Raw genomic sequence first — 920,251 nt, forward strand, 5'->3', positions numbered from 1 at the left:
TAACGGCATGATCGCCCGGCAGGGTGGATCGTTCAGGGGCTGACGACATTACGCGACCCTTTGCCCCTCCCGCCACACGGTGCGGACAATCGGAATATGATGATCGACACTGACGCGCACCAGATCGCCGCGTTTGCCGATCGCGATCTCGCCTCGGTCGTGAAGACCGCAGGATTCCGCCGGGTTCTTGGACACCATACGGATCGCCTCGGGCAGGTTGATCGCATCCACACGCTCGCCGATGTCGAAGGCCGACTGGATCAGGCTGAATGGAATATAGTCGGAGGACAGGATATCGAGCAGTCCGTGTTCCGCCAGTTCCTGGGCCGCGATGTTGCCGGAGTGCGATCCTCCGCGCACCACGTTGGGGGCACCCATGAGAACCGCCATGCCTGCTTCCTTCGAGGCCTTGGCCGCTTCAAAGGTGGTGGGGAACTCAGCCACCTGGATACCCTGTTCAATCGCCTCATCGACATGTTCAAGCGTTGCATCGTCGTGGCTGGCCAAAACAATCGTGCGTTCCCGGCACGCATCCGATATCGCCTTCCGGTTCCGGTCGGAATTGGCATCTGAATCGGCAATGCGCTTCTTGCAAAACGCCGCGAAGACCTCGTCGGACATTTTCAATTTTCCCTGATAGTAAATGCTGTAGGCTTCAAGATTGCGGAACTGGCGCTGGCCTGGCGAATGGTCCATCAAGGACACGAGCCGGACGCGGTCATCCTCATCGAAGGCTGTGAATCCATTGAGGCAATCGGCTGCCGAGACTTCACAGCGCAGATGCAGAAAGTGATCGGCGCGCAGGCGATCGTTGCGGCAGCCATCGTCTATCGCATCGGCCAAATGGCGCATGTCTTCGGCGGACAGATCGGCGTCTTCGTCCATACCGATGCGCAACGCATCGAACACCGTCGTGATGCCGGAGGAACAGATCTGCGCGTCATGGGCGAGCACCGCCGCAAAGGGGTTCCAGCGCACTTTGGGCCGCGGTGCGTAGTGTCCTTCAAGGTGATCCGTATGCAGTTCCACAAGGCCCGGGATGACAAAGTCGCCTTCCATGTCCTGCGCGGACGGAACGGCCGTGGCCCCGCCGATATCCTCGACGAGGCCGTCGCGGACAAGGACGGTTCCCCGGACAATTTCATCTGCAAGGACAAGACGGGCGTTTTTCAATACCAGATCTGACATGGGCTTCCTGCGGGTTCATGCTATGCGTAGCGCCGCTGCTCATCGGCAAGCAGCGGAAAGAGGGTATGGACCTTGAACGGCGCGCCGGTTTCAGCTTCGGTAAACAGCGCAATGTTGCGAACCTCAACCGGCTCGCTCAGCACCGGGTCGAAGAATGCGTGCAAGGCCTGCTCGATCCGGGGTGCATCGGCTGATCCGACAGGCCCGGTCAGGGTCATATGGAATCGGAACTCCTCAAAGACATAAGGATAGCCCCATCGCTGCAGATTGGCCAGTTGCGGCGGAGTCAGATGTTGAGGCGAGCGGCGTTCGATCTCGGCATCGTCCAGCGGCGCTCGATAGGCCTCAAAGTCACGCACGCATCTGGCTGCAAGGTCTTCGAGCTCGGCGACCGGATTGTCCGGCACGAGCGCAAAGAAGGCGCCGATACGGGTAATGGAGAGCTTTGGTATCTCAAATGATTGAACCGATCCGGAAAACGATGCCAGTTCTGTCACAAGCTCGTTTTCACTCATGCCGGAGGCTAAGCTGAATGGTGCCTTGAGTGTCCCGTGAAAACCGTAGCGACGCGGCGACGCAGTGTGAAAAGCAATTTCCGCATCGTTGAGACCGGAAATGGCCGGGGCTTCAACCGTCTCATCGGTAAAGGCGTCGCGCCCCAGCCAATTGGTCGCAACGCGGGTCAAAGGATCACTCGAGGGCGGCGCGAAATAAATTGCATACCGCATGGCGTTATCTCCCGACTATCGGATTTTCGGAGCGCGGGCGGCGGTGGCCCGCTGAATCAGACATAAAGCAACTGTACGACAATATCATGAGCATGGCACCTAGGCGGCTTTCGGCTCGCGCCCGATCAGGCGGCTGCGAATGGCGTTAGAGATAGAGTCGAAGATGAAGACGGTCGCCAGGACTAGCAGAACCATATAGGCGACATTTTCCCAGTCTGCATTCGTGCGCATCGCTTCCCAGAGTTTCAGACCGATCCCGCCGGCGCCGACGGCACCGATGATGGTGGCCGAGCGGGTGTTCGATTCCCAGAAATAAAGCGACTGGCTGGCAAAGACAGGCAGGACCTGCGGAACCACGCCGTAGCGCTGAACCAGAACCGGCGACGCGCCAACCGACCGGATGCCTTCGCGCTGTTTGTCGTCAACATTCTCCAACGCCTCCGCATAGAGCTTTCCGAGCGTTCCGGTATCTGTGAAGAAGATCGCCGATATGCCGGCAAGCGGCCCCGGCCCGAAGGCGCGGGTAAAGAACAGCGCCCAGATCAGCATATCGACACAGCGCAGGAAGTCGAACAGGCGCTTGATGAACTGGTTGGCGATCCAGCTTCGCGTGATGTTCCGGGCGGCTGCAAATGACAGGGGGAAAGCGAGCAGCGTCGCAAAGAGCGTCCCGACAAATGCCATGACAATCGTCTGGAGCAGCTTGATCCAGACATCGGCATGCTGCCATTCGGCATTGTAAAGAAAGTTGTCCCAAGCAAGGGCAAGATTTGACATCTCCGGCTTGATCCGATCGCCGCTCGAAATTGTTCTCATCACCTCGGCAAACCCCATGCCCCAGAACGGCGAAGCCGTGTCGAACCAGAAATTTTCCCACCCGAGGAAGCGGTGACGAACCTTGACCTCGTCATTTTCGACTTCAAGCGTGCCGGCAAAGCCGAACTTCATCAGGATATCGCCGCCGGCCTGCATTTGCTGCGCCCATTGAGGCAGCGGTCCGTTAGCGGTCACAGAGGTATCGGGAACAACATCTACGACAAAGGTCTCGCCATGGTAATCAACGCTTACCTGGCCCGGCTCGATGTTGATCCTGGCGGGTCCGAGTTCAAGATCAACACGTGTGACAACCGTCTGCGTCACCATCTGCGTCCTGCCGGACGTATTGATCTCTTCGGCCGGTCGGGCGGTCTGCGCCTGCGGAGCCATGAAGCTGTTGCCCAACGAGGTGTCGCCGGTACCGCCCTCCTGTGTACCCGGCGCACCCGGCATCATGAAGGAGTTCACCCTTGAACGTGTGCTGGTCTCCGTACCGATGCCTCCACCGGTATCGACAATGACCTCACGCTCGACATTATCGGTCGTCTTTCGCAACCAGACCGGATCCGGATCGCTGCCAAGCGGCGAAAAACGCGGAAACTCGACCTGCAGATAATCGCCATCATATTCGATATCGGGGCGCACCTCGTAGCTGATCCAGTCGGCAAGATAATTGCCGGCAATATCCCAATTGCCGTTCTTGAAGGCGGTTCCGATACCGAAAAGCGACCATGCAAATATGAGATAGGCGCCGACCACCGTCAGGATAATGGGTGCCCGCCAGCGTTCCAGAACCGGCCTGTGAAACACAGCCTCGTGACGGGAGGCAAGGCTATCGATGGTGTCAGCGGACGGCGTCTTCATCCCTTAGCCTCCCCTTCCGAATTCAAAAGCCTGGTTGCCGACGATGCGCTTGCGCAAACTGGCGGAAAGCTGGTCGACGGCGACGATCGTGACGAAGAGCAGCAGAATGATCGCCAGCGTCTTGGCCTCGTGTCCGCGGCTGATCGACAGGCGCAATGTCTCGCCGATGCCGCCGCCGCCGACCGCGCCGATAATGGTCGAGGCACGCACATTGATCTCGAAACGCAGCAGGCTGTAGGACAGAAAATTCGGCATGACCTGCGGAACGATGCCGAACCAGACACGTTCGACCCAATTGCCGCCGGATGCCCGCAGGCCCTCCTCAGGTCGCATATCGGCATTCTCAACCACTTCGAAGAACATCTTGCCGAGCGCGCCGATCGTGTGGATCGCCACCGCGATGATCGCCGGTATCGGGCCAAGCGACAAAATGGCGAGGAAGAAGCCGGCGATGACAATTTCGGGGAACGCCCGGAGGAGTTCCATGAAGCGGCGGACGAAAAAACGCAGCCAGCGGCGCGTTACAAGGTTCGAGGCGGCAAGGAAGCAAAGTATGAACCCGAAGGCGAAGCCGATCAGTGTCGCCATCAGCGCAATGTTGATGGTCACCACCATCTTGTAGACATATTCCGGAATGTAGAAACTCTCGGTCAAATAATAACGGCCGTCGGGGTAGTCATATTTCAGGCTTCCATCCGCATAGGGCGACGGCAGATCGAACATGGCGCGCCAGACTTCCCATCCGTCGCGAGGCATGAGATCGCCGATAAAATCGAAGAAGTGCGGCAACCGGTCAAAGAACTTGCCGGCATTGGTTTCGTTTGCGAACCACAACGAAGCACCGAGCGCCACCGCGAGACCGATCACGCCCGCCCAGGTATAAAGGCGGCGCTTGAAGAGCATTTCCTGCCAGTGTCGTTCGACAATACGGCCCTCAGCGGAAAGCTGAACGGGAGGAACGGCGGTGCTCATGGTTGGCAAATCCGATATCCGAGTAAAGGGGCGCTACGGTCTGAAGCAACCGTAGCGCCGCTTGCTTATCTAGCTGCCGATCTTCGCCTTACGCGCGGCGATGATGGTTTTGTAGAAGTTCTCGTCGACCTCGGTGAAACCCTTGTAGTCACCGCCCTGAATGGCGCTGAAGCAGGCCGGGTCCTTCTGCGGAAGAGCCATCATGAATTCCTTGAACTTGGCTTTCATGTCCGGGTCCATAGACGAACGAACAACAATTGGACCGTTCGGAATCTGCGGCGACTGCCAGACCTGAACAAGTTCACCCATGTCGAGGATGCCCTTGTCGACCATCTTGCGCAGATTGCCGGACGTATAGCCGTCGTCGAATTTGCCGACGCCCGATGACCAGGTGGTGCCGGCATCGAAATTGCCTTTGACCACTTCAAGAACCAGGTTCTCATGGCCGCCGCCAAAGCCGGTCTCGCCGAAATATTCTTCGATCGTCGTGCCGACATCGCCTGGAAGCGAGACGCTCGGCACCAGATAACCCGAGGTGGAATCCGGATCGGCAAATCCGAGCTTCTTGCCCTTCATGTCGGCAAGCGATTTGATGCCGGAGTCCTTGCGGGCGACCATGACAGCATAGTAGCCGGTGGAGCCGTCCGTCTGGATGGTCGTCAGGATCGGCTCAACAGCCTTGGGATCCGACAGATAGACCTTGGCGTAGCCGGATGCGCCCAGCTCCGCATAGTCGAGCGTGCCGCCGAGCAGGCCTTGAACGACGCCGTCATAGTCGGCAGCGGGAAAGAGCGAGACCTTTTCGACGCCGATCGCAGCCGGAAGCTGATCGACCAGGCACTGGAAGTTGCGAAGACGGTCGGCTTCGTTTTCACCGCCGAGAATACCGATACGGAATACCTTCAGGTCTTCGGCCTGCACCATTCCGGCCGTCATGATTGTGAGTGCAACGGCACCAAGTAGCGTTTTCTTGAACATGGGTTTCTCCTGTCTAGTCCCTGTCAAACTCTGAACAATTGCTGCGATTGGCCCTTCACGCGGGCAAAACGATCACGGTTCCCGCCCGGCTCTCAGGCAGCCGGTTCGAGGGAGCCGATCGATTCCGTGCCGCCAGACGAGCCAAGGCTCGTCGAGGTGATTCCTTCCGACAAATCCTCACCTTCCGCGCCGTAGATCATGCGGACGGCGTCGGCAGTCAGTTGATCGGCGGGTCCGTCAAAGACCACCTTGCCGCCGGCCATGCCGATGACGCGCTCGCAATAGGTCCTGGCCGTATCAAGCGTATGGAGGTTGGTGATGACAGTGATCCCCTCCTCCTGATTGATGCTCTTGAGCGAATCCATGACAATCTGCGCGTTGAGGGGATCGAGCGAGGCGATCGGTTCATCCGCCAGTAGCATCTTCGGGCTCTGCATCAGCGCCCGTGCGATGGCCACGCGCTGCTGCTGACCGCCCGATAGCGTGCCGGCGCGCTGCAGGGCCGTCTGCGCTATGCCAAGCCTTTCGAGAGCCATGATGGCCATCGCCCGCTCGCTGCGCGACCAGGAACCGGCAAGGTTCAGCAGCGTGGAGCGATGATTGAGCCGGCCCAGCATGACATTCGTCAGCACGTTGAGCCGTGGAACAAGGTTGAACTGCTGGAAGATCATCGCGCAGTCGCGCTGCCAGTTTCTAAGCGCCGCGCCCTTCAGGGAGGATACCTGCACCTCATTGAAGCGAACCACACCGTCGCTGGGGTCGATCAGCCTGTTGAGCATGCGAAGGAGCGTGGATTTGCCGGCCCCGGACCGGCCTATGACACCGACCATCTGCCCCTGCGGGATCTGAACCGATACATTTTCGACAGCGGCAAAACTGCCAAACCTGCGTGTCACATTTTCCAGTATTAGCATCGGCGGCTCCATGCGATCCCGAAATCTGAAGTCCGGGCTATCGGTAGGGCCTGCGCATGACCGACAAATTACAAAATCATGTCACTAATGTTACAATCCACATTATGACCTGTTGATTGAGGAAGCGCTACTAACACATTGCAAAAAAATGACTTTCTCGCCGTCATAGCCGGCAAGCTGCTTCGAACTCGATCCGCCAGGACAATTCAACCGGCGTATGTTTCCAAGAACTGTTCAGCGGTCAGCGCGCGGAAATCCGCAAGCGCCCGATGCAGTCTGTCGTGCTCCCAATCCCACCAGGACAGGGCATCCATGCGGGCAGCGGTTTCCTCAGCAAACCGCCTCCTGATCGGCTTGGCCGGAACGCCGGCGACAATCGTATAGGGCTCGACGTCTTTCGTTACGACCGCCCCGGCGCCAACCACCGCGCCATTGCCGACGGAGACGCCGGGCAGGATGATCGCGCCATGGCCGATCCACACATCATGACCGATGGTGATCGCATTGCCCCTGCGCCAGTCGAAGAAGGACTCTTCGTGGCTTTCGCCCTCAAAATAATCACCAGCGCGATAGGTGAAATGATGTTGCGTCGCGCGCCATATCGGATGATTGGTCGCGTTGATACGGACGTGGCTTGCGATGTTGACGAATTTGCCGATCTTCGCCGCCCAGGCTTCGCTATCGCGGATCATATAGGAATAGTCGCCAAAATCGCACTCGACCAGTTGGCAACGCTCATCGATTTCTGTGTAGCGCCCGACCATGCAATCGCGCACCACCGCCGTGTCATGGATCAGCGGCTTTTCGGAAAGCCCCTTGCTCATGCGGCATCCTTTCCGGCTGCAAAATGCGACACGTCCAGAACGCGGTCGGCGACTTTCTCGCGCACGTCCTGATCGTGGAAGATGCCGAGAAGCGCCGTGCCCCTCTCTTTTTTCTCAAGGATCAGTTCGACCACCACGGCCCGGTTGAGCGCATCAAGCGACGCCGTCGGCTCATCCAGCAACAACAGCGGATGATCGGTGATGAAGCCCCGCGCTATGTTGACGCGTTGCTGTTCCCCGCCGGAGAAGGTCGCAGGCGGCAGTGTCCAAAGGCGCTCGGGCAGATTGAGCTTCTCAAGCAGAACCGACGCACGTTCGCGTGCCTCTGCGCCTTCGACGCCACGGGCAAGCAGCGGTTCGGCCACCACATCGATGGCGGAGACGCGCGGCACGGTGCGCAGGAACTGGCTGACATAACCGACGAAATCGCGGCGCATGGAAAGCACAGAGCGCGGATCGGCGCTGGCGATATCGATCGTCACCTCATCATGCGTCATCAGGATCTGTCCCTGATCGACTGCGTAGTTGCCGTAGAGCATCTTGAGGATCGAGCTCTTGCCGATTCCGGATGGACCACCGAGCACGACGCATTCGCCCGCCGCCACGGCGAAACTCACATCTTCGACAACCGGCAGGCAAATGCCGTCGCGAAGATGCATGGTGAAACTCTTGGAGACTTCCGAAACAACAAGTGGCGTTGGCATGGCGCGCTCCTAAACCTGCAGGATCGATGAGACGAGCAATTGCGTATAAGGCTCGCGCGGATCGTCGAGCACGCGGTCCGTCAGCCCGTGTTCGACAACGACCCCTCCCTTCATCACCATCATGCGGTGCGACAGGAGGCGAGCGACGGCCAGATCATGCGTGACGACAATGGCCGAAAGGCCGAGATCGTTGACGAGGCCACGCACCAGATCAAGCAGACGCGCCTGGACGGAAACGTCCAGCCCGCCGGTCGGCTCGTCCATGAAAACGAGGCGCGGGCCGGTAACGAGGTTGCGGGCGATCTGCAGACGCTGACGCATGCCGCCGGAAAAATCTCGCGGCTGATCGTCAATGCGGTCGGTTTCGATCTCCACGCGGCCAAGCCATTCACTCGCCGTGTCGCGGATGTTTCCGTAATGGCGTTCACCGATGGCCATCAGGCGCTCGCCGACATTCGCACCGGCTGAAACGGTCATGCGCAGCCCGTCCGCCGGGTTCTGATGAACGAAGCCCCAGTCGGTGCGCATGAGGAACCGGCGCTCCGCCTCACCCATACGGTAGAGGTCGCGCAACTGGCCGTCACGCATGCGGTATTCGACCGTTCCCGATGTCGGCGGCAATCGCGTGGAGATGGCGTTCAGGAGTGTTGTCTTGCCGGAGCCGGATTCACCAACCACCGCCAGCACTTCACCCGGCCAAAGTTCAAAGGACACGTCCTTGCAGCCGACGCGGCTGCCATAGAACTTGGTCATCGCGCTGACGCGCAACAGGGGCAAGTCACTCATATTCCGACTCCGCCTTGTCCTGCGCCATGGCGCCCTTGTGACCGTCTTCGCGCCGTATCTCGCAATAGTCCGTGTCGGAGCAGACGAACATGCGCCCGCCTTTGTCATCGAGGACAACCTCATCGAGATAGACGCCGGTTGCAGCGCAAAGAGCACAGGGCTCCTCGAACTGCTGCACCTCGAAGGGATGATCCTCAAAGTCGAGGCTGACAACATCGGTATAGGGCGGGATCGCGTAGATGCGTTTTTCGCGTCCGGCGCCGAAGAGCTGAAGCGCCTGCGAACGGTGCATCTTCGGATTGTCGAATTTGGGCGTTGGAGACGGGTCCATCACGTAGCGCCCCTCAACCTTGACCGGATAGGCATAGGTCGTGGCGATATGGCCGTTCTTGGCGATGTCCTCATAGAGTTTGACATGCATGAGCCCGTATTCTTCAAGCGCATGCATCTTGCGCGTTTCCGTCTCGCGTGGCTCGAGGAACCGCAACGGTTCGGGAATAGGCACCTGATAGACAAGGACCTGCCCCTCCTTCAGCGTCTCTTCGGGAATGCGGTGCCGCGTCTGGATAATTGTCGCGTCCGAGGTCTGGGTGGTGACAGCGACATCCGCGACCTTTTGAAAAAAGGCTCGGATCGATACGGCATTGGTGGTGTCGTCGGCGCCCTGGTCGATCACCTTCAACGTATCGTCCGGGCCGAGTATCGACGCCGTGACCTGCACACCACCTGTGCCCCAGCCATAGGGCATCGGCATTTCGCGGCTGGCGAAGGGGACCTGATAACCGGGAATGGCAATCGCCTTCAAAATGGCGCGCCGGATCATGCGTTTCGTCTGCTCGTCGAGATAGGCGAAATTGTAGGTGGCCAACTGCATATGCGTGTTCATTCGGCGGCCTCCAGTTTTTCGTCGGACTTGTCGCGCCCGGCCTCGTATTCGCCGCGCATGCGGCGCACCAGATCAAGTTCGGCCTGGAAATCGACATAGTGGGGCAGCTTCAGATGCTCGACAAAGCCGGTCGCCTGTACATTGTCCGAGTGGGAAATGACAAATTCCTCATCCTGTGCCGGCGCGGTCAAATCCTCGCCAAGCTCTTCGGCCCGCAAGGCCCGGTCGACAAGCGCCATGGCCATGGCCTTGCGCTCGCTCTGACCGAAAACCAGGCCGTAACCACGGGTGAATTGCGGCGGCTGTTTGGCTGAGCCCTGAAACTGGTTGACCATCTGGCATTCGGTCACCCGCACGGTGCCGAGGCTGACGGCAAAGCCCAGTTCCGGAACATCAATCTCGACCTCCACCTCGCCGATGCGGATTTCTCCGGCAAAAGGGTGACTGCGGGCATAACCACGCTGCGTCGAGTATCCGAGCGCCAGTAGAAAGCCCTCGTCACCGCGCGACAGCGCCTGCAGGCGCACATCGCGTGTCATGGGAAACTCCATGGGCTCGCGTGTCAGATCGCCGGTGGCGTGATCGTGCGGAAGATCGCCATCGTCCTCGATCAGCCCTTCGCCGGCGAGGATTTCGGAAACGCGCGGTGTGCGCCCCGTCTGGTTTTCGCGGGTCTCAGGCATGTCGACATCTGTCTCGTGCATCAGGTCGGGATCGAGCAGCCGGTGCGTGTAGTCGAAGGTCGGGCCGAGCAGTTGCCCGCCCGGCAGGTCCTTGTAGGTGGCCGAGATACGCCGCTCGATCAGCATTGTGCCGGTGTCGACAGGCTCGCTATAGCCGAAGCGGGGCAAGGTCGTGCGGTAGGCGCGCAGCAGGAAGATGGCTTCGATCACATCGCCGCGCGCCTGTTTGAAGGCGAGTGCTGCAAGCTCACGGTCGTAGAGCGAGCCTTCGGACATGATCCGGTCGACGGCCAGCCCCAATTGCTCAACGATCTGCGTGATATGCATCGCGGGGACCGCGCGATCGCCACGGCGGCGGTCTGCGAGGAGCCGGTGGGCGTTTTCGATGGCGGCCTCACCGCCTTTAACGGCTACATACATGGCGCGCTCACCTCCCCCTCTTGATCTTTACGGTTCGCGGCAGGGCAATGACGCCTTCCGGCGCTGCCAACAGCACATCGACGCCGCGCGGGAACCGCATCCCGTTGGCACTCCATTGATCCATGAACCTGTCAGGCAGGCCTTGCGGCACAATGTGCGCGATTTCCTGAATGCCCGGCCCTGTCAGTGTCAGGCCGGGACCGCCTGACAGAGCAGCGATCTGCACAATGAGCGTTGTGGAGCGATCGGGGTATTCCTGCGTTCCCTGCGAAAAGCTTTCGAGAGACGGCAAAGCCTCAGAATCGGAGATAACGGCAAAGTCCGCATCCAGCATTTCCCGGACGATCGGTGCAGCTGTATTGAAGGCAAGCCATCCTGCAACGTCGCTGCTGCGCGCAAGGACCGGATCGAGCCAGATTTGGGTGTCGTGATCGAAAAGCGTTGCGGCGATTGCTCCGGTGACGGGCGTCAGTGGCGCTGGCGGTTCCGTCAGGTTTTCAATGGCGGCAATCTTGCCCGGGCGGGCGATTGCTTCCATCACCTGCCTGAAAACCGCCTGTGCATCGAAGACCGGGTTGGCGAAGCCGCCCTGGATCGCGGACGGATCGTTTGCCTGCAGAACAGTCATCAATCCTCTCCCCTGACCATGGTGAAGAAATCGACCCGTGTTGCGGCGGTTTCCTCCTGATTGCGCTTGTCTTCAGCGTCGAGGCGATCGCGAACCGGATGGATGACATCGCTTTCAACCCTTTGCCGGAATGTTTCGTCCTGCCACAGCGCATCAAACAAGGCGGCGTGCCGGACTTTTTCCTTATCGGTTCCAAATGCGTAGGCATGGCCAATACGGCCGGTTGAAAGCCGCATGGTCGCGCGTGTGACGGTCGCCTCACCGAAATTGAATGGCGCGCCACCGCCGCCGATGCGCCCGCGCAGCATGACCAGACCCGTCTCGGGTCCGCGCACGGCATCGAAGTCCGGCCTTTGCGGCCACTTATTCCAGGCATCCACCAATTCTTCCCGCGTCGCACGGGCCAGAACAGCCATGGCTTGCTTGCGCGCCGATTGCTGCGCTTCTGAAGCCCCTGCATTTACCGATGAAGGATCTGTCGCTTTTGTCACGATTTTCTCCCGATTTGTCTATTTATCTAGACAATTAGACATCTAATCATTATCTCTATAGCGCAATAATGACTGCTGTGTGACAGGGAATCTGAAAACCGATGGAATTCGTGGAACGGCGCAGCGGGATTTCGCTGTGGCGGCAGATCGCCGACCAGATCCGTATTGCCATAAGCAATGGCGAGTTTGATGAGAGCGGCGCACTGCCGGGCGAACTGGCACTGGCGAGACGTTTCGAGGTCAACCGCCACACGGTGCGCAGCGCTATTGCCTCTCTTGCGCGTGAGGGCGTGCTGAGGGTCGAACAGGGCCGCGGAACCTTCATTGCCCGCCACACAAAGCTGCAATATCCGATTGGCCGGCGCACACGCTTTTCCGCCGGTCTTGCCGGCCAGATCAAATCACGCGGCGGATTTCTCAAATCACATGTCACCGAGGCGGCAACGGGCCATGTTTCACGAGCCCTCGAACTTGAACCGGGCGCGCCGGTGCTGAGGCTTGAACGCGTTTCGTCGGCGGACGGCGTACCGGTTTCGCGCGGCATCAGCTGGTTCGATGCGGAAAGGTTCCCGGACTTCGCCAATCGCTACGAAAGCCGAAAATCAATCACTGCCGTCCTGAACTCATACGACATTGAGGATTATGTGCGCATATCAACTCGCATATCCGCTCACCATGCGGATCCTGCGACGCTTGACGATCTGAAACTGTCACCTGGTGCCATCACCCTGCGGACCGAAGCCGTGAACGCCGAAGTGGCCGGACGGCGGCTTGAGTATTCCCACACTTTTTTTGCTGCGGACCGGATCGAACTGGATATCGATCATCAGGCCGGAACCGCCCTGCCCTGATCAGCGCAGATGCGCATCAATGGTGAAGCTTTCCGGCAAAGAAGGACATTGATCGTCGAGCGCGAAATCCAGTGCACAAGCCGCCATTTTGTGGGCAATGCCGAATGTGATCTTGAAGCCGCCGGTCGCAACCGTGGTACGTTTACATCCGGGCACAACGCCGATCATCGGGTCGCGGCGCACAGCCTTGGGACGGAGCCCTGCCCAACGTTCAAGGACCCTTGCCCCTTCAAGCGCCGGACAAAGACGGCTCGCCTTGGCGATCACGTCGTCGAGCTTTTCATCAGTGCCATGACCGTCCTCGAAATCGGTCTCGCTGGTGCTCCCGACGGCGACCGTTCCGGCTGCATGCGGCACGACATAAGTCCCGTCGGAAAAGACCAACGGCAGATCGGCATCAATATCGGCGTCAAGCAGTGCGGTCTGGCCCTTGACCGGTTTGCCGTAGTCCGCTGGCGGCCGGCCCGTCAGTCGGCCGAGAAGTTCGAATGTCTCATGTCCCGCAGCCAGAACGATGTGGCCCGCATCGATGGGCGTGCCGGACGCCGTCGTCACACGGGCGGAACGATCCTCGAAGGACAGGAGGCCGTCGCTCTCCACTATTCGTGCCTTGCTATCAAGGCTGGCTTTCAAAGCCGCCATATAGTTGCGCGGGCTGACGCGCGCCGAAAGCGTCTCGTGGACGAAGCCGTTCGGCCCGCTGGCTGCATCCGGCCAGCCCGCCTCCTCAGGACTGTCGCTGACCGCCCATGCATAGCCTGTTTGCGCGCTGTCCCAGACATTTTCCGCCGCCTCGATCCGTTCCACCGCCAGGTCCCGGTGATGCGGTTTGATCAGAGGAATGATGCGGCCGCAGCGGCGATAGCCGCAGCCGAGACCGGTTTCGGCCTCGAGCTTTCTGACTTCATTTTCAAGGCTTGCAAGAGCCTCGAACTGAAACTGCTTTTTCGGGTTCCAGCGCTCCGGCATATGCGGCATCAACGCGCCGAGCAGCCCGCCGCTGGCTCCCGATCCGGCAGCGCGGGCGTCAAGCACGATCACATTCAACCCTCGCGCCGCCGCCAGACGCGCCGTCCAAAGGCCGACCACACCAGCGCCTGCAACAAGAAGATCGCAAGACAGACGGTCCCGGTTGGTTGTATAGGGCTGCGTATTCTTTAGGGTCATGGAAACGGACTATGGGCGATAAAGACAAAGAATATGACGCCGGAGCGGTCGAGTGGCATGAGGGTGATATGCCCTATTCACCGGAATTTGGCGATCACTTTTATTCTCGCGCCGATGGCCGCAAGGAATGCGGACATGTCTTCATCGGCGGCAACGGTCTGCCCGAACGCTGGCGAAACAAGAGCGATTTTACCGTTGCCGAACTCGGCTTCGGAACCGGTCTGAATTTTGCCGAGACCTTGCGCCAGTGGCTGGCGGACGAGCAGCGGAGCGACCGCCTGACCTTCGTCAGTTTCGAACTGCATCCGCTTTCGGCGGGCGAGATCGACCGCGCACTCGCAGTCTGGCCCGAACTGGATTTGCAACGCAAAGATCTCGTCCAGGTATGGCCGCCGAAACCGGACGGCATTGTTCGTATCGATCTTGCCGAAGCGGTCTCGCTCAAGGTTCACATAGGCAAGGCATTTCATTGCCTGCCGCTATGGCGGGAAACAGCCGATGCCTGGTATCTCGACGGTTTTGCGCCGGCCCGGAACCCCGAAATGTGGTCACAGGAACTCATGCAGGCCGTCTTCGACCATACGGGGGCCGGTGGAACATGCGCCACCTATTCGGCGGCCGGCTGGGTGCGGCGTAACTTGCAGGCAGCAGGTTTCGAGGTTGAAAAGCGCCCGGGATATGCCGGAAAACGGGACATGATGGCCGGCCGGCGCGGAGCTTAGACTGACATCAAAAAACCCCGCGAGCGTTGCCGCCCGCGGGGTTCTGACACACTCCGACTGCGCGATTAGCGGTAGTCGTAGTTACCGTTGCTCCACTCGTACCAGACATAGCCCGGCAGCGAGACGTCGCCCTTGTCGTTGAAGCTGAGGTCACCCAGAACGGTATTGAAATTGCCGTCGTTGAGAGCCGGGATCACCTTGTCCGGCTCTGCGGTTCCGGCAGCCTCGGCGGCCTGCGCCCATGCCTGGATGGCGGCATAGGTGTAGAGCACATAGCCTTCCGGCTCGATGCCCTTGTCACGGAACTTCTTGACGACATCGGCAGCCGCATCGCTCTTGCGCGGATCCGGCGAGAAGGTCATCAGCGTGCCCTGGCCGGCATCACCGGTGATGGACCAATATTCATCGGTTACGAGCGCATCGCCCGACACAAGCTGCGTGCTCATGCCCTGATCGCGCATCTGGCGCACGATGAGGCCGGCTTCGGTGTGATAACCGCCGACATAAGCGACATCGATGGCTTCCTGCTTCATCTTGGAGACGAGCGCCGTGTAGTCCTTTTCACCGGCCGTATAGGCTTCGTACATCTTGGCAGAGCCGCCAAGCTCCTCAAGAACGTTCTTGGTCGCATCCGCAAGACCTTTGCCGTAGGCGGTCTTGTCATGAAGGATCGCAATGTTCTTGCCCTTGTATTCTTCGGCCAGAAGACCGCCGGCAACCAGGCCCTGCTGGTCATCGCGGCCGCACACGCGGTAGACGTTCGGACCGCCTTCATCGGTCAGCTTCGGATTGGTCGAAGCCGGCGAGATCTGAATGATGCCTTCTTCCTCATAGACCTTGGAAGCCGGGATCGACGAACCGGAGCAGAAATGTCCGGCCATGAAAACCACGCCCTTCGACACCATCTGGTTGGCCACAGCAACAGCCTGTTTCGGATCGCAGGCATCGTCACCGACGCTCAGCACAAGCATTTCACCGTTAACACCGCCAGCTGCGTTGATGTCTTCAACAGCCTGTTCGGCGCCGGCTTTCATTTGTGCACCAAAACTCGCGTACTGACCGGTCATCGGACCGGCGGTCGCGATTTCAATGTCAGCCCAGGCCGTTCCCGTGGCCATGCCGACACTGAAGGCAAGTGCGGTTGTCGCTAGTAGATACTTCTTCATTCTCTTTTCTCCCGTAGTCGTCCTTTCAGGGTGGATTTCCACCCATGGGGGGACTCAACCCCAAACTGAATACGATTGCAATTCCAATTGTCTAGACTGGTTACTCCATCAGTTGCGTTTTCTTTTCCCGCCAGGAAAGCGGACCTGAACGCTCGTAAAGCCAACTGTACTGCGTCACCATCTGGCGCACGCGTGTCACGCGGTAGCCCAGAAGCGCGGCAGCAATGAGGACTGCGGCGTCGACGGCATAAAAGTGCAGTGACAGCAGCCCGCCGTCAAAGAGCGCAAAATGGAAGAAGCGCACGACGGCCGCCATCAACAGCATGTACAAGATGGGCTGAATGATCGGCCGCCAATGGGTGGCGAGCGCGCGGCCGGCCATGTAGCCGGCGCCGCCGCCGATGATGACGGTCAGGAACAGGAAGGTGGTGAAACTGGTGTCCCATAATATGCCCATCAGTGCGCTCCCCCTTCCAGATAGGCCGCACGCACCTCTTCACGGGCGAGCAGCTCTGTACCGGTTCCACTCATGGTGATCTTGCCGTTGACGATCACATGCCCCTGGTGGGCAAGCTTGAGTGCGTGGTAGGCGTTCTGTTCAACGAGGAAGACCGTCAGGCCCTGGCTTTCGTTCAGTTCCTTGATGACCTCGAAAATCTGCTTGACGACGAGCGGCGCAAGGCCAAGCGACGGTTCGTCAAGCAACAGGAGTTTTGGTCTGGCCATCAACGCCCGTGCGATGGCAAGCATCTGCTGCTCGCCGCCCGAGAGCGTGCCGCCGCGCTGGTCCTTGCGGTCCTTCAGGCGCGGGAACAGCTCAAAAGCCCGTTTCATATCCTCGTCGAAATGGGCCGGGTCCGCGACGGCTGCACCCATCTGCAGATTTTCCATCACGGTCATACGCGGGAAAATGCGACGCCCCTCGGGAGACTGTGAAATCTGCAGCCGCATGATTTCGTGGGTCGGAAGGCGGGTAATGTCCCGGCCGTCGTAAATGATCTGGCCACGGGCGGCATGGGGCTCGCCGCAGACTGTCATCATCAGCGTCGATTTGCCGGCGCCGTTGGCGCCGATGAGCGTGACGATCTCACCTTCGTGAACATCCAGGGTTATGCCGCGCAGCGCCTGGATCTTCCCATAGAATGTTTCGACATCACGGATCTGAAGCATGGGTGGCTTGCTCATGTGCGTGCCTCCGCTGCCGTTTCCTCGATTTCATGCTCGACCGCGTCGACCTCTTCATCCTCGACGCCGAGATAGGCGGCTATCACCTTGGGATCGTTGCGCACCTCGTCTGGCGTGCCGTCGGCGATCTTCTCGCCATAGTCGAGCACGACGACGTGATCGGAGATTTCCATAACGACATTCATGTCATGCTCGATCAGCAGAATGCCCGTATCCCTTTCCTTTCTGACGAACAAAAGCAGTTTGTTGAGTTCGTCGGATTCTGCGGGATTAAGCCCCGCTGCCGGCTCATCAAGACACAGAAGTTGCGGATCGGTGCACATGGCGCGCGCAATCTCAAGCTTGCGCTGTTCGCCATAGGGCAGATCGGCGGCGGCGTCGTCGGCCCGGTCAATCAGATTGATATGATCGAGCCAGTATTCGGCAAGCTCGACCGCCTCTTTCTCCGCCCGTTTGAAGCTGGCGATACCGAAGATTCCGCCAATCGTCTGCTTGGAGGCGCGCATCAGCGGATTGTGCTGTGCCACCATCAGGTTTTCCAGCACCGTCATGCCGCCGAACAACCTGATGTTCTGGAAGGTCCGGGCGACACGGGCCTCCCGGGTGATGCGGAAATCATCCATACGTTCGAGCAGGAATTTCTCGCCGTCCTTTCGGTGCATGGTGATGCGGCCCTCGGTCGGCTTGTAAAAGCCGGTCAGGCAGTTGAAGACCGTTGTCTTGCCTGCGCCGTTCGGTCCGATCAGCGCCGTGATCTCACCGCGGGCTGCGGTCATAGACAGGTCGTTGACGGCCAGAAGGCCGCCAAAGCGCATGCGCAGATGCTCAACGGTGAGCAACGGGGCTTTGTCAGTCACCGTCATGTCAGTGGCCCTCCCCTTGCGCAACCATGTCCGCGGACACCGCCTTTTTCTGCTTGAGGAAGATCGACGGCTCACGTGTCGAAATCAGCCCGCGCGGCCGCCAGATCATGATCATCACCATGGCAAGGCCAAAGATCAGCATCCGGTATTGCTCGGCCTCGCGGAAAACCTCAAAACCGCCGATCATCGCGACGGATGCGATGACGACACCGATCTGCGAGCCCATGCCTCCCAACACCACGATGGCAAGGATCAGAGCCGATTCAATGAAGGTGAAGCTCTCCGGCGAAATGAAGCCCTGACGGGTTGCAAAGAACGATCCGGCAAACCCTGCGAACATCGCACCGGTGGCAAAGGCCGTCAGCTTGACCGAGGTGGTGTTGAGCCCCAGCGAGCGGCAGGCGATTTCATCTTCGCGCAAGGCCTCCCAGGCACGCCCGATAGGCAGCCTGCGCAGCCTGATGGTGACGAAATTCGTGATCAGGGCCAGCACCAGTATCAAGAAATAGAGGAAGATAATGCGATGGATGGACGAATATTCCAGGCCGAAGAAGTGGGCAAAGCCCTCCTCACCGCGCTTGAACGGAATGCCGAAAAAGCTCGGCCGCGGAATGCCTGACAATCCATCAGGCCCACCGGTAAACTGATACCAGTTCAACAAAACGACGCGGATAATCTCGCCGAAGGCGAGCGTGACGATGGCCAGATAGTCACCGCGCAATCTAAGAACCGGGAACCCGAGAATAATGCCCCAGAAAGCAGCAAGAATGCCCGCCAACGGAAGGCATATCCAGAAAGACAGGCCGAAATACTGTGCCAGCAAGGCGTAGGAATAGGCTCCGACCGCATAAAAGGCCACGTATCCAAGATCAAGAAGGCCCGCGAGCCCGACGACAATATTGAGACCCCAGCCCAGCATGACATAGGTCAGGATGAGAATGCCGAGATCAAGCAGATACCGGTCGGTAAACGGCAGGAAGGGGAACACGACCGCGAAGAGCAGAAACAGCGGCACGGCCACCTTGCCGATTTTTGACAGGACAGCCGCATAGCCATCCTGCAGCGCTTGGGGCACAAATGTGCGATCCGATCCGGGCACGCGCCGCCACACGGTTAACAAGAGGATCAGCCGTCCGATGACCACGGCGGCGATTATATAGAATGCCTCTTCGAACCGCAGGACAAGCGAGAGACCGCCGGTCGCCGTTTCCGTCTTGAATGCGATGGTTGAACCGAAGATGGCTGCGCCGAGCAGCGCGGTGATCGCCAGATCCTTACCGATCTCGGCAATGTCCAGACGGTTTCCGCTGGCTGGAGCGGTTTGTGCGACCTCAGCCATCAGACCTTCTCAACCTCCGGCTTGCCGAGGAGACCCTGCGGCAGGAAGATCAGGACGATCGCCAGCATGGAGAAGGCTGCAACGTCCTTGTATTCGACCGAGAAATAAGCCGACCAGAGCGTCTCGATCAGGCCGATGACAAGCCCGCCGAGCATGGCGCCGGGCAATGAACCAATGCCACCGAGAACCGCCGCGGTAAACGCCTTCACGCCCGCGACAAAGCCGATATAGAAATCGATGACGCCGTAATAGAGCAGATACATGAGGCCGGCGACCGCGGCGAGCGCCGCACCAAGCACGAAGGTTGTGGAGATGGTGCGGTCGACATTGATGCCAAGGAGCGCAGCCATCTTGCGGTCCTGCTCACAGGCGCGCTGCGCACGCCCGAGAGACGTTCTGGCGATCATCAGCGAAAAAATCGCCATGAGTGCGACGGTCACAGTGATGATCAGGATCTGCATATTGGAAATCTGCACGACGAACTCGCCGTTTTCATCGACGCGCCGCATGATGGTGTGCCCGCCGGAAATAATCGGCTGAAGCGGCTTGACCCGGGCGCCTTGCGAAATCTGGATATAGTTTTGCAGAACGATCGAGACGCCGATCGCGGTGATCAGCGGTGCGAGGCGAAACGAGCCACGCAACGGCCTGTAGGCCATACGCTCAAGTGTCCAGCCGAAAACCGAAGAAATGATCATCGCACAAACAAGGACAAGGATGAGCGCAAGGATCATCAGCCCGATGCTGGTTGACGCGGCAAGACCAAGCGCAGTGATGACGATCAGCGAAATGAATGCGCCGACCATAAAGATATCGCCGTGGGCGAAGTTGATCATGCCGATGATGCCGTAGACCATCGTATAGCCGATCGCGATCAGCCCGTAGATGGAGCCAAGCGTCACACCGTTGATCAATTGTTGTACAAAATATTCCACGAGCTTCCCCAATTCTCCCGTTTACGCCACCGAAATCACCGACGGCGCAATTGTTCTGCTCTAATTCAGTGCGGTACCCCCAACAAAACGCTGCGGCGACCATGCCCGAACCGGGCAGGATGCGGTGTGACAGTTGTTTGCAATGTCAGGACGGAACGTTTTTTCGGTACGAAACAATAGTTCGGCCGGATCGTTACGATGAACCAGTCGATCCCGTTTCCACTCGCTTGCCAAACATGTGCCGGCAGCATACTTCCCCGATCTGCGACTTAACGACGCTTTTTTGTTCCTGCAGCTAGAATGGACAAATTTGTTTTCAGATCAATAGCTAATTTACGTTGATACAAAACCCCGGTGGACAGGCCCTGTCAGGACAAAGGCGCCACTGCGCCGGCTGACGATCCTATCCACGCCCGATTCGGCGCAAATGCGCGGTTTTCCTTCCCAAGCCATCGGACGAATGGTAAGGGAAACTCAAAAAGCTCGGTTGTTTGCAGGCGGCCACGGCAATCTTAACTGGAAGATGCTCCCGGACCGCAGGCGACCCAAAAGAACAACAAACGGGGAAACATGGGTTCAATCATCGATGTGCGGAGCGTAACCAAGCGCTTCGGTGGTTTTCACGCCGTCGACGACTGCACGTTGTCCATCGAAAAGGGTTCCATCACGGGACTCATCGGGCCAAACGGGGCCGGCAAAACGACGCTGTTCAACATGGTGGCGGGCACCTATGTCCCGACATCCGGGCAGATCCTGCTTGATGGTGAGGACGTAACAGGTCTTCCGGCCCATGAGCTCTTTAATCGCGGCCTGTTGCGCACCTTCCAGATCGCGCATGAGTTTTCCCATATGACGGTGACGGAAAACCTGATGATGGTCCCGGCCGGCCAGAGCGGGGAAAACCTTGCCTCAGTCTGGCTGCGGCCGGCCAGGGTCACACAGGAAGAGGCAGAGGTCAGGAAAAAAGCCGAGGAAGTCCTGGATTTCCTGAAGATCACCCATGTCAAAAATGAGCTGGCGGGCAACCTGTCGGGCGGTCAGAAGAAACTGCTGGAGCTTGGCCGCACCATGATGGTGGACGCCAAGGTCGTGCTGCTTGATGAAATCGCCGCGGGTGTCAACCGCACCCTGCTCAACGATCTGGTCTCGAACATCGAACGCCTCAATCAGGAACTCGGCTACACATTCTTTGTCATTGAGCACGACATGGACATGATTGCCCGACTTTGCGATCCGGTCATCGTTATGGCGGCCGGTTCCGTCATGACCGAGGGACATATCGAGGACATTCAGAAAAACGAGGCTGTCATCGAGGCTTATTTCGGCGGCTCGCCGACCGGCGAAGCGACAACCGAACTCCATAAGGAGGCAGAACAATGAGCCTCCTTGAGATTAAGGACCTGCACGCCGGCTATGGCCAGATGAGCATCCTCAAGGGCGTCAACATGACACTCGACGAGGGCGAAATCGGGGTCATCGTCGGCCCCAACGGCGCCGGAAAGTCGACGACGCTGAAGGCGATCTTCGGCATGCTCAACATAACGGGCGGCTCGATCGGCTTTGACGGAGCGGACATTACCGGCATCCGCTCGGAAAAACTCGCCGATCACCGGATCGCCTTCGTGCCACAGGAACACAATGTGTTCCCGACCCTGACGGTGCATGAAAATCTGGAAATGGGCGCCTATGTGCGCCGTGACGATTTTTCGGCGGTGATGGATCACGTCTACGACATCTTCCCGCCACTGAAGGAAAAGAGACAACAGGCGGCCGGCGAACTGTCGGGCGGCCAGCGGCAGATGGTTGCCTTCGGCCGTGCGCTGATGATCGAGCCGAAACTTATCCTGTTGGACGAGCCGACCGCCGGCCTGTCGCCGATGTTCATGTCGCAGATCTTCGACAGGGTCATCGCCATCAACCGGACCGGCGTGACGGTCGCCATGGTCGAGCAGAACGCCAAACAGGCTCTGGCCATCGCCCACAAGGGTTTTGTGCTCGCAGGCGGCCAGAACTCCTATACAGATACCGGCCGGAACCTTTTGAACAACCCCGAAGTCGCCGCAAGCTTTTTGGGCGGGTAACGGGAGAGACGATTTGAACGAACTCGTATTTTTTCTAAACAAGGGCCTCATCTCCGGCCTGATCATCGGCTCGATCTATGCGCTGGGCGCCGTTGGCGTAACGCTGATCTTCGGCATCCTGCGCTTTGCGCATTTTGCCCACGGGGACATGATGACCCTCGGCGCCTTTGTGACGCTGATCCTGACGGCGGCCCTCGCTTCGCTCGGCATTGTCTTACCTGTGCCGCTCGCCTTTGTCGCAATGTTTCCGGCGATGGTGATCACCGCGTTCCTCGCCATCGGTCTCGATAAGACATTTTACAAACCGCTGCGGCAGGCCGGCGCCAGACCGGTTGTCCTTGTCATGGCCTCGGTTGGCGTGACCTTGATGCTTCAGGGCATCATCCGGCTTTTTGCAGGCGTGCGCGGGCGGGACATGTTCCTTGAAGCGCCGAAAGAAATCTTCCGCATACCCTTTCCCGGCGCATCGCGGCCGGTGATCATCACAGAACCGCAAGTGCTCCTTGTCGGCTTCGTCCTTGTCGCGGTCATCGTGCTGCACTGGTTCCTGACGCGTTCGCGTCTTGGCAAGGCCATGCGCGCCGTATCGGACAATCCGGAGCTTGCCCGCATTACCGGCATCAACACAAACCATGTGGTCTGGGCGACGTGGATCATAGGCGGCGCGCTTGCCTGTGCGGCCGGCACGCTGCTTTCCATGGACGTTACGCTCAAGCCGGACCTGTCCTTCAACATCCTGCTGCCGATCTTTGCGGCAACCATCGTCGGCGGGATCGGCCAGCCCTATGGCGCGATCGCCGGCGGCTTCCTCGTCGGCTTTTGTGAGACCCTGGCCGTCTTCAACTGGTCGATCCTTCTCAGGCCGATCAAGGATGATCTGTGGTTCGAGGTGCCCAACAACATGGCGCTGGTACCGACCGAATACAAGTTGATGGTGCCGTTCCTGATCTTGATCATCGTGCTGATCTACCGGCCCACCGGGATATTCCGCGGGAGGGTTCTGACATGAGCACCGAGACCCAGTATTCACCAATCCGGGATGTCGTGCTGTTTGCGGCGCTCGGCGTGCTGATCCTTTTTGTTTTCCTCAGCCAGGGGCCCGTCTATTCGCTGCGCATGATGGTTGAGGCGGGATGTTATGCCATCATCGCCCTCGGCCTGACGATCCAGTGGGGGTATGCCGGCCTCTTTAATGTCGGCATCATGGGTTTCATCGCGGCGGGCGCCGCGACCTCCATGATCATGTCATTTCCCAGGAATGAGGATTTCTGGGCCTCTGCCGGGCCTTCCATGGTTGGACTGTTCATCGTCAAGCTGGTGCTTTGCGGCCTGGCGCTGTGGGCCGTCAACCGTTCGGCCACATGGGGATTGGGACCAAAACTGCGTGCGTTGCTGACGGCCGTCGTGATTGCCATCAGCTATCTGGTCCTTTCCGATCACATGGCGGCCATGTCCAACGAGATCGAGAGCGCGAGCGGCTGGATGGGCGGACTTGGTTTGCCCGTGGTCGTCGGATGGATCGTCGCAGGGATCATTGCGGGCGCCATTGCATGGTTTGTCGGCAAGATATGCCTCGGGCTGCGCGCCGACTACCTGGCCATCGCGACCCTCGGCATTGCCCAGATTATCAAGACATTCCTCAAGAATGCCGACTGGCTGACCCGTGGCACGCTGACCGTTTCGCCCCTGCCCTGGCCCGTCCAGACGCCATCAGACGGCGAGTTCATCTTCGCCCGCGCCTCCTATCTGACCGTCGTCGCAATCGCAATCGTCATCATCTACCTGTTGCTTCAACGCGCATATAACGCCCCGTGGGGCCGGATGATGCGGGCAATCCGCGACAATGAAAACGCAGCCTCTTCAATGGGCAAGAACGTCAACCGCCGCAGGCTTGAGATCTTCGTGCTCGGCTGTGTCCTGATGGGCTTCGGCGGGGCGGTCCTGATCCACTTCGCGTCGATCTACGACCCTTCCGGCTTTCTCGATCTCAACCACACATTCCTGGTCTGGGTGATGGTGATCCTCGGCGGCTCGGGCAATAATCGCGGCGCGATTTTCGGCGCGGTCTTTGTTTATATCATTTGGGTCATGTCCGAGCCGGTCGCCCTTTGGCTGTTCAGCATGATCGGCACTTACGGCGAGGCCTGGCTGGGCTGGGAGCCGCCGTCAGACCTTGCCAGCCGCGCCCTGCAAATGAGGGTGTTCGTCATCGGCCTGACCATCACGCTGGTGTTGCGGTTCGCTCCGCAAGGAGTGTTGCCCGAACGTCAGGCGCGACATTAATGCAAACATAAAAAAGGCCCGGATCGCTCCGGGCCTTTTCAATTTATTTGAAGCAGCGCCTTACTCGGCGACACCAGTGCTCATGATCTTGCCGTCTTCGATGGCAATGGTCTCATATGTACCGGGCACATCGCCATTTTCGTCAAAGGACTGCGGGCCGGCAGCGCCCTCGTAGTTGATGTCCTTACCGGCTGCGATCAGCTCTTTTGCCTTTTTCCACTCGGTCGGCAGGATTACCTCTCCCGGAGCGTTGGCGACACTGCTGACCTGAGCAGCGATCGCGGCGCGATCGGTGCTGCCTGCCTTCTCGGCAGCCAGGGCCAGAATGAAGGCTGCGTCGTAGCTGTTGGAAACAAAGGTTCCGTTGGCATCCACATCGGCTGCCGATGCCGCGACGGCGAATGCATCCGCACCCGGCAGATCCGGCGTCGAGGGACGGGTCATGATGATCTTGCCGCCTGCGGCGGGAACATTGTCGGCGAGTGTTTGAGACACCATACCGTCACCACCATAGAAGACGTCAAAATCGCCACCTTCGAGCGCCTGCCGCAGGACCGTCTGACCTGATCCGTCGGCATAGGCCAGAATGACCAATGCTTCAGCACCGGTTGCGGAAAGCGAACCGATCTCGGCGCGATAGTCAGCCTTGCCGTCTTCATGCGCTTCGGACGCGGCAACGGTGCCACCTGCTGCTGTGAAGGCAGCAGAAAATGCATCCGCAAAACCCTTGCCATAGTCGTTGTTCACATAGGTGACGGCGACATTCTTCTTGCCGGCAGCCTGAACGACCCGGGCCAGTACACCACCCTGATAGGCATCAGACGTCGCGGTGCGGAAAACAAGCCCCTTGTCGTCCAGCGTGGTGAGCGCCGGAGACGTGGAAGCCGGTGAGATCATCGCAACACCACCCGGAATACCGGCATTGTTTGCTGCGGAAATCGTTGCGCCGGAGCACAGGGCGCCGACAATTGCCACGACATTATCAACGTTGACGACGCGGTCGGCCGCGTCGGCCGCCTTTGTGGCATCGGCGCATGTGGTATCGGCGACAATGAGTTCAATGGTCTTGCCGTCCAGAAGACCGCCTTGTTCATTGACATGTTTCACCGCCAGATTGGCACCATCAATGATCGGCGGGACGAGAGATTCGATCGGGCCGGTAACGCCGCCCAGGAAACCGAACTTGACGTCCGCTGCCGTTGCTGCGCCCGACAATCCTGCCAGGGCCACGCTCGCGGCGAGCACCATCTTGAGTTTTGGAAACATATTCTGATTACTCCCATAGATATGGGCCGGTTTTTCCGGCCCTCGTTCCGTTAAAACGGTTCCTTTCCGCCAAGCCACGGAAAGTTAAGGGCAATCATAACGAAACAATTGCGGGTGGAAAGTCGAAAATTCAGTCTTGGTATACAACCGTAGCGAAATATGGTCGCAGGCTCGATCGGCCACGGTGAGCACATTCTGCGCGCAATTCAGGCTCAGGCCGACGCCTGTTCGGGCCGATTGGTCAGATAGACACCCGCAACCACAATGATCGTTCCGGCAATCATCGGCCCGGAGAGCCTTTCACCGAAGAGCAGGAAGGCCTCGATCGCAACCGCCGGAGGAACAAGATAGATGAGGGAGGCTGCGCGCGAGACCTGCCCCCGCCGGATCAGATAAAGAAGCAGGGCGACGGCGCCTATGGACAAGCCGAATACGGACCACAGCATGGTGAGCGTGGTTTCGACATTCCAGACCATGCGCATGTCCTCCAGCAGCAGGGCCAGAGGCAGAGTAAAGGCCAATGCACCGACATATTGGAGCGTAACGGTCGAGCGCAGGTCCGCTGATTGCAGAAACCGCTTCTGATAGATCGTGCCCGCCGTTACGCCAAACATACCCACGATGTTAACCGCAAGGGGGATGAGCGCTGTCACGATTTGCGATGTCTCCAGCATGACGATGCGCGGAACGATGGCTATCAGAAGACCCGCCAGGCCAAGGACAATACCCAGCCATTGCCCCCGCGTCAGGCGTTCGCCCACGATAAACGGTGCAGACAATGCCGTCAGCAGTGGTTGCAAAGCGGCAATAAGGCCGGAAAGGGATGCCGGCACACCGTTAGCAATTGCCCACCAGACACCACCGAGATAAATGCCGTGGAGCAACACGCCCGAAACCATGGCATGGCCCCATGCCGCCGGGGAAGCCGGCCAGTTTGCGCGCATCGCCAAACACAATGTGAGCAAAGCCGCGGCGGCAGCTATGTAGCGTATGCTCAAGAACGTCAGCGGATCGGCATATGGCGCGGCGTAACGGGCGGAGATCCAGCCCGTCGACCACAAAAGGACGAACAGCGCCGGCGCCAGGCGGGCAAGAATCATTTAACGGCGGTCTCCGGATGTGGAGGCTAAAAAAACCCGCTCTAAGTGTTCCCGCCACCATAGTAAAGCGAAACCGCATGCTCGGCTTCGGCAAAGAACAGCCAGCGCTCGACAAAAAGACCGGCCATCATCAAAAGGAATGCCGGAAGCAGCCACAGCGTCGTGCCGGAGAAAACCCACACGGCAAGCGCGATGAGCAACGGAAGCGCTGCACCGACGAGGAGCGCAATCATTCGCAGCTTTGCCGCATGTTTGCGGCCGACAACATGGACCATCTCGCGCGTCAGGTAATTCTCGCCGCTGTGCGGACGCTCAAGCAGACGCACCTTGCCGATGGCGCCCAATCCCGTTGCCGTTTCAACGGTCGAGCCAGCCTGCTCAAGGCTGGCGTTTTCGGCGTGTTTCCACCAGGCATATTTGCAAGCCCATGCGGCAAGAATGGCAACAAAGGCGACTCCGGCGGCACCCGATCCGCCAGCGGCCAGTCCGTTAAGCACCGCGGCCAGAAGGAAGCCGCTGGCCAGCGAAAACAAGAGATAGCAGGCGGGCGTCAGCCCGGTATTCCATCGCGGTACGGTCTTCAGCTGCGCGTAGATCATGGCCGTCGTATAGACGGTGACCAGCGCGCCGAGCGCAACAAGCAGACCGAGAATGAGCGGCCGTTCGCCGCTGATCATCCAGATGAGCGCGTAAAGCGCGAACAGGACAAGTGTTGCCACCGACATGACGCCTTCGCGCGACAGCCATGAGGACCGCCACTGCGAAAAGGCACGCCATGCGCGTTCGGGGTGACCAAGGTGAAAGGTGGAGGACACCAGGCCGACCACGCAAAGGGCGGCCGCCAGCAGCGGAATAAAAAACGCTGCGGCAAGACCAGCCGGAAGCGGCAGTCCGGCGCCGATCATTGCGATCAGGCCAAAACCGGCTCCGGAGGTGACAGTAAAGAAAATGACGGAGATTGCCGGATGCATATGACCTACCCCAGCCTTTCGAGGGCCTGATCGAGCCAGCCGAGGAACCCGCCGGGGGGTTCCTGTGCAGCCGGGGCGGCTACCGGAGCGCTATCAGGTTTGGTTTTGGGACGGGGCGGCAGATATTTATTGACCGGCGCGGTGCCCATTTCCGGCATCAGGTCCATACCGCCGCGCTCGGCAACGAGCTGTGACACATCCGACTGCGGGTCGGACAGGTCGCCAAAGTGCCGCGCGCCAGCAGGACAGGTGCGTACGCATGACGGAACGCGGTCTTCCTCCGGTATATTGTCGTTGTAGATGCGGTCGACACACAGCGTGCATTTTTTCATCACGTTCTCGACCGGGTCCATCTCGCGCGCGCCGTAGGGGCAGGCCCAGGCGCAAAGACCACAGCCGATGCACATGGATTCATCGACGAGGACGATACCGTCCTCGGACCGTTTGTAGCTGGCGCCCGTCGGACAGACCGTCACGCACGGCGCATCGGCGCAATGCAAGCAGGATTTCGGGAAATGAACAATGGAGGCCGGCGCATCCTCTGGGCTGACCTCGAATGTATGGATACGGTTGAGGAACGAGCCGACCGGCTCGTCGCCATAGGGATCAAGATCGGCAAGCGGCGCGCCATAACCGCCCGTGTTCCACTCCTTGCAGCTGATGACGCAGGCATGGCAGCCCACACAGGTGTCAAGGTCGATAACAAGACCAAGCGCCTTGTCCGTTGATTGGGGAAGACTGGTCATTTGATCTCCTCCCATTCATGCCCGTAGGCAAGTTCGTCGGGCGGCTTCGCCAGAGCATCCTTCTGGGGTGCATATTGCGGCAGGGAGACCGAATTGTCGCCGGCCTCCGCCTTCTCGATGCGCACCCGCAGATCGAACCAGGCTGCCTGGCCGGTGATCGGGTCGGAGTTCGACCAGCGCAGCCCATCGGCCTTCGGCGGCAGCAATTCGTGGATCAGATGGTTCAGCAGGAAACCCTCTTTGGCTTCGGGCGCGTTTTCGTCGAGCGTCCAGGCGCCGGAGCGTTTGCCGATCGCGTTCCAGGTCCACATGGTCTTACCGTTCAGCGCCTCCATGCGCCGCACAGGCACCTTGATCTTTCCATGGTGGGATATGACCCAGGCCCAGTCACCGTCCTGAAGACCGGCCTCATCGCAAATCGCGCCCGGCACATAGAGCGGATTGGTGCCGTGAATCTGGCGCAGCCAGGCGTTCTGGGAGCCCCAGGAGTGATACATGGCTGCCGGCCGTTGGGTGATCGCGTGGTGCGGGAACTCCACTTCCGAGATACCTTCACCCTCAAAGGGCGGATACCAAAGCGGCAGGGGATCGAACGTGGCCTTTATGCGTTCGCGATGTGTATCCGGCGGTTGGCGTTTTCCATGGCCTTCCGCCGCCAACTGGAATTTGCGCAGCGGCTCCAGATAAAGCTGGAAGACATTTTCCACCGGACCGTCCTGCAGCCCCATCTCTATGGCCCAATCCGACCAGGCCTTGTTGGCGTGCTTGAAGTATTGCGCCTCGGCAGGAACGTGCGCCTCGAAGAAACCGCCATTCTCGATGTAGCGATTGATCTGGCCCGGATTGGGGTCGCCGCGCCCGTGGGTTCCGCCCTTCTCCCCGCGCCAGCCGGCAAGCGGCCCAACGCCCGGCCGACGCTGGTGATTGACCATGTAGTCGGCATAGTCGGCATAAAGCGCGCTGCCGTCTTCCTTGACCATTCCGGGCAGGCCAAGACGTGCGCCGAGATCCAGCAATACGGACTGAAACCCGCGTACATCACGTCCCTTTCCCTGCGTTGCCGGGTCGACAACCGGCCAACGGATGGAATCGGCAAGTGCATCGGGTTCGGAAATCGGGCGGTCAAGCAGCGAGATGCAATCATGCCGCTCCAGATAGGTGGTATCCGGCAACACCAGATCGGCATAGGCGACCATTTCGGAGTTATAGGCATCAGCGTAGATGATTTTCGGAATACGGTAATTGCCGTCTGCGTCCTTGTCGGAAAGCATTTTCATCACGCCGTCGGAATTCATCGAGGAATTCCACGACATATTGGCCATATACATGAAAAGCACGTCGATGGAGTAGGGATCGCCGGCATGCGCGTTGGAGATCACCATATGCATCAGGCCGTGAGAGGACATCGGCGCATCCCAGCTGAACGCCTTGTCGATGCGCAGCGGTGTGACGCCATCTTCCTCCAGCAGCATATCGTCGGGACCGCGCAGGAAGCCGAGATGCGGCCCGGGCAGCGGTTCGCCCGGCTTATTGCCGGCATGCGGCTTGGGTTGTCCTTCGACCGGCCTTGGATAAGGCGGTTTGAAGCGGAAGCCGCCGGGACAGTCGATCGAACCCAGGAGGATCTGCAGCATGTGCAGAGCCCGGCAGGTCTGGAAGCCGTTGGAATGGGCCGATATCCCACGCATGGCGTGGAAGGCGACCGGCCGTCCGATCATACGATCGTGCTTCTCGCCTTTCATATCGGTCCAGGGCTGTTCGACGACCACTTCCTTCTCGAAAGCCGCCTCGGCGATTTCCGCCGCCAGCCTGCGGATCTGTGCCGCGGGAACGCCGGTGGCATCAGCCACATTCTCCGGGGCGTAGTCATCGCTCAGATATTTTTCCGCCAGTAACTCAAATGCAGGCCGGGCCTTGCGGCCATCGGCGAGCGTTGCGCTGCCCTTCAGGGCCGGCTTCACGCCAGCCTCCTTTGAAGACACGCAATTGCCCGTGCCGCGGTCCATTACCAGCGGCTCTCCGGCTTCGTTGCGGGCAATCAGGCCATGATCGGCCGCGCCCTCATCGTCAATGACCAGCCAGGGCGCATTGGTGTAGCGAATGAGATAGTCGACATCGATTTTTCCCGCCTTGAGCAGCTCATGAACCATGGCGAGGATAAACAGGCCATCCGTACCTGGGGTAATGCCGACCCATTCATCGGCAACGGCATTGTAGCCGGTGCGTACCGGATTGACGCCGATCACCTTGACGCCGCGTTCCTTCAGGCGGCCCAGGCCCATTTTGATCGGGTTTGAATCGTGATCCTCGGCAACACCGAAAATCATGAACAGCTCGGTCTTTTCCCAGTCCGGCGCGCCGAACTCCCAGAACGCACCGCCGAACGTATAGATGCCGCCCGCCGCCATGTTGACGGAACAAAAACCGCCATGGGCGGCAAAATTGGGCGTACCATATTGCTGCGCCCACCAGCCCGTCAGCGACTGGCTCTGATCGCGACCGGTAAAGAAGGCCAGCCTTTTCGGGTCACGCTGACGGACCTCGCCCAACCATTCGCCTGCAAGCGATAGCGCCTCGCTCCACTCGATTTCCTTGAACTCGCCCGAGCCGCGCTCACCCGTGCGCAGCAGCGGCTTGTTGAGCCGGGCCGGCGAATAGTGCTGCATGATGCCGGCCGATCCCTTGGCGCACAGGACACCTTTGTTGATCGGATGATCCCGGTTGCCCTCGATGTAACGGATTTTCGGCTGACCGTCCTCGCCGCTGCGTATATGGACATTGATGCCGCAACGGCACGCGCACATGTAGCAGGTGGTTTTGCGTATTTCGTCGGAGACATGGGGCGATAGTTCCAAATCGTGTCCATCTGCGCCCATCAAACGCCTCCCTCAAGACAGAATAATCGCCATATGGCGTGTCGCAATATAAGCATTCTTGTTGTACCGGCGCCATTGGGCGGCACCATTAAGTTCAAGGTAATAGAAAACCCACTGGCACGCCGGGAGGACCAGCGCTGTCAAACACAGGGAACCAGAAGCGCGATTGCCCGGCAAAATCAACGTTCATTGAGGCTAACTCGGCGTCATTCAGCCGGGCTTGCCACCGATGCGCGCTCAACAATTGAAGCCTCCAGCCTTGCCGTGCGGATCGGCTTGTCCTCGTCAAGCAACCCGGCCAGTGACGTCGCCACCAAGGCGCCCATGCGGGCCGTCGGCAGGCGCACGGTGGTGAGCGGCGGCGTGCTGTTGGCGGCCCAGTCAAGATCATCACACCCCATGAGGGATATATCTTTCGGAATGGTCAGACCGCGCCGGTTGCATTCAAAGAGAACACCAAGCGCAATCACATCGGAGAGACAAAGGACGGCGGAGAAATCCTGGGTGCCATCAAGAAGTGCGCGCGCGCCTTCAACACCGCCTTCAACGTCCAGCGCCGTTTCCTGCAGGATTACCGACACGCCGGCCCGGCGCGCACCGTTCTCCACACCGGCAATTCTGAGCCGCGTGCGGTCATTGTCCGATTTAGGGCCGTGCAGGACGGCGATGCGGCGATGGCCAACTGATGCCAGATGAGTGACGGCCGCACGCCCAATATCGCAATTGTCATAACCGACTGCGGGAAGACCGTTGGCAGTCTCGCACACGCTGGTGCACACGGCCGGAACGCCGGCTGCATCAAGCCGTGCAAGCAGAGCCTGGCTGTGTTCGGCGCCGGAAAGGATCAGGGCTTCGGCGCCCATATCCATCAATTCGCCGACACGGCGTTCCTCGGCTTCCGGCTCGCCCTCCGTTGTGGCGATGACCAGCGCGTAGCCGAACTGGGCCAGTTCCCGCTCCACCGCGTTGAGAAACCGAGCGAAAATCGAGTGCGCGAGCGTTGGCACCACCGCGCCGATCGTTCGGGTGCGTTTCGTGGCAAGCGCCCTTGCCGCCGGATTGGGTTTGTATCCGGCGGCCCTGATCGCTTCGAGCACCCGCTCTCTCGTGTCCTTGTTGACATTGTCGGCGTTGTTGAGGACGCGCGAGATCGTCGCAACCGACAAACCGGTTGCCTGAGCCAATCCGCGCACGCCGGTTTTCTTCATCAAAGCCCCTGCCCCCTTCGCCCGACCCGCGAGCAAATTTCCAGACATTCACAGCCCTCTGGCGTCACAACTAACATATTTAACCGCAAAGTCATTGACTCATGTAACCGTTTCCATCTTAATGTGTAACCGGTTACATCAATGCCGACTACTCGGCGAGGACATGATTGTGCAGGTATTCGCCCCAAGTTCCGGCGGCTTACACACACCCGGTATCCGGTATGTCGGTTTTTCCGGCGACGCGGCAAACGCCAGCCTTGAAGTGCGCTGCGGTGAAGCCCGGATGCTCAAGGCAGATGCCGGTGATCTGATTACAATCACGAACATCGATGGCGGTGCAACGATCCTCATTGCGGCGCTGGGAAATGACGGTGCCAACGCACTGTCCGGGTTGGGGCTTGAACGGCCAGACGGCCCGGTCGAGGCGCCGGTCGGGTTTGACCGCACCCAGCTTGGCGGCTGGCTTCAGGCGCACGGTTTCGACCTGCCGGCGATTGAATTCACCCGGGTGTTTTCAAGGCAAACACCGGCAGCCGAACGCTTCACGATCCGGGTGAGCGGTGCATGCACCGTCTGGCTTGCCGCACCTGTCAGCGAGGAGACGATCCTTGCAGGCGGCGGAGGCACCTTCCTTGCCGAGATCAAACGCGCAGTGAACAGGCAGGAACTGCCCGATCCCATCGGAGAAATCCGCGATGAATTCCGTGTCGACAGCGGCACCGCACGCGCCTACGAGATTCGCAAGGGTGATTTTGTCCAGATCATCGACGTCCAGGGCCGGCAGTGCTCAGACTTCATGGCCATGCGGGCGGATGCGCTGGAAAACGGCGTCGAGCGTTACATCGATTCAACGGTCACCCGCACCTTTTCGGGAGGCGCCTATCCCGGCCCCGGATTGTTCGACAAGTTTCTCGATCAGGATATGCAGCCGCTTCTGTCGGTTGTACAGGACACGGTGGGGCGGCACGATACCTTTGCCCTGGCCTGCACCGCGCGCGGCTACGAGGAGCGCGGCTTTCCGGGCCATCTGAATTGCTCCGACAATATTTCCGGGGTTTTCGAACCCTATGGGATTGCGAAGCGAAGCGCATGGCCGGCCATCAATTTTTTCTTTAACTCCAGCATACTTCCAACCGACAACCGATTGCGGATCGATGAAGCCTGTTCACGGCCCGGCGACCATGTGACCATGCGCGCGCTGACGGACCTTGTGTGCGTCAGCACGGCCTGCCCGGACGATATCGACCCGATCAATGGCTGGAATCCCACGGATATTCATGTGCGTATTTACAAGCCGGACCGCCCCATCAGGCGGGCAATTGCCCATCGGCCATTCAACGACAGCGAGGTTTCCATGACCCGTGAGAGCGCATTCAATGCGCGCACGAGTGCACTGACACGTTCGTTTCAGGTGGCGCGGGATCTGTGGCTTCCGACCAGTTTCGAAAGTACACGCGCCATAGACGAATACTGGGCCTGCAGGAATGCGGTGACGATCCAGGACATGTCGTCGCTGCTCAAATACGACATTGTCGGACCGGATGCCGAGCGGCTGCTGCAAAAATGCCTGTCGCGGAACATTGCCCGGCTGTCTGTCAACCGGGGTGTCTATGCCCTGGTCACCTCGCATAGCGGCACGGTCCTTGATGACGGGACGCTGTTCCGGCTGGCGCCGGACCTGTTTCGCTGGTGCTGCGGCTCGGAGGAGAGCGCACGCCATCTGCGCGAGACGGCTGAACAGGACGGATTGAAGGTATGGATCAAGGCCCACGGCTCGTCCATGCCGAACCTTGCCCTGCAGGGACCAAAGAGCCGCGAACTTCTGGAACGCGTCGTCTTCACGCAACCCCATCAACCTGCCCTTGAAGCCGTCAAATGGTTCGGCTTTACCATCGCCCGCCTGCGCGACCGCAACGGTCCGGCCTTCATGCTGACGCGCACCGGATTTACCGGCGAGCTTGGATACGAGATTTTCTGCACGCAGGATGCGGCGCTGACAATCTGGGATACACTGATGGAGACGGGTGCGGACCTTGGTATCACGCCCATGGGCCTCGACGCCTTGGCGACCATCCGGATCGAAGCCGGTTTCATGGCCGCTGGCGCCGAATTCACAGCCGATACGGATGCCTATGAGGCCGGACTTGGATTTGCGGTAGACATGAAAAAAGGTCCGTTCATCGGCCGGGAGGCCCTTGAACGCAACGCCGCCGCGCCGCGCCGCAAACTTGTCGGTCTCCTGTTCGACGGCAATGAAGTGCCACAGCACGGCGACCCGCTCCTCATCGGCCGTCAGCAGGTCGGCACGATAACGAGCGCAACACGCTCGCCGCAGCTCGGCTGTGCAATCGCAATGGCGCGCATTGCGGTCGAGCACGCACAGGAGCAGACACAAATCGAGGTCGGGCAGCTTGACGGGCACAGCAAACGGCTGGCAGCGACCATTACCGGCATACCCTTTGTCGATCCGAAACGTGAACGAGCGAGGGCATAGGCAGTTTTAAACAGGGAAGAGCATTAGAGAAGAAGGGAACATAAGAATGAAGAGACTCATACTCGCGGCATGTTTCGCCGCAACAACGAGCCTTAGCGCACATGCCGCATCCGACACCGTCATGATCGGGGAACCGAGTTGGCCGGGCGCAAAGATCATCGCCAATCTGATCAAGGTGGTCATTGAGGAAAAACTCGGCGGCCAGGCAGAACTGGTGCCGGGCACCAATCCGGTGATTTTTGCGGCGATGGACGGCGGACGCGGAGACATTGACGTGCATCCGGATGTCTGGCTGCCGAACCAGAAAAGCCTGACCGACGAATATGTCGACGGGAAAGGCACGGTCGGCCTTTCGTCCGGCGCCTATGAAGGCCGCTCCGGCTTTTGTGTCCCGAGCTACATGGCGGAAGAGCATAACATCAAATCCGTGTTCGATCTTGCCACGCCTGAAGCCCAGGAACTGTTCGATGCAGATGGTGACGGAAAAGGTGAGATCTGGGTCGGCGCATCCGGCTGGGCATCCACCAATGTCCACAAGGTCAAAGCCCGCGACTACGGGATTGAGACATTCCTTGAGCCCGGCACGGAAGACGAAACGGTCTTCTATGCCAAGCTCAAGGACGTTGTCGCGCAAAAGAAAGGCGCAGTGTTTTACTGCTACAAGCCTCACTATGTGCATGCCCTTTACGACGTGACCATGCTGGAAGAGCCGGAGCACGATCCCGAAACCTACAAGATCGTGCAGCCGGACGCCGACGCGGACTGGTACGACAAGTCGAAAATCACATCGGGCGACTCCGTCAAATCCGTTCGCATCGCTCATTCGAAGTCGCTTGAAGAACGCGCACCGGACGCAGCCAAACTGCTTGCCAATATGGAGCTGAACTCCGATGACGTCTCGGCCTGGACCTTTGAGGTCGTGGTCAACGGCAAGGAGCCGGAAGACGTGGTCAGGGCCTGGGTTCAAGAGAATGGCCCAGCGGTGGACGCCTGGCTGGGCATCAAGTAAGCAATACATCGAGCCTGCGGCCACTGCGGCCGCAGGCATTATCTATTTGAGGGGATCGGTCCTATGGAAAACAGCCGTGACGACCACCCGATCATCGCCCGCAACGTCTGGAAAATCTTCGGGGAACGAGCGCAGGAAGCCCATGCGGCAATCCTGTCCGACAATCTTTCCAAGGCGGAAGTACTAGAGCAGTTCGGCTGCGTCATCGGCGTTGCCGATGCGAGCTTTTCGATAGAAGAGGGCGAGATCTTCTGCATCATGGGTTTGTCGGGATCCGGTAAATCCACCCTGGTGCGACATGTCAACAGATTGCTGGAGCCGACGGCGGGAGAGATCCTGATCGAAGGCAGTGACGTGACCAAGCTGAACGAGAGCCAGTTGCGTGACCTTCGCAACCAGAAGGTCGCGATGGTCTTTCAGAATTTCGGCCTCATGCCGCACCGCACGGTGCGCGACAATGTGGCCATGCCATTGGAAATTCGCGGCGCTTCCAAGCGCCAACGCTGGTCGGAGGCCGACCGCGTGCTCGACATGGTCAATCTGACCGGCTGGGAAGACAAATACGCCCATGAGCTTTCGGGCGGCATGCAACAACGTGTCGGCCTGGCACGCGCACTTGCCTGCAATCCGGGCATCCTGTTGATGGACGAGCCGTTCTCGGCCCTCGATCCGCTCATCCGCCGGCAGTTGCAGGACCAGTTCATGGACCTTTCGGCGACCTTGAAGAAAACGACGATCTTCATCACCCACGATCTCGACGAAGCGATCCGGATCGGCAACCGTATCGCTATCATGAAGGACGGTCGGATCGTCCAGACCGGTACGCCGGAAGACATCGTGATGAACCCGGCCGACGACTATGTCGCGGACTTCGTGGCCGGCATATCCAAGCTTGACCTTGTCTATGCCCATTCAATCATGGTGCCGATGCAAGGTTACGAGAGCGAACACGGCCCGGTGCCGGGTGATGCATCGAGAACCTCTCACAACAGCGACCTGAACGAGCTGATCAACGTTGCGGTCGAAACGGAAGGACCGATCGTCATCGAGGGCGATGACGGCGCAGCCATCGGCATCGTCGACCGGACCCGGCTCATGCGAGCCATTCAGGGTAATCGCAAGCAGGAGGCCGCAGCCAATGAGCCCGCGTGACAGCGCAGACAGCGCCCTGGAGAACCTCGTCAGCAAATTTGCCGGCAGCAATGCCGCATACTATACGCGTCAGTTCTCCTATCTGAGTGAAGCGCCCGGCTTTCGGGTGAGTTTCAACTGGATGGCGGCCATTGCAAGCCCCGTCTGGTTCGGTGCACGCGGCCTTTGGTCGTGGTTCCTGATGTTCCTGCTGGTCGAAACCTTCGCCTATATCCAGATCTTCCGCGGACTGCTCGGCAATCTTGGCCAGGATCAGCTTGAACGGGCGGAGGCCATCAGCCGAACCCTTGCGACAAGGATGGAGCAAATCGCCGCCGCCCGGGAATCGGGTGCAAGCAGCCTTGAAGCGCTGGAACGCGCGGCTGAATCTCTGCAACGCGCCTATGATGGTGCGCTTGCGGCGGCCGAGGCCGCGTCCGGCGATGCGGCCATGCTGATTGTCGTCGGCCTTGTCTTGTTGCTGGTGGCCAAATTGGCAGCGGCAATCACAGCCAACTGGGCACTGGAGACCCGCTTTACCCGCTGGCGGTCCGATCCGTCACTGGCGAGCGGCCTTTCGATGAACCGGACCCTTGCGGCACTGGCAATCTTCCTTTGTGTTGCCGGGCTTTCGGCTGTTCGGTTCGCCCGGCCCGATATCGTTCCCCTCCTCCTGGACTTTCCGACCGACAAGAACTTCAGGATCGCGACGGCGGACTGGATCAAGGACGGGTTTGATTGGGCCAAGCGCAGCGGCGCCGATTTCTTCAATGCCATCACGCTGGGCGTGCGATCCCTGCTCGACGGGCTTGAGATTGTCTTCGTCGGCACACCGTGGCCGGTGATCATGATCTTTGTCGGCATGCTTGCCTGGCTGACGGGCGGGAGCCGCGTCGCGATCTTCACAATCGCCGCGCTCGCCTATCTCGGCATTCTGGGTTTCTGGGAAAAGGCGATGACAACGATCTCGCTGCTCGGCGCAGCGGCGATGGTGTCGATCACACTTGGTATTCCGCTCGGCATCTTGTGCGCGCGCCGGCCGAAGCTCTTCGCGGTGATCCGCCCGATCCTCGATTTCATGCAATCGATGCCGTCATTCGTCTACCTGATCCCGGTGATCGCGTTTTTCGGCGCCGGCAAGCCTGCGGCCATCGTCGCAACGCTGATCTTCGGTTCACCGCCGGTTGTCCGGCTGACGGTTCTGGGTTTGCAGCAGGTACCGGCAACCGTACGAGAGGCGGCCCTCGCCTTCGGTGCCACGCCGGCCTATCTGCTGTTCAAGGTCGATTTGCCGCTTGCCGCCCGAACCATCATGGCGGGGGTCAACCAGACGATCCTGATGTCCCTTGCAATGGTTGTGGTTGCGTCGCTGATCGGCGCGAAGGGGCTGGGCGAGGATGTTCTGGAAGCACTGCAGTTTGCATCGGAAGGCCAAGGTATTCTGGCCGGATTGGCGATCCTGTTCTGTGCTTTGATCCTTGACCGTATTGTTGCCGGAAAACCGCAGAAATAAAGCGGTTGCCGGGATCGGATGAGACGACCGTTTCGCCCATTTAGGGCGAAACGGTCAAAGTACTAGTTCACAGATCTCAGCGTGAAGCGCGACACGCCGGCGGCAATATTCAGCCCGGTCTGAACCTGAAGGTTGACCGGCTGCAACGAGATCGAATTCTCGAACCCGCCAAGCAGAACATTGGCACCTGCGCCAACCACAACAGTGGCTTCCGCCGAAACGCCGACATAGGTTCCGTTCAATGCACCCTGGGGTACCGGCTTGCTGGGCGCAAACACCAGCCAGACCAGTTCGGTTGTCTCGGCCTTGCCGATGTCGAGGCCGATTTTCTCAATCGATCCATCATAGCGTTCGGTCGTGCCGTTGATCGAGGTATAGGTGCACCCCAACGTCTTGTCAGATGCAAGAATATAACGAGCGGAGTCGGCGACAGAACAGGCCAGCTGGCCGATCTTGACGCGCTCTGCGGCAGAGGCGGGCATGGCGGTTATTGCGGCCGCGAACAGGGCCGCCAGTGTCAGTTTCTTCATTTTCCAAATGCTCCTGGGTTCGGATCGCACGGCACAACGCCGAGCCTCCGATTGAAATTGGCCTTAGACGCCGCAATTATGATCGCGATAAGGCAAAATCAAGCGGTTGCGGCGAATTGCTCACAAAAGGCCTGACAATGCCAGCCGCACCGCCAAATCCCGCTGCTTATGGTTTTCAAAAACTTACAAAGGCGATCTCGGAGAGTTGGGTGATCAGCCGTCCAGGTAAATGCGCATGGCATTGGCGCTGCCGCCGTACCAGATTAGGGAAAGCCACCGTTCGAAGGCCCTGACAAATTGCTGTTCTTCAACAAGATCGCCGTAAAACTGACTTTGTTCGAGCCACGCGGCCGGGCGCTGACGCGCGGCGCGTGCTGCGGTCTGAAGCTCGTCCCATAGCGGATCATTTGGCTTGATGAGGGAGCCGTCTTCACGCGTGCCTTCGCACATGCGCGCCCACAGCGCCTCAACCAGGGCGAGGCCCTCGACCGGCGTGCCGGCGGACAGGCCATCACGCAGGACCGGCAGCACGAAGCCCGTGTGCCGGGCCGAGCCGTCGAAGGCAACACGGCGAGTCGTATCGACGATGGCAGGGTTTGAGAAGCGCCGGTCGATGAGGTCGATATAGTCCTGCGGTGTCATACCGGGCACCGGTTTGACATGCGGTGCGATCTCCTCCGATTGAACCTTGCGGAAAAGGCCATTGATGAGTGGATGCGCCATACAATCCGAAATGGTCTCAACCGACAGGATCTCGCCCGGATTGGCGATGATCTGGTGTCCGGCATTCAGCATCCGGATCTTCATTGCCTCATAGTCGTGGACATTGTCTGTAATGGTCGCTCCGACCCGTTCCCAATCCGGCCGGCCGGCACAGAAATTGTCCTCAATCACCCATTGGCGGTACTTTTCATGCGTGACCGGCACGCGGTCGTCGATGCCAAGCCCGCGCACCAGATCGAGTTCCTTATCGCCGGTTGTCGGCACGATGCAGTCGACCATTGAATTGGGGAAACTGCAGTGCGTGTCGATCCAGTCGGCAAGCTCCGGATCGCTCAGCCCGGCAAGCGAAACCACCGCCTGGCGCAAGATCTCACCATTGGCCTGCAGGTTGTCACAGCTTTGTCCAGTGAATGGCAAGAGGCCACGCCGGCGACGGATATCCAGTGCCGCAACCATCGCGCCGAAAGCGGTACGCGGTGCCTGCGGATTGGCGGCATCATGCAGGATATCGGGATGTGTCGCATCAAAACTGCCGCTTGCCGGGTCGAGATAATATCCCCCCTCGGTTACTGTCAGCGTGACAATGCGGATCGCGGGTTCGGCCAGTTGTTCAATAAGCGCGCGATTGTCCTTTTCCACCGGTGCATAGCCCGTCATTGAACCGATCACCTCTGCCGATGGGCCTGAAGAATCGAGTTCGATCAGCGTGGTAAGGCAATCCTGCGCCAGAAGTTTTTCGCGCTGCCTGGCATCATGCGGGCGAACGCCGGCGCCGATGATCGACCAATCCTGACACAATCCCATGTCAAAGAGCCGGTGGAGATACCAGGCCTGATGCGCGCGGTGAAAATTTCCAAGGCCGATATGCACTATGCCGGGCGTGAGGGCAGACCGGTCGTATTTCGGCACCCTGACCGTCTCCGGCAGGCTTGAAAGGGTGGCGTCCGAAAGCGGCGTCAGCTCATCCATTGTCCACCATCGACATTATAGGTCTGTGCAACGACGTAGTCGGCTTCTTTGCTGGCCAGAAAGACGGCCATGCCGGTGAGATCTTCGGCCTTGCCCATCCTGCCATAGGGCACAGCTTCGCCAACTTCTTTCTTCTTCTGTCCCGGACGTTTGTTCTCATATTTAGCAAAGAAGGCGTCGACACCGTCCCAGTGCTCGCCATCCACCACGCCGGGTGCGATGGCGTTCACATTGATGCCGTGGCGAATAAGATCCAGGCCGGCGGATTGCGTCAGGCTGATGACCGCCGCTTTTGTCGCGCAATAGACGGCGACAAGCGCCTCGCCGCGCCGGCCGGCCTGGCTGGCCATGTTGATGATCTTGCCGCCGCCGCGGTCCTTCATGTGCTTTGCCACGGCCTGCATGGTGAACAGCGTGCCGCTGACATTGATATCGAAAACCCGCTGATAGTCATTGCGTTCGATTTCGACGATGGGCGCCGCGGTGAAGACCGCCGCGTTGTTGACAAGGATATCGACGCCGCCGAGGACGGAGATGGTTTCGTCTAAGGCCTTGTCGATGCTCTCCTGGCGCGTGACATCCATATGCACGGCCATTGCAGCCTGGCCGATATTGGCGGCCTCGCTGCGGGCCCTTTCGATATCGATATCTGCAATCGCAACGCGCGCACCTTCACCCACATAAGCCTTGGCGAATTCCAGTCCGATGCCTCGTGCGGCTCCGGTAATCAGTGCCGTTTTTCCTTCGAGCCGTTTCATGCGATGCGCAGGCCCTCGGCGTCGAATTTCTGAATCTGATCAGGGCGCGGCGTCAGATGAATGCTGTCGCCGTGACGGAAGCTCACCTCGCCGGGCGCACGCACCGTGATTGTTTCGGCAAGACCGGTCTCGTGGATATGAAAGAAGGTGTCGGAGCCGAGATGTTCGGCAACGCCGACTTTACCCTGCCACGTTCCATCGCCCTGAGCCACGTCGATATGCTCGGGCCGCACGCCGATCGTGTGGGCGTTGTGTTTCGCAGCCTCTGACCCGTCGATAAGATTCATCTTTGGCGAGCCGATGAAACCGGCGACAAAGAGATTGGCCGGTTTGCGATACAGTTCTAGAGGCGAGCCGACCTGTTCGATATGGCCCGCGCGCAGAACCACAATCTTGTCGGCCATAGTCATGGCCTCCACCTGGTCGTGCGTGACATAGATCATCGTTGTTTCAAGCCGGTTGTGCAGTTCGCTTATTTCAAGGCGCATTCCGACCCGGAGCGCGGCGTCCAGGTTGGACAATGGCTCATCGAACAGAAAGGCCGCCGGTTCACGCACGATGGCGCGGCCGATGGCGACGCGCTGCCGCTGGCCGCCCGACAATTGCCCCGGGCGGCGGTCGAGATAGTCCGTCAGGTTGAGCGCTGCAGCAGCCTGCTCGATCCGGCGGTCCTGTTCAGCCTGATCAATTTTCGCCATACGCATCGGAAATGCGATGTTCTTGCGCACGCTCATGTGCGGATAGAGCGCATAGGACTGGAACACCATCGCCAGGCCGCGCTTGGCGGGTGGAATATTGGTGGCGTCCGTGCCGTCGATCTTGATCGTGCCGGAGGTGAGATCTTCCAGTCCGGCAATCAGCCGCAACAGTGTGGACTTGCCGCAGCCGGACGGTCCGACAAAGACCGCGAACTCGCCATCTTCGATCGTCAGGTCCAGAGGTGGGATCACCTCGACATCACCGAATTTCTTGGTGACTTTTTCAAGCTTGATCTGTCCCATGATGTCTTTCCTTATTTGACCGCGCCGAAGGTGAGACCGCGCACCAGCTGCTTCTGGCTGAACCAGCCAAGGATCAGGATCGGTGCGATGGCCATGGTCGAGGCCGCCGAGAGCTTGGCGTAAAACAGACCCTCGGGGCTGGAATAGCTGGCAATGAATGCGGTGAGTGGTGCAGCGTTTGCAGCCGTCAGATTGAGCGTCCAGAACGCTTCGTTCCAGGCGAGAATGAAATTCAGGAGGATCGTCGAGGCGATGCCGGGCACGGCCATCGGCGTCAGGACATAAAAGATTTCCTCACGCAGGGATGCGCCGTCCATACGGGCCGCCTCAAGAATTTCCGCCGGAATCTCCCTGAAATAGGTGTAGAGCATCCAGACGATAATCGGCAGGTTGATGAGCATCAGGACGATGGTCAATCCGACCCGCGTATCCAGCAGTCCAAGCTGAATGAACAGCAGATAGATCGGATAAAGAACGCCGACCGCAGGCAGCATCTTGGTGGAGAGCATCCAAAGCAGAATGTCTTTGGTCCGTCTCGAGGGCACAAAGGCCATCGACCATGCCGCAGGCACCGCAATGATGATACCCAACACTGTCGATCCACCGGCGATGATGACCGAGTTCCACAAAAAGCGCAGATAGTCGGACCGTTCCTGTACGACGGCGTAGTTCTCGAGTGTCCAGTCAAAAAACAGGAAGATGGGTGGATCGTTGATCGCCTGCGCTTCCGTTTTGAAGCTGGTCAGGAACGTCCACAGGATCGGAAAGAATATCAGCAGGCCGATCAGCCATGCGAGCGCAGTATTGAACGCTTTACGGTTGGTGGTGACAGCTCGGGCCATGGTCTATCTCCTCACGCGTCCAGGTTCTTGCCGACGATGCGCATCAGGAAGATCGCAACGATGTTGGCGAGTATGATGGCGTAGATACCGCCCGCAGAACCCAAGCCGACATTCTGGCTTTCCAGCACACGCTGGAAGATCAGATAGGTCAGGGTCTTGGTGCCGAAGGCGCCGCCGGTGGTGACGAAGATCTCCGCGAAGATCGACAGGAGAAAGATCGTCTGGATCAGGATGACGATTGTGATGGCGCGGCTGAGATGCGGCAGGATGATATACCAGAAGCGGCTGAGCAACGGTGCGCCGTCCATCTCCGCCGCTTCAAGCTGCTCGCTGTCGAGCGACTGGATTGCGGTCAACAGGATCAGCGTCGCAAAGGGGAGCCATTGCCAGCTGACAATCATGATGAGCGACGGGAGGGCCGCCTGACTCAACCATTCCACCGGTGTGGCGCCGACTGCCTTCCAGAGATAGGACAGCAACCCGTTGTTGGGGTCCATGAACATGTTTTTCCACACCAGAGCCGAGACGGTGGGCATGACGAAAAACGGTGCAATCACGAGAATGCGGACGACGCCCTGCCCCCACATGGGCTGATCCAGCAACATGGCCAGCAAAACGCCGAGGACCACAGTGACGATCAGAACCCCTCCAACGATGATGAGGGTCGCCTGGATGCTGGGCCAGAAAGAACTGGAGCCAACGAACCGGACGTAGTTGGCAAACCCCACCCATTCCAGCCCATTGGCCATGGAGTCGCCTCTGAGCGGGAGATACTTCTTGAACGAAAAGAACAGCGTCATCGTCAGGGGCACCAGCATCCAGCCCAGAAGCAGGATTACTGCGGGTGCCATCATGATGCGGGCTGCGGAACGGGAATGCTGGGTCGCCATGACAAACCTCCTCTGTTGGCGCACTGTGACGCCAGTTCAGATGATCGGTAAAGGGTGTTGCGGCTTTTGGATTGCCGGAGGGCGGGAGACGCATGCGCCGCCCTCCGGGCTTGCCTCCAGGAGGAGAGGCTTTAACGGTAGCCGGCGGCTTCCATTGCGTCGTTGGTCAGGGCCTGTGCCTTCGCCAACGCTTCTTCCACAGATTGCTGCCCCGCATAGGCCGCGGAGAACTCCTGGCTGACTTCCGTGCCGATTCCGGCAAACTCCGGGATCGCGACAAACTGGATGCCAACATAAGGAACCGGCTTGACTGTCGGATTGTTCGGATCGGCGGCCAGGATCGAATCCAGGGTCATCTTGGCGAACGGGATATCCTTGTAGTTCGGATTCTCGTAGAGCGACGTGCGTGCGCCCGGAGGCACGTTGGCCCATCCCTCTTTCTCGGCGACCAGTTCAATGTAGCCGTTCGAGGTCGCCCATTCGATGAACTCTTTGGCGGCATCGGCTTTCTGCGTGCCGGCAGGGATTGCCAGCGCCCAGGCCCAGAGCCAGTTCGACTTCTTGTCGACGCCTTCGCTGTTTGGCGCCAGTGCAAAACCAACCTTGTCAGCCACGGTGGAGTCGTTGGGGTTGGTCACGAAGGACGCGGCAACGGTCGCATCGATCCACATGCCACATCTGCCCTGCTGGAACAGCGAGAGGTTTTCATTAAAACCGTTGGTCGCATAACCCGAAGGGCCGGACTCATTCATCATGTCGACAAAGAAGTTGAGCGCTTCGGCCCATTCCGGCTGATCGAACTGCGCGTTCCAGTTTTCATCGAACCAGCGGGCGCCAAAGGAGTTACCGGTGACCGTGATGAAGGCACCGCCTTCACCCCAGCCCGCCTTGCCACGAAGGCAGATACCGTTAATGTCGTTGTCGCGATCCGTCATGGCCGCGGCCGCTTTGCGGATGAACTGCCAGGTCGGCGCATCGGGCATTTCCAGACCGGCTTTTTCCATCAGGTCGGTGCGGTACATGATCATCGAGCTTTCACCATAGAACGGCGCGGCATAAAGCGTGCCGTCATGGCTCAGGCCCGCGCGCATGGCAGGAAGCAGATCATCGACATTGTACTCGGCGCTCAAATCGTCAAGCGGAACGAGCCAGCCGTTCTTGCCCCAGATCGGCGTTTCATACATTCCGATCGTCATGAGGTCGAAGGCGCCACCTTTTGTGGTGATGTCTGTGGTGACACGCTGGCGCAATACGTTCTCTTCAAGTGTAACCCACTCGACTTCGTGGCCGGTCTTTTTCGTGAAGTCATCGGTCAGACCCTGCATGCGGATCATGTCGCCGTTGTTCACGGTGGCAATTGTTAGTGTTTCTGCGAGCGCACTGCCTGTCATGAGCAGCGCGGCGGCAGTCGCCGTCACAAAAGATGTCTTGGAATACATCCGTTTCCTCCCTTGAATTGGATATATCCAAGCAGGCTACGGATAAACGTAACTCCGGTCAAGAAAAAACTTTACGCGCGTATAGTTTTGAAGTGAAACCTAGGCTGAAGACCTCATCACAAGTCTTGCGGAATAGAGCGTTTCTGTCCGCTTGTTGAAACGGCCACCGGCCTCGATCAGTTCAATCAACGTGTTGAAAGTCTTGTTGGCGACCGCATCATAGTCGTGCGCAGCGGTGGTCAGCGACGGACAGGTAAAGCGCGAAAAGGGATGATCGTCCATCGACGCGACCCGCAGGTCGCAGCCCTCTTCTCTGCCGATCCTGAGACCCTTTTCATAGCAGGCTGACAACAGCCCGATCGCCAGACGATCATTACTGCATAGTATCGTGTCGCCCGGAAAACCCTCTGCTTCCAGCACCCGAAGGGTACCTTGGCGCCCGATTTCCTCGAAGTTCCAATCGTTGCCTTCGACCTTGACGATGCGAGGCTCAGCGCCCGCCTTCTCCATTATCTCGATGTAGGCAAGCCGGCGCTTGTTGGCATTGGGGTTTGCCGGGGTGCGCATCTCGAAAAAGCAAGGCGCTTCTCCGGTCCGCATCAGATAATCGACGGTCTGGGCGACGAAGCTGAAATTGTCCGATCCGACAAAGGCCTCGCCAATCCCCTGGAGATTGCTGTCGAACAGGACAGTCGGCACGGCGGCGCAAAACTCTTCTATTTTGAGCCGATTTGAAACTCTGCCCAGGGGCGCCAGCAAAACACCCGCCGGTTTCAGCGACCGCAGGCCCTCCAGGATATCGGTTTCGTAGTCCGGCACGCCGTGCGAACTGAAGAGGATCGGCGAGAAGCCCGCATCGATGCATCGGCGCTCGAGGTTACGGGCTATCTCCGCAAAGAACGGGTCGGCGAGGTAGGGCACGACGATGCCGACATTCTTCGTCAACTGCCTGTTCTGGTTCATCGCAAAGATATTCGGGCGATAATCGTATTTTTCGATCGCCGCCTCGATCCGTTCACGGGTCGACTGGCGCACGCTGTTTGGATCGTTGAAATATTTCGAGACGGTTGGCCGGGAGATGCCGCTGACGCTCGCGAACTCCTCCATATTTCTGATCTTGCTGCCGTCCATGTCCCAACCTTTGCTTCGGCGCTGCAGATCTTGCACTCCAGCGCCCTCCGGATCCGACGCGCTCTAGCAAATTTACAAACTCTTTTCGCGCGTAAAGTTTAATTTTTACATTAAGGATCGCTTGGGCCACAGGTCAAGTTACCGACGATCGGGGTGCGCGTGCAAATAGCCCTTGACGGAATGCTGCACTGCACACAATTGGTAATGGATGCGCGCCGTTGCGTGTCGTCAACGATTGGAGGGCGAACAACATGTCGATCAGGGACGTGGTGATTATCGGCGCCGGGTTCGGGGGTCTATCCGCGGCGAAGGAACTGGCGGGGGCGCCCGTCAATGTGACGCTTGTCGACCAGCAGAACCACCATCTGTTCCAACCGCTGCTCTACCAGGTGGCAACGGCGGCCCTGACACCGGCCGAGATTGCCGTGCCGATCCGCAGTGTTCTGCGCCGGCAGCGCAATGCGCGGGTGCTGATGGACCGGGTCATCGATGTCGATGCGGATGCAGCCACCGTTGTCACTGAAAGCGGACGCACCCTGCCCTTTGACGCCCTCGTCATCGCGACGGGCGCACGGCACAGCTATTTTGGCAAGGACGATTGGGCCACACATGCGCCTGGCCTGAAGACCCTGAACGATGCACTCGGGCTGCGGGAGAAGATCCTGATGGCTTTCGAGCAGGCCGAAATGGTGGTCGAGAACGATCCGGAGGCGGCAAGGCGGTTCCAGACCTTTGTCGTCGTCGGCGCTGGACCGACCGGAGTGGAACTTGCCGGTGCCATTGCAGAACTTTCCCAATCGGTCATGCGGGATTTCCGTCATATCGACGGCGCCAACAACCGGATCATTCTGCTGGAAGGCGGGCCGCGCGTTCTGCCGAGCTTTGCCGAAGATCTGTCATTGCGCGCCATGCATGATCTCAAGGCTCTCGGCGTCGAGGTCAGGACAGAAACCATGGTGACCGACATTGCCGCCGGGCATGTGACCACCAATCAAGGCGACATCCCGACCGAGACCGTTATCTGGGCCGCGGGCGTACAGGCCTCGCCCGCCGGCGCATGGCTTGGGCTCGCCAACGGCCGTAGCGGACATGTCGAGGTGGACGAAACGCTAAGGCCAAAGGGCTTCGACAATATCTATGTCATCGGGGACACGGCCAGGCACGAGGCCGACGGAGGCGCCCTGCCGGGCATTGCACCCGTCGCCAAACAGATGGGGCAATATGTCGGCCGCAGGCTCTCGAAACTGGCGAGCGGCAAGGAGCCGCCGTCCGGCTTCCGCTATCTGGATGCCGGATCGCTTGCCACTATCGGCCGCAACCGGGCAGTGGCCGATATTTTCGGTTTGAAAGTGAAGGGCTTTGCCGGCTGGCTGTTATGGGGCGCGGCGCATGTCTATTTCCTGATCGGCTTCAAGAACCGCCTGTTCGTCATGCTGCACTGGCTTTGGCTGTACCTTACATGGCAGCGCGGCGTCCGCCTGATCATGCACCATGAGCCGGCGACCGACAGCGAAAAGAGCTGAGGTGCTGGCAAAAGACGCGCAATCGCGAATATGATCGTCCCATGACCACTGGTGAGCACAATTGGGTGGCGTTGCTGCGCGCGATTGGACCGGCAACACATAAAGTGATGTCGATGTCTCAACTCAGACAATCGTGTTCTAAGGCAGGCCTGCAACATGTCCAGACACTCTTGGCGACCGGAAACCTGTTGTTCAGCTCCGACAGGAAGAGGTCCGAGCTGCACGAGCTTCTGACCGATATCCTCGCCAGACATGGCCTCGATAATGATGTGTTCCTGCGCCAGCCGGGAGAGCTCCGCGACGTACTGGTCGCCAATCCGATGACGGAGGCTGCGAAACTACGTCCAAACCATATGCTCGTTCTGTTCATGAACTCACCGCCAAACGAGAAGCAAGTCCAGGCACTTGCCGCGCATGATGGCCCTGAGACCATGAAATGCATCGGCAAAGAGGCTTACATCGACTATGTGAACGGCGTCGGCAGATCAAAGGCAACGCCCGCCCGCCTTGAAAAAATGCTCGGCCGCAAAGGAACCGCCCGAAACTGGAACACGGTCACAAAGCTTGTCGAAAAGACGAGTGACTAAATCTCTGTATCGCCCAGCCACACCCTGCCCGGTGCCGCCAGCGACAACCGGCCGGGCTTTTGCGGCAAAACCCTGTGCCAAACGCCTGTGACTTCTGCTAGGTTTGAACCTCGGAAGTCTGATCGAGCCAGTTTGACAATGTCGGAAGCACATCTCGTTAAGTTGCGTGGGGAGCGGCGTCGGCCATTTGTTTACATCGGCGTTTTCCTGTTTGCGATCGCCATATGTGTGCTTGTTTTCACCCCTGTGCTGGAGCGCTATTTTCTTTTGCAAACCGGACGCGGCCAGGCGGTGACACTGAGATTGGCCGTAGACAGCCTGCGTTTGACGCTGGATCGCTACTCGCGCATTCCGGCCTTGATTGCCGCGCGTCCGGCCATCGCCGCATTCCTGCAAGACCCGCAATCAGCCACTTTGAAAGCCGATACCGAGAAACTGTTGTCGGAAACGGCGACGGCCCTTGGGGCAAAAGGGGTCTATCTCGAAGATGCTAACGGGCAGATCCTGGCTTCCTCCTCAAGCCGTTTTGACGATCCGCTCGGTGCTGTTGCAGACCGGTTCTACCGTCCTTACTTCGACAGGGTGGTGGCCGGTGGCATCGGGCAGTATTTCGCACTGGCCACTACGAGCGGCGAAAGCGGCTACTTCTATGCCACTCCGGTCCGGAGCAAAGGACGGATCAAGGGCATCGTCGCCGTACGCTTTTCAGTGAACCAGTTTGAGGCCAATCTCAGGGGTGGCGCGTCCGAGATCATTGTTCGCGATTCCAATGATATCGTATTCATCTCCAGCCGCGATGACTGGAACCTCAGATCGTTCACCGCCCTGGATGAAGACGCTCAAAACGTCATTGCCGCCGCCAGGCAATATCCTCTGGAGTTGCTTAGAGACTTGCCGAACCGGCGAACGGAACTTGAACGGAATATCGAACTGTTCGAGATTAACGACGGAAGGGGCGCAACCGGCTTTGTTACATCGACATCGCTGATCGCACGCGCCGGTTGGCGGGTTACGATCCTGAGCCCGGCGAGCGAGGCACGCGCACTGGCCCGTCTGACGGCCATCGGCATATTCCTTTTCGCGCTGCTTATCGCAGCCATCACGCTTCTTATCTGGCAACGTCAGGCACGCATGAGGGAACGGTTTGACGAACAACGGGAAGCAAAGCGCTCCCTGGAAATCAGGGTTGAACAGAGGACGCAGGAACTGAATGAGTCAAACAGGCAACTGGTTGAGGAAATCGAGGAACGCAAGGCCACCGAGAAGCAACTGCGCCAAACGCAAACCGAGTTGATTCAGGCCGGCAAGCTGGCCGCTCTCGGGCAGATGTCCGCCGCGATATCACATGAGTTCAATCAGCCTCTCGCGGCGACCAAGGCCTACGCAGAAAATGCCGTTGCATTTCTGGATCGCAACCGCGATGACGATGCCCGTTCCAATGTCAGCCGGATTGTCTCCATGGTGGATCGCATGTCGTCCATTGCAAAACATCTGCGGAACTTCGCAAGAAGACCACAGGAAAAGACCAAGCCGGTGTCTGTTTCTTCCGTTCTCAGCAGCGCCATTGAGTTGATGCAGCCTCAACTGACCAAAAACGGCGCCGAGTTGCTTTTCAGTAAGCCGCCTGACGATCCTTGGGTTATCGGCGGCGATATTCGTTTGCAGCAAGTGGTCATCAACCTCATGCGCAATGCACTGGACGCCATGACCGAGACGGCGGCGCCGAAAATTTATCTCAATGTGGAAACGGAGGATGAGACTGTTCGCATTGTCGTTATCGACGATGGGACCGGCCTCCCGGACGAGGTGGAAAAACAGGTATTCGATCCCTTTTTCAGCACAAAGGATCCCGGGCAAGGCATGGGACTTGGGCTGTCCATATCCTACAACATCATCAAGGACTTTGGCGGCAGGTTGAGCGCGGAGAACGCTTCCGGACACGGCGCAAAATTCACAATTGAGCTTTTGAGAGCCAATTCCAGCGATATGAAGGATGCAGCAGAGTGAGCTTTGTCCTGTTTGCCGATGACGAAGAACATCTGCGGCTCGCCGCCCGCCAGACGTTTGAATTGCATGATCAGAAAATTGCGTTGTTTGGCGATGCCAGGTCGCTTCTGGAGCAGGTCGATCGCGACAGCAACGCGGTCGTGGTGACAGATGTGCGCATGCCTGGCATGGACGGCATCCAACTGTTGAACGCCGTACTGGAAATCGATGCGGAGTTTCCGGTGATACTCCTGACAGGTCACGGAGATGTTTCCATGGCCGTGGACTGCATGCGCCAGGGCGCATATGACTTCATCGAAAAGCCGTTTGCACAGGAACACCTTGTGGCGAGCGTAAAGCGTGCGCTGGAAAAGCGGCAATTGACACTGGAAGTACGTGCCCTTCGCAGCTCATTGAATTCCGATGACAGCCTGCTGGGAGACCTGGCAGGCAATTCCTCTGTCATGGCTGATCTGCGGTCGCGTCTGGTGACCCTGGCGGCTTTGGAGACGGACGTTCTGATTTTCGGTGAAACGGGGACCGGCAAGGACACGGTTGCCCAACTGCTTCACAAGCTGAGCGCACGCAAGGTCGCTCCATTCGTTCACATCAATTGCGCCGCCATCCCGGCAAACATGATGGAGATCGAGCTTTTCGGGCACGAGATCGGTGCGTTTCCCTCGGCGGTTAAAAGCCGATACGGAAAATTCGAACACGCCCGCGGCGGCACAGTGTTTCTGGATGCGATCGAAGCCCTGTCGCTGGAGGCTCAGGCCAAGCTCCTTCAAGCCATTGAAGATCGCATAATCACACCCCTTGGGTCGAACAATCCGGTGGAACTGGATATCCGGATTGTTGCCGCTTCGCAGTCCGATCTGAAAAAACTGGTGGAGGCGGGTTCATTCCGGTCCGATCTCTATTACAGGCTGGCCGGCGTGGAAATTCAGTTGCCGCCGCTGGATGACCGCCGCGAGGATATTCCGCGTTTGTTTGCGGAGTTTGTCGAGCGCGCCGCTCTTCGGCACGGACGCGAGGGGCCCAGGATACCCGACGCCCTTTACAGCAAGCTGATTGCACGTGACTGGCCGGGAAATGTTCGTGAGTTGCGTACAGCCGCCGAGCGATTTGTTCTGCGGCTGGGCATTGACGGTATCGACATGCAGCAGAGCGAGAAACCGGCGAACAAAACTCTGGCCGAGTTGCTGTCAGAACAGGAGCGTGCGATCCTGATCTTTACCTTGACTGCCAATGACGGCAGTCTGAAATCCACTTACGAAGCCTTGGGTATTTCACGCAAGGTTCTCTACGAAAAAATGCAAAAATTCGGGCTGAGCAAGCAGAATTTTCTTCCGGATTAGTCTCCGGCTGCGCCAATGTTCCGGTCAGGGGACATGATTTAATCCCCTATGTTACCGGACCCACCCATTTGTGGCCCGGACCGTTCAGTTTCTTCGGCAAGACTCACATTCGTTGTTGATCTTCACGGTTTTGGCAAATTTATTGCGCCGCGGAGGAAAACGCCGGGTTGTGCGTTTTCCCGCATATGGAAGATGGCCGCTGGGCCAAGGGAGGATTGCATGAATTTTCGCACGTTGTTGGCGACATCGGTCGCACTTGTCATGACAGCCGGCGTTGCCGCGGCGCAGGACAAAACCGGTTGGCCTGAAAGCTTCACGGTCGGCACCGCCTCGCAGGGCGGCACCTATTTTGTTTACGGCTCCGGATTTGCCGGCATCATCTCCGACGAGCTGGGCATTCCTGGCGGCGGTGAAGTCACCGGCGGCCCGATGCAGAATATGGCGCTGGTGCATACTGGCGAAGCGGCATTCGGCATGACCACCATGGGTCCGGCCAAGCAGTCGCTCGATGGAACCAACCCGATTGCGCCCGGCCTCAAAATGGACAAGGCCTGCGCCATGTTTCCCATGTACCAGACCCCCTTCAACGTCACGGCTCTAAAATCGTCCGGTATAGAAACCCTGTCGGATATTCCCGAGGATGCAAAAATCGGTTTCGGTCCCGCGGGCTCTACGTCTGACACCTATTTCCCGGCCATGTTGGAAAACCTCGGCGTCAAGTTCGAACGTCGCAACGGAAGCTGGAACGATCTCGGATCGCAGCTTCAGGACGGTCTTCTGGATGCGGTCGCCTTTGCCGCGGGCGTACCCACGGCAGCGGTCAGCCAGCTTGAAGCCCAGACCGACGTCAATTTTGTTGCCTTCAGTGAAGATGAGCAGCAAAAAATAAGGACCGCTTTCCCGGTTGCCAGTTTTGTCGTACCGAAGGGCACCTATGCGACCCAGCCGGGCGACCTGCTGTCCGTGTCCATGTGGAATTTCGGCATTGCCAATTGCGATCTGCCCGAAAGCTTCGTCTATGAAGCGACAAAAGCCATCATGGGCGACCATGACCGCATGATGCAGGTCCACAAGGCCGCCAAAACCACGGTTCCCGAGAACTGGGACAAGAACAATGTTCTGAAATGGCACCCCGGCGCCGCAAAGTGGTTCAATGAAAACGGCGCATCCATCGGCAACGACATGGTCTATGGCGGATAACGCCGCTCCGAACCCGTGAGCATATCAATATGGGAGGCTGCCTTGACGCAGCCTCCCAATCCGAAAGAATGGCATGTGGGGGAGGCAGGCCATGACAGAACAGACTGCACAGGATGACCAGACGGTTATTGCCAAGGGTATTGACGACGAACCCGTTGAAGGCAACCGGCGCATTTATGGGGGCAAGACCGGCTTGTTCATAGCCGGCTTCGCAGCGGTCTACGCGCTGTTTCACATTCTGGCACTCAATGGTGTGTCCATTTCCGAATGGACCGGTGTTGAAGTGCCCTTTCTGCCTACATTCCCCATGGAAACATGGAATTTTCGCATCGTGCATATTGCCGGCGCCCTGGCCCTTGGCTTTGCACTCTACTCCGCATCCTCATTCAAACCGGACAAGGATGCGGGCAGCTCAATCCTTACCTGGATTTCACTGGCCCTGACCGCTGTTGCGCTCTTCAGCATCGGCACCGCACTCTATTTCGCGTGGCAAATCGCCGGCGGCAAAATGTGGAACGGGATCGATCCCGCAATCAGGTTCAACGAGATCTGGCTCTTCGGCGCGCCCCTTCTGACGGCCACCTTCGGCGGCATTATCCTGTCCTGGTTTGACAAACGCGCCCGTCATAGCTTGCCTGGTGTTGAGATCACACTGACGCTTTGCGGCGTCTCCGTGGCAATCTATCTGATCACCGTATTCGGAACGCAGATGCGCAATGCGACCGGTACGCCCTTTGCGCCCATAGGCATGTCCATCGCGGCTGTAGCAGGCACCGCCCTCATCCTTGAACTGACCCGCCGCGTGGCGGGGATGGCGCTGGTGGTGATCGCAGGTGTTTTTCTCGTCTATGTATTCATCGGCCCCTATATGCCGGGCGTCCTGAATTCACCGGCTGTCACCTGGCAAAGGTTCTTCAGTCAGGTCTATACCGATGCGGGGGTGCTTGGCCCCACGACGGCGGTTTCCTCGACATATATCATTCTCTTCATCATATTTGCCGGCTTCCTTCAGGCATCGAAAGTCGGCGACTATTTCGTCAACTTTGCTTTCGCCGTTGCCGGACGAGCGCGCGGCGGTCCGGCCAAAGTGGCCATTTTTGCCTCCGGCCTCATGGGCATGATCAACGGCACCTCAGCGGGCAATGTCGTTGCGACCGGATCGCTGACAATCCCGTTGATGAAACGGGTCGGTTATTCCAAAAAAGTATCTGGTGCCGTCGAAGCCGCAGCCTCTACCGGTGGTCAGATTATGCCGCCTATCATGGGCGCCGGTGCTTTCATCATGGCGGAGGTGACGGGCATTCCCTATCAGGACATTGCAATTGCCGCGATTATTCCGGCGGTTCTGTTCTACGTATCTGTCTATTTCATGGTGGATTTTGAAGCGGCCAAACTGGGCATGCGCGGCATGCGCTCCGAAGAACTGCCCAAATTTGCGGATATGGCGCGCAAGGCGTTCCTGTTCATACCGATCGTCATTCTTATTGGCGCGCTCTTCATGGGTTACTCGGTCATCCGTGCCGGTACATTGGCGACGGCCGCGGCTGCCGTGGTCAGTTGGCTTACGCCTTATCGAATGGGACTGCGCTCCATCGCGAAGGCATTCGAACTTTCCGGCCTGATGTCCATTCAGATCATCGCGGTCTGCGCCTGCGCAGGCATTATTGTGGGTGTCATCTCGCTCACCGGCGTCGGCGCGCGGTTTTCCAGCCTATTGCTTGGCGTGGCCGAAACGTCGCAATTGCTGGCGCTGTTCTTTGCCATGTGCATCGCCATCCTGCTGGGCATGGGAATGCCGACAACAGCGGCCTATGCGGTTGCCGCTTCCGTTGTGGCGCCGGGACTTGTTGAGCTGGGAATTCCGCTCCTCACCGCCCATTTCTTTGTGTTCTACTTTGCAGTCGTGTCTGCGATTACGCCACCGGTGGCACTGGCTTCTTACGCGGCGGCGGGCATATCCGGCGCCAATCCGATGCAGACCTCCGTCACATCGTTTCGCATTGGCATATCAGCCTTTATCGTGCCCTTCATGTTTTTCTATAATTCAGCGCTGCTTATGGACGGCACTGTCGTCGAGATAGCGCAGGCGTGTATCACCGCCGTGGTCGGAGTTTTTCTCCTGTCCTCCGGCATGCAGGGCTGGTTTGTCGGACGACATGTGGTCTGGTTCAACCGTTTGGGACTCGTGGTGGCGGCACTCTTTCTGATTGAAGGCGGGCTCTATACGGACCTGATAGGCGCTGTGATAACGGCCGTTGTCTTCTTTATTCAGCGTGTCATCAAGCCGAAACCCGGCAGCATGGTGGCCGTTGCCGGAGCCGACTGACATGTATGCCTGAACAACGACCGGCGGTGGTCCGCCGGTCGTTCGATGGGATCATAGGCATTTGACGGCCAGACACTGCAGAACGGCACTTGCAGGCACGTGCCCTAGTCGTCCTGAGCCTTGGCGCCCGGAGGCAACCAGGCGCGCCTGACCTCGTCATGGACCGATGGGCGGTCGGACAGAGCGTCTTCCATCTCTTCCTGGATTTCGCGCGCGAGCTTCATGTAAGGCTCGTTTTCAAACGCCGGGATATCCGGGTCGTAGAGTCGGGCAAGCCGGCGGATGCCATCGCGGTCGTGGTTCTCGAACATCGTCACCAGTTTCTCCGCCTCATGCGGGTGTATGCCAAAGGCCTCCAACGCGTAGCGCGATGCCCGCACCGCGCTGTCAAAGGTCTCACGCACGATGTCATCGGCGCCCGCCTTGTAGAACTCGTAGACGTGATGACGATTGCGGGCTCGCGCAACGATATGCAGATCGGGACGCTCACGGCGTGCATGTTTGACGATCTCAAGGGCGCGCTCCATATCGTCAATGGCAACGACAAGGAGCCCGGCTTCCTCAAGGCCGGCGGCGCCCAGCAAGTCCGGCCGGGACGCATCGCCGTAGAAGGTGCGGATGCCGAAGCGGTTGAAGCCGTCGACGGTCTCGGCGCTCAGATCAAGAACCACGGTCTCGTAGCCATTGCCTTTCAGCACACGGTTGATCACCTGCCCGAACCGGCCCATGCCGCATATGATGGCCGCGCCCTTCTCAGTGATCTCGTCGGCATCCCGCCCCTGATCCTTGTCCATCCGCGGAAGCACAACGCGGTCAAAAAGGATGAAGAGGGCCGGCGTCAGAAGCATGGACAAGGCCACGACCAGTAGCAGCAGATCCGCCAGATCGGTCGGGATGACGGAATTCTGAACCGTGAAAGACAGAAGCACGAAGCCGAATTCGCCGGCCTGTGCAAGTGCGAGCGTAAACAGCCACTGATCGGCGCCGCGCAGTTTGAACATATAGGCAAGTCCAAGCAGGACGGCGGCCTTCAGCACCATGAGGCCGATCGTCAGGCCAAACACCGATGCCGCGTTGTTGAACAGCAGCGTAAAATCAATGCCGGCGCCAACGGTGATGAAGAACAGACCGAGCAACAGACCCTTGAAGGGTTCGATGTCGCTTTCAAGTTCATGTCGGAACTCGCTGTTGGCAAGAACCACGCCGGCAAGGAACGTGCCGAGCGCCGGGGATAGTCCGACCAGCGTCATGAGGAAGGCAATGGCGACAACGAGAAGCAGCGCGGCGGCTGTAAAGATTTCCCGCAATTTGGACGCGGCGATGAAGCGGAACATCGGCCGCGAGAGATAGTGGCCACCGGCAATCACCGCTGCGATTGCAGCGATGTTGACGATCGCCACCTGCCAGCCGGCCAGCCCTTCGATTAGACTGAACTCCGCGCCATGCCCGCCGCCATGGCCATCGCCGTGATGCGCCAATTCAGGCAAGGCCAGCAACGGGATGAGTGCCAGCATCGGGATGACGGCAATGTCCTGAAAGAGCAGGACCGAAAAACTCGACTGCCCGCCATCGCTTTTCATCAGACCCTTTTCATTGAGCGTCTGAAGGACAATGGCCGTTGAGGAAAGGGAGAACACCAGCCCTATGGCAAGCGCAATGGTGGCGGGCTGACCGAGCGCCATGGCCGCCGCCATGACAAGCACGATGGTGACGCCGACCTGCAGGCCTCCAAGCCCCAGCAGCTTGTTGCGCATCGTCCATAACGTACGCGGCTCAAGTTCAAGACCGACAAGGAACAGCATCATGACAACGCCGAATTCAGCGATATGCTGGATACCTTCCGTCTCGGAACCGACAAGGCCGAGCACCGGCCCGATGACAATGCCCGCAATGAGGTAGCCGAGTACGGAACCCAGCCCAAGACGTTTGGCGACCGGCACCGCGATCACCGCGGCGCACAGATAAACGAAAGCCTGGAACAGCAATCCAGTCATGGTGTTGCCTCCTTGATCAATGGAAGCGTGTCATCGGTCAGAACCGGCAGTTTTACCGCTGCATCCATGTCCAACCTGTTTTCCCGCAACGCCTTCAGAAGTTGCCGATAACCCTCCAAATGGCGGTTCATCCGCTCATTGCCGATGGCTTTCGGCGCCGCGTAGAGCGTATAGGGCGGGATAAAACGCAGACCGCACAGATTGGCCGTCTGCTCCAACGGAGACAGGAGGTCGCGTAAAGGAAAATTGTTGCGTCCGCCCACCCGATAGAAATCTTCCGGACCACCGGTCGTAACCACCGGCAGGAACAGTTTTCCGGCTATCTTGTCGCCGCCTTCTCCATAGGCGAAGCCGTATTCAAGCACGAGGTCCTGCCATTCCTTGAGCAAGGCCGGCGTCGAATACCAGAACATCGGGAACTGGAAGACGATGACATCATGGTCCAGCAGGCGCTGCTGTTCGGTCTCGATATTGATCTTGAACCGTGGATATTCGGCGTAGAGGTCAACGAAGGTGACGCCGGGCGACATGCTTGCAGCTTCGGCCAATTGAGCGTTTGCCTGTGAGTAACGTTGGCCCGGATGGGCAAACAGCACAAGGATCTTGCGGCTTTCAGGTTCCACTCGCCATCCCTCGGTTGTTCTTGTCGGGCTCTTAAGGCCCCCTTGAGCGCACGACCATATCGGTCGCACGAGCAGTGTTTCAATAGCCGGCGCCTTTACGGGGGATAATAGACGGCTCTCAGCTTGCCCGACTCAACGCCAACGCGCATGATGGTGGGACCACTGGAGATCACCAGCCATGCCGATCCATGCCCCGCGAATGCTGATGACCGCCGCGCTGGCCTGCGCCGCATCGTTCCTTTTCTCGCCTTCCCTCGACATCATCGCACGTGCGGAAGACGAGAGCGTGTCCACCGTCGGCCCGCGCACAACCCTTTTTGTCTTCGGGCCGCAACTGCCGTTCATGTTCGAGATCGACGGGCAGCGGCTGGATTTCCGCTGGAGCGATCTTGTAACCTACGGCAATACGGGTCTTGGCGGGCTTGAAGATGGCTCGGGAACCGTGATCGGTATCGACCGGCAATTCTGGGTCGCGGATGCAACGGACCCGGTGCCGCGAGAGCTGACGGAAGAAATCACGCCATCCGGCCTTGTGGCGACATTCATCCCCGACAACAGCGTGGATCTCGAGGCAAGTGTCGATCTTGAGGCATTACAGCCCATTCTCGACGATGCCTTTGGCAATACCGGCACCTATGCCTACATGTTTCGCATCACCGGCGTTGTCGATGCACTTGCCTATCAACTGACAGGCCCTGTGCCCGATGGTTCGGTCGTCGAGACGGTTGCCGGGGGCAACAGCCAGACGGCCATGACGATCGGGACTGAAAAATTTCTGCTGGAAAACAAAGCCGTTACGCTGATCGGGCTGCGCGCACCCGAATATATGAACGGCGTGCTGCAAACGCCCTATCGTATTCACTTCATTACCGATGACCGAAGCGCGCTCGGTCAGGTTACGGATCTGATGGCGGACAATCTTAAGGTGGAGTGGACGCGCATCAATGCGCTCAATATCCACATGTGGGACGTCACGACCGCGGGTCAGTAGACATTGAGACCCGCCGCTTCAGCCAAGCGGCAAACAGGTCGTTTGATCTGAAAAGACGCCTAGGCGCCCGAAGCCACCGCTTGCGCCAGAACTTGCGCACCCAGAAGAAGGTCCTCTTCTTTCGTATCCTCCGAAAAATCATGGCTGACGCCACCGATGGAGGGCACAAACAGCATTGCGACAGGCATCAGCCTTGCAACATTGTTGGCATCGTGGAGCGCGCCGGAGGGCATGCGCCGCCAACGTTGCGGCGCGAGGGCTTCGGCGGATGTTTCCAGCTGCTGACGCAAGGGTCCGCTGATCGCTGTCGGCGGCACCGAAAGATAATCCGAGTGGGTGCACTTGAGGTCGTATTCCTCTGCGACGCTTGCTGCCGTCTGCCGGATGATCTCCTCCATGCGGTCCAGCCGCACCTCGTCCGCATCGCGCCATTGTACGCTGAAATCGGCAAGACCGGGTACGATGGAGGCCGCATTGGGTTTCAGCTCGACATGGCCGATAGTCCAGACAGTCGCCGGGGTGACGATGGATGCAAGGGTTTCATTGATCCGTTCGGCAAATGCAACGAGCCCCTGAAAGGCATCCTTGCGCATCGCCATGGGTGTTGTTCCGGCATGGTTCTGTTGCCCGGCGAAACAAACCCGAAGACCGCGAATGCCGACAATGTGTTCGACCACACCGATGACATCTTCGCTCAGATCCAGAACCGGCCCCTGCTCGATATGGGCTTCGACATAGCCCAGGAAACGGTCGGCGCGTACAAAATCGCGGGCGCACAGATCCGCCATCGCAGCTCTTGCGTCGGCAAAACTGGTGCCCTGCGTATCGGTTAGCCGATCAGCTTCGGCAAGATCGAGCGCGCCGGACCAGACGCGGCTGCCGGTGAGCGCCCCAAAACGTCCCTCTTCGTCCTGGAAGGAGACCACGGCGATTGGGGGGCCGCCGGCTTCAATCGAGGCCCTCGCCGCCTCAAGCGCGGCGATCACGCCAAATGCGCCGTCAAGCCAGCCGCCTTCGGGCTGCGAATCGGTGTGTGAGCCAAGAAGCAGGCAGGCGGAATCGTCGGCGGGAAGACCGAAAAGATTGCCAACCGGATCAAAAACCGGATTAAGCCCGGCATCGGCCATCCGGATGGCCAGCCATTGACGCGATGCGATATCGGGCTGCGAAAAAGCGGGCCGGACAACGCCCGTCCCATGCGCACCAAATGAGCGCAGGCGGTGAAGATCTTCCAGAAATCTGGCTGAATTGACGGCAATCTCGGGCATGGGCTTTTCTTAACGTATCTGCAGCGCGGCGGACAGAGACAAATGCCTGTGTCCGGGCAGCCACGCCCCGGAACCGTATCACCAAGCCGCCAGTCTTGCGCCCGGCCGTTAATTGACAGTCCGTTTGACGGGCCGCTAGAGTTTTGCGGACCGGAGAATTATCAAGGCAGGAGGACGCGCAGCCAGGCACCAAACCGGACACTGCAACCCGGTACGGAGTGTTCCGCGCCCGCGTCATCCCCCGCCGTTTCGCAGATCGAGGAGTGCTGTAATGCGATTTCGTTTCCTGACCATTTTACCCATGATTGTCATGGGATTGAGTAGTGCGGGCGTCCATGCCCAGGACGCGGGACCGTCTGCTGAACAGCCCGATTTTGTGATCAAGGTCCCGGTACGTTTCGACAATCTGCACAAGGACATCACCGGCACCTATGTGCATTGCGAAGCCTATTCCCCCGAATACCAGTATGGCGGCTCTCAGGCGACCCCGGCGCGCGCATCCTCCGGCGATCTTGGCACAGACGATTTCGACAGTGTCGTGGAAATGGAACTCTCCGTACGCGACTATTGGGACCCGGACGATACAACTGAAATCGTTTGCGAAATGTCCTTCAACGTGAAAACCGACCGCGGCGTGGAGCGTATCGATTCGCAGCTCTACGGGCCGACGACCGCCTTCGGACGCGACCGCAGCGCCTGCCGGCACGAGGTCGAATGGCTGCGCGCGGCCTGCACTGAAAAAGACACCGAAGCCCTCGGTCTTATCCGCCACAAGCTCAACGAAACGGAATGAAATTTCTCTGGCAGGTAGCGACCGGCCTTGCGCTGGCGCTGCTGTTTTGCACTACGGTCCCGCTTCGCGCGCAGGACAACACAACCGCTGACGGCGATGTCTGCGCCAGTCTCGGCGACCTGTCCGGCGTTTACCGCACATCCGATGGCAGCGTTGAAGCCAAATGGATGTTCGGTGCGGGCACCGGCGCAGTCAATCCGGGCGACCCGTTTACGGCCGAACACACCTACCTTCCCGGCGTCGCACGCCTCGGCGCCGGGCCACACTATTTCCTGTTTGGACGGGTCGGTGAGGACTGCACATCGATCAGCGGTACCTGGCGCGCGCTGTTTTCGCCGAGCGGCAATGCGCGGATCATGTCCGGCGCCTTCACAGCATCGATTGCGCCGGGGACCGTCACTATCATCAGTGCGGATGACGATCCGGAGCGAAGTCACGACTGGCTGGGGACAAATTACCGGCAGAACACTGCGCCGGAGGCCATTCTGGTCGATCTTTCCGGGCGATTGGAATTCCATGGGCCGGCCTACCGCGTTCGTCAAACCGAACTCTCGGGGCCGCTGGCCTTTTCCGGCGAGCGGCCGGCAGCACGATCGCTTGCCCTTTCTCAAGCCCTGACGTTTAACGGTGCACCACCGACAAGCCGGCAAATTGCCCTGACCGAAAGCCTGAAATTTCATGGCGAGGACGGGCAGGTCCGCACGGTTGAGATCACAACCGGCCTTTCCTTCGGCGGCAAACCGTTGAACACGCAGACCGTGTCCGTGGCCGATGCGTTATCGTTTTCCGGCAGGCAGCCGGCGGCACGCACAATCATGATGGACAGGCCGCTCGCCTTTCGCGGCAAACCTCTTGTCGTTCGTACAATCGACCTGACCGATACCTTGCTCTTTCAAGGCAAACCGTATCGCAGGCATAGTGTTACGCTTACCGAAAGATTGGCATTCAGCGGCAAACCGCAGCAAAGTCTGATCGTCGAACTGACTGAGGCACTTGTCTTTGCCGGAGACGCGGTCAGAACCCGCATAGTTGACCCGAAGCAAGGCTTGCAATTCTCGGGCACTGAGCGGCAACCACTGGTCATTGCCCTGAACCGCTCCCTTACTTTACGCGGCCCACACCCGGGCGCCCGCGACATCGGCCTTGCGCCAACCCTGTCATTTACCGGGGCGCAGGAATGGAACCGGCGCATTGCCATCGCGGTCCCCCTCGCCTTTCACGGGCCGCGTGTTCAAAGCCGCGCCGTAGATATTGAAAGCCGGCTTTTGTTCGAAGGCGCAAGCCGGCAATCGCGGCAGATCGCTCTGCCCGCTTCGCTGGAATTTGCCGGCAAACGGATTCGCTCGCGCATCGTGGCGCTTGAGGCTACCCTTGAATTTCACAGTGGCGGCGAGCCGGTTGAAACAGCCATCGTTCTGGAAGGCCTTGGTCCCACCGGCGCCGGCCCTTGCGGCGATGCGCTCGATACGGGACTGAAGGTGCTCGATATCGACCGCAGCCTTCCCGAAACGTCCGAAGGCATTACCGCGGACTATATTGGGAGGCTTCGCTCCGTCTTTGCGCCCTACCAGGCCTATGCGTCCAAAGCGTTGGAGAGACAGGCCGAGTGCATGGAAACGCGGCTTGCCGAGTTTCGCCGGCTCACCGGCGACGAGCCCCATGCTCTTTGGCTCCGTACACCGGCCTTTAATGCCGAGACTTTCTACTCCAACCAGATTGCAGCGACCCGCAATGCAGCGCTCTATCTGCGCCAGATCGCCTTCGAGCTCGAGGCGATTGAAATCCTGTTGCGGGACGAAAAACAGTTTCACTCCTTCGGCGGGGTCGACGAGCCGGCTGCCGCCAATTTCGGACTGGTAACGGACAGCCAGGCCAATCGGAACGTGAAGGGCAGCGACATTGTCTCGATGCGGGATTTCGAACTGATGGCCAAACATATACCGGCCAATGCCGAGGCGCTGACCGACCAGCGCAATCTTTATCTGCAGCGCAAACTCTCACTCCGCTTCGGTTATCTGGAGGAATTGCTGCCGCACACCATCGAGGGCCTTGCCGACTGGACACAGGTCGATGCTTATGTGAAGGCGCGCTTCCTGCCGCAGGCCGCGGAAGCGATTGACACCCGACTGGATGAGCTGAAGCTCGCGGCTGGAGAAGACGCGGCACTCACCATACCGCAGGACGAATTTGCCTCCCATGCGCGTGCCTACTCCGGCCTCACCCAGGTGACCGGCAACCGGATCAGTGGCGACAGCTTCGCCGACTTCATGAACGGCAAGGTGCGCAATGGCGATTTCGACCCGTGGCCCGACCCGGACGTGATAAGGCGCTGACACGGACAGACGCGCCCGATCGAGATCAGGAGAATTTTTTGTGAAACTCAGACGCGTTAACACGCCAGACGGGCCGCGCATCGAAGCGCTCGACAACGACCGCTGGGTGCGCCTTTCCGATGTCAAAAGGCTGGACGAGCTCACGCGCAGTCACGGGGCGCAGGGTCATGCGGCATCGGACATGCTGACCGTGCTGCAGCTTGGTCCCGAAGGCTGGCAGGCGCTGGCCGCCGAAATGCCGGGCCTGGAGCCGGCAAACGCAGAGGCAGATGTGATGCTGCCGCTTGTGCCGGCCTCGTTTCGCGACTTCATGCTTTACGAATCCCACGTGATTAACGCGACACGCGGTTATCTGAAACGCTTCATGCCCAGCGCCCACCGCGTGGCAACAACGTTCGAGAAAGCCACTGGCAAAACATTTCCCAAGCTGCGCCCGCACCAGCTCTGGTACGAGCAGCCGATCTACTATTTCGGCAATCATCTGAACTTCCTCACCGACGGGGACGAGATTGCCTGGCCGGCCTATACGGACGCGCTGGATTACGAACTGGAACTTGGTGCAATCCTCGCACATCCGCTGATTGACGCATCCGAGGAACAGGCGACGAAGGCAATCGGCGGGTTCGTTGTGCTGAACGATGTCAGCGCCCGCGATACGCAGAAGGACGAGATGGCGAGCGGCTTCGGGCCACAGAAATCCAAACATTTTATCAATGCGATGTCGGCGATTGTTACGACAGCAAATGAGGTTCTTCCAGTGATTGACGCGCTGGATGCATCCGTTTCCATCAATGGAGAGACGGTTGCGACATGTCCTTCGGCCGGCATGCAGTATTCCATGGGCGCGACCATTGCCCAGGCATCGAAGGGCGAGGCGTTGCACCCGGGCGAACTGTTCGGCTCGGGCACGCTGCCGGGCGGCAGCGGCATGGAAAACGGACACTGGCTGAACCCCGGCGACCGGCTTTCGCTCAAGATCGGAGAGATCGGCACGCTTACCAACACAATTTCACGAGGACATGCCTGATGAGTGTTGTCGATCTGACAAAACCGATCCAGTACAATCCGGACGATCCGTCCTTCATGAAGGTGAAGGTCAAGCACAAGCCGCACCGGATCGGGCGCTGGCTGGTGCGCGTTCTCGGCCTGCCGTTCAACCTGATGCCGAAGGATTTTGAAGGCTGGGCGGACGATACGATCACCAAGATGGGCGTTCACAGCACCACCCATATCGACGCACCCTGGCACTATGGCGAGACCAGCGGCGGCGCGCCGGCACAGACCATCGAGCAGATCCCGCTCGATGAGTGCATCGGCCCGGGGCTTGTCCTCGATATGACCCACAAGGAGGATGGCGATCCGATCACCGCCGCCGACATGGAAGAAGCGCTGGCAAAATCCGGCGGCGAAATCTCCACCGGCACAATCGTGCTGATCCGCACCGGCCGCGACAAATTTTTGGGCACGAAAGAATACTGGAAGCGCGGCACAGGCATGAGCGCCGAGGCGACCGACTGGCTGCTCGACAAGGGCGTGACCGTTACCGGCATCGACCAGTGGGGCTGGGATGTGCCCTTCCACTACCAGATCGCCCGATCAAAAGCCGAAGGCCGCCGCGACATTTTCTGGGAAGGCCACCGGGTGGGCCAGAAACGGCCCTACTGGCACATGGAACAGCTCACCAATCTGTCGGCCCTGCCGTCCCACGGTTTCAAGGTCTGCGTCTTCCCCCTGAAGATCGTCGGCGCGTCGGCCGCACCGACGCGGGTTGTGGCGCTGCTGGAAGACTGAGGCCTATCTCGACTAGAAATCGATGACCACCGATGGGGCGCTGCGACGCGCCTCGCCGTGATACACAGCCTCAATGTTGTTGCCATCCGGGTCGAGCACAAAAGCCGCGTAGTAGCCCGGGTGGTAAGCCCGCTCGCCAGGTGCGCCGTTGTCGCGACCGCCATGCGTCAGAGCCGCGCGGTAGAAGGCGTCCACCGTCGCACGGTCCTTGGCCTGGAAGGCCAAATGGTGACGTCCGGTCAGCACACCAAGCGCGGCCGGGCTTTCTGCCGACGACACGACAAGTTCGTCAGCCCAGAAAAAATCGTCACCTGTGTGGACGACAGGAATATCCAGTACAGCCATGACGGCCTCGTAAAAGTCCTGACTTGCCTTAAGGTCGCTCACGACGAGTTGGATGTGGTCAATGAGCCGGCCCCGATGGAGTTGCTGCGTTTCCATAGTCCTTCTCCGTATTATTATCGGGCTGGTGGTTTTCCTCCCGATCCGCCTTCACCCCACGATAAATCTGCTTCTTGTGGTTCGCTCGTATGACAGGCGACCGGACCCGCACATTCTATCCTGCTGCACAACGACCATCGTCAACAGCGGGACCGTATGTGATGGACTTACAAGCGCTGACTTTTGTCAAGCTGGCTGAACACCGGTTTGCGAAATTTCACCCTGATCAGGAAGATGAATACTATAATTCGGCGAACGCTTTACCCATGTGTCTGAATGTAGCATTCAGTGCGATCACCAAGGCAGCCGGATGGCTGCAATATACATGCCGATCAACAAGCAGGAACCTGCTTTGCACCTTTGAACAATGGAAGGCCAGGACCGGATGAAAGATCTTGAAGAGGATCGCGCCGCCATCCTCGCCGTCGTCGATGCCGAGACGGAGGCATATCTTCAGCGGGACTATGATGCCTGGGAGAAATGCTGGCATGACGGGCCGGAAATCCGGCGCATTCATTCGCATGTCGGAACCGGTGTGACGGTTGTCGCCGGGCCCGAGATCAGAACTCAAATGCACCGGCTTTTGTCAGAAAACATTGAATGGCAGGTGCCGGAAGCTATCCGGCGAGAGAACATGAATATTGTTGTCAGCGCCGAGATGGCCTGGGTGAGCTACGATCAGATCGGCGATATGTCGAGCATTCCCAAGGAGATGGCCGGGCATTATCACGAACTCAAAATCCTCCACAAAATAGACGGATCCTGGAAAATCGCCTGTATTGTGGGCACCCAAATGCGCATCGACCATGTGCGCGCGCCGCTTGTCGAGGTCGACGAGACTGCGCGCCTGTTATGGATGAACGAGGCGGCTCAGGACCGCCTGCCGAACCATCCCATGCTTGGCTTGCGGGCAAACCGTCTTCATGCCGCCGAACCGGACGCGCAAGGTGAACTTTTGAGCGCGGTGGACTGGATCGCCAAGGTCCGCGACCGGCACACGCCATGCGTCGGAGAAGACGCAGTCACACGGGCGATCGCACTTGGTCAGGACGACACCGGCCTTGCCCATATCTGCTGGGCGATCCTGCGAGACGGCAGGCTGCTCATCACCTTCGACGACACGGACCGGCTCGAACGGCAGCTCGCCAGCGCCGCAGCAGTCTATGGCCTTTCCCAAGCCCAGGAGAAGCTTGCACGGCACCTGGTAGAAGGCCGCGATCTCGGGGCAGCCGCAGCGGCGCTTGGCATCAGCCCAAACACCGCGAAAACACACCTGCAGCGTATCTACGACAAAACAGGCGTCCGGGCGCAGCCGGCTCTCGTCCGCCTTCTTCTCAACGCGGACCGGCGCGGCATTTGATCGGCCCTCAGGCTTTGCCGGTCAGCCAATAGGTCTGCACCAACCCCTTGCCTTTGATCTCGACACTGCCGCGCGGCTCGAATGTGTAGGCTGTTCCCAAACGCTGTTTCATTTCGTCGGTTAGCTGGATACGCCCGGCTTCACCATGGCTTTCCATTCGGCTTGCGGTGTTCACCGTGTCGCCCCAGACGTCGTAGAACACCTTTTGTGTTCCGATCACGCCGGCGATGGCGGCGCCCGAATGAAGGCCGATCCGCACCTCGATCCGCTGGCCGGACTCGGCTGTCAGCCGGGCGGTGACGTCCAGCATGGCCAAAGCCATATCCGCGATCACCTGCGCGTGGTCCGGGCGCGCTGTCGGCAATCCGGCGGCAACCATATAGGCATCGCCGATGGTCTTGATCTTTTCCAGACCGAACTGTTCGGTCAGCCTGTCGAATTCGGTGAAAACCCAATTGAGAAATTTCACCAGATCATCCGGCGGCATGGACGAAGCGCGCGGAGTGAAATCGACAATATCGGCAAACAGGATTGTCACCTCGGGCAGTTCATCTGCGATCACAGAGCCGGGCGACGACTTCAGACGCATCGCAATTTCAGCAGGAAGCAGGTTGTCTAGTAACGCCTCGGAGCGCGCATGTTCAGCGGCCAGCGCTTCTTCAGCCCTCGCGACCCTGAAAGACAGGGTCATAACCCCAAAGGCGATGATCAGCGGCATCGCCACAACCACGGTCAGAAGGACCAGAAGCTGGAACCTCGGATCTACCACGACAATGCCGGACGGTTCCTGGAAGTACACGGCCGAAATAACCATGGCGACAATACATGCCACACAAAATACAATCGTGTCGGTCAGGTTCTCCTTGCCATTGACGACAAGCGCGGCAAGCAGGGCGATATTGAGATATAAGTAAAGGCCGGTGCCTGCGCCAAGGAAATAGCTGAGCGTGGTGAAGACCCAGATACCGACTGCGAGACCCAGGAAAAGGGCCAACCGCAAACTTCTTATTGCCACAAGGGGAAGCAGGATGATGGATGTACAGGCAAAGGCAGCAATCCACGCGACACGCAGGCCGTCAAAATCGTAGAGTGCATAAAACGCACCATAGCCGAGGGCTGCGCCAAATCCGGCCAACATGATGACGTTGAAGGCAAAGCGCCGGGATTTCTCGTTGTCCGGCAAGCCGTCCAGTCCAATGGACAAATACCAGGTGATCGGCCGCCACGCATTCAGCATGAAAGATCTGAAAATTTGTTTCGCCTCCACCGGATCAGGTTCGAGAACAGTTCACCGACAAAGCTACTTCAAAGCGGCGTCCAATCAAGATGCGCACTTTTGACCGCAAGTTCCGCGGGTCCGGTCCGAAGTCTGTCATCCCTACCCTGTCAGCCGCACTGGACGTCGCATGGTCGAACACTGGCGCGCAACCGACGACACATGACATTCGGATTTATTCATAAAACACCGCCACGCTTGTCATGCATGCAACAGGCAAATTCACCTTTCGAGCCCTTACTGGACGCATTGCAAGAACATTCAGATGTCCGCTTTGGCGCCGGTCAGGCTAGATCAATTCAATTGTGCCTTTCATGTGTGGATGGAACGCACAAAAATAGTTGGTTTCCATTCCCTCGGTAACTTTGATTGACCGCGCATCGTCCTTGACGATTTCTCCGGTATCCCAATCTGCCGCCACCGCGGTAGCGGTATGAGGCGCCAAGTCCTCATTGGTCCAACGTATCGTGTCGCCGACTTTGACGGTGATGGTCTGGGGTTCGAACTCAAAGGACTTGATCCTGATGTCATGAGTTCTTGGCGTTTTTGCCAGGCCATTGTTGACGGAGGTAGCCAGAGCGCCAGCACATGCTGCCGCCCCGACCAGAAGGTCCCTGCGGATGACTTTTGATGCCATCAGTTCAGGGCCTCCACCATCATCTCCGCATGAGCTTCATGCGCTTTGAAAATTTTCAGGCCTTCTTCGAACAGGGCTTTCACCTCGGCATTCTCGATATTCGGGATGAAGACGTCACCGACCAGAGCATTGACCGCTTTGTGGTACGCCAGTTCGTTCTCGGCATAGGCCCTGTCAAACTCAGCCCCGCTGAGTGTGCTGAACCTCTCGATGATTGCATCGCCGTCCTGGTTTAGTTTTTGACTCAGAAAATTGTCTTGCGCCTGGACGCCCAGTTTTTCCAGCAGCGCCAGAGCTTGCTCATTCACTGCTTCATGATCGCGAATCATCGTTTTTGCGAATTTGTGAATTTCCGGGTTCTTGGATTTCGCAAGCGCCAAATGGGCATAACGAATGTCGAGATTGTCTGCCGTGTATGCAACATGAGCAATTTCGACATCGCGTGGCGCATCGAAATCGCAAAGAGGCTGCTCCTGGTTCCAAAGAACACACTGACAGATGCCGCCGAAGGTGCAGGCTATGCCTCCGATTCAGCCTTTGCGCGTGTTTTTAAAAAGGAGACCGGCATGACACCTGCCGGTTTCAGAAAGTCTACCATCGCTGCTCATTCAGACGTATGAACGATCTGCATAAAATCGGGAACTTTCGCGCATAGCCTGCACGAAACTCCTCACATATTTCTCTTCGATCGCTGCATGTCAGCAAACTGCAAAAGGATGAGAAAACCATATTCCCGCGTTTCGTTACCAAGTCACTTCACGCATATCTCGACTATCCGGTCGCGCTCGGCCTTATCGCAATGCCATTCCTGTTTGGTCTCGGTGAGGGCAATATCTTGGCATTTTGGTTGTCAATCGCGACAGGGATTGCTGCGCTCTTTTTGACCGTGCTCACCGACCACCATCTCGGTATCTTCCGGGTTTTGCCCTACAGATTTCACCTTGCCGTCGACGGTCTGGTCGGAATTGCATTCATTGTCGCACCATTGGCCTTTGGTTTCACCGGCATCGAGTTTTGGTACTACATGCTGCTTGGCCTCACGGTCCTGGTTGTGGTTGGCTTGCACCAGCCTGAAGACAGCGTTGTGTCGGCATAATGCAGACCTCCCGATACAAACGGGCCGCAATTGTTCTGCGGCCCGAAGCCGTTGAGATTGTTCGATGACACCTTCTGTAAATGCTGACGGTCTTCTGACTGAAGTAAGATCATGCACCATTTGCAAGGATCTCCCGTTGGGAGCACGCCCGATTGTTCAATTCAGCCCCAGCTCAAGGCTCTTGATCGTCGGTCAGGCACCAGGTCGTATCACCCATGAAAGGGGCATTCCATTTGACGATCCCTCGGGCGATCGGTTGAGAGCCTGGCTGGGGATTGATCGCGATGTCTTTTACGACGCCCGGAAAGTCGCCATCGTGCCAATGGGCTTCTGTTTTCCTGGAACTGCCAATGGAGGTGATTTGCCTCCGCGCAGCGAATGTGCACCAGCGTGGCGCAACAGGATTCTTGATATCCTCACTTCCGTGGAATTGACCCTGGTCATCGGACGTTACGCGATTGATTGGCATTTGCCCCAATTTGGCAGATCCACGGTTACTGACGCGGTCAAGTCGTGGGCAGACGTGTGGCCCAATCGGCTCATCCTGCCGCACCCAAGCCCACGAAACAATCGGTGGCTCAGGCAAAATCCATGGTTTGAAAACAATATTGTGCCGGTGTTGCAAACGCGGGTGGAGAACGTTTTTGACGCGGACCGCCCTTAACATCTGTGAAAACTGACAATGATGGTGGTCCCAATGAAGCCGCTGCCGGGGAACGAGCCGCGGCGGCTTTGCGGCGAGTTCGAGAATTCGGGCTTCCCAAACAGCCTGTCGATGCGGGTCCAGGCCGAAGTTTGGCATCCCGATCTTGTATCTGTGCTGTCCGACATCCAAATGCATCTCATGTTACGAACATTTGCAAAGACATTGTTGCTTGCATGCGGGCTGGATGCGGCGCAGGCGGGCGAATTGGAGGACATTGCCGAGCAGGCTGCCTCGAAGGCACCGAACTATGCGCTGGGTGTCGCCTACGCGGAGAATGGTGCGAAACCCGTGACAATGACATTTGGGCCCATTCACAAAAACACCGACACACCCGTTTCCACTGATGCGCAATGGCATATCGGATCGATCACAAAGTCTTTCACCGCCGCCCTCATCATGCGGCTGGTGGATCGCGGGACACTCTCGCTCGACGCACCCGTCGAGGATTATCTGCCCAAGGACAAGGCGCTCATGCACGCGCAATGGCGCGCGCTCACCCTTCGTCAATTGCTCTCACACACGTCCGGACTGCCCGCCAACGCGCCCATGGAACACTTTTCAAAACGATCGAACGAGAACCTCCACGATCTGCGGCGTGAGATCCTGGCCGCCTTGTGGATCAGTCCGCTTTCCGATCAGACGGGCGCTTATCTCTATTCCAATCTCGGCTATTTGCTGGCAGGTTTTGTTGCCGAAGAGGCCACCGGAAAACCCTGGGAAAAGCTCGTTCTTGACGAACTGGCGGTTCCGCTTGACCTGAAATCACTCGGGTTCGGGGCGCCGGTGAAGGACGGAGCGCCGTGGGGCCATGGCGGATTTGTTCTGTTCAAGCGCGAGGTCTCGCCACAAGCGGACATAACGGACAATCCACCCTGGCTCGGGCCTGCCGGGACAATCCATTTGAGCCTCAACGATCTTGTGCTTTGGGGCCAGGCCCACCTTGCCGCGTGCAAGGGAGAAGCAGATCAGTTTTTGTCAGCCAAAAGTTGCCTGGCAATGCAGGAGATCATCGCTGAAAACTACGGTCTCGGCTGGGTGATCGAGGACAATAAAGACCCACCCCATATCTGGCACAACGGGTCGAACACCATGTGGTACGCCAAGTTGGTGATCCTTCCGGATCAAGACCGTGTGCTGGCAGCCGCAACCAACGTTTTTCATGCGAGAAGAATAGACAGGCTTTTGGACGACATGCGCCTGTCGAACGACTGAAGCCGGCACCGGCCCCAAGCAGCCGAACCGGTCATTTGGTTGTCTGTCTCGCGCCGGCTTGTGAAAAGGCGTTGTGTGATCTAAGTACACACCATGTCCTATGCAAGATGGGGCGACGGAGATTTTATGTCCACGCTTGCGGCCCGCCGCTAAGGTCCACCCGACCGGATCGATCTGAACCAAAAAGCCTACCGTGCGCAATGCCGGGAGCTTTTTCGGCTGACATAAATTCAAGAGACAATCCATTGAACACCTCACAATACGAACGGCGTGTTTTGCGCGTTCCGCCGCCGCTCGAGCGCAAGCCCGACAATACGCAAGAGACACCCGCCAAGGATCATCACCAATGTTGAAACCGACAATCAAACCGACGACAGAAGACGACATCCCGGCCCTGCTGATCGTGCTGGATCAGACCGGGCTTTTTCCAAGTGACATGCTCCCGGACATGCTCGCGCCATCCCTTCAGGGAGATACCGGCGCATTCTGGCTGACCTGCCATCTTGACGGGGCAGCCGTCGGTTTGTGCTATACGGCACCGGAGGAACTGACCGATGGAGCCTGGAACATGCTCGCGCTTGCGGTCCGGCCCGATCTTCAGGGCAAGAAGCTGGGAGCAGCACTCGTTGCTGCAGCCGAGCAGCACCTCAGGGAAAAGAACCAACGCATCCTGATCGTCGACACCTCGAGTACGGAAGACTTCGCACGGACCCGGACATTTTATGCCCGCAACGGATATGAAGAAGAAGCGCGCATCCGGGACTTCTGGTCAGAAGGCGATGACAAGGTGATTTTCCGAAAGGCACTCTGACTACAAATGCCCTTCGCCATTCAGTTGGCGGAGGGCTCTTCAAAGGGCGGTGGAGCGGCCAATGGCCTGACGGTCAAGTCGTTCCGTCTGCACACAGATCGACGATCAGACGCTCCACGTCGCGGACCACCTTTGAGCGTGCCTCGGGTCGGCGCGCCAGCGACACTTTCAAAGCGGGAAGCGGTGGCATCCCGGCGTCCCGGCCCAACACCCGCAGACCGGCGTCCACGTTTTCCTCCAACCCTGCTGCTATCCCGATCCCGGCCCTTGCCGCCGCCATCATCCCGCCGAAGCTCTTGGTGCTCATGGCGACACGATACCGCCGCCCGGCCCGCTCCAGTGCACCCCTGATCGTTCGGGCGTAGTCGCTTCCCTCCACCCAGATGATAATCGGCAGCGGGTCCTGCTCATGCAAGTCCACCACTTCAGGTCCTATCCAGACCGGGTTGCGAACAAACAGCGGCACGGTCTGCGGCATCCCTGCGGCGGCGCCGGCAAGCAGGGCGAGATCGAGCCCGCTGTCGCGCAGGCCGCCGATCAAATCGGGCGTGGCCTCGGTCCACAGCGACAGCTCCACGTACGGCGCCACCTTCCGCATCTCCGGCAGAAGCCGCCTGAGAACCGGCGTCAGGAAAACCTCTGACATGCCGAGTGCAACCCGGCCCGCGCTGGAGGTCAGGGCGAAGGCCTCGCATGCCCGGTCATGGGCGTTCAGTACTTCGCGCGCCGGTCCCAGAAGCCGCCGACCCTCCTGCGTCAGCCGCACCGTTCCGCTGCCGCGCTCAAGGATCGGCCGCCCGATCTCGGCCTCCAGTTTCTTGATCTGCTGGCTGACTGCACTCTGTGTGCGCCCGATCTGCTGGCCGGCCGCCGTGAAGCTCCCTGTCTCGATGATCGCCAGAAATGCTTTCAATGCGTCGATATCCATACCCATTAGAATTTCTTATTCTGGTTAGAAAGTAAATTCGTTTGCGAAATGGACAGGTTCATCGGCATCTTCCGCGGCGAAGGAGACATCCGATGGACCAGCTTTTCACCCACCGTCTTGCCCGGCCCGACGATTTCGGCGCCCTGATGGCTCTTCTGCACCGCGCCACCCTTGGTCTCAATGACGATCACTACGATCTGGATGCCATGCGCCTTGCTCTCAAAGAGGTGCCGCTGCTGACGCCTGATCTTGTCGACGATGGCCACTACCATGTTCTCACCGGCGCTGAAGGCGCGATCCTCGCCGGCGGCGGCTGGTCCTGCCGCGCACCCGGCTATGCGGCGGCATCCGGCGAGCATGCCGCCGCGCTGGCGCCCGGCCAGGCACTTGTCCGGGCCGTAAATGTCGACCCGACTGTTGCCCGCCGGGGCCTCGGCAGCCGGATCATGGCGATCATCGAGGCGGACGCCGCCGCCCACGGCGTCCGCCACCTCTCGCTAACGGCCACCCTGCCCGGCAAACAGCTCTACGATCGCCTCGGCTACCGCACCCTTCACCCCGTTGAGGGACGGCTTTCAAACGGCTACCGCGTCAGCCTCTACGCCATGGAAAAGGTGCTATCGCATGATCCCGATGCAGCCGCGAGACCCGTCACTCAAGGTGTTTCCGGCAGGGACCTTTGCTGAACCGCTATTTCATGGAGCTTATGCCAAACAGATTGCCCTCGGTATCCTGGCACAGCGACACCCAACCGAATTCACCGATCGAGAATTTCGGTCTGACCACGTCCCCGCCGGCTTCTGCAACACGCGCCTCCTCGTTGGCACAGTCTTCGGCGGAAAAATAAACGACGGTCCCGCCGACACCGGGAGAGGCATTGGCCGATTTCGTCAAGGCACCACCCGCGCCATACGCCCCCATATCTGCCGGAAAACTCATCATTTGAGTTTCACCTGTGGGGTCACCGATCGGTTCGAGTTTGCAGTCCAGCACGGTTTCGTAAAACGATACGGCCCGATCCAGGTCGTTTACATAGATATCAAACCATCCAACAGCGTTTGTTTTAGACATCATCAACTCCAGTTTGTTGTCGAACATGCCCATCAGCTACCAAGCCGTTATTGGTCAGTATTGTAGATTTCAGACATCGAATTTTCTGGAATACTTGCCCGGCGTATAGCCTGTCGCCCGGCGGAACGAGTGGATGAAGTGAGACTGGTCAGCATATGAAAGGGAAGGCTCGCCGTCTAAGGATTGCTGCAGCCGAAGTACCTTGAGGAAATCGTGAGGCGCAAAACCCGTCGTCTTTTTGAGAACCCGTTGCAATTGGCGTGGTGATAACCCTGCCACCGCCGCCATTTCTGCGACAGAATGGATGTCGTCGAGGTGCTGGAATATCCTTTCGGTGACCGGATTGGCGATTACGAGCTTGCGTTCAATCAGGTCTTCCACAAAGCGAGAGAGCATGGACTGCTTGGCTGCAAAATCCTTGCCGATAAGGGCCTGATTGAGAGCGGTCAGCGGTAGAGTGCCGTCATAGGCGTCTTTCACCAGACCGTAGGACGCCTCTTCGCAGTCTCCCTGCCAAACGCCCGGCAGAAGTCGGATGTTGAGAAAGTGAAACGTCTTGCCCAGATTGAGCTCCTCAGAGGAAGAATGCAGCCTGGTTATCCCGACGACGCCCGGATTGAGCTGATCGAAAACGATATAGGTGCAGGCGTCCGGCAGGGCGTGGAAGCGATAATCGTCCAACAAGGCAGCCTGCGTGCGCAGTTCCAGAAAACGATGGACAATGCCTCGCAAATGTTTGGGCGGTTCGGCTTCAAAAAACTGAACGGTTTCAACCGTTTTGTCTTTACCGTTTCCCTTTGGATCGTACATACCGCGCTCGCTCATTTCGCAGTTCTGTATTGGTAACACGTATCATCAATACTGCATTGAATGCATTCATAGCTTTCCCCTGCACCATGAACCGCCAAGAGAGTCTCCTCCAGGTACCGACAGCCCTTATTCAATTGAAACCATGTCGGACTACATGACAAACTGCCATTACAAGTATTCAGTTGATGAAGAGCCAACTTCTTATGGAGAATTCAGGCTTCGAGAGAAGTTGTTCTTCTTAAATCGTGAATTTTGGGTTTGGAGTTGCAAAGACGGTTTCGGCAGGACCTGGGATGTCGTGGTGGGGCGAGACGAGCCTTCGTTTCATCCGGATTCCCAGCCGCCAATTTGGATGTTTGGCGCTCTTCATGAGAAGCGATACGATCCGAGAGAGATTATCGTCAATGAGTTTCCAGAACTCATTCACGAAACAGGAAAAATCAACTGATCATTCGCGGTTAACCGAAACCAATCGGCACCTTGGGCTCCAAGCGGCTCCGCTTAACTCCCCACCCATGGCCCATGGTGGGCGCCTTCGGCATCCACCCGCTCAAAGGAGTGGGCGCCGAAGAAATCGCGCTGGGCCTGGATCATATTGGCGGTGGAACGGCCGGTGCGCATCATGTCGAAATAGGCAAGGCCGGATGAGAGCGCCGGCACGGGATTGCCGCCAAGGCTCGCCTTGCTGACGAGTGACCGCAGATCGCCCTGCCCGCGCTTCATGATGTCGGCGAAGAATGGCGCGAACATCAGATTGACGCGGCCCGAGGCCGTGAGCGCCTCGGCCATGTCGTTGAGCATGGTCGAGCGGATGATGCAGCCGGCGCGCCAGACCTTGGCGATCTCGGGCAGCGGCAGCGACCAGCCGAATTCCTCCGAGGCCGCCTCGATCATGGTGAAGCCCTGCGCGTAACAGGCGACCTTGCCGGCAAGCAGCGCGTTTTCAAGGCATTGCGGCGTGACGGTTTCGGCATCGAGCGCCTGCGGCGCGGGCCCGAAGAGCGCTTCGCCGGCCTCGCGCTCCTTTGTGCGGGCCGAGATGTTGCGCGCGGCGACCGCGGCCTCAATGGCGGAGACGGGTGTTCCAAGATGCTGGGCCTCGATCACCGTCCAGCGGCCTGTGCCCTTCTGGCCGGCGCGGTCGAGGATGATGTCGAGCACCGGGCGGTCCGTCTGAGGGTCAATCGCCCGCGAGACTTCGGCGGAAATCTCGATGAGATAGGAATGCAGCGGCCCCTTGTTCCACGCGGCGAAGATATCGGCGATCCGCGCCGGCTCATAGCCGAGCCCGTCGCGCATGATGCCGTAGACCTCGGCGATCATCTGCATGTCGGCATATTCGATGCCGTTATGCACCATTTTCACGAAGTGCCCTGCCCCGCCCTCGCCCATCCATGTGGCGCAAGGCACGCGATCATATTTAGCGGCGATCGCTTTCAGCACCGGCGCGACCCGGTCCCAGGCCGGCTTCGGCCCGCCGCCCATGATGGACGGTCCATAACGCGCACCCTCGGAGCCGCCCGACACGCCGATGCCGAGGAAAAGCTCACCCTTCTCCCTGGCCTCAGCCGCGCGGCGGTTGGTATCGCGGAAATTGGCATTGCCGGCATCAATGATCAGATCGCCATCGCCGAGCATCGGGCGCAGGATTTCGATATGCTGATCGACGACCTCGCCCGCCGGCACCATGAGGATGATGTTGCGCGGGGGTGCAATCGCCGCGACAAATTCCGTCAGGGTCTCGCACGGCGTCAGCTTGTCCGCCAGCTCTCCGGCTCCGTCCACAAAGGCCCGCGTACGCTCGGGCGTGCGGTTATAGACCGCGATATCGTGGCCATTGTCTGCGATGTTGAGCGCCAGGTTGCTGCCCATGGTGCCAAGGCCGATGAGGCCGATGCCGGGTGTCGTCATGATGTGTGAATGCCTTTCTGTCGTCGCCGCCTCGCCAAACGCCTGCCCATCATCGCGCTGACGTTTTTTCGATGGATAACACATTCGCAGGAACTGTGGCGGGCGAATTCTTAGCTTTCAACGGCTCTTGCGGCGAACGGCGTGAAACCGCTAGTGTCGCGCGGTCAAAAACAGAGCGGAGAATTCGATGAGCACGATCAAACCCTGGAGCGAAGTGGCCCCGCGCCTCATCGAGGTCGCCATGGGCCGCGCGCCGGCCGATATGGTGATCACCGGCGGGCAATGGGTGAACGTGCATTCGGGCGAGATCGTACCGGAGACGGATGTGGCGATCCTCGACGGCCGCTTCGCCTATGTCGGCCCTGACGCGAGCCACACAATCGGCGATGATACGGAGGTGATCGAGGCCGAAGGGCGCTATCTGGTGCCGGGGCTTTGCGACGGGCATATGCATGTGGAATCCGGCCTCGTGACCGTGACGGAATTCTGCCGCGCCGTCATCCCGCACGGCACGACCTCGATGTTCATCGACCCGCATGAGATCGCCAATGTGCTCGGCCTGCCGGGCGTCAAGCTGATGCATGACGAGGCGATGGATATGCCGATCAATGTGCATGTGCAGATGCCCTCCTGCGTGCCGTCGGCGCCGGGCCTGGAAACGCCGGGCGCCGAACTCGGCGTTGCCGAGGTGACGGAGGCGATGGGTTGGCCGAACATTATCGGCCTTGGCGAGATGATGAATTTTCCGGGCGTTGCCGCCGGAAACGCCACGATGCTCGGCGAGATCGCCGCAACGCAGGAGGCCGGCAAGACCGTCGGCGGGCATTATGCCTCGCCGGATCTCGGCCATGCCTTTCACGCCTATGTGGCGGGCGGGCCGGCGGACGACCATGAAGGCACGCGTAAGGAAGACGCCACCGCCCGGGTGCGCCAGGGCATGCGCGCCATGCTGCGCCTCGGCTCGGCCTGGTATGATGTCGCGGCACAGGTCAAAGCCATCACCGAGGACGGGGTCGATTCGCGCAACTTTATCCTGTGCACCGATGACAGCCATTCCGGCACGCTCGTCAATGAAGGCCATATGAACCGAGTGGTGCGCCACGCCATCGCGCAGGGGCTGAGGCCCATCACCGCAATCCAGATGGCGACGCTCAACACCGCGCAGCATTTTGGCCTGGAGCGCGAGATCGGCTCGATCACGCCCGGACGGCGGGCGGACCTCATCCTTTCCAGCGATATCAGCGCCCTGCCCATCGAGCTCGTCATTGCGCGGGGCAAGGTGATGGCAAAGGACGGCGCGCTGACGGCCGAAATCCCCCACCGCACCTATCCGGAATTTGCCAAGAACACGGTGAAACTCGGCAAGATGCTGGCGGCGCGCGATTTCGAGATCGCCGCGCCCGCCGGGGCCAACCAGGTGAACGCGCGGGTGATCGGCGTTATCGAGAACCAGGCGCCGACCAAGGCGCTGGAAGCGCCGCTTGCCGTTGAGGGCGGGCTGGTGCAGATGGACCGGGAAAACGATGTCTGCCAGATCGCGCTGGTCGAGCGCCACCGCGCCACCGGCCAGGTGACCAACGGGTTCGTCTCCGGCTTCGGCTATAATATCGACTGCGCCATCGCCTCGACCGTTGCCCATGACAGCCACCACATGATCGTCGTCGGCACCAACCGCGAGGACATGGCGCTGGCCGCCAACCGGCTGGGCGAGGTCGGCGGCGGCATCATCGTCGTCTCGAAGGGCAAGGAGCTGGCGCTGGTCGAACTGCCGATCGCCGGCCTGATGGCCGACGAACGCGCCGAAATCGTCGCCGACAAGGCACAGAAGATGGTCGAGGCCATGGAGGCCTGCGGCTGTACCCTCAACAACGCCTATATGCAGCACTCGCTGCTGGCGCTGGTGGTGATCCCGGAAATCCGCATTTCCGATGTCGGGCTTGTGGACGTGACCACCTTCAAGAAGGTGGATCTGTTCGTCTAAGACCCGACCGGTCTCAAGACGAGCAGCCGGACCAGGCGATATTGGCAATGGCGTTCTTTTCAAAGGACGCTGTCGCGGACCCCGCGGCCGTTTCAAGCACCACGCCGGCGCCGACAATCTCGGAATCCGAAACGGTGATCTCCAGCGCATCGGCGGTGTCGTCAACATCGATGGTAAAGGCCAGCGACGCGCCGGCGTCGAGGCCGGTCAAATCAAGCGTTACGGCGCTGTCGCCATCCGAGACGCGAGGCACGGTGTTCAGCACCTCCCCGCCCGACACCAGCTCAAAGGGCTGGAACACTTCAACGCCGGCGCCCTTGCCGGTGACATCGAAGATCAGCCCATAGGGCGAGCCGCCAAGATCGATGGTGAGCGACGCCGCGCCGAGCGCGCAGGCCCCGGTATTGGTGATCGTAAACCGATCCTTCGGCGCCCCCTCATCGAAACGAACCTGCAGATCGGCAAAAGCGGGCGAAGCAAAGCCGGCAAGAAGGGCGGCAAGAACGGCGGTTTTCATGGCAAACTCCTGTGTGTGCGTGCGGGGTTTACGCAGGAGGGGCCGGAGTGGTTCACCGGGCGGTGGGGTGATCACGAGGTGTTGAACTGGGGAAGTGCGCAGCTAGCGAAATTGAAATGTCGCCTATTGTTTAAAGCGATTTTCCCTGTGCCACGTGACAAAGGCGGAGTGTGGACGCTCCGTTTGTCTATCGGGTGTGAGTAATACTCCGCTGGAATTGATCATTGAGCGGATCGCCTCCACATCGTTTGCCTGTCGGGAAATCAGTACTTCCAAATTGTCTGACAGGCCAACAAGCCCTCGATCAAACATCCAATGTGCTGTGCCAGAAAGAGCAATCCCGTTGCTAACGATATCCGGTCCGTCATTTTCAACCGGTCGAATATGCGCAGCCTCAACCTCCGCCCTTCCCTGACCATTTATCAGACGTAGTCCGGTGATGGCACATCTTTCTCTGTAAGCACGTAGGACAGTTTTTCGGAAATTCCGATCACGGACAGGCCTGCTTGTCAGTTGGTCAACCCTGTCGCGAGCCGATAAGTGGATATATTGAGCCGGCCCTTCGCTGACTTCATTCGGCCTCTCGGTTCGTGGTAGGTCGTCCTCTGCCTTTCCAAGGCCCAACTCGATAATTCTGGTGAAATCTGTCGAAGAGATGGGCCTGACCGCAGCTTGAGCTCTGCCAGAAATGTGACCCTGTTCATTCAGGAGGCCCGACTCCGTGATCTGGTCACCAATACGAAATGGCACGGGGTCACCGAAATCGAGATAACTGCCGGGCTCGATAAGTGCGAGGTACATATCTTTGAGCTGGGGATCGGGAACAATTTTCTCCACCTTCGCGGCCGCAAAATACCCTTTCGTGCTTCGAACCTTTGTTGGCTGAAGGTAGATTATCCAATCGCCGACAAATTCGGTCGCCCTACTAAGATACTGCTTCGGGAACTGATATTGCATGGACGGAATATCTTCATAAATCGAGTCAGCCCTGTGCATGAAGATTCCAAATGCCATGCTTGAAATTACCCAATATGTGCAACCGGCAACAAGCTTTCAGAATAAGCGAATCTTTTCAACCTATTGGTGACTTTCACTTTTCCTAATCTAATAATTAGATTCAAGAATTCTAAGCAATGAAACGGAACTCCAAGCCGGCGAACGGGTTCAGGACGAACGTTTTTATACTCAAGTATTTAGAGTGGGTGTGGCGGCTAGAGATCAGTCTGTTTTTGGGGAAAGCACACGTTAAGCACCAGCAGATTTTCCAGTGTCAGTGCGCCAAAAACAGAGATCCTTCCACTATGTTTTCGATCGATGTGCAATGGCGAAAAATGTTTCAGTCATCTTCACCGATAAACTCAGTTTCATCATCGTCACTACTGAACATTTCTATTTGTTCTTGGTCCAGAGTATCCTTGCTTGGGGCTTTACGTTCCTCAGGCTTCGGTTGCGGCAACTCACTGGCTGCAAAGCAAGGCCCAGCTACGACCTTATCGAATGCGTTATCAAGCTCAGGTTCCATCGCTATGGTCGCTTCCAGCACCCAGAGCAGTTCCAGCAATTCGTCACTCATTCGTGCGGTCCAGCGTTCAGGACGGATGTCATCAAGAGGCGAGGATTTCTTGCCTGCCCGCTTCTTCATCCGATAGCCCAGCCACGATTGCACGACTTTGAGCCCCGACACCTCGAACTCCCAAATTTCCGGTGAGACTGGTCCGAAGCAGCCATCGCCCACGGCGATCTCGCGTTCTTCAGGGTCATAGGAGTACTCAGCGGGGTATTGTCCCGGTTCAGACGAGACACCCTTTATCGTAGTAGCCTTGCCTTGCGGGACCATTTCACCACGATCTTTGTCCTGGAACCGTTCCGCGTATGTGTGCAACCAGATCAGCTTACGACCCAGCTTAACTGCCTCCGCAAAACTGGCACCGTCTTTCGTCAATGGAACGCGCGGTCCGGGTGTTTCGAGCTCATTCCAGAACCGTCGAGTATAAGACTGCCCACCCAGCAAGCTGTAGATATAGGCTGCAAGATCCTCAGCGACTGGCGTCGTACCATATTCCGCTCCGAGCGCATCAAGCAGACCGGCGGTTACGTTCGGTTCGGTTCCGGCGGAGTCACGGTATAGAGGGATCACGTCCTTGCCGCCGCGCCCACAGAATACGTCCAAATCAGGCAAGTCAGCTGTAGCCACCATTGCCGCCCCGATCCCAAGCATCTTTGTCATTAACGACGCAAAGAACACGTTTTTTTCTCCGCGCACGTTTACAAGTGGTGGGCGCAGATAATCCCCCAGGCGGTTGTCAAGATAAGCGTAGTGTCTATCAAATGATCGATAGCAGTACCGTTCGACGGAAGGCGCATCAGCCGCAGCGTCAAGATCGGAGAGTTTTCTAAGTGGCACCCCAACGAAGCTGTCGTACCGGCGCGTGATCTTCCTATCTCGTGTCTCCTTGAACAACTTCTGCCGCTGAGAGGCGGTCGCTTCACAGAAATGTTCCCATCGCTTCCCAAGCACCTCGTTGTTCTCGCCTATCGGCCATACGCGTTTGAATTGGGAGCCGCTATGTTGCCAAGGGAATACATCTGTCAGTTCAGGCCAAAAAAAGTATGATGCATTGGACCTTGGATAAAATGGGTCGGACCAACCTTCGGAAATCGCTTCCCAAGGCAAAACTTTTGATTTCGTTCAATCCTTCAAGGAGTGCCAGCTTTCCAGCTCGATCTGCCGCCTCGACACGAAGGTACCTGACGTTCGCTGGCGTTTCTTTGTCGCGTTTGCCCGAGCGTATCCCCAATGAAATGGCGACAGGAGTCTGGATGTTGAAGACATTGGGTGTCTTGCGGGTCCCAAGAAGATCACCACCAAGATTTATCACATAGATTTCATCAAACTCGCGACGCATATACTCACGCATACCAACAAAGGCGGGGCCGCCGAGAAAACTTGAAGCGGTAATAAACGTTATAATCCCCCCGCACTCTTGCTGTTCGAATAATCGCCACAGGGCCCAGCGCCAAAAGTAGACATAGTCATTGTAAAGGTTCTTGAGGTGGACCCCCGCACCAGCCTTCGTCGCCGGTTCTGTGAAGTCCCTGAAGATCGGTCGTTCGCCCTGCTCCTCCTGCTTCGCTGCACCCTTGACCTGATCCCCGAACCGAACCCAACCGCCTTTGCGTTGCGTAGTCGTGTCGTCCGGGTCGATTTGTTGGCGATCGTAAGGCGGATTGCCCAGGCACACGAGGATTTCGCCAAACTGCTTCACTTTGCGCGCCGCCTCGTGCTCTCGCGTTAGTGCCTTGTGGGTCAAATCCAACCCGCCGGGAGGTGCCTTATTTGGGCTAGACAAAGTGTCGGCTAAATAGACATTTAGACGCCTTCCCAGCTTTTCATCCGCTTCCGCTGAATCCTTTGCATCATTTATGGCCCCTTCGAGCGCCTGCGTCAGCCGCAGGTGTGCGACGGCATATGGGCCGACGAGCACTTCGAACCCGTGCATATTCTCGGCCATTTGCCGCGCGCGGGCAGATACAGCGCCCTTCCCGGATCGCGCGCGGACCTTCTCAAGACCGTGCTTAACCGCAGCGACAGGGTAGGTTCCTGTACCCACAGCAGGGTCGAGGAACACTACACCGTCGTCGGCAAATCCTAGCTTTTTGCCGAACCTATCTTCAAGTAATTCCGAGGCCAATCGGACCTGCAGCTCTACAACTTCGCGGGGCGTATAGTAGACGCCATAGTCCTTGCGTAACTTCGGGTCATAAGCGGCAAGAAAATCCTCGTAGAAGTAGAGCCAGAGGTCAGGCTTCGATTTCAAGAAGTCGTGTGAATCGAGTTCTTCGAGCGAGCGCTGTAGCATCTCGAACCCTACGACCAGCTCCTTGCGCGCTTCGGGCTGACCCAACAGTTCGAGCGTTCGGGCCAGTAGACCGTTGTTGGAATCAAGCGTCTTTGCCGCTTCAGTCGGATCGAGCTTGACCGCTCCGGATAATCGGGCCAGTAGCATCGCATAAGTCACAGTCTGCGCATATGCATCCGCAAATTTTGCATTGTCGGAATCGGGAAAGAAAAACTGACGCCACTCGGTAGCAAGTAACTCGACGGCGGAGCCCGACTGCTCAAGCGCGTTTTCCACCTCAGACCTTAAGAAACGGGTCAGTGGTGCAAGATAGTTAGCCACTCCCGAGGGTGTATGGGGGACATTGGGTTTCCAGCTCAAAAAGTCCCAAAACAAACGTTCTAGCGCCTCAGCATCTTCCTCGGTTACAGCAGCCTCTCCTGTTTCTGTCGGGTCATCATAAAGCCGCACGATAGGTTGGCCCTCTGCTCGTTCACCCGAGCGATATAGAGACCATTCTCGACCATCGCTGTAGATCAAGTTTGGCAGGCCTCTCAGCTTTTGCCACTGTGTTTTGTTGTGCTTACCTTTTAGCTTCGGCGCGTCTGCCCCGACGCCGGGGGCCTTCAGCTCGACATAGCCGCAAATCAGGCCCCCAACATAAATCGCTATGTCAGGCCGAACTTTGTGTTCGGACAGGTGAGTTTCGGTTCGGGTTTCGACGGTCAATCCGTATTTGGCACCAGCCGCGACAAGGAGCGCGGCCACATCTGGCTTCAACTGGTCTTCAGGCGAGGCAGCTCCTGGTAGCGCAAACTTGTTCTTCAACTTTTCAGCAAATTCATGCAGGTCGCAAATTTCCATCTCAATCCAGCCGAATCATGTCTTTCCAGTTAGAACACCATTGGCACGGTTTGAAAGATACAACCAGAACGAACAAAATAAACTAATGTCTGCATTTCAAGACTTAAAAAGGTGCTTTTCTGTCCGCAAGTTTTCCGGACTTAAGCGGCGCCAGAGACGACAAGAAGTGTCTGGTCTAGGGCATGAGTTCACCTGGCGGCGCGGGCACCGGTTTGGAGACGGTATCCTAGAGTATTGCGCAACCATTCGTTGTCAATAAATTAGCATCGATATTCTGGCAAAGGTTTGTGTTGGCCGGCGTCCAGATGAATTCTGATTAACTTAATTAGCACTTACAGCTTTAAGGATGAATAATGTCTCGCCGCTTTATCATAGAAAAAGAAGGCTTGCCCAACCTCTCAGGGATGATGTTGGCTACCGTTGAGGCACTCAAGGCGATCGGCGGCTCTGCTACAATCCAGGAACTTGATGAAAAGGTCATAGAAGTCGAAGGAGTGACTGAAGAAGAACAGTCCTTTCCAATGCCCAACGATGAGCGGCGGTTAAAAGTTAATTATTATTTGGCTTGGGCGCGAACCTATCTCAGGCGTGGAAGCGCCTTGGAGAACTCCAGCCGGGGTGTTTGGTCACTAACCGACATCGGTGCAAACCTCCATTCTCTTGAGCAAGCTCAAGCGATTTATAACCAGGTGCAGGAGGAGGAAAAACAGCGGGCGCGCCTTAAGCGGCGAGAAAAGAAATCAATTGAAAAACTAGCCAGTCAAGTTCAACTCGATCTTGGTCAATTAGATGATGAGGAAGAAAGTGATACTGACTGGAAATCCGCGCTTCTGAATACAATGCTGCAAATGGATCCATCGGCGTTCGAGCGGCTAGCTCAAAGACTTCTTCGTGAAGCTGGTTTTACAAAGGTTGAAGTGCGCGGAAAGACTGGTGATGAAGGTATAGATGGAATCGGCGTTCTACGAGTAAATCTCGTTTCATTTCAGGTCTATTTTCAATGCAAACGCTGGAAAAGCAGCGTCGGTTCGAAAGAAATACGTGATTTCCGGGGGGCACTCCAGGGTCGGGCCGACAAGGGCCTATTCATCACGACAGGCAGCTTCACCAGCCAGGCATCAGATGAAGCAACCCGTGACGGGGCCATTGCTATCGACCTTATCGACGGCGACAGACTTTGTGAGCTTTTGAAGCAGTATGGTCTGGGCGTCGAAACAACGATGATCGAAAAAGTTGATATCAAGGAGAAATGGTTCGCCAACGTTTAGCGATCAGTCCGCCTTTCTGAGCCGACTTCTCTCACCCCGCCCCATATTCCCCATCCGTCACCTGCTCCAGCCACACCACCGTCTCGCCATCCAGCGCCTCATGGATGGCGATGTGGGTCATGGCGGTCTCTTCCGTTGCGCCGTGCCAGTGTTTTTCGTGCGGGGCGATCCAGACGGTGTCGCCGGGCAGGATGTCCTGTCGCGGCTCGCCCTCTTTCTGGACATAGCCGGCGCCGGAGACGACATGGAGGGTCTGGCCGAGCGGGTGGGTGTGCCAGGCGGTGCGGGCGCCGGGTTCGAAGTGGACACTGAGGGCGCGGACGGTTGCGGGTTCGGGCGCCGAGACGATCGGGTCCATCGTCACCCTGCCGGTGAAATAATCCGCGCTGGCGCTCTGTGTCGGGCGGCTGCCTGCCTTGTAGATGTCCATGGGTTCCTCGCATGTGAATGGCTTTGCGCCAGCATAGACGAAAAGCCGCCGGCGCACCCGGCCCTTGCTGCAATTTTTCGCACACCGGCATCCCATGCTATGGTCCAGCCTTTGCATCAGACGGAGACAGATATGAGCGGTGAGGTATCCTGGGTCGTTTCGGCGGCGATTAAGGCCGGCGCGTTGGAGGATTTGAAGGCCCTGAGCGCCGAGATGATCGAGAACACACAGGCCTCGGAACCCGGCACGCTCGGCTATGAATGGGCGATCAGCGAGGATGGCGCGCGGCTTGAAATCCATGAACATTACCGCGACAGCGAAGCGGCGCTGACGCATCTCGGCACCTTTAACGCCAATTACGCGAAGCGACTGATGGCGCTGATCGATCCGCCTGCAATGGCCGTTACCGGCGCGCCCGATGCGGCGCTGAAAAAGGTCCTCACCGAGATCGGGGCGACCTTCATGCAGCCCGCCGGCGGGTTCACGCGCTGAGTGCGGATGAGGCAAGTGGCCCGTCCCGCGCCACCGATAACAGGGGGAAGAACGGGAATGATTGGTAGAGCTTTTCTGGCAGGCCTGATGATCCTGCCGATGGCCGGCTTTGCGCAGGCGGAGGACAAGACATGCATCAATGTCGAGATGACAAAATTCAAGGGCTACCGGCTCGCAACAATACATGAGCCAGAAGCGCCGGATGGCAAAAGATGGAGAGACCAGACGGAAATCCTGTTTGAGACAGATAGCAAGGTGGCGCCAACCGCGCGGATTATCTTCATCAATGCAGGCGGGAGCCGCGCGCCATCCAATTGCGACCACGGTTCGAAGGAGATGTCCGTGGCTTACACGGCGGATCAGATGCCGATGTTCCTGAGCATGTGGGATGACGTCACGAGTTCCAGAGGGCTTTTGGTCATGCAATGCACTGCCCATCAGTCTTCAGACGACACAGGCCGGCTCCATGAGGGTTTTTGTACGACCGTGCAAAAATAAATATGTTACCGGTCCGCTCCGCTGCCCTCACCCCTCCTCTTCGGCCTTGTGATATTTGGCGCGGATCTCATCGAGATCGACCGTCGGCTCCGGGGCCTTCAGCTTCATGCCCTCCAGCGTTTCAAGGATGATGCGGGAGGCGGCGAGGTTGCGGAACCATTTGTGGTTCGACGGGATGACATACCAGGGGGCATAATCGGTCGAGCATTTCGTCAGCATCGCCTCATAGGCCTTGACGTAATCGTCCCACAATGCGCGCTCGGCATAATCGGCCTCGGAAATCTTCCAGTGGCGGGCCGGATCGTCGAGGCGTTTCTTGAAACGCTCAAGCTGCTCTTCCTTGGAGATATAGAGGAAGAATTTGAGGATGGTGACGCCGGCCTCGCTCAGCTGGCGCTCGAACGCGTTGATAGCGTCGTAGCGCTTTTCCCAGACTTTTTTGGGCGCAAGGCCGTGGACGCGCACGACCAGCACATCCTCATAATGGGAGCGGTTGAAGACGCCGACCTGGCCGAGACCGGGCACGGCGTTGTGGATGCGCCAAAGGAAATCATGGGCGCGCTCCTCGGCTGTCGGCTGTTTGAAGCCGGTGACGCGCGTGCCCTGCGGGTTCATCGCCTGGATGACATGCCAGCACACGCCGTCCTTGCCGGCGGCGTCGATGCCCTGCAGCACGACGAGCAGCGCATGCTTCTTTTGCGCATAGAGCAGTTCCTGCAGGCGGGTGATGCCGGCCAGCGCCTCGCCAAGCTCGGGCATCGCCTTTTCATGGCTCTCATTGTGGCCGTGGAAACCCGGATCGATATCGGCAAGGCGCAGCTTTTCTCCGGGTTTGACGATCAGGCGTTCCGAATAGTCCACGGCGCGTTCCTTCCGCATGGGTTGTGGAAGGATGATAGAGGGGCGTGAAGCGGAGCGCTATGGGGTTGTTTGTCTATTCGCCGGTGTAGACCGGGTCGCGGCGTTCGATCCAGGCGGCAAGGCCCTCATGGACATCGCGGGTGGCGGCCATGCGGGCGAAGGCGGCCGCCTCGACGCGCAGGCCTTCGTCGATCGGCATGTTGAGACCGCGGGTTGCGGCACTGAGGATGCGGGCGACGGTGAGCGGCGAATGGCGCAGGATGCGGCCGGCAAGCTCAAAGGCGGCCTCCACCACCTCCCCGTCCGGCACGATGCGGTTGACGATTCCGATCTCCAGCGCGCGTTGCGCATCGAAGGGATCGCCGGTGAGCAAATGTTCCAGCGCGCGCTTGCGGCCGGCAAGGCGCGGCAGGCGCTGGGTGCCGCCGAAGGTCGGTGGAATACCGATCGCCACTTCCGGCTTGGCAAAACGGGCGCTTCGCGCCGCAACGGCAAGATGCGCCGCCTCGGTCACTTCGCAGCCGCCGCCATAGGCAAGACCGTTGACGGCGACGATGACCGGTTTTTCAAACGCCTCGATGCGGGCCGTCATCGCCTGGCCGCGTTGGACAAACTCTCTCAGGGCGACATCCGGCCCGACGGCAATGCTCTGCGCGAATTCGGGAATGTCGCCGCCGGCGGAGAAGGCCTGCCCTGCCCCGGTCAGGATCACGGCGCGCAGTGCCGGATCGGCCTCAACCGCATCAAGGTGCTGCATCAGCCGGTCGATCGTCGCATAGTTCAGCGCGTTGAGCTTTTCCGGCCGGTTGAAGGTCAATAGCGCGACCGCGCCGCGTTGTTCCATCAGCACGTCATCCGTCATATCGGGCTCCTTTTCCTGTCGCTTGAAGGCAGGTTATCGCCATGCTATTCTTTTTTAAACTCACTGGTTAGTATACATACGATTTGTGATGGGAACATCATGCCCCGGGACGGCGAAAAGACGAGAACGCATATCCTCAAGACCGCCAATGTGATGTTTTACGCCGACGGCATCCGCGCAACGGGCGTCGACGCCATTGCCGAGAAGGCGGGCGTCACGAAACGCACGCTCTATTATCACTTCCGCAGCAAGGACGATCTGATTGCGCATTACCTGCAATCGCGCGACGCGCCGAACCTTGCGGTCTTTCAGGCATGGTTCGCCGAGACCGGGGGCGATATGGCAACCCGGGTCGAGGTGCTCTTTACCCGGCTCGCCGAAGCTGGGCGGCGGGTCAAATGGCGCGGCTGCGCCTTTTTGCGCACGGCGGGCGAACTCGCCAATATGCCCGGCCATCCGGCGATCAAGGCGGCGTCGGAACACAAGAAGCGCATCGAGGTCTGGCTTGCCGATGAGTTCGCGGCAGCGAGCCTAGAAGAGCCGCAGGTGCTTGCCAGGCAGGTGGCGCTTTTGATGGACGGCGCATTTGCCGTCACCCTCGTGCATCACGATGCGGCCTATTTCGAAGCAGCCGGCAGAGCCGCCGCAGCCCTCATCAGCGGTGCAGGTTCCGGTGATGGTGGAGCGGCGCATTGACGATCTCGGCAAGCCGCTCGCGGTGCGAGAGGCGATTGTCGATGACCCGCTCCATGGCGACCCGCACCACGCCGAGGATCACCAGCCAGACCAGCAGATAGACCCAGATCCAGAAAATCGCGACCCACGAAATCTGCGGAACGATCCAGCCGAAGCCGCACATGAGGACGGCCAGAAACTGCGTGCCGATGATCGCCAGGAAGAGCGGGCGCGCGGGGAAAGGCGGCTCGAAGAACCAGCGATGGGTGCGCGTGACGAGCAGCAGCAGATGCCCGCCGGCGACCAACTGCAGGAACATCACCGTTTGCAGATGCGCCTCGTCGGTGAGGCCGAAATAGCTCTGCAGGCCGGGATGTTTCATCACGGCAAAGCCGATCAGCAGCAGACCGAAGGACTGCACGATAGAAGCAAAGCCGAGCACCGCCGAGACCGAGAGCAACCGGGGCATGCGCCATCGGATCGGCTTTTGCGACACGGCCGTGTTGTCATAGGCAATCGTCATAATCGGCACGTCGTCGAGCAGCGACATGATGACGATCATAATCGCCGTCAGCGGCTGGAAGCCGAGGAAGATCGTCGACAGCACCACCAGGAACATGATGTCCATGGTCAGCGCCACGCGGTAGATCGTATAGGAGGTGATGCGGCCGAAGATGCGCCGTGCCTCGTCAATGGCATTGTCGATGACGGAAAGGCCGGGCGCCGTCAGGATCAGCGCCGCCGCGCCGCGCGCCGCATCCGTCGCGCCGGAGACGGCGGTGCCGCAATCGGCCTGTTTGAGCGCCGGGGCGTCGTTGACCCCGTCGCCAGTCATCGCAACAAGATGGCCGCGCTGTTGCAGCGCCTTGACGATGGCGTATTTGTGCTCGGGGAAGACCCGGGCGAAACCGTCCGCCGTTTCGATGGAATCGGCGATTTTCTCCGGTACCTGGTCGGGGTCCATATCTTTCGGAAAGACATCGGCGGCGGGAATGATATTGACGCCGAGGCCGAGCTGGCGGGCCGTCTCGCGGGCAATCGCCGTATCGTCGCCCGTCACCATCTTGACCGTCACGCCCTTGGCGCGGACCTTCTCGATCGTTGCTTCGCTGTCGTCACGCGGCGGATCGAACATCGGCAGGATACCAAGAAGGCTCCAGCTCTTGCCGCCATCTTCCGACCGGGCAACGCCGAGGGCGCGATAGCCGCGCGAGCCGAGATCGGCAACGGTCTCCTCGACCTTTTTGGCCACCTCGGCGGAAGGTTTTGAGAGATCGACAATCGCCTGCGGCGCGCCCTTGGCGACGGTGATCTTCTTACCCTTTTCGTCAGAGGCTTCCGCGATGGTGCGCTTGGAGACCGGGTCGAAGGGCGTGAAATTCGTCACGTGATAGGCATCGCGCGTTATCGGGTTTTTCAGCGCGGCGAGCACCGCGCTGTCGATCACGTCACTGTTTTCGCGCTCCGAGGCAATCGCTGCGGCCAGCACCACATCCTGCGGGTCGGTGGCATCGAGCAGCACCGGATCGCCGATGGAGAGCTGGTTCTTGGTCAGCGTGCCTGTTTTATCGGAGCAGAGGATATCGACGCCGGCCATCTCCTCGATCGAGGCCAGGCGCGAGACGATGGCCTTTTCCTTCGACAGCGCCAGCGCGCCGAGCGCCATGGTGATAGAAAAGACCGCGGGCATGGCGACTGGGATGGAGGCAACCAGCAGGATCAGCACGAATTGCAGAATATCCAGCGCATCGGCGACGCCCCAATTGTCGGCGACAACGATATCGCGCCAGACCTGCACCGCCACCATAACAAGCGCCAGGACCACGGCGACGGCAATCAGGAAATTGCCGATCTGGAACATCGCCCGCTGGGCGTGGCTGACGGCTCCTGCCCCGGCGACCAGCGTCGCCGTGCGGCCAAAGAAGGTATTCGGGCCGGTGGCGATGACGACACCGGTCATCTCGCCCTGTTTGACGACCGAGCCGGAATAGGCCTCGTCGCCGGGTTTCTTGGCAACGGGCAGCGATTCACCCGTCAGCGCCGCCTGATCGATGGACGCAAAATCTCCGGCGACGAGCCGCAGATCCGCCGGCACGATCTCGCCGAGACGGATCCTGACCATATCGCCGCGCACCAACGTCGCCGCATCGATTGTGGCAAAGGCTCCGTCGCGCAGGGCGGTGGCATGCGGCGCGAGGCTTTTCTTCAGCGCCGCCAGGGCATTGGAGGCCTTCATGTCCTGCCAGAGCTCAAGGCTTGCATTGAAGATCAGCAGGCCGGCAATGATGATGAAATCGTCCCAGCGGCCGAGGAAGGCCGAAACCAGCGCCGCAGCCTCGATCATGAAGGCGATCGGGCCGGTGAAATATTTCAGGATTTTCGACGCGAGACTCACATGTTTTTCAGGCAGGGCATTCGGCCCGTCTTGCACGAGCCGCTTTTGCGCTTCGCCCGCCGTCAGGCCCTTATCGGCATCGGAGCCAAGCTTTTTGAGCACCGCCTCGACCGGCATGGTCTCCAGATCGGCGGCCTTCTTGTCTTCGGTTCCGGCTGTGGCTGAGGTGTTCATGCGCATTCCCCGTGAAAGGCTGTGCCTGGAGTATGGACAATCTGAGGTGGAAATGAAGCCGGAAAACGACAAATCCGAATTTCGCCGCCTATGGCGCATCGGGCCGCGCTCGCTATATGATCGGGTCGAACAGGAGAGACGCTGATGCCCGGACCGCTCGACGGCTTTAAAGTGATTGATCTGACCTCGATGGTGTCGGGTCCATTGGCAACGCGCACGCTGGCCGATCAGGGCGCCGACGTCATCAAGGTGGAGGCACCGTCAGGCGATCATGCGCGGCGCGTGGCGACACGGCGCGGCGGGTTTTCCGCCTCCTTCGTCAACAACAACCGCAACAAGCGGTCGATTGTGCTGAACCTCAAAACGCCTGACGGGCTCGCCGCGCTGAAGCGGCTTGCCGCCGATGCGGATGTCATTGTGCAGAATTTCCGGCCGGGCGTTGCCGAGCGAATCGGGGTTGGCGAGGCAGCGATCCGGGAGATTTGTCCGCAGATCATCTATGTCTCGATTGCCGGGTTCGGCTTTGAAGGCCCCTATGCGGCAAAACCCGTTTTCGACCCGCTGATCCAAGCGGTCTCGGGCCTGACCACCGTGCAGGCCGGATCGGACGAAGCCAGGCCGAGACTTGTGAGGACCATTCTTCCCGACAAGCTCACAGGCATCCAGACGGCACAGGCGATCACCGCTGCGCTGCTGTCACGCAGCCGCACCGGCAAGGGTCAGCATGTGCGTCTTTCCATGCTCGACACGGTCGTTGCTTTCCTCTGGGCCTCGGATATGGGGCGTCATACCTTTGTTGGCGAAGAAGGCGAGAGCGAAACGGCGCAGTCCTTCATCGATCTCATCTATGAGACGACCGACGGCTATATCAGCGTGGCGGTGATGCAGGACAAGGAATGGCAGGCCTTTGCCCATGCGGCCGAGCGGCCCGACATCCTGGAAGACGAGCGTTTTAAAACCGCCGAGGGCCGCGAGACCCACAAGGACGAACGGCTGAACCTCATCCAGTCGATCCTGAAAGAGCGCACCGGCGCCGAGTGGCTTGAAAGGCTGGAGGCAGCGGATGTCCCTTGCGCGCCGGTGCTGACGCGCAGCGACGTGCTGCGCCATCCGCAGGTGGCAGCCAACCGGCTCGTCGTCGAACTCGACCACCCACAGGCCGGGAGGCTTCGCCAGGCCCGCAGCCCGGCATGGTTCTCCGAAACCGACCCGAAAAACCGCATGGGCGCTCCGGTCCTCGGCGGGCAGACCCGGGAGATTCTCACCGAACACGGATTCGACGACGCCGAGATCGAAGCGCTGGAGAAGAACGGCGCCGCAGTGCAGGCGACGGGTGAAGGCTGATCATGAGGAGGTAACAATGGGAAAACATGTCGTTTTGATCCACGGTGCCTTTGCCGGACCCTGGTGCATGGACAACTACCAGCGGTTCTTTGAGGAGCGCGGCTGGACCTGTCATGTGCCGGCCCTGCGTTTTCATGACGGCGACCCGAAGGCGGAGCCCGACCCGGCTTTTGCCGACACCGGTATCATGGACTACTCCAAGGATATTGCCGCATTCGTCAAGACACTCGACAGCCCGCCGGTCATCATCGGTCACGCCGTCGCCGCGATCGTCGCCCAACAGGTGGCGGCCCAGGGTCTTGCGCGCGGCCTCGTGCTCATCAATCCCAACGCTACATGGGGTATGCTGCCTGAAACCGACGACGAACGCGCCATTGCCCGTGCCTTCATGGAACAAGGTCCTTTCTGGAAAGCGCCTGTCCGTGTCGAATTTGATCTGATGGCGCCTTTCGCATGGAACAGGCTGGATGAGAAAACCCAGAGGGAGACTTTCGAAAAGCTTGGTCCGGAATCCGGTCGGGTGATGTTCGAAATGTTCTTTTGGATGTTCGACGATAACCGGGCCATCGCGGTCGATTTCGACAAGGTCAGTTGCCCTGTCATGGTCGTATGCGGCAAGGACGACCGGGCCGTGCGCCCCGCCGTCGGCCGGCAGATCGCCGGGAGATATGGCGCGAAAGGCACATATCATCTGGCACCGGACCATGCGCATTTTTTGTTTATGGAGCCAGGCTGGGAGACGGTGGCCGGAAGCGTTTCCGATTGGATGGAGAAACATTGAATGCGACGTTTGATCCTGTTGCTCATCTCACATGGCGCGGTGCTGGCGATCGGCTTTGCGCTCGGCATCTACCTTCTGCCGATCATTACGGCGCCGCCATCGCCCGATGCCGCCGTGCTTGAGGAACGGGCGCAGGCCGCGCAGTTCTCGGCGGAATTCACACGCGATCTGCGGGGCAGCGATTTCCTCCATTGGGGCGAAGGAAAAATCAGCCTGACACCTGACCAGATCGTTCATGAAGGCCGGCTGGCGCCTGGGCCTGATTACAAGGTCTACCTTGTCGACCGCTTCGTGGAACATGAGGATGAGTTCCTCCCGGTCAAAGCTGCATCTCCGCTGATCGGTGACGTTAAGAGCTTTGAGGGCTTCCTTATCAACATCCCGGAAGATATTGATATCACTCAATATACAACTGTTCTTACTTGGTGTGAAACCTTTGGTGAATTCATCACAGCGGCGAAATACCGCTAGCAACCGTATTTGCCTGGGTCGTGCATCCATGCCACCTTCCTGACATGCGAAGCCGCTTTTCCAGTACCTTGGGGGCCGTCTGGCTGGCGCGGCACCGGCCGGCTTCGATCGGGCTTTTGTGTCTCATTGTTCTAGTCGTTGCATTTGCCCTTCCTTCACTGCGTTTCGACAACGATATTGAACGGGGGCTTTCATCGGGCGGCCCCAACCTGGCAGCGTTTCGTCAGCTTGCAGAGAGCTTCGAGACACGCACACGGCCCATCGCCATTCTTGTCGAAGCGGAGGGCACGTTCACCGGGGACGAGTTTGCTCTTTTACAGGATTTTTCTCTTGACCTTGCTTTGCTTGAGCCGGTTGTTCAGGTCATCTCGCCTTTCGATCTGAGGTACCCGCCCACACACCCCGACACGCCGGACGGGCGCGTTCTGGATCCGGCGCTACCCGCCGCATCGCTCTATTCGGCCCTTGACAGTTTCGAGCGCGACAATCCGAATATATCCAGCATGATCGCGCCGGACCGCGCGTCCTTGCTTCTATCGGTTCTGCCGACCGCCGGGCTGAGCGATGCCGCCGTCAATGAACTGCTCGGCGATATCCGGTCTTTGTCAGACCAATATTCGCAAAATGATCTTCGGGTATATGTGACCGGCGAGGACGCCATCGCCCTGTCGATCGTCAATGCGCTGATCGACGATGTTGCAATCCTGAATGTCGTGGGCGCCCTTATTGCTTTCATCCTGGCATTGGTTCTGTTCCGGGATATCCGGTGGGCGATCGTGGTCTTTGTCCCAGCGGTTTTGGCCGCGCTCTTCTGTCTTGCCCTGTTTCCGCTCCTCGGCTTTCCCATGACCGTACTGAGCGTCATCCTGCCAGTGCTTGTCCTGGTGCTTGCCCTGGCCGATGCATGCCATTTGGTGTTCTTCGTCCGCGAACATGCGCACGACGGAGCCGAACGCGCTGCAAGAGCCGTGGCGCCCGCCAATGCCTTGACCTCCATCACCACCGCGGCGGGTTTTGCGGCGATTGCCGTTACCGATTTCGAGCAGTTCACCGAATTGGCCGTGGTCGGTGCAGCGTCGGTCCTTTCGGCCTACTGGATCGTGACCGCGGGTGTTGCGGCATTGACACCCATTGCCGCCGGCAGACAGCGGGCTTCGTCCGCATTCGGGCTCGGCATTCCCGCAACGCTTATAGGGTGGCCGATCAAGTGGCCGGGGCGCGTTCTGGCAGTGGCCGGGTTGCTTGCCCTCATCGGCCTTGCGACGGCAAGTCAGACCACGCCATGGTTCCCTCTCTACCAGTATCTTCCAGAAGGCAATGATACGCGCTACGCGCACCGGACCATAGAAAAGAGTTTCGGCGGCTATCTTCCCCTGTGGTTCGAGATGGACGCGAATGAGGATGCGGACGAGACGTACCGGCGTGTGCGGGCCGTGACGGATGCGGTCAGCGCCGCCGCTCCCGATATGCCAATTGTCTCCGCGGCAACGCTGGCCCGTTGGGCCGGCCAGGAAACGGCAGGCCCCGACGAGCGCCTGATCAAGAATGTGCCGAGCGCGATTCTTTCGCAACTGCAGAACGCCGATGGGAGCGTGGCGCGGATCGCTGTTCTGGTACCGGAGCCGATGCACGATACCCGGACCATGCGCAGGCATGACCGCATCGTCGATGCCGCGATGCAAAGCGGCGCCGAGCGGGCCATCGGCCTTCCGGTTCTCCTGCGCGAGGATGCGTTGCAACTGGTCCTGCAGCTTGGATACGGACTTGCCATCGCCTGCCTGCTGGCAACGGGCCTGGTGGCGGGCGCCTTTCGCAGCGCCCGTCTCTTTCCATTGTTGTTCGTGCCGAACTTTCTCCCGCTCATCGCCGCGACCGCGGCGCTACCGCTCATCAATGCAGGTCAGATAAGCCCGGCGGCGATGCTTGCTCTTACCGTCGCATTCTGTGTCGCGGTCGATGATTCCATTCACTTCCTCAATCGCTACCGACTGGAGCGCGAGGGGAACGCCGGTGTCGAGGCCGCCCTCGAAACGGCGATCTCGACAACCGGCCGGGTGATGCTGGTGACAACGGTCCTGATCTCGGCGGGTATCGCATCGACATTCTCGAGCGATTTTCAAACCGTGCGGCTTTTTGGAACGCTCGTCGTCATCATTTTCATCACCGCCTTGATCGCGGATCTTCTTGTTCTGCCAGCCATGATCCGCCTAAGGTGGTGGTCATGATACGGGTTCGAACCCTTTGCGCCGCTATGATCGTCTGGAGTCTGGCGATGGCGCTGACCGGCAATGCCGGGGCCGCGGATTTCCTTTCCGGTGCCGCGGGAGCATGGACGGGAAGCGGTACCGCCCGCGCATCGCCCGACGCCGCCGAGGAGCCTCTGCGCTGCCGGATCGAAAACACATATGATGAGCGTACAGGGCGCCTTTCGATCGAAGGGCGGTGTGCAGCTCCGGGCCGCATCATCAAAATCCAGGGACATATTCAGGCGCCGCAGACCGATCACATTTATTCCGCCCGCTGGGTCAATCCGCAAGGGGTGGGCAGCATTACAATGCGCGGACGGGCGGACAAGGATGCGATCCGGTTCGATTATGTAACCAAGGATGCGGACAGTGGAGAACGCACCAAAGGCATCATGGTTTGGCACTTCAAGACAGATTCTCTCACTATCGATAACTACATCGTCTCCGGGGGCCGCGCAGAGCTCATCGGCAATACACAGTTCAGCAGATGAAATTGCCGGGCGGGCCATGGAGACAAATGATCGGCATATATTAGCCGGGTAAGAGCTTCTTCCGATTCCGCCATACCAAATCCATGGGATAGCGCCGACCTGCACTTTTTGTCAGTCTGGCAGCCAATGGGTGTATTCGATCCGGGGGGATCAAACTTCGAACAATCAGTATTGGCGAAGGCGCGCAACATCCGCGCCTTGCGTGTGGATGCCGCACGCCGCTTGTCCTTGGCCCGGACGACTCCCGTACCGGTGCCCGAGTAAAACAAGGTTCGATTGCCCTGGTTTTACTCGTTGGCGGCAATCGCGAGATTGCCGCCTTTTTTCTTCTTCGGATTGGGCGTGCAGTGCCCGAATCCACGCCATATCACGGCTATGGGATAGCCGGTGGCCACACGATTTGTCAGCGAGACCCGCCATGATTGCCGCTTTGAAAAACACCATCCATCGTGTTGCCCCGGACCTGCAGTTCTGGGGGTATGAGGGTGGCAATATCCTGGCCGCGATTGCCGGTTCGGGCGGCCTGGTTGCCCTTTACAGCGGCTTGCAATCCATTGCCGGCATGCCGACACACAATGCAGCTTCCGGCATAGCGGCTGCTTTCACCAGATTTCCGGATATTATCGTGACGACGGGGCTGGCTGTCATTGTGCTGGCGACGATTGGATTCAGCCACCTCTTCTCAAGCGATGAGACCGTCAGCGCCAGAATCTGGCTTGACCGCGCCGCATCCATCGCCGGTATTGTGCTGGTCGCCGCCGCCCTCTTTTTCGGCGCAAGCTGGATTACCTTTGCAGCCGTGAGCTTCGTGTCCGCGTCGGCCCTTCTGCGCCTGTGCCGGATCAGCCCGGTTTTCCTGAAGCTCGGCGGCCTGCTGCTTGCCGCCGGCGGGTTCGGCCTTGCCGGATACGGCCTGACCTCCGAGGGTCTATGGCAAATGGACATACTGCCCGTGCTGACCGCGCTCACCGGCCTTTATGTCATCTTCGCCAGCATGATGACCTATCAGGGCGGCATCTATGAGTGCTCCGCAGACCGATCGAACAGGCCTCGAAATCCGGTGATCCCGAGTGCGTTTGATCCGGATGGATGGATAGGACGATTGCTTGAAACACACCTTGATCGCCCAATGGCCTTCATTGTGCGCTCGATCGCCCTGCCGGCCGTTTTCTGGGTGCCGTCAAAGACCAAGGAGAGTGCACCGTTTCTGACGTCGATGTGGGCCAGGCTGCCATGGCGATTGCTGACGGCGACCGCCGCCATAATGACCGGAACACAAGCCGGTTTCATTTTCGGCCTCGCCAACGCTTTCTGGGCCGTCGGCGATATCGCGATCGGCTCTTTCGATTGGAAGCGTTCGCACATTGAAGATGACGCGCACCCGCAAAATGATCCGGCGGCTGAAGACCAGCCTCATCTGACTGAGACAGTCAAGCCGGTCGGTGACTGACCGATCACGCCCTGGTGGGCGGGTGTCCGGTGATGGTTTTTTCTTGCCCCTCACTGCCTGCCTCAAGGGTGAGCGGCATTGAAAAAGTGACCTTTGTACCCCCTTCCGAGGATGCGATGTGTATGTCGCCTCCCAACTCGCGCGCACGGCTTCGCATGTTCTTGAGCCCGTGGCCGTTGGTCGATGCGTTGGCCATTCCGCGACCGTTGTCTTCAATATCTATTCTCAGTGTCCCGGGCGGTTCGGGCGGCAGCGAGAACCGGATCCACACCCGGTCGCCGCCGGAGTGCTTGGCGGCGTTGGTCGTTGCCTCCTGCAGGATGCGCAATATGTTGAGCGCACGGGACGGGTTGAGTCCCTCGATCTCCGGAATGTCGATCATCTGCCACTCCAGGCTGATATCGTGGAGCGCCAGCTGCTGTTCGGCGCGCTCGCGGAACGTTCCGAGCATTCCGGATATGTCGTTTTCGACATCCAACGAACCGATCAGCATGCGCAGTTCCTCAAGCGCGGCCTGAGCGGAGGTCTCGATCTCGACCGGATCAGCCTTGCCCAGCCGGCTCATGGCGATGATCGACATCAACTGTCCGCCGAGACCATCATGCACGTCGCGCATGATCCGGCGGCGTTCCTCGTTGAGCGCCTGGCGCCCCTCAAGAACCTGGCGCTGAGCGAAGGTTTCCCGAAGCTGGCTTTCCTTGGTCTCGATGCGCTCTTCAAGTGTACCGACGAGGTCGTCGACATGCTTCATCGACTGGATGAGCCGCTGGAAGAAGATGTAGCTGAGCGCCGGCAGGAGCAGGATGTAGACGATGCGAAAATGCAGGAAATTGCTGTCGGGTGTCACATTGGCGATGATCAGCGTATCGTGGACAACAAGGGTGCAGGCCCCGAGAACCGAGATCAGCATCATAATGCTTTCCCACCGCCGCTCCCAAAGCGCCGAATGTACGAACACATAGACAACCCAACAGGTCATCATCAGGCTGAACGGCACAACGACGACGGTATCGAAATAACGGAAGATCCCGTCTGGCAGGGTCAGATAGGCGACTGTCGCAAGCGCGGGCAAGAGGAAGAAATATCTTGCCTTCACCGGTAATTTCCGGTCGGTCAGACTGAAGGCAAACATCAGACCAATGACGGACAGCCAGAAATTCACGACATAGCCAAGCAACGCGACCGTCTGCGACAGGGCAACGGAACTCGGCAAATAGACCGGTATTCCGTGCAAGCTGCTGAAGGCAAGGACCAGAGACGCAAACAGCGCAGCCCGGTCATTTCGGCGGCTGTACCACATGACAAGCAGGAGAAGCGCCAGCAACATCTGCCAGAAGACGATAAGCTCCGGCAGGCGGACCGCCCGCAGATAATGCCACTCAAAACTGTCGCGCAGCAATGCCTCGGGGCCGACATAGACATCGCTGAGGAAACCGATGAGCTTGCCGCCAGGAACCATGGTGATTTGCAACGTGTTCCCGCTCGCCTGCAAAGCAGAGCCGGCTACGGGCGCAAGAAAGGGAACACTCTGGTCAGCGATCAGATTGCCGCTCAGGAAGCCGCCCGGTGACAACTCGATACCGTTGACGTTTACCTCGATCCGGCCGGAGTAATTCGGGATATAGACCGCCCAGCGTCCATTGTCGGCGGCAAAGTCAAACATCGCCTCATAGGTGCCCCTTTCTTCCACCCGTCCGGAAAACGACCTCCAATTGTCGGGAAGACTTACCTCGCCGGCGACGGCGTCTGCACCCTGGCGAAACTGCATGGATTTCAGAGGCGCAACCTGGTCGGGCAAAGGCAGTTGCTCAAAGGCCAGGATGAAGGAAATAACCGCGGCAATGACAGCCCATAGTCCGAGGACGTAGGGATGGGCCGGCAGTGATTTGGGGCGCTGTGAGCTCATCAAGAGATGTTTATCAAACCACGTTGTATTGCCTCGAAAACGGCTTCGCCCCGAGAGTTCACTTCGAGTTTTCTGTAGATGTTCTTGATATGCGTCGGGACCGTGTTGCCCGATATGCCAAGTTTCTCGGCCACGTCCTTATAGGTATAACCCTTTGCAATGCCCCATAGTATGTCCATTTCCCGTTCGGTCAGCAGCTCTTCCGCGTTGCTCTCGTGTTGGCTTTTTTGCACGACCTGAATGATAAATCGCGCGACCGATGTCGATATCGGCGAGCTGCCGGAAACCAGTTGACGAACGGAATGAACAATATCAAGCGGCCTTGAATCCTTCAGCAGAAAGCCGGAAGCGCCAGATGCAATCGCGGTCACCACACTTTGCTCATCGCCCAGCACGGAAATGACCATGATCTCCATGTCGGGGTGCTGTTTGCGGGCAAGCCTGATCAGATCGAAACCGTGTCCGTCCGGCAATTTCAGATCCGTAACGAGCACATCGGCAGCGCCTGCCCTGATCGTTCTTTCACCCTCGGCAAAAGACGAACAGGCCGCGACGATCTCAAAATCGCTTTCCGACGTGATCGCATCAATCAGCGATTGGCGCATTGCCGGATCATCTTCGACCAGGATGATCTTGACATTATTGCCGGGCACTCAGGACCCCTCAAACTCTATAACGGGCGCCACTATACTTCGCATAGGCTGGATTGTTGACCCGGATTATGACTTGCATTCAATGCTTCTGTCAGGATTCTATCATGCATCCCGAAATAAGGCTTCGAATACCCGCTGACCATTGGAACACATGCGTCAGCGACGGGGCCATACCATGTTGAGGGGATAACAGGCGCGCGGCGCGAACGACTGCTAGATTGCCGCCGTCACCTCGATTTCAACACGAAGGTCGGGATTGGCAAGGGCGGCAACGACAAGTGTGGTCACTGCCGGCGCTTGTTCGGCACGCCAGCGCTCCCGCCGGATTTGTGTCAGTGCCGGCAGATCTTTCGCATCGGTCAGATAGTATGTCACGCGCAAAATGTGAGCCAGGGTCATGTCCGCGTCTTCCAGCAGCGCTTCAACATTGTCCATGGCCTGGCGGCATTGATCTTCGAAAGACGACGGTGTTGTACCGTCGGGCGCGATACCGATCTGGCCGGAGAGAAACAGCAACTGCTGCGGGCTCGATATCCCGACCCCATGGGCATAGATATTCTGAAACTCCGGCGGAACCTGCCTCACTGTCTTCGGTCCGTATCTTTTCATGGTAATGCGCTCCATCCTTGAGAGGCTGAAGCTAAGCGCAGGACAGTCCGGGCAGACCAATTAAAAAACTGCCATCGCCATAAGCGGGTTTTTCAGCTCAATGTCCGAAGCCGGTCAAAGCCTTGTCCAGCCATTGCCGGAACACGGTGATTTTTCGGGTGTTACGCCGGCTTTGCGGACAAACGAGCCAGAAGCCGCTGCCATCGCTGCAGGTCAGATCGAAGGGTTGAATGAGCAGGCCCAGCTCAAGTGCATCGCGGTGAAACGCCGGAGTAAGCAGGCCGACGCCCTGCCCGGCAATCGCCGCATTGGCTTCAAGGATCTGGGTTCCGAGATACAGACCGGTTTGCATCGACAAATCAACATCGGTCAGTCCGGCCGCCTCGAACCAGGTGTGCCACCAGGGATCGTCACAGGCAATGACCGGCAGCTTCAGAATGTCAGCAGGCTCGCGCAGGCCGCCAATCGTGTCAGCCAGCTTCGGGCTGAGCATCGGCGTGAAATCAGCCTGCATAAGTTTATGACTTGCAAGGCCCGGCCATTTCCCCATGCCGCCACGAATGCCGACGTCGAACTCGCCCGCGTCAAAATCGGTCAACGCCTCGTTGACCTCGATGCGGACAGAGATGGACGGATTTTCGAGGTGGAATGCGCTGAGCCGCTGCGCCAGGAAATTCGTCGCGAAGGTAGGTATGACGCTGATGGAGAGCCTTTCCTCGGTTTGACCGCGGGCTTCCGCAAAGGCATCGCCGAGAATGTCCATCGCATCGGAAACGTGTTTTGCGAACTGCCTTCCCGTGTCCGAGAGTTCCACACCGCGCGGACGGCGGACAAAAAGCGGCCCGCCGACCCGCTCTTCCAGGATTCTGATCTGGTAACTCACCGCCGCCTGCGTCATGCCAAGCTCCGAGGCGGCCGCAGTGAAATTGCGATGCCGCGCTGCCGCGTCGAAGACACGAACGGCCGCAAGCGGTGGAAGCGATGGGCGCGACATCAATTAAATGACCTTATATCTAAGTGTTCATCTTTGATTGGAACATCGTCGGCTCGGCTCATAGTTTTACTCCAATCGGATTGCAATGCAAACAGATGCGGAGGACCAAGCATGGCTTTCGAGTCTTTAAAATCTCTGTTTTTTCGCCGCCTGACAGATGTGCGTGGCTCGAAGAGATACAGATCGGAACACGGGCTGATCACACGGCTGGACCGACGCCACCTGTCCAATCACACACGCCGTGACATAGGTCTTCTTGATGTCAGAAGCCGGGACCAAAAGCCGCCTAACCGCTACTACCCGCAACCACTATAGCGGAGATTTACCGGCGATCACGAAAAGGGATGCCTGCCGTCCCCTCACCGCGCCTGTCGCCCGGCGGCGCCCAGGTCGCCGGATCGACAATCATCGCCGCAAGGGCATCGGCAGAGACCTCCAATATGGCCTCGCCCTTGGCGGCGCTTGCGCTGGCCGGCTTGCCGGCAACACCATCGCCGGTCTGGTGCACAAATGGCCGCCAGCGATAGGAATGCCGCCCGGCTGAGAGGAATTTCAGATCAGCCATCGTGCCGATTTCGGAAAGATGCGCGGTGTCGACGAGATCGGGTTCCAGCGCCATCATTGCAGAGGTTTCTCCCTCGCAGGCATGTTGCAGGCTGTCCTGGTCCTCCAGCAGCTCATCGATCGCCGCGGCAGCCTCATAGGCATAAGTGGTTGCGACAAGAGTAACGTCGAGCTGCGGCGCATATTCGTCGCAGAATTGCTGCATGGCCATGATGTTGCCGCCATGGGAATTGGAAATGAGGATATCCCTGAAGCCGTGCCGGCTCAGGGATGTCACCAGATCGCGCAGCACAAGGCGAAAGGTCTCGTGGCTCAGGATCAGCGTCCCCCCAAACGGCATGTGATGTTCCGAAAGGCCATGCCAGACCACGGGCGTGACCAGTGTCGGACGTTTTTCGTAGGCCCTGCGGGCAGCGCGAACCGCGACTTCGTGGCCGATGCGTGTATCGGTCATGACCGGCAATTGCGGACCGTGCTGTTCGATCGAGGCGACCGGCAGGATCACGACCGAATCCTGTGTCGCCAGTTCACGCAGTTCATGCGCCTTCAAACGCGCCCATTCCACTTCAGCCATGTTCGATACCTCCAGACTTTTGATAAGACTAACAAAGGCTGACGGGGCTGTCTTTCTCGTAGAACTACGATGGCGCCGGGCGTAAAAGAGGGACGACCCACGGGCCCGGAAGGAAGAACCAAAATGATACCGACCCTTAATAGCGAACGTCTGTTGTTGCGCGCACCCGCGATGCATGACTGGCCGGACTATTCCGAGCTGATGCAGTCCGAACGGGCCGTTCACATGGGCGGCCCGTTTTCAACCGCTGCCGCCTGGGGCATGTTCTGCCAGGATGTCGCTCAGTGGGCACTTATGGATCACGGCGCCTTGATGATGGAAGACCGCAAGAGCGGCGCGTGTGTCGGTCAGGTCGGCATCAATCATGGCCCGCTCTTTCCCGAGCGCGAACTGGGCTGGCTCGTCTATCCGCAGGCCGAGGGAAAAGGCTATGCGTTTGAAGCGGCGAAGACCCTAAGAGACTGGGCCTTCAAGATTCAAGGCTTTGAAACACTGGTCAGCTATATCGACAGCGACAATACCCGCTCGATCAGGCTAGCGGAACGGCTTGGCGCGATTCTGGACGATGATGCGCCGCGGCCCCATGAGGACGACCTCGTGTTCAGGCACCCGAAACCCTGAGACGGGCAGCCTGTTTTAAAGTCGGACAGGTTTTGCTTGAATGCGGAGCGCTGACGTGATCTCAATGGCGGCGTTTGCGTGAGGACCGAGCATGACATTCGAGACGTGGCTTTTGTTTCTGGTGGTGAGCATCGCACCGGTTGTCAGCCCCGGGCCCGGGGTCCTCTTCGCGCTGACAAACTCGCTCCGCTACGGTGTCAGAACGACCATAATGATCGGTCTGGTGAACGCCGCGGGAATTGCGGTACTGGGCCTTGCCGTCGGCCTGGGGCTTGGAGCGGTCATGCGCGCATCGGGAACGGCTTTTGTGATTTTGAAGGTTGTCGGCGCGATCTATCTCATCTGGCTCGGCATCAAGATATGGCGTGACCGGTCCGCATTCCTTGTCGATGCAGGCCGTCATGCGGGACCCCCGCCCATGGGCCGCCTGACGACGCAGGCGCTGGCCATTTCGCTGACCAATCCGAAGGCGGTGGTTGCGATCGCCGCGCTGTTCCCCCCGTTTCTCGACGCCAGCCAACCGGCCACACAGCAAGTTGTCATTCTGACCGTTACCTACGGTGTTCTTTGCGAGCTCAATCATGTGGTCATCGCCTTTGGCGGTGGCTGGCTTCGCAGTTTCCTGACCTCGCCGCGCCGTGCGCGATGGTTGCGCCGTATCACCGGCGGGGCCTTTGTCGGGTTCGGCTCGCTGCTCGCCGTGAGCAGCCGGCCGTAAATCTCCTCAGCTATCAGGCAAAGCGCTTTGCCCCGGCCACGCAGCAGACAACCAGAACCGTCACCACAATCATCGACCAGGCAACCGGTTCGCCCAGAAGAAGCCCAGCCAGTGCAAGCCCGAAGAAGGGCTGCAGCAGTTGCAGCTGACCGACGCCCGCAATACCGCCGATCGCCAACCCGCGATACCAGAAGACGAAGCCGACGAGCATGCTGAAGACCGAGACATAGGCGAATCCGATCCAGGCCGGCAGGCCGATGCCGGACCAGACGGAAGGCCATGTCCACAGTGTCAACGCGCCCATTACGGGCAGGGACAGGATCAGGGACCAGCAGATCACCTGCCAGCCGCCAAGGCGACGAGACAAGGTTGCGCCTTCGGCATATCCCAGACCACAGACGATAATGGCTGCAACCATCAAAAGATCTCCGGTCAGCGAAGCCCCGTCACTGCGTGAAAGGGCATAGGCGACCACGAGGCAACTGCCCAGACAGGAAAAAAGCCAGAATGCCGGACGTGGCCGCTCGCCGCCCCGCAGCACGCCGAACAGGGCCGTCGCCAACGGCAGAAGCCCGATGAAGACAATGGAATGCGCCGCAGTGATGTGTTGAAGCGCCAGCGCGGTAAACAACGGAAACCCGACGACGACGCCCAGCGCGACGATGGCGAGCGATCCCATATCGCCAGGTGCGGGACGTGCCTGCCGCAAGACCCACAAAAGGACAATGCCAATCATGGCCGCGATCGTCGCGCGCGCGGATGTCAGGAAGAGCGGGCTGAAGCTTCCGACCGCGACCCGCGTGGCCGGCAGCGAGCCGCTGAAAATCAGAACGCCGAGCAAGCCACTGCCCCATCCCGCCATTGTTGACTGCATCGCCTGCTCCTTTCGCCCCTGTCGACGCATAGCGGAACAGGACTGGCGCAAACAGCTACGAACCAGTACAATTTAACCGAACTGTATTGCTACGAATTTCAGTACAATTTGGAGGGCGGCTCCTTGGAAAGGCAGACCCGGACCGAAAAGGTGACAGAGGCGATACGCGGCAGAATAGCCGGCCGTTCGCTGCAGCCCGGGGACAGGCTGCCATCAATCCGGCGATTTGCTCAAACCATGAAGGTTTCGCCCGCAACCGTTGTTGAAGCCTATGACCGGCTGGCTGCGGAAGGCGTGATCCGCTCGCGTCCGGGCTCCGGGTTCTTTGTGTGCGGGCCGGCAGCACCCTTCACCATCAGCGACCTCGAGCCGGAACTGGACCGGGCCATCGACCCGTTCTGGGTCTCGCGACAGAGCCTTGATGCCGACACGCAAATGCCTAAGCCGGGCTGCGGGTGGCTTCCGGCAGACTGGATGCCAAACACGGTCATCCGAAAGGCGTTGCGCGGGCTGGCGCGGGCAGACGACGCGGTCCTTTCCGACTATGGCGGGACGCGCGGCGCTTTGAACCTGAGGCGATTTCTTTCAAGGCAGTTCGCTGATGAAGGTCTGAGGGCCGGTCCCGACCAGATCCTGCTGACCGGATCGGGCACACAGGCAATCGACCTGATATGCCGGTTTTTGCTGAGGCCGGGCGACCGTGTCGTTGTCGACGATCCCTGCTACTTCAACTTCCAGGCGCTCCTCAAAGCGCATCAGGTCGAGATCATCGGCGTTCCCTATACCCCGCAGGGTCCCGATGCGGACGGGTTCGCCAAAGCCCTCAATGAACACCGTCCGCGCCTCTACATCACCAACTGCGCTTTGCATAATCCGACCGGGGCGACGATCTCGCCGCAAACGGCCTATCAGGTGCTGACCGCTGCAGCGGAACACAACGTCACAATCGTCGAGGACGATATCTTCGCCGCCTTCGAGCCGGAGCCCTCACCGCGGCTCGCATCACTGGAAGGCCTCGACCGGGTCATTCGCATCGGCAGTTTTTCCAAGACGCTGTCGGCCTCGATCCGGTGCGGCTACATCGCTGCGCGGCAGGACTGGATCGAGGCGCTGATCGATCTTCAGGTCGCGACCAACTTCGGCGGCCCGAGCCCGTTTGCCGCCGAACTCGTCTACTCGGCACTAAGCAGCAGCGGTTACCGCAAACATATGGAAGCCTTGCACCGGCGTCTCGCCGGCGCGCGCAGCGAAGTGTCGATGAACCTCAAACGGTTCGGCATCGCGCCATGGTTCGTTCCGCGCGGCGGTTTTTATCTTTGGTGCAGGCTTCCAAGCGGTCTCGATTCCGCCTGCGTCGCCCGGGCGGCTTTGGAAGAGAAACTGGTGCTGGCCCCCGGCAACGTCTTCAGCCCCTCCCAGTCCAACGGAGCCTTTATGCGTTTCAATGTCAGCCAGATGGGAGAGCCGCGCGTTTTTGACATTATCGCGCGTGCATTTTTGGCATGCGCATAGGCCGGCTGTTCCAAAAGAACACAGTTTTCCCTACGCCTGCGGTTCACATTGCTTCGTTTGACCGTATACAGCTTTATCATCAACACAGAGAGGCCGCACAAAGTGTCCAGTCCTGAAGAACCCGCCGGAAAGATCCTGTCCCTTTTTACAGGCAAGCCGAAGGACCGCTGGCCCGGCAGGCCACCCTCGGCGATTCTAAAACATTCGGCGGAAGGGCCGCTTTCGCTGGGCAAGACAGGATTAGAGGGCGACCAGCAGGCCGATCTCAGCGTTCATGGCGGGCCTGAAAGGGCGGTTCATCATTATGCCTCGGAACATATGGCCTTCTGGTGCGAGACCTACGCGGATACGGATTTTCAATTCGTGCCCGGCTGTTTCGGAGAAAACATCTCGACCTCGGGTGTGCATGAGGAGAATCTGTGCCTCGGCGATGTGCTGACGATGGGCACCGCGAAGGTCCAGGTCTGTCAGGGCCGGCAACCCTGCTGGAAACTCAATGAGCATACCGGCATCGCATCGATGGCGGCACGTTTCCAAAAATCCGCACGCACCGGCTGGTATTATCGCATCATCGAGACCGGGATGGTCGAGGCGGGGGACGAAATGGCGCTGATTGAGCGCAAGCACCCGGAATGGACCTTGAACCGACTCATTACAGCCCGGTTCGATCCGAAGCTTGCGGTGGAAGAGGCAAACGAACTGGCCGCCCTACCCGCTCTCTCCTCGAGCTGGCGGGAAGCGTTCGAGAAGAAAAGTGCGAAAGGATTTACGGAAAACACCGAGGCCCGACTGAGCGGCACCTAGGTTGTCTGCAACCAGGAAAGCACGATGATTACGCTCTTGACCGTCAATCCTGCCATCCACCGCAACATGATTGCTGCATGGATGGAGAGCGATCATGTCTCGAAATGGTGGGGCGATCCGGCCAGAGGCCTCGAGCATTTCGACGCCGCAGGGCCAGGCAATCATGCGATGATCGCCCGTGACGATACGCCGATCGGTTATGTCCGCTGGGGGACCATCGATGCCGAGGCGGTTGCATCCGTCGGCCTAAAGGGCATTCCCGCCGATACAATTGACGTGGATATCTTTATCGGCACAGCGGACGAAACGAGCCGTGGCGCGGGCTCTGCCGCGCTCGACGCTGTTTTTTCCAGACTGCAAGACGAGACCGACGCACCGTTGGTATGCCTCAGTTCCTCGGTCGAGAACAAACGAGCCCATGCAGCATTCCGCAAGGCGGGCTGCAAAGTCTTTGCCGATTATGACGACCCGACCTACGGGCCGTGCCATGTCTTTATCCGGCATCTGCGGTAGAACCTAATTGCGCCCCATAGTGCTGATCGGCTTGAAGCACCCGTAAATTATGCGCTTCGGGTCAAAGGGGATTTCTCCTTGCGGAACCATACGTGGATCGTCGCGCATTTTTTCCTCTGCCCTGTCGACACTCTCTTTGTCCGGCCATACCTGCCAGGAGAACACAATCTTTTCACCCGGCTTTGCATTGACCGCGCGGCGAAAGTCGGTCTGCGTGCCATCAGGGACATGATCTTCCCAGCCCTCGACAATCTCGATACATCCATAGTCCTTGAAGATCCCGGCGCTGTTTTGCGCCCATGTCCGGTAAGCTTCCAACTTGTCACCCGGCACCGGAATCACAAATCCCGCGATATACATGGCTCAGCCTCCTTCCAACAGCGCATCCGAAACGGTGCGCTTCATCCGGCAATTATGACATGGAATGACAGAACCCGAACTGTCATGTATCGGAGCGCAGCGGCTATCGGGCCCTGCCGGTCAGCCAGCCAAGGACAACGGCGCTGAGCAGCCCGTTGCCGGAAAGATATCCGCTGTCGCCCTTGCCGGAAACGCCGCAGGCCGCACCGCCGGCGGCAAAGAGATTGGGAAAGGCGGCGCCGTCACCGTCCAGAACCCGGCCATCGCCGTCGGTTCTGAGGCCGCCTTGTGTATGGAACAGCGCGCCGGTCACGCGAACGCCGCAAAACGGCGCCTGAAGCGGCGGACCGGAAAAACTGCGCCCGAACCCGTCGGTCCCTTGCACAGGAATATCGGCAATCGTGCGGGTCAGTTCTTCCGCCGGCAACCCAAGGCCAGCCGCCAGGCCTTCCACAGTATTGTCGGTTTTTACGGCACCGGACGCCTCTGCCCGTTTGAAATCCTCAAACTGGCGGGCGATGTCGGCAATCCTGGCATCGAAAATCGCAAAGGCTTCGCCACCCGGTTGGGCGAGAACAGCCCTTGCCGCCTCGGAATAGCCCTGCGCCTCGTTCCAGAATCGGCGACCGTTTTTATTGACCTGCACGCCGCCCTCGGTGATCACCGCCCAGGTGATCAGGATGCCATGCGGATGCGCGACATTGCCATGACCCTGATAGGCGCCGAGATAGCGTAATTCAGCACCCAGCTCGCGGCCCCACAATAGGGCCTCGCCGCGATTGCCGTCGTGGCCGAACCAAAGCCCGTCTCGGATATCCGGCATATGCTCGGCGACCAGTTCGCGATTGCCGCCAAAGCCGTTGCAGGCAAGGATGAGCCGGCTGCAGCCGATGGTTTCGCGCACGCCATCCGGCCTGACAACCGCGACACCGCGGACAGTTCTCCCGTCGACACAGAGCCGTTCGGCGCGCCGTTCGCAGACAATGTCGATGCCGGCGATCTCGCAGGCGGTCCTCAGCGCATCGATGAGTTCGGCCCCGGACCGTGTGGGCAATCCGTGCATGCGCCTGCGGCTATGACCGGGATAATCGAAGTTGGCGACCACGGAAAACGGCAGGCCGTGGACCTCGGTCAGCCAGTCTATGACCTTCGGGGCATTTTGCGTCAGCGAGGTGACCAGCGCGTCTTCATTCTCGCCATGGGCCTTGGCCTGAATGTCCTTTGCGAAGAGATCAGCGCTGTCTTCAATACCGGCTTCGGCCTGCGCTCTCGTGCCTGCGGCCGGGATGAGACCGGCGGAGAGCGCGGTCGAGCCGCTCGGCACCGCATCGGCTTCGACAACCAGCACTTCGCGTCCGGCTTCCTTTGCGGACAGTGCTGCAACAAGCCCACAAGCGCCTGCGCCCACAATCAGTGTTCCGCATTCGAGGTCGAAATTTTCCGGAGCGGGCGCTGTGCGGCTATTCGGCATCGTAGGCTTTGCCCCTGGCAAGCATGTCCTCGGTTCCGATGACGTCATTCAAGCCCGGGAAATCGAACATGCGATCGGCAAAGGGCCGATTGCTGCCGTTTTCGCGCAGGCTGCGGTAGTAAGCCTGTGCGGTGTGGGCCACCGCCCTCACGATACCGCCCGGGAAAATCACGATGGAAAAACCCTGATCCTGCAGGTCCCTGGCGCTGCTGATCGGCGTTGCCCCGCCTTCGACCATATTGGCCAGAAGCGGCACGCGCCCGACGAAGTGGGTCGTAATGTCGTTCATCTGATCGCGCGATTGCGGCGCCTCAATAAAGAGCACGTCGGCACCGGCCTCAAGATAGGTTTCGGCGCGCTCGATCGCCGCGTTAAGGCCCTCGACGGCCACCGCGTCGGTGCGGGCAATAATCAGCGTCTCCTCCGAGTGCCGAGCATCTGCCATTGCCCGGACCTTGCCGGCCATCTCGGCCGCGGAAATGAGAGACTTGTCCGCCAGATGTCCGCAACGTTTCGGATAGGTCTGGTCTTCAATCTGCAAGGCGGAGGCCCCCGCCCGCTCGTAGAGGCGCATGGTGCGCTGCGCATTGAGTGCATTGCCGAAGCCCGTATCGGCATCGATGATGACCGGCAGATCGCTGCGGTCCGAGATCAGCGTCATTGTCTCGGCCATCTCTGTGACCGAGGTGAGGCCGATATCCGGTCGCCCAAGCCGCGTATAGGCAACCGCCGCGCCGCTGAGATAAAGCGCCTCAAAGCCCGCAGCTTCGGCGAGCGAGGCGGTCAAGCCGTCATAGACGCCGGGCGCCACAAGAATTTCCTTCGCCGCAATGCGGGCCTTGATGCTCATTTGCCGCCCTCCAGCCACTCAAGCACCTCGGCGCAGGTCATCTGCCCGGTGACCGTTGCGAGCGACGTGACGGTTGCGCCATGAACTTCGTCTGAAAAGGCCGCACACCCATCCGTCAGCATCACGGTTTCGATGTTGCGCAGATGGGCATCCCTCAGGGTCGAGGCGACACCGCCATTGGTGACAATGCCGCCAACGATCAGGGTTTTGATGCCCTTCGCCCGCATGACGTATTCCAGCCGCGTCTGGTAGAAGGCGGAATAGGCAATCTTCTCGATGACAAAATCAGCCGGTTGGAGCGCGTCGACCAGCGTGTGGCCAAAACCGCCCGGCGCAAAATCGCCCTTGCCGAGGAACGGTCGCAGCTCTTTCAGGTGCGGCGCAATCAGCGGCTCCCCACTGGCATCCGGAACCAGCGTAAACTGCGCGGAGATATAGGTTCCACCCCTGGCACGAAGCGCCTTGGCGAGCGGTGCGATGCGCTCAGGCAGCGCCAGGATGCTGTCGGCCGTCTGGTTTGCGCGACCATAGGCGCCTTTCGGATGGAGGAAGTCGTTTTGCAGATCAATCGTCAGAAGAGCGGTGCTCTGCGGACTCCAGCTGTTCAGGTCACTCATGCGGAGTCCTCCAAGGTCTCGATTATCGTGTTACCGAAACGATCGACACGGCCACGAAGTCCCGGTTCGATCAGGACGGTCGTATCCGGCTGTTCCAGAATGGCCGGCCCGTCCACCACGGTGCCAACCGGCAAGGCGAGCCGGTCGTAAATCGCCGTCTCATGCCAGCTGTCGCCAAAGTGAACGCGGCGCGTCGTTTTAGCCTCAACCGAGCCGCTTGTATCTGGAGCAAGGGTTTCGAGATCGAATTTCGGCCGGATCCCTGTGACGGCGCTGCGCAGGTTGAGAATTCGGCGGACGCCGTTTTTCAAGAGCCGTCCGAAGGTCGCCTCATAGGCCCGGTCGAACGCGTTCTCAATCTCTTCCTTGGTGGGCGCGGTCACCACATTGTCGTCGGTCTTCACGTCGATGGGCACGGAAACAGTATGGGTCTGACCGATATAGGCCATATCGAGTTCGAAGCTGACCTTGCGGGCTTCGAAATTCGTCCGCGCCGCATCCAGAGACGCCATGCCCTGATCGGTATGGGATTGCATGAAAGCACCGAGCGCCGCCTCGTCGAGATTTCCGACAAGCGTGTTGATCGTCTGAACAAAATCCTGGCGCATATCGGCAATGACGCAGCCCATGGCCGAGGTCACGCCAGGATAGCGCGGTACGATGGCGCGCGCGATGCCGACTTCAGCGAGCATGGCGCCGGCATGAAGCGCCCCGCCGCCGCCAAAGGGCATGAAGGCAAAGCGTTTCGGATCAAATCCCCGCTCGATGCTGACGAGACGAATCGCGCCGGCCATACGCGAATTGGCAACGCGCAGGATTGCCTCGGCAGATTGAAGCGTATCGAGATTGAGCGGTTTTCCAACATGCGTGTCGATGGCGCGCGCTGCCGCCTCGACATCCAGCCGCTCCAGCTTGCCGCCGATCGGGTTGTCCGGATCGATACGGCCGAGGACGACATTCGCATCGGTGACCGTCGGGCGGTCATTGCCCAGCCCGTAGGCGACAGGCCCGGGATCGGAGCCGGCGCTTTCCGGCCCGATATTCAAGAGACCGCCCTTGTCGACCCAGGCAATGGAGCCGCCGCCGGCGCCGATAGTCGTGATCTCGATCATCGGTGCGCGCACCACCATGCCGAAATCGATCGAGGTCTGCGGCGAGAGCATGGACTGACCCTCGGCAATCAGCGAAACATCGAAACTGGTGCCGCCCATATCGCCGGTGATGACATTGTCGAAACCCGCCGATGAAGCGATATAGCCGGCGGCGATCACGCCTGCCGCAGGCCCCGAAAGCGCGGTGCGGACCGGAAGCCGGCAGGCCGTATCCACGGCCATGACGCCGCCATTGGACTGCACGATCATGAACTCGCCGTCAAAACCGCCGGATTTCAATGCCGCCTCGAGACGCCCGAGATAGCCGGAGACTTCAGGCTGGAGGTAAGCGTTGAGCGCCGTTGTCGAGAAGCGCTCGAACTCGCGGATTTCAGGCAGTATCTCAGAAGATGCGGAGACATGCGGATTGGGCCAGATGTCGCGCACTGCCGCAACGGCCTCAGCTTCGTTTTGCGGATTGGCATAGGCATTGGCAAAGAGGATGGAGACGGCAGCGCATCCCTGTTCCAGCAAGGTGCCAGCGGCTTTGCGCACCGCGCCAAGGTCCACAGGCGTACGGATCGTTCCATCTGCAAGCGTGCGTTCGGGAACCTCCAGCCGGTCGCGCCGGTCGACGACCGGTTCAAAATCGCCACGCAGGCCCCAGGTGCGCGGCCGGTCGCGGCGGCGCATTTCGAGGACATCGCGCAGGCCTTCAGTGCAAATCACTCCGATTTTCGCACCCTTGCGTTCCAACAGGGCATTGGTGCCGGCCGTTGTGCCGTGAACGACAACGGAAATCCCGGAAAGATCGGTCACCTCCTGCCCGATCCCGTCAAGGAACCCGCCCGACTGGTCGGGCCGCGTCGTCGGAACCTTGGCAACTGCGGCGGTGCCCTCTTCTTCGTTGAGTATAAAGACATCGGTGAATGTGCCGCCGACATCGACGCCGATCATGCGTCCGCTCATACCCGGACCTCCCGCCATGCGGGGCCGTAAAGCCTGTCTGCCCGGTCCGGACTGACAAGGCCGCGGGCGACATCAAGGGCGATATCGGCAGCCTGCCGATCCTCGGCTTTGCCATAACCGCCACCGCCGGGTGTCTCGAGCCGCACGGCCTGTCCCTGTCTCAGGCGAATGCCGCGTATCTTGGAGGCAAGTCGCGGTTGCCGCCATCCATCGTCCTGCTCGTAGGAAAATATATTCAATGCCGCATCCTGGCCTTCGGCGATGCCCTTGGGCGCAAAACGCCCGCGTTCACCGAACAAAAACGCCTCCGCGCCGTTTTCCTCCAGCACCTCGATTTCGTAGACAGCGCCCATGCCGCCGCGATGGGCACCCGCCCCCGCGCTATCTGAGCGCAACGCCCATTGGCGGAACATCACAGGATAGGCTGCTTCGAGAATCTCCATCGGCGGGATCGTTGCCGTCGAGATCGGTGCGTTGCCATGATTAAGGCCATCCGTCTCGGGCGAGCCGCCATGCCCGCCGCCATAGAAACTGAACATGACCCAGGGCTGGCCGTTGCTGCGCTTGCCGGCAATCGACAGCGCATTGATGGTGCCATAGGCATTGGCGACGACCCGCTCCGGAGCAGCCTTTGCGAAGGCGCTAAAGACCACGTCGATCATACGCAGGATGGTTTCGGTGTACCCACCGGTCGGCGCCGGGAATTCGGCGGAAAGGAGCGAACCTTCCGGCACCTTGACCTCAATTGGCCGCATCACGCCGGCATTGGCGGGCAGCGCAGGAAAGACGTGTTTGATTGCCACATAGGCCGTTGCGACAGTCGTCGGCAGAGCAATATTGACCGGACCGGCACATTGCGGAGCCGAACCTTCAAAATCCAGGATCATCCGGTCGTCACGGATTTCCAACGCGACGCGGATTGCCAGCGGCGTATCGGTGATGCCGTCATTATCGAGAAAATCCTCGGCCTCCCAGCGGCCGTCGGGCAATCCCTCAAGTTCCGAGCGCATCAGCGCTTCGGCCCGGTGGCCCAGCGCGTCAAGGGCGGCGTCCACCGTGTCAGCCCCGTATTCATCCAGCAATTCGTCCATGCGCCTGATGCCAAGATCGAGCGCGCCCATCTGGCCGTTCAGATCCCCCATCGCCGATTGCGGCAGGCGCGTATTGCGCAGGAGAATGTCGATAATGTCCTGATTGACCACGCCGGCGCGGGCCAGCTTGACCGGCGGCAGGACAAAAGCTTCCTGGAAAACTTCGGTGGCGGCCGGATTGTAATTGCCGGGCACCGCGCCGCCGACGTCGTGCCAATGACCGACGGAGGCGAGATAACAGAACAGCTTGCCGTCGCGGAAATAGGGACGCACCAACCGCATGTCGCTGAGATGCGTGCCGCCGATATGTGCGTCGTTGAAGATGTAGATGTCGCCGTCCTGAAGATCCCCGTCAGCAGCCGCTTTCTCAATCACCGCTTTGACGGCAAAGGACATCACGCCGACAAAAATCGGCAGCCCGGACTTGCCCTGAACAAGCGTGTCGCCGCTTTGTGCGTGATAGAGCCCGTGGCTCGCGTCATGAGCCTCGGCGATAATCGGGTTGAAGGCGGCGCGAAAGAGGGTCGCATCCATCTCATCGGCGATCTGCTCCATGCGCCCGGCAAGAACCGAAAGGGTGATAGGATCGATATCAGTCATGCTTGCGCCTTTGTTTCCGCAATGTCGTTCCAGACGTCCTGCCGGACTATCCTGCCGTCGGTGATCTCGAACCGGTCCACAAACCGGATGCCGGAAAATGCCGTTCCGTCCGGCCATTCACCCGAAAGCGTTCCCCGGCAATAGACGACGGATGCATCGCCTTCGGTCTGCGCGGCGTCGAAACCTTCATAGGTCTTTTTGACAAAACGGTAACGGGGCGCTGCCCATTCCAGCAACTCTTCCAGCTTCGTCATTCCGCCCGTTCCGGGAAAATACATGGTGAAACCATCTCCCAACAGCGCCTTCGCTGCTTCGATCTGGCGGCGCTCCATTGCCTCAAGATAGGTGCGGACAAGTTCGCACGGGTCCGGCAGCGCGGGCGCCGGCTTTCTTCGGCTGCGACCGCGATAGTAGTCGTCCTCCTGCATCTCATGGATCATGACAGTGATCGCTTCCGGCGCTGCGGGCACGACCATGCGTACGGCATCGGTCAGCGCTTCTCCCAGGCGGCGTTTTTCATCCGGCCCGTATCCTTCCAGAACATGCAATTCGACAATCGGCAAGCGATCCTCCCATACCCAACCTGTATTATAGATAATACATTTCATGTACGCTTGTTAATACCAAATTTTTGCGCAAGAAAATACATTAGCTTGATTTTCTGAAAAGCCCGGTTACCATAAGATCAAGACGGTAAGGGATGCAAACACATGGACAGACGCGGAACAACCATGCTTCCTGAGGGCGCCAAAGCGCGCCGCGTCTACCTGTCGCTACGCGATCAGATTGCCGACGGGCAGCTTGGCGTCGGCGAAAGCCTGCCGGGCGAGCAACGCCTTGCAGAAAGTTTTGGCGTCTCTCGCGTCACCATCCGCCGCGCGCTCGATGTCCTGGCCGATTCCGGGCTGATCGTCCGCCGCGCCGGCAGCGGCTCGACCGTCAGCAAGGCCGATACGCACGACAAACCGGTGGCGATGGATTTCACGACGCTGATGCCGCAGCTCGTCGAGATGGGCCACAGCACAACCGCACGGCTCCTGTCATTCTCCTATGGCCCCGCACCGGAAATCGTTGCCAAGGCAATGGATATCGGCAAGCACGACAAGGTGCAGATCGCAACGCGCATACGCATCGCCGACGATGTGCCGTTCTCGCATCTGACCACCTATGTTCCGGCATCGATTGCGCAAAACTATTCCGAAGACGATCTGGCGACCACGCCATTGTTCAAGTTGCTTGAACGCAGCGGCGTGCAGATCAAGGAGGCCCATCAGTCGGTATCGGCGACGCTGGCAGGCCCGGATGTTGCCGAGGCGCTTGGTGTCGCGGTCGGTTCGGCCCTTTTATCCCTGAAGCGCGTGGTGCGCGACGTGGACGGCAATGGTGTGGAATACCTCTCCGCGCTCTACCGCCCGGATATGTTCCGGCTGGAAATGCCACTGACGCGGGTCGGCAGCGGCAGCGCCCGTCATTGGGAACCGGCTATCGGGCAAAATGAAGGCGGCGGCACATGAACGCGCCGGCGACCCTTCTCGACAAAATCTGGTCCGCACATGAGATCGTGCGCCGGCCCGACGGCACATCATTGCTTTGGGTCGATCGCCATCTGGTGCATGAAGGGTCTCATCACGCCTTTGCCAAGCTTGCCGAACGCGAAGAAAAGGTCGCAGAACCCTCCCTGACGTTCTGCGTAGTCGATCACTACGCACCGACACGCGGGCGGAACGGCCCTATGACGCCGCAAATCGCCACTATGATCGAGACGCTTCGGGAGAATGCCGCCGCACACGGCCTGACACTCTTTGATCTCGATGATCCGCGCCAGGGCATTGTCCATGTCATCGGCCCTGAACAGGGTCTGACGCTTCCCGGCCTTCTAATCAATTGCGGCGACAGCCACACCTCGACCCACGGCGCTTTCGGGGCGCTCGCTTTCGGAATCGGCGCCACAGAGGTGGCTCATGTGCTTTCGACCCAGACGATCTGGCAGAAGAAGCCGGCGGCCATGCGGATCACAGTCGACGGCCCGCTTGGCCCCGGCGTAACGGCCAAGGATATCGCTCTCAACTGGATTGCCCGGCTGGGCACGGGCGGCGCACAGGGCCACGCGGTGGAGTATGCCGGCAGCACGATTGCCGATCTGAGCATGGAAGGGCGCATGACACTCTGCAATCTTTCCATTGAGGGCGGTGCACGCTTCGGAATGGTCGCACCGGACGAAACGACGATCACCTACCTTAAAGGCCGGCCCTTCACACCGAAGGACGACGCATGGACAGAGGCCGTGGACGTCTGGCAGCATCTTGTCTCGGACGATGACGCCGCGTTTGACCGCGAGGTTTTTTTCAAGGCCCATGAGATCGCACCAACGGTTACTTGGGGCACCAGCCCCGAGCAGGCGGTGCCGATCGATTCAGCAATCCCCGATCCGTCGCAATTGGCGGACACAAAGGCCGATGCCGCGCGCGGCGCCCTTGACTATATGGGGTTGACCGCTGGCCAGCCGATCGCCGGAACGCCCATTGATGAGGTTTTCATCGGGTCCTGCACGAACGGGCGGATTGAGGACCTTCGCGCGGCAGGCGCGGTTCTAGCCGGCCGAAAGGCGAAGGTGCCGGGACTTGTCTCGCCCGGTTCGGCCATGATCAAGGCGCAGGCGGAAGAAGAAGGCCTCGACCGGATCTTTTCCGAGGCCGGCCTTGAATGGGCTTCGGCAGGCTGCTCGATGTGCGTTGCCATGAACGGCGATCATGTCGCCCCCGGCAAACGCTGCGCATCTTCAACCAACCGCAATTTTCGCGGCCGGCAGGGACGCGGCGCGCGCACCCATTTGATGTCGCCGGCGATGGTTGCCGCGGCAGCCGTCACCGGCGCCATCGCCGATGTGCGCCCTCTTCTGATGGGGAGGGCCGCATAATGGCAGGCTGGAACACGCATCAAGGCCGAGCCGTCCTATTGCCCATCGACCATATCGACACCGATCAGCTCATTCCCGCGCGCTTCATGTCGGTTCCACGCAGGGAAGGCTATGGCGACTATCTGCTTCATGATCTTCGCCGTGACCATGAAGGCGAGCTGCACCCGGACTTTCCGCTTAACCGCGTCAGCGATGCGAGCGTGCTGGTATCCGGGCATCATTTCGGCAGCGGCTCCTCGCGCGAAGCAGCCGTCTATGCTCTGGTCGACGCCGGTATCCGGGTCGTGATCGCGCCGAGCTTCGGGGACATTTTTGCCAGCAATGCCGTCAACAACGGATTGCTGCCGGCACGGATCCGGGCCGAGGATGCGGCCTTACTCGCCGAGCTGCTTGCCGACAACTCGGGCCTTGCGCATATCGATCTCGAAGCACTGCAGATCGGCGTCAACGGGACCCACCTGCCCTTCGTTCTGGACGATGGCTGGCGCACAAAACTGATCAATGGCTGGGACGATATCGACCTGACACGCCAACACGAAACGAACATAAGCGAATTCAGGAAATCAAGAATGCAATCCGCACCCTGGGCGCAGCCCGCAGGAGCGGATTGAGAGGCAATGACGGATGCAACACACCATCCGGACCTTGCCGGTAGACCAATGGGACAACGCTCATTGCTGTCCCGAACCACGGAGGAATGAAATGAACAAGATGATCATCGGCGGCCTTGTCGCCAGCACCACGCTCTTTGCCGCGGTGGCGCATGCGGAAGACAGGATCTCAGCGGTCCATGCCTTCCCGGAAACACTGATTTACACAAAGAGCTTCCTGTCCTTTGTCGACAAGGTCAACGAGGCCGGCAAGGGCGTCGTACAGATCGACGTGCGCGGCGGCCCCGAAGCCATTGGCATGTTCCAGCAGCCTGACGCGGTCCGCGACGGTGTCGTCGACATGGTTTATACGCCGGGTTCCTTCTACGGCGGCGCGCTGCCCGAGAAAGACGCCATGGTTGCATCGAACCTGACAGCCGTCGAGACACGCGAGAATGGCGGCATTGAGCTGATCGACCAGATCCATCAGGAAAAGATGGGCCTGAAATATCTCGGCTGGTTCGACAGCGGCGTTTGCTACAATCTGTGGACCCGCGACGAGCCGAGCTTCGACGATGCCGGCAACCTTGAGGTCGAGGGCCTGAAGCTGCGCGGCAACAATGTCTACAACGCCTTCTTCACCAACTATCTCGGCGCTCAGGTGATCGACCTGCCGACCGGCGAGGTTTATTCGGCGCTGCAGCGCGGTGTTGTCGATGCAACCGGCTGGACACAGATCGGCCTGATCGATCTGAAATGGAACGAGTTCCTCAACTACCGTATCGAGCCCTGCTTCTTTTCCACCGATCTTGGCGTTATCGTCAATCTGGAGAAATGGAACAGCCTGAGCGATGAGTCCAAGAAGATCCTGCAGGATGTCGCCATCCAGCATGAAAAAGACAGCGTCGAAGCCCTGCGGGCCAAGCGCGATGAGGACTTCGCCGCACTGGAAGCCTCCGGCATGAAGGTTGTCACCCTCGAAGGCGAGGCAAAGGCCAACTATCTTGCCGCTGCCCGCGAGAAGACCTGGGAGCGTATGAAGGGATTGATGGCCGATCAGCCGGGCGGAACAGATAATTACGACCGCCTGATCGAGCACTTCTACGATCTCGACGCCAACTAAGAACAACCGGGCCTGCTTCACGGCGGGCCCGTCATCCGGACGGGACCGATGACAGCAATCAGGAAGGGCTATTCCGCCTTGCTTTACGCCATGGCCTTCATCGCCGGGGCGACGCTGGTCTGGCTGATGGTCTCCGTCATCCTGTCGGTCATGATGCGCAATTTCGGGCTGCAGCCCTTTGCCTGGCTCTTCACCTCCGCTGAATACGGCCTTTTCTACATGACGATGCTCGGAGCGCCCTGGCTGGTGCGCGAAAAGGGTCACGTGCATATCGAACTGGTGACCTCGGCGCTGTCGGAGTTTCCAAGGCGCATTGTCAGCCGCGCCGTGGCGCTGGCCTGCATTGCCGTCTGCATCATCCTCGCCTGGAAGGGTGCGGAGCTGTTCCTGACCAATATCGAGCGCGGCGATGTCGACACCCGCGCCTATTATTATCCGCGATGGCTTTTGACCGTATGCTTCCCGCTCAGCTTCGGGCTGATGGCCATTGAGTTCATGCGGTTCGTCTTCGGCTCTGAGCTCATGCATACCGGCGAAGCGGGAATTCACGAATAATGGAATGGTACGAGGCCCTCCTGCTGCTGCTTGGCACTATCGTCTTTCTCATGGCGCTCGGCATGCCGGTGGCGCTCGCCTTCCTGGCGGCCAATATTATCGGCGCATGGGTGTTCATGGGCGGCGACCGGGGCGTCGGCCAGCTTTTGAACAACGGTCTCGGCGCGCTGACCAAATATGCGCTGGTCCCGATCCCGCTGTTCCTCCTGATGGGCGAAATCTTCTTTCATACCGGCCTTGGCGGGCGCATGTTCAACGCCATCGACCGGTTGCTCGGCCGCCTGCCCGGGCGGCTCAGCTATGTGACGGTGCTTGGCGGAACCGGATTTTCGACGCTCTCCGGTTCATCGATGGGGTCGACGGCCCTGCTCGGCTCGCTGATGGTGCCGGAGATGAACCGCCGCGGCTACAAGTCCCATATGAGCATCGGCCCGATCCTCGGCACCGGGGGTCTGGCGATCATCATTCCGCCATCGGCGCTCGCCGTGCTGCTTGCAACCCTGGCGCAGATTGATGTCGGCGCCCTGCTGATTGCCGGTGTCATCCCCGGGCTGATCCTGGCGTCCTTCTACATCGGCACGATCTGGCTGCAGACCAAGATCGACCCGGACGCCGCACCGGCCTATGACGTCCCGCCCATGACCTTCGGCCAAAAGACGCTTTTGTTGATGCGCGACGTGGTGCCGATGGTCGGCGTCATGGTCGTTATTGTCGCGCTGATGATCAATGGCTTTGTCACGCCATCCGAGGCTGCCGCCTTCGGAGCGCTCGGCGTGCTGATCCTCGCCGCCGTGTTCCGCTGCCTGACCTGGGATGCTTTGCGGCGGTCGATCAACGGCGCACTGCGCGTGACACTGATGGCCTATCTCATCGTCTTCGGATCGGCGACGTTCAGTCAGCTTCTCGCTTTCTCCGGGGCCTCGCGCGGCCTTGTCAGCTGGGCGACCTCCTTCGAACTTGCGCCTCTCGCCATGCTGCTCGTCATGTTCGCCGTGCTTTTGCTTCTCGGCATGTTCATGGAGCAGATTTCGATGATGCTCCTGACCGTGCCGATTTTCTTCCCGCTGGCGCAGACGCTCGGTTTCGACCCGGTGTGGTTCGGCCTCATCATGCTGCTCGCCCTTGAAATCAGTTTCACGACACCGCCATTCGGGCTGCTCTTATTCGTGATGAAGGGCGTGTCGCCGCCGGGCACCACTATGCGCGAAATCTATACGTCAGCCTTCCCGTTCATCGGCTGCTCGCTCCTGCTGGTCGCACTGCTGATCGCGTTTCCGAAACTGGCGCTGTGGCTGCCCTATCAATAAGGGCCGACGGTTGGAACGCTGTAACAGGGCCCATATGATTGCCTGCCCCTAGCCTATTTCGTCTTCGATCACCTGCAAAAACTGTGCGCCATATTCGCCGAGTTTCTTCGGGCCGACACCGTTGATTTCCGCAAGCGCCTCAAGATCGAGCGGGTGTTCGCTGGCCATTTCGATCAGCGTGGCGTCGGGGAAGATGACATAGGCGGGGACGTTTTTCTCACGAGCCAGTTCAAGGCGCAGCGCTTTCAGCTTGGTCAGCAATTCGTCATCGGCGGTGGAGAGTGTTGCGGCAGCTATGGGTGAGCGTTTTTTCCTGCGGTCGCGTTTGGTGGTGATCTGCGGGTCGCGGAACTCGAAACCGCGTTTGCCGCGCAGAATATCCGCCCCCTCTTCGGTGATTTCCAGACAACCATATCTACGGATATTGATCGACAGCGCGCCGCCGGCGACGAGCTGACGCACAAAGGCCTGCCAGTATTGCTTTGACTGGTCTGCGCCGACACCGAAGGTCGGCAGGCTGTCATGGCCGCGCTCAAGGATCTTCTGCGTCTCGGCGCCACGCACAACATCGATTACATGAGCCGTGCCGAATACCTGACCGGTGCGGTAAACGGCCGAAAGCAGCATTTGCGCGTGGCGGGTGCCGTCAACAAGGGTCGGCGGGTCGATGCAGTTGTCGCAATTGCCGCAAGCCTCGATCTCCTCATCGAAATAGGCAAGCAGCGCCTTTCGCCGGCAGGACGGCGCCTCGCAATAGGCAAGCAGGGCATCGAGCCGCTTGTGTTCGCGCCTTTTGTGTTCCTGATCCTCGCCGTCATCGTCGATGAACATGCGGCGCATGCGGATATCGTCGAGCCCATAGAGCATCAGCGTTTCAGCCGGTGCGCCGTCGCGGCCCGCGCGGCCGATCTCCTGATAATAGGCCTCGACGCTTCCGGGCAGGTTGAGGTGGCAGACATAGCGGATATCCGGCTTGTCGATGCCCATGCCGAAGGCGATGGTGGCAACCATGATAACCGCGTCCTCGCTCATGAAGCGGTCCTGCCCCGTCTTGCGCGCCGCCGCATCCTGGCCGGCATGATAGGCAATGGCGTTAAAGCCTTCACCGGAGAGGAAAGCGGCGACCTCCTCGGTGAACTTGCGCGACAGGCAATAGACAATGCCGCTCTCGCCGCCCTTGTCCGCCAGGAAATCGAGCAGTTGGCCGCGCCAGGCGTTCTTCGGCGCGGCGGCGAGCTTCAGATTGGGCCGGTCGAAGCCCTGAACAATGGTCGTGCCCGAGTCCGGAAAGAGCTTTCGGGCGATATCCTCGCGTGTCGCGGCATCCGCCGTTGCGGTGAAGGCGCCGAAGGTGACGCCGGAAAACCGCTCCTTAAGCTGCGACAGCATCTCGTATTCCGGCCGGAAGCTGACACCCCATTTGGAGACGCAATGGGCCTCATCGATGATGAACATCGCAATTTTCAGTTCACCCAGCGCGGCCAGCATCCGCCCGCTCATCAGCCGCTCCGGCGACATGTAGACGATCTTGACCTCGCCGCGCTTCACGGCCTCCCAGGCTTCCAGCTGCACCTCCCGATCCATGCCCGAATGAATGCCGACGGCGGCAACGCCATTCGCATTGAGCGCGGCGACCTGATCGTCCATCAGCGCGACAAGCGGCGAGACAATCACCGTGACCCCGTCGCTCAGGATCGCCGGTATCTGGTAACACAGCGACTTGCCGCCACCGGTGGGCATGACGGCAAGCACATGCTCGCCGGCGAGCAAGTGCTCGATGATGCGCTCCTGTCCGGGGCGGAAGGCGCTGTAGCCGAAGACATGATGCAGAACAGAACGCGGATCGGCACCGCTCAGAACAGGCGGAATATCCGCTTCAATGTGTTCGGCTGATTTCAAGGGGCCTGCTCCGCATACGGGGGAATCAGGCAAAGTATGGACGATCAGCCAGCAAAGGGAAGCGACATTTCGTCCGATTTGAGGCGCAGCTATACTCTGCCAGCCCGGCTATAGCTAAGTTGACAAGAATCAAGGCGGGCGTTTGCGCTGAGGTGCATGCTGGCCCGCGAAAGGGCGGCGATTATGGACAAGGCCATCTTCCGGACACGGGAGCTGACAAAGATTTATCGCAGTGGCGATGTCGAGGTACGGGCGCTCAATGGCGTCGACATCACGCTCTACGAGGGCGAGATGACTGTGCTGCTCGGCCCCTCGGGCAGCGGCAAGTCGACTTTCCTGAACATTGTCGGCGGGCTCGATACGCCAACCAGCGGTTCGGTGCATTTCGGCGATGAGGAACTGACCGCCTATAGCGAGCGGCAGTTGACGCGCTACCGGCGCGATCATGTGGGCTTCGTCTTCCAGTTCTACAACCTCATCCCCAGCCTGACGGCCTGGGAGAATGTCGCGCTGGTGACGGAAGTGGCGCGCGACCCGATGTCCCCTGACGAAGCACTCGGCATGGTCGACCTCGGCGACCGGATGACGCATTTCCCCGCGCAGATGTCTGGCGGCGAGCAGCAGCGCGTCGCCATTGCCCGGGCGATCGCCAAACGGCCAGAGGTTCTGCTTTGCGACGAGCCGACCGGCGCGCTCGATTCCAAGACCGGCATCCTTGTCCTTGAGGCGCTCGCCAAGATCAACGATGAACTGGGCACGACAACGGCCGTCATCACCCACAATGCGGCGATTCAGGCCATTGCCCACCGGGTCGTTTCCTTCATCGACGGCAAGATCGCGCAGATCAAGACCAACGAGACGCGGATCCGCCCCTCCGAAGTGGTGTGGTAGCCATGAGCATGCTCGACAGGAAACTCTACCGGGATTTCGGACGGCTGTGGGCGCAGGCGCTGGCCATCGCGCTGGTCATGGCCTGCGGCGTGGCGACGCTCATCCTGTCGGTCGGCGCCTATCGCTCGTTGGAGGAGACGCGCGCCGCCTTTTATGACCGCTACCGCTTCGGTACGGTGTTCGCCACCGCCGTGCGGGCGCCGCAGCACCTCAAATCGCGCATCGAGAATATCTCCGGTGTGGCGTCCGCCGAACTGAGGATCGTCAAACCTGTGCTGATCGATGTTGTCGGCATGGCCGAACCCGCCTCCGGCAAGGTGGTCTCGATCCCGGAATTCCGCGATCCATCCGTCAACCGGCTCTACCTTCGTTACGGCCGGCTGCCCGAGCCGGGACGCCAGAACGAGGTGGCGGTTATCGAAACCTTCGCCGATGCGCACGGGTTCCGGCCGGGCGATTCGTTCGAGGCGATCATGGACGGCCGCAAGCGGGCGCTTACCATTGTCGGCATTGTCTTGTCGCCGGAATATATCTACGCCATCGGGCCGGGCGACATGATCCCCGATCCGCGCCGCTACGGCGTGTTCTTCATGTCGGAAAAGACGCTTGGCGGCCTGTTCGACCTCGACGGGGCGTTCAATGATGTGAGCCTTGCAACCGTACGCAATGCCGAGACCCGCGCCATTATCGACGCGCTCGACGACATACTGGAGCCCTATGGCGGAACAGGAGCCTATGACCGGGAAGACCAGTTCTCGAATGCATTCCTGGATGCCGAGCTCGAACAGCTACAGGCCATGTCGTCGATCATTCCGCCCATTTTCCTGGCGGTCGCCGCATTCCTGGTCAATATGATCCTGTCGCGGCTGATCGCACTGGAACGCGAGCAGGTCGGCCTGCTGAAAGCGCTTGGATACGGCAATCTGGCGATTGGCGGTCATTATGCCAAACTGGTCATTGTCATCGCCCTCGTCGGGCTTGCCATCGGCTCTGTCGCCGGCTGGTGGATGGGGCGCGGGTTGACCCGGCTTTATGCCGATTTCTTCTCGTTTCCCTTCCTCATCTTTCGCCAGAGTGTCGATCTTTACGCCCTTGCCGGCGTGGTCACCGTGGCGGCGGCGCTTGCCGGTGCGGTCAAGGCCATCTGGTCGACGGTTTCGCTGCCGCCCGCCGTTGCCATGAGCCCGCCGGCGCCGACCAGCTATCGCAGCTTCTTCTTCGGGCATCTGCAAAGGATCAAGCTGTTTTCACAACTGACTGTAATGGCGCTGCGTCATCTCATCCGCTGGCCGGTGCGCACCTTCCTGACGGCGCTCGGCACCTCGATGTCGGTCGCCCTGCTGATCACATCGCTGTTCTCATACGACTCCATCGACTTCATGATCGACGCGATCTTCTTCCAGGCCGACCGGCAGGACGCGACCCTGACTTTTTCGCAGGAGCTTGCGCCCGATGCGCTCTATGCTGTCGCCGCCCTTCCCGGCGTCCTGAAGGCGGAACCCTTCAGGCAGACGGCGGTCAAGCTGCGCAACGACCACCGCGAGTTGCGCATGTCGATCGTCGGTGTTCCCGAGGAGGCCGATCTTTCACGCATCCTCGATCTCGACCTCAATCCCATGTCGGCGCCGTCCGCCGGGCTTGTTCTTTCGGAACGGGTGGCAGAGAAGCTGCATCTCAAACCCGGCGATTTCGTCGAAGTCGAGCTGCTGGAACGCGACGGCAGAACCGTCCAAATTGAAATTGGCGCACTCGCGGGCGGCCCCGCAACCAGTCCCGACGCGGCCGGGCCTTCCCTGACCGGAGCCGTTTCCGTCAGCGGGCTTGCGCAGAGCTATGTCGGCCTGACCGCCTATATGCGCAGCCAGGCGCTGGACCGCCTGCTGCGGGACGGCCCGCGTGTGTCGGGCGCGCGTATCCTTGTCGACAGCGATGCGCTTCCGGAACTCTATGCGGAAGTCAAGGAGACCCCGGCCATTGCCGGCATCGCCCTGCAGGGCATGGCGCGCCAACGCTTCCGCGAAACAATCGAACAGAACATCACGACCTCTACAGCGATCTATATTGCGCTTGCCGTGATCATCACCTTCGGCGTGATCTACAATTCGGCGCGCATACAGCTTTCGGAACGGGCACGTGAACTTGCAAGCCTGCGGGTCTTCGGGTTCACACGGGCCGAGGTTTCCAGCGTCCTGCTGATAGAACTTGCGGTGATCGTCTTTATGGCACAGCCTCTCGGCTGGCTGTTGGGCTATGGCCTGTCCTGGTCGGTGGTGCAGGGTTTTGCCTCCGATCTCTTCCGTATTCCGCTGGTGGTCAGTGCCCAGACATTTGCGGTTTCCAGCCTTGTGGTCGTGGCGGCGGCGCTTGTATCGGCACTGATCGTGCGGCGGCGGGTCGACCGGCTCGACCTTATCCGTGTTTTGAAAACGAGAGAGTGAACCATGCGTGTGTGGATGAAACGGATCGGACTCATTTTCATCGCCGCGGTCATCGGCGGCGGCTTTTATCTGGCCCTGCGCGAAAGGCCGACGGCGGTCGATACGGCAATCGTGGAGTCAGGATCGCTGCATGTAAGCATCGATGAGGAGGGGGTGACCCGGGTGCGCGATGTTTATGCGGTGTCTTCGCCGATTGCCGGACATCTTGCCCGGACAACGCTCGACGAGGGCGAGGTCGTCAAAGCCAATGAAACGGTGATCGCATCCATATTCCCGATGGAACCGACCTTCCTGGATGAACGCACACGGGCCGAGCTGCGCGCTGCCGCCGAAGCCGCGCGTTCATCCGTGGCGCTTGCGGAGGTCGAGTTGCAGCGCGCGCAGACGGCACACGATCTTGCAAAGTCCAATTATGAGCGGGCCGAAAAACTCGCAAGGACAAAAACCATATCGATCAGCCAGCTTGAACATTCCTATAGCGAGTGGGAACTGAAGAAAGCGCAGGTTTCCAGTGCCGAGGCGACGATCAAGCTGCGCAAGGCGGAACTGGCAAGCGCGGAAGCCAGGCTGCAGCAGCCGAGCACGCCCGACAATCGTGACCCGTCGGGCGATTGCTGCGTCAACATCACCGCACCGATCGACGGAATTGTCCTGAAAGTGATTGCCCGCAGCGAACAGACCGTTTCCCCGGGCACCCTTATCGCCGAGATCGGCGATCCGGCCAATCTGGAGATCGTCGTTGACCTGCTTTCCAGCGACGCGGCCCGTATCGAACCCGGTGCGACGGTACAGATTACCGATTGGGGCGGCGATAACGACATCACCGGCACCGTACGGACCGTCGAGCCGGCTGCCTTTACCAAAGTGTCGTCGCTTGGCATCGAGGAACAACGGGTCAATGTGGTGATCGATCCGGCAAGCGTTCCGAACAATCTCGGCCATGGCTTCCGAGTTCTTGCACGCCTCGGGATATGGCAGGACGACAATGTGCTGACAGTTCCGATCGCCGCCCTGTTTCGTACAGGTGGTGAATGGTCGGTTTTCGTTGTGTCCGACGGCAAGGCCACACTGCGGCGCATCAAGGTTGGACAGATGAACAATACCGACGCCGAGGTGACCGGCGGGCTGGAAGATGGAGATACAGTGGTGCTTTACCCCAGCGACCTGCTCGAAGACGGCAGTCTCGTGGAGGAACGACCGCGTGTTTGATCTGACGCAAGGAACCGGAAATCACCGCACCTTAGCGTGAAAAGGACAATTCATGGAGGTGTTTATGTCACGTTTCAGGACTGCATTGCTTGGCTCGGCTGCCGCGGCCATGTGTGCGGCAGCGCTCTCTCCTGCCCTGTCACAATCGTCCGATCCGGCCTGGCTGGATGATCTCGGGCAGCAACTGCAAACCGAACAGGAATGCGCGGTAAACTATTTCCTGAATATGCAGGAGGGCCAACTCGGCGCCAACCGCTACTATGAAGCCCGTGTGCAATGTGTCGATGGCCGGATGTTCGACGCATCACGAACCGAGCCGGACAAGAAATTCACCATCCGGCCTTGCGAAGTGGCCGTGTGCTGATCGCGGCAGGCCAGGCTTCAATTGCAGCATTTGATGACGCATGACCAACCGGTCAGTGCGCCATGAAGACCGGCAGCCTTGAGCTTGACAACGTATCGCGGGTGGTCCCGCCCAAAAGCCACTGGCGGATCCGGGAATGTCCATAGGCGCCCATGACGATCATATCGGCGTCGATCCGTGATGCGTGCGCCATGAGAACTGCGCTGACATCGTCGGTATCCTCGTTCAGATGATCAACCTTTACCTCCTTGCCGTGGCGGGCCAGGAACAGCGACATCTCGGCTTCGATACCGCCAACGGCGGCCTGTTCTTCTTCACCGACCGTTACCAGATGTATCTCCTCTATCGATTGAAGAAGATGCACGTTCTGATGGATGGCCGCTGCAGCTTCGGGCTCGCCGTTCCAGGCCATGAGCACGCGTTTCGGCGCGGCGGCAGGCCGGCCGTCTTCGCCAAGTACCAGAACGGGGCGGTCGGCTTCGAAAAGAACGCCGTTGAATGCGTCCGTCAAATGCGCCTGACGCGGAATGCTGCGGTTCGGAAACACCGCCAGGTCAGCGCACAACGCATGGCGCGTCATGGTCTTTGCGACCATGCCACGGTCCACGCACTCGACCATAACCGATACGGAGAGATTGGCATGGCCGACCAGCGCCTCGATTGTCTTTGCACGTTGTTTGGCCTTTTCCAGGACCTGGCTGTGTTCCTCTGCCAGATAAGCATAGGGAAGGCCCGGATACGTGGCGGTGGGCATCGTGTCCAGGGCGCCGAAAACAACCAGGTTGAGATGAACGCCCATTTGACCGGCGAGTTCGGTGACCGGCTTGAGATCATCCGGCGAATCGTCCGTGGCGTGAATGGCTAGCAGCGTCGTGATGGGCATGGCGAATTCCTCACTCGTAACACGGATCCGGGCCTGTTCCCGGCATCCGATCATTCTAGCCGAACTGCGGGCTTAGAGATTGCGATAGATCAAGCCGTTGATTCCAGCTTGGTTTAATATTGTGAGGTTGATGGCATGCACGGCCGGGGCGTCACTCCACCGGCCGATGGGGGAATGATATGTTCGAAACCGCAGAACTGGGCCGCACAATCTCGAAGGCTGACTTCAAACGCGCAGCGCCCGATATGCGCCAGCAATTGCTCGAGCTCCAGGACGAACTACACAGAAACAAACGGTTTTCAGTCGTTCTGCTGTTTGCCGGCGTTGACGGCGGCGGCAAGGGGGAAACGGTCAGCCTTTTGAACGCCTGGATGGATCCGCGCTGGCTGATCACCCGTGCCTATGATGATATCGGCAATTCCAACTCGGAACGACCCGAGTTCTGGAAATACTGGCGCGATCTGCCGCCGCGGGGGCGGATCGGCATGTTTCTGAGCGCCTGGTATACGCGTCCGCTTCTTGAAAAAGTTCACGACAAGCTCGACGAAGCCTCCTTCATCAAACAACTGGAACGCATCGCCGCCTTTGAGCGCGCGCTGGCCCGCGACGGGACACTGATCCTCAAATTCTGGATGCATCTGAGCCGGGAGGCGCAGGAGCGCCGGCTGAAGAACCTGGAAAACGACCCGCTGACCGCAGCGCGCGTCACAGAGCGCGATTGGGAACACTGGCGTCTTTACGACAAGTTCATCGATACGGCCGAGCCGCTGATTTCCAGAACCAACCGCGGCATTGCACCCTGGACGGTCGTTGAAGGGACCGATGCCAATTACCGGGCGATTACCGTCACCAATATTCTGCGCGAAGCCATTGAGCGCAGGTTCAGGGAAACGCCTCAGGCCGATGAAGCCGCAAGCCAACCGGAGCCCCCCGTGTCTGTCAAGAACGGCAAGGCAAAGAAAGGACAATCGGACGTGGTGGAGCCGGCGAACGATGCCTATGAGACGGCAAAGTCCATTACGGTATTGAGCAGCCTCAACATGGCAAAAAAGCTGGAAAAGCAACCCTATAAGGAGCGCCTGCTCGATCTTCAGGCGCGTCTTCACCGCCTGCACCTTATCGCCAAGGCCAAGAACCGCTCCAGCGTGCTTCTGTTCGAGGGCCCCGACGCGGCGGGCAAGGGCGGCGCGATCCGCCGCATCAACGAGGCGCTTGATGCACGAAACTACCAGGTTCACGGCATAGCCGCGCCAACGGATGAAGAACTGGCGCGGCACTATCTGTGGCGCTTCTGGCGCAGGATGCCGCGCGACGGCTATGTGACCATATTCGACCGGACCTGGTATGGCCGCGTTCTTGTCGAACGGATCGAAGGCTTTGCAAACGAAGATGAGTGGCGCCGCGCCTATGCGGAGATCAACGAGTTCGAGGACCAGCTGATCGAACACGGAACCATACTCGTCAAATACTGGATCCACATCACCAAGGACGAACAGCTCGCGCGCTTCAAGCTGCGGGAAAAGACGCCTTACAAACGCTGGAAGCTGACGGATGAAGACTGGCGCAACCGGGACAAATGGGGCCAGTACGAACAGGCTGTCAACGATCTGGTACAATACACAAGTACATCCACCGCGCCGTGGACGCTTGTTGAAGGCAATGACAAGCGGTTTGCCCGTGTGAAAGTCGTCGAAACCTATTGCCGGCAGCTTGCCGAAGCACTGGACGAACCTTTCGACTAGGCAGATCCGGAATTGCGGGCGTCGACGAACAGGCAGCCCTATGCCGAAGCGTCGCCGGTCAGACGCGCCAGGACCAGATGTCCGGGCACGGGATGGCCTTCCTCGAACCGGACCGTAATATCGTCGAGGGTCAACAGCTCAAAGCCGGCCGCCACAAGAACACGGCGCACATAGGCCGGATCATGAGCAAATCGCCGGTTCGGACCGACGGTGTAGCCGGTCTTGCCGATAACGGATGATGGCAGCGTTTCGGTTGAAAACCCGAAGAGACCGCCCGGCACCAACCGGTCCGCCGTTGCGCGCACGATCGGTTCCATATCACCGAGATAGGGAAAGACGTCGGTCGCCACGACCATGTCAAAGGCAAGGCGTCCGGCCTCTTCGTCTTCGAAATCTTCCAGGAAGGCAACCGCTTCACCGACGTAGAGATCGTCGTAAACCTCCCTGTCATAAGCCAGTTCAACGATCTGTTCAGAAAGGTCGACACCCGTCAAACGCTCTGCGCAATCGTTGAGCGCCATGCCGGTCAGGCCAGTGCCGCAGCCAAGATCCAGCACATGCCCGACCTGCCGTATATCTTTTTGGCGCAAAAGCTGACGCAATTGCATCGGCACGCTGTAACGCAGCCGCTCCACCAGTATTTCATCGAACTCATCGGCATGCTGATCGAACAGCATCGCCACATAGGCGTCCGGCATTTTTTCCGGTGCTGCCTCCAGCCCCAGGGCTGCAAGCCGGATCGACACACCGCCATGGTCTTGCGGATCGAGCGCCAGGGCCTGCCTATAGGCTTTAGCCGCGCCCGCAGCATCTCCGGACTTTTCCAGGGCCAGGCCACGATTATAGGCTTTTGCGAGCGCGTCTTCGTCGATTCTGCTCACGGCAACGCCTCATTCATCATTGAGTTTGTGGCCGTCATCCGGCCAGGTATCGCTCAGGCGATAGCCCCGCGGCCACGGATCAGCCGGATCGAGCGTGTGCTGATGGGTGCCGGTTATCCAGGCACGGCCCGTGATCTCGGGCACGATGGCGTCTTTGCCGCTCATGTCAGCTGTTTCCACAATACGGCCTGTGAAGGTGGACCCGATAATGGAGCGTGCCTGCAGCGTGTCACCCACCTTCATCCTGCCGCGCGCATATTCAACGGCCATGCGGGCCGAGAGGGCCGTTCCGGTCGGAGACCCGTCGATCTTGCCGGGCCGGATGGCGACGGCGGATTTGGCGCTGAAACCGTTTTCGTCCTTTATCTGAGCACCGGCAAAAAGGCAGAAGGATATGTGGCTCCATTCGGCAAGCTTCGGATGGCGAAAACCAAGCTGCCGGTTTGCGGCCTGCGTTATGAACATTCCCGTTTGCGCTAGATCGCGCGCTTCGGCCTCGACAAGCTCAAAACCAAGTTCATCGGCATCGACTATGACAAAACTGTCGCCGCCGAATGCCGTATCGACATTCAGGGTTCCAAGACCGTCGACCTCAAGTGCGGCATCGAGCCGGTCGGCAAATGAAGGCAAATTGCGAACGGTCACGTCCTCAACCTTGCCGTGGCGGCAGCGGGCCATGACGCGAACAAGGCCGCCAGGCGCTTCCAGGGTCAGTTCACTGACCGGCTCCTTCATAGGCACGATGCCGCTCTCCAGAAGCACGGTCGATACGCAGATGGAATTTGAACCGGACATCGGCGGCGTGTCTTCCGGTTCCATGATGATGAAGCCCATATCGGCCTGCGGATGCTTCGGCGGAACGAGCAGATTGACATGCCGGAAAACGCCGCCACGCGGTTCGTTCAGCATAAAATCGCGCAAGGTGCCGTCACGGGCGATAAAGTTTCGCTGTTGCCACAACGTGTCGCCGGGCGGCGGTTCGACACCGCCGACAATGACATCGCCCACCTCGCCTTCGGCGTGGCAGCTTATGACCTCAACGGCTCCGGTTGCTTGCATGACGCTTCCCATCAGATGACGACAAATCCATGCGCATAAGGGTCGCGGTCGTCGATGAAGATCGTGTTGAATCCGGTGACACGCGCCCAGCCGCCAATGGACGGGATGATCGCGTCATAATCGCCGATTTTCGTCGTGTCCTCCACTCGCCCGTTGAAAAGCGAGCCGATGATGCTCTCATGAACATAATCGTCTCCCGGCGACAGCTTTCCGCGCGCGCTTTCCAGCGCCATGCGTGCCGATGTTCCGGTACCGCAGGGCGAACGGTCCAGCGCCTTGTCTCCGTAAAAAACCGCGTTGCGCGCATGCGCGCCGTCAGCGGTCGGCCGTCCCGTCCACATGATGTGCGACAGGCCCGATATCTCCGGTGTTTGCGGGTGAACGAACTCGTATTTCTCGTTGAGAGCCGCCCTTAAAAGCGGGCTCCAACCCACAAGATCGGTGGCCCGATGCTCGGCCATATCCGAAAAGGCCTCCTGCGGTTCGACAATGGCGTAGAAATTGCCGCCATAGGCAACATCGACCGAGACGTCGCCGAGCCCTTCCACGTGTGCCGTCAGGCCGGTCTTGAAGAGAAATGACGGCACATTTGTCAGCCGGACCTCTTCGACGAAACGGCCTTGCTGCCGGTATTCGGCAGTGACCGGGCCGGCGGGCGTATCGAGGCGCAGCGTACCGGGCGTGCGCGGCGAAACCAGACCGTTTTCTATGGCCGTCGTCACGGTACCGATGGTTCCATGCCCGCACATGGGAAGGCACCCCGAGGTTTCGATAAAGAGGATGGCGATATCGCAGTCTTCGCGGGTCGAGGGATAGAGTATCGAGCCGGACATCTGATCGTGGCCGCGCGGCTCGAACATCAGGCCGGTTCGGACCCAATCATATTCCGCCAGAAAATGCGCACGCCGCTCCAGCATGGTCCCGCCCTGCAATACGGGTGCGCCACCGCTGACCACCCGCACGGGATTGCCGCAGGTGTGCCCGTCAATACACTGGAATGTGTGGTTCGCCATTTCGTATTGATCCAGATCCCATTTCGCTGCCATGCGGACCCTGGTCAGGCACCGCGATAATAGACCTACAGCCGCCCAAGGCCAGCCGCAACACCGGCATTCGACATGCCCGCCCCGCCGGAGCCTGAAGCCCGGTTGAGAACATGCGGCGCAATCCCTAGTATCGGCCTCAACCAGCCGGTCCCCAACATGGAGAACAGCGTGTCCGCAATCATCCTTTCAAATGCAAGGCTCTTTGACGGTGTCTCGGATAAAATCCGCGTGCCGGTGGACGTTCTGATCGAAGATGGCCGGATACGGGAGGTCGGCGAGACCTTGTCGCTGGAAAACGCTTCCCGCATTGATGTCGGTCAGCGCTTTGTCATGCCGGGCCTGATCGATGCGCATTACCACGCCAACACGCCCAGCTACGATTTCTATGGGTCCGACAGGATGCCCCCGGCGCTGCTCGGCGCCCATGCTGCCCGGCTGCTTTCCGGCGCGCTAGACCGGGGTTATACGACGCTTCGCGATGCCGGCGGTGGTGATCTCGGGTTAAAGCTGGCAATCGATGAGGGTCTCATCGACGGGCCACGCTTTTATTATCCCGGCAGGGCGCTGACGCAGACCGGTGGCCATGGAGACATGCGCCGGCGCAACTATGTGGAGCCTTGCGGCTGCGCCTATTCCGGTGTCGTCACCCAGGCGGTTGACGGACCGGACGAGGTGCGCAAGGCCGCACGCGAAGAATTCCGCAAAGGTGCAACGCATATAAAGATCTTCGTTTCAGGCGGTGTCTCGACCGATCTCGCGCCGCTGGAGATGCCGCATTTCTCGGACGAGGAGATCTCCGTCGCGGTGGAGGAAGCCGAGCGCCGGGGTTCCTATGTGATGGCGCATTGCCATACGGATAAGGCGGCCCAGCGATGCATCAGGCTGGGTGTCAGGACCATCGAGCATGGCAGTTTGATCGGGCCGGAGACCGCCGCCAAGATTGCCGCCGCCGGCGCCTATGTGGTGCCAACATTGTCTGCCGGCGAACTGATTGCCGAAAACGCCAGCGCGCTCGGTCTGCCTGAATCAGCGGCGGAGCGTGTGCGGGCAGTCAACAAGAGCTCGCTGGAGGCAATCGAAGCCTGCGCGGCGGCTGGCGTGAAGCTCGGTCTCGGTTGCGACCTGCACGGTCATGAATTCGTCAAAACGCAAGGCCGTGAACTCCTGCTGCGCGGCAGAGTGCAGCCCGCCATCGACGTACTTCGCTCAGCGACATCCATCAATGCCGAGATCGTTCAGGCAAAGGGAGAGCTCGGGGTGATCGCGCCGGGCGCCCATGCCGATATCATCGTTGTCGACGGCGATCCGCTGGAAGATTTGTCAATCTTCGTTCATTCGGCGCAGACTGTGGCCCTGGTCATGAAGGGCGGGCGCATCGTCCGATCACGGCTTTAGCTTGGATTGTGGTGTGGAAACCGGCTCTCAGGAGGCGTTTATCGTTCTGCTGAAACCAACAACCTCGAGGGTGAATTCCTCGACATAATCAATGACAGCGCACACCGCCCTTTCGGCAGCCGCCTCATCGCCCTCCGACACAGCTTCGGCAACAGCGGCATGCGCCTCAGCCATGCGCACCACGTCGCCGTGCCTTTCCTGGTTCAGCACCCAGAACCGGCGCGAAAGCCCCTTGACCGACGTCAGCGCACGCGCCGCAAACCGGTTGTCCGATGCCAGGGTCAAAAGGCTGAAACACTCCGAATCCAGTTCCGTCATGATTTTCTGGTCGCGGGTTACGGCAACCTCGCGGAACCCTTTGGAAATCTGCCTGAATTTCTCCCTTTGCGGCAGGGTGGCGCGTTTGGCCGCCGAGCGCGCCACAAGCACCTCGACCACACGCCGGAGCTCGAGCAGTCGAAACTGTTCGGTATAGTCTATAGGGCAAATCTGCGCGCCACGCCGCGGCACGATCTTCAGGAGCCCACCGTCGGCCAGCCGCTGGATTGCCGAGCGGACGGGCGCCCTTGTATGTCCCGATATCTCCACGAGATCCGTCTCGGAAACCCAGTGTCCAGGCTCAAGCTGTCCATAGACGATCATCCGTTCAAGATCGCGGAACGCTTCATCTTTCAGATGCGGCGCTTCCTGCATCGGCGCATCCGGTATGTTGCGAATTTCATTTCCTGCCGGCACGTCGGCCTCACTCCCTTGATTCGCTTGCTTTAATACCACAACCAGAGCGTGGCATTGACATGTCAGACAGCACAAATAACATTTCTATCTTGACATGTCAGTTGAAATCCTCTGACATGTTAAAAAATTCGGAACTACTCAACCCTGAGGGAGAATGTCATGGGAAGAATAAAGGCACTGGGTCTGTCGGCAGCTTTCATGCTCGCTTCGACGGCAGCAATCGCGCAGGAAGTTGTGATGGTTGCCGAACCAAACTGGGCCAGCGGCCGCGCCATGGCCGGGCTGATCAAGGTCGTCATCGAAGACAAGCTTGGCGGCAAGGCGGAGCTGGTTCCAGGCACCAACGCAGTTATTTTCAAGGCAATGGATCGTGGCAAGGGCGAAATCGATGTTCACCCTGACGTGTGGCTGCCCAATCAGGAGAACTTCACCAGCGAATATGTGGACACGAACAATACTGTCGCGCTAAGCGAAGGCAGCTACAAGGGCTTTTCCGCGTTCTGCGCACCAAAAGGGTTCGCCGAGAAACACAACATCAAATCCGTTTTCGATCTGGCGACGCCTGAAATCGCCAAGCTGATGGACCGTGATGGCGACGGAATGGGCGATATCTGGGTCGGCGCTCAGGGCTGGGCCTCCACCAAGGCCAATTCGGTCAAGGTTCGCGACTATGGCATCACCAATTTCTTCGAGCCGATCATCGCCGAAGAAGAGGTCGCCACCGCTTCGATTTCGGACGCGCTCAACAAGGGTGAAGGCTTTGCCTTTTATTGTTATGCGCCGCACTACAACTGGTTTGTCTTCGACATGCTTCGCCTTGAAGAGCCGGCCTTCGACCCGGCCAAATATGTGATGGTGCAGCCGGCGGAGGATCCGAAGTGGTTCGAGAAGTCAAAAATCACCTCGGGCGACAAGGAAAAGACCATTCACGTGGCCTACTCCAAGACGCTCGAAGATCGCACGCCCTCTGTCGCCAGTTTCCTTTCCAAAATCGATATGGATACCGAGACCGTCAACAATTTCACCCACGAGATCGTTGTGAAGAAGCGCCCGAGCACGGAGGTTGCCCGCGAGTGGATTGCGGCCAATCCCGACCGCGTCGACACCTGGCTCGGCCTTAACTGACCGTATTGCTTCAAGGTCGCCCGCGCTGATTTCTCCTTGGGTGCGGGTGACCCTTTTTATCGGACCGGGATATCGCCTCGTACGGGCGGCATCCTGAGGAGGAGACCGCTTTGTCCATCCAACCCAATGCAAACGACTTTCACGATGCCGTCATCGCCATCTCCGGGGTGTGGAAAATCTTCGGAGACCGTCAGGCAGAGGCCATGGAGGCCATCAGAAGAGACGGTCTTTCCAAAGCCGAAGTGCTCGAAAAATTCGATTGCGTTGTGGGCGTCGCCGACGCCAATTTCACGGTCACGCAGGGTGAAATCTTCTGCATTATGGGTCTGTCGGGCAGTGGTAAATCGACGCTCGTACGCCACGTCAACCGACTCCTGACCCCGACGGCCGGTCAGGTCAGCGTTGCCGGTCTCGACATCATGGCGCTGAACGAAGACGAACTGCTGCAGGTGCGCAACGAGAAGATCGCCATGGTCTTCCAAAACTTCGGACTGATGCCGCACCGATCGGTGCGCGACAATGTGGCGATGCCGCTGGAAATCCGGGGCATGTCCCAGAACGATCGCTGGCAGGCCGCCGAGCGGGCGCTGGCTCTTGTCGAGCTTGCCGAATGGAAGGACAAGTTCGCCCATGAGCTTTCCGGCGGCATGCAACAGCGTGTCGGTCTTGCAAGGGCCATTGCCGCCGACGCCGATGTTTTGCTGATGGACGAGCCGTTCAGCGCGCTCGACCCGCTTATCCGCCGGCAATTGCAGGATGAGTTCATGCGCCTGGCCAATCGGATGAAGAAAACCACGCTTTTCATCACCCATGATCTCGACGAGGCCGTTCGGATCGGCGACCGGATCGCCATCATGCGCGATGGTGCAATCGTTCAGACCGGAACGCCCGAAGAAATCATCATGAAACCCGCCGATGACTATGTCACCGACTTCGTCGCCGGAATTTCACGGATCAATCTCATCCGGGCGCACAGCCTGACAATTCCGCGTGCGCAGTACGAGGCCGAGAACGGCCCGTTGCCAGACGCTCCCCATACGGTCGACGGCGAAGAGACCCTCAAGCAAATCATTCAGCGAGCCACAGAGATCGACGGCCCCTTGCTTGTCATCGACAAGGAGGCCGGGGAGCTGGGTGTGATTACAAACAGCCAGATCCTGAATGGCGTGATCATGGGGACAGAAGACTGATGGCGATAAGCGAAACAGCCGAACTGCCCGAGGTCACCGACCAGAACCCCGTAAAGGAGTTCGTTGCAGTCAACGAGACCTACTACGAGCAGCAGTTCAAGATCATCGGCGACAAGCGCGGCTTCGCCTTTACCTGGAACTGGGCCGCTTTCCTTCTTGGCTCGATCTGGTTCGGCATGCGCAGCATCTGGAGCTATTTCCTGCCTTTTGTCGCGCTTGAGACGCTGGCGATCGTTCAGCTTGCGCGCGGCATTTGGGGTGATCTGGGAGCCCCCATCCTTGCGCGCCTGCCGGGTATCGAGAACACCCTCGCCTTCCGGCGTGAACAACTGGCGGAGGCAAGGGAGAACGCGCCCGACAAGGTCGAGACCTTCGAAAACGCGATCGCCTCGCTCGAGCGTGCGATCGAGGGCATCAAACAGGAGGCTGCGGCTGCCAACGATACTGCCCTGCAACTTATCATCATGGGACTGGCAGGCCTCCTGCTTATCAAAAGCGCCGAGGCGCTTCTTGCAAACGGAGCGCTGCAGGCCCGCTTTACGCAATGGCTTTCAGACCGCACGATCGGTTCCGGCCTGAAAGCCCAGAATATCGCGCTGGCCTTCATCCTTGCAGCGATGACATACATCACCTGTTCGCTGAAATTCGGGTTTCCAGATCAGGTTCCCTCGCTCACCGCCTTTCCGGCAGACCCGCAATTCCAGGCCTCCGTCGCGGACGCCATCAAACAATGGATGGCGAATGCCGCTGTCCAGTCCGAATGGTTCTTCGATGGCCTGACATTTGTTATCCGCGGTGTACTTGATGCGCTCGAGACGATCTTCGTGGAGACGCCATGGCCGGTGATGGGCGGTTTCATTCTCCTTCTGACCGGACTTTCAGCCGGATGGCGGGCAGCGGTCTTTACGGGCGCGGGCCTAGCCTATCTCGGCTATCTGGGTTTCTGGGACAAGAGTATGAAGACCCTCGCGCTGCTGGGAACTGCGGCGTGCATCTCCATATCGCTCGGCATCCCGCTTGGCATTGCCTGCGCGCGCAGCAGCCGGCTTTACGCCTTTGTGCGCCCGGTGCTCGATTTCATGCAGACCATGCCGGCCTTTGTTTATCTGATCCCGGTGATCGCCTTCTTCGGCACCGGCAAGCCCGCGGCCATCATCGCCACCATGATCTTTGGCGGCTCGCCGGTTGTCCGCCTGACGGTGCTCGGCCTCAAGGGTGTGCCGAATGATGTCCGGGAAGCGGCGATGGCCTTTGGAGGCAACAAGCGCTATCTGCTTTGGAAGGTCGATCTGCCGCTGGCCATGCCATCGATCATGGCGGGCATAAACCAGACCATTCTTCTCAGTCTTGCAATGGTGGTGATCGCGTCTCTTATCGGCGCGAAGGGCCTTGGCGAGGATGTGCTTGAGGCGCTGCAATACGCCTCCGAGGGTCAAGGAATTCTGGCCGGTCTGGCGATCCTCTTCTGCGCCATGATCCTCGACCGGATCATTCAGGGAAAAAGGAGGTAACGCGATGACCGTGATGGTCGCCCTGTTCATCAAATATGAAAATGACAAGAAAGCGAAGATGCTGAAAACCGCAAGCGACCGCGCGGCGGTGTCGGACAAGGCCGTCGCCGCCATGGGTGGGAAGCTGCTCCACGCCTACGGGACGTGCGGCGAATTCGACATGATGTTCATCTACGAAATGCCTGACATGGCTTCCGTCGCGACCAATATGATGCTTGCCGATGCAAGCGGCATGTCCAAATATCACAAGATCATCCCGCTTTTTTCGAACGACGATTTCGTCGCCGCGCAAAAGCGGGCGGGCGCGATGACCGACTCCTATTCAGCGGTCGATGAATGAGCGCATACCTCTTCACCGGCGGCCCGATCATCAGCGTCGACAAGACCAACCCAACTCCCGAGGCCGTGGTCATCGAGAACGGCAAAATACTCTTTGCAGGTCCTCTGTCAGAGGCACGTTCGCGCATGCCCTCGGCTCTTGAGCGCGTCGATCTAGCCGGCTCTTCCCTGTTGCCCGGCTTCATCGACGCGCACTCCCATCCGCTCTGGGCGGCCAAGACACGCGGCGCACCCGTCGTTGATGTGAGGGCCGAGACCGTGCCGACCTTCGATGCGTTGCTCGCGAAGATCGAACGCCGTGTGGCTGCAGCAAAAAGCGGAGAATTCCTGCTGTTTTTCGGCCTTGATGCGCAGTTGCATGAGGGTTTCGACACACCGACGCGTCAGTTCCTCGACGACATCGCACCTGACAATCCACTCGGTATACAGACATCCAACTGCCATGCGCTGTTCATGAACTCTGCAGGTTTTGCGGCCTGCGGCATTGATGAGAATACACCGACACCGACGGGCTCGGTCATCGACCGCGACGATACGGGACGGCCTACCGGCAAGATTGCCGAAGCAATTACATGGCAGGCCCTGGAGACGTTTTACGAGGCCTGGGGCGAGGACCGTTTGAATGACGAGTTCGAGGCTGGCATAAACGACTTTATCCGTCAGGGCATCACCACAACGACCGAACACCTCTACCTGCCGTTTTACAAGGCCTACTATCTTAATGCGCTCGGGAAAGGATGGCCCCTGCCCCGTATCGCCGCCTATCAGCAGGCGGTTTCGGCGGACCTGAATGTCGAACGCATGAATGTCGGCGAGGACAGGCTTTGGATGGCTGGGGTCAAAATTCATGCCGACGGATCGCCCTTCATCGGCAATATCTGGCTGAGCCAGCCCTATCTCGACAACGATATCACGCGGCTTCGTATGGGGCTGGCGCCGGGCCACACGGGCGGCATGAATTACCCGCCGGAGTATTTCGAGAACATGGTGCGGACCTACGTCAGCCAGGGCTGGCAGATGACGATCCACACCCAGGGCGACCGCACCATCGACACGGTCCTCGATCTGCTTGAAAATGTGTTGTCCGAGACACCGCGGCCCGATCACCGGTTTCGTCTCGAACACTGCGCCCTGATGCGCGAGGACCAGATCGAGCGCGCCGTGAAACTGGGCGTGCTTTCAAGTTTTTTCATAAACCACATTACCCATTGGGGCGCGCCGATCGAGGATGCACTGTTCGGCCCGGAGCGCGCGGCCCACTACATGCCGGCCGGCTCGGCCGTAAAGCACGGCATGCGTATCAGCCTGCATGCCGATACGCCGATGACCGACCCATCCGCGCTTGAACTCATGCAGGCGGCCACGACACGGACGGCCGGGGACGGCCGATGTGTCGGTGCGGGCGAACGTCTGGACGCGCAAACCGCCCTTAAGGCCGTGACCATCGACGCGGCGTTCCAGATCTGCAAGGAGGACATGCTGGGCTCCATCAGTCCCGGCAAACATGCCGATCTCGTGGTGCTGGAGAAAAACCCACTTGAAACGCAGAGCGAGGACCTTGCCTCGATCAAGGTCGAACAGACCTGGCTCGCCGGCGAACGTGTGTGGGCCCATGACGGCTGAACCCGACCGCGCCGTTCCGGTTGTCACCGTCGGCGGCTTCCTGGGCGCCGGAAAGACGACGCTGGTCAACGGCTTGCTTGCGCAAAGCAATGGCCGGCGAATCGTTGTTTTCGTCAATGATTTCGGCGCCATCAATATCGACTATGACCTGATCGAGACAGTCGAGGAAGATCGCATCTCGCTCAAGAACGGCTGCGTGTGCTGCACGCTCAATGACGATCTGGTCGGTGCTGTTGTCGACTATTGCCGGGCTGCAGAAAGCCCGGATGCGTTTGTCATCGAAGCAAGCGGAGTAGCCGATCCGCGATCGCTCGACCAATCCATCCTGGCCCTCCAGGCGGCCGGACATGTGCGGCTCGATAACCGGATCTACGTGCTCGATGCGGATTGCTTCGGCCGCCTCGACTATGCGGATACCGAATTGCTGATCGACCATGCCGTTGCCAGCGATCTGGTTCTCGTCAACAAGGCCGATCTGACTACGGCGGAAAAGCTGGCTGCCTTGAGAAAGATGCTGGTGCGCTCATCGCCGCACAACAAAATGATCGAGACCCGCCATTGCGCTTTGCCTTTCGATATATTGATTGGAGACGGCCAGCGCGACAAAGCTGTACCGGTGCCTGTTGCACCGAACCAGCTTCTCGGCCACGAATTCCACAGTTGGAGCACGACCTCGGCGACGCCGATCAACCGCCGGCGTTTCGCAGCGTTTTTGAAAACGCTCGCCGGCTCGACGCTCCGCGCCAAGGGCAGGCTTTTCTTCGACGACGCACCGGATCGCGCCGTGCTGTTCGACTTTGTCGGCAGTCGGGAAACACGTCGCCTCTTGTCGGAGAAGACCGCTGATCCGGTTTCCGTCCTTGTTGCGATTGGCCATCAGGATCGTTTTGATGCGGCGCTCATCGCACAGGCTTTCAGCGCAACGCTAAACCCCGTCCCGCCAGAAGGTGGCAGAACCGAAGAACGCATCGACAACCCGGCTTTTTGAGTCCTTCAATGAGAAGGCAATTTCATCATAGGCACCCGACAGGTCGCTGATCGCCAGCCGCTGCACGCCGTCAGTCCGACTGGTTGCGAATTTCCAGATAAAGCCAATGCCGAGACCGTTGACGACGGCTTCATAGAGACCGTCGCGCGTATCAAGCGTCAAAAGCGGTGTCGGCGGCTCGGGCAGCGCCGCGAACATTCTGTCGACAACACGCTGGGTGGACGAGCCCCGTGCACGGAAGATCAATGCTTCGTTTTGAAGTTCAGCGGCGCTGACGACATCCTTCCGGGCCAGCGGATGATTGGGCGGAGCAATGGCAACGACCTGGTTTGGAGCAAGCGCGGCGCGGCGGAAACGGTTGTCCTCGCGCACATTGGGCAAGATGCCGACGTCCACCTCATGGCTGAGCACTGCGCGGGTGATCTTGTCATGCGGGCCCGTTTCCACCCTGAGCGTGACGCCCGGGTGGGTGCGATGGAATTCGGCAACGACCGCCATTCCGGGCATGGCGTTGCCCAGACCGACGATAATCTGTCCGTCGGCAAGCGAAGTGCGGCGCGTCAACAATCGCTCGGCTTCGAGCCGTTCCGCCGAAATCCGCTCCGCCATGTCACATAACTCGTTGCATAATTGCGTGGGGAACAGTTTGCCGTGGTTGCGGACAAAGAGCCTCACGCCATAACTCGCCTCAAGGTCCCTGACGTGCTGCGAAACCGCTGGCTGGCTGATGCCGATCGCTCTTGCCGCCGCGGCGAAGGAACCGGCATGAGCAACATGACGCACGGCGTCGAGTCGGGCAAATGTCAGATCCATGCAGAACGAACCTCTCGGCAATCAGGGCAAATACCCGACGCATGAGCGTTTTTCCTTGAGCGCCTCAAACAATAGCTTTCGTTTGTAACAGCGGTGTCACACTCACCGCCGAAAGAAGAGACGGGACGACACGTCCGTTCGTTAATCGTGAGGAATTCAACAGCGCATCGGTGAGTGCACCGGTGCGGACGGGAGAGTTATGCCGGTGTCATCGCACACAACCGTTTTGCTGCCGCGGTCCAAAACGACAGGACAGCTGTCAGTGCGTCTGTGCGCCGATGCTGCCGCGGTTCTATGTGATCTCGATGGCTGCCTGGCTTCCGAGAACAGGGCTTTTGAAGACGCACCGGCCTTTGTCGAGACTTGTGGAGACCGGCTATGGATTGTGTCGAACAATTCCACCGACACGGCGGCAAGCCTGTCTGAAAAACTCGACGCAATCGGTTTGACGATCCCGGCTGAGCGCATTCTTCTTGCCGGCGAGCAGACGCTTCGCCATCTGGCGGCCAGCCAACCGGCAAAGGGAATCAGCCTTTATGCGGGGCACGACCTGCAAACACTGAAAGATGAACTGCAGCCCGTGGCCTCGAATGATCCAGGCATTGTTCTTTTGTGCCGCGACCTGGAGTTCAAGCTTGCCACGCTGGACCGGCTTGTTGCCGATATCGACAGGGGAGCGGAGTTGTGGGTCAGCAACACGGATGTATCACATCCCGGCATAGGCGGCAGGCCGATCCCGGAAACCGGCGCACTGCTTGCTGCCCTGCAGGCAATTCGCTCCGATACGCCCTATCGCTGCATCGGCAAGCCGGACCCCTACCTGCTCAGGCAGGTGCTTCGCAAAAGCGCAACGGTACCGGGAGACGCGGTCTTTGTTGGCGACAATGCGTTGACCGACGGCTGTGCGGCAAAATCCGCCGGTATTGATTTTGTCCATCTGGTGCGCGGAGGAGACGGGCGATGATCATCTATATCTCCCGGACACTTGCCAAGACGCTCCTGACGCTGTTCGCGGTCATCACCCTGGTTTTCTTCGCCACGCGGCTTTCCGGAAGCCCGCTGGAGACCTTCCTTGGCGAAGGTCTGACGGCTGAAGACCGGGCAATGATGATCGACTATTTCGGACTCAACGGTTCGATCTGGGAACAATATGCGCGCTATATGCGCGGCGTGCTGGAGGGCAATTTCGGGCTTTCTTTCGTCGAAAGACGCCCCGTCGCCGATATTGTCGCCGAACGTATAGGACCGTCCCTGCAACTGCTTGCGAGCGCGCTCGCACTGACGATTTGTCTGTCGATCCCGCTCGGCATCCTCGCCGCGATCTATCGCCGGAGCTGGATCGGAACCGGTATCATGATGTTCGCCTTCGTTGGTTACGCCGTGCCGAACTTCATCCTGGCGATCTTCATGATCCTTGTCTTCGCGTTCACCCTGAACTGGCTTCCGGTGGTCGGCAATGGTTCGCCTGCGCATTTCATCATGCCGACTATCGCCCTTTCGGGCGTGTTGATCGCAGCGCTGACCCGCTTTACCCGCAACGCAATGCTGGACGTGCTTGGCCAGGACTATATGCGCACGGCACGGGCCAAAGGCCTGCCCGAATGGATTGTTGTCATCAAACACGGGCTAAAAAACGCCAGCGTAACAATCGCCTCGGTTCTTGGCCTGCAGATCGCCGCACTGGCCGCTGCGGGCAATGTCGTGGTCGAATCGATCTTCTCATGGCCCGGGATCGGAGAGTTGCTCGTCACATCCGCAATCACGCGCGATTATCCGGTGCTGCAGTTTGGCGTCATTGTCGTTGCCGTTGCAGTCGTCGTCATCAATGCCGTCATCGACATCGCCTATGCCTTTGCCGATCCGCGCATCCGGCTCGCGAAAGGATGACGCCATGACCTATCTTTCCGATGCTCCTGGAAAACAGTTTTTTGCGGCGACCGCCGGGTTGTGGAACTCAGCCAACGCCATCGAAAAAACCGCGTTGCTGACTGCAGCTTGCCTTCTCGGGCTTGCGCTGTTTGCTCCGCTCATCGCGCCGTTCGATCCGGCTGATCAGAGCCTGATATCACGTCTGCGGCCGCCGATCGGGTTTGATCGCTACAAGGAAGGACATCTCTTCGGCACCGATGAGCTCGGCCGTGATGTGCTCTCTCGCAGCCTCTACGGTTTGCGCCTGACGCTTTCGCTGGCGATGACGGGCGCACTGATCGGCCTTGTTCTGGGCGGTGCGCTCGGCCTTGCCGCCGGTCTTCGTCGTGGCTGGGCCGAAGACACGATCATGGCCGGCGTCGACATTCAAATCGCTGTCCCCTTTACCCTGATCGCTCTCCTGGTGCTTGCAATCTTCGGCTCGCATATCGAGGTGATGATCTTTGTGCTGGGCATCTATGGGTGGGAGCAATATGCGCGGATCGTGCGCGGCGAGGTACGCAAGATCACCGAACTGCCTTTCATCGAGGCGGCGCGCGCGTCCGGCGGAAGTCACGGTTACATTGCGCTACGCCATATTCTGCCGAACATCGTGTCGCCGCTCGTCGTACAGTTCACACTGTCGGTCTCCAACATCGTCATCCTTGAATCGACATTGTCCTTTCTCGGCCTTGGCATTCAGCCGCCGACCGCCTCGCTTGGATCGATGGTTGGCTTCGGACGCGACTATATGCCGACGGCTCCATGGATCGTCGTCGGTCCGGCCATGCTCATCATCCTGCTCACCTTCACCGTCCAGATCCTGGGCGATTGGCTGCGAGACCGCGCCGATGTGCGGCTGCGCGAGAGATAACCCGACAACAAGAGGCAAAACGCCCATCCAACCCAAAGAAAGATGGAGAGACATCATGCAGAAACTGCTCCTATCGACCGCCCTTATCACCATGTTCGCAACCGGTGCGTTCGCTCAGCAGATAACAGTCGGCGCGGCCAACGTGTCAGACTATCTCGACCCCGGCCGCGATCATTCCAATGTCGGTTCGCAGTTCTACTACAACGCGTTTGACACGCTGATCGGCAAAAACCACGACAAGCTCGACGCCGAATGGCGTCCCGCGCTGGCAACTGAATGGAAGTTGGTCGAACCGACCCTCATGGAATTGAAGTTGCGCAAGGGCGTCAAGTTCCACAACGGCGAAGACATGACAGCCGACGATGTGGTTTTCTCGCTGAACCGTATGTACCAGGCGACATTTCCACCCTATCTGGTGCGCGCGAAGGACCGGCTGAACAATTTTGCTGAGGCCATCAAGGTCGACGATCACACCGTGCGGGTGCGCGTAAAACGGGAAGAGCCCCTTTGGGAGACATTGCTCAACCTGCAACAGGTCATGATCATCCCCGAAGACTACACCAAGGCCCTGTCAGGCGACCCGAATGTCGCCGAAGACGGCGACTTCGAGGCCTTCTCACTGGCTCCCGTCGGCAGCGGCCCCTATCGCATTTCCGAATTCCTGCCCGGCGAACGCGTCGTCTATGAACGCTTCGACGACTTCTGGGGCGAGCCGGCACCGCTCCAAAAGGCGACGGTTTCCCGCATACCGGAAACAGCGTCACGCATTACCGCGCTCAAAACCGGCGAAGTCGACATCGCCACCAATATCGCACCCGACCAGCTCGATCTGATCAATTCAGATCCCAATCTGAAGACACGGGGGTCGGCGACAGCGCTCTTTCATGTGATGATCATGAACGTCAATCACCCTAACCTGCAGGATCCGAAGATCCGCCAGGCGATGAGCCTGGCTATCGATCGCGACACGCTCAACGAGGCATTGTGGCTCGGCAAGGCGGTCGTTCCGTCGACCCATACGATGAAAGAGATGGGCGCGCTGCACCAGCCGCAGCTGACCACATTCGAATACGATCCCGAAATGGCGAAGAAGCTGCTGTCGGAATCCAGCTATGACGGGGCGGAAATCGTCTTCGACGCCTTCCCTGTCTATTACACAAACGGCGTGCTTGCGGCCCAGGCAATCATGGAAATGTGGAAGGAAGTCGGTATCAACGGCAAACTCAACGTCACAGACAAATGGACAGGCGGCGATCCGCAGATGATGGCACGGTCCTGGTCCAATCCGATGTATTTTGCCGATCCGTTCGGCTCGTTCGGCGTCATGTGGGCGCCCGACGGCCCGTCGGAAGGTTCCGGCCGCTTCAACACCGATGAGGCCTATGCAAAGACCTGGGAGAAGTTCCGTTTTTCCAAGGACGTCGAGGACCGCAAAGTCGCCTATGCGGAGCTTATGGACCGCATCAAGGCCGACCCGCCGGTGCTGCCGCTTTACCGCCCGTTTGAAAGCTGGGGCATGAACAGGTCCGTGAACTGGGCGCCGAAGCCGGGCCATATTCCCTATGTGCTCGACTTCCGCGCCGGATCGATCTCGATCAGCGGCAGCTAGAAACAACGGAGCGCGCCTATCGGGCGCGCTCCACTTTACGGAGATTGCTGTCATGAGCCTGCGACTTGCCATTGTGGCAGATATTCATCACGGCGCACCGTCACACACCAAACGTGGCGATGCGGCGCTCGGCCTGATGGCCGAGTTCTCTTCCTTTGTGAAGGACGCAAAACCTGATCTTGTCATCGATCTTGGCGACCGGATTTCCGACGTCGACCATGAAACAGACAGGCATTTGCAGGCGGAGGTCGCCGAAGCCTTCAAAGCCATAGACGTCCCGATCCAGCATATTTGCGGCAATCACGACCGCGATCATCTGAGCGTCGCGGAAAACGAGGCGTTCCTGGGACAGGAGCTTGCCAGCCGAACCATCGACATCAACGGCTGGCGCATCGCGTTTTGGAGAGCCGACAGCAAGATCGAGCGCAAGGGTGATCAGCCCGGCTTCAAGCTCCCCGAAGCCGATCTCCTGTGGTTGTCGCACATGGCTCAGACCGCGGACAGACCCACCCTGGTCGTCAGCCACGTGCCTGTGTCGGACCACGCGCAGACAGGCAACTACTACTTTGAGCGCAACAAGCGCTTCTCCACCTATCCTGAGGCAGCGCGTTCCAGGGCGGCGCTGGCCCAAACCCGTCAGCCCATGGTGTGCCTTGCGGGACATGTACACTGGAACACCGTGACATCGGTCGACGGCATCACCCACCTCACCCAGCAATCGCTGACGGAAAGTTTCACCACGCAGGGCGAGCCGGCTGGCGCATACGGTCTTATGGAACTCTCGGACACGGTTTTTTGGCAAGTGTTCGGGAAAGACCCGTTTGAAGTGCGGTTCACGCCGCAAAATCACCGGTGGACACCACCTTTGGGGCCGTTTTTTCAGGAAGGTTGATCATGGCAGCGATAACTTCGGAACCGATCCTTTCTGTGCGCAACCTCGGCGTCTGCTTCGGCGAGCATCGTGCCGTGGAGGATGTGTCGCTTGATATTCGCCCAGGCGAAACGCTGGCGCTGGTTGGGGAGTCTGGTTCCGGCAAGTCCGCTACGGCCCTTTCGATCCTGCGATTGATCGAACGCGAAGGCGGCACGATCGACACCGGCTCGATCAGGCTCAACGGTCAACATCCTCTTGACATAATGGCGCTTTCCAACCGCGACCTCCAGCGCCTACGCGGCAACCGCATCTCCATGGTGTTTCAGGAGCCGATGACGTCGCTCAATCCGGTGATGCGTGTCGGCGAGCAACTCATCGAGGTCTTTTACCGGCACCGTGGCATGCGCGGGCGTGCAGCCATACAAGCTGCGGAACAGGCGCTTGATACGGTCAGGATCCCGGAGCCCGCAAGACGCCTGACGCAATTTCCGCATGAACTGTCCGGCGGGCTGCGCCAGCGTGTGATGATTGCAATGGCTCTGGCCTGCCGCCCTGAGGTTCTCATCGCCGACGAGCCGTCAACCGCGCTCGACGTAACAACACAGGCCGAAATCCTTCAGCTTATCCGAACCCTGCAGGCCGAGCTCGGCATGGCTGTCTTGTTCATAACCCATGATATGGGTGTCGTTGCAGAGATGGCGGACCAGGTCTGTGTGCTCCGGCAGGGCCGCATGGTCGAGCAGGCCGATGTCCACTTGATATTCGAGGCTCCCAAGGCTGCCTATACACGCGATTTGATGGCGGCAACGCCCCGGCTCGGCTGTGGCTCGCCGCAACCGTTGCCTCAAACCGAACCGGTCCTCGCAGTCGATAATCTGTCGACCAGCTTCGTACAGCCGGGCGGGTTGTTTGGAAAGCGCCGCGAGACGCCGGCTGTTCGCAATGTGTCGTTGACCCTGTCACGGGGCGAGACGCTGGGACTCGTTGGAGAATCGGGGTGCGGCAAATCCACACTTGCGCGGTCCATTCTGCGCCTCATTGAACCGACATCGGGTACCGTTGCGCTTGACGGAACTGATCTGACATCGCTTGACCAGAACCGTCTCAGGCCGCACCGCCGCAACACGCAGATGATTTTTCAGGACCCTTTCGCCAGCCTCAATCCGCGACTGATGGTGCGCGACCTCGTCACCGAGCCTGCCCATCTGCACGGCATGGTCCAGGCGCGCGAGCGCCGTGATCTGGCTGTAAACCTTCTGGAAAAAGTGGACCTGGAAGCCGATGCCGCCGACCGTTTTCCGCATCAGTTTTCAGGCGGTCAGCGCCAGCGCATTTGCATTGCCCGCGCCTTGTCGGTCCGGCCGAAAGTCATCGTCGCCGACGAAGCGGTCTCTGCACTTGATGTGTCGATCGCACGCCGCGTGACTGAGCTCTTGTCCGACATTCAGGCGAGCGAAGGCGTCGCCCTTCTGTTCATTTCCCACGACATTGCGGTTGTCGAACGGCTCAGTCACCGTATTGCGGTCATGTATCGCGGCGAGATCGTCGAAATCGGCCCTTCGCAATCGGTTCTGCGCGCACCCAAGCACCGTTACACCCAACACTTGCTCTCAGCCGTGCCAATTCCCAATCCGTCCTTCAGACGCTCAGGAACAAGCGGGGCTCCAAATGCTCAACCCCGTTTGCCGGCGGATAGCGGACTGGCGCTTGTGGAGATTGCAGACGGGCATTTCGTGCGCGCCGAGGCCGCATAAGACGCGGATTTCAGCGCTCTGAATTGCGGCGAGCGCCCTTGAAAAACCACTCGATCTCATCCGCGAAACCTCCGGATGTCAGCGGCTGGTTGAGATTAGCACGGGCCCTGGCGGCGATATCGGCGGGCAGAATATCGCCTCTCGCATCCAGCAGATCGGCAAGAAACGGGGCATTGAACTCCGGGTGGGGCTGGACCGTCAACGCCTTGTCGCTATAGGCCAGCATGGCATTTGCGCAAAACGGCGAAGCCCCGACGACCCTCGCCTCGGCGGGCGGTTCCACCACCTGGTCCTGATGAAAGGCGATGATGCTTTGCCGACCGAAGCGCTCGCTGTCATACGTCTCAGGCCCGACGGACCAGCCACCGGAAAACTTCTCCACACGGCCGCCAAGCGCCTGCGCCAAAATCTGATGCCCGAAGCAAATGCCGACAATCGGCACGCCGTCACCATAGGCGCGCCGCAGGAACGCCTCGAGTGGCGGGATCCACGCGTGGTCTTCATAAACACCGAATCTGGAACCGGTGATCAGCCAGCCATCTGCCTCGTCAGGCGTTTTCGGTAAAATATCATCCAGGACCGGATAGGTCACAAATTCAAAGCCGCGACCGCCCAGATAACGCTTGAACAACATGTCGTAGTCGCCACGCTCCTCAAGCAGTTGCTCGGGCGAACGGCCGGTTTGTAAAATTCCTATCTTCACGACAATCCCTCAAAATGCCTGCCGGCCTAAAGCCGATCGCGCAGCGCATACCACAACATGGCCAAAGCAAGCAGCGGTGACCGGAAGGCGGTGCCGCCTGGAAACCGCGGTGTCGGTACGCTGGCCATGATATCGAACCTCTCGGCCTGTCCGGCAATCGCCTCAGCGGCAATCTGACCCGACAATGTCGCCAGCGCCACCCCCTGCCCGGAAAAGCCTGAAAAGCTCAAAACATTGCCGGAAAGGCGCGCGTAATGCGGCAACCGGTTCATGGTGATGCCCAGCGTCCCGCCCCACGCATAGTCGATCCGTACGGACCGAAGCTGCGGGAAAATCTCGAGCATCGGCCTTCGCACCGCGCCGGCAATATCGCTCGGGAAGCGGTAGCGATAGCTTTCGGTGCCGCCGAACAAGAGGCGGTGATCGTTGGAAAAGCGGAAATAATTGACGACGAATTTGCTGTCCGCGACCGCATAATTGTTACGAACCAGCTGTTCCTGCCGTTCCGGCCCGAGCGGTTCTGTGGCCACGATGTAATTGTTGATCGGCATCACCCGCGCGGCAACGTCCTTTTGCAGCCCACCGACATATCCGTTACAGCCAAGAACCACGAACCGCGCGGCTATGTTCGCCTCGCCCGTTCTGACGATTGCCTTGGGGCCATCGACGATGTCCAGAGCCCGGGACTGTTCGTAAATCCGTACACCGGCGGCAAGCGCCATACGCGCCAGACCGAGAACCAGCTCCAGCGGATCGATGTGGCCGGACCCAGTATCGAGCACTCCGCCATGATAGGCGGCTGAGTTGACCGTATCGCGCATTGCATCGCGGTCCAGGAACCGGATTGCATCGTCGCCATATTCGTCATTGAGCTTGCGGACATAATCCCGGCTTTCGGCGACAAACCGCCGGCGATGATCAGCATGAACCACGCCCTCGCGGAACTCGGTGCGCACCTCATCGCTGGCGGCCAGCGTCCCCACCAGATCGACCGCCTCGTTGCCGATGGTCCACATGGCACGGGCGTGTTCAAGGCCCACCAGCACTTCAAGCTCATCCTGATCCACACGCTGGCCGCGGCTGACCTGGCCGCCATTGCGGCCCGATGCGCCAAAGCCGATCCGCTGGGCATCAAGAAGGATCACATCATAGCCGCGCCGTGCCAGATGCAGCGCCGCGGACACGCCCATATAGCCTGCGCCGACAACACAGACATCGCATTCGAGATCACCCCGCGCGCGCGGTTGCTGCGCCAGCAGGTCGGCCGACGCCGCATAATAGGAGTTCGGATAGTTTCCCGGTTCGTCGTTGACCGTCAGCAGGTCCATTGAGCACTCCAGCCCGTATTTGTGCGCCGGGTGCAGCGCCCGCGACTCAACCCCTGCACCCGCAGGTGGTTTACGGCAAATTGCCGGTGACGGTAAGAAAAAAACGGCCCGTCTTTGCGGGGTGCGCCGGGCCGCGCAATTCCATTCAGCCACACTGTCAGACGCGTGATATGCTTGCCGCCTTCGATTGCAGCGCCATTTAGTTCCGGGCGGCAATTATGTGTGTCAAAAGATCGGTGTGACCTTCGGATGGACCTGCTGGAATTTACGGATCGCGGTATCTATTGCCCCAGGGCGGACATCTTTATCGATCCCTGGAAACCGGTCGACCGGGCTTTGATTACCCACGGTCATGCCGATCATGCGCGGCCCGGCCACGGGCTCTATCTCAGCACCGCAGCCGCAGCGCCCGTGATACGTCTAAGACTGGGCGATATATCGCTGGAAACGGTTGCCTTCGGCGAGGCGCGGACCATCAACGGCGTCCGGATCTCATTTCACCCGGCCGGTCATATTCCGGGCTCGGCGCAGATCAGGCTGGAATACCGCGGCGAGGTTTGGGTGGTTTCGGGCGACTACAAGGTTCAGCCCGATAACCTGTCGGAAGCCTTCGAGCCTGTTGCCTGCAACGCCTTTATCAGCGAATGCACCTTCGGACTTCCGGTGTTCAAGTGGCAGCCGCAATCGCAGGTCATGTCCGACATCAACAACTGGTGGCGCGACAATGCCGAAGCCGGGCGAACGAGCATCATGGGCGCCTATTCACTGGGCAAGGCACAACGGGTGCTGGCCGGCATCGATGAGAGCATCGGGCCGGTCTTTACCCACGGCGCGGTTGAAAACACCAATGAAGTCCTCAGAAAACAGGGTATCGCCCTGCCGCAGACGCAGCAGGTCACTGACGATCAAACCAAGGAAGACTTTGCAGGCTCTCTGGTAATTGCACCGCCCGGCGCGCTCGGGTCCAACTGGATGCGCCGGTTTCCCAAGGCCTCGACAGCCTTTGCCTCCGGCTGGATGGCCATGCGCGGCGTGCGCCGCAGGCGGGCGGTCGACCGTGGCTTTGTGCTTTCGGATCATTGCGACTGGACGGAGCTTAACGACGCGATTGCCGCAACCGGCGCGGAACGCATCTATGTCACGCACGGCTATACGGACATTTTCCGTCGCTGGCTGGAGGAACGCGGCTATGACGCCCGCATCGTTGAAACCGAATATCGCGGCGATGATCTGGAAGAAGCGTCCAGCGGAGCGGAGGGATCCGGATGAGGGATTTCGCCGATCTTTTTACCGCGCTCGACCGAACGACAAAAACCACCGCGAAAGTGGCGGCGCTGGCGGCGTTTTTCGGCTCCGCGCAACCAAGCGACAAACTGTGGACTATTGCGCTTTTGTCCCATCGCAGGCCACGGCGCACGGTCAACACGACGATGTTGCGCGAATGGGCAGCAGAGGCCGCCGGCATTCCTCTTTGGCTGTTTGAAGAAGCCTACCCGGTGGTGGGCGATCTTGCCGAAACGATCGCCCTTGTCTTGCCCGAGCACGGCGATGCGGACGATGTTTCCTTAAGCGAATGGATCAACCTGATTGTCGAGCTTCGCGACGTTGAGGAGGAAGACAGGAAAACGGCGGTGATGGATGCGTGGAAACGGCTGGACCGCATCGAGTGTTTCCTCTTCAACAAGCTGATCACCGGCGGGTTTCGTGTCGGGGTCTCCCAGAAGCTGATGTCACGGGCGCTCTCGAAGGCCACGGGCATTGAGGAAGCGGTGATTGCACACCGGCTGATGGGCGACTGGTCGCCGCAGACCACGACCTTCGACGAGCTCATCTTGTCAGGCGACAACAGCGACAGCCATTCGCGGCCCTACCCGTTCTGCCTTGCCTATGCGCTGGATGACGGGGTTGAAGGTCTCGGTGACACGGCTGATTGGATGGCCGAGCGAAAGTGGGACGGCATTCGCGGTCAGATTATCGTGCGCAATGGCGAAGTGTTTGTCTGGTCGCGCGGCGAAGAGCTCGTGACGGACCGGTTCCCGGAGTTTCATGACCTGGCAAGCTGTCTGCCGGACGGTACGGTAATCGATGGCGAAATCCTGCCGTGGCGTGATGGAAGGCCGCTTGATTTCCAGTCCCTGCAAACCCGCATCGGGCGCAAGACGGTGGGCAAGAAGCTGCTCAAGGACGCCCCCGTCATCCTCATGGCCTATGATCTGATGGAAGATGTTGGCGTCGATATCCGCGCGGTCGATTTCGAAAAACGCAGGGCTCGTCTTGAGGAACTGATCGGAGATGCGGCAACCCCGGCGCTGCAGCTTTCGCCGTTACTGATTTTTGACGACTGGCAGACGCTTGTCAGCGAACGGGAAGATTCGCGCACCCATGCCAGCGAAGGCCTGATGCTGAAACGCCGAGGCAGCGTCTACCACGCCGGACGAAAGAAAGGTGACTGGTTCAAATGGAAGATCGATCCGATGACGGTGGATGCGGTGATGATCTATGCCCAGCGCGGGCATGGCCGGCGGGCCAATCTCTACACGGACTTTACATTCGCGGTTTGGAAGGACGGCGAACTCGTGCCATTCACCAAGGCCTATTCCGGCCTGACCGACGCGGAATTCAACGAAATAACCAATTGGGTCCGACGCAACACGCTCGAACGGTTCGGGCCGGTCCGGCGGGTGAATCCCGTGCATGTGTTCGAGATCGCCTTTGAGGGCATCCAAAAGAGCAAGCGGCACAAATCCGGCATCGCCCTTCGATTTCCGAGAATGCGCCGCTGGCGCAAGGACAAACCGGCAGACGAGGCCGGCACGATCGAGGAACTCAACGAATTGCTGATCGCAACAACGCGCGGTTAAAGCCCCATCACCAGATCTGCGCAGCGGTCGCCGAGCATCATGGCCGGCGCATTGGTGTTGCCCGCATTGATATTGGGCACTGCCGACATATCACAGACCCGCAGCCCATCGACCCCGCGCACCCGCATACGCGCATCCAGCACCGCCATGGGATCGCCATCGGCCCCCATGCGCGCTGAACCGGCGGGATGATAGTTGGTTTTCACAAACCGTTTGCAATGCGCCTTCAGCGCTTTGTCCGACTGGTCGTCGGGCGACGGGATAGCGACCCGCTCGATATGGTCCGCCAGCGGATGGGCCGCAAAGGCGCGCAGGAAAAACCGTTGCCCGGCAATCATCTCCTTCATGTCGTCCGAATGCTTCAACAAACCGGGAGAAACGAGCGGCATATCGGACGGATCGGCCGATGCAAGACGGACTTCGCCGCGCGAACGCGGTTTGACGACGACTGTCGTCACCGTCAGACCGTGACCGTCCTCAACCAGATCGAGCGTATCGCGATCCAGATAGACGATCGGCACACAAAAGGCCTGGATGGTCGGCGGCGCATCGGGATCTGACGGATTGACGAATGCGCCTGCCTCAACCCCTGCAGATGTCACAGGGCCGGAACCGAACAGCTTGAACTGAATGCCGTTTTTCAGCATCCGCCAGCCCTCGCCCTGCTTGTAATAGCCGAACGGGCCATTGGCGAGCGCAGTGATCGGAACCTCCGGATGATCGATCAGGTTCTGTCCGACACCGGCAAGATCGGCGTGACAGGATATGCCATGCTGCGCCAGTTGGTCGGCCGGGCCAATGCCCGACAGCATCAGGACTTTCGGCGTGACGAGCGCACCGCTTGCGACAATGACCTCGCCGTCGCAATGCACGGTCCGCACATTGCCGCTCTTGTCCTTGTAGGTAACGCCGACCGCCCGCCCGCTTTCGACAACGACCTTCTGCACCTCGCAGCGCAAGCGCACGGTCAGGTTCGGATTGTTCTCCTGCGGCGTCACATAGGCGTAGGCCGCCGAACTGCGCTTTCCATGCCGGTTCATGAACTGGTAGAAGCCGACGCCACGCTGGCTGGCGCCGTTAAAGTCAACATTGAACGGCTCGCCGAGCGCCTGCACCGCCTGCACGAACCAGCGCGAGAACTCATCGATATGGCCGGGATCCGATACCAGCATCGGGCCTTTTGTGCCGTGATATGCGCCATTCAGGCGGTTGTTGCTTTCCATGCGGACGAAATGCGGCAACACGTCGTCCCAACCCCATCCGACGCGGTCATTATTGCCACGCAGAACTTCGTCCCATTCATCGTAGTCGGAAGGCCGGCCGCGCATATAGACCTGCGCATTGACGGAAGATCCGCCGCCCAGAACATTGCCCTGCGGTATATCGTGAACACGCCCGTCCAGGTGCTCCTGAGGCACGGTGCGATGATAGCGCATATATTTGGAACCGTTGATCATCTTGAAGATGCCGGGTGGCATATCAAGCAGTGGGTGGCGGTTCGAATGACCGGCCTCAAGCAACAGCACCTTCGCCTTGCCTTCACTTGCCAACCGCGCAGCAGCCACGCAACCGGCGGAGCCGCCGCCGACGACGATATGATCGAAGCTCTCGGTCATAGCTCCCCGGCGTCAAAGGTCACGCGAACATATTCCCAGGCCGCCTTCAGATGATTGACCAGGGCTTCCTCGGCGGCATCCGGATCCCGCTCGACGATCGCCATGAAAATCGCCTCATGACTTTTGTAGTTGACAGTATTGCGCTCCGGCGAGCGCAGCATCTTTTCCCAGTGCGGCGCCAACCATGAGGTGTAGCCCTCGTGAATGGCGGGAAAAATCGGGTTTTTAGGAACCTTGTAGAGCACGCCGTGAAAGGCGGTGTCGGTCGCGTAGAACGCCGCTGAATCGCCGATCGAACGTTCGTTGTCCGCCAGCGCCTGTCTCAGTTGCTGGATGTCGTCCTTTTGAGCCGACAAGGCGGCCTCGCGCACCAATGCACGCTCGATGAAGACACGGCTGTCATAAAGGTTCTTCACGCCGCCATGTTCGCTCAGCAGATGCCGCACGACACCCCCAACGGCTGTAAGTGCGGTTTCGTAGTCGGGCTTGCGGACGATGGGACGATAGCGCGGCTTGCTTTCTATCAGACCGCGGCTGGAGAGCGTGGCGATGGCTTCGCGGATAACGGTACGGCTCGCATTGAACTGTTCCATGAGATTGCGTTCGGCCGGCAGTGGCGCATCGTTCTCAAGCACGCCGGACACAATCTGCTCCTCCAGCTTTTCGATCACGGCGTCGGCCGCCCGACGGGAATGAACCGTCACATTGCCCTCATCATCATAGTTGTTCGTGCTCACTTCAGATCAATCCTTCCAATCGTGCAGCCCCACACGCAGTGACTGATATTGGCACGTCTATATCGCAATTTTGGTATGATTAAAAGCGTAAACATCTGTGACAAACGCTCCTGTTTCCACACTTTTATAAATATTATTTGACATTTGGACTGATTAAGATTTTACTTCAGTAAAGTTTGGTCGTACCAAATAGTGAGAATTAAAAATGCTCGACCTGCCATCCGGCAAAAATGGTGTCAGCACCTATGCAATGCTCATCAACGGGGCATGGGCGGACATCGGCGGCCGTGCATCGATCGAGGTCGAGAATCCGGCCGATCAATCCGTCATCGCAACGATCCCGGAAGGCACGCCGGATGATGCGCATCGCGCACTGGAGGCCGCCGCCACAGCCCAACCGCCATGGGAGGCAATGCCGGCAATCGAGCGCGGACGGCTCGTCTCACGCCTGGCTGATGCCGTGTCATCCAACCGGGAACGGCTCGCGCGCATCGTCGTTGCCGAACAGGGCAAGCCGCTCAATCAGGCCGAGGGCGAAATCGGTGCAGCCGAGACATTTTTGCGCTACGCGGCTGAAAACGCCCGACGTATCGAAGGCGACATCCTTCCATCCGACAACAAAGATGAAGAGATCTGGATCAAACGCAGACCCTATGGGGTCGTCGCCGGCCTGACCGCCTGGAACTATCCGGCGGCGCTTGCTGCCCGCAAGCTTGGGCCCGCATTGGTTGCCGGCAACACATTTGTACTCCTGTCTCACGAATTCACACCCCTTTCGGGACTGGAACTTGCCCGCCTCGCGCAGCAAGCCGGAATACCCGATGGCGTGTTTAACGTGGTCACCGGACGTGGCCCTGTTGTCGGACGCACGCTGGTGGAAAGCCCGTTGACCGATCTCGTCACCATGACAGGCAGCACCCGGGCGGGCCGCGAGATCTACCAAAGCGGTGCCGAGCGACTGAAAGTTCTCAGGCTCGAGCTTGGCGGCAAAGCCCCCTTTATCGTCATGGAAGATGCCGATATCGATGCCGCGGTTTCAGCGGCGGCGCAGGCCCGATACACCAATTGCGGCCAGATCTGCACCTGCAGCGAACGCATCTATCTGCACCAGGACATCGCGGACGAGTTCACGGAAAAATTCATCACCGTGTCAAAGGAGCTCTCGATCGGCGATCCGCTCGGAAATCCCGATATCGGGGCAAAGATCAGCGGCAGCGAGGTCGAAAAAGTCAAGGCCCTCGTCGATGAGGGTGTCAAATCGGGCGCACAAATCCTGCTTGAGGGCGGCCCACTGACCGAAGGCGACTATAGCCGCGGCTACTGGTATGCGCCGACTGTTCTGACGGTCAATGAGAACAGTTCGCCCCTCATGCAGAAGGAAATCTTCGGGCCGGTTGTTCCGATCATGCGAGTCACCAGTTTCGAGCAGGCGATCGAGCGTGCCAATGACACGGATTTCGGCCTGTCCGCCTATGTTTTCACTAAAAATATCAAACGGTTGATGGAAGTATCCCGTAAGCTGAATTTCGGCGAGATCTATTTCAACCGCAGCAATGGCGAACAGGTTCAGGGATTCCATACCGGCTGGGGACAGTCGGGATTGGGAGGCGAAGACGGCAAGTACGGCTTCGATGGGTATCTGCGCAAGCAGACCACATACGTCAGTTGGGCCTGATCGGGCCCGCAGGAAAAGCGGCGGGGAGGCACCGCGCCGTCAACCATGGAGGAAATCATGAACAGAAGAACTTTGCTTGGGACAGTGGCTGCTGCAGCGATCGGTCTTGCCGGCTTTGCAACAGCCGGGATCGCCGACGACCTGCCTGCGCTGGAAAAGAAAGACCGCTACAAGGTCGGCTTTGCCCAGATGGAAAGCAACAACCCATGGCGCATTGCTGAGACCAAATCGTTCCACGATACGGCCGAAGCGTGCAACTGGGACCTGATCGCCACGGACGCTGCCGGTTCAGCCGCAAAGCAGGTGGCTGATGTCGATTCCATGATCGCCCAGGGAATCGACGTGCTCTTCCTGCCACCGCGCGAGGAAAAGCCGCTTATTCCAGCCGTCATGAAGGCCAAGGCCGCCGGTATTCCGACGTTCCTCGTCGACCGGTCGGTTGATCCGAATGTTGCCAAGCCAGGCGAGCATTTTGTCGCTTTTCTCGGTTCCGACTTCATCGACCAGGGACGCCGGGTGGCCGAATGGACACTTGAGAACTTCCAGGGTGACAAGGGCATCATCGTGCAGCTTGAAGGCACTACCGGCTCCTCGCCGGCGAATGACCGCAAGAAAGGCTTCGACGATGTCATGGCAAAGCATGACAACATGACGATCGTTGCCTCACAGACCGGCGATTTTGCCCGCGACCTTGGCCGTCAGGTCATGGAAACGCTGCTGCAGGCTCATCCGGACGTCAATATTGTGTACGCGCACAATGACGAGATGGCGATCGGCGCGATCCAGGCTCTGGAGCTTGCCGGCCGCAAGCCCGGCGAGGATATTCTTGTTGTTTCGATCGATGGAACGCGCGATGCACTCCAGGCGATCATTGACGGCAAGATGGGTGTCACGGTGGAATCGTCCCCGTTCTTCGGCCCGCTCGCCTGTGAAACGATGAACCGCTATGCAAACGGCGAGGAGATCGAACACTGGGTACAGGTCAAGGACCGTATCTTTACTGCGAGCAACGCCGCGGATCATATAGACGAAGCCTACTGATCCTCCCTGCAGGAGAGGCCTGCTTACCCTTTGTGCGGCCTCTCCTGTCATCCATCGGAGCGTCTCATGCAGTCCCTTTTGTCAATGAATGGCATGGATAAGGCTTTTTCGGGCGTGCCAGCCCTGCGGCAGGCATGCCTGGAAATCGCGCCTGGAGAAGTTCATGCGCTGATCGGTCAGAACGGTGCCGGCAAATCGACGATGATCAAGATCTTGACCGGTGTCTACAGCAAGGACAGCGGAGACATATGCTTCGACGGCCAAGATGCGGATATTGCCAGCCCGGGCCAGGCCCAGAAATCCGGTATCGCCACCATTTATCAGGAACTCAATCTCGTGCCGTTGCGCAGCGTCACAGAAAATGTCGTGATGGGATATGAGCCCAAGCGGCTGGGCATGTTCGTCAACTGGCCGGAGGCGCATCGGCGCACTCGCGAAATCCTGTCACGTTTCGGCATCGATATCGACGTAAAGGCGCCTCTCGGTACCTATTCAACGGCGATTCAGCAACTGGTCGCCATCGCACGGGCCGTATCGCTCAATGCCAAGCTCGTCATCATGGACGAGCCGACCTCCTCCCTCGACGACCGTGAGGTCGAGGTGCTTTTCGGAGTTGTTCAGGAGTTGAAAAGCTCCGGCGTCTCCGTGCTTTACGTCTCACACTTTCTCGACGAGCTGTTCAAGATCTGCGACCGGGTGACAACGATGCGCGACGGCCAGACCGTCTCCGTCAGAACGATAACCGAGACCAGCAAGCTGGAACTCATCGCTGATATGCTGGGACGCAATGTCGAGGATATCGAGGCCGCTGGCATGACCGACCTCGGCGGCGGCGAAAAGCAACTGGGCAACGTGCTGTTGGAAACCAGTGCCATTGCAACGGACCAACGGCTCTTCGAATTCAACCTGTCCGTCCGCAGGGGCGAGATCGTCGGTCTCGGCGGCCTGCTTGGATCGGGACGTACGGAAGCCGCACGCGCCCTTTTCGGTGTTGATGCGGTCACACAAGGCGATATCCGGCTGAAAGGCAAATCCTGGACGCCCACCAGCCCGGCAGGCGCCATCGCCGACCGCATCGGTATGCTAACCGAAGACCGCAAGGCCGAAGGCATCGTTCCCGATATGTCGGTCCGCGAGAACATGACCCTTGCCCTGCTGCCAAAGCTGAGCCGCAGCGGGCGCATCAACACGACCCGGGAACGCGAGATCGTCGACGAATATATTGCGGCGCTCGGTATCAAGACGTCCGACATGGACCAGCCGATCCGGGAACTCTCGGGTGGTAACCAGCAAAAAGTGCTGCTCGCCCGCTGGCTGGCGACCGAACCTGAACTGCTCATCCTGGACGAGCCGACGAGAGGCGTCGATGTCGGCGCGAAGCTCGAGATTCAGGCCATCATCCGGCAATATGTCGATCGCGGCTTTGGCGTGGTTCTGATCAGTTCTGAATTTGAGGAACTGGTGGAAGGCGCCGACAGGATTGTCGTGCTTCAGGACGGCTACTCCGTCGCGACACTTGAAAATCCGGGCATCACCGAAGATGCGCTCGTCAAGGCGATCGCTCATCACCATAATGAGGAGCACGCCTGATGTCCGATGGCTCCCTTTCCGGCGGCAAGGCCGTTTCACGCACAACACCCGCCCTGTCGCTGAGCACATTGCGTACCCATGGCGGACTTATCGCGCTGCTTTTGATCCTGGTGTTTAACGCGCTGTTCACACCGAACTTCCTGCAGGTTCAAACCCTCTTCGTGAATATCAGCCAGGTGGCGACCATTGCGATTGTCGCCATCGGCATGACACTGGTGATCGCAACGGCAGGCATCGACCTCTCCGTCGGGGCGGTCATGGCGCTGGCCGGCGCGCTTGCCCCGCTGATCTTCCAGTCTGAATTCGGCACAGTTTATCCGGCACTCGGTATTGCGGCGGCCTTCATCCTGCCCTTGATCGCGGCCGGCCTTTGCGGCCTCTTCAACGGAGTGATGATCAGCTATCTGAACGTCCAGCCGATCATTGCAACCCTGATCCTGTTCATCTCCGGTCGCGGCATTGCCCAGGTTCTGACCAACGGAAACCTTCAGACCTTCAGCAATCCCTATTTCAGCTATCTGGGCACCGGAAAAATCCTGGGCCTGCCCTTTCAGGGCTGGCTGGCGCTTGCCCTTGCGGTCGCCGTCTACTGGCTGGTTTCGCGTACCATTTTCGGGCGCTACCTGCTGGCGGTCGGCGGCAATGAAAAGGCTGCCCGCCTGTCCGGTGCACCGGTGCGCATGGTCAAGATAGGCGCGTATGTCCTGTGCGCATTTCTCTCCGGCATAGCGGGCCTTATCGTCGTTGCCATCAACTCGGCGTCCGATGCGGCACGCAACGGCAATCTGATGGAACTCGACGCAATTGCGGCTGCCGTCGTCGGCGGCGCGCTTCTTCAGGGCGGGCGCGCTCCGATATTCGGAGCAATTCTTGGAGCCATCATCATTCAGCTCGTCAAATACACGCTGCTTGCAAACGGCGTCGAAGACGAAGTCGCGCTCATCGCCAAGGCGGCCATCATCGTTCTGGCGGTTTATATCCAACAGGCGAGAAAGGAATAGTCATGCCGGGTTCAGAAGCCTTTGACCTTCGACGTTTCCTTCAAAGCGACGGACGCAATGCCGGCGTGTGGATTGCCCTGGTCGCGCTGATCCTGTTCGGCCTTGCCCGTTACGAGAATTTCGGCGGCGCTTACAACATCGTCTCGTTCCTCAACTACAATTCGATGTTCATCGTGATTTCGATCGGCATGTGTTTTGTCATCATGACCGGCGGCATTGATCTCTCCGTCGGCTCGGTCGCGGCCTTCACCTCTGTTGTCGCGGCCTATTTGAGCCCCTACGGCATAGAGGTCGCGCTGCCGGGCGGGGTGCTGGCGGGTGCGGCCTTCGGCGCCATCAACGCCTTTTGCATCATCGCCATGCGCATCCCACCCTTTATCGCAACGCTGGCGACTATGCTCGCGGCCAAGGGCGGCGCCCTCGTTATCAGCGGGGCGCAGACCATTTCCGTTGACTGGGGCAGCAACTTCACCAAGCTCGGCATGGAAAAGGCCTTCAACGTCGTTCCCTGGACGATTGTCATCGTCGCGCTGGTGGCAATTGTTCTATGGGCTGTCCTGGAACACACCTCTCTTGGCCGCACGGTGCTTGCCATCGGCGGCAGCGAGGATGCCTCCAACCTCATGGGTCTCAAGGTCAACCGCGCCAAGGTCTTCGTCTATCTCATCAGCGGCGGATGCGCAGGGCTCGCAGGTGTCTTTCTCGCGTCTGGCTATGGCGCCGGCCAACCGCTTGAGGGTATCGGATGGGAACTGTCGGCGATCGCCGCAGTGGTTGTCGGCGGTACGCTTTTGACCGGCGGCCTCGGCTCGGTGACCGCAACCGTTGCAGGGGCCCTGCTCCTGGGCCTGGTGTTCAACATTCTCAATTTCGAGAACGGGCGCGGCACGATCAGCCTGAGCGCCTATTGGCAGATGGTCATTCGCGGCGGCTTCCTGTTTGTCGTCATCCTGCTTCAGACACGCATGACCGCGTCCAGACAGAAGGCGGGATAAGGCATGGCCAAGATCCAACACATCGAGGCGCGGTATTTTTCGCTGCCGCTCAGCGAAGTGCTGACCGATGCCATGCATGGCCAACACTCCGAGTTTGAGCTGATCACCGCAACGGTTCACCTCGACAACGGTACGGAAGGCACCGGATATACCTATACGGGCGGGCGTGGCGGGCGCGCGATCCTCGCGCTGATCGAAAATGATCTCGCCCCCTTCCTCATCGGCAAGGACGCGGCTGATGTGGAGGAGCTCTATGATGCCATGCAGCTCTACGTGCATTATGTGGCGCGCGGCGGCATTGCATCCTTCGCGATATCGGCTCTTGATATCGCGCTGTGGGACCTGCGCGGCAAAATCCGCAATGAACCGCTTTGGACCATGGCGGGCGGTACGGCCAACCGGTGCCGGGCGTATCGCGGCGGCATCGATCTGAATTTCCCCTTACCGAAGCTCCTCGACAGTATCCGTGGCCATCTGGATAACGGTTTCGACGCCATCAAGATCAAGGTGGGCCGCCCGGAGCTTGGCGAAGATGTTGAACGCCTTGCCGCCGTGCGCGATCTCATCGGCCCGAAGGTGGCTTTCATGGCCGATGCGAATTACGCCCTGAGCGTCGAACAGGCCATTGCCGCCTGCGCAGCCTTCAAGCCGTTTGATTTGCTTTGGTTTGAGGAGCCGATTCTTCCGGATGACTATACGGGTTACGGCCGGATCGCCGAGGCCACCGGCATGCCGCTCGCCATGGGCGAAAACCTGCACACCATCCACGAGTTCGAGCTTGCCGTTGCCTATTCGAAGCTCTCATTTCTTCAGCCGGATGCCTCAAATTGCGGCGGCATCACCGGCTGGCTGCGTGTCGCTGACCTGGCGCGCAAGGCGGGCCTGCCGGTGTGCAGCCACGGCATGCAGGAACTCCATGTCGGCCTTGTTTCGGCGCAGCCGAATGCCGGTTGGCTGGAAGTGCATTCATTTCCGATCGACACCTATACGACCCGGCCGCTCATCGTTGAAAACCATCTTGCAGTCGCATCCGATCTGCCGGGCACCGGCGTCGTTTTCGACTGGCAGAAACTCCAGGCCGCCCACGATCTGGCCGCTTAGTCAAGGACAGTCCCATGCAAACCACAGCCGCCTTTTATACGGGCGACCGCACATTTTCGATCGAGCAGGTGGATAGCCCGCAGCCCGGCCCGGGTGAGGTCCAAATCGATGTCGCCTATTGCGGCATTTGCGGAACAGACCTTCACGTTTATCAGGGCCATATGGATGCGCGGGTCGGCTCACACCGTGTCATCGGGCATGAGATGTCCGGAACGGTGGCTGAGATTGGCGTGGGGGTTGCGGGCTTCGCACCCGGCGACCCGGTCGTCGTGCGTCCGCTCGACCATTGCGGAACCTGCCCGGCCTGCAAACGCGGCCACCAGCATATCTGTCAAAACCTGAAATTTCTCGGCCTGGATACGGACGGAGCCTTTCAGCAGAAATGGACCGTGCCGGTTCATACCCTTCACCACCTTCCTGAAGGCCTAAAACTCGCCCACGCGGCTCTGATCGAGCCCCTGGCTGTCGCCTGCCATGATGTGGGACGCGGCAAGGTACAAGACGGTGAGGATGTCCTGGTCATCGGTGGCGGCCCCATTGGCATGCTGATCGCAATGGTCGCCCGGCATGCCGGCGGCGTGGTGACGATTTCCGAGATCAACGAGCATCGTATCGCATTTGCACAAGGGCTCGGCTTTGCAACAATCAATCCGGCACAAGCAGATGCCGCCAAGACCGTCAAGAAGGCCACTGGCGGCAAAGGTGCGGATGTGGTTTTCGAGGTCTCCGGCAGCCAGCCGGGCGTTGAGCTGATGACTGACGCGGCTGCCACGCGGGCGCGTATCGTCATGGTCGCGATCCATGCCACCGCGCCGAAGGTCGATCTTTTCCAGTTTTTCTGGCGGGAGATTGAAATGCTGGGTGCACGTGTCTACCAACCAGCGGACTATGAAGAGGCCATGAAGCTGCTTTCCGGCGGCGCGATTGATGCCGATGCGATGATCACCGACGTCAAGGGGCTTGATCAGGTAGGGGATGCCTTTGCCGAACTGGCGGGCAATCCGCGCGCTATGAAAACGCTGATCAACTGCAACGGGGAGGCTTGAGCGTGGGCGTGCTGAACAGCTTTGATCTGAAGGGGAAAACGGCTCTCGTGACCGGCTGCAAACGCGGCATCGGGCAAGGCATGGCCGAAGCACTGGCGCAGGCCGGGGCGGACATTATCGGTGTCAGCGCCAGCCTGGAGCCTTCAGGCAGCGCGGTTGAACAGTCGGTAATGTCAGGCGGCAGGAGGTTCAGCGCCTATCGATGCGATTTTTCCGATCGTGCTCAGGTCAGTGAGTTCGCGGCAACGGTCCTGCGCGATCACCCGCAGATCGATATTCTTGTCAACAATGCAGGCACTATCAAACGCTGCCCTGCAGCCGAACATGGCGATGCGCTGTGGGACGAGGTCATCGAGGTCAATCTCTCGGCTCAATTCGTCCTGACACGTGAAGTCGGCCGCTCCATGGTCGCGCACGGCTCGGGCAAAATCATTTTTACGGCTTCCCTCCTCACCTTTCAGGGCGGCATCACCGTTCCGGGCTACGCAGCCTCCAAAGGCGGCATCGGCCAACTGACCATGGCTTTTGCCAATGAATGGGCCTCAAAGGGCGTCAACGTCAACGCCATCGCGCCCGGTTATATCGATACCGACAACACAGAAGCGCTCAGAAACGATCCGGACCGGTCGCGTGCCATTCTCGAACGCATTCCGGCCGGCCGCTGGGGCAGGCCTGAAGATTTCGCCGGCCCCATTGTTTTCCTGGCATCGCAGGCATCGGACTACATGCATGGCTCGATCGTTACGGTCGACGGAGGCTGGATGGGACGGTAGCGGCGACCGGAGTGTTCTGGGCCGGTTTACCGATTTAACATCGGAGGAAGCACGACACGCAGAGATTCGCAGTTCGACGGCAGGGGAATTGCACCCTTGCTGTGGACGGACATGACGACCTGACAGGCATTGCGGATATCGTCGGCCAGATCATGGTAGATGACCGCGTCAATGCGGCCTTGCGCGAGCAACAGGCGGTTGTCCGGATCCAGGTCATGGGCGATGAACAGCGGCAGCTTGATACCGGCTCTGCTCATTGCATCAAGCAGCGCCGGATTTCCGCCGCCGATGGAATAAAGCGCTGATGGCTTAAGGCCCTGAGCTGCAGCGCGGGCAACCCGTTCCGAAAATTCTGGCCCCTCCTGGCCTTCGACAAAGGTTTCGATGCGCGAAGCCGGGCAATCGCGTTCCATCGCCTTGCGAAAGCTCCTTTCCCGGTCGCCCTCGCTTTGGAAACCATCATTGCGGACCGTCACCAATACGCGCGGCGGCTTTTCGCCTGCGGACCATTTGCGGACCATCCAGGCGGCTGTTTCTCCGGCATAGAAATTGTCGAGCCCGACATAGGCGGATCGCGATGTTCCGGGCATGTCGGTCGCCAGCGTCACGACCGGCATGTCTTGTGCGACGAGCCTGTTTACCGCCTTGCGGATAGCACCGGTATCGGGCGCCATGACAATAACGCCATCGCTGCCGAGCTTTAGCGCCCGGTCAAGGGATGCGACGACATCAACTTCTGAAAATCGTGTCCGGATGTCGCGGCGAATGCGGAATATCGCCGATTGGAACAACGGCAACTCCCGGTTCACGGCTGCATCGAGCGCATCGAGAAAAGCCTGCGGCGCCTCAACCAGAAGATCGAGCATCAGTTTTCGCCCACGCATCGACAGCTGGGTTTCCTGCGCTTCCAGTTCGGAAATGGCATTCCGGACCCGGTTGGCGGTTTGTGGCCGCACTCCGGGACGCCCGTGAATCACCCGGTCGACCGTGGCGATGCCAACGCCGGCCTGGTGGGCAATCTCCTTTAGTGGAAAACGATGTTTCATGATCCTTGATGGTTTTTTGATGGACTGAAACGACGAAATTGATGGTTTGTGTGCCTATTATAGCCGCCAGGGATATCTATTTCGGGAGGAATATCATGCTTGATCAAAAGCACACCCACGCATCTGTCTGGCTTGATGACCGCGACTGCGACATTGAAGCCTTCAAACGCCACATCGACCAGGAAACCAGCAAAGCCGACTATCCACTGGCCGAGGAGATTGCCGGCAATATTCCTGTTTACGATGGGGATGCCATGCGCAAAGCTATGGCCGATGAGGACGACGCACGCGCGGTCATGGCCGAATGGAACCGCTCGTTTCAGTCGGGACCGGGTATTGTCGCCATCCGCAAGGCCTATGCCGATATCGCGCTGGTCGACGCCGTCACCGAGGAGTTGAGTGCGATCATTGCCGAGGAAGAGGCGGGCAATTCCGGCAAGGGCGATCATTTTGCCGCCGCCGGAGCCAACAGCCGGGTCTGGAACGGACATGAGAAACTGTGCGTTCGCGCGCCGGAACTCTTTGCCCGCTACAACGCCAACGAGCTGATCCGGCGGGTGGCCGAATCCTGGCTCGGTAGCGGCTACCAGATCACCACGCAGGTCAATGTGGTCCGGCCGGGCGGCAAGGCGCAAACGGCGCACCGGGATTACCATATGGGCTTCCAGGACTTTGAGACACTCAAGGGCTTTCCGGCTTCGCAACACGCGCTGTCCGCGGCACTGACGCTTCAGGGCGCCGTTGCTCACAGCGACATGTCGATCGAAACCGGGCCAACCAAACTGCTGCCCTATTCGCAGAGCTATCTGCCGGGTTATCTGGCCGTTTTGCAGGACGATTTCCGTGATGTCTTTGAAGAGCGCTTCGTTCAGCTGCCGCTCGCAAAGGGTGACGCCGCTTTCTTCAACCCTGCGACCTTCCATGCGGCCGGTGAGAACGTGACGAACGATGCCCACCGTTTCGCCAATCTGATGCAGATCGGTTCGACCTATGGCCGCTCGATCGAAATCGTGGACCGTTCCCGGATCACGCGGAGCGTCTATCCTCATCTCAAACGCCTCCTGACCGATGGTGTGCTGACGGCGCGCGAAGCCGACAATGTCGTCGCCGCGACGGCGGAAGGGTACCCGTTTCCGGCCAATCTCGACATCGACTCGCCGCTGTCGGGCATGGCACCTCCCAGCCAGCAGGACGTTATGCGTCAGGCCCTGGCCGAGGACTGGACCTTCGAGCAAATGGACGCGGCGATTTCCGAACAGGACGGCCGAAAACGGTCGCACTAAACTGATCCGGGCGGCGTAGAGGCGCCGCCCCTGCCCGGCAAAATGACTGAGATCAGGCGTCTTCGGCGGAAACAATACCGGGCGCATAGGTGCCATCCGGGCGTTTTCCGAGGATCACCATCTGCAAAACCTGATCCTTGTCCGTTTCCGTTGTGGAACCGGTCCAGACATGGCGCCCGTTTTTCATAACCGAAATCCGGTCCGACAGATCGAAGACGTCATGCAGGTCGTGGCTGATCATCACAATGGCAATGCCTTCGCGTTTCAACGCCTTGATCAGCTCAGCGACCATCTGGGTCTCGTGGGGTCCGAGCGCTGCCGTCGGCTCGTCCATGATGATGATGCGGGCGTTGAACTGCAGTGCCCGGGCGATCGCCACGGACTGGCGCTGACCGCCGGACAGATTGCTGACCGGATCGTGGAATTTACGGAACTGCGGGTTCAGCCGCTTCATCACCTTGATGGCGGCATGCTCCATCGCCGGTTCGTCCAGCGCGCCCCAGCCCGTCTTGATCTCGCGGCCAAAAAATATGTTGGCGGCGGTGTCCAGATTGTCGGCCAGCGCGAGCGTCTGGTAGATGGTTTCGATGCCAAGCTCCTTGGCGACAACCGGCGTGTCGATCCTGACCTCTTTGCCGTCGACACGGATCTCACCTGAATCCACGGTGTACGCGCCGGAGAGCATCTTTATGAAAGTCGATTTTCCCGCGCCATTATGGCCAAGCAGGCCGACCACCTCGCCGGGATAAAGATCAAGGCTCATATCCTCGACGGCATGGATGCCGCCGAAGCGCTTATAGATATTCTTCATTTCCACTACGGGTGTGGTGGCTTTGGTTGTCATCGCCCGCCCTCCTACGTTCGACGCCGTTGATAAATCACGTCGAACCAGACCGCGAATATCAGGACACCTGCCATGATCATCTGCTGCGGCGCGCTTTGCACCCCAACAAGGACCATGCCGTTTTGCAGGCTCATCATCAGGACCGCACCGATGAGCGAGCCGAGAATCGTGCCGACACCGCCCGATAGCGATGTCCCGCCGATCACAGCGGCTGCAATCACCTGCAGTTCAAGCAGCTGACCAATGCTGAGCGGCGCGGCGTTCAGGCGCGCTGTGGAAATAACGGCGCCGATGGCGGTCAGTCCGCCGATCAGCGCAAAGCTGAGCATGACCACGCGCTTTGTGTTGACACCGGCCAGTTGCGCGGCTTCCGGATTGCCGCCATAGCCGTAAATGTAGCGGCCGAAGCTGGTCATATTGGCGATGTACATCATGCCACCTGATACAACGATGAGAATCAGAACCGGCACCGGAATACCCCTGCCATCATCGCTGCGGGGAAAATTGTAGGAATTCATCGTCCAGACAAAGGCGGCTATCAGTCCGCCAAGAATAGCCAAGATGATGAGTTCCACACCAAGCGGTTTGACCACGAAACCCAAGGACAATCGCCTTCGCCGTTTCCAGAAAGTCAGCGCCACAAGCAGTGCAAAACCTGCAATACCGACAAGCCAGCTATAGGTCTCGCCGATGGAACCGCCGCCGAAGAAATTGTAGGTCGTATCGAGCGGTGTGACTGTGCGGCCCTGGGTAAAGAGCCAGCCCGCGCCGCGCCAGAACATCAGTCCACCGAGGGTGACGACAAAGGCAGGTATGGCAAATCGGGCGATCAACCAGCCTTGAGCGGCACCGGCGGCGGCACCGACCGCGACCATGACGACAATGGAAATCCACCAGCTGTGGGCCCCTTCAAGCGGCAACACTTCGGTCTGCACGAAGCCACCCAATATGCCCAAAAATGCAAGCAGCGATCCGACGGAAAGGTCGATGTTCCGCGATACGATGATCAGGACCATTGCGGTCGCCAGAAGCGCCGTCACGCTGGTCTGAACCGACAGATTCCAGAGATTTCTAGGCGAAAGGAACAAGCCGCCGGAAGCAATATCGAAGAAAATCCAGATGGCGATCACCGCTCCGACCATGGCCAGGAGCCTGGTATCCATCTGCAGTGTATCGGCAACGGAGCGAATGCGTGTGCCCACTCCGGCATTTTGCGCGTCGGCGGTTTGTTCCACTATACCCCTCCCAGTTATTCGGGTCCGGGAACCGTGCGACCCGCATAAACATATTGCAACCGGTTGCATTTCGTGTCAACTTTTTCAATATGCTGCCCAAAGTTAGCTAAGAAAAGGGAGGAATAGCATGTCAAACCTGATCACTAAAGGCATCAAGGCGTTTGCCGCCGCGGCTGTTGTCGCGACCGGACTTGCAAGCGTACCGGCCAGCGCGGACGAAATCACCGTCGGCGTTAGCTGGTACAAGTTTGCCGATGAGCGCTGGAAAATCGATGAAGCGGGCATCAAGTCCGTAGTTGAAGCAGCGGGAGGTAAGTATATTTCCGCGGACGCAAACTTTTCCCCTGAAAAGTCTGTCGCGGATGTTGAAAACCTGATTACCCGCGGCGCTGATGTCCTGATCATCATGTCCGGTGTCGCCGACGCCATCGGCCCGACTGTGAAAGCCGCCCTCGATGAAGGCATTCCGGTGGTCGCCTACGATCAGCTCATCGAAGTGCCGGGAACATTCTACGTCTCGTTTGATGCACGCTCGGTCGGCAAGGAACTTGCCGCCGGCATGCTCGCGGTCGCCCCTGAGGGCAACTACGCGATCATCAAGGGTGACGATGGCGACCCGAACACGCACCAGATGTTCGGCGCCTACCAGGACGTGATGAAGCCGAAATACGATTCCGGCGCCATCAAGGTTGTCGGCGAACAGTTTGTCGATAGCTGGCGGCCCGAAACCGCCAAGGACACCATCGAGCAGATCCTGACAGCAAACAACAACGACGTGCAGGCCGTTATGGTGATGAATGACGGCATGGCCAGCGGTGTTGCTCAGGCACTTTCGGAACAGGGTCTGGAAATCCCGCTGTCCGGCCAGGATGGCGCGCCCGGCGCACTGAACCGCATCGCACGCGGTGAGCAGACCTTCACCATCTGGAAGAATGCCTTCCAACTGGGTGAAGCTGCGGCAACCGTGGCCCTGACCCTTGCAAAGGGTGAAGAGGTCGCCAACAAGATCAAGTTCAGCGGAGGCCCCCAGGGCGTCGAGCTTGATGCGATGCTGCTGCCTGTCGACCGGATCGATGCCAGCAATCTGGACAAGACCATCGACGTCGGCTGGGCCACCAAAGAGCGTGTGTGCGCCGGTGTAACCGACAACCCGCCAGCCGTCTGCCAATAGACTTTCGGCGGTAACGCTTTAAGGGCGCCGCGACCAAGGTCGCGGCGCCCTTTGTTTTTAGGTTTCCACCCGCGTTGCCTTGCCCGTCTCCAGAGACTGATAGGCGGCTTCGGCCAATCTCAGTGCTTTCAGCCCGTCTTCAAAACTGGGGCTAGCCGGAGTACCCTTTTCCACCGTATCGACAAAAGCATTGAGCTGATGGACGAAGGCTTCACGATAGCGCTCGATGAAGAAATCCAGATAGGGTGCACCTGCATCGGTGCCGCTGGCAGTAAAGCGGGCGATACCGTGCGGTGTCCGATTGGTGCTCTGCAGCATGCCGCCGGTTGCCATTGCCTCAATGCGCTGGTCGTAGCCATAGGGCGATTGGCGCGCATTGTTGATAAGAACCTGACGGCCTTCACCGGTGCGCATGACAATCATAGCGCAATCGACTTCGTCCATCTGTTTCAGGTCGGGGTCGATTAAGGCCTGAGCACAGGCCCAGACTTCCACCGGTTCGTCATCACCCAGCAGGTAGCGGGCAAGATCGAAATCATGGATGGTCATGTCCCGTATCATCCCGCCGGCGCCGCGCAGGTAATCGTCTCCCGGCGGTGCGGGATCGCGTGAGGTGATGAGGAGTTGCAGCAGCCTGCCGATATCACCGGAGGCCAGTTCGTCACGTACCGCGGTGTGGCCCGGGTCAAAACGGCGATTGAAGCCGATCTGAATGGGAACGTCGGTGCCCGCGATGGCATCACGGCAGGCAAGAACCCGACGGATATCCAGATCAATGGGCTTTTCACACAAGACGGGTTTGCCTGCCCTGACGGCCGCTTCGATATAATCGGCATGGGTGCTGGTGACCGATGCGACAATGACCGCATCCACGTCGGGATCGTCGAAGACCGCCTCGGCTGTTTCGGCGACACGCGCGCCGGACGCCTCAGCCACGGACGCGGCTGAAGGGCCATGCACATCATGGACCAGCGTCAAGTGCGTGCGCGAGCTTGCATTGACGATTTCAGCATGCATGCGACCGATGCGGCCGCAGCCAATGAGGGCTGTTTTCAACATGGTTTGAATATCCTGTCAGCTTCCGGGTTTTTGGTACTGAACGGCAATGCGGAAATTTCCTGCCAGAACGCATCCGGGGCCGCATGCGAGGCCCATTCAAGGGTTTGTTCAACCCGTTCCGGTTTCGAAACACCGACTATTGTCGACGTGATGCGCGGATCGCGCATGGAGAACTGCAAGGCAGCAACGCCCGCCGGTACCTGGTAACGGGCACAGATTGCCTCAATAGCGCGCACCGCCGCCAATTGCTCTTCGCTGGCGTCCTGATAGGTGACTCTTTGGGTGTTTGCGCTGCCCTTGGCGAAAATACCGCCGGCATAGGGCGCGGCGTTGAAAATCGCTATCCCGCGCGCATGCGCATCGTCGTACATCCTGTTTGCCTGGCGGTTGAGCAGGGTGTAGCGGTTATGGTTGATCAGCGCGTCAAACTCCCAATCGGGCAAGATCTGCATCATCAGATCCACATCGCCCATGGCCAGGCCCACCGCGTCGACAAGACCTTCTTCTTTCATGCGGAACAACTCCTCGAGAGCCCCGCCGGTCTTTGTGAGGTCGTCCAGTTCCGAGCAGTATTCCGGGTCATGAAGGTGCAGGATAGGCAGACGGTCCAGACCCAGTGTTTCCAGGCTCTCTTCCAGTGAGCGCCGTGCGCGGGCTGCATCCAGATGGTTCGTTTCGAAGTCGCGATCCAGCTTGGTTGCCAGTATGCAGCCGTCCGGCAGCCCGCCCATTTCCTTGATAATCTTGCCGATGCGCTGCTCGCTGCGCCCATTGCCATAGTTGCGGGATGTATCAATGAAGCACGGTGACTGCTCGAAGAATGCGCGGACCGTCTCCAGGGCCCTCTCCTCACCCACCGAATAGCCGTATGAATTGGGGCTGTCGCCGAGCGGCGCCGCTCCGAAACATACATTGGCGACCGGAAAAGGTAACCGCTCCGCCTTGTTTTCGTCCAACCGCATGCGCCTCTCCCATTTCAGTTTCATTTCCGAAATCATAGCCCCGGCGGCGCTTCTTGCAACCGGTTTCAAAAATTATCCGAACGCGGCAAATCCGGCTTGGCTTCGTTCATGATCAGCGGCGGTTTCGGATGGTTTCGCAATAGATGCTTGAGTGATTTATGGCAGATAAAACTCATGAACGCCCGGGACGCATTTGTTTTTTTGTTCCGTTGCGGTGCGTTCCTGAGTATCGGTTATGCACGCGAGACCGCTGGTGGTCACTGCTATGGGAAAAAGGGACGAGTTCTCAAGTATGAAGCAGCTGGTTTCACTGACACAGGCGTCAAACCACGGCACCGTTCATGAATAAACCGGCGGCCGGACGCATAAAGCGATCATGGGCTCGCTTCAAAAACAGGCGCCGCCTGCGGGATGCGACCGTTTACGATAGCGCCGCAGCGCGTACGGCTGGCGACACGGTGTGGTCCAAGGCATTCATCTGTGGAATGGCCGATGTCTATCCGCCCAGGACCTCCAGCGATCTCAGGGAGCTTGTTGTCTCCATGGATCATTATGAAAGACAGATCCGCAGATCGGAGAAACACGTTACAGGCGTCTACATTGTCGGATCGCATGTGCAGGAGTTTGTTGAAACCATATTTCCAAGGATCAGGAAGAAAATCGTGATCGTAACAGGCAATGCGGTACAATCTGTGCCGAGAGCCGCGCTCGGATCACAGGAGCGGGCAGAACGCTTTCTGGATGATGACCGGATCGCCGGCGCATGGATACAGAATCTTGATATCGAGCATCCGAAAGCCTTCCCGCTTCCGCTCGGCCTTGATTTCCACAATCTACATATCAACAAGGACAGCCCCTGGAACGATCAGGCAGACGTCCTGACGCCAAACCAGCAGGAGCGCCAACTTCAGACAATTGCTGCGGCGGCGCCTCCGTTCGACCAACGCTCGCCCGACGTATTCACACATTTCACCGTGGGAACCCAGCCGGCTGTCAGGTCGCATTGGCTCGACCACTTCCTGGGCAAGGACTTCGCGCAGACTCCTGGCGGTGTGATCAAACGTGCTGACCTGTGGAATAGCATGGCACGCTCACAGTTTGTGGCCAGCCCTCCCGGTGCCGGCATGGATTGCCATAGAACATGGGAAGCGCTGGTTCTCGGTAGCGTTCCAATCGTGCAGCATTTTGCGCCGATGGCACCACTCTTTGAAGATTTGCCGGTGTGGCAAGTTGAAGATCCGTCACACGTGACAGCGGAAAACCTGCGCCAAAAGGCCGATGAGGTTTCTACAAAACTTCGGGAAGGCCGGTACGACTTCTGCAAGTTGACTGTCGGCTGGTGGACGGATCAATTGAAGCGGCAGACAGCGCGTCTTCTCGGGCTGTGAACCCGGGCATCAATGGATGTCGTGCCATGCCGAGTCCCTTGCAAAATCGCGCGGAAATTCCCGATCTCAGACAAACCAGTAACCGCCGTCCTTCAGGACTTTGATCTTGTTGTCCATACCCACACGCCAGTTCGCGTGAACGATATACGGATCCCTCAGATCAATGTCCGGTCGGCCAAGATCATGCTTGCCGAAGGCCAATGATCCGTTCGGAAACTGCTCCAACGGCAAGAGCTGCACATGACGGCGCCGCCAAAAGGAGAGCTTGTTGAAAACCGTCTGATCGCAACGGTCCCCGGTCACGCGTCTGCCGATATGTTCGGCGATTTTCAGATGGGCACGCGTTGGCTGCCAAGCTGTAAAGCCGGCACAAATCACATTGCCGTCCGGAATATGACCGGGCGGATGCTGCACATTTAGGTCATTGCCGGCTCTGGTCACGTCCCGGTCATTTTGGGCCAGAATCCTGCTGCCGTCGACTGCACGGTTCATCTCGAAGAACTCGACAGGATTTTTCAGGAATGCGATGTCTCCGTCCGCAAACAGCACCGGACGTCCGGTTTCCCGAAGGATCTTGCTGATCCCAAAATATTTCGCCTTGCAGATGAGGCGGAAATCCTGCGTGTCCCAATTTACGTATTCACTCGGCACCTCAATGTTGCCGGCACGCCAGGAGTTTTCCTGATCAAGACGAAAAAACTGAACATCCGAGCAATCCGTAAGCGTTGAAACTGCTTGCTCCGACGCTGCATCGAGTGTCCCGACAAAAAGGGAGTGCCCGCCTTTACGCAGGTGTCTTTGCAGCGATGCAATGCTGTTGGCGGTTATCTCCGCAGCCCCGGCATTGGTGACCCACAGAAAGCTGCAACCGTTGAAACTCCCTTTGTCACCCATACCTTTCACACTCTGCCTGCGCGCTGATTGGTTCAGTCCCGTTGAGCCGGCAAATAGACACAACCCGAGGAGTACTTCGCTAGCGCGATTGTACCAAGCTGGCAAGCCGGCCCCATGTCCCCCGCTACTGCGCAACAACAAAAGGCACAGGTCCAGGAGACGCTTGACGGCACGGCCGGGCTGGACGGATCAGTTGAGGGTCAGGTCAGCCACCTTTGATGACTTCACCGCCCTTGATGATCCAGTCCAGACCTTCACCCTGTCCGGAAAGGACGGAGATGTCAGACAGGGGATTCTCGCGGCAGAGGATGACATCGGCGAAGGCTCCTGTGGCGAGCGTTCCGATTTTGCCCTCCATCCGCAAGAGACGCGCAGCAACAACCGTAGCGGCGGCAATCACGTCCTTTACCGGCAGCACCTTGGCGCGCAGCTCGAACTCCCCGGACTGATGCGGCATCATTCCGCCAAGCAGGTCGCTTCCATAGGCCATCGGAAGGCCGGCTTCCGACATGATGGAGAGTGATTCCAGGCCTTTCAGCCTTACATCATCCACTTTGGCGATTGACGCTTGCGGCAGCCCCATATCAGGCCCTTCCGATGAAAGCTTGTCGAAGGTGATCAAAGTGGGGCATGCGATGCAGCCGCTCTCGGCAGCAAACCGTGCTGTCTCCGGCTCTATCAGATTGCAGTGTTCCAGAGATTGCACACCACACTCGACCGCGCGGCGGATTGCTTCGTCTGTGTAAAGATGAGCGGCGACATAGGATCCGACATTGGCGGCTTCCTCGACAGTGGCGATCAACTCCTCCCGTGAAAAGCCCAGGAAATGGATCGGATCAGAAGGCGATGACACGCCACCATTGGCCATGATTTTCAAGAAGTCAGCTCCCGTGCGGAACTGCTCGCGGGCAGCCTGGCGCACTTGCGGCACGCCATCACATACAACACCCAAAGCACCGAGACGCCCCTGGAGGTCGTTGGTAGGTGTTGCATCAAACGGTCCGCGCTGATCGGTATGGCCGCCGGTTTGCGACAACGCCTTGCCGCATATGTTGAGACGGGGTAGCGGCAGGGGCGACTGGTCAAAGGCCACTTTGAGAGCGCCGGTTGCACCACCGAGGTCGCGCACCGTGGTGAAACCGCGATTGAGCATGGCCCGCATGATGTTGAAGGCCCCCATCGTTACTATGGGGTCGGGCAGAGCCGTGTTGGCTTTCAGGTCTGCGGTCGTTGCCACGACATGAACATGGGCATCAATCAGCCCCGGCATGACATAGTGGTTGCGGGCATCAACGACGATCGTGTTTTCACCGGGCTTCAGGTCATGACCGTGCTCCTGCACACGCCCATGTGCGAGGCGCAGATCAATCGCATCCTGCGGCTGATCCGTCGTGCCATCCACAATGCGGGCATTGGTGATCAGGAGGTCTGTCATATTTTTTCGTCCTTTGGCTGGTTCAGTTCGCCGGCGAGCCGGTCGAGAATAGATTTCACACGGGGCGCATATGTGCTTGCCTTGTCGAGAAGGCTCTCATCGTAGCGCCCTTCCCTATCCAGAAGATTGAGCGTTCCAAGCACCCGTCCTTCAGCATCCTTGACTGGAATATTGATACACGATCCACATCCGAGCGACTGTATCAACTCATGATCGGGAAACGCCCATGCCAGATCGGTTTTTGTACGGCCGAGCCATGTCTGCCCGGCTTTGATGACATGATCGCCCCATGGTGTGTTGCCCATCTCCTTTCGTCCCGATACCGGATAGGCAACCGGGTCGCTGGTATACGCGCGAACGAGGTAATGCCCGTCGATGAGAAGAAGGGTCATCAGGATGTAGCCGACTTGATCAGCGATATCCGTTGCAAGGCCATCCAGATCGGTTGTCATCGCATCAACTCCGGCAAAGCGGTCGACAAGAGGGGAAATGCCACGAGCAGGACCAGGGCGGCGAGATCCATCGCTATAAACCAGGTAACACCCTTGAACACGACGGGCATGGCAACCGCACCCTTTAACGAACTCTGGATAACGAACACATTCAACCCGACTGGAGGCGTGATAAGCCCGATTTCCAGAAGCTTGATCAGGATTATGCCAAACCAGATCATATCCATGTCAGCCTGCACGGCGAGCGGCAGAATCAATGGTGCGGTAAGAAGCAGCAGGCCGATCGAATCGATGAACATGCCCAGCACGACATAGATCAGAGCAACGATCACGATCAATCCGATCGGGCCCAACTGAGCGCCTTCCATCAGATCGGACAATCCGCGGCTTAATCCCGCTATCGCAACGTAACGCGTCAGCAATGCGCCGCCGATCACAATGATAAAGATCGCGGTGAAGGACAGCGCGCTCTGGCGAAGGGCTGAAAGGAAACCGTCGAATGTGAAGCGCCGCGTTATCACGGCAATGAAAACCGCTCCGAACGCACCAAGTGCTCCTGCCTCTGTGGGTGTCGCGAGGCCGAAACTGATGCTGCCCATGACAATCGCAATGAGGAGCGGCAATGGCGCGAGCTCCGCACAGAGCTGCCAGGCGGACATTTTTGCCTCCTCGCTGACATCCTGATCGCCGGCGAGCTTCGGGTTGATGCCGCACCGAACGACAATCATTGCCATATAAAGGCCAACCGACAGGAGACCGGGGACTACGCCTGCGAGAAACAGCTTTCCTATCGATACGTCGGCATACACCCCGTAGAGGATCATCAATATGCTTGGAGGGATGAGGGAACCGAGTGTGCCGGAGGCGGCAACCGCACCGCAAGCAAGCCCCGGGTCATATTTGCGGCGCAGCATCTCGGGAATTGCAATGCGCGACATGGCTGACGCCGTCGCCACGGAAGACCCTGAGGCGGCCGCAAAAAGCGCGCTTGCAACAACGCTTGAACATGCCAGGGCACCGGGCAACCGCGAAAGCAAAACGCGCGTGGCGCTGAACAACCCCCTTGTCAAACCGGTTTCGGAAGCAACGAACCCCATGAGAAGAAACATCGGCACCGCGGAGAAGGTCCAGTTGGTGGCAAGCTCATAAGGAAGACGGGAAACCGATCCGATCGCGCCGCGCATGCTGGTTTCGAAGGCGATACCAACAAAGGACACCGCAATGAGCGAAAGGCCGATCGGAACCCGGATTGCAATGAGGCCCATCAGGGCCAGGAAGGCCAATATGACCGGGAAAAACTCTTCATTCATCGTTGGCGTTGCCTGACAGGTAGTGCACGGTCATCAAGAACGCGGCCACGGTTGAAAGCGCAAAAACGACAGGCAGCACCCACCGCACGGGCCAGATGGGCAACAGGTTCACCCCCATTGCCACTTCACCGGACGCGGTGGAGGTCAAGGCCTGTGCAAAGGTGAACCGCGTCAACAGGCCGTATATCCCTATCGTGATGACTCCCGATACGACGCGCGCCAGCTTCTTCAGCGATTTTGGAAACATCTGATAGAAGAGCGTCGTGTCGATATGCTCTCCGCGCATCTCCAGCATCATGATCGGCAGGAAGGTCAGCGGAACCATGTAGTAATACGAGACGAGTTCGGTTGTGACGCTGAAGGGTGCGTTGAACAGCGCACGCATTCCGACATCCACGGTAATGGTCAACAGGATTGCCGCCACCGCAAGGCCTGCAATCTGGAGCTGATAGTGCGCGAGCCTTTCGGCCAGGCGCAGCAGGAGAGACATCGGAAAAACCAGCTGTTAAAGGCGAGTGCCACACATGCAGCACTCGCCTTCGGGAGGTCGATCAGTTGACGCCGTAGGTCGACAGATCGAGTTTGTCGATGATTTCGGACTTCATCAGCGCCGCCAGCGCAGCCTTGTCCTCAAGCGGCACATCGGCAAGAAGGCCCGTCCACTTGTCCAAGGTGCCCTGGAAGCGATTAAGAAGATCTTCGGCGTCCGCGACGCCGAATTTTTCCTGCACAATCGGAACAGCTTTACCGGGTTGTGCAGCTTTGAAAGCCGCCAGTGAACCGGACAGATCGCCTGCCGGCTTGTGGAAGGTTACACCCTTGGCCTTCAGCTTTTCTTCGGCTTCAACTTCTTCCAGAAGAGTCCCGTCAACAATCAAGGCAGCCATGGCGTCGGCTTCGGCGTAAAGCAGCGCCTTGCGTTGCTCAACGCTCAGCTTCTTCCACGTATCCGGGTTGTATCCATGACCAAGCCCGGCCCAAAAGAGCGTGATTGGCATGTCCGTTATGTGTGGAGCAACCTCATAGAGTTTACGTACATAAGCATCGGCCGCGGTCGTGGTGGTGCAGGTCAAGGCCCCTTTATCCAGAGCGCCATACTGCTCGTTTGTGTTGAAGGACACAGTCACCGCGCCAACGCCGTTCGCCCATTCCGCGGGCGCCCGGCCCGGAAGCCGCAACTTTGCGCCCTCAATCTGCGACAGATCGGTAATCGGCGTGTTGCAGATGAGCTTGTAGTGGTTTGTGGTGTAGGAAGAGCCAAAGACGACACCCTTGGCTTTCCACTCAGCCTGCTGCGCCGGGTCCGTCATGTTGAATTCGGCCGCAGTCGCGATGATGGCGCGCGGGTCCTCGAAGGTCATCCCCAATTCTTCCGCAGCATTCGCAATCGGCAAATCGGAGGGTGTGTACTGGGCAAAATGTCCTGACACATCCACAAGCCCGTCGGCGATTTCAGACAGATTGCCAAGCGCTGTCACGCGGGGAGAACCCAACTCGACCCGCACCTTCAATGATTGATCATATTCCGGGACACGCTCGGCCCAGTAGTTGTAGAGATAGCGTGAATACTGATGCTGCGGCGGGAGCCAGGTGGCAGCCACAACCTCGGTTTCCGCCAGGGCAGGCCCGGAAAAGGACGCCACCATGAGCAGCGCAGCCAAGGACTTGATCGGTCGCATAATAGAATTCCCCTATTTTTTTGGTGTTGTGATGTTGTCTTTCGAACGGACAACGGCATCGGTCAAAATCATGGCCTTGAAGGCTTCACAGAAAGGCTCAGGCAAGTTTGGCGATCCGCTGTAACTTGATGAAAACGCATGACCGCGAAGCAAGTTCGACGCCATGACCCAGTGTTGATCGGCTTCGCTTTTCGACATCGTTGGGAGATCAAACGTCTCCACCCAGAAACGGGCCAGAGACGCCCACCATTTTTCGAGCGAATCTCGAACCAGTTCGGTTAGCCCGGCATCCACGCGGATGCCTATGGCAATCTCCATCGATCCGACGAACATCTCGCTGCAAAAGACGCCACGGACACCGGAGACGAATTCGTCAATCGAAATCCGGTTTTCGCGCAATTCGTGACCGAGACGGTGCAGGTCATTTGCCGCTCCATCCAGAAGGTCGGCGAAGGCGGCCGCGATCAGATGGTTCTTGGTCGGAAAGTGATGAAACAGCGCACCGCGGGAAACGCCGGCTTTTTCAATAATCGGTTTGACAGAAAGGTTGGCCAGCCCCTCGGACACCAGTTGCCGGGTGGCCGCGGCCTTCAGCTCCGCAACAGTCAGATCTTTGTTGCGCCGACGCGTGCGGGGCGCCGCTCCCTCAGAGATGTCATCGTCTCCTAACATTCCATTAAGATACCAACCGGTTGGTATGTATGTCAACAGCCATTCATCAGCCAGGCAGCTCCGCGGCGCAAAGACTCAGGTAACTGGAAAAGAAAAAGCCTTGATTATTGACTTGCGCAATCGGCGCGCTTGTCATCCGCGCGAATGCGCACCGAAGCGGTTTCAGCGCCATAACAAATCATGACCGGAACGAAGAAAACCTTGAGAAGACGGGCCTGTCAGCAGGCCGTAAAACAACTGAAAACATCCGGATCAACGGCACGGATTGGGTGTCTTTAGGCGGCTAGTCCCACCTGAAATCATTTGCTTCATAGTGCTGGACGAATTCAATCGTGGACTTGGCAAACCTTTCCGACGCGGCCGTTACCTCAGGTGAAAGAGCCACGTGGTCCGAGAGAAAAACGAGATTGTTTATCTCCTTTTGGACGATGTTTTTTCTCAGTTCAGAGGACGAATACTTCACGTTGAAGCTTTGTCTGTAGCCTTCAACGAAACTGCCGAACAACTCAAGTTGGTTGCTCAATTCCTCGGACCGCAATGCCCAGATGAAGTTGGCGACATCGTAAGACATGTCTCCTATATGAGAAAATTCGAAGTCGAATAGAACCGCCTCGCCTTCATATTTAAGTGCGTTTCCGAGCCATGCGTCGCCGTGGCAGAGACCGAGACGTTTCGTCTGAGTTGGGCGAATAGCTTCAGCGAGGTCACCTAACTCCTTCAAGATGTCATGGAACCGGGACGGCGCAGGAGACGTCGATATGTCCGCGAATTGATGGCCGCCATATTTCGCGCGTCCCAACGGCAAAGCATGGATCATCCCGAGAGCTTGACCAAAGGCTTTTGTGTCGGAGGCGGTGCGGATCATCTCCCGACCATGGATCGTTTCGCTGAAAAGAAGATGGTATTGAGTACCCCCTACTACGAACGGTCCGCAGACAGGTTGATTTTTGTGCCTGTAGAGGCGGCAGGATGGCGCTTCTGCCTGCGCCAGGCGATCCAGAAACTCCGCCTCTTTCTCCATGTCCTGCCTGGAGTGCAGATTTGTCGGAGAAAATCTGGCAAACACGTCAATCTCATCGGTTTTCACCCTGAGGGCCTTGTTGACGCCGTTCACGATCACCGCGCTGCAATCATCATCGACAGCAAGCATTCGTGACAATGTTGTTTTGAAATCCATGACTGAAAGCTACCACAAACGAATTTCTCTTTAGCGCTCAGCATTATCTGCCACATCGTTTCGCGCAGTCGTTCACGACCAGACTTTCAGGCCCACCTATTAACTTTAAGAAATAAGCCCGCCCTGCGCCCTGCAGTGCCGAGCGGGGTTCAGTGTCGGCGAATAAACGTCAGGCTTCGATCATGACGACGATTGTGTCCATCTGGATGCGATGGCCTCACGTCGTCGTGCGCATTCCCGCCGCGATCGAGGGAACCGTTGAAGAGCGGTTCAACCGCCTTGGCCTCAAACAGCGCATCGGCCTGCATGCTGGCAGCTGATCGGGGATCAGTGCCGCACTCAACAGCACCGACATGCTTGGAAACTTCGTCGCCCTGAGCCTCCTGGAAGGCCGAACTTGACGGCGCCGGCAATCAGATGGCTGCGCGACATCGTTCTGACCGCCTGCAACAGCCTGATCAGCGAGGTCGAGCAACGGCTCGCACAAACCGATATCATCATGCCACGCAAGGACGCGAGCCAGCCCGCCCGCGGCATATTCGCCATGGCGGATGAGATCGGTGGGCCCGCCGGCGTCGTGGGTTATCAGCGTTACACCGACAGTCCGGTGGACATTGAGCCATTCGGGATGACGGTTTTGCTTTTCACATGGGAGTTTGCCACCTCCTGTTTTTGAAGGAACGGCACCACGGGAAGAGGTGAAGTGTTGGTCCTGCGATCCGGGTTGAAGAGGATATCAACCACCGTATTTATTCTTAGCCTACCAAATTAGGTATATAAAACTGGGTATCCAACTACCGCCGTGGCCAAGATATCCCATGCTCGGGAACATCTGTCGACAGGGCCGGACCGAAGGCTTGAGTTCGCTCTGCCTGTTGAGAGTTCCCTCACATTGGGGACTATGGCAAATGATCACGTCGCGGATTTTGACAACAACGATTTTCGGCTCGGCACTGTTTGCTGCTACAGGCAGCGCATATGCCCAAGTGCCCTGTGTGGCTGGCGTCAATCCGGGCGCATGCACCGTAGCGCCTGGCGTGACCATACCGTCAGAATTGGCCACATTTGTTGATGACGCTTCGATCACCAACGCAGGTACAGTCGGCGACGTAATTACACACGGCCATAACAGTCCTATCTCCAATTCCGGCACAATTGGCAGTATTGGCACGTTTCGAGGAGATGTTGAGACGCGCGGGGACAACAGCCCAGTTTTCAATTCCGGCACAATCAATGGCGATGTCATCAATGATGGTGACCACAGCGCCGTTACAAATTTCGGCATAATCAATGGCTTTATCAAACTTGATGGACGCGAAGCCGGCGTCACCAATTCCGGCACGATCAATAGCTCAATCTTTACCTCTGGCGAATTGGGTACGGTCACCAACTTCGGAATAATCAATGACCGCATTCGAACCTCGGGCCCCAATTCCGGCGTTACCAACTTCGGTATGGTTGATGGCCTTATCCTGACCTTCGAACGTGATTCCGGCGTCATTAACTTCGGTATGGTTGATGGCAATGTCGATACCCGTGGCCGTAACTCCGATGTCACGAACTCCGGCACAATCAATGGCAATATCCAGACCTCGGGTCGCGGTTCCGGCGTCACCAACTCCGGCACAATCAATGGCCGTATCCAGACCTTCGGCCGCGGCTCGGACATCGCCAACTCGGGCACGGTCAATGGCCCAATTTTTACCGAAAGCGATTTGAGCACAGTCACCAACTCCGGCACGATCAATGGCAACGTTGAGACCGCTGGCCAAAGAGGCAGTATCGCCAATTCCGGCAGGATCAATGGCTTCGTCGAGACTGGTGGCCAAGGAGGCAGTATCACCAATTCGGGCTTCATTGAGGGTGGGGTTTTCTCTATCGGCGACAATGGCGTCATCAACCTGTTGGCCGGCTCGGTGGTCCTTGGGGGTATTGAACTCTCCGGGTTCGGCAACCGCACCCTGAATGTCGGCAATGGCCTCAATCTCGACAGCATCGTGACAGGCAATCCAACCGTGAACGCCAATGGCGCGCCTCTCGTCGTCAATGGCGACCAAGTCATCGTCATCGACCCCACCGGGCTCGCCACCGCGCATCTGTGGCTGGATACGATCTCCGGCGCCATCCTCAATACCGTCGACGACCCGTTCGCAGGTGGCGGCAACAGCACCGGAAGCACCAGCTTCGCCTTCGCCAAAGATGGCGCGGGCAGCAGCAAGGCGGCAGTCGATGGCGGCGCACGCGCATGGGGCAGTGTTTTCGGCGGCAGACGAAATCAGGATGGCTCAGGGCCGACAGTCGATGCCGATCTGAACTATGGCGGCGTGATCGTCGGAGCGGACACCGGTCTTGCGGGCAACACACGCTTCGGAGCATTCCTTGGCGGTGCGCTGACAGACTTCGATATCCGGTTTGATACCCAGGATGTTGACGCCGGCTCGGTCTTTGGCGGCCTGTATGTCCGGCACGGCTGGGACGAAAGCTGGATCAAGCTGATCGTCGCCGGCGGCTGGGCCGATCATGATGTCAGGCGCGTTGTGGCCAACAATACAGCGGCCGGCGGCCTGGAGACCGCAACGGCCTCCTATGATGGTTACTTCATCATTCCTTCCGTCACGCTTGGCACCCAGGTCCATGGCGTGGTGCCCGACCACGTGCTGGTGCCCAGCGTGCGCGTGAACTATGCCGGAATGTTCCTGGACGGCTATACGGAAAGTGGCGTGACTTCGCCGCTGACCATCTCGGACCGGGATGTTCACCTGCTGGGCACCCGTGCGCAGATCGCCCTGCCCTATGTGCGCCACACACCGGACGGTGCGCGCATCCGCTTTGTGACCCGCATTGGCGTGGATGGCAGCTTCAACCTCGGCGGCGACGGCGTCACCGGCTCCGTCAGCGGGTTGCCGCTCAGCTTCGACGCAAACTTCCGGGACAATATCGTCTCCGGATTCGGCGGCCTCGGCATTACCCGCACCTCCGGCGATGGTGTCTTCAGCTTCACGGCCAATGCGGAAGGCCACTACGGATCGGGCGGCTCCACCGAACTTTTCGGCAACCTGAAGGCAACCATGCGCTTTTGAGGGCAATCGGGACCAAACAATCCAAGGCGCCGCGTGTTAGTGGGAATCTGCTGTCCCGCACAGGCATGCTATTGGTTCGGCGAGATCATCTTGAAAACTTACATTGCTGAAGTGTTCAGCCAGTTCGTCCATCTTGTTGGCTATGCGTAAGTCCAGATCGGTGAGACCGCCGGCGTCGTGGGTTGTCAGCGTTACATCGACAGTCCGATAGACATTGAGCCATTCGGGATGATGGTTTTGCTTTTCACAATGCAGAGCCACCATTGTCATCCAGCCCCAGGCATCCACAAAATTGCCGAACATGTAGACTTTCCTGATGGCATCCCGTTCGGGAACACCAACCCATCCCTTAACGCCAAGCCCGGGAAGTATCTCGTTGCGCCGCTCTTCACTCACAAGTTCAGCCATGATCGCTCCTTAAAGGATTGCCTCGAATGGATAGCAGCTACAAATGTAGCGCGCTCCACAAAAAGTCCAAGCACGCGTTCCGCGGAATCAAAGCCAGCTGATTGCTCGGTTGAGCCGGGGCGTGTTTTCTTCAATCCTTAAACAGCGGACATCCAGAGCTCGTCTATTGTGGCAAGCACAGCGGGATCAAAAGATGCATCATGTTCCCAATACCGGCCATCCTCGACGAGGTATCCCGCTTCCTGCTCCAGGCCTAGAGCCCTACTGGCAAAATCCGGGTCGTATCCGGGTATCGGTATGTCAGTGGACAGCGCTTTGTGACTGACCCTTGGAAACAGCAACCGGCTTTCCTTCTTTTCCGACAGATTGACACAGGCACAGTGCTGTCTTGCCGCGAGCGTCATAAGCCTTGCCGATTTGGCTTCCAAAGATGAAAGGGTCACATCTTCGCGAAGCGGATCGGGCTCGCCCTGCCCATAAAAATGTGTCTTTTGGCCTTCGTAGACCATGTCGCAACCCAAATAGGCCAGGACCCTTGGTTTCAATGCGCTCAAGGCCCAATAGCCGGCGTTAAACGCCATTGTCGCCCCGGCATAGACAATTCCACCATACTGATTGTTCGCGGGAACATAGCTATCCGAGGTGATGACCGTTTGCCCGGGGCCGACCCGGTCAGGCCAGTTTTCCGAGGGGAAATCGTCCGGAAAGATATTGTAATCCCAATCATCGCGGACCCTCCATGCATTGTTCACGCTTACTATTTTGCAGGCCTCAGGCTTTGGCCAGATTGCCGCCCGCATCGCGTCCGGAGCACTGCCTAGAATGAGAACAATCAAATCCGATTTCATGGTCGTCACACGAGCCCACTAACAACTCTATGAATTTTAGCGATTTTTGGCTTAGAAAATATCTTCACCGGCTTCCTTATGGTCAAGTATCTTCACCTGCAAGAGCAAATTGAGCCTTCCATGGTCCGCCCTATCACACAGCATTGGCAGATCATATGCCTTCGATCTGGACCAAGTGTTTTCAATCGGCTTCTGCGATCTTGTCACGACAAAAGCCAAAGCGGTGAATTTCGGCACTGACCTGCTGTGATATTCCGTCCACGTTCAAATTAACCCACATAATCAGTATCAAAGACTGATCTAACCTGCAGCTTGACCCGTATCCCCTTAGCTTACTCAGGGAGTCGCACGCTATGAACGAGATTGTCCTTGCCAATCAGCTGACCGAAGCGGAGGATTTGCCCGCGCCCACCCGCGATGAGGTGGCAGCGGCGCTTGACATCCTCAGACGCCATGGGGCGCTGGCACTGGATGACGATCTTCTTACTGAAGCAGCGCGCGGGGACAGCAGGAATCTCAACAGGAGTTACCCTGAAGATTTTGTTCCGGACGCAGCCTACAAGGCCGGCATGCCCGATTTGCAGAACGGACCTTCAAGCCTCATCAAGGGCGCAAAGACAGAAATCCAGCACGTTGGCGTGTCGAACTTTCGCCTTCCTCTGACCTGGCAGACGCGCGCCGGTGGAGAACTTCTGCTGGAAACATCGGTGACCGGTTCCGTCTCCCTTGAAGCTTCGAAGAAGGGCATCAACATGAGCCGGATCCTGCGCTCATTCTATAAGCATGCCGACGAGCCATTTGATATCGGGCGGATCAACCGGGTTCTGGAGAGCTATCAGGATGATCTCGAAAGTTTTGACGCGCGGCTTCAACTGAGCATCCGCTATCCCATGCTGAAACGCTCGCTGCGCAGCGATCTTGATGGCTACCAGTATTATGAGGTTGCCTTTGAGGTGGTCCGGCAAGGCCCGCAGACCATCTCTATCATCCATCTGGATTACGTCTATTCGTCAACATGTCCGTGCTCGCTGGAATTGTCCGAGCATGCGCGGACCACACGCGGTCAGATCGCAACACCGCATTCGCAGCGTTCCGTTGCACGCATTTCGGCGGTGATTGAGAACGATGAACCCCTTTGGACCGAAGACCTTGTCGAACTGTGCGTTGCCGCCATTCCGACAGAGACGCAGGTAATGGTCAAGCGTGAAGACGAGCAAGCCTTTGCGGAACTCAACGGGTCCAATCCAATCTTCGTTGAAGACGCCGTTCGGCTGATTTGCGATGGTCTGGAGCGCGAAAGCCGGGTCGGCGATTTCCGCGTGGTCGCCAGCCATCAGGAGTCGCTACACAGCCACGACGCGGTGTCCATTCTCACGAGCGGCCCGACGTTCCGGCAAGTCAGCTACGATCAACGGATGTTCGCCTCGCTATACCATGTCGGCTAACGGTTCGTCCGATCACGTGACTCGTTGGTCGTGGCCGATGGTATGATCACCGCCGTCAAGGGCAATCATCTGCCCGGTAATGGCCCTTTGAGAAATCAGGAAACGCACGGTTTCACAGGCTTCCGACAGGGAAGCCGGGCGCCGCATCGGCAGGCGTGCGCAACGGGCCCGGAACTCTTCAATGGTTTGCCCCTTTGGCGGCAGGATTGGGCCGGGTCCGATCGCATTGACGCGGATCCGGGGCGCAAATTCTTCGGCAAGGGCCTGGGTCAGGGTCCAAAGTCCGGTCTTTGAAAGTGTGTAGCTCAAATGACGCGGCGTCGGATTAAGAACACGGGAATCAATGACGTTGACGATGATCCCGCCCGCACTTTCCGGCAGGCGCTTTGCGAATTGCTGGCACAGGATCAGTGGCGCATTGAGATTGATATCCATGTGGAGGGCGAAGGATTCCGCTGTCGCAGATGATGAGTCGTCCCATTCGAAGACGGAGGCGTTGTTGATCAATATGCCGACCGGCCCGAGCAGCTTTTCCGAACGTTCAATGAGGCGGCTCGCATCATCCTCGAGCGACAGATCGGCTTGGATAATAGCCGCGCGCCCGCCATCCCGCTCAATGGTGTCTTTTACCTGAAGGGCGGCATCCTGCGAACCATTATAATGGATAACAACCGGCCAACCGGCCGCCGCGAGATCTACCGCAATGGCCCGTCCCAAACGCTGAGCGGCGCCTGTGACCAATACAGAGCACTTTTGCGATGTCGGCATTTCGAATGCGTCGGGAAAATGAATTTCATCGACGTTTGTTGTTTGTGTTGTCATTGGTTCGGTGTGTTTGCTTTTTGTTGATCACACGATTTGGTCGACGGACCCGCGACAGGCGCGTTACCCGATTACGCGGTGTTGTCACAAGCGGATCACATTGAAGAAGAGCTGCGGTGCGGTGCGGCTTGGCCCACGGCAACGAAAGCACCCCGGCGGAGACATTCCAATGCCCTTTCAAGAACCTGTTGGCGAAGTGTAATGAGATATCGGCGTCGTAATCATTCCCCAACCGGCATGCGTGCTTCGATCATCCCGGAATACCAGCTCGACCCAAAAGGAATCGCTTCGTCGTTGAAATTGTAGGCGGGGTGATGGCACGCGGCGCTGTCGCCGTTTCCGACAAAAATGTAAGCGCCCGGCCGTTCCTCCAACATATAGCTGAAGTCTTCGGCCGGCATGATTGGATCGACCTCGTCATCCACCTCACCTGAGACCGACCGTGCGACCTCTGCCGCGTAGACCGTGTTGTCCGGGGTGTTCACGGTGACCGGATAGCCTTGGTTCCACTTGACTTCGGCGCTTGCGCCGAGAGCAGCGGCCGTGCCCTCGGCAATGTCTCGTATGCGCTCTTCAGCAAATGCGCGCCATTGTGCGTCAAGCGTGCGGACCGTCCCGGCCATCTTCACCTGATGCGCGATCACATTGCTGGCCTCACTGTCCGTCTGAAACGTACCGACGGTCAAGACCACACGATGCAGCGGGTTCACGTTGCGCGATACGATTGATTGCAGGGAAATCAGGATCTGGGCCGCCACAAGTGTGGTGTCGACCGCCCGGTGCGGTTCAGCTGCGTGACCACCCTTGCCCGTGACCACAATCTCGAATTCATCGGACGATGCCAGCAGCGCGCCGGGCCGGATTGCAAAATGACCGACCGGCAGACCCGGAGAATTGTGCATACCGTAGATTTCCTGAATTCCGAAGCGCTCCATCAGGCCATCGCGACACATTTCGAGGCCGCCTCCGCCGCCCTCTTCCGCCGGCTGGAAAACCACAACGGCCGTGCCGTTGAAGTTGTGTGTCTCGGCGAGGTATTTCGCCGCTCCAAGCAGCATGGCCGTGTGCCCGTCATGACCACAGGCGTGCATCAGTCCAGGTGTGTTGGACGCATAATCCAGGTCCGTCGCCTCATTGATCGGCAACGCATCCATGTCCGCGCGCAAACCGACAACCTTGCCGCTGTCAGATACTCTTCCCTTGATGACCCCGACGACACCGGTCCGTCCAATGCCCTCAACAACCTCGTCGCAGCCGAAGTCGCGCAGCATTTCTGCGACCTTGCCCGCAGTCCGGTGAACCTCGAACAGCAGTTCCGGATGGGCGTGAAAATCGCGCCGCCAGGCGGAGATTTCACTGTGCATTTCGGCATATCTGTTTTTAATCGGCACTGGCTTCTTCTTTTGCTCTGCGGGTTTTGATAACCCGACCGTTGGAGGGAACCAGAGAGATACTGCATAGCGGGGCGACGATTGCAAACCCTCACCGACCCTTGGAGCCCATCGCGCAAACTCACGGCTTTAAGCTGGCGAAAGTGGGTTGAAGCAAACCCATTGTCTCTGGGCTGATTGAAAACCAGCGCACCCGACGGTTTCGAACGTATGACTTCTGTCTTCGAGCCACCAGTTCGCCATTTAGGTTCAGAGACTTAGATCGAGCACCGCCCAAAGAAGACGGCGCTCTACCGAAATAACCCTCTGAAAAGAAATTCAAAACGGCATTTTGCACTGGAACAAGCAAGATGGAAGCAACGATGAGACAATCCTTTCATGGGACCTTGTCATTCTCTGGTCCGGTCTGGACAGCCCAGACTCCATTCGCTGCCAGCAGGTGGACACCGAAGCACTTAGAGCCAAGTTTTGTTTGATCCAACCGAATCCAGATGCAGTGCAGCGACGGTCTGCCTGGAGCCCGTTCTTTCAAATGCTGCAGGGAGAACAATTGTCCGCTGTGCGTCTAATAGCTGCAGTTCGGTTCCCTGCTCTCGCAACAATGATTGGTCGGTGGTGGAGATTGCACTTCGTCCGAAAGATTTCCAGTGGCCATTGTGAGGCACAGATTGAAGTTTCGATCGCATGGCTAAAGGCTTTGCCATGCTGCCGAGTTGGTTGAAAGGCGCAGTAGACGATATTCCTTGGTCAACCCGTCAGAGTCGCCTTCCATTGTTGCGTTTCAATCGCTTCAACTGTCAGCTCAATGCAGAGCTGGCGCACAGCCTCGAAAGCAAAGGTTGCAGGGCGATCGCTCAATTCTCCTATATAGAGCGTCCGGTTGAGCTTCGGCTTCACAATCGGTCGGGCCACCAATGCGCCCGCGTCCAGGTGTTCCTTCAAGATAAATTCGGTGCCCACAAGGCAACCGAGGCCGGACAGAAGGGACCCGCCGATTGCGGCGATCGAGTTCATCTGAAACTGCGCGTTTTCTTCAATTCGCTTTAGAAGAGATGGGTCGTCCATCACCGCCCGGGTGTTCAGGCCTTGGCGTAGAATGATCAGCGGCAAGTCCAGTAACGCCTCAAAGCTGATCGTGCCGCGCCCGCCCACAACATCCGGCCTGCCCACCAGAACCACCTCCTCCTCCAGGATCGGTTGAAACCTGAACCGTGAATCGGGGAGCTGATTGTAGGTCAGGGTCAAATCCACCTCCGAAGACGCAAGCTGTTGGGCGGTGGACCCTGAAAAGATCTCGGAGAGGTGCAGGCGGAGTTTCGGATAGGTTTGCGAGACACGCTGCATCAGCGGCACGCCGATTGCTTTGACAGCCGAGTGTGCAAAACCCACGGAGATTTCGCCCACGACCTCGTTTCCTGTTTCCCGGACATCAGCGCTGGCGGCTTGCATAGATCGCAGGATCGCGCGCGCGTGCTCATACAATCGAACACCAGATGCCGTCGGACGAACGCCCCTTGGCATTCGCTCAAACAATGGCGTGCCGAGTTCGGCCTCCAGATTGGAAAGATGCCTGCTCAAAGCAGACACCGCGACTCTCTCTCGGTCGGCGGCGCGTGCGAGCGCGCCTTCCTCAAAGATCGCTGCAAAGTATCGGAGCTGTCGACTGTCCATGCTTTCTCGATATCAGAAAGAAGCTTTATAAACATTATAATTTTGCAAAGTATGTCGATCGAGTAGCGTTTGTTAACGCGAGTCCACCTGGAGCACACACGGTGCCAAACGATTTCAGTCCTCTGCGCGGCATCCGGGTCGTTGAAATGACCCATATGATTATGGGGCCGAGTTGCGGTCAAATCCTCGCCTATCTCGGAGCGGAGGTCATCAAAGTTGAACCCCCTGCAGGAGACAAGACTCGACACCTGACTGGGATGGGGCGCGGGTTCTTCCCAAGTTTCAATCGCGGCAAGCGCTCTATCACTTTGGATCTCAAGTCCAAGGCCGGAACGTCGGCACTGGATCGGCTGTTGGCAACCGCCGATGTATACGTCGAGAACTTCCGCGACCAGTCGATTGCCAAGATGGGATTTGCGCCCGGGCAGTTGCGGGAAAAATACCCCAAATTGATCGTAGCATCCTGCAAAGGCTTCCTGCACGGCCCCTATCAGGACAGAACGGCAATGGACGAGGTCGTTCAGATGATGACCGGAATGGCTTACATGACTGGCCCAACGGGTCGCCCATTGCGCATTGGTTCTTCGGCAAATGATATCATGGGAGGGCTGTTCGGGGCGCTCGCCGTTCTTGGGGCCTTGATGGAGCGACAACAGACCGGACAGGGTCGAGCCTTACGCATTGGTCTTTTCGAGAACTGCCTGATGCTTGTCATGCAACACATGGTTCAGTTTGATCTGGACGGACGCGAACCGGCCCCGATGCCCGAACGGGAGTTTTCCTGGCCGGTTTACGATATCTTCGACACGCATGACCAGCGTCAGATCTTTGTGGGTGCTGTCACCGAGGGTCACTGGCAGATATTGTGTAACGCCCTCGGGTTAGAGCATTTGCTGGATGATCGCCGGCTCCACACAAAGATGGACCAGATCGAAGCGCGACACTGGACGATCCCCATTTTCGCCGAAGCGATCAAGAAACGCGATTTTGCCGAATTGATCGAGATTTTTGAAGCTTCCGGCATTCCCTTTTCGCCGATCAATCGTCCGGCTGATATGTATCAGGACCCGCATGTCTTGCGTACCGGCGGTCTGCATCACTCGCATCTGCCCGGTGGACAGGCGTTCCGGGCTCCGGGCCTGCCCATCGAAGTCGATGGCGACAGTCCCCGCCCCGCCTCACTCGATGTTGCAGATATCGGCAATGACACTGAGAGCGTTCTTTCAGAGCTTGGCCTGTCGCCTTCAGAAGCACGGGCCGCGAGCGGCGCGGTGAACAGGAGAACAGCGTGACTGGTCTATCCAGAGTATACCCGCCCGACAGGGTGGTGTTGCGGGAAGTGGGCTTACGCGACGGTCTCCAGATGGTCCAGCGCCACCCGTCAACAGCAGCGAAGGCCGAATGGCTGCGCCGGGAAAGTGACGCGGGCGTTCGACACTTTGAGGTCGGATCTTTCCTTCCGGCCAACGCTATGCCGCAATTCGCTGATGTCCGGGAAATCATCGACATTTGCCAGAACCTCAACGTGCATTCCGCGGCACTTGCTTTGAACGACCGAGGGGCGGCTGATGCGGTTCAAACCCCGGTCGGTGAAATCGTCACGGTGGTCTCCGCAACCGAAGAGCATAGCCAGGCAAATGCGCGCCGCTCCCGAAAGGAAGCCATCGCACTGGTCGGCAGAACCGTTGAACTGGCAAGCGGCTCTGAAACCTCGCCCTTGGTTCAGGTCGGTATCTCCATGGCGTTCGGCTGCTCGATTGCAGGTGAAGTCGACCCCAACGAGGTGGTGCGCATCGCAGCAGAATGCGCGGACGCCGGCGCGGACGTGATCGGACTTGCGGATACCGTGGGATTTGCAGGTCCAGATCAGGTGAAAGACCTTGTCGAGCGTGTGCAAAACGAACTGGGTGACGTCGTGCTGAGCATTCATCTGCACGATACAAGGGGCATGGGCGTCGCCAATGCCTCTGCTGCCCTCGACGCCGGCATCCGGGTGATTGACGGCTCATTGGCAGGGCTCGGAGGCTGCCCCTTTGCCCCTGGCGCGACCGGAAACGTGGTCTTTGAAGACCTCATATACCTTTGTGAACGAAAGGGCTTTGCGACTGGCATTGATCTGGAAAGGCTGATGTCTGCCCGAGAGGTCGCCGCGTCCGAAATGCCTGACGAACATCTCTTTGGTGCGTTGCCACGTGCCGGAGCACCGCGCCAGATCAACTGGCACGCCCAACAAACAACTGGATGAAAAGTGGAGGAGAACATGAATATCCTGAAAACAGCAGCGGCCGCGCTCATGGCCGCAACCGGCTTCAGCAGTGCGGCCTATGCCGAGGCAACCGAGATGCGCTGCAGCCACCAGTTGCCACCTGCGCACCATATTGCGAAGGTGATCGACCGGTGGGCCGCAGAGATTGAGACGCTGTCGAACGGCGAAATTGACGTTCAGGTCTTCGGCGCCAACAGTCTTGTCGGCCCGCGCGAGAACATCGCGTCGGTCGCCAAGGGCAACATCGAATGCGCGTTTTCGATCAACCCTCAATGGGGCAGGACCCTGCCGATCATGAACGTCACGCTGAAGCCCTATGCCGTGACCAATCTGGAGACGCTTGCCGCTTGGCCGGGCAGCGATGCTGCTGCATTTCTGGAAGAAAAGCTCCTTGAAAAAGGCGTGCAGAACGCGGTGTGGCTCTTCACCACACGCATGACAGCGATGACGTCGAAAGGATCGCCTCTGATTAACCCCGAAGACTTCGAGGGCGTGAAGATCCGGGGGCTGAACCCTGTGGCGGATGCGGGCCTCGTCGCTATGGGCGCCGCGCCTTCAGCGATGTCTGGCTCGAAGGTGTATGAAGCGCTCTCAACCGGCGTCATCGATGCAGGCATGACCGATATTGCCGCCGCCTATTCGCGCAAATATTTCGAAGTGCAAGACCACGTCACGGTCGTGCCGCTCTTTAGCGTATTTTTCCACGGCTACCTGAACCCGGCCTGGTATAACGGCCTCACAGATGCACAGAAGTCTGCCATTTCCGAGGCCGGCGCCAAGGCGGCGGAATGGGCGGTTGCCGCGTCTGAAGAGGCCTCTGAATCCGCGCCTCAGCAATTGGCTGACAATGGCATGAAGGTGCATTTCCAGACGCCGGAGGAAGAGGCCGTCTGGAAAGAACTCATGGCCCCGGCTTTCGACACGTCATTTGGAGACGCAACAGGCGAGGACGGTGTCAAGCTGCTCGAGCTGGTTGGCCAAATCTCCAACTGACATGAAGCTGGACCATGAAAACGAAGCCTCTGAGACCTTGCCGGTCTCAGGGGTGGAACGTGCGGTGCGCCTGGTTACGCTTTCCGGAGCGGGCCTGGCCGCATTGCTGGTGCTCATCGTCTTTGGGGTCGTGAGCTACAGCGTTTTCATGCGTTATGTGCTCGGAACACCGGTCACGTTTTCGGATGAACTCAACGGTTTCATTGTCGTAGCCATGGTGGCCCTTGGCGCGGGCGAAGTGCTTTTGCGCGGCGAACATTTCGGGGTCGACCTGCTGACCGAACGCACCGGGCCGCGCACTCAGTGGCTTGTCGAGGTCTGGGGGATGATCAGCGTAATTCTGGTGGCCGCCGCCGTTCTCTATAGCGCTGTGCTCATGGTGCGGTTCTCCTACGATTTCGGTATCTACTCAGAAGGATATCTGGGCGTCCGGATGTGGATACCGCAGGGCTTCCTGCTGATCGGCATGGTGATCCTGATCCTGGCGGCACTTGCCCGGATCGTCACGCTGCTGACGGTGCGCCGGCCATGATGACTTTTCTGATCCTGGCCGGTTTGATTTTTCTTTTGCTGACCGGCATGCCGATCTTTGCCGGTCTCGGTCTGACCTCGCTGATCATCATGCTCTTGACCGAAGGCAATGTGAACAGCGCAGCCGATACGGTGTTTGCCAAGCTGAACAACGGACTTTTGACGGCCATACCGATGTTCGCCTTCATGGCGCATGTGATGATCCGTGCCGGCGTGGTAAAAGACCTCTATGACGCTGCCAATGCGATGGTAGGCCATTTGCGCGGGGGCCTTGGGGTCGCCACAATCCTCTCCTGCACCATTTTCGCTGCAATTTCCGGATCTTCCGTTGCCACCGCTCTGACCATCGGCTCGACGGCCATCCCGCAGATGAAACGCTTCAACTACCGCCCGAGCTATTCCTATGGTGTTATTGCTGCTGGCGGCACGCTGGGGATCCTGATCCCGCCCTCCGGACCACTCATCCTTTATGCCATCGTAACCGAGGCCTCGATCGGAGCCCTTTTTCTGGCCGGGTTGATTCCGGGTATCATGATGGCAGCCATCTTTGCCGGCTGGGCGATGATCAGCGCGAGCTTCGGCGGCGCGGTAGTCGCTCAGCCCTTTGCAGGCATGGGCGTCATCTGGGGGCGCATGAAGCAGTCGATCTGGGCCCTCTTGATGCCGCCGGTTGTGTTGGGGGGGATATATCTTGGCATTTTTACAGCGACTGAAGCAGCCTCGATCGGGTGCCTCTATGCATTGATCATCAGCGTTGTGGTCTACCGTAATTTCGGCCTGCGTGACCTTTGGATCACCGCGTTCGAGACGGTGCGCACAACTGCCATGCTGTTCATGATTCTCGCGGCTGCCGCGCTGTTTGGTCACGCCGTGACGATCATCCGCCTGCCCATAGAGATCGTCGAACAGGTGACGGCAATCGGCCTCAGCCCCGCCATGTTTGTTGTCGCGGTGATGCTGCTCATTCTTGTGCTGGGCATGTTCCTTGAAACAATCTCGATCATCCTGATCACCACACCAATTGTCTTTCCGGTTATGCTGGCACTTGGCATCGACCCGATCTGGTACGGCATCTTATTGATGATCAACCTCGAGCTTGCGCTTATCACGCCGCCCGTCGGAATGAACCTCTTCGTCATCAAGGGCATCGCAAAAGCCCCGCTGGCCGACGTCATCCGCGGCGCGCTTCCATATGCTGCACTGATGCTTCTTGGCCTGATCATCGTCTTTGTGTTCCCAGCGTTGTCCACATGGCTTCCCAAAGCCGCAGGGTTCGGAGGCTGAGCGACACGATCACGAGGTTCGCCACGCGCGCATGCTGAAGATTCTATCTATGTATTTTTTCTTCACTGGCAACAGAAGTCCGCAAACCCTGTTGGAGCAGAAGTTCGTGGTCGTCCACCAAGCAGTTGGAAAGTCCGCATAGCAGACGTTGGCACAGACGTAGATCGAAAGCTCCACGTATTGAAAGCAGGTTCCTGATGCTATCTACGGAGCCAACTCAAGCGATTTGTTTCAAATTCGCAAGACAAACGCGAGACGAAACGGTCTCTTTGCAATCGAAATTTTTGTTAAGTCATTGAAAATTGTTGGCGCACCCGACACGATTCGAACGTGTGACCTCTGCCTTCGGAGGGCAGCGCTCTATCCAGCTGAGCTACGGGTGCCAGGCGCTGTAAGCGCGAACACAGCAAGGTGGATAACCGATGTGCCGCGTCACTGCAATTGGAAAGTGCGCGGCACCGGTCATTGAACAGGGTCCGTGCGGCTCAAGACCGCCGCCCCTTCCTATTACTTGCCCTTGGTCTTGTGCATGAGGGACAGGCCCTTTGCGGTGCGGTTGGGGAAACCTTTCCAGTAGGTGTGCTCGGGCTTCAAGGTTCCATCCTCTTCAACCGCGTAGACGCCGTCGCCGGATTTTTCAACAAGATTGAGATAGGGCTGCATTTCACCGTCCTTCTTCAGATACTGGCCGAAAAACGCCGTGACAAAGTGCTGCGTGATGTTGTTCATGCGCACATTGTCCCAGACCGCATCGGCATAGTGGTCGAAGGGGATGAAATCGATGTGTTCGGAGGGCTGCCAGGCTTCGCTTGGCGCGGGGATCGGCGCACCGGCATTGTGATTGGCGTATTCGAAGGTCAGCAGATAGCGGTCCGTATTGGTGCTGAGATCAAAGATCGCCTTGGTGCCGTTTTCATAACCAGATACGTCATCATCGCTGCCTGATATGAAGAACATCGGGATGCGCACGCCCGAAAGGCCCTTGGCATCCCAGAAACCGGTGTTCATGCCCCAGGGCGCAACGGCAACCGCAGCCTTGATGCGCGGATCGATCAGCGCCTCATGGCTGTCACTGCCGGCAAGGTGAACACCAAGGGTGCCCGCCGGCGCGCCCCATGGATATTCCGTGCTTGCCTGGGTGACGCCGCCGCCGGCGGTGATGACGGCTCCGTAGCCGCCCATCGAATAGCCGACGAGGCCCGTATTGGAGGCATCGACAAGCCCGCTCAGAAAGTTCCCGTCCTCCTTCGACATGATGTCGATCGTATCGACGACAAAGGTCTGGTCGATTGAGCGGTTGACCAGCGTCGAACCGAAGGCCGCCTTGTTGTCATAGGTGCTCTCGGTGTGATCGATGGAGACGACGACATAGCCCTTCGTGGCCAGGTTCTCGCCCAGATGGCTCATCAGGAATCGATTGCCGGGATAGCCGTGGGAGATGACGATCAACGGATAACCGGTGTCGACCTTTGCCGGTTCGGCATCGCGGACAGCGCGGCCCTTCAAGTCGACCTTGGTGACACCGTCGCGCAATAGAACGCCTTCATAGGTGCCTCCGGAACCGGTGCCGGCCGCGGCCGGATACCAGACTTCCAGGGTCAGCGGCCGGTCGTAGCGCGGCAGGTCGTTGGCCGATTCGACCTTGAGGATGTCGACCTGACCGGTGTTGGTCACCTCAAGGGTGCGAACGCCGATCGGGCTGTCGCCATGGGCGGTCAGCTCTGGCGCGTCCGGGCGGACAAGATCAACACGATTGTCTTCGGCAAGCGCTGCCGTGCAGAGCAGTCCGGTCAGGACTGCGGCCCCTATTGCGTGTTTCATGATGCGATCCCTGTGTTTCAATTCGTTGGCCGTCTACGGAACGGCATATTCAACATACTACTGAGTAGGTTCTCAGCACAAGACGGGACTTTCCGCGGGATGATTTCCCGGTGAAACGTCCGGTACCGCAGCGTGCGATATCAGGCCGCGACAAAGAGATTGTGACAAGGGGTAAATCGTCCGGCCGAAGGGGCCTGTGCGCTATTGTCCGACGATACGGTAGAGCGTGATCGACCGCCTGTGGCCCTTGGAATAGTTGAAACCGGAAATCGGCTCGCTGCCCTCAGCACGGGCATCGCTGGCACTGAGGGCTGCCAGGAAAGCCGGGGCATCCTCCTCGGGCACGGCCGCCATGGCGCATTGCGGATTGTCGAGCAAATGGCGCGCGGCGCTGTCAGGGCCGCCGAGCACCGTGTCGGTGCCGGCTAGAAAAACGAGGCTCGGTTCATGATAGGTGACCGACGCCAGCACGGAATCCGGGCAGGATTTTTCAGCCTCGAACCGCTCGACGATCTGCCGGCTCAGCCACATTTCGTCGACCTGCGGAAGGATCACGGAGAACCCGACGCCAAAGGCGGTCGTCGCCGCCAGCGTCGCCACGAGAACACGCCGGACCGGCGCGAGTTCCAATCCGAAACCGAGGCCGAACCAGCACGCCATGAGCGACAGCAACACAACCGGAATGCTCCAGAAGGAGAAGCTGCCGCCAATATAGATCGGGACGATGACCGCCAATGAGGCGAAAGCGATGGTCACAACAATCACGCCGAACCCGGTGAAACCGTGCAGGATGCGCTGCCATAAAAGCGGCTTCGGCGCCTCGCTGGCCGCCAGCCCGAGGAACCAGCCGCCCAACAGCAGGATCGCCGGATAGGACGGCAGAATATAGTGCGGCAGTTTTGTGGGAACGAGCTCGAAAACCAGCCAGAACGGCAGATACCAGGCCACACAGACCATCATTCTGGGATCGGTGAACATGCGCCTTAGGGCATGGGTGCCGCCAATGATCGCGATCAGGCCGAAGGGCCAGACGAACAGCGAGTAGGTGATGATGTAATATCCGGGCGGCGCACCGTGCGATTCCTGACCGCTGGTGACCTTGCCCAGCATGTCGCGGCCGACAGCCTCGTACCAGAAGGCTCCGCCGGACTTCCAGGTAATCAGGATCAGCCAGGGCAATGCGATCAACAGTGTCACGCCGATGCCGCGAAGCGGCTTCAGATCGGTCAGCCAGGCACGTCCACGCTGGCGGTCGAAGATGATGATGAAAAGAACCGTAAGAGCGCTGAGGAGCGGCGCAATCGGTCCTTTGATCATGATGGCCGCGCCCTGCGCGATCCAGAACACCCATGCCAGAGAGCCCGGCGCCTGCTGCCCTTCTCGGTTGGCGACATAAATGCGGGCAAGACAGCCCTGCGCGACGATGCACAGCAAAAGCAGGACTGAATCGGTCTTTGCCAGACGTCCCTCAAACCCCGCGCCGAACATGCCGGCCAGCATCAGCGCGGCGATCAGGCCCGCCGCATGGCCGAAAAGGTGCAGGCCGATCCAGTATAGCGCAACGACAGCCAGCGATACGGCAACCACCGAAACAGCGCGATAGGCGGCAATCGGAGCCTCGGCACCCTGTCCCGTCACACCGACGGTCAGGGACTGGAGCCAGTAGACGCCGATGGGTTTCTTGTAGCGCGGCTCGGATTGAAACCGTATGTCCACATAGTCGCCGGTTTCGACCATCTGCTTGGTAGCCTGGATGTAACGCGCTTCGTCACGATCGATCGGCGGGAGCTGGGTGATACCGGGAACAAGCACTGCCAGGCCAAGCAGGAAAAGAATCACATAGATCCAGACGCCCGTGCCCTGACCGGCTGCCGCGCCCAGCCCCATAAGCCGATTGTCCTGCCTGAATTGTTTCAATGCGCTGCGCTCTCGCCCCCGAACTTCCTCATTCAATCCGTCTGTGCCATGGCGGCTTTGCGTTCATTGGCAATCAGCCAGAGATTGCGAATGTATATGATGAGCCCCATGCCCTGGCCGGCGATGAACACCGGATCCTGACGCTGAATCGCATAAATGAATAGCATGCCGCCGCCAAAGAGCGAAAAAAACCAGAAAGCAACGGGTACAACAGAGCGTTTTGCGCGTTCGGATGCAATCCACTGAACGACGAATCGCATCGTAAAACAAGCCTGGGCCAGAAAACCGATCAGCACCCAGGTATCAAACTGCTGGATGAAGACCGCGTCGAACCAGTTGATCAGGGACGCAAAAATCTCAGTCATAGGGGATTTCCTCAACAACGGGCATCTTGTGACGGCGGCGCTTCAGCCACCAAACTCCAAAAAGATCCAGTGCGCCGCGCGCACCACGGTCGAGGATGCCGTAATTCGAAGTGCCGAAGCGGCGGGGACGGTCCAGAACATCGATCGCGACAACATCATAGCCCTCCTGGATCACGAGGGCCGGCAGGAAGCGGTGCGTGCCGTTGAAAAACGGAAGCCGCCGGAAAATGTCCGTGTGAACGGCCTTCAGCCCGCAGCCGGAATCGCGTGTCTTGTCGTTCAGGATCGATCCGCGCAGCCAGTTGGCAAAGCGCGAAGAAAGCTGCTTGAGTTTGGTATCCTTGCGCTTGATGCGCTGCCCGCAGGCAATTCCGATCGCCGGGCCGCCTTCGAGGAGCTTGTCGACGAGCGGGCCGATATATTTCGGGTCGTTCTGCCCGTCGCCGTCGATCGTGGCGACCACGTCGCCGGCGGCCGCAAGAACGCCGCTTCGCAGCGACAGGCTCTGACCGACCGAGGCATCGTGGCGCAGGTGCCGCACGGCAAATGCGCGTTTGGCGGCCTCGCCCGTCAGAACCTCGGCGGTGTTGTCGGTGGAGCCGTCATTGACGACAATAACCTCGATGTCCCTGTCGCCGAGATGTTCAGCGATCTCATCTATCAGGGGCGGAATATTCTCAGCCTCGTTCTTGCAGGGAATAACAATCGATATCATGGGTTTGCCTTGGTTTGACGATGCCCGTTCGCCGGGAAAACCCGGCCGGGATCAGGCATTTTCTGGCAACGGCGCCACCGGACCAGCGCCCAGCGGATTTTCAACCGTCCGTGCGCGCACGCCTTAGCAAGCAGGGGCTGGAGTGGCAAGCCATTTGTCCGCCAACGATCCGGCCGGCACCACGGTATAGATTGGTTTTTTTTCGCCTTTACTGGCAGCTGCGCTAGGTCTTAGTCTGGCCGAAAAACAATAACCGGCTTTTGGGAGGAGATAAGTATGAAGGGCTTGATGCAGGATTGGCCGCTGCTCTGTCACAAGATCATAGACCACGCGGCGACCTATCATGGCGACCGGGAAGTTGTTTCACGGTCGGTCGAAGGCCCGATCCATCGAACCAACTACCGCAATATCCGTGACCGTGCCAGACAAGTCGCCAAGCGGCTGGAAAAGGACGGCATCGGTTTTGGAGACAGGGTTGCCACAATGGCGTGGAATACCTGGCGTCACCTTGAGGCCTGGTACGGCATCCTCGGTCTCGGCGCGGTCTACCACACGCTGAACCCCAGACTGTTCCCCGACCAGATTGCCTGGATCATGAATGACGCGGAAGACCGGCTTCTTTTTGTCGACCTGACCTTTCTGCCGGTTGTCGAGGCTGTTGCTGACAAGGTGCCCAGCCTGCTGAAGGTCGTGGTGCTCACGGATAGCGCCCACATGCCGGAAACCAAGATCGCCAATGCCGTCGCCTATGAAGACTGGGTCAGTGAAGCGGACACGGATTTCGAATGGCGCGAGTTCGAGGAAACGACCGCTGCGGGCATGTGTTACACCTCCGGAACAACGGGCGATCCGAAGGGTGTCGTCTATTCGCACCGTTCCAATGTTCTCCACGCGATGGCCGCCGCCCAGCCGGATATGCTCAATCTGGCATCACGCGACCGCATGATGCCGGTCGTTCCGCTGTTTCACGCCAATGGCTGGTCGACAGCCTTTGTATGCCCGATGGTCGGTGCAACCATGGTGATGCCGGGCGCCGGCATGGACGGTGAATCGATCTACCAGATGCTGACCGAGGAGCGGGTGACCATGACGGCCGCCGTTCCAACCGTTTGGCTGATGCTCTTGCAGCATATGGACAAGATCGATGCCGCCCTGCCGGATCTGGAGAATGTGGTCATCGGCGGCTCCGCCTGCCCGCGTGCCATAACCCAGACGTTTCAGGATACATACGGCGTCGAGGTCATTCACGCCTGGGGCATGACCGAGATGAGCCCGCTTGGAACGCTCTGCTCGATCAAACCCGAATATGCCCATCTTGAGGGTGAGGAAAAGCTCGATCTGCAGGCCAAGCAAGGCCACCCGCCTTTTACGGTGGAAATGAAAGTGACGGATGACGAGAACAACGCGCTGCCCTGGGACGGCAAGACGTTCGGCCGCCTGAAGGTACGGGGCCCGGCGGTTTCGTCGTCCTACTACAAGGGGCGCGGGGCCGAACAGTTCGATGGCGAGAACTGGTTCGATACGGGCGATGTCGCCCATATCGACCCCCATGGCTACATGGAGATCACCGACCGGGCAAAGGACGTGATCAAGTCGGGCGGCGAGTGGATATCGTCCATCGAGCTGGAAAACCTGGCGGTCGGCCATGACGACGTTGCCGAAGCCGCCGTTATCGGCATTGCCCATCCGAAATGGGACGAACGACCGCTTCTTGTCATTGTGCCGAAAGAGGGATGCAACCCTGACAAGGACAACATTCTCGATTTCATGAAAGGCAAGATCGCCAAATGGTGGATGCCCGACGATGTAGCGTTTGTCGAGGACATTCCCCACACGGCCACCGGCAAGATACAGAAGACCGCGCTGCGCGAGCAGTTCAAGGACTACAGTTTCCCGGATACCTGACGGCATCCGCTTGCCGATCAAGAAAACTTGTGCAAACCGCGCCGGTGACAGTGCAACCCGCGCCGGGCGTACTGACACCGGCGCGGGCCTGCCGTCACCCGCCTCACAGCATCCTGGTTATTGTATAACCCGCCGCAGCCGACACCGACGTAAGGACAATGCCCCAGCTAATGTCCACGACAAGCACAGCAAGCGGCCAGTTCCGCAATGTGGCGTAATTGGTGACGTCATAGGTGCCGTAGGCAACACCGCCAAGCAGGCCGCCAAGCAGCAGCGCCATCAGAAGCGATTGCTCCTTCATGGCCGGCAAAACGGCGAAAACGACAATACCGGCGACATAGAATATGTAGAAGACCGCCGCCACGCCAAGCCGCGGCTGGTCAAGCATGTGCGCACCCAGTTGCGTGCGGTAGAAACCGCCGGCAACGCGCGCCAACCATACATAATCGACAGCCAGAAAGACTATCGCCGTCACCAGGTATGTTTTCAGGAAAGGGACCATTTTAATCCAGTTGTCTGCCGTCAAACCCCTTTTACGCCCTCGCACCCTGTTCGGATCACATTCTGCAGCACTCCGTTTTCCCGCAAACGGTGTGATCCGGCGGCCCGGCGCCTTCGTATGTTTTCCATGCGAATGCGTTAAAGGCAGGAGGCTTCATTGCGTAAACTGAACATTGCGGTTGTCGGCGGCGGAATATCAGGGCTTTCCGCGGCCTGGCTATTGAGCAAAGGCCACAATGTCACCTTGTTCGAACGTGCCGGCACCCTTGGCGGGCATGCCCACACGGTCGACGTTGAAACACGAGACGGACCGGTGCCGGTCGATACCGGGTTCATCGTTTTCAACAAAGCCAACTATCCCAATTTGTGTGCGCTTTTCCGTCACCTCGACGTGGCGTGCGCGAGCACGGAGATGAGCTTCTCGCTGACCCATGATTTCGGTCGCTATGAATATGCAGGTTCGGGAAAAGGGTATTTTGGCCAGCGCCGCAACATTGCCAGCGTCCACCACTGGATGATGCTGAAGGAAATCAATCGCTTTTTCCGCAACGCCCAACGCCGGATCGGCCTCTACCATGCCGATACCTCACTTGGCGCGTTTCTGGAGGCCGAACATTATTCGCGCGACTTTATCCAGGATCACATCATTCCGATGGGCGCTGCGATCTGGTCAACCTCCATGGACCGCATGCTGGATTTCCCGGCTCGTGCCTTCATCGATTTTTATGCCAATCATGGCTTGCTGCAATTTAAGAACCGACCGAACTGGAACACGGTTCTTGGCGGCAGCAGAACCTATGTCGACAAGATGGTTACCGACAGTTCCTTCCAGACCGTGCTTGGTGCGGACATAGCCGCCATCACGCGGCGGCCCGACCGCGTTTTGATTGCGATGAGGGACGGCGTCACGCAGCTCTTCGATCATGTGGTCATGGCAGCCCATGCCGACCAGTCGCTGAAACTTCTTGGTGACGCTGATGGTGCGGAAACCGCGCTACTGGGTGCCTTCCCCTATCAGGAAAACACCGCCGTCCTGCACCGGGACGAGCAGTGGATGCCAAAGCGAAGCCGTCTGTGGTCAAGTTGGAACTATATCAAGGCAGGCCGCACTGCCGGGGACGAGTTGTGCGTGAGCTACTGGATGAACCGCCTGCAGGCCCTGCCGACGCGCGACAATCTCTTCGTCACACTCAATCCGATCCGGGCGATCCGCGAGGACGCCATCATCGAAGAAATGACCTACGACCACCCGGTGTTCACAGCCGAGGCGTTCCGCGCCCAGGAGAGCATGCCTACGCTGCAGGGCTACCGACGCACCTGGTATTGCGGCAGCTATCTGGGATACGGTTTCCATGAAGACGGGATTGCAAGCGGGCTGGCAGTCGCCGAGAAGCTTGGCGGTCTGGCGCGGCCATGGGCCAACGACCCTGAATATGATCTGCGGCGCACCGGGTTCGACGAATATTTACAGGTCGCGGAGTGATGAGCGAAACCGAAGCCATTTATGCGGGAACCGTGATGCACCGGCGTCTGCGGCCAAAGCCGCATGCCTTCAAATATTCGGTGTTCTCCATACTCATTGATATCGACCGGCTCGAACAGCTCGGCAAACGCCTGCGGCTGTTCTCGCACAATCGCTTCAACCTTTATTCCGTGCACGATCGCGATCACGGGAACGGTGATGGCCTGAAGCCGCATTTGACGCACGTCGCATGCGAGGCCCTGGGAACCGACGCGGCGCAGCGCTTCCTGATGCTGTGTTATCCGCGCGTCCTCGGCTACGTGTTCAATCCGCTGACCGTCTATTACGGCATTGATGAACAAGGCCGCACGGTCGTGATGATATACGAGGTCAGCAATACGTTTGGCGAGCGCCATACTTACGCGATACCGGTAGATAACGCAGACGACCATGTCATGCGCCAGAGCTGCGAAAAGGTCTTTCATGTCTCGCCGTTCAACGAGGTGCGCGGGCGATACGCTTTCAAGACACGCATGCCCGGCAAACGGGCGAATGTCGCAATCCTGCTTCACGATGAAGACGGGCCGCTGCTCGCGGCGCAGTTTTCCGGCGAGCGCAGGCCGCTATCCGACAGAACGCTTGTAAAGATGTTCATCCGCCACGGCGCGATGACGCTGAAGGTCTGGGCGGGTATTCACTATGAAGCGTTGAAGCTTTGGGGCAAAGGGCTTCCGTTGTTCAAAAAGCCGTCGCCGCCGGAGACGCCCGTCACCGTGCCGCCACGCCGCCATAACCACAAACGGCTCGCAGCGTAAGTTGCTTTTAACGGTTCCGTCGGCCGCTTATCATCCGGCGCGACAGCGCATAGAACAGCCAGTAGGGCAGGAAATTCGTGAGCCTGACGGCGGTGGTGAACAGTCGCGGAAAGAAGATCGCATTCTTGCGCTGCAATATTCCCGACAGCAGTTTTTCCGCCGCCGCATCGACATCCATCAATCCGGGCATCGGGAATTTGTTGACCCTGGACATGGGTGTGTCGACAAACCCGGGCTGGACCAGTGTCACCTTGATGCCGAATTCGCCCAGCTCAACAGCCAGCGCTTCGGCGAGGTTGGTGAGAGCAGCCTTGGTCGGCCCGTATGCGAGCGAACTCGGCAGTCCACGGTATCCGGCAACGGACGACACGATGACAATATGGCCACTGCCACGCGCCTTCATGCCGGAAATCAACGCCTTGACCGCATAGACGGCGCCGAAATAGTTGATGGTCATCGCCTGATGCATCTTGTCCGTGTCCAGATCATCAGCCCGCATGGGGAACCAGACGGCGGCGCACAAAACCGCCGTGTCGATGCCGCCGTAACGCTTTTCGATGGCTTCAGCCGTTTGCTCGACTGCGGCCTGATCGCTGGTGTCGACGGGAAAGGCACCGAATGACGGGTTTTCGCGCTCCATCTGTTCGAGCTTTTCCACCGAACGGGCTGATATCGCGACATTGTCCGCCAAGGGTGCGCATTTTTCGGCCAGGCTTTGTCCGATACCGGAGCTGGCCCCGACAATCCATACATTGCCGAGGCTCTTTTCTTGCGCGCTCATGATATGGTCAGATACCGACCAGCGGCTGCATCAGGCGACTGACAACACCCTTGAACCGGGTTGGTTCCTCGGTCGCCACCAGGCAGATGCAGGGCTCGTCCGAATCGACCAGTGGCTGATGCTCCACATGCTCATCCAGATCGGCAATATCGCCTTTGGCGAACCGACCCATTTCGTCATGATATGATCCGCGCAGAATGAGTGTCATTTCCGTCCCGCCATGTCCGTGCTCGGGGATTTTGCGGCCCGATCCGATCTTCAGCAGAAACAGGGACCCATTGGTATCGGCCATCTCAATGCGGTGGCGCTGAACACCGGGTACGACACGCCGCCAAGGCAAGTCATCAAGCGACTGCCCAATGAGGTTTTGCAGAGGAAGTGGAACATCGCCTCCTGCATTAGCGGCCAGGCGATGCCTTGCAGCCGGCACGGCATCGGTATCCCCATCGGCATCGATCATCCTTGAAAGGCGTTCGAACGATCCGTTTGAAAGGGCCGCCGCCGGCGCATGCTCTAGGCAGTCTCCGCCGACAGCTTCGGCCAGATGCACCGCATGGCGGCAATCTTCGCACATGGCGAGATGCGAGGCGACAACCACCGCAAAGGCCGGGTCGAGGTCCCCAGTCGCGTAGCGCATCAGCGATGCATCATCCAGGTGATGATGAATGCTCATCTCAGTTCCTCAAGGTTTTCTTTCAGTTTCTTATAGGCCAGCCGGGTGCGGGATTTGACCGTCCCGATCGGCAGTCCAAGCTTTTGTGCTATCTCGCTTTGCGGCATGAATTGAATAAATGCCATTTCGATAACCGTTTTCTGTTCCAGCGGAAGCTGATCGATGGCGTCACGGACCATTTCTCCATGCTGGCCGGTGATCATTTCTGCTTCCGCGCTCGGCGCGTCGCACGCGATCGACACCGTCTCCACATCTATATAAGGCTGCACGGGTTGCCGCCTTATCCTGTCTATGCGCGCATTGCGCGCGATCGTGAATATCCACGTCGAAACTGAGCCGCGCTCTGGCGCATAGAGCGCGGCCTTGCGCCAGACCGTCAACATAACTTCCTGCATCAGGTCTTCCGCAAGGTCTTCGCTGGCTCCTGAGCCGAGCATCATTCCTTTGATACGAGGACCGAACCGGACAAAAAGGGTCTCGAATGCTGATTTGTCACGATGGACAGCCACGTCGGAGATCAGCACTTCATGGAGTGCCTGATCCGTCTTAGGTCCCGGATCTTCCGAGGGTTTTTCCATCTGCAAGACTTTCAGCATGGCCCGGCCTTCGCTGTTAAACCGGACTTATTACGACGGTATTTGCCGATCGGATCACGATAGGCAAAAAAATTCCAGTATTTTCCCTGCAACCGCAAATATTCGATTTTTTTGTGATCCGGAAATCAAGCTCCGGCGTAACCCTTGCCAGCTAGCAACCCGGATCATCCGGCGGTCGACTGCCTGTCCACCTGCAGAGGAGATGAACATGCAGAAAACAATAATCGCGGCAGTCGCCGCAATGGGACTTTTCGCAGCGGCACCGGCTGGTGCCAACAATATCGTCGAAACGGCTCAGAGTGCCGGCAGCTTCAATACGCTGCTTGCCGCCGCCAAAGCAGCCGGTCTGGCAGATGCGCTGGCAACGGGTGAAAACCTGACCGTTTTCGCACCGACGGACGAAGCTTTCGCCGCTCTTCCGGAAGGAACTGTCGAGTCCCTTTTGAAGCCTGAAAACAAGGATCAGCTCATTGCTATTTTGAGCTACCACGTTCTTCCGCGCAAGCTGATGTCAACCGACCTTCCCGGTCGCCGGATTCACGTCAAGACGCTGAAGACAGAGGGCGACAAGACGCTGGCCGTCGAGAAATCTTCGTCCGGTGTGACCGTGGACAACGCCAATGTCGTTTCCGCTGACATCGTGACCGACAATGGTGTGATCCATGTGATCGACAAGGTTGTTTTGCCGTCGAGCTAAGTGACGGATTGGGACGCGCATATGTGTCTGCGCGTCCCGAACCTTTTACCTACCGAATGCGCTTTTCCGTTTCCGCATCGAAAAGCATGGCGCGTTCCAGGTCGAACGTTATGCCGACCCTGGCACCCTCTTGCGACCGCTCATCACCGCGCTCTTCAACGATAATTTTCTCACCATTGTCAGATACGAGATAGTCATAGGACGTGCCGCCAAGCGCTTCCGTCAGATCGACGGCCAGCGTATCGCCGCTCTTGTCGATCTCGATGTGCTCAGGCCGTATTCCTAAAATAACGCGCGTGCCGTCCGCCGGCATGGCTACCGGCAATTTGTAGCTCTGCTTGAGCGCCGGGACTTCGATTGAATCGCCTTTGCTGGTTGCTTCAAGAAAGTTCATCGCCGGCGAGCCGATAAAACCGGCGACAAATTTGTTGTCCGGGTTGCGGTAGAGGTCGAGCGGCGCGCCCACCTGTTCGATATAACCACCGCGCAACACGACAATCTTGTCGGCCAGCGTCATGGCCTCGACCTGATCGTGGGTCACGTAGATCATGGTCGCGCCGATTTCCTTGTGCAGACGGGCGATTTCGACACGCATTTCAACACGCAACTCTGCGTCGAGGTTGGACAGGGGTTCATCGAACAGGAATACCTCAGGACCGCGAACGATCGCACGACCGATCGACACGCGCTGGCGCTGGCCGCCGGACAGCGCCGACGGTTTGCGGTCTAGATATTGTTCCAGCTTGAGGATGCGGGTGGCCTCTGCGACCTTTTCCGCGATCTCGGCCTTCGGATGACCGTTCATCTTCAGGCCGAAACCCATGTTCTCCTTAACGGTCATATGCGGGTAGAGCGCGTAGGTCTGAAACACCATCGCGACACCGCGTTGTGCCGGGTCCATCCGCGTGACGTCGCGGGGTCCGATGGAAATCTTGCCCTCGGTCGTCTCTTCCAGCCCGGCCACCATGCGCAAGAGCGTTGACTTGCCGCAGCCCGATGGCCCCACAAAGACGCAAAATTCGCCGTCCTCGATCTGAAGATCCACCCCGTGGATCACCTGAACATCGCTGTATCGCTTGACAACGTCTTGAAGTACTACACCTGACATCGTGTTAGATCTCCATTCTCTCCGGCGTTCTTTCGTTCTCGGGAAAACGCCAGTATTCAGCCGCATCGGCTATTTTCCCGGCTGCATTCTGTAATTCGGGCACATGCTTCCTCAGCTTGCCAAGGGACGTTCTGGCGGATGTGCTGGTGACCGAGACCGCTCCCATCATCTGTTCGCTCCTGGACAGGATCGGAACCGCGACGCAGATGATGCCCGGCTCATGGTCCTCGCGGTCGAGCGCATAGCCATCCTGGCGGATCTGATTGAGCTCGCAGGCCAGTTCCTGCTGCGAACAGATCGTCGAAGGCGTAAAGCGGTGATAGGATTGCTGCGGCAGAATCCGCTGCAGCTCATCGTCCGGCAGGTAGGCAAGCATCGCCTTTCCGACGCCCGTGCAATAGGCGGGCCCGACCTTTCCGGCTTCCGAAAACATCGTCACGCGGCGCTTTGCGTCGCGCTTATCCAGATAAAGCACGTGGGGGCCATCGAGTTGCGCCAGGTGAATGGTTTCGCCGGTTGCCTCACTGAGCGCCGTCAGATGAGGCCTGGCGACCGGTGCGAGCGATGACTGGGTCCAGGCGGAATGTGCCAGGCGCACAAGGCGCACACCAAGCGCATAGGTCTGCCATTTGCGGTCGAAGGTCAGTACGCCTTCGGTAACCAGGTTCTGCAGGATCCGGTAGAGCGTTGCCTTGGGGTATCGGGATTCGGCAAGGATATCGTTGAAGCGCACCGGGCGCTCAAACGATGCGACCAGGTCAAGCACGTTCAGCGCTTTGCCCACAGTCCCGCTCGACTTGCGTTCGCTCTCCAAAACTCTTCCTCCCTACCCCCGAACGACAGCAGTTGCCGATGAGGATATTCTTGACAAGCGTATGTTAGCCGTGCTCCAATTTCAATATGTAAATATTAGTTTCACTATTCGGAACAAAAGGGAGGATACCATGCGTTCCATTTTGAAGGCGTCAGCAGTGGCGCTTGTCACCAGTGCTGCCTTGGCGACAGGGGCGTTTGCAGACGGCCATAAACTCAGCGGGGAAATGAAAATCTTCCTCGATACGTCGAATCCGGCGCCGCGCGCCACGTTCGAGGGCATCATTGCCCAGTTCGATGAAATGCACCCGGATCTGAAGATCGAAACGACGATCATCGACCGCGATGCCTACAAGACACAGATCAGAAACTTCCTGACGGCCAATCCGCCGGATGTTGCGACCTGGTATGCGGGCAACCGGATGCTTCCATACGTGACCACGGGTCTGTTTGAGGACGTATCCGACCTGTGGACGGGTGACCTTGCGGCAGAACTGGCATCGACAAAGACCGCGATGACCATCGACGGCAAGCAGTGGGGCGTTCCCTATACCTACTACCAGTGGGGCATGTACTACCGCAAAGACATCTTTGATGAGCTTGGCCTGACCGTCCCGACCAACTGGGAAGAAGAAAAGGCAAACTGCCAGAAAATCGTCGATTCGGGACGCAAGTGCTACACGATCGGCACCAAGTTCCTTTGGACGGCGGCGGGCTGGTTCGACTATCTGAACCTGCGCACCAACGGCTACGAGTTCCACATGGCGCTGACCGCCGGCAAGGAAAGCTGGACCGATGATCGCGTGAAAAAGACCATGGCGAACTGGCGCGAGCTGATCGACATGGGCGCTTTCATTGACGACCACACCGCCTATAGCTGGCAGGAAGCCATTCCGTTCCTCGTTGACGGCCAGGCAACCGCCTATCTGATGGGTAACTTTGCGGTTGACCCGATCAAGGCTGCCGGCCTGACTGATGACCAGCTGGATTTCTACCAGTTCCCGCTGATTACCGAAGGCATTCCGATGGCCGAGGAAGCACCGACCGATACGCTTCATATCCCGTCCGGCGCCGCCAACAAGGAAGCTGCTCGCGCCTTCCTGAAGTTTGTTGCAACACCGGATATCCAGACATCCATGAACGCCAGCCTCGGTCAGTTGCCGGTCAACAACAAGGCAAGCGTCAACACGGACGACAAGTTCGTGAAGGCCGGATTTGAGATGCTGAACAATGCATCCGCCCTTGCGCAGTTCTTCGACCGGGACGCGCCGGCCGAAATGGCCAAGGTCGGCATGGAAGGCTTCCAGGAATTCATGGTCCGTCCGGACAATCTGGATCAGATCCTGCAGCGCCTCGAGAAGACACGCGAGCGTGTCTACAAGTAGTCAGACTGGGGCGGGCTTTTCGGGTCCGCCCCAACGCCTTTTGGACTACCCGATAGTCCGCATCTGGTTTCCGGCTTAGCCAGCCCAACGGGAACCGCGAACGCACCGGAAAAATGAGGTTCGCGATGTCAACCGCTACCCTAGCCAAATCCGAATACGAGCAAGAAAACCGATCCTGGTACAAGCGAAACGAGATCAGCATCACACCGTGGCTGTTCATGGCGCCGGCGATCCTGTTCTTCATGGTCTATGTGATCATTCCGATCTTCCAGAGTTTCGAGATTTCTCTGTTCGAGTGGGACGGACTTGGAGCCCGAGAATATATCGGCACCGATAACTATGTGGAACTTTGGGACGACCCGGCTTTCTACACGTCGCTGCGGAATAACCTGATCTGGTTGATCCTTTATCTTCTGGCGATTCCGGCGGGATTGTTCATCGCTCTGTTTCTGAACCAGACGGTCGTCGGCATCAGGCTTTACAAGTCACTTTTCTTTTTCCCGTTTGTGATCAGCCAGGTGGTTGTCGGTCTCGTTTTCACATGGTTTTACGATCCGACCTTTGGCCTCTTCAATACGGTCATTGGATGGGTGGGGCTCGGCCCGATCAACGTGCTCGGCGATCCGACCTATGTGACCTACGGAATTATTGCCGCGGGCCTGTGGCCGCAAACGGCCTATTGCATGATCCTCTACCTGACCGGGCTGAATGCCGTTGACCCCGAGCAGATCGAGGCCGCACGGCTGGACGGCGCCAAGGGTTGGAAAATGCTTTGGTATGTTGTCGTGCCTCAGTTGAAACCGGCCACGTTCATCGCCTTTGTGGTGACCATCATCGGCGCGCTTCGCTCGTTCGACCTGATCTCGGTCATGACCAACGGCGGACCGTTCGGCGAAAGCCGCGTCCTCAGCTTCTACATGTTCGAGGTTGCCCTTTCCGAATACGGTTTCCGCATGGGCTATGGCGCCGCCATTGCGGTGGTTCTGTTCCTTATCATGCTGTTCTTCATCGCGTACTTCCTGTACTCGATGTACAGAGACGAAAGGGGTCGCTGATATGTTTCCGACACCCATTCAAAAGACGCCGCGCAGCTGGCAGATCACCTACCAGTCCTTTCTTCCGATTGCCCTGATCATGTGGCTCCTGCCGCTGATTGCGGTCGCCATATTCTCGGTGAAACCGGAAGGCGATTTCTCGGCGGGCGAATACTGGTCCCTGCCCTCAACCTTCGGCGGCTGGGAAAACTATGGAAAAGTGTTTTTCCAGTCCGACATGCCGCGTTACCTGCTCAACTCTTTGCTGATCACTGTGCCGACGGCGATCGGCGCGGTGGCGCTGGCCTGCATGGCCGGGTTCGCACTGGGCATTTACAGATTCAAACTGAATTTGTGGATTTTCTTCCTGTTCGTTGCAGGCAACTTCGTGCCGTTCCAGATCCTGATGGTGCCGGTTCGGGACCTGACGCTGGATCTCGGCCTTTACAACACGAAGACCGGCCTTGTGCTCTTCCACATCGCCTTTCAGACGGGGTTCTGCACCCTCTTCATGCGCAACTTCATCAAAGGCCTGCCCTTCCCTCTGATCGAGGCTGCCCGGGTTGAAGGAATCGCAGAGTGGCGGATTTTCGTCTATATCGTCCTGCCTTTGATGAAACCGGCGATCGCTGCGCTCTGCGTGCTGATCTTCACATTCATCTGGAACGATTATTTCTGGGCGATTGTCTTGACGCAGGGGGTTGAATCTCAACCGGTCACCGCCGGCATCACCTCGTTCAATGCGCAGTTCCGGGCCGCCTATCACCTTATGAGCGCCGGAGCAATTGTAGCGGCGCTGCCGCCGGTGGCGATTTTCTTCCTGATGCAAAAACACTTCATCGCAGGCCTGACACTTGGAGCTGTTAAATGATCCTGTGCCCGAAACTGGGACATGAGCGATGATCCAATGCTGGCGGCTGGATGACAGGCGTCAGACTCTGGTTCTCGGCTCCCACAGAGAGCACCTTGCAGAGGTGCTCTACTGGGGGCCGAGGTTACCGGATGATGAGGATCTGAATACTTTATTTGCTGTTCATGCCATCGATGTCACCGGTGGCATGCTTGATTTGAATCCCGAATTGTCCATCTCGCCGGAAGCGACCCGGACATTTCCCGGCCAGCCCGGCCTGATCGTGCGCGCCAGCGACGGTGCGCAATTACTGACCAAATTCTGTTTCGAAAAGGTCGAGGAAGAACCGGGCCGACTGGTTCTGACCTATGAAGACAAGAACAACGGACTGACCTATACGGCGCGTTTCACGATCAATGAACACACTCAAGTGATCGAAACGCAGGCCAGTCTCGTGTCGACAAAACCGGTGCATCTGCACTGGATGTCGGCGCCTGTCATGCCGGCTCCGCAACTTTCGGACGAGATGATTGATCTTGCCGGACGCTGGTGCGGCGAGTTCCAGATCAACCGCACGGCCTGGTCGCCCGGCATGCGCTTTCGCGAGAACCGGACGGGGCGAACCGGGCACGAGCATTTTCCAGGGCTGATCATTCCCTGCCGCGGCGCCACCAATACGCAAGGCCAGGCCTATGCGTTCCACTATGGCTGGTCGGGCGGGCACAAGATGATCGCCGAGGAACTTCCCGACGGGCGGCGACAGATCCAGTTCGGTCATGCCGAGCGCATGGAAGTCGCCCCGCAGACCCGGTTTGAGACAGCGCCGCTTTACGTGACCTTTTCGGATGACGGGCTGAACGGCTGCGCGGTCGCCTTCCAGCGGCACCTGCGCGACGAGATCGTTCACATGCCCGAACCGGATCGGCCACGCCCGGTGCATTTCAACTGCTGGGAAGCGGTCTATTTCGACCATAATCTGCCAACGCTGAAGGACATTGCCGGCCGCGCGGCGGAGCTGGGAGCGGAACGCTTCGTGCTTGATGACGGATGGTTCGGCTATCGCGACGACGACACACGGGCGCTTTCGGACTGGGAGGTCGATCCGCGCAAATATCCCGACGGGCTCAACCCGCTGATCGAGCACGTGCACAGCCTCGGCATGACGTTCGGCATCTGGTTCGAACCGGAGATGATCAATCCGGATTCCAACATCCACCGGGCCCATCCCGATTGGGCCTTGGGCGGCGAAGACCAGATCCTGGGGCGCAATCAAAAGGCGCTCAACATGGCGTTGCCGGAGGTGCAGAACTTCCTGTTCGACCGCATTTCCGCGATCTTGCGCGATCATGCCATCGAATACATCAAATGGGATCACAACCGGGTCCTGCCGATGCCGGATGCGGCCCAGACGCGCGGATCCTATGCCCTGCTCGACCGGCTGCGGGAGGAGTTTCCGCTTGTCGAGATTGAAAGCTGCGCTTCAGGCGGCGGGCGGATTGATTTCGGTATTCTCAAACGCACGCACCGCGTCTGGCTGAGCGACAGCAACGACGCGCTTGAGCGGCTGAAGATGCAGCACAATGCGTCGCTGTTCCTGCCCGCCGCCGTGACCGGCAGCCACGTGGGGCCAAGACAATGCCACACATCGGGCCGCACGCTCGACATGCGCTTCCGCGCCTGGGTCGCGGCCCAGCGGCATATGGGCATCGAGATGGATCCACGCGAACTGACCGATGACGAGGCCCGTGCGCTGCGGCAGGTGATCGGCTGGTGGAAGGACAATCAGGGCTGGATGATGAAAGCCGATATTCTGCTCCTTGAAAGCCCGGACCCTGCGGTGATTGCGGAACAGCAGCTATCGGTGGACCACAAACGGTTCGTGGTCTTCGCCGGCAAAGCCACCACAAGCAGCCAGATCGCACCGAGGCCGCTGCGCCTGACAAGGCTCGATCCCGATGCACATTACCGGATCACATTGGCCAATCGCGACAATGTGAGCGGGCTTTCCCGCGGCACACAGACCCTGAAGACGGAATCCGTCGATCTCAGCGGCACATATCTGATGAACCACGGATTGACGCTGCCGTGGAGCTTTCCCGAAACCATGTGGGTTGTCGAGGGGGTACGGCTATGAGTGCTGGCGATTTGAGACAAGGCCGGCATAACGCCGTCTGACAAAATTTTGACTGCATGCCGCGCAATGCGGAGCGCGTTTGATTGGAGTAGGTTAGCGATGAAACTGTCGTCACATTTCGATGATCTTAAAGGCCAGTCCGTCTTTATTACCGGCGGCGGCTCGGGGATAGGGGCCTGGCTGACCGAGGGCTTCGTGGCACAGGGCGCAAAGGTCGCGTTCGTGCAGCGCTCCGACGCCACGGAACTATGCGACCGCCTTGAGGCTCAATACGACAATCGCCCCCTTTTCATGGCCTGCGACATCACCGACATCGAAGCCTTGCGTTCGTCAATGGCCAAGGCGCGCGAGGCGCACGGGCCGATCACCGTGCTCGTCAACAATGCGGCATCGGACAACCGCCACAGCCTTGAGGAGTTCTCCGTCGAGGACTGGGATCAGGCGATCAACATCAATCTGCGCCCGCACTTCTTTACTGCGCAGGAAGTGCAGAAGGACATGCAAGAGGCTGGCCACGGCTCGATCATCAATTTTTCTTCCATCTCCTACATGATGGGCAATGAGGGCTACCCGGCCTATGTCGCCTCGAAATCGGGCATTACGGGGCTGACACGCGGTCTTGCGAGGGAACTCGGCAAACACAAGATCCGCGTCAACGCACTGATGCCCGGCTGGGTTTTGACGGACCGGCAGCGCGAATTGTGGGTGACGCCGGAAGCGCTGGAAGCCCATTTGGAGCGGCAATGTCTGAAAGAGGAAATCGTGCCGGACGATATCGTCGCGCCGACATTGTTCCTTGCCTCTTCGGCATCAAGAATGATGACCGGACAGGCGCTGGTGGTCGATGGCGGCGTTGTGGTGACAGGTTAAGGATATGCAGCCATTTTGCGCAGCCGCTGACTGGGGTACGTCGAGCTTCCGAATCTGGCTGATTTCGGAAGACGGCCGTGCCGTGGCGGAGCGCCGCAGCGATGAAGGCATGACCCACGCGGCCAAGGCCGGATTTGCCCATGTGCTGGAAGCCCATCTTGGCGCCCTTGATGCGCCGAAAAATCTGCCGGTTGTCATTTGCGGGATGGCGGGATCGCGGCAAGGCTGGCAGGAGGCTCGCTACCTGACGGTTCCGGCGGCCCTTTCAGAGATCGTGGAACGGGCTGTCGCCGTCGAAGGTCTGGACCGCGACGTGCGGATCCTTCCGGGCTTTGCGCAGCGCGATCCATCGCATCCCGACGTGATGCGTGGAGAAGAAACCCAGCTCCTTGGAAGCTTCACCGGCAGACGCCTGTCGGGCCTTGCCTGCATGCCCGGTACGCACTCCAAATGGGTCAGTGTCGAGGATCGGTGCGTCACCGGCTTTTCCACCTTCATGACCGGTGAACTCTTCTCCTTGATCACACGGCATTCCATTCTGCGGCACGCGGTCGGACAGGCCGAAAACTGCCGTGCAGACAGTAAGGACTTTCTGTCAGGCGTTGCCGAAGCCCATGCCGATCCGGCTACAATCAGCCAACTTCTATTCACCATAAGGGCCGGACAATTGCTTTACGGCCGTGAGGCCACAAGCAGCTTTGAACGGCTGTCGGGACTGCTGATCGGCAGTGAAATCGCCGCCGGACTCTCACAGTTTTCCGCCGGAAGGCCGATCCACCTGATCGCATCCGGCAAGCTTTTCGCACTTTACCGCTCCGCGTTCCAAGCGCTGGGTCATGAGATCGTGGCCATCGATGCGGACGAGGCTGTACTCACGGGGCTGTTGGCCGGTGCGCGCCGCTACTGGCCCTCGAACCATCATGCCGATTATGGACAACTCAAAGCATGACAAACACTATCCCCTGGCCTTCTCTCAAACGGTCGCTGGTTGCGATCCTGCGCGGACTGAAACCCGAGGAAACCGCTGAAGCGGTTCAAGCTCTTGTCGATGCCGGTTTCGAGGCAATCGAAATACCGCTCAACTCTCCCGAGCCCTTTACATCGATCAAGATTGCCGTCGATGCAGCGCCTGCCGGCTGTCTCATCGGCGCCGGCACGGTTCTCGAACTGGCCGATGTCGAGCGGCTTGCCGAGGCTGGCGGCAGATTGATGGTCAGCCCCAATGTCGATCCGGCGGTTATCCGTGCCGCCAGCGACTGCCAGATGGTGACGATGCCAGGTGTTTTCACACCGACGGAAGCCTTGAGCGCCGTCAAGGCGGGCGCATCGGGCCTTAAGTTCTTTCCCGCGAGCATATTGGGGCCGTCCGGCATCACCGCCATCAGGGCGGTACTGCCCGCCCATGTTGAAATAGGAGCGGTCGGCGGCGTTTCCCACGAAAACTATGAAAGCTATCGCGAAGCGGGCATCAGGACGTTCGGCCTTGGCTCCAGCCTTTACAAGCCGGGCATGGATACGGCAGAAATCGCCAGGCGCGCGCGTCTTTCGGTAGAGACATACGACGCCGTCTTCGGAGCGTGAGATGAATCCGTCAGACTTCGACTGTACAGTCTTTGACGATGAAATCCGTGAGCTTGGCGAAGGTCCGACCTTCGATCCGGATCGCGATACGCTCTGGTGGTTCGATATTCACGGCCGCAAGCTGATTGAACGGCGGTTGTCCGATGCTGCTTCGAAAGTCCACGAATTGCCTTTTCTTGCCAGCGCGCTCGCGGTGGTGGACAGCAAAAGACAGCTTCTGGCAACTGAACACGGGCTTTATCTTCGTTCGGTCGACACAGGCGGCCTCGAGCGTCTCGTCGATATTGAGGCGGATGATGCGTCCACGCGCTCGAACGACAGCAGGGTCCATCCCTGCGGCGCGTTCTGGATCGGCACGATGGGCAAATCGGCACAGCCGAATGCCGGGTCGATCTATCATTTTTTCCGCGGAGAACTGCGCCGGATCTTCACCGGCATAACCGTGACCAATTGCATCTCCTTCACCGCAGACGGCTCGATCGCCTATTTCACCGACAGTCCGACAGGCAAGGTTATGCGCGTGGCAACCGACCCGCAAACGGGATTGCCCACGGCGGAACCGGACCTGTTTTTTGAACGCGATGCAGCCTATCCCGGCTATCCCGATGGCGCCGTCGTCGATGCGGACGGCCTCGTGTGGATCGCCAAATGGCAGGGGTCCTGCGTCGAGGCGCATGATCCGTCCGGCTCGGTGGTCGAAACCATCACACTGCCGGCCTGGCAAATCACCTGCCCTGCCTTTATCGGACCGGATGCGGCCCGCATGATCGTCACATCCGCGACGGAGGGGCTGAGCGATGCTCAGCTTCGCGACCATCCGCATGCGGGTAAGACATTTCTTCTCAACCGGCCGATGAACGGCCGATACGAATCCAAGGTCAAAATCTGACACCATGAGCGACACACCGACGATTGGCGTATGCTACTACCCGGAACACTGGCCTGAGACCCAATGGCAGGACGATGCCCGCCGCATGGCGCAACTCGGGATCACCTATGTCAGAATAGGCGAATTCGCCTGGTCGCGGCTTGAGCCTTCGCGCGGCGACCTTCGCCTTGACTGGCTCGAGCGGTCCATTGACACGCTGCAGGCTGCCGGGCTGAAAGTTGTTCTGGGAACGCCCACAGCAACGCCGCCAAAATGGCTTGTCGACGAGATGCCTGACATGCTGCCTGTCGACCGCGAGGGACGGGTGCGCGGTTTCGGCTCGCGGCGGCACTACAGTTTTTCGCACCCGGGATACCGTGATGAATGCCTGCGCATCGTTCGCGTGCTGGGTGAGCGGTTTGGCGAACATCCCGCCGTCGCCGCCTGGCAAACCGACAATGAATATGGCTGCCACAGGACCACGCGCGACTGGTCCGACGCTTCACGCCTCGCCTTCCGTCTCTGGCTGAAAGACAAATACGGCTCAATCGACGAACTCAACGACGCCTGGGGCAATGTCTTCTGGTCGGAGGAATATCCGGGCTTTGATTCCATCGAACTGCCGACGATCGCACCGACCGTTTACAATCCCGCACACCAGCTCGATTTCTACCGTTTCTCATCGGATCAGGTCATCAGCTTCAATCGACTGCAGGCCGATTTGATCCGCGAGCTCTCACCCGGCCGCGACATCATTCATAATTTCATGGGCCGCACGCTCGACTTCGACCATTACAAGGTCGGGGCAGACCTCGATGTGTCCAGCTGGGATTGCTATCCGCTGGGCTTTCTGGAAGACCGATCAGACGCCGACGAAGAATGGAAACGCCGCTTCCTGCGGGCCGGCGATCCGGATTTCCAGGCATTTCATCACGACCTTTACCGGGCGACGTCTTCGGGCCGCTGGTGGATCATGGAACTGCAGCCCGGACCGGTGAACTGGGCCGGCTACAACCCCGCCCCACGTGACGGCATGGTGCGGCTTTGGAGCCTTGAGGCTGTTGCGCATGGCGCGGAGACCGTGTCCTATTTCCGCTGGCGGCAGGCCCCCTTCGCACAGGAACAGATGCATGCGGGACTGCTGCGTTCCAACGGTGCCGAGGCCGAGGGCTATCATGAGGCCGAAGCCGCCATTGCCGATATTTCGCGCCTCGACACGGGTCCGAAAACACAGGCCGATGTCGCCATCGTCTTTGATTATGAATCGGTCTGGGCCTGGGAAACGCTGCCGCATGGCAACGACTTCGATTATTTCAGGCTTGTCTTCGATCATTATCGCGCCTTGCGACGCAAGGGGCTCTCGATCGATATCCTGCCGCCGGATGCAGATGATCTCTCCGGCTATCCGGCGGTGGTCATCCCTGGCCTTTTTGCCTGGAGCGATCAGCTCACGACAGCCCTTCGGGCCTATGAGGGCGTCGCGTTGATCGGCCCGCGCAGCGGCTCGAAAACGGAGAATTTCTCAATCCCCGCCAAACTGCCGCCCAACCTGCCGCAGGATATTGCGGTTTTGAGCATAGGGCGGGTTGAAAGTCTTCGCCCGGACGTTCCTGTCCCGATGGCGGATAATGCGGGCAATGTCCATCTTTGGCGGGAGTTCGTCGAACCGGGCCCGTCGTGCGAAACGGAAATGGAAAGCCGCGACGGGGTTCCCGTTCTCGTCCGTCAGAACAAGCTTTTTTACCTCGGCGGCTGGCCGGACGAGACGCTAATGGCCCTGGTGATCGACCGGATTTGCGCGGAGGCGGGGCTGACGAGCGTTGATCTGCCGGACGGGGTTCGGCTCAGGCGCAGGGGCGACCTCACCTTCGCCACGAATTACGGCGACGACCAACAGAACCTCAACGACCTGGGCATTAACGGGACATACGTCATAGGCGATGCCGTTCTGCCGCCATCGGGTGTTTGCGTTCTGCGCCATTGAAAGCAAACCGGCTGACCATCAGGCTCAAACCATGTTGTTTCGGCCAGTGCAGAGTGATATCGCCTTGCGCATGCGCGTATGGCGCGTAGATTGTTAATTTCGATCACCCGATTACACCGGACACTGCTTATCATGAAATCAGCCTTCAAAGCCTATGACATCCGCGGCGAAATCCCGGCGCAGGTGAATATGCCCTTTGCCTACCGCTTCGGACAGGCCGTCGCAGCACAAGAGCAGCGCAAGGCCGTGGTTGTCGGCCATGACATGCGGCAGGACAGTCCGGCGCTCGCCGGCGCACTTGCGCAGGGATTGCTCGACAGCGGCGTCGATGTTCTGCCGCTTGGTCAATGCGGCACGGAGGAAGTTTACTTTCACACTGATCACAGCGGCGCCGATGCCGGCCTCATGATCACTGCGAGCCACAATCCAAAGAACTACAATGGCATCAAAATGGTGCTTAAGGGCGCCCGGGCTGCAACACACGACAATGCCCTCGGTCCGCTGGAAAAGCTGGTTTACTCCGACCGGAAATTCCCGGTGGTTTCAGATTATGCAAAGCGCGGCGTGCTTGCTCCGCAGCTTGATAAAACGGCCTATATCGAACGCCTCGTCAAACAGGTGGCGGGACGGGATCTCAAGCCGCTGAAAATCGTCTGCCATGCGGGCAATGGCTGTGCCGGGCCGGTGATCGATCTGCTTGAAGAGCACCTGCCCTTCACCTTCATCAAGGTGGATCATCAGCCTGATCCTTCCCTGCCCAATGGCATCCCCAATCCGCTGCTGCCGGAAAAGCGCGAACGCGCAAGCCGCGCGGTTATCGAACATGGCGCCGATCTGGGCCTTGCCTGGGACGGCGATTTCGACCGGTGTTTCTTCTACGATGAGCGCGGCCGCTTCGTTGAGGGCTACTATCTGGTGGGGCTGATCGCTCAGACCATGCTGCGCGCGCACCCGGGGGCAACGGTGCTCTACGATCCGCGTTTGACCTGGAACACGGTGGACATTGTCGAGGCAGCCGGCGGCACGGCCAAAATCTGCCGCACGGGCCATGCCTTTTTCAAGCAGATGCTGCGCGATGAGGACGCCGTCTATGGCGGCGAAATGAGCGCCCACCACTATTTCCGGGACTTCAGCTATTGCGATACGGGCATGGTGCCGTGGCTGGCGGTGGTTGCCGAACTCTCGGCAACGGGAGCAAAACTGAGCGAAATGGTGGAAGAACGCATCAGCGCCTTCCCCTGTTCCGGCGAACTCAACTTCACAGTTGACGATTCAAAGACCGTGATTGACCGGATTGCCGACCATTTCAGCCCGTCCTACCCGAATGTCGAGACGATTGACGGGCTGAGCATGGCCTTTGACGATTGGCGCTTTAATGTGCGCGCATCAAACACAGAGCCGCTTTTGCGGCTGAATGTGGAATCACGCGGCAATGCCGATCTGGTCGCAAAGAAGGTCGCCGAGATCGAGGGTCTTATCGAGACCTCCTGATCCCGGGACACTGTGCATTCAGCTGTCGCCGTTTTTGGCGTTGGGGTGAAAGAGCTGCTCTCCTTCCAGGCGAAAGCCGGCAATGGCAGCCTGTCCGTCCGGTCCAAGCAGCCAGTCGACGAAGAGCTGTGACGACTTTTGCTTGATGTTCGGGCAGTGCGCCGGATCAATCGTCACAACGCCGTACTGATTGAAGAGCGCCGGATCGCCTTCCAGCAATATGTCATGTCCGGCACGGTTTCCGAAGCTGATCCACGTTGCCCGGTCAGTTAGAACATAGGCCTCCATTCCGATGGCGACATTGAGGGTCGCGCCCATGCCGGAGCCGGTTTCACGATACCATGCACCGCTGCTGGCCGCCGGATCGACACCGGTGCGGCCCCAAAGGGAGAGTTCTTTTTTGTGGGTGCCGGAATCGTCTCCACGCGAGACGAAGGCAGCACCGTCCTGCGCGATCTTGCGCAATGCCGGGGCGACTTTTTCTTCATCGCGAACCCCGGTCGGATCACTTGCGGGACCCACCAGAACAAAATCATTGTACATCACATCATGGCGCGCCTTGCCGCCGCCCTCGCGCACGAAGGCTTCCTCCGCCTGCTTGGCATGGACGAGCAGAAGATCGCCGTCGCAATTGCCTGCATTCTTGATCGCCTGACCTGTACCGACGGCAACGACGCGAACCTGGATTCCCGTCTTTTCCTCAAATTGCGGCAGCAAATGATCGTAAAGGCCGGAATTCTGCGTTGACGTGGTGGACTGCAATAGAATGAACTCGTCGGCCACCGCAGGCGCTGTTATGGTGAAAAACAGGGCCGCAGCTGCGGCGCCCAGGGTGCGGAAAGCAATCATTGTAAAAGTCCTTTCGTATCTAAATCAGTATCTTGCCGGAAATAAAGTCGTTGGCTTCAGCTGTTGCGGGCGATCCAAAGAACCGGTCGGTCGGCGCGTGCTCGACGACCTTTCCCCGGTGCATGAAGATGATTTCGTCACCAATGCGCCGGGCCTGGGCAAGGTCGTGGGCGATCAGCACAATGCGCATTCCGCCCTTGCTGGCGTCCTTGACCATTGCCTCAATGGTCTGCGTGGATGCCGGATCAAGGCTTGATGTCGGCTCATCCAGGAACAGCAGATCAGGCGCAGTCGCCAGAGCTCTGGCAAGGGCAAGACGCTGCATCTCGCCTCCGGACAACACTCTAGCGGAGGAGTTCATGAGAGCCGATAGCCCTGCTGCTTCAAGCGCATGTCCGGCCCGTTCCCGCGCCTCGGCGTTGCCGTAACCGACAGAGCGCAGCGCATATTCAATGTTGGACCGGGCGGAGCGGCGCAGCAGGACCGGTCGTTGAAGAACCATGCCAAAACGGCAGTAGCGCTGCCGGTCCGGCCGCACGCCATTCCACAGCACAACTCCGCTGTCCGGTCTGCGCAGACCGGCCATGACATTCAGAAGCAGCGACTTTCCGGCCCCGTTGGGCCCGACCAGTACCGTGGTACCGGTGCCGCCGATCGTCAGGGACGGAACATCGAGAAGCACCCTGCCCTTGCGGCGCACGAACAGCCGTTCCGCCGTAACCGGCAAGATCGGTTTGGTCGCCGTTTGCAGCGGGGAACGGTGCGCATCACGCATAGGCGGATCGCTCTGCAGCCGCACGCAGCAGATAAACCAGCGCATTGACGGCAAACGCCAGGACCACCAGCACAATGCCGAGGCCCAGCGCCAGTGCGAGATTGCCCTTAGACGTTTCCAGTGCAATCGCCGTCGTCATGACCCGCGTGACATGGTTGATGTTTCCGCCAACGATAATCACGGCGCCGACCTCTGCGATCGCCCGGCCGAAGCCGGCAAGCAACGCCGTCATCAGACTGTAGCGCCCCTCCCATAAAAGCGTCCGCAGCCGTGACAGCGGCCCAAGCCCGAAGAGCATAAGCTGGTCGCGATATTCCGCGTTGAGGTCTTCAAGGGTCTGCCTTGTCAGCGCCGCAATGATGGGCACGACGAGGATCGTCTGCGCAATGATCATCGCGGTCGGCGTATAAAGAAGCTGAAGCGGCCCGAGCGCACCGGCATTCGACAGCAGAAGATAAACGACCAGACCGACAACGACGGGCGGCAGACCCATCAGCGCGGTTACCGTTACGATGACAACACCGCGGCCCGGAAAGCGCGATACGGCAATAAAAGCGCCCATCGGCAAGCCAATGATCGCGGCGATGACCACAGCTGTGACGCTGACCCTTAAAGAAAGCCAGACGATTTCCAGGAGGCCCGGATTGAGGCCCATAACCAGCCGAAAAGCTTCGGGAAAGGATGCGGCAAAGTCCTGCATTTTCAGTGCACTGCCCGATTTATGAGGAACAATGCGCTTTTTAATACGTCAAGTCAGACCGTCGTCATACCCAAAACGGCAAAATTGACGGAACCAGTGTCGATTTCGCCGACCGGTGGATTGACGTGCGGGCAGCCGATCGCAAAATCAGGTGTAGTGCTCGGATGCGCGGATCAGATCTTCTACGTCACCCGCCGGCATCGGCTTTCCGTAAAGGTAGCCCTGGCCGAATACACATCCGAGCTGCAGCAGCTTTGCAGCCTGCTCGACGGTTTCAATTCCCTCGGCGATGACCTCAAGATCAAGCCCGTCGCACAATGCGATGATCGCCTTGACGATATGTTCGGACGGACGGTCCCTGGTTATCTCGGAGACAAAGGCGCGATCGACTTTGACCTTGTCCAGCGATATCTCGCGCAGCCGGCCAAGGCTTGACTGCCCGGTGCCGAAATCATCCAGCGAAATCGAAACGCCCTCGGCATGGAGCCGGTCGATAATATTGTTGGCGATGGCGGCATCGGCCATGACTGCCGTCTCGGTGATTTCCAGTCCCAGCCGCGCGGGCTCAAGGCCGACTTCGCCAATAACGGCCATGATTCTGCCGTGCGTTGCCGGATCGACCAGCTGAACTGAAGACAGATTGAAGGAAAGATATTTGTCGTGCGGCCAGCTGAGCGCCGCCCGGGCCGCCTTTTTCAACAGGACATCGGTCAGGGAAACGATAATGCCGCGTTCCTCGGCCAGCGGGATGAAGGTGGCCGGCGATACCTGACCGAGTTCATCGTCATACCAGCGCGCCAGCGCTTCGAAACCAATCGGCACACCCGTTCTCAGGTCAACGATGGGCTGAAAGAGGACATCCACTTCATCGGCGATAACGGCCCGGCGCAGCGCCTGCTCGAGTTGCGTCGCGCGCTTCATCTCTTCGGCAATATCGACCGAATAGAGGGTTACCTGCCCATGTCCCCGCCGTTTCGATCGGTAGAGAGCCGTATCGGCATTCTCCATCAGATGCTTGTAGTCCTCGCCGGCATAGGGGTAGATCGCAAGGCCGACGGATGCCGACAGACGCACTGTCCTGGAACCGAGATCATACGGCGCGGAAAGCACTTCCTGGAACAATTCGCTGTTCTTTTCCGCACTGGCTTCGTCGAAGACCAAGGGCAAAACAAAGGCGAACGCGTCATTTTCCAACCGGGTGACAACGGCCTCCGGCGGCATGCACGCGCGCAGCCGGTGCGCCACCTGGCACAAGATGTCATCGCCGGCGGCGCGACCGAAAAGGTCGTTGATCGGCCGGAAGCCATCGATATTGACAAGACCAATGGTAAAGGGCGCCGGATCGAGCGAACGCTCACGCACCAGTTTCGTTATTTTCTCACGCAGCCTCGTCCTGTTGCCGAGACCGGTCAAAGGATCCGTATAGGAAATCGCGTCCGCCCCGCCCATGGCCTGTGTGTGACCCGGGGCCAGTTCAACTGACATCGCCTCTTCCTTGCGCCCTGATGGTGGAGGAGCACCATATTCTGCTTTAGAAAATGACCCACGCAGGTTAAAAAACACCTATCGGCGGGTTGTGCAATTTAGGGATGCATGCCGCAACCTGTTGAAACTCATCGGTTTCGTCCGAGAATCTGAGGAAGTTTCACTTCTGAAACCCATGTTCGACACAGCAATTACGGCGCCCACGGGTCCGGTTGTCAGCGCCGGTGACCCTGCCTCAAAGCCCGTTCAATCCGGAATATTGTGTAACCAAGCATCTTTCCTTGATCACACGAATCCGGGATGATCCGCCTATGACCGTCAAGCAGCTTCCAGAAACGCTGATCAATCAGATCGCCGCCGGCGAAGTCATCGAACGTCCGGCGAGCGTGGCGAAGGAATTGATCGAAAATGCGGTGGACGCTGGAGCGCTCCGCATTGAGGTCGCGACCGCCGGTGGCGGCAAGGCGCTTGTCCGGGTTGCGGACGACGGATGCGGCATGACGCGAGACGATCTGGCGCTTGCGGTGCGGCGTCACTGCACCTCGAAGATCACCGATCAAATCGACAGCATCGATACGCTGGGATTTCGGGGTGAGGCCCTGCCTTCCATCGGTTCCGTCGCTAAACTGAAGATCCAGAGCCGGACGGGCAATTCGGACAGCGGATACGAAGCGAGCATTCAGGGCGGGAAGGAAGAGCCTGTCCGACCCGCGCCGACCAACCCAGGCACGATCGTTGAGGTGCGCGATCTGTTTTACGCGACACCGGCCCGGCTGAAATTTCTCAAAAGCGACCGGGCGGAATCGGGCGCGATCACCGAAGTGTTCAAACGGATCGCCATTGCCTTTCCGCATGTGCGCATGACCCTTTCGGGCACCGACCGGTCCACAATCGACTATCCGGCGACCGGCGAAGACAGGCTGGCGCGCATCCGTCAGGTACTCGGCAAGGACTTTGCGGACAATGCCATCGCAATCGATGCCGGGCGCGAAGCGGTGCGGCTTTCCGGATTTGCCTGCGTTCCGACCTACAATCGCGCCAATTCGCTGCAGCAATTTGCATTCGTCAACGGCCGGCCAGTGCAGGACAAGCTCATAATGTCAGCGCTGCGCGGGGCCTATGCCGATACGATTCCGCGTGGTCGCTATCCGGTCGCCGTGCTGTTTATTGAACTCGACCCGTCCCTCGTGGACGTCAATGTCCACCCGGCGAAGGCCGATGTGCGCTTTCGTGACCCCGGTCTTTTGCGCGGTTTGATCGTCGGCGCAATCCGCCAGGCCCTGAGCCGCGAAGGCGACAGGTCCTCAAGCCTTGGCGCACAGGACCTTAGCGCAGCCTTCCGGCCTCAGTTCGGTCCCGGCTCCGGCCGTTTTTCTGCGGAACGGTTCGAAAAAACAAGCGGTTATAATCCGGCCGACTCGCCCTTCAGACCGCACGACGCCGGTCCGCCTTCGGGATTTTCGGAAGACGCACAGAGTGGTTTTGAAGCCTTTGCGCAACCCACGGCGCGCAATGATGCGTTTGAGGCACACTCACCCTCGCCGGATCATCCGCTCGGAGCGGCGCGTGCCCAGTTGCATGAGAACTATATCGTGGCACAGACCGGCGACGGGCTCGTTATTGTCGATCAGCACGCGGCGCATGAAAGACTGGTTTACGAAGGTCTCAAACGGTCACTCGCATCGGGCGACACGCCCGCGCAGCGTCTTTTGATACCGGAGGTCGTGGAGCTGCCGGAGGAGGATTGCGACCGGCTTATGGTTCACAGCGACGCGCTGGCGAAACTTGGCCTTGTTATCGAGCGTTTCGGGCCGGGGGCCGTCGCCGTAAGGGAAACACCGGCCATTCTCGGTGAGATCGATGCCGCCGGACTTGTGCGCGAACTGTGCGATGAAGTGGCTGAATGGAATGATGCCGGCGGCCTGAAAGCCAGGATTGACTATGTCGCCGCCACTATGGCATGCCACGGATCGGTGCGGTCCGGGCGGCGCCTGACGCCTGAGGAGATGAACAGCCTGCTTCGGCAGATGGAAGACACGCCGGGCTCAGGGCAGTGCAATCACGGGCGGCCGACCTATATTGAGTTGAAATTGTCTGATATCGAAAAACTGTTCGGCAGACGATAGCGCGGTTTGACAGGATACGGGAATGAACAGATTTGAAGGACATGGCTCCGGCGAGGCAAAAATACGTTATCTCGACGCGGATTTTCAGGTCATTTCGCCCGGATCCCATGTGCGATGTGCGATCACCGGCGAGCTCATCCCGCTGGACGAGTTGAAATACTGGAGCGTTGCGCGCCAGGAACCCTATGTCGATGTACGGGCATCGGTTGCAGCCGACGAACGCGCCGGTATCCTGCCGACACAGAAGTAATCTCTAGAGCAGAGCCTTTTTCTTGAAAGACTGGACCGTCTGCTCAACAAATGTCTGAGCAAGCCCGGGCGGATCGAATTCCAGCTGTACTTCAAGCACGTCCGATTTTTCCGCAAGCTCGGCGACCTTGCCCCTGGCATGCCTGAGCCTGACCATATCCTTGGCCGTGGTGACCAGTTGCAAATCCCGGGCGCTGGCCGTGTCGAGCAGATCAGTGGCCTCATCCTCGACAAAATGGTGGTGATCGCCGAAACCTCGGGCATCGACTATATCGGCACCGGCTGAGTTCAGGCTGACAAAGAACTTTTCCGGATTTCCGATGGCTGCATAGGCCAGAACCTTCTTGCGCCGAAAACGGCGCGGCCTGATCACCTTGAGCTTTGCCTCATAGACCGGCTTGGCAGCCCGCCCGGCAACGCGGATGACCGGGTGAGCCTCCGGCCCGTCGCCGATCACAAGCAGCGCCGAGGCATGCCGCATCTGATCAACCATCGGCGCACGCACAGGCCCGCCGGGTATGACATGGCCATTGCCGATACCACGCAAGGAATCCACAACCATTAGCGCAAAGTCGAAACGTACCGCCGCGCTTTGGAAACCATCATCCATGATGATGAAGTCGGCGCCTTCCTCAATGAGCCGTGCCGCACCGGCCGCCCGTTCGGGCGACACCACGGTCAGCGCCTTTTGTGCAAGCAGCAAGGGCTCGTCACCGACGTCTCCGGCGTTGTGGTGATCTGTATCGACCACAGTTGCCGTGCGAATGCTGCCGCCATAGCCGCGCGACAGGAAACCGGGCTTCAATCCGGCCTTTTTCGCCGCGGCGCAAAGGGCCAGGGCGGTGGGTGTCTTGCCCGCGCCACCGACGGTGAAATTGCCGACGCACAGAACCGGCACATCAACCGCCACCCGAGGCGCATTTTCCATGCGGGATCGCGCCACTACGCCGTAGATCCAGGATATCGGAGCCAGCGACCAGGCCCGCCAGTCAGCCTTCGTCCACCAGAATGGGGGCGCTTCGCTTACCATCGCCCCAGCCGGTTACCGTCCTGATAGAGCTCAGCCTTGACGGTGAGCGGTTTGACATAAGGTTCGAGCGTGCGCACGGTCCTTGGCAGCGCACCGCTCAATTCTTCAACCGTCTTGAGGGCCGCAGCCCGCATCTTGTCGCCTGTGCGACGATTGCTGAACAGAAATTCAACCGATTTCGCAAGGGTGTCACCGTCATTGACGAGCCGTGCGCCCCCGTTTTTCAGGAGGCTGCGGTAGCTGTCCCTGAAATTCTGGACATTGCGCCCGGACAGGATGGCGCAGTCGAGCATGGCCGGTTCCAGCGGGTTGTGCCCACCCTTCCAGGTCAGCGATCCGCCGACAAAGGCGATGCTTGCCAAACGGAGATAAAGGCCCATCTCACCGATCGTATCGCCAAGATAAATCTGCGTTTCCGATGTGATGAGATCGCCGCGGGAGCGGCGGGCGACCGCCAGACCCCGGCTGGCGAGCATGTCTTCGACCTCGTCGGCGCGCTCGGGATGACGCGGAACAATGATCGTCAATGCCTTGTGGCGCGGCTTCAAGAACTGATGCACATCGGCGGCGACCGCCTCTTCGCCCGGATGTGTCGAGACAGCGGCCCAAACGCCGCGCTCACCGATGCGGTGCTGCAGGCGGCGCAACTCCGTTTCGTCGCACACAAGCGGCTTGGTATCGACCTTGAGATTTCCCGATACGGCCACAGGGCGCGCACCCAACGCTCTGAAGCGCTCTGCATCCTCCTCCGACTGCGCAATGACCATGGACAGGTTCTCAAAAAGCGCCTCGGCAAGATGTGGCCGCCGACGCCAACTTGCAAAGGACCTGTCCGACAGGCGTCCGTTGACCAGCACCTGCGGCATGCGGCGCGCGCCCAGTTCAAGGATCGTCATCGGCCAGATTTCAGATTCGGCGATGATCGCGAGATCCGGATGCCAATAGTCAAGGAAACGGCTGACCGCCGGCTTGAGGTCAAGCGGCACATATTGGTGGATCACCCGCCCACCAAGCCGTTCCTTTGCCACCGACGCCGAGGTGACGGTGCCGGTCGTCAAGACAACCGAAATACCCCGTTTCAGCAGTTCCTCGATCAACGGAATAACGGCGACCGTTTCGCCGACGCTTGCGGCATGTGCCCAGATCAGGGGGCCTTCAGGCCGTTCCGCGCTCGGATGGCCGTAGCGCTCGCGCCGGCGCGAGTGCTCTTCCTTGCCCTTGGTCGCCCGGAACGCAAGATAAGATCCCAGGAAGGGATAAATCGCCGCGCCAAGCCAGCGATAGGCCGTCAGGGTCACGCGCGCCCAAACGAGACTCATGCAGATGTCCTGACTGCCCGATAGGCTTTTTCCGTTACGCTGTTCAACTCGTCAGTCACCCTTTGACGGAAGCTCTCCATCTCGGCGGTCGACACGTCGCGTGGCACATGGATGGGATCGCCAAGCTTAAGGCAAGCGCGGCCAAATGGTAAATTGATCGTCGTCTTGTCCCATGATTTTTCGATCACATGATGGCGGCTGGTGGCAATGGCCATGGGAAAGATGGGACGCCCCGAAAGTTTCGCCAGCGCGACCACCCCCTCGCCGGACTGCCGGGGGGCCCCTTTCGATATGTCGGCAATCATCACGATGTTGAAACCATCCGCCAGGGCGTCGGTCATCGCCTTCAGGGCGCCGACACCGCCTTTTCTCCATGTCTGCGCGCGGTCCCGCCCGCCGGATCCACGTATCACGCGCACACCGCAGCGTTTCAGAACGCGCGCATTGATTTCCGCGTCACGGCTTCTGGAAACGAGCGCGGCGACAGAGGCGTTGTCACGGTAAACAAAGGGCGCCAGCATCTGCTGACCATGCCACAGGGCGATGATGACCGGCAGCTTGCCTTCAACAGCCGCCTCCAGATCATCGGATTCGGGAACCGGGCGATTGGTGCCCTTAACGAAACGCAGGCCGTTGTGCAGGATCGCAGCCGCAACGTTCTGAAAGCCGTCGGAGGCCAGCAGTCTTTTGCCAATACGCCTGAATGCCGTGTTCAAAGCCATACCTCGCCGCCAGCCTCGCCCCGCACTTCTTCAACCGAGGATGCCGAGAGGCTTCGGCCGCAGCGCCTGAATGTGGCCAACAGCATTTTCCGATCCGCTACTGCTCGCCATCTGCCTCGTCATCGGGATTGAGAAGCCTGTGCAGATGCACAATGAAATACCGCATATGGGCATTGTCAACGGTCTGCTGCGCTTTTGATTTCCACGCGGCATAGGCGGATTTGTAGTTCGGATAGATACCAACGACGTCCAGTTCTTCGAGGTCCCGGAAGCGCACTTCATCGAGCGAATCCAGCTCTCCGCCGAACACCAGATGCAATAATTGTTTTTCGTCGGTCTCCATCACGCTCTCCATTGCCACGGATACATGCCGAACGGGCATGGCTGACGCAAATGCCTGTCCGCAGGGCGGTTTGCTGCAATTTGACTCAAAGGTCAATGCTGCGAGCAACGTTCCCAAGTTCCGACAACAAATCGCCGGAGCCGGCAATGAGCAGGCCGTGGCTGACATCGCTCTTGTTGTAGCAGATTTGCGAGCCCTTTCGGTCGAGAAGCGCACCGCCCGCATTGCGAAGAATAAGGTCGGCGGCGGCTAGATCCCAATCATGGGAGTTGGGCTTGACCAGCGTTCCGTCCAGCCGCCCGTCAGCAACCATCGCAATCCGGTAAGCAAGCGAGGGAATGTGACCGGACCGCGTGATACGGTCGACAAACCCCTCCGGAAGGTGTTTGAAAAGCGTCTTCGGCATCGACAGAACCATCTGATCACGTGTGCTGTCGATGCGGAGCGGCGCGCCATCCTTTACGGATGCGGCTCCGATCGAGGCCTCAAAAACTTCACCGCGGGCAGGGCAAGCCAGCACCCCGCACTGGACTTCGCCGCTCCTTACGACTGCGATACTGACGCACCACATGTCTTCGCCATGGACAAAGGCCCGTGTGCCGTCGATCGGATCGACGACAAACACGCTCTGCCGGTCCAGCCGTGACCGATCGTCCTCGGTTTCCTCAGAGAGCCAGCCATAGTCCGATCGTGCGCTGCACAGCGAATCGCGAAGAAAGCGGTCAACCGCGATGTCGGCTTCGGTTACAGGCGACGTGCCGTTCTTGTACCAGACTTCGGGGTCCTTTTGAAAATACCCCATCGCAATCCGCGCTCCCTCGAGCGCGGCTTCGCGTATAAGCGCCAGGTCCGCAAGCGCAACACTATTTTCCGGCAATGGTCATACCTTCAACAGCCAGCGTCGGAGACGCCGTACCGTATTTGCGGTCAATGTCATCGGCCGGTGTGGTGTTCATGAACATGTCCTTCAGATTGGAGGCGATCGTCACCTCGGAGACCGGGTAAGTCAATTCGCCGTCCTCGATCCAGAAGCCGGATGCACCGCGACTATATTCACCGGTTATCATGTTTACGCCCTGGCCGATGACCTCGGTTACGTAGAAACCGGAGGAAATGCCCGAGATAAGCGTCTGTGGCGATACGCTGCCCGGCTCCAGCGCCAGGTTGGTGGACGCCGGATTGACATTGGACCCGCCACGCACGCCGCGGCCATTGGTCCTCAGACCAAGTTCGCGCGCTGTTCCGGTTGACAGGAACCAGGTCTGAAGCACACCGTCCTCGACCATGTTCAGCAGCGTTCCGCGCACGCCTTCGCCATCGAACGGCCTTGATGCAGGACCGCGAACAATTTGCGGATCATCGGTCAGGCGCATGCCCGGCTTCATGATCCGTTCGCCCATCATTTCGCGCAGGAAACTGGTTTTGCGGGCGACCGAAGCTCCGTTGATTGCGCTGGCAAGATGCCCGACAAAACCGCGGGCGACGCGCGGATCGAGCACCACGGTCACATCGGCGCCGGTTTCGGCCTTCCTTGGATCAAGACGCCGGACCGCCCGCTCGCCGGCAGCGCGGCCAATCGTCTCGGCATCATCGAGATCCGCATAATAAAGCCGCGAATCGAATTCATAGTCCCGCTCCATCGCCGTGCCCTGCCCGGCGATGACGCTGACAGAACGTCCGAACCGGCTGCCCATATAGGCGCCGGAAAATCCTTCGGAGGTGACAAGAACCAGGCCGCCCATTCCCGCAGAGGCACCGGCGCCACTGGAATTGGTTACGCCTTCAACAGCCAGCGCCGCCTCTTCCGTCGCCAGTGCCGCCTCGGTCAGTTGCGCACTTGTGACTTCAGTCGGGTCGAACAGATCGAGATCGTCATAGCTCTTGGCCAGATCCTGAGGGTCCGCAAGCGTTGCGAACGGGTCTTCCGGCGAGACGCGGGCCATAGCGACGGCACGGTCGGCGAGTTCAGCCGCCTCGAAGCCGGCATTCGCCGACACGCTCGCAACGCGATTGCCGACAAATACGCGCAACGAGAAACTGTCGCTTTCGGACGCATCGGTCCCTTCCACCTTACCGAGGCGCACGCTGACGGATGTCGATCGCCCGCGCACGACAACCGCATCGGCACGATCCGCGCCCGATTGGGTGGCCTGTTCGACCAGCTTTGCCGCCTTGTCTACGAGTTCCTGTGTCTTATCCGCATGAAACATGTAATTGGCCTTTCTATGCCGCTCCATTTATTGTGGCGTCGGCACGGCATCAAGGTTAAAAGCGGATTGTTGTGCTGCCTCACGAACTTCTTAAGAGATTTCATAAATGGCCGTAGAAGGCATCTCATACTACACTCATGCCCTGGTCCTTCTCGGGGGCGCAGTAGTCGCCGCTCCAATTGCCAAGAAAATCGGGCTGGGTACCGTTCTCGGTTATCTGGCAGCCGGCATCATCATAGGGCCCGTTACAAGACTTGTCGGCGGCGGCGAGCACATCCTGCAATTTGCCGAACTTGGCGTGGTTCTGCTGCTGTTTATCATAGGCTTGGAACTCAAGCCTTCCCGCCTGTGGTCCATGCGCAGGGAGATATTCGGGCTCGGTCTTTTGCAGGTCGCGATCACGGGGATCGCGCTCACAGGCATTGTTGCCGCGGTGGTCTGGTCAACACACGCCCTGACCGCGGCCATCATTATCGGCCTTGGCCTAGCGCTTTCGTCGACGGCCTTCGGACTGCAGATACTTGAGGAGCGCGGCGAACGCGGCACCTCTTACGGGCAAAGAGCGTTTTCAATTCTCCTGTTTCAGGACCTCGCCATTGTCCCCATTCTGGCGCTCGTGCCATTGTTTGCTCCGCACCACGCGGAAGCGCCCACCACGGCGCTGCAGGATTTCGGCATAGCGCTTGGGGCCATGGCCCTCCTCGTTGTCACCGGACGGTATTTACTCAATCCGCTGTTTCAATTGATCGCGAGCACCGGTGCGCGCGAAGCCATGATCGCAGCGGCCCTTCTCGTGGTGTTCGGCTCGGCGATGCTCATGCAATTTGCCGGCATGTCGATGGCCATGGGCTCCTTCCTGGCGGGCGTTTTGCTGGCCGAATCGTCCTACCGCCACGAGTTGGAAGCGGACATCGAACCATTCCGCGGGATTTTGCTGGCCCTCTTTTTCATGGCAGTCGGCCTGTCCCTCGAGCTGGACGTCATCGCCAAAAACTACATTCTCATTTTGATCTCCGTGCCGATTCTCATGCTGGTGAAGGGTGTGGTCATTTATGGCCTGTGCCGCCTGTTCGGATCGGGACACAACGAGGCCTGCCGCATCGCCGGGTTGCTGCCGCAGAGCGGAGAATTCGGATTCGTCGTCTTTACGGCAGCCGCAAGCGTCGGCATTTTTTCCGCGTCGATGGGCTCGATACTGATTGCAATCGTCACGGTGACCATGGCCCTGACACCGCTCGCCTCATCGATCGCCAACCGTCTGCTGCATGCAAACAGCCGGGAGGAACTGGAAGAAAACTTCGAGGGCGCCGGATCGGACGTTCTGATGATCGGATTTTCGCGCTTCGGTCAGATTGTATCGCAGACGCTGCTGGCCGGCGGGTCGGACGTGACAATCATCGATCATTCGGCCGAGCGAATTCGCAGTGCGACCAAATTCGGATTCAAGATCTATTTCGGCGACGGCACGCGAAAGGCCGTGCTGGAAGCCGCAGGTATCAGGCGCGCCAAGCTGATCGCGATCTGCACCCACGAAAAGGCGACGACGGACAAGATTGTCGATCTGATCCAGGCCGAATTTCCCGCTGCCCGCATTTTCACCCGCGCCTATGACCGATCGCATACGCTGTCTCTGCGCAAACGTGAGGTCGAGTACGAACTGCGCGAAACTCTGGAATCGAGTTTCATTTTCAGTCGCGAGACATTGAGAGCGCTGGGTCTTGATGACGAACGGGTTGAAGAGATCATCAGCGAGACACGCAGACGGGATGAAGAGAGGCTGCGGATTCAATCGGTCGAAGGGATGGCGGCCGGCGGAGATATGCTTCATACCCGCCCGGTGACACCCGAACCGCTCATCAAACCGAAAAAAGAAGCCGAGCGTCTTGATCTTGAGCAGCCGAGCTCCGCCGACAAGTAAAGCGGTGTGGCCCATGCCCGTCGGGTGTTCGCGGCCCGGTACGCTCATTTCAGTCCATTCGGATCGGAGCAATAGGGAAGTGCAATTGAGAGGGGATAACAGGGCATGAGCGAACCGGCGAAATTTGTGACCGGCTCGACCATGCGCCACGTTATCGTCATGGCCGCCACGGGATCCATCGGCCTTGTCGCCGTGTTCCTGGTCGACGCGCTGAACCTTTTCTACATTTCGCTGCTTGGCCAGCAGGAACTGGCTGCGGCCATCGGCTATGCCGGCACGCTTATCTTCTTTTCCACCTCGATCAGCATCGGTCTTTCGATATCGGCGACCGCCATAACGTCCCGTGCAATCGGTGCCGGCGAGCGCGCCCGTGCACGGCAGCTTGCCGCCGCGTCAATCATCTACACCACATTGATCATGGGGCTGACGGCGGCCATCTGCTTTCCATATCTGGGCAGCCTGGTGCATTTCATGGGTGCGCGCGGCGACACCGCCCGCCTGACCGTCGAGTTCATGCAGATTGTTTTTCCGTCCCTGCCCTTGATCGGTATCGGCATGTCGATGGCCGGCTTGCTGCGTGCCGCGGGCGATGCCAAGCGCGCCATGTATGTTACGCTTGTCGCTGCAGCGGCCACCGTGGTGCTTGACCCGATCTTCATCTTCGCGCTTGACCTCGGTATCCACGGCGCAGCCATTTCCACGGTGCTTGCACGCTTCACGCTGATCATCGTCGGCTACCATGGCCTGAAAAAGGTCCACAACATGCTGGCTCTGCCCTCGCCTGACGTGTTGCGCAGTACGGTCAGGCCTTATCTTTATATCGCCATGCCGGCGATCCTGACCCAATTGGCCACGCCCGTCGGCAATGCCTACATGACCATCGTTATTGCCGGCTACGGCGACGACGCCGTGGCCGGATGGGCGGTCGTCGGACGCCTCATCCCGGTCGCTTTCGGTGCTCTTTTTGCACTGTCGGGCGCCGTCGGCCCGATATTGGGACAGAACTACGGCGCGCTGCGCTTTGACCGGCTCTACAGTACCATGCGCGACGCATTCCTCGTCATCATCATCTATTCAATCGGCGTCTGGGTCGTTCTGTTCTTCGCGGCCGATTTCATCGCCGCCCTTTTCGGTGTCGAGGGCGAGGCACGCGATCTGGTTCTTTTCTTCTGCGAGTTCGTCAGCCTGACCTTCCTTTTTGCCGGCATGTTGTTCGTCGCCAACGCCGCTTTCAACAATCTCGGTTACCCGATTATCTCGACCGTCTTCAACTGGGGGCGCTCAACGCTCGGCATTATTCCATTTGTCTGGATCGGTTCGCACTATTATGGCGCGACCGGGGCTCTTGCCGGTTACGGCCTGGGCGGCGTTTTCTTCGGTATCGCAGCGGCAATCGTTTGTCTGCGCATCATCCGCAATATCGCCGACCGGCCGCCAAGCGAGCCGCCGGGCGACGTCGGAATCCAGGTCCCGCCGACCGCCAATTCACCTTTCACGACCAGCAAGGGTGCAACGTAACGGGACTGCCGGAGGCGCGCCCGATCCCACCCTGAAATCAAATTTGTCTTGCCTTCGGCTTCGGAAAATGCTCATAGGTTCCGTAAGGCCGCGTGTGGATGATGAAGTCAGCGGCACAATATTCTAGACACTGGTCGTATCGATCGCTGCCCGGAATAGCCTGAGGGCAACCAAGACAAACGGCAGCTGATCTACGCAAGCTTCCAGAAAAGAAGGTGCAGTCGCCGCAGCACATATGCTGAAAATGAGCGATAGCTGAAGAAAGAACCACTTGAAACATTTTGAAGACCTCGGCTTGTCCGAGTCCGTCCTTCGGGCCGTCGCGGCAGAAGGCTATGACACTCCTACCCCAATTCAGGCCGAGACAATTCCCGTCCTGCTGGACGGCAATGACGTACTGGGAATCGCACAGACCGGGACCGGCAAAACCGCATCCTTTGTGCTGCCGCTGCTGAACCGTCTTGAGGGCGAGCGCGGCCGTTGCCCGAAGAAAACCTGCAATTCCCTGATCCTGGCGCCAACGCGCGAACTTGCAGCGCAAATAGCAGCCAATATCCGCACCTATTCCCGCTTCATGAAAGTGTCGGTTGCCGTTGTGGTCGGCGGCGTCAAGCCGGCACCTCAAATCAGGGCACTGAACGCCGGAGCGCAAATTGTCGTTGCCACACCGGGCCGGCTCCTTGACCATATGAAAGCGGGTTTTATCCGCCTCGACCAGACAAGCTCGGTGATTATCGACGAAGCCGATCAGATGCTGGACCTTGGCTTTATTCCCGCCATTCGCAAGATCGTCGGCGCGCTTCCGACCAAGCGCCAGACAGTATTGATGTCGGCAACCATGCCGCCGCCGGTGCGCCGCCTTGCCGAAGATTTCCTCACAGAGCCCACGGAGATCGCCGTGGCGGCCGTCGCCCGGCCGATCGAACGCATTCAGCAGAGCGTGCGCCACGTTGCCAAGGCCGCAAAACGCACGGTGCTTACGCAAATCCTGTCGGAAGCGGGTGTCGAGCGGTCCGTGGTTTTCACCCGTACCAAGCGCGGCGCCGACAGGGTCAACCAGCATCTTGAACGGTCCGGCCTGTCGACAGTCGTGATCCACGGCGACAAAAGCCAGGGGCAACGCAAAAGAGCACTCTCGGCTTTTCGTTCCGGTGAAGCCGCAATTATGGTAGCAACGGATATTGCAGCACGCGGCATCGACATTGACGACATCACGCATGTGGTCAATTTCGACCTGCCGAATGTGCCCGAGGCTTATGTGCATCGTATCGGCCGCACGGCACGCGCGGGACGCGACGGCGTTGCGATAACCCTGTGCGATCCGACTGAACGCGGGCTGCTGCGGGATATCGAACGTTTGATCGGAAGCCCCATAGAGCAAGGCGAAGGGAACGACACAGATCAGGATATTGCCGGTGAGGCAACTCGCCCCGAGCGCCGCTCGAACCGGCGGCCAAACAGAGGCTCCAACGGCGCAAAAGCGGGAAAACCCCGTAAGCCGAAGAAAAAAATGCGCCGGAGAGCCGACAAATCGAGGCCGCCGCAACAGGGCAAACCCGGCCCGGGCAGTTCCAGGCTACATTCGAGGCGCCGCACACGTAAATCAAATGCGCCGGCACAGGCCGCCTAATTTCGGCCCGGCGCATATCAGATCATGCCATACGGAAATCAGTGAAAGGAGATATCACTATGACAACAGGCACGGTAAAGTGGTTCAACGGAACCAAAGGCTACGGCTTCATTGCTCCCGATGACGGCGGCAACGATGTGTTCGTTCACATCAGCGCAGTTGAGCGCTCCGGCTTGAGCGGTCTCAATGAAGGCGACAAGGTCAGCTACGAGATTCAGGTAGACCAGGCTCGCGGCAAGTCGTCCGCGGTCAATCTGCAGGTTCAGTAAGACCTTTCGGGACGAATTCCGGCGGCAGGACACAGTCTGAGCGCCAGCGTTCCGTATCGGCCATTTCGGTTCCGGCGCACGACGCCCTTGGAACGCCAGCCCTTTTGGGGTTGGCGTTTTTTCGTGAAGCCCAACAACTACCCGTCCTGACGGTGAGGCGGGTCTGCCTCAAGACGCTTTTGATAACAGGCGGCCTGCGTATCGGCGTAGCCTAAGGCCTCGTAAAACTCCCTGACCGCGGAATTGTCGTGTCTGACAAGGATATTGACCTTCCATATGCCGCGCTCGCGCAACCAGCTCTCCGCCGCGGACATGATCAATTTACCCAGTCCATCGCCCTGCCGAGACGGGTCGACGGCCACGTAATAGACCCAACCGCGGTGTCCGTCCTCTCCGACCATCGCAGTACCTGTGACGAGTGCCTCTTCGACAAGAACCAGAAGTGTCGATGAATCGCCTTTTCTGCAAAAACTGATGTCCTGGAGTGGATCGTTCCAGGGCCGTGTCACTCCGGCGCGCGCCCACAGATCGATGATCTGTTCCACATCCGCGTCAACGACATCCCTGATCTTCATGGGGGTTATCCCGCCTTCTCTGCGGGACTGTCGACGGCCCCGCGCCGCAAGCTCACACGTCAGCGCCCTTCACGTGATAGGTGAAGACTGCATCAATGGCGTGTTTCAGCTCGTCGCGCACGCCGGAAGACACATCCAGGACTTCATCGGCCTTGAAGAAATCGAGTACGCGGAACCGGTTCACATCGGGCCGCAGGAATATATCAGGCCGACCGGTTTTCAGCTTCATGTTGATAATGGACTGCATCATGAGCTGGCTCGCCCCGAACATGAGATCCATGGTTGTTGGCTGGTCGCCATCGTCGCCGCTTGGCCCGCCGACAACATCAATGCCGATGACAATATCCGCAAGCCCTGTCAGATGATCGAAGGGAACCGGATTGAAGATACCGCCGTCGATCATATAGCGGCCATCGCAAAGAACCGGACGGAACAGTGCCGGAATGGCCGCCGATGCGGCAACGGCATTGATGAGATCGCCAGTTGCCCGAACGGCCTCCTCCTGGGCATAGAAATCGGTGACAATGATCTTTGTCGGGATTTCAAGGTCTTCAAACGTGGTCGGGAAACTTTCGGGAAGAAATGCCGCAAGGATCCGCTCGATATTGAACTGGCCGACCCTCAGACCGCCGGACATCACGTCACCCACGCTGTAGGGCCGGGCTTTCCATATCCGGCTGACAACTTCGGAGCGCCGGCCCATCGTCTTTAAGGCGTGCTCGCGAATCTCCCGGCCGCTCATGCCTGCCGCCATGGCCGAGCCCATGATCGCGCCGATCGACGCACCGGCGATCGCGACGGGCCGGATACCCAATTCATCAAGCACTTCTATAATGTGTATATGGGCGTATCCGCGGGCTCCGCCACCGCCGAACGCCACAGCGACCGTGGGATCGCCCGACGATTTGTCACTTATCCGATTGCCGCTATCCAACAGCACGTCGTTGTGCATCACAAATCCTGTCTGCCGCCAAACCATGAACTCGCCGTTCCCGGCCGCGCTTCCTTCAATGTGACGATAGTTGGCGCGAACTTCAAGGGCCTGCTGAAAGAGCGGTTAAAGCCGGATTTATCAAACCTGGTAGCGGTAAAAGCGCATTTGCGTATCGCCAAAGGCGCGCGTATCGATATGTGTGAAAGCAGGACCCGGCGCCGGCTCTGCCGCGGCCCTTTCTTCAAGCACGACAAGCGCGCCTTGTGCAATCCAGCCACCAGCGGCTGCGCTGGCAAGCGCCAGCTCCCCAAGACCGCGACCATAGGGCGGGTCGGCGAACACCAGATCAAAGGGAGTAAAACTTCCGACCGTACCCAGCTTTGTTGCATCGCGACGGAAAACCTTCGTGCAGCCCTGAACTGAAAGGGTCTCGATATTGGCGCGCAACAACCCCCGGCCCTGGCTCGACTGCTCGACGAAAAGCGCAAAGGCACCGCCACGCGAAAGTGCTTCAAGTCCGAGTGCACCGGTGCCGGCAAACAGATCAAGGATACGGCTGCCCTCGAGGGCATCCTGAAAGCCGTGTTCCAGTATGTTGAACAGGGCTTCGCGGGTGCGGTCCGTTGTGGGTCTTATCGACTGGGAGCGCGGCGTTGAGAGCGCACGACCCTTGAACCTACCGCCGACGATCCGCATGACCAGCCTTGCCTGCCTGCCCTTTTCGCTGCGGTTTGCCGCGAGCCTTCTTCTGATCGCCGGAGCGTGCGCCGGTTTTTTTCGGCTTGCTGTCGGAACCTGATTTTCCGCCCTTGCCGGCAACCGGGCGGGCACCGGGGGCCATCCAGACATTGGACGCCCTGGAGCGGGCTTCGGGGCGCTTGCTGCGGGGCTTGTCCCCATCTGATTTGCGCGTGTCGAGGCGCTCAAGCGCCCGGTCGCGCTTCTCGGTGCGGTCAAGCTTGCGCGGTGGCGGCCCGTCCGACTTTGTGTCTTTCCTAGGCTTTGAAGCGGCCTGCTTCTTTTTGCCGTCGCCGGTCGATCCGTCATCATAAAGCGGCGCTTCAAAATTTGCGCCCGCCCGTTCGATCAGCTTTGGTCCGAGCTGATCACGCAGGGTTCGGCTCCTGACCTCCTGAACCCCACCTTCCTTGAGACTTGCCAGTTGGAAAGGACCGTAGGAAATGCGGATCAACCTGTTAACCTCCAGGCCAAGCGCACCGAGCACATTCTTGATTTCGCGGTTCTTGCCTTCGCGCAAGCCCATCGTAATCCAGACATTCGAGCCCTGCGTGCGGTCGAGCGTTGCGTCGATGGCGCCATAGAGAACGCCGTCGACGGCCATTCCCTCCTGAAGCCGGTCAAGCGCGGCCTGATCGATTGTACCGTGCGCCCGCACGCGGTACCGGCGCAGCCAGCCGGTCGTCGGCAGTTCCAACTCACGCGCCAGACCGCCATCATTGGTCAGAAGCAACAGGCCTTCGGTGTTGATATCCAGCCGTCCGATGGAAACGATATGCTGCTGCTCCAACGGCAGGTTTTCAAAAACGGTGGGTCTGCCCTCAGGGTCCTTGTGCGTCGTCACCAGACCGACGGGTTTGTGGTAAAGCCAAAGACGCGTCCGCTCGATGCCGCGGATCGGCTCACCGTCGACCTCAACACGGTCGTCCGGCGTTACGTTCACGGCCGGCGAGGTCAGCGGCTTTCCGTTCAGGCTCACACGACCGCCTGTAATCATCCGTTCGGCCTCGCGCCGTGACGCAATACCGGCGCGCGCCAGAAGCTTGGCGATCCGTTCGGGCTTTTGCTCCGATTCACCGGAGCTTTCAGCCACAGGAGCTTTTGCTCTTTCACGCTCTGCGCCAGCGGCCGGCTTGCGCGTTCCGGCTTGCTTGCGGCGGGGCTTGCCACCCGTGTTCATTTGGTGTTTGCCTTTCTCTGGCTTGCTGCCGGCGCTTCGAAGCGGAAGCTCATGGCCACGCCAGCCATAACAGGTTGCACAGCCGGGGTTAACAGAAAAGAGGGCCCGCCGACCAGATGAATGACCGCCCGATGGATATAGCGCTTGAAGAGGCACGCTCTGCGGCCGCGCGCAGCGAAGTGCCGGTCGGGGCGGTCGTGGTCAGCAATGGCGTCATCCTCTCGCGGGCGGGAAACCGTACGCGTGAGCGCAACGATGTGACGGCCCATGCAGAAATCGATGCCATCCGCATGGCCTGCTCCGCCCTCGGTCAGGAGCGGCTTGTTGATTGCGATCTTTATGTCACGCTTGAGCCCTGCACCATGTGTGCTGCGGCCATTTCCTTCGCCCGTATCCGCCGGCTCTATTTCGGCGCCGAGGACATCAAGGGCGGCGGCGTGGTCAACGGCGTCAGGTTTTTCGATCAGTCGACCTGCCATCACATACCCGAGGTTTATTCCGGAATTGCGGAGAAAGAGGCATCCGAACTGCTTGTCGGATTTTTCAGGGAAAAGCGGCTCTGAATGAAAATCGCCCGGTCATGGCCGGGCGATCAGGTACAATGCTCTTTTCAAGCAATCAGAACGGCCAGAGCTTTCCGACGGACCAGCCCTTTTCCTTTTGCGCGGCCTTCTTGCGGCGGCGCTCCTTTTTGAATTCGGGTTCGCCAAGATCGTCGGTCGGGGCGGTTTCCGACGGCACACGATAGGCGGTCGGCGGATCGCTCAGGAACCTGCGTCCCTCGTAATTGCCTTTCTGAAGCGCCTTTGCCTGACGGAACTGCTCACGCTGCTGCGGAGAGACCGTGTCACCACCATTGGCAAGCGGCGAACGATAGTTGCCGCGCGCATTTGCCTCAGCCTCATCACGCAGGCGCTGACGGGTTTCCTCCGGCGATTCGGGCCATTGCGGGTTGTCTTTGGACGCAAGACTTGCTTGCGGCTGCGGCAGGGTCGCACCTTCCGGCGGTTTGACGATTGCAGGGCGCGGCGCATAGGCCACCTCGCTCTGCTTTTTCGGCGGCACAATCGACACAAGGTTCGAAAGGTCGTCGATCAACTGCGCATTGGCGGTCTTGTGTGTGCCATAGGTCGGGCTGCTCACACAGCCTGAAAGGATAACCGATGCGGCAAGCGCGCCGATCACGGCGCATCCTGTGCGATACCCATCTGCTCTCGTCATGCGGTAAGTCCCGTTAATGCCGGATTTGCCATGCATGCCAAATCGGGCCATTTCTTGACCGTCCTTTTAAACCAATTGGTCCGATTCAGCAATTCACCCTGTGTCACAAACGGCCCAATTGCTTCAACTCGTGCAGCGCCTCGGCATCCCGGGCCGACACATCAGGAAATTCGGAGTCGGATCCGACATCGTCGGTCATGCGCCAGGACCGGGCACATTTACGGCCCGTTGCAAGCGCAGGAACAACGCTGACACCGGCAACATCATCAAGCCGGAAGGCATTCTGCGGGCCTTCCGATTTCGAGATTGAAATACCCGATGTGATGCAGATTTCGGCAAAATCCTGCCCGTCGAGCGCGACCCGGAGGTCCTGATCCATGATATGCACGACCGGCGCCGCTTCCAGCGACGAGCCGATGCGTTTTTCGCGGCGTTCGATTTCCAGCGCTCCGGTGACAACACGTCGCACCGTTCTGATCTTTTTCCACTTGGCGCTCAGCACATCGTCGCGCCAGCTCTCGGTGACTTCCGGGAACTGCTCCAGATGAATTGACCTTGCCTGCGGATGACGCTGCAGCCAGGCTTCCTCCATGGTGAAGGGCAGCATGGGCGCCAGCCAGCAGGACAGGCAGTCGAAAATCGTGCGGACAACCTGCAGGGCCGCCTTGCGGCGCACGCTGGACGGCGCGTCGCAATAAAGTGCGTCCTTGCGAATGTCGAAATAGAACGCCGACAGCTCCACATTGGAGAAATCGATCAGAGCCCGCGTGATGCGCTTGAAATCGAAATCGTCATATCCCTTGCGCACCAGATCGTCGAGTTCAACGAGGCGATGCAGCATCAGCCGTTCGAGTTCGGGCATGGCCTCGTAGTCGACCGTCTCACCTTCGTCATGTGAAAGCGAACCGAGCATCCAGCGAATGGTGTTCCTAAGCTTGCGGTAGGCATCGATATTGGTCTGGATATTGGCCTTGCCGAGACGCTGATCCTCCCAATAGTCTGTGGTCATGGCCCAAAGCCGCAGGATATCAGCGCCAGACTGGGCCATGACATCCTGAGGCGTGACGGTGTTGCCCTTGGACTTAGACATTTTCTCACCCTTTTCATCCATGGTGAAACCATGGGTGATAACGGTGTCATAGGGCGCCCTGCCCCGTGTGGCACAGCTTTCCAGCAGGGAGGAGTGGAACCAGCCGCGATGCTGGTCTGATCCTTCCAGATAGACATCGGCCGGCCATTTCAGATCGTCCCGGTCTTCGAGGGTAAAGGTGTGCGTGCTGCCCGAGTCGAACCAGACATCAAGAATATCGCGAACCTGTTGCCAGCGATCCTGGTCGTTGCGCCCTTCCAGGAAGCGCTCCTTTGCCCCTTCTGCGAACCAAGCATCTGCACCCTCTTTCTCGAAGGCGTCGACGATGCGTGCGTTCACCGTCTCGTCACGCAGGATCTCGCCATCCGCATCGGCAAAGACAGCAATCGGCACGCCCCAGGCGCGCTGGCGCGACAGAACCCAGTCCGGGCGGGTTTCGATCATGGTCCGCAGCCTGGTCTGACCGGCGGCCGGAACAAACCGAGTGGCATCGATGGCTGCCAGCGCCCGGCTGCGCAGCGTCGTGCCGTCGTCGAACGGCTTGTCCATGTGGACAAACCACTGCGGCGTATTGCGGAAGATGATCGGCTTCTTGGAGCGCCAGGAATGCGGATAGGTGTGCTTGAGGCGGCCACGCGTGAAGAGACGATCGGCCTCTATCAAAGCCGCGATCACCCTTTTATTGGCGTCGCCCTTCTTGCCCTTGTCATCAAGGACCCGCGCAGCGCCGTCGGCGCTCGCCGGTCCGAAACCCGGCGCGTGATCGGTGAAATAGCCGTCATCGCCGACCGTAAACGGGATCGACGTATCGATGCCGCGGGCTTCAAGGTCTCGCGCGCTGTCCATCCAGGCATCAAAGTCCTCGCGACCGTGACCGGGCGCCGTGTGCACAAACCCCGTACCGGCATCGTCGGTGACATGGTCACCATCAATAAGCGGAACATCAAACTCATAGCCCATCGCCACAAGAGGATGGCCGCAATGCATGGCCTCGAAATCCTGCGCGGAGACATCGGAAAGGCGCTTCATCTCCACCTTGGCCTTGTCAGCGGACTCCTGCGCCAGACTGTCGGCGAAGATCACTTTTTCGCCGGCCTGCGGGCCGAAATCATTTTCAGCGGCCGTCACTTCGTAAAGGCCGTAGGAAATGCGGGACGAGTATGAGATTGCACGGTTGCCGGGGATCGTCCAAGGGGTCGTCGTCCAAATGACGACGGACGCGCCGATCAGCGCGTCAGGGCCGGCAAGAACCGGGAACTTCACCCAGATCGTATCGCTTTCGTAGTCGTGGTATTCGACCTCGGCTTCTGCCAGTGCCGTACGCTCGACGACAGACCACATGACCGGTTTGGACCCACGGTAGAGCTGGCCGAGGGCGGCGATTTTCATCAGCTCGCCGGCAATGCGTGCTTCGGCATGGAAATTCATCGTCGTATAGGGCTTGTCGAAATCACCCTCGATGCCGAGGCGCTTGAACTCCTCCGTCTGCACATCGATCCAGTGGGCGGCGAATTCACGGCATTCCCGACGGAACTCGTTGACCGGAACCTCGTCCTTGTTCTTGCCCTTGGAGCGGTACTGCTCCTCAATCTTCCATTCGATCGGGAGACCGTGGCAGTCCCATCCCGGCACGTAATTGCTGTCATATCCGCGCATCTGGAAGGAGCGGGTGATGACATCCTTCAGGATCTTGTTGAGTGCGTGGCCGATGTGGATATTGCCGTTGGCATAGGGCGGCCCGTCATGCAGGACGAATTTCGGCCGGCCACGGCTTTCCTCGCGCATCAGCTTGTAGAGGTCCATGTCCTGCCATCTGGCAACGATCTCCGGCTCTTTCTTGGGAAGGCCGGCGCGCATCGGAAATTCCGTGTTCGGCAGATTCAGCGTCTTGGAATAGTCTGTCTTTTCGGTCGTCTCGGTCATCGTTCAATCATGCTTTGTTGTGTCGTCAAACCCCGAAGAGCGGGCTGGAACGGACGTCATTTCACTTCATCTGGGAGTACCGCGCTAGAGGCGGCAAGCAACAGCCCCGGACTTCCCACAGGCCGCCAGTGGCGGCAGTCAGGAAGCCGGGCCAATAATTCGTATTGCAGTTCCGAAACCGAATTTGGCCAGCATAGTGGCTTGCTTCTATCAATGCCGGCAGCGGGAATAAAGGTTTTTCTCAGTAGACGGTGTGATCGAGTTTTTCAAAGATGACACGGCGCATGATGCGCGTGGTCAAGCCGGGCATCAGCATTCCGGCAATCCTGCCGATTGTTGCGGGCATGCCGGGATAGAGCAGACTGCGGCGGCGTTTCGCACCGCTCAAGATCAACTGCGCCATGGCGGCCGGGTCCATTCGCTTTTGCGCGTCCGCTCCGGGCGGCGCATGACGCTCCGCATGCACGGTGCGCAACGGACCGGGAAAAACGGCCATCACATGGATGCCCTTCTTCTTCAGATTGCCCGCTATGCTGCACGCATAAACAGCCAGCGCATCCTTGGAGGCGGCATAGACCGTACCGCCCGGATAGCCAGTTGCGTGAGACAGCGAAGAAATGAAAACAAGCTGCCCGCGGCCTGTGAGGCAGTCGTTTTTCAGCAGGAACGCTGTCATCACCATCGGGGTCTCGAGGTTGACAGTCAAAAGCCGCCCATAGGCATCAGCCGGTATCTCCTCAAATTTGCCGGTGGCGCTGATGCCTGCATTGTGCACCACAAGATCGAAAGGACCTTCCGCAACGATGCGCGGCAGCAAGCCGTCGACCGCGGCACGGTCTGACAGGTCGCAGGTGAGCGGCACGAGACCTTCCGCCTGATCCATGGTTTCCCGGTCAATCGCAACGACCTGCGCACCGCGGGCAAGCAGTGCTTGCGTAAGAGCCAGCCCAAGCCCGGCTGCCGCGCCTGTCACCAGTGCTTTCATGCCACTCTCCCCGTCAGCAAGCGGCGCAACCTTGCCGCCAGCATGATCGTGGCGCTTGGCTTTTCCGTCTCCATCAAGCGGACAATCTCGTCGGCCATCGCCTCGGCGGAGAAGAATAGACGCTCAAGCCGGCCGGGACTGTAGCCCGCCTTCTCGTGCATGGAAGTGCGGGTGGGGCCGGGATGGATGATCTGCACCGCAATACGGTCCTGCCACTCGGAACGCAGCGAGCGCGCAAGCCCTGAAAGGCCGGCCTTCGATGCCGCGTAGGACGGCATGTTGGGCGAACCGCGATGGGCAACGGAGCCGATGAGGACGAGTTTGCCATCGCCGGCCTCAAGGAACGGCGCGAGGCGGTGGATCAGCAGAACCGGCGCCATCAGATTGACATCCAGCGTATTGCGGATCGTCTCACCATCCTCATCGAACACGGACGCATAAATGCCGGTTCCGGCATTCAGAACCAGCCGGGTCACGGCTTTAACGCCCGCTTCCTCAAGCGCGGCTGCTATCGTATCGGCTGCCTTGGCAGGTTGCGACAGGTCGGATCGGATATAGGAGGCATCCGGCGGCAGGTCGGCGCGGCATTCCTCAGCCGCCTTTCGCCCGGTAACAAAAAGGCGGAAATCAGACTGCATCCGATGGGCGAGCGCCTGACCGATTCCTCCCGTTGCTCCGGTGATGATAGCTGTCGGCCGTGCATCCATCAAAGGTCAACCGAAAGCAAGCATGCGGTCCATCGGCCCCAGCGGCCTGACATCCCCCAGCACAGCCCCGGCGGCTTCGCTGTCACGCCGCATCTGTTTGGTCAGCAGATCGAGGCCATCGAATTTTTCCTCGTCGCGAAGATGGGCAAAGAAGCTGACGGCACAGTTCTCGTTGTAGAGATCACCCTCGAAATTGAACAGGAATGTCTCCAGCAGCGGCACGCCGTTCTCATCGACCGTGGGCCGGTAGCCGAAACTTGCAACGCCGTCATGGATCGCGCCGTCGGCCCGGGTGAAGCGGACCGCATAAATACCGGTGCACAGTTCTGCTTCCTGCGGCAGAGCCATATTGGCGGTTGGAAAACCGAGCGTGCGTCCAAGTTGCTTGCCCTTCACGACCGGCGCTTCGACGGTGTAGCGGTAGCCAAGCAGCCCGTTTGCCTGAGAAACATCACCGGCCGCCAGACAGGCGCGAATGCGGCTTGACGAGACAAGCTCGGTGTTTTCATCGGCAAAGGGCTCAACAACCGTGACGTCAAATCCGAAACGGGTCCCGGCATCGGTGAGAAATTCGGGGCTCCCCTGCCTCGCCTTCCCAAAGTGGAAATTGAAGCCCGTCACAACATGGCAGATGCCCAGCGCGCCAACCAGTACGTCGCCGACGAAACTGTCGGCACTCATCTGCGCAATCTCATGTGTAAAGGGCAGTTCAACGACGCAGGCGAAGCCCATAATGCCGGCAAGCCGGGCCTTGAGCGGTGCCGGCGTCAGCCGAAAAACCGGTGCATCCGGTTTGAAGAGGGTCCGCGGATGCGGCTCGAAGGTCAGCATCACGGCCGGGACCGATCGCCTTTGCGCTTCATCAAGCGCCACCTGAAGCACCGCCTGATGTCCGCGATGCAATCCATCGAAATTTCCGATTGCAACGACGCAGCCACGCAGATCTTCGGGAAAATCGTCAAGCGACTCGATACGCCTTATCGGATCCATAACGCCACCATCGTTATCTCAACCGCTGCATCCAGCGAACCGGCCGCGCATCATGCTGAAGCAGGAAATCCTGCAGCTTTTGCTCATCGACAACAGCGTTTTGCGTATAGTCACGCGTGTGGATTCCATCGGAAATGTAAAGCAGATCGAGCCCGAAATCCTGCGCACCCTTTACGTCTGTCGGCATGCCGTCACCGATCGCAAGAACACGGCCCTTGTCCACTCCGACGCGAATGTCGTCCACAGCCGCCATCGCCGCCTCGTAGATCGGCCTGTGCGGCTTGCCGGATACGAGCGTGCGCCCGCCCATCTCTTCGTAAAGCGCGGCGATTGAACCGGCGCAGGGAATCAGGCGGGACCCGCGTTCGACAATCAGATCCGGATTGGCGCAGATAAACGGCAAGTCCCTGCGCTTGAAATCGGCCAGGATCGACCGGTACTCGTCCGGCGTCTCGTTTTCATCGTCATAAAGGCCCGTGCACACCACTGCGCCCGCTTCGTCAAGGCCGGTTACTTCGACGCCAAGCCCGTCCAGCAGCGCAAAATCGCGGTCCGGTCCGATGAAGTAAATCCTGTCCGATGCAGCTTCGATAAGCGCCCGCGTGACATCGCCGGAGGTCACGACCCTGTCGAATGCCTCCGGATCCACACCAATGTGGTCAAGCTGTTCAATCACACCCTGGTGGCGGCGCGGTGAGTTGGTAATAAGTACAACGACACCACCCTGCCGGCGAAAGGCGGCCAGCGCCTCGCCCGCAAAGGGCCGTGTTTCGACGCCATTGTGCAAGACGCCCCACACGTCACACAGGATGGCGTCATAGTTGGCGTTGAGTTCGGCTAGGCGGTCTAGTCTGTCCGGCATGTATTTCCAGAGGTCAGGCTTGATGTTGTGCGCAGACATTGACCATCGGCGGCAAGAAAACAAGCCCCATTGCGCTGGAATGGCGGAACTTGCATTCGTGCCGTGCGCTTCCTATCTCTGCATCGCAAGGCAAGCCTGCGGCGCCCAGCTCCTCATAGAGGTGTCGCTCCCGGTCGAATTTTAGGCAAAATTCCTTGACTCCTCACAGCGCGGTACTTATGTCCTGCCTCGATTAGCACTCGATAGTGGCGAGTGCTAGCATGGTTGACCGGACATACCGTCCGGTCCTGTCATTTGATCGAGGGTATAGACAATGGCAAAATTGAAGTTCCGTCCCCTGCACGACCGCGTTGTTGTGCGCCGCGTGGAGTCTGAAGAAAAGACAGCCGGCGGTATCATCATTCCCGACACGGCGAAGGAAAAGCCGTCCGAAGGCGAGGTTGTCGCCGTCGGTTCCGGTGCCCGTGACGACAGCGGCGCCGTTGTCGCCATGGACGTCAAAGCCGGCGACCGCATCCTTTTCGGCAAGTGGTCCGGCACCGAAGTCAAGCTCGACGGCGAAGACCTTCTGATCATGAAGGAATCCGACATTATGGGCGTTATCGGCTAACCGATTACTTCCAAACCCCATCACAGTATTGAATTCGGGCGTTCCGCCCAGAAGTGAGGAAATATGTCCGCAAAAGAAGTCAAATTCAGCCGCGACGCACGTGAGAAGATGCTCCGTGGTGTTGACGTGCTAGCCGATGCCGTGAAGGTGACGCTCGGCCCGAAAGGCCGTAACGTTGTTATCGACAAGTCTTTCGGCGCACCGCGCATCACCAAGGACGGCGTCACGGTCGCCAAGGAAATCGAACTGGAAGACAAGTTCGAGAACATGGGCGCACAGATGGTCCGCGAAGTTGCTTCGAAGACCAATGACGAAGCCGGCGACGGCACCACGACTGCCACGGTTCTGGCTCAGGCTATCGTTCGCGAAGGCGCCAAGGCCGTTGCTGCCGGCATGAACCCGATGGACCTGAAGCGCGGTATCGATCTCGCCGTCGCCGACGTTGTTGCAAATCTCGTCAAGAAGGCAAAGCCGATCAAGACTTCTGAAGAAGTTGCACAGGTCGGCACCATCTCTGCAAACGGCGAAGCCGCAATCGGCGAAGACATTGCCGTTGCGATGCAGAAAGTCGGAAACGAAGGCGTCATCACCGTTGAAGAAGCCAAAACCGCAGAATCCGAACTGGAAGTCGTTGAAGGCATGCAGTTCGACCGTGGTTACCTGTCGCCCTACTTCGTCACCAATCCTGAAAAGATGATTGCTGACCTGGAAGACTGCTACATCCTGCTGCACGAAAAGAAGCTTTCGAACCTGCAGGCCATGCTTCCGGTTCTGGAATCGATCGTTCAGTCCTCCAAGCCCCTGCTCATCATTGCTGAAGACGTGGAAGGCGAAGCGCTTGCTACGCTCGTCGTCAACAAGCTGCGCGGCGGCCTGAAGATTGCTGCTGTCAAGGCTCCGGGCTTCGGCGACCGCCGCAAGGCCATGCTTGAAGACATTGCCATCCTGACCGGTGGACAGGTCATCTCCGAAGACGTCGGCATCAAGCTCGAGAATGTTACCCTCGACATGCTCGGCACTGCGAAGCGCGTTTCCATCTCCAAGGAAAACACGACGATCGTCGACGGCGCAGGCAAGAAAGGCGAGATCCAGGGCCGCGTTGCTCAGATCAAAGCCCAGATCGAAGAAACCACTTCCGACTACGACCGCGAGAAGCTGCAGGAACGCCTTGCCAAGCTCGCCGGCGGTGTCGCTGTCATCCGCGTTGGTGGTGCGACCGAAGTCGAAGTGAAGGAAAAGAAAGACCGCGTTGACGACGCACTGAACGCAACACGCGCTGCCGTTCAGGAAGGCATCGTTCCAGGCGGCGGCGTGGCCCTGCTGCGCGCATCCGCAAATCTTTCGGTCAAGGGTGAGAACGAAGATCAGGAAGCCGGCATTAGCATTGTTCGCCGCGCTCTCCAGGCTCCGGCACGCCAGATCGTCTCCAATGCCGGTGACGAAGCATCTGTCGTGGCAGGCAAGATCCTCGAAGGCAAGAAAGACACCCACGGCTACAACGCCCAGACCGGCGAATATGGCGACATGATCGCCATGGGTATCGTCGATCCGGTCAAGGTTGTCCGCACGGCCCTGCAGGACGCTGCCTCGGTCGCAGGCCTGCTCGTCACCACCGAAGCCATGGTTGCCGAAGTGCCGCAAAAAGAAGCGGCTGCACCGGCTATGCCTGGCGGCGGAATGGGTGACATGGGTGGAATGGGCTTCTAAGACCCACTCCAAGATATGTAACGAGAAGGCGGCCTTTCGGGGCCGCCTTTTTGTTTGTCTGAAGCTTCCGGATCAGGGACGCGCGGGAATCTTCAACCCCTTCTGGCTTGCCGGACGCTCAAGGCACCGTTCCAGCCAGGCGGTCACATTGGTGAACCCGTCCAGGCCGACGACATCGCCGGCCTCGTAAAAATCCCGGACTGTGCGCACCCAGGGGAAGGTCGCGATGTCGGCAATGGTGTAGTCGTCACCCATGATCCACTGACGCCCGGCAAGTCGCGTCTCGAGAACACCCAGCAAACGCTTCGTCTCATTCTGATAGCGCTCCGTCGGATAGGGATCCGTCACCTTGTCGGCGGCAAATTTGTAGAAATGTCCGAACTGCCCGAACATCGGGCCGACGCTTGCCATCTGAAAAAACAGCCATTGGATACATTCCAGACGCCCCACGGGGTCGGACGGAATCAGCTTGCCGGTCTTCTCGGCAAGATAGAGCAGGATCGCGCCTGATTCGAAGATACCGATCGGCTCGCCATCCGGGCCGTCCGGATCGATGAGCGCGGGGATCTTTCCATTCGGGCTCAGCGACAGAAATTCCGTCGTTTTCTGATCGTCCTGTCCGATATGTGCAAGATGCGCCTCGTAGGGCAGCCCAAGCTCCTCAAGGGCGATCGATATCTTGACGCCGTTGGGCGTTGCGAATGAATAAAGCTGGATCTTCCTATCGTCAGTGGGTTTCCAACGCTGCGTGATCGGAAACGAATTCAATGCGGTCATTCTGAAAAGTTCCTTCCTCAAGAGGCCTGCCCGGTTTCGGGCTGACCTCAAGATAGGTCTTGTCAGGGAAAATTATAGAGCCGGGTACCAACACAAACCGTTCTTAAAAAGTGAACAATCTGTCATGTATTGTTCATCTATTCCCGCTGTCACGGAACCATATAGTTCCAGCCAACAGAAACCGGAGAACATCATGTCTCATTCAACAACAGTCCTTATCGGACGCATCCTGTTGGCCCTCATCTTCATCATGGCCGGGCTCGGCAAAATCGGTGACCCGGCGAACAACGCCGCCTACTTCGAAAGCCTCGGCTTGCCTATGGCAGCCGTGATGGTTTGGCTGGTTGTTGCCTTTGAGGTGTTGGCTGGCATCGCCATACTGATCGGCTTCATGACACGGCCTGCCGCCTACCTGTTGGCACTGTTCTGTATCGCTTCGGCACTGCTTGCGCATTTCGATTTCGGCGATCAGATACAGATGATCATGTTCCTCAAGAACCTTGCGATCGCCGGCGGCTTTCTCGTTCTCGCCGCCAACGGTCCAGGCAGCATATCGCTGGATGCAAAGCGCGCCGGCTAAGCCATTGGTGGCATACAATAAAAAAGGCCGCCTCCAACCAATGGACGCGGCCTTTTCATCGATATGCGCAGATCGTTAGTTGCGGAAGATCGTCGCCAGAACGTCAACGCCGCGTTCGCGGTAATATTTCGAGGCATTGCGGCCGTTCGGACCGATGACAATCACCTTGGTGCCGACCCCGGCACGCTTGTAAAGGTGTTTCACATCACTGTTCATCATGCGGATGCAGCCCGATGACATGTTCTGGCCGATGGTCCAGGGCTGGTTTGTGCCATGGATGCGGTAGATCGTGTCGCGACCACCGCGATGCAGATACAATGCGCGGGCGCCAAGCGGATTATTGATCCCGCCTTTTACGAAACTCGGAATGATCCGGCCTTTTTTGCGCTCACGCGCAATCATACGTGCAGGCGGACGCCAGTCCGGCCATTCGGCCTTGCGCCCGACCTTGACCGTGCCGGCCCAGCCAAAACCCTCGCGTCCAACGCCGACACCATAGCGGGTCGCGCGGCCATTGCCCTCAACGTAGTAGAGGAAACGGCGGCTGGTATCGATGATGATCGTACCGGGCCGTTCATTGGTATCGATCCTGACCTTCTTGCGAAGGAATTTTTGTGGCGGGCGCTTGGTCGACGCCTTGATCACATCGGTTGCGATATCCTGCCGTGCAAGGACCTCGTCCCGCATGAACGCATGTGCGGTGCCTGTCATAGCCACTGAAACCATGGCCAACGTGACAACGAGCAACGGTGCGACGAGTACTCTCATTGTCATTCTCCCCTCTTTATCTCTGAATCAAGCCTACCATTGATACGCCGGCTTTCAAGAATAACCGGTTAAAATAATGATTTTGTGATGATTCAGAGACAGTAGAATAAGCTGCCTCATCTCAGAAACAGCAATGGGCCGGAATTTTACTTCCGGCCCCTTGTTATTCGCAAGGTTAAATAACGATAACCTTCGAGCCGTTCCCGACCCGCTCGTAAAGATCAACCACGTCCTCATTGCGCATCCTGATGCAGCCTGAAGAGACGGCCCCTCCGATCGTCCAGGGCTGGTTGGTGCCGTGGATACGATAAAGGGTCGAGCCGAGATAAAGCGCACGGGCACCAAGCGGGTTGGCGGGCCCGCCGGCCACGAAAGACGGCAGGATACGGCCTTTCTTTTTCTCGCGCGCGATCATCTGGGCGGGCGGACGCCAATCCGGCCATTCGGCCTTGCGCGTCACGCGGTGCGTTCCGGCCCACTCAAAACCCGGCTTGCCGACGCCGACGCCATAGCGGCGGGCCTTGCCGTCGGCCATGACGAGGTAAAGAAAACGGTTTGGCGTGTCGATGATGATCGTACCCGGCTTCTGACTGGTCTCATATGCGACAACCGTCGGAAGATAGATCGGGTTCATCGCCGGGGCCTTGGCCCTTTGCGAACTGTTCCTGGTGGCCGTGCGGGCGTTGCCGCGATGCCTCGAATAGTTAGACTGGACATGCGCCCGGTTGCGTTTGCTGACCACGGCGCCGGCGCCATGCGGTGAGCCCGGTTGGCGCAACTGGTTCAGCCAGGGCGCGTTGAGATCGGGGCTGAGAACGACCGGCGGGCGCTGGCCGTAGCGGTCATTGGCCGCAGAAACCGCGGTCAGTGCGCCGAGACAAAACGCGGCGGCGATTAGGATTCTGGTTTTCATCGGACGGACTCACTACCTTTCGTCACACGGGTTCGTTCCGCGCAGCCGGTTGGGGCAGCGCGGTGGAATAGATTGCTCCGGGACGGACAGTGGCGTCGTAAAAAGACTCAAAGGTGAATCAAAACGGATAAAATGCGATTCGCATTGGAAAGCTCCCGGCAAGGTTATCGGCGGGTTGATAAAGCCGGTTAATGGCGCCTTAAAGGTTTCAAACGGGCGTTAACGGCAGCATTTTGGAGGGCATATCGTGTCGGACAACGGATTGATCAAGGGCGAAGACGGCAAGCTTCGCTGCTTCTGGCACGACAACAAAGCCGACTATCTTCACTATCACGATCACGAGTGGGGCCGCCCGGTAAAGGACGATATCCGGCTGTTTGAAAAGATTTGCCTGGAAGGTTTCCAGTCGGGACTCTCCTGGCTGACGATCCTGCGCAAGCGCGAAAATTTCCGTGCTGCCTTTGCCGGCTTCGATTTCGAGAAAGTCGCGGCCTTCGACGAGGACGATGTGGAACGGCTGGTCAAGGATGCCGGCATTATTCGCCACCGGGGCAAAATCACATCGACCATCAACAATGCGGCGCGGGCGCTGGAGATGCGCGACGAGTTCGGTTCCCTTGCGCGCTATTTCTGGTCGAAGGAGCCGGGCCCGGCGGACCGGCCGAAACGTCTCGACAAGACGACCTTGATGACGCTCGGCAAGACCGACATTTCGACGGCGATCTCAAAGGATCTGAAGAAGCGCGGCTGGTCCTTTGTCGGGCCGACAACGGTCTACGCCTTCATGCAGGCTATGGGGTTGGTCAATGATCATATAGAGGGCTGCCACGTGCGTGAGGAGGTCGAGGCCGAGCGCCGGGCGTTCGAACGTCCCTGACGCCTTTACCAAGCCCGGACAACCACCTTGCTGCGATGCAGCCGATGGGCTAGGAAGTGCGCGTTTTACATGGCCCGCACGGCCATCTTCCAAAGCATCGAGAAAGCCGGACCCTAAAATGGGCGAAAAGAAGAAAAAACAGCCGAAACTCAAGGCACGCCTTCCGCGCGGCTTTGTCGACCGCAGCCCGGCCGATATCCGTGCGACCGACGAGATGGTTGCGAGCATCCGCGATGTCTTCGAGCTTTACGGCTTCGATCCGGTCGAAACGCCCATGTTCGAATATACCGATGCGCTCGGAAAATTCCTGCCTGACAGCGACCGCCCGAACGAAGGCGTTTTCTCGCTGACCGATGATGACGACCAGTGGATGAGCCTGCGCTATGACCTGACTGCGCCGCTGGCGCGGCATGTTGCCGAGAATTTCAACGACATCCAGCTTCCTTACCGCACCTATCGCGCCGGCTGGGTGTTCCGCAACGAGAAGCCGGGACCGGGCCGGTTCCGCCAGTTCATGCAGTTCGACGCCGACACGGTCGGCGCGCCGGGCGTGCAGGCCGATGCGGAAATGTGCATGATGATGGCCGATACGATGGAAGCGCTCGGCATTGTGCGCGGCGACTATGTGATCCGCGTCAACAACCGCAAGGTGCTCGACGGCGTGATGGAAGCCATTGGCATTGGCGGCGCGGAGCATGCGGAGACGCGGCTGACGGTTCTGCGCGCCATCGACAAGCTGGACAAGTTCGGAACAGACGGCGTGCGGCTCTTGCTTGGCGAAGGCCGCAAGGATGAGAGCGGCGATTTTACCAAGGGCGCGGGCCTCGATGACGCCTCGGTCGAACGGGTGATCGGTTTTGTCTCAGCGGGTGGCGCAAACGGCGCGCAAACCATCGACAATCTGCGTGATGTCGTTGCGGTGGACAGCGCCAGCGGTTCAGGCGGTATTGGTGAACTCGAGCAGATCGCAAATCTCGTTGCTGCCGCCGGCTATGACGATGGGCGCGTCAAGATCGACCCGTCCGTGGTGCGCGGTCTCGAATATTACACTGGCCCTGTCTACGAGGCCGAGTTGCTTTTTGATGTTACCAACGAAAAGGGCCAGACGGTGCAGTTCGGCTCCGTCGGCGGCGGCGGACGTTATGACGGGCTGGTGTCGCGCTTCATGGGACAGCCGGTTCCGGCGACAGGGTTTTCCATCGGCGTATCTCGGCTGATGACGGCCCTGAAAAATCTTGGCAAGCTCGGCCGCGACGAGATCGCAGCGCCTGTCGTCGTGTGCGTGATGGATCGGGATGCGGAGAGCATGAGCCGCTATCAGCGCTTTGTCTCTGAACTGCGCAGCGCAGGTGTCCGGGCCGAGATGTTCCAGGGCAATCCGAAGAATTTCGGCAAGCAATTGCAGTATGCGGACCGGCGCGGCAGCCCGGTCGCCATCATCCAGGGCTCGCAGGAGCGCGATGAGGGTACGGTTCAGATCAAGGATCTGATCGAGGGCAAGCGGCTGTCCGGCGAGATCGAGGACAATGCCGCATGGCGGGCTTCCAGACCGGCACAGTACTCGGTCAAGGAAACGGACTTCGTCACGGAAGTCAAAAAGCTTCTTGCCGCCCAGGCCGAGGACCGCAAGGCGGGCTGACCATGCTGAAAAGTCCGCAGTTCAAAGAAGAAGTCCTGGCTCTTTTCGCCGAGCGTGGCGCCGAGGCCGTCGATATTCCGGTCATCCAGCCTGCGGACCCGTTTCTCGATATGGCGGGCGAGGATCTGCGGCGGCGTATCTTCCTGACGGAAAGCGAGACGGGCAAGAGCCTTTGCTTGCGGCCCGAATTCACCATTCCCGTCTGCCTGCGACATATCGAACTGCAGCCGGGCACGCCGCGCCGCTACGCCTATCACGGTCAGGTCTTCCGCCAGCGCCGCGACGGCGGCAACGAATTCTATCAGGCCGGGATCGAAGACCTCGGCAATATGGATATGGCGGCTGCGGACGCCGCAGCGGTCAAGGATGCCGCCGATACGCTGGCAGCGCTTTTGCCGGGTGCGCAGCTTATAACGACGCTGGGCGATCAAACCGTGTTCGAGGCCGTCGTGGAATCGCTGGGGCTTCCCGATGGGTGGCAGACGCGGCTTATCCGGGCTTTCGGCGACGCCGGTCAGCTTGACGCATTGCTCGGCAGTCTTTCAAAACCCTCGGCTCCCCTGCCCGGGCTTGATGGTGAGGTAGCGGCGCTGCTTTCTGCGGGCGATGAGGACGGTCTGGCAGCACTGCTTGATAAACGCATGCGGGCGAGCGGTTTGATGAGCAATGCGAGCCGTACGCCGGCGGAGATTGCAGCACGAGTATTTGAGAAGGCGCGGCTTTCGAGTGTCCATCTCGATGCCAAGGCGCTGGATGTTCTCAAAACCTTTCTGGCGCTCGATACGCCGCTCGCCGATGCACCGGACGCCCTTGCGGCCTTTGCACGTATCGCGGGGCTTGATATCGCAGCCGCGCTGACAGCATTTGACGACCGCGTTTCCGCGTTGAAAAAGAGCGGCTTCAGTCTTGACCAATCGCACTACCGCGCAGCGTTCGGCAGACCCCTCGATTATTATACCGGGCTCGTCTTCGAGCACAGCACCAATGGCGCCGTGCTCGCCGGTGGCGGCCGTTTCGACCGCCTGCTGACGCTGCTCGGCGCTCAAACAACAATTCCCGCCGTCGGCTTTTCCCTCTGGCTCGACCGTATCGAAGCCGCACAGGGAGGACGTTCGATATGAGTGTGACTTTGGCACTTCCTTCAAAGGGGCGCATAAAGGACGATGCAACCGGCGTATTTGAGCGCGCGGGCCTGGACATTGTTTCCGTCGGCAATGACCGATCCTATCGCGGTGTGCTGAAGGATATGCCAGAGGTCGAGGTCGCTTTTCTCTCAGCGTCCGAGATCGCGAGAGAGCTCGGCAACGGCACGGTCGATCTCGGCGTAACCGGCGAAGATCTGGTGCGGGAAGACCTGAGCGCGGTTGAAGAGACCGTGGAATTTTGCGCCCGGCTCGGCTTCGGCCACGCCGATGTGGTGGTCGCGGTGCCGGATGTGTGGATCGATGTCGACACGATGGCCGATCTCGGCGATGTCGCCTCGCATTTCCGCTCCGGACACGGGCGCAGGCTGCGCATTGCGACAAAATTCTGGCGGCTGACCCAGCAATTCTTCTCCAACCGCCACGGCATACAGGTCTACCGTATTGTCGAAAGCCTCGGCGCCACGGAAGGCGCGCCCGCCTCCGGCCAGGCCGATATTATTGTCGATATCACCTCGACCGGCTCGACCCTTCGCGCCAATAGCCTGAAAGTGCTGACGGATGGTGTGATCCTTAATTCCGAAGCCTGTCTTGTGCGGTCGCTGGCGGAGCGCAACGCATCGGACGAGGCGTTGATCAATACTGTCGTGGAGCGAGTCGCCTCCGCCGCTGGTTCCGGTACAGGTTAACCTTCGGCGAGTTCACGCGGCTTCGGTCCGCCATAGACCCAATCGAGCAGTTTAACCGTGTGGATGACGGGCATTTTTGTGCCCATGCCGATCTGCGTGATGCAGCCGACATTGCCGGTTGCAACGAGGTCGGCACCCGTCGCCTCAATATTGCCGACCTTACGGTCGCGCAGCTGGCCGGCGATTTCGGGTTGCATAATGTTGTAGGTGCCGGCCGAACCGCAGCACAGATGCCCTTCGGCCGGTTCGCGCAGCTCAAAGCCGGCAGCCCTCAAAAGATCCTTCGGCTGGCGGATGATCTTCTGGCCATGCTGCATGGAGCAGGCCGAATGATAGGCGACGATCAGACCCGGCTCGATCTCGGGCTCGGGCATTTCGCACTCGGCAAGGAACTCGGTGACGTCGCGGGCCAGTGCCGACACCTTTTCAGCCTTCTGCGCATAGTGCGGGTCCTCGCGCAGCATGTAACCGTAGTCCTTGATGGTCGTGCCGCAGCCGGAGGCCGTAATGATAATGGCATCAAGACCGCCATTGTCGATCTCCCGCATCCAGGCATCGACATTGACACGGGCGGCATCCAACGCCTCTTCCTCACGCCCCATGTGGTGCACCAGCGACCCGCAGCATCCCTCTCCTTTCGGTACAACGACCTCGATGCCGAGCCGGTTGAGCAGCCGCGCGGCCGCAGCATTGGTATCCGGTTCAAGAACCGACTGGGCGCATCCGGTCAAAATGGCGACCCGCCCTGCCCACTCCCCCTTTGGTGTATGGGCGCCCGCGCCAAGCAGTTGCGAACTTGGCGGAATCCTCTTCGGCGCCAGTTCAAGCATGGCGCCGACCGGCTTCAGACCGGGGATAGCTTTGAATAACGGCGCCAGCGGACGGGCAAGGCGGGCAAAGCTCAGCGATGCGCGAAAACGGGCCGGATAGGGCAGCACAAAGGCCAGTACCGCCCGATTGAGGCGGTTGAGCAACGGCCTTTTGTATGTCTTTTCAATATGGGCCCGTGCGTGGTCGACGAGATGCATGTAGTGGACACCCGAGGGGCAGGTTGTCATGCAGGCAAGGCAAGACAGGCATCGGTCGATATGTTTGACCACCTTTTCATCCGCCGGCCGGTCATTCTCCAGCATGTCCTTGATCAGGTAGATCCGGCCGCGCGGACTGTCGAGCTCGTTGCCGAGCGTCACATAGGTTGGGCAGGTCGCGGTACAGAAACCGCAATGGACGCATTTGCGCAGAATTTTTTCCGCTTCGGCCACACCGCTGTCGGTAAGCTGTTCGGCCGAGAAATTTGTCTGCATGCGAATGCGCCCCTTGTGATTGCGTTAGACCAGCCAGGTCTCGACGTTCTTGACCGGCTCACTGCGTGTGATCGCCTGCAACCCGATGACACAGCGGACGATGAACCAGACAGCTGCGGCGATCCCCAACAGAAATCCGATAAGAATGAAGGCCGTCAGGAAGCTGATGAAGGCATAGAGGATACCGATCCAGAACGTACGAATGGCGTAGGTGTAGTGGCTGTCGATCCACTCTTCCGAATTGCCTCGATTCATATAGGCCAACACTATGCCCACAATGGTCGTGACCGGAAGCATCAATCCGACCAAATAGAGGATGTAAATCAGCTGGGCGTTTTTCTGTCCGGGTCCGATCCAGCTCTCGGCTTCCGTCTGCAAATCATTGGGCTGCTGATCGCTCATAGTCGTCTCTCCTGCACTTGTGCGTTGCACAAGCAGCGTATCACAGCTCCGCCCACATGCGACCGGGATTGAGAACAGCCTGTGGATCGAACTGTTCCTTCAGCCGCCGGGTCAGCGCGGCAAGAGCCGGCTCCTGCGGCTCGAAGACCGGTACATGATTGCGCAGATCGCCCGATCCACGCACCAGCGTGGCATGGCCACCGCCGAGCGCCCGGATGGCATCGCGTACCGGGCCCGCCTCATCGTCGCCTTCCATGCGCAACCACACCAATCCGCCCTGCCAGTCGTAAAAGGCATCGACGCCGGTTTGCAGGCGCAGGCCCGCGACAAGCTGGTGGCCGGCGCCGGGTGCAACCGACACCCGCCAGACCGGACGCGTCGTCCCGTCGCAAAACGGTTTAACATCGCGGATTTCGCGCCAGAGCGCCCGCGAAGCGTCAGCATCGAGCCGCGAACATGAGCCATGTTGCGCAAACATCGCCTCGAGCTTGCCGAGCCGGTAGGCAACGGAGGACGGAAAACCCTCAAGCCGCAAGACCGTGGCCGCTGATCCCGGCAGCGCACCGTTGATGAAGCGCCCGCGCACGCTTTCGGGAAGGTGGGCGGCACTCGAGACCTCAGCATCCGAACCCATAGCCTGCGCCATGATATCGGCAGCATCGGCATCGTTCAGTCCGCTGACGACGAGCGTTTCTTCGGTTTCGGCGCGCGGCAGGACCTTGAAGGTCACCTCGGTTAGAACTGCCAGCGTGCCCCAGGAGCCTGAAAGGCCGCGCGGAAGATCGTAACCGGTAACGTTCTTGACCACCCGGCCGCCCGATTTGATCAGATCACCCCGGCCGGTGACCGCGCGAATACCAAGCACATGATCGCGTGCTGCGCCCGCCTTCAGCCGCCGCGGTCCTGAAAGATTGGTGGCGAGCACCGCACCGGCCGTGCCGCGCGGGCGATCTTGACTGCCCAAAAGCGCGCGATAGTCCATCGGTTCGAAGGCGAATTCCTGGTTATGCTCGGCAAGCCGCGCTTCGATCTCTTCGAGAGACGTGCCGGCGCGGGCCGTCAGGACCAGTTCTTCCGGCTCATAAAGCGTGATGCCGGTCAGGCCGGAGATATCCAGTCCATTGGCAACCTGAAGCGGGCGTCCGATACCGCGCTTGGTGCCGTGGCCAAGGACTTCAAGCGGCGCTTGTTCGGAGACGGCCCAACTGACCGCCTCAAGCACCTGATCTTCCGTTTCCGGCCGAAACATTTCGCCGCCGAGGGTCTGTGCCATCACCTAGAACCTCGGAATATCGGGAAAGGGAAGCTGGCCGCGCGAGATATGCATGCGTCCCATTTCGGCGCAGCGGCGCAGCTCGGGAAACACCTTGCCGGGATTAAGCAGATGCTGTTCGTCGAAGGCGCATTTGATGCGGATCTGCTGGTCGAGATCGTCCTTGTTGAACATGGCCGGCATAAGGTCGCGTTTTTCGACACCGACACCGTGTTCGCCGGTCAAAACACCGCCGACCTCGACGCACAGGCGCAGTATGTCGTTGCCAAACTCCTCGGCCCGTTCCAGTTCGCCGGGATTGTTTGCATCGTAAAGGATCAGCGGGTGCAGATTTCCGTCGCCCGCGTGAAAGACATTGGCGACGGCCAGCTCGTGTTTTTCCGACAGTTCCCGCATTCCGGCCAGAACCTCCGGCAAGCGCTTGCGCGGGATCGTGCCGTCCATGCAGTAATAATCCGGCGAGATACGCCCGACTGCCGGAAACGCGGCCTTGCGGCCGGCCCAGAAGGTCTGACGCTCCTCCTCGCTGGTCGAAACGCGGGACATGGTCGCACCGTTGTTGCCCGCGATTGCCTCGACTTTGCCGATCAGGTGGTCGACCTCGGCTTCAGGCCCGTCGAGCTCAACGATCAGCAATGCCTCCACATCCAGCGGATAGCCGGCCTGGACAAAATCCTCCGCCGCCTTGATGGCCAGACGGTCCATCATCTCAATGCCGCCGGGAATAATCCCCGCGCCGATGATATCGGCGACGCACTGGCCGGCGGCCTCGTTGGAAGGGAAACCGACAAGCATGGCGCGCGCCGTCTCGGGCTTTTGCAATATGCGCACGGTGATCTCGGTGACCACGGCGAGCAGGCCTTCCGAACCGGTCATCAGGCCGAGGATGTCATAGCCCTCGCTGTCGAGATGACGGCCGCCCAGACGGATCACCTCGCCGTCGATCGTCACCATCTGCAAGCCAAGGACATTGTTGGTTGTCAGGCCGTATTTCAGGCAATGCACACCGCCGGCATTCTCGGCGACATTGCCGCCGATGGAGCAGGCAATCTGCGAGGACGGGTCAGGTGCGTAGTAGAAGCCCCGCTCTGCCACGGCATTGCTGACGCCAAGATTGGTGACACCCGGCTGCACGACCGCAACGCGGTTGTCGTAATCGATTTCCAGCACCTTGTTGAAGCGCGACATGACCAGCAGTACGGCATCCTCAAGCGGCAGCGCTCCACCGGAAAGGGAAGTGCCCGAGCCGCGCGGCACGACGCGGATGCCGTATTTTTGGCAGTACTTCAGAACACGGGAGACCTGAGCGACGGTTTCCGGCAGCACCACGACCAGCGGCAGTTGCCGGTATGCCGTCAGCCCGTCTGTCTCGAAGGCACGCATCTGGTTTGTAGCATCCACCACGCCTTCACCGGGCACGATATCGCGCAAATCCTCGACAATGCGATCGCGGTTGGCGAGCACGTCCGTCTTCGGATCGGGCATATTCGGCGATGTCATGGGCTTCTCCCGTTTCCTCATTTTCAGTAATGGTCAAATTTATTTACCAGTCAAGGGGCGATTGACATTTTCCGCCGCTTGCGATGCTTAGACCGATACATAAAGTCTGAGGCAACATGAACAAGTTCGATGATCTCGAAGTCTTTGCACAAGTGGTTTCCGCCGGCAGCCTGTCGGCTGCCGGACGCGAGCTTGGCCTGTCGCCCGCCGTCGTCTCAAAACGTTTGCGGCGGCTGGAGGAGCGGATCGGCACGCGGCTGATCCAGCGTACGACACGGCAGATTTCTTTAACGGAGGCCGGACAGGGCTACTACGAGCGCATCGTCGCCGTACTTGCCGGAATCGAAGAGGCTGAAGCCTTTGTAACACGACGCTCACAGCAGGCGCGCGGACTGCTCAAGGTCTCGGCGCCAAGCACTTTCGGGCGGCTGCACATCGCGCCGCATCTGAAAACCTTCATGGGCGCAAACCCCGATCTTTCGGTCAGCCTCTCGCTGACCGACAGCTATGTGGATATTGTCGCAGAGGGTTTCGATATCGCCATCCGCATTGGCGAACTATCCGATTCAAGCCTGGTGGCGCGACAGCTCGCGCCGGTGCGGCGCATCCTGTGCGCGGCACCGTCCTATGTCGCCGAAAACGGCATGCCGGAGAGCATCGAAGACCTCGAACGGCATATCTGCCTGCCACCGCACAACAATGAGCCATGGAAACTGGAAGGTCCGGACGGCCCTCTTCTCTACCGGCCAAGCGGCCCGCTGATGACCGATTCCAGCGAGGTGATCCGCGAAACGCTGATATCAGGCCTTGGCATTGCGCTGCGCTCGACCTGGGATGTCTCGCAGGAACTCAAGGACGGCAAACTGGTGCAGGTGCTTCCGGACTATCGCGGCTCGCGCAACGTCGCCGTCTATGCCATTTACGCCAGCAGGCGCTTCCTGCCGACCAAGGTGCGTGTTTTTGTCGACTATCTGGCCGAGCTCTACGGCCCCCGCCCCTATTGGGAAGCCTGAAACGGGCGATTGCTGGCGGCATAAGGCCTTCTGGAGCTGAATTCACATCCCGCAATACATTTTTCGTTTAAAGTGAGTTGACTCCTTTGGAACGTTCCAATATCTCAAAGTCAACAATTATTGGAACGTTCCAATTACGCTTGGAGAAATGGATGCGTTGGGCCCTTATTGGCGCAAGCCGTATTGCATCGAGCTACATGATTGACGCTATTCGTGCGCAGGAGGACTCGGACATTGTTTCGGTGTTGAGTTCCGATACCGATCGCGGCAAGGCCTTTGCCGAAGCAAACAACATCCCCCGAAGCTACACCAACCTGGCCGAGCAACTCAACGACGCAAGCGTCGACGCGGTCTATATCTCCACCACCAATGAAAAACATCATTCACAGGCCCTGGCGGCGATTGCGGCAGGTAAGCATGTCCTGTGCGAGAAACCGCTTGCCATGGCTGTCACCGACGCGGTGGAGATGGTTCGGGCCGCGGCGCAAAGGGGTGTGGTATTCGCTACCAATCACCATCTGCGCAATGCTGGCTCGCATCTAGCCATTCATGACCTGATCACATCCGGCCGTATCGGCCGGGTTCTGAGTGCCCGTGTCTTTCATGCCGTCAGCTTGCCGGAACATCTTCAGGGCTGGCGCATCAACGATGCGTCCGCAGGTGGCGGCGTCATACCCGATATAACGGTCCATGACGCCGATACGATCCGCTTCCATCTTGAGGAGGACCCACAGGAGGTCGTCGCGAAATCGGCTGTCTCCGGGATGGGCGACGGTGTCGAGGACAGCGTTATGTCCGTGTGGTCCATGCCCTCGGGCGCAACGGTTCAGACCCATGAGAGTTTCACCCATCGTTTTGCCGGCAGCGGCATCGAGTTCCACGGCACGGACGGTTCCATCTTCGCAAGAAACGTGATGACGCAAGAACCGGTCGGAGAGATTCGCCTCGTTGATCCCGATGGCGAAACCATCATTCCCTTCCAAAATCACAATCTATATGTGCGGTCGCTGGGGCTGTTTGACGACGCTGTCCGCGGGACCGGACGCCCGTCGGCAGACGGTGTCGACGGCGTGAAATCACTGGCAGTCGCGCTGGCGGTGCGGGAAGCGGCGCAAACCGGAAAAGCGGTTCGCGTCGACTATGGAGACGTTTGAGATGTCCTCAAAACTTGTCCCTATGGACGAAGCCGCCAAGAGGATCGCGGACGGATCGGTTGTAACCGTCTCCTCATCCTCCGGTCTCGGCTGCCCCGACAGGATGCTTGAAGCAATCGGTGCCCGGTTCGACCGCGAGGGCCATCCAAGGGACCTGACAACGCTGCACCCGATCGCCGCCGGCGACATGTACGGCATCAAGGGCATCGATCACATTGCCAAGGACGGCCTTCTCTCCACGATCATCGCCGGGTCCTATCCGTCAGGCCCCTCTTCTCTGCCGATGCCCGCGATCTGGCGGATGGTGGTTGAAAACCGGGTTGCCGCCTACAACGTCCCGTCGGGCATCCTTTTCGACATGCACCGTGACGCCGCCGCCAAACGCCCCGGCGTCCTGACCAAGATCGGTCTCGATACCTTTGTCGACCCGTCCCGTCAGGGATGCGCCATGAACGAAGAAGCCGCCGCGCGCCCGATCGTGTCGCGTATGGAGCTTGCCGGTGACACATGGCTGCATTTTCCCAACATTGTGCCCGATGTCGCGCTCATCCGCGCGACAACCGCCGATGAGCGCGGCAATCTGACCTACGAACATGAAGGGGCCTATCTCGGTGGCCTTGAACAGGCGATCGCCGTTCGCAACCACGGCGGACTGGTCATCGCGCAGGTCAAACGGATAACCGCATCCGGCTCGTTGCGTCCGCACGACGTTCGGGTCCCCGGACACCTTGTCGATCTGATTGTCGTCGATCCCGATCAGCGCCAGACAACCGAAACCCTCTACGACCCCGCCATATCCGGCGAGATCATGCGACCCTGGTCGAGTTTCTCCATGGCCGAATACGGGGTTGAAAAAATTGTCGCCCGTCGCGCGGCCATGGAGTTGAAATCCGGTCAAACCGCCAATCTGGGATTTGGCATCTCCGCGATGGTTCCCCGGATACTGCTTGAGGCAGGCCAGGAGCAGGCAGTGACGTGGGCCATAGAACAGGGCGCGACCGGCGGCATGCCGCTCACCGGCTTTGCCTTCGGCTGCGCATCCAATGCCGATGCCTATATGCCCTCCCCGGACCAGTTCATCTACTTCCAGGGCGGCGGCTTCGATGTCTCTTTCCTGTCCTTCCTGGAAATCGACGTCGAGGGAAACGTCAATGTCTCTAAACTCGGCAAAAAACCTTACCTGACAGCCGGTTGCGGGGGTTTTGTCGATATCACGGCGAATGCGAGAAAAATCGTCTTTTCGGGCCTTTTCGAGGCCGGTGCGGATCTCGATCTGAGCGACCATGCGCTCACGGTGAGATCGCCGGGCAAGTTCACCAAGATGGTCGACGAAGTTGAACACGTGACCTTTTCAGGCCGGCGCGCGCGTGCGCTCAGCCAGGATGTTCTCTACATCACTGAACGCTGCGTTATGCGGCTGACCGAGACAGGTCTGACCGCGACCGAAATCATGCCGGGCATCGATCCGGGCAGAGACATCGTCGATGCCTCGCAAGGGCGGGTGCGGTTGGCGGACAATCTTGCCGAGATGCCCGGTGCCTTGCTCCGCGAAGAACCGATGGAGCTGAGCCTTTGAGTGCCGTGCATCTGAGACGCAGCGGCGCAACCGCCGAACTGCGTCTGGACAACCCAACCAAGCTCAATGCTTTGACCGCCGGGATGCTGGCGGAAATCGAGCGTCATTGCGGAGCGCTTGAAATGGACGCGTCCGTTCGGGCCGTTGTCATATCGGCCGAGGAAAGCCGGGCATTTTGTGCCGGCGCCGACATTCTGGCCTGGTCGGCGCTCAGCCCCCGCGATTTTGCCCGCCATTGGGTGCGTGACGGCCATCGCATCTTTGACCGGCTGGCGCGTCTGTCCAAGCCGACGATCGCCGCGATCAACGGACACGCCTTTGGCGGCGGGCTGGAGTTTGCGGCAGTGGCCGATCTACGGGTGATGTCACCCGAGGCAACGCTTGCGCTTCCCGAAGCCGATGTGGGCATTGTCCCCGGCTGGTCCGGCACGCAGCGCCTCATCCGCCTGCTTGGCGAACCGTTGGTCAAGGAAATGGCGCTTTTCGGCAGGCGCATCACCCCCGAACGTGCCTTGTCGGCGGGATTCATCGCCGAGATATCCGACGATCCGTTGGCGCGTGCACGCGAGATCGCCGAAGCACTCTCGAGCCGATCGAGCCAGGCGACAGAAGTCGCAAAATATATGATTCACGCGGCAGTCGGAGAAGACCGCGATGCCATGATCGAAGCACTCGGCGCCGGCATGATCGGACCGACACAAGACCGTGCCGAAGGTGTCGCCGCGTTTCGCGAAAAGCGCAAACCGAATTTTTCCGGAACATAGATATGAACGATTTGACTGTTGTCTCAAAAAGCAGAGCAGATATTCCGGCGGATCCTTTCCTCGCCCGTCATCTGATTGGCGGCGATTGGCGCGAAAGTCACGACGGGCAGACCTTCGAACGGCTTTCCCCGTCTCATGGAACGGTTGTCACCCGTGCCAGCATGGGGGGGACAAATGACGTCGATGCCGCAATCGACGCTGCACGCAAGGCATTCGACGCAGGAAGCTGGTCGAGGATCAGCGGTCAGAAACGCGCCACGTTTCTTTTGAAGATCGCCGATCTGATCGACCGGGACCGGCAGCGCATCGCGCTGATGGAAACACTCGAGTCCGGCAAGCCGATCAGTCAGGCGGAGGCGGAGATCGAAGGCGCGTCCGACCTGTGGCGCTATGCGGCTTCGCTGGCTCGTACGGTGCACGGTGACAGCCACAACAGTCTGGGGAGCGAGTTTCTTGGTCTCGTCCTGAAGGAACCCGTCGGCGTCGTCTCAATCATCACGCCGTGGAATTTTCCGTTCCTGATCGTTTCGCAGAAACTGCCCTTTGCGCTCGCTGCCGGGTGTACGGCGGTGATCAAACCTTCGGAACTGACGCCTGCGACCACCACGATCCTGGGGGAGCTTTGCATAGAGGCCGGAATCCCTTCAGGCGTGGTAAATATTGTCCTCGGCTATGGCGACCCGGTGGGAACACGCATGACGACGGACAGCCGTGTGAACATGGTGACATTCACCGGATCGACCGCTGTCGGCAAATCCATCGTCTCCGCAGCCTCCGGAACATTGAAAAAGGTCTCACTGGAGCTCGGGGGCAAGAACCCGCAGGTCATCTTCCCGGATGCGGATGTCGAAAGCGCGGTCGATGCCGTTGTTTTCGGCGTCTATTTCAATGCCGGCGAATGCTGCAACTCCGGATCCCGGATCATCGTGCACGAAGATATTGCCGAGGCGTTCATTGCGCAGACCGTTGCCCTGTCGCGGCAGGTTCCCTTCGGAGATCCTCTCGATCCGTCCACCCAGGTCGGCGCGATCATAACGCCGGAACATCAGAACAAAATCGACACCTATGTCCGCGATGCCGCGAATGCCGGGGCAGACATCCGCTTGGGCGGCGGCGGTCTGACGGTGCCGGGCCTTGACGGGCAATTCTACCAGCCGACTGTCATTGCGAATGTAGAAAGCAGCCAGCCGATCGCACGCGAGGAAGTGTTTGGACCGGTTCTTTCCGTTTTGACTTTCAGAACGATCGACGAGGCCATCGCTCTGGTCAATGACGCCGAATACGGCCTTTCGGCAGGTGTCTGGAGCGAAAATGTCCATACCTGCCTTGAATTCGCGCGCCGCGCGGAAGCCGGAACCGTCTGGACCAACACATGGATGGACGGTTTTGCCGAACTGCCGTTTGGCGGTGTCAAGGAGAGCGGACAAGGCCGGGAGCTTGGCAAATACGGACTGGAGGAGTTTCTCGAGGCGAAGACCGTGACAATGAGGATTGGGAAATCGCGCAAGCCTTGGGTTGAGCCGCGGGCAAGTTAGCGCCTCGCGGATAAGACTGAGCGATACGCAAATAAGGGAGGTAATCCATGCGTAAATTTTTAACAATGATGACAGCCGCAAGTGCGTTGATGGCAGCAAGCACCAGCCTTCACGCAGAAGATGTGGAGGTACTTCACTGGTGGACTTCGGGCGGTGAAGCCGCCGCACTCAACGTCCTGAAGCAAGACCTCGAGCAGCAGGGCATCGGATGGCAGGACATGCCGGTTGCCGGCGGGGGCGGCTCACAGGCCATGACGGTTCTGCGTGCCCGTGTCACATCGGGCAACCCGCCGACCGCTGTCCAGATGCTTGGCTTCGACATTCTCGACTGGGCGAAGGAAGGCGCGCTTGCCGATCTGAATGTTCAGGCGAGCCAGGAAGGCTGGGATAATGTCGTCCCGGCAGCCCTGCAGGAATTTGCAAAACACGACGGCAAGTGGGTTTCAGCACCTGTCAACGTTCACTCCACCAACTGGGTGTGGGCGAACAAGGCGATCCTGGACGAACTCGGCATCGCTGTTCCGACAAGCTGGGACGAGTTCGTGGCCGCGCTTGAAAAGGTCAAGGCATCCGGCAAGACCGCCATTGCACACGGCGGTCAGCCCTGGCAGGACGCCACCGTTTTCGACGCGGTGGCCATGTCGACGGGCGGCCCGGATTTCTACAAAAAGGCCTTTATCGACCTTGATGAAGAGGCTCTGGGCTCGGACACGATGAAAGAGACGTTCGACCGCATGGCCGTGATCCGCTCCCATGTGGATGACAACTTCTCCGGCCGCGACTGGAACCTGGCAACCGCCATGGTCATCAACGGAGATGCTGCGTTTCAGATGATGGGCGACTGGGCGAAGGGCGAATTCCTGAATGCGGGCAAAACACCCGATCAGGACTTTCTCTGTTTCCGTTTCCCCGGCACGCAGGATCAGGTGACATTCAATGCGGACCAGTTCGCAATGTTTGCGCAAGGCTCCGAAGTCGGCAAGGAACAGGCCGCCCTTGCGACCGCAATCCTGTCGCCGAGCTTCCAGTCCGCGTTCAACGTGGTCAAGGGCTCCGTGCCGGCACGTACGGATGTTTCCGATGAGGCGTTCGATGCCTGCGGCAAGAAAGGCATGGCTGACTTGAAGAGCGCTGCGGCAAGCGGCAATCTCTATGGCTCGATGGCGCATGGACATGCCAATCCGGCTGCTATCAAGAATGCCATGTATGATGTGATTACTGCCCATTTCAACGGCGAATATGACAGTGAAACCGCTGTCGAGGAGCTTGTGACGGCAGTTCAGATCAACCGGTAGAAACCCTGGAAGAGCGGTGGAATACACCGCTCTTCCCTTGAAATGACAGCTGCAATGGCCCGAAACGGCATACGGGCTCACCTTGCAGCAGGCACGGGTTGGAGCGTGCGCCAGTTGGGTGCACAACACCATGCTCCAGGTCAGGAATTGAGATATGTCTTATTCAGAGACGGCAAACCCGCGCGGGTCTGTTCTTGACAGATTGCGCGACGCGCTGCCCAAACTTGTGTTGAGCCCGACCGTCGCAATTGTTGCGATCTTTGTTTACGGCTTTATCGCATTCACCCTTTATCTGTCCTTCACGAACAGCCGGATCCTGCCGACCTTCGACTGGGTCGGATGGAAGAACTACGAAAACCTGTTCAAAATCCGCGCCTGGGACACAGCCGTCTCGAACCTTGTAATATTCGGCCTGCTCTACATCGCGATCTGTTGCATATTGGGGCTGTTGCTGGCGATCCTGCTTGACCAGAAAATTCGCGCGGAAGGCTTCATCCGCACCATTTACCTCTATCCCATGGCCCTGAGCTTCATCGTGACCGGTGTTGCCTGGAAGTGGTTCCTGGACCCGGGCATCGGCCTTGAAGCCGTTGTTCAGGGGTGGGGATGGGAGAGTTTCCGCTTCAACTGGATCAAGGACCGAAACATGGCGATCTATACGATCGTCATCGCCGCGGTCTGGCAGACGTCGGGCTTTGTCATGGCGATGTTTCTGGCAGGTCTGCGCGGCATTGACAGCGAGATGCTGAAGGCGGCCCAGATCGACGGGGCTTCAACATTTGCCCTTTACCGGCGCATTGTGATCCCGCAGCTGCGCCCGGCCTTCATGTCGGCCTTTGTCGTGCTCGCCCATATGGCGATCAAATCCTACGACCTCGTTATCGCCCTGACGGGCGGCGGCCCGGGAACGGCAACAGAGCTGCCGGCGACATTCATGTATTCCTACACTTTCACCCGAAACCAGATGGGAATTGGCGCGGCATCCGCCGTCATGATGCTCATGACGATCGCAGCAATCATCGTTCCCTATCTTTGGTCCGAACTGAGGGAGAAAAAGTGATGAGCGCCACTCCCAACGCCGAGACCGCGACAAACGCTGCTGCAGATCTGACCGGCACCTACAAGAAGACCGGGACCGCGTTAAAGCCGGCCCGCATCATCCTCTATCTGATCCTGGTCTTCTTCTGCATCTACTATTTGCTGCCGCTCTACGTGATGCTTGTGAACTCGCTGAAGCCGCTTTCCGAGATCACCGCGGGGGGCATGATGGCCCTGCCCGGAGAGTGGACAATCGCGCCCTGGGCCAGCGCCTGGTCGAGTGCGCAGGTGGGCGTAGAAGCGACGGGGCTTCGCCCCTATTTCATCAACTCCATTGTCATGGTGGTGCCTGCCGTTGCCCTGTCCACCCTTGTCGGTGCGCTGAACGGCTATGTGCTGACCAAGTGGACCTTCCGCGGCGCCACGGTGCTGTTCGGCCTGCTTCTTTTCGGCTGTTTCATTCCGTTTCAGATGGTGTTGATCCCGATGGCCCGCATGCTCGGCCTTATGGGGCTCGCCGGGTCCGTACCGGGGCTGATCTTCGTTCACTTCGTTTACGGCATCGGTTTTTCGACACTCTACTTCCGCAACTATTATGCCGCCTTTCCAACCGAACTGGTCAAGGCGGCCCAGATTGACGGCGCCGGGTTCTTCCGCATCTTCTGGCGCATCCTCCTGCCCTCCTCCGGCCCCATCGCAGTTGTCTGCATCATCTGGCAGTTCACCAACATCTGGAATGATTTTCTTTTCGGCGCTTCCTTCTCCGATTTCGACAGCCAGCCAATGACCGTCGCGCTGAACAATCTCGTTCAGTCATCGACCGGTGTGAAAGAATACAACGTCCATTTCGCAGGGGCGATCATGGCGGCGCTGCCCACGCTTGTCGTCTACATCGTTGCCGGCCGGTATTTCGTCCGCGGCCTGATGGCAGGCTCAGTCAAAGGATAGGATCATGGGTTTTCTCGACATCAAACAGGCGACCAAGTTCTACGGATCCGTGCAGGTCCTTCATGAAACCGACATTTCGGTGGAGGAAGGCGAGTTCCTGGTGCTGGTCGGTCCGTCCGGCTGCGGCAAGTCCACGCTGCTCAACATGATCGCCGGACTTGAGGATATCACAACCGGCGAGATCGCCATTCGTGGCCGCAGCATGAACGGGGTCAAACCGGCGGACCGGAATATCGCCATGGTGTTCCAGTCCTACGCGCTCTACCCGAACATGACGGTCTCGGGAAACATCTCCTTCGGCATGGAGATGCACGGCATCCCAAAAGCCGAGCGGGCGAGGCGGATCGCACAGGTTGCGGATCTTCTGCAGATCAGCCACCTGCTGGAGCGCAAGCCGGGTCAGCTCTCCGGCGGCCAGCGCCAGCGCGTCGCCATGGGCCGGGCGCTGGTGCGTGAACCGGATGTGTTCCTGTTCGACGAACCGCTCTCGAACCTTGACGCAAAGCTGCGCGTCGACATGCGCACCGAGATCAAGAAGCTCCATCAGAAACTGGGCACCACGATCGTCTATGTCACCCATGATCAGATCGAGGCACTGACGCTCTCCACCCGTATCGCGGTCATGTATGGCGGCTATGTCCAGCAATTGGGCACGCCGAAGGAAATCTACGACAATCCGGCCAACATGTTCGTGGCCGGCTTCATGGGATCGCCCTCGATGAATCTGTTCCCTGCAAAGGTTGTCGATTCCAGCGGCAAACCGGCCGCCGAGGTTCGCCTTTCGGACGGCAAGACGGCGGCCATTCCTTTCGCCGACGGCGCCTTGTCGTCGAACGTCGGCCGCGACATCATTCTGGGCATCCGGCCGGAAGCGATTACGGACCGGGACGGTGCGGACAGGAACTCCCAGTCGGTTCACATGGTCGATGCGCCGGTCGAGGTGACGGAGCCGGCCGGGTCCGACACATTCGTCGTCAGCCAGATCGGCGGCAAGGACGTGACGGGCCGCTTCCGCGCGGATGTGTCCGTCAACGCCGGCGATATCTTCCCCTTCGCATTCAATATGGAGAAGGCCGTGGTCTTCGATCCGCAAAGCGAGAACAGGATCGCCTGAGACATGGGTGCCGCGCCGGACATCGTGATCATCGGAAGCGGGATGGGCGGTGCGAGCCTCGCCGCCGGTCTTGCGCCCTCGGGCGCCAAGATTACGATCCTCGAGCGCGGATATCAGATACCCGACGACGCCCCTGCCCGCGACCCGTGGCGCATCTACACAAACAGTGCGTTCCGCTCCCGCGAAACATGGCTCGATGAACACGGGACGCCTTTCGAGCCAGGCAACTACTACAATGTCGGCGGAAATTCGAAACTCTACGGCGCAGTGCTGATCCGTTACCGGCAGGAAGACTTTGACGAACTGGAACATCATGACGGGATTTCTCCCGCCTGGCCTCTCGGCTATGAGGAGATCGCCCCATGGTATGACGCCGCCGAACGGCTCTATCAGGTGCGGGGAGATGCTGCTTCCGATACAACCGAACCGCCGCACTCGGCATCCTATCCCTTTCCTCCTGTCCCCGATGAAGAGGCCATCGGAATTGCGCGGCAGCGGCTTGAGAAGGCCGGTGTCAGACCCTTCAGCCTGCCGCTCGGTATCGACATTGATCGCTGGCTTTGCAGCGGAAGCACCGGCTGGGACGGCTACCCGGACTTGAGATGCGGAAAGATGGATGCGGAGACCTGCGGTCTTTCAGAAGCCCTTGCCCACGACAATGTCGAGCTCGTCACCGGCGCGGAAGTCACCGCTCTCAAGGCGGGACCGCAAAGCGGGCGGATCGACGAGGTCGTCTATCTGAAAAACGGCGTTGAAACGCGCCTGCGCCCAAACGTGGTCGCGCTGTGCGCCGGAGCCGTACAATCGGCCGCCCTGCTCCTCAAATCCGGCATCGCCAACAGCTCGGACTATGTCGGCCGGTGTTTCATGAACCACAATGCAACGGCAATGATCGCGCTCGATCCACGCTTCCGCAATGATGCGGTCTACCAGAAGACATTCGGCATCAATGACTGGTACCTTTCGGACGGAAATGGCGGCAAACCGTTGGGGAACGTTCAGCTCCTCGGACGCGTGACGCCGGATATCCTGAAAATTCAGGTTCCGCAGCTTCCCATGTTCGCAGCCCGCTGGGTTTCGGGACACGCGCTGGACCTTTATCTCATCTCCGAAGACCTGCCCGATCCTGAGAGCCGCGTCGTCCTGAAGAACCACAGGGTGCAACTGATCTGGCGGCGGAGCAATTTGACCGCCCACCGGCAGCTTGTGGCAAAGACCCGAAAGACGCTGCGGAAAGCCGGCTTTCCGGTCATCCTCACACGGCTGTTCGACGGCCGGGTGCCGTCGCATCAATGCGGCACGGTTCGCATGGGCAACGATCCGGCCACCTCCGTGCTCGATCCGCAATGCCGGTCCTGGGATCATCCGAATTTGTACGTCACCGATGCGTCGGCGCTGCCGACCTCCGCCGCCGTCAATCCCGCCCTCACCGTTGCCGCCCTGTCGCTTCGTGCGGCGGAAACCATCAAACAGGATTTTTTGCAATGAGCAGAATTGCACTTGTGACCGGCGGCCAAAGGGGTATCGGGCTCGGCATCGCGGATGCTTTGGTGACAGCCGGATACAAGGTCGCGCTTGCGTCCCGCAGCAGGCCGGACTCGCCTGACGTTGTCGCAGCGCTTCAGCAGCTGGGTTCCGACGCGGCCTATTTCACCCATGACTTGCAGGACATTGAAGGCCATGCATCCTTGTTTGAGAAGGTCGAACGACAATTTGGACAGGTCTCAACGCTTGTCTCAAACGCCGGTGTTCCGGCAAGGGTTCGCGGTGACATGCTCGACATTCAGCCGGACAATTTCGACTTTGTTCTCGGCATCAATCTGAGGGGCGCGTTCTTCCTGGCGCAGGAGGCGGCGCGGCGCATGCTGGAGATGTCCGGCGACGCCTATCGTTCAATCACCTTCGTGACATCGGTCAGCGCATCAATGGTCTCGGTCGAACGCGCCGAATACTGTGTCTCCAAGGCCGGTGCCGCGATGATGGCAGAGCTGTTCGCCGTTCGCCTGGCGCCGCATGGCGTCGGCGTCTTCGAACTAAGGCCCGGCATCATCGAAACCGGCATGACCGAAGGTGTCAAAGACAAATACACGGCCCGTATCGAAGGCGGTCTCGTTCCGGCTCAAAGGTGGGGACAGCCGGAAGATATCGGGTCCATCGTGGTGCCGATCGCAGATGGTCGGATGGCTTTTGCGACAGGGTCAGCCATTAACGTCGATGGCGGCCTGGCAATTCCGCGCCTTTAGGTTACCCGAGAGATATTATGAACAAAGGATACGACTTCATCATCATCGGCGGTGGCAGTGCTGGCTCCGTGGTTGCCACCAGACTATCGGAAAATCCGGACGTTCAGGTGCTGCTGCTTGAGGCGGGCGGTCGCGATTGGCACCCCTTTTACCATCTGCCGGCCGGCTTTGCGAAAATGACCAAGGGGATCGGCTCCTGGGGCTGGCACACTGTTCCTCAAAGGAACATGAAGGACCGGGTGTTCAGATACACCCAGGCGAAGGTGATCGGCGGTGGCTCGTCGATCAATGCGCAAATCTACACGCGCGGCAATGCGCTCGACTATGACGAATGGCGTCAGATGGGGTGCGAGGGCTGGGGCTATGACGATGTCCTGCCCTACTTCAAGAAGGCCGAGGACAACGACACGTTCGAGGACAAATATCATGGCAAGGGCGGCCCACTCGGTGTGTCGCAACCGCGCGCACCCCTGGCGATCTGCGAAGCCTATTTTGCCGCAGCCGCGGAACGCGGCATACCGCGCAATCAAGACGTTACCGGCGAAAAGCAGGACGGCGTCGCCTACTACCAGCTGACCCAGAGAAATGCGCGCAGATCATCCGCCGCCATGGCCTATCTCGCCCCCAATCGCGGCAGGCAGAACCTTCGCGTCAAAACCGGAGTTCAAGTCCGCAGAATTGTTGTTGAAAACGGTGTTGCCAAGGGTGTCGAACTCATGGATGGCTCGCGGCTCACCGCTGCGTGTGAGGTCATCCTGTCTTCCGGATCGATCGGTTCGCCCAGACTGCTGCAGCTTTCCGGCATCGGTCCGGCAGATCATCTGGAAAGCCTCGGCATTTCCGTGGTGTGCGACCAGCCGGAGGTCGGCTCAAACCTTCAGGATCATCTCGATCTTTATTGCATCTGCGAGGTCAGCGGCCCGCACACCTATGACCGCTACGCCAAGCCTCTCTGGTCGGCCCTTGCAGGCTTGCAGTATCTTTTGACCAAGCGCGGCCCCGTCTCTTCCAGCCTGTTTGAAACCGGCGGGTTCTGGTACGCCGATCCCGAAGCCCGCTCACCCGACCTTCAATTCCATCTTGGTCTTGGAACGGGGATTGAATCGGGTGTTGCCGCCATGCCCGATGGCGGCGTGACGCTCAACTCCTGCTATCTGCGCCCCAGATCACGCGGAAGCGTGCGCCTGCAAAGCGGCAATCCTGAAGATGCTCCACTCATCGACCCGAACTATCTCGATGATCCGCAGGACCGTGAAATGTCCATCCGCGGGCTCAAGCTGACCCAGGAAATCCTGGCGCAAGCAGCGCTGAAACCGTTCATCAAAGCCGAGCGCCTTCCAGGACCGGCAGTGAAAACGGATGACGACTATTTTGGATTCATCTGCGAACACTCCAAAACGTCGCACCATGCGGCCGGAACCTGCCGCATGGGACCGGGCGACGGCGCCGTTGTCGACCCGCGTTTGCGCTTCAACGGTCTTGAGCATCTGAGAGTGGTCGACGCCTCCATTATGCCAACAGTGATTTCTTCCAATACCAACGCTGCGGCCATCATGATCGGCGAAAAGGCCGCCGATATGATCCGCCAAGATAACGGTGCCCTGTCATGATCCGTCACATTGTCCTGATCAAATTCCAGCCGGACTTCCCGGAGGAGAAAATCCGCGAACTCTTTGCGGAGCTGCTTGTTATCCGGTCTCAGGTACCCGGAATCCTGGGCATCACGTCGGGCCGAAGCGAGAGCCCGGAAAAGATCGAACGCGGTTACATGCACGGCTTTGTTGTCGACTTCGAAGACTGGGGTGCTCTGGAAAACTATCAGAACCACCCCGATCACAAGGCACTGGGCGCAAAGCTCGTGGCAAATGCCACAGGCGGCCTTGACGGAATCCTTGTTGTCGACATTCCAGTCGAGGCCTGAACGGCAATCCGACCCGCTGTGGGAGTAACTGATGCTGAGCCTGTCCCTTCCAACCTATAACAATCGACTGGAGGACTATCGTCTGTCCGGTGATGCATTGACGCCGCGCGCACCGCGGATTCCCCTGACGCGAACGGCCTTTGCTGCCGCCCATGTCGTTTCAGACCCAAGGGCTGAACGCGATCCCTGGTTGGGCTCTCCGGCTGTCGATTGGGACAATACGCTTGGCTTCAGAAACTGGCTTTGGGATCAGGGTCTCGGACTGGCGGAAGCCATGGACACAGCCCAGCGCGGCATGGGGGTCGACTGGCCGACGGCCAAAGAGCTGATCGAGCGGACCATGCGCGAGGCGAGGGCCCATCCCCTGAGGCCCCGCGTTGCATGCGGCGCCGGCACGGACCAGAAAGACCTCAGTGAACTCCGGAACGCGGACGACATCACCGCCGCTTATGGCGAACAGATGGAGGCCATCGAGGCTGCCGGCGGTCAGATCATCCTCATGGCATCGCGTGCGTTTCCGGCGATCAAAGCCGGGCCGGACGAATACGCCAAAGTCTACGGAAAACTGCTCGATCAGGCCTCGGAACCGGTTATCCTGCATTGGCTCGGCGATATGTTCGATCCCGCCCTGACAGGATATTGGGGTTCCAATGATGTTGGCGCGGCCTCGGACGCGGTCCTTTCAATCATCAACGCGCATGAGAAAAAAGTCGACGGCATCAAGATTTCCCTGCTTGATCGGACCCATGAAGAAGCCTTTCGAGCGCGCTTGCCAGACGGCGTACGCCTCTATACCGGCGACGATTTCAACTATGCCGATCTAATTGAAGGCGATGGAACCAGGTTTTCCCACGCCTTGCTCGGCGCATTTGCGGCAATCGCCCCGGCGGCCAGCCAAGCACTGGAAGCCCTGGCGGAGGGCGACACGCAAGCCTATCGCCAACTGTTTGACCCGACTGTCCCGCTCAGCCGGGAGATATTCAAGACGCCCACGCAGTTTTACAAGGCCGGCATTGCGTTTCTTGCCTGGCTAAACGATGCGCAAAGCCACTTCATCATGCCAGGCGGTTTTCAGTCTTCAAGAGAGATTACCCACTATGCAGAGGTCTTTCGGCTTGCAGACAAAGCGCGCTTGCTGTCAAAACCCGATGTCGCAGCCCAACGGATGACGCTGCTGCTGAAACTGCATGGTATCGAATAGGCAATATGAAGAAACGACCGACAATTCTGGATGTCGCACGGCACGCGGGTGTATCAAAATCGACCGTGTCGCTGGTTCTGCAGAACTCCACTTTGGTCAAGGAAACAACGCGCGAGGACGTTGCGAAGGCAATTGCCGACCTCGGCTATGTCTATAACAGATCCGCCGCCGGGCTGCGCGGCGCGGCGTCCGGGCTGATCGGCCTGATCATCAACGATCTGCGAAACCCTTTCTTTACGGAGTTTGCCGCGAGCGCCCAGATGACGTTTGCGCAAAAAGGGTATTCGACCGTCATCGCCAATACCGACGAGGACCCGGACATACAGGCGCAGGTGATCGACTCGATGATCGAGCATGATGTGTCGGCCTTTGTCATCTCTCCGTCTTACGGCGGAGACGAGCAGCCGTTCGACCGCATCCGCAGGGCCGGCATTCCAACGATGCAGGTCTTGCGGCAGGTCGATGAAAGAACCGATCTTTTTCCGTTCGCATCGCACGACTATAAGGCCGGCGGCGTGCTGGCGACCGAGCACCTTATTGATCTGGGCTGTCGCAACATTGTATTTGTGGGGGGCCTGGAAGACAGGCCGATCACGCTCGAAAGAATGTCCGGATATGTCGAAACGATGGGTGCCCACGCCCTTGTGCCCAGTGTATTCCACGGCCGACCGTCTCGGGTCTTCGGGCGGGAAATCGCCTTGAAATTCCTCGACTCGCACAGACAAATCGACGCGGCCATTTGTTTCAGCGATCTTGTCGCGCTCGGCATGCTGAGCGGATTAGCCGAAGTCGGCATCCGGGTTGGCGAGGACTTCAAAATCGTCGGCTTCGACGATATCGAGGAAAGCTCGCTGGCCTATCCTCGCTTGAGCTCCGTGCGCTGCGATACGGCTCTGTTCGGAAAAAATGCCGCCGAAGCGATGCTGGCCTGGATCGTCGACGGCGAGCGCCCCCCCGACACAAAACGTTATGGTGTCGAACTGACAAAGCGGCAGTCCAGTCTGGGGGCCGGATGAGTACGCCAAGTGCCCACTCCCCACGCTGTACCTGGCGGGGAGCGGGATGGTAGCGGTCGGTTTACAGCGCGCCGGCTTCCTCATAGTAGCGGCGTGCGCCGGGATGAAGCGGCATATCACCAAGCTTCTGGACGGAGTCCTTCATGTTGAGTGCCTTGGCCCAGGGCGCGTTGGATGTGACCTGGTCAAGGTTCTCCCAGAATGCGCGTGTCACTTCATAGACGGTGTCTTCGTCCATGTCCGTGCGTACGCCGATGCCGACCCAGGTATCGTTCGAGGGTACCGGGCCGTCATTGGTCTGGTTCTCATACATGCCGGCGGGCACGTCGGCGCGGAAACGGAAGCTCCCGAGGAACTTGTCAACTGCTTCACCCTGATCACTCTCGGGGCCGATGAAACGAACCTTTTCCGTTTCGGTGAACTGGATGAACTGCTGACAGGGATCGAGACAACCGTTGACATACATGTCTATCGAGCCATCCAGGAAGGCCTGAAACCCGGTCTGCCAGTTGGCCGAGATGGCCTCATAGTCCTCTCCCGCTACCAGGCCGGTGGTTGCAGCGATCCAGCCCTTTGCAGCATTGAATGCACCGCCACCCTGCGGACCAAGGAACACGGTTGCGCCCTCGATATCATCGAGGACAGTGATGTCGCTGTCGTCACGGACGGCGAAATGGTACGGACCCCAGGGAAACCACATCAAGAGGCTGACATTCTTGCTGAGTTCGGGGGCTTCGGGCTGCTTGGCATACATGGCCTTGCCGTTCTTCATGAAGGCATAGATCGTCGGAGAAACCATGGAGAAATCCAGGTTGCCACGCGCCACTTCCATCATGTGGAGTGTCGCAGCGCCACCGCCGGCCACCTCGATCTCCACCTTGTCCTGATTGTCGTTCACGATATTGGCGAGTGTGGACATGGTGATGGCCTGGCCGAGCGACGGCGCGATGGTCGCCATTTTCAGCTTTTCTTCGGCGTTGGCGCTGGTTGCACCGACCGCCGTGGCCAGAACGGCCGAAAGAATGAGATTCCTCATGTATTTTCCTCCTGTTGATTTGCATTTTCGATCATCGGTGCCCTGCCTTGCAGCTGATGAAACGCGAGCAAGGCGAGCGTCAGTACGAGCGCCGGCAGGGCGATCTGCAGATTGGGCGCCAACATCGCGAGGCCGGCGGCCATGCGTAAACCGCGTTCAAGCACGCTCAGCGGCCGTTTCTCGAAACCGGCCAGTGCTGTCGATATGATCCACATCGCCAGAATGAAGACGGCGATGATCCAGAAAAACGAGACCCAGCTGATGGTTGCCGGATCGATCATCGCCGCCGAGCGGCCGAGTTCAGAGCCGAAGAGCGGGAACAGAAGCTGGGGCTTGTAAAGAATGGCCGGGTGATAGGCGAAGACGAAGGGGATCAGGAAACCGGCGACCCCGATGCGGGCGGCAGAAAATCCTGTGCGAATGGGGTTTGCTCCCGCGATCGGCGCAGCGGCAAAGGCCGCGAGCGCCACGGGCGGAGTTACGGTCGACATCACCGCAAAAAACACGACGAAGAGATGCAGCGTCAGTTCGGGTATGCCAACCGCCTCAATGCCGGAACTCAGCGCGATCACGATGATGAAATAGGTAGCGCCCGGCGGCAGGCCCATGCCAAGCACGATCGAGCCGAGCGCCACGACGGTGAGCACCATGAACAAGGGTCCGCCGGCGAGTTGCGCCAGCAAAAGGGAGAGCCGGCCGGCAAAACCCGATAGCTGGATCAGCCCGACGATGAGGCCGATCAGGGCAACAATCACGACAATGGATGCGGCCTTCTGACCGGCGTCGACAAACGCGTCCCAGATCCGCTTGCGGTTGCGGAACTCGGGAAAGAGAACCAGGGCCGAGACAAGAGCCGCCATGAAGCCATAAAACCCCGCCTTCTGCACGGATGGCTGTGCAAACAGAAAGGTGGAAAGAACCGCCAGCGGAATGATGAAAACCAGGCACTGCACTCTTTCGGAGCGTGTCAGAGCGGGCCGCGCCTCCTTGGGCAACTTGCCGACACCCTGTCTCAGCGCTTCGAGATAGACGGCCATGAAGGTGCCGATATAGAAAAACAGGGCCGGCAGGATCGCGGCGACCACGATATAGCGGTATTCGAGTCCGATCTGACCGGCGACAAAAAAGGCGACGACGCCCATGACCGGCGGCATGATCTGACCTCCGGTCGACGCCGCGGCCTCGACGGCCCCGGCAAAAGCAGGCTTGAACCCGGCGCGCTTGATGACCGGTATCGTCATGGCACCGGTTGAAACGACATTCGAGATTGCTGCGCCGGACAACGTGCCGAAAAGCGCCGACGAGGCGACGGACGCATGCGCAGCCCCGCCGATAAAGCCGCCGGTCAACCGGTTGGCGACCTTCATGAGCAGCTCTCCGGCGCCGGAGGCCATCAGTACGGCGCCGAAGACAATAAAAATCAGAACATTGCCGGAGACGACCTGAAGCGGCTGACCAAAAAGACCACCTGTCTGCGACCAGAAGTTCTGAACCATGGCGCGCATGCTTTGTTCCGGCGTCGCGGCAGCGCCCTGCAGGATCCCCGTCCAGTCCGGCAGATAGCCGCGCACAAACAGGTAGACGATCCAGAAGATGCAGAACCAGGCAATGAACGCGCCGAACATGCGCCAGGTCAGGTAAAGACCGATCAGCGCCGCAACGGGGAAAAGGATGAAATCGATCCTGTCGGCGGATGGCAGCAAACCTGCATCGGTGGCCGAAATCTCGATGATCCAGAAAGAGAACACCGCAACCGAACCGAGCGCGAGCAGGCGGTTCAGCCAAGGCGGGCCGGATGTGGGGAAGAGGCCGAGCGCGGCGATGGCGAAGCCGAAGAGGACAGGCAGTCCGAGAATGAAGCCGGTGGGCTGCAGGAAACTGCGTTCCACGCTGCGCCAGCCGGCGCCCAGCCAGTGTTCGCGCATGAGGAGGCGCTGTTCTCGGCGCGAGAGATCTTCAAAGCCTTGCGTGGTGTTCTCGATGACCCAGCGGACGAGGTCGCCGATCGGGCCGCCAGCGGCATAGAAGAGGATGACAAGCGCAAAGACGAACGCCATGGCGTTTCGGACCCGTCGGTCGAGTTGGAGACCAGCCGGCGGCACGGCGTCTTTGGCCTGCGCCTCCGTCACTTTTTTTCCTCTTGCGCGCGCATCGGCGCCGCGCCGCGATAATGCAGCGTCATTTCCTCGGGCACCTCCGATCCGTCGACAAGAAACGGCAAAATGCCGCGCCGTATGGATTTGCCACGGCTTTCAATGATGTCGACATCCGATTTTGTGACGCGCTGCGACATGCGCCGTCCCCATTCGGCAAGACAATCGTAAAGACGGTCGATCTCGGCCTGATGCGTCCCGGTCTTGGCCAGATCGTGGAACTCCTCGGGGTCTGTCTGAAGATCGAACAGCATCGGCCGGAAACCACCCTCGGCGTGCATCATCTTCCAGCGGCCGTCAAACACCATGAAAAGGCGCGCATCGCGCGGTGAAAGGCCAAGCTGCACGCATTGCGGCGTCGAGGAATAGTCGAACTCGCTGATCACGTAGGAACGCCAGTCGGACGGCTTTTCGCCATGCAGCCACGGCATCAATGAACGGCCTTCTATGATGTGGTCAGGAACGTCTCCGCCGGCAGCCTCGACAAAGGTCGCCGCCAGATCGATGGATTCGACCAGAGCGTCGCAGGTCGTGCCGCGCGTTGCGCCGGCCTCCTTGCGCGGGTCATAGACGATCATCGGTATCTTGACCGACGGTTCGTGGAACAGGTCCTTTTCGCCCAGCCAGTGATCGCCCAGATAGTCGCCGTGGTCCGACGTCAGTACGATCATGGTATCATCCATGCGTCCCGTCACTTCCAGATGATCAAGCAGCCGGCCAAGCTGATCATCGGCCTGTTTGATGAGCCCCATATAGGCCGGGATCACCTTCTGCCTGACGTCCTCGCGCTGGAAGGCCGTTGCGATGCGATTGCCCATATAGGCTTCATAGACGGGGTGCGGGTCCTCGCGCTCAATACTGTGCCTGAGTGCGGCTGGTACGTGATTGAGCGAATACATGTCGTGATAGGGCGCCGGCACGATATAAGGCCAATGGGGCTTGATGAACGAAAGATGCGCGCACCAAGGACCCTCGACCTTTTCCAGAAAACGGATCGCCTCCCCGGTCAACCAAGGGGTTTCGCTGTCTGCCTCGTCGACATTGGCTGGCTTGTCGGCATTTTCGAACATCCAGCCGGACGCCTTTTCGCCATTCACCGCGGCAGAATTGGCAAAGTCGGCCCACGGATTGACACTGTCATAGCCTTTGGACTTCAGATATTCATTGTAGGGGCTGCGCTTCTCATCATAAAAGCCGTCGGGTCCGGCACCCCAAAGACCATCGTCACGCACCCAGACATCGAAGCCGCATTCGGCCTGGCGCGCGCCGATCATGCTGTCGGGGCTGAGGCCCAGCCGCGCCATGCCCTCCGCATCGACCTTCATATGGGTCTTGCCAAGCAACCAGCAGTCCATCCCAAGCTTGCGCAGATGGTCGCCCATGGTCATCTCGCCGACCCTGATGGGGAAACCGTTCCATGCCGCGCCGTGCGAGGACACATAGCGCCCGGTATAGAAGGACATGCGTGACGCGCCGCAGATGGGAGACTGCACATAGGCATTGGTAAAGCGCACGCCCTTAGCGGCAACCCGGTCGAAATTCGGTGTTTCGAGATGCGGATGACCGGCGCAGCTGAGATAATCGAACCTCAGCTGGTCATACATGATGAAAAGAATGTTCATGCGCGGCCTCCCGTCCGCCGGCCCGAGATTTTGAGCCTGCCTTATCCTAGGATGCGCGACATCATGGGAGCAGTATCATTTTTTGATATGATATAACTCTGAGTTATATGAAAGAGAGGCTGGTACTAGGGCCGCAAAACGCCGTCCAACTGGCCGGCAGCATTGCACATACAATCGTGAAAGAACTGGGCCGCCGGTGTCAAAGGCCGCAGCGACGCGGTGCTGATCGCGATCGGCAAAGGCTTGATTTCCTCATCAAGGGCGATCTTGGAAATCCGCCATCGCGCTTCCAGCCCCTTGATGGAAGGTGTCGGAAACGTCGCGCATAAATCGCTGTCCTCGATCATCGACAAAAGAGCAATAACCGAATCGGACGTTGTCAGGGGAACCGGCGCCTCAATACCCATCGCCGCAAAATGCTGCGCAAAGACGGGGCGGCGGTCCCTCGGTCCGATCAGCAGCCAGTCCGCATCTTTCAGTTCTTCAAGGGAGCGCGCGGCAGCGTAACGGGAATTGCGTCCGGTGATTACGGAAATCGGAGCCCGAAACAGCCTGGTGACTGTCAGGCCATTGGCCTCATCGGCCTGCGGTGCAGGGCCGATGACGATATCGCACTGTCCCTCTCTCAGCGGGCGGAAGGCAGATGGCGCATTGCCGGCATTGACCTGCACATGGACGGCCGGAAAACGGGTGCGAAACCGCCGCATGACAGGCGGAATGAGCCGTGTCGCCGTCAAGGGCGACACGATCACCGTGAGATCGCCCGTCAGCTCACCGCGCAACTGCGACATCTCGTCTTGCAACCGGCGCATTTCGTCCTTGATGACATGGGCCCGACGAAGGACAACCTGTCCGTGTCGCGTCGGCACGACACCGCGCGGCCCCCTTTCAAAGATCGCGACACCCAGATCCGCTTCGGCCTGACGCAGCGCCTTTGAGACGGCCGGCTGGGACTTGCCAAGGATCACCGCGGCCCCGCGAATGCTGCTGGCCGTCTCGATAGCCAGAATAAGGTTGATATACTGTAGCTGCATGGTCGTGCGATTAGACCCGACCGGGCCGAAGAAGGAAAGCCGCGACAGGTCTTTCGAAGACCACAAAACACCAAAATCCCGGTCAAAAGCGTGCGATCGGGCGGTTGCCAACCTATATCAAGGGAACCCAATTTCCAGGAGGCCTCCATGTCCGTTTCAGATCAGGTTCCGACACAATCCGGTTTCCACGCCAAGAGCAGCGGCGCGGAGGTCCTTGCCGATATCGATCTTGCCGGCAAGACGGCAATCGTCACAGGCGGCTATAGCGGGATCGGACTTGAGACCGTCCGCGGGCTTGCCGGCAAGGGCGCATCCGTCATAGTGCCTGTCCGCACGCCGGAAAAGGCGAAAGATGCGCTCGCGGGCGTGGATGGCAACGTCACCACGGCTCCGATGGACCTGGCGGATCTCGCCTCGGTCAGCAGCTTTGTCGGCGATGTGCTGAACGCACATATGAGGCTCGACCTTCTCATAAACAATGCCGGGATCATGGCGTGCCCCGAGGCCCGGGTCGGCCCCGGCTGGGAATCCCAGTTCGGCGTCAACCATATGGGACATTTTGCGCTGACGACCGGCCTGATGCCGCTTCTGCGGAAGACGCAGGGGGCGCGGGTCGTAGCGCTCTCGTCGACCGCACACAAGGTCTCCGATATCCTTTGGGACGACATCAACTACGAGAACAGCCCCTATGACAAATGGCAGGCTTACGGTCAGGCGAAGACCGCCAATGCGCTGTTCGCCAATGCGTTGTCGCTGCGGCTGAAAGATGCGGGCGGTCTCGCCTTCTCGGTCCATCCGGGCGGCATATTCACGCCCTTGCAACGGCACCTGCCCCAGGAGGAAATGATCGCCCTTGGCTGGCTGGAGGAGAACGGCGAGCCATCCGAACTGGCCAAACAGGGGTTCAAGACGCCGGAACAGGGATGTTCCACGACCCTTTGGGCTGCAACATCCGCCAAGCTTGAAGGCAAGCCGGGCGTTTATTGCGAGGACGCCGACATTGCAGCGCCGACCGACCCCGAAAGCCCAACGGCCCGCTATTTCGGAGTCGACGCACATGCCTGCAGCGATGAGAACGCCGAGCGGCTGTGGGAGATCAGCGAACGCTTTCTCAAGGCGGCCTGAACGCAGGTGGCCCGGCCTCGCCTGAGGCTTCATTTCGCCCTAGCCGTCATCCCCGACGCGCTCGACCGGCCCGCCCTGTTCTTCCCAGGTGGAGAAACCTTCTCTTAAATGCGCCGCTTCAAAGCCCATATCCTTCAGCGTTGAAACCGTGAGGGCCGAGCGCCACCCGCTCGCGCAGTGAATGATGAAGGTCTTGTCTTTGCCGAATATGTCCTTGAAATAGGGACTGTCCGGGTCCACCCAGAATTCAATCATGCCGCGCGGGGCGTGGAAGCTGCCAGGTATGTAGCCGGTGCGCTGCCTTTCGCGTATATCGCGTATGTCGACGACGACGATATCCGGATCACCGAGTTTGCAGATCAGGTCCTTCGTTTCGATTTCCTCGATACGCGCACGCGCCGCGGCCACCATTTCCGCTGAGGATATTTTTAGCTTCTTCATCGATCCCCCGTCATCTTGAGCGGTTATATTGCAAGTGGCGAAATATGGCGGATAGCCTTGGCCAGATCAATTGCCGGCTGGCTTCGGCGGTGACATGAGCGACACCCGCATGTCAGCTTCCAACGGTTGACTGAGAGTGCCACCTGTCAGCCCTCATCGAACGCGCCATCCCAGCCGAAATAGACGCCTTTCAGTTCGTCTCCACGCAGCTTTCGATAAAGCGCAAGAGCGGGGCCGTTATCGGCTTCCGTGCCAAGCCAGATGCCCTGACAACCGCGTGCACGTGCTATTTCAAACAGTTTTTCCGTCACCGCCCGGCCGATGCCCTGGCGCAGATGGCTGTCCCTTACGCCGACTTCATTGACAAACATCGACGGCTTTTTGTCAGGATGGAGAAGGATACAGCCAGAGGCCATGCCAACGGCGAGATCGCCATCAAAGGCCAAGACAAGTTCATGCAGCGGATCGGACAGAAATGCCGCAGCCTGCGCCGGATCAATGGGGTTGTCGAACAACCCTTCCTCCACTTTCAAAAGCAGCGGCAAATCGTCGGCCTGCAAGTGGCGAAGCGTTACGTGTCTGGTCATTCTCACCGTATGTTTCTAATTAAGACCTAAGTTGGCTCCGGATGCCCTTCGGATTGTGGGGCGTTATCGCAGATTTCATACCACGCCGGCTTTTCCGAGACGAACTCGTGAAACTGATTTTTCAGGCTGATTTGCGTATCGAGAGCATTTGCCGCGACGGGGAAACTCTCGTCTTCCGAGAGGATTTCGCCAAGTGATGTTCCGCAAATCCCGCAAAAGCACCGGCCATATTTATAGGGGGTCTCCGGCTTGTACAAAACCACGTTCTCCTTGCCCTCAATCCAGGTCAGACTTTCCTTCTTTACAAAGACAATGGTGCTTGCGCCGGCCTTTCGGCACCGCGAGCAATGGCATGTGCCCATGACCGACGGTTCGCACGACAGTTGAAATTTGACTGCTTTGCAGCAGCAGCTCCCTTCAATCATTTGACCACATCTCCCGGTTCGAGCTCCATATGAATGAGAACAATACAAGAACATTTGACGCAGGACAATATCGGGAACAGGCGCTAACAGGCTTCGAGAACAGTCAGGTCTTGTTTATCGAGTTTCCGCCATCGGCGATCAGAGCGCTCCCGGTAACGAAGGACGACCGGTCAGAAATGAGGAAAAGCGCGGCCTGAGCGATTTCCGATGGATCGGCCATCCGTTTCAGCGCGTGAAGGCTGCTGACCCATTCATGCGTTTGCGGGTCATCGCCGGCCATTTCAGTTCTGGTGCCGCCGGGCAACAATGCATTGACGCGGATATTGTCGGCACCATGTTCAGCCGCCAGGACCTGTGTCATGCCGATGAGACCGGCCTTGCTGGCGGCGTAGGCCCCCATTCCGGGAAGTCCGATCGTGTGCCCCACGAATGACGACGTAAAAACGATAGACCCGCCGCCGCGTTTGGCGATTGGCGGAATCTGATGCTTCGCAGCATAAAACCCGCTGGTCAGGTTTGTGCTGATGACCTTTTGCCAATTGTCTTCGTCCATATCGGGCACAGGTCCCATCTCGCCCACGATCCCGGCATTGTTGAACGCGCCATCGAGGCCGCCAAATCTTTCGGTAGCCAGTGCTACCAGATCGGCCGCGTATTGCCCGTCACCCACATCGCCGGCAAGACAGGCGGCCTGCCCGCCGATCCGGCCGATTTCACCGGCGAGCCCTTCCAGCAGTGCCGCGCGTCTTGCGCCGAGGACGACATTCGCGCCCTCGGTCGCAAAACATCTTGCAGCCTCGGCGCCGATGCCGCTGCTTGCGCCCGTTACGATGATTGTCTTTCCGTCCAACACCATGTGTCTCTCCATTCTTCAGGCTTTGAGAGACGTTTAGGTTTTCTACAGTGCTCCGGGCATCCCGGTTCTTGCGGGAGTATTTGCGTGGCTGCATGTTCGGGTCTGCCAATGCCACATAGGCAATCCCAATTTCAATTCGCCGCCCTATATCGGCTTCATGCTTTGGTTATTCAGCGCCGTTGAAGAGCTGCTGCCGGTTCTGGCTTTCTTCGTCGTGCAACAGTCTTACAGTTTTGAAGCCGGCCTCGTGGTCATGGTGCTGCTGGTACTCGCGCTGCTGGCCGTGTCATACGGGTTCGGGCGGGCGGCGCCGCGCTTTGCCGTGGCAAGCACAATCGCGCTCCTGATCTTTTCCGTGCCCAGTATCGTGACGGGCAACAGCACCTTTTTTCAGATCTCGGACACGATCCTCGACGGTCTGTTCGCGTTTCTCCTTCTGGGGAGCCGGGCGCTCGATTTTCCGGTTCTGAAATATCTTTTCGGACGGGTGTTTGCGATCACGGACGAGGCGTGGCGGATTCTGTCGCTGCGCTGGGGCCTTTTGTTCGTGGTGCTGGCGGTGCTGAACGAATTTTTCCGGCTCGGCTATTCGGAAGAGGTCTGGGCTTACTTCAAGCTTTTCTCCACCATCTTCATTCTGCTTTTCGGCTGCTACCAGTTCACGCTGTCGGCCAGGATGCGCATTCCGGGCGAATCGAACCGGCTCGGGCTGCGGGTCTGACGCAGAACTCAGTTACGCATGTTTCTGTCTGTCTGAGGCTCTGTTTTCGATATCGCACCGACAAAATCCACATAGGCGCTCCTGAGGCGGTTTGTCCCCGAGTTCGGCGGCCAGACGGCATAAATTCCGTAGGACGGCGCGCGCCAGTCAGGCAGGAGTTCCATCAGATGACCTTCTGCAATGCGTTCACGCACAAAGAAATCCGGCATGACAACGATGCCGCAGCCTTCCTCGGCCATGCGCCGTGCGGCAAATCCGGAATCGACCGTGATGCGGTATGGCATGTGTACGCTGTGTTGTTTGCGCTCGCGGCCTGATTTCGTCAGGATGACGGGCCGCGATACGCCGGCAAGATCGATCGCTTCCAGCTTCTCCAGATCCCGCGGCTGCCGTATCGGGCTCTTCGAGCGCAGATAATCTGGCGACGCACACAGGTGCAGCCGGCCCTCAGCCAGCTTCTTTGACATCAGCGAGGAATCTTCAAGCCGCCCGACCCGCAGACCCAGATCGAAACCCTCCTCCACGAGGTTGATCCGCCGGTCGGTGAAGCTCATCGAGATCTCGGCGTTCGGATTGTGTTTCATGAAAGTCGATGTGCGGGTGACGAAGCGGGCATATTGCATGATCGCCGGCGCCGTGACCGTTAAAAGACCGGTCGGATTGCTGGTCTGGTGACCGACTTCACTGAACCCCTCCTCTGCCGACCTCAGCATGGCGCGCGCCGAGCCGGCCAATTGTTCGCCGGCTGCCGTCAGGCTGAGCTTACGTGTCGTGCGGTAGATCAGCGGGGTGTCGAGATAGCGTTCAAGCGACGTCACATGGTGGCTGACGACCGAGGCGGAGAGGCCAAGCTTCTTCGCAGCGGCGCGGAATGAACCGGCATCGGCCACGCTTGAAAAGACCGCAAGCGCGCGCAGGTGATCGATCATCTTATTCCATCATAAAATCGAACAATGAAATCAATCTATATCATCTTATGATGCTTATCTGAATACTCCATGTTCTTCACGAGCCAGCCAATGACAGCTGGGACAGATGGAGACGATTGAAATGAATACACTTGCTCTCGCAGCCGCCGCTGCACTTACAATGGCAGCCTCAGCCAGCCCCTCGCTGGCCGCCGACACCAAGGACATCGTGACGTCAGCGATGACGGAGCTGATGATCAACAAGAATGTCAACGCCATCGACACCTATTTTGCCGAACCTTATATCCAGCACAACCAATCCGTTCCGACCGGTCTTGATGCGCTGAAAGGCTTGGCAGGCCAGGTTATCGCCGACAATCCGGCCTTCAAATACAGCATGGTCCGCATTCTGGCGGACGGCGATGTCGGCATCGCCCACGGAGTTTACGAGGGTTTCGGCGAGATGCCGCTTGTCGCCTTCGATGTCTTCCGCGTCGAAAACGGCAAGATCGTCGAACACTGGGACAATCTTTCGCCGATCGCCGCCGACAATCCGTCCGGACGGTCCCAGACCGATGGCCCGGTCGAGGTGACCGATCTCGACAAGACCGATGCCAACAAGACGCTCGTGAGGGAGTTTGTCGAAACGGTCCTGATCGGCGGAGCATTTGACCGGCTGCCGGACTATTTCGACGGCAACAATTACATCCAGCACAATTCCAACATCGCCGATGGTCTGGACGGTCTGCAGGAAGGCTTACAGGCACTCGCAAAGGCAGGTGTGACCATGAGGATCGCCAAGGTCCACGAGGTCTATGGCGAGGGCAATTTCGTGCTGGTCATGTCCGAGGGCGATATCAGCGGCAAACCGATGGCCTTCTATGACCTCTTCCGGGTTGAGGGCGGCAAGATCGCCGAGCACTGGGACGTTATCGCACCGATCCTGCCGGCCGCCGAGGCGGCAAACAGCAACGGGAAGTTCTAGGTTCCTTCATGGTTCGCAGCGCTCCGGTGGCTTCGTCCATCGGGGCGTTTTTGTCGGCAAACCCTTACGTCTCAAACCATTTCGACCAGGCTGGCCAGTCATTGATCAGATCGGCGGTGATCGCATAGCCCGATCCGTCGCAGTGCATCCGGTCGCCCTTCGTCAGGCTTTCCATATAGTCGCCATTCGCCAGAAGCGGCGTTTGGATGTCGAGATAGGGCACGCCGAGTTTTTCGGCCATCGCGATATAGCGGTGATTGAGGGCGATGGCCGTATCCTGTGAAAAATCGATTTCCATGCCCTCGCTCGGATGCATGGGCGAGCAGGCGACATTTGCCGGCGGCACGCCGACCCAGAGCGTCGGATAAAGGCCTGCGCAGGCGCTGACAATTGCTTCGGCATTGGCGACGGACGCGTCTTCCTCCACACGCCTGCCGGCGCCGGTGATCACGGCGACATCATTGATGCCGAACTGCAGGACGACACGATTGTCGGCGCCGTCCGGAAACCGGGCCTTGCATTCCTGCTCCCAGCGGCCGCGTATCTCATCGGTGGTCGCACCGCGAATGCCGAGGTCATAGAAGGTCAGGCGAAACTCTCGCGTGAAACGATGTTTGCACAACCGGCCGATCCAGCCGAGGCAGTCTTCATCTCCGGAGCCGTTGATATAGCTGTCGCCCATAAAGCAGATGCGCAAGTCCCGCATGATGTCCCCCGAATCGGTGCGTGCCGTCCGGGGTAGTCTGACCGTGCGGGGTTGCATTGTCCACGAGCGGGAACAACGCCGGCAGACGGGTGGGCTAGAGAAGAGCCTCAAAGAGCGCGCGCGTATTTTCCTTTGTCATCTTGACCGGATTGCCGCCAGTGCTCGGATCGCGAAGCGCAGCGTCCGTAAGAGCATCAACATCCGGATCCTTCACGCCCAGTTCGGTCAAGGTCCCGGGAATGGCGAAGGAGGCGTTGAACGTATCGACAAAATCGCAAAAGCCGTCAAAGCCGCCTTCGATGTCGAGATAGGCGGCCGCCCGGTCAAAGACTCCGCGGATGGCATCGGCGTTGAACTTCAGGACCGCCGGCATGCAGACAGCATTGGTGGTGCCGTGATGCGTGTGATAGATCGCGCCGATCGGGTGACTGAGGGCATGGATCGCACCGAGGCCCTTTTGAAACGCCGTTGATCCCATCGCAGCGGCGCTCATCATATGGGCCCGGGCCTCAAGGTTGCTTCCGTCTTCATAGGCGCGCGGCAGATAGTCCTTCACAAGACGCATGCCTTCGAGCGCGATCCCCTGGCTCATCGGATGATAGTGCGGCGAGGAATAGGCCTCCACGCAGTGCGCAAAGGCATCGAGCCCGGTTCCGGCAGTGATGAATTTCGGCATGCCGACCGTCAGCTCGGGATCGGCGATGACGATGGCGGGAAGCATCTTCGGATGGAAGATGATTTTCTTTTCATGGCTTTGCGAATTGGTGATGACACCGGCGCGGCCAACCTCCGAACCGGTTCCGGCCGTTGTCGGCACAGCCACAATCGGAGCAATGGCGTCGGGAGCGGCCCGTGTCCACCAGTCACCGATATCTTCAAAATCCCATAGCGGGCGGGTCTGCCCGGCCATGAAGGCAACGGTCTTCGCCAGATCGAGCCCCGACCCGCCGCCAAAAGCAATTACACCGTCGAACCCGCCATCGCGGAAGAAACGGACGCCCTCTTCGACATTTGCATCCGTCGGGTTCGGATCGACCTCGGCGAAAATCGCCGACCCAAGACCGGCCTCGTCCATCAGCGCCAGCGTACGCTTTGTGATGTCCATCTGCGCCAATCCACGATCGGTGATCAGCAGGGGCTTGTTCAAACCGGCCGCCGCACAGGCATCGCCGATTTCAGCGATGCGCCCGGCGCCGAAACGGATGGATGTCGGGTAGGTCCAGTTGGCGGAAAGGTTCATGGGTCGATCTTCTTCAAATGGTAGGATTTGGGTCTTGTCAGATTGTGGAAACCGATAATGGACAGGCCGCCGCCGCTGCCTGTGTCCTTGCAGCCGGTCCAGCACAGGGCCGGATCGAGATAATCGCACCGGTTCATGAAGACCGTGCCGGTTTCAAGCCGCCGGCCAATCTCCAGCGCCTTGTCCGTGTCATTGGTCCAGAGCGAGCAGGTCAAGCCGAACGGACTGTCATTCATCAGTCTGACCGCTTCGTCATCATCCCTGACCGGCATGATGCCGACAGCCGGGCCGAAGGTTTCATCGCGCATAATGCGCATGGAATGGTCGACATTGGTGAGGATTTGCGGGGTCAGATAGGTGCCGCCGTCATCCCCCGCCATTTTTTCGATATGGGTGACCGCACCCGCCGCCACGGCCTCTTTGATCTGCGCCCTCACTTCATCGGCAAAGCGTCGATTGGCCATCGGGCCGATGGTCGTGTCCTTCTCCAGCGGATTTCCAAGACGGTAGGTTTGAACAAGGGCCACTGCCTTTTCGACAAAGGCGTCGTAAAGGCTCTCATGAACATAGATGCGCTCGATCCCGCAGCAGCACTGGCCGGAATTGAACATCGCGCCGTCGATCAGCGTGTCCACGGCGGCGTCGAGATCGGCATCGGCGCGCACATAGCCGGGGTCCTTGCCGCCCAACTCGGTCGAGACAACGGTGAACGTGCCGGCGGCCGCTTTCTCCATCGCCTTGCCGCCGCCGACCGATCCGGTGAAATTGACAAAGCCGAAACTGCGCTCGGCAATCAGCATCGACGTTGTCTCATGGTCGAGCACAACATTGGTGAAGACGCCGTCGGGAACGCCAGCCGCTCTAAAAGCGTCGGCAAGATGTTCACCGACCAATATGGTCTGGGACGCGTGTTTGAGAACCACCGTGTTGCCGGCAATCAGCGCCGGGGCGACGGTATTGATCGCCGTCATATAGGGGTAGTTCCATGGGGCGACGACGAGCACCGTGCCATGCGGCTCACGCTCGATCTTGCGCAGGAAGGCCTCCGAACCCTCGATGACAATCGGGGCGAGCGCGTCTTCGGCGATGGACGCCATGTAGTGGGCGCGCTCTTCAAAACCGCCGAACTCACCGCCATAGCGCACGGGCCGTCCCATCTGGCGGGCAAGCTCATCAACCATGCGGTCCGTCGTCTCACCGATAAAGGCAACGGCCTTCATCACACAGTCGATGCGCTCGGCGAGCGGACGTGAGGCCCACTCAGCCTGCGCCGCCTTTGCTTTCCCAACGACGGCGCGCGCTTCTTCAGGCGTCAGGGGTGTTCTTTCGGCATAAACGGTACCGTCAATCGGCGAGATACACTGGATCGTCTTTGACATTGCGGTTACGCCTTTTCAAAACCGCGGGCGATTTCCCAATCGGTCACGATGCGGTCGAACTCTTCCTGCTCCCACTCGGCGCAGCGTGTATAGTGTTCGACCACGTAATCGCCCATCGCCTCACGCAGCATCTTGGAATCGCGCAGGCTTTGTGTCGCCGCGCGCAGCGTGCTTGGGATATCCGGAACGGACTCATTGCCATACATGTCGCCCGTCGCGGCAGGCACAAGCTCAAGCTTTTCCTCAATACCTCTCAGACCCGCCGCAATCAGCGCGGCCTGGGCAAGATAGGGGTTCATGTCCGATCCCGGAATACGGCACTCGACGCGCACAGCCGAGGTATCGGCGCCGCACAGGCGAAAGCCGGCTGTGCGATTGTCGACGGACCAGGCGGATTTCGTCGGCGCGAAGGTGCCTTTGGCAAAGCGCTTGTAGGAATTGATATAGGGCGCGAAAAACCAGGTGCAGTCGGACGCATAGGCGATGAGACCGGCGAGGAAGTTTTTCATCGTTGCGGACATACCATGCTCGCCGTCGGCGTCGTGAAACACATTGCGGCCATCAGCCCATAGGGACATGTGCACATGGCTGGCGCTGCCGACGCGGTCGTGGTGCCATTTCGGCAGGAAGGTTGCCGAACGGCCCTGCTGCCAGGCAATTTCCTTGGTGGCATGTTTGGCGATCGTGTGGTGATCGGCGCAGGCGAGCGCGTTTGAATACCGGATATTCAACTCTTCCTGCCCCGCTTCGGCTTCCCCCTTGGAATTTTCGACCGGAATGCCCGCCGCCGCCAGGTGATTGCGCAGCGGACGCATGACATGCTCTTCCTTGGTCGTCTGGAGGATATGATAATCCTCGTTGTAGCCGCTGATCGGTGTCAGGTCGCGGTAGCCCTCGCGACGCAATTCGTCGAGCGGTTTTTCAAACAGGAAGAATTCCAGCTCCGTCGCCATCATCGGTGTCAGGCCAGCGTCTTCGGCGCGTTTGATCTGTTCCTTCAGGATCTGTCTTGGCGCATGCGGCACCGGCTCATGGGTGTGATGGTCGAGAACGTCACACAGCACCATGGCTGTGCCTTCGAGCCACGGCATCAGCCGCAAGGTGGAAAGGTCCGGCTTCATGACATAGTCGCCATAGCCCTCGCGCCAGCTTGCCGCGGCGTAACCTTCGGGCGTTGCCATTTCGAGGTCCGTTGCCAGCAAATAGTTGCAACAATGGGTTTCCTCAAAACCGTTTTCGAGAAAGCTCGATATGTGGAAACGCTTGCCCATCAGCCGGCCCTGCATATCCACCAGACACACGAGCACGGTGTCGATGGACCCGTTTGCCGCCAGTTCTTTCAATTCTTCAAAGCTCAATGGGCCTGACATGGGTCGATCTTTCTCAATTCTTCAAACATGGCAGCGGGGCACGGATAGGTGCCCCGCCATTTCTCGAACTCACCGCAGATCAGCTGTAGCGATAGGGACGCCCGGCCTTCTGCATGTCGGCATTATACTGGCGGAAGATCTCGACGATCTTGGCCTTGGTTTCGGATTCGGCCGCGATTTCATCCCAGAACGTCACGGCTGCCGCTTCGACCTGAGCCCACTCGGCATCCGGAATGGAGGTCAGCTTCATCTTCGTGCCGTTGACGCGCAGATTGGCTTCACCGCCCCAGTACCACCACTGACGATAGTAGTGGCTCTGCTCCATGCAAACCATCATCAGCGCCTGCAGGTCTTCCGGCAGTTCGTTCCAACGCTCCATATTGGCGAAGAAGTGCCCGATCCAGGCACCGGAGATGTTGTTGGTCAGGAAGTAATCGGTCACATCGGCCCATCCGACCGTGTAGTCCTCGGTGATGCCCGACCAGGCAATGCCATCGAGTTCACCGGTCTGGACGGCGACCTCGATATCTTCCCAGGGAAGCGTCACGGGGATGACACCGAACTGCGACAGGAAGCGGCCGGCTGTCGGGAAGGTGAAGACCCTCTTGCCCTTAAGGTCGGCCAGCGAGTTGATCGGGTCCTTGGTAGCGAAGTGGCACGGATCCCAGGCGCCGGCCGAGATATGCTTGACGCCGACCTTGGCATATTCGCCGTCCCAGATTTCCTTCAGACCATACTGGTTGAAGAGCACCGGCACATCCAGCGAATAACGGCATCCAAACGGGAAATAGCCGCCGAAAACGGTCACCTCGGTGGGCGATGCCATGGAATCGTCATCGGACTGCACGGCATCGATCGTGCCGCGCTGCATGGCCTGAAAAAGCTCGCCGGTCGGGACGAGCTGGTCGGCGAAGAACAGTTCGATCTGCATCCGCTCGCCGGCAATCTTGTTGAATGTGTCGATGGCCGGCTTCACGACATGTTCGGCAAGCGCCGCTCCGGCATAGGTCTGCATGCGCCACTTGATGGTCGACTGGGCGAGCGCGGGCGTTGCCAGCGCGGCGGCAGGCGCGGCAACGGCGGCGCCCTTGATAAAGTTGCGTCTTGTGGTCATCTATTGTGCTCCTTGTTCCTACACTTCGTTTATTTGCAGCGCTCTTGCCGGCGCCTAGTTTCCGTAGACCGTTTGCGGCAGCCACAGTGCGATCTGCGGGAAGACCATGACGGTCACCAGCGCCAGCACCATGACGGCAACAAACGGAATGATGGATCGGTAGATATCGCCCAGGCTGATCTCCGGTGGAGACATGGCCCGCATGAGAAAGAGATTGTAGCCGAAGGGCGGCGTCATATAGGCGATCTGCGTGGTGATGGTGTAAAGCACGCCATACCAGATGAGATCGAATTCGAGCGCGCCGACCAGCGGAATGTACAGCGGGGCGACAATGACGAGCATCGCCGTATCATCGAGAAAGGTGCCCATCAGGATGAAGCTGAGCTGCATCAGGATAAGGATCATCCAGGGCGAAAGGCCGAGCCTTTCTGTAAACAGGCTCTCGATGGCCTTCACCGCACCGAGCCCGTCAAAGACTGCGCCGAAGGCGAGCGCGGCCAGAATGATCCACATGAACATGCAGGTAATGCCGAGGGTCTTGCGCACCGATGTCTCGAAGACGTCCCAGGTCATCCGGCGCTTGAGAACAGCGGCGATGAATGCGGTGATCGCGCCGATGGCCGAACTTTCGACAAGCGACGTCCAGCCGTTGACAAACGGGATCATCATCGCAAAAAACACGCCGAGCGGAAGCAGGCCCGCCAGAAGCAGGGCGTATTTCTCGCGCAGGGGCAGATTGCGTTCTTCCTTCGACAGGACCGGCCCCAGCTCCGGGTTGATGCGGCAACGCACGGCGATGTAGACGATAAACATCGCGGCCATCATCAGACCGGGGATCACCCCGGCGAGCCAGAGTTGGCCGACCGGCTGGCGCGCGATCATCGCATAAAGAACGAGCACCACGGATGGCGGAACCAGGATTCCGAGCGAACTGCCGGCCTGAACCACGCCGGTCACCATGCGCTTGTCATAACCGCGGCGCAAAAGCTCAGGCAGCGCGATTGTCGCGCCGATGGCCATTCCGGCCACCGAAAGCCCGTTCATGGCCGAGATGAGGACCATCAGGCCGATGGTTCCGATCGCGAGGCCGCCGCGCAACCCGCCCATCCAGACATGGAACATGCGATAAAGATCGTCCGCAATCCGGCTTTCGGACAGGATGTAGCCCATGAACACGAACATCGGGACGGTCAGCAGCGGATACCAGCGCATCAGCTTGATGCTCTGGGAGAAGGCGATGTCAAAGCCGCCACGTTCGCCCCAAAGGACAAGTGCGGCAATGACCGCGACAAAACCGATGGCGCCGAACACACGCTGGCCGCTGAACAGGAGCAGCATCATCGCGGCAAACATGAGCAGGGCAATCATCTCATAGGACATGGTCAGACCTCCTCACCGCGAAGGCGCAGGATGTCCTTGCATAATTCGGACATGGCCTGAAGGAGCATGAGAAGAATGCCGAGACACATGAGCGTCTTGATCGGCCACAGATAGGGCCGCCAGATGGTGCGGCTTCGCTCCATCGTTCCGACCTGCCCATCTCCGAACATCAGATCGGCAAAAAAGCCGAGCGGTTCTGACCCAAAATATCCAAGCGAATAGGCGGTGGAGCTGATGCCGCCCCATAACAGCACAACGAGATAGACCATGAGGCAGAAGACGGTCAGTGCGTCGGTGATCGCTTTGCGCCTGACGGACCAGTTGTCATAAAAAAGATCCATGCGGACATGGGAGCCCATCTGGATTGCATAGGGACCGCCGATAAAGAAATAAGCGATCATGCAGAACTGGGCGACTTCCAGTGTCCACAGGGAGGGCTGGCTCGAGGCCTTGCTGATCGTGGACCAGAGCAGCACCGCCATCATGACGAAGATGATATACATCGCCGCCCGCCCGAGGCGCCGGTTGACGGCATCGACGGCCGCTATGAAACCACGCATCGCCTTCACCGCACAGCACCTCCGACTTGAGAAACCCCAAGTTCTGCAAGCGCGCGCTCAAGCCAGGACGACAAAGTCTGCGCCACGGCTGCACAATCCTCAGGCGTCGCAATCAGGTCGTTGCGGATCTCGATCATTACATTGAGCAGACCGCCCGGCAGCGCATGGCGCTGCAGCGTATGGGTCACACCATCGGCAGGTCCGTAGGGCTGGTTGCGCTGGACCTTATAGTTGATCGGCACGCTAAGCAGCGCGTCCGCCAGTCGGGTGTCAGCATCATGAAGAATGCCGATCTCCACCGATCTTTTCTTGCCGTCGAAAACCGGTGTGAAGCTGTGAATGGTCACGAGGACCGGTGTACCCGACCGCCCCTTCAGCGTCTCCTCGACCAGTTTTTCAAAGGGCCGGTAATAGGTTTCGACACGCCGGGCGCGCTCGGCCCCGTCAAGGCCGCGATTGCCGGGAATATCGTAAATCTCGCTTTTTTCCGGCATGGCCCCAGGCGCCTCGGGCGGCCTGTTGCAATCGTAGATCAGGCGCGAAACCTGACCATGCACAAGCGGCGCCTTGAGCAGCGCGGAGAGCCGTTCCGCTGTCTCCAAAGCCCCCGGATCCCAGGCGATGTGACTTGAAAGCGCCTCCCCGGAGAGCCCAAGCCCGCCGAAGGCGGCCGGAATATGGCTGCTTGCATGTTCGCAGATCAGAACAACCGGATGATCGCCCGTTGCATTCACAACCCGGGCCACCGGCTGATCGGTTTCTTTGATAGCAAGCTGAACCAATGCGTTCTCCTATCTGAAGAACTTTCTTCATTGCGTGCGCTTGTGTCAATCAATTTTCGTTAAATTATTTTCAAAAGCGATGCCGTTGTACAAATTTTGACTTAGGCGGAAAAAACCGATTAGTCTTGCAAGGCTGTGCAAGAGGGATGCCGACGGGTGAATACCATGACCATTGCGGAAAGGCTGCGGGACCGCGCCGAGCAACTGACACGATCGGAGCGCCAGCTCAGCGATGTCGTCTTGCAGAACTACCCGGTCTCAGGTCTTGGGACGATCACCTCGCTCGCAGAAGCGGCCGATGTATCGACGCCAACGGTGGCACGGCTTGTGCAGAAACTCGGATTCTCCGGCTTTCCCGACTTTCAGCGTTCATTACGCGCCGAACTTGACGAAAAGATCTCCAGCCCGCTGACCAAGCGCGAGCGGTGGGTAGACGATGCGCCCGACGCCCATATCCTCAACCGCTTCACCAAGGCGGTGATCGACAATATCGGCCAGTCAATGGCGAAGGTCGACCCGGCGGATTTCGACAAGGCCTGCTCGCTCTTGAGTGATGAAAAACGCAGGGTCTTCGTGGTGGGCGGACGCATCACCCGAACCCTTGCGGACTATTTCTTCCTGCACCTTCAGGTCATACGCGACAAGGTCGTACATATCCCTTCCAACTCAAATGCATGGCCGCACTATCTGCTCGACTTCGAGCCCGGCGACGTTGTCGTGATCTTCGATGTCAGGCGCTATGAAAACAGCACGTTGAGACTGGCGGAAATGGCCGGTGAGCGCGGTGTCGAGATCGTACTGTTCTCCGACCAGTGGGGTTCGCCCATCGCCCAGCATGCCAGCGTGTGTTTCACGAACCACATCGCAGCGCCCTCGGCCTGGGATTCAAACATCACCACCATGCTGATTGCGGAAATCGTCATCTCGGAAGTTCAGGAACGCAATTGGGATACGACGCGGCCGCGCATGGAAGCGCTTGAGGAGATGTTCGACCGTACCCGCTTTTTCCGCAAGTTCTGATCCATAGCCCATTTGGGCTATGCGCGTATTTTCTCAATGCCTATCCTGACGGCACATGAAGGCACCATTGGGGGATAGGGACATTCATGAACCGTTTGCTGGCACTCGCCATCGCCTTGATGCTTACCACACCGCTCAATGCGCAAGCCGATCAGCTTGCCGCCGAGGCGCAACAGGCGCTTGCCGATCTCGGCTGCTCACCGGGGCCGGTCGACGGCCAATGGGGCGGACGCTCGGACGCCGCCCTACAGCGTTTCAATAAGGAGGCCAGCCTCGACCTTTCCCATCCGCTCAGTGCCGAGGACCTTGAGCAGATGCGCAATGCGGGCGCGAACTGCCCCGATCCGACGAGGGTGCCGCTTGCCGGCCTGCGCGGTGTCGGCATCAACAGCGCCGTGTTGTGGAGTGCCGCCTCCACCCAGGATTACCGAATTCCCGATCTGGTCATCAATCATTTCAAGCCGATCGACGATTTCGGGTTTTCCCACGTCGCGATGGTCTCATGCGTCGACTGGATCATCGGAAAACCGTGCAAGAAGCCGTTTCAGGACGAACAGGGCATCATCGAAACGGTCCGGCTGATCCTCGACAATACGGACCTTCACGTCACGCTGTCCTTCAAGGGTTATGAGCAGGGCAAGCGAAACGGAAAGGATATCAGCACGTTCCAGAAAAGGCTTGAGGCTGAAAAAGGCGTTCAGGACGCTTTCGTCCAGCAATGGGGCAAATTCGCCAACGAATTCAAGGATGTGCCGCGCGAGCGCATGTCCTTTGCGCTGCTCAATGAGCCGGAGTTCCAGTTCCCCTCGCCGACCGCTGCCAAAAGGAAGAAGTGGGAGGCAATCGCCATGCGGGCCATTAAGGCGATCCGCGAGGTTACGCCAGACCGTGTTGTCATTTACGAGGGCATCGCCAAGTCGAAATTCAACGAACGCTACAAGAAAGGCGGCAACTACAAATACAGCATATCGACCCTGATGCGACCCCTGCCCGCTTCTGATATCGTCTATGGCGTGCATGCCTATGAGCCAAAGAAGTTCCTCGATCAGGCCACACGCAAAATAGGCTATTTCGGCAAGCCCTACACCAAACAGCATGCGCGCATGGTCAGAAATGACGGACGGCTGCTTGCCGACTGGTCAAAGAAATTCGGTGTGCCCGTGATGGTGACGGAAACCGGCTGCGTCAGTCACGTCAAGGGCATTGAAGGGCCTGCCAATCCGGATGATTGCGGCAAATTTGCCGCCGATGCCTACCGCCACTATGTCGAACAGGGGATTCCGGTCGTCTGGTGGGCGATCGAAAAGGAACGGACGATTTATGTCCGCGAAAAAAGCGATTGCCGAAGGACCGGCGGCTGCGACATCTGGATGCCGCGCAACCGCATACCCGATCCGCACCTGTTTGAAGCATTCCGGCTGAACGCAAATCCCTGAGACACATCTGGCCTTCTTCGCCGTTCGCGCTTATGTCAGTTGTAAAGACTGACGTGGAAACGCAATGGCCGAACTCCTCATTGTCTATCACTCAAAAACAGGCGGCAGCCGGCAGATGGCGGAGGCCGCGGCTGACGCGGCGCGCGAAGAGACGCCGACTGTCCTGAAGACGGCGGATCAAGCAGGCCCTGAGAATCTTCTGCGGGCCGACGGTTATATATTCTGCGCGCCCGAAAACCTTGCCGCCATCGCCGGGATCATGAAGGATTTTTATGACCGCTGCTATTACCCGGTGCTGGGGCGCATCGAGGGCCGCCCTTACGCACAAATGATTTGCGCCGGCTCCGATGGCGAGAACGCGGCGCGCCAGACCGCGCGCATTGCGACCGGCTGGCGACTAAGGGAAACACAGCCGCCGCTGATCGTCTGCACCCATGCACAGACGCCTGAGGAGATCCTTGCGGAGAAAACCATTCCGGACGACCAGCTTGCCCTTTGCCGCGATCTTGGAAAAGGTTTTGCCGCGGGTCTGAGCATGGGTATCTTCTAGACCTATCCGCCCCGAAATCGGCACCTCACCCCCGACAGGACAACGATGATGCCCGACTATACGCTCTACTACTGGCCGATCGCCTTTCGCGGACAGTTCATTCGCGCTGTTCTTACGGCTGCCGGCTCGACATGGGACGAAGCGGATTTCGACACCATCGCGGCGCTTAAAAGCAAGCCACCGGCGGACCAGCCCGTCCCGCACATGGGACCCCCGGTTCTGATCGACCACGCAACCGGCTTTTCACTTTCACAAATGCCGGCGATCCTTGCCTATCTCGGCGAAAAGCACGGGCTGACCCCCGATGAGCCCCAGGGCGTGGCCCTGACAAACAAAGTCGTCGCCGATGCCAATGATGTGCTTTACGAGATGACGCTCTACAATGGCGCGCAGATGTGGACGCCGGACAGCTGGAGCGCCTTTCGTCCCCGCCTCAAGCGCTGGATGTCAATGTTTGAAGAGATCGGGCGACGCCACAAGATGACGGCCGAAGCCGGAACACTGCTTGGAACCTCGCACCCCGGCATAGCCGACCTGACGACCTATGTTCTGTGGCACACGATGACCGAGAAGCTGCCGACACTGCTGCCACTCCTTGAGGAAACGGCACCGGCAACCGCAGGCCTTTGCCGACGCATTGCCGATATCCCCCAACAGGCGGCCTTGCGTGAAAAGAGCGATGCGCTCTACGGCGATACCTGGTGCGCCGGTCAGATTGAGGCATCGCTTCGCACGGTGCTGGACAACTAAACTCTTCCAAGCACGGCGTCGAGAACGAAAAGCCGTTCTGCGCACCATGCACTTGTGTATTGATTCATTCCATACAGTGATGTACGGAATGGATTATGAGCAATCGTCTGACAAAACAGGACTGGGTCGCACACGGTTTCGAAGTGCTCAAGACGGAAGGGCACGGCGGCTTGAAGGCCGACAGGATGGTTAAAGCGCTGAAGGTCTCCCGCGGCAGCTTTTATTGGCATTTCAAAGACATCGATGACTTTGAAACCTGTATCCTGGAGGCCTGGCGCACCGACATCACTGAAGCCGTGATCGCCGAATTGAAAACGCTGCCGGATGGGACAGAGCAGATCCGGGAACTGATCCAACGCGTTCTGACCATCCCACAGGGTCTGGAGGCAGCGATCCGTCTGTGGTCCGGCCAAAGTGAAAAGGTTGCCCGCGCTGTCGCAGAGGTCGACCGGCTGCGAATAGACTATCTGACGAACGTGCTGGAAGGCCTTGGTCTGCCGCCCGGCGTGGCCCGCCCAAGGGCTGCGATATTGGCCTGGGCCTATATCGGCCGATCCCTGTCGCCCGCGTTCGCCGACGGTGTCACTGAACATGCGGCACGGGATTTGAGCTTTGCGCTCACCACCCCGGAAATTGCTAGAAAGGACAGCGCGCCATGACACTGGTGACTGTTGTAAACGACTACCCCGTTGATGCTGACCGCCTCTGGGCAGTGGCTACGGATTACGACGCGCTGTGCGAAATCATGAAGGGCATTGTCGAATTCGAAGGCATTCCCTCAGGCCGCACCCATACCGGCCAGAAACTTGACGTCATGGTGTCTCTGTTCGGCAAACTGCCCAAGCAGCCCTATCACATGGAAATACTGGAATGCGACGACGAGCGCCATGTGTTGCGTACCAGTGAAAAGGGCTCGGGCGTAAAAAGCTGGAAACACACGCTGACGGTCGAGAAAACGGCGAATGGCAGTCGGCTGACGGACAGTATCGAGATCGACGCGGGCCTCATCACACCGCTTGTCGCCTTGTGGGCGAAATATCTTTACAGCGCCCGCCACAAGCCGCGCATGAGGTTGCTGACAGCGGACGCGACTGAACCGACCTAAACCTCTCCGCTGAGAACCGATCGCAGGGTTTTGAAGGCTTCTTCCATCTTGTCTTCGGGCACTGCCGCATACCCCATAACGAAGCCACTTTTTGCAGAACCCGCCAGCCCGTAGTAGGAGAGCGGAACAAGGCTCAGCCCCCTATCCGCTGCCTGTGCGGCGATCCCTAGATCGTCCATGGGAACAACGGCCTTGCATGCGATCTGGATGCCGGTCCTCTCATCCAGCGGCTTCAGCCATTCAGATACATAGGTGTCACAAAATTCCAAAAAGGCCTTTCTGCGTCTCGCATAGAGCCGGCGCATCCTGTTGAGATGGCGCGAGAAATGCCCTGCGGACATGAATTCCGCCAGCGTGGCCTGAAGCACGAGTGACGGATGCTGTCCGGTGAAACTCAGAACCGCCCGCGCCTTTTTTGCAAGGTCTGGCGGCACAACCGCATATCCGATCCGCAATGACGGGAACAGAACCTTTGAAAACGTACCGACATAAATGACCGGTGCGTCTTCGACCAGTCCCTGCATGGCCGGTACCGGGTCGCCAAAAAAATTGTATTCCCCATCATAGTCGTCCTCGATGATCCATGCCTCGTCTCGCCGGGCGATTTCAAGGATTTCCAATCTCTGTTCCAGCGGCATCGTCATGCCGAGCGGATGTTGACAGGACGGCGTAAGGTAAATCAGCTTTGGATGGTTTGGCGGGCGCTGCACAGGATGCCAGCCGCACTCATCCACGGGCAGTTCCACCAACCTCGCGCCGGCAGCCAGAAATGCGCTCCTTGCGCCAAGGAAGCCCGGATTTTCCATCATGACCGCATCCTGTTCATCAATCAGCATACGGGCGAGAAAGTCCAGCGCGGCCTGCGCTCCGGTTGTCGGGACAATCTGGTCGGCAACACAGTTCAAACCACGCGAGACAGTCAGATACTCAGCAATTGCGACCCGCAGATCGTACAATCCGGCTATCGTGTGATAGCCAAAGAGATCGTCACCGGAGGAGGCGGACTTTCTTTTCAGGATCCTCCCCCAAACCTTGAACGGAAAGCTTTCGGTTTCCGGTACGCCCGGATGAAACGCCGCCTGATGCGGCTGCCCCTGGATAAGTGCCTGACGGCTCATCAAATCACCTCGAGTGGACAGGCTCGGCATGGATCCGCCGGCCCTTGCCCGTATGCCGACGGAGCTCAAGGCATGCGTATCGGTCACCCAGCACCCGGCTCCGGGCCGGCTTTCCAGATAGCCTTCGGCGACAAGCTGATCGATCGCGGAGACAACCGTATTGCGTGACACCTGCAATGTCCGGGCAAGGTTCCTGATGGACGGCACACGTGTTCTGGACTTGAGCCTGCCGTCCAGAATCATGGCGCGCAGCCCATTTCTGATCTGCAGATGCAGTGGTTCGGCCGATGATTTGTCCAATCTGAGCAGATCCAGGGGATAGTTGGTATCAGCCAAAAGTGTACCCTCCATTTTTACGCATACTGTCACTTCTTAAGGTGACAAAACTGCTGCATCCTGATTTCGAATTCAAGTCAGCAGGAGCGGAGCGTGACACAAATCAAGGTGGGCCTGATCGGCGCCGGCTTTATCGGGCGCAGCCATGCCCTTGCCATCAATGCGGTCAACAGGGTTTTCGGACAGGACCTTTTCGAGGCGATACCGCATGTCCTTGCCGAGGCCGATCAGGCGACGGCAGCCGCGCGCGCGAGGCAATTCGGATTTGGCATCGCCACAACGGATTGGCGTCAGGCCATTGCCGAATGCGATGCGGTGATTATCGCGGTGCCAAGTTTTCTGCACCGGGATATGGCTCTATCCGCAGCCGAGAGCGGGACACATATCCTGTGCGAGAAGCCTGTTGGGCTTTCAAGCGCGGAAGCGGCTGAAATCGCCGCTGCGGCAGCGCGCGCCAACATCTCCCATACGGTCGGCTTCACCTATATGCGCTCGCCCCTCATCCGGTATGCGGTGGACGTAATCGACCGGGGAGACCTCGGGAAACCGCTTCACTTCAAGGGCTGGCACTGCGAGGATTATCTTGCCGATCCCGACATTGCCTTCACCTGGCGCCAGGATGCGGCCCTGGCCGGTCGCTGTGGCGCAATCGGAGATATGGGCTGGCACATTATCGCCATCGCCCGCGCACTGTGCGGGCAGATCACATCGCTTAGCGGGGCCATCGAGACATTTCACAAGACGCGACCGCTTGCATCCGATCAAAATGCTTCACGCGCGGTCGAAAACGAAGACTGGTCCAATGCGACGCTCCGCTTTGCATCGGGCGCCACGGGTTCGGTCGAAGTCAGCAGGATTGCCCATGGACGCAAGATGGATATCGGTTTTGAACTGGTGTGCGAACACGGGACAATCGCATTCAAGGGCGAACAGTCCAATCAGATCGAAATCTATCGCAGCGGCGAGCCCGCTGCAGCTTCCGGGTTTCGGACAATCCACATCAACGCCGATCACCCGGACTATGGCGACTTCATTCCCGCACCGGGGCACGGGTTGGGTTTCAACGACTTGAAGACAATTGAATTGCGGGATTTCCTGACCGCCATTGCCAACGGCTCCCCCGCAGAGCCGGATCTGGACGAGGCCTTGAAGATATCGCGCCTTTGCGAGGCAATCCTGGCCTCATCCGACAGACGGTGCTGGATCGACGCGCCGGAAGAATTCTCCATTCAGAGCTAACGGAAAGATCAGACCAAATGACGATACGCATAGCCACCAATCCGATCGCATGGACCAATGACGACGTGCCGGGCCTCGGAGGTGAGATTCCTGTCGAAACCTGCCTGAGTGAGGCAAATTCCGCCGGTTATTCCGGCATTGAAATGGGCGGAAAATTTCCCCGCGACGCCGATGCGCTTGATGCGCTTTTGAGTACTCATGATCTGGTTCTTGCATCCGGATGGTGGGAGGGGCAACTGCTGGAACACGGTGCGGATGCCGAGTTCGAGGCAATGCACCCCTATCTGGACATGCTCAAACAGCTGGGTGTCGCACATTTCATCTACGGCGAAGGCTCGCTCGGTCGGACTGACGGCATCTGGAAACCGATATCCCAACGTCCGCGACTGCAGGACAGCGAGTGGCCTGCCTATGCCCAGGAGTTGACCGCGCTTGCGGACAAGACCGCAGCACTCGGCATCGGATTGGCATTGCACCCGCATATGGGAACGGTTGTCGAAACGGACCGGGAGGTCGACCGGTTGATGGAGCTTGCCGGGCCATCGGTCAAACTTGCATTCGATACGGGGCATTGCCTTTTTGCCGGCGGTGATCCTGTTGCCCTTTGCCAGCGCCACGCGGCACGGATCGCTCATGTCCATTGCAAGGATGTGCGGTCCGATAAACTCCGCAAAGCACACAAACGGGACATGAGTTTCATGGACGCGGTGCTGGACGGCATCTTCACTGTTCCGGGCGATGGCGGCGTCGACTTTCCGGCAATCCTCGGCACCTTGAAGGAGGAAGGCTATTCAGGCTGGCTGGTGGTCGAAGCCGAACAGAACCCCGAGAAGGCACCGCCGCTTTTCCACGCGAAGCTCGGACACGACTATTTGCTGCAAGAGGCATCGAGGGCCGGTCTGCGCTAACCGCCGCGACGACCCGCGCCGCAACGCGCTGACAAGGATGAAGAGAGGACGAAGCCATGTATATTGTGGGTGAAGAAGAAGCTCAGGCTCTGCAACGCGTGATCCGGGAGCGGGCGCTCTTTCGCTACGGTTTTGGGAAGGAGTGCGACCGGTTCGAACAGCGCTATGGCGAGCACCTCAATGTCAAGCATGTGGCGCTCACCGTCAGCGGAACCTTTGCGCTTTCCGCGGCACTGACCGCGATCGGCATCGGACCGGGGGATGAGGTTCTGGTGCCGGCTCATACCTATATGGCAACGGCGACAAGCGTCCTGACCACCGGTGCCATTCCCGTCATTGTCGATATAGATGAGAGTCTCACGATCAGCCCACGCGCGATCGAGGGAGCCATCGGCCCGCAGACCAAAGCCGTCATCGCGGTGCACATGTGGGGCGCCGCGTGCGACATGGATGCGATCATGGAGATTGCGGCAAAACACGATCTTCTGGTCGTCGAGGATGCATGTCAGGGCGTCGGCGGCAGTTATCGCGGGAAGAAATTCGGATCGATCGGACATATCGGCGCGTTCAGCTTCAACTACCACAAGAACATGACCTGCGGCGAAGGCGGAGCGGTCGCAACATCAAACGATATCTACGCAGGCCGTACACGCTGCGCGATCGACCCATGCCACTATTATTGGAAGGGCCGGCCGGATGGCGTAGACCTGTTTGCGGGAAATGGCGGCAGGGCCTCGGAGTTGCAAGGGGCCATGCTCAATGTGCAGCTCGACAGGATCGATGGTATTGTTGCGGCGATGCGGGATGAACGACGGCGTATCCTGGACATCATTGCATCCAACACCATCTCCGGACTGTTTTGCGCCCCCATGCATTCTCCGGAACTCGATTGCGGCGCGCATTTGATGTTCCAACTGCCGACATCGGAGGCTGCCGAACGGTTTTCGCAGATCATGCCCGTGGTCATCGCCGGTAAGACGGGCAGGCACACCTATACGCAATGGGATCAGATCCTGATGGAAAAAGGCGCCGCCCACCATCTCATGAACCCTTATGAACATCCGGCAAATGCGGCATGCCGGCGTCACACAGCAGTCGATCAGTGTCCGTCATCGCTCGATATTCTGATGAGAACGATCATGGTGCCTATGCGTCCTGAGCATCAAGCGGACGATATCGCCGCGATCGCGCATAACATTTTGGAAACGGCAAAGGTCGTCCTGGAAGGCAAACCGGCCGACGAAATATCCCTTATGCGGGCGGCAGCGATCGATGAGAGCAAGTTTGACATGGCGGACGATCGCTAGCCGGACATGCGATCATCCACTGAAATGAGGGTTTCCCGCTTCCGGCGCCTGGAATTGAAAACGATTGAAATCGACTTGCAAACCTAATCGCTTATCAAATCGATCAAGTGCAAATCACCCGCGCGGCATGAACGATGTGCGATACCGCTGATGCAATTACGGGTGGACAAAACGCACGGACCGGACAATCCTGTCCGCGCATAGCGGGCCTGTCAAAGGCCTTGGCAATGGTGGACCTCATTGCGGGGAGCGATCGGCAAATGATTGGTGTGGCTCTGGTCAAGATCCCGGTTTCGGACGTGAACCGCTCTGTTGCCTTCTACGAAAAGGCGTTGGACCTCACAGTCCTGTTTGTTGCAGAAGAATATGGCTGGGCCCAGTTTGAAGCGTCAGGAATGGGGCTTGCGCTTTATGTTCCCGGCAAAGGGGGCGGCGAGCGACCCATTGGCGGTTCGGTCGACTTTCATCTCCATCACAGCGATCTGGACGCTTTGCTGGACGGGATGCCGGCAGAAGCTACAGACGCAGGCATTCATGAAAATGCCGATGGAAGCAGGTCGCTGGAGTTCAGCGACCCGGATGCCAATCTGATCAAGATTATGGAAAGCCGGTAGCGACGGTTCAAGGTCCGGTTGACGTCGGCCCGGTACGGTCCAGCCGAAGCGATGCTTACGGCTGTTGTCCGGAAAGTGCGGGACCGCACTTTCCGAATCTTCAAAGTGCCAAGGGGATGGCCCCTGCTCCGATAGAAAGCCTCAGGTCAGGTCCTCGACCTTGGCATCCGGTGCATTCTTCTTCACCGATTCGATGCCGTTTTCTCTGGACGACGAACTCTCGTAGGATTCGCTCGTGCCGATTACCTGGCCGTTGGATGCCTTCAGGTTGAAGCGGTATTTGCCGTTCTTGGTTTCAGTCCGGTCAAACCGTGCATCGTCAGCCGAGTTCTTTCGGACGGATTCGATGCCGTTGTCGGCACTTGCCCGCTGTTTATAGCCCTCGCTTGCCAGAATGATCTGGCCGTTGCCGGCCTTCAGGCGGAACCGGAATTCACCAGCCTTGTCCTTATAGAGCTCGAATTTGCCTGCCATGGTCCACTTTCTCCCTTTTGGACGCCTCGCAGCCGCAAACCTATCCAAGCGCCCGGTGCTGCGCAATTACAAACCGATGTTAATCGACAGGAAAGCGAACACCGGCGCAAATTGGGAAACACAGATCAGTTTCGCCGGCATTTCATCAAGTACAGCAGCGCGTAGCGGCAAATATTCGCCGATTTAATATTTATGCAGCCCCCACATCCCAGCCGATAGGCCAGCGGACCGCGATTGCGCGGTCCGCCGTGCGGATTCAGTTACGGCATTTCACTGCTCGAACTGTGCCGCATCAGCGACTGGACCGTGTAAACGAGGATGGCCATTCCGATCGCGCCCAGTATCGCGATCACCAGCATGATGATGGCATCGACGGGCCCGCCGACGTCTCGAAATCCCGAATGGGTAATGTACTGCACAAAGAGGACGGCAAGGATCGCACCCACCGGCATGGAAAGCTGCGCCAGCAGGAATTTGCGCCAACTGACCGCCCGGTCGCGGATCAGCACATAGACATAGGCAAGCGTGATCAGCGCCGCGACGGCCACAAGGGCCCAAAAGAGGCCGCGTCCCATCATTTCCTCAAAGACGGCGATCAGTGTTCCAAAGCTCAATTCTTTCATGATCCGGTCTCCTTATGCCCGCCCGCGCAGCATGGCGTTGTAGGTGGCCTTGAGCGCGATTTCCTTCATCAGCCAGCTGATCCACAACTCCTCGAGCGGCGCGATGACGCCCGGGAAGGACGGCACCAGATTGTTTCCGTAATCGAATTCGATCAGCATGGCGCGGCCAATACGCGTGATCAACGGACATGAGGTGTATCCGTTGTAAACCGCAGTGCCTTCACCGCCGCCTATCGCGGCGACCAGGTGGTCCTCGACCACCGGTACCTGCCATTTCACGCTGGCCGCGGTCTTGCCCTTGGGCACACCGGCGACGTCCCCGACGGCAAATATTTCGGGATAGCGCAGGTGACGCATGGTTTTCGCATCGGCTTCAACCCAGCCCTGGTCGGTCCATTTATCGGCCCAGCTGAGCCCGGAGTTGCGGACCACGTCAGGCGCGCGCTGCGGCGGGATGACATGGATATAGTCGTAATCCATCTCCGCCTGGCCGTCAGGCGTGTCGAACACCGCACGCCTGGCGCCCGGATCGATGGATTTGAGGACATGCGAATATACCGGGGCAATGCCGCGATGCTGGAACAGCATCCGCACCTTCTCGGCCACGATCGGAACACCGAACAGGCTGTTGTTGTTGGCCATGTAGCGCATATCCGTCTTGCCGGCATTGCCGGCCCGCCGCGCGATGTCATCGATCAGGAACGCGTGCTTCAAAGGCGCTCCGGCGCATTTCATCTCGGTTGCCGGGCGGGTAAAGAGGCCAACGCCGCCTTTCTCGCTAAACGCCTGCGCGGCACGCCAGGTCTTTTCAGCGTATTGCGGGCCGGCATAAAGCGCGCCAACACCATCGGTCCCGACAAGATCGAGCGAAAAGCCTTCAATCGCATCGTGGTCCAGAACCAGGCCGGTGGCGACGACCAGATAATCATATTCAAGTGTCGTGCCGCCTTCGGTGGTGACTTTTTTGGACTCCGGATCGATTTGCGCCGCCCGCTCCTCAACCCAGGCAACGTCGGAGGGCAGCCATTGCTTTGTCTGCGAGACGACATATCCGGGCGGCTTGAGGCCTGCGGCCACAAGAGACAGGCCCGGCTGATAGAGATGCTCCTTGCGTGCATCGACCAGCGTGATGCGGGCACCGTCCAGACGTTCCGACAAGCGATTGGCAAGTGCCGTTCCGGCTGCGCCTACCCCCAGAATGACAATGTTGGCCGATGTCTTGACGGCTTGCGCCTTCGCGGCGGAACCGCCCGCCTGCGATGCTATAAGGCCGCCACCGGTCAACGCCAGAAATTGCCTGCGGTCCAGGTTCATTGAGTCCTCCATCAATAGGGCCGGGCAATTTCAGCCCGACCGATCCTCCCCGGCTTGCGCCGGACAATCATTCAAGGAACCATTGTGCCGTGTTCGCCGAATGATTGAATTGATCCGGATCAATGGAATGGAAGCAGAATGCGCCTGACGAACTCGAATCCGCGAGAAGCCGGCGAAGCCGATTGAGGCCCTACGCTTCGTCTTTGTCGCCGTGTCGTTTGCGGATACGACGGACCACACCCCAGATGGCCAGCACAATCACCGGAACGGAAAGACCGGTCGCAAGCGTCGGGCTGATCGGCAGCCCGGCTTCATTTGCAGCCTTTGCCAAATATCCGAACAGACCGACGACATAGTAAGAGACAGCTGCAACCGAAAGACCTTCGACGGTTTGCTGCAACCGGAGCTGGAGCTTGGCGCGCCGGTTCATCGACTGCAGCAATTCGGAATTCTGGCGTTCAAGCTGCAGATCGACCCAGCTTCGCAGCAGCGCGGTGGCGCGGGCAAGCTTGCGGGAAAGGTTTGCCTGACGTTCCTCGATCGAGCGGCAGGTGCGCATCGCTGGCGCCATGCGCCGCTGCAGGAACGCGCCCCAGGTCTCGTAACCGGCAATCGGATTTTCATTGAGAGTGGCGATGCGCTCCGCCACGATACCGTCATAAGCGCGGCTTGCGCCGAAACGGTAGAGACTTGATGCAGCGCCCGCCTCGAGTTCGGCGGCAAGCGCGGTAATCTCGCCGAGCATCGAATCGCTCTCCGTCTCCACCTCCTTGCGCATGCGCTGCGTCACCATCGTCAAACCGTCCTCGATGCGGCGCATTTGCGGCGAAAGGCTATTGGCAAGCGGCAAGGCGAGCATGGCAAGCGTCCGATAGGTCTCGATTTCTATCAACCGCTGCGCCAGCGCGCCGACACGGGCCGGCGCCAGATCACGGTCGAGAAGCAGGATACGCGTCAGACCGTCCTTGTCCTGACGGAAATCGGTGACCGCGGCGGCCGCGCCGTTTTCAACTTCCGAAAAACACAGGCTCGCGGGATCAAAACTTTTCAGCACCTTTTGCGTATCGTCGGTCCATTTTCGCACCTCCAACCGCACACCGGAGATCAGGCTGCCGGGCGGACTGAAACCATCCCCGAACGGATGATCGGTGACCTCCCCGCCGAACTGTGTCGGCACCGGGCCTTCGTAGAAATAGGTCGAGAACTCGGTATGGCGTTCCCAGCGCAGGGACCCTGTTCCCCAACTCAGAACATAGTGGCGCGCATCGGCCTGCGGCGCGGCCACCCCCCTCGTCCTTGCCAGAGCGGCCAGAACGGCATTGTCCACCGAGGCTCCGCCATCGGTCATGAAGGCAAGTTGCAGGATTATCCGAGGCGACTTGATAAGCGGATACGGTCTGGCGTGGACTTCGCCCAGCGCCAGCGGCCGATCTCTCGCGATCGGAAACCCGAAGCTTCCGTTGGCCATCCCCTGTCCTCCAAAAACAAGGCCGGAATTTAGTATCGATCCTATATCGCAGACAAGGCCACATTGGCTATTTCGATGCGTCCAAAGGCGCGGCGCATGCGCGCGGCCAAGCTCGCCACAAGTGGACATGTTTATTGACCAGTTTCGCGCCAAGTTGCTAGCATTGCCGCTGCGGCCTGTTCGGCCGGAGACCACAAGAGATGCAATAATGGACGATATTTTCACCCGGGTCGCGCACGGGCGCACTGCTGACGAGGTTGTGCAGCAGGTCGAATCGCTGATCCTTGACGGCGTTCTTCGGGTCGGCGACCGGCTGCCGGGCGAGCGGGAGCTGTCGCGCCAGCTTGATATTTCCCGTCCGATCCTACGTGAGGCGTTGAAAACTCTGGAACAACGCGGGCTCTTGACCAGCAGGCATGGCGGCGGAACGTTTATCGCGGACGTGATCGGCGAGATATTCAGCCAGCCCGTTATGGAACTTATCGCCCGTCACCGCCGGGCGACCTTCGACTATCTGGAGTACCGCAGGGAGGTCGAAGGCATCACGGCGGCCTTTGCCGCACAACGAGCCACACAGGCCGACAGGGAGCTTCTCGCCGGCATTGTGCAGGCAATGAAACAGGCCCATGACGCTGCCGATCCCGATCGCGAGGCGGAACTTGACGTGGAGTTTCACAGCGCCATCGGTGAGGCCGCGCACAATATCATCCTGCTGCACACGCTGCGGTCATGCTACCGGCTCTTAAGCAACGGGGTCTTTTACAACCGAGCGGCGATTTACCAATATTCGGGTTCAAGCGAGCGGCTGCTTGAACAACACATCGCCATTTTCGACGCTATTGTTGCCGGCGATGCGGACGGCGCCAAAGGGGCGGCGGAACGGCACATGGAGTTTGTCGCGCATACGCTGCGGGAGGCAGAGCGCGCGAACGATTGGGCACGGGTCGCAAATCTGCGGCTGCAACAAAGGGCGAAAGGCGGCCACAGTGATGACAGCAAGCGGAAAACCGCCACGAAGCGCGCATAATCCACGCCACATCATCGTCATCGAACACGAAGCGGCGAACGCTGCGGACAATGGCCTGAAACACCTGGCAATACGCGATGTCGCGGTACGGCTGGTGCGCCCATACCTTGGCGAAAAGCTGCCCATGCTGGATGAGCGTATTGCCGGGGTGATCATCAAGGGCGGCCCGCAATTCGTGACCGATCTTGACCGGTTTCCCTATCTGCGCGACGAAATCGCTTTTGCGGACACCGTCATGAAACGCGGCGTGCCGCTGCTGGGCATTTGCCTTGGCGCACAAATGATCGCCCATCACCTTGGGGCCGCGGTGGGTTTTCATCCGCAAGGTCATGTCGCGCTCGGCTACTACCCGCTTGAGATCACTGAAGCGGGAGAGCACTACTTTCCAGACGGTTTGATGACGCTTGCCGGCAATGCGCAGGGTTTTGCCTGCCCGCGGGATGCAACATTGCTTGCCAAGGGCCCTCTTTTTGCCAATCAGGCCTTCAGCCTTGGCGAAACGACCGTTGCTTTCCAGTTCCATCCGGAGGTCGACCGGACGATCCTCGATCAATGGCAGCGTGAGTTGGCGGACAATGTCGGCAAACCCGGAGCCCAGAGCTTTGAAGAACAGGACGCCGGCTTTGAGGCGCACAATCAAAGGCTCGCTGAATGGTACGGTCAATTTCTGGATCGCTTTTTTGATCTGAATATGGCTTATTGGCGTGCCGATTTCTAACAGAGCGGAAGACCTGCCATGCCCGTTTCAGCCGAAACACTGCTGACATTTTCCATTGCAACGATGATCCTCCTGGTCATACCCGGCCCAACGATCATCATGGTGGTCTCGCAGGCGCTGGCTCATGGCCGGCGTGTCGCGCTTGCCAGTGTCTTGGGCGTCGGGCTCGGGGACCTTGCAGCCGCATCGCTTTCGATCATCGGTGTCGGCACTATCCTTGCCGCATCCGCGACGGTGTTCACGGTCATCAAATGGGCGGGCGCTGTCTATCTCATCTACATCGGTATCAAGATGTGGATCACCCCCGTGTCGATACCGCAGATCGATACATCGCCCGTCAGCGGTGGACGCCGCTCGGCATTTCGCGATGCGTTTCTGGTGACGCTGTTGAACCCGAAAGGCATTGTCTTCTTCATGGCCTTCGTGCCGCAGTTCATAACGCATAGGGAACCCTTCGCTCCGCAAGCGGCGCTCTTTGTTGCCGTTTTCGTCGCGCTGGGGATTTTCAACGCCTGGGCCTATGCGATGCTGGCGAGTGGAGCACGGCAGTTTATCCGCCGACCGGCGGTCCTGCGCGCGGCGACACGCACGGGCGCCGGCTTCCTGATCGGCGCCGGTCTTTTCTCTGCCTTCGCACGACGCGGCGCCTGAGCCGCGCCATGCCGCTTCGAAACCGCGTAACGCCGCTGGGTGAGATCATCGCTGATGCGGCACGCGGAACGGTGATGGGCAATCGCGGCGGACGCATCCATGACGGCAAGACCAGAACACTGACCGGCCGCCGCTGGGCAAGCAGGCGCTGGATCGTCTGTGTCACCGATTTCCGGGGCAGACAACGCACGGTCATGTCGCCGGAAAGCTATACTGAACTCTTTTTCCTGGATGAGGTCACCGCATTGGCGGCCGGGCACCGGCCCTGTTTCGAATGCCGCAACCGCGATGCCAAGGCCTTTGCCTCGGCGTTTTCTGCGGGCCGCAAGATCGGGTCAATGGGCGCGGATGAGATGGACCGGCATCTGCACCGTGAGCGCTGTATCAGCGGCGCCGGTCCGACAGGGATCAAGCCGGCGGAAATCGATTCACTGCCGGTTGGGGCCATGATCGAGGCCAACCAGGTCCTTATGGCGGCGACACCCTCCGGCTGGCTGGTCTGGACCATCTCGGGTTACCGCTCATCCACAAGCAGCGACATGCAACAAATGTTTCAGGCCCAATCCCTCAGGCTTTTGACACCCGGCTCTACGGTGGCTGCCTTAAGGGCCGGCTATACGCCTCAGTTCCATCCCTCGGCCACCGCTTGAGTTTCCGCTAGGGTTAAGGCACACAGCATCCATGCGCGCGAATTACAAGATGCAACGGCTCTTCCTTGATGCGGACCTTTTTTCCGACGCCGAAATCGCCACGGACAAGGACCAGTTCAATTACCTTGCTCATGTGTTGCGGATGACGGAAGGAGACCGAATCCTTGTCTTCAACGGACGTGACGGCGAGTGGTCGGCGCGCCTGCGGTTTGAGGGCAAAAGGAAGATTGTGCTGGTGATCGAGGAAGCCGAGCGTCCGCAACCGGATCCGTCCGATCTTGTCTATCTCTTCGCCCCGCTCAAACAGGCGCGGCTCGACTACCTGGTTCAAAAGGCGGTGGAAATGGGTGCAGGCGTGCTGCAGCCGGTTTTGACCCATCACACGCAATCGGGCCGCATCAACCTTCGAAGGCTTGAGCGAAACGTGATCGAAGCATGTGAGCAATGCGGTGTTCTCTCGCCGGCAGAGTGCCGCGAACCGGCCAAGCTGGAAAGACTGCTTGAAGGCTGGGACAGCGATCGCCGGCTGATCTATTGCGATGAAGCCGCCGACACCCACAACCCGATCGCCGTGCTTCAGGCACTGCCGAACAGTCCGCTCGCCGTTCTCATCGGTCCGGAGGGCGGGTTTTCCGAAGACGAACGGACACTGCTTCGCTCATGCGATTTCGTGACGGCTATCCCTCTTGGTCCGCGCATCCTCCGCGCCGACACGGCAGCAGTCGCAGCCCTTGCTCTTGTTCAGGCCACAATCGGCGACTGGTGAACCGATATGCGCTCATCAACTATTTCTGAACGCTGCGATCAACGATTTTTGCTTGCATGCTGCGGCAAACCAGTCCAAGCAGCGCGAGCGCCAGACAAATGGTGCTGCGCAGTGTATCAAGCCACGGGCGAGACCAGGCCTGCCCGACAGAATAAAGAGAAATAGTGCGATATGGCTCGCGACACGACCGACCAGACCCCCGTCACGACACACGACGAACTGATCTCCTATCTGGCTGACGGTTGCAAGCCGAAGGACGACTTCCGTATCGGCACCGAGCACGAAAAGTTCGCCTTCTTCTTGCAAGACAATACGCCGGTTCCCTACGAAGGACCGCGATCCATCTCGGCCTTGCTGACGGGCATGCGCGATGTGCTGGGCTGGGAGCCGATCCTCGACGAGGGCAAGATCATCGGTCTTGTCGAGCCGACGGGCCATGGAGCCATTTCGCTTGAGCCCGGCGGCCAGTTCGAGCTTTCAGGCGCGCCGCTTGAAAACATTCACCAGACCTGCCGGGAATCCAATGCCCATCTGTCGCAGTTGCGGGAGATCGCCGAACCGCTCGGCATCGGCTTCCTGGGTCTCGGCGGCAGCCCGCTTTGGACGCGCGACGAGACACCGCGCATGCCGAAATCGCGCTACGATATCATGACGCGCTACATGCCCAAGGTCGGCAGCCAGGGCATCGACATGATGTACCGGACCTGCACGATCCAGGTTAATCTCGATTTTTCCAGCGAGGCGGACATGCGCCGCAAGATGCAGGTGTCCATGCGTCTGCAACCGCTGGCGACCGCTCTTTTCGCCCTGTCTCCGTTTACCGAAGGAAAACCGAACGGACTTCTTTCATGGCGCTCCAATATCTGGCGCGATACCGACAAGGACCGCACGGGTATCCTTCCCTTCGTGTTCGCGGATGATTTCGGCTTTGCCGACTATGTCGAATGGGCGCTTGACGTGCCGATGTATTTTATCTTGCGCGAGGGCCGGTATCACGACTGCACACATGTCACGTTCCGCCAGTTCATGAACGGTGCCCTGGAAGGACAGGTGCCCGAAGGGCATCCGACAATGGGTGACTGGACCAACCACCTTTCTACCTTGTTTCCTGAAGTGCGCTTGAAGCAATTTCTGGAGATGCGCGGCGCCGATGGCGGCCCCTGGCGCAAGATCTGTGCGCTGCCGGCCTTCTGGGTGGGCCTGCTTTATGACGATGCGGCGCTTGATGCCGCAATGGAACTGACAAAGACCTGGGGCGTCGACGAGGTACAGGCACTGCGCGATTCGGTGCCGCAAAAGGGTTTCGATGCCGAAATCGCCGGCAAAAGCCTGCATGACATTTCGCGCGACGTGCTCGGTATCGCCAGGTCCGGCCTGCAGTCACGCGGCAGGCTGAGCGAGGACGACAATGACGAAGCGCATTTCCTGGCGCCGCTCGAAGAAGCCGTTGCGCGCGGCAAAACCGGTGCGCAGGAGCTGCTGGACCTTTATCACGGCCGCTGGGACGGCTCCGTGGATCCTGTCTTCAAAGACTACGCCTATTGACAATGCCGGCATCGCCGGCCCGCGTCACCGGTGAAGGGGCGGTCCGCACTCAACACATTGCCTGTCCCGGTCAAATCTGATTCTATGAGCGCAGTGCCCTACCACGCTGACCATGGAGGCTCAGATCATGCTGCCGCTCTACGAAATGATGATGCGTGCCCAGAACGGTGAGGCGATGCGCGCCTTTGCCGGGCAATTCGGGATGAGCGAGGAGCAGGTCAACCGGGCCATGGAGGCCTTGATGCCTGCCTTTGCCACAGGCCTGAAGCGAAGCACGGCCAGCCCGCAGGGTATCGGTGAATTCATGCAGGCGCTCACGATGGGCCATTATGCGGACTATTTCAACGATCTTGCCGCCGCCTTCACACCGCAAGGCATCGCGGAAGGCAATGCGATGCTCGGCCGGATATTCGGATCAAAGGATGTCAGCCGGGCCATAGCCAACCAGGCGGCCATGGCAACAGGGATTGCCCAGGACGTCTTCAAGCAGATGATGCCGGCAGTTGCCTCGATCCTTATGGGAGGCCTGTTCAATCAGGCGTCTGCGGCAGGCTCGAAACCCGATACGGGCAATCCGGTCGCCGACATGTTCGGCCAGATGATGGCGCAAACGGCTCAGTCTCAAAAGCAGGCAGCCGAGTTCACCGGTCAGCTCGGCAAGATGATGGAGGAGACGTTCGGCGGCAGTGCGGCCAGGTCAAACGATAAACCGCAGGCGCTCAATCCGTTCACAGACATGATGGAAACCATGATGAAGAACGGTTTCCCGGGCATGGCGCAGCCGGCCGAGCCGGAAAAGGAAGAAAATCCGTATTCAAAGATGATCAGCGACATGTTCGACGCCGGCACAAAGGTGCAGAAAGAATACCAGAAGAATGTCGATGCGGTGTTCGACAGCTACATGAAGAATCTGGGCGGCAAGAGTTAACAGATCCGGGCAAAAGCCCGACGACTGCTAATGCAGCCGTCGGGTAAGTAGCGGGCACAGGGCATATTGGCCCGCTGGGGAAGCAGTATCGACTACGCGATTGGGAGATCCGCGCCTGGATCATCTTGCCCGGCCGGGGGGAGACCTGCCGGGAAAATCAGAACCGTATGGGGCACCGATACTGCAAGAGCTATCAAAGCAACGTGAGCTGCGACCTTCGGCGCAACGCTGCGCGCATAAGATCCATCGAGTTATCGTCGAACGGGCCACCCCTGAGAGCGTGGCGCAGATCGTCCCGCGAGATACCGATGTCATCGAGCATATGATCGTTGAAATCGCTCAGGCCCATCACCTGCCGGCGATTACGGTAACGCACGAAAAGAGAGACGATCGCTTTACGTGCGGTTGTCCAGGCGGATCCACGCTTTCCGGCTGCCTGTATATCGAGGGCTCTATTGATACTGGTCATTACATCTCTCCTTTCCGAGTCCGCCCCTTTGTGGGAACTGCGGACTCCAGTAATGGCGGCATGACTCGTCATCAGCAGGTTGGAATTCAAATTTTGGAAGCATGCCGCCGCCGCAACTCATCAGTGCGACGCAATGCATAATTTCAAAGCTTGACTAATTAATCTGGTGAATGTTTCTAATAGTAATTATCATTTTTTTTGATGAGCCCTTTCATGGCCGCACCTCTTGATCTCGACCAGCTCAGAACCTTCATCGCGATTGTCGATATGGGGAGTTTCACCCGCGCCGCGCAGGAGGTGAACAAGACCCAGTCGGCGGTATCCATGCAGATGCGACGGCTTGAGGAAAGGATCGGCAAAACTCTGTTTGAAAAGGACGGGCGTATCAACCGGCTGACCGGCGAAGGCGAACGTCTGCTCGCCTATGCACGGCGGCTTGTCAGGCTGAACAATGAAACGCTTGCCGCCTTCGATGAGGAGGCGCTTGCCGGAACGATCCGTCTTGGAACGCCGGACGATTATGCCGACCGGTATATGCCCGACATCATCGCGCGGTTTGCCAAGACAAATCCGAATGTCGAGCTGACGATCACCTGCGAGCCCTCGAAGGACCTCGTCGAGAGAGTCCATCGCAATGAGCTGGACATCGCGCTTGTCACCCATAATCCGAAAGTACGCAACTCGGTGATTGTCCGGTCCGAGCCTTTGCTTTGGGTCACGTCCATGGCGCACTCGGTTCATGCGGAGACGCCGGTTCCGCTGGCGGTGGGGCGGCGCAGCTGCGACTGGCGGCAACTCGGTTGCGCGGCGCTCGATTCGGTCGGGCGCGAATACAGTATCCTTTTCACAAGCTGGTCGTCGACCGTCGTCGCATCGGCGGTGCTGGCCGGCCTTGCCGTGTCCTTGCTGCCGGAATCGGCGTTGCGGCCCGGCATGCGCATCCTGACGCCTGGCGATGGATATCCGGCCCTGCCGCCGGCCGAAATCGGCATGATCAGACGGCCAGGCGTCGCCACGGTGCTCATGGACGCGATCACCGATCATATCGCCGCAAGTCTCGACAATATGTCGCCGGCTGAGGAAGGCGCCAACGGCCGTGGACCGCAGCGCAAGCCCCACGGCCGGCAAAAGAACGCACTGGCATCCTTCAGTTGGTAGACCGGCCTTGACCGGACGGCCAGAACCGGGCGCTATAGATCCATGGCTCAACCTTCTTCCGGCGATTCGCAAAGCAACCTGGCGGAATATTCCGTCAGCGAAATATCGGGCTCGATCAAGCGGACCGTCGAGGATGCGTTCGGTCATGTGCGCATTCGCGGCGAAGTCTCCGGATATCGAGGCCCGCACTCCTCCGGACATGCCTATTTTTCGCTAAAGGACGACCGTGCACGGATCGAGGCGGTGATCTGGCGCGGCGTTTTCTCCAAGCTGAAGTTCAAGCCCGAAGAGGGCATGGAGATGATCGCCACCGGCAAGGTGACGACCTATCCGGGATCCTCCAAGTATCAGATCGTCATTGAATCGATGGAGCCGGCGGGCGCCGGCGCGCTGATGGCGCTTTTGGAGGAGCGACGCAAGAAGCTGGCCGCGGAAGGCCTCTTTGACGAGGCGCGGAAACAGCTGCTGCCGCATATGCCCCGCGTCATCGGCGTTGTCACGTCACCAACCGGCGCCGTCATCCGCGACATCCTGCATCGCATCACTGACCGTTTTCCGGTTCATGTCCTTGTCTGGCCGGTGCGTGTTCAGGGCGAAACCAGCGGTGACGAGGTGGCAGCCGCCATAAACGGTTTCAATGCGCTGGAGCCGGGCGGACCGCTTGCCCGGCCCGATGTGCTGATCGTTGCGCGCGGCGGTGGCAGCCTTGAGGATTTGTGGGGGTTCAATGACGAAGCCGTCGTACGGGCCGCCGCGCAGAGCGATATTCCGCTGATCTCTGCCGTCGGCCATGAAACCGATTGGACCCTGATCGATCATGCCGCCGATGTGCGGGCGCCGACACCCACGGGCGCGGCGGAGATGGCGGTTCCGGTCAAGGCGGAGCTTGAGGCCGGGCTTGCGGCCATCGCAGCGCGCCTTTCCGGCAGCGTCTCGCGATCTCTGGACAGCAACCGGCAGTCCGTCAGGGCGCTCTCCCGTGCCCTGCCCTCCATCGACATGCTTCTGGCCTTGCCCAGACGCCGGTTTGACGAGGCCGCAAGCCGGCTCGGGCGCGCACTGCAGCTCAATACGGCGGGCAAGCGACAGCTTTTCGAACGCCGCGCCGCGCAACTGACGCCGGCAACCCTGCAAAGACAGGTGCTTGAGAAGAACCAGCGCCTGCTGGAACTTGGAACGCGTAACGAACGGCAGCTTGAACGACAGATCGAGCGTTCCGCGTCGAGGCTATCCAATGCGTCTGCTCGGCTGACGTTGCGTCCGGCGGCCGACAAGGCGGCACGCGGGCGCGAGCGCGTCCAGGTGCTTGCCCGAAGGTCGGGTGAAATTGTTTCGCTGCTTTATGAAAGGCAGGAGCGCAAATTGCAGGAAGCGGCCCGCCTGCTCAATTCACTGTCCTATCGCAACGTCCTCAAGCGCGGTTATGCCGTCGTTCGCGATTCGCAGGATCTGGCGGTGGAAAGTGTTGCTGCTCTTTCGCAGGGTGACGCGATATCACTGGAGTTTGCCGACGGAAGGCTGAGCGCCGTCGCGGGCGATCAGGCCGCGGAACCGAAACGCGCCAAACCAAAACCAAAAAAACCCGGCAAACCTGCCAAGGGCGGCGCGGATCAGGGCAGCCTTTTCTGAACCGTTTGACCGAATACATCGCTTAACCACCGCTCAACAGGAATGGAAACGACCATGTCCAAATCGAAAACATATGTCGTCAGCACGTCTCAGATCCCTTCAGAGGCCGCATTTCATTTCAGCCACCCCCTCAACCCGAATTCGGATATGCGGCTGGTGCCGCTTTCCGATCAGACGGGGATGCAGAGAATGGGTGTCACTCTTGGCCGCATCCCTCCCGGCAAAGAGGGGTTCTTGCCGCATAGCCAGGTCAGTCAGGAGGAGTTTATCTTCATTCTCGAAGGTGAAGGACACCTGACGATCGACGGCGATGTCACTGTTGTGGTGCCCGGAGACTTTGCCGGTTTCCCAACCGACGGTGCTGTTCATCATCTTGAAAACAAAGGAAACTCGGATCTCGTTTATCTGATGGGCGGGGAAAGGACGGCTGCCGAAGTCGCCCGCTTCCCGACCCTCGGCAAAACCGGCTTCTGGGCGGACGGTGCGATGCATTTTGTCGACGATGCGGATGTTACGGCTTATAGGCCGGAAGACTTTGCGCTCAGAAAGAGCGACGGGTGACGCGGTTTAGTCAGGCCGGCGCTGCCTGACTTCCGCGTCGATGATATCGGCAATCAACGTCCAGTTCCGGTCATAAGTGTGGCCGCCGGGAACCCCCGTCACTGCAACGCCGGCGGCAACGCCACAGGCCATATCCGTCTCCTTGTTTCCGGTCAGGCACAGAACCTTTTCAGACGGCAATTCATCAATCGCGGCGGCGACGCCATGGCTGCCGCATATGATGCCGAACATGCCGAGCAACGAGATTTCAAACTCTGTTTTCAGGAAGGGGCTCAACAGCGCGATGAGTACGATTCGATTGCGCGTATCGGCACTCATCAGCGGCCAGGCAAAGGGCACGGTATCGGCTCCGAAAGAATAGCCGGCGATGATAAGGTCTTCAGTCTGCCATTGAGTTGCAAAATGTTGCAGTAACCGCTCGGTATCGACAGCCATGGTTTGCGGCGCCTGCTCATACCAGAAATACCGCAGCGAACTGACGCCGACGACTCCGTAGTCACGCTGCGCCAGGGCGTCTGCCATGCCCTGCATGGTGGCACTCCAGCCGCCATCGCCCGACCACAGGACCACCGTGGCCTTGGCCCTGCCCGAAGACGGCTGCGTGACATGTACCGGCAAATCGTCAATGGCGGTCTGCGCCACCGCCGGAACAGCCAAGGCGAGCACGACAAGGATGGCTGCCAGGAACCTCACCTTTTCATGGCCTTGAGACGTCCACCCGAGATCAGCGCCGTAACGTCAAAGAGGACACGTGGCACCGCCAGCCCACCCGGACAGGCAAGGTAATTCGGGCCCCAGACCGGTCCGAATTTTTCCTTGAAGGCGCGCAGGCCCTCGAAGTGATAAAACTCTTCGCCATGCTGGTAGATCATGGTGCCGATCCGGTTCCAGGACGTGGCAAGCGGATGGTCGGCAAGGCCCGCCAGCGGCGCGGCGCCGAGATCGAACCAATGGAAGCCCTCCTCCTTGGCGTTCAGCAAGAGCTCAGCGAACAGGAAATCCATCATGACGGAGGAAATTTTCGGACGGTACCGCATCAGGTCGATGGACATTTCGTGTTTTTGCGCCCCGCGCAGGATGTTGGCGAAAGCCACGATCTCGTCGCCCTTGCGCACCACGGCGCAGTCGAAACATCGCATGTAGTCGTCATCGAAATAGGCAAGGGCAAAGCGTTTTTCGCTGCCCGATTTTATAGAGAGCCAATCATCCGAAACGGCGCGAAGCTGCGGCAGGATGGGCGGCACCTCTTCCTTAGGGACAATCGAAAAGGTCAAGCCGTCTTTTTCGGCCCGCCGGCGCGCATAGCGCAGATCCTTGTGCTCGGGCACATCCAAGGTGAACGCGCCAAGGTCAAGGCGCGCCACCTCGCCGATTTTCAGGATCGACAGGCCCATATCCAGATAGAGTGGAAGGAAATCCGATTTCACCGAGTAGAAAACGGTCCGGTAGCCGGCCTGGTCGGCCATCTCGCGGAAGCGCCAGGCCAGCTCGGCTCCGCGTTCCGGATCTCCGATCGGGTCGCCCTTGGCAACATAGCTGCCGCCGGAAACACCGTACATGAGGAAGGCGCTTTCATCATCCGACACCAGGAAATGCTTGTCGCCAAGCAGTGCGATGGTTGCATCCGGGTCCGGCGCTTCGTCGACAAGCCGCCTGACGCTGTCCGGGATCTCCTCCGCCGGAGGAATGACGGACGGCCGGCGATTGAGCATCATGTGGAGGCCGAGCGCAAAAAGCGCGGCCACGAGCGCCACGCTGCCGCGCAGGAAACGCGGTGCATCGGCGTTCCAACTGAACTCCCACCAGAGCTGGTTGGAATACTCCACGTGACGATAGGCAAAAAAACCGAGCCAGACGGCAGCAGCAACGGTAATGGCGATCACCGACAGCCAGGCAGGCGTCAGAACAAGGACGGATTCGCCGGATTTTCGGTAGAAGGCCTGACGGAAGGGAAGCAGGAACAGGAAAATGGCGAAGAGCAACACCGCTTCCTCGTAATTCAAGCCCTTCGTCAGCACGAAAACCGTTCCCGCCGCCAACAGGCCCATGGCGAGGAAATAGGCGGATTGGCGCCTTTGGAGCAGCGCATGGGCGACGACCAGCAAGGCCAGACCGACGAGACTTGCAAGCAGGTGCGAGGATTCCACGAACGGCAAAGGCAGCAGCGACCTGACGGCCTCGTGGGAGACAGCGCTTTCGGGTAAAGAGCCCGACAGGAGCAGAACCAGCCCGCCGATAAAGGTGAAGGCCGCAGCGATCGGCGGTACGAGCGGCTCGGAAGCCCTGCCAATGCTCTGAACGGATTGGCGTATCGCCTGCTGCCCACGCGTGACCTCCATGTAGAGGAGAGCGAGGGAGACAGGCACCAGCGGCAGGAAGTAGTAGACAAACCGGTAAATCAGCAAAGCGCCGATCACATCAGAGCGCCCGGCCGCGCCAAGACCAGCAATGATCGTGGCTTCAAAGACACCTAGCCCGCCCGGCGAATGGCTGATGGCGCCAATAACAACGGCTGAAATATAGACCACGAAAAAGCCGCTCATCGAGCCGGTCACATCGGCGGGCATTAAAACGTACAGGGTGGCGGCAGACGCCGCGATATCGACGACGCCGGCGAGAAGCTGCAATGCGCTGATGCCAACCGAGGGCAACCGGATATTGATGCCGCGCAGCACAAAGCCCCGCTGGCCGCGTGCGACCCATATGAGATAGGCGGCAAAGACAGCGAGGATCAGAAAGCCCGCAAAGCGGACCAGTTCGCTCGGCAGTTTGCCGAATATGAGCGAGCCACCGGGATAGAGGGCGAAAGAAAGACCGATCAGGAAGGCCATTCCCAGCCACAACGACATCCAGGAGAGCGCCACGATCTGACCGATGAGGGGTACTTCCAACCCCTTCTGGCTATAGACACGGTAGCGCAGAGCGCCGCCCGTCAGGACGTGAAAACCGGCAACATCGGAAATCGCGAAACCGGCGACACCGGCCCAGGATGCCGTCAGATAGGACACCCGGCCGGGGGCGACGGTTCGCACGGCCAGTATTTCATAACAGGCGATCGCGCAGAAACTGATGATTGTCGCAAGGACCGCCAACAACAGGCTGGTGACGGGTGTCATCTCGATATCGCGCAGAACTTCCGCAAGCGAGATATCCTCGGTGAAGTGATGGAGCAGGTAGAACGAAAAGAGCGTGACGCAGACGGCGAACAAGCCGGTCATAACGGTTTTGACGTTGATCCCGTGCTTGTGTTCCGCCATGGCGCTGCTGTTCCCGTTTCCCAATGGTCATACGTAACAGAGTCGCCAGGCAAAAGTCAGTCGGTACTGCCGGCTTTACACACTAAGCGTCCATATTCGGGAAATGGTACGGTTGGGTGGGTTCGAACCACCGACCTCTGGATCCACAATCCAGCGCTCTAACCAGCTGAGCTACAACCGCACGGCACAGCGTCAAATGCTGACGGCTGACATACGGCCCCGCGATGCGTTTGGCAAGAGGCCCCGGGCACGGCAGGTATAAAAAAACCGGGCCTTTCGGCCCGGCTTCGGATTGGCGCTATCGCCACGGACTTTCAGGATCAGCCGATCTGGAAGTTCTTGGCAGCCTTTTCGTAGGCGTCCTTGCCGGGCTTGGAAACCTTGTCGGCAACCTTGCGGGCTGCTTCATGAAGTTCCTTGGCCTGATCGACGGCGGCTTCAGCCTGCTTGCGCATGAAGCCGGTCTGAAGTTCGACCAGTTCAGCAACGGACTTTACGCCCAGAAGCGCTTCAATGTGCGTCAGCGAATTGTCGGCATTCGTGCGCACGGCGTCGATTGCCTTCATGCTGATTTCGACAGTGCCGGCCTGAGCGCTCTCAAGGGTCTGCTCGACCGTCTTCGTTGCGTCTTCTGCGGCAGTCTTCAGCTTGTCATAAGCTTCCTTGGACTGAACCAGTCCCTTTTCGGCAAATTCGCGGTAGGATTCAGTCAGTTTTGTCGGATCCACGGTTGCGAATGCGAATACGTCTTCATTTGCGGTTTTCTTGGCAGCCATTTCATGCACTCCTTTGATTTCGGGCCCTGTTGGCAGGCACCCGACGCATAATTCTGTCTTGCGTCTATATAGCGATGATTATTGTGCATTGCAACATAAATTTTGCAATGCACAATTTTGGCATTAACCCTGTTGTCAGGAAAGGCCGTTCAAGTCCCACGCCCTGCTGGACCCGGCCACCATTGCCACCTATTAACAAAGTCTTAACGATCGTGTTTAGTTGGCCGCCGGTTTCCGTCCGGGATGAAGGCGCCCAAAAAGAATATTAGGGACGCCGGGCGTTGGCGTAATCAGCGCCTGGCACTAGGGAACGGGATCAGACATGCCGACGGGTCGATACCCTTTTATCGATATTGCCGTTCACGACAATGTACGTTCGCGGTTTTGTGCAGGCGACGCGCTGATACTTGTTTCACCCTTTCTGGACACAATCTTCTGGATCAATGGCGCAGGCGCACGGCTGCTGGGACATGAATCCCTTTACGCCAGCATGGACGCCGGACTGGGCGCTGCCGGATCCGCCTATCGCCAGATCGAGGCCGCGGCCCGCGTGGTGCGTAATCGTGGCGGCACCTATCCATTCGTCATGCGTTCCGACAGCGGTTTCAAACATGAACTGCGCTCTGCACAGATTGAGAAGATCAACCTGCCCGACGGCAATCCGGCTTTGCTGATTTCAGCAAAGGTCGATGAAACCGGGAAAACGCAGACGCAGGTCGCCAACACAATCCTTGACGGGTTCGAGGACATGGACACACACGCGGCCGTGCTCGACGAAAACGGCAGCGTGCTCGAAGCCACCTCATCCTTCGCCCGTATGCGGCTTGGCGACGAGGTAAGACGGCAGATTGTCAGCGAAGTGTCGGGCGATCGTGAGCGGCTTGCAAAGCACCCTATTCCAACGGTTCTCGGACAGCTTCCCTCCGCCGTTGCCCGCCTCAGCGATGATCCCGGGCTGTTCCTTCTTTTTGCGGTCGAAATGCCGGTTGATGCCGATGAACCGGCATCCCAGGCGCAAAAGAACAGTGAACCCGAGGCCGCCCCGAAGCGCAAACCAGCCAACCCGCGCCCAAAGACACGGGTTGCCGGTCGGCCAGGGACCGTCCCCTCTGTGCTCAACATGACACCTCAGGATGCAAGAGTTGAGGAAGACGAGGAAGATTTGCTGGACCTTCCGGCGGAACGCGACACCGACGCCCCCCCGCAAGAGCAGCCAAACAGCAGTACCGCCGCCGAGGCACCTTCAGCGAAGCGTGAACCGGAGCAGCCGGTTGACGTTCCGGCTCCGGCCCCGGCCCAGAGCAGCGCCCAAGAACCCCACCAGAAAACGGCCGACACGTCCGCATTTGTGTTCAATCCCGAGAAGCGGCCGACACGGTTTGTCTGGAAAATCGACGCCCATGGGGTCTTCAAGGAGATTTCGCCGGAATTCGCGGAGACGGTCGGTCCCAACTCCGCAGACGTGAAAGACCGGAAATTCTCCGACGTCGCACAGGTCTTCAATATTGATCCGGACCACACGATCGCCGACCTGCTTCGCAAGCGCGACACCTGGTCCGGCAAGTCGGTTCTGTGGCCGATCCAGGGAACGGATCTTCGTGTGCCTGTCGATCTTGCAGCCCTGCCTACCTACTCCCGCGAACGCGAGTTTGACGGCTTTCGCGGCTTTGGCATCGTGCGCCCGGCCGACGCCGAGACGGACCCGGAGAAGATCGGCATCGCACTTGGTGGCGCGGGCGGTTTCCCTGCCATTGATCCCGGCCCGGACGAACCGGCCAGCCATGAAACCGTCGACAAGCCCGCAGGCGAAGACAAGCCGAGCGGCGCAGCAGCCCCCGCAGAGGATGATGAGACGGAAAAGCCTGCGTTGAAGATCAGCGACACGCCGGGCCGTCGCCAAAGCGACAAGATCATAAGCCTTCAGGATCGCCGCTCACAGGCACGGGACGGTCTCAGCAATACCGAGAAACAGGCTTTCCGGGAAATCGCCCAGCGGCTTGGTGCGGCCCGGAGGTCAAAAGATGGCGATGATGAACAGCCCCCGGAGCCCTTCGGAAAACGTGCGTCCCCACCGAACAAAACCGAGCACGGCGATCCCAAGGGAGCGCAGCAGGCATCCGACAAGGATAACCGTGCAGACAATACCGAGGGCGCCGACCCTGGTGCCGATGCGGCACCGCCGAGTGGAAAACGTCCCCTTGTTGGTGACCAGACCGACGCACCGGACGGCAATTCCGTTACGCCTGCTGTTATCGAACAGCTTCCCGCCCCGGTTATCGTCCATGACGGCACGACAATTTTCTACATCAATGAAGAATTCCGCCAGTTGACCGGCCATTTGACCAAATCGGAACTGAATAGAGCCGGCGGCATGGCCGGGCTCTTCGATGACGGAGATGGCAGCACCGGCGACGAGAGCACCTCGACCGGTGGCGACCTGGTGCTGAAGACAAGAGACGGCTCCCGGATAAGCGTACGTGCGAAGTTGCGCTCCATCCGCTGGGAAAAGGGGCGCGCGCTGATGCTTGCCCTTCAGCCCCTGGTTTCAGAACAGCAGGTCAGCGCCGAGGACGCCGGTGTACCGGACAGCCCGCCGCTTCAGCCGGAGATACCGGACGAGACGGGAATGCCGGCGGCGTCGGCTCTTCAGGTGGAAGTCGAAGAATTGCGCTCCATTCTGGAGACCGCAACGGATGGCGTGGTGCTTATCGGCGAGGACGGGATCATCCGTTCGATGAACAACTCGGCCAGCGCCCTGTTCGATTACGACGAAGCGGAGACCAGCGGACAACCGTTTGCGATGCTTTTTGCCCATGAGAGCCAGCGCGCCGTACGGGACTATCTGTCCGGGCTGACCGGCAATGGCGTTGCAAGCGTCCTGAACGACGGGCGCGAGGTGATCGGCCGCGAAGCCTCCGGCGGCTTTCTGCCGCTGTTCATGACCATTGGCCACCTGTCGGGCTCCAACGGCTATTGCGCGGTCATGCGCGACATCACCCAGTGGAAGCGTGCAGAAGAAGAATTGCGATCGGCCAAGAGGGAAGCCGAAACGGCCAGTTCCCACAAGAGCGACTTTCTGGCGCGTGTCAGCCATGAGATCCGCACACCGCTCAACGCCATTATCGGCTTCGCCGAACTGATGGCGGAAGAGCGTTTCGGTCCGATCGGCAGCCCACGCTATGTTGAATATGCCAACGACATACGCCGTTCAGGCAAACATGTTCTCGATATCGTCAATGATCTGCTCGATATCTCCAAGATCGAGGCCGGTGAGCAGGAACTGGATTTTGCCGCCGTATCGCTGAATGATGCTCTGCTGGAGGCCATTTCAATCCTGCAGCCGCAAGCCAATGACCGTCGCGTCATCATGCGAACCAGCCTGGCGTCGGATGTGCCGCAGGTGGTGGCCGATGTCCGATCGATCAAACAGATCGCGATCAACCTGTTGTCCAATGCCGTGCGCTTTACTCCGGCTGGCGGGCAAGTCGTCGTTTCGACGACCTACGAGCCGAACGGCAATGTCAGCCTGCGCATTCGTGACACGGGCGTCGGCATGACGCGAGCCGAACTGGAGCAGGCTATGAAGCCGTTCAAGCAGGTTGCCGGTCTGAACCGTCCGCGCGGCGAAGGCACAGGGCTCGGCCTGCCGCTGGCGAAAGCCATGGCTGAAGCAAACAGGGCGCAGTTCGCCATGAACTCGCAGCCGGGCGAAGGAACGCTGATCGAGATCGTGTTCCCGTCGCAGCGCGTGCTTGCGGAGTAACGGGTAAACAAACCGGATTGTGTTAGTTTAGAATATTTCTAAAGTATTGATTTTAAAAGACGATCTTGACCGCTGCGGATATTTCTGCTTTCGAAGCCGGAACCCAGAGTGCACGAAACCCGGCCAGGAATGACAACATATGTCCATGCCGCAGCTGTTTGTTGGAAACGGCTCGATTCGCAGCGAGAATCCTGTTCTCCTCGCGTTCGCAGGCTTCATTGCGCTGTTTGTTCTCGTACCCGTCGCCGCACTGGTCTACCTCGCCGTCACCGGTCAAAGCGGCGAGTGGCCACACCTGATCCGTTATGTGATCCCACGCGCCGTTTGGGTGACCGGAGCGCTCCTGACCGGCGTCGCCATCCTTGCCGGATCGATGGGCATCCTGAGCGCATGGCTGGTCGTTTCCTTCGACTTTCCGGGCAGGAGAACCATGGCCTGGGCGCTGGTCTTGCCGTTTGCGGTTCCCACTTACCTTGCGGCCTACGCCTATGGCGAGTTTCTGGACTATACCGGCCCGCTCCAGTCCGGTTTTCGCGCACTCTTCGGCTATACGTCACGGGCTGATTACTGGTTCCCCGAGGTTCGCTCCCTTCCGGGAGCGATGGTTGTTCTTTCCAGCGTGCTCTACCCCTATGTGTATCTGACGACACGCGCACTGTTCTTAATGCAGGGCCGGTCGGCAAGTGACGTGGCCCGTACGCTCGGTGCAAGCAGGCTGTCCGTTTTCTGGCGTGTGCAACTGCCGATGGCCCGCCCTGCCCTGGCGATCGGCATCACGCTTGCACTGATGGAAACGCTGAACGACATCGGCGCGGTGGAATATCTCGGCGTCAATACGCTGACCTTTGCCATATACGACACCTGGCTTAATCGCGGAGACCTTGCGGGCGCCGTACAGATTGCCTGCGCAATGCTGTTTCTGGCCTTGCTCGCGGTCCTCGTCGAGCGTTGGGGACGACGCCGTCAGCGGTACAATGTCGGGCGGACAACCAGCGCAGTGCACGATGTTACGCCGGTCGCGCTCACCGGGGTCAAAAAATGGGCAGCAACTGTTTTGTGTGCCCTGCCGATCCTTCTGGGATTTGGCATCCCGGCTTACATACTCGGCGGTTATGCCTTTAAAAGGCTGGACCAGCTTTTGGACAGCCGCATCTATTCCGCGCTTGCCGACAGTCTGATGGTGTCCAGCGCAACGGCACTTTGCACAGTGCTGCTGGCATTTGTCCTGGCCTATGCAGCCCGCGTCTCGCGTCAACCGCTGGTTTCGCTGACTGGCAAGATCGCCTCCTTCGGCTATGCGGTTCCCGGCACCGTTCTGGCACTTGGCGTGCTCATACCTCTTGCTTCGCTTGATACGGCAATCAACACATTCACACGCAACACATTCGGATTCGGGGTCGGACTTATCCTGACCGGATCGGGACTTGCCATCATATATGCCTGCAGCATCCGTTTTCTCACCATGGCGGAAGGCTCGATCGAATCGGGCTTCCACAAGCTCTCGCCCCACCTCGATATGGCGGCGCGTACGCTGGGCCGAAACGCACGCGAAACCTTCAGCACCATTCTTCTGCCGATGATGAAACCCGCAGTTGTAACTGCGGCTCTGCTGGTTTTTGTCGACACGTTGAAGGAACTCTCCGCGACCCTGTTGCTGCGACCCTTCGACTTCAACACGCTTGCGACGCTCGTTTACGAAGACGCCTCGCGCGCACGGGTCGAAGAAGCCTCGGTTGCGGCCTTCATCATCATCCTCGCAGGCATTCTGCCGGTGATACTTGTATCAAGAAGCATGATCGACAACGGCAACCGCTTTCGCGCCTTCATTCGGCGCTAGTGGAAATTTCCCTTTGTAATCAAAGGCAAAAAAAAGGTGCGCCGCGCGCACCTTAAAATCAAAATTTGCTGTCAATGGGCATGGTATCCGCAAAGCCTGGAGAACTCTCAAGCACGCGGGAGATCACGTTAAGTTACGGTATCGTATGGCGCGGATTGCTAACGCATCCTTAACAAAGCTTCACGAATTGTAACCAAGCGGAGCCGCCGCTAAAAGAAGGTAAATATTTTGTACACCTTTCATTAACCATGACAGCCCGGTGCAGTGCATACCGCAGGTTGCCTACGCGCCTATTTGAGTTCGTTCAAACCGGAAAACAGCGACAAGGCCTCCGGATTGGCCAACGCTTCCTGGTTCTTGACCGCCCGGCCATGAACCACGTCACGCACGGCAAGCTCCGTTATCTTGCCGGATTTCGTCCGGGGAATATCGGAAACGGCGATGACTTTGGCCGGGACATGGCGCGGTGAAGCGCCCGTCCTGATCCTGGCCTTGACTCGTGTGATGAGCTCATCGTCAAGGGAAACGCCATCCGCCAGGCGCACGAACAGGATGACACGGACATCGTCTTCCCAATCCTGGCCGATACAGATGGCCTCGACGATTTCGTCCATCTGTTCGACCTGATTGTAAATCTCCGCGGTCCCGATCCGCACACCGCCGGGATTGAGTGTTGCATCGGACCGGCCATGGATGATCATCCCGCCGTGTTCGGTCCACTCGGCGAAGTCGCCGTGGCACCAGATATTGTCGAAACGCTCGAAATAGGCCGAATGGTATTTGGCGCCATCCGGATCATTCCAGAACTTGATCGGCATGCAGGGAAAGGCCCGGGTACAGACCAGTTCGCCCTTTTCCCCGATCACCGACTTGCCGTCATCGTCCCACACGTCGACGGCCATGCCGAGGCCAGCGCCCTGGATTTCGCCCTTCCAGACTGGCTTGACCGGGATCGCACAGACAAAACAGGACACGATATCGGTTCCGCCGGAGATCGAAGCCAGGTGCAGATCTTTCTTGATGCCTTCATAAACAAATGAGAAGCCATCGGGCGACAGCGGCGAACCGGTGGAAGCAACCATACGAAGCGCCGACAGATCGTGGCTGGAAATGGGCGTCAGACCTTCCTTGCGCAACGCATCGATGAATTTGGCCGAGGTTCCGAAGACGTGGAAACCCTCTTCAGCGGCATAGTCAAAAAGAACATTACCGTCCGGATGGAACGGCGAGCCATCGTAAAGGCAGATCGTCGCGCCAGTGGCCAGCCCCGAGGCCAGCCAGTTCCACATCATCCAGCCGCATGTGGTGAAATAGAACAGTCGCTCTCCCGAACGCAGGTTGAAATGAAGCTGCTGTTCCTTCAGGTGCTGAAGAAGGGTTCCGCCGACGGAATGCACAATACATTTCGGAATTCCGGTCGTGCCGGAAGAAAACAGAATGTAGAGCGGGTGATCGAAAGGCAGCGGTTCATATTCCACCGCACGGGCGTCAAAGGGTTCAACGAAATCGTCGAGCGTCTCGGCGGCGGCGAGTGAGGCCGCCAGGGCACTTGCATCGCCGGCATAGTGAACGATCAACGTCTTTTGCGGCTGAAGTTCGGCCTCCACCTTACCGAGTTTCTGCGACACATCCTGATACTTGCCATTGTACCAGTAGGCGTCACAGGCAATGAACAGTTTCGGCTCGATCTGTCCGAAGCGGTCAAGGACACCCTTATCGCCAAAATCCGGAGAGCAGGACGACCAGATGGCGCCGATTGAGGTGGCCGCCAGCATGGCTGCAATGGTTTCGGGCATGTTGGGCATCATGGCCGCAACGCGATCGCCCTTCGTCAACCCCATTGCGCGCATGGCCTGCTGAAGACGAGACACCAATGCATGAAGCTCATCCCAGCTCATGCGGGCGCGTGCCTTGTCCTCACCACGAAAGACAATGGCGTCATCGCTGCCAGTGCGGCTGAGAAGGTTTTCGGCAAAGTTCAGGGTTGCGCCAGGGAAGAAACGGGCGCCGGGCATCCGGTCTCCGTCTTCAAGAATGGTGTCACCCTTTTTACCTTTTACACCGCAGAAATCCCAGACCGCTGCCCAGAAGTCGGCGCGGTCTTCTATCGACCAGGCATGCAGCGCGTCATAGCCGGTGATCTCCTTGCCGACGCGTTCACTGCAAAAGCCAGCAAATGATGTGACAACCGCATTCTCAACCATTTCCTCGGTTGGCGTCCAAAGCGGATTCTGGCCGTTCATGCTTCCTCCCAAATCCCCAGTTACCGATGACCGGCTCTTAGCACGCTGCATCGAAACAGATAAAGCGGCCATTACCATTTTGTCGCGCGTTAATCCAAATGCGCGGCTTCAATTGCATTCGCCTGAGCAACCCATTACCCCTATGGCCGGTGGCGGACAGGTGTTGTTGCACCGTAACGGAAGGTCAAGCGCGACTTGGAACGCAAACGGCTATACCACAGGCGCTGGTTTCGGGCGATCATGGCTATCGTGGTCGTCGCCGGCATCGTTGCGGCCGTCAGCGGCATCGCCCTGCCCTTTGTCATATCCACTGACCTGGTGCGTGACCGGCTGGAACGGGACATCTCGGATTGGACCGGGCATGAATTCGAGTTGCTCGACAATCCGCAAATCGGCTTCTGGCCGGTGCCGCGCATTGAGCTAAACCGCATCAGCGTCTCTTCAAAACAGTTTCCCGACGCCGAACCGATTGTCTTTGCCGATGAGCTTAAGGCCGATTTCAGCATTTTCTCTGCACTTCGCGGGCGGCCAAGCTTCTCCAATTTCGTTCTCGTGAGACCGGTCTTTACTGTCGAGAAATTTCCGGAAGGCATCACCAGTTGGAACAGCCCGTCCGGGCGAATCGCCGAAGGCATTGATTCCGCCGTGGCGCATGCCGATGCCGGTGACGATGCATCCAAGCTGCCGCCGATCCCGGCCTACAGGCTTGGAGAGGTTACGGTCGAAAACGGCGCCTTCAACTGGATCGACCGGACAAATGGCGATTCCGAAAGAATAACCGCGATCAACGGTACGGTCAGCTGGCCAAGGCTGAACGGCGCCGCACGGGCGGATGTGCGCGGGATTTATCGCGGCGAGGCCGCATCACTCAGCGTGACATCGAACCAGCCGCTGCGGCTTCTGGCCGGACGCACGGCAAATTTCACCATCGATCTGAAGGCAGCGCCGCTGAATGTGAACTTTCAGGGGGACGCCAACCTTTCAAAAAACCCGTTCGCCCTTGGTGCCGTTGCCGTGCAGAGCCCCTCCATGCGGCAGGCGCTGGAATGGGTGGGAACCGAGATCAAGCCCGGTGAAGCCATTGGCGAGATGTCGCTGGAGGCCGACCTTCAGCTTCAGAACGATCGCGCGATGCTCGACAAGCTGATTGTCGAACTGGAGGGCAATCAGGGCATCGGTATCCTCGATATCAAACGCGATGAGGATACGCCCGGCATTTCCGGGACGCTGGCTTTCAATTCACTTGATATCGCGTCCTTTCTGAGGGCCTTCACGCCCCTGCCGCGCAGTGGCGAGGACATCGCCAAAACCATCGATACGTCCTTTTTGAGCCAATTGAAGCTCGATATGCGGCTTTCGGCACAAACAGCGACCCTGGGCAGGATCAGCCTGACCGACGTTGCTGCCGCCGCGCGTATCGACGGTGGACGGGCGACTTTCGATGTCGGCGATGCGACGGCCTATGGCGGGTCTGTGCTGGGGCGTGTCACCGTGGCCGAGAGCGGCGTCGAGGGCGGCGGTGAACTGCGCTTCTCCGCAAGGGACATCAATCTGGAACAGGTTCTGTCGGCACTGGATATTCAGGGCCCCTTTCCTCAGGGCACCGCGTCGATGAACGCGGCACTCTCAACACCCTTTCCGACCTGGGCGACCGGGTTAAGTGACCTCGACGGAAAACTGGAGCTTTCGATTATCAACGGCTCTGTTCCGTCTTTCGACACAGCTCAGTTCAGGGAACTGGCAAAGACCGAGCGTTTCTTTGGTCTCGGCGGCATCTCGCAAGGCTCCTTTCCTTTCAAGACCGCTGAATTTCAGGCGACCTTCTCCAACGGTCTGGCCGAAATCAACAAGGGCGATATTGTCGCGGAGGAGACGTCCTTAAGCCTGACCGGCATCATTCCCTACCAGCGTGGCGGGTTGGCGCTGATCGGGATTCTGCGTGACGTCAATACCGAGGCAGCAGCCGAAACCGGCGACGATGGAACACAGACGGAAACCGGGGACCCCGTGCGCGAGGAAACCGGCATACAGTTCTTTGTCGGCGGATCCTGGCCGACCCCTGTCATTTCGCCGATCATCAGTAACTAGAAGACTGAATCAACAACCTGCACTGGAGTCGGATGCAACGGCACTGATGGTCTATTGCGGCGACAGGCGTTTTTTGGCGTCCTTCCAAAGGCCTGCAACAAGTTCCGCGGCAGAACCTTCTTTGGCCAGCATTGCCGATTGTCCCGCCCACGCCTGCATCGTCTCTATGGAGTTGGATTTCGCGGCTTCACTGCGCATTTTCTGGGTAAGGCCGCGCTGAACGGGATAGGGAGCAGGGTCCGGTGCGCCGTCAGATCCGGCAGCCTCGACGTAAGCGGTTTTGACGCTGCGGCCCAGACGACCGGAAAACGCCCGCGTGGCCACGGTGTCTTCCGGCCGCGAAACGCCGATGGCATCCGCCCAGGCCGGGGCAATACTGGCTTCGGTCGTCCTCAACAAACCGGTTCCGATCTGCACCGCCGACGCTCCCAACAACAATGCCGCGGACACACCGCGCGCATCTGCGATTCCACCCGTCGCAACCACCGGGACCTTAACGGTGTCGACGATTGCCGGAAGCAGCGAGAACAGGCCCACCAAAGCCGTTCCCGCTTCGTCAGCATCAAAGGCGCCGCGATGGCCTCCGGCTTCCATGCCCTGTGCGACGATGACGTCAGCGCCGGCTTCTTCCGCCGCAATTGCTTCTTGTACCGTGGTGACTGTGGCAAACCATTTGATGTTGCGCTCTTTCATCCGAACGACAAAGTCATCGGGGTACAGGCCCATGATGGACGAAATCACCGCGGGCCCGGCGTCCAACAACGCATCGCACTGCTTTGAAAAATTCACCAGCGAAGGTTCCCCAGCAGTGGCCGGCACCTCAGGGCCCCATCGGGCCAGGAATGCGCGGACGGCATTCTCATGGACAGGATCACGCTTCGGTGCCGGGTCCGGTATCCAAAGGTTGAACTGGAAAGCGCCATTTGAACCGGCCCGCATCTGCGACGCCCAATCGGCAATCGCGTCCGGCTCCATCAAAAGTGCGCCGCATGCGCCCATGCCGCCGCCCTCCGCAACGGCAATCGCGAGCGATGTCGGGCAAGCGCCGGCCATGGGCGCCATGAGGATTGGAACTTGAAGCGAATAGTCGGCACAGAAGGCTTCAGCACGGGCAATGGGATTTTGTTCCATTGGTCTCACTCCATAAAACAATTCTGGTTTGAAAGAGGCTCAAATCATTTTCACCGTCAAGAACAACCCGCTCCTGTCCCGCGCGGTGCGGATAGGCCTGGCCAATCGACCCGGGGTTTTCCCGATACGGACCGGCATTACTGAAAATCGAAGGCGCTGAGGCCCGTGACCATCTCGTCAAGACCCGACGGGCGCGTGAGCGGCGGTTCGGCACGCGCCAGACATCCCTGTCTTTCGCACAACCGGCAGGCCGGCCCGATTTGTGTAGGCTTGATTGCCGAGCCCTTGACCGTATCGCCATAAATGATTTCGTCGCGGAAACCGATGTCGCAGCCGACCAGGACCGCTGTCCGTCGCACTCTTTCGTTGAAAGCGCCCTGCGGCCCCTCAAGCGTGCGGGCAATCGTCAGGAATTCGGCGCCATCCGGCATTTCGACGGCATCGACCAGAATCTGGCCCGGCTGGGTGAACGCGGCATGGATATTGAGCTTGGGGCAGCCGCCGCCGAAGCGCGACTGCGGAAACCCTCTCGCGCCGGCGCGCCGGAACCGGTTTCCTGCATTGTCGACCTCGAGCATGAAAAACGGCACCCCTGACGTACCGGGGCGCTGCAGCATGGTGACACGGTTGGCGACCTGCTCGAAGGAAACATGGAAACGCGAACGCAACACATCCAGATCATACCGGGCGCGCATGGCGGCTGCCTGGAAGGCCCCGTAGGGCATCATGATGGCATGGGCGGCGTAACGGGCAATCTCAAAACGCCCGAGCCGCCGGGCCTCGTCGGAAGCAAAATCCAGTTGCTCGAGCTCTGCCGAAATCTGGTCACCAAAGGCAAGCTGCGCGACCTCGACTGCGATCTCCCGCAACTGATCGAAAGGCGACAACCGCTCGGACAGAAAAAGCCTCATGGAGTGGCGGTCGAACCGGCGCCGCCAGTTCGGCATTGTGTGAACGGGCAGGAGCCGCACGACAACACCGTGCTCACGCGCCAGCCAGGACCGCAACGCATTGCTCAAATCCTCGACCGGCTTGATGTGTGTATGGAGTTCCTCGGCAGCCTCTTCGATTGCGGCGATGTGATTGGGCCGGCGTTCGAACACCTCGCGCACCTCGTCAACCGGAAGCCTGGTTCCCGAAACCGTGGGTGTATGGCCTTCCCGCGCCAGAAGTTCCGAAAGACCGGAAAGACGCGATTGCGCCTCCTTATAGGCGCGGTAGAGCTTGACGACGCCGGCCGCTGCGTTCGGAGCGGCGTCGGCGACTTCGATCAGTTCCTGGTCGCCGGGAAGCGCCTCCGCGAGAAGCGGATCGGAGAAGACCTCCTTCAGGGCGCTCATCGTGCCTGTCGTCTCGCCCTGCAGCTCTTCCAGATCGATCTTGTAGACAGATGTCAGCTTGAGAAGGAGTTGAACCGTCAGCGGCCGCTGATTGCGTTCAATCAGGTTGAGGTAAGAGGGTGAAATGCCCAGTTCTTCGGCCATGGCCGTCTGCGTCAGACCGTGCTGATTTCGGATTCGGCGCAGGCGCGGCCCGGCAAAGATCTTTTGTTCCGCCATAATATTTACAACATTTGACAAATCTGGGTGTAATGAGCCTATTACAAAATTTACAAATTTACAATTGCGATTTGTCATAACTTAGACAGCATGACCCTTTTATCACGCTGATTTTGCGGATTTTTCTATTCATCTTGTGCACTGCACTGTAAAAATGGTCATACAAATTCCAAAACAAGGGCGACTTCTTATCAAAAGAAGCTCACAGGTTTACCGAACGGAGATCGCAATGACTGATTTTTACAACCTTGTTCCCGGCGCACCGGAAGGCCGCTTTGACGGGATTGACCGTCCGTATTCGGCGGAAGATGTTCAGAAACTGCGCGGTTCTGTACAGATCAAGCATTCGCTGGCCGAAATGGGCGCCAATCGCCTCTGGCAGCTCATTCACAACGATGATTTCGTCAACGCACTGGGAGCGCTTTCCGGCAACCAGGCCATGCAGATGGTCCGCGCCGGCCTGAAGGCCATTTACCTCTCCGGCTGGCAGGTTGCAGCCGATGCCAATACGGCGTCCGCAATGTATCCGGATCAGTCGCTTTATCCGGCCAATGCGGGCCCCGAACTGGCCAAGCGCATCAACAAGACCCTGCAGCGCGCCGACCAGATCGAAACGGCAGAGGGCAATGGCCTTTCCGTCGACACATGGTTCGCCCCGATCGTCGCCGACGCGGAAGCCGGTTTTGGCGGTCCGCTCAACTCCTTCGAGCTGATGAAGGCCTATATCGAGGCCGGCGCAGCAGGCGTTCATTATGAAGACCAGCTTGCTTCTGAAAAGAAATGCGGCCATCTCGGCGGCAAGGTCCTGATCCCCACGGCCGCACATATCCGCAACCTCAACGCGGCACGCCTTGCAGCCGACGTCATGGGTACGCCGACCCTCGTCATCGCCCGCACGGATGCCGAGGCTGCAAAGCTGCTGACCTCAGACGTCGACGAGCGCGATCAGCCATTCGTCGATTACGAAGCAGGCCGCACGGCGGAAGGCTTTTACCGGGTCAAGAACGGTCTTGAGCCGTGCATTGCCCGCGCGATTGCCTATGCACCCTATTCCGACCTGATCTGGTGCGAGACGTCCAAGCCGGATCTTGATCAGGCCAAGCGTTTTGCCGAAGCCGTTCGCAAGGTCCATCCCGACCAGCTTCTTGCCTATAACTGCTCGCCTTCGTTCAACTGGAAGCAGAACCTGGACGATGCGACCATTGCCAAGTTCCAGCGCGAACTCGGCGCCATGGGCTACAAGTTCCAGTTCATCACGCTGGCCGGTTTCCACCAGCTCAACCACGGCATGTTCGAGCTTGCCCGCGGCTACAAGGACCGGCAGATGGCCGCCTATTCAGAGCTGCAGGAAGCCGAATTTGCCAGCGAGACAAACGGCTACACCGCAACGAAGCACCAGCGGGAAGTCGGCACGGGCTACTTCGATGCCGTATCCATGGCCATTACCGGCGGACAGTCGTCGACAACGGCCATGGGCGAATCGACCGAGACCGCCCAGTTCAAACCGGCCGCCGAATAGGCGGCTTGTGGGACCGGCGGCACCATGCCGCCTGTCCTCGCCGGCGGATTGTCCGCCACCTGCCATCGCCAGATAAGGAGATATCACAATGGCACCGCAGACACGCGTCAAAGAACGGGCTGAAGAACAGTCCTCTGCCATGACCGCAGACCAGCAGGCTGCGATCCGCATGGTTGCAAACGACCTGCACAGGCTGAACCAGTCGGTGATGAAGGCCGTCGATGCGGGTGTGTCCGTTGAACTGGTACGCTCCGCACGCCATCACGGCGGGGATGGCAACTGGGGAGACCTTCTCATCCCCGTCATCGTTACACAGGGCTCTTAAGGCCTCTGTCGAAGGACCGGTCCGGCTGACGAAGAGCCTCTCAGCCGGACCGGTCATATTCCGCCGTCCAGAAGCTATAAATCCTGTGACGGAGGGCTCATCCAACGGATCCGACGATACCCTCGGGCGGCATAATAACTGCTCGTTAAACATAGCCGCCATTTTCAAATATAGCTCAACAACCACCAGTTTTATTAAGAGTGAAATAACTGCACGTGGGTAGTATCCACGGCGCGACAAATGATTTGTCGATATCCGGCCGCTTTCGGCCTCACCTAGTGTGCCCATTGTTTTCGGCGTTCAGGATATCGTCATGCGTACGTCCAACCCAGCTGCATCTCCAATCTATCCGGACCGCGATCTTGAAGCGCGATGCGAACAGAACGGCCAGCCTTGCGTTGCGACACGGGAGCCCGCTGAGGAGCGTGACGGTTTAGAGCTCGATCAACTGACCGAATTTCACGATGCGCGCGTCCTTCTACGCAAGTGGAAAGCCGCAAGAACCTTAAACTCCCTTCCGCTTTATGAGGATCTGGTCCTGGGCTCGCTCGGCAAGCTGGCCGACGAAATCGCTGTTGTCCGCAATATCGGGAACGAGGAGCCCGTTATTGTGCGGGCAGGCAACAAGTTCGAAAATGTTGTCCAGCGCAACTGCAATCTGACGCCGCTTTCCTCGCTGCCGGTCAATTATCAGTTCTCGATCTCAACTGCCCTGGATTGCGCGCGATCCACAGGTTCTCCCGGGTTGCGCCTTTGTCAATCGACTGTAGAGGGCATGATATCAACGGTAGAACTCGTCGCCTTGCCGCTGGCCTCACATTGGGAAGGCGAGTTCTTTTTGCTGTTCGCCCGACCGCGTGAAAAACAGGTAGACCTTGCCAGTCTTTTGATCAACTCGACCAATGAAGGCATCATGGCACTGTCGTGCCTGGAAGAACGGAACGGTCAACCGCTCGACTTCATGATCTTGAGCATCAATGACGGGGCTGCAAAACTGCTCGGCTCCACGGTCGAAAAACTGCGGTCCTCCCGGTTATCGGAAGCCCTGACACGCGCCGGTTTCCGGCGGGGCCTTCGCGCGCTGCGCGCGGCGCTGAGGACCGGTGACCACAGCAGCTTTACATTCGAATATACGGCCGAGAAACACAAAGTCTCGATCAAGGCCGGGATATCACGCGCCGGCGAATTGTTGACGGTCACTCTCATTGACGTTGGCGAGTTGCGGGCGCGCGAAGCGCTATTCCGCTCCATGTTCGACGCAAATCCCGTGCCGATGGTGGTTGTCGCGCAGCAGGACGCCCGTATCCTTCGGGTTAATGACGCTGCGCTTCGGCTCTATGGCTACGGGCGCGACGATTTCATGCAGCTCAGCCTGCGTGACCTGCGCCTGAGAGAGCTGGGTGGCGGCGAGGACGATGGAGACGGTGACGTACAGGCAGGCGGAAGCTGCTGGACGCACGAAGCGGCCTGCGGGACGGTGCTTAACGTCGTGGAATATGAACGGGACATTACCGTCGAAGGTGTTCCCGCCACACTCGCAACAATTGTCGACATGACCGAGCGGGCCCGCGCCGAGGCCCAGATCACGTTTCTTGCACATCATGATCCGCTGACACGCCTGCCCAACCGAACCGTCTTTACCGAGGCGCTGGAAAGGTCATTTTCCGATTTCGAGCGCGGCGCCACCGCCTTCAGCGTTCTGACGATCGACCTTGACGGTTTTAAACTGATCAACGACACGCAGGGTCACGATGCGGGCGATATGGTTCTGACAGAGGTCGCGCGCCGGCTCGTCGAACTGGCCGGGGCGGAGGATACGGTGGCGCGGCTGGGCGGCGACGAATTCGCCATGATCCTTTCGGGTTGCAGCACACGGGAGGCTTGCCTGGAACGCGCCACGCACATTCTGAAGGCCCTCGATCTGCCCCACGATCTCAATGGCAGGCTTGCCAATATCGAAGCCAGTATCGGCATCGCGGTGGTTCCGGGTGAGGCAAAGGTACCGGAACAGGCTCTCAAATTCTCTGACCTGGCGCTCTACAGGGCGAAAAAGGATACCGGCAGCGCTGTCCGGGTTTTTGAACCGGAGATGGATCGCGTCGAGAGCGAGCGGCGGTCGCTGGAGGTGGAGTTGCGGCGCGCGGTCATCGAACGCGAATTCGAGCTTCATTATCAGCCGATCATGTCGGTCAAGACCGGTCGGCTGAGAGGCTTTGAGGCACTCATCCGCTGGCGGCACCCAAGCCGTGGACTTGTGCCGCCGGCGGACTTCATCCCCTTGGCCGAAGAGGCCGGGCTGATTGAACAAATGGGCGAATGGGTTCTTTTTGAGGCTTGCCGCCAGGCCGTGGACTGGCCCGGACATCTCATCGTCGCCGTCAATGTTTCCGCACGGCAGTTCGGCAGCGACCGGCTCGTGGGCACCGTCAGGAACGCCCTTGATGAAAGCGGCCTGGCCGCCGAAAGGCTGGAAGTCGAAATCACCGAAAGCGTCCTTCTCAACGATACCCAGGACAATATCGAGGTGCTGCAGCAACTGCGCGCGCTCAATGCCCGTATTGCGCTGGACGATTTCGGCACCGGATATTCGAGCATGGGCTACCTGGCGAAGTTTCCCTTCAACCGCATCAAGATCGACCGCAGCTTCGTGCGCGATATCGGAGACAACAAAAGCTCCCAGGCCGTGATCCGGGCCATCGTCAGTCTCGGATCGAGCCTCGGAATGGATATCACCGCCGAAGGCGTTGAGAACGCCGACCAGCTGGAAGTTCTTATCAGTGAGAACTGCAGCGATCTGCAGGGTTATCTGTTCAGTCCGCCGATCCCGCGACAGGATCTGCATCGCGTTATCGAAGCCTATTGCGGACCGGAAGACACTGTTTGTGAGGATAAGGACAAAGTGGCCTGAGGGTCAGACAAATTGACCGGCAGCCCAGCCGGACGACCAGGCCCACTGGAAATTGTAGCCACCGAGCCAGCCGGTCACATCGACGGCCTCGCCGATAAAAAAGAGGCTGGATACGGCCTTTGCCTCCATCGTCCGTGAGTTCAGTCCGGCCGTATCGACGCCGCCGAGCGTCACCTCGGCCGTTCGATAACCTTCTGACCCGGTCGGTTTGATTTGCCAGTCCTGAGCCGCATCGGCGATCCGGCGTAGCAGAGCGTCGTTCATATCGGCTATCCGCCCGGCGGCGCCAACGCCCTCGCAGATGATCTGCGCAAGCCGTTTTGGCAGATGCGCGGACAGGATGGTGTGCGGCGTTTGGCGTCCGCCCTGTCCTCTTGCGTCTCGCAGCACGGAAAACAGGTCCCTGTCCGGCAGCAGCGACAGCGTGATTTCGTCCCCCTCTCGCCAATAGGAAGAAATCTGGAGGACGGACGGGCCGCTGATGCCACGATGGGTAAACAGCATCGCCTCGTTGAAGGCCGCACCGTTGCACCGCACAGCCGCATCGACCGAAACGCCGGACAGGGGTTTCAGCCTCTTACGCAGTTTCTCATCAAAGGTGAGCGGGACAAGAGCCGGCCGGGTTTGCGTCACAGCCAATCCGAATTGTTCGGCAATGCGGTATGCAAGGCCGGTTGCACCCATTTTGGGAATGGACTTGCCGCCCGTGGCGACAACAAGCGCACTGCATCTGACCGGTCCGGTCGCAAACCGTATGGTGAAACCGTCATCTTCCCGTGTGACACCCTCGAATGTCACGCCGAGCGACAGATCGACCCCGGCATCGCGCATCAGCCCCGTCAGCATATCGATGATCTGCCTTGAGGATCCGTCACAAAAGAGCTGACCGAGGGTCTTTTCGTGATAGGCGATACCGCTTCGCGCGACGAGATCGATGAAGTCATACTGGGTGTAGCGGCCAAGGGCCGATTTGCAGAAATGTGGATTGGCGGAAAGGAAATTCCCGGGTGCGGCGTGAAGATTGGTGAAGTTGCAGCGGCCACCCCCGGAAATGCGGATCTTTTCGCCAGGCGCACGGGCGTGATCGATGATCAGCACCTTGCGGCCGCGCCTGCCCGCCTCAATGGCGCACATCATGCCGGCTGCGCCGGCACCGAGAATGACAACGTCATAACGCTGCATGAATCGCGCTTCCCAAGATCTGCACACCTGCAAGACGTGCGTTTCGGACAGACCGGATGCGGGCCAAAGGTTTCAAATACATATTGCTTGTTCTAAGAGAACCGGAACGCAAGTCCGCTAGTGAGCGATTCATGGCCGAGAAATCCAAAAAGACATCCGCACGACATGCGGACGATGCCAGACAGGCGCGCCGCAGACCCGCCTATGTAGACAATACGCGCGGTGTTGCAAACTGGAAGCATGCGGGCGAATGGCTCAAATGGCGCGGTATTGAGGATATCGAGTGCATCACGCCCGACCTTGCAGGCGTGCCGCGCGGCAAGATGATGCCGACATCGAAGTTCACGTCCAACACGTCGCTTTCGCTGCCTTCGGCGCTCTTCCGGCAGACCATATCGGGCGAATACCCGGAGGAAACCGGCAACTTCCGTTACGATCCGCAGGACGGCGATTTGAAACTGATGCCCGATCTGTCCACATTGGCGGCTGTCCCGTGGGAGAGCGACCCGACGGCACAGGTCATCTGCGATATTGTCGATCCGGAAGGCAAAAGCGTCGATTACGCGCCGCGCAACGTGCTCAAACGCGTCCTGTCACTTTATGAGGACAAAGGATGGCGCCCGGCGGTGGCTCCGGAAATCGAGTTTTATCTCGTTGCCCTTAACGATGACCCGGACTATCCGCTCCAGCCGCCCGTGGGGCGCTCGGGACGCACCATCGCCCGTGGCCAGTCCTATACGATCGCCGGGGTCAACGAGTTCGATGAGCTGATTGACGATATCTACCATTTCTCCGAGGCGCAGGGCCTTGAGATCGATACGCTCATTCATGAAGAAGGGCCTGCGCAGCTCGAGATCAACCTGCGGCACGGCGATCCGTTGCTTTTGGCCGACCAGGTGTTCATGTTCAAGCGGACCATCCGCGAGGCGGCGCTCAAACACGGCATCTACGCGACCTTCATGGCAAAGCCGATGCAGGGTCAGGCGGGTTCCGCCATGCATATTCACCAATCGGTCACGGATGCAAAGACCGGCGGCAACATCTTCTGCAACCGGGACGGTTCGCCGTCTTCCAAGTTCTTTTCCTTCATCGGGGGAATGCAGCATTTTGTCCCGAAGGCCCTCGTCATGATGGCGCCCTATGTGAACTCCTACCGGCGGCTTGCTCCGCAAATGGCCTGCCCGGTCAACAATGCCTGGGGTTACGACAACCGTACGGTCGCTTTCCGTGTCCCGCATTCGGACCCGGCGGCCCGGCGCGTGGAAAACCGCCTGCCGTCTTCGGACGCCAATCCCTATCTCGCGCTCGCCGCATCGCTTGCCTGCGGCTGGCTCGGCATGGTGCGGGAAATCGTGCCGGACAGCCCGACCGAGACAACGGCGAATGAGGGCACGACGGTCGACCTGCCGCGCGGTCTGCTCGACGCCCTGTCGGTGCTGGAGGACGAGCCGTCCTTCATCGAGGTCTTCGGCAAGGACTTCATCGACATCTATGCCGGGGTGAAGCGCGGCGAGTTCGAGACTTTCATGGAAGTGATCAGCCCGTGGGAGCGCGAGTTCCTGCTTTTGAACGTCTAAATCCGGCTAAGGAGAGGCATTCGCGGCGTGAACGATCATCAAAAGGGCTGTGCGGCCGTTTGCTCAGCCCAGGCCAGTCAAGCTGCCAGCGGGACTTCGGCCTAACCGATCACCTCAAAACGATCGACATCAACGAGCCCGTAGTCGGTCAGCTTAAGGTGCGGTATGACAGGAAGGGCGAGGAACGCGAGTTGCAAAAACGGTTCTTCAAGAACCACGCCAAGAGACCTTGCAGCGGCGCGCAACTCTACGAGTTTCCGATGTACGTCCTCGAACGGCTCCAGGCTCATCAAACCGGCGATGGGCAACGCGACCTCGGCCAACACCGCGCCGTCCTTGACCACAACGAAACCGCCTTCTATTTCGGTCAGCCGATTGGTCGCGACAGCCATGTCGCCATAGTCCGCACCCACCACCGCCAGGTTGTGGTGGTCATGACAGACAGTGGATGCGATCGCACCGGCCTTCAAACCAAACCCACGGACAAACCCGGTTGCGATGTTGCCGTTCTTTCCGTGTCGCTCGACGATGGCAATCTTGACCAGATCGCGGTCGGTATCGGGCCGTTTGTCACCGCCGTCAGGCTCGATATCAACCGTCAAATGACTGGTGATGATTTTGCCAGGCTCGATCCCGATCACCGGCGTTTTCGCGGTGTTGCTTGCGGTACGAAATGACGCTGCCGTGACCTGAGGCGCCTTGACGCTTCGGCGTGCCACCGGCGGGACCGGCCGAACCGCACCGAAGGCCGCGTCATCCAGCAAAACGCCTCCGCATAGCACGTGTTCGGCACGGCACTCTTCCAGTGATTCCAGTACCACGATATCCGCACGTTTTCCCGGCGCGATCAGCCCACGGTCTCTAAGACCGAAAATTTCGGCAGCCGACTGGCTGGCAGCGCGATAGACGGCAAGCGGCTCGGCCCCCTTATGAATCGCGGTGCGGATCATGAAATCGAGATGTCCGTGTTCTGCTATATCCAGCGGGTTTCGATCATCCGTGCAAAAGCCGATATAGGGTGAGTTGCGTTCGGTGATTATCGGCACCAGCGCCTCAAGATCCTTTGACACAGAACCTTCGCGGATCAGGACTCTCATCCCTTTTTGCAGTTTTTCAATCGCCTCTTCAGCGGTCGTTGTTTCATGGTCTGTCAAGATGCCTGCCGAGAGGTAGGCATTCAGATCAGTCCCCCGAAGGAGCGGCGCATGTCCGTCGATATGGCAGCCTTGGAAAGCATTTAATTTCTCCATTGCCTGCGGATCTTTGTGAATTACGCCGGGGTAGTTCATGAACTCCGCAAGGCCAATAACGTGAGGATTGTCCAGGTAGGGCTTCAGATCGTCGGCAAGCAGTTCGGCCCCGGCCGTTTCCATCGTTGTCGACGGAACACAACTGGAGAGCTGCACAAATATGTCCATGACAGTGCGCTCGGCTGCCTCCAGGAAGTACCGAATGCCGTCAATTCCGGCCACGTTGGCGATCTCGTGCGGGTCACAGATTACGGAGGTAACGCCGCGTGGTGCCACGCACCGATCAAACTCAAACGGTGTAATCAGCGAGCTCTCGATATGCAGATGTGTGTCGATGAAACCAGGCACCAGAATACGTCCGGTCACATCGATGACGTTCTTGCCATCATACTGGCCACAGGTACCAACGATCGTGTCACCGCAAATGGCGACATCGCCCTGCAACAGTGCGCCTGTCACCAGGTCCAGCACCTGCCCGCCGCGCAACACCAGGTCGGCCGGGACCCTGCCTGAACCCTGATCAATCCTGTCGTTTAAGGAAGCCTTATACATGCGCCATATCTCTATTCGGCCTGCTGCATGCCAAAGTGTGCCAGCGTGCGCCGCTCGACAGCCAGGACAATGTAGTAAAATGCTACGGACAGCAGGACGGACACGGCCGCGACGGTCCAGATCATGCCATAATCCAGGTAGCCGCGTGACCGGTTGAGCAGATTGCCCAGTCCCGTGCCCGTTGCCAGCCATTCTGCAATCATCACCCCGAGGAGTGCGCGCGGTACGGTCAATCGGGTCGATGCGAAAAGATAAGGCAAGGCGGCAGGAATGGACACCATCCGCATTTCTTTCCAGGCCGAGGCACCATAGGCACGCGGCAGCTCGAGCACAGAGTGCGGCACTCTCTGAATTCCCTGCGCCAGTAGAACGAAGGCCGGAAAGAAGGTCACCGAAATGGTGACCCAAAGCGTTACCGAGTAACCGCGTCCGAGGATCAGAACCAGCAGCGGGGTCAGCGCCACCAGGGGCATGGTCTGTGTGACCAGCGCTATCGGCATGAAGGTTCGCAAGAAGCCGGGAAACATTCGAGAGGAGATCGCCAGCAGGAAGGCAAAGATCAGCCCTGCCGCCATGCCAAGCGCGGTTATCGGCAGCGTTTGCAGCAGTGCATCCAGGAGCTTGCTGCGCGCGCTGGCGGAGCCTTCGGACAGGAACAGATAGTCAATCACACCGAAGGGTGTTTTTGCTATGAGGTCCGGCACGCCCGTCAGCTTGATGAAGGCCCACCAAAGCAAAAAAGGAAGCATCAGAGTACCGGCCGAGATGAGCAAGCGAACGGGGCGCGAGTATTTCGGGTATTCGCCGGCGGACGGAATCGCGGTGTTCAGGGTGACTGACCGGGTACTGCCCAATATCCTGTTGGAGATCACCGCGAATATTGCGTAACTCAAGCCCGCAATCACCGTTGCCGCCAGTCCTATACCCCAAAGCCGTTCCGGCTCTCCACGCCCCAGAGACCCAAGCAAATAGGTGCCGAGTCCCCAGCGTCCGCCGCCGCCGAATTCCGCCAGAATTGCACCGAGAACCGCATTTGGCGCAGCAACGCGCAATCCGCCAAGGATGTCGGGAACCGCGCCGCGCAGGCGGACAAGTTTCATCACAAGCCAGTTTCCGCCGCCATAAGCGCGCACCAGATCAGCGGACCGTGTATCGTATTGCGACAGGCCGATCACTGTCGCACTCATCGTGACGAAATACACCCCCAAGGCCGCCAACGTGACCCGCGGAGCCATTCCGGACAAGGTCAGTACGAGAATTGGTGCGATGGCAATGGGAGGGAGCGCGAAAACGGCAATGTTCACTCCACGGGTCAATCGCAGAAGCGTGGGAGACAGGACGAAGACAATGCCTGCCGCGATCGCCAGAGTGTTGCCGATGAGAAAACCTAGGCTAGATGCGTAAACCGTTGCCCATATATGGCCCGGATAATCCCCCAGATCTGTCCAAAAGCGGATCAGAATCTCGCTCAAACCCGGCAGGGCACCGCCGGCAACCCAGTCCATTCGGCCGACAATTTCCCACACAACAATTACGACAAGAATGTTGCGAATCGCTGCTGCAAGGGAGGTGTTGTGGCTACTCACCGTGAAGCACCTTGGCAATTCTGTCGGTCAGAGCATGGAACTCCGGATCGGAGAACAGGTCCGGATGGCGAGGGCGAGCAAACGGCACTTCGACGATATCAATCACGCGTCCCGGGTTGGCGTGCATGATCGCAACATAGTCTGCCAGGAATACGGCCTCATCGATCCCGTGTGTGACCAGCAGCGCGGTCGATTCGGATTCCGACCAGATCCGCTGCAACTCCACGTTCATCTGCCTGCGGCGAATCTGGTCCAGCGCACCGAACGGCTCATCCATGAACAAAACCTTGGGTGACGTGATCAAAGACCGCGCGATGGAAACCCTTTGCCGCATCCCGCCTGACAATTCACCAGGAAGTGCCTTTTCGTATCCTTTCAGTCCGACCAACTCGATCAAATGGGAGATTTCGGTGTTGTACCGCGACGGGTTCCGACCCAACACCTCAAGCGGCAGGGCCACGTTTTTTGCGACGGAACGCCAGGGTAACAGCGCCGCATCCTGAAATGCCACGCCGGTGACGCCGCCGGCCGTGGCCGTAGCGGAAGGTTGACCCGCGATCCGCACCTCTCCTGCATCATGGCTTTCCAGTCCGAGAGCGATGCGCATGGCGGTCGATTTACCGCAACCCGATGGTCCGATCAGCGCGGTAAATGAACCTGGAGGGCATTCCAGGTTCATTTCCTTCAATGCCTCCACCACCTTGCCGCGGCCCCTGTAGGTCTTGGAAACCGAGCGAAGCAAGATGCCGGCAGGCTCGGACATCACAGTTCCTCAAGCAACGTGGTGTCGAACATGTCACGGGTGCCGTTGATTCCCACCGCGGACAATGCCTCGAGATTCTTCTGTATATCTTCCTCAGACATTGAGAATACTCCGGCCTCCGCGACGATCAGGTCCTTTTGAGCGGTGTTGAAGAACACTTCGTTTTCGATCGTGCGGCCGGTTCCCTTGAACCACGTGTCCGCCCACTTTGGCGGATAGACGCTCGGATCAGCAAGGTTTTCGTTCCATCCCCGACGGCTTACCCGCAACCAGGAAATCAGTTCCTTCCGCTTGGTCGCAAGCGTTTCCTCGGTCACGACCACCGTGTCATTGAATGTCGTCACACCATAATCGTAGATCAGGAAGGAGTGCGCTTCCTCCCCCAATGCGCTAATTGTGTAGGGCACATTGGTTGTGAAATCCAATGAGGCGTCAATTTCACCGCGGACCAATGGTGTCGGATCATACGCGTAGGGCACAATGTTGACATCTGCCCGATCGATGCCGTTCAAGCTCAGCAACGCTTCGACCGTTACTGTATTGACGGGTGGAACAGCCACTGTCTTGCCGACAAGATCGGCCGGCGAATTGATCGCGCTCTTTTTCAGCGACACAATGCCCAGCGGGTTTTTCTGATATTGCGTCCCGATGATCTTGAATTTTGCACCCTGTTCCGAAATCGCCCGAATCGTAGTGTCCGGCAACGTCAGCGCGAGATCAGCTCGACCCGCTATTATTGCGCTTTCGGGAATAACGTCGGGTCCGCCCGGAAGGTAGTTCAATTCCAGACCGGCCTCGGTGTAATAGCCCTTGTCGATCGCCAGAAAATACCCGGCAAACTCAGCGTCGTTGATCCAGGCGGCCTGCATTGTGAACGGTGTCGCGGCTGATGTGCGTCCGGCCAACAGTGTTGCAGTCATCCCGGCTGCCGCGGCTCCCAGGAAATTTCGGCGGTTCATTGCTGTTTTCATTTGTTCGTTCCCTGTTTTTTGTTTGCGAACGGTAAGGACCTGCTCCTCAGGCAATTCCCTTGATGCGTTGAAGCTCGCGAAGCGGCGGCGTCTGATCGATCTGCTTCGGCTCAAGCAAATCCCAGATCACGCCATGTGGCCTCTTGGCTCGGCGTTCCACCGTGTGCAGCTTGTCGGGCGTTGCGATGTAGTCGACCAGGATATCGGTAGCGCTCGGGTGCAGTTTTTCATGGACGACCTGACAATCGTGTACAGCGGCCACGACCGGAGTGTCTTCGCCGACGAGACCAAGATCGGTGAACATGCCCCATTCAAGATCAAAGAAGCCGTGGCCTTTGCCAAAGCGGACGCCGTCTATGGATACGGCGGAAGCGCCGGTCACCAGAAAGTCGATCCGTCCATGCGCGGCGATTTCTTCAAGCAGGACCGGTCTGCCGAAGTGCTCCATACCGTCCAGCCACGCCGCATAGAGCTCTGCACCTTTGGGGACCATGCCCGGTTCGATCATCAGGAAGCCCCGATAGATACCGTATGTCGACATGAAGAACGTCTTTTCCTGTTCGATCAGGCGCCGCCGCAAATCGACAAGGCAGTTGTCCGGCGTAATGAAAAGAAAGTCCGCGTCCTTGCATTTCTGCATATCCAGAATGCGATCGGCTGCTATTTCCGATCCCTCAAAATCCGGAATTACCTCAGCAAAATTCAGATCGAACCGCGTGTCCGGCTTGGCCACGTCCTTCAGTTTTGTCCAAATCTGTTGGCGGATGATACTGGATTTTGACACGCCAGACCCTTTCTGTTTCAGTACGGTGTTTCAGAGTTTCATCCGAAGAAGTTTCATTGTTTCATAACTCTGCAACACACGTTTCATAATGTCAAATCCGGCATTAAACTGTTGTTTTGGATAGCAAAATGTCAACACGACTCGCTCTGAGAATACAGGATAGAATTACGCGGCTTACCAGAAGTGAACAACAATTGGCCAAGGTGATTCTGGAAGCACCGTCGCTTATTGAAACACATACGGCCACGGAACTTGCCCAACTTGCCCAGGTATCGAAGGCAACGGCTGCCCGTTTTTTTCGCACGCTTGGCTATACCGATTTTGAAGAAGTCAAAGTTCAGGCCCGGGAGGAGAGAAACCGCACCCAGCCATACAGCTACGCAGCCTCAGCCTCGAAAGAGGTTATTCTGGGTCGCACGATCAGCGAACATCTCGAGCTGGAACTGGGCAACATCACCCGCACATTTGAGGAAATGGGTTCCGGCACACTTCAGCAAGCCTCCAAACTGATCAAGGAAGCCCCGCGGCTTTGGTTCCTCGGGCTTGGCGCCGATGGCTGGTGCGCGCGCTATGGCCGGGTCATGTTTTCCAGACTGCGCCACAACGTACACTTGCTGGGACTGGCCGACAGTTCGCTGGCGGAGGATCTGGCAATGGCCGGCCCGCGCGATGTCATTGTGCTGGTAGCGCAAGGCGCGCAGCCGAAAAGCCTTCGACCCGTTCTGTCCTATGCGAAAACAACCCGTGTTCATGTCATCACCTTGACCGACCACACAAATTTGGCATTGACCAAGCGGTACTCCGATATTGTCCTGCGATGTCATATCGCAAATTACGGACTGGTCCCGACCTATACAACGCTGGTCAGCACCCTCCGATTGTTAGCGATCTCCTATGTCGGACTGGTTGGGGAAACGGCGATCCAGAGAATGGGGCTGATCGGCGAAATCAATGAAGAGCTTGATATGCTCGACTGATGTATATCGCTGCAAACGACTTGCGCGGTCGGGTCATCCCGAAGACACAGGCATGTGCGCCTCACACCCTGTTCAGACGCGGCAACGACCTTTATTCTTTGCCGCTTCCGGCGCCGAATTCATCAAGGTCAGTTTCAACTGTGCGGTATCCAGGTCTGAAGCAGGACCCGTTCGTGGAAAACAATGTCGTGGCGCTGCTCCGTCGGACCGACGTGAAGGGACTCAAAGACACCATGCGACAGTCAGCCAGGAGAACAGTTTCAGACCCCTTTGCATTGCAGCAGAGACAGGTTTCCGCCCTGTCGGCAAATTAGTTCTGGCCTTTTTAAATCGATTAGATTATGAGAAGTCGCGACAGTGCCCGTGGCCCTCGACCCATTTTTTCAAACAGCGAGTCAGCAGCGATGAGCAGTCAGACTATCCCCGTCGATCCGTTCGACTATATCGTCTTTGGCGGCACCGGTGACCTGGCCGAACGCAAATTGCTGCCGGCACTCTATCATCGGCAGATATCCGGTCAGTTAAGCGAACCGACTCGGATCATCGGTGCGTCCCGGTCGGATCTGAGCGACGACGCCTATCGCGATTTTGCAAAACAGGCGCTGTCCGAGCACCTTAAAGAGGGTGAATTCCAGGACGATGAGGTCAAGCGCTTCCTTGACCGGCTGCATTATGTTTCGATCGATGCGAGCTCTGACCGCGGCTGGGACCGGCTGACCACGGTGTTGGCGGATGGTCAGGACCGGGTTCGGGCCTTCTATCTCGCGGTCAGCCCATCGATATTCGGCAAAATTTGTGAGCGGATCAGCAGCAACGGGCTGATCAACGACAATACGCGCATCGTGGTGGAAAAGCCGATCGGTCGCGACCTCGCCACCGCCCACGCGCTCAATGACACGATCGGCAAGGCGTTTGCGGAAGAACAGATTTTCCGCATCGATCACTATCTCGGCAAGGAAACCGTTCAGAACCTGATGGCGCTGAGGTTTGCCAACGCCCTTTACGAACCGCTGTGGAACTCGGCACATATCGACCACGTTCAGATTACCGTGGCCGAATCGGTCGGCCTGGAAGGACGTGCGGGCTATTACGACCGCGCCGGCGCTCTGCGCGACATGGTGCAGAACCATCTTCTGCAACTGCTTTGCCTGGTCGCCATGGAGGCCCCGACTTCCATCGACGCCGAGGCGGTGCGCGACGAGAAGCTCAAGGTCCTAAGAGCGCTTCGGCCGATTGATGACAGCAACGCAGCCAAGCTGACCGTGCGCGGGCAATACCGCGCCGGCGCATCCGCCGAGGGTGCCGTCGATGGATATCTGGAAGAGCTTGGAGACGAGACCTCCAACACTGAAACCTTCGTGGCCATCAAGGCCGAGATCGAGAACTGGCGCTGGGCCGGTGTGCCGTTTTACCTGCGCACCGGCAAGCGGATGGCGCAGCGCGTGTCGGAAATCGTCATCAACTTCAAACCGATCCCTCATTCGATCTTCAGCCATGGCGCCGGGCAGATCATCGCCAATCAGCTTGTCATAAGGCTGCAGCCGGATGAGGGTGTGAAGCAGTGGATCATGATCAAGGATCCAGGCCCCGGCGGCATGCGCCTGCGGCATGTTCCGCTCGATATGAGCTTTGCGGCCAGTTTCGGCGGTCGCAATCCGGATGCCTATGAACGGCTTTTGATGGATGTCATCCGTTGCAACCAGACGCTCTTCATGCGGCGCGATGAGGTGGAAGCGGCATGGCACTGGATCGACCCGATCCTGACGGCATGGGAAGATTCCGACCAGGCCTGCCAGGGATATACGGCGGGCACATCCGGGCCGACAAATGCCATTGCGCTTATCGAGCGCGATGGCCGCACCTGGCACGAAAGCAGGTAGGCCGCAGACGGATATGAGCGAACCGGAAATCACACGCTTTGCAGACGGTGATGCGTTGGCGCAATCGCTATCCGCCAATGTCGCCGGCCTGCTTCAGTCTGCTGTCGACGCCGATGGCGCTGCATTTTTTGCCGTCTCGGGCGGCAACACGCCCCGGCTCTTTTTCCGGCAGCTGAGCGCCGCCGATATCGACTGGAAAAAGGTGACCGTGACACTGGTGGACGAACGTTTCGTTCCGCCCTCGAGCGAGCGCTCGAACCAGCGCCTTGCGGCGATGAACCTGTTGCAGGACAAGGCGGCCCTTGCCGCTTTCATTCCGCTTTACAGCGACGGCATGACGGCTGACGCAGCAGCCCGTGACGCGGCTTTGAAGTTCGGCGAAATCGGCAAGCCGCTTGATGTCGCTGTCCTCGGCCTCGGAACGGATGGACACACCGCCTCGTGGTTTCCGGGCAGCCCCGATCTCGGCATGCTGACCGATCCGCAGCAAGGTTTTCAGGTTATGGCGACTGAGGCTCCCGGTCAGCCGGAAACACGGCTGACCTTGACGCTTCCGCCGCTGATGCGTGCAAAAAATGTCATCTTGCACATCGAGGGCAAACAAAAGCGTTCAGTGCTCGAGAATGCCATGAACAGCGGGCCGGTGGAGGAACTTCCGGTCCGCGCTATCTTAAGGCGCACCGAAAGGCCGCTAAAGGTCTACTGGGCGCCCTGAACGTCCGGCGGCCCAGTGCCGCACGCAGAATTCGCGAACCCGATCAACGGCAGGAATATTATGCCCGCTCATTCAACCGTGCAGTCCATCACCAAACGTCTCGTGGAACGCTCGAAACCCACCAGGGAAGCCTATCTGGAGCGCGTGAAAAAGGCCGGGGAAGAGGGGCCGAACCGGACGGTCCTGTCCTGCGGCAACCTGGCTCATGGATTTGCCGCCTGCGGACAATCCGACAAGGATGCGCTTGCCGGCGACCGGATCGGCAATCTTGGGATCATCACCGCCTATAATGACATGCTCTCGGCGCATCAGCCCTTCGAGACGTTTCCTGCCCAGATCCGCGACGCTGCCCGCGAGGCGGGCGGCGTGGCACAGGTCGCCGGCGGCGTTCCGGCCATGTGCGACGGTGTCACCCAGGGCCAGCCGGGCATGGATCTTTCTCTCTTCTCCAGGGACGTCATTGCCCTTTCGGCAGCCGTTGGGCTTTCCCACAACATGTTCGATGCCGCGGCCTATCTTGGCGTGTGCGACAAGATCGTTCCGGGTCTGGTGATCGCCGCTCTCACCTTCGGCCATCTTCCGGCGGTCTTCATACCTGCCGGACCGATGACGTCAGGCCTTCCGAATGAGGAAAAAGTCCGCATCCGTCAGCTTTATGCGGAAGGCAAGGTCGGCCGGGCCGAGCTGCTGGAAGCGGAATCGAAATCCTATCACGGGCCGGGCACCTGCACCTTCTACGGCACAGCCAACTCCAATCAGATGCTGATGGAGATCATGGGCTTTCACCTGCCCGGCGCCTCTTTCATCAATCCGGGCACACCTTTGCGCGATGCCCTGACCCGCGAGGCGGCAAAGCGTGCGCTGGCGATTACGGCCCTTGGCAATGAATACACTCCGGCCGGTGTGATGATTGATGAGCGCAGCATCATCAACGGCCTTGTCGGGTTGCACGCCACCGGCGGATCGACCAATCACACCATGCACCTGATCGCGATGGCCCATGCCGCCGGGATCATGCTGACCTGGGAAGATATTTCCGAGCTGTCCGACGTCGTTCCACTGCTCGCCCGCGTCTATCCAAACGGTCCCGCGGACGTCAACCATTTCCACGCCGCCGGCGGCATGGGATTCATGATCTCGCAGTTGCTGAAAGGCGGTCTGCTGCATGACGATGTCCGCACCGTCTGGGGCGAAGGCCTCCAGGCCTATGCGATCGAGCCGAAGCTGAACAGCGATGGAACGGTTGCGCGCGAGCCGGCTGCAGACAAAAGCGCCAATCCAAAAGTGCTTTCGACCATCGACGAACCGTTTCAGGACAATGGCGGCCTTAAGGTGCTCAGCGGAAATCTGGGCAAATCGGTTATCAAAATCTCGGCGGTGAAGGCCGAGCGCCGCATTGTGGAAGCGCCGGCCAGGGTCTTCGACAGTCAGCAGGCTTTGCAGGAGGCGTTCAAGGCCGGCGAACTGGATGAGGATTTCGTCGCCGTCGTCCGCTTTCAAGGCCCCCGCGCCGTCGGCATGCCGGAACTGCACAAGCTGACCCCGCCGCTCGGTGTTCTTCAGGATCGCGGCTTCAAGGTCGCGCTCGTCACCGATGGACGCATGTCAGGGGCATCCGGCAAGGTGCCGGCGGCCATCCACATGACACCGGAGGCGCTGGATGGCGGGCCGATTGCAAAAATCCACGACGGTGACCTGATCCGGCTCGACGCCTCCAGCGGAAGTTTGGACGTGCTTGTCGATGCCGCCGAATTCAATGCCAGGACACCAGCCACGGCAGACCTGACCGAAAGCGAGCACGGCATGGGCCGGGAATTGTTTGCAAATTTCCGAGCGCTCGCCGGGCGGGCCGACGAAGGCGCGAGTGTACTTTACCGCTAGAGCAAATCAGGCTCAGAAATTCGGTGGTGTCCTACCCGCGTGGCGGTAGGCTGAAACCAGCGTGTTGGCCATGAGCATGGCGATCGTCATCGGTCCGACACCGCCGGGCACCGGGGTGATCGCGCCGGCAACTTTTGCGCATTCGCCATAGGCCACATCGCCCACAAGGCGCGTCTTACCCTCGCCGCGCTCCGGCGCAGCGATCCGGTTTATACCCACGTCGATGATCGTGGCGCCCGGCTTGACCCAGTCGCCTTTGATCATTTCGGGCCGGCCAACGGCGGCGACCAGAATATCGGCATTGCGGCAGGCGGCCGGCAGATCAGGCGTCCGGCTGTGTGCGACCGTCACCGTGGCATTTGCGGCCAGGAGCAAGCTCGCCATGGGTTTGCCGACAATATTCGAACGCCCGACGACAACGGCGTTAAGACCTGAGAGATCCTTGCCCCGGACCCGCTCGATGAGCAGCGTGGACCCGGCCGGCGTGCAGGGTACAAAGGCCGTTTCCACTTCACCCGTTGTCAGTTTGCCGGCGTTGATAACATGAAAACCGTCCACATCCTTTTGCGGATTGATCGCCTGGATGACACGGCCGTCATCGATGTGGCCGGGCAATGGAAGCTGCACGAGAATGCCGTGGATTTGCGGGTCGTCGTTCAGCTCTTCCACCAGCGCCAGAAGGTCTGCCTCGCTGGTTGAATCGGCCAGCGTGTGCTGCACGGAATGAAAGCCGCATTCCTTGGCCTTCTTGCCTTTGGAGGCGACATAGACCTTGCTTGCCGGATCTTCCCCGACAATCACGACGGCAATACCGGGAATGACCCCGGTTTGCTGTTTCAGTTCTTCCGCCGCCTGCTTGACGGTTTCAACCACACTATCGGCGACGGACCGTCCGTCGATAACCGCTGCATCCTGCATCTGTGCTGTCATCTGCCGTGCTCCAACTCGCAATTTCCAGATTTCTGTGCGCCTTCTAGAGCATATACGGAAGCAATGAAAAGGCCCGTTCGCGCCGTAAGGCGTCAAATCCGTAATGTGGTTCGGCAAAAGAGCCGCATTGCACCCACGATTCTGCGGGACACTCAGAACTGTGCCGGCAAGCAGGGAGAGGCTCGCCGGCACAGGGGACTTGCAAGGACAGACGGCAAAGCGCAGGCCGCCCCCGATCTTCTTACCTGCCTACAGGTCCGTCGGAGGATGAGATCCTCCTGTCACACCCGGGCTCTGGTGCGGGCGTGAGCCCGGGTGAATGTGTTGAGGCCTTATGTTCAGGCCTAGTTGATCGACGATAGCGAAACCGCCGAAGCAGCGCCAACCGCTGAGATCGAAACCGAGGCACCGGCACCGCTGATCGACCCCGTGTTGATCGTCGCCGCCCGATTTGTCACAGCCGCATTGTTGAGCGATGCCTGATTGACCGCGCCGATCGTCGGTGAACCAAACGCTTGCGCCTCGTTGATGCTCGTGACCGCAACGGACGAGACGGCACCGGTCGCCCCGATCGAGGCCGATGCGCCACGACCGTTGATGGTGCCAGCAGAAATGGTGTGGCGGGCAATCGTGGTTCCGTTCGATCCGACACCGCCATTGGTGACAACACCGTCATTTTGCGTACGCTGGGTGATCAATCCCATCGTGATGGACGGCGTGCCGTTGATGCCGCTGCTGTTGATGCTCGTGACCGAGACGGACGAGGCGGCACCGGTCGCAGATACGCTGACCGACGCGCCGTTTCCTGAGATGGCGCCGACATTCAGAACGCCACCGGCATTGCGCGACGTGCCCTGATGGTTGTTGCGCACCGCACCGCCGCTATTGGTCGTCGTCTGACCGATATTGCCGATGGACAGATTGTCGATCTCGGCTGCGCCGATATGGCTGGACGAGACAGACGAAACCGCACCAAGAGCGGAAATCGAGGCCGACGCGCCCGCCCCGCTGACGGCGAGTGGGCTTGCATTCGAGAATGCGCCGAAATTGCTGACATCGCTGCCGGTTGTGAGGGTTGTCCTCTGGCTGATATTGGCAACGCTCAGATCACCGCCGCTGCCCGGCTGCGCACGGGTATTGGCGACGGACGATGCCGCACCTGTCGCCGAAACCGAAGCCGCGGCGCCGAGACCGGTCAATCCGGTAGCGGATATACGGCTTGACCGGTTGCTTCCATTCGTCACGTCGGCATTGTTCGTCGCATTTTGAGTGATGCTTGACAGATCGACATCGGAAAACGTGTTGGAACCGATACCGGTTACCGAGACAGCCGAAACCGCACCTGATGCGGAGACGGAAGCGGACGCACCTGCGCCGCTGATGGTTGACGACACATCAACCGTGCCACCGCCATTGACGACGACGCCGTTGTTGCTGCTTGTCTGTGAGATATTGCCGAACCCGCCGGCCGGCGTGACATAATCAGCGCCGATCCCGAGGACACTGACGGACGATGCCGCCCCCGTCGCCGAGATGGACGCACTCGAACCTGCTCCGCTGAGCGAACCGTTGATATCAACGCTTTGCCCCGTGGACTGGGTGACAGTGTTGTTGTTGGTGTTGGATTGGGTTACGGCAGTTTGCGCGAAAGCGCCTGATACTCCAGCCAGCATCGCAGCCATGGCGACACCAGCGACCAAACTGGTCTTACACATTGCAGTTCTCCTCGCACGCGCATCATGCGCGCCACTCAATTCGAACCATGCCATCCGTCCAAGCCCGCTGACCTGCCGCATACGCGACCGGCGCGACGCTTGACCCGGATCACACAACGCCGTCTCTTCACATGCGAGCGCGTTGCTTCGACATAGCCCAGGCACACGCGGTCAGATCGTTCCGAGCGCCGACTGCTGGCGCTCCGATCTCACCACCAAAACCCAACCGGCCGTTTCTGCTCCTTTGATCGTCAGTACAGACTGCGTGGTGTCGAAGGTCTGCGAACGGAGTTCATTCTCCGCCTCGCAGCACCGCGGGTCACCTATCCACAACCTGCTCGTCCGGTTCGGCGCGGGAGACTAAATACGAAACTGTTGAAATTTGCGTTAATTGGCAAAAATTAGTATGTGAAAATTTTCTCTTCATGGTTGAAATAATATAAACAGGGGTGAACCCTTGAAACGTGGCGTTCCCACATGCTGATCCGCATGCGTGAAGTGCCGTCCGGGCTAGACGGATGCGTCGAGAAGGTCGCCGACCATTCCCCTGCAACTTGCTGCCGCTCTCGGGAATTCCTTCATGACGACATCGGCCACGCCAAGCGCGATCGGGCCGTTCAGAGCTTCAAGCTGCAGACGTTCCTGGCTTTGAAACGCTATGTTTCCGGATGCCAGCGTGTTGCCGAATGTGCGGCCCACACCCGCACCGATCTGCGTATAACGGACCGGGCGCTGGATCATGCTCATCTGCCTGTTGACGCGCGTCGCTGAGCGGTCGAGCTGAATCGAAAGACTAAGCTGGGCCCATCCGATCCCGACCGTCGGGCCGACGCCGGCAACGCGGATATCGGATTTGACCGGAAGGCTGAAATCGAGACTGTTGAAGATCCCGTTGACCGCATAATCGGTCGGCACGGCCTTCGCAGGAGCACCGAAATAGGTCGACACCACCGTCGCACCGGCCTTCGACAGTGAATCTGTCACATAGGCCGCGCTGCCTCCCTGAGGCAGGAAATTGCCGGTTGCGCCGGAGGCCACGGCATTGATCTTGCCCGTGCTGTCGGCAAAGCTGCCGACAACAAAGGTTTTGTTTTTCAGGACACCGGTCTTTTTGATGCAGGCGAGCGTGTTTTCAATGCGGGTATAGGTCTGGACCTTCGTCGGCAACGGTGCCTGCGTCACCGGCACAGCCGCAGGTCTGTCTACCTCGCCGCTCCGTGGAAGCGTACAGGAGGCAACGCCCACAAGCACGGGCCAAAGGACAAACATATTCCCGCGCCCCGCTACTTTACGCAATACAGACAAGATACCCATTTACTCCCACCTGGCTCAATGATTTCAAGTCCGCCGAGGTGCCCGGCGTCATCTGCTGTTTATCTCTCCATCGTTGGTGACATCACCTGAATTGGTGCTCGTTTGGTCCGCCGCTATATCTGAAACGTTGTTGTTGCCGACAATCGACGTCGTGACGACCGTCTGACTGCCGATGGCCTGGATCGTCAGGGTTCCCGCGGTCCCGTTGTCGATGAGAAGACCCATTTCGGCCGCGTTCACCTGCCCGGCGATTATGCCATTGGCCAGATGCGATTCCGCTGAATCCACCGCGCCGCCCACGGCAACCCCGGAACCGTCGGTCCCCCACATATTACCCGCCGAAAAGCCAATATTGTCAGCAAGTGCTTCACCGGCAATCAAAAAGGCTGCCGCTGCCAAGACAATGGAATTTTTCACCCTACCCCCACGTACAAATGTACTTGCGGCAGCACAGATATGCCGCCAATTACATTGTCTCAGCTTTTACAACTATTGCTGTTGTCTGCCGGCTCGAGAACCCATTTTTTTGTGCTCGACACCGCCCGAGGCGAACAACGGGTTCAAAAAATGGTAACTATGAAAAGTAGTCAACCCGATACGATTTTTTATCTGTTGATATTCGGGGATAACCCGCGATCATGGATAGTCTTCACGGAAATTTGTTGTGGCCGCACCACGGGGAACCGCTTCGGCTACCCGGATAACAGATTGGCCTAGTTGCTCTCGCCGACTGTCTTCGGCGGCGGCGGCGGAAGGCGACGCCTGCGTTCCCGATCACGAATCTCTGCCTTGGTGATAAACTCCATCTGCTCCACCAGAACTTCGTGAAACACTTTGCGGCCAAGTTTCTCGTTCAGACCGTCACGCACGACAGCACGGAAGGCTTCAAGATCAAATTCCTCGACACGGGAAAAGTCTATAACCCGATTACCGACAAGAAGGGTGTAGAGCTGATCGGTGATCAGCACATGAGGCGGCAAGGTCAGTGAATTGAGCACTTCCGGCTCAGCCGTATAAACAAGCCTGGTGATAAAGTAGCCGCGAACCTGGCCTTCAAAAATGGCAGGAATTGAGATCAGGTCGGAGCGCACATAATCCAGCCCGCCGAAAAAGTCCGCCTGCTCCTGTGTCTCCACCGGTTTCGACGCCGTCTGCAGGGCAAAATAAACCGAGGCAAGCGTGACACCGCAAATCCACACACCCGTGATGACCAGTTTGATCATATGACCTCACGCATATAAAACTGGTCGGCCGTGTATGTGCCGTCGGCTTCGGCCTCCTGTGCGGCATCGCGCAGAAGATCAGTGACCTTTCGGACCGCATCGAGGTGTGCCTTGACCTTGGCCGTGTTGCGTTCCAGCTTGCCGCGGATCGCAACAAGCATCTCGCCATGCCGGCCGCTCATCTGCTCCGGCTGGACCGCCTCAGTCAGCGTCGAAAGCTCGTAAAGGCATCTGCTTTTTAAAACGTTGGACGCTTCGACATCGAAGTCCGGATCGGTTCCGAGTGCGGTGTTCTCAAAATCCAGAACCGCGTCGAGCCGGTTCAGCACCTTCAATACACGATCATCCGTATCCAGGCTGCTCATCGATTTCCGGCTCCCGCTTTTAATGTCTTACGAGGTGTTCGCATCATTGCAATATTCCGAATTCAGCCGTCGCCCGGCTTGATGTCTTCATAGCCACCGTAATGCAAAGCAGCGCTTTCCTCAGCGCTGTGCAGCATCGCCACCTGCATCTGATGGATGAGAGCAGCGGCAAAACTGCGATTGTCTCCGGTCTGTTTGACCTGCCCTGCATCGGCCTGCGGTGTTTCTGACTGCTGGGCCAAACGGTCGGCGGCCATCTGCCGTGCGATCCCAAGGCCACCGCCCTCGGCCAGCGCCTTGCCCAGTTGTTCCGCCATCATGCCTTTCCAGATATCGCCGGCGGTTCCCGAGCCGTATGTGTTTTCTGCGTCCGAGGGCAGCATGCTGCCGATAAAGGACTGCAGAACCATGGCCTCAAAATCCCGGTATGCCTTGGGCACATCGTCATTTTGCGGATTGACGCTGGCGCCGACCGGGCGGCTTGCGGCAGCCTCGAAAGCAGCCTGAGGCGCATTGTCGGGCGCAGCCATCAGCTTTCGATGCGCTTCACGTACGCTTGCCGGGTCTGCAGCCCGGACAACGTCCATAACCAGATCGCTCGGTGGTGATATGGCCAACGCTCAGTCCCTTGTTATTCGTTGATGACGACTATGCACCACGAAGCTTACGGGAGGCTTGAGGCCGCGTGTCTGAGGGCCGGGCACGCCCGCTCGCGGCCTCTACAAGATCAAGCAGCTCATCCTCGTCAGATTGCCTGCTTGCCTCTTCCAGCACGTTATCCAGGTGGTCGCCGATACGCTCGCACCTGGTCTTCTCACGCCTTGCCTTCTGTTCCTGGAGCCTTGCTTTGCCTGTCAGCGCCTGCCCGCGTTCTTTCAGCTTATCCAGTCTCTTTGCGTAGAGATGGGGAAACAGGCGGTGGACATGCGAAAATCCGCCCATCGCCTCGATCAGCCGGGCAATCTGTTCTTCCACTTCCGCCCGCTGGCGGTTGGTGTCGGCAAGTTCCGTCTCGGCCAGCCGCTGGAGCTGGCGCTGCAGGAGCGCCAGCCGGCCGAGGGTACGCACCCTTTCCTGGCGAGGATCAGCGGCCATCGAACACCGGGACAAAACCATCGGCGAACTGCGAAAAGAATTCTCCGGACCCGAAGAAGAGCAGGAAAAGACCGCCGGTAAGAATAAAGGGAAGCGAAATGAAGTAGACCGGTATCTGCGGCGCCAGCTTGTTCACCATGCCGACGGCAAGGTTGAAGATCAGTCCGTAGATAATAAAGGGACTGATCAGCCGCAGGATCGTCATGAAGGACGCTGACAGCGTATCGGACAGCGTCACCAGAGCCATCTGCGGATCAAAACTGCCGCCGACGGGCATCAGCTCGTAGGACATTGCCAGCGCCTCGATGACAATGTGATGGAAGTCGAGCATGAAAAGGATCAATAGCCCCGTCAGCGCGATCAGATTGCCGAGCTCGGTCTGCGGATCCGGGCTCTCCAGCCCGGCCGACGCCATGGCGTTGAAACCGATCATCATGGAGACAGCCGTTCCGGCAAACTGCAGCGCCAGAACGTAAAAGCGGGCGACAAGGCCGAGAACAGAGCCGATAAGAATCTCGACAACCACAAGGGAAACATATCCGCCGGTCGAGGTTTCGACCTTCGGATAGATCGATTGCCACATCAGCGGCAGAAGAGCCATCGACGCAGCGATCGCGACGAAGAGACGAACTTGTGGCGGGACCCGGGCGCTGCCGAGCCCCGGCATGATCATGAAGCAGGCGCCGACGCGGCAGAATGAAGCAAAGAGAGCAAGGACCGTCCCTTCCGGGTCGGTGATCATGAGATCGAACCCAGAATCTCGATCTCGATGCCCTTGGCTATCTCAACGTGAGAAATGACCGGCAGCGTTGCAAAGAGCCTTTCCACGATCATGCGGACATAGGGCCGCGCATCCGGAGCCGTCACAAGGACAAAGCGCGTTCCTTTGTCGAGGTGTCCGCGAATGACCTTGGTGGCCTGCTCGCTGAATTCCTCAAGCAACGCCGGTTCGATATCGAACTCGACCACGTCGCCCTTGGGATCGCGTTTGAGCGCCTGGTGAAACGCCAGGTCCCAGCGGTTGCCCAGCCGCAAGATCCGCAGGACACCGTTATCGGCCAGATCGCCGCATAACTGCTGGGCCATGCGGATGCGGACATGTTCGACAATCTGCTCCGTCTTGCGAAGGTGCGGCGCCAGTTCCGCAACCGCCTCGAGGATGAGATGCAGGTTGCGGATCGACACACGCTCGGCCAGAAGCAGTTTGAGAACCGCCTGCAGGCCCGAATAGGACATGTGATTGGAGCAGATCTCGTCAGCCAGCTTGCGGTATTCCGGATCGAGTCTGTCGAGCAGCGCCTTCATGTCCTTGTAGGACAGCAATTGCGGCAAGTTGTTGCGGATCACCTCGCTGAGATGGGTCAGGACCACGGAAACATTATCGATGGGATGGAAGCCCTCGCGCTTCAACTCCTCCATCAGAGTTTCCGTCACCGAAACCGCCGGCAGTCCGAAGGCGGGTTCGCGTATCTCCTCGCCCGGAACGGATGGCCGCTTGCCATTGCCGATCACGACCATAACCTCGCCGACGCGCAACTCGTTGACCGCAACGGCCGTTCCGTGAATGCGAATCTGGTAGGATTTGTCCGGCACGGCGAAATCGTCGGTAACCTTGATTTCCGGGACGACAAAGCCGTATTGCGTGGCGAATTTTTTCCTGATCTTGCCAACGCGGAAGGCAAGTTCCTGATGCGAGCCAAGCAGCCTGGCCGATACCTGCTTGCCGAGGCACAGCTCGATTTCAGCCGTGTGCAGCACGTTCTTGACCGAATCCTTTTCCTGCTCCTTCTGCTCGATCAGCTTTTGCTCTTCGTTCTGGCGCACCGCCTGGGTGTGGCGTTCCAGCTGGCGCGGGATGAACCAGCCGGCAAAAGCCATGGCGCAGCCCAGCACCATGAAGGGAAGGAAGGGCAAACCCGGCACGACGGCAAGCAGCACCATCAGTCCGGCAGCCACAAACAGCGCGCGCGGATAGCCGCTGAGCTGTCCGAGGACGGCAACGTCGGTGGAGCCGACAGTGCCGCCCCGGGAAACCAGCAGGCCCGCCGCGAGAGAAACGATCAGCGCCGGGATCTGAGAGACAAGGCCATCGCCGACGGACAGTTTGGTAAAGACGTCCGCCGCGTCGCTGATCTCCATTCCATGGCGCGTGTAGCCGATGATGATACCGCCAAAAATATTGATGGCGGTGATGATGAGGCCGGCAATGGCGTCGCCGCGCACAAATTTGGAAGCACCGTCCATGGAGCCGAAGAATGAGCTTTCTTCCTCAAGCTCCCGGCGACGCTTTTGAGCGGTTTTCTCATCGATCAATCCGGCCGACAGATCCGCGTCGATCGACATCTGCTTGCCGGGTATCGCGTCGAGCGTAAACCGGGCGCCGACCTCGGCGATACGCGTCGCACCCTTGGTGATGACGATGAAATTGACGACCACCAAAATGAGAAACACGATGACGCCGATGACAAAGTCGCCGGACATGACCATCTGGGAAAAGCCGCCGATCACATAGCCGGCCGCCGTCGTGCCGTTGTGGCCCTCCGAGAGGATCATCCTCGTCGTTGCGATGTTGAGCGACAATCGTGTCATTGTCGCAATCAGCAGAATTGTCGGGAAAGACGAAAAATCGAGGGGTCGCTGAATCCACAACGCCACCATCAGGATCAGAACCGAAAATGCGATGGAAAAGGCCAGACCGATATCGATCATGAAGGCCGGGATGGGCAGGAACAGAATCGACAGGATGACGACAATGCCGATGGCAAATGTGACGTCGCGCCCCCTGCCCTCCAGCGGAGGCACTGCTACGGCTGTTGTCTCGGCCATGACAATCCTTGCTCGTTCACGACAATTGCAGCGCCTGCGGCGCGGTCATGCAATCGACGTCAAACTAGCGGACGAAACTTGCGCGAAGATGGTTGCAGCCGAACGGCGGTCGTCAAAAACCGCTTTCGATCCGCGAAAAGACAAGGGTTGTGAAGCTGTGGATCTGCGCACCGACAAACGGCGCCGATACTGCGACCGTCACCAGGATCGCGACAATCTTGGGCACAAAGGTCAGGGTGATTTCCTGAACCTGCGTCAAAGCCTGCAGGAAGGCGATGCCGACGCCGACAAACATGGCGACGAACACCGCCGGCCCTGAAGCGATCAATATGGCCCAGACGGCCTTTTGAACAATATCGAGTGCGTCGGCTTCGCTCATTCGTCCTGCTTTAATCCAAGGCTGATCTGCTCTAGGAAACCGTCATTCCCGAACCGATGGCCACCCTCTCGCCGGTGTCGAGAATTGCCACGACGCCATCATCATAGAGTTCGATCTTCTCCACAACTCCGGTGATCGATCCGTCATGGGACGTTACGGTGCGGCCGATCATCGAGCCGGCCTGGCCGATGGACGAAGCGGCCAATATCTGCTCGAGGCGTTGGTTGGTCTGAATGGTCTGCTCGACCTGCGAGAACGACGCCAGTTGCGAAATGTACTGGGTGGCGTCCATCGGCTTGGTCGGATCCTGGTTCTGCATCTCGGCGACCAGCAGTTTGAGGAACGTGTCGTAATCGACCTGCGCCTTCTGTGACGCGGTGGCCGCGGCGCTGGAACCCGTTGCTCCGGAAACGCCTGATACTGCATCTACCGCCATGGTGCGATTTCCTTTCTGATATCTTCCAGGGTCTCAACAGGCATCTGGTGATTGTTGAGAATGTCCTCTTCGATCTTGTAGAGCGCGCGTATGGCCTTCAGGGATTCAAAGACACGCCCCTCCGTCACCATCGCGTCGATATGTTTGAGTTCCGTCAGGATCTGCTCATTGCTGAAACAGCTCAAGAGCATGACAACGGACTTCTTGAACATGGCCTGCGATTGTTCCGCGCCTTCCGGATTAATCAGCATCATCTGAACAATAAAGTAGAGCTGGCGCAGGGGCGTTGTGGCATCCTCAGGCTGAAGAACGTGGTTTTCCAGAAGGAATGTCACGTCGTTGAGAAACTCAAGCCCGACTTTCCTGTCCACCCTCAGAACAGCGCCGTTGATAAATATTTTCTCGCCTGTTTTCAGCGAAATTCGCAATGAACTCTTCATTTCAGGCCGTCCCGGATTATGGATGAAATATCGATGATGCCCTCATAGTTGTCGGACTCTCCGGCCCGGATCTTCTCCGCCTCGCGAAGGATCCAGATGCCGATCGAGATCAGGTTCGCACGCAATTCCTGATCCAGCTCGTTTTCGGGAGACCCAAGGTCCTCGATGAACCGCACCCAGACCCGGTTGACGAAAAACAGGGCCTCGATGGACTCACGCGATCCCGCCCCCTTCTCGCTTGCCTGTTCGAGCATCAGGATAGATTTGTCCAGGACCTGCCGTTCACGGTCCTTGGAGTCAGCAACATCATCTTGCTGCACTTCCGCGTATGAGAACTGATACATTTCAGCTACCTTTTGCCCTCTTCGTTACTCTTCCTGCACGCACCGACTAGAGATAGTTGGTCAAACTCAACTGCTGGATTCTGGCCGTCAGTTGGTAGGATATTTCCATTTGCGTGATTAGTGTTGTCAGCCGTGTCGACGCCTCATAGGGATCGACCGATTCCAGTTCGCCGACATATTTCGACATGACGTTGATCTGGATGTTTAACGCTTCATTGGCCTTGTCGATGCGCTGCTCCGAAAGCCCAAGCTCCGCCTTTTGATGATTGACGCCCGAAATCGCGTCGCTTGTGTAGCCAATCGCCCGTTCGACCAGCACGCCGCGGGTGTCATCGGTCAAGGGCGTCGTCAGCAGCTCGGAAATAATGACCGAAGCCATCGCCATGGCCTTCGGCCCGTCGGCATTGATCGTTGCGGAACTGTCCACCACCTCATTGGCGCTAATGCGGCTGGTCATGACCGTGCTGTCGGCACTGGACCAGTCCGCATCCCAGCCTGCCCCAAGGATCAGCGGCTCGACATGATTGGTCAGGAAATCATCCATCTGGGCGGGGGTGATGCTGGATGCCAGCGGGTCGTTCTGGGTGTGACCGAAATAGGAAAGATAGGCCGCGTCGAACGAGGCCTTGGCAGTCGATCCGGGCTCGAAATAGTCGGCCATCGGCCTGATGTCCGTATTGACGCCGGCGAGCAGATATTCTCCGTTGACGGAGGCGTTGGCAAAGGCTGTGAAATTTGAGAACGACGTGCTGACCGTATCAGCGATGACGCTCAGACGGCCCTGATCGTTGATATCGACAATGCTCAGGAGTGCGCTGAGCGACGTCTGGGCGCCTTCCACCATTTGCGTCAGCGCGTTTTGCGAGGCCGAAAGCCGGTTCGTCACAAGGGCGTTGCCTGAGATGATCGTGTTCATACGCTCCACATCGCGGGTCAGCGAAATGTGACGGGATGATTGTGCACCAAGTTCCAGCCCGATATCGGCATGACGCTGGGTGACAGCCTCCTTGTGCGCATCCATAATTTCAGACTGCGCGCGCTGCATGGTCAGGCGCATGGCGTTCTGGATGGCGAGTGTTGAAACGAAGGTTGTTTTCATGGCGTTACCTCACAACCGCCATAAGTGCATTCATCATTTCATCGATTGTGGCCAGTAGTTTTGTCGACGCCTTGTAGGACTGCTCGAGCTTCAGCATAAGCGTCATCTCTTCGTCGACATTGACACCGGTCTCCTTGGAATAGGTCTCAAGGATACGCGTACTCTCGGCATGCCGTGTCTCGGACGCATTCGATGCCTCGGAGCGCCCGGCCTCCAGCCAGCCAATCGATCCGGATGTATATTCGATCAGGCCCGTCCGGCTTCCAGCGAGTGCCGTCGGGTCAAAATCCATCGGCTCGTTAAGGCCGGTGACATAGCTGTCGAGGAGGCCACTGAAGCCGGCCGCGCCCGACGGGTTAGACACATAGGCAGCACCGTTGATGCCGCCATCGCGCAGCAGCATGGGGTTTCCGGAGCCCGGCACCAAAGCCGGGTTGACCATGATCGAGCCGGACATTCCCGGCACAATCGCCGGAGCAGTGGGCACCGTTCCGCCAGCCCAAGTGAAAAGGCCAGGCATGTCTGGCAAGGCGCTGGCGGACTGGTCGTGCTCTGCAAAGGCAACAACAAGTCCGCGGGCGATTTCATCGAGCTGGTTCTGGTAGCTGGGCGCAATGGAATCACGCACCTGCAATTGTGCGGCCAACTCGCCCTTGGCACTGGTCTGCACGCCTTGGCCGACAGCCAGCGGGACACCGTCAATGTAGATGGCGTTGCCGTTCGTCGTCGGATCAAAGCCGGTGGTGGGAACAAAGCTGACGGATCTCGGGATTTTCTCAAAAAGGGTCTGACCACCGGTGGTATAGATTGCCAGATCGTTGCCCTGACGCTCGATCGTGCGGATGCCGACGAGTGACGATATCTCCCGGAGAAGGGTGTCGCGCTTGTCCAGGGCCTGCGAGACGTCTTCGCCCGAGAGTGTGCCGGCAACAACTGTCTGGTTTGTCTGTTCAAAGTCGGCAAGCAGGCTGTTCAGCTTGTCGACTCCCTGCTTGATTGCAAAATCGGCATCGAGGCGCAGTTGCTGAACCGCAGCCGAGGCATTGTTGAGATTGTCGGCAAGGTCTTTCGCGTCGGACACAACGGTTGCGGCCAGTGTCGTGTTGCCGGGGGTTGCCGAGAGGGTCTGAAGAGCCGTCTGAAGATTGCCCAGATAACGCGAAGGCGACAGTTCATTGTCGTTGCCGCCCAGCGTCGTCTTGATGCGGCTAAAGCCATCGGCGACGATAAACTGCGCATGGCTGGCCGAAATGCTGTCCAGCGACTGCGACAACAGAAGCTTGTTTTCGGTGCGGTGAACGGAAACAGAAAGCGAGCCCCCAAGGTTCGACTGCAACATGGGAGCGCGCCGCGCATAGTTCGGATTGTTGGCATTGGCGATGTTGTCCGAAACCACAAGTGTCTGTTTCGAAGTGTTCGATAATATCGACTGAGCTGTTCTAATCGCCGCTGACAGTGACATGGTTGGGTCCTAAACCTGCGAAGCCCCTAGCGCTTGAGGTTCACCAGGACGTCCATGAGATCCGAACCTGTCTGGAAGACCTTGGAGTTTGCGGTAAAGCTGCGCTGCGATTCAATCATACTGGTCAGCTCTCCGGCGATATCCACATTGGATGCCTCCAGCGCTCCCGATTTGATAGAGCCGAAACTGCCCGATCCGGCAAAGCCGGTGGTGACCACGCCCGATTCACTGTTTTGGGAGAACACATTTCCGGAAATCGGGTCCAGTCTGTCGGGGCTTTGAACATCAGCCATGGCGATGCGGAACCTCGGAGACAGCGTGCCGTTCTCATATTTGGCAAAGACGGTACCGTCTCCCCTGATCTCGACGCTCGTCACCTTGCTCGGCGCGTTACCGTTTACGGTTGCATCGCCGACGCTGAAGTCCGATGCGAGCTGGGTCATCTTGGCAAAGTCGATGGTCAGGCTCTGACCATCGGGCACAGTGAACGTCGCGCCTGTCGGACTGGCGGCCGCAAGCTGGCCATTGGTCGGATCGAAGGTCAGCGTCGTTGTCGTCAGCGGGCCTGAGGCATAAGGGAACGACGTTCCGGCCGTCGCGCCGGACTGGTCGAACACCGAGACTTCCCAGGTGTTGGCCGCAGTTTTTGTATAGTAGAAATCAAGCAGGACCTCCTCACCCAGATTGTCATAGACAACCAGCGAACTCTTTGCCGTGTATTCCGAACCGGCGGCATTCGCGGAAGGCAGCGTGCCGGTCACCACCGGTGCGCCGGACTGAAGGTTTGCCGTAAAGATGCCGTTGGTCGAGGGCACAGCCACCAGTTCGCCCTGCAACACGTTCACGGGCACAAGGCCGTCAAAACCGTTGACCACCGGCGTCGGGTTGCCGTTAGCGAAGTCATATCCCATCAACTTGTAGCCGGCGGCGTTGACAAGATTGCCCTCGCTGTCAGGGATGAACGAGCCGGCACGGGTCAGGAAAGCGGTGCCTGCGGTATCCTCGACGACAAAGAAGCCGCCGCCATCGATGGCCAGGTCCGTCGTTGATGTGGTGAACTGAAGATTGCCCTTTTCGGCAATCGCGTAGCGAACCGATGTGCTGACGCCGCCCGAGTTGTAAGATCCGCCGCCGCTCGGCAAGACCAGGGATGAAAACTCGGTTGAGCTGCGTTTGTAGCCCGTCGTGTTGGCGTTGGCTATGTTGTCGGCCACCGTTCCGAGGCGTGCCGCCTGGGCATTCATACCGGAAACTCCGGTCCGCATCATTCCATAAAGGCTCATCGCACAGTTCCTCGTTTGCTGTTGTGACAGGGGTCCTCGTATGCGCTTTTGTCAGGGTAGTTCGGCAGGCTTGCGCGAAGCTGGCTAAAGGCTGGTGGCGAACGGGAGCCGATGCGGCGTTTCGTTTGAAGGCGGACGCATGAAAGGGCCTCCGCCATAATCCGCTTACTGCCAGTCTATGCGGTAACCGAGGAACCGCTTTGAATCGACGGGGTCGAAGCCGAGCCGCATGCGAAGTTTCTTGCGAAGCTTGCTGATATGGCTTTCGACAACGTTTTCTTCGACATCATCATCAAAGATGCCGTAGATGGCATTGAATATCTGCGCCTTGGTGACCCGGCGGCCGCGATTGGCGACAAGGTATTCCAGAATGCGCCTTTCGCGACGCGGCAGTGGAAAAGGCTGACCGTCAATCTCGGGATCGCGCCCGTCGGAATAGACGCGGATCTGGCCGATCTGCGTGTATTCCTGCTCAGGCTCAAGCCTGCGCCGGATGGCAGCGGCCCTTGCAAGGATCTCACGTGGGTGAATGGGTTTGCGGACAACGTCATCGGCACCACAGTCGAAGAAGGCCAGCGTGGTGTCGAGCGACGGTTTGTCACTCACAGCAATCACAGGAGCCTTGGACCGATCTCTGATAACCCGTGGCAACACCATATTGTCACTGCCCTGGCCGATCAGAAAGGCTTCAACCGCATCGATGTCTGAATCCGCCGCCGTGTGGACCCACTCACCGAACTCGTCCGGATCGAACCCGGCGGACGGAACGCCTTCCCTGCCGAAGAGGGACGTATAGCCCTCTGTCACCAATTCCCTCTCATCAACCACTACGATCATCGTTCCGCCCCGAATCACCTTACATCCCCGTTAAACAATTGGTAACGAAAGCGCAGAATCTTCGACAATTATAGAAAGTTAATGATGATTTTTTGTAGTTGATCGCGGTGGTGACCCCGATTTGCTACTACATCTTGTGTTACTCTGTGGATAAGTGCATATTTCCTGTGGGAATGTTAATGAATGTTCCAACGAAGTTAACATTCGTGTATTGACAAGCCATTGCGGTGACACATTTCGTTCGAGCCTGCCGATTTACGCAAACTGCTATTATAGGTTGTATTTACAGAACGCCTTAGCCTGCGCCGTCCAACGGCCATAACCGGTCGCAACAAGGTTCTTTATGACACGGCAAACATATTTCCTTTGCGCCGGATCGTTGTCCGGACCGGCATGATATCGGGCAACGGCCATCGTCCAGCTCTCATGGCGCCCGCGCAACCGGGCCAGAAATTTCGCCGCATAATCGACATTGCGCGCCGGGTCCAGCATGGCTGCGAGATCTGCGAACTGATCGCGGTGATAGTAGTGATTGACCTGCATGCAGCCGAGATCAATCAACGTGCGACCATCGCGCCGCGCCGCGTGAAATGCTTTGAGTGCCTCGGACAGGTTGCGGGCAAAAACAGCCTTGCCCTCGATATTGAGCGCATAGGGGTGGAGCGAACCCTTGCGGCCGGTCTCGGTCAGCCCGACCGAATATAAAATCCCGACCGGAACACCGTGCCTTTTAGCGGCCGCAGCAATGTGACGCTCGCAAGCGCTTGCGTAAGCAACAGATGCGCTAGAGATAAACAGCGTCAGAAACAACGCGGTGCGGATCGTCATCGGCAGCTTCGTGGCCGGCCGGGCGGTCACCATGAGCGTGTTCTTCCTGACGGCCCGGGCGGCTGCCCCCACCATTGTCGGCTGAGCTGTTTTGACCCGACTGGTTCGCACTGTCACCGGTGCCAAGGCCCGCTGATTGCGAAGACTGCTGAGTAACGCCCCGATCCTGCACCGTATGCTGGACGGAAATCTGTTCGACCGCATATCCCTGTCCCTTCAGTGATTTGAGGATATGTTGCTGACTATCCGACAGATGCCGGTAGGCCTCGAGCGTTTGCGCATTGAGCTCAACAACCAGGCGCCCACCGGACAGTTTCAGTGTTGCGTCGACGGCGCCGAGCTCTGCCGGCTTGAGCTGAATCTTCAGCGTATTCACCGTATTTTGCGTGGCGTTCAAAGTGGTTGCGGAGACTGATTCAGTACCGCGCAACGCCGATCCCCACTGGCCTTCACTGGCAATCGCGTTGACAACCGAGGCCGCGCTTGACTGGGTCACTGAAAGGCCCACGAACTGGCGCGCCTCAACCACTGTGACGGTGCTCGGCGACGGCGTGGGAGATGCGTCAGCCGCCGGCTGCGGCATCGCCGTGCCGCTGAATTTCGATGCCTGTCGTTCAGCAGCGAAACCGAATATATCAGGTCCGGGTTTTCCATTGCCCGTATGGCCTGCGTTCTGCTCACCGCGGGCACTCGCATCGCGCGGCGCGACATGCGGCTGCACATCACGCTCCGGGGTACCGGCATTCGACGCAAGGGCCGTGTTGGTATTCGCCTGATTTGCTGCCTCACCGGAGCGGCCATTGTGCTGGCGCGCCGGCGAGGCCTGGACAGCCATGGCGCCTGCCGCCTGCTCCGCCGCAGATGGGCGGGTTACGGCAGCTTCGACGGTCAACTTTTCCGCCCTTTGTGCCGGTGTCGGATTATCAGTCTCGGCTCCCGCTGCTTCTATGGGCCTGGCTTCCTGCAGGACTTGTTCTTTGGTTGCCGGCTGGTTTTCCGGCATGTCGGCGGTCTTTGCATCAACGGGGAGATCCTCGCCGCCCGCTTGAACAGCCGTGACCTGCGCCGAATTGTCATCGGTTTTCGCAGCAGCTTCGCCCGGCATGGATTTGCGAAGGACAGGAAGCTCGATCGGGCGGGAAAGAGAAGGCCGCTCGCCTTTTTGCAATCCCTCCGGCCTGACGGCCGGGCCGCCGGCAGCAATGTTTTCCGCATCCGCCTTGATGCCGGTGGCAAGACCCTTTGCCTTGCCCGCGCTCTTTTTGCCGGCTTCAACCACGGCGGCACCGAATGTGCGCCCCTGATCATCTTCTGCTGGCAAAGCTTTGTGGCCCTTCGGTCTGTCTTTGCCGGCGAATGCCACCGTGTCGGCGGCGCCCTTGGCTGGACCTGACATCGGGTTGCTATTCATTGCTTTCCTCGTTCAACAGAGTATCGATATTCATCAATTTTTCGCGCTTGGACGCCATAAAACTACCGTGCATGCTGGCTTCGGGATCTTCTTCGCCCTGCTCGGTCTCCGCATCCGCACGGACTGCAGGGTCACCGGCCGGCGCAATTGCCGGCACCATCAGCTCCTCCAGCGACGTCAGATCCGGTGGCGCGGTCACCTGTTTGGCTATCGTCTTTGCCGCCTCGCGCAAAGCGAGATCGCGCTCCGACAGCTTGTGGTCCGGTATGGATGTCATCGCCTCGATTGCTTCGGTAATATTGCTGGTCGGGACTTTGGCTATACCTGCGTAAAACCCGGCAAGGTCGCGGACTACGTCGCGTTTTTCTCCCGAAAGGGCTTCTGCCCGGGACGCGGCTAGCAGCGCAATCTCCTCCTTGCCTGCGATGGTGCTCATACGGGCCATGCGCAGATAGATCTCCCGCTGGCGCGGCAAGTCCATCAGGGACAAGATGTAATCGATACGCTGCCTGTCCGCCGCATCGGAATGCAAGACAATGGCATGGACAAAAATGTCGACAAACTGGCTGGCATAGGGCGAATGAATAAAGCGCCGCACATAGCGTTCCGCATTGTCAAGCGAGCGATCAATGTCTCCGACACGCGAGGCAATATGCGTGGCGCGGCGAAGGGAGGATTCCTCGATAATCGTTCCAGGCGCGACAAGGCGTGCACGATCGAAGAGATTGAGAGCTTCGATTTCATTTCTGGTGGCGGTCACATTGGCGGCGACCAGGATCATATAGGCGCCGATCCGCGTTTGCGAATATTCCGGGAGCAGCTTCAGCAACATCGGTTGCGCCTTTTCCGGAGCACCGGAGAAATAGATCGTAAGCGCATCGGTCAGGCGACGGTCAAAATGGCCGTCCTCATCCCTTTCGACCAGATGGGCAAGTGTCTGTGGATTGCCGCCGCTCATGGCATAAATCAGTGCGGCGTCGACATTGCGTTCGTCCTCGAAAATCTGCTTGTCGGCCTCGCGCAGGCTGCTGTCGACAATCTTGAGAAGATGGCGCTGAACCTCGCCAGCCGAATGATCGCCCAGTACGACGGAGTCCTGAACATATTGCAGCGACCTTACGAACTTGTAGGGCGGTAGCGGTGCAACATCCTGAAGCGCCTGGCCGTTGGCCGGCGTTCCCATCACGATGCCCATCACGACAACCGATAGGCACACAAGGGCCTGAGCGCAGGAGAAACAAGCCTGTCGCAGCTTTGCCTTCATAGCCGTCAACCCGCCGGCCGTTGTATCAGTATCTCGATGCGGCGGTTGGCATCGGCCAGAGGATCTTCCGGAATCTTGAGCCTGCGGTCGGCCTGACCGGACACCTCCTTGATGCGTTTCTCATCAAGACCTCCGCGCACCAGCATGAAAAAGGCGCTATGGGCGCGTGCCATCGACAGTTTCCAGTTGTCATTGTCGGCACGGGCAAATGGACGCGCATCGGTGTGACCGCGAATGATTACGGTGCCGTCCCGCTCGGCGAGAAGCTGTCCGATCTTTTCCATCGCCAGCACCATGTCGCGCTTTGGCACCGCAGACCCGACATTGAACATGCCGCCCTTCAGTTCGTCGGTCAGCGAGACCAGCAACCCACCATCCACCGGTGCGACTGTCAGCCCCTCGCCCAGCTGGATCTGTTCCTCTGCCAGGGCGGTTTCGATGCTTTCCTTGAACTCGCCGGCCTCCTGTTCTTCTGGATCGACTTCCTGCTTCTCGCGTTCGGCTTGCTGCTCTTCAGTCAGAGGCTCGCCTGGTTCCTCGGCGTCGGATTGACCTTCCGCCGTCAATCTGCCGGTTTTGGCGTCACTCGCCTCCTGCTCTTCATCCTGCGACTGCTCAAGGGCTGCAAGCCCTGCGCCGGCTGCTTCAAGCGCCTGCTTGATCGCATCGTTCGTTTCGGCCCGCGGAATGGTGCGCTCGACCCCGGTCTCGGTGATGTCTGAAGAGGTTTCTATGTCCACCGATTTCGACCAGAAATCCGGATCGAACGGATCGCGGTAGGCCTCCCCGCCCGAGGCGCCTGTCGCGGGTCCGGACATATTCGCACCACCGTCTCCGGCAGCGCTGACATTTTTCTGCCGACCCGTCTCCAGGGCAATTTCGGAAAGGACCGAATAGGGATTTTCAAAAAAGTCCGCGTCGGAGTATTGCGATTCTTCGCCGGCGGCCGAGTCGATATCGTCGCCGCCACCGGTCATCTGGCCGGCCTTGTAGCCCGCCTCCTGACTATCGGACAGGAACTCGACTTCATCACCGACGCTTGCCTCATCCTGTTGTTTGAGGCCCCGCTCGGCCGGCTTGTTGTCCGTGAGCCTGATGGGATTGAAATAGCTGGCGACGGCCGCCTTGGTCTCGTCATTGGCTGCATTGATCAGCCACATGACCAGGAAGAACGCCATCATCGCGGTCATGAAGTCGGCATAGGCGATCTTCCACGCCCCGCCATGGTGACCGTGCTCACCTGATTTGCGTTTCTTGACGATGATGATCTCACCGCCGGAATGATGGGTGGATTGCGAATCCGTCACGGAAGCACCTCACGCAGACGGTCGGCCCATTTCGACAGGCGCGTGCACAGTACCGCGTCGTCAATGTGGATGGTCAGATCGAATTCTTCGCTTTCAACGAACTCCATCAGCGCCGCGTCGTCGCCAAGCCGCTCCCTCAACGCCTCGAAAACCGATGCCGGACCACTGACAGTTTTGGTTGTCGCGGATTTGTCCTTCAGGCACTGCCGGATGGTTTCGGCGAGGGATTCGACCATTTGCGTCGTCAGCGCCTGTTCAAACACCGGCGCAAGAACGCGTGTTACCTGAGCACCTATTGTCTCGACCAAATCGTTGCAAAGCGTATCATATCGCGTGGCGAGTGCTGTTGAGAAATCCTGCTCATATCGGGTGCGCAACTCGTTGACTTCATCGCGGTGCCGGCCCCGCTCGCCTTCGAGTTCCTGCTCGTGCGTTGCAAGGAGCGCTTGCGTGGCTTCGCGTTTGCCCTGTTCAAAGGCGGCCGCCCGTTCGCCTTCGATATCAATCGCCGCGGCGGTGTGCACTGGCTGAGGCACCGTTTCGACGACAGATGATACCGGTTCCGGACGCGCGGGAAAAATGTCCGGTTCATCGGCCAATACATATGGTTCAGGCTTGCCGAAGTCTTTCAGATAGCGCTCTATCGCAACTGCCATGCCTTTTGTCTCCGGGATCGGCCCCATCATGCGGAATCGCTAAAGCATTCTGAGATTTTCTGTCGGTGAAAGGATAGAAGCCGAAACTTGTGCGAGGGTGATGAAAAAGCCGGCACGCGTTGCGTACCGGCTTGTCCAAAAATCCTGGCCTGTGGTCACGGGTTCGGCCCGCGACCTATGGGTCAGCTCTTACTGCCTGAAGAGGGCGAGGATGTTCTGAGAGCTGTTGTTGGCGATCGACAGGGCCTGGATACCGAGCTGCTGCTGCGTTTGCAGTGCTTTCAGGCGTGTCGATTCCTGGTTCATATCGGCGTCCACCAGACGACCCACACCCTCGGTTATGGCATCCATCAGCGTGTTGACAAAATCATTCTGCATGTCGACGCGCGACTTGACCGCACCAAGGCTGGATGCCGCATCCGTCAGGCTTTCAAGAATGTTGTCGGCAACGCGGAGCATGGCGCTGACTTCAGCGTCGGTTGTGGTAGCAGACAGGGCGATCTCGGTGCCGGTTGCGGCCCCCGCCGTTGTTGCGGCTGCATCAATCAGGAAGTAGTAGTCGGCCGTGCCGGTCGGCGCTGCAAGCAACGCGTCTGCGTCAATATCGCCTGTCAAAAGCCCGCGGGCGGCGCTGTCGGTATCGATCAGAACGGTCGCGCTCACATCGACATCAAGCGTCCCGACGGAAACCTTGCCGTCCGAAGAGCGGTTGAACGAGGCGACGATCTGAGCCGTGCCGGCTCCCCCGACAGCCGTACTGTACAGCCAGTTCTCGCCGCTGAAGGACGCCGATTCAGCCGTTGAACGAAGCTGATTCTTCAACTCGGTGAGTTCGGAGTTGATTTTCACGCGGTCGACGGCCGGCTCCGTGGCGGCGACCAGCTTGGCCTTGATCTCGTCAACGACCTTGATGGCATTGTTCAGACCGGTATAGGCGACGTCGACCTTGGCGGCGCCGAGACCGATGGCATCACTGACCGTAGACAATGCCTTGTTGTCGGAGCGCATGGTTGTCGCGATGGACCAGTAGGCCGCGTTGTCAGCAGCGTTTTCAACCCGGTACCCGGATGAAACACGCGCTTGCGTCGTCTCCATATGCATATTGATGTTACGGAGAGTTTGCAGAGCCGCCATCGCGGCGGCGTTCGTCATAATGCTCGTCATCGGGACAGTCCCTGTCGAAAACCAGAATCAGTATTGGACATGCCGGATCTTCATGGCCGGCGATGGCGATTTTCATCATGACCGCTGACACGGTTCAGAACCGGGTCAACTCACCATTCGTTAACAAAACTACTAAGAACATGGTTAACAGACTCTTAATCCCATTAGCAACCTGTTAAATCTTACACTCGCGAACAAAAAACCGCGCCACAAAAGCGGCGCGGTCCGGGTGGTTATTGGCTGTTTGAGTTCGCCAGGACTGGCGAAGCCGGCCCGATCTATCGGACCGGATATCCATCTCTTACCGGAAGAGCTGGAGTACGCCCTGAGAGCTGTTGTTGGCGATCGACAGGGACTGAATGCCAAGCTGCTGCTGTGTTTGCAGAGCCTTTAGCCGCGTCGATTCCTGGTTCATGTCCGCATCGACCAGACGGCCGACACCTTTGGTGATCGCATCCATCAGCGTGCTGACGAAGTCATTTTGCATATCCACGCGGGACTTGACCGCGCCAAGGCTGGAGGCCGCGTCGGTCAGGTTTTCAAGGATATTGTCGACAACACGCAGCATGGCGCCGACTTCAGCTTCGGTCGTGGTTGCCGACAGCGCGATTTCGGTACCGGTCGCAGCAGCAGCTGTCGATGCCGAGGCATCAATCAGGAAGTAGTTGGCGGCTGTACCCGTTGGCGTTGCAAGCAGAGCATCGGCATCGACGTCAGCCGTCAACAGACCACGGCTTGCATCTGCCGTATCGATGAGGATTGTCGCCGTGACGTCAACATCGAGTGTTCCGACGGTCACCTTGCCATCAGCTGCCCGGTTGAAGGAGGCAACGATCTGGGCCGTGGCGACACCGGCTGCATCCGTATTATAGAGCCAGTTTTCGCCGCTGAAGGAGGCTGATTCAGCCGTGGAGCGGAGCTGGTTTTTCAGCTCTGCGAGTTCAGAGTTGATCTTGGTTTTGTCGACCGACGATTCCGTGGCCGCAACCAGTTTGGCCTTGATCTCGTCGACAACCTTGATGGCGTTGTTAAGACCGGTATAGGCGACATCGACCTTGGCGGCACCGAGGCCGAGCGCATCGCCAACGGTACCGAGCGCCTTGTTGTCGGAGCGCATGGTTGTCGCGATGGACCAGTAGGCCGCATTGTCGGCGGCGGCTTGAACCCGCAAACCGGAGGAGACACGCGCCTGCGTCGTTTCCATTTCCATATTGATACTGCGCAGGGTGGCCAGGGCGCCCATCGCAGCGGTGTTCGTCATAATGCTCGTCATTGTCTGCCCCTTTTGACAGTGGACTTTAAGGGACATGCCGGAGTTAAGACCGGCAACGACGGTGTCGCATCATGCTCACCTGGGGTCTGCCTTCGCTAAGGCACGACCCGGTCCGTCATTCGTCACCCGTAACAACACATCATTAAGGTTAATCAATCCTGAACACCGGGCCACTTATCTAATTTTTTTAGTTAATGATTTCTTACACTTAACTGGTTATTAACCATTCAAACCCGCTGCTGCGCGCGCCCGCACAAACGAATAAAACGCCGCAATCCCTTAAGGATGCGACGTTTCACCGAGCTGAATATGTCGTGGACTAAGATCAACTGAAACGGGTGGCCGATCCGGCCACCCGCAGAAAGCTCAGTCTTAATTGTGACCCATACTCTTAACGGAAGAGCTGGAGTACACCCTGCGAGCTGTTGTTGGCGATCGACAGGGACTGGATGCCGAGCTGCTGCTGTGTCTGCAGAGCCTTGAGCCGCGTCGATTCCTGGTTCATATCCGCATCGACCAGACGGCCAACACCCTGGCTGATGGCATCCATCAGGTTGGACACAAACTCATTCTGCATGTCGACGCGTTTCTGAATGGCACCGAGACCCGAAGCCGCATCCGTCAGGTTGCTGATAATGTTGTCGACAACACGAAGCATGGCGTTGACCTCAGCTTCGGTGGTCGTTGCCGACAATGCGATCTCCGTACCGGTAGCGGCAGCGGCCGTCGACGAAGACGCATCGATCAGGAAGTAGTTGGCGGCTGTACCTGTCGGCGTGGCAAGCAATGCATCCGCATCAACATCAGCGGTCAGAATTCCGCGACCGGCGTTTTCGGTGTCGATCAGGATCGTGCTGCTGACGTCCACATCAAGGGTGCCGATCGAAACTTTGCCGTCCGAGGCACGGTTGAAGGAAGCCGTGATCTGAGCGGTACCGGCAGCGGCCGCATCCGTGTTCAGAAGCCAGTTGTCACCGCTGAACGAAGCCGATTCGGCCGTCGAACGGAGCTGGTTCTTCAGTTCGGTCAGTTCGGAGTTGATCTTGGTCTTGTCGACCGAAGATTCCGTTGCAGCAACCAGCTTGGCCTTGATCTCGTTCACAACGTCAATGGCGCTGTTCAGACCGGTATAGGCAACGTCGACCTTGGCAGCGCCCAGGCCGAGCGCGTCGCCGACAGTGGACAGAGCCTTGTTGTCGGAGCGCATGGTGGTCGCGATGGACCAGTAGGCAGCGTTGTCAGAAGCGTTTTCGACCCGCAGGCCGGAAGAGATACGACCTTGCGTTGCTTCCATCTCGGAATTGATCGAACGCAGGGTGGAAAGAGCCGACATAGCGGCGGCATTTGTATTGATGCTTGTCATCTGGAATTGTCCCTCGGATTACCCGATACAAAAAAGGGACATACCGGACTTTACTACCGGTAATGGCGGTGCGGCATCATGCCCTTGGTCGCCCGATATTCCGTCGAAGACCCTACCGTCATGCTGCGGGCACACTCGCAGCCAGCAGTTACGAAATACCTAATTCCGCCCGGCCGAGGGCGCATCAGCAGAATCAACCGACGCTCATGGTTAGCAAAGTGTAAACACAACCCTTGCCAACACAAACGGCCGGGACAGCGTCATATAAAGGAGCGCACCATGCTTCCCACCAGCAGATTCCAGCCATCGATCAGGACAAAGAACATGATCTTGAATGGCAGGGAGATGGCCGTCGGCGGAAGCATCATCATGCCCATCGACATGGTGATGGTGGCGACAACGAGGTCAATCACGAGGAATGGCAAAACGACAAGGAAACCTATTTCGAAACCGCGACGGATTTCGGAGATCATGAAGGCTGGAATAAGGACACGCAGATCCACCTTGTCTCCCGTTGAAACCGGCTGGCCGCGTTCTGCCGCCAGATCGACAAAGAGATTGAGATCCTTGTCGCGCGTATTTGCCAGCATGAAGTCGCGGAACGGATCACCAATGCGCTCAAACGCCTCGGCCTCATCGATCTGGTTTTCGATCAGCGGCTGGATGCCGCTTTCCCAGGCGCGATCAAATGTCGGCGCCATAACATAGAATGTCATGAACAGTGCAAGGCTGATCAATATCAGGTTGGCCGGCGTCGTTTGCAGCCCCATCCCGGTGCGCAGAATTGCAAAGGCGATGACAAAGCGCGGGAAGCTCGTCACCATGATGAGGATGCCCGGCGCAACCGACAGCACGGTCAGCAAGCCGAATGTGCGGATGATCCAGCTCGCGACCGAACCGTCTACGGGCTGGGTGAGCACTCCGGGATCGAGGGTCTGGGCCTCGGCCACCGCAACCAATGCCATCATGGCAAGCGTTGCAAGTAAGAATCGTATCATTCGATCAAGAAGGTCCTGAAGAGTACGTTGGAAACCTGGCCGTCGGAACGTATGGCGGCCCGTTCGGATAGGTCGTCACGCAAATGCTGGAAGCCGCGCGGTCCTTCAATCTGCTGAAGAGAGACCGTACGCATATAGGCCATGACGTCCTGGTGGATTGTTTCCGCCAGCGCCGGATCCGGGGCGGCGTCAAAGACAAGCGCGACCTCGACCCGCACCCAACTGTCTGACGGGTAGGAAAGGTTTGTGGTTATCGGAGCCAGCGTCAGCGTCTGCGGCGTCATCGGGACGGCCTCTGCACCCTCGCCATCCTTGCCGTCGCCATTGTCCCCGTTTTCTTTCGCAGCCATGGCCTCAAGCGGCGATACCGGGTCAGCCTCAGCCTGTATGTCGGTCGCCATCTGGTTGCCAACCATCGAACCGACGAGCCAGCCGCCACCGCCGGCGACCCCGGTCAGGACAAGCAGCGCCACAATCGTCATGACTAGGGAGCCGCCCTTCTTCTTTTCTTCAGGTGTCGTCATGTCACCTTGTGTCCCGCTTCTAGATTGGTGAGTATATATCCACGATCTGCTGCCCGACCGGCGGCTGCTGCACTTCCATCAACCGACCCCGGCCGCCATAGGAAACCCTGGCCTCGGCGATCTTCTCATAGGCAATGGTGTTTCTTGCGTCGACGTCCCGCGGACGGACGATGCCGGCAATATTCAGGATCCGCATTTCATAATTGACGCGCACCTCCTGCGAGCCGCTTATGACCAGATTGCCGTTGTCCAGCACCCCTGTGACAACAGCCGCGACCCGCAATTCCAGCCTTTCAGAGCGGGCCGTCTTGCCCTTGCCTGCCGTGTTCGTGTTGGAGCCGAAATTCAGACCGAACTGACCTTGCGAGCCGGCACCGTTCACACTGTAATTGCCGCCTGCGTTGATGCCGCTTGAGTTGGTCCTGTTACGGTCGGTCGCATTGTCAAACGTCGCCCTGTCATTGACGGCAATATTGACTGTGAGGATATCGCCGACCGTCATGGCACGCGGATCCTTGAACAAAGCGCTTTGTGCGTCGGTCCAAAGCGAGTAGCCGGCACCGGGCTTGCGCGGCGGTTTGGGATAAAGCGCCATCTGAGGCGTTTCACCGTAGCGCAAGCCACTGCCGACAGGGCTCATTGACGGTGCCCGCCCGATGTCTTTCATGACGGACGAACTGCAACCAGCCATCAGGAAACACAATGCGACGGGAAAGAGAAAACGCATCATGAGGGTTGTTCCGGGAGGTTGGTATCAGCGGCACTTGCGATGATACTGGTTAGGTTGGCCGCGGTCTCGGCATCCATTTCATTGAGAATCTGACTTGCCAGGCGCGGCCTCAGCTTCATGACAATCGCAGCTGCGATATTGATATCCACCAGTTCCAGCTTCTCAGCCGCCGAGTCGGCGCGCATGTTCTTGTAGATTTCAACAAGACCGCCTTCTGCCTTGATCAGAAAATCATTCCGCAGCTTCAGCCAGTGCTCATATTCGGCACGGCGCTTTTCCAGAACCGCGATCCGGTCCTCGATGTCGGCCTGCAGCGCTTCGAGTTCCTTTTTCTGAAGCACATAGCGCTGGTCCCGGGCCGCATCGGCGATATTTGTGCAGAACGCCCTGATCTCGTCGGATATCTCCGTCGGCACCGCCTCGGTTTGAGGGCTCTGGGCCAGCGCGTGCGACAGCGGAAGCCCCCAAAGACCAACCGCGGTCGAGAGCGCAAGCACCGTGGCCGCGCATTTTCTGGTAAGTGTCATTACGCCTTTGCTCATTGCAATACGAGCTCCGCCTGGAGGGCACCGGCCGATTTGATGCCCTGTAAAATTGAAATGATGCCGTCGGGCCGGACGCCGATACTGTTGAGGCCTGCAACCAGCGTCTGCAGGTTCGGGCCATTGAGAATGGCGACCTGTCCGCCCTCTGTCATCGCCTGGATATCGGTCAAAGGTTCCACCGCCGTCACACCTCCGCTGAATGGCAACGGCTGGGAGATGACAGGCATCTCGGTTACCCGGATTGTCAGCGTGCCGTGGCTGACGGCGACCTTTGAAACACGCACGTCATGGCCCATGACAATTGTGCCGCTGCGTTCGTTTATGACCACGCGGGCCGGCGTGTCGGTTTCAACGGTCAGACGTTCAATCTCGGCGACGAACCTTGGCAAGGTGACATGTTTCGGCCTTGAGACACGCACCGTTGCCGAATCATCGGCCTGCGCCAGCATGCCCCCATATTGCTTTCCGGTGTGCCGGTTGATTGCATCGGCGATCGAAACCGCCGTGGAAAAGTCGGGATTGCGCAATTGGAATACGAGATGCTCATTGTCCGAAAACCGCATCGGTATCTCGCGCTCGATGATGGCGCCGCCCGGGACCCTTCCCGCTGTGGTAACACCTTGTGTCAATGTCTGGGCGTCGCCGGCAGCGGTAAATCCGGAAACGATCACGGAACCTTGTGCAACGGCGTAAATCTGCCCGTCGGCGGCTGAAAGCGGTGTCATGACCAGTGTTCCGCCGCGCAAGGACGTCGCATCGCCCATGGACGATACGGACACGTCAATGCGCGATCCGACGCTTGAGAATGGCGGCAAATCGGCGGTCACGATAACAGCGGCAACATTGTTGACCCGCGCCCGCTCACCCTCGGTCGCTATCCCCAGATTCTCCAGCATGGCCCGTACGGACTGTTCCGTGAACGGTGACCTGCCGGCGCTGTCGCCACTGCCTTGCAATCCGATCACCAGGCCATAACCGATTAGCTGGTTCTGACGCGCACTCTGCAGCGAGGTCACATCCTTGATCCGCGAAGCGGCAGAAGCCGGCAGCACCAGCAGCAGGCTCAAAAGGATTGCCGGAACAAGGCGCAAAGCAATCATTTTTCAACGACCCTGATCGTACCGTCCGCCATGACCGTGCCGGATACCGTCACACCCGTGCCGACATTGCGTACGCGGACAAAATCGCCGACCATACCATTGTTGAGCGGACTGCCCGGTGCCGTGATGGTCAGGCCGTCGCGGGAAAACACCATGGTGACTACCGAACCGCGCTCAACGGCATAGGGCTCGCGCACGGAGGAAACGGGTATAACCCGCCCCGGCAACAGCGTGCGGCGCGTGATCATTCCGGCGACCTGTTCCATGGAAGATGCGTAGTCCCGCCGGATGTTGCGGTTGGTCACCGGCACGATCTCGAGCATGTGCGGCTCGACGATCTGTCCGGGGTAGATGATGCCCTTGGGAATGACCGCCACCGGTTCAGCAGCAGTCGCACCCCACACGCCCGCAAGGAGCAGAGCGGCAACGGCGAAAACGGTCCGGCAGATCATTTCAGTGTCCCACTACATGTTTCTTGAGACCGTCGCGGCCATCTCATCGGCAGCCTTGATGATCTTCGAGTTCATCTCGTAAGCCCGCTGGGCTGAAATCAGATCCGTGATTTCCTTCACGGCGTCGACATTCGAGGTTTCCAGATAGCCCTGTTCGATCGATGCGAAGCCAGGGTCATTGGGTACACCGACTGTCGCTTCACCGGAGGCCTCTGTTGCCTGGAACAGATTGTCTCCAAGCGGGGCAAGCCCGGCTTCATTGACGAAATTGGCGATGGTGATCTGTCCGACTTCCTCCAGATCGGCGCCGTCACCCTCGCGGGCAAAGACCTGTCCGGACTTGCTGATCACGACCTCGCTTGTGCCTTCAGGAATGATGATCGCCGGCTCCAGAAGATAACCGTCTGTGGTGACAATTTCGCCATCCGCGTTGGTGTTCAAGGCGCCCGAGCGCGTATAGAGCGTCTCACCATCGGTGTTTTGAACCTGGAGCCAGCCTCGCCCGACAAGCGCAAGATCAAAACGGTTTCCGGTGTTGACCAGCGAGCCTTGTACATGGACGTTGCGGACGGCTGTGGTCTGCACACCGAGGCCGACATAGGCCCCCTCCGGCACAATGGCCTGGTTGGCGCTTGTGGGTACGCCCTGGGCCTTTTCGACCTGGTAGAGTAGATCGGAAAACTCCGCCCGCGCCCGCTTGAAGCCGGTGGTGTTGATGTTGGCGATGTTGTTGGCAATCACCTCAAGATTAAGCTGCTGGGCGTTCATTCCGGTTGCAGCGATGGCCAAGGCTTTCATTGCGGGCCTCCTCAGATGGGCATGCGGCTGATTTCAAGATAAGCGGTCACGATTTTGTCGCGGACGGCCAGCGCCGTCTGAAGCGTCCGCTCCGCGCTCATGACCGCATCGACGACTTCCTTGGTATTGGCCTCACCGTTGATGCCCTTCATGGACATCTGTTCGCCATGCCGGATCGTGGCGGTCATGTCTGCAACCATGCTGGAAAGCATGGATGCAAATTCGGATTCCTGCGTCGCCGTGGCCTTGCCGGGAGCGACGACGGCTGGTGATGCAGCCGCTGCCGTATTTCCGGCTTCGCGGGTCAGAGAGGTAACGGCTGCGGAGCTGACTGCGTCAATCACGTGGAGACCCTCAACAGATCTATGGTCATGGAGATAAGCTTGCGGGATTGCTTGATGGTCTGAAGATTGGCCTCATAGGACCGGTTGGCCTCGCGCATATCGGCCATCTCGATGAGAATGTTGACATTTGGAAGCTTGACCATGCCGTTTTCATCGGCAGCCGAGTGAGACGGATCATATTCGACCGTGAATGCCGCCGTATCGCGGCCGACAGATTCAACGCGCACCATCGATGCGCCAGTCAGAGCATCCAGCTCGGACACAAAAGAGACCGTCTTGCGCTGATAGGGATCACCGCCCGGCTCGGTCGCCGTTGCCTGGGCGTTGGCCATGTTTTCCGATACGACCCGAAGACGGGTTGACTGGACCTCAAGTCCCGATGCCGCGGTCTTCATCGCCGCTGAAAGTGGATCCATCACCGTCATTTGCGCACCGTCGCCAGCATCATGCGGTGGAAAGATTTGACGATACCGACATTGAGCTCAAATGAATGCCGGATTTCGCCCGCCTTGATCAGTTCTTCTTCAAGGACAACCTTGTTGCCGTTCGATTCCGCTTCGATGCCGCCGGAACCGGCGCTGTGTACGGCGCTACGCAAGGAATCTTCCCTGAAATGCGCGGGATGGGTCGCGGCCATCGAGCTGCCTGTGGACTGAAGAACCGTCTCGAATGGATCGACTTCCTTCGCGGCGTAGCCGTTGGTGTTCACATTGGCTATGTTGCCGGCGACCACGCTCTGGCGCACCGACAACCAATGCGCCTGGCTCGACGCGAGTTCAAAAAGCTGGATCGGCTGCATCCGATTCTCCCTTTCGGGAGCAAACTAGGAAGTCAATCTTGCGCGGGACTTACGCCCGGACGATAACACACACAATTGCGCGTCAGGACGCATCGCAAACAGGCCGAGAACCGGCCCTCAACAAAGGGCGACAGGGCTGATCTAGCGCTCGATGACATCTCCGTCGGAGGTTACGATCACCCAGCGCCCGTCCCGCTGCTCGAGTGTGGCAAGGCGGCTGTCATCGGGAAGGATCGAGCCAACGCGCACCATATAAACACCATTTCCGTCTTCAATGAGCGCCCGTCCGTTCACGACATGGAGCAGGCGAAACACCGGTTTGTAACCGGGAAAGGCCTGCGCCGGACCTTCTTCCGGATCGGCTTCGTTGTCACCCTCGTTTCCATCGAGCGTGATGGTCGCGGTGGTAATGGAATCGAAATCGAATTCATCGGAATCGCCTGAATCGGGAATTGCAAGCGGCGACACGCTGACGACGCTTCGCCCGGCAATACCGGGCAGGTCTCGTTCGGATGACAGCGTGTAGGGCCGGACACCGAACTGGTCCTGATTGAGAAAGACATACCAGGGAAAGAACGCCGCAAAGGCTGCCAGCACGAGCCCCACAGAGATGAGCACACGGTCTGTCCTGTCGGGATCCGGTTTTCGGTCCTCAACCCCGGCCTGTTCGGTCTCTTCGTTCAGTTCTGCTTTGGTCATGCATTGCCCGCCTGTGCACCGGCCTGTTCGGCCTGCTGCTCCGCGGCCGCCCGTTTCATCGCATCGGCGAGATCCGCAAAGGCATCGCCGGAAAGCCTGTCGCCCGGTTGCTGTTTGAGCACGTCATAGATGACCGGGACCTGGCGAACCGCCATATCCAGCTCGGCATCCGCTCCGGGCCGGTAACCGCCCAGAAGCCGCAAATCCTTTGTTTCCTCAAAACGCTGGATCAGGGCGCGCAACCGGATGACAAGGTTCTCCTCATCGGGTTCCCAAGCGGTCCGCGCAAGCCGCGAAATGGATGCGAGCGGACTGATCGGCGGATAGCGTCCTTCCTCGGCGAGGGCGCGGTCCAGAACAATATGACCGTCCAGAATACCCCGGGTGGAATCGGCGATCGGATCGTTGTGATTGTCGCCGTCAACGAGGATCGAAACAATGGCGGTAATAGAACCCGCCCCGGCACCACCCGGGCCGGCCCGTTCCAGCAATCTCGGCAACTCGGTGAACACGGTGGCCGGATAACCCCGGGCCACCGGCAGTTCACCGGATGCAACACTGACCTCGCGTATGGCATGGGCAAAACGGGTTATGCTGTCGACGACCAGCAATACATTCTCGCCCTTGTCACGAAAATATTCGGCGATCGCCATCGCCGTCATCGGCGCCATGCGGCGGACCATGGGACTTTCATCGCTCGTGGCGACAACGGCCACCGATTTCTTCATCTGTTCGCCAAGCGTGTCTTCGATGAACTCGCGAACCTCCCTGCCCCGTTCACCAACCAGCGCAACCACGGCGCGGTCGAAGGCTTCAGCTCTCGTCAGCATGGCAAGCAGCGTCGATTTGCCGACGCCGGAGCCGGCAAACACACCAAGGCGCTGGCCGAGGCACAGCGGCGAGAATATATCGATCGCCTTGATGCCCGTTTTCAAGGGCTGGTTGACCCGCTGACGGCTCATGGAGGCCGGCGCGTCGGCCGCGACGGCACGCCGCCGCTTGCCCGGCTCCAGAGGGCCCTGACCGTCAATCGGCTGACCGAGCGCATTGACAGTGCGTCCGCACCAGGCTTCATCCGGCGCAATGCGGAACGCCCCGAAACGGATCACCGGATCACCGATGGCGATCGCCTCACCGCGTTCGACGGGGCAGACGATGACAACCTCCGGCTCGACCTTGACCACTTCCCCAAGAGTGACGCCCGCCTGGCCGTGATGCTCGACATAGTCGCCGAGGCAGACATAGGGCGACAGCCCGGACACCTGATAGTTGTTCGGCGTAATGGTGGTGACGAGCCCGCCGCGACGCACCAGCTCATCGGGACTTGAAAAGCGGCTGACCAGCCGCTCCAGCGCTTCAAGCGTGCTGGATTGGCGGCGGCTGCCGTGTTCGGGCGAAGACACCTGTTCGTTCATTCAATCGCGGCCCGTTGCAGCGTGGCAGCGCCCATCAGACCGCCCCGAGCGTTCTTATCGCCTCATCAAGGGTTCCCTCACTCTTCTTGACGAGGCTTGCGGTGCTTTCAAATGCGCGGGTGACCATAATGAGGCGACTCATTTCGGCCATGGCGTTCACACCGGAATATTCCAGATACCCCTGAAGCACGCCGGAATTCGTCTGGTCGACCACCGGTTCCGGTTCACCGGCGGGGACAACCCCGCTGTTTTCGAACCGCACAAAACCTTGTTCAAGGTCTGCGGTGAACACACCGATCGAGCCGACAATCGCGCCCTCCTGGCGGATAATGCCGTCGCGGGAAACCTTTGGCGGTTCGGCATTGCCGTTGAGCTGGATCGGAGCCCCGCCCGGATCTAGCACAGGGTAACCGTTCAAGGTGACCAGTTCACCCGCCTCGGACATGGTGAAGCGCCCGTCGCGCGTCAGGGTCATGCCGGCCGGCGTCTCGATGGCGAACCAGCCGTCACCCTGCACCGCGAAGTCAAGCAGGCTTTCCGTTTGGGTCATGCCCCCGCCAACCGACGACAGATAGGTTTCGCCGTCGGATACGAAAGCCGTGCCTTCATTCATCAGCGATTCGAAACGGATTTCGGTGGGCCGGTAGCCGACCGTGCTCGCATTGGCGACATTGTCGGCAAGTGTATTGAGCCGGTTCACAAGCGCGATCTGGGATGACAGCGCGACATAAAGGGATGATTGCATTGATCCTGCCCTAACCGCCGAGTTTGAGGTTGTTGATCGCCAGCATGAGATCAGACGAGATGCCGGCCGACGATGAGCTGAAAAGCGAGGCCGCGGTCACTGTGGTGCTGGGGTTCTCCAGCTCCCAAAGGCTGGTGAACCGTTGCAGCAGCTTGTTGAGTTTTTCAGGATCGCTGAAATCGGTAAAATCGATCTTTTCCTCGAAATACTCGGCCTGTTTGTCGATATTGGTGCCGGCAAACTCGGGCGGCAGGCTCAAAATCGTCCGCGCGACAATGGCGAGAGCCGGGTCGGCGAGAATCTCGAAGGCGTTGGTGATTGTCGGCGCGTTGCGCTCAAAATAAAGCGCCAGTCGAACACCTTCATTGTCCGCGCCCGCATTCTGTTCCAGCGTCTGACGCAGATATTTGTCGACTGTGCCCTGCTGGGCAGCGGTAAAAATGGTCGTGATCTCGTTGTGGCGAACGAAGTTGAAGGTCTCGACAAGCTCGCGATAGCGTTTGTCATTGAGTTGGTTCGCGAAGGAATTGGGATCATCGATCCCCTCTGTCAGCGCTTTTCTGATCAGCGCCTTGGCATAGGCTATCTCCTCCAGCCCGTGCGCCTTGAGCGCGTAGTTGTACAGACGGTCATTGGACATGAAATCGTCGATCGTCTTCGCGCTGCTTATGTTTTCGAGATAATACTCCGTCTCACGAGCCGTCACGGGCTGTTGTTTGACCATTTCAATCGACCGGTCCAGGTCCCGGGTAATCGTCTGGTAGTTGATATAGGTGGTGACCATCGGTCCTGCCCCGCTCCCAGTTTCATCCGACAGCGCGCGCTATGCTGCCCAGGGTGGTTGCAGGCAAGCTAGAAAAATATCCTTGCGCGAAACTTTCCTGGCTGCAGCGGTCAAGCTTCACGCAAGCCAGAGCACTTACCCCTATGGCCGTCTTCCACTGGATAGAGTCGCCCCGCTAATGAACATCATCATCGGTCTCGTCGTGACATTCGGATGTATCCTCGGTGGCTATATGGCCATGGGCGGCTATGTCAGCGTGCTCATGCAGCCTTGGGAACTGGTCATTATCGGCGGTGCAGCTTTTGGCGGCTTCTTGGTCGCCAACCCCATGAAAACCATCAAGGATTCCGGGACAGCCCTTTGGGAGGCCTTTCGCTTTGCGGTTCCCAAGGAGCGTGATTATCTCGATACGCTGTCGGTACTCTACGGGCTGATGCGCGACCTGCGGTCAAAATCGCGCAATGAAATCGAGGCCCATATCGACAATCCGGAAGAATCGAGCATTTTCCAGACGGCGCCGTCCGTTCTGAAGAACAAGGACCTGACCGCATTCATATGTGATTATGTCCGACTGATCATCATCGGCAATGCAAGGCCGCATGAGATCGAGTCCCTGATGGACGAAGAAATCAACACGATCGAGCACGACAAGCTCAAATCCTACCATGCCATTGTGACGGTGTCCGATGCCTGTCCGGCGATCGGCATCATCGCCGCCGTTCTTGGTGTTATCAAGGCCATGGGCGCGATCGATCAGTCGCCGGAAATTCTCGGCGCGCTGATCGGCGCCGCGCTGGTCGGGACGTTTCTGGGTATCTTTCTGTCCTACTCGGTCCTTGGGCCGATCGCCGCTCAGATCAAGCTCGTCAGGGACAAGCAGAACCGCCTCTACGTCATCGTCAAGCAGACGCTTCTGGCCTATATGAACGGCTCGGTTCCGCAGGTCGCGCTGGAGCATGGCCGCAAAACCATTTCTTCCTACGAGCGTCCGTCCATCGATGCCGTCGAGCAGGAAATGATGACGCCCGGCTCGGGCGGCGGCGAAAAGGCGGCCTGACATCATGGCTGACGAAGCACCCCAAACACATAGCGGGTTTGACCGAACACTTCTGCAACGCATGATCGGCCAATCGGGTGACCGCGAAACCCTGGAGACGAAGTGCGAGACACTTGCAGAAGTGGCCGCCATGTCGCTGTCTCTGCAGGCCGCCGAAACAATCGGCGTACCGATCGAAGTCGAATTCGACGCATTTGAGATCGGAAGCAAATCGGAACTCACGGGCTCGTTTCCCGATCATGTGACCGTGTGTGCCGCACAGATCGGCGGGTGGACAAGTGACATCACGCTTTGCGGCAGCAACATTTTTGTGATTGCCGTCATGGAGTGCATGCTGGGCGGCTCGCTCCCCGACGATGCAAAGATTGAACCACGCGAACTGTCGGCCATCGAGCTCGATGTCGCAACCGTCATCTTCCGCCAACTCGCAGACAGTGTGAGAATGGGTATCGCGTCACCGCCGACCGATGACGTCGTTACCGACGGTGCTCTGGCCGAACTTCCCGAGCCGCTGGAAGACGAAGCGGACCCGCCAAGCATCATGCTGCGTTTTGAATTGACTGTCGGGCCCATCAAGGCACCGTTTTGCGCCGTTATCGCCCAACGGCCGATCCTGAAAGCCACGATCGTCGAGCACAAGGAAGAAAAACCCCCTATGCGCGAGCGGCCGGAATGGGCGACCAAGCTCACGACCCAGGTCAGCCGGTCGCATATCCTGCTTGATGCGCGGATTGCGCTGAGCGAGATAACACTTGGTGATGTCGCGCGCCTGCAGATCGGCGACGTTCTGCCGTTTGCCGACGAAGGCGCTGTTCGCGCACTCCTGTCGGCCGGCGACAAACAGCTTTTCTGGTGCGAATTCGGCAAAGCGGGCGACCGCTACACCGTTCGCGTGCAGGAGCCACACAAACACGATCAAGAGCTTATGAGGGAACTGGCCGCAGGATGAGGGACGAGATGGCATCTTCGGGGACCGATCCTGCACGACGACACGATGCAAGGGACACATGACCATGTCTGACAAAAAGGCCATGAAGGACGAAGGTCTGGCCGACGAAGAACCCCAGGAAGAGATTGACCAGGCCATCGACGACCTGCGCGGTGTCCTTGAACAGGATGCCGCCGGCACGGCGAATATTGAAGCAAGCGAAGACCAACCCTTTGGCGGCGGTGACTTTTCCATGGACGACTTTCCCGAAACAGCCGGGGCGGACGCGCCCGATTTCTCCGGCGGACTGGACGCATCCGAACCATCGGCTCCGGACGCCGGCCTCGGCTCAGCCGATTTCGGGGGCGATTTCGCAGCGCAGTCCGCGTCGGACGCACCCGCCGGCGCAACCGGCGCGACGGGAACAGTCGCCAATGCCGATATCATCATGGATATCCCCGTCGAGGTGCAAATCGTTCTCGGCAAGACGCGCATGAAGGTGTCCAATCTGATGAGCCTTGACGAGGGAGCAACGATCTCGCTCGACAGGAAGATCGGCGAGACGGTGGACATCATGGTCAATGGACGCATGATCGGGCATGGCGAGATCACCGTCCTGGAAGAGGACGAGACGCGCTTCGGCGTCCGCCTTACGGAAATCCTCGGCACCGGCAAATGATGGACGGCTACGAGGAACTTTCCGGCGGCAATGCGGTGGGGCAACCCCTTTCAAAGTCGCAAAAGGCGGCCGCAATTCTGATTGCCATGGGCAAACCCGTGGCCGGCAAACTGCTGAAATTCTTCTCTCCCACCGAGCTGCAGACCATCATCTCAAGCGCACAATCGCTACGCAGCATCCCGCCTCAGGAACTTGAAGATGTCGTCAGCGAGTTTGAAGACCTGTTCACCGAGGGCACCGGTCTCATGGACAACGCCAAGGCAATGCAGGGTATTCTGGAAGAGGGGCTGGAGCCTGAAGAGCTGGATGGCCTTTTGGCTGAAGGGAAGACATCCGGCAGCACCAAATCCTCGATCTGGGACCAGTTGCAGGAGACGGATCCGGCCTTCATCGGCCGCTTCCTGACCAATGAGCACCCGCAGACAATCGCCTATGTCGTTTCCATGCTGCCGTCTTCCTTCGCAGCCAAGATCCTGTTGGAGGTTCCGGAAAAGAACCGGGCCAATATTGTCCACCGTGCCGTGAACATGAAATCCGTCAATCCCAAGATTGCCGAGATTATCGAACAGCGGGTTTCGCAAATGGTCTCGGAACTCGACGATCAAAAGGGCGACGAGGCGACAAACCGTGTCGCGGATCTCATGAACGAGCTTGAGAAACCGGTCGTCGATGCCCTGCTGACCGAACTGGAGAGCATCAATTCCGAGGATGCCGCACGCGTCAAACCGCTTGTCTTCCTGTTCGACGACATCGTGGAAATGCCGGCGCGCAGCCGTGTCACGCTGTTGGATGATATGGGCGCCGAAACGATTACCGTGGCATTGCGCAATGCGGGCGATGAGGTGAAGGAAGCTGTCCTGTCGTCGATCGGTGCACGGCAACGGCGCATGATTGAAGCGGATTTGAGCGAAGACATGCCCAATATCACGCAAAGGGATATCGCCGTCGCACGTCGTTCGATCACGCAGGAAGCCATTCGACTGGCCTCACAGGGGCAAATTGAACTGACAGAAGAGCAGGAAAGCGAGGCGGCGTAAGGCGCCCCGTCAACCGGCTTGTTTGCTGCAACCATGGTTCGGGATCTGAAGCATGTCTGAAGAACAGGACAAGGACAGCAAAACAGAAGAACCGACCGAGAAAAAAATCCGCGATGCCGTCGAGAAGGGAAACATACCCTTCTCCCGCGAGGTGCCGATCTTCGCTTCCTCAATGGCAATCCTCGTGTTCTGCGTTTTTTTCATGCCATCGGGCGCTTCCTATCTGACCGTTTCGCTGACCGACCTCTTCGCCAACTCGTCACGGATATCCCTATCCAACGGTGAGGATGCGGTTTCTCTCTTCAACCATGTCTTCTGGGAAGTCAGCCATCTCCTGTTGCCGGCCTTTGCCCTGATGATGGTCTTCGGCATTGCGGCTTCCGTTATGCAGAACATTCCGCGCCCGGCAGCTGAACGCGTCAAGCCGCAGCTTTCGCGGGTCTCGATCAAGAAGGGTTTCAAGCGGCTGTTCGGTGCGCAGGGTCTGGTGGATTTCGCCAAATCGATCACCAAGATCCTGGTCATTTCGGCCATTGTCGCCGTGGCGATGCTGAGCGACTATTTCGAGGTCCTGACGGGTATGTTCTCAGACCCGGCTACGGTTCCGCAGACCATGGCCCGGCTGGCACGCAAGGTCTTCGTTATCATCCTGATTGCCACCGCGGTCCTGGCCATGGCCGATCTTTTGTGGACGCGCTACCACTGGCGCCAGGAGCTGCGGATGACACGGCAGGAACTCAAGGATGAGATCAAGCAGACCGACGGTGATCCGATCGTCAAGGCACGGCAGCGCTCCCTGGCGCGGGACCGCGCGCGACAACGGATGATTTCCGATGTGCCGCGCGCCACCCTGGTGATCGCCAACCCGACACACTATGCGGTGGCCCTGCGCTACAAACGCGAGGAAGACGAGGCGCCTGTCGTTGTTGCAAAAGGCCAGGATCTTGTCGCCCTGAAAATTCGTGAAATTGCAGAAGGCAATGACATCCCCGTGTTCGAGGATCCGCCGCTCGCCCGCTCCATCTTTGCACAAGCTTCGGTTGGTAGCGTCATTCCACCGGCTTTCTACAAGGCCGTCGCCGAACTAATCCATGTCGTCTATGCAAAATCGGCAACAGCAATGAATCAGGACAGCCCGAGATAAGACAGATGTATCTGAAAACGCAAAACCGGTCACCCGTGACGGTACGCTCTTCGTGCGGCGTGATGCCTGCGACACCACCGACAGCCCGCCCGCTCCGGTCGGCCCGTGTAGCCGTCAAACGGCATGAGGCAATATGAGAGTCTGTCCCTATACAAAGGAGCGCGAGGAAATCGTCGCGCATGCGATCCGGTCCGTTGCCAGCGAACTCCGGCTGATCGATGCCGCCGATCTGATCGCCCTGCTTCGACTGGAATGCCACAGCAATCTGTCCGATCTTGTCTCATCGGCGGCAGAACTGTTTTTCCAGCCTGGCACCGTCAATTTCGGGGTCGGCGGAGATTATCGTCTGGATTGGGGTACGACGCCTGAAGTGACACTTGATCTGGAGCTCAAACCTGAAGGCATGACGGTTTTTGCGCGGCTGACTCTGCTTGAAAGCCATGGTCAGGTCGAAATCAATCATATCTCGTTTGATGATCCGTCAGACGATCCGGACGAGAACACGGCTTTCCTTGCTGAAAGCCTGCGGGCCAGTGCATTCAACGAGTTTATTTCAACCGCCCCGGTTCAGACAGCCGTAAGCGAGCCCCGGTTAAACTGAACCCTTTGGTCGCCTGATCAACCGATCAGGCCGAGGCGTATCGCCTTTGCGATCGCCTGTATCCTGTTGACCGCATCCAGCTTGGTTGCAGCAAACCCGAGATAGGCGTTCACCGTGTGGACGGACAGGGAAAGCTCTTCGGCAATCGCTTCGCTCTTATGACCATCCGCAGCCAGTTGCAGGCACTGAAGTTCACGGTCATTGAGGTTCTGATGCGGTGAAATACGCTGCACATCCAGTGCCAGCAATTCACGCATGATGCGATAGATATCGCGATGGAATTCCACCACTCTATCACCGCTCAAATCCAGATCCGAGCCGAAGAACAGGGCAAAACCATTGCCCATGATGCCCAGCTTTACAGGGAAACCGACACCACCGATCGGTGTTTTGTGCGCGGCAAGTTCCTCAACATAAGGACCCTGCGCTGTACCACCGGTTTCGCCCGCCCAGGTAAACGGAAGCAAGGACCATTCCATATGGGCTTCAATGGCTGCGCTGACTTGTGACACGGTCTTGCGCATATCGCGGTCGAGCGAACTCAACACGACCGATACACGCTGGCTGTCGCTGGAGGCAAAACGGTTCACCCGGCATACGACATATCCATCCGCCCCGAGTATCGTCCGCAACTCCTGTGCAGCGTCCTCAAGATCCGAAGCCCCTTCGGGGTCATTATCAGTTTTCATTGGCCATGGCTGACAAGCGTCGAGATTGTCATTGACCGATTTTCTAAGTGCCGTCTCCAACGTCTCGCCCTCGTTATTGACGAACAAAATAATTTCTCGAAACACTATTCGTCTGTTTCGGAATACGGATGCAGATCCGCTGATCTGCGTTTTATATCAGGTTGTTTCTTACGGCATGGGCAATCGCCTCCGATCTGGTTTTTGTGGACGTCTTCTTCATGATGCTGGTGATGTAATTGTTCACTGTGTTGCGTGAGATTCCGATGATCAGCGAAATCTCGTCGCTGGTCTTGCCCTCGGCAATCCAGGACAGGCACTCCAGTTCGCGCTCGGTCAGTTCCTGCAGCACTTCGACACCGAAGATGTCTTCCTGAAAACTGGCCAGGTGATAGGCGCAGATCTGAGCGATGTCATGGAGCCTGTTCTGGGAAAAGATCATACCGTCCACAAAACACAGCATAAGAACCATGCGGGCCGGTCCGACATCGAAAGGGACCACGCAAAGCTGACGGCTCAAATGGGCCGGCATCGATATTGGTTTGGGACAGTCGATGAATGTCGGCAGCATTGCCGATGTGCAGCGTTCGATTTCGGTGATCTTGAACTGCGCACGCACCAGAACGGATCCGAGCGTGCGCACCAGATCGAACGGCCAGTTGGCCGACACCGCAAACTCAAGATTGCCTTCCGAATATACGTCCCAGCGGGCCAGAAGATAATTTGCGGCACCGGCGTAATCGGCAATCAACTTCAGCCCATCGGCGATGTCACCGGACTGGCTGGCCGCCCGCACGTCCTCGAGCAATCGCGCCCTGCTCATGGCAGCACCCCTTGCCCGTTGCTGTTCGAATATTCGCACGTTCCGGGCCGGCGACTATCCGATGCGTCTCGCACATCTTTAAAGCCAACCCTATTCAACACTGTCCCCGCACGCTGCTTCTTGCCCCCTAGAAAACGTCATGCCATGATCAGCAATGTACCATCACGACCGCATAAATCGAATGGTAACTTCTCACACTTTACACAACTTATTAAATATTGCAGCGAAAGTAGCGCACGTAATCCGCGACAAAAGCGCTCTATCTGTCGGCTGGGACTTGATGGTACGAAAACGATATGAGCCGTGCAGAATCGGATCGCTCTAGGCGGCGTCGTCTATAGCCCATTTGCGCAGGATCTTGGCGGCACGCTCTTCGTTGATTTCAACCATGCGTGCAAGCCGCCGCTCCGGCCCTTCCTTCACACGCCGCCCGATATCTTCGGTTGGAGCGGCACCGAAATTCGGCAGCGGATCGGCTGCGGCAGCTCCATCACCGCCCAACGCCAGCTCGCCGGCATCCGGCGCGCCCGCTTCATCGTTGGGATCAAATCCGAAATCGGCACCAAATCCTTCCATGGTGGCGGTGTTCGGACTGAAGTCCGGCAGATCCGGACCGGTTTCCTCCTCGGTGCCCGCCGATGCGGTCAGCGCATTTGCCAGCGGCCGGAACCCGAACCAGACAACAAGCAAGGCCACGAGAACAAAGGCGCCGGCATTGATCATGCTGCCAAGGTGGCGGCCGACGGTCTGGCCGATATTTTCGCTTTGTGCGGCTTCGCTAAGCAACTCGGCTTCAAGGAACTGCACGACCGTGAGCTTGATCTGATCACCACGGTCGGTGTCGAGGCCGGATGCGGAGGCAACAATCTGTTGCAGTTCGGCCAGATGCTCGTCGATATCGGCCTTGGTGGCTGACTCGCCGAGCATGGCCTTTATACGGCCCTCGTTGATGACGACCGCGATCGACAGCCTTTCAACACTGTAGCTGTTCCTGACCGTTGCAATCGTCTTGGAATTGATCTCGTAGTTGGTCTGCTCTTCCTTGCGCTCATTCGATTTCGACGACTGGGGCCCGGCGGCGGTCGCCGCCTGCTCCTGAGGAAGGTTCTGTTCAACGGTCGCAGGCGCGTTCGATTCGGAGCTGTTCGACGCATTGTTTTCCCGCGTGATCCTGATGGAACGCTCAACGCGCGACTCTGGATCGAATACGGTTTCCTGAATCTGCTGGGTATCGGTGTTTATGTTTGCCCGCACGCTGGCGCGGAAATTATCAATGCCAAGGAACGGAGCCAGAGCCTTGTCGATATTGCCGACAATCTCGGACTCGACCGTCTGCACGACATTCAGCGACCGGTTCATCGTGCTGTTGGAGAAGTCATCCCCGGACGCAAGCAACTGGCCGGTCGAATCGAGCACCGTCACGTCGTCAACGCTCAAACCCGGAACCGAAGCGGCAACCAGGTGCCTTATCGACTGTGCGGCCCGCCGGCCATCGCCGCCGATAGCCCGCACCATAACGGATGCCGACGGTTTTTGTTCACCACGGCGGAAACTGCCGCGATCGGGCATGACGATATGAACACGTGCGGCGGAAATTCCATTGATTGAGCGGATTGTGCGGGCAATCTCGCCCTCAAGAGCCCGCACGCGGGTCACCTCCTGCATAAAGGAGGTCAATCCGAGCGAGCCGACATTGTCGAACAGTTCATAGCCGGAGGTCGAACTGTTCGGAAGGCCGCGTTCGGCCAGGGTCATTCTGGCGCGTGCCGTCAGACCGGCAGGAACGCTGACCGTCTCACCGTCCGAGCTGACCTCGAACGGCACCCCCATCTCACCCAATGCAATTGCAATCTGGTTGGAATCGCTGCCTTCCAGTCCGACATAGAGCGTCTCATAGCTGGGACGGTTCAGGAACACCGCCGCAAGCGCGACAAGCGCAATGGCGAGCGCTCCGGTACCGGCCAGCGCAACAAGGCGTTTGGTTCCGAGAGTTGCCAGATTTCCCGGTAAGCTGGAAAGTTGGTCCAACAGACTCATTCTGTCTCCACATCAGCACCACGCCGCCGCGGGAGCGGCACCGCTGGAAAAAAGCTTCCACCGGCCCGGCCAAGCTACAAATCGAAGCTTGCGCGAAAATGATGTGAAAACAGCCGCTGCGGGTCGCAGCCGAAAGCGGCTTAGAAGAGTTCCGTGTCGCCGGCGACAGACTCGGATTGCGTCACCGGACGCAACCCCGGCTTCAGACGCTGCTGCATATCGGCAAGCTTGAGAACGTTGAGCGCCGTCGTCGTGTCGATCAGCATCTCACCGGGCAGTCGAGTCGATAATTCAGCCAGAAAGTCACCAAGTCCCTTCACCCGCTGGATTGCAAGGTCCATGCCTTGAACAACCGCGATATCCTGCGGGTCGACCGGCGCGCCCTCGTCACCACACAGCACGTGTTCTGCAGCCTCGATCAACTGCGCTATATCGGTCAGCTCCACCTGGAGTTTAAGCAACAGCTCCGTCAGTGTCTCTTCTGCCGAGAGGTCGACATCGCCCATGTCGACTGCTTGTCCAGCTATCCCCGTCATTGCCCGTATTCTCCTGCTGGGTCTTCTTCTGCCCCGACCAGACATAATGCCGCAGGCCGGTTTCGATCCCCTTAACGCATCACTAGAAAAACTCGATATCGTCGGGGGCCGGTTTCTTGGGCGCGGCAGGCGCTTCCAGTGCAACGGCTTTCAGGGTTTCAGTTCCGGTAAGGATGTTTTGCCTTGCCCGCCCGCTGACCGGCCAGAACTCCACCTTGCGGCCGAGTTCACCGCCGAGGCTTGCGTTCACAATCGGAATGGCCTCGTCGGTCAAAAAACGTTCGGCAAACTCACCGTTCTGCCGGCCGACATCGGAGAGGCGCGACATGGTCTGCGCGCCGCCGAATACCTTGGCCTCCAGCCTGTCCTTCTTTGCGCCCTTCTGCAACAGGCCGTTGATGAGCAACTCCATCAGATGAACGCCGTAGCGGGTGGCTTCACCGGAGGACCCGGCCTCTCCGGGCAGAAGGAAATGATTCATCCCGCCCACGCCGGCGACGGGATCGCGCAAACAGGCGGCAACGCACGATCCGAGGATCGTGCTGAGCACCACATTCGGATCATCGGATACCAGATATTTACCCTGTATGACGTGCAAACGTTTTTGGGGAACTGCAACCGTCATCAAAGAGCCCCGAAGACCGCCTCGATCGCCGCCTTCATCTTGTCTATGGTGAAAGGCTTGGCGAGGACATTGTTGGCCCCGAGGGCAGCTGCCTTTTGCACCAGGGCCTTGTCTCCCTGAGCAGTCAGGATGATAAAGGCCGCGCGCTTCGTCGATGCATTGGTGCGGATTGCTTGCAGCAACCCCAGGCCATCCATGACGGGCATATTGAAATCCGAGATGACGAGGTGATGCGGGTCCTTCTGCATGATGTCGTAGGCCTGCTTGCCATCGCCTGCGGTGGTAATCTTCGTAAAGCCGAGCTGCTGAAGCGCCTCACCAAGCAGCAGCCGGCTTGTAACCTGATCATCGACGATCAGGGTTTTGATTCTGGTTGCAACGGACATTATCTCGTCCCCTCTCTGTGGGAAGTAGTCAAATTCAGTATCTCCTCGCCGATACGGCGAAGGGGCAATTGATTTTCAACGGCGCCTATCTCAAAAGCCGAGCGCGGCATACCGTAGACAACACAGGTGCTCTCGTTTTGCCCGATCGTCGCGGCCCCTCCCTGCCGCATCTGCAAAAGCCCTGATGCTCCGTCACGTCCCATGCCAGTCAATATGACACCGACCGCCCTGCGCCCACAGTGCGCCGCGACGGAGTTGAAGAGCACGTCAACCGACGGTCTGTGCCCGTTAACAGCCTCGCCCTCGCGAAGCCTGCACCTGAGAGTCGTACTGCCAACGATCTCAAGATGACTTTGGCCGCCCGGCGCCACATAGACCATTCCGGGGCGAATGGGTGCGCCATCTGAGGCCTCGGCGACCTGGGGTTTGCACAGCCGGTCAAGGCGCGCTGCAAAGCTGCTGGTAAACGCCTCGGGCATGTGCTGGGTAATCAGTGTCGGCGGACAATTGGCCGGGAACGTCGACAACAGTGAAATCAGCGCCTCCACGCCACCTGTCGATGCGCCGATCGCCACGACTTTCGATCCGGGCCGGTAATTGACCGCTGTGTCCGATTGCCCATTCGCACCGGTCGGCTGCGCCGTTGCGGACGCCCCGATACGCGCTTTCGACTTGCCGCCCTGCTTGACCTTTTCCGCCAGATCGGGAAACGGGTTTGGATCGGTGACCGCCGGTTTGCCGATGCAGTCGAACGCGCCCAGTTCAAGGGCCGCCAAAGACGCCTCGGCGCCTCTGCTGGTCAAGGTGGAGACCATGATCACCGGCATCGGGCGCAGACGCATGATCTTCTCTAAAAACTCCAACCCATTCATGTTGGGCATCTCGACGTCCAGCGTGATGACGTCCGGATTGAGCTGTTTGATGGCGCTGCGCGCCTGTGCTGCATCGCCAGCCGTGCCGACAACCTCGATATCGGGGTCCGCCTGCAAAACGGAACTGATGAGACTGCGCATTGTGGCGGAATCGTCCACAACAAGCACACGCACCGGCTTGGCAAGCATCACACGCCTCCTGCTGTTTTCTGGTAGGTGGTGATACCGGCGCTTCTCAGGCGGTCCTTGGCGTCTCCGGACACACGCTCGGAATGTCCAATATAGAGCCACCCGCCAACCGCCAGCATGTCCGCGTAGCGGGACCAGATGCGCGCCTGGGTCGGTTCGTCGAAATAGATGACGACGTTGCGGCAGAAAAGCACATCGAACGGTCCCTTGAAGGGCCATTCACGCATGAGATTGAGTTCCCGGAAGGCAATCAGGCGCTTGACCGCCTCATCGACACACCACTGTCCGCCGCCGAGGTCCTTGAACCATTGTTTGCGAAGCTGCGGCGAGACGGTTTCAATGGCCGCGTCGTCATAAACGCCCTGCCTGGCATGAGCGATGACAGCCGGATCGATGTCCGTGGCAAGAATCTTGACGTCATAACGTTCCGCATCCGGCATGACCGAAAGCAGGGTCAGCGCCATCGTGTAGGGTTCCTGCCCCTGTGAGCAGCCGGCAGACCACAGCCGCACCCGGCCGCCCGACTTCGCCCGCGCAACCAGTTCGGGCAGAACGTCGTTGCGCAGATGCTCGAAATGGTGCTCCTCACGAAAGAACCGCGTGAAATTGGTCGTCAGCAAGGACAGCATTTGCCGCCGCTCTTCAGCACCGTCGGCGCCCGCCACGAGATTGCAATAGCTTTCAAAGCTGTCCATGCCGATCCGGCGGATACGCTTTGCCAGACGCGAATAGACAAGCGACGCCTTGCTTTCATTGAGGAATATGCCGGCGTCGTCATAAATCATCGCCGCAATATTTCGCAGATCCTTGGCGGTCATGCGAAATTCGGCGTCCACCAGAACATCGCTGTCCGGCGCTTCAAAGCCCGGCCGCCGGGTTGAGGCAGCGGCCGTCTGCTTTAATCCCTGGGCAGGCAAGGCACTCATGCAGCTTCGCTTTCGTCGTCGGGGAAGACCGATTCAAGCTCGATCAGGCAGATCATTCTTCCTTCGATGGCAAGAACGCCCTTGGCGAAGGACCGATCAAGTTCGGACGAGACTTCCGGTGTCGGCTGAATGTTGTCATCGGTGACTGTCAGGATGTCGGAGACCGCATCCACCAGAAGTCCCACGACCTTCTGACGCACCTGGGCGACAATGATCACGTGGCGGGCGGACGGATCTGATTCTTTCATGCCGAGCCGGCTGGATAGATCGACGATGGGTAGTACGGCTCCACGCAGATTGATCACTCCGAGCACATAGCCCGGCGAGTGCGGCAGCGACGTTGCCGGTGTCCAGCCGCGAATTTCCCGAACGGACATGATGTCGACGCAGAACTCCTGCTCGCCTATCCTGAAAGCGATCAGTTCGCGAGCGCCTTCTGCAAGATTTTTCGAAGTCTGTTGCATGGTCTTACCCCACTGCTGCTAGTGACGTTTCGGATTTCAAAGCACCGTTGCGCGAGGCAGCGACCACCGCCTCGACATCGACGATCAGGGCAACTTGTCCGTCGCCCAATATGGTTGCCGCGGCAATGCCCGGCACGTTGGCGTAATTTGCTTCCAGGCTCTTGATGACCACCTGGCGCTGACCCTGGATGGCGTCGACGAGCAACGCGCTCTGGCCGCCATCTTCCGAATCCACCAACAGGGCGACACCCGCCAGCGGGTCGGTCGGCGTATTGCTGAAGTTCAGTATCTGGCCGACATCGACGAGCGGTTTGAAGCTGTCGCGAATGGAGATGAGCTGACCGCTGGCGCCAAAGCCGTGGATATGCTCGCTTTCCGGCTTGAGGGTCTCGATGATCGAGGTGAGCGGGACAACCAGTGTCTGCTCGCCAACGGTCACGACCATTCCGTCGAGCACCGCCAGCGTCAACGGCAGGCTCATGGTGAAAACGGACCCTTTGCCAGGTGTCGATACGATACCGACACGTCCGCCAAGGGCCTGAATCGAGCGCTTGACCACATCCATGCCGACACCGCGGCCGGAAATGTCAGACAGTTGTTCGGCGGTCGAAAATCCCGGCTGGAAGATCAGATTGTCGACTTCCTCGTCAGTCAAGGCGGTTTCGGCGGTTATGATGCCGTTGTCGATTGCCTTCTGACGTACCCGCTCGCGATTGATACCGGCTCCATCATCAGATATCTCCAGAACAATACGCCCGGACCGGTGTTTGGCCGACAGCTTGACCACGCCTTCCGGCGACTTGCCGGCGGCAACCCTGTCCTCGGGTGATTCCAACCCATGATCGACGGCATTGCGGATCATGTGCGTCAATGGTTCGGCCAGTTTGTCGATGACCGTCTTGTCAACCTCCGTGGCCTCGCCTTCGGTGACAAGCCGGACATTTTTGCCGACCATTTCTGCGGCTTCACGAACGGTGCGCGACATGCGCTGGAAGATCGGTTTGACCGGCTGCGCGCGGATCGCCATGACGCTGTCCTGGATTTCCCGGGTCAGCTGCTGAAGGTCCTCAAGCCCCATCGTAACGGCCGACGAACCGGATGTGGCCGATTCAGCGACACTCTGGGCCAACATGGCCTGATTGATCACCAGCTCGCCGACAAGATTGATCAGCCTGTCAATGCGGCCGAGTTCAACGCGGATCGTTGCCTGTGCCGCCGGCGCGGTCGAACGCGCCTGCGTTTTTTGCGCCGACACGTCAGCCGCATCCTTACCTTGCGCCGCCGCCTGCTGCAGGTCGATCACATTGGCCGCATCCGGCTGCTCGGCAATCGGTTCTATTGCCGGTTCGACCTCAACAGGCTCAGATATTTCAGGCGCCGGGTCATTTTCAGCAATCGGCGCGTCAACCGGATCGGAAACCGGCTCTTCCATCGGCTCGGCAGCCGGCGGCTCGGCGCTCACGGCCTCGAGCGGCGTGATCTCGAGGTCGCAATCCCACTCGGCAAATTCGAACACCGCGCGGACCGCTTCCTCGTTTTCGCTTGTCGACAGCGTCGCATTCCAGACCAGATAGGAGCCCTCTGGGTCCATCTCGTCAATCGCCGGAAGAGCGCTCATGTCACAATCGACGTCCAGTGTGCCCAGTTGACCGAGTTCGCGAAGCAGGAGCAGCGTTTCATTGCCCTTGTGATAGAGGTCGGGCTTTGGCTTGAAATGGATCTTGAAGCCCGACGCCGCTTCCTCACCCTCCGCACCGAAATCATCGAACGAGAACGGAACAGGCTCGAATTCGGGTTCCGCGTCTGCCCCGTCCTCCTCATCCAGTTCGTCAAGCTGAACGGGCACCGGTGTAAACCCGGCTTCGTCGTGATCGGCGGGCTCGGCTTCCGCGGGCGCTTCTTGAGCAGACGCCTCTTCCGCCGGCGCGGCCGACACAGGTACTTCGCCCCTGGCAAGCGCTTCCAATTCGGCAACCAACTCGCTGCAACGGGCTTCTTCAACACTACCGCCGTCGCGTGCCGCATTCGTCAGGTCGGCCAGCACATCCGCAGATTTCAGCAGAACCTTGACCACGTCACGGGTGGCTTCAAGCTGATTGGACCTGACGCAATCGAGGGTCGTTTCGAAGACGTGTGCAAAAGCGACCAGCTCATCCAGCGCAAAGGCCCCGGCGCCGCCCTTGATGGAGTGCACCGCCCTGAAAACCGCATTGACGGTTTCCGGATCCTGATCTCCGTCATTGAGCGCCAAGAGGCCGGTTTCGAGTTCGGCCAGTTGCTCCTCGCATTCCTGAAAGAAGATCTCTTTGATTTCGTTCATATCCATCGCGGTCTCTCCGTCAGGCCGTTACACGCTGAATCGCGCTGATAAGCTTTTCAGGGTCGAAAGGCTTGATGATCCAGCCGGTTGCGCCGGCCTCGCGGGCGCGGTTCTTCTTTTCGGCGTCGCTTTCAGTCGTCAGAACCAGGATCGGAACAGCCCTATGGCGCTCGCTGCGACGGACGTTCTCGATAAAGCCGAAACCATCCATCCGGGGCATGTTGATGTCGGTAATGATGACATCGGGCTCGGACCCTCCCAGAACTTCCAGGCCGTGGACGCCATCCTCGGCCTGCAGCGTTTCATATCCCGCACCATTCAGCGTCATGAGCAACATGTTGCGGATCGTGCGCGAGTCGTCGACTGTCAGAACTGTCGTCTTTTTCATTGCGTCGCCTCCTTTACATGCAGGCTTTCCGGCTCAACCCCGAGCAAGGCAAGGGCCGACAGGAAGGTTTCGGACGGCGCCTCCAGGTGAAAGGGCACGTCGTCATCGCCCCAGCTTTTTTTGGCGCTCAGCAGGAGCTGTATGCACTGGGCGCCGACGCGATCGACCTGCGACGCATCGACCACAAGCGCACCGCCCCGTGCTGAAAGCAGGCTCTGATGCAATGGCGCGACAGCCGTCAGGTCGAGGTTCTCATCCAACTCGAGCCGCCCGGCTTGATTTTCCGTTTCTGCACTCATTTCGGTCCCATCCCGTTCGTATCCCTTGCCGGTAAATTCCGGCCGTTCAAAACTCAGTCCAGTCGTCGTTCTGCGGTTCGGCCACCGCTTGTGCGGTATCCACCTCAAATGCGCTCGCGAGCTTTTGCCCCAACCCACGCGCGGGCGATTCAACCGGCTTGTGACCGGCCTTGGCGACAGCAGGTCCCTTGCTTACCGGTTTCACAACCGGCGGCATGTGCGGCATCGCCGAACCCATCACAGCCGTGTTGCCGATCTCGAACCCGGTCATCAGGCCGCGCAATTTGCGGCTTTCAGAGGTCAGATTCTGGCATGCGGCATTGGTCTCCTCGACCATCGCTGCGTTCTGCTGGGTCACCTGGTCCATCTGGTTGATGGCCGTGTTGATTTCCTGCAGACCCGCAGTCTGTTCGCGAGACGAAGTGACGATCGCGGCAACGCGTTCGTTGATGCGCAGGACATGCTGTTCGATATCCTGCAGGGCATCGCCGGTCTCGCTGACCAGCGACACACCATCGCCGACTTCGGTCACCGAATTGGTAATCAGTTCCTTGATTTCCTTGGCGGCGTTGGCCGACCTTTGGGCCAGTTCGCGCACTTCCTGGGCAACAACGGCAAACCCCTTGCCGGCCTCGCCGGCACGCGCGGCTTCAACACCCGCATTGAGCGCCAAAAGATTGGTCTGAAAGGCAATGTCATCGATAACGCCGATAATCTGGCTGATCTGGCCGGAAGACTGCTCGATGCGCTGCATCGCGGTAATGGCGTCCTGAACCACCTTGCCCGATTTCTGAGTGCCGTCTTTTGCCTCATCGACCATCTGGCCGGCCTCTTCGGCAGCCACAGAGGAGCTGCGAACCGTGGCCGTAATCTCGTCGAGCGCAGCCGCGGTTTCTTCAAGCGCCGCCGCCTGTTGCTCGGTGCGGCGGGACAGGTCGTCCGCCGCTTGCGAAATTTCAGTCGATCCGGTCTGCACAATATCTGTCGATCCGGCGACTTCGCCCAGCGTCTCGCGCAAGCCTTTGACGGTCTGATTGAACGCGCTGCGCAACTCTTCATATTCGGCGATGAATGGCTGTTTGAGCTCAACGGTCAGTTTGCCTTCGGCAAGGCTTCGCAGGCCAGTCGACAGGTCTTCAATGACCGAGCGGCGCTGCGCGTCGTCCTCTTCACGGCGACTGGCAATACCGGCTTCCGCTTCCTCGCGGCTTCGACGCTCCATGTCTGCCGCATCGCGCGCCGTCTGGCCGTCAATGATGGCCTGCCGGAACACCTCCACCGATTGTGCCATATCGCCAATCTCGTCGGAGCGCTCCACATAGGGCACATCCTGATTGTAAGATCCGGCAGCCAAAACGCCCATATAATCAGTCATATGGCCGATTGGCCGGACCACCCGCCAGCGTATGACCATGATACCGACCAGCAACATCGCCATGGCTATCAGCGCGGCGGAAAATGCCAGCATCTGGTAGTTGTCGACCATGTCGCCGGCGGCCGTTTCCTGAGCGGCAAGGGCTGATTGCGTGTCCGCAATGATTTTCTGCAAGTCTTCGCGATGCCGGATGTAAACAGCGTGCAACTCTATGAGGATCGGATCCAGCGCCGCCTTGTCTCCGGCTTCAATGGCCGGGATCATGCGCGTGTTGATCAGTTGCCAAAACCGCGCGCCGTCGTCCTGGACACCGGCCTTAATTGCAGCCTTCAGTTCCGGCGCGATGTTCGATTCCTGCCAATGACCGAGGCGTTCATAGTAACTTTGTTCAAGCGCGTTGAGCCGCGTGACATTTTCATCGAAAAGGCTGGGTATTTCCTCAGCCTCAAGGGCGAGCATGTAAGCCTCGACCAGGAACAGCGGTGGCGGCTGGATATCAGCGCGCACCTCATTGAGATCAATGATACGCTTATATTCCGGCGAACCGATCGCCACCTTGCTGATGGTCAGCGTGTTGATGCCGATGGCGCAGATGAAACCGATCGCAATAACGGAACCAAAAACCAACAAACCTTTTGCAATACTCAGTCTCATATATGCTCCCCTGGGTCGCCGGCGGACCGAACGGTCCCTGATCCCGGCTCCTTGAACTGCGAAGTGTTTTTAAGCAGAGGCATTTTCACGCACGCCTCCTGACAGGCAGGTCAGCCGGAATGTCCGGCACCGCCAATTCCTCACTATAGGTGGCTTGATTCATTTGCTGCGTTTCGTCGCCAAGCCGGAACCTGCGGACGATCTCACCCAGTTGGACGATGCTGGCTTGCACCTCGCCCATCTGCGCTTCGGCCGAGACCGATTGAGAAGACACGGCGGCAGCCCGTGTGCCGACAGCCTGGAGGTTGGCCCTCAAACGTTCGATTTCAGATGATCTTTGAGCGTTTTCGGAGGCTGCATGCGAAGCGGTCGTATCGATCTGTGCGAAACGTCCGACAACATCGTCAATGGCCGTTCCCGCCTCGTTGACGGCCTCCACGCCACGGTCGATGCGGGACCTGGTGTCACCGACAAGCCCCTCGATCTCCTTGGCCGCCTCCGTGGAGCGCTGGGCAAGGGCCCTGACTTCCTGCGCGACAACGGCAAATCCGCGCCCGGCATCACCCGCCCGGGCAGCTTCGATCCCCGCATTCAGCGCCAGCAGGTTCGTCTGAAAGGCGATGTCGTCAATGGCATTTGTAATCTGTCCGATCCTGTCGGTCAGACCCTCGATACCGTTCATCGCCTCAACGGCGCGGCCCATGACTTTTCCGCCGTTTTCGGCGCTGCGGCGTGCGTCGACAATCACGCCTTCGACACCATCCGCGCCTTCCGCGGCTCTTTCTTGCGATGAAAGGGCGGCATCGAGCGCGTTGGTGATGTCTTCGATCCGTTCGGCGGCCTGCGCAGATTCGGCCGTGAAGCCGGTTAACGCCGTCGCTGCCGCGGCGGCCTTTTCATTACCCGCCAGCAGGGTTTTGACGATTGCCGAGAATGTCGTCTGTACCCTGTCCAACGCCACGTTGAATGTCGCTGCAAGCTCGCGGTGCTGCGGGGGGACTGCGCCCTCAATGCGGTCGCCGAGATCGCCGACCATCAGTCCGCGCAACGCATGGCCAAATTGCTGGTTGATGGCCTCGCGCTCCTGGGCGATGCGTTGCTCGAACGCGTTTTCAGACGCTGAACGCTGCTCCTGGCTGTATCCGTTCCACAACAAATCGGTGTAGCGCGTGCACACCGCGAACAGATCCGCCATCTCCGCCGTTGCGCTGTTCAGGCTGTGCTGCCTGGAGCCGGCAAACACGCCCTTTGGCCAGTTCTGTTTCAGGCCGAGTTCGGCGGCATTTGCAAAGACGAGATTGACAACGGCTAGGCACCATTGCGGATCGAAGCCGCTCGCCGCGATATTACGGCCCAGTTCGCGCGCCTGTTCTTCAAAGGCCGCGCGGCGCATCGGGTCGCCAAGATCCGCGACTGTTTCAAGTTGCGCCGCGATCTCGGCCATCAATCGGCGCAGACCGTCGGCCTCTTCGCGCGTCAGTTCTCCGGGCAGTTGCCGCGCTATCAGGTCCGGACGCAGGTCAGAGGCCGCCGTCCCGACCCAGGCGCCCACCCGGGATCCGGCATCGGCGCCCGACTCGGCAAGCATCAGGAAATCGCGCTGCCTGCGCTTTCCCGAAGCCCGATCCCCCCTTGTCGACGTCTGCCTGTGCACGCGGATTCCCCGAACAATCCTTCGCCGATACTGAAAATTGGCGACGCGTTATTTCGCCCTGGCAATCCCAAAAAACACGATAGTCCTGGCCCATGGAGCATGTTGGGCCGGTGCCCGCGAAGCGCACGCAGGACCGAAATTCCAGTCGAAAAACATATTTTCATGAAATACCGGGGTATAACCGGTTCAGCGGAACAGCCTCATGCCCATGGACCGAACGCGAATGCGTTATCCATTCCGCCGCAGCCAAACGCTATGGGTAATTCGTTTCCTTAAAGTTAATAAACCTTAAAAAATGTAGCCGCGTGTTGACTTCTGAGAACGGGCAACTGTGCAAAAAGCCGATCTTACGCTCGGCAAGCTTCGTGCAAGTTTTGCCTGCGACGGTTGGCGCAGGATATTGAAGCACAATCGTATCGGTGTCCGTCATGATGACTGGTTGGAGAATTGCTGCATGTTCGCTATCGGAATTATTGCCCTCATTATTGCTGTTTTTATGTCTCTTGCATTTTCACTTCTGGATATTCTCGAAGCCCAGAGAAAGACCGTCGGACACCCGCGCATCTAGGCGAAGAAGCCCACTATCATACCAGCGGTCGCCCCAAACGGTATCCGGCTGAGCGACCGCTTGCACCAGACGTGACCGATCCTGCGCGGGCGGTCGGACTGCGGCTTTCAAAACATTCCACGGAGCCAGAGCCGTCTCTGGCCTGGGACGACAACCAGCCGTAAGCGGCGCTACCGACGTTTTTACCTCGTATTAGCCTTGTCCGATTATCGTCCTGTGCTTGAGCAGCAGGGCGGCTTGCCTGTCGCCGCAACCGGGCGGTAAGTGCGCGACGGCATGGACTGCTTTGGATGTGCAAGACCGCCTTGCCCGGCTAAAGCCTCTTGGGAGACGTCAGGTCATGACTGACACTTCAGACACGAACGGCTTGAGGTTCGCGGCGCACCGGCCCGTGACGACCCCGTTCCTGCCCATGCTGACCCTCCTTTTCGCGTTGATCCTTGCCGGCTTCTTTGCAGGTACAGGACCGGCTCTGCCCTGGGCCATTGCGATATGGCTGCTGTTTGCCGCGCCCGGACTGATTGTCTGCCGCAGCATTGCCTTTGAGGGTATCATGCCGTTCTTTACCGCGGCATTGATCGGTCAGGCGATTAGCCTGTCCATCGTCGCGCTGGTTTGCGTTGCTGTGCCGCTTGGCCCTGTCTCGATCCTTGTTCTCCCGGCTGCAATCTCACTAGCCGCCGCGCTCGTCCCGAGCCGACCTGCGGCTGCCGGCAGGATGATCAGCAACGAGAAAGGTGAGTATTTCGCTTACGCGATACCGGCGCTGCTTTCCCTGCTCATCTCGGCAAGCGTTTTTGCCGGTGTCGGATCACCGGTGGATGAAGGCGTTGTTTTCAATACCTTCTTCGATGCCGATTTCTTCAAGCATCTCGCCATTGTCCAGTCGATTGCGAGTGCGGGCGTTCCGGCTCTCGATCCCTTCGCCGCGGGCGACAGGCTGGACTACTACTGGCTGTTCTATGTGCTGTCGGCCACCGTCCTGACAGCATCTCAGGGCGCCGTGGACGCAAAGAACGCGTTGCTGGCCGTCGGGCTGATACAGGGCGTGTGTTTTTCTGTCCTGCTCTATGCTCTCTTGCGCCGCGCCGGGCTGGGACGCGCAGGCAGTGTCCTGCTGACCTGCCTTGCCATACTGACACCGTCGCTCGACGGCATCGCGGTCTTTACGTCCGCTTCGCTCAGCTGGCGGGAGTTCGCGGAAATCTACAATATCGAGGCCGTGAACCTTACCCGTCTGTTCGATCCTCCGAGCATGGTCGCGGCGAGTTCACTGCTGCGCACATTCTTTTACATTCAACAGCATCAGTTGGCCCTGTGCCTGATCCTGGCCTGGATATGCGCCGGTTCCATTCCCCTTCGCGTTCCTGTCCTGCGCGCGGTGCTGATCGTGCCGATGCTCATCACGAGCACGTTTGTCGGCGTCGTCGGCATTGCAGCGATCCTCGCAACGGCCTGGGTGAAAGCCCTGCGCGACCGGTCAGCGACAGAGCTTTTGATGACAGGTGCCGCGGCGGTCTTGTCGGTTGCACTCGGTGTCCTCATCGGCGGCCTGGCGCAGGGGCCATCCGCTTCCTTCATGAGCAACCCCAGCTTCGCGGGCGATGGCGCGGCAACTATCGCCTTTACGACGGTACTCTACTGGTCGTCACTGCAATTCCTCGTAACTTTCGGCGGTTTTATGGTTTGGGCCTTTGCCCTGATGACCGTTTCTCCGAGGTTCCTGCTGGACAAGTTCGAGATCACGGCCTGTGCGATCTTCCTGACCGGCGCCGGGTTCGGCGCGATGCTGGTATCGGAGATCCTATTGGGCCAGCGGCTGGCACTTGAAGTCCAATTGAAGGCGAGTTTCGTTGTCTGGATTGGCCTGACCTTGTGCTGCGCCCTGGTTTTTGCGGCGCCGTCTCCGCTTCCGCGATCCCTCGCCCGCCTGTCGCGGGCGCTTCTGATCGTCCTCGGCGCCCTGTTGACGGCGATCGGACTGACAACGCCGGTCGTTGACATGATCTGGCACCGTTCTCAAAACCCCGAACACGCGACCATCATACCAGCCGCCGATATGAAAGCGCTTGAATGGATGCAGCAGAACACGCCGCCACAGGCAGCGATCCTGCAATACCCGGAGCTCAATACGATTGCCGGCGGTCTGGACGCCTGGGCGCCGATCATTGCCGGACGCCCGGCCTATGTCACACCACGCGCCACGGACTGGGACACGTCACGGCCGAAATACGATGCCGCCAAGGCACTGTTTGATAGCGGAACCATTGCAGATACCTGCGCGCCGGTCATTTCGGGCAGTGACTATATCTACCTGTCGAGAACACTCCACGCCCCGACATTTGACGGGCTGCTTGACGATCTGGTGACAAAAGGCGTTGCCGAGGTGGCCTACTCCAATCTCGATGCCTCCGTTCTGCGGGTGATCGGGTGCGCCAGACCCGAAGCGGATTGATGTCAGGCGACGGCACTTTGAACGGAAAACATGTTTTGGGAGGTAGAATGATGCCCGGAGCTGGCACCTAATCTCCCTGTCCGGGGCATTCAACAAAGACCATCGGGTGATTTCGGGAGATAAATTGAGTCAAGCGGCCTTGAAGATCTGGCAGGGTGCGACCTTCAAGGTCTGGGATGGTCTTTCGCCATATCTCTCCACGTAAGACTTCGAAAACCGACCCAAATTGCTGAAGCCCCATTTCATTGCGATGTCGGTCACCGAACCGGTCATCGCCATCAAATCGCTATGAGCATGCTCAAGCCTGATGTCACGCAACACAGACAAGGGAGTTTTGTTTCTGAACTTTCGGAAACCACTGTGCAACGCACGTTCACTACAGCCGGCCTCGCGTGCCAGAAGCTCAATGGTAATGGGTCTGTAGGCATTGCTTCGCATGAAATCTTCAGCTCTTTTGACGGCGCGCGGTATGGCGACATCCATGGCGCCTTTGTCCAGGATCTGCTTGTAGTTGTGATCCATGCCGGCGAGGATGTTTGAGAGCATCAGCTCCTGAAACTGTGTGCCGAAAATCGGATTGTCAAACACCTCCGGAGCTTCGGTATGTTGTGTTTTAAAATACTCCAACAATGACAGAATCGATTGTCCTTTGATCGTAGAAAGATCCAGCAAAGGTGCAAACCTGAGAGACTTGCCCAGTTCATGCTGGTAGAACGATTTTACCCTGTTCTCCAATACATTGTGCGGAATCACCAGATTTAGCCCGATGTGCCCGTGGCTATAGGTATTCGTCTCCTCGGTCAGACTGAAAATGCGGGCATTGCCCTTTTCCTTTTCAGCGGAGATTTCGCCAAAGTTTGGATCGGTCGTGGAAACTTGACCTTCCAGTGTAATGCGAAGATTGAACGCCTCATCTTTCGCAAGAGACGTGCCCACGGTCGGCGCACCCCAATCCAGATATACAAGGCTCATGTCCTGGGTTGTTACGCTGGCGCTTCTGGCTTCGATATTGCCGTCGACCTTTCCCAGCGGCCTGGCTTCGTAAGCCGTGACATTCCGGGAAATCATTTCGCCGACGTCTTCAACCCTGCCCTTTTCAACCACGCCGTGGAGCCGGCAGAACTTGTCGAATGATGTGAATGAGAAAGCCATAGCTTTTCTCCTACCCACGAATCTTGAGCGATGAATATAACCCTACACATGTAAATTTTGAACGGGCATTGTAACAGGCGACAGATGTTCGCCAAACACTTAATCGTGATCATTCACTCTCAATGGTCTTCACTATGGTTAATCAAGTATTTATTTGATTTTATACTTTTAATATTTCGCCTCCCTATTTCAATATACACAATCATTGAGATTTATTATTGTTCGGGCGCTTTTTATCCTTCCATCAGAATTTGCCAGGAGCAACATCTGACATGGAGGCAAAAAATGTTTGTAAGATACAATAAAGGCCGGAAACTGAAATCGTTCGATCAATGCATTTCAGGAGTTGCTGCGATTGAGCTTGCGATCATCTTTCCGGTTTTCATATTCCTGTTCGCAGGCCTTATCAACTTCGGATACCTGATCTTTCTGCATCACAACATGCAGGACGTTGCCGGCGACACGCTCAGGTCTGTCATATATGGCGAACTTGACACATCGGTCGCGGCCAACAAGGCAACGGACGAGCTGGACAGCCTCTACGGAGAGTTCGAGGTTGTAGTACGCGAAAACTCTTCGACCAATGACATCACCGTTACGATTACGGCGGATGCAAAGTCCTCGACCCTGATGCCTTTGCCACTGGTTTCAGCCGACCTCCTCACCAACGAAATCGGGGTCACCGTTACGTCACCGCGTATCACGCAGTTCAATCCGGCAAATATCTGAACGCCGGCCTCTGAGATGTATGGAGTAGAGAGATGCAAGCGATATCAAAGTTGATGAGTGCAATTTCCGGCGAGAAAAAGGGTTCGGTCGCGATCATGACCGCGGTTTCCTTGCCTGTCCTTCTCGGCATGGGAGCGTTGGCCGTGGATGTCGGGCATTTCTACAAGGTCAAAACAGAGCTTCAGCAGGCAGCCGATATTGCAGCCCTTACCGGTTTGACGACGCTTCAAGAAGAAGATTCCGGACCATTTACCCTATACCAGCTAACACCTCAACGTGCAGCGGGAACATACACGCAAGGGATTATTGACGCCGTCAATGACAATGCACCGCCGGTCAGCAAAGGTGTTGCTGTTACCAGCAACGATGTCCAGTTTGGAAACTGGAATTTCAACACACAGCAGTTTAATTCAAGCCCGACTGCGTTTCCCACCAACGCAGTAAGGATAACCGCGACCTTGAGTTCCGAACGTAAAAATGCCGTTCCGACCATTCTCGGGAGGATGTTCAAGGAATCCATGGACATCAAGGTCGAAACGATGGCCGTTTTCCCGTTTCCTCCAAGTTTTCACATGCTGTCTCCCAACAAATACGGTGCGTTGCAGTTGTTGAACGGCTCGGACATAGACATTGCCTCTGCACAGATAAACTCAAATCGAAATGGATCTATTTTAAATAATGTCAGGCGCGGCAATATCGGAACATCTAACGTCTTTACTGCCGGGTCCGTCGCGGGGCGAAAGACTGACAGAATCTCCGAAAACCAGTTTCCGATCGCGGATTTTCTCCAGGATCTGCCTGATCCAAAAATGTCCGGAAGCTGTAACTTCTATAATTTTGTCACAACCAGTTCCCGTACCGTTTTGAACCCCGGCACTTATTGCGGCGGATTGACCATCAAGGATGTTGAACAGGTTGAATTCCGGCCCGGTACCTACACGATGTTGTATGGTCCGTTGACTATCGACAGTTCAATGCAGGGCAAAAACATATTTGGTGACAACGTCCTGATCTACTTTTACGGACGGGCTGCCCAAATGAACACGGAAGGTGGAAATCTCTATTTCAGCGGACCGAAAACCGGGGAACATGCGGGGGTGAGTTTTTTCTCGACCAGAGGCAGCCAAGCACCGTATGTACACCGTATCAAATCCGGCACCCGGTTCTACTCGCATGGGACCTTTTACGCACCGGATACTGACGTGCAAGTATCCGCGTTCTTGCTTAATGGCAACTGCGGGTTTGTCTGTTTCGTCTCCGAAACCCTGCAACTCAGCGGAACCTATGTGAACTACTATTACGGCCAGGGTGGCGGTACAGGAAACCCACTTGGCGCTACGACGACGCGTGTTCCCCCTAACCCGCCGGCGCTCGCCAAATCCATGCGTCCCTATATCATTGAAGAGCTGTAGTCAGCAGCTCCTCGAAAACGCTTGCTGACTTCAGGGCTGGAGGGCACTACACCACTTGCTTCCTGCCAGCCGGGGATGGCTGTCCACGCGGCCATCCCCTTTTTTTCTGAACATCGTGTGCCTGTCCTTTGTGTTTCGGTTCCGGTGATCAAGCAGAACCAAAAGGACAAATTTGTGCGGGATCTGTCCTATTATTGCAGGATCTGGCCAGTAATAATCGTTAGGTCAGGGTATTTTCGCTCTTCAAAATCGAGGAGCAAAACAATGAGACAGTTCATCTTTTCTGTTGCAAGCTTCCTGTCTGACAACGATGAGGGTTACCTTACAAGGAAGCTGGTTTCGACACTGGCCGGAATCGCCAGTTTTGATTCGTGGATGCTTGTGCATTTTAAATCCGGGCACAAACCCGAGATTATGAGTTGCCGGGATAATTTGAGGTCCAGCGAGGCTTATGCTGAAACGTATTTTCGGGACGATCCCTTTTTCGCGGCAATCGAGGATGGATTTCCATCCGAATTCATGACGTTGGATAGTATCGAACCCAGGTTCTTTCGCCAATCCACCTATTTTCAGAACTACCTTGAAACCGAGTCGGGATTTTCGGATCAGGTTGCCTATATCTGTTCGGTGGACAGGGAAGAAACCTGCATGCTTGTTCTCGGCCGTTCAGGAAAATTCAAACCGTTTCGGGCCTGTGAGAAACTGGAGTTCCGCCAGGCGGCTCAAATTGTGCGGGCGGTGCTTATGCTGATTTGGGTCAAGAAGCAGTCCTGTCAAAAGGCCGCTGCATCAAATCCGGATAAAGAAAAGCAAACCCAGGCCGATCTGATAATGCATGATTTCGGTGCAATTGCCCTAAGCCCGCGCGAAAAGGAAATCCTGAGGCTTCTGCTTGCCGGAGAGTCTGCAAAGTCGATGGGCCGCGAGCTGCAGATAAGTCCGGGCACCGCACAAAGTCACATAAAGAACATCTACCTGAAACTGGGTGTTTCCTCGAGAGGCGAACTGTTCGGGAGATTTGTGGACGAGCTTCTGGAGAACAATGTCGCATAAGCGGAGGGCTGACGTTTTGAGAGACAATTGCCTGCCTGGATCTGGCGTCAGCCAATTACAAACGTCCGGCCAATTGCCGCGAAATCGCCAATGGGAAGCTATTCCGTGTTCTCGAAAAAATACAGTTTGCTACCTCGTACGGTTTCGGAAGGTCTTTCACCGAACTTTTCCCTGTAGGCCTTTGAAAAGCGCCCCAGGTTGGTGAAGCCGAACTTGATTGCGCATGCAGTTATGGACATATTGCCGGATATCAAGGCCAAACGCGCCTGTTCCAGGCGAATCTCTCTGAGCATTGACATAGGTGTCGTGCCGCGCACTTCTTTAAAGGCCGAATATAGTGCCCTTTCACTGCAACCTGCCTCTTTCGCAAGCATTTCAACTGTAATCGGTCTGTCAGCATAAGAACGCATGAAGTCCTCAACGCGCGAGATTGCTCTTGGAACCGCGGTTTCTCTTCTATTCGGCCTCGCTTTTTTGTAGTTGTGCTGCAGCGAATTCAGCACTGACGTAAATACGAGTTCCTTGGTATTTGCTGCTACGATCGGATTTGAAACAAGCTCCAGGCTTTCTATCGCCTGAGACTGCAACAAGGATACAAGGTCTGATATGACCCGCCCTGCCGGGCTGCCAAGATCGATTACCGGGTCAAACATCAAAGCCGGTTCAGTATCAACCCCGTACATTGCTCTCGCCCGATGTTCCAACTGGCTCATAGGAATAGCGAGTTCAAAGGTTCGCTTGTTGCCAAAGTTTTTCAACACCGTACCCGCCTCCATACTCGCAATGCGGGCCTGATTGGTGCGCGTTACTATTTTTCCGAGATCAGGGTGTTCGGCTTCCGTATCTCCATTCAAAACCAGGTTGATACACAATTTGTCTCTTGACGTATTGGCGATACTGGAAGCTGAATTGTTCCATTCTGTCCCGATCAAAACGATGTCGTCAATTTCAGCAATTGACAGACTGGCGGCGCCATATCCTTGTTCGTCGAGTGGCAGCACTTCATATTTGCCAGATCTGCGGGAAAAAAATTCCCCCACATCTTCGAGCGTCCTTACGCCCGAAACTCCAAATTTTCTATTGAATAACTCATGTGTTGCCATCAGAAGCGGGCTTCTGAATTTGGTGGTCACTTCCATGACCTTTGCCAATAATTTCGAAGAAAACTGCTATCGACGGTGTTCGGTATTCGATGCGACAGCGGCTGCTCGTGCTGTCCATGAATTCGGAGATGCAATCTCATGAATGTTGGCGACTCCAATCAACAACCGGACCCAAGCGATCGCGCAAACTGCACCTCGAAACTGACCGAGGAAGAACGGAGAGACCGCTTCATCGCCATGGATATCCACCAGAGCCCTTTTGACGGGTTGGAGCGGCTGGTGCTCAATTGATGAGGGAACACCAGCCGTCCAGTTGAGCCAACAGACAGCGCGTGAACTTCCACTGACGCACCAATCCAACACACACACTGAATTGGCGCGGGCTCTATGGCAGCTGAGTGAACACTCAGCGGGCGTAACTGCCATGGGAGGAAAATACCGATGGCAGCGTGCAATATGAATCACTGCAACTGGGTATATAAAATTGGGTATTTAAAAACGCACCGGCGGCAGATTCGCATCCTGTCGCTGAATTCGCGAGAATTCTGTCACTCGAACCAGGTCAAAACCCACAGCCAATTTTTATCTCTTTTTGAGGGAAAAAAAACGGATCGAAACAGCCTTCCGGTCTTGAGATATTGGAAAATTTCCCGCGAATACGGCCAAAACAGCTCCAATGTTCACAATGACGAGCCGACGATACGATCTTCCAATGATTAATATTATGATCCGGCAGCCCACCGGATTCAGGAGCCAGGCGATGGACGCAAGGACGCGCGTATCTGACCAGGCGCCAACCTATTCTGACCAGGAAAGGGGTGCGTATCGCGCGTTTATTCCTGATGATGGCCTGGTTCAACTGATTGTGATCAGGTTGTGATGCAAGCTGATGGGCCTTTAAGCCCTGCCGCACCGCAGGTCTGGAAGCTGTCCGGCGCCATATACGGCTTACCGCTTAGCAAAACTTGCGGGTTTGTGACGGCGTCTCTCCGAACTTGGCCGCATATTGCGCCGAAAACCGTCCCAAATTGGAAAAGCCCCATTTGAAGGCGATCTCGGCTATGGTGCCGGTCGCTTCCTTCATATCGCGATATGCTTTTTCCAACCTGATGTCTCGAAGCATACCCATCGGTGTCGTGCCGCGAAATGTTTTGAACGCGTTTTGCAACGCACGTTCACTGCAGCCGGCATTGCGAGCAAGAAGCTCAACGGATATCGGCTCGTCCGCATGTGCCCGCATATACTCTTCGGCGCGCTTCACCGACCGCGGTACAGTGCAATCCACCTTGGAAGAAGATCTCTGCTCGTAGTTGTTTGGAAGCGTTCCCAACACTGTTGAGATGATCAACTCACGAAGGCTGGACTCAACTGCGGGATATCTCAATGCATCAGGAGCGGTAACCGCCTGTACCAGAAGATAATCAAACAAGCTGTTAACCGCTTTTCCCTCTCGTGACAAATCCACTACTGGCGAAAACCGCAAGGGTTCATCCGGTTCCCTGTCGAAAAAACTGCGCGCCCGCGCCTCCAGCAATTTCACCGGCAGTACGAGATGAAGCAAGGAGTGCGGCTTGTTTGAGGCAATCTCGGTGCCTGCTTCAAGACTGTAGATACCGGCCTGATTCCTTTCCCACGAGATGTTGCCGAAATGCTGATCGCGGACGTTGCGCGTTCCGGTAAGCGCCGTATTGATTGTGATGGTGGATGTATCAGCAACCAAGAGCCCGTGAACGGGGATACCCCAGTTGAACACTCTCAATTCAAATCCGCTGATATCCGTAGTGGACACCGACGCCACCGGGCCATCGCCTTTATCCGCGCGAAGCAGCATTTCATACCCCGCGCCCGTGCCCGTATACCAGTCAGAGACCTCATCGATCGTCTCCGCATGCATGGATTTATATTTGCGTTCGAATTCCGCTACTACAGCGTTCATGGATGAGTTTCCAGGTTGGTGAATTCTACACTCTCAATGAAGTTTTTTCCTGATAATAGCAGTGGCGGGGAGTGCTCAGAACTGTTGGCCGATCCGCGCCGCATCCTATTGGTTACGCAATAGGCCAAACTCTTCTTTAACGTATAAATAGTTCTGGCCAGTGAGCTTACAAGATGTTCCGGCTACAACAATAACGGCAAGTAAGTCCGCTGCCTTTGAATGTAACATATTGGCGGGACGCGGCTATGTCCAACTGTCCAAAACACCCATGCCTTTGCCGTGTTGCCTAACGGCTCGGTGACAAAGGGTATTGCCGAGATGGCCTATGCCAATTCCGACGCCGCCGTCCTGCGGGTCGTCGGATGTACGGGACCTGAAGACAATTAAGGCCATCCAGCGGCGCTTCGGACCTGTAAAATGTGCTGAGTAGCGGAATGGTGCCCAGAGCTGGAATCGAACCAGCGACACACGGATTTTCAGTCCGTTGCTCTACCAACTGAGCTATCTGGGCAGGGCCTTGATCAACCGGTACACGTTGGCCGTCCCGGTCAGGCGAGCCGGTTTATAGCATGTCCTTGCGCCGTGTCCAGACGGTTTGACGCGGGTTTGCCGGATTTTTGCCGGGAGCCGTTGCCGCGCCTCAGTCGCCGTCCTGCGGCGGGGTGAGGTTTTCCTCTTCTTCCGTTACCGGAATGGCGTAGGAGCCGGTCAACCAGCGCTGCAGGTCGACATTACGGCAACGCTCGGAGCAGAAGGGATAACTTGCCCGAACGGACGGCCTGTTGCATTCCGGGCAGGGACGCGTCTTGCGAAGCGGTTCGACATTGCTGGCACTTTTGTTTTCGCTGCTCATGCGCCCGCCCTTCCTTATCTCAGCCCGGCTCCAGCCAGCCGGCATGCACATCATAACCCTCTCCCGTCAGGAGATTGACCGTTTCGAGCAGCGGCAGGCCGACCACATTGCTGTAGGAACCGACGAGTTTGGCGACGAAGCTGCCGGCAAGGCCTTGAATGGCGTATCCGCCCGCTTTGTCGCGCCACTGGCCGGAGGCGAGATAACTCTCGACCTCCATGCGCGACAAGCGTTTGAAGCGCACCCGCGTCTCGACGATCTTCTGGCGAAACCCGTCATTGGGCGTGACCAGGCAAATGCCGGTATAGACGCGGTGGGTGCGGCCCGACAGCATGTAGAGCGCGTTGGAGGCTTCGTTGACCAGTTCGGTCTTGTCGAGCACCCGGCGGCCGATCGCTACGACCGTATCGGCCGACAGGATGAAGCGGTTGGGCCAGTTCGGATCGCCCTTCAGCATCTTGCGCGCCGCTTCCGCCTTCTCGCGCGACAGCCGGCGGGCGAGCGTTCTTGGATGCTCGGCCTTGCGCGGCGTTTCATCGACGTCAGTCGGCAGAAGGTGATCGGGCTCGATACCGGCCTGCTTGAGCAATTCGAGCCTGCGCGGCGACCCGGAGGCCAGTATGAGTTTGTGCGGCAGGACCATGATTGCAGCGTATCGGCGCTTGAGTGCGGGTTATTTGAAACGGTAGGTGATGCGACCCTTGGTCAGATCGTAGGGCGTCATCTCGACAAGCACCTTGTCACCGGCCAGCACCCGGATGCGGTTCTTGCGCATGCGGCCTGCGGTATGGGCGATGATTTCGTGCTCATTTTCAAGTTTGACCCGGAATGTCGCGTTCGGCAGCAGTTCGGTCACGACGCCCGGAAATTCGAGGACTTCTTCCTTAGCCATATAGTCAATGTCATCCTGTTATTGTGGCAAGGGCGGCCTTCAGGCACCCGTGATTGCGCGGGGAACCTACACAATCGCTTGCGGTTTGTGAACACAATTGAGCGAACCCACCTCAATTCTTGTTTCAACACCGGTCTGCAGGTGCAAATCGAATGCGCCGCGCCCTCTCTCAGCCGGCAAAACGCTGCTTGAGCATTTTGTCGATATAGTCGCGGACGCCGCGATAGGCGTCGACAATCTGATCGCGTGTGCCGGTGGCGACCGTCGGATCCGGGGTCGGCCAGTAGATCGCCTCGACGGCGCTCGAGCGGGTCATTTCGAGGGCGCGGTGATGGGCCTCGGGCGCCAGGGAGACAACGAGATCGAAATAATCGTCCTCCAGTTCGTCGATGGTCTGCGGCTGACGGCGGCCGAGTTCGAGGCCGACCTCTTCCAGCACCACATCGACAAAGGGATCGCGCTCGCCGGGGCGCACACCCGCCGAGGCGATGAATGTTCCGTTCGGCAGGTAGCGCTTTGCGAGCAGCTCGGCCATGGGCGAGCGGATGGAGTTCATTCCGCACATGAAGAGAACCGATGAGGGTGCGGCGGCGGACCCTTGCGGCTCCGTATCTTCAACCGGACCCAAATCAGCCGCGCCAGTGCAGCACGCAGACCAGCGTGAACAGCCGGCGCGCGGTGTCGAAATCGATTGTGATCTTGCCGTTCAGCCGGTCCATCAGCGTTTGCGAACCCTCATTGTGGATGCCCCGGCGGCCCATATCGATGGCCTCGATCTGGCTTGGCGTTGAGGATCGGATCGCCTCGTAATAGCTTTCGCAGATCATGAAATAATCCTTCACGATGCGGCGAAAGGGTGTCAGCGACAGGATGTGCGTGGCAACGGCGGCGTCATCTTCCAGGGTGATGGTGAAGACCAGCTTGGAATCGACCAGCGAGAGCTGCAGCTTGTAGGGGCCGCCCCCATGGCCGACGGGCTCGAAGCTGTTTTCCTCGATCAGATCGAAAATGGCGACGGCGCGCTCATGCTCGACATCGGGGGTCGATCGTCCGATGGATTCATCGAGCGTGACCTCCGAAAGCCTGAATGCGCCGGCATCAGCCATGGCAATGCGTACTCCTGAACAACACGGTGCGGCGCCTGCCGGTCGCACGGACAAACCGTCGAGGCAACCAGGGAGGCGAAGGACGCCGCCCCTATCTGTTCATTCGAATTGCAACAGAGCGGGCATGGGCGTCAAGGCCCTCTGCCTTCGCCAGGGCAATTGCGGACGGCCCCAGCGCCTCGAGCTGCTCGGTGCCGAGCCGCAAAACGGAGGTGCGTTTGACATAGTCAAGCACCGACAACCCGGAGGAAAAGCGGGCCGAACGGGCGGTCGGCAGCACATGGTTGGAGCCGCCGACATAATCGCCGATCACTTCCGGTGTGTGCCGGCCAATGAAGATCGCCCCGGCATTGCGCACCAGCGGCAAGAGCGCATCGGGATCGTCCACGGCCAATTCCAGATGTTCCGGCGCGAGGCGATTGACGAGCGGCATTGCCGAGACAAAATCCGGCACCAGGATCACGGCACCGAAATCGCGCCAGCTCGCGCCGGCGATCTCGGCGCGGCTCAGTGTCTTGAGCTGGCTTTCGACGGCGGCTTCCACCGCATCGGCAAAGCCCGCATCGTCGGTAATCAGGATCGACTGCGCGGCCTCGTCATGTTCGGCCTGGGCGAGCAGATCGGCGGCAATCCAGTCGGCGCTGTTGTTGCCGTCGGCGACGACAAGCACCTCTGACGGGCCGGCGATCATGTCGATGCCGACCGTGCCGAAAACCTGCTTCTTGGCGGCGGCGACATAGGCGTTGCCGGGGCCGACAATCTTGGCGACCGGCGCAATCGTATCGGTGCCGTAGGCGAGCGCCGCGACGGCCTGCGCGCCGCCGATGCGGTAGATCTCGGAAACGCCCGCGATACGCGCGGCGGCGAGCACGAGCGGGTTCAGTTCCCCGTCCGGACAGGGCACGACCATGACGATGCGCTCCACACCGGCGACCTGCGCCGGCACGGCGTTCATCAAAACGGAGCTCGGGTAGCTCGCCAGCCCGCCCGGCACATAAAGGCCGACGGCCTCGATGGCCGTCCAGCGCGAGCCGAGGCCGACGCCGACCGGATCGACATAATAATCATCCGTCGGCATCTGTTTTTCGTGATGGGCGCGGATGCGCGCATGGGCGAATTTGAGCGCCTCGAGCGTTTCGCCGTCGACCTTGCCCATCGCCGCCTCGATCTCCTCGGCGCTGATGGCGATGCCGGTTTCCTGCAGATCGAGCCGGTCGAATTTGCGCGTATAGTCGATCAGCGCCGCATCGCCGCGCGCCCGCACATCGTCAATGATGGCCGAGACGACATCGTTGACGTCCTGCGAAACCTCCCGCTTCATGGCGAGAAGCGCGGTGAAGGCGTCGGAAAATCCGCTGTCGGCAAAGTTCAGTCTCAAGGCCACTGGTGTTCTCCTGCCGGCCGGCCCGTTCAGACGTCTGACAAGGGGTGCGCGGGCTTGAATTCGGTTTCCCAGGCAGCGCCGAGATCGCTCATCTGCGCCTCGACACATTCGACATCGAGTTCCACGGCGACATCGCCGGAAAAGATCAGTTCGACCCGCCCGCCCGGCTCATCCTCGCCGGGAACGAAGTTGACCGTCAGCAGCGAGAGGACCGCATCATCGTCACGGCGATTGACGCCGCGCGAACGCACCGCGCCAACCCGGTTGAAATGCAGCGCCGAGCGGCGGCGCTCAAAACCGCGCCGGCGTTTGCCGTTTGATTCTTCCCAGACAAACCGGTTGCCGACCAGCAGGAAACGCCCGTCGCGGGACTGAAAGTCGAGATCGGCGGGCTTGAACACCGCATCCTGCATGTAGGCGGAAATGATGGACAGGTCTTCCTTGTCCATCGCCATGAGTTTCAAAAGCTCCATCGGAGGCCCTTTGCTGCGCTGTCCGGATCGGACGGAATTCTCGCAGGGTAGATAATCATTCGCGCCGCGCGGCGCAATCGCCGATCAGGATAAAGACGGGTCGCTCAGGAACTCAAGCGCTCGACGGTGGCGCCGCAGCGGGTGAGTTTTTCCTCCAGCCGCTCGAAACCACGGTCGAGGTGATAGACGCGGTTGACGATGGTTTCGCCCTCGGCGGCAAGGCCGGCAATGACCAGCGAAACAGAAGCGCGCAGATCGGTCGCCATGACCTGCGCGCCGTTGAGCGCATCCACGCCGCGCACCGTCGCCGTCTGGCCGGACAGCGAGATATCCGCGCCGAGGCGGGCGAGTTCCTGCACATGCATGAAACGGTTCTCGAAGATCGTCTCGGTAATCTGCGAGGTGCCCTTCGCCCGTGTCATCAGCGCCATGAACTGCGCCTGCAGGTCGGTCGGGAAACCGGGGAACGGGTCGGTCATCACATCGACGGCCTCAAGGCCCGCGCCGTTGCGGCGCACATGAATACCCGAATTGGTGGGGATGACCTCGGTGCCGGCCTGGCGCAGCGTGTCGAGCGCGTTTTCAAGCAGGCTGGCATTGGTGTCTTCCAGCACCACATCGCCGCCGGCCATGGCGACGGCCATGGCGTAGGTGCCGGTTTCGATCCGGTCCGGCAGGACACGGTGGCGGGCGCCCGACAGCGCATCGACGCCCTCGATGATGATGGTCGGCGTGCCGGCGCCGGAGATGCGTGCGCCCATGGCGTTAAGGCAATCGGCAAGGTTCGCGACTTCCGGCTCGCAGGCGGCATTGTGGATCTCGACCGTGCCGCGCGCCAGCGAGGCGGCCATCAGCAGCACATGGGTCGCGCCGACGGAGACCTTCGGGAATTCGTAGCGCCCGGCCTGAATGCCGTTCGGCGCGCTGGCGTTGACATAGCCGCCGTCGATCTCGATCTCGACGCCGAGCGCCTTCAGCCCGTCAATGAAGAGATCGACCGGCCGCGTGCCGATGGCGCAGCCGCCCGGCAGCGACACACGCGCCTTGCCCATGCGGGCGATCAGCGGGCCGATGACCCAGAAGCTGGCGCGCATCTTGGAGACAAGTTCATAGGGCGCGGTGGTGTCGACAATGTTGCGGGCGGTGAAATGAATGGTGCGCGAATAGGCACTGTCCTGCGCCTGCCGGCGGCCGTTGACCGAATAATCGACGCCGTGGTTTCCGAGAATGCGGATGAGCTGCTCGACATCGGCGAGATGCGGCACGTTTTCGAGCGTCAGTGTGTCGTCGGTCAGGAGCGATGCGATCATCAGCGGCAGGGCGGCGTTCTTCGCGCCTGATATGGGGATGACGCCGTTGAGGCTGTTGCCGCCGACTATTCTGATCCGATCCATACGCTCTCCCGGGCCGCTGCCCGCCTTCCGTTTTTGGCCGCGACGGCCTCTTGCTTCAGCTGCTCTTCGGCTCCGGCGAAGCCGGCAGGCCGGATGCCTCGTCCATCGCGCCCTTGCGGCGGGCGCGGGTCTGCTGTTTCCGGCGCTGAAGATTGGCGCGCAGCTCAGCCGCCAGCCGGTCCTTGCGGGCCTCGGCGGGGCTTTTATTGGCCGCGCTGTCGCTTTGTTGTCCCATCGCCGTGACATACCCCATTCACGTTTGCGAGGCAAAGGGCAATTATAGGGCCGAAATGGGGCGAATGGCGGCTTTCAGCTGCAATGGTTTACGTTGGTGGTTAAAAAGCCGGCGGGCGGGTGCGGATTGGTCCTTGCACCGGCGCACACTCTATGGCAATAGGCAGCGCGGTCCGCATGGACACCGCCTTAAGCTGCCGTAGCTCAGGGGTAGAGCACTCCCTTGGTAAGGGAGAGGTCGAGAGTTCAATTCTCTCCGGCAGCACCACTTTGATTTTCCAATTCCGATTAACTGGATCGAAGTGACACTCCCAAAAAACTCATAGACGAGTTGGCTGAGTGAGGTGTAGTCTGCCTTAACAACTTATGCTTGATTTATTGATCGGCTCCCTGAACCAACTCCGGTAGTGCTCTGCGAGGTATTTTGTCCAAGATTAGCCGTAGCGAAGTATTTGATAAGAATTTGAATTTTTTAATCGGTTCTGGCGCTTCTTTTGGATTGTTTCCGACCCTCGGACTGAAACTCAAAAACAGCAAGACAAAAAAGCCGTTCTCATTAGAAGAACTTGCAACCCATTTTGAAGATGATCCCAAGATACATGCTCAATTATTTTCATGGTACATACGAAAAGTCATCGCCCCATCATCGAAATTCGATTTAGAAGACTTTTTTCACTCGACAGTTGAAGAACAGGTAATCGAAAATTATCAGAAATTTTTGATGACCATTCTCACAATGCTTAGCAAGCGGCCAGGTCAGAAAAAGGCAAATATCTTTACAACCAACTACGATGGCCTTGTCGCACATGTAGCAGAAAAAATGCTGAATGAAGGGACTGCTGACTTTGTGCTCAACGATGGTGGCAATGGCTTCAGAAAGCGGACTTTGGGGATACAAAATTTCAGCAGATACTATCGCCATCAGGGCGTCTTTGACAGACACAGCGTTGATGTAACACAAATCAATCTGTTGCAACTTCATGGCTCGGTCTACTGGTACAAGGATGGCGAAGACATTGAAATTTCGTACGATCTTGCACGCGCGGAAAAAAGAATTGACGAGGTTCCCACATTTTCGTCTGACAAACTGGACAAGTTGTTAGACAACGAAGACAAAGATGAGAATGACCTTCGTAAACTTGATAGTGAATTGGGCGAGGACAAAATTTCCAAATTTTGGGAGGCCTACGACAAGCTTCCTATTGTCAACCCAACGAAATGGAAGTTCAACGAGACTGTATTTGAAGAACATTACTACCAGTCACTAAGACTTCTCAGTTATGAGTTGGAGAAGCCAGATACAGTTTTTGTCGTATTTGGTTTTTCCTTTGCTGACGAACATATTTTGAACCTCGTCAAGCGCTCTCTGTCCAATCCCACTCTGAAAGTATTTATTTGCTGCTTCAATGAACGCAACTACGAGGAATTAAACGAAAAATTTCGTGGACACCCGACAGTCGAGCTTATTCAGGTCGACAAAAATCTCACTTTCGAAGTTTTGAACGATGAGGTTTTCTCGGCAGAGCTTCGAACGGGTATCGATGAATGAGTGTAGTAGTTGGCGAAGTTACCGCTGTAATGGGCGTAGAGGTCACTTTGCGAGCATATGAGAATTCAAATCTTGAAACTCATTTCTATCTCGGAGATCGCTACAAAGGCATTTCTATTCGCGAATTTATCTCAATTGAACATGGTTTCAGAGAGATAATTTGTGTTGTTGAAGGCGAATATCTTGATGAGCGCTTTACGGAAAATGAAGGGGCGCGAGTTAGCTATATTCGTAAATTGAAGGCCCGCCCTATCGGCCATTTTCAAGACGGCGATTTCAAAGAAGGCATCAAATATCTCCCTAAGATCGGTGACAGCGCAAACTTACTTCCCGACCATAAGGTCGGGAGAATTTTCGAGAGAACGGCAAACGCTCAGTTCTCAATCGGCAAATTAATGAAAGAAGAAATTGAGATATCTTTGCCATGGCAAAAAATTTTCAATTCTCATCTTGGCATCTTTGGCAATACAGGCAGCGGAAAATCTAACACGCTGACTAAACTCTACACCGTACTATTCGATAACAAGTATGACCACTTCAATGACAAAAGTACCTTTGTGTTTTTGGACTTCAATGGCGAGTACACCGGAGAGCAGCTAGTTGGAGTTAATAAGAAGAAAGTCCTTAAGCTTAATACGCGAACCAATGATGGGGATAAATTTCGACTTTCGGAGTCACAGTTCTGGGATCCTGAGACTCTGGGAATCTTGTTTCAAGCGACTACCAATACTCAAAAGCCATTTTTGAGGCGAGTGGTTGCAGAGCGGAAAAAGTTTCAAGAAAATGCGGACAGCCTCTCCGCTTACTTGAAGTTCTTACTCAGAAGGGTGCTTACATCGGAAGACCCTAACGTAGAAGCTCTTGAGTTACTCAAATCGCTCTCAAAACACTTAGAACTGTCCGAAGGTTTGGTTGTTGCGCTTCATAGCGTTGGCTACATGAGAAAAAACCCAAGCTTCTACTATCAAGACGGAGCGAACAAGAGGTTCTTCGACGCAGATCACGATGCTTATGACCAGTTCTTTGCGAATCTCGTAAATGAGATAACTATCGCGCAAATTGAAGGTTTTGACGAACTTCAGATAAGAGCTGAATTGAAGTTAATTTCAGACCTTCTGTATGGATCAGTGCAATACGAACATATTCGCCCGCTCATGAACCGGCTCGGATCATTGAAGAATATTTTTTCAAAAGTAATTTCTGTATCAGATCAAGAAGAAGACAGAGATACGGTTATCGTCATCTCACTGCGTGAATGCCGATCTGAGGTCAAGAAAATTCTGCCTATCCTCATCGCAAAGTATTATTATGAGCAACATAAAGAGGTTGTGGCTTCTCCACCTGAAACAACGATGCATTTAATTGTCGATGAAGCCCATAATATACTATCGCAACAATCGACACGCGAAGCAGAGAGCTGGAAAGACTACCGCTTAGAGTTGTTTGAAGAGATCATAAAAGAGGGTAGAAAATTCGGAGTATATATTACCGTCGCAAGTCAGCGGCCTGCTGACATTTCACCAACCATCATATCTCAACTGCACAATTACTTCATTCATCGGCTTGTTAACGATCGCGATTTAGCTTTGTTAGAAAACACAATAACTACGCTGGACAGTGTTTCTCGAAGTCAAATTCCGAATTTACCGCAAGGCGGTTGCGTCGTGACAGGGACGACATTTGACATTCCTATGCTGTTACAGGTTGACAAGCTCTCAGAAGAGAGGTCCCCAGATAGTAGTGATGTCAACTTGGAAAAACTATGGGCTTCTGACTGACCTGTCGGATAACATGACAGCAAACCAATACCATCTCCTGACAGGAAAGGTTTGCATTGCGCAGGGGCCTGAGTGTCTGTTGCCTATTGGCTGTGGCCCGAATTCAGCTTCGAATTACGGTGACAGTTTACTAAATCCCCAATTTGGATCAAACTCCGCCCATGGCACGCCTCGCTCGCATCGTCGTTCCCGGTCTTCCCCATCACGTCACCCAAAGGGGCAACAGGCGGGAGAGGACGTTCTTCGAAGACGGCGACTATGCGCTCTATCTTGATCTTCTCGCTGAAAGCAGCGCCAGAGCGCGAACGAAGGTCTGGGCCTACTGCCTGATGCCCAATCATGTACACATCATTCTAGTGCCGTCGGACGAGGACGGACTACGCCGGACTTTCGCCGATCTGCATCGCCGCTACACCGGTTTCATCAATGCACGGGCGCGGGTCACCGGCCATCTATGGCAAGGGCGCTATGGCTCCGTGGTCATGGATGAAGGACACCTGCTGAATGCTATCCGCTATGTGACGCTTAATCCCGTGCGGGCAAAGCTCGTCAAGCGTGCCCGGGACTGGAAATGGTCAAGCGCCAGGGCGCATCTTGCGGGCAAGGACGATGATGTCGTCACCGTTGCCCCTGTCCTTGAGCGAACCGGCAGGTTCACGGCATTTCTGGATGAACCGGTCGATGAGGCAAAAACCTATGGAGCCCTGCGCCGCGCCGAAACAGTTGGCCGGCCAATCGGAGATGCCGATTGGCTAATGAAGCTTGAGCAGCAGACGGGACGCACGCTCTCTCCGCGCAGGCGGGGCAGAAAACCGATAAAAAAAGGAATTGAGTAAACTGTCACTGTAATTCAAAAGATACGGTTCCCGAAACTATCCATGTCCAAGCTGGATCAAACGGAGACTCGTCGGTCAAACGTATTTCCTCAACGTTGGAAAACCGGTGTTATGTCAAAGGGAACTACGCAGCCACTCATGTTGCGGAACTCATAAACTCGACCAGTCAATAACTTCCATTTCCCCGCTCGCGGGTCCTCACCGTACTTTCCGCCGGTAACCCTCGTGTATGATCGGGCTTCTCGACCGCCAGATCCACATCTATCTCGCGGCTTGGAAACACCGCCAGACCATGCCCAAAAATGTGACTCCCCAGTATCCCGCCACTCCATCCAGTAGCCTGGCGGGGATGTGCCCCGGTCCTCCCGGGAGTCACATTGTCCTTTTATCCTGGGCCGAATATCCCTGTTCGTTTTGTTATAGTACCTTACGACAGAGACGTTACCTTGACACAGGTCGCCACCGCAGATACTGTCGCCCAGTACCCGGCGTGCAACACTATTTCGGCCTCCACATCCACCAAATCTCAAGATGTCGTCAAAGTTTATGCCGAAACATGATCGACCTTGTGCACACCGCCTCAGTTCGGCATCACTAATTGCGCCTGCAGTGCAAATCGCAAACTGTTCAAGTGTTCCAGTTACATTCCTTGCAGCGCACCATGTCGCGGCTCTGCCAGCATCGTCTCGATTGATTATTTGCTGGGCGAAAGAGGGTGCAGGATTAGTAATCGCGAGAAGGATTACCGAAATCAATATACTGTATGCACGCATTGATTGACTCCCAGAGATAATAGCCTCCCTATTCTCTATATTATGATTGTCCTCTACACAGACTGACTCAACCGGAACGTGCGCCCAACATTGGGGGCAACGGTTAACAAGCTCAAATCTCAAATTTTGGGGCGTGTCTAAATATGGCTACCCCTATCGGCCCGTCGCCACTACTAGCCCCCTGGTGGGGTGAGTCTGTCACAATAGGGTCACAACAACAGAGCGTGGTTGTCTTCAAATACGACATTGCGTAGCTCCAAGAAAGACTATAAACTGCGTTATGCAGCTGAATTTATTCAGTCTTTCTGCGTGAGCTGTAAAGCGAACAGGGGTAGAGCACTCCCTTGGTAAGGCAGAGTTCGAGAGTTCAATTCTCTCCGGCAGCACCATTTCGATGACAGCATCAGCAGTCTGCGGGAAGTGGCCTTGAACTACGGTGACAGTTTACTCAACCCCTATTTGCGAAACCCGTACGCCGCCTTCCCAGCACCACAGTAAAGGCCGGCCGGTATCGTCAACGAGCTGATCTCCGGCACCCGGCCTTTTCCCTTGGAAACCGACCGGCACCTTTGCGAGATGCGGGACCACTGTCTGGAATTCCGGCAACATCTCATGGCTTGCTACATCCTGCTCCAGTCTGATTTCACCGCGTCACGCAGTCCAACTGCGCCAATACGATCGGCGGCACAATTTATTCTGTACGCTATCAAACAACTTCCAAGAGGCAAGCAAATATACGCGACATAATAGTATTCTGAAACAAGAGAACATCGAAGAACTTTCATAAACCACAGGCTAAATTACTGTTTGCTCTACTAAATATACAACTGTCCACAACCAGAAATTTTCCCTACTACCAAAAGTAGAAAACAAATGCACTACTTATAGTGGCGTCGGTGCAAGACAGGGAGAAACCCGATGACTGGACGAACAATCAAGGTGTTGGGTGTGCATGGTCTGGGCGATCATCGTGACGGGACCTGGATGCCGCGATGGACAAAGGCGATCGAAGAATCGTTTCCCCTGGTCGAAGGTGACGCGGTCAGATGTGACTATCTGAACTATGACGACATATTCTTTGATGAAACGGATCTCAGCGGATTCGAGATTGCCCGTGCCTTGTGGAAGCTTTCAAAAAGCGGGATCGGCAGTTTCGGAAGACGCGACCGCGGCTTTCTGGACAAGGTGGCTTACTGGGTCCAAAAGTCCGCCGGCTACGTGGTCGCGTGGGTTGAGGATGATGAGTTCCAGCAAAAGACACGGAGCCGGTTGCTTGAAACCATCATTGAAGAGAAACCGGATGTTCTGATCGCACACAGCCTGGGCTCCCTCATTGCCTACAATGCTCTTTCCCATGCTGTTGCGCGGGACAACCCCGAGCTGTCATCCGTGGTCAGCAAAATGATCCTGGTTACGATCGGTTCCCAGGTCGGCAATCCGTTTGTGATCGGAAACCTGACCACGGGACGGCTGGACGCGCTCCCGGTTGCATTCTGGCATCACTGTTACAACAAGCACGACAGCGTCTTCACCCGCCCGATCAACCTGGCAAACGCCGACAATTTTCAACAAACCGATACACCCTTCGATATTGAAGGAGCAGCGGACCACGCCGCGGACAGCTACATCTCCCATCCCGCCGCGATCGACGGTATCTGGAGACCCATATGCCATCAGCGCAGGATCGCGAGATCGTTCAGCGGCGTCAGGGCGCTGCGCGCAAGGCCTGCCGGTGTCAGCGGTCCGTCGCGCCGCGCCTTGCTGGTCGGCATCAATGCCTACCCCAACGAACAGGACCGGCTTGAAGGATGTGTGAACGACGTCTTCAAAATAAGCGCCGTCCTGCAGGAATGCGGGTTCAAGCCGGAGGAAATACGGACATGTCTGGACAGCCGCGCAACAGCTGATGGCATACTGGAGCGGCTGGAATGGCTGCTGGACGAGCCGGCCTCCGGCGCGGAACGGGTGTTTTACTTCAGCGGCCATGGTGCCCAGATACCCGAATATGGCGAACATCACGAACCGGACAGGCTCCTGGAGACACTGGTGCCGTGGGATTTCGACTGGACACGGGAAACAGCGATCACCGACGACCGCATCTTCCAGTGGTACAGCCAACTGCCCTATGACATGCGGCTGGCACTGATCTTTGATGCCTGCCACTCAGGTGGCATGACGCGAAGTGGCTCTTCCAGACCCAAAGGTCTTTCACCACCCGACGACATTCGGCACCGGGAGCTGAAATGGGACCGCAAGACAAAGATGTGGGTGAGCAGGAGCTTCAGGCGCCTCAATAAGGACTTTTCAGATAGCGCGAGGGACAGCGCCGCTTTCTTCGGCAAAGACGGCGCCACCGAAAGACTTGGCCGCGCGACCATGCTGCGCACTATGTCGGTCGGCGAATACAAGAAGGCGAAGAAGAAGCAGAAGGACAAGCCTGTCGGACCCTATCTGCCCCTTATCATTCAGGCCTGTGCTGAAAACGAATTAGCCTACGAATATGTTGACGGCGTCACGAGTTACGGAGCCTTTACCTACTCGCTTGTCTCGATACTCAGGCGGAAAACACAAAAGGGCAAGAAGGTGACATTCGAGCAACTTGTGAAGCTCGCCAGGAATCAACTCAAAGACTTGCAGTATGATCAAGTGCCGCAAATCCTGGGTCCTACAGCCATCAAGAAGGCTCGCGTGCCCTGGCTGGAATAACGGTGACCGTTTACTCAATCCCGAATTTTGATCCAAAAGCGTGATTTCAGGTGAGGTTCTCGGTCAGTCTTGCAACCGGCCTCAACCAGCACCATGTCTGAAACAGGCTCATAACAAGGACGGATTTGGTTTGGCTTTTCTGGCGATTGCGGCGGCGATATCGGCAATGGTGGGACTTTCCGCCCACTATCTTGCCATCAAAAAGAACAGGGCGGTCAGGCCGTGGGTTTTCGCGAGCGTCCTGTTTGTGTTGCCGCTTGCCCTGCTGGCGCTGTTGCCGGCCAGGCAAATCCCGGTCACGGCTTTGGACAACAAGTAAAAGCCGCCGCGGCCTAGAACGAGTGCCGCAGGCCGATTGTTCCGCCGTAGGCTTCAAAATCTTCATCGCCAAGACCGTCATAAAAGCCCGAGGCTGACAGGCTGAACCCGTTCTCGCCCTTTGCGTCGAATCCGATCTCCAGCTGCGACCTGACGCCTTCTTCGGCAAGCCTCGGCTGACCGGAAACCGTTGTCGCCGTGTTGCGTTGAGCAAATGTCCATATACCGGTGACTGTCGTAAAAGGCACGAACGTCATTCCGTTGTCCAGGGGCATCGCCGCGCTGATCGTCGGCCCGAATTCGAACGTGCCGGTCTCGACCGTCACCTCCGGGATTACAGCGCCAAGGCTGTCGACATAGGCATCGGACTGTTCGCGGAACCAGGACAGCCTTGCCTCCGGGAGGATGGTCAGGCCGCCGGTGCTGAATTCACCGACCAACGCACCCGTCGCGAGCCAGCGTCCAGCGTCGAAATCGTCCTGATAGGTCGCAAGCGGGCTGACCTCATTGTAGGACCGCCCCCAGGCCGCCCTTGCGTCAACAATGAGATTGGGGGCCAGCCGCGCCGTGCCATAGGGGCCGACCATGAAGCCCCAGCCCGTCACCGAGCCGGTGCCGTCAGGCGCGTTCATGTCGGTCCAATCAAACTGGCTGCCCAGACCAAGAAGTATGTTCTCGGTGAACAGATAGTCCATTCCAGTGTGGACGACGCCGAAATTGCCGTCACCAGCGGCGGCGTTGAAACGGCTGAACGTGCCCTCGGCCCAAATGTCGTAACGCTGCCGCGGGGGATCGGCGCCAGGCGGGTTGTTGTCCAGCGCTTCCACCGTCGCGCGATCGAACGCGTTGGTGACGGTGGAAGCGCCGGCCTCGTCGGGGGGCGAGCCGACAAGCGCGTTTGCAAGGCCGGTTACGTCGCCGGAAAGGCCTTGCAGTTCAGCTGGCGCGCGTGAGCGCAGCAGGCTGTAGGAAAGCGATGCACGCTCCCTGCCAAGCGTCGCCTCGAAAGGCAGGGCGCCATTGCGATAGGCAAAGCCGAAACCGCTCACCCCGCCATTGTTCGTTATCGTGCCGTTCAGGCGGTCGAGCCGCCGTTCCAGTTGCGGCTGGTTTTCAAGGATAAGCCGGCCGCGTGTTTCCGTGAATGCGCCGATTTGGCCCGTTGTTACGTCGACCGGATCGAGGCCCGTGCCGGTGACCTCCATCTCAAATGACACATCGGCGTTGTCGAAGTGCCTCGAGCCCTCAAAAGTGCTACCACCGGGATCAGAACCACAGCTTTCACATCCGCGTGTCTGGTTGAGACGATCGTTTGATGAAAAGCGGTCAATTATCGATGCCCTGATATATTTGACCCCGCTGGTGGGGTTTGGAATATCGAAGACGACTGTTCTCGTCTGCCAGATATTGAGAAGCCGGGTCGTGAGCCCAACGCCGACAAATTGATCCCCCTCTACCAGCTCCGAGTATATCTCAGACCAGCTGGAGCCGTCATAGTAGAAGAGTTTTATGTGAATCCCATTGTTCCATGTATTCCCGTAAAGAGGGATTCGGTCAGCATACCAATCAAAGGTGATCGTTATCTGGCTCTCACCCGTGACCGCATAATTTAGGTTGCGCACCTGATCGTGTACGTCGGAAACGGCTGCGCCATCGGCGAGGAGAACACTGTTCCCGGTTCCGGACGCAGGCGATATCTGCACGGTGGCCGCAGCGTGAGCACCGACGCCGAAAAGCGACAGGGCCAGCCAGACCAGTGCAAGCCAGGCAGTTCTCCTGCGCATGACGACATGGTCGCAGCGCCCTCGCGCGCAGGATGCCACGGGTTTCGAAATCGTATGCGCATGTCCAGGCCGGGCAGATGTCACAGGCCCACCTCGCCCGGACCTTCGGTGAAGGCGGCCAGGCTTTGCCGGCCATGCACCGCAGACGTCTCCGGCCGCAAAAGTCGCTTCGCGCCGACCAAGCGCCTTTGTCATCCATCCTATGAGTCGCTGCACGCCATGCCCCTCTATGTCACGCCTACCCGCGTTGCACAGCCAGCCGAAAAAGCAGTGCGATCAATTGCATGTGACCGCACAGCCTTCCGTCACATGCGTCGAACTGCCTGCCCGCCGCATTCGCGCCATGCCCTTTGGTTTTACAGGATTGCGGGCGGGTCCGTTATGCAAACAGCGAAGAGTGCGCAGCAATGCTTTCGGATTTCTTCACATGGAAACAATGGCTTGAGTTGTTACTGCGCAGTTTGCGCAGGCCTTGCAGCACGCCGGACTGCGGAGCCGAAAAGAGCCTCAGAACTGCAAGAACCTGGTCGATCAGACAACGCCGCTGGTCAGGCTTCTTCGGGCCGGTGGTGCTTTGCCTTCAAACGCCCTCTGACGGGTCTGCGACGGCAACTCGCCGAACTGCTTGCGGTAGTAACTGGTAAACCGGCTCCAGTCCCAAAAGCTTTCTTCGGCGGCGATATCGCCGATGCTCTCGTCCGCCCGCTCCGGATCGAGCAATTTATGGCGGGCATTGTGGAGGCGTACGACGCGCAGATAGGCCATAGGCCCCAGGAAGGCAAAATCCGAAAAGGCCTTCTCCAGCGATCTTTGCGAACCGAGCTCCCGCGTCAGGCCAGCCCTGACCCGATCCATCAAGCCGCTATCGTTGATCAGCATGGTGCGCGCGCGCTCAAAGCGCTGGAAACCGCGGGCACGATCCACAGTCGACAGGCCGTTGATCTTGAGCCATTCCAGGGTCAGCGCGGAGGCGATGCCGGTCAATGCGATGTCGTCGATAACGGCGCGCCTTTCCGGATCTCTGGTACCGAGCGCGATTTCCAGCGCCGCAAACATGCGGTCACGCAGCGTTTGAACCAGATTGACCGATCGAATCAGCACTCCGTTGCGGCCCAGCCCCATCAACCAGTCCGCCAGCTGCGGTTCGAGGACAAGGCTCGCAAGAAGCGCATCGCGATCGACGGCAAATGCCAGCGTTATGGCATCGGGTGGTGCGACGATAGTCGTCTCCCCACCCGGCGGGGTAACGCAGAGCATGTCCTTGCTCTTCAGCTTGCCATTGGTGACAAACTGCTTGGTATCGTTAAGCACCAGGCAGAAGCTGAACAAATCCTGGGGCGTTGAGAACTGCTTTTCGATGGCCTGTGAGGAGAACTCCATGAAGATGGAGACACGTCCGACCATCGCACACAGAACCCGACCCTGAAATATACCCGGCGTGAGCTGCCTGTGGACGACGTTGCTCTGGTCAAACAGCGAAGTCTGCATTTCGAAATCGCTCTGCGATACGTCGATGACAAAGTCGTTTGGCTCCTGCCGTGCATATTTCGGAAACCAAAGATTTGCAGTCTCCAAATTCATCATTGCCCCCGCTGCCAATTTTATGTCTCGTTGTGGTTTAAATTGGCCGCCGGCCAAGGGTGTTCGTTTTCATACCGCTGCTACAGAAACCCGCTCACGTGCCCGCGATGGCAGTTCGCCGAACTGCTTGCGGTAGTAGCTCGTGAACCGGCTCCAATCCCAAAAACCTTCTTCAGCGGCCAAGTCGCCGATGCTCTCGTCGATCCGTCCCGGGTCAAGCAGCTTGCGACGGGCATTGTGCAGGCGCAACAAACGAGAATAGGCGAGCGGCCCCATGGCGACGTGTTCGGAAAAAGCCTGTTCGACCGATCGCCACGAACCGGTACCGTTTAGCAGCCGGGCCTTGTGCATATGGACACTATAAATGTCGTTCATCAGCGCGTTTCGAGCGTGATGAAAACGCTCGAAACCACGCGGGAGCTGGCGTATCGGAAGCGTATCGGACTTCAGCCATTCAAGGGAGAAGGCGGACGCGATGCTAAACAACACCGCCTCGTCGATCACGGCGAGCTTTTGCGGTGTCGTAGCGTGCGCCACGCTTTCAAGCGCTGCCAGTGCGCCTGCGCGAATGCCTTGAACGAAGCTCCTTGATTTGATCATCTCGCCGTACTTGCCGATGGCCATGAGCCAATCCGCGACGTCGGGCAGCATGCCGGAATTCTCGAGGAACGCGTCGCGCTCAATCGTGAAGGCCAACATAGTGCCACCCGGCGGGGAAATGCAGATCGCCTCGCCGTTTGGCGGCGTCACGTAAAGCCAATCCATAGATTTGGTGATCCCATTGGCAATGAAGGAAGAGGTCTCACGCAACCCCAGGCACATCGCAAAATGGCCCGGCGGCACATCGATATCCTTCTCGATTGCCTGGTTGCAATACTCCATGTAAATCGCCAGGCGACCAAGATCGGCGCGAAAAAGTCGGCCCTCAAACCGACCGGGTGTCAGCTGCGTGTATTTTATGTTCAGCTCTGCCATCAGGGACGATTGGGCGTCAAAATCTCTTTGTGAGGAGTCCAGAACAAAATCGAGCGGTGCGGTATGAATTTTGTCCGGAAACCAAAACTCTGATCCATTCAAGCCCATATGATTTCCCCGGAACGTTTTTGGAAATTATGAATGGAACGGCCCCTTGTGCAGGCGCGATGGCAAAATCGCCCGAGCGCGCCGCATTTGATTGATAGGGTGGTGAACAGGCGCATTGTGTGAGCGATCGCGCATAAAGCACCCTGTCGGGCGATGCCGACACAAAGGGTCATTGAAAACACCGCGGTCGGTTGCGCGCACGTCAATGACCAACCCAAATCCGCGCCGAGTGAGAACGGCAGCACAACTAAGCCAGACAAACGTGCGTCGCGTCTGCAAGTAGGTACCGTTGGCACTGCAAGTATGTCCCGCCCTTTCGTCTCTCCTTGCCGCACGTTAAACGCAAATTGCATACCTTGTTATGCAGTTTGCGCAAATTTTCCACGTATCGTCCACGAAATTTGTGAAATATATTCATGTTCTTACTCACACAATGCACAATATGCGTAGTCCTTTTGCGGGCTGGAAGCAGAAAATGCTGCAGCGTGTTTGTTTATCCGATGTCAAATACTAAAACCGCGCTGGGGTCTTGGTCGGCATGCCGCGCCACTTTCGGGTGCGCCGGCATGCGCCAATCACGCAAATAATGAGCTAACATTCTAAAAAAGCTTCTAAATCAGCGATTGATCAATGGCCGCATGGTTTACTTCGGGAATATGAGTTGGTCGAGTACTACCGGGCCCGCTGCAAGTAATTCCGGGTGAAATAAACCTGACACTCAGCGTGACCCGTTTCACATCCATTCCACCGCGCTTCAAAGCGCTTGGCTCCACCTGCCACGCGCTGAAGAACCAGTCGATCGGCTTCGATCATATCGCCTTGCACATTCGGTCGCAGCGATATTGACAACACAGCGAATATCCGGCCGATATTCCCCCAGCGCGCCGAGGAGGAAACCGCCATGCATCCATTTAACTTCAATACCGCCGCCAGCATCAGATTTGGCGCGGGACTTGTTTCCCAGCTTGGTGACATGGTCAAAACAAGCATCGGTTCACGCGTTCTGCTGGTGACCGATCCAGGCATGATGGCGACCGGAATTGTCGATAAGGCCACTTATTCCCTGAAAGCATCGGGCGTGGACGTCAGCCTTTTTCAGGATGTGCAAGCGGACCCTCCGGAAAAAGTGGTCATGTCCTGCGCCGCAGCGGCAATCGAGCATGGATCTCAAGGCATCATCGGTCTCGGAGGTGGTTCCTCCCTGGACGTGGCAAAGCTTGCCGCGCTGTTGGCGCCTGGCAACGAAACCCTGAAAGACGCTTACGGTGTCGGCAACGCCAAGGGACCACGTCTTCCGCTTGTTCTTGTTCCAACCACGTCCGGCACCGGGTCAGAAGTGACGCCGATATCGATTGTGACAACCGGAACCAATGAAAAAATGGGTGTCGTGTCGCCCGTTATCATCCCGGATATCGCCCTGCTGGATCCGGAGCTGACTCTGGGATTGCCGCCACACATTACGGCCGCCACGGGTATCGACGCGATGGTACACGCAATCGAAGCCTACGCCTCGGCCAGCGCAAACAACAATCCTATTTCGCGCATGCTTGCCGAGAAAGCACTCGAGCTCATGGGCGCCGCTCTTTTGACCGCGGTGAAAGACGGCTCCGACATCGAAACACGTTCCGCAATGCTTTTAGGCTCGATGCTGGCCGGACAGGCGTTTTCCAATTCTCCCGTCGCAGCGGTGCACGCCCTGGCATACCCATTGGGAGGGCATTTTCATATTCCACACGGCTTATCAAACGCGCTGGTTCTGCCGCATGTGCTGCGGTTTAACTGTGAGACCAATCCGGAACCCTATGCGGCCATTGCTCCATTTGCTTTTCCGAAACTGGCCGAGATCGGCGAACAGGGTCGCGCGCTTGCGTTCTGTGACGAGCTGCAGAAGCTCTCACAAGCCTGCGGACTGCAGCAATCCTTGCGAGAGATGAACATCCCCGAGGATGTTCTGCCGAAACTGGCAGACGATGCGATGAATCAAACGAGACTGCTCGTCAACAATCCTCGCGAAGTCACACGTGATGATGCCTTGGCGATTTATCAGGCAGCCTATTGAAGGAGGCCCATGCGGCGGTCGTCAGAAAAACGAACGCCCGACACAGGCCCGAACCTAGGAGCACATGGCCGATATCACCACGGACGGGGCCGGCACAAGAAATCCGCCTTGCGTTTCCCGCCCGTCCGAGCGTACGCGCTGCGCCAGGTCGGCCCTGATGGCGTCACGTCTTTCGCTGCTTTGACCGCCCAGCAGCGATGCAGCGCGGACGGCTCCTTTGTCGAAAGCATCGAACAGCGCCTCTGGCGCAGAAACAAGAAGCTGGCTTGCGATCCCGGTCCCTTTGACGCCGGAAAACCCGCTACGCGTCAATATCGGCTCGGCGATTGCAATATCCGCCATCATATGGGCATCGGGCCCGGCAGGCAGTGTCACCGAAGGGTCGCCCAGGCGTTCAACGGCATCGAACAACCAGCCGAAAGCACCGCTTGAGCCCTTCCCCCGCCAAATCGAAAACGCGATCCGTCCGCCCGGCTTCAGAACACGCGCGGCCTCCCTCAGGCCCTGCCCGGTGTCGGGAAAATGCGGCACGCCAAACCCAATTGTCACCGCGTCAAAACCGTCATCGGGAAATGTCATCGCCATGGCATCGCCCTGAACGAATGTCGCGCCGGGCGCGGATTTTTGCGCCAGTGCGATCATGGCCGGGGAGAAATCAAGTCCGGTGACAGTCGCTTTCCTGTTCAAAAGCTCAACAGCGACGACGCCGTGCCCGGTGCACAGGTCAAGCACGCCGACGCCGGGCCCGGCTTCCACGGCATCCGCCATCTGCTTCGCAGCGAGGCGCGCCGCAAAATCAAAGCCATCCGCATAGCCCTGCGCGATTTGCGGGTCTGCCCAGCCATCATGCTCCATTTTCTCAAATGCATCGGTGTTGTTCATACGCCCCTCCCAGGAGCGCAGGAGACTAGCACGGATCAGACACGGACGGACAAATCGCGCTATTCAGGCGGGGCCGAACGCATGATCCGGCAAAATCGCAATTGTCATTCCTGTCCGGCATGTGCTTGTGTGGTATCGAGTAGAGTTCGAATTCCAGGCGAGATCACCACCAGTGTTTGGCAGCGAAATAGCGCAACGCGTTGCATCCATTTATCCCGATATTGACGCCGATATCCTGGCCAGCCAGATCATCGATGCGTTCTGGCCTGAAGGGACCCATCGCCGCAAACGCGCGCGGCGGCCAGGCAACATGCTTTGGTCCCAAACCAATGCGCTGCTGATCACCTATGGAAACTCGCTGATCGACGGGCAGCACAAACCACTTGATCTGTTGCATCACTTTTTACGCAACGACCTCAAGGGCGCGATTGATGGCGTGCACATATTGCCCTTCTTTCCTTTTACATCGGATGACGGGTTTGCCGTCTCCGACTACCGTAAGGTCAATCCGCAGCTCGGAGACTGGGTCGACATCAACCGGATTGCCGATGATTTCAAGCTGATGTCCGATCTGGTGCTCAACCATGTCTCCAGCCAAGGGCAATGGTTCAACGCCTACAGGCAGGGAAAGGCTCCGTTTGACAGGTTTTTCTTCGAAGCATCGCCCGACCAGGACCTCAGCCAGGTTGTGCGCCCGCGCACAACGCCTTTGCTGCAGGAGGTCGAGACGGTCAACGGTCCGCGCCATGTCTGGTGCACGTTCAGCCATGACCAGATAGACCTCGATTTCCGCAACCCGGAGGTCCTGCTGGAATTCCTGCGCATCATCAGGCTGCACATCGACAATGGCGTGCAGATCATTCGGCTCGACGCCGTCGCCTTTCTCTGGAAAGAAGCAGGAACACCCTCCATTCATCTGCGGCAAACCCATGAGATCGTGAAACTTATCCGCGCATTGTGCGATTACGCCGTTGAACCGGTTATCCTCTTGACGGAGACCAATGTTCCGAAGGCAGAGAATCTGAGCTATTTCGGCAACCGCGACGAAGCCCATGTCATTTACAATTTCCCCCTTCCGCCGCTTATTCTCCATGCCTTGATGGCCGGGACAGCCAAACACCTTGCAACATGGCAACGCGCCATGCCGCCCGCCCCGCTCGGATGCGCCTATTTGAATTTCACGGCCAGCCATGACGGTATCGGCATGCGCCCGGCTGAGGGCCTGCTAACGCAAGGCGATCAGGCGGCCATGATCAAGACGGTGAAAAAAACCGGCGGGCTTGTTTCGATGCGGGCGCTGCCGGACGGCGGCGAAGCACCCTATGAATTAAACACGACATTCTTCGATGCCCTGACCGAGACATTCAACGGTCCGGACAGCCATCACAGGGAGCGGTTTTTATGCTCGCAGACGATTGTGATGTCGCTTGAGGGTATTCCCGCATTCTACATACATGCGCTTTTGGCCACGCCGAATGACACCGAAGCGGTCGAAAAACGCGGCATGAACAGGGCCATCAACAGGCATCAGTGGAATTATGAGAAGCTTAGAAGCCTTTTGGACGATCCCGACAGCCGGCAAAAAAGCATTTTGAACGCCCTGCGCGACCGGCTGCTTGTGCGCAAGAACCAACCTGCCTTTCATCCCAATGCAACCCAGTTCACCCTGATGACGTCCGATGACCGGGTCTTCGGGCTTTGGCGGCAGAGCCTGGACCGGCAGCAATCCATATTCGCCCTGCACAATGTGAGCGCGGACACCGTCACACTACCGGCAACTGTCCTGAACCTGATTGCCGATGAGAACTGGGTCGATGTGCTGAATGGCGACGTGATTTCAGACGAAATTACGCTCAAGCCCTATCAATGCCGCTGGATCAGCAATCAGTCTTACTGAAACTCTTCCAGGTCAGCGGCGGCGGCGGTATGCAGATCGCGGATCAGATCCTGGTCCGCAGCGTGCACGCGGTTCCACGTGGGAATGAACGGCGTCTCATGCGGATTGTCCAGAAAGGTCTGACCGGCCCGCATGATGCTCTCGGAAAACAGTTCGATTGTGATCTCTTCGGCGTGGCGATCCAGCGTCAGACCGTTCATCTGTGCGTCGCTGTGATAAGCTTCCAGCAGATCAAGGGCGCTGCGATAGTAGGTTGCCTTGAGCGTGCGGAAAATGTTGTTTGTGAACACCGTGCCGTCGGCAGCCAGCTTGCGGAATATGGCCTTGCAGATATCTGTCGACATGCGGTTCAGGCCGGCATGGGCATCCTGTGGGCTTAAATCCTGATGTTTATGGTCGTAGGCATCTGCGATCTCCACCTGACAGACGGCGCGGGGTGCAAGATTGCGCCAGGCTTCTGAAAGCACGCCGATCTCGAGACCCCAATCGGAAGGGATGCGCATATCCGGCAATATGCTGGTGCGCATGGCAAATTCGCCCGACAGCGGATAACGGAAACTGCGCAGATAATCGATGTAATCACGCTCGCCGACCACTTTTTTCAAGGCAATCAGCAATGGGCTGACAAGCAACCGCGTGACACGGCCATTGAGCTTGTTGTTGCCAATTCGGGCGTAGTACCCCTTGGCGACCTGATAGGGAAATGTCGGATTGGCTACGGGATATATGAGCCGGGCCAGCATCTCATTCGAGTAGGTCAGGATATCGCAATCATGAATGGCCATCACGGCGCTGTCCTGGCAGCCGATCAGATAACCGATGGAAGACCACACATTCTTGCCCTTGCCCGGTTCCGTCGGTGCGAGCCCCATGGATTGAAGGCGCCCACCCACCTGCAGCATGCGGGGACTGTCGTTCCAGATAACGACATGTTTCTGATTGAGGCCCTTGAAAAAGGAGCAGGCATGGCGGAACTGATTTTCATCCGCACGGTCCAGCCCGATGATGATCCGGTGCAGATAGGTCACCTTTGAAAGCTCGGCCAGAATGCGCGGCATCGCGTCGGTTTCAAGCTCCGAATAAAGGCATGGCAGAACAAGCGACATCTTGCGCGATAGCGCGTAACTTTCCAGTTCGGCCGTCATTTGATCCAGCGAACGGGTGCGCAAATTGTGCAGCGTTGCTATGTTGCCGTTCTGATGAAAATCAACCATTCCTGTCCGGACCTATTCCATTGAGAGCGTTTGCAGCAAATGTTCGATTGCCCAGGACCAGCCTCGTGGTCCCGGCAATGTGGTACGTAAGATGCGTCCGGTGTTTTCACCTTGCAAGTGCGGCAAAGGCGCATTTTGCGGATTTGAAACGACGACACCGTAATCGGCGGCCTTCAGCATTTCCACATCGTTGGGCGCATCGCCGAGAGCGATCGTGTGCTGCGGCCTATATCTTGCCGTGATTTCCCGCATGGCATCGGCCTTTGTCCGGCCCTTTGAAAGGGTCAGGAACCGGCCGCCCTGTTGAGCCTTGATGCCCTGCTCGTTTAATGCCGCGACAAACCGGTCGCGCTCCACATCACTCCCGCCCCAGATGCCGGGTTCGGAGAAAGATCGCGCCTTGGCGCGTTCGGCCTCAGCCAATGACAAGCCGGTTTTTTCCGCGACCAGATTAACCGACATGTCACCAAAACCGAGAAACAAGCTTCTCAGGCGGTCGGGAAGGCTATCGAGATGACCCCTGACCTCCTTGTATTCATCCGCATCATGCTGCGAACGCTCCAGACCAATAATGCCCGCACCGTTTTCAACAATTGCCGGGCAAGCCTCCAACCCCATCGCCCGTTGCAGCGGTTTGATCTCGGGCACCGTCTTGCTGCTCGCAAGGACCACCATTGCGCCCATTTCGGCAAGCCGTCTAAGTGCCGGTTTGGCGTCATCCCAGGAATAGGTCTCGTGATCCAGGAGCGTGCCATCAAGATCGGAAAATACAATGAGCCGCATCACTCCAGCGACTTCAGGAACGTGATCAGATTGCTTGCCTGATCCGGGTCGAAACTGAATTGCGGCATGCTGGGGTGGCCGGTGACGATGCCCTCGACCAGCGCTTCTTCCAGAGCTTCAACCGGATAGTTTTCGTGCAGTTCACGAAAAGGCGGGGCAATGGAGAGCGGGCTTGAGCCGATTTTCTCGATGGAATGGCACTCGGCGCAATAGGTGGTCGCGAGAAGACGGCCGCGCTGCACATCGACCGCAACCTGCGCAATCGACACCTCGGCCGTAGCCACCAACGCGGCGGTTGCAAAAAGGCAATATCTGATCATATCAATCGAATCCCTCGTTATCGGTCCAGAATGCCACGAAACCGGCATTCGATCCAAGTACCGGAAAATCGCAAAATAGGTGACATATTTGGAATTACGGTGGCGGACTTGTCGGCTGGGCTTCTGGTCGTTACCACTATTCAGGATAAGAACCGGAGGACGATATGGCACAGTGGTATTTTGACGAAGATGGCGATCTGTCGCTGCTTGACGGAAAGACGATCGGCATTTTCGGCTATGGCAATCAGGGTCGCAGCCAGGCACTGAATATGCGCGATCAGGGCGCGACAGTCATTGTTGGCTCGCGCTCCGACTCCTCCGCCGAGCAGGCCCGGGAAGACGGGTTCGAAACGCTGCCTCTCGGCGAAGCGGCGGCGCGGGCCAATATCCATTTCATCCTCGTTCCCGACGAGATCATGCCGCAGGTCATGGCTGAGCATATCGCGTCTGGACTTTCGGCCGGCGACACGTTGGTCTTTGCCAGCGGTTACAATATCCATTTCAACAAGATCGAACCGCGCGCCGACGTCAATGTGGTGATGATCGCGCCGCGGATGATCGGGCGCGGAGTGCGCGAGAAATTCCTCGACGGCACTGGCTATCCAAGCCTTGTCGCCGTCCACCAGGATGCAAGCGGAAACGCGCAAGACATTCTGATCGCGCTTTCAAAGGCGATCGGCTCGACAAAGATGGGCGTTATCGAATCGAGCTTCGAGGAAGAGACCGTTGTCGATCTCTTCGCCGAGCAATCGGGTTATCTGCACGCGGTGCGCCGGGGTTACGAGGCCCTGACCGAAGCCGGCTGCAGCCCCGAAGCCGTCATGCTGGAACTCTATGCCTCCGGAGAGTTGCGCGAGGCGGCGGACTACATGATGGAACTCGGGCTCTTCGAACAGATGAAACTGCATTCGCGCACCAGCCAGTACGGACAGATCGTCTATGGCCGCCCCTCGCCGGGAGAAGAGGAAGCGGACAAGGAGCGCCTGCGCGAGGTGATCGCCAAGATCAAGGACGGACGCTTTGCCGCCAAGTGGACCGAGGTGCAGGAAAACGGTTCGGCCGAACTTGAAGCGGGATACAAACAGATGCGCGAAGACCCGATGATGGTCGAGGAACGCAAGCTCTACAAGCGGCTCGGTCGATTGTAGCAAGCAACGATCAAGAAAACGCGGCCGGGAGGCCGCGCTCATTTCTGCTTATTTTGCGCACCGGCGCGTGGATTCGCGTGGACGTTTTCTGCTGAGGCTACTGGCCATAACCATCGAAATTCCCGTACCAGCTTTCGGGCCAAAGGCCCATCCGCTGAGCGAGCCAGGCGGCAAAGAAAACGCCAAGAAAAAAGACTACAAAAAGCAGGATATGCCCAACCTTGGGCAGCTTCCTGAAGTTATGCATAATGATATACTGTCTTCGCGATTTGTCCCGCATTGTTCATGCCCTTGGCCGGACGCCTGCTTAACCCTGCTCACCCGGCATCGTCCGTTTCCCGAGCGAATATGTCCTTTACCTTAGCAGCAACGGCGCGACCGAGATCGTGATTATTTTCGGCGGTGAAGTGAATCCCGTCGCAGCCATCTGTTGTGATGACATCCCCCGCGTTCAGAAACTCGACCTTCAGGAAGTCGGCCATCGCTTCATATTGAGAGCCAAGCTCGGCTGACTTTTCGTGCGACCCGCCGAACATGCCTTGAAAATAGGGATGCGGCATGGGCGTCAGCGGCGGAGGCGCGATGACAAGGCATTTTGGCGCCGGATAAAGTGTCCCAATGCCTCCACCGCTTGTCAGCACCTGGCCAACCAGCTTCGACATGCCGTAGGCAATTTCATAGGGCGTGCGCCTGAAGAAGGATTTGGTGTCATTGGTGCCGAGCATGATGATTACAAGATCAAGCGGCAGGTGGCTGGCCAGGGCGGACGGGAGATAGGCGCTGCCGTTGACCCTTGGTTCGTTGGGGTCGTCGGCGCTTGTCGTGCGCGCACTCAAGCCCTCTTCTATGATGGAGTACCCGTCGCCGAGACGACCGGCCATCGCACCGGTCCACCGATCCTTGAAAGGGTAACGATAGGTCGGCGCGCCTTCGACGACCGGAATCCAACCCCATGTGAGAGAATCTCCAAAGCAGAGAATGGACTTTGTGTCGGACATGAATTCCTCCTTCAATCGAGCGATTAAGACTGCGATCCGGCGGTTCTGACGCCATAGAAGATAGCAGCGGCTAATATGATGACGCCCTGAGCAACCAGCTTTCCGGGTTCTCCGATGCCGAACGTCGTCATGACGACAAACAGCAGCGCAAAAGATAAAACCCCGAAGAAGGGGCCCCAGACGCCGCCCTCGCCCCTGCCAAAGACCACGCCGCCCAGAATCGTCGCCGCAACGGCGAGTATTGGCAGATCATGGCCAACCCTGACGCTGCCAACGGCAATGGATGCCGTTTGAACCAGGGAAGCCAGGGCAGTCATGAGGCCGGCAATGGTATGGGACAGTATGACGGTCCTTTCGACCGGCACGCCTGAAAACCGCGCAGCGACAGGGTTTGCACCGACGGAAACAACATTTCGGCCGAAGACGAAACGGGACAGGAAAATCGACATGAGTGCTGTTAGTACAATCCAGAAAACGACTGGTGCCGGAACCAACCAGACCTTGGTATTGTAGATCTCATTGAAGGTCGACGGCACGTCGCCCGGAGGCTTTCCGCTGGCCAGAAACTGCACGATTCCAACCAGGACAATGTTCACGGCAAGCGTGGCGATCACTGCCGACACGCGTCGCTTGCCGACCAGATAGCCGTTCAGCAGACCAACGGTCAAACCTGTTGCTAGGGAAAGGGCTATGAAGAAAGACAGCGAAGCGCCCGCAAACATTCCGGACGAAATATAGAAGTTAATCAGCAGCAGAACGCCCGCGCCGGAAAGATCGATCGAATTGACGCGGATGACCAGCAATTGCCCGAGTACCAGGATGCCTAGAGGCACGACCTGTCTTATAAAAATGCCCATGATATTGACATTGAGCATGTGCGGCCGGGCGATCCACAGCAGGACCAGCAGTCCGATGAAAATGAAATATGCTGGAGGGATGCGCGAAATCCGCTTGTAGATCGGATGGTTTGTCAGCACCGCCATGCTAAAGCCCCATCTTCTTACGCGACTGAAGGCCGACGACGAGAAGAAGAATTGCTCCTTTAATCGCCGTTTGTACAAAGGGAGAGATATTCGCGAGATTCATGCCGTTGGCCAGCAGGGCCATAACCACGGCACCGATGATTGTCCCGTGAAGACTGCCGACACCGCCCGACAACTGAGTGCCGCCAATCGCAACCGCCGTAATTGCGTCCAACTCGAAAAGCAGGCCGACATTCGGATCACCGGAAACGATACGGCCAGCCAGAAAGATACCGGCAAGCGAAGCGAAACAGGAACAGCCGACATAGGCAAGCAGAGTGTCGCGTTTGTCGGCTACGCCGAAGTTTCGGGCCGCATCCTCCGTGCCCGAGGCAATGCCGCCGCCAATTGCAAACAAGTGCAGCCCGAAGCGTGATCCGTGGATTATTTTCCAGGCCAGCAGGATCGTCAGGACACCCCAGAAAACAGGAAGCGGAATGCCCAGAAAAGATCCGGCGACGGCATCAATCACCACCTGTGGAACGTCACCGCCGGACACCGGACGCAGAATCCGCGTAATGCCAAGAACAATGTAAGACATGGACAGTGTCGCGATGATTGGATGGACATTCAGGCGAGTGACCGCGATTCCATTGACCAGACCAATCAGGGCAGCGAGGATAAAGACGCCGGGGATCGAAACAATGCCGGGCGCACCGAGCGCAAGTACGGCGGTCGTAAAACTGATGACCGAGCCGACGCTCAGATCGAGGCCGCCGACCAAAACCACCAGCATCATGCCGATGGCGGTTATGATCAACGGCATGGCCTGCGCCACGAGGTTAAGCAGATTCTCCGCTGTGAGGAATTGCCCGGTGGACAATCCAAGCCACACAACAATGGCCAAGGCGATCAAGAATGCGAAGACCCAACGGCCTTGCCGCCTGTCCTGTCCGTTAATCAATCTGATGAGTGTTGTTTTCATGTCTGCGTTCTTTGTTGGCGAGACGGGCACTTAACGGCTCAGGGCGGCGTCCAGGATACTGTGTTCAGTGGCCGATGCGGCCGGTAGCTCCGCGACAACGGTATTGTCATGAACCACGTAAATGCGGTCGCTCAGGCCAATGAGTTCAATCGTTTCCCGCGACAGCACGACCACCGCACCGCCCCTTTCGGCGAAGTCCCTCAATAATTTGTAGATTTCGGATTTGGCCCCGATATCGACGCCGCGCGTCGGCTCTTCAACCAGAAGGATGTCCATCTGCGCCACAAGATACCGGGCCAGAAGAACTTTCTGCTGGTTGCCGCCGGATAACGCACCGACCAACTCGGTCGGTCCCGCCGCGCGAACGGACATGCTTGCAATCATCTCCCTGACCTTGTCCCGGTAACTGTGGGCAAGGGTGAAATCCGACCTGCGGCTATGCAGACCTATTGCGATATTGTGGCCGATGGTCAGCCTGAGAAAGAGGCCTTCGTCCTTTCTGTCTTCGGGAACAAATCCGACCCCCAACGACTGCATCTGACGAATGGCCTTCTCCGTGTTTAGCGGGAGACTGACGTTCTTGCCCTTTACGGCCACCAAGCCGGAATGAGGTTCGAACTGGCCGATAAGAGAGCGGAGGAACTTCTGCTGCCCCTGTCCTTCCAATCCCGCTATGGCGACAATTTCACCGCGACCGACGGTAATGGAAAAAGGTTGTGAATCGGTCGCAATTCTGAAATCGGTAACTTCAAGAAGCGGCTCCCCTACGGTCGCGGCACGGGGCGGAAAAAGGTCTTCCAACTCTCTGCCCACCATCATCGCGATAAGTGATGCCGGAGTCATTTCCGAAAGCGACTGCGTGGCCATCAGTTCGCCGTCTTTCAAGACGGTTACCGTGTCGCAAAGGTCAAAAATTTCGTCCATGCGATGCGAGATGTAGACAATTGCCTTACCTGAATCGCGGAGCCGGCGGATGTGTTTGTTCAGAATTTCGACGTCAGCCGCATTGAGGGCCGCAGTGGGTTCATCGAGGATGAAGATGTCGGCATCTGCTTTGATACCATGAGATATCTCCACGAACTGACGCTGAGCAATGCTGAGTTCGGAGACCAGCGTGTTGGGATTCAAATCCAGTCCCAACTCTGACAATGCCCTCGCGGTTTCTCCATTCATCCTCGCGTAGTCAACCGATCCAAGACGCGTAACAGGCTCGCGACCGAGAAACATGTTTTCGGCGATGGTCAGATTGGGCAGAAGGGACAATTCCTGAAAGACAGTCGATATTCCGAATTCAAGCGCCTCTTTGGGATTGGCGAAAGCAACCGCATTGCCGCTCTTGTATATCTCACCGCTGTCCGGTTGATGTACACCCGCCAGCATCTTCATCAACGTCGATTTACCAGCTCCGTTTTCACCCATCAGTGCGTGAATGGAACCCGGGTAAAGGTCAATTGAAACATCCCGAAGCACAACGCTTCCGCCGAAGGCTTTGGAGATTCTCAACATTTCGATCAGTGGTTTCACGTTATCTCCACCACAGCGGCTGCCAATTCGGATAGTCGTCAACACGTTCTGTGGGGATGTGTGGATTCATCCCCACAGAAGTTGGTCTGACATGGTCCTGGGAGAGACTAATTCCTGCCGTAGAGTTCCTGCAATTTCTCTTCCGGCAGTTCCGTTGGCCACCAAACATTCGCCGACAGATCATCGCGATAGTATTGCCTGGTCTTGTCCAGGTCCCAGCCTTCCGGATTGTAATCGTAGTGTTTCTTGAGTTCCTTGCCTTCAAGCAGAGCAACGGCGGCACGAACACCGGCCGCCCCCTGAGCCGGCGAATACTCAGCCGATATCGATTGAAATCCGTCCTTAATCCACTGACCGAAGAAACCGTTATTGCCTTCACCGGAGATTGGCGGGATATCTGCACCAAACTGCTTGAATACATCGACACATGCGCGTGTCATATCCGCGCCCGACGACCAGATTCCATCGACATTGGGATTGTTCAGATACAGCGTTTCACATAGCTTCTTGGTCTTGTCGTATTGCCAGTCACCATGCTCCTCGACTAGGATCTCGATATTGGTACCTTCAAGCGACTGCAGGAGACCGTTGTATCGATTTGTGTCCTCCGGGTGTCCGGCCAGTCCGCGAAGAACCCATATTTTGGCATCGTTTCCAACCGCATCGACAAGCCAGTCACCCATAACCTTTCCAAAGTGCTCCGCCCCACCCTGGATCTCGGTTGTAAACGAGTTGCTCTCAATGCGTCCCGTATGCAGAACGACCGGAATTCCCGCAGCCACGGCCTTCTCAATGGAAGCGTCGGCTGATGTGGATGTCACTGGCTGCACGATAATCGCGTCCATGCCTTGCGCAATCAGATCCTCGATATCGGCAACCTGTTTCTTCTGATCAAACCCGGCGTCGAGCAAGACAAATTTCTCAATACAATCTACGGCAGCCGCTGCGCCCTCCGATTCATGCGCAACCTGCACTGTCCAGGTGTTCGCATTGACGCCAAAATGGCTCATTCCGATTTTCCAGCCGCACGGCTTCTGAAATTTACCGGCAGGAACAACAGGATTGTCGCCCGGTCGCTCGGTTACGCCGTCCATGATTTTCACATCCTCGGCAAAGGCCGGAAAGGTCAGAGTTGTTGTGGCAAATAACACACCAGCGGTGATTGCTGTGGCTAGTTTCGTCATGGGTTTGCCTCCATCTGGATTGACAAGTTCGATCCTTACACACGCACTCCGAACGGCTTGGCTGCCGGCTTCGCAGACGATGATTCTGGAGAACAGCACCCGAGGTTTCGTTCGTATAGGCGGCGAAATTCCGCATTCTTTCGAATGCCCCACGCGCCGGAACAGCCGGAACCTTCAAGTCTTCCTCCCGACCTTCAGGAAACACAAGCAGTCATCTCATGTCAACATTTATTCATGTTGAATGAATATTTATCCTCACTTGCCTGAAGGCTGATCCAATGTCATCTTTCGCGAATGATCATCTCGGGCAACCGCAGTAAGGCAGATAAAACTCAACAGGCCATCACAGGCTAATATCTTGAATAAGAAGGATATTTCTGACAGTGGAGACAGGATGAGAACAGTTCTGTGTTACGGCGACTCAAATACGCACGGACAGATACCCGGAGGCACCCCCCTGGATCGTTTTGGCCTGGATACGCGTTGGCCGGGCGTGTTGCAACGAGAATTGGGAGACGGCTGGCACGTCATTGAAGAGGGTTTGAGTGGCCGCACCACCGTTCACGACGACCCTATCGAAGGCGCGATCAAAAACGGGCGCACTTACCTCAGACCCTGCATGATGAGTCACGCGCCACTCGATGTTGTTGTTGTTATGCTCGGAACAAACGACCTGAAGGCCCGCTTTGGGCAGCCGCCGTCCGAGGTGGCTATGGGAATGGGTTGTCTTATTCATGACATCAAGGAGTTGGCGCCGGGACCCGGCGGCAATGTTCCCGAGATCATGATCGTTGCACCTCCTCCGATGCAAGACGATATCAAGGAGTGGAGTTCGATTTTCGCCGGCGCGCAGGAAAAGAGCCACAGGCTGGCCCTTGAATTTGAGATCATGGCCGACTCGCTTGAGGTGCACTATTTTGATGCAGGTTCCATTATCGAATGTGATCCTGAGGACGGGTTCCATCTAAGCGGCAACGCACACAAGGCTCTCGGCGTTTCCATGGCGCAGGAAATTGTGGCAATCGGGTGGGTCGACAATGGCTGAGATGCGGACAATAACGAGACCACATGCGGTTCAGGAGGTGTATTTTGCCTGATATGCGGTTCGCTCCTCCAAATCCATTGCGTATCGCTGACCGCTCCAGTGGTCTGAACTCGATCAGTGTTCGCAGTTATAACGAACGGCTTGTCCTGTCACTCTTGTTGCAGAATGACGGCATATCGCGAATGGAAATTGGCCAAAGGACAGGGCTATCTGCGCAAACTGTCTCTGTTATCGTCAGATCTCTCGAGCAAGAAGGCCTCGTCAAAAAGGGAAAAGCGCAGAAAGGCCGTGTCGGCCCACCGGCTATTCCCTTGTCGCTGAATGCGAAAGGTGCCTATTCCGTCGGCATAAGTCTGGGCCATCGGCAAACTGACGTTGTGCTGATCGATTTCGTCGGGGCTGTGAAGTTCCACACCACAATTCCCAACTCTTCCAGGACGGAAGGCAGCAACCACACGCAATTCCTGGAAACGGTCCGTGCAGCCATTCAGGCGCTTCCCAGCAATCGCGAAAGGATTGCAGGCGTTGGATTGGCTATTCCTGAAGATCGATACGAGTTGAACCTGGCGCCTTATGGAGCCGCGGAAAGATATGAAACTCTGGGTTCCGAGATCGAGGCTGATTTAGGTGTTGAAGTCTACGTTCAAAACGACATATCGGCAGCGGCCGGCGGCGAGAGCTTATTTGGCGCAGCCAAGCCCTTGACAGATTACCTGTTCTGCTATCTGGGGGCTCGACTTCACAATCGGCTGGTTCTCAATCACCAGATATTCAACAGCAACGCCATCCAGAGCCACGACGTCGGGCTGCTCTATCTTCAGAAACGTCTTGAGGAAAACGGCTTAGACACCAGCGCGCTTTGGGAGAGAGGCGCCCTGTGGCCAGATTTCGGAACAGTCGAGGCCGACTGGTTCGACACATGCGTTTCACAACTCGAGCAGTCCATGACCGCGCTATCTCAGTTTGTGCCTGTAACCACAATCGTACTGTCATCTTATGCGCCCAAAGATATTTGCGAGAAAATATCAAAACGGCTGGAAGACCGGATGGATGGCATTCGTGCCATTGCCGGCTCACTGGAAGTCTCCCCCAAAGCCATAGGTGCCGCGAGCCTGCCCTTCAGTTCGAAATTCATGGTGGAATGAGACCAAATCGCCGGCAACGCCCAAGATTTCTTCCATCCGGCCCGCGTCACCTATTTCCTGCCCGACACGCCGTAAATATTCACCATCGAGGTCGCAAACGGCATTGCCCGGCCTCGGATGTGGCTGTAACAATCGGCATTCGGGTTCCAGGCGGGCAAAGCCCGCCGGATTAAATGGGAACACGGTAGGGACGACCAAATGCGGGCCTGATCCGTGACTGCCCTCGCAACTGTGAGCGCGAGCCGCTTCCACTATGCCACTGGGGAAGCCCGGGAAGGCGGAAGTCCAGGCGATGAAGCGCGAGTCAGGAGACCTGCCCGAATAACCTGAACAGGCGCAGCACAGCTGCGTCGGCAATGCACGAAGGGTGCAGGAAAGGAAAGACCATGCATATTGAACCGGGCGTCGTTGACGGCGCCAAACTGGCCTTGAGCTACGCCACCGCCGCCGGCGCAGGCGGCCTGATGCTGAAAATGGCCTTTGACGACGTAAAGTCCAATGGAGGCGTAGCGGCGCTGGCCATACGCAGCGTGGCGACGACCGTGCTGGTCTTCAGCTTCTTTGAGATCTTCCCGCATTTCCCCGTCGGGGTTTCGGAGGTTCACTTTATTCTCGGCGCAACACTCTACCTGGTCTTCGGCGCCGGCCCGGCAGCGATCGGCCTTGCCCTCGGCCTTCTGGCGCAGGGCGTTTTCTTCGCGCCATTCGACCTGCCGCAATACGGCATGAACCTGACGACGCTGGTCTTGCCTCTCTTTGCCGTCAGCCTTCTGGCCAGGAAGATCATTCCGTCGCACACGGCTTACAAAGACGTTTCCTACAAACAGGCGCTCGCGCTTTCGACCACCTATCAGGGCGGCATCGTTGTCTGGGTCGCCTTCTGGGCTTTCTACGGCGGCGGCTTCGGAGCGGAGAACCTGGCGCAGATCGGAACCTTCGGTATCGCCTATATGAGCGTGATCATCCTTGAGCCGGTGCTTGACCTTGGCATTCTCGCCATCGCCAAGAACTGGGATAATCTGAAGGACAGCCGGCTTTTCAACCGACGTCTCTACAGCGCTCACGCCTGATCCTCCATACAACCGGCTTCCGGAGCCTTGTCCCGGAAGCCACCGAATGCCTGAAATCAAGGGCGCTTGCCATTATTCGCACATGCGGGCTTAATATGAACCGGCGACTCAACCGGCGGTTCGTCACAGGCTCGACCTTCCGCCTCATCGACCGGAGGGACGTTCTGCGCGGTCCATTTCGCATCCTGCTTGCAGCACTCTCGATCGGCTTTGTTTCCTCCGCAGACAGCCGGGCGGAAACCGGCGTTCATTCAGACCGGATCGTTCTCGGCCAATCGGCGGCCTTCAACGGCCCGGCCGCCTCGCTCGGAACCGCGTTCCGGGACGGACTGAACGCCGCCTTCAAAGCGGTCAACCGGTCGGGCGGCATTCATGGCCGACATATCCGGCTTATCGGGTATGATGACGGCTATGAGCCGGAACAGGCAATCGCCAACACGAAAAAGCTGATCGACGACGACGCGGTCTTCGCACTGATCGGAGAGGTCGGCACGCCGACATCGCGCGCCGCCCACCCGCTTTCGGAGAAGGCGGGCATTCCCTTCGTTGCGCCCTTTACCGGCGCCTCGTTCCTGCGTGATCCCGCCCTTATCACTGCCATCAACCTGCGCGCCTCCTACGCTCAGGAGGCTGAAGCGCTGATCGGATATCTGACCGGTAGCGAGCATATGAGCCGCATCGCCGTCCTCTACCAGGACGACACGTTCGGGCGGGTCGGGCTGAATGGGGTGCGCGAGGCGCTGAAGCGGCGGGATATGGCGCCGGTTTCGGAAGAAACGTTCCGGCGCAACACTACCGCCGTCAAGCGCGCGCTGCTTTCTATCCGCCGTTCACAACCGGAAGCCGTCATCATTGTCGGGCCATACGAGCCCGCCGCTGTATTCATCAAGACGGCTGCACAAATCGGCTTCGAGCCGACATTCGCGGCGCTGTCTTTTGTCGGCAGCAAGGCGCTGGCCGCGGAACTCCATCCGAATGATCATGCGGTCGTCGTTTCGCAAGTCGTACCGCTGTTTGACGACCGTACCCTCCCCCTTGCCAAAAACTTCCTCGACGCGCTGACTGCAGCCAATCCGCAGGCCGAGGCAGGTTTTGTCACGCTTGAAGGTTATATCGCCGGAAGGCTGGTTGCCGAGGCGCTGCGCCGGCTCGGACCGCAGCCGACACGAAGCGCTTTTCTCGATCTCTTCAAATCGCCTGCCACATTCGACATAGATGGCATGGTTCTGGAATTCGGCCCAGGTGACAATCAGGGCTCCGACCGCGTCTTCCTGACGGCGATCGGCGAAGACGGCAGCTTTGTCGCCCTGGATGCCGGATTATGAGTGACAATGCCGGGACAACGGATGCGCTTGCCGGTATGCCGGCGACGCGCTTCGGCATAAAGCCGCAACTCTCCCTCGCGTTTATCGCTATGACAGCGATGACTGCCCTTGTGGGCGCTGTCGCCTGGCTGATCTTTGAGCAGATCGAGCACACGGTTGTCGAGATAACCGAACACAGTATTCCTGAAATCACTCTGGCAACACAAATCGCCGATGTCGGAGCCGATATCACGGCCTTCGCGCCGACGATCACCGCCAGCCGAACACAGAACGAGCGCGTACGGCGGCGCGACAGGCTGGACGGTGACGGTTCCCGCCTGCGCGATCTCGTCAGCCAATGGACGCATGAGCAGGTCGCTCTCTCTGCTGCCGCGCGCCTGTCGGAAGCGGCGGACAATATCGCCCGGCAGATCGAAATTGCCGACCGGGCCGTGGAGGACCAGCTCAACCGGGCGGCATCCATCAACGAACGCAGCGCCGTTCTCGACAAGACCCACACCGCCCTTCTCGACGCATTGGAACCGTTGATAGACGACGCCGTCTTCGAGGTTGTGATCGAGGGTGAGCAGAGCGCCACCGGCGGGTCGGGCAGCAATGGACAGGACCTGTCGGAACTGATCGACACGGGCGTGATGTCGCTTCTGCATCTCCTGACGCTGCAGGCGGACGGCAATCTGGCGGTTGGTATTTTGCGGGAGGTGGCCGACACATCCGATCTCGCTCTTCTGACGCCCATGGCGGAGCGGTTTCGCGCCGTTTCCGAGCGGCTTGAGAGGACCCTTCCCCTCGTTCCCGCAACCATTGACCGAACGGTATTGCAGCAAAACATATCAATCCTGACGGGATCCGGCCTTGGGACAGACAATATCTTCGAGCTCAAGCGCACTCAGTTGCAGCAGGCCGAGACGGCGCAAGCCGCACTTGGCGACATACGCATTCAGTCGGCGGCCATTTCGTCTGCAGTGGCGGAGCTCGTACAGGCCGCGGAGGATGAAAGCCGGCAGACCGCAGCAAGGGCGCGGGACATTATCGGCGGCGGGCACACCGCTATCGCCGCGATCTCGGTGGCAAGCGTCGGCTTTGCAATCCTGATGCTCATCCTCTTTGTCGGACCGCGGCTGGTGCGCCCGATCGAGCAAACCACAAACACCATGTCGAGGCTTGCCGCCGGCGACACGGATGTTGCCATTCCGGGCCTTGAGCGGCGTGACGAGATTGGCCGGATGGCCCGGGCGCTGGAAGTCTTCCGCGATATCACAATCGAGGTTCAAGAGTCGAACCTGCGCGAGATCGAGACCGCAAGGCGGCGTCTCCACGATGCCATCGAGAGCATATCGGAAGGGTTTTCGCTCTATAACGGCGAGGACCAGCTTGTCGTCTGCAACGACAAATATGGCGAGCTGGTGCATCCCGAAATCGCCGACCGCGTTGAGCCGGGCATGACGTTCGAAGAGATCGTACGCATGTCGCTTGATGAGGGATTGATCGAGGAGGCGCGGGGCCGTGAAGAGGAGTGGCTGCGCGAGCGCCTTGCCGTGCATCGCAATCCCGGCCAACCGCATCTGATGAAACGGTCGAACGGCATGTGGATCATGGTCAGCGAGCGCCAGACCGCCGAGGGCGGGATTGTCGCCGTTTATTCCGACATCACCGAGCTGAAGGAGCGGGAAAACGAACTGGCGGCCAAGTCCAAGGCGCTCGAAGATCTATCCGGGCAATTGTCGAAATATCTGTCGCCGCAGATCTACCAGTCGATCTTCTCCGGCCAGCAGGCCGCAACTGTTGCCAGCGAACGCAAAAAGCTCACCGTCTTCTTCTCCGACCTTGAAGGCTTTACCGAAAAGGCCGACCGGATGGAGGCCGAAGACCTGTCAAATCTTCTCAACGAATATCTGACGGAAATGTCGCAGATCGCGCTGGAGCACGGTGCGACCATCGACAAATATGTCGGGGATGCGGTGATTGCCTTTTTCGGCGACCCGGTCTCGCGCGGGCTGCGTGAAGACGCTCTCGCCTGCGTGCGCATGGCCATCGCCATGCAGAAACGGCTTGAGGAACTGGCGCCGAAATGGGCCGCCTCCGGTCTTTCCGAGCAGCTGCAATGCCGTATGGGCATCTCGACCGGCTATTGCACGGTGGGCAATTTCGGCAGCGAGGACCGCATGGACTACACCATCATCGGCAGTCCGGTGAACCTTGCATCGCGGCTGGAGACCGCGGCGATGCCGGGCTCGATCCTGATCTCGGCGGAAACGCGCAACCTGGTGCACCAGGATATCCCGTGCCGGGAACACGAAACACTGGAAATCAAAGGCTTCGCCTACCCCGTCAAATCCTATCTGGCGCTTTTCGATGATGCGGAGGGTACCGACTATATCAGCGAGCGGAGCGACAATCTGACCATTGATGTTGATCTGGAAGCCATGACCGCATCCGAACGCAAAAAGGCGACGGAGGTGCTTGAAAAGATCGTCAACAAGCTGAAGGACGGCGATCACGACGAAAGACCATGAACACACGAACGCAAATTGCGGTCCTTGAGCGGTTCGGTTAGCCTGACCGCGGCAAACAACAGGAGAAAATCAGGACATTGAGCGGGCCCGTCAAAATCGGCAGGCGCGAGGTGCGGTCCGGCCTGCTTGGCGGGCTGGCAGCGCTTCTTGTTGCGCTGCTGCTATGGGCCGCGCCGCCGTCAGTCCGGGAGCGGCTGAACCAGCCTGCGGCCGACGCCATCGCTGGGTTCTGGCCGGCATCGTCAACCGACCGGATCGTGGTTGTCGATATCGACAGCGCCAGCCTGAGGGATTTCGATGGCAGGCGTTTGTCTCGACGCCGTCTTGCCGATCTGTTCGAGGCCATCGATGGGCTCGACCCGGCGGTGGTTGCTATCGATCTGGTTCTGGAGCCGCCGTGCTCGCAGTTCGATCCCGATGTCGCACGCCTGCAGGCAGCCCTGGCAGCCCGCCCGGCAACAATGGGCTTCCTGCTGTCGAGCGACCCGTCTGCCGAGCCGTCGCAGAAAAGCCCGGTCGCCGTCAGCCCGGATGTACGATTGCCGCAAGCCTGGACAGCGGCGGGCGCCGAAACCACCTGCGCGCGTCTTGTCGAGGCGGCATCGGGTCTCTCGTCCGCTTCGCTTGCCGGCGGTTTCGATGCCAGGATCCGCACCGCCCCGGCGGTGGTGGCGGTCGGCAACCAGCCCTTCCCGTCCCTTGGCGTCGATGCGCTGCGCCTCGCTATGCGCACCGGCGCGCTCATCCTTTTTGGCGACCCTCCGATGCTGCGTGTCGGTGACCTTACCGCGCGCCTCGACAGTGCCGGCGATGTCCGGCTGCGCCACTCATCGTCGGCGCAACAGAATGCCCGTACGATAGTGGCAGCCGACATATTGAGCGGCGAGCATCCGCCCGACATCCTTTCAGGCAAGATTGTCTTTGTCGGCTCGAGCGCCGCTGAACTGGGCGGCCTTCGCCCTGTTCCCGGCGATCCGGTCAAACCGTCCGTGCAGATACAGGCCGACCTTGCCACCAATCTTCTGCTCGGCAACAGCCCGGTGATACCGGCGTGGGGCGATAGTGCTTCGCTCGGCGCCGCCATTGTGATCGGAATCGGTCTGGCTTTTCTCGGCGCCATGACACGGCCGCTCGCAGCGGCCGGCTTCACGCTCGCAGCCGTTGCGGGCTGGCTGGGCTTGTACAGTTTTCTCTATCACGGCGCGCACCTGATGCTCGATCCGGTCGTACCGGCCCTTTCGATGATTGTCGGCGCCATCGTTGCCAGCACCGCTCAGTTCTCGGCGGTCAGGCGGGCTGAATCCGTCATTCGCCAGCGCTTTGAACAAAGGCTGCCGGGCGCGGTGGTCAAGAAGCTCGTCGCCGAACCCGATCTTTTGAAGCTGAAGGGCGAGCAGCGTGTCGCCACCTCGATGTTTACCGATGTGGAAGGCTTCACCACAACGACCGAACGCGTCAGCCCGCAGGATATGATCCAGCTTCTCGACCGGTATTTCGAAGGGTTGACGGGCATAATCATCGGCTATGGCGGGATGATCGACAAAACCATCGGCGACGGCATCCATGCGCTGTTCAATGCGCCCGTCGATCTGGAAAACCATGAAGAGGCGGCGCTGTCGTGCGCGCGCGACATCCTTGCTTTCTCGGAGGAATTTCGTTCAGAAGGTTTCGCCAAGGAAGCGAGCTTCGGCCGCACCCGCATCGGGATTGAAACAGGCGATGTGGTGCTGGGCGATGTCGGGGTTGCGGACCGCGTCGACTACACGGCCTTCGGCTCGTCGGTGAATACGGCCGCCCGGCTTCAAGATGCCAACAAACGTTTCGGAACGTCGATCCTGCTTGGCCCGGGCGTACGAAAGAGCCTCACGGGAGACTTTGAGGATATGGGCGAGATCGAGTTGCGCGGGATCGGAACGATCCATGCCTACGGCATACGCCTGAAACCCGACAACGCCTAACGCGGCTCCACGCTGGCAAAAGCACTCGCGATACGTTCATCCGACCAGCGGATGATGTCGGACGCCGGCGCACCGGGGGCTGGAATATCAACTCCGTCGCCGGACGAAAGGAGTTGCGTTGCGCCTGCAGCCGTCACGCTCAGCGCGCCGCGCTCGACAAAAACGCCAAACACGCCATTGCTCGGACCGGCAAAGAACCGTGTTCCACGCACGCCGAGCTGGCCGAACACCGTGCGGATGGTCGTTGCTGTCTTGGGCGCGCTTTCGGGCCGGTCGAAAACCATCGCGCCATTGGAAAGGTCGAACGTGCCGCCAATATCGAGAAGATATTCATCGATGAGCAATTCCGCATCCTCGCCAAGCCGCATATCCGTTTCATCGCCTAAGCGCATCGCAAGGAAGCTCTGATTGCCGGTCTTGATCAGATCGCGAACCATAACGTCTGCGCCGATGCGCAGGGCAACGGGCTCCTTGCCACGCTCCGCAGTCGCTTCTCCTGTCAGCGCGGTGACCTCGCCGATTGCATCAGCGGCCAACAGGCGGGACGGCAGCAACATGCCTGATACCGCGACGGAAAGTCCGGCAAGGACGCGCCGGCGGTTCGGATGTCCAGCAAAAAGGCTACGCATGTTCTCTCCCATCAGGGTTCAGTACTGCTAGAGATATGCATCATTGTGTGCGGTTTTAAGGCCATACTCTAGAGTCCAAGAATGGATGTGGTTATCACAAAGTACATCAGCAACCCCGTCGTATCGACGATCGTCGTCAGCGCCGGGCCCGCCATCACCGCCGGATCCTGACGGATCGTCAGCGCAAAAAGCGGCAAAACGGCACCGATCAGGGCGGAGGTAATCACCTGTATGGCGATAGCGACTCCGATGGCAAATGCGATTGTGTTGAGCGTCAGCCCGGTTGGAACATCGGCGCTGTTGGAAATGAACATCACCTTCAGCCAGGCAAAGGCAAACAGCATTGCCGCCAGCATCATCGCCACCCTGATTTCCCGTCCGAGCACCCGAAACCCGCTCGCCACGGTCACCCGGCCCATCGCAATGGATCGGATCAGGAGGCCCGATGTCTGGGTGCCGACATTGCCGCCCGTATCGGCGACCATCGGCATATAGAGCGCCAGGATCACCAGCGCATCGAGCGCATTTTCATAGACATGGACCACGTAACCGGCAAGCAAACCGACAATAGCAAGGCTGAGTATCCAGGGAGCGCGGCGCAGGAAATCGCGCCAGATGGGCACGCTGAAATAGTCCGCCTGCGTCTCGCCGGTCACGGCGGCAAACCGCTCCATATCCTCCGATGCCTCTTCCTCAAGCCGCGCCGACGCGTCCGCATGGGAAACAATCCCGATCAAACGGCCTGCGGCATCGACCACGGGCAGGACAGACAGCCCGCTTTGCGAGACGCTGCGGGCGGCAACCTCGGCAGGCATGTCGACATTGAGCGCATCAACCGCCTTTGCCATGATATCGCGGACAACTGCCTCCCTGGGAGCCGAAAGCAGCTCCCGCAACCCCACGCGCCCGATGAGACGACGATCACCATCAACGACGAAAGCAACGTAAATCGTTTCCGCCTCGTCCTCGGCAACAAGTTGCCGCACGGCGTCTCTGCAAAGCGTATCGGGCTCGACATCGGCATAACGCGAATTCATGAGGCCGCCGGCAACCTCCTCCGAATAGTCGGCCAAGCGGCCGATCTCGGAGCGCCGGTCGGCCGCGATCTTAGCGCGGACCGCCCCGCGCCGTGCGGCAGGCAGTTTCCTCAGCAATCTTGCCGCCTCATCCGGTTGGAGCGTTTCAAGGCGGTTGATGAGGTCCTCGTCGGCGAGCCCTGCCAGTGCCTTCTTTTCCAGTCTGGTATGCGTATCCATGGGATTTCCAACCGGTTGCGATGATTTGTCAGGACGTTAGCAGAGCGCTTTGATCCCCGTAAGACAGGCCTGCACGACGGCGCCGTTATAGGCTGGCGCAGGGCTTTGGACAAACGGCTGGCAAGATGAATGCCGGCTTAACGCGGAGTTCAAAATTGGTTCAGAGCGGGTTTGCCATGTTAGGGTCGTCATCAACACTTCAACCCGACGGGGGAACGTTATGAAAACCGCATTGATCGCAGCAGTCGCACTGGCAACCATCGCAGGAAACGCTCAAGCGCTGGATCTCCAGCAGGGCGGCCAGCCGAAGCTTAAAGTCACCAAACTGCAGATGGGCATCAAATCACCGGCCACGAATACCTGCCCGGCCGATGCAAAGCTGACGGCCTGGGTGTTTACCAACAAGGCTGGCTCCGTGCCGATCTACATCGCACGCAATGGCGGCAATGTTGCCGGGCCTTACATGGTCGAAACCAAGGCAACCGGTAATGGCAAGTTTATGGGCACCTATTCGCGCACACTGTCGATCCATCAGCCGATCGATGCGCAGTACCGGGCATCCGCGCCGAATTTCGGCCAGCTCAGCAATTGGGTCCCGCTCAAGGCAAGCTGCAAGATCGGTCTCGGCGGCAATGAAGTGCTGCAGAACTGAGATCGCCCGATCATTCGGCAAAAGGCCCCGCTTCTTGCGGGGTTTTTTTGTTTATGCGGGTTCGCTTGAAAACCAAACGTTCTTGAAGCTGGCGACGGCCGTTTTATCAGGCTGCTCCTTGCTGGTGCGACGGATGGAGCGCACCGACCAGATCGTGTCACGACCCGGTAGCTGCGCGCCCTCCCCGACGTCGCTTGCGTCCTGACAGGGAATGAACCCGACCGGCATAAAGGGCTCGGTATTCAATCGGCCGCCCCGCGCACGCACCAGAAGCGCCACGCCCCAGCCTTCCCATGGACACCAGGGCAGGATCATCCGCCCGCCATCCTTAAAGGCGTCGAGCCAATTGAGGGGCGGTTCCACCACACCCGCATTCACATAGATCACATCGGAGGGTGACAGTGATGCCACCACCGCGTTGTCCGCCCTCACGGAAACATTCTCATATCCGCGGAGGTTTTCCGCCGCGGCACGCGCCAGATGTTGCTCAATCTCAATGGCGTCAACATGCCCGCCGGGCGAAACCAGCCGCGCGAGAATTGCCGAATAATAACCCGTTCCAGCACCAATATGCGTGACCAAGTCTCCGGCCTTCGGATCGGCGCGGACAATCCAGCGCGCATGCAAATACGGCTCGCCATTATTGATCCTGAGAGATTCATCGAGCGATATCAGCACGTTCCGGTAGAGACATCGCGGATCGTCGACCAGCGGATCGCTTTGCCGCCCGATTGCCACGATCCGCCAGGGCGGCGGCCCCAAAAAAGCCTCCCGCGGGACCGCACGAACAGCCGCTTCGAAACGCGGATCGTCGGCGCCGCCCGCGGCGGCCATCATACGGGCAAAGGAATCGCGTTCCTGTTGCAGATCATCTGCCATGGCTTAATCCTGTGCTTGCTGAACATGCACCACCGTGCCCCGGCAATAAGCCGAGCGTGTGGCGGCGTCACACCTGATCGCGCACCAGGAGATGGGCATTCATGATATCGGCGAACCGATCCATCATGCGATTGAGATAGGCCGGATCGGAAACAAAGCGCTCATGCATCAACAGCCCGCGCAGGAAGGTGCGACAGATGCTCCACAAAAGCGCGGCGTCGTCCTCGTCGGCGCCGGATCCGCGATAAAGTTCGCTGACGGCCGCAGCGCTCTCGGCATCCCAGGCCAGCAGGTCTTCGCACAGAACGTTGTACAAATCCCTGTCCGTACGGCATGCCACGAGAATTTCCACGAAGGCCCGGCCCTCAGGCGTGTTGACGATGTCGTTCCAGGATCCGGTCAGCAGGTCGTCGGCGGCAACCGGGCGGCTTTCGCCGTCATCCCTGACCGCATGGACCGGCCGCATTGCGGCATGCAGCAGGCGCATGCAGGTCTCTGCGACAAGCGCCTGCTTGGTCGGAAAATGATGGGTCAACGCGCCGCGTGAGACGCTGGCACGCTCCTGTATCCTGTTTATCGAGATTTCGGCATATCCACACTCGTCCAGACACGCGACGACGGCCGAACAGATGCGCCGCTTCATCGCTTCGGCTTTCATCTGCTTCTTCGTGACCTTGACCGGCCGATCCTCCACCGCTGTTTGTGGCATGCAGGACTTTCCTCGAAGCTGTTTGCGCGCTCTTATATCGTCTTGACAGGCGGCTGAGCAAGATTTTAGAAACAGAATGTTCGGTCTGTTATAATGACCGGCGCGGAGGATATATGGCGAACAAGCCACTGATCATCGGCGGAGCTAGCGGTTTCTGGGGAGAAGCACCGCATGCGACCGGACAGTTGCTGACCCATCCAGGCCTTCAGTACCTTGTCTATGACTATCTAGCCGAGATCACCATGTCGATCATGGCGCGGGCGCGTCTGAAAGACCCTTCGCTCGGGTTCGCCAACGATTTCGTCAGCGATGCGATAGCGCCCCATATCGGCGCCCTTTCAGACAGGGGCGTCAAGGTGCTTTCCAATGCCGGCGGGGTCAATCCGGCGGCCTGTGCCGATGCGCTCCGTGCGGCGATCGACAAGGCAGGCGTTGATCTGAAAATAGCCGTTGTCGAGGGTGACGACCTGATGGACCGGGCGGAGATGTTTGCCGAGTCCCGGGAAATGTTTACCGGCGTGCCGTTTCCAGCAGCAAAGTCCGTCGCCTCGGTCAATGCCTACCTTGGAGCGCTTCCCGTCGTCGCCGCTCTCGATGCCGGCGCTGATATCGTAATTACAGGCCGCTGCGCCGACAGTGCATTGGCGCTTGCCGCCTGCATGCACCATTTCGGCTGGTCGCCTGACGATCATGACTTGCTGGCGGCCGGTTCACTCGCAGGCCATTTATTGGAGTGCGGACCGCAGGCAACAGGTGGCAATTTCACCGATTGGGAGCAGTCGGGCGACCTTGCCGACATCGGCTATCCGATCGCCGAGGTTGAAGCCGACGGCACGTTCGACATCGTCAAGCCGGCAGCGACAACAGGGATCGTTTCACCCGGATCGGTCGGCGAACAGATGCTTTACGAAATCGGCGATCCGCAGGGCTATGTGCTGCCGGATGTGATCTGCGATTTCTCGGAGGTGACGCTGACGCAAACCGCAGCCGACCGGGTGCACGTTGCCGGAGTAAAAGGCCGTCCTCCGACCGGACGGCTCAAGGTGTCTGCCACCCATATGGACGGGTACCGGGCGGGCCAGGTCCTGCAGTTCAATGGCCGCAACGCGCGTGAAAAGGCCGTTGCCTTTGTCAATGCAGCGCTGAAACGCACACGCGGGACGCTTGAAAGGCTGGGCGCGCCGGACTTTGCCGAGACATCCGTCGAACTCTTCGGCGGCGTGCCGAAAAACGGCCGTACGGAAGAAATCAGCGTAAAAGCCGCGGTGCGCCACGCGGATGCACGGGCCGTCGGTTTGTTCCTGAAGGAAATGACAGGCACGGCGCTCGCAACGCCGCCGGGGCTGCATTTTTTCACCGGCGCGGGCCGCCCGCGTCCCTCGCCTGTGGTCCGGCTTTTTTCCTTCCTGATCGACGCAGACAAAGTCCCGGTCAGTATTCATCTGGACGGGCGGGATATTGCAAGCGATGTCGCCATTCCCGCCCGGCGTGAGGACAATGCTCCCGCCCGTCCCGCCATATCCATCTCAGAAGACGTAAATGAGCCGGTATCGTGCCGTCTCGAAGACCTGGCGTTCGCGCGGTCGGGCGATAAGGGCGACGATGCGAATATCGGCGTCATAGCGCGCCAGCCGGAATTTCTTCCCTGGATCTGGCGGGCCCTGGATGAAGAAACCATCGCAGCGACCTTTGCGCCGAACCTTAAAGGCGGCGTTGAGCGGTTCTTTCTGCCGGGAATTCATGCCATGAATATTCTCATGCACAATGCGCTGGGCGGTGGCGGCGTTGCGAGCCTGCGCAATGATGCGCAGGCAAAGGCCTTTGCCCAGACCCTGCTGGCGCTGCCGGTGGAGCTTCCCGCGGCCCTGGCCGATCGCATTGCCAAAGAGGACCATTGATGGCGTTTGTCAGCAATATTGACACCGGATCGGACACCTTCAAGACAAACCGCGCTGATATGGTGGCGCTGGTCGAGCAGCTTCGCGAACTGGAAGCGCGGGCCGTTGCCCTTTCGGAACAGCGGCGCACGCGTTTTGAGGAACGCGGCCAGATCACACCGCGCGAACGGCTCGCCCGGCTGCTTGATCCGGGCATGCCGTTCGTCCAGCTTCATTCTCTTGCCGGTTATCTCGTCGACAGCTCCGATCCGGAAAAAAGCGTTCCGGGATCGTCTCTGATCGTCGGTGTCGGATTCGTTGCAGGCGTGCGCTGCATGGTCTGGGTCGACGATAGCGGCATCAAGGCCGGCGCGATGGGCAAGATGAGCCTTCCGGCGGTTCTGTCCATTCAAGCCCTGGCGCGGCGGCACAGGCTTCCCCTGCTTCACCTTGTCGAAAGCGCCGGGGCCAATCTGATGGAATACAAGGTGGAGGGCTGGGCGCAGGGTGGCGCGTTGTTCCGCAATCTGGCGCTGCTGAGCGCCGACGGCATCCCGACTGTGACGGTGCTTCACGGCCCGTCAACGGCTGGCGGCGCTTATATGCCGGGGCTTTCCGACTATGTGATCGGGGTGCGTAACAATGGTATGGCGGCGCTCGCCGGCGCAGCGCTTGTGCACGCCGCCACCGGCGAAAAAGCGGACGATCGCGAACTTGGTGGATCGGAAATGCATGCCAGCAAGTCCGGGCTGGTGGAATATCTTGCTGACGACGATGCCCATGGCATCGCAATCGCCCGCAATGTCGTTCGGCATCTGGACTGGAACAAACGGCTTGCCCCGACGCGCGAGCGCCGCTTCGAGGAACCGCATTACGATGCCGATGAACTCGCCGGTGTCGTTCCCTGCGATTACCGCACGCCCTATGATATGCGCGAGGTCGCGGCGCGTGTTGTCGACGGGTCGCAATTCGAGGGCTTCAAGGCGCGCTACGGCGTTTCCACGGTGTGCCTGCAGGCCTCCATTCACGGCATCGCCTGCGGCATTATCGGCAATAACGGGCCGATCGACCCGGACGGCGCAACCAAGGCCGCGCAGTTCATCCAGCTTTGCGATCAGGCCGAGATGCCGCTCATTTTCCTTAACAATACGACCGGATATATGGTCGGCACCGAATATGAGCAGGCAGGGATGATCAAGCACGGATCAAAGATGATCCAGGCGGTCGCCAACACGCGTGTGCCACGGATCGCCCTTTATATCGGCGCGAGTTTCGGTGCCGGAAATTACGGCATGAGCGGCGTTGCTTTCGAGCCGGATTTCCTTTTCGCATGGCCAAATGCAACGACCGGCGTGATGGGCGGCGAACAGGCAGCCGGCACGATGACGATGGTGGCGCGAATGTCGGCCAAGAGGAAGGGCGAGGAGATTGACGAGGAGGCGCTTGCCGGCCAGCACAAGATGATCGCCGCGCATTTCGACCGCCAGTCGGATGCGTTCTATACGTCCGGCCGCTGTCTCGATCACGGCGTCATCGATCCGCGCGACACACGCAAGGTTCTTGGCTTCTGCCTCGAGACCTGCCTGGAGGCGCGCAACAGGACACTGCAGCCGAACGCCTTCGGCGTGGCACGTATGTAAGGGCTGAGATGACCGGACTTCCCGCAACAACAGCGCTCGATCTCAACCTTGACGATGGCTGGCTGACCCTGTGGTTCAACGAACCCAAATCACGCAATCCTCTAACTGCGAAGCGCATTGATGACATTCAGGCTGTGTGCGATGCGATCAGGGACGACCGCAGCGTGCGCGGGGTCACCTTTCGCGGTCGAGGCGGGGTGTTTTGCGCAGGCGGCGACCTGAAAAGCTTCAAATCCGCCTTCCAGGGTGGCGGCGATCGTGACGACATCGTCCGTATGAGCCTTCAAGCCGCGTCACTCTTCGACAGCGTGAATACACTTCCGCAATGCACCGTCATGGCCGTCGAAGGCGCGGCGATGGCCGGCGGTTTCGGCCTTGCCTGTGTCGGCGATGTTGTCCTCGCGGACGATCAGGCCCGTTTCGCACTCACAGAGACCACCATCGGCCTTACACCGGCGCAGATCGCGCCGTTCGTCCTGAAGCGGCTGGGGCCGCGCGAAGGCCGCAAGCTGATGCTGCTTGCGTCCATGCTCGATGCAAAAGAAGCCGAGACCGCTGGTCTTGTCGACATGATCGTCTCCGGGCCAGAGGACATGACCGCCGCGATTGACGGCATCAGGCAACAGGTCAGGCGCTGTGCGCCAGGGGCGGTCGCGGAAACCAAGCGTCTCATCCTGACGCTGCCGCATCTGGCGCGCAAGGATCAGGCAGAGATGGCGGCCGACAGTTTCGCCGAACGCATGATGTCTGACGAAGCGCGCGAGGGCGTTGCGAGTTTTCTTGAAAAGCGCAAGCCGAACTGGGCGGAGGGCTGAGCACCGTGGCATTCGACTCGATCCTCATTGCCAATCGCGGCGAAATCGCATGCCGCATCATCCGGACCGCCCGCAGTCTGGGACTGAGAACCATAGCCGTCTATTCGGAGGCCGACCGCGGTGCTCCGCATACGGCGATGGCCGACGAGGCGGTGATGATCGGCCCGGCACCGGTGGGCGAGAGCTATCTGCGCTCCGACCGCATTATCGAAGCCGCACAGGCATCGCGTGCGGGCGCAATCCATCCAGGCTACGGGTTCCTGTCGGAAAACGAAGCCTTTGCCGAGGCCGTCGACAATGCCGGACTCGTGTTCATCGGCCCGCCGGCAAAGGCGATCTATCTGATGGGCAACAAAGCGGAAGCGCGCCGGCGCATGATGGAAGCGGGTATTGCCTGCGTGCCTGGCTATGAGGATGAAGATCAGAGCGATGCGGCGCTGGCCGATGCAGCCGAAGAGATCGGCTACCCCGTCATGGTCAAGGCAGCAGCCGGCGGCGGTGGACGCGGCATGCGGCTTGTTCATGACGCAGCGCAGCTTGATGAAGCACTGGCGCTGGCACGGGCCGAAGCCGCAAGTGCTTTCGGCTCCGACGAACTGATCATTGAAAAGGCTGTCGAACGGCCGCGGCACGTGGAGGTTCAGATCTTTGCCGATGCCCATGGCAACGTCATTCATCTGGGCGAGCGGGATTGTTCGGTTCAAAGACGCCACCAGAAAGTGGTGGAAGAGGCGCCCTGTCCGGTGCTGACACCGCCCTTGCGAGCTGAAATGGGTGCGGCGGCCGTCCATGCCGCCAAGGCAGTCGACTACCGTGGCGCGGGCACTGTGGAGTTCCTTCTCGACGCTTCAGGCGCATTTTACTTTCTTGAGATGAATACCCGCCTTCAGGTGGAGCATCCGGTGACTGAACTGATCACCGGGCTCGATCTGGTGGCGATGCAGATTGCCGTGGCACAGGGTTCGGTCCTGCCGCTTGAGCAGTCAGACCTGAAAATGGAGGGGCATGCGATCGAAGTCCGCCTTTATGCCGAGGATCCGGCACGCGGGTTTCTTCCGGCAACGGGTCCCGTCGATTTATGGCGTCCGGCCTCGGGTGAAGGCATACGCATCGACGCCGGCATCAGGAACGGCCAGGAGATCACACCCTATTACGACCCTATGCTTGCCAAGATCATCGCCTGGGGCGAGAACCGCGAGGTCGCACGGGCGCGGCTGCTCAGGGCCGTGGAAGAAACGGTGCTTCTCGGCCCGGCCACGAACACCGGGTTCTTGGCCAATGTCTTGCGGCAGCCGAGCTTTGCGGATGGCGAGGCGACAACGGCATTCATTTCCGAGACTTATGGAGACGACATCCGCGGCGATATACCGAACGGTCACAATGTGGCGCTTGCGGCATCGTTGTTTCTGGAGGCCGAACGCGAGGCCGCTTTCGAAACCGCTGCCTATATCAGCCGGTCGCAGCTTGGCTGGTCAAGCGCGCCGCTTTCACCGATCCCGCTACAACTAACCACCGAAAGCGGGACATTCGAGGTCAGTGCACTCAACCGCCGAAATGTGTGGTCCATCACAGTGGGCGATGACCTATTCGCGGTCGAGATCGCCGAGAAAGACGGACCTGCTTTGCGGGCGCGCATCAACGGACGGACAGTCGATGCGGTCGCGGTTGTCCACGACACGCACCTTGCTTTGGCCGTGGGCCCGCAGCGTCTTTATTTTCAGCGCGCGCTGGCTGGACAAACGGACGATATGGCAGGCGGCGGAGGCCGCGTGCTTGCGCCCATGCCGGGCCTTGTCGTCGACTTGCTCGTTTCGGAAGGCCAGCACGTGTCGAAAGGCGAGGTACTGGCCGTTCTGGAGGCGATGAAAATGCAGCATCCGATCACGGCGCCGGTGGACGGGACTGTCGAGCGCGTCGGCGCAGCGATGGGCGAACAGCTTGGTTCCGGCGATCTGATGATCGAGATCACACCGGAAGATCTCTAGAAAACACAAGCCAGGGAGTACCAGTATGGAACAGGCTCGGGATTTTCTTGATGAGAGCGAGGCGCTGGCGGCCATCCTGACCGGCCTTGCCGATGCGGATTTCGAACAGCCGACCCAGTTCAAGGGTTGGACCATCAACGACGTGCTGGTCCACCTGCATTTCTGGAACCGCGGCGCCGATCAGGCCTTGACCGACCCACCGGCCTTCGAGGCGGCGACGGGCAGGCTGATGAAGGCGCTTGCCGGATCGAGCCTGCGCGGTTTTGAAAATGGCGAGATCACCGAGCGGGGGACCGACCTGCTCAACGCCTGGCAGACGCTTTATCGCGACATGGGCGCACGCTGGGAAGCCCTCGATCCGAAACAAAGGGTCAAATGGGTCGGACCCGACATGTCGGTGCGGTCCTCCATGACCGCGCGGCAGATGGAAACCTGGGCCCATGGACAGGAGATATTCGACCTTCTGGGTTTCAAGCGGGAAGAGCGGGACCGGATCCGCAATATCGTCGTGCTCGGCGTCAACACATTTGGCTGGGCCTTCAAGGTACGAGGCGCGCCGGTCCCGGACGAGATGCCTCATCTGACGCTGACACTGCCATCCGGAGCAACCGCCGAATATGGCGAGAGCGGCAACGCCAACAGAATTGCCGGATCGGCTGTGGCCTTCGCACAGGTGGTCACGCAGACCCGTAACGTCGCCGATACGGACCTTTCGATCGAAGGCCCGATTGCCCGCGAATGGATGGAGAATGCGCAGTGTTTTGCCGGGCCGCCGGAGACTCCTCCAGCGCCCGGAACGCGTTTTCGAATAGAAGCTTAGAGCGTCCTACCAGAGCGGGCCGGCGCGCTCTTCTTCCTTCAAAGATTGTGAACCGAAGCTGTAGCGAAGGCCGGCAAAATAGTGATTGCTGTCGGTATCGCCGGTAAAGCCGTTGAGACCCTTTTGAAGCTGATCGTAGCGATAGCCTGCAAACATCGTGACCGGCATTGCGGTCAGCCGGTAGTTTGCCGCGGCCTCGACAAAAAGCTTGTCCCTGCGTCCACCCGCAAGCTCGACCCATTTGGCACCGCCCTCCAGGTCGAAGCGCAGATTGTCACTGGCATAGGCCCGCGCGCCGATTTTCGCAAAATAGTCTGTGCTGTCATTGGTGGGTGTGACGGACTGGCCAACGGCGGCGGCTGCAAGCAGCGTGATATTGTCGAGGAAATAAGCGCCCTCCAAACCGCCCATATAGCCGTGAAACGTGTTGCCGGTTCCGGTGACATAATCGCCATCGACAAAGACGCCGACGGCATAAACCGGGCCGCGGAGATACCCGTGCAGCGCTCCGCCCACCACATCGTGGTGAAAACCTTCCGACGCTTCGTGGCTGTAACGCCCGTCGACCTGCAGGTTGAAACCTTCCGCCGTCGGCACATTGATCGCGCCGCGGATCGTTCCGATGTTCTGATCGCCAAATGCGCCGTCGGTCTGCCCATAGGTGTAGACACCTTCAACGTAGCCCATGACATGCTGCTGAGGCAGAGGCGCGCCCGGCAGAGCGGGGGATATTGCCGGCCGCCCCATATCGGCTGCCAGGGCGCTGCTGGCTATGGCCGCAAGCGCGGCCGCGCACGTCATTGTTCTGAACACTGTCATACCCTCAATCGAATCCTAGATTGCGGGCAGGATAGTCAGAATTGATTAACCATACGTTGAAATGAACGGCCGGCCCGCTCAACGCTGTTCACCGACCAGCCCCTTTATCAACCATTTTTGCAGAACCAGAACCACGGCGATCGGCGGCAGCATTGCCAACACGGCCAGAGCCATGCCGTAATTGGTTGCGGTTCCAAAGCGCTCTATTCCGCGCACGAGGGTAAAATACCCCTCCCCCGTCGTGGTGATCATGAGCGGCCAAAGATACTGGTTCCAGCCCTGCACGAATGTGACGGCAAACAGCGCAAGGATCATCGGCCATGACACCGGAATGAGGACGTCGATCAGGAAGCGCGTGGGGCCGGCACCGTCGAGACGCGCCGCCTCATGAAGGCTCGCCGGAACGGATTTGAAGAACTGACGAAAGAAAAACGTACCGATCGCGGCGGCCAGCAGGGGCAGGATGAGACCGGTATAGCTGTTGAGAAGGCCCAAGGTGTGGACAACCATGAAACTCGGCAAAATGCGGGTCTCGATGGGCAGCAGCAAGCTTGCAAAAATAACCCAAAAAAGAAACGAAGCGAACCGTAATCGAAAATAAACGAGCGCGTAGGCAGAGAGGATCGACAACAGGCATTTTCCGAGTGAAAAGCCAAGCGCCAGGACCGTCGAGTTGATGGCCATGCCCCCGGCTGTGATCGTCTGGCTGAAGCCGGATTTGCGGGTCAGTACCTCGCTATAAACATTGGAGAATTCAGGTCCAAATGTGAACTGGACACCGTCACTGGAAATGACCGAATTCTGGTGCGTTGAGGTCAGAAAGATCGCCAGTACCGGAACCAGCATGAAGAGGGATCCGGCAATCAGCACAAGGTGGTCCGTCAGCTTGCGCATCGGGGGCTCTCCAGCAGGTTAAAATTGGCCGGGTGCACGCAGGCGCAGTGGCCTGTCCGCGCGGCGATGGAACATTGTCCAGCCCTATCGCACATACACTACCACTTTCGTTTCCACCAAAAATCCTGTCATGAAACCTTCATTCTTTTGACATGTGCGTGTTACTTGCCATAGCCTAGTTTCCGGCGTCCGGGACCGGCATGGCGCATTGCCGACTCGCGGTCGTTCAGCTTAACTTTGGGGAGGCGAATCATGTCAATTCGCAATTATATCGTCGGCGCCATGGCTACCGCCATGTCTGTCACAACGGCTCTTCCGGCCTTGGCTCAAACGGAAATCACATGGTGGCACGCCATGGGCGGTCAACTTGGCGAGACCGTAAATGAGATCGCTGAGAAGTTCAACGCATCACAATCGGACTACAAGATCACTCCGGTTTTCAAGGGTACATACGAAGAAACAATGACGGCCGGCATCGCGGCATTCCGCGGTGGTGAACAGCCGAACGTCATCCAGGTGTTCGACGCGGGCGCTGCGACGCTCATCGGCGCCAAGGGCGCGGTGATCCCGGCTCAGACACTGATGAAAGACAATGGTGTCCCGTTCGACATCAATGATTACATCTCCGGCGTCCGCTACTTTTATGCCGACACCGACGGCACAATGATCGGGATGCCTTTCAACTCCTCAACGCCGATCATGTATTACAATGAGGATGCGCTGAAGAAGGCGGGTGTCACGCCGCCGAAAACCTGGGAAGAATTCCAGTCGGTCACTGCGCCGAAACTGAAAGCCGCCGGTTACGTGCCGCTTTCCCAGTCGCACCTTCCGTGGATTTTCACCGAGAATTTCTATTCCCGGCACAATCTTGAATTCGCCACCATGGACAATGGTTATGAATCCGGCACGCCGGTCATGCTGCTGAACCAGGATCCGATCAAAGGCCACTTCGCGGCCGTGAAAGAGTGGCTGGATAACGATCTCTTTGCGTGGTACGGCACGGGCTGGACGGATAACCAGAAGCCGTTCAATGAAGGCCAGGTTGCCATGTGGCTCGGCTCTTCGGGTTCGTTCGGCGGCGTCAAGTCGGCTGCCAAGTTCCCCTTCAACGCCACCTATCTTCCTTACTGGGAGTCGCTGACAAAGGATCCGACACAGACCTTTATCGGTGGTGCCGCGCTCTTTGCCATGGCTGGCCATTCGGAAGACGAAAACAAGGCGGTCGCCGAGTTCTTCCGCTTCCTGACCTCACCTGAAGTGCAGTACTTCTGGCACAAGGAAACGGGTTACGTGCCGATCACGACAGCTGCCTATGACCTTGCCAAAAAGGACGGTTACTACAAGGAAACACCGCAAGCCGAAGTCGGTATCAAGCAGCTTTCGCTGCCGGGCGGTGACTGGACGAAGGGCTATCGCCTCGGCTTCTACGTTCAGATCCGTGACGTGATGAACCGCGAATACGGCAAGATCTTCGCCGGCGAGAAGACGGTCGACGAAGCTTTCGAAACTATCGAGATCGAGTCGAACAAACTGCTCGAGCGTTTTGCCAGATCCATGGGCAACTAGTTTTGATGATGCGGGGCGCCATGCGCCCCGCATTTCTTAAGAGGCAGTCCGCCGCATGAACAAGTCACAATTCCGATCGCCGCTTTATCCGTATCTTCTGCTGCTTCCGCAGCTGTCTATCGTGGTGATTTTCTTCTACTGGCCGGCGGCGGAGGCCATCCGGTCTTCCTTTTACCTGGAAGATCCTTTCGGCTTCTCATCCACATTTGTGGGTTTCGATAATTTCGAAGATATGGTTTCGCGCTCCGACTATGTCGCCTCGGCGCGGTTCACCATTATCTTCTCGGTTCTCGTCACATTCTTTTCCCTGGCAGCCGCCCTGCTACTGGCGGTTACGGCGGACCGGGTCATAAAGGGTGCGTCGACATATAAAACGCTTTTGATGTGGGTCTATGCCATTGCCCCGCCTGTTGCCGGCCTTATCGGCATCATGCTGTTCGACAATCTCGTCGGGCCGATCGCAGAGTTTTTCCGCTCGTTTGGATGGGACTTCAAACTCGGTGTGAACCGTTTCGATACGGCCTTTGCCATGATCACCGTGTCGATCTGGAAACAGATCCCGGTCAATTTCATCTTCTTCCTGTCGGGCCTGCAGGGGATTCCAAAATCCGTTCAAGAAGCTGCCGCGATCGACTGCGCCTCGTCGACCCGGCGTTTCTGGACCATCACGTTTCCTCTGCTCGCTCCGACGGGATTCTTCCTTCTGATCATCAACATCACCTATTCGCTGTTCGATACGTTCGGCGTGATCGACGTTGTGCTGAAAGGCGAGCCGGGCAACAACCCGGTGACCCTCGTCTACAAGGTTTTCCTCGACGGTTTCCGCGGGGGCGACCTTGGCGGATCGTCGGCCCAGTCGGTGATCCTGATGGTTCTCGTGCTCATATTGACCGTCTTTCAGTTCCGGCTGATTGAACGTCGCGTTCACTACAATTGAGGCCCGGCGATGACGACATCCGACATCTCCGTAGAGACCACCACCACCGCCGCTGAACCCGTCGTGCACAAGCGGCGGCTGAGATTATCAACCCTTGTCGATCATGCGGTCCTGATCGGCGGCTCGCTCTTCATGCTGGTTCCGGTGCTGATGGCTTTTCTGACGTCGAGCCACGACAGCGCCACGGTCCACAGCGGCGGTCTGCAAATGACGCTCGGCGACGATCTCGCCAAGAACTACTACAACGCCATGCTGGTCCCGGGTGGCTTCACCAAATCGGTCGACGGCATGCGGATGCTGATGAACTCGTTCATTCTCGGTATCGGCTTTGCGGTCGGCAAGATCATCATCTCGATGCTCGCAGCCTACGCGATCGTTTATTTCCGTTTCCGCTTCGCGACTTTTGCCTTCTGGCTGATCTTCACGACGCTGCTGCTTCCCCTGGAAGTGCGCATCCTGCCTTCCTATGAGATCGTTCAGGGGCTTGGCCTCTTGAACACCTATACGGGCCTGATCGTACCGCTGATTGCATCGGCAACAGGCACGTTCTTTTTCCGCCAGTTCTATAAGTCTGTGCCGAACGAACTGATCGAGGCGGCGCGCATTGACGGAGCCGGACCCGTAAAGTTCTTTATCGACATACTGGTCCCACTGTCGAAAACCATGATCGCGGCGATCTTTATCATCATGTTCGTCTTCGGATGGAATCAGTATCTGTGGCCGACGATCATGACGACCGACGAGCGGTTCTTCACCATGGTTCGCGGCATTTCGCAGATCATGCAGGTCTTCATCGGCTCACAGATTCCCGAGTATGGCGAGGCCATGGCGCTGGCAATCATTGCCATGCTTCCGCCGGTCGCGATTGTGGTTTTCTTTCAGCGGTGGTTCGTCAAGGGCCTGGTTGAGTCCGACAAGTAGGTGAATGGAATGACAAAGGTCGTTATCGACAAGGTCCGCAAGGTCTATCCCAATGGAACGGAGGCGTTGTCGCCCTCCAGCATCAGCATCGATGACGGCGAGTTCATTGTGCTTGTCGGCCCCTCGGGCTGCGGAAAATCGACCCTTCTGCGCATGATCGCAGGGTTGGAGGACATCACCGAGGGGACGATTTCGATCGGCGACCGGGTGGTCAACACGCTCGATCCGGCGGAGCGCGACATTGCCATGGTGTTCCAGAACTATGCCCTCTATCCGCACATGTCGGTCTATAAAAACATGGCCTACGGGCTGAAGAACCGTGGCATGGCCAAGGCCGATATCGACAGCGCCGTTCAGAAGGCTGCCAAGCTGCTGCATATCGAGGAGTTCCTGGAGAGAAAACCAAGCCAGCTTTCCGGTGGCCAGCGCCAGAGGGTCGCGATGGGCCGCGCCATCGTGCGTGACCCGGCGCTGTTTCTGTTCGACGAGCCGCTCTCGAACCTTGATGCCAAATTGCGCAATCAGATGCGTATTGAAATCCGCAAACTGCAACGCGAGCTCGGCGTCACTTCGATTTACGTGACGCATGATCAGATCGAAGCCATGACCATGGCGGACCGGATCGCGGTTCTGAACACCGGAACGATCGAGCAGATCGGCACGCCGGCGCAGATCTATCACACGCCGGCCAGCATCTTTGTCGCCAGCTTCATGGGCGCGCCGCCGATGAACATCCTTGACGGTCACTATAACGGCAATGGCGGTCTGGAAATCCGCGATCTCGGCCATGTCGCCGTCGATCACACGCCGGAGATCAAAGGCGATATCCGCGTCGGCATCCGTCCCGAAAACGTGGTTATCCACCAGGATCAGGCCGAACACTCCATTGCCATCAAGGTGGATTTTCTTGAGGAACTCGGCGCCGGGCGACTGCTGCATTCGACCATCGGCAGTACGCCATTCGTCGCGCATCTCGATAATGAGCATCCGATTGACGGAGATACGGTGTTTGCGCACCTGCCGGCGCAATCGCTTCACCTGTTCGACGCTTCAACGGGTCGCAGGGTCTGAACCGTTCCCAAAAAAACCGGCAGTGCCAACACACCGCCGGGAAGAATGCGCTGCATGCACATGCAGCGCTTGGGGAGATGGATCTCTAAAGGCCTGTCCGTTGTGGCTTGCGCCAATCGCAGCGGCGCAACGCCGAGCGGGTGAGATCGAGCGACGGATCATGAAACAGCCCGCTGCGCAGGGCGTGGCGCAGATCATCTCGTGTCAGGCCGATATCCATAAGCTGCGCGTCGTCGAAGGCTTCAAGGCGGACAATCTGTCGGCGGTTTCCGATGACCCGAAGCAGCCTGGACAGGCGCTGCGCCAAGGCTTTAGGATGTAAGTGATTTCCGACAAGACTCCCGTGTCCTGCGGCTTGTCTGAGCAAGGCCATATCAGGCTCCCTTCAGTCCCGTCCGTGTCGCAGTCGTGTCAGCTGGCAGGCGCCATGGCGTAACTGACGACCTCGTATTCAATGCCCTGGTCGTCTTGGAAGTAGAACCGGCGACCGGGTTCGTAATCGGCGTGGGAGTGCGGCTCGAAGCCTGATGCGCGGACTTTTTCTTCCGCCGCATCAAGGTCGTCCACCACAACACCGATATGATTGAGGCCACCGGTCGTCACATAGCTGCTTGAACTGCCGGCCAGTCGCTTGCCCGGCGAATAGAGCGCGAGATAGCTGTTGTCGCCGCCGACATGAACAGTCCTGCCGCCGTGAATGGCTTCTCCCTGCCAACGGATATGCCAGCCAAATAGATCGCACAGCCACTTTGCCGTTTTTTCCGGATTGTCCACGGTGAGGTTGACGTGTTCCAGAGTTGCCGTTGCCATAGCCCTGTCCTTTCAAATTCGATTATTCAGCGTTGATGTTGACATTCTAATTCCTCAAGTTAACTTTAGGTCAAGGTATTTTTTCAACTCATTTTGGAGCATCGCATGAGAGCGAGTGACAGGTTGTCGATCGGTGAGCTGGCGCGGCGGACCGGACTGGCCGTTTCGGCGATCCGCTATTATGAGGCCGAAGGTCTTTTGACAGCAGAGCGCAATGCCGGCGGCCAAAGGCGTTTCCTGCGCTCCGATATCCGGCGGCTCTCCTTCATTCTGATTGCCCAGCAGTTCGGTTTCACGCTGGAGAAAATCCGCGAACAGCTCCAGTCCCTGCCGCTGGAACGCACACCGACCAAGGCGGACTGGACAAAGATCAGCCGCAGCTTCCGCAACGAACTCGATACCCGGATCGAAAGCCTCACGCGCCTTCGGGATAATCTCGACGGCTGCATCGGCTGCGGATGCCTGTCGCTGCGAAAGTGCGCGCTTTACAATCCACAGGACAGTGCACGCGTCCATGGCAGCGGGCCGCGTTACCTGATGGGTGACGATCCGCCTAAAACCACAGGCTGACGCCGTTGGGTACAAGTCGCAGCAACCGACTTTGAACGGTTGCGCCGAATCATTTCGTCCTGCTAAGTGGCACGGTCGGATTGCCGGCAACGCCTTATCCATCGCCATCTGAAATGAGAGCCCGTCACCGGCCGCATGACCGTCCAGATTGAACTCGGCACACAGAAAACCGGCCTGCCGGCGGAAATGGATCTGGAAGAGCTTCTGGCAACGCGTCTGCTCGTGCAGGGCAATTCCGGATCGGGCAAATCACATTTGCTGCGGCGTATCCTCGAACAAAGTGCACAATGGGTTCAGCAGGTGGTCATCGATCCCGAGGGCGATTTTGTCTCGCTTGCCGAAGAATACGGTCACGTTGTGGTCGAAGCCGACGGATCGGAGCGGGATCTGCAGATGATTGCCGCGCGGGTGCGCCAGCATCGTGTTTCGGTGATCTTCAATCTGGAGGGCCTGGACGCCGACCGGCAGATGAAGGCGGCCGGCGCGTTCATCAACGGTCTGTTCGAGGTCGCCCGCGAGATCTGGTATCCGGCGCTCGTGGTTGTCGACGAAGCGCAGCTCTTTGCGCCAACGGCGGCCGGTGAGTTCACCGAGGATGCACGGCGGGCTTCGCTCGGCGCCATGACCAATCTGATGTGCCGTGGCCGCAAACGCGGCCTTGCCGGCATTATCGCCACCCAACGCCTTGCCAAGCTGGCAAAAAATGTTGCGGCGGAAGCGTCGAACTTCCTGATGGGGCGCACATTCCTCGATATCGATATGGCACGCGCCAGCGACCTGCTCGGCATGGAACGCCGCCAGGCGGAGACCTTCCGCAACCTTGACCGCGGGCAGTTCGTGGCGCTCGGTCCGGCCCTCAGCCGACGGCCGGTTCAAATCGCCATCGGCGAGGTCAAAACCCGAGGCATGGGATCAAGCCCCAAACTCATGCCCCTTCCCGAGCAACCGGCCGGCCAGGATCTGCAGGACCTGCTCTACGCCTCTACCGAGGGGAACATGCCGCCGGTGGAAAAGTCCCGGCCGCGACCGGTCGACACACAAGGCGTTTTGAGACAGCTTGCCGTCAGCAGCCCGCCGGCCGATGAAGAACCGCCGGGAGAAGCGGAGGATAAACATGATGAAGCCGACATCACCGCCGCGGTCATCGATATCCTGTCGCAGATGATGGAGGATCCAGAGGCTGCCTACCGTCCGGTTTCTCTGCTCTACCAGGATTTTCAGGTGCGTTGCCGCATTGCCCGGATCAACCGGCCACCCGACCTGCAGGGCTTTCGGGAGCTTCTGCCAATCGCAAGAGCAGGCGGAGACGTGGCGGAGGCGGCATCGGAAGACTGGCCAAGGGCAACGCAGATCGCCTCAGGTCTGCCGGACACGATGCGGGGCGCATTCCTGCTGATTGCCAGGGCGGCCGCTCAAGGCGAGCCCTGTCCGTCCAATATGGAGATCGCCACGGCCTACGGTACGCGCTCGCCGGGCCGGGCACGCTGGCTGATCGGATATATGGAAGAAAACGGTTTCCTGTCGTGCTCCAGCGATCTGCGCGGCAACCGGATAATCGGCCTTCCGGAGCTCGGCTGGCAGACAGCGCCAGGTCATCCGGACGGCGCGGAGGATCGCGCTTCCTGACAACCTGTTGTCAGCAGGGCACAGTGATTGCTTGCAATTTGTCGGTGCAGGAACAATCTATAGCCTCTGAATGCACCAAATGAGCGAAAACAATGGCTGACAGCACACTGATTAAAGGCATCGGCGAATGGCTGATCGACCAGGCTCTGAGCGAGCCTGATATCGTCGAGATGTTCGATGCTGTCTGCCAGCGGCTTTACGCGGCCGGCGTGCCGCTGGGGCGCGCACGCCTGTCCTGGCCGACCCTGCATCCGCTTTTTCAGGCCGAAACGGTTTTGTGGGAACGCGGCAAGCCTCCAGAGCTCGAGCAATTCAGGCACCAGGAAGAAGAGTCTGAGGATTATCTCGCGAGCCCGATGCATTTCATGTTCGAGCACAATGTCTATGTCCTGCGCCGCAAGCTGCAAGGACCGGACAAGCTCGTGGACTTCCCGATCCTTGAGGACCTGATCGAACAGGGCATGACGGACTATCTGACCATCGCAACGTCCTTCGACAGCACTGCCGATGAAATGCATCAGAAATTGTTCGGCATTCTGGCGGCCTGGACGTCGGACAGGCCCGGCGGCTTTACCGAGAACGATGTTGCGGCTCTGCAGAAAATCCAGCGCCGTATGGCCGTTGCCTGCAAGGCGGCCATTCAGTCGCGCATCGCCGGCAATATCGTCGAGACTTATCTTGGCCGGCAGGCCGGCAGACAGGTGCTTGACGGCGCCATCAAGCGCGGCGACGGCCAGCAGACGCAAGCGGTTGTATGGCTGTCGGATCTGCGCGAGTCGACGGCGCTCGCCGATACAATGGCTGCCGACGCCTATTTCGACCTGCTTAACGACTATTACGAGTGCACAGCGGGTGCGGCCATCAAACATGGCGGCGAGGTCCTCGATTTCATCGGCGATGCTGTGCTGGCGATCTTCCCATACCGAAGCGAACGGGAATTCAAACGGGCCGCCTCTGCGGCGACGAAGGCGCTGCGTGACGCGTTTTCTTTGCGTATCGACGTCAACGCGAAACGCCAGGAAAACGGCCGTGTGCCAATTCGCTTCGGCATCGGCCTCAACACCGGAACGGTCATGTTCGGCAATATCGGTGTGGAGGAACGCCTGACCTTTTCTGTGATTGGCCCGACCGTCAATGAGGTGTCGCGTATCGAAACCCTGACCAAGGCGATCAACGCAAATGCCCTGGTCACCAGGAAAATCGCTGATAGTGAACCCGGCCAATGGGAATCGACCGGCAGACATCGGCTCGCCGGTGTCTCACAGGAAATCGAGCTGTTTGCACCCAAAGGACCGGAAAAGCCGGCCGCGGCGCCGGACCTTGATGCCGGTGATGACAAGATAACGGTCCGGCACTGACCGGACCATCACCTCTCAGCCAAGGCGAGACGCAGACCGAGTGCTCCGAAGGCGCCGGCAAAACCGCGCTTGAGCCAGCGCATCACAGCCGGCCTCGATATGACATGCCGGCGGGTTGCCGAGGCAAAAGCGCCGTACCCGACAAAAACAACAAAGGTGAGCGCCATGAAGATCGCGGCCAGCACCAGCATTTGCGCCGTCGCGTTTGCAGCGCCCGCGGGCACGAATTGCGGCAGGAAAGCAAGGAAGAACAGCGACAGTTTCGGATTGAGGATGTTCAACAGGAAGCCGCTGACGATGATCTTCGGCGCGGATGAAGACGACTTCTCCGGCTTCACATCAAGCGCCCCGCCCTCGCGCAAGACTCCGTAGGCCATGTAGATGAGATAGGCGACGCCCAGATATTTCACGATCTGGAATGCAAGCGCGCTGGTATGAAGCAGCGCTGCAAGGCCAACGATGCTGGCGGCGATATGCGGCACGATGCCGAGCGTACAGCCGAACGCCGCCAGCACGCTGGCGCGCCATCCCCGTGAAAGGCCGAAGGCGAGCGTGTAAATGACGCCCGTTCCCGGCAGCAGGATGACGATCAGCGACGTGATGAGGTATTCGAGCGACATGGGCGGCTCCATAAAGATGATCTGCAGTCGAGCAAATCAGATTTGGCGAAGCCGTTCAACCGCCACCACGATCAGCGCCGTCGGGCAGGTCATACAAGACACACGGGACTGACCGGTCAGATGGCCAAGTACTCGTTGCGCAGATCCTCGTCATTAAGGACATCCTGCGCGATGCCGGAATAGACAACCTCACCCATATCGACGATGACCGCCTTGTCGGCAAGCTTGAGCGCGGCAACCGCGTTCTGCTCGACGATGATCGTGGTGATGCCGAGTTCCTTGATCTGGCGAACGATCTTTTCGATTTCCTGAACGATCACGGGCGCCAGACCCTCATAGGGCTCATCGAGAAGAAGCAGCTTCACATCGCGCGCAAGGGCACGGGCAACGGCCAGCATCTGCTGCTCGCCGCCGGACAGCGTGGTGCCCATCTGGGCGCGGCGTTCGGCAAGGCGCGGGAAATGTTCGTAGATGCGTTCCAGCTCCCATCCAAGCGGCTCCGCCACCTGTGACAGCATCAGGTTTTCCTCGACTGTCAGGCCGCCGATGATGCGCCTGTCTTCCGGCACGAGTTGAACGCCCAACTGTGCGGCCTGATAGGACTGCTTGTCATGCAGGCTCTCGCCGCCGAGCCAGATCTCGCCGGTTCGCAGTTGCGGATCGTCAACACGGGCAATTGTCCTCAGCGTTGAGGTCTTGCCGGCGCCGTTGCGGCCAAGCAACGCCAGGATTTCACCCTCGTTGAGATCGAGCGAAATGCCCTGAACGATGTAGGATTCGCCGTAATAGGCGTGGATATCGCGCACGGCGAAAAACGAATCGCGCGGGTCGGGACGGGCGCTGTCGGGCTCGGCGACCTGCAGGTCGCTTGCGTCGGTTTTCTTCAGCATGTCAGTGCGCTCCACCAAGATAAGCTTCCTGTACTTTCGGGTTGCCTTTGATTTCATCCGGTGTTCCCGAAGCGATGATCCGACCCTGTGCGAGGACAGAAATGCGATCAGCCAGCGAAAACACCACATGCATGTCGTGCTCGATAATCACCTTAGTCATACCACGCTCCTTGATGGTCTTCAAAAGGTCCACCGTGCGGTTCGTGTCGTGCCTGGACATGCCCGCCGTCGGCTCGTCGAGCAGCAGGAGTTTGGGGTGCTGGATCAGGCACATGGCAAGCTCCAGACGCCGTTTGTCACCGCGCGAAAGCGATGCGGCCTCGCGCTCCGCCATGACACCGAGCCCGACATCGGCAAGGGTTTTTTCTGCCTCATCTCGAACCGCTGCCTCGTGCCGCAGCTTGGCGAAAGGCCGCAATTTGAACGAGCCGTCACGGCTGGCAAAAGCCGGTATCATCACATTGTCGAGCAGGGTCAGGTCCGGGAAAATCTCAGGTGTCTGAAACACCCGCGAGACCCCGAGCTGGTTGATTTCGTCCGGCGTGTGGTTGTCGAGCACTTCGCCATTGAACACGACATGGCCGCTGTCCGGCTTGATCCGGCCGACACACACATTCAGCAATGTCGACTTGCCGGCACCGTTGGGCCCGATGATCGCGTGAGTCGTTCCTTCTTCCACGTTGAGATCAACATCGCTGAGGGCTCTTAAGCCGCCGAAGCTCTTGTGGACATCGGCCACGTGCAAAACACTGTTTGTCATGACGGGCTCCTCCTATTCGGCCGGTTGGGCTACGGCCGCGGGTTCGGACTTGTTACCGCTCCCGCCGCCAAAGCGGCGCAGAAGCAGCCTCCAGCCTTCCATGATGCCACCTGGCAGGAAGATGACGATCAACATGAACAGGACACCCAGTGTCAGGTGCCAGCCCTCGCCGACGAAGAGACCGGAAACCGATACCGCGATCTCCTGCAGGCTCTCCGGCAGGAACGAGTAGAAATTTTCCAGCGTCGCCTTGTTGAAGGACGAAAAGATGTTCTCGAAATATTTGATGACCCATGCACCGATCATCGGGCCGACCAGGGTTCCGACACCACCGAGAATGGTCATCAGCACGACCTCGCCCGAGGCCGTCCATTGCATGCGCTCGGCTCCAGCGAGCGGGTCGGTCACCGCCATCAGCGAGCCGGCGAGCCCGGCGAACATGCCGGAGATCACAAAGGCAGTCAGGGTGTAGGGCCGTGTGTTGAAGCCGGTATAGCCCATACGGTTCTGGTTGGACTTGATGCCGCGCAGGGTGAGGCCGAAGGGCGAGTTGAAAATCCGCCGCGTGATGAAGAAGCAGATGATCAGCACAACCGCGCAGAAGTAAAAGCCGGAATAGCCGCTCATCGACAGTCCGAACAGCGTGGTCGAAGGCAGGCCGTCACCGGCCTCCGTCGTCAGCCGGTCGAGGATGCGCGGGTCCTGCAGCGTCAGCTGCAAGCCGGTTTCACCATTGGTGATGGGTGTCAGCACCGAATAGGCAAGACTGTAGGACATTTGCGCGAAGGCCAGAGTCAGGATGGAGAAATAAATCCCCGAACGCCGCAGGCTGACATAGCCAATGACAAGGGCGAAAAGGCCCGCAAAAGCGACGCCGAAAAAGATCGCCGGGAGGACATTCATCGTGAACAGTTTGAACGACCAGACTGCCGCGTAGGATCCGACACCGAGAAACGCCGCGTGCCCGAAGGACAGATACCCGGTCAGGCCGAACAGGATATTGAAGCCCATGGCGAAGATGGCGAAAATCGCGAACTTCTGCAGCAGGTCGGGATAGTTGGCGCCGAATGGCGTCAGCCAGATCGGCATCAGCAGGATGACCAGCGAAAACGCCGCCAGCGCAAAAGGTTCCCTGTTGAACATCTGCTTCATCGTTCTATTCCTCCATCACGCCTTCGCGGCCAAGAAGCCCGCGCGGCATGGTCAACAGGATAACAACCGCAACCAGATAGATGATGATCTGGTTGATGCCGGGGAAAATGCTCATGACGGCATTCATCGACGCGAATGACTGAAGGATACCCAGCAGGAATCCGGCGAGAACCGCGCCCGGCAGCGAGCCCATGCCGCCGACCACAACGACGACAAATGACAGGACAAGGAAATCCATGCCCATGTGGTAGTCGGGCGGCAGGATCGGCGTGTACATGACGCCGGCAAGGCCGGCGACCACCGCTGCAATACCGAATACGACCGTGAACCGCTTCTGGATATTGATGCCGAGCAGGCCGACCGTTTCGCTGTCGCGCATGCCGGCGCGCACCACCATGCCGTAGGTGGTGAACTGCAGGAAGGCGAAGACCGCGGCGATCACCGCCGCTGCAAAGCCGAAATAGACCAGCCGCCACCAGGGATAGACGAGGCCGTCGCCCAGGCCGAGCCAGGCACCGATATCAGCGCTGCCGGCAACAACGGCAGGTGCGGCCTGCGGGATCGGGTTGGCACCGAAATAGTGCTTGATGATTTCCTGCAGGACGATCGCCAGACCGAAGGTAACGAGGATCTGGTCCGCATGAGGCCGCTTGTAGAAATGTTTGATCAGCCCGCGTTCCATGACGATGCCGATCACCAGCATCACCGGGATTGCGACGATAATCGAGAAGGGAACCGAATAATTGACCAGGAAAGCGCCAAAATCGCCCAGCCACGCTTCAACATAAGGCGTTCTGATTTCAACCGGCGTTCCCCAGGCGGTCTTTTCGGTCGGATGTGCGACAACCTTTTCCAGGCTGAGCAGCTTGTTGAAGGTCACCGCGCAAAATGCGCCGAGCATGAACAGCGCGCCATGGGCGAAGTTGACGACGCCAAGCGTTCCGAACACCAGCGTCAGCCCCAGCGCGATCAGCGCATAGGCGCCGCCCTTGTCGAGACCATTGAGAAATTGCAGCAGAATTGCATCCATATCCCTGTGCGCTCCCCTGCGCGATGCATGGTATCTTCCGGACCGCCGTCAAAGGACGGCGATCCGGTGCGTTAGCCGCTGAGTTCAAGCAGCTTCAGTCTACTAGCACTTGCGTACGTCGGACGGTCCGAGATCACCGCCGAAGATGGACGCATCGTAGGTGACCTGGTCACGCGGTACGATCTTGACGACTTCAAGCAGGTCAAACTGCGAGCTCGGGGCCTCGTTGCCCTTCACGACCAGAACTTCCTTGAAGCACTGGTGGTCCGCAGCGCGATAGAGCGTCGATCCGTTGCCCATGCCGTCGAACTCGAAACCTTCGAGAGCCTCGATGACTGCCGGCGGTTCAAAGGAACCGGCGCGCTCGCAAGCATCGGCGTAAAGCAGTGCCTGGACGTAGCAGGTCTGAGCAGCCTGGGACGGCGGGAAGCCGTACTCCTGACCGAAGGACTTGACGAATGCCTGCGATCCCTCGTCCTGCAGCGACCAGTTCCAGTTGGTGGTGCCGAGGATGCCCTTGATGTTTTCACCGGCGCCCTGCGCCATGAGACGGGAGAACAGCGGAACAACGATCTGGAAGTCCTTGCCGTTGACCTGTTTCTCGCGCATGCCGAACTGAACGGCCTGGGTCAGCGAGTTGACCATGTCCTTGCCGTAGTGGTTCAGGACCAGCACGTCGGCACCGGAGTTCAGGACCGGCGTCAGGTACTGCGAGAAGTCACCAGCGCCAAGCGGCGTGCGGACTGCATTTGCCGTCTGCCAGCCCAGGCCTTCGGTGGTGTTCTTGATCGACTCTTCCTGGGTCCAGCCCCAGTTGTAGTCAGCCGTCAGGTGATAGGCTGTGCGGTCCGTGCCGAGCTGATCGGCAAGGATCGGTCCAAGTGCCAGCCCTGACTGATAGGCGTTGAAGAAGTGGCGGAAACCGAACCGCTTCTTGTCCTTGCCCGTCGTGTCATTGGAGTGGGTCAGGCCCGCCATGAAGATCACACCCATTTCCTGGCAAAGACCCTGCACGGCAACAGCAACACCGGACGATGATCCGCCGGTGATCATGATAGCGCCGTCCTTTTCGATCATGCGCTTGGCCGATGCGCGGGCGGCATCGGATTTGGTTTGGGTATCGCCGGTGACGAACTCGACCTTCTTGCCAAGAATTCCGTTACCCTTGAGTGCTTTTGAAGAGAACGTGTTGAGCAGGCCACCGTCGCCTTCACCGTTCAAGTGCTTGACGGCCAGTTGATAGGCACGCAGTTCATCCGCGCCCTCATCGGCGTAAGGGCCGGATTGCGGCACGTTGAAGCCGAGCGTCACGGTGCTGCCTGTCGGCATGTTGCAGAAGCTTTCCGCATGGGCACCGCGCACGAAGCTCAGCGGAGCGGCTAGTGCCACACCCGACGCCGCACCTGCCTTGAGCAGACCACGACGTGTCATGGTTAGTTTGGACATGTCATTCCTCCCGAATGTCGCTGATCGAGCGTCCCGTTTCCTCATCACGGAACGACGCAGATGCTAAACACGATCGGGGCGGGCGCAATAATCCATTCGGTTATAAGACTATAGTCTATGAGACTTTTGTCTGATGCAGTTTTACACGTACGGACAATGTGCAAACCGCCGGAACCCGAAAAAATAATGCGGGTTGCTTGATCGTGATCAATGATGCGTCATTTTAGCTGTTTAGAGTCCGTCTAAAGTCTGATAGGACGATGGTGTGACCGGGTGCTTTTTCGGACTGAATCGAACAGGGATGAACGCGGAACGCCGATCGCTGACAAAGTGAAACGAATTCCGCAGGTTGGAGTAAGTTTTCCATGGACTATCGGGGCATTTTTCAAGACGCAGTGGATCAGCTCCACGCGGAAAAACGCTATCGTGTGTTTGCTAATCTCGAACGAATGGTCGGCAAGTTTCCACGCGCTGTCTACCGCTCAGGCGGAACGGCAAGAGAAGTCACGGTGTGGTGCTCCAACGACTATCTCGGCATGGGCCAGAACGACATGGTGATTGACGCCCTGTGTACGGCAGCCGGAAAGATGGGTTCGGGCGCGGGCGGAACACGCAATATATCCGGAACCAACCATCCGCTTGTCGAACTTGAACTTGAACTTGCCGATCTGCACGGCAAGGAAGCCGCGCTGGTGTTCACCTCCGGTTTCATCTCCAATGAAGCCTCGATTTCAACGATCGCGCGGCTTTTGCCCAACTGCCTCATCTTGTCGGACGAACTCAACCATTCCTCAATGATCGAGGGCGTGAAGCGTTCCGGCAGCGAAAAGAAAATATTCCGTCACAACGATCTGGATCACCTTGAAGAACTGCTGCGCGCAGCTGATCCTCAGCGCGCCAAGCTGATCGTGTTCGAATCGGTCTACTCCATGGACGGCGATATCGCCCCCATCGAGGCCATTGCGGATCTCGCCGACAAATACAATGCGATGACCTATATCGATGAAGTCCATGCCGTCGGCATGTATGGATCACGCGGCGGCGGCATTACCGACCGTGACGGCCTGTCCGACCGCATCGATATCATCGAGGGCACTCTGGCAAAGGCGTTCGGCGCGCTTGGCGGATATATCACCGGTTCGCGGGCCGTTATTGACGCCGTGCGCTCCTATGCACCGGGCTTCATATTCACCACCGCCTTGCCGCCGGCGATCGCGGCGGCTGCCACGGCCTCAATCCGCCATCTGAAGACATCACAGGACGAGCGCACCGCGCATCAGCGCCAGGCCCAGGCAACAAAAGAGATTCTTTCCAGTGCCGGTTTTCCGGTGATGCCGTCGGAAACGCATATCGTGCCGCTTCTGGTGGGCGATCCGGAACTGTGCAAGATGGCGTCCGACCGCTTGCTCGACGTTCACGGCATATACATCCAGCCGATCAACTATCCGACCGTTCCGCGCGGAACGGAGCGGTTGCGGATCACGCCGAGCCCGTTCCATGACGATCAGCTTATCGGCGAGTTGTGTTCGGCGCTTACGGAAGTCTGGAATACACTCGGAATACCGTTTGCAACCGGTTCCGACGAAGGCACGGTGAAATCCGACCGGATCGTCAAGCTGACCGTATCGAAGGCAGGCGGCTGACCGCCGCCTCCCATCTAGATATTCGAGATAAAGCGCGAGAGACGGTCAGCGGCCGTCTCCACATGGTCCTGCTTGCGCAGAAAACAGGCGCGCAAAAAGGCCTCTCCGCCTTCCGCAAAGCCACATCCGGGAGCAAGACCGATCCCTGTTTCATCGACAATGCGATAGGCGGCCGCGCGGCTGTCTTCCATGCCGTCAATCGCGAAGAAGGCGTAGAACGTCCCATCCGGCTTTGAAAGTCTCACACGATTGGTCGAAAGCAACGCGTCGCACAGGATATCGCGATTGCGCCTTGCCTGTTCCTTCAGTTCTTCGACATAGTCGTCTCCCTGGCTTATGGCCGCCAGTGCGCCCTGCTGGGTGAACTGAGGAACGCCCGAGGTGGAAAACTGAACAAGGTTTTCAAAAACCTGCCCGAGTTCCGCCGGCGCCTTGATCCAACCGATACGCCAACCGGTCATGGACCAGTTCTTGGAAAACGTATTCACATAAATGATCCGGTCGTTCTCGTCCGCGATATCCAGAAAGGAGTCAGAGCGATGGCCGGAATAGAAGAAGCGCGCATAGATCTCGTCGGCGATGACCCAGATTCCGGCCTTTCGGGCCAACTCCAGAATCTGGGAGAGCTCTTCGCTGTTGGCCGTCCAGCCGGTTGGATTGGACGGGGTGTTGATGAAAAGCGCACGTGTCCTTGGCCCGATTGCCGCTGCAAGCCGGTCCATATCCAGATGCCAGCCTCCATCGGTGAAATCAAGTTGCACGCCAACCGCGCGGGTGCTCGACAATTGCAGGGCCGCCACGATATTGGGCCATGCCGGCGACAGATAGATGATTTCGTCACCGGGCGCCGCCACCGCCTCGATTGACATTCTGATAGCCAGCATGCCCGAGCCGGTCACAAAGAATGTTTCGGGGTCGGCGCCGGTGCCAAAGTGCCGGCCGTAATAATCTGCCAGCGCCTGCCGAAGCGGCGGAATACCCCGCTGCCAGGTATAAAATGTTTCGCCTGCGCGTAGCGAGCGTTCCGTCGCGTCGCAGATGAAGGCCGGTGTCGGGCGATCGCCCTCACCCACCCAAAGTGGAACGACATCCTCCCTCAGCCGGGCATGGTTGACGACTGCAACGATCTCGCTTTCGGGCACACTGCGTGCCTGCGGACTTAATGAATCAAGAAAACTCAACTCGGATCTCCGTTTGCTGTCTGACGGCATACAGGCAGCAAACGGAAAAATCACGCGACAATCGTTTATGATCCGATCGACGCCGCTGATGCATTGTGTTCTATTTTTTCAGCAGATCGCGAATTTCGGTCAGAAGCTGGACGTCAGCGGGCGGCGCGGCCGGAGCGGCAGGCTTTTCTTCCTCCTTGCGCCGCATATTGTTCACGCCCTTGACCATCAGGAAAATGATCCAGGCGAGAATCAGGAAATTGAGCGCTACGGTTATGAAGTTGCCATAGGCAAGCACCGCGCCCTGCTCCCGCGCCGCATCGAGCGTGGATGCGGTCACGGCGCTCGAGAGCGGAATGAAAAAGTCGGAGAAATCGAAACCACCGAAAATCGCGCCGACCACCGGCATAATCACATCATCGGTCAGTGATTTCACGATCAGCCCGAACGCGCCGCCAATAATGACCCCGACAGCAAGATCCATGACATTGCCCTTGGCAATGAACTCCTTGAATTCGTTCAGCATGATGACTCCCCTTTGCTTGTTGTATTGCTGAATACTTTCATAGACCGGAGCCTAAACCGGTTTTTGCTTTGTGATAATCACTAATATTGACAGGCGGTCAGCTTCCCACAGGAGACGGCCCAGCACCGCGCCGTCCCATTAACCGTCGTCAGAACCTACAACTTTGTCCGCATTTGCCTGTGCCGTCACAGCGTTTATGCTACCTGCCACTCCGGACCGGCTCGAAAGGATCGGCAAGGCCATGTTGGCAGGCTGGGTCATAGTCACCTCCGCTTTGCTCTATCTGCTGCTGTTGTTTGCTATCGCCAGCTATGGCGACAGGAAAACGGCGGCGGAACGGGGCGCCGGCACCGGCCGGCCTTTGATCTATGCACTGAGCCTTGCGGTTTACTGTACATCCTGGACCTATTTCGGCGGCGTCGGCCTTGCGGCCCAGCGCGGTTTCGAGTTCCTCGCCATCTATATCGGGCCGATCCTGATGTTCACGCTCGGCATGCCTGTGCTGCGCCGCATCGTCAATCTGGCAAAAGCGGAAAAGCTGACCTCCATTGCCGATTTTATCGCCGCGCGCTACGGCAAGAACCCGACAGTTGCGGGCATTGTTGCACTGATCGCAGTCATTGGAACGATCCCCTATATCGCCCTGCAATTGAAGGCGGTTTCCGCATCGGTGGCCATCATCATGGAAAATGCGCCATTCGAGGCGCAAACGGATTCGTTCCTGCTGAACGACATATCGCTGATCGTGGCGCTCCTGCTTGCCGGCTTTGCGGTCATATTCGGCACACGCCATACGGATGCGACCGAACACCAGAACGGGCTGATCCTTGCGGTTGCGACGGAATCGGTCGTGAAACTCTTTGCCTTCACGGCCGTTGGGTTGTTCGCAACATTCCTGCTCTTTGACGGGCCAAGCCATCTGCTCGAGCAGGCACGCCAAAGCGCGACCGTCACCGATGCCCTGAGCTATCAGACCTCGCCTGCCCGCTGGATCGTGCTGACACTGCTTTCTGCCGTCGCCATCGTCGTGCTGCCAAGGCAGTTTCACGTAACGGTGGTCGAAAACCGCACCGAAAGCGAGCTCAAGACCGCGGGCTACCTGTTTCCCCTTTACCTCATTGCCATCAACCTGTTCGTTATTCCGATCGCGGTCGCCGGTCTCCTGACACTGCCGGGCGGCGGGGCGGGTGATCAATATGTCCTGCTGCTGCCGCTGGTCAACGATCTTTCCTGGCTCTCTCTTGCGACCTTTATCGGCGGCTTTTCCGCGGCAACCGCCATGGTGATCGTGGCCTCCGTGGCCGTTGCGATCATGATCTCCAATGACCTCGTCATGCCTGTTCTGCTTCGGCAAAATGTTATCCGACGCGACTCGGACGGCGGCGATTTCACCGGAACCCTGTTGAAGATCAGACGGACTGCGATCGTCTGCATCCTACTGTTGGGATATGCCTACTACCGGTCGGCAAACTTTGATGGCGGGCTCGCGTCCATCGGCCTTCTTTCTTTCGCCGCCATCGCGCAGTTTGCACCGGCGCTTTTTGGCGGTCTCGTCTGGAAGGGCGCCAATGCCCGCGGCACAATCGTCGGTCTTGCCGGCGGCATGGCAGTCTGGACCTATCTCCTGTTTGTGCCGAGCCTCGGGGGTCCCGACAATTCCGATATCGCGGCAAATGTGCTGAACTTCCTGGTGCCGGGAACGGATGTCTTTGCCGGCGCGAGGGCGGACCCCTTCGTCAACAGCGTAATCCTGAGCCTCCTGGTCAATCTGGCCCTGTTTGTCATCGGATCGCTGTCGCGCCCGGCAAGGCCGCTGGAGCGCATGCAGGCCGGCGTTTTCATTCCGCAACGTTCGATGATCAGACCGGCGCGCAATGACTGGCAGACCGGCATCACGGTCAAACAGCTCAAGCAGGCAATCACCAAATATCTCGGGGCGGAGCGCACGGAGCGCTCCTTCCATACCTATGAGACAACACGCGGGCGCTGGCTTGAACCCAGTGCCCCCGCGGATATGGATCTGGTGCGCTATTCCGAACAATTGCTCGGAAGCGCCATCGGATCGGCGTCGGCGCGGCTTGTCCTGTCGCTGCTTTTTCAGAAAGAGGATGACACATCCTCGGATACGGCGCGGCTGCTCGATGAAGCATCGGAGGCGCTGCAATATAACCGCGACCTGCTTCAGAGCGCACTTGGACAAATGGATCAGGGCATCACCGTGTTCGACAGGAACACCCGGTTGAGTGTGTGGAACCGCCGGTTCCGCTCACTCCTGGACCTGCCGGAATCGGTTGGCCAGGTCGGCGTTCCGCTTGAGGATATTGTCGCCATCCTGGCGAAACGCGGCGATATACGGAGCGACCAGGTCAAGAACATCATCGACAGCTTCCTGACGATGGACATTTCCTGGACGATTACCCTGGCGCAATCGGGCCGCATTATCGAAATTCGCTCCAATCCAATGCCCGATTCCGGTGTTGTGACGACCTATGCGGACATCACTGAGAGAGTGGCTTCAGCCAAGGCGCTCAAGCAGGCCAACGAAACGCTGGAGCAAAGAGTTGCCGAGCGCACGGCGGAGCTTGTGCGGGTCAATGGCGAACTGGCGCAGGCACAGTCGCACGCAGAAGAAGCTAATATCGGCAAGACACGGTTCCTGGCGGCCGCCGGCCATGACATTCTCCAGCCGCTCAACGCCGCGCGGCTCTACTCCTCGTCACTGGTCGAGCGGCTGGGCGGCTCATCGGACCGGGAACTGGTCCAGCACATCGATTCATCACTGGAATCGGTCGAATCGATCCTCGGCGCCGTGCTGGATATCTCCCGCCTCGATACAGGCGCGATGAAACCGCAGGTTTCCAGTTTCCCGCTGAATGACCTTCTGAGGCGGATCGAAACGGATTTCGCGCCTCTGGCGGCGGAAAACAATCTCGAACTCAAGGTCATTCCGACGTCCGTGCTGGTGAGGAGCGATCCCAATCTCCTGCGGCGGCTGATCCAGAATCTTGTATCCAACGCCATCAAATACACCCGAAGCGGCCGCGTTCTTGTCGGCGTTCGTCACAGTGGCAGCAAGGCCTTCGTTCAAGTCGTCGACACCGGCATCGGCATTCCATCATCCAGTTTCGAAATGGTCTTCAGGGAATTCACCCGGCTGGACGATGGCGCCAAGACGGCATCCGGTCTGGGCCTTGGCCTGTCGATCGTCGACCGGATCGCGCGGGTGCTCGAACACCGGGTTCATCTGGCGTCAACGCCAGGAAGGGGCACCGATTTTCGTGTGGAAATCCCGATCGAGACAAATATCAAACGGGTTCTTCCGACAACGCGGGCGCCAGCACCGATTCAATCGCCGGCCGCACTCGACGGGCTTCATGTGCTGTGCATCGACAATGAACCGGATATTGTGAACGGTCTCGAAATACTCCTGAAAGGCTGGAACTGCTCGGTCGTCAGCACAGGCTCGATCGCCGATCTGGACAGGCTTCTGGCCGACCGCAACGAGCCGCCGGATGTGATCGTTGCCGATTATCATCTCGACGACGGCAACGGCATTGAGGCTATCACGCTCATCCGCACCCACTGGAATGTGGACACCGCAGCTGTTCTGGTCACGGCCGACCGCACTCTCGATGTGCGCAACCGAGCGGAAGAGCGCTCGATTTCGATTTTCAACAAACCGTTGCGGCCGGCGGCGCTGCGCGCGTTTCTCAACCAGATCGCGGCGTCCCGCAAATCGGCCGCAGAGTAGACTGAACCGTGACGCTATGAACGGCCGGGACGTACCGCTCAGGGAACCGCGCCGGCCTCTCGATCCAGCGCGTCGGAGCCGATCCTGGAGAGTTGAATGACAGCCTGTGTCCGGCTGTCGACACCCAGTTTCTGAAGCACGGCCGATACGTGGGCCTTGATCGTCGCCTCCGACACGTCAAGTTCGTAGGCGATCTGCTTGTTCAAAAGCCCTTCGGCCAACATGCCCAGAACCCTGCTTTGCTGGGGCGTCAGGGTCTGCAGCCGCGCGATAAGGTCAGCAATTTCCGGATCCTGCTCGGGTCCGAGCTCGAAGTCCTTCGGTGTCCAGACATCGCCCGAGAGGATGGCAGTGATGCCATCGCGGATTTCCTCGATGCTGGCGGATTTGGAGATGAACCCCGATGCGCCGAGATCGAGCGCCCGGCGAACAGTCGTCGGATCATCCGAAGCCGACACCACCACAACGGGCAGGCTGACATATTCGGCTCTCAGTGCGATCAGACCTGACAGACCGCTCACGCCGGGCATCGTCAGATCAAGCAGCAACAGATCGGCCTCAGGGTGCTCGTTGGCCGCACTGCGCGCCGCGCTGAAATCTCCGGCTTCAACAATTTCCAGACCATCCTCAATCCCGGTTAGCGCCTGCCTCAATGCGCCGCGAAAAAGCGGGTGATCATCTGCTATGATAAATGTTCTCGACAATTCGAACGCCCCCTCCCAGAGGCAGCCGCGTCTGGAAGGATTCGTTTCTCCCGCCCGTCCATCCCGGCCCGATCAATAACGCAGTGCATATCGCGCCGCGCCGCATAATGCTACCGGGCTTGTGGTTGGACGAAAAGAGATTTCTTTTTTGCTTAACCGGTCCGACTTGCAGATACCGACAAATGCGGGATCTAAGAGGCGCGCTGGTATGAGATGAGCACTTGCGGCCGCTTGTTCCCGTCACGACAGGATGGACACAGGGAAACGCAGTTTTTCAAGCGCTCCGCTTTCTTCAGTGCCAGCCTGCTGTTCGGATATTCTCCAATATAGAGCCGGTGATATTTATCGGGTAAATTCGGGCATTGCTCAGCATGCACTTCGTACACGCCGTCCTTCAGGACTTCGTCAAGAAAATAACTCGCCAACCGGACACTTCCTCCAATATTAGCCAGCTCTCTTGTTATAATACCGGGAGCTTGGCCTTTTGTTACTGTCCGCCCGCTGTTGTGCATGTCGCACGGATTGCATCCCTACACTGTTTTGTTTGAACCGCCAATCAACAATCCTTTACAAGTGATCGCATCAGTAAGGCCTCTTTTGGCTCACGTCCTGTCCGGAATTGCTTCATCTTCATCTAATTCTTTGTTTTTACTATCAAAATCTTCGATTATACCCAGAAAGCGGCGCATCATTTTTTCCATCATACCAAATGTTTTGTCGATCTCCTCGTCTGTGGGGAAGCTCTCACTGAGACCGGGCGTATCATTTTCAAGCGCCTTTTCCAACGCAGCGATTCGCTCCTCAAGCAGGTCAATTTCCTTTTCCAGCGCCATTCGTTCATCCGCCGCCATACGGCAGACGATCTGCCCGTCGGCCTCGGAACAGGCGGACATTTCACCGGTGAACGTATCGAGGCGGACAAAGCCGTCATCGCCCGGCAACATGACAAAGCGGTTCTCCTGGGCGCCGGCGGGCATGCACATCAACCCGATGGCAAGACCTGCCGCTCCAAGCCGTGCACCTTTAAAAAACCAGTTCATTTGGGCCTGCCCCCGGGTGTTAATTCGACATCCACAGTGTAGTTAAGCGAGGAAGGTGCCGAAAATACGGTATATCGCGATCGGACGACCGTTACCCCGCCATATTGCATGGAGAATGATGTGACGACTGAAACAACCATTTACAAGATCGTGCCGCGAGAATTGTGGCGGCCGGCGCGGGACAAGGGGCGCTTCGATGGCGCAGCGGTCGACGTCGAAGACGGCTTCATCCACTTTTCCACGGCGCAGCAGGTAGCACAGACAGCGGCCCTGCATTTTGGCGGCCAGGACGATCTTCTTTTGGTCGCCGTCGATGGAGCCGCGCTCGGCGATGCGCTCAAATACGAGCCGTCACGCGGCGGTGATCTGTTTCCGCATCTTTACGGCCCTCTGAACATGGAGGCTGTTGCCTGGGAAAAGGACATGCCGCTTGGCCCGGACGGCATTCATATCCTGCCCGGGCTCGAGTGAGCAGATGGAGGCTCTTTACCCCCTTCTTCGCCATGCCCTGTTCCGGCTGGAACCGGAGGCGGCGCACCGTCTGTCCATCAAGGCCTTGAAGTCAGGCCTCATGCCGCGCCCGCCGCTTGTGCGTGATCCACGCCTTTCCGTGACCAAAGCAGGCCTGCACTTCAACAATCCTGTCGGCATCGCCGCCGGCTTCGACAAGAACGGCGAAGTGCCGGCAGCGGTTCTGCGGCTGGGTTTCGGCTTCACCGAGATCGGCTCCGTGACGCCCCGGCCACAGACCGGCAACCCCAAACCAAGGATCTTCCGGCTTCATTCGGATCGTGCCGTCATCAACAGGCTCGGCTTCAACAATGAGGGCCACTCGGCGGTGCTGCAACGGCTCATGGCACTCGGTAAAGGCCGGGCCGGGCCGATCGGCGTCAATGTCGGGGCGAACAAGAATTCGGAAGACCGCATTTCCGATTATGCGCTCGGAATCGATGTTTTCTATCAGGTCGCCGACTATTTCACCGTCAACATCTCCTCGCCCAACACACCGGGTTTGAGGGATTTGCAGGCGCGTGACAGCCTTACGGCGCTGTTGGCGGCGGTCAAAAAAGCCCGCGACGATCGCCATCGGGAGGCCGATCCCTACAAGCCGATCTTCCTGAAGATTGCGCCGGACCTGAACGAGGGCGACCTGGAAGATATTGCCGAGCTCTCTCATTCTCACACGCTGGACGGGCTTATGGTTTCGAACACGACACTTGCGCGCGAGGGGCTGAGTGCCTCGCGCCATGCCGGCGAGTCCGGCGGGGTTTCCGGGCGGCCATTGTTCGAGCGCTCGACAATAGTTCTTGCCAAGCTGCGGCGTCTTGTCGGTCCATCCATGACGCTCGTGGGCCTCGGCGGTGTAGACAGCGCGGAAACAGCGGCGGAGAAAATGCGGGCCGGCGCTGACCTTGTACAGCTCTATACCGGCCTCATCTATGAGGGTCCAGGCATCATATCGTCAATCCTGAGCGGTCTTGTGGATGTGATGGACAGGACGGGGGCAGCGTCAGTCAACGAACTGCGCGATCTGCATCTCAACGAATGGGCGGGAAAGTCACTGAACTGATATACCGCAAGACCGGCGGAATGACGGTTCACGTCAGTGAAGGGTTGCTGCCGGCCGGTCAAGCATGCGGGCCACTTCCGCGACCGAACTGGTGCTCTTCAGTTTACGGATATCGAGCTCGGTGCCTGTCCGCTCTTCGATAACCATCAGCAGTGTAAGATGAACGATACTGTCCCAATCGGGAAGTTGCGCAAGCTCACAATGACAATCCACGCGCTCTACCGGCATGAGCAGGATATCTGCCACCATCTGCCGAACCGCGCTGACGCTGTCATCCAGGTGCGTGTGTGCTGTGTTGTTCCTCATCAAGCCCACCTTATAGCGCCAAAACCTATAAAAAATATGTACGGCAATAAATTTTTAACAGTTTTTGCAACTCCCCAGTAAAAATTGACGGGAGCCTTTTTCCGCATATTTTATACAACATATTGAATATCAATGCTTAATTCCGCGAATTATATCGCATTAACCAAAAAAACAACGATCACAATTTGCAATTAATTCATTGCATCCAAGCCCGTCTTGAGTCTCGAATTCGCGCCGGCATGCCCATTGCGGCGTTCAAAATGCCCTCTCGACGCGTTTACCGAGGATCAGGTAAAGCGTGATGCCGCGTGCGCCGAGAAAGGCCAGAAGCGCAATCCACAACCCGTGATTTCCAAGCATCGGAACCAGCAGCCACACAAGAAATCCAAACAGTGCAAGCGATGCCAGCATCATGTTGCGCATGTCATTCGACCAGGTCGCTCCGATGAAAACGCCGTCCATCTGAAAGGCCAGGACGCCGACCACCGCCGTCAACGCGGCCCAGACGATAAACAGGCGCGATTCGGCGCGAACATCTTCAGACACGGTGAGGATATCAACGACCATTCCACCGAATATCAGAAAAAAAACTGTTGTTACCGACGCGAGAGCAAAACCCCATAGAAGTGTCAGCCGGACCGCACGATCGAAAGCCGGACGGTAGTTCGCACCGATGGCCCGGCCGGCCAATTGTTCCGCTGCTGTTGCAAACCCGTCGAGATAGTATCCGGCGACAAGGAAGAAATTCATCAAAATCGCATTGGCTGCCAGCGTCACGGGACCGAACTGTGCACCTTGCCGCACGAACAGGGCAAATGCTGCAAGCAGAGCAAAGGAGCGGATCATGATATCGCGGTTGAGCGACATCAGGCGGGATATGGACGGCCGGTCCAGGACGCGCCGCCAGCTTGGCCGGACCGAACGGTCAAAACGGGCGACGACGAAGGTAAAACCGACGAGCGCCCCGACGGTTTCGCCGATAACGGTGGCCCAGGCGACCCCGGCAATACCCCACTCCAGCATCAACCCGAGATAGATTGACAGGACAATATTGATACCGTTGATGAGCGTTTGCAGCAGCAGTCCTGCAACCGCTTCACCGCGCCCCAGAACGAAACCGAGGATGGCATAGTTCGCCAACCCCATCGGAGCGGACACCATGCGCACGGAGACATAGAGCTGCGTTGCGGCGCGCACGTCTTCTCCAGGCGCCATCGCCCACAGACCGAATACGATAATCAGGGGCGACAAAAGCAGGATCATAGCGCCCGATACGATACCGATGATCAAGGAGCGCCAGAAGACGGCCTGCTCTTCCGTGCCGTCGCCACGGCCAAAAGCCTGCGCCACGAGCCCCGTGGTGGCGGCGCGCAGAAAATTGAACGTCGTGAAAACCAGGTCGAAAATGATCGCGCCAACCGCCAGACCGCCGATCAAGGCCGGCTGTCCGAGCTGACCGACAACGGCGGTATCGACGAGACCCAGCAAAGGTGTCGTCAGATAGGCGAGCGTCATGGGAACCGCGATGGACAGCACAAGCCGGTGGCTTACGGAAAATGGCCGTTGAGCCGGCCCGGCCTGTTCCGGTTCTCGTGTCATTTAATGTGTCCAAACCAGTTCAGCCGGCACGGCAGCGAAGAGACGATCCGTCCATGGGGGAATCTAAAACGTATGACGCGCTAACGCCGGTAACTCATGATGCGGATGATCAGGAAGACGGGCACCACCACAACCGCACCGAGGACGAGATAATCGCCGAAACGTCCAAGGGCGGCAAATCCGAGTTCCCAAAGATTGCGGATAAAATCAACAATCGCACGCACGACATCCATCGGATACCAGTTGAATGCGGCCATTACCGCACCGACGATAAAGGACAAGACGATCAGTTTTATGAGCGTTCGGCCCGGCGTGTCTCCGAGGAACCGGTTGAGATTTCCGGACATGCGGCGTTACTCCGATTGGTATTGCGTCATAGGTAATCGCGAATCATCCAGGGTTCAACAGCCGGGGTCGGAGCCATAAGACCGTTTTTCAGCGATCCTTATTGGTCTAACCTTTCCATGTGCATGATGATTCTGAAAAGAAAACCGATAAGACGGGCACTGTGTTGCCCGAGCCGTTCAGCGGCTGGTTCGCCTCGCGCGGCTGGAACCCACGTCGCCATCAGCTCGATCTTGTGGACAATGCCGAAGCCGGCCATTCGTCGCTCCTGATTGCACCCACGGGCGCCGGCAAGACCCTTGCCGGGTTCCTGCCGTCGCTGATCGACATCTCGCTCAGAGAGGCCAAAAGGCAGCCCGGCGCGGCACGCGCATCGGCCCGGCGCGGCATCCACACGCTTTACGTTTCGCCTCTGAAGGCGCTGGCCGTCGATATCGAGCGCAACCTCGCAGCTCCTGTCGGTGAGATGGACTTGCCGGTTCGTATCGAGACCCGCACGGGCGACACGCCGCAATCAAAGCGACAACGGCAAAAACTCAACCCGCCCGATATTCTGCTGACGACACCGGAGCAGATTGCGCTATTGACCGCCAGCCGGGAAGCCGATCTGCTTTTCAACGATCTGCGGTTTGTGATTTTCGACGAGCTGCATTCCCTGGTCACCTCGAAGCGCGGCCACCTGCTGTCGCTCGGGCTTGCCCGGCTACGCCGGCATCAGCCCGCCCTTCAGACGATCGGGCTTTCCGCAACGGTCGCCGATCCGCAAGCCCTGCAGACCTGGCTCATGCCGCAGACCGACCTCAACGCAGCGACGCTTTCAAAGCGCATTGTCGTCAAGGGCGGTGCAAAACCGCATATCACCATTCTTGAGACTGAAGAACGCGTTCCCTGGTCCGGCCATTCGGCCCGCTATGCGATGGACGACGTCTACCAGACCATCAAAGAGCACCGCACCACGCTGCTGTTCGTCAACACGCGCAGCCAGGCCGAACTGCTGTTTCAGGAATTATGGCGCATCAACGAGGAGCATCTGCCGATCGCCTTGCACCATGGCTCACTCGATGCCAGCCAGCGCCGCAAGGTTGAGGCGGCCATGTCCGATAACCGGCTGAGGGCGGTGGTCGCCACATCGACACTCGATCTCGGTATCGACTGGGGCGACGTCGATCTGGTCGTTCATATCGGCGCGCCAAAAGGGGCAAGCCGGCTGGCGCAGCGAATCGGCCGCTCCAATCACCGCATGGACGAGCCAAGCCGCGCCATTCTGGTACCGGCGAACCGTTTCGAGGTCATGGAATGCCGCGCGGCGCTGGATGCGAATTATCTCGGCGCGCAGGACACGCCGCCAATCGGCGACGGGACGCTCGACGTGCTTGCGCAGCACATTTTGGGCATGGCCTGCGCCGAACCCTTCCGGGCAGATGAACTCTACCGCGAGGTGACAAGCGCTGCCCCTTACAGCAGGCTTGAGCGCGAACAGTTCGATCGGGTCGTCGATTTTGTCGCAACCGGCGGCTACGCGCTCAAGACCTATGATCGGTATGCGCGGATAAAGCTGACCAGGGACGGGACCTGGCGCGTCAGCCATCCACGCATCGCGCAACAATACCGCCTCAATATCGGCACGATCATCGAGATGCCGGAACTGAAAATCCGCCTGACGCGGCACAAAGGCCGGGGCGCCAATGTGCGCGGCGGACCGGTGCTCGGAAAAATCGAGGAGTATTTTGTCGAGATGCTGTCACCCGGCGATACGTTCCTTTTCGCCGGCAAGGTTCTTCGCTTCGAGGGCATTCGCGAAAATGAGTGCATCGTGTCGAAGGGCGGGACAGGCAACCCGAAAATCCCTGCCTATGCGGGCGGCAAGTTTCCGCTATCCACCTATCTTGCCGACCAGGTGCGTACCATGCTCGCCGAGCCCGACAGATGGAAAAACCTTCCCGCACAGGTTCGCGAATGGCTTGAAATCCAAAAGGAAAAATCAATTCTGCCCAAGCGTGGCGAACTGCTCATCGAGACCTATCCGAATGCCGACCGGTTCTACATGACGATGTATCCGTTCGAGGGCCGGCTGGCGCACCAGACGCTCGGCATGCTTTTGACCCGGCGGCTTGAACGGGCGCGGGCGCGCCCGCTCGGCTTCGTTGCGACCGACTACGCCATGTCCATCTGGGGCCTGCGCGACATGGGGCTGATGATCGAGCGGGGCGAACTCTCGCTCGATACGCTTTTCGACGAGGACATGCTGGGCGACGATCTGGAAACCTGGCTCGATGAATCCTTCATGCTCAAAAGGACCTTCCGCTATTGCGCCCTGATTGCCGGGCTGATCGAGCGCCGCCATCCGGGCCAGGAAAAGACCGGACGGCAGATCACCGTGTCGTCCGATCTGATCTACGATGTTCTTCGCAGCCACGAACCGGACCATATCCTCCTGCAGGCAACACGAGCCGACGCGGCGAGCGGGCTACTGGATATTCGGCGGCTAGCGGATATGCTGTCGCGAATCAAAGGCCGAATCATACTCAGTCGCCTGAACCAGATTTCACCGCTCGCCGTTCCGGTCATGCTGGAAATCGGCAAGGAACCGGTGGTGGGAGAGGCGCAGGACGACATTCTGGCCGAAGCGGCGGACGGGATCATTGCCGAGGCCATGGGCCGGAGCGATGCGTGACGGTCTGAGGAGACGGTACGGGGAATGAACAGGGCAAACACCGCACAGGCTTTGGTCGCCGACCATATGATCAGCACAGCCGAAATCGTCATCAACGATACGCTTGCCGTGTGCGATCCGCTCGGCTCGCTCTATCTGCCGGACAGCGATACGCTGGTGGTCTCCGACCTGCATCTGGAAACGGGCGCCGCCTATGCGCGCCGCGGCATGATGCTTCCGCCCTATGATACCGCGCTGACGCTTACCCTTTTGACCAGTGTTATCGAGCGCTACAGGCCGGCGCGCGTGGTGAGCCTCGGTGACAGTTTTCACGATCGCCGCGGGGCAAGCGCCCTGCCCGAGGCCAGCCAGTTACAGATCCGGGCGCTGATGGCGGGGCGCGAATGGTTCTGGATCGCCGGCAATCACGACCCGGACCATCCGGACGGTCTTGCGGGCGACTGTGTGCAGGAGCTTTATCTCGACGGGCTGTGTTTCCGTCACGAGCCGCTGGAGAACGAGGATGCGACCGGCGAGATCGCCGGACACCTGCACCCGGCGGCGCGTGTCGTCCGGCGCGGCAAGGGCGTTCGCAGGCCCTGTTTCGCAACCGACGGCCAACGCCTCATCATGCCGGCCTTCGGCGTGACCACTGGCGGTCTGAATATTCGAAACGCGGCCTTTGACGGCCTGTTCGACCTTCAAAGCCTGACCGCCCATCTTTTGGGACGCGAACGGATCTATTCCGTGCCGTTCGGCCGGCTCATCGGATAGGCTATTTAAGGTAGATGGCCAGGGTTTGGCTCATAACCAAACAACACTGTTGCCGCGAACGCGATGGGATGCAGGGTTCGATGTGCCTTTCTTTCAATTCTTCGCGGAACCAGTCGGCGTCGTAGCCTCGATCCGCGAGCATCCAATCCTCAGCGGTTAGCGGGGCCAACAGCGCCCTCGCACCGATGTAGTCGCTGACGTTCCCCCGAATCATGACACCGCCATGAATGGAAGCGCCCATCGTAACGTCCGCTGATGACCGCGAACCGGTTGTTCGTCAAAACCTCCAAACGTCTCCTTGGAGCCCATTTCGACGGGTTCCTACCGTGCGACAAATGGCGGCTTTGGGTACCCAGTTGCACAGGTTTAATTGTAGCGATCAATATCAGATCGTATTTCCCGGGGGAACATGAGCCTTCTTCGAAAGTCAGTAAATTCCATGCCAGATCATTCCAATCTTGACCCATCTGGCTCCTTGGTCGAGCAATTTTTGCTTGAACCAATTGCATCTGGTCCTCTCGATGGTCTTAGCTTCACGGTGAAGGACAATATCGATATAGCGAGTCGAAAGACTTCCTATGGCAATCCGACCTGGCGAGATCGACACCCTGCTCCGCAGTACAACGCCCTTTGTGTTGACCAGCTTCTAGCTGCCGGTGGACATTGTGTGGGCAAGGTTGTTGCTGATGAGTTTACGTACAGCCTTGATGGAGAAAGCCAGTATTTTGGCACGCCTCGCAATGCAAAGGCACCCAATCGGATCCCTGGCGGATCATCAAGTGGGTCTGTTGCTTCAGTTGCGAACGGCGTATCCGATTTTTCAATTGGAACCGATTCAGGTGGCTCGATCCGCGTCCCGGCCAGCCTTTGCGGGGTTTGGGGGATGCGCCCATCGTTGCACCGGATATCTGAGGCTGGAGTGCTGCCCTTTATGCCCAGTGTCAGTACGGTTGGTGTTATTGCTTCCAGCCACGAGCAACTGAATTCAGTTGTCCGCGTCTTGTTGCGCAGCAATGCGCGTCCTGCCGCGCCATTGAAGCGCATCCTTGTGCTATCGGATGCAATGGAAACTGCCGATGATCCGGTGCGTGCAGCCGCGGAAGTTGCGCTAAATGAAATTTCCCACCGCACCGGAGTTGATCTGCAAACGGTCAGTTTCGCGCAGATCGTAGGGGATGACACCCCTCTAAGTGACTGCAATGAAAATGCTTTACGTGTCTTGCAGTCATTGGAATTTCAAAACACAGTGGGAAGTTGGATTGAGAACAACGCGCCGGAAATCGGCACTTCCTTTTCAATGGCATATGAAAACGTGCGTCATTTGGATCGACACGAAGCGATAAATTGTCTTGATCTTTGTGAGCGTTTTTTTGAGGCTATCCAGGCGGTGATGATCTCCGGAACCGTGATCTGCTTCCCAACTACTCCTGTAATTGCTCCCCTCAAAAACACTCTTAATTCAATGGAGGCGGTATTGGATTTTTATGGGAGGACAATGACTATCACGGCTTTTTCCGGCGTTGGCAGATTGCCGGAGATTTCAGCACCGCTTCTCACAGTGGACGGATGCCCGGTTGGCCTTTCATTTGCTGCCGGGCACTATCAAGATGAATTTCTGCTAAGCGCAGTAAAGAAAATGCTAGGTTCGTAAAGCGAGCATAAGAGAAGAAACGGCTAAGGCTCACCCTGTCCGCATCTCGGTCATTGGCCAATTTTTTGGCCAATGTCTGCTATTGTAACAAGCGGTCGTCTTCATTTCTGCCCGTTTATAGGTCCAGAGCCTAGTCCTTGCGGAAAATCACACTGCCCAGCCAGCCGGTTATCATGGCAAGGGCCACGGCCAAAAGGCCGTAGATGAAGGAATGGTTCTGCGCCAGTTCGAAAATGAACTGCTCAAGACCGGTCTTGACGACGCGCATGCGCAGTTGCCGTTCCATCATGAATTCATTGTTCTTGAACAGGAAGGCGCGCAGCTTGTGCTCCCCGACGGGAATGTTGGCCGGCAGGCGGATTGTTGCGCGAAACAGGCTGGAGGAGACAAATTCCACCCCGACCGGCTCGCTTTGATAAAGCCCGTCCTCGACCCGCAGACGCAGGAGCGCTTCCTTGAACTCGGGCACCCGCGTCGCATCCCCCACATTGCCCGAGGGCGTCAGGTGGATGTGCTCAATGCCGATCGTCTGCCCGCTCAACTCGATCTGCTTGGCGATCCGGTTGATCGGCAAGGTGCTTGAGATCGAATAGGAGGCGGGAGCCGGCTCGAAATTCATCGAATAGCGGTTGATCCAGATGCCGAAGACCCGGTCCTTCTTGCGGACAACGGTTTCCCTCGCCGGCCCTTCCAAAGCAACGATGATGTCATAACGCCCAAGCTGAAGCAGCAGATCGTCGGCATTGTCGAGGGCACCGAAGACCGTCAGGTCGGCGCCGGCAAAGTCGGAGGTGATGGCGATCTCGTTGGTCGAGATGCCGATTTCAAGCTGCTCGTCATCCGCGCGCGTTGCCTGACTGCCCATGACAGCCAGAAACAGGAGCGCCCGGAGCGCGATGCCGATCTTGCCCACCATCACAGACCATCCTTGATGATCGAGACCGAATAAAGCTCGTCGGGCTGGATGACGAGGTCGAGCGCCAACCGCACGCCGACCGCAAGGACCAGCAGCGCCAGGAGCGCGCGCAACTGTTCACCGCGAAGCTTCTGCCCGACACGCACGCCGTATTGCGCGCCGATGACTCCGGCAACCATCAAAAGTCCGGCCAGGAACACGTCGACGGACTGGTTCGTCGTCGCCTGCACGATGGTGGTAAAGGCGGTCACGAAGATGATCTGAAACAGCGAGGTTCCGATCACCACATTGGTGGGAATGCGCAGAAGATAAATCATGGCCGGAACCATGATAAAACCGCCGCCGACACCCATGATGGACGTCAGCACGCCGATGCCGAAGCCGAGCACGATGACCGGAATGACGCTCAGATAAATCTTTGAGCGCTTGAAGCGCATCTTGAACGGCAAGCGGTGCACCCAGTTGTGCTGACCGGGTTTGCGCAGAGAAACCGGCTGGTTCGCCGCCGCCCGGCGCAACGAGTTGATGCTCTCGATCAGCATAAGGCTGCCGATAATCCCGAGAAACGTGACGTAAAACAGCGAAATGATCAGATCCAGCTGACCCAAACTTCGCAACAGTGTGAAGAGGTAAATGCCGACCGACGCGCCGAACAGGCCGCCGATCAGGAGCATCGTTCCCAGTTTGACATCAAGCGTTCCGCGCCGGAAATGCGAAAGGGCGCCGGAGAAAGAAGACGCGACAACCTGGTTGGCACCCGTCGCAACGGCAACGGCCGGCGGGATATTGTAGAATATCAGCAGCGGCGTGATGAGGAAGCCGCCGCCGACACCGAACATGCCCGAGAGAAACCCGACCGCAGCGCCCATTCCGAGAATGATAAAAGCGTTTACGGATAGTTCCGCTATGGGCAGATAAATGCTCATGTCAGGCCGAAGTGGCGCATCCCGATTTGTTAGAACGGGTGCGATGCGCACCCTATCCTGTCATGCGCTTTAAGTTTACCCAAGTCAATTGCCGCGCTTGGGACCAGAAGCGCCTGTTTTTTATGGCCAGATTCAGCCGTCTCGTCGTCTCAATGAACCCTAAAACGAACAGACCGCCCGGTCCAGTGGACGGGCGGTCGCTTTGTCATTTTGGTTAAGACCGGAAGGCCGGATTTGCCCTAGTTGTTTCTGGCGATCAGCTCCTTGACCAGCGCATCATTGACTTCGCCGGTGGGCTCAAGCCCGACCGATTCCTGAAAGGCCTTGATGGCACTGACCGTGCGGTCGCCCATGATGCCGTCAACTCCCCCGGTATCGAAACCGTTCTTTGTCAGGATCGCCTGAATGTTCTTGACCGCCTTGGTCATATCCACAGAAGCCGTGCGGGTTTCAGAGCCACGCCATTCCGGTGGGATGACAACAACATTTGCGGCTTCAACCAGCGGCGCGGCTTTCCAGAGTTCAACCTTCGCCCGCGCGCTTTCAAGTTGCTCGGGCCGCAGAGCTTTGGCGACCTCATCACGCTTGTTGGCCGCATCCTTGTCACCGGATTTTGCTGCGATGGCGAACCATTTATAGGTTTCTTCCAGATCCTGCGAAACGCCGGTGCCGCGCGCGTGGAGGATCGCCAGATTGAACTGGCTGTCCTTGACGCCGAGATCCGCGGCCTTGGTGAACCATTGACCGGCGGCGGCGTAATCCGGTTCGCCATTGTGGCCGATTGCGCTCAGGACGGCGAGATTGTGCATTGCGCTTGCGTTGCCCTGCTCAGCGGCCTTGTTGTACCAGTCGGTCGCGATATCGAGATCGCGTTCAACGCCTGTGCCCTTTTCGTAGAAATTGGCGAGGCGGTATTGAGCGGGCGCAAAACCGCGGTCCGCGGAGAGCTTGTACCACCTGGCCGCTTCGCCAAGATCGGTCGGAACACCCCTGCCCTCGGTATAGCGGGCGCCGATCTCGAAGAGAGCCAGTGAATCGCCGTCCGCCGCAGCTTCCCTGAGAGCCAACGGCCCGACGGATTCGGAAGGCAGGGCAATCGGCTCCAGACTTGGTGCCGGATCAACTGCCGCAATCTGCGTTGTGTCGGAATCTACCGAAGCAACCTGCTCGAGAGAGGGTGCGGGAGCCGAAGACTGAAAGCTAGAGGTTGGCTGAACCTCGTTGTCGGCCGACATGGTCTGCGCCGTCGACATCAATGCATCGTTGCCCAAAGCGGGAACGGGATTGGGATCGATTTCCTCGACACTCTCCTTATTGATCACCTCGACCTTGGGGAGATCAGGTGCCACGGCAACAACCGGTTCGGTCACCGGTTCGGTTACCGGCTCGACCACGGCGGGTTTCTCAACCGCCGCGTTTTGGACATTCCTTTCGCCGCCGCCGCCAATAAATCCGGAGAGCAGCGGATAAGAGATCACGGCCAGAAGCACTGCTCCGGCAGCAATCAGCAATGGTTTGCGTACAAGACTGCCGCTCCGCTTGCCGGACTTGCGTTTTGTTCCTGCAAGGTCCGCCTCACCCTCCAGATCGGCCGCTTCACTTGCCGCCGCGCGAGCCGCGCGCCGGGCGGCTGCGATGAAATCCGCCTTGTCGCTTTTTCCGTGTTCGGATTCAGCCGAATAGGTTCCTTCCTGGCCGGCAAGGGTCTGCGCTTCACGGACCTTTGCCATGATGCGTTTGATGTCCGGCGCACCGGAGCCGGGTTCCAGCGGCGTATTGGCGGTTTCAGGATCGATCCCGCCTTCCGGCTCCATCTCGATCACCGGCTCCACGGCATCGCCGTCCCGGTCGTCTTCGCCAGGCTGGAAATTCTCCTGTGGGAGATCACCGACCGGATCGATAGACGGTGCCGGATCAATCTGCTGCAGCTCGTGATTGAGGCGGTCCGCTGCGGTATTTGCGCTGGAGCCGAGCTTCATGCGATCCTTCAGGCCTGAGAGCAGCGACCTGCTGCGGCGGCTTTCCGGCTCACCGGGCAGCAAATCGTCAGCATTTTCAAGTGCCGGCTCATCACGCTCCGACGGAGTGTGGATATCGTCCCGCACCGGGTCGCGGTCGACTGGCGGATAGACAGCAGACGCGGTTTGCAAGGGTGGCGCCGGCGTCCGCTCCTGGTCGCCGAAGCGGTCATCCATGGCGAAGTTCACTGGTCCGGAAGCGGGCGAAACATGATGCTGCGCGGATTCTTCCAGCCTCTCAAGGCGGCTGGCGATCTTGAGAAGCGTGTCGTGAACGGCATCTATGGTCCGGCTGCTGCGCTCCTCGCTGCGACGGCTTAGATCTTCCAGCGAGCGCAGGTCGCTGACAAGCGATTCAATGGCCGCCATATCGGCAGCTGGTGCACCGCGATGCTGGAAATTGGCAACGGCGGTCTCGGCGGCCTGGCGCGCCGCCTCGATCACCATATCCTCGTCTTTTGCGCGACTGACGGACAAATGATCTTCGATGGCTGCGAGCCTCGGCTCCAGCACCGCGGCGGTTTCGCCGTCCGTGTCAGGGTTGTTCAGGATCTGCGAAAGGCCCGAAACCTGGTCCTCCAGATTGCGGATGGCATCATCGCTGACATAGTTGGGCGACTGGCTTTCATCGAGCCGTGCTGCAAGATCCGCGAGACGCATCTCGATGGGCGTAAAGTCTACCACCGGCTCGCGCCCGACACTGTGCTCAACCCGGTTGGCAAGCTCTTCCATCCGGCTGTAGAGCATATCCTGATTGCCGTTTGTCGCCGTCAGGTCCGAATTGATATTGTCGATGCGCAATGTCAGATCGCTCAGGTGAGAAGCAAGCTGCGCATTGACGCCCTCGACGTCGATCGCATCGACCTTGCGCGACAGTTCATCAAGCTGTGCAATGAGGTGCGGATCCGTATTGGAAAACTGCTGAACCAGGGTATGGGTCAGGTTGTCCAGCCGTTCGGCAACGGCGGAAATGGCCTCCTCGTGAGCGAGTTCTTCAACCCGCCGTGTCAAAGCCTCCATACGCTCCGACATTTCATTATGGGCCTGGCTGGTCCGACCGATCTGCGTCTGGTTGGACTGGCCGATCTCACCGATACGCTCGACAAGCGCATCCATACGGCTTTCAAGCCGCTCAACGATCTCCTGATCGACACTGTTGGCCTGTGCCGACTGGGTGGCGACGATGGCGCGGCTGATCTCGTCCAGTCTTTCGTCAAGCAGGGCGAACTGGCGGGCAACTTCCGGATCCGCGGCAGCGGGCTGGCGCGCCATCACGTCAATGGCGTTGACCAGCATCTTGATCTTGTCCTCAAGCGCATGCAGCGGCAGCGCTGACGGCAACTGGCCGATGGAGGATTTGATGTCGTCCAGGCGATAGGACAGGGTGATCAGCTCCTCACGGACCGCCGCCGGATCGAGATCGGAGATGCGTTCTTCAAACCCTTCCCAGCGATTTTCGAGCCGGCGCATGCTGTCCTCGCGCGCCATCTCGTTGATCATGGTGCGCAGTTCGTCGAGCTCGTGGTGCAGCACTTGGGCGTTCTGATCGGGCCTGGCGTTCTCGAATGCCGCAATCTGGTCGGCGAGCCGCGCCAGATCCTCGCGCACCTCGCCGGGCATTGCCGATGAGCCGGTGATGGTTTTGATTTCATCGACGTCGCGGCGCATGTCGTTGCGCAGGGAGACCAATGCGTCAGCGATCTCCCTCATGGCATTGCCGGTTTCGCGGGACGCGGCATTCGTTGCAGCCTGCTGCCTGCCGCTGTCATAATGACCGGATGGCTCGCGTTGCGGCATGGGCTGACGCACGGGTTGCCGCAATCTTTCCGACTGAAGCTGCTGCCTTTCAGTCTGGCGCTGCTGCCAGCTGTCCCTTTCCGGGGCCTGCTGAGGCGTTTCCTGCCTGCGGTTATGGTGCCGGTTGCGATGGTTCAGCGCTTCAATGCGCGCCTCAAGATCGGCGATTGACTGGTTCAATACGTCGACAGAGGAATTTTGCCGGGCGTCATGCCAGTTTTTCGGAGGTCTCGATCTGTTCATCTTTTTGTCCGCATCGAATTAAGCACGGTTGTCCCCTTCCATGGCCACATGCGGGCTTGCCAGGGTCGCTGGGACCGGAAGACCCGATGTAAATGGCAATCCGTCATGAACGAAAAACAAGGGAATCGGGATTAACCGCCGTCACCCGCACCTTCTAGAAACGTGGTAAACAACCCGTTAACCCGGGTCAGATTTTTGCAATTTATTTACCTTCGTAAATCGACCGGCGAAGCGAGCCTTGTTCGACAACCCACACCCCTATCACTTTGAAAGCGCCTGCTGTCAGTGTCACGAGGCTGCTTAAATCCTGTGTCAAAAAGGCTTGATCGGAAAAATTTTGACGTTTACGCAAACGTCAATTAATTGTATAGGACGTCAACCACCCTCCAGACCCTTCGGATCAAACGAGAGAGCCCCATGCCAAGCTATCAGGCCCCCGTTCAAGACACGCTGTTCATTCTCAACGATGTGCTCGGTTACGAGCGCTACAACAACCTGCCGGGATTTTCGGATGCCACCCCGGATGTGGTCGAGGCCATTCTGCTGGAAGGCTCGAAATTCGCGCAGGAGATCCTGCTGCCGCTCAACCAGGTCGGCGATCAGGAAGGCTGCGTGCGCCATGACGACGGCTCGGTAAGGACCCCGAAAGGCTTCAAGGACGCATTCGACCAGTATCGCGCCGGCGGCTGGATGGGCCTTTCGGCCGATCCGGAATATGGCGGCCAGGGTCTTCCGCTCGTCCTGCACACGGCAATCGGCGAATATCTGTCCTCGGCGAATATGGCGCTGATGATGTATCCGGGGCTGACCCAGGGCGCGATTGCCGCGATCACCGAACATGGCAACGACGAGCAAAAGGCCAAATGGCTGCCCAAGATGATTGAGGGCTCGTGGACAGGCACGATGAACCTGACCGAGCCGCATTGCGGAACGGATCTCGGCCTCTTGCGGACAAAGGCCGTCCCCCAGGACGACGGCAGCTACAAGATCAGCGGTCAGAAAATATTCATATCGGCCGGCGAACACGACATGTCGGACAATATTATCCACCTGGTGCTTGCCCGTATCGAGGGCGCGCCGGAAGGTGTCAAAGGCATTTCTCTGTTCATCGTTCCGAAACTCAAGGTCGACGATGAGGGCAATGTCACGGACCCGAACGGCGTTTCCTGCGGGTCGCTTGAAGAGAAGATGGGCATTCACGGCAACGCCACATGCGTGATGAACTATGACGAGGCGACCGGCTATCTCATCGGCAAGGAGCACAAGGGCCTTGCCGCCATGTTCGTGATGATGAACGAAGCGCGGCTCGGTGTCGGTCTCCAGGGGCTGTGCCAGTCCGAGATCGCCAGTCAGAACGCCGGCGATTATGCACGCGAACGCATTCAGGGCCGTGCGTTGACCGGCGCCAAGGAGCCGGAAAAGAAAGCTGACCCGATCATCGTTCATCCGGATGTCCGGCGCACGCTGATGACCAACAAGGCCTTTAACGAGGCAAGCCGGGCACTTGCCCTTTGGACGGCGCTGCGCTCGGACCTCAAACACCGCTCCGACGCCGAAGAGGACAGACAGGCCGCCGACGATATGCTCGGCCTGATGACGCCGATCCTCAAAGGTGTGCTGACTGATCGCGGTTTCGACAATGCGGTTGCCGCGCAGCAGATGTTTGGCGGCCATGGCTATATTGAAGAATGGGGGATGAGCCAGTATGTGCGCGACGCGCGTATCGCCATGATCTATGAGGGCGCAAACGGCATCCAGGCACTTGACCTGGTGGGCCGCAAGCTCGGCGCAAATAACGGACGCGCGGTCATGGCTTATTTCAAGGAAGTCGGCGACTTCTGCGAGGAGCACCGCAACGACGAGAAGATGGCTCCCGTCACCAAAGCATTGAAGAAAGGCCTCAATGACCTGCAGGCATCGACCATGTGGTTCATGCAGAACGGCATGTCCAATCCCGACAATGCCGGCGCCGGCTCGACCGACTATATGCACCTCTTCGGCCTTGTGGCGCTCGGCTATATGTGGGCGCAGATGACCAAGGTCGCACAGGACAAACTTGCCGAAGGCGCCGGCGACGATAAGGCCTATCTTGAAAACAAGCTGATCACATCGCGTTTCTTCTTTGAGCGCATGCTGCCCGAAACCGCGCTGCGCCGCCAGCGTGTCGAAGCAGGGGCCGAAGCGGTCATGGCGCTTGATGCCGAGGCATTTTAAACCCTGAGGGCTTGTGACCCTGCAGGCCCGCCCCACATTTAAGTCATGAGAGGTCCGGCGCTGCCGGTCCTTTCCGGAGGATATTTGATGAACACCCCGCCCGCACAGATCCTGGAGGTTCCGACACCTGAGTGGATGAGTAATGATCTCTCCATGCTGCAGGACATGGCGGGCCGGTTCATGAATAGCGAGATCGCGCCTGAATATGAGCGCTACGAACGGGAAGAGATCGTCGACCGGGAGGCATGGGAAAAGGCCGGAGCGGCCGGTCTCCTTTGCGCGTCCATGCCGGAAGAATATGGCGGTGCCGGCGGCACCTATGCCCATGAAGCCGTCATCACCGAGGCAATCGGCCATAGCGGCGTCGACGGCTTCGGCATCGCCCTGCACAACGCCATTGTCGCGCCATACATTCTTCACCACGGATCGGAAGAGCAGAAACAGCGCTGGTTGCCGCGCCTGGCGAGCGGCGAACTGATCGGCGCCATCGCCATGACGGAACCGGGCGCAGGCTCGGACCTTCAAGGCATCAAGACAACGGCGAAGAAGGACGGAAACCACTACGTCATTAACGGGTCGAAGACTTTCATCACCAACGGTCAAAACGCCAATCTGATCATTGTGGTCACAAAGACGGACCCCTCCGCCGGAGCCAAAGGAACGTCGCTGATGATTGTCGAGACCGACGAGGTGGACGGTTTCGAGCGGGGCCGCAACCTCGACAAGATCGGCCTGAAGGCGAACGACACGTCGGAGCTCTTTTTCAACGATGTGCGCATTCCGACCTCAAACCTGATCGGTGCGGAAGAAGGTCAGGGTTTCGTCCAGCTTATGACCGAACTGCCACAGGAGCGCCTGCTGATAGCCAACCAGGCGATTGCAATGATCGAACGCGCCCTGGCGCTGACCATCGACTATGTCCGCGAGCGCAAGGCGTTCGGCAAATCCGTGCTGGACTTTCAGAACACGCAATTCAAGCTCGCCGAGCTGAAATCGGAAGCCACAATGGCGCGGGTTTTTGTCAATCACTGTGTCGAACAGCACCTTTCCGGCGCGCTCACGCCGACCACCGCCTCGATGGCGAAATACCTGCTGACCGATCTGCAATGCAGGGTCATGGACGAATGCCTGCAACTGCATGGCGGTTATGGCTACATGAACGAATACCCCATCGCCCGCATGTTCCGCGACGCACGCGTTCAGCGGATCTATGGCGGCACCAATGAAATCATGAAACTGCTCATCGCACGGAGCCTTTAAGGAGACCACGACCATGGCTGACACCTTTATCTACGATCATGTGCGCACCCCGCGGGGACGCGGAAAAAAGGACGGCAGCCTGCATGAGGTTCCGTCCGCGCGTCTCGGCGCGAAAGTGCTTGAGGCCATCCGCGACCGCAACGAACTCGACACCTCGACAGTTGACGACGTCATTTTCGGCTGCGTCGATCCGGTTATGGAGGCCGGCGGCGACATTGCCCGCGCGTCAATCTTCGAGGCAGGCTATGCAACGCAAGCGCCGGGCATGCAGATCAACCGGTTCTGCGCATCGGGCCTTGATGCGGTCAATATGGGCGCGGCGAAGATCGGCCAGGGTGCCGACGACATCGTGATCACCGGCGGCGTTGAATCCATGTCGCGCATCGGCATCGGCATGTCGGGGGGCGCCTGGTTCATGGACCCTTCGGTCAACCTGCCCTCCTATTTCATGCCGCAAGGCGTGTCGGCCGACCTGATCGCCACCAAATACGGCTTTTCCCGCGACGATGTGGACGCCTATTCGGTCGAGAGCCAGAAGCGCGCCGCCCATGCCTGGGAGAAGGGATATTTCAAGAACTCGGTCGTTCCGGTGAAAGATCAGAACGGCCTGATGATCCTTGACCATGACGAGCATATGCGCCCCGAAACGGACATGCAGAGCCTTGCCTCTCTCAATGCTTCGTTTGAGATCATGGGTGAAATGGGCGGTTTCGATGCGGTGGCCGTTCAGGCGCATCCCGATGTCGAGATGGTCAAGCATGTCCATCACGCCGGCAACTCGTCCGGTATCGTCGACGGTGCCGCAGCGGTTCTGATGGGATCGGCCGAGGGCGGCAAGAAGATGGGGCTTAAGCCACGCGCCAAAATCCGCGCCTTCACCAATATCGGCTCTGATCCGGCCCTGATGCTGACCGGTCCGGTTGACGTGACGCAAAAATTGTTCGAGCGGGCCGGCATGACACCCAACGATATCGACCTTTTCGAACTCAATGAGGCATTCGCGTCGGTGGTGCTGCGGTACATGCAGGCACTCGACATTCCGCACGACAAGATCAACGTCAACGGCGGGGCCATCGCCATGGGCCACCCGCTCGGCGCGACCGGTGCGATGATCCTCGGAACGGTTCTTGACGAACTGGAGCGCCGGGACCTCAACACAGCGCTCGTGACACTGTGCATCGGCGCGGGCATGGGCACCGCCACCATCATAGAGCGCGTTTAAGGACGGGGACTGACCAGATGAGCTACACGAACTTCACACTCGAAACCGATTCTGACGGCATCGCCCTCGTCACATGGGACATGACCGACAAGACCATGAATGTGTTTACCCTCGAGGTGCTTGAGGAACTGGACGCTATTGTCGACAAGGTGACCAATGACGAAGCCATCAAGGGCGCGGTCATCACGTCCGGCAAATCGACTTTCTCTGGCGGCGCTGACCTGACGATCATGGCCTCGATCTTCGAGCGCATCCATGAGGAAAGGAAAAAGAACCCCGAGGGCGTCGCGCAGATACTGTTTGACCAGATCGGCCAGATGACAAGTCTCTTCCGCAAGCTTGAGACCTGCGGCAAGCCGTGGGTGTCGGCAATCAACGGCGTGTGCATGGGCGGCGCATTTGAAATGTCGCTTGCGTGCCATGGCCGTGTCGCCGCCGATGCCGGTCACGTCAAGATGGCGCTTCCGGAAGTCAAGGTGGGTATCTTCCCGGGTGCGGGCGGGACCCAGCGCGTGCCGCGCCTGACCAATCAGCAGGACGCGCTGATGATGATGACCACCGGTCAAAATCTCAGCCCGAAGCGGGCCAAGGCTCTTGGCCTCGTCCACGACATCGTCGAGCCGGATCAGCTTATCGAAACGGCCAAGCAGATGATCCGCGACGGGCTGAAACCGGTCCAGCCATGGGATGAAAAGGGGTTCAAACTGCCGGGCGGCCAAATCTGGAGCCCGCAGGGCGCGCAGCTGTGGCCAGCCGTTTCGGCCAATCTGCGCAAGCAGAGCTACGCCAATTATCCGGCGGCAATCGCCATCATCAAATGCGTCTATGAAGGATTGCAGGTGCCGTTCGACACCGGCCTGCGCATCGAGCAACGCTACTTCACGGAGATTCTGCAGACGCCGGAAGCCTATGCGATGGTGCGCTCGCTGTTCGTGTCGCTGCAGGAGCTCAACAAGGGTGCGCGGCGGCCGGCCGGTATCGAGAAAACCAAGTTCTCCAAGATCGGCGTGATCGGTGCCGGGTTCATGGGTGCAGGCATTGCGTTCGTGACCGCCAAGGCCGGCATTCCGGTTGTCCTTATCGACCGCGACCAGGAGGCTGCAGACAAGGGCAAGGCCCATTCCGAAGGTCTTGTCGCCGCAGCGATGAAGAAAAAGCGTATGAGCCAGGAGGACGCCGACAAGCTGCTTTCTCTGATCACGCCCAGCACGGACTATTCCGATCTTGAGGGTGCAGAGCTGGTGATCGAGGCCGTTTTCGAGGATCGCGGGATCAAGAAGACCGTCACCGAGGCAACGGAAGCCGTTCTGGCCCCGGGCTCAGTGTTTGCGTCGAATACCTCCACACTGCCGATCACGGGTCTTGCCGAAAACTCCAAGCGGCCCGACGATTTTGTCGGCATCCACTTCTTCTCGCCGGTCGACAAGATGATGCTCGTGGAGATCATTCTTGGAGAAAAGACCGGCGACAGGGCACTCGCCGTTGCGCTCGACTATGTCCAGGCGATCAAGAAGACACCGATCGTCGTCAACGACACGCGCGGCTTCTACGTCAATCGCTGCGTCATGCGGTACATGAACGAGGCCTACAGCATGCTGGTCGAAGGCATTCCGCCGGCGATGATCGAGAACATCGCCAAGATGGCCGGCATGCCGGTCGGACCGCTGGCGCTCAATGACGAGGTGGCCATCGATCTGACACAGAAGATCCACCGCGCCACCATCGCAGATCTCGGCGACAAGGCCGTCGACCCACGCCATGTCCAGCTCATAGACACGATGGTCGATACGCATGGGCGGACCGGACGCAAGAGTGGAAAAGGCTTTTACGACTACCCGGCGAAACCGGCCAAGAAGCATCTTTGGCCGGGCCTGAAAGACCTTTACCCGCAGCAGGATCCTGACAATGTCAGCGTGGACGAGATAAGGAACCGCTTCCTCGTCACCGTCGCGCTCGAAGCCGCTCGGACCGTGGAGGAAGGCATCGTGACCGACCCGCGCGAGGCAGATATCGGATCGATCCTCGGCTTCGGCTTTGCGCCCTATACCGGTGGCGCACTGTCTTATATCGATGAGATCGGCGCAAAGGACTTCGTAGAGATGTGCGATGATCTGGCATCGCGCCATGGCGAGCATTTCAAACCGACGCCGCTGCTGAAGGATATGGCCACCAAGGGCGACAGTTTCTACAGCCGTTTCGGACAGGGCGCGGGCATCGGACAAGCAGCCTGACCGGATCAACATGCACTTTAAAGCGGGCCCTTGCGGCCCGCTTTTTTCTGTCCTGCCTCTTTTCCGGGACTGGCCGGATGCTAGTTGAAAATTCAGCGGCACAATGAGCGCCAAGCTCATTTGGGAGGAATTCGCATGGCAGTGGTCGACTACTATTTTTATGGAGCATCGCCGTTCACCTATCTGGGGCATGGCGCCCTCATGCGGGCCGCTGAGCGCCAGGGCGCCGAGATTGTCTTCAAGCCGGTGAACCTGATGACGATATGGGCTGTCTCCGGCGCGGTGCCGCCGGCACAGCGCCCCCCGGTGCGCCAGCGGTACCGGCTGGTCGAGTTGCAGCGGATCGCCGAATACAGGGGCCTGCCCATCAACACCAAGCCAAAGTTCTGGCCAACCGATACGTCGCTTGCCGATCAGGCGGTGATCGCCCTCGTCGAGGCGGGCGAGAACCCTGCCGATTACATGCAGAAGGTCTTTGCCGGCGTTTGGGCCGATGAACGCGAGCTGTCCGACCGGGCCGTTGTCGCAAGCATGCTTTCCGATTGCGGTTTTGACGCCGACGCGATCCTTGAGCGCGCGGCCTCGGACGATATTGCCGCGATCCGGGACCGCAATTCCGAAGACGCGGTGGCGGCCGATGCAGTTGGCGTACCGGCCTATGTGCTCAACGGAGAGGTGTTCTGGGGACAGGATCGTATCGACCTTCTGGAGCATGCGCTGAAGACCGGCCGCGCGCCATACACCCCCTAGCGCTTCAAATTCCGCCGCGGCTGGTTTAAAAAGTCCGGCAGGAACAGCCGGATTGGGGCCGGATGATGCTCTCGCACAAGCAGATTTGGTCTGCCATCGACACGCTTGCCGAACATAACGGCATGTCCGTCTCGGCGCTGGCGCGCCGCGCGGGGCTGGACCCGACGTCTTTCAATCGCTCGAAAAGGCTGAGTTCCGACGGGCGGCAGCGCTGGCCATCGACAGAATCCATATCGCGCATTCTGGAAGCGACGGGCTGCACCATCAGCGATTTTGCCAATCTTGCGGGAACCGGCGCGTCCCCGAAACGGCAGGCGGTCCCGCTGCTCGGTTTTGCCCAGGCGGGCGATGGCGGCTATTTCGACGATGGCGGCTTTCCGACCGGCCATGGCTGGGATGTGGTCGACATGCCGGCGACCGCATCGCGTCAGGCCTATGCGCTGCAGGTTCAGGGAGAATCCATGCTGCCCCTTTACCGCAACGGCGATACGCTGATCGTCGACCCGGAGGCGCGGGTGCGTCGGGGCGACCGGGTCGTGGCCCGCACTCGCGACGGCGAGATCATGGCAAAAATCCTGCGCCGCAACGGCCCCGAGTTGGTGGAGCTTGCATCGCTCAATCCGGACCATGCGGACCGGCATTTTACCGTCAGCGAGATTGACTGGATCGCGCGCATTGTGTGGGCAAGCCAATGATGTTTTTGCAACGCTTCAACGCCCTTGCGCGCCCGGCCTCGATCCTGATCGTCGTGCTCATGGCCGCATGGGTGCTCTACCATTTCGCCCCTGATCCATCGGCGCGGCAAGAGCGTCGGGCATCGGGTCCGCTCTGGTCTGGCGACGCGCCGGTCGAAACCGCATCGCCGACCGATGCCATGTCGCCGCGGGCCATCGCGCCGCAACAGTTCGCAACGCCCTTTGCGCAAAACGCCGCAGAGCTCGAGCGCATCGCGCCGCGCGCACCGCTCACCCCCCAGGTCGAGCCGGAGACAGGCCCGCGTCCGACCCTTTTGCACAAGCCCCTGGTGATCGCCGCCGGCGAGATCGTCTTTCCCGAGGGCGGACTTCGCCTCAAGGGCATTATCGTGACCGATCCGGACGAGACCTGCACGAGCCCGGACGGACAGCTGTGGCCCTGCGGGATCATCGCCCGCACGGCGTTCCGCAATTTCATCGGCGGGCGGTCCCTGTCGTGCAATCTGACGGACGACCGATGGAAGGATATTCTCGTCGTCTCCTGCCTTGTCGGCCGGCAGGACCCCGCGGCCTGGCTTGCAAGCAGTGGCTGGGTGCGCACTTTCGTCGGCAGCAAATATGCCGAGCTGGAACAGGCGGCTCAAAAGGAAGGCGCCGGCATTTTCGGGAACGATCCGCGCGGCCTGCCTGCCGTGCCCGACAGCAATGTCGCCGTTTCGCCCGACAGTGTCAGCTCTCCGACAGATCCCCTGCCAGTGCCTTTGCGATGAGCGCCCGCGTTTCGCCGATGCCGTAAAGGGCGACGAAGGAACCGAAACGCGGCCCCCGCTCCTGACCGAGCAGCACCTGATAGATCATCTGGAAGAAGACGACCGAGACGCCGGGCCCGCCATCGGGGCTCTTGCGCTTGGGATCCTGGTAGCGCTCGATGGCGCGGGCGACGTCGAGGATCGAATCCTGGATCGTCCCGCCATCGGCATCTTCCGGCAGGCCTGCGAGCTTTCCGTCGATCCCGGCAAGCGCCTCGCACTCCACCTCATCGGGCGCCCTGAAGACTTTTGTCGGCTTGACGAAATCGTTGAAGTAACGGATCGCATAGCCGACCAGTTCGTCGAGCTTGGGGTGCGACTGCGCCGTGACACCCGGCGCATAGCGCGAGATGAAGCCCCAAAGGACATCGCTGTTTTCGGCGTTCGACGCGCTGACCAGATTGAGCAGCATGGCAAAGGGCACCGGATTGTCGATATCCGGCGGGTTGCCGTCATGCATATGCCAGACCGGATTGCCCAGCCGGTTTTTCCAATCCTGTTTCCGGTAGGCCGCAAGGAAGGTGAAATACTCATCCACGGCCTTCGGAATGACGTCGAAATAAAGCTTCTTGGCCGTTTTCGGCTTCTGGAACATGTAAAGCCCGAGACTTTCCTCGGACGCATAGGTCAGCCATTCATCAATCGTCAGGCCATTGCCCTTCGACTTTGAGATCTTCTGGCCGTTCTCGTCGAGAAACAGCTCGTAGTTGAAGCCTTCCGGAGCCGGCTTGCCGAGCGCGCGGCAGATTTTCGACGAAAGGTTCACACTGTCGATGAGGTCCTTGCCGGCCATCTCATAGTCGACACCGAGCGCAAACCAGCGCAGGGCCCAGTCGGCCTTCCACTGGCACTTGACCCGGCCACCGGTCACGGGCGTTTCAACATGCTCGCCGGTTTCCGGATCGGCATAGGTCACCGTGCCGGTATCGGCATTGCGCGAGACCATCGGCACCTGCAGCACCTTGCCGGTGCGCTGGCATATGGGCAGGAAAGGCGCATAGGTTTCGCGGCGCTCCTCACCCAATGTCGGCAGGATGATCTTCATCACCTCGTCATAGACTTCGAGCATGCGCAGCAACGCCGCGTCGAACCGGCCGCTGGTGTAGACGTCGGTGGAGGAAACGAACTTGTAGTCGAAACCGAACCGGTCCAGAAAGGCCCGCAAACGGGCATTGTTGGCCGCACCAAAGGACGGATACTCGTTGGAAAACGGATCGGGTACCCTGGTCAGCGGCATGCCGAGATATTGCGTCAGCATCTCCTGATTGGGCAGGTTGGCCGGCACCTTGCGGAAGCCGTCCATATCGTCGGAAAAACACAGGATCTTGGTCTTGACCGTATCGCGCGTCAGCACGCGAAAGGCATGACGCACCATGGAGGTGCGCGCCACCTCTCCAAAGGTGCCGATATGTGGCAGGCCGGACGGCCCGTAACCCGTTTCGAACAGGACTGTTTCGGGGTAGCCGGACTTCTCGTAACGTTTGACGATCTTCCGGGCCTCTTCGAACGGCCAGGCTTTCGCCTCAGCCGCCGCCGCAATCATATCTTCGTCAAGATCGATCTGGGTCAGGGCCGTGGTGTTCATCGTCTCACTTTCAGGGTCTTCGCGACCGGTTTTTTGATAAATGGATGGCCGTCCCGCGCGGGCGCTGTTTTATTGCAACGGATGGCCTGATTCCGGTGCGCAGCGGTTTCGGTTTGCTGCAGCGCAGCGGAACCTATGCCGACAGCGGCCCAAGGTCAATGAGGCGTTTGGCGCCGCTCGCGCGCACTCACAAATGCGCCAGTCGATTTTTACTTCAAAACAGGCCGCCCGCACTCTATAGAACCAGCAGACAACCAACTTGCGCTATGCCGCGCCGCTTCATAATTTAAGCGCGGACACATCAACAGGACGCAGACCAAGAAGGACCTTGCATGTCATCCCCGATTACAATCCAGGACGCGCTTATCTATGTCATGGTGACCATGTCTGCCGTCGACAGGACAATGACCGACGCCGAACTCGCACAAATCGGCAATGTCACACGCACGCTGCCGATCTTCCAGGACTTCAACGAAGAGCGGCTGGTTCGCGTGTCGAAGGATTGCGGCGCAATCCTGAGCGAGCAGGACGGGCTGGATACGGTGTTGCTGATCATTCACGACGCGCTGCCGGCGAACCTCTACGATACAGCCTATTCGCTCGCCGTAGAGATTGCCGCCGCCGATCTTCACGTCGAGCAGGAAGAATTGCGGTTTTTGCAGATTCTGCGTGACCGTCTGGCGTTGGACAAACTGACTTGCGCCGCCATCGAACGCGGCGCCATGGCCCGCTACCGCACTCACTAGGTCTGTCAGCGGCGTTCAAGCGTGCCTTGGCGTCCATCGGCGCTATATTGAGAGGCGAACTACCGGAGTTTGCTCATGGAACTGTTCGGGCTTTCGGAACCCGTGGTGCGTCTCATCGCTTTTGGCGCGATCTTCCTGTCGATGGCCATCTTCGAACTGGCCAGCCCCCGGCTTGAACGGGAGGAGTTTATCGGCGCGGTCAAGGCGCGGCGCTGGTTCACCAACCTTTCCATCCTCGTATTATCCTCGCTGGCGCTACGGGTGATCTTCCCGCTTGCGGCCGTCGGCACGGCGCTGTGGGTCAACGAAAAGGGCTACGGCCTTTTCAACCTTCTCGGCACACCGCCGATTGTCGCCGGCATCATCGCTTTCATCCTGCTCGATTTCGCCGTCTGGCTGGAACATGTCGTCAGCCACAAATTCCACATCCTGTGGCGCATTCACCGCATGCATCATGCTGACCCCGGTTTCGACGTGACGACCGCGCTGCGGTTTCATCCGCTGGAGATCGTGCTTTCCATGCTGTGGAAGGCTTTGATTATCCTCGCGCTCGGTCCGCCTGCAGTCGCCGTGCTTTTGTTCGAGATCGTTCTGAATGGCACCGCCATGTTCAATCATTCGAACATCAAACTGCCGAAGACCCTCGACCGTTATCTGCGGCTGGTCCTCGTTACGCCGGATATGCACCGGGTGCACCATTCCAGCGATCCGCGCGAGACCGATACCAATTACGGCTTCAACTTCCCCTTCTGGGACAGGTTTTTCAGAACCTATCACGCCCAGCCGCGCCTCGGCCATCAGGACATGGACATCGGGCTGACGAATTACCGCGGCGATGCGCCGACCAAGCTTGGCTGGTCGCTGTTGCTGCCCTTCCGCAAATAGAAAAAGCTGCGGTCAATAAAGGCCGTTGGGGAAATAACGCAGGTAGATTTCCCGCATGCGGCCATCCTTGCTGATTGCCAGAAGCGCATGGTCGAAGGCGTCCGCAAGGTCGGCGCTTTCGCGGCTGACGGCGATGGAAAGTCCTTCGCCGAGGAAGTTCGGAGCGAAATAGGGTCCGTCAAAATAGGAGCAGCACTCATTGGCCGAATTGCTGATCAGCCAGAAGGACAGCTGCACGCCATCGCCGAAGACGGCATCGACTTCACCGGTTTTCAGACCGTCGAACATCCATTCGTCACGCTCATAGCTGACCGGCTGGATGTTCGGGAAATAGGCCCTGAGCATCGCATCATGGGCCGAGCCGGTGATCACGCCGACGCGCCGCCCGTCAAGGGCCGACGCATCGTCCCCGTCAATTTCGACCCGGTCCGAGCGCACGAACCGCGCCGGAAATTTCAGGAAAGGCCGGGTAAAGAGATAGGAATCGCGGCTGACGGAGTTGATCCCGACACCGGCGATGATCGCATCACCCTGCCCGCTGGCAATCGCCGTCGACAATTCACTCCAGGGCAAAACCTGGATCTGGCATTTCTGCGAGATGTTCAGTTCGTTGCAGATCTCGCGCGCCAGATCGACATGAAAGCCGGCCACCCGGTCCTGCTGGTCGATGAAGTTGAAGGGCGGGAAATCATAGGTCGTCAGAAATCGGATACGGTTGCGGGCCGCCAGATCCGGCACCTCGACACGCTCGCGCGGGTCCCAGTAGTTGGGCGAGGATATGGTTTGCGGCAGGGCAATCGATGCGCCCAGCACACAAAGAAGCCCCACAAGAGGCAGACGGATCATGGTCTTGAAGAGCAGCACGCTATCCCCGAACAATTGACATATGGAGCGGGTAGCGGGAATCGAACCCGCGCGTCAAGCTTGGGAAGCTTGCAGGCTACCATTACATCATACCCGCTTGCGCCATTTGCATCGAACTTTGGCTCAAGATCGAAGCAACGGCCTTTTCTGTCAAGCGCAGCTTGACTCGGGCCCGGCCCGTTGCCATGTGCAGGTGGATTGTGATCACCGGTTCCAACCTTATGCTGCAACTGAAAAATCTGCTCGAAAACCGCAAGTTCGAATGGTTCATCACGGCCATTATCATCATCAATGCCATCACGCTTGGCCTTGAGACGATCCCGTTCGCGGTGGAGCATTTCGGTCCGCTGCTCTACGCGATGGACCGGACGATCCTTGGCGTCTTCGTGGTTGAACTTGTCGCCAAGATGGCGGTCTACCGGCTGTCATTCGCCAAGGATCCGTGGCGCATCTTCGATTTCATCATTGTCGGCATTGCGCTGCTTCCGACCACCGGCAGTCTTTCGGTGCTGCGGGCGCTGCGTATCCTCAGGGTCTTGCGCCTCGTCTCCATGGTGCCGTCGCTCCGGCGTGTCGTCGGCGGGCTGATCGCCGCCCTGCCCGGCATGGGCTCGATCGTCTTGCTGCTGGGGCTGGTTTTCTACGTTTTCTCGGTCATGGCGACCAAACTTTACGGTGCAAGCTTCCCCGAATGGTTCGGCTCGATCCCGGCCTCGGCCTATTCGCTGTTCCAGATCATGACGCTGGAAAGCTGGTCGATGGGCATCGTGCGGCCGGTGATGGACGTCTACCCGATGGCCTGGGCGTTTTTCGTCCCCTTCATCGTGACGACATCCTTCACGGTCTTGAACCTTTTCATCGGCATCATCGTCTCGGCCATGCAGGCCGAGCATGAGGCCGAGGCTTCGGCCGACCGGGAGTTGCTGCAGAACGAACAGGAAATGATCCTCAACGAAATCCGTGCCCTGCGGGCGGACGTCGCCGCAATGAAGGCCGACAAATCAGGATAACCAACCACAGGCATCTGGACAGTTCTAGGCTTGCGGCAAATCCACACCCTGATGAAGAGCAGAGGACCTCGCCGGCCTTTCGCACAACTTCCGTTTGCAACGGCATTGAAGGCGGATTTCGGCCGAAACTGAGCTGCTCGCTTCAGCTGATAAGCTTGAAATACTCTTCCCGAACGGCCTCATCAATTTGGACGCCGAGATAACCCCCGTATAGTCGATCCTGCCGGTCTTTACGCGGTCCGGAAATCCAACAGTGATCTCCACTATGCGTTTCGAAGTAGTTTGCTTTGAAACCAGATCCGCTCAGGCCTTTAAACTTCAGTCCCTTGCAATAGAGGGTTTTGCCGGATTTTGAGAAATAGACGCGACCGACCACAGCAGGTCCTTCCAAACCGCCAGCCTTGTTTTCAAATTGCATTATTCGCGAGCGCGCGTGCCTGAACTCCGACGGCATTTGCTCGTCAGACTGAAGTTTCTCTAACCAATGATCCGCGTGTCTGGCCATAGCAGCGCATTTATAATCGTTGCAAAAGCGAAAGTCAGCGCAACTCGAGCTAAAATAGAAACACATTGTATGGGGGTTCATCCATACCGACGTGTTTTTCAGCCAATACTCTGCGAACTCTTACCGGATAATACCCATGATAACGCAGGAGGTAGAAACCGATCCTCCAACGCCTTTGAATTGATGTCATTTCATCGCAATAGAAAGCATGAATTCCGTACGCGGAACCGACACCCCCGCGATCCAACGATGCCTTTTCGAGCACTTGGAAAGTCTGAACACACTTTTCGCCGGACAAGCCAGCCGCCATGCACATATCGATCGCGAAAGTATCAGCCTCGATTTCCCTGCGTGCGTGAGTGATGGGTGAGACAAAACTCTGCAGAATATATGCCAGTACCCGCAGCCGGCCTTTTAGTCGTTTCGAAGCACGTGGGATGTGACCCAACTCATGATGCGCAATCTCGTGGGCAATCACGAACGCGGCCATCTCCACGGTCGCGCAGAGTTCAAGCAAGGTCCGAGTCAGGAAGATATGATTGCCGTCAGCGGTAAACGCTGCGTGGGCCGGATTATGCAAAACCGAAATCTGATAGCGCGATATTCCTGGAAAAGCCGCTTCCAGAATGCCAAACGCTTCTTGAGCAAGATCTACACTCCAATCGTCTTTGTCCATGCGCTGATCGGACGTAACGCTCGCAATCGCATCACCAAATGTCGAATAATCTGTCACATATACCATTTGGATATATAGAGTGATCGATTCAACCTTATCGTTTAGTGTTTTGTCTTCATGGTAAATGGTCAGGCATGGCCGTCTCGGAGCCCAATCAAAGCCGGCTCCATCCCTTGCGGCGGAGAAGTGACTGCAACGAAAACGTGCCGCACATACCCAGATTGCCACAATGAAAACAGAAAAGACGCAGTAGAGTTGGCGCGGTGTTTTCTGTTGTGCGCCACACTATATAACCGTTGCCATGTTGCAGAAGGTCAGGACATACAGCCGAAAAATCAGCCCGGGTGCGGCGGCGTCGGCCCTGGCGCACGCGATCATTGCGGCTGTGCTGATTTTTGGCCTGCCGGACTTGTCGCGGGACGCGGATGAACCGCAGGTTATCCCGGTGGAACTTGTGCTCTCACAGCAGGATATCCTGGCGGCGTTGCAACAGACCCTGGAGGAAACGGTTCCGCCGCCTTCCGGGCAGGAAGAGGTCGCGTCATCGGACCCGGCAGGTGGGCAACCGATCCGCACACTTTTTCCTGTCTACCAGTTCGGGGAGGAGGATGCAGGCCCAAGCGAGACCATCGATGGCGACACGCCGGAGGTGTCCGAGACTACCGAGACACAGTCTGAGGATACACCGTCCGAGGAACCCGATGTGGCCGAGCAGACCGCGGATCTGGACGAGGCGCCGACGGCCGAACAGGCAGAGGAAACAGCCGCAGCAGACGCGCCGCAACCACCTGAAGAAACGGCCGAAACAGAGCGTTCCGTACACGACACCGAGAGCGCAGTTGCAACAAGCGCCAAGAACGACATCCCGCGTGGCGTGCGTGCCGGCGATCTGTGCGCGACGGAGCTGCGCCGCCAGCTCGTCGCCTCCATCCCGCCTTACCGACCGAACCTCCTGCCGGCCTACCGGCTCGATGAGGGCACGTTGATCGTGGTGCAGAAAGGTGCGTTTCGGTCCGATGCGCAGTGGTATGATCTGAAATTCCGTTGCGAAATCGACGAGGAGGCAACACGAGTCGTTTCCTTTGACTTTGAAGTCGGAGCGCCCATTCCACGCTCCGCATGGGCAGACCGCGGTCTGCCGGCATCGTAGGGCGACCCTGCCACGCCTGTCATAGATGCCAGACAGGGGCAGACGCTTGACACCGCATCCATCGTCGTCCCAGTTTTGAAGCCGGTCCTGAAATGGCGAGGAAAAAATGAAATACGCAGCCGCCGGTGCCTGTTGCTCCTTTCTTGTCTTGTTCCCAGCGCCTTTAAGCGCCGAAACGGGAGTGCTTGAGAAACAGGCCCGGTTCGACGAATGCAGGGCGATTTTGCAGACACTTGCCGGGGCGGTCAGCGGGAAACTGGCGGAGTACAGCACAAACACCGACGAAGTGCTGGAAAGCACGTTCATCAGCGAAGACGGGACGACACGATTCACCGTCACGTGTCTGGCCAAGGAAGAGAAGGTGATTATCCGGCATGAGGCCATTCAATAAGCCTCACACGGACCTCTGTTCTAAAGGTAGGGCGCGAACAGACGCGCGAAGCCGTCGCGGAACTTGACGGCCCATGGACGCGCATCCATTTCAGCAAGCGTGATCGAGGCGGACCGCGCCTTGGCCTCGTCGAAGTGCCGAACGAGCACTGAGACGAAGTCCTTGTCATAGATCTCCAGATTGAACTCGAAATTGAGGCGCAGGCTCCGGTCGTCAAAATTGCCCGAACCGACAATCGCGTAGCTATCGTCGACGATGAAGAGTTTGGAGTGCGTGAACGGCGCGGGTTGACGACAAACCTTTACGCCGCGTTCGAGAACCTGCCAGAGCATCGCATCGGTCGCCCAACTCACGAACGGAATATTGCCCTCCTCGGGCAAGATGATTTCCACATTCACGCCGCGCATTGCGGCCGCATTCAGGCTCGCCATGAGCTCGCGGTCGGGCACGAAATAGGGCGTCATGACACGTACGCTCTGCCTCGCGGCATTGGTCGCACCCATATACATCCACCGCAGCTTCTCGAAGTCCTCATTCGGCCCGTCGATGATCACACGCGCCAATAAATCACCCGTGCCCGGCAAGTCCAGCGGCTCCGTCCGCAGATGGTTGGCTCCCGTCGCAAAGGACCAGTCTTCCAGAAATGCCCACTCGATATCCGCAACAACCGGTCCGCTGACCTTGAAGTGGAGATCGAGCGCCTTCTTGGGATTATCGACCGCTTCGGCAAGATGGCGAACGCCGATATTCATCCCTCCGGTGAAGGCGAGCCTGCCGTCCACAACCATGATCTTGCGGTGATTTCTCAGATTCAGATTGAGGAACCATTGCCAGTGGTTCCATGGCATGAACCTCGCCGTCGGAATGCCCCTTTCCTTCAGGAACCTTGAGATGCGGGGCCGGGAGTAAAGCTCGCCCAAACCATCGACGAGCACCTTGACCTCCACACCTCGTTCGACGGCATCGGCAAGCGCGTCGACAAACTGGAGACCAACCCGGTCGCTGTCGAAAATATAGGTGCACAAGCCGATCGAAACCTGCGCGTTGCGGATTTCATCGAGCATGGCCGGGAAGGCTTCCTCGCCATTGACCAGAAGCTCGATATGATTTCCCTCAACGAACCGGCGCCGCGTTACCTTGCGCGAGAGCCGGGTGAAACCGAGATGTTCGGACGGCCACTCCGCAGTGAAGGACGGATCGTCCAGATCGCTGTTGTCCGGCAGAGGCCAGCGGCGCCGCAGATACTGCGCCTGCGCCCTGATGCGGTTCACGCCGAACAGCCAATACAAGAGCGCGCCAAGGCCCGGAAGAAGAAGACAGACCGCTATCCAGCCCACCGCGGCACGCGGATCCCGCTTCCACAACAGCGCATGCCCGGCGCAGATAATGGAAAGCACGATTGCGAGCGCGGAAAGAACCCACTGAACAACACCGCTTTCGAAATCCAGAAGAAACATGTCAGTCGCCTGCCGAACCTGGCTCAGCGATAGCCAGAACGAGATTGATGTGAGCGCTTTTCAAGGCCGACGATTTGCCTCTTCCAGGTGCCGTTCGAGCTCCCTGCGCAGTTGATCGGCGGCCGGCGCAGCCTGTGCGAAAACCTTCGACGCCTCGTAGAACTCGAGCATCAGAATGTCCACGATTTCCGGGCAGATGTAGATATCCGGCGGCCGCGCCGCGATCTTCTGGCGCACTATCGACTTCTGCATGATCTGAAACGAGTTGAAAACCGACTCCTGAAACGAAGGAATAAGGCTCTCGCTTTCCGTTCTGTTTCCCAGCACATCTATCGCAATGGTCATGTCGCATTCGTCCATGATCAGGTCGTAGGGAACGGGATTGGTGACACCGCCGTCGACCAGAACACGCCCGTTGACGACCACCGGCTCCAGCACCCCCGGCACCGCCATGCTCGCGTGAACCCCTGTCCGGATGTCGCCGGTTTCAAGCACCACCTCGTTACGGCGCCAAAAGTCCGCCGCAACGACTTTGACCGGAATGTCCAGTTCCTCAAAATCCTTGACCTTCACATATTTCATCAAATCATCGAGGAACGCGTCGGCCTTCAGCAAGCTTCCGCCTTTCCAGTTGACGCCTGCGAGCTGCAGCCAGGTGAAAACATTGCCCATTGCGTCAATAAAGCTGCTGTTCTCCTTGTTCGAGATGTTCTGGATTTCCTCCCGCAAAGAGCGCGCACTTATGCCCGATGCATACATCACCCCGATAATCGCCCCGATACTGGTGCCGACAATGCGGCTCGGTTTAATGCCGAACTCGTCGATCACCTCGAGCATGCAGATATGGGCCAGCCCCTTGGCTCCGCCGCCGCCAAGGGCCAATCCGATGTCCGTCATCGATCGCTCCGCAACAGGTTCACTGTTATCGAATTTTGAAGCACTGGCGTGCGATCCATGATTTTGTTTTTTCCAACCATTTCAGAACAAGCCTCAATCGGGCATTGAATCCATCCCGCCCCTACGATCATCTGGTGATCCAGTTTCACTGGAAATGCAAGCTCCGGAAATAGAAACCGCGTGGCGCGCGCCGGCGACCACTGCACAATAGCGCGCGACCCGCCTGGTCAGCGATCAAAAATCGCCGCGGTCAAATGAATGAGTTTAAACCAGAGCTGCTCCCGGGGCCTTGTGAAGCGGGGGCAGCGAATGTCTGCTTTACGAAGACTGTTGCTGAAGAAGATCCGCAAGGGCGGGATGCGGGAACCTTCTTGGAATGGTGACCGCGAAGAACGGTTCCGAAATTCCAAGGTCGAATGCGGCCGTTTCAAGGATACCTGCTTTGATCTCGTCAGCGACCACGACCGACGGCGCGACGGCCAGCCCGACGCCCTCGCGAGCGAGCAGACGGACCATGGCCATATCATCCACGCTGGCTACGATACGCGGCTGCACACCCAGGCGGGCGACCAGACTCTCGAAGCCGGCGCGGATCACGCTTTCGGTCGGCAGGATAACGGGCGCGTTCCGCAAAAGCTCGCCCAGCGTTTCGCTCCCGAAAAAATCCGGCTTGCCATGTATGCGCACTGGTTGCTCGGCGATCCTCTGTGCCGCAAAGGCGGAATCGGAACGAGGCGGTGGCACCTGCGTCGTCAGAACCACGTCCAGTGTCAGCGTGTCCAGATCGTGAAGCAGTGTCTCAAGGCTTCCTGATTTCAACCAGAAACCAGAGTCGGCATCGGCCAGCAGCGGACCGAGGAACTGTAGCTGAAAATTGCGTGACAATGTGGACATTGCACCAATGCGCAAGGGCGTCCTGGCAGAGCTGTTCTGTTGCAGTGTCGCCAACAGTTCATCACCGGCATTGAAGATCTGGTCGGCATGATCCAAGGCAATCCGTCCTGCTTCGGTAAGAACCAGCTTGCGCGAAACGCGCTCGAACAGGTCCACGCCCAGGCTCTCTTCCAACTGCCGGATTTGGATCGACAGGGCGGATTGAGCCACATTCAACCGGTCGGCCGCACGCCCCAGATGCCCCTCGGTGGCGACCTCGCGAAAATAGCGAAGATGATGGTAGTTCAGTCGAGAAATCATTCTTTTTTATAGAACAAAAATATCAGAAAGATATATTTTTATTCTGCCTGCAACTCCCCTATCTCAAGCGGCAACGTTAAGGGGAACCACCACATGGAAATTTTGATGATGATCGCTGGCACTGTTGTTGAGCAGTTACAAAAGCCGACGCTTGCTTTTCTCATTGCCGGAATGATGTTGGCTGCCCTGGGCGCCAGGTTCGAGATTCCGCAATCGATTTACAAGTTCATCGTCATACTGCTCCTGCTCAAGGTGGGCATGAGCGCGGGAATATCCATCCGAAACGCGGATACTCTCTCGTTCCTCGTTCCGGCCAGCTTGGCGATTCTTGTCGGGATCGCGATCGTATTTCTGGGCAGCCGGTCGCTGGCGCGCTGGAACGGTGTGTCCCGGGTCGATGGTCTCGCCACCGCGGGTCTCTTCGGCGCAGTTTCGGCTTCCACGCTCGCAGCCGGAATGGCGGTCCTTGATGACAGCAACATCTATTACGAAGGTTTCATTGGGGCTCTCTATCCCTTTATGGATGTCGCGGCCCTGGTTACCGCAATCATGTTGGCAAAGCTCAGCGCCGCGCGGCAAGCGGCGGTTACCGTCTACCCGGGGCGTGACGGCGCTGCTTCGATAGGATCGACGGGCGCGCCCACACCGATTGGCGCCAGTATGGGAGGCTCAGGTCTTATCCGCGAGATCCTCGTCGACACCTTGCGCAGTCCCGCAATCTCCGCACTGATCACCGGACTTGCACTGGGTGTGCTGTCGGACCCCGAAACCGTCTACAAGAGCTTCTATGAGCCGCTGTTCCGGGGGCTGCTTTCCATATTGATGCTGATCATGGGGATGGAAGCCTGGACCCGGCTGGCGGAACTTCGCAAGGTCGCGCATGCCTATGTCCTCTACGGCCTCGTAGCCCCGATCCTTCATGGACTGTTGGGGTTTGGCGCCGGACTGGCGGCACATCATCTGACAGGGTTTTCTGAAGGCGGCGTTATCCTGCTGGCGCTCATGGCGGCATCGAGCTCGGATATTTCAGGTCCACCGACCATACGTGGCGCGCTGCCTGAGGCGAACTCGTCGGCCTATGTCGGAACTTCCACTGGCTTGGGCACGCCGGTGGCGATCCTTAGCATACCGCTGTTCATCGGCTTGGCAGATCTGGTTTTTTAACACGGGAGACAGACCTGACAATTTGGTTGCAGCCGGGCGAGCACAGCGAGACCTGCGGCGCAGATGACGCCGCCGATCCCTGCAACACCATCACCGAGGGCGACCTCAGCCATAAAGCCGAGCTCGTCCTCATCGTAATTGCGGGCAGCCACGCCAAGGCGCTTTACATTCAGACGAAAAAATGACAAGTATACTTTACATAATGATAAGGATGCTTTTCATGACCATTTCCACACAATCACAAATCATTGCGTCCATCGTCGTTTTTCTCGGCGCCGCCTACATCTGGACCTTTGCCCCCCCGTTTTTCGTGACCGTCATCTTCACAATTCTGTGTATCCTGTGGTCGGGGTGGATTTTCATCTCGATCTTCCGGGGCACAGATGAACCCTATTCAGCGAGCGTAAGGTACGCTATGGCAACAGCCAGCGGTGTTGGCGTTCCGCTGTCTATCGCATTTGTCGTGCTGATGATCGCCACGCCGGCTATTCAGGGCATGATCACACATATCGCGATGTTCGGCAGAAGCGGTTTGTCTTCAGCCGCAATCGGCTTCGGCATGGGCGTAACGTTCACCATTATTGTGCTGTGCGCCGTTTTTTTCATCAGTCATTTGGCGTGGTGGGTATCCAAACGGTGAGGAGCGCGGTCGTTTGAGGCGAACATGAAGAATAATATCCGCGTTTTGCGCGCAGAACGACGCTGGACCCAGGCCGACCTCGGGAAATTACTCGGCGTGTCACGGAACTCCGTCAACGCGATCGAGAACGGGAAATACGACCCGTCATTGCCACTGGCGTTTCGGATCGCACGGCTATTTGGAAAAACCGTTGAAGAGATTTTTGAGGACGGAGAGTGACAAGCAGCCGATCAATTGAGGCTGCCTCGAGCCGCCGCTGCGCATTGCGCGCAGCCGGTAGCGGTCTTGGCGGCGGAGCCTCAAGGGCATCGCATCGGCCAGCCAGAGCACATTCGGGTCAAATCCGATTCCCGATTTTTGATTCCGGATTTCATGTCAGGCTGCTTTGGGCTCCGAATCGTCTTGCATTCTCACGGCCAGATACGCCGAAAACGCATTGAGTGCGGCCAGGGCCACCAGCGACAAAAGCACGCTGTGCAATTGAGCAAGCATACCGAGACCTGCGGCGAAGATGATGCCGCCAATCCCTGCAACAACATCACCGAGGGCGACCATATAGGGACGATCCTGCTCCGACGACATCGAGAGGAGGTAAAGATAACGTCCGTTTTGAACGCCACCGATCCCAAACGACAAAAAGAAGATTGTCGTGGCATAGACCCACGGATTGCTGGCGAGCCCGAACAGGTCGAAGACAATCGCAGTCAATGCTGAAAAGGACGCAATGGCCGATGCGCCGGCGATCGTATACCGGATCGGGTGCCGGACCAGTTTTCGCCAAAGCAGCGCTCCAAGCGCGGTGCCGGCACTCGTCGCGGTCACAAATATACTCAGGATATGGGGCGTCGACAGGTGATAGGTGGCGGCATGTATCGTATAGAACGGCGTTGCAAGCTCGACCGACAAAAAGAATATGCGGGATACAAGGAACTTCCTGTACCAGGCATATTGGACCGCCAGCGCCCATCCGCGAGCGACCTCGGCCATGAAGCCGAGCTTATCCTCCGATTGAGGTTCGGCGGCTTGTTCAGACGGCGGCGTCTTTGTCACCACAACCCGATAAAGAAACATGCAGGCCATCAGAAGCGAAACGACACCCATCCACAAAAGAACGCGGTGGCGCTGGTAGGGTGTGTCGCCCGCCATGAAGTCGCGGGTGAGCCAGACGGCCACGATCGCCACGACGCAACTGCCCGCAAGTTGGGTAAAAACAATCTCGCCACGGTCGCGTTCACCCAGCTCAGATCCGTAGATCTGATTGCTTCCGAGGGCCCAGATCCCGACGCAGAGACCCAGAACAATGGAGACGACGATAAACAGCGCCGCCGCAATCCAGACGGGCAGGCTTTCCGCCGACAACGCGACAAGTGCCAGAACGCCGGCGATGACAAGATTTGGAAGCATCATCGCATATTTGGCGCGCGCGCCGATCTTTATGTAAGGCGAGACCAGAGCCTCGATGATCATGCGCGCGGCCTTCACGCATGGAAGAAGGAGCGTTGCAATGAATTGCGGCGCACCAAGCGCCAGGTAGAGAAACGGCAACACCATTCCCGGACTGGCAACGATGTCGGAAACCGATTCGCCGATTCCCGACCACAACAGGTAGGACCGGTTTTTGTTCGAGCCGGATGCGGGTGTTTTACCCAACTGTTTTGTCCACACATTATGGCCCGGTGGGCCGCGTCGCACCCGACCGTAACACCGAAGGTCCGCTTTGTCCGCATATGCAAGAGTTTTGCACAGCAGGTGGCCATCACTGCAGTGAGGGTCAAAGGGCTCTGTGGTCACTTGGTCAAAGTGCCTGGAGAGCTTCAAGCGTTCCAGTTTGTCAGCAACGCCATGGTCCGGGCCCGGTAGGCCGTTTCATCGGGACAGGCCGCAAATATCTTTATGCGCTCCCGCATCCTGCTGCTGACCCTGTTTGCTGCCCCGCCCCCATTGTAAAAGAAAGTAATACAGCCCGCATCGGGCAGGCTGCCAAAATACATATCATTGTCCTGCTGAACATTCGAGCTTCAAAGAACTGCAAAAACAAGTGATATTTGGGATATTACCTCTTATTTTCGTCCATTTCTTTCCGAGGGATCGAGTATGACGCAAGATACAAACGGCTCTGACGGCCATATCTCGATCGTTTACTTTCACGGCATGGGAAGCCAGCGCCGGTTTGAGGAAACCAGCCGTCTGGTTGACCGGCTTGACAGGTTTTTGGAAAGCGTCTTCAAAAGAGGAAAACCGTTCGGCAAACTGCGACGCATTCGGGCGCGTGCAGAGACCGGCAATACGCCCAACGACCCGGACGTCACGTTCATTCGCGCAATCCATCTTCCCGGAGACGAATCGGAAAGCCAGAATCCGACAAAGGCGCAATTTTACGAGGCATATTGGGCCGATGAGATGCAGGAGAAACGCTCCGTCTATGCGGTCATCAAGTGGATCCTCCGGCAGATCTGGCGCCCCATAACGATGGTCTGGACCCCCTGGGGGGAAAGACAGCGTGTCAAACGTGCATCATTGGTTGAGTTGCTGGAGGAAAAAACCCAATGGCCGGAAGGCACAATCGAAACGGATTTCAAGAGGCTGCTGAAGCACTATAACGACTTTGACCATCCGAGATGGACCCGGATGGCCGCGCGCCTTGCAAATCAGGGCGTATCCGGGACGTCAGATTTCACCGGCTTCCTGCACATGATCGACGTGCGAAACCGCGGCAAGCCCGATCGGATCGAACGCCTCACGAAACTGGCGCGCGCCTGGCGGCGGAGATATGTCTGGCGCGAGGTCCGGAATTTCGCATTCATGTGCAGCCTTCTGCTTGCGATCGTGCTGGTCGTTCTGCTTCTGTCCGCCGGCGTCTTGGCCGCGTTGCTGCAAGTGCCGACAGCACTGGATTGGTTCGGCCTGGCCAACAAAATATCGCTACCCGATGTGATGGAACCGAACTGGAAGAATGCGCTTGGGATCGGTTTTGGCATCCTGCTTGCTCTTGGTCTTCGGGACTTTCTGGTAAACCGGCTGGCTGATGTGGAAGCGTGGTCGACATATGCGGAAACGGATGAGAAATTTCGAAAGCGTGAAGCGATCCTCAACAAGTCCGTGAACCTGCTGACGCATGTCGTTCAACAACCGGCATGCAAACGCGTCGTGGTCGTCGCCCATTCGTTGGGGACCAGTGTTGCCTATGATACGCTCCTGGCCGCGGTTCATGCCAACAGAGCCGTCAATGCTCAGGAGACGATGACCGGGCGGGTTGATTTTAACAAGGTCAGCCACTTCGTCACCCTGGCCTCGCCCATTGACAAGATTTCCTACTTCTTTGAGAGCTTCCAGAGCCCGGTCCGGCGATATCTCAAGATCTACGAAGAACTGCGTGGAGATATCGGCACATCGCCGTTTTCGAAATCCGGCAGGCAACCGCATATTCATTGGGTCAACATATGGGACGAGATGGATATCATCTCCGGCCCATTGCATTCGCCCGCGGCGCGCGAGTGGACCGAAGCGCGGGTTGATAACGTTCAGGTCAACAGCCTGACCTATTTTAACCCCGGCGCGGCCCACAATGCCTATTTCGACAATTACAACGTCATCGAAATTCTGTTCGATGTCATCTTCCGGAACAAGGGCAACTATCCGGCCGCCAACGTCAAACGGAAACAACCACCGAACGGGGATGCCTCGAACTCTGTCTATCGTGCCGTGGACTTCGGCCCGAGCAAGGGTGAAGCCGGCTATGCCAGATATTATCTGCTCAGCCTCGCCCTGGCTCCATGGGCCTGGCTGGTTTTTCTGATCAGCCGGATCGGCCAGGTTGAGCCGGTCGTATCCGTGTTGATGTGGATCGCCATCGTGCTGACTGCTCTTCCGTTGCTCGGCTTTCTCGGGAAGTTCGTCAAACAAAGTGAGCTTACATCACCGCTGAAGCAAAGCGGGTCGGGGCGGCATCCAGGCGGCTGAGTTACGTTCGAAAATGCTTGGAGAGCTTCAGGCCCTGGGCCTGGTAGTTCGAGCCGAGGTCGGAACCGTAAAGCGCCCTGGGGCGTTCCAGCATGTGTTCGTAGATGAGCCGCCCGACGATCTGGCCGTGCTCGAGGATGAACGGCACTTCGTGGCTGCGCACTTCGAGGACGGCGCGGCTGCCGGAGCCGCCGGCATCGGAGTGGCCAAAGCCGGGGTCGAAGAAACCGGCATAGTGGACCCGGAATTCGCCAACCAGAGGGTCGAATGGCGTCATCTCGGCGGCATAGAGCGGCGGCACATGCACTGCCTCGCGCGAGACAAGGATGTAAAACTCGTCCGGGTCGAGGATGATATAGCCATTGCCGCGCGTGTAGACCGGCTCCCAGAAATCGAGAACATCGTGCTGCGCCTTGAGGTCGACATCGATCACGGAGGTGTGGTGCTTGCCGCGATATCCGGCAAGCCCGTCCGGCCCGCTTTCAAGATCGACCGACAGAGCGATGCCGCCCCCGGAGATGTTGGGCGTATCAGAGGCAACCAGCACTTCGGCCTCGTGCAGACGGGCAAGCGCGGCCTCGTCCAACCCGGCACTGCCCTTGCGGAAACGGATTTGCGAAAGGCGCGAGCCGGTGCGCGCGACGATGGGAAACGTGCGCGGGCTGACTTCCAGATAAAGCGGCCCCTTGTAGCCGGCCGGAATCTTGTCGAACTCCTGCGTCCTGTCGGCCATGACCCGGGTGAATATGTCGAGGCGGCCGGTCGAGCTTTTCGGATTGGCCGAGGCGGAAATCTCATCCGGCAGATCAAGGCTTTCCAGCAGCGGCACGATATAGACACAGCCGGTTTCCAGAACCGCACCATTTCGCAGGTCGATCTCGTGCAGTTTCAGACGTTCAAGCTTGTCGGCAACCCCGTGATCCGGCCCCGGCAGGAAGCTGGCACGGACCCGGTAGGCCGTCTCTCCGAGGCGCAGGTCCAGGCTTGCCGGCTGGATCTGGTCGTCATCGAGCGCACGGGGTGCCTTCAGCCTCCCGCCGTCAAAGAGCGCCGCAATATCCAGATCGGCTAAAATTCCTTCTGCAGCCATGCCTCAATCCCCTGCTGTCGCCTTGTATCAAATACAGCGCGGCACGATTGACGCAAGAAGGTCCGGTCTGTAAAGAAGCCTTATCCCGTGGTGATTTGGCCGACCGGCTTGCTGCCACGTTAAACAAGTCGCTAAAAGGTCGGGTGTGTAACCGGCTGGCGATGATCGCAAGCCGGTTTTTTGTTGGGTAAAAACGATGACGGACAAGAACAAACCGCAAAACACGTCAAACTGGCGTCCCGCGACGCAGATGGTCCATGGCGGCACCAGCCGTTCGCAGTTCGGCGAAACGTCCGAAGCGATGTTTTTGACGCAGGGCTTTGTCTATGACAGCGCCGAAGCTGCCGAGGCGCGTTTCAAGGGCGAGGATTGCGGCTTTATCTATTCACGATACGCCAACCCGACAGTCGATATGTTCGAAAAGCGCATGTGCGCCCTGGAAGACGCGGAAGATGCGCGGGCGACGGCGTCCGGGATGGCAGCCGTTTCGGCAGCGCTGCTGTGCCAGGTGAAGGCGGGCGATCACGTCGTTGCAGCCCGGGCTCTCTTCGGCTCCTGCCGCTGGGTCGTCGAAACGCTGATGCCGCAATACGGCATCGAGACAACACTGATCGACGGCACAGACCTTGCCAACTGGCAAGGAGCCGTACGGCCCAACACCAAGGTGTTTTTCCTGGAAAGCCCGACCAACCCGACTCTGGAGGTCATCGACATTGCCGGAGTTGCGGAGATTGCCAACGCCATCGGCGCAAAGGTCGTGGTGGACAATGTCTTTGCAACGCCGCTCTACCAGAAACCATTGGCGCTTGGCGCGCATATCGTTGTCTATTCGGCCACCAAGCACATTGATGGTCAGGGCCGTTGCCTTGGCGGGATCGTGCTGTCCACGAAGGACTGGATCGAGGAACACCTGCACGATTATTTTCGCCATACCGGGCCGTCCCTGTCCCCTTTCAACGCGTGGACCCTCCTGAAAGGGCTGGAAACCCTGCCCCTCAGGGTGCGCCAACAGACAGAAAGCGCCGGACGGATTGCGGACTATCTGGCGGGTCACAGCTCAATCAAGCGGGTGATTTATCCGGGGCGCGCGGACCATCCACAGGCGGATATCGTCGCAAGGCAGATGTCGGGCGGCTCGACGCTCGTGGCCTTCGAGATCGATGGCGGCAAGCCGGCTGCCTTTGCCTTTGAAAACGCACTGGAGATTGTCCGTATTTCCAACAATCTCGGCGATGCGAAGAGCCTGATCACCCACCCGTCGACCACGACACACAAGAACCTGGCCGAAGAGGCCCGCGCCGAACTCGGCATCACCGATGCAACCGTGCGCCTTTCGGTCGGGCTTGAGGATGCGGACGACCTGATCGCCGATATCGACCGGGCGCTGTCATCGGTCTGATGCCGTTCTATCGCCGGCTAAACACCCGGCCGGCGAGCACAATGCGCGACAGGGCCGTATAAAAGCAGATCGCGGCATAGATATAGGCGATGACGACGAAGGCCGAGGGAAAGATGCAGACAATTACGAACATGGCAATGGTCTCGGTCGCTTCGGCAAGGCCGGTCGTGAAATAAAGCGATTTTTCTCCGCGGACCGTACTGTGCATATCATAGCGTTCGGCCATGATCGCATAGGCCAGGAACGTTGAGCCGTTGACATAAAAAGACAGGATCAGGACAGCGCCGGCAACCGCATTGGCCTGCGGATCTGCAAGCACAAACCCCAGCGGTATCGAGCCGTAGAAGACAAAATCGAGGACGATGTCGAGATAGCCACCGAAATCGGTCGATTCGGTCGCCTTGGCGATCGCGCCGTCGAGACCATCACAGAACCGGCTCACAAGCAGGAGAAAGAGGCCGACCCAATAGGCGTTCTGCCAGATCGCAAAGGCTGCGGCGAGGCCGATCACACAGCCAACAACCGTTACCGTGTTGGCCGTGACACCCCAGGCGGCAACCCGCCTTCCGCAGGCATCGAGAGGCGGATTGATGATCTCCCGAACCGCACCGTCCAGCATGATGTCTCCTTCCAGCGAAACGTGCGCAACCGTACAATCGGCGGACCTTAATTGTGTTCATGCATACAGCTTTCGCGGAAGCGTGAAAGCCATCATTTCTCACAATCGCGTCACCGTGAATTTACCCGGAGCCGCTGTTCATAGCCTTAGAGCCTATCTTGTTTAAATGGAAACATTTGATGGCGGAAAACCGGCCCATTCGGCAATGCGCGTCGCGCGGCGCGATGTGGGGCATCTCAGACAAGATACGCTCCAAACCCATCGCCTGGACATTGCACGTCTTAAGCCTGTTGAGAAAACCGGATTCCCCTGCGCAAGATGATGTTTTATACAGACGGCGGTAGGATTGATGGAGAATGAGCGGGAAGGCTCGATCACAATGTACCGGGCGCTGACACACGATATCGAGATAACGGTCGAACCGTTCTATCTCGAAGAGCAATCCGAGCCGGACGACAACAGGTTCGTCTGGGGCTATCGGATTGTCATCGTCAATCATTCGGACGAGACGGTCCAATTGCGTGACCGTTTCTGGCAGATCACCGATGCTGCCGGCCAGATTGACGAAATTAGCGGTGAAGGGGTTGTTGGCAAGCAACCCGTTCTGGAGCCGGGGGAACAGTTCGAATATTCGTCCGGGTGTCCGCTCGACACTTCCTCCGGCATGATGGTCGGCCAGTACCGCATGGAGCGAGAGGACGGCAAGAGCTTCATGGTCGACATACCGGCCTTCTCTCTCGACGTACCGGGAATAACGAGAACGCTCAATTGAACGGAGCACTCGATTTCCGACCGGTGGCGCTTGTCACCGGCATCCTGATCGCAACGCTGGGCGTGGCAATGCTGCTGCCGGCGATTGTCGATCTTGCCGCCAACAACAACGACTGGATGGTGTTCGTCGCAGCTTCGATGCTGACGACGCTGATCGGTCTTTCGCTGTTTGCCGCGACGCGCGGTACACCGCGCGGACTGTCGACCCGGCAGGCCCTGTTGATGACCGTCGTTTCATGGCTTGCGCTCGTCGCTTTTGGCGCGTTGCCCTTCGTCTGGTCCGGCGTGGTTCCGACCTATACCGATGCCTTTTTTGAGTCCATGTCCGGGCTGACCACCACGGGGGCAACGGTGATCACCGATCTCGACGGGGCACCGCCGGGGATCCTGTTCTGGCGCGGTCTCCTGCAGTGGCTCGGCGGCCTCGGTATCATCGTCATGGCGATCGCCGTTCTGCCGATGCTTCAGATCGGTGGTATGCAGCTCTTCAAGGCGGAAGCGTTCGATACGGCGGAAAAGATCCTGCCGCGTGCCACCCAGATTTCCAGTTCGATTACACTTGTCTTCATCGGCTTTACCGGAGCCTGCTGTATCCTTTATCTGGCGGCGGGCATGCCGATCGACGATGCCGTCATTCATGCCATGACGACGGTGGCGACCGGCGGCTTTTCCACCAAGAACGAGTCCCTCGGCTATTTCAACAGTGCCGCCATCGATTGGATCGCCATCACCTTCATGATCCTGGGCTCGATCCCGTTCATCCTCTATGTGCAGGCGCTGCAGGGCCGCATTCGCCCGATCTTCCTCGATTCACAGGTGCGCGTCTTCATCGGGCTCCTGGCCATCGCAACGCTCATTGCCTGGCTGATGGCCCATTACGGCGAATATCACGTCGGCATCGAGGGATTGCGCTTTGCCGCCTTCAACGTGGTTTCGGTCACGACCGGCACCGGCTACGCCACCACCGATTACGGATTGTGGGGCTCGCACGCGATCTCGTTTTTCTTTGTCATCATGTTCATTGGCGGCTGCGCCGGCTCCACCTCCTGCGGCATCAAGATTTTCCGCTTCCAGGTGCTTTTCGAGGCGATCCGCCAGCACATCAATCAGGTGATGTATCCGAACGGCATCTTCAGACCGCGCTTTAACGGCCGACCGATCGATCAGCGGGTGATCGCATCGGTCATGAGCTTCATGTTCCTCTACGTGGTGAGTTTCGGCGTCCTCTCGATCGTCCTGATCCTGACCGGCCTCGACACAACCACGGCTTTGTCCGGCGCCGGCTCGGCCATCTCGAATGTCGGTCCGGGGCTCGGCTCGATCATCGGACCGGCCGGCACCTACGCTCCGCTGAACGATCCTGCCAAATGGGCCCTTTCGGCAGGCATGCTGCTCGGCCGGCTCGAACTCTTCACGATTATGGTTCTTTTCCTGCCGCGCTTCTGGCGGAGTTAGCTGGAGCCGGTCGCTTCCGACCGGTGATGCTGGTGACCGAAGACGGATATGAACGCCGCGCGTATGTCGTTGCCGATGCCCATCAGCGCCGGAACAAGGAACAGGACGAGCACGGTCGCCATGGCGAGGCCGAAGACAATCGTCACCGCCATGGGCAGCAGGAACTGCGCCTGCCTGCTTGTCTCGAACAGCAGCGGCAACAGGCCGCCGATGGTTGTCAGCGATGTCAGCAACACGGCGCGCAGACGGTCACGGCTCGCACCTATTGCAGCGTGGGCAAGATCCTGCCCTGCCTTCAACCGCTCATTGAGCCGTGTCACCAGAATGATGGAATCGTTGACCAGAATACCTGACAATCCAAGCAGGCCGATCCACGACAGAATGGTCAGCTGGATACCCATCACCCAGTGACCGAAAACCGCGCCGACGATCCCGAACGGAATGATCAACATGACGGCGAAAGGCCGCCAATAGCTGCCAAAGACCCATGCAAGGATGATGTAGATCACCGACAGCGCAACAATCATCCCCAGCCGGAGGTCGGCAAAGGCTGTTTCCTGTTCCTGTGAACGGCCGCCATACTGATAGTCTATGCCGTAACGTCCGGCGATGGCGGCGATGATGCCGCTGGCCTCAAGCTCTTCTATCACTCCGTCGGTGGTGTTGACTTCATTGTCGATGTCGCCGGTGACGGAGATTTTCGTCTTGCCGTCCTTCCTCGATATGTAGGCAAAACCCTGCCGCTCATCCAGCGTGGCGACTTCGGTCAGTGGCACAAACTCGCCGGCGGGGCTCTTGAGCTCAAAATTGCGCAGTGCTCCCGTCCCACCAATCCGCATCAATTGCGAGACGCGCACTGTGACCTCGTCATCGCCGCGCGCGAAGCGGAACGGGATCTGCCCGTCAAACGCGTTGCGAAGCTGCCGGCCGATGTTTTCGGCGGTGAAGCCAAGCGCAGCGCCGCGCGGCTTCATTTCGACAACCAGTTCAGGTTTGCCGTAGGGCAGATTGTCATCGGCACCGGATACGCCGGCAATTGAGCCCAGAATGGGTATCATTTCCGTGGCGGCAGCCTTCAGGTCGGCGATCCGGTCGCCGCGCAATTCGATATCGATATCACGCCCCGGGGGGCCGCCGCGCGACTGGAAAATCGAGAAGCGGGACACGCCGGCCAGATCGGGAACTGCGTTGCGCCAGGCGCGCACGATGTCCGGCGTGCGCACGGTGCGCGTCTCGGAGGAGGTCAGTTGAACCTTGATTGTCGCGCTGGTGCCGCCGAACCGGCTCGCCTTTGAGAACATGATGAAGATGGATTCAGCAAGCGGTTCCCCGCCACCGGTCAGCTCCTGCTCGACATCCCTGAATGCCTCTTCCACGCGCGCAACTGCTCTTAGCGCGTCTTCTTCCGGAAGGCCGGCAATGAAGCTTACATTACCCCGAATGTTTTCGGCCTCAGGCGATGGAAAGAAGACAAACTCCACCCGCTTGCCCTGGATAAGGCCAACCGCAAACATAAGAACGAAGCCAACGGCAATCGAAATGGTGACATAGCGCCAATTGTAGGACAGCGCGACGAACCGGTTGAACGGGCCGTCGCGGAAGCGGGCAAAGTTCCCGTCGAACCAGCCACGGAACCCGCCGGCCTTGACCTGCGCTCCCTCTGCTGCGCGTTTTGCACTGCCAGAGCGCCTTCGGATACCCAGAATGACAAATTCCAGTGCCGTGGCTAAGAGAAGCGCAGCGCCGCCGATCAGCAAGGCCTGGATCAGCATCGGCAGGCCCGACAGGCCATCCAGCCATGACCGGGCTGTGGAGCCGTCCGGCACAAAACCATGGAGCGGCGAATAGGGTGTGGCGACTGTTGCAACAGCCACGACAATGACAAAGGCAAAGAAGAATTGGCGCCAGTAGGACCAGCGCAGCCCGCTCTGCCGCTCAAGGGCATGGGCAAGGTGTCCGGGCAGAACGTAGAAACATTCCAGCAGGCTGGCGACAATGACCGCCATCACGACCAGCGGCAGTACGCCGATGATCTGTCCGATCGTGTCCGATATGAGTAACATGGGCGCAAAAGCCGCCAAAGTCGTGGTCATGGCGGCCATAACCGGCCTGATCATCATGGACACACCGTTTTCCGCCGCCATCATGGGGTCGTCACCCATTTCAAGCCGTGTATAGGTGTGCTCGCCGACGACGATCGCGTCGTCAACAATGATGCCAAGCATCATGATCAGACCGAACAGCGAGATCATATTGATCGTCTGGCCGGAAGCGAACATGAAGCCGACCGTCGCCAGCAATGCGACCGGTATGCCCGCAGCCACCCAGAACGCTATTCTGCCATCCAGGAAAAGGAACAGGATCGCAACCACAAGGATCAACCCGCCAAGGCCGTTCTTGACGAGCAGCATGATGCGCTCGAGCAGGGAATCGGCCGCCACCTCATAGGTGTTGATCTCGATATTGTGCGGCAATTGCGGGATCAGCTCTTCAAGATATTCGTCGAGAATTCTGGCCGTCCGCAGGGTATCGGCAGATGCCGATCGGCGCACATCGATCTCGATGGCAACATCACCACCGGCAAAGCCGCGTGTCTCGTTGGTGTCGAAGGCATCGCTGATTGTAGCGATATCGCCGAGACGAACCTTTTCACCCGAGGCGAAGGAGACAACTTCGATATTGCCCAGCGTCTTCGGCGTCTCGGCATCGGCGAGCGAACGCAACTGGCGTTCGACGGCACCTTCAAGCGTTCCCGACGGCAAATCCCTGCTGTTGTCGGTTACGGCACTGGAGACATCATTGATCGTAAGGCCGAGCCGGCGCAGTTCGCGCTCGGGTATATCGACTCGGATTTCACGATCGCGCAGCGCTGTGAAATCCACCTTGTCGATGCCGCGGGCGATCAGTTCGTCGCGAATGTTCTTGGCCCATTCACGCTTGATCGCCTCGGGCGCCGTTCCGCCGACGGAAAGACTGGCGACCCGGTCAAAGAATGTCGCCTTTGAGACGGTGGGCGTTTCGGCATCCTGCGGCAGCGTGCTGATGCCCTTGACGGCGGTCTCGACCTCTGAAAGAGCCCGTTGCATGTCGCTGCCGTCCTCGAATTCCAAACGGATCGAACCGGAGCCTTCACGCGCCGTCGACGTCATGACATCGACACCATCGACGAAACGCACTTCCGGTTCGATGACGGCGAGCAGGTTGGCTTCTATATCCTCGGCGCTGGCGCCCGACCAGGAAACCGACACATTGATGGCCGGGCGGTCGACAGAGGGGAAGAACTGCGTGTTGATCTTGAGGATGGCGAACACACCCAGCAGGATCATCAGCATCATGAGCAGGTTGGCGGCGTTCGGGTGGCGGATGAACGTGCGAACCAGACCGCCGGAGCCGCGCAATTCATGGGCCGCGTCATCGATTGCCTGGCGAACGCCGCGCTCAGCCATGATCAGCTTCCCTCGGCTGCTTCGGGCCTTGCCCGGCCGTTTGCATCGTCCGTCTCGCCTGCCGACTGACGCACGCGGACACCGTCGTCGGCCTGGGTGAGATGCGTCGTCATGACGATTTCGCCAGGCTCTATCCCACCGGTTACGATAATGTCCTCGCGATCGAAGGCGGCGATCTCGACGACGCGCCGAACCAGTTTTCCGTCTTCAACTACAAAAACCTCGGAGCCGCTGAAAAGCGCGGTCTCGGGTATTCTGAGCGAATCCTCATAGGTGCGGTCGGGAACATCGATTTCAACGAAGGCGCCCGGGCGCAGCTGGACCGGAGAATCAGAAGGCTCCAGCCGCGCAACGACTTCGACACCGCCACGCTGCGAAGCGATTTCGGCGGCGATACGGTCGATACGACCGACATATTCATAACTGCTGACGCCAACGGTCCAGACCACCTTGATGGCGCGTCCGATCAACGGATCGGCGTCTGTCGAAATCCGGCCATATTGTGCGTCGGTGAGGGTGAAACGGACCTCAAGCGCGTTGTCGTCATAGAGCGATGCCACCACATCATTGCTGCTGACATAACGGCCCGGTTCGGCATTGTGTGTCTGGACCACACCAGAGAACGGCGCCTTGAGTTCCGTATATTCGAGATTGCGCTCAGCCTGTTGAACCTTCCACTCAAGGCTTTCGATATTGGCTTCCTGCTGTTCCTGCCTCGCCTCTTCAATTATGCGATTGTTGCGCCGTTGGCTGACGGCCTGTTCGCGCTGCGAAACGATGAGGCGCCGGTCCTCGACCTGCTTTTCTGTCAGGGTTCCGCTTGCAACCAGCGATTCGGCTCGCTCCAGATCGCTTTCGGCCAGCGTCAATTGCATCTCGGATGCTTCGAGCTGCTCCTGTTCGGAAACCATACGTGCCTTTGTCTCGGCCAGCGTGGCGCGTGCCTGGGCAAGATTGGCGCGTGCTTCGGAGAGCGCTCCGCGATAGCTGAAGGCATCGATTTCGATCAACACGTCGCCGCCGGCCACGTATGAGCCCGCCTTCAATTCGGGATTGACGGCAATGATCTCGCCATTGACAAGCGGGCGCAGTTCCACCGAACGGGCCGCCTGAACCTCGCCGTAAAGCATCAGTTGCGGGGTGTTCACCGCCTGCTCGGCAACCACCGTTTCGATGGAATAGACAGTCGGCTGAAAGGGACGGGGCGTGCGTTCGGGACCCGTTGCGATAAGCCGGTTCATAACCGCGTAGGACCCGCCCAGAACTGCCAGCATCACGATGACCTGCAGCAGAACGCGCCCGCCGCTGAGCAGGGGCGAGCGAGGAGACATTTCTACCGGGGCCGCGTCGTCATCCGTATGCGACTGCGCCGCTTCCCCGTCATGTGCCGATTTGAGCATTCAGCAGGCTCCGACTGTATCCAGGCAAACTAGCTATGTAGTGGTTCAACGCGCAAATTAAAGTTCGTCCACTTTTCGCGCCATTTTGCCGCTTTTGCCTGCAAATGCCATAGCGATGGCCGGGCCTTTACATAACTTTACACTGCATTGCAGCAAAACGGGCCGATTGCGGGATCCGATCTAGCGTTCAATTTCGCCTGGGTCAAAGCGGTAGTTTGCGGAGCAAAATTCGCATTTCACGGTTATGATGCCGCTTTCGACGCTTTCTTCGAACTCGTCGTCCTCAAGCCCGGCAAGGACACCCATGATCTTGTCGCGGGAACAGGAGCAGTTGTCACGCACGGCAACCGGTTCGAACACCCGCACGCCGCGCTCATGGAAAAGGCGGTAGAGCAAGCGCTCTGAGCCAACCTGCGGATCGGCCAGTTCATCGTCGGCAATCGTTTCCATCAGGGCTTTTGCCTCCAGCCAGTCCTCGTCTTCCTCGAATTCGAACTCATCGCTGTCGTCGGGAAGATCCCCACCGGGCAGGTCCGCCTGACGCATTCTTTCCGGGGATTCGGGCAGAAACTGCAGGACAACACCGCCGGCGCGCCATTGGTGGCGATGCCGGCCGTCCTCATCGGAGCCATAAAGCTGCGCGGCGGCCAGCCGGACTTCGGTCGGTATCTGTTCGGATTGCCGGAAATAGGCGCGCGCGATCTCCTCAAGCGTTGCGCCATTGAGTTCGACAATGCCCTGATAGCGCTGCGTGTGTGCGCCCTGATCGATGGTAAAGGCCAGGATGCCCGTTCCCAGCAATTCATGCGGCTCCAGACGATCCTGGGCAACTGCCTCGGCCAGCGCCTTGTCATCGAAGCGTGCGTAGGCGCGCATGCTGTCGGGTGTCGTGAAGTCGGCCACGAGCATATCGACAGGGCCGTCGGTCTGCGTCTGTACGATAAATTTTCCGGTAAATTTCAGCGAGGTTCCCAAAAGTACCGTCAGGGTGACAGCCTCGGCCAGCAGGCGCGCGACCGGTTCGGGATACTCATGGCGCACGAGGATCGCATCGAGCATCGGGCCGAGCTGGACAGCGCGGCCGCGCGCATCGAGACCTTCAACCTGAAACGGCACAACCTGATCATCGCCGGCAAAGCCGATCTCTCCGAGAGTAAATTCGTCTTTCATTATCTCAACACTTTTGCGAGCGGCGGGCGCTCGGGAGTAGCCGTCAAGCGGACATGCGCTCTAGAGTCGATCCAGACACCAGGCAAGAATTGCCTTTTGAGCATGCATGCGGTTTTCGGCTTCGTCAAAAACAACCGACTGCGGGCCATCGATAACCTCGTCGGTCACTTCCTCCCCGCGGTGGGCGGGCAGGCAATGCATAAATAGGGCGTCGGGGTGGGCTTTTTCCATAAGGCTGGCGTTCACTTGATAGGGCTTGAAGACATTGTGACCGCGGGCACGCTGTTCCTGGCCCATGGAAACCCAGGTATCGGTAAAGACACAGTCCGCGCCGGCAATCGCTGCTTCAGGGTCGCTTGTCATGGCGACCTTGCCACCGTTTTTCCGCGACCATTCAGCAAAACGCGGCTCCGGTTCGGACCCCGCCGGGACGCCGACACTCACCTCGTAACCGAAACGCGCCGAACCCTCAATCAGCGAATGCAGGACATTGTTTCCATCGCCAATCCAGGAGAGCGTCTTTCCGGCCACGGACCCGCGATGCTGCTCATAGGTCATGATATCGGCCATGATCTGGCAGGGATGGGTGTCATCCGTCAGGCCGTTGATCACCGGCACTGTGGCGTATTGCGCAAGCTCCGTCAGACGGCCGTGATCGGTCGTACGGATCATTACCGCGTCGACGTAACGCGACAGCACCCTTGCCGTATCGGCAATGGATTCGGCCCTCCCGAGCTGCATTTCACTGCCCGAAAGCATGATCGTCTCGCCGCCGAGCTGGCGCATGCCGACATCAAACGATACGCGTGTGCGGGTCGACGGTTTTTCGAAGATCATGGCCAGCACCTTGCCGGCAAGCGGCTTGTCGGCGGTGCCGTTCTTGGTCGCCGCTTTTCGCTCATGGGCATGATCGAGAATGCCGCGCAGTTCATCTGCCTCCACGGCGGAAAGATCAAGGAAATGACGGGGCCCGTCATGTGTAGTCATTTCAATTTTCCTTGTAGGTGCGGCGGGCTTTCCACGCCCGGCCCGATTTGCCAGTCAGGCCGCCTTGACCGATACGGACGCGGCGGCGGCCTCAAGGCGCGACAGCCCGTCGCGCGCTTCTTCGGCAGTGGTCGTGAGCGGCGGAAGCAGGCGTACGACATTGTCTCCGGCCGGCACGCCAAGCAGATTCTGGTCGCGCATGGCAACCAGCAGTTCCATATTGGGTCCCTTGCACTTGACGCCGAGCATCAGGCCGGAGCCGCGAATCTCCTCGATCACATCGGGATACTTGTCGGCGATGGCAGCCAGGCCTTGCTTGAATACCAGTGCAACATCGCGCACGTGTTCCAGGAACCCGTCTTCAAGAACGATGTCGAGCACGGCATTGCCGACGGCCATGGCCAGCGGGTTGCCGCCATAGGTCGTTCCGTGGGTGCTCGCCGTCATGCCGCTCGCCGCTTCGTCGGTTGCCAGGCAAACGCCGAACGGAAAACCACCACCAATGCCCTTTGCGACCGCCATGATGTCGGGCGTGATACCGGCCCATTCGTGGGCAAACAGTTTTCCGGTACGGCCGACACCGCACTGAACCTCGTCCAGCAGCAGCAGCAGGCCGTGCTCATCGCACAGGGCGCGAAGATCGCGCAGCAACTGCAGCGAAAGCTCGCGGATCCCGCCCTCACCCTGCAGGGGCTCAACTAGGATCGCGGCGGTCTCGTCATTGACGGCTGCCTTGATCGCATCCATATCGTCGAACGGCACCTGGTCAAAGCCCGGCGCCTTGGGGCCGAAGCCCTCGAGATATTTTTCCTGTCCGCCAGCGGCAATGGTTGCGAGCGTGCGTCCATGGAAAGCACCTTCCATGGTAATAATGCTGAAGCGCTCGGGCCTGCCGTTGACGTAGTGATAGCGCCGCGCGGTCTTGATCGCGCATTCCAGCGCTTCGGCGCCGGAGTTTGTAAAAAACGCCCGATCGGCGAATGTGGCCGCCGTCAGGCGTTCCCCCAGCCTTTCCTGGCCCGGCATTTCGTAAAGGTTCGACAGATGCCACAGCTTGTCCGCCTGCCCCTTCAACGCTTCGACGAGATGCGGGTGCGAATGGCCAAGCGAATTGACCGCGATGCCGGCGGCGAAGTCGAGATATCGCTGGCCGTCTTCCGCCACAAGCCAGACCCCTTCACCACGCTCGAAACGGAGCGGAATGCGATTATACGTGCCGAAGAGCGATGAATTCGCCGACATGATGCATCTCTCCAAACATACCGGTCAGGCCGGAAAATTTAGCGGAACAGGCAGCCGGAACGCCCGGCCCAAAACAAATAGCTGCCCCGAAAGGCAGCTTTTGCAGTATCTTTATACTGTGAGCGGCGATCAATCAACCATGGCGAAACGTACGACCGCCGCGCGCATTATGGGCGCAAATTTGGTCAAAATTTGCCGCCAACCGCTTCAAGTTGGGGAAAACTCGAAAAAGGAATCCGACTTGATTCGCCGGACTCTTGTCACCGAGTCCCGCTGTCACTAACTTATGGTTAAGGATTACGGACTGCATGCGGCGGACCTAGTGACCTTTAACACAATAAGTATTTCGGTTCCGAAATGATTTCGGAATGCGTTGAAGGATTCGGTTGTCCCCGAATGCGGCTAACAGGGGTAATTGACCATGAGCTGGACTGATGAACGCGTCGAACGGCTTAAGAAACTGTGGGCTGACGGACTGAGCGCAAGCCAGATCGCCGCCGAGTTGGGCGGCGTGAGCCGCAATGCCGTCATCGGCAAGGTGCATCGCCTCCATCTGCCGGGCCGGGCCAAATCGGGCGGGTCCTCGGCTTCACGCAGCAAACGCGTGGCATCGGGATCGAGAAGCAGCTACGGCTCTTCGCGCAGCACTGTCACGCGGTCTATTCCACGTACCAGCGGGGCAACTGCCCTGAAGCAGGAAGTGATTGCCGATGCAATCGCCGAGATCGACACACGGCCCGTCGAGGATGTGGTTGTCCCGATCTTCCGCAAGCTGGCGCTGACGGAGCTGACGGAAAAAACCTGCAAATGGCCGGTCGGCGATCCGCTGCAGGAGGACTTCTATTTCTGCGGCACCGACTGCGACGACAATGCGCCCTATTGCGGCTATCATTCCAAACTGGCCTTCCAGCCGGCAGCGGACCGCAAGCGCTCGCGCTGACGCATATAACAAACAAACATCGAAAACGGCCCCGGATTCTCAGGGGCCGTTTTTCTTTGTCTGTTTTTGTGTGCGGCCCAGCACTGCCGGCGCGAGGAATGTCAGGATCACAAGTCGCCAGACATGATGCGCGGCGACAAAGGTTGGGTCCGCTCCAAGGATCACCGCAACAGCTGCCATGGATTCCACACCGCCCGGCGCGAAGGCGATCAGGATCTGCGGAAACGGAAGATCGATGAACTGGACGAGCAACGCTGCGCAGGCGATCGTGACGACAAAAGCGATTGCCGTGACAACCAGCCCGGCGCCGAGGGCGCGGCGCAGGGTAGACAATGCAACGCCGGAAAACCGGGTGCCAATGAGACTGCCCATGATGGCAAAGGCCGGAATGACGGCCCATTGCGGGACGTGCCCCTCAACAAGTCCCGTCAGATGGGTGAGCGTCGAGAAGATCATGCCGCCAAGCAGCAGCGCAGCGGGAACGCGAAAGCGGTGAAGCAGGAAACCAAGGACCAGAGCACAAGCCAGGCTGACGGCCAGCCAATAAAGGTCCATCGTCGCGCCCGGCAGGCCCATGATCGACGTGTCATAGCCCATGAGGCTGACGGCAAAGGGAACAAGCAGGGTCAAGGCAAGAACGCGCGTACTTTGAATGACGCTGATTGTCGGAATGTCGCCTCGAGTCTGCGAGGAAAGGCCGAGAATATAACTGAGATGTCCCGGTGTTGACGACAGGATGGCCGTTTCCCGGCCCTGCTTCCAAAATCGCCTGAGCATGGCCGTACAGGCAAAGAATATGATGCAGATGCTGACCGCCAGGAGCACGAAGCTCAACGGCCATTGCCGCGCGGCCTCATAGACCTCCGGCGTCACGCCGGTGCCCATGGACAAGCCGATGACCACAAAACAGAGATTGCGCAGCGAAGCGGAAATCTTCAGCCGGACACTGGCGACCGAGAAGGCGGTTACGGCAAGGGCGGGACCGGTCAGCGCTGGAGCCGGAAATCCAAGGAACAGCGCCGCGGCAAGCCCGACGCCGCCGATCGCAAGCGTCAGCAGGATCGCTGCTGCATCACTGCCGGGGCGCAACATTGCTCGCTCTAGCCTCCCTCCCCGGCCCGGTCGGCGCCTTTACGCAGCCGCTGCACGTTCGACCAGATCATCGGGGCAAACAGGCAAAACAGCGCGATCAGCAAAATAGCGAATGTCAGCGGGCGCTGCCACAGGAAGGACCAGCTGTCATTGTTGATCAGCAGAGCACGGCGCAGGTTTTCCTCCATCATGCCGCCGAGGATGAAGCCAAGGATCATCGGCGCCATCGGAAAATCGAGGAAGCGCAGCATGACGGCAACAAGACCGAACAGCACCATGAGCTGAATGTCGAACGTGTTGAAGGTGACGAAATAGACGCCGATGAGCGAGAAGAACAGGATCAGCGGCAGCAGGAACCTGGACGGAATGGCCAGCACCTTGGCGATATAGGGAATGAGCGGCAGGTTGAGGATCAGGAGGACAATATTGCCGATCCACATCGAAACGATGACCGACCAGAAGACCGCCGGCTGATCGATATAAAGACGCGGTCCGGGCTGAATGCCGTAGCCGATGAGCGCACCGAGCATGATCGCCGTGGTGCCCGAACCCGGAATGCCGAGCGTCAGCAGGGGAACGAAGGAACCGGTCGCCGCCGCGTTGTTGGCTGTTTCGGGCGCCGAAAGCCCGCGCACGGACCCCTTGCCGAAAAGCTTGCCCTTTTCGGGCCCGGCCAGGCGCTGCTCGGTGCCATAGGCGAGAAAGCTTGCAATTGTCGCGCCTGCGCCCGGCAGAACACCGATGATGAAGCCGAGAACAGACGAGCGGCCGATAACAGGCGCCATTTCGCGCACTTCCTCGCCACTCACCTTCATGGAGCCGAGATTGGACGAGGCTTCCATCTCCTCCTGACGCTTGTTGTCACCCGAGGGTTTCAGAATGGCGATCAGCGCCTCGGACAGCGCAAAGGTCGCCATGACGAGAAGCAGGAAGGAGATGCCGTCGGTGAGGTCGATGAGGCCCAGAGTAAAACGCGGCACGCCCTGCGTCTGGTCGGTGCCGACGGTCGATAACATCAGGCCGATGACCGTCATCAGCAGTGCTTTCAAGACATCGCCCTTGCCGGCAAAGGCGGCAACGGCGGTCAGGCCAAGCACCATCAGGGCAAAATAATCGGCGGAATGGAAAGACAGGGAGACCGCCGCCAGGAAAGGCGCGGCGACCAGCAGGAAGATCGCGGCAATCACACCGCCGGAAAACGAGGAATAGGCGGCTATTGCCAGCGCCTTGCCGGCCTTGCCGGCCTTGGCCATGGGATAGCCGTCGAAAGAGGTCGCCACGGTGCTTGCAACGCCCGGCGCATTGATCAGGATCGAGGAGGTCGAACCACCGAAGATCGCGCCGTAATAGACGGCCGCCATCAGGATGATGCCCGTGGCCGGCTCCAGACTGGCGGCGACCGGGATCATCAGCGCGATGGCGGACATCGGCCCGAGGCCGGGCAGCATGCCGATGAAGGTGCCGATGAGACAGCCGGCAAAGACAAAGAGGATATTGACCGGGTTGAGCGCGGTTCCAAGACCGACAAGGATGCCTTCAATCATGACGCTATCCTTTCAGGAACCAGGGCAGCGGCTCGATGAAGACATCGAGACCCTGTGTCATCAAAAGCCAGAAGCCGACGACCAGCGGCACCGCCACGAGGAACAGCTTGAGCGGGGAACGCTCGCCGAGCATGGCAAATCCGGCCATGAGGAACAGCGAGGTCGACAGGATAAAGCCGAGCGGGCGGATCGTCATGCCGTAGACCGACATGAGGATGAGGAACAGCGCCGCCCTGCCCCAGTTGAAGCCGGCAAGCTGCGGACGCTCATGCACGCCCGGAAAGATCACAATCAGGAGGGAAAGGCCGATGCCGAGCACCATCAGCACTTCCGGCATGGTGCGGGCCGTGAATGCCGCCTTGGCCTGAATGGGCAGAAGCGTGATGTTCTGGCTTAAAAATCCGTAGGCAATGCAAAAGGCGAGCAGAAGAACGCCGCCAATCCTGTCCTTTGAAAACAGCATGAAATCCTCCCCCGGAGCGGCAAACGCTCCCTCAAGGCTGGCGGGGCGCCTTTTAAAAACGCCCCGCCGCCAAAATCGTCAGCGATGAAGACCGAGCCTCAAAGGAAGCCGAGTTCCTTCATCAGACCGCCGACTTCCTCTTCCTGCTGCTCAAGGAAGCTGGTGAAGTCGTCGCCCGGATTGAAAATCTCGACCCAACCATTGCGGTCGCGCACGGCAACCCATTCGGGCGTGGCGTACATGGCTTCAAGCGCGGCGACGAACTGTGCCTTCTTGTCGTCGGACAGTCCGGGTGCGCCGAAGAAGCCGCGCCAGTTGACGAAGTCGGTTCCCTTGGAGCCGGATTCGTCGCAGGTCGGCGTGTCAGGCGCGGCCGGCAGACGCTTCATGGCCGTCACGCACAGCACCTTGACTTCGCCCTGGCGGGCAAGCTCGAGGGCCTCACCGAAGCCGGTCGTCAGCGCGGCGATCTCGCCCGACAAGAGCCCGGCCATCGCCTTGCCGCCGGCGTCATAGGGAATGTACTTCACATCCGTCGGGCTCTCGCCGGCATTCTTCATGACGAGGGCCGCGATGAGATGGTCCATACCGCCGGCAACCGAGCCGCCGCCGATGGCAATCGCGGTCGGATCGGCCTTGTAAGCCGCAAGCAGGCCGCCGAGATCGTTGATGTCGGAGTTCTTGCCGACGACGATCGCGCCATAGTCGCCGATGATGCCGGCAATCGGCGTCAGGTCGCGGAAGGATTGCGGAAAGACCTTCTGGAGCGAACGGATGACGATGGGTGTCGAGTTCACCATCAGCGTATTCTGGTCCTTGGTCTCGATGATGTGGGCAATCGCCTTGCCGCCACCGCCGCCGGACATGTTCTCATAGGATGCGGAGCCGACAATGCCGGATTTGGTCAACGCCTCTCCGGTGCCGCGGGCCGTTCCGTCCCAGCCGCCGCCGGCGCCGCCGGGGATCAGGAACTTGATTTCGTCGACGGTCTGCGCCTGCGCCAGCCCGGCGGACGCCGCGAGTGTAAATACGGACACGGCAAGGGCTGCCGTCAGTTTCTTCAGCATGATTTCCTCCCAGGGATGCTCGATCCACGCCCAATGGCGGGCGTTGCCGTCAGCAAAACAGCAAAAGCTGTCATCTAGCTGACATCGGCACGCGGAAGTTGTTTTTAGCGATATTGCTACTTGGACTGCAGCGCATCGTTCCAGCGGGAGATGAAGCGGGCGCGCTTGACCTGATCGAGATAGACGACAAGGCCGGGGCTGATCGAGATCGGCCGCAGCCGCGCGCCGAAACGCGAACGCAGCGCCGAGGCGGTGTTGTCGCCCTCGACCAGCGGATGAAGGGCCGGAAGGCGGGCATCGCGCGCCATGATGGTCTGGCCCTCCTCGGACATTAAAAAGGCAAGCATCGCCTCGCCGAGGTCCGGATCGGCGGCGGCTTCGGGCACCAGCGCGATGCGCGACATGACGACGGTATAGTCCTCCGGCAGGATGATGCCGAGGTCGGGAATGCGGCTCGCCCAGCTCTGCGCATAGGAGCCGAGGATGTTGTAGCCGAGTGCAAAGCGGCCATCGGCCACGCGGTCCAATATGGCGGAGGAGTTGGAATAAAGCTTCACGCCTGCGGTGCCGAATGCGGAGACAAGGCTCCAGATATCGCGGCTGTGTTCGCGGTCGCGGGCAAGGAACAAGAAGCCAAGGCCCGAGCGCTCCACATCATAGGTGGCGATCCTGCCGTAGAGTTCGGCCTCGGAGGTTTTCAAAAGCCCGATCAGCTCGGCGCGGTTTCGCGGCACGCCGACGCCCTCGAAAGAGGGTTTGTGATAAACGATGACGGAAGGCTCGAAGGTAAGGCCGAAAACAGAATCGCGCCATTTCGCCCAGTTCGGCCAGCCGTCGACCTCGGCGCCCGAAACCTCGCGCGCATACCCGTCATTGGCAAGCTTGACCTGCAGGTCCATGGCCGACGAAATCACCAGATCGGCGGTCTGGCCCTCATCCGTCTCGCGCAGGATGCGCTCGTAAATGTCCAGCGACTGCAGATCCTCATAACTCACCGCAATGCCTGGATTGGCCTTCTGGAAGGCATCGATCAGCGGGCGGGAGACCGTCTCGTCCAGCGTCGAATAGACGTTGAGCGTGCGCACCGGGCCGTTCTCTCCGACCGGCGGAAAGTAGGTGGCCGAAAGGGCAACGCCGGCGGTCGCCAGATAGGCAAGGACAAGGCAGACAAAACGCATTGCGCGACCATGCCCGGCAAATTGGACATTCACAAGTGGCAAATGACTATCTAACCTCTCTCGCGGAGGATGCATGCGCATACTGATCGTGGAGGATAACCGCAAGCTGGCGGAAGGGCTCAAGACGCTGCTTTCGGGCAGCGGCTATGCCGTGGACTGGGTGGCGGACGGCGACTCGGCCCTCTCGGCCGCACGGGCGCTCGGCTACGATCTCATCGTGCTCGATCTCAGCCTGCCGGAGATGGACGGGCTGCAGGTGCTGCGCGAGATGCGCGGCGACCGGATCGCCGTTCCGGTGCTGATCCTGACAGCCCGCGACGGGCTGGAAGACCGGATCAAGGGTCTCGATCTCGGCGCGGACGATTATCTCACCAAACCCTTTGAATGGGGCGAGCTCGATGCGCGCATCCGCGCCCTCATCCGCCGCTCCGCCGCCGTGCGCACATCGCTGATCGAGGCCGGCGCGCTGACCTTCGATCTCAAAAGCGGTCACGTCACCGCCGACGGCGCAGTGCTGGAAATCCCGGCGCGGGAGACGGGTGTGCTGAGGGCCCTGCTGCTTGCCAACGGGCGCACGCTCAGCAAGGGGCAGCTCATCGAGTCGCTCAGCAGTTTCGACGAGGACATCAGCGAGAACGCCGTGGAGCAGTATGTCAGCCGCCTGCGTAAGCGCCTGACGCGCTATGGCGTCTCGATCAAATCGGCACGCGGCCTTGGCTATTATCTGCAGACACCGGATGCGAAAGAGGCGCCATGACGGCGGTGCGCTCTTCCTATTCGCTGCGCTCGCGGCTTTTGCTGTGGCTGCTTTTGCCGCTGCTCGCCATCGGCCTTTTGGCGCTTTTCGATTCCTACCGCTCGGCGCGAGAGATCGCCGACGAGATCTCCGACCGGGTGCTCGCCGGCTCCGCCCTTGCGATTGCCGAGCGCATCTTCGTCAATGATGACGGATCGCTGGAAGTCGACATTCCCTATGTGGCATTGGAAATGCTGACCTCGTCCGCTGAGGACCGGGTCTTCTACCGCATCGAGGGGGCTGAGGCGGAATTCATCACCGGCTATCGCCAACTTGCCGTTCCGGACGAGACGGACCGGACGGAACGGGACACGCTCTTTGCCAATGCGCGCTTCCGGGGCGAGCCGATCCGCATCGCCGTTTTGCCGGGCGCGGCCTCGTCCGACACGGTGTCGCTGACCTACCGGGTGATCATTGCCGAGACGACCAATGCGCGGGCCAAGATGGCGCGCGATATCTTGCTGCGCTCGGCGGTGCGGCAGGCGGTGCTGATCGCCACCGCCGTGCTCATCGTGTGGATCGCCGTCACGCTTTCGCTGCGGCCGCTCTACCGGTTGCAGGAGGCGGTGGGGCGGCGCAGCCCGGATGATCTCAGACCCATCGAGCACCGGGTTCCGGGCGAAGTCAGCGGGCTGGTGCTGACCATCAACGATCTGGTGCGCCGCTTCGGCTCGTCCATCTCGGCGCTGCGCAATTTCACCGCCAATGCCAGCCACCAGCTCCGCACCCCGCTCACCGTGATGCGCACGCAGCTTGAGATCGCCAACCGCGCCGCGACGCCGGACGAACGCCAGGCGGCGCTGAAGGAAACCGACGAAGCCATCGGCGAGGCCGAGCGGGTGCTCTCGCAGCTTCTTGTCCTCGCCCGGCTCGATTCCACCGATCAGGGCGATGTCGCCGGGCGGCGCTGCGATCTGGCGGATGTCAGCCGGCAGGTCTGCCAGGATCTCATCGCCGGCAACCTCTCCCCCGATATCGACCTCGGCTATGAGGGGCCGGAGCATCTTGCCGCCCGGGGCGATGCCGTGTTGATGCGCGAGATGCTGCGCAACATTATCGAAAACAGCCTGCGCCATGGCGGGCGGCCGATCGAAATCACGGTTCGGCTGCGCGCTGAGGACGGGCGGGCGGTTCTGGAAATCGAGGATGACGGCAGCGGCATCGCGCCGTCGGAGCGCCAGTCCGTGCTGCAACGCTTCGAGCGCGGCGGCGACACCGCCTCGGAAGGCAGCGGGCTTGGCCTTGCCATTGCCCATGAGATCGCCGCGCTCTTCGGCGGCACGCTCGATCTGGCAACGCCCGAGAGCGGCAAGGGCCTGCTGGTGCGCATCGGCTTCGCCGCCGCCTGAACCTTCAAAAATCACGCCATCTTGCATTTAGTTCGATATCGCACTATATAGTACGAAATCGAACTAATGAGGGATATTATGACCATCAGCCGACGCAAAATGCTCACCATCATCGGCGGCGGAACCATTCTTGCCGCCACCGGCGTCTCGACGCTCTTTGCCACGACGCGCCGCCCGGGCAAGGCGCTTGCCCCGTGGGAGGCCGCCGGCGGCGAGAGCGAACCGCGCCGGCGGGCGCTCTCCTTTGCCATCCTCGCGCCCAACCCGCATAACCGCCAGCCCTGGCTGGTCGATCTCAGCGAGGCGGATACGGTGACGCTTTACCGCGACACGGAGCGCGAGCTGCCCCATACGGACCCGTATCAGCGCCAGCTCACCATCGGCCTTGGCTGTTTCCTCGAACTGATGGCGATCGCCGCCTCGCAGACCGGTCATGCGGTCGAGTTGGATCTTTACCCGCAAGGCGAGGACGGGCCGGTCGCCATCTGCCGGTTCCGCGAGGGTGCAACGCCCGACCCGCTCTTTGCCCATGTGATGGACCGGCGCTCCTGCAAGGAGCCTTATAGCGCCGAGCCGGTGCCGGCGGCGATGATCGAGCAGCTTTCGCCGCTCGCCGATATCCGCACTGAGCCGGACGATGTCGCCAAAATCCGCGATCTCACCTGGCAGGCGTGGCTCACCGAGATGCAGACGGAGCGCACGCTGATGGAAAGCGTCGAGCTGATGCGTTTCGGCAAGGCGGAGATCAACGCCAATCCGGACGGGATCGATCTCGGCGGCCCGTTCCTCGAAGCGCTGATGCTCGCTGGCATGCTTTCGCGCGAGGCGCAGGCCGACCCGGCCTCCACCGGCTTCAAGGAGGGCGTGCGCCTCTATGAGGAGATGCTCTTTGCAACGCCCGCCTATGCCGTCCAGACGACGCCGGGCAACAGCCGCGCCGACCAGATCGAAGCCGGACGGCGCTGGCTGCGGCTCAATCTCACCACCACGTCGCTCGGCTTGTCGCTGCATCCGGTCAGCCAGGCGCTGCAGGAGTTTGACGAGATGCGCCCGCATTATGAAAAGGCGCATGCGATGCTCGCCCCGGCTGGCCATACGGTGCAGATGCTTGGTAGGCTCGGATTCGGGCCGCAGGCGAATCCGTCGCCGCGCTGGCCGCTGGAGACGCGCATCATCAATGGATAGCAAGACGCTTTCGCATTACTTCCACCTGTTCAACGAGATCGGCATCATCGCCCAGTTAAGCCGCGCCCTCTTCGAGGCGCGGCTGCCCGAGGGCTTCCTGATCTCGCATTTCTCCGTGCTCAACCACCTCATCCGCGTCGGCGACGGCCCGACGCCGCTGCGCCTCGCCAACGCCTTCCAGGTGCCCAAGACGACGATGACGCACACGCTCTCCGGCCTTGAAAAACACGGCCTCATCGACATGCGCCCCAACCCCGAAGACGGCCGCAGCAAATGCGTCTGGCTGACAGACGCCGGCCGCGACTTCCGCAACAACGCCATCGCCGCGCTGGGGCCGGATATGGCGCAGCTGGCCGAGCGCTACCCGCCGGAGTTTATCGAGGATGTGACGCCGAAGCTGGCGGAGATCAGGACGTTTCTGGATGCGGCGCGGGATGGGTGAGGTTTGAGAGTCAAACATGACCTTTGTAAACCTTGCTGTGTGTTCGGCGCAGCGTTGGAGTTTGCTGCCGGGGAATTGCTCTAAAGTGGCGAAATTAGCTTGTGGACAACAATCATAGGTTATTGAATTGACCTATTTCATTACTATCTGAGTCTCATGGTAGCGCTTCGAGCAGAAGCAGCCTTCACGACGGTTACACGTCACAAGCCATTCGGTTTTGGTTCTGGAAACAGGCGAGCCGTGGATTGTGATACCGCAGGTCGCAATATGCCGATCTGTCTGGTTGATAGTGACTGCTGTAAGGAGTTGACCATGCCTGCAGATAGTAAAATTGCACAACAGGCTATGGACAATCGTGACGGGTGGCGGAAGCATCGAGGATTGATTGCCGGAGCCATTTGTTCTTGTTTTGTTCTGCTTGCAGTGCTCGCCGGGCCAAACTACATTAATGGTGCTGTCGAGGAGACTGAGCTGACGCTTCGAGCAGAAGCAGCCTTCACGACGGTTACACGTCACAAGCCATTCGGTTTTGGTTCTGGAAACAGGCGAGCCGTGGATTGTGATACCGCAGGTCGCAATATGCCGATCTGTCTGAGCAAGCTTCGATGAGACATAGGTTTTCTGATATTGTGCTCCTATGTCCAAAGAAGAAGTTCGATATCCGAAACCAGTAAAGATACTGTCCCCGAGCAATCTTAGAATCGCTTGGCGCCAGTCTCGTGATTGCACAAAAAAGAGTGCTGCGCCTGGTACCGATCGAATGCGAGCATCAACGTTCGCGACAAATCTGCATGCTAATATTGAGTCTCTTTCCTCGCAGCTAAAGACCGAATACTCGTTTTCTTCACTGCGACCTTTTTTGGTTCCAAAATCTGGCAGGAAACGGGATCGGGTGATTTGTATCCCTACTGTGAAAGACCGGTTGGTCCAACGCGCTATCGCAAATTACCTCCACACTGCTCAAAAACTGCCCATATATAATTCATCGTCATTCGGCTTTCTTCCAAATACTGGTACCAAAGATGCATTGCGTGAAGTGCTAAAACTTCGCCGCAGTCATGATTTCGTTTTCGAGACCGATATCACGTCGTTTTTTGACAGAATCGACCGAAGCTACTTGCGACGACGCATTGAATGTACGTTGGGAAGGCATAGCGCCGTCCCGTTGCTACTAAAAATCGTTAATTCCGAGGTCAAGTATGACCGGAAGTACAACCGAACCTTCTTGGAGAGTTTGGGGATAGAATCCGGAGTGGGAATCCGTCAGGGCATGCCACTATCGCCTACATTGGCGAATCTTGTCTTATCGGAATTCGATGCCGCAATAGAAAAGAAAAATATCAAAATGGTCCGTTATGCAGATGACGTGGTCGTCTTTGCACATAGCAAAGAAGCTGCATTGGAGGCCGGTGAGTTTGTCAAGGAGCGGCTTTTGTCAATTGGACATTCGATTCCAGACCTAGAACAGGGCGGGAAAACACAGCTAGTGACAAAATTCGACCCTCTAGAATTTCTGGGAAGAGAGATAGTTTTTTCCGGACGACAGGGAGATTTCATCCAACGCATTTCAAAGAGTAAAATCGAGAAGATGAAAGAAAAAATTGTCGAGCTATCTGATGTTGATCAAGCGATAGAAGACAATTTGTCCTTTGCTGAATTAGTGCAGAAAATCGCGAGAAAAACGGCTTCCTTCCTGCATTCCTACTCAGATGTGGACAATGCTGCTCATCTGGAGCACGAACTTAGGAGTGCTCGCAACATGGCGCAAACCAAGATGATTGTAGAAGTGTTTGGCGCAAACGCACTCAAGAACATAGCTCAAAAACACAGGAGTTTTATCGGGCTAGTCGGCGAGGATTTGCAGATGGGTGACTTGGAATTCGACTATCTCTGACGGCTTTGGTCAGGCAATCGTAAAGATCGCTAGGAGCACGCCTAGAACGGCTAGGCCAAACGATAACCCTGCCATCCAAGCGGGAAGATAGACAGCGGGATCTGGCGAACTTAGATACCAACCGAGCTTGCCCAACAAACCAACATTCTCAATTCTAAACTTCAAAATGCCGCCTTTCTCCGCCCCTAACTTCTGCCTGATGTCAAAAGGCATGAAAATAGAACCTTCGTTCTCATGCCCCAAGACGAGCGTTTTGACCGACAACCTGTTTTCAATATTGGTTATTTTGGCGATACCGTATCGCGGAATGCCACTTCGATGCTTGTGGTTTAGGCGAACCAACAAACGGCCGGCATCACTTGAGGGAAGTTTTTCAATTGGTAACTCGTTCATAATGCGCTCACAGCTGCTTCTGCGCGCGGTACACTCAGTCCCAGGTATCCGTCTCGGGCGAGCAAATTTTATCGCGCATGTTATCAAGGAACTGACCTGATTAAGGGACAGGAAAATCAATAGCCGTATCATAAAGGGTATCGGGTAAACCGTCACCGTGAAGTCCATACATCCAAGTGGAAGCTGAACGATGCTAAACTTTCCCAACCTTAAACTGGCGTGATTCGGAGATGAAGAATGTTTGACGTGGCCAGCCTACCGACTGTGATAAATAGCGTGAAAACCGCAGTTGAAACCCTTGCCAGTTTGAAGTCACTTAAGGGTGATCCGGATGCAAAAGCCGCTCTAGACGAGGTCGAACGCGCATTGTTGGAGGCTCGCGCAATGGCGAATGAGGCGCAATTGCGCGAGTGGGAGCTTATGCAGAAACTCAAAGCATTGCAGGCGGAGTTTGATGAGAGCAAAGCATGGCGGAATACGCTAGAAAAGTATGAGGAAGTGTCATACGGCGAAGGAAAATCAGCCTATCGACTCAAGACGGATTACAATTCGTGCGAAGGTGACTGCTACGCTTGTCCAAAGTGCATTGGCGAGAAAAAGATTTCGCACCTTCAATTTCAAAACCGCACTTATGAGGCTTTAGATTTTTACAAATGCTATGATTGTGGTGGCGAGTTTTTCTACGGCACGTCAAACGGCGATAGCGGAATACAAACCGTCAGTGCGGGTCGCGGTTGGAGTGTCTTCGACGTCTGAAAAATCTAACTTATATAAACCGCACTTGCTTCAGAGCATGCCGTCTCAATAGTCGGCAATCGCGTTTCAATCTACCCATGAGACCTTTATGGACAGCAAGTTCTCAGAAGCAATCGGGTTGCGCGAAACCTGGCCAACTGAACCGCAGTTGGAAGAAGCAATGTCCATGGCTGGCTGCTATAAATGGGCGGCTGCCTTTTTTGATGCAGCGGAGACACTTTTGCTCGCCTCGGAGATGGTGGTGGGGAGTTCCTTCTATCAAGGGCCTGTTATTCAAAACGTGGGACTAGCAACTGAGCTGTCGCTAAAGGCCTTACTACGGGGAGCTGGAAAAACAAACGAAGAGCTAAAACGGGCTGGGCACAACTGCTACCGACTCTATTGCGAGTCGCGTATTTGCTTCGATGAAAGCAGGTTCCTTAGTCAGCATCTCGCAAATACATCGCACATTCCAATATCGGATGAGATCCGTGAACGAGTAGCGAAGAACAATCCTACTTGGGACGCCGAGCATATTGATCTACGTTGGCGTAACTACTTTGATCATTTGCGGCTTCTTGATTTGACATACGACAGACCATTTAGGAGCCGGTACGTAGAACCCGGCGATGTTATATTGCCTGATGCTGAAGTAATAATGATTGGCACGAAGTTGTTTCTAGCTGCAATGAAAGAACGTTTGTAAGCGGGCTGCCCCATCCATTACCGTCCGACCGCCTCCCCAAGCCCAAACCCTCCTGACAGAAAGTTGTCAGGGGGTGTGTGTTAGATGATCGGTCAAAATGCCAGGGGATAGACGACATGATACGCGCTGAACGGAGTCTTGAGATCGATGCCGCGCCGGAGGTGATCTGGGGGGTGCTGGGTCAATTCATGGAGATCGATGCGATTGCGCCGGGGGTGACATCGGTGGATGCGCTGACGCAAGGCGAGGACGGGATGGGCTCGATGCGGCGCTGCACGTTTACAAATGGCGGCTCGACGGTCGAAGAGGCGCAGGCGGAGATCGCGCTGACGCCGCTTGGCGAAAGCCGCACGCGGGTCACATGGTCGATGGATTTTCGTGTCAAGTTCGGGCCGCTCGGCTGGCTGATGGGCCAGATGGTGATGAAGCCGATGATGGGCAAGGTGCTGGACGGCAATCTGCAAGGGCTTGCCGACAAGGTCCGGGCGGAGCATGCGCAAGCAGCATGAATGAACGGCATACCGGGCACCCCGCATAGCGGGTTCCAACCACGGCGCTCAGTCCCACATTCTGTCAGCCCGAAAACTTAATCGTCCGAGATGCGATGGTAGATGAGGCTGCGGCCGTCGTCGCTGGCTCCGTAGCGGATGACGCCGGTCTCGTCGTCGCGGACGAAATACCTGTTTTCCAGGCTGACGGGTTCCGCGCCCTGACAGAAAACCCGGGCGTTTTCGCGCAGGAGTGTGCCTTCTTCGACCAGACGTCCTGTCGCGACGATCCATCCGACACCGGTTTCGCAAAGCGAGATGACTGACGGAACGATGCGGATCTCGAATTCGCCGGGCGCGGTGGTCGAAATCGACAGGTAGTCGACAGAGCCATCAAGGGCGTCGAGACCCTTGTACAGGCCGACCCACTCATTCTCCCCGGCAGTTGAAGGCACGGCCGAGACGGCCAGAAAGACAAGTGCAGCCCCGAAAATCCGATTGATCATCGCCTGACATGTCCTTTTGTTTTGCCGCCAAAGGCAGTCTATGAAGGTTGGGCAGGCCAGACAAGGCGGCGCCAGCGCCGGTCCTGTCCTAGCGGGGCTTGAAGAAAGACCGGTCGGGCTGCCCGCGCAGGCAGGCGACAATCCACGGATAGGCGTCGGTCACGTAATAGCGGTAGGAGCCGCCCACGGTCATGCCGTTGCATTCGTCGAGATCGCCGGCATTGGTGAACTCGTAATCGTCCCGGTAAAGGCCGTCATAGGCGCCGCCCGGATTGCCGTCGCCGGAGGGGCGCATACCCTCTTTCAGCGTATAGCCTGATTTGACCTTCCGGACCGTTCCCGTCTCGTCCTTGAAATAGGAGCCGTAAATCGGGAAGCCGTCGGCGGCGAAGCCGATAAGGGGCGAGCCGTCCGGCCCCGGATCGTCGTCAAACAGCGCGCGCGGGTTGCCGTGATAATGATAGCGCCCGTCCGGCTGGGTGTGGGCGTGATGATTGTCCTCGGCGAAGCCTGCGAGCGGCGACATCGGATCGAGCAGCCAGGGATCGTCGGCGCGGCAGCCGGCGAGCACATTGCCTTGCGGGTTGGCCTGCGGGCTTGTCGGCCGGTAGCAGCCTGCCGACTGGATATCCACGACCGCGCCGTTGAGCATGACCGCATCGAAGCTGCCGTGATCGATCTCATTGATCTGTTCGGAGGCCTGCGGATTGCGGGCGATCTTGAATGTGTGGTCGATGGCGGCAACCGGCGATGGGAAATTGCGCCGCGAGCCGCCGCCGACATTGTGGTTCGGGATGCCGTTCGACCGGATCGTGCAACCGTCCTCATCGGCGGTGATGATCACGGCGCCGCCGAGCGGTCTTTCCTGCTGCAGGTCGGTGATCTCGGAGACGGAGGTGCTGACATGGTCGGCGCAGTCTGGCGATGTGTTGGTCAAAATCACATCGGTGATATCGACGCTGGCGGGATTGCTGTCGGCGGCCTGCTCTGTTTCATCGGCGTCGTGCGCGAAGCCGGGCGCGGCCAACAGGAGGCCTGCCAGAAATCCAAATCCAACGACGGCGCGGCTGGTCATCCTGCTTCTCCCAATTATCATTTCGATACGCGACGATACGGGTTCATCCCGCCGCGTCAATCAAAGGAGCACGTTCGCCGGTCAGGAAATAGGTGGCCATCTCACCCTTGCCCTTGATCTCAATCGTGCCGCGCGGCTCCAGCACGAACCGGTCGCGCAGAAGCTTCGCCGTGTCGGCACTGACCTGAATGCGCCCGGCCTGCCCATGGCTTTCCATGCGCGCGGCGATGTTGACCGTATCGCCCCACAGATCATAGGCGAATTTCTTCTGGCCGATGACGCCGGCGACAACCGGGCCCGAATGAATGCCGATGCGGATATTCAGATCCTTGCCCGTTTCCCGCGACACCTCGTCCGCGGTGATCAGCATGTCGAGGGCGAGCCTTGCTATCGCATCGGCATGGTCCTCCCTTTCGACGGGCAAGCCGGCGACCACCATATAGGCGTCACCAATGGTCTTGATCTTTTCAAGGCCGCGCGCGTCGACCAGATCGTCGAAGCGGCAGAAAATGCTGTTGAGCATCGTCACCAGCGCTTCCGGCGAGGAGCGGCCGGCAAGCTCGGAAAAGCCGACAATATCGGCGAAGAGGATCGTCGCGTTGCCGTGGCTGTCGGCAATGACCCTGGTTTCACGTTTCAGCCGCTCGGCGACGGAAGGCGGCATGATGTTGTGCAAGAGCGCCTCGGACTTCCGGTATTCCGCCGCAAGCGCCGCTTCCGCCCGGTCCACGGCGTGGCGGTAGGTGAGCACCACCATCAAAAGCAAGCCGGCGGTGGCCGTGCCGTTGACGACGGCGAAAATCAGGTTCCATGCGGGCGGCAGAGGGGCGATGGGCGGCAGCGTCAATCCGATCACCAGCGCGGCGACGAAGACCGCTGCGTTGACACCCATGAGCACCCACTGCATGCGCCGGCTCACCCATTCGCTCAAGGGGCAATAGAGCATGCCGACAAGCGCAAAGAGGAAGAAACCAGGCTTTAAGCCCACATAGAGGGTGATGAGGATGACGCCGACAATGTTCTGACCGTTCACCAGATGAAAGCCCGTGCCAGCCCGCCCGCTGACCAGGCAGAAAAAACAGACAAATGTGAGGAGCGATCCGAGGGCCGCGAAAGCAGCAAGGACGTTCTGGCCGAGCTGCAGGAAAATGAAGGCCGTAACGCCTTGGACGACGATCCAGGCGCTGTAGCCGATTTTCGCGGCGAAAAAAATGCGGGCCTCGCCGGTGGGCAAACCCTCCGGCACATGGGCATACCAGGCAAGGACCCGATCGAGAACCATCAAAACCGCTCTCCCATCAGCCGATAGCACCAGAAGGCTTCATTGTCAGGTTTTCTAAAAACCGCACTAACACAAATCCGTCTCCTTCAGATAATACGAGTGATGTGATGTCCGACAACTTGCAAAAGCGAAACAGAAAGACGGGTTTCGCTCTATCACTTGTTGCGATCTGGCCAGTTACACTTCTTATATGTGGCTCGCTAGTCGCGTTTGTACTTGTCCTGCTTGCGGTGGAGGCTCCACTGAACGAGCAGCAAGCGATTGATCGGAGCGTTGAGAAGATAAAGTCTGACTACAGGCAAAATTGCGATTTCGATGTCAAGGTTAAGGTTGCTGACACACACAAAATGGAAGGCAATTCCTACGATATCTTGCATAGAGTAGAATCGGATGATTACGGGCCCTACTCAATAAGGGCATTTGTTTATCCAGATGTTTACTTCCTCTTTTTCAGAACAAGAAACGTCGATTTGCTCGGCGGAATCCACGATTGCAATAAGAACCAGAAGTAACCCGCGTTGGTCATCGCTCGTCAAAACCGCTCACCCATCAGCCGGTAGCACCAGAAGGCCTCTTCCGTTTCGATCAGGCGATTGAGGCGGGCGGGGGAAAAGCCGGTGGCGCGCTTGAGGGCGCGGCCCATATGGGACTGGTCGGCGAAATCGGCGTCTAGGGCCATTTCGGCGAGCGGCGCGGCAGGGGCCTGAACGCTGAGGCGGTGGAGGTCTTCGATCCTCGCGTAGAAATCGAGCGATTGGCGCGATTGCCCGGTCCAGCGGCGCACATGCCGTTCGAGCGTGCGGGCGCTCTTTGCCGGTGCGGCAAGGGCGATGCGGGTGAGGACATGGCGGGACCAGTCGGCAAGGCGGTGGGAGCCCGGCCAGTCGGCGAGATGTCCGGTCTTGCGGGCGCTCGCCCATATCGGGGCAAGTTTTTGGCAGAACGTGTCCCACCGGCTTTCGATGTCATCCGCATCGCTCAAAAGCGCCAGCAGGTCTTTCAGTCCGTCCGGCAAGGCCTTACTCCCCGGCGCGCCGCCAAGGCTTACCCAGGCATCGGGATAAAAGCCGATGGTAAGCGCCGCCACCGGGCCGGGGCTCCAGCTCAAGATGGGCGTCGCCTGCGGCGGGGTGACGGAGACGGCAGGCATGGGCGGCGTGGCGCGCAAGGTCTCCAGATCGCAGATACCTTCGGCCATATGCAGCGTGCCGGAGAGCACACAGGTCACCGCCGGCAGAGGCGAAGCCGGGAAATAGTTCATCCGGTCTTGCTCGCTCAGCTCCGCCCCGCGCGTGTCGCGCAAAATGGCGGCGGCCATGCAGCTTGCAAGGTACGGCGGCGGCAGGTGAAGGCTGGATTTCGGTTGCATGATCGGGCTCTGTCTGTCGCGATCATTCTATAGGACGGGACGCGCCTGTGCGAAACCCTGACCAACGAAACCAACAGGATGACCTCGATGGCACAGGTGAAATTTTCCGGCCCCCTCCCCTTGAGCCTCGCAAGCTTCATGACCCTCAACCGGATCGCGATTGGCGTCATGGCCCGCCATCTGATCGGCCGCAGAATAGCGCCCGACTGGGACTGGCAGACGGAAATCGGCATCCGTTTCTGGCGGCACCAGTTCACGAAGGCGATGAACCACAAGGATATCGGACAAGGCCGGGCGATCTATGACAGCCTGCAGACCGAGACGGACGACATTTATCCGGTCCAGACAAGGGATTGCGATAGGCCGAAGGGACGCTGGTTTTATCCCGACGGGATCACGAGCGATGCCGTCCTGCTTTACCTTCATGGCGGCGGTTACACGTTCAACGGGCCGAACAGCGATCGCTTCGCGGCGATGCTTGCCCATCATGCCGGGGCGCGTCTGTTCATGCCGCTCTACCGGCTGACGCCGGACCATCCCCACCCGGCGCAGGCTGAAGACGCGCTGGCGGCCTGGCGGTTTGTCGGCAAGCACGCGCCCGCCGAAAAGACGGTGGTGATCGGCGACAGCGCCGGCGGCCATATGGCGTTGACGCTGCTGCAAAGTCTCAAACAGGAACGTCTCGCGCAGCCGGCGCTTTGCATCGCGCTTTGCCCGTGGACCGATATCGGCGCGCGTGGCCGGAGCCTGACAGACAACAACCGGTACGATCTCGTCCAGGGCTGGATGGCGCTGCGCTTCGGCGAATGGCTGGACCCTGAAGGCCGTTATGGCCGTGAGGCCCTTTCGCCGATCAGCCATGACTACGCCGGGCTCGCGCCGATCTACATGCAGGCGGGCGGGCGCGAAATGCTGCGCGACATGATCATCGACTTCGCCGAGGTTCAGGCCGGGAACGGCGCGGATATCATGCTCGATATCTGGGATGACATGCCGCATGATTTCCAGGCCTATGGCAGCACCAAGGCTTCATCGGCCAAGGCGCTGGCGCGCATTCGCGACGCGGTTCATGGTCATGTCGACGGCGGCAAGCTGCTTGCAACGCTGCCCGAGATCACCCGCACGGCACATGGGTGTTTTGATCGCGGTTCAGGCCTTTGACGTGGCAGAGGCAATCAGTGCATCGTCCATCAGGTCTTCGACGAAATGCGACAGAAGCTGCAACCGGCCGGTGACACCGGCTTTGCGGTAAACGGACGCGTTCTGCGCCTTGATCGTCCCCTCCTTGGTCTCGCGCAGCCGGGCGATTTCGGAGATCGAATAGCCTTTGATACCGAGAAGCGCGACGGATTGCTCCGCCTCGGTCAAACCCCAGGCGTCGAATTCCCTTTGCAGCATGTCGGCAAATGCGCCGGAGGCGACGTCGATCTGGCGGCGCATCCGCTCCTCGCGGCGGAAAAGCTGGCGCAGTTCCCAGCCGGTGAACGCCGTGCCGAGGACAAGGCAGATCGTAACGCCCGTCTCCAGCACATCGCTTTCATTGCCGGGTGATTCCGGTACGCCGAGGACATCCAGAAGTATGTCACCGGCAAAGAAGAATGTGCACACGACCTGAAGCGTAAACAGGCTCCATAGGAACATGGGGCGGGAATTGTGCATCGAGTTTCCTTCAATCGGGGCGTTCGCGGGCACCGATAATATCGGGGGCGGACGCCCGCGAACAGTGGCGATCAATCAGTCATCGCCACTTTAGTCATCGTCCTCATCGTCGTCTTCGGCCTCGATCTCCAGAACGGCGCCGGTGGCGCGCGACAGCTCAATCTCCATCTCGGCGCCCTTGTAAAACGCTTCCACCTCGATCTCGTCATCTTCGAACACGATCTTCTCAACGGTGTATCCGGCGCTTTCCAGCCTGGCGCGGATCTCCGTCTCGGAGGTGCCGATGACATCGCCTTGCGCGACTGCTGCGTAGGCAGTGGCGCCCGTAAGGGCGAGCGCGGATGCGAGGAGAAGTGTTGCGGTTTTCATCAAATCGGTCCTTTCGGTTTCAGGAGCTGCACCAGGGCGGTGCAATGCCCGGAAACTGAGGGGCCGGCGGCACAAAAACCATGCGCCTTCGGATTAAACCGGGCGCTATTGGACCAAGGATTATGGCCGGGTTAGGCAAGGATTATGCGGCGCGAAGGCCTATCCTGCGCCGGCCTGGACGATAACTCAGACGTGATCCCGTTCGCCTTGTGACCAGGATTTCCACACATATCTACCTATCAATAGATAGTTTTGCGCGAGAGAGAAAGACAATGAACAGTAAATTCGACATCGTCATCATAGGCGGCGGAAATGCCGGGTTCGGCGTTTCCGCAGTGGTGAGTGAAGCGGGAAAGTCCATAGCCTTTATTGAAGAACGGGACTTCGGCGGCACATGCCCGAACCGCGGCTGCACGCCGAAAAAAGTGCTCGTCGCCGCCGCCCATTCGCTGCACGAGATCGAGTTGGCTCATACACATGGCATTGATGTCGGTAAACCAAAGCTGAACTGGGAAAAGCTGATCGACCGCAAGGACGATATGATCGGCTTTATTCCGGATGCGATGAAGGGTGTTGCGGAAAAGCGGGGAAGCGTCTTTCGGGGCCACGCCAGATTTACCGGGCCGAATACCGTAGAGGTTGACGGCACATTGATCGAAGGCGAAAACATCGTGATCGCAACGGGCTCGAAACCGCGACCGCTCAATATTCCCGGCGCCGGATTGATGATCACGTCCGACGAGGTGCTTTCGGAAAAACAGCAACCGGACGAGGTGGTCTTTGTCGGCGGCGGCGTCATCGCCATGGAGTTCAGCCATGTCTATGCAAGGGCCGGTACAAAAGTGACCATCCTTGAAGCCATGCCGCAATTGCTGCCGCGCATGGATGAAGACGCGGTTGCCGCCATCCGGGCGGAAACCGAGCGCCTCGGCGTGACCATCAAGACTGATGTCAACGTCAGGGAAATCAGCACCTCCGGCGGACGGCTGAAAGTTGCCTACTCACATGACGGCGGTGACCATCAGGTCATTGCCGACCGTGTGGTGAATGGCGCTGGGCGCGTTGCTAATGTCGACACGCTCAACCTTGACGCTGCCAATATCAGCCATGACGGCGTCCGCATCGAGGTCGATGAGCATCTGCGTTCGGTTTCAAATCCGTCCGTCTGGGTCGCCGGCGATGCGCTGGTCAACTCGGCGCAGCTCTCGCCGCTGGCGACCTATGAAGGCCGGCTTGTCGCCCACAATATCATTCACGGTCCGGAAAAGACGCCGGACTATGAAGCCACGCCAAGCGCGGTCTACACCGTTCCGGCGTTGAGCACGGTTGGTCTGACGGAGAAACAGGCCACTGAAATGGGGCTGGATGTCGCCGTCACGACCAACGACATGACCGGATGGTTTTCCGGCAAGAGCTATAGCGAGACCGTCGCGTGGTCGAAGGTCCTGGTGGACAGGAAAACCGACCGTGTCGTTAGCGCTCATCTGGTTGGCCATCACGGGGAAGACCTTATTCACCTGTTCTCGCTGGCCATGAAACATGCAATCCCGGCGTCCGATCTGAAGGACACGCCAATGGCCTTCCCGACCTTTGCCTCGGACGTAAAAAACCTGTTCTGACAAATGCCTTGCAATCGACCGGTCAGGAATAGCAATTTTATCCCAAATCGCTATCCTGCCGGCGATTGCAGAGCAGGAACGGCTAAAGGCAGAAGACATGTCCCGGACGGAACTCCTTACATCGCTCGATTTTCTGAAGCAGGGCGGCTTCAAGCCCGGCCCGCAAATGGATCAGGCGCATCAAATCTGTCAGAGCCATGAAGGCTCGCCTCTTTATGACTGGATCCATGCCCTGGTTCACCGGATCGAGGGCGACGATGCCAATGCCGCCTACTGGTATCGCCGGGCCGGCCAGACACGGCATGCCGGGTCGGTCGAGGAAGAATGGCAGGTAATCCGAACGGCGGTTGAAGCGAGCTAGACGGTCTAGGGCGCCACCTGCCGGGTCAGGTCGTCAATAATCGCCTGTGACTGCGCGCAATTGGCAAGGCCCGGCTTGCAGACAAAATGCAGTTCGCCAGGACCGGACGAAGCCGGAATAACAACCAGCGTCAGATCTCCATAGGGGCCGCCGCGCGCTCTGATGAGGCAATCAACCGCGTTCGTGCGCACCAGTTCGATGTCGCTGGTTTCGATACAATCGCGCACATGGCGGCGAAGGTCTTCGCTGTGTTGCGGCCAATTTCCCGGCAGCATCGTTCTGACCTTCGGACATATGCCAACGGAAAACTTCCTGCTGTTGATGCGCGGGGCGATGGCTTCGGTGGCTTCCGTCAAATCATCAAACGCCTTGGAGATCGCAGGCAGATAGGCCTCGCCCTCTTCAGTCAAAAGCAGGCCATGCGGCAAGCGTCGAAACAGCGCCACGCCGAGGGACGCCTCCAGCTTCTTGACCTGCTGGCTTATAGCGCCGGCGGTGACGCCGAGTTCGCTTGCTGCGGTCGTAAAGCTCAAATGTCTGGCGGCCGCTTCGAAGGCGCGCAGCGTGTTGAGTGATGGAAGCCTGTAAGTCATCAAATTTCTCCTCACTTCAAAGTGACACAAAGAACGGCATTTGAAGACTCAGCATTTCTATGCCTCCACCGGAGGTTTTCTGCGTTGAGATTACCGTCCCCACCAGTAGCTTCGTTTGCGCACAATGAATTCCGTCAACGAGGACCCATCCATGAAAATGGAACACATCACATCCGCAAAAGCTCACGATCTGAAAAGCCGATATGCCCAGTGTGTCGCCGTTTCCGGTCATTCACGAACCATCTATGTGAGCGGGCAAATCCCGGTGCGGCCCGACGGAACGGTGCCGGAGACCTTCAAGGAGCAGGCCGAGCAGGCCTGGGCGAATGTCGAGGCACAGCTCAAGGCGGCCGGCCTCGGATTGGAAAACATCGTCCGCCACACGACCTATCTGTCGGACCGCAAATACAGGGCCGAAAACAGCCTCGTGCGCAAAGCGGTGCTCGGCGGGCATGAGCCGGCCTTGACGGTGATCATTGCCGGGATTTTTGACGAAGCCTGGCTGCTGGAAATCGAAGCGGTGGCCGCCGGATGAGTAAGAGTTGCACCAACGCGCTTCATGCCAGCGCGGTGAAAGATCGTGGCAGGATTTACCTCGCCGTATTTCGCGAACTGTCGCACCGTTGCGGCGAGGCAGAGGCCATCAGCGTTTTGCAAAGCGCCAGCCGGGCGCACGGGCTGGAGGTCGGGGCGTCGCTGGCGCATCTCGCGCCTCGGGATTTTAGGGGCATGCTCAACACGTATTTTCTCGGCCCCGACAGCGCGACCTATTCGCCTCAGGTCAATGAAATCAGCGACACATGCCTTGATGTCCAGTTCATGACCTGCCCGCTCAAGGACGGGTGGCTGGAGATGGGGTGCAGCGATGAAGAGGTGTGTACGCTCCTGAAATGCGCGACGGCATTTGACGATGCTGTCTGGGAAGCGGCGGGGTTCGACTATGAGCTTGAATCCTGGGCACCCGGCAAGCCCGGCTGCTGCCGCACGCGATTGAGGGAAAGGCCCGCACAGGTCACAGAAGACCGCTGATCGCGTTGCTGATTGCAATGCCCTCATTCGCGGCCTGATAGATCGGCCGCGGCGGGTGCGATGCGATGTCGATCTCGCGGTGCAGCCAATGCCGCGCCTCCAGTTTTTGAAGCGATTGGGAAAGCGCCCGGTCGGTTATGGGGGACAGGTCGCTCTTGATGTCGACGAAACGGCGGGGCCGACCGCTGACGGCAAGGACGGGAAGCGTCCATGTACGGCGAAGCAGGGACTGTCCGGATTCATCCGGCAAAGCCCCGGCGATCATATCTGCCATCTTCGCAAACCTCATTCCTTCCTCGGTCAACCTGAATTCCGGTCTCAGCGGGTGGCCATGTCCGGGATTGCGCTCCAGAATCCCGAGTTCAACTAGATGCGCCAGGCTGCTTGCAAAGGCTGTGCGGCTTGCACCGGACGCCACAAGAAGCGGCGCCTGACGCCCCGGCACACCGTCATGCATCGCTTTGAGGATGCTCAAAGACCATGACCGGGATGTAATATTGACAAGTCGACCAATGTCCATAAAGTATAGTATATATAATTTTAGTTGAACTGGAAACTGCAATGGCTGTCGTAAAACTGAATAACGAAATCACCTTTGCGCTGTCGGTCCGCGACCGGCATGCGAGCGCGAAATGGTATGAGGACATGCTTGGATTTGAGCTGGTACATCACATCGACGAGGCCGGGTGGAGCGAAGTCAAGACAATGACGGAAGGCGTTACGCTGGGATTGGGCGAGCAGACGGAACCGGTTCCCGGAAATGCCGTTCCGGTCTTCGGCATCGACGACATCACAACAGCGCGCAATGCGCTGGAGGCTGCTGGCGTCAAATTCGACGGACCAACCGATACGGTCGAAGGCATGGTCAGCACCGCGACCTTCTACGACCCAGACGGCAATGCCTTCATGTTGGCACAGGACCTGACGCGGTAGCGGACCGGAATCGGCCGTCGCCAAGAGGTCGGTGACAGGTCCTGCTCACGTTTCCAGTGAATAGCCCGCACCGCGGACCGTGCGAATAACGTCGCGCATATTGGCAAGGTTGAGGGCCTTGCGCAGGCGACCGACATGGACGTCGACGGTGCGTTCATCCACATAGATATCGTGGCCCCAGACGCCGTCGAGAAGCTGCGAGCGGGAGAAGACACGCGTCGGCGAGGTCATGAAGAACTCCAGCAGGCGGAATTCGGTCGGACCGAGCTTGATCTCGCGGCCGCGTCGGTAGACGCGATGGGTCTCGCGGTCGAGTTCGATATCGCCGGCCTTCAAAACCGTCGAGATCGTCTCCGGCTTGACCCGGCGTAAAAGGGCGCGCACGCGGGCCATGAGTTCGGGCGTTGAGAACGGCTTGACGACATAATCGTCCGCGCCGGTGGCAAGGCCCCTCACCCGTTCGCTTTCCTCGCCGCGCGCGGTCAGGAGAATGATCGGCAGGCGCTCGGTTTCCGGCCGGACACGTAAACGACGACACAGTTCGATACCTGAGAGGCCGGGCAGCATCCAGTCAAGGATCAGAAGATCGGGAACCCGCTCCTGCAGTTTGATCTCCGCCTCGTCACCGCGCAGGACGGTATCGACCTCGTAGCCTTCGGCTTCCAGATTGTAACGCAGCAGGACGCTCAGCGCCTCTTCGTCTTCAACGACGGTGATTTGCGGTGCAATGCCCATGTCTTGTCTCCGGCGGCAGGGCCTGATGGCCCGCCAGCCTACTCTTCCTCGGCGCCCACAGACGTGGTTTCATCGTCCTTGGGCCGCTCGTTCGACAGTTGCGAGCCGGTGCTGATGTAGTAGACCGTCTCGGCAATATTGGTGGCGTGGTCGCCGATCCGCTCGATGTTCTTTGCGCAAAACAGGAGATGCGTACAGGCGGTTATGTTGCGCGGATCTTCCATCATATAGGTGAGCAGCTCACGGAAAAGGGACGTATATATTGCGTCGATCTCGTCGTCGCGCTGACGAATGGAACTGGCGAGTTCCGGCGAGCGGGACGAATAGGCGTCGAGCACTTCTTTCAGCTGCGTTAGAGCCAGCTCGGCAAGGTGATCGAGGCCGCGCACCAGCTTCTTCGGCTGCGCCATGCCATGGACGGCGAGCACACGTTTGGCGATGTTCTTTGCCATGTCGCCGACCCGTTCCAGATCGGCGGCAATGCGGATCGACCCTATAATGTCGCGCAGATCCGCCGCCATGGGCTGACGCTTGGCGATGATCAAAACCGCTTTCTCGCCGATCTGTCGCTCGGCATCGTCAAGAACCAGATCGTCGGAAATGACCTTTTGCGAGAGCGCGGCATCGCCATTGACGAGCGCGGCGACGGATTCCTCAAGCATACGCTCGGCAATCCCGCCCATCTCTGCGATGCGGCGCACGAGAAACTGCAGATCCTCGTCATAGGCCGAGACCGTGTGAGCGGCGAGCTGATTACTGGAATTGTTTTCGTTCATGATCGTTCCTGTCCGCTCAAGATCAGCCGAAGCGGCCGGTGATGTAGTCCTGGGTACGCTGATCGTCGGGGTTGGTGAACATCTTGTCCGTGTCGCCGACCTCGACCAGCTTGCCCAGATGGAACATGGCGGTGCGCTGCGAGACGCGCGCGGCCTGCTGCATGGAGTGGGTCACAATGACAATTGTGTAGTTCTGGCGTATCTCGTCGATCAGCTCCTCGACCTTGGCCGTGGCGATCGGATCGAGCGCCGAACAGGGCTCGTCCATCAATATCACTTCCGGGTTGACGGCAATGGCGCGGGCGATGCAGAGACGCTGCTGCTGACCGCCGGAAAGGCCGGTTCCCGGTTCGTTGAGCCTGTCCTTGACCTCGTCGAATAGGCCGGCTCTTTGCAGGCTGGTTTCGACAATCTCGTCAAACCCTGCCTTGCTGTTGGCCATGCCGTGAATACGCGGGCCGTAAGCGATATTCTCATAAATCGATTTCGGAAACGGGTTGGGTTTTTGAAAGACCATGCCGACGCTGGCACGCAGCTCCACCACATCAACGGCCGGATGATAGATATCCGCGCCATCCAATGTGATGCTTCCCTTGACCTCGCAGCCGTCAATCGTGTCGTTCATCCGGTTCAGACAGCGCAGGAAGGTGGACTTGCCGCAGCCAGACGGACCGATGAGGGCCGTGACCTGATTTTTCCTGACATCGAGGTCCACATCAAAGAGCGCCTGGGAACCGCTGTAAAAGACGCTCACCATGCGGCCCTGCATCTTTATGGGCGGCTGCGGTTCGGTTTTTGCACCAACCGCCTCTTCTACTGCTGCTTCCGACATCATATTCATCCTTCAAAACCCCACTGTATCGGCTTTTTGCCCGTCAGGGGCGGCACATGCAACTGCGCCACGCCAACAAATCGTCAGATGACACTCCTACCAGCGGCGCTCGAACCGCCTGCGCAGTATAATGGCCGTGATGTTCATCACGGCGAGGAACAGGAGCAGAATGATGATCGCTCCCGATGTCCTTTCGACAAAGGCCCGCTCGGCCTCATTGGCCCACATGAAGATCTGAACCGGCAATGCCGTGGCCGGATCCATGGGACTGGCTGGATAGCCGACAACAAAGGCAACCATGCCGATAAGCAGCAACGGCGCCGTTTCGCCAAGCGCCTGCGCAAGGCCGATAATCGTACCGGTCAGGATGCCCGGCGCGGCAAGTGGCAGGACATGATGGAAGACTGTCTGCGTCTTGGAGGCGCCGACACCCAGCGCTGCGGAGCGAATGGACGGCGGGACCGCCTTGAGTGCCGCCCGTGTCGCAATGATGATGGTCGGCAGCGTCATCAGCGTCAGGACCAGTCCACCGACCAGCGAAGCGGAGCGCGGCAGGCCGGCAAAATTGATGAACACGGCAAGGCCGAGCAGGCCGAAGACGATTGACGGCACGGCCGCCAGATTGTTGATGTTTACCTCGATGAGGTCCGACCAGCGGTTCTTGGGCGCAAATTCTTCAAGATAGATTGATGCGGCAACCCCGATCGGCAAAGCCAGCACCAACACAATCAGCATCATATAAAGCGATCCGATGATCGCAACGCCGACACCTGCCGTCTCCGGACGGCTTGATGCGCCATTGACGAAGAGGCCAGTATTGAAGCGCTCTTTCATGGCGCCGTCTTGGACCAGCGTGTTCATCCAGCCGACCTGCCGGTCGTTCACCTTGCGGCGTTTTTCATCGACGCTGAGGTCAATCTGTCCCTTGAGAGCGGAATCGACATCGCCGGAAGCCAGCACCCAGACGGGAACCGTTCTGCCGATAATCGTCGGATCCGCCAGAACCATGTCGCGCAACTGGCTGCGTACACCGGCAGACACCATCTTGCCGGCGTCGCGTACAGCCGACTTGTCATCGGGATCAACACCCAACTCCTTGACGATGGCATCACGTGCCAAACGCGGATAATTTGCCGTCAGCAGCTTGTTCATGTCCCTTTCGCCGTCGGGTTCAATAACACTCTCGCTGAAGGTGATGGGCAGGTTGATCGATGTCTGCACGAAGGCCGTGTAGCCCTTAGAGAAAACCGACCAGAGCAGGATCACCAGGAACGAAAGCCCGAGGCAGATTGCGATGAGCCCATAGGCGCGGAAGCGTCTTTCGGCTGCGTAGCGCCGTTTGATGCCGATGTCGCGCTTGAAGGGAGATGCGCCCGACGCCGGTGCGGCAGCTGAGGTTGCATCCGTCATTCGTACTGCTCCCTGTATTTGCGCACGATGTAAAGCGCGTAGAAATTCAATCCGAGGGTGATGACAAACAGTGTGATACCCAGGGCAAATGCGACAAGCGTCTGCGGCGATGTGAACTCCAGATCGCCGGTCAGCTGGTTGACGATCTTGACCGTTACCGTGGTCATGGGTTCGAACGGATTGATCGACAGGCGCGCCGCAACGCCGGCGGCCAGAACCACGATCATGGTTTCCCCGATTGCACGGGAGGCGGTCAAAAGCAGAGCGCCGACAATGCCGGGGATTGCCGCCGGGAAGATGACGCGCTTGACCGTTTCGGAGCGGGTTGCGCCCAGACCCAGCGATCCGTCGCGCAGGGAACGCGGCACCGCGGTGATGATGTCATCTGACAGCGACGAGACAAACGGGATCAGCATGATACCCATCACCACGCCGGCCGTCAGGACGCTCTGTGCCTGAATGAACGAAACGATGTTGCCGGTTGCGATCCCGTTGATCTGCGCACTGATATCGCGCAGGAACGGACCGACAGTCACCAGGGCAAAGAAACCGTAGACAATGGTCGGGATACCGGCGAGCACTTCCAGCAAGGGCTTGACAGTCGCGCGCATCCTGTTGCTGGCATATTCGGACATATAGACCGCTGCAAAAAGGCCGATCGGGACAGCGACGGCCATTGCGACCAAGGCGATATAGAGCGTGCCGGCAAGCAGCGGAATGAGACCGAACTGACCAGCGGAATCCTCAGCGCCGGCAGCAGCGAAACGTGGATCCCAGACCGTGCCGAAAAAGAATTCAAGGGGCGGAACGCTGCTGAAGAAGCGCCCGGTTTCGGAAACCATCGACCATACGATCCCGACGGTCGTCAATATAGCGATGCTGGAGGCGACGATCAGGGCGCCGAGCACCACACGCTCAACGCGGTTGCGGGCCCGCATCTTCGGACCGATCAGCATCCAGGCATAGATGAAGCCGGCTATGGCAAGAAGCAGGACGATAACAGTGCGGTAGAGCTGGCTGGACGCCGTCATGCCGTTCAGCTTTTCGGCCGCGGCAGGCATGTAATCGTCCACTTCGCCGGCAACAGCCACACCTCTTTCGGCAAGAAGCTCGCGCAAAGTCGCCGCACCATCCTCGAACCTCTTCATGTCATCGGCATCGAGCCGTTTCATGCCGGTCGCGATGGAATTAAGCTTGCTGATCTGCAGCGACTGATCGGCGGAGGACATTTCCTGCACCGATGCCGGAAGCGACGAAAGGACCTGATTGTCGACAATGATCGGGCTGACGACTAGCCACGCCACCAGAACGGCGATGGAGGGCAAGGTCACCCAGATAAGAACGAAGGAACCGTAGTAAGTCGGGCGGGAATGCAATTCCGCAAGATTGCCACTCGCAACACTCGAGGCGCGCAACCGGCCGACGAAATAGCCGACAACGGCGAGGCCTACGATGATCAATACTGTGGTGGCTACGCTCATATGTCCCGCTCCCGGCCATCGGCCGATCGAATAAGCATCCTGTTGACGGGCGCGGCGCTTTGGCCGCGCCCGTCGGATTGTCGTTTACGCGTAACCTTAGAGAAGGTTTCCGTCAGCAAAATTCTTGCGAACGGCTTCACGCTCTTCTTCAGGAGCAGCAACCAGACCGTATTCGGCAAGCGGGCTGTCCGGTCCGACCATCTGGTCGGAGGTGAAGAACTCAACATATTCCTTCAGACCCGGGATCACGCCCAGATGCGCTTTCTTCACATAGAAGAAAAGCGGACGCGATACGGGATATTCACCGGCGGCGATCGACTCGGTGGTCGGCGTGATGCCGTCCATCGTTGCGACCTTCAGCTTGTCGGCATTGTTTTCGTAGAAAGCCAGGCCGAAGACGCCAACGCCTGTTTTGTTGGAGTCGATACGCGCCAGCGTCTCGGTGTAGTCGCCGTCGATGTCGACTGCGCCGCCGTCCTTGCGAACGGCAATGCAGGACTTCCCGGCGGCTTTCTTGTCCATGCCGCTATCGATACGGGCCTGCAGGTCACCGGTCGCTTCGCAGCCGATTTCCAGAACCTTGTCTTCAAACACTTCACGGGTGCCGTGCTTTTCGCCCGGAATATAGGCAGCAATGTCCCAATCCGGGAATTTCGGATCGACGTCCGACCATTTCTTGTTCGGGTTGTCGACGAGCTTGCCGTCTACGACGATCTGGGCGGCAAGGCCCTTGTAGACATCGGCCGGAACGAGAACAAAATCAGGGCCGTTGATATCGGTAGCAAATACAATGCCGTCATAACCGATGCGGATTTCCTGGATTTCCGTCACGCCGGCTTCGGCGCATGCGGCGACTTCACTGTCGCGAATCTGACGCGACGAGTTGGCAATGTCGATCGTGCCCGGACCAACGCCGCGGCAGAATTCCTTGAGGCCGCCCGAGGATCCCCCGGATTCGACAACCGGCGTCTTGAAGTTCGGATAGGTCTCGCCAAAAGACTCGGCAACGATCTTTGCGTAAGGCAACACCGTCGAAGAACCTGCGATCTGAACCTGGTCACGCGCGACTGCGGTGCCGGCGAAAGCTGCCGAGGCCACCAGTGCAGCAGCGGTCAGTTTAAGCGTTTTCATAGGATTTTCCCCAATCGAGAGGCCTACTTGATGCTCCTTGCGGCAAGCAGGCTACAATTTCTACTAACAGGGTGACTCTTAGCAACCTGTCCAACGCGGTTTTATGACAGGCGAGTTACAAGTTTATGACAGTTTAACTATATGTTTTTATTATTTTTATTTTGAATCCACAGTGGTTTTCTAACGCTGGGGTGCGCCAAACTTTACACGGAAGTCCGACCCTTTGCCGACTGTCGAATGAACAATGAGCCTTGCCCTGTGGCGGGTCAGAATATGTTTGACGATCGCCAATCCAAGCCCGGTTCCCTTCTTTGAGCGGCTGGCTTCGACATTGACACGGTAGAACCGTTCGGTCAGGCGCGGCACGTGTTCGCGCGGGATTCCGGGGCCGTTGTCACTGACACTGACCTCCACGCCATCGCCGTCATTTTCGCCTGACGGCATCACACTGACGCGGACCTGTCCGCCGCTCTGGCCGTATTTACATGCGTTCTCGATCAGGTTCTCGAAAACCTGGACGAGTTCGTCACGATCGCCGGTCACGACGACCGGCTGGTCCGGAGCGCTGATTTGAATACCGACACCCAGTTCCTCCGCCAGCGGTTTGAGTGAATCCGAGATGTGATTGATCAGCGGCACGAGGTCGACATTGTCGGTCGGCATCACATGGGCCTTCAGTTCAAGGCGCGACAGCGACAGAAGGTCGTCGACAAGCCGTGTCATACGGCTTGCCTGCTCGTGCATGATGCCGAGAAAACGGTCCCGGGCCTCAGCGTCCTCACGTGCGGGCCCCCGCATTGTTTCGATAAAGCCGAAAAGCGAGGCAAGCGGCGTGCGCAATTCATGGCTGGCATTGGCGATAAAGTCCGACCGCATGCGATCCATGCGGCGCGACTCGCTCTGGTCGCGGAAGGTCAGCATATAAAGCTCGCTGCCGCCTTTCATCCCGGCAATGCCGGTCATGGGCGCCACCCGCACAAGAAACCAGCGTTCAGACGGAACCTTCTCGATGTGCTCTATCGAATCGGCATGGCCCGTTTCCATCACAGTCCTGACCATGTCGAGAATGGCTGGCGAACGCAGCATGGACGACAGATGCGCGCCCTCTTTCATGGCGCCAAACTGCTTGACGGCCGCGCTGTTGAGGAATTTGATCACGCCGCCGGGCGCCAGGATTATCGCCGGATCATCCATTGCCTCACAGGTATTAAAAACGATCGCCTCAAGCGGCTCGCGCCTTTCCTTGCGCAGCATCCTTTCCTGGCGGCGGGCAACACGCGACTGCACCGGCAGGCCCGCTGCCGCAAAGACCAGCGCAAGCCCAAGAAGTGCGTGCCACAGCGGAACCTCGCGCGACAGCGACGCCAAAAGCGACAACACGGCCGCAACGACGAGGATATAACGCGCATCGTAGAGACGCTGAACAACTCTGTGCGTAAGTTCCTGCATGCCTTCCAATATGCCTTGTAACCGGAATTCCGCTTGCGCCTACCGTGCTTTTCACCAGACCGTTAAGCCCGGCCCTTCTTCCGGTTAAGACGGCCGGATGACGGATTGATGAACGCACATGGTGGAAAATCAGGTTCCGACCCAGCCCCTAATGCGGGTATAACAGGCTAACGGCAAACGGGAAATGACATGATGAGCAAGAAACAAGCGGACCGCTCGGTCGATCTGGAGATCAACGGGCATAAGCGGCATTTCGATATCGACGATCCCGATCTGCCGGGCTGGGTGACAAAAAACGCGTTCACCTCGGAGAACTATCCCTATGAGGAAAAGCTGGACCGGGACGACTACAACGAACAAATCAGAGCCCTGCAGATCGAGCTGGTGAAGGTCCAAGCCTGGCAGCAGAAAACGGGAGAGCGCGTCATCATCGTTTTCGAGGGTCGGGACGCCGCCGGCAAAGGCGGATCAATTGCGGCAACGCGGGCCTACATGAACCCTCGCATGGTTCGGATCGTTGCCCTTCCGAAACCGACCGAGCGCGAGCGCGGCCAGTGGTACTATCAGCGTTACGTCGATCATTTCCCGACGTCAGGCGAAATGGTGCTGTTCGACCGGTCCTGGTATAATCGCGCCGGCGTCGAACCGGTGATGGGTTTTTGCACGCCTGAGCAACACGAACGCTTTTTGGGCGAGACGCCCGACTTTGAGCACATGCCCGTGCGCGAAGGCATTCACCTGTTCAAATTCTGGCTCAATATCGGCCAGGAAATGCAGCTCAAGCGGTTTCACGACCGCAGGCACAATCCGCTGAAGGTGTGGAAACTGTCGCCCATGGACATTGCGAGCCTGCAGAAATGGGGCGACTACACGCAAAAGCGCGACCTGATGCTTGAGCATACGCACAGCAACCATGCGCCATGGACTGTGGTGCGGGCCAATGACAAACGGCGGGCCCGGCTCAATCTGATCCGTCATCTTCTGACACGGCTTCCCTATGAGGGCAAAGACGCCGGCGCGATCGGCAAGATCGATGAACGAATCCTCGGCTCCGGGCCCGGCTTCCTCGTGGACTAAGCCCGGCGCCGCTGTCGCAACTCAGTTTTGCGGCTGGATACGGATCGCAAATATGTCGACACCGTTTCCGGCACCGGTGATATCGCTGTTGAGTGCCAGATATCCGGCATCGCCGGTCGACGGCACCTTGCTCAGGTCGATGCCGAAGACCACATCGCCGACCTCGTAGGTGACGTCAAAACGGTGGCGGCCGCAGTCATTGTTGGCAGCAAGCTGACATTTGACATAAATCTGCGTTGGCGTGTCAGTGCTGGACCGCAAGGTGATGGCGACCAGCGATTTGCGCCCGGCAAGGCTTTGCATGACGGATGCCGGCAGTTGGAACAACACCTCGCTGTCGCCACCGCCATCGGGTGAGACGATCTGGAGAGCCGGACCGGCTCCCGTCTCGGCCAATGCCGCCCTGGCGTTGCCTCTGCGCTGGACGCCTTCAGGATTCTGTGGCGTGAAAATTTGCGTCCAATCGCCCGAAAAAGTTCCGTCAGTCGGGGGATTGCCGGCAAAGTCACCGCCTTCAATCTTTGCCGGCGGATTGGGCACGCTGGTGTCGCGTTCCTGCTGGCTGATGAATATGCCGCTGTAGACCGACCACAGAATGCCGATACCCACAAAGGCGATCAAAAGCGAAATCACCAAAATGATAGAAAAGACAGGGCGGCGGCGTTTGGTCTTGGCCCCACGCTTCGGCGAGGCCGGTTCCGCGCCCAGCAGATCGGCATCGACCTTGGCGCGCTTCTTGCGGCGGCGCGGCTCCCGTTTTTCCGCGACGGGCGCTGGAATATCGCCCGGCTCAATGCGCTCGGCCCGCAAAACATCCTTGGAGGGCTGGCGGGGTTTGCTCTTACGCACCGGTTCCTGGCGGCGCTGCCGGGGCTGCCTTGGCTGGCCCGCCTGCGGGTCCGGAGGCGGTGCAACGCGCTCCGCATCTATACCTGCCGACCTGCGCTCCGGGCGCGGTTCGCGCCTCACGGGTGACGGCGCTTCGGCGGCAACATACTGCGCCTCAATTCCCTCGATCAGCTCTTCAAGACGACGGTTCTGGTCCGAGGCGGCGTCGCTGCCCCAGGTTCCCTGTTTGGCCTGGCTGTTCGTCAGGGCCTCGCGGGCGGACTGGTAGACACGCTCGCGCAATTTCGGATTGCCACCGTCGACCGACTGCAGCGCCTTGCGGATCGCTGTCTCGAATGTCTTCACACGCAACTCCAGTCAGCCGGTCTGTCCCGTCGCTCAAGCCCCAAAGGGCAACAAGACTGACGAGCGGCCACGGTCCTGTCCTCTTGGAATCTCTCTTATCAGCTAAGAGTGTGTTTACAAACCCGACCAGCCGAGCAGTCTGGGGAAAGGCACTGCGGATATGATCCAGCGGCATCAGACTTACCGGTCGCGCACCGGAACGATCGCCGGCGAAAAACACGGCAGGCGGCAAAATTCGCCATTCGGCGTCTTGAATTGTGCGCCGATTGGGGGTAATCGCCCTGCATCCTTTCTTGCCGGTCACGGCACGGGCTGCTGTAGCTCAGTTGGTAGAGCACGTCATTCGTAATGATGGGGTCGGGGGTTCGAGTCCCTTCAGCAGCACCATCTGGTATCCAGCAAGGCCTGAAATCACGAAACCGTGAGAGCGGATTTCGCAGCCTTTAGGCTTATCAGGCTCGGAAATCGCCGCAATCGCTCTATAATTCCGCAATGACAATGTCAGAACCTACTTCAAAGGCCGACCATGTCAGGCCCTGCAGGAGACATCGACATGACGACTGACCTCATCACACGCCGGACCCTGCTCGCCGCCAGCGGTGCCGTCGTTGCGACCGGAGCATCCGGGCTGCTGATCCCGGCCCGCGCCAGCGGGCTGGAACCGACACGGTCGATGCGCGGCGGTTCCAACAATTACCGCAAGGGCGCACCCATCGTAGAGCGGATTGGCGGCGGCGGCTTCTGGATGAGCGGCACCGTGCGCCGCGCGGGAGACGGCGCGCCGCTTGCCGGACAGCGCATCCAGATCTGGGCCCATACCACCGAAGGGCATGAACGCGACCCGCACAGCCACGGGGCGACACTCACGGATGCCAACGGCGTTTTCCGTCTCGAGATGCCGCAGATTGTCCCCGCCTTCGGTCAACCGCATGGTCACCTGGCCTATGACAGCGGTGAATTCGAAACCGTCTTCCTGCGCCCGATCATGTCCAGTTCAAAGGACACCAGCCTGGAGGCGCATTTCGTCCTTCAGCCGGCCTGACGGCATTGGATCCGGAGACGAGCGGCAAGACCCGCACACGCCTGATCTGGTTGGCGCTTGCCGCTGCTCTCGCCGTACCGATTGCCCTTGCAGCGGCGAGCCCGCTGCTTGCATGGCGCAGTCCGGTCTACATTGCCGCCGGATTTGCCGGCGTGATCGCAATGGCTCTTCTGCTGCTTCAGCCATTACTGGCGGGTGGATATCTGCCGGGCCTTTCAGCCTATCGCGGACGGCACATTCACCGGTGGGTCGGCATTGCGCTGGTCAGCGCTGTGGTCATCCACGTCGCGGCTCTTTGGATAACCAGTCCTCCGGATGTGGTGGACGCGTTGCTTTTCAGATCGCCAACGCCGTTCTCCGCCTGGGGGGTGATTGCCATGTGGGCGGTTTTCGCGGCGGCATTCGTGGCCGCCACGCGGCCCCGGCTGCGCCTGCGCCCACGAACTTGGCGCCTCGTTCACACGTCCCTCGCGACAATCGTCGTCGTCGGCAGTGTCGTCCACGCCCTGCTGATTGAAGGCACGATGGAGACGGTGTCGAAGGTCGCGCTGTGCACGCTGGTGGTCATAGCAACCTTGAAAGTTATAACCGATCTGAAAGTATGGGCTGTCAGGGCGAATGGATTGACACGTCCTGTGGCGCACAAAGAGCGGAGCGATAAGCATTGAAGATCATCGAGTATTTCTATTCCGCGCATTCCGCCTTCGCCTATATCGGATCAAAACGGCTGCTGGAGATTTGTTCCGAACATGGTTGCAGACTTGAGCACCGGCCCATCGGGCTGAGCCCGGTCGTCCGAGCGGCGGGCGGAAAGCCGTTTGCGGGCCGCACCCAGCGGCATGTCGACTATTATTTCGGCCGGGAGGTCGAGCGTTGGGCGCAGTTCCGCGGCGTTCCGATCATCAACTTCCGGCCGACTTTCCACGACAATCCGCTGGACCTGCCGAACGGCATGCTGATCGCAGCGATCGATCAGGGTGCGGATGTCGACACGCTGTCCCATGCTATTCTCGAAGCCCATTGGCAAGACGATGCGGATCTTGCCGATCCCGAGGCTCTTGCAAAGGCGGCATCAGCCGCCGGTATAGATCCGGCACCTCTGCTGGATGCAGCGTTGACGGAGCCGATCCAGGCCATGCACCAGGCCAACACCGACGAAGCGATCGCCCGCGGCCTGTTCGGATCGCCGACCTATTTTGTCGATGGCGACATGTTCTACGGACAGGATCATCTGGAGCTTATGGAGCGTGCGCTCAAAAAGCCCTTTGCCCCGGCATCCTTCAAGAACCCGCGAACAAAACTGTCGACAGGCTGACGTCACTGTCTGTCGGGGCTTGCTGCGGGGCGCCGACACGGCCCGCCGCCAAGGCGCGGCACACCGCTGTACCGCTAAGGAACTTCGATGACAACGTTGCCAATGGCAGTGCCGCCCTCCACCATCTCATGGGCCTCGGCTATCCGCTCAAGCGGGAAGCGGGCGGCAATGGCGACCTGAAGCTTTCCGGTTTCGGCCAGCCCATCGATGAAAGTGGTGGCATTGGAAAGGACATCGGGCGTCAACAGAAAACCCTGCACAAACCGTAGAGTCGCGCCACAGAAGGCGAAGTCGTAATAAGGCAGAACAGGCTCGGGAACGGCCGTTGACGAATAGGCCGCAACGACACTGTGCGGTTTCAGCAGGCGGCGTGTTGCTTCAAGATTTGCGCCGAAGTCCACCTCGACCACCCGGTCGACACCTCTGCCATCTGTCAGGTCCAGAACCCGGGCAACGACATCTTCATCATGACGCATGATGATGTCGTCAACGCCGCAGGACTGCACATGGGCCGCCTTTTCGGCATCGCTGACGGTGGCGATGACCCGCGCGCCGGCGGAAAGCGCGAACTGGGCGGCGAAATGGCCGACCGCACCGGCAGCCCCGGTCACGAGAACCGTCTTTCCGCCCACCGATCCGTCGGCAAAGACTGCGTCATAGGCGGTCAGCGCCGGGATGCCGAGACATGCCCCCGCGGCAAAATCCAGTGAGGACGGAAGCTTGAAAACCTGTTCTGCCGGCAGGCAAATCCGCTCGGCTGCTGTGCCGTATGCCCTTCCCGCCTCGCCGTAGCCGCCTTGCGCGTTGCGCATCCATACGCGATCGCCCGGTTCAAACCCGGTTACGCTCTCGCCGACCGCCTCAATCACGCCCGCACCATCGGCATGCGGCACAATCAGCTCGTGGGTCATGGAAAGTCCACCCCAGCCGGCACGGCGTTTGACATCGGCGGGATTGATCCCGGATGCGTGAATGCGCAGCGCCACATCGCCAGGGCCTGGCGTTCCGATCATGCCGTCAGGAAGATCACCGACCTCCAGAACACTGGAGGCCGGTCCTGTCTCGCGATACCAGGCCGCCCGCACCAGGCTAGCCGTTTGCCCGCTCAACCTCGCGCTTTGCCTGCCGCAGCGCCGAGACCAGCCGGTTCTGGCCGCGGGTAAGCTGTGTCAGCGCAAAGCCCTCGCCCTCGCCTTTATGATAGTCGAGTTCGGCAGCCGTAGAGATTGTCGGCAGCGGCGGGACCGTCAGGGCCGGATCGTGACGGAAACGCGCTTCCCGTGTGAAGTTGATCGGAACGAGGATGCGCGCCAGGTCCTGAATGACCGCATTGGCGACAGCCGGAGCGATCGAGCCGGAAGATACGCCGCTATAGAACGCTTCGAGCGCAGCATGGAGTTCCTCCGTCGCCTGTTTGGAGGCGGAGAGATCAAACCGGTCGCCGGCCTGCTGCTGATAGGTGCCGATGGTCTCCAGAAACTCACTGGTGGTCGCACGCCAGTCGAAGGGAAGGATTTCGGCGTTGGCGTTGCGGAAGACGCTGAGCAGGTAAAGCTTGATGTCGCGCTGGAGGATTTCCTTGTCGGCAATCTCCAACGTGTCGTTCTCGGTATGCCAGGCAATGTTGCCGCCGCAGCCGCCGACCGCGTAGTAACCCTTCTCCTCTCGCATCGCGACGGTCATCGTCGAAGACAGCATGAAGTAGCTCGAAATACCGATATTGTTGAAGGAATAGTCGCCGGCACGGTGCGGCCGCTCGCCGAAAGTCGGTTTGCCGGCGACATCCTCAATCGCCTTAGCGATAAAGGCATCGGCCTCGGACATGCGTGACAGGTTGAGGAACTCGGTCGCCCAGCGGCAGCCAGGGCTGTCGCAATTGACCTGGGCCACGCAATTTTCCTCAAGGTCGATGGCGAAGGCATCGGCAAACCAGGTGGAACCTGCGTAGCGTCCGGTGGAGTGGCCGGGCCACCAGGCAATGCGGACGGAACGGTCGAGCTTGTCGCGGTTCTTCCACAACACGCGCGCAACCTCCAGCATCGTTGCATCGCCAGTCGCATTGTCACCGACACCGACATCCCAACTGTCGAGGTGTCCGTGCAGCAGGACATATTTTTCCGGCTCCTTGTTGCCGGGGATGAAGACCTCGGGCAGCTTGGAGCTGAACCAGCCTTCCTCCATCTCGGCAAAGAGCTTGATCCGTCCGCCGGCCTTGGCGATTTCGATCAGCTCCTGTCCATCGGGATTGTTAACGGCCACGGATACGACATTCGGCTTGCGCGGCAGATCGTCGAGATCGGGCGTTCCCCAAATGCTGGTGCAAATCCCCCAATGGATATCAATCCCCGGGTTGATGCCAATCACGCCGATGGCGCCCAGTTCCTCGAATTGCGCGATCATGCCCGGGCTTGCATAGCCCTCGGACATGACAATCTTTCCTTCGATCATCGAACGCACGTCGCGTGTCGGATCGAGCTTCTTGTCGAAGATCGTGTCGATATCATCCGCCTGGTTCGCACCGATATAGACGAGCTCACCCTCAAGCCCGTCGCGGGCATCGACACTGTAGGCCGGCGGCTTTGCGCGAAACGTCTTGCCACCGGCCTCGACACGCGCCTCACCCGGCAGGCTGAGATAGAGTTTGGGCTGATGAACCTTGACTTCAACGCCGTGGGCCCTGAGGCGCGCGACGACCTCCTCCATGCCCCGGTCGACATCCGCCGGGTGTTCCCGCTTGAATGTGGAAAAGCTCTCGACCAAGCCCCAGGGCTCATCCAGGCTGACTTCGGACAGGAGTGCTTCTTCTAGTTCATTCATCGGGAATCTCCTCACTGGACGGATGGAAACGGCAACCTCCACGTGCCCCGGAAGGCAAATCGCACTCAGCCACTTGTTTCACTCAATAAAACACTGTTTTGTTAAAAGAAATACCAAGCTTGATCGACCAAATCAAGTGCAAGCGCAAAACGCGCCGCCAGATGGCAGCCCGCGGCTTGGTTTTACAATCAGCCTGGGAATATGCCGGAACTACCAGGCGGCCGCCTGGAATTCGCGCGCGGGCGCGCCGATCCCTTCGGAAATCTTGCCGGCGGCATGCAGCACATCCTGAAGGATTTTGCCCTGCTTGTCCGGATCGAGACGGGCAACCGGGCCCGCGACCGAGATCGCCGCGACGATGTCCCCACCCGGCCCGAAGATCGGAGCGGCAACGGAGAACGCGCCCTCATCGAGATCGTTGCGCGTTACATGAAAACCGTCTGCTGCGATCTGCATCAGCTTGCGCTCAAGTTCGGTCGGATCAGTTATCGTCTCCGAGGCAAAACTCGTCAGGGGACCGGACAACGTTTCAGAACGCACCTCTGGAGGCGCAAAGGCCAGCAGCACCATCGATCCGCCACCGGCGTGCAGCGGTCCGTGCCGTCCGGGCGCAGCATAAAGACGCATGGAGTGACGGCTTTCGCGTGTCGTGACAACCAGGGCATTGAGACCGTCGCGGACCAGAAGGTTTACGTTCTCGTTGAAATGCTCGCGCAACGTATCCATTTGAGGCTCGGCCACCAGAAGCAGGCCGCGTTGCTTCGCTGCTTCGTCTGCAAGATGGCCGGCGCGGTATCCAAGACCATAAAGGGCGCGTTCAGAATCCTTGGCCACGTAGCCTCTGGCTTCCAGCGTGTGAAGGATGCGGAAAACCAGGCTCTTGGTCATACCCAGCTCAACGGCAAGTTCAGTCACGCCCAACTCGCCCCTTTCACCCAGAACTTCCAGCACGCTCAGCGCCCGATCCACGGCAGCGATGCGATAATCTTTGGCCTCACCCATGACACACCCTCCGGCCGGGACTTGCAAGGCACCGGCAATTCACGTAGTCTTAACAAATTAAAACAGTGTTTTGCTGTATGAAACAGCAATTGTCAAGCTACGGGTCATCAATCATGCGCATCGCCTATGCCGTTCCAGGACCTATGTCAAAGGGCCCGATGGGCCGCGCGGAAGTCACGCGCCGCGAGAAACTTCTCAACAGCTGGGCCTTTGAGGGCACGACAGTCGAAGTCCGGGATGTCGCAACAGGTCCGGCCTCTATTGAATCGGCCTATGAAGAGGCGCTTTCGATCCCGCCCACGCTCGATCTCCTGATGCAGCTTGAGAATGAGGGCTATGACGCGGCGATCATCGGCTGCTTCGGTGATCCGGGCATAGAAGCTGCCCGCGAGCTCGTTTCCATGCCGGTGGTGGGCCCGTGTGAATCATCCATGCTGCTGGCGGCATCGCTGGGACACAAGTTCAGCGTCCTCACACTCTTCGATTCCCTTATCGCGGGCCAGGAATATCTGGCGGTCCGGGCCGGTGTGCGGGAGAAACTCGCCTCCGTCAGGGCCACCGGAATTCCCGTGCTCAGCCTGATGACCGATGTCGACGCCACCAAGGCGCGGCTGGTCGAGGTTTCCAGCGAATGTGTCGAACAAGACCGCGCCGACGCGGTCATCTTCGGTTGTATGACCATGTCGTTCCTCGACATGGCGGACGAAATTTCAGCGTCAGTCGGCGTTCCCTTCATCAATGCCGGCAAGACGGCGCTGAAGCAGGCCGAGACGCTTGTATCGATGGGGCTATCCCATTCGAAAACCGCCTTTGCGACACCTCCCAAAGTGTCGGACGGGCAAACGGTCGCCGACCTCAAGGTCGGATAAGAACCGCAAGACGAAACAGACCAGGGAGAATGGAACATGAGGAAGCTCTTAGGAATGGCCGTCCTGCTCGCGGGGGCGGCAATAGGCACACAGGCCCTTGCGGCCGGTGACCAGATCCGCGAGATCAAACTGACAACCAGACCGCAGGCAGCACAGCCGCAGGAATTCCAGTTCATTCAGCTCATTGCCCAGGAATGGCGCAAACTCGGCCTTGACGTAAAGGTCGATGTCATGCCGTGGGAGCAGATGGCCGATCTCGTCTGGTACAATCGCGACAAGTGGGACACTACGGGATGGCAGATGGTCGGCAGGCCGGAGCGCTCCGACCCGGACGAACTGATCTATAACCTCTTCCACTCTTCGACTGCGCCCAAGGGTTACAACTTCATCGGCTACAGCAATCCGGAACTCGATGCGACCGTTGAAGCGCAGCGTATCGAAACCGATCCGGACAAGCGTCAGGAACTGCTTTACAAGGCTCAGTCCATTCTGGCCGAAGACCAGCCGAACCTGATGCTGGTGCATCCGAAATCCACCTTCGCATTCGACAAAAATGTCTGGGACGCGGCGTCCGTGGTCGATCAGGGCGGCATCGGCATCAGAAACACCTGGACATTTATCCAGATGGAGCCGCTTGGCGAGCAGAAAGACATCATCCTGAACTCGTCCGACAATATTCAGGGCATCAACCCGCTATGGATCTCGGGCGGAACCGACAGCTGGATCACCGAACTGATCTGGGACCGGCTGCTGCGCATCGGTCCGGACGGCTTGCCGCAGCCCTGGGCCGCTGAAAGTTTTGAGTGGCTTGACGACAAGACGATCAAGCTGACGCTGCGCGACGGCATGATGTGGCATGACGGCAAGCCGGTGACGGTGGACGATGTCAAGTTCTCCTTCGAAGCTGCGATGGGCGACGAAGCGCCGATGTACAAGCCGTTTGTCGGAAACATCGAGGCAATCGAGACCGATGGCGACACGATCACCTTCAAACTCAAGAATGCGACCGCTGCGTTCCTGACGGCCAGCCTCGCCAAGCTCAACATCATCCCCAAACATGTCTGGGAGCCGGTGCTGACGGATCTGGCGACCAAGGAAGACAATGCCGAGGACTATCAGGAGCCTGCTCCGATTGGTTCCGGACCGTTCAAATTCGCGTCTTGGACGACCAATGAAGAGGTCGTGCTTGAAGCAAACAAGGATCACTTCTCGCCTCCCAAGGCCGAGCGCTGGATTCTTCGGATCGTGCCCAATACCGAGGCTGCCATCGGCATGCTGCGGTCTGGTGAAATCAACTTTCTGTCGGATTTCTCCGGCGATCCGAAGATCCTGCTTGATCTTGTAGAACAGGATGGTGACCTGGAAGTGGTGTCGACGGTCGACATGGGCTTCCGTTACGTGGCCTTCAACCATCGCCGGCCGCCGTTCAATGATCCGGAATTCCGCAAGGCGCTGTCCTATGCAATCAATCGGGATCTGATCGTCGGCGCCGCGTTCCGGGGATTTGCCGTGAAATCGAATTCGGTGATTTCGCCTGCCCTCGGCTTCTGGCATAACGACGCGGTCAACAGTTTCGACACCGGCTCGGACGTTGCCAAGTCGATCCTCGAAAATGCCGGCTACGAGATCAAGGGCGGTGCGCTGCACTATCCCGATGGTGTAGCCGAAACACTGGCCGACTAGTCCGCTAAAAGCCGGAGGACCCGAACCATTCTCGGTTTCAAACAAATAGGCGGCCGCCTGGCGCAACTGGTATTCGTGCTCTGGGCGGTCGCCACTATTTTGTTCCTGATGTTCCGGCTGATGCCCAGCAATCCGCTGGCGGCCTATATCGACCCGACCTTTACCGAAGAGCAGCAACAGGCACTGATGGCGAAGTTCGGCCTCGACCGGCCGCTTTGGGAACAATATTTCATCTATCTGAAGAATCTTCTGCAGGGCGAACTCGGCGACAGTTTTTTCTACCGCCAGCCTGTCGGCGAGCGTGTCCTGGAACTTTTGCCCAACACGCTGATCCTGACCTTCAGCTCCCTTATCATCGCTTATGCCTTTGGCATTGTCGTCGGTGCCTGGCTTGCCTGGAAGCGCGACACAATCGCCGAACGCGCTGCAATCCCGGTGGTCTTGACGACACGGGCTATGCCAGAGTTCTGGCTGGGCATGTTGTTGCTTGCCGTTTTCAGTTTTACACTCGGCTGGTTTCCGGCCGGGGGAACCCGCAGTCCCGGCTCGGAATATGACGGCTATCTGGCGCTTTATACGTCCGCCGACTTCCTCTCCCACCTTGTGCTGCCGGCGCTGACCCTCGCCATCTACAGCCAGGGCCTTCCGCTCCTTCTCATGCGCTCCAACATGCTGGAGGTCATGAACGAGGATTTCGTGACCATGGCGCGGATCAAGGGGCTTTCCAACTGGACGGTGGTGGTCCGGCATGCGGCCCGCAATGCACTATTGCCTGTCATGACATCCTTTGCCATTGCCGTCGGCTATCAGATCCAGGGCAATGTGGTGGTCGAGACGGTCTTTTCCTGGCCCGGCCTTGGGCGGGAACTGGTCAATGCGGTCTCTGCAAGCGACTATCCGCTGGCGCAAGGCGCTTTTTTGATGATCGCCATCGTCGTCGTTCTGATGAACCTTCTGGCGGACCTGCTTTACAGCCTGCTTGATCCGAGGGTGTCCCATGCCTAGCGATGTGGCGGCCGAGGCAAAACCGGCAAAGACCGGAACACTGATGCGGCTGGTGCGCAAGCTCCACCTGCCGCTGGACGATCCGTTCGCCCTTGCCGGTCTTGCAATTTATGCGGTTTTCATTCTTGTCGCCATTTTTGCCGATCAGCTTGCGACACACGACCCGCTGGAGATCCTCTTCACAAGCGATTATCAGCTTGCGGGCGATCTGCGGCCCGGCGAGGACGGGTTCATCCTCGGCACAACCAGCCTTGGTCGGGATATCTATTCCCAGCTCATCTACGGATCGCGCAGCGCCCTGCTGATCGGCATCACGGCGGCGTTCATGGTTGCGATCATCGGCACGGTGGTCGGGCTTCTGTCTGGATATTTCCGCGGCTGGGTCGACATCGTCCTGATGCGGGCGGCCGATATCGCCTTCGGCATACCGTTTCTGCCTTTCGTCATCGTTCTGTCATCCTTTCTCGAACCGTCCATCTGGAATGTCGTCTTCGCCATGGCGATGATCCTGTGGCGCGATACGGGCCGGGTGATCCGCAGCCAGGTTCTGACGCTTCGCACACGCGCTTATATCGACGCGGCGCGGGTTTCAGGCTCGTCGGATCTCAAGATCGTCTTTCGCCATATCGCACCCAATATCCTGCCCTTGAGCTTCCTTTACGGGTCAATCGCCATCGGCTGGGCCATATTGACGGAAGCTGCAATCAGTTTCCTCGGCTTCGGCGATCCGGAAACGATTTCCTGGGGCTATATGCTTCAGGACGCCTATGCCAGTCAGGCCCTGTCGACCGGCGGATACTACTGGTTCGTACCTCCGGGCATCTGCATCGTGCTTGTCGTCGTTGCCGGTTTCTTCATCAGCCGCGGCTATGAGGAAATCCTGTTTCCGAAGTTGAAGGAGTAGGCGGCGATGGACAATGAACTGCTTCGTGTCAACGGGCTGAAAATCTCCTATGCCGTCGCCAACGCCAAGGTGCGGGCCGTCGACGATGCGACATTCGCCATTCCGCGCGGTTCCATCGTCGGGCTGGTTGGGGAATCGGGATGCGGCAAGACCACTGTCGCCCGCGGGCTGACGCGCGTCATGGCCAAGGCCGCGCGCATAGACGGCGGGGAGATCCTGTTTGACGGCACCGATCTTCTTGCACTCAACGAAACGGAGATGAACCGGCTCCGCTGGCGCGATATCGCCTTTATCCCGCAAAGCGCCATGAACTCGCTCGATCCTGTCTACCGCATCGAGCAACAGCTCAATGAAGTGCTGATCCAGCGCGGCGGCATGAGCAAGGCCGAGGCGCGGCGGCGCTCGGAGGAACTGTTCGAGATGGTCGGCATTGAGCCGCGGCGGCTACGTGACTTTCCGCATCAGTTTTCCGGCGGCATGCGCCAGCGGGTGGCCATCGCGCTGGCGCTGGCGCTCAATCCGAAACTGGTGATCGCCGATGAACCTGTGACCGCGCTCGACGTGATCGTGCAGCGGCAGATTCTCGACACGCTCAAATCGCTGCAGGAAAAGCTCGGCATCTCGGTCATTCTGGTCACGCACGATATTTCCGTCGTCGCCTATGTGTGCGACCGCATCGTGGTGATGTATGCCGGCCGCGTGGTTGAATCCGGTGACACCGAAACGGTTCTGACCAAACCGTGCCATCCCTATACGATGGGGCTCTACAACGCCTTTCCGGATCTTCAATCAAGCGCCGGTCTCCTGACCCCCATCGAGGGGCATCCGCCGGATCTTCGCGACCCGCCGACAGGTTGCCGCTTCGCACCACGTTGCCCGTTCGTCAAAGACCAGTGTCGCAGCACCGATGTCGCGCTTGTCGATGTCGGCGGCGGTCATGCCTCGGCCTGCCTGAGACATGCGGAAGCCAATGCGCTGCGCAAGGAGGCCGAACGGTCCGAGACCTGGGCGGCGATGGCATGAGCGATGCGGTGAAACAGAACATTGCCGAGACGGCGAGGCCGATGGTCGAGATCGCCAATGTGCGCAAGCATTTCTCGGTCGGCAATCCGCTGATGGCTGCGCTGCGCGGCGGCTCGACCGTCGTCAAGGCGGTCGACGGTGTGGAGTTCTCACTGATGAAAGGTGAGAGCGTCGGCTTGCTTGGAGAATCTGGCTGCGGGAAAACCACCATGGGCCGCCTCTTGCTGAAGCTCGAGGAAGCGACCGACGGTCATATCATGTTCGAGGGCGAGGATCTGGCCGAGTGTCAGGGCGAAAAGCTCAAGGCTTTCCGCACCAAAGCCCAGATGATCTTCCAGAATCCGTTCGAGGCGCTCAATCCACGCTTCACTATCGCCCAGTCGCTGGCCGAACCGCTGGACAATGCGGGCGTCAAGAAATCCGAACACAAGGAGCGTATTCACCGTGCTCTGGAACTGGTGCACCTGCCCAGTCCGGACCAGTTCCTTTCACGGTTTCCGCACCAAATGTCCGGCGGACAGTTGCAGCGCGTGGTCATGGCCCGCGCTCTGATCCTGGAGCCGAGTTTCGTTGTCGCCGACGAACCTGTTTCGATGCTCGATGTCAGCGTGCGCGCCGGCATTTTGAACCTGTTTCGGGAGGTTCGCGAGAACCTTGGGTTAACGGCCATCTATATCAGTCACGATCTGGCGCTGGTGCGCTATGTCTGCGAACGCACGATCGTGATGTATCTCGGACGGATCGTGGAGGACGGGCCGACAGAGGACATCGTGCGCGAGCCGATGCATCCCTATACGAAGGCGCTTGTGGCTGCCGTGCCGGTACCGCATCCGGATCAATCGCACGAAGCCCTGCCGATCAAGGCCGGCGCGCCCGATGCGCGCAACCCGCCGTCAGGCTGCCGCCTTCGCGATCGTTGCCCGCATGCGTTTGATCGCTGTGCAATCGAGGAACCGAAGGCGACGGTCGTCGGCAACCGCAAGGTTCACTGCCATCTGTTCGACCAGTGACCGGCCCAACCTGCCAGCTCAACGCGGTGACGAAGGTCACTCGCTCCTCATCCCGGCTTTTGCGTATACGCATCCAGTATGTCAAAGGACCGCGAAATATCGGTTACCAGCGCTTGTTTGGCAGCGGCGGCATCACGGTCACGCACCGCGGCGATGATGCGGCGATGGTCCTTGTGGCTGCCGCGGATATTGGGGTCGATCGTGTAGTGGATCAGGTTCAGAAATGGTCCGTATTGCAGCCACAGGCTTTCGATGAAGCGCAACAGCGTGGGCGAGCCGGCGCTTGAATAGAGCGTGAAATGGAACAGTTGATTGGACTTCAACTCGTCGATCGGCGTCTTGGGTTTTTGCGCGGCAGCCTCGTCGAGGATTACCTCCAGCCGGTCGAGTTCCTCCGATGTCGCGCGCTCGGCGGCAAGTTCGGTCACCATGGATTCGATGCCGATGCGTGCCTGTTTGAGGTCGATGAGCCTTGAGCGGCGAAGCGGAGGCACACGTAACGCGCGCGCCGGCGCGTCAACCAGTGCCCCCTCAGCCACCAGGCGCCGAACCGCTTCACGCACCGGTGTGATGCTGGTCTCGAACCGGTTTGCTAGTTCACGCAGATTGAGATAATCGCCCGGCGCAAAATAGCCGACCATGAAAGCGTCCTTGAGCTGGTCGTAAACCAGTTCACGCAGATTGACCTGTCGCGCAGGACCGAGGCCCGGCATGACATCGTGCGCCGACGATGCAGGCTCATTCGAGACCGTGCTTTCGGCACTGGCGGAAACATCTGTCACAGCAGCCAGGCTGTCCTCGCTCACAATTCACCTCCCAAAACCCGGTTCGACGACCCGGCCATATCAAATGCGGCTGAAAAACTTGACTTTGAAGCCGCTGCAAAGCACGTTTCACTATAAGATATCACAAATAACATATCACAAAAGGCGGGGGAACGTCGATTGGAGGAAAGACCTTTTGAGCTTTACGATCTCAAGGTGGAGGTCGTTGCGGGCGATAAGCCCATGGTGTGCAATCATCCCGAGGGCTCTTATTTCCTTGTCGAGGGCGAGAACCTCATCTTTCCCGACCGCAATCACTTTCCAATGTATCCGCTGGCGGGGCTGATCCCGTTTCTGCCGGCCAAACAGCGGGTCACCGATGACAATGACTGGATGAGCACCGATGCGGAGATCGCCTGTCCCGATCCGCATTGCGGCGGTCGCTTCCGCATCACGCGATTGAAGAAACGCCGGTTCACCCATGCCGGCACGTCGGGACTGCCGGACCGACGTGGAACGCCCTACTGGCAGGAGGCCGGCGGCAATGAGTAAGACGGCAACGCTGCGACCCGGCTACTCGTTTTCTCGCATCATCAAAGGCGGGTGGCAGCTTGCCGGCGATCACGGTCCGGTCGACCGGGCGCGTTCCGTCGCGGACATGGAGCGTTTTCTGGACGCCGGCATCACCACCTTCGACTGCGCCGATATCTATGTCGGCGTTGAGGAGATGATTGGCGAATTCATCGACAGGGTGCGCGGAAACCGCGGCTCACAGGCGGCCGACGAGATCAAGGTGCACACCAAGCTGGTGCCGGATTTCGATCGGTTGGAAACAGTGGGGCCGGCCGATATCGAGGCCATTGTCGACCGGTCGCTTCGCCGCCTGCGACTCGATCAGCTCCCGCTTGTGCAGTTTTACTGGTGGGACTTGTCGATCGGACGCCCCCATGAGGTGCTCGATTGTCTGAAGGATATACAAAGGCGCGGCAAAATCAGGTTGCTCGGCACGACGAACTGGGATGAGGCGGCCATGGAGCCCTTCATCTCCGCCGGTTTTGATCTTGCGTCGACACAGGTTCAATATTCCCTTCTTGATAATCGGCCGGCAGGCGACTTTGCCCGCTGGTGCGGCGCAAACGCGATGCAGATCCTCGCCTACGGATCGCTGGCCGGCGGTTTCCTGACCGAAAAATGGCTGGGTACCCCCGATCCGGGTCACACCTTCTCCAACAGGTCGCTGGTGAAGTACCGGCTGATCATCGACGAATTCGGCGGCTGGGATCTGTTTCAGGTCTTGATGAAAGTACTCAAGTCAATCGCCGGCAAACACGGTGTCACGCTGAGCGCCGTTGCCAGCCGCTGGGTGCTGGACCAGCCCGGGGTCGGCGCAGTGATCATCGGTGCACGCACCGCCGACAGGCTGAGTGAGACCACGGCGATCTTCGATCTTGCACTCGACGATGAAGACAGGAAGGCTATCGGTGACGTGCTCGGGCAGCGCTTTGGTCCCGAAGGGCCGGTCTATGGCCTCGAACGCGACAAGACCGGCCGCCACGGGCGGATCATGAAATACAATCTTGGGACTGCATCATGACCGATCTGTCCCATGCCCTCCTCGAAACCCGCTCGGTCAGCGTCTCATTTGGCGCCTTCAAGGCTGTCGACGCGGTTTCGCTGAAGGTTACGGAAGGATCGATCACCGGGCTGATCGGCCCGAACGGCGCCGGCAAGTCGACACTCTTCAACGCTATTGCCGGCGAACAGGCCTGCGACAGCGGCGAAATCCGGTTTGACGGTTCTCGCATTGACGGCCTTGCCTCCAACGACGTGCACGGCACCGGCCTTGCCCGCACTTTTCAGATACCCAAACCGTTTGCCGCGATGTCGGTGCTGGAGAACCTCATGCTTGCGGCTCCGGATCAGCCCGGCGAGCAGTTCTGGGTCCCGGTAATCGCACGCGGAAGGATCGCTGCCCGCGAGAGGGAAATTCTTGAAAGGGCCCATGAAATCCTTGCCTTCACCACGCTTGAAGGCGTCGCGTCGGAAGCAGCCGGGCAGCTATCCGGCGGACAGCAGAAACTGCTGGAACTTGCCCGCGTGCTGATGAGTTCGCCGAAGATGATCATGCTCGATGAGCCGGCGGCGGGTGTGAACCCGACCCTGACCGGCGTGCTGATCGAGAAGATCGAGCAGTTGAACGCGGACGGGTGCACCTTCCTGATCATCGAACATGACATGGATCTGGTCATGCGTCACTGCGATACGATCGTCGCCATGACGAACGGACGCATCATCTATGAGGGCGACGCGGCCGGCGCGCAGTCGAATGAGATGCTGCTCAACGCTTATCTGGGGGCGGGTGCCGATGGCTGACGCAGCGCCCTTTCTTGAGATTACGAACCTGACCGCCGGATATAAACGCGGCCTGCCCATCGTTCAGGATCTCAGCCTTCAGGTCGCGGGCGGCGAGGTCGTTACGGTGATCGGTCCGAACGGCGCAGGCAAATCGACCGTGCTGAAGGCCATCGCCGGCCTTATTGTCATCGAAGGCGGGACAATCCGGCTTTCGGGGTCCGATATTGTCTGCACCGCGCCCGACAGGCTCGGACAGTTCGATCTTTCCTATGTGCCGCAAACGGCCAATATCTTTACAACGCTGACGGTTGCGCAGAACCTCGCGCTTGCGGCGCGGCGCTGCCGAACCGCGCCACAGGAGCGGATCGCGGCGATGCAAGAGCTCTTTCCCGACCTTTCAGACCATCGCAACATACGCGGCGGTGGCCTTTCGGGCGGCCAGCGGCAGATGCTGGCCATCGCCATGGCCATGATCGCCGAACCGCGCATTATCCTGATGGATGAACCGACGGCGGGGCTGTCGCCCAAGGCGAGCCAGGATGTTCTGAAGGTGGTCAGGTCCATTGCCGAAGACGGCGTGTCGGTTCTTCTTGTCGAGCAGAATGCCCGCCTGGCGCTCGGCATATCCGACAGAGCCTATATACTCGCCGACGGACGAAACCAGCTCGACGGGTCTGCCCGCGACATTCTCAACGATCCGGCCGTTGCCGAGATTTATCTCGGCGGACGCAGAAAGGGGGCGGCATGATCCAGGCCCTCTTTGACGGGATCCTTGTCGGCTCGGTCCTGTCGCTGGGCGCGATCGGTCTGACCCTGGTGATGCACATCCTGCGCTTTGCGAATTTTTCGCATGCGGAACTGCTGTCCGTCGGCGCCTATTGCGCCCTGACCTTCGATGCAATCCTTTCCGCCGTCGCTCCGCCGCTGCAGACCCTGATCGGACCCTTCTCAATGTCGTTCGCGCTTGCTCTGGCAACGATCGTCTCGGTGGGAATAACCGGGCTGACGGCGGTGCTTGTCGACCGGCTGGTTTTCAAACGTCTGCGCGCAACCGCCGGCCCTTTGACGCTGGTATTCGCCTCATTCGGTGTCGCGCTCATTATGCGCAATGTGATTGCTCTGGTTTTTGGTCTGCATTCACAACGTTATTCCGACGATATCTCCTTTGCGGTGATGATCAGCGCTGATCCGCTGCTGCTCATCAAGCCCGATCAGGTCATCATTCTTTGTATCGCCGTCGTCGCGATGGCGGCGCTGCATCTGTTGCTGAACCGCACGACGCTCGGTTTTGCGCTGCGGGCTGTCGCCGAAAACCCGACCTTGGCACAGGTCAATGGCATTTCCATGCCGTCCATGGTGCGGCTGACCTGGATGATCGGTGGAGGTCTCGCCGCGGTCGCCGGCGTTCTTTACGGGCTCGACAATCAGCTCAGCCCGGTCATGGGACGCGATCTCGTGCTGTCGCTCTTTGCCGCTGCAATCGTCGGCGGACTGGGCAGCGTCAGCGGCGCGGTACTTGGCGGGTTTATTGTCGGCCTGGCCTCCTCCTTTGCCATTCTCCTCCTGCCCGCCGGATACAAGCCGGCCATCCCCTTTCTGGTTATCCTGGCGACGCTTTATTTGCGTCCGAACGGACTTTTCGGAGAGGCGCGATGATCGGTTTTGCCTCCTATCTGATGTTCTTCCTGACGATCACGGCTATTCTCGCGATTGCCGTTCTGGGGCTCAATCTGCAATGGGGCAATGCCGGCATATTCAATGGCGGTGTCGTCGCCTTCTTCGGCATCGGCGCCTATGTCATGATCATTCTCGGCGGGCCGGTGCGGGCGGGCGAGTTCGGAGGCTTTCAGGTCGTCTGGCCAATCGCGCTGCTCGGCGGTGCCGCGGCGGCAGGCGCACTGGCCTATATTGTCGGGCTGGCGACGACGCGGCTGAGGCATGATTATCTCGCCATTGCCACCTTCGGCGTTGCGGTCGCAATGGAAGCGTTTGTGCGCAACGCGACGTACCTGAGCGGTGGCGCCAAAGGCATTCGCGGGTTTGAGAGGCCCCTGGAGGAGGCCATCGGCAACCCGTTCCTCTACAATGTGTTTTTCCTGGTTCTTGTCGTCGTGGCGTTGGCGGTCGTTTATGCGGGCCTGTCACGTCTTGTCGCTTCGCCCTATGGCCGCTTGCTGCGTGCCATTCGCGAGGACGAGACGGCGGCAAAGGCTCTCGGCAAGAACCCGGCCCGGGTCCGACTCGAAGCCTTTATCATCGGGGCGGTGATCATGGGGCTCGCCGGCGGGCTTTATGCAACATTTTATGCCTTCATCAGCCCGCAGGACCTGGCGCCGATCCTGACGTTCCAGATCTGGGCCATGCTGATCGTCGGCGGAGCCGGAAACAATCGGGGCGCGGTCCTGGGAACATTCGTCGTCTGGGGCTGCTGGGTTGCAAGCGGCTTTGGTCTTGCGAGCTTCGCACCGCCTCACATCCAGATTTACGCCGGCACGATTCAGTATATTCTGATTGGTCTGATCATCGTCATCGCATTGCTCCTGCGCCCGCGCGGACTGTTGCCGGAACAATTGCAGATAACGACCCGAACGACATCCGGCTTTCCTGGCCGCACCAACCAAAAACTGCAAAACTGAAGGGAGACACACCATGAACTTTACACTCAAAACAGCTCTCGGAGCCGCTGCACTGACCGCCGGGCTCTCGGCGGCGCCTGCACTGGCTCAGGACTGCACGACAACCATTGGCGCGGTCCTGCCCACATCCGTGGACTGGGGCAGGCCGATCGCCGCAACCGCGCAATTCGCCGTCGATCTGTTCAATGAGGCAGGCGGCGTGAAGGGCTGCAAGGTTGAAATGACCCTGCGTGATACACAGACCGATCCGAAGGTCGGTGTTGATGCCGCCAAGGCGCTTGTCGATCTGGAAAAGGTCCCGGTTCTGCTCGGCGCGGTGTCGTCGGGTGTATCCATGCCGATCCTGACCTCGGTGACGGTGCCGTCAAAGGTCATGCAAATGTCCTGCTGCTCATCCTCGACCGCCTTCACGGCCATCGCCGAGGAAGGAAAGACGGACGGACTATGGTTCCGCACCTTCGCGACGACTCGCAACCAATCGGCCGTTGCGGCCCTTCTCGTCAAAGAGCGCGGTTACAAGAATGTCGCCGTCTTCTACAAGAATGACGACTGGGGCCAGGATATCAGCAATCTGGTGAAGGCGGATCTTGAATCCATGGGCATAACCGTGCCTGCTGCCATCGCCATCACCGATGGCCAGTCGTCTTACCGGTCTGAAGTCACCGAAGCGCTGAAGGCGCAGCCGGACGCAATCTATATGGCGCTCTATCCGACGGAAGGCACGCTCGTCGCACGCGAATGGATTTCGCTCGGCGGCACGCAGAAAATGGTCGTCGCCAATGCGTTGAAATCGGACGACTTCCGCGAAGGCGTTGGCATCCAGTATCTTGGTGACACGGTCGGCCACGACAGTGCGCAACCACGCACGGATAGCGCGCGCGGCTTTGTCGAACTCTACAAGGAAAAGTTCAACGCCGAGCCGAATGGCCCGGGCCTGCCCAACAGTTTCGACGCCGCGATGATTGCGATGCTCGCCATGGAGGCGGCTGAGGAAAACACCGGGACCGCCATTGCCGCTTCCATCGGCAAGGTGACTGACCCGAAAGGGGAGCCGATCTTTCCCAACAAGGACGGATTGATGAAAGCCAAAGAGTTGCTGGCCGCCGGCAAATCGATCTCCTACCAGGGCGGCACCGGACCGGTGAAGTTCGACGCCAATGGCGACGTATCGGCCCCGGCAGTCGCCTGGAAGTTCACCGATAGCGGAACCGAAGAGGTGCAGTACTTCACACTTGACGAAGTGGATGCCTTCATCGCCGGACTTTCAAACTGAACCCCTGCGCCCGGCGGCAACGCCGGGCGTATGACGGAGTTGATCATGGGCGGAACGCCGCATCGCATTGAACTGGCGCCCGGGCTGGGCGTGAGCCGCATCATCACGGGGCTCTGGCAGGTCGCCGATCTCGAGCGCGACGGCAAACTGCTCGAGCCGGAACCGGCGGCCCGTGTCCTGGTCGACTATGCCGACGACGGGTTTGACACATTCGACATGGCCGACCACTACGGCTCGGCCGAACTCATCAGCGGCGAAGCACGGCGCATGCTGATGGCGACAAACGGCACAACCAATGCCCGCTTCTTTACAAAATGGTGCCCCGAACCGCACCAGACCTCGCCCGCAGCGGTGCGTGCCGGCATCAATGAGCGCCGGGAGCGGTTGGGCGTTGACACGATCGACCTCCTGCAACTGCATTGGTGGTCCTTCGATTATCCGGGCTATCTGGACGTGATGGACGAATTGATGCGGCTGAAGCAGGACGGTGTGATCGGCCATATCGGCTTGACCAATTTCGACACCGATCACCTGCATGTGTTGCTTGAGCAAGGCTACGAGATCGCAAGCAACCAGGTCTCCTGCTCCCTGCTTGACCACCGGGCGCTCGGGCCGCTCAGCGCTTTGTGCCTCGAACGGAACGTCAAGCTGCTGGCTTATGGAACGCTGGCAGGCGGCTTCATATCCGAACGCTGGCTGGACAAGCAAGAGCCGGGTTCCGTACCCGACTGGAGCAAGATGAAATATAAGCGTTTCATCGATACAGTTGGCGGCTGGCAGGTTTTCCAGAACCTGCTCGCCTGCCTCAAAAGCATTGCCGAAAAACACCGGGTTACGATCTCCAATGTCGCGACACGCTGGATGCTGGATCAGCCAGCGGTGGCCGCCGTCATCATCGGTGCGCGGTTGACTGAATCCGAGCATCGGGCCTCGAACGCCGCCGTCTTCGGCTTCTCGCTGGATGACACGGACCACACGGCAATCGAAGAGGTCACACAGACCATGGCCGCCGTTCCGGGCGATTGCGGCGATGAATACCGGCGCCCGCCTTTTCTGACCGCTTCGGGCGATCTCAGTCATCACCTCGACACATTGCCGCCCGCCTTTGAGGTCGTTGAGAACAATGGCCGCATTCAGGCGCTTTCCGGCAGCGAATGGGAACCGGTAGCCGGCTATTGCCGGGCCGTACGGCATGGAGACCGGATCCTTGTCAGCGGAACGACGGCGACCCACGGAGAAAACCGGGTTGTCTGCCCGGGCGATGTGCGTGGCCAGACGATCTATATCCTGGACAAGATCGTTGGTGCGGTGCGTGCGCTTGGAGGCACTCCCGAAGACATTATCCGCACACGCATTTATCTGCGCAATGCGGATGACTGGGAAGCGGCGTCGCGTGTCCACGGACGATATTTCGGCGCAATCAGACCTGCCAACACGCTGATCGAAATCAGCCGGCTGGTCGGTGACTACGATGTCGAGATCGAAGCCGAGGCGATGGTCGCCCAGAGCCATTGAATTCGAGTGGTATACAATCTATCTGAGTGTGGTTCTCGCCACAGTCGGCGATGTCTTGCAGGGATAGTATCACGCAGACTTTACTGGACAGACGTTTCTTACGCCTGCGTTGGTGAATAACAGCCTGTCCTTAAGGTTGCAGCAAGGGGTGAGGGTTCTTTGCGGGGACAGGTAAGAGGATTTTGACATGTTGCCCAGGTCGACTCCGCAAATTGCGCTCTTGATGTTCCACAGCGCCATTGGACATGCCTATGGCGAAGTGACAAGCCTCGGCTGGCACGGCTGGCTGACCGAAGGCGATATCAGGCGCATTGAAGAAGACGCAATCACATTGATACGAAAGGGCGAGGCCCTCCCGGAGACACTGCATAATTGTGACCCGGGACCGGCCATTGATGACGCCGAAGAGCTCGCCCGCGCCTTTTTCAGACATATGCGCGCGCATCGGGCACGCCAGCCGGTTGTCTGCCAGTAAATTGGTTCGACGCGGTGCAAAGGGCATCGCGTATGGTCGCTGTAGGCCAGAATGCAGCGTTAGCCACGCAATCGCAATTGCGACAAACCGGCACCGGTGTTAAACGAAAGCTCTTTGTCAGAAACGATTGAGCAGCATAACCGATATGGCCGGAAAAACCTGGACGCGCGAAGAAGCCGACGCGATTTATTCGCTACCTTTTAACGACCTGATATTCAAAGCCCAGACAGTCCATCGCCAGTATTTCGACCCCAACCGGGTGCAGCGAAGCCAGTTGCTCAGCATCAAGACCGGCGGCTGCCCCGAGGATTGCGGCTATTGCAGCCAGTCGGCCCATCACGAGACCGGCCTCAAAGCCTCCAAACTGCTCGAAGTCGAGCGTGTTTTGTCGGAAGCGCGTAGGGCAAAGGAAGCCGGCGCGACCCGCTATTGCATGGGTGCTGCATGGCGCAACCCCAAGCCGCGCGACATGCCGGCCGTTGTCGCCATGATCGAAGGCGTCAAGCAAATGGGCATGGAAACATGCATGACGCTCGGCATGCTCACGCCGGACCAGGCCGCCGAGCTCAAGCAGGCTGGCCTCGACTATTACAACCACAATCTCGACACGTCGGAACGGCATTACAGCGCAATCATCTCCACCCGCACCTATGCCGACCGGCTGGATACGCTTGCCAATGTACGTGACGCCGGCATGAAGATCTGTTCCGGCGGGATTCTTGGCATGGGAGAAGAAGCCGTCGACCGTATCGACATGCTGGTCACGCTGGCCAATCTTGCGGAGCCGCCAGAGAGCGTTCCGATCAATATGCTCATACCGATTGAAGGCACGCCGCTGGCGGAGGCCGAAACCATCGAACCGCTTGATTTCGTCCGCAGCATTGCACTTGCCCGGATCATGATGCCGAAAAGTCATGTGCGCCTGTCGGCAGGCCGCACGGAGATGTCCGACGAGACACAGGCGCTGTGTTTTCTGGCCGGCGCCAATTCGATTTTCTGCGGCGACACGCTGCTGACGACGGATAATCCGGAAGACGACGCGGACGCCGTGCTCTTCCGCAAGCTCGGCCTGCAGCCCGAGGAAATCGATCTGCCGCAGGATGTCGCCAGCCATGTTGCAGCGGAGTGATGGCTCCGGCCGTCTGACCCGTTACCGGACGTCTCTGCGCCGTCTCGCCACCCGTGGCCGCCTGCGCGGACTTTCGGCAAGAAGCGGTGTCGATTTTTCGTCCAACGATTATCTCGGCCTTGCCGGCGATAAACGGATCGCAGCCGCTCTCAACGCTGCCCTGAGCCGGGGCGTTCCGGCCGGCGCCGGCGGATCGCGGCTGCTGCGCGGCAACGACCCCGAACACGAGATGCTCGAACAGGAAGCGGCAGTTTATTTCGGCTCCGAGACAGCGCTCTATTTCGGTAGCGGTTTCATGGCCAACTACGCCCTGCTTGCCTGTCTGCCTCAACGCGACGATCTCGTCGTCATGGACGAGCTTATTCATGCCAGTGCCCGAGACGGCGCAAACGCCACGAAGGCCGCAGTCGCAATCGCCCGGCACAACGATCCCCAATCCTTTGCCGACGCGATCAGCACATGGCGAAAATCGGGCGGCCGGGGCCGCCCATGGCTTGTCTTCGAAAGTCTCTACAGCATGGATGGCGACCGGGCGCCGCTTGATGATCTGGTCTCGACGGCCGACGTAAATGACGGCTTCCTGATTGTCGATGAAGCGCACGCGACGGGAGTCTTCGGGCCGCACGGTCGCGGGCTGGCGGCTGACTTCGAGGGACGCGACAATGTCATCGTTCTTCACACCTGCGGCAAAGCGCTTGGCGCGAGCGGCGCACTTATCTGCCTTCCTGAGGTTCTGGCGGGCTACATGATTAACCGCAGCCGACCTTTCATCTATGCCACAGCGCCCTCCCCGCTCATGGCTGCCGCTGTTCGCGAAGCCCTGTTGATCGTGGAGCAGGAGCCGGAACGGCGTAAGCGGCTTCAGCGGATGATGAAACAGTTTGGCGACGGGCTGACGGCGCTGGGTTTGCCGGCAACGGACACTCAAATCCATCCGGTTGTGATCGGCGACGCGGAGAAAACAATGTCCCTTGCAACAGCGATGCAGGATCGCGGTTTTGACATACGTGGCATTCGCCCGCCGACCGTTCCGGAAGGCACGTCGCGGCTTCGCATTTCTTTGACCCTGAACGCGCGGCAGGCGGATGTGGAGACCCTGCTCGAAGCGCTGGGCGAAAAAAGGGAGTTATTCGATCAATGACCCGTCTCGTTGTTGCCGGAACCGATACGGATGTCGGAAAAACCGTTTTTGCAGCCGGTCTGGTGCAGGCTCTCAATGCGACCTACTGGAAGCCGGTACAGGCCGGGTTGGATGATGGAACGGACACCCTTACCGTTCAGGATCTCGCCCGGCAAGGAAACGACAGGATCATTCCCGAGGTCTATCGGCTCGGCAGCCCCTTGTCCCCGCACCGCGCCGCCGAGATAGACAATGTCCTTATCGACACAGACCGGCTGACGCTGCCTGAGGTTGACGGCCCGCTTGTGATCGAAGGCGCCGGCGGGCTTCTTGTGCCCCTCACCCGTGAGGTGCTTTATGCCGACCTGATCGCCCGATGGTCGCTGCCGGTCGTGCTGGTGGGGCGCACAGCGCTCGGCGCGATCAATCACGCGCTCCTTTCCATTGAAGCGATGCGTTCGCGAGGCATCCGGATTATCGGCATCGCATTTGTCGGGGACGAGATTACCGATACCCAGAGGACTATTGCCCAAATGGGCAAGATCCGCCAACTGGGGCGGTTGCCGATACTCGACCCGCTCAATGCGGCCAGCCTGCAGGCGGCGTTTGATGAGGCGTTCAACCTCGACGATTTTCAACTGTGACCGCGCCCGAAAGGACAGGGCAATGAACAGCAAGCGACAATTTCCAATCTGGCATCCGTTCACCCAGCATGCGGTCATGCCCGAGATGACCCCTATCGCGCAAAGCGAGGGCGCTTTTCTGACATCAAAGGACGGCCGCCGGATATTCGATGGCATATCGAGCTGGTGGGTCGTAACCCACGGCCACTGTCACCCGCGCATCGTCGATGCGATCAGCGAGCAGGCCGGCAGGCTGGATCAGGTGATCTTTGCGGGCCACACCCACGAGCCCGCCGAAGAGCTGGCGGAGAAGCTGCTGCACGTCACGCCGGCCAGCCTTAGCCACGTGTTCTTCTCCGACAGCGGCTCGACTTCCGTCGAGGTGGCACTGAAAATGGCCCTCGGCTACTGGCAAAACACCGGCAATGCGGACAGAACACGCATCGTTGTGATGGAAAACGGCTATCACGGCGACACGATCGGGACGATGTCCGTCGGCGAGCGCGGCGTCTTCAACGCGGCCTATGAGCCGCTGATGTTCGATGTCACCTCCGTTCCGTTTCCCCGCCCAAACGACGCCGACGCGACGGTTGCCGCGCTGGAGCTTGTGTGCACGCGCGGGGATGTCGCCGCATTCATTGTTGAGCCCCTCGTGCTTGGAGCGGGCGGAATGCTGATGTACCCGCCGGAAGTGCTGGCGCAGCTCAAGGCCGTTTGCGAAGCGCATGATGTTCTGTTCATTGCCGATGAGGTGATGACCGGATGGGGCCGCACCGGCTCGATGTTCGCCTGTCAGAAAGCGGGTGTCGAGCCCGACATCGCTTGCTACTCAAAAGGCATTACCGGCGGTTCTCTGCCGCTCGCAGTCACCCTGTGCCGCAGCGAGATTTTTGATGCGCACTATTCAAAGGACCGCTCGAAGACCTTTTTTCATTCCAGCTCCTACACTGCTAATCCCATCGCCTGCGCCGCTGCGGTCGCCAATCTCAAGATCTGGCTGGAGGAGCCGGTGATTGAGCGGATCGCCGATCTTGCTGACATGCAGAACCGTCATATCGCGCAAATGATGGATGACGACCGTTTTGACAACGTCCGCCAGTGCGGCACGATTGCCGCGATGGACCTGAAGGTCCGTGACGATGGTTATCTGTCGGATGTCGGGCCGAAACTCTATGCTTTCTTCCAGGAGCGTAACCTTCTCCTGCGCCCGCTTGGAAACACGCTTTATGTGATGCCGCCCTATTGCACGACCGACGACAATCTTGCGGAGGTCTATAACGCCATCGCCGAGGCCGGCCGGACGTTCGGTTCGTGACATACGGCGTGTTCATTGCCGGACTGGGGCACCATGCGCCGGAGCGGATTGTTCCCAATTCCGAGATCGAGGCGCGCCTCGGGCTGGAAGAGGGCTGGATCGCCAGGCGTTCGGGCATCCGCAATCGCCGTTTCGCCGCCCCTGAAGAAGCCTTGAGCGATATCGCCCTGCCGGCCGCAGACAGGGCGCTGAAGAACAGCGGCATAGCGGCAGCCGATATCGACCTTTTGCTCCTGGCAACCAGCACGCCGGATCATTTGCTGCCTCCGTCGGCGCCGCTGCTTGCCCACCAGCTCGGCCTTGGCGGTCCCGGTGCGGTTGATATCACCGGCGCGTGCGGTGGTTTCCTTTATGCGCTCTCATTCGCACAAAGCCATGTGCGGCTTCACGGCAAAGCGGCGATGGTGGTTGCCGCCAACATTCTCAGCCGCCGCATCAATCCGGACGAGCGGGCAAGTGCTGTGCTCTTTGCCGACGCGGCTGGAGCCATTGTCCTTTGCCCGGCCAAGAACGGCATGGCAGGTCTGCAAGGTCTGGAGCTTTGCTCCAACGGCGCGGATTACGATCATATCCGTATCCCGATGGGCGGGACGCGCCTGCCCTATCAAGCCAACGCTGCGCCCGCCGCCATGAAGATGCAGATCAATGACGGCAAACGGGTGTTTTCCCATGCGGTCCGCATGATGACCGACAGCGCACGCACCGTTCTGGAAGGCACGGGAACCGCACCGGGCAACATCAGCAGGTTCGTTCCGCATCAGGCCAATCGGCGCATGCTGGATGCAGTCGCGCATGCGCTGAACATTCCGCAACACAAGATCGCCTGTTCGATCGAAGAGTTCGGCAACAGCTCCGCCGCCACCATTCCACTCACCCTGTCGCTGTCTCACGCGGCTGATCCGTTGCGAGACGGCGAGCTGCTGCTGTTTTCCGCGGCCGGAGCCGGCATGACAGGCGGGTCGGCGCTCTGGCGCGTCTAGAACGTGCCTTTTACCTGATTGCGGCCACGAGTTCTCTCACCCGCTCGGCATTGTCGGTAGCAACAAGTCCATCTCGGTTCAGCAGGTTGTTCTCAAATCCGATGCGCGCCTTGCCGCCTCGCCTGATGGCCTCGACAAGACAGTCGGTCTCATTTCTCCCGAAGGCACACAGAGCCCAGTCCACCTCCTCAATCCCGTCGCGCAAGCCGAGCTCGGCGAGGAACGGGTCCATATCGGCGACCTCGCTTTGCTGACCCTCGGTGTAGCGACCCAGCACAAAAAGCACCTGGAGGCTCCCTGCCGGTATGACACCTTCGCCAATCAGGCTGAAGAGTGAAGCCAGATCTGCCGCCTCATAGAGGATATGCTGAACCTTCATACCGGCGTCGGCGGCCCAGTGATAAAAATCCCTGGAGGCTACGCGCTCGCCGTCATCGGGCAGCATCTCCCGCAACGCCACCGACACGTGAGCGGGCATGACGTCTCGGACAAGTTCACGCTGGTCTGCGGGGCTGTAACGGCCAACGGCTTCCGTGGTGATCTGCACCGCCATATCCGGCACCGCCGAGGCCAGTTCGCCGATGAGTTCCCGGTAAAGGCCCGCGTCCAATACGTGCCGGCCCTCGGCGTCTCGGACATGGGCGTGAATGGCACCGGCACCGGCTTCATAACACGAAACCGCTGCCCGTACGGTTTCCGCAATCGTCACAGGCAGGGCGGGATGATCCGCTTTGCCGCGGCGAGCACCATTCGGGGCCACCATGATACGGGCAAGCTTCGTCACGACACGGTCCTCTCGATATGCTGACAACTGGGTGGGTCATAGGTGCATCCACCGCCACGATGTAAACATTTCCGACTGATCCTGTTGCAAGCCAACTGCCAGCACCAAGGCCTTGCCATTCACTAAATAGAATTTCCAGTATTCTTTTATCATTTGACAGCAAATCTTAAACACCATTGGTTTATTAAAATAATTGGTGATAGAAAAACCGCTGACTTGAGGGGTTTGACATGACACTTGATCCGCAATCGAGATTTAAACTGTCGGATAAGGCTACCTTCCGTTCTGTTGGAGACAACGGCGTAATTCTGAATACCGCTACAGGACAAATTTATTCCTGCAACAGTACTGCGGAAGCTTTTCTTCGGCATATGGATGGTCATCGCGACCTTGGTGAGACTGCTGATGCTGTATGCGGCGAGTTCGACATTGAACGCGAAGTATTGCTGAGCGACCTGGAAGAATTGCTCACATATCTGCAATCAGAAGGAGTGCTCGACCATATCGATGCAGAGCACTGAAGCCCCGCCTGGGGCGCAAAGAAGGCAATTCTGGCGGCGGCGGCTTTTCCGCCTTGAGATCTGGCTTACGGCGAGACTATTGCCTTTGCTGCTTGCCGGCCGCGACCTGACCGGCTCCATGCGGCTGGCTGATGGCGGCGCATGGCCGCGCTATGCCGATTTCGATGCCGATTTCATCGCGCGGGCTGTGATGCGGGTGACCCGCCGGCCCTGGCTGATGCGCGAGCGGCGCTGCTTTCGACAGGGGATTTTGGGTTACCGGTTCCTGAAAAAGGCCGGCTACCGACCGGAACTGCATTTCGGAATCGAAGCAGGCAGCGTCGAAACCAGCAAGATCAATGCCCATTGCTGGGTGGTTCTGAACGGTCACCCGGTCGTCAACGATATCATGGACGACATGATCCCCATTCATGTGCATAAGGTGGATTAAGACCCTTGAAGCTTAGACATTTCAATCTTGCCGGAGTGGGTCTTGAGGTCTCTTGCAAGAAACAGGATCTCATTGCCCCTCTTTTAAGCCTGATTGGCCCATGGGAAGTGCCGCACGCTATCGCCGGCGGGCCTGATTACCGTTTGTCCGTGACCCGGGAGGACCACGTGGATGAACCTGATGGCGAGACCGTTTTCTTTCGCGGCCATATTGCCGGCGACGGCCCGTTTCATTTTGCGGGCTGCGCCCAGTCTTGGAGTATCTTCACACCCGACGAGCTTGTCGCCCGCTTCGACGTCGAGGGCGGCCGGGCCGATTATGTCGTCGCACCGGCCTGCCAGGCTGCGACGTTGAGCGTCGCCGAGAGCTTTGCGCTCGATCACGTCCTGTCGGTCAACGGGCACGCCATGGTGCACGCCGCCTGTGCCGAAACGCCCGACGGGACCGGCCGGGTGATTCTTCATGCACCAAGCGGCACCGGCAAGACGACCACGTCGCTGGCGATGGTCGGCGAGGGTTGGAAACTGTGTACGGACGATGCAAGCGTCCTGTCGCCTGAGGCCGATGGCGGCGTCGTCGTGCGCGGCGTTCCGCGTGCGATCAAGATCCACCGCAAAAGTGCCGGGATGCTGCCCTGGCTCTCACAGATGCTTGACGGTCAGGCCTGGGACGAGAACGGTGAGCAATGGGTCGAACGGCCCACCCTTTTCGATCAGGGTTATCTCGCGGATGATAAGCCGGCGCCGATTTCGGCGGTGATTGCCCTACGACGCACGGCCGGCCCCATGCGTCTTGTCAAACAGGACGGTGTCGACGCGTTTACCTCCATTATGGAGGATAATATAAGCCTGAGTTCCGCCGGGCTTTTTCCCGGCCATGAACAGCGCATGGACGTCTATTCCAGCGCCCTTGGACAGGCCGACTGCTACCTGCTTGAAATCAACGGGAGCCCGCAGGACGCCGCCGCGTTGATTACATCCGAACTTGGGCGCTGAACGCCTGAAAAAGTCTGTTCTAGGGCCTGCGTGAGACGATGTGCTGCGCCCAGCGGAAGGCATGGCGGCGCAGGCGGGACTGGTGCCCCGTGTCGTCGAAGGTGGCGATCACGCATTGGGGCGTCACAATGGCTCTGCTCCGGCGATAGTCTTTCCCCTCCGACAGGCTCTCACGGATGTGCGCTGCCTTTTCGTCCTTGAAGAGCGCGCAAACCAGATCAAGACAGACAAGAACCTCCAATCGGGCGGGAATTTTGCCAAGAACCGAGCGCAGGTGATCGATATCGGCCTCATCAAGCCGGCGCCCGGCCTGCAGAACATCCACAAGAAGTTGCAGGCGATGGAATTTGTGACCGGCGGCCGCATGGATGACGGCAGTCATGAAGTTTGCGACCGCTGGATGATCACCATTGCCGCCGGCCAGAACATATTCGTCATATCCAAAAGACACACGCCTGCGCAAACCGGCATAGTGAACCAGGTTGCCGTGGAGCTCGATCAGCACATTATGGTCATCCGTGCGTGTCCATTTCTGCTCCATGTTGCGCTCGGAACGGTCGAAATGTTCCTTTTGATGCAGAACGAAACCACAATCCGTCAGTATCTCTCCAATGGCCGCCGCGGCAGCCGGATCGGCCAGAATATCGACATCGGTGAACGGCCGGTCGGACACCCTGTCATAGATGCCCTTGGCAAAGACCTGCCCTTTCACGATCCGGGCAGGCAGGCCGGCCGTCTCTATGGCAGTCATGACCTGCAAGGCCTGCGCTTCAAGCACCATCGCATGAGCATTGGCGAGGAGCTGACCTTCACGAACGTCAACCAGCAACTGCGTATAGGGCGGCTCCTGGGGCACCAATGCCGCCAGTTTGGGCAATGCGACCGGTTCGATGCCGTGATAGCGAACCGCTGCAAAGAGCCGGTCCGCATCCAGGGATAAGATTGCGCCGGCTATCGGGTTTTCCGCCTGCGGGTCCGCCAGCGAGCACAAGACCGCGGCAAAATCATGCGAAATGTCGATACCACCCGGCTCAATCATTGCTGCCCGTTTTCCCGTCCAGGATCTCTGCAATAGTGCGGACCGACACAATACTCACAATCGCTTCGGGTGTAAGCTGCGTTTGCGAAGCTTCCTCTACAGCCAAAATAATATTGACATGGGCAATGCTGTCCCAGCTTTCCAGCGTATCGACGCCTGCCTCTTCCGGCAGTTGATCAAGCGGCGTGTGCGTCGCCTCGGCAACGATGCGCCGTGCATTGTCTATGGCATTCATGTGGCAGCCTCGGGGAGATAGGAGGGAAAATCATCCTTCAGCAATTCGAACTGGAGATAGTCAACCGTGGTGTTGCGGACTGAATCGAAGCTGCAACGGTGCATCGTTCCGGTGTGATTGAAGCCAAGTTTCCTGTAGTTGAGCAGTGAGGCGAAGTTTCGTGCCTCGACGGACCCGGTGAAACGCTCAACGCCTGCGTGTTTTACAAAATGCCCCATGACAGCCTTGCGCACTTCGAGCGGTGCGGCCTTGCCCCACCAGTCCCGGTCCAGAATAACAACACCCATGGAGGCGGATTTGTAGGACGCCAGGTAGATTTCGTGATAGCCGATACTTTGCGCGGTGCCTTTCGGAACAATCGCATGGATAAAGCGGGAGCGCTGGTTCGGCAGCTTATACTTGCGCAAAATGCGCAGCCAGCCGGCCTTCTTGTCAGAATGGGAAAGCTGCAGCAGGATTTCCGCGTCGTCATTCATCCGCTTGTAGAGTTTGAGCGCCTGCCATTTATCGGTTGACTGAAGCGTGAAACGCTCGGTCTCAAGTGTCTCATCAAGCACCTTGATACGGCGGCGATGCCACTTCATGTCGAACTTTCCTGCATCTGCGCGGCCTCTCGTACCTTGTCGCGGACGATCTTGCCTCGTTCGTTTTTCGGAATCTCCTCAAGGAGGTAAAGAACGACTGGAACCGCTTCTGAACGCGCCCGTTCCTTGCACCAGCCACGGACCGCGTCGACATCAACCGCGGTTCCGTTGGAGGCGACAATGGCGGCGGCAACAGCTTCACCGCTCACCGGATCCGGTATCGCAAAAGCGCAGGCCTCTTCGATCTGCGGGTGCCGCTCGAGCAACATATCGATCTCTTCCGCCTGGATCTTGATACCGGCGCGGTTGATCTCCGTCTTGATCCGGCCAACCAGGGTCACGCGACCGGCTTCATCCAGCTCTCCGATGTCACCGGTCCGGAACCAGCCGGAGACAAATGCCTCCCTCGTTTTGTCCGGCGCGTTGAGATAGTTCTGCATAATGGTTGGCGACTGCACCAGCACCTCACCACGACCGACGGGCGCAACCGTGCCGTCATCGAGCAGGACCGCGTAGTTTCCGCCCCATATGCTGCCGACATATCCGTCGCGGCCCGCTGCTTCTGACAGAACACCACCGCCGATCCAGTTCGCGGTCTCGGTCATTCCGAAAAGATTGTAAACATTTTGCGTTCCCACCCATTGCGCAATCTGCGACCAAAATTCAGCAGACAGCGGGGCAGAGCCGATGTGAACGCGCCGCGGTGGATTGGCCGGCGAAGCCGACATGCGCATGGCGAGCTTCCAGAATGACGGGACGGAGCTCAAGAAACTTATGGCATGATCATCCATCACCTTGCCGAATGAGGCAATCTCGGTGATGCCGGGGCTGCACCACAGGTAAAGCGTGCCTCCGGCCGCAAGCGGACTCAGGCAGTTTCCGATCAGGCCGTGGCCGAAAAACATCGGCAGAACGCACAGGCTGCGCTGCAGCGAGTCAGCACCGATATGGGCAACGTTCAGCGCTGTGCGGGCGGACAGGCTCCGCAGCGAATGAACGATGCCCTTCGGCACGCCCGTCGTTCCGGAGGTCATCAGGATAAGCGCCGGGTCGTCAATGCCGATCGCACCTGCAGCACCATCCGCTCCTTCCGGCTGCTCGAGGCCATCCGCGCCCGGCCCAAGCCAGGCGCAGGCCGAGGTATGTGCCATGACGTTTTGCTTCTCTTCGTCGCTGAGTTGTGGATTGACAAGGACAGCGCACCGGCCCGCCGCCCACGCTCCGAACAGCGTTATGAGCATCTCGGCCGCATCAGGCTCCGCGATCACAACAGGCCCGGGCCGGCCCGTCGTCAGCCGCTCGATCTCGGCCGATTTTGACGTGGCGGCGGCAACAAGCCCATTACGGTCGTATGTCCGTTGCGAGCGCACATCGACCAGGCACGCCGATGCCGGAAGCCCGCTCAGGAAAGGAAGATCAGCCGCATTCTTCATTATTATCCGCTACTCCGTTCAACACCTGCAAAACGTGCATGTAAACAACACACGAAGCCGGGCCTACCGCTGCTCCGCGCAACCCGGGCTGATCCGCCGCCATGTCGTAATTCAACTCATGCAAATTACAAAATGGTCGCCGACAGTAAATACGCGCAATTCCCACCTTCTACGCAAGACTAAATTTGCTTTTTATCTCGCCTTTATTTCGACAATCTCTGAATGTCCGCAATTTGTGCGCATAATTCTGGCGAGGCAAAGGCATCGTTTGTCTGTTTTCAACCGCGCCCGTTACAAACGTTTCACGAATTGACAAGGTTGGATTTGTTTGAAACAGTCCGCTCTTACCCTTTCAACCGGTGGAGATAGAGGTTGGAACGTCGTGTAACGGTCAATGATCTGATCGCACTTCACTATGAAAACCTCAGTCCGCAACTGAGGCTGGCGGCAGACTACATTGCCGATCATCACCACGATGTGGCAAGCCGTTCGCTTCGGGCCGTTGCGGCAAGCAGCAATCTCAATCCACCAACCTTCTCGCGGCTTGCACGGGCATTGGGCCTGCAGTCGCATGAGGACATGCGCGAACTGTGCCGCAAGGAAATCAAGTACCGCAGCCTCAGCTTTGCTGAAAAGGCAACGGCGCTGAGGATGGAAGAAAAAGACGGCGATGACGCGGACCAGACGCCGTTCGCGCTGCGCCAGACAGCATCCGCGGTGCGCAATATCAATCAGTTTGCCAATGAGCTTGACGTCAAGCGGCTACGTCTTGTGGCAGACCGGCTGGTCAAGTCGAAGCGCGTGCTGATCGCCGGCTCGATGGCTTCTGCAGGTTTTGCCGAATATTTCAGTTATCTGGCAAATCTTGCCTTCACCAATTGGCACGTTGTCGGGCTGGACGGCACGTCCCTGGCGACCTCAATGACGGGGCTGGAAAACCATGATGCCGTCGTTATCATCATGAAACACCCCTATGCGCGGCGCTCGGTCGATGCCGCACAGATTGCCTTCGAAGCCGGTGCTTTTGTGATCATTGTTTCAGACTCGATTTCCTGTCCGGCCTTTCGCTACGCTTCGCACTATTTCATTGTCCCAACGGACAGTCCGCAATTCTTCTCCTCCTATATCGCTACGCTTCTGCTTTTGGAAACGCTGATCGGCATGGTCATACGCCGCTCGGGTCTGGAAGCCAGCAACCGCATCGAGGAGGTGGAGATGAACAATCACCGGCTGCACGAATACTGGCAGGTGAACCAACCAACATCTATTAGGGAGTTATAAGATGTTATCACGACGTAATATGCTGGCAGGCACGGCGCTGGCTTTATCTATGAGCCTTGGCGGCACGGCGATTGCGGAAGAAACGTTCGTTACCATCGGAACCGGCGGTCAAACAGGCGTTTACTACCAGGTCGGCGGCGCGATCTGCCGGCTTGTCAACCGCGGCAGCAAGGATCACGAGATCAAGTGCACGCACACCACCGGCGGCTCGGTCGCCAATATCAACGGCATCCGCACCGGAGATCTCGATCTTGGCGTTGCCCAGTCGGACTGGCAGTATCACGCCTATAACGGAACCGCTCCGGACAAGTTCCCGGACGGCAAGTTCGAAGATCTTCGCGCCGTGTTCTCGGTCCACCCGGAGCCATTCACCGTGGTGGCGCGTGCCGATTCCGGCATCAATTCCATTGATGATCTGAAGGGCAAGCGCGTCAATATCGGCAATCCGGGTTCCGGTCAGCGCGGCACGATGGAAGTGCTGATGGACAAGATGGGCTGGACCATGGACGACTTCACCCTTGCTTCGGAGCTCAAATCCTCCGAGCAGGCCGCAGCGCTTTGCGACAACAAGGTTGACGCCATCGTCTTCACCGTCGGACATCCCAACGGATCGATCAAGGAAGCCACGACATCGTGTGAATCCAAACTGATCAGCGTCGACAACGATGCCGCCAAGGGCCTCGCCAACGACAATGATTTTTATGCGATGGCAACGATCCCGGGCGGCATGTATGCCGGCACGGATGACGATGTGACCACATTTGGTGTTGGAGCGACCTTTGTGTCATCAAGCAATACTCCGGATGAGGTTGTCTACGAGATCACCAAGGCCGTCTTTGAGAACTTTGACCGGTTCAAAAAGATGCATCCGGCCTTCGCCAATCTCAAAGAAGAAAACATGATCAAAAACAACCTGTCGGCTCCGCTGCATGACGGCGCCGCCAAGTACTACAAGGAACGCGGCTGGATGTAATTCCGGCCCGTAAGCGGGAGCGGACAATTGTCCGCTCCCGCTTTGCCTTTCGGGGCCAATGTAAAACTCGGGGGATACGAGATGGCACAGGACGACACGACAACCGGCAAACTCAGTGACGAGGCACTTGAAGACCTGGTTGCCTCAACCGACACCGGCGGACGCAAGCCGACAAACCGGTCGATTGCCCTCTTGATCGCCGGCACGGCTCTCGCCTGGTCGATTTTCCAGGTCTGGATCGCGTCGCCGATCCCCTACACGACCGGTTTCGGGGTCTTTTCCAGCGGCGAGGCGCGGCCCATTCACCTCGCCTTCGCATTGTTCCTGGCATACCTCGCCTACCCGGCCTTCAAGAATTCACCACGCAGGACCGTTCCCACGACAGACTGGATCCTGGCGTGTGTCGCAGCCTTCTGTTCGCTCTACCTGTTCTTTTTTGACAGCGAGATCGTAAAGCAGATCTTCGGAACGCGCCTGTCGGACCGACCCAACAATCCCAACCAGATGGATGTCATCGTCTCGGTTGTCGGCATCATTTTGCTGCTGGAAGCGACCAGGCGGGCGCTTGGGCCACCGCTGATGATCGTCGCTCTCGTCTTCCTCGGATACACGTTCCTCGGACCCTACGCACCCGGCATTCTGGCCTGGAAGGGTGCAAGCTTCAACGCTGTTGCCTATCACCAATGGCTGTCCACCGAAGGCGTTTTCGGCATCGCGCTTGGCGTTTCGACGGACCTGGTGTTCCTGTTCGTTCTGTTCGGCGCGCTGCTCGACAAGGCCGGAGCCGGAAACTACTTCATCAAGGTCGCCTTCTCGCTCATGGGTCATTTGAGCGGTGGCCCGGCAAAGGCAGCCGTCGTCGCCTCCGGCATGACCGGGCTGATCTCCGGCTCATCCATCGCCAATGTGGTGACAACCGGCACCTTCACCATCCCAATGATGCGCCGTGTCGGCTTCAGCCCGGAAAAAGCGGGCGCGGTCGAGGTCGCCTCCTCGGTAAACGGCCAGATCATGCCGCCCGTGATGGGCGCGGCCGCCTTTTTGATGGTTGAATATATCGGCATTTCCTATTTCGAGGTGGTCAAACACGCCTTTGTGCCGGCGGTCATTTCCTACATCGCACTCGTCTACATCGTACATCTTGAAGCCAAGAAACTCGGCATGGCCGGGCTTGACCGCGCGACCAAGCCAAAGCCGCTGAAGTGGGGCCTGATCTCCTTCGGCGTCACCATGGCCATCATTCTCGCCGCAGCAAGCGGCATCTACTACCTCTTCCTCGCCTTTGAGGCGCTGAAGGAGGCTGACGACAAGGTGCTTGCGATTGCTGTCGTACTTGGGATCATCTTCACTGTCTTCACCATGCTCGGCTCACGCCTGAGCGAAGAGCGCCGCATGCAGTTGATCTCCACCGGGGCGATGGTTCTCGGTCTTACGGTGATAAGCGCATTCGGCGTGTTCTACCTTGTCGAGACCATCGGCAATCTGGCGGGCGATGCAACACCGTGGATCATCGCCGTGCTCCTGGGCATTGCTTATGTGGCGCTGGTTCGCTTCTGCTCAAGCTTTCCTGAACTGGAGCTCGACGATCCTAACGAGCCGGTCATTCGGCTTCCCGAACCCGGTCCGACGGTCAAATCCGGACTGCATTTCCTTTTGCCGGTCATAGTGCTGATCTGGTGCCTGATGGTCGAACGGCTGTCGCCGTCGCTCTCGGCCTTCTGGGCGACCGCGTTCATGATCTTCATCCTGCTCACGCAGCGTCCGCTCTTCGCCATATTCAGGAATGAAAGCCGTGAGGGGACCTTTGCCCTTGGTTTCAGCGAACTGATCGACGGCATGATTGCCGGCGCCCGCAACATGATCGGCATCGGCATAGCAACGGCCGCAGCCGGCATCATTGTCGGCGCCGTCTCTCAGACCGGTGTCGGCTCCGTGCTTGCGGCGCTTGTCGAGTTCCTGTCGCAGGGTCAGATCATGCTGATCCTGATCTTCACGGCGATCCTCAGCCTGATCCTCGGAATGGGCCTGCCGACGACGGCGAACTATATCGTCGTTTCGTCGCTGCTCGCGCCGGTGATCGTCGCGCTCGGGCAGCAGAACGGTCTGATCGTTCCGCTGATTGCTGTGCATCTCTTCGTCTTCTATTTCGGCATCATGGCGGATGTGACGCCGCCCGTGGGGCTGGCGTCCTTCGCGGCGGCGGCGGTCTCGGGAGGAGACCCGATCCGGACAGGCTTCGTCGCCTTCTTCTATTCGCTGCGCACCGCGCTGCTGCCGTTCCTGTTCATCTTCAACACCGATCTGCTGCTCATTGACGTCACCTGGGCGCAAGGAGTGTTCATCTTCATTGTCGCAACGGCAGCGATGCTGATATTCACGGCCGGCTCGCAGGGCTACTTCGTCGCCCGCTCGCGGATTTGGGAATCCATCGCACTTCTGCTGATTGCCTTTACGCTTTTCCGTCCGGGCTTCTGGATGGACTATGTCTCGCCACCCTTTGAGAGCGTCAATCCGACGGAAATCGCCACGGTCATGGGTGAGGCTGAACCGGGCTCGCAGTTGCGCACCATCGTGCAAGGGCTCGATGATGTCGGCGACCCGATCACACTAACCATGGTGATCGATGTCGGCGACGAGCCAACGGGCGAAGAACGACTTGAGGCGTTCGGACTTGAAGTTCTCGACGATGGCGGCAAGCTGCTTGTCGACAACGCGATCTTCGATTCCAAGGCGCAGGCCGCAGGCTTTGATTTCGACCAGGAAATCAGCCAGCTTCTGGTGCCTACACCGCAACCCAGCAAATATCTGTTCTACATACCGGCACTTGCCCTTCTGGCGCTGATCTTCCTGCTGCAACGGCGCCGCAACGATGCGGCAGGTCCTGAACCGGTCGAACAGGGAGCATAGTCATGTCATCGACAAATATATTCAAACGCGTGCTGGCAACCATCGACCTCGGCGACGAGGTCTCCTCGGTCAAGGTGGTGGAAGCGGCGCTCGAGGTCATGGTGGCTGAAGATACGCTGTTTGCCGTTTGTGTCGTGCCCGATTACGGGCGCAGCATTGTCGGCACATTCTTTCCGGCCGATCACGAAAAACAGTTGATCGAGCATGCAACGGAAGAACTGCACGCCTTCACGGCCAAACATGTTCCAAAAGGCACGCGCGTGCAGCACGTCATCGCCCATGGCAGCATCTATGAGGAGATCATGGCGGCGGCCGATCAATGTGAAGCCGATCTGATCGTCGTCGGCTCACACCGGCCGGCCCTGAAGGATTATCTCCTTGGCCCCAACGCATCGCGCGTCGTACGGCACGCAAAGCAATCCGTACTGGTGGTGCGTCACTAACGTGTGCTACGGCCAAGCTTGACCCCGCCGCCCCATGCGCCTGGACGGCGGGGTTTTCCATTGGTCGGCTTGCCGGCTATCAAGGTACCCGCACATAATATCGGGACAACCTAAACCGATTCAAAAATGACAACTCGGATGTGCCCGGCTTTGAAATACTGGGGCCAAGTTAGGTCGATACTTTCGTATTCATTTCCAATTAGGACAGAGAAAATAGACGCCACTTGATACTCCCATGTGCGGTTTCGGCTGCAAGAGGCATGGTCTGGCATTATGTCTTAAAAAGGCATGGGGTACAGCTTTGCGAAATCCCCTGGTCCGACAATTAACAGGGGCATGGGAACGTTTTGGGTTTGTTAGTCGCGAACCCGTCCAAGGAGAGAGAAGCTAAATATCTTCAGGAAACCCATACTCTGCTGGGTCCAAACCGAAGCTTCGGATAAACTCCTCCCAGTCATGCTTGTGCTTCCTCGCGATCTCCACGATCTGCCTAGGCCGATAGCGTTGCGTCATCTCAGTATGATCTGAAGGATCGCTGCACAGACGCTTGATAACAGAGGGATCGATCGAGAGTTTCGCAGATTCCGGATAACCGTCTATTTTTCTGAAACCTTTTCCGCGCTTTAACCGAAGCAATTCAATAGCCTTGTACGTCAATGTGTGGGTGTCACCTATTTCATCCTGCACATACTGCCGGTACTTGGCGAGGAACTTCTCATCGACTGCCAACCCAAGCGTTTTTGCACCGTCAACAATCCAATGAAGTGCCACATTGGCCATGCCGTCATCCCCATAACTGCCACCGACATTTCCATGCGCTCCGGCAAACCAACGTTGCTCGAGGGACTGACCTTTTACGCTGTCCCGCCAGACTTCCGGGCGGAAATCGTATCGTTTTTCATCGATTGCCAGCCCCTGGCGAACATTCAAAACGCAGTCGGCGGGTATTTCACGGACATGAAACGATTTTTCTGAGACAGACGTTTCACCGGTCGCCCGAAATCGAGATCCCAGAGCCATCACCGTATCCCACACACCAAGATAGGTGACTTTAATGGGTGTTATTCTCTCGGCAGGTGCTTCCCCGCGAGAATTCACAATGTCCAGCGGACTGCCACCGCCGCCATTTTCAAGATAATGACGAAAAAAAATGGGAATATAGTAGGCGTCGTCTTTTGCAGGCACACCACCCAACCAGGAAATGAAATTTGTCAGTCCCCGCGCTTGTGCGGCGCCCCGGCTGAAGCCGAAAATATAGATCTGGTCACCATCGGAATAATTATTGGAAATGAAGGTTGTCGCCTGCTCGATATTTGCCTCGAAGCCTGCCCCCCAACCGCCGCCGAGCTTGCTATCCGCAAAATTAAGCAGCTTGTTGCTTAAGCCCGGGTAGAGCCCCTGAGCACCGACACCAGAGTCGTAGTAGGTGATCTGCCGAGTTCCGCCTCGACTATCATGCGGCAAAACTGCGCGCGCCAGTTTCAAAGGGTTCGTCGGTTTTAGAACCGTGGTTTTGTCGTCTCGTTCGCGAACATTAAATGAACTGTTCCATGTTCCGTCGAGGCAAAGGATCAGTCGATCGGCCAAAGTCTCCTCCTTGAAAGCAGCTAAACAATTATATCTATGTGCTTTTCACCTTCGGCTGGAAAACGCAGAACGGCTCTACGCTCCGGCGTCGAGAGCACATCATCCAATGCCGCAATCAATCCCTTTTTCTTAAACTCCTTGTGGGATCTGAGGTCATCCGGGCCATAGGTCATGTGAACCGTATAGTCCAGGTTCGGGCGCGCCTCGAAGAGCATTTTCAGGGTTTCCGGTTCCGGGTTCCCGTGTTTGCCGTCGCCACAAAACACATAGTGGTCCGCGGTAACGCGTTCAAAGAATTCCGGCGTTACGTTTCTTTTGCTCCCGTGGTGAGGATTTTTAAGTATGTCGAAGTGGACTGAACCGCCAGGAGCCAGACGCCCGGTCTCTTCCAGCCATTCCATGATCATTTTCCCACGCGCGTCCCCGGTCAGCAACGCAGTTTTACCGCCAGCCTCCGCAAAAACCACTATGGATGCGAGGTTTGATACCGATGTGTCCATGCTATGCGCTGCAGTTTCTGCGTCGGCTTCCTTCTTGAGAATCTTATTCAGGTCCTTTGCCCATTTTTTTTTCAAGTCATCGATTTGCTCCTGCGACGGACCGATCACATCAAGACTGAGCGCCCCACATTTCCAGGGGCTTGCGGCATTACCCAGGAGCGCCAGACGATTCTTGAACCGCTGATTGACATCTATATTGAGCGCCTTGAGATCCAGCCTGAGCTGTCGTCCCTGCCCAACACTCGAGAGAACCAGCTTGGAATCACATGGATCGAAATCGCCGAAATCCAACTCGTCCAGAGCACTGGCAAGAGACGCTGCATCTGCCCGCGAAGCGGCGACGCCGGCTCCGGTGATCTTTGCTATCGTATCTGGAAAACCGTTGCACCATGCCCTGCGGATATGGACGACTGGATCGCGCTCTTCGTCGCGGGCTTCAATCAGCTCATCGGTGAGATCCAGAATGCCGTCAATGTGGTCCGCATCGATATGGCTGACCATCAGCAGATCGATTAACGGCGGTTCATCGCCGTTTTTCGGCAGCGCTTCAAGCTGGTCCCGCAGGAAACGCTGGTAAACGCCAGATGGACCACCATCGACCAGAACCGTAGCGTCTTCGGCGAAAAGCAGCAGGCAATCTCCGTGCTTTGCCCTGATGGCACGCAATGTCAGGTCCGTCATATTGGTCCCTCCTAGACAGATTGAAGCGCGCGCAGAATGTCGACCAAGCCATTACCCTGAAAATACCGTTCACGCTGCAGGTCAGTTGCCGTTTCACAAAGTATGCGTTTGATACGCTCAGGCTGCGCAATGAGTTCGGTGTGACGTGCCATCAGCATGGCTGATGCGCCGCTTACATGGGGCGCCGCCATGCTGGTCCCATCCTTGTATTCAGCCCTGTTGTGAGGCGTCGGGCCGTAGATCTTCTCTCCCGGAGCAACAACATCCGGTTTAAGCCGCCCGTCACCCGTGGGACCGCGGCTCGAGAAATAGCTGACGCCATATTCGTGAGGTCTTTTGCGATGCGTTGCTCCAACGGTTATCACGCTGTTGGCGTTGCCCGGATCCGTAATGGATACGGAACGATAACTATCTGTAGATCGAACTTCCTCGAACTCCTGCATCTCGAAACCTCGATTGCCCGCCGCAGCGACGATGACCATGCCCGCCGCCACCGCTTCATCGCATTCATCACAAATCGGGGTTCGCCCGCACGCAAACCGTCGAACCTCGTGAATCAGCGACAGGCTTAGATTCGCACCGTGAACCTGCATCGTGCCGGCCCTGGAGTTCATCCAGCGCAGATACTGGATGGCTGCCAATAGCTCAAATTCATCGGTACGCCCGTCGTCACGGAACACACGTACGTCAATCATATTGATGTCGGGACACACCCCGCGCAATTTCCTGGTGCGAGAATGGAGCGGTTCCTTGTTTTCGTGATCGAGGTTTTCGATCCAGTCAGCGCCCAGAATACCCGCAACGTGGGTACCGTGATCGTTTTCCGGAACGTCGGGATTATGATCAACGATAGCATCTTCCAAATCCTGCCAACTGATGTCCTTGCCACCTTTGATTCGGCGCTTGAGTTCGTTGAGCAGCTTTTTTGCGGCTTGGCGCTTCTTGGCTTTGCCTTTGCCGGCCATTCTACGAGATATTTCCTCAAGTACATTTGCTTCTCGCTTGTTCGCCACCTCGTCTTCAAGGTCCATCTCAATGTCATAATCGAGAAGTTCACGCAGTCGCGTGAAATCAAGGGTTTTGACGATCCGGGTCTCAGTCAGATCCTCGAGGCGAAGTTCGCCTTCTGCATGTTCGGGTTGTTCAGCAGCGTGAAGCGCTTTCCGGCGGGCGATATTGAGCTTTTCACGTACTTCCTTTTCGTGTTGTGGGGTAAGTCGTTTGAAGGCGTGATGGTTGGGGTCGATTCCACTGTCAATCACAGCCCAGGTTATGTTTTCGCAAGATATGTCAAACAACCGGATGGCTGCGTCTGCCTTTACGGTCAGTGAAGATTTGTTCACGGCCAGCCGAATCGGGCGATTTTTGGTTACACGCCAAATATACTTTTCCTTCGGATAGTCGTTGTTCTTTGTCCAATTGCGATAGAGGTTCGTAAAAGCCTTTACGACCTCCCGTCGAGCCATCTGTGAATCTTCGAGCTCGACATCAAGGAGCTTTTGGCGCCTCATGGCCTCTTCGGAGTTCTCGATTAGGTCAGGATCCTCACGCTCCCGTTGAAGCAGAGAAAACTCCTTTTCAAAGACCCCGCTCAATTGATCATCCTGCTCGAGAAGCTTGCACTCTCGTGTGAAGCAATTTGCTATAAGCCCCGCGATGCGAACCAGCCAAGCCAGGTCGGGGGGGATATCCCGGATGTATCTCTTACGCTTCGCATTGCCGCTGATAAGGCCCTCATTTTCAACGGTCGAACTAACCCGCCGCCGTATCACCCACAACGCGTCATACAGGTCCCGTTCTCGCCCGCCCTTTTGATCCGGTTGCGGGAATGGCCTCCATTCGGCAACATTGGCCTCTTTCATCGTGTGCTCAAGGGCGCGAAGACGATCATAGGTTTCGTGCCACCATTGCGTAAGCGGCAAAACAATGCGCATCAGTTCATCAAAATAAATACGCACAGCAATCTGACCGGGAATATAGGAGATGCGCGGCCGCTCCCCGAGAGGCTCGCCAGCCTCCTTCTTCTTTTTCCGATAGATATTCAACATCTCACGTATCTTTTGGGCGGCTTGTCCCGTGCCGCCTTCTTCCGCGCTTGTAAGAATTAGTTCATGTTGCCGGTTAGGCTCCATGGCAAAGGCCAACCACACATTTGGTAGGATCGGGCTGTCTTGAGTAAACCTCAATCCGCCAGGTGTTTCGAAAAGAAGACTGTTGGCGAAAGCTGATCTTCGCTTGATAAGTTCGTCCATGCCATACCCGTTTTCTGTGAAATCAAATCTACAAGGTCTTGGCGATCGATTGTATTATTTATCAAATATCAATTTATAATAGAATTTCCTAAAATGAAACATCAAACCTCATCTGACGAAACTGTTTTAGAATTAATGTCTGTTTCTGTTGAAAAACTAACTTTCCGAAATGACAGAGATGCGATTCATTATTTTCACTTTAAAGCAATTGTTCAGGTATCGGTTTCACTGCAACAGTTGAAGTGGCGTCAGTGTACCCTGCGCCATAACCACACAGGTCCAGCGAATTCAGCAGGAGACCACCGCCTCTGCCTCTTAGATCGGTACCTGTTCATTGACACCCCTCTCAACCAACGGAAGATGGTGCTTCGTTCGTTCTGTCGGCTTCGATTTCGACCAGGAAATCAGCCAGCATCTAATGCCTGCATTGCAACCCTGCAAATATCTGTTCGGCGCGCACCGGCCGGCCCGGAAGGATTATCTTCTCGGGCCGAACGCATCGCGCGTCGTGCGGCACGCGAAACGGTCCGTTCTGGTGGTGCGCCATTGGAACATTTGTCTGGCCGACGTCCAAGGCACGGTCAGGAGTCGCAGTTTGCTACTGGCTTACCAGCCGCAGAGCGCCAGCTTTCAGGGCTTTCAGGGCGTTCGCATCGTAAGTACCCCGCGCCAGGACCCGCAGGGCGACTACCAAAGACAGGAGCGCCTTTGCGGTTTCATCAGCGTTGACCGTTTCGGGGATCTGGCCGGTCTCTTTTCCCTTTACGATCAGCTGACGGAAGAAATCCTCGAACTCACCGAGAGCACCGGTCACCATGACCTGCACATCCTGTGTGTGGTTCGGCAGTTCCAAAGCCGTGTTGATCAGCAGACATCCCTTTTGCTGCTTGTCCGCTTCGGTTTCCGCGATCAGGCCATCAAATAGCTGTTCAATCGCCCCAACCGGATCGTCGAGCTTGGCGAGCTGCGCGAGGATCGCACTCCGATTGAGGGTGTCGTAACGAAGCAAGGCCCGGTCAAAGAGCGCCTTCTTGCTTCCAAATGCATTGTAAAGGCTACCCTTGTTGATCCCCATGCCCTCGATGAGATCGGCCATGGAGGTTCCTTCATAGCCTTTTTTCCAAAAGACCGTGATCGCTTTATCTGTTGCCTCATCGAGATCGAACGATTTTTCCCAGGGCATGACGAATCCTTACGCAGTCGGTGCAGCATTTATATAGGTGTTTAGACCGATCGTTCAATAAAATTTCAAAAGGGTCTTGACCGATCGGTTTAAACTTCTTAAATGGGTTTATACCGATTGGTTTAAACAAATTAAAAGGACCTTCACCATGACCGACTTCACGACCCATACACCGGCCACGGCACCTGCCGCCTCCAAGCCACTCTTAGAGGGCGCGCAAGCAGCCTACGGCTTTGTCCCGAACCTTCTTGGCACGATGGCCGAAGCCCCGGCCATGCTAGAGGGTTACATGACCCTTGCCGGCATCTTCGACAAATCCGAGCTGTCGGAAACCGAACGCCAGATCATCCTGATGACGAACAATCGTCTGAACGGCTGCACCTACTGCATGGCGGCGCATACCTCGCTGTCGCAGATGGCGAAAGTCCCGGCCGATGTCATTGAGGCTTTGCGCGCCGGCACTGAAATTGCCGATGCCAAACTTGAGGCACTGCGCCAGTTTGCCATCACCATAAACGAGACGCGCGGCTGGCCTTCCGAGAACGCTGTCAGCGCATTCCTTGATGCCGGCTACAGCAGGCAGACCATCCTCGAAGTGATCCTCGGCACCGCGCTGAAGGTCATGTCGAACTACACCAACCATGTCGCGGAGACAGAGGTAGACCAGGCGTTCGCAGCCAATGTCTGGAGCAACCCGGCCAATCAAGCGGCCTAGTAACAGCCAAGGGCGGGTCCGCGCTTTCTCCCGGTGCGGATACGCCAAACCCCCAATTCAAAGGACCGATCCAATGAAACACTCTTCACGTTTTCTGGCCGCGGCAGCGGCAGCAACCATGATATTCATTCCGTTGGCCTCTGCCCAGGAAGCCAACCCCTATGCAGACTTTAAAATTCCACCGGCCGAGGTGTCTTCGGACTTCCCGTACGAACACAAATTCGTGGAAATTCTTGGCTCCAGGATGGCCTATGTCGATGAGGGCGACGGCGATCCCATCCTGTTTCTTCACGGACAGCCGACCTCGTCCTATTTGTGGCGCAACATCATGCCCTTTGTCGAAGGCAAGGGCCGCATTATCGCTCCGGACAATATCGGCTTCGGCAAGTCCGACCAGCCGGATCTGGATTATACATTCCTCGATCACTACAGATATTTTGAAGCCTTCGTGGAAGAACTCGGCCTGAAAGACATTACGCTGGTCGTTCACGACTGGGGCTCGGGCCTCGGACTTCACTATGCTGCTGAGCACCCCGACAACGTCAAAGGCATCGTGACCATGGAAGCCCTGATCGCGCCAATCCTGCCTGCCGTCAGTTATGAAGCCATGCCGAAGGAGCTGGGCGGTTTCTTCAGCTTCGTGCGCAGTCCGGAGGGCCGCAAACTAATCGTCGAAGGCAATGGCTGGTTGACGGGAGACGGGTTTCTGACAGGCTTTACGGACCGCCCTTTGGCTGATGAGGCGCTGCGTACCTATCAGGCTCCGCACACCACCGAGAAGTCCCGCGTGCAGGTCAATCAGTGGCCGAACGAAATCCCGATCGGCGGGGAGCCGGCCACGACAACGCAAATCATCGGCAACTACAACGCGTTTCTGGAAAAAACGGATATTCCATGGCTGTTCCTCTACGCTTCGCCAGGCGCAACAGCACCGGAAGCCGCTGCTGACTACTGGGCCGAGCGCGCAAAGAACATCGAGACGGTCTATATCGGTCATGGCCTGCACTATGTTCAGGAAGACCAGCCCTACGCAATCGGCCGGGCGATCGCCGACTGGTATCGCCGTCTGGACGGGAATTGAGAAAAATAGCGTTTCGGGTGGACCCGGCTTTGATATGCTGGGTCCACTTCACGTCAAAGCTTTCGAACAATTGGCACTTATGAAAGAGAAATCAGATGCTGCTTGATACTCCCATTTGTGATTTTGGCTGGAAAGGCCCGGATTTCACGCTGAAGGATGCCCATGGCAACTCGTTCACGATGAGCGATCATCTGGGCGAAAACGGCCTGCTGATCGCATTTGTTTGCAACCATTGCCCCTATGTACAGGCGATTGGTCACCGGCTGGCTGAGGACGCTGCGATGCTGAAGTCTGAAGGCATCAATGTGCTTGCCGTCATGTCCAATGATTATCGGAAGGTGCCGAGTGACGGCCCTGAATTCATGCCGCAATTTGCCGCAAAACATGGTTGGACGTTTCCGTACCTGATCGATGAAGACCAAAGTGTCGGCAAATCCTATGACGCCGTGTGCACCCCGGATTTCTTCGGTTTCAACAAGAACGGAGAACTGCACTATCGCGGACGTCTGGACGATGCCGGGATGGGTGATGCAAGCAGCCGCGAACGCGAGCTGGTCAATGCCATGCTGCAAATCGCCCGGACCGGCGAAGGCCCCAGGGAACAGACCCCGTCCATGGGATGCTCCATTAAATGGAGTGACTAGCATAAACCCGAATTAGTTTGGATCCTTTGACCGCCCGGACCGCCATGCCAGGGCGGTATTTTGCGCCATGCTCTGCAACACCCTGCATTCACCTGAGTAGCGGGCATCGGGTTGCGGAGAAATCCGCGGCGCGTTACCCTGAAGTAACATGACACGAAGCCATTGCTTTTCCTGCCGATGGACGAAATCCGCTTTTCAGACTTCACCCTGCAACGCCGCCTCCGCCGCTTGACCAAAGACGGCGAGGAGATTGCCCTCGGCGCCCGCGCCTTCGATCTTCTCGAGCTCCTTGTCGCTCAGCGCGATACTGTCGTCGGACGCGATGAAATCATGGCGACGGTCTGGCCCGAAACCGTGGTCGGTGAGAACAATCTGAATGTGCAAGTGGCCAATCTGCGCCGGGTGCTGGGACCGGAAGCCATCGTGACCGTTCCGGGCCGAGGCCTGCGCTTTGCTCTGGACGTCGCAACAGACGGGCCCGTGCCTCTGAGCCTGCCGGACAGGCCGTCCGTCGTTGTCCTGCCCTTTTCAGACCTCGGCACAGATCCGGAACTGGCCTGGTTGGCCGAGGGGTTTGTCGAGGACATAACAACCGAGCTTTCGCGCTTCCGCGACTTGTTCGTTGTTGCGCGCAATTCCGCCCTCCTTTATCGGCAAACACCCCGCGATCTGAGTGCCGTCTCGCGCGAGCTTGGCGTCCGGTATGTTGTGGAGGGAAGCGTAAGGGCAACGCCGGACCGCGTTCGTGTCACGGCAAAGCTAATCGACGCCACAAACGGTGAGCAGGTATGGGCTGACAACTTTGACGGTGACTTATCGGGTCACTTCGAAACACAGGCAGAGGTGGCGCGGGCGCTGGTAACCTGCCTGGTGCCCCAGATTGGTCGCGCGGATGCCGAGCGCGAACGCGCGACACCGCCCGAAGACCTGACCGCGCATGGTCTTGCCAAACAGGCATGGTTCGCAGCCGCCGCCGGAGACATGGCCTATGATCAGGAGCCCCGCGACAGCGGCACTGCCCTTGCGCGACAGGCTCTTGAACGCGACCCCGGTTCCAGCCTTGCCTGGCGCGTTTTGGCATGGGTCGCCTGGGGCAATGCCTATCACGCGACAACGGATTCGATCCCCCGCACACTGGCCGAAGGGATTGATGCTGCAACCAAGGCCATCGCCGCCGATCCCGCCGATCATCATGCGCGGCGGCTGCGCGCGCTCCTGCATTTCATGAACCAGTCCCCGGAAACCGGCTTGCCGGAGCTTCGGCGAGCGCACGAGATGAACCCCAACTGCAGCTCCACCCTAGCTTGGCTGGGCCTTTATGAAGGACTCCACGGTGATATCAGGCGTGGCGTGCCGCTTGCCGAGGCCGCCATCAGGCATAGCCCGCGGGACCCGTCTCATGGATCGCACCTTGCCGCGTTGGGGTTCGCTCAGTTCGCCAACCGTGACTATGTGGCCGCTGCCGATACCGCCTCGGCGGCGCTCGCCGAATCCGCCGGCAGCGCGGTTCCTTTGGTCCTGAGCACCATCGCCAATGTTGCCGCCGGCCGGCTGGAACGGGCAACGGACGCCTTCAATCGGCTGGAGCAGATCGCACCCAAGCTCGTTGAAGTACGGCTCTCCGGGCGCTGGCTGGCAACAAACCCTGAATACCTCAAGCGGGCACATATGTTTTTCCGCATCGCCGCCGGGCTGGCATCTCCAGAAGCGGCAGAGCGGCTGCGTTAAATCAAAATCCGCAGATTTAGAACATTTTAGCCGCGTATATAGCGCGGGACGTTTGTTTTCTGGCTTTCTCAACGGACCTGACCGCTGGTGATCTCATGGTCGCCCAATGTGAGAAATTCCGATGCGCCTTCGTGACCTTACCGCCTTTTTTTCAGCATTCAGCCCGTCACCACTACCCAGTCAGTCGCAACAAACCATTTCTCCTGAAATGGACGCCAGCCTCGTTGACTTTTTCCGTGCGCCCCAGGAATTCGGCCTGCCGCCCTTTGCTCTGTGCCCGCATATGGGCACCTGGGTCACTGCCGAACTGGCTCTCGATTATGCCCTTCGGGCTGGCGGGCCGCTCGCTGACAGGCATGACGATGGCCGCAGCGACCAGGCGCACCACGCACCCTGAGCACGATGCCGCTCCTTCTGATACATTTGCAGAGCCTGATCATTTGCCTTCGGGAAAACTGCCCATGACCGGACTTACCGATGCGTTCGCCTTTCATCCTGAACTTCGGGACAGGATCGCCGACCCGATGACATCCTTTATGCGGGAGATCACGGTCGACATGCTGCGGGAGCGGTATCCGCAACTGGAAGCCACGTTGGAATGGGTGCATAGCGACAGTGAGCGTGAGGCGACGCGCACCAAGGCGCTGGCGGGCAGAGATAATGACGATTTGTGGATCTTTGCCTACGGCTCCCTGATGTGGGACCCGGCCTTACGGTTCTCCGAGGTACGCCGAACCGAGGTCGACGGCCATGCACGCCGGTTTATTCTCCTGGATGATGCCGCACGCGGCAGCGAGGGTGCGCCCGGCCTCATGGCCGCACTGGACAGCGGTTCGGGATGTGAGGGATTGGCCTTCCATATTGCCGCCAAGGACGTCGATACGGAAACGGAAATCCTGTGGCGGCGGGAGATGATCGGACCGGGCTACGAGCCGCGCTTCGTCACAGCCAGAATTGACGGCGATGACATCGAGGCGCTGACCTTCGTCGCCGATCACGATGCCGATGTCATCCGACCGGATTTGAGCCGGGCACAACAGATCGAATGTATCGCACAAGGCGAAGGGTTTCTGGGAACCAGCCGTGCCTATCTCGCCAATATCGTATCTCAACTCGATATCCTGGGCATTCATGATGCGGACTGTGCGCGGCTTTTAAGGGACGTGGACGATTTTCAGGCCGCATCCGCCGGCAAGGTCGGTGAGAATTGAGCAGCTCCACTCGCTTTTTTGACGGTCACAATGATTTCCTGCTCAGGCTGATGAAAATGCCGGCGCCGCGTGAGGAGACATGGCTTGGCACAGGGCGCACAGGCCATCTCGATCTCACACGAATGAAAGAAGCGGGTTTTGCAGGCGGGCTGTTCGCGATCTTCGTGCCACCGGCTTCAGGCGGCCCGCCGCCCGATTTCAAAGCGTTGATGGCGAATCCGCCCTATGATTTGCCAATACCGCCTGAGATGGATCACAGGATCGCCCAACCAGATGCATTTGGTATGGCGGGCCTGCTTCACTGGATGGAGCGCGTTGCACCGGATGAGTTCAAGGTCTGCCGGTCGGGCGCGGAGATCCGCGCATCCATGAATGACGGCGTTATTGCCGGTGTGATGCATATGGAGGGTGCTGAGGCGATTGACCCTGATTTCGATGCGCTTTTCCTGTTCCACGAGATGGGATTGCGGTCACTCGGTCCTGTTTGGAGCCGCCCGACCATCTTCGGCCATGGCGCACCGATGGCTTTCCCTGGCTCGCCCGATATCGGGCCGGGGCTGACCGATACGGGCAAGGACCTTGTGCGGCTTTGCAACGGTCTCGGAATCATGATCGATTTGTCGCATATGAACGAAGCCGGCTTCAATGATGTGGCGGCGATCTCAACAGCGCCGCTGGTTGCCACCCACTCGAATGCACATGCGCTTTGCACTTCGCCGCGCAACCTCACGGACCGCCAGCTTCATGCAATCCGAGATACGGGCGGCCTGGTCGGCTTCAATTTCGCTACCTTTTACCTGAACCCGGACGGCACCGCCGCATCCGACACCTCCTGGGACACAATGCGACGTCAGCTCGATTACCTCATCACAGAGGCGGGCGAAGATCATGTCGGGCTCGGGTCCGATTTCGACGGCTGCGTCCTGCCTGATCTGATCGGCGATGTGACCGGAGTGCCAAGGCTCTTTCAGGCGCTGGCGGATAGCGGTTATGACGACTTGATATTGACAAAGCTCGCGCGCGAAAACTGGCTGGCCTGCCTCGAGCGCAGTCTGAAACCGGCCAGCTGACCGTGGACCGGACAGGGCGGAGCCCCTCGCCTGACCCACTCCATGATCGATCGATTGCCGATCCGATCGCGGCCAAATTGACGCCGGGGCATCGTCCGAATACCGTGCCGGGTATTCGTACATGGATCGGTAATTACCAGCATGCGGCAAAACGACGTCATCGACACAATCGCCACCGCACTTCGGGACGCTCCAGGCATCCGGGCGCTGTTCCTGAGCGGCAGCCACGGCAACGGACTGGCCGACGACTATAGCGACATCGACTTCGTCATGGTCGCCATTGACGGCGCAAGTGATGAGGCGGCCGAGACCTGGCGCAACGCCGTCAGCCGGACCGGCGACATCGTGCTTTGGTGGGACCGTAGCGTCCGGCCGGCCATCATCAACGCCATAACCGAGGACTGGACGCGCACCGATGTCGTAATCCAGAAGCCGGATCAATTGACCTGGTTGACAAAGGACGGTGTGAAGCCCCTGTTTGACCATGACGGCCTCTTCGACAGCCTGCCGGACACCGCAGAAAAAGGGGGCCCCAATCCTGCGCGGCTCAAATATCAGTTCGAGGAGTTCATCAGAATCGTCGGGTTGCTACATCTGGCTATCGGCAGGAAGGAATATATCAATGGCGTTGCCGGCCTGTTTCATCTGCGCAACCTTCTGGTCGACCTGTTGATTGAAGAAACAGCAGCCCCCAACAGGGGCGGCGTTCTGCATCTCAACCGGCTCATCACCCAGGAGCAAAAGGAGCTTCTCATGTCGCTTCCGCCTGCGGTGCCTGAACATGATGCCCTCATCTCGGCCAACGTTGCCTACGCAAGGGCCTATCTGCCGCGGGCACGCAAACTTGCACAGCAGCAGAACATTGACTGGCCAGAGCGTTTCGAAGCGGCGACATGGAAACTCCTGAACGCTTCTTTGGGCATAATCCGGCCGTACGACCCGGACTGATTTGATCGCCGGCATGCCACAAGCCGCACGGAACAGCCAAGAGCTCAGGAAACAGACCAGTCCATGGGGTGCTCCGCCAGGACAGTCCGCGCTCGATCAGTGCATTTTGCGGCCACTGATGTGACGCAGCCGGCGCGCCGTGATGCCATAACGACTGTGAAACGATCTGGAAAAATGGCTGTCGTTCCTGAAACCCACCGCTCCCGCTATTTGCGAAATCGGCAGCGAGGAGCGAACGACAAGGTCCTTTGCCGCATTCAAACGGACGGTCAGTAAATACTGTCCGAACGACTGGTCCGTTCTCGCAAACAGTTTGTGGACATGGCGGACTGAAATTCTGAAATGTTTCGCGACCTTTTGAGGCGACAGATCGGGGTTGGCGGCATTGCTCTGCACGAATGTCCTGACAACATCCAGATGCTGGTCAGCAATGCGCTCATTCTTTGTCCCGGCGATCTGAGCCAGCAGCAGGCTCACCATACCCGTCACGGTGTCCCGGCTCGCCCGACCCGCCAGCATCATCCGCATGTCGTGAAGCAGGGCGGTGGCCGTTGGCGACGCGATCGGAATGGCGCGCCCCAGAATCTCTGCACAACACTCCCCCTGATTGGCGATTTCACTTGCCGGAAGATGCAGGCAGGCCTGCCGGAATGCGCCGTCGAATTTCATCGAGAACGGCCGGCGCGCGTCGAGGACAACCGCCGACCCCTTGGGAACCTTGGTGTTCATACCCCTTTGGGAGATGGTGCTGCTGCCATCAAGCTGAAAGTTCACAAACACTGAATCACTCGGGCTGGCGCTGATGTCTCGCGCGGTGCGCCGTACGATCTGCGAGCCGGAGCGTATGACCGACATGGTGCTCTCGCCGACAATCTGGGTCGTGACAATGCTTCCGGAAAATGCGCCTTCTCCGAGGCGCTGTGGTGACAATGACGTGTAGTTGCTGCAGATCGAGTCGTGCCAATATCCAAAGGGATCACGCTGCCCTTTTGTACTGAAAACAGGCAATTCGACGCTTTGTGATGCTCGCAGCGACACCTTCTATTCCCCGAAATGACAGCCGTCAATCTGGCTCAGAGTGCACTCTCGATCAAGTCGGCACCTTGTTCAACAGCATTACATGATTTTTCATTCAAATGGCTGGAGCACGGAGTAACAAGATGATCACGACTCGTTTTACACAAAAATACGGACTGTCGGTGCCGTTGACGCAAGCAGGCATGGCGTTTGCCGGCATGACGCCTCCGCTGGGAATTGCCGTGAGCGAGGCCGGAGCCATGGGCTCAATCGCAGGCGTTGGCATCATTCCCCCGGAAGGCGTCCAGATGCTGGTGGGCGGCATGCAGCAAGGCACTCGGAAACCGTTCCATGTCAATTTCATCACCATCTACACATCACAGGCTCATATTGACCTGATGTGCGAGATGAAACCGGCGGCAGTTTCATTCCACTGGGGGCATCCGGAAAAGGCATGGATCGATCAGTTGCATGCAGCTGGTGTCGATGTCTGGGAACAGGTCGGTGCAGTCGAAGCGGCGGTTTCAGCCGTCGACGACGGCGTTGATGTCATTGTAGCGCAGGGATCGGAAGCGGGCGGGCACAATTACGGGACCGCAGGAACCATTGCGCTGACGCCGGCCATTGTCGATGCGGTCGCTGAGAAGGCGCTGGTTCTGGCGGCGGGCGGCATCGTCGATGGGCGCGGCATGGCCGCCGCCCTGATGCTCGGCGCCGACGGCGTCTGGGTCGGCACGCGGTTCGTCGCAAGCAAGGAAGCCTCGGTTGCCGACGAATACAAGGCCCGCCTTTTATCTGCCGAGACCAGCGGCACCCAAGTCACACATATCTTCGGACGGCATCATCCGGAATTCAACCCGATCCGTGTTCTGTCGAGTGATCTGGTGCGTGAGTGGAGCGACAAGATCGACGCGATCCCCGTCGGCGATGAAAACAATCCGCATATCGGAGATATGGACCTTCTTGGCCAACCGCAGCCCTTGCACAAATTCACCAATATGGTGCCAATGACAGGCGCAACGGGCGATTTCGATCTGCTCCCGCTTTTGTCGGGAGAAGGTGTCGGCCTGATAAACGACCTGCCCGCCGCCGCCGATATCGTTGCCAATATGGCCACCGAAGCGGAACGAGCTTTGGCGACATACAGGGCGGGCTAGCCCATGGCGAAGTTTCTTGTGTTCGGAGCAACCGGCAATGTCGGCTCGGCCTTGGGGCGGCGGCTGGTGGCCGGGGGCCATGATGTACACGGCGTAACGCGTGGTGGCGATGGCGAAGGAAAGCTGGCTGCGGCCGGCATCAGCCCAATTGTCGGCGATATCGTGAATATGCCGTCGCTGGCTGATCGCCTCAGCGGATTTGACGCCGCGTTTCTTGCCTCGGCTGACGCCCCGGACCAAGGACGCCGGGAAATCGCAGCAATCGACGCGCTCGTGGCGCAAAACACACCGCATCTCGTGAAACTTTCCGCCCAGTCGGCAGGCCTGACGCCACCCGTCAGTTTTGGCGTGCAACACCACGCCTCGGAGAACCATCTGAAGGCAAGCGGCGTGAGTTACTCGATCCTGCGGCCGACCTTCTTCCAGCAATCCGTGCTGTTGATGAAGGACGATATTGCAAGGAAATCGGCCATCACCGCACCGATGGGAAAGGGCAAATCCGCGATGGTGAATGTCGAAGATATTGCAGCAGTTGCGGCCCGCTGTCTGACGGATCGGGGGCATTCAGGCAAAGTCTATACGCTCACGGGCCCCGAGCCGGTCGGGTTTGCAGACATCTGCGCGGCGCTCTCGGAGCTTCTGGGCAAAAAGATCAAATATGTCAGTCCACCTGCCCCGATCGCGCGGCTGGTGATGCCGTTTCTGACAGGGATGCCACGCTGGCAAACCAGCCTGATTGTCGATTTGATGGTGGCTATTCGAATGGGAGCACAGGAAGCGGTCACGTCGGATGTCGAGACGGTTACGGGCAAGCCACCGCGCAGCATTCAAGCGTTTCTGACGGAAAACAAAGCCGAGTTTACGGGTTGAAAGGGAGGTCGACATGAGCGCGCCGCGAACCGCAAGCAAGCTTGTGGCAGCATCACTTGACGCCTTGAAAGCGCGATCGGATCTGAACCTTACCACCCAGTTGCTGGAAGACAGCGCCCTGGATGCGGCTGCAAGACAGGATGAGGAAGGGCATGCGGGATCGCTTTGCGGTCTTCCATTTGTGGTCAAAGCCAATGTCGCGGTCGCAGGCGCGCTGCAAGACGGCGCCTCGCCGGCCTTGACGGGCAACATCGCAACCAAGGATGCGCAGATCGTGGCAAGACTGCGCGCCGAGGGGGCGATCCCCGTTGCGATGACAAATATGCACGAACTCGCATTCGGCATCACCAGCCAGAACGCGCATTACGGCCCTGTGAGAAACCCTCATGATCCCAACACAATAGCGGGCGGCTCCAGCGGCGGCACGGCAGCCGCGATAGCTGCAGGCGCCGTTCGAGCCGGAATCGCATCGGACACCGGCGGATCAGGCCGCCTGCCCGCCGCTTTTTGCGGCTGTGTGGGGCTTCGGCCCACTCAGGACCGTTATCCGAAAGACGGAATCCTGACGCTTTCTCACACGCTCGATACGCTGACTGTGATGGGTTCGGACGTGGCAACGGTCATTGCCCTGGACGCGGTTGTCACCGGAGATACTGCCGAGCCGGAAGCCCGGTCTTTGCGCCTTGGCGTGCTGCACGACCCATTTTGGACCGGGCTCTCGCAGGAGATGTCCGATCTTGGTCAGGGTGTGCTCTCGCGTCTCACGGAGGCGGGTTTTGATATCATCGAAGGCGATGCGCCGGATATAGAAACGCTAACCGAAACGGCCGGTTTCCCAATCGCACTCAATGAGACGAAGACCAACTGGGAGGGTTTCGCCAAAGACCTGCGGGGATTGTCGCTTGGCGATTTTGCGGCGGACATCGCCAGCACGGATGTGCGCGCACTTTACGAAACCATGGCGCGGGGCGAGGTGCCGCCCCCCGAGGCCTATGCCGCGGCGATGAAGGAAGCGCGGCCGGCGTTGAAAGAACTCTTTGCCAAGCTGTTTGACGAAATGGACGTTGATGCCTTCATATTCCCCACACTTGCCCGAACGGCGCCTTCAATCGAGTCGACGGACACCATAGACATTGATGGCAACATCCTTCCACTGTTTCCGACCTTGACCAGGCGCGAACTCGCGGCGAGCGTCGCCGGCCTTCCGGCAATCAGCCTGCCGGCCGGCACCGATGCCAGGGGGCTGCCTTTCGGGATGGAACTGATCGGGCGTGACGGGGCAGACCGCGCTTTGTTGGGCATTGCGAAGAAGATCGAGCGGTCGTTGGCGCGCTGAGAGCACTAAAACCCCGCCGGCATCCGTGCGAAGTTTTTGCAGATTGTGTGCGAAGCGGCAGTAGGGAATTCCACAACCGCTTCGCTCCGGCTCAATTCAATGACCCAAAATCATGCCAGCGCATTTTTCGCCGATCATGATCGACGGCGCGTTGGTGTTGGCGTTTATGATGGTCGGCATGATGGACGCATCGGCGACCCTGAGGCCGGAAACTCCGTGCACGCGCAGCGCGGCATCGACAACCGCCATCTCGTCCGACCCCATTTTGCAGGTTCCGACCGGGTGGTAGATGGTCTGCGAATAGTTGCGGACGAATTCGGCCAGATCCTCATCGCTCTGGACATCGGCGCCGGGCAGGTATTCTTCGCCCCGGAAGTCGTCAAAGGCTTGCGAGTTCAGAATCTTGCGGGCGATCTTCACGCCTTCAACCACCACGTCCAGATCACGGCTGTCGCTGTATGTTCCGGGATCGACATTGAGATTGTCCGCCGGGTCCGCCGAAGCCAGTGTCACCCGGCCTTTGCTGCGCGTGCCGACAATGCCGGGCAGCGCCGTAAGACCATGGCCCTCGGGGTTGCCCGCACCATCAAGAATGAACCAGCCCGGGGCAAAATGGAACTGAAGGTCCGGCGCCTCGGCGTCCTCGTGCACGGTCATGAACCCGCCTGCCTCGCCGATATTGGAAGTCAGCAGTCCCATGCCTTCGGCCAGTTTCTCCGCCTCTTCGGGACTGGTCGCTCCGGCAAGGCTGACCTCCTGTGTGCAATGATAGGCCACCGGGGCCATGAAATGATCCTGCAGGTTCTCGCCGACGCCGGGAAGGTCCCTGACGACGGTGATGCCGTGTTCCTCCAGTTGCGCTTTCGGGCCGATGCCTGACACCATCAGCAATTGCGGCGAACCATAGGCCCCGGCGCTGACAACCACCTCCCTGTTGCAATGGGCAGTCTGCAAACCTTCGGGGGTTTCAAACTCCACCCCGACACAGGTTCGACCATCCATCACCAGCCGCCTGGTCATGGCCGAGGTGATGACGGTCAGGTTCTCGCGTTCCGCCGCCGGATGGACATAGGACACGGCGGCCGATCCGCGCATACCCTGGCGTTGGGTCACCTGATAAAGGCCAAAGCCTTCCTGTTTGCCGTCGTTGAAATCATCGTTGAGTGGATATCCCTGTTCTTCCGCTGCTTTCACGAACGCCACAGATAGCGGGTTGGGATCGCGTTGATCCGCCACTGTCAAAGGTCCGCCGGAGGCGTGCAGCGGCATGTCTCCCCGTTCCTGGTTCTGGGCCTTCAGGAAATAGGGCAGCACATCGTTCCAGCCCCAGCCGGTGATGTTGCCCCGGTTCCAGCTGTCATAATTGGCGGGCGCGCCGCGTTGATAAATCATCGCGTTGATCGACGAACACCCTCCAAGAACCTTGCCCCGAGGCGAATACAATTGCCGTCCGTTCAGCCCCTCCTGCTCGGCCGACGAATAGTCCCAGTCGAGCTCGGTCTTGAACAGGGTTGGAAATGCGGCGGGCACGTGAACCGCTTCCTGATCGGCGTCCGTCGGTCCGGCTTCCAGCAACAGCACTGAAGTCTTGGGGTTTTCTGAAAGCCGGCCGGCCACCGCGCATCCTGCCGACCCCGCACCCACAACGATATAATCAAATTTCATAAGTACCTCCCAATCACTTTGCAGTCGCCTGAAGACGACCTACCCTTAAGAGTTATTTTCCGGGCGACGCATGACAACCCATGGCTGATCATAAATATGTCAATGCCTGTATGTGTGGCACCGGCTGATCCGGCGCCGCTTATTAAGTTCGCGCCCTTTGCACCTTATGGACGTTCCGTCCATGCGCCGTTACAAGACTACAAGGACAGCTGCCAATGAGGGTACAAGGCGATGAACTTAGAAATCTGGTTTGTCTTCTTCATGACTGTTCTGGCGTTTATGGTAACGCCCGGACCGAGCCACCTGCTGATGCTTTCCAACAGCATGACCCACGGGTTCCGGCCCTCGCTGGCGACAGCCGCAGGAGACCTGACGGCCAATGCCTTTCAGATGCTTGCGGCCGGGCTTGGGCTGGCGGCGCTGTTGATCGCATCCCAGGGCGCGTTGACGGTCATCAAATGGGCTGGCGTTTGCTATCTCGTGTGGATGGGTGTTCGCATGTGGCGCAATGCAGGTTCCGCCTCGTCCACGGCCGGCACGGCGCCGAATGCCGCTCTAAAAACCCTTTGGCTGCAAGGTTTTATTACCTCGGCAGCCAATCCCAAGGCGGTTGTCTTCTTTGCGGCGCTCTTTCCGCAATTCATCGACCCGTCCCAGCCATTTCTTTCGCAGTTCTTCATTCTCTCGGTCACCTATATCGCCATTGATGGCGCATTCCTGGCAAGCTATGGAGCCGGAGCCGGCTGGCTGGCCGCCCGGCTCAAAGGCAGGGCAACCAAGCTCGTCAACCGCGTTGGAGCAACATTCCTGATCGGCGCTGCTCTCCTCCTGGGCTTTAAAACACTGCGGGAAGCCCGTTAGTCGCCTTGCGCGAACAGATGCCCGGTGGTGTTACCGAGCTTTGCGAAACGCTTCATGACAGGCTGAACATGTCCTGCCGACCGCTGTGAACTGAACCTGAATCTCTTCGACGCTCGTTGCTCGGCCGACGACATCAGACAGTGTCGTTGCCGCAATCGTCAGCTCATCGGCAGACTGTGTAAAGCGGTCCCAATCCGACCAGATCACCGGGAGCGCCTCGCTTGGGTGTTCGTTCGAACCATCGGGAAATTGCGATGGCATCAGAGCGGCATGTTCAGCAATGACAGCGGCAGCCGATGCAGCAACGGCGGCGGAATAGGCGCGTTCGCCCTTTATCATCGCACCGATCTGCTTCATCTGCGCTGCGATGTCTTTCATCGCATCCATGCGTTCCTTGACGATGCCCGTTGCACCCGAGTGAGCCAGCGCCAGCCCGCTGCACAGGCAAAATGCAAACACCGCCGTCGGTCTGTGGAGGATCCTAAGCGTCATCTTTTCGTGGCTCCAATCCATTTGCCTTCGCAATAAAATCGACCAGATGCGGAACATAGTCCTCGGGGCCGCTGCCGCCCATGTTGGTCGCCTCGGCATAGGAGTTTTTCACTGCAGCACCGATCGGGTTTGAAACGCCGGCCGCATCGGCCATGCTGGCTAAATAACGCATGTCCTTGTATGCATTGGTCAAAGTGAATTTATGAGCCTCCACATTGCCCTCGACTGCATATCCCATGAAGGTCTGATAGAAACCGCAATCCATACGCGAGCCTCGAATGACACTGTCGAACTGTGCGACACTCAGGCCGACCTTCCGGCTCAGAGCGAGGGCTTCCGCGTAAAGGGCGCCATACCCCAGAGACAAGAAATTGTTGAGCAGTTTCATTTTGTGGCCGGTGCCCGACGGGCCCATATGCACCATCGCTCCGGCCCAGCACTCGATCACCGGTCTCACACGGGAAAACACCTCGTCCGAAGCGCCGACCATCGTTGCAAGTTCACCCGCTTCGGCCTGAACGGGCGTGCCACCCAAAGGAGCATCCGCCATGAAGCACCCTTTCCCTTCAAGGGTTTCGGCGAGCCTCGCCGTCGACGTTGGATCGGAGGTCGAGCAATCGATGACCACGGTCCCGTTGCGCAGGCTCGGCAACATCGCGGCGATGATCGCTTCGACCTGGGCAGAACCCGGCGCACAGATGTGAATGATATCGCAGGCGGCAGCCAGTTCGGCCAGACTTGCGGCTTCGATCGCGCCCCCGGCAACCAGATCCTTCACCGGCTCGCGGTTTCTGTGCGCGATGACGTGTAACGGGTGGCCGGCCTTCAGGATGTTTTTGGCCATGCCGTGGCCCATCAATCCGACGCCCACAAACCCAACGCTCTCTTTGCTCAACTTCATTCTCCTTCCGGGGGGTGACCTTGATGAAAACTGTTGTCATATGTAAACGCATCACATCAAGAGGAGCCAGCCCCATGCCAGAATTCGCAATCTATCCCAGCCTGAAACGGAAGAAAGTCCTGATCACCGGCGGCGCATCGGGCATTGGAGCCCGGATGGTGGAGGCTTTCGCCGAACAGGGCTCGGAGGTTTCGTTTCTGGACCGCGATGAAGCGGCCTCCGCCGAGGTGTCTGAAAAAACCGGCGCGACCTTTGCCCTTTGCGATCTGCGGGACATAGAAGCCCTGCAAAAGGCAATTGCCGAACTCGGAACGTTCGACGTCCTGGTCAACAATGCCGCGCGCGACGACAGGCACGACTGGAAGGATGTGACACCCGATTATTGGGATGAACGCATGGCGACCAATCTTCGCCATATGTTTTTCGCCATTCAGTCGGTGGCACCCGGCATGATCGCCTCGGGCAGCGGCTCCATCATCAACATGGGCTCAAATTCGTGGTGGGAAGCCGGCGGCGGGTTTCCGGCCTATGCCACGGCAAAGTCCGCCGTTCACGGGCTGACGCGAACAATGGCGCGGGATCTCGGCGATTCCCGGATTCGGGTGAACACCGTGGTGCCCGGCTGGATCATGACGGATCGGCAAAGGGAGCTTTGGGCGACGCCGGAAGCCCTCGAAGCTCATAGAAAACGCCAATGCCTGCCGGACCTGATCGATCCGATCTACGTGGTTCGGATGGTTCTTTTCCTGGCATCCGATGACGCGGCGATGTGTTCGGCCAACAACTATATGGTGGAAGCCGGGTCGATCTGAGCGCATCTCACCATACTTGGCGACGGTCGGACCAAGGTCCGATCAAGGCCTATTTGCCGTTGTTCTTCATCCGGTAGCGGAAATCGCAGTGGGATGCGCCTTTCATGATTGTCTGGGTGCGTGTCAGTTCGATATCGGGATTGTAGCCGATGCAGAAATCGCCGTCGCGGTTGCATGACAGGAGGTGGCCGATATCTCCGAGACCCATTTCCTTGTACATCTCCGCATAGCGGCAACGGGTGACATTGAAATCCATCTTTTCATCGGTCATTTCCAAGGGCTCGATCTGCAGTGCGTCTTCCTTGGTCCAGTTCGGCATGATGGCGGCGAAGTCGGCGAGCGTCGGTGCGTGGTCGTGCTCATCGGCAAAGGTTTTTCCCTGCTCGATGGCGGACCGCGAGCAGGTTTCGCCGATCACAGCTTCCGCCTCATCAGCCCCGGAGCGTTCCTTGATCACATCGTAGACATGTTTGAGGATCAACGCCTCGATCCGGCGGCGTTCCAAAATCGGCAAATCTTTCAACGGTCATTCCTCCTGCTGTTACACGGTCTTAAAGTTTTGGTTCGGACCGGTCGGCGCGCTGCAACCATGCCAGATATGCCGGCGCGACCTTGCGGACAAGGTTGTGTATTGGCAATGGCTTGATCTCCGATATCGGCAGCGCCAGTTCGTTTTCGGGCGTGCCGCTGACCACCTCAGCCAGTTCACGGCCCAAGGACACGCCAAGAGCAACGCCCCTGCCGTTGCATGCGGTCCAGGCCCAGGCATCGGGCCCAAGTTTGTGAACGCGCGGGAAGCGGTCCCAGTTCATGCCGATGTAACCGCTCCACACATGGGTCATGGTCTGCGTCCCAAGATCGGGAAAGGCCTCGGCGAGATTTGCCGCGGTCTTGGCCTGGACCCGTTTTTTGGCGTTCCACTGTCCGATGACTGCGCCACCGGTGATCAGCCGGTTTCGCGCGTCATAGCGGAAGAAACGCAAATCACCTCTTGTGTCGGAGACGGCCTGCCGTCCCGGAAGCAGCACCTTGCGGTGATTGTCGCCGATGGGCTCGGTCGCCATTTGCCACGAGAGGACGGGCACAATCGACCGGGCCAGCCTTGGCGCCAGCCCCGGTGCGAGTTCTCCGACATAGGCGTTGGCTGCCAGGATGAAGGCGCGGGCCGTCACACTGCCCTGTGCAGTCAAGATCTGCCAGGAGCCTTTCTCCCGCCGCCACTCTGTCGCCGGTGTATTTTCATGGATAACGGCACCGGCGCGCTCGGCAGCGGCGGCCATTCCGCGGGCCAACGCCAGCGGATTGACGTGCCCGCCGGTCGGATTGAGCATACCGCCATACCAGAAATCCGTTCCAAGCAGTTCGCTTGCCTGTTGGCGATCAAGAAGCTCGGCGGGAAAGCCAAAACGCTGCCACGCCTCCACGCGCCGCTGGCTGAGTTTTATCCGGCCGGGAGAGTGGGCCGGCTGGAACCATCCGGTCTGTTCGGCTTCTGCCTCGATGTTTTCCCGGCGGACGAGATCAAAGAGCAGGCTGGCGCTGTTGCCGATGAGACGGGCAAAACGCTCGCCCGCATCACCATAACGCTGGACGAGGGCATCGGGTTCGGCTGCAGTAAGGGTCGGGATAACCTGACCGTTGTTGCGGCCCGATGCGCCCCAACCGACCGATTTTGCCTCCAGAACCGTAACGCTGATACCCTTATGGGCCAGATGAAGCGCGGTGGACAGACCTGAAAACCCGCCGCCGATGATGACGACATCCGTCTCGATATCGCCGGACAAGGCGGGTGCCGCGCTGCGGGCGGGCGCGGTCTGCGCCCAAATCGACGGGGGAATGTCCGCGCTGCCGGTCAAGCTGCACCATGCACGGCTTCAAAGGGCGCGTCATCCGGCATCCAGAACCAGCGCAATGCCTGAGCCTCGCTGTCGAGCGGCTCAGACGCGATAATGGCCTGATCGCGGCCCCGCTCCGCGAGCGCCCTGGCCTCCGCCATACACTCATCGAATGTGGGAACGGGCGCCGGCGCCGCGGGGCCGGTTTGCGTCCAAAGTTCGGAGATGGACGACAAGTTTTCCGGAGCTCTCATATTGGCCCGCCAGACACCGGTTTTGACATCAAGCCGGTATAGGGAAAGCAGAGACAGACCATTCTCAGCGATGAACCGGATGGCTTCGGCGATCTGGTCGACCATCTCTTCCGTGAAAAAATAATTTACCCCAAGCCGGGCCCATCCCGGCCGGAACGCCTGCAATCCGCGCTTGACGGCATGTTCATGCCGTGCCGCCTGCATCCCGTCGAGGACAAGCAGCGTATGCGCATAGGGGCCGGCGCAGGAACAGCCGCCGCGTGCCTGAATACCGAAGAGATCATTCAGCAGGGCGACGACATAGTTATGATGCAGCCATTGTCCCCGCTGCGAGATATTGAACGAGAATATGCCGATCCGGGGCACTTGCGAGGGGCCAAGGACATGGACGCCGTCGATGCCGCGCAGCGCCACATCCAGACGGTCCGCAAGCTGGCCCTCGCGCTCGGCGATCGCTTCGGCGCCAAGTTCCGTCTTCAAGGCCATCACGAGGCCTGCGCGAATATCCTCGATGATACCGGGAGTGCCGGCTTCTTCCCGTCGCTGCGGGTCGGTCACGTAGCTGAGATCGTCCGCGGTCACGTAGGAAACCGTGCCGCCGCCAACGACCGTCGGTCGCGGCGTTCCAAAAAGGTGCTTGTCCGCAACCAGAATACCGGATGCACTCGGACCGCCGGGAAATTTGTGAGGTGAGAGGAAACCGGCGTCGACCCGGTCGGCGGCGCCCGGTTGGCTCTCACGCATATCGACCGGCAGATAGGGTCCGGCAGCGGCGAAATCACAGATGAAAATCCCGCCATGGGCATGCATGGTTTGCGCCAGCGCCCGAATGTCGGACTTGACGCCGGTTACGTTCGATGCCGCCGAGAAGGTGCCGATTTTCGGTTCTGCTTCGGCATTCTCCTGAAGTGCTTCCTTCAGCGCCGACAAGCAGATCATGCCATCGGCATCCAGCGGAATACGAACGACTTTCGCTCCGCACTCGCGCCACGGCAAATCGTTGGAATGGTGTTCATACGGCCCGACAAAGACGACGCCCTTTGTCAGGTCATAGTTCAGAGCCAGCGCCCGAACCAGCTTGTCAGACGCGGCTGTGGAGCCGGAACCGGCGAAGATCACCGCATGGTTTTCATCTGCCCCCATTGCCTCGCCGACTGCCTTACGGGCGAGCTCGCGCAGCTGTGTTGTATGTCGTCCGGTATAGGATGTCTCGGTGTGCGTGTTGCCGTAATAGGGCAATACGCGGGTGCGGATGGCATCCTCGATGAACCTCAGGGAACGTCCCGACGCGACATAATCGGCGTAAATCAGGGCGCGTGGTCCGAAAGGACCGGGAATCATGGCCCCTTCCCCGACCAGAGCCTGATGAATATCGTCGAACGTCATGGTGCCCATCTCATTCTTTCCGGTTCATGCGGCGTCGCCTTGAATGACAGGGGGTGTCCAATCCCGGCCGGGGATCGAGGCAAGCAGCTTGCGCGTGTACGCGCTTTGCGGATCGGCGAAGACGTTGGCCGTAACGCCGGCTTCAACGATTTCACCATGCTGCATGACAATGATCCGGTCGCACAATTGCGCCGCCACCCGCAAATCATGGGTGACAAACAGCAGCGAAAGGGACAACCGGTTGCGCAGATCGGCAAGCAACTTCAGAACCTGCGCCTGAACGGAGACGTCCAGCGCGGACACAGGTTCGTCGGCGACAATCACCTTCGGATCCATCGCCAGGGCCCGGGCAATGCCGATACGCTGGCGCTGACCGCCGGAGAACTCGTGCGGGAACCGATCGGCGGCAGCAGGGGACAATTCGACCATCTCAAGCAGTTCACGCGCCCTTTCGCGCGCTTGTGCGGCGGGTGTGCCGTGGACGACCGGTCCCTGAGCAATGATGTCGACAACCCGCTTGCGCGGATTGAGCGAGGCCATCGGATCCTGAAACACCATCTGGATATCGCGGCGCATGTCGCGCAGCTCGCGATGCGAGGCTGCCAGAAGGTCGCGGCCGTTCACTTCCACCGCGCCGCTATTGGCCTCAAGCAGGCGTGTGACGATGCGCGACACGGTGGTCTTGCCGGAGCCGCTTTCCCCGACCACGCCAAGTGTCTCGCCCTTGTGCAAGTCAAAAGACAAGTCCTTGACGGCAATGGTTGCCTTGCGCCGGCCGGACAGCAAACCGCCGCGCGCCGCAAAGGTCTTGTTGAGGCTTTCGCCGCGCAACACGACCGGCGCATCCAGCGTGTTCTTCGGCTCAGGCGGCGTCAAATCCGGGACCGCGGCGATCAGCGCCTGTGTGTAGGGATGGCTCGGTCTGTTAAGCACCTCATCGGCCGGGCCCTGCTCGACCATCTCGCCCTGGCGCAGCACCGCAACCCTGTCGGCGATCTCGGCCACAACACCGAAATCGTGGGTGATGAAAAGGACCCCGGACCCCTGATCCTCCTGCAGCTCTCGGATCAGCTTGAGGATCTGCAACTGGGTGGTGACATCAAGCGCCGTTGTCGGCTCGTCGGCAATGATCAGCCGCGGCGACAGGACAAGCGACATGGCAATCATCACACGCTGCCGCTGACCGCCGGAGATCTGATGCGGATAGGCGTTGTAGGCGGATGCCGGATCAGGAATATGGACCTTTTCCAGCATTTCCAGCGCCCGCGCCTTGCGCTGCTTGCGGCCGTCACCGGTGTGCAGGCGCAGCACCTCGTCGATCTGCCACCCAACCGTCTTTTGAGGATTGAGAGCCGTCATGGGCTCCTGGAAAATCATCGCGATGCGGTCACCGCGCATGGCTTTCATCTCTGCCTCGCTCAGAGCGTAGAGATCCTGGCCTTCAAACAGGACCTTGCCGCCGGCGACATGCACATGGGGCTCCGGCAAAAGGCGCATGACCGCGCCCGCAGACAAGGACTTGCCCGAACCGCTTTCACCGACAAGGCAGACGATTTCGCCAGCATTGATCGTCAGATCCAGCCCCTCGAGCGCGAAGGGCCGGTCCGCGCCCTCAGGCAGCGCTATCTTCAAGCCCTGAAGCTCCAGAACCGGTGCGTTGCTGGTCATTGCTTCTTCTGCCTCGGGTTAAGCGCGTCGTTGAGACCTTCGCCGAGCAGGGAGAACGACAGAACCGTGAACACGATGGCAAGGCCGGGGATTACCGCACAATAGGCGGCGGTGCGCAGAACGCTTCGCCCCTGTCCGATCATGTTGCCCCAACTCGCGTAGTTCGGATCACCCAGCCCGAGGAAGGCGAGCGCGCTCTCCAACAGGATCGACAGCGCCATGATGACGGATGCATAGACGATGATCGGTGGCAGCGCGTTGGGCAGGATTTCCTTGAAGATGATCGCGCTGTTCGACACGCCGAGATTGCGGGCCGCATCAACAAACTCCCGCCCGCGCAAGGACATGAACTCGGCGCGCACCATGCGTGCGGGAGCCGTCCAGGACACGATGCCGATTGCCAGGATGATGTACTCGATGGATGAACCGAGGATCGCCACCAGCGTCAGTAACAGCACAAAATTCGGCACGGTCTGAAAGGCTTCGGTGATGCGCATCAGCACATCGTCGATCCAGCCGCCGAAATAGCCTGATAGCGCGCCGATAACGACACCGATCCCGATCGACAGGAGCGTGGCGACCACACCGATCATGAGGGAAATGCGGGCACCGTGAAAGATGCCTGCGAGAATATCGCGGCCGAGCTGATCCGTGCCGAGCGGCGTCAGCCAGTTCTGGAACGGCGGGGTCAGCGGGTCCCCGGCGCGGCGCAGCGGGTCATCCGGCTCCACAAGCCCGGCTGTCAGCGCCATCAGCACAACAAGGATGAACAGGATGAGGCCGAGCAGCGCCGTGCGGCTGCGTTTGAAGCGGCGCCAGAAGACCAGAAATCTGGCAGGCTCCTTCGCGGGAACCGTATCTGAGCTCAAGAGGGTCATGCCAGCTCAATCCTCGAATCGAGCCTGGCGTAGAGAAGATCGGTGAAGAAGTTGACCAGCACCACGATGATCGAGCTCAGAAAGATGATCCCCATCAGCGTGTTCATGTCGCGCTGCACGACCGATTGATAGGCAAGCTGGCCAAGACCCGGCAGGCTGAAAATCGTCTCGACGATCACCGAGCCGCCCAAAACGGCTGAAAACTGGACACCGAGCAGGGTAACGACCGGCAGCAGGGCGTTGCGTATGATGTGATGGAACATCAGGCGTGCGCCATCCGCACCCTTGGCCCGGGCTGTGCGTACATAGTCGAGATCGCTGATTTCGAGCACCGACGCCCGCATCAGCCGAAGATAGAATGACAGATAGATCAGTGACAGCGCGGCAATGGGCATGACCAGATGTTTGGCGACATCGAGCACATAGTCCCAGCCGGTATAAAAGCCGCCGATGGTCTTGATCCCGGCGACCGGCAGCCAACCCAATTTAACCGAGAAGAGGACGATCATCATCAGGCTGAGGAAGAAACTCGGAGTCGCGTAGAAGATCAGACCGAGCGTCGAGATGACGTTGTCGGTGAGGGAGTTGACGCGCCACGCGGCCAGTGCACCAAGCGCGATGCCGATGGTGAAGGCAAAAAACAGCGAACCACTCATCAGCGTCATCGTAACCCACAGCCGGTCCATCAGGACCGTGGAAACAGGCTGCTCATAGACGAAGGACCAACCGAAATCGAACTGCGCCAGTTTTGCCATATAGGTCCACAACTGGACCCAGACGGGCTTGTCGAGCCCGTACTCGATGCGAAGGTTTTCAATGAATTTTGCGTCGGCACCACCCATGTCCCCGACAAGGGCATCGACCGTATCCCCGGGTGCCAGCTTCACCAGCAGGAAGGTCCCGATCATGATCAATATGATGACCGGAACAGCTTGAAGGAGCCGCCTTAGGGCATAGGCCAGAATTGGAGGAACCTGAAACGACATTGGCAACCGCACCCGAATTCATAGTGCAATCGGGCCCGGCACTGCCGGGCCCGATTAGAACCGTGACTATTCGTCAAGCCACAGATCATACCAGCTGGAGGAGTTCCAGCGCGGTGTGTTGTGGTGGTTTTTCAGCTTTTTGCTGGTGACCGAGATGAACGGATGCTCGATCGCAAAGAGCACCGGCAACTCTGCCATGGCCTTGGCCTGTATCGCGTGATACATGGCCGCGCGCTTTTCCGGGTCCAGTTCCGAAGCTGCATCATCGATCATCTTGTCCATTTCATCGGACTGCCAGCCGAACTGATTGGTCCATGGCGTGCCGACCGGCGCCCCCGAGCGAAGCCAGACCATCGTTGAAACGGCCGGGTCCGAGCGGAACTGGTGCCAGCCATTGGCCGTGTCGAAATCGTGATCGCGATAGACGCCATTCAGGAAGCCGGGCGCATCGTTGGTCAGCAGCTCCACCTCGATGCCGATCTCCTTCATCGCCTGGGCATAATACTCGGCCCAGAGCTGGGTGTACTCACCCCAGGGAGCCGGACGGTGACGCAGCTTCAGGCGGACACCGTCGGCATCCGGCTTGTAGCCTGCCTCATCAAGCAAAGCCTTGGCTTTTTCGACATCGTAGGGATAGGTCTGTACATCGTCCGTGTAGTTTACACCGCCGGTTGACGGAACCGGTCCTTTGCCCGGCTTTGCAAACCCACGCATGATGGTCTGGATGGCGTCATCGATGTTCAGCCCGTGAGCGATGGCCTGGCGCACGCGCAGGTCAGCCAGCGGCTCGCTGCGGTGATTGAACTCCAGGGTCGTGTGAGCGACATTGTTCTCATAACCCTGCGTGCCGACCGTGAAACGGTCATCCTTGGACAAACGCTCCACATCGGCCATCGAGACGCCGATGAAACCGGATTCGTGGATCTCGCCCGTTTCAAGCGCCGCGGCGGCAGCCGAGCGGTCCTTGATGAAACGCCAGACGATGCGATCAAGGTAGGGATATTCTTCACCGCGCCAATAATCGTCATTGCGTTCGGCCATGACATACTGGCCACGCTCATATTCAACGAACTTGAAAGGCCCTGTACCGACCGGTGCGGTGTTGTACGGGTTTTTCAGAATATCCGTGCCTTCATAGAGATGTTTGGGCATCGGATGACCAAGGTCCGGCATAGCCGCGACCATCAGGTCCAGAGGCATCGGTTTTGAATATTTGAAGACGGCCGTATGCGGATCGGGGCAGTCCACCGCCTCAAGATTCTGCTGCAGCGTGGAGGAGTAGTTCAGCAGCTCCTTCCACATGTTCATTGCGGTGAAGGACACATCATCGCAGGTGAACGGCTTGCCATCGTGCCAGTTCACGCCTTCGCGCAGCTTGAATGTGATTTCCAACCCGTCGTCGGAGGATGACCAGTCCGTCGCCAGCACGCCGACAACGCCGTCATAGGTCTTGTCGATCAGCGGCTCGACGATCTTGCCGCTCATGTAATAGACGCCGGTCGAAGCGCGCAGTGCCGGGTTCAGTGTGCGTTGCTCCGAGACAACATGTATCACGGCTGTCCCGCCGCGCTTGGGATCCTCCGAAGCGGCCGGCAGTGTGGAGGCGAGGACAGCAGCTCCCGCCATCAAAACACTCAGCCTCTTTAAATCAAAACTCATTTCCATTGCTCCTTCCGGTTCACCGAACGTATTTGATTATTGCGTTGCCCCATTTATGGCGAAACAATCACCTATAATTCGGCATCGTTGTCAAGTCTTGTTCTATTAATTGTTTGAATTCTGCAAATTTTGCCTATTATGTAGCTCAAGATGAGTAAGTTGTGCTAAATTATTAGTCAGCTGGCGTTGCGGCACAGTCGATATGAGGCCCCGGTACCAGGCCTTTGCGGGATGTTTATCAACGGGAGATGCGAAGGTGTCCAGTCCAATCGGGAAAGTAGATTTTGCGACCGCACTGGTTCAGGGCCGGAAAACCGGCACGGGAAAATTGCCGCCAGACGGAAAAGCAACCGATCATTGCGCGCGTTTGAGGAGTAAGACGTGACCCGAAGCCCACGCAAGAATCCCGGCAAAAAGTCCGCTGAAAACGTGACCTTCGACAAAGTCGACCGCCACATCCTCGATATCCTTCAGGGTGACAGCGATCGGCCGATCAATTCAATCGCCGAAGAGGTTGGTTTGAGCCCTACACCCTGCTGGCGACGCGTCAAGCGCCTGGAAGATGCCGGCGTCATCCAGCGGCGGGTGGCGATCGTTGATCAGCGCCGCGCAAATGTTCCGATGACAATCTTCGTCGGCATCACTGCGCCCAGGCACGCCAAGGGCTGGCTGACCGATTTTCACGCGCTCATAGAGCGTATTCCCGAGGTGGTGGAAGCCTACCGGCTGACCGGCGACACCGACTATATTCTGAAGATCGTGGTTCCGGATATCGACCACTACGACCTCGTCTACAAGACGATGATCGACCAACTGGATTTCTCCCAGGTCAGTGCATCGATCTCCATGGAAGAGCTGAAGTTCACCACCGCGATCCCAACCAAGTATCTTTGACCGGTTGAGGGGCGGATTTGCGCATCAGTCGCGTTTGCCGGCAGTCGACATTTTGCGCGCCGGATCGTAAAGGCCGCCGCCAAGGTTTTCATGCCCCCACTGCATGATCTGAAGCAACACCGGCTCCAGTTCTCTGCCGGTGTCCGTCAGGAAATAGCGATAGCGGACAGGGCGGTCCTGATAGGCCTCCCGCTGGACAAGCCCCCACTGCATCAGCCTTTTGAGACGCTGCGAGAGCTGATTGGTCGGCATGCGCTCGTCGCTGGTCTGCAGATCCTGAAAGGTATGTTTGCCGTGCCACATCAGATCTCGGACGATAAGCAGAGTCCAACGGTCTCCCAGCAATTCAAGACTGCGGGCGATGGAACACCGTGAGCGGAAGTCGTGATTCATGTCCATGCAGACGCCCTTTCCCGTTCCCGGCAGAATACGTCACCGACTTTCAAAACGAAAGCTTGTTTTCCGAAGTTACTTTCGTTATGAAAGTGACTAATTTCATCGCCCCATGGGAGCCATCATGCCGACTATCGGAAATACCCCGCTGATCAAGCTGGAACGATTGACCGATAAGGACAGCGCGGATGTCTACGTCAAATGGGAAGGCGCAAACCCCACCGGGAGCATGAAGGACCGCATGGCTCTTTCGATGATCGAAGGGGCAGAACGGCGTGGCGACCTAAAACCGGGCGGACGCGTGGTGGAGTATACCGGCGGCAGCACCGGCAGTTCGCTGGCGATGGTCTGCACCATTCGCGGATATGAGGCATATTTTGTTTCCTCCAACGGCTTTTCGGAGGAAAAACTGAAGACGATGCGGGCCTTTGGCGCCGAGGTCGAGATCGTCCATGCAGAGGACGGCGTTCTGACCGCCGGGATAATCGACCGTATGATCGCCCGCACGCGGACCCTCGCAGATGAGCCCGGAACGTTCTGGCCGGATCAGGTAAATAATCCTGACAACAGGCGCGGCTACCGTGGCATGGGACGCGAAATCCTTGAACAGGTGAAGGTCCCGGTGGACGAGTTTGTTATGGCGGCGGGCGGTGGCGGATGTATCTCTGGCAATGCGGAAATCCTGAAAAGCCGCAATCCGGAGACACACGTCGTGGCGGTCGAACCCTATCATGTGCGCAACATATCGGGAGGCGACACTGGCGGCACGCACAAGCTCGAGGGTATCGGCCTGTCCTTCGTCCCGAGCATCCTGCGAACAGACCTCATCGATGACGTTATGCCGGTCAGGGACGAAGACGCCTATTGGGGCGCACGTCAACTGGCGCGGAAGGAAGGGCTGATCTGCGGAGTGACATCGGGCGCCAATATCTGGGCCGCCCTCCAGCGCGCAAAACACCTCGGACCCGACAAAACGATCGTTACCGTGATTATAGACAGCGGCCTGCGCTATCTGAACGGCGATCTGTATCAATGATATCATCTGCGGAATGATTGCCCACTTCAAACCTCATCCGGAGGGGTGCCGCGGATTGGACGGATGGCCGCTTTGACAACCCAACGACGACACATCACTTGTTCAACGGATAGAAGAAAGCCTACCCGTTGAATAACCTGACACTGAAAATTGGAGATCAGACCACCGCCTGTCGAACCGGAGGGGCCGGTCCATCCACAGTCGTTTTGCTGTCCGGGCTCGGCGAAGGCATGAAAACCTGGGATGGCATCGCCTCAAGCCTGGAATCGCACGTTCAAATATTCACCTATGATCGGCCCGGATATGGCGGCAGCTCCCACCCGCCTGATTGCAAGGACAGCCGTGACGGCCGATTTGTCGCAGATCATCTCAAGGCATGTCTGGACGCGGCGGAAATTCAGCCTCCCTACATCCTCACCGGTCACTCAATGGGCGGGTTATATGCACTGGCTTTTGTCAAGGCACATCGCGAGCTGGTTTCGGGCCTTGTGCTTATCGATAGCCGCATGCCAGCATTCTCTTCGGCGTGCCTGAGCGCCGGGCTTTCCCCGGAGCCGCGCTGGTTCTTCAAATTGTTGTTTCCGCGCCAGTTGAAGGCCGAAGTGAGAGGAGCGATAGCGGCGGAACAACAAGCCGCACGCCCTGAGGACCTCCACGGTTTGCCGGTGACCGCCATCGTCGCATCAAGACGCGACAAAGGCATGAGCGAACCGATGTTCGAGATTTTCCGGCAGTTGCAGTTAGATTTCGTCCGTCAGACCGAACTCGGACGCGTGGTAATTTCCGAATCGAGTGGTCACTATGTCCATCAAGAAGACCCTTCACTGGTGACCGAAGAAATCCTGCGAGTAGCTCGTGAACATTAGAGTGCAATCGCGGCCTTTCGCGTCGAGCGACCTTTCCGTCTGTCTGGCGATATTCGACAGTAATGTTCCGACCTACTTTGCGCGGCAGGAACGCAGCGATTTTTGCACATATCTGGAAAGCGTCGATGCCGGCGACAGTCCCTATCTGGTGCTTGTCCGGGATGATCTGGTGGTCGCTTGCGGCGGGCTAATTATCGAACCAGGCAAGCGCAAGGCCCATCTTGCCTGGGGAATGGTCGACAGGTCGTTTCACCGGCAGGGGGTCGGAACACGGTTGACGCAGGAAAGGCTGGCCTTGGCGCGGGCCATACCGGATATCGAACAGCTGGAGCTGGCGACAAGTCAGCACACCCACGGGTTTTATGAGGGTTTCGGCTTCACTGTCTCAAAAATCACGCCTGACGGCCACGCTCCCGGGCTGGATCGCTGGGATATGGTGCTGCATTTGAGATAGGCGCCGCCTTTGCGGCAAACACACGCGGCTCCGCGTCGGCATGGACTTTAAAACGCATCTGTGTTTTCAGTTCACCGTGATGACCTTGTTTCAGAAACCGTGCGACCACCATAGGGGTCGAATTATATTCCCGGCCTGATCCGCCGGGCCGGGCAGTCTGTATCTGAATTTTCACTGTGCGCCACGCATCTGACAGGGCAAGCTCATGACCCAAACGACTCCAAAACTGCATCTCGTTTGCGGCAAGGCCGCCTCGGGAAAATCAACGCTGACAGCAAAACTGGGCCAGGTGGCGGGGACAATCGTCATTGCAGAAGATGACTGGCTGGCCACGCTTTTCGGCGACCAGATGTCATCGATCTCGGACTATGCGCGGTGTGCCGCCCGATTGCGCGACGTTATGGGACCTCATGTCGTCTCCCTGCTCAAGGCCGGTCTCTCCGTCGCACTGGACTTCCCGGCGAACACAATCGCGGCGCGGGCCTGGATGCGCGGCATTGCTGAAGACGGGCACGCGACGGCGGAGCTGCATTATCTGGATGTTCCGGACGAAATATGCAAAGCGAGACTTAGGGCGCGAAACGCCGGAGGCGAGCATCCGTTTTCCGTAACGAACGAGCAATTCGACACGCTCTCCAGCTACTTTGTCGCCCCGGGCCCGGACGAGGGATTTGATATTATGCATCACCGCGCGGATGATGGAACGCCGAACCCCGATTGAAGCGGGATAAACCGGCTAGTCTTCCCCGCCGAGTTTCAAGTCGCTGCGGTCATAGACATGGCGCCCTGTGGCTGAAGGTCTCTTGATCTTTTCCGCCCAGATCCGACGGACGTCCGACAGGCCGAGATCAGGATTGTCCTCAAGAAAGTCGCGCGTGTACTGATTGAACTGATTGTGATCCTTGATCCTGGTTCGGTAACCCGGCGTGTTTTCCATGTCCTTGATTTGAAGATATGCCGCGCAGGCATCACCCAGCGTCCTGCCGGTGTTCGATTTCATCCATTCCATGAAGGCGATGTTGAACTTGAACTGATCGCCGACAGCGCTTTTGAAGAAGCGCCTCACATTCTGGGTGTTCTTGTAGCTGTCCGTAATCACGGTCTCATGGGTCAGCGCTTCGCTGTGCCAGTCGAATTTTGATTTGGTCCGCACCTTCTCATCGCCCGGAAACTTCGTCTCGCCAGTATCAAGATAATGCGCAATGCGATCCAGGATGACGAATTTCCCGGAAGTCGTTTTCACACCGATTGTACGGGCATGGGCTATCAGTTCATCCTTGCGCCAATACCATCTTTTCAGCTCGTCACCGCTGGTGATCCGGTTGATGTCCGGGCGAATATCTGACGGTTCGTCGTCTTGCATTGAGCGTCGTTCCTGTTGAGCCAAACGCCGCAAATTCAACTACCGCGGCCAGGGAAACGCCAATACTATCAATCGAACCCGACCGGAAATCCAGAGCCGGCTGCGGCCGCGATGCAGTCACCTGCAACAAATGGCTTGCCGCGCCAGCCGATGGCGGCAATGCGAGCTGACGCGGCGGCAATATTACAAGGCAGATTTGAAGGCAGGCGCGGAGCGCTGACTGCGTTACCGCGATCTGTCAGAGCGGTATATGCCGTAAGGGATAGGCGAAATGCATTGTAAACCCGCCGCACGTCTACTATATGCTGCTCGTACGTTATACATTCGTTTGGGCGCGACCTCGATATCCGGTACGCCGTTTAACCAAGTTTCATCCTGACAATGTGAGCGATAGGCCACCTGAGCCAGCGCGCTGTGCGTGAGCCAGCTGGTTGCATTGAAAGGGATGTCTGCAATGACACAAGGTACAGTTAAGTTCTTCAACATGGCCAAGGGCTTTGGCTTCATTCAACCAGACGATGGTTCGAAAGACGCATTTGTCCATATCTCGGCACTCGAGCGCTCCGGCATCAGCTCGCTCACCGAAGGCCAGAAAGTCGAGTACGAACTTCAAACCGACAGCAGGTCTGGCAAACAGGCCGCGGAAAATCTGACCGTTTTATCCTGATGCGACAGTGCCGGCTTTGGCCGGTATTAGCGCGTTCCCAAAGCTGCTCTGACAAAATGCTGACCACGGATGTACTGGCAGCACGAGCGGCCTTGGGGGCGAAGCCTGTCATGCATTTCAAGCCGAAACACATGCGTGACGATCAATGCCGGCGCCGCAAATCAGGCGCAAGAACCAGCGCTTCGCCGATGGGTGGGGCGCGCACGGTTCGATCAATCTGTCAGACAGTCACCGCTCACCAGCAAGGATGAACATGCGCATACTTGTAAGAGACAACAATATCGACCAAGCCCTTCGGATCATGAAGAAGAAGTTGCAGCGCGAGGGCGTGTTTCGCGAAATGAAGGCCAGGCGCGCATACGAAAAACCTTCCGAGAAAAGGTCACGCCAAAAGGCGGAAGCCATTCGCCGGTCACGGAAGGCCGTTCGCAAGCTGGCGCAGCGTGAGGGATTGCTCCCTTCGCGAAAGCGAAATGCATAACCGCCCGGCAGGCCTTGAGGATAAACCATTGGCCCCGGCTTCCGATGCGCGGAGTTTGGCTCACAGTCTGATGCAGTACCGTCAGCCTGACACCTTGCGCGCGATCGCAGAGATCGCTGTGTCACTCGTTCCGTTTGTCGCGCTTTGGGTACTCATGTGGAGCCTCATCGAGATAAACTACCTTCTGGTTTTGGTCATTGCGGTACCGGCCGCGGGCCTGCTGGTCCGGATTTTCATGATTCAGCATGATTGCGGTCATGGCTCCTACTTTCGCTACAAAAAAGCAAACGACTGGGTGGGGCGCATAGCCGGTGTGCTGACTTTCACCCCCTACAGCATGTGGCGACGCGTGCACGCCTTACATCACGCCAACTCCGGAAATCTGGACAAACGGGGTTTCGGCGATGTTCACACACTCACGGTCGATGAATATCGCTCAAAAACACTGTGGGGGCGGCTCACGTACCGATTGTATCGCAATCCGCTCGTCATGTTCGGAATCGGTCCGGCGTTCCTGTTTCTGTTCCAGCATCGCCTGCCGGTCGGGATGATGCGCGCCGGCTGGCAGCCGTGGATCAGTTCGATGGGAACGAACCTGTCCATTCTTGTGTTTTGCGGCGTGCTTGTCTGGCTGGTCGGCCTGAAGACCTTCGTTCTCATTCACGGGCCGATCGTTCTCATAGCGGCCTCCGTCGGCGTCTGGCTCTTCTTTGTGCAGCACCAGTTTGAAGACACGGTGTGGGACAATGACGACGACTGGAACTGGCACCATGCCGCGTTACATGGCAGCTCCCATTATGATCTGCCGCGGGTCCTGCACTGGTTCACCGCCAATATCGGCTTGCACCATGTCCATCATCTTTGCAGCCGAATCCCGTTTTATTCACTTCAGCGCGTTTTGAGAGATCATCCCGAATTGAGGGACGTCAGCACGGTGACACTGGCCGAAAGCCTCGCCTGCGTTCGCCTGGTTCTGTGGGACAGCGCGCAGCGCCGGCTTGTGACATTTCGCGAGGCGAATTCAACCAGTTGATGCCGTCATGCAAATCCGTATAGGCAGCTTTCTCCGAGCCCGGAGCTTCACCGGGCTCAGCCCATCGAACCAGCATCAGACCGTGCGCCAGCCGTCCGCCGTCTTCATCCGGTGATTGATCGTGTTCGAGACGCCAAGCGTCTGTTCGATGAAGCAGCCCTTTTTAGCCGTTTCGATCAATTCGACCACCTTGTCTTCGGGGTCGGGGCTGTCGATGAGCACGTCGATATCAAATGCCCGGGGGGCGGTTTCATAAACGCGCCCGACGGCCTGCCAGTTCCACTGGACCCGTGTTTCCACCTTCAGATCGCTCAGCGATACGCCGAGCCGTTTCGCAAAGGCCCTGATCTGGGTCATGATGCAGCCGGTGAGCGCACCGACGAACATGGCCAGCGGTGGTGGCGCACTGGCATCTCCCCCGTGAAAGGCGCCCTCGTCGGTGGCCAGCTCGAAGCGCTCCTCAAATGGTTTGACCATGCGCACATCCATCTCGTTGCGCATCTTGCCGACAGCCTGACCGTGGCAGTCGAATTGTACAACGGCCTTTTCAGGCATGGAGCCGGTTTCACTCATGATTTTATCCTTCGTTCCAGTGAACCATCGGTAAGCCGGCGACCGGTGAGCGGAACCACGGTATCGTGGTGCCGCGCAGGCTGCCAATATAGACATTCTTCAGATCGGGTCCGCCAAAGGTGACGCTCGCCATCCAGGGCGCGATCGATCCGCCGCAGGCAACCGCCAGGTCCGGCGTCACCCGGTCCTCCTCAAATGCTGCGAGCAACGCCTTGCCGGCCTGCGATCCATGATCGTCGTCGAGGATGGTCTGCAGGTCGCCCTGTGGCGTAATCGCGAAGATACGGTCGGTCATCACATGGGTGCCCCACAGATTGCCGAACGCATCAAAGGCGATCCCGTCGATAAAAGCGCCGTGGTCGGAGGGACCGAACGTCTCGCGCCGGCTCAGCGAACCGTCATCGCCGACGCGCAATCGTGTAATCCTGCGCGCCGTGGTCTCGGCGACGTAGAGCCATTCCTCATTGGCATCGAGGCGGATCTCGTTCGTGAAGGCAAAGCCATCCGCGACGATCCGCAGCCCCTGCTCATCGGCGAGCGCGATAAAGCCATCGCAAATATTCGGGCTGATGGCGTCCATCCAGTTGGGTATTTTTGTCGACACCGTGAGCCAGATCCGGTCTTTTGAGTCACGCAGCACGAAATTGACCTTGCCGATCTTTGCGCCGTCGATCGTGTCGTGGAGCACCTGCGTTTCGCCAGTGCGTTTCATGATCTCAAGCCGGTCGGTCCCGAAATTGGAAATCAGGATGTCGCCGTTGCGGGCGAATGCCAGGCCGTTCGGCAAGGTTCCTTCGGTGAAGCGGGCCGCCTCGTCCACCGCATCGGCAAAGTCCCTCCGCTCCGACTGGGTGACGATCTCCTGAGTGCCGTCGGGCCGGATATGAACGACACCGCCGCGGGCATCGGCGGACCACAGGGAGCCGTCCGACTCGGCCAGGATGCATTCGGGCCGTTGCAAATCATGACCGATGGTCCGGATGTCCGCCGGGTCAACCTCAAAGCCGATGATGGGATTGTCAACCATCAGAACTTGACCTGATCGCCGCCCTTCAGATCGAGGATGGCGCGCGCGTCATCGGGCGTTGCGATCTCCATGCCCAGCTCTTCGAGAATTTTCCTGATCTTTGCGACCTGCTCCGCGTTCGACTGGGCAAGCTGACCCTTGGCGATGAAGAGCGAATCCTCCAGCCCGACGCGGACATTTCCGCCCATCATGGCGGCCTGTGTGATGAAGGGCATCTGGAAGCGGCCGGCGGCGAGCACGGACCAGACATAGTCATCCCCGAAGAGCCGATCCGCCGTCTGTTTCATGAAGAGGACGTTTTCCATGTCCGCGCCGATGCCACCGAGAATCCCGAAGATGGACTGGACGAGGAACGGCGGCTTGATCAGCCCGGCATCGACAAAATGCGCCAGATTGTAGAGGTGCCCGATATCGTAACATTCGTGCTCAAAACGCGTGCCGCATCCTTCGCCAAGATGCTGCAGGATCATACGGATATCCTTGAAGGTGTTGCGGAAGATGAAATCCTCGCTGCCAAGAAGGAATTCCTTCTCCCACGGGTGTTTCCAGCTCTCATATTTGCCCGCCAGCGGATGCAGGGAAAAGTTCATCGAGCCCATGTTGAGCGAGCACATTTCTGGTTCGGCGCGCAGGGGCGCGGACAGCCGCTCCTCCACCGTCATGCCCAGCCCGCCGCCGGTGGTGATATTGACGACGGCATTGGTCGACTGCTTGATGCGCGGCAGGAACTGCATGAACATGTCCGGGTCCGGTGTCGGGCGACCGTCCTCGGGATTGCGCGCATGCAGGTGGATGATCGACGCGCCGGCTTCCGCAGCGGCGATTGATTCAGCTGCAATCTGGTCGGGTGTGATCGGCAGTGCGTCAGACATCGTCGGGGTGTGAATGCCGCCGGTGACCGCGCAGGTCACAATCACTTTTTTCATTTTCTTGGCCATGATGGTCTCCGCTGTCAGTCTTCGAAAATGGCGACGGCGCGGGTAAAGCCCGCCGAACCGCCCTTTATTTTGTAGGGGAAGCACGCAATCTCGTAGCCCGTCGCCGGAAGGCTCTCCAGATTGGTGAGTTTCTCAATATGGCAGTAGCCGATATCCATGCCGGCCCGGTGACCTTCCCAGATGATCCCGGCATCCCCGGTGCGCTCATATTCCTTTGCCGTGTAGATAAAGGGCGCATCCCAGCTCCAGGCATCCGTTCCGGTCACGCGCACACCGCGCTCGAGCAGATACAGGGTTGCCTCACGGCCCATGCCGCATCCCCGTGAAACATAGTCGGGCTGGCCGTATTGAGCGCCGGCCGCCGTGTTGACGACAACGATATCGAGCGGCTGCAGATCGTGTCCGATGCGTGCGAGTTCCGCCTCCACATCGGCAGCTGTCGCTACATAACCGTCATCAAAACCACGGAAATCGAGCTTAACGCCACGCTGGAAGCACCATTCCAGCGGCACCTCGTCGATGGTGATCGCCCGCTTACCATTGTTCATGGTGGAATGGTAATGATAGGGCGCGTCGAGATGGGTGCCGTTGTGGGTCGTGATGCGCAATTGTTCGACCGCCCATCCCTCGCCCCCCGGCAGATCCTGTTTCTCAAGACCCGGAAAAAAGTCCGTGACCTGTTCGGCGGTCATCTGGTGATCCAGATAGTCGATTTCAGGCAGCATGATCGGCGGATCGGAGGCGATATCGGCCTCCAGCGGAACCGACAGATCGACAATTCTTCGCGGCATCTTACTCCTCCTCAAGAAATTCGGCCGGACTAATACCCGAGCGGCAGTGTCGCCAGCCACGGGAACATTAGCACCAGGACAAGGACCAGCAGCATCATCAAGGCAAAGGGCGCAGCGCCGACGAAGATATCGCCGAGCGAAATACTGTCGTCATTGAGCGCGGATTTGATCACGAACACGGATATGCCGAATGGCGGCGTGAGCAAACCGATCTCGACAGCCAGAACCGTGACGATGCCAAACCAGATCAGATCGATATTCATCGGCTGGATGACGGGCAGCATGAGCGGCACCAGGATCAGCATAATCGATGAGGAATCCAGTATGGTCCCCATGATGATCACCAGGATGACATAGGCAATCACCACGCCCCAAAAGCCGATGTCGGCGGTGGCGACAAAGCTGCCGAACTCACCCGGCGCACCGGAAAGCGCGAGCATGCGCGAATACATCTGCGCCGCGATGATCAGGAAACAGACCGATGCGGTCACCAGCCCGGTATCGGTCAGGACGCTCCAGAAATCCTTCCAGGTCAGAGACCGCCGGATCAGGCCGATAATGATGGCGCCAAGGCAGCCTACCGCGCCGGCCTCGATCGGCGTGAACCAACCGGCATAGATACCGCCGAGCACAAGCACGATCAGCGCGACAATCGGAAAGCCCTTGGCGAACAGCTCGCGGCCCGACAGCAGGTCTTCGCCGCCGTCAGAAAGGTTGTGCCCGATAAAGCCCGGCCAGAACCGCGCCATCGCGTAAACGCCAAGACCGAAGATAAGGGCAAGCAGAAGGCCCGGTATCACGCCGGCTATGAAGAGATCGCCGACGGACTGCTCGGTCAAAAGGCCATAGAGGATCAAAAGCAGGCTGGGCGGAATGAGCATACCGAGCACGGATGAGCCGGCAACGACACCAACCGAAAAGCGTTTGGTATAGCCATGGCGCACCATTTCCGGCACGGCGATCCGGGTAAACACCGCTGCCGAAGCAATGGATATGCCTGTGATGGCTGCAAAAATGGCATTGGCGCCGACGGTGCCGATGCCGAGACCTCCACGGAACCGGCGGAACATCTGGTTTGCCACCTCGAAGGCATCCCTGCCCATGCCGGTGACAGAGACGATGTAGCCCATCAGGACAAAAAGCGGCACGACGCCGAAAAAGTAACTGGATATGGTTTCGGATGCGGCAAGCGCCAACAGCTTGCCGGCGAGAATGGGCGAACCTTTCATCATCCAGACCGCCGCATAGGACACGACCATCAGCGCGAGCGGCACATACATGCCGACATAGACGAGCACCACCATGACCGCGAGCGCGGCCAGCCCGATCTCAAACGGCGTCATGGCCGCTCTCCGTTTTGTCCGCATCACCGTTTTGTCCGGAATAGACCAGAATTGCCGCGCGGACAGCGGACATCGCCAATTGCAGCATCAGGGCTGTACAGCCGATCAGGATGACCAGCTTGACCGGCCAGATCGGCGCGATGAAATCCCCCACCGTGCCGACGAATGTATTGCGGTCCCAAGCCTTGATGAAGAGCGGATAGCTTGCCTGAAGCAGGACCGCGATAATGAAAAAACCGGCCGCACAATAAACAAACTCCAGAAGCGCACGTACGCGCGGTACGCGTCGTTGAAGCCCATTGATCAGCGCGTCCGTGCGGGTGAACCGGCCCATGCGAAAGGCCTGGCCGACCTGCAGGAACACGATGGCGACGATGGACATGCTGACGAGTTCCGGCACACCGGATACCGGAGACAGGAACAAACCCCGCCCGACGACATCAGCGTTGATGAGGACCATCAGTGCAAGGATCAGCACGGTTCCAAGCACGTTCAGCCCCGCGGTGACGCGGTCAATAACAGCCTGAAGGCGTTGAAGCAGTGTCAGCATGGATCTTGTTCAGCCAAAAGAGAAGGCACCGGCGAAAACGCCGGTGCCATGGATTGGACTATTCCTTGTCCCACTCGCGCACCGGCGTTGCACCGGACTGACGCATGGCGTCCATATAGGCCGAGAGGATCGAAGAGCCGGGCTTGCCTTCGCCGTCAAGCTGGGCGGCCCAGTTCTTGGCGACATTTTCCATGCCCTTGGCCCATTTCATGCGGAATTCGGGCGACACTTCGGTTATGGTCGCACCGTTGGCCCGCATGGTTTCCAGTGAGGCGGAAATCGCTGCTTCCAGGTCTTTGTGATACTCCTCGCGCTGGGCAACGCCACCGCGCCGGAGCGCGTTTTGCAGCGCCTCCGGCTGGGCGTCGAACCAATCCTTGTTGGCTGCGATGCCGCCGGCATACTGGGCGCCGAAACCCACCTTCGTCACATAGGGTGCAACCTCATAGAGCTTGCCGGGCACGGCAGCTGTCGCAAAGACGATAACCCCGTCATAAACGCCTGTTTTCAGCTCATTGTAGTAGGTGGTGAGATTGCCCGATACGCCGACCGCGCCGGTGCCTTTCAGCCAGTTCACCGCCGGGCCGGGCGCGCCGATCTTCTTGCCTTTCAAATCGTCGAGCGACTTGACGGGAAAATTGGTCATCAGCAGGTAGTCGTCAATGCCGATGGCCGCGCCCAGATATTCGAGGTTGTTGTCTTCCCAGGAGCGCCGCAGTTCCTTGTTTTCGATGTGCAACTTGTCCATCAGCTCCGATATCGCGGTCGCGTTGCTGGATACGAAGGGAGTGAAATAAGTCACGTTCTGCGGCGACAGTTTTGCGGCTTCAAAGAGGCTCGATACGAGGCCGACTTCGGCCAGCCCTTCTTCCACCGCCTCGAGCACGCCGCCGACCTTGGCAAGCGAACCGCCATATTGTTCGCTCCAGTTGACCGAGATGCCGCTGCCTTCCAGCGCCTTGTTCACGGTCGGAATGAAGGTCTGGCTGGTATGCTTGACCCAGCGGAACACGGGCGGATGCCCGGCGGCCACGGTGATATTGACGGTTTCGGCCTTCGCGGCGAGCGTTGCGCCCGCCAGAACGGCCGTAGCCATCAGTGTCGACATAAGACGTTTCATCTGTTTCCTCCTGATCATGCCTCTTCCCAAAAGCGACCGCCGATCAAGCGACCGCAAAAAGTCTGTACCTACCTCTCCGGCACCGAAACCAGCGCCCTTATTCCCGCGCAGGCAAAAGCCACCACGGTGGACACCGTCTCCTCGGTATTTGCGTCATCACACAACCCGTCCGACAGCCGCGCAGCACGGCCCGTGCGGGCCATGACGGATAGTGCGACGCTGATTGCAAAAAGATATCCGCGCACCGCCTCTGAGCGCCCGATATCGGGCAATACCTGCATGATTGCTTCTATGGAACGGCGGGCAATCGGGTCGTAATATTCCTGTGCCAGGCCCTGTGACAGCTTATCAGCCGAGTTGTTGAAATAAACGATCAGCCGGGCGTAGTCGGCGCCGCCGCGCTCCTGATCATGGCCAAGCTCGATGGTCGGGCGCAAGATTGCCTCGACCAGCGCCTCCAGCGTCGGCACTCCGTCTTCGAACAGCGCATCGATCGCCGCGTGACGCTGTTTGTTGATATCGCCCGAACGCCGTTCAATCACTGCCGAAAAGAGCTGTTCCTTGTTCTGGTAGTAGTAGTGGATCATCGCCTGATTGACCCCGGCATCCCGGGCGATGGCGCGAATGGACGCACCGCCGAAACCGAAATCGGCAAACGCATGTTCGGCAGCATCAAGGATCGCCTTGCGGCTTTCCCCCTGCCTTGGCCGCTGCTTCGCCTGCGCGTCAGACAGCATCAATCCTCCCAATTGCCTTCACACCGCTCTTTGACGGTTTATTTATTAAACGTTTGATTAAATTTCCGATACTGTCAAGCAACTCCCGGTTGCGGCTCCGGGACACTGCTCGTCAGCGCCTCACATGCCGGCGATCACAGTGATTTCAGGAAGCGAACCAGCGCTCTCCGCTCGTCTGCGTGCATGGCGGCAAAGGCATCGCGCGCAGCGGCGGCTTCACCGCCGTGCCACAGAACAGCTTCCGTGAGGCTGCGTGCACGGCCGTCATGAAGATAGGCGCCATGCTTGAGAACCGCCTGTGTGAGGCCGATACCCCATAATGGCGGGGTCCGCCATTCGCGCGCAAGCGGATCCGATCCCGGATCGGCAAGCCCCTCGCCCATGTCATGCAACAGGAAATCGGAGTAAGGCCAGATGAGCTGGAAGGAATTGGGACCGCCATCAGGATCGCGCAAGGTCACAAACTTGGGCTGGTGGCAGGACACGCAGCCGGCGCGGTAAAACAGTTCCTTGCCCTTCAGGACCTGCGGGTCGTTCACGTCACGCCTTGCCGGAACGGTGATATGGGCACTGTAAAAAGCGACAAGATCGAGGGCCGCATCGGATACTTCCACATCGTCGGACTGCGCTTGTGCACCGTGAGGCGCGGCAAGGCAGGCGCGCTGGGCCGGCGTGCAGTCTCCTGCGTGTTGTGGAAACAGGGTGGTGGACAGGCCGATATCGACATTGAAGGCAGCGGCGGATTGGACACGTACCGAGGGCTGCGAGGCTTTCCAGCCAAAGCGCCCGGCAACCAATGAACCGTCATGCGGATCACGTACGCGGTTGAGCCGACCGGAAATACCGTCACCGTCGCGGTCATCCGGATCCGACAAGGCTTCCAGATCGCTCAAGGCGATCTGCTCGACCAGGCCGAGACCCAGCAAGGGTGGGGCCAATCGCGGCAGCAGGCTTGTATCCGGGCCGAGTGCACCGTAGGCGAGCCCGCCGACGTCATAATTCGGCTTGCGAAGCATAACCAGCGTTCCGTCGTCCAGCCGAACCGGCACATCTTCATAGGAGACAGTAACTTCGGCTTCGGCAGCGTGCCCCTGCACGGCCCGGGTCTGCAATTGCGCACCATAGATTTCATACGGTCCATGACCCGACCGAAGTCCAAGAACGAGCGAGCCTGCATCACCCGTTCCATCCGGCGCTCGGCCGCGGCCATTGCCGATGTGACAGCTCGAACAGGCGCGCGCATTAAAAAGCGGACCGAGCCCGTCCGATGCCTTGGTCGAGGCGGGCGACGACACCCAGAGCTTGGCAAAAAGCGCCTCGCCAAGATTGAAGTCCCCGCGCTGCTCAAACGAGAGACTTGCCGATGGCGCGTCAAACGCAGCCTTTATTGAGAAATCGCGAACCGTAGCCGCCCCGGCGGCCATCGCCTCAAATCGTTCCGGCTTTGAAAAATCTTCCGCCGGGCGGGTAACCGATGCGACGCGTTGCCGGTCCGAGGCGCTCAGATCATCGCGCTGCGCCGACGATTTCGCCATGGCGAAACCGATCGCCGACGCAACCAGAATAGCAGAGGCAAGCAGGCACCGAACGACCGGCAGTCCGTTTTCCCGCACCGCCTGCTTGGTCCTATTCGAAGACAGCGCTCGGATTGTCCAGGCTGTCGGAGCCTTCGAATTCGAGCTTGTCGATGTTGAGCGCAGCAACAGCACGTTCAATAGACTTGGTCTGCTTGACCAGCGCGTCGATTGCCGCCTGAACGCGTGCATTGCCTTCCTTGTTGCCTTCGGCGATCTGCTGATCATAGGCTTCTCCGCCTTCGGCGGCGTCTGCTATGGCCTGCATGGCTTTGACCGTTGCGGAGATATCGTCGCGAAGCTCCCTGTCGGCATCGGCCTGCGCCGCCTTGACCATGTCGGAGACCGAAGGGCCGCTGACGACCTTACCGTCGGTGCGGGTGTAGGATCCTTCATAGACATTGCGGATGCCGATCACATCGTAGAGATGGGAAATGTGGGTGTTGTCGGAGAAGCAATCGTGCTCTTCTTCCGGATCATGCAGCAACAGGCCGAGCTTCATCCGCTCGCCGGCAAGTTCGCCATAGGAGAGCGAGCCCATGCCGGTCAGAATGCGCACAATGCCCTCTTGAACATCGCCTTCCATGACGGCCGCGCGGGCTTCGCCGTCCGTCCGCCAGTTGGCGACCATTTCTTCAAGATCGTCAACAAGAAGGTTGGCTGCGGCACCAAGATACTCGGCCCGCCGGGCACAGTTGCCACCGGTGCAATTCTTCTCATCGAAATCGGTGTAAGGACGGTTGCCGGCACCCGGCCCCGTGCCGTTCAGGTCCTGACCCCATAAAAGGAACTCGATAGCGTGATAGCCGGTGGCGACATTCGCCTCGACTTCACCGACCTCGTGCAACTCGCCTGAGAGAAGTTGCGGCGTGATGGTGCTGGCGTCAATCGTGTCGCCGCCCAATGTCAGCTTGGGGTTGGCGATGACATTCGCCGTATAGAGCGGGTTGAGGTCCGATTCGCCGCCATAGCTTGCATCGACATAGTCGATCAGACCCTCATCGAGCGGCCAGGCATTCACCCGGCCCTCCCAATCATCAACGATCGGATTGCCGAAACGGTAGGCTTCGGTCTGCTGGTAGGGAATACGCGCCGCAAGCCATGCTTCACGCGCTTTTTTCATGGTTGCTTCTGACGGGTCGGCCACCAGCGCACCCACGGCAACTTCCAATGCCTTCGCGGCGATCAGTGAGTCCTCGTAGTTGGCTTCAGCGATGTCGGCGTAAGTTGTCAGGACCGCCTTGCCGTCGACATCCGCATATGCCGGGTTAGCAGCGACGACCAGCGCCAAGGGCGCCACGGCCGCGAATTTCTTCAATTCATCAAACATCGGGTGCTCCGGTTGTTACCTGTCTGCCAATTTGAATGTTTCCGCCGCGCAAACGGCCTGCGCTTCAGTGCAATACCGTTGCAATCGCGGTTGCTGCCTGTAAAACGCCATTATACATGATTGTCAAACTCTATTTTAGAGAAATGACGTAAATTCAATAGTTTATATCAATTCTAAATTGCTGGAGGCAGGAATTCGCGGCCAATGTATCGGGATATACCGCCTCCGTAATGACGGTCAAAACCTGGTTGAAGTCCTATCCGGAAGGCACGCCCGCCGTGATTGATGCGCTGGCGCGTTGCTCTGTTGGCGGATTGCTCAAGAAGGCCAGCCACGGCATGGCCTCGATCCGCCTCATGGCCACAAATCATCTGGCAGACCGGGTCAAGCCCGGGCTGCGCCGGCTGTATCCTTTTGTGAGCGCTGCGTCCTAGCCGCGCACTTTCTTGATGATGATGCCGACGATGATCTGCACGATTGCACCGGCGATGCCGCCGCCCACGAGATCCGCGGCCAGAGCCCCGATGTCGATCCCGCTGGAAGCCGCGCCGCCGATCAAGCCGTCAAGCAACTGCCCTCCCGCAAGGCCGCCTACCGCGCCGGCAATCAGATTGCCGACATTGCCCATATCGGAACCCGATACCACTTTTCCACCGGCAGTTCCGCCCACGGCGCCGCCAATAATCTGTGCCAGAATCTGTTCCATAGTGCACCTCTATGTTTTGTTGCGGCCGGTCAGGAGAACCAGCCCTTAACCCGGCCCCAAACGGATTTTGACGGCGCGGTTTCCGTGGCCGATCCCTCAATCGGCTGAGCGCCCTTGATCTCGGGAAGCGGCTCGCTTTCAAAGTGTTCCTCGTCAGCCCGCACCTCGGCATTTGCAACAGTGGCGGCGCTGAACTCACCGGAAAAGGATGCCATCTTGGCCAGCGTCAGCGGGCCAGCCATGCCGTCGGCGGCAAGCCCGTTCGCTGACTGAAAATCCATGACAGCCTTCTTTGTTCCTGCGCCGAATATGCCGTCGGCGCCGATGCCAAGTTCGCTTTGCAGTTTCTTGACCGCCGCGCCGCGTGAGCCAACGCGAAGCAGAACAAGTTCGTGCAGTCCCATCGCCGTAAATGTGTCGGGGCCGGCGATGCCGTCCACAGCGAGGCCATTCGATTTCTGGAACTCCTTGACTGCTTTCTCGGTTCCCGGCCCAAAAATACCGTCACTGTCGATACCAAGCTTTTCCTGCAACCGCTTGACCGGAGCCCCACTCAAACCACGTCTCAAAATAGACATACAGACACCTCTCCCTGCAAATTGGCAATTACGCTGATATTACTTACTACTTCGCGTCGATATTGCTTACCGGTCAACTATAACGATTTGTTTCACTGTATTTCTCTGTGGAAATCAGCGGTTTAATTTCAAACACTGCTTCACATGCTAAATAGATACAAGCAGCGGCGGCGCAGCAGCCATGCCCGATGCCCCTCCATGCGCTCGAGATTATTCTTACTTTTACGTAAAATGGCACTTGCGCCGGAATGTGGCTGACAATAAATCAGGAAGCTAGGGAGCCGTGTCTGGAGAGAGCCGCAATATCGGCCGGACATGGAAGAACATTCAAGCGCACAAGCGCCGCCGGGAGGAGTTCATGACAACTGCATCGGGAAAAACCGCATCCGCATCGGCGGAAAAGATCTGGCTGAAATCCTATCCGGAAGGCACGCCGGCGGAGATTGATACGCTGGAGCATTCCTCCGTCGGCGGACTCATCAAGAAAGCCTGCACGGACAATGCGCCGCGTCCCGCCTATACCTGCATGGGCAAGACCATCACCTATGGCGAACTGGACACCTATGCCAGCCAGGTTGGCGCATGGCTGCAATCGCTCGGCCTTGAAAAGGGCGACCGTGTCGCAATCATGATGCCGAACATCCTGCAATATCCGATTGCGGCGGCGGCGGTGCTGCAGGCCGGTTATGTGGTGGTCAACGTCAACCCGCTCTACACGCCGCGCGAACTGGAACACCAGCTCAAGGACTCGGGCGCCAAGGCGATCTTCATCCTAGAAAACTTCGCCGTGACCCTTCAGCAGGTCGTCGGCAATACGGACGTCAAACATGTCTGTGTCGCCACGATGGGCGACATGATGGGACTGAAGGGCCTGCTTGTGAATTTCGTCGTAAGGCGGGTCAAGAAAATGGTTCCCGACTGGTCCCTGCCCGGACATGTGCCGTTCAAGGCCGCGCTCGCGGCAGGGGCGGGCATGAGCTTCAAGCCGGCGGATTGCGGGCCTGACGACGTCGCATTTCTGCAATATACCGGTGGCACCACGGGCGTTTCCAAGGGCGCGACCCTGAGCAACCGCAATATCCTGTCGAACGCGGCGCAGAACCATGTCTGGCTTGAGGCGCTCAAGCGCAAAGAGAAACTGCCGGACCAGCTTGTCTATATCTGCTGCCTGCCGCTCTACCATATCTTCGCGCTTACGGTGAACGCCATCATGGGCATGGACCAGGGCGCCCACAATGTCCTGATCCCGAACCCGCGCGACATTCCGGGCTTCGTCAAGGAACTCGGCAAATACGAGTATCACGTGCTGCCCGGCCTCAACACGCTGTTCAATGCGCTGCTGGCCAATGAGGACTTCCGTAAACTCGATTTCTCCGCCTTGAAGCTGACGCTTGGCGGCGGCATGGCCGTGCAACGGCCGGTCGCGGAGCGTTGGAGAGACCTGACCGGCTGTTCGATTTCGGAGGGCTACGGGCTTTCCGAAACCTCTCCCGTTGCCACGGCCAACCGCTTTGACGGCGACGGTGAATTCTCCGGTTCAATCGGCCTGCCGCTTCCCTCAACCGACATCGATATCCGCGACGACGATGGCAAATCGCTGCCGCTTGGCGAGGTCGGCGAGATCTGCATCCGCGGACCGCAGGTCATGGTCGGTTACTGGAACCGGCCGGACGAGACGGCGAAGGTCATGACCGAGGACAATTTCTTCCGCTCCGGCGACATGGGCTATATGGACGAAGACGGCTATGTGCGCATTGTCGACCGCAAGAAGGACATGGTGCTTGTCTCCGGCTTCAACGTCTATCCGAATGAGGTTGAAGAAGTCGCCGTCAGTCATGACGGCATCCTGGAGGCGGCCGCGGTCGGCGTGCCGGACGAACACTCCGGTGAAGTGGTCAAGCTGTTCGTGGTCAAATCGGACCCTGCCCTTTCCGAAGCCGACGTGAAGAACTGGTGCAAGGACAAGCTGACCAACTACAAGCGTCCGAGATATATCGAATTCCGCGACGAATTGCCGAAGACCAATGTGGGCAAGATATTGCGCCGCGAACTGCGCGACGAGGATATCGCCAAATCGGCCTGAGCGACGGCTTCATCCGAAACGAACACACCGGCGGCAACGCCGGTGTTTTCGTTTGCGCCTCTGAATTGGCATCACGGCTGCCCGCCCAAACGCGTGGTGTCTTGAACCCGGAGCGCTGCGGTGGCATGTATGCCACTGATCTGCCAACGCCACAGGACTTCCTATGATCCCCGATATCAGGCAATCCTTCCTGAAACTGCAGAGCAGATACGCCGGTTCCGCGCCGATGAACATGCGCGACGCGTTTGAGCAGGAGCCAGACCGCTTCAAGCAGTTTTCCGCGCGGCTTGACGATCTGCTGCTCGACTATTCAAAATGCGCGGTGGATGAGCAGACCATGGCGCTGCTTGAGGGTATCGCCAAAGAGGCAAAGCTTGAAGACAAGCGCGATGCCATGTTTGCCGGCGCGCATATCAATGCAACGGAGGACCGGGCGGTCCTGCACACGGCGCTGCGCAACCGGTCGGATGAGGCAGTCCATGATGACGGACACAATGTCATGCCGGATATCCGCGCGGTGCTGGAGGCGATGGGCGCCTTTTGCGACGGTGTTCGGGGCGGCACAATCACCGGTTCGACGGGGAAAAAAATAACCGACATTGTCAATATCGGCATTGGCGGCTCGGACCTCGGCCCGGCCATGACCTGCCTTGCCCTCGCGCCCTATTGCGACGGGCCCCGGACGCATTTCGTCTCCAACATTGACGGCGCGCATATCGCCGACACGCTTGCCGGGCTGACACCGGAGACAACGCTGGTGATCATCGCCTCCAAGACGTTCACGACCGTTGAGACCATGACCAATGCTGCCACCGCGCGCAAATGGATCGCCGATACGCTGGGCGACGACGCGGTCGGCGAACATTTTGCAGCCGTTTCGACCGCGCTCGACAAGGTCGCGGCCTTTGGCATTCCTCAAGACCGGGTCTTCGGCTTTTGGGATTTTGTCGGTGGGCGCTACTCCATCTGGTCTGCCATCGGTCTGCCGCTGATGCTGGAGATCGGCCCGCAGCGGTTTGGTGAATTCCTTCAGGGCGCGCATGATCTCGACCGGCATTTCCAGACAGCGCCGACACGTGAGAACCTGCCGATGCTGCTCGGACTCATCGGGTTTTTCCACCGGGCCGTCTGTGGTTTCACCTCGCGCGCCGTGATCCCTTACGACCAGCGCCTGTCGCGCCTGCCCGCCTATCTGCAGCAGCTCGATATGGAATCAAACGGCAAGGGCGTGACGATGGACGGGTCGGCGCTCGATGGTCCGTCGGGGCCGCTGGTGTGGGGCGAGCCGGGCACCAACAGCCAGCACGCTTTCTTCCAGCTCCTGCATCAGGGAACCGATATCATCCCGGTTGAGTTCATCATTGCGGCCAGGGGTCATGAGACGGGCCTGAAACGCCAGCATGACCTGCTTGTCGCCAACTGCCTGGCGCAGTCCGAAGCGCTTATGCGCGGACGCACACTCGATGAAGCACGCGCGCAGATGGAGGCCAAGGGAGCCGATACCGCGCTGGCGGCGCACCGAGTCTTCGCCGGCAACCGCCCGTCGCTGACCCTCGTTCACCGGCAGCTTGATCCCTATACGCTTGGCCGCCTGATCGCGCTTTACGAACACAGGGTCTTTGTCGAAGCCCAGCTTATTGGCATCAACGCGTTCGATCAATGGGGCGTCGAACTCGGCAAGGAACTCGCGACAGCGCTGTTGCCTGTCGTTGAGGGCAAGGAAGATGCTGCTGGTCACGATAGTTCAACCGCAGGGCTGGTTGATTTTATTCAGGCCGAACAGGGTTGAAACCGGGTAACGCCTGAGTTTCGAGACAACCGAATGAAGTGCTATTCGCCGGCCAAACGGTTGGGTATCAGCTTTGACCTCATCCAATGTGTCTCGCTTTGAACATGGTCAGCACGAACATATTTGCCCATCTTGGCGGACATGTCCGGTTCTTTGAAAGCATCTGCAGTTCGCACGACAAAACCTTCATGTTTCATCATATCCAGTGAGGCGATGATCTCATCAAACAGCTCGGGCTTGAACTCTCCTCTGTAAAGTAAGGGAACGGGCTTGATACCAAGTTCCTCGAAACATGACATTGAGGAATCCCAGGACTGCACTTCGTCGCCAATTATCCATGCGAAGCCCAAAAAATATGACTGCAGGTTCTCGTAGGAAACCGAGTGCCGAGCATAAAGATATTCTCCAACAACACGTTCATCCTGTGAAAGACGTATTGAAACACCAGCGGCATAAGCTTTCAGCCAGTCGCGTGAAGGGTGATAACGGCTGTCAGGGCTTCGAGCATGCGTTCCTTCACGATGAATAGTTGTATTTTCACCATCCATCTTCTCGGTGATCACAACATCTTCAACCATAAGACCATCAAGCGAAGACATAACTTTGTCGTCGCTTGTCCGCCCCGGCGACGTCGGCAGATGATAAGTCCGTCCATACTTTCTCATGAAATTGAAATAGCCTTTGTCCTAGCCGCCGGACAAGGCCTGCCCGAATTGACGGCGCCTAGGCCCGCTCCACGCGGCAATAGAAACAGTTGTTTGTGGCCGAGCGGATGTGGATGAAAGCAACGTCGGTGTCTTCGAATATCTGCTCGCAGGCCGCCACGATATCGGCCGTCGGGACCACCTTGCCGGTGCCGTAGCGGATCCGCTCGTCGCCGGTGTAACCGCGGACTATGAATTGCGGGCTGGCTTTCATTGCAGGCGGCAGTTCGCCGCTGTCCTCCAGCCGCTCGCACGCGTCGCCGCACAGGAAAATCGGACCCGTCTCAGTATAGGGGTTGACCGTCTCGAACGGCCGATGACCGAATTCGATGAACGTTGCGCCCTTTTTAACATTCTCAAGACAATGCCGGCACGGGACACCGCTCCCGTCGGAGATGCGGGCGGCGGGCTCCTGTGCGTTTGAATCGGGCAAACCCGCCTGAAGACGGCGGACGGTTTTGGTCGGAAGGGCTTTAAAGATGATGGACATGACGGCTCTCCTGTTTCGGTGGAGCCGATATGCGCCGTTCCCCGCAGCCGTGAAATCCGATTGTTGCTCTATAATCTCAAAAACAAACGCCCGCCGAAGGGCGGGCGCTCATCTCGCGGATATCGATCAGACGATCAGTTCATCGTCGGAATAACAAACTCCGCACCGTCCTTGACGCCGGAGGGCCAGCGCGACGTCACCGTTTTGGTCTTGGTGTAGAAGCGGAAGGCGTCCGGGCCGTGCTGGTTGAGATCGCCGAAGCCAGAGCCTTTCCAGCCGCCGAATGTGTAATAGGCGATCGGTACCGGGATCGGGACATTGACGCCGACCATACCGACCTGAACGCGGGCGGAGAAATCGCGCGCCGCATCGCCGTCGCGGGTGAAGATCGCAACACCGTTGCCATATTCATGGTCGCTCGGCAGGCGAAGCGCTTCCTCATAGTTCTCGGCACGCACGACCGAAAGGACCGGGCCGAAAATCTCTTCCTTGTAGATGCGCATATCAGGCGTGACATTGTCGAAGAGGCAGCCGCCCATATAGTAGCCGTTTTCATAGCCCTGCATCTTGAAATCGCGGCCGTCGACGACGAGCTTCGCGCCTTCCTCAACACCCAGATCGACGTAGCCTTTGACGCGGTCGAGCGCCTGCTGGGTGACCAGCGGGCCGAAATCGGCGGCGGGATCGGTCGACGGGCCGACCTTCAGCGCTTCAACACGCGGCGCCAGCGCTTCGACCAGCCGGTCGGCTGTCTGCTGACCGACGGGAACCGCAACCGAGATCGCCATGCAACGCTCGCCGGCAGAGCCGTAACCGGCGCCGACAAGAGCGTCCACGGCCTGATCCATGTCCGCATCCGGCATGATGATCATGTGGTTCTTGGCACCGCCGAAGCATTGCACGCGTTTGCCGTTGGCGCAGCCGCGGCTGTAAATGTACTGGGCAATCGGCGTCGAGCCGACAAAGCCGACAGCCTTGACGTCCTGATCATCGAGGATCGCGTCGACAGCTTCCTTGTCGCCATTGACGACGTTGAGGACACCCTCGGGCAGACCTGCTTCGATAAACAGTTCGGCAATGCGCATCGGAACACCCGGATCGCGCTCGGACGGCTTGAGAATAAAGGCATTGCCGACAGCGAGCGCCGGCGCGACCTTCCACAGCGGGATCATGGCCGGGAAGTTGAACGGCGTGATGCCGGCGACAACACCGAGCGGCTGACGCATAGAATAGACGTCGATGCCCGGGCCTGCACCGTCGGTGAATTCACCCTTCATCAGGTGCGGCGCGCCGATGCAGAATTCGACGACCTCAAGACCGCGCTGAATATCGCCCTTGGCATCGGGGATGGTCTTGCCGTGCTCGCGGGCGAGCAGTTCGGCAAGGGAATCATATTCGGCGTGGACAAGGTCCAGAAACTTCATGAGCACCCGCGCGCGTCGCTGCGGGTTCATCGCCGCCCATTCCGGCTGTGCAGCCTTGGCGTTTTCTATCGCGGCGCGCACTTCGGCCGCGCTCGCCAGGGCGACCTGACCCTGCACCGTTCCATCCATGGGCTGCAGCACATCGGCCGTACGCCCGCTGGTTCCGGCGACTGTTTTGCCGCCGATAAAATGTCCGATCTCACGCATTGAACACCTCCACAATTGACTGCCGGCATTGTGCGCTTTGGCCGGTGAAAATCAATGCGCAGACTATCGCAACCGTTGTGCGTATTTTATAGTTCAGTCCGAATGGATGTGCGGCAGGGCAGATTAATATGAACTGGGACGACGTCAGAATTTTCCTCGCCGTCGCGCGGGCCGGTCAAATCCTTGCCGCCTCGCGCCGGCTGGAACTCAACCACGCGACCGTCGGACGCCGGGTGAGCGCGCTGGAAGCGTCACTCGGCTCAAAACTGCTGATCCGGCGAACCAATGGCTGCGACCTGACGCCGGAGGGCGAAGCCTTTCTCCACGCAGCCGAACGTATGGAAGCGGAAATGCTGTCGGCGCGCGCCTCCGTCGGCATGACGGATATGGATGTTTCCGGCACGGTGCGGATCGGCGCGACGGATGGCTACGGAGTTTCGTTCCTGTCGCCGCGCCTCGGCAAGCTGGCGGCGCGCTATCCGGGCCTGAAGATACAGCTTGTGCCCGTGCCGCAAAGTTTTTCCCTGTCGCGCCGGGAAGCCGATATTCTGATTACCGTGGACCGGCCGGATGCCGGCCGACTGATCACCCGCAAACTGGTCGACTATACGCTGGCGCTCTTTGCATCGAAGACCTATGCCGCCGAACACGGATTGCCGGAAAGCGAAGAGGCGCTCAAACAGCACCGCCTTATCGGCTATGTAGAAGACCTCATCATCTCACCGCAATTGCACTACCGCTCCGAGTTCGCACGCAACTGGGAGTCGGATTTCGAGATATCGGCCGTCCTCGGTCAGGTCGAGGCGGTCCGGGCCGGCGCGGGCATCGGCATCCTGCACACGTTCCTTGCCCGGCCCCACAAGGACCTTGTTCCGGTCCTGCCGAAAAGACGCGTCGAGCGGAGCTACTGGATCGTCTATCACGAGAACCTGCGCGATATCCGAAGGGTCAAGGCCGTGGTTGATTTCATCGCGGAGGAGACGGATCAGTCGAGAGATAAATTCGTTTGATTTCCGGATCTTACTGCAGACTATGTTGCAGTGCAGCATTTTTATTGTGCGCAGAATGCTGCACTTATGCTGCGCAGCATTTTTGCAGCATTTCTACGAGAGACGGCTCTCGAAATCCTTGTAGGAAAAGGTTCGCACGACATCCAGTGTGTCCGTCGCACTGTCCCACAGGGCCAGCGCAGGAAGGTGCGTGCCGTTAAAGGTCGTCGCTTTGACCATAGTGTAATAGGCAAGATCCAGGAAAACGAGACGGTCTCCGACTTTCGGCGGGTTCTTGAAACGATAGGTGCCGATGATATCGCCTGCCAGACAGGTCGGGCCGCCGAGGCGGACGATGTCCGGGATATCCGGGCGTGGCTCTGTCTCTCGCGGCAGGGTTTGCGCGCCCAGAACGTCCGGCGTGAACGGCGCTTCGATGACATCCGGCATATGGCAGGTGGCCGATGTGTCCATGATCGCAAACGCGCCCACATTGGTGCTGCGGTCGAGCACCTCGGACACAAGCGCCCCAGCATGCAAGGCAACAGCAGTTCCCGGTTCGAGTATAACGTGGAGACCGGTTCGGGATCTGAATTCCTGTAGCCGACATATTAATTTATTAGCCGGGAAATTATCCTCAGTGACAAGCAACCCACCGCCAAGGTTGATCCAGTCAATGCTGCCGAAGAGATGTCCGCAGTTTGTTTCAACCGCATCCAGCATCCGGTCAAAGGCGTCATAGTCATGGTCGCACAACATGTGAATGTGAATGCCGGACAGGCCTTCAAGGTCTTCAGCCTTCAGCCCGGATGCCGGGGCGCCCAGCCTCGACCAGGGCGCGCAGGGATCATAGAGCGGGTTTTCCACTTCGTTGTGGCCGGGATTGACCCGCAGACCGAAGGACTTGCCCGGCCTTGCCTCCAGTCGGCCTCGAAAGCGATGCCACTGGCCCAATGAGTTCAAGATCAGATGATCCGCATGGGTCAGCAGTTCGTCGACATCCTCATCCCTCAGGCCCGGCACATAGGCGTGCATTTGACCGCCAAACCGGGTCTTGCCGAGACGGGCCTCATAGAGCCCGCTTGCAGCGGTTCCGGCAAGATATTTTGAAATCAGCTCCGCAACGGCGAAACAGGAAAAGGCCTTGAGAGCCAACAGGACCTCGGCACCGCTTTCATCAGCAACCCGTTTTAAAAGCTTGAGATTGTCCTCAAGCCGCACCAGGTCGATCACATGACAGGGGCTTGGCAGGTGGGACGTGTCGAGACGCACAAAATTGTGGTTGCCGACCACGTCACACCTCGGCCGGATAGGGCCAACTGCCGTCGAGCGGAAGCTCTTGCATTTGCCATGCAATTCCCACGTCCGGCATCAGCGCCATGAACGGATCAGGGTCGAGCTCCTCAACATGCACCATCGTCTGCGGGTTCCAGGTGCCGTTCGCGATCAGACGCGCCGCCGTGATCACCGGTATCCCGGTCGAATAGGAAATCGACTGGCTGCCGACCTCGCGGAAATTTTCCTGGTGATCGCAGTTCGACCAGATGAAAAAACGTTTCTCCTTGCCGTCCTTGCGCCCGCGCAGTTCGACACCGATGCAGATCTTGCCGGTATAGCCTTCCGCCAACGATGCGGGATCGGGCAGCAGCGCCTTGACCAGCCGGTTCGGCGCGACCTTCACCCCATCGACCTCGACGGGCACGGATGAGGTGAGACCAAGATTGTCCAGAACGTTGAAGACATTGAGATAATGTTCGCCAAATCCCATCCAGAAGGTGATGCGGTGCGTATCCGGGAAATTGACCGCCAGCGACTGGATCTCGTCATGGCCCATGGAATAGACCCGGTGCGTGCCGACCTCGGGCAGCGAAACATCCATCCAGTGCGAATGTCGCGGTATGGTTTTCCAGGCCTTGTCTTCCCAGGTGATCGCATCTTCGCGGATTTCCCGCAGGTTGATGTCGGCATCGAAATTGGTGGCGAAGTAGCGTCCATGGCTGCCGGCATTCACGTCGATGATGTCGATTGTGTCGATCTCGTCCAGAAGGTGCTTGCGCCCGTAAGCGCAGAAGATATTGACGACACCCGGATCAAACCCCATGCCGAGAAAAGCGCTGATTTTCCTCTCCGCAAATTTCGGCCGGCGCGGCCACTCGATATAGGAATACCAGGGCGCTTCAATGTTCTCGATAAACTCGTCCTCGGCCAGCGCCGTGTCGAGATAATTCGCGCCCGTTTCCAGACAGGCATCCAGGATCGTCCTGTTGCAATAGGATGAGGCGACGTTGAGCACGAGCCCGGCATCGAGATCGCGGATAAGGGCGATCATCTCATCAAGATTGCGGGCATCCAAGGTGCGCACCGAAAGCACCTGTTCGCCGCCGGCCCAGCGCCCGCAAATCTCGGTTGCGATGCGGTTCAGCTTGTCCGCATTGCGCGCCGCCAGGGTAATGGTTCCGAAATCATCCCGGAACTGGACCGCCTTGTTGGCGGTGACCTGACCGACGCCGCCGGCGCCGACAATCAACAGGTTGGGCTTTGCCATCACCGTCTCCCATAAGAAAATACCGAAGAGCCGTCAGGGTCTTTCGGGCAATTCCGAAATACCACCATTGCGACTTGACCATTCAAGCGGCGCGTTGAGGAAGGCCTCAACCTCCGTGTTGGTTTTCTCGTCGAAATAGCCGTTTTTCCGCGACAGCGCCAGCACGTCCCACCAGGTTGCGAGATAATGCAATTCCAGGCCGTTTTGCCGCAGCCGTTCCGGCGCATCCTTGAAGATGTCGTAGTAGAAGATCGCGAAAGTGTGATCGATGGTGGCCCCGGTTTTACGGATCGCATCGGCGAACTTGATCTTGCTTCCACCGTCCGTCGTCAGATCCTCGACGAGGATGACCCGGCTGCCCTCGGGCATCTCTCCTTCGATCTGCGCATCGCGCCCGAAGCCTTTCGGTTTTTTACGGATATATTGCATGGGCAGGCCCATGCGTTCCGATATCCAGGCGGCGAAGGGAATGCCCGCCGTCTCGCCGCCGGCAACGCCGTCAAAGCGCTCGAAGCCAGCCTCGCGCATGATCGTGCCGACGGCGAAATCCATGATCGCCGAGCGGATGCGCGGAAAAGAAATGAGTTTGCGGCAGTCGATATAGACCGGGCTCGCAAGACCCGATGTAAACGTATAGGGCTCGTCTGCGCGGAAATGGACGGCCTCGATTTCAACCAGCATCTTGGCGACCAGCTCGGCTGTCAGCGCCCTGTCGGGGTATGTATTTGTGAACATGAAAATTTCCTTCGTTTTCGCGCCTGCACTGCCTAGGCAACATCCCAGTAAAGCGGGAACATCGGATCGAAGACCGTCACTGGCCCGGATGCTGTCTCGATTCGCTCGGGATAATCGACCGGCTGTTGCCGTCTGACCAACCTGATCGTCTCCTCATTGACCGGTAGCCCGTAAAATCCCGGCCCGTTGAGCGACACAAAGGCCTCGAGCCGGTCGAGGGCGTCCTCCTCCTCGAAAACATGTGCGAGGCAAGACAGCGTATTGATCGACGAGAATACACCGGCGCAGCCGCAGGCGCTTTCCTTGTCAGTGTCGAGATGCGGCGCGGAATCGGTTCCGAGGAAAAAGCGCTTTTTTCCGGAGGTCGCGGCCCGGCGCAGCGCCAGCCGATGGCTTTCCCGCTTGGCGATCGGCAGGCAATAGTAGTGGGGCTTTATTCCGCCGACGAGGATGGCATTGCGGTTGATGATCAGATGGTGGGTCGTGATGGTGCCGGCGATGCCTTCCGGGCTGCTTTCCACATAGTCGATCCCGTCACTGGTGGTGATGTGCTCCATGATGATGCGCAGACCGGGAATGTGCTGCCTGATCGGATGAAGTACCCGCTCGATAAAGACAGCCTCGCGGTCGAAAATGTCGATCTCGCTGTCTGTCACCTCGCCGTGGACGCAAAGCGGCACACCGGCCTCCGCCATGCGTTCCAGCACGGGATAGACCGCCTCGATATCGCGAACGCCATTATGGGAGTTGGTGGTCGCACCGGCGGGATAGAGTTTGACCGCGCTGATCGTACCTCCTTGGAAACCGGAGACAACGTCTTCGGCTTGCGTGTCTTCCGTCAGATACAGCGTCATTATGGGCGTGAAACTGTCGCCCTCAGGAAGAGCCTTTTCGATGCGCTGACGATAGGCTCTGGCATCTGCCGTGGTCGCGACAGGCGGCACCAGATTGGGCATGACGATCGCGCGTGCGAAATGCCGGCTCGTATGCGGCAGCACCGATTCAAGCATGTCGCCGTCGCGAAGATGAAGGTGCCAGTCATCGGGTCGGCGGATTGTGAGTTCCTGCATGGGTGGCCCGTCTTTTTGGGGAGCATTCGGCGGCTTTGGAAGCGCGCGCGTTCCGCGATCTCCTTTACAAACAAATTGCGGTAAGAGCCAGAACGGAACACAGCTTTGTCCGTGTTTTCCGTTGTTTTTGCGCATGGGCGATTTTTCTGTCATCACCAATGTGTTGCTTCTATTGTAAGACCAATCCATCACAGAAGTTTTCAGGAGACCTTGCCGACATGAATGTGGACCTTCTTCGCCGTCTTTGCGAAACACCCGGCGTTCCGGGGCACGAGCACCGCGTCCGGGCATTGATTGAAGCCGAAGTCGGATCATTGTTCGATGAGATGGTTGTCGACCCGATGGGCTCGCTTTTGTGCAAACGCGATGCACGCAAAAAGGTGAAAGACCCGAAGAAGATCATGCTGCTGTGCCATATGGACGAGATCGGCTTTCTCGTCTCGCATATCACCGAAAAGGGTTTCATCTACGTTCATCCGGTCGGCGGCTTCGACCCCCGCAACCTTTTTTCGCGTCGCGTTCTCGTCTCCACCGACGATGGTGACCTGAAGGGCGTCATGAATCCGGGCGGTCGCCCGATCCATATCTCCTCGCCGGAGGAGCGCAAGAAGGTGCCGGAGGTGACCGAATTCGTCATCGACCTGGGGCTCGGCGAGAAAACGCGCGAACAAGTCAAGGTCGGCGATATGGTCACAATGGACGAGCCGCTCATCGAGATGGGCGACAAGATCGTCTCCAAGGCGCTCGACAATCGTGTTGCCTGCTGGCTCGGTATCGAGGCCATCCGTGCGCTCGGCAAGGTCAAGCATGGCTGCGAAATCCATGTCGCCTTCACCTGCCAGGAAGAGGTCGGGCTGCGCGGCGCGCGCACCGCTTCCTTCGCGGTCAAGCCGGATATCGGCATCGGGATCGACACGACGCTCGCCTGCGACACGCCGGGCGTTCCCGAACAGGACCGAACCACCGAACAGGGCAAGGGCTTCGGGCTGCATGTGAAGGATTCGAGCTTTATCGCCGACCGCGATCTTGTCGCCGATATCGAAGCCATCGCCGTGAAAAACAAGATCCCCTATCAGCGCACCATGCTGCGCGCCGGAGGCCAGGACGGGGCGGCGGCCCAGCAGGCCGCAGCCGGTGCGAGGGCTGTCGGTGTTGTCGTGGGAACACGTTACATCCACACGGTGACGGAGATGATCGACCGCGACGACCTGGAAGCCGCGCGTGACGTTCTGGCGGCCTATCTCAAACAGGCCTAGAGCAAGTCAGGCACCCCAGGTCTTTTGCAGCACGCGCAGCCAGTTCTCATGGCAGAGCTTGGCAAGCAGCGCATCGTCATAGCCATGCGCCCGCATGGCCTCGACAAGGTTCGGCAATCCCGATGCGTCACCAATCTCCCTTGGAACGATCGCACCGTCGAAATCCGATCCGAAACCGACGCGGTCCTCGCCAAGCACATAAATGAGGTGGTCAAAGTGGCGCAGCATCTGGGCAAGCGGGACATCGGAGAGCATGCGGCCATCCTCACGCAGGAAGGCCGCGGCGAAGTTCACGCCGACCATGCCGTCGCTTTCGGCAATTGCCTTGAGCTGACGGTCGGTGAGGTTGCGCACATGCGGGCAAAGGGCATGGGCGTTCGAGTGGGTAGCGACCAGCGGCGCGTCGCTGAGACGCGCAACGTCCCAAAAACCCTTTTCGGTGATGTGGGACAGGTCGATCATGATACCGAGTTCATTGCAGCGGCGCACCAGGCGCGTGCCCGCTTCGGTCAGACCGCCGCCGGTATCGGGTGATCCCGGAAACCGGAAAGGAACACCCTCTCCGAAGATCGTCGGACGACTCCAGACAGGACCCAGCGAACGCAGCCCGGCGCGGTACATGACCTCCAGCGCATGCAGGTCAGCATCGATCGCCTCCGCGCCTTCCATGTGCATGATCGCGGCCATGGTGCCGTTCTCAAGGCAATTGCGAAGGTCCGCAGCGTTCCGGCAGACCTTCAATGCACCCAGTTCCTCAAGCCGGAAGAGGATCGCCGTCTCTTCCATGCAGATCTGCAGCGCATTCTTGGGATTGGTCGCCGGCGGCAAAGCGATGTCGTATTGCGGCGCTTCCATGAGGGTCAGATCGTCGTCCAGATCCTCGATGGTCGGAATCCAGATGGCAAAGAAACCGCCGCCAAGATTGCCCGCCTTGGCCTTCGGCGCATCGATGTGACCCTTTACGCCGGCAAGAAACTTATCGGCCGCATCCACACCGCCGGCTTTCAGGGTTCGCGTCAGGACATCGTTGTGACCATCAAATATGCGCGTCGTCGGTATCATTTGCAGTGCCTTTCACCGGGAGCCGGACCTTTCCCTGCATTCACCAGCGCGGCGTCAAAATCAAGATCGATCTTGCCGGGATGATCAGGAGGCCGCGGCTTTCATCTGCTTATAGGCTTCCAGAGCGCGCTCGCGGGATGCTTTCAGATCAACGATCGGCAGCGGATAGGTATCCCCCAGGCGCACACCGGCCTCGGAAAGAACGGATTGCGGCGCATCCCACGGGTTGAACAGCCATTGGTCCGGCAAAGCGGCCAATTCCGGAACGAAGCGGCGCGTATAGGCTCCATCGGCATCAAAGCGCTGACCCTGCGTCACCGGATTGAAAATGCGGAAATAGGGCGCGGCGTCGGCACCGCAGCCGGCAATCCACTGCCAACCGGCGCTGTTATTGGCGAGATCGGCATCAACGAGGCAATCATAGAACCAGCGCTCGCCGGATCTCCAATCGAGCATCAGATTCTTGACAAGGAAGGAGCCGACAATCATGCGCACGCGATTGTGCACATAGCCGGTTTGCCAGAGCTCGCGCATCCCGGCATCAACGATCGGAATTCCGGTCTGGCCACGCTGCCATGCCTTCAAGGCCACATCATTCGTGTGCCAGGGAAAGGCTGAAAAGGATGCCTGAAGGTTCGTATCAGGCAGATCAGGAAAGTGATAAAGAAGGGAATGGGAAAACTCCCGCCAACCGAGCTCGGAACGGAAATGATCCAGATCGACCCCGCTGCCTGACTGCCCGGCCATATACCAGACGGCGTTGGGTGAGATTTCGCCGAAGTGCAAATGCGGCGACAGGCGCGAGACATTCGCACGGGCCGGAAAGTTCCTGCCTTCCTTGTAGTCTTCAAGTCCCTCTTCGAGGAACTCCTCAAGACGCGCGCGCGCGCCCTCCTCGCCGATCGTCCAGTGGCTGGCGAGCAATTCGTGCCACGGGATGGAAGGCAAGAGATCCAGGGCATCAAGCGACAGCGCGGCCGGATCGGTCAGCAGATCGGAAAGCTTCGGCGCGTCAAGAGGTTTGCGCGGCGCCGGCGCCTGAAGGCAGCCCTTTCTATAGAAGGGCGTGAACACACGATAGGGCGTCCCGTCGCCTTTCAACACCTCCCACGGCTCCCACAACAAAGATGCATTGTCGCTGTGCGCGGCAACACCGCGATCGGTGAGTGCCGATTTGATGGCCGTGTCGCGTTCAACCCGCCAGGGTTCGTAGCAGCGGTTCCAGTAGACGCCCGACGCCCGGTGGCGACCCACAAGCTCGGGAATGATCTCGCCCGCCCGGCCGCGATAGAGGTTGAGGCGGCCGTCAAGACTTTCGTTCAGCCGTGTGAGCGAATTGTGCAGCCACCAGCGGGATGCACCACCCGCCCTGTGGTCGCCGGCCGTTTCATCGTCGAGGATGAAGACACACAGTACCCGGCCCGCCTCGACGGCGCGCAGCAGCGCCGGATTGTCGGCAAGCCGCAAGTCCTGGCGAAACCAGAATATGACGTTTTCATCGGGCGCCGCCATCATGCCGGCACCCTCTGGCCGTCCCACGCAAAACAATGACCGCTGTCTTCCGGCTGGAGGCCGTCCAGCACATCCAGCAGCTTGTGCGCGGCAAAATCCGGTGTGAAGAGCTTACCCGGCTTAACGCCCGACTGGAACGGCCCGGACAGCGGGCTGTCGACGGTGCCGGGGTGTAGGCCGGCGACAATCATCTCAGGGTTCCGACGCGCCAGTTCGATGCTTGCGGTCTTGATCAGCATATTGAGTGCCGCCTTGGATGCGCGATAGCCATACCAGCCGCCGAGCCGGTTGTCGGAAATGCTTCCGACCCTTGCGGACAGCGCGGCGAAGACCGCGCGCCCATCGCGCCGCAAAAGCGGACCCACATGTTTGAGGATCAATGCGGGGATGACGGCATTTTCGAAATAAAGCTGTTCAAGCGCCGGGGCGGAGATATCGCGCAAGGCCTTTTCGGGCCGGATGGCGGCATCATGAAGCCGTCCGGTCGCAACGATCGCCAAATCAATGGGCGCGTGCCGCGAGATGGCGGCCGCGACATCCCCAAGCGAGGTCTCATCACGGTAGTCTGCCCGGTGCCAGTGCACACGGTTGTCCTCATGTGCCGCCCCGGAGCGGGTCACGGCATGAAGATAAACCCGTGGATGACGCGCAAGAATCTCGCGTACGAAGGCACCCCCGATCGCGCCGGAAGCTCCAAAAACGGCAATATGCGGTTCGCTTGTTCCTGACATTCATACCCTCTGCTTCGGCGACGTCAGATAGGCCGCTTCGCCGGACGATCAAGACCGCAGGCCGAAACGGTCCGAACGCTCAAGGCCTAGCCGGCCGATGCCCGGCAGTTTTATGGCAGGCCGAAACAGATCGATCCCGAGTGTCTGACCAAGAACATGCAGCTCAATTCCCTCAACGCGTCCGAACCCGATGCCGCCATAACCGGCAATGGAAATCTGCCAGCCCGTATTGGACGGCATTTCCATCACGGTCAGCCAACCGGAGGCATAGTCCTTGCCAATGGCAAGCGAAGGCAGGGAAACGGTGAGTTCCGGAACCTTGCGTGCGATCGCCGCGATGAAACTGTTGGAGTTCGGCCCTGGCCAAAGCGTATAGGATCCGTTGCCGGCATAGGGATAGGCCGCAATCGCCGCTTCGATCTGCGGGATCATCCGGGCGGCCACTGCACCGCGCGCCTCAAAGAGCAACTGGGGTGTGTTTCCGACCCAGCGCCCATCCGGCGGTCCGATGCTCCGGCGCAGCGCCCTGCCCCAGCCGATGACATCGTAGCGGGTATAGTCCGAAGCGCCTTCTTCCTTCGTCGCCAGCCATGTGTGCACACCGAAAATGCCGCGCCAGCGATAGGCGCGGGCGGCATAAACCTGAACAATGGCGGCTTTTTCCTCTGCCGGCTCAGGAGCAAGGCCCGAGGCCGAGCGGTCGGCGCTGCGCCAGTGCGGCTGCGGTCCGCTCAGCGCATAGATCGTCATCTGCGCAAAGAGCGGGGCGACGAAAGCCAGGACCAGGGCAAGAAACACATATTTCATATTCAGAAGGTTAGAAAACGGTTCTGCAGCATGCAAGCCGCGCGATTGATGTACGGCGTTGTTCACCATCAATTGATCTTTGTGAAGAATCCGACTTAATTTGTTGCGGCAGGGAGGCAGGCCATGGCGCAGATTTTGCAGCCGAGACAAATCGATATACTTGAAATCGCCCGGCGCGACGGCCGCGTCGAGGTGGACAGCCTTGCCGCGCATTTTGACGTGACGCCGCAGACGATCCGCAAGGACCTGAACGAGCTGTGCGATCTTGAAAAGTTGCAGCGCGTTCATGGCGGTGCGGTTTTCCCGTCAAATACGGTCAACGTGGCCTATCAGGCCCGACGCGACATGGCGTCGGAAGGAAAGGCGCGGATCGCAGCGGCAGCAGCCGAGATCGTTCCCAACAATTCGTCAGTCATCCTCAATATCGGCACGACCACGGAGCAGGTTGCCCACGCGCTGCGCCGGCATAGCGGGCTCATGGCGATCACCAACAATCTCAACGTCGCCTTCATCCTGTCGGAAGCCGAGGATGTCGAGGTCGTGATCACCGGCGGCATGGTGCGCAAGAGCGACCGCGGCATCATCGGCGCGGCAGCGGTCGATCTCATTCGTCAGTTCAAGGTGGATTTTGCCATTATCGGCGCATCGGCCATTGATGCCAGCGGCGAACTGCTCGATTTTGATTATCGCGAGGTGCGCGTTGCCCAGGCGATTATCGAACAGTCGCGCCGCAAGATCCTTGTCGCAGACCACATGAAGTTCCAGCGGCGCGCACCGGTGCAGATCGGCCAACTGGCCGATATCGACTATTTCGTCACCGATGCAGCGCCGCCGAAATCCATCATGCAGATATGCCGCGAGGCCAATGTCGAGCTGATCGTCGCGACCTGATCAGCCCTTTTGGATCAGCTGCCTTCAGAAAGGCAGTCGCGCATCGAGGTTGCCATATTGTGCAGCAATGTGGGGTAAAGCTCCGGACCATCCTCCAAGTTCGCGCCGAGCGGATCGAGCACGCCGGAAGCCGCTTCGGTTCCCTCTGTGACCGTGGCGACCAGCCTCGGCTCGAATTGCGGCTCCGAAAAGACACAGGTCGTTCCCAATTCGCCGATTTTCGCCTGGATTTCGCGAAGCCGCTCTGCTCCGGGCAGAACCTCCGGCGATACCGTTATCGAGCCGGCGGCCGCTACACCAAAGCGGTTCTCAAAATAACGGTAGGCATCATGGAAAACGATAAAGCCCTTGCCCTGAACCGGCTCGAGAATCTGTGAAATCTCAGTGGTCAGGCCATCCAGCTGGGCACTCAGGGCCGCGGCGTTTTCGCTGTACTTCGCAGCATTGTCAGGATCGGCGGCGCTTAGTGCTGCCTCGATCTCTACAACCAGCACCTTTGCATTTTCAGGGTCCAGCCAGATGTGAGGATCGAAGGAGCCATGGGCGTGATCGTCATGCCCGGCTTCCTCCGCATGGGCGTGATCCTTGTCGTGGTCGCCGTGATCGTGGTCGTCATGGGCTTTCGCCTTGGCATGATCGTGGTCGTCGTGATCATGGTCGTCATGGGCTTCCGCCTTGGCATGATCATGGTCATCGTGATCATGATCGTCATGGGCTTCCGCCTTGGCATGATCGTGGTCGTCGTGATCATGGTCGTCATGGGCTTCCGCCTTGGCATGATCGTGATCATCGTGATCATGACCGGCGTGATGGTCATGATCATGCCCTTCAAAGGCCCCACCCTCGCGGAAATCGATCTTTATGAGACCAGGCGTATCGGCGAGTTCCACGGACTTAGCCCCGGCGGCGATAGTCCCGACAGGTTTTTCGAGGAACGCCTCCAATCCCGGCCCGACCCAAAAAACGAGATCGGCCTGCTCCAAGTTGGCTGCCTGTGAGGGTTTCAACGCATAGGTATGCGGCGAGGCCGCACCCTCGACAATAAGTTCCGGAGTGCCGACACCTTGCATCACTGAGGCAACGAGGGAATGAACCGGTTTGATCGATACAACCACATTTGGTTCTGCCTGGGCAGCAATCGCTGTGCCACCCAGCATCGAAGCGGAAAGAAATATCTTCATCAAACGCATATCGGGACCGTTCCTCTAACCAAGCGTGCACGAATAGGCACGTCATGTTATATGATTACACAATTGCGTAATGGTATAACGTGTGCGATAAGCGCCCGCAACACCCGAACCATCAGTTTTTCAGGGTCCAGATCCACCGTGCTCGAAAACACCAATCCTTTGCTGTCTCTTAGTTCAGCCGGACTTTTCCGTGACGGCCGATGGCTTGTACGCGGCGTAGATCTTGAGGTGCGCCCTGGCGAGATCGTCACACTGATCGGGCCCAACGGATCAGGAAAATCAACGACGGCAAAGATGGCGCTCGGCATCATGAAACCGTCAGAGGGAGCGGCAAGCCGCCGCGACGGGCTTGTTGTCGGCTATGTTCCGCAACGGGTCTCCATCGACTGGACCTTGCCGCTCTCGGTCGAACGGTTCATGCGCCTGACAGGCAAGCTCGCCAAACGGGACGCGGACGATGCCATGGCTGCGACCGGCGTCGAGCACTTGAGGCGCTCCGAAGTGCGGACACTGTCGGGGGGCGAATTTCAGCGCGTGATGCTGGCGCGGGCGATCGCACGCAAACCGGATTTGCTGGTCCTGGATGAACCTGTCCAAGGCGTTGACTTCACAGGAGAAATCGCCCTTTACGAATTGATCGGCCAAATCCGCGACAAAATCCAATGCGGTATCCTGCTGATATCACACGATCTTCATGTCGTGATGGCAGCGACGGACCGTGTTATCTGCCTCAACGGGCATGTTTGCTGTTCGGGCACGCCGACCGCCGTCGCCTCAAGCGAGGCCTACCGTTCCTTGTTTGGCGGGCGGGCTGCCCCGGCGCTTGCCGTCTACGAGCACAGTCACGACCATACCCACCTGCCGGACGGACGGGTGCAACACGCGGACGGCACGATCACCGATCATTGCCATCCGGAAGACGGCCATCATCGCCACGGCGAGACGAAACAGGAGAAGGAACACAGCGATGCTGGATGATTTCTTCTCGCGCGCGCTGATCGCCGGTATCGGCGTCGCCCTGATCGCCGGACCGCTGGGCTGCTTCATCGTATGGCGGCGACTGGCCTATTTCGGCGATACGCTGTCCCATGCCGCGCTTCTGGGTGTGGCACTGGCGTTTCTGTTAGAGGTCAATATTACACTGACCGTTTTTGTGGTGTCGGCATTCATATCCATTGCGCTTCTGCTCCTGCAGAAGCGCGCCACGCTTTCCGCCGACTCCCTTCTCGGGCTGCTTGCTCACTCGGCATTGGCGCTTGGCCTCGTGGTGCTCGCCTTCATGAGCTGGGTGCGCCTGGATCTGATGGGTTTCCTGTTCGGCGACATCCTTGCTGTCTCGCGCAGCGACATCGCCGTCATCTATATCGGAGGCGCCGCGGTGCTCGGCGTGCTCGCGCTGGTATGGCGCCCGCTCTTTGCAGCAACGGTCAACAGGGAGATCGCCGATGCGGAGGGCACGCACCCTGAGCGCGCGAATTTTGTCTTCATGCTGCTGATGGCCGCCGTCATCGCCATGTCCATGAAAATAGTCGGCGTCCTCCTGATCACGGCCATGCTGATTATCCCGGCCGCAGCAGCACGGCGGTTTGCCACCGGACCTGAACAGATGGCCGTACTCGCGGCAGTGATCGGGGCGGCCTGCGTGATCGCGGGTCTCTTCGGCTCGCTTGAATGGGACACGCCCTCCGGCCCCAGCATCGTTGTGGCGGCGCTCGCCTTTTTCCTGATCAGCGTTTCGCCTATAGCCGGGGTTTTGCTGAAGCTGGTGCGTGCCGCACCCGTTTCTGATAAGGGGTAAATGATGGGTCACAGCGAACACGTCCATCCCGATCTTACCAAAAACCAGTCCCTGGTGATGGGAGCGCTGTCGCAGGCAAAAGTGCCAATGAGCGCCTATACGATCCTCGACCAGCTGCGCGAGGAGGGTTTTCGAGCGCCGCTTCAGGTCTACCGGGCACTCGACAAGCTGGTGGAATTCGGAATGGTGCACAGGCTGGAAAGCCTTAATGCATTCGTTGCCTGCAGCCATCCCAATTGCGAAAGCCATGAAACCATCGCCTTCACCATCTGCGAGATCTGCGGTCAGGTCAGGGAGCTTTCAGATGACGATCTTTCGGACCGGTTGGACGAAATCGCCGGCAAAGCCAATTTCGCGCTTAAGCGCTCCGTTGTCGAGCTGAGTGGCATTTGCCGGTCCTGCGGCGATCACTGAAATGGGTCTTGCGTGCCGGCCAGATCGTCAATGATCGGGCAATCCGGTTTGTCGTCGCCGTGACATTTGTCGGCAAGAGCCGTCAGGGTGCGGCGCAGCGAACCGAGTTCGGTCATCTTGCGATCAATTTCCTGAATTTTCGACGTCGCCAATGCTTTGACGTCGGCGCTTGCGCGGTTGCTGTCCTGATAGAGCGAAAGCAGTGAGCGGCATTCGTCGATGGAAAAGCCGAGGCTTCTTGCGCGCTGCACAAAGCGCAGCCGGTGCACATCCTTGTCGGAGTAATTGCGATAGCCGTTGGCGCTGCGCTCCGGCATAACCAGTTCGATATCCTCATAATAGCGGATCGTCTTGGCCGGCAGGTTGGATTGAAGCGCGGCTTCACCGATATTCATGGACCTTCTCCGGATTCAACCGCCTCAGCCAAGCGGGGTACGGCGCAGCCGCAGCGCATTGCCGATCACCGAGACCGATGACAGGCTCATGGCCGCCGCCGCAACCATCGGCGACAGAAGCATGCCGGTCAGCGGGTACAGGATGCCGGCTGCAATCGGAACGCCGGCGGAATTATACACAAAGGCAAAAAACAGGTTCTGTTTTATGTTGCGCATTGTCGCGAGCGCCAACCGCCGGGCCCTGACAATGCCGGTCAGATCGCCCTTGAGCAAGGTTATACCGGCGCTTTCGACCGCGACATCGGCTCCGGTTCCCATGGCGATACCCACATCGGCTGCCGCGAGCGCCGGAGCATCATTGACCCCGTCGCCGGCCATGGCGACCTTGTGACCTTGCGCCTGCAATGCCCTGATCAGATCACTCTTGTCTTCAGGCAACACGCCCGCCCTGATCTCGTCGATTCCAAGCGTCGAAGCCACAGCTTTCGCCGTGCGTTCATTGTCTCCTGTGGCCATGATGACCTTCAGTCCGGCCCGATGCAGCTCGTCGATCGCCCCAGCGGTCGTCTGCTTGATTGGATCGGCAACGGCAACGATCCCTGCCAATTCGCCATCGACCCCGACATACATTGCCGTCTTTGCCTCGGTGCCAAAGTGATCCACAGTCTCACGCGCCGAAGCGGTATCGATCCTCTCGCCGCTCATCATCGCCTCGTTGCCGAGCACGACCGTTTTTCCGGCAACGATGCCTTTGACACCCTTTCCGGTGACGGCCTCAAAATCGACAACATCGCCAATCTCGACACTGCGTGCTTGGGCCCCTTCGACAATCGCTTCGGCCAGCGGATGTTCAGACCCTTTTTCAAGCGCCGCAGCAAAAGACAGCACACCTGTCTCTTCATGTTCACCAAGGGCTATAACGTCGCAAAGAGCCGGGCGGCCCTCGGTCAGCGTCCCGGTCTTATCGACGACCAGAACATCGACCGCCGCCATGCGCTCAAGGGCTTCGGCCTGCCTGATGAGCACGCCCGTCTGCGCCCCGCGCCCGGTTGCCGTCATGATCGACATGGGTGTCGCAAGCCCGAGTGCACAGGGGCAGGCAATAATCAGCACCGAGACCGCAGCGACAATCGCATAGGTAAAGGCCGGGCTCGGGCCGAAGACAAGCCAGACAACAAAGGCAATGACCGCAACCGCCACGACGGTCGGTACAAAATAGGAGGCAACCTTGTCGGCCAATCCCTGGATCGGCGCGCGCGAGCGCTGAGCGGACGCGACCATGGCAACTATCTGCGACAGCACGGTTTCGTCTCCGACCCGGCTTGCCTCGACAATCAGGGTGCCGTTGCGGTTCAGCGTCCCGCCGGTGACCGCATCGCCAGCCGCCTTTTCATTCGGCACCGGTTCGCCGGTGAGCATGCTTTCATCCACCGCGCTCTGCCCGTCAACAACGGTCGCGTCGACCGGAACCGCTTCGCCGGGGCGAACACGCAGACGGTCGCCTTCGATGATGTTTTCCAGTGGCGCGTCATATTCGTCACCATCCGGCGTTATTCGCCGTGCCGTTTTCGGTGCGAGGTCAAGCAGTGCCTTGATCGCGTCGCCGGTGCGTTCACGGGCGCGCAATTCAAGCACCTGACCGACAAAGATGAGGGCAACAATGACAACCGCTGCCTCGAAATAAACGGGAACGTGCCCGGCGTGCGTGCGGACTCCTTCCGGAAACAGATCGGGCAACACTATTGCCGCCACACTGTAGATATAGGCTGCGCCGACGCCGATCATGATCAGCGTCCACATGTTCAGGTTCCAGGTTTTGACTGAGGTCCAGCCGCGATGGAAAAAAGGTGCGGCCGCCCATAGGACAACAGGTGTGGCAAGCAAAAACTCCAGCCAGAGCGAAACGGTCTCGCCGAGCCAGGTGCGCACCGGCAACCCGACCATCGGCCCCATTGTCAGGATGAGCAAGGGGATCGCCGCCCCAACGGCAATCCACAGCCGCCTGGAAAAATCGATCAGCTCATGATTGGGTTCATCGGATACGCCGCCCATCGGCTCCAGTGCCATGCCGCAGATGGGGCAGGTTCCGGGCCCGTCCTGAACGATTTCAGGGTCCATGGGGCAGGTGTAGCGCGTGTCGGCAGCCACCGGCTGCTTCTTTCTCGTGTTGTTTCCGGACAGATAGAAATAGGGGTCGGCCCCAAAACGGTCATGGCATTTCGGGTTGCAGAAATGATAGTCCTTTCCGCGATAGGAAAGAGTTGGTTTGCCCGCCGCCGGATCGACCGACATGCCGCATACCGGGTCCGTGTAGCCCTCATTGAGTGCATCAGCCTTGCGGCCGCCGCTGCCGCCATGGCGGCCTTCATCATTCACGGTCCGCTGTTCCATCTTTTCCTTCGCCCAAATCACTGACTGCAGCGGATATAAGGCTTCCAGCAACTGGAAGGTCAAGCGTCCTTGCACTTATCGTGGTTTTTTTGGAGGTCTTCTCAGGCCGGTGGAAGCGTCCGATTGAAGAACGCTAGAACTTGCGACCGCATGCGGGGCGTTTCAACGTGGCCGGTATCCTGATCGGTCAGAACCGTCAGGTCTCCGTTCTCCCCATAGACATGCAAAAGATGCAGCAGCGCCGGCTCCAGAGCCGAGGCAGGCGTCAGCGGATCCTGCAAGCCCGATGCGACGAGCTGCGGCCGCGGCGCGATGAGGGCGGCAACGTCCTGCATGTCACCGTGCCGCAACAGGCCCGGCACCGTCAGATATGGGGCATGCAGATCGTGCCCATCGGCTGCGATCAGGCCGGAGAGGCTGGCAAAGCCGCACATATGGGCACAGGCTGCAAAGTCGGGGCGCAGCGCAGCCAGCCAGAAGGACAAAAACGCCCCCATCGAAAAGCCCGCCACGCCGCAGGGAGCACCCTGTGCGACCGGCAGGAAGGCGAGCGAGTCCCGCACCAGGCAGAGGTCCGCCAGCATCTGTCCGAGGAGTGTCCCGCCATGCCAATGCAGCGCCTTTGCCAGTGCGCTTTCCGTTCCCTCATCAACACGCTCGCCAAAACCCGGCATGTCCGGGCAGACCACGATGTGCCCGGCTTCCGCCAGGGCAACGCCCAATGGCGGATCCAGCAGCGCGGGCCGGCCTTCAAGGCACTCAGCTTTGCCGATGTCGTGGCGATGTCCGTGGGCATGGCAGTAGATCAGGACGCTTCCGCGCCGTGCCGCGGCACGTGGCAGCAACACGACGGTCGGCACCATGCGGCGCCCGTCCGAGATCCCGACCTTCTGTACAGTCAGATCACGAAGCCTATAGTCTTCCTCGACAACAACCTCACCACCCTTCACCGGCGGCCGGTCGTATCCGAGAAGGGACCACAACGTGTCACGCGTCAATTGTGCCATGACAGGCTCATCTCATGCGCCAATGACCTTGTAAATGTTCGGGCGCGACGCATCTGTCCAGGATATCACCGTGAATTGTCGTTTCGGCGCAAAAGGCGCGCCAGTTCAGGCAATATTGTCTCGGCTTCTCCGGCCTGTTCAGCCACCGAAAGCCCGTGAGAAATGGCGTCCGAAACGCCATCGGCAATACGGCACCCGGAACCTGCCTCTGAGGCCATTGCACGGTAGTAGTCGATGTCCTTCTGCGCATTGCTCAATGCGAAGGGCAATGAATTGCGATCCTGCTCGGTCAAAAACGGCGCCATCCTGTCGAGCGCGACACCGCCGCCACCGCCGGATGCGAGCACGTCGACAAAGATTTTCGGATCGACCCCGCCATTCTCTGCTTCCGCGGCGGCTTCGGCCAGGAGCGAAATAAAGCCGATCGAGACATAATTGTGCAGAAGCTTAAGCCGGTGTCCGGTGCCTGTGCCGCCCACATGACGGACGTCTGCGGTGAACGAATCCAGCACCGGCTGAGCCTTCAGCAGCGCCTCGGCCGTTCCGCCGACCAGAAGGTTCAGCGTTCCCTCATGGGCGTGTTGGGCCGTTCGCGTCATAGGCGCGTCGAGAAAAAAGCCGCCCGCCTCAGCCACCAGCGCCGCCATGCGCTCTGTTGAGCCAGGCAGGGAGGTCGAACAATCAACAACCACCGTGCCCGCCCGCATGGCGGAAAGTACGCCATCAGGCTCCGTCAATACCGCCTCGACCTGCGGCGAGCCGGTGACACACAGAATCATCAGGTCCGTCGCCGCAGCAACCGCGGCCGTTGTGGAGCAGGGCGTGGCTCCAAGCTCCAGCAGTTCATCTGTCGGCTGGTTGCCGGGATGCTCGAGAAACCAGAGCTTAAAGCCGCCGCGCTTTAAGACGTTGCGCGCGATGCCGTGCCCCATCAGACCGACACCAATGATCCCAACATTCATTGCCTGTTGTCCTCCTGCTGCAGAGGCCCGCGCGCACCGGTCTGACCCGCCGACTGCCTCTTTGCCGTGATTGTTTGCGCACATCCGCTTTCAATGTGCAAGCGCAACTGGAGGGGATAGGGTTTGAGTGTCGAGCCCGTGGGGCTCTCAGGGCTGCACTTTGGGCAGATTCGGAATTGCCTCCATCCGGACGGTCACCGTGGCACTTCCGGTATTGTTTTCGTAAAAAATGCGCCGATCCCACATGATCAGGACATCGTTTACGTAGAGGTAGAGTTCGCCGCTTGCCGGTGCTTCAAATCGTGCCGAGAAGATCAGCGGAATTCCGACATCGCCGCCAAAGGCCGTCGGCTTCTCGTTCAGCAGCAAAAGTTTTTCTTTGAAGCCCTTTCTGCTTTGCTCCGACAAGTTTTGCCACGTATCCGAAATGGCCAGTTTGTTGTCTGTTTCATATTCCAGACCGTCACGAGGGACCAGAAGCGGTGGCTGGCCGTCGATCGCCTTAAGCGGGAAGCTCTCCTCGGCGTGCGCACCAATCTGGACGATCGGTTGGAACCAATCGGCCCCGGTCCAGCGGCGGAAAGTCGGCGCCATGAGACGATGGCGCCAGCCGCTCGATTTGAACGGGGCGGCACCGACCGGGATCGTATGATCAACAAACGGTTCATTATCCTCTGTCCGTTGGTCGATCCAGAGTGTGTAGGTTCGCCCCTCCACCACCTTTACACCCGTCGCCCAGCACCTTGAAGAAGGCAAGAAGCCGGCTTTCGAATGTGAAGAAGCATCCAAGCGGAGTTCGACCCAATTCAATTTCTGTTGCGGACAAAACCCGCCCGACGCCGTCTTGCCTGTGACAAACAACCAGTTTGCCGCAACTGCCACCGCAACAAGAAGGAGCGCAACAAAGGCAATGGCAGGAATGAGCGTGATTTTGAACTTTACGAGTATCTCCCCGACTTTGTGCAGGCGCAGTCTTCTGACCAGGTCAACAAAAAAACGAACACTCCCCGGCAATGCCGGCGAGCCTCGTTTGCTATCCCAGGCGCTCAGCGCCGTGTCCTTGATTCGATTGCTGAGCCGCGTGTTGAGTGAATAGAAGAGGGCAGCCAAACCTATGAGCAAAAGAGCCGATATTGGATTTTCCCGAAAGGCATCCAGCCACGGCTGCAGGAAACCAGGCGTAAAATTCGCCACCCAGTCCAAAAGTATCCTCGCCCAGCTCCGAGCTCTGGTCTCCTCAAAATCCAAACCAAAATAGCTCAAGGCTCCGCCGAGCACGGGAAGAAACGCGAGATAAATGACGCAGATAATAAGCGCGTAATAGGCCAACCGGCGCAGGACAACCAGATTTCGAACGATATCGGCACCTTCCAGGCTCGGCCTTTGAGCTCGAAGCCGCTGCATGGCAGCAGCATCGGGCTTCAATTCCTCTTCTTGCTTCTTTTCACTCGACGCCGAGGACGGCTCCTGATCATCCGACCTTTCAACATACCTGATCGACTCGTCACTCATCTGAACTTCAAACGTGTCTGGCAGTGTGGTGGGCGCGTAACCTTCCGACCCGAAAACTATCTTTTGGATCACACTGTTGTGCACGACAGGGTCGCCGCCGTCGGCTTCCGTGGTGGTGATGCGGCGCGGCGAATAGCGGTAGAACGCCTTCATGCCCTTGCGCGAATTGTGTATGTGGGCGAGTACAGAAGAATGTTCGTAAAAGTAATTCAGGTTATCGCACCGAAAACGCAGTTCCAGTGAGCGCGCTTCACGTGCCATCCAGCAAAGCGGTGTGAAAGCCAGTGAATCGTCCGGATAACCACCCCCCACGTCGGAGTGCATGCCGGAAAACCAGACCTCACTTATCTCCGTACCGGCACTGTCCCTTGGCGTCTGGTCAAAACGGACCGGGTGGAACGTCTTGCGTTCGTCGTCGATCGACAGGGCGTGCCTGACCGTTTGGACCGCTTCACTGCAGATTCGGTTGCGGAACGACATTGGCCAGATCAGATAGTCGATCGGCTTACGCAATTCCTCGATCGGCACACCATAAGCCTCGACTGTATCGAACAGGCCCAGAAACCTGATCGAAACGGACCCGCCCAACCTTCGCGGTTGTTTGTCCTCCAGTATGGCCTCAACTTCGCGATGCGGCTTACGTCTCATGATCCTTCGGAAAACCCACACCAGGCCATCACGTACAAGGCGGGCTATTCCGACCGTGGGTGATACTTTCCAGATATCCGAACCGAGGTGTTGCCGGCGTAACTTCACCGTGTTGCTGCGGTATTGCCGCCAGGCCCCCATCGCATTGGCGCGCATATCGGCTCTTGAGACAGGCTTGCCGTCAATTTCCGCCGGCATCAGACCCTGGTTGTGGATGAGGCTTGCCAAGGTGCGAATGGTGAACGATCCGCGACTAAAGCCGAACATGAATATCTCGTCGCCCGGCTCCCAATTCCAACAGATAAACCTGTAGAGCTTGCGTACATTGCTTGGAACACCGAAGCCCGTTGCTCCATCAAGCTTTGCCAAGAGGCTGTTTCCCGAAGTACCGACGCCTTGAATATACCGCGCAATCTGATCGGGTTTTGAGCGGTCCAGCGATTGATAAAGCCGCCAGACATTCGATTCCTGCTGAGTAAAGGCGTTACCGGTGCCGTCGGCGAAAACGACAATCCTCTTCCCTTTTTTTAAGACATCGGCATGCTGTGCCTCACCGGTCCCGGCACCGCCGGGTTTGGACCGGCTCCTTGTTTTGTTTTCCTCGCCCACGGGAATGACCTGGTCAATCCGCCGGAGGCGTCGCCATCGGTTGCCTTCGCCACTTGTCGAACTTGCCCAAAACGCCCCAGATTATTAGGCCGAGAAAGATCGGCAGCATGGGTCCGCTCATGCCGGAAAGGAGCGGAATGCCCTTCAAAACGCCATTGACAATCTGACCGAGAATTGAGTCGCCTTGGGACTGGCCAATAATGGCCGTGGCGACGGAGCCAATAAGACCTATCGCGGTTTTCTTGCCGTCCAACAACCGGCCAATGAACGTGCCGAGCGCGCCATTGACGGTCGTCAGTTCCGGTTTGAGGACGCCCTGCTTGATAAGCAACTGGCGTATGGCTTCGAAGTTTTCGAGTTCCGGAGGGATATCCTTGTCCACAGGCTCGGTTTTCCCCGCTCCGAATATTGCCAGAATTCGCTCCAACCGCTCCAGCCGGCCGCTAATTCTATCAGCATCGATATTCATGTCATCACCTCCAGGCTTTGGCGCTTCGTGCTGCGGGATCCGATGGTCCTCTTTATCGGCACCCGCCGCGACGGCCCCGCGCACAGCGGTCTCGAAACTGCGCGCGTAGGCGGCGATCTTGCTCGCCTTATCCAATCTGTTGACGATCCTGCGCGCCTCAACATAGTCGCACCGATTGCCATCGATGAAATCCGACAGCTTGCGTCCGGTCCACAAGCCCTCTACGTGGCCGGTCACGGCGACTTCGGCATCAATTCGGGGTTCAAGCAGCAGGCCTGGATTGTTTACGAAATCCCGATCGAACCGAACAGAAAGCCTGCGGTAGTTGTCAAGGTGGGTAACCTGTACCCGGCCACGACCAAAATAGCTTATTCCGCCAACCGGTTCCGCATAGTCGCGGCTGATCCTTCCATCGGCAAAAAGCTTGGCGACCGCCCGCCTTGCGCCTGCATCGCTGGTGGCAAAGCCTTCCCGCACAGGGACCATACGCCTACCGGTCTCATGGTATATGGTGGCAAGAATGTAAGCGAGCCAGCGCGGATCTTCATCGCTGTATTCGCGCTCCCAAACATCCAGCACATCGTCTATGCCCTCAACCTGAGACTGACTAAGCGATCCGCTGAACAGGCTCTGCCTGACACCATCAAAGAAGGTACGTCGCGACAATCGCTCAGGGCCTGGATCAGTCTGTGAAGACGGTGATTGGTCGCTTGATGGTGACCGTGGCGATGCCCCGAAAAGCAGCGATACCAAATCGCGCAGACGATCGATTTCACCCTGGTCGAGATCCGTTTCATCCGGCAGGTCCTCGCGCGACACATCGGATTTTTCGGCTGAATCCTTCACCGGATCCAGAGCATTGGCCCCGTCAAGCAGCGGGAGATTGACTCCAAGGGCGGCGGCAGTCTTTGGCCCGCAAATTCCGTCGGCCTCAGCCGGCCCCAGCACAGCCTTCTGGAACGCCGTCAGCGCCATGAGCGACAAACGGCCAAATTTGCCGTCCGCTTCACCCGTCAGATGCCCTGACGCGATCAGCGCCTGCTGCACGGCCTCAGACGTCGGACCATTTGATCCGAAACAAACAACTTGACGAAGGGCGGCAGGGTCCGCCTGCTCAACCAAAGCGATCTGATGCGCTTCGAACAGCAGGTAGACAAAAACGTCCTGCGCACGTGTATAGGCATTGTCGATAAACACCTTCCACGGGCCCGTCTCAGCCGCGTTGCTGCGACCCGGCATGCCGCGCACGACCTGACAACCAGCGCTGGAATATCGAGCAGGGCTGTCGCTGTAGGCGGAATGCAGATTGTCCCAAATGAAATCCCCTGGCCCGGTACCGAAGTCAATCTCGTCAAAATTGTCATAGGAGGTGTCGTTGGCCGTCCGGCGGACGGGAAAAAATGCAGCTTGGCGAAAGGCGCGATGCGCTCCCGGCTTTCCACTTTTGTGGATGCCTTTTTGGTAACGGAGGCGCCCGGGCACCAGGCGGTTTGTGCCGCGACCTCCCTTTTCGCGAGCTTTGGCAATCATCCTCGCGGAAGGAACCGTTGAGCCCGGAAACAAAGCGACTTGCCCGCTGGACCGGTCCCACTGACCAAGCGTACAGCGCATGTTCTGATAATCTATCGCTGCGAAATCAGCGTCATGCGCCTCACCAAAATTCAGACTGTTGGAACTCGCCGGCAAAGCGCCGCGGATGCCGAATAAAACCAGATCGTCTTCCGGTAGCGGGAAGCCAAAGCAAAGACACGCTTTCTCTAGAAGTTCTGACGAAATACTGATCATGCGCACCCCCTCCCGCATTGCTATAATGCTTGTGCAATCACTACCTCAAGTTTAGATTACTTACAATTTGTTAACCAAGTCAAGTACGCCTCAAACATCAATTCTCAGATTTTCTTGGGCATATTTTTCAGCAGCGACGCCACCTGATAAGGTTACTGAAAATACTGCATTTTTGACTTGCATACGTACCATGAAAGCATGGCCATTTAGGCTTTCGCGAGGCTTCTGGACGTCTCAAACCGATCAAAATATCCCGTCGTGCGAACATGACATGGAAAGGACGCCGACCATATTCAGCCGCTTGCATTCCAGCACTGAGATCCTGGGAAACCTTAAAGACGGGACGTGCGAACGAACCCGCTCAAGAGCCATTCGAGCCAAAAGTGTTTTCTATGTCACTGGTGTAGACCGGTACCGATATGTCCGAAATGGACCATCAAGTGAATGGCGCGCTCGGGAAGATTCGAACTCCCGACCCCCAGATTCGTAGTCTGGTGCTCTATCCAGCTGAGCTACGAGCGCGCGGCGGATGGCAATAGCTGTCCGCGAGGCGTGTTCCTAATCCTTTCAGCGCGCGAATGCAAGCGCCATCCGGTCAAATTTCTCACTGTTGCCGCGACTATTTCGAAAGCGCCGGAAGAGACGTGCCCATCTGCCCTACTCCCCGATCTCCTTGATCGGAAGCGGGACCAGCGGCTGGTGGCATTCCTGCTGTTCGGGCTGGTTCGGCAGGGTGATGCGGAAGTGTGTGCCGGAGCCCGATTTGTCGACAAGACCGATGGTGCCGCCATGGGCCCGGACCAACTCATTGGCAATGGCAAGGCCAAGCCCCGTGCCACCCGATCGTGTCGAGCCGTGAAATGCCCTGAAGAGGTTTTCCAGCGCCTTGGGCGGCATGCCCGGGCCGGTGTCGTCGATATCAATCGTTGCCATGCCGTTTTCGACCCGCGCAGACACGGTGATACGGCGCACGATGGCAAGGTCATCCGATGCGTCCGCGGTTAAAGCCTGGATGGCGTTGCGGCAAAGATTGTGGATGGCGCGAAACAGTTGCTCGCTGTCGGCGTCCAGCTCCAGCCCTTCGGGCACATCTATTATGAAATCGATCGGGACGTTTTCATTGGCGTGATCCGGATCAGCATCGACAATGAGCATGTCGCGCACATCCTCGACCAGCGCGGCAAAATCAACCCTTCGCCGGTTGGGTTCCGCCTCACTGGCGCGGCCGTAGTCCAGCACCTCGCGGGTATAGTCCACCGCCCGGTCCACCGTCCGTATGAGTTTTGGCGCGAAACGCTTGACGACGGGATCGTCCACCATCGACAGTCGGTCGGACATGAGCTGTGCCGAGGCCAGGATATTGCGCATATCGTGGTTGATCTTGGATACCGCCAGGCCGAGATTGGCCAGGTGCTGCTGCTTCTTCAGCGTGCCCTGCAATTCCTTCTGCATGGCCTCAAGGTGACGCTCGGCTATGCCGATCTCATCCTGGACATCACGCGGATGAATGATGCGGGACGGATCGTCCGGTTCACGCGAGAAAACCTGCATGCTCGCGGTCATGCGGCGAATCGGGCTGATCATCATAGTGTTGATGGCCACGAAGACGAGTCCCGCCGTAAACAGGGAAATCAATACTGAAAGGAAAAAGACGTTGCGGCCGTAGATCAGCATGGCGTTTCGCAACGGGTCTTCCTCCATGACCACGTCGATCATCATCGTGCTGCCTTCGACCGGCCCGTAAACGCGGATGACACGATCGTCCGAAAAGAGTGCGACAAAGGCATCACGGATCGCCGCAAAGGGCGAAACCGAGGACAGATCATATTGCTGATCCACACGGGGCGGCATGTCCGACGTGGCGATCAGACGGCTCATATTGCCGGTCTTCAGCGCAATCGATTTTGTGCCGGTTGCCATCAGGGCATCATCCTGGATCGGGCGCGGGAGCTCCATGTTCTCCCAACCCTCGACGACGAGACTGGCCGCAGCAGCAGTGCGCAGGCGATCCTCCAGCCAGCGCATGCGCATGTTGGCGACTGACGGTACGAAAATGAGCACTTCGGCGATCATGACAAACAACACTGTCAGTAGAAGCAGCTTGCCTGAAAGGCTGTGCCACGGCCTCTTTTTGCCGTTGGTTTGCAGCCTGTTTTTTTGGCTATCGTTTTCGCCCGAGCCCATCATTTTTCCCGTGTCGCGGCAGCTTGCAGTCCCTGAAATCTGTCCAGGCTGCTGCACCGAAGGAGGCGCCTGCCTATCCGAATCGGCGTAGAAACCCGATAATACTGCGAATAAAGGGTTTTCGCGTCATCGGACTATAATAGGAAATCACCGCGCGCTTTCCAATCTCGGCCATTGTGGGATAGGGAGGCACATAGCCGCGAACATTGGACAGCCGCATCCCGTTGGCAATGGCCAGCGCCCACATATTGATCATCTCGCCGGCTCCCGCACCGGCAATGGACACCCCGGCGATCCGGCCTTTGCGGTCGGTCACGAGCTTGATCAGCCCGTCGGTCTTTCGCTCTGCCAGCGCCCGGTCGTTTTCCGCATAGGGCCAGCGCAGGACATGGATCTGACCGAAGCGCTTGCGCGCCTCCTCCTCGCTGAGACCGACATGGGCCAGTTCGGGATCGGTATAGGTGGCCCAGGGGATGATGCGGGTGTTTTCCTTCGCGGGCGCACGGAACAGGATCTGCTGGATGACAAGGCCGGCATGGTAGCCCGCGACATGGGTGAACTGCAGCCCGCCGGCAACATCGCCGATGGCGAAGACGCGCTTGTTCGTCGTCTTCATATTCGGCTTTACCTTGATCCCGCGTCGGTCATATTCGACGCCGGCCTCTGAAAGGCCCAGGCCCTCGACATTGGCTGCGCGCCCCGTCGCAACGAGTATATGCGAGCCGTCGACGGTCTTTTCCCCATCCGCAGTGTCGACGCTGACGCGAACGCCAGCACGGCCGAATTTCTTGACGCCGGTTACCGTGGCGCCCTCCATGATCTCGACACCTTCCGCGCGGATACGGTCGAGAACGATGGCTGCGAGCTCGGGATCATCCTTGCCGAGCGCCTTCAATCCCTCGATCACCGTCACATCAGAGCCAAGGCGGCGGTGCGCCTGCGCCATTTCCATGCCGATCGGGCCACCGCCGACGACGATCAGATGACGCGCCCTTTGGGTGCGATCGAAGAGTGTCTCGTTGGTCAGATAATCAACCGTGTCGATACCGGGGATCGGCGGAACGAATGGCGATGATCCTGTTGCGATGACAAAGCGCCGCGCCTTGATCTCGTAGTCGCCGGCCACCACGGTATTTGCATCTGTAAAGGCTCCCGCAGCCTCGATGACCTTGACACCCAGCGCTGTGAACCGTTCGACGGAATCGTTCGGGGCGATTGCATCGATAACGGAGTGAATATGCGCGTGGACCTTCTTGTAGTCGACCTTCATGTCGCCGGCATGGACGCCGAAATGCGGCGCCTCGGCAATGGCGTGGGCGTGTTTGCCGGCGGCGATGATCGCCTTGGAGGGCACGCAGCCATAGTTGAGGCAATCGCCACCCATCTTGCCTTTTTCGATCAGCACGACATCCACACCGAACGAGGCGGCGGCAGCGGCAACCGTCAGACCGCCCGATCCCGCACCTATCACACATATGTCGGGACGTAGCGTGGTGGTCATGTCACCCCTCCTCAATCAATAAAGATAAAGCCCGGCAGGCCTGCCCGGCGCAGAATAATCAGATTTCACGGCCGGCGCGGATTTTTTTGATCACAAAGGGGATCGCGGCGACAACGGCCAGCGCGGCAAAGGCAATGGTCAGTTCGGTCGTGACAAGGTCCGAAACCGAGATGTCACGGCCGGCGGCCTTGGCCGAAAGGATCACACTGTCCAGCCCCTGGCCAAGATAGGCATAGGCATAGGTGCCGGGCAGGATGCCGATGAAGGTGGCGGCCACATAGATGCGCAGCGGCACGTTGAACAATGCCGGCGCGATATTGATAACAAAAAACGGGAAGACCGGTGCCAGCCGCAAAACGAGCAGGAAGCCGAACGCGTTTTCCTCAAAGCTGTGCGCCAGCTTCGACACTCCGGGTCCGGCCATTTTTTTCAGGAAATCGCCCATGGCCGTGCGGGCGGCGAGAAAGATGATCGAAGCACCGATGGTCGCGGCGAACGCAGTCAGCGTGCCGCCCATGAACCAGCCGAACAGAAAACCGCCGAGGATCGTCAGCAAGGAGGCGGCCGGGAAGGAAAACGCCACGGCGGCGGTGTAGGCCAGCAGATAGATCAGACTTGCGACGACGATGTTGTCCGTCACATAGGCCTTGAGCGCGTCGCGATGCTCAATCAGGGATTCGAAACTGAGATACTGGTGCAGGCCAAAATAATATCCAAGTGCCAGCCCGCCGACGATAACTCCGATCGGCGCAAAACGCCTTATCCGCCCGGCACTGTTTTGCGTTTTCATGGCTCCGTCTTCATCCATGGCGGCAGTGCGGTCAAGCCGCGCGCCTGCGGTCTCTCCTACGCGTCCCGTCTCGATTGCCATGGAATGCTCCTCGTTGTTAGGGGCGGGACCGGTGTGAGCCCGCGAGCCCTTTGAATCTAATGGTGGCATCGCCGGTGAGCCAATGAATTCAACTCGCGTTTTTGAACGTGTGTGTGACCGTGGACAGCACGGCGTTCACATCAGCGTGATGCTTGATGGTCACCAAAGGGTTAACTGATGTCATTCAAGGACCAGTCGTAAACGAAGCGACCGAGGCGCGCCGAATTGATATTTGCCTTGTGCTGCGGCTCGGCAAAGGCGCTCCAATGGCCCTTCAGCTGCCCCCTGCCGCCAAAGTCATCGGCGTACCAGGAGTAGATCTTGGAGGATGTAATCCGGCCCGATTTGACCGACACGCCGCGTGAGTGATTGACATATTCACGGGCATTTTGCGCCAGCAGGCTGTTAAGGTTCGAGCCGGTAAAAGCGCGGACCGCGAGATTGGGACATGAATAGGATGCGCAGTTCAGCCCGTAATGGGACATGGGATCTTCAAACAATCCCCGCACTATCCGGTGTTCGACATCGTCAAGCGAAAGCTCCTGGCCTTCAACCGTCATGAGCTTCTTCGACCACGGGCCGGAGCCGAATAAACCGCCGCCGCCGAGCTTGATATCCTTGATCGATTTGACCGGGTAATAGTCGGCGACCACATCCAGCGTGGCGGCGTTGTAGAGATTGATCCAATAGGCATGCGCCTCATCTGCCGAGAATGTCGTCGGACGCGCACTCTGCATGGCCACAAGATAGGCTTTGAGCTGGCCTTGCGCCGACGATTTCAGCCCGCGATAATCGAACCTGTTATATCCCTGTGCATCCGGTTTGACATAGGCCCTGAGCATTGCATCGAAGGCCGAATGATCAAAACCTGCACCGCCGCGCGGGCGTAATTTGGTGATCGGGCGCGCCGCCTGTGCGCTCTGGACACCGGTGGCATGTGCGACGGCAAGCGTTGTTCCTGCGATCAGAAAGGAGCGTCGGGATAAATCTGTCATGGGCATTCCTCAATTGTCTGGGTTGCGACAAGGCCGGGCAGTTGCATTGGCGGGAAAATTGCGCGGCCATTCTTATGAGGCAAGAGCTTCGGCGGCGTTCTCACTGTCATGTGAAACAAGGTGATGGGCTGGCGGGCGGGCAAACGGCGCCAACAGATGGGGCCGAAGCACCCGCGTAGGAGCAATGCGATTGACTTAAACGGGGCTTTCTGCGTATAAGCCGCGCACGTTCGGGTTCGATCGTCCGGCGCCTGTTTTTTGCGCCCTCGCCGCCCAGACAATAATCGCAACGCTACTGTTTTTGACAGTCCGAAGAAGGGCCGCACACCGCGGTGTTTAAATAAATGACAAAGCGTACCTTTCAACCGTCCAAAATCGTGCGCAAGCGCCGCCACGGCTTCCGCGCCCGCACCGCCACCAAGGGTGGCCGCAAGGTCCTCGCCGCTCGCCGCTCGCGTGGACGCAAGCGTCTGTCGGCCTGAGCCGACCGGGAAACTCCTAAGAGGGCTCATGCCGTCGACCGGGCTATCGCCGAAAATCGGACGTCTTCGCAAAAGGTCCGAATTTCTGGCCGTTCGTAAAGGTGAACGGCGCAGGGGTCCCTATTTCATTGTCGAGGTCCTGGATCGTGAACGGCCGCAGGATGCGCCGCGCATCGGCTATACGGTGACCAAACGGCAAGGCAATGCAGTCGAACGCAACCGGATCCGGCGACGGCTCAAGGAAGCTGTAAGAACCGGCGCCGGATTTGATATGAAGCCCGGTCATGATTATGTGGTGGTAGCGCGACGTGATGCGTTGAAAGCGCCTTTCGGGGCTTTGTCGGACGCGCTGGCGACCCGCATCAGAAAGACTGCCGGCGGACAACGCGGTACCGGCCGCTTCCCTGCTCCGAACAACGGAACCGAGTGATGGAACAGAACAAAAATTATTTCATAGCCATTGGCCTTTCAGTGCTGATCCTGATCGCCTGGCAGTTTCTGTACGTCAATCCGAAAATCGAGCAGGAGCGGGCCGCGCAGGAAGCGTTGCAGCAGCAGCAGCTCGAACAGCAGACACCGCAGACCGGTCAATCGGCAACGTCCACGGCAACCGGTTCTTCCGAACTGCCGCAGCAGGGTGGATCGAGCGCAACCAGCCTGCCCGGCGCTGCATCCGGAGGCACCGGGGTCGCCTCAACCATCAGCCGTGAGGCATCGCTCGGCCAGTCCCAGCGCATCTCAATCGAAACACCGGCCCTGACAGGATCGATCAACCTTGCCGGTGCCCGCTTCGACGATCTCAAGCTGAAAAACTACCATGAGACGGTGGACCCGACGAGCCCGATCATCGAGCTTCTGTCGCCGGCGTCGATGGAGGAAGGCTACTTTGCCGAATTCGGCTATGCGGGCAACGATATCAGCGGTGCGGTTCCGGGTCCCGAGACAGTCTGGCAGGTTGACGGGACACCGACACTTACCCCCTCGACACCGGTGGTGCTGACCTGGACAAATGACAAGGGCCTTGCCTTCCAGCGCACGATCAGCATCGACGAGAACTATATGTTCGAGATCATCGACGCGGTGACCAACAGCTCAGACAGTGCGGTTTCGGTTTCGCCCTACGGACGCGTCACCCGCATGTACAAACCGCAGCTGACAGGCATCTATGTTCTGCATGAGGGTTTGCTCGGCGTGATTGGCGAGGACGGCCTGCAGGAAATCGACTATGACGATGTCGAGGAAGACAAAACGATCAGCCCCGCCAAGACCAGCGACGGCTGGATGGGCATCACCGACAAATACTGGGCAACCGCTCTCATCCCGGCACAGGGCCGACCGTTTCAGGCACGATTTTCCTATTTCGACGACGGCCGGCCGCGCTACCAGACGGACTATCTCAGCGATGCGGTGACCGTGCAGCCCGGACAGACCCAGACCAGCGAGAAGCACCTCTTTGCCGGCGCCAAGCTGGTCCCGATCATTCAGGACTATGAGGTCACTTACAGCATCGACCGGTTCGACCTGATGATCGACTGGGGCTGGTTCTACTTCATCACCAAGCCGATGTTCCATCTGCTTGATTACTTCTACAAGTTCTTCGGCAATTTCGGCATCGCGATCCTGGCGACCACCGTTCTCTTGAAGCTTTTCTTCTTCCCCCTGGCCAACAAATCCTACAAATCCATGGCCAATATGAAGAAGGTCCAGCCGCAGATGGAGGAGATCAAGGCCAAGCATGGCGACGACCGCCAGGCGATGCAGAAGGCCATGATGGAACTCTACAAGAAGGAGAAGATCAATCCGGTGGCGGGCTGCTGGCCTGTCCTGTTGCAGATTCCGGTCTTCTTCGCGCTCTACAAGGTGCTGTACGTCACCATCGAAATGCGCCATGCGCCGTTCTTCGGCTGGATCCAGGACCTTTCCGCGCCCGATCCGACCACTATCTTCAACCTCTTCGGACTGTTGCCGTTCACGCCGCCGCTGTTCCTGATGATCGGCATATGGCCGCTGCTGATGGGCATTACCATGTTCCTGCAGATGCGCATGAACCCGACACCGCCCGATCCGACCCAGGCCATGATCTTCAACTGGATGCCGGTCATCTTTACCTTCATGCTGGCGACGTTCCCGGCCGGTCTGGTGATCTACTGGGCATGGAACAACTTCCTGTCGATCATCCAGCAGGGCGTGATCATGAAACGCCAGGGCGTAAAAATCGAGCTGTGGGACAATCTGATCAACATGTTCAAGAAGAAGCCGAAAGCGGCTGAATAGCCGCTTTCCTGAAGGCAGATGAACGAAACGCCGCCCAACGCGCCCGATGCCGCGACACTGTTCGCACGGCCGTGGGTTTTCATACGCGGCGTGCCGGCAATGAAATTCCTGCCGCCCGAGGGGCCGCCTGAGGTCGCCTTTGCCGGGCGTTCGAATGTCGGCAAATCCTCCCTGATCAATGCACTGGTGCGTCAGAAGGGTCTTGCGCGTACGTCCAACACGCCGGGGCGCACGCAGGAGCTGAACTATTTCGTGCCCGACGGTTTTTCCGGGCAAGCCGGCGACCTGCCTCCCCTCGCCCTTGTCGACATGCCGGGTTACGGCTTTGCCAAAGCGCCAAAGGCACAGGTCAAGAAGTGGACCGAACTCGTCTTTGACTACCTGCGCGGCCGTTCGACGCTCAAACGCGTTTATGTGCTGATTGACGCCCGTCACGGCCTGAAGGCCAATGATGAGGATGTCCTGAAACTGCTGGATACAGCCGCCGTGTCCTACCAGATCGTTTTGACCAAGATCGACAAGATCAAGACCGCCGGCATCGACCGGCTGTTGCGCGAAACGGATGAGCGGATCAGAAAGCGGCCGGCTGCTTTTCCGCACATCGTTGCCACATCTTCGGAAAAATCGATCGGTATGGATGAACTGCGGCAAGCGATCATGGACGCCACTCAGAGTTAGCCGTTCATTTTCAAATATGTGTGCTATTGTCGGCGCACAAATGTCAGGAGAAGTGCGGTCTAATGGGCGACAAGCATGAACCCCAACAGGTGGCAATGGCGTGGGCGGTGCACGCTTTTACCGCATCTGGCATCGTGCTTGGTTTTCTCGCGCTTGTCGCCATCCTGGACAACGATAAAACCGCGGTTTTCATGTGGCTTGGCCTGGCGCTGTTCGTCGACGGGATCGACGGAACACTGGCGCGCAAGGTGAAAGTGCGTGAGGTCACCCCTCAACTCGACGGCACCACACTCGACAATGTCATAGACTATTTCACCTATGTGGCCGTTCCGGCAATGATGGTTTACTGGTTCGGGCTTGTGCCCCAAGGCTGGGAAACGGTGACCGCGGCGACCATCATGGCCGTGTCGTGTTATACGTTCGCCAATACCGGCATGAAGACATCGGACTATTACTTCTCCGGATTTCCGGCGCTGTGGAATGTCGTCGTTCTCTATTTCCACATCCTGCAGACAAGCCCCTGGACCAATCTGATCGTCATTGCGATCTGCGCCATACTGACTTTCGTGCCACTCAAATATGTGCACCCGTTCCGCGTCGCGGACTGGCGCGGGGTGACAATACCCATGACGGTGCTTTGGGCCGCAACCACCTTGAGACTGGTTCTCATTCCACCTGATGTCACGACGGAGCAGAAGGCCTCGTCCATATTCTTCTGGCTATGGGTGCTCTCGACCCTCTACTTCATCGGGCTGTCGCTCTGGCGGTCCTTCCGGCCCGAGCCTGAAGACGATCAGGCGGCCTGAGCCTCAAACGTCAAAGCCAGACCGTTTATGCAATGTCGCATGCCCGTGGGCGGCGGTCCGTCATTGAAGATATGGCCGAGATGGCCGCCGCATCGGCTGCAATGAACCTCGGTGCGCGGCAGGACCAGCTTGAAATCACGTTTCGTCCCGACTGCGTCGGTCAAAGCCTCGTAGAAACTCGGCCATCCGGTGCCGCTGTCATATTTCGTTTCGGATGCATAGAGCGGCTGCGCGCATCCGGCGCAATTGTAGGTCCCTTCCCGCTTTTCATAGAGAAGCTCGCTTGTATAGGGGCGTTCCGTCGCCTCCTCGCGAAGAACGGCAAACTGGTTGGGGCTGAGACGCTCACGCCACTCGGCCTCGCTGTAGGTGATTTCAAACGTGCCTTCACTGGCCTCCGCAGGCACGTTAGAGGGCCTGAAGGCGTAAAGGCCGCCAAACGCGGCGACAGCAGCCCCGGAAAGCAGAAATGCACGGCGATTCATGAGCAACTCCTTCTTTGCCTTTAATATAGTCACTCTGTTGCTGACATAGGCATGAACTTTTCGCGAGCAACTCCTATCAAGCAATGATTTTAGAGCCAGTCAGAGTTGCTCGGCGCGCATGCGGCCGGATATCGATAGGTCAGAGATATTTTTGCCATGACAGGCGGATTAAGTTCGTGCCGCTAGTAGGATAACATCACTTTGGAACAAAGATATTGACAAAAACTGCTCGCATCTGCGCTGCGCAAACCCCGGAATTTATCGAGGATGTGCCGTCTGCGACAGCTTATCTAAAAGATCTTTCCGAAGCTGCCATCGGACAGGGTGCGTCTCTTCTCGTTTTTCCAGAAGGGTTTTTACAGGGTTACATTGTCGAAGAACGGCGCGCCAGGGATATTGCATTCAATGTCGCTTCGTCTGACTTTGAGAAAACCCTGCAGAGTTTTCCCAAAACAGAACTAACGATCGTTGTCGGTATCATCGAAGTAGAAGACGGCAATTTATTCAACACAGCAATCATTGTCAGACAGAGGGCTCTTGTTGGCCAATACCGGAAGATGCACCTTTTGAAGTCCGAGAGAGCCTTCACACCGGGCACCAGGTGCCCCGTATTCGATGTGGGCGAGTTCAAATTCGGCGTAAATATTTGCTACGACGCCAACTTTCCCGACCCTTCCAAAGAGGCGTCCAGGGCAGGCGCTTCTCTGATTGCGTGCTGTGCAAACAACATGCTCCGACGCAAAACGGCTGAAGAATATAAAGAGCGACACAACGCCATACGTGGCGAGCGTTGTCGCGAAGCGGGTCTTTGGATGATTTCGTCCGATGTGACCGGTGAGCGTGAAGGTAAGGTCTCCTGGGGACCAACCTCCGTTATTGCGCCTGACGGAACGGTGATGAAACAACTACCGCTGGGAGAACGGGGCTTGCTGGGTTTTGACCTTCCGCTTGGCACAGTCGGTGTAGAAACAAAACTCAAGGCTGACGAAACAGGCAAAACAGCAATTGCCCTCGGCAGTCTTCGCCGATAGAACTCTCGCAATTTTCAAGGAACAATCATGGCCGACCAGCAACACGATCACAGCGAAGACAGCCAGAAGCAGGCGAAACTGCTCTCCCAGGCACTGCCCTTCATGCAGCGCTACGAGGACTGCACGATCGTCGTCAAATATGGCGGCAACGCCATGGGCGATGCAGAGCTTGGCCAGGCATTCGCGCGTGACGTGGCACTGCTCAAACAATCCGGGGTGAACCCGATCGTGGTGCATGGCGGCGGGCCGCAAATCGGCCGCATGCTCTCCGAAATGGGCATTGAATCGAAATTCGAGGGTGGTCTCAGGGTTACCGACGAACGGACGGTGGAGATAGTCGAGATGGTGCTCGCAGGCTCCATCAACAAGGACATCGTGGCGATGATCAATGCCGAGGGCGAATGGGCGATCGGCCTGTGCGGCAAGGACGGCAATATGGTGTTTGCCGAAAAGGCGCACAAAACGTTTGTCGATCCCGATTCCAATATCGAGCGGATTCTGGATCTCGGCTTTGTCGGTGATATTGTCGAGGTTGACCGCACGCTTCTCGACCTCTTGGCGAAATCGGAGATGATACCGGTGATCGCGCCGGTCGCGCCGGGGCGCGACGGTCACACCTACAATATCAACGCCGATACTTTTGCCGGGGCGATTGCCGGAGCGCTGAACGCCACCCGCCTTTTGTTCCTCACGGATGTCCCCGGTGTGCTCGATGCCGACGGCAATCTGATCAAACAACTGACGGTGGATGAAGCCAAGGCGCTGATTGCCGATGGCACGGTATCAGGCGGCATGATCCCGAAAGTCGAGACATGTATTCATGCGATCGAGGCCGGTGTCGAAGGGGTTGTCATCCTCAATGGCAAGACAGCCCACGCTGTCCTGCTGGAGCTTTATACCAAGCACGGTGCGGGAACGCTCATCGTGCGCTGACAATCAACAATGCCAGCGGTCGCTTCAGGTCAGCAGGACAAGGAGAATGACGCCGCCAACGATCAAAAGGGTTCCGACGATCTCGAGGCGGGTGACCTTTTCGCGGAAGATGAAGACAGTCGACAAGAAGGTGAAAATGATCTCCACCTGCGCCAGGACCTTCACATAGGCCGCTTGCTGAAGCGTCATGGCCATGAACCAGCCAAAGGACGCCGTCGCACCGGCCAGACCGACGACTAGCGCCGGTTTCCAGGCTGCCACGATCCGGCCGATCTCGGCACGGTCGCGCAGCAGCATCCAGATCAGCATGACCACCGTTTGCAGGACAATGACAAAGGCCAATGTGACGGCGGCCTGCATCATGAAATTCGGTCCGCCGAGCGACAGCGACGCTGCGCGATAGGCAACCGCCGCAATGCCGAAACCGACTCCAGAGGCAAGACCGATAAGCGCCGTGCGGCTGAATACAGATGTAATCAGGCTTTTCCAGCTCACCGTGCCGTGGGCAACGGAAATCAGCATGACCCCGATGACCGATACCGCGATGGCAAACAGACTGCCGATACTGACTGTTTCGCCAAGGAACAACAAACCGAACAGCGCCGCCTGCGCCGGTTCCGTGCGCGAATAAGCAGTGCCGACGGTGAAATTGCGGAACGAGAAGAGATGGACCAGCAACTGTGTGCCTGCGATCTGGGCAAAGGCGCCAATAACGGCCCAGAAGAAAAAACTGCCATTGAAAGCCGGCAGCGACATGCCGAAGCCGAAATGCAGAATGGCGACAAAAAGCAAGGCAAACGGAAAGCCGAAGCCGAAACGCACGAATGTCGCGCCGGTCGTGCCCATGACACCCTTGAGGTGCTTTTGCATGGCAGACCGGATGTTCTGGAGAAAGGCCGCAGCAATGGTGATGGGAATCCACAATTCCATGCGCCGGCTTTATCACGGCCTTTTTTAAAGGCCAACGGGTTTGCGGATGCACGATGACGGCATCTGTGTCATAAGGCGGCATGCTCAATAACATGCCAAACACTCTCGACTTCGACGACATCACCTCATGGGTCTTCGACCTCGACAACACGCTCTATCCGCGTCACACGGATCTCTTCTCGCAGATTGACAAGAAGATGACGGCCTATGTGCAGAACCTTCTCAGCCTGCCGCGGGATGAGGCGCGCAAGGTCCAGAAAGACTACTATCGCGACTACGGCACGACACTGAACGGCCTGATGAAAATTCACGGCATTGATCCGAACGATTTTCTGGAGAAGGTGCATGACATCGACTATTCGTGGATCAAGCCCCACCCGGAGCTCGGCGAGGCGATTCGCACCCTTCCGGGCCGCAAGTTCATCTTCACCAATGGCGATGTCGGCCATGCGGAGCGTACGGCGACGGCACTCGGGATTCTCGACCATTTTGATGAGATATTCGACATCCTCGCCGCTGACCTGACGCCCAAGCCTGCGGCGGAAACCTATGACCGGTTTCTTTCGCTACACAGCATTGACGGGGCCAGTGCAGCGATGTTCGAGGACCTGCCGCGCAATCTGACCGTCCCGAAGTCGCTGGGTATGCGCACCGTTCTCATCGTGCCGCACAATATGGATGAAGCGCTTGGTGAAGTATGGGAAGAGGAAGGCAAAGACGGCGATCATATCGACTATGTCACCGATGACCTGGCCGGCTTCCTACAGACCTATCTCGACGCCAGGTAAGATTACGGACCGGTCATGCCGGCCCGCAATCGCTTTGACCCTAGTTGGTCTTTTTTCCGTGATGCATCTTGCCATGATCCATGGCTTTGGTTCCGGCCGGCTTGACCGGTAGCGTGAGCTCCACGTCGCCGGCCTTCTCGAAGGTCAGGACCACCGGCACCACCTCGCCTTCCTTGAAGGGCTCCGGCACCGCCATGAACATCAGGTGATAACCGCCGGGCTTCAGCTCAACGGTCTCGCCGGCCGGGATGACAAGGCCGTCCGGCAGCGCCCGCATCTTCATCACATCGTCGACGATTGCCATTTCGTGGATTTCGGTTTTGTCGGTCCGGGGTGTCGTGACAGCGACCAGCCTGTCATCCTGCCCACCCTTGTTTTCAACGATCAGGAAGCCGCCGCCGACCTTCTGTCCCGAAAGCATGGCACGGGTCCAGGGCGCCGAGATGTGCAGGTCGCCGACCATGGCCATGGCCGGCTTCATTTCCATCTTGTCATCGGCAAGAACAGGGCTGGCGGCAAGTACGGCTGCACCGAGGGCAGCGGCGAGAAGTGTTTTGAGAATACGCATGAAAATCTCCGTTACGTCAGATCAATGTGCACCCAAAGCGGTGCGTTTCTTCAAGACCAGATGGAGAGCGGAGGACCTCTTATCGTGCGCAGCGCACTGCGCGTTGAGCTGATGTTGAGTTCTTCATGTGCCGCGACGCGCCAGGTGAGAAGTGCACGAGCGCCAATCAGCGGCGGCGTCTCGGACGGATGAAGCGCCTTGACGTTCTTTTGCCCTGCAGACTGCCCACAGGCGACCAGGCAGGGACAGTTTTCGTGACCGCCACCCGGCTGGCCGGGCTCCGGAACGGCGCCGTTCGTGGTGCAGATGACGAGAGAAAGACCGTTTTGCTGGGCGCGCAGTTCGGAGACTGGCTGCAGCAACAACGCGCCAAGCACCATGACGCACAAAACGGCGAAATACGCCCCTTCCGCACGTAGGCAAGCCATCAGTGACTTTTGGCGCGACCCGGTCATGGCGCCTGTATAGCGCGCCAGTGCAGGCGCGTAAAAGGACAAATTGCAGCAGGCCGCCAGGCGCAATCGCGCCGGACCTAAAGCCCGTAGTGCCCCGCGATGATGTCCCAGGCCTCGTCCGCCGTTTCTACAAACTGGATGAGATCGAGATCGTCGGGCGAGATGGTGCCGAAATCGGCCAACTCCTGGAAATTGATGACCTTGTTCCAGAACTCCGCGCCAAAGAGGATGAACGGCACCCGCTCCATGCGACCGGTCTGGATCAGGGTGAGCGACTCGAACAGTTCGTCCATCGTGCCGAAGCCGCCCGGAAACACGGTGATCGCCTTGGCGCGCATCAGGAAATGCATCTTGCGGATAGCGAAATAGTGAAAGTTGAAGCACAGCTCCGGCGACACATATTCGTTCGGCGCCTGCTCGTGCGGCAGGATGATGTTAAGACCGATCGATGCGGCGGATTCCTCCGAAGCGCCGCGGTTTCCTGCTTCCATGACGCCGGGTCCGCCACCGGTCACAACAACGAATTCCCGGTTGTAGCTCTCCATCGAATGACGTGAGCAGATCTGAGCGAAACGGCGCGCTTCCTCATAGTATTTGGAGGCCGCCGACAGGTTCTTCTTCTGCGTCTCGTTGCGCGCGGCCCAGGGATCCGTGCCGGGCTCAGGGATACGGGCACCACCGAACATGACGACGGTGGAGCGGATGCCGCGCTCGCTCAGGAGAATTTCCGGCTTGAGAAGTTCAAGCTGAAGGCGAACCGGACGCAAATCCTCGCGGCACATGAAATCGTCATCGGCAAAGGCGAGCCGATAGGCCGGCGCTTCGGTTTGCGGCGTCCGCGGCACCTCTGCCGCGCGCATCCTGTCTGTTCGGTTATCGAACAGCGGATCCCAGACATCATCCTTGCGTTTTGCGACCATGACTACACTTTCACTCCACTTGAGGGCATTTGCCGCCCCTTTGTACCGATTGACGGCCCGCCCTTCCTCGCTTAGAGCAAGAGCCGGCAGGCAAATTGCCCTTGCTGACCACTGCAACGCCGCAGATGCAGACGCAAACTCGGCGCAGTACCACAGAATATGACATTGCCGGGAGGCAACAATGGCTGCCCCCTACACTAAAGCGTGACCGTTAAAGAATAACTCCAAGGACATAGGCCATGAACAAACCCGACCTCGCAGAGCTGGAATCCGTCATCGACGCCGCCTTCGACGACCGCGACAATGTGGATACCGCAACGCGCGGCCAAATCCGCGAGGCCGTCGATGAAGCCCTGAACCTTCTCGACCACGGCGAAGGCAGGGTGGCTGAAAAGGGCGCGGACGGCAATTGGAAGGTAAATCAATGGTTAAAAAAGGCCGTTCTTCTTTCGTTCCGCCTCAATCCGATGACTGTTATCAAGGGCGGCCCGAATGAAGCTAGCTGGTGGGACAAGGTCCCGTCCAAGTTTGACGGCTGGAGCGCCCACGAGTTCGAGAGGGCCGGTTTTCGCGCGGTGCCGAACTGCACGGTCCGCCGGTCGGCCTATATCGCCCCGAACGTCGTTTTGATGCCGTCCTTCGTCAATCTCGGCGCCTATGTCGATGAAGGCACCATGGTCGACACATGGGCAACCGTCGGGTCCTGCGCACAGATCGGCAAGAATGTGCATCTGTCTGGCGGCGTTGGCATCGGCGGTGTCCTGGAGCCCCTGCAGGCCGGACCGGTGGTCATTGAGGACAATTGTTTCATCGGCGCGCGCTCCGAGGTAGTTGAAGGCTGTATCGTGCGCGAAGGGTCCGTCCTCGGCATGGGTGTCTATATCGGCCAGTCGACCAAGATCGTCGACCGTGAGAGCGGCGAGGTGTTTTACGGCGAGGTTCCGCCCTACTCCGTTGTTGTCGCCGGCTCCATGCCCGGAAGCAAGCCGATGGGCAACGGCAATGCGGCGCCGCATCTTTACTGTGCGGTCATCGTCAAACGCGTCGACGAAAAGACGCGCTCCAAGACTGCCATCAACGATTTGCTGAGAGACTAATCCTGTTTGAGGCCAATGGGCGAAGAAACACCGGCTCCACCGAAACGACATACTCCGGCCATGGGCTGGTTCTTCTTCAGCCCGTCCGGCCGCATCGACCGGCTGCCTTACATTCTCGGTCTTTTGTTCCTGACCGCCGTGAACGGCTTTCTGCTGAGCCGCCTTGCGGCCGTTCCGGAGGACAGCACGGAGTTTGTCTTCTGGAGCTTCGTGGGCTTCACCACCGCTCTCGGCTCCATCTGGTCCGCCATTGCCATTGCGGTGAAGCGGTTGCACGACATGAATGTGCCGGGCGCGGTCGCCGTGTGCCTCTTTATCGCGCCGATTGCCTTCCTGACCGTTCTTGTCCTGTGCTTGTGGCCGGGAAGCAGCGGGCCGAACCGTTTCGGTGAACACCGAAACCGTCCAAAACCCTAGTTGCGGCAATCGAGACGATGGCACTTTTCAATTTGTGAAGCGGTTGGGTTCCTCCATGCTTCCATTTGAGCCGGATACGCTCTAGAGCATTGCATCATGACCGATCCGATCGCAAATCTGACTGCCCTTATACGCTGCGCCTCCGTGACGCCTGCCGATAACGGTGCGCTGAGCGCGCTGGAAGCGATGCTTGAGCCGCTTGGGTTTACCGTCGACCAGGTCGCGTTTGAGGCGGCGGGCACGCCGACCATCAACAATCTTTACGCGCGCCTCGGCTCCGACGGACCGCATCTCATGTTTGCCGGCCACACCGATGTCGTTCCGCCGGGCAATGAGGCCGACTGGTCGCATCCGCCCTTTGATGCGGCCATTGACGATGGCATGCTCTTCGGCCGCGGCGCGGTCGATATGAAGGGCGGCATCGCCTGTTTCGTTGCGGCCATCGCGCGCCATATCTCCGCTCATGGATCGCCCCCCGGCTCCATCTCGCTGCTGATCACGGGCGATGAGGAAGGCCCGGCGATCAACGGTACGACCAAGGTGCTTGCCTGGGCTGCCGACCGCGGTGAGAAATGGGATGGCTGCATCGTCGGTGAGCCGACGAACCCCAACGCCCTAGGCGATATGATCAAGATCGGCCGCCGGGGCTCGCTCAGCGGTACGCTGACTGTGAGCGGCGTACAGGGCCATGCGGCCTATCCGCATTTGGCCGACAATCCGGTCAGGGCGCTCCTGCCAATGCTGGAAAGCCTGATCAGCCCGCCATTCGACGAGGGGACGGACGCATTTCCGGCGACAAATCTCGAACTGACGACGGTCGATGTCGGCAATCCGGCGAGAAACGTCATTCCTGCGCAAGCCTCAGCCGCCTTCAATGTGCGTTTCAACGACACCTGGTCGACCGAAAGTCTCAAGGCGGAGATCGAACAACGGCTGGAGAGCGCTGCGGCCGACACGCGCTTCCGACCCGGGCGGAACAAGGCGGATTACGAGCTTTCGTGGCGCGACCCGGCCTCACCGGTGTTTTTGACCCGGGACGAACAGCTCATTGAAACCCTTGCCGGCGCGGTCGAGGCCAGAACCGGCAAGTGGCCCGAGCTTTCAACGACCGGCGGCACCTCGGACGCCCGCTTCATCAAGGATTATTGCCCGGTCGTCGAATTCGGATTGGTCGGCCAGACCATGCATATGGTGGATGAGCGCACTGCCCTCACCGATCTGGAAAACCTGACCGGCATCTATGAGGAGTTCCTGCAACGCTGGTTTGCCCCGTGACGGCACCTTCACTCAACCAGGTGTCTGCCTACATGACGGGCATCGTCAGGATGGTCCGGAACGAGCCGGACGGCCTGAACTATCTTGATCTTTCCACACGCGGTTTCTGGCAGTCATTCTGGTCCTATGCCTTTTCGCTGCCGGCTTACATCGCTCTCTGGCTTTCCAACCGCGCCGCGCAGCTTGCCGCAACGCCTGATAGTGACCTTGGGACCGGTCTTTTCCTCAGAGCGGCGCTGACGGATGCGACGGGTATCGCCGTTGGCATCTGCGCCGTGGCTGTCGTCGCCCGGCCGATGGGTATTGCCGATCGTTTCGTGCATCTCATTGTTTCGACAAACTGGCTGTCCCTGCCGCTCGTCTATGCCACCGCGATGACTACCCTGCTGACCATCGGAACAGGCGGTGAAAGCGGAGCTTTTCTGCAGCTCATCATCTTCCTGGCAGCGCTGACGATAAGCTGGCGGGTGATTCGGGTCGCGCTCGGCGGCGACGGGCTTATGGCCTTCGGCCTGCTCGTGCTGATGCAACTTGTTTTCGCCCTTACGAAGGTCGTTCTTGGCTAGGACGCTCAAGCGTCCCTCATATCGCGCCGGGCGCTGAGGATTGCCCTCAATTCACCGGCCTTTTCATCAAGGTCAGCCAGGTCAGCCACCTTGAAGGATCGCGCTTCCCTGCCGTCGCCGACACGGTTGGGAAACATGCCCGCAATCTCCGCACCCTTGTGGAACATCAGGCTGGCATGCTTCTTCGCCCTGGGAAAAAAGCCCGCTCGGAATTTCTGCTCATAGCGTCACTCCAGCACTGGTTCCGGCTGATCCTTATAATCTTCGGCAAAGCAGGCTGTCATCGCCGGGACGCCGGCAAAATCGTCCCACTACCCAAACGGAACTGGCATGTTGGGGCGTCTGCGTCTAAAACCCTTGCGGCGAGGACTAGCAGATGGCCGACGACGGCATATTGGACGTTCTGATCATCGGCGCCGGATTTTCCGGTGTGTGCGCGGCTATCAAGCTCAAACAGGCCGGCATCAAGGACTTTCGTATCTACGACAAGGCCGGCGGAATCGGCGGTACATGGTGGAATAATACCTATCCTGGCGCGGCCTGCGATATCCCTTCGCATTTTTATTGCTTCTCCTTCGAACCCAATGCGAACTGGTCGCGGCTTTATTCTCCGCAAGAAGAGATCCAGGCCTATATCGAGTATTGCGTCGACAAATACGGTCTGCGTTCGCACCTCAATCTGCGCCGCGAGATTGTCTCGCTGACGTTCGATGATGCCTCCGGCACATGGACCACCCTCATGAAGGATGGCGAGCGCGTCCGAAGCCGTTTTGTGATCAACGGGTCCGGCGCGCTGCACAAACCATCGACGCCCGCATTCAAAGGTGCGGAGCGTTACAGCGGCATATCCATGCATACGGCCGAGTGGGACAAGAGTTTTGAACCGTCGGACAAGACCATCGCGGTGATCGGCAGCGCAGCCAGCGCCATTCAGGTCATTCCGGCGATCGCCGAACAGGCGAAACATATCTGCCTTTACCAGCGCACCCCCAACTATATCCTGCCACGCAATGATTTTGCCTATTCGGAGACATGGAAAAAGAGGTTCCGCCGGTTCCCCCTGCTTGCCCGCCTGCACCGGCTGATGATCTTTTATTATCTGGAGCTGAAAGTCTTTCCGGTGATCACGCGCAGCGCCTACCGCGCCAAACGGGCCGAGGACGCCAAGCGCTACATCAAGGTCATGACGCGCGGCCGCAGGGTGCGCGAGAAGATGGTGCCGGACTACGAGATGGGTTGCAAACGCATCCTGATATCCGACGACTTCTTCGACGCGCTGAACCGGGACAATGTTGAACTGGTCTCCGAGCCAATCGGGGAAATCACCGAAAAGGGCATTGTCAGCGCATCAGAAGAAAGACTGTTCGACGCCATCATCTATGCAACCGGGTTCGACCTCGAAGGACACATGCTCGGCATTGAGGTCACCGGAGAGCAGGGACAGACGCTGAAGGAAGCCTGGGAGAACGGGGCGCAGGCCTACAAAGGCGTGATGATCCCGGGCTTTCCGAACTATTTCCTGACGACCGGGCCCAATACGGGCGTCGGAACAACATCCGTCGTGTTCATGATCGAACAGACAATCGGCTGGATCATGAAGTGTCTGCGCAAGGCGGGCCGCGACCGGATCGTCAGCGTGACCGAAGAGGCCAGCGAGGCCTACAATCGCGATTTACAGGCCGACTTCCCGGATACGGTCTGGACCTCGGGGTGCCAAAGCTGGTACCGCAACGCCGAAGGCCGAATGGAAATTCTGTACCCCCACGATGCACGCACGTTCCGCAGGCAGATGAAACGCATTGATCCGCGCCATATCAAAATGCGCCGCGCCGCAAAAACGGCCACACCTCAACGGCAGGCTGCGCAATGAACATTGAGCGGTCCGTCAGCCACGGCGCGCGGATCGAGGGAATCTGCGACGAGCGGTTTGCGCCGGTGCTTGACGCATTCACGGAAAATTTCGAGCGCCGGGACGAGGTCGGCGCCAGCCTCTGTGTGAACATCGACGGACAAACGACCGTCGATCTTTGGGGCGGTTATCGCGATATCGATCGCCAACAGCCGTGGAACCGCGAGACTGTCGGCATCGTCTATTCCTGCACCAAGGCGGCAACGGCGCTATGCGCCCAAAGGCTTGTCGACCAGGGTCTTCTCGATCTTGATCGGACCGTTGCGCATTACTGGCCGGATTTTGCCGGAGACGGCAGGGAAGCGGCCATCGTCCGCATGGCGCTCAATCACACGCTGGGCCTTCCGGCGGTGCGCGAACCGGTCAAGAAGGGCGGCTTTTACGACCCGGATTACATGATCGCGCGCCTCGCCGACGAGGTTCTGTTCTGGCAGCCGGGCGAAAAAGTCGGCTATCACATGTTCACATTCGGATGGATTATCGGCGAGCTTGTCAGGAGGGTTTCGGGCAAATCCCTTGGCCGGTATTTTCAGGACGAGATTGCGGGCCCTCTGGAGCTGGATTTCTGGATCGGCTTGCCGCCTGACCGTAAGCCGGAGATCGCTCCGATCATTCCGTTCAAACCCGGGCCGGATACGGAACTGACCAGTTTCATGAAAGCCCTGATCGGCAACCGGGATTCCACCTCGTTTCTGGCCTATCTCAACACCGGGCGCTTCAACGCCAACAGTCCCGATGCACATGCGGCCGAGATCGGAGCCGCCGGCGGCATTGCCAATGCCCGGGCGCTGGCCGCCATGTATGCACCCCTCGTCAACGGCGGGTCCCTGCTGTCGACCGAGCGCATAACAGACATGGCGCGACTTTCTTCCGAAACGCACAATGACGAGACATTGCTCATCCCGACCCGGTTCGGCCAGGGCTTCATGCTTTCCATGGACAATCACGGCCTGCCGGAGGGAAGCTCAGCCATCATCGGTCCGAACGCCTTCGGGCATGTCGGAATGGGCGGCAGTATCGGTTTCGGCGACCCGGAAAACAGGCTCGCCTTCGGTTACACGATGAACAGGCTCGGCGGCGGTATCCTGCTCAATGAGCGGGGCCAGAGCCTCATCGATGCCGCCTATCGGTGTCTGGGCTAGCCCATGCACAGTTCGGTACAAAAGCACCCCAACCTGATCAAAACCTGGAAACAGCAACATCATGGATGACACGATCCGCATCATCGGGGCTTCGTCCCACCCGGCGCTGACCGCCAAAATCTGCGACTGTATCGGCGTCAAACCCACCGCGACCGAGGTCGTTCGCTTCTCGAACGAGAACATCATGGTCAAGATCGAGGAGAATGTGCGGGAAACCGATGCCTTTGTCATTCAGACGGCCAATACACCGGTTTCAGAAGGCATCATGGAATTGCTGATTACGATCGATGCGCTCAAACACGCCTCGGCCAAGCGCATCACGGCTGTCATCCCCTATTTTCCCTATGCGCGGTCGGACAAGAAGGATCAGCCGCGCATCTCGATCACGGCAAGGCTGATGGCCGATCTGCTTGAAACGGCCGGTGCGGACCGCATCCTCAGCATGGATTTCCACTCTCCGCAGGTGCAGGGCTTTTTCCGCATCCCGACCGATCAGCTCAAGGCCGCGCCGCTGCTGTGCGATTACCTGAAACAGAACCGGGATCTTTCCAACTATGTGCTGGTGGCCGGCGATGTCGGCGAGGCGAAGGAGATCGGCTCCTACGCAAACCGGCTGGGCCTGCCGATCGCGATCGTCGACAAGCGCCGGGACGGCAATGATGAGAAGGCGCGCGCCGTTTCGATCATCGGCGAGGTCGCGGGCAAACACGCGCTGATCGTCGACGATGAGGTCGCCAGCGGCGGCACGCTGATGGAGGCTGCCGACTTTGTGATGCAGCAGGGCGCGCTCTCGGTTGAGGCCACCGCCGTGCACGGTGTTTTATCCGGTCAATCGGTTGAGAGGATCAAGGCCTCTTCACTGAAGTCCCTTGTCATCTCCGATACGATCCCGCTGTCGCAGGGAAAGCAGATCGACAAGATCGAAGTCTGCTCCGTCTCAAGGCTCTTTGCCGACGCCATCAAGGCCATTCACAGCGGCCAGAGCATTTCCTCGCTGTTTTTGTAGCGCCAGACGGCAATTCACAAATGCCCAGTTACAGATTTACGTGCCGTTCGGAGAATTTGCGCCGTTAAGGGCTGTCTGTAGGCGGCGGGTCCAGCATATCCTCGAAGAACCAGGCTGCCAGCTCATTTCGGCTTGCGACTCCGGCTTTTCTGTAGACGCTGGAGGCCTGCTGCCGAACGGTCTTTTCACGCGTTTCCCGAAGTTCGGCGATTTCGCGAAATGACAATCCCTTCAGCAGCATGATGACAACCTCCTGCTCGCTGCCCGTAAGGCGCCAGGCATCAAACTGCTTTTGCATGACAGCACGGTACTGGCTGGCAAGGTATTGCGACCGGGGATCGAGTTGAGCAAGGCGTCCACGTGCCTTGTCCAATTGATTCTGCAAGTTGCCGAGCGCGCGATGCTGAGCACGGTATTCGAAACTGAAAACAGTTAAAACGATCAGGCTAAGGACGAACCTGAACACGTCATCGGCCATCGATCCAAGCGTCTCACCGGCTGCAAACTCGGATATGATCTCAAACGCGCTAATGCAGAAGATGATCAGCACAAAAGCCGCAAACACCGCCCGCCAGTGGGGACTTTGTCCCGTCGCATCAATCATGGCGCATTATCCAATCCTTGTCTCAAACAGCGTTCCGCCAACCGGTCGACCGGCCTGAGTTGACCTTATGCCTGATGTGTGAGGCTGGTCGATCGGACAAGTGTCCGATGGACGGCTGTGATGACGTTCGCCAATCACTGTTGTCACACGGATCATCACCCCGGTGACCGGAAATGACAACTCGGGCGCTGATTTTCAACGTTCCCTCTGGCAGGAGATCTCCATGTCGATCACTCTTTCACGCCGCCGATTTATCGCTGGTGGCACAGCTCTGCTGGGCTCCGGCATTTCCGGCGTTGCATGGCCGATGCAAGGATCGGTCAGTTTACCGATCCCGACCCTTGTTGACGGCACAAGGGGAGAGCCGATCGACTTGAGGATTCGCAACGGCGAATGGTCTTTCAAACCCGGCATCAAAACGCCAACGCTGGGAATCAACCAGGACTATTTGGGACCGACGATCCGAACGCGGCAGAACAGTCAGCTCAACCTGAGTTACCAAAATACGCTGAACGAACAGGTGGCGATTCACGGCCACGGCTTGCATGTACCCGGGGATGTGGACGGCGGGCCGCAATTGGCGATAGCGCCAGGTGACCGTTGGCAGCCAGCGTTAGATATTGTTCAGCCGGCGGCAACGTGCTGGTACCACTCCCACACGCATGGCAGCACCGGCCACCAGGTCTATCGCGGATTGGCCGGCATGATCATCATTGACGACGAGGTCAGTGACGAAGTCCCGCTTCCCCGGCAATATGGCATCGATGATTTGCCAGTCATCATTCAGGACCGCACATTCGATTCCCAAGGCCGCTTGGTCTATTCGCTGCAAGATGCGAGTGAAGACGGATGGCTTGGTGAAACCGTGGTCATCAACGGTGCGATATCGCCAGTAGCCAGAGTTCCGGCCGGGAAGGTGCGCCTGCGTCTGCTCAACGGAGCGAATGCGAGGTTTTATATCGTTGCCTTTTCCGACAACCGGGCCTTCCACAAAATAGCCACCGACGGCGGTCTTCTGTCGGCGCCAGTCCCCCTGACACAAATGGAAATGTCACCCGGCGAACGGTGCGAGATCATTGTCGATCTGGCAGACGGCGGGTCCGCCGAACTCCTGACATTGTTCGAAGATGAAATTGAGGATGCGGAAGGCATTGTCGGCAGTTTGCTGGACAAATTCTCTTTATCAAAAACACCCCAGCCGGAGCCCTCACTTACGCTCATCGTCGACAGGACCCTGCCGGCGCATACTGCTCCGTTGCCTGACAAACTGGCAACCATCGTTCGGCCCGAGCAAAGCGAAATTGTGGGTGTGCGCGACTTTATTCTCGACATGGAAGATGGCGGCAGCAATCACACAGGGCATGGGGGCCATGCTTTGATGGATATGACGATCAACGGGGCGGCAATGGATATGAACGTGATCAATGAACGCCTTGAAATCGGCGTTTGGGAGCGCTGGCGTATTCGCTCAAACCAGGGCGCGCATCCGTTCCACGTGCATGGTTGCTCCTTCCTGATTGAACAGATGGAAGGCGCGGCCGCTCCACCCGATCAACAGGGCTGGAAAGACGTGGTGGTTCTGGATGATGACGATTGGTCAGAGATTGTGGTTCGCTTTGATCACCCGGCAACTGATCAATATCCGTATATGTATCACTGTCACATTCTTGAACATGAAGATCGCGGCATGATGGGCCAATTCACGGTCAACTGACCCTCTTGGAAGTGGATGGCCTCCCACCGGCCGATCATCTGTTGGCACGGCGCTTTCTTGCGCGCCGCGCCAGAATGTTGAGGAGTTCGATCAGTCCGGAAAAACCCATCGCGGCATAGACATAGCCGCGCGGAATGTGGAAGCCGAAACCATCGGCGACCAGCGCGGTTCCGACCAACAGCAGGAAGCCGAGCGCCAGCATCACCACGGTTGGGTTCTTTTCCACAAACGCCGCCAGCGGGTTCGCCGCGACCATCATGGCTCCGACTGCGACAATGACGGCGATCATCATGATCGGAGTGTGCGGCGTCATCCCGACAGCTGTGACGATACTGTCGATCGAAAAGACCATGTCCAAAGCCAGTATCTGAACGATTACGACTGTAAATCCGGCGGCAGCTGTGGCGACAGCGTGTTGCACGGGGTTGGAATCGACCAGTTCATGAATCTCGCGTGTTGCCTTCCAGACCAGAAACAGCCCGCCTGATATCAATATGATATCGCGCCACGACAGTTCGTTGCCAAAAATTGCGATAACCGGCTCCGTCAGACCCATGATCGCTGCGGTGATGGTCAGCAGAACAAGCCTGAGCACCAGCGCCAGAATGAGGCCGATCCGTCGCGCGTTGGATCGACGCGCCTCAGGCAGCCTGTTGGTCAACACGGTGATAAAGACCAGGTTATCGATGCCGAGGACAACCTCCATGACGATCAGAGCCATGAGGGCCGCCCAGGACACCGGATCCTGGAATACGGATATGAGTTCTTGCATCGGGTGTTGTGCCGCCTGTTGATGCGGCCCGTCCGGACACGGTCCTATCACCGACGGTGACGCCTGGGACAAACCCCTCGCGGCAACCGTAATCCGGGCACGCGCCCCGATATGGGATGCGCACCCTTTCGGCACAACAGCCCGGACCGGTCACAAATTGGTGATCGCCGGAAGGCTGCAGTTAGACCGCGGTGGCTGTGACTATGTGAATTTCGGCGGGCACTCTGATCGCTCCGTTCACACGCTGCCCTTTGGTGACATCCACCAATGCCGCCTCGATCTGCGCCAACGTGTCCTCACTCACCTCAACCCCGCGCAGCATCATGCCTGCCGTGACCTTCATGTGAAGCGCCGCAACATCTTCCGCGGTGCCGGGCGGTGTCAGGGATATATCCAGCGTTTCAACGCTCGGGGCCCAGCCCGCGGATGTCAAAGCGGTGATGAGCGGTGCCGGGTCGCCAAATCGCATGGGACCCGGCCCCGCGGGATCAGGTCGTGGAACATCGGCAACGATCCGGTCCACCACCGCGCGTGGAACTGAAAACCATGGATTGTTCGCCGGCGGACCCCAGACCGATGCTGCCAGACGCGCTCCGGGGCGAGCCGCTTTCCGCAGGTTTGAAAAAGCGGCCGCATTGTCTTCGAAAAACATGATGCCGAAGTTTGACAGAACCACATCGAATTGTGCTTCCGAAAAGCTGTGACTTCCCGCATCGGCGACCACCAGCTCCACATTGTCCGGCACCCGCGCGGCAGCGTGCGCCAGCAATGGCGGAGCTACGTCCACCCCTGTCACATGGCCGGTCGGACCTATAAGCCTGGCCGCCTCAATAAGGCTCGGGCCGGTCCCGGAGCCAACATCGAGGATCGCTTCACCCTCGCTCAATCGCGCCGCGTCAAGGAGCGCATCCAAAACCGGCTTATGCGTCATTTCCAGGCCGGGCGCAGCCTCAAGCCAGGGGCGTGCCATGTCGTCCCAGTCCATGTTTGTCCCCTCTTTGTGTTCTTCAGCTGAGCGCAGCATCTTACTGGCTGCGCCCAATTGCAAGCAGACGGGAGTAACGCTTGTGTTGGCTGGGCCGCGCCTTAGCGCCCCGGCACAACCTCGCCATCTTCCTTGGTGAACGTGCCGATATCGCCGAGCAGATCAAGAACCTTTTCAGACGGGCGGCACAGCGCTGTGCCATGTTCAGACACGACGACAGGGCGGTTCATCAGGATCGGGTGTTCGACCATGAAATCGATCAGCTGGTCGTCCGTCCACTTGTCCTCGCCAAGGCCAAGCTCGTCATAGGGCGTGCCCTTCTGGCGCAGCAGGTCGCGCACCGGGATATCCATCGCGGCGATGAGTTCCACCAGCTTTTCGCGGCCGGGCGGTGTCTTCAGATATTCAATGACCTCGGGTTCGATCCCGGCCTGACGGATCATGGCCAGCGTATTGCGGGACGTGCCACACTTTGGATTGTGGTAGATGGTGATGCTCATTTCAGCCCTCCTCATCGGGGTAATCGACTTTCATGAAATAAAGCCCCTGCGGCCCGGCGACCGGTCCGCAAGCCGTCCGGTCTTGCGCCTCCAGCGCGCCGGCGACATCGTCCGCAGTCCACTCGCCTTCGCCGACAAGCCGCAACGTTCCGGCAAAGGATCGGATCTGATTGTGCAGGAAGGATTGCGCCGTCGCCTCGATCTCGATCAGGTCGCCCGTGCGCCGCACGTCCAGCCGGTCCAGCGTGCGCACCGGGTTCTTGGCCTGGCAGTGGACGGAGCGGAAGGTGGTAAAGTCATGTCGACCGACAAGGCGCTGCGCGGCCTCGTGCATACCATCGGCATCGAGCGGCTTTGCCACCCAAAGCGCCCGGTTCCGCTCAAGAGCGAGCGGTACGCGCCGGTTGATGATTCGATAGAGATAGTGGCGGCGCAGCGCGGAGAAGCGCGCGTCGAAATCATCTGCAACGCGATGCGCTGACAAAATGACCACCCGCTCCCCGGCCTGGCCGAGATAGGAGTTGAGCGCATTGCGCACCGTTTCGTCCGGCCAGTCCCTCTCAAAATCGATATGGGCGACCTGACCATATGCGTGGACGCCGGCATCGGTGCGCCCGGCGCCGCGAATGGAAATATCGTGGCCGCTGAACTGGCGGGCCGCGCTTTCGATTGCACCTTGTGCGGAGGGGCCGTTGGTCTGGCGCTGCCAGCCGACATAGGGCGTCCCGTCATATTCGATGGTCAGCTTGTAACGGGGCATAAGAGCAAGTCGGGCTTAGATTGAATCATTTGACCGAGGCGATTTTGTCCTCTGACAAGGCGGATTGCGCGCCGTGGTGTTATCCCACCACAAGCGCGAGCCAACGCAGTCAGAGGACAAAATCGCCCGGCCCATTCATCTGCGCATTTCAACACGATAGTCCTTTCAAAGGTGGCGGCAAATCGGCCCATCGGCTGCGTTGCGCCGCTTGCCCGATGCACCACATCGCGCTGCGCGACGCGCCTTGCCGAGTGAACCGATTTTCCGCCATCAAATGCTTCAATCTAAGCCCGATTTGCTCTAACCAATAACCGTTCCGGGGGCAACCGGGCTGCCGCGCAGGAATTCGTCCGCATTCATCACCTTGCCGCCTGCCTTTTGCAGCCGCAGCAAACGCACGGCATTGATGCCGCAGGCAACCGTCAGCCCGTCATCCAGAACCGTGCCCGCCGGGCCGACAGCTTCGACCGGCGCCGAGCGCAGAACCTTGACCCGCTCCTGTTTGCCGCCAAACGGCATCTCGCACCAGGCTCCGGGGAAAGGCGAAAGGCCGCGAATATGATTGTGGACATCGAGATTGTCGCGCCCGAAGTCGATGCGGGTCTCGTCCTTGGTGATCTTGGCGGCATAGGTGACGCCGTCCTCGGGCTGCTGCGTCAGTGTCAATGAATCGCGCTCCAGAGCGGCCATCGCCCTTTGCATCAGATCGCCGCCAATCAGCATCAGTTTGTCGTGCAGCTCGCCGGCCGTCATGTCGACGGGAATGGCAACCCGCTCCTCCATGGCGATGGGACCGGTGTCGAGGCCCTTGTCCATCTTCATGACCATCATGCCAGTCTCAGTATCGCCGGCCATGATGGCGCGCTGGATCGGTGCGGCACCGCGCCAGCGCGGCAGAAGCGATGCATGACCGTTGTAACAGCCGAGCCGCGTGCCGGTGAGCACGGCCTCGGGAAGAAGCTGCCCATAGGCGACGACGACGGCGACATCGGCCTTCAGCTCACGGAACCGGCTTTGTTCTTCCGGATCTTTCATGCTTTCCGGCGTAAAAACCGGAAAACCCAGGATCTCTGACTGCCTGTGAACCGGCGATTTGACCAGCTCCAGACCGCGTCGGCCGGCCGGCCGGGGCGGCTGCGTGTAGACGGCGGCAATCTCATGGCCGTAGCCCGCGAGCGCGGCCAGCGTCGGCACGGCGAATTCCGGCGTTCCCATGAAGATGATGCGCAAGACGTGCCTCCCGCGTGCGGATAGTAAGCTATGCCCGTTAGAGACGCGTTCCGCCGCGGCTCTTGGCCAGCTTGGTGAATTTGCGAATGACCATGTCCCGTTTCAGCTTCGAGATATAGTCGATAAAGAGCACGCCGTTGAGATGGTCGATCTCATGCTGCAGGCAGGTCGCCAAAAGTCCGTCCGCCTCAATCTGCTGCTGATTGCCCTCCCGGTCCACATAATCGACCGTTACCTGCGCCGGGCGCTCGACCTCGGCGTAATAATCTGGGATCGACAGGCACCCCTCCTCATAGACCGAGCGTTCGTCGGAGCTCGCCACGACGTTGGGATTGATGAACACCATCGGCGCGCGTTCCTCGTCCTCCTTCGAGCAGTCGACCACCAATAGCCGGCGCGGAATGCCGACCTGGATGGCCGCAAGGCCGATGCCGGGCGCGTCATACATGGTTTCCAGCATGTCGTCGGCGAGGGTCTGGATATCGTCGTCGACGCGCTCAACCGGTTCGGATTCGGTGCGCAATATGGGATCCGGCAGGAGTACAAGCGATTTTAGGGTCATGGGCATGCATCTACGCATTCGCGGTCGGCAGGTCAATTCGGCATATTGCCCATGTTCCTGTTTTGATCTGGCAATCACGGAAGAATCATATAAGCTTGTGTCATGGATGCGGTTGAGTTCACGTTCGGCACACCGGTTGCCCGGGTCGGCGAGGTCGTCATTACGGCCGGCGGGCTCATTTCGGGCGCCGCCGTGGTGCTTGGCCTGATCATTGTCATTGCTCTTTTTGCCGCGCGCGGCAGGGCGCGCAGCGCTGAGACCCAACGCCTTGCCCTGGAAGAAGCCTCCAGCCAGCGCGCCCGCGACATGGAGGCCCGGTTCGGCGAGATCATGGGTGCGCAGGCCGAGATGCAAGGCCGCATGGCGACGATCGCCGAGGTCTTCGGCTCGCGGCAAAGTGAAATCAACAAATCGATCAATGAGCGGCTCGACGGCATGAGCCAGCGGATCGGCAATACGATCAGCGAGCAGACCAAGGCGACCCATGAGAACCTGTCGCGCCTGCAGGAGCGCCTCGCCGTGATCGATACGGCGCAAAACAATATCCAGGCGCTCGCCAAGGATGTTGTCGGTCTGCAGGCCATCCTGTCGAACAAGCAGACACGGGGCGCGTTCGGTCAGGCGCGTATGGAAACGATCATAGCCGATGCCCTGCCCTCCAACGGCTATGCTTTCCAGCCAACACTTTCCAATGGCAGCCGTCCGGATTGCATGGTGCATATGCCGAACGGCGCGCCGGCGCTGGTGATCGATGCAAAATTCCCGCTGGAGGCCTGGAACCGCATTCGCGACGAGAAAGAAGCGGAGGCGCAAAAACAGGCAACACAGCAGTTCCGCAAGGATATTGAAGTCCATATCCGCGATATTGCCGACAAATATCTGTTAAAGGGCGAAACCCAGGATACGGCCTTCATGTTCGTGCCGTCGGAATCGATCTTCGCGGAAATTCACGAGAATTTCGAGGCTCTGGTGCAAAAGGCGCATCGCGCCCGTATCGTCATCGTCTCGCCGTCATTGCTGATGCTGTCGTTGCAGGTGGTGCAGGCGGTGTTGAAAGATGCGCGCATGCGCGAGCAGGCACACCTTATCCAGGGCGAGGTTGTCCGCCTGATGGAAGATGTCATGCGGCTCGACGAGCGGGTGCGCAAGCTGCAGACGCATTTTGGACAGGCGCAACGCGATATCGACCAGATATTGACCTCGACCGACAAGGTGACCAAGCGCGGCGCGAAGATCGAAGCGCTGGAGATCGAGGCTGAAGGCGATGTTGCAACACCGGACAGCAAGGCGGAAAATGTCGCGCCTCTGCCGGAGCGAACCGGTCGCCTCAAGCTCCATGTGAATGATTAAAGGACACTCAACATGGAACGTTTTACTGGCGGTTGCCTTTGCGGCAAGGTTCGGTTTGTGGCCTCGGGACGTCCCTACCGGGTCGGCCTTTGTCATTGTCTCGACTGCCGGAAACATCACGGCGCGCTTTTTTATGCGGCGGCGGTATTCCCGCAAGACGCGGTCTCTGTCGAGGGCGAAACACGGGACTATGCCGGCCGGTTTTTTTGTCCTCAATGCGGCTCGTCGGTGTTCGCACGCAGTGGCGATGAAATCGAAGTGCATCTTGGTTCACTCGATGAACCGAACCGGCTGACACCAACCTACGAAAGCTGGGTCACCCGGCGCGAAACATGGCTGCCGCCGTTCCCGCTCGCACACCGCTATGAGCGTGATCGGGAGCCCAAAAAAAGCCATGAGAATTAGGCCGCCGCAAGGATACAAATGATCAGCATGCGCTAGGACTTCTTGATTGCGACCGGAGATCTCAGCCGCATGATGAGCGGCACGATTGCCACGATGAGCAGTGCGGCGAGGAAAAACGGTGCGCCGGGAAGATAGAGCCCGTCATCATTGACGGACCATTCGAAGACACCCGTCAGGAGCAGCGGAGCGGCTACAGCCGCAACGGATGTCAACGAAGCAATCACACCCTGTACGAGGCCTTGCTGGTCTTCACCGACCCGGTTGGCCGCAAATGCGGTCATCAATGGCGGCGCCATATCCGACAGGGCAGAGATAGGCAGAAAGATAACTACAGCCCAGATCGCGGCGGTGAAACCAAAACCCACCATCCCGATCAATCCGGCCAGGATCGCTATGAACAAGGTGGTGTAGTCACCCAGCCGTTTGGTCATCTGCGGCAACAACCCGGCCTGCACCGCCGCGATCAGGATGCCGTAGGCCGACAGGGTCAGCCCGATGGTAAATCCGTCCCAGCCGAATACCTCGCGGCCCCAGAAGGCCCAGAGCGTCGGGTAGATCATATTGGCGAATTCAAACACGAAAATGCAGATGAGCGGGATGGCGAGGCCCGGCACGACGAAGGCCCGCGCGATTGTGCCGAAGGGGTTCATGTCCCGCTTGCCGAATGGCCTGCGGTTTTCCGGCTTGAGGGATTCCGGCAGAATGAAGAGACCAAAGGCAACGTTCAGTGCCGAAAGCGCCGCTGCAATCCAGAAGGGTGCGGTGATGTGCCAGCCGGAAGCCACACCGCCTATGGCTGGTCCGAGCACGAAGCCGATGCCGAAGGCTGCACCGATCATGCCGAAGCTTGCCCCGCGCTCTTCCGGCTTTGCAATGTCGGCAATATAGGCGGTTGCCGTGATATAGGTGGCCCCAGCCACCCCCGCGAGAATACGGCCTACGAGCAGCACCCAATAGGTCTCGGCCATTGCCATGATCACATAATCGATTGTCAGCGTCGCCAGCGCCAGGATCAGGATCGGACGACGCCCATAGGCGTCTGACAGGCTGCCGATAACGGGACCGCAAAGAAACATGGCCCCCGCATAGGCCGACATCATGACACCGCCCCAGAACGCCCCTTCAGCCGTGCTGCCTGCACCGACGCGATCCATCAGGTCGGGCATGATCGGAAAGACGATACCGACGCCGATTGCGTCGATCATCAAGGTCGCGAGAATGAAGAGGAAAGGTCCGGACAGCTTCATGCCGCCACAACTAACTGAAATCGCAGACCGGGCAAGCTGTTATTGGTGAAAACCACTGGCTGCGACCTGTCTACGCCAGGAAACGATCGGATATCCGCGCCGACGCCGATGTGGCGGCAACTGGACTTTCCGTCACATATTGTCTCGGATAGTAATCGACTATGCCGGGAAGCACCTTATCTCGATGAGACCGCAGGCTTAACTTGCTGATTGGCCAACGCAGCCGGAAACGACAGGAAAGACCATGAGCATCCTAGAGATGACAAAACAAAGGTGCCCTGAGCTTGCAGGGTTTCTTGAAGGCTGCTGTACCGCTCCGCTAAATTTCGATGGCGACCATCCCATTGAACACTCAAGACACAACCACATTCATCTATGGGCTCTCGAATGGTGGGCCGATCATCATTCATGGATTGATCTTGAGTACCGTCTCGAATTCGTCCGGGAAATATTCAAACATTGGCGGGTCAGGATCAAAGGCATGCCTCCCTATCAGGATCGAGGCTACCGGCTTTATCTTTATGAGGCTATGGCTCCAACCATTTCTGTTGTCGCGGAGACCCCATTTGGGTTTCCCTATTCCGGTCAGCCCACTTTTGTTGCGCAAAGGCGCGAAATCATGGAGCTTTATCTGGATCGCAGCTGGATATCCAATTTCGATTTCGAGCCGTTCGAATTCAGCGGGAAGGCCCTGTTGGACCAAATAGAAAAGTCGTCAGGCTCCATCGGCAAGCCCACAGCAAATGCCCTCGGGATCAAAGTTGGGGCGTTGCGAACCCTCATCGAGCAGATGGGGCTTCAATCATCCGTCAATGAAATTCGCAAGAAATACAAACGACGCCCGGCTCGGTTTTCGGATGAAGAAGAGTATCTACACAAATATCGCATACACGAACAAAGGATCGAACCAGGATTTGCATGATTGAGCCCACCCGCTGGGCGCGCCAGGCGATCATCGGATTTTGCGGGCGAACCCGGACCGTCGTGTACTGCGAAATGCACAATCTTCCGTTTTCAGCTAACGTTACGGATGAAACGGTGTTTGGAGACCTGTTTTGCTCTTATCCCGCGCGCCCAGGGACGCACGTCTCGCGCCTTATATTGATGCATTCTGGACCTGTGAAACCAGCCATGGAAACGAGCTGGAGCGGGTGCTGCCGAACGGCCGTACGCAGCTCTTCATAAACCTACACGAGGATGCCCTTCATCATTACGGGGTCGATGGATCGGTGCGGCAGAGCGCTTCCGGAATGGCGGTTCAGGGGCCGATGCTCAAGCCGACTGTTATCGATCGTGCCGAGCAGAGGAGCCTTTGCGGCGTTCTCTTCTCGCCCGGTGGAGCCTTTCCGTTTTTTCGCGGTCATTTGTCCGAGATCGGGTCGGACCTTGCAGATCTGGATTGCCTTTCCTGGAGCGATGGCTGGCGGACCCATGAATGTCTGCAAATGGCGCGCGCACCACAGGAGCGTCTGGACCTTCTGGAAGCGGCGTTCCTGGATCGTGCTCCGGTGGCCGATGAATGGGACCTTGCCGTTCGCAAGGCGGGCCATTTGCTGCGAAATGGACATCGCGTCCATACAGTCGCGGACCAATTGAATACGACCCGGCAAACGCTGATCACACGTTTTCGGGAGAGAACCGGAATGAAGCCCAAGACCTATTGCCGTATCGAGCGGTTCCAGCACCTTATTCGGACACGGTCGAACGCCGCTTCCTGGGCCGATGCAGCCTTTGACGCCGGTTACTCGGATCAATCTCATATGGCGCGGGAGTTCAGGCACTTCGGCGGCATCACACCGACTGAATACATGCCGGACAGACTTTCAGAACCCAATCATCTGCCTTTACGCGCTTGAATTTTCTTCAAGACGGGCTTGCGGTGAGGCGGTTATGGCTCGTTGCATGACCTATACATCTGAACTCATCACACTCGAACCAAGGCTCATTGTCAGCGATGTCGATGCGGCCCTTGCCTTCTATCGCGATGCGTTCGGCGCGGAGCGCCTTGAACGCTTCACCGATCAATCCGGCCGCGTCGTCCATGCCGCGATGAGGCTCGGAAGGTCCGTTTTCACCATGACTGAGGCAGTTGCGGCGTGGGGGTTGTCCTCACCCGATGCGTCCTCCGGACCGGGCGTTTTGCTGCACCTTACGGTGCCTGATCCGGATATGACCGCCGACCGGATGCTCGCCCTCGGCGGCAGCACGGTCATTGAGATTGAAGATCGTCCCTATGGAAAGAGGGAAGGACGGGTTCTGGACCCGTTTGGGCATGCCTGGATCCTGAGCAAGACAATTGAGCAACTATCCAATGAGGAGATTGGAAAGCGTCTGAAGACATAACGCGCCAATCCACAAAACGGATCAGCTACCGGCCAACGGATTGCGGCTGGTGGGGCTGTCGGAATGACCGCTCCGGGCAAAAACTGACGGAATAATTTGCTTTGCGGATCAAAATTGCACACACTCCACGTCCCGGACTGCATTGGCAACATCGCCGGTTAATGGACAGGATCGGAAGGAGAGTACAATGTCTGATGCGGAGCAGCGATTGAAGGCCCTGGACATTACACTTCCCGCGCCCCTGAAATTGCCTCCCGGCATGGTCCTTCCATTCCCATGGGTGAATGTTCGGGGAGATCGAGCCTTCATATCAGGCCACGGACCACAGGAAACCGACGGGGCTCCAGCGGGGCCTTTTGGCGCTTTGGGAGAGAGTGTGTCGGTGGAGGAAGGTTATGCGTCGGCACGCAAGGTCGGACTCTCGATGCTCGGCAGTCTGCAGCGCGAACTCGGCAGTCTAAATCGAATAACCGGATGGTGCCATGTCCATGGAATGATCAACTGTAACTCAGGTTTCAGCGATACACCCTCGGTTCTCAATGGCTTCACAGACCTGATAATTGAGGTTTTTGGAGAGGAAATTGGTCGTCATTCACGGACTGCAGTTGGAGTAGCCGGTCTACCGATCAACTTCCCCGTTGAAGTTGAGGCAGAGGTTATGGTTTCACCGGCCTAGCTCATCGGTGATGGGGTTACCTGATTATCGTCGATCTGTAACCTTGAGCCCGCCAAAAGAGCCTACTTCGCAGGCAATCGCCAACACGACGTTCACTTGAACGAAACATGGCTACATCGTCCGCGCGGCTGCCCTGGATCAAATGCCAAGCGCATAATTGTCTATCATTTATAAATGTGAGGCCAGTCAGGAGCGCTTGCGGCGCAGACGTACGACGACGTCGATATGGGCAACTTCCATGCCCTCCGGGACTTCCGGAAGGCCGTTGACCGTCAGGCCGCCAGTCGGGATGTCCATGACCTCGTTTTCGCCTTCGATAAAGAAGTGCTGATGGTCGGAGGTGTTGGTGTCGAAATAGGTTTTGGACGATTCCACAGCCAGCACGCGCAGCATGCCGGCATCGGTGAACTGATGCAGCGTGTTGTAAACCGTTGCGAGCGAAACAGGTACGCCGGCGCCCACGGCCTCCTCATGCAGCTCCTCGGCCGTCAGGTGGCGGTCACCCTTGGCAAACAGCAGACCCGCCAGGGCAATTCTCTGGCGTGTTGGACGCAATCCTACGGACCGGAGGCGATCGCCGGCCATACGCGTGGGACAAGGTGTGTGTTCCGTTTCGCTATGCATCGCTCTGTCTTGACTGAGGCCCTCTGATGGGCAATTGGACGATATATAACTTTAGACGGGGAATCTTTCAATAGTGGAGTTTGAGTGTCCATTTTGATTTGCGCACAGGCGCAAACCGGACGTGGCATGATAGTGGTTGTAAGTTTCGCCTTAAGTCCATAATTGACAAGCGACGCTTTTCGCCAGCAAACAAGCTGTGGTAGGTTCTGGTGGGACAGGCCCAAAGCGCGTGGTATTCGGGAGTACAGTTTTTCAATGAATGATCGGCCGTCGAGCTTCAGCTATGAAGACATTTTGACATGCGGGCATGGCACCATGTTCGGCCCGGGCAACGCGCAGCTTCCGCTTCCGCCCATGTTGATGTTTCACCGCATTACCGAGATATCGGAAACCGGCGGTGAGTATGACAAAGGCTTCATTAGAGCCGAATTTGATGTCACGCCCGATCTGTGGTTTTTCGGATGCCATTTCGAAGGCGATCCGGTGATGCCCGGCTGCCTTGGCCTTGATGCGCTCTGGCAGATGACCGGCTTTTATCTCGGCTGGCTGGGCGAGCCTGGCAAGGGAAGGGCAATCTCGGTCGGCGAAGTCAAGCTTACGGAAATGATCACACCTGAAACCAAACTCGTCGAGTTCGGGGTCGATTTCAAGCGGGTCATGCGTGGCCGGCTGGTACTCGGCACAGGCGATGGCTGGGCGAAAGCCGACGGCAAACCGGCCTACAAGGCAACCGATCTCAGGGTCGGACTGTTCCAGGAAAAAGCGGACTAAGTCCGGCGGCATCCGCGCCGTACGCCGCTTTTTGTCCCAATAACCGCAGTTTCTGTGGAAAGGAAACCGTATGAAACGTGTTGTCGTCACCGGAATGGGGATCGTGTCATCCATTGGCAATGATGTCCAGGAAGTCACCCGGTCGCTGCGCGAGGCCAAATCCGGCATTACGTTCTCGGAAGAATTTGCTGAACATGGATTCCGCTGTCAGGTCTGGGGCGCTCCAACACTCGACCCGACAGATATGGTCGACCGCCGCGCCATGCGCTTTCTGAGCAAGGGCGGTGCCTGGAACCATGTCGCCATGCAGCAGGCAATTGCCGATTCGGGCCTTGAGGAAGCAGAGATCACACATGAACGCACGGGCATCGTGATGGGCTCGGGCGGGCCGTCGACCCGTACGATTGTCGATGCCGCGGATATCACGCGCGAGCGCGGCAGCCCGAAACGGATCGGGCCTTTCGCCGTTCCGAAGGCCATGTCGTCGACGGCCTCGGCGACGCTTGCCACGTGGTTCAAGATCCACGGCGTGAACTACACAATCTCCTCGGCCTGCTCGACCTCGGCGCACTGTATCGGCAATGCCTACGAACTTATTCAGCTGGGCAAGCAGCAGATCGTCTTTGCCGGCGGACACGAGGATCTTGACTGGACCATGTCGAACCTTTTCGACGCAATGGGCGCCATGTCGTCCAAATATAACGAGAACGGCCCTGAGACAGCCTCACGTGCCTACGACGTGGACCGCGACGGTTTTGTCATTGCGGGCGGCGCAGGCGTGCTGGTCCTCGAAGAACTCGAACACGCCAAGGCGCGGGGCGCGAAGATTTACGGCGAGATTGTCGGTTACGGCGCGACATCGGACGGACACGATATGGTGGCTCCATCCGGCGAAGGGGCAGTGCGCTGCATGAAGCTGGCCCTTTCGACGGTCGACGGATCCGTCGACTATATCAACACCCATGGCACCTCGACGCCGATCGGCGACAGCCGCGAAATCGGAGCGATCCGCGAGGTGTTCGGCGACGACATGCCTCACATTGCGTCGACCAAGTCCCTTACGGGACACTCGCTCGGCGCGACGGGCGTTCAGGAGTCGATCTATTCGCTGCTCATGATGAATGAGAGCTTTATCGGGGAAAGTGCGCATATCAAGACGCTCGACCCCGAGTTCGAGGGCGTGCCGATTGTCCGCGAACGGATCGACAACGCAAAAATCGATACGGTTCTGTCCAACTCCTTCGGATTTGGCGGCACCAACGCAACACTGATATTCCGGCGCCACGAGGGGTAGACGTCAAAATGGGTCAACTGATCAAGGGGAAGCGCGGCCTCATCATGGGGGTCGCCAACGATCATTCGATTGCCTGGGGGATTGCCCAGGCGCTTCATGCAGAAGGCGCTGAACTGGCATTCACCTACCAGGGCGAAGCCTTTGGGCGGCGCCTGAAGCCGCTGGCAGAACAGGTCAATTCTGATTTCATGATGAATTGCGACGTCGAGGATATCGAGACGGTGGACGCCGTTTTCGAGGCCCTCGCCGAGCGCTGGGGCAGCATTGACTTCCTCGTCCATGCCATCGGCTTTTCCGACCGCAATGAGTTGCGCGGCCTCTACGCCGACACGACGCGGGAGAACTTCTCGCGGACCATGGTCATCTCATGTTTCTCATTTACCGAGATCGCCAAACGGGCCGCGGCCCTCATGCCGGATGGCGGGGCGATGATCACGCTGACCTATGGCGGCGCGACGCGTGTCATGCCGAACTACAACGTCATGGGCGTAGCGAAGGCCGGCCTTGAGGCGAGCGTGCGCTATCTCGCCGCCGATTACGGCCCGGACAATATTCGCGTCAACGCGATTTCGGCCGGCCCTGTGCGGACGCTTGCAGGCGCAGGCATATCCGGGGCGCGCGAGATGTACAATTATCAACAGAGAAATTCGCCGATGCGGCGCAATGTGACGATCGATGATGTGGGCGGGGCCGCCGTCTATCTTCTGTCAGACCTGTCACGCGGCGTCACCGGCGAGGTGCACTTTGTGGATTCAGGCTACCACATCACGTCGATGCCGGTTCTGGACGAATTGAAATAGTACCGGCCGGAAAACACTAGATCCTGCAGAAACGAAAAACCCGCTGCGGCGACCGCAGCGGGTTTTTCTTTGGCTATTCCTGGTCGATCAGTCTGCCGGCTCGCGAGGAATTTCCTCGCCGGTTTCCTGGTTCACGACCTTCATCGACAGGCGCACCTTGCCGCGATCGTCAAAGCCGAGAAGCTTGACGAAGACCTTGTCGCCTTCCTTGACGACATCGGAGGTCTTGCCGACACGTTCCTGCGCAAGCTGGGAAATATGCACCAGACCGTCACGCGGGCCGAAGAAGTTCACGAAGGCACCGAAATCGGCGACCTTGACCACTGTGCCCTCGTAGATCACGCCGACTTCCGGCTCAGCAACGATGGAATGGACCCATTTCTTCGCCGCCTCGATTTCCTTGGCGGAGGAGGAAGCGAACTTGATGGTTCCGTCGTCGTCGATATTGATCTTGGCGCCGGTCTTTTCCACGATCTCGCGGATGACCTTGCCGCCGGAGCCGATGACGTCGCGGATCTTGTCGACCGGGATGTTCATCACTTCGATGCGCGGAGCGAACTCGCCGAGTTCCTCGCGACTCTCATTGATGGCCTTGCCCATCTCGCCGAGAATATGGAGACGACCGCCCTTGGCCTGATCGAGAGCGATCTGCATGATCTCCTCGGTGATGCCGGTGATCTTGATGTCCATCTGCAGCGAAGTGATGCCGTCCTTGGTGCCGGCCACCTTGAAGTCCATGTCGCCGAGATGGTCTTCGTCGCCCAGGATGTCGGACAGGACCGCGAAGCGCTCCTCTTCCTTGATGAGGCCCATGGCAATGCCGGCAACCGGCTTTGAAAGCGGAACGCCCGCATCCATCAGGGCAAGAGAGGTTCCGCAAACGGTCGCCATGGAGGACGAGCCGTTCGATTCGGTGATCTCGGAAACCACGCGCAGCGTGTAAGGGAACTGCTCGCCCGTCGGCAGCATCGGATGGATAGCCCGCCAGGCGAGTTTTCCGTGACCGATTTCGCGGCGGCCGGGCGAACCGATGCGGCCCGTTTCGCCGACCGAGAAGGGCGGGAAGTTGTAGTGCAGCATGAAGTTTTCTTTGTACATGCCGGTCAGGCTGTCGACATACTGCTCGTCTTCACCGGTGCCAAGCGTTGCAACGACGATGGCCTGCGTCTCACCACGGGTGAAGACGGCCGAACCATGGGTCCGCGGCAGAACGCCGACTTCGGATACAATCGCGCGAACGGTATCCAGTTCGCGGCCGTCGATGCGGCTCTTGGTGTCCAGAATGTTCCAGCGGACGATCTTGGCCTGCAGGGACTTGAAAACCGCGCCGATCTGCTCGGGCGTATACTCCGGCTCTTCCACTCCCTCGGGCAGGAAATGCTCGACCACCTTCGCCTTGACGGCATCGACGGCGTCGTAGCGTTGCGCCTTGTCGATGATCTTGTAGGCATCGCGCAGTTCTGTCTCCGCCAGTTTGAGCATGGCTTCTTCAAGCGCCGACATATCCTCGGCCTCGAATTCGCGCGGCTCCTTGGCAGCCACTTCAGCAAGCTTGATGATGGCGTCGATCACCGGCTGGAAGCCCTTGTGCCCGAACATCACGGCGCCAAGCATGACGTCTTCGGCCAGTTCCTGGGCTTCGGATTCAACCATCAGGACAGCGTCCTGGGTTCCGGCAACAACCAGATCCAGGCTGGATTCGCCCATTTCGTCAACATGTGGGTTAAGGACGTATTCGCCATTGATATAGCCAACGCGCGCACCGCCGATCGGACCCATGAACGGAACGCCGGACAGCGTCAGCGCCGCCGAGGTGGCGATCATGGACAGCACATCCGGGTTGTTCTCCAGGTCGTGCTGCATCACGGTGATAATGATCTGCGTGTCGTTCTTGTAGCCGTTGGGAAACAGCGGGCGGATCGGACGGTCGATCAGCCGGCATACGAGCGTTTCGTTCTCGCTCGGGCGGCCTTCGCGCTTGAAATATCCGCCCGGGATCTTGCCGGCGGCATAGGTTTTTTCCTGGTAGTTTACCGTCAGCGGAAAAAAGTCGCGTCCCGGGGTCGGCTGCTTCGCCGAAACAACCGTTGCCAGAACAACGGTTTCACCATAGGTGGCCATGACGGCGCCGTCGGCCTGACGGGCAATCTTGCCGGTTTCAAGGATGAGCGGACGCCCACCCCATTCGATTTCTACCTTGTGGGTATTGAACATATCTTGTCCTTCGTATGGACACGGCATGAACCCTTTTCATGCCGGCCCGTTTGATAACGTACGTGGCCCGACCTTCGGGCCATTTCGGTATGATCGTCACGGGCAAGACAGCGGGTGGCTTGCGCTTGGCGCAATGGACAAGCAACCCGCAATCCTGCCCCGTGACCGTTCCATCGGATGCTCATACATCCGGAAACGAAACCGGCGGGCGCGCATCCGCTCCCGCCGGAAAAACCTAACGGCGAATACCGAGGCTCGCGATAAGCTTTTTGTACCGCTCTTCGTCCTTCCGCTTCAGATAGTCGAGCAGAGAACGGCGGCTTGAAACCATCTTCAAAAGACCACGGCGGGAGTGATTGTCCTTTTTGTGGCCTTTAAAGTGTTCCGTAAGATTGGTGATCCGCTCGGTGAGGATAGCTACCTGGACCTCAGGGGATCCGGTGTCGCCGTCCTTCGTGGCGTATTCCTTCATCAGTTCTGCTTTGCGTTCAGCAGTAATCGACATCGTGCCTTCCTTTCATTCTGGAGGGGTAAGACGCCCAAGGGCCGGGATGTCGTCCAGCCTGGGCCGCGTTTACGGAGATCTTTGCTCCGTATCGCGGTGCATATAAGTCAGAAACCCGCAAAATACCAGCGTTATTTCACGAAACGCCCGTTTCCGTCGCCGACGCGCTCAGGCGGAAAAAACACGTCTGGGACGAAACTCGCCCTGGGCGATTTCACCGATGGCAACCAGACGCCCGTTCACCGTCGCATAGGCCTCGTCGGCGGGCAAAGGCGCATCGCGGCCGCGCAACAGGATCGGGTTGCCGCACAGGAGCCGTTGGGCCTGCTGCTCGCTGACGGGAAGATGCGGCAGCAATGCCAGCGCCTCACCTGTATCGATCAGGAATGCGTCGAGAGCAGCCAGCCGCTCCTCATCATCCTCGACCTCTTCGAGCGCCAGTATGTCTTCCATCGGCACAAGATCGTTCTGTCCGAAGGGCGCGACATAGGTGCGGCGCAGATCGGCAACATGGCCGTAACAATCAAGATCGCGGCCCATATCGCGAGCCAGCGAGCGCACATAGGTGCCTTTGCCGCACTCAACCTCGAATATGGCCGAATCGGCATCGGGAAGCGCCACGAGGTCAAGCCGGTGGATTTCCACCTCACGGGACGGGATGATCACCGCTTCGCCTTCACGCGCCAGATCGTAGGCCCGGTTGCCGTCAATTCTGACGGCGGAGAACTGCGGCGGCACCTGCTCGATAACGCCGCGATAGCGCGGCAGGAGCGCGAGGATATCGGCCTCACTGGGCCGCTCGGAACTCGTCTGGCTGACCTCGCCCTCCAGATCGTCGGTGGTGCGTTCCTCGCCCCATTGGACCGTGAAACGGTAAATCTTGCGTCCGTCCATGACATAGGGAACGGTTTTGGTCGCATCGCCAAGCGCAATCGGCAACATGCCGGAAGCCAGCGGATCAAGTGTGCCGGCGTGGCCGGCCCTTTGCGCCTTGAACAGCCAGCGGACCTTGGATACGGCTTCCGTCGAGCCGTAATCCACCGGCTTGTCCAGAATAAGCCAGCCGGAAATCGCCCGGCCCTTTTTCCTGCGCCGTGCCATTACTCGTCCCGCTCGTTTTCATCGGAATCAAGATCGCGCATGACCTGCGGCGAGCGCAGAAGCGCATCGATCTTCTGATAGTTGTCAAAGCTGGTGTCATCGCGAAAACGCAGGTCCGGCATATATTTCATCTGCCTGAGCGCCGGCGTGACACGCTTGCGGATGAACCGCGCATTGCGGTTGAGCGCTTCGACCACCTTGGCATGGTCGGCTGCGCCCAACGGTGCGACATAGGCCGTCGCGATCTTCAGGTCAGGCGACATATGCACTTCCGAGACCGAGATAACCGTGTTCTCGACAAGCGGATCGCGCACCTCGCCACGCTGCAGCACAGTGGTAATGGCTGCACGCACCTGTTCGCCGACACGCAGCTGCCGCTGCGAGGGCCCGGAGGAGGAAAAACGGGACATTTTATTACCTTTTCAATCACTTACGGCGGGATGGGACCGCCGCGAATGAGTGCAAACCGACCGGCGCCACAAGCGCCGGCCTCTTTAGCTGTCAAATTCGCCTAGAGTGTACGGGATACGTGCTCGACGCGGAAACACTCGATCACGTCGCCGGCGCGGATATCCTCGTAGTTCTCGAAGGCCATGCCGCATTCCTGACCGGCATTGACCTCTGCGACTTCATCCTTGAAGCGCTTGAGCGTCTTCAGGCTGCCTTCGTGGATGACAACGCTGTCGCGGATGAGGCGGACGCCAACGCCGCGCTCGACCTTGCCTTCGGTGACACGGCAACCGGCGACCTTGCCGACCTTGGTGATGTTGAACACCTCAAGGATTTCGGCATTGCCGAGGAACGTCTCGCGGCGCTCGGGCGACAGCATGCCGGACATCGCGGCTTTCACATCGTCGACGAGATCGTAGATGATGTTGTAGTAGCGAATCTCAATGCCCGCCGCCGCCGCGGCGTCGCGTGCCTGGGTATTGGCGCGAACATTGAAGCCGATGATGGCAGCGTCCGATGCTTCGGCCAGCGAGATATCCGATTCGGTGATACCGCCGGCGCCCGAATGAACGATCCGGGCGCGAACCTCGTCTGTGCCGAGTTTTTCAAGGGCACCGGCAATCGCTTCGATGGATCCTTGCACGTCACCCTTGATGACAAGCGGGAATTCCTGGGCACCAGTGTCCTGGAGCTGCGTCATCATCTGCTCGAGCGAGCCGCGTGTGCCTGCCTGGCGGGCAACCGCCTTCTCTCTGGCGATGCGCTGACGGTATTCGGAAATTTCACGCGCACGGGCTTCGTTTTCGACAACCGCAAACCGGTCACCGGCCTGCGGCGTTCCCTGCAGTCCAAGCACTTCAACAGGCATGGACGGGCCGGCTTCCTTAATCTGCTTGCCGCGGTCGTCAACCAGCGCACGCACCCGGCCCCATTCATCGCCGGCAACCACTATATCACCCGTGTGCAGCGTTCCGGCCTCGACCAGCACGGTTGCAACGGAACCGCGGCCACGGTCGAGCTGGGCTTCGATGACGGCGCCCTCGGCCGTACGGTCCGGGTTTGCCTTCAGATCGAGGATTTCGGCCTGCAGCAGGATTGCTTCGAGCAGCTTGTCGAGATTGGTTCCCTTGGTCGCGGACACTTCCACATCAAGAACCTCACCACCCATGGATTCGACAAACACCTCGTGCTGCAGCAACTCGGTACGAACCTTGTTGGCATCAGCCTCGGGCTTGTCGATCTTGTTGATGGCAACGATGATCGGAACGTTGGCGGCCTTGGCGTGATTGATCGATTCAATCGTCTGCGGCATGACGCTGTCATCGGCAGCAACCACCAGAATGGCAACGTCGGTCGCCTGTGCGCCGCGGGCGCGCATGGCGGTGAACGCGGCGTGGCCCGGTGTGTCGATGAAGGTAATCTTCTGACCGTTGTGCTCGACCTGATAAGCGCCGATATGCTGGGTGATGCCGCCGGCTTCTCCGGACACGACATTGGCGTTGCGCACCGCGTCCAGAAGCGATGTCTTGCCGTGGTCGACGTGACCCATAATGGTTACGACCGGCGGGCGCTGCTTGAGCGTGCTGTCGTCATCCTTGATATCGAAAATGCCTTCCTCGATATCGGACTCGGCAACGCGCTTGACCGTGTGTCCGAATTCACCGGCGATCAGCTCGGCAAGGTCGGCGTCGATCACATCGCCCGGTTTCATCATCTGACCTTCTTTCATCAGGTACTTGATGACATCCACCGACCGTTCGGCCATGCGCTGCGACAGTTCCTGAATCGTGATGGTTTCCGGCAGCGTCACTTCACGGGCAATCTTCTCGCGCGGCTCCTGGTTGAGCGCGCGTTTCATTTTCTCCTGACGGCGGCGCATCGCCGAAAGCGAACGGCCACGCTGGTTGCCGTCTTCGTTCAGAGCCGTGTTAAGCGTCAGTTTTCCACGGCGGCGCGAATCCTCGCGCGGACGCGACGGCTTCGGCGCTTCCTGACGTACCGGCTTACCGCGCTGCGGCGCGGGCTTGCCGCGTGCGCCCTGATCGCCGGCATCATCCGGCTTCCTGCGGGCCGCCGGGGCCGGAGCCGGTTCCACCGGAACAGGCGGCTCGGGCTGGGCGGCAGCTTCCGGTTTCGTCTCGCCGGCAGCTTCGGCCTTTGCCTCTTCCTCCGCCCTGCGGCGGGCCTCTTCTTCCGCTTCCTTGGCGCGACGCGCGTCTTCCTCGGCGCGGCGTTCAGCTTCTTCCTGCGCGCGTTTACGGTCTTCGACTTCCTGGATCTTGGCGTTTTCCAGCGCGCGTTTACGGGCATCCATCTCGCTGGCGGACAGCTCCTTCAGCGCGGCGGCGGATTTTCCCTTGTCGGCTGCGGGTTCGGCCTTTGCCTTCGGCGCCGGCTTGGGGGCGGCACCCGGCTTCGGCTTGATCCCGGCCGCAAGCGAACCGGATTTCTCCTCGTCGGGCCGAGAAATCCTTCTTTTGCGCGTTTCGACAACCACCGCCTTGGTCCGGCCGCGACCCATATCCTGTCGCACCGTTCCCTGCTCAACGCCGGAGCGCTTCAGCGTCAGGGTCTTCTTGCTCGACACGCTGATGGTCTTGTCGTCCTTGGTTTCGCTCATTCCGTATCCGTTTCCTGTGCGGGCTCGCCCGCTGTGTGACCGTTTTCCGCTCCTTTGCGGTAGCGGTCAAGCATCTTTGCGCGTTTCACTACACCCTCACCGGCCTGCCCTGCAAGCACCGCGAGGTGGATTACATTGCCGCCGGCCATCACAATCGCCCATTCATCAGCCGACAGGAGGCGAAAGGAACTGATTTCTCCACTTCCAGACGCCATGGCCACACGGCATGCCTGTTCGATCTTTCGAACGCCGCCGGTTGCGGCATCCGTCGCATTAAAAACCGCGATGGCCTGCCCGGACCGAACCGCGGAATCGACCTTTGTCGCACCGGTCACAACCTGCCCGGCTTTTCGGGCCATCGAGATCATGCCCGTCAGTGCATTGACGAGCAATTTGTCGACCGTTTCATCCAGATCGCCCGGCACCGTGACCTTGGCCTTCAGTGCCCGGGCAAACAGGTTTTTTTCCATCGCCTGCCGCAGACAGCGCCGGTCGGCGGTGACCCAGCACCCGCGACCGGGCAGTCTGGCGCGGATATCCGCAACGACGTTGCCGTCCGGATCGGCAACAAACCGGATCATGCCATCCGCCGCTCCGCTCTTGCGGGTGACGATGCACATCCTGTCATTCATGTCCGCGTCCTTTCCCATCAGGGAAGCTCCGGGACGCTCAGGCCTGCGCCACCTCGCCAGCAGCTTCGGCAGCGCCTTCCTCTGTTTCGGCCTCGCCCTCTTCGCCTTCTTCACCTTCTTCTTCGGCATGCATCGCTGCCAAATCTTCCTCGGTGATCCATCCGGCGGCGAGACGCGCGGCAACGACCATTTCCTCGGCCTCGGCCCTGGAGACGTCAAGACTTGAGAAGAGGCCGTCAAATTTGGTCGTCTCGCCATCCTTGCGCTCAACCCAACCGACCAGATCATCGGCGGCACAGCCGGCAAAATCGTCCATGGTCTTGATGCCATCTTCTCCGAGCGCCACCAGCATCGCCGTGGTCATGCCCGGAATGGCACGCAACTCGTCGGTTACGCCCAGTTCGACACGTTTTTCCTCAAGTCCGGCCTCGATGGCTTCAAGATACTCACGCGCGCGGCTCTGGATTTCCTCGGCGGTCTCGTCATCGAAGCCCTCGATCGAGGCGATCTCGTCGAGTTCCACATAGGCAACTTCCTCAACCTGGGAAAAGCCTTCCGACGCCAGAACCTGACCAACCATCTCATCAACGTTAAGCGCGTTCATGAAGAGTTCGGTCCGCTCGTTGAACTCCTTCTGGCGGCGCTCCGATTCTTCCTGCTCGGTCAGGATATCGATATCCCAGCCGGTCAGTTGCGAAGCGAGCCTGACATTCTGGCCGCGGCGGCCGATCGCCAGAGAAAGCTGATCGTCCGGCACCACCACCTCGATACGCTCTGCATCTTCATCGAGAACAACCTTGGCGACCTCGGCGGGCTGCAGCGCGTTGACGATGAATGACGCCGGGTCCATCGACCAGGGGATAATGTCGATCTTTTCGCCCTGCAACTCGCCGACGACAGCCTGGACGCGGCTTCCGCGCATGCCCACACAGGCGCCGACCGGGTCGATCGAACTGTCGTTCGAGATCACTGCGATCTTGGCGCGGGAACCCGGATCGCGGGCGACCGAACGGATCTCGATGATGCCGTCGTAGATTTCCGGCACTTCCATGGTGAAAAGCTTGACCATGAATTGCGGATGCGTCCGCGACAGAAAGATTTGCGGTCCGCGCTGTTCGCGGCGCACGTCGTAGACAAAGGCCCGGACGCGGTCGCCGTAACGGAAATTCTCGCGCGGGATCAGCTCATCGCGCCGGATGATCGCCTCGCCGCGGCCAAGATCGACAATGACGTTGCCGTATTCGACGCGTTTGACGGTTCCGTTGACGATTTCGCCAACACGGTCCTTGAATTCCTCGAACTGGCGGTCACGCTCGGCTTCGCGGACTTTCTGAACGATCACCTGCTTGGCGGACTGGGCGGCAATGCGGCCGAAATCCATCGGCGGCAGCGGTTCGGAGACAAACTCGCCGAGCTGGATTTCCGGATTGTCGTCGCGCGCCAGTTCCAGGGCGATCTGGGTTGAATAATCCTCAACCTGCTCGACCACTTCCAAAAGACGCTGGAGCTTGATCTCACCGGTTTTCGGATTGATATCTGCCCGGATATTGGACTCCGAACCGTAGCGCGAGCGCGCCGCCTTCTGAATGGCGTCGGCCATCGCATCGATAACAATTTCGCGGTCGATCGCCTTCTCGCGTGCCACTGCATCGGCAATCTGAAGAAGTTCGAGCCTGTTTGCACTAACTGCCATTTCGGTCTCCATCACATGGCATGGTGCGGCTTGCGCCGCTTGTTCCAAATTCAGCCGTCATTGTCCGGCGGCGTATGTTTTGCGTTGCGCGCTGCCTTGGCGGCCTTGTCGGCGGCCAGGGCGTCGCGAATAAGATCGTCGGTCAAAATGAGCTTTGCATCACTCAACGCCTCGAACGGGATACGGACCGTCGGCTCATCGCCATAACTTGCCTGATCGCGGGTGAGCAGAAAGCCTTCATCATCGACCTGCGATATGGTTCCGCGAAAGCGTTTGCGATCGGCGACCATGACCGCTGTCTCGCATTTGACGAGGTGGCCGCTCCAGCGCTTAAAATCGGACTTTCGCACCATCGGGCGATCTATGCCCGGGGACGACATTTCCAGATGATAGGCCCGATCGACCGGATCCTCAACATCCAGCACCGGCGACAATGCGCGCGACAGGGCCTCGCAATCCTCGACGGTCATCGTGCCGTCGTCGCGCTCGGCCATGATCTGAAGCGTCAGGCCATTCTGACCCGACAGGCGAATACGCACCAGGCGATAACCCATCGACGTGATGACCGGTTCCACAATGGATGCAATACGCGCATCCAGACCGGTCTCGGTGATGAGCCTGTCTTCGCTTACGTCCTGCGAAAGTGTCTGTTCAGCCAAACGCCGCCCCTAAAAGCGGGGTCCCTACCCGGACCCAAGTAACAAAAAAGAGCGGGTCCGTGCGGCCCACTCTTGCTCAGGATGATCAAGATTTTGGCCTGATATACTCTTCAAGCCGGCCGATTGCAAGGCGGATTGCGCCTATCTTCGCTTGAATGTGAGATAGGCGGCCACGCGCCCCTCACGCAACGCCTTTGCCTCGTAGCGCGTGCCGGGCCACCCCTCATAGGCAAGGCGCCAGTCGTCGGCGCATGTGGCCAGCCAGGAAAACTGCTTGTGATTGCGCGTGTGAAGCAGGGTCCAGTTCACATAGCTGTCGATGTCGGAGGCAAAGCAGAACAGGCCGCCCGGCTTTAAGACACGTGCAATCCGGTCAAGATTGACCGGCGATACAAACCGGCGCTTCCAGTGCTTTTTTTTCGGCCATGGGTCCGGATAGAGCAGATCGACCTGATCAAGCGATGCCTCGGGCAGCCAATCCAGGAGCCGCGTCGCGTCATCGTCGTAAAGGCGGACATTGTCCAGCGGTTCGGCGGCCAGCGCTGCGACACATTTCGCAAGACCATTGACAAAGGGTTCCACCCCGATGAAGCCGGTCTGCGGCATGGCATGTGCGCGGTGCAACAGGTGCTCGCCGCCGCCGAAGCCGATTTCAAGGCGATAGGTTCCAAAAGCTCTTGTGTAGAGTTCGGACAGATCATCCGGTGAAGCTGTCTCAGGGTCTAGCCGCAATCGGGGCAGCAGATCCGACAGCGCGTCTGCTTGCGCAGGACGCAGCGTCTTGCCCTTTCGGCGGCCGAAAAACGCCTCCGATCCACGTGTGGGACGCTCAGACGACATGGCAATGTGTTTCCTGAACGATTGGCCTTGAAGTCAGCCGATCATATCACGGCCGCCGCCTGTGCGGCACCGTTTGCCGCTTTTGCCTTGAGCGCTGCCTTCAACGCTTTGACAAGATCGGTCTTTTCCCAGGAAAACGATCCGTCGCGGCCGCTCTTGCGTCCAAAATGCCCATAGGCCGCCGTTTTGGCGTAAATCGGCCGGTTGAGATCAAGATGGCGGCGAATTCCGGTCGGCGACAGGTCGATCACGTCGCGAATCGCCTCTTCCACCTGTTCCTCGGACACTTTGCCGGTGCCATGCAGATCCACATAGATGGACAGTGGCTGGGCCACACCGATCGCGTAGGACAGTTGAATGGTACAGCGTTCGGCAAGCTTTGCGGCAACGATGTTCTTGGCGAGGTAACGGGCCATATAGGCTGCGGACCGGTCGACCTTGGTTGTGTCCTTGCCCGAGAAGGCGCCACCGCCGTGGGGCGCCGCACCGCCATAGGTGTCGACGATGATCTTGCGGCCGGTCAGGCCGGCATCGCCATCCGGGCCGCCAATGACGAATTTTCCGGTCGGGTTGATGTACCAGTTGCAGTCGTCCGCGACCGGCAGGTCTCCGAGCGCTTCGCGGATATAGGGTTCGACGACTTCACGAACCTTGTCTGAGTCCCAGCCGTCATGAAGGTGCTGGGTGGACAGGACGATCTGCGTGACCTCGTGCGGCTTTCCGTCGACGTAGCGAACCGTGACCTGGCTCTTGCTGTCCGGTCCAAGCATGGCAGCATCGCCTTCGCCTTTTTTCCGGGCCTGCGCGAGGAGAAGCAGAATCTGATGGGAATAGTATATCGGCGCCGGCATCAGATCCGGCGTTTCGTTACAGGCGTATCCGAACATGATGCCCTGATCGCCCGCACCCTCGTCACCCTGCTTGTCGGCTGCATTGTCCACGCCCTGAGCGATATCAGCGGACTGTGTGTGCAGCAGAACGTCCACGCGCGCTTTCTTCCAGTGGAAACCGTCCTGCTCGTAGCCAATATCGCGAATGGCGCGGCGGGCGGCGGAGCGAAAACGCGACGGATTGATCACGTCCTTGCCGTTCTTGTCCTTCTTCATCAGCGTTGGCGGCACACGCACTTCACCCGCAATCACGACACGATTTGTGGTTGCAAGGGTTTCCGCGGCGACACGAACCGTCCACGGATCGACGCCCGTCTTACGCGCCTCCTTGTAGATCAGATCGACAATCTCGTCAGAAATCCGGTCACACACCTTGTCGGGGTGTCCTTCCGATACCGACTCACTCGTAAACAGATAATTGCTTCGCGCCATGCCCGCCTCTCGGAACTGCTGCTGAATGCCGACTTGTTATGCAAAACAAGCGATAAATACAAGCGCAGAACGATATAAATATATCTTGATATGACGAGGCCGGACACACGCCGGGTGTTGGCAAACCTTGTGCGTGACGCTTAATTGCAATGAAGGAAAGGGGTCGGGAAAGGCGCGTGGACGCTAGAGGGGTCGTCCATTTCCCGATTGTTTGTCCTATTCGGAGTCGGCGGCCAATGCCTTGACAAGATCGACGATCTTGCGGCGGACCTTTGGATCCTCGATTTTCACGAAAGCCCTGTTGAGTTGCAGGCCCTCCGATGAAGACAGAAAATCGACGACATAATTCGAACTGGATGCTTCGGAAGCTCCCGGTTGCCCGGTCGACGGATCACCCGGAGCATCTTCAAAGAAGAATGAAACAGGCACGTTCAGAATTGAGGAAATATTCTGCAGACGGCTCGCGCCGACGCGGTTTGTTCCCTTCTCGTATTTCTGGATTTGCTGGAACGTAATCCCCAGGGCCTCACCCAGTTTTTCCTGACTCATGCCGAGCATTGTGCGACGCAGCCGAATTCTGCTGCCCACATGAATATCGATGGGGTTCGGTTTTTTCTTGTTCACAATGGATGTCATTTTCATTTTCCTGCAGATGTAAATACATCTGCCTCGTGTTTGCGGACACTGGCGCTGTTAAAGTAATAGTCTTACCCGCCCCGTTTTGAAGACTGTACTGATTGGCAACACCAGCAGTTCTACTTCTACAAATATTATCTATGCAATTTTAGGGGTTTTGCGTCAATCGGCAGTTTTCCTAAAACTGTAACGTGAAACGGCGGCGCCCGCTAAAAGCATTGCGATAACCAACCAGAACGCTAAACCAGCCGATAATATGCCCACATTTTTGGGTGTTTTTTGCGGCAGTACAAAATCAACGACACCAATCACGTTTTGTTTCATACCGTCGACAATACGCCCCCTGGCGTCGGTTACGGCAGATATTCCGTTGTTTGCGGCCCGCACGAGCGGCATGCCGGTTTCCACTGCACGCAACTGGGCCTGACGAAAGTGCTGATGCGGGCCGGGTGTGCGGCCGTACCAGGCATCGTTTGTTACGTTGAGGATGAAGTCTGCAGGCGGCCCCTCCGCCTCCAGCCCATCCGGAAATATTATCTCATAGCAGATCGATGGTAAAAAACGCCTGCCGCCGGCAACCGGGACAGTATAACGCCTGCTTCCGGCAGAAAACCCACCGGGCGTTTCGGCAATCGTATCGAGACCGGCCCGGTTCAGCAGATCCGCCAGGGGCAGGTATTCGCCGAAGGGAACAAGATGCAGCTTGTCCGCTGCGGCGGTGATCTGGCCGGCATCGTCTATGACGAAGATGGAGTTGTAATAGCGTGTCCTTGAACCCGTTTCGCCACGTTCCTCGCGCACCGCCCCCGCAATCAGCGTCTGACCGTCCTTGAGCATCTCGCCGATCAGCGCCAGGGCCTCCGGATTGGCGGTCAGCAGGAACGGGACGGAGGTTTCGGGCCAGACGATATGGGTCGGCTGCAATCCGTTTTCCGAAGGCGCGGCAGACAGCTCCAGCAAGGTGGTAAAGATGCGCATGCGTTCGCCGTCATCCCATTTTTCCGATTGATCCACCGACGGCTGCACAATGCGGAAGACAATCGCGTCATCCGGCTCGGGCAAAGGCTGTGCGAGCCGCCAATAACCAAAGCCGAGATGGGCAACAAGCAGCGCCAGCGCGATGGCAAAGCCCGGAACGAGGCCGCGCCGCGTTGCGATCAGTGCCGGAACCGAAAAAATGAAGACCGCCAGCGCCGACATTCCGAAGATGCCGACGAGCGCTGAAGACTGCATCATCAGCGGGGCGGGCATCAGGCCGTAACCGATGGCATTCCACGGGAAGCCTGTCAGCACGAAGCTTCTTAACCACTCGGCTACGCCAAACCCCGCGGCAAGCGCGCAAATGCGGCCAAGACCGTCCGACCACAAAATTCGTGCGAACGCCGTGGCCAAGCCGAAAAAGAGCGACAGCAATGCCGGGAGACCCAGCACCGCCAGCGGCAGAGCCCAGGCAAATTCCTCGGCTTCGATCAACAGCGCATTGCCGAGCCACCACAGACCGCCAACGAAATATCCGAAACCGAACCACCATCCGGTCCAGAAGGCCGGCCCGAGCCGTCCGAGCGGACCGGAATCGGCATTGCCGCTGGCCCCGTCCAGCAGCCAGACAAGCAGCGTGAAGGATATAAACAGGGCTGCGAAGAAATCGAAGGGCGGCAGTGCGAGAACACCCACTGCACCGGCACAAAAAGAGACGATCCACCGCTTTGGCCCCCAAAGCAGCATAATCTTCCCGGCCAGACGCTCCATAACCCCTCCAACTGCCGATGGACGCTGATTTCCCACGCAAGACGCGCATGGGCACATGCACGCCACCGCTGCGCGAATCACCCGCGCTCAAGGCGTTATAGCAAAGTCCACGTATGTTTACCTGTAGGCCGACACGCCGACCGACGAGACTGAGGCATATCGCATCCGGGCGTCAGGGCGTGTCCTGTCCGGCCGGCTCCGGCTGCTTGCCCGAGCCTTTGGTTGCCGTTTCGGATTTGCCGGTGTCCGCCTTGACCGGCCTGCGCCGGCGCTCGAACATACGGCGACGCACGATACGCACCCGGCGAATGCGGCGCGGGTCGGCATCCAGGACATGAAACTCGAACTGCGGCAAAGCCCGGACGACCTCGCCACGAGCCGGGATACGGCCGATCGCCGAGTAGATAAGACCGCCAAGCGTGTCGACATCGTCGGCCTTGTCGCCAACGTTAAAGTCGCCGCCGATCACCTCGACGATATCCTCGAGTTCGGCACGTGCATCGGCAACAAACACATCCTCGGAGACGCGCGTGATCATGTCAGCTTCATCGTCGTGCTCGTCTTCGATATCGCCGACGACCATCTCGACAATGTCTTCAAGGGATACCAGACCGTCCGTACCGCCATATTCATCGATCACCAGCGCCATCTGGGTGCGCATCGCCTGCATCCTCTGCATGAGATCGGAGGCCAGCATGGACGGCGGCACGAAGAGCACATCGCGGACAATGCCGGCTTCGTCCACGGTCTTGCTCAGATCGACGCGCGTCAGATCGAATGCAGCCGCTTTCGCAGGCTTTTCCTTCTTCGGCTGTGCGTTGCCGTTTGCGGATTTGGCGCTGCCATTGCGCGGGCCGCGCCGCTTGTTGCGGGCCTGAATTGTCAAGTGGGCGACAAGGTCACGTATATGCACCATGCCGCGCGGATCATCGAGCGTATCGCCATAGACCGGCATGCGGGAATGTCCGGATTCTTCAAACAGCGCCATCAGCTCGTCGAGCGTTATGCCGCATTCAACCGCAATGATTTCAGCACGCGGGATCATTACGTCCTCAACGCGCACCTCACGCAGGCGCAGAATGTTGTGCAACATCGCGCGTTCTTCGGGCGTGAAGGCAGCGCCCAACGGGCCATCAGCGGAAAGCGCGTCTTTCAGATCCTCGCGCAGGCTGTACCCGTCGGATGACTTGAACAGCCTCAGGAAACGCGACCACCAGCCAAGACCGCTGCGGTCCGGTTGATCGACGACAACCGGAAGCTGCCTACTTCCCGGGTCTTCACTGCTTTCTGAATCCTGTGAACCGGCAGACGCTTCTGCCGGCGCCGCATTGCTGGATTGCTCGCTCATCATTCGTCAGGCCGGAGATGTGTTTTCATAAGGGTCAGATAGGTTGAGCATCGCCAAAATACGAGTCTCGTGGCCTTCCATTATCCGCGCATCGTCATCATCGATATGATCATAGCCTAACAGATGCAAAAATCCATGCACGAGAAGATGGATCAGATGGTTATCGAAAGCGATATCCATAGCGTCTGCCTCGCGTGCGATCGTTTCGCGCGCAAACAGGATATCCCCCAGCATGGGGCCCGGCAATTGGCCGGGCGTAACAGGGACTGCGGGAAAGGACAGCACATTTGTCGGCTTGTCCTGATCGCGCCATTTGCCGTTGATCTCCCGGACCATTTTGTCATCTGCAAAGAGCAGCGACAGCTCGCATCCGGCCTTGGGGAACGGCTGCCCTTCCACACGTTCCAGATAATCGCATGTCGCCACGATCGTACGCGCGCAAAGCGCTTCGAGTACGCCCGCGTCCGGCCAGCCGCCTGCTTCGATGCTGATTTGAATGTCGATAGTTTCGCCCGCCGGCATTGCCGCCGCTAACCGCGATCAGGCTTGCCGCTGTCGGCAATCATCGTGTTTTCGGCATCATAGGCGGCGACAATGCGCGCCACGAGCGGATGGCGCACTACATCGGTGTCGCGGAAACGCACTGTCACAACACCTTCTACGCCCTTGAGAATATGAAGTGCTTCCACCAGTCCGGACTTCACGCCGCGCGGCAGATCAATCTGGCTCGGATCGCCCGTCACGATCATGCGGGCATTCTCGCCCAGCCGCGTCAGGAACATCTTCATCTGCATTGACGTCGTGTTCTGCGCTTCATCGAGGATAACGGCGGCATTGGAAAGCGTGCGACCGCGCATGAATGCCAGAGGCGCAATCTCAATAACACCGGCTGTAATCGCACGCTCGACCTTCTCGCCCGGGATCATGTCGTAAAGTGCGTCGTAGAGGGGGCGGAGATAGGGATCGACCTTCTCCTTCATGTCGCCCGGCAGATAGCCGAGGCGCTCACCGGCCTCGACGGCCGGACGCGACAGGATGATCTTTTCTATCAGACCACGCTCAAGAAGCTGCGCGGCATGGGCCACGGCCAGGTAGGTCTTGCCGGTTCCGGCGGGACCGATGCCGAACAGTAGCTCGGCGCGGTCCATGGCCCGGATATAGGCATCCTGATTGGGCGTCCGCGCGACTATGGTCTTTTTCCGGGTCGCGACCTGGGCAAAGGCCATCTTGCCCTTCTTCTCCATGGTCGGGAGGGTTAGCTGGTCGTCGGCGGCAACCGACATGCGTATCGCGCCCTCGACATCGGAGGTCTGCACCTCTTCACCGTCCTGAAGCCGCTCATAGAGATAGTCGAGCGCGCGGCGGGCCTGGTTTATGGCCGACGCCTCGCCCTGTATCGATACCTGGTTGCCCCGCGCGCGCGCATCAACGCCCAGTTTCTGCTCGATCAGAGCAAGATTCTGGTCAAACTGACCAAACAACTCGCTGGCAAGACGATTGTTTTCAAAGGTCAGCACGATATGCGTCGTATCGGACGCACCGGCCCTGGACCCTGCCGTCTTTTTCCTGATCGTCTCGGCTTTGTTCAAACGGTCACACTCCCGATGTCGGCCCGCAGCGGTTCGGCAAACAACGAGTTCGCCCCGGCCTGCGTGATTCTCACCCGTATAATTTCACCGATTTGCGACGAATTTGCATCAACTATCACCGGCTGAAGCCACGGGGAGCGACCGATCAGCTGTCCGGGAAGCTTTCCGGGCTTTTCCAGCAGCAGATCGATCTCGGTTCCGACACAGCTTTGGGCAAAGTCGGTTTGCTGCTTTCGAAGCAACGCCTGCAGCCGTTCCAGCCGCTGCGATTTAACGTCCTCAGCGACCTGATCCTCGCGTTCGGCGCCCGGCGTTCCGGGCCTCGGCGAGTATTTGAAGGAAAAGGCCTGCGCGTAGCGTACGGTTTCGATCAGGCGCAGCGTGTCTTCGAAATCGGCATCGCTCTCGCCCGGAAAACCAACGATGAAATCTCCCGAGAGCGCGATGTCCGGGCGGGCACTGCGAATTCTTTCCACAAGGCGCAGATAATCGTCAGCTGTATGCCGCCGGTTCATGGCCTTCAGCACCGCATCGGACCCGGCCTGAACGGGCAGATGAAGATAGGGCATCAGCTTGCCGAGATCGCGATGGGCCCCGATGAGCGCATCGTCCATGTCGCGCGGATGGCTGGTTGTGTAACGCAACCGCTCCAGGCCGTCGATCTCCGCCAGCCGGCGCAGCAGCTCGCCAAGCCCCCATTCGCGGTTGTCCGGCCCCTCGCCGTGCCATGCATTGACGTTTTGACCAAGCAGGGTGATTTCACGCACACCTGCCTCGACCAGCCCCTGCGCCTCGGCAACAATCTGCTCAACCGGGCGGGAAACCTCGGAGCCGCGCGTATAGGGCACCACGCAGAATGTGCAGAACTTGTCGCACCCTTCCTGTACGGTCAAAAAGGCGGTGACGCCACGCGAGGCGATGACCTTCTTTTCCGCTTGCGGCAGGTGATCGAACTTGTCCTCGATCGCATATTCGGTTTCGACGACCTTCTCGCCGCCCCGCGCCCGGGCGACAGCCTGCGGCAACAGGTGGTAGGTCTGCGGCCCGATGACCAGATCGACAATCGGCGCGCGACGGATGATCTCCTGGCCTTCGGCCTGTGCGACACAGCCGGCCACGCCGACCATCATGTCACGGCCCTGCTCGGCCCGCGCCTGTTTAAGCTGACGGATACGCCCCAACTCGGAATAGACCTTTTCAGCGGCCTTTTCACGAATGTGGCATGTGTTGAGCAATAACAGGTCGGCGTCTTCGGGTTTGTCGGTCGTCTGATAGCCGTCACGGGCCAGCGCGTCGGCCATGCGGTCCGAATCGTAGACATTCATCTGGCAGCCATAGGTCTTCACGAAGACCTTGCGCATATTTTCGCCCGGGCTCTGCTGTTCCGTTTCAGACATCTTTGTCAGTGTCTCGGTCTGCATATGTGTTTTCCAAATGGGTTCTATGGCCGCCAATACCGCTTTATTGCCGGATTATATAGTGTTCCCGACAGCCAATCGCGGCTGTTTGCGGCAGAGTCAAGCCAAAACCATGATCGCTACTGAAGGGTCTGGTCATTCCGATTGGGACGGAAGCAGTTCGGATGACGGCATATCAACACCGTAAAGCTGGTGTTGATGCATCGCCCGGACCTGCCGTTCGATGTCGCGCGTTACACGTTTGCGATTGCTGTTTTCGTCATAGCGAACCGGCTCACCGAAACACACATGTACGTCCAGCGCTCCCTCCTTAAGGATGCCCATCAGGTGCGGCGGCAACTCGGTATCACCCGGCCAGGCTGCCAGCGGGCGGCCGTAGCGGCCGAGCGGCACGCCATTGGCGTGGGTATAGGCGATCGCCACGGGCTGGATTGAGACGCTGCCGGTGGGCGAGGCCCCCAATGCGGACGCTGCCGCTCCGAAAAGGGAACTTTTGAAATCGAGGATGCGGTTGCCGTCCGATGTGGTGCCCTCGGCAAAGAGGACGACGATTTCGCCGTCAGCCAGCCTCTTGGCGACCTCACTGACCTGTTCACCGGTCTGACGCCGCCTTTCGCGCTCAATGAAGACTGTCCGCTGCCAGCGGGCAAGCCAGCCGAAGACCGGCCAGCTGCGCACCTCGGATTTGGCGATGAAGACCACATCGGCCACGCAGGATAGCACAATGATGTCTTTCCAACTGCTGTGGTTGGCGGCAATCATCAACGGCCTGTGTGTATCAAGTGCGCCATGGGTGATGATGCGCAGACCAAGCAGACGGGCCGCAACCCGGTGCCACCGGCGCGGCAGGTACCAGGAGAGCTTCCAGCCAAAACGGTTCGACGTGAGCTGCACGGGCAACAAAAGCAGCGTCCACAGGACGATCAGCACCAACACGGCGACGATGCGAATCCATGCGATCACCGGCGCGGCCTCATTTCACCGAGGCGATTGTCCGCACGATGGGCAATCATGTCAGTCCTCTGTCTTGGCGAGCGGAACTCCGTAGAGCTCAAGGCGATGGTCCACCAGCTTGAAGCCGTGTTCGCGGGCGATCTTTTCCTGCAGGGCCTCTATCTCGGCGGACTGGAACTCAACCACCTTGCCGGTCTTGAGATCAATCAGATGATCATGATGTTCGTCCGGAACCGTCTCGTATCGCGAGCGGCCGTCACGAAAATCGTGGCGTTCTATGATACCGGCATCCTCAAAGAGCTTTACCGTCCGGTAAACAGTCGAAATCGATATGTTCGGATCGACATCGGCCGACCGCCGGTACAGTTCTTCGACATCCGGGTGGTCTGCCGCCCCCTCGAGCACCCGCGCAATAACCCGCCTTTGTTCGGTCATGCGCATGCCGCGCTCGACGCACAATTGCTCAAGGGACTTTACCTGATCTGTCACGCGCAACCTCACAGCCGCCACATTGCAAATTCAGGGACTGGCCTACCCAAGATCGAGCCGCATGACAAGCGCCGCCGTCCTTGCTCCTCCACCCTCGTCGTAATAAGCCGCACGTTCCGCCACCTTGGTAAAGCCGATCCTGCGGTAGAGCGACAACGCCGCCTCGTTGCCTTCATCAACCTCCAGGAAAAGGCATTCGGCGCCCTCGGAGCGAAGGTGACGCAAAACGGCGCCCATAAGACGCCAGCCTATGCCGCTTCTTCTGTTTTTCGGCCTGACGGCGAGAGTCAGGATCTCCGCCTCGCCTTCAACAAGGCGCGCCAGAACAAAGCCGCCCGATGCCTGCCACTTGCCCGGGCGCCGAGCGACAAATCCGAAAACCGGTTCCTGAACCAGCAGCGCCTCGATCTCTCCATCGGTCCATGGCCGCGAAAAGCCTTCCGAATGACGTATCGACGCCTCGGCGCAATCGGCCGGCGTCATCGGCACGATCTCGAACTCCTCGCTCCATCCAAACAGGGACGATGCGCTCACGGATGCGCCTCCTGCCGGCTGACGGCAAATCCTGTCTGCGGCTTGGCGTCGGCAGCGCGAAGGTAAAGCGGCCTTGGCGCCGCGTCCGGCTGGCTCGCGCCGGCGGTAAGCCTGGCGATTGCGCCGATATCGGCGCTCGCCTCAGCAGACAATACGCCAAGTGTGCCTTTTTCCGCGATCACGAGAGGGGCGCCGGAGCCCAGAAGCATCGCACCGGCCTCTGCGGCCAATTGTGCGGCTTCGGAAGGCAGCATCGCGGCGGCTTCACCGACGGGGTGGCCGGCTCCATCGAAGAGTTGCGTATAAACCTCGCCGCGGCGAGCGTCGAGGACTGCCAGCACCGGGCTGCCGGGCCGCGCCGAAAAGACAAGCGCCTCGAACACGCTTACACCCGCCAGCGGTATGCCGAGGGCCAGCGAAAGACCACGCATTGCCGATACGCCGACACGCAGACCGGTAAAGGAACCGGGGCCGATGCACACGCCAAGGCGCTCAAGATCTCCGTAGGAGACCTTTGCGTCGTTCATTGCCCGCGCAATGACGGGAAAAAGCCGCTCCGCATGGCCGCGCCCTATGTGCTCGACCGAGCGGCCAAGCTCGCCGCGTTCGGACGAATCGCAGATGCATGCCGCACAATCGCCGGCAGATGTATCAACCGCGAGCGTGATCATGGGCTTCAAGTGCATTCGATAAAATGGCGTTGAACTCGTCCGCATGTGTCAAAAACGGCGCATGGCCGGCACCGGCAATCACATGGACCCCGTCAGTGCAGCCCGGAATATGCTCGGCCATGAAGGTGCTGGCGCCTGGTTTGCAGACCAGGTCCCTGTCACCGCTGACAATCGTCGTCGGCAGCGTGATGTGCGGCAGGAGGCCGATTTGCGAGCGCTCGTCGGTCGTCACGTAGTCATTGATCGTGACATCCTGGCGCGCCCTTGCCGCAAGGTCGGAGATATACGCCGCAACGGCTTCATCTTCCGGTGCGATACGGGGTCCAAACCCCCGAGCTGTCGCTTCGAAATTGGTCTCAAGCGCATGTCTGGTCTTCGGTGTACTTCCAGGGTCCTGGCCGTAGGGGAAATGCTCATCCGACAGTCTTTGAGGAATGGTGTCGATCAGCACAAGACGCGAAACCACGCCCGGATAGCGGGTCACGAAAACCTGGGTGATGCAGCCGCCCATCGACCAGCCGAGCAGCGTGATGTCCTTCAGGGAAAGCTCTTCAATCAGGGTGTTGAGATCGTCGCAATGATCTTCGAAACTGATATCCGGGGACCGGGCCGTTGAGCGTCCATGACCGCGCAGGTCAGGGCAGACGCAACGGTATCGGTCGCGGAAAACGGCAACCTGCTTGTCCCAGACCGTTCCGTCCATCATGGTGCCGTGAATAAAAAGCAGAGCAGGCAGATCGCCGCCGGAATCGGCCACGAATATCTGTTCCCCACCTATTTCATGCATCGTTTCGGGCATCCGCTCGTCGCCCCCGGGCAGATCCATCACATTATTCGTCGTCTAAAAAATCGTCAGCCGCTGTCAGACGGCTTCAACTTCCTGAACTTCGGGAATGAAATGGCGCAAAAGGTTCTGAATGCCGTGCTTCAGCGTTGCCGTCGACGAAGGACATCCGGCGCAGGCGCCCTTCATATGCAGGAACACACGTCCTTCCTTATAGCCCTTGAAGGTAATGTCGCCGCCGTCCTGTGCAACGGCCGGACGCACGCGTGTTTCCAGAAGCTCCTTGATGGTCGCGACAATCGATTCATCGGCCTCGTCATAGAACTCGCCTTCGTCTTCCAGATCGGACCCGGCTTCACTGTTCATGACAGGCTGGCCCGACATGAAGTGCTCCATGATCGCACCGAGGATCGCCGGCTTGAGGTGCTGCCAATCAGCGTCGTCCTTGGTCACCGTGATGAAGTCGTAACCAAAGAACACGCCGGTCACGCCATGTACGGTGAACAGCCGAGCGGCAAGCGGCGATGCTTCGGCTGCGCTGTCGGGATCGCGGAAATCGGCCGAACCGCCTTCGTAAACCACCTTTCCAGGCAGGAATTTCAGTGTCGCCGGATTGGGCGTGGCTTCTGTTTGTATGAACATTGGCTGTACTCCTGGGCCAAAAGGGCGATTCGCGCCGGCCCGCCTGAATTATGGCTGAAAAATAAGGCACATGGCATGCGACTTCAAGAAGATGCGGATGGCTTGGGTCTTTCGCCGGTCAGTTTTAACTGAGTGCTTCGATGTCCTCGTCACTGAGCGCATCCGGAATCACGGTGACCGGGATCGGGAAGGCAGCACCGCGCCCGGCAATTGAGGCGACCAGCGGCCCCGGCCCGTCCTTGGCCGACCCGGCGGCAAGGACAAGGATCGCAATATCCTGGTCTTCTTCGATCAGCGAATGAATCTCATCGACCGTCTTGCCCATGCGGATCTGCTGTTCCGGCTCGATACCGGCATTTTCCCGCACCTGCGCGGCAAAACGCTCCAGGGTCGCGCTGCCTTCTTCCTGCTGTTCGGCCTTCATGATCTCCTCGACGCCGAGCCAGTGCTGAAAGTCACCCGGCTCGATGACGTAGATCAGGACGAGGACGCCATTGGTGCGCTTGGCACGGCTGGCGGCATAGTGAACCGCCCGCTCACATTCTGGCGTGTCATCGATCACGGCAAGAAACTTGCGCCGGTGACCTTCTTCCCTTGATAGTCGCTTCGATACCATGGCGCGGAGTTTGCCACCGGCCCAGCGCCGCGGCAAGCGTTAGTTTCCTGCGGTCCCCAATGCGAAATGGCTATACCCTAGCGCAGCAGGCCGATGATGTCCTTGACATCCTTCATGGTTTGACCGGCTATCTCTGCTGCCCGCTCACCACCATCACGCAACACGTCGTCGATGTGGTCCGGGCTTTCCAGAAGACGCCGCATCTCGTCATTAATCGGCGACATGACGCTGACGGCAAGCTCCGTCAAGGCCGGTTTGAAGGCCGAAAACTGCTGCCCGGCAAACTCCGAAATCACCGCTTCGCGGGTCGTATCGGAGAGAGCGGCATAGATACCGACGAGGTTATCGGCTTCCGCCCGTCCTTCCAGGCCCTCGACATCGCCCGGAAGCGGTTCGGGGTCCGTCTTGGCCTTGCGGATTTTCTTGGCAATCGTATCGGCATCGTCCGTCAGATTGATCCGCGACAGGTCCGACACATCCGATTTCGACATTTTCTTGGTGCCGTCGCGCAGGCTCATCACCCGCGGAGCCGGCCCACCGATCAGCGGTTCGGTGAGCGGGAAATAGCCGTTTACCCGTTCCTCGCCGACAAGCATATCGACGCCGAGACCGGTTTCGGCAATGCGCTGCGAAAAGTCGATATTGAACTTCTGTGCAATGTCACGCGTCAGTTCCAGATGCTGTTTCTGATCGTCACCGACGGGCACGTGGGTCGCCCGGTAAACCAGGATATCGGCCGCCATGAGGCTCGGATAGGCCAGCAGGCCAAGCGAGGCGTTCTCGCGATCCTTGCCGGCCTTGTCCTTGAACTGGGTCATCCGGTTCATCCAGCCGATGCGCGCCACACAATTGAAAATCCAGGCGAGCTCGGCATGCCCGGACACCCGGCTCTGGTTGAAGACGATGTGAGCCTTCGGGTCGATCCCGGAAGCAAGGAACGCAGCGGTGATGGCGCGCGTGTGACCGGCAAGATCGTCATGGACAAGTTGCGCGGTTATGGCGTGAAGATCGACAACGCAATAAATGCAGTCGTGGCTTTCCTGAAGGGCGACAAACTTGCGGATCGCGCCCAGATAATTGCCCAGGTGCAAATTACCGGTGGGCTGCACCCCGGAAAAGACCAGCGGCTTGAACTCGGACATGGAACTTCCTGAAAATCGTGTTCGGGATCGGATATCGCGGCGGGTTATGCACGCACGCAACGCGCTTATCAAGGGAATTCAGTCGACCGGCTGCAGCAGGTCCCAGCGGTTGCCGAACGGATCGAGGAAAACAGCGACGGTTCCGTAGGGCTCGGTCCTGGGCTCTTCGAGGAAAACGACCCCGTTTTTCAACATCCGCGCGTGGTCCGCCTGGAAGTCGCCGGTGGAAAGGAAAAAGGACACCCGCCCGCCCGCCTGATCGCCGATGCGGGCGGCCTGTCTCGCATTGGCGGGCTCGGCAATACGCAGGGCCGTCCCGGAGCCGTCGCTCGGCCGCACAAGCACCCAACGTTTGCCGTCGGGCATCCGGTTGTCATCGATCAGATCGAAGTTCAGAACGCCGACAAAAAAGGCCAGCGCCTCCTCGTAGGACGGAACGATAAGGGTGACGTAAGCAATCGACGGCACGGTCTTCGCCTCACACACGCCTGCGCGACACAAGCGAGAGCAGTTGAGCCCTGTCCATTGCGCCGGTCAGCAGTACAATGGCGAAGTAAACCAGAACGCCGCCGGCGATCAGAATCAGCATCAGGCCAAGGCGCATCAGGAACGACCCATCCATCACAGCCGGGCCGATCACCAGCAGCGCGAGATACAGAGCCAGTCCCATGAGCGCGCTGGCGACGATAACCAGCACAACGCGGCGCAGCGTCAGCCGGGTCGGCATGAACTGGCCTTCCTTGTAAAGCAACCCGCCAAGCAGGATGACATTCACCCAGCCGGCGGCGGATGTTGCAATGGCGACCCCCTTGACCCCGACAATCGGAAAAAGGATCAGGCTGCCTGCCACGTTAACAGCCGCGTTGACACCGGCAAACCACATGGGGGAGCGCATGTCCTCGCGCGCATAGAAGGATGGTGTAAAGATCTTGTTGAGCACAAAGGCCGGAAGTCCGGCCGCAAACGCCGCCAGAACGGCTGCGGTGACCATCGTCGTCTCACGGGTGAATTCCCCGCGCTCGAACAAAAGCGCGACGACCGGCGCCGGAATGATCGCAAAAGCGACGGCGGCGGGTACCGTCAACCCCAGACCGAATTCCAAGCTGCTGTTCTGCAACTGGTTGACGGCGGGTGCGTTGCCTTCCTTGAGCGCCCGGGACAGTTCCGGCAGCAGGACAACGCCGATCGCGATCCCAATGACCCCCAGTGGAAGCTGAATGATGCGGTCGGCATAGTTGACCATCGATATCGCGCCGTCCTGTCCGGAGATAATGATCTGACCGATCAAGAGATTGAGCTGCGTGATACCGCCGGTGATCGCCGCAGGAAGCGCCAGCCACAGGAGCCGGCGGACGGGCGGCGTCAGGCGCGGGGTGCCGATCCGGACATGGAAACCGGCGCGGCGCACGCCATAGACCAGAAGACCAAGCTGCAACAGGCCGGACAACATGACGCCAGAGGCCATGGAAATGCCGATGGTCCTTGGATCGGCATTCAGACGCACCGCCAGAACGAGCACGGCCACCAGCACCACATTAAGCAGCACGGGGCTGATCGCGGCCAGAAAATACTTCCGATAGGAGTTGAGGATGCCTGACAGCATCGCCACCAGGGACATGGCGGCGAGATAGGGGAACATGATCCGGGTCAGGAGTACCGTCAGATCGAATTTTTCCGGGATCTCGGCAAATTTGGGTGCGATCACCGTGCCGACGAGGAAAGGCATGAAAATCATCGCAAGCGCCGACAGGGCAATGAGGACAAAAAGCAGAACCGACAGGACCTGACGGGCAAAAAGCTCCGCCGCCTTTTCGCCGCCGCCTTCCAGCTCCTTGGCAAAAAGCGGAATGAACGCGGCGTTAAACGCGCCTTCGGCAAAAAGACGTCTGAAAAGGTTCGGGAAGCGGAAGGCGGCGTAAAACGCATCGGAAACCGGCCCGGCACCGAGAACAAAGGCGATCAGCGCCTCGCGGACAAACCCCAGCACCCGGCTTGCCATGGTCGCGGAGCCCACGCTGGCGAATTTGCGCAGCAGGCTCATTGCTGGCCGACCCGCCTGCCCTTTTCCCTCGGCGGGGCGATCATTCCCTGGGGCATTTTCTGGCGTACTTCTTCTTCGATACCGGCGAGGACCGCCTTGAGACGCGCAATGATGTTTGCGTGACGGTTCTCATTGGTGATTTTGTGGCCGAAAAGATCGGTCACGTAAAACGTATCGATGACCTTCTCCCCGAAGGTCGTGATGTGCGCCGAGGCGATATCGAGCGAGAGATCGGAGAGGATTTCTGTGATCTCGGACAGGAGCCCGGTGCGGTCCAGGCCTTCCAGCTCGATTACGGTAAAATAGTTGGACAGGTTGTTGTTGACGCTGACCTTGGGTGTCACGGTAAACGGTTTGGTCTTGCGGCGATGACGCGTCTTGTGGGCGATCACCTCGGGCAGATGCTTCTGTCCGGCCAGTACTGCCTCAATCATCGCGCCGATGCGTTCGGCCCGACGCAGTTCATCTTCATCCTCGCTGAACTCACGATTGATCATGATCGTGTCCAGCGCACGTCCGTCCGATGTGGTGTAAACCTGCGCGTCGGCGATATTGGCCCCGGCCGCCGCACAGGCCCCGGTCACGATGGACAGAAGCCGCGGATGATCGGGCGCCAGGACCGTGATCTCCGTTATGGCGTGGAAAGAATGTGTGCGCACCATCGTGGCCAGCGGTTTGCCGGCCTCGCGTGTCCGGCGGATGAATTCCGCATGCCTCACCTGATCTTCAAGCTGCACGGTCAAGAGGTAAGGCAGATAGTGCAGGTTAAGGTAGTTCTCGCGCTCGGCTTCAGGCCAGTCGGCAAGCGCATCGCCAAGAAGCGCGCGGGCCTCTTGCGCCCTTTCCTTGCCCGACACGGCGGAAAAACCGCCTGAAAGCATCAGCTCGGTCTCTCCGTAAAGCGTTCGCAGCAGCTGACCCTTCCAGCCATTCCACACGCCCGGGCCCACGGCCCTGATATCGCAAATGGTCAGGACAAGAAGCAGCCGCAACCGGTCCAGCGACTGAACAACCTCGGCAAAATCCTCGATGGTCTTGCGATCGTGCAAATCGCGCGACTGCGCAATCATTGACATGGTCAGATGTTCGCTCACCAGCCAGGCAACCGTGTCCGTCTGTTCCGGCGTGAGGCCGAGGCGCGGACACAATTTGCGCGCCACCCTGGCGCCGGCAACGGAATGGTCCTCCGGACGACCCTTGGCGATATCGTGCAGCAAAAGGGCGACATAGAGCACTTCCCGCTCCTTGATGTCGGGAAGGATGCTGGCGGTCAACGGATGGGCGTCGTCCTCGGTGCCCTTCTCGATGCTGGAAAAAACATCGACGGCTCGTAGCAGATGTTCGTCCACCGTGTAGTGGTGATACATGTTGAACTGCATCATGGAAACGATGCGGCCGAATTCCGGGATGAACCGCCCGAGGACACCGGCCTCGTTCATGCGCGTCAGGATCAGCGTCGGACGGCGTGGCGATGTCAGGATCGACAGGAAGAGCCGGTTGGCTTCCTCGTCTTCACGTACCTTCGCATTGATCAGCGAAAGGGAGCGCTTTGCAAGCTTCAGCGCATCGGGATGAAACATCAGGTCATGGATATCGGCCAGATGGAACAGGCGGATCAGGTTGACCGGATCACGCTTGAAGATCTCCTCGTCCACGACCGTGATACGGCCATTGTCCTGAAGAAAGTCCAATGTGCCCGGGATCTTGCGGCGGCGATGCGCAAGCCGTCGGAACACGCGCGACAAGCCGGGCGTTTCCTTGGCTTCCTCATCCTCCAGCGCGGCGCACAGGATGCGCGTTAAGTCGCCGACATCCTTGGCGACAAGAAAATAGTGTTTCATGAAACGCTCGACCGACGACAGGCCGGGATGATCGTGATAGCCGAGATCGGCCGCGATTTCCCGCTGTATGTCGAAGGACAGGCGCTCCTCGGCCTTGCCGGTGAGAAAATGCATGTGGCACCGCACGGCCCAGAGAAAATCCTCCGACTTTTCGAACAGTTTCGCCTCGCGTCGGGAGAGCACGCCGCGTTTGACAAGGTCTTTCAGGGCGCGAACGCGGTAATAGTATTTTGCCAGCCAGAACAGCGTCTGCAAATCCCTCAGACCGCCCTTGCCCTCCTTGACATTGGGTTCGACCAGATAACGCGTATCGCCGGCCTTCTGGTGACGCACATCGCGTTCGGCCAGCTTGGCGGCGATAAAGGCGCGGGCGCTGTTGCGGACGACCTCCGCGTCGAAACGCTGTTCCATCTCGTCGTAGAGGACCTTGGCGCCACAAAGAAAACGGGCATCCAGTATGGCTGTACGAATGGTCATATCGCTGTTGGAAAGGCGAATGCACTCATCGACATTTCGGGTCGCGTGCCCGACCTTGAAGCCCATGTCCCAGAGCATGTAGAGCACATATTCGACCACCTGCTCCGTCCAGGCCGTCTGTTTGTAGGGCAGGATGATCAGGATATCGATGTCGGACCCCGGCGCCAGTGTCTCCCGCCCATAGCCGCCGACCGCGGCAACCGCCATATGCTCCGACGTTGATGGGTTTTCCACGGGATAAACCCGCTCGGTCGCAAATTCGAACAGCACGCGAATGATTTCATCCTGCAGCAGAGAGAGGCGGCGGGCGCATTTCAGCCCGCTGCCGTCCTCGCGCAACATATCGGAAATGGTGTTGCGGCCATCCGCAACTGCCTTTTTGAGCAGGGCAAACAGGGCATTGCGCGTGTCCTGCGACGTAACGTCCCTGGCTTCACCGGCAATGGCGTCGCATTGCGCGCGAAGCGCTTCTGCATCGCATATCCGCTCAATTTGCAGGTCTTTCAGTGTCATGCAGGGCCGTTGCATCCAAATCCAAACGGGAAACTGTCGGCTTGCTGTAGCGCTTTTTCCGTGAAAGAACCACCGCAAATAGATTGCACAGCCTGCCTGAGGAACCTGACCATGATTACTGTTCTCGGCTCCATCAATATGGATCTGATAGCAACCGTCGACCGACTGCCGCGACCCGGCGAGACGGTTATCGGCAGCACATTTGCGACGGCGGCCGGGGGCAAGGGCGCCAACCAGGCCCTCGCAGCACAGCGAGCCGGCAGCAAAACCCGCATGACCGGAGCCGTGGGCGATGATCAGTTTGCCAAGGCCTCGCTCGGACTGCTGGCGCAAGCAGGCGTGGATCTGACGATGGTTCAGACAACCGATGGGCCGACGGGAACGGCTGTCATACTGGTGGAACATGACGGTGAAAACAGCATCGCCGTTGTTCCGGGAGCGAATGGTCACGTGAGTGCGGCGGATGCGCAGTCAGCCCTTGGCGACATGGACAAAGGCGATTACCTGCTGCTTCAACTGGAAGTCCCTGCCGAGGCAGTCAGCACGGCCCTGGCTGCGGCCCGCGAGCAGGGTGTGGTTTCGGTTCTCAATATTGCTCCGCTCACCGATGACGCTGTCGAGCTCGCTACTCTGGCCGACATCGTCATTGCCAATGAGACCGAATTTGAAAGGCTCGCCGGCAGAACGGACATCGAGCCGGCCCTTCGCGAGACACTTCTTGCCGATCTGCATGCCGCATCCGGCCAGACACTGATCGTCACGCTGGGCGCCGATGGCGTGATTGCCGCGCATGATGGTGCGCTGATCCGCACACAGGGCCTTGTGATCGATCCTGTCGATACCGTTGGAGCCGGCGACACATTTTGCGGCTATCTGGCCGCAGCGCTCGACGGGGGCGATGATTTCGAGACCGCGCTCAAAAAAGCCGCCGCCGCGGGAAGCCTTGCCTGCCTCAAACACGGCGCACAACCGGCAATCCCCTTCAAGCAGGACGTTGTTGCCGCTTTAGAGCCTTGAAAGGTGATCGGTCAGAAGCGCGAAGAAACCGTCTGCGTCGACATCGCGGATCACCAGCGCATTATGCGGCCGGTCCGTGACCTGCCACCAGTCGACCACCGTCATGCCCTCTGTCAGCGGTGATTGCGTTTCAATCTCGACATTGCAGTAACGCCCGGAAAACAGATCCGGCTGCAGCAGCCAGGCAATCACAGTCGGATCGTGCAATGGACCGCCTTCGATCCCGTATTTGCTTTCATCGTAGCGCTCGAAGAACTCCAGCAATTCAACAACGGCTTTCGATACCGGCGTTGCAAGCTTGCCGATGACATCAAGCCGGCTGCGCGTCGTCAGCACCTTATGGGTAACGTCGAGCGGCATCATGACAATGGGGATACCGGAGGCAAACACCATCTTCGCGGCTTCCGGGTCGACATAGATGTTGAATTCGGCTGCCGGCGTGACATTGCCGCCTTCGAAAAAACCGCCGCCCATCAGCACGATCTGACGGACGCGCTCGGCAATCTGGGGCGCCTGCTGAAGGGCGAGGGCAAGATTGGTCAACGGGCCGAGCGCGCATATCGTGACCTCACCGGCAGGTTCGGCCAGGAGTGTCTCGACAATGAAGTCCACACCGTGAAGCGGTTGCAACGGCATATCCGGTTCCGGTAGCTGCGGACCGTCAAGACCGGATTTGCCGTGGACATATTCGGCCGTCACGAGCGGCCGCTCCATCGGTGACTTGGCGCCGGCATAGACGCGCGTTCCAGGCTTGCGCGCCAGTTCGCAAATCTTTCTTGCGTTCTTTTCGGTCAGTGCAAGAGGCACGTTGCCGGCCACCGCCGTTATGCCCAGCACGTTGAGCCGGTCGCTTGCCAGCGCCAGCAAAATGGCCACTGCGTCGTCCTGCCCCGGATCGGTATCGATAATGATTTTAATGGGTTCGCTGATTTCGTCGGCCATAGTGTCCTCTGTTTGCACGTGACTATGCGCCCAGACCCGGGGAACCGCAATATGCTTGCGAAATCATTTTTACACCCCATATAGACGTAAAGACGGGCGCTGTAGTCAGGCCCGCCAACATGTCGCTTGAAACCAAGGACAGGATGGAAAAATGTCGCGTATGACACCTTTTTCGAGCCCGCTTCTGCTCGGCTTCGATACCATGGAAAAGACGCTGGAGCGCATTGCCAAAGGCAGCGACGGTTATCCTCCCTATAACATCGAGAGACTGCCTGCTCGCGATTCGCAAGGGGAGACCCTTCGCATCACCTTGGCTGTCGCCGGATTTTCGCAGGATGATCTGGACGTCACCGTTCAGGAAAACCAGCTCATTATCCGCGGACGCCAGGTTGATACGGAAGATCGTGAGTACCTTCATCGCGGCATCGCCGCGCGCCAGTTCCAGCGTGCCTTCATGCTGGCCGACGGTATGCGCGTGCTGACGGCCGACCTCAAGAACGGGCTGCTTGCAATCGATCTGGTCAAACCTGAACCTGAGCGCGAGACCAAACGGATCAATATTTCGGTCAGGGACTGACCCCGGCTTCGCAACCCGTTCCATCCGATGCTGCGCCCATGACGGCGCCGGCATCATCCCCGAAAGGAGGACAGGACCATGGGCTTTGAAAGAAAAATTGAAATTACCAAGGACGAGCTGGCGCATCTGGGCGCCGGAGAGGTCGGATATATCCGCAAGATCAGTTCCGACGAAGTCCAGGAACGGTTTCCGGGTGTTCCGAAAATGGAATCGGGCATCGACCTTTGGGGCCTGTTCAACGCAGACGGCACGCCGCTGTTTTTGAGCGACGACCCGTCGACCGCGTGGGGCAAGGCCGTGGAAGATGAGATCAACCCGGTCAGCGTCCACTAGGTCTTTGGACATCCGGAGGGCCGATGGCCGTTCCTCATGATGCGACAGACGACAAAACCCGCGAACGGCCGTTCGCGGGTTTTTGATTCATATGCGCTGCGTAGCTGATTCAGGCGGCGTTGGAGGCCGGTGAATCAGTCAAAAACGCATAGATAGCCGCGTCGGATTCGGTATCGCGCAGCTTGGTGACAAGTTCCCCGTCACGCAGGACGCGCGCAATACGCGACAGCGCCTTCAGATGATCAGCGCCGGCGCCTTCGGGCGCAAGCAAGAGGAAGACGAGATCAACCGGCTGATCGTCCAGAGCCTCAAAATCAACGGGCTCGGGCAGCCTTGCAAAAACGCCGACAATATCCCGTATTGTGGTCAGCTTTCCGTGCGGAATCGCAATGCCATTGCCCACGCCCGTTGAGCCGAGCCGCTCGCGCTGCAGGATCACGTCAAATATCTCGCGCTCGGACAGTCCGGTGACCTGCGCCGCCTTTGCCGACAATTCCTGTAGAAGCTGCTTTTTCGAGTTTACCTTGAGTGCAGGCAGTATTGCGTCCTGTACAATCAAATCCGCAAGTGACATCGCCAGTTCCTCGAGTGTCAAAAGTGTATTTGGCCAACAGCGCGTGGTGCCGTTGGCGATCTAAGTTGCGTCTACGACTTGATATCGGCGGTATCGATCCAGCCGATGTTTCCGTCGTTGCGACGATAAACAACGTTCACTTCGTTGTTGCCGGCATTACGAAACACAAAAACCGGATTATCGGTCATATCCAGCGCCATGACGGCGCCGGCCACCGTCATGGTCTTAATAATCTTGGAGGACTCGGCGACAATTGCCGGAGCATAATCCTCCGGAACCTCTTCTTCATCCTGCGGTCCCGAATCCATCACCCGATAGGCAACTTCCGCGCTATTGGCGTGATTTCCCGCATGATGGTCCTTCAGGCGGCGCTTGTAGCGCCGCAGCCGCTTTTCCACCCGCTCGGCCGCCGCATCGAAGCTGGCCTGAGGCTCCTGAGCCTGTCCGGTCGCCTGAAGGGAAGCGCCGGTATCGAGATGCACGAGACAGTCGGTTGAAAAACGGGAACCGGACTTCTCGACGGTTACCTGGCCCGAAAAGCCCCCGTCGAAATATTTGGTTACGGCGTCGCCTATCCGGTCTTCTATTCGCGTACGGAACGTCTCGCCGATTTCCATATGTTTGCCCGATACGCGTAAGCTCATTTTACAACCCTTTTTCCTCGATGTTGCCGCAGTCTATGCGAGTCTGTCACGCCATCCAAGCCGAACGGCGTTCAAATTGATGCTCCGGGGACGCGGCTGTGCAAAACGTCTATGCCCGTTTCACGCGCATATTTGGCTCTTCCGGCCAGTAGACGCGCGGGCTTTAAGGCCAGTTGCAGCGATTGTCAATGCACCGGAAATCATCAATCGTAACCGTTTTCGGCCCTGTTCGCCCTAAGGGACTGAAATATAGAAGCTTCGTGGCTTTCGGCTAGAGGCCGGCTCTGGCCAGTGCCCGTTTCTCACGCCGCCGTTGCACGGATGACGCAATGTTCATGCCTTCCCTGTATTTCGCCACCGTGCGGCGGGCAATATCAATGCCCTCCTTTTGAAGAAGGCCGACGATGACGTCATCGGACAGCACTTTCTCGGCCGTCTCACCGTCGATCAGCCCACGGATCCGGTGGCGCACGGCCTCCGAGGAGTGGCTATCACCCTCGTTTGACGCCGCAATGGCGGCGGTGAAGAAAAATTTGAGTTCATAAAGTCCACGGGGCGTCGATATGTATTTGTTCGATGTCACGCGGCTGACCGTCGATTCATGCATGCCGATTTCATCGGCGACGGATTTGAGCGTCATCGGCCGCAGATGCTGGACCCCGCGGGACAAAAACTCGGTTTGCCGCCGGACAATCTCACCCGCCACCTTCATGATCGTGCGGGCGCGCTGATCGAGGCTCCTTGTCAGCCAGTTTGCGTTTTTGAGACATTCATTGAGATATTCGCGGTCGCCGGCGCTTTGACCGGGGGCCGAGGACACCTGGGAATAGTAGCTGCGATTGACAAGGACACGCGGCAGCGTCTCAGCGTTCAGTTCCACCGACCAGTCACCGCCGGAAGCGGGCCGGACAATGACATCGGCGACGACGGCCTGCACATGCGCCGTATCGAACCGGTTGCCGGGCTTGGGATCGAGAGCCTTGATTTCGGCAAGCATATCCAGCAGATCCGCCTCGTCCACGCCGCACATTTTACGTAGCGTCTTGAAGTCCCGGCGAGCCAGAAGATCGAGATTGCCGACCAGTACGTCCATGGCGGGATCAAGACGGTTCTTCCGGCGCAGCTGATTGGCCAGGCACTCCGATAAAGAACGGGCAAAAAGGCCTGCCGGATCAAAACCCTGCAGGGCAATCAGCACCTTTTCCACCGTCACGGCATCGACATTGAGCTGTTCGGCGGTCTGCGCCGGGTCAAAGTCGAGATAGCCGGCCGCATCCAGATGATCTGCAATATGAGCGGCAATCAGGCGTTCTTTGGAGCCGGGAAAAGTGTAGATGATCTGCTCGTTGACGTGGTCCCGGAGCGTCTGCGGCCGCGCCGAATACCCGTCAATGTCCTGCATGGCGTCGGTTGACGGCGTCGAAGCACCGGGCATTGATTTCCAATGCGCCGCAAGTTCCGGCGCATCGGGCGATACAGGGCCGCTGTCCTCGGGAAAGATATCTTCCTGGGCGGCGTCGAGACGGGCGGATATAGTGTCACCATCCTGATCGAGCTCCTGGCGAAACCAGTCACCCTCCATATCCGGTGCCGGCTCGTCCGCCGGGCCTTCTGTTTGTCGTTCGGATTGCCCCGGACCATCCGCCAGGCCGGCATCGCCCGCTTTCTCAAGGAGCGGGTTCTTTTCAAGTTCACGTTCTATGTACTGCTCGAGTTCGGCGTGCGTCAGCTGCAGCAGCCGTATCGACTGCATCAGTTGCGGCGTCATTACCAGCGACTGGCTTTGCCGGGTCTGCAGCGTTGCAGAGAGCGCCATAAAACCGAAAACCCCTACTCATACATTTCCGGCCGGAACAGGATCGGCAAGAACTGGCCCAAAAATTGCTTTTTGGCGGCAAATGTCAAGTTTGTTGTGAAGCGGGACCGGCTCAGGCGGCTCTAAAGCTGAAACTCTTCGCCCAGATAAAGCCTTCTGACATCGGCATTTGCGACGATTTCATCAGGCCGGCCATGGGTCAAAACCTTACCCATGTGAATAATATAGGCGCGATCGATGAGTTTCAGAGTTTCGCGTACATTGTGGTCGGTTATGAGCACGCCGATGCCGCGCTGCGTCAAATGACGCACCAGTGCCTGAATATCGGAGACGGCGATGGGATCGACGCCTGCGAAAGGCTCATCGAGGAGCATGAAGGTCGGATCGGACGCCAGGGCGCGGGCGATCTCAAGACGCCGCCGCTCACCGCCCGACAGCGAGATTGACGGCGCCTTGCGCAGATGGGTAATGCCGAACTCCTCCAGGAGTTCGTCCAGTTTCCTCTCACGCTCTGCCTTGTTCGATTCCACGACCTCGAGCACGGCGCGAATATTGGCTTCGACGCTCAGACCACGAAAGATCGATGCTTCCTGGGGCAGATAGCCGACACCCAGACGGGCGCGGCGATACATCGGCAAATGCGTCACGTCATTGCCATCAATGAGGATCGTGCCCTCATCGACCGGAACGAGACCGGTGATCATGTAGAAACAGGTCGTCTTACCGGCGCCGTTCGGACCCAGCAGCCCGACCGCCTCACCCCTGCGCAGTCCAAGAGAGACACCGTTAACCACGCGACGCGATTTGTACGTCTTGGTCAGATTACGGGCGACAAGCGTACCGTCATAGCGATCGCTCTCCACCTCGTCTTGCGCACTCATCTGCCCTTTACCGGTTGATGCGCCATTGCCGGAATCGCCGGATTTTCCTCTGAACATCGCCGAAATATACGTCAAAGCCGTCTCAATCAAAGGCTGCGGTGGGAGTTTTACGCATGAAATGCGCGCTTTTACTGATCCCGATTTCTGGATTTGGGATCAAGCTGAATGCGAACACGCCGGCCGCAGCTTTCGAGCTTTGCTTCACCTGATTTCATGAAGACCACCAGTTTGCAGCCTATGAAAACATTATCTCCCTCAGAAAGAACGACACGCTCTCCCGTCAACTCAACAATCTCGGTCTTCATGTTGAAGGTGCCGCTATCGGCGGTCGCCTCCTGATTTTCAGAGCGTATGTAAACCTTGCCGCCGACATCGATGCGGTCGATGCTGGAGGTTCCGGTGGTCGGAGAGCCGCCATCCTTGGCGTAGTGGACCGTCATCTTGCCGGCCTGCATCATGGTCTTGCCCTGAACGACCTTTACGTTTCCGGTAAAGGTGGCCGTGCCCTTTTCGTCCTGAACCTTCAGCTCGTCGCTTTCGATCTGGATGGGCTGATCGCCGGACAGTGCCAGACCTTCCAGCCGGCTCTGTGTTGCATCCTGCGCCTTCGCGGTTCCTGCCAGGGCCACAACACTGACAAGCGCAGCGCAAAAAATATGGGGCAAAGCAGCCCGGAAGTTGGGGAACATTAGGGCCGTCCTTCGCCACATGCGTAAATCAGTTGATGTCATTGCTCGATTCTGGGGCGTTTGCTTCCGAGGCTGGCTTTACCGCGCCGGGTTTTATCGTCAGATGCACACCGTTGCCAAAGGTGACCGTCGCGCCCTTCTCCTCGACCATAACCGACTGGGCAATAAGTGTCGCCTTGTCGGTGGAGATTTCAACCCGTTGATCGGATGTCAGACTGTCCGACTTGATATCGATGTGAGCAGAGCTCAGCTTCGCGGTCATGCCGGATTCAGTTGTTACGGAAAACGGCTGGTCAAAGGTCAGCAACTCACCGTCACGGTCAAATATCCCGCTCAACGCGCTGAGAACGGCAACCTCGGAATCGCCGAACGGGAAATCGGCAACAATATCCTCAAGCCTTATGAGGGATGGCGTCGAAATATCCTGAACCGCCCGGTTCGCGGCAACCGAATAGCTCTGATCGTCACCAACCTGACCGGTCATCACCGGATTGCTCATGACTATTTTTCCGTCAGAAAACGCTGCGTGATCGACGGATGCACCCTCCGGAAGGGCGCGCGATATCATCGTCGAGCCCACAAAGGCCGCCACCGCGAGCGCCGTTGCCACAGGAAAGACGACCTTGAGCGTACGGACCCGTCTTGAGTGACGCATGGCGGCGGCATAGCTGTTTGCCGCCCGAACACGCCGATCCGCAATTGCTGTTGCTTTGCTCATAAAACCCCAAAGTCCCCCGGCTCAAGAGCCGGTCAACGGTGCTCAACAGTGCCCAACTCAGCGCCGGGCAGAACTTAACATATGGTGCCGAGCGGTTACAGACCCAATGTGGTGTTAATGTGCACCGCAGCGATTAAAATTACGTTTTCTATCAATTTGCAATTTCTTGTTACGAGGACGGGCATCAATCTGCTATCTCAATGTTTAAGAATCAGCCCATCAAAGCACGCAAACGGGACTTTGCAATGGATCACTCTGGTATAGCCGACCGTCGCAGGCTGCGGCGAAAACTGACGTTCTGGCGTATCTTCGCCTTCGTCGCCGTCATTGCCGGCATTACTGCCCTGGTGATGACTGGAAGCACGTCTGATCCGATCGGCGGCAAATCAGCAGACCATGTGGCCCGGATAACCGTGTCAGGGATGATCCTTGACGACAACGAACTGCTGGAGCGGTTTGAAACGGTCCGCAAGAGCGAGCGTGCAAAGGCGCTGATCATCCGCCTGGAATCGCCGGGCGGCTCGTCCTTTGGCGGCGAAGCGATGTATCGCGCCGTTCGCGCGATCGCCAGGGAAAAACCCGTCGTCGCGGAAGTCCGCACGCTTGCGGCATCGGCGGCCTACATGGTTGCCTGCGGAAGCGACCACATCGTCGCCGGCGATACGTCCATTGTCGGTTCGATCGGCGTGCTGTTCCAATACGCCCAGGTCGGAGACCTGCTTGAAAAGGTCGGTGTCTCTATTGACGAGATCAAATCAACTCCGCTGAAGGCGGAACCGTCGCCGTTTCACGAGGCGAGCGAGGAGGCCAGGGCGATGATCCGCTCGATGGTGAACGATTCCTATAACTGGTTCGTCGATATCGTCGCCGACTGCCGCGGCCTGACACGCGCGCAAGCGTTGAAACTGGCCGATGGCAGTGTCTTTACCGGACGCCAGGCCGCCAACAACGGACTTGTCGACGTTATCGGAGGCGAAGCTGAAATCCGGAGCTATCTGAGCGACAAGGGCGTTTCCGATTCGCTCAAGATCGTCGAGTGGGAGAGGCGCAAATCACGTGGCGAATTGCTGTTCGGCAGCGCGCTTGTCAGACTGCTTGCCGTCCTGCAAGGCGATGCGATTCCTTTTGCAGACCGGTTTCAGGACCTCATTGATCGCAAGTTGTTCCTTGACGGCCTTGTTTCTGTTTGGCAATTTGGCTCCACAGAACAATAGCACGGATGAGGGGAACAGCCGTGATCAAGTCGGAACTAGTGCATATCATTGCCGCCCGGAACCCGCATCTGTACCACCGAGACGTGGAAAACATCGTCAATGCCATACTTGACGAGATCACCGATGCGCTGGCGGACGGAAACAGGGTGGAATTGCGTGGGTTCGGTGCCTTTTCGGTAAAGAACCGGCCGTCCCGGTCTGGACGCAACCCCCGAACCGGTGAATCCGTCTTTGTCGAGGAAAAATGGGTTCCGTTTTTCAAGACCGGCAAGGAACTGCGCGAGCGGCTCAATCCGGACGGCTGACAGCCGCTGCGGCCTCTTGATGCAGCCGCCCCGGAAGACCATCTAAATCTGGCGCAATTTTCCATGCGGTGTTAAGGCATGAACAATGCCAATTTGCCCGCAGGCTGCAAGGCCGGGTTTCCGGGGTTCAGATGTGATGACCAGAAAACTGATCAACGTTCTTATTCTCGTTCCGATTGCCATCGTTCTTATCGTCTTGTCGGTGGCGAACAGAAATATCGTGACCCTGGCCCTCAACCCGTTCGATCCGGGCGACAGCGTGCTCTCGGTCAGTGCGCCGTTCTTCGTATTCCTTTTTCTTGCCGTGATGATCGGCATGGTGATCGGATCGCTGGCAACGTGGTTCAAACAGGGCAAATACCGCAAGAAAGCCCGGGTCGAAGCCCGCGAGGCCGTGCGCTGGCACACCGAAGCGGACCGGCAACGTGAGCGGGCCGAGGCCGTTTCCGACGGCAAGTCACTGACCTCAGCGTAGAGCGCAATGAGAATCATCTCTGCAGACGAGGTTGACCGGCTGCTGGATTTTCCGGCGCTGATCGACGCGCTGGCCGATGCTTTTTGCGGCGGTATCGAAGCACCGGTCCGCCATCACCACACCATAACCCGCCAACAGGGCGCTGACAGCACGATGCTCCTGATGCCGGCCTGGAACGATTTCACCCAGGACGACGTCTCCGGAAACGGTTTCATGGGCGTCAAGATTGTCACGGTCAGCCCGGACAACAACGCGGCCGGCCTTCCGGCGGTGATGGGGATTTATCTCCTGTCCGACGGCACCACGGGCGAGCCGCTGGCGATGATCGACGGACAGAAGCTGACACTGTGGCGGACCGCCGCCGCATCTGCCCTCGCCGCCCGGTATCTGACAGTGCCATCGGCCAGCCGCATGGTGATGATCGGCGCGGGAAAGCTTGCGCCCTATCTGATCCGCGCCCACGCCACGGTTCGTCCCATCCGCCATGTCAGCATATGGAACCGCAGCCCGGCCAATGCCGAACGGGTCGCAGAAGAGCTTGCGGACGAGCCCTATGACATCACCGTTTGCGAAGACAGGGCAGAGGCAATCGCCGAGGCCGACATTGTCAGCGCCGCCACTATAAGCACAGAGCCCCTTGTTGAGGGCCGCTGGCTGAAGCCGGGCGCCCATGTCGACCTGGTAGGCGCCTATTCACCCGATTTGCGCGAAAGCGACGACGACGCCGTACGGCGGGCGACGCTCTTCGTCGACACATTCGGCGGCGCACTGAAAGAAGGCGGCGATCTGGTTCAGCCGATGGACGCGGGCGTTATCAAACGCACCGATATTGTTGCCGAGCTTTCCATGCTCTGCCGCGGCGACCACAAGGGACGCAGCAACGCCGAAGAAATAACGCTGTTCAAATCAACGGGCGCGTCGCTGGAGGACTTTGCCGGCGGGTCATTGATCTGGCAGCGCTGTCAGAACGGCTAACCGCCGACAACCTCACCAAGACTTTCAAAGAACTGGCCTGCCAGTTTTTTCGACGTTGAATCGATCAGCCGCGAACCGAGCTGCGCAAGTTTTCCTCCGACTTTTGCCCTGACGGCATAGGTCACAACCGTTTCATCGCCGTCTTGGCGCAGCGCGACATCGGCGCCGCCCTTGGCGAAGCCGGCAATACCGCCCTTTCCTTCTCCGGTGATCGTATAGCTTTCCGGAGCGTTGATGTTTTCAAGGATCACAGCGCCCTTGAAGGTTGCCGAGACCGGCCCGACCTTCAATTTGACGGAGGCGGCCATCTCGTTGTCTCCGGTCATCTCCAGGGACTGGCATCCGGGAATGCACTGCTTGAGGACTTCCGGGTCGTTGAGCGCGGCCCATACCGTATCACGCGACGCGGCGATCCGCTCTTCACCGTTCATCTCCATGTTCCGCTCCCTTGTTTGCTGAAGACAAATCCTTGATACCCAAAAGTGGGCCGGATGGAAATCGATACCAGGGCAACAATGAACAAGCCGGTTTATTTTGGCGCGATCAATGGCCGCGGACGACGAAATGCCTTTGCCCGCGCGGTTGGCGATGCTATTTGCATGACACGGTTTGTTGAGGGGTGCGTTCATCGGGCGGTCGAAAATCTTGAAAGAAAAACAAAGAGGAAAGGCCCACGGCAGGCAAGGCAAGCCGATGCAGGACCGGCGCCGTGCACGAGCAGGGGCGACAGCCAAGCAAAGCGGGGCAAAGCAGGCGGACCGCAAAATGAAACAGCCCTCCCAGCCGGCTACCAGCATCCAACGTGCGCCACGAAGCGGCGAACGTCCTGCGCAAAACGTGCCGCTTATTCTCGAAACGGAGCCGAGCGAGGATTACCGCCTCGTCGACAGCGGCAATGGCGAGAAACTCGAGCAATACGGCCCCTATCGCATCATTCGCCCGGAAGCACAGGCATTGTGGCCGCGCAGCCTGACCGCAGGTGAGTGGGAGACAGCGGATGCCGTCTTTACCGGCGATACCGAAGAAGATGGCATGGGCCGGTGGAAGTTTCCCAAAGAGCCGCTGGGTGAAACCTGGCCAATGCGCCTGATGGATGTTGACTTTCACGGCCGCTTTACCGCGTTCCGTCATGTTGGCGTCTTTCCGGAACAACTGGCCCATTGGCGTTGGATGCGTGAGCAGATCGCGCTCAGCAAACGGCCGCTCAAGGTCTTGAACCTCTTCGGGTACACCGGTGTTGCCTCCCTGATCGCCGCGGCCGCCGGGGCGCAGGTCACCCATGTCGATGCCTCAAAGAAGGCGATTGGCTGGGCACGCGAAAACCAGGCGCTTGCGCAGATGGAAGACAGGCCGATCCGCTGGATTTGCGACGATGCGATGAAGTTCATCGCGCGCGAGGAACGGCGGGAAAACGGCTACGACATCATCCTTGCCGATCCGCCGAAATTCGGACGCGGTCCGGGTGGCGAGGTCTGGCAATTATTCGAGCAGCTGCCGGCCATGCTTGATATCTGCCGGTCCATATTGAGCGACCGGCCGATAGCCCTAGTTCTGACCGCATACTCGATCCGTGCCTCCTTTTATTCCATGCATGAGCTGATGCGCGAAACAATGCGCGGCGCTTGCGGAACTGTGGAATCGGGCGAACTGATCCTGCGGGAACAGTCGGCCGGTCGGGCCCTGTCAACATCTCTTTTCAGCCGGTGGGTGGCATCATGACGGACCGCCAGAATGACCGTGTGCGGGTTGGCCGCGTCAAGGAGATCACCAGCCTCACCAATCCGATCATCAAGGACATCCGGGCGCTGGCCATCAAGAAGAACCGGGACCGCTCCGGCCTGTTCCTGAGCGAAGGTCAGAAACTCGTGATCGACGCGATGGATCTCGGCTGGACGATCCGCACGCTCGTCTATGCCAAATCAGCCAAGGAGAAAGCCGGCGTTGCGAGCCTTGCCGCCCGCGCGGTGGCCGCCGGGGCGCTGGTGCTGGAAGTCAGCGAGAAAGTTCTTTCGGCAATCACACGGCGCGACAATCCCCAGATGGTCTGCGGCGTATTCGAGCAGCAATTTGCCGCACTTGCCGATCTGCAGCCCAAACAGGGCGAAACCTATGTGGCGCTCGACCGGGTACGCGATCCGGGAAATCTCGGGACTATCATGCGAACGGCCGACGCCGCCGGGGCCAGCGCCATCATCCTTGTGGGAGACTGCACCGACCCGTTTTCGCTTGAAACAACCCGGGCCACGATGGGCTCGGTCTTTGCGATACCGGTGGCACGCACCAGTGTCGAGGGGTTCCTGAAATGGTGCGACAGCGCCGAGGCCACACTCGTCGGAACGCATCTGGAAGGATCTGTCGACTACCGCACAATTGACTACGCGGCGCGCCCGGTCGTCCTTCTGATGGGAAACGAACAGGCGGGATTGCCGGAATCGCTTGCGCAGCGATGCGATAAGCTGGCACGTATTCCGCAGGCCGGTCGTGCCGATTCGCTCAATCTGGCGGTGGCGACCGGGGTTATGCTGTTTGAAGCCCGCAGGCACGCGCTGGAGGTTTAGAGCGTTTCTGGTTTAAATGGAGGCATTTGATGGTGGTAAACCGGTCCAGTCGGAAAGGCGCGTCGCGCAGCGCGATGTGGGGCATCGGGCAAGCGACGCAACGCTACCGATGGGCCGATTTGCCGCCACCCTCGAAAGGATTATCGTATTGAAATGCAGAGATGAAGGGGCCGGGCGATTTTGCCCTCTGACTGTGATGGCTCGCGCTTGTGGTGGGATGGCACCACGGCGCGCAACCCGCCTTGTCAGCGGCCAAAATCGCCACGGTCAAATGACGCCATTTAAACCAGAGACGCTCTAACATGAAAGCCGCACGGTCATTGTTCTCCCGCCCACGCTATGCGATGGCCCTGGTTGCGGTGCTCGTGGCGATTGACCAGTCCATAAAATGGGCCGTCGAGGAGTTCCTGCCGCTTCAGCAGATGGTCGATGTTCTGCCGTTCCTCGCCCTGTTCCACACCCGCAATGAAGGCATCGCTTTTTCGATGCTGAGCTGGATGAACGAAAACTGGCTGATTGCGCTGATGCTTGTGGTCATTGCATTCGTTGCGGGCCTTTGGGCGCGCAGCACGCCGCAGCGCTGGATCAGTCAGATCGGGTTCGCACTGATCGTCGCCGGCGCCATCGGCAATCTGATCGACCGCGCGAGCTATGGCTATGTTATCGACTACATCCTCTTTCATACGCACAATTGGTATTTCGCAGTTTTCAACCTGGCCGACACCTTCATCACGCTGGGCGCAGGCGCGATCATTGTCGATGAACTGTTCGGCAAATGGATTTACCCGCAGGAAACGGAAGAATCGGAACAATCCTAGAGAAGACGTGCCGGCGATTGCCGGCAATCGGAGGAAAAATCATGCAGGAACCGTTCAGAGCCATCGTCATTGATCGCGACGAAAACAAGGTTCAAAGTGTCGAAACCCGAGAGATCGGGCTCGACGATCTGATGGAAGGCGACGTCGTTGTGGAAGTCAATGCAACGACCATCAACTACAAGGATGGCCTTGCAATCACCGGCAAGGCGCCGGTGATACGGCGCTGGCCGATGATACCGGGCATCGATTGCGCCGGTACGGTTGTGCAATCGAGCCATGACGGTTTCAGCGCAGGCGATCAGGTCATTCTCAACGGCTGGGGCGTCGGTGAAACACATACGGGCACCTATGCGCGATATGCGCGCCTCAACGGCGACTGGCTCATCCGCCGCCCGGACGGCATCAGCGCGCTGGACGCCATGGCAATCGGCACGGCGGGCTATACCGCGATGCTTTGCGTCATGGCGCTTGAACGCCACGGCGTAACGCCCGGTGACGGCCCGGTTGTCGTCACGGGCGCCAATGGCGGTGTTGGGACAGTGGCGATCGCAATTTTGTCGAAGCTCGGTTTTGAGGTGGTCGCATCGACCGGCCGCACGTCGGAAACCGATTTTCTCACATCGCTGGGCGCATCCGAAATCATCGATCGCGCCGAACTGTCCGAGCCGGGCCGCCCGCTCGGCAAGGAGCGCTGGGCAGCCGGCATCGATTCGGTCGGCAGCCACACGCTTTCGAACGTCCTTGCGATGACCCGCTATGGCGGCGCGGTGGCCGCCTGCGGCCTTGCGCAAGGCATGGATCTTCCGGCCACTGTCATGCCCTTTATCTTGAGGGGAATCGCGCTTCTTGGCGTTGATTCGGTCATGGCGCCACGTGCTTTGAGGGAGGAGGCTTGGCAGCGCCTGGGTACCGATCTCGACCTGAGCAAACTCCACGCTCTATCGAAAACCATTGCATTTGATGATATTATTCCGACAGCAACCGACCTTATTGATGGAAAGATCAGGGGCCGCGTCGTTATTGATATGGAGAAGTGATTTCGAAAAAGGGTGGCATTAGTCCCGGACGGCAACTTATCATGGAAAAGCAGTGGTCGCATGTCACTGCATTGTCGTATTTTTCTGGTTTATGAGCGGCATGACTCGTTCACGGGATTAAATTGCCATGACATTGAACATGCGCGACACATTACCAGCCGGCGCATCACGGCCGGCACTCGAGATGATACAGGAAGAAACCGCCATATTGGGCCGGATTGGCGATCTTGAAACCCGCCTGGCGTGCACATCGGCTGAGATCGAGGCGGCCCAGGCCGTCCGGTTCAACGTCTTCGCCAAGGAAATGGGTGCAGTCCTTCCGCCCGACTCCATGCGCCGCGGACGCGACATCGATGCTTTCGATGCCGTGTGCGATCATTTGCTTGTTTTCGACCGTACAATTGTCGGCAGCTCGGAAGATCAAATCGTCGGCACCTATCGCCTGCTTAGGCAGGATGTTGCACGGGCAAATGACGGCTTCTACTCGACATCCGAATTCGCCATCGACGATATGCTCGCGCGTCACCCGGAAAAGCGCTTCCTGGAACTCGGACGCTCCTGTGTGCTGCCGCAATATCGCACCCGACGGACCGTCGAACTGCTTTGGCAGGGCAACTGGGCCTATTCTCTGGAGCACGGCATTGATGTCATGTTCGGCTGCGCCTCCATGCCCGGAATACGGCCCGAAGCCCATGCGCTGCCTTTGTCTTTCCTCTATCACAACCGGCTGGCAACGGGTGAATGGTCGGTCAGTGCCCGGCCGGAGCTCTATAACAATATGGACCTGATGCCGAAGGAGGCCGTCGACGCGCGCAGCGCCATATCCGCCCTTCCCCCGCTTCTGAAAGGCTATCTGAGGCTCGGCGCGGTGATAGGCGACGGCGCAGTGATTGACCATGCATTCGGCACGACCGACGTGATGGTGGTGCTGCCGATCTCGAAAATCGACAAGCGGTATCTGAACCACTACGGCGCTGACGCCAGCCGCTTCGCATCCTGATTTACGGATCGTTTCGGAAAATGGCGGGGGCCTTCGGCGCCCGCCTTCTTTTGCGTTGTCAGCTTCCGACGTTGAACGCGGCGATTGCCGCCATGTTGACGATGTCGGAATCGCGCGCGCCCATGGAGACGATCTGAACCGATTTGTCGAGACCGACAAGCAGCGGCCCGATGACGGTTGAACCGCCGAGTTCCTGAAGCATTTTTGTCGAAATGGACGCCGAGTGGAACGCCGGCATGACCAGAACGTTGGCCGGACCGGACAAGCGGCAGAACGGATATTGCCGCATGACATCGAGATTGAGCGCCACATCGGCCGCCATCTCACCGTCATATTCGAAATCGACCCGCCGGCGGTCCAATATGGAGACCGCCTCGCGCACCCGCTCTGCCCGTTCGCCGGGCGGGTGTCCGAAGGTCGAATAAGCGAGCATGGCAACCCGCGGCTCATAGCCGAGCCGCCGCGCCACGCCGGCTGCCTCTTCGGCGATGTCGGCGAGTTCTTCCGAATCCGGCATGTCAATCACGGCCGTGTCCGCAACCAAAACGGTCCTGCCGCGACACAGGGCCAGCGAGACCCCGATCACCCGGTGGCCGGGTTTGACGTCAATGCAGCGGCGGACATCGTCCAGCGCCGTTGAATAGTTACGTGTCGTGCCTGTCACCACCGCATCCGCGTCGCCAAGGGCGACCATGCAGGATGCAAAATGGTTGCGGTCGGTGTTAATCAGCCGCTGGCAGTCACGATAGAGATAACCCTTCCTCTGCAGACGCGCATAAAGATATTCGGTATAGGCCTCCACCCGGTGCGACACGCGGGCATTGACGAGTTCAAGACCGGGCTTGTTGAGATCAATGCCGGCTTGTTTGGCCACCTCTTCCATCTGCTCGGAGCGCCCGAGCAGAATGGCCGTACCCAGATTCTGGTTCACATAGGACACAGCCGCGCGCATGACCTGCTCTTCCTCGCCCTCGGCGAAGACAACACGGCCCTGCTGGCGGCGCACGCGCTCATAAATGCGCTGCAGCGTTGAGGCGATCGGATCGCGACGGGCGGATAGCTCACGCCCATAGGCTTCAAGATCGAGGATCGGGCGCTGCGCAACGCCGGAATCCATGGCCGCTCGGGCGACGGCCCTTGGAATATCCGACAACAGGCGCGGATCGAAGGGCACGGGAATGATGTATTCCGGGCCGAAACGGGGGCGATTTCCGCGATAGGCGGCGGCCACCTCATCGGGCACGTCCTCACGCGCAAGGTAGGCAAGCGCCTCGGCTGCCGCGATTTTCATCGGATCGTTGATGGTCGATGCACGCACGTCCAACGCACCACGGAATATGTAGGGAAAGCCCAGAACATTGTTGACCTGGTTGGGATAATCGGACCGGCCGGTCGCCATGATGGCATCGTCACGAATGCGGGCGACCTCTTCCGGCGTGATTTCCGGATCGGGATTGGCCATGGCGAAGATAATCGGATTGTCGGCCATCGAGCGGACCATGTCCTCGGTCAGCGCACCCTTGACCGACAGCCCGAAAAACACATCCGCGCCCGCCACAGCTTCCGCTAGCGTCCTGTCTTCGGTCTTAACGGCATGGGCGGATTTCCACTGGTTCATGCCTTCTTCACGGCCGTGGTGGATGACACCCTTGGTATCGCAAAGCGTGATGTTGTCCGGCTTGAAGCCCATGGACTTGATCAGTTCTATGCACGCAATCGCTGCCGCGCCGGCGCCGTTGCAGACAAGCTTGGTTGTTTTCAGATCCCGGCCTGTCAGATGAAGAGCGTTGATCAGGCCGGCCACCGCGATAATCGCCGTGCCGTGCTGGTCGTCGTGGAAGACGGGGATATCCATCACCTCGCGCAGGCGCTGCTCGATGATGAAACAGTCGGGCGCCTTGATATCCTCCAGGTTGATGCCGCCGAAGGACGGCCCCAGATGACGCACGCAATTGATAAATTCGTCGATGTCTTCGGTCCCGACTTCCAGATCGATGGAATCGACATCCGCAAAGCGTTTGAATAGGACGGCCTTGCCTTCCATCACCGGCTTGGATGCCAGCGCGCCGAGATTACCGAGGCCGAGAATGGCGGTTCCGTTGGAAATCACGCCGACCAGATTGCCGCGCGCGGTATAGTCGAAGGCACGGGACGGATCGTCGGCAATCGCCTTGACCGGAACGGCGACACCGGGCGAATAGGCCAGCGAAAGATCGCGCTGCGTCGCCATCGGCTTGGTCGCATTGACCTCGAGTTTTCCCGGTTTGCCCCGGGCATGGAACTCGAGCGCTTCCTGCTCGGTGATGGTCGTCATTGTCTTTGACGTCTTGTCGGTCTCGGGCATATTCTCCAACCTGTTGTGGGCGAAACGCATTCGGGCCTGCGCGCCTGTTGTTTTTGCAGCCGCTGCACTGATAGAGCAAGTCTGGCCGGTGTAAAGCCCGCCAGCGAAGATGCAGCTTAACGAAATGGTTGAAAGTGCCAACAGCCAATGCACTGTTAACGCTTCAGTCAGCGGCCAAATTGATGGAGAGCGACACAAAACGCATGCCGGGAATGACAAGGGAATGATCACCACCGACAAGCTGGCTTCCAGGGAAAGCCGGGCCGCAGCAACGCCGATGATGGAACAGTTCATCGAAATCAAGGCCGACTATACGGACGCACTGCTGTTTTACCGGATGGGCGATTTTTATGAGCTGTTCTTTTCCGATGCGGTCGAGGCGGCCAGCACGCTTGGCATCACGTTGACCAAACGCGGGCAGCACCTTGGCGAAGATATCCCGATGTGCGGCGTTCCGGTCCATGCCGCCGACGATTATCTGCAGAAACTGATCGCGCACGGCCACCGGGTTGCCGTATGCGAACAGACGGAAGACCCTGCCGAAGCAAAAAAACGCGGCTCCAAATCGGTGGTTCGCCGCGAAGTGGTGCGCCTTGTAACGCCCGGCACCCTGACCGAAGACAAGCTGCTGTCACCCGCCGAATCGAATTATCTCATGGCGCTTGCCCGGGTGAAGGGCCAGGGCGGTGGCGGTTTCGCACTGGCCTGGGTCGACATATCAACCGGAACGTTCCGGCTTGCTGAAACTGCTCAAGACCGCCTGGCGGCCGATGTCATGCGTGTCGACCCCAAGGAGCTGATCGTTTCCGAGCGGGTGTTTCATGACGAAGAACTGAGGCCCGTCTTCGACCTGATCGGCGCTTCCGTCTCGCCGCAGCCATCGGTGCTGTTCGACAGTTCCAGCGCAGAGGGGCGCATCAAGCGGTTTTTCGATGTTTCGACCATTGACGGTTTCGGCACGTTTTCCCGCGCCGAGCTCGCGGCGGCCGCAGCCGCCATTGCCTATGTCGAAAAAACGCAATTCGACGAGCGCCCGCCCCTGCGGCGGCCGGAGCGTGAGGTCGGCGGATCGAGCCTTTTCATCGATCCGGCCACGCGAACCAACCTGGAACTCGTCCGCACGCTTTCAGGCGACCGCAAGGGCGGGCTCCTCAGCGCCATCGACCGGACGGTCACCGGCGGCGGGGGCAGGCTGCTGGCGGAACGGCTGATGTCGCCACTGACAGATCCGGCGTCGATTGACACACGGCTGGAATCGGTCTCCTGGTTCCTGGCGCAAACGGCCCTCACCGACGATGTGCGCGCGGCGCTCAAATCCGCACCGGATATGCCGCGCGCCTTGTCGCGTATTGCACTGAACCGAGGCGGTCCGCGCGATCTTGGCGCGATCCGCCAGGGCCTGCAGATGGCAAGAACCATTGCCGATCTGTTTGCAGCAAGCGAAACGCCGGAAGAGATCGGTCATTGCCTTTCCAGCCTTGCGGCCCTGCCGCCCGAATTGCTGGACCGGCTTGATACGGCGCTGGCGGACGAATTGCCTCTTCTGCGCCGCGATGGCGGCTTCGTGCGCAACGGGCATCACAATGAGCTGGATGAAATGCGGGCGCTGCGCGACGAATCGCGAAAGGTCATTGCCGGGCTGCAGGCTCAATATGCCGACGAGACCGGCGTCAAATCGCTCAAGATCAAGCACAACAATGTGCTCGGTTACTTCATTGAGGTCACGGCAAACAACGCGGCGGCGCTCACCGAGGGTGACGAGGCGAAGGCCCGCTTCATCCACCGCCAGACCATGGCCAACGCCATGCGGTTCACCACGACCGAGCTTGCGGACCTGGAAAGCCGCATCGCCAATGCCGCCGACCGCGCACTGACCATCGAACTGGCGATCTACGACACACTCACCGCCGCCGTCGTCGATGCGGCCGAGGCCGTTACCGGCGCAGCAGAAGCACTTGCCGTGCTCGATGTCTCGGCGGCGCTTGCGCAGCTCGCGGACGAGCAGGGCTATTGCAGGCCGCGCGTCGACACGTCACGCGCCTTCCAGGTGGTCGCCGGCCGGCATCCGGTTGTCGAACAGGCCCTGCGGCGTCAGGCAGAGGGACCGTTTGTCGCCAATGATTGCGACCTGTCGCCGAAGGAGAAGACCGAAGAAGGCGCGATCTGGTTGCTGACGGGGCCGAATATGGGCGGTAAGTCAACGTTCCTGCGGCAGAATGCACTGATTGCGATCATGGCCCAGATGGGATCATTCGTTCCCGCCGGCAGCGTTCATATCGGCATTGTGGATCGGCTTTTCTCACGGGTGGGCGCGTCGGACGATCTTGCCCGCGGCCGCTCGACCTTCATGGTGGAAATGGTCGAGACGGCGGCGATCCTCAATCAGGCCAGCGACCGGTCACTGGTCATTCTCGACGAGATCGGCCGGGGAACGGCGACATTTGACGGGCTCTCCATCGCCTGGGCCGCCGTCGAACACCTGCACGAGGTCAACCGCTGCCGCGGCTTGTTCGCCACCCATTTTCACGAGCTGACGGTCCTTTCCGAAAAGCTTGAGCGACTTTCCAACGCCACCATGCGGGTCAAGGAATGGGAAGGCGAGGTTATCTTTCTGCACGAGGTCGGGCCGGGCGCGGCCGACCGTTCCTACGGGATCCAGGTGGCCCGGCTCGCTGGCCTGCCTGAAGCCGTCGTCGCCCGCGCGCGCGACGTGCTTGGCCAGCTCGAAGAGGGCGAGCGCCAGAGCCCGGCCCATCAACTGATCGACGACCTGCCGCTGTTTTCCGCCGAGGTCCGGCAGGAGCGCCCGGCGCCGGCCGGACGCAGCGAGGTCGAGACCGTATTGTCCGATATCAACCCGGACGACATGACGCCGCGCGAGGCGCTTGAGGCTCTGTACGCCCTGCGGGGAAAACTTGATCCAGCAGGCAACTGAGCGGCTGACGCGGCACGTCTCGGGCCGGCCGAACTCACCGGCATTGCACAGTGCACCAACAACGCTTTATCCTACCGCTGTCAGACACGTGTCGATACGCATCCAGGAGGCCGCCCATGTCCGCTATCGTCCAGCACCCGCACACGCATAACGATCCGCACTGGGATGTCCGCGTCGATCTGGCTGCCGTCTTTCGCTGGTCGGTGAAGATGAACTGGCATGAGGCTGTCGCCAACCATTTCTCGGCAGCGGTGAATGAGGACGGAACCCAGTTCCTGATGAACCGCGACCAGATACATTTCAGCCGGGTGACCGCATCGAACCTTCTGCTGCTGGACGCCAACGACCCGCAGACGATGGAGCTGCCCGACGCACCCGATCCGACGGCCTGGGGCCTTCATGCCGCCATTCATCGCAACTGCCCGCATGCCCGGGTCGCGCTGCACGTGCATTCGAAATACTCAACAGTTCTGGCATGCCTTGCCGACAGCTCCATGCCGGCGATCGATCAGAACACGGCCATGTTCCACGACCGCGTCGTTATCGACGGGGATTTCGGCGGGCTTGCCTTTGAAGAGGAAGGCGAGCGTTGCTCGCAACTCTTTTCCGATCCCAAGAAGATCGTCATGATCATGGGCAACCATGGTGTTCTGGTCATCGGCCAGACCGTGGCCGAAGCGTTCAACCGGCTCTACTATTTCGAACGGGCCGCTGAAACGCTGATCACCGCTTACATGACACAAAAACCGCTTCGCGTGATACCGGACGATATCGCCGCGCAGGTCGCTGACGATCTTGAGAGCTACCCCGGGCATGCGGAGCGCCACATGTCGGAGATCAAGCTGCTTCTGGACCGGGACGAGCCGGACTACGCCACATAGAACCTATCTGCTCACCCGTACGACCTTGGCATAGCCGGTTATGCTGCATATGCTAACAGCCAAGGACTCGACCCAAAGGCGGTGTGACCATAGAAACTCTGCGCAATCTTATTAGGACCCATGAGAGCTGGCTGACCGAACGGGTGCTCGAACATGCCCGTGCGCATGGGTACAATATCGACAGTTCGACATTGGAGCAGCCCTGGCGGGCATCGATCTGCGGATTTTCAGAGCCCATGCAAGCCACGCTCGCTGAAGATTTCTGGCCGCCGGAAATCAGCCGCCAAGCCGGTGATCGAGCAGAAACACTGACGGCGTTCTCCGTCGAAGAGGCGCGTCTGCACCGAAAGCGGGGCGTTCCACTCGATCAGTATATCGGGCTAACCAAATACTATCGGCGCGCCTATCTGGATCTGGTTGAAGAACATTTCCCGCCGGGAGAACAGGCTGATCGCTACAAACAGTTTGTCGATCTCTTTTTTGACAATGCCGAGATCACCATCTGCGCCGAGTGGGAGAAAATGGACACTTCTGCCGCGCTGCGCGAGGCCGCCCGGACAAACCGCGTTCTGACAAACGAGAAGAACAGGTATCTCACCATTTTCGAGAGCCTCAATGAACCCGTCATTATTGTCGACGAATCCGGACAGGTTACAAATGTCAATCTGGCGGCAAGCCTGCTCTTTGACAGCGATGCCATCTCGGGCCGGGGCTATTACGGCGACGATGTGGAACGGCGGCCAAACCCTCAGATTGCCGCCCTGATCGAGGAGGCGGGCGAAGCGACTGAATTGGAGCACCAACTGGAAACGCTGCGCGGTGTGCGGACTTTCAATGTCAAGATACAGCGCATGTTGGATGTCAGCGAAAAGTTTACCGGCACCGTTATCATTCTGTCGGACGTTACGGATTTCAGAGCCGCCCAACGCGCTTCTGAAGCTGCGAACCGGGCAAAGTCGGCTTTTCTTGCCACGATGAGCCACGATATCCGCACACCGATCAACGGCATTCTCGGGATTGGAGAATTGCTGCGGGCCGCACCATTAAGCGGCGTGCAGAGCACCTATGTCGATGCGCTGTTGTCGTCGGGTGAGTTGCTTCTCGACCTGGTCAACGATGTCCTGGATTATTCGAAGCTTGAGGCCGGCGAAACCGAAGTCCATACGGTGGTTTTTGAACCCGGCAGGATGGTGGCGCGCGTTGCACGGTTGTCTATCGGCGAGGCCCGCCGAAAAGGCCTGGAATTGACGGTCGAAGTTGCCGAGAACTGCCCGCCCCTGGTGGCCGCCGACAGCAGCAAGATACAACGTATCCTGCTCAACCTGATCAACAACGCTGTCAAGTTCACGCAGGAGGGATCGGTTACGATATCGATGGATGCCGCCGAAGGATGGCTTCATTTCGCCGTTCGCGATACCGGCCCAGGCATTCCGGAGGCTGACCGGGTGCGCGTTTTCGAACCTTTCGTGCAGCATCATGTATCAGGAGCAGAGCCGCCGCCGGGCACCGGGCTTGGCCTGACCATCTGCCGTCGCCTGGCCGATGCGCTCGGCGCGCAATTGACGCTTGAAGTGCCCGAAACCGGTGGTTCGATATTCCGGCTCGACTGCCCGGTGACCGAAGTCGAAGGGTCGGTCGGTGACGCCTCGTCCAAGGACGACACTGTACCACCGATGGACATCCTGCTTGTCGAGGACAATGAGATCAATACCCTCGTGATCGAAGGTTTCATGGAAAGCGACGGTCACCGCATCGATAATGTAACAAGCGGAGAGGCAGCCCTCGAACGGTTGAGCGAACGGTCCTACGGGCTGGTTCTGATGGACATTCGTCTGCAGGGCGTCGACGGCTTCGAGACGATCCGGCATATCCGGTCGAGTGAGGAGCCCGCCGTCAATGCGCTGCCCATTCTGGTGCTGACGGCAGACCAGACCGATGAGGTCGCGCGCCTGTTTGCAGATTCGCGGGCCAACGCCTTTCTGGCAAAGCCGTTCAGCCGAAATGACTTGCGCCGCGCGGTGCAACGCGCCATTGGCGATTCATCGACTTCTTCGGCGCAAGAGGTTCAAGCGGAAGATGAGATTCCCCTGCTGGATGAATCGGTTATCTCCGAACACCGCGAGATCATTGGCGCGGAACGAACCGGGCGTATTCTGGCTACGTTCCTGGATACAGCGGGGCATCATCAGGCCGCACTGCGCGAGGCTGTACGCACGGGCGACAACGCAGCTATGGCTCACATTGCCCATACGCTAAAGAGTGCGGCTGAAATGACCGGCCTCAGATATCTTGGACGCAATGCCGATACTGTGGAGCGTCGCGTCGTTGCCGGTTGCGGTGATGCGGAACTTGCTGAGATGGCCGAGACTTTGTGCCGCGAGATCGATCGGGCCATGGCAGCCGTGCGCAAGCTGACGGTCACATAGTCAAAGCGATCCGTCAGCGATTGACAAAGGCGGCTCCGGGATCAACAGAGGCCTGCGTCCTTTGCTTGGCGTCTGATGCCGGAGGAACAAACATATAGCCTACACCGTGAACCGTGATCAGTCGGCGCGGTTCCTTGGGATCGGCTTCAATCTTGCGGCGCAAGCGCCCGATCAGCACATCGATCGTGCGGTCATAGGGATCGCCGTCACGATGGCTGACATGATCGAGCAGGCTGTCACGTGTCATTGCGCGTCCGGCGCAGTTGACCAGGATGGCGAGAAGATCGAACTCACCCCTGGTCAGCGTGACATCCCTGCCTTCAGGCGATGTCAAGCGGCGCGCTGTCTTGTCCAACATCCAACCGTCGAAGTAGAGCGCGCTGTCCTGAGCGACAGCGATGCGGGCGGCGCGGGTCAGCCGGATCAGGTTCTTGGCGCGTGCCATAAGCTCTCGCGCGTTGAACGGTTTGGTCACATAGTCGTGCGCACCCAGTTCCAGCCCAAGGATGCGGTCTAAAGCGTCGGTTTTGCCGGTTACCATGATAACCGCGACATCGGATGTGCGCCTGAGTTCACGCAACAGCGAAAACCCGTCCTCTCCAGGCAGGTTGATGTCCAGCAGGATCAGATCAACCGGAGTGTTGGCGAGCCTCTTCCACATCGCTTCGCCATCTTCTGCTTCGGTTACGCGATACTTGGCCGCCTCAAAATAGGAGGCCAGCGTGGCGCGGGCCACCGGATCGTCCTCAACGACCAGAATGTGATGCGGATCGATCATTGGTACTCGCTGCTCTGCTTGGCTAGGGTTGTTTGCACTCTGTTTACATTTTTTTACACACAATTAAACCGGTTGAGCAAGCGGGTTTACACCGATCCTCTAAAGAAGATGTGACATCATCGACCTTGAGGGAGAATCTCTGTGCGACGCTTGTGGCAGCTTTTCTGGAGACCCAGCACCAAATACGGACTCGGTGTACTTCTGGTCATTGGCGGTATCGGTGGCGTGATCTTTTGGGGCGGTTTTAATACCGCGATGGAAGCCACGAATACCATGGGCTTCTGCATCACGTGTCACGAGATGGAAGCCAACGTTTACGAGGAATACAAAAAGACGGTTCACTACCAGAACGCGTCCGGTGTGCGCGCGACGTGTTCGGACTGCCACGTACCCAAGGACTGGACCCACAAATTCGTACGCAAAGTCTACGCGACCCGCGAACTCTACCACCACTTTGTCGGCACCATCGATACGCCCGAGAAATTCGAGGCGCATCGTCCGGAAATGGCCAAAAGGGTCTGGGCTTCGATGGAGGCGACAGATTCGCGTGAATGCCGCAACTGCCACACTTTTGAAGCGATGGACTTCACAAAACAGTCCACCAAAGCCGCCCAGGAGATGAGCAAAGCCCATCAGACCGGGCAGGGAACCTGCATCGACTGTCACAAGGGCATTGCGCACAAAATGCCTGATCTGTCAGCCGGCTTCAAGAAAACCTTCGAGGATCTTCAGGCGCTCGCGCAGATTTCAAATAATGATGCTGACGTCCTTTACACCATCGCCACCACAAGCGCCTATCTGTCCGCCGACGAGATCGAAGCAGGCGGACGTGGCGCCGGAACCCTTTTGCCGGCAACCGGCCTGAAGGTTCTCGAGCGCAAGGGCGATGCGCTTAAGGTCCGCCTCGAAGGCTGGCAGCAGGACGGTGCCGACCGGGTGATCTATGCCCGGATGGGACACCGGATCTTCGAGGCGGCCCTGACGCCGGGCGCGATCGAGCAAGTCCAACGCCGCGAAACGCTCGTCGACACGAACACGGATCTGACCTGGCACCAGGTCGATATCGACCTGTGGGTGGGTTCTGGCAACATGATCGCTGATCCGGACAGGCTGTGGGCCTATGGCGAAGAAATGCATGTTGCAAGTTGCTCGACCTGCCATTCCCTGCACGAGGCGGATGGACATCTGGCCAATCAGTGGATCGGTGTCATCAAGGCAATGGAGCGTTTCATCACACTCGACAAGGAAGAAACCCGCATGTTGCAAAAATATCTTCAGCTCCACGCCTCAGACGTCCAGCGGGGCTCCTGATGCAGACCGAGAACGCAGCACCCGACATCGTTTCAACCGTGGGCACAACAACCCTCGAGCTGTCGGGTGCGGAACGCGCCGGCATATATCGATGGCTCTCCGGCTTATTCGCACAGGAACCGACATTCGCGACATTGCGGGTCTATAAAGCCGCTGACGGCATGACGCTTCTGGATGAGTTGAGTGCGATTGAAGCACTTGCACCGGCCGCCGAGGCTATTCGCACCCGGGTCTCAGGCGCGCCGCATCGCGATCTGAAAACGATCTCACTTGATCTCTCCGGCGAATTCGCACGGCTCTTTCTCGGTGTCGGCGGACGGCGTAGCGCACCCCCCTATCAATCCTTTTACGCCGGTGCTGACGGCCGCCTGATGCAACAGACAGCCGGCGCGATGCAGGACGAGCTGCAGAAAATCGACGCACGTCTGACCAAGAGCTTTGCCGAATTGCCGGACCACATATCGGTGCAACTGGCGGTGATGAGCGAACTCGCACTAACCGCAAGTCCGGCCAAACAGGTCGATTATCTTGAACATCGGCTTCTTGACTGGATCGGTGCGTTCCGTGACCGATGCCATGCCGCCGCCCCGGAGAGTTTCTACACGGTCGCGGCTGGTGCACTTGTCGATTTTGTTCGGGCGGATGCTGCGTCCCTGAGCGCCTGAAGGGCCTGGCACGCAGCATCCAGAACCCACGAATTTACACCCTGTTTACACGATTTTACAGCGCGTTCACGGGCCACAGGAACGTCATTCACTCCGCTTGGCTAGGCTTATGCCGTCCGGCGCATGCCGCCAATAATCCCTGAGGAGCGACCATGACCAGAACAGTTTCATCCAACAGTACGACCAGCATGACGCGCCGTCGTTTTCTCGAGAGCGCGGCGTCGATTACGGCGTTGGCAGCCGTCGCCCCGTCGATTCTTGCTGCAGGCGCCGCCCGCGCAGCCACGAACGGAGAAGTCATCAGCGGCTCCCACTGGGGAGCGTTCCACGCCACCGTCAAGGATGGCCGCTGGACAGATATCCGCGGTTGGGAAAAGGATGCACATCCAAGCCACCAGCTCGAGGGCGTGCTGGATTCGGTCTATTCACCCACTCGCATCAAATACCCGATGGTCCGTCGGTCCTATCTGGAGAACGGCCCCGGCTCAAATGTTGAAACACGCGGTTCCGATGATTTCGTGCGCGTGAGTTGGGATGAGGCGCTGGATCTGATTACCGCCGAATTCAAACGCATGGGCGAGACCTACGGGCCAACCGCGATCTATGCCGGTTCCTACGGATGGAAAAGCCCCGGCAAGCTGCACAATTGCCAGAGCCTGCTGCGGCGGATGCTGAATGTGAGCGGCACCGGCTATGTCAACAGCTCAGGCGACTATTCCACCGGCGCCTCGCAGATCATCATGCCGCATGTCATGGGCACACTGGAAGTCTATGAACAGCAGACCGCATGGCCCGTGGTTGTCGAAAACACCGACCTTCTCGTGTTCTGGGGCGCCAACCCGATCATCACCAATCAGATCGGATGGGTCATCCCTGATCACGGCGGATATGAAGGTCTGCAGGCCTTCAAGGACACCGGCAAGCCGGTTCTCTTCATCGACCCCGTGCGGACGGAAAGTGCTGATTTCTTCGGCGATCAGGCCGAATGGATCGCGCCAAAGCCGCAGAGCGATCTTGCGATGATGATGGGCATTGCCCACACGCTGTACGAAGAAGGCCTGCATGACCAGGCATTTCTGGATGAATACACATCCGGCTTCGACCGGTTCCTGCCCTACCTGACCGGCGAGAGTGACGGCACACCCAAGAACGCCGAATGGGCGGCTGAGATCAGCGGCATTGATGCCGAAACGATCCGCGGACTGGCAAGGCGGTTTGCGGACGGCACCACAATGCTGGCCAGCGGATGGTCCCTGCAGCGTCAGCATATGGGCGAACAGCGCCACTGGATGCTTGTCACGCTTGCCTGCATGCTGGGCAAGATCGGCCTTCCGGGCGGCGGCTTCGGCTTGAGCTACCATTACTCAAGCGGGGGTTCACCATCGGCCGACGGTCCGGTTTTGCCGGGGATCACCGATGGCGGCAAGGCGGTGGAAGGCGCGGCATGGCTGACCGAAAGCGGCGCAGCGTCCATTCCCGTCGCACGCGTCGTCGACATGCTGGAAAATCCCGGCAAGCCTTTCGATTTCAACGGTAAGAACGAAACCTATCCCGATACGCGCATGACCTACTGGGTCGGTGGCAACCCGCTTGCCCACCACCAGGACCGCAACCGGATGATCAAGGCCTGGCGCAAGTTCGAGACCGTTGTCGTACAGGACTTCCAATGGACCGCGACCGCCCGCCACGCAGACATCGTTCTGCCGGCGACAACGTCCTATGAACGCAACGACGTGGAGCAGTATGGCGATTATTCGCTCAAAGCGATCATCGCGATGAAGAAAGTCATCGAGCCCATGTACGAAGCGCGAAGCGACTTCGACATATTCGCTGACCTTGCCGAGCGTCTCGGCGCCGGAGATGCTTTCACCGAAGGCAAGGACGAGATGGCCTGGCTGCAGGAATTCTACAAATCCGCCGAAGACCAGGCAAAGGCGAAAAGCAGCGAGATCCCGTCCTTCGATGATTTCTGGGAACAGGGTTATCTGGAGTTTCCGGTGACCGATGCCGGCCGCAACTTTGTGCGCTATGCCGACTTCCGTGAAGACCCGCTGCTGGAACCGCTGGGCACACCCACCGGGCTCATCGAGATTTTCTCGCGCAATATCGAGAAGATGGGCTATGACGACTGCCCGCCGCACCCCACCTGGATCGAGCCGCTTGAACGGCTTGACGGTCCGGACGCCAAGTACCCGCTCCACGTGGCGACCAGCCACCCGCAGTCGCGACTTCATTCGCAGCTGTGCGGTACGATACTGCGTGAGAACTATACGGTGGCCGGACGCGAGCCCTGCCTGATCAATCCGGCAGATGCCGAGGCGCGTGGCATTGCCGATGGCGACGTGGTGCGCGTGTTCAACGATCGCGGGCAGACGCTGGCGGGTGCCATCGTAACGGACGCAATCCGGCCTGGCGTGATCCGGGTCAATGAAGGCGGCTGGTACGATCCGGTCGAACCGGGCGTGGATGGCAGCCTGTGCGCCTATGGCGACATCAACATGCTTTCACCTGATCTCGGCACCTCGAAACTGGCGCAGGGAAATTGCGGTCATACCGTCCTTGGCGACGTGGAAAAATTCACCGGCGATCTGCCCGAGGTGAAAGTCTTCGATACGCCGGCAAACAGCTGACGTTCATCGAATATCAAAGGTGAAAGGGTGGCCATTCGGCCACCCTTTTTCGTTCAATCCCACCCCGCATGCGATGACAGTCATACACCGTCCGCTCATAAATGGTTGATTTGCTTTCAAGACTCCGCCGCTGATAGTCTTTGAAGCGGCGGATTCCCAATTTTCAAAGATCCGCCCGGCAGGCAATATCCACCACAGCAGGCGCCATTATGCAAAGGGCGCGATTATTCTATTTGGGTCAAACACGACATGTGGATCAAACCGAACACGGAGCATGGCAGCGCCTGGTATCTGAGACCTTTCTTCTGGAACCAGCGGCGGAAATATGGTGACGTTCTGGACGCCGCCCTCCTTTGGGCGCGATCTCCGAAACTGTTCATGGGGGTCGCATGTCTTTACGGAATGATCGACCGCCGGTCCTCACCGATCAGCCCGGCATTGCGGTCACTTCTGACGGTCAGGGTTTCGCAGATCAACCACTGTTCGTTCTGCGTCGATATCAATTCGGCAACGCTTGTCAAGCGAGGCGCCTCACTCGAAAAAGTGTCCGCCCTTGCGGCGTGGCGCCAGAGCGCGCTGTTTGATGAGAAGGAACGCGACGCACTTGACTATGCGGAAGCGATAACGTGGTCCGATCGCGAGGTTGATGCAGATCTTGTCGAACGCCTGCGGCGTCACTTCAACGATGACGAAATCGTCGAACTCACCGGCCTTATCGCGTTTCAGAACATGTCCAGCAAGTTCAACAGCGCGCTTAACGTGCCGCCGCAGGGATTTTGCCAGCTTCCCGAGCCTTCGACCGGCGATGACTCCGGCAAAAAATCCGGATAGCGGCATTTACATACGGAGCTGTGTCACGCGTCGCCGGCCACAGCGGCATGCTGGTCAGTCTTTGCTGCCCTGCATGGCTTCATATTGGTGAGAATAGACCTCAACAACATTGCCGAACGGGTCAGCGCAATAGCACATACGGAACTCTTTTTTGGGCGGCCGCTCCTGCCAAAAATCCGATAGCTGCTTGCCACCGGTTTCGACGATGCGGGCGACGAGGTCCTCGACATCGGGATCCGTCACGCATATGTGGAAATAGCCGTGCCGCCAATATTCGATCACTTCATCGCGGCGCTCAATCGGCGGATCAACGGGTTCGAACAACTCAAGCCCGACCCCATTTGCCGCCGCCATATGGGCAATGCGCAAATGATTGAGGCTCTGGCCAAGAATATTGCGGGTTTGCGCACCCATCGCGCCTTCGGATGTCAGGTCATACGGCCCGCCCACCAGGCCAAAACCCATAACATCCTGATACCATTTGATGGCGGCCTCGATGTCATCGACAACCGCACCGACATGATTGATGGCAACTGGTCTGGTCATGGTCTTCGGTTCCTCCCTGTTCCTGTGTTCACGCCGTCATTGTGTCAAGATTGACCGGCACACCCGTCTTTGCGGAATGCGTTGCCGCCTCGGCCATCATCAAGGCGTTGATGCCGTCCTCCAACGTGGACGGAGGCGACGCTCCGGTTTTGAGTGCCTCGACGAATGCCGCCCACTCGGCGCTATAGGCCTGCATGTACCGCTCCAGGAAGAAGTGGACCGGCTTTGCGGCTGTTACGCCGGACTTGTTCGAGGTAACGACTGTGTTTTCCAGCACATTGGTCGCCTGCAAGAGACCGTCGGAGCCCAACAGTTCGATACGCTGATCGTAGCCATAGACTGCTCTGCGCGAGTTCTTGATCACTGCGATCTGTCCGCTGGCATAGGTCATCGTCACAACGGCAGTATCGACATCTCCCAGTGCGCCGATTGCGGGATCAACGAGGGACGAGCCAACGGCGCTGACTGTGACCGGCAGTTCTTCCAGAATGAAATTGGTTATGTCGAAATCATGGATCATCATGTCGCGGTAAAGGCCGCCAGACCCTCTTGCATATTCAACGGTCGGGGGCGCAGGGTCGAACGATGTGATCGACAGCAGTTCCGCCTTGCCGATATCGCCATTGGCGAGCGCTGATTTCAGTGTTGCAAAATGGGTGTCAAAACGCCGGTTGAAGCCGATCATGACCGGCTGATTGCGCCCGGCAATCGCCTGTTGGCACCGGCGCGCCCGACCAAGGTCCAGATCCACCGGCTTCTCGCACAGGACGGCTTTACCGGCTTCTGTCGCTGCTTCGATCAGGTCGGAATGCGTATCGGTTGAGGTGGCGATCAACACGGCATCGATTGACGTATCGGCCAAGATCTCCTCAGTGCTGCGTGCCGTGGTGCCGTATTCCTGCGCGAGCCTTTCCGCACTCTCGATATTCACATCCGAGACCGCTGCAAGCGTGCTCTCACGGTGAGCCGAGATCGCTGTGGCGTGAACTCCAGCAATGCGACCGGCCCCAAGTAATCCAACATTCAGCATTATAAAATCCTCCGTGGCGGGATGCGCGCCCCGCGCATCGGCAATCGTTTTCAAGCGCGCAAACGGCGCTCAGATATCCTGCAGCTGAAAGTCAGCCGCCGCTTCAGGCATGACGTTTCGCAACAGCGAAACGGATTTCTCCAGACCTTCCAGAGAGTTCAAAAGCACGTCTTCGTGCTCAATCGAGACCCAGCCGTCATATCCGGCCATTTTCAGCCGGTAGCAGAATTGCCGCCACCACTCCTCGCCATGGCCGATGCCGAGCGTGACATAAGACCAGCTGCGCGCCGGGATATCCGTTAGCGATCCAGTTTCAAGAAGGCTGGTCGTTGCCTGCACGGGGGCATTCAAAAGCGTATCTTTGGCATGCACATGATGGATCGCTTCTCCCAGCGCTTCAGGGATCATGAGCGGATCCGCACCCATCCAAAAAAGGTGCGAAGGGTCGAGATTTGCCCCGATGACCGGCCCGACCGCTTCGCGCAGTTTCAACAGGGACGGTGTATTGTAGACGCATTGATTTGCGAACATTTCCAGAGCAATGCGCTCGACGCCATGCTCCCTGGCGAATTCGGCAATGTCAGTCCAATAGGGGATAAGCTTCTCCTCCCATTGGTATTTCAACATGGTCTGGGTCTCGGGCGGCCAGCTGGCCACAACCCAATTGGGCATGGTGTCGGTCGCATTTCCAGCGGGCAGGCCGGACATGGCGCAAACGGTCCTGATGCCCATCTCACCGGCAACGCGGATCGTGTCCTTCAGCTTGTCGCTATGCGCGGTACTGGCCGGATGCAGTGGGTTGCCGTTGGCGTTGAAGCTGACAATCTCGAGTTCCCGCGCGGCAAATTCGGCGCGAAATTCCTTTTGCGCCTGGCTGTTGCCAAGCATGCCGTCAAGATCGAAATGGGGCGCGGTGGAAAATCCGCAGGTATTGATTTCCACGCCATGTACGCCCATGCGCGCGGCATTATCGAGCAACTCGTTAAGCGGCATGACGCTCAGACTGTCTGAAACGAATGCCAGCTTCATGAGTAGAATTCCGGTTTTTGAACCATCTTCACCGGCGTCTTGGCGCCTGAGGCAAGCGCCTCCACACCAGCTTCGGCGACAAATGCCGCGCAATACCCATCCCAGCTATCGGATCCGATTTCCGGAAAAATCCCGGTTTCAACAAATGACAGGAACGCCGTGTTCTGGCGCAGATAGGCTTCCGCGTAGCGGGTACGCCAGTCCGCGTCATAGCGGGTGGCGCTTGACAGCGCCAAATCCGTGCGGGTGTAGGCGACCTGGTTCATGGCGATACTGCCGGCCTCGCCGACAAGCTCTGCCCGTACATCGTAACCGTAAGCGGCGTTGTTGTTGATCTCGATGGTCACGAGCTGGCCGTCGGTGGTTTCCAAAACCATCACCACCGGCGCGACAGCGGTGTCCGAGCGCGTCGGCTGATAGGCCGAGATGGTGGCGTATTCGACGCCCAGAACGTGGCGCGCCACGTCGAATTCGTGCGGGGCGGAGTTGGTAATCGCCATTGCCCCGGTGAAATCGTCAATCGGTATTTCAACGTTGCGGTGGAAATTGTGCATGATCAGCGCACGACCGAGCTTGCCATCGGCCAGCGCAGCCTTCATCTCCACATAGGATTGGTCGTAACGGCGCATGAAGCCCACCTGCACGAATTTCTCGCCGGCGGCCTGTTCTGCAGCCATGACCTCAAGGCATTCGGCTGAGGACTGCGACAGGGGTTTTTCGCACAGCACTTTCTTGCCTGCCTTGATACAGGCAAGGCTCAGGGGCGCATGTGTCGAGTCGGGCGTGGCCAGAATAAGCGCGTCGACATCGGAGCGTGCGATCACCGCTTCGGCGTCAAAGGCCACGTCGGCCGCCCCCAGGCTTTCGGCGACAGTTTCGGCATTGGCCTTGTGTGCATCACACACGACCTGCAGTTTTGCACCGGGCAGGTTCCGGGCAACGATCTTCGCATGATCCGCGCCCATTTGGCCGGTGCCGATAACGGCAATTCTAACTGTCAATCTCAGAGATCCTTCTTAACTATCGTCTCAGTTCGATCCCGTGCCCGACGGCCGGCAGATATCAGGCGACCGCTTGTGGTTCCCTCAAGGTTGGGCCTGATCCGCAGGGCCCTCAATGGCGGCCTCCAGATCCGCCATCGTTTCACCTCCGGCCATCAGATCGGTTATTTCTTCGCGGGATTTTTCGCCCTTGCGGAAATCTGCCGCGACCGCTCCGCGGATGAGTACCGCGAAGTGATCTCCGACCGACATCGCGTGCATGACCTGGTGGGTAATAAAGATCACGGCCAGGCCACGTCGCTTCGTTTCGTTCACTATGCGCAGTACGTGTGCCGCCTGTTTCACACCCAGGGCAGCGGTCGGCTCATCGAGGATCAGAACACGCGCGCCAAAGTGCACGGCACGCGCAATGGCAAGCGACTGCCGTTCGCCGCCCGACAACCCACCGACCAGCCGGTCTCCATCGTCAATTCGCGTGATGCCGAAATCCCGCACGGCCTTTACCGCGATGGCATTGGCTTTCTTGCGGTCAAAAAACTGCAGAGGACCAAAACCTTTTGTCGGTTCCACGCCGGCAAAAAAACTGCGCCCGATGGACATGAGCGGGAAGGTGCCGCCAAATTGATGCACGGTGGCGATACCGGCATCCTGCGCCTGTCGCGGCCCTTCGAAAACCACGGGCTTTCCATCCATCAGTATCTCGCCGCGCGTCGGCTGGTGCACTCCGGCCAGAGTCTTGATCAGCGTTGACTTGCCGGCACCATTGTCGCCAAGAAGACACAGCACTTCGCCGGGCCTCACCTTGAGATTGATGTCGCGCAGCACCTCGATCGGCCCGAATGATTTGTCGACATCGCGCAGTTCCAGGATCGGAGTTTGGTCGGACATATTGGGCTCCCGCTAACTCTTCTTCTTCGATGTCGACCAGTTGGTCGCCAGATTGCGGAACGTGTCGTTCATGAGAACGGCAATCAGCAGCATGACGCCGATAATCAGGCTGGACAGGTTGCGGTCGATATTGGTGAAATTGATACCCTGCTGCACAATTCCGAGGGTCAGCGTTCCGAAGAATATACCCATAACGCTACCGAAGCCGCCGGTCAGGAGCACGCCGCCCACAACCACCGCAATGATGGTGTTGAAGATCAATGTGAAGTTGGTTGAACTTTGGGCCGAGTTGAACTGGATTGACTGGCAGATACCGGCAAGCGCCGTGCAAACGGCCACCAGTATGAACAATGCAATTTTCAGCCTGTCTGTCGGGATGCCGGCATTACGGGCGCTTTCCTGGTCACCGCCCAGGGCGAAAATCCAGTTTCCCCATTTCGAATAGTGCAAAACGTAAATGAAGACGACTGTCAGAAAGATCCACCACAGGACAGAGGATCGGAAACCGCCGAAATAGCGGCCGCCAAAGATGGCCTTGGCCCAATCCGGGGGATACAGCGCGACCTGTGTCGTGTTTGTCAACAATATGGACAGGCTCAATGTCAGGCCGGCAACCGCAAACAACGTGCCCAACGTGACGATCAAAGACGGGACACTCGTACGTGTGACAAGCATGCCGTTTACCCAGCCGATGAATGCGGCAATGCTGAGCGTGAATATCATGCCCAGCCAGATGGGCAGTTCATAATAACCGGATGTGATGCCCATGGTCATCGCGGATGCCGGCAAAACCGCTCCGACGGAGATGTCGAGCTCGCCGGCAATCATCAAAAACCCGACGGGGATGGCAATGATGCCGATCGCCGAGGCGTGATTGACCCAGGTTGAACTGCCAATCACGGACAAAAAATTCTTTTCGAAACCGAAAAAGGCAAACACGATGAACACCGCCGCCATGCCCATGAAGGCACCGACTTCCGGTCTGCGAAAAAGGTTGCCGAAAGAGGACGACAGGCCTGATTTGTTTGGCGGTGTGGTCGCCTCGGCAGATATGCTTGCCGTTCGGGTTTCGGTATTGTCGGCCACACAGCTCTCCTGTGATCCAGTTTCGGCTATTTCTGTTTGCGCGTTCGGCCCGGCCATTCACGCATGCGAATGACCGGGCCGGTTGCTTGGGAGGTTATATCAGCGTGCGCCGAGCTTCACACCAGCGAGAGCGCTCTCGATATTGCTCGCATCGACAATCGCGGGACCGGTCAACACAGGCTCTGCGATGATTTCCGTGCCGAATTTGAGGTGCGCAAACAGTGTTGCGGTTGACAGGAAGCCCTGAAGATAAGGCTGCTGGTCAATCGCCATGGCCTGGGTGCCGGCCTGGATACGATCAAGCACCGCAGCGCTCATGTCGAACGTGCCAAGCTTCACGCGGTCAGTCGCGCCAAGCTCCGAGATCGCGTTGGCCGCTGCGTCTGAGGCCCAGGCCGCCAGGGTAACAACGCCATCGATGCTGTCGTCACCGATCAATTCAGCTTTCAACGCCTCAGACGTGCCGACCATGTCCTGGTCGAGGTTGGCAGGCACACGCACAACATAAACTTCGCTGCCGACTTCCTTAGCCCCGTCCACGACGCCCTTGCAGCGTGCTTCGAGGTTGATCGCGCCGGGGATCTGAATGTGACACATGATCTTCTTCGCGCCGTTTTCGGCCATGTATTTGCCACCGGCGACACCCGCGACATATTCGTCCGAGCCAAAGTAGTTCAGCGCGTCCAGCTCCTTCATCTTGTCCTGGCCGGCGTTGTACATTGTGATGACGATACCGGCATCACGGGCGGCTTTCAGGGCAGGCATCTGAGACTCGGGCACCCAGACCGGGATTGCGATGCCGTCAACGTCCTGCGCAACGGCCTGCTCGATAAGGGTCACAAGATCGGGTCCAAAATTGTCGTAGTTTTGAACCAGCATATAGTTGACCGAGCCACCATTGGCTTCGACCATGAGGGTTGCGTCTTCAACACCCTTTTTGAGAATGTTCCAGAAGCCATCGTTGATCGAGCCACCGATCACGGCGATATCCTGCGCCCAGGCGCCGGTTGCTATTACCGTGGCGGTCGCCGCGGCCATTATGGTTTTCATCATTTTCACTGGGTCTTCCTCCCTATTTTGCAGTCTTAAGCGGCATTTTGGGCTTTCCCAAGCCAAGGCCGGCGACACGTTCATTCCCGTCGCCACTCCTCCCCTGGTGCAGCCAATTACGTTGAGCAACGTTGCATCTCCTGTGCTGGTCGCTCGTCCAGATTTTGCTAGGATGCGTTATGTTGAGGCAATATGGTTTGGCAGGTTAGAGATATTTCAGTTCATTTCGTATCAAATCTTTGACAAAATGACATGAAATGGCATGATTGAAAAATGGTCAAGCGTCCGACGATTCCAGATCTAGCCGAGTTTGCCGGAGTTTCCGTGTCCACCGTAAACCGGGTGGTCAACGGGAGTGACAGTGTACGCCAACCGACGAGGGAACGCATTTTGCGCGCTGCCGAGGAAATCGGCTTCTATGGTCTCGGCTCCATTGAACATGAAGTGAAGCGCTGGCGCGAAACTCATAAACTGGGCGTGCTTCTGCAACAGGGCAACCGCGCCTTCAGCCGTACGGTAAGCGATGCTTTGTATCGTGCTGCAGCGGAGGATCTGGACGGCACGGTCGAATTGACCGTGGAATTTCTCGACGATCTGACAGCGGACACGGTCGCCGCGCGGCTGATTGATCTGGGAGAGCGTTGCGAATCCGTGGCGCTTCTTGCTGCCGGTCACCCGATCCTGTCAAATGCTATCGATACGGTTCTGCAAACGGGTGTTCCGGTAACCGCACTGGTCTCCCAGCTTTCGGCCAAGGGCAATGTCAGTTTTGTCGGGCTTGATAACTGGAAAGTGGGGCGGACAGCCGCCTGGGCTTTCGACAAAATCGTAAGGCAACCCGGCAAGATCGGCATTCTTGTAGGCAATCACCGTTATCGCTGCCAGGAACTGAACGAAAGTGGATTCCGCTCCTATTTCCGCGAATACAATCCCAGCTTTACTCTTCTGGAGCCGCTATCGACCTACGAGTCCGCTGCAGTAGCCCGTGAGAAGACCGAATATCTGCTCGCCGAGCATCCGGACATGTGCGGGCTTTTCGTATCAGGCGGCGGCATTACCGGCGCACTGGCGGCCTTGCGCGACCAGCCTCGCAGGGAAGATTTCTTCACTGTCGGTTATGAGCTGTATGATGCGACGCGAACAGCCTTGATTGACGGAACGCTGAACTTTGTCATCTCGCACCCGTTCGAAATATTTGCGCGAAAGGCCCTCGCGACCATGATCAAGGCAAAGAAGAACGGAAGCGACGCGGGGGCACAAAATGTGTCGCTGGAGTTCGATATCTATACGTCGGAGAATGTGTGACGCTTCACAAGGGCCTGCCTTGCAGACCTTAATGTTGTCCCGCCTGGTCCAGGCGCTTTCTTTCAAGCTGGATGGTTACGTAATAGACCCCGAAATCATCTGCCAACACAGCATCGAGGCCTTTAAGGGCCCTGTCATGGCCTGCTCCGTCTGACAGGACGGCCTGTGTTGTCAGGACCGGCTTGTCCAAGGTCAGCGACCAGATATAGACGTGTTTGATGTTCTCATTGTGCGGCAAAACAATACAAAGACAGTGGACTATCAGAAAACAGGGCAGAACAGGGCCGTGCAAAAAACACCGATACTGTATAAGTAAACAAGTGTTTAGAAGTAAAATGTGCCGCCCAACCATTTGTTCCGTGCGCAGACCGGAGTAATCCATGATCGATCTCACGTTTATCCGCTGCCTTTGTCCTGTTGCCGTGATCGCGGTGTTTGCTCCGGCAGAGACGTTGGCAGAGGAAAAATCACGCATACCGCCGCGAGAGCTCTATCAGACCATGCTGGACGCGAACCGACAGAGCGGATGGGTCCAGTTCCGGAACTTCAGCGGCTCTCAGTGGATTTATTTCACCGCCCTGCAAACCCTGCACTGCCGGCTTTCAGAAATCCGCTACTCCATCAATTCGACGTCACTCGACAAGCGGTTCGCACTTGTCGACTGCAACCCTCAGAACCCCATGGCTCTGCCGCCGGACGCCGGGCCCGAGGCAATCGCATTGCGGTTTGCGCCGGATACAGCTCAAAGCATCGCTGTCCAAGTCGTATGGGAAGACGGCAGTGAAAGCGATGTCGCCATATATGAGCCATGCGACAATGTGGGCGAGCAAAGCTGCGCTTGGCCAAAGTGATAGAACCGAACAAAGTGACCAAAAAAATACGCATGAGTGGCAATATCTACCAAGGATTGTATGGACTTTTTTTCAACCTATGCGGTATATCTGCTTTTTAATGACATAGTGCGATTAATGTAATATGTCCTTCCCGCTCCTGTGATAACACAGCAGCAATCGCGGTTCGTGCCTGGGGTATTTCAGTTGTCGCGTAGGAGAATACTGGTTTGCGGTGCCGGTGGTTTTATCGGAAATCACCTTGTCAATCGACTGAAAGAAGAGGGGCATTGGGTTCGCGGTGCGGACCTGAAATATCCCGATTTCAGCAAGACGGCGGCGGATGATTTTCAGATCGCAGACCTGAGCAGGCAGGATAGATGTGCCGGCGTCTTCGACACGGGATTTGATGAGGTCTATCAGCTCGCCGCCGACATGGGCGGCGCCGGCTACATCTTTACCGGCGAGAACGACGCCAATGTTATGCACAATTCCGCATCCATCAATCTGAACGTGCTGGAAGCGGCGCGGCGTAGCGGGACCAGCAAGGTTTTCTACTCTTCGTCAGCCTGTGTTTATCCCGAGCACAACCAGTTGGATGCGAACAATCCGATAACCAGTGAAGACAGCGCCTACCCGGCCGCTCCCGACAGCGAATATGGATGGGAGAAGCTCTTCAGCGAACGCCTTTACCTGGCCTTCAACCGCAATGCCGGCATGCACAACAGAATTGCCCGATATCATAATGTCTTCGGCCCGCTCGGCACCTGGACCGGCGGACGGGAAAAGGTTCCGGCCGCCCTTTGCAGAAAAATTGCCGAAGCCCCCAATGGCGGTACGATTGAGATATGGGGAGACGGTGAACAGACCCGCTCTTTCCTTTATGTCGAGGAATGTGTGGAGGCGACCTTGCGCTTGACGCATTCCAGCCTCGCGGAACCGGTGAATATCGGTTCGGAAGAGATGGTTTCGATCAATCAGCTCGCAGCGCTGATCATGGACATCGCCGGCAAGAAACTCTCGATCAGACATATCCCCGGTCCGCTCGGCGTAAGAGGCAGAAACTCGGACAACAGGCTGATCCGCGAGAAACTCGGTTGGGAGCCGGACTACGGGCTGGCAAAGGGCATCGAAGCGACCTACCGGTGGATTTTTGATCAGGTCTCGCGCGGGCAGGATGCGGCAGAAACCGCATGACCGATGCCAAAATCGCCATAGTCGATCCGACATTTCTCGAATATGGCGGCCACCACATGACCTGCCTTGAGACACTGCAGAAAGCCCTGCAGCCTCATCAGGCGGTCTTCTATATCCATCGGCATTCTTCCTCGGACGTCTCGAACATCCTCGACGATGTCCGGTTCGAGTTCGCGACCGAGCAGCACCGCCTGTCAAACCAGCGCGTGAAAAGGCAAATGAAGCCCGTTCGCTGGACAATTTCCCAAACGGTTCGCAGGTTGGGCGGCAAACCCGCGGACCGGCTCAACGGCAAACACTATGTGCGGGAACTTGAAAGACTGTTCGACGCATACGGACCCTCCGATCATCTGATTTCACCCACAACACGGGCGGATATGCTCGGTTCTCTCATCACCGTAGCTTCTTCACGCAAGACTGAAACTCTACCGCATGTGCATTTGCGTTTTCTGGAATATGCACCCGAATCTGACAGCGCGCTCGCAACGGCGAACTATGAACGTCTTGCCGAACTGTCGGCAGAAAACCCGCATATTCACATCTACACGGAGACGCAAACGCTACGCCGGCATTTTGAAGACCGGTTCGGCATTAAGGGAATAGGCAGCGCGATCCTGCAGCCGGGTCCGACGGTTCCGGCTGTGGAACGCAAAGCGATGTCGGACAAAATCAGGATCGGCTATCTGGGCGGAAATTTACGCAGAAACAAGGGTTTTGAACGCATACCCGCCATTGTCGGGCTGACAATGCAGAAAGTCGCCGGGACGGCGCTTGAGAACAAGATTGAATTTGTTATCCAACTGGCCCATGACGAAAACAGTATCGCCCTGCGAAAGGAATTGTCAGAGCTGCCGGGGATTGCGCAGGGTCAGTTGCGATTTGTCGAGGGCGATCATGATCTGGAGGCCTTTACAGCACTTCTGGCGAGTTGTGACGTCATGCTGTTTCCGTATTCGCAGGCCAGGGAACAGGTTCTGGCCGGCTCGGGCATCTTGATTGATGCGGTGATCCATGGGGTTCCGCTGGTCAGCGCGCCGATTTCCACCCTGAGCGAGTTCGTCGAAGAGGAGACGGGCAAGATCGCGTCCAGTGATCAGGAATTTGCGGATGCAATCGTGGAGATCGCTTCCGATATCGGCACGTATGGGGCCAATGCCGCCCGGCGATCGCTTGAGTTTTCAGAAGCCTGGCGTACGAATGACCTTGTCACAAATGTCCGCCGGTCCCTACAGGATGCGGACGCCTGAGGGCACGCTACTCTTCGATGATCAGCCGCGATAACTCCGCTGCGGCCTCATGCATCTTATCGAGATAGGTATAGGCATCCGCCAGTTTGAGACGTTGGGTCGGTGCGTGAAAGGACAAGGTCGACAGCAGGCGGTCATGCACATCGCGGATCGGCACGGCAAGAGCAATCATGCCTTCCATGAACTCTTCATCGTCCTGGGAAAAACCACGCTCACGGGTCTTGTCAACTTCGGCGAGAAGCTTGTCCGGATCGGTTATTGTGTGACCGGTGCGCCTGTCCAGGCGCGCCGAACGGGCATAACGCTCGAAATGCGCCGGATTGAGCGATGCGAGATACATCTTGCCGCTTGCCGTGCAATAGAATGGAACATGGGTTCCGACGGGAAGCTGGATGCGCAAGGGCCACTTCGTCTCGACCCGATCGATGTAAACCATCGAATCGCGCTCCGGCACTGAGATATTGCAGGTTTCGCCGATTTCCTCGGCCAGCGCGTCAAGAACGGCAAGGCGTGCCGTGCGGACGCGCAGCGAGGTCAGGACCCCCATGGACAGATCACGCAGACGCCGCCCCGGCGTATAGGACCGGCCATCGATTTCGCGCTGAAGGAAACCCTCGGCTTCGAGCGTTGAAAAGAGGCGATGTATGGTCGGCTTCGGCAATCCCAGTTGCTGGTTGATCGTCGTCGGCGTTACGGGAACGCCGACCCGAGCAATTTCCTCCAGCACCATCAACAAACGAAGGTTTGTGGGGATCGTTTCACCGGTTTCGCTGCGATCCGCCATATCCAACCAACTCACCCCCGATCGCTCTTACCTTTCCGGCAGCAGAACTGTCGATAATTCCGGCACCAGGGCGACGATGAACCAAACGCTGATCAGCGCCACCAGATAGGGCACGGTATATCTGAGCAGTTTGAAATAGGGAACACCCGTTACACCGCTGGCCACATACAGGTTCAATCCGTAGGGCGGCGTGATGAAGCCGATGGACGCGCCGACGAGGAATATCACCGCGAACTGGACCGGTTCCACACCGATCGAATGGGCGATCGGCGCCAGGATTGGTGCGAGAATGATCGTGACCGGCAGGCTCTCAAGAACCATGCCGAAGATGAAGACGATGATCATTGCGGTGAACAGGACCGCATAATAACCGCCCATATTGGTGACAAAATCGCCAATGACCTGCTGTGCGCCAAGTACAGACAAAATCTGCTGCATGACGACGGAGACGGCAATGAGCGGCGCAAGGATGCCGGTGATCTGGGCCGAGCGCGCCGTAATTGACGGCACCTCCGTCAGCCGGAAGCCCTGAACGACCAGCATTTCCGCAAAGCCTTTTTCGCTGTGCGGGCGGTCTTCGCTCTTGGAGCCCATGATCTTGTGCAAGGGCAGACAGATCAGGCCGACGATGATGCAGAAGCCAACGGTGACACCGGCTGCTTCCGTCGGGGAAAACTTGCCGGTGTAGATGCCCCACAAAACAAGACCGATCGCGAAAAAGCCAAGCCATGCCCCGAATGCGGTTTTCAGCACGCGATTGAACTCCAGCCGGATCAAATGGCCCCAGCCGTTCATCCGGCAGATGATCCAGCATGCAAGCTGCATGCCGCCGACCATCAATGCACCGGGCACGATACCGGCGACAAACAGTTCCGAGATCGGCAGATTCATCAGGAAGCCATAGACAATGAAGATAATCGATGGCGGGATAATAATGCCGACGGTGCCGCCGGCAGCAGCGGTTGCGGCTGCAAATCGCTCATCGTAACCGCCCTTGACCATTTCAGGATGCAGCATTGAGCCGATTGTGGCCGTCGTTGCCGAGTTGGAGCCGGAAATGGCGGCAAAAAGACCACAGGCACCGAGGCTGGCCATGGCCAGTCCGCCACGTATCCAGCCAAGACAGGCATAGGCGAAATCGGAAAGGCGGCGCGCAATGCCCGACTTGTTGATCAGATCGCCGGTCAGAATGAAGAGCGGCATAGCCAGCAAGGCAAACCCGTCCGTGAACACATCAGCCAGTGCTGCGCCGATATTGTCGAGCGGCAGCCCCAGCACGAAGCTGCAGCCCACCACCCAGAAGCCGATTACGAGAAATACAGGCACGCCGAGCATGAAAAACATCGTCACGCCGATTGAGATGAGGGTAATCCAGGTTCCGTCTGTCATGTCGCCCTCCCTATTCGCCGCCGATGACCGCCTGATTGATCAGGCTTTCGCCCGACCTGTATCTGGCGATATCTTCGAGATAATTTTCCAGCGCTCGCGCGCATAACAGTATGAAGCTGATCGGCACGGTGGCGAGGAACCACCACTGCATGACATTGTCCGTGCCGAGCATGATCTGGAAATTCGACGCCGAATTGGCAACGACGCGTGTGGATGTGACGACGACAATCCAGCAGAAGGTAAACCACAGAACCGCATCCAGCGTCAGACAAGCCATCTGACCGGCGCGAGGCATGGAGGTGCGGAATTCGGCAAATGCGAGATGGGTTCTGAGCCGGACATTATAAGAGCAGCCGAACCAGGTCATGATCAGGAAAAGGAAGGGAGGCAATGTTGTCGACCAGGGAGCCTGTTCGCTGAGGACAAAGCGGCGAAACACTTCGACGAAGATAATCGCTGCGATGATCAGATAAGACCATACCATGATCGAGCGTTCCAGTTGCCGATCGATGAACGGAACACGCTTGTAGATCCAAAGCACAAGAGCAGCGCCCAGAAGCGTCGCAAAAAAGCCAACGACCCAGGCGCCATTGCCGCGCAGGGCCTCACTGATCATCCAAGAATCATTCGATAGGACAGCGCTGAAAATCGCGCCGATATCCGCCGCCAGGGAACCCATGGCCACCCTCCTCCCGGGTATGCGTTATCAAAAAAGCCCGGAGCCGGCTTTACCGGCCCCGGGACATAGTATCCATCATCAGGAGGAACGCCACCAGCGGCGTGGCTCGACATTTTCAGGCTTCATGTCAGCCGGCACCTCACGGGCAACGCGATGGATATCGGTGTAGGTATCGATTCCGCCGGCCCAGTTGTTCAGACGCTCGCGCCAGGCCGCCCAGGGCTCCGGGTTGAACTCCGGCGAACACATCTCCTCAGCCATCTTGATCTGGTCTTCGGGCAGGAAGGCCGGGCGGACGTTGTTTTCAACGAACAAGGTGTCCGGCAACTGGGGATCGGAGAAACCGACGGTCTTGACCAGCGCCGCCTCGTTGGCCGCCTGGACATGGACCTGCGCCAGATAGGCCGATTCCATGATGGCGTCCTGCAGATGCGCATCCATGGCGTCAAAGACCTTGGCGGACATGGACGTATGTTCCGTGCCGCAGAAGAACTTCAGATCAACGGACTGCGAGACCACCGGCGACATATTCGCGTAAGCCACCGCAGAAGCCCAGGTTTCGGCGCCGTCGATGAGGCCTTGCTTCAGCCCATCGAGGGTTTCTTCCCACGCAATCGGAACCGGGTTGAGGTTCAGGAGCTGCATGGCGATGCGGCCGAGCTGCGTGCCGGTCACGCGGTTCTTGGTGCCAAAGAGCTCTTCAAGCTTGGTGACCGTCGGCTCTTTCTCGTATTTCAGGCCAAGCTGGATACCACGCAGTTCACAATGGCTGAAGAGGAACTTCAGGCCGTGACGCTTCTCCAGCGGGTCGCGCAGGATACGCTGACTTTCCGGGCTGTAGAGGAAATAGTACTGCGAGGCACGGCCCGGGAACATGAAGGCGTAGTCAAGCACGTTCAGATAAGGAGCACCGCCGGCCGAGTTCTGTGTCGAAGCGGCATAGATATCGACGATGCCGAGTTGTGTCTTTTCCACACAGTTCAACTGACCACAGATCTGGTTGTCGCCAATGAACTCAACGCGAATTTCACCTTCGGTCCGCTCCTCGAGATCGCGGGCAAACTCCAGGCAGCCGGCCCGCTCAATGAGCAGGTTGCGGGCGTTAAATCCGGACGCACCAAACTTCAGAGTGTGTTTTGCGGGTTTTGAAAACCGCTTCTCATAAGTGGATTCGGCCGCCTGGGCCAACGAAGAAAGGCTGATGGCGCCTCCCAGACCGCCTGCAGCCATAAGCGTGGAACTGATACCGAATTGACCCGTTAGCTTGAACAGATCGCGGCGCGATATCGCGCCCAGCGCATTCGAAACCTTCATTACGTCCTCCCAAGACAGTTTCAAAAATGAGACTTGCGATCTCAAAAATACACACTATGCTCTAAAGGTGCAAGCCCAAATAAACCTGTTGCGGTCAACAGATGTTTCGAAGGACCGATGCCAATGGACACTATTGAAGCCGATTATGTCGTTATCGGAGCTGGGTCTGCGGGATGCGTACTGGCCAACAGGCTGTCTGCGGATCCGACTGTGCGGGTGGTCCTTCTCGAGGCTGGCGGTCGCGATCTGAATCCGTGGATCCACATCCCGGTCGGCTATTTCAAGACAATGCACAACCCCAGTGTCGACTGGTGCTACAGCACCGAGCCGGACCCCGGTCTTAACGGCCGCTCGCTCGATTGGCCACGCGGCAAGGTGCTTGGCGGATCGTCTTCCCTCAACGGCCTGCTTTATGTGCGGGGCCAGCACGAGGATTACGATCGCTGGCGCCAGATGGGCAATGACGGCTGGGGATGGGATGACGTGCTGCCGCTGTTCAAGCGTGCCGAGAACCAGGAACGCGGCGAGGATGACTATCACGGTGTCGACGGCCCGCTGAATGTGTCCAACATGCGGCTCAAGCGTCCGATTTGCGATGCATGGGTCGCAGCCGCACAAAATGCCGGATACGAATTCAACACGGACTACAACGGAGCCACCCAGGAAGGAGTCGGCTATTTCCAGCTCACCGCCAAGAAGGGCAGGCGCTGCAGTGCAGCCGTTGCCTACCTTAATCCGGTCAAGAAGCGGGAAAACCTTCAAATCATCACGAAGGCGCATGTTCAGAACATCGTGTTCGACGGCAAACGCGCCAGCGGAGTCCGGTTCAAGGACCGCGGCGGGGCCGAACGCTTGGTCAAGGCAAACAAGGAAATCGTGCTTTCGGCTGGTGCCATCGGCTCGCCGCAGATCATGATGCTGTCAGGTCTTGGCGAGGCTGACCAGCTTCGCGAGCATGGTATCGACGTGGTGGCGGATCTTTCGGGTGTCGGAAAGAACCTGCAGGACCACCTGCAGGCGCGGCTCGTCTTCAAATGCAACGAACCGACGCTGAATGACGAGGTGCGCAGCCTGTTCAATCAGGCGCGTATCGGCCTTAAATATATCCTGTTCCGTGCCGGTCCGATGACCATGGCGGCGAGCCTTGCAACCGGATTCATCAAGACAAGGGATGAGGTCGCCACACCCGACATCCAGTTCCATATCCAGCCCTGGTCGGCCGATAGCCCCGGTGAAGGGGTTCATCCTTTCTCCGCCTTTACGATGTCGGTGTGCCAGCTCCGGCCCGAGAGCCGTGGAGAGATACGTCTTCGCAGCAGCAAGGCGTCCGACCATCCGACGATCCACCCAAATTACCTCGCCACTCCGCTCGACTGCCGCACGATCGTGGACGGCGTGAAGATCGCCCGCCGGATTGCCGAGCAGAAGCCGCTTTCGGGCAAGATTGCCAGCGAGTTCAGACCCGGTCCGGAAACGGTTGATGACGATGCGATCCTCGACTGGGTCCGCAATGCATCCACCACCATCTACCATCCGACAGGCACCTGCCGCATGGGCAATGATGACGGATCCGTGGTCGATGCAAGGCTGAGAGTCCACGGCATTGAGGGCCTGCGCATCGCTGATTGTTCGATCATGCCGGAAATCGTCTCGGGCAATACCAACGCGCCGGCCATCATGATTGGCGAAAAGGCCAGCGACATGATGCTGCAGGACCGGTAGGAGCCGGTAAAGGCGGGCAATACACTACTTTGCGTCCTGCGGCAGAAGAAACCAGGTGTGCATCTTACCCTTGCCCTTGATGTCGACAGTGCCGCGGTCTGCGATCTGAAAACCCGGAGACAGGCGCTGGCGGGTCGCCGTGCTGATCTGGACCTTGCCAATCTCACCGGTGGATTCCATGCGCGACGCAGTATTGACCACATCGCCCCAAAGATCGAACGTCATGCGTTTCGCACCGATGACGCCGCCGATCAGCGCGCCGGAGTTAAGACCGATACGCAATTGCAGCGGCTCGCCGTTCGGCAGCCGGATTGACCTGGCCGCCGCCAGCATATCAAGCGCCAGCCGCGCTGCCGCATCGGCATGATCGGGGCGCGGTTCCGGCAGACCGGCGACTGCCATATAGGCATCTCCCACGGTTTTTATTTTTTCGACCTGTGCGGTCTCGGCCAGCGTGTCGAAGCGTTCAAACACATTATCAAGCAGGCCAACCAGATCGCGCGCCGGCATGTGCGCTGCCTGGTGTGTAAAACCCGCAATATCGGCAAACAGAACAGTCACATCCGGATAGGTGTCGGCAATTGTCGTTTCACCGGATTTCATCCGCCGGGCGATTTTTTCCGGCAATATGGTCAGAAGCAGCCCTTCTGAGCGAAGATATTCTGTTTCCAGCGCATCCTCGGCGCGGGCAATCTCGGTTGAATAGAACCACATGACGGCCGCCGCGCCGATTGCCATATTGACCATATTCGCCGTCAAAAGACGGGCTGTTCTGAAGTCGCCAAACGGATCATAGGCACCAAGAGTGGCAACTGCGGCGATAGTGATCAAGATCAAGGTGAAGCTTGTCAGCAGCGTGATAAGTCGCACGCGTTTTGCAGTGAACGGAATTGCTGATCCAAGACCGATGCCGATCATGGGATAGACCAGGAAGCCTGCCGGAACGCCCAGAACCGCCGTTGTGATGATATTGTTGATCAGCAGCTCCGCAATGAAGACCCACCAGGCGAAGCCGGTCCGACGCGCATAGTGGAGCCGGTGGAGGGCGAAACCAAGCACCGCGACGCTCAACACATTGACGACCGTCAGAGGAACGCGGTCCAGATAGATGAACAGGAAGACCTGGAAAACATGGCCGATGATGGACAAACCGAGCACGATACGGCCGATGACGAATGCGCGCTGCTCGTTACGCTTTTCCGTCTCGGCTGAGACAGTCGTGTCCCGGCCAATGGACATCCGGCAATTCCCCTTGTGATGCATGATCAAGATCGGACCTGCGTGCCTGATGCCATCATGCGCCGGATATGGCGGGCAGAGCAACCGGCAGATGGGGATGATCTCGCACAGGTATTGGAGACAGGCTATAGCGACGTTATGTGGTATCTGGTATTCAGCATACTGCCTTGAGTTGAATTGACGCCGACGCAGATCGGACCAGGGTAACGGGCGGCAAGGTAATAAAGAACAGGCACACAAAGTGCCGATTGGACACTAAGACCGGTTTTTGAAAGGCTACGGACCGACCGCTCGATGGCACACGACAAAGAACGAAGACGCAGTTCGCAAACAACCAAAGAGGCGATACTGAATGCCGCCAGACGGACTTTCATCGAAAAGGGATTCGATGCGGCAGGTCTGCGCGAGATTACGGCAGCGGCCGGAGTAAATGCCGCTCTCGTCAACAGATATTTCGGCTCCAAGGAAAATCTCTTTCGCAAGGCCGTGGTGCCGGAACTCAATATCGATGCCCTGCTGGCTGGCGACCGGGAAACCTTCGGCAAGCGCGCCGCGACATTCTTCGCGCGGTCGGACGTGGCGGGTGAAGACACCGATCCGACGCTGGCGTTTATTCGCTCAGCCGGCAGCGCCTATGTGAACAAGACGGTCAGCAAGGCGATCCACCGGCAGATTGTCCTGCCGCTCGCCGAATGGCTTGGCGGCGAGGATGCGGAACAAAGGGCAGCGCTGATTGTCGCCCATATGACGGGGTTTGAGACGTTGCGGCGGGTTGTCGGGCTCGATTCGCTGTCACAGGACCATGCCGAAACGGTTATTCTGCGATTTGCCCGGGTGCTGCAAAGTTACGTCGACGACAAGCATTAACCGAATCGGTTCACGCCGTCCTCGCTCGGCTGAATGTGCCAGTAAATCAGCACCAGAAATCCGATAATGGGAATGAGGATAATCAATAGCCACCAGCCCGAGCGCCCGATATCATGAAGGCGACGAACGCCCACTGCGAGAGACGGAAGCAGCAGCGCCAACGCAGCGATCGTACCAAGCGGGCTTCCCGCTTCCTGAGCAAATACTGTAAAGCCGAGGAGCGGGGCGATCACAACACCATCGACAACTTCCAGAACCAGAGACAGGACGAAGACGAATAATGTCCACCACCAGAACTCCGGTCTCGTGGCGCGCCCGCTGAAATTCACATAGTTGGAAAAAACGGTTCGCACCGACTGGGTAAATGTCATTGTCCCCTCCGATAAGCGCACATCATGCTGAAACGCCGTTTTCAGGCGCCTCTATACTTATCTTTGATCGGTGACTTTGCAACCGGTAAAGAAAAGCCGCAGTTGAACGGCTTCATTTCGCCTCAGATTGCAGAACAATACAGGCTGATTGAAGAGTGATCGCTTTCCATGACTTTTTAAGACTTAGAAGCCAGCGAAACCCAGTCAGCATGGCTTACTTGAACGCCTCGCCGGGATATGCGCCCCATATCTCTTCCTGCGAGACCCATCCGCGCGCATCGGCAACGGTTCCCCGACACCATTTGCCATTGCACTCGGCGATCTGGATGACGACACCGGGCTCAAGTTTGGCGACAAGCGTGCCGCCTCTTTGCGGCGCGTCGCGCAACATCACGTAGACCCCGGTCTTTCCACGTTGCCAGGGGGCTGCAACGGCGGTCCGCTCTCCGGTCAGAAGCGATTTGTGGATCCATCCTTCGGTTCCGTCAGGGTCGCGCACGCGGCGCCAATGATCGTATTCCTGGATAATTTCCATGGGTATGCCGGACCGGGTGTAAAGCCACTCCACCGCATAATCGCGGCTCGGACCGATTCGCAGATTGACACGCCGGGCCTTGAGGCTGACAAAGCGAGGCAGCGGCAGTCCACTGGCGCCTTTTGCCGCACTCTGGGCCAGGGCGGGCGGGCTTACCGCAGCGCCGGACAGAGCGATAATCGTCGCAACGAGACCCATGCACAAGGTTCTTGTGACGGTTGCGGCATTCATTGCGACCTCCATCTGCGCAGTTGACCGAACCTCAATGCCATCTTTCAACCGGTCGGCACAATCTGTAATTTCGTTCCGGCATGGCACGAGACCGCTTTGTCTTCAGGCTTTCGTCTGGTAAAAAACATCACGTGTGGCCGGGCATTCCCCGAACTATCACACCATGGTTAAAGAGCTCTCAACAAGGGGCCGATTGAGGAAATGCCGAATAAAAAAAGACCAAAGGTCTTTATCACCCGCAAACTGCCCGAGCCTGTGGAAACCCGCATGTGCGAGCTGTTCGATGCGGAACTGAACATCGAGGACGCCCCCCGCTCCCAGCATGAGCTGGTCGAGGCGATGAAAACGGCCGACGTGCTGGTGCCGACGGTAACCGACCAGATCGATGCAGCCATGATCGAACAGGCAGGCGAAAGCCTCAAGCTGATTGCCAATTTCGGCAACGGAACGGACAATATCGATGTCGACGCGGCTGCCCGAAAAGGCATTGCCGTTACGAATACACCCAACGTTCTGAGCGAAGACACCGCCGATATGACCATGGCTCTGATCCTCGCCGTGCCTAGGCGGCTGACGGAAGGCGCCAATATTCTCATGGGTGAAGGGCAGTGGAACGGCTGGTCACCCACCTGGATGCTGGGCCACCGGATCTGGGGCAAACGGCTCGGGATTGTCGGCATGGGCAGGATCGGAACAGCCGTTGCGCGACGCGCCAGGGCCTTTGGGTTGTCGATTCACTATCATAACCGCAACCGGGTGGACCCGGTCACGGAAGAGGACCTGGAAGCAACCTATTGGGAAAGCCTCGATCAGATGCTTGCCCGGGTCGATATCGTCTCGGTCAATTGTCCGTCCACGCCGGCGACATTCCATCTTCTGTCCGCCCGCAGGCTGGACCTGCTGCGCCCCGAAGCCTTTATCGTCAACACCGCCCGCGGCGGGATCATCGATGAGGCCGCGCTGGTCAAGAACCTTCAGGAAAACCGCATCGCGGGCGCCGGCCTCGATGTGTTCGAACACGAGCCGGCGGTCAATCCCAAGCTTGTGAGGCTGGCGGAGCAGGGCCGGGTGGTCATTTTGCCGCATATGGGATCCGCCACTCTGGAAGGGCGCATCGACATGGGCGAGAAGGTAATCATCAATATCCGCACCCTGTTCGACGGCCACCGGCCTCCGGACCGGGTTCTGCCGGGACAGCAATAAGCCCTACGGAACCAGCTCAGCCGCGGGAGCGATAGGTGATTGTGTCGAAGCGCGCGGCGAGCGCGTCGTAGAGAAGGAGACGCCCGATCAGCGGATCTCCGATGCCGGTGATCAGCTTGATGACTTCCATGGCCTGAAGCGTGCCAACCACACCGGTCAACGCTCCGACAAGACCGGCTTCCGCGCAACTCGGCAAAAGGCCGGGCGGCGGCGGCGAGGGGAAGAGATCCCGATAGGACGGGTTGGCGCGGCCCTCGGCATCTTTTTCATAGGGTTTGAGCACTGTCACCGATCCGTCAAACCGTCCAACGGCTGCCGTCACCAGGGGCCGCTTCAGCGCTGCGCACTGATCCGCCATCAGATACCGGGTGTCAAAATTGTCAGACCCGTCGGCCACAATGTCATAGCGCCCGAGAATATCGGCGGCATTTGCCGGATCGATCCTGACGTTGTGCTGTTCCACGCTGACATTGGGGTTGATGCGCGCAATTGCGCCCGCAGCACTTTTGGTCTTTTCCTCGCCAACGGCGCCCGTGTCATGCAACACCTGGCGCTGCAGGTTTGAAAGCGAAACCGTGTCGTCATCGACAACGCCAAGCGTCCCGACTCCGGCCGCGGAAAGATATTCCAGGACGGGAGATCCGAGGCCTCCGGCGCCAATCACCAGCACGCGGGCATTCTTCAGCTTCTGCTGACCGGGTCCGCCGATTTCCGCAAGCACGATATGACGCGCGTAGCGTTCCAGCTCCTGGGGTGTGAGAGGGGCATCATTCATGGTTTTTCAATAACAGGATCAAGCACGGTCGGGTCAAGGCGCAGTGTGAGAGTTTCAGTCCAGCACCTCCACCGCCCCGGCGCTGACCTTGAGATAAAGAGCACGCTCTTCAAGGGCGGAGAACATTGCCCGGTCAGTCCCGGTCATGAAGGCTTGACCGCCCAGAGCATCAACCAGGTCGAACAGGGCCGCCCGCCGGCCTTCGTCGAGATGGGCCGCGATCTCGTCAAGAAGCAGAACCGGAGCGTGGCCGCAAATCTCGGCGGTCAACCGGGCATGTGCAAGCACGAGGCCGATAAGAAGCGCCTTCTGCTCACCGGTCGAACAGCGTTCGGCTTCCATGTCCTTGTCGCGGTGGCGCACCTGAAGGTCGGAGCGATGCGGGCCGGTCAGCGTCCTGCCTGCCGCTGCATCACGCCCGCGCATTTCGGCCAGATGGCCGATCAGCGCTTCTTCCTGATCATCGGCGGTGTCTCCGCCGGTTTCGCCGAGAAAATCGGTTAGCGACAGGTCTGCCTTCGGAAACGGGCCTCCCTCGTCCCGTTCCTCGATCAGCTTTCCGAGCATGGCCACAAGTTCACGACGCGCATGGGCGATGGCGACGGCAAATTCCGCCATCTGCGCCTCGATCCCGCCGAGCCAGGACGGATCCATCCGCCCCTCGGAAAGCAAACGGTTGCGGCTGCGCATGGCGCGCTCGTAATCAAGCACGCGGCGACCGTGACCCGGATCGATTGCCAGCACCTGGCGGTCGAGAAAGCGGCGGCGGTCCGACGCTGAGCCGGTAAACAGGCCGTCCATCGCCGGTGTCAGCCACAGTATGCGCAGGTGATCGAGAAGCTCGTCATTGGTGCGGGCCACTGTCCCGTTGATCTTGAGGCGGCGGCCCGAGCCGCCACCGTCGCCATCCGACCCGGCTGACGTTCCAATATCGACGCTGCCATCCATTCCGTCGAGCGATGCGAAGACCGTAAAGCCGTTTGCCGCACCCTTGCGGACCATCTCCGCATAGGATGCGCGCCGCAGCCCCCTGCCCGGCGACAGCAGGGATACCGCCTCCATGAGATTGGTTTTGCCGGCTCCGTTCTCTCCGGTCAGCACAACGTGGCGCCGGTCGAGATCGAGTGCAAGCTGAGTATAATTTCGAAAGTCGTTGAGTTTCAGACGGGTGAGACAGACGGCGTTCACATCGTCATCCGTGTCACACACGCATGGGCATCAACACATAAAGCGCGCTGTCTTCCGCTACGTCACGCACCAGCGTCGGAGACCCGGGATCGGCAAACAGGAAAACCGCTTCCGCGCCGCTGAACTGGGCCGTGATATCGAGAAGATATTTCGCGTTGAAACCTATCTCCAGATCCTCATTCTTGTAACCGACGGCCAGTTCTTCCGTGGCGCTGCCGGAATCGGGATTGTTGACCGTCAGCGTCAGCAGGCCTTCGGCCAGTGCAAGCTTGACCGCACGGCCCCGTTCGGAGGAAATGGTCGACACACGATCGACCGCTGCGGCAAAAGGTGCGCAATCGACGGTCAGTTCCTTGTCATTGCCCGACGGGATGACACGTTGGTAATCGGGGAAGGTTCCGTCGATCAGCTTGGATGTCAAAAGCACACTGCCGATGGTGAACCTGATCTTGGCCTCCGACACTTCAACCGTCACGGACAGGTCCGGATCGTCAACCAGCTTCTGCAACTCGCCGACGGTTTTGCGCGGCACGATGATGCCGGGCATTCCTTCCGAGCCGGACGGTGCATCGACATCGGCGCGGGCCAGCCTGTGGCCATCGGTCGCAACGGCCCGCAGTTTCAAACCGCCCTCTTCCTCTATCGTGTGCACGAAGATGCCGTTGAGGTAATAGCGCGTTTCCTCTGTGGAAATGGCGAACTGTGTACGGTCGATCAGCATTTTCAGATCGGTCGACTGAAGCCGGAAGGTGTGGCTGAAATCGCCGGCCGTCAAATCCGGAAAATCAGATTCCGGCAGGCACTGCAGCGAGAATTTGGAGCGACCCGATACGACCGACATGCTGCCGCCGTCCGGCTCGACGGCGAGCATGACCTCGGCGCCATCCGGCAGTTTGCGAACGATGTCGTAAAGCAGGTGCGCCGGCACCGTGGTGGAGCCGGCCTGCTCGACATTGGCGGCGGTCGCTTCCGTCACTTCGAGATCAAGATCCGTTGCCTTGAGATCCAGAGACGTGCCGTCGGCTTTCAACAGGACGTTGGACAGGATCGGAATGGTGTTACGCCGTTCGACAACCCGGTGCACATGATTGAGTGATTTCAGCAGATTGGAACGCTCGATGGTTACACGCATGGTTCTAGACACCAAATCCTGTTGCTCTGATTGAGTCCGGCTGTCGCCCGAACTGTGCCCGGCTGCCGGATGATCGACAAGCCGTAGTTCTCGGCGATACCGGGACTTTCATACCGGGACAAGCAAAATGCCAGATTTAACGCACAGTGCGCAAGTTCACCATGCCTGCCTTTTACCGGGAAAACCGGCTTTCTGGGGATAAAGTGAACCCGAGGCTGTTGTTTGCGCAAAAGAAACGGGCTCCGCTGCAGCGGAGCCCGCATTCGGACAGCAATGGCTCGAAAGATCGTCGCTTATTCGCTGATCAGACGGCGCAGAAGCTCAACCTCATGGGAAAGCTTGGTATCCTGCTCAAGAAGACCTTCGATCTTTCTGACCGCATGAAGGACGGTTGTGTGATCGCGTCCGCCGAAGCGCCGGCCAATCTCCGGGAAGGAGCGCGGCGTCATGGTCTTGGACAGGAACATGGCGATCTGCCGGGGCTTCACGATGGTGCGCGTACGCCTGTTGGAGATCATTTCCTGGCGCGACACATTGTAGTGGCGTGAAACGATACGCTGGATATCTTCGATGCGGACACGCTTGGGTTCACCGGCATTGACCAGATGCCCGAGCAATTCATCGACCCGGTCAATCGAAAGAGACGGTTCGAAGGAGCGGCGGAACAGGAGCTGGTTGAAGGCTCCCTCAAGCTCCCGGCCGCTCGACGTCACGTGCCGTGCCACATGAGCGAGGATTTCGGTCGGAATATCGAGGGAACTATCCTCCTGCTGTGCGGCGGCGAGACGACGTTTGAGAATTTCGAGCCGCATCTCGTAATCAGGCGCCTCGATTTCTATGGCAACGCCGCCCTGCAATCGGGAACGCACCCGCGCATCAAGCGACTCCAGCTCCCAAGGGGCGCGGTCCGCAGCGACGACAACCTGACGGGCCGAATCCAGTAACATATTGAGAAGATGACAGAATTCATGCTGTATCGACTTGCCCTGGAGGAACTGCATATCGTCGATCACAAGCAGGTCGATATTGCGCAGCGACTCCTTGAAAGACAGAGCATCATTGTCACGGATAGCCGTTGCAAAACGCCACATGAAGTATTCAGCGGTCAGATAGACAACCCGCGGCTTGCGCTCGCTCTCATTTGCGGCAAGTGCGATGGCCTGCAGGAGGTGTGTCTTTCCCAGACCGACATTTGAGTGAATAAAGAGCGGGTTGAAGCGCACGGCGCTGCTGCCGGCTTCGGCAATCGTCTTGGCTGCCGCCAGGGCGACCCTGTTTGAAGACCCTTCCACGAAAGTGCCAAAGGAATAACGTCCATCCAGCGGCGAGCCGGAAACAGAATTGCCTTCTGCCGGTCGCATCTGTGTCTGTTTCGCCTTGGCAACGGCGCGCGGCATACACGGAGCCTTTCCAGCCTGCGCGTTTGCGCCCGTTGATTGCTGCACATCCGAGATTTCCGACGATTGGATAAGCCGGTTTCCGCGCGTTGCGGAACGCACAACGATTTCGACCTTGTCGATAGCGCCGTTCTCCTCGGAAAAGAGCTGGGTCAAAAGATCCAGATAGCGATTGTTGATCCAGGACCTCAGAAAGGTCGTGGGTACCGAAAGACGCACATTACTATTCGATATGGATTCCAATTTGAGCCGGCCGAACCAGCTCGAAAATACGTCAGGACCGACCTGCGCCTTCAGCCGGGTCTGAACCCGTCCGAAGAGTACGTCATTCGCCATGTTTGATTTCCCCGTCTCCGTCGATGGATCGGCCTTGCTGCTGGCAGGAGGTGGTGCGGCATTCCTGGTCGCCCGCATATCCATGCGCACCTGTACTCCCGATAGTCCTCGCATCTAGCCTTCTCCTGTGTCGTTTTTATTGCCGGCCAAAACGGCCGAACTTGCTGTTTTACGAACAAACCCCAAACTTTACTGAGTACTGACCCCTTTCTGTCTCCGTCAGAGCTACCGCGTCTGGCCGCACAAGGTGCTACGGATCACCTGGCGCGTCCTGCTCCCGGTCAATGTGCATCCAAAAAAACGCACAAATGTCCCCTTGCCCGGGCCAACAAGCCCGAGCGACGACCGGGAAATTTAGATGAATCGTGCCGCTGAATGCGAGCACTGCATTGAGGATGAAAACATGAAAACGACTGCGATATGCAGCGGCTTTCGATAATCAGAACTTAACTGTTTGCGACCTCCATGCAGGCGCATTAAGGCAACGTTAACGCTCTGAGGTCAAGGCACGCTCAGCGAAGAATCCGACGAGCTGAGCCGTTGGATGCCATGCGGCTTAGACGTGCATCCTGTGCGCCTTGGCATAACGCATTTGGAATCAACGGCTTTTTTGAGAGGCGGGCAACACGGCAACATCAAAAAGAAAAAAAGAAAAAAAACCGCTTGACTCGAATTTGGATCAGAGAGTTCTCCAACGGTGCGACAGTGATTTTCATTCCTCTTATAAGTACTTGTTTTTTATATTAAATACTTGTTTTTAAATTTGCCGCGCGCGGGCGAATATTACAGTGATATTACAACGACATCACGCCACGAGAAAAGCCCGGCCAAAGGCCAGGCTCATGAAGATCAGGCTAAATGATTGCAATTAGGCGCTGATTGCCTTTACGCGGCGTGCCAGGCGCGAAACTTTCCGCGATGCGGTGTTGCGGTGAACGACGCCCTTTGTAGCGGCGCGCATCAATTCAGGCTGCGCCTTGCGAAGAGCGTCCGCCGCCGCGTCCTTGTCGCCGGAGGCGATGGCCTCTTCGACCTTGCGGATGAAACCGCGAACTCTCGAGCGGCGGTTCTTGTTGACTTCAGTGCGCCGGGCGATCTTGCGGGTCGCCTTTTTTGCCGAGGCTGTGTTGGCCATCGATTTCTCTCTTTGCGTTCCTGCATCACTCCACATCGACTGTTCGGGCTTGAATAGCCCGCAAGTAACGCGACAGGAGCTGAAAAAATTGAGGTGGCCACATGGGCCACCAAATCCGTGCCGGGCATATAGCCGGAAAGTCCGGTGCCGTCAACGGTTCTTGAACTGCGCTTTGCGTTTCTCGGAGAATGCGGTCATACCTTCCTTCTGGTCCTCAGTCGCAAACAGCGAATGGAACAGGCGGCGCTCAAAAAGAATACCTTCCGCAAGCGTCAATTCGAAGGCACGGTCGACGCTTTCCTTGGCCATGCGGACCGATGGCTGGGAAAACCCTGCGATGGTTTCGGCAGCCTTGATCGCCGTCTCGATCAACTCGTTTGCGGGAACGATGCGGGCGACGAGACCAGCGCGTTCCGCCTCCTCGGCATCCATCATCCGGCCGGTCAGGCACAGGTCCATTGCCTTGGCCTTGCCGACCGCGCGCGTCAGCCGCTGGGTGCCGCCCATTCCCGGAATTGTTCCAAGCGTGATTTCCGGCTGTCCGAACCTGGCCGTATCGGCGGCGATGATGAAATCGCACATCATGGCAAGCTCGCAACCGCCGCCCAGCGCATAGCCCGCCACGGCGGCGATCATCGGCTTGCGAACAGTGCTGACATCATTCCAGCCGCCGATGAAATCGCGCATATAGGCGTCGACAAAATCCAGCGCCTGCATCTCCTTGATGTCAGCGCCGGCGGCAAACGCCTTTGCGGAACCGGTTATGACCACCGCACCAATCTTTGCATCCCGGTCAAACGCCTGAAGCGCCTCGAGCAACTCGGCCATCAGGGTCGAGTTGAGCGCATTGAGCGCTTTCGGGCGGTCCAAGGTGACAAGGCCCACGCCGCCACGGGTTTCGACCTTGATGGTTTCGTATGTCATCTTCGATTTCCTTCCTAAAAATGCATGACGCGGCCGCTCAACGCTGGCAGGCCGGACAGAAGAATGTCGAGCGCCCGCTCTGGACGATACGCCGGATATATCCCCCACAGCCGGACCGGGCGCAAGGCTCTCCCTCCCGGTCGTATGTGCTGAAACTGTGCTGGAAATAGCCGAGTGTTCCGTCGGCCTGACGATGATCGCGCAATGACGAGCCGCCTGCGGCAATCGCCGCATCGATGACCGCGCGGATGGCACGGGTCAGGTCCTCCAGCCGCGCTACGGGCGCACCGGCGCCGGTGACTAGGGTGCGGGCGGCCCGGCGCGGAGACAAGTGCGCGCGCCACAACGCCTCGCACACATATATATTGCCGAGCCCGGCAATGATTTTCTGATCGAGAAGCGCTGCTTTCAGCGGTGCCTTCTTACCGGCAAAACGCCCGGCCAGATATTGCGCGCTAAGCGCATTGCCCGTCGGCTCGACGCCAAGATCGCGGATCAAGGGGTGATCATCGAGCGCCTCCTCGCTGGTCAGCAGCATGAAGCCGAAACGCCTCGGGTCGTTGTAAATCACGCGGGCTCTGCCGTCCGGCCCGTCCAGTTCGAAGACGACATGATCGTGCTTTTCATCCTTGCTGCGGTCGTGGTGGAATTGTCCGGGCGTGCCGGCATCAGCCACATGATAGGAGCCGGACATGCCAAGGTGCGATATAAGGACGCTTTCATCGTCGAAATGGACAAGAAGATATTTGGCGCGGCGGCGCAAAGACACAATGCGGCGGCCTTCCAGGCGCTCGGCGAAATTCTCCGGCAGCGCAAAACGCAGATCGGGGCGGCGCTGTTCGAGGCGGCGCAGCACGGCGCCCTCCATCGCCGGCTGCAGGCCGCGGCGAACCGTTTCGACTTCGGGCAATTCTGGCATCGGGCCTCGTTGCGTTGGCTTTCGGATGGAGTTGACCTATAAGCGGCGCGACTTTGCCGCACCGCATCGCGCACCAGCCTGATAGCGCATCTTTGTGCCTTAGGCTATTGTTCGGGCCGAATTGAGTACCGGGGTTCCTATCATGTCCGAAACACGCATATCAGCCGCCGGTGGAATGGAAACATCCTACGGATTTACCGATGTCGGCCAGGGCGAAAAACAGGGCCTCGTCGACAATGTCTTTCATGGTGTGGCGAGACGTTATGACATCATGAATGACGTAATGTCGCTGGGCATGCATCGCCTTTGGAAAGATGCGATGATCAATGCCCTCAATCCTCGCAAGGACAGCGATTACAAGACGCTTGATGTCGCCGGAGGCACGGGCGATATCGCCTTCAGGATTGTTGAAGCGTCCGACCGTCTGGCCGGCGTGACCGTCCTCGACATCAACGGCTCGATGCTGGATGTCGGACGGCAGCGGGCGGAAAAGAAGAAACTCGCCGACCGTCTCGAATTCGTCGAAGCCAATGCCGAAGAGCTGCCGTTTGAAGACAAAAGTTTCGACGCCTACACGATCGCCTTCGGCATCCGCAACGTGCCGCGCATCGACAAGGCATTGAGCGAAGCGCACCGGGTCTTGCGGCGCGGCGGCCGGTTCCTGTGCCTGGAATTCTCGGATGTCGACATGCCGATTATGGAGAAGGTCTACGATGCCTGGTCCTTTAATGCCATTCCGCAATTCGGGCGGGCGATCACCGGAGACAGCGAACCCTACCGTTACCTGGTGGAATCAATCCGCAAATTTCCAGACCAGCGCAATTTCGCCGCGATGATCGAAGCGGCGGGTCTATCGCGGGTCAAGTGGACCAACTATACCGGCGGCATCGCCGCCCTTCATTCGGGCTGGAAGCTCTAAACATCGTCAACGCAACCCAGGCATCCGGCAGATCATGACCAATGTCCTCGCCTATTTCCGATTGATGCGCGCCGGCTGGGTGATGGCCCGGGAGGGCGTTATCGCCTCCCTGCCGGCCGACGGGCTGCACGGGCCGGCCCGCGCGGCTCACGGACTTGCTTCCGCGATCGCCCGGCGCCGTGCGCAACGCACCGACCGCGCGGAGCGGCTGGCACGGGCTGTCGAGCGGCTCGGACCTTCCTATGTGAAACTCGGTCAGTTTCTTGCGACGCGGCCCGATGTTGTCGGACGGACCCTTGCCCAGGATCTTTCGCTGCTTCAGGACCGGATGGACACGTTCCCGATGGCATCGGCCGAGGAGCGCATCGTCGAGTCGATCGGACGTGAAATCGACGATCTTTATGTGCGCTTCGATCCGCCGATCGCCGCCGCTTCCATCGCCCAGGTCCATCCGGCCGAGGTCAGGAACGAAACCGGCACCCGCAAAGTGGCGGTCAAGGTGGTGCGCCCGGGGATCCGGCAGCGCTTTTACCGCGATCTCGATGCCTTCTATCTGGTCGCCCGGCTTGCTGAAAGACTGGTGCCGGCAACACGGCGACTACGGCCCGTCGATGTTGCACGTACACTTGAGCAGACGACGAAGATCGAAATGGACTTCCGGCTCGAGGCCGCGGCGCTGTCGGAGCTGGCTGAGAATACGAAAGACGATCCGGGCTTTCGCGTGCCGACCGTCGACTGGGAACGAACCGGGCGCGACGTCGTCACGATGGAATGGATCGACGGCATCAAGATCGCCGACCTTGACGCGTTACGCGATGCCGGGCTCGACCTTCCACACCTCGCGGAGGTTCTGATCCAGTCCTTCCTGCGTCATACCTTGCGCGACGGTTTCTTTCATGCCGACATGCATCAGGGCAATCTCTTCGTCGATCCGAACGGAATCATTGTCGCGGTGGATATGGGTATTGTCGGCAGGCTCGGCAGAAAGGAGCGCCGCTTCCTGGCGGAAATCCTCTACGGCTTTATCAAGCGGGACTATCGCCGCGTGGCTGAAGTGCATTTTGAAGCCGGCTATGTTCCCGCCCATCATGACGTGGCAAGTTTCGCCCAGGCCATCCGCGCGATCGGCGAGCCGATCCACGGGCAATCCGCCGAAACCATATCAATGGCCAAGCTTCTGACTCTGCTTTTCGAGGTGACCGAGCTGTTCGACATGGAGACGCGGCCGGAACTGATCATGCTACAGAAGACCATGGTTGTCGTCGAGGGGGTCGCGCGCCTGCTCGATCCGCATTTCAACATGTGGAAAGCCTCCGAACCCGTTGTCGGGGACTGGATTATGCGCAATCTCGGCCCGGCACGCATTGTGACCGACGTGAAAGACGGGCTGCAGGCTGCGGCCCGGCTTGCCGAACAGGCCCCCGTGCTTGCGGCGCGCGCCGAGCGTTTGTCGCAGGAGATGGATGAGATGGCTAAAAGCGGGCTTCGTTTCGACCCCGAAACGGCAGAGCATATCGGAAAAGCGGAGGCGCGCCACTCCAGATCCGGCCGTATTGCGCTATGGGTGATTGCATTGACAGCAATCTATATTGCTTTCCAAATCTGATTTGCAATCAATGAAATCATTGTGGTAGAATATTGGCCAGGGAGACCGCCATGGCCAGTATTACCATCCGCAACCTAGATGATGCGACGAAGCAGTCCTTGCGCGAGCGCGCTGCCCGCAATGGCCGTTCCATGGAAGAAGAGGTGCGTCACCTGCTGCGTGACGCATCAGTTACAGAGGTCGAAGCTTCAACTGAATTCAACCCGCAAGAAGCGGTGGTCGACGGCATCTTAGCCGACAAAGATATCCTGCTGATCATTACGGGCGGGATTGCCGCTTACAAATCGCTCGACCTGATCAGGCGCCTGAGGGAACGCGGTGCGAATGTGCGACCGATCATGACAAAGGGCGCGATGGAATTTATCACCCCGCTTTCCGTCGGAGCCCTGTGCGCAGACCACGTGTTCACAGAGCTCTTCTCGCGCGAAGATGAGCAGGATGTTGGTCATATCCGCCTTGCACGCGGCAGCGATCTGATCATCGTCGCGCCTGCGACGGCTGATTTCATCGCCAAGGCAGCGCACGGGCTTGCCGACGATCTTGCCTCCACGGTGATCCTTGCAAGCGACCGCCCGATACTCATCGCCCCTGCGATGAATCCGGTCATGTGGTCGGCACCGGCACAGCAGCGCAATATCAAGCAGGTGCAAGATGACGGCGCCCATATCGTCGGCCCGGCATCCGGCGAGATGGCCGAAAGCGGCGAAGCGGGAAAAGGCCGGATGGCCGAGCCGCTGGATATCGTGGCGGCGGCAGCCCGTCTCCTTGACGACCGGCCGAAGCCTTTGTCCGGAAAGACGGCGATTGTGACGTCGGGCCCCACGCATGAGCCGATTGATCCGGTGCGGTATATCGCCAACCGGTCCTCCGGCAAGCAGGGGCACGCCATTGCCGCGGCCCTCGCATCACTCGGCGCGCGCGTTACGCTGGTATCCGGTCCTGTGACCATTGGCGACCCGCCGGGCGTGTCGACCGTGCATGTGGAAAGTGCCCGCGAGATGCTGAAGGCCGTCGAAAAACATTTGCCCGCGGATATTGCCGTCATGGTCGCGGCGGTCGCGGATTGGCGCACAGCCGGCGAATCCGGCGAGAAGATCAAGAAGAAAAAGGGCGAACAGCCTCCAGCGCTGAAACTGACCGAGAACCCGGACATCCTCAAAACCGTGGGTCATCACCAGCACCGCCCCGGCCTTGTTGTCGGCTTCGCGGCGGAAACGCAAAACCTGATCGACAATGCCCGCGCGAAACTCGAGCGCAAGGGCGCCGATTTCATTGTCGCCAATGATGTGTCTCCGGAGACAGGCATCATGGGCGGCGACAGGAACAATGTGCGCATTGTCACGGCGGATGGCGTTGAGGACTGGCCGGAAATGGACAAGCGGAACGTGGCGAACCGGCTCGCCCAGGAGATCGCCAGAAGGTTTTAGGTACGTCCTGTCTAAACAGCGATAGCACGCGGCGAAACAGCGGGACGGAACGGCGCAACATCAATGCCGGCATCGGTGACGCTGACGAAACTGCCGGCCGGAATTTCCGACCATCGGTGCGTGTCTTCGTCAAACGGCTCCGAAACCAGGCAATAACTATCGTGCGCGTGACCTGTCATGCGGCCACTATAAAGTGTCGGCGCAAATTTGTCGGTCGCAAAGCGCACGCAATAGAGCGATGCGCCATCGCTCAACGCGGCGGTGAATCTTATCAGAGGCTGTAGCCCCAGCGCCTGCGCGCGGGAGATCACGAATCCGATGGCTGCCTCGAGCGCTTGCTTCGGATGATCTTCAAGACCGAACTCCAGCGCCAGCAGAAACAGCAGCTCCGAATCGGTCGAGCCCTTGCGCGCCGAATAAAGCTGGTCATCGAGCCTCGCCTCGAGGACTCTTTCAAGACGCTCGAAATGGCTGAGCTGGCCGTTATGCATGAAAGACCATCGACCATGGACAAAGGGATGGCAGTTGTCGCGCGTTGTGCGGCCTGCCGTCGACGCCCTGATATGGGCAAGGAACAGCGGCGAAGCAATCTGCCGGGCCAAAGAGCGCAAATTGTCGTCCGACCATGCCGGCAGAATATCCCGATAATGACCGGGTTCATCCCGCTCGCCATACCAGGCGATACCGAAACCATCGCCATTGGTGGCGGTTTTGGCTTCCGTTGCGCATTGCGACTGGTCAATGAGCGAATGCGCGGGCGACGTGACGAGGTCTTCCAGAAAACATTGTGCACCACGGTATGCGACCCAGCGGCACATAATCAGGATCCCAGCCCGTCGACATGACGGCGATGCACCGTGGCAAAGACAAAGACACGCATCGGGCGGCTAGCTGCGATTGTGCATGCGATGATGCATCTCGCCGATCATGTTGCTGGCTGTCTTTTCGAACAGAAATGGCAGAAACGCATGAACAAGCGCAGCACATCCGGCGGCAAACAGCCGCACGGAGAAGCCGGCGGCAAAACGCATGTGCTGGAAATAGGTCTCATCGACCGATTGCGGGTGTTCGGTGAACAGACGCGTGAGCGGTTTGGCCATGGCCCTATCCCTTCGATGTTGTTTTCTTATCCGCAAATGATAGTCCGCAATTTTCGGGAAATGTTCCCGAAATTGTTCGTATTTTGGTTATTTATGGGATATATGTCTCACTCATGCGTAAATTGGACGAATTTGATCTCAAGATCCTAGATGAATTGCAAAAAGACGGCAGCCTGTCGGTCGAATCGCTGGCCGAAAAGGTCCACCTGTCGCGCAATGCCTGCTGGCGGCGGGTCAAGGCGCTTGAAGAACACGGCGTAATCCGCGCACGGGTTGCACTGGTCGATCCCGAGCAGATCGGCTGCGGACTGGCGGTTTTCATCTTTGTGCGCACGGCCAATCACGATCCCGACTGGCTTGAGCGGTTCCGCGCGGCGGTGGTGAGCCTGCCTGAAATTACCGGCGTGCACCGCACGAGCGGCGAGCTCGATTATGTGCTGCGCGCCCGTGTTGCCGATGTCAAATCCTATGACCGCCTCTATCAGCGCCTGATCGCCAAGGTACCGCTCTCCGATGTCAGTGCTTCCTTCGTCATGGAGGACATCAAGGACACGACGGCTCTTCCGACTATCCCCACAATATGAACAGGTATCGGCCCGGCGTCTTTGTGCATTGAACAGTGCGTCATCGCGGCTATACCTGTTTCGCCGCGCCGATGGCCTATATTGGAGGCTCAAAAGGAGCCACTGCGATGTCTATCCGCCCCGTCAAACAGATTTCGACCGCTACGCCGACCATGGAAGGAGCCGGCGTCAAACTGCACCGGGCCTTCGGCTTCGATGATCCGACGCTTGCCGACCCGTTCCTCCTGTTCGACGATTTCCGCAACGATCGCCCTCAGGACTATCTCGCCGGCTTTCCCTGGCACCCGCATCGCGGTATCGAGACGATCACCTACGTGCTCGCCGGTGCGGTGGATCATGGCGACAGTCTCGGCAATCAGGGATCGCTCGGCGCCGGAGACGTGCAATGGATGACCGCCGGCAGCGGCATCATGCATCAGGAAATGCCCAAGGGTGATGCGCAGGGCCGCATGCACGGCTTCCAGCTCTGGGCAAACCTGCCCTCGTCACTGAAGATGACCGACCCGCGCTATCAGGACATCAAGGCCGCAGATATTCCGGAAGTGATCGACGATGACGGCACGGTCGTGCGCATTGTCTGCGGCGACTTCTGGGGAAAAGCCGGGCCCGTCGACGGCGTGTCCGCCGATCCGCTTTATCTCGATGTTTCCGTCGCGCCGGGCAAACGCAAGACCCTGCCGGTCGATACCTATCGCTCTGCCTTCGCTTATATCTTTGCCGGATCCGGAACGTTTTCGGGCGCCTCAAAGCCCTTCGGCGTGTTGACGGAAAAGGAAATCGGCGGTGAAGAGATCCTTCTGCGCGATCAGACCGGCGACAGGACGCTTGTCGTCTTCGACACCGGAGATGAGGTGACAGTTCAGGCCGGCGAGGAAGGCATTCGCTTTCTGCTGGTGTGCGGCAAACCCATACAGGAGCCGGTCGCCTGGCATGGACCCATCGTCATGAACACACGCGAAGAGCTGGTTCAAGCGATCCAGGAACTGCAATCGGGCTCGTTCATAAGGAGCTAGAGCGTGACCGCCAATCCGGTGTGCGGCGAGACCTTGCCGTCACGCAGGTCGTCGAAGAGACCGGCAATATCGGCAAGGCCTTCGGTCGTCTCGTAGGTCAGCCAGTCATTGCTCCGTTCGGCAGCCGATTGCCAGAACGCGAGGGCGCGTTTTTCGAACTCGCCCTTGCCCCACTCACCCGCACGCTTCTGGATATGGCCCGGGGCGAAGAACATATGGCTGCGTTCGCGAATGAAGCCGGGTCCCGGTCCGAATTCCGACCAATGGGTGACGCCGACATTTGAGCAGTAGCGCATATTGTCTCCAAGATGGGCATGCAGTTCCGAAAGCACCGAGCCCGATCCGGACATATCGACAATGGCAGTGGGTTTGGCGGCGTCGACCGCTTCGATCTCATCGTATGACAACACCGTATCGTACAGCCCGAGCGAGCGGACGAGATCGAGATTCCGGGCTGATGTCATGCCGATGCTGGCGGGGGCGCGCTCGTCATCGGTCAGTGCATAGGCAAGACCGATCGCCGTTTTGCTGGACGCGCTGATGACCATGATCTGCTCGGCTCCGAACCAGTCATTGTCGGTAAGGAAATCGTGCAGACAGAAGGACGTCGCATAAAGCGGATGCAGCACCATGCGAGCGCTGTCCAGTGCACGATCATAATCCGGCTGACCCGTGAGACGTACATAGGAGTTGTAGACCGGTGGCAGGGCGGACCGGTGCTTCGATCCATCGAATATCCGGGTTTCGCTGACCTTTTGCGGCCGCATCACCAGATGCGTCGCCATCGAGAAATAGCCGTAAAGCCGCTCGCCCTCGGGCACCTCCGCCGCGTTCGAGGCAACCACATCAGCAAAACCCCAGACGGGGATAATACCCCAGCGGCCATCGTCATCATTCAGCGGCGGAAAGAAATTCCAGTAGCCGATGCGCTCGCCGACGACCCCGTAGGTGATGTTGTTGGCCGTCAGTCCAAACCGGTCGACCTTGAGCAGGATTTCCCCGTCAGCCAAATCCGGAGCATCGGCCTCGACCAGACGGTGATTTGAAAGATCGTCCTTGCGGACCTGAAACTGCATCATGGCCATTGCTCCTGGAACCGGGATCACGCCGCCTTTTGTGGATGATATTCCTTGACGTGGGCAAATTGTATGGCAGGCCAGCGTTCGGCTTCATAATTCAATGAAAAGCCGTCAGAGGCCAGAAAGACCGCATCGCCATCGAGATCGCGGGCGATATCGCCGCGCTTGGCGTTGATGAATTTCTCGACCTCGACATCATTCTCGGCCGAGATCCACCGGCAGACACTGAACCGCGCCGTCTCGAAACTGACCGGCAGGCCGTATTCCGCTCTCAGTCTTTCCTTCAGAACATCAAGCTGCAGCGCGCCGATCACACCGACAATGGCAGGCGAGCCGTCCTCCGGCGAAAAGAGCTGAACGACACCCTCCTCGGCCATCTGCTGCAGCGCCTCTTTCAGTTTTTTTGCCTTCATGGCGTCTTCCAGCCGCACTCGACGCAGGATCTCCGGCGCAAAGTTCGGCACGCCTTCAAAGACAATATCCTCGCCCTCCGTCAGCGTATCGCCGATGCGCAATGTGCCATGGTTGGGAATGCCGACCACATCGCCGGCATAGGCATCGTCGGCAAGCTGGCGCTGATGGGCAAAAAAGAACTGGGGCGCCGAAAGACCGAGCGTTTTTCCGGTGCGCGAGAGGCGGGCTTTCATGCCACGCTGCAGGCGTCCAGAGCAGACGCGCACAAAGGCGATCCGGTCACGGTGATTGGGGTCCATATTCGCCTGGATCTTGAAAACAAAGGCGGACATTTTCGGGTCCGTTGCCTTGACGAGGCGATCGCCGGCCTTCTGGGCACGGGGCTGCGGCGCATATTTGCCGAGCGCGTTGATCAGGTCGCGCACGCCGTAATTGCGCAGCGCCGAACCAAAATAGACAGGCGTCAAATGGCCTTCCCTGAAGGCCTCCAGATCGAAGGGACGGCAGGCCTCTATGGCAAGCGCCGTCTCCTCGATGAACGTGTCGCGGTCGTTTTCCGGCAACAATCCGGCGGCGCTGTCGGCCTCCGGTCCGTTGACCTTGGTGACTTCTTCCTCGCTGTCCTGACGGCGCACGGCATTGTCGGCGAGGTGATAGGTGCCGGCGAAGGTCCGGCCCCGGCCGATGGGCCAGGTCATCGGCGCGGTGTCGAGCGCCAGCTTTTCCTCGACCTCGTCGAGGATTTCGAACGGGTCCCGGCTCTCGCGGTCCATCTTGTTGACGAAGGTGACGATGGGAATATCGCGCAGCCGGCAGACCTCAAAAAGTTTCAGCGTGCGCGGCTCGATACCCTTTGCGGCATCGATGACCATGATCGCCGCATCGACCGCAGTCAGCGTTCGGTAGGTGTCGTCGGCAAAATCCTCGTGGCCGGGCGTGTCGAGCAGGTTGAAGACATGGTCGCCATATTCAAAGGTCATCACCGATGTGACGACCGAAATGCCGCGGTCGCGCTCGATCTTCATCCAGTCCGAGCGGGTCTGCATGCGGTCCTTTTTGGCCTTCACCTCACCGGCGAGCTGGATCGCGCCGCCAAACAGAAGCAGTTTTTCGGTCAAGGTGGTCTTGCCGGCATCCGGGTGCGAGATGATGGCAAAGGTACGCCGCCTTGCGACGGCTTTCGCCAGATGATCGGTCATGCGGAGAAAATCCTGTTGAATTGCAGGTCTTCTAACGCCAGTTTACCGCTGTGGCAATTGACGAAGCTGCGCCTGGCGGCAAGAGTGCGGCATGGCTGCGCAAACCTTTCAATATACGACGATTGACGAGACGGGACCGGTTGTCGGCCTGGTCCGGTTACCACACGGCAGCAGCCTGGCTTTGCCGAGTTACGAGACCGAGGGCGCAGCCGGCATGGATTTGCGCGCGGCGAATGACGAGGCTGCGCCGATCACTCTTGATCCGGGCGCCCGCGTGCTGGTGCCGACGGGCTTTGTCTTTGAAATCCCGCCGGGTTTCGAGGCGCAGATCCGGCCACGCTCCGGCCTTGCCTTCAAACACGGGCTGACATGCCTCAATACGCCCGGCACAATCGACAGCGACTATCGCGGCGAGGTGCAGGTTCTGCTGATCAATCACGGGAGCGAAGCCTTCACCATCGAGCGTGGCATGCGCATTGCACAGATGGTCATCGCACCGGTGGTGCAGGCCCGTATTGAAGAACGAACGCTCGCCGGCGAGACCGGTCGCGGCAGCGGCGGCTTTGGCTCAACGGGACATTAAACGCCGCAAATTTCTTCTAAAGAGCCAGCAATTTTTCTGATTTCTTAGTTTCCCGTTCCATTTATCTTGCGAAACGGGAATTTTCTACTAAATGAAATGGGCATTCAGCATTCCTGACCTCGCCGGTTCTTGCGAGGCAGTTTATGATCGTCACATATTCCATCCATCGATGGGAACCAAGGAGCACAATCATGTCAGAGCACGCAGAGCGCAAACCCGGCCGCGGGCGGGTTTATGAGTCCATCACGCAGACGATCGGCGATACGCCGCTTGTGCGCCTTGGGCGGCTTGCGTCGGAAAACGGGGTCCATGCCAATCTGCTTGCAAAGCTGGAGTTCTTCAATCCGATCGCCAGCGTCAAGGACCGGATCGGCGTCGCCATGATCGAAGCCATGGAACGCGACGGGCTGATCACGCCCGGCAAATCGGTTCTGGTGGAGCCGACCTCCGGCAATACCGGCATCGCTTTGGCCTTTGCGGCAGCCGCCAAGGGATACCGACTGATCCTGACCATGCCGGAATCCATGTCGGTCGAACGCCGCAAGATGCTGGCGCTGCTTGGCGCGGAGCTGGTGCTCACCGAAGCGCCGAAGGGTATGAAGGGCGCCATCGCCAAGGCCGAAGAACTGGCATCCGAGATACCGGATGCGGTGATCCCGCAACAGTTCGAGAACCCCGCCAATCCGCAAATCCACCGTGAGACGACAGCGGAGGAAATCTGGAACGACACCGATGGCGGCGTCGACATTCTTGTCTCCGGCATCGGCACGGGCGGCACGATCACCGGATCAGGTCAGGTTCTGAAGTCGCGCAAGCCGGGGATCAGGATCGTGGCGGTTGAACCGGAGGATTCTCAAGTCCTTTCGGGCGGCGCGCACGCGCCGCACAAGATTCAAGGCATCGGCGCGGGCTTCGTGCCCGGCGTTCTCGACACGGAGATCTATGACGAGATCGTCACCGCTTCGAATGACGAGGCCTTCGAGATGGCCCGGCAGGTGGCGCGGCTTGAAGGCATTCCCGTCGGCATCTCGTCCGGCGCTGCGCTGAGCGCTGCCGTCAAAGTGGGTCAGCGGCCGGGGAACGAAGGAAAGACAATCGTAGTCATCATTCCGTCCTTCGCCGAACGTTATCTTTCGACAGCGCTGTTCGACGGTCTGGACGGCTAGGTCTCAACGCGGCGATCCCGGCCCTTGCATTCGCGCGCCGGGATCGCTACCTAAGCGCCATCAACAACGGAGTTTTTATGCGCGGACGCTTCGAGTCCCGGTAAAGCCCGGTCAAGGAAGACCGGGCGACAATGTGAACACTGCCGCAGGCCATGCCGCGGCGGGTATTTTGTTGCGCATAGACTTCGGACAATCCAATGGACATTTCCAGACCCGAGCAGCGGGTGCTTCACCTGCTCGCTCAAGGCGGCCATATCCTTGTTGAAAAGGATGAACGAGGCCGCATTGTCGACAATTCCTGTATCACACGCGACGGATGGTATTGGAGCGGCTGTTCGCTTGAGCTTTTCAGAAAGCTGAAGCGCCGCCGGCTCATTTCATCCAAGCGTGGCGGCCCGTACACGATCACACAGCTCGGACTAAGACGCGTCCGCTCGCAGGCCGACAATCGATAAGGAAAAGCGCCGCCCTTCTTCGGCGGCGCTTCTTACGCCGCTGCCGCCACGCCCTCGCCCGGCAGGCGGTAGGAGATTGCTTCAGCGATGTGCATGCGGCTGATGTCGTCGGCATCGTCGAGATCGGCGAGCGTACGGGCGACCTTGAGGATGCGATGGTAGGCGCGGGCGGAGAACTTCATCTGCTCGGCGGCATCCTGCAGCAGGCTTGCGGCTGGAGCATCCGGCTGTGCGATCGTTTCGATCAGCGAGGTCGGGCAAAGGGCGTTGGAGGTGACCTGCGGCATGCCGAGGGCGCTGAAACGCTCTGTCTGGCGCTCACGCGCCAGAGCCACGCGTCCTGCCACATCGGCGCTCGTCTCGCTGGCGCCCGGCCGGATGAGATCCGTGGCGGTGACCGCAGGCACGGCAATCCTCAGATCGATCCGGTCGAGCAGCGGTCCGGAGATACGGGCCTGATAATCCGCCTGGCAGCGCGGACCACGGGCGCAGACATGGCCGGGTTCGCCCGCCATGCCGCAGCGGCAGGGGTTCATGGCCGCGACAAGCTGGATGCGTGCCGGGTAACTCACATGATGGTTGGCGCGGGCAATCACGCACTCACCGCCTTCCAGCGGCTGACGCAGGGAATCAAGCACCTGCGGCGTAAACTCGGGAAACTCGTCGAGAAACAGAACGCCGTTATGGGCAAGCGAGACCTCGCCGGGTTTTGCCCTTATGCCGCCGCCGACCATCGCCGCCATCGAGGCCGAATGGTGCGGAGCACGGTAGGGCCGTCGGTCCGACAGCTCGCCACCGGTTAAAAGGCCGGCAATCGAATGGATCATCGAGACTTCAAGAAGCTCTGCCGGAGACAGGGGCGGCAGGATCGAGGGCAGCCGGGCGGCAAGCATCGACTTTCCCGACCCCGGCGGACCGGACATGAGGAGATTGTGAGCGCCGGCCGCGGCCACTTCCAATGCACGCCGCGCCATCTCCTGTCCCTTGATATCGGCAAGATCCGGCAGATCGTCCGGTGCGCCGCGTACGGCGGGCTCAGGACGCGAGAGAACCTGCGTGCCCTTGAAATGATTGGCCATGGCAATAAGGCTGCGCGGCGCGAGAATATCGAGATCGGCGCTTGCCCATGCGGCTTCCGGCCCGCAGTCCGCCGGACAGATCAGCCCCTTTCCCAAGGCATTGGCGCCGATCGCCGCCGGCAGCGCACCGGCCACCGCGGCGATGGTTCCATCAAGCGAGAGTTCGCCGAGCACCACGTAACCGGAGAGTGCATCGGCGGGGATCGCACCCAACGCCGCCATGAGGCCAAGCGCGATGGGCAGATCGAAATGACTGCCTTCCTTCGGCAGATCGGCAGGCGCAAGATTAACCGTGACCTTCTTTGCCGGAAGCGACAGGCCCGACGCATGCAGCGCGGCCTGAACGCGCTCGCGGCTTTCGGCAACCGCCTTGTCAGGCAGGCCGACGATATTCATGCCAACCTTTCCCGGCGCGACCATAACCTGCACATCGACGGGCACGGCGCTTATTCCTTGAAAAGAGACCGTGCTTACGCGCGATACCATCTGCCTCTCCTGCACGTTTTGGCTGCAGAACTTCATACACTATCGCAAAAGCATCAACAAGAACAAAAATAGAACACAGCGCTTACCATTCATTGACCGAGGCCGGGCTTGCGGCTGGACGGGCGTGCGGTAAGAGGATATGTCGGACACGCACCCGCCAGCGGGCGTTTTCGGAACCAGGGCAAACGGGGATCACTCATGACAATCCGGCTTCACAAGGGCGACATCAGCGAGGCTGACGCCGCGCATTATCAGGGCGATATCGCCATCGATACCGAAACGCTCGGCCTGAAACCGCATCGCGACCGGCTCTGTGTCGTCCAGCTTTCGCCGGGCGACGGCACGGCGGATGTAATCCAGATTGCCAAGGGGCAAAAGAAAGCCCCGGTTCTTGCCGCACTTCTGAAGGACCGGAAGAAGACCAAGATCTTCCACTTCGGACGGTTCGACATCGCCGTTCTCCATCACGCGCTCAACATTGCCTGCGAGCCGGTGTTCTGCACCAAGATCGCCTCGCGGCTGACCCGGACCTATACGGACCGGCATGGTCTGAAGGACAATTTGCGCGAACTGCTCGATATCGATATTTCCAAGCAGCAGCAGTCTTCCGATTGGGCCGCAGACGAGTTGAGCGAGGCGCAGCTGGAATATGCCGCTTCGGATGTCCTTTACCTTCACGCCCTGCGCGACCGACTGACGGAGAGGCTGGAGCGGGACGGGCGGGTCAAGCATGCCGATGCCTGCTTCAGGTTCCTGCCGACGCGCGCCCGGCTCGACCTGATCGGCTGGGATGAAACCGATATCTTCGCCCATAGCTGAACCAAGGCCTGTCTCGCAATTTTGAATGGCGGCGGGCGGGCCCTATACTGCGGATCATCACCAGCCGCTGAAGCGGAGGGCAGGCACTGTCCGTGGACAAAAACAACAAACAAGAGACCAGGCCGCGATTCCCGACGGTCGAGGCCCTGACGCAGTGGATGATCGACGGCGCGCGGCCAAGCGCCGATGCGCGCGAGATCATTACCGGCATATGTGACGGGCTTGTCGGACTCGGCGTCCAAATCGACCGGTTTGTCCTCTTCATCTATACGCTGCACCCCAATCTCCTCGGCACCCGGTTTCGCTGGATCAAAGGCCAGGGCGTCGACATCAGCCATGCGCAGCTCGGTACATTCAACCAGGAGATCTACACGTCCAACCCCCTGCCCCGCGTCGTCGAAAAGCAGGTCACGATACGCCGGCATCTGGAACGGCCGGACTGTCCGGAAGACTACATTATTGTCGGTGAATTGCGGGAACAGGGCTTTACCGACTATCTGGCCCAGCCGCTGATCTTCACCACCGGCGAGACCAATGTGTGCACCTGGTCATCGGCGCAGAAGGGCGGTTTCAGCGAAGACGATCTGGAGATTTTACGACGTGTGAATCCACCGCTCGCCCGACTGACCGAGACCTATATGCTGCGACTCAATTCGGCTGTGCTTTTGTCGACCTATGTCGGCCGCAACAGCGGAACGCTCATCCGGGACGGAAAGGTTCATCGCGGCGACGGGGAGGAAATCACCGCTGTTATCCTGTTTGTCGATCTGAAGAACTTCACCCAGCTCTCGAACGAAAGGACCGGACCGGAGCTGGTCGCACTCCTCAACGACACATTCGATCAACTGGTGCCGCCGGTTACGGCCAGAGGCGGGGAAATCCTGAAATTCATGGGTGACGGGTTCTTTGCGATCTTCCCCTATGAGGACGAGGAAGGCCTTGCCGCCATGACGGGAGCGGCAATGGATGCGGTTTCGGAAGGGATGGAAACCCTGGCCGAAAACCCGACCGGGGATGCCGTGTCGTTTCGCACGGCGCTCCATTGCGGCACCTTTCACTATGGCAATATCGGCGGCGGCGACCGGCTCGATTTCACAGCCATCGGACCGCCGGTCAACTATACGGCAAGGCTGCTTTCGGCGGCGGCAGACCTTGGCTGCGACAATGTCGTCTCGGACGCGCTTGCACGCTATGCACCGGAGCGCTGCGACGTCGCCGGCTCCTCAGAGCTCAAAGGGTTCGAAGGCGAGCAGACGATCTGGCGTTTCCGCTAGGCGCGAAAACAAGTCCGGTCATTCCAGCATCAGCACTTCCGTAGAGGCGCTGCGGCCGCGCAGGATCAAAGGCCCGTGCCGGTGCAGCCGGGCCAGAGCCGTTGCCGTTTCCGCGGGGCTTTCGGCTTCAGCCGCCTCGACCAGCGCGGTGCTGACAACACAGCGACAGCCGATCTCCCGATTGGCCTGCTCCAGACGGCTTGCCACGTTGACCGTATCGCCGAGAACGGCAAATTCCATGCGCCGGCTGGTTCCGATGTCGCCCAGGATGATGGTCCCGTAGTGCACGCCGACCGCCAGTTCCAGATCTCCGGCGTCGGTTCCCTGTTTGGATTCCTTCCACAGCCGGAAGACATCGGCCATTTCAACCGCCGCGGTCAGCGCGTTGACGGCATCGCGGTCGGTCGGTTCGGGCGTTCCGAAGGTCGCCATCAGGCCGTCGCCGATGAACTTGTCCAGCGTGCCGTCATGTCGAAAGACCGTATCGGCCAGCAATTCGTGAATCTGCCTCAGTACGCTGATGGTTTCCTGCGCCGGGCGGTCCTCTGCCCAGTTGGTAAAGGAGATCAGATCGGCAAAGAGAACTGCTGCCTGATGTTCACGCGGCTGCGACAGGGGGTTCGTGCGGGTCGCCAGGAGATCAACCGTTTTGCGGGGGAAATAACGTGCGAGGTTTGTCCGCTCGCTCGCGAGCGCGGCCTGCCGCAGGGCAATCGCTCGAGAGCGGGAAACCGCCAACGCCAAAAGGCCTGCGGTCAAGAGCAGGACAATTACCTCCTGGAGCCTGACGCCAAGGTCAATAAAATGCGGATCGGCCATGGTTTGCAGCAGCACCTCGCGATCCTCGCCCACCGGCGGCGCAGTGATCGCTCCAGGCAGACTGGCGAGTATGGCCACACCGATTGACCAGCTCAAAGCAGCCGAAACCCCACCCCAAAGGACCACACCTGGCCGATAGAGGTATGCAAGCACTGCCAACAGCACGAAGAAATAGATGAAATTTCCGAAACGCAGACTGTATTGCGGCGGCAGGTCGAAGGGGATCAGCGGATTCGGATAAAGGAGCACAAACGACAAAAGTGCAAAATCGGCAAAGACAAATGCGTAACGATGCCATTCCCGGCGCCATGGCGCTCTCTCCGCGCGATAGGCGCCAATGCCAAGAAGGACAAACAGAACCATCACGGGGTAATACATCAGCGGCCCCGGCCAGGGAGCCAGTATCGTCGATAGTATGGCAATAACCGCAAGAGCCAGCATCCGGCCCCATAGAGCCACCTTCTGCGCCGCCAGCTCTTCCGTCCTGAATGTCGGATTGCTGTCGCCGTGATCTGTTTGCGTCGTTGTCTGCGCCATATACGGCCACCCATCTCCGGACATTCGGCAAGCCTAAAGAAATGTACGATGCGTTCCCATTTCAAGGTTCTCGCACCGATTCAAGGCAAATACAGTGTCATGGCCCCCTCTCCGCGCTGCGATCGTCATGACGTCCGGCATGTCTTCATAATATCGTCATTGCGCACCCGGCGGCGCTTAAAACTATTACATGCCAGCACCTTGCATGATATGCTGGACTCTTGAAGTTTTTCTTTGGGCGATCAATGAACGACGTGACCGCGCAGGCGATGTACTCGATGAGGCCGATGGGGGCCGACGATATTTCTGTGATGGCCGAATGGTTCGCGGATTTTGAGGATATTGCCCTTTTTGACCGGAGCCTGCCGGTTCCTGTCGGGCCGCAGGCAGTTCTTGAAAGCTGGAAACCGGCCCTTGAGCTCACGGACCCGCCGACATGTCTTTGGTATGTCGCGCAATGTGCGCAGGGCAAGCCGACGGGGATCGGCGGCCTTCAGAAGATCAACTATATTCACGGCGACGCCGTGCTGCCGATATTTGTCGCGCGGCATGCGCGCGAAAACGGCCTGGCTACGGCGATGACGATCGAATTGCTCGATCTTGCTTTTCAGCACTTGCGGCTTCACCGGGTCACAACGCTTTATCGCGATGACCATGAAACCACAGCCCTGCTCACCCGGAATCTGGGATTTCAGGAGGAGGGCCGGGTACGCGAGGGCTGGTATGCGAACGGGCGGCATTACGACGTGGTTCAGGTCGGCATATTGAACAGCGAATGGAGTGCCAAACGCGTGGGCGCGCGTGCGGAGTTCAATCAGAAAAACAAGGTCAGGATCAAACTGGAGGCAATACCGACGTGACGAAGGGCAGGGCATGAGCGACGTGCAGCAAACGCGGTTCAAGAGCCGGCTTTCGGCCATCTTGTTTGCGGATATGGTCGGCTACAGCCGGATGATGGCTGAGGATGAAATGGCCACGACCATGGCTGTGAAGTCCTGTGTCGAAATGTTTTCGGCACTCGCAGGCGATTTCTCCGGCAAGGTTATCGGGACCAATGGCGACGGTGTTTTTCTCGTCTTCGACAGCGCCGTCGATGCGGTCTCTTTCGCCGTCGAAATCCAGAACCGCATCCGCGAGCAGAACCAGGGCGTCAGCGAGAACAAGCAAACACTCTTCCGCATCGGCATCAATCTCGGCGAAATCATCATCGACGAACTCGATCTGCACGGCGACAGCATCAATATCGCCTCGCGTATCGAATCCTTCGCACAGCCGGGACGCATCTGCATCTCCGGCACCGTCCATGATCAGGTCAGCAAAAAGCTCTCCTTCGGCTACGAATATCTGGGGGCTCAGGAATTCAAGAATATCAGCGAGCTGGTGGATGTGTTCCAGGTTCATGAAGACCCTGCTGCCGCCACGCTGACCACCGGCATGCGGCGCCCTGCCCGCAGTTCCGAATATGTGCGCCCGGAAGCCAACAAGGAGCAGTCCATCGTCGTGCTGCCCTTCGGTTTTCAGGGCAACGATCCGTCGGAAAGCTGGTTTGCGGACGGGCTGGCCGACGATGTCACCACCAACCTGTCCCGGTTCCACGATTTCTTCGTGATCGCCCGCGGCTCGGCCCATGTCTACAACGACCGCAGCATCGCAGCGCGGGATGTCGCACGCGAGCTCGGCGTGCGTTACGTGGTGGACGGCTCGGTGCGTAAATCCGGGCCGCGCATACGCGTGGCGCTGCAATTGATGGACGCCAAGCGCGACCGGACGATCTGGGGCGAACAGTATAATCGCGAGATTGAGGACATTTTCGATCTGCAGGATGAAATCACGCAGGTCATCGTCTCCGCCACAGCGGTGCAGATTGAGGCCTCGGAGCTCGACCGGGTGCGGCAACAGCCGCCGACAAACCTTGCCGCCTACGGGTTCGTCCTGCAGGGCCAAAGTCATATTTTCCGCTATACGCAGGAAGAGGTTGCCCGCGCCCGCGAGCTTTATGACAAGGCTCTGGAAATCGACGCTGCCTATGCCCGTGCGCTGGCTGCAAAGTCGCGGACGCTGAATATTGACTGGCGCTATGGCTGGACGGATGAGCCGGACAGGGCGCTGGACGATGCCCTGCATCTGGCCCGCCAGGCGGTTGATTTCGACAATGCCGATGCACGCGGCTTCGGTGAGCTTGGTTTTGCGCATCTCTACCGCAAGGAGCATGACGCGGCGCTCAACGCCTATGAGCGGGCGCTGCGGCTTAATCCCAACGATGCGGACCTGATGTCGGATATGGCCGACGCGCTGGCACATAGCGGCCGGTCGGAGGAAGCGGTGGCCATGCTGCACAAGGCCATGCGTCTCAATCCCTTCTACCCGGACCAGTACATCTGGCATCTGGGCGGGGCCTATTTCAATCTGGAGCGCTATGACGATGCGATCCGCACGATCCAGACCATGCAGAACCCGACCGAGGGCCGCCGGCTGCTCGCGGCAAGCTACGGCATGCTCGGACGCACTGCGGAGGCGGAGGCGGAGGCGCGAAAGGTGCTACAGGCCCATCCGAATTTCAGCGTCGATGCCTGGGCGGCCGTGCAGCCGGACAAGTTCGAAGAGGACGTCGCCCGCTTTGTCGACGGGCTGAAAAAAGCCGGCCTTTAGGAAAAGACCGGCTCGTTATCGCGAAAAATTTCCGTTTGATCAGTCGCCGGCGTCGCCACGAGCACCGCTGATGCGCGCGCCGGAAACCCTGGCGCCGGACACGCGCGCGCCTGATACACGGGCACCGGAAACGCGCGCGCCTGAGACCCTCGCTCCGGATACGCGGGCACCGGAAACGGCCGCACCGCCTTCGCCGATCGTGCTCAGCAGCAGGTCGGCAAAGCTTCCCGAATCAATATCGAGACGCATTGTGTCGTCGCCACGGTCATAGGACCAGGCCCTCAGATCGTCGTAGAAATTCTTGTCGTCATTGTCGGGGCCCGGGACCTTTATCTCGCTCGGATGTTTGCCCTCGCCATGGACCAGGAAGAGGACCGGCACGCCGACTTCGAAATAGGCGCCTTCGTAGCTGAAACCGTAGATTCTGGCGAAACGGGCAAGTTTCTTGCCCGACCCGGCGATAGCATCAGCCATCTCTTCCCGCATCAACTGTTGCTGAATGCCTGACGAAGACCCCTTGGCTGTAGCCTTGGATGGGCTGTGCGCCTTGTTTCCGCGCGGCGCGACAATGTTGATGTCCTCAACCTCACGGCCGAACAGAACTATGTTGGACGCGCTGAGCAATGTTTCAGGCATTTGACCTCCCCTGTCGCCAATTTTGCTGGACTATTACCGGCTTTCTACTGGGCCTAGTCACGTATCTTTACAGTATTGTTAAACCAGCAAAGGAATTCAGTCTATAGGCATCATGGTGCGCACCGAGTTGGCGTGACTGTCCTTTTGCAAGGGCTGGAGCTGCGGTCCGACCCGGACATGGCCAATGTCGCGCATGTCAAAATTGCCCTTGATCAGCGCTCGGTAGCGGCCGCCGGTGTGGTCTTCATCCACAGACTGGAAGGCCCTGGCCACATCAACAAAATTCAGATCGTTCCGGTCGAGGCGCTGCCAGGTGTCGGCCAGATAGGTGCCGAGAATATCGCGCGCATCAATGAGAGCCATCTTGAAGCTGTCCGGATCGCGGGCGAAGGCTTCGTCAAACAGCGCCTGCATGACCGGTGCGTAATCCGGTGTCGCCAGCAGCTGGTCTGACATGTCCTCCATCTGCGCATCGATGGCGCCATAGTCGAGCAGGCATTCGTGAAACAGGTCGACAAAAATGTCGAAAAAAGCACCGGTCAGCGGCTGGGACAGCTTGTGTTCCTTGATCCAGCCGCGCTCGAACTCCGACAGGCGCACGTCGTTCGCCGCAATACGGATCTGCGAGTTGTCCGACAGCTCGGCCATACGGGTGATGGTGTTGAGCCGGTAGAGATTGCCGCTGGTGTTGTTGAGCAACCGATCGACAAGGCTGTTGAAATGCAGTGACGACACGAGGGCAACGAGATCGGCGGCGCTTTCGTGGAAACCGTAATATTCGCCGGTTGCGCCGTTCGGGTCCGGAACGCCGATCTCCGAATAGATAAAGGCGTGGCCGACCTCGTGGGCGATCACGTCGAAATTCAGGCTGAAGGGCTTGTAGCGCCCGTGCTTGCGGTCACCGCCCATCTCCAGGAAACCATATCCCGAATAGGCGTTTTCCAGCGTCGGCAGGATCGTCAGTTCAAGGCGCTCATAATGGCGGGCGCTGTGCCAGGGAATGGGCCTGTCGAAATAGCCTTCCCAGATATCCATGACAAATCGCACGGTGCCAAAAAGATGTGCGGCCTCGAATTGCGGGGTCCCCGGCTCAAGATAGTCAAAATGACCATCTTCGTCGGGCTCAGCCAACGGATGCACTTCGCCTTTCCAGGGCGGCATGAGAACATCCGACGCCTCGCCCGGGTTCGGATTGATACCGTAGGGCGAAGGCTTTCCGACCGGGAAGATGGTGTACATGCGCTCATCGGCCGGTCCCGGCTCAAGCGAACCGGCGGGCGAGGAAACATAAACCGTTTCCGGCTCTTCAAAATCATCCAGGAAACGCGGCTGAGGAAACAGCCTGAATCGCGTGCCTTCCATGTCCGATCACCTCACCCCTCGACCGAAGCGCGTCATTCTTCTGTGCCCGTCGATCTGTATAGACTGTCTTCGGGAACAAGGCGATAGGCGCCGGATGGGGACGCCGTGACGCGCTTTTGGGCTCGCCGCCAATCCGCAACACCGCGGCGCCACATCTCCGTTTGTTCGAAATGAAACGACGGATGCTCGCCCGGCCAGTTCTCCTGCCGGGATATGTGGTCGAGCAGCATCAGCGCATCGAGGTTCTTGCGATCGACATAGTTGTCGCGCAGCCAGTCGGCGACGGCTGTCAGCTCGGCGTCACCGTTTCCACGCAGCGCCGCCAATAGGGCAGTCCACGTCCTTTCCTTGAAATGGATGCATTTTGCCAATGATGCGGCCTGATCGCTCACCTGTGCCGACACGACGCCTTCAGAAACAGCCTTTTCCAAAGTTGCCCGGATATTGACCATGGCAAGGCTGAGCGGCGCAAAGCCGGTTTCGGCCGGTCCGTGCTGAAGGGCGACCTCATCATCGTCTTCCAAAGCGCCATCGCGGTAGGCGTCGTAAACCGCGCCGATGCCGACCATGCCGAAGACATCAAGTTCGGCAGCCCGGAGCGCGCCCATGCTGGATGCACCGAATACCGGCACGCCCTGGTCGATCGCCCACAGCACTTCCTTGTGCCAGACTGACGGGACGCCATCAAAAACACCATCGATCAGGCCGATTGCATCCGCGCCGTCCTCCACAGCCAGATAGAGATCGCCTTGTTTTGCAGGCGGCCGAAAATCAAACCCCGGATACTCATAGGATAGCGTGCCCGCCAGGGAGGGTCCGGCAAATAACACAATCATGTGACCACCTCCCCGTTTGTCAGACCCTGAAAAGCGCGGCTGCCGGGCAGATAGGTTGAATCATCATGCGGCGCCTCAAGGCCCGGAACAATGATGCGAACAACGGGGATCTGCGTGTCGTCGCGGCTCAGATCCACCGCCGCGACCTCTTCGATACCGGCCTTGCGAAGCGCGCCAAGCAAGGTGGCGAGATCGTCAGAGAGCGTCGGGTTCACAACACTGGGCAATGCGGAAAAGGGCCGCTTGAATGCGCTCGCTTCGAGCAATTCGATGACGGCTTCGTTCTTTTCGGCGCGGCCCGACAGGTCATATTCAGACATCATCAGATCGTCGCGCGATCCGCTGATATAGTTGAGGCGGGTCTGTGCGGCTTCCGTCAGGGCCCGGCGCAGCGCGATCCGCCTGTCGAGATGGGTGCCGGAACCAAGACCGACATGCCCGCCATGATGTCCGGGCTCCATCACGGCGCACAAGACGGTGGCGACACCGATATCTGTTGTCACATCCCAAAGGCCGCATTGGAGACCAGCGGAGGCGAACCGTTGCATGATAAGCTGCGCCGGTGCATCGTCGATGCTCTGCTGTTCAAGACCGCGCAGCGCCTTCTCTCCTATCGATGCATGATGCCAGACGGCAAGACCATCGCGCTCGACCACCTCGCAAATACCGTGACAGACGGCTTCCAGCGGATGATTGCCGGATGACAGACCATTTGTGCTTGCCGGAAAACAGCCATGACCCGGCTGGACGGGATGGGTGTAATCGGCATGGACCATCTCGAATGGAACCAGCAGATTCTCTCCGCTTATCAGGTCCTGCGCATCGGCCCACAGCATGCGCAGGGACTCGGAGAACCGGCCATCGACAACCCCCGGAAGCCGATCGACGTCAATGACCCTATGATTGCCGGAAAGTTCGCGCAGGCTGGCAAAACGCATCGGCCGGTCGAAATGCTCGGCATGCCAGATTTCAACCGCCTCCATAAGTGCCGACGCCTTGGCCTGCGCGGCCTGCAGGCCCTTGCCCTGGGATACGGCAACGGAGCGGGCATTCGGGCGGGTTGCCAGGAAGACCGGCACACCAAGCCGGTCAAGACCGGTGACATTTGCAAGACGCGTGATGCCGAAGCGTTCCTTGAGCGGCAATATGCGGGCCAATGTCTCTTCAGCATTGCAGACCCGGTGCCACCCCTCGCTCAACCGTTTGGCGCCACTGTCCTGCGTATGCAAATCCATCAATCATGTCCAATGCGCGTAACCCATAGAATAGACCTGGTTTTACTTCGCTTTGCGCGATTGATCCATCGATTTGCCAGTTTTGCCGGTCAGCCGACTTTTTGGCGGAACAGGCGGCGCGTTGAAATCACAGCTTGTTTCCGCCGCCATTGCTGTTGCACAGTGACCGTTGGATACAGCACACACGCGACGACTGGAGCTGGCAATGGTGGAATTTTTCGATCGGCTGTTTGATGCGGCTCCGTTGCTGGCTTTGTTTATCACCGTATCGCTCGGATACATGGTCGGCAAACTGACCATCGGTCAGTTCGTGCTTGGCGGCGTTGCCGGCTCATTGCTGGTCGGCGTCCTTATCGGACAGTTTGGCATAGAGCTCGATACGGGAATGAAATCGGTTTTTTTTGCACTGTTCATCTATGCGGTTGGCTATCAGGGCGGGCCGCAATTCTTTCGTTCGCTCAACAGGCGCTCGCTGAACCAGCTCGTATCCGCATTTGTCATGTGCCTGGTCGGCCTGATCTGCGTGCTGATCAGCGCCTGGGCGTTCAACCTCGATCGCGGCACGGCGGCGGGTCTGGCGGCGGGCGGCCTCACCCAATCCGCCATTATCGGCACCGCCGGAGACGCCATCGCCAAGCTGGCGGGCGTGACAGCGGACCAGATCAAGGTAATGCAGACCAATGTCGCCGTCGGCTATGCCGTCTGCTACATCTTCGGCAATCTCGGACCGATCATCATTGTCACATGGTTCCTGCCGATGGTGATGAAATGGGACATCCGCCAGGAGGCCGTCAAGCTTGCCAAAGAGATGTCCGGTGGAACGCCGCAACTCGAGCCCGGCCAGTTCAACGCTATCCGAAAGGTAACGACACGCCTTTACAACGTGACCGAGGGCAGCAATGCGGCCGGAAAATCCGCGATTGCAATCGATAGGGATCTCTCGGACGCGGCAGTAGAGGCCGTTCTTCGCAACGGCCAAAACCTTGCCGTCAGTGACGACACCGTCGTTCAGCCAGGCGACAGGGTCGCCGTTACGGGTGTTGTCGACGTTCTGGTGGATAAAGCCCCCTATTTCGGGCCTGAAGCTGCTGCCCCCGATCATTTCCAACTGGTCGAAGAGCACCGCGAAATTATCGTCACCCGCCCCCGGTTCATCGGCAAAACCATCGGCGCGATGCGCGAGGAACTGGGCGTCGAGACACGTCACGGTGTCTATCTGGTTGCCGCCAAGCGCATGGGCCGGGATCTGCCCAATCTTGACGGGCTTGAGCTGCACAAGGGCGACGAGCTGCTCTTTATCGGTGCGCCGAGAGATCTCGACCGTGTCGAAGGGCTGCTCGGCTACAAGATTACTGCGGCCGCAGTCACCGATTTTGTCTTCTTTGGCCTCGGCATGGCGATCGGCATTCTGCTTGGTCTGATCCAATTCAAGATCGCCGGCATTCCGGTGACAATCGGAACAGGCGGCGGATGCCTTCTCTCAGGGCTCCTTTTCGGCTGGTTGCGCAGCACCCATCCGCAATTCGCCGCGCTGCCGACAGGGGCATCAAACTTCCTGCGTGATTTCGGACTGGCTGTCTTTGTCGCCATTGTCGGCATTTCCGCCGGACCGCAGGCGGTCACGACCATGCAGCAATATGGCGTCACGCTGTTCTTCCTCGGTGTGGGCGTTACCATCATTCCGCAAATTGTGGTCTTTTTCTTCTCCTACTACGTGCTGCGCATCCAGAACCCGATCGAGGCGCTGGCATGTGTCGTCGGCGGACGCAGCGCCAATCCCGGCTTTGCGGCACTGCTTGCGAAAGCCGGCAATGCAACGCCGGTCGTCTCTTTCACGGTCACCTATGCGGTCGCCAATGTCTTTTTGACGATCTGGGGACCGCTGATTGTCGGCATCATCACCAAAAACGCCTCGCCCTAAAGGGAGCATCTTATGCAGGACGAAGATTTCAGCGCCTTTGCCGAACTCAGCCCCTTCGAGCTCAAGGACAAGCTGATTGCCGTTGCAAAAACGGAATCCCAGCGGGTCATGCTCAATGCCGGACGCGGCAACCCGAATTTTCTGGCGACCCAGCCGCGCCACGCCTTTCTGCGTCTCGGCGAGTTTGCCCTGCAGGAGGCCGAACGGTCCTACTCCTATCTCAATAGCGGCTTTGGCGGGCTGCCCGAGAAAGAAGGCATGGTGGAGCGCTTCGAATCCTATGCTTCCCGTTTCAGCGGCGACCAGGGCATCAGCTTCCTGCGCGCCGGTATTTCTTTTGTCCGCGACCAGCTTGAGATGGAGCGGGAAGATTTTCTCTTTGAGATGGTCAGCGCGTTCCTTGGCTGCAACTACCCCGTTCCACCCCGCATGCTGACGCATTCGGAGGAAATCGTTCACGCCTATATCGCCAAGGAGATGTTCGGGCCGAAGCCGGCAAGCGGCCCGTTCTCGCTCTTTGCGACCGAGGGCGGCACGGCCGCCATGACCTATATCTTCCAGACACTGAAGAATAACGGATTGATTGCCGCTGGCGACAAGATTGCACTCGGTACGCCGATTTTCTCGCCTTACCTGGAAATACCGCCACTGCCGGATTACGCACTCGAAATCATCGATGTGCGCATGGACGAAAACAATGAGTGGCAGTTTCCCGACGACGAGATCGCCCGGCTTGAAGACCCGGATGTCAAGGTCTTCTGCCTCGTCAATCCGAGCAATCCGCCATCCTACAAACTCTCCGATGCCAGTCTTGAGAAGCTGGCGGACCTCATCAACACAAAACGCAAAGACCTGATCGTCGTCACCGACGATGTCTACGGCACCTTCGCCGACGATTTCGTATCGCTCTTTGCCATGTGCCCGTACAACACGCTGTGCGTTTATTCCTTCTCCAAATATTTCGGCGCGACCGGCTGGCGGCTCGGTGTCATCGGCCTGCATGAGGACAACGCCATCGATGCCGCCCTCGCCGGTCTCGACAAAAAGGAAAAGGACCTTTTGGACGAGCGGTATTCCTCGCTGACGACCGATGTTGCCGGTCTGCGCTTTATCGACCGTCTGGTTGCCGACAGCCGCGCCGTGGCGCTCAATCACACCGCAGGCCTTTCGACGCCGCAGCAATTGCAGATGACGCTTTTTGCGCTGCACGGGCTGATGGATCTGCACGAGACCTACAAGTCGGCCGCCAAACATCTCATCCGACACCGCTACCGGACCCTTTGTCAGAATATCGGCCTCGACCCGAAAACCGGGTCGAACGATGTGAATTACTATTATCTGATCGACCTGCAGCAGTTGGGAGAAGAACTCTACGGCGCCGAATTCGCCAAATGGTTCGCGCAAGACCAGCGAGGCACGGATTTCCTCTTCCGGCTGGCGCGAGAGACCGGTGTCGTCCTGTTGCCCGGCAAGGGCTTCGAGGTGATTGACGCCTCAGCCCGTGTCTCTCTCGCCAATCTGACCGAAGCCGAATATGCCGAAATCGGCACGTTCACCCGCCGTGTACTCGACGAACTGCACACGGATTTCGAGAAGGAGAAGGGCTAGGGCAGGTCCGGTGTGCGGGTGGCTTTCGGGATCGATGGAACGAACCCGGCTGTGCGGACGAAGCGGACATCCGCCCGTCGCGCGCAGATGCTTGGTACGATTACTACACAGGAAGACCCGCCAAGGTTCGGCCCTCGTCGGTTTTCAATGAGAAATCGGCTCCTGCGAATTCGTCCGCATCGGGGCCGCAAAGGAATCCGATGGCCTGTGCAACCCATTCCGGAGGGATATGGACGGAGGGATCCAGTTGGCTGACAGGGTTCATGCCCGATGCTTTGATTGCAGACTGCATGTCCGTTGCGACGGTGCCGGGGCTCAGGCCAACAACACGGATGCCGGCGTCGGCGTATTCCTCATGTGCAACGCCCGTCAGGCGCAATACGGCGGCCTTGCTGGCACAGTAGTGCGACCATCCCTCGAGAGATGAGTTTGCCGCTCCGGACGAGAGGTTGATGATTGTCCCACCTTCCTGTTGCAGCATCACCGGGATCGCATAGCGCAGGCCGTGGTAGACACCCTTGATATTGACGTCGATGAGGTTGCCCCATGTCTCTGGGTCGCTGTCGGCGATGCGTGTGATCGGATCAATCAGGCCCGCATTGTTCACGAGGATATCCAAACACCCGAATGTCTGTGTCGTGTGCTGGATCAGCGCGGACACGGCCGCGTGGTCGCTGACATCACAGGCAAATGCGCTGGCTTGCCCGCCGCCCGTTCGGATGTCGTCCGCAATGGCGGAAATCGCCCCGCCTGATCTTGCGGCAAGGACAACCTTCACGCCGTGTCTGGCCAGATAGCGGGCAGCAGCTTCACCGATGCCCCGGCTTGCACCTGTGACAATCGCGGTCTTTCCCTTGAGGTGTTTCAACGTGTTTCCTTTCCGTTGGGCTAAGCAGCAATGGCTGCAAGTTCAGCTGCTGCCTTGGCGAATCGAGCGACAGCTGTTTCTTCATCGGCCGTGGTCGCCTCAACAGACACCACCTCGACCCCATCAATTGGAATGAGTATCCTTTAATTACTGCAGAAAATGCGAAAAACAGTTGATGAATCCTCATTGTCGTGCGCTTTGTACACGAATGGAAATCGCCTCTTTAAAAACAGTCCTGCTTGTTCAATCCCAGGGAAGTATAGCAGCTGCGGCCCGCGCACTCGACCTCGATCCATCATCTGTTTCCCGGATTGTCGCCACAGTCGAAGCGGATCTGGGCGTGCGACTTTTCCAGCGCACCACCCGCCGCCTGACGGTAACGGAAGAAGGGCAGGTCTTCCTGACACGGCTTGCCCCTATGCTGGAAGAAATCGAAGCAGCGCAAGAAGATGCAAGGGGCTTAAGGAGTAAGCCGACAGGCCTGTTACGCCTGACCGCATCGGTCGCCTTTGCACATCACATGATCCTGCCGCTCTTGCCAGCGTTTCAGGAGCTCTATCCTGATATCTCCATCGACCTGCAAAGCAGTGATGCCAATCTGGATTTGGTGGAACATGGAATTGACCTTGCCATCCGCCTCGCTCCTGCCCCAACGGGTGATCTTGTTTCGACCCGACTGATGAAAACCCGTTACCATGTGGTGGCCAGCCCGAACTACCTTGACGGTCGTGCCGGCATCACAAAACCCACCGATCTTGAGCAGCTCAACTGCATCAGATTTGCCTTGCCGGGCCTGCGGGACCGCTGGATGTTTCAGAGCGGAGCAAGCGCACCGTTTGAGGTACCCGTTCGTGGCGATCTCAGAATCTCGAATGCGCTCGCCCTGCGTCGTGCAGCATGCATGGGTTTGGGCGTTGCGATGCTGGCGGACTGGCTGATCCAGGATGACCTGCGCGACGGGCGGCTGGTTGCCCTATTCCCGGACTTTCGATGTGCCGCGACCGAGTTCGAGACGGCTGCCTGGGCGCTATATCCAAACCGGGCTTACCTTCCGCAAAAGGTCCGCGTCATGATCGATTTTCTACGCTCGAACATGCGGACCGCAGTCGGCTGAACGCGCGCCCCCCGGCCTCAGTCTCGCCCCCCGAGGAAGAAGACGTCGATATAGACCTTGCCGGCTCCGACAAAAGGAAAGGCCTTGCGTGCGGTTGAGCGCAGTCTTGATGTGACGCCCGATTATATGTTCGCTCTGAACGCCCGGGCACGTTTTTATACCTTCGCAGGTCGCCTTGCAGGGGCGCGCGACTTGTTTGAGCGAGTGATCCCGGTTCTTTCGCAAAACCGGATCATTCATCGCGTTCTTGTTCACAAATCGACGTGTCAATTCGCGTCAAATGATATGGCCGACGCCCCAGACACCGCACGAAAATCACTGGATTGTGCACCGAATGCTCCGCATTCCCTGGCAATTGCAGCAGCATCCGCCAGCGTGCAGGGGGAAGCGAATCTGGCCAGCAGGTTCATGGAGACGCTTCTGGACACCAAACCACATCCGACATTGCCCAAAATTCGCCCGCTCGGGTTCGCAGATCAGCACATTGAAGAGGTTTATCGCTCTGCCCTGACCGCGGCTGGTTTGCCCTTGGATTGAGTTGAATGAACGAACCCGGAGATCGATGCAGGGATGCAACCGCTATTCATGCTTCGTGAGGTGCCAGACCTGTTCGACCGGGTAGCTCTTGGCCCAATCTGCCGGAATAGCCGCGCGGGTGCCCATCTCGCCTTCGGGGGCATAAAGCTCCTGATACTTCGTGACGGCAAAGCCGATGTCGGTGAAAAGGTCCATCCAGGACGACATTGTCAGGTTGAAGCACACACCGGTTGGTTCGAATTCGACCTCAGTCCAGTCCGCCCCCCACATCTCGCGATAGGGCCGATGCAGCGTCCGTTCGGCGGGCGAGCCGTCAAGCGGTGAGCAGATCAGCGACAGCGGATGGTTTCCCAGGAAAACCAACCGTCCGTTCGGGCGAAGCAATCGCCATGCCTCCCGCAGCCACTTGTCCGGTGCGCACCAGATCGATGCACCGTATTCCGAGATTGCGAAGTCGAACGAGGCATCCGGCAAGCCCGTCTCTTCGGCGTTTCCCTCGATGAAGGTGATATCCGCGCTGTGTTCTTCGGCGTTGTGACGAGCGGTGGCCAATTGTTCGGCTGATACATCGATTGCGGTGACCCGCGCGCCACGCCGGTTCATCCAGCCCGACACATATCCCGTCCCACATCCGAGTTCGATGGCATCCACACCCGTCATGTCTGCGGGAAGCAGGCGCAAGCTCGCTTCGGAGTTCCCCCATGTGCCCCATTCCGGGGTCTCAAGGCTCCAACGACTTTTGGCAAAGTCAACCCAATTGGCCGCGTCGGCATTCCAGATGTCCTTGTTAATCGAAAGGTAGTCGCGTGTCATTGGTGCCTCCCCGGTCGTTCGCATGGATTGTCTTACCACACAGCCGGTCTGAAATGCATCGCCGGGTGGCGTTCGCCTTCACGAGCAGTCATTGGCGGCCGCTATGAGGGTGGTCTTCCAACTGAATGCGTAATGCCCGGCGGAACAGGCGCCGGGCAAAGCGTTTCGCGATTGGCTTGTTCTATTTGATGGCAATGATGTCGAAGTTGCTGACGTTGGGGATTACGCCATCGTCCCAGCCGCCCACGATCAGTTCTGCCGACTTGTCCTTCAGCAGGCCGGCAACCTCCCCGGCAAAATGTGCCTCGCGGCCGGAGTTGTCGGCGAAGATGTCAAAGATCGCAAAGTTGTTCTCGTCGATCTGCAACGCAACCCAAAACAGCGTCTTGGGTTCGGTATCGGCAACGATTGAGGCTGCAGCCGTCAGCAGGGCCCGCAAGTTGTCGCTTTGGCCGGGCGCAGCCTCGAGACTGATGTAAGTGGCCGTCGTGGCCGTATAGAGCTCGACCGGCGCCTTCATAGAAAGCACATTGGAGTTGCTGATGTTGGCGACAACGCCGGCGGTCCAACCGCCCGAGACAAGTGCGTCGGCATTTTCATTCAATGCGCCCGCGACCGCCCCGGAAAAATGGGCGTCGCGCGCCGCGTCATCGACAAAGATGTCGAAGATTGCGAGCGTGTCTTCGGCTTGCAGGGCGAACCAGAGCTTGGTTCCCGGCTCAGTCTCTTTGACCAGTGGCGCAGCGCCGGCCAGAAACTCGGCAAAGGCCTGGGTCTGGCCCTTGGCGGCAGGCATCGCGATGTAGCTGGCTGTGTGGTTGGTCACGTCGTTATCCAATGCGCTTGCAGTTGTGGTTGCGGTGATAAGGACCAGCGCGGAAAGCATCTGTGCGAATTGAGATTTCATGGTCGTCTCCTTGGTTTGGCTTCGATGCGTTCCTTCTCCCACGTCGATACCGCTCACCTCCAATCCCGAGATTCTATCTTTCGATAGACATTGACTATCGAAGGAGAAATCTTAAAACTCCTGTCGCGAGAGGAACCGCCCATGGAGATGAACCAGGTCCGATACTTTCTGGCTGTCTGCGAGCACCGCAATTTCACCCATGCTGCCAGTGCATCGAACGTGTCGCAGCCCTCGCTAACGACGGCCATCAAAAAACTTGAAGAAGAGATGGGCGGCGCCCTGTTTATTCGCGACCGCGCCGGATGTCGTTTGACACCGCTCGGCAAACTGGTGCAGCCCAGGCTTGAAAGGATTCAGACAGAATCGGCGGAAGCCAAGGCTGAGGCCGTTCGGCACGTCCGACTGGATCGTGTGCCCATCAGCATCGGACTTGGGGAGACAATCGGGAACAACAGGATATCGGCTGCTATTGAGCGATTCCGCAAGCGTATGCCGGAAGCGGAGATCGAGCTGATCGTTGGATCGCCAGAAAGCCTGCTGGCAGGCCTGCGCGACGGCGAACATGACATCGTGGTTACATCAGCACAGGTCAATCCCGAGCTGTATAAAATAGACCCTCTCTATAGTGAGGATTATCGTGTCGTCGTCGCAAAAGGTCATCCGATGAGTGGCCTGGGCAGCGTGACACTGGAGGTTCTTGCCCAAACCGATCTGCTGGATCGCCCAAATTGCGAGATGCGCGACACGCTCCACGGCACCTGCGCAGATCATGGCCATCTCCTCTATGCCGCCTACCGGTCGAATCGCGTGGAATGGTTGCTGGAATTGGCCCGAAAAGGAGCCGGGGCGGTGATACTGCCAGCGACGGCCATTCCAATCGATCCGGCCCTGGCGACTTTGGCGATTTCAGACATGGAAATCGGACGCAACGTCAGTGCCATAAGATTTCGGCATCAGGCCGCCCGGCCGGAGGCGGCTGAACTTTTGCGCGAGATTTCCAAGGGATAGTGCGTCGTGCTTTGCCCGAAAAAGATGACATTCGCGACGTACGCGGTATCAAACACTTTGGGCTCTATGCCGCCATTCACCCTCAGACCCGTGTGCGGTTTGTCCTTGCGGCCAGAGCCGTGTTGGATATCAATATCCGTATGAATGATGTGAACCTGTCCCCGGAAGAGCTGAGCGAACTCATTGGCCTGGCCTATGATTCCGCTTTTGAACCGCGGCCCTGGCAGTCTTTGCTGGATCGATTGACCGCGCTGTTTCCGGGCATCGGCGCGAATGTCTATGGTTATGACGAGAACGGCCCTCTACCGGAATACTCCTATTCGGGGGGGCGCGAATTCTATCGTGATCCGACACAGGTTGACCTGATGGAGCTGGGGCTCAATGTCCCGGATTATCTCAATCTGGCCACACCGGCCTCGATGGCCGTGGCCGAAGGAATACGGCATATGCAAAACGGTTTCGTCGCGCGCACCAAGGTGTTTTTCGACGAGGCGATGTGGGTGCAGACACCGATCTACAAGGAACTGCTGGAACCGGGCGGCTTCAAACATACGTTGCAGATGAAGATCGAGCATCTGGGCGACAAGGGTGTCATGATCGGTTTTGCACTGCCGGCGGATCCGGAGCGGGAGGCCGAAATCCACGACCCGCTCTTCAACCTGCTCAAGCTCCTTTCACCTCATGTGCTGCGAGCAACCAAGCTGGCACGGGCGATTGCGCTGTCGAAACGGACCAATGAGGTTTTTGCCGGCTTTATTGACGGGATTGTGCTGCCCCTTCTTATCACCGATGGGGCCGGGAAATACCTGTTCGGCAATGCCGCCGGCCGGCGGATGATCGACCGCAATGCGCCCTTCAAGGTCGGTGCCAGCGGCATCCTGACCTTGTCCGATCCGATGGACACCAGGGCACTCCACAACAAGCTGAAGCAGCTTGAGGCGCATCAGGCCCCGGGGGGCATGCGGCTGGAATCGGAGCCGGATCCGCTGTCGCTCATCATTACCCCTTTCCGCCCGGCTTTGCGCGAGGCCAGCGCGATTGATCGCCACCTGCTCGCGGAAGAGCGCCTTTACGCAATCGTGGTCGGCCAAACTTCGAATGACACCATTTCCAGTGCATTGCTGGAGGATGTGTTAGACCTGACGGCGCGCGAGGCCCAAGTTTGTAAAGAGCTTCTGATGGGCCGCAAGGTGCCTGAAATCGCCGAAAGCTCTGGGCGCTCGCCGAAGACAATTCGCAATCAGATCCAGACCATCTACGACAAGACAGGCGTGGCATCGAACACCAGCCTGTTGGACGCGCTTTTGGTGTTTCGGACCATCGGCACCTTGTTTGACGGCGAAGACGCGGATCGCGTCAAGGCCGCGCAGCGTACCCAAAAATAAATCAGCTCTCTTAGGTAAATTTGCTCATGTGAGCGGCGCGCAGAGCCGTCACACATGACCATGCTGTGGGGTCAGTCTTCTTTCACAGAGAAGTGCCTGCGGAAAAACGCAAGTCGCAGGAGATGAACCTGTTTCCCGCGACCGTTTGAAAATGAAAAATTGAGGGCAGAATCCATGCCAAAAAATGTGATCAAAGCCGACGAAATCGATTGCCATGAGCCCGAGCCGGTGCTCTCCGGCTTTCGATCGCTCCACACGCTTGCCGCATCCAGGGGCGACGGACTTCACCCCAAACTGTTGGCGCTCGCGGAGCGCACTGCCAACGGGGCCCTCGGGCACCCGACGAGGCAGCTGGGGTGCGATCTTTCCGGCACCTTTCTTGACCCGGATCGGTTCGCAGCCGACACGGCCAGTAAGACAGGCGCGGCGACCATGCGACATGACCTCGTACGCGGCGAGAAGGATTAGACGATCATCGCAGGATAGGAGAAAAAGGATGTTCACACGGATCATCACATGGAATGGAAGCGATTCCGACGCGGTACGGCCAAACATTGAAGCAAAGCGCGAACAGATCATGTCCGTTCCCGGCATAGTTTCGTGCCATGTTGCCTGGAACGAGGATGGATCAGGAGTTACCGTCGCAGTCTACGAGTCCGAGGCCGCGGCGAGCGCCTCAGCGGCGCAAATCCAGGCGATCTGGAGCGATCTCGGTTCCCTGTTCACCGCGCCGCCCGAAACGGTGACCTATTCCGAATCGATAGAGATGCGCTGACGGTGCCAGGCCGGATACCGTCCTCTCACGTCTCGTGAGTCCGATAGATACCATGCAGGAGCGCATGCCAACGCGCGCCTCTTGCAAGGGATCAGGGAGACGGATGCCTGGTGTGTTTCAAAATCCAGCTGGCTTTCGCAGGAGACAGTGTTCCAATGGCCTTCGCTATATGGATATCAGCTTGGTTGGTTTTCATTTTCAAGCTTGCCATCATTGCCACAGCTTCATTGGCTTTCCTGGCCACGCTGCCTGCCCTCTTCGGCGCCGCAGCCAAGGCGTTGAGGATGCACCCAGCGCCGGGTCCAACCGCGCCGACCAGCAAGGTCCGGCATTTGCCAAGCGCAGATTCGAAGAAGGAATGAAGCATGTCTCATGCCGATCATGACTGGATCGTGTTTCACCGCGTCCGGTTTGCCGAACCGGTTGACGGGCTTGGCAATCCTTTCCCCGGGCCGAAGAGTGCGGCGGCCTGGCGGTTCTATCCCGCCTCGCAGCTGTCTGAAGACAATATGCGGAACTTCAACAACGATGAGTGGGGCGGCTTCGGCATCTATCCGAACCGGGAGGCGGCCCAGGCGGTGTTTGACGTACCCGAGGCGCATCTTTCATTCCTGGCCGACCCGGTCGAAGCCTATCATGCCCTCATTGCACCCTATGCTCATCATGGCGAGGTCAACTGGCGCGGCGAAACCCTGGCGAACGATACGTTTGCAGTCGCAAAGGAAGACCCGGGAGGTCCGCTTGTCGTATTCACCTCTGCCGGGTTTGAAGGCCGCGGGCCGGAGGATGCGGAACGGATCGTGGCGTTCCTGCACGGGGTCTATGCCGTGCAAGACTACTATGCAGGACTGCCGGGCAACATTCGCCAGGCGGTCTATAGCGGCGTGGGCGTCGATGGCGGCGACGGGATCACCGTGTCGCTTTGGCAAAACGATGCCGCAATGATGCAAGCTGCCTACAAGCCCGGCGAGCATCGCGGCCAGATGGATAACCACAAAAAGACAAGCCGTATGGACCGAAGCTCTTTCACGCGCGCGCGCATCATCGCCAGCAAGGGTTCCTGGAAGGGATGCAACCCTGTCTCGGAAATCGAAAGAGTGGCTGTTTAGTCGCAGCGACGGTCAAAGATCCATGTCACCCGTATGCTGTTTTGCAGATACGGCCCGATCCGGCGAAATCGCCCCGGTCTATCCGGCAGGCGAATGCAGAAGCGGTTTTTTTGATCGTTGAGGGCACTCGAGGAACTTCCTGCTGCGCGGGAGAGCCCTTGGGTCAAGGGTCCCGCCGGCAACGTGCATCGCATGCAGCGCCTATAGCCGAACCATCAGCTTGCCGGAGTTCTGCCCCGCATAGAGCCGTGCAATTGCGCCTGGAGCCTGTTCGATCCCGTCCAGAAACTCCTCGCGATAATTGAGCTGACCTTCTTGCACCCATTGTCCCAGATCGGCCCGCGCGCGCTCATAGCCATCAACCCAGTCGAAGACCAGAATGCCCTGCACGGTGGCGCGTTTGGTGAGGATATGGCGTTCCATCCGCTCGCCCTGAGGCCACGGGTCCCAACTCGCAGTCGCTGCCGTACCGCAGACCACCACACGGGCCTTGACGTTAAGCTGCCGGTAGACCGTGTCTGAGATCGCTCCGCCTGTATTGTCAAAATAGACGTCGATCCCCTCCGGGCTGGCCTCTGCCAGCGCCGCGCCCAGGTCGCCCTCGCGGTAAGACACCGCGGCGTCATAGCCAAACTCGTCACGGCATTGCGCCCGCTTTTCTTCACTGGAGGTGATGGCGACCGTGCGACACCCCTTGATCCTGGCGATCTGACCGACGGCGCTGCCCACGGCCCCGGCAGCCGTTGAGACGACAACGGTTTCACCTTGCTTTGGGCGTCCCGCCTCCAGCAGTCCGAAATAAGCGGTAATCCCGTTCAACCCGAGAATGCCCAGTGACAGGGACGCCGGTCCGGATGCGTGATCATGCGTGAACCAGATATTATCCTTATGCGCAACGGCATAGTCCTGCCAGCCGAACATCCCGCATACCAGCGTGCCTTCCGGGTAATTCGCGTTCCTTGAGGCGACAACCTCCCCAACGGCAATCGAGCGCATTACGCTGTTAAGCGGCACCGGCTCGGAATAGTTCGCTACCGCGCTCACCCAGCCCCTCATGGCCGGGTCGATGCTCAGGAACCGGTTTTTGACCAATACCTCGCCATCACCCGGCTCAGGGATATCGCCATCCCTCAACGAAAAATGCCCGGCTTGCGGGATGGCCTCAGGTCTGGAGGTCAGGATAACTTGCCGGTTTGTTTTTGCCATGGAATCGTCCCGCTCACTGTCGCTCGACCGATGCTATCTTCGGCGAAAACCGACCGCAAGGGAGGTCCCGGCAGCTTTGAGGACTGCCATTGTGGTTATTGGATCGAAGCCGGTATCGGCTATGCGGACTTTGTGGTCCTTGGCTCTTGACCGTCTAAGGCCACAAACGGGCCGGAAAGCGGCCACTGGTTGCTATAGAAATCTCTTAAACTCTAGCGGCGAAGACGACAGTGGTTATCAGACCAATGACCACGATAGTGGCTCTGACGGTATCCTCAGAAAGAAATCTAGCCAGAAGCGCTCCACAATATCCGCCAACAGTTGCCGCGATCATCATTATGATCGCTTGCGGCCAGTGGACAATGCCGGCCAATGCGAACGTGGCAACGGATGCAGCAGACAAACAAAATGACATGGCATTCTTCAACCCGTTCATCTGATTGATATCGCGCAGACCGAGTATCGAAAACACAGCCATGAGAACTATGCCCAAACCTCCATTGAAGTAACCACCATAGGTAGAAACCATCAAAACCAACATGTTTCCTGACATACCCTGCGCTTTGAAGTGTCGCTCTGTCCATGTTGCAATCCGCCTGCCAAAAGCAAACAGAAGCGTGGCAAAGCCGAGCAACCAAGGCACAATGAATGAGAAGACAGCTTCCGGCGTGACCAGCAACAAGAGCGAACCTGCGACACCGCCCACCACGGACAGGCCCAACAAAACCGCCAATACATCTCCGCGCATCGTTCGCAGTTCGGAGGTGAAGCCGAGTGCGCCACTCAAATAGCCAGGAAAAACGGCCACCGCGCTGGTTGCGTTCGCCGCGATGGTGGGCACTCCCGCAAAGACCAGCGCCGGGAATGTTAAGAAACTGCCGCCACCAGCAATCGCGTTCAGACCACCTGCGAGAAACGCAGCTACACTGATGAGTAAAGTATCAAACATCACAGACTTCAGGATGCTTCCTGGCTGGCTTTGTGCTTACCTGTCTGTCTTAGGGACATGGATTGGATCAAGGCATGGGTCAGCTTGAGCGCAGCCACGAGATCTTCTTGGGCAACCTGAGCTCTCATGTCGGCCTCAGTCAGTACGTGGCGCAAACGGCTGTCTGCGTCACCAAAACCGGCGATCAACCGCATGGCCGGGATACCGGCAACAGCAAAATTATAATGGTCTGAATTTTTCAACAGCGGCTCATGAACACAGACCGGTATCTCACTTTGCGCAGCACAGCGCTCCGCCTCTTCTTTCAGCTCGGCAAATGCACTGGTCATCGCACCGAAACGGGTGCTGCCGCCAACGCAGTCGAGGTTGAACACCGCACGTATTGCGGCGCGCTTCTCCAGAGAGAGTTTGTCGACATAGGCTTTTGATCCACACAGCCCAAACTCTTCAGCGGAGAAGATCAAAATCCGAACCGTATGCGGAAAGTTGGCCACTGTGCACAGCTCTTTGGCCAGAGCCATGATAACTGCAACGCCGGATGCATTATCCATCGCATTTTCAGATGATTCGTGCCCATCGAGATGGGCACAGACAATGATCTCCTCCGTCGAAAACTCTGGATCAGTCCCCTTTATGGACCAGTCGATTGTTCTGGTTGATGCAGGCGTATGAGCGCTCTTCATATGGAACTGAACATGTTTGCCTGATTGAGCGGCAGAGCGGAGTGCGTCGCCCGTGAAAGCGCTGACCCCAAAACCTGGCACTGTGCCATGGACACTTCCCGATACTCTGCCGGTGGCTGCATCCGGATTGGCTATAATAAATGCGGTCGCTCCAAGCGCTTGCGCGCACTCATATTTCTTCATCCGGTGAACGTGGTCAGGAGCGAACATGAATTCATGGGTTACAACAACTGCCTTGCCAGCGATTGACGCGCGCAATGCGTTCAGTTCCTCTGGTGTACCCCGTCCCGCGTCAACCACCTGCACGCGTGCGCTGTGGTTAGAAAAGGATCCGCTTCGTGGAAGCGCAAATGCATCAAAGCGTTTGTTGTCAATCTCGATCCAGCAGTCTGAAGAAGACCAACCAGGATAGGAAACACGATGCGTAACCACTTCACCGCAGGGTAGGTTCGAGAAGTAGCCTTCCACATAGTCCAACGCATCAGCCTCACTTTTGCTTCCGCTGAGACGGCTGCCGAAGTCGCAGATTGCATGGAACATGGACATCAAGTTCATCTGTTTTGAATGTTGCATGAGCATCCAACTAGAATTTGCGCTTCATGGCTTTGACAATGGGAAACACCGACACAATCAAAGCAAATGCGAACAGCGCAAGCGGAGTTGGCTCGGAATACAACGGCGACCAGTCTCCAGCGGTTATTTGAAGTCCGGTACGCAGCTTTGCCTCTGCAATCGGCCCGAGAACAAAAGCAATGGCAAAGGGCGCCAATGGATAGTCCAACCATTCCATCAACACGCCCAGCCCCCCGAAGGCCAGCATGACCCACAATGACATGGCCGTACCTTCAAGTGCATAAGCACCAATAACGCTGGCAACGATGATGATCGGCAACAAAAGATAAAGTGGCACTCTCGCAAGCATTGCCAGCCAACGGGCACCTGTCAGAACAAAAAAGGCCATAGCGAGTGTGGCAATGATGTAGGTCGCGATCAGGCCGTAGGCCAAATCACCACTGTTGACGAACAACATCGGTCCTGGCTGGATCGCGTGAATGGTCAAGGCTGTGAGCAGCAGCACGTCAACCAAACTGCCCGGCACTCCCAAGGCAAGAGTCGGAATCAAAGCGCCGCCAACAGCTGCATTGTTGGCAGTCTCAGACGCGACAATCCCTTCCTCGGCGCCTTTGCCGAATATTTCCGGATTCTTGGAAAAGTTGCGCGCCAGAGTATAGGAGACCACAGAAGCGATATTGGAGCCTATACCCGGCAGAATTCCGACGCCTGTACCGATAGCCGAACTGCGGATCAGATTGCTTCCGTGCGTCTTCAGATCCTGCAAGCTCAAATTGGCGCCATGGGTGTCCTGCGCCAGTTTTACAGACTTCTTCAGGTGTGTGCCTCGTACGATGTCACTCAAGACCGCGCCAAAGGCGAACATGCCGACAAAGAAGGGCATGATTTGAATACCTGCGTTCAGCTCCACCATGCCGAATGTCATGCGCGCTTGTGCCGACGAAGGATCAATACCAGGCAGGGCCAGCAAAAAACCCAAAGCCGCCGCAAGAAGTCCCTTCAAAAGCGCTTTCTCGCTCAGCGTGACAACAAACGCCAGCGCCAAAATCACCAGGGCAAAATAGTCAAAAGGTGTAAACCGGGTCGCCCAAAGGGAGATTGGTTCGGAAAGCACAGCGAGAACAAGCCACGACAACACACCGCCTAAAAGTGATGCCCCAACCGAAAGCGCAATGGCGCGTCGCGCCTTGCCCTGTTGCGCCATGGGGTAACCGTCCAGCATTGTCATTAGATTGGAAACGGTGCCCGGCATACGGAGCATAACCGCGGTGATCAATCCGCCGGAAACGCTGCCGACATACACGCCAACAATTGAAGCCACTGCGTGAAAGGGTTGCATCTGGAACGTCACCGGCAGGAGCAACGCAATCAACATGGCTCCGGTCAGACCCGGGATAGCCCCGACAATGATGCCGACAAGAACACCGGCCAATGTCAACGCAAGAGAAATGGGCTCAACAGCAAGCACAAAGCCCTGAAGAAGATCTGACATTTTCAGAAACCGGGAAGGGGAAGCGGCAGGAGTTCGGTAAACACAAAAGCGCAGCCGCCACCGACGCCAATTGAAAGGCCAAATATCAAAAGCCAGTTGCGTTTTCCGACAGGCGCCAATACCGCCATACAGCTGAACAGCACAAAGCTTGTCGATATAGCATAAGGCACCAGTGAAAAGACGATGGTGAGGACATAGAGAAAGCTGGCAAGAGCAACCAATAACAACTGAAATAGTCTCGATTTTTCACCGCTGTAATCGTCGTCCTGCTGAGTGGCGCGGCCGTGGTCTTCACGTTGCAAGAAGTGTTCCGGCTGGTTGCTTCTAATCAGCGTGGCGGCTGAGCGCAGCATAAGAATAGCCGAAAGAGCAAGTACCAACCAACACAAGATCGACGGAACACTTGACGATGCTAGGAAGTCGAAAGGCGATTTCCTGATCGTGCTCAGATCGCTGAGCAACACCACCGAAAGGAGGATTAGGAAACCGCAAAACACAATGTTTGCAATCTCCTTTGTCACATCTGACATGAACACCGGTTTTATTGTTTCGACAATTTGGCCAAAGGCTCCAGAACTGTCCAGTTGTCGTTAAGGAAACCAGGAAGCTCCGCGCCGTAAACGAAGAGTTCTGTGCCCCCGATATTGCTGAAGAAGTCTTTCAAACCTCCATCTTGGCGATAGGAAACATCCAAGGCCGCGGCCATTTTTTCCACCACCGCGTCCGGTGTATCTTTTGGAGCAAACACCATATGCGGCACGCAAATCGTTTCGCCCGATCCCACATCTGTCATGCTCTCAATGTCAGGCAGGGATTGATGACGGTTTCTGCCCGTGTATAAAAGCGGCGTGGCCTTTGGCTCTTCCAGCTTTTTGCCCTCTTCGTCATAGAAATAGTCCTTGGCACCGGCAGGGGCGGTCACCATAAGATCGATTTGGTTGCCGATAAGGGCAGCATAGGCGTCGGCTGAACCACCGACCTGCACTGCGCGGATTTCGAAACCACCGATCTCTGCAGCTTTCAGCACACCCATATGACTGGCTCCGCCGATGGTGACCCCGGCAATCAATGGGTCATCACCTTTGGCGGCGGCGATTTCCTTGATCGAGCTCCAACCGGAATCGGCCTTGCCCACTACCACCAGGCAAACGGAAGACACAGCTGCCACCGGTTTGAGGTCACGATACCCAAAATCTTGGATTCCGGACGCCTCAGCCGTCATGATACCGGTCTCATGGACCAGAAATTCATATCCATCCGGCTTTGCATCGACAACGCGCCGTGTTCCCACTGAGGAGTGACCTGAAATGTTCAAAACCACAATTTCTTGCCCCAATTCCTCAGTCAGACCGGGTTCCAGCTTACGAGCTACAAGGTCTGTCAGGCCACCAGCCCGAAATGGCACTACGAGGGTTACGGATTTCTCGGGCCAAGTCTCGGCTAGGGCCACTTTTGTTCCGGTCACGGTGATTGCAGCTGCCATGAGGGCCGCCAACAGACCGGTGCGCTTTGGAAATCTCATCATGTCCTCCTAGGAAAAAGTCCTTTCAAAAATACGACTGTGAAACCATAATGATAATGAGAAATTTATTACAAATGATAACCTGAGGTTAAGGATTTGTCTTTCTACCGTCAGATTGAAGTGTTCCGCACTGTCATGACGTCTTCGAGCCTGAGCGCGGCTTCTGGTCGTTTGTTGATCTCTCAGCCAGCAATAACCAAGCAATTGCGCAATCTAGAAGCCTATGTGGGTACGAAACTTTTTCTGAGAGAAGGCCATCGCCTCCAGCCGACTGAACATGCGCGCCGACTTTTTGAACAATCTGAAGGCGCTATGGAAAGCATGATGAGCCTTGACCGGTTTGCGCGTTCCCTGGAAGAAAATACCCACGAAACTTTGCGCATCGCAGCGATGCCAATGATTGCCACGCTCTGGCTACCTCGAAAAATCAATGATCTGTTTAGCCGATATCCGAGCCTCAAAGTGGTCGTGGAAGTCACTAAGTCTTCGCGCATTCTCGACATGGTCGAAACCGGACAGACCGATATCGGCCTGGGGCTGCCGGTGAGGCCATCGGGTGCCATTATTGCTCACAGACTCCTTGGCAACGAAGCCGTCTGCATTTTCCCAAAGGGCCACCACCTTGAAAAGAAGGATTATGTCGATCCGGCCGATCTGACCGGAGAAAATTTCATTCTACTGGGCACATTGTTTTATGCCAGCACTGAGATCCTCGACCTCTTCGAACAGGAGGGGGTTGCCCCAAAAATAAGAGCTGAAGTCAATTTGGAAGAACTTGCCGTTACAATGGTAGAATCTGGAGCCGGCGTATCTATTATTGATGCATTCTCGGCAGCCGAACGACAAAAACAAGGCGCAAGTTTTGTTTCCAAACCGTTTAGACCGATTGTCAATATGGATGTCCAAATCATGCGCGGCGTCACGTCCAAAAGCCCCGACCTGATCAAGGCGGTGATTGAACACTTTTTGAGCTGAGGCGATAAAGGAAGCTTCTGGCGACTAGAAACGAATTGCTTTTAACTAAGCTGCTTCAACGTAGTGCACCCAAGGCTTGTTGAACGATATTGTCGCGATTGATGCCAAAGTGGTGATTATGCATACAAAGCTGACAAATCAGTGTTGTTTTTGCGTGGCGACTCCTGACCCAAAGTGGACATCATCAGGCGTATGCATTCGGCTGCTAGAATGCCAGGGCGTCCTCTGCTTCGGCGGCTTCTTCAGCGGTCCATTGGCGGACGGGAGTCGGCGCGGCAACTTGGTTGAGAGGCAGAAACGTGCCTTCGCCAGCTTCGTCAAGCACGACTGATCCGCCTGGCGAAATCACCTCGATTGCGCCTTCGTTGATCTGAAAACCGTAGTGTGACTGGCCTGCCGGCATTCCAACGGTCAACTCGCCACCGAGGAACACAGTGCCGCGGATGCCGATGGTTGCAACTGATGTTGAGATGGCGACGTCACTGGGCGATGCTTTGCTTATTTGGCCGGAGACAAAGCGGAATACCCCGACCGCTATCTCTAATGCCTGGCTCGAACTGCCCGCAGGTGCATAGACGAACTGGTCGATGGTAACGCGTGCGTTCTCACCCATGGTCAGTTTCGACTCATCGTCAAAAACGATCAGAAGCCGAGCGCCCGGACCAGTGCTGATCTCATCACCAACAAAGACCTGACTGCCCTGCGCCAGATCAACGGTGGTGTTGGCCGCGCTGCGGCTCGCCGTGCCTTTTTGGCGCTCGACTTGCCCGGCGGCCTGTTGGGCCTGCGCTGGCAGGCTGCATGCCATGGCAACGAAAAAGAGTGCTACGAAGATTCTGAAACGATTTCTCATTCACAACACCTCATGTTGCGTAATGTACAGTCGGCGTCTTATCCGTGTGCTGATCGATGTTGGTATTGCCGCCCAATATTGTCAATATCAAACATGTGGTTCTATCTGGTAGCGAAGCTGACCTGGTATCAGCTCCTTTAAGGACATAGTTGCCAATAAATTTGTGAGCCTATGGGCACAAATGCATACATAACACTCGGCGGCATTGCACGAAATTGAATGTCCGCTTGGGGCTCACAGCGGTCGTTCGCACCTCATCCAGATGCTGCCTTGGAAACCCCGACGCGATCAACCCGGATCTTGTGATTTCTCCACCACAGCATCTTCCTTCGGTTCACGTCGCTGTTTGGCGCGCAGCCGTGCGGCTTTTCTAAGGTCCACTACCTGGTCGTGCTCGTCGACGATCTCGGTGCCGAGAAGCGTTTCGAGTACGTCTTCCATGGTCACCAGGCCGGCTGTTCCGCCGTACTCATCCTCCACCAGGGCTATATGAGCATCGCGGTCCATCAAGAGGTCAAAGAGCGTGTCGAGGTCTGTTTTCTCCGGCACGCGCAGCATCTCGCGGGTGAAATCCGCGACCGGGCGCTCGCCTTCACCGCGCAGAGCGGCGAACAGCAGCTCGCGCGCCAGGACAAAGCCCCGCACCTCATCGATGGTCTCACCGGAGACCAGTATGCGCGAGAAGGTGAAGGCGTCCCGTCCCGCAACCGCCGAAGCCACGGTCGCATCGGCCGCCACATGGTCGATCACCGTTCGCGGCGTCATAACCTCGTCAGCCTGGATCTCAGGCATGCGGAACAGGTTGGCGACGACACGTGTTTCATCTTCCTCGACAACACCAAGCCGCTGACCGGCGCTCGTCAGGGCCGTGATTTCCTCGCGCGAGATCTCTGCGCTCGCCTCACCCCGGGTCAAGAGCCGCGTGATCGCCTGGCTCATCCAGACCAACGGCAATTGCACGGTAATCAGCCACGGCAGCACGCGAACCGCAAACGGGGCGAGAGCGCGCCAGTAGGTCGCTCCGAGCGTCTTCGGAACGATTTCCGACAGGATGAGGATGCCCAGCGTCAAAAAGGCGGAGAAAACGCCAACGCCAAAATCATCGAAAACAAGCGCCGCCTGGGCGCCGGCCCCGGTTGCGCCGACGGTGTGTGCGATTGTGTTGAGCGAAAGGATCGCGGTCAAAGGCCGTTCGATATCGGCCCGCAAGCGTCTCAGCTTCCCGGCCAGCTTCGGGCGGTCTTCCTCGGCCGCCTCCACGAACGAGGGCGTGATCGATAAAAGCACCGCCTCCAGGATGGAGCAAAGGAACGACACCCCGATGGCGAGAACGACAAAGAGGATCAGCAGGGTCATGGGACGGCCTTCGATTGGAGCGTGTCTTCTTCAGCGATCCCCTTCATACAGGAACGCAGAGCCACAACCAACACAGCAAAGCGAGACAAATCCGCCGGTCGCAGAACCTTGCCTCTGTCCGACTGCCCACCAACGTAACGGTGTTTGACAGCACTTGTCGTCCGAAAGGGTGACACGCGCCAGGGGCTGGCTCGGCTAATCAACCTCCGAACGCACAGAGTTCTGGAGAAACACGCATGGTCGACTGGACTGTCATAAGCCGCAACCGCAAAAAACACGGGCACTTTGCGGGCCGGAGCGAAATTGAACAGAACGCCTATTTCGATTTTTTTGCAGGCCCGGATAAGGAAACCGGTTCAGGCAAGCGCGTGAGCCTCATCAATCTGCTGCCGCACCTTTCGAGGCTTATGGACCAATACGTCTTGCGTTGGATGCCCTTTTTGCTAGCGTCCATGAAACACACGAACAGGCAGTAGAGCGTGTCAAAGCATCAACACAGGGATATCTCATCAAAAGACGCCATAAGACGGCTGCTTGAGACAGACATCGACAGCTGTCTCGCCCGCGACGGAGAGACCTGGGAGCAATGCTGGGTACAGGACGATCGTTTTCGCAGCTTCATGGAATGCGGCATGATGCAGATCGCATGGAACTACGAGGAGTTTCGCCAAAACATGTTCGAGGCCTGGGAGGCAGAACCCGAACCGGTTGATGCGGCGGTTCGGCGCGAGAATCTGAGCATTGAGGTCCATGGCACCCTGGCCTGGGCAACATTCCAGGAAATCGTTGACACCGGCCCCAATCCTCTGGCGGTTCCCAGCCACTCGCTTAATTTTCGTCTGCTTGAAAATACTGACGGGCAGTGGCGTATCCTGTTTCACGGCTGCTGGGCCGAGCCGTTGCGCAACAGCGAAGCGCCTGCAATAGAAGTTCTTCCGGACGCTCGCGTCGTCTGGCTCAACAGCGCCGCTCAAACCCGATTGAAGACATTTGGCGGACTGACCATCAGCAACGGTAAACTTCGCGCCTCCCGGCCGTCATTGAACGCCGGGCTGCACAATGCGATTTCTGGAGCGCATAATCTGACCGGTTTCGGAAAATTCAATCAGGCCGCGAGAAATGCCGGCGGCGACGTAAAATTTCCCGTCGTCCTTGGAGAACAGGATGATGGAGCACTCCTGTTGTGCTGGGTCAAAGTTGCCGATGGCCGTGTTTATATCCTGTTTGATCACGATCGCGATCTGTCCAGAAACATCGACATAGCGCAAACAATCTACGGTTTGTCTGACGCGCAAACCGAGACTGTGCGACACATTGCACATGGCATGGATTTGTCAGATACGGCAGCGGCGCTCGGTATTACAAAAAACACCGCACGGACGCATCTTCGGCGCGTCTACGACAAGGTGGGAGTCAGCAGCCAAATCGAACTCCTCCGTCTTCTGATCAGTTTCGACAGCTGACTATGCCGCCTTGCTGCGCCGGCAGAAACAGGATGCATGAACCGGCACTTCAGCCCTCGCCTGCGCCTTGTCGAGCTGCAATTTGATATGCAGGCGCTCGGCCTCCTCGCCGCGGCGCGTCAGGCATTCGTGCAGGCCGTGAAGGCTCCAGACATTGCCAGGATGCTGACAGGCGCGGGCAAGGGTTGCGTCAAGGCCAAGATCGGCGCGGTAGACGGCTTCCGCCTCGTCAAATTGTTCCTGCTCCATCAAAAGCGCGCCAAGCGCATGGCGGGTCGGCTGCATCCAGCCCCACGGTTCGTCATAGGGCAGTGCATCGTCGATCTCGACGGATTTGCGCAGGTGCCCGAAGGCCACCTCGTGATTGCCCTTGTGATACTCAAGCTCGCCAAGCATCATCTGCTCGGCCACTTTGAGGATATCGACGCAGGTGTTGTTGAAGACCATCCGTGTTTCGGGAACACGATCGCGGGCGGCCAGGAACAGATCGCGCTCGGCTTCAGCGGCGCTTATCTGATCCGTATTGGCAAGGGCCACAGTCCTTGCATAGTGCATCATGGCGGTCGTCACACAGAAAAGGTCCGGATCGCCCGGCAAGGTCTGCTCGAGGATGGCACCCCACTGCCCGAAGCGGACCAGAACATGCTGTTTCATGGGAATGAAACCCTCGAACCAGTCGGCCAGGGGCCGCACAACGGATTCGGGCAGGTTTTCAATCAGCTCATCGGCGGTGGTCAGTGCTGTCTTCATCTGGCCAAGGAACATGGCGCCATAGATCTTGAAATGGAAATTGTGGCAGCGGTAGAGCGTGTAGAAATTGTCCGGACCCTCCTGCTGAAGGTAGATGAAATCGGCCTCGATGGCGCGGGCATTGCGCTGCACGACGTTTTCGTAATCACCGCACAGGACATCGATATGGGTCGGCATGTGGATGAGGTGCCCGGCATCGGGCACAAGCGACACCAGCCGGTCGCCGTGGCGCAAAGCCCTCTCGGGGTGCGGCGACATTTCCATGAGATGGATATACATGTGCAGAAGGCCGGGATGGTCCCAGGCGCCCTTGAGCGTCTCGAAAGCGGTATCCAGAACCCGGATCGCCTCCGTCGTATCGGCGCCTTTGGCCGGAGCGCCGGTGGAAAGGTCCCACAACTGCCAGGGTGTGCGGTTCATGATGGCTTCGGCAAAAAGGGCCGACAGGTCGAGATCGCCGGGGAAAGACCCGTGCACAAGCCGCATCTCTTTGGCATAGGCATCGTTGAACGGGGAAAAATCCTCGACCTCACCCTCTTCCGGATAACGGGTCTTTAGGGCCTTGAGCAGAGCCCGTTCCACCGGGCTCGACTGCCGGGACGCTTCCGATGCCGCCGCCAGCGCGGCACGTGCCTTGGCCAGCGCCTCGGGTTTTTCTTCCGGTTCGAACGCCTCCCAGGGCTTGTTGTAGTTCGGCCCGACCGCATAGGCGATGCCCCAATGGGCCATGACGCATTCGGGATCGAACTCAAGCGCCTTCTCGAAACAGGCGATTGCCTCCTCATGATTATAGGCATAGGTCCAGATGAGGCCCCGGTTGAACCAGCGCTGTGCATCTTTGGAGGCGGTGTTTATCTCGCGGCGGTACGTTCCAAGATCATAATAGTCCATCGATCTCTCCAATCCCGTTCGAAAGCCGCACGGGATAAAGAGTAACACGAGCGTATTATGTGGCCAATTTCACAATATCTTACAAAAACAGATGTTTTACTTCTGCCGAATACCGACCCGCACAAGTACTTCGCCGGGTATTGCATATCGTTTGATCAATTGTGACTGGGACGACAGTCCGGCCATGTCATATTGGATGAACAGCGCCCAGGCACGGTCGGCGGCGGTCTGGACCAAAGCCCGGCGCTTGTCCGGATTGTCGCTATCAACGTCATCATGAACCTCATCATGGGCACGCAGAGCATCCAGCGCCTTTTCGAGCGCCTTGCCCGCGCGGCCGATGGAAGACGCCATCTCCGCCATAATCTCGTAATCGAGAATTCCGGCACCGGTCTGCGGTCCACGCCTTCTGCCGTAGAACACCGGGACCTTCAGGGACATCGGGATTGCCTTTGATGCTGGGACTCATGACCGCCGGCATGACGTTGCGATACGGCAACGCTGACCGCCCGTCCCTGTTCTATCAGACGATAAACCCGTAAATCCAGCCCGCTAGCAGAGAACCGATTACGGCAATCGCGATAAAGAGCCCAAAGGGTTTTGCCTTAAGGACCGGGAAGATGGCCAGGGCGCCCCAGATGCTGACGACACCACCGGAAACGAGAAAGGCCATTGCCGCCCCCGGCGACATTCCATGCTCCATCAGCGAGCGGGTCAGCGGCAGTGCCGCATAACCGTCCACATAGGCGGGCGCACCGACAAAGACAGCCAGCGGCACGGCCCACCAGTTTTCGCGCCCCACATAGGCGGAAAGGGTCTCAGGCTCCAGAAGGCCGTTCAGGATATGCTCGGCGGCAAAGGCCGGCACGAGACAGATGACCACGAGCCGGAAGGTGGCCGCGAACTCACGGAAGAACGCCCGACGGCGCGCCGCCGACGCCCATACAGCCGCTTCAAAGCTGCCGTCACTCTGCGCGCAACCGCTGCCGAGACGTCCGACGATTGCATTGCTGCGCAGGGGATGGTCGATCCAGGCGCGGCCTGACAGTGCTGCAGTCGCCAAACCACCCAGAAGGCCGATTGCAAATGCCGCGGTGGTTTTGCCCACGGCAAAGCCCGGGCCGAGCATGGCGGCGGTCGCCGCAAACATCGCCGGATCGGTCACCGGCGATGACAACCAGAACGCCATGACCGGGGCAAGCGGAACGCCGGATGCCAACAGCGCCGCCATAAGCGGCAGGACAGCGACGCCGCAGACAGGGGTGACCGCGCCGCATGCCGAAGCAAGAAGAATGGCCGGCAGCAATCTGCCGCCAAGATGCCGGGAAACGACATCAGCCCCGCCGCTGGCACTGACCCATGCCGCCAGCACGATGCCCGGGATGACGAGCGGCGCCACATCAACGAGGCCGTAGATCACAAACCGGCCGGTCTCGAGGACCTGCACGGGCATAAAAACGATCAGCAGAAGCGCCGCAAGGGCGCAGATCGTGATGAAGGATAGAAGCCCGGCACTCATACCGGCTTTTCTTGTGGTGTCTGTCATGTCGGTTTCCAATGTGCAGGGCAACTATGACAGATGGCAATTTATTAGAAAAACGAATATATTGTAATTCTGCTATCTGAAATATCGATACCTTGAATATGGAAAAACTCGACACCGACCTTCTACGCACCTTTCTGGCGATTGCCGATGCCGGCAGCTTCCTGGGCGGCGCGGCACGCATCTTCCGCTCCCAGTCCGCCGCCAGCATGCAGATCAAAAAGCTTGAGGATGTCCTCGGCGCACCGGTCTTTATCCGTCACGGGCGAGGCGTGAAGCTAGCCCCATTGGGAGAAAAGCTGGAGCCGGTCGCCCGCCGGACCATTGTGCTGCTTGACGACGCACTCGATCAGATCAGGGGCGACGGGCTTGCCGGCTCCTTGCGGGTCGGAATTCCGGACGACCAGAGCCGCACCGTGCTGGCGCGCATCATCGGAGATTTCGCCGGTGCGCATCCTTCGGTCGAATTGTCTGTCCACTGTGCACTCAGCAGCGGCTTCTCGAAGGCGCTGAAAACCGGGGAGCTCGATCTCGCGGTCCATGAGGTCGAAAGCTTGGAGGCGGGCATGATCCCCCTGCGGCGCGAAAAGCTTGTCTGGACCGCATCGCGCGCGCATCACCTCATAGACCGAGACCCGTTACCGGTTGCCGTTTTCGACCGGGCCTGCTGGTGGCGCGACATGTCGCTGAGGCTGCTGCAGGCGGCGGGACGCCAATACCGCATCGTATATTCCAGCGAAAGCACGACGGGCATTGTCGCGGCGATCGAGGCCGGGATTGCCGTCGGCCTTCTCGGCGAGTCCTCCTTGAATGACCGGCTCAAACCGCTGTCTTCAAACCACGGTCTTCCAATCCCGCCGGCATCGCATCTGGTGATAGAATTCAGCCCGTCGCAGGAGAGCGACATTCGCCGCGCCATGACCGACACCATCCGCCAGGCCTTCGGTTCGGCATAAAAAAACCGCGGCGAAAACGCCGCGGTTCCATATTCGGTCTGTCAGAGCGGACTAGTCGTCGTCGTTCTGCTTCTTCAGGGCCGCGCCCAAAATGTCGCCGAGCGATGCACCACTGTCGGAAGAGCCGAACTGTGCGACAGCTTCCTTTTCCTCGGCGATTTCCAGCGCCTTGATCGACAGGGTGATCTTGCGGTCCTTCTTGGAGAAGTTGGTGACGCGCGCGTCGATCTTCTGACCGACGGAGAAACGCTCGGGGCGCTGCTCGTCACGGTCGCGCGACAGGTCGGAGCGGCGGATGAACGAGGAGACATCCTCGTGATCGACCAGCTTGACCTCAAGACCGCCATCGGTGACGCCGGTTACCTCGGCGGTCACAACGGCATTCTTGCGCAGACCGCCGGAAGCGGCTGCTTCACCGACACTGTCCTTGCCGAGCTGTTTGATGCCGAGCGAGATACGCTCCTTTTCGACATCGACATCGAGAACAACGGCTTTGACCATATCGCCCTTGTTGTATTCCTCGATGACCTGCTCGCCAGGACGGTTCCAGTCGAGATCCGACAGGTGAACCATGCCGTCCACATCGCCTTCAAGGCCGATGAACAGGCCAAACTCGGTCTTGTTTTTGACCTCGCCTTCAACCTCGGTGCCGACATTGTGGCTCTGGGCGAAGACTTCCCACGGATTGTCGAGGGTCTGTTTCAGGCCGAGAGAGATGCGGCGCTTGGCCGGATCGACTTCAAGCACGACAACTTCGACTTCCTGGCTGGTCGACAGGATCTTGCCCGGATGGACGTTCTTCTTGGTCCAGGACATCTCGGAGATATGGATAAGACCTTCGATGCCCGGCTCCAGCTCGACGAACGCACCGTAGTCGGTGATGTTCGTGACCGTGCCCTTGATCTTCTTGCCTTCCGGATATTTCACTCCGATGCCTTCCCACGGATCGGCCTCGAGCTGCTTCATGCCGAGCGAGATACGGTGGGTTTCCTGGTTGATGCGGATGATCTGCACCTTCACCGTCTGACCGATCGACAGGATTTCCGTCGGGTGGTTCACACGGCGCCAGGCCATGTCGGTGACGTGCAGCAGGCCGTCAATGCCGCCGAGATCAACGAACGCACCGTAATCGGTGATGTTCTTTACGACGCCCTCGACAACCTGACCTTCTTCAAGGTTCTGAACGATTTCGGAGCGCTGTTCGGCGCGGCTCTCTTCAAGAACGGTGCGGCGCGAGACAACGATGTTGCCGCGGCGCTTGTCCATCTTGAGGATTTCGAACGGCTGCGGATTGTGCATCAGCGGCGTGACATCGCGGATCGGGCGGATATCGACCTGCGAACGCGGCAGGAAGGCCACGGCGCCGTCGAGATCGACGGTGAAACCGCCCTTGACCTGATTGAAGATGACACCTTCAACGCGCTCATTGGCTTCGAACTTGGCTTCAAGGCGAACCCAGCTTTCCTCGCGGCGCGCTTTCTCGCGTGACAGAACCGCTTCGCCCAGCGCGTTTTCGATACGCTCGACATAAACTTCGACCTCGTCGCCCGGCTTCATGGAGCCGTCCTTGGACTTGGCGCCGAATTCCTTCAGCGGGACGCGGCCCTCGACTTTCAGGCCGACGTCAACAATGGCGACGTCCTTTTCAATGGCGGTGATAATGCCCTTGGCGACATAGCCTTCGGCAAGATCCTGGGCGGCAAAAGATTCCTCGAGGAGGGACGCAAAGTCCTCCATAGACGATTGTGCAGACATAAATACTCCTGAACGGTCCGGACCGGAATGTCTCAACGGGCGGACGGATGCGCCGGTGGCTGGTGTTGCGTTCACTTCAAATGCAGTCCGGCAGTCCTTGTTGACTGCCTGTTCGGCGCGCGGGCCGCATCAAAAGCGTTGGGTCAGTCTTTTCTGTTCCTTAGCTGCGCGCAGCATCAATGAGCTGTTCAGCAGCGCGGAACGCCGCTTCTATATCCATTTCGCTCGTATCAAGCAAGTGCGCATCGTCGGCGGGACGCATGGGCGAATCGGCGCGGTCGCTGTCGCGCGCGTCCCGGCGCTTCAGGTCCGCCAGAACCTCGTCATAGGAGAGCTTGCCGCCGCCGGCGTCGATCTCGGCAAAACGGCGGCGTGCGCGCACCTGCGGTGAGGCCGTAACAAAGAGCTTCACAGGCGCTTGCGGACACACCACCGTTCCGATGTCCCGGCCATCGAGAACCGCGCCCGGTTCACATTGCGCAAAGCGCCGCTGCGCCTCGACCAGCGCGGTGCGGACCTTGGGCATGACGGCAACCTTTGAAGCCGCTTCACCGATCCCGTGGGCCGACAGCACCGTGCGGTCAAGTCCGGTAAACTCAAGGTTGGCCGCGACATCCGCTGCTCCGTCCTCGTCGTCCAGCGGCAGTTCTCCATCCAGTAGCGCCTTGGCGACGGCGCGATAGGTCAGTCCGGTATCGAGATGGTGAAAACCGTAGCGCGCCGCGATACGGCGGGCGAGCGTGCCCTTGCCGGAGGCGGCGGGACCGTCGATCGCAACCGTAAAACCCATGGTCAGGCGGCTTTCCGCTCAGCCGAAATATCGGCGCCAAGCCCTGCCATCATGTCCATGAATTCCGGGAAGCTTGTAACAATGATGGCGCTGTCATCGACCCGCACCGGCCGCTCGGCAGCAAGCCCCATGATCAGGAACGACATGGCGATGCGATGATCGAGATGGGTTTCAACGGCCACCGTCGGGGACACGGAGCCAAGTCCCTTTCCACCCGGCACGCCTCGCACCGTCAGCGACGCCTTGCCCTCCTCGCAGTCTACGCCATTGATCTTCAGACCGGCGGCAACAGCCGACAGCCGGTCCGATTCCTTGACGCGCAGTTCTTCAAGGCCTTCCATGACCGTCTCGCCCTCTGCAAAGGCTGCGGCGATGGCAAGAGCCGGATATTCGTCAATCATCGACGGCGCCCGTTCAGGCGGTACCGTCACGCCACGCAAGTCCGAGGCGCTGACAACGAGATCGGCCACATCCTCGCCGCCTGCAAGACGGCGGTTTTCGATGGCGATATCGGCGCCCATCTCAAGCAGCGTCGTGATGAGGCCCGTGCGGGTCGGGTTCATCAGGACGTTCTCGATGGTCACCCTGGAGCCCGGCACAAGAAGCGCGGCGATAAGCGGAAAGGCGGTTGAGGACGGATCGCCCGGCACGTCGATTTCCTGGCCGTTCAATTTGCCCTGCCCTTGTAGCGCGATTGTGCGTACACCATCGGCATCGGTCTCGACACTGAGATCCGCGCCGAAACCGGTCAACATTTTCTCCGTATGGTCCCGGGTCATCACCGGCTCGACAACCGTTGTCGTTCCGGGCGTGTTGAGACCAGCCAGGAGCACCGCCGATTTGACCTGCGCCGAGGCCATGGGCACCCGGTAGGTGATCGGCACGGCAATATCCGGCCCGCGCAGTGTCACCGGCAGCCGGTCGCCTTCGGCGGCGGTCACCTGAACGCCCATCAGCCGCAGCGGATCGAGAACCCGGCCCATGGGACGGGAAGACAGCGAGGCATCGCCGGTGAACGTAGCTTCAAAACCATAGGTGCCGACCAGCCCCATGGTCAGACGCACGCCCGTCCCGGCATTGCCGAAATCGAGAGGCGCCTCCGGCTCCAGAAGAAGGCCGTTGCCGACGCCGTCGATGATCCAGGTATCACCCTCTTTCCTCACATGCGCGCCCATGGCCTGCATGGCCCGTCCGGTCGCCAGCACATCCTCGCCTTCGAGCAGGCCGCTGATCCGGGTCTGACCGCTGGCCAGACCACCCAGCATGAAGGAGCGGTGTGAAATGGACTTGTCTCCCGGTATGCGGATGGTGCCTGCCAGATTTTCGGATTTGCGCGCAACCGCCGGATTGAGGACAGCGCCGTGTACCATGATGATCCCGATCCCAAATGATGCGTGCGAACCGTTGGCCGCAACGGGTCCGGTCCGCCATTTTCCTTCCGTCTAGCATAGGAAAAATGGGGCGTCATCCTCACAGATGCCGGCAAGTGCAAGGCACCCGCGTTTTTTGCTCACATAGGCTTTGACAGACGCGGCCAAGATGGGTATGGGGTCCGGCACGTCAGTCTGCAGGCTGTGACATACAGCCAAGTGAACAGCCGATCCGGCGACAGCAAGACCAAGGGGCCCACAAGTGCCAAAGCCTGAACTCGGAACAAAACGCGTCTGTCCTGAAACAGGACGCAAATTCTACGACCTCAACCGCGATCCGATTGTCTCTCCCTATACGGGTCAGAGCTACCCCCTGACATTCTTTGAAGGCGGGGAACCGGAGCCAGAAGCCGAGAAGCCGAAGGAAGAAGAGGCCGTCGAGACCACCGAGACAGAGGCTGAAGGCGCAGAGGTTGAAATCGTCTCGCTTGAAGAAGCTGATGACGAAGCATCCGATACCGGTGAGACCATTCCCGATATCGATGGCGACGACGACGATGATGACGTCGATATCGGCGACGACAATGACGATACGTTCCTGGAAACGGACGACGATGAGGATGATGACGTCACCGGCATCATCAATGTCGCCGATGACGACGAAGAGACCTGATTTTAGGCAAGCGGGCAATATTTGGACTTTGCCCGTCATTTAGACCTTGATATCCACGCCGTGCGGCTTTAGATACCCGCACCGGTCAGGGGCCATAGCTCAGTTGGGAGAGCGCTTGCATGGCATGCAAGAGGTCAGGGGTTCGACTCCCCTTGGCTCCACCAAAATCCCTGATGATCTCTTTTTCCGCTTTCTCGTCGGTTGCGCGGTTCCCGCAGCGGCATCGCATACATGTTTCCGGCGGTTGCGGTCATTTAAACAAGACCCAGCCCCAAACCAACGGCACGCCGGATCGCTTCGGGACCATGAAGATCGCAGACCGCCCGGCGGGCTTCATCGCGTTGACTGCAAAGCCGGACTTTATCGTTAAGAAGATCGATTGCCATCTGCGCTAGCTCTTTGTCCGTCTCGCCAACAACAACCTGCCGGCCCGGCTCGAGTTCGAGACCCTCGACTGCAAGCGGTGTTGCAACGACCGGTATGCCCCAGGCCGCGGCCTCGAGTATTTTGATGCGGGAGCCGCCGCCGGCACGCAACGGGACGATCGTGATGCTCGCCTGGGCAAAGAGTTTTTCGAGAGTGAGCGGATTTGCATGGAGATGAACGCCCGGCAGGTCGGCCAGCGCTTTGACGAGCGGTTTTGGATGCCGGCCGGCAAGGTGCAGGCGCGCCCGTGGAAAGGCCTTGTGGATCAGAGGGAAAATGCCCCGTGCGAGGCGAACCGCGGCCTGTACATTCGGCGCGTAGCCAAGGTGACCGACAAAGAGAATTGAGGGAGGCGCGTCATCGGCGGGCGGATCTTTCAGGCTTGCGGCGATCTCATGGAACCGCGGGATGGCATTCGGAACGACGTCAAGCGGGATAGGGCGCTTGAAGCGCGAAAGCACACGATCCCGGTCCGCCGCCGTGCAGGTCCATATTCGATCGACCTTTTTGCCGGCCTGCCTTTCATGCCAACGCAACAGGCTTGAATTCAGGCGAATTGCGACGCCACGCAGAGCTCCTGCCCCCACCTGAAGCGCGAGATCCGATTCAACATTGTGCATATCCAGAACAAGTTGAGGAACATGGGGACGCAAAGGTTCAATGAAGGCCTGGAGCCCGATGCCTTCCAAAATGACCGTATCGGGCCGGAAACGGTCAACCTCGGCAAGCAGGCGTTCAATGGCAATGGCTGAGATTCTCGGCTCGATCCGCGTGCGAGGCCGGTTGACCGCGGGGCGGCGCGGATCATCGCGCCGGATCAAAGACGCGACCGTAAAGGCCTTTGACCCCGGTCCATCCGCTTCATGAGGACGGAGTGAAACAAGATGTGACGGACCAAATTCTGAAGCCGCCTGAACGTTTTGAACGTTACGCAGATCAGCGCCCGATACCGGCGGCCAGGCCGGATCATGGCTGACAACAAGCGTTCTGTGTTCACTGCGCGATTTCATGCAAAGTCCCATTTATCTCGCCTGAGGCGATGTCCCGCACCAGCCGGGATGTGCCGGATGGCGCGCCATTGCTTGTTCAGATCAGGACGCAGCGCAACCACACTTAAACAAGCAGACCTTCGTAACGGTTCAATGCGCCCGGTTCCCGCTGAACCCAGCGAACCAGGTGGTGAACTCCGCTTCCCTTGGCGGCTTTGTGAAAAATGCAAGCACAAACCGGTAAAGGCCAGTTCTTTCATCACCTTTCGGCGCGTGCGTAAATGTACCGAAGCATACCCTATCACGGCCGGACCGAGATGTTTGCCATCTTCGCGAGGTGGCAAAGCAATATATCCGTGATGAGAAAGCACTTTGCATGATCCGGAATATTGCTCTTTAAAGTTACCGCCGCTTACGCCCGCCCTTATTACGGCGTCGAAAACAGAAGAGAATTTATAGAAAAAGCGTTATTCTAACGCACACCAGTCAGCAACCACTCAATTTTAAAAAAATAAGCAAAATATTATTTAATCTACTATTTCTATCGCAACTGATTTACTTATTTCTTGAGGACATTACATAAGATAGAACATTCAATCTACACAAACCTCCGCCGGTAAAAATACCCAATACGGATGTGAGGATACTTGGTTCGGCTCCGGAGACATTCTTGCTACCAGTAGTCAACGCCGTCTGGATCGGAGAAAGACTGGGGCCGGTTCATGCAGCCTGCCTCGCATCGTTCGTCAGGGCCGGACACCGTGTCGTTCTTCACATATTCGACCCAATCGAGGATCTTCCTGACGGCGTCGAGATCTTCGATGCCTCGCGCCTGATGACAAAGAGCGAGATCATCAGATATGACCACAAACACAAATTCAGCCCGGCCCTGGCTGCCAATATCTATCGCTTACGGATATTGCGAGAGAATATGGGCATCTATGTCGATTGCGACGTTTATTGCCTCAGGCCATTCCCCGACGACGAATATCTGTTCGGGTGGGAGGGAAATGAAAGCATAAACAATGCCGTCCTGAAGATGCCGCCTGACAGCGAGCTTTTACGAGCAATAATGCAAGATGCTGAGAATCCGCATTTTGTGCCTTCCTGGTGCAGCACCCGTGAGCGGCGAAAACTGCGTATCCAACAGCTTCTCGGACATGCCGATACGCGCCCTAAGCTTGAATGGGGAAGCCTGGGCCCGAGGCTTTTGACACATCACATCAAACGCCTCGGCCTCGAGAAGCTGGCGAAAGACATCGACTACTTCTATCCCTCACATTATGCTCACAAGCGTCTTCTCAATTGTCCGGATTTAACGGTCAAGGATCACACAACACACCGCAGCCTGGGTTTGCATGTCTGGTCTTCGGGAATACCGATCAAAGAAATACAACCGGGCTCCCCACTGGATGAAATCGTGTCCGGCTACCGGTCTCAGAAACAGTTGTCCGCCGAAACCCCGTTCGCCTGATACACGCCTCGCCATTTTCATGTCATGCGTGGAACACATGGCCCAGCGCGAGACCACGTGATCCAACGTTCTTGTTTCAGCGAAGGATCTGTCTTTAAGGATCGCCGGCAAAGGGGACTTTTTTGAACAAAGAGATTTGCAGCCGTTGCAGAAATCGCGGTCTTATTTTCCTGCGGTAAATACGCCGGATCTCACGCACAACCTTTTTAATCCCGAATGGCATTGGCGTGCGCGGCTCCGGTTCCTGCTTGCGAATGATAGTCTGCTCGAAACCAATTCTACCCGGTGCGTCATTGTCCTGAATGCAAATGGCCGGATCAAGTTGATAGATCATCAGATTTGACGAAATTCCCAGATCCGGATTGAAGAGCACCTCATCAATCGGATCACAATATGAAGCAGTCAGATGCAGAAGCCGCCTGGCGGTGTCCCTGCCGATGAAATAGCCGGCGGTATTGCGATGAGCTGCCTTGAGTTTACGAAGCCTGAATGTGCCTTTCGCCGGCATTGACCTGGCTGACAACTCCGTCACTTCTTGCGACGTTTCGGCCTTCACGATATCTGCGTCGTCCGGAATCCAGTCCGTACTTTCAAAGAACATCTTTGCGTCTTTGAAGATATGGGCGTCATCTTCGGTAACAAAAGCCCATTGATCCTCGTTGTCGGAAACCCACTCCCATGCTCGCCGATGACTGAGGAAACAACCAAGCACACCCGCCGGCACGGGATAGTCACTTCTGCGCCGCTCCATCAGCGTCATGCGTTCTTCTTGTTCTAAATGAGACCCGTTGATTGCCGGTACGCGAAGGATTTCTATGCCACTTAGAGGCTCCTGTTCAGTAAACCAACGAAGCCTGTCGGACGATCCCTCCAAGTTTATGACGTAACATTTCATCGTGTCGCGGTGTTGCAAAATTCTTCTTATATTTTTTCTTTTTCATTCTACAGTTTCTTATCTTCTCATTTATACGCCCTCTATTTTTCTTGATACAGTAGAAAATCATTTCCCTTCTTCAATCTACGTCTCATTTATACATATTAATTCGAGCGCCATCCGGATCCGGATGAAACGAAAACTCATTCATAGAGGCATGATTTGGACGCGCGCTTTCAATCTGCAGGAACGCGTCGCGCACCTTGAGGTCGCTTAGCGCGCAGGTTTGCCACGCTTCCTCGTTTTCAATCGCAATGTTTCCGAACTGAAAGGAAGTGGCAAAAACACTTCTAGCCCGCGATGCCTAGCGCGCCTTCATCCACACGAATAGCGCGCTGGCGACCGAGCCCGCCAACAGAAAAGGCACAACCACCATGGCGACCAGGGCGAGGTGATGCCAGATCAACGGCAGGAAGGTGACGTCCTTGCCGAAGTGATAGGCTATGGTCGTCCAAAGGCCGACCCAGAGCGCGGCGCCGATCATGTTGGCGATCAAAAAACGCAGCCAGTGCATTCCGGCTGTGCCGGCTGCAATGCCGTTTAACTGCCGCAAGAGAACAAAGAACCGCGCAAAAGCAACGATGATAGGGCCGCGTTTCTGGATGATATCCTCGGCCGCAGCCAGCCTTTCATGGGTTATGCCCCATCGGCTGCCGTGACGGACGATCAAAGGGCGGCCTAATTTGCGGCCGATCAGGTAACCGATATTGTCACCGACAACGGCCGCAAAGAAGGCGGTCAAGGCCACCCCGGTAATGCTCAACTGACCAAGTGCCGCAAGACCGGCGGCGACAATGATCAGCGTTTCACCGGGCAGCGGCATGCCCAGCGCCTCTAAAAGGACGTCAACAAACAGGCCAGGCAATCCATATTCATGGACAAGCGGTTCAAGCTGCGTCAGCCAGACGGGCACGGTTCCTCGCCTTTTTCCTCAATCCGGCGACCCGCCGGGACAAAACAGACGTATCACAGACCCACAGGCACAGCCAACCGGTCCGAGCGGCGCAGTCCGCGGCGCGAGTGCAGCTGTGCAACAGGTGTTCGGAATCACGATGGCGTGATCCGGCTTCAGTGGAAAACCACAATGTGTTGCGATAAGAAGCGGCCATGATGAAGTGGTTTTGCACATTGATTCTTCTGCTGTTTACGGCCACGGCCGGCGCCGCACTTCCGGCGCAGCCCGACGGTCTTGGTCCTGTCGCCATGACCGGTACGGGACCGGCTGCTGCCGAACTTGGCATGAAAATCGGGGCTGCAGATGATTGCTGCGCTGATGAAGTCGCCGCCAAGCCGGCTGCCGTTCCGTGTCTGGTGGATTTTTCAATGGTGCTCTGCTCTTTTGCTCTCCATGAGCCTCTAAACCAGTGGAGCTTCGTTGAAGACCGCGACCGGATGGCCGTTGCGGTTCTTATCGATCTGCTGCATCGCCCTCCAATCGTCTGACGTGCTCGCATTCCCGGGCCTTGGGCCGGGAGTGGAACACTAGCCGGAGAAGCCAGGCACGTGCCCGGTCGTCTTCGCCCCTGACCGTGACCATGTGGCATTGGCAGGTGCGGAGCAGAGGAAATTCTCCAAACAAGACCAGCCCGATGGATACCGGGCCGAACGAGACGAACAATGAAACGGAATAGAAAAACCCCGGTGGTGAACCCCGCTAGGAAAGCTGCTCAACTGACTCTGAAATTGCGCTTTGCGTCCATGATTGCGCTGGCGGAACGCCGCCGGTTTATTGCCGGTCGGGGAGGCGACTGACCATGGACTACGCCTCACACCCAACGCGCAGGCGCTTTCTGGCAGGGTCAGCAAGCCTGGGCGCCCTTGCGCTTGCCGGATGCACGACGACGACACCGCAGGAGGAAACGGCAAAAATCGACCCGATCAGCAGCAGCTACAAGCTGATGTACGGACCGCTTCCGGATGAGAAGTTTCCCATACCGGCTGTTGATCTGAGCCGCGTGCCGTCAAAATTCTATCGGCGCCAGGTCGACTATTTCGGGCCCGAGCCGCCGGGAACCGTCGTCGTCGATACCAGCCAGTTCTACCTCTATCTCGTTCAGGAAAACCGGCGCGCGACGCGTTACGGCGTGGGACTTGGACGCGCCGGCTTCGAATGGTCGGGGCGAGCCCGGATCGCCTGGAAACAGGAATGGCCGAAATGGACACCGCCGGCGTCGATGATCGAGCGCGAGCCGGAACTCGAGCAGTGGAGCGCCGCCAATGGCGGAATGCCCCCCGGCCTCAACAATCCGCTTGGCGCGCGGGCGCTTTACATATTCGAAGGCAATATCGACACGCTCTACCGTGTTCACGGATCGCCCGAATACTGGACAATCGGCAAGGCGGTCTCAAGTGGATGTGTGCGCATGATGAACCAGGACGCCATCGACCTTTACAACAGGGTCCCGACGCGCTCGCAGATTCTGGTGATTTAGTTGCCGTGGCGACGTCGCCGATGCGGCGACGGGCCACATAGCTATTTTCATTATGTTGCCACCGATCTATTTATATAGTGCGCCATGTCCTTCAGGAGCGATTCATATGCCTAGTGCCCGTGCCGCCGTCAGTTGTTCAGTTTTTGCCGCAGCCGTTACGGCCTTCTTCATGGCCTATCCGACACCGGCCGCTGCCGGCTGCTCGGATAGTCCGGGAAAAGGCGTGAATTGGGATGATTGCCGAAAGCGCAATCTGATTTTGAAGGGCGCAAATCTTGAAGGCGCCACGCTGAAAGGTACGGATTTCACCTCGACGGACTTGCGCGATACCAACCTGAAGGGCGCCGATCTGACAAAGGCCAACCTGCTCAAGTCACATCTGGACAATGCAAATCTGGTCGGTGCCAATCTCACACGCGCGCTGGGTTTCAGAACCCAGTTCCATAGGACCGACCTCAGCAACTCAGACTTTGAGAAGGCAGAGATGCAGCGTGCCGATTTTGCCGGTTCAACATTACATGATGTCAATTTTTCCAAGGCGGAGCTCGGCCGATCGAACTTCGACGCGGCAAGCCTCAAAAACGTCAATTTCGATTACGCCATCCTTGCGCGTGCGGATTTTCGTGGCGCCGATCTCAACAGCGGGATCAATTTCAGCTCAGCCTACCTCTTCCTCACACGCTTTGATGGCCAGGACCTGAGCAATGCAAGCGGTCTGACACAGGGACAGATCGAGCTTGCCTGCGGCGATGCGGAGACCAATCTGCCGGCCGGACTGGAAAGGCCGTCAAGCTGGCCTTGTGACGACGACGCGGTCAACTAAAGCAATTCAGGCGCGGCAATCCGACATCGGCGTTTCACCCTGGCGCAGCGTCAGGACCTCAACCCCATGCTTCGTCACAGCGACCGTATGCTCGAACTGGGCTGAGAGTTTGCCGTCGTTGGTAACGACCATCCAACCGTCACTCTCGGTCGATACCTTTCGGGTTCCCTGGTTGACCATCGGTTCGATGGTAAAAACCATGCCTTCGCGCAGCTTCAGCCCCGTTCCCGGCCGCCCGAAATTCAGGACCTGAGGCTCCTCGTGCATCTTGCGGCCGATGCCGTGTCCGCAGTATTCGCGCACGACCGAGCATCCATTCCTTTTGGCATGCCGCTCGATCGCGAAGCCGATATCGCCGAGACACGCACCCGGCCGCACCTGTTCTATTCCTTTCCACATCGCCGCCCGGGCGATACGCACCAGCCGTCTTGCGGCGGGCGGTGCGTTGCCAATCACATATGTCTTGCTCGAATCGGCAATGAAGCCGTTCTTTTCCAGCGTGATGTCGAGATTGACGATATCCCCGTCGCTGATGATCTCGTCACGATCGGGCACGCCGTGACAGACGACATGATTGATCGAACAGTTGAGGACGTATCTGAAACCGTATTGCCCTTTGCTCGCCGGACGGGCAGCAAGATCCACGGTGATGAAATTTTCAACCAGATCGTTGACCTGCATCGTCGACATGCCCACCAGTTCCTGCCGGTCAAGCATCTCAAAGACCGACGCCAGCATTCTGCCCGAAATGCGCATGAGCGCCAGTTCATCCGGGGACTTCACCATGTCAGGCGACCGCTACATCCTCAAGACGCACCTGCGCTGCCTCCAACTGCATCCTCACGATGTCATTAAAGGACGCGGACGGGTTGGCTTCGGCAAGCATGCCGATCTTCATCCAAAACTCGGCCTGTGCATTGATGGAGCGGCACATGACCGTACTGGCCTTGCGGACTTCCTCGTGCAGGTCTTCATCGATCTTAACAATGCCCAATGATGCCTCCTGACCGAGATTGAATATACGAAACATACATGATTCGTATATCAGAAACAATCAGGTGCCGATGGCCATTCCAGACAAGTCCTGGCGGCGTCTATTTCAGCATCGACCAGTTTTTGTAAAAGATATTGTTGAAATTGACGAATATCGCCTGCAGCAGACCCATGATGGCGTTTTGCAGACCGGTAAAACTCGACGGGCGCAGGACATCGACAAAAACGCAGTACCTCTCCCTGTCTTCATTGTTGACGGAGCGATGCTCAAGCGTGTCGTCAAAAATGAACAGCGGATCGTCGTGCCAATAGTGTGTCTTGCCATCCACCTCGATAAAGACGTTGTCGCTCCTGAAGGCAGAGAGATTGTAGAGCACTCGCACCGTCAGGCGTAACGGACCGAAATGCCGACTGGTCGTTTCCTTCTCGCTGAAGGCTGAAAGACCGATCGTCTTGACATAGGTGAACGGCTGATTGAATTCCGGTACGGATTCATCCGTGTCGCGATCATACCATTTATAGAACAACATGCCGCGCTTATTGCCATTCATCCTGGCCTTCACACCGTCAATGATCTCGTCGCGCTTGTCATCGAATGTCTTCAGAACGCTCTCTATTTCCTGACGTGCTTCCGGCGGAAAATCCTCCAGCTTGTAGACATATTTGTTGCGGAAGGAGATCAGATCGAAAAACAGATTAACCGGCGACAACAGCCATGTCGGTATGCCGTTTCCCGTGAAATAAAGTTGCGCGATATCTTTCGTTACCTTGCGGTGGCGGCCGATGTCGATCAACCCACAAACAACGAAGATCAGCGCCACGACCGGCAGGAAGTAAAACAGAACGGCCAGGACCACGACAACGCGCAGAATCCGGATATTTTCCTTACTCATAAGAATTCAGATCCTCATTGAAGTCAGTCAGGTAGGGCAAAAGACAAGCGGCCGCTTCTGCAAACGGCCGTCGTCAACGACAGAGCGTCACCATCTCGCACCGTTACCGCATCGGTCCCGACAAGTCACTTCGTTTCTTGAACGGCGTCCGGCTTGCAATGACGTTATGTTTCAGATCACGGGCCGACCGTCTTCCGTCGGACGGGACAGGATCAGAACCCAGAAGTTCCTGTATCGTCCATCAGGCCTTTGCGCCCTCGCAATGCCCATGCGCGTCACGTGTTTGTTCAGCAGGTTCTTGTCGTGGTCGGCCGACCCTTTCCAGCCGGCCAACGCCTCATCGAAGGTCCGGTAGCCGGCTCCGAGGTTTTCAGCACCCGCATAGCTTGGATATCCGCCACGGTCGAGCCGGCCGGACAGCCCCCGGGCACTGTGGAGACGCGTATTCATGCTGTCATTGGCGGCAATGATGCGGGCCATGTCCTGCGAAAGGGCATCAAGTCTGGCATCGAGGGTCAGCCGCGGCAAACCGTTCGCCGCCCGATAGGCGTTGATCTTGGAGAGCGCCGCACTGCGATTGACCGCGACATCCGAGACGTCGGCATCCGGCTTTCCAATCGAGATGCATCCGGCGAGCGCCGTCAGCATGGCGCCAAGTGCCATCAGGGCCGCCGCACGCACAAAGCGGACCCGAAAGGGTCTTCCGTTTGTCATAGCAGTTTGCATTGGATTTATACCGTGGCCTCGTGTTTGTTTTGCCGGCTCAGCCATTCGGCCAGATCATGCGTTGCCGCCTCGATGTCGGCAACAATACCGGAACGCGCGGCGGCCATATCGGCCCTTTCAAGCGCCTCGACGATCTCATGATGGATTGTCATCGCATTGTCCAGATGCCTGCTGTCGGTCGCTGTCATTCGGAAATACGGCCCCATGCGCAGCCAAAGGCTCTCGATGAACGAAAGCAGGATGCCGTCCGAGGCGAGCCTGTAAATATGGGCATGAAAGGCCCAATTTCCGCTGAGATATCTATCGACATCGCCGGTGGCGATGCTTTGCGCCATCGCCTCGCATCTTGAACGCAAGGCCTCCACATCGGACGCGGTAACCGCCGGCACCGCCCGTTCCACGGCGAGCCCTTCGAGCGCAACGCGTGTTGCGGTGATTTCCGTCAGGGTATCAGGATCGAGTTTTGGAACTTCCAACGCCCTGTTATGGCCGACGACCAGGGCATTTTCGACCTCCAGGCGCCGTAACGCGTCGCGCACGGGCATGACCGAGACGCCAACGGCTTCAGCCACCGAACGGGTGCTGAGAGCCTGTCCGGGCTGAAAGAACCCGGACATGATGCGGTTACGGAGCTGGCGGTAGATCTGCTCCTGCAAGGTGGCCCGTTCGACCGTCTCCAGACCGCCGGCATCGGCTGTCCATGCGGCCTTATTCGCCATAGGGAATCCAGATGTTCTTGACCTGCACCGACTGGCGCAGGAAATTGCGACCCTCCGCGACCTTCGGATCATACCAGTTGGTGGCAAGCCCGTTGTCGACAAAGGTGCGTTTCATATTGCCCACCGACCGGGCCTCGACCACCTCGGAAACCTCGCCGTCGCCAAAGGCCCAGATGATGTCGACGTCATCATGATCGGCCAGCGTTTTTGTAAGTTCCATCGTGTGGCCGGTGACGATGTTGAGAACACCGCCGGGCAGGTCTGATGTTTCCATAACCTGATAAAAATCTGCCGCGATCAGCCCGTAGCGCTCGCTTGGGACAGCGACGACACGATTGCCCATCGCCATCAGCGGCGCCACCAGACTGACAAAGCTCAGAAGCGGCGCCTCGTCCGGACAAATCACGCCGGCGACGCCGATTGGCTCATTCATGGCGAGCGCCACACCGCGCAAGGGCGGGCTGTGGACCGCCCCGTCAAACTTGTCGGCCCAGGCCGCATAGGTGAAGAAACGATCGATGGCCGTCTCCACCTCCTTTTGCGCCTGCGCCTTGTTCACGCCGGTCATGACTGTGAGCCGGCCAACGAACTCATCGGTACGAGCGGCCAGATTCTCGCCGAGATAGTAGAGAATCTGAGCCCGCAAATGAGTCGACGCCGTCGCCCAACCGCCTGCCTTTCGGGCAGCCGCCACGGCATTGCGAATATCCTTGCGATTGCCCTCCCCGACCTCGCCGATCACCTTGCCCTTGGGCGAGACGATGGTCAGCGAATAATTGCCGTCAGGGCGGGTCTGCTTGCCACCGATGTAGAGTTTCGCGGTCCGGTCGACGGACATCGGCTCGAAACTGTCGGTGGCTTCGACCACCGGCAACGGAGGTGCCGGCTTGCGCGGTTTGCGGGCCGCCCAGGCTTTCGGCTTGAGATATTCGTAAGCCCCTTCAAGACCGCCCTCGCGGCCGTAACCGGATTCGCGGTAACCGCCAAAGCCTACGGCAGCGTCGAAGAGGTTGGTCGCGTTCACCCAGACCACACCGGCCTTGAGCTGCGGCGCAATGTCGAGCGCGAGGCTGATATTCTCGCTCCAGACGCTGGCGGCAAGTCCATAGCGGCTGTTGTTGGCAAGCGCCACGGCTTCATCCGGCGTGCGGAACGACATGGCCACCATCACCGGTCCGAAAATCTCTTCCGTTGCGACGGTTGAGGCAGGTTCGACACCTGTCAAAAGGGTCGGCGGATAAAAGAAACCCTTCTTCGGCGTTCCGATATCCGGCGTATAGGCCTCGGCGCCCTCTTCCACACCCTTGTCGACCAGGGTGCGGATGCGGTCGAGCTGGCTCTTTTCGATAATGGCGCCCATGTCGATCGCCTTGTCCAGCGGGTGGCCGACGCGCAATGTGTCCATGCGCTCTTTCAGCCGGGCGATGAAACGATCATGGATGCCCTCATGGACAAGCAGCCGCGATCCGGCACAACACACCTGGCCCTGATTGAACCAGATGGCGTCGACCACGCCTTCAATAGCGCCATCCATGTCGGCATCATCGAAAACGATGAAGGGCGATTTGCCACCAAGTTCCAGTGTCAGCGACTTGCCGCTTCCGGCGGTCTCGGCGCGGATGATGCGGCCGACATCGGTCGAGCCGGTGAAGGCAATCTTCTGGACACCCTCATGTTTGACGAGGGCCGAGCCGGTCGAGCCATCTCCGGTAACGACATTCAGGACACCGGCTGGAAGCCCGGCGCGCGCGGCAAGTTCGGCAAAGAGCAGCGCGGTCAGCGGCGTCGATTCAGCCGGCTTCAGCACCACCGTATTGCCAAGCGCAAGGGCCGGGGCAACCTTCCAGGCAAGCATCAGCAGCGGGAAATTCCACGGGATGATCTGACCGACGACACCGAGCGGCTGATGGTCGGCAAGTTCGCTGTCCTGAAGCTCCGCCCAGCCGGCGTGGTGGTAGAAGTGCCGGGCAACCAACGGGATGTCGAGATCGCGGGTCTCGCGGATCGGCTTGCCGTTGTCGAGGGCTTCGAGCACGGCAAACAGCCTTGCATGACGCTGAACCATGCGGGCAAGTGCGTAAATATGCCGGGCGCGCTGCCTTCCGCCGGCGGCCTCCCATGAGGATTGCGCCTTGGCGGCGGCAGCGACCGCATCGTCAATGTCTTCAGCCGCCCCCAAAGCAATCTTCGCCAGCTTTTCGCCAGTCGCCGGTTCATGGGTGACGAGCGTCTTGCCGGATCGGGAGGGCCGAAACCCGCCGCCAATGAAGTGGCCGAAACCTGCTTCATGGCTCTTCAGCCAGTCGCGCACATTGTCATCGGCCTCGGGAGCGGGACCGTAATCGAGGGAATCGAAATAATCTGCAACGGACATGATCTCGTCCCTCCTATGCCATCGGGTGGCGGTTGTTGGCCGAATAGCGGCCGGTGACATGGTGTTCGAGCTGGCGCTCGATATCGGCGAGCAGGGATGACGCGCCAAAGCGCAACAGATCCGGTTCAAGCCAGCGCCGTCCGAGTTCTTCCTTCATCAGGATCTGGTAGGCGAGCACATCCTTGGCGGTCGAGATGCCGCCGGCCGGCTTGAAGCCGACGATGTTGCCGGTGCGCTCGTGGAACTGCCGGATCATGCGCAGCATCACCAGGCTGACCGGCAATGTGGCGTTCGCTGCCTCCTTGCCGGTGGACGTCTTGACAAAATCGGCGCCGGCCATCATGCAGACCATCGAGGCACGGGCCACGTTGCGCAGCGTGCGCAGATCACCGGTCGCAAGGATCGCCTTGACATGGGCATCGCCGCAGGCCTCGCGGAAATCGCTCATCTCATCATAAAGGGCCTGCCAGTTGCCAGTCAGCACATGCTCGCGGGTGACAACAATGTCGATCTCCCTGGCACCGTCCGCAACCGACGCCTCGATTTCGCGCAGCTTGGTGTCATGGGGCGACAGCCCCGCCGGAAAGCCCGTCGAGACGGCGGCAACCGGTATGAAGGTGCCGTCCAGCGCTTCGACCGCCTCGCGGACGAAGCGATGATAAACGCACACCGCACCCGTGGTGATCTGCCGGTCGGCAACGCCCAGCGCTTCAAGCAAGTCAGGCCGTACCGGCTGCCTTGCCTTGGCGCACAGGCGGCGCACACGGGCGGCGGTGTCATCGCCGTTCAGCGTGGTCAGGTCGATGCAGGTGATGGCTTTCAGCAGCCACCCGGCCTGTGCATCCTTTTTGACCGAGCGACGGCCGCCAAGCGTCGAACAGCGGCGCTCGACTGCCGAGCGATTGACCTGGATATCGTTGATCCAGTCGAGCTCAAGCGCGGAGCCTTTGTTTCTGGCCAACGCGTTGTCGTGAAGTCCGGGGGCTTGTGTTCCGGTTTTGCCCATGGGGATAATCTCTGACATCGGGCGGTGTTATGTGTGATCACACTTGGAGTCAAGCCACAAAACACCGCTTCATCACGTGTGTTAGCCCCCTTTGCTACGCATGCCCGGCGCATAACTGCCATGCAGCAGTGTATTTGGGCTGGTCATTTTGATTGTGCAGTGCAATAAGCGTGGCGATACTCTCCCACTCGGTCATAAGAAAAACGGAACCGGCCCCTTGTTCAAACCCGCTTATGCGGCGCTTACCCAGGCGCTGCCCCTTGTGCGTTCGCCCCGTGCGCTGCGTACCCCCATGACGCCCGACCGTATTCGCATCGAGACCCTGGCGGGCCTGACGGTCGCGCTCGCGCTGGTTCCTGAAGCCGTCGCCTTCGCATTTGTTGCCGGCGTTCACCCGCTTACCGGGCTCTATGCGGCCTTTATCGTCTGTCTGATCACCTCGCTCTTCGGCGGCCGACCCGGCATGATCTCCGGCGCGACCGGCGCGCTTGCCGTTGTCATGGTGGCGCTGGTTTCCCAGCACGGTGTCGAATATCTCTTTGCCGCGGTCATTCTCATGGGCATCATCCAGATTGCCGCCGGCATTTTGCAGCTTGGCAAGTTCATCCGCCTCGTCCCGCATCCGGTGATGCTCGGCTTCGTCAACGGCCTTGCGATTGTTATCTTCCTGGCGCAGTTCGAGCAGTTCAAGGTGCCCGCCGCAGACGGCGGCAAGGAATGGATCGGCGGCCTGCCGCTTGCCTTCATGATAGGCCTCGTCGTTCTGACGATGGTGGTCATCTACCTTGTCCCGAAGGTCACCAAGATCGTTCCCGCGCCGCTCGCCGCGATCGTGGTTGTCGCCGGGCTGGTAATCGGGTTCGATATTCCAGTGCCGCGTGTCGGCGACATGGCGTCCATCAGCGGCGGCCTGCCGGATTTTGCCATTCCCGCCGTGCCTCTCACCTTTGAAACGCTGGAAATCATCTTCCCCTATGCGGTCATCTTTGCAGCCATCGGCCTCATCGAAAGCCTTTTGACCTTCAACCTCGTCGGCGAAAAGACCGGTACGCGCGGCGGCGCGTCACAGGAATGCATGGCACAGGGCGGTGCGAATGTGATCACCGGTTTCTTCGGCGGCATGGGCGGCTGCGCCATGATCGGCCAGTCGATGATCAATGTGGAATCGGGCGCGCGTACCCGGCTTTCCGGGATCACCGCGGCCTTGTTGCTTCTGAGCTTTATCCTCTTTGCATCATCGCTGATCGAGCAGATCCCGCTCGCCGCGCTGATCGGCGTCATGTTCATGGTCGTAATCGGAACCTTTGCCTGGAGAAGTTTCACGATCATGGCGCGCGTTCCGCGCACGGACGCTGCGGTCATTGTCCTCGTCACCATCATCACCGTCATGACGGACCTCGCCATCGCGGTCGTCGCTGGCGTCATCATCTCCGCGCTCGCCTTTGCCTGGAACAATGCAACGCGCATTCGCGCAATGACGCAGGAAGAAGACGGCGCAAAGACCTATCGCATCGAGGGTCCGCTCTTCTTCGGCTCGGTCTCTGCGTTTCTGGAGCTTTTCGACCCCAAGGCCGATCCGGAACGGGTGATCGTGGATT

The 920,251-nt window shown here is 58.7% G+C and carries 870 protein-coding genes, 8 tRNA genes, 9 pseudogenes and 2 riboswitches (2 of these 889 cut by a window edge); of the genes and pseudogenes, 399 read left to right on the forward strand and 488 right to left on the reverse strand.

Translation table 11 applies throughout. The features are described 5' to 3' along the window. The 14 genes from phnN to phnG all read right to left on the reverse strand — a co-directional run. Positions 1–49 carry the start of a phosphonate metabolism protein/1,5-bisphosphokinase (PRPP-forming) PhnN gene (phnN, locus tag OQ273_RS14710; protein ID WP_267991250.1) on the reverse strand. Its footprint begins 548 nt before the window's first position, so only the first 49 of its 597 coding nucleotides appear in the window; it begins with the start codon at positions 47–49; its stop codon lies beyond the left edge, outside the window. Beyond that, the gene (locus OQ273_RS14715; protein WP_267991251.1) at positions 49–1,188 is read right to left on the reverse strand and encodes an alpha-D-ribose 1-methylphosphonate 5-triphosphate diphosphatase; all 1,140 of its coding nucleotides are present in this window, start codon (positions 1,186–1,188) and stop codon (positions 49–51) included. Before OQ273_RS14715 ends, phnN begins: the two co-directional genes overlap by 1 nt. 20 nt (positions 1,189–1,208) lie before the next feature. Then, complete coding sequence (locus OQ273_RS14720) at positions 1,209–1,916, reverse strand: DUF1045 domain-containing protein (protein WP_267991252.1); 708 nt, start codon at positions 1,914–1,916, stop codon at positions 1,209–1,211. 99 nt (positions 1,917–2,015) lie between these two features. Further along, on the reverse strand, positions 2,016–3,596 hold the full coding sequence (gene phnE, locus OQ273_RS14725; RefSeq protein WP_267991253.1) for a phosphonate ABC transporter, permease protein PhnE: 1,581 nt from the start codon (positions 3,594–3,596) through the stop codon (positions 2,016–2,018). Between the two features lie 3 nt (positions 3,597–3,599). Further along, positions 3,600–4,568, reverse strand: a complete 969-nt coding sequence (phnE, locus tag OQ273_RS14730; protein WP_267991254.1) for a phosphonate ABC transporter, permease protein PhnE — start codon at positions 4,566–4,568, stop codon at positions 3,600–3,602. Between the two features lie 69 nt (positions 4,569–4,637). Next, entirely contained in the window at positions 4,638–5,546 is a 909-nt protein-coding gene (phnD, locus tag OQ273_RS14735; protein WP_267991255.1) for a phosphonate ABC transporter substrate-binding protein, read from the reverse strand. Positions 5,547–5,638: 92 nt separating this feature from the next. Continuing rightward, the gene (gene phnC, locus OQ273_RS14740) at positions 5,639–6,460 is read right to left on the reverse strand and encodes a phosphonate ABC transporter ATP-binding protein (protein ID WP_267991256.1); all 822 of its coding nucleotides are present in this window, start codon (positions 6,458–6,460) and stop codon (positions 5,639–5,641) included. Between the two features lie 206 nt (positions 6,461–6,666). Next, positions 6,667–7,284: a DapH/DapD/GlmU-related protein gene (locus tag OQ273_RS14745; protein WP_267991257.1), complete on the reverse strand. Its 618-nt coding sequence runs from the start codon at positions 7,282–7,284 to the stop codon at positions 6,667–6,669. Beyond that, positions 7,281–7,988, reverse strand: coding sequence for a phosphonate C-P lyase system protein PhnL (gene phnL / locus OQ273_RS14750; RefSeq protein ID WP_267991258.1), 708 nt, complete (start codon positions 7,986–7,988; stop codon positions 7,281–7,283). The genes OQ273_RS14745 and phnL overlap by 4 nt, the downstream gene beginning before the upstream one ends. A 9-nt stretch (positions 7,989–7,997) precedes the next feature. Next, on the reverse strand, positions 7,998–8,774 hold the full coding sequence (phnK, locus tag OQ273_RS14755) for a phosphonate C-P lyase system protein PhnK (protein WP_267991259.1): 777 nt from the start codon (positions 8,772–8,774) through the stop codon (positions 7,998–8,000). Beyond that, positions 8,767–9,648, reverse strand: coding sequence for an alpha-D-ribose 1-methylphosphonate 5-phosphate C-P-lyase PhnJ (locus OQ273_RS14760; RefSeq protein WP_267993108.1), 882 nt, complete (start codon positions 9,646–9,648; stop codon positions 8,767–8,769). Before OQ273_RS14760 ends, phnK begins: the two co-directional genes overlap by 8 nt. Before the next feature lie 8 nt (positions 9,649–9,656). After that, entirely contained in the window at positions 9,657–10,763 is a 1,107-nt protein-coding gene (locus OQ273_RS14765; protein WP_267991260.1) for a carbon-phosphorus lyase complex subunit, read from the reverse strand. A 7-nt stretch (positions 10,764–10,770) separates the two neighbouring features. Next, a complete protein-coding gene (gene phnH / locus OQ273_RS14770; protein WP_267991261.1) occupies positions 10,771–11,391 on the reverse strand; it encodes a phosphonate C-P lyase system protein PhnH in 621 nt (206 codons plus the stop codon). Continuing rightward, positions 11,391–11,807 carry a phosphonate C-P lyase system protein PhnG gene (gene phnG, locus OQ273_RS14775; RefSeq protein WP_267993109.1) on the reverse strand — a complete coding sequence of 139 codons (417 nt, stop codon included), beginning with the start codon at positions 11,805–11,807 and terminating at the stop codon, positions 11,391–11,393. Before phnG ends, phnH begins: the two co-directional genes overlap by 1 nt. A 176-nt stretch (positions 11,808–11,983) precedes the next feature. On the opposite strand from phnG, the gene phnF reads away from it, so the two are divergent. Beyond that, a complete protein-coding gene (gene phnF, locus OQ273_RS14780) occupies positions 11,984–12,733 on the forward strand; it encodes a phosphonate metabolism transcriptional regulator PhnF (protein ID WP_267991262.1) in 750 nt (249 codons plus the stop codon). Here the strand turns inward: phnF and OQ273_RS14785 are convergent, their stop codons facing one another. Next, positions 12,734–13,900 carry an NAD(P)/FAD-dependent oxidoreductase gene (locus OQ273_RS14785; protein ID WP_267991263.1) on the reverse strand — a complete coding sequence of 389 codons (1,167 nt, stop codon included), beginning with the start codon at positions 13,898–13,900 and terminating at the stop codon, positions 12,734–12,736. An 11-nt stretch (positions 13,901–13,911) separates the two neighbouring features. Here OQ273_RS14785 and mnmC2 point away from each other — a divergent pair, with 11 nt between their 5' ends. Next, the gene (gene mnmC2, locus OQ273_RS14790; RefSeq protein ID WP_267991264.1) at positions 13,912–14,622 is read left to right on the forward strand and encodes a tRNA (5-methylaminomethyl-2-thiouridine)(34)-methyltransferase MnmC2; all 711 of its coding nucleotides are present in this window, start codon (positions 13,912–13,914) and stop codon (positions 14,620–14,622) included. Between the two features lie 65 nt (positions 14,623–14,687). Here the strand turns inward: mnmC2 and OQ273_RS14795 are convergent, their stop codons facing one another. From OQ273_RS14795 to OQ273_RS14820, 6 genes and pseudogenes are all read right to left on the reverse strand, one after another. Next, on the reverse strand, positions 14,688–15,788 hold the full coding sequence (locus OQ273_RS14795) for a branched-chain amino acid ABC transporter substrate-binding protein (protein WP_267991265.1): 1,101 nt from the start codon (positions 15,786–15,788) through the stop codon (positions 14,688–14,690). A 100-nt stretch (positions 15,789–15,888) separates the two neighbouring features. Next, a complete protein-coding gene (locus OQ273_RS14800; protein WP_333781691.1) occupies positions 15,889–16,245 on the reverse strand; it encodes a DUF6867 family protein in 357 nt (118 codons plus the stop codon). Next, positions 16,245–16,973 (reverse strand): ABC transporter ATP-binding protein, encoded by a 729-nt coding sequence (locus tag OQ273_RS14805; RefSeq protein ID WP_267991266.1) that lies wholly within the window; start codon positions 16,971–16,973, stop codon positions 16,245–16,247. The genes OQ273_RS14800 and OQ273_RS14805 overlap by 1 nt, the downstream gene beginning before the upstream one ends. 35 nt (positions 16,974–17,008) lie before the next feature. Then, positions 17,009–17,836: pseudogene (locus OQ273_RS14810) on the reverse strand (ABC transporter ATP-binding protein); the annotation flags it as partial. A 1-nt stretch (position 17,837) separates the two neighbouring features. Next, entirely contained in the window at positions 17,838–19,178 is a 1,341-nt protein-coding gene (livM, locus tag OQ273_RS14815) for a high-affinity branched-chain amino acid ABC transporter permease LivM (protein WP_425493419.1), read from the reverse strand. Continuing rightward, positions 19,175–20,110 (reverse strand): ABC transporter permease subunit, encoded by a 936-nt coding sequence (locus OQ273_RS14820; protein ID WP_267991269.1) that lies wholly within the window; start codon positions 20,108–20,110, stop codon positions 19,175–19,177. The genes livM and OQ273_RS14820 overlap by 4 nt, the downstream gene beginning before the upstream one ends. A gap of 570 nt (positions 20,111–20,680) precedes the next feature. Between OQ273_RS14820 and OQ273_RS14825 the strand changes: the two genes are divergently transcribed. The 4 genes from OQ273_RS14825 to OQ273_RS14840 all read left to right on the forward strand — a co-directional run bounded on the left by OQ273_RS14825 (position 20,681) and on the right by OQ273_RS14840 (position 24,474). Next, positions 20,681–21,490, forward strand: coding sequence for an ABC transporter ATP-binding protein (locus tag OQ273_RS14825; protein WP_267991270.1), 810 nt, complete (start codon positions 20,681–20,683; stop codon positions 21,488–21,490). Further along, a complete protein-coding gene (locus OQ273_RS14830; protein ID WP_267991271.1) occupies positions 21,487–22,191 on the forward strand; it encodes an ABC transporter ATP-binding protein in 705 nt (234 codons plus the stop codon). The genes OQ273_RS14825 and OQ273_RS14830 overlap by 4 nt, the downstream gene beginning before the upstream one ends. 13 nt (positions 22,192–22,204) lie before the next feature. Then, on the forward strand, positions 22,205–23,200 hold the full coding sequence (locus tag OQ273_RS14835; RefSeq protein WP_267991272.1) for a branched-chain amino acid ABC transporter permease: 996 nt from the start codon (positions 22,205–22,207) through the stop codon (positions 23,198–23,200). Between the two features lie 107 nt (positions 23,201–23,307). Further along, positions 23,308–24,474 carry a branched-chain amino acid ABC transporter permease gene (locus tag OQ273_RS14840; protein WP_425493420.1) on the forward strand — a complete coding sequence of 389 codons (1,167 nt, stop codon included), beginning with the start codon at positions 23,308–23,310 and terminating at the stop codon, positions 24,472–24,474. A gap of 60 nt (positions 24,475–24,534) precedes the next feature. On the opposite strand, the gene OQ273_RS14845 is transcribed toward OQ273_RS14840, so the two are convergent. The 6 genes from OQ273_RS14845 to OQ273_RS14870 all read right to left on the reverse strand — a co-directional run bounded on the left by OQ273_RS14845 (position 24,535) and on the right by OQ273_RS14870 (position 32,641). Then, a complete protein-coding gene (locus OQ273_RS14845) occupies positions 24,535–25,740 on the reverse strand; it encodes an ABC transporter substrate-binding protein (protein ID WP_267991274.1) in 1,206 nt (401 codons plus the stop codon). Between the two features lie 212 nt (positions 25,741–25,952). Continuing rightward, the gene (locus tag OQ273_RS14850; protein ID WP_267993111.1) at positions 25,953–26,837 is read right to left on the reverse strand and encodes a DMT family transporter; all 885 of its coding nucleotides are present in this window, start codon (positions 26,835–26,837) and stop codon (positions 25,953–25,955) included. A gap of 44 nt (positions 26,838–26,881) precedes the next feature. Then, positions 26,882–27,811: a dimethyl sulfoxide reductase anchor subunit family protein gene (locus OQ273_RS14855; RefSeq protein ID WP_267991275.1), complete on the reverse strand. Its 930-nt coding sequence runs from the start codon at positions 27,809–27,811 to the stop codon at positions 26,882–26,884. Positions 27,812–27,816: 5 nt separating this feature from the next. Further along, entirely contained in the window at positions 27,817–28,557 is a 741-nt protein-coding gene (locus OQ273_RS14860) for a 4Fe-4S dicluster domain-containing protein (protein ID WP_267991276.1), read from the reverse strand. Next, complete coding sequence (locus tag OQ273_RS14865; protein WP_267991277.1) at positions 28,554–31,433, reverse strand: molybdopterin oxidoreductase family protein; 2,880 nt, start codon at positions 31,431–31,433, stop codon at positions 28,554–28,556. Before OQ273_RS14865 ends, OQ273_RS14860 begins: the two co-directional genes overlap by 4 nt. A gap of 206 nt (positions 31,434–31,639) precedes the next feature. Then, positions 31,640–32,641 carry a LacI family DNA-binding transcriptional regulator gene (locus OQ273_RS14870; protein WP_267991278.1) on the reverse strand — a complete coding sequence of 334 codons (1,002 nt, stop codon included), beginning with the start codon at positions 32,639–32,641 and terminating at the stop codon, positions 31,640–31,642. Positions 32,642–32,804: 163 nt separating this feature from the next. Here OQ273_RS14870 and OQ273_RS14875 point away from each other — a divergent pair, with 163 nt between their 5' ends. From OQ273_RS14875 to OQ273_RS14890, 4 genes are all read left to right on the forward strand, one after another. Continuing rightward, positions 32,805–35,135 carry a trimethylamine N-oxide demethylase gene (locus OQ273_RS14875; protein WP_267991279.1) on the forward strand — a complete coding sequence of 777 codons (2,331 nt, stop codon included), beginning with the start codon at positions 32,805–32,807 and terminating at the stop codon, positions 35,133–35,135. A gap of 46 nt (positions 35,136–35,181) precedes the next feature. Continuing rightward, on the forward strand, positions 35,182–36,144 hold the full coding sequence (locus OQ273_RS14880) for an ABC transporter substrate-binding protein (RefSeq protein ID WP_267991280.1): 963 nt from the start codon (positions 35,182–35,184) through the stop codon (positions 36,142–36,144). A 63-nt stretch (positions 36,145–36,207) separates the two neighbouring features. Further along, positions 36,208–37,296 carry a quaternary amine ABC transporter ATP-binding protein gene (locus OQ273_RS14885; protein ID WP_267991281.1) on the forward strand — a complete coding sequence of 363 codons (1,089 nt, stop codon included), beginning with the start codon at positions 36,208–36,210 and terminating at the stop codon, positions 37,294–37,296. After that, on the forward strand, positions 37,283–38,788 hold the full coding sequence (locus OQ273_RS14890; protein WP_267991282.1) for an ABC transporter permease: 1,506 nt from the start codon (positions 37,283–37,285) through the stop codon (positions 38,786–38,788). Before OQ273_RS14885 ends, OQ273_RS14890 begins: the two co-directional genes overlap by 14 nt. 62 nt (positions 38,789–38,850) lie before the next feature. On the opposite strand, the gene OQ273_RS14895 is transcribed toward OQ273_RS14890, so the two are convergent. From OQ273_RS14895 to OQ273_RS14930, 8 genes are all read right to left on the reverse strand, one after another. Next, the gene (locus tag OQ273_RS14895) at positions 38,851–39,318 is read right to left on the reverse strand and encodes a DUF992 domain-containing protein (RefSeq protein WP_267991283.1); all 468 of its coding nucleotides are present in this window, start codon (positions 39,316–39,318) and stop codon (positions 38,851–38,853) included. 213 nt (positions 39,319–39,531) lie between these two features. Next, complete coding sequence (locus OQ273_RS14900; RefSeq protein WP_267991284.1) at positions 39,532–41,010, reverse strand: mannitol dehydrogenase family protein; 1,479 nt, start codon at positions 41,008–41,010, stop codon at positions 39,532–39,534. Continuing rightward, the gene (locus OQ273_RS14905) at positions 40,998–41,768 is read right to left on the reverse strand and encodes an L-iditol 2-dehydrogenase (protein ID WP_267991285.1); all 771 of its coding nucleotides are present in this window, start codon (positions 41,766–41,768) and stop codon (positions 40,998–41,000) included. The genes OQ273_RS14900 and OQ273_RS14905 overlap by 13 nt, the downstream gene beginning before the upstream one ends. Then, positions 41,765–42,769 (reverse strand): ABC transporter ATP-binding protein, encoded by a 1,005-nt coding sequence (locus tag OQ273_RS14910; RefSeq protein ID WP_267991286.1) that lies wholly within the window; start codon positions 42,767–42,769, stop codon positions 41,765–41,767. Before OQ273_RS14910 ends, OQ273_RS14905 begins: the two co-directional genes overlap by 4 nt. A gap of 11 nt (positions 42,770–42,780) precedes the next feature. After that, positions 42,781–43,611 (reverse strand): carbohydrate ABC transporter permease, encoded by an 831-nt coding sequence (locus tag OQ273_RS14915; protein WP_267991287.1) that lies wholly within the window; start codon positions 43,609–43,611, stop codon positions 42,781–42,783. Between the two features lie 11 nt (positions 43,612–43,622). Beyond that, on the reverse strand, positions 43,623–44,501 hold the full coding sequence (locus OQ273_RS14920; RefSeq protein ID WP_267991288.1) for a carbohydrate ABC transporter permease: 879 nt from the start codon (positions 44,499–44,501) through the stop codon (positions 43,623–43,625). A gap of 131 nt (positions 44,502–44,632) precedes the next feature. After that, positions 44,633–45,940 carry an ABC transporter substrate-binding protein gene (locus tag OQ273_RS14925; protein ID WP_267991289.1) on the reverse strand — a complete coding sequence of 436 codons (1,308 nt, stop codon included), beginning with the start codon at positions 45,938–45,940 and terminating at the stop codon, positions 44,633–44,635. A gap of 99 nt (positions 45,941–46,039) precedes the next feature. Further along, positions 46,040–47,107 (reverse strand): LacI family DNA-binding transcriptional regulator, encoded by a 1,068-nt coding sequence (locus OQ273_RS14930; RefSeq protein WP_333781692.1) that lies wholly within the window; start codon positions 47,105–47,107, stop codon positions 46,040–46,042. Positions 47,108–47,322: 215 nt separating this feature from the next. On the opposite strand from OQ273_RS14930, the gene OQ273_RS14935 reads away from it, so the two are divergent. The 6 genes from OQ273_RS14935 to OQ273_RS14960 all read left to right on the forward strand — a co-directional run bounded on the left by OQ273_RS14935 (position 47,323) and on the right by OQ273_RS14960 (position 56,051). Beyond that, positions 47,323–48,594, forward strand: a complete 1,272-nt coding sequence (locus tag OQ273_RS14935) for an NAD(P)/FAD-dependent oxidoreductase (RefSeq protein ID WP_267991290.1) — start codon at positions 47,323–47,325, stop codon at positions 48,592–48,594. Between the two features lie 41 nt (positions 48,595–48,635). Continuing rightward, positions 48,636–49,181, forward strand: a complete 546-nt coding sequence (locus OQ273_RS14940) for a DUF1697 domain-containing protein (protein WP_267991291.1) — start codon at positions 48,636–48,638, stop codon at positions 49,179–49,181. A 138-nt stretch (positions 49,182–49,319) separates the two neighbouring features. Next, on the forward strand, positions 49,320–51,188 hold the full coding sequence (locus OQ273_RS14945; protein WP_267991292.1) for a sensor histidine kinase: 1,869 nt from the start codon (positions 49,320–49,322) through the stop codon (positions 51,186–51,188). Then, positions 51,185–52,525: a sigma-54-dependent transcriptional regulator gene (locus OQ273_RS14950; RefSeq protein WP_267991293.1), complete on the forward strand. Its 1,341-nt coding sequence runs from the start codon at positions 51,185–51,187 to the stop codon at positions 52,523–52,525. The genes OQ273_RS14945 and OQ273_RS14950 overlap by 4 nt, the downstream gene beginning before the upstream one ends. Before the next feature lie 219 nt (positions 52,526–52,744). Continuing rightward, positions 52,745–53,725: a TAXI family TRAP transporter solute-binding subunit gene (locus OQ273_RS14955; RefSeq protein WP_267991294.1), complete on the forward strand. Its 981-nt coding sequence runs from the start codon at positions 52,745–52,747 to the stop codon at positions 53,723–53,725. Positions 53,726–53,816: 91 nt separating this feature from the next. Next, the gene (locus OQ273_RS14960; protein WP_267991295.1) at positions 53,817–56,051 is read left to right on the forward strand and encodes a TRAP transporter permease; all 2,235 of its coding nucleotides are present in this window, start codon (positions 53,817–53,819) and stop codon (positions 56,049–56,051) included. Between the two features lie 104 nt (positions 56,052–56,155). On the opposite strand, the gene OQ273_RS14965 is transcribed toward OQ273_RS14960, so the two are convergent. Together OQ273_RS14965 and OQ273_RS14970 are read right to left on the reverse strand one after the other, a co-directional pair. After that, positions 56,156–58,045, reverse strand: coding sequence for a monovalent cation:proton antiporter-2 (CPA2) family protein (locus OQ273_RS14965; protein ID WP_267991296.1), 1,890 nt, complete (start codon positions 58,043–58,045; stop codon positions 56,156–56,158). Then, positions 58,042–58,668 (reverse strand): NAD(P)H-dependent oxidoreductase, encoded by a 627-nt coding sequence (locus OQ273_RS14970; RefSeq protein ID WP_267991297.1) that lies wholly within the window; start codon positions 58,666–58,668, stop codon positions 58,042–58,044. Before OQ273_RS14970 ends, OQ273_RS14965 begins: the two co-directional genes overlap by 4 nt. Before the next feature lie 178 nt (positions 58,669–58,846). Between OQ273_RS14970 and OQ273_RS14975 the strand changes: the two genes are divergently transcribed. Continuing rightward, entirely contained in the window at positions 58,847–59,659 is an 813-nt protein-coding gene (locus OQ273_RS14975) for an acetolactate decarboxylase (RefSeq protein WP_267991298.1), read from the forward strand. Between the two features lie 59 nt (positions 59,660–59,718). Here the strand turns inward: OQ273_RS14975 and OQ273_RS14980 are convergent, their stop codons facing one another. Further along, on the reverse strand, positions 59,719–60,927 hold the full coding sequence (locus OQ273_RS14980) for a hydantoinase/carbamoylase family amidase (RefSeq protein ID WP_267991299.1): 1,209 nt from the start codon (positions 60,925–60,927) through the stop codon (positions 59,719–59,721). A gap of 271 nt (positions 60,928–61,198) precedes the next feature. On the opposite strand from OQ273_RS14980, the gene OQ273_RS14985 reads away from it, so the two are divergent. The 4 genes from OQ273_RS14985 to OQ273_RS15000 are packed head-to-tail and all read left to right on the forward strand — an operon-like array spanning position 61,199 to position 65,844. Next, a complete protein-coding gene (locus OQ273_RS14985) occupies positions 61,199–61,720 on the forward strand; it encodes a hypothetical protein (RefSeq protein WP_267991300.1) in 522 nt (173 codons plus the stop codon). After that, a complete protein-coding gene (locus OQ273_RS14990) occupies positions 61,717–64,053 on the forward strand; it encodes a hypothetical protein (protein ID WP_267991301.1) in 2,337 nt (778 codons plus the stop codon). Before OQ273_RS14985 ends, OQ273_RS14990 begins: the two co-directional genes overlap by 4 nt. A gap of 40 nt (positions 64,054–64,093) precedes the next feature. After that, on the forward strand, positions 64,094–65,080 hold the full coding sequence (locus OQ273_RS14995; protein WP_267991302.1) for a fumarylacetoacetate hydrolase family protein: 987 nt from the start codon (positions 64,094–64,096) through the stop codon (positions 65,078–65,080). After that, on the forward strand, positions 65,080–65,844 hold the full coding sequence (locus OQ273_RS15000; protein WP_267991303.1) for a cyclase family protein: 765 nt from the start codon (positions 65,080–65,082) through the stop codon (positions 65,842–65,844). Before OQ273_RS14995 ends, OQ273_RS15000 begins: the two co-directional genes overlap by 1 nt. Before the next feature lie 12 nt (positions 65,845–65,856). Here OQ273_RS15000 and OQ273_RS15005 read toward each other — a convergent pair whose 3' ends face one another. After that, positions 65,857–66,285 carry a VOC family protein gene (locus tag OQ273_RS15005; RefSeq protein WP_267991304.1) on the reverse strand — a complete coding sequence of 143 codons (429 nt, stop codon included), beginning with the start codon at positions 66,283–66,285 and terminating at the stop codon, positions 65,857–65,859. Between the two features lie 385 nt (positions 66,286–66,670). Between OQ273_RS15005 and OQ273_RS15010 the strand changes: the two genes are divergently transcribed. Then, a complete protein-coding gene (locus OQ273_RS15010) occupies positions 66,671–67,645 on the forward strand; it encodes a nuclear transport factor 2 family protein (RefSeq protein ID WP_267991305.1) in 975 nt (324 codons plus the stop codon). A 7-nt stretch (positions 67,646–67,652) separates the two neighbouring features. On the opposite strand, the gene OQ273_RS15015 is transcribed toward OQ273_RS15010, so the two are convergent. From OQ273_RS15015 to OQ273_RS15025, 3 genes are all read right to left on the reverse strand, one after another. Beyond that, entirely contained in the window at positions 67,653–68,882 is a 1,230-nt protein-coding gene (locus tag OQ273_RS15015; RefSeq protein ID WP_267991306.1) for an adenylate/guanylate cyclase domain-containing protein, read from the reverse strand. Between the two features lie 328 nt (positions 68,883–69,210). Next, complete coding sequence (locus tag OQ273_RS15020) at positions 69,211–69,558, reverse strand: plastocyanin/azurin family copper-binding protein (RefSeq protein WP_267991307.1); 348 nt, start codon at positions 69,556–69,558, stop codon at positions 69,211–69,213. Then, positions 69,558–69,989, reverse strand: a complete 432-nt coding sequence (locus OQ273_RS15025) for a DUF4142 domain-containing protein (protein ID WP_333781705.1) — start codon at positions 69,987–69,989, stop codon at positions 69,558–69,560. The genes OQ273_RS15020 and OQ273_RS15025 overlap by 1 nt, the downstream gene beginning before the upstream one ends. Here OQ273_RS15025 and OQ273_RS15030 point away from each other — a divergent pair. The 5 genes from OQ273_RS15030 to OQ273_RS15050 all read left to right on the forward strand — a co-directional run bounded on the left by OQ273_RS15030 (position 69,939) and on the right by OQ273_RS15050 (position 73,383). After that, positions 69,939–70,178 (forward strand): helix-turn-helix domain-containing protein, encoded by a 240-nt coding sequence (locus OQ273_RS15030; RefSeq protein WP_267991309.1) that lies wholly within the window; start codon positions 69,939–69,941, stop codon positions 70,176–70,178. The genes OQ273_RS15025 and OQ273_RS15030 overlap by 51 nt on opposite strands. A gap of 107 nt (positions 70,179–70,285) precedes the next feature. After that, positions 70,286–70,654 (forward strand): SPW repeat domain-containing protein, encoded by a 369-nt coding sequence (locus tag OQ273_RS15035; RefSeq protein WP_484496883.1) that lies wholly within the window; start codon positions 70,286–70,288, stop codon positions 70,652–70,654. A 64-nt stretch (positions 70,655–70,718) separates the two neighbouring features. Next, positions 70,719–71,318 carry a uracil-DNA glycosylase family protein gene (locus OQ273_RS15040; RefSeq protein WP_267991311.1) on the forward strand — a complete coding sequence of 200 codons (600 nt, stop codon included), beginning with the start codon at positions 70,719–70,721 and terminating at the stop codon, positions 71,316–71,318. A gap of 33 nt (positions 71,319–71,351) precedes the next feature. Then, on the forward strand, positions 71,352–72,572 hold the full coding sequence (locus OQ273_RS15045) for a serine hydrolase domain-containing protein (protein ID WP_267991312.1): 1,221 nt from the start codon (positions 71,352–71,354) through the stop codon (positions 72,570–72,572). A 346-nt stretch (positions 72,573–72,918) separates the two neighbouring features. Further along, complete coding sequence (locus OQ273_RS15050) at positions 72,919–73,383, forward strand: GNAT family N-acetyltransferase (protein WP_267991313.1); 465 nt, start codon at positions 72,919–72,921, stop codon at positions 73,381–73,383. 73 nt (positions 73,384–73,456) lie between these two features. On the opposite strand, the gene OQ273_RS15055 is transcribed toward OQ273_RS15050, so the two are convergent. Continuing rightward, positions 73,457–74,317 (reverse strand): LysR family transcriptional regulator, encoded by an 861-nt coding sequence (locus tag OQ273_RS15055; protein WP_267991314.1) that lies wholly within the window; start codon positions 74,315–74,317, stop codon positions 73,457–73,459. Between the two features lie 86 nt (positions 74,318–74,403). On the opposite strand from OQ273_RS15055, the gene OQ273_RS15060 reads away from it, so the two are divergent. Beyond that, on the forward strand, positions 74,404–74,997 hold the full coding sequence (locus OQ273_RS15060; RefSeq protein WP_267991315.1) for a GNAT family N-acetyltransferase: 594 nt from the start codon (positions 74,404–74,406) through the stop codon (positions 74,995–74,997). Between the two features lie 4 nt (positions 74,998–75,001). On the opposite strand, the gene OQ273_RS15065 is transcribed toward OQ273_RS15060, so the two are convergent. Beyond that, a complete protein-coding gene (locus tag OQ273_RS15065; protein ID WP_267991316.1) occupies positions 75,002–75,415 on the reverse strand; it encodes a VOC family protein in 414 nt (137 codons plus the stop codon). Between the two features lie 36 nt (positions 75,416–75,451). Next, a complete protein-coding gene (locus tag OQ273_RS15070; RefSeq protein WP_267991317.1) occupies positions 75,452–76,207 on the reverse strand; it encodes a helix-turn-helix domain-containing protein in 756 nt (251 codons plus the stop codon). A gap of 127 nt (positions 76,208–76,334) precedes the next feature. Here OQ273_RS15070 and OQ273_RS15075 point away from each other — a divergent pair, with 127 nt between their 5' ends. Then, the gene (locus tag OQ273_RS15075; protein WP_267991318.1) at positions 76,335–76,640 is read left to right on the forward strand and encodes a hypothetical protein; all 306 of its coding nucleotides are present in this window, start codon (positions 76,335–76,337) and stop codon (positions 76,638–76,640) included. A gap of 53 nt (positions 76,641–76,693) precedes the next feature. Here OQ273_RS15075 and gndA read toward each other — a convergent pair whose 3' ends face one another. Then, positions 76,694–78,103 carry an NADP-dependent phosphogluconate dehydrogenase gene (gndA, locus tag OQ273_RS15080; RefSeq protein ID WP_267991319.1) on the reverse strand — a complete coding sequence of 470 codons (1,410 nt, stop codon included), beginning with the start codon at positions 78,101–78,103 and terminating at the stop codon, positions 76,694–76,696. Positions 78,104–78,290: 187 nt separating this feature from the next. On the opposite strand from gndA, the gene ade (OQ273_RS15085) reads away from it, so the two are divergent. Further along, on the forward strand, positions 78,291–80,084 hold the full coding sequence (gene ade, locus OQ273_RS15085) for an adenine deaminase (RefSeq protein WP_267991320.1): 1,794 nt from the start codon (positions 78,291–78,293) through the stop codon (positions 80,082–80,084). Positions 80,085–80,097: 13 nt separating this feature from the next. Here the strand turns inward: ade (OQ273_RS15085) and OQ273_RS15090 are convergent, their stop codons facing one another. The 4 genes from OQ273_RS15090 to OQ273_RS15105 form a co-directional block, all read right to left on the reverse strand. Beyond that, the gene (locus OQ273_RS15090; protein WP_267991321.1) at positions 80,098–80,601 is read right to left on the reverse strand and encodes an aggregation factor core; all 504 of its coding nucleotides are present in this window, start codon (positions 80,599–80,601) and stop codon (positions 80,098–80,100) included. 123 nt (positions 80,602–80,724) lie between these two features. Next, on the reverse strand, positions 80,725–81,615 hold the full coding sequence (locus OQ273_RS15095; protein ID WP_267991322.1) for an HNH endonuclease: 891 nt from the start codon (positions 81,613–81,615) through the stop codon (positions 80,725–80,727). Positions 81,616–81,937: 322 nt separating this feature from the next. Continuing rightward, complete coding sequence (locus OQ273_RS15100) at positions 81,938–83,275, reverse strand: type ISP restriction/modification enzyme (RefSeq protein WP_267991323.1); 1,338 nt, start codon at positions 83,273–83,275, stop codon at positions 81,938–81,940. Continuing rightward, positions 83,196–85,304 (reverse strand): N-6 DNA methylase, encoded by a 2,109-nt coding sequence (locus tag OQ273_RS15105; RefSeq protein WP_267991324.1) that lies wholly within the window; start codon positions 85,302–85,304, stop codon positions 83,196–83,198. Before OQ273_RS15105 ends, OQ273_RS15100 begins: the two co-directional genes overlap by 80 nt. A gap of 353 nt (positions 85,305–85,657) precedes the next feature. Here OQ273_RS15105 and OQ273_RS15110 point away from each other — a divergent pair, with 353 nt between their 5' ends. Beyond that, positions 85,658–86,572, forward strand: coding sequence for a restriction endonuclease (locus OQ273_RS15110; RefSeq protein WP_267991325.1), 915 nt, complete (start codon positions 85,658–85,660; stop codon positions 86,570–86,572). A gap of 31 nt (positions 86,573–86,603) precedes the next feature. Here the strand turns inward: OQ273_RS15110 and OQ273_RS15115 are convergent, their stop codons facing one another. After that, on the reverse strand, positions 86,604–87,002 hold the full coding sequence (locus OQ273_RS15115; protein ID WP_267993113.1) for a (R)-mandelonitrile lyase: 399 nt from the start codon (positions 87,000–87,002) through the stop codon (positions 86,604–86,606). Between the two features lie 132 nt (positions 87,003–87,134). On the opposite strand from OQ273_RS15115, the gene OQ273_RS15120 reads away from it, so the two are divergent. Both OQ273_RS15120 and OQ273_RS15125 read left to right on the forward strand, forming a co-directional pair. Then, entirely contained in the window at positions 87,135–87,494 is a 360-nt protein-coding gene (locus OQ273_RS15120) for a putative quinol monooxygenase (protein WP_267991326.1), read from the forward strand. Between the two features lie 57 nt (positions 87,495–87,551). Next, the gene (locus tag OQ273_RS15125; protein ID WP_267991327.1) at positions 87,552–87,992 is read left to right on the forward strand and encodes a hypothetical protein; all 441 of its coding nucleotides are present in this window, start codon (positions 87,552–87,554) and stop codon (positions 87,990–87,992) included. A gap of 27 nt (positions 87,993–88,019) precedes the next feature. On the opposite strand, the gene OQ273_RS15130 is transcribed toward OQ273_RS15125, so the two are convergent. Beyond that, on the reverse strand, positions 88,020–88,853 hold the full coding sequence (locus OQ273_RS15130; protein ID WP_267991328.1) for a polyphosphate kinase 2 family protein: 834 nt from the start codon (positions 88,851–88,853) through the stop codon (positions 88,020–88,022). 73 nt (positions 88,854–88,926) lie between these two features. Continuing rightward, positions 88,927–89,715, reverse strand: coding sequence for a crotonase/enoyl-CoA hydratase family protein (locus tag OQ273_RS15135; protein WP_267991329.1), 789 nt, complete (start codon positions 89,713–89,715; stop codon positions 88,927–88,929). Between the two features lie 99 nt (positions 89,716–89,814). Here OQ273_RS15135 and OQ273_RS15140 point away from each other — a divergent pair, with 99 nt between their 5' ends. Continuing rightward, on the forward strand, positions 89,815–90,411 hold the full coding sequence (locus OQ273_RS15140) for a TetR/AcrR family transcriptional regulator (RefSeq protein WP_267991330.1): 597 nt from the start codon (positions 89,815–89,817) through the stop codon (positions 90,409–90,411). Here OQ273_RS15140 and OQ273_RS15145 read toward each other — a convergent pair. Next, a complete protein-coding gene (locus OQ273_RS15145) occupies positions 90,371–92,959 on the reverse strand; it encodes a plasma-membrane proton-efflux P-type ATPase (RefSeq protein WP_267991331.1) in 2,589 nt (862 codons plus the stop codon). The genes OQ273_RS15140 and OQ273_RS15145 overlap by 41 nt on opposite strands. Positions 92,960–93,103: 144 nt before the next feature. Here OQ273_RS15145 and OQ273_RS15150 point away from each other — a divergent pair, with 144 nt between their 5' ends. From OQ273_RS15150 to OQ273_RS15175, 6 genes are all read left to right on the forward strand, one after another. Continuing rightward, positions 93,104–94,303, forward strand: a complete 1,200-nt coding sequence (locus OQ273_RS15150) for a CaiB/BaiF CoA transferase family protein (protein WP_267991332.1) — start codon at positions 93,104–93,106, stop codon at positions 94,301–94,303. A gap of 16 nt (positions 94,304–94,319) precedes the next feature. After that, entirely contained in the window at positions 94,320–95,084 is a 765-nt protein-coding gene (locus tag OQ273_RS15155; protein WP_267991333.1) for an alpha/beta hydrolase, read from the forward strand. After that, the gene (locus tag OQ273_RS15160; protein WP_267991334.1) at positions 95,085–95,555 is read left to right on the forward strand and encodes a DM13 domain-containing protein; all 471 of its coding nucleotides are present in this window, start codon (positions 95,085–95,087) and stop codon (positions 95,553–95,555) included. It abuts the gene before it with no gap. 44 nt (positions 95,556–95,599) lie between these two features. Continuing rightward, a complete protein-coding gene (locus tag OQ273_RS15165; RefSeq protein ID WP_267991335.1) occupies positions 95,600–97,780 on the forward strand; it encodes an efflux RND transporter permease subunit in 2,181 nt (726 codons plus the stop codon). Further along, positions 97,777–98,292 carry a hypothetical protein gene (locus tag OQ273_RS15170; protein ID WP_267991336.1) on the forward strand — a complete coding sequence of 172 codons (516 nt, stop codon included), beginning with the start codon at positions 97,777–97,779 and terminating at the stop codon, positions 98,290–98,292. Before OQ273_RS15165 ends, OQ273_RS15170 begins: the two co-directional genes overlap by 4 nt. A gap of 400 nt (positions 98,293–98,692) precedes the next feature. Beyond that, positions 98,693–99,742, forward strand: coding sequence for a hypothetical protein (locus tag OQ273_RS15175; RefSeq protein WP_267991337.1), 1,050 nt, complete (start codon positions 98,693–98,695; stop codon positions 99,740–99,742). Positions 99,743–99,746: 4 nt separating this feature from the next. On the opposite strand, the gene OQ273_RS15180 is transcribed toward OQ273_RS15175, so the two are convergent. From OQ273_RS15180 to OQ273_RS15200, 5 genes are all read right to left on the reverse strand, one after another. Continuing rightward, on the reverse strand, positions 99,747–101,648 hold the full coding sequence (locus OQ273_RS15180; protein ID WP_267991338.1) for a sensor histidine kinase: 1,902 nt from the start codon (positions 101,646–101,648) through the stop codon (positions 99,747–99,749). Beyond that, the gene (locus OQ273_RS15185) at positions 101,648–102,301 is read right to left on the reverse strand and encodes a response regulator (RefSeq protein WP_267991339.1); all 654 of its coding nucleotides are present in this window, start codon (positions 102,299–102,301) and stop codon (positions 101,648–101,650) included. Before OQ273_RS15185 ends, OQ273_RS15180 begins: the two co-directional genes overlap by 1 nt. A gap of 213 nt (positions 102,302–102,514) precedes the next feature. Next, positions 102,515–102,910: a RidA family protein gene (locus OQ273_RS15190; protein WP_267991340.1), complete on the reverse strand. Its 396-nt coding sequence runs from the start codon at positions 102,908–102,910 to the stop codon at positions 102,515–102,517. Positions 102,911–103,007: 97 nt separating this feature from the next. Further along, positions 103,008–103,904, reverse strand: a complete 897-nt coding sequence (locus OQ273_RS15195; RefSeq protein WP_267991341.1) for a LysR substrate-binding domain-containing protein — start codon at positions 103,902–103,904, stop codon at positions 103,008–103,010. 322 nt (positions 103,905–104,226) lie between these two features. After that, on the reverse strand, positions 104,227–105,042 hold the full coding sequence (locus OQ273_RS15200; protein WP_267991342.1) for a creatininase family protein: 816 nt from the start codon (positions 105,040–105,042) through the stop codon (positions 104,227–104,229). A gap of 123 nt (positions 105,043–105,165) precedes the next feature. Between OQ273_RS15200 and OQ273_RS15205 the strand changes: the two genes are divergently transcribed. Together OQ273_RS15205 and OQ273_RS15210 are read left to right on the forward strand one after the other, a co-directional pair. Further along, the gene (locus OQ273_RS15205) at positions 105,166–105,663 is read left to right on the forward strand and encodes a GNAT family N-acetyltransferase (RefSeq protein WP_267991343.1); all 498 of its coding nucleotides are present in this window, start codon (positions 105,166–105,168) and stop codon (positions 105,661–105,663) included. 91 nt (positions 105,664–105,754) lie between these two features. Continuing rightward, the gene (locus tag OQ273_RS15210) at positions 105,755–106,381 is read left to right on the forward strand and encodes a LysE family translocator (RefSeq protein ID WP_267991344.1); all 627 of its coding nucleotides are present in this window, start codon (positions 105,755–105,757) and stop codon (positions 106,379–106,381) included. 13 nt (positions 106,382–106,394) lie between these two features. On the opposite strand, the gene OQ273_RS15215 is transcribed toward OQ273_RS15210, so the two are convergent. After that, positions 106,395–107,255 carry a DMT family transporter gene (locus OQ273_RS15215; RefSeq protein ID WP_267991345.1) on the reverse strand — a complete coding sequence of 287 codons (861 nt, stop codon included), beginning with the start codon at positions 107,253–107,255 and terminating at the stop codon, positions 106,395–106,397. Positions 107,256–107,378: 123 nt separating this feature from the next. Between OQ273_RS15215 and OQ273_RS15220 the strand changes: the two genes are divergently transcribed. The 3 genes from OQ273_RS15220 to OQ273_RS15230 all read left to right on the forward strand — a co-directional run bounded on the left by OQ273_RS15220 (position 107,379) and on the right by OQ273_RS15230 (position 110,084). Then, the gene (locus OQ273_RS15220; RefSeq protein WP_267991346.1) at positions 107,379–108,767 is read left to right on the forward strand and encodes an aminotransferase-like domain-containing protein; all 1,389 of its coding nucleotides are present in this window, start codon (positions 107,379–107,381) and stop codon (positions 108,765–108,767) included. A gap of 102 nt (positions 108,768–108,869) precedes the next feature. After that, positions 108,870–109,571, forward strand: a complete 702-nt coding sequence (locus OQ273_RS15225) for an MOSC domain-containing protein (protein ID WP_267991347.1) — start codon at positions 108,870–108,872, stop codon at positions 109,569–109,571. Positions 109,572–109,595: 24 nt separating this feature from the next. Further along, positions 109,596–110,084 (forward strand): GNAT family N-acetyltransferase, encoded by a 489-nt coding sequence (locus OQ273_RS15230; protein ID WP_267991348.1) that lies wholly within the window; start codon positions 109,596–109,598, stop codon positions 110,082–110,084. 3 nt (positions 110,085–110,087) lie between these two features. Here OQ273_RS15230 and OQ273_RS15235 read toward each other — a convergent pair whose 3' ends face one another. The 7 genes from OQ273_RS15235 to OQ273_RS15265 all read right to left on the reverse strand — a co-directional run bounded on the left by OQ273_RS15235 (position 110,088) and on the right by OQ273_RS15265 (position 117,696). Beyond that, on the reverse strand, positions 110,088–110,444 hold the full coding sequence (locus OQ273_RS15235; RefSeq protein WP_267991349.1) for a DUF1428 domain-containing protein: 357 nt from the start codon (positions 110,442–110,444) through the stop codon (positions 110,088–110,090). Positions 110,445–110,547: 103 nt separating this feature from the next. Further along, positions 110,548–111,915 carry an FAD-dependent oxidoreductase gene (locus OQ273_RS15240; protein ID WP_267991350.1) on the reverse strand — a complete coding sequence of 456 codons (1,368 nt, stop codon included), beginning with the start codon at positions 111,913–111,915 and terminating at the stop codon, positions 110,548–110,550. Next, complete coding sequence (locus OQ273_RS15245; protein WP_267991351.1) at positions 111,905–112,765, reverse strand: isocitrate lyase/PEP mutase family protein; 861 nt, start codon at positions 112,763–112,765, stop codon at positions 111,905–111,907. Before OQ273_RS15245 ends, OQ273_RS15240 begins: the two co-directional genes overlap by 11 nt. Further along, on the reverse strand, positions 112,762–113,382 hold the full coding sequence (locus OQ273_RS15250; protein WP_267991352.1) for a cysteine hydrolase family protein: 621 nt from the start codon (positions 113,380–113,382) through the stop codon (positions 112,762–112,764). Before OQ273_RS15250 ends, OQ273_RS15245 begins: the two co-directional genes overlap by 4 nt. After that, the gene (locus OQ273_RS15255; RefSeq protein WP_267991353.1) at positions 113,379–115,442 is read right to left on the reverse strand and encodes a hydantoinase/oxoprolinase family protein; all 2,064 of its coding nucleotides are present in this window, start codon (positions 115,440–115,442) and stop codon (positions 113,379–113,381) included. The genes OQ273_RS15250 and OQ273_RS15255 overlap by 4 nt, the downstream gene beginning before the upstream one ends. Then, positions 115,439–117,133 (reverse strand): hydantoinase B/oxoprolinase family protein, encoded by a 1,695-nt coding sequence (locus OQ273_RS15260; protein ID WP_267991354.1) that lies wholly within the window; start codon positions 117,131–117,133, stop codon positions 115,439–115,441. The genes OQ273_RS15255 and OQ273_RS15260 overlap by 4 nt, the downstream gene beginning before the upstream one ends. Next, on the reverse strand, positions 117,130–117,696 hold the full coding sequence (locus tag OQ273_RS15265; RefSeq protein WP_267991355.1) for a tautomerase family protein: 567 nt from the start codon (positions 117,694–117,696) through the stop codon (positions 117,130–117,132). The genes OQ273_RS15260 and OQ273_RS15265 overlap by 4 nt, the downstream gene beginning before the upstream one ends. A 147-nt stretch (positions 117,697–117,843) precedes the next feature. On the opposite strand from OQ273_RS15265, the gene OQ273_RS15270 reads away from it, so the two are divergent. From OQ273_RS15270 to OQ273_RS15295, 6 genes are all read left to right on the forward strand, one after another. Beyond that, on the forward strand, positions 117,844–118,647 hold the full coding sequence (locus tag OQ273_RS15270) for a GntR family transcriptional regulator (RefSeq protein WP_267991356.1): 804 nt from the start codon (positions 117,844–117,846) through the stop codon (positions 118,645–118,647). Further along, positions 118,644–120,050, forward strand: coding sequence for a 3-isopropylmalate dehydratase large subunit (gene leuC / locus OQ273_RS15275; RefSeq protein WP_267991357.1), 1,407 nt, complete (start codon positions 118,644–118,646; stop codon positions 120,048–120,050). The genes OQ273_RS15270 and leuC overlap by 4 nt, the downstream gene beginning before the upstream one ends. Then, entirely contained in the window at positions 120,050–120,661 is a 612-nt protein-coding gene (leuD, locus tag OQ273_RS15280; protein ID WP_267991358.1) for a 3-isopropylmalate dehydratase small subunit, read from the forward strand. Before leuC ends, leuD begins: the two co-directional genes overlap by 1 nt. A 91-nt stretch (positions 120,662–120,752) precedes the next feature. Continuing rightward, a complete protein-coding gene (gene dctP, locus OQ273_RS15285; protein ID WP_267991359.1) occupies positions 120,753–121,763 on the forward strand; it encodes a TRAP transporter substrate-binding protein DctP in 1,011 nt (336 codons plus the stop codon). A gap of 48 nt (positions 121,764–121,811) precedes the next feature. Next, positions 121,812–122,318 carry a TRAP transporter small permease gene (locus tag OQ273_RS15290; RefSeq protein ID WP_267991360.1) on the forward strand — a complete coding sequence of 169 codons (507 nt, stop codon included), beginning with the start codon at positions 121,812–121,814 and terminating at the stop codon, positions 122,316–122,318. Then, the gene (locus OQ273_RS15295) at positions 122,318–123,625 is read left to right on the forward strand and encodes a TRAP transporter large permease (RefSeq protein WP_267991361.1); all 1,308 of its coding nucleotides are present in this window, start codon (positions 122,318–122,320) and stop codon (positions 123,623–123,625) included. Before OQ273_RS15290 ends, OQ273_RS15295 begins: the two co-directional genes overlap by 1 nt. 48 nt (positions 123,626–123,673) lie before the next feature. On the opposite strand, the gene recQ is transcribed toward OQ273_RS15295, so the two are convergent. Beyond that, positions 123,674–125,524: a DNA helicase RecQ gene (gene recQ / locus OQ273_RS15300; protein WP_267991362.1), complete on the reverse strand. Its 1,851-nt coding sequence runs from the start codon at positions 125,522–125,524 to the stop codon at positions 123,674–123,676. A 183-nt stretch (positions 125,525–125,707) separates the two neighbouring features. Here recQ and OQ273_RS15305 point away from each other — a divergent pair, with 183 nt between their 5' ends. The 4 genes from OQ273_RS15305 (at position 125,708) to OQ273_RS15320 (ending at position 130,426) form a co-directional block, all read left to right on the forward strand. After that, positions 125,708–126,415 (forward strand): ABC transporter ATP-binding protein, encoded by a 708-nt coding sequence (locus OQ273_RS15305; RefSeq protein ID WP_267991363.1) that lies wholly within the window; start codon positions 125,708–125,710, stop codon positions 126,413–126,415. Between the two features lie 2 nt (positions 126,416–126,417). After that, positions 126,418–128,853, forward strand: a complete 2,436-nt coding sequence (locus tag OQ273_RS15310; protein ID WP_267991364.1) for an ABC transporter permease — start codon at positions 126,418–126,420, stop codon at positions 128,851–128,853. Between the two features lie 15 nt (positions 128,854–128,868). Beyond that, on the forward strand, positions 128,869–130,062 hold the full coding sequence (locus OQ273_RS15315; protein WP_267991365.1) for an efflux RND transporter periplasmic adaptor subunit: 1,194 nt from the start codon (positions 128,869–128,871) through the stop codon (positions 130,060–130,062). A gap of 64 nt (positions 130,063–130,126) precedes the next feature. Then, on the forward strand, positions 130,127–130,426 hold the full coding sequence (locus OQ273_RS15320) for a hypothetical protein (RefSeq protein ID WP_267991366.1): 300 nt from the start codon (positions 130,127–130,129) through the stop codon (positions 130,424–130,426). 52 nt (positions 130,427–130,478) lie between these two features. Here the strand turns inward: OQ273_RS15320 and OQ273_RS15325 are convergent, their stop codons facing one another. Next, positions 130,479–131,309, reverse strand: coding sequence for a universal stress protein (locus OQ273_RS15325; RefSeq protein WP_267991367.1), 831 nt, complete (start codon positions 131,307–131,309; stop codon positions 130,479–130,481). 179 nt (positions 131,310–131,488) lie between these two features. Between OQ273_RS15325 and pap the strand changes: the two genes are divergently transcribed. Then, a complete protein-coding gene (pap, locus tag OQ273_RS15330; RefSeq protein WP_267991368.1) occupies positions 131,489–133,051 on the forward strand; it encodes a polyphosphate:AMP phosphotransferase in 1,563 nt (520 codons plus the stop codon). Positions 133,052–133,089: 38 nt separating this feature from the next. On the opposite strand, the gene OQ273_RS15335 is transcribed toward pap, so the two are convergent. Genes OQ273_RS15335 through OQ273_RS15345 form a run of 3 tightly spaced genes read right to left on the reverse strand, consistent with a single transcriptional unit; the run spans position 133,090 to position 136,004 of the window. Further along, positions 133,090–133,932, reverse strand: a complete 843-nt coding sequence (locus OQ273_RS15335) for a methyltransferase (protein WP_267991369.1) — start codon at positions 133,930–133,932, stop codon at positions 133,090–133,092. Positions 133,933–133,941: 9 nt separating this feature from the next. Continuing rightward, entirely contained in the window at positions 133,942–134,991 is a 1,050-nt protein-coding gene (locus tag OQ273_RS15340; RefSeq protein WP_267991370.1) for a trans-3-hydroxy-L-proline dehydratase, read from the reverse strand. Positions 134,992–135,002: 11 nt separating this feature from the next. Continuing rightward, complete coding sequence (locus OQ273_RS15345) at positions 135,003–136,004, reverse strand: 4-hydroxyproline epimerase (RefSeq protein WP_267991371.1); 1,002 nt, start codon at positions 136,002–136,004, stop codon at positions 135,003–135,005. A 201-nt stretch (positions 136,005–136,205) separates the two neighbouring features. On the opposite strand from OQ273_RS15345, the gene OQ273_RS15350 reads away from it, so the two are divergent. Next, complete coding sequence (locus OQ273_RS15350; RefSeq protein WP_267991372.1) at positions 136,206–137,432, forward strand: metal-dependent hydrolase family protein; 1,227 nt, start codon at positions 136,206–136,208, stop codon at positions 137,430–137,432. 27 nt (positions 137,433–137,459) lie between these two features. On the opposite strand, the gene OQ273_RS15355 is transcribed toward OQ273_RS15350, so the two are convergent. After that, positions 137,460–138,167, reverse strand: a complete 708-nt coding sequence (locus tag OQ273_RS15355) for a GntR family transcriptional regulator (RefSeq protein WP_267991373.1) — start codon at positions 138,165–138,167, stop codon at positions 137,460–137,462. A gap of 159 nt (positions 138,168–138,326) precedes the next feature. On the opposite strand from OQ273_RS15355, the gene OQ273_RS15360 reads away from it, so the two are divergent. The 6 genes from OQ273_RS15360 (at position 138,327) to OQ273_RS15385 (ending at position 144,943) form a co-directional block, all read left to right on the forward strand. Beyond that, entirely contained in the window at positions 138,327–139,292 is a 966-nt protein-coding gene (locus OQ273_RS15360; RefSeq protein ID WP_267991374.1) for an ABC transporter substrate-binding protein, read from the forward strand. Positions 139,293–139,408: 116 nt separating this feature from the next. Further along, complete coding sequence (locus tag OQ273_RS15365; RefSeq protein ID WP_425493421.1) at positions 139,409–140,482, forward strand: quaternary amine ABC transporter ATP-binding protein; 1,074 nt, start codon at positions 139,409–139,411, stop codon at positions 140,480–140,482. Continuing rightward, positions 140,482–141,993 carry an ABC transporter permease gene (locus tag OQ273_RS15370; protein ID WP_267991376.1) on the forward strand — a complete coding sequence of 504 codons (1,512 nt, stop codon included), beginning with the start codon at positions 140,482–140,484 and terminating at the stop codon, positions 141,991–141,993. The genes OQ273_RS15365 and OQ273_RS15370 overlap by 1 nt, the downstream gene beginning before the upstream one ends. A 4-nt stretch (positions 141,994–141,997) precedes the next feature. Continuing rightward, positions 141,998–142,333, forward strand: coding sequence for a GYD domain-containing protein (locus OQ273_RS15375; protein WP_267991377.1), 336 nt, complete (start codon positions 141,998–142,000; stop codon positions 142,331–142,333). Further along, entirely contained in the window at positions 142,330–143,955 is a 1,626-nt protein-coding gene (locus OQ273_RS15380; RefSeq protein ID WP_267991378.1) for an amidohydrolase, read from the forward strand. Before OQ273_RS15375 ends, OQ273_RS15380 begins: the two co-directional genes overlap by 4 nt. Next, positions 143,945–144,943, forward strand: coding sequence for a CobW family GTP-binding protein (locus OQ273_RS15385; RefSeq protein WP_267991379.1), 999 nt, complete (start codon positions 143,945–143,947; stop codon positions 144,941–144,943). Before OQ273_RS15380 ends, OQ273_RS15385 begins: the two co-directional genes overlap by 11 nt. Here the strand turns inward: OQ273_RS15385 and OQ273_RS15390 are convergent. Beyond that, a complete protein-coding gene (locus tag OQ273_RS15390) occupies positions 144,881–145,756 on the reverse strand; it encodes a LysR substrate-binding domain-containing protein (RefSeq protein WP_267991380.1) in 876 nt (291 codons plus the stop codon). The genes OQ273_RS15385 and OQ273_RS15390 overlap by 63 nt on opposite strands. 205 nt (positions 145,757–145,961) lie before the next feature. Here OQ273_RS15390 and OQ273_RS15395 point away from each other — a divergent pair, with 205 nt between their 5' ends. From OQ273_RS15395 to OQ273_RS15420, 6 genes are read left to right on the forward strand one after another with little or no spacing between them, the layout of a single operon-like run. Continuing rightward, complete coding sequence (locus tag OQ273_RS15395) at positions 145,962–146,720, forward strand: HAD-IIA family hydrolase (RefSeq protein ID WP_267991381.1); 759 nt, start codon at positions 145,962–145,964, stop codon at positions 146,718–146,720. Next, complete coding sequence (locus tag OQ273_RS15400; RefSeq protein ID WP_267991382.1) at positions 146,717–147,643, forward strand: ABC transporter permease; 927 nt, start codon at positions 146,717–146,719, stop codon at positions 147,641–147,643. The genes OQ273_RS15395 and OQ273_RS15400 overlap by 4 nt, the downstream gene beginning before the upstream one ends. A gap of 4 nt (positions 147,644–147,647) precedes the next feature. Beyond that, complete coding sequence (locus OQ273_RS15405) at positions 147,648–148,538, forward strand: ABC transporter permease (RefSeq protein ID WP_267991383.1); 891 nt, start codon at positions 147,648–147,650, stop codon at positions 148,536–148,538. Positions 148,539–148,593: 55 nt separating this feature from the next. Further along, positions 148,594–150,147: an ABC transporter substrate-binding protein gene (locus OQ273_RS15410; RefSeq protein WP_267991384.1), complete on the forward strand. Its 1,554-nt coding sequence runs from the start codon at positions 148,594–148,596 to the stop codon at positions 150,145–150,147. Between the two features lie 52 nt (positions 150,148–150,199). Then, positions 150,200–151,039, forward strand: coding sequence for a metallophosphoesterase family protein (locus OQ273_RS15415; RefSeq protein ID WP_267991385.1), 840 nt, complete (start codon positions 150,200–150,202; stop codon positions 151,037–151,039). 2 nt (positions 151,040–151,041) lie between these two features. Next, entirely contained in the window at positions 151,042–152,775 is a 1,734-nt protein-coding gene (locus OQ273_RS15420; protein ID WP_267991386.1) for an ABC transporter ATP-binding protein, read from the forward strand. Between the two features lie 10 nt (positions 152,776–152,785). On the opposite strand, the gene OQ273_RS15425 is transcribed toward OQ273_RS15420, so the two are convergent. Both OQ273_RS15425 and OQ273_RS15430 read right to left on the reverse strand, forming a co-directional pair. After that, positions 152,786–153,478: a type 1 glutamine amidotransferase gene (locus OQ273_RS15425; protein ID WP_267991387.1), complete on the reverse strand. Its 693-nt coding sequence runs from the start codon at positions 153,476–153,478 to the stop codon at positions 152,786–152,788. A gap of 26 nt (positions 153,479–153,504) precedes the next feature. Then, entirely contained in the window at positions 153,505–154,806 is a 1,302-nt protein-coding gene (locus OQ273_RS15430; protein WP_267991388.1) for an NAD(P)/FAD-dependent oxidoreductase, read from the reverse strand. Between the two features lie 249 nt (positions 154,807–155,055). Between OQ273_RS15430 and OQ273_RS15435 the strand changes: the two genes are divergently transcribed. Together OQ273_RS15435 and OQ273_RS15440 are read left to right on the forward strand one after the other, a co-directional pair. After that, entirely contained in the window at positions 155,056–156,075 is a 1,020-nt protein-coding gene (locus OQ273_RS15435; protein ID WP_267991389.1) for a ligase-associated DNA damage response exonuclease, read from the forward strand. After that, entirely contained in the window at positions 156,072–157,667 is a 1,596-nt protein-coding gene (locus OQ273_RS15440; RefSeq protein ID WP_267991390.1) for an ATP-dependent DNA ligase, read from the forward strand. The genes OQ273_RS15435 and OQ273_RS15440 overlap by 4 nt, the downstream gene beginning before the upstream one ends. Here the strand turns inward: OQ273_RS15440 and OQ273_RS15445 are convergent. Together OQ273_RS15445 and OQ273_RS15450 are read right to left on the reverse strand one after the other, a co-directional pair. Beyond that, a complete protein-coding gene (locus tag OQ273_RS15445; protein ID WP_267991391.1) occupies positions 157,664–159,283 on the reverse strand; it encodes a GMC family oxidoreductase in 1,620 nt (539 codons plus the stop codon). The genes OQ273_RS15440 and OQ273_RS15445 overlap by 4 nt on opposite strands. Further along, a complete protein-coding gene (locus tag OQ273_RS15450; RefSeq protein WP_267991392.1) occupies positions 159,280–160,020 on the reverse strand; it encodes an FCD domain-containing protein in 741 nt (246 codons plus the stop codon). The genes OQ273_RS15445 and OQ273_RS15450 overlap by 4 nt, the downstream gene beginning before the upstream one ends. 205 nt (positions 160,021–160,225) lie before the next feature. Here OQ273_RS15450 and OQ273_RS15455 point away from each other — a divergent pair, with 205 nt between their 5' ends. From OQ273_RS15455 to OQ273_RS15490, 8 genes are all read left to right on the forward strand, one after another. Beyond that, complete coding sequence (locus OQ273_RS15455; RefSeq protein ID WP_267991393.1) at positions 160,226–161,695, forward strand: aldehyde dehydrogenase family protein; 1,470 nt, start codon at positions 160,226–160,228, stop codon at positions 161,693–161,695. A 45-nt stretch (positions 161,696–161,740) separates the two neighbouring features. Further along, a complete protein-coding gene (locus tag OQ273_RS15460; protein ID WP_425493383.1) occupies positions 161,741–162,736 on the forward strand; it encodes an ABC transporter substrate-binding protein in 996 nt (331 codons plus the stop codon). Positions 162,737–162,802: 66 nt separating this feature from the next. Continuing rightward, complete coding sequence (locus tag OQ273_RS15465; RefSeq protein ID WP_267991395.1) at positions 162,803–164,326, forward strand: sugar ABC transporter ATP-binding protein; 1,524 nt, start codon at positions 162,803–162,805, stop codon at positions 164,324–164,326. Continuing rightward, the gene (locus OQ273_RS15470) at positions 164,326–165,327 is read left to right on the forward strand and encodes an ABC transporter permease (RefSeq protein WP_267991396.1); all 1,002 of its coding nucleotides are present in this window, start codon (positions 164,326–164,328) and stop codon (positions 165,325–165,327) included. Before OQ273_RS15465 ends, OQ273_RS15470 begins: the two co-directional genes overlap by 1 nt. Positions 165,328–165,329: 2 nt before the next feature. After that, complete coding sequence (locus OQ273_RS15475; RefSeq protein ID WP_267991397.1) at positions 165,330–166,322, forward strand: ABC transporter permease; 993 nt, start codon at positions 165,330–165,332, stop codon at positions 166,320–166,322. 3 nt (positions 166,323–166,325) lie between these two features. Continuing rightward, a complete protein-coding gene (locus OQ273_RS15480) occupies positions 166,326–167,423 on the forward strand; it encodes a mandelate racemase/muconate lactonizing enzyme family protein (RefSeq protein ID WP_267991398.1) in 1,098 nt (365 codons plus the stop codon). Positions 167,424–167,437: 14 nt separating this feature from the next. Beyond that, complete coding sequence (locus OQ273_RS15485; protein ID WP_267991399.1) at positions 167,438–168,469, forward strand: zinc-dependent alcohol dehydrogenase; 1,032 nt, start codon at positions 167,438–167,440, stop codon at positions 168,467–168,469. After that, positions 168,466–169,242, forward strand: a complete 777-nt coding sequence (locus tag OQ273_RS15490; RefSeq protein WP_271292117.1) for an SDR family NAD(P)-dependent oxidoreductase — start codon at positions 168,466–168,468, stop codon at positions 169,240–169,242. The genes OQ273_RS15485 and OQ273_RS15490 overlap by 4 nt, the downstream gene beginning before the upstream one ends. A gap of 26 nt (positions 169,243–169,268) precedes the next feature. Here OQ273_RS15490 and OQ273_RS15495 read toward each other — a convergent pair whose 3' ends face one another. After that, the gene (locus OQ273_RS15495) at positions 169,269–170,288 is read right to left on the reverse strand and encodes a LacI family DNA-binding transcriptional regulator (RefSeq protein WP_267991400.1); all 1,020 of its coding nucleotides are present in this window, start codon (positions 170,286–170,288) and stop codon (positions 169,269–169,271) included. Between the two features lie 95 nt (positions 170,289–170,383). Here OQ273_RS15495 and OQ273_RS15500 point away from each other — a divergent pair, with 95 nt between their 5' ends. Then, entirely contained in the window at positions 170,384–171,571 is a 1,188-nt protein-coding gene (locus OQ273_RS15500) for a phytanoyl-CoA dioxygenase family protein (protein ID WP_267991401.1), read from the forward strand. Between the two features lie 52 nt (positions 171,572–171,623). Here OQ273_RS15500 and OQ273_RS15505 read toward each other — a convergent pair whose 3' ends face one another. Beyond that, complete coding sequence (locus OQ273_RS15505) at positions 171,624–172,415, reverse strand: ATP-binding cassette domain-containing protein (RefSeq protein ID WP_267991402.1); 792 nt, start codon at positions 172,413–172,415, stop codon at positions 171,624–171,626. Positions 172,416–172,426: 11 nt separating this feature from the next. Then, positions 172,427–173,650, reverse strand: a complete 1,224-nt coding sequence (locus tag OQ273_RS15510) for a sugar ABC transporter permease (RefSeq protein ID WP_267991403.1) — start codon at positions 173,648–173,650, stop codon at positions 172,427–172,429. A gap of 127 nt (positions 173,651–173,777) precedes the next feature. Between OQ273_RS15510 and OQ273_RS15515 the strand changes: the two genes are divergently transcribed. Next, positions 173,778–174,821, forward strand: coding sequence for a substrate-binding domain-containing protein (locus OQ273_RS15515; RefSeq protein WP_267991404.1), 1,044 nt, complete (start codon positions 173,778–173,780; stop codon positions 174,819–174,821). 57 nt (positions 174,822–174,878) lie between these two features. On the opposite strand, the gene iolG (OQ273_RS15520) is transcribed toward OQ273_RS15515, so the two are convergent. Together iolG (OQ273_RS15520) and OQ273_RS15525 are read right to left on the reverse strand one after the other, a co-directional pair. After that, the gene (iolG, locus tag OQ273_RS15520; protein WP_267991405.1) at positions 174,879–175,880 is read right to left on the reverse strand and encodes an inositol 2-dehydrogenase; all 1,002 of its coding nucleotides are present in this window, start codon (positions 175,878–175,880) and stop codon (positions 174,879–174,881) included. Further along, positions 175,874–176,842, reverse strand: a complete 969-nt coding sequence (locus OQ273_RS15525) for an aldo/keto reductase (RefSeq protein WP_267991406.1) — start codon at positions 176,840–176,842, stop codon at positions 175,874–175,876. Before OQ273_RS15525 ends, iolG (OQ273_RS15520) begins: the two co-directional genes overlap by 7 nt. Positions 176,843–177,183: 341 nt before the next feature. Between OQ273_RS15525 and OQ273_RS15530 the strand changes: the two genes are divergently transcribed. Beyond that, positions 177,184–178,230, forward strand: a complete 1,047-nt coding sequence (locus tag OQ273_RS15530; protein WP_267991407.1) for a hypothetical protein — start codon at positions 177,184–177,186, stop codon at positions 178,228–178,230. Positions 178,231–178,296: 66 nt separating this feature from the next. On the opposite strand, the gene OQ273_RS15535 is transcribed toward OQ273_RS15530, so the two are convergent. The 8 genes from OQ273_RS15535 to OQ273_RS15570 all read right to left on the reverse strand — a co-directional run bounded on the left by OQ273_RS15535 (position 178,297) and on the right by OQ273_RS15570 (position 185,849). Next, positions 178,297–179,124 carry a putative nucleotide-diphospho-sugar transferase gene (locus OQ273_RS15535; protein ID WP_267991408.1) on the reverse strand — a complete coding sequence of 276 codons (828 nt, stop codon included), beginning with the start codon at positions 179,122–179,124 and terminating at the stop codon, positions 178,297–178,299. Positions 179,125–179,329: 205 nt separating this feature from the next. Continuing rightward, a complete protein-coding gene (locus OQ273_RS15540) occupies positions 179,330–180,559 on the reverse strand; it encodes a metal-dependent hydrolase family protein (protein ID WP_267991409.1) in 1,230 nt (409 codons plus the stop codon). Beyond that, on the reverse strand, positions 180,556–181,011 hold the full coding sequence (locus tag OQ273_RS15545) for a GAF domain-containing protein (RefSeq protein WP_267991410.1): 456 nt from the start codon (positions 181,009–181,011) through the stop codon (positions 180,556–180,558). Before OQ273_RS15545 ends, OQ273_RS15540 begins: the two co-directional genes overlap by 4 nt. Continuing rightward, complete coding sequence (locus OQ273_RS15550) at positions 181,008–182,321, reverse strand: TRAP transporter large permease (protein WP_267991411.1); 1,314 nt, start codon at positions 182,319–182,321, stop codon at positions 181,008–181,010. The genes OQ273_RS15545 and OQ273_RS15550 overlap by 4 nt, the downstream gene beginning before the upstream one ends. Beyond that, entirely contained in the window at positions 182,314–182,811 is a 498-nt protein-coding gene (locus tag OQ273_RS15555; protein ID WP_267991412.1) for a TRAP transporter small permease, read from the reverse strand. Before OQ273_RS15555 ends, OQ273_RS15550 begins: the two co-directional genes overlap by 8 nt. A 61-nt stretch (positions 182,812–182,872) precedes the next feature. Further along, positions 182,873–184,000 (reverse strand): TRAP transporter substrate-binding protein DctP, encoded by a 1,128-nt coding sequence (gene dctP / locus OQ273_RS15560; RefSeq protein WP_267991413.1) that lies wholly within the window; start codon positions 183,998–184,000, stop codon positions 182,873–182,875. A 12-nt stretch (positions 184,001–184,012) separates the two neighbouring features. Then, a complete protein-coding gene (locus OQ273_RS15565) occupies positions 184,013–184,672 on the reverse strand; it encodes a TetR/AcrR family transcriptional regulator (protein WP_267991414.1) in 660 nt (219 codons plus the stop codon). A gap of 283 nt (positions 184,673–184,955) precedes the next feature. Beyond that, positions 184,956–185,849, reverse strand: a complete 894-nt coding sequence (locus OQ273_RS15570) for a phosphotransferase family protein (protein WP_267991415.1) — start codon at positions 185,847–185,849, stop codon at positions 184,956–184,958. Between the two features lie 182 nt (positions 185,850–186,031). Here OQ273_RS15570 and OQ273_RS15575 point away from each other — a divergent pair, with 182 nt between their 5' ends. Both OQ273_RS15575 and OQ273_RS15585 read left to right on the forward strand, forming a co-directional pair. After that, a complete protein-coding gene (locus tag OQ273_RS15575) occupies positions 186,032–186,169 on the forward strand; it encodes a hypothetical protein (RefSeq protein WP_267991416.1) in 138 nt (45 codons plus the stop codon). A 588-nt stretch (positions 186,170–186,757) separates the two neighbouring features. Then, positions 186,758–188,929, forward strand: coding sequence for an autotransporter family protein (locus OQ273_RS15585; RefSeq protein WP_267991417.1), 2,172 nt, complete (start codon positions 186,758–186,760; stop codon positions 188,927–188,929). A 114-nt stretch (positions 188,930–189,043) separates the two neighbouring features. Here OQ273_RS15585 and OQ273_RS15590 read toward each other — a convergent pair. Together OQ273_RS15590 and OQ273_RS15595 are read right to left on the reverse strand one after the other, a co-directional pair. Beyond that, positions 189,044–189,337 (reverse strand): annotated as a pseudogene (locus OQ273_RS15590) (4a-hydroxytetrahydrobiopterin dehydratase); the annotation flags it as partial. Between the two features lie 137 nt (positions 189,338–189,474). Continuing rightward, positions 189,475–190,185, reverse strand: a complete 711-nt coding sequence (locus tag OQ273_RS15595; RefSeq protein WP_267991419.1) for a hypothetical protein — start codon at positions 190,183–190,185, stop codon at positions 189,475–189,477. Between the two features lie 353 nt (positions 190,186–190,538). Between OQ273_RS15595 and folE2 the strand changes: the two genes are divergently transcribed. Continuing rightward, complete coding sequence (gene folE2 / locus OQ273_RS15600) at positions 190,539–191,630, forward strand: GTP cyclohydrolase FolE2 (RefSeq protein ID WP_267991420.1); 1,092 nt, start codon at positions 190,539–190,541, stop codon at positions 191,628–191,630. Positions 191,631–191,642: 12 nt separating this feature from the next. On the opposite strand, the gene OQ273_RS15605 is transcribed toward folE2, so the two are convergent. The 4 genes and pseudogenes from OQ273_RS15605 to OQ273_RS15620 form a co-directional block, all read right to left on the reverse strand. Next, positions 191,643–192,452 carry an SDR family oxidoreductase gene (locus OQ273_RS15605; protein WP_267991421.1) on the reverse strand — a complete coding sequence of 270 codons (810 nt, stop codon included), beginning with the start codon at positions 192,450–192,452 and terminating at the stop codon, positions 191,643–191,645. Positions 192,453–192,673: 221 nt separating this feature from the next. Then, positions 192,674–193,843 (reverse strand): M20 aminoacylase family protein, encoded by a 1,170-nt coding sequence (locus OQ273_RS15610; RefSeq protein ID WP_267991422.1) that lies wholly within the window; start codon positions 193,841–193,843, stop codon positions 192,674–192,676. 747 nt (positions 193,844–194,590) lie between these two features. Further along, positions 194,591–195,247 carry a LysR substrate-binding domain-containing protein gene (locus tag OQ273_RS15615; RefSeq protein ID WP_267993115.1) on the reverse strand — a complete coding sequence of 219 codons (657 nt, stop codon included), beginning with the start codon at positions 195,245–195,247 and terminating at the stop codon, positions 194,591–194,593. 144 nt (positions 195,248–195,391) lie between these two features. Continuing rightward, positions 195,392–195,514 (reverse strand): annotated as a pseudogene (locus OQ273_RS15620) (LysR family transcriptional regulator); the annotation flags it as partial. Between the two features lie 101 nt (positions 195,515–195,615). On the opposite strand from OQ273_RS15620, the gene OQ273_RS15625 reads away from it, so the two are divergent. The 5 genes from OQ273_RS15625 to OQ273_RS15645 are packed head-to-tail and all read left to right on the forward strand — an operon-like array spanning position 195,616 to position 200,588. Then, a complete protein-coding gene (locus OQ273_RS15625) occupies positions 195,616–196,806 on the forward strand; it encodes a CaiB/BaiF CoA transferase family protein (RefSeq protein WP_267991423.1) in 1,191 nt (396 codons plus the stop codon). Next, complete coding sequence (locus OQ273_RS15630; protein WP_267991424.1) at positions 196,803–197,759, forward strand: hydroxymethylglutaryl-CoA lyase; 957 nt, start codon at positions 196,803–196,805, stop codon at positions 197,757–197,759. The genes OQ273_RS15625 and OQ273_RS15630 overlap by 4 nt, the downstream gene beginning before the upstream one ends. A gap of 15 nt (positions 197,760–197,774) precedes the next feature. Next, positions 197,775–198,773: a TRAP transporter substrate-binding protein DctP gene (dctP, locus tag OQ273_RS15635; protein ID WP_267991425.1), complete on the forward strand. Its 999-nt coding sequence runs from the start codon at positions 197,775–197,777 to the stop codon at positions 198,771–198,773. 1 nt (position 198,774) lies between these two features. After that, a complete protein-coding gene (locus tag OQ273_RS15640; RefSeq protein WP_267991426.1) occupies positions 198,775–199,305 on the forward strand; it encodes a TRAP transporter small permease in 531 nt (176 codons plus the stop codon). Next, complete coding sequence (locus tag OQ273_RS15645) at positions 199,302–200,588, forward strand: TRAP transporter large permease (protein WP_267991427.1); 1,287 nt, start codon at positions 199,302–199,304, stop codon at positions 200,586–200,588. Before OQ273_RS15640 ends, OQ273_RS15645 begins: the two co-directional genes overlap by 4 nt. 306 nt (positions 200,589–200,894) lie before the next feature. On the opposite strand, the gene OQ273_RS15650 is transcribed toward OQ273_RS15645, so the two are convergent. The 5 genes from OQ273_RS15650 to OQ273_RS15670 all read right to left on the reverse strand — a co-directional run bounded on the left by OQ273_RS15650 (position 200,895) and on the right by OQ273_RS15670 (position 205,406). Next, positions 200,895–200,971: transfer RNA gene (locus tag OQ273_RS15650), tRNA-Arg, on the reverse strand. Between the two features lie 124 nt (positions 200,972–201,095). Further along, on the reverse strand, positions 201,096–202,409 hold the full coding sequence (locus tag OQ273_RS15655) for an alpha/beta hydrolase family protein (protein WP_267991428.1): 1,314 nt from the start codon (positions 202,407–202,409) through the stop codon (positions 201,096–201,098). Positions 202,410–202,610: 201 nt separating this feature from the next. Beyond that, positions 202,611–204,326: an ArnT family glycosyltransferase gene (locus OQ273_RS15660; RefSeq protein ID WP_333781693.1), complete on the reverse strand. Its 1,716-nt coding sequence runs from the start codon at positions 204,324–204,326 to the stop codon at positions 202,611–202,613. A 32-nt stretch (positions 204,327–204,358) separates the two neighbouring features. After that, complete coding sequence (locus tag OQ273_RS15665) at positions 204,359–204,691, reverse strand: lipid-A-disaccharide synthase N-terminal domain-containing protein (RefSeq protein WP_267991429.1); 333 nt, start codon at positions 204,689–204,691, stop codon at positions 204,359–204,361. After that, positions 204,684–205,406 carry a glycosyltransferase family 2 protein gene (locus tag OQ273_RS15670; RefSeq protein WP_267991430.1) on the reverse strand — a complete coding sequence of 241 codons (723 nt, stop codon included), beginning with the start codon at positions 205,404–205,406 and terminating at the stop codon, positions 204,684–204,686. Before OQ273_RS15670 ends, OQ273_RS15665 begins: the two co-directional genes overlap by 8 nt. Positions 205,407–205,682: 276 nt before the next feature. Here OQ273_RS15670 and OQ273_RS15675 point away from each other — a divergent pair, with 276 nt between their 5' ends. Continuing rightward, positions 205,683–207,311 carry a long-chain-fatty-acid--CoA ligase gene (locus OQ273_RS15675; protein ID WP_267991431.1) on the forward strand — a complete coding sequence of 543 codons (1,629 nt, stop codon included), beginning with the start codon at positions 205,683–205,685 and terminating at the stop codon, positions 207,309–207,311. A 103-nt stretch (positions 207,312–207,414) separates the two neighbouring features. Here OQ273_RS15675 and OQ273_RS15680 read toward each other — a convergent pair whose 3' ends face one another. Further along, on the reverse strand, positions 207,415–207,813 hold the full coding sequence (locus OQ273_RS15680) for a DUF2177 family protein (protein ID WP_267991432.1): 399 nt from the start codon (positions 207,811–207,813) through the stop codon (positions 207,415–207,417). Positions 207,814–207,969: 156 nt separating this feature from the next. On the opposite strand from OQ273_RS15680, the gene OQ273_RS15685 reads away from it, so the two are divergent. Both OQ273_RS15685 and OQ273_RS15690 read left to right on the forward strand, forming a co-directional pair. Next, positions 207,970–209,295, forward strand: coding sequence for an NAD(P)/FAD-dependent oxidoreductase (locus OQ273_RS15685; protein WP_267991433.1), 1,326 nt, complete (start codon positions 207,970–207,972; stop codon positions 209,293–209,295). After that, positions 209,295–210,089, forward strand: a complete 795-nt coding sequence (locus tag OQ273_RS15690; RefSeq protein ID WP_267991434.1) for a DUF1365 domain-containing protein — start codon at positions 209,295–209,297, stop codon at positions 210,087–210,089. Before OQ273_RS15685 ends, OQ273_RS15690 begins: the two co-directional genes overlap by 1 nt. Before the next feature lie 7 nt (positions 210,090–210,096). Here the strand turns inward: OQ273_RS15690 and OQ273_RS15695 are convergent, their stop codons facing one another. From OQ273_RS15695 to OQ273_RS15705, 3 genes are read right to left on the reverse strand one after another with little or no spacing between them, the layout of a single operon-like run. After that, positions 210,097–210,870 carry an SDR family NAD(P)-dependent oxidoreductase gene (locus OQ273_RS15695; protein WP_267991435.1) on the reverse strand — a complete coding sequence of 258 codons (774 nt, stop codon included), beginning with the start codon at positions 210,868–210,870 and terminating at the stop codon, positions 210,097–210,099. A gap of 7 nt (positions 210,871–210,877) precedes the next feature. After that, a complete protein-coding gene (locus tag OQ273_RS15700; protein ID WP_267991436.1) occupies positions 210,878–211,543 on the reverse strand; it encodes a ChrR family anti-sigma-E factor in 666 nt (221 codons plus the stop codon). Beyond that, the gene (locus OQ273_RS15705; protein ID WP_267991437.1) at positions 211,540–212,139 is read right to left on the reverse strand and encodes a sigma-70 family RNA polymerase sigma factor; all 600 of its coding nucleotides are present in this window, start codon (positions 212,137–212,139) and stop codon (positions 211,540–211,542) included. Before OQ273_RS15705 ends, OQ273_RS15700 begins: the two co-directional genes overlap by 4 nt. A 208-nt stretch (positions 212,140–212,347) precedes the next feature. Here OQ273_RS15705 and OQ273_RS15710 point away from each other — a divergent pair, with 208 nt between their 5' ends. Next, a complete protein-coding gene (locus OQ273_RS15710) occupies positions 212,348–212,836 on the forward strand; it encodes a fasciclin domain-containing protein (RefSeq protein WP_267991438.1) in 489 nt (162 codons plus the stop codon). A 49-nt stretch (positions 212,837–212,885) separates the two neighbouring features. On the opposite strand, the gene OQ273_RS15715 is transcribed toward OQ273_RS15710, so the two are convergent. Further along, the gene (locus tag OQ273_RS15715; protein WP_267991439.1) at positions 212,886–213,944 is read right to left on the reverse strand and encodes an ABC transporter ATP-binding protein; all 1,059 of its coding nucleotides are present in this window, start codon (positions 213,942–213,944) and stop codon (positions 212,886–212,888) included. Between the two features lie 4 nt (positions 213,945–213,948). Further along, positions 213,949–214,758: an IclR family transcriptional regulator gene (locus tag OQ273_RS15720; RefSeq protein ID WP_267991440.1), complete on the reverse strand. Its 810-nt coding sequence runs from the start codon at positions 214,756–214,758 to the stop codon at positions 213,949–213,951. 130 nt (positions 214,759–214,888) lie between these two features. On the opposite strand from OQ273_RS15720, the gene OQ273_RS15725 reads away from it, so the two are divergent. From OQ273_RS15725 to OQ273_RS15770, 10 genes are all read left to right on the forward strand, one after another. Beyond that, complete coding sequence (locus OQ273_RS15725; RefSeq protein ID WP_267991441.1) at positions 214,889–216,142, forward strand: ABC transporter substrate-binding protein; 1,254 nt, start codon at positions 214,889–214,891, stop codon at positions 216,140–216,142. Positions 216,143–216,267: 125 nt separating this feature from the next. Continuing rightward, positions 216,268–217,197 (forward strand): carbohydrate ABC transporter permease, encoded by a 930-nt coding sequence (locus tag OQ273_RS15730; protein ID WP_267991442.1) that lies wholly within the window; start codon positions 216,268–216,270, stop codon positions 217,195–217,197. Position 217,198: 1 nt separating this feature from the next. Next, positions 217,199–218,047, forward strand: coding sequence for a carbohydrate ABC transporter permease (locus tag OQ273_RS15735; protein WP_267991443.1), 849 nt, complete (start codon positions 217,199–217,201; stop codon positions 218,045–218,047). A 28-nt stretch (positions 218,048–218,075) separates the two neighbouring features. Then, positions 218,076–220,160, forward strand: coding sequence for an alpha-galactosidase (locus OQ273_RS15740; RefSeq protein ID WP_267991444.1), 2,085 nt, complete (start codon positions 218,076–218,078; stop codon positions 220,158–220,160). Between the two features lie 99 nt (positions 220,161–220,259). Further along, the gene (locus OQ273_RS15745) at positions 220,260–221,030 is read left to right on the forward strand and encodes an SDR family NAD(P)-dependent oxidoreductase (RefSeq protein WP_267991445.1); all 771 of its coding nucleotides are present in this window, start codon (positions 220,260–220,262) and stop codon (positions 221,028–221,030) included. A gap of 4 nt (positions 221,031–221,034) precedes the next feature. Next, positions 221,035–221,979, forward strand: a complete 945-nt coding sequence (locus OQ273_RS15750; protein ID WP_267991446.1) for a 2-dehydro-3-deoxygalactonokinase — start codon at positions 221,035–221,037, stop codon at positions 221,977–221,979. Further along, complete coding sequence (locus OQ273_RS15755) at positions 221,976–222,611, forward strand: 2-dehydro-3-deoxy-6-phosphogalactonate aldolase (RefSeq protein ID WP_267991447.1); 636 nt, start codon at positions 221,976–221,978, stop codon at positions 222,609–222,611. Before OQ273_RS15750 ends, OQ273_RS15755 begins: the two co-directional genes overlap by 4 nt. A gap of 1 nt (position 222,612) precedes the next feature. Next, the gene (locus tag OQ273_RS15760; protein ID WP_267991448.1) at positions 222,613–223,500 is read left to right on the forward strand and encodes an SMP-30/gluconolactonase/LRE family protein; all 888 of its coding nucleotides are present in this window, start codon (positions 222,613–222,615) and stop codon (positions 223,498–223,500) included. A 4-nt stretch (positions 223,501–223,504) separates the two neighbouring features. Continuing rightward, on the forward strand, positions 223,505–225,463 hold the full coding sequence (locus OQ273_RS15765; protein ID WP_267991449.1) for a beta-galactosidase: 1,959 nt from the start codon (positions 223,505–223,507) through the stop codon (positions 225,461–225,463). Between the two features lie 132 nt (positions 225,464–225,595). Continuing rightward, entirely contained in the window at positions 225,596–226,954 is a 1,359-nt protein-coding gene (locus OQ273_RS15770; RefSeq protein ID WP_267991450.1) for a phosphohexomutase domain-containing protein, read from the forward strand. 18 nt (positions 226,955–226,972) lie between these two features. Here the strand turns inward: OQ273_RS15770 and OQ273_RS15775 are convergent, their stop codons facing one another. The 4 genes from OQ273_RS15775 to OQ273_RS15790 all read right to left on the reverse strand — a co-directional run bounded on the left by OQ273_RS15775 (position 226,973) and on the right by OQ273_RS15790 (position 230,763). After that, positions 226,973–227,803 (reverse strand): ABC transporter substrate-binding protein, encoded by an 831-nt coding sequence (locus tag OQ273_RS15775; RefSeq protein WP_267991451.1) that lies wholly within the window; start codon positions 227,801–227,803, stop codon positions 226,973–226,975. 19 nt (positions 227,804–227,822) lie between these two features. Further along, the gene (locus OQ273_RS15780) at positions 227,823–228,578 is read right to left on the reverse strand and encodes an ATP-binding cassette domain-containing protein (protein ID WP_267991452.1); all 756 of its coding nucleotides are present in this window, start codon (positions 228,576–228,578) and stop codon (positions 227,823–227,825) included. Further along, positions 228,571–229,278: an ABC transporter permease gene (locus tag OQ273_RS15785; protein ID WP_267991453.1), complete on the reverse strand. Its 708-nt coding sequence runs from the start codon at positions 229,276–229,278 to the stop codon at positions 228,571–228,573. Before OQ273_RS15785 ends, OQ273_RS15780 begins: the two co-directional genes overlap by 8 nt. Positions 229,279–229,425: 147 nt before the next feature. Then, positions 229,426–230,763, reverse strand: coding sequence for a putative bifunctional diguanylate cyclase/phosphodiesterase (locus OQ273_RS15790; protein ID WP_267991454.1), 1,338 nt, complete (start codon positions 230,761–230,763; stop codon positions 229,426–229,428). A 311-nt stretch (positions 230,764–231,074) separates the two neighbouring features. Between OQ273_RS15790 and mutL the strand changes: the two genes are divergently transcribed. Together mutL and OQ273_RS15800 are read left to right on the forward strand one after the other, a co-directional pair. Beyond that, positions 231,075–232,889 carry a DNA mismatch repair endonuclease MutL gene (gene mutL / locus OQ273_RS15795; protein WP_267991455.1) on the forward strand — a complete coding sequence of 605 codons (1,815 nt, stop codon included), beginning with the start codon at positions 231,075–231,077 and terminating at the stop codon, positions 232,887–232,889. A gap of 22 nt (positions 232,890–232,911) precedes the next feature. Then, complete coding sequence (locus tag OQ273_RS15800; RefSeq protein WP_267991456.1) at positions 232,912–233,139, forward strand: DUF2093 domain-containing protein; 228 nt, start codon at positions 232,912–232,914, stop codon at positions 233,137–233,139. Between the two features lie 3 nt (positions 233,140–233,142). On the opposite strand, the gene lpxK is transcribed toward OQ273_RS15800, so the two are convergent. From lpxK to OQ273_RS15830, 6 genes are all read right to left on the reverse strand, one after another. Continuing rightward, complete coding sequence (lpxK, locus tag OQ273_RS15805; protein ID WP_267991457.1) at positions 233,143–234,168, reverse strand: tetraacyldisaccharide 4'-kinase; 1,026 nt, start codon at positions 234,166–234,168, stop codon at positions 233,143–233,145. Further along, positions 234,162–235,487, reverse strand: a complete 1,326-nt coding sequence (gene waaA / locus OQ273_RS15810; RefSeq protein WP_267991458.1) for a lipid IV(A) 3-deoxy-D-manno-octulosonic acid transferase — start codon at positions 235,485–235,487, stop codon at positions 234,162–234,164. The genes lpxK and waaA overlap by 7 nt, the downstream gene beginning before the upstream one ends. Then, positions 235,484–236,209, reverse strand: a complete 726-nt coding sequence (locus tag OQ273_RS15815; RefSeq protein ID WP_267991459.1) for a lysophospholipid acyltransferase family protein — start codon at positions 236,207–236,209, stop codon at positions 235,484–235,486. Before OQ273_RS15815 ends, waaA begins: the two co-directional genes overlap by 4 nt. Positions 236,210–236,306: 97 nt before the next feature. Further along, entirely contained in the window at positions 236,307–236,552 is a 246-nt protein-coding gene (locus OQ273_RS15820) for a DUF4170 domain-containing protein (RefSeq protein WP_267991460.1), read from the reverse strand. Positions 236,553–236,637: 85 nt separating this feature from the next. After that, the gene (locus OQ273_RS15825; RefSeq protein WP_267991461.1) at positions 236,638–237,429 is read right to left on the reverse strand and encodes a 3'(2'),5'-bisphosphate nucleotidase CysQ; all 792 of its coding nucleotides are present in this window, start codon (positions 237,427–237,429) and stop codon (positions 236,638–236,640) included. After that, positions 237,416–238,762, reverse strand: coding sequence for a TldD/PmbA family protein (locus OQ273_RS15830; RefSeq protein WP_267991462.1), 1,347 nt, complete (start codon positions 238,760–238,762; stop codon positions 237,416–237,418). The genes OQ273_RS15825 and OQ273_RS15830 overlap by 14 nt, the downstream gene beginning before the upstream one ends. A 106-nt stretch (positions 238,763–238,868) precedes the next feature. Between OQ273_RS15830 and OQ273_RS15835 the strand changes: the two genes are divergently transcribed. From OQ273_RS15835 to OQ273_RS15850, 4 genes are all read left to right on the forward strand, one after another. Continuing rightward, positions 238,869–240,680, forward strand: a complete 1,812-nt coding sequence (locus OQ273_RS15835; RefSeq protein ID WP_267991463.1) for a monovalent cation:proton antiporter-2 (CPA2) family protein — start codon at positions 238,869–238,871, stop codon at positions 240,678–240,680. A gap of 105 nt (positions 240,681–240,785) precedes the next feature. Further along, positions 240,786–242,198 carry an MATE family efflux transporter gene (locus OQ273_RS15840; RefSeq protein ID WP_267991464.1) on the forward strand — a complete coding sequence of 471 codons (1,413 nt, stop codon included), beginning with the start codon at positions 240,786–240,788 and terminating at the stop codon, positions 242,196–242,198. Positions 242,199–242,469: 271 nt separating this feature from the next. Further along, positions 242,470–243,828, forward strand: a complete 1,359-nt coding sequence (locus OQ273_RS15845) for a DEAD/DEAH box helicase (RefSeq protein ID WP_267991465.1) — start codon at positions 242,470–242,472, stop codon at positions 243,826–243,828. A gap of 59 nt (positions 243,829–243,887) precedes the next feature. Beyond that, entirely contained in the window at positions 243,888–244,097 is a 210-nt protein-coding gene (locus OQ273_RS15850; protein ID WP_267991466.1) for a cold-shock protein, read from the forward strand. A 137-nt stretch (positions 244,098–244,234) separates the two neighbouring features. On the opposite strand, the gene OQ273_RS15855 is transcribed toward OQ273_RS15850, so the two are convergent. From OQ273_RS15855 to OQ273_RS15870, 4 genes and pseudogenes are all read right to left on the reverse strand, one after another. Next, entirely contained in the window at positions 244,235–244,672 is a 438-nt protein-coding gene (locus OQ273_RS15855) for a GNAT family acetyltransferase (protein ID WP_267991467.1), read from the reverse strand. A 52-nt stretch (positions 244,673–244,724) separates the two neighbouring features. After that, entirely contained in the window at positions 244,725–245,624 is a 900-nt protein-coding gene (locus OQ273_RS15860) for a patatin-like phospholipase family protein (protein WP_267991468.1), read from the reverse strand. Positions 245,625–245,744: 120 nt separating this feature from the next. Next, on the reverse strand, positions 245,745–246,302 hold the full coding sequence (gene rsmD / locus OQ273_RS15865) for a 16S rRNA (guanine(966)-N(2))-methyltransferase RsmD (RefSeq protein ID WP_267991469.1): 558 nt from the start codon (positions 246,300–246,302) through the stop codon (positions 245,745–245,747). Next, positions 246,286–247,524, reverse strand: a pseudogene (locus OQ273_RS15870) (pseudouridine synthase); the annotation flags it as partial. The pseudogene OQ273_RS15870 and the gene rsmD, both read right to left, overlap by 17 nt. Positions 247,525–247,655: 131 nt before the next feature. On the opposite strand from OQ273_RS15870, the gene OQ273_RS15875 reads away from it, so the two are divergent. Continuing rightward, the gene (locus OQ273_RS15875; protein WP_425493384.1) at positions 247,656–248,087 is read left to right on the forward strand and encodes a nucleoside deaminase; all 432 of its coding nucleotides are present in this window, start codon (positions 247,656–247,658) and stop codon (positions 248,085–248,087) included. A gap of 55 nt (positions 248,088–248,142) precedes the next feature. Here OQ273_RS15875 and OQ273_RS15880 read toward each other — a convergent pair whose 3' ends face one another. The 6 genes from OQ273_RS15880 to OQ273_RS15905 form a co-directional block, all read right to left on the reverse strand. Then, the gene (locus tag OQ273_RS15880) at positions 248,143–248,745 is read right to left on the reverse strand and encodes a hypothetical protein (protein WP_267991471.1); all 603 of its coding nucleotides are present in this window, start codon (positions 248,743–248,745) and stop codon (positions 248,143–248,145) included. Positions 248,746–248,848: 103 nt separating this feature from the next. Beyond that, positions 248,849–251,758 carry an isoleucine--tRNA ligase gene (gene ileS, locus OQ273_RS15885; RefSeq protein ID WP_267991472.1) on the reverse strand — a complete coding sequence of 970 codons (2,910 nt, stop codon included), beginning with the start codon at positions 251,756–251,758 and terminating at the stop codon, positions 248,849–248,851. Between the two features lie 241 nt (positions 251,759–251,999). Beyond that, entirely contained in the window at positions 252,000–252,743 is a 744-nt protein-coding gene (locus OQ273_RS15890) for an SDR family NAD(P)-dependent oxidoreductase (protein ID WP_267991473.1), read from the reverse strand. Beyond that, positions 252,740–253,450, reverse strand: coding sequence for an SDR family NAD(P)-dependent oxidoreductase (locus tag OQ273_RS15895; protein ID WP_267991474.1), 711 nt, complete (start codon positions 253,448–253,450; stop codon positions 252,740–252,742). Before OQ273_RS15895 ends, OQ273_RS15890 begins: the two co-directional genes overlap by 4 nt. Before the next feature lie 6 nt (positions 253,451–253,456). Next, positions 253,457–254,440, reverse strand: coding sequence for a bifunctional riboflavin kinase/FAD synthetase (locus tag OQ273_RS15900; RefSeq protein ID WP_267991475.1), 984 nt, complete (start codon positions 254,438–254,440; stop codon positions 253,457–253,459). 13 nt (positions 254,441–254,453) lie between these two features. Further along, on the reverse strand, positions 254,454–255,302 hold the full coding sequence (locus OQ273_RS15905) for a TIGR01459 family HAD-type hydrolase (RefSeq protein WP_267991476.1): 849 nt from the start codon (positions 255,300–255,302) through the stop codon (positions 254,454–254,456). A 313-nt stretch (positions 255,303–255,615) separates the two neighbouring features. Here OQ273_RS15905 and groES point away from each other — a divergent pair, with 313 nt between their 5' ends. Both groES and groL read left to right on the forward strand, forming a co-directional pair. Beyond that, on the forward strand, positions 255,616–255,912 hold the full coding sequence (groES, locus tag OQ273_RS15910) for a co-chaperone GroES (protein ID WP_267991477.1): 297 nt from the start codon (positions 255,616–255,618) through the stop codon (positions 255,910–255,912). A gap of 63 nt (positions 255,913–255,975) precedes the next feature. After that, on the forward strand, positions 255,976–257,619 hold the full coding sequence (groL, locus tag OQ273_RS15915; protein ID WP_267991478.1) for a chaperonin GroEL: 1,644 nt from the start codon (positions 255,976–255,978) through the stop codon (positions 257,617–257,619). A gap of 72 nt (positions 257,620–257,691) precedes the next feature. On the opposite strand, the gene OQ273_RS15920 is transcribed toward groL, so the two are convergent. Then, entirely contained in the window at positions 257,692–258,396 is a 705-nt protein-coding gene (locus OQ273_RS15920) for a glutathione binding-like protein (RefSeq protein WP_267991479.1), read from the reverse strand. 193 nt (positions 258,397–258,589) lie between these two features. Here OQ273_RS15920 and OQ273_RS15925 point away from each other — a divergent pair, with 193 nt between their 5' ends. Then, entirely contained in the window at positions 258,590–258,976 is a 387-nt protein-coding gene (locus OQ273_RS15925; protein ID WP_267991480.1) for a DoxX family protein, read from the forward strand. A 75-nt stretch (positions 258,977–259,051) separates the two neighbouring features. Here the strand turns inward: OQ273_RS15925 and OQ273_RS15930 are convergent, their stop codons facing one another. Together OQ273_RS15930 and OQ273_RS15935 are read right to left on the reverse strand one after the other, a co-directional pair. Continuing rightward, positions 259,052–259,744: a L,D-transpeptidase gene (locus OQ273_RS15930; RefSeq protein WP_425493385.1), complete on the reverse strand. Its 693-nt coding sequence runs from the start codon at positions 259,742–259,744 to the stop codon at positions 259,052–259,054. A 175-nt stretch (positions 259,745–259,919) separates the two neighbouring features. Further along, positions 259,920–260,657 (reverse strand): L,D-transpeptidase, encoded by a 738-nt coding sequence (locus OQ273_RS15935; protein WP_267991481.1) that lies wholly within the window; start codon positions 260,655–260,657, stop codon positions 259,920–259,922. A 247-nt stretch (positions 260,658–260,904) separates the two neighbouring features. Between OQ273_RS15935 and OQ273_RS15940 the strand changes: the two genes are divergently transcribed. From OQ273_RS15940 to hisG, 4 genes are all read left to right on the forward strand, one after another. Next, the gene (locus OQ273_RS15940; protein WP_267991482.1) at positions 260,905–261,534 is read left to right on the forward strand and encodes a DNA-3-methyladenine glycosylase I; all 630 of its coding nucleotides are present in this window, start codon (positions 260,905–260,907) and stop codon (positions 261,532–261,534) included. A 118-nt stretch (positions 261,535–261,652) separates the two neighbouring features. Beyond that, the gene (hisS, locus tag OQ273_RS15945) at positions 261,653–263,173 is read left to right on the forward strand and encodes a histidine--tRNA ligase (RefSeq protein ID WP_267991483.1); all 1,521 of its coding nucleotides are present in this window, start codon (positions 261,653–261,655) and stop codon (positions 263,171–263,173) included. Continuing rightward, positions 263,170–264,294, forward strand: a complete 1,125-nt coding sequence (locus OQ273_RS15950) for an ATP phosphoribosyltransferase regulatory subunit (protein WP_425493422.1) — start codon at positions 263,170–263,172, stop codon at positions 264,292–264,294. Before hisS ends, OQ273_RS15950 begins: the two co-directional genes overlap by 4 nt. Beyond that, positions 264,291–265,004, forward strand: coding sequence for an ATP phosphoribosyltransferase (hisG, locus tag OQ273_RS15955; protein ID WP_267991485.1), 714 nt, complete (start codon positions 264,291–264,293; stop codon positions 265,002–265,004). Before OQ273_RS15950 ends, hisG begins: the two co-directional genes overlap by 4 nt. Here hisG and glcF read toward each other — a convergent pair. Genes glcF through OQ273_RS15975 form a run of 4 tightly spaced genes read right to left on the reverse strand, consistent with a single transcriptional unit; the run spans position 265,001 to position 269,483 of the window. Further along, positions 265,001–266,308, reverse strand: a complete 1,308-nt coding sequence (gene glcF, locus OQ273_RS15960) for a glycolate oxidase subunit GlcF (protein ID WP_267991486.1) — start codon at positions 266,306–266,308, stop codon at positions 265,001–265,003. The genes hisG and glcF overlap by 4 nt on opposite strands. Positions 266,309–266,332: 24 nt before the next feature. Further along, positions 266,333–266,710 carry a magnetosome magnetite crystal formation protein family gene (locus OQ273_RS15965; RefSeq protein WP_267991487.1) on the reverse strand — a complete coding sequence of 126 codons (378 nt, stop codon included), beginning with the start codon at positions 266,708–266,710 and terminating at the stop codon, positions 266,333–266,335. 40 nt (positions 266,711–266,750) lie between these two features. Next, positions 266,751–267,983, reverse strand: a complete 1,233-nt coding sequence (gene glcE, locus OQ273_RS15970) for a glycolate oxidase subunit GlcE (RefSeq protein WP_267991488.1) — start codon at positions 267,981–267,983, stop codon at positions 266,751–266,753. Positions 267,984–267,986: 3 nt separating this feature from the next. Beyond that, positions 267,987–269,483, reverse strand: a complete 1,497-nt coding sequence (locus tag OQ273_RS15975) for an FAD-linked oxidase C-terminal domain-containing protein (protein ID WP_267991489.1) — start codon at positions 269,481–269,483, stop codon at positions 267,987–267,989. A 116-nt stretch (positions 269,484–269,599) separates the two neighbouring features. Between OQ273_RS15975 and OQ273_RS15980 the strand changes: the two genes are divergently transcribed. The 15 genes from OQ273_RS15980 (at position 269,600) to OQ273_RS16050 (ending at position 286,301) form a co-directional block, all read left to right on the forward strand. Next, positions 269,600–270,496, forward strand: coding sequence for a LysR family transcriptional regulator (locus OQ273_RS15980; protein ID WP_267991490.1), 897 nt, complete (start codon positions 269,600–269,602; stop codon positions 270,494–270,496). Positions 270,497–270,648: 152 nt separating this feature from the next. Further along, entirely contained in the window at positions 270,649–271,650 is a 1,002-nt protein-coding gene (locus tag OQ273_RS15985; RefSeq protein WP_267991491.1) for a Gfo/Idh/MocA family protein, read from the forward strand. Between the two features lies 1 nt (position 271,651). Further along, positions 271,652–273,226 (forward strand): acyl CoA:acetate/3-ketoacid CoA transferase, encoded by a 1,575-nt coding sequence (locus OQ273_RS15990; protein WP_267991492.1) that lies wholly within the window; start codon positions 271,652–271,654, stop codon positions 273,224–273,226. Between the two features lie 5 nt (positions 273,227–273,231). Further along, positions 273,232–273,990, forward strand: coding sequence for an enoyl-CoA hydratase/isomerase family protein (locus OQ273_RS15995; protein ID WP_267993118.1), 759 nt, complete (start codon positions 273,232–273,234; stop codon positions 273,988–273,990). Positions 273,991–273,992: 2 nt separating this feature from the next. Further along, positions 273,993–275,525 carry an aldehyde dehydrogenase family protein gene (locus OQ273_RS16000; protein WP_267991493.1) on the forward strand — a complete coding sequence of 511 codons (1,533 nt, stop codon included), beginning with the start codon at positions 273,993–273,995 and terminating at the stop codon, positions 275,523–275,525. A gap of 47 nt (positions 275,526–275,572) precedes the next feature. Further along, on the forward strand, positions 275,573–276,820 hold the full coding sequence (locus tag OQ273_RS16005) for an ABC transporter substrate-binding protein (protein WP_425493386.1): 1,248 nt from the start codon (positions 275,573–275,575) through the stop codon (positions 276,818–276,820). Between the two features lie 154 nt (positions 276,821–276,974). Next, entirely contained in the window at positions 276,975–277,880 is a 906-nt protein-coding gene (locus OQ273_RS16010; protein ID WP_267991494.1) for a carbohydrate ABC transporter permease, read from the forward strand. Next, entirely contained in the window at positions 277,877–278,806 is a 930-nt protein-coding gene (locus OQ273_RS16015; protein WP_425493387.1) for a carbohydrate ABC transporter permease, read from the forward strand. The genes OQ273_RS16010 and OQ273_RS16015 overlap by 4 nt, the downstream gene beginning before the upstream one ends. A gap of 4 nt (positions 278,807–278,810) precedes the next feature. Next, the gene (locus OQ273_RS16020) at positions 278,811–279,920 is read left to right on the forward strand and encodes an ABC transporter ATP-binding protein (RefSeq protein WP_267991496.1); all 1,110 of its coding nucleotides are present in this window, start codon (positions 278,811–278,813) and stop codon (positions 279,918–279,920) included. 3 nt (positions 279,921–279,923) lie between these two features. After that, on the forward strand, positions 279,924–281,408 hold the full coding sequence (locus OQ273_RS16025) for a GMC oxidoreductase (RefSeq protein WP_267991497.1): 1,485 nt from the start codon (positions 279,924–279,926) through the stop codon (positions 281,406–281,408). Then, positions 281,405–282,163: a 3-ketoacyl-ACP reductase gene (locus OQ273_RS16030; RefSeq protein WP_267991498.1), complete on the forward strand. Its 759-nt coding sequence runs from the start codon at positions 281,405–281,407 to the stop codon at positions 282,161–282,163. The genes OQ273_RS16025 and OQ273_RS16030 overlap by 4 nt, the downstream gene beginning before the upstream one ends. Before the next feature lie 17 nt (positions 282,164–282,180). Then, a complete protein-coding gene (locus OQ273_RS16035) occupies positions 282,181–283,773 on the forward strand; it encodes a GMC family oxidoreductase (protein WP_267991499.1) in 1,593 nt (530 codons plus the stop codon). Then, complete coding sequence (locus OQ273_RS16040) at positions 283,770–284,084, forward strand: Dabb family protein (RefSeq protein ID WP_267991500.1); 315 nt, start codon at positions 283,770–283,772, stop codon at positions 284,082–284,084. The genes OQ273_RS16035 and OQ273_RS16040 overlap by 4 nt, the downstream gene beginning before the upstream one ends. A gap of 31 nt (positions 284,085–284,115) precedes the next feature. Next, the gene (locus OQ273_RS16045) at positions 284,116–285,285 is read left to right on the forward strand and encodes a dihydrodipicolinate synthase family protein (RefSeq protein ID WP_267991501.1); all 1,170 of its coding nucleotides are present in this window, start codon (positions 284,116–284,118) and stop codon (positions 285,283–285,285) included. A gap of 5 nt (positions 285,286–285,290) precedes the next feature. After that, positions 285,291–286,301 (forward strand): LacI family DNA-binding transcriptional regulator, encoded by a 1,011-nt coding sequence (locus tag OQ273_RS16050; RefSeq protein ID WP_267991502.1) that lies wholly within the window; start codon positions 285,291–285,293, stop codon positions 286,299–286,301. 61 nt (positions 286,302–286,362) lie between these two features. On the opposite strand, the gene OQ273_RS16055 is transcribed toward OQ273_RS16050, so the two are convergent. The 4 genes from OQ273_RS16055 to OQ273_RS16070 all read right to left on the reverse strand — a co-directional run bounded on the left by OQ273_RS16055 (position 286,363) and on the right by OQ273_RS16070 (position 292,212). Beyond that, the gene (locus tag OQ273_RS16055; protein WP_267991503.1) at positions 286,363–287,337 is read right to left on the reverse strand and encodes a TAXI family TRAP transporter solute-binding subunit; all 975 of its coding nucleotides are present in this window, start codon (positions 287,335–287,337) and stop codon (positions 286,363–286,365) included. After that, the gene (locus OQ273_RS16060) at positions 287,334–289,466 is read right to left on the reverse strand and encodes a TRAP transporter permease (protein WP_267991504.1); all 2,133 of its coding nucleotides are present in this window, start codon (positions 289,464–289,466) and stop codon (positions 287,334–287,336) included. The genes OQ273_RS16055 and OQ273_RS16060 overlap by 4 nt, the downstream gene beginning before the upstream one ends. Further along, the gene (locus tag OQ273_RS16065; RefSeq protein ID WP_267991505.1) at positions 289,463–291,112 is read right to left on the reverse strand and encodes a sulfatase-like hydrolase/transferase; all 1,650 of its coding nucleotides are present in this window, start codon (positions 291,110–291,112) and stop codon (positions 289,463–289,465) included. Before OQ273_RS16065 ends, OQ273_RS16060 begins: the two co-directional genes overlap by 4 nt. 125 nt (positions 291,113–291,237) lie before the next feature. Next, entirely contained in the window at positions 291,238–292,212 is a 975-nt protein-coding gene (locus OQ273_RS16070) for a LysR family transcriptional regulator (RefSeq protein WP_267991506.1), read from the reverse strand. 81 nt (positions 292,213–292,293) lie between these two features. Here OQ273_RS16070 and OQ273_RS16075 point away from each other — a divergent pair, with 81 nt between their 5' ends. Continuing rightward, complete coding sequence (locus tag OQ273_RS16075; RefSeq protein ID WP_267991507.1) at positions 292,294–293,271, forward strand: oxidoreductase; 978 nt, start codon at positions 292,294–292,296, stop codon at positions 293,269–293,271. Positions 293,272–293,310: 39 nt separating this feature from the next. Here the strand turns inward: OQ273_RS16075 and OQ273_RS16080 are convergent, their stop codons facing one another. From OQ273_RS16080 to OQ273_RS16095, 4 genes are all read right to left on the reverse strand, one after another. Continuing rightward, positions 293,311–293,712: a rhodanese-like domain-containing protein gene (locus OQ273_RS16080; protein WP_267991508.1), complete on the reverse strand. Its 402-nt coding sequence runs from the start codon at positions 293,710–293,712 to the stop codon at positions 293,311–293,313. A gap of 146 nt (positions 293,713–293,858) precedes the next feature. After that, positions 293,859–294,299, reverse strand: a complete 441-nt coding sequence (locus OQ273_RS16085) for a GNAT family N-acetyltransferase (RefSeq protein WP_267991509.1) — start codon at positions 294,297–294,299, stop codon at positions 293,859–293,861. Positions 294,300–294,325: 26 nt separating this feature from the next. Next, complete coding sequence (locus OQ273_RS16090) at positions 294,326–294,724, reverse strand: GFA family protein (protein WP_267991510.1); 399 nt, start codon at positions 294,722–294,724, stop codon at positions 294,326–294,328. A gap of 103 nt (positions 294,725–294,827) precedes the next feature. After that, positions 294,828–295,580 carry an SDR family oxidoreductase gene (locus OQ273_RS16095; protein WP_267991511.1) on the reverse strand — a complete coding sequence of 251 codons (753 nt, stop codon included), beginning with the start codon at positions 295,578–295,580 and terminating at the stop codon, positions 294,828–294,830. Between the two features lie 157 nt (positions 295,581–295,737). Between OQ273_RS16095 and OQ273_RS16100 the strand changes: the two genes are divergently transcribed. Then, the gene (locus OQ273_RS16100) at positions 295,738–296,301 is read left to right on the forward strand and encodes an inner membrane-spanning protein YciB (RefSeq protein ID WP_267991512.1); all 564 of its coding nucleotides are present in this window, start codon (positions 295,738–295,740) and stop codon (positions 296,299–296,301) included. 8 nt (positions 296,302–296,309) lie between these two features. On the opposite strand, the gene OQ273_RS16105 is transcribed toward OQ273_RS16100, so the two are convergent. Next, positions 296,310–297,230 (reverse strand): LysR family transcriptional regulator, encoded by a 921-nt coding sequence (locus OQ273_RS16105; RefSeq protein ID WP_267991513.1) that lies wholly within the window; start codon positions 297,228–297,230, stop codon positions 296,310–296,312. A gap of 121 nt (positions 297,231–297,351) precedes the next feature. On the opposite strand from OQ273_RS16105, the gene OQ273_RS16110 reads away from it, so the two are divergent. Beyond that, the gene (locus OQ273_RS16110) at positions 297,352–298,194 is read left to right on the forward strand and encodes a nuclear transport factor 2 family protein (protein ID WP_267991514.1); all 843 of its coding nucleotides are present in this window, start codon (positions 297,352–297,354) and stop codon (positions 298,192–298,194) included. A gap of 64 nt (positions 298,195–298,258) precedes the next feature. Here OQ273_RS16110 and OQ273_RS16115 read toward each other — a convergent pair whose 3' ends face one another. From OQ273_RS16115 to OQ273_RS16150, 8 genes are all read right to left on the reverse strand, one after another. After that, positions 298,259–298,900, reverse strand: coding sequence for a GDSL-type esterase/lipase family protein (locus OQ273_RS16115; protein ID WP_267991515.1), 642 nt, complete (start codon positions 298,898–298,900; stop codon positions 298,259–298,261). 94 nt (positions 298,901–298,994) lie between these two features. After that, a complete protein-coding gene (locus OQ273_RS16120) occupies positions 298,995–300,140 on the reverse strand; it encodes an iron-containing alcohol dehydrogenase (protein WP_267991516.1) in 1,146 nt (381 codons plus the stop codon). Further along, the gene (locus tag OQ273_RS16125) at positions 300,137–301,519 is read right to left on the reverse strand and encodes an aldehyde dehydrogenase family protein (RefSeq protein ID WP_267991517.1); all 1,383 of its coding nucleotides are present in this window, start codon (positions 301,517–301,519) and stop codon (positions 300,137–300,139) included. Before OQ273_RS16125 ends, OQ273_RS16120 begins: the two co-directional genes overlap by 4 nt. Before the next feature lie 5 nt (positions 301,520–301,524). Beyond that, entirely contained in the window at positions 301,525–302,889 is a 1,365-nt protein-coding gene (locus OQ273_RS16130) for a glutamine synthetase family protein (RefSeq protein ID WP_267991518.1), read from the reverse strand. A gap of 79 nt (positions 302,890–302,968) precedes the next feature. Further along, positions 302,969–304,003, reverse strand: a complete 1,035-nt coding sequence (locus tag OQ273_RS16135) for a TRAP transporter substrate-binding protein (protein ID WP_267991519.1) — start codon at positions 304,001–304,003, stop codon at positions 302,969–302,971. A gap of 54 nt (positions 304,004–304,057) precedes the next feature. Beyond that, positions 304,058–305,383 (reverse strand): TRAP transporter large permease, encoded by a 1,326-nt coding sequence (locus tag OQ273_RS16140; protein ID WP_267991520.1) that lies wholly within the window; start codon positions 305,381–305,383, stop codon positions 304,058–304,060. A 2-nt stretch (positions 305,384–305,385) separates the two neighbouring features. Continuing rightward, positions 305,386–305,943, reverse strand: a complete 558-nt coding sequence (locus OQ273_RS16145; protein ID WP_267991521.1) for a TRAP transporter small permease subunit — start codon at positions 305,941–305,943, stop codon at positions 305,386–305,388. 5 nt (positions 305,944–305,948) lie between these two features. Beyond that, the gene (locus tag OQ273_RS16150) at positions 305,949–306,725 is read right to left on the reverse strand and encodes an N-formylglutamate amidohydrolase (RefSeq protein ID WP_276562330.1); all 777 of its coding nucleotides are present in this window, start codon (positions 306,723–306,725) and stop codon (positions 305,949–305,951) included. Positions 306,726–306,890: 165 nt separating this feature from the next. On the opposite strand from OQ273_RS16150, the gene OQ273_RS16155 reads away from it, so the two are divergent. The 6 genes from OQ273_RS16155 (at position 306,891) to OQ273_RS16180 (ending at position 311,586) form a co-directional block, all read left to right on the forward strand. Beyond that, positions 306,891–307,745, forward strand: a complete 855-nt coding sequence (locus OQ273_RS16155) for a MurR/RpiR family transcriptional regulator (protein WP_267991522.1) — start codon at positions 306,891–306,893, stop codon at positions 307,743–307,745. A gap of 86 nt (positions 307,746–307,831) precedes the next feature. After that, positions 307,832–309,181, forward strand: a complete 1,350-nt coding sequence (locus tag OQ273_RS16160) for a glycoside hydrolase family 5 protein (protein ID WP_267991523.1) — start codon at positions 307,832–307,834, stop codon at positions 309,179–309,181. A 64-nt stretch (positions 309,182–309,245) separates the two neighbouring features. After that, the gene (locus OQ273_RS16165) at positions 309,246–309,731 is read left to right on the forward strand and encodes a flavodoxin family protein (protein ID WP_267991524.1); all 486 of its coding nucleotides are present in this window, start codon (positions 309,246–309,248) and stop codon (positions 309,729–309,731) included. 48 nt (positions 309,732–309,779) lie between these two features. After that, positions 309,780–310,481 (forward strand): glutathione S-transferase, encoded by a 702-nt coding sequence (locus tag OQ273_RS16170; RefSeq protein WP_267991525.1) that lies wholly within the window; start codon positions 309,780–309,782, stop codon positions 310,479–310,481. 95 nt (positions 310,482–310,576) lie between these two features. Beyond that, positions 310,577–311,140, forward strand: coding sequence for a TetR/AcrR family transcriptional regulator (locus tag OQ273_RS16175; RefSeq protein WP_267991526.1), 564 nt, complete (start codon positions 310,577–310,579; stop codon positions 311,138–311,140). Continuing rightward, complete coding sequence (locus tag OQ273_RS16180; protein WP_267991527.1) at positions 311,137–311,586, forward strand: SRPBCC family protein; 450 nt, start codon at positions 311,137–311,139, stop codon at positions 311,584–311,586. Before OQ273_RS16175 ends, OQ273_RS16180 begins: the two co-directional genes overlap by 4 nt. On the opposite strand, the gene mocR is transcribed toward OQ273_RS16180, so the two are convergent. Beyond that, positions 311,583–313,040: a rhizopine catabolism transcriptional regulator MocR gene (mocR, locus tag OQ273_RS16185; protein ID WP_267991528.1), complete on the reverse strand. Its 1,458-nt coding sequence runs from the start codon at positions 313,038–313,040 to the stop codon at positions 311,583–311,585. The two genes, OQ273_RS16180 and mocR, sit on opposite strands and share 4 nt — an antisense overlap. Before the next feature lie 93 nt (positions 313,041–313,133). Here mocR and OQ273_RS16190 point away from each other — a divergent pair, with 93 nt between their 5' ends. The 4 genes from OQ273_RS16190 (at position 313,134) to OQ273_RS16205 (ending at position 317,108) form a co-directional block, all read left to right on the forward strand. Next, positions 313,134–314,279, forward strand: a complete 1,146-nt coding sequence (locus OQ273_RS16190) for a Gfo/Idh/MocA family protein (protein ID WP_267991529.1) — start codon at positions 313,134–313,136, stop codon at positions 314,277–314,279. Between the two features lie 17 nt (positions 314,280–314,296). Continuing rightward, the gene (gene iolE / locus OQ273_RS16195; protein WP_267991530.1) at positions 314,297–315,187 is read left to right on the forward strand and encodes a myo-inosose-2 dehydratase; all 891 of its coding nucleotides are present in this window, start codon (positions 314,297–314,299) and stop codon (positions 315,185–315,187) included. Between the two features lie 56 nt (positions 315,188–315,243). Then, on the forward strand, positions 315,244–316,494 hold the full coding sequence (locus OQ273_RS16200) for a DegT/DnrJ/EryC1/StrS family aminotransferase (RefSeq protein ID WP_267991531.1): 1,251 nt from the start codon (positions 315,244–315,246) through the stop codon (positions 316,492–316,494). A gap of 260 nt (positions 316,495–316,754) precedes the next feature. Then, the gene (locus OQ273_RS16205) at positions 316,755–317,108 is read left to right on the forward strand and encodes a VOC family protein (protein WP_267991532.1); all 354 of its coding nucleotides are present in this window, start codon (positions 316,755–316,757) and stop codon (positions 317,106–317,108) included. 141 nt (positions 317,109–317,249) lie between these two features. On the opposite strand, the pseudogene OQ273_RS23745 reads toward OQ273_RS16205, so the two are convergent. From OQ273_RS23745 to OQ273_RS16230, 5 genes and pseudogenes are all read right to left on the reverse strand, one after another. Continuing rightward, positions 317,250–317,387: pseudogene (locus OQ273_RS23745) on the reverse strand (YegP family protein); the annotation flags it as partial. A gap of 9 nt (positions 317,388–317,396) precedes the next feature. Then, positions 317,397–317,582 (reverse strand): annotated as a pseudogene (locus OQ273_RS23750) (YegP family protein); the annotation flags it as partial. A gap of 260 nt (positions 317,583–317,842) precedes the next feature. Beyond that, positions 317,843–318,205, reverse strand: coding sequence for a DUF5368 domain-containing protein (locus OQ273_RS16220; protein WP_267991533.1), 363 nt, complete (start codon positions 318,203–318,205; stop codon positions 317,843–317,845). Positions 318,206–318,217: 12 nt separating this feature from the next. Beyond that, positions 318,218–319,519, reverse strand: coding sequence for an NAD(P)/FAD-dependent oxidoreductase (locus OQ273_RS16225; protein ID WP_267991534.1), 1,302 nt, complete (start codon positions 319,517–319,519; stop codon positions 318,218–318,220). Between the two features lie 190 nt (positions 319,520–319,709). Continuing rightward, positions 319,710–320,987 (reverse strand): DUF3422 family protein, encoded by a 1,278-nt coding sequence (locus OQ273_RS16230; protein WP_267991535.1) that lies wholly within the window; start codon positions 320,985–320,987, stop codon positions 319,710–319,712. Positions 320,988–321,195: 208 nt separating this feature from the next. Between OQ273_RS16230 and OQ273_RS16235 the strand changes: the two genes are divergently transcribed. From OQ273_RS16235 to OQ273_RS16265, 7 genes are all read left to right on the forward strand, one after another. Then, the gene (locus tag OQ273_RS16235) at positions 321,196–322,014 is read left to right on the forward strand and encodes a FadR/GntR family transcriptional regulator (protein ID WP_267991536.1); all 819 of its coding nucleotides are present in this window, start codon (positions 321,196–321,198) and stop codon (positions 322,012–322,014) included. After that, positions 321,977–322,732: a glutamine amidotransferase-related protein gene (locus tag OQ273_RS16240; RefSeq protein WP_267991537.1), complete on the forward strand. Its 756-nt coding sequence runs from the start codon at positions 321,977–321,979 to the stop codon at positions 322,730–322,732. The genes OQ273_RS16235 and OQ273_RS16240 overlap by 38 nt, the downstream gene beginning before the upstream one ends. A gap of 18 nt (positions 322,733–322,750) precedes the next feature. After that, a complete protein-coding gene (locus OQ273_RS16245; protein WP_267991538.1) occupies positions 322,751–323,383 on the forward strand; it encodes a LysE family translocator in 633 nt (210 codons plus the stop codon). Between the two features lie 8 nt (positions 323,384–323,391). Next, positions 323,392–324,033, forward strand: a complete 642-nt coding sequence (locus OQ273_RS16250) for a hypothetical protein (RefSeq protein ID WP_267991539.1) — start codon at positions 323,392–323,394, stop codon at positions 324,031–324,033. A 31-nt stretch (positions 324,034–324,064) separates the two neighbouring features. Then, the gene (locus OQ273_RS16255; protein ID WP_267991540.1) at positions 324,065–324,799 is read left to right on the forward strand and encodes a 16S rRNA (uracil(1498)-N(3))-methyltransferase; all 735 of its coding nucleotides are present in this window, start codon (positions 324,065–324,067) and stop codon (positions 324,797–324,799) included. Positions 324,800–324,970: 171 nt separating this feature from the next. Further along, positions 324,971–326,344 carry a glutamate--cysteine ligase gene (locus OQ273_RS16260; protein ID WP_267991541.1) on the forward strand — a complete coding sequence of 458 codons (1,374 nt, stop codon included), beginning with the start codon at positions 324,971–324,973 and terminating at the stop codon, positions 326,342–326,344. 127 nt (positions 326,345–326,471) lie between these two features. Next, positions 326,472–327,272 carry a DUF937 domain-containing protein gene (locus OQ273_RS16265; RefSeq protein ID WP_267991542.1) on the forward strand — a complete coding sequence of 267 codons (801 nt, stop codon included), beginning with the start codon at positions 326,472–326,474 and terminating at the stop codon, positions 327,270–327,272. A gap of 193 nt (positions 327,273–327,465) precedes the next feature. On the opposite strand, the gene OQ273_RS16270 is transcribed toward OQ273_RS16265, so the two are convergent. Next, positions 327,466–327,741, reverse strand: a complete 276-nt coding sequence (locus OQ273_RS16270; RefSeq protein WP_267991543.1) for a DUF1127 domain-containing protein — start codon at positions 327,739–327,741, stop codon at positions 327,466–327,468. Positions 327,742–327,954: 213 nt separating this feature from the next. Here OQ273_RS16270 and OQ273_RS16275 point away from each other — a divergent pair, with 213 nt between their 5' ends. The 3 genes from OQ273_RS16275 to OQ273_RS16285 are packed head-to-tail and all read left to right on the forward strand — an operon-like array spanning position 327,955 to position 331,089. Continuing rightward, the gene (locus OQ273_RS16275) at positions 327,955–328,899 is read left to right on the forward strand and encodes a LysR substrate-binding domain-containing protein (protein ID WP_267991544.1); all 945 of its coding nucleotides are present in this window, start codon (positions 327,955–327,957) and stop codon (positions 328,897–328,899) included. A gap of 42 nt (positions 328,900–328,941) precedes the next feature. Beyond that, entirely contained in the window at positions 328,942–330,528 is a 1,587-nt protein-coding gene (xseA, locus tag OQ273_RS16280; RefSeq protein WP_267991545.1) for an exodeoxyribonuclease VII large subunit, read from the forward strand. A 54-nt stretch (positions 330,529–330,582) separates the two neighbouring features. Further along, positions 330,583–331,089 carry a cupin domain-containing protein gene (locus tag OQ273_RS16285; RefSeq protein ID WP_267991546.1) on the forward strand — a complete coding sequence of 169 codons (507 nt, stop codon included), beginning with the start codon at positions 330,583–330,585 and terminating at the stop codon, positions 331,087–331,089. A gap of 6 nt (positions 331,090–331,095) precedes the next feature. Here OQ273_RS16285 and OQ273_RS16290 read toward each other — a convergent pair whose 3' ends face one another. The 4 genes from OQ273_RS16290 to OQ273_RS16305 form a co-directional block, all read right to left on the reverse strand. Further along, positions 331,096–331,782, reverse strand: a complete 687-nt coding sequence (locus tag OQ273_RS16290; protein WP_267991547.1) for an AcvB/VirJ family lysyl-phosphatidylglycerol hydrolase — start codon at positions 331,780–331,782, stop codon at positions 331,096–331,098. Then, positions 331,779–334,346: a bifunctional lysylphosphatidylglycerol flippase/synthetase MprF gene (gene mprF / locus OQ273_RS16295; protein ID WP_267991548.1), complete on the reverse strand. Its 2,568-nt coding sequence runs from the start codon at positions 334,344–334,346 to the stop codon at positions 331,779–331,781. Before mprF ends, OQ273_RS16290 begins: the two co-directional genes overlap by 4 nt. A gap of 104 nt (positions 334,347–334,450) precedes the next feature. After that, positions 334,451–334,527 (reverse strand) — tRNA-His (locus OQ273_RS16300). A 139-nt stretch (positions 334,528–334,666) separates the two neighbouring features. Further along, positions 334,667–335,122 (reverse strand): phasin, encoded by a 456-nt coding sequence (locus OQ273_RS16305; RefSeq protein WP_267991549.1) that lies wholly within the window; start codon positions 335,120–335,122, stop codon positions 334,667–334,669. A gap of 322 nt (positions 335,123–335,444) precedes the next feature. Here OQ273_RS16305 and OQ273_RS16310 point away from each other — a divergent pair, with 322 nt between their 5' ends. Continuing rightward, a complete protein-coding gene (locus OQ273_RS16310) occupies positions 335,445–338,885 on the forward strand; it encodes a PAS domain S-box protein (protein WP_267991550.1) in 3,441 nt (1,146 codons plus the stop codon). 139 nt (positions 338,886–339,024) lie between these two features. Further along, positions 339,025–340,722, forward strand: a complete 1,698-nt coding sequence (locus tag OQ273_RS16315) for an ABC transporter permease (protein ID WP_267991551.1) — start codon at positions 339,025–339,027, stop codon at positions 340,720–340,722. A 290-nt stretch (positions 340,723–341,012) separates the two neighbouring features. Here OQ273_RS16315 and OQ273_RS16320 read toward each other — a convergent pair whose 3' ends face one another. Continuing rightward, entirely contained in the window at positions 341,013–342,965 is a 1,953-nt protein-coding gene (locus tag OQ273_RS16320; RefSeq protein ID WP_267991552.1) for an acetoacetate--CoA ligase, read from the reverse strand. Positions 342,966–343,205: 240 nt separating this feature from the next. Here OQ273_RS16320 and OQ273_RS16325 point away from each other — a divergent pair, with 240 nt between their 5' ends. After that, positions 343,206–345,053 (forward strand): AsmA family protein, encoded by a 1,848-nt coding sequence (locus tag OQ273_RS16325; RefSeq protein ID WP_267991553.1) that lies wholly within the window; start codon positions 343,206–343,208, stop codon positions 345,051–345,053. Between the two features lie 51 nt (positions 345,054–345,104). Here OQ273_RS16325 and OQ273_RS16330 read toward each other — a convergent pair whose 3' ends face one another. Together OQ273_RS16330 and OQ273_RS16335 are read right to left on the reverse strand one after the other, a co-directional pair. Continuing rightward, positions 345,105–346,184 (reverse strand): NAD(P)H-dependent flavin oxidoreductase, encoded by a 1,080-nt coding sequence (locus OQ273_RS16330; protein ID WP_267991554.1) that lies wholly within the window; start codon positions 346,182–346,184, stop codon positions 345,105–345,107. A gap of 137 nt (positions 346,185–346,321) precedes the next feature. Continuing rightward, positions 346,322–347,743, reverse strand: coding sequence for a helix-turn-helix domain-containing protein (locus OQ273_RS16335; RefSeq protein WP_267991555.1), 1,422 nt, complete (start codon positions 347,741–347,743; stop codon positions 346,322–346,324). Between the two features lie 229 nt (positions 347,744–347,972). Here OQ273_RS16335 and aceA point away from each other — a divergent pair, with 229 nt between their 5' ends. From aceA to OQ273_RS16350, 3 genes are all read left to right on the forward strand, one after another. Beyond that, positions 347,973–349,262, forward strand: a complete 1,290-nt coding sequence (gene aceA / locus OQ273_RS16340) for an isocitrate lyase (protein WP_267991556.1) — start codon at positions 347,973–347,975, stop codon at positions 349,260–349,262. Positions 349,263–349,350: 88 nt separating this feature from the next. Further along, the gene (locus OQ273_RS16345; RefSeq protein WP_136659671.1) at positions 349,351–349,587 is read left to right on the forward strand and encodes an SMc00767 family acetate metabolism repressor; all 237 of its coding nucleotides are present in this window, start codon (positions 349,351–349,353) and stop codon (positions 349,585–349,587) included. Positions 349,588–349,900: 313 nt separating this feature from the next. Then, the gene (locus OQ273_RS16350; RefSeq protein WP_267991557.1) at positions 349,901–352,495 is read left to right on the forward strand and encodes a putative bifunctional diguanylate cyclase/phosphodiesterase; all 2,595 of its coding nucleotides are present in this window, start codon (positions 349,901–349,903) and stop codon (positions 352,493–352,495) included. 3 nt (positions 352,496–352,498) lie between these two features. On the opposite strand, the gene OQ273_RS16355 is transcribed toward OQ273_RS16350, so the two are convergent. After that, positions 352,499–353,677 (reverse strand): BaiN/RdsA family NAD(P)/FAD-dependent oxidoreductase, encoded by a 1,179-nt coding sequence (locus OQ273_RS16355; protein ID WP_267991558.1) that lies wholly within the window; start codon positions 353,675–353,677, stop codon positions 352,499–352,501. 131 nt (positions 353,678–353,808) lie between these two features. On the opposite strand from OQ273_RS16355, the gene OQ273_RS16360 reads away from it, so the two are divergent. Beyond that, positions 353,809–355,254, forward strand: a complete 1,446-nt coding sequence (locus OQ273_RS16360) for a glutamine synthetase family protein (protein ID WP_267991559.1) — start codon at positions 353,809–353,811, stop codon at positions 355,252–355,254. A 101-nt stretch (positions 355,255–355,355) separates the two neighbouring features. On the opposite strand, the gene ade (OQ273_RS16365) is transcribed toward OQ273_RS16360, so the two are convergent. From ade (OQ273_RS16365) to OQ273_RS16385, 5 genes are read right to left on the reverse strand one after another with little or no spacing between them, the layout of a single operon-like run. Continuing rightward, the gene (gene ade / locus OQ273_RS16365) at positions 355,356–357,056 is read right to left on the reverse strand and encodes an adenine deaminase (protein ID WP_267991560.1); all 1,701 of its coding nucleotides are present in this window, start codon (positions 357,054–357,056) and stop codon (positions 355,356–355,358) included. A gap of 11 nt (positions 357,057–357,067) precedes the next feature. Then, the gene (locus OQ273_RS16370) at positions 357,068–358,642 is read right to left on the reverse strand and encodes an ABC transporter permease (RefSeq protein ID WP_267991561.1); all 1,575 of its coding nucleotides are present in this window, start codon (positions 358,640–358,642) and stop codon (positions 357,068–357,070) included. Next, entirely contained in the window at positions 358,635–359,405 is a 771-nt protein-coding gene (locus tag OQ273_RS16375) for an ABC transporter ATP-binding protein (protein ID WP_267991562.1), read from the reverse strand. The genes OQ273_RS16370 and OQ273_RS16375 overlap by 8 nt, the downstream gene beginning before the upstream one ends. Then, positions 359,405–360,364 (reverse strand): ABC transporter substrate-binding protein, encoded by a 960-nt coding sequence (locus OQ273_RS16380; protein ID WP_267991563.1) that lies wholly within the window; start codon positions 360,362–360,364, stop codon positions 359,405–359,407. Before OQ273_RS16380 ends, OQ273_RS16375 begins: the two co-directional genes overlap by 1 nt. Positions 360,365–360,422: 58 nt before the next feature. Then, positions 360,423–361,160, reverse strand: coding sequence for a 5-formyltetrahydrofolate cyclo-ligase (locus tag OQ273_RS16385; protein WP_267991564.1), 738 nt, complete (start codon positions 361,158–361,160; stop codon positions 360,423–360,425). 128 nt (positions 361,161–361,288) lie between these two features. Here OQ273_RS16385 and OQ273_RS16390 point away from each other — a divergent pair, with 128 nt between their 5' ends. The 4 genes from OQ273_RS16390 to edd all read left to right on the forward strand — a co-directional run bounded on the left by OQ273_RS16390 (position 361,289) and on the right by edd (position 366,613). Beyond that, positions 361,289–362,137 (forward strand): MurR/RpiR family transcriptional regulator, encoded by an 849-nt coding sequence (locus tag OQ273_RS16390; protein ID WP_267991566.1) that lies wholly within the window; start codon positions 361,289–361,291, stop codon positions 362,135–362,137. 404 nt (positions 362,138–362,541) lie between these two features. Further along, the gene (gene zwf / locus OQ273_RS16395) at positions 362,542–364,017 is read left to right on the forward strand and encodes a glucose-6-phosphate dehydrogenase (RefSeq protein ID WP_267991567.1); all 1,476 of its coding nucleotides are present in this window, start codon (positions 362,542–362,544) and stop codon (positions 364,015–364,017) included. A gap of 13 nt (positions 364,018–364,030) precedes the next feature. Then, positions 364,031–364,732 (forward strand): 6-phosphogluconolactonase, encoded by a 702-nt coding sequence (gene pgl / locus OQ273_RS16400; RefSeq protein WP_267991568.1) that lies wholly within the window; start codon positions 364,031–364,033, stop codon positions 364,730–364,732. Positions 364,733–364,792: 60 nt separating this feature from the next. Beyond that, positions 364,793–366,613: a phosphogluconate dehydratase gene (edd, locus tag OQ273_RS16405; protein WP_267991569.1), complete on the forward strand. Its 1,821-nt coding sequence runs from the start codon at positions 364,793–364,795 to the stop codon at positions 366,611–366,613. Positions 366,614–366,625: 12 nt separating this feature from the next. On the opposite strand, the gene folD is transcribed toward edd, so the two are convergent. From folD to OQ273_RS16605, 40 genes are all read right to left on the reverse strand, one after another. Beyond that, positions 366,626–367,531: a bifunctional methylenetetrahydrofolate dehydrogenase/methenyltetrahydrofolate cyclohydrolase FolD gene (gene folD / locus OQ273_RS16410; RefSeq protein ID WP_425493423.1), complete on the reverse strand. Its 906-nt coding sequence runs from the start codon at positions 367,529–367,531 to the stop codon at positions 366,626–366,628. A 356-nt stretch (positions 367,532–367,887) separates the two neighbouring features. After that, positions 367,888–369,258 (reverse strand): beta strand repeat-containing protein, encoded by a 1,371-nt coding sequence (locus tag OQ273_RS16415; protein ID WP_267991572.1) that lies wholly within the window; start codon positions 369,256–369,258, stop codon positions 367,888–367,890. 510 nt (positions 369,259–369,768) lie between these two features. Next, positions 369,769–370,527 carry a hypothetical protein gene (locus OQ273_RS16420; RefSeq protein WP_267991574.1) on the reverse strand — a complete coding sequence of 253 codons (759 nt, stop codon included), beginning with the start codon at positions 370,525–370,527 and terminating at the stop codon, positions 369,769–369,771. 93 nt (positions 370,528–370,620) lie between these two features. Next, positions 370,621–370,989, reverse strand: coding sequence for a hypothetical protein (locus OQ273_RS16425; RefSeq protein ID WP_267991575.1), 369 nt, complete (start codon positions 370,987–370,989; stop codon positions 370,621–370,623). Positions 370,990–371,285: 296 nt separating this feature from the next. Beyond that, entirely contained in the window at positions 371,286–371,795 is a 510-nt protein-coding gene (locus tag OQ273_RS16430; RefSeq protein ID WP_267991576.1) for a hypothetical protein, read from the reverse strand. Beyond that, a complete protein-coding gene (locus OQ273_RS16435; protein WP_267991578.1) occupies positions 371,792–372,160 on the reverse strand; it encodes a hypothetical protein in 369 nt (122 codons plus the stop codon). The genes OQ273_RS16430 and OQ273_RS16435 overlap by 4 nt, the downstream gene beginning before the upstream one ends. A 62-nt stretch (positions 372,161–372,222) precedes the next feature. Further along, positions 372,223–372,777 carry a rod-binding protein gene (locus OQ273_RS16440; protein ID WP_267991580.1) on the reverse strand — a complete coding sequence of 185 codons (555 nt, stop codon included), beginning with the start codon at positions 372,775–372,777 and terminating at the stop codon, positions 372,223–372,225. 31 nt (positions 372,778–372,808) lie between these two features. Then, complete coding sequence (locus tag OQ273_RS16445; protein ID WP_267991582.1) at positions 372,809–373,255, reverse strand: hypothetical protein; 447 nt, start codon at positions 373,253–373,255, stop codon at positions 372,809–372,811. After that, positions 373,245–373,997 carry a flagellar biosynthetic protein FliR gene (fliR, locus tag OQ273_RS16450; protein ID WP_267991583.1) on the reverse strand — a complete coding sequence of 251 codons (753 nt, stop codon included), beginning with the start codon at positions 373,995–373,997 and terminating at the stop codon, positions 373,245–373,247. Before fliR ends, OQ273_RS16445 begins: the two co-directional genes overlap by 11 nt. Next, the gene (gene flhA / locus OQ273_RS16455) at positions 373,994–376,081 is read right to left on the reverse strand and encodes a flagellar biosynthesis protein FlhA (RefSeq protein WP_267991585.1); all 2,088 of its coding nucleotides are present in this window, start codon (positions 376,079–376,081) and stop codon (positions 373,994–373,996) included. The genes fliR and flhA overlap by 4 nt, the downstream gene beginning before the upstream one ends. A 112-nt stretch (positions 376,082–376,193) precedes the next feature. Continuing rightward, on the reverse strand, positions 376,194–376,460 hold the full coding sequence (gene fliQ / locus OQ273_RS16460) for a flagellar biosynthesis protein FliQ (RefSeq protein ID WP_267991586.1): 267 nt from the start codon (positions 376,458–376,460) through the stop codon (positions 376,194–376,196). Positions 376,461–376,491: 31 nt separating this feature from the next. Next, the gene (gene flgD / locus OQ273_RS16465; protein WP_267991588.1) at positions 376,492–376,896 is read right to left on the reverse strand and encodes a flagellar hook assembly protein FlgD; all 405 of its coding nucleotides are present in this window, start codon (positions 376,894–376,896) and stop codon (positions 376,492–376,494) included. Continuing rightward, the gene (flbT, locus tag OQ273_RS16470) at positions 376,887–377,336 is read right to left on the reverse strand and encodes a flagellar biosynthesis repressor FlbT (protein WP_267991589.1); all 450 of its coding nucleotides are present in this window, start codon (positions 377,334–377,336) and stop codon (positions 376,887–376,889) included. The genes flgD and flbT overlap by 10 nt, the downstream gene beginning before the upstream one ends. Beyond that, positions 377,333–377,680: a flagellar biosynthesis regulator FlaF gene (gene flaF / locus OQ273_RS16475; protein WP_267991591.1), complete on the reverse strand. Its 348-nt coding sequence runs from the start codon at positions 377,678–377,680 to the stop codon at positions 377,333–377,335. Before flaF ends, flbT begins: the two co-directional genes overlap by 4 nt. Positions 377,681–377,726: 46 nt before the next feature. After that, a complete protein-coding gene (locus tag OQ273_RS16480) occupies positions 377,727–378,779 on the reverse strand; it encodes a flagellar hook-associated family protein (protein ID WP_267991593.1) in 1,053 nt (350 codons plus the stop codon). A 4-nt stretch (positions 378,780–378,783) separates the two neighbouring features. Beyond that, entirely contained in the window at positions 378,784–380,241 is a 1,458-nt protein-coding gene (gene flgK, locus OQ273_RS16485; protein ID WP_267991595.1) for a flagellar hook-associated protein FlgK, read from the reverse strand. Between the two features lie 26 nt (positions 380,242–380,267). Then, positions 380,268–381,524 carry a flagellar hook protein FlgE gene (locus tag OQ273_RS16490; protein ID WP_267991596.1) on the reverse strand — a complete coding sequence of 419 codons (1,257 nt, stop codon included), beginning with the start codon at positions 381,522–381,524 and terminating at the stop codon, positions 380,268–380,270. A gap of 165 nt (positions 381,525–381,689) precedes the next feature. Beyond that, entirely contained in the window at positions 381,690–382,361 is a 672-nt protein-coding gene (locus OQ273_RS16495; protein WP_267991597.1) for a response regulator transcription factor, read from the reverse strand. Positions 382,362–382,631: 270 nt separating this feature from the next. Then, on the reverse strand, positions 382,632–383,189 hold the full coding sequence (locus OQ273_RS16500; RefSeq protein WP_267991599.1) for a transglycosylase SLT domain-containing protein: 558 nt from the start codon (positions 383,187–383,189) through the stop codon (positions 382,632–382,634). Beyond that, the gene (locus tag OQ273_RS16505; RefSeq protein ID WP_267991600.1) at positions 383,146–384,600 is read right to left on the reverse strand and encodes a flagellar hook-length control protein FliK; all 1,455 of its coding nucleotides are present in this window, start codon (positions 384,598–384,600) and stop codon (positions 383,146–383,148) included. The genes OQ273_RS16500 and OQ273_RS16505 overlap by 44 nt, the downstream gene beginning before the upstream one ends. Beyond that, complete coding sequence (locus OQ273_RS16510; protein ID WP_267991601.1) at positions 384,593–385,864, reverse strand: chemotaxis protein; 1,272 nt, start codon at positions 385,862–385,864, stop codon at positions 384,593–384,595. Before OQ273_RS16510 ends, OQ273_RS16505 begins: the two co-directional genes overlap by 8 nt. A 5-nt stretch (positions 385,865–385,869) precedes the next feature. After that, on the reverse strand, positions 385,870–387,171 hold the full coding sequence (locus OQ273_RS16515; protein WP_267991603.1) for a MotB family protein: 1,302 nt from the start codon (positions 387,169–387,171) through the stop codon (positions 385,870–385,872). After that, positions 387,168–387,827 (reverse strand): hypothetical protein, encoded by a 660-nt coding sequence (locus OQ273_RS16520; RefSeq protein WP_267991605.1) that lies wholly within the window; start codon positions 387,825–387,827, stop codon positions 387,168–387,170. The genes OQ273_RS16515 and OQ273_RS16520 overlap by 4 nt, the downstream gene beginning before the upstream one ends. A gap of 189 nt (positions 387,828–388,016) precedes the next feature. Next, positions 388,017–388,991: a flagellin N-terminal helical domain-containing protein gene (locus OQ273_RS16525; RefSeq protein ID WP_267991607.1), complete on the reverse strand. Its 975-nt coding sequence runs from the start codon at positions 388,989–388,991 to the stop codon at positions 388,017–388,019. 301 nt (positions 388,992–389,292) lie between these two features. Then, positions 389,293–390,264, reverse strand: a complete 972-nt coding sequence (locus OQ273_RS16530; protein ID WP_267991609.1) for a flagellin N-terminal helical domain-containing protein — start codon at positions 390,262–390,264, stop codon at positions 389,293–389,295. A 391-nt stretch (positions 390,265–390,655) separates the two neighbouring features. Next, positions 390,656–391,627, reverse strand: a complete 972-nt coding sequence (locus OQ273_RS16535; RefSeq protein WP_267991611.1) for a flagellin N-terminal helical domain-containing protein — start codon at positions 391,625–391,627, stop codon at positions 390,656–390,658. A gap of 260 nt (positions 391,628–391,887) precedes the next feature. Continuing rightward, entirely contained in the window at positions 391,888–392,625 is a 738-nt protein-coding gene (gene fliP, locus OQ273_RS16540; protein ID WP_267991612.1) for a flagellar type III secretion system pore protein FliP, read from the reverse strand. Beyond that, a complete protein-coding gene (locus OQ273_RS16545) occupies positions 392,622–393,149 on the reverse strand; it encodes a flagellar basal body-associated FliL family protein (RefSeq protein WP_267991614.1) in 528 nt (175 codons plus the stop codon). Before OQ273_RS16545 ends, fliP begins: the two co-directional genes overlap by 4 nt. Before the next feature lie 19 nt (positions 393,150–393,168). After that, positions 393,169–393,876 carry a flagellar basal body L-ring protein FlgH gene (gene flgH, locus OQ273_RS16550; RefSeq protein WP_267993121.1) on the reverse strand — a complete coding sequence of 236 codons (708 nt, stop codon included), beginning with the start codon at positions 393,874–393,876 and terminating at the stop codon, positions 393,169–393,171. After that, positions 393,876–394,421, reverse strand: a complete 546-nt coding sequence (locus tag OQ273_RS16555; protein WP_267991616.1) for a MotE family protein — start codon at positions 394,419–394,421, stop codon at positions 393,876–393,878. The genes flgH and OQ273_RS16555 overlap by 1 nt, the downstream gene beginning before the upstream one ends. Further along, the gene (locus OQ273_RS16560) at positions 394,418–395,524 is read right to left on the reverse strand and encodes a flagellar basal body P-ring protein FlgI (protein ID WP_267991617.1); all 1,107 of its coding nucleotides are present in this window, start codon (positions 395,522–395,524) and stop codon (positions 394,418–394,420) included. Before OQ273_RS16560 ends, OQ273_RS16555 begins: the two co-directional genes overlap by 4 nt. Next, positions 395,521–395,976: a flagellar basal body P-ring formation chaperone FlgA gene (flgA, locus tag OQ273_RS16565; protein ID WP_267991618.1), complete on the reverse strand. Its 456-nt coding sequence runs from the start codon at positions 395,974–395,976 to the stop codon at positions 395,521–395,523. The genes OQ273_RS16560 and flgA overlap by 4 nt, the downstream gene beginning before the upstream one ends. A gap of 12 nt (positions 395,977–395,988) precedes the next feature. After that, the gene (gene flgG, locus OQ273_RS16570; RefSeq protein ID WP_267991620.1) at positions 395,989–396,774 is read right to left on the reverse strand and encodes a flagellar basal-body rod protein FlgG; all 786 of its coding nucleotides are present in this window, start codon (positions 396,772–396,774) and stop codon (positions 395,989–395,991) included. A gap of 11 nt (positions 396,775–396,785) precedes the next feature. Further along, on the reverse strand, positions 396,786–397,118 hold the full coding sequence (gene fliE / locus OQ273_RS16575) for a flagellar hook-basal body complex protein FliE (RefSeq protein WP_267991622.1): 333 nt from the start codon (positions 397,116–397,118) through the stop codon (positions 396,786–396,788). After that, positions 397,115–397,534: a flagellar basal body rod protein FlgC gene (gene flgC, locus OQ273_RS16580; protein ID WP_267993122.1), complete on the reverse strand. Its 420-nt coding sequence runs from the start codon at positions 397,532–397,534 to the stop codon at positions 397,115–397,117. The genes fliE and flgC overlap by 4 nt, the downstream gene beginning before the upstream one ends. 5 nt (positions 397,535–397,539) lie before the next feature. Continuing rightward, positions 397,540–397,917: a flagellar basal body rod protein FlgB gene (flgB, locus tag OQ273_RS16585; protein ID WP_267991623.1), complete on the reverse strand. Its 378-nt coding sequence runs from the start codon at positions 397,915–397,917 to the stop codon at positions 397,540–397,542. 141 nt (positions 397,918–398,058) lie between these two features. Continuing rightward, positions 398,059–398,616, reverse strand: coding sequence for a flagellar protein (locus tag OQ273_RS16590; protein ID WP_267991624.1), 558 nt, complete (start codon positions 398,614–398,616; stop codon positions 398,059–398,061). Beyond that, a complete protein-coding gene (gene fliI / locus OQ273_RS16595) occupies positions 398,613–400,031 on the reverse strand; it encodes a flagellar protein export ATPase FliI (protein WP_267991625.1) in 1,419 nt (472 codons plus the stop codon). Before fliI ends, OQ273_RS16590 begins: the two co-directional genes overlap by 4 nt. 34 nt (positions 400,032–400,065) lie before the next feature. Then, complete coding sequence (gene flgF, locus OQ273_RS16600) at positions 400,066–400,776, reverse strand: flagellar basal-body rod protein FlgF (RefSeq protein ID WP_267991626.1); 711 nt, start codon at positions 400,774–400,776, stop codon at positions 400,066–400,068. Positions 400,777–400,786: 10 nt separating this feature from the next. Continuing rightward, positions 400,787–401,560 (reverse strand): DUF1217 domain-containing protein, encoded by a 774-nt coding sequence (locus OQ273_RS16605; protein WP_267991627.1) that lies wholly within the window; start codon positions 401,558–401,560, stop codon positions 400,787–400,789. A gap of 178 nt (positions 401,561–401,738) precedes the next feature. On the opposite strand from OQ273_RS16605, the gene motA reads away from it, so the two are divergent. The 6 genes from motA to OQ273_RS16635 all read left to right on the forward strand — a co-directional run bounded on the left by motA (position 401,739) and on the right by OQ273_RS16635 (position 407,006). Next, positions 401,739–402,617, forward strand: a complete 879-nt coding sequence (gene motA, locus OQ273_RS16610) for a flagellar motor stator protein MotA (protein WP_267991628.1) — start codon at positions 401,739–401,741, stop codon at positions 402,615–402,617. A gap of 4 nt (positions 402,618–402,621) precedes the next feature. After that, positions 402,622–403,566 (forward strand): FliM/FliN family flagellar motor switch protein, encoded by a 945-nt coding sequence (locus tag OQ273_RS16615; RefSeq protein ID WP_267991630.1) that lies wholly within the window; start codon positions 402,622–402,624, stop codon positions 403,564–403,566. Between the two features lie 64 nt (positions 403,567–403,630). Then, positions 403,631–404,224: a flagellar motor switch protein FliN gene (gene fliN, locus OQ273_RS16620; RefSeq protein WP_267991632.1), complete on the forward strand. Its 594-nt coding sequence runs from the start codon at positions 403,631–403,633 to the stop codon at positions 404,222–404,224. Further along, positions 404,221–405,261: a flagellar motor switch protein FliG gene (locus OQ273_RS16625; RefSeq protein ID WP_267991634.1), complete on the forward strand. Its 1,041-nt coding sequence runs from the start codon at positions 404,221–404,223 to the stop codon at positions 405,259–405,261. The genes fliN and OQ273_RS16625 overlap by 4 nt, the downstream gene beginning before the upstream one ends. A 52-nt stretch (positions 405,262–405,313) precedes the next feature. Further along, the gene (gene flhB, locus OQ273_RS16630; RefSeq protein WP_267991636.1) at positions 405,314–406,405 is read left to right on the forward strand and encodes a flagellar biosynthesis protein FlhB; all 1,092 of its coding nucleotides are present in this window, start codon (positions 405,314–405,316) and stop codon (positions 406,403–406,405) included. A 133-nt stretch (positions 406,406–406,538) separates the two neighbouring features. Then, positions 406,539–407,006, forward strand: a complete 468-nt coding sequence (locus OQ273_RS16635) for a hypothetical protein (RefSeq protein ID WP_267991638.1) — start codon at positions 406,539–406,541, stop codon at positions 407,004–407,006. Positions 407,007–407,023: 17 nt separating this feature from the next. On the opposite strand, the gene OQ273_RS16640 is transcribed toward OQ273_RS16635, so the two are convergent. The 14 genes from OQ273_RS16640 to OQ273_RS16705 form a co-directional block, all read right to left on the reverse strand. Beyond that, complete coding sequence (locus OQ273_RS16640) at positions 407,024–407,782, reverse strand: helix-turn-helix transcriptional regulator (RefSeq protein WP_267991639.1); 759 nt, start codon at positions 407,780–407,782, stop codon at positions 407,024–407,026. 64 nt (positions 407,783–407,846) lie between these two features. After that, the gene (gene visN / locus OQ273_RS16645; protein WP_425493388.1) at positions 407,847–408,554 is read right to left on the reverse strand and encodes a transcriptional regulator VisN; all 708 of its coding nucleotides are present in this window, start codon (positions 408,552–408,554) and stop codon (positions 407,847–407,849) included. A gap of 282 nt (positions 408,555–408,836) precedes the next feature. After that, a complete protein-coding gene (gene fliF, locus OQ273_RS16650) occupies positions 408,837–410,552 on the reverse strand; it encodes a flagellar basal-body MS-ring/collar protein FliF (protein WP_267991642.1) in 1,716 nt (571 codons plus the stop codon). A 140-nt stretch (positions 410,553–410,692) separates the two neighbouring features. Continuing rightward, entirely contained in the window at positions 410,693–411,088 is a 396-nt protein-coding gene (locus OQ273_RS16655; RefSeq protein ID WP_267991643.1) for a hypothetical protein, read from the reverse strand. A gap of 82 nt (positions 411,089–411,170) precedes the next feature. Further along, positions 411,171–411,713 carry a chemotaxis protein CheD gene (locus tag OQ273_RS16660; protein WP_267991645.1) on the reverse strand — a complete coding sequence of 181 codons (543 nt, stop codon included), beginning with the start codon at positions 411,711–411,713 and terminating at the stop codon, positions 411,171–411,173. Continuing rightward, positions 411,713–412,099: a response regulator gene (locus OQ273_RS16665; protein ID WP_267991647.1), complete on the reverse strand. Its 387-nt coding sequence runs from the start codon at positions 412,097–412,099 to the stop codon at positions 411,713–411,715. Before OQ273_RS16665 ends, OQ273_RS16660 begins: the two co-directional genes overlap by 1 nt. After that, positions 412,099–413,160: a protein-glutamate methylesterase/protein-glutamine glutaminase gene (locus OQ273_RS16670; RefSeq protein ID WP_267991648.1), complete on the reverse strand. Its 1,062-nt coding sequence runs from the start codon at positions 413,158–413,160 to the stop codon at positions 412,099–412,101. Before OQ273_RS16670 ends, OQ273_RS16665 begins: the two co-directional genes overlap by 1 nt. Continuing rightward, positions 413,160–413,978, reverse strand: coding sequence for a CheR family methyltransferase (locus OQ273_RS16675; protein ID WP_425493424.1), 819 nt, complete (start codon positions 413,976–413,978; stop codon positions 413,160–413,162). The genes OQ273_RS16670 and OQ273_RS16675 overlap by 1 nt, the downstream gene beginning before the upstream one ends. Positions 413,979–414,082: 104 nt before the next feature. Continuing rightward, positions 414,083–414,550 (reverse strand): chemotaxis protein CheW, encoded by a 468-nt coding sequence (locus tag OQ273_RS16680; protein ID WP_267991650.1) that lies wholly within the window; start codon positions 414,548–414,550, stop codon positions 414,083–414,085. A gap of 4 nt (positions 414,551–414,554) precedes the next feature. Further along, positions 414,555–416,876, reverse strand: a complete 2,322-nt coding sequence (locus OQ273_RS16685) for a chemotaxis protein CheA (protein WP_267991651.1) — start codon at positions 416,874–416,876, stop codon at positions 414,555–414,557. Positions 416,877–416,889: 13 nt separating this feature from the next. Next, positions 416,890–417,258 (reverse strand): response regulator, encoded by a 369-nt coding sequence (locus OQ273_RS16690; protein WP_267991653.1) that lies wholly within the window; start codon positions 417,256–417,258, stop codon positions 416,890–416,892. Beyond that, positions 417,255–417,557, reverse strand: a complete 303-nt coding sequence (locus OQ273_RS16695) for an STAS domain-containing protein (RefSeq protein ID WP_267991655.1) — start codon at positions 417,555–417,557, stop codon at positions 417,255–417,257. The genes OQ273_RS16690 and OQ273_RS16695 overlap by 4 nt, the downstream gene beginning before the upstream one ends. Positions 417,558–417,603: 46 nt before the next feature. Then, positions 417,604–419,586, reverse strand: coding sequence for a methyl-accepting chemotaxis protein (locus OQ273_RS16700; protein WP_267991656.1), 1,983 nt, complete (start codon positions 419,584–419,586; stop codon positions 417,604–417,606). Between the two features lie 85 nt (positions 419,587–419,671). Beyond that, positions 419,672–421,240, reverse strand: coding sequence for a methyl-accepting chemotaxis protein (locus OQ273_RS16705; protein ID WP_267991657.1), 1,569 nt, complete (start codon positions 421,238–421,240; stop codon positions 419,672–419,674). Positions 421,241–421,571: 331 nt separating this feature from the next. Between OQ273_RS16705 and OQ273_RS16710 the strand changes: the two genes are divergently transcribed. Both OQ273_RS16710 and OQ273_RS16715 read left to right on the forward strand, forming a co-directional pair. After that, positions 421,572–421,808 (forward strand): hypothetical protein, encoded by a 237-nt coding sequence (locus OQ273_RS16710; RefSeq protein WP_267991659.1) that lies wholly within the window; start codon positions 421,572–421,574, stop codon positions 421,806–421,808. A 340-nt stretch (positions 421,809–422,148) separates the two neighbouring features. Then, positions 422,149–424,263, forward strand: coding sequence for a hypothetical protein (locus OQ273_RS16715; RefSeq protein ID WP_267991661.1), 2,115 nt, complete (start codon positions 422,149–422,151; stop codon positions 424,261–424,263). 129 nt (positions 424,264–424,392) lie between these two features. On the opposite strand, the gene OQ273_RS16720 is transcribed toward OQ273_RS16715, so the two are convergent. Then, positions 424,393–425,367, reverse strand: a complete 975-nt coding sequence (locus tag OQ273_RS16720; RefSeq protein WP_267991662.1) for an AraC family transcriptional regulator — start codon at positions 425,365–425,367, stop codon at positions 424,393–424,395. Positions 425,368–425,700: 333 nt separating this feature from the next. Between OQ273_RS16720 and OQ273_RS16725 the strand changes: the two genes are divergently transcribed. From OQ273_RS16725 to OQ273_RS16735, 3 genes are read left to right on the forward strand one after another with little or no spacing between them, the layout of a single operon-like run. After that, positions 425,701–426,144, forward strand: a complete 444-nt coding sequence (locus tag OQ273_RS16725; RefSeq protein WP_267991664.1) for a TadE/TadG family type IV pilus assembly protein — start codon at positions 425,701–425,703, stop codon at positions 426,142–426,144. A gap of 32 nt (positions 426,145–426,176) precedes the next feature. Then, entirely contained in the window at positions 426,177–427,556 is a 1,380-nt protein-coding gene (locus OQ273_RS16730; protein ID WP_267991665.1) for a pilus assembly protein TadG-related protein, read from the forward strand. Positions 427,557–427,577: 21 nt separating this feature from the next. Further along, complete coding sequence (locus OQ273_RS16735) at positions 427,578–428,609, forward strand: response regulator transcription factor (RefSeq protein ID WP_267991666.1); 1,032 nt, start codon at positions 427,578–427,580, stop codon at positions 428,607–428,609. Between the two features lie 98 nt (positions 428,610–428,707). Here OQ273_RS16735 and OQ273_RS16740 read toward each other — a convergent pair whose 3' ends face one another. Beyond that, positions 428,708–429,748 carry an AraC family transcriptional regulator gene (locus OQ273_RS16740; RefSeq protein ID WP_267991667.1) on the reverse strand — a complete coding sequence of 347 codons (1,041 nt, stop codon included), beginning with the start codon at positions 429,746–429,748 and terminating at the stop codon, positions 428,708–428,710. A gap of 102 nt (positions 429,749–429,850) precedes the next feature. Here OQ273_RS16740 and OQ273_RS16745 point away from each other — a divergent pair, with 102 nt between their 5' ends. Beyond that, positions 429,851–430,003, forward strand: coding sequence for a hypothetical protein (locus OQ273_RS16745; RefSeq protein WP_267991669.1), 153 nt, complete (start codon positions 429,851–429,853; stop codon positions 430,001–430,003). Between the two features lie 664 nt (positions 430,004–430,667). Here the strand turns inward: OQ273_RS16745 and OQ273_RS16750 are convergent. The 11 genes from OQ273_RS16750 to OQ273_RS16800 form a co-directional block, all read right to left on the reverse strand. Beyond that, entirely contained in the window at positions 430,668–431,606 is a 939-nt protein-coding gene (locus OQ273_RS16750) for an AraC family transcriptional regulator (protein WP_267991671.1), read from the reverse strand. A 477-nt stretch (positions 431,607–432,083) separates the two neighbouring features. Further along, positions 432,084–432,159, reverse strand: a tRNA-Phe gene (locus OQ273_RS16755). Between the two features lie 129 nt (positions 432,160–432,288). Further along, complete coding sequence (yacG, locus tag OQ273_RS16760) at positions 432,289–432,519, reverse strand: DNA gyrase inhibitor YacG (RefSeq protein ID WP_425493425.1); 231 nt, start codon at positions 432,517–432,519, stop codon at positions 432,289–432,291. 1 nt (position 432,520) lies between these two features. Beyond that, positions 432,521–433,144, reverse strand: a complete 624-nt coding sequence (locus OQ273_RS16765; RefSeq protein WP_267991673.1) for a Maf-like protein — start codon at positions 433,142–433,144, stop codon at positions 432,521–432,523. A gap of 30 nt (positions 433,145–433,174) precedes the next feature. Further along, the gene (infA, locus tag OQ273_RS16770; protein WP_004435948.1) at positions 433,175–433,393 is read right to left on the reverse strand and encodes a translation initiation factor IF-1; all 219 of its coding nucleotides are present in this window, start codon (positions 433,391–433,393) and stop codon (positions 433,175–433,177) included. A 169-nt stretch (positions 433,394–433,562) separates the two neighbouring features. Further along, entirely contained in the window at positions 433,563–433,958 is a 396-nt protein-coding gene (locus OQ273_RS16775; protein WP_267993123.1) for an arsenate-mycothiol transferase ArsC, read from the reverse strand. Between the two features lie 64 nt (positions 433,959–434,022). After that, on the reverse strand, positions 434,023–434,499 hold the full coding sequence (locus tag OQ273_RS16780; protein WP_267991675.1) for a UPF0262 family protein: 477 nt from the start codon (positions 434,497–434,499) through the stop codon (positions 434,023–434,025). Between the two features lie 91 nt (positions 434,500–434,590). After that, a complete protein-coding gene (gene hisD, locus OQ273_RS16785; RefSeq protein ID WP_267991676.1) occupies positions 434,591–435,883 on the reverse strand; it encodes a histidinol dehydrogenase in 1,293 nt (430 codons plus the stop codon). Positions 435,884–435,909: 26 nt separating this feature from the next. Beyond that, on the reverse strand, positions 435,910–436,356 hold the full coding sequence (locus OQ273_RS16790; RefSeq protein ID WP_267991678.1) for a DUF2948 family protein: 447 nt from the start codon (positions 436,354–436,356) through the stop codon (positions 435,910–435,912). Between the two features lie 104 nt (positions 436,357–436,460). Then, a complete protein-coding gene (murA, locus tag OQ273_RS16795; RefSeq protein WP_267991679.1) occupies positions 436,461–437,750 on the reverse strand; it encodes a UDP-N-acetylglucosamine 1-carboxyvinyltransferase in 1,290 nt (429 codons plus the stop codon). A gap of 55 nt (positions 437,751–437,805) precedes the next feature. Further along, complete coding sequence (locus OQ273_RS16800) at positions 437,806–438,003, reverse strand: hypothetical protein (RefSeq protein WP_267991681.1); 198 nt, start codon at positions 438,001–438,003, stop codon at positions 437,806–437,808. A 174-nt stretch (positions 438,004–438,177) separates the two neighbouring features. On the opposite strand from OQ273_RS16800, the gene OQ273_RS16805 reads away from it, so the two are divergent. The 6 genes from OQ273_RS16805 (at position 438,178) to OQ273_RS16830 (ending at position 445,945) form a co-directional block, all read left to right on the forward strand. Beyond that, a tRNA-Thr gene (locus OQ273_RS16805) sits at positions 438,178–438,252 on the forward strand. 156 nt (positions 438,253–438,408) lie between these two features. Next, positions 438,409–439,533 carry an SIR2 family protein gene (locus OQ273_RS16810; protein WP_267991683.1) on the forward strand — a complete coding sequence of 375 codons (1,125 nt, stop codon included), beginning with the start codon at positions 438,409–438,411 and terminating at the stop codon, positions 439,531–439,533. After that, positions 439,530–441,311, forward strand: a complete 1,782-nt coding sequence (locus OQ273_RS16815) for an ATP-binding protein (protein ID WP_267991684.1) — start codon at positions 439,530–439,532, stop codon at positions 441,309–441,311. The genes OQ273_RS16810 and OQ273_RS16815 overlap by 4 nt, the downstream gene beginning before the upstream one ends. Before the next feature lie 161 nt (positions 441,312–441,472). After that, positions 441,473–442,147, forward strand: coding sequence for a transposase (locus OQ273_RS16820; RefSeq protein ID WP_267991685.1), 675 nt, complete (start codon positions 441,473–441,475; stop codon positions 442,145–442,147). A gap of 1,691 nt (positions 442,148–443,838) precedes the next feature. Then, positions 443,839–445,626: a caspase family protein gene (locus tag OQ273_RS16825; RefSeq protein ID WP_267991687.1), complete on the forward strand. Its 1,788-nt coding sequence runs from the start codon at positions 443,839–443,841 to the stop codon at positions 445,624–445,626. A gap of 130 nt (positions 445,627–445,756) precedes the next feature. Then, positions 445,757–445,945: a hypothetical protein gene (locus tag OQ273_RS16830; protein ID WP_267991689.1), complete on the forward strand. Its 189-nt coding sequence runs from the start codon at positions 445,757–445,759 to the stop codon at positions 445,943–445,945. Between the two features lie 13 nt (positions 445,946–445,958). On the opposite strand, the gene OQ273_RS16835 is transcribed toward OQ273_RS16830, so the two are convergent. The 3 genes from OQ273_RS16835 to OQ273_RS16845 form a co-directional block, all read right to left on the reverse strand. Then, positions 445,959–447,728 carry an autotransporter outer membrane beta-barrel domain-containing protein gene (locus OQ273_RS16835; RefSeq protein ID WP_267991691.1) on the reverse strand — a complete coding sequence of 590 codons (1,770 nt, stop codon included), beginning with the start codon at positions 447,726–447,728 and terminating at the stop codon, positions 445,959–445,961. 531 nt (positions 447,729–448,259) lie between these two features. Then, entirely contained in the window at positions 448,260–449,309 is a 1,050-nt protein-coding gene (locus tag OQ273_RS16840) for an AraC family transcriptional regulator (protein ID WP_271292118.1), read from the reverse strand. A gap of 69 nt (positions 449,310–449,378) precedes the next feature. Continuing rightward, positions 449,379–450,392 (reverse strand): AraC family transcriptional regulator, encoded by a 1,014-nt coding sequence (locus OQ273_RS16845; RefSeq protein ID WP_267991693.1) that lies wholly within the window; start codon positions 450,390–450,392, stop codon positions 449,379–449,381. Positions 450,393–451,115: 723 nt separating this feature from the next. Between OQ273_RS16845 and OQ273_RS16850 the strand changes: the two genes are divergently transcribed. Continuing rightward, entirely contained in the window at positions 451,116–451,238 is a 123-nt protein-coding gene (locus OQ273_RS16850; RefSeq protein WP_267991695.1) for a hypothetical protein, read from the forward strand. Between the two features lie 55 nt (positions 451,239–451,293). Further along, positions 451,294–452,451: an iron-containing alcohol dehydrogenase gene (locus tag OQ273_RS16855; RefSeq protein WP_267991697.1), complete on the forward strand. Its 1,158-nt coding sequence runs from the start codon at positions 451,294–451,296 to the stop codon at positions 452,449–452,451. A gap of 54 nt (positions 452,452–452,505) precedes the next feature. Here OQ273_RS16855 and OQ273_RS16860 read toward each other — a convergent pair whose 3' ends face one another. After that, positions 452,506–453,333, reverse strand: coding sequence for a methyltransferase domain-containing protein (locus tag OQ273_RS16860; protein WP_267991698.1), 828 nt, complete (start codon positions 453,331–453,333; stop codon positions 452,506–452,508). 172 nt (positions 453,334–453,505) lie between these two features. Here OQ273_RS16860 and OQ273_RS16865 point away from each other — a divergent pair, with 172 nt between their 5' ends. After that, positions 453,506–455,230: a sugar phosphorylase gene (locus OQ273_RS16865; protein ID WP_267991700.1), complete on the forward strand. Its 1,725-nt coding sequence runs from the start codon at positions 453,506–453,508 to the stop codon at positions 455,228–455,230. Here OQ273_RS16865 and OQ273_RS16870 read toward each other — a convergent pair. The 3 genes from OQ273_RS16870 to OQ273_RS16880 are packed head-to-tail and all read right to left on the reverse strand — an operon-like array spanning position 455,224 to position 457,547. Continuing rightward, on the reverse strand, positions 455,224–456,444 hold the full coding sequence (locus OQ273_RS16870) for a glycosyltransferase family protein (protein ID WP_267991701.1): 1,221 nt from the start codon (positions 456,442–456,444) through the stop codon (positions 455,224–455,226). The two genes, OQ273_RS16865 and OQ273_RS16870, sit on opposite strands and share 7 nt — an antisense overlap. Positions 456,445–456,456: 12 nt before the next feature. Continuing rightward, positions 456,457–457,227, reverse strand: coding sequence for an HAD-IIB family hydrolase (locus OQ273_RS16875; RefSeq protein ID WP_267991703.1), 771 nt, complete (start codon positions 457,225–457,227; stop codon positions 456,457–456,459). Continuing rightward, a complete protein-coding gene (locus tag OQ273_RS16880; RefSeq protein WP_267991705.1) occupies positions 457,227–457,547 on the reverse strand; it encodes a c-type cytochrome in 321 nt (106 codons plus the stop codon). The genes OQ273_RS16875 and OQ273_RS16880 overlap by 1 nt, the downstream gene beginning before the upstream one ends. A 164-nt stretch (positions 457,548–457,711) precedes the next feature. On the opposite strand from OQ273_RS16880, the gene ilvC reads away from it, so the two are divergent. Beyond that, positions 457,712–458,695 (forward strand): ketol-acid reductoisomerase, encoded by a 984-nt coding sequence (ilvC, locus tag OQ273_RS16885; protein WP_267991707.1) that lies wholly within the window; start codon positions 457,712–457,714, stop codon positions 458,693–458,695. A gap of 317 nt (positions 458,696–459,012) precedes the next feature. On the opposite strand, the gene OQ273_RS16890 is transcribed toward ilvC, so the two are convergent. The 5 genes from OQ273_RS16890 to OQ273_RS16910 form a co-directional block, all read right to left on the reverse strand. Then, positions 459,013–459,693, reverse strand: coding sequence for an SGNH/GDSL hydrolase family protein (locus tag OQ273_RS16890; protein ID WP_267991709.1), 681 nt, complete (start codon positions 459,691–459,693; stop codon positions 459,013–459,015). 23 nt (positions 459,694–459,716) lie between these two features. Next, positions 459,717–460,676, reverse strand: a complete 960-nt coding sequence (locus tag OQ273_RS16895) for an ABC transporter permease (RefSeq protein ID WP_267991710.1) — start codon at positions 460,674–460,676, stop codon at positions 459,717–459,719. 1 nt (position 460,677) lies between these two features. After that, positions 460,678–461,640 (reverse strand): ABC transporter permease, encoded by a 963-nt coding sequence (locus tag OQ273_RS16900; protein WP_267991711.1) that lies wholly within the window; start codon positions 461,638–461,640, stop codon positions 460,678–460,680. Positions 461,641–461,670: 30 nt separating this feature from the next. Next, positions 461,671–463,164 (reverse strand): sugar ABC transporter ATP-binding protein, encoded by a 1,494-nt coding sequence (locus OQ273_RS16905; protein ID WP_267991713.1) that lies wholly within the window; start codon positions 463,162–463,164, stop codon positions 461,671–461,673. 107 nt (positions 463,165–463,271) lie between these two features. Continuing rightward, the gene (locus OQ273_RS16910) at positions 463,272–464,348 is read right to left on the reverse strand and encodes a substrate-binding domain-containing protein (protein WP_267991715.1); all 1,077 of its coding nucleotides are present in this window, start codon (positions 464,346–464,348) and stop codon (positions 463,272–463,274) included. A 394-nt stretch (positions 464,349–464,742) separates the two neighbouring features. On the opposite strand from OQ273_RS16910, the gene OQ273_RS16915 reads away from it, so the two are divergent. The 6 genes from OQ273_RS16915 (at position 464,743) to OQ273_RS16940 (ending at position 473,404) form a co-directional block, all read left to right on the forward strand. Continuing rightward, entirely contained in the window at positions 464,743–465,393 is a 651-nt protein-coding gene (locus OQ273_RS16915; protein ID WP_267991716.1) for an SGNH/GDSL hydrolase family protein, read from the forward strand. 53 nt (positions 465,394–465,446) lie between these two features. Next, the gene (locus tag OQ273_RS16920; RefSeq protein WP_267993124.1) at positions 465,447–466,538 is read left to right on the forward strand and encodes an ROK family transcriptional regulator; all 1,092 of its coding nucleotides are present in this window, start codon (positions 465,447–465,449) and stop codon (positions 466,536–466,538) included. Positions 466,539–466,662: 124 nt separating this feature from the next. Then, a riboswitch (cobalamin riboswitch) is annotated at positions 466,663–466,873 on the forward strand. Positions 466,874–466,924: 51 nt separating this feature from the next. After that, positions 466,925–467,608 (forward strand): energy-coupling factor ABC transporter permease, encoded by a 684-nt coding sequence (locus OQ273_RS16925; protein ID WP_267991717.1) that lies wholly within the window; start codon positions 466,925–466,927, stop codon positions 467,606–467,608. Between the two features lie 95 nt (positions 467,609–467,703). Continuing rightward, entirely contained in the window at positions 467,704–468,933 is a 1,230-nt protein-coding gene (locus OQ273_RS16930) for an ABC transporter substrate-binding protein (protein WP_267991719.1), read from the forward strand. After that, positions 468,930–471,446 carry an adenylate/guanylate cyclase domain-containing protein gene (locus OQ273_RS16935; protein WP_267991721.1) on the forward strand — a complete coding sequence of 839 codons (2,517 nt, stop codon included), beginning with the start codon at positions 468,930–468,932 and terminating at the stop codon, positions 471,444–471,446. Before OQ273_RS16930 ends, OQ273_RS16935 begins: the two co-directional genes overlap by 4 nt. 77 nt (positions 471,447–471,523) lie before the next feature. Further along, positions 471,524–473,404, forward strand: a complete 1,881-nt coding sequence (locus tag OQ273_RS16940; RefSeq protein ID WP_267991722.1) for a CHASE2 domain-containing protein — start codon at positions 471,524–471,526, stop codon at positions 473,402–473,404. Here the strand turns inward: OQ273_RS16940 and OQ273_RS16945 are convergent. Further along, positions 473,401–474,033: a FecR family protein gene (locus tag OQ273_RS16945; RefSeq protein ID WP_267991724.1), complete on the reverse strand. Its 633-nt coding sequence runs from the start codon at positions 474,031–474,033 to the stop codon at positions 473,401–473,403. The genes OQ273_RS16940 and OQ273_RS16945 overlap by 4 nt on opposite strands. Before the next feature lie 68 nt (positions 474,034–474,101). Then, positions 474,102–475,289: a magnesium transporter gene (mgtE, locus tag OQ273_RS16950; protein WP_267991726.1), complete on the reverse strand. Its 1,188-nt coding sequence runs from the start codon at positions 475,287–475,289 to the stop codon at positions 474,102–474,104. Between the two features lie 220 nt (positions 475,290–475,509). Here mgtE and OQ273_RS16955 point away from each other — a divergent pair, with 220 nt between their 5' ends. Beyond that, positions 475,510–475,941 carry a hypothetical protein gene (locus OQ273_RS16955; RefSeq protein ID WP_267991727.1) on the forward strand — a complete coding sequence of 144 codons (432 nt, stop codon included), beginning with the start codon at positions 475,510–475,512 and terminating at the stop codon, positions 475,939–475,941. Positions 475,942–475,992: 51 nt separating this feature from the next. Here OQ273_RS16955 and OQ273_RS16960 read toward each other — a convergent pair whose 3' ends face one another. Beyond that, positions 475,993–476,820: a protein-L-isoaspartate O-methyltransferase family protein gene (locus OQ273_RS16960; protein ID WP_267991728.1), complete on the reverse strand. Its 828-nt coding sequence runs from the start codon at positions 476,818–476,820 to the stop codon at positions 475,993–475,995. A gap of 67 nt (positions 476,821–476,887) precedes the next feature. Next, entirely contained in the window at positions 476,888–477,529 is a 642-nt protein-coding gene (locus OQ273_RS16965) for a TetR/AcrR family transcriptional regulator (protein WP_267991729.1), read from the reverse strand. Positions 477,530–477,642: 113 nt separating this feature from the next. Here OQ273_RS16965 and OQ273_RS16970 point away from each other — a divergent pair, with 113 nt between their 5' ends. From OQ273_RS16970 to OQ273_RS16990, 5 genes are read left to right on the forward strand one after another with little or no spacing between them, the layout of a single operon-like run. Continuing rightward, positions 477,643–479,427, forward strand: coding sequence for an acyclic terpene utilization AtuA family protein (locus tag OQ273_RS16970; protein ID WP_267991730.1), 1,785 nt, complete (start codon positions 477,643–477,645; stop codon positions 479,425–479,427). Next, positions 479,427–481,046: an acyl-CoA carboxylase subunit beta gene (locus OQ273_RS16975; protein ID WP_267991732.1), complete on the forward strand. Its 1,620-nt coding sequence runs from the start codon at positions 479,427–479,429 to the stop codon at positions 481,044–481,046. Before OQ273_RS16970 ends, OQ273_RS16975 begins: the two co-directional genes overlap by 1 nt. An 8-nt stretch (positions 481,047–481,054) precedes the next feature. After that, the gene (locus OQ273_RS16980) at positions 481,055–481,861 is read left to right on the forward strand and encodes an enoyl-CoA hydratase/isomerase family protein (RefSeq protein WP_267991734.1); all 807 of its coding nucleotides are present in this window, start codon (positions 481,055–481,057) and stop codon (positions 481,859–481,861) included. A 5-nt stretch (positions 481,862–481,866) separates the two neighbouring features. Next, on the forward strand, positions 481,867–483,846 hold the full coding sequence (locus tag OQ273_RS16985; RefSeq protein WP_267991735.1) for an acetyl-CoA carboxylase biotin carboxylase subunit: 1,980 nt from the start codon (positions 481,867–481,869) through the stop codon (positions 483,844–483,846). 25 nt (positions 483,847–483,871) lie between these two features. Next, a complete protein-coding gene (locus OQ273_RS16990; RefSeq protein WP_267991737.1) occupies positions 483,872–484,666 on the forward strand; it encodes a TIGR03084 family metal-binding protein in 795 nt (264 codons plus the stop codon). Between the two features lie 6 nt (positions 484,667–484,672). Here the strand turns inward: OQ273_RS16990 and OQ273_RS16995 are convergent, their stop codons facing one another. Both OQ273_RS16995 and OQ273_RS17000 read right to left on the reverse strand, forming a co-directional pair. Next, entirely contained in the window at positions 484,673–485,485 is an 813-nt protein-coding gene (locus tag OQ273_RS16995) for a hypothetical protein (RefSeq protein ID WP_267991738.1), read from the reverse strand. A gap of 78 nt (positions 485,486–485,563) precedes the next feature. After that, complete coding sequence (locus OQ273_RS17000) at positions 485,564–486,379, reverse strand: ABC transporter permease subunit (RefSeq protein WP_267991739.1); 816 nt, start codon at positions 486,377–486,379, stop codon at positions 485,564–485,566. Between the two features lie 252 nt (positions 486,380–486,631). Between OQ273_RS17000 and OQ273_RS17005 the strand changes: the two genes are divergently transcribed. The 4 genes from OQ273_RS17005 to ugpC all read left to right on the forward strand — a co-directional run bounded on the left by OQ273_RS17005 (position 486,632) and on the right by ugpC (position 490,874). Then, positions 486,632–487,945 (forward strand): extracellular solute-binding protein, encoded by a 1,314-nt coding sequence (locus tag OQ273_RS17005; RefSeq protein ID WP_267991740.1) that lies wholly within the window; start codon positions 486,632–486,634, stop codon positions 487,943–487,945. Between the two features lie 55 nt (positions 487,946–488,000). Then, complete coding sequence (locus OQ273_RS17010) at positions 488,001–488,882, forward strand: ABC transporter permease subunit (protein ID WP_267991741.1); 882 nt, start codon at positions 488,001–488,003, stop codon at positions 488,880–488,882. Between the two features lie 132 nt (positions 488,883–489,014). Then, positions 489,015–489,803, forward strand: coding sequence for an ABC transporter permease subunit (locus OQ273_RS17015; protein ID WP_267993125.1), 789 nt, complete (start codon positions 489,015–489,017; stop codon positions 489,801–489,803). 9 nt (positions 489,804–489,812) lie between these two features. Then, on the forward strand, positions 489,813–490,874 hold the full coding sequence (gene ugpC, locus OQ273_RS17020; RefSeq protein ID WP_267991742.1) for a sn-glycerol-3-phosphate ABC transporter ATP-binding protein UgpC: 1,062 nt from the start codon (positions 489,813–489,815) through the stop codon (positions 490,872–490,874). Between the two features lie 85 nt (positions 490,875–490,959). Here ugpC and OQ273_RS17025 read toward each other — a convergent pair whose 3' ends face one another. Both OQ273_RS17025 and OQ273_RS17030 read right to left on the reverse strand, forming a co-directional pair. Further along, complete coding sequence (locus tag OQ273_RS17025; protein ID WP_267991743.1) at positions 490,960–491,247, reverse strand: DUF1127 domain-containing protein; 288 nt, start codon at positions 491,245–491,247, stop codon at positions 490,960–490,962. 38 nt (positions 491,248–491,285) lie between these two features. Next, positions 491,286–491,684 (reverse strand): VOC family protein, encoded by a 399-nt coding sequence (locus tag OQ273_RS17030; protein WP_267991744.1) that lies wholly within the window; start codon positions 491,682–491,684, stop codon positions 491,286–491,288. A gap of 105 nt (positions 491,685–491,789) precedes the next feature. Here OQ273_RS17030 and soxR point away from each other — a divergent pair, with 105 nt between their 5' ends. The 3 genes from soxR to OQ273_RS17045 all read left to right on the forward strand — a co-directional run bounded on the left by soxR (position 491,790) and on the right by OQ273_RS17045 (position 495,238). Further along, the gene (gene soxR / locus OQ273_RS17035; RefSeq protein WP_267991745.1) at positions 491,790–492,254 is read left to right on the forward strand and encodes a redox-sensitive transcriptional activator SoxR; all 465 of its coding nucleotides are present in this window, start codon (positions 491,790–491,792) and stop codon (positions 492,252–492,254) included. Between the two features lie 135 nt (positions 492,255–492,389). Further along, entirely contained in the window at positions 492,390–493,880 is a 1,491-nt protein-coding gene (locus tag OQ273_RS17040; RefSeq protein WP_267991746.1) for an ATP-binding protein, read from the forward strand. 92 nt (positions 493,881–493,972) lie between these two features. Continuing rightward, positions 493,973–495,238: an adenylate/guanylate cyclase domain-containing protein gene (locus OQ273_RS17045; protein ID WP_267991747.1), complete on the forward strand. Its 1,266-nt coding sequence runs from the start codon at positions 493,973–493,975 to the stop codon at positions 495,236–495,238. 8 nt (positions 495,239–495,246) lie between these two features. Here the strand turns inward: OQ273_RS17045 and OQ273_RS17050 are convergent, their stop codons facing one another. From OQ273_RS17050 to OQ273_RS17075, 6 genes are all read right to left on the reverse strand, one after another. Continuing rightward, complete coding sequence (locus OQ273_RS17050; protein WP_267991748.1) at positions 495,247–495,858, reverse strand: LysE family translocator; 612 nt, start codon at positions 495,856–495,858, stop codon at positions 495,247–495,249. 116 nt (positions 495,859–495,974) lie between these two features. Next, entirely contained in the window at positions 495,975–496,748 is a 774-nt protein-coding gene (locus tag OQ273_RS17055) for an ABC transporter ATP-binding protein (protein ID WP_267991749.1), read from the reverse strand. A gap of 1 nt (position 496,749) precedes the next feature. Then, on the reverse strand, positions 496,750–497,508 hold the full coding sequence (locus OQ273_RS17060; RefSeq protein WP_267991750.1) for an ABC transporter ATP-binding protein: 759 nt from the start codon (positions 497,506–497,508) through the stop codon (positions 496,750–496,752). A 12-nt stretch (positions 497,509–497,520) separates the two neighbouring features. Further along, positions 497,521–498,660 (reverse strand): branched-chain amino acid ABC transporter permease, encoded by a 1,140-nt coding sequence (locus OQ273_RS17065; RefSeq protein ID WP_267991751.1) that lies wholly within the window; start codon positions 498,658–498,660, stop codon positions 497,521–497,523. A 4-nt stretch (positions 498,661–498,664) separates the two neighbouring features. Beyond that, positions 498,665–499,690, reverse strand: coding sequence for a branched-chain amino acid ABC transporter permease (locus tag OQ273_RS17070; RefSeq protein ID WP_267991752.1), 1,026 nt, complete (start codon positions 499,688–499,690; stop codon positions 498,665–498,667). Positions 499,691–499,792: 102 nt separating this feature from the next. After that, positions 499,793–501,136 (reverse strand): substrate-binding protein, encoded by a 1,344-nt coding sequence (locus tag OQ273_RS17075; protein WP_267991753.1) that lies wholly within the window; start codon positions 501,134–501,136, stop codon positions 499,793–499,795. Positions 501,137–501,501: 365 nt separating this feature from the next. Between OQ273_RS17075 and hemA the strand changes: the two genes are divergently transcribed. Then, positions 501,502–502,779 (forward strand): 5-aminolevulinate synthase, encoded by a 1,278-nt coding sequence (hemA, locus tag OQ273_RS17080; RefSeq protein WP_267991754.1) that lies wholly within the window; start codon positions 501,502–501,504, stop codon positions 502,777–502,779. Positions 502,780–502,793: 14 nt separating this feature from the next. Here the strand turns inward: hemA and OQ273_RS17085 are convergent, their stop codons facing one another. Together OQ273_RS17085 and mscL are read right to left on the reverse strand one after the other, a co-directional pair. Next, on the reverse strand, positions 502,794–503,960 hold the full coding sequence (locus OQ273_RS17085) for a pyridoxal phosphate-dependent aminotransferase (RefSeq protein ID WP_267991755.1): 1,167 nt from the start codon (positions 503,958–503,960) through the stop codon (positions 502,794–502,796). 100 nt (positions 503,961–504,060) lie between these two features. Next, positions 504,061–504,474: a large conductance mechanosensitive channel protein MscL gene (gene mscL / locus OQ273_RS17090; protein WP_267991756.1), complete on the reverse strand. Its 414-nt coding sequence runs from the start codon at positions 504,472–504,474 to the stop codon at positions 504,061–504,063. A 241-nt stretch (positions 504,475–504,715) separates the two neighbouring features. On the opposite strand from mscL, the gene OQ273_RS17095 reads away from it, so the two are divergent. Beyond that, the gene (locus tag OQ273_RS17095) at positions 504,716–508,225 is read left to right on the forward strand and encodes a PAS domain-containing hybrid sensor histidine kinase/response regulator (protein ID WP_267993126.1); all 3,510 of its coding nucleotides are present in this window, start codon (positions 504,716–504,718) and stop codon (positions 508,223–508,225) included. A 38-nt stretch (positions 508,226–508,263) separates the two neighbouring features. On the opposite strand, the gene OQ273_RS17100 is transcribed toward OQ273_RS17095, so the two are convergent. Then, on the reverse strand, positions 508,264–508,929 hold the full coding sequence (locus OQ273_RS17100; RefSeq protein ID WP_267991757.1) for a response regulator: 666 nt from the start codon (positions 508,927–508,929) through the stop codon (positions 508,264–508,266). A gap of 602 nt (positions 508,930–509,531) precedes the next feature. Further along, on the reverse strand, positions 509,532–509,906 hold the full coding sequence (locus OQ273_RS17105) for a hypothetical protein (RefSeq protein WP_267991758.1): 375 nt from the start codon (positions 509,904–509,906) through the stop codon (positions 509,532–509,534). Between the two features lie 183 nt (positions 509,907–510,089). On the opposite strand from OQ273_RS17105, the gene OQ273_RS17110 reads away from it, so the two are divergent. Further along, positions 510,090–510,440: a DUF952 domain-containing protein gene (locus OQ273_RS17110; RefSeq protein WP_425493389.1), complete on the forward strand. Its 351-nt coding sequence runs from the start codon at positions 510,090–510,092 to the stop codon at positions 510,438–510,440. Positions 510,441–510,444: 4 nt separating this feature from the next. Then, positions 510,445–511,539, forward strand: a complete 1,095-nt coding sequence (locus OQ273_RS17115) for a quinone-dependent dihydroorotate dehydrogenase (protein WP_267993127.1) — start codon at positions 510,445–510,447, stop codon at positions 511,537–511,539. A gap of 33 nt (positions 511,540–511,572) precedes the next feature. On the opposite strand, the gene OQ273_RS17120 is transcribed toward OQ273_RS17115, so the two are convergent. From OQ273_RS17120 to OQ273_RS17130, 3 genes are all read right to left on the reverse strand, one after another. Continuing rightward, positions 511,573–511,845, reverse strand: coding sequence for an acyl carrier protein (locus OQ273_RS17120; RefSeq protein ID WP_267991760.1), 273 nt, complete (start codon positions 511,843–511,845; stop codon positions 511,573–511,575). Between the two features lie 255 nt (positions 511,846–512,100). Then, on the reverse strand, positions 512,101–513,444 hold the full coding sequence (locus OQ273_RS17125) for an MATE family efflux transporter (protein WP_267991761.1): 1,344 nt from the start codon (positions 513,442–513,444) through the stop codon (positions 512,101–512,103). Between the two features lie 80 nt (positions 513,445–513,524). Next, positions 513,525–513,791: a DUF6460 domain-containing protein gene (locus tag OQ273_RS17130; protein ID WP_267991762.1), complete on the reverse strand. Its 267-nt coding sequence runs from the start codon at positions 513,789–513,791 to the stop codon at positions 513,525–513,527. 119 nt (positions 513,792–513,910) lie between these two features. Here OQ273_RS17130 and OQ273_RS17135 point away from each other — a divergent pair, with 119 nt between their 5' ends. Both OQ273_RS17135 and pdeM read left to right on the forward strand, forming a co-directional pair. Then, positions 513,911–516,463 carry a ligase-associated DNA damage response DEXH box helicase gene (locus OQ273_RS17135; protein ID WP_267991763.1) on the forward strand — a complete coding sequence of 851 codons (2,553 nt, stop codon included), beginning with the start codon at positions 513,911–513,913 and terminating at the stop codon, positions 516,461–516,463. Positions 516,464–516,487: 24 nt separating this feature from the next. Continuing rightward, positions 516,488–517,216, forward strand: coding sequence for a ligase-associated DNA damage response endonuclease PdeM (gene pdeM / locus OQ273_RS17140; RefSeq protein ID WP_425493390.1), 729 nt, complete (start codon positions 516,488–516,490; stop codon positions 517,214–517,216). A gap of 58 nt (positions 517,217–517,274) precedes the next feature. On the opposite strand, the pseudogene OQ273_RS17145 reads toward pdeM, so the two are convergent. Beyond that, positions 517,275–517,430, reverse strand: a pseudogene (locus tag OQ273_RS17145) (IS5/IS1182 family transposase); the annotation flags it as partial. Positions 517,431–517,625: 195 nt separating this feature from the next. Between OQ273_RS17145 and OQ273_RS17150 the strand changes: the two are divergent. Beyond that, a complete protein-coding gene (locus tag OQ273_RS17150; RefSeq protein WP_267991764.1) occupies positions 517,626–518,867 on the forward strand; it encodes an amidase family protein in 1,242 nt (413 codons plus the stop codon). Positions 518,868–518,997: 130 nt separating this feature from the next. Here OQ273_RS17150 and OQ273_RS17155 read toward each other — a convergent pair whose 3' ends face one another. The 3 genes from OQ273_RS17155 to OQ273_RS17165 form a co-directional block, all read right to left on the reverse strand. Then, positions 518,998–519,783, reverse strand: a complete 786-nt coding sequence (locus tag OQ273_RS17155; RefSeq protein WP_267991765.1) for a TIGR02186 family protein — start codon at positions 519,781–519,783, stop codon at positions 518,998–519,000. Continuing rightward, a complete protein-coding gene (locus OQ273_RS17160) occupies positions 519,783–520,709 on the reverse strand; it encodes a sulfite exporter TauE/SafE family protein (RefSeq protein ID WP_267991766.1) in 927 nt (308 codons plus the stop codon). Before OQ273_RS17160 ends, OQ273_RS17155 begins: the two co-directional genes overlap by 1 nt. 239 nt (positions 520,710–520,948) lie before the next feature. Then, positions 520,949–524,767 carry a peptidoglycan-binding protein gene (locus OQ273_RS17165; protein WP_267991767.1) on the reverse strand — a complete coding sequence of 1,273 codons (3,819 nt, stop codon included), beginning with the start codon at positions 524,765–524,767 and terminating at the stop codon, positions 520,949–520,951. 417 nt (positions 524,768–525,184) lie between these two features. On the opposite strand from OQ273_RS17165, the gene OQ273_RS17170 reads away from it, so the two are divergent. The 7 genes from OQ273_RS17170 (at position 525,185) to OQ273_RS17200 (ending at position 533,909) form a co-directional block, all read left to right on the forward strand. Further along, entirely contained in the window at positions 525,185–526,981 is a 1,797-nt protein-coding gene (locus OQ273_RS17170) for an acyl-CoA dehydrogenase C-terminal domain-containing protein (RefSeq protein ID WP_267991768.1), read from the forward strand. 87 nt (positions 526,982–527,068) lie between these two features. Beyond that, positions 527,069–528,241, forward strand: a complete 1,173-nt coding sequence (locus tag OQ273_RS17175) for an acyl-CoA dehydrogenase family protein (protein ID WP_267991769.1) — start codon at positions 527,069–527,071, stop codon at positions 528,239–528,241. Between the two features lie 13 nt (positions 528,242–528,254). After that, positions 528,255–529,463, forward strand: coding sequence for an acetyl-CoA C-acetyltransferase (locus OQ273_RS17180; RefSeq protein WP_267991770.1), 1,209 nt, complete (start codon positions 528,255–528,257; stop codon positions 529,461–529,463). Between the two features lie 17 nt (positions 529,464–529,480). Beyond that, positions 529,481–531,694, forward strand: coding sequence for an FAD-dependent oxidoreductase (locus OQ273_RS17185; RefSeq protein ID WP_267991772.1), 2,214 nt, complete (start codon positions 529,481–529,483; stop codon positions 531,692–531,694). Positions 531,695–531,829: 135 nt separating this feature from the next. Beyond that, positions 531,830–532,444 (forward strand): 2-hydroxychromene-2-carboxylate isomerase, encoded by a 615-nt coding sequence (locus OQ273_RS17190; protein WP_267991774.1) that lies wholly within the window; start codon positions 531,830–531,832, stop codon positions 532,442–532,444. A gap of 65 nt (positions 532,445–532,509) precedes the next feature. Beyond that, a complete protein-coding gene (locus tag OQ273_RS17195; protein ID WP_267993129.1) occupies positions 532,510–533,139 on the forward strand; it encodes a helix-turn-helix transcriptional regulator in 630 nt (209 codons plus the stop codon). Next, complete coding sequence (locus OQ273_RS17200) at positions 533,136–533,909, forward strand: thermonuclease family protein (RefSeq protein WP_267991776.1); 774 nt, start codon at positions 533,136–533,138, stop codon at positions 533,907–533,909. Before OQ273_RS17195 ends, OQ273_RS17200 begins: the two co-directional genes overlap by 4 nt. Here OQ273_RS17200 and OQ273_RS17205 read toward each other — a convergent pair. Next, on the reverse strand, positions 533,869–535,533 hold the full coding sequence (locus OQ273_RS17205; RefSeq protein ID WP_267991778.1) for a lysine--tRNA ligase: 1,665 nt from the start codon (positions 535,531–535,533) through the stop codon (positions 533,869–533,871). The two genes, OQ273_RS17200 and OQ273_RS17205, sit on opposite strands and share 41 nt — an antisense overlap. Before the next feature lie 332 nt (positions 535,534–535,865). On the opposite strand from OQ273_RS17205, the gene OQ273_RS17210 reads away from it, so the two are divergent. Together OQ273_RS17210 and OQ273_RS17215 are read left to right on the forward strand one after the other, a co-directional pair. Beyond that, on the forward strand, positions 535,866–536,279 hold the full coding sequence (locus OQ273_RS17210) for a tellurite resistance TerB family protein (protein WP_267991780.1): 414 nt from the start codon (positions 535,866–535,868) through the stop codon (positions 536,277–536,279). A gap of 75 nt (positions 536,280–536,354) precedes the next feature. Then, positions 536,355–537,164: a sterol desaturase family protein gene (locus tag OQ273_RS17215; protein ID WP_267991782.1), complete on the forward strand. Its 810-nt coding sequence runs from the start codon at positions 536,355–536,357 to the stop codon at positions 537,162–537,164. Positions 537,165–537,176: 12 nt separating this feature from the next. On the opposite strand, the gene OQ273_RS17220 is transcribed toward OQ273_RS17215, so the two are convergent. Together OQ273_RS17220 and OQ273_RS17225 are read right to left on the reverse strand one after the other, a co-directional pair. Beyond that, the gene (locus OQ273_RS17220; RefSeq protein ID WP_267991784.1) at positions 537,177–538,028 is read right to left on the reverse strand and encodes a transporter substrate-binding domain-containing protein; all 852 of its coding nucleotides are present in this window, start codon (positions 538,026–538,028) and stop codon (positions 537,177–537,179) included. Positions 538,029–538,051: 23 nt separating this feature from the next. After that, positions 538,052–538,125 (reverse strand) — tRNA-Gly (locus tag OQ273_RS17225). A 124-nt stretch (positions 538,126–538,249) separates the two neighbouring features. Here OQ273_RS17225 and OQ273_RS17230 point away from each other — a divergent pair. After that, entirely contained in the window at positions 538,250–539,038 is a 789-nt protein-coding gene (locus OQ273_RS17230) for an ion transporter (protein WP_267991786.1), read from the forward strand. Positions 539,039–539,180: 142 nt separating this feature from the next. Here OQ273_RS17230 and OQ273_RS17235 read toward each other — a convergent pair whose 3' ends face one another. Together OQ273_RS17235 and OQ273_RS17240 are read right to left on the reverse strand one after the other, a co-directional pair. After that, complete coding sequence (locus OQ273_RS17235) at positions 539,181–539,456, reverse strand: 1-deoxy-D-xylulose-5-phosphate synthase (RefSeq protein ID WP_267991788.1); 276 nt, start codon at positions 539,454–539,456, stop codon at positions 539,181–539,183. Between the two features lie 136 nt (positions 539,457–539,592). Next, a complete protein-coding gene (locus tag OQ273_RS17240) occupies positions 539,593–540,219 on the reverse strand; it encodes a M48 family metalloprotease (RefSeq protein ID WP_267991790.1) in 627 nt (208 codons plus the stop codon). Positions 540,220–540,520: 301 nt separating this feature from the next. Between OQ273_RS17240 and OQ273_RS17245 the strand changes: the two genes are divergently transcribed. Both OQ273_RS17245 and OQ273_RS17250 read left to right on the forward strand, forming a co-directional pair. Then, positions 540,521–541,369 (forward strand): DUF930 domain-containing protein, encoded by an 849-nt coding sequence (locus OQ273_RS17245; protein ID WP_267991792.1) that lies wholly within the window; start codon positions 540,521–540,523, stop codon positions 541,367–541,369. Positions 541,370–541,475: 106 nt separating this feature from the next. Next, positions 541,476–541,760 (forward strand): hypothetical protein, encoded by a 285-nt coding sequence (locus OQ273_RS17250; RefSeq protein ID WP_267991794.1) that lies wholly within the window; start codon positions 541,476–541,478, stop codon positions 541,758–541,760. Between the two features lie 20 nt (positions 541,761–541,780). On the opposite strand, the gene cls is transcribed toward OQ273_RS17250, so the two are convergent. The 3 genes from cls to OQ273_RS17265 all read right to left on the reverse strand — a co-directional run bounded on the left by cls (position 541,781) and on the right by OQ273_RS17265 (position 545,308). Then, the gene (gene cls, locus OQ273_RS17255; RefSeq protein ID WP_267991796.1) at positions 541,781–543,217 is read right to left on the reverse strand and encodes a cardiolipin synthase; all 1,437 of its coding nucleotides are present in this window, start codon (positions 543,215–543,217) and stop codon (positions 541,781–541,783) included. 60 nt (positions 543,218–543,277) lie between these two features. Further along, positions 543,278–544,114, reverse strand: coding sequence for a patatin-like phospholipase family protein (locus OQ273_RS17260; RefSeq protein WP_267991798.1), 837 nt, complete (start codon positions 544,112–544,114; stop codon positions 543,278–543,280). A gap of 318 nt (positions 544,115–544,432) precedes the next feature. Further along, a complete protein-coding gene (locus tag OQ273_RS17265) occupies positions 544,433–545,308 on the reverse strand; it encodes a LysR family transcriptional regulator (protein WP_276562332.1) in 876 nt (291 codons plus the stop codon). Positions 545,309–545,401: 93 nt separating this feature from the next. Between OQ273_RS17265 and OQ273_RS17270 the strand changes: the two genes are divergently transcribed. From OQ273_RS17270 to OQ273_RS17285, 4 genes are read left to right on the forward strand one after another with little or no spacing between them, the layout of a single operon-like run. Next, entirely contained in the window at positions 545,402–546,472 is a 1,071-nt protein-coding gene (locus OQ273_RS17270; RefSeq protein WP_267991800.1) for a sodium-dependent bicarbonate transport family permease, read from the forward strand. A gap of 26 nt (positions 546,473–546,498) precedes the next feature. Beyond that, the gene (locus tag OQ273_RS17275; RefSeq protein ID WP_267991802.1) at positions 546,499–546,657 is read left to right on the forward strand and encodes a hypothetical protein; all 159 of its coding nucleotides are present in this window, start codon (positions 546,499–546,501) and stop codon (positions 546,655–546,657) included. 35 nt (positions 546,658–546,692) lie between these two features. Then, positions 546,693–547,112 carry a hypothetical protein gene (locus OQ273_RS17280; protein ID WP_267991803.1) on the forward strand — a complete coding sequence of 140 codons (420 nt, stop codon included), beginning with the start codon at positions 546,693–546,695 and terminating at the stop codon, positions 547,110–547,112. 24 nt (positions 547,113–547,136) lie between these two features. Further along, the gene (locus tag OQ273_RS17285) at positions 547,137–547,331 is read left to right on the forward strand and encodes a helix-turn-helix transcriptional regulator (protein WP_267991804.1); all 195 of its coding nucleotides are present in this window, start codon (positions 547,137–547,139) and stop codon (positions 547,329–547,331) included. A gap of 156 nt (positions 547,332–547,487) precedes the next feature. Here the strand turns inward: OQ273_RS17285 and OQ273_RS17290 are convergent, their stop codons facing one another. Continuing rightward, a complete protein-coding gene (locus tag OQ273_RS17290) occupies positions 547,488–548,762 on the reverse strand; it encodes an MFS transporter (protein WP_267991805.1) in 1,275 nt (424 codons plus the stop codon). Between the two features lie 164 nt (positions 548,763–548,926). After that, positions 548,927–549,103, reverse strand: a complete 177-nt coding sequence (locus OQ273_RS17295) for a hypothetical protein (RefSeq protein ID WP_267991806.1) — start codon at positions 549,101–549,103, stop codon at positions 548,927–548,929. A gap of 103 nt (positions 549,104–549,206) precedes the next feature. Between OQ273_RS17295 and OQ273_RS17300 the strand changes: the two genes are divergently transcribed. After that, on the forward strand, positions 549,207–551,072 hold the full coding sequence (locus OQ273_RS17300) for a hypothetical protein (RefSeq protein WP_267991808.1): 1,866 nt from the start codon (positions 549,207–549,209) through the stop codon (positions 551,070–551,072). 1 nt (position 551,073) lies between these two features. Here OQ273_RS17300 and OQ273_RS17305 read toward each other — a convergent pair whose 3' ends face one another. Then, on the reverse strand, positions 551,074–552,162 hold the full coding sequence (locus OQ273_RS17305) for a 2'-deoxycytidine 5'-triphosphate deaminase (protein ID WP_267991810.1): 1,089 nt from the start codon (positions 552,160–552,162) through the stop codon (positions 551,074–551,076). A gap of 77 nt (positions 552,163–552,239) precedes the next feature. Beyond that, a riboswitch (SAM riboswitch) is annotated at positions 552,240–552,317 on the forward strand. A 41-nt stretch (positions 552,318–552,358) separates the two neighbouring features. Between OQ273_RS17305 and OQ273_RS17310 the strand changes: the two genes are divergently transcribed. Continuing rightward, positions 552,359–553,561, forward strand: coding sequence for an O-succinylhomoserine sulfhydrylase (locus OQ273_RS17310; RefSeq protein ID WP_267991812.1), 1,203 nt, complete (start codon positions 552,359–552,361; stop codon positions 553,559–553,561). A gap of 7 nt (positions 553,562–553,568) precedes the next feature. Here the strand turns inward: OQ273_RS17310 and OQ273_RS17315 are convergent, their stop codons facing one another. Further along, complete coding sequence (locus OQ273_RS17315) at positions 553,569–554,180, reverse strand: CDP-alcohol phosphatidyltransferase family protein (RefSeq protein ID WP_267991814.1); 612 nt, start codon at positions 554,178–554,180, stop codon at positions 553,569–553,571. 379 nt (positions 554,181–554,559) lie between these two features. Here OQ273_RS17315 and apaG point away from each other — a divergent pair, with 379 nt between their 5' ends. After that, positions 554,560–554,952, forward strand: coding sequence for a Co2+/Mg2+ efflux protein ApaG (apaG, locus tag OQ273_RS17320; protein ID WP_267993131.1), 393 nt, complete (start codon positions 554,560–554,562; stop codon positions 554,950–554,952). Then, entirely contained in the window at positions 554,949–556,406 is a 1,458-nt protein-coding gene (locus OQ273_RS17325) for a TrkH family potassium uptake protein (protein ID WP_267991816.1), read from the forward strand. Before apaG ends, OQ273_RS17325 begins: the two co-directional genes overlap by 4 nt. Here the strand turns inward: OQ273_RS17325 and OQ273_RS17330 are convergent. From OQ273_RS17330 to OQ273_RS17350, 5 genes are all read right to left on the reverse strand, one after another. Beyond that, the gene (locus tag OQ273_RS17330) at positions 556,403–559,852 is read right to left on the reverse strand and encodes an efflux RND transporter permease subunit (protein WP_267991818.1); all 3,450 of its coding nucleotides are present in this window, start codon (positions 559,850–559,852) and stop codon (positions 556,403–556,405) included. The two genes, OQ273_RS17325 and OQ273_RS17330, sit on opposite strands and share 4 nt — an antisense overlap. Positions 559,853–559,854: 2 nt before the next feature. Next, positions 559,855–561,252 carry an efflux RND transporter periplasmic adaptor subunit gene (locus OQ273_RS17335; protein ID WP_267991820.1) on the reverse strand — a complete coding sequence of 466 codons (1,398 nt, stop codon included), beginning with the start codon at positions 561,250–561,252 and terminating at the stop codon, positions 559,855–559,857. A gap of 180 nt (positions 561,253–561,432) precedes the next feature. Further along, on the reverse strand, positions 561,433–562,422 hold the full coding sequence (locus OQ273_RS17340; RefSeq protein ID WP_267991822.1) for an Hsp33 family molecular chaperone: 990 nt from the start codon (positions 562,420–562,422) through the stop codon (positions 561,433–561,435). A 60-nt stretch (positions 562,423–562,482) separates the two neighbouring features. Continuing rightward, the gene (argF, locus tag OQ273_RS17345; protein WP_267991824.1) at positions 562,483–563,409 is read right to left on the reverse strand and encodes an ornithine carbamoyltransferase; all 927 of its coding nucleotides are present in this window, start codon (positions 563,407–563,409) and stop codon (positions 562,483–562,485) included. 54 nt (positions 563,410–563,463) lie between these two features. Beyond that, positions 563,464–564,651: an aspartate aminotransferase family protein gene (locus tag OQ273_RS17350; RefSeq protein WP_267991826.1), complete on the reverse strand. Its 1,188-nt coding sequence runs from the start codon at positions 564,649–564,651 to the stop codon at positions 563,464–563,466. A gap of 421 nt (positions 564,652–565,072) precedes the next feature. Here OQ273_RS17350 and OQ273_RS17355 point away from each other — a divergent pair, with 421 nt between their 5' ends. After that, positions 565,073–565,591, forward strand: a complete 519-nt coding sequence (locus OQ273_RS17355) for a GcrA family cell cycle regulator (RefSeq protein WP_267991828.1) — start codon at positions 565,073–565,075, stop codon at positions 565,589–565,591. Positions 565,592–565,630: 39 nt separating this feature from the next. Here OQ273_RS17355 and OQ273_RS17360 read toward each other — a convergent pair whose 3' ends face one another. The 5 genes from OQ273_RS17360 to OQ273_RS17380 all read right to left on the reverse strand — a co-directional run bounded on the left by OQ273_RS17360 (position 565,631) and on the right by OQ273_RS17380 (position 570,935). After that, a complete protein-coding gene (locus OQ273_RS17360; RefSeq protein ID WP_267991830.1) occupies positions 565,631–566,683 on the reverse strand; it encodes an AbrB family transcriptional regulator in 1,053 nt (350 codons plus the stop codon). 8 nt (positions 566,684–566,691) lie between these two features. After that, positions 566,692–568,227: a tripartite tricarboxylate transporter permease gene (locus tag OQ273_RS17365; protein ID WP_267991832.1), complete on the reverse strand. Its 1,536-nt coding sequence runs from the start codon at positions 568,225–568,227 to the stop codon at positions 566,692–566,694. 4 nt (positions 568,228–568,231) lie between these two features. Beyond that, positions 568,232–568,690 (reverse strand): tripartite tricarboxylate transporter TctB family protein, encoded by a 459-nt coding sequence (locus OQ273_RS17370; RefSeq protein ID WP_267991834.1) that lies wholly within the window; start codon positions 568,688–568,690, stop codon positions 568,232–568,234. A gap of 98 nt (positions 568,691–568,788) precedes the next feature. Continuing rightward, positions 568,789–569,757 (reverse strand): tripartite tricarboxylate transporter substrate binding protein, encoded by a 969-nt coding sequence (locus tag OQ273_RS17375; protein ID WP_267991836.1) that lies wholly within the window; start codon positions 569,755–569,757, stop codon positions 568,789–568,791. A gap of 116 nt (positions 569,758–569,873) precedes the next feature. Continuing rightward, positions 569,874–570,935 carry an ABC transporter substrate-binding protein gene (locus tag OQ273_RS17380; RefSeq protein ID WP_267991838.1) on the reverse strand — a complete coding sequence of 354 codons (1,062 nt, stop codon included), beginning with the start codon at positions 570,933–570,935 and terminating at the stop codon, positions 569,874–569,876. Between the two features lie 73 nt (positions 570,936–571,008). Here OQ273_RS17380 and OQ273_RS17385 point away from each other — a divergent pair, with 73 nt between their 5' ends. The 6 genes from OQ273_RS17385 (at position 571,009) to OQ273_RS17410 (ending at position 576,601) form a co-directional block, all read left to right on the forward strand. Continuing rightward, positions 571,009–571,692, forward strand: coding sequence for a response regulator transcription factor (locus OQ273_RS17385; protein WP_267991840.1), 684 nt, complete (start codon positions 571,009–571,011; stop codon positions 571,690–571,692). Continuing rightward, on the forward strand, positions 571,689–573,080 hold the full coding sequence (locus OQ273_RS17390) for a sensor histidine kinase (protein ID WP_267991842.1): 1,392 nt from the start codon (positions 571,689–571,691) through the stop codon (positions 573,078–573,080). Before OQ273_RS17385 ends, OQ273_RS17390 begins: the two co-directional genes overlap by 4 nt. 66 nt (positions 573,081–573,146) lie before the next feature. Beyond that, a complete protein-coding gene (locus tag OQ273_RS17395; protein WP_267991844.1) occupies positions 573,147–574,265 on the forward strand; it encodes an Acg family FMN-binding oxidoreductase in 1,119 nt (372 codons plus the stop codon). Next, on the forward strand, positions 574,258–574,707 hold the full coding sequence (locus OQ273_RS17400; RefSeq protein ID WP_267991846.1) for a MarR family winged helix-turn-helix transcriptional regulator: 450 nt from the start codon (positions 574,258–574,260) through the stop codon (positions 574,705–574,707). The genes OQ273_RS17395 and OQ273_RS17400 overlap by 8 nt, the downstream gene beginning before the upstream one ends. Before the next feature lie 312 nt (positions 574,708–575,019). Then, positions 575,020–575,316, forward strand: coding sequence for a hypothetical protein (locus OQ273_RS17405; RefSeq protein WP_267991848.1), 297 nt, complete (start codon positions 575,020–575,022; stop codon positions 575,314–575,316). A gap of 28 nt (positions 575,317–575,344) precedes the next feature. After that, positions 575,345–576,601: a reverse transcriptase domain-containing protein gene (locus OQ273_RS17410; RefSeq protein WP_267991849.1), complete on the forward strand. Its 1,257-nt coding sequence runs from the start codon at positions 575,345–575,347 to the stop codon at positions 576,599–576,601. Between the two features lie 9 nt (positions 576,602–576,610). On the opposite strand, the gene OQ273_RS17415 is transcribed toward OQ273_RS17410, so the two are convergent. Beyond that, positions 576,611–576,994, reverse strand: a complete 384-nt coding sequence (locus OQ273_RS17415) for a hypothetical protein (RefSeq protein WP_267991851.1) — start codon at positions 576,992–576,994, stop codon at positions 576,611–576,613. A 237-nt stretch (positions 576,995–577,231) separates the two neighbouring features. On the opposite strand from OQ273_RS17415, the gene OQ273_RS17420 reads away from it, so the two are divergent. The 3 genes from OQ273_RS17420 to OQ273_RS17430 all read left to right on the forward strand — a co-directional run bounded on the left by OQ273_RS17420 (position 577,232) and on the right by OQ273_RS17430 (position 578,944). Continuing rightward, positions 577,232–577,750 carry a hypothetical protein gene (locus tag OQ273_RS17420; protein WP_267991853.1) on the forward strand — a complete coding sequence of 173 codons (519 nt, stop codon included), beginning with the start codon at positions 577,232–577,234 and terminating at the stop codon, positions 577,748–577,750. An 88-nt stretch (positions 577,751–577,838) separates the two neighbouring features. Further along, complete coding sequence (locus OQ273_RS17425; RefSeq protein ID WP_267991855.1) at positions 577,839–578,435, forward strand: hypothetical protein; 597 nt, start codon at positions 577,839–577,841, stop codon at positions 578,433–578,435. Between the two features lie 116 nt (positions 578,436–578,551). Next, the gene (locus OQ273_RS17430; protein WP_267991857.1) at positions 578,552–578,944 is read left to right on the forward strand and encodes an SRPBCC family protein; all 393 of its coding nucleotides are present in this window, start codon (positions 578,552–578,554) and stop codon (positions 578,942–578,944) included. Between the two features lie 77 nt (positions 578,945–579,021). Here OQ273_RS17430 and OQ273_RS17435 read toward each other — a convergent pair whose 3' ends face one another. The 4 genes from OQ273_RS17435 to OQ273_RS17450 all read right to left on the reverse strand — a co-directional run bounded on the left by OQ273_RS17435 (position 579,022) and on the right by OQ273_RS17450 (position 583,155). Further along, positions 579,022–579,429 carry a hypothetical protein gene (locus tag OQ273_RS17435; protein WP_267991859.1) on the reverse strand — a complete coding sequence of 136 codons (408 nt, stop codon included), beginning with the start codon at positions 579,427–579,429 and terminating at the stop codon, positions 579,022–579,024. A gap of 88 nt (positions 579,430–579,517) precedes the next feature. Next, the gene (locus OQ273_RS17440) at positions 579,518–580,504 is read right to left on the reverse strand and encodes a YHYH protein (protein ID WP_267991861.1); all 987 of its coding nucleotides are present in this window, start codon (positions 580,502–580,504) and stop codon (positions 579,518–579,520) included. 43 nt (positions 580,505–580,547) lie between these two features. Further along, positions 580,548–581,786 (reverse strand): adenylate/guanylate cyclase domain-containing protein, encoded by a 1,239-nt coding sequence (locus tag OQ273_RS17445; RefSeq protein ID WP_267991863.1) that lies wholly within the window; start codon positions 581,784–581,786, stop codon positions 580,548–580,550. Positions 581,787–582,318: 532 nt separating this feature from the next. Further along, positions 582,319–583,155 carry a helix-turn-helix domain-containing protein gene (locus OQ273_RS17450; RefSeq protein WP_267991865.1) on the reverse strand — a complete coding sequence of 279 codons (837 nt, stop codon included), beginning with the start codon at positions 583,153–583,155 and terminating at the stop codon, positions 582,319–582,321. Positions 583,156–583,242: 87 nt separating this feature from the next. Here OQ273_RS17450 and OQ273_RS17455 point away from each other — a divergent pair, with 87 nt between their 5' ends. After that, positions 583,243–584,316 carry an alpha/beta hydrolase gene (locus OQ273_RS17455; RefSeq protein WP_267991867.1) on the forward strand — a complete coding sequence of 358 codons (1,074 nt, stop codon included), beginning with the start codon at positions 583,243–583,245 and terminating at the stop codon, positions 584,314–584,316. On the opposite strand, the gene OQ273_RS17460 is transcribed toward OQ273_RS17455, so the two are convergent. Together OQ273_RS17460 and OQ273_RS17465 are read right to left on the reverse strand one after the other, a co-directional pair. Further along, positions 584,305–584,814: a helix-turn-helix transcriptional regulator gene (locus tag OQ273_RS17460; RefSeq protein ID WP_267991869.1), complete on the reverse strand. Its 510-nt coding sequence runs from the start codon at positions 584,812–584,814 to the stop codon at positions 584,305–584,307. The two genes, OQ273_RS17455 and OQ273_RS17460, sit on opposite strands and share 12 nt — an antisense overlap. Positions 584,815–584,904: 90 nt before the next feature. Next, the gene (locus OQ273_RS17465; protein WP_267991871.1) at positions 584,905–585,183 is read right to left on the reverse strand and encodes a PepSY domain-containing protein; all 279 of its coding nucleotides are present in this window, start codon (positions 585,181–585,183) and stop codon (positions 584,905–584,907) included. 272 nt (positions 585,184–585,455) lie between these two features. Between OQ273_RS17465 and OQ273_RS17470 the strand changes: the two genes are divergently transcribed. Both OQ273_RS17470 and OQ273_RS17475 read left to right on the forward strand, forming a co-directional pair. Continuing rightward, on the forward strand, positions 585,456–586,802 hold the full coding sequence (locus tag OQ273_RS17470; protein ID WP_267991873.1) for a dihydrolipoyl dehydrogenase family protein: 1,347 nt from the start codon (positions 585,456–585,458) through the stop codon (positions 586,800–586,802). A 97-nt stretch (positions 586,803–586,899) separates the two neighbouring features. Continuing rightward, positions 586,900–587,163, forward strand: a complete 264-nt coding sequence (locus OQ273_RS17475) for a hypothetical protein (protein WP_267991875.1) — start codon at positions 586,900–586,902, stop codon at positions 587,161–587,163. 5 nt (positions 587,164–587,168) lie between these two features. Here OQ273_RS17475 and OQ273_RS17480 read toward each other — a convergent pair whose 3' ends face one another. Then, complete coding sequence (locus OQ273_RS17480) at positions 587,169–587,756, reverse strand: LysR family transcriptional regulator (RefSeq protein WP_271292119.1); 588 nt, start codon at positions 587,754–587,756, stop codon at positions 587,169–587,171. Between the two features lie 151 nt (positions 587,757–587,907). On the opposite strand from OQ273_RS17480, the gene OQ273_RS17485 reads away from it, so the two are divergent. Beyond that, a complete protein-coding gene (locus tag OQ273_RS17485; protein WP_267991877.1) occupies positions 587,908–588,291 on the forward strand; it encodes a RidA family protein in 384 nt (127 codons plus the stop codon). Next, positions 588,288–588,785, forward strand: a complete 498-nt coding sequence (locus OQ273_RS17490; RefSeq protein WP_267991879.1) for an L-2-amino-thiazoline-4-carboxylic acid hydrolase — start codon at positions 588,288–588,290, stop codon at positions 588,783–588,785. The genes OQ273_RS17485 and OQ273_RS17490 overlap by 4 nt, the downstream gene beginning before the upstream one ends. Here OQ273_RS17490 and OQ273_RS17495 read toward each other — a convergent pair. Beyond that, on the reverse strand, positions 588,769–589,260 hold the full coding sequence (locus OQ273_RS17495; protein WP_267991881.1) for a winged helix-turn-helix transcriptional regulator: 492 nt from the start codon (positions 589,258–589,260) through the stop codon (positions 588,769–588,771). The two genes, OQ273_RS17490 and OQ273_RS17495, sit on opposite strands and share 17 nt — an antisense overlap. Positions 589,261–589,346: 86 nt before the next feature. Here OQ273_RS17495 and OQ273_RS17500 point away from each other — a divergent pair, with 86 nt between their 5' ends. Continuing rightward, on the forward strand, positions 589,347–589,718 hold the full coding sequence (locus tag OQ273_RS17500; RefSeq protein ID WP_267991883.1) for a VOC family protein: 372 nt from the start codon (positions 589,347–589,349) through the stop codon (positions 589,716–589,718). 45 nt (positions 589,719–589,763) lie between these two features. On the opposite strand, the gene phoB is transcribed toward OQ273_RS17500, so the two are convergent. The 7 genes from phoB to phoR all read right to left on the reverse strand — a co-directional run bounded on the left by phoB (position 589,764) and on the right by phoR (position 597,532). Beyond that, positions 589,764–590,447, reverse strand: coding sequence for a phosphate regulon transcriptional regulator PhoB (gene phoB, locus OQ273_RS17505; RefSeq protein ID WP_267993132.1), 684 nt, complete (start codon positions 590,445–590,447; stop codon positions 589,764–589,766). A gap of 44 nt (positions 590,448–590,491) precedes the next feature. Next, a complete protein-coding gene (gene phoU, locus OQ273_RS17510) occupies positions 590,492–591,229 on the reverse strand; it encodes a phosphate signaling complex protein PhoU (protein ID WP_267991884.1) in 738 nt (245 codons plus the stop codon). 22 nt (positions 591,230–591,251) lie between these two features. After that, positions 591,252–592,070 (reverse strand): phosphate ABC transporter ATP-binding protein PstB, encoded by an 819-nt coding sequence (gene pstB / locus OQ273_RS17515; RefSeq protein ID WP_267991885.1) that lies wholly within the window; start codon positions 592,068–592,070, stop codon positions 591,252–591,254. 87 nt (positions 592,071–592,157) lie between these two features. Then, entirely contained in the window at positions 592,158–593,471 is a 1,314-nt protein-coding gene (gene pstA / locus OQ273_RS17520; RefSeq protein WP_267991886.1) for a phosphate ABC transporter permease PstA, read from the reverse strand. Beyond that, the gene (gene pstC, locus OQ273_RS17525) at positions 593,468–594,952 is read right to left on the reverse strand and encodes a phosphate ABC transporter permease subunit PstC (protein ID WP_267991887.1); all 1,485 of its coding nucleotides are present in this window, start codon (positions 594,950–594,952) and stop codon (positions 593,468–593,470) included. The genes pstA and pstC overlap by 4 nt, the downstream gene beginning before the upstream one ends. A gap of 96 nt (positions 594,953–595,048) precedes the next feature. Continuing rightward, on the reverse strand, positions 595,049–596,083 hold the full coding sequence (locus OQ273_RS17530) for a PstS family phosphate ABC transporter substrate-binding protein (RefSeq protein ID WP_267991889.1): 1,035 nt from the start codon (positions 596,081–596,083) through the stop codon (positions 595,049–595,051). A 180-nt stretch (positions 596,084–596,263) separates the two neighbouring features. After that, positions 596,264–597,532 carry a phosphate regulon sensor histidine kinase PhoR gene (phoR, locus tag OQ273_RS17535; protein ID WP_267991891.1) on the reverse strand — a complete coding sequence of 423 codons (1,269 nt, stop codon included), beginning with the start codon at positions 597,530–597,532 and terminating at the stop codon, positions 596,264–596,266. Positions 597,533–597,724: 192 nt separating this feature from the next. Here phoR and ppk2 point away from each other — a divergent pair, with 192 nt between their 5' ends. Further along, positions 597,725–598,609: a polyphosphate kinase 2 gene (gene ppk2, locus OQ273_RS17540; RefSeq protein WP_267991893.1), complete on the forward strand. Its 885-nt coding sequence runs from the start codon at positions 597,725–597,727 to the stop codon at positions 598,607–598,609. A gap of 21 nt (positions 598,610–598,630) precedes the next feature. On the opposite strand, the gene OQ273_RS17545 is transcribed toward ppk2, so the two are convergent. Beyond that, positions 598,631–599,803 (reverse strand): hypothetical protein, encoded by a 1,173-nt coding sequence (locus tag OQ273_RS17545; RefSeq protein ID WP_267991895.1) that lies wholly within the window; start codon positions 599,801–599,803, stop codon positions 598,631–598,633. Positions 599,804–600,114: 311 nt separating this feature from the next. On the opposite strand from OQ273_RS17545, the gene OQ273_RS17550 reads away from it, so the two are divergent. From OQ273_RS17550 to OQ273_RS17565, 4 genes are all read left to right on the forward strand, one after another. Continuing rightward, positions 600,115–600,190: transfer RNA gene (locus tag OQ273_RS17550), tRNA-Thr, on the forward strand. A 166-nt stretch (positions 600,191–600,356) separates the two neighbouring features. After that, positions 600,357–600,845 carry a peptidase associated/transthyretin-like domain-containing protein gene (locus OQ273_RS17555; protein ID WP_267991897.1) on the forward strand — a complete coding sequence of 163 codons (489 nt, stop codon included), beginning with the start codon at positions 600,357–600,359 and terminating at the stop codon, positions 600,843–600,845. Positions 600,846–600,850: 5 nt separating this feature from the next. Next, complete coding sequence (locus OQ273_RS17560; protein WP_267991899.1) at positions 600,851–601,513, forward strand: ferric reductase-like transmembrane domain-containing protein; 663 nt, start codon at positions 600,851–600,853, stop codon at positions 601,511–601,513. After that, positions 601,510–602,160 (forward strand): 2-hydroxychromene-2-carboxylate isomerase, encoded by a 651-nt coding sequence (locus OQ273_RS17565; protein ID WP_267991901.1) that lies wholly within the window; start codon positions 601,510–601,512, stop codon positions 602,158–602,160. Before OQ273_RS17560 ends, OQ273_RS17565 begins: the two co-directional genes overlap by 4 nt. Positions 602,161–602,234: 74 nt before the next feature. Here the strand turns inward: OQ273_RS17565 and OQ273_RS17570 are convergent, their stop codons facing one another. The 3 genes from OQ273_RS17570 to OQ273_RS17580 all read right to left on the reverse strand — a co-directional run bounded on the left by OQ273_RS17570 (position 602,235) and on the right by OQ273_RS17580 (position 605,979). After that, on the reverse strand, positions 602,235–603,269 hold the full coding sequence (locus OQ273_RS17570) for an NADPH:quinone reductase (protein WP_267991903.1): 1,035 nt from the start codon (positions 603,267–603,269) through the stop codon (positions 602,235–602,237). After that, the gene (locus OQ273_RS17575; protein WP_267991905.1) at positions 603,250–604,977 is read right to left on the reverse strand and encodes a M28 family metallopeptidase; all 1,728 of its coding nucleotides are present in this window, start codon (positions 604,975–604,977) and stop codon (positions 603,250–603,252) included. The genes OQ273_RS17570 and OQ273_RS17575 overlap by 20 nt, the downstream gene beginning before the upstream one ends. A 210-nt stretch (positions 604,978–605,187) precedes the next feature. Further along, a complete protein-coding gene (locus OQ273_RS17580; protein WP_267991907.1) occupies positions 605,188–605,979 on the reverse strand; it encodes an IclR family transcriptional regulator in 792 nt (263 codons plus the stop codon). 77 nt (positions 605,980–606,056) lie between these two features. On the opposite strand from OQ273_RS17580, the gene OQ273_RS17585 reads away from it, so the two are divergent. The 6 genes from OQ273_RS17585 (at position 606,057) to OQ273_RS17610 (ending at position 612,473) form a co-directional block, all read left to right on the forward strand. Beyond that, on the forward strand, positions 606,057–606,848 hold the full coding sequence (locus OQ273_RS17585) for an aspartate/glutamate racemase family protein (protein ID WP_267991909.1): 792 nt from the start codon (positions 606,057–606,059) through the stop codon (positions 606,846–606,848). Positions 606,849–606,884: 36 nt separating this feature from the next. After that, positions 606,885–608,531, forward strand: a complete 1,647-nt coding sequence (locus tag OQ273_RS17590) for an ABC transporter substrate-binding protein (RefSeq protein WP_267991911.1) — start codon at positions 606,885–606,887, stop codon at positions 608,529–608,531. 66 nt (positions 608,532–608,597) lie between these two features. Next, on the forward strand, positions 608,598–609,536 hold the full coding sequence (locus OQ273_RS17595; protein ID WP_267993133.1) for an ABC transporter permease: 939 nt from the start codon (positions 608,598–608,600) through the stop codon (positions 609,534–609,536). Continuing rightward, positions 609,529–610,440 (forward strand): ABC transporter permease, encoded by a 912-nt coding sequence (locus OQ273_RS17600; protein ID WP_267991914.1) that lies wholly within the window; start codon positions 609,529–609,531, stop codon positions 610,438–610,440. Before OQ273_RS17595 ends, OQ273_RS17600 begins: the two co-directional genes overlap by 8 nt. Before the next feature lie 6 nt (positions 610,441–610,446). Continuing rightward, positions 610,447–611,463 carry an ABC transporter ATP-binding protein gene (locus tag OQ273_RS17605; protein ID WP_267991916.1) on the forward strand — a complete coding sequence of 339 codons (1,017 nt, stop codon included), beginning with the start codon at positions 610,447–610,449 and terminating at the stop codon, positions 611,461–611,463. Next, positions 611,460–612,473 (forward strand): ABC transporter ATP-binding protein, encoded by a 1,014-nt coding sequence (locus tag OQ273_RS17610; protein ID WP_267991918.1) that lies wholly within the window; start codon positions 611,460–611,462, stop codon positions 612,471–612,473. The genes OQ273_RS17605 and OQ273_RS17610 overlap by 4 nt, the downstream gene beginning before the upstream one ends. 47 nt (positions 612,474–612,520) lie before the next feature. Here the strand turns inward: OQ273_RS17610 and OQ273_RS17615 are convergent, their stop codons facing one another. Then, complete coding sequence (locus OQ273_RS17615) at positions 612,521–613,279, reverse strand: GntR family transcriptional regulator (RefSeq protein WP_267991920.1); 759 nt, start codon at positions 613,277–613,279, stop codon at positions 612,521–612,523. Between the two features lie 138 nt (positions 613,280–613,417). On the opposite strand from OQ273_RS17615, the gene OQ273_RS17620 reads away from it, so the two are divergent. From OQ273_RS17620 to OQ273_RS17685, 14 genes are all read left to right on the forward strand, one after another. Further along, positions 613,418–613,789, forward strand: coding sequence for a TIGR04076 family protein (locus OQ273_RS17620; protein ID WP_267991922.1), 372 nt, complete (start codon positions 613,418–613,420; stop codon positions 613,787–613,789). Continuing rightward, positions 613,782–614,831, forward strand: a complete 1,050-nt coding sequence (locus OQ273_RS17625; RefSeq protein ID WP_267991924.1) for an aldo/keto reductase — start codon at positions 613,782–613,784, stop codon at positions 614,829–614,831. The genes OQ273_RS17620 and OQ273_RS17625 overlap by 8 nt, the downstream gene beginning before the upstream one ends. Beyond that, positions 614,828–615,610, forward strand: a complete 783-nt coding sequence (locus OQ273_RS17630; protein WP_267991926.1) for an ABC transporter ATP-binding protein — start codon at positions 614,828–614,830, stop codon at positions 615,608–615,610. The genes OQ273_RS17625 and OQ273_RS17630 overlap by 4 nt, the downstream gene beginning before the upstream one ends. Continuing rightward, positions 615,603–616,340, forward strand: coding sequence for an ABC transporter ATP-binding protein (locus OQ273_RS17635; protein ID WP_267991928.1), 738 nt, complete (start codon positions 615,603–615,605; stop codon positions 616,338–616,340). Before OQ273_RS17630 ends, OQ273_RS17635 begins: the two co-directional genes overlap by 8 nt. Then, entirely contained in the window at positions 616,337–617,248 is a 912-nt protein-coding gene (locus OQ273_RS17640; RefSeq protein ID WP_267991930.1) for a branched-chain amino acid ABC transporter permease, read from the forward strand. Before OQ273_RS17635 ends, OQ273_RS17640 begins: the two co-directional genes overlap by 4 nt. After that, a complete protein-coding gene (locus OQ273_RS17645) occupies positions 617,245–618,228 on the forward strand; it encodes a branched-chain amino acid ABC transporter permease (RefSeq protein WP_267991932.1) in 984 nt (327 codons plus the stop codon). The genes OQ273_RS17640 and OQ273_RS17645 overlap by 4 nt, the downstream gene beginning before the upstream one ends. 13 nt (positions 618,229–618,241) lie before the next feature. Further along, positions 618,242–619,501: an ABC transporter substrate-binding protein gene (locus OQ273_RS17650; protein WP_267991934.1), complete on the forward strand. Its 1,260-nt coding sequence runs from the start codon at positions 618,242–618,244 to the stop codon at positions 619,499–619,501. Positions 619,502–619,546: 45 nt separating this feature from the next. Further along, on the forward strand, positions 619,547–621,016 hold the full coding sequence (locus OQ273_RS17655; RefSeq protein WP_267991936.1) for an aldo/keto reductase: 1,470 nt from the start codon (positions 619,547–619,549) through the stop codon (positions 621,014–621,016). A gap of 187 nt (positions 621,017–621,203) precedes the next feature. Further along, on the forward strand, positions 621,204–621,491 hold the full coding sequence (locus OQ273_RS17660) for a hypothetical protein (protein ID WP_267991938.1): 288 nt from the start codon (positions 621,204–621,206) through the stop codon (positions 621,489–621,491). A 145-nt stretch (positions 621,492–621,636) separates the two neighbouring features. Further along, complete coding sequence (gene bioB, locus OQ273_RS17665; RefSeq protein WP_267991940.1) at positions 621,637–622,620, forward strand: biotin synthase BioB; 984 nt, start codon at positions 621,637–621,639, stop codon at positions 622,618–622,620. Then, positions 622,604–623,761 (forward strand): 8-amino-7-oxononanoate synthase, encoded by a 1,158-nt coding sequence (locus tag OQ273_RS17670; RefSeq protein WP_267991942.1) that lies wholly within the window; start codon positions 622,604–622,606, stop codon positions 623,759–623,761. Before bioB ends, OQ273_RS17670 begins: the two co-directional genes overlap by 17 nt. Then, on the forward strand, positions 623,758–624,384 hold the full coding sequence (gene bioD / locus OQ273_RS17675) for a dethiobiotin synthase (RefSeq protein ID WP_267991944.1): 627 nt from the start codon (positions 623,758–623,760) through the stop codon (positions 624,382–624,384). Before OQ273_RS17670 ends, bioD begins: the two co-directional genes overlap by 4 nt. A gap of 22 nt (positions 624,385–624,406) precedes the next feature. After that, on the forward strand, positions 624,407–625,678 hold the full coding sequence (locus OQ273_RS17680) for an adenosylmethionine--8-amino-7-oxononanoate transaminase (RefSeq protein ID WP_267991946.1): 1,272 nt from the start codon (positions 624,407–624,409) through the stop codon (positions 625,676–625,678). Next, positions 625,675–626,658: a beta-ketoacyl-ACP synthase III gene (locus OQ273_RS17685; protein ID WP_267991948.1), complete on the forward strand. Its 984-nt coding sequence runs from the start codon at positions 625,675–625,677 to the stop codon at positions 626,656–626,658. The genes OQ273_RS17680 and OQ273_RS17685 overlap by 4 nt, the downstream gene beginning before the upstream one ends. 10 nt (positions 626,659–626,668) lie before the next feature. Here OQ273_RS17685 and OQ273_RS17690 read toward each other — a convergent pair whose 3' ends face one another. Beyond that, positions 626,669–627,442 (reverse strand): beta-keto acid cleavage family enzyme, encoded by a 774-nt coding sequence (locus OQ273_RS17690; protein ID WP_267991950.1) that lies wholly within the window; start codon positions 627,440–627,442, stop codon positions 626,669–626,671. 230 nt (positions 627,443–627,672) lie between these two features. Between OQ273_RS17690 and OQ273_RS17695 the strand changes: the two genes are divergently transcribed. Genes OQ273_RS17695 through OQ273_RS17705 form a run of 3 tightly spaced genes read left to right on the forward strand, consistent with a single transcriptional unit; the run spans position 627,673 to position 629,388 of the window. Further along, positions 627,673–627,963 (forward strand): PqqD family protein, encoded by a 291-nt coding sequence (locus tag OQ273_RS17695; RefSeq protein WP_267991952.1) that lies wholly within the window; start codon positions 627,673–627,675, stop codon positions 627,961–627,963. Further along, positions 627,950–628,393, forward strand: coding sequence for a lasso peptide biosynthesis B2 protein (locus tag OQ273_RS17700; protein WP_267991954.1), 444 nt, complete (start codon positions 627,950–627,952; stop codon positions 628,391–628,393). The genes OQ273_RS17695 and OQ273_RS17700 overlap by 14 nt, the downstream gene beginning before the upstream one ends. 5 nt (positions 628,394–628,398) lie before the next feature. Next, complete coding sequence (locus tag OQ273_RS17705; RefSeq protein ID WP_267991956.1) at positions 628,399–629,388, forward strand: hypothetical protein; 990 nt, start codon at positions 628,399–628,401, stop codon at positions 629,386–629,388. 19 nt (positions 629,389–629,407) lie between these two features. Here the strand turns inward: OQ273_RS17705 and OQ273_RS17710 are convergent, their stop codons facing one another. Genes OQ273_RS17710 through OQ273_RS17725 form a run of 4 tightly spaced genes read right to left on the reverse strand, consistent with a single transcriptional unit; the run spans position 629,408 to position 632,679 of the window. Then, positions 629,408–630,427 (reverse strand): nucleotidyltransferase family protein, encoded by a 1,020-nt coding sequence (locus tag OQ273_RS17710; protein WP_267991958.1) that lies wholly within the window; start codon positions 630,425–630,427, stop codon positions 629,408–629,410. Beyond that, the gene (locus OQ273_RS17715; protein ID WP_267991960.1) at positions 630,420–630,662 is read right to left on the reverse strand and encodes an acyl carrier protein; all 243 of its coding nucleotides are present in this window, start codon (positions 630,660–630,662) and stop codon (positions 630,420–630,422) included. The genes OQ273_RS17710 and OQ273_RS17715 overlap by 8 nt, the downstream gene beginning before the upstream one ends. Continuing rightward, positions 630,659–631,246: a GNAT family N-acetyltransferase gene (locus tag OQ273_RS17720; protein WP_267991962.1), complete on the reverse strand. Its 588-nt coding sequence runs from the start codon at positions 631,244–631,246 to the stop codon at positions 630,659–630,661. Before OQ273_RS17720 ends, OQ273_RS17715 begins: the two co-directional genes overlap by 4 nt. Further along, a complete protein-coding gene (locus OQ273_RS17725; protein ID WP_267991964.1) occupies positions 631,243–632,679 on the reverse strand; it encodes a class I adenylate-forming enzyme family protein in 1,437 nt (478 codons plus the stop codon). The genes OQ273_RS17720 and OQ273_RS17725 overlap by 4 nt, the downstream gene beginning before the upstream one ends. A gap of 372 nt (positions 632,680–633,051) precedes the next feature. Here OQ273_RS17725 and OQ273_RS17730 point away from each other — a divergent pair, with 372 nt between their 5' ends. The 4 genes from OQ273_RS17730 (at position 633,052) to OQ273_RS17745 (ending at position 638,283) form a co-directional block, all read left to right on the forward strand. Further along, entirely contained in the window at positions 633,052–633,960 is a 909-nt protein-coding gene (locus OQ273_RS17730; protein ID WP_267991966.1) for a MurR/RpiR family transcriptional regulator, read from the forward strand. 1 nt (position 633,961) lies between these two features. Then, positions 633,962–634,933 (forward strand): TAXI family TRAP transporter solute-binding subunit, encoded by a 972-nt coding sequence (locus tag OQ273_RS17735; protein ID WP_267991968.1) that lies wholly within the window; start codon positions 633,962–633,964, stop codon positions 634,931–634,933. An 81-nt stretch (positions 634,934–635,014) separates the two neighbouring features. Further along, a complete protein-coding gene (locus tag OQ273_RS17740) occupies positions 635,015–637,840 on the forward strand; it encodes a TRAP transporter permease (protein WP_267991970.1) in 2,826 nt (941 codons plus the stop codon). Between the two features lie 2 nt (positions 637,841–637,842). Beyond that, positions 637,843–638,283, forward strand: coding sequence for a universal stress protein (locus OQ273_RS17745; RefSeq protein ID WP_267991972.1), 441 nt, complete (start codon positions 637,843–637,845; stop codon positions 638,281–638,283). 387 nt (positions 638,284–638,670) lie between these two features. Here the strand turns inward: OQ273_RS17745 and OQ273_RS17750 are convergent, their stop codons facing one another. The 3 genes from OQ273_RS17750 to OQ273_RS17760 are packed head-to-tail and all read right to left on the reverse strand — an operon-like array spanning position 638,671 to position 643,303. Next, complete coding sequence (locus OQ273_RS17750; RefSeq protein WP_267991974.1) at positions 638,671–639,870, reverse strand: DUF2235 domain-containing protein; 1,200 nt, start codon at positions 639,868–639,870, stop codon at positions 638,671–638,673. 20 nt (positions 639,871–639,890) lie between these two features. Continuing rightward, positions 639,891–641,051 carry an MBL fold metallo-hydrolase gene (locus OQ273_RS17755; protein ID WP_267991976.1) on the reverse strand — a complete coding sequence of 387 codons (1,161 nt, stop codon included), beginning with the start codon at positions 641,049–641,051 and terminating at the stop codon, positions 639,891–639,893. An 11-nt stretch (positions 641,052–641,062) separates the two neighbouring features. Beyond that, positions 641,063–643,303, reverse strand: coding sequence for a S8 family peptidase (locus tag OQ273_RS17760; protein WP_267991978.1), 2,241 nt, complete (start codon positions 643,301–643,303; stop codon positions 641,063–641,065). 445 nt (positions 643,304–643,748) lie between these two features. Here OQ273_RS17760 and OQ273_RS17765 point away from each other — a divergent pair. Next, a pseudogene (locus OQ273_RS17765) lies at positions 643,749–643,847 on the forward strand (universal stress protein); the annotation flags it as partial. Positions 643,848–643,901: 54 nt separating this feature from the next. On the opposite strand, the gene OQ273_RS17770 reads toward OQ273_RS17765, so the two are convergent. Beyond that, the gene (locus OQ273_RS17770) at positions 643,902–644,486 is read right to left on the reverse strand and encodes a TetR/AcrR family transcriptional regulator (protein ID WP_267991980.1); all 585 of its coding nucleotides are present in this window, start codon (positions 644,484–644,486) and stop codon (positions 643,902–643,904) included. A gap of 148 nt (positions 644,487–644,634) precedes the next feature. Between OQ273_RS17770 and OQ273_RS17775 the strand changes: the two genes are divergently transcribed. The 8 genes from OQ273_RS17775 to OQ273_RS17810 all read left to right on the forward strand — a co-directional run bounded on the left by OQ273_RS17775 (position 644,635) and on the right by OQ273_RS17810 (position 651,883). Next, complete coding sequence (locus OQ273_RS17775; RefSeq protein ID WP_267991982.1) at positions 644,635–645,201, forward strand: carboxymuconolactone decarboxylase family protein; 567 nt, start codon at positions 644,635–644,637, stop codon at positions 645,199–645,201. A gap of 73 nt (positions 645,202–645,274) precedes the next feature. Beyond that, complete coding sequence (locus OQ273_RS17780) at positions 645,275–646,282, forward strand: haloalkane dehalogenase (protein WP_267991984.1); 1,008 nt, start codon at positions 645,275–645,277, stop codon at positions 646,280–646,282. Between the two features lie 95 nt (positions 646,283–646,377). Next, complete coding sequence (locus OQ273_RS17785; protein ID WP_267991986.1) at positions 646,378–646,926, forward strand: thioredoxin family protein; 549 nt, start codon at positions 646,378–646,380, stop codon at positions 646,924–646,926. 162 nt (positions 646,927–647,088) lie between these two features. Beyond that, entirely contained in the window at positions 647,089–648,654 is a 1,566-nt protein-coding gene (locus OQ273_RS17790; protein WP_267991988.1) for a winged helix-turn-helix domain-containing protein, read from the forward strand. A 121-nt stretch (positions 648,655–648,775) separates the two neighbouring features. After that, the gene (locus tag OQ273_RS17795; protein WP_267991990.1) at positions 648,776–649,051 is read left to right on the forward strand and encodes a hypothetical protein; all 276 of its coding nucleotides are present in this window, start codon (positions 648,776–648,778) and stop codon (positions 649,049–649,051) included. Positions 649,052–649,115: 64 nt separating this feature from the next. Beyond that, the gene (locus tag OQ273_RS17800) at positions 649,116–649,865 is read left to right on the forward strand and encodes a gamma-glutamylcyclotransferase (RefSeq protein ID WP_267991992.1); all 750 of its coding nucleotides are present in this window, start codon (positions 649,116–649,118) and stop codon (positions 649,863–649,865) included. After that, positions 649,862–650,935 carry a dipeptidase gene (locus tag OQ273_RS17805; protein ID WP_267991994.1) on the forward strand — a complete coding sequence of 358 codons (1,074 nt, stop codon included), beginning with the start codon at positions 649,862–649,864 and terminating at the stop codon, positions 650,933–650,935. Before OQ273_RS17800 ends, OQ273_RS17805 begins: the two co-directional genes overlap by 4 nt. A gap of 141 nt (positions 650,936–651,076) precedes the next feature. Then, positions 651,077–651,883, forward strand: a complete 807-nt coding sequence (locus OQ273_RS17810; RefSeq protein ID WP_267991996.1) for a nucleotidyltransferase family protein — start codon at positions 651,077–651,079, stop codon at positions 651,881–651,883. Between the two features lie 96 nt (positions 651,884–651,979). Here OQ273_RS17810 and OQ273_RS17815 read toward each other — a convergent pair whose 3' ends face one another. Continuing rightward, the gene (locus OQ273_RS17815) at positions 651,980–652,921 is read right to left on the reverse strand and encodes a helix-turn-helix domain-containing protein (protein ID WP_267991998.1); all 942 of its coding nucleotides are present in this window, start codon (positions 652,919–652,921) and stop codon (positions 651,980–651,982) included. 122 nt (positions 652,922–653,043) lie between these two features. On the opposite strand from OQ273_RS17815, the gene OQ273_RS17820 reads away from it, so the two are divergent. From OQ273_RS17820 to OQ273_RS17830, 3 genes are read left to right on the forward strand one after another with little or no spacing between them, the layout of a single operon-like run. Beyond that, positions 653,044–654,057: an NAD(P)H-dependent flavin oxidoreductase gene (locus OQ273_RS17820; RefSeq protein WP_267992000.1), complete on the forward strand. Its 1,014-nt coding sequence runs from the start codon at positions 653,044–653,046 to the stop codon at positions 654,055–654,057. A gap of 3 nt (positions 654,058–654,060) precedes the next feature. Then, a complete protein-coding gene (locus OQ273_RS17825) occupies positions 654,061–654,927 on the forward strand; it encodes an NAD(P)H-binding protein (protein WP_267992002.1) in 867 nt (288 codons plus the stop codon). A 13-nt stretch (positions 654,928–654,940) separates the two neighbouring features. Next, entirely contained in the window at positions 654,941–656,263 is a 1,323-nt protein-coding gene (locus tag OQ273_RS17830) for an amidase family protein (RefSeq protein ID WP_267992004.1), read from the forward strand. Positions 656,264–656,359: 96 nt separating this feature from the next. Here the strand turns inward: OQ273_RS17830 and OQ273_RS17835 are convergent, their stop codons facing one another. After that, complete coding sequence (locus OQ273_RS17835) at positions 656,360–657,928, reverse strand: GMC family oxidoreductase (protein ID WP_267992006.1); 1,569 nt, start codon at positions 657,926–657,928, stop codon at positions 656,360–656,362. Between the two features lie 231 nt (positions 657,929–658,159). On the opposite strand from OQ273_RS17835, the gene OQ273_RS17840 reads away from it, so the two are divergent. Further along, the gene (locus tag OQ273_RS17840; RefSeq protein WP_267992008.1) at positions 658,160–658,789 is read left to right on the forward strand and encodes a LysE family translocator; all 630 of its coding nucleotides are present in this window, start codon (positions 658,160–658,162) and stop codon (positions 658,787–658,789) included. A gap of 30 nt (positions 658,790–658,819) precedes the next feature. On the opposite strand, the gene OQ273_RS17845 is transcribed toward OQ273_RS17840, so the two are convergent. Continuing rightward, complete coding sequence (locus tag OQ273_RS17845) at positions 658,820–659,281, reverse strand: c-type cytochrome (RefSeq protein ID WP_267992010.1); 462 nt, start codon at positions 659,279–659,281, stop codon at positions 658,820–658,822. Then, positions 659,271–660,176, reverse strand: coding sequence for an NAD(P)-dependent oxidoreductase (locus OQ273_RS17850; protein WP_267993134.1), 906 nt, complete (start codon positions 660,174–660,176; stop codon positions 659,271–659,273). The genes OQ273_RS17845 and OQ273_RS17850 overlap by 11 nt, the downstream gene beginning before the upstream one ends. An 80-nt stretch (positions 660,177–660,256) precedes the next feature. Here OQ273_RS17850 and OQ273_RS17855 point away from each other — a divergent pair, with 80 nt between their 5' ends. Continuing rightward, on the forward strand, positions 660,257–660,994 hold the full coding sequence (locus OQ273_RS17855) for an SDR family NAD(P)-dependent oxidoreductase (RefSeq protein ID WP_267992011.1): 738 nt from the start codon (positions 660,257–660,259) through the stop codon (positions 660,992–660,994). A 49-nt stretch (positions 660,995–661,043) separates the two neighbouring features. Here the strand turns inward: OQ273_RS17855 and OQ273_RS17860 are convergent, their stop codons facing one another. The 7 genes from OQ273_RS17860 to OQ273_RS17890 form a co-directional block, all read right to left on the reverse strand. Continuing rightward, complete coding sequence (locus OQ273_RS17860; RefSeq protein ID WP_267992013.1) at positions 661,044–661,517, reverse strand: L-2-amino-thiazoline-4-carboxylic acid hydrolase; 474 nt, start codon at positions 661,515–661,517, stop codon at positions 661,044–661,046. 28 nt (positions 661,518–661,545) lie between these two features. Further along, a complete protein-coding gene (locus OQ273_RS17865) occupies positions 661,546–662,850 on the reverse strand; it encodes an NAD(P)/FAD-dependent oxidoreductase (RefSeq protein WP_267992015.1) in 1,305 nt (434 codons plus the stop codon). Then, positions 662,847–664,478, reverse strand: a complete 1,632-nt coding sequence (locus tag OQ273_RS17870; protein ID WP_267992017.1) for an aminotransferase class V-fold PLP-dependent enzyme — start codon at positions 664,476–664,478, stop codon at positions 662,847–662,849. Before OQ273_RS17870 ends, OQ273_RS17865 begins: the two co-directional genes overlap by 4 nt. Before the next feature lie 15 nt (positions 664,479–664,493). Continuing rightward, the gene (locus tag OQ273_RS17875; RefSeq protein ID WP_267992019.1) at positions 664,494–666,137 is read right to left on the reverse strand and encodes an ABC transporter ATP-binding protein; all 1,644 of its coding nucleotides are present in this window, start codon (positions 666,135–666,137) and stop codon (positions 664,494–664,496) included. Further along, on the reverse strand, positions 666,134–667,015 hold the full coding sequence (locus OQ273_RS17880) for an ABC transporter permease (RefSeq protein ID WP_267992021.1): 882 nt from the start codon (positions 667,013–667,015) through the stop codon (positions 666,134–666,136). Before OQ273_RS17880 ends, OQ273_RS17875 begins: the two co-directional genes overlap by 4 nt. Next, a complete protein-coding gene (locus OQ273_RS17885; RefSeq protein ID WP_267992023.1) occupies positions 667,012–668,001 on the reverse strand; it encodes an ABC transporter permease in 990 nt (329 codons plus the stop codon). The genes OQ273_RS17880 and OQ273_RS17885 overlap by 4 nt, the downstream gene beginning before the upstream one ends. A gap of 66 nt (positions 668,002–668,067) precedes the next feature. Then, a complete protein-coding gene (locus OQ273_RS17890; protein WP_425493426.1) occupies positions 668,068–669,627 on the reverse strand; it encodes an ABC transporter substrate-binding protein in 1,560 nt (519 codons plus the stop codon). Positions 669,628–670,041: 414 nt separating this feature from the next. On the opposite strand from OQ273_RS17890, the gene OQ273_RS17895 reads away from it, so the two are divergent. Further along, positions 670,042–670,554 (forward strand): Lrp/AsnC family transcriptional regulator, encoded by a 513-nt coding sequence (locus OQ273_RS17895; protein ID WP_267992027.1) that lies wholly within the window; start codon positions 670,042–670,044, stop codon positions 670,552–670,554. Positions 670,555–670,578: 24 nt separating this feature from the next. Here the strand turns inward: OQ273_RS17895 and OQ273_RS17900 are convergent, their stop codons facing one another. Next, positions 670,579–670,953 carry a winged helix-turn-helix transcriptional regulator gene (locus OQ273_RS17900; RefSeq protein WP_267992029.1) on the reverse strand — a complete coding sequence of 125 codons (375 nt, stop codon included), beginning with the start codon at positions 670,951–670,953 and terminating at the stop codon, positions 670,579–670,581. 118 nt (positions 670,954–671,071) lie between these two features. Between OQ273_RS17900 and OQ273_RS17905 the strand changes: the two genes are divergently transcribed. The 4 genes from OQ273_RS17905 (at position 671,072) to OQ273_RS17920 (ending at position 674,024) form a co-directional block, all read left to right on the forward strand. Continuing rightward, complete coding sequence (locus OQ273_RS17905) at positions 671,072–671,983, forward strand: PLP-dependent cysteine synthase family protein (protein ID WP_267992036.1); 912 nt, start codon at positions 671,072–671,074, stop codon at positions 671,981–671,983. Positions 671,984–672,111: 128 nt separating this feature from the next. Beyond that, positions 672,112–672,849: an alpha/beta fold hydrolase gene (locus OQ273_RS17910; RefSeq protein ID WP_267992041.1), complete on the forward strand. Its 738-nt coding sequence runs from the start codon at positions 672,112–672,114 to the stop codon at positions 672,847–672,849. Next, the gene (locus OQ273_RS17915; RefSeq protein ID WP_267992044.1) at positions 672,839–673,303 is read left to right on the forward strand and encodes a GNAT family N-acetyltransferase; all 465 of its coding nucleotides are present in this window, start codon (positions 672,839–672,841) and stop codon (positions 673,301–673,303) included. The genes OQ273_RS17910 and OQ273_RS17915 overlap by 11 nt, the downstream gene beginning before the upstream one ends. Before the next feature lie 205 nt (positions 673,304–673,508). Beyond that, the gene (locus OQ273_RS17920) at positions 673,509–674,024 is read left to right on the forward strand and encodes a P-loop nucleotide/nucleoside kinase family protein (RefSeq protein WP_267992045.1); all 516 of its coding nucleotides are present in this window, start codon (positions 673,509–673,511) and stop codon (positions 674,022–674,024) included. A 15-nt stretch (positions 674,025–674,039) separates the two neighbouring features. Here the strand turns inward: OQ273_RS17920 and OQ273_RS17925 are convergent, their stop codons facing one another. After that, positions 674,040–674,666: a DUF6434 domain-containing protein gene (locus OQ273_RS17925; RefSeq protein ID WP_267992046.1), complete on the reverse strand. Its 627-nt coding sequence runs from the start codon at positions 674,664–674,666 to the stop codon at positions 674,040–674,042. 454 nt (positions 674,667–675,120) lie between these two features. Here OQ273_RS17925 and OQ273_RS17930 point away from each other — a divergent pair, with 454 nt between their 5' ends. From OQ273_RS17930 to OQ273_RS17940, 3 genes are all read left to right on the forward strand, one after another. Beyond that, on the forward strand, positions 675,121–675,333 hold the full coding sequence (locus tag OQ273_RS17930; RefSeq protein WP_267993135.1) for a cold-shock protein: 213 nt from the start codon (positions 675,121–675,123) through the stop codon (positions 675,331–675,333). 253 nt (positions 675,334–675,586) lie between these two features. Next, on the forward strand, positions 675,587–675,814 hold the full coding sequence (rpsU, locus tag OQ273_RS17935) for a 30S ribosomal protein S21 (RefSeq protein ID WP_267993136.1): 228 nt from the start codon (positions 675,587–675,589) through the stop codon (positions 675,812–675,814). Then, a complete protein-coding gene (locus OQ273_RS17940; RefSeq protein WP_425493391.1) occupies positions 675,807–676,847 on the forward strand; it encodes a fatty acid desaturase in 1,041 nt (346 codons plus the stop codon). Before rpsU ends, OQ273_RS17940 begins: the two co-directional genes overlap by 8 nt. A gap of 75 nt (positions 676,848–676,922) precedes the next feature. Here the strand turns inward: OQ273_RS17940 and OQ273_RS17945 are convergent, their stop codons facing one another. The 10 genes from OQ273_RS17945 to OQ273_RS17990 all read right to left on the reverse strand — a co-directional run bounded on the left by OQ273_RS17945 (position 676,923) and on the right by OQ273_RS17990 (position 686,830). Continuing rightward, positions 676,923–677,420 carry an OsmC family protein gene (locus OQ273_RS17945; protein ID WP_267992047.1) on the reverse strand — a complete coding sequence of 166 codons (498 nt, stop codon included), beginning with the start codon at positions 677,418–677,420 and terminating at the stop codon, positions 676,923–676,925. 4 nt (positions 677,421–677,424) lie between these two features. After that, positions 677,425–678,447 carry an SMP-30/gluconolactonase/LRE family protein gene (locus OQ273_RS17950; protein WP_267992048.1) on the reverse strand — a complete coding sequence of 341 codons (1,023 nt, stop codon included), beginning with the start codon at positions 678,445–678,447 and terminating at the stop codon, positions 677,425–677,427. Beyond that, on the reverse strand, positions 678,447–679,385 hold the full coding sequence (gene kce, locus OQ273_RS17955; RefSeq protein WP_267992050.1) for a 3,5-dioxohexanoate:acetyl-CoA acetone transferase: 939 nt from the start codon (positions 679,383–679,385) through the stop codon (positions 678,447–678,449). Before kce ends, OQ273_RS17950 begins: the two co-directional genes overlap by 1 nt. A 14-nt stretch (positions 679,386–679,399) precedes the next feature. Beyond that, positions 679,400–680,176: a cyclase family protein gene (locus OQ273_RS17960; RefSeq protein ID WP_267992051.1), complete on the reverse strand. Its 777-nt coding sequence runs from the start codon at positions 680,174–680,176 to the stop codon at positions 679,400–679,402. A gap of 29 nt (positions 680,177–680,205) precedes the next feature. After that, the gene (locus OQ273_RS17965) at positions 680,206–681,519 is read right to left on the reverse strand and encodes a TRAP transporter large permease (protein ID WP_267992053.1); all 1,314 of its coding nucleotides are present in this window, start codon (positions 681,517–681,519) and stop codon (positions 680,206–680,208) included. After that, positions 681,506–682,069: a TRAP transporter small permease subunit gene (locus OQ273_RS17970; RefSeq protein WP_267992055.1), complete on the reverse strand. Its 564-nt coding sequence runs from the start codon at positions 682,067–682,069 to the stop codon at positions 681,506–681,508. Before OQ273_RS17970 ends, OQ273_RS17965 begins: the two co-directional genes overlap by 14 nt. A 58-nt stretch (positions 682,070–682,127) precedes the next feature. Beyond that, positions 682,128–683,189, reverse strand: coding sequence for a C4-dicarboxylate TRAP transporter substrate-binding protein (locus OQ273_RS17975; protein WP_267992057.1), 1,062 nt, complete (start codon positions 683,187–683,189; stop codon positions 682,128–682,130). 68 nt (positions 683,190–683,257) lie between these two features. Next, on the reverse strand, positions 683,258–683,926 hold the full coding sequence (locus OQ273_RS17980) for a TetR/AcrR family transcriptional regulator (protein WP_267992059.1): 669 nt from the start codon (positions 683,924–683,926) through the stop codon (positions 683,258–683,260). Positions 683,927–684,060: 134 nt separating this feature from the next. Further along, the gene (locus OQ273_RS17985) at positions 684,061–685,461 is read right to left on the reverse strand and encodes a di-heme oxidoreductase family protein (protein WP_276562490.1); all 1,401 of its coding nucleotides are present in this window, start codon (positions 685,459–685,461) and stop codon (positions 684,061–684,063) included. A gap of 91 nt (positions 685,462–685,552) precedes the next feature. Then, the gene (locus OQ273_RS17990) at positions 685,553–686,830 is read right to left on the reverse strand and encodes an imelysin family protein (protein WP_267992063.1); all 1,278 of its coding nucleotides are present in this window, start codon (positions 686,828–686,830) and stop codon (positions 685,553–685,555) included. A 230-nt stretch (positions 686,831–687,060) separates the two neighbouring features. On the opposite strand from OQ273_RS17990, the gene OQ273_RS17995 reads away from it, so the two are divergent. Then, positions 687,061–687,264 (forward strand): hypothetical protein, encoded by a 204-nt coding sequence (locus OQ273_RS17995; RefSeq protein WP_267992065.1) that lies wholly within the window; start codon positions 687,061–687,063, stop codon positions 687,262–687,264. Here the strand turns inward: OQ273_RS17995 and OQ273_RS18000 are convergent. Then, positions 687,261–687,536: a hypothetical protein gene (locus OQ273_RS18000; protein ID WP_267992067.1), complete on the reverse strand. Its 276-nt coding sequence runs from the start codon at positions 687,534–687,536 to the stop codon at positions 687,261–687,263. The two genes, OQ273_RS17995 and OQ273_RS18000, sit on opposite strands and share 4 nt — an antisense overlap. 29 nt (positions 687,537–687,565) lie before the next feature. Then, positions 687,566–688,114 carry a peptidoglycan-binding domain-containing protein gene (locus OQ273_RS18005; RefSeq protein ID WP_271292120.1) on the reverse strand — a complete coding sequence of 183 codons (549 nt, stop codon included), beginning with the start codon at positions 688,112–688,114 and terminating at the stop codon, positions 687,566–687,568. A 358-nt stretch (positions 688,115–688,472) separates the two neighbouring features. Here OQ273_RS18005 and OQ273_RS18010 point away from each other — a divergent pair, with 358 nt between their 5' ends. Beyond that, positions 688,473–690,197: a long-chain fatty acid--CoA ligase gene (locus OQ273_RS18010; RefSeq protein ID WP_267992069.1), complete on the forward strand. Its 1,725-nt coding sequence runs from the start codon at positions 688,473–688,475 to the stop codon at positions 690,195–690,197. A 163-nt stretch (positions 690,198–690,360) separates the two neighbouring features. Beyond that, positions 690,361–691,986, forward strand: a complete 1,626-nt coding sequence (pgi, locus tag OQ273_RS18015; RefSeq protein WP_267992071.1) for a glucose-6-phosphate isomerase — start codon at positions 690,361–690,363, stop codon at positions 691,984–691,986. Between the two features lie 41 nt (positions 691,987–692,027). Here pgi and OQ273_RS18020 read toward each other — a convergent pair whose 3' ends face one another. The 3 genes from OQ273_RS18020 to OQ273_RS18030 all read right to left on the reverse strand — a co-directional run bounded on the left by OQ273_RS18020 (position 692,028) and on the right by OQ273_RS18030 (position 694,811). Next, on the reverse strand, positions 692,028–692,585 hold the full coding sequence (locus OQ273_RS18020; protein ID WP_267992073.1) for an RNA ligase family protein: 558 nt from the start codon (positions 692,583–692,585) through the stop codon (positions 692,028–692,030). Between the two features lie 124 nt (positions 692,586–692,709). After that, on the reverse strand, positions 692,710–693,180 hold the full coding sequence (locus OQ273_RS18025; protein WP_267992075.1) for a DUF1203 domain-containing protein: 471 nt from the start codon (positions 693,178–693,180) through the stop codon (positions 692,710–692,712). A 134-nt stretch (positions 693,181–693,314) separates the two neighbouring features. Then, the gene (locus OQ273_RS18030; protein ID WP_267992076.1) at positions 693,315–694,811 is read right to left on the reverse strand and encodes a CoA-acylating methylmalonate-semialdehyde dehydrogenase; all 1,497 of its coding nucleotides are present in this window, start codon (positions 694,809–694,811) and stop codon (positions 693,315–693,317) included. Between the two features lie 128 nt (positions 694,812–694,939). On the opposite strand from OQ273_RS18030, the gene OQ273_RS18035 reads away from it, so the two are divergent. Next, a complete protein-coding gene (locus OQ273_RS18035; protein WP_267992077.1) occupies positions 694,940–695,821 on the forward strand; it encodes a LysR family transcriptional regulator in 882 nt (293 codons plus the stop codon). Positions 695,822–695,914: 93 nt separating this feature from the next. Here the strand turns inward: OQ273_RS18035 and OQ273_RS18040 are convergent, their stop codons facing one another. From OQ273_RS18040 to pyrC, 4 genes are read right to left on the reverse strand one after another with little or no spacing between them, the layout of a single operon-like run. Then, complete coding sequence (locus OQ273_RS18040; protein WP_267992079.1) at positions 695,915–697,093, reverse strand: carboxynorspermidine decarboxylase; 1,179 nt, start codon at positions 697,091–697,093, stop codon at positions 695,915–695,917. Position 697,094: 1 nt separating this feature from the next. Next, the gene (locus OQ273_RS18045) at positions 697,095–698,345 is read right to left on the reverse strand and encodes a saccharopine dehydrogenase family protein (protein ID WP_267992080.1); all 1,251 of its coding nucleotides are present in this window, start codon (positions 698,343–698,345) and stop codon (positions 697,095–697,097) included. A 33-nt stretch (positions 698,346–698,378) separates the two neighbouring features. Next, positions 698,379–699,080 carry an orotate phosphoribosyltransferase gene (locus OQ273_RS18050; protein ID WP_267992081.1) on the reverse strand — a complete coding sequence of 234 codons (702 nt, stop codon included), beginning with the start codon at positions 699,078–699,080 and terminating at the stop codon, positions 698,379–698,381. A 32-nt stretch (positions 699,081–699,112) separates the two neighbouring features. Further along, the gene (gene pyrC, locus OQ273_RS18055) at positions 699,113–700,150 is read right to left on the reverse strand and encodes a dihydroorotase (protein ID WP_267992083.1); all 1,038 of its coding nucleotides are present in this window, start codon (positions 700,148–700,150) and stop codon (positions 699,113–699,115) included. A 218-nt stretch (positions 700,151–700,368) separates the two neighbouring features. On the opposite strand from pyrC, the gene OQ273_RS18060 reads away from it, so the two are divergent. Next, entirely contained in the window at positions 700,369–701,406 is a 1,038-nt protein-coding gene (locus tag OQ273_RS18060; protein WP_267992085.1) for a M42 family metallopeptidase, read from the forward strand. Between the two features lie 6 nt (positions 701,407–701,412). On the opposite strand, the gene OQ273_RS18065 is transcribed toward OQ273_RS18060, so the two are convergent. The 4 genes from OQ273_RS18065 to OQ273_RS18080 all read right to left on the reverse strand — a co-directional run bounded on the left by OQ273_RS18065 (position 701,413) and on the right by OQ273_RS18080 (position 705,587). Beyond that, positions 701,413–702,468, reverse strand: a complete 1,056-nt coding sequence (locus OQ273_RS18065) for a dipeptidase (protein ID WP_267992087.1) — start codon at positions 702,466–702,468, stop codon at positions 701,413–701,415. Between the two features lie 84 nt (positions 702,469–702,552). Next, positions 702,553–703,983 carry a cryptochrome/photolyase family protein gene (locus tag OQ273_RS18070; protein ID WP_333781694.1) on the reverse strand — a complete coding sequence of 477 codons (1,431 nt, stop codon included), beginning with the start codon at positions 703,981–703,983 and terminating at the stop codon, positions 702,553–702,555. Continuing rightward, the gene (locus OQ273_RS18075) at positions 703,980–704,711 is read right to left on the reverse strand and encodes an SDR family NAD(P)-dependent oxidoreductase (RefSeq protein ID WP_267992089.1); all 732 of its coding nucleotides are present in this window, start codon (positions 704,709–704,711) and stop codon (positions 703,980–703,982) included. The genes OQ273_RS18070 and OQ273_RS18075 overlap by 4 nt, the downstream gene beginning before the upstream one ends. A gap of 48 nt (positions 704,712–704,759) precedes the next feature. Then, on the reverse strand, positions 704,760–705,587 hold the full coding sequence (locus OQ273_RS18080; protein ID WP_267992091.1) for a DUF3750 domain-containing protein: 828 nt from the start codon (positions 705,585–705,587) through the stop codon (positions 704,760–704,762). A gap of 54 nt (positions 705,588–705,641) precedes the next feature. Between OQ273_RS18080 and OQ273_RS18085 the strand changes: the two genes are divergently transcribed. Next, complete coding sequence (locus tag OQ273_RS18085) at positions 705,642–706,409, forward strand: DeoR/GlpR family DNA-binding transcription regulator (protein WP_267992093.1); 768 nt, start codon at positions 705,642–705,644, stop codon at positions 706,407–706,409. Positions 706,410–706,423: 14 nt separating this feature from the next. Here OQ273_RS18085 and OQ273_RS18090 read toward each other — a convergent pair whose 3' ends face one another. Further along, entirely contained in the window at positions 706,424–707,590 is a 1,167-nt protein-coding gene (locus OQ273_RS18090; RefSeq protein WP_425602989.1) for a zinc ABC transporter substrate-binding protein, read from the reverse strand. Between the two features lie 147 nt (positions 707,591–707,737). On the opposite strand from OQ273_RS18090, the gene OQ273_RS18095 reads away from it, so the two are divergent. Genes OQ273_RS18095 through OQ273_RS18105 form a run of 3 tightly spaced genes read left to right on the forward strand, consistent with a single transcriptional unit; the run spans position 707,738 to position 709,811 of the window. Next, a complete protein-coding gene (locus OQ273_RS18095; protein ID WP_267992096.1) occupies positions 707,738–708,577 on the forward strand; it encodes an ATP-binding cassette domain-containing protein in 840 nt (279 codons plus the stop codon). Then, positions 708,567–709,397: a metal ABC transporter permease gene (locus OQ273_RS18100; RefSeq protein ID WP_267992098.1), complete on the forward strand. Its 831-nt coding sequence runs from the start codon at positions 708,567–708,569 to the stop codon at positions 709,395–709,397. Before OQ273_RS18095 ends, OQ273_RS18100 begins: the two co-directional genes overlap by 11 nt. After that, positions 709,398–709,811: a Fur family transcriptional regulator gene (locus OQ273_RS18105; RefSeq protein WP_276562335.1), complete on the forward strand. Its 414-nt coding sequence runs from the start codon at positions 709,398–709,400 to the stop codon at positions 709,809–709,811. Here the strand turns inward: OQ273_RS18105 and cueR are convergent. From cueR to OQ273_RS18160, 11 genes are all read right to left on the reverse strand, one after another. Beyond that, complete coding sequence (gene cueR / locus OQ273_RS18110; protein ID WP_267992100.1) at positions 709,805–710,206, reverse strand: Cu(I)-responsive transcriptional regulator; 402 nt, start codon at positions 710,204–710,206, stop codon at positions 709,805–709,807. The genes OQ273_RS18105 and cueR overlap by 7 nt on opposite strands. 24 nt (positions 710,207–710,230) lie before the next feature. Further along, positions 710,231–712,597, reverse strand: coding sequence for a heavy metal translocating P-type ATPase (locus OQ273_RS18115; protein ID WP_267992102.1), 2,367 nt, complete (start codon positions 712,595–712,597; stop codon positions 710,231–710,233). Positions 712,598–712,698: 101 nt separating this feature from the next. Then, positions 712,699–713,604 (reverse strand): alpha/beta hydrolase family protein, encoded by a 906-nt coding sequence (locus OQ273_RS18120; RefSeq protein ID WP_267992105.1) that lies wholly within the window; start codon positions 713,602–713,604, stop codon positions 712,699–712,701. Between the two features lie 65 nt (positions 713,605–713,669). Then, positions 713,670–714,566, reverse strand: coding sequence for an NAD(P)-dependent oxidoreductase (locus OQ273_RS18125; protein WP_267992107.1), 897 nt, complete (start codon positions 714,564–714,566; stop codon positions 713,670–713,672). A 147-nt stretch (positions 714,567–714,713) separates the two neighbouring features. After that, entirely contained in the window at positions 714,714–717,335 is a 2,622-nt protein-coding gene (locus OQ273_RS18130) for a DUF2235 domain-containing protein (protein WP_267992109.1), read from the reverse strand. A gap of 13 nt (positions 717,336–717,348) precedes the next feature. Then, complete coding sequence (locus OQ273_RS18135) at positions 717,349–719,043, reverse strand: peptidoglycan-binding protein (protein WP_267992110.1); 1,695 nt, start codon at positions 719,041–719,043, stop codon at positions 717,349–717,351. 991 nt (positions 719,044–720,034) lie between these two features. Next, positions 720,035–720,111, reverse strand: a tRNA-Arg gene (locus OQ273_RS18140). Positions 720,112–720,246: 135 nt separating this feature from the next. Beyond that, entirely contained in the window at positions 720,247–721,776 is a 1,530-nt protein-coding gene (locus OQ273_RS18145; protein ID WP_425493427.1) for a sensor histidine kinase, read from the reverse strand. Between the two features lie 70 nt (positions 721,777–721,846). Then, positions 721,847–723,274 carry a dihydrolipoyl dehydrogenase family protein gene (locus tag OQ273_RS18150; protein WP_267992114.1) on the reverse strand — a complete coding sequence of 476 codons (1,428 nt, stop codon included), beginning with the start codon at positions 723,272–723,274 and terminating at the stop codon, positions 721,847–721,849. A gap of 58 nt (positions 723,275–723,332) precedes the next feature. Then, entirely contained in the window at positions 723,333–724,145 is an 813-nt protein-coding gene (locus OQ273_RS18155) for a TVP38/TMEM64 family protein (protein WP_333781695.1), read from the reverse strand. Positions 724,146–724,315: 170 nt separating this feature from the next. Beyond that, positions 724,316–725,140, reverse strand: coding sequence for a DUF547 domain-containing protein (locus OQ273_RS18160; protein ID WP_267992116.1), 825 nt, complete (start codon positions 725,138–725,140; stop codon positions 724,316–724,318). 344 nt (positions 725,141–725,484) lie between these two features. On the opposite strand from OQ273_RS18160, the gene rpmH reads away from it, so the two are divergent. The 5 genes from rpmH (at position 725,485) to OQ273_RS18185 (ending at position 729,380) form a co-directional block, all read left to right on the forward strand. Then, positions 725,485–725,622, forward strand: coding sequence for a 50S ribosomal protein L34 (gene rpmH, locus OQ273_RS18165; protein WP_267992118.1), 138 nt, complete (start codon positions 725,485–725,487; stop codon positions 725,620–725,622). A gap of 28 nt (positions 725,623–725,650) precedes the next feature. Next, positions 725,651–726,052 (forward strand): ribonuclease P protein component, encoded by a 402-nt coding sequence (gene rnpA, locus OQ273_RS18170; protein WP_267992120.1) that lies wholly within the window; start codon positions 725,651–725,653, stop codon positions 726,050–726,052. Further along, the gene (gene yidC, locus OQ273_RS18175) at positions 726,052–727,896 is read left to right on the forward strand and encodes a membrane protein insertase YidC (protein ID WP_267992122.1); all 1,845 of its coding nucleotides are present in this window, start codon (positions 726,052–726,054) and stop codon (positions 727,894–727,896) included. The genes rnpA and yidC overlap by 1 nt, the downstream gene beginning before the upstream one ends. Positions 727,897–727,914: 18 nt before the next feature. Further along, a complete protein-coding gene (yihA, locus tag OQ273_RS18180; RefSeq protein ID WP_267992124.1) occupies positions 727,915–728,574 on the forward strand; it encodes a ribosome biogenesis GTP-binding protein YihA/YsxC in 660 nt (219 codons plus the stop codon). Positions 728,575–728,636: 62 nt separating this feature from the next. After that, positions 728,637–729,380, forward strand: coding sequence for a CDP-alcohol phosphatidyltransferase family protein (locus OQ273_RS18185; protein ID WP_267992126.1), 744 nt, complete (start codon positions 728,637–728,639; stop codon positions 729,378–729,380). Here the strand turns inward: OQ273_RS18185 and msrB are convergent. After that, positions 729,368–729,865 carry a peptide-methionine (R)-S-oxide reductase MsrB gene (msrB, locus tag OQ273_RS18190; protein WP_267992128.1) on the reverse strand — a complete coding sequence of 166 codons (498 nt, stop codon included), beginning with the start codon at positions 729,863–729,865 and terminating at the stop codon, positions 729,368–729,370. The two genes, OQ273_RS18185 and msrB, sit on opposite strands and share 13 nt — an antisense overlap. 215 nt (positions 729,866–730,080) lie before the next feature. On the opposite strand from msrB, the gene OQ273_RS18195 reads away from it, so the two are divergent. Both OQ273_RS18195 and argB read left to right on the forward strand, forming a co-directional pair. Beyond that, positions 730,081–730,896 carry a carbon-nitrogen hydrolase family protein gene (locus OQ273_RS18195; RefSeq protein WP_267992130.1) on the forward strand — a complete coding sequence of 272 codons (816 nt, stop codon included), beginning with the start codon at positions 730,081–730,083 and terminating at the stop codon, positions 730,894–730,896. Positions 730,897–730,923: 27 nt separating this feature from the next. After that, a complete protein-coding gene (gene argB / locus OQ273_RS18200) occupies positions 730,924–731,829 on the forward strand; it encodes an acetylglutamate kinase (RefSeq protein WP_267992132.1) in 906 nt (301 codons plus the stop codon). A gap of 24 nt (positions 731,830–731,853) precedes the next feature. On the opposite strand, the gene OQ273_RS18205 is transcribed toward argB, so the two are convergent. Next, complete coding sequence (locus OQ273_RS18205; RefSeq protein ID WP_267992134.1) at positions 731,854–732,759, reverse strand: EamA family transporter; 906 nt, start codon at positions 732,757–732,759, stop codon at positions 731,854–731,856. Between the two features lie 92 nt (positions 732,760–732,851). On the opposite strand from OQ273_RS18205, the gene OQ273_RS18210 reads away from it, so the two are divergent. After that, the gene (locus tag OQ273_RS18210) at positions 732,852–733,547 is read left to right on the forward strand and encodes a pyrimidine 5'-nucleotidase (protein WP_267992136.1); all 696 of its coding nucleotides are present in this window, start codon (positions 732,852–732,854) and stop codon (positions 733,545–733,547) included. Positions 733,548–733,587: 40 nt separating this feature from the next. Here OQ273_RS18210 and OQ273_RS18215 read toward each other — a convergent pair whose 3' ends face one another. The 3 genes from OQ273_RS18215 to OQ273_RS18225 all read right to left on the reverse strand — a co-directional run bounded on the left by OQ273_RS18215 (position 733,588) and on the right by OQ273_RS18225 (position 735,490). Beyond that, on the reverse strand, positions 733,588–734,115 hold the full coding sequence (locus OQ273_RS18215; protein ID WP_267992137.1) for a copper chaperone PCu(A)C: 528 nt from the start codon (positions 734,113–734,115) through the stop codon (positions 733,588–733,590). 50 nt (positions 734,116–734,165) lie between these two features. Continuing rightward, complete coding sequence (locus tag OQ273_RS18220) at positions 734,166–734,543, reverse strand: hypothetical protein (RefSeq protein WP_267992139.1); 378 nt, start codon at positions 734,541–734,543, stop codon at positions 734,166–734,168. Positions 734,544–734,647: 104 nt separating this feature from the next. Next, positions 734,648–735,490, reverse strand: coding sequence for an LOG family protein (locus OQ273_RS18225; protein WP_267992141.1), 843 nt, complete (start codon positions 735,488–735,490; stop codon positions 734,648–734,650). Between the two features lie 239 nt (positions 735,491–735,729). Between OQ273_RS18225 and dapD the strand changes: the two genes are divergently transcribed. From dapD to OQ273_RS18245, 4 genes are all read left to right on the forward strand, one after another. Next, positions 735,730–736,587, forward strand: coding sequence for a 2,3,4,5-tetrahydropyridine-2,6-dicarboxylate N-succinyltransferase (gene dapD / locus OQ273_RS18230; RefSeq protein ID WP_267992143.1), 858 nt, complete (start codon positions 735,730–735,732; stop codon positions 736,585–736,587). A gap of 15 nt (positions 736,588–736,602) precedes the next feature. Further along, positions 736,603–737,004 (forward strand): DUF805 domain-containing protein, encoded by a 402-nt coding sequence (locus OQ273_RS18235; protein ID WP_267992145.1) that lies wholly within the window; start codon positions 736,603–736,605, stop codon positions 737,002–737,004. A 96-nt stretch (positions 737,005–737,100) separates the two neighbouring features. Then, positions 737,101–738,279: a succinyl-diaminopimelate desuccinylase gene (gene dapE / locus OQ273_RS18240; RefSeq protein ID WP_267992147.1), complete on the forward strand. Its 1,179-nt coding sequence runs from the start codon at positions 737,101–737,103 to the stop codon at positions 738,277–738,279. Continuing rightward, complete coding sequence (locus OQ273_RS18245) at positions 738,276–738,845, forward strand: hypothetical protein (RefSeq protein WP_267992149.1); 570 nt, start codon at positions 738,276–738,278, stop codon at positions 738,843–738,845. The genes dapE and OQ273_RS18245 overlap by 4 nt, the downstream gene beginning before the upstream one ends. Positions 738,846–738,850: 5 nt before the next feature. Here OQ273_RS18245 and OQ273_RS18250 read toward each other — a convergent pair whose 3' ends face one another. After that, complete coding sequence (locus OQ273_RS18250) at positions 738,851–738,982, reverse strand: hypothetical protein (RefSeq protein WP_267992151.1); 132 nt, start codon at positions 738,980–738,982, stop codon at positions 738,851–738,853. A gap of 239 nt (positions 738,983–739,221) precedes the next feature. On the opposite strand from OQ273_RS18250, the gene OQ273_RS18255 reads away from it, so the two are divergent. The 3 genes from OQ273_RS18255 (at position 739,222) to OQ273_RS18265 (ending at position 742,902) form a co-directional block, all read left to right on the forward strand. Next, a complete protein-coding gene (locus OQ273_RS18255) occupies positions 739,222–740,715 on the forward strand; it encodes a flavin-containing monooxygenase (RefSeq protein WP_267992153.1) in 1,494 nt (497 codons plus the stop codon). Further along, complete coding sequence (locus OQ273_RS18260; RefSeq protein ID WP_267992155.1) at positions 740,712–741,896, forward strand: serine hydrolase domain-containing protein; 1,185 nt, start codon at positions 740,712–740,714, stop codon at positions 741,894–741,896. The genes OQ273_RS18255 and OQ273_RS18260 overlap by 4 nt, the downstream gene beginning before the upstream one ends. A gap of 61 nt (positions 741,897–741,957) precedes the next feature. Continuing rightward, complete coding sequence (locus OQ273_RS18265) at positions 741,958–742,902, forward strand: ribose-phosphate diphosphokinase (protein ID WP_267992157.1); 945 nt, start codon at positions 741,958–741,960, stop codon at positions 742,900–742,902. A gap of 64 nt (positions 742,903–742,966) precedes the next feature. Here OQ273_RS18265 and OQ273_RS18270 read toward each other — a convergent pair whose 3' ends face one another. Beyond that, on the reverse strand, positions 742,967–743,506 hold the full coding sequence (locus OQ273_RS18270) for a helix-turn-helix transcriptional regulator (RefSeq protein ID WP_267992158.1): 540 nt from the start codon (positions 743,504–743,506) through the stop codon (positions 742,967–742,969). A 223-nt stretch (positions 743,507–743,729) separates the two neighbouring features. Between OQ273_RS18270 and OQ273_RS18275 the strand changes: the two genes are divergently transcribed. Further along, the gene (locus tag OQ273_RS18275) at positions 743,730–745,220 is read left to right on the forward strand and encodes a multicopper oxidase domain-containing protein (protein ID WP_267992160.1); all 1,491 of its coding nucleotides are present in this window, start codon (positions 743,730–743,732) and stop codon (positions 745,218–745,220) included. 34 nt (positions 745,221–745,254) lie between these two features. Here OQ273_RS18275 and OQ273_RS18280 read toward each other — a convergent pair whose 3' ends face one another. The 6 genes from OQ273_RS18280 to def all read right to left on the reverse strand — a co-directional run bounded on the left by OQ273_RS18280 (position 745,255) and on the right by def (position 750,029). After that, positions 745,255–745,992 carry a TerC family protein gene (locus OQ273_RS18280; RefSeq protein WP_267992162.1) on the reverse strand — a complete coding sequence of 246 codons (738 nt, stop codon included), beginning with the start codon at positions 745,990–745,992 and terminating at the stop codon, positions 745,255–745,257. A gap of 181 nt (positions 745,993–746,173) precedes the next feature. After that, positions 746,174–746,977 carry a methyltransferase domain-containing protein gene (locus OQ273_RS18285; RefSeq protein WP_267992164.1) on the reverse strand — a complete coding sequence of 268 codons (804 nt, stop codon included), beginning with the start codon at positions 746,975–746,977 and terminating at the stop codon, positions 746,174–746,176. A 101-nt stretch (positions 746,978–747,078) separates the two neighbouring features. Beyond that, entirely contained in the window at positions 747,079–747,477 is a 399-nt protein-coding gene (gene arsC / locus OQ273_RS18290) for an arsenate reductase (glutaredoxin) (RefSeq protein WP_267992166.1), read from the reverse strand. Position 747,478: 1 nt separating this feature from the next. Beyond that, positions 747,479–748,237 (reverse strand): tRNA pseudouridine(38-40) synthase TruA, encoded by a 759-nt coding sequence (gene truA, locus OQ273_RS18295; RefSeq protein ID WP_267992168.1) that lies wholly within the window; start codon positions 748,235–748,237, stop codon positions 747,479–747,481. A 300-nt stretch (positions 748,238–748,537) separates the two neighbouring features. Further along, positions 748,538–749,467, reverse strand: coding sequence for a methionyl-tRNA formyltransferase (gene fmt / locus OQ273_RS18300; protein WP_267992170.1), 930 nt, complete (start codon positions 749,465–749,467; stop codon positions 748,538–748,540). A 37-nt stretch (positions 749,468–749,504) separates the two neighbouring features. Continuing rightward, positions 749,505–750,029, reverse strand: coding sequence for a peptide deformylase (def, locus tag OQ273_RS18305; RefSeq protein ID WP_267992172.1), 525 nt, complete (start codon positions 750,027–750,029; stop codon positions 749,505–749,507). A 102-nt stretch (positions 750,030–750,131) separates the two neighbouring features. On the opposite strand from def, the gene OQ273_RS18310 reads away from it, so the two are divergent. Beyond that, positions 750,132–751,379, forward strand: coding sequence for a DNA recombination protein RmuC (locus OQ273_RS18310; protein WP_267992174.1), 1,248 nt, complete (start codon positions 750,132–750,134; stop codon positions 751,377–751,379). Between the two features lie 12 nt (positions 751,380–751,391). Then, positions 751,392–751,784, forward strand: a complete 393-nt coding sequence (locus OQ273_RS18315) for a GFA family protein (protein WP_267992176.1) — start codon at positions 751,392–751,394, stop codon at positions 751,782–751,784. 32 nt (positions 751,785–751,816) lie between these two features. Here the strand turns inward: OQ273_RS18315 and OQ273_RS18320 are convergent, their stop codons facing one another. Continuing rightward, the gene (locus tag OQ273_RS18320) at positions 751,817–753,031 is read right to left on the reverse strand and encodes a TCR/Tet family MFS transporter (RefSeq protein WP_267992178.1); all 1,215 of its coding nucleotides are present in this window, start codon (positions 753,029–753,031) and stop codon (positions 751,817–751,819) included. 244 nt (positions 753,032–753,275) lie between these two features. Here OQ273_RS18320 and OQ273_RS18325 point away from each other — a divergent pair, with 244 nt between their 5' ends. From OQ273_RS18325 to OQ273_RS18340, 4 genes are all read left to right on the forward strand, one after another. Continuing rightward, on the forward strand, positions 753,276–753,953 hold the full coding sequence (locus OQ273_RS18325) for a hypothetical protein (RefSeq protein WP_267992179.1): 678 nt from the start codon (positions 753,276–753,278) through the stop codon (positions 753,951–753,953). Between the two features lie 133 nt (positions 753,954–754,086). Continuing rightward, on the forward strand, positions 754,087–754,887 hold the full coding sequence (locus OQ273_RS18330; protein WP_267992181.1) for a helix-turn-helix domain-containing protein: 801 nt from the start codon (positions 754,087–754,089) through the stop codon (positions 754,885–754,887). A gap of 46 nt (positions 754,888–754,933) precedes the next feature. Continuing rightward, positions 754,934–755,374 carry a VOC family protein gene (locus OQ273_RS18335; protein ID WP_267992183.1) on the forward strand — a complete coding sequence of 147 codons (441 nt, stop codon included), beginning with the start codon at positions 754,934–754,936 and terminating at the stop codon, positions 755,372–755,374. 187 nt (positions 755,375–755,561) lie between these two features. Then, entirely contained in the window at positions 755,562–756,050 is a 489-nt protein-coding gene (locus OQ273_RS18340) for a RidA family protein (protein WP_267992185.1), read from the forward strand. A 186-nt stretch (positions 756,051–756,236) separates the two neighbouring features. Here the strand turns inward: OQ273_RS18340 and irrA are convergent, their stop codons facing one another. Beyond that, positions 756,237–756,635 carry an iron response transcriptional regulator IrrA gene (gene irrA, locus OQ273_RS18345; protein WP_267993142.1) on the reverse strand — a complete coding sequence of 133 codons (399 nt, stop codon included), beginning with the start codon at positions 756,633–756,635 and terminating at the stop codon, positions 756,237–756,239. 294 nt (positions 756,636–756,929) lie between these two features. On the opposite strand from irrA, the gene fabA reads away from it, so the two are divergent. The 3 genes from fabA (at position 756,930) to fabI (ending at position 759,539) form a co-directional block, all read left to right on the forward strand. Beyond that, on the forward strand, positions 756,930–757,445 hold the full coding sequence (gene fabA, locus OQ273_RS18350; RefSeq protein WP_267992186.1) for a 3-hydroxyacyl-[acyl-carrier-protein] dehydratase FabA: 516 nt from the start codon (positions 756,930–756,932) through the stop codon (positions 757,443–757,445). 70 nt (positions 757,446–757,515) lie between these two features. Beyond that, positions 757,516–758,739 (forward strand): beta-ketoacyl-ACP synthase I, encoded by a 1,224-nt coding sequence (gene fabB, locus OQ273_RS18355; RefSeq protein ID WP_267992188.1) that lies wholly within the window; start codon positions 757,516–757,518, stop codon positions 758,737–758,739. Positions 758,740–758,747: 8 nt separating this feature from the next. Beyond that, positions 758,748–759,539, forward strand: coding sequence for an enoyl-ACP reductase FabI (gene fabI, locus OQ273_RS18360; RefSeq protein WP_267992190.1), 792 nt, complete (start codon positions 758,748–758,750; stop codon positions 759,537–759,539). An 87-nt stretch (positions 759,540–759,626) separates the two neighbouring features. Here fabI and pnp read toward each other — a convergent pair whose 3' ends face one another. The 27 genes from pnp to OQ273_RS18495 form a co-directional block, all read right to left on the reverse strand. Continuing rightward, complete coding sequence (pnp, locus tag OQ273_RS18365) at positions 759,627–761,753, reverse strand: polyribonucleotide nucleotidyltransferase (RefSeq protein WP_267992192.1); 2,127 nt, start codon at positions 761,751–761,753, stop codon at positions 759,627–759,629. Positions 761,754–761,988: 235 nt separating this feature from the next. Continuing rightward, positions 761,989–762,258: a 30S ribosomal protein S15 gene (gene rpsO, locus OQ273_RS18370; protein WP_267992194.1), complete on the reverse strand. Its 270-nt coding sequence runs from the start codon at positions 762,256–762,258 to the stop codon at positions 761,989–761,991. Between the two features lie 168 nt (positions 762,259–762,426). Next, positions 762,427–763,359, reverse strand: coding sequence for a tRNA pseudouridine(55) synthase TruB (gene truB / locus OQ273_RS18375; protein ID WP_267992196.1), 933 nt, complete (start codon positions 763,357–763,359; stop codon positions 762,427–762,429). Then, positions 763,359–763,769, reverse strand: coding sequence for a 30S ribosome-binding factor RbfA (gene rbfA / locus OQ273_RS18380; RefSeq protein WP_267992198.1), 411 nt, complete (start codon positions 763,767–763,769; stop codon positions 763,359–763,361). The genes truB and rbfA overlap by 1 nt, the downstream gene beginning before the upstream one ends. Positions 763,770–763,870: 101 nt before the next feature. Next, positions 763,871–766,429: a translation initiation factor IF-2 gene (gene infB, locus OQ273_RS18385; protein ID WP_267992200.1), complete on the reverse strand. Its 2,559-nt coding sequence runs from the start codon at positions 766,427–766,429 to the stop codon at positions 763,871–763,873. Further along, on the reverse strand, positions 766,426–767,079 hold the full coding sequence (locus OQ273_RS18390; protein ID WP_267992202.1) for an RNA-binding protein: 654 nt from the start codon (positions 767,077–767,079) through the stop codon (positions 766,426–766,428). The genes infB and OQ273_RS18390 overlap by 4 nt, the downstream gene beginning before the upstream one ends. Before the next feature lie 19 nt (positions 767,080–767,098). After that, on the reverse strand, positions 767,099–768,754 hold the full coding sequence (gene nusA / locus OQ273_RS18395) for a transcription termination factor NusA (protein WP_267992203.1): 1,656 nt from the start codon (positions 768,752–768,754) through the stop codon (positions 767,099–767,101). Between the two features lie 50 nt (positions 768,755–768,804). Then, on the reverse strand, positions 768,805–769,413 hold the full coding sequence (gene rimP / locus OQ273_RS18400) for a ribosome maturation factor RimP (RefSeq protein ID WP_267992205.1): 609 nt from the start codon (positions 769,411–769,413) through the stop codon (positions 768,805–768,807). 141 nt (positions 769,414–769,554) lie between these two features. Beyond that, positions 769,555–770,253: a tRNA (guanine(46)-N(7))-methyltransferase TrmB gene (trmB, locus tag OQ273_RS18405; protein ID WP_267992207.1), complete on the reverse strand. Its 699-nt coding sequence runs from the start codon at positions 770,251–770,253 to the stop codon at positions 769,555–769,557. A gap of 41 nt (positions 770,254–770,294) precedes the next feature. After that, on the reverse strand, positions 770,295–771,575 hold the full coding sequence (metK, locus tag OQ273_RS18410; protein WP_267992209.1) for a methionine adenosyltransferase: 1,281 nt from the start codon (positions 771,573–771,575) through the stop codon (positions 770,295–770,297). A 216-nt stretch (positions 771,576–771,791) separates the two neighbouring features. Beyond that, positions 771,792–772,211, reverse strand: a complete 420-nt coding sequence (locus tag OQ273_RS18415; protein WP_267992211.1) for a helix-turn-helix domain-containing protein — start codon at positions 772,209–772,211, stop codon at positions 771,792–771,794. A gap of 162 nt (positions 772,212–772,373) precedes the next feature. Next, positions 772,374–773,960 carry an apolipoprotein N-acyltransferase gene (lnt, locus tag OQ273_RS18420; RefSeq protein WP_267992213.1) on the reverse strand — a complete coding sequence of 529 codons (1,587 nt, stop codon included), beginning with the start codon at positions 773,958–773,960 and terminating at the stop codon, positions 772,374–772,376. A 172-nt stretch (positions 773,961–774,132) separates the two neighbouring features. Further along, positions 774,133–775,308, reverse strand: a complete 1,176-nt coding sequence (locus OQ273_RS18425; RefSeq protein ID WP_267992215.1) for a hemolysin family protein — start codon at positions 775,306–775,308, stop codon at positions 774,133–774,135. A gap of 6 nt (positions 775,309–775,314) precedes the next feature. Further along, the gene (gene ybeY, locus OQ273_RS18430) at positions 775,315–775,830 is read right to left on the reverse strand and encodes an rRNA maturation RNase YbeY (protein ID WP_267992217.1); all 516 of its coding nucleotides are present in this window, start codon (positions 775,828–775,830) and stop codon (positions 775,315–775,317) included. Between the two features lie 8 nt (positions 775,831–775,838). Further along, entirely contained in the window at positions 775,839–776,897 is a 1,059-nt protein-coding gene (locus OQ273_RS18435) for a PhoH family protein (RefSeq protein WP_267992219.1), read from the reverse strand. After that, positions 776,894–778,294 (reverse strand): tRNA (N6-isopentenyl adenosine(37)-C2)-methylthiotransferase MiaB, encoded by a 1,401-nt coding sequence (miaB, locus tag OQ273_RS18440; protein WP_267993143.1) that lies wholly within the window; start codon positions 778,292–778,294, stop codon positions 776,894–776,896. The genes OQ273_RS18435 and miaB overlap by 4 nt, the downstream gene beginning before the upstream one ends. Positions 778,295–778,450: 156 nt before the next feature. Further along, complete coding sequence (olsA, locus tag OQ273_RS18445; protein WP_267992221.1) at positions 778,451–779,278, reverse strand: lyso-ornithine lipid O-acyltransferase; 828 nt, start codon at positions 779,276–779,278, stop codon at positions 778,451–778,453. 51 nt (positions 779,279–779,329) lie between these two features. Further along, positions 779,330–779,758 carry a Fur family transcriptional regulator gene (locus OQ273_RS18450; protein ID WP_267992222.1) on the reverse strand — a complete coding sequence of 143 codons (429 nt, stop codon included), beginning with the start codon at positions 779,756–779,758 and terminating at the stop codon, positions 779,330–779,332. A gap of 42 nt (positions 779,759–779,800) precedes the next feature. Then, positions 779,801–780,292: a GNAT family N-acetyltransferase gene (locus OQ273_RS18455; protein ID WP_425493392.1), complete on the reverse strand. Its 492-nt coding sequence runs from the start codon at positions 780,290–780,292 to the stop codon at positions 779,801–779,803. Beyond that, a complete protein-coding gene (gene tsaB / locus OQ273_RS18460; RefSeq protein WP_267992224.1) occupies positions 780,289–780,963 on the reverse strand; it encodes a tRNA (adenosine(37)-N6)-threonylcarbamoyltransferase complex dimerization subunit type 1 TsaB in 675 nt (224 codons plus the stop codon). The genes OQ273_RS18455 and tsaB overlap by 4 nt, the downstream gene beginning before the upstream one ends. Further along, positions 780,944–781,789, reverse strand: a complete 846-nt coding sequence (locus OQ273_RS18465) for an alpha/beta fold hydrolase (protein ID WP_267992226.1) — start codon at positions 781,787–781,789, stop codon at positions 780,944–780,946. The genes tsaB and OQ273_RS18465 overlap by 20 nt, the downstream gene beginning before the upstream one ends. Before the next feature lie 36 nt (positions 781,790–781,825). Then, positions 781,826–782,389: a NifU family protein gene (locus OQ273_RS18470; protein ID WP_267992228.1), complete on the reverse strand. Its 564-nt coding sequence runs from the start codon at positions 782,387–782,389 to the stop codon at positions 781,826–781,828. Positions 782,390–782,513: 124 nt separating this feature from the next. Then, positions 782,514–783,005 (reverse strand): universal stress protein, encoded by a 492-nt coding sequence (locus OQ273_RS18475; RefSeq protein WP_267993145.1) that lies wholly within the window; start codon positions 783,003–783,005, stop codon positions 782,514–782,516. A gap of 77 nt (positions 783,006–783,082) precedes the next feature. Further along, entirely contained in the window at positions 783,083–784,147 is a 1,065-nt protein-coding gene (trpS, locus tag OQ273_RS18480; protein WP_267992230.1) for a tryptophan--tRNA ligase, read from the reverse strand. Between the two features lie 78 nt (positions 784,148–784,225). Beyond that, on the reverse strand, positions 784,226–784,615 hold the full coding sequence (locus OQ273_RS18485) for a VOC family protein (protein WP_267992232.1): 390 nt from the start codon (positions 784,613–784,615) through the stop codon (positions 784,226–784,228). 10 nt (positions 784,616–784,625) lie between these two features. Then, the gene (murJ, locus tag OQ273_RS18490; RefSeq protein WP_267992234.1) at positions 784,626–786,188 is read right to left on the reverse strand and encodes a murein biosynthesis integral membrane protein MurJ; all 1,563 of its coding nucleotides are present in this window, start codon (positions 786,186–786,188) and stop codon (positions 784,626–784,628) included. Then, complete coding sequence (locus OQ273_RS18495; protein WP_333781696.1) at positions 786,185–789,019, reverse strand: [protein-PII] uridylyltransferase; 2,835 nt, start codon at positions 789,017–789,019, stop codon at positions 786,185–786,187. Before OQ273_RS18495 ends, murJ begins: the two co-directional genes overlap by 4 nt. A 111-nt stretch (positions 789,020–789,130) precedes the next feature. Between OQ273_RS18495 and OQ273_RS18500 the strand changes: the two genes are divergently transcribed. Beyond that, positions 789,131–790,036: a ribokinase gene (locus tag OQ273_RS18500; protein ID WP_267992236.1), complete on the forward strand. Its 906-nt coding sequence runs from the start codon at positions 789,131–789,133 to the stop codon at positions 790,034–790,036. Here OQ273_RS18500 and OQ273_RS18505 read toward each other — a convergent pair. Continuing rightward, positions 790,025–790,978 carry a nucleoside hydrolase gene (locus OQ273_RS18505; protein ID WP_276562337.1) on the reverse strand — a complete coding sequence of 318 codons (954 nt, stop codon included), beginning with the start codon at positions 790,976–790,978 and terminating at the stop codon, positions 790,025–790,027. The two genes, OQ273_RS18500 and OQ273_RS18505, sit on opposite strands and share 12 nt — an antisense overlap. 151 nt (positions 790,979–791,129) lie before the next feature. On the opposite strand from OQ273_RS18505, the gene OQ273_RS18510 reads away from it, so the two are divergent. After that, positions 791,130–791,555: an Hsp20 family protein gene (locus OQ273_RS18510; protein ID WP_267992241.1), complete on the forward strand. Its 426-nt coding sequence runs from the start codon at positions 791,130–791,132 to the stop codon at positions 791,553–791,555. Between the two features lie 78 nt (positions 791,556–791,633). Beyond that, positions 791,634–791,888, forward strand: coding sequence for a BQ00720 family protein (locus OQ273_RS18515; protein WP_267992243.1), 255 nt, complete (start codon positions 791,634–791,636; stop codon positions 791,886–791,888). A gap of 109 nt (positions 791,889–791,997) precedes the next feature. On the opposite strand, the gene ptsN is transcribed toward OQ273_RS18515, so the two are convergent. From ptsN to OQ273_RS18545, 6 genes are all read right to left on the reverse strand, one after another. After that, on the reverse strand, positions 791,998–792,462 hold the full coding sequence (gene ptsN / locus OQ273_RS18520) for a PTS IIA-like nitrogen regulatory protein PtsN (protein ID WP_267992245.1): 465 nt from the start codon (positions 792,460–792,462) through the stop codon (positions 791,998–792,000). Between the two features lie 71 nt (positions 792,463–792,533). Continuing rightward, complete coding sequence (gene hpf, locus OQ273_RS18525) at positions 792,534–793,106, reverse strand: ribosome hibernation-promoting factor, HPF/YfiA family (RefSeq protein WP_267992247.1); 573 nt, start codon at positions 793,104–793,106, stop codon at positions 792,534–792,536. Positions 793,107–793,377: 271 nt separating this feature from the next. Then, the gene (gene rpoN / locus OQ273_RS18530) at positions 793,378–794,922 is read right to left on the reverse strand and encodes an RNA polymerase factor sigma-54 (protein ID WP_267992249.1); all 1,545 of its coding nucleotides are present in this window, start codon (positions 794,920–794,922) and stop codon (positions 793,378–793,380) included. A 122-nt stretch (positions 794,923–795,044) separates the two neighbouring features. Then, complete coding sequence (lptB, locus tag OQ273_RS18535; RefSeq protein WP_267993147.1) at positions 795,045–795,803, reverse strand: LPS export ABC transporter ATP-binding protein; 759 nt, start codon at positions 795,801–795,803, stop codon at positions 795,045–795,047. A 128-nt stretch (positions 795,804–795,931) separates the two neighbouring features. Further along, complete coding sequence (locus OQ273_RS18540; protein ID WP_267992251.1) at positions 795,932–796,492, reverse strand: LptA/OstA family protein; 561 nt, start codon at positions 796,490–796,492, stop codon at positions 795,932–795,934. Positions 796,493–796,520: 28 nt separating this feature from the next. Next, positions 796,521–797,210 (reverse strand): hypothetical protein, encoded by a 690-nt coding sequence (locus tag OQ273_RS18545; RefSeq protein WP_267992253.1) that lies wholly within the window; start codon positions 797,208–797,210, stop codon positions 796,521–796,523. A gap of 245 nt (positions 797,211–797,455) precedes the next feature. Between OQ273_RS18545 and sppA the strand changes: the two genes are divergently transcribed. The 4 genes from sppA to lhpI all read left to right on the forward strand — a co-directional run bounded on the left by sppA (position 797,456) and on the right by lhpI (position 800,179). Then, positions 797,456–798,424: a signal peptide peptidase SppA gene (gene sppA, locus OQ273_RS18550; RefSeq protein WP_267992255.1), complete on the forward strand. Its 969-nt coding sequence runs from the start codon at positions 797,456–797,458 to the stop codon at positions 798,422–798,424. A gap of 20 nt (positions 798,425–798,444) precedes the next feature. Beyond that, positions 798,445–798,729, forward strand: coding sequence for an integration host factor subunit beta (locus OQ273_RS18555; RefSeq protein WP_267992256.1), 285 nt, complete (start codon positions 798,445–798,447; stop codon positions 798,727–798,729). Positions 798,730–798,865: 136 nt separating this feature from the next. Continuing rightward, on the forward strand, positions 798,866–799,204 hold the full coding sequence (locus tag OQ273_RS18560) for a DUF1049 domain-containing protein (protein ID WP_267992257.1): 339 nt from the start codon (positions 798,866–798,868) through the stop codon (positions 799,202–799,204). A 6-nt stretch (positions 799,205–799,210) separates the two neighbouring features. Then, on the forward strand, positions 799,211–800,179 hold the full coding sequence (lhpI, locus tag OQ273_RS18565; RefSeq protein WP_267992258.1) for a bifunctional Delta(1)-pyrroline-2-carboxylate/Delta(1)-piperideine-2-carboxylate reductase: 969 nt from the start codon (positions 799,211–799,213) through the stop codon (positions 800,177–800,179). Here lhpI and OQ273_RS18570 read toward each other — a convergent pair. Continuing rightward, a complete protein-coding gene (locus OQ273_RS18570; RefSeq protein ID WP_267992260.1) occupies positions 800,176–800,616 on the reverse strand; it encodes an SRPBCC family protein in 441 nt (146 codons plus the stop codon). The genes lhpI and OQ273_RS18570 overlap by 4 nt on opposite strands. Positions 800,617–800,944: 328 nt before the next feature. On the opposite strand from OQ273_RS18570, the gene OQ273_RS18575 reads away from it, so the two are divergent. The 5 genes from OQ273_RS18575 (at position 800,945) to olsB (ending at position 805,592) form a co-directional block, all read left to right on the forward strand. After that, positions 800,945–801,898 carry a class I SAM-dependent methyltransferase gene (locus tag OQ273_RS18575; protein WP_333781697.1) on the forward strand — a complete coding sequence of 318 codons (954 nt, stop codon included), beginning with the start codon at positions 800,945–800,947 and terminating at the stop codon, positions 801,896–801,898. Then, positions 801,895–802,737, forward strand: a complete 843-nt coding sequence (locus OQ273_RS18580; RefSeq protein ID WP_267992262.1) for a TrmH family RNA methyltransferase — start codon at positions 801,895–801,897, stop codon at positions 802,735–802,737. The genes OQ273_RS18575 and OQ273_RS18580 overlap by 4 nt, the downstream gene beginning before the upstream one ends. Before the next feature lie 302 nt (positions 802,738–803,039). Next, positions 803,040–803,555: a signal peptidase II gene (gene lspA / locus OQ273_RS18585; RefSeq protein WP_267992264.1), complete on the forward strand. Its 516-nt coding sequence runs from the start codon at positions 803,040–803,042 to the stop codon at positions 803,553–803,555. Between the two features lie 41 nt (positions 803,556–803,596). Next, positions 803,597–804,592: an acrylyl-CoA reductase (NADPH) gene (gene acuI, locus OQ273_RS18590; RefSeq protein WP_267992266.1), complete on the forward strand. Its 996-nt coding sequence runs from the start codon at positions 803,597–803,599 to the stop codon at positions 804,590–804,592. Between the two features lie 139 nt (positions 804,593–804,731). Continuing rightward, entirely contained in the window at positions 804,732–805,592 is an 861-nt protein-coding gene (gene olsB, locus OQ273_RS18595) for a l-ornithine N(alpha)-acyltransferase (RefSeq protein WP_267993148.1), read from the forward strand. Positions 805,593–805,650: 58 nt separating this feature from the next. Here the strand turns inward: olsB and OQ273_RS18600 are convergent, their stop codons facing one another. After that, the gene (locus OQ273_RS18600; protein WP_267992268.1) at positions 805,651–807,936 is read right to left on the reverse strand and encodes an NADP-dependent malic enzyme; all 2,286 of its coding nucleotides are present in this window, start codon (positions 807,934–807,936) and stop codon (positions 805,651–805,653) included. 223 nt (positions 807,937–808,159) lie between these two features. On the opposite strand from OQ273_RS18600, the gene mutS reads away from it, so the two are divergent. The 3 genes from mutS to OQ273_RS18615 all read left to right on the forward strand — a co-directional run bounded on the left by mutS (position 808,160) and on the right by OQ273_RS18615 (position 814,178). Beyond that, the gene (mutS, locus tag OQ273_RS18605; protein ID WP_267992270.1) at positions 808,160–810,871 is read left to right on the forward strand and encodes a DNA mismatch repair protein MutS; all 2,712 of its coding nucleotides are present in this window, start codon (positions 808,160–808,162) and stop codon (positions 810,869–810,871) included. A gap of 116 nt (positions 810,872–810,987) precedes the next feature. Next, positions 810,988–811,752 (forward strand): class II aldolase and adducin N-terminal domain-containing protein, encoded by a 765-nt coding sequence (locus OQ273_RS18610; protein WP_267992272.1) that lies wholly within the window; start codon positions 810,988–810,990, stop codon positions 811,750–811,752. Positions 811,753–811,835: 83 nt separating this feature from the next. After that, complete coding sequence (locus tag OQ273_RS18615) at positions 811,836–814,178, forward strand: hybrid sensor histidine kinase/response regulator (protein WP_267992274.1); 2,343 nt, start codon at positions 811,836–811,838, stop codon at positions 814,176–814,178. Positions 814,179–814,191: 13 nt separating this feature from the next. Here OQ273_RS18615 and OQ273_RS18620 read toward each other — a convergent pair whose 3' ends face one another. Further along, a complete protein-coding gene (locus OQ273_RS18620) occupies positions 814,192–814,956 on the reverse strand; it encodes a response regulator (RefSeq protein WP_267992276.1) in 765 nt (254 codons plus the stop codon). A gap of 141 nt (positions 814,957–815,097) precedes the next feature. Here OQ273_RS18620 and torC point away from each other — a divergent pair, with 141 nt between their 5' ends. The 4 genes from torC to OQ273_RS18640 all read left to right on the forward strand — a co-directional run bounded on the left by torC (position 815,098) and on the right by OQ273_RS18640 (position 820,393). Further along, on the forward strand, positions 815,098–816,267 hold the full coding sequence (gene torC, locus OQ273_RS18625) for a pentaheme c-type cytochrome TorC (RefSeq protein ID WP_267992278.1): 1,170 nt from the start codon (positions 815,098–815,100) through the stop codon (positions 816,265–816,267). Further along, complete coding sequence (locus OQ273_RS18630; RefSeq protein ID WP_267992280.1) at positions 816,267–816,932, forward strand: TorD/DmsD family molecular chaperone; 666 nt, start codon at positions 816,267–816,269, stop codon at positions 816,930–816,932. Before torC ends, OQ273_RS18630 begins: the two co-directional genes overlap by 1 nt. 152 nt (positions 816,933–817,084) lie before the next feature. Then, entirely contained in the window at positions 817,085–819,562 is a 2,478-nt protein-coding gene (torA, locus tag OQ273_RS18635) for a trimethylamine-N-oxide reductase TorA (protein WP_267992282.1), read from the forward strand. Between the two features lie 249 nt (positions 819,563–819,811). Beyond that, the gene (locus OQ273_RS18640; RefSeq protein ID WP_267992284.1) at positions 819,812–820,393 is read left to right on the forward strand and encodes a carboxymuconolactone decarboxylase family protein; all 582 of its coding nucleotides are present in this window, start codon (positions 819,812–819,814) and stop codon (positions 820,391–820,393) included. A gap of 54 nt (positions 820,394–820,447) precedes the next feature. Here the strand turns inward: OQ273_RS18640 and OQ273_RS18645 are convergent, their stop codons facing one another. The 7 genes from OQ273_RS18645 to OQ273_RS18675 all read right to left on the reverse strand — a co-directional run bounded on the left by OQ273_RS18645 (position 820,448) and on the right by OQ273_RS18675 (position 827,026). Then, positions 820,448–820,939: a VOC family protein gene (locus tag OQ273_RS18645; RefSeq protein WP_267992286.1), complete on the reverse strand. Its 492-nt coding sequence runs from the start codon at positions 820,937–820,939 to the stop codon at positions 820,448–820,450. A 28-nt stretch (positions 820,940–820,967) separates the two neighbouring features. Then, positions 820,968–821,969 (reverse strand): inositol 2-dehydrogenase, encoded by a 1,002-nt coding sequence (gene iolG, locus OQ273_RS18650; RefSeq protein WP_267992288.1) that lies wholly within the window; start codon positions 821,967–821,969, stop codon positions 820,968–820,970. 69 nt (positions 821,970–822,038) lie between these two features. Next, entirely contained in the window at positions 822,039–822,998 is a 960-nt protein-coding gene (locus tag OQ273_RS18655) for a sugar phosphate isomerase/epimerase family protein (RefSeq protein ID WP_267992290.1), read from the reverse strand. Next, positions 822,995–823,999 carry a Gfo/Idh/MocA family oxidoreductase gene (locus tag OQ273_RS18660; protein WP_267992292.1) on the reverse strand — a complete coding sequence of 335 codons (1,005 nt, stop codon included), beginning with the start codon at positions 823,997–823,999 and terminating at the stop codon, positions 822,995–822,997. The genes OQ273_RS18655 and OQ273_RS18660 overlap by 4 nt, the downstream gene beginning before the upstream one ends. 84 nt (positions 824,000–824,083) lie before the next feature. Further along, positions 824,084–824,887 carry an ATP-binding cassette domain-containing protein gene (locus OQ273_RS18665; protein WP_267992294.1) on the reverse strand — a complete coding sequence of 268 codons (804 nt, stop codon included), beginning with the start codon at positions 824,885–824,887 and terminating at the stop codon, positions 824,084–824,086. A gap of 12 nt (positions 824,888–824,899) precedes the next feature. Next, positions 824,900–825,850: an ABC transporter permease gene (locus OQ273_RS18670; RefSeq protein WP_267993149.1), complete on the reverse strand. Its 951-nt coding sequence runs from the start codon at positions 825,848–825,850 to the stop codon at positions 824,900–824,902. Between the two features lie 222 nt (positions 825,851–826,072). Then, positions 826,073–827,026, reverse strand: coding sequence for a substrate-binding domain-containing protein (locus tag OQ273_RS18675; RefSeq protein WP_267992296.1), 954 nt, complete (start codon positions 827,024–827,026; stop codon positions 826,073–826,075). Between the two features lie 270 nt (positions 827,027–827,296). On the opposite strand from OQ273_RS18675, the gene OQ273_RS18680 reads away from it, so the two are divergent. Continuing rightward, positions 827,297–828,328 carry a LacI family DNA-binding transcriptional regulator gene (locus OQ273_RS18680; protein ID WP_267992298.1) on the forward strand — a complete coding sequence of 344 codons (1,032 nt, stop codon included), beginning with the start codon at positions 827,297–827,299 and terminating at the stop codon, positions 828,326–828,328. A 28-nt stretch (positions 828,329–828,356) separates the two neighbouring features. On the opposite strand, the gene OQ273_RS18685 is transcribed toward OQ273_RS18680, so the two are convergent. After that, on the reverse strand, positions 828,357–828,518 hold the full coding sequence (locus OQ273_RS18685) for a hypothetical protein (RefSeq protein WP_267992300.1): 162 nt from the start codon (positions 828,516–828,518) through the stop codon (positions 828,357–828,359). Between the two features lie 190 nt (positions 828,519–828,708). On the opposite strand from OQ273_RS18685, the gene OQ273_RS18690 reads away from it, so the two are divergent. The 3 genes from OQ273_RS18690 to OQ273_RS18700 all read left to right on the forward strand — a co-directional run bounded on the left by OQ273_RS18690 (position 828,709) and on the right by OQ273_RS18700 (position 831,602). Further along, a complete protein-coding gene (locus OQ273_RS18690) occupies positions 828,709–829,179 on the forward strand; it encodes a hypothetical protein (RefSeq protein WP_267992302.1) in 471 nt (156 codons plus the stop codon). A gap of 186 nt (positions 829,180–829,365) precedes the next feature. Then, complete coding sequence (locus OQ273_RS18695; RefSeq protein ID WP_267992304.1) at positions 829,366–830,355, forward strand: NAD-dependent epimerase/dehydratase family protein; 990 nt, start codon at positions 829,366–829,368, stop codon at positions 830,353–830,355. After that, the gene (locus OQ273_RS18700; protein ID WP_267992305.1) at positions 830,352–831,602 is read left to right on the forward strand and encodes a glycosyltransferase; all 1,251 of its coding nucleotides are present in this window, start codon (positions 830,352–830,354) and stop codon (positions 831,600–831,602) included. Before OQ273_RS18695 ends, OQ273_RS18700 begins: the two co-directional genes overlap by 4 nt. Positions 831,603–831,609: 7 nt before the next feature. Here OQ273_RS18700 and OQ273_RS18705 read toward each other — a convergent pair whose 3' ends face one another. From OQ273_RS18705 to OQ273_RS18720, 4 genes are all read right to left on the reverse strand, one after another. Further along, complete coding sequence (locus tag OQ273_RS18705) at positions 831,610–832,386, reverse strand: IclR family transcriptional regulator (protein ID WP_267992308.1); 777 nt, start codon at positions 832,384–832,386, stop codon at positions 831,610–831,612. Between the two features lie 27 nt (positions 832,387–832,413). After that, positions 832,414–833,775 (reverse strand): TRAP transporter large permease, encoded by a 1,362-nt coding sequence (locus OQ273_RS18710; RefSeq protein WP_267992311.1) that lies wholly within the window; start codon positions 833,773–833,775, stop codon positions 832,414–832,416. Between the two features lie 10 nt (positions 833,776–833,785). Further along, positions 833,786–834,454: a TRAP transporter small permease gene (locus tag OQ273_RS18715; RefSeq protein WP_267992313.1), complete on the reverse strand. Its 669-nt coding sequence runs from the start codon at positions 834,452–834,454 to the stop codon at positions 833,786–833,788. 78 nt (positions 834,455–834,532) lie between these two features. Further along, positions 834,533–835,768 (reverse strand): TRAP transporter substrate-binding protein, encoded by a 1,236-nt coding sequence (locus OQ273_RS18720; protein WP_267992315.1) that lies wholly within the window; start codon positions 835,766–835,768, stop codon positions 834,533–834,535. A gap of 123 nt (positions 835,769–835,891) precedes the next feature. Between OQ273_RS18720 and OQ273_RS18725 the strand changes: the two genes are divergently transcribed. Next, the gene (locus OQ273_RS18725; protein ID WP_267992317.1) at positions 835,892–837,490 is read left to right on the forward strand and encodes a GMC family oxidoreductase; all 1,599 of its coding nucleotides are present in this window, start codon (positions 835,892–835,894) and stop codon (positions 837,488–837,490) included. 24 nt (positions 837,491–837,514) lie between these two features. Here OQ273_RS18725 and OQ273_RS18730 read toward each other — a convergent pair whose 3' ends face one another. Beyond that, positions 837,515–838,729 carry an adenylate/guanylate cyclase domain-containing protein gene (locus OQ273_RS18730; RefSeq protein ID WP_267992319.1) on the reverse strand — a complete coding sequence of 405 codons (1,215 nt, stop codon included), beginning with the start codon at positions 838,727–838,729 and terminating at the stop codon, positions 837,515–837,517. 294 nt (positions 838,730–839,023) lie between these two features. Between OQ273_RS18730 and OQ273_RS18735 the strand changes: the two genes are divergently transcribed. Next, the gene (locus OQ273_RS18735; protein ID WP_267992321.1) at positions 839,024–839,596 is read left to right on the forward strand and encodes a TetR/AcrR family transcriptional regulator; all 573 of its coding nucleotides are present in this window, start codon (positions 839,024–839,026) and stop codon (positions 839,594–839,596) included. Here OQ273_RS18735 and OQ273_RS18740 read toward each other — a convergent pair. Continuing rightward, positions 839,593–839,967: a DUF805 domain-containing protein gene (locus tag OQ273_RS18740; protein ID WP_267992323.1), complete on the reverse strand. Its 375-nt coding sequence runs from the start codon at positions 839,965–839,967 to the stop codon at positions 839,593–839,595. The genes OQ273_RS18735 and OQ273_RS18740 overlap by 4 nt on opposite strands. Before the next feature lie 24 nt (positions 839,968–839,991). Between OQ273_RS18740 and OQ273_RS18745 the strand changes: the two genes are divergently transcribed. Further along, the gene (locus tag OQ273_RS18745; RefSeq protein ID WP_267992325.1) at positions 839,992–840,126 is read left to right on the forward strand and encodes a hypothetical protein; all 135 of its coding nucleotides are present in this window, start codon (positions 839,992–839,994) and stop codon (positions 840,124–840,126) included. 55 nt (positions 840,127–840,181) lie between these two features. Here the strand turns inward: OQ273_RS18745 and OQ273_RS18750 are convergent, their stop codons facing one another. Further along, positions 840,182–840,700: an SH3 domain-containing protein gene (locus tag OQ273_RS18750; RefSeq protein WP_267993150.1), complete on the reverse strand. Its 519-nt coding sequence runs from the start codon at positions 840,698–840,700 to the stop codon at positions 840,182–840,184. 234 nt (positions 840,701–840,934) lie between these two features. Here OQ273_RS18750 and OQ273_RS18755 point away from each other — a divergent pair, with 234 nt between their 5' ends. Next, entirely contained in the window at positions 840,935–841,936 is a 1,002-nt protein-coding gene (locus tag OQ273_RS18755; RefSeq protein ID WP_267992327.1) for a 2-hydroxyacid dehydrogenase, read from the forward strand. Positions 841,937–841,952: 16 nt separating this feature from the next. Here the strand turns inward: OQ273_RS18755 and moeB are convergent, their stop codons facing one another. The 7 genes from moeB to mutM form a co-directional block, all read right to left on the reverse strand. Continuing rightward, positions 841,953–842,711: a molybdopterin-synthase adenylyltransferase MoeB gene (moeB, locus tag OQ273_RS18760; RefSeq protein WP_267992329.1), complete on the reverse strand. Its 759-nt coding sequence runs from the start codon at positions 842,709–842,711 to the stop codon at positions 841,953–841,955. Between the two features lie 54 nt (positions 842,712–842,765). Next, complete coding sequence (gene recF, locus OQ273_RS18765) at positions 842,766–843,899, reverse strand: DNA replication/repair protein RecF (protein WP_267992331.1); 1,134 nt, start codon at positions 843,897–843,899, stop codon at positions 842,766–842,768. A 13-nt stretch (positions 843,900–843,912) separates the two neighbouring features. Then, positions 843,913–845,031, reverse strand: a complete 1,119-nt coding sequence (dnaN, locus tag OQ273_RS18770; protein WP_267992333.1) for a DNA polymerase III subunit beta — start codon at positions 845,029–845,031, stop codon at positions 843,913–843,915. A gap of 293 nt (positions 845,032–845,324) precedes the next feature. Then, entirely contained in the window at positions 845,325–846,764 is a 1,440-nt protein-coding gene (gene dnaA, locus OQ273_RS18775) for a chromosomal replication initiator protein DnaA (RefSeq protein ID WP_425493393.1), read from the reverse strand. An 868-nt stretch (positions 846,765–847,632) separates the two neighbouring features. Next, positions 847,633–847,899, reverse strand: coding sequence for a 30S ribosomal protein S20 (gene rpsT / locus OQ273_RS18780; RefSeq protein ID WP_267992337.1), 267 nt, complete (start codon positions 847,897–847,899; stop codon positions 847,633–847,635). Positions 847,900–848,049: 150 nt separating this feature from the next. Then, the gene (locus tag OQ273_RS18785; protein ID WP_267992339.1) at positions 848,050–848,823 is read right to left on the reverse strand and encodes an enoyl-CoA hydratase; all 774 of its coding nucleotides are present in this window, start codon (positions 848,821–848,823) and stop codon (positions 848,050–848,052) included. A gap of 37 nt (positions 848,824–848,860) precedes the next feature. Then, positions 848,861–849,742, reverse strand: coding sequence for a bifunctional DNA-formamidopyrimidine glycosylase/DNA-(apurinic or apyrimidinic site) lyase (gene mutM / locus OQ273_RS18790; protein WP_267992341.1), 882 nt, complete (start codon positions 849,740–849,742; stop codon positions 848,861–848,863). Positions 849,743–849,884: 142 nt separating this feature from the next. Here mutM and ubiE point away from each other — a divergent pair, with 142 nt between their 5' ends. The 3 genes from ubiE to coaBC are packed head-to-tail and all read left to right on the forward strand — an operon-like array spanning position 849,885 to position 853,694. After that, positions 849,885–850,661, forward strand: coding sequence for a bifunctional demethylmenaquinone methyltransferase/2-methoxy-6-polyprenyl-1,4-benzoquinol methylase UbiE (ubiE, locus tag OQ273_RS18795; RefSeq protein WP_267992343.1), 777 nt, complete (start codon positions 849,885–849,887; stop codon positions 850,659–850,661). Between the two features lie 34 nt (positions 850,662–850,695). Further along, on the forward strand, positions 850,696–852,267 hold the full coding sequence (gene ubiB, locus OQ273_RS18800; protein WP_267992345.1) for a 2-polyprenylphenol 6-hydroxylase: 1,572 nt from the start codon (positions 850,696–850,698) through the stop codon (positions 852,265–852,267). Positions 852,268–852,317: 50 nt separating this feature from the next. Further along, complete coding sequence (gene coaBC, locus OQ273_RS18805) at positions 852,318–853,694, forward strand: bifunctional phosphopantothenoylcysteine decarboxylase/phosphopantothenate--cysteine ligase CoaBC (protein WP_267992347.1); 1,377 nt, start codon at positions 852,318–852,320, stop codon at positions 853,692–853,694. A gap of 11 nt (positions 853,695–853,705) precedes the next feature. Here coaBC and OQ273_RS18810 read toward each other — a convergent pair whose 3' ends face one another. Both OQ273_RS18810 and OQ273_RS18815 read right to left on the reverse strand, forming a co-directional pair. Beyond that, entirely contained in the window at positions 853,706–854,512 is an 807-nt protein-coding gene (locus OQ273_RS18810) for a class II glutamine amidotransferase (protein ID WP_267992349.1), read from the reverse strand. A 69-nt stretch (positions 854,513–854,581) separates the two neighbouring features. Beyond that, positions 854,582–854,794: a DUF6356 family protein gene (locus OQ273_RS18815; protein ID WP_267992351.1), complete on the reverse strand. Its 213-nt coding sequence runs from the start codon at positions 854,792–854,794 to the stop codon at positions 854,582–854,584. Positions 854,795–854,907: 113 nt separating this feature from the next. Here OQ273_RS18815 and OQ273_RS18820 point away from each other — a divergent pair, with 113 nt between their 5' ends. Together OQ273_RS18820 and OQ273_RS18825 are read left to right on the forward strand one after the other, a co-directional pair. Beyond that, complete coding sequence (locus tag OQ273_RS18820) at positions 854,908–855,378, forward strand: Lrp/AsnC family transcriptional regulator (protein ID WP_267992352.1); 471 nt, start codon at positions 854,908–854,910, stop codon at positions 855,376–855,378. A 107-nt stretch (positions 855,379–855,485) separates the two neighbouring features. Continuing rightward, on the forward strand, positions 855,486–856,391 hold the full coding sequence (locus OQ273_RS18825) for a pirin family protein (RefSeq protein ID WP_267992353.1): 906 nt from the start codon (positions 855,486–855,488) through the stop codon (positions 856,389–856,391). Here the strand turns inward: OQ273_RS18825 and OQ273_RS18830 are convergent. Both OQ273_RS18830 and OQ273_RS18835 read right to left on the reverse strand, forming a co-directional pair. Continuing rightward, positions 856,388–857,470, reverse strand: a complete 1,083-nt coding sequence (locus OQ273_RS18830; RefSeq protein ID WP_267992354.1) for a DUF2855 family protein — start codon at positions 857,468–857,470, stop codon at positions 856,388–856,390. The two genes, OQ273_RS18825 and OQ273_RS18830, sit on opposite strands and share 4 nt — an antisense overlap. A gap of 23 nt (positions 857,471–857,493) precedes the next feature. Then, positions 857,494–859,083, reverse strand: a complete 1,590-nt coding sequence (locus tag OQ273_RS18835) for a peptide chain release factor 3 (protein WP_267992355.1) — start codon at positions 859,081–859,083, stop codon at positions 857,494–857,496. Between the two features lie 91 nt (positions 859,084–859,174). On the opposite strand from OQ273_RS18835, the gene dut reads away from it, so the two are divergent. From dut to OQ273_RS18850, 3 genes are all read left to right on the forward strand, one after another. Then, entirely contained in the window at positions 859,175–859,666 is a 492-nt protein-coding gene (dut, locus tag OQ273_RS18840; protein WP_267992357.1) for a dUTP diphosphatase, read from the forward strand. Between the two features lie 191 nt (positions 859,667–859,857). Further along, positions 859,858–860,832 (forward strand): cysteine synthase A, encoded by a 975-nt coding sequence (cysK, locus tag OQ273_RS18845; RefSeq protein WP_267992359.1) that lies wholly within the window; start codon positions 859,858–859,860, stop codon positions 860,830–860,832. A 197-nt stretch (positions 860,833–861,029) separates the two neighbouring features. After that, positions 861,030–861,287: a YjhX family toxin gene (locus OQ273_RS18850; protein ID WP_267992361.1), complete on the forward strand. Its 258-nt coding sequence runs from the start codon at positions 861,030–861,032 to the stop codon at positions 861,285–861,287. A gap of 32 nt (positions 861,288–861,319) precedes the next feature. Here OQ273_RS18850 and OQ273_RS18855 read toward each other — a convergent pair whose 3' ends face one another. Next, on the reverse strand, positions 861,320–862,852 hold the full coding sequence (locus tag OQ273_RS18855; protein WP_267992363.1) for a YifB family Mg chelatase-like AAA ATPase: 1,533 nt from the start codon (positions 862,850–862,852) through the stop codon (positions 861,320–861,322). Positions 862,853–863,050: 198 nt separating this feature from the next. Between OQ273_RS18855 and OQ273_RS18860 the strand changes: the two genes are divergently transcribed. After that, the gene (locus tag OQ273_RS18860; RefSeq protein ID WP_267992365.1) at positions 863,051–863,671 is read left to right on the forward strand and encodes a ribonuclease D; all 621 of its coding nucleotides are present in this window, start codon (positions 863,051–863,053) and stop codon (positions 863,669–863,671) included. 92 nt (positions 863,672–863,763) lie between these two features. Next, on the forward strand, positions 863,764–864,945 hold the full coding sequence (locus OQ273_RS18865) for an adenylate/guanylate cyclase domain-containing protein (protein WP_267992367.1): 1,182 nt from the start codon (positions 863,764–863,766) through the stop codon (positions 864,943–864,945). A gap of 18 nt (positions 864,946–864,963) precedes the next feature. On the opposite strand, the gene OQ273_RS18870 is transcribed toward OQ273_RS18865, so the two are convergent. Then, on the reverse strand, positions 864,964–866,301 hold the full coding sequence (locus OQ273_RS18870; protein ID WP_267992369.1) for an adenylate/guanylate cyclase domain-containing protein: 1,338 nt from the start codon (positions 866,299–866,301) through the stop codon (positions 864,964–864,966). 245 nt (positions 866,302–866,546) lie between these two features. Between OQ273_RS18870 and OQ273_RS18875 the strand changes: the two genes are divergently transcribed. Beyond that, on the forward strand, positions 866,547–867,161 hold the full coding sequence (locus tag OQ273_RS18875; RefSeq protein ID WP_267992371.1) for a GNAT family N-acetyltransferase: 615 nt from the start codon (positions 866,547–866,549) through the stop codon (positions 867,159–867,161). Between the two features lie 13 nt (positions 867,162–867,174). Next, a complete protein-coding gene (locus OQ273_RS18880; protein ID WP_267992373.1) occupies positions 867,175–868,950 on the forward strand; it encodes a tetratricopeptide repeat protein in 1,776 nt (591 codons plus the stop codon). Between the two features lie 39 nt (positions 868,951–868,989). Here the strand turns inward: OQ273_RS18880 and OQ273_RS18885 are convergent, their stop codons facing one another. The 4 genes from OQ273_RS18885 to OQ273_RS18900 all read right to left on the reverse strand — a co-directional run bounded on the left by OQ273_RS18885 (position 868,990) and on the right by OQ273_RS18900 (position 873,019). Next, positions 868,990–869,586: a pentapeptide repeat-containing protein gene (locus tag OQ273_RS18885; RefSeq protein ID WP_267992375.1), complete on the reverse strand. Its 597-nt coding sequence runs from the start codon at positions 869,584–869,586 to the stop codon at positions 868,990–868,992. Positions 869,587–869,682: 96 nt separating this feature from the next. Beyond that, positions 869,683–870,948 carry a gluzincin family metallopeptidase gene (locus tag OQ273_RS18890; protein ID WP_267992377.1) on the reverse strand — a complete coding sequence of 422 codons (1,266 nt, stop codon included), beginning with the start codon at positions 870,946–870,948 and terminating at the stop codon, positions 869,683–869,685. Positions 870,949–870,980: 32 nt separating this feature from the next. After that, positions 870,981–871,784 (reverse strand): TfuA-like protein, encoded by an 804-nt coding sequence (locus OQ273_RS18895; protein ID WP_267992379.1) that lies wholly within the window; start codon positions 871,782–871,784, stop codon positions 870,981–870,983. Further along, positions 871,781–873,019, reverse strand: coding sequence for a YcaO-like family protein (locus tag OQ273_RS18900; protein ID WP_267992381.1), 1,239 nt, complete (start codon positions 873,017–873,019; stop codon positions 871,781–871,783). The genes OQ273_RS18895 and OQ273_RS18900 overlap by 4 nt, the downstream gene beginning before the upstream one ends. A gap of 205 nt (positions 873,020–873,224) precedes the next feature. On the opposite strand from OQ273_RS18900, the gene aspT reads away from it, so the two are divergent. Together aspT and OQ273_RS18910 are read left to right on the forward strand one after the other, a co-directional pair. Further along, entirely contained in the window at positions 873,225–874,940 is a 1,716-nt protein-coding gene (gene aspT / locus OQ273_RS18905) for an aspartate-alanine antiporter (protein WP_267992383.1), read from the forward strand. Between the two features lie 12 nt (positions 874,941–874,952). Further along, positions 874,953–876,548 carry a bifunctional aspartate transaminase/aspartate 4-decarboxylase gene (locus tag OQ273_RS18910; protein ID WP_267992385.1) on the forward strand — a complete coding sequence of 532 codons (1,596 nt, stop codon included), beginning with the start codon at positions 874,953–874,955 and terminating at the stop codon, positions 876,546–876,548. 103 nt (positions 876,549–876,651) lie between these two features. Here OQ273_RS18910 and OQ273_RS18915 read toward each other — a convergent pair whose 3' ends face one another. Further along, the gene (locus tag OQ273_RS18915; protein WP_267992387.1) at positions 876,652–877,416 is read right to left on the reverse strand and encodes an SDR family oxidoreductase; all 765 of its coding nucleotides are present in this window, start codon (positions 877,414–877,416) and stop codon (positions 876,652–876,654) included. A 208-nt stretch (positions 877,417–877,624) separates the two neighbouring features. Here OQ273_RS18915 and OQ273_RS18920 point away from each other — a divergent pair, with 208 nt between their 5' ends. Next, a complete protein-coding gene (locus OQ273_RS18920; protein WP_267993151.1) occupies positions 877,625–878,530 on the forward strand; it encodes a LysR family transcriptional regulator in 906 nt (301 codons plus the stop codon). A gap of 84 nt (positions 878,531–878,614) precedes the next feature. Continuing rightward, positions 878,615–879,067 carry a tetratricopeptide repeat protein gene (locus OQ273_RS18925; RefSeq protein WP_267992389.1) on the forward strand — a complete coding sequence of 151 codons (453 nt, stop codon included), beginning with the start codon at positions 878,615–878,617 and terminating at the stop codon, positions 879,065–879,067. 42 nt (positions 879,068–879,109) lie between these two features. Here OQ273_RS18925 and OQ273_RS18930 read toward each other — a convergent pair whose 3' ends face one another. Continuing rightward, positions 879,110–879,880, reverse strand: a complete 771-nt coding sequence (locus tag OQ273_RS18930) for a class I SAM-dependent methyltransferase (protein WP_267992391.1) — start codon at positions 879,878–879,880, stop codon at positions 879,110–879,112. A 181-nt stretch (positions 879,881–880,061) separates the two neighbouring features. Beyond that, positions 880,062–880,787, reverse strand: coding sequence for a putative quinol monooxygenase (locus OQ273_RS18935; RefSeq protein WP_267992393.1), 726 nt, complete (start codon positions 880,785–880,787; stop codon positions 880,062–880,064). Between the two features lie 141 nt (positions 880,788–880,928). Between OQ273_RS18935 and OQ273_RS18940 the strand changes: the two genes are divergently transcribed. From OQ273_RS18940 to OQ273_RS18965, 6 genes are all read left to right on the forward strand, one after another. Next, positions 880,929–881,795 (forward strand): LysR family transcriptional regulator, encoded by an 867-nt coding sequence (locus OQ273_RS18940; RefSeq protein ID WP_271292121.1) that lies wholly within the window; start codon positions 880,929–880,931, stop codon positions 881,793–881,795. Positions 881,796–881,806: 11 nt separating this feature from the next. Beyond that, complete coding sequence (locus tag OQ273_RS18945) at positions 881,807–883,180, forward strand: helix-turn-helix transcriptional regulator (protein ID WP_267992395.1); 1,374 nt, start codon at positions 881,807–881,809, stop codon at positions 883,178–883,180. Between the two features lie 174 nt (positions 883,181–883,354). Further along, positions 883,355–883,648 (forward strand): hypothetical protein, encoded by a 294-nt coding sequence (locus OQ273_RS18950; protein WP_267992396.1) that lies wholly within the window; start codon positions 883,355–883,357, stop codon positions 883,646–883,648. Positions 883,649–883,676: 28 nt separating this feature from the next. After that, a complete protein-coding gene (locus tag OQ273_RS18955; RefSeq protein ID WP_267992397.1) occupies positions 883,677–883,955 on the forward strand; it encodes a hypothetical protein in 279 nt (92 codons plus the stop codon). Between the two features lie 155 nt (positions 883,956–884,110). Beyond that, positions 884,111–884,317: a hypothetical protein gene (locus tag OQ273_RS18960; protein ID WP_267992398.1), complete on the forward strand. Its 207-nt coding sequence runs from the start codon at positions 884,111–884,113 to the stop codon at positions 884,315–884,317. 3 nt (positions 884,318–884,320) lie between these two features. Then, positions 884,321–885,064, forward strand: coding sequence for a hypothetical protein (locus OQ273_RS18965; RefSeq protein WP_267992400.1), 744 nt, complete (start codon positions 884,321–884,323; stop codon positions 885,062–885,064). A gap of 201 nt (positions 885,065–885,265) precedes the next feature. Here the strand turns inward: OQ273_RS18965 and OQ273_RS18970 are convergent, their stop codons facing one another. The 6 genes from OQ273_RS18970 to OQ273_RS18995 form a co-directional block, all read right to left on the reverse strand. Next, positions 885,266–886,270 carry an NADP-dependent oxidoreductase gene (locus OQ273_RS18970; protein ID WP_267992402.1) on the reverse strand — a complete coding sequence of 335 codons (1,005 nt, stop codon included), beginning with the start codon at positions 886,268–886,270 and terminating at the stop codon, positions 885,266–885,268. A gap of 205 nt (positions 886,271–886,475) precedes the next feature. Next, entirely contained in the window at positions 886,476–887,219 is a 744-nt protein-coding gene (locus OQ273_RS18975; RefSeq protein ID WP_267992404.1) for a sulfite exporter TauE/SafE family protein, read from the reverse strand. Between the two features lie 8 nt (positions 887,220–887,227). Continuing rightward, positions 887,228–888,475, reverse strand: a complete 1,248-nt coding sequence (locus OQ273_RS18980) for a M28 family metallopeptidase (protein WP_267992406.1) — start codon at positions 888,473–888,475, stop codon at positions 887,228–887,230. Positions 888,476–888,485: 10 nt separating this feature from the next. After that, a complete protein-coding gene (locus OQ273_RS18985) occupies positions 888,486–889,907 on the reverse strand; it encodes a tripartite tricarboxylate transporter permease (RefSeq protein ID WP_267992408.1) in 1,422 nt (473 codons plus the stop codon). A 62-nt stretch (positions 889,908–889,969) separates the two neighbouring features. Continuing rightward, the gene (locus OQ273_RS18990) at positions 889,970–890,497 is read right to left on the reverse strand and encodes a tripartite tricarboxylate transporter TctB family protein (protein ID WP_267992410.1); all 528 of its coding nucleotides are present in this window, start codon (positions 890,495–890,497) and stop codon (positions 889,970–889,972) included. An 11-nt stretch (positions 890,498–890,508) separates the two neighbouring features. Continuing rightward, positions 890,509–891,489: a tripartite tricarboxylate transporter substrate binding protein gene (locus OQ273_RS18995; protein WP_267992411.1), complete on the reverse strand. Its 981-nt coding sequence runs from the start codon at positions 891,487–891,489 to the stop codon at positions 890,509–890,511. A 96-nt stretch (positions 891,490–891,585) separates the two neighbouring features. Here OQ273_RS18995 and OQ273_RS19000 point away from each other — a divergent pair, with 96 nt between their 5' ends. After that, the gene (locus tag OQ273_RS19000) at positions 891,586–892,464 is read left to right on the forward strand and encodes a LysR family transcriptional regulator (protein ID WP_267992413.1); all 879 of its coding nucleotides are present in this window, start codon (positions 891,586–891,588) and stop codon (positions 892,462–892,464) included. Positions 892,465–892,669: 205 nt separating this feature from the next. Here the strand turns inward: OQ273_RS19000 and OQ273_RS19005 are convergent, their stop codons facing one another. Then, positions 892,670–893,317 carry a FecR family protein gene (locus OQ273_RS19005; protein WP_267992415.1) on the reverse strand — a complete coding sequence of 216 codons (648 nt, stop codon included), beginning with the start codon at positions 893,315–893,317 and terminating at the stop codon, positions 892,670–892,672. 288 nt (positions 893,318–893,605) lie between these two features. Further along, the gene (locus OQ273_RS19010) at positions 893,606–894,673 is read right to left on the reverse strand and encodes a CNNM domain-containing protein (RefSeq protein WP_267992417.1); all 1,068 of its coding nucleotides are present in this window, start codon (positions 894,671–894,673) and stop codon (positions 893,606–893,608) included. A 479-nt stretch (positions 894,674–895,152) separates the two neighbouring features. On the opposite strand from OQ273_RS19010, the gene OQ273_RS19015 reads away from it, so the two are divergent. Beyond that, positions 895,153–896,136: a LuxR C-terminal-related transcriptional regulator gene (locus tag OQ273_RS19015; RefSeq protein ID WP_267992419.1), complete on the forward strand. Its 984-nt coding sequence runs from the start codon at positions 895,153–895,155 to the stop codon at positions 896,134–896,136. Here the strand turns inward: OQ273_RS19015 and OQ273_RS19020 are convergent, their stop codons facing one another. The 3 genes from OQ273_RS19020 to OQ273_RS19030 form a co-directional block, all read right to left on the reverse strand. Then, positions 896,137–897,777: a tetratricopeptide repeat protein gene (locus OQ273_RS19020; RefSeq protein WP_267992420.1), complete on the reverse strand. Its 1,641-nt coding sequence runs from the start codon at positions 897,775–897,777 to the stop codon at positions 896,137–896,139. It lies immediately after the preceding gene. Between the two features lie 96 nt (positions 897,778–897,873). Then, positions 897,874–898,218, reverse strand: a complete 345-nt coding sequence (locus OQ273_RS19025) for a DUF6665 family protein (RefSeq protein WP_267992422.1) — start codon at positions 898,216–898,218, stop codon at positions 897,874–897,876. An 82-nt stretch (positions 898,219–898,300) separates the two neighbouring features. Next, entirely contained in the window at positions 898,301–899,323 is a 1,023-nt protein-coding gene (locus OQ273_RS19030; protein WP_267992424.1) for a permease, read from the reverse strand. Between the two features lie 98 nt (positions 899,324–899,421). Here OQ273_RS19030 and OQ273_RS19035 point away from each other — a divergent pair, with 98 nt between their 5' ends. Continuing rightward, positions 899,422–900,276 (forward strand): LysR family transcriptional regulator, encoded by an 855-nt coding sequence (locus tag OQ273_RS19035; RefSeq protein WP_267992426.1) that lies wholly within the window; start codon positions 899,422–899,424, stop codon positions 900,274–900,276. A gap of 51 nt (positions 900,277–900,327) precedes the next feature. Here OQ273_RS19035 and rpsA read toward each other — a convergent pair whose 3' ends face one another. From rpsA to aroA, 3 genes are all read right to left on the reverse strand, one after another. Then, positions 900,328–902,031, reverse strand: a complete 1,704-nt coding sequence (gene rpsA, locus OQ273_RS19040) for a 30S ribosomal protein S1 (protein ID WP_267992428.1) — start codon at positions 902,029–902,031, stop codon at positions 900,328–900,330. Positions 902,032–902,191: 160 nt separating this feature from the next. Beyond that, positions 902,192–902,821: a (d)CMP kinase gene (cmk, locus tag OQ273_RS19045; RefSeq protein WP_267992430.1), complete on the reverse strand. Its 630-nt coding sequence runs from the start codon at positions 902,819–902,821 to the stop codon at positions 902,192–902,194. A 2-nt stretch (positions 902,822–902,823) separates the two neighbouring features. Next, positions 902,824–904,191: a 3-phosphoshikimate 1-carboxyvinyltransferase gene (gene aroA, locus OQ273_RS19050; protein ID WP_267992432.1), complete on the reverse strand. Its 1,368-nt coding sequence runs from the start codon at positions 904,189–904,191 to the stop codon at positions 902,824–902,826. Between the two features lie 262 nt (positions 904,192–904,453). Here aroA and OQ273_RS19055 point away from each other — a divergent pair, with 262 nt between their 5' ends. Continuing rightward, positions 904,454–904,864, forward strand: coding sequence for a TIGR02300 family protein (locus tag OQ273_RS19055; RefSeq protein WP_267992433.1), 411 nt, complete (start codon positions 904,454–904,456; stop codon positions 904,862–904,864). An 88-nt stretch (positions 904,865–904,952) separates the two neighbouring features. Further along, positions 904,953–905,028 (forward strand) — tRNA-Ala (locus OQ273_RS19060). A 90-nt stretch (positions 905,029–905,118) separates the two neighbouring features. Here OQ273_RS19060 and OQ273_RS19065 read toward each other — a convergent pair. Together OQ273_RS19065 and OQ273_RS19070 are read right to left on the reverse strand one after the other, a co-directional pair. After that, positions 905,119–906,300 carry a glycosyltransferase family 4 protein gene (locus OQ273_RS19065; RefSeq protein ID WP_267992434.1) on the reverse strand — a complete coding sequence of 394 codons (1,182 nt, stop codon included), beginning with the start codon at positions 906,298–906,300 and terminating at the stop codon, positions 905,119–905,121. A gap of 652 nt (positions 906,301–906,952) precedes the next feature. Beyond that, on the reverse strand, positions 906,953–907,147 hold the full coding sequence (locus OQ273_RS19070) for a hypothetical protein (RefSeq protein WP_267992435.1): 195 nt from the start codon (positions 907,145–907,147) through the stop codon (positions 906,953–906,955). Here OQ273_RS19070 and OQ273_RS23755 point away from each other — a divergent pair. Together OQ273_RS23755 and OQ273_RS19075 are read left to right on the forward strand one after the other, a co-directional pair. Continuing rightward, positions 907,115–907,195, forward strand: a pseudogene (locus OQ273_RS23755) (hypothetical protein); the annotation flags it as partial. The gene OQ273_RS19070 and the pseudogene OQ273_RS23755 overlap by 33 nt on opposite strands. Before the next feature lie 15 nt (positions 907,196–907,210). Then, positions 907,211–907,753 carry a hypothetical protein gene (locus OQ273_RS19075; RefSeq protein ID WP_267992436.1) on the forward strand — a complete coding sequence of 181 codons (543 nt, stop codon included), beginning with the start codon at positions 907,211–907,213 and terminating at the stop codon, positions 907,751–907,753. Between the two features lie 94 nt (positions 907,754–907,847). Here the strand turns inward: OQ273_RS19075 and OQ273_RS19080 are convergent, their stop codons facing one another. Together OQ273_RS19080 and OQ273_RS19085 are read right to left on the reverse strand one after the other, a co-directional pair. Then, positions 907,848–908,648, reverse strand: a complete 801-nt coding sequence (locus OQ273_RS19080) for a glycosyltransferase family 25 protein (protein ID WP_267993152.1) — start codon at positions 908,646–908,648, stop codon at positions 907,848–907,850. 343 nt (positions 908,649–908,991) lie between these two features. Continuing rightward, on the reverse strand, positions 908,992–909,600 hold the full coding sequence (locus OQ273_RS19085) for a DedA family protein (RefSeq protein ID WP_267992437.1): 609 nt from the start codon (positions 909,598–909,600) through the stop codon (positions 908,992–908,994). A gap of 194 nt (positions 909,601–909,794) precedes the next feature. Here OQ273_RS19085 and OQ273_RS19090 point away from each other — a divergent pair, with 194 nt between their 5' ends. The 3 genes from OQ273_RS19090 (at position 909,795) to OQ273_RS19100 (ending at position 911,942) form a co-directional block, all read left to right on the forward strand. Further along, positions 909,795–910,130: a hypothetical protein gene (locus OQ273_RS19090; protein WP_267992438.1), complete on the forward strand. Its 336-nt coding sequence runs from the start codon at positions 909,795–909,797 to the stop codon at positions 910,128–910,130. A gap of 311 nt (positions 910,131–910,441) precedes the next feature. Beyond that, positions 910,442–911,119, forward strand: coding sequence for a L,D-transpeptidase (locus OQ273_RS19095; RefSeq protein WP_267992439.1), 678 nt, complete (start codon positions 910,442–910,444; stop codon positions 911,117–911,119). 106 nt (positions 911,120–911,225) lie between these two features. Next, positions 911,226–911,942, forward strand: a complete 717-nt coding sequence (locus OQ273_RS19100; RefSeq protein ID WP_267992441.1) for a pentapeptide repeat-containing protein — start codon at positions 911,226–911,228, stop codon at positions 911,940–911,942. 6 nt (positions 911,943–911,948) lie between these two features. Here OQ273_RS19100 and map read toward each other — a convergent pair whose 3' ends face one another. The 7 genes from map to deoC form a co-directional block, all read right to left on the reverse strand. Then, the gene (map, locus tag OQ273_RS19105) at positions 911,949–912,728 is read right to left on the reverse strand and encodes a type I methionyl aminopeptidase (protein WP_267992442.1); all 780 of its coding nucleotides are present in this window, start codon (positions 912,726–912,728) and stop codon (positions 911,949–911,951) included. A gap of 1 nt (position 912,729) precedes the next feature. Next, positions 912,730–912,936, reverse strand: a complete 207-nt coding sequence (locus OQ273_RS19110; RefSeq protein ID WP_267992443.1) for a ParD-like family protein — start codon at positions 912,934–912,936, stop codon at positions 912,730–912,732. Positions 912,937–913,036: 100 nt separating this feature from the next. Continuing rightward, entirely contained in the window at positions 913,037–913,828 is a 792-nt protein-coding gene (locus tag OQ273_RS19115; RefSeq protein WP_267992444.1) for an aspartyl/asparaginyl beta-hydroxylase domain-containing protein, read from the reverse strand. Positions 913,829–913,999: 171 nt separating this feature from the next. Further along, positions 914,000–914,542, reverse strand: coding sequence for a CAP domain-containing protein (locus OQ273_RS19120; RefSeq protein ID WP_267992445.1), 543 nt, complete (start codon positions 914,540–914,542; stop codon positions 914,000–914,002). Positions 914,543–914,559: 17 nt separating this feature from the next. After that, positions 914,560–915,273, reverse strand: a complete 714-nt coding sequence (locus OQ273_RS19125) for a GntR family transcriptional regulator (protein WP_267992446.1) — start codon at positions 915,271–915,273, stop codon at positions 914,560–914,562. Further along, positions 915,263–917,647, reverse strand: a complete 2,385-nt coding sequence (locus tag OQ273_RS19130; RefSeq protein ID WP_267992447.1) for an aldehyde dehydrogenase family protein — start codon at positions 917,645–917,647, stop codon at positions 915,263–915,265. The genes OQ273_RS19125 and OQ273_RS19130 overlap by 11 nt, the downstream gene beginning before the upstream one ends. Before the next feature lie 13 nt (positions 917,648–917,660). Further along, positions 917,661–918,653 (reverse strand): deoxyribose-phosphate aldolase, encoded by a 993-nt coding sequence (deoC, locus tag OQ273_RS19135; protein ID WP_267993153.1) that lies wholly within the window; start codon positions 918,651–918,653, stop codon positions 917,661–917,663. Positions 918,654–918,945: 292 nt separating this feature from the next. On the opposite strand from deoC, the gene OQ273_RS19140 reads away from it, so the two are divergent. After that, positions 918,946–920,251, forward strand: partial view of a SulP family inorganic anion transporter gene (locus OQ273_RS19140; protein ID WP_267993154.1) — the 5' portion only. The gene runs 227 nt beyond the window's last position; 1,306 of the gene's 1,533 nt are visible here — the first part of the coding sequence; the start codon lies at positions 918,946–918,948; its stop codon lies beyond the right edge, outside the window.

Source organism: Hoeflea prorocentri (assembly GCF_027944115.1).
Classification (GTDB): domain Bacteria; phylum Pseudomonadota; class Alphaproteobacteria; order Rhizobiales; family Rhizobiaceae; genus Hoeflea_A; species Hoeflea_A prorocentri.

Excerpts from the sequence above, each read along its gene's own strand:
- OQ273_RS14715 (WP_267991251.1), bottom strand. The coding sequence starts at position 1,188 with ATGTCAGATCTGGTATTGAAAAACGCCCGTCTTGTCCTTGCAGATGAA.
- OQ273_RS14720 (WP_267991252.1), bottom strand. The coding sequence starts at position 1,916 with ATGCGGTATGCAATTTATTTCGCGCCGCCCTCGAGTGATCCTTTGACC.
- phnE (WP_267991253.1), bottom strand. The coding sequence starts at position 3,596 with ATGAAGACGCCGTCCGCTGACACCATCGATAGCCTTGCCTCCCGTCAC.
- phnE (WP_267991254.1), bottom strand. The coding sequence starts at position 4,568 with ATGAGCACCGCCGTTCCTCCCGTTCAGCTTTCCGCTGAGGGCCGTATT.
- phnD (WP_267991255.1), bottom strand. The coding sequence starts at position 5,546 with ATGTTCAAGAAAACGCTACTTGGTGCCGTTGCACTCACAATCATGACG.
- phnC (WP_267991256.1), bottom strand. The coding sequence starts at position 6,460 with ATGCTAATACTGGAAAATGTGACACGCAGGTTTGGCAGTTTTGCCGCT.
- OQ273_RS14745 (WP_267991257.1), bottom strand. The coding sequence starts at position 7,284 with ATGAGCAAGGGGCTTTCCGAAAAGCCGCTGATCCATGACACGGCGGTG.
- phnL (WP_267991258.1), bottom strand. The coding sequence starts at position 7,988 with ATGCCAACGCCACTTGTTGTTTCGGAAGTCTCCAAGAGTTTCACCATG.
- phnK (WP_267991259.1), bottom strand. The coding sequence starts at position 8,774 with ATGAGTGACTTGCCCCTGTTGCGCGTCAGCGCGATGACCAAGTTCTAT.
- OQ273_RS14760 (WP_267993108.1), bottom strand. The coding sequence starts at position 9,648 with ATGCAGTTGGCCACCTACAATTTCGCCTATCTCGACGAGCAGACGAAA.
- OQ273_RS14765 (WP_267991260.1), bottom strand. The coding sequence starts at position 10,763 with ATGTATGTAGCCGTTAAAGGCGGTGAGGCCGCCATCGAAAACGCCCAC.
- phnH (WP_267991261.1), bottom strand. The coding sequence starts at position 11,391 with ATGACTGTTCTGCAGGCAAACGATCCGTCCGCGATCCAGGGCGGCTTC.
- phnG (WP_267993109.1), bottom strand. The coding sequence starts at position 11,807 with ATGGCTGTTCTGGCCCGTGCGACGCGGGAAGAATTGGTGGATGCCTGG.
- phnF (WP_267991262.1), top strand. The coding sequence starts at position 11,984 with ATGGAATTCGTGGAACGGCGCAGCGGGATTTCGCTGTGGCGGCAGATC.
- OQ273_RS14785 (WP_267991263.1), bottom strand. The coding sequence starts at position 13,900 with ATGACCCTAAAGAATACGCAGCCCTATACAACCAACCGGGACCGTCTG.
- mnmC2 (WP_267991264.1), top strand. The coding sequence starts at position 13,912 with ATGGGCGATAAAGACAAAGAATATGACGCCGGAGCGGTCGAGTGGCAT.
- OQ273_RS14795 (WP_267991265.1), bottom strand. The coding sequence starts at position 15,788 with ATGAAGAAGTATCTACTAGCGACAACCGCACTTGCCTTCAGTGTCGGC.
- OQ273_RS14800 (WP_333781691.1), bottom strand. The coding sequence starts at position 16,245 with ATGGGCATATTATGGGACACCAGTTTCACCACCTTCCTGTTCCTGACC.
- OQ273_RS14805 (WP_267991266.1), bottom strand. The coding sequence starts at position 16,973 with ATGAGCAAGCCACCCATGCTTCAGATCCGTGATGTCGAAACATTCTAT.
- OQ273_RS14825 (WP_267991270.1), top strand. The coding sequence starts at position 20,681 with ATGGGTTCAATCATCGATGTGCGGAGCGTAACCAAGCGCTTCGGTGGT.
- OQ273_RS14830 (WP_267991271.1), top strand. The coding sequence starts at position 21,487 with ATGAGCCTCCTTGAGATTAAGGACCTGCACGCCGGCTATGGCCAGATG.
- OQ273_RS14840 (WP_425493420.1), top strand. The coding sequence starts at position 23,308 with ATGATGGTTGAGGCGGGATGTTATGCCATCATCGCCCTCGGCCTGACG.
- OQ273_RS14845 (WP_267991274.1), bottom strand. The coding sequence starts at position 25,740 with ATGTTTCCAAAACTCAAGATGGTGCTCGCCGCGAGCGTGGCCCTGGCA.
- OQ273_RS14855 (WP_267991275.1), bottom strand. The coding sequence starts at position 27,811 with ATGCATCCGGCAATCTCCGTCATTTTCTTTACTGTCACCTCCGGAGCC.
- OQ273_RS14860 (WP_267991276.1), bottom strand. The coding sequence starts at position 28,557 with ATGACCAGTCTTCCCCAATCAACGGACAAGGCGCTTGGTCTTGTTATC.
- OQ273_RS14865 (WP_267991277.1), bottom strand. The coding sequence starts at position 31,433 with ATGGGCGCAGATGGACACGATTTGGAACTATCGCCCCATGTCTCCGAC.
- OQ273_RS14870 (WP_267991278.1), bottom strand. The coding sequence starts at position 32,641 with ATGAAGAAAACCGGCGTGCGCGGATTGGCTCAGGCAACCGGTTTGTCG.
- OQ273_RS14875 (WP_267991279.1), top strand. The coding sequence starts at position 32,805 with ATGATTGTGCAGGTATTCGCCCCAAGTTCCGGCGGCTTACACACACCC.
- OQ273_RS14880 (WP_267991280.1), top strand. The coding sequence starts at position 35,182 with ATGAAGAGACTCATACTCGCGGCATGTTTCGCCGCAACAACGAGCCTT.
- OQ273_RS14885 (WP_267991281.1), top strand. The coding sequence starts at position 36,208 with ATGGAAAACAGCCGTGACGACCACCCGATCATCGCCCGCAACGTCTGG.
- OQ273_RS14890 (WP_267991282.1), top strand. The coding sequence starts at position 37,283 with ATGAGCCCGCGTGACAGCGCAGACAGCGCCCTGGAGAACCTCGTCAGC.
- OQ273_RS14895 (WP_267991283.1), bottom strand. The coding sequence starts at position 39,318 with ATGAAGAAACTGACACTGGCGGCCCTGTTCGCGGCCGCAATAACCGCC.
- OQ273_RS14900 (WP_267991284.1), bottom strand. The coding sequence starts at position 41,010 with ATGGATGAGCTGACGCCGCTTTCGGACGCCACCCTTTCAAGCCTGCCG.
- OQ273_RS14905 (WP_267991285.1), bottom strand. The coding sequence starts at position 41,768 with ATGAAACGGCTCGAAGGAAAAACGGCACTGATTACCGGAGCCGCACGA.
- OQ273_RS14910 (WP_267991286.1), bottom strand. The coding sequence starts at position 42,769 with ATGGGACAGATCAAGCTTGAAAAAGTCACCAAGAAATTCGGTGATGTC.
- OQ273_RS14915 (WP_267991287.1), bottom strand. The coding sequence starts at position 43,611 with ATGGCCCGAGCTGTCACCACCAACCGTAAAGCGTTCAATACTGCGCTC.
- OQ273_RS14920 (WP_267991288.1), bottom strand. The coding sequence starts at position 44,501 with ATGGCGACCCAGCATTCCCGTTCCGCAGCCCGCATCATGATGGCACCC.
- OQ273_RS14925 (WP_267991289.1), bottom strand. The coding sequence starts at position 45,940 with ATGTATTCCAAGACATCTTTTGTGACGGCGACTGCCGCCGCGCTGCTC.
- OQ273_RS14935 (WP_267991290.1), top strand. The coding sequence starts at position 47,323 with ATGTCGATCAGGGACGTGGTGATTATCGGCGCCGGGTTCGGGGGTCTA.
- OQ273_RS14940 (WP_267991291.1), top strand. The coding sequence starts at position 48,636 with ATGACCACTGGTGAGCACAATTGGGTGGCGTTGCTGCGCGCGATTGGA.
- OQ273_RS14945 (WP_267991292.1), top strand. The coding sequence starts at position 49,320 with ATGTCGGAAGCACATCTCGTTAAGTTGCGTGGGGAGCGGCGTCGGCCA.
- OQ273_RS14955 (WP_267991294.1), top strand. The coding sequence starts at position 52,745 with ATGAATTTTCGCACGTTGTTGGCGACATCGGTCGCACTTGTCATGACA.
- OQ273_RS14960 (WP_267991295.1), top strand. The coding sequence starts at position 53,817 with ATGACAGAACAGACTGCACAGGATGACCAGACGGTTATTGCCAAGGGT.
- OQ273_RS14965 (WP_267991296.1), bottom strand. The coding sequence starts at position 58,045 with ATGACTGGATTGCTGTTCCAGGCTTTCGTTTATCTGTGCGCCGCGGTG.
- OQ273_RS14975 (WP_267991298.1), top strand. The coding sequence starts at position 58,847 with ATGCCGATCCATGCCCCGCGAATGCTGATGACCGCCGCGCTGGCCTGC.
- OQ273_RS14980 (WP_267991299.1), bottom strand. The coding sequence starts at position 60,927 with ATGCCCGAGATTGCCGTCAATTCAGCCAGATTTCTGGAAGATCTTCAC.
- OQ273_RS14985 (WP_267991300.1), top strand. The coding sequence starts at position 61,199 with ATGCGATTTCGTTTCCTGACCATTTTACCCATGATTGTCATGGGATTG.
- OQ273_RS14990 (WP_267991301.1), top strand. The coding sequence starts at position 61,717 with ATGAAATTTCTCTGGCAGGTAGCGACCGGCCTTGCGCTGGCGCTGCTG.
- OQ273_RS15000 (WP_267991303.1), top strand. The coding sequence starts at position 65,080 with ATGAGTGTTGTCGATCTGACAAAACCGATCCAGTACAATCCGGACGAT.
- OQ273_RS15005 (WP_267991304.1), bottom strand. The coding sequence starts at position 66,285 with ATGGAAACGCAGCAACTCCATCGGGGCCGGCTCATTGACCACATCCAA.
- OQ273_RS15010 (WP_267991305.1), top strand. The coding sequence starts at position 66,671 with ATGAAAGATCTTGAAGAGGATCGCGCCGCCATCCTCGCCGTCGTCGAT.
- OQ273_RS15015 (WP_267991306.1), bottom strand. The coding sequence starts at position 68,882 with ATGCTGAATGCGTGGCGGCCGATCACCTGGTATTTGTCCATTGGACTG.
- OQ273_RS15020 (WP_267991307.1), bottom strand. The coding sequence starts at position 69,558 with ATGGCATCAAAAGTCATCCGCAGGGACCTTCTGGTCGGGGCGGCAGCA.
- OQ273_RS15030 (WP_267991309.1), top strand. The coding sequence starts at position 69,939 with ATGGGCATAACGAATGTCGAGATTGTCTGCCGTGTATGCAACATGAGC.
- OQ273_RS15040 (WP_267991311.1), top strand. The coding sequence starts at position 70,719 with ATGACACCTTCTGTAAATGCTGACGGTCTTCTGACTGAAGTAAGATCA.
- OQ273_RS15045 (WP_267991312.1), top strand. The coding sequence starts at position 71,352 with ATGAAGCCGCTGCCGGGGAACGAGCCGCGGCGGCTTTGCGGCGAGTTC.
- OQ273_RS15050 (WP_267991313.1), top strand. The coding sequence starts at position 72,919 with ATGTTGAAACCGACAATCAAACCGACGACAGAAGACGACATCCCGGCC.
- OQ273_RS15055 (WP_267991314.1), bottom strand. The coding sequence starts at position 74,317 with ATGGGTATGGATATCGACGCATTGAAAGCATTTCTGGCGATCATCGAG.
- OQ273_RS15060 (WP_267991315.1), top strand. The coding sequence starts at position 74,404 with ATGGACCAGCTTTTCACCCACCGTCTTGCCCGGCCCGACGATTTCGGC.
- OQ273_RS15065 (WP_267991316.1), bottom strand. The coding sequence starts at position 75,415 with ATGGGCATGTTCGACAACAAACTGGAGTTGATGATGTCTAAAACAAAC.
- OQ273_RS15070 (WP_267991317.1), bottom strand. The coding sequence starts at position 76,207 with ATGAGCGAGCGCGGTATGTACGATCCAAAGGGAAACGGTAAAGACAAA.
- OQ273_RS15075 (WP_267991318.1), top strand. The coding sequence starts at position 76,335 with ATGTCGGACTACATGACAAACTGCCATTACAAGTATTCAGTTGATGAA.
- gndA (WP_267991319.1), bottom strand. The coding sequence starts at position 78,103 with ATGACGACACCCGGCATCGGCCTCATCGGCCTTGGCACCATGGGCAGC.
- ade (WP_267991320.1), top strand. The coding sequence starts at position 78,291 with ATGAGCACGATCAAACCCTGGAGCGAAGTGGCCCCGCGCCTCATCGAG.
- OQ273_RS15090 (WP_267991321.1), bottom strand. The coding sequence starts at position 80,601 with ATGAAAACCGCCGTTCTTGCCGCCCTTCTTGCCGGCTTTGCTTCGCCC.
- OQ273_RS15095 (WP_267991322.1), bottom strand. The coding sequence starts at position 81,615 with ATGGCATTTGGAATCTTCATGCACAGGGCTGACTCGATTTATGAAGAT.
- OQ273_RS15105 (WP_267991324.1), bottom strand. The coding sequence starts at position 85,304 with ATGGAAATTTGCGACCTGCATGAATTTGCTGAAAAGTTGAAGAACAAG.
- OQ273_RS15110 (WP_267991325.1), top strand. The coding sequence starts at position 85,658 with ATGTCTCGCCGCTTTATCATAGAAAAAGAAGGCTTGCCCAACCTCTCA.
- OQ273_RS15115 (WP_267993113.1), bottom strand. The coding sequence starts at position 87,002 with ATGGACATCTACAAGGCAGGCAGCCGCCCGACACAGAGCGCCAGCGCG.
- OQ273_RS15120 (WP_267991326.1), top strand. The coding sequence starts at position 87,135 with ATGAGCGGTGAGGTATCCTGGGTCGTTTCGGCGGCGATTAAGGCCGGC.
- OQ273_RS15125 (WP_267991327.1), top strand. The coding sequence starts at position 87,552 with ATGATTGGTAGAGCTTTTCTGGCAGGCCTGATGATCCTGCCGATGGCC.
- OQ273_RS15135 (WP_267991329.1), bottom strand. The coding sequence starts at position 89,715 with ATGACGGATGACGTGCTGATGGAACAACGCGGCGCGGTCGCGCTATTG.
- OQ273_RS15140 (WP_267991330.1), top strand. The coding sequence starts at position 89,815 with ATGCCCCGGGACGGCGAAAAGACGAGAACGCATATCCTCAAGACCGCC.
- OQ273_RS15145 (WP_267991331.1), bottom strand. The coding sequence starts at position 92,959 with ATGAACACCTCAGCCACAGCCGGAACCGAAGACAAGAAGGCCGCCGAT.
- OQ273_RS15150 (WP_267991332.1), top strand. The coding sequence starts at position 93,104 with ATGCCCGGACCGCTCGACGGCTTTAAAGTGATTGATCTGACCTCGATG.
- OQ273_RS15155 (WP_267991333.1), top strand. The coding sequence starts at position 94,320 with ATGGGAAAACATGTCGTTTTGATCCACGGTGCCTTTGCCGGACCCTGG.
- OQ273_RS15160 (WP_267991334.1), top strand. The coding sequence starts at position 95,085 with ATGCGACGTTTGATCCTGTTGCTCATCTCACATGGCGCGGTGCTGGCG.
- OQ273_RS15165 (WP_267991335.1), top strand. The coding sequence starts at position 95,600 with ATGCGAAGCCGCTTTTCCAGTACCTTGGGGGCCGTCTGGCTGGCGCGG.
- OQ273_RS15170 (WP_267991336.1), top strand. The coding sequence starts at position 97,777 with ATGATACGGGTTCGAACCCTTTGCGCCGCTATGATCGTCTGGAGTCTG.
- OQ273_RS15180 (WP_267991338.1), bottom strand. The coding sequence starts at position 101,648 with ATGAGCTCACAGCGCCCCAAATCACTGCCGGCCCATCCCTACGTCCTC.
- OQ273_RS15190 (WP_267991340.1), bottom strand. The coding sequence starts at position 102,910 with ATGAAAAGATACGGACCGAAGACAGTGAGGCAGGTTCCGCCGGAGTTT.
- OQ273_RS15195 (WP_267991341.1), bottom strand. The coding sequence starts at position 103,904 with ATGTCGCGCCCATCGCTTCCACCGCTTGCGGCCGTTCGTGTCTTCGAC.
- OQ273_RS15200 (WP_267991342.1), bottom strand. The coding sequence starts at position 105,042 with ATGGCTGAAGTGGAATGGGCGCGTTTGAAGGCGCATGAACTGCGTGAA.
- OQ273_RS15205 (WP_267991343.1), top strand. The coding sequence starts at position 105,166 with ATGATACCGACCCTTAATAGCGAACGTCTGTTGTTGCGCGCACCCGCG.
- OQ273_RS15210 (WP_267991344.1), top strand. The coding sequence starts at position 105,755 with ATGACATTCGAGACGTGGCTTTTGTTTCTGGTGGTGAGCATCGCACCG.
- OQ273_RS15215 (WP_267991345.1), bottom strand. The coding sequence starts at position 107,255 with ATGCAGTCAACAATGGCGGGATGGGGCAGTGGCTTGCTCGGCGTTCTG.
- OQ273_RS15230 (WP_267991348.1), top strand. The coding sequence starts at position 109,596 with ATGATTACGCTCTTGACCGTCAATCCTGCCATCCACCGCAACATGATT.
- OQ273_RS15235 (WP_267991349.1), bottom strand. The coding sequence starts at position 110,444 with ATGTATATCGCGGGATTTGTGATTCCGGTGCCGGGTGACAAGTTGGAA.
- OQ273_RS15240 (WP_267991350.1), bottom strand. The coding sequence starts at position 111,915 with ATGCCGAATAGCCGCACAGCGCCCGCTCCGGAAAATTTCGACCTCGAA.
- OQ273_RS15245 (WP_267991351.1), bottom strand. The coding sequence starts at position 112,765 with ATGAGCATCAAGGCCCGCATTGCGGCGAAGGAAATTCTTGTGGCGCCC.
- OQ273_RS15250 (WP_267991352.1), bottom strand. The coding sequence starts at position 113,382 with ATGAGTGACCTGAACAGCTGGAGTCCGCAGAGCACCGCTCTTCTGACG.
- OQ273_RS15255 (WP_267991353.1), bottom strand. The coding sequence starts at position 115,442 with ATGAGCGGACGCATGATCGGCGTCGATGTCGGCGGCACATTCACCGAT.
- OQ273_RS15260 (WP_267991354.1), bottom strand. The coding sequence starts at position 117,133 with ATGACTGATATCGATCCTATCACCCTTTCGGTTCTTGCCGGGCGCATG.
- OQ273_RS15270 (WP_267991356.1), top strand. The coding sequence starts at position 117,844 with ATGGACAGACGCGGAACAACCATGCTTCCTGAGGGCGCCAAAGCGCGC.
- leuC (WP_267991357.1), top strand. The coding sequence starts at position 118,644 with ATGAACGCGCCGGCGACCCTTCTCGACAAAATCTGGTCCGCACATGAG.
- leuD (WP_267991358.1), top strand. The coding sequence starts at position 120,050 with ATGGCAGGCTGGAACACGCATCAAGGCCGAGCCGTCCTATTGCCCATC.
- dctP (WP_267991359.1), top strand. The coding sequence starts at position 120,753 with ATGAACAAGATGATCATCGGCGGCCTTGTCGCCAGCACCACGCTCTTT.
- OQ273_RS15290 (WP_267991360.1), top strand. The coding sequence starts at position 121,812 with ATGACAGCAATCAGGAAGGGCTATTCCGCCTTGCTTTACGCCATGGCC.
- OQ273_RS15295 (WP_267991361.1), top strand. The coding sequence starts at position 122,318 with ATGGAATGGTACGAGGCCCTCCTGCTGCTGCTTGGCACTATCGTCTTT.
- OQ273_RS15305 (WP_267991363.1), top strand. The coding sequence starts at position 125,708 with ATGGACAAGGCCATCTTCCGGACACGGGAGCTGACAAAGATTTATCGC.
- OQ273_RS15310 (WP_267991364.1), top strand. The coding sequence starts at position 126,418 with ATGAGCATGCTCGACAGGAAACTCTACCGGGATTTCGGACGGCTGTGG.
- OQ273_RS15315 (WP_267991365.1), top strand. The coding sequence starts at position 128,869 with ATGAAACGGATCGGACTCATTTTCATCGCCGCGGTCATCGGCGGCGGC.
- OQ273_RS15320 (WP_267991366.1), top strand. The coding sequence starts at position 130,127 with ATGTCACGTTTCAGGACTGCATTGCTTGGCTCGGCTGCCGCGGCCATG.
- OQ273_RS15325 (WP_267991367.1), bottom strand. The coding sequence starts at position 131,309 with ATGCCCATCACGACGCTGCTAGCCATTCACGCCACGGACGATTCGCCG.
- pap (WP_267991368.1), top strand. The coding sequence starts at position 131,489 with ATGTTCGAAACCGCAGAACTGGGCCGCACAATCTCGAAGGCTGACTTC.
- OQ273_RS15340 (WP_267991370.1), bottom strand. The coding sequence starts at position 134,991 with ATGCAAGCAACCGGAGCCGTTGAGGTCATAAGCTGCCACGCCGAAGGC.
- OQ273_RS15345 (WP_267991371.1), bottom strand. The coding sequence starts at position 136,004 with ATGGCGAACCACACATTCCAGTGTATTGACGGGCACACCTGCGGCAAT.
- OQ273_RS15360 (WP_267991374.1), top strand. The coding sequence starts at position 138,327 with ATGGGAAGAATAAAGGCACTGGGTCTGTCGGCAGCTTTCATGCTCGCT.
- OQ273_RS15370 (WP_267991376.1), top strand. The coding sequence starts at position 140,482 with ATGGCGATAAGCGAAACAGCCGAACTGCCCGAGGTCACCGACCAGAAC.
- OQ273_RS15375 (WP_267991377.1), top strand. The coding sequence starts at position 141,998 with ATGACCGTGATGGTCGCCCTGTTCATCAAATATGAAAATGACAAGAAA.
- OQ273_RS15380 (WP_267991378.1), top strand. The coding sequence starts at position 142,330 with ATGAGCGCATACCTCTTCACCGGCGGCCCGATCATCAGCGTCGACAAG.
- OQ273_RS15385 (WP_267991379.1), top strand. The coding sequence starts at position 143,945 with ATGACGGCTGAACCCGACCGCGCCGTTCCGGTTGTCACCGTCGGCGGC.
- OQ273_RS15390 (WP_267991380.1), bottom strand. The coding sequence starts at position 145,756 with ATGGATCTGACATTTGCCCGACTCGACGCCGTGCGTCATGTTGCTCAT.
- OQ273_RS15400 (WP_267991382.1), top strand. The coding sequence starts at position 146,717 with ATGATCATCTATATCTCCCGGACACTTGCCAAGACGCTCCTGACGCTG.
- OQ273_RS15405 (WP_267991383.1), top strand. The coding sequence starts at position 147,648 with ATGACCTATCTTTCCGATGCTCCTGGAAAACAGTTTTTTGCGGCGACC.
- OQ273_RS15410 (WP_267991384.1), top strand. The coding sequence starts at position 148,594 with ATGCAGAAACTGCTCCTATCGACCGCCCTTATCACCATGTTCGCAACC.
- OQ273_RS15415 (WP_267991385.1), top strand. The coding sequence starts at position 150,200 with ATGAGCCTGCGACTTGCCATTGTGGCAGATATTCATCACGGCGCACCG.
- OQ273_RS15420 (WP_267991386.1), top strand. The coding sequence starts at position 151,042 with ATGGCAGCGATAACTTCGGAACCGATCCTTTCTGTGCGCAACCTCGGC.
- OQ273_RS15430 (WP_267991388.1), bottom strand. The coding sequence starts at position 154,806 with ATGGACCTGCTGACGGTCAACGACGAACCGGGAAACTATCCGAACTCC.
- OQ273_RS15435 (WP_267991389.1), top strand. The coding sequence starts at position 155,056 with ATGGACCTGCTGGAATTTACGGATCGCGGTATCTATTGCCCCAGGGCG.
- OQ273_RS15440 (WP_267991390.1), top strand. The coding sequence starts at position 156,072 with ATGAGGGATTTCGCCGATCTTTTTACCGCGCTCGACCGAACGACAAAA.
- OQ273_RS15445 (WP_267991391.1), bottom strand. The coding sequence starts at position 159,283 with ATGACCGAGAGCTTCGATCATATCGTCGTCGGCGGCGGCTCCGCCGGT.
- OQ273_RS15455 (WP_267991393.1), top strand. The coding sequence starts at position 160,226 with ATGCTCGACCTGCCATCCGGCAAAAATGGTGTCAGCACCTATGCAATG.
- OQ273_RS15460 (WP_425493383.1), top strand. The coding sequence starts at position 161,741 with ATGGAGGAAATCATGAACAGAAGAACTTTGCTTGGGACAGTGGCTGCT.
- OQ273_RS15465 (WP_267991395.1), top strand. The coding sequence starts at position 162,803 with ATGCAGTCCCTTTTGTCAATGAATGGCATGGATAAGGCTTTTTCGGGC.
- OQ273_RS15470 (WP_267991396.1), top strand. The coding sequence starts at position 164,326 with ATGTCCGATGGCTCCCTTTCCGGCGGCAAGGCCGTTTCACGCACAACA.
- OQ273_RS15475 (WP_267991397.1), top strand. The coding sequence starts at position 165,330 with ATGCCGGGTTCAGAAGCCTTTGACCTTCGACGTTTCCTTCAAAGCGAC.
- OQ273_RS15480 (WP_267991398.1), top strand. The coding sequence starts at position 166,326 with ATGGCCAAGATCCAACACATCGAGGCGCGGTATTTTTCGCTGCCGCTC.
- OQ273_RS15485 (WP_267991399.1), top strand. The coding sequence starts at position 167,438 with ATGCAAACCACAGCCGCCTTTTATACGGGCGACCGCACATTTTCGATC.
- OQ273_RS15495 (WP_267991400.1), bottom strand. The coding sequence starts at position 170,288 with ATGAAACATCGTTTTCCACTAAAGGAGATTGCCCACCAGGCCGGCGTT.
- OQ273_RS15500 (WP_267991401.1), top strand. The coding sequence starts at position 170,384 with ATGCTTGATCAAAAGCACACCCACGCATCTGTCTGGCTTGATGACCGC.
- OQ273_RS15505 (WP_267991402.1), bottom strand. The coding sequence starts at position 172,415 with ATGACAACCAAAGCCACCACACCCGTAGTGGAAATGAAGAATATCTAT.
- OQ273_RS15515 (WP_267991404.1), top strand. The coding sequence starts at position 173,778 with ATGTCAAACCTGATCACTAAAGGCATCAAGGCGTTTGCCGCCGCGGCT.
- iolG (WP_267991405.1), bottom strand. The coding sequence starts at position 175,880 with ATGTTGAAAACAGCCCTCATTGGCTGCGGCCGCATCGGTCGCATGCAT.
- OQ273_RS15525 (WP_267991406.1), bottom strand. The coding sequence starts at position 176,842 with ATGCGGTTGGACGAAAACAAGGCGGAGCGGTTACCTTTTCCGGTCGCC.
- OQ273_RS15530 (WP_267991407.1), top strand. The coding sequence starts at position 177,184 with ATGAATAAACCGGCGGCCGGACGCATAAAGCGATCATGGGCTCGCTTC.
- OQ273_RS15535 (WP_267991408.1), bottom strand. The coding sequence starts at position 179,124 with ATGGGTGACAAAGGGAGTTTCAACGGTTGCAGCTTTCTGTGGGTCACC.
- OQ273_RS15540 (WP_267991409.1), bottom strand. The coding sequence starts at position 180,559 with ATGACAGACCTCCTGATCACCAATGCCCGCATTGTGGATGGCACGACG.
- OQ273_RS15545 (WP_267991410.1), bottom strand. The coding sequence starts at position 181,011 with ATGACAACCGATCTGGATGGCCTTGCAACGGATATCGCTGATCAAGTC.
- OQ273_RS15550 (WP_267991411.1), bottom strand. The coding sequence starts at position 182,321 with ATGAATGAAGAGTTTTTCCCGGTCATATTGGCCTTCCTGGCCCTGATG.
- OQ273_RS15555 (WP_267991412.1), bottom strand. The coding sequence starts at position 182,811 with ATGTCTCTCCTGCTGCGCCTGGCCGAAAGGCTCGCGCACTATCAGCTC.
- dctP (WP_267991413.1), bottom strand. The coding sequence starts at position 184,000 with ATGCGACCGATCAAGTCCTTGGCTGCGCTGCTCATGGTGGCGTCCTTT.
- OQ273_RS15565 (WP_267991414.1), bottom strand. The coding sequence starts at position 184,672 with ATGTTAGGAGACGATGACATCTCTGAGGGAGCGGCGCCCCGCACGCGT.
- OQ273_RS15570 (WP_267991415.1), bottom strand. The coding sequence starts at position 185,849 with ATGGATTTCAAAACAACATTGTCACGAATGCTTGCTGTCGATGATGAT.
- OQ273_RS15575 (WP_267991416.1), top strand. The coding sequence starts at position 186,032 with ATGACGACGATTGTGTCCATCTGGATGCGATGGCCTCACGTCGTCGTG.
- OQ273_RS15585 (WP_267991417.1), top strand. The coding sequence starts at position 186,758 with ATGATCACGTCGCGGATTTTGACAACAACGATTTTCGGCTCGGCACTG.
- OQ273_RS15595 (WP_267991419.1), bottom strand. The coding sequence starts at position 190,185 with ATGAAATCGGATTTGATTGTTCTCATTCTAGGCAGTGCTCCGGACGCG.
- folE2 (WP_267991420.1), top strand. The coding sequence starts at position 190,539 with ATGAACGAGATTGTCCTTGCCAATCAGCTGACCGAAGCGGAGGATTTG.
- OQ273_RS15605 (WP_267991421.1), bottom strand. The coding sequence starts at position 192,452 with ATGACAACACAAACAACAAACGTCGATGAAATTCATTTTCCCGACGCA.
- dctP (WP_267991425.1), top strand. The coding sequence starts at position 197,775 with ATGAATATCCTGAAAACAGCAGCGGCCGCGCTCATGGCCGCAACCGGC.
- OQ273_RS15640 (WP_267991426.1), top strand. The coding sequence starts at position 198,775 with ATGAAGCTGGACCATGAAAACGAAGCCTCTGAGACCTTGCCGGTCTCA.
- OQ273_RS15645 (WP_267991427.1), top strand. The coding sequence starts at position 199,302 with ATGATGACTTTTCTGATCCTGGCCGGTTTGATTTTTCTTTTGCTGACC.
- OQ273_RS15655 (WP_267991428.1), bottom strand. The coding sequence starts at position 202,409 with ATGAAACACGCAATAGGGGCCGCAGTCCTGACCGGACTGCTCTGCACG.
- OQ273_RS15665 (WP_267991429.1), bottom strand. The coding sequence starts at position 204,691 with ATGACTGAGATTTTTGCGTCCCTGATCAACTGGTTCGACGCGGTCTTC.
- OQ273_RS15670 (WP_267991430.1), bottom strand. The coding sequence starts at position 205,406 with ATGATATCGATTGTTATTCCCTGCAAGAACGAGGCTGAGAATATTCCG.
- OQ273_RS15675 (WP_267991431.1), top strand. The coding sequence starts at position 205,683 with ATGAAGGGCTTGATGCAGGATTGGCCGCTGCTCTGTCACAAGATCATA.
- OQ273_RS15680 (WP_267991432.1), bottom strand. The coding sequence starts at position 207,813 with ATGGTCCCTTTCCTGAAAACATACCTGGTGACGGCGATAGTCTTTCTG.
- OQ273_RS15690 (WP_267991434.1), top strand. The coding sequence starts at position 209,295 with ATGAGCGAAACCGAAGCCATTTATGCGGGAACCGTGATGCACCGGCGT.
- OQ273_RS15695 (WP_267991435.1), bottom strand. The coding sequence starts at position 210,870 with ATGAGCGCGCAAGAAAAGAGCCTCGGCAATGTATGGATTGTCGGGGCC.
- OQ273_RS15700 (WP_267991436.1), bottom strand. The coding sequence starts at position 211,543 with ATGAGCATTCATCATCACCTGGATGATGCATCGCTGATGCGCTACGCG.
- OQ273_RS15705 (WP_267991437.1), bottom strand. The coding sequence starts at position 212,139 with ATGCTGAAAGTCTTGCAGATGGAAAAACCCTCGGAAGATCCGGGACCT.
- OQ273_RS15710 (WP_267991438.1), top strand. The coding sequence starts at position 212,348 with ATGCAGAAAACAATAATCGCGGCAGTCGCCGCAATGGGACTTTTCGCA.
- OQ273_RS15715 (WP_267991439.1), bottom strand. The coding sequence starts at position 213,944 with ATGTCAGGTGTAGTACTTCAAGACGTTGTCAAGCGATACAGCGATGTT.
- OQ273_RS15725 (WP_267991441.1), top strand. The coding sequence starts at position 214,889 with ATGCGTTCCATTTTGAAGGCGTCAGCAGTGGCGCTTGTCACCAGTGCT.
- OQ273_RS15730 (WP_267991442.1), top strand. The coding sequence starts at position 216,268 with ATGTCAACCGCTACCCTAGCCAAATCCGAATACGAGCAAGAAAACCGA.
- OQ273_RS15735 (WP_267991443.1), top strand. The coding sequence starts at position 217,199 with ATGTTTCCGACACCCATTCAAAAGACGCCGCGCAGCTGGCAGATCACC.
- OQ273_RS15740 (WP_267991444.1), top strand. The coding sequence starts at position 218,076 with ATGATCCAATGCTGGCGGCTGGATGACAGGCGTCAGACTCTGGTTCTC.
- OQ273_RS15745 (WP_267991445.1), top strand. The coding sequence starts at position 220,260 with ATGAAACTGTCGTCACATTTCGATGATCTTAAAGGCCAGTCCGTCTTT.
- OQ273_RS15750 (WP_267991446.1), top strand. The coding sequence starts at position 221,035 with ATGCAGCCATTTTGCGCAGCCGCTGACTGGGGTACGTCGAGCTTCCGA.
- OQ273_RS15755 (WP_267991447.1), top strand. The coding sequence starts at position 221,976 with ATGACAAACACTATCCCCTGGCCTTCTCTCAAACGGTCGCTGGTTGCG.
- OQ273_RS15760 (WP_267991448.1), top strand. The coding sequence starts at position 222,613 with ATGAATCCGTCAGACTTCGACTGTACAGTCTTTGACGATGAAATCCGT.
- OQ273_RS15765 (WP_267991449.1), top strand. The coding sequence starts at position 223,505 with ATGAGCGACACACCGACGATTGGCGTATGCTACTACCCGGAACACTGG.
- OQ273_RS15770 (WP_267991450.1), top strand. The coding sequence starts at position 225,596 with ATGAAATCAGCCTTCAAAGCCTATGACATCCGCGGCGAAATCCCGGCG.
- OQ273_RS15775 (WP_267991451.1), bottom strand. The coding sequence starts at position 227,803 with ATGATTGCTTTCCGCACCCTGGGCGCCGCAGCTGCGGCCCTGTTTTTC.
- OQ273_RS15780 (WP_267991452.1), bottom strand. The coding sequence starts at position 228,578 with ATGCGTGATGCGCACCGTTCCCCGCTGCAAACGGCGACCAAACCGATC.
- OQ273_RS15785 (WP_267991453.1), bottom strand. The coding sequence starts at position 229,278 with ATGCAGGACTTTGCCGCATCCTTTCCCGAAGCTTTTCGGCTGGTTATG.
- OQ273_RS15790 (WP_267991454.1), bottom strand. The coding sequence starts at position 230,763 with ATGTCAGTTGAACTGGCCCCGGGTCACACACAGGCCATGGGCGGGGCG.
- mutL (WP_267991455.1), top strand. The coding sequence starts at position 231,075 with ATGACCGTCAAGCAGCTTCCAGAAACGCTGATCAATCAGATCGCCGCC.
- OQ273_RS15800 (WP_267991456.1), top strand. The coding sequence starts at position 232,912 with ATGAACAGATTTGAAGGACATGGCTCCGGCGAGGCAAAAATACGTTAT.
- lpxK (WP_267991457.1), bottom strand. The coding sequence starts at position 234,168 with ATGGTAAGCGAAGCGCCCCCATTCTGGTGGACGAAGGCTGACTGGCGG.
- waaA (WP_267991458.1), bottom strand. The coding sequence starts at position 235,487 with ATGAGTCTCGTTTGGGCGCGCGTGACCCTGACGGCCTATCGCTGGCTT.
- OQ273_RS15815 (WP_267991459.1), bottom strand. The coding sequence starts at position 236,209 with ATGGCTTTGAACACGGCATTCAGGCGTATTGGCAAAAGACTGCTGGCC.
- OQ273_RS15820 (WP_267991460.1), bottom strand. The coding sequence starts at position 236,552 with ATGGAGACCGACGAAAAACAATTATTGCATCTGGTGTTCGGCGGAGAG.
- OQ273_RS15830 (WP_267991462.1), bottom strand. The coding sequence starts at position 238,762 with ATGTTTCATGCGGATAAGACACAGGAACTCGTAGACAAGGCGGCAAAG.
- OQ273_RS15835 (WP_267991463.1), top strand. The coding sequence starts at position 238,869 with ATGGCCGTAGAAGGCATCTCATACTACACTCATGCCCTGGTCCTTCTC.
- OQ273_RS15840 (WP_267991464.1), top strand. The coding sequence starts at position 240,786 with ATGAGCGAACCGGCGAAATTTGTGACCGGCTCGACCATGCGCCACGTT.
- OQ273_RS15850 (WP_267991466.1), top strand. The coding sequence starts at position 243,888 with ATGACAACAGGCACGGTAAAGTGGTTCAACGGAACCAAAGGCTACGGC.
- OQ273_RS15855 (WP_267991467.1), bottom strand. The coding sequence starts at position 244,672 with ATGAAGATCAGGGATGTCGTTGACGCGGATGTGGAACAGATCATCGAT.
- OQ273_RS15860 (WP_267991468.1), bottom strand. The coding sequence starts at position 245,624 with ATGCACAACGACGTGCTGTTGGATAGCGGCAATCGGATAAGTGACAAA.
- rsmD (WP_267991469.1), bottom strand. The coding sequence starts at position 246,302 with ATGCGGATCGTCGGCGGTAGGTTCAAGGGTCGTGCGCTCTCAACGCCG.
- OQ273_RS15875 (WP_425493384.1), top strand. The coding sequence starts at position 247,656 with ATGGATATAGCGCTTGAAGAGGCACGCTCTGCGGCCGCGCGCAGCGAA.
- OQ273_RS15880 (WP_267991471.1), bottom strand. The coding sequence starts at position 248,745 with ATGACGAGAGCAGATGGGTATCGCACAGGATGCGCCGTGATCGGCGCG.
- ileS (WP_267991472.1), bottom strand. The coding sequence starts at position 251,758 with ATGACCGAGACGACCGAAAAGACAGACTATTCCAAGACGCTGAATCTG.
- OQ273_RS15890 (WP_267991473.1), bottom strand. The coding sequence starts at position 252,743 with ATGAAAGCACTGGTGACAGGCGCGGCAGCCGGGCTTGGGCTGGCTCTT.
- OQ273_RS15895 (WP_267991474.1), bottom strand. The coding sequence starts at position 253,450 with ATGGATGCACGGCCGACAGCTATCATCACCGGAGCAACGGGAGGAATC.
- OQ273_RS15900 (WP_267991475.1), bottom strand. The coding sequence starts at position 254,440 with ATGGATCCGATAAGGCGTATCGAGTCGCTTGACGATTTTCCCGAAGAT.
- OQ273_RS15905 (WP_267991476.1), bottom strand. The coding sequence starts at position 255,302 with ATGCCGGACAGACTAGACCGCCTAGCCGAACTCAACGCCAACTATGAC.
- groES (WP_267991477.1), top strand. The coding sequence starts at position 255,616 with ATGGCAAAATTGAAGTTCCGTCCCCTGCACGACCGCGTTGTTGTGCGC.
- groL (WP_267991478.1), top strand. The coding sequence starts at position 255,976 with ATGTCCGCAAAAGAAGTCAAATTCAGCCGCGACGCACGTGAGAAGATG.
- OQ273_RS15920 (WP_267991479.1), bottom strand. The coding sequence starts at position 258,396 with ATGACCGCATTGAATTCGTTTCCGATCACGCAGCGTTGGAAACCCACT.
- OQ273_RS15925 (WP_267991480.1), top strand. The coding sequence starts at position 258,590 with ATGTCTCATTCAACAACAGTCCTTATCGGACGCATCCTGTTGGCCCTC.
- OQ273_RS15930 (WP_425493385.1), bottom strand. The coding sequence starts at position 259,744 with ATGAGAGTACTCGTCGCACCGTTGCTCGTTGTCACGTTGGCCATGGTT.
- OQ273_RS15935 (WP_267991481.1), bottom strand. The coding sequence starts at position 260,657 with ATGAAAACCAGAATCCTAATCGCCGCCGCGTTTTGTCTCGGCGCACTG.
- hisS (WP_267991483.1), top strand. The coding sequence starts at position 261,653 with ATGGGCGAAAAGAAGAAAAAACAGCCGAAACTCAAGGCACGCCTTCCG.
- hisG (WP_267991485.1), top strand. The coding sequence starts at position 264,291 with ATGAGTGTGACTTTGGCACTTCCTTCAAAGGGGCGCATAAAGGACGAT.
- glcF (WP_267991486.1), bottom strand. The coding sequence starts at position 266,308 with ATGCAGACAAATTTCTCGGCCGAACAGCTTACCGACAGCGGTGTGGCC.
- OQ273_RS15965 (WP_267991487.1), bottom strand. The coding sequence starts at position 266,710 with ATGAGCGATCAGCAGCCCAATGATTTGCAGACGGAAGCCGAGAGCTGG.
- glcE (WP_267991488.1), bottom strand. The coding sequence starts at position 267,983 with ATGGCACAGACCCTCGGCGGCGAAATGTTTCGGCCGGAAACGGAAGAT.
- OQ273_RS15975 (WP_267991489.1), bottom strand. The coding sequence starts at position 269,483 with ATGACATCGCCGAATATGCCCGATCCGAAGACGGACGTGCTCGCCAAC.
- OQ273_RS15980 (WP_267991490.1), top strand. The coding sequence starts at position 269,600 with ATGAACAAGTTCGATGATCTCGAAGTCTTTGCACAAGTGGTTTCCGCC.
- OQ273_RS15985 (WP_267991491.1), top strand. The coding sequence starts at position 270,649 with ATGCGTTGGGCCCTTATTGGCGCAAGCCGTATTGCATCGAGCTACATG.
- OQ273_RS15990 (WP_267991492.1), top strand. The coding sequence starts at position 271,652 with ATGTCCTCAAAACTTGTCCCTATGGACGAAGCCGCCAAGAGGATCGCG.
- OQ273_RS16000 (WP_267991493.1), top strand. The coding sequence starts at position 273,993 with ATGAACGATTTGACTGTTGTCTCAAAAAGCAGAGCAGATATTCCGGCG.
- OQ273_RS16005 (WP_425493386.1), top strand. The coding sequence starts at position 275,573 with ATGCGTAAATTTTTAACAATGATGACAGCCGCAAGTGCGTTGATGGCA.
- OQ273_RS16010 (WP_267991494.1), top strand. The coding sequence starts at position 276,975 with ATGTCTTATTCAGAGACGGCAAACCCGCGCGGGTCTGTTCTTGACAGA.
- OQ273_RS16020 (WP_267991496.1), top strand. The coding sequence starts at position 278,811 with ATGGGTTTTCTCGACATCAAACAGGCGACCAAGTTCTACGGATCCGTG.
- OQ273_RS16025 (WP_267991497.1), top strand. The coding sequence starts at position 279,924 with ATGGGTGCCGCGCCGGACATCGTGATCATCGGAAGCGGGATGGGCGGT.
- OQ273_RS16030 (WP_267991498.1), top strand. The coding sequence starts at position 281,405 with ATGAGCAGAATTGCACTTGTGACCGGCGGCCAAAGGGGTATCGGGCTC.
- OQ273_RS16035 (WP_267991499.1), top strand. The coding sequence starts at position 282,181 with ATGAACAAAGGATACGACTTCATCATCATCGGCGGTGGCAGTGCTGGC.
- OQ273_RS16040 (WP_267991500.1), top strand. The coding sequence starts at position 283,770 with ATGATCCGTCACATTGTCCTGATCAAATTCCAGCCGGACTTCCCGGAG.
- OQ273_RS16045 (WP_267991501.1), top strand. The coding sequence starts at position 284,116 with ATGCTGAGCCTGTCCCTTCCAACCTATAACAATCGACTGGAGGACTAT.
- OQ273_RS16050 (WP_267991502.1), top strand. The coding sequence starts at position 285,291 with ATGAAGAAACGACCGACAATTCTGGATGTCGCACGGCACGCGGGTGTA.
- OQ273_RS16055 (WP_267991503.1), bottom strand. The coding sequence starts at position 287,337 with ATGAGGAATCTCATTCTTTCGGCCGTTCTGGCCACGGCGGTCGGTGCA.
- OQ273_RS16065 (WP_267991505.1), bottom strand. The coding sequence starts at position 291,112 with ATGAACATTCTTTTCATCATGTATGACCAGCTGAGGTTCGATTATCTC.
- OQ273_RS16075 (WP_267991507.1), top strand. The coding sequence starts at position 292,294 with ATGTCCGTTTCAGATCAGGTTCCGACACAATCCGGTTTCCACGCCAAG.
- OQ273_RS16080 (WP_267991508.1), bottom strand. The coding sequence starts at position 293,712 with ATGAAGAAGCTAAAAATATCCTCAGCGGAAATGGTGGCCGCGGCGCGT.
- OQ273_RS16085 (WP_267991509.1), bottom strand. The coding sequence starts at position 294,299 with ATGACCAGACACGTAACGCTTCGCCACTTGCAGGCCGACGATTTGCCG.
- OQ273_RS16090 (WP_267991510.1), bottom strand. The coding sequence starts at position 294,724 with ATGATTGAAGGGAGCTGCTGCTGCAAAGCAGTCAAATTTCAACTGTCG.
- OQ273_RS16095 (WP_267991511.1), bottom strand. The coding sequence starts at position 295,580 with ATGGTGTTGGACGGAAAGACAATCATCGTAACGGGCGCAAGCAGCGGC.
- OQ273_RS16100 (WP_267991512.1), top strand. The coding sequence starts at position 295,738 with ATGCTTTGGTTATTCAGCGCCGTTGAAGAGCTGCTGCCGGTTCTGGCT.
- OQ273_RS16105 (WP_267991513.1), bottom strand. The coding sequence starts at position 297,230 with ATGATCGATCACCTGCGCGCGCTTGCGGTCTTTTCAAGCGTGGCCGAT.
- OQ273_RS16110 (WP_267991514.1), top strand. The coding sequence starts at position 297,352 with ATGAATACACTTGCTCTCGCAGCCGCCGCTGCACTTACAATGGCAGCC.
- OQ273_RS16115 (WP_267991515.1), bottom strand. The coding sequence starts at position 298,900 with ATGCGGGACTTGCGCATCTGCTTTATGGGCGACAGCTATATCAACGGC.
- OQ273_RS16120 (WP_267991516.1), bottom strand. The coding sequence starts at position 300,140 with ATGAACCTTTCCGCCAACTGGACCTACCCGACATCCATCCGTTTCGGC.
- OQ273_RS16125 (WP_267991517.1), bottom strand. The coding sequence starts at position 301,519 with ATGTCAAAGACGATCCAGTGTATCTCGCCGATTGACGGTACCGTTTAT.
- OQ273_RS16130 (WP_267991518.1), bottom strand. The coding sequence starts at position 302,889 with ATGTCAGGCCCATTGAGCTTTGAAGAATTGAAAGAACTGGCGGCAAAC.
- OQ273_RS16135 (WP_267991519.1), bottom strand. The coding sequence starts at position 304,003 with ATGACCACAAGACGCAACTTTATCAAGGGCGCCGCCGTTGCCGCGCCT.
- OQ273_RS16140 (WP_267991520.1), bottom strand. The coding sequence starts at position 305,383 with ATGTCCTATGAGATGATTGCCCTGCTCATGTTTGCCGCGATGATGCTG.
- OQ273_RS16145 (WP_267991521.1), bottom strand. The coding sequence starts at position 305,943 with ATGCGTGGTTTCATAGCGGCCGTCGATGCCGTCAACCGGCGCCTCGGG.
- OQ273_RS16155 (WP_267991522.1), top strand. The coding sequence starts at position 306,891 with ATGACCATTGCGGAAAGGCTGCGGGACCGCGCCGAGCAACTGACACGA.
- OQ273_RS16160 (WP_267991523.1), top strand. The coding sequence starts at position 307,832 with ATGAACCGTTTGCTGGCACTCGCCATCGCCTTGATGCTTACCACACCG.
- OQ273_RS16165 (WP_267991524.1), top strand. The coding sequence starts at position 309,246 with ATGGCCGAACTCCTCATTGTCTATCACTCAAAAACAGGCGGCAGCCGG.
- OQ273_RS16170 (WP_267991525.1), top strand. The coding sequence starts at position 309,780 with ATGCCCGACTATACGCTCTACTACTGGCCGATCGCCTTTCGCGGACAG.
- OQ273_RS16175 (WP_267991526.1), top strand. The coding sequence starts at position 310,577 with ATGAGCAATCGTCTGACAAAACAGGACTGGGTCGCACACGGTTTCGAA.
- OQ273_RS16180 (WP_267991527.1), top strand. The coding sequence starts at position 311,137 with ATGACACTGGTGACTGTTGTAAACGACTACCCCGTTGATGCTGACCGC.
- iolE (WP_267991530.1), top strand. The coding sequence starts at position 314,297 with ATGACGATACGCATAGCCACCAATCCGATCGCATGGACCAATGACGAC.
- OQ273_RS16200 (WP_267991531.1), top strand. The coding sequence starts at position 315,244 with ATGTATATTGTGGGTGAAGAAGAAGCTCAGGCTCTGCAACGCGTGATC.
- OQ273_RS16205 (WP_267991532.1), top strand. The coding sequence starts at position 316,755 with ATGATTGGTGTGGCTCTGGTCAAGATCCCGGTTTCGGACGTGAACCGC.
- OQ273_RS16220 (WP_267991533.1), bottom strand. The coding sequence starts at position 318,205 with ATGAAAGAATTGAGCTTTGGAACACTGATCGCCGTCTTTGAGGAAATG.
- OQ273_RS16225 (WP_267991534.1), bottom strand. The coding sequence starts at position 319,519 with ATGAACCTGGACCGCAGGCAATTTCTGGCGTTGACCGGTGGCGGCCTT.
- OQ273_RS16230 (WP_267991535.1), bottom strand. The coding sequence starts at position 320,987 with ATGGCCAACGGAAGCTTCGGGTTTCCGATCGCGAGAGATCGGCCGCTG.
- OQ273_RS16235 (WP_267991536.1), top strand. The coding sequence starts at position 321,196 with ATGGACGATATTTTCACCCGGGTCGCGCACGGGCGCACTGCTGACGAG.
- OQ273_RS16240 (WP_267991537.1), top strand. The coding sequence starts at position 321,977 with ATGACAGCAAGCGGAAAACCGCCACGAAGCGCGCATAATCCACGCCAC.
- OQ273_RS16245 (WP_267991538.1), top strand. The coding sequence starts at position 322,751 with ATGCCCGTTTCAGCCGAAACACTGCTGACATTTTCCATTGCAACGATG.
- OQ273_RS16250 (WP_267991539.1), top strand. The coding sequence starts at position 323,392 with ATGCCGCTTCGAAACCGCGTAACGCCGCTGGGTGAGATCATCGCTGAT.
- OQ273_RS16255 (WP_267991540.1), top strand. The coding sequence starts at position 324,065 with ATGCGCGCGAATTACAAGATGCAACGGCTCTTCCTTGATGCGGACCTT.
- OQ273_RS16260 (WP_267991541.1), top strand. The coding sequence starts at position 324,971 with ATGGCTCGCGACACGACCGACCAGACCCCCGTCACGACACACGACGAA.
- OQ273_RS16265 (WP_267991542.1), top strand. The coding sequence starts at position 326,472 with ATGCTGCCGCTCTACGAAATGATGATGCGTGCCCAGAACGGTGAGGCG.
- OQ273_RS16270 (WP_267991543.1), bottom strand. The coding sequence starts at position 327,741 with ATGACCAGTATCAATAGAGCCCTCGATATACAGGCAGCCGGAAAGCGT.
- OQ273_RS16275 (WP_267991544.1), top strand. The coding sequence starts at position 327,955 with ATGGCCGCACCTCTTGATCTCGACCAGCTCAGAACCTTCATCGCGATT.
- xseA (WP_267991545.1), top strand. The coding sequence starts at position 328,942 with ATGGCTCAACCTTCTTCCGGCGATTCGCAAAGCAACCTGGCGGAATAT.
- OQ273_RS16285 (WP_267991546.1), top strand. The coding sequence starts at position 330,583 with ATGTCCAAATCGAAAACATATGTCGTCAGCACGTCTCAGATCCCTTCA.
- mprF (WP_267991548.1), bottom strand. The coding sequence starts at position 334,346 with ATGGCGGAACACAAGCACGGGATCAACGTCAAAACCGTTATGACCGGC.
- OQ273_RS16305 (WP_267991549.1), bottom strand. The coding sequence starts at position 335,122 with ATGGCTGCCAAGAAAACCGCAAATGAAGACGTATTCGCATTCGCAACC.
- OQ273_RS16310 (WP_267991550.1), top strand. The coding sequence starts at position 335,445 with ATGCCGACGGGTCGATACCCTTTTATCGATATTGCCGTTCACGACAAT.
- OQ273_RS16315 (WP_267991551.1), top strand. The coding sequence starts at position 339,025 with ATGTCCATGCCGCAGCTGTTTGTTGGAAACGGCTCGATTCGCAGCGAG.
- OQ273_RS16320 (WP_267991552.1), bottom strand. The coding sequence starts at position 342,965 with ATGAACGGCCAGAATCCGCTTTGGACGCCAACCGAGGAAATGGTTGAG.
- OQ273_RS16325 (WP_267991553.1), top strand. The coding sequence starts at position 343,206 with ATGGCTATCGTGGTCGTCGCCGGCATCGTTGCGGCCGTCAGCGGCATC.
- OQ273_RS16330 (WP_267991554.1), bottom strand. The coding sequence starts at position 346,184 with ATGGAACAAAATCCCATTGCCCGTGCTGAAGCCTTCTGTGCCGACTAT.
- OQ273_RS16335 (WP_267991555.1), bottom strand. The coding sequence starts at position 347,743 with ATGGCGGAACAAAAGATCTTTGCCGGGCCGCGCCTGCGCCGAATCCGA.
- aceA (WP_267991556.1), top strand. The coding sequence starts at position 347,973 with ATGACTGATTTTTACAACCTTGTTCCCGGCGCACCGGAAGGCCGCTTT.
- OQ273_RS16345 (WP_136659671.1), top strand. The coding sequence starts at position 349,351 with ATGGCACCGCAGACACGCGTCAAAGAACGGGCTGAAGAACAGTCCTCT.
- OQ273_RS16350 (WP_267991557.1), top strand. The coding sequence starts at position 349,901 with ATGCGTACGTCCAACCCAGCTGCATCTCCAATCTATCCGGACCGCGAT.
- OQ273_RS16355 (WP_267991558.1), bottom strand. The coding sequence starts at position 353,677 with ATGCAGCGTTATGACGTTGTCATTCTCGGTGCCGGCGCAGCCGGCATG.
- OQ273_RS16360 (WP_267991559.1), top strand. The coding sequence starts at position 353,809 with ATGGCCGAGAAATCCAAAAAGACATCCGCACGACATGCGGACGATGCC.
- ade (WP_267991560.1), bottom strand. The coding sequence starts at position 357,056 with ATGTATAAGGCTTCCTTAAACGACAGGATTGATCAGGGTTCAGGCAGG.
- OQ273_RS16375 (WP_267991562.1), bottom strand. The coding sequence starts at position 359,405 with ATGTCCGAGCCTGCCGGCATCTTGCTTCGCTCGGTTTCCAAGACCTAC.
- OQ273_RS16380 (WP_267991563.1), bottom strand. The coding sequence starts at position 360,364 with ATGAACCGCCGAAATTTCCTGGGAGCCGCGGCAGCCGGGATGACTGCA.
- OQ273_RS16390 (WP_267991566.1), top strand. The coding sequence starts at position 361,289 with ATGTCAACACGACTCGCTCTGAGAATACAGGATAGAATTACGCGGCTT.
- zwf (WP_267991567.1), top strand. The coding sequence starts at position 362,542 with ATGAGCAGTCAGACTATCCCCGTCGATCCGTTCGACTATATCGTCTTT.
- pgl (WP_267991568.1), top strand. The coding sequence starts at position 364,031 with ATGAGCGAACCGGAAATCACACGCTTTGCAGACGGTGATGCGTTGGCG.
- edd (WP_267991569.1), top strand. The coding sequence starts at position 364,793 with ATGCCCGCTCATTCAACCGTGCAGTCCATCACCAAACGTCTCGTGGAA.
- folD (WP_425493423.1), bottom strand. The coding sequence starts at position 367,531 with ATGCAGGATGCAGCGGTTATCGACGGACGGTCCGTCGCCGATAGTGTG.
- OQ273_RS16415 (WP_267991572.1), bottom strand. The coding sequence starts at position 369,258 with ATGTGTAAGACCAGTTTGGTCGCTGGTGTCGCCATGGCTGCGATGCTG.
- OQ273_RS16420 (WP_267991574.1), bottom strand. The coding sequence starts at position 370,527 with ATGTTTGTCCTTTGGCCCGTGCTTGTGGGCGTTGCCTCCTGTACGCTT.
- OQ273_RS16430 (WP_267991576.1), bottom strand. The coding sequence starts at position 371,795 with ATGATCAAACTGGTCATCACGGGTGTGTGGATTTGCGGTGTCACGCTT.
- OQ273_RS16435 (WP_267991578.1), bottom strand. The coding sequence starts at position 372,160 with ATGAGCAGCCTGGATACGGATGATCGTGTATTGAAGGTGCTGAACCGG.
- OQ273_RS16445 (WP_267991582.1), bottom strand. The coding sequence starts at position 373,255 with ATGGCCGCTGATCCTCGCCAGGAAAGGGTGCGTACCCTCGGCCGGCTG.
- fliR (WP_267991583.1), bottom strand. The coding sequence starts at position 373,997 with ATGATCACCGACCCGGAAGGGACGGTCCTTGCTCTCTTTGCTTCATTC.
- flhA (WP_267991585.1), bottom strand. The coding sequence starts at position 376,081 with ATGGCCGAGACAACAGCCGTAGCAGTGCCTCCGCTGGAGGGCAGGGGG.
- fliQ (WP_267991586.1), bottom strand. The coding sequence starts at position 376,460 with ATGAGCGAAGCCGACGCACTCGATATTGTTCAAAAGGCCGTCTGGGCC.
- flgD (WP_267991588.1), bottom strand. The coding sequence starts at position 376,896 with ATGGCGGTAGATGCAGTATCAGGCGTTTCCGGAGCAACGGGTTCCAGC.
- flbT (WP_267991589.1), bottom strand. The coding sequence starts at position 377,336 with ATGAAGAGTTCATTGCGAATTTCGCTGAAAACAGGCGAGAAAATATTT.
- flaF (WP_267991591.1), bottom strand. The coding sequence starts at position 377,680 with ATGTATCAGTTCTCATACGCGGAAGTGCAGCAAGATGATGTTGCTGAC.
- OQ273_RS16480 (WP_267991593.1), bottom strand. The coding sequence starts at position 378,779 with ATGAAAACAACCTTCGTTTCAACACTCGCCATCCAGAACGCCATGCGC.
- flgK (WP_267991595.1), bottom strand. The coding sequence starts at position 380,241 with ATGTCACTGTCAGCGGCGATTAGAACAGCTCAGTCGATATTATCGAAC.
- OQ273_RS16490 (WP_267991596.1), bottom strand. The coding sequence starts at position 381,524 with ATGAGCCTTTATGGAATGATGCGGACCGGAGTTTCCGGTATGAATGCC.
- OQ273_RS16495 (WP_267991597.1), bottom strand. The coding sequence starts at position 382,361 with ATGATCGTAGTGGTTGATGAGAGGGAATTGGTGACAGAGGGCTATACG.
- OQ273_RS16500 (WP_267991599.1), bottom strand. The coding sequence starts at position 383,189 with ATGACGATCCGCACCGCGTTGTTTCTGACGCTGTTTATCTCTAGCGCA.
- OQ273_RS16505 (WP_267991600.1), bottom strand. The coding sequence starts at position 384,600 with ATGAATAGCAACCCGATGTCAGGTCCAGCCAAGGGCGCCGCCGACACG.
- OQ273_RS16510 (WP_267991601.1), bottom strand. The coding sequence starts at position 385,864 with ATGAAGGCAAAGCTGCGACAGGCTTGTTTCTCCTGCGCTCAGGCCCTT.
- OQ273_RS16520 (WP_267991605.1), bottom strand. The coding sequence starts at position 387,827 with ATGGCAGTTGCGATAGAGCGCTATCTGAAAGACTTCGGCAAGCCTGAA.
- OQ273_RS16525 (WP_267991607.1), bottom strand. The coding sequence starts at position 388,991 with ATGACGAGCATTATGACGAACGCCGCCGCGATGGCGGCTCTGCAAACT.
- OQ273_RS16530 (WP_267991609.1), bottom strand. The coding sequence starts at position 390,264 with ATGACGAGCATTATGACGAACACCGCTGCGATGGGCGCCCTGGCCACC.
- OQ273_RS16535 (WP_267991611.1), bottom strand. The coding sequence starts at position 391,627 with ATGACAAGCATCAATACAAATGCCGCCGCTATGTCGGCTCTTTCCACC.
- fliP (WP_267991612.1), bottom strand. The coding sequence starts at position 392,625 with ATGATACGATTCTTACTTGCAACGCTTGCCATGATGGCATTGGTTGCG.
- OQ273_RS16545 (WP_267991614.1), bottom strand. The coding sequence starts at position 393,149 with ATGACGACACCTGAAGAAAAGAAGAAGGGCGGCTCCCTAGTCATGACG.
- flgH (WP_267993121.1), bottom strand. The coding sequence starts at position 393,876 with ATGCGTTTTCTCTTTCCCGTCGCATTGTGTTTCCTGATGGCTGGTTGC.
- OQ273_RS16555 (WP_267991616.1), bottom strand. The coding sequence starts at position 394,421 with ATGAGCAAAGGCGTAATGACACTTACCAGAAAATGCGCGGCCACGGTG.
- OQ273_RS16560 (WP_267991617.1), bottom strand. The coding sequence starts at position 395,524 with ATGATTGCTTTGCGCCTTGTTCCGGCAATCCTTTTGAGCCTGCTGCTG.
- flgA (WP_267991618.1), bottom strand. The coding sequence starts at position 395,976 with ATGATCTGCCGGACCGTTTTCGCCGTTGCCGCTCTGCTCCTTGCGGGC.
- flgG (WP_267991620.1), bottom strand. The coding sequence starts at position 396,774 with ATGAAAGCCTTGGCCATCGCTGCAACCGGAATGAACGCCCAGCAGCTT.
- flgC (WP_267993122.1), bottom strand. The coding sequence starts at position 397,534 with ATGGATCCACTTTCAGCGGCGATGAAGACCGCGGCATCGGGACTTGAG.
- flgB (WP_267991623.1), bottom strand. The coding sequence starts at position 397,917 with ATGCAGCCGATCCAGCTTTTTGAACTCGCGTCGAGCCAGGCGCATTGG.
- OQ273_RS16590 (WP_267991624.1), bottom strand. The coding sequence starts at position 398,616 with ATGACCAAAGCAGAACTGAACGAAGAGACCGAACAGGCCGGGGTTGAG.
- fliI (WP_267991625.1), bottom strand. The coding sequence starts at position 400,031 with ATGAACGAACAGGTGTCTTCGCCCGAACACGGCAGCCGCCGCCAATCC.
- flgF (WP_267991626.1), bottom strand. The coding sequence starts at position 400,776 with ATGCAATCATCCCTTTATGTCGCGCTGTCATCCCAGATCGCGCTTGTG.
- OQ273_RS16605 (WP_267991627.1), bottom strand. The coding sequence starts at position 401,560 with ATGGTCACCACCTATATCAACTACCAGACGATTACCCGGGACCTGGAC.
- motA (WP_267991628.1), top strand. The coding sequence starts at position 401,739 with ATGAACATCATCATCGGTCTCGTCGTGACATTCGGATGTATCCTCGGT.
- OQ273_RS16615 (WP_267991630.1), top strand. The coding sequence starts at position 402,622 with ATGGCTGACGAAGCACCCCAAACACATAGCGGGTTTGACCGAACACTT.
- fliN (WP_267991632.1), top strand. The coding sequence starts at position 403,631 with ATGTCTGACAAAAAGGCCATGAAGGACGAAGGTCTGGCCGACGAAGAA.
- OQ273_RS16625 (WP_267991634.1), top strand. The coding sequence starts at position 404,221 with ATGATGGACGGCTACGAGGAACTTTCCGGCGGCAATGCGGTGGGGCAA.
- flhB (WP_267991636.1), top strand. The coding sequence starts at position 405,314 with ATGTCTGAAGAACAGGACAAGGACAGCAAAACAGAAGAACCGACCGAG.
- OQ273_RS16635 (WP_267991638.1), top strand. The coding sequence starts at position 406,539 with ATGAGAGTCTGTCCCTATACAAAGGAGCGCGAGGAAATCGTCGCGCAT.
- fliF (WP_267991642.1), bottom strand. The coding sequence starts at position 410,552 with ATGAGTCTGTTGGACCAACTTTCCAGCTTACCGGGAAATCTGGCAACT.
- OQ273_RS16655 (WP_267991643.1), bottom strand. The coding sequence starts at position 411,088 with ATGACGGGGATAGCTGGACAAGCAGTCGACATGGGCGATGTCGACCTC.
- OQ273_RS16660 (WP_267991645.1), bottom strand. The coding sequence starts at position 411,713 with ATGACGGTTGCAGTTCCCCAAAAACGTTTGCACGTCATACAGGGTAAA.
- OQ273_RS16665 (WP_267991647.1), bottom strand. The coding sequence starts at position 412,099 with ATGTCCGTTGCAACCAGAATCAAAACCCTGATCGTCGATGATCAGGTT.
- OQ273_RS16670 (WP_267991648.1), bottom strand. The coding sequence starts at position 413,160 with ATGCTTGCCAAGCCGGTGCGTGTGCTTGTTGTGGACGATTCCGCCACA.
- OQ273_RS16675 (WP_425493424.1), bottom strand. The coding sequence starts at position 413,978 with ATGACCGCCAAGGATCTGCGAAATATTGCGGCGATGATTTATGACGAC.
- OQ273_RS16680 (WP_267991650.1), bottom strand. The coding sequence starts at position 414,550 with ATGCAACAGACTTCGAAAAATCTTGCAGAAGGCGCTCGCGAACTGATC.
- OQ273_RS16685 (WP_267991651.1), bottom strand. The coding sequence starts at position 416,876 with ATGGATATGAACGAAATCAAAGAGATCTTCTTTCAGGAATGCGAGGAG.
- OQ273_RS16690 (WP_267991653.1), bottom strand. The coding sequence starts at position 417,258 with ATGAAAAAGACGACAGTTCTGACAGTCGACGACTCGCGCACGATCCGC.
- OQ273_RS16695 (WP_267991655.1), bottom strand. The coding sequence starts at position 417,557 with ATGAGTGCAGAAACGGAAAATCAAGCCGGGCGGCTCGAGTTGGATGAG.
- OQ273_RS16700 (WP_267991656.1), bottom strand. The coding sequence starts at position 419,586 with ATGAGACTGAGTATTGCAAAAGGTTTGTTGGTTTTTGGTTCCGTTATT.
- OQ273_RS16715 (WP_267991661.1), top strand. The coding sequence starts at position 422,149 with ATGACTGACACTTCAGACACGAACGGCTTGAGGTTCGCGGCGCACCGG.
- OQ273_RS16725 (WP_267991664.1), top strand. The coding sequence starts at position 425,701 with ATGTTTGTAAGATACAATAAAGGCCGGAAACTGAAATCGTTCGATCAA.
- OQ273_RS16730 (WP_267991665.1), top strand. The coding sequence starts at position 426,177 with ATGCAAGCGATATCAAAGTTGATGAGTGCAATTTCCGGCGAGAAAAAG.
- OQ273_RS16740 (WP_267991667.1), bottom strand. The coding sequence starts at position 429,748 with ATGGAAGTGACCACCAAATTCAGAAGCCCGCTTCTGATGGCAACACAT.
- OQ273_RS16745 (WP_267991669.1), top strand. The coding sequence starts at position 429,851 with ATGAATGTTGGCGACTCCAATCAACAACCGGACCCAAGCGATCGCGCA.
- OQ273_RS16750 (WP_267991671.1), bottom strand. The coding sequence starts at position 431,606 with ATGCATGCGGAGACGATCGATGAGGTCTCTGACTGGTATACGGGCACG.
- OQ273_RS16765 (WP_267991673.1), bottom strand. The coding sequence starts at position 433,144 with ATGGTCCTGCCGCACAAACTCATACTGGCCTCCGGGTCGCCGCGCAGG.
- infA (WP_004435948.1), bottom strand. The coding sequence starts at position 433,393 with ATGGCTAAGGAAGAAGTCCTCGAATTTCCGGGCGTCGTGACCGAACTG.
- OQ273_RS16775 (WP_267993123.1), bottom strand. The coding sequence starts at position 433,958 with ATGTGCGGAATGAACTCCATCCGCTCGCCCATGGCCGAGCTGCTCGCA.
- OQ273_RS16780 (WP_267991675.1), bottom strand. The coding sequence starts at position 434,499 with ATGGCTGATGCCGGCGCATTCAGGCTTTCGGAGGTCACGCTCGATGAA.
- OQ273_RS16790 (WP_267991678.1), bottom strand. The coding sequence starts at position 436,356 with ATGGAGCTTTTGAAACTCATGGCGATGGACAAGGAAGACCTGTCCATC.
- murA (WP_267991679.1), bottom strand. The coding sequence starts at position 437,750 with ATGGATCGGATCAGAATAGTCGGCGGCAACAGCCTCAACGGCGTCATC.
- OQ273_RS16800 (WP_267991681.1), bottom strand. The coding sequence starts at position 438,003 with ATGGGGTATGTCACGGCGATGGGACAACAAAGCGACAGCGCGGCCAAT.
- OQ273_RS16815 (WP_267991684.1), top strand. The coding sequence starts at position 439,530 with ATGAGTGTAGTAGTTGGCGAAGTTACCGCTGTAATGGGCGTAGAGGTC.
- OQ273_RS16820 (WP_267991685.1), top strand. The coding sequence starts at position 441,473 with ATGGCACGCCTCGCTCGCATCGTCGTTCCCGGTCTTCCCCATCACGTC.
- OQ273_RS16825 (WP_267991687.1), top strand. The coding sequence starts at position 443,839 with ATGACTGGACGAACAATCAAGGTGTTGGGTGTGCATGGTCTGGGCGAT.
- OQ273_RS16835 (WP_267991691.1), bottom strand. The coding sequence starts at position 447,728 with ATGCGCAGGAGAACTGCCTGGCTTGCACTGGTCTGGCTGGCCCTGTCG.
- OQ273_RS16840 (WP_271292118.1), bottom strand. The coding sequence starts at position 449,309 with ATGAATTTGGAGACTGCAAATCTTTGGTTTCCGAAATATGCACGGCAG.
- OQ273_RS16845 (WP_267991693.1), bottom strand. The coding sequence starts at position 450,392 with ATGGGCTTGAATGGATCAGAGTTTTGGTTTCCGGACAAAATTCATACC.
- OQ273_RS16855 (WP_267991697.1), top strand. The coding sequence starts at position 451,294 with ATGCATCCATTTAACTTCAATACCGCCGCCAGCATCAGATTTGGCGCG.
- OQ273_RS16860 (WP_267991698.1), bottom strand. The coding sequence starts at position 453,333 with ATGAACAACACCGATGCATTTGAGAAAATGGAGCATGATGGCTGGGCA.
- OQ273_RS16870 (WP_267991701.1), bottom strand. The coding sequence starts at position 456,444 with ATGGTTGATTTTCATCAGAACGGCAACATAGCAACGCTGCACAATTTG.
- OQ273_RS16875 (WP_267991703.1), bottom strand. The coding sequence starts at position 457,227 with ATGCGGCTCATTGTATTTTCCGATCTTGATGGCACGCTCCTGGATCAC.
- OQ273_RS16880 (WP_267991705.1), bottom strand. The coding sequence starts at position 457,547 with ATGATCAGATATTGCCTTTTTGCAACCGCCGCGTTGGTGGCTACGGCC.
- ilvC (WP_267991707.1), top strand. The coding sequence starts at position 457,712 with ATGGCACAGTGGTATTTTGACGAAGATGGCGATCTGTCGCTGCTTGAC.
- OQ273_RS16890 (WP_267991709.1), bottom strand. The coding sequence starts at position 459,693 with ATGTCCGACACAAAGTCCATTCTCTGCTTTGGAGATTCTCTCACATGG.
- OQ273_RS16895 (WP_267991710.1), bottom strand. The coding sequence starts at position 460,676 with ATGGCGGTGCTGACAAACCATCCGATCTACAAGCGGATTTCGCGCATC.
- OQ273_RS16900 (WP_267991711.1), bottom strand. The coding sequence starts at position 461,640 with ATGAAAACAACACTCATCAGATTGATTAACGGACAGGACAGGCGGCAA.
- OQ273_RS16910 (WP_267991715.1), bottom strand. The coding sequence starts at position 464,348 with ATGACGAAACTAGCCACAGCAATCACCGCTGGTGTGTTATTTGCCACA.
- OQ273_RS16915 (WP_267991716.1), top strand. The coding sequence starts at position 464,743 with ATGAGAACAGTTCTGTGTTACGGCGACTCAAATACGCACGGACAGATA.
- OQ273_RS16920 (WP_267993124.1), top strand. The coding sequence starts at position 465,447 with ATGCGGTTCGCTCCTCCAAATCCATTGCGTATCGCTGACCGCTCCAGT.
- OQ273_RS16925 (WP_267991717.1), top strand. The coding sequence starts at position 466,925 with ATGCATATTGAACCGGGCGTCGTTGACGGCGCCAAACTGGCCTTGAGC.
- OQ273_RS16930 (WP_267991719.1), top strand. The coding sequence starts at position 467,704 with ATGAACCGGCGACTCAACCGGCGGTTCGTCACAGGCTCGACCTTCCGC.
- OQ273_RS16935 (WP_267991721.1), top strand. The coding sequence starts at position 468,930 with ATGAGTGACAATGCCGGGACAACGGATGCGCTTGCCGGTATGCCGGCG.
- OQ273_RS16945 (WP_267991724.1), bottom strand. The coding sequence starts at position 474,033 with ATGCGTAGCCTTTTTGCTGGACATCCGAACCGCCGGCGCGTCCTTGCC.
- mgtE (WP_267991726.1), bottom strand. The coding sequence starts at position 475,289 with ATGGATACGCATACCAGACTGGAAAAGAAGGCACTGGCAGGGCTCGCC.
- OQ273_RS16955 (WP_267991727.1), top strand. The coding sequence starts at position 475,510 with ATGAAAACCGCATTGATCGCAGCAGTCGCACTGGCAACCATCGCAGGA.
- OQ273_RS16960 (WP_267991728.1), bottom strand. The coding sequence starts at position 476,820 with ATGGCAGATGATCTGCAACAGGAACGCGATTCCTTTGCCCGTATGATG.
- OQ273_RS16965 (WP_267991729.1), bottom strand. The coding sequence starts at position 477,529 with ATGCCACAAACAGCGGTGGAGGATCGGCCGGTCAAGGTCACGAAGAAG.
- OQ273_RS16970 (WP_267991730.1), top strand. The coding sequence starts at position 477,643 with ATGGCGAACAAGCCACTGATCATCGGCGGAGCTAGCGGTTTCTGGGGA.
- OQ273_RS16975 (WP_267991732.1), top strand. The coding sequence starts at position 479,427 with ATGGCGTTTGTCAGCAATATTGACACCGGATCGGACACCTTCAAGACA.
- OQ273_RS16980 (WP_267991734.1), top strand. The coding sequence starts at position 481,055 with ATGACCGGACTTCCCGCAACAACAGCGCTCGATCTCAACCTTGACGAT.
- OQ273_RS16990 (WP_267991737.1), top strand. The coding sequence starts at position 483,872 with ATGGAACAGGCTCGGGATTTTCTTGATGAGAGCGAGGCGCTGGCGGCC.
- OQ273_RS16995 (WP_267991738.1), bottom strand. The coding sequence starts at position 485,485 with ATGACAGTGTTCAGAACAATGACGTGCGCGGCCGCGCTTGCGGCCATA.
- OQ273_RS17000 (WP_267991739.1), bottom strand. The coding sequence starts at position 486,379 with ATGCGCAAGCTGACGGACCACCTTGTGCTGATTGCCGGATCCCTCTTC.
- OQ273_RS17005 (WP_267991740.1), top strand. The coding sequence starts at position 486,632 with ATGTCAATTCGCAATTATATCGTCGGCGCCATGGCTACCGCCATGTCT.
- OQ273_RS17010 (WP_267991741.1), top strand. The coding sequence starts at position 488,001 with ATGAACAAGTCACAATTCCGATCGCCGCTTTATCCGTATCTTCTGCTG.
- OQ273_RS17015 (WP_267993125.1), top strand. The coding sequence starts at position 489,015 with ATGCTGGTTCCGGTGCTGATGGCTTTTCTGACGTCGAGCCACGACAGC.
- ugpC (WP_267991742.1), top strand. The coding sequence starts at position 489,813 with ATGACAAAGGTCGTTATCGACAAGGTCCGCAAGGTCTATCCCAATGGA.
- OQ273_RS17025 (WP_267991743.1), bottom strand. The coding sequence starts at position 491,247 with ATGGCCTTGCTCAGACAAGCCGCAGGACACGGGAGTCTTGTCGGAAAT.
- OQ273_RS17030 (WP_267991744.1), bottom strand. The coding sequence starts at position 491,684 with ATGGCAACGGCAACTCTGGAACACGTCAACCTCACCGTGGACAATCCG.
- soxR (WP_267991745.1), top strand. The coding sequence starts at position 491,790 with ATGAGAGCGAGTGACAGGTTGTCGATCGGTGAGCTGGCGCGGCGGACC.
- OQ273_RS17040 (WP_267991746.1), top strand. The coding sequence starts at position 492,390 with ATGACCGTCCAGATTGAACTCGGCACACAGAAAACCGGCCTGCCGGCG.
- OQ273_RS17045 (WP_267991747.1), top strand. The coding sequence starts at position 493,973 with ATGGCTGACAGCACACTGATTAAAGGCATCGGCGAATGGCTGATCGAC.
- OQ273_RS17050 (WP_267991748.1), bottom strand. The coding sequence starts at position 495,858 with ATGTCGCTCGAATACCTCATCACGTCGCTGATCGTCATCCTGCTGCCG.
- OQ273_RS17055 (WP_267991749.1), bottom strand. The coding sequence starts at position 496,748 with ATGCTGAAGAAAACCGACGCAAGCGACCTGCAGGTCGCCGAGCCCGAC.
- OQ273_RS17060 (WP_267991750.1), bottom strand. The coding sequence starts at position 497,508 with ATGACAAACAGTGTTTTGCACGTGGCCGATGTCCACAAGAGCTTCGGC.
- OQ273_RS17065 (WP_267991751.1), bottom strand. The coding sequence starts at position 498,660 with ATGAAGCAGATGTTCAACAGGGAACCTTTTGCGCTGGCGGCGTTTTCG.
- OQ273_RS17070 (WP_267991752.1), bottom strand. The coding sequence starts at position 499,690 with ATGGATGCAATTCTGCTGCAATTTCTCAATGGTCTCGACAAGGGCGGC.
- OQ273_RS17075 (WP_267991753.1), bottom strand. The coding sequence starts at position 501,136 with ATGTCCAAACTAACCATGACACGTCGTGGTCTGCTCAAGGCAGGTGCG.
- hemA (WP_267991754.1), top strand. The coding sequence starts at position 501,502 with ATGGACTATCGGGGCATTTTTCAAGACGCAGTGGATCAGCTCCACGCG.
- mscL (WP_267991756.1), bottom strand. The coding sequence starts at position 504,474 with ATGCTGAACGAATTCAAGGAGTTCATTGCCAAGGGCAATGTCATGGAT.
- OQ273_RS17095 (WP_267993126.1), top strand. The coding sequence starts at position 504,716 with ATGTTGGCAGGCTGGGTCATAGTCACCTCCGCTTTGCTCTATCTGCTG.
- OQ273_RS17105 (WP_267991758.1), bottom strand. The coding sequence starts at position 509,906 with ATGCCCGCCGGCGCCCAGGAGAACCGCTTTGTCATGTTGCCGGGCGAT.
- OQ273_RS17115 (WP_267993127.1), top strand. The coding sequence starts at position 510,445 with ATGGAGGCTCTTTACCCCCTTCTTCGCCATGCCCTGTTCCGGCTGGAA.
- OQ273_RS17120 (WP_267991760.1), bottom strand. The coding sequence starts at position 511,845 with ATGAGGAACAACACAGCACACACGCACCTGGATGACAGCGTCAGCGCG.
- OQ273_RS17125 (WP_267991761.1), bottom strand. The coding sequence starts at position 513,444 with ATGACACGAGAACCGGAACAGGCCGGGCCGGCTCAACGGCCATTTTCC.
- OQ273_RS17130 (WP_267991762.1), bottom strand. The coding sequence starts at position 513,791 with ATGTCCGGAAATCTCAACCGGTTCCTCGGAGACACGCCGGGCCGAACG.
- pdeM (WP_425493390.1), top strand. The coding sequence starts at position 516,488 with ATGAACAGGGCAAACACCGCACAGGCTTTGGTCGCCGACCATATGATC.
- OQ273_RS17150 (WP_267991764.1), top strand. The coding sequence starts at position 517,626 with ATGAGCCTTCTTCGAAAGTCAGTAAATTCCATGCCAGATCATTCCAAT.
- OQ273_RS17155 (WP_267991765.1), bottom strand. The coding sequence starts at position 519,783 with ATGGTGGGCAAGATCGGCATCGCGCTCCGGGCGCTCCTGTTTCTGGCT.
- OQ273_RS17160 (WP_267991766.1), bottom strand. The coding sequence starts at position 520,709 with ATGAGCATTTATCTGCCCATAGCGGAACTATCCGTAAACGCTTTTATC.
- OQ273_RS17165 (WP_267991767.1), bottom strand. The coding sequence starts at position 524,767 with ATGAACAGATCGAGACCTCCGAAAAACTGGCATGACGCCCGGCAAAAT.
- OQ273_RS17170 (WP_267991768.1), top strand. The coding sequence starts at position 525,185 with ATGCCAAGCTATCAGGCCCCCGTTCAAGACACGCTGTTCATTCTCAAC.
- OQ273_RS17175 (WP_267991769.1), top strand. The coding sequence starts at position 527,069 with ATGAACACCCCGCCCGCACAGATCCTGGAGGTTCCGACACCTGAGTGG.
- OQ273_RS17180 (WP_267991770.1), top strand. The coding sequence starts at position 528,255 with ATGGCTGACACCTTTATCTACGATCATGTGCGCACCCCGCGGGGACGC.
- OQ273_RS17185 (WP_267991772.1), top strand. The coding sequence starts at position 529,481 with ATGAGCTACACGAACTTCACACTCGAAACCGATTCTGACGGCATCGCC.
- OQ273_RS17190 (WP_267991774.1), top strand. The coding sequence starts at position 531,830 with ATGGCAGTGGTCGACTACTATTTTTATGGAGCATCGCCGTTCACCTAT.
- OQ273_RS17195 (WP_267993129.1), top strand. The coding sequence starts at position 532,510 with ATGCTCTCGCACAAGCAGATTTGGTCTGCCATCGACACGCTTGCCGAA.
- OQ273_RS17200 (WP_267991776.1), top strand. The coding sequence starts at position 533,136 with ATGATGTTTTTGCAACGCTTCAACGCCCTTGCGCGCCCGGCCTCGATC.
- OQ273_RS17205 (WP_267991778.1), bottom strand. The coding sequence starts at position 535,533 with ATGAACACCACGGCCCTGACCCAGATCGATCTTGACGAAGATATGATT.
- OQ273_RS17210 (WP_267991780.1), top strand. The coding sequence starts at position 535,866 with ATGTCATCCCCGATTACAATCCAGGACGCGCTTATCTATGTCATGGTG.
- OQ273_RS17215 (WP_267991782.1), top strand. The coding sequence starts at position 536,355 with ATGGAACTGTTCGGGCTTTCGGAACCCGTGGTGCGTCTCATCGCTTTT.
- OQ273_RS17230 (WP_267991786.1), top strand. The coding sequence starts at position 538,250 with ATGCTGCAACTGAAAAATCTGCTCGAAAACCGCAAGTTCGAATGGTTC.
- OQ273_RS17235 (WP_267991788.1), bottom strand. The coding sequence starts at position 539,456 with ATGCAATTTGAAAACAAGGCTGGCGGTTTGGAAGGACCTGCTGTGGTC.
- OQ273_RS17240 (WP_267991790.1), bottom strand. The coding sequence starts at position 540,219 with ATGGACAAAGACGATTGGAGTGTAGATCTTGCTCAAGAAGCGTTTGGC.
- OQ273_RS17245 (WP_267991792.1), top strand. The coding sequence starts at position 540,521 with ATGTTGCAGAAGGTCAGGACATACAGCCGAAAAATCAGCCCGGGTGCG.
- OQ273_RS17250 (WP_267991794.1), top strand. The coding sequence starts at position 541,476 with ATGAAATACGCAGCCGCCGGTGCCTGTTGCTCCTTTCTTGTCTTGTTC.
- cls (WP_267991796.1), bottom strand. The coding sequence starts at position 543,217 with ATGTTTCTTCTGGATTTCGAAAGCGGTGTTGTTCAGTGGGTTCTTTCC.
- OQ273_RS17260 (WP_267991798.1), bottom strand. The coding sequence starts at position 544,114 with ATGACGGACATCGGATTGGCCCTTGGCGGCGGCGGAGCCAAGGGGCTG.
- OQ273_RS17265 (WP_276562332.1), bottom strand. The coding sequence starts at position 545,308 with ATGATTTCTCGACTGAACTACCATCATCTTCGCTATTTTCGCGAGGTC.
- OQ273_RS17270 (WP_267991800.1), top strand. The coding sequence starts at position 545,402 with ATGGAAATTTTGATGATGATCGCTGGCACTGTTGTTGAGCAGTTACAA.
- OQ273_RS17280 (WP_267991803.1), top strand. The coding sequence starts at position 546,693 with ATGACCATTTCCACACAATCACAAATCATTGCGTCCATCGTCGTTTTT.
- OQ273_RS17285 (WP_267991804.1), top strand. The coding sequence starts at position 547,137 with ATGAAGAATAATATCCGCGTTTTGCGCGCAGAACGACGCTGGACCCAG.
- OQ273_RS17295 (WP_267991806.1), bottom strand. The coding sequence starts at position 549,103 with ATGTATTTTGGCAGCCTGCCCGATGCGGGCTGTATTACTTTCTTTTAC.
- OQ273_RS17300 (WP_267991808.1), top strand. The coding sequence starts at position 549,207 with ATGACGCAAGATACAAACGGCTCTGACGGCCATATCTCGATCGTTTAC.
- OQ273_RS17305 (WP_267991810.1), bottom strand. The coding sequence starts at position 552,162 with ATGGCTGCAGAAGGAATTTTAGCCGATCTGGATATTGCGGCGCTCTTT.
- OQ273_RS17310 (WP_267991812.1), top strand. The coding sequence starts at position 552,359 with ATGACGGACAAGAACAAACCGCAAAACACGTCAAACTGGCGTCCCGCG.
- OQ273_RS17315 (WP_267991814.1), bottom strand. The coding sequence starts at position 554,180 with ATGCTGGACGGTGCGGTTCGGGAGATCATCAATCCGCCTCTCGATGCC.
- apaG (WP_267993131.1), top strand. The coding sequence starts at position 554,560 with ATGTACCGGGCGCTGACACACGATATCGAGATAACGGTCGAACCGTTC.
- OQ273_RS17330 (WP_267991818.1), bottom strand. The coding sequence starts at position 559,852 with ATGGCTGAGCGCGGCGTTCGCCAGGCAATCGATGACGCGGCCCATGAA.
- OQ273_RS17335 (WP_267991820.1), bottom strand. The coding sequence starts at position 561,252 with ATGCTCAAATCGGCACATGACGGGGAAGCGGCGCAGTCGCATACGGAT.
- OQ273_RS17340 (WP_267991822.1), bottom strand. The coding sequence starts at position 562,422 with ATGAAAGACGAATTTACTCTCGGAGAGATCGGCTTTGCCGGCGATGAT.
- argF (WP_267991824.1), bottom strand. The coding sequence starts at position 563,409 with ATGACTACACATGACGGGCCCCGTCATTTCCTTGATCTTTCCGCCGTG.
- OQ273_RS17350 (WP_267991826.1), bottom strand. The coding sequence starts at position 564,651 with ATGTCGGCGAATTCATCGCTCTTCGGCACGTATAATCGCATTCCGCTC.
- OQ273_RS17355 (WP_267991828.1), top strand. The coding sequence starts at position 565,073 with ATGAGCTGGACTGATGAACGCGTCGAACGGCTTAAGAAACTGTGGGCT.
- OQ273_RS17360 (WP_267991830.1), bottom strand. The coding sequence starts at position 566,683 with ATGTTGCGCCCCGGCAGTGATGCAGCAGCGATCCTGCTGACGCTTGCG.
- OQ273_RS17365 (WP_267991832.1), bottom strand. The coding sequence starts at position 568,227 with ATGATTGAAGGCATCCTTGTCGGTCTTGGAACCGCGCTCAACCCGGTC.
- OQ273_RS17370 (WP_267991834.1), bottom strand. The coding sequence starts at position 568,690 with ATGCTGTTTTCAAAGGACAGGATTGGCGGCGTTCTTCTGCTCGCCTTT.
- OQ273_RS17375 (WP_267991836.1), bottom strand. The coding sequence starts at position 569,757 with ATGCTGAAGAAACTGACGGCAGCCCTTGCCGTGTCCGTATTTACACTC.
- OQ273_RS17380 (WP_267991838.1), bottom strand. The coding sequence starts at position 570,935 with ATGCGTTTTGTCTGCCTTGTCCTTGCCTATCTGGCGACCGCCGGCGTT.
- OQ273_RS17385 (WP_267991840.1), top strand. The coding sequence starts at position 571,009 with ATGCGCATACTGATCGTGGAGGATAACCGCAAGCTGGCGGAAGGGCTC.
- OQ273_RS17390 (WP_267991842.1), top strand. The coding sequence starts at position 571,689 with ATGACGGCGGTGCGCTCTTCCTATTCGCTGCGCTCGCGGCTTTTGCTG.
- OQ273_RS17395 (WP_267991844.1), top strand. The coding sequence starts at position 573,147 with ATGAGGGATATTATGACCATCAGCCGACGCAAAATGCTCACCATCATC.
- OQ273_RS17400 (WP_267991846.1), top strand. The coding sequence starts at position 574,258 with ATGGATAGCAAGACGCTTTCGCATTACTTCCACCTGTTCAACGAGATC.
- OQ273_RS17405 (WP_267991848.1), top strand. The coding sequence starts at position 575,020 with ATGCCTGCAGATAGTAAAATTGCACAACAGGCTATGGACAATCGTGAC.
- OQ273_RS17410 (WP_267991849.1), top strand. The coding sequence starts at position 575,345 with ATGTCCAAAGAAGAAGTTCGATATCCGAAACCAGTAAAGATACTGTCC.
- OQ273_RS17415 (WP_267991851.1), bottom strand. The coding sequence starts at position 576,994 with ATGAACGAGTTACCAATTGAAAAACTTCCCTCAAGTGATGCCGGCCGT.
- OQ273_RS17420 (WP_267991853.1), top strand. The coding sequence starts at position 577,232 with ATGTTTGACGTGGCCAGCCTACCGACTGTGATAAATAGCGTGAAAACC.
- OQ273_RS17425 (WP_267991855.1), top strand. The coding sequence starts at position 577,839 with ATGGACAGCAAGTTCTCAGAAGCAATCGGGTTGCGCGAAACCTGGCCA.
- OQ273_RS17430 (WP_267991857.1), top strand. The coding sequence starts at position 578,552 with ATGATACGCGCTGAACGGAGTCTTGAGATCGATGCCGCGCCGGAGGTG.
- OQ273_RS17435 (WP_267991859.1), bottom strand. The coding sequence starts at position 579,429 with ATGATCAATCGGATTTTCGGGGCTGCACTTGTCTTTCTGGCCGTCTCG.
- OQ273_RS17440 (WP_267991861.1), bottom strand. The coding sequence starts at position 580,504 with ATGACCAGCCGCGCCGTCGTTGGATTTGGATTTCTGGCAGGCCTCCTG.
- OQ273_RS17445 (WP_267991863.1), bottom strand. The coding sequence starts at position 581,786 with ATGGTTCTCGATCGGGTCCTTGCCTGGTATGCCCATGTGCCGGAGGGT.
- OQ273_RS17450 (WP_267991865.1), bottom strand. The coding sequence starts at position 583,155 with ATGCAACCGAAATCCAGCCTTCACCTGCCGCCGCCGTACCTTGCAAGC.
- OQ273_RS17455 (WP_267991867.1), top strand. The coding sequence starts at position 583,243 with ATGGCACAGGTGAAATTTTCCGGCCCCCTCCCCTTGAGCCTCGCAAGC.
- OQ273_RS17460 (WP_267991869.1), bottom strand. The coding sequence starts at position 584,814 with ATGCACAATTCCCGCCCCATGTTCCTATGGAGCCTGTTTACGCTTCAG.
- OQ273_RS17465 (WP_267991871.1), bottom strand. The coding sequence starts at position 585,183 with ATGAAAACCGCAACACTTCTCCTCGCATCCGCGCTCGCCCTTACGGGC.
- OQ273_RS17470 (WP_267991873.1), top strand. The coding sequence starts at position 585,456 with ATGAACAGTAAATTCGACATCGTCATCATAGGCGGCGGAAATGCCGGG.
- OQ273_RS17475 (WP_267991875.1), top strand. The coding sequence starts at position 586,900 with ATGTCCCGGACGGAACTCCTTACATCGCTCGATTTTCTGAAGCAGGGC.
- OQ273_RS17480 (WP_271292119.1), bottom strand. The coding sequence starts at position 587,756 with ATGACTTACAGGCTTCCATCACTCAACACGCTGCGCGCCTTCGAAGCG.
- OQ273_RS17485 (WP_267991877.1), top strand. The coding sequence starts at position 587,908 with ATGAAAATGGAACACATCACATCCGCAAAAGCTCACGATCTGAAAAGC.
- OQ273_RS17490 (WP_267991879.1), top strand. The coding sequence starts at position 588,288 with ATGAGTAAGAGTTGCACCAACGCGCTTCATGCCAGCGCGGTGAAAGAT.
- OQ273_RS17500 (WP_267991883.1), top strand. The coding sequence starts at position 589,347 with ATGGCTGTCGTAAAACTGAATAACGAAATCACCTTTGCGCTGTCGGTC.
- phoU (WP_267991884.1), bottom strand. The coding sequence starts at position 591,229 with ATGAACGAAAACAATTCCAGTAATCAGCTCGCCGCTCACACGGTCTCG.
- pstB (WP_267991885.1), bottom strand. The coding sequence starts at position 592,070 with ATGAATATGATGTCGGAAGCAGCAGTAGAAGAGGCGGTTGGTGCAAAA.
- pstA (WP_267991886.1), bottom strand. The coding sequence starts at position 593,471 with ATGACGGATGCAACCTCAGCTGCCGCACCGGCGTCGGGCGCATCTCCC.
- pstC (WP_267991887.1), bottom strand. The coding sequence starts at position 594,952 with ATGAGCGTAGCCACCACAGTATTGATCATCGTAGGCCTCGCCGTTGTC.
- OQ273_RS17530 (WP_267991889.1), bottom strand. The coding sequence starts at position 596,083 with ATGAAAACGCTTAAACTGACCGCTGCTGCACTGGTGGCCTCGGCAGCT.
- phoR (WP_267991891.1), bottom strand. The coding sequence starts at position 597,532 with ATGCAGGAACTTACGCACAGAGTTGTTCAGCGTCTCTACGATGCGCGT.
- ppk2 (WP_267991893.1), top strand. The coding sequence starts at position 597,725 with ATGAGCAAGAAACAAGCGGACCGCTCGGTCGATCTGGAGATCAACGGG.
- OQ273_RS17555 (WP_267991897.1), top strand. The coding sequence starts at position 600,357 with ATGACGACTGACCTCATCACACGCCGGACCCTGCTCGCCGCCAGCGGT.
- OQ273_RS17575 (WP_267991905.1), bottom strand. The coding sequence starts at position 604,977 with ATGAATGAACTAGAAGAAGCACTCCTGTCCGAAGTCAGCCTGGATGAG.
- OQ273_RS17580 (WP_267991907.1), bottom strand. The coding sequence starts at position 605,979 with ATGGGTGAGGCCAAAGATTATCGCATCGCTGCCGTGGATCGGGCGCTG.
- OQ273_RS17585 (WP_267991909.1), top strand. The coding sequence starts at position 606,057 with ATGAAACAGCAATTGTCAAGCTACGGGTCATCAATCATGCGCATCGCC.
- OQ273_RS17590 (WP_267991911.1), top strand. The coding sequence starts at position 606,885 with ATGAGGAAGCTCTTAGGAATGGCCGTCCTGCTCGCGGGGGCGGCAATA.
- OQ273_RS17600 (WP_267991914.1), top strand. The coding sequence starts at position 609,529 with ATGCCTAGCGATGTGGCGGCCGAGGCAAAACCGGCAAAGACCGGAACA.
- OQ273_RS17605 (WP_267991916.1), top strand. The coding sequence starts at position 610,447 with ATGGACAATGAACTGCTTCGTGTCAACGGGCTGAAAATCTCCTATGCC.
- OQ273_RS17610 (WP_267991918.1), top strand. The coding sequence starts at position 611,460 with ATGAGCGATGCGGTGAAACAGAACATTGCCGAGACGGCGAGGCCGATG.
- OQ273_RS17625 (WP_267991924.1), top strand. The coding sequence starts at position 613,782 with ATGAGTAAGACGGCAACGCTGCGACCCGGCTACTCGTTTTCTCGCATC.
- OQ273_RS17630 (WP_267991926.1), top strand. The coding sequence starts at position 614,828 with ATGACCGATCTGTCCCATGCCCTCCTCGAAACCCGCTCGGTCAGCGTC.
- OQ273_RS17635 (WP_267991928.1), top strand. The coding sequence starts at position 615,603 with ATGGCTGACGCAGCGCCCTTTCTTGAGATTACGAACCTGACCGCCGGA.
- OQ273_RS17640 (WP_267991930.1), top strand. The coding sequence starts at position 616,337 with ATGATCCAGGCCCTCTTTGACGGGATCCTTGTCGGCTCGGTCCTGTCG.
- OQ273_RS17645 (WP_267991932.1), top strand. The coding sequence starts at position 617,245 with ATGATCGGTTTTGCCTCCTATCTGATGTTCTTCCTGACGATCACGGCT.
- OQ273_RS17650 (WP_267991934.1), top strand. The coding sequence starts at position 618,242 with ATGAACTTTACACTCAAAACAGCTCTCGGAGCCGCTGCACTGACCGCC.
- OQ273_RS17655 (WP_267991936.1), top strand. The coding sequence starts at position 619,547 with ATGGGCGGAACGCCGCATCGCATTGAACTGGCGCCCGGGCTGGGCGTG.
- OQ273_RS17660 (WP_267991938.1), top strand. The coding sequence starts at position 621,204 with ATGTTGCCCAGGTCGACTCCGCAAATTGCGCTCTTGATGTTCCACAGC.
- bioB (WP_267991940.1), top strand. The coding sequence starts at position 621,637 with ATGGCCGGAAAAACCTGGACGCGCGAAGAAGCCGACGCGATTTATTCG.
- OQ273_RS17670 (WP_267991942.1), top strand. The coding sequence starts at position 622,604 with ATGTTGCAGCGGAGTGATGGCTCCGGCCGTCTGACCCGTTACCGGACG.
- bioD (WP_267991944.1), top strand. The coding sequence starts at position 623,758 with ATGACCCGTCTCGTTGTTGCCGGAACCGATACGGATGTCGGAAAAACC.
- OQ273_RS17680 (WP_267991946.1), top strand. The coding sequence starts at position 624,407 with ATGAACAGCAAGCGACAATTTCCAATCTGGCATCCGTTCACCCAGCAT.
- OQ273_RS17695 (WP_267991952.1), top strand. The coding sequence starts at position 627,673 with ATGACACTTGATCCGCAATCGAGATTTAAACTGTCGGATAAGGCTACC.
- OQ273_RS17700 (WP_267991954.1), top strand. The coding sequence starts at position 627,950 with ATGCAGAGCACTGAAGCCCCGCCTGGGGCGCAAAGAAGGCAATTCTGG.
- OQ273_RS17710 (WP_267991958.1), bottom strand. The coding sequence starts at position 630,427 with ATGATTGAGCCGGGTGGTATCGACATTTCGCATGATTTTGCCGCGGTC.
- OQ273_RS17715 (WP_267991960.1), bottom strand. The coding sequence starts at position 630,662 with ATGAATGCCATAGACAATGCACGGCGCATCGTTGCCGAGGCGACGCAC.
- OQ273_RS17720 (WP_267991962.1), bottom strand. The coding sequence starts at position 631,246 with ATGAAGTGGCATCGCCGCCGTATCAAGGTGCTTGATGAGACACTTGAG.
- OQ273_RS17725 (WP_267991964.1), bottom strand. The coding sequence starts at position 632,679 with ATGAAGAATGCGGCTGATCTTCCTTTCCTGAGCGGGCTTCCGGCATCG.
- OQ273_RS17735 (WP_267991968.1), top strand. The coding sequence starts at position 633,962 with ATGTTATCACGACGTAATATGCTGGCAGGCACGGCGCTGGCTTTATCT.
- OQ273_RS17740 (WP_267991970.1), top strand. The coding sequence starts at position 635,015 with ATGGCACAGGACGACACGACAACCGGCAAACTCAGTGACGAGGCACTT.
- OQ273_RS17745 (WP_267991972.1), top strand. The coding sequence starts at position 637,843 with ATGTCATCGACAAATATATTCAAACGCGTGCTGGCAACCATCGACCTC.
- OQ273_RS17755 (WP_267991976.1), bottom strand. The coding sequence starts at position 641,051 with ATGACGGACCTGACATTGCGTGCCATCAGGGCAAAGCACGGAGATTGC.
- OQ273_RS17760 (WP_267991978.1), bottom strand. The coding sequence starts at position 643,303 with ATGGACGAACTTATCAAGCGAAGATCAGCTTTCGCCAACAGTCTTCTT.
- OQ273_RS17770 (WP_267991980.1), bottom strand. The coding sequence starts at position 644,486 with ATGCCCTGGGAAAAATCGTTCGATCTCGATGAGGCAACAGATAAAGCG.
- OQ273_RS17775 (WP_267991982.1), top strand. The coding sequence starts at position 644,635 with ATGACCGACTTCACGACCCATACACCGGCCACGGCACCTGCCGCCTCC.
- OQ273_RS17780 (WP_267991984.1), top strand. The coding sequence starts at position 645,275 with ATGAAACACTCTTCACGTTTTCTGGCCGCGGCAGCGGCAGCAACCATG.
- OQ273_RS17785 (WP_267991986.1), top strand. The coding sequence starts at position 646,378 with ATGCTGCTTGATACTCCCATTTGTGATTTTGGCTGGAAAGGCCCGGAT.
- OQ273_RS17795 (WP_267991990.1), top strand. The coding sequence starts at position 648,776 with ATGCGCCTTCGTGACCTTACCGCCTTTTTTTCAGCATTCAGCCCGTCA.
- OQ273_RS17800 (WP_267991992.1), top strand. The coding sequence starts at position 649,116 with ATGACCGGACTTACCGATGCGTTCGCCTTTCATCCTGAACTTCGGGAC.
- OQ273_RS17810 (WP_267991996.1), top strand. The coding sequence starts at position 651,077 with ATGCGGCAAAACGACGTCATCGACACAATCGCCACCGCACTTCGGGAC.
- OQ273_RS17820 (WP_267992000.1), top strand. The coding sequence starts at position 653,044 with ATGATCACGACTCGTTTTACACAAAAATACGGACTGTCGGTGCCGTTG.
- OQ273_RS17825 (WP_267992002.1), top strand. The coding sequence starts at position 654,061 with ATGGCGAAGTTTCTTGTGTTCGGAGCAACCGGCAATGTCGGCTCGGCC.
- OQ273_RS17830 (WP_267992004.1), top strand. The coding sequence starts at position 654,941 with ATGAGCGCGCCGCGAACCGCAAGCAAGCTTGTGGCAGCATCACTTGAC.
- OQ273_RS17835 (WP_267992006.1), bottom strand. The coding sequence starts at position 657,928 with ATGAAATTTGATTATATCGTTGTGGGTGCGGGGTCGGCAGGATGCGCG.
- OQ273_RS17840 (WP_267992008.1), top strand. The coding sequence starts at position 658,160 with ATGAACTTAGAAATCTGGTTTGTCTTCTTCATGACTGTTCTGGCGTTT.
- OQ273_RS17845 (WP_267992010.1), bottom strand. The coding sequence starts at position 659,281 with ATGACGCTTAGGATCCTCCACAGACCGACGGCGGTGTTTGCATTTTGC.
- OQ273_RS17855 (WP_267992011.1), top strand. The coding sequence starts at position 660,257 with ATGCCAGAATTCGCAATCTATCCCAGCCTGAAACGGAAGAAAGTCCTG.
- OQ273_RS17870 (WP_267992017.1), bottom strand. The coding sequence starts at position 664,478 with ATGGGCACCATGACGTTCGACGATATTCATCAGGCTCTGGTCGGGGAA.
- OQ273_RS17875 (WP_267992019.1), bottom strand. The coding sequence starts at position 666,137 with ATGACCAGCAACGCACCGGTTCTGGAGCTTCAGGGCTTGAAGATAGCG.
- OQ273_RS17880 (WP_267992021.1), bottom strand. The coding sequence starts at position 667,015 with ATGACCCTCTTGAGCTCAGATACGGTTCCCGCGAAGGAGCCTGCCAGA.
- OQ273_RS17885 (WP_267992023.1), bottom strand. The coding sequence starts at position 668,001 with ATGTCGTTTCAGGTTCCTCCAATTCTGGCCTATGCCCTAAGGCGGCTC.
- OQ273_RS17890 (WP_425493426.1), bottom strand. The coding sequence starts at position 669,627 with ATGGCGGGAGCTGCTGTCCTCGCCTCCACACTGCCGGCCGCTTCGGAG.
- OQ273_RS17900 (WP_267992029.1), bottom strand. The coding sequence starts at position 670,953 with ATGGACATGAATCACGACTTCCGCTCACGGTGTTCCATCGCCCGCAGT.
- OQ273_RS17905 (WP_267992036.1), top strand. The coding sequence starts at position 671,072 with ATGCCGACTATCGGAAATACCCCGCTGATCAAGCTGGAACGATTGACC.
- OQ273_RS17920 (WP_267992045.1), top strand. The coding sequence starts at position 673,509 with ATGACCCAAACGACTCCAAAACTGCATCTCGTTTGCGGCAAGGCCGCC.
- OQ273_RS17925 (WP_267992046.1), bottom strand. The coding sequence starts at position 674,666 with ATGCAAGACGACGAACCGTCAGATATTCGCCCGGACATCAACCGGATC.
- OQ273_RS17930 (WP_267993135.1), top strand. The coding sequence starts at position 675,121 with ATGACACAAGGTACAGTTAAGTTCTTCAACATGGCCAAGGGCTTTGGC.
- rpsU (WP_267993136.1), top strand. The coding sequence starts at position 675,587 with ATGCGCATACTTGTAAGAGACAACAATATCGACCAAGCCCTTCGGATC.
- OQ273_RS17940 (WP_425493391.1), top strand. The coding sequence starts at position 675,807 with ATGCATAACCGCCCGGCAGGCCTTGAGGATAAACCATTGGCCCCGGCT.
- OQ273_RS17945 (WP_267992047.1), bottom strand. The coding sequence starts at position 677,420 with ATGAGTGAAACCGGCTCCATGCCTGAAAAGGCCGTTGTACAATTCGAC.
- OQ273_RS17950 (WP_267992048.1), bottom strand. The coding sequence starts at position 678,447 with ATGGTTGACAATCCCATCATCGGCTTTGAGGTTGACCCGGCGGACATC.
- kce (WP_267992050.1), bottom strand. The coding sequence starts at position 679,385 with ATGGCCAAGAAAATGAAAAAAGTGATTGTGACCTGCGCGGTCACCGGC.
- OQ273_RS17960 (WP_267992051.1), bottom strand. The coding sequence starts at position 680,176 with ATGCCGCGAAGAATTGTCGATCTGTCGGTTCCGCTGGAGGCCGATATC.
- OQ273_RS17965 (WP_267992053.1), bottom strand. The coding sequence starts at position 681,519 with ATGACGCCGTTTGAGATCGGGCTGGCCGCGCTCGCGGTCATGGTGGTG.
- OQ273_RS17970 (WP_267992055.1), bottom strand. The coding sequence starts at position 682,069 with ATGCTGACACTGCTTCAACGCCTTCAGGCTGTTATTGACCGCGTCACC.
- OQ273_RS17975 (WP_267992057.1), bottom strand. The coding sequence starts at position 683,189 with ATGAAACGTCTTATGTCGACACTGATGGCTACGGCCGTTCTGGCGGGC.
- OQ273_RS17980 (WP_267992059.1), bottom strand. The coding sequence starts at position 683,926 with ATGCTGTCTGACGCGCAGGCGAAGCAGCGGCCAAGGCAGGGGGAAAGC.
- OQ273_RS17985 (WP_276562490.1), bottom strand. The coding sequence starts at position 685,461 with ATGGCGAAATCGTCGGCGCAGCGCGATGATCTGAGCGCCTCGGACCGG.
- OQ273_RS17990 (WP_267992063.1), bottom strand. The coding sequence starts at position 686,830 with ATGTTTGATGAATTGAAGAAATTCGCGGCCGTGGCGCCCTTGGCGCTG.
- OQ273_RS17995 (WP_267992065.1), top strand. The coding sequence starts at position 687,061 with ATGACGGTCAAAACCTGGTTGAAGTCCTATCCGGAAGGCACGCCCGCC.
- OQ273_RS18000 (WP_267992067.1), bottom strand. The coding sequence starts at position 687,536 with ATGGAACAGATTCTGGCACAGATTATTGGCGGCGCCGTGGGCGGAACT.
- OQ273_RS18005 (WP_271292120.1), bottom strand. The coding sequence starts at position 688,114 with ATGTCTATTTTGAGACGTGGTTTGAGTGGGGCTCCGGTCAAGCGGTTG.
- OQ273_RS18010 (WP_267992069.1), top strand. The coding sequence starts at position 688,473 with ATGACAACTGCATCGGGAAAAACCGCATCCGCATCGGCGGAAAAGATC.
- pgi (WP_267992071.1), top strand. The coding sequence starts at position 690,361 with ATGATCCCCGATATCAGGCAATCCTTCCTGAAACTGCAGAGCAGATAC.
- OQ273_RS18020 (WP_267992073.1), bottom strand. The coding sequence starts at position 692,585 with ATGTCTTCGCTTGATGGTCTTATGGTTGAAGATGTTGTGATCACCGAG.
- OQ273_RS18025 (WP_267992075.1), bottom strand. The coding sequence starts at position 693,180 with ATGTCCATCATCTTTAAAGCCCTTCCGACCAAAACCGTCCGCCGTCTT.
- OQ273_RS18030 (WP_267992076.1), bottom strand. The coding sequence starts at position 694,811 with ATGCGTGAGATCGGACATTTTATCGGCGGCAAAACAGTCGCCGGAACC.
- OQ273_RS18035 (WP_267992077.1), top strand. The coding sequence starts at position 694,940 with ATGAACTGGGACGACGTCAGAATTTTCCTCGCCGTCGCGCGGGCCGGT.
- OQ273_RS18045 (WP_267992080.1), bottom strand. The coding sequence starts at position 698,345 with ATGGCAAAGCCCAACCTGTTGATTGTCGGCGCCGGCGGCGTCGGTCAG.
- OQ273_RS18050 (WP_267992081.1), bottom strand. The coding sequence starts at position 699,080 with ATGTTCACAAATACATACCCCGACAGGGCGCTGACAGCCGAGCTGGTC.
- pyrC (WP_267992083.1), bottom strand. The coding sequence starts at position 700,150 with ATGCAGGAACTCACAATCCGCCGACCCGATGACTGGCACCTTCATCTT.
- OQ273_RS18060 (WP_267992085.1), top strand. The coding sequence starts at position 700,369 with ATGAATGTGGACCTTCTTCGCCGTCTTTGCGAAACACCCGGCGTTCCG.
- OQ273_RS18065 (WP_267992087.1), bottom strand. The coding sequence starts at position 702,468 with ATGATACCGACGACGCGCATATTTGATGGTCACAACGATGTCCTGACG.
- OQ273_RS18070 (WP_333781694.1), bottom strand. The coding sequence starts at position 703,983 with ATGATGGCGGCGCCCGATGAAAACGTCATATTCTGGTTTCGCCAGGAC.
- OQ273_RS18075 (WP_267992089.1), bottom strand. The coding sequence starts at position 704,711 with ATGTCAGGAACAAGCGAACCGCATATTGCCGTTTTTGGAGCTTCCGGC.
- OQ273_RS18080 (WP_267992091.1), bottom strand. The coding sequence starts at position 705,587 with ATGGTGAACAACGCCGTACATCAATCGCGCGGCTTGCATGCTGCAGAA.
- OQ273_RS18085 (WP_267992093.1), top strand. The coding sequence starts at position 705,642 with ATGGCGCAGATTTTGCAGCCGAGACAAATCGATATACTTGAAATCGCC.
- OQ273_RS18090 (WP_425602989.1), bottom strand. The coding sequence starts at position 707,590 with ATGAAGATATTTCTTTCCGCTTCGATGCTGGGTGGCACAGCGATTGCT.
- OQ273_RS18100 (WP_267992098.1), top strand. The coding sequence starts at position 708,567 with ATGCTGGATGATTTCTTCTCGCGCGCGCTGATCGCCGGTATCGGCGTC.
- OQ273_RS18105 (WP_276562335.1), top strand. The coding sequence starts at position 709,398 with ATGATGGGTCACAGCGAACACGTCCATCCCGATCTTACCAAAAACCAG.
- cueR (WP_267992100.1), bottom strand. The coding sequence starts at position 710,206 with ATGAATATCGGTGAAGCCGCGCTTCAATCCAACCTGCCGGCCAAGACG.
- OQ273_RS18115 (WP_267992102.1), bottom strand. The coding sequence starts at position 712,597 with ATGGAACAGCGGACCGTGAATGATGAAGGCCGCCATGGCGGCAGCGGC.
- OQ273_RS18120 (WP_267992105.1), bottom strand. The coding sequence starts at position 713,604 with ATGGCACAATTGACGCGTGACACGTTGTGGTCCCTTCTCGGATACGAC.
- OQ273_RS18125 (WP_267992107.1), bottom strand. The coding sequence starts at position 714,566 with ATGAATGTTGGGATCATTGGTGTCGGTCTGATGGGGCACGGCATCGCG.
- OQ273_RS18135 (WP_267992110.1), bottom strand. The coding sequence starts at position 719,043 with ATGCCGGGTCGCAGCAACGCGGCTGAGACGGGCCCGTGGAAGGTGTTT.
- OQ273_RS18145 (WP_425493427.1), bottom strand. The coding sequence starts at position 721,776 with ATGATGGGCTCGGGCGAAAACGATAGCCAAAAAAACAGGCTGCAAACC.
- OQ273_RS18150 (WP_267992114.1), bottom strand. The coding sequence starts at position 723,274 with ATGACCACCACGCTACGTCCCGACATATGTGTGATAGGTGCGGGATCG.
- OQ273_RS18155 (WP_333781695.1), bottom strand. The coding sequence starts at position 724,145 with ATGGCAATCGAGACGGGACGCGTAGGAGAGACCGCAGGCGCGCGGCTT.
- OQ273_RS18160 (WP_267992116.1), bottom strand. The coding sequence starts at position 725,140 with ATGACAGATTTATCCCGACGCTCCTTTCTGATCGCAGGAACAACGCTT.
- rpmH (WP_267992118.1), top strand. The coding sequence starts at position 725,485 with ATGACAAAGCGTACCTTTCAACCGTCCAAAATCGTGCGCAAGCGCCGC.
- rnpA (WP_267992120.1), top strand. The coding sequence starts at position 725,651 with ATGCCGTCGACCGGGCTATCGCCGAAAATCGGACGTCTTCGCAAAAGG.
- yidC (WP_267992122.1), top strand. The coding sequence starts at position 726,052 with ATGGAACAGAACAAAAATTATTTCATAGCCATTGGCCTTTCAGTGCTG.
- yihA (WP_267992124.1), top strand. The coding sequence starts at position 727,915 with ATGAACGAAACGCCGCCCAACGCGCCCGATGCCGCGACACTGTTCGCA.
- OQ273_RS18185 (WP_267992126.1), top strand. The coding sequence starts at position 728,637 with ATGGGCGACAAGCATGAACCCCAACAGGTGGCAATGGCGTGGGCGGTG.
- msrB (WP_267992128.1), bottom strand. The coding sequence starts at position 729,865 with ATGAATCGCCGTGCATTTCTGCTTTCCGGGGCTGCTGTCGCCGCGTTT.
- argB (WP_267992132.1), top strand. The coding sequence starts at position 730,924 with ATGGCCGACCAGCAACACGATCACAGCGAAGACAGCCAGAAGCAGGCG.
- OQ273_RS18205 (WP_267992134.1), bottom strand. The coding sequence starts at position 732,759 with ATGGAATTGTGGATTCCCATCACCATTGCTGCGGCCTTTCTCCAGAAC.
- OQ273_RS18210 (WP_267992136.1), top strand. The coding sequence starts at position 732,852 with ATGCCAAACACTCTCGACTTCGACGACATCACCTCATGGGTCTTCGAC.
- OQ273_RS18215 (WP_267992137.1), bottom strand. The coding sequence starts at position 734,115 with ATGCGTATTCTCAAAACACTTCTCGCCGCTGCCCTCGGTGCAGCCGTA.
- OQ273_RS18220 (WP_267992139.1), bottom strand. The coding sequence starts at position 734,543 with ATGGCTTGCCTACGTGCGGAAGGGGCGTATTTCGCCGTTTTGTGCGTC.
- OQ273_RS18225 (WP_267992141.1), bottom strand. The coding sequence starts at position 735,490 with ATGGTCGCAAAACGCAAGGATGATGTCTGGGATCCGCTGTTCGATAAC.
- dapD (WP_267992143.1), top strand. The coding sequence starts at position 735,730 with ATGAACAAACCCGACCTCGCAGAGCTGGAATCCGTCATCGACGCCGCC.
- OQ273_RS18235 (WP_267992145.1), top strand. The coding sequence starts at position 736,603 with ATGGGCGAAGAAACACCGGCTCCACCGAAACGACATACTCCGGCCATG.
- dapE (WP_267992147.1), top strand. The coding sequence starts at position 737,101 with ATGACCGATCCGATCGCAAATCTGACTGCCCTTATACGCTGCGCCTCC.
- OQ273_RS18250 (WP_267992151.1), bottom strand. The coding sequence starts at position 738,982 with ATGTTTCCCAACCGTGTCGGCGACGGCAGGGAAGCGCGATCCTTCAAG.
- OQ273_RS18255 (WP_267992153.1), top strand. The coding sequence starts at position 739,222 with ATGGCCGACGACGGCATATTGGACGTTCTGATCATCGGCGCCGGATTT.
- OQ273_RS18260 (WP_267992155.1), top strand. The coding sequence starts at position 740,712 with ATGAACATTGAGCGGTCCGTCAGCCACGGCGCGCGGATCGAGGGAATC.
- OQ273_RS18265 (WP_267992157.1), top strand. The coding sequence starts at position 741,958 with ATGGATGACACGATCCGCATCATCGGGGCTTCGTCCCACCCGGCGCTG.
- OQ273_RS18270 (WP_267992158.1), bottom strand. The coding sequence starts at position 743,506 with ATGATTGATGCGACGGGACAAAGTCCCCACTGGCGGGCGGTGTTTGCG.
- OQ273_RS18275 (WP_267992160.1), top strand. The coding sequence starts at position 743,730 with ATGTCGATCACTCTTTCACGCCGCCGATTTATCGCTGGTGGCACAGCT.
- OQ273_RS18280 (WP_267992162.1), bottom strand. The coding sequence starts at position 745,992 with ATGCAAGAACTCATATCCGTATTCCAGGATCCGGTGTCCTGGGCGGCC.
- OQ273_RS18285 (WP_267992164.1), bottom strand. The coding sequence starts at position 746,977 with ATGGACTGGGACGACATGGCACGCCCCTGGCTTGAGGCTGCGCCCGGC.
- arsC (WP_267992166.1), bottom strand. The coding sequence starts at position 747,477 with ATGAGCATCACCATCTACCACAATCCAAAGTGTGGCACGTCCCGCAAT.
- truA (WP_267992168.1), bottom strand. The coding sequence starts at position 748,237 with ATGCCCCGTTACAAGCTGACCATCGAATATGACGGGACGCCCTATGTC.
- def (WP_267992172.1), bottom strand. The coding sequence starts at position 750,029 with ATGACCCTAAAATCGCTTGTACTCCTGCCGGATCCCATATTGCGCACC.
- OQ273_RS18310 (WP_267992174.1), top strand. The coding sequence starts at position 750,132 with ATGGATGCGGTTGAGTTCACGTTCGGCACACCGGTTGCCCGGGTCGGC.
- OQ273_RS18315 (WP_267992176.1), top strand. The coding sequence starts at position 751,392 with ATGGAACGTTTTACTGGCGGTTGCCTTTGCGGCAAGGTTCGGTTTGTG.
- OQ273_RS18320 (WP_267992178.1), bottom strand. The coding sequence starts at position 753,031 with ATGAAGCTGTCCGGACCTTTCCTCTTCATTCTCGCGACCTTGATGATC.
- OQ273_RS18325 (WP_267992179.1), top strand. The coding sequence starts at position 753,276 with ATGAGCATCCTAGAGATGACAAAACAAAGGTGCCCTGAGCTTGCAGGG.
- OQ273_RS18335 (WP_267992183.1), top strand. The coding sequence starts at position 754,934 with ATGACCTATACATCTGAACTCATCACACTCGAACCAAGGCTCATTGTC.
- OQ273_RS18340 (WP_267992185.1), top strand. The coding sequence starts at position 755,562 with ATGTCTGATGCGGAGCAGCGATTGAAGGCCCTGGACATTACACTTCCC.
- irrA (WP_267993142.1), bottom strand. The coding sequence starts at position 756,635 with ATGGCCGGCGATCGCCTCCGGTCCGTAGGATTGCGTCCAACACGCCAG.
- fabA (WP_267992186.1), top strand. The coding sequence starts at position 756,930 with ATGAATGATCGGCCGTCGAGCTTCAGCTATGAAGACATTTTGACATGC.
- fabB (WP_267992188.1), top strand. The coding sequence starts at position 757,516 with ATGAAACGTGTTGTCGTCACCGGAATGGGGATCGTGTCATCCATTGGC.
- fabI (WP_267992190.1), top strand. The coding sequence starts at position 758,748 with ATGGGTCAACTGATCAAGGGGAAGCGCGGCCTCATCATGGGGGTCGCC.
- pnp (WP_267992192.1), bottom strand. The coding sequence starts at position 761,753 with ATGTTCAATACCCACAAGGTAGAAATCGAATGGGGTGGGCGTCCGCTC.
- rpsO (WP_267992194.1), bottom strand. The coding sequence starts at position 762,258 with ATGTCGATTACTGCTGAACGCAAAGCAGAACTGATGAAGGAATACGCC.
- truB (WP_267992196.1), bottom strand. The coding sequence starts at position 763,359 with ATGGCACGGCGCAGGAAAAAGGGCCGGGCGATTTCCGGCTGGCTTATT.
- rbfA (WP_267992198.1), bottom strand. The coding sequence starts at position 763,769 with ATGTCCCGTTTTTCCTCCTCCGGGCCCTCGCAGCGGCAGCTGCGTGTC.
- infB (WP_267992200.1), bottom strand. The coding sequence starts at position 766,429 with ATGAGCGAAACCAAGGACGACAAGACCATCAGCGTGTCGAGCAAGAAG.
- OQ273_RS18390 (WP_267992202.1), bottom strand. The coding sequence starts at position 767,079 with ATGGGAAAGGACGCGGACATGAATGACAGGATGTGCATCGTCACCCGC.
- nusA (WP_267992203.1), bottom strand. The coding sequence starts at position 768,754 with ATGGCAGTTAGTGCAAACAGGCTCGAACTTCTTCAGATTGCCGATGCA.
- trmB (WP_267992207.1), bottom strand. The coding sequence starts at position 770,253 with ATGTCGTCTGAGCGTCCCACACGTGGATCGGAGGCGTTTTTCGGCCGC.
- metK (WP_267992209.1), bottom strand. The coding sequence starts at position 771,575 with ATGGCGCGAAGCAATTATCTGTTTACGAGTGAGTCGGTATCGGAAGGA.
- OQ273_RS18415 (WP_267992211.1), bottom strand. The coding sequence starts at position 772,211 with ATGACATCCATTGTGAACAAGAAAAAACCGAACCCCATCGATATTCAT.
- lnt (WP_267992213.1), bottom strand. The coding sequence starts at position 773,960 with ATGGAGCGTCTGGCCGGGAAGATTATGCTGCTTTGGGGGCCAAAGCGG.
- OQ273_RS18425 (WP_267992215.1), bottom strand. The coding sequence starts at position 775,308 with ATGAGCGAGCAATCCAGCAATGCGGCGCCGGCAGAAGCGTCTGCCGGT.
- ybeY (WP_267992217.1), bottom strand. The coding sequence starts at position 775,830 with ATGCCGGCGGGCGAAACTATCGACATTCAAATCAGCATCGAAGCAGGC.
- miaB (WP_267993143.1), bottom strand. The coding sequence starts at position 778,294 with ATGTCTGAAACGGAACAGCAGAGCCCGGGCGAAAATATGCGCAAGGTC.
- tsaB (WP_267992224.1), bottom strand. The coding sequence starts at position 780,963 with ATGATCACGCTCGCGGTTGATACATCTGCCGGCGATTGTGCGGCATGC.
- OQ273_RS18465 (WP_267992226.1), bottom strand. The coding sequence starts at position 781,789 with ATGGATCTGCCCGGGGGCGACGAGCGGATGCCCGAAACGATGCATGAA.
- OQ273_RS18470 (WP_267992228.1), bottom strand. The coding sequence starts at position 782,389 with ATGTTCATACAAACAGAAGCCACGCCCAATCCGGCGACACTGAAATTC.
- OQ273_RS18475 (WP_267993145.1), bottom strand. The coding sequence starts at position 783,005 with ATGGTATCGAAGCGACTATCAAGGGAAGAAGGTCACCGGCGCAAGTTT.
- trpS (WP_267992230.1), bottom strand. The coding sequence starts at position 784,147 with ATGTCCGAGTTCAAGCCGCTGGTCTTTTCCGGGGTGCAGCCCACCGGT.
- murJ (WP_267992234.1), bottom strand. The coding sequence starts at position 786,188 with ATGAGCCTGCTGCGCAAATTCGCCAGCGTGGGCTCCGCGACCATGGCA.
- OQ273_RS18495 (WP_333781696.1), bottom strand. The coding sequence starts at position 789,019 with ATGACACTGAAAGACCTGCAAATTGAGCGGATATGCGATGCAGAAGCG.
- OQ273_RS18500 (WP_267992236.1), top strand. The coding sequence starts at position 789,131 with ATGATTACTGTTCTCGGCTCCATCAATATGGATCTGATAGCAACCGTC.
- OQ273_RS18505 (WP_276562337.1), bottom strand. The coding sequence starts at position 790,978 with ATGGCCGACGAAATCAGCGAACCCATTAAAATCATTATCGATACCGAT.
- OQ273_RS18510 (WP_267992241.1), top strand. The coding sequence starts at position 791,130 with ATGTCGCGTATGACACCTTTTTCGAGCCCGCTTCTGCTCGGCTTCGAT.
- OQ273_RS18515 (WP_267992243.1), top strand. The coding sequence starts at position 791,634 with ATGGGCTTTGAAAGAAAAATTGAAATTACCAAGGACGAGCTGGCGCAT.
- ptsN (WP_267992245.1), bottom strand. The coding sequence starts at position 792,462 with ATGTCACTTGCGGATTTGATTGTACAGGACGCAATACTGCCTGCACTC.
- hpf (WP_267992247.1), bottom strand. The coding sequence starts at position 793,106 with ATGAGCTTACGCGTATCGGGCAAACATATGGAAATCGGCGAGACGTTC.
- rpoN (WP_267992249.1), bottom strand. The coding sequence starts at position 794,922 with ATGGCGCTCTCTGCAACGCTGCAGACCCGGCAAAGCCAGTCGCTGGTA.
- lptB (WP_267993147.1), bottom strand. The coding sequence starts at position 795,803 with ATGAGTGCGCAAGACGAGGTGGAGAGCGATCGCTATGACGGTACGCTT.
- OQ273_RS18540 (WP_267992251.1), bottom strand. The coding sequence starts at position 796,492 with ATGTTCCCCAACTTCCGGGCTGCTTTGCCCCATATTTTTTGCGCTGCG.
- OQ273_RS18545 (WP_267992253.1), bottom strand. The coding sequence starts at position 797,210 with ATGAGCAAAGCAACAGCAATTGCGGATCGGCGTGTTCGGGCGGCAAAC.
- sppA (WP_267992255.1), top strand. The coding sequence starts at position 797,456 with ATGGATCACTCTGGTATAGCCGACCGTCGCAGGCTGCGGCGAAAACTG.
- OQ273_RS18560 (WP_267992257.1), top strand. The coding sequence starts at position 798,866 with ATGACCAGAAAACTGATCAACGTTCTTATTCTCGTTCCGATTGCCATC.
- lhpI (WP_267992258.1), top strand. The coding sequence starts at position 799,211 with ATGAGAATCATCTCTGCAGACGAGGTTGACCGGCTGCTGGATTTTCCG.
- OQ273_RS18570 (WP_267992260.1), bottom strand. The coding sequence starts at position 800,616 with ATGGAGATGAACGGTGAAGAGCGGATCGCCGCGTCGCGTGATACGGTA.
- OQ273_RS18575 (WP_333781697.1), top strand. The coding sequence starts at position 800,945 with ATGAAACAGCCCTCCCAGCCGGCTACCAGCATCCAACGTGCGCCACGA.
- OQ273_RS18580 (WP_267992262.1), top strand. The coding sequence starts at position 801,895 with ATGACGGACCGCCAGAATGACCGTGTGCGGGTTGGCCGCGTCAAGGAG.
- lspA (WP_267992264.1), top strand. The coding sequence starts at position 803,040 with ATGAAAGCCGCACGGTCATTGTTCTCCCGCCCACGCTATGCGATGGCC.
- acuI (WP_267992266.1), top strand. The coding sequence starts at position 803,597 with ATGCAGGAACCGTTCAGAGCCATCGTCATTGATCGCGACGAAAACAAG.
- olsB (WP_267993148.1), top strand. The coding sequence starts at position 804,732 with ATGCGCGACACATTACCAGCCGGCGCATCACGGCCGGCACTCGAGATG.
- OQ273_RS18600 (WP_267992268.1), bottom strand. The coding sequence starts at position 807,936 with ATGCCCGAGACCGACAAGACGTCAAAGACAATGACGACCATCACCGAG.
- mutS (WP_267992270.1), top strand. The coding sequence starts at position 808,160 with ATGATCACCACCGACAAGCTGGCTTCCAGGGAAAGCCGGGCCGCAGCA.
- OQ273_RS18610 (WP_267992272.1), top strand. The coding sequence starts at position 810,988 with ATGTCCGCTATCGTCCAGCACCCGCACACGCATAACGATCCGCACTGG.
- OQ273_RS18620 (WP_267992276.1), bottom strand. The coding sequence starts at position 814,956 with ATGATCGATCCGCATCACATTCTGGTCGTTGAGGACGATCCGGTGGCC.
- OQ273_RS18630 (WP_267992280.1), top strand. The coding sequence starts at position 816,267 with ATGCAGACCGAGAACGCAGCACCCGACATCGTTTCAACCGTGGGCACA.
- torA (WP_267992282.1), top strand. The coding sequence starts at position 817,085 with ATGACCAGAACAGTTTCATCCAACAGTACGACCAGCATGACGCGCCGT.
- OQ273_RS18640 (WP_267992284.1), top strand. The coding sequence starts at position 819,812 with ATGTGGATCAAACCGAACACGGAGCATGGCAGCGCCTGGTATCTGAGA.
- OQ273_RS18645 (WP_267992286.1), bottom strand. The coding sequence starts at position 820,939 with ATGACCAGACCAGTTGCCATCAATCATGTCGGTGCGGTTGTCGATGAC.
- iolG (WP_267992288.1), bottom strand. The coding sequence starts at position 821,969 with ATGCTGAATGTTGGATTACTTGGGGCCGGTCGCATTGCTGGAGTTCAC.
- OQ273_RS18655 (WP_267992290.1), bottom strand. The coding sequence starts at position 822,998 with ATGAAGCTGGCATTCGTTTCAGACAGTCTGAGCGTCATGCCGCTTAAC.
- OQ273_RS18665 (WP_267992294.1), bottom strand. The coding sequence starts at position 824,887 with ATGTCCGACCAAACTCCGATCCTGGAACTGCGCGATGTCGACAAATCA.
- OQ273_RS18670 (WP_267993149.1), bottom strand. The coding sequence starts at position 825,850 with ATGGGCATGGCGGCGGTGTTCATCGTGTTTGCCTTTTTCGGTTTCGAA.
- OQ273_RS18675 (WP_267992296.1), bottom strand. The coding sequence starts at position 827,026 with ATGATGAAAACCATAATGGCCGCGGCGACCGCCACGGTAATAGCAACC.
- OQ273_RS18680 (WP_267992298.1), top strand. The coding sequence starts at position 827,297 with ATGGTCAAGCGTCCGACGATTCCAGATCTAGCCGAGTTTGCCGGAGTT.
- OQ273_RS18690 (WP_267992302.1), top strand. The coding sequence starts at position 828,709 with ATGATCGATCTCACGTTTATCCGCTGCCTTTGTCCTGTTGCCGTGATC.
- OQ273_RS18700 (WP_267992305.1), top strand. The coding sequence starts at position 830,352 with ATGACCGATGCCAAAATCGCCATAGTCGATCCGACATTTCTCGAATAT.
- OQ273_RS18705 (WP_267992308.1), bottom strand. The coding sequence starts at position 832,386 with ATGGCGGATCGCAGCGAAACCGGTGAAACGATCCCCACAAACCTTCGT.
- OQ273_RS18710 (WP_267992311.1), bottom strand. The coding sequence starts at position 833,775 with ATGACAGACGGAACCTGGATTACCCTCATCTCAATCGGCGTGACGATG.
- OQ273_RS18715 (WP_267992313.1), bottom strand. The coding sequence starts at position 834,454 with ATGGGTTCCCTGGCGGCGGATATCGGCGCGATTTTCAGCGCTGTCCTA.
- OQ273_RS18720 (WP_267992315.1), bottom strand. The coding sequence starts at position 835,768 with ATGAAGGTTTCGAATGCGCTGGGCGCGATATCGCGCCGCGATCTGTTC.
- OQ273_RS18725 (WP_267992317.1), top strand. The coding sequence starts at position 835,892 with ATGGACACTATTGAAGCCGATTATGTCGTTATCGGAGCTGGGTCTGCG.
- OQ273_RS18730 (WP_267992319.1), bottom strand. The coding sequence starts at position 838,729 with ATGTCCATTGGCCGGGACACGACTGTCTCAGCCGAGACGGAAAAGCGT.
- OQ273_RS18735 (WP_267992321.1), top strand. The coding sequence starts at position 839,024 with ATGGCACACGACAAAGAACGAAGACGCAGTTCGCAAACAACCAAAGAG.
- OQ273_RS18740 (WP_267992323.1), bottom strand. The coding sequence starts at position 839,967 with ATGACATTTACCCAGTCGGTGCGAACCGTTTTTTCCAACTATGTGAAT.
- OQ273_RS18745 (WP_267992325.1), top strand. The coding sequence starts at position 839,992 with ATGCTGAAACGCCGTTTTCAGGCGCCTCTATACTTATCTTTGATCGGT.
- OQ273_RS18750 (WP_267993150.1), bottom strand. The coding sequence starts at position 840,700 with ATGGGTCTCGTTGCGACGATTATCGCTCTGTCCGGCGCTGCGGTAAGC.
- OQ273_RS18755 (WP_267992327.1), top strand. The coding sequence starts at position 840,935 with ATGCCGAATAAAAAAAGACCAAAGGTCTTTATCACCCGCAAACTGCCC.
- moeB (WP_267992329.1), bottom strand. The coding sequence starts at position 842,711 with ATGAATGATGCCCCTCTCACACCCCAGGAGCTGGAACGCTACGCGCGT.
- dnaN (WP_267992333.1), bottom strand. The coding sequence starts at position 845,031 with ATGCGTGTAACCATCGAGCGTTCCAATCTGCTGAAATCACTCAATCAT.
- dnaA (WP_425493393.1), bottom strand. The coding sequence starts at position 846,764 with ATGGCGAATGACGTACTCTTCGGACGGGTTCAGACCCGGCTGAAGGCG.
- rpsT (WP_267992337.1), bottom strand. The coding sequence starts at position 847,899 with ATGGCCAACACAGCCTCGGCAAAAAAGGCGACCCGCAAGATCGCCCGG.
- OQ273_RS18785 (WP_267992339.1), bottom strand. The coding sequence starts at position 848,823 with ATGACATACGAAACCATCAAGGTCGAAACCCGTGGCGGCGTGGGCCTT.
- mutM (WP_267992341.1), bottom strand. The coding sequence starts at position 849,742 with ATGCCAGAATTGCCCGAAGTCGAAACGGTTCGCCGCGGCCTGCAGCCG.
- ubiE (WP_267992343.1), top strand. The coding sequence starts at position 849,885 with ATGTCCGAAACACGCATATCAGCCGCCGGTGGAATGGAAACATCCTAC.
- ubiB (WP_267992345.1), top strand. The coding sequence starts at position 850,696 with ATGACCAATGTCCTCGCCTATTTCCGATTGATGCGCGCCGGCTGGGTG.
- coaBC (WP_267992347.1), top strand. The coding sequence starts at position 852,318 with ATGGCCAGTATTACCATCCGCAACCTAGATGATGCGACGAAGCAGTCC.
- OQ273_RS18810 (WP_267992349.1), bottom strand. The coding sequence starts at position 854,512 with ATGTGCCGCTGGGTCGCATACCGTGGTGCACAATGTTTTCTGGAAGAC.
- OQ273_RS18815 (WP_267992351.1), bottom strand. The coding sequence starts at position 854,794 with ATGGCCAAACCGCTCACGCGTCTGTTCACCGAACACCCGCAATCGGTC.
- OQ273_RS18820 (WP_267992352.1), top strand. The coding sequence starts at position 854,908 with ATGCGTAAATTGGACGAATTTGATCTCAAGATCCTAGATGAATTGCAA.
- OQ273_RS18825 (WP_267992353.1), top strand. The coding sequence starts at position 855,486 with ATGTCTATCCGCCCCGTCAAACAGATTTCGACCGCTACGCCGACCATG.
- OQ273_RS18830 (WP_267992354.1), bottom strand. The coding sequence starts at position 857,470 with ATGATGCAGTTTCAGGTCCGCAAGGACGATCTTTCAAATCACCGTCTG.
- OQ273_RS18835 (WP_267992355.1), bottom strand. The coding sequence starts at position 859,083 with ATGACCGATCATCTGGCGAAAGCCGTCGCAAGGCGGCGTACCTTTGCC.
- dut (WP_267992357.1), top strand. The coding sequence starts at position 859,175 with ATGGCTGCGCAAACCTTTCAATATACGACGATTGACGAGACGGGACCG.
- cysK (WP_267992359.1), top strand. The coding sequence starts at position 859,858 with ATGTCAGAGCACGCAGAGCGCAAACCCGGCCGCGGGCGGGTTTATGAG.
- OQ273_RS18850 (WP_267992361.1), top strand. The coding sequence starts at position 861,030 with ATGGACATTTCCAGACCCGAGCAGCGGGTGCTTCACCTGCTCGCTCAA.
- OQ273_RS18855 (WP_267992363.1), bottom strand. The coding sequence starts at position 862,852 with ATGGTATCGCGCGTAAGCACGGTCTCTTTTCAAGGAATAAGCGCCGTG.
- OQ273_RS18860 (WP_267992365.1), top strand. The coding sequence starts at position 863,051 with ATGACAATCCGGCTTCACAAGGGCGACATCAGCGAGGCTGACGCCGCG.
- OQ273_RS18870 (WP_267992369.1), bottom strand. The coding sequence starts at position 866,301 with ATGGCGCAGACAACGACGCAAACAGATCACGGCGACAGCAATCCGACA.
- OQ273_RS18875 (WP_267992371.1), top strand. The coding sequence starts at position 866,547 with ATGAACGACGTGACCGCGCAGGCGATGTACTCGATGAGGCCGATGGGG.
- OQ273_RS18880 (WP_267992373.1), top strand. The coding sequence starts at position 867,175 with ATGAGCGACGTGCAGCAAACGCGGTTCAAGAGCCGGCTTTCGGCCATC.
- OQ273_RS18885 (WP_267992375.1), bottom strand. The coding sequence starts at position 869,586 with ATGCCTGAAACATTGCTCAGCGCGTCCAACATAGTTCTGTTCGGCCGT.
- OQ273_RS18890 (WP_267992377.1), bottom strand. The coding sequence starts at position 870,948 with ATGGAAGGCACGCGATTCAGGCTGTTTCCTCAGCCGCGTTTCCTGGAT.
- OQ273_RS18895 (WP_267992379.1), bottom strand. The coding sequence starts at position 871,784 with ATGATTGTGTTATTTGCCGGACCCTCCCTGGCGGGCACGCTATCCTAT.
- OQ273_RS18900 (WP_267992381.1), bottom strand. The coding sequence starts at position 873,019 with ATGGATTTGCATACGCAGGACAGTGGCGCCAAACGGTTGAGCGAGGGG.
- aspT (WP_267992383.1), top strand. The coding sequence starts at position 873,225 with ATGGTGGAATTTTTCGATCGGCTGTTTGATGCGGCTCCGTTGCTGGCT.
- OQ273_RS18910 (WP_267992385.1), top strand. The coding sequence starts at position 874,953 with ATGCAGGACGAAGATTTCAGCGCCTTTGCCGAACTCAGCCCCTTCGAG.
- OQ273_RS18920 (WP_267993151.1), top strand. The coding sequence starts at position 877,625 with ATGGAAATCGCCTCTTTAAAAACAGTCCTGCTTGTTCAATCCCAGGGA.
- OQ273_RS18930 (WP_267992391.1), bottom strand. The coding sequence starts at position 879,880 with ATGACACGCGACTACCTTTCGATTAACAAGGACATCTGGAATGCCGAC.
- OQ273_RS18935 (WP_267992393.1), bottom strand. The coding sequence starts at position 880,787 with ATGAAATCTCAATTCGCACAGATGCTTTCCGCGCTGGTCCTTATCACC.
- OQ273_RS18940 (WP_271292121.1), top strand. The coding sequence starts at position 880,929 with ATGGAGATGAACCAGGTCCGATACTTTCTGGCTGTCTGCGAGCACCGC.
- OQ273_RS18950 (WP_267992396.1), top strand. The coding sequence starts at position 883,355 with ATGCCAAAAAATGTGATCAAAGCCGACGAAATCGATTGCCATGAGCCC.
- OQ273_RS18955 (WP_267992397.1), top strand. The coding sequence starts at position 883,677 with ATGTTCACACGGATCATCACATGGAATGGAAGCGATTCCGACGCGGTA.
- OQ273_RS18960 (WP_267992398.1), top strand. The coding sequence starts at position 884,111 with ATGGCCTTCGCTATATGGATATCAGCTTGGTTGGTTTTCATTTTCAAG.
- OQ273_RS18965 (WP_267992400.1), top strand. The coding sequence starts at position 884,321 with ATGTCTCATGCCGATCATGACTGGATCGTGTTTCACCGCGTCCGGTTT.
- OQ273_RS18970 (WP_267992402.1), bottom strand. The coding sequence starts at position 886,270 with ATGGCAAAAACAAACCGGCAAGTTATCCTGACCTCCAGACCTGAGGCC.
- OQ273_RS18975 (WP_267992404.1), bottom strand. The coding sequence starts at position 887,219 with ATGTTTGATACTTTACTCATCAGTGTAGCTGCGTTTCTCGCAGGTGGT.
- OQ273_RS18980 (WP_267992406.1), bottom strand. The coding sequence starts at position 888,475 with ATGCAACATTCAAAACAGATGAACTTGATGTCCATGTTCCATGCAATC.
- OQ273_RS18990 (WP_267992410.1), bottom strand. The coding sequence starts at position 890,497 with ATGTCAGATGTGACAAAGGAGATTGCAAACATTGTGTTTTGCGGTTTC.
- OQ273_RS18995 (WP_267992411.1), bottom strand. The coding sequence starts at position 891,489 with ATGAGATTTCCAAAGCGCACCGGTCTGTTGGCGGCCCTCATGGCAGCT.
- OQ273_RS19005 (WP_267992415.1), bottom strand. The coding sequence starts at position 893,317 with ATGAGAAATCGTTTCAGAATCTTCGTAGCACTCTTTTTCGTTGCCATG.
- OQ273_RS19010 (WP_267992417.1), bottom strand. The coding sequence starts at position 894,673 with ATGACCCTGCTGATCCTCTTTGTCGTTCTCGCCATCGGGGTGTCGTTC.
- OQ273_RS19020 (WP_267992420.1), bottom strand. The coding sequence starts at position 897,777 with ATGGACTATTATGATCTTGGAACGTACCGCCGCGAGATAAACACCGCC.
- OQ273_RS19025 (WP_267992422.1), bottom strand. The coding sequence starts at position 898,218 with ATGTCCCTGAAGGTCCCGGTGTTCTACGGCAGAAGGCGTGGACCGCAG.
- OQ273_RS19030 (WP_267992424.1), bottom strand. The coding sequence starts at position 899,323 with ATGACAGACACCACAAGAAAAGCCGGTATGAGTGCCGGGCTTCTATCC.
- OQ273_RS19035 (WP_267992426.1), top strand. The coding sequence starts at position 899,422 with ATGGAAAAACTCGACACCGACCTTCTACGCACCTTTCTGGCGATTGCC.
- rpsA (WP_267992428.1), bottom strand. The coding sequence starts at position 902,031 with ATGTCTGCACAATCGTCTATGGAGGACTTTGCGTCCCTCCTCGAGGAA.
- cmk (WP_267992430.1), bottom strand. The coding sequence starts at position 902,821 with ATGGGTTTTACGGTTGCGATCGACGGTCCCGCCGCCTCCGGCAAGGGC.
- aroA (WP_267992432.1), bottom strand. The coding sequence starts at position 904,191 with ATGGTACACGGCGCTGTCCTCAATCCGGCGGTTGCGCGCAAATCCGAA.
- OQ273_RS19065 (WP_267992434.1), bottom strand. The coding sequence starts at position 906,300 with ATGAAATCGCGCAGTGAACACAGAACGCTTGTTGTCAGCCATGATCCG.
- OQ273_RS19075 (WP_267992436.1), top strand. The coding sequence starts at position 907,211 with ATGGGCATCTATGTCGATTGCGACGTTTATTGCCTCAGGCCATTCCCC.
- OQ273_RS19080 (WP_267993152.1), bottom strand. The coding sequence starts at position 908,648 with ATGAAATGTTACGTCATAAACTTGGAGGGATCGTCCGACAGGCTTCGT.
- OQ273_RS19090 (WP_267992438.1), top strand. The coding sequence starts at position 909,795 with ATGATGAAGTGGTTTTGCACATTGATTCTTCTGCTGTTTACGGCCACG.
- OQ273_RS19095 (WP_267992439.1), top strand. The coding sequence starts at position 910,442 with ATGGACTACGCCTCACACCCAACGCGCAGGCGCTTTCTGGCAGGGTCA.
- OQ273_RS19100 (WP_267992441.1), top strand. The coding sequence starts at position 911,226 with ATGCCTAGTGCCCGTGCCGCCGTCAGTTGTTCAGTTTTTGCCGCAGCC.
- map (WP_267992442.1), bottom strand. The coding sequence starts at position 912,728 with ATGGTGAAGTCCCCGGATGAACTGGCGCTCATGCGCATTTCGGGCAGA.
- OQ273_RS19115 (WP_267992444.1), bottom strand. The coding sequence starts at position 913,828 with ATGAGTAAGGAAAATATCCGGATTCTGCGCGTTGTCGTGGTCCTGGCC.
- OQ273_RS19120 (WP_267992445.1), bottom strand. The coding sequence starts at position 914,542 with ATGACAAACGGAAGACCCTTTCGGGTCCGCTTTGTGCGTGCGGCGGCC.
- OQ273_RS19125 (WP_267992446.1), bottom strand. The coding sequence starts at position 915,273 with ATGGCGAATAAGGCCGCATGGACAGCCGATGCCGGCGGTCTGGAGACG.
- OQ273_RS19130 (WP_267992447.1), bottom strand. The coding sequence starts at position 917,647 with ATGTCCGTTGCAGATTATTTCGATTCCCTCGATTACGGTCCCGCTCCC.
- deoC (WP_267993153.1), bottom strand. The coding sequence starts at position 918,653 with ATGGGCAAAACCGGAACACAAGCCCCCGGACTTCACGACAACGCGTTG.